Here is a 907,354-nt window from a genome sequence, read left to right as displayed (position 1 = left end):
CGACCACGCGCTCGGCGACGATGCGGCCGGGGCGGGCGCTCATGCAGAAGATGCGGTCGGCGAGGAAGGTGGCCTCGCGCAGGTCGTGGGTGACGAGCACCACCGTCATCCGGCGCTCGGCGTGCAGGTCGCGGATCACGCACCACAGCTCCTCGCGCGTGAAGGCGTCGAGCGCGCCGAAGGGCTCGTCGAGGAGGAGGAGCTGCGGCTCGTGGATGAGCGCCCGGCACAGGGAGGCGCGCTGCTGCATGCCGCCCGAAAGCTCCCACGGATATTTCCCGCCCTGGCCCTTGAGCCCGACCTGGGCGAGCAGGCGCTCGGCCTTGGCGACATAGCTGCCGCGCTCGCGCTTGAGCCGGCTGCGGTGCGGCTCGACGATCTCGAGCGGCAGGAGCAGGTTCTCGAGCGTGGTGCGCCAGGGCAGCAGCGTCGGGTTCTGGAAGGCCATGCCGGCGATCCGCACCGGCTGCGTCACCGGCGCGCCGCCGACGAGGATGGTGCCGGCGCGCGGGAACTGCAGGCCCGTGGCGAGCTTCATCAGCGTCGACTTGCCGCAGCCGGATGGGCCGACGACGGCGGCGAACTCGCCTTCGGCGATGGAAAGCGACAGGTGCTCGACGGCGGGAAAGCCGTCACCGCTGCCATAGGCGTGGGTGACGTCCTTCAGGGCGACGAAAGCATTCAAGCGGGTCACCTTTCCCTTGGCCCCGGAGCCGGCCGCCGGGAGACGGCGGCCGGGCGAGGCGGACGACGCGACGGAACGGTCAGTCGATCATCCGCTCGGCGTGCGGGGGCAGGTAGGTGTCGACGAAGATGTCGCCGGCAACCGGCTTGTTCTTGAAGGTGAAGGTGAGGCCGATCTGCTCCAGCGCCTTCTCGAACCGCGTCGCGTCGATGCCGCCGAAGCCGTTCTCCTTGACCCAGGGCGTGATGACGTTCTGGGCCAGGTTCATCTGCAGGCGCTCGAGCTCCACCTCCTTCTTGGCGACGTCGTTGCGCTTGATGACGCTGTCGACCGCGGCGGAGGGATTGGCGACGGTGTCTTTCAGGCCGCGCACGAAGGCGCGCAGGAAGCCCTTCACCGCCTCCGGCTTCTCCTCGGCGAACTTGGCCGAGACCATGATGGCGTTGCCGTAGAGCTCGACGCCGTAGTCGCCCATCAGCATGACGACGATGTCGTCCACGGCGACGCCGCGCGACTTCAGGTTGATGAGCGAGGACATGGCGAAGCCGAAGATGGCGTCGACCTCGCCCGAGGCGAGCATGGGCTCGCGCACCGGGAAGCCGACGTTCTCGAACTTCATCTTGGAATCGTCGAGCCCGTTGACCTGCTTGAAGATCGGCCACTGGGCGAAGGCGCCGTCGGCGACCGGGGCGCCGAAGGTCTTGCCCTCGAGGCTCTTGGGATCGGTGGAGATGCCGCGGCTCTTGCGGCCGATGATGGAGAAGGGCGGCCGGTCGTAGACCATCATCACCGCCTTCACGTCGACATTGGGGTTCTCGTCGCGGAAGCGCACCAGCGAGTTGATGTCGCCGAAGCCCATGTCGTAGGTGCCCGAGGCGACACGCGGGATGGCCTCGCGCGAGCCGTTGCCGGTGTCGATGGTGACGTCCAGCCCCTCGTCCTTGAAATAGCCCTTGTCGATGGCGACCAGGAACGGCGCCGCCGGCCCCTCGAACCGCCAGTCGAGCGTGAAACGCAGGGGCGTCTGCGCCGCCGCGGCGCCCGCCCAGAGCGCGGCGGCACCGGCGACGACGCCGGCGAAGGTCCTCAAGGCGGTACGCCGGCACTGACCGAGGGGGCTCAACACGGACGGAAGGGACATCGGACGGACTCCAGACTGGAAGCGTGCGGACGCGTAAGGCGCGTCATCGTTGTCGAAGCAATATTCGTACCGGAACGAAACCGGCGAAAGAGCTCCTTCCTGCTGATCGTGACGGCACCGCCGCGCCTGTCAAGGACGATGGCCGGCCAGCCGGTCACAAAGCGTATCTTTTCCTAACGTTTCGCGACGGGTGGCGCCCTCCGCCCGGCCGGCTATGCCACCGGCAGCGCGCCGTCGCTCTTCACCTCCTCCATGACGGCATAGGTGCGCGTCTCGGTGACGCCGGGCAGCGACAGCAGCACGTCGCCGAGGAAGCGGCGGTAGGCCGCCATGTCGGCGACGCGCGTCTTGACGAGATAGTCGAAGCCGCCGGCAACCATGTGGCATTCCAGCACCTCCGGCGCACGGCGCACGGCCTCGGCGAAACGCTCGAAGATGTCGGGCGTCGTCTTGTCGAGAGACACCTCGACGAAGACCATCAGCTCGAGGCCGAGCTTGCGCGGGTCGAGCCGCGCGCCGTAGCCGGTGATGTAGCCCTCGCGCGTCAGGCGCTTCAGCCGCTCGCTCGTCGCGGTCGGCGACAGGCCGATTCGCTCGGCGAGCTCCACGGTGGCGATGCGCCCGTCCGCCTGCAGGACGGCGAGGATGCCCTTGTCAGTACGGTCGAGCACTTATCATTCTCACTATCTGAATCTCTTTTCATAGTGATTCCTGCTGCCGATTCCCGCTTTCGTCAAATCGAACCACGGCGATATCCGCGTTATCCTGACGATCTCTCAAGGAGTTGATCGTCGATGCGTTCCGCCTCTTCCGCCAGCAGCCAGCCAGACCCCGCCCTGCCGCCCTTCCGGGCCCCCTTCGCGCCCGAGGATGCGGCGATCGCCCGTGACCTCATGGCCGGAGCCGCGCTGGCGCCGGAGCGCGAGCGTCGCATCGATACGCTGGCGGGGAGCCTCATCGAGGCCATCCGCTCCAAGAGCGGCAGCCTCGGCGGCGTCGAGGAGCTGCTGCGCGAATATTCGTTGTCGACGCGCGAGGGCCTCGCGCTGATGGTGCTGGCGGAAGCGTTGCTGCGCGTGCCCGACAGCGTCACCGCCGACCGGCTGATCGAGGACAAGCTCGGCCAGGGCGACTTCGCCCGCCACGAGGCGAAGTCCGACGCCTTCCTCGTCTCGGCCTCGGCCTGGGCGCTCGGCGTCACGGCACGCATCATCCAGCCCGGCGAGACGCCCGAGGGCATCCTCGGCCAGCTCGCCAAGCGCATCGGCCTGCCGGCGGTGCGCACGGCGACGCGCCAGGCCATGCGCGTGCTCGGCAACCACTTCGTGCTCGGCCAAACCATCGAGGAGGCGCTGAAGCGCGCCCAGTCGGGCGCCGGCCGCATCTACCGCTATTCCTTCGACATGCTGGGCGAGGGGGCGCGCACGCAGGAGGACGCCGACCGCTATTGGCGCTCCTATGCCGATGCCATCGACGCCATCGGCTGGGCCGCCGGCAACGAGCCGCTGCCGAACCGCCCGGGCATCTCCGTGAAGCTTTCGGCGCTGCACCCCCGCTACGAGGCGGTGAGCCACGCGCGGGTGATGGCCGAGCTCGTGCCGCAGGTGATCGCGCTCGTTGAGAAGGCCAAGGGCTACGACCTCAACTTCACCATCGACGCCGAGGAGGCGGACCGGCTGGAGCTGTCGCTCGACGTCATCGCCGCTGTCGCCGCCGCTCCCTCCCTCGCCGGCTGGGACGGCTTCGGCCTCGCCATCCAGGCCTACCAGAAGCGCGCCGCAGCCGTGATCGACTGGATCGCCGAACTCGCCGAGCGCCATGACCGCCGCTTCATGGTGCGCCTCGTCAAGGGCGCCTACTGGGACACGGAGGTCAAGCGCGCGCAGGAGCGCGGCCTTGCTGGCTACCCCGTCTTCACCCGCAAGGCGATGACGGACCTCAACTACATGGCCTGCGCCGAGAAGCTGCTCGCCTTGCGCCCGCGCATCTTCCCGCAGTTCGCCACCCACAACGCGCTTACCGTCGCCAGCATCGTCGAGCTTGCCGGCAACACGGAGGGCTTCGAGTTCCAGCGCCTGCACGGCATGGGCGAGGCGCTCTACGGCAAGCTGTTCGAGGCCGTGCCCGGCACCGCCTGCCGCACCTATGCGCCGGTCGGCGGGCACCGCGACCTCCTCGCCTATCTGGTGCGCCGCCTGCTCGAGAACGGCGCCAATTCCTCCTTCGTCTCCGTGGCCGCGGACCCGAACGTGCCGATCGCCGAGATCCTCAAGCGGCCGGCGGCGATCATCGGCACGCCCGAGGCCGCCGCCCACCCGCGCCTGCCCTTGCCGGCGGCGCTCTATGGCTCCCGCGTCAATTCCGCCGGCGTCGAATTCGGCCACGCGGAGGAATTCGCCCGTCTCATGGACGATCTGAAGAAGGCGGGGCTGCCGTCGGCCCCCGCACGCGCCCTCGTCGATGGCGAAGCCCGGCCCGGCACGCGGCGCGAAATCGCCAGCCCCATCGACGGCAGGACCGTCGCCGGTGTCGTGGAGGATGCGGACGAGGCTGCCGCCGATGCGGCGATGGCGGCAGCGAAGGCCGGGTTTAGTGCCTGGGCGGCAACGCCCGCCGCGACGCGCGCCGAGGCCATCCGCAAGGCCTCCGACCTTCTCGAGGCGCGGCGCGGGCTCTTCCTCAACCTGCTGCAGGTCGAAGCCGGCAAGACGCTCGACGACGCGGTGGCCGACCTGCGCGAGGCGGTCGACTTCTGCCGCTATTACGCACGTCAGGCCGAGCGGCTCTTCGGCGAGGGCACCGTGATGCCGGGCCCCACGGGCGAGGAGAACCGCCTCGTGCTGCGCGGGCGCGGCCCCTTCGTCGCCATCTCGCCATGGAACTTCCCGCTCGCCATCTTCCTCGGCCAGGTGACGGCCGCGCTCGTCGCCGGCAATTCCGTCGTCGCCAAGCCGGCCGAGCAGACGCCCGTCATCGCCTGCGAGGCGGTGAAGCTGCTGCACGAGGCCGGCGTGCCGAAGAGCGCCCTCCACTTCGTGCCCGGCGACGGGCGCATCGGCGCCCGGCTCGTCGCCCACCCGGCCGTCGCCGGCGTCGTCTTCACCGGCTCGACCGAGGTCGCGCGCATCATCAACCGCACGCTTGCCGCCAAGGACGGGCCGATCGTGCCCCTCATCGCCGAGACGGGCGGCATCAATGCCATGATCGTCGACGCGACCGCTCTGCCCGAGCAGGTGGCCGACGACGTCGTCATGTCCGCCTTCCGCTCCGCCGGCCAGCGCTGCTCGGCGCTCCGGCTCATGTGCGTGCAGGAGGATGTCGCCGACCGGATGATCGAGATGGTGGTGGGCGCCGCGCGCGAGCTCAAAGTGGGCGATCCGCGCGATCCATCCGTCCATGTGGGGCCCGTGATCGACGCCGAGGCCAAGGAGAAGCTCGAGGCCCATGCCAAGGCGATGAAGGCGAGCGCCCGCACGCATCTTGCCATCCCCGGCCCGGCGCCGGGCACCTATGTGGGCCCGCACGTCTTCGAGCTCGCCAGCGCGCGCGACCTCAAGGAGGAGGTCTTCGGCCCCATCCTGCACGTCGTGCGCTACAGGGCGAACAAGCTCGGCGACGTGATCGCCGCCATCGATGCGACGGGCTACGGCCTGACGCTCGGCATCCACTCGCGCATCGAGGACACGGTCGCGCAGATCGTCGCACGGCTCGAGACGGGCAACGTCTACGTCAACCGCAACATGATCGGCGCGGTGGTCGGCACCCAGCCCTTCGGCGGCCACGGCCTCTCCGGAACCGGGCCGAAGGCCGGCGGGCCGCACTACCTGCTGCGCTTCGCCACCGAGCAGACGGTCACGATCAACACCGCGGCGGCCGGCGGCAATGCCAGCCTGATCGCGATGGGGGAATAGAGGGACGGGGCCGCCCCCCTCCCCCTTGTGGGGAGGGGTGGGGGTGGGGGTCCGCGACGCAAGAGCACAGCGATCATCCGGGCTGCACCACCCCCCTCCCTACCCTCCCCCGCAAGGGGGGAGGGAAACGGCCAATCCCGAGCCATTCGTCGCACCGGGCCCGCCATGCGGCCTGCGCAATTTACATTCGCCGCCGGGCGGCTATTGTCGCGGCGCAGTGCATGATTTGTGCGATGCACAGGAGCCGTATCCACGGCTCCTTCCAGCCAATTTTCCCTCGGCGGCGCGGGCGCGGCAGGCGCAGCGCGGCCACTGCTTTGCGGAGAAGCGACATGCTCGGAATCGGCGACAAGCTCCCCTCGTTCAGCGTCACCGGCGTCAAGCCCGGCTTCAACAACCACGAAGAGAACGGCCAGAGCGCCTTCGAGACGATCACGGACGAGAGCTTTGCCGGCAAGTGGAAGGTGATCTTCTTCTATCCGAAGGACTTCACCTTCGTGTGCCCGACCGAGATCGCCGAGTTCGCCCGCCTCGCCGGCGAGTTCGCGGACCGTGACTGCGTCGTCCTCGGCGGCTCGACGGACAACGAGTTCGTGAAGCTCGCCTGGCGCCGCGCCCATCCCGACCTCGACAAGCTGCCGATCTGGTCCTTCGCCGACACCAATGGCTCGCTGGTCGACGGGCTCGGCGTGCGCTCGCCGGACGGTGTCGCCTACCGCTACACCTTCATCGTCGACAACGAGAACACCATCCAGCACGTCTATGCGACCAACCTCAACGTCGGCCGCAACCCCAAGGACACGCTGCGCGTTCTCGACGCCCTGCAGACGGACGAGCTCTGCCCCTGCAACCGCGAGGTCGGTGGCGCCACGCTGAAGGCCGCGTGAGCCGCGGGGCCGGGCGAGCATGCCCGGCCCTCACCCGCCCTTGAAGCCAAGGACGCAATCGATGTCGTTCGACACGCTGAAGAGCAAGATCCCCGACTTCGCCAAGGACGTGCGGCTCAACCTCTCGTCGCTGGCGCAGGACGAAACCCTGAGCGAGCAGCAGAAATACGGCCTCATCCTCGCCTGCGGCATCGCCACCCGCAACGCCGAGGTGGCCGCCGCCTGCGAGGCCGAGGCCAAGGCCAAGCTGTCGCCGGTGGCACTCGACGCCGCCCGCGCCGCCGCCTCGATCATGGCGATGAACAACGTCTACTACCGCTTCGTGCACCTTGCCTCGAACAAGGAATACGGCACCCTGCCGGCGAAGCTGCGCATGAACGTCATCGGCAACCCGGGCGTCGACAAGGTCGATTTCGAGCTGTGGTCCCTGGCCGTCTCGGCCATCAACGGCTGCGGCATGTGCATCGACGCGCACGAGAAGGTGCTCAAGGATGCCGGCCTGCCGACGGCCACCGTGCAGACGGCGGTGCGCTTCGCCGCCATCATCCAATCCGCCGCCGTGGCGCTGGAGGCCGCCGCGCTCGCGACGGCCGCGTGAGCCGCGCCTGCCGGCCGGGACGAGCGAAGGGCCGCCACGCGCGGCCCTTTTTCATTCCGGGCACGGCAGGACCCGCGCGGCGCAACGCTTCCGCAATGATCGCCGCTCACAGATGATGGTCCGGCACAGCGGAGCGACCATTGCGGATCCTGCTCGTCGAAGATGAGGTCGAGATGGCCGGCGCCCTGGCGTCGGCCCTGCAGCGCCACGACATCGTGCTCGATCACGTGACGAGCCTCGCCGAGGCGCGCGAGGCGCTGGCGGGCGACGTGCACCACGCCGTTCTCGTCGACCGTCGCCTGCCGGACGGCGAAGGCCTCGACCTCGTCCGCGGGCTCAGGAGCGGCGAACGCGAGGCGTTGCGCCATCTGCCGGTCATCGTGCTGACAGCCCGCGGCGACATCGAGGACCGGATTGCCGGCCTCGACGCCGGCGCCGACGATTATGTGCCCAAGCCCTTCGCCGTCGAGGAACTGCTGGCGCGCCTGCGTGCCATCCTGCGCCGGCCGGGCGCCGTCTCGCAGCGCTCGCTGCGCATCGGCCATCTGACCTTCGACACCGAGCATCGCGAGGCGAACGTCGGGGGCGCGCGCCTCGACCTGCCGCGCCGTGAGCTCCTGGTGCTCGAGACGCTGCTGCGCCGTGCCGGCCGCACCGTGATGCGCGCCGTGCTCGAGGAAGCGGTCTACGGCTACAGCGACGAGATCCAGTCCAACGCGCTCGATGCCCATGTCTCGCGCCTGCGCCGCAAGCTGACCGAAGCCGGGGCGGGGCTCGAGATCCACAATGTCCGCGGCGTCGGCTACCTGCTGCGGCCCGCCACATGAGGGGCGGAACGCGCCATTCGCTCAAGCGGCGCCTGGTGACGCGGCTCATCGCGGTGCAGGCCGCCGTCATCGCGCTCGTCGTCGTCGCGGCCTTCCTCGCGCTCTGGCTGGGCGGCCACTTCGCCAGCAAGCTCGAGCCCGAGGACGCGATCCTCGAGGCGGTGGCCCATGCCCTCGGGCGCGACAGCGGCGGCGGCCTCGTCCTTCGTCCGACGCGGCAGCTCGCCGACTTGCGACGGCGCTCGCCCGATCTGTGGTTCGTCGTGCGCGACAAGGATGGCATCATCCTCTCCGAAGGACGGGTACCGGAGGAATATGCGCGCATCGGCGCCGTCGCCATGGGGGTCGGCCAGGCCCGCTTCGGCTGGAACCTCGGCGATCCGCCACGGCAGATCGCCCGCCTGAAGCAGATGGACACGGCCGCCGGACGCGTGCAGGTGCTGACCGGACCCGGCAGCTACATCCCCCTGCGACGCGTCGTCTGGGCGGTCGCGATCAGCGTCGCCGGGATCGTCCTGCCCATCGTCCTCGTCATGGCACTGGCGACGCTGACCGCGACGCCGCTCGTCGTCGGCCGGGCGCTGTCCGGCCTGAGGACCGTCGCCGAGAAGGCGCGCCAGATCGACGCCGGCCGGCGCGGCGGGTGCCTGCCGCTCGACGGCGTGCCGGCCGAGGTCGTGCCGCTCGTCACGGCCGTCAACGACGCCCTCGCCCGTCTCGACGACGGCTACGAGCGGCGCCAGCGGTTCCTCGTCGATGCCGCGCACGAGCTGCGCACGCCCATCGCCATCCTGACGACGCGGCTCGAGGCGCTCGACGACAGCCCGCAGCGGCAGCGCCTGCTCGCCGACGCTGCCCGCCTCTCCAACCTCGCCGGCCAGCTATTGGACCTGCAGCGCATCGATGCGGCGCCCTGTGCCATGACGACCCTCGACCTCGTCGCCCTGGCGCGCGAGGTCGCCGCCGACCTTGCCCCGCTCGCCATCGCCGCGGGCTTCGAGCTGTCGTTCGAGGCGCGTGTGAAGACGATGAAGGTGCGTGGCGACCCGCTCGGGCTGGCGCGGGCGCTGACCAATCTCGTGCAGAACGCCATCGACCATGCCGGCCGGCCCGGCCTCATCACCATAACAGTTGCCGAAGGCGGCATCGTCGAGATCGCGGACGACGGCAACGGCATCCCTGCGGCCCAGCGCGAGCAGATCTTCGAGCCTTTCCAGCGCCTCGACACGCGCTCGCACGGCACCGGCCTCGGGCTGCATCTCGTCGTCGAGATCGTGCGTCTGCACGGCGGCACCATCGCCGTCGTCGATGCGCCCGGCGGCGGCGCCTGCTTCCGCATCACCCTGCCGCAGCCGGAGGACTGATCCGGGCGGGCGTCATGCTTCCACAATCCGGGCCGGCGACAAGCGCATGGGGCCCGCCATAGGAAGGATCGTCGCAAGCCATGTCCGTCGCCCGTCCGTCCGATCTCGTCCAGTTCCTGCGCGCCTGGTGCGCCGACCCGGTCCATGTCGGTGCCGTTGCGCCATCCGGCCCCGCACTCGCCGAGCTCATCACGCGCGAGATCGGGCCGCGTTCCGCGCCCGTCATCGAGCTCGGCCCCGGCACCGGCGCCTTCACCGAGGCGATCCTCGCCCGCGGCGTCGACGCCCGCGACCTCGTTCTCGTCGAATACGGCTCCGATTTCGCCCGCCTGCTGCAGGCGCGCTTCGGCAGGGCCCGGGTGCTGTGGATGGACGCGGCCCGCCTTGCCCAGGTCGAGCTGTTCGACGGACGTCCGGCCGGGGCCGTCGTCAGCGGCCTGCCGCTGCTCAACCTGTCGCCGCGCAAGGTCATGGCCGTTCTCGACGGCGCCTTTCGTCACCTCAGGCCGCAGGGCGCCTTCTACCAGTTCACCTACGGCATGCGCTGCCCCGTGCCGCGGACCATCCTCGACCGGCTCGGCCTCAAGGCGACGCTCCTCGGCCGTACCGTGCGCAACGTGCCGCCGGCGGCGGTCTATCGCATCACCGCCCGCCCGCAGAGGCGCGGCGTGCAGCACGCGTGAAGGGCTGAACATCTCCTGCACGATGAGACGCCCGCCCTCAGGACATGAGCAGCATCGGCGCGATCTGCAGGGGAAGATGCGCGGCCGCATGGGCGGCCATCGCGGCCTCCAGCCCCCGCCGGACGTAGATGAGCCCGCAGACGACACCCACGAGGCCGTTGAGCAGCAAGGCACGCAGGATGATCGCCGGCGTCAGCGGGACGAGGGCCGCCGTCGCCGGCAGATGGCCGAGGCCGAAGACCAGGGCCGCTATCACGATGGCGAGGACGATCGGCGCGGCCCCTGCCCGTGCGCCTGCGCGCCAGCCCCGCGCAAGAAGATAGACGAGCGCGGACAAGAGGAAGAGGCGCAGCAGGATCTCCTCGGCGAGGCCGCCATAGAGAAGACCGGCGAGGAGACGCTTGCACAGGACGACCTCGCCGAAGGCGGCCGCCGACGGCGGCAGAACGCCGCGGAAGAGGAGCACATCCGCAGCCACCACCAGAAGGCCGGTACAGAGCCCGGCCGCCACCGCCCGGCCGAGCCGCGCGCCCGCGAGAGACGCGGGCTGCCCGCCGGCCAGCGCCGCCAGCAGCGGCGCTCCGGGAAGCCCGACGCGTGCGGCGGCCCTCAGGCCGAGGTGAGCGGCGAGCGCGAAGACGACCGATGCCTGCAGCATCATCCCGGCGACCAGCACCGGCCGGGGCGGCAGGTCGGCGATCTCGTCATGGAGGGCGAAGGTCACCGGCAGGGTGGCAAGCGAAGCCACGACGCCGAGCCCCGACAACACCAGGACGAGCCGATAATGAACGGATATCCGCATGTTCAGCCTGCTGCGATGATGCGCCATGGCGGCGCTGCAGGCTCTGCTAGAGCGGCGAGATTACCGGTACATGATGAACCGGCGCCGCAGCAGCACCCTGCCACTGAAATTGCATTCTTGACGTGTCACAACCATTGCGTGAATAATGCCTTTGCTTTCACACGGTCCTTTTTCACAAGCCTTTCTTTTCAGTGGGGTTTTTCATGAAACACACGGTTATCCTGGTCGGCGCCGACAAGGGCGGCGTCGGCAAGACCACGACGTGCCGCAGCCTTCTGGACTATCTCAACGAGCGCAGTGTCCTGCCACGCGCCTTCGACACCGAGGCCCCACGCGGCACGCTGCAGCGTTTTCACCCTGATATCAGCGAGATCGTCGACCTGACCCAGACGACCGGCCAGATGCGCATCGTCGACACGCTCTCGCGCACCGACGTCAAGGCAAGCGTCATCGACGTGTGCGCCGGACAGATGGTCCGCACCCTCGCCGCCCTGCGTGACATGGGCTTTCTCGAGGCGGTGGCCGAAAAGCGCTTCAATTTCATCATCCTGCATGTCCTCGGGCCGTCCATCGCCTCGCTGGACGAGATCGCCGAGACCGCTCCCTTCACGGATGACGCCCATTATTTCCTAGTGAAGAACAAGATGAACGACACGACCTTCTTCGACTGGAGCCCGACGACGTCGAAGGCCTATTTCGGCAAGGTCAAATGCGCGGGCGAGATCACCATCCCGAAGCTCAACGAGATGGCCTACGAGCAGGTGGAGCTCGCGGGAACCAGCTTTTCCACCTTCGTCGCCGACAGGACGCGCGACGGCGAGGAGGCCGGCTATTCCTTCGTGCTGCGCGGCTATGTCCGCACCTGGCTGCGGGCCGTCTGCGCGGAATTCGACCGCGTGCATTTCCACGACATCATGACGGCCCGCTCGGCGAAAGCCTGAGCGGGACCGGCGCAACCAGTTGGAAGCCCCAATGCGGCACGTCCTCATGAGTGGCTGGACGCCCATCTTCATCGCCTGCGGGCCTCTGGCGCACGCCGGCAAGACCCTCTCCGCGCGACTCTTCCTGGAGTTCTGCCGGGCGAACGGGCCACCGCCCCTGGCCTTCGACCTCAACCCGCACGATGCGGAGCTGACTGCGACAACGAACGGCGCGGCCGAGATCGTCAACCTCTCCACCACCGCCGGACAGATGCGGCTGTTCGAGGGCATGCTGCAGGCGGGGCCGGAAGCGCGTATCGTCGACCTGTGGCACGGCTCCTACGAGCCGTTCCTCGACCTCATGGAGCAGATGGACTTCGCCTCGGAAGCCGCCCTGCGCGACTTCAGGCTGGTGCTGCTGCTGCACGGATGTTCGCTCGAGGAGCTCGACGTCCATGCCGCGCAGCTGCGCGCCCGCATCAACCCGGCGGAGACCATCGTTGTGCTCAACGAGCACATCTGCGAGGCGGCCGGCTCGGCCTTCGCGCGTTTCGAGCATTGCCTGGCGATCCCCCCGCTCGCGCCCTCCATCCTGCGCCGGCTGGAGCGCATGCGGCTCGGGCTCGTCGAGGGGACCGACGCCGAACACGGCCTGCCCTCCATGGTGGCCCGCAGCTGCCTGCGGGACTGGCTGACTCAGGTCTTCGCGCAGTTCCACTGCATCGAGCTGCGCCACCGTCTCGGCGCGACCACCTTCAACCCGGGCTGAGCACCCCGCCGTCACACCCGCGCAGGGTGCCTCGCCGTCCGCTTCTGCGGCTCCTCGTCGAGGTCGCCTCGGGCGAGGTTGTCGATGATGGGGCAGTGGGGCCGGTCGTCGCCCTGGCAATGGTCGGCGAGATGCCTGAGCGTGCTCACCATCTCGCGGATCTGCCGCATCTTCTCCTCGAGATCGGCGATATGGGTGGTGGCGATGCGCTTGACGTCGGCGCTGGCACGCCCGCGGTCGGCCCAGAGGGCGAGCAGCTCGCCGATCTCCTTGACGGAGAAGCCGAGGTCGCGCGCACGGCGGATGAAGCGCAGCCGGTGGATATCGCTCGTCGAATAGACGCGGTAGCCCGCCTCGGTGCGCGCGACGCTGGCGACGAGGCCGATCTGTTCGTAGTAGCGGATCATCTTGGCCGAGACGCCGGAGGCGGCCGCGGCTTCGCCGATGTTCATGGGTTTGCTCCTCAGCTTCCGGCGCCTGCCGGCTGCGGCGGCGAAAACCGCCGCAGCCGCAGGGCGTTGGTGACGACGAAGACGCTCGACAGGGCCATGGCACCGGCGGCCAGCATCGGCGACAGCAGGATGCCGGCAGCCGGATAGAGCACGCCCGCCGCCACGGGGATGAGCGCGACGTTGTAGGCGAAGGCCCAGAAGAGGTTTTCGGTGATGTTGCGCATGGTCGCCCGCGACAGGGCGAGCGCCGTCGCGACCCCGGTGAGAGCGCCCGACATCAGCACCACGTCGGCGCTCTCGATGGCGACATCCGTCCCGGTGCCGATGGCGATGCCGACATCGGCGGCGGCGAGCGCCGGCGCATCGTTGATGCCGTCGCCGACGAAGGCGACGGGGCCGGCGCGCTTCAGCCGCTCGACGACCTCGACCTTGCCGCCGGGCAAGACCTCCGCCTCCACGGCGTCGATGCCGAGACGCCGGGCGACCGCCTCGGCCGTGCGCCGGTTGTCGCCCGTGATCATCACGACGGACAGGCCGAGCGCATGCAGGGCCGCCAGAGCGGCCGGCGTCGAGGGCTTGACCGTGTCCGCGACGGCGACGATGGCGGCGAGACGCCCGTCGACGGCGACATAGAGCGGCGTGCGCCCCTCGTCCGCGAGCCGCGCCGCCTCTTCGGCGAAGGGCGCGACGGCCACGCCGAGCCGTTGCATCAGGCGGTCCGCGCCGACCTCGACCCGGCGGCCCGCGATGACGGCGCTGACACCGAAGCCGGGATCCGCCGAAAAGGCTTCGGCGGGGGTGAGGCCAAGGCCCCGCTCCTCGGCGGCGCGCACCACAGCCTGGGCGATCGGGTGCTCGGAGCGCGCCTCGGCCGAGGCGAGGAGGCTGAGCACCTCGGCCTCGTCGAAGCCCTCCGCGGTGACGAGGTCGGTCAGCGACGGCCGGCCCTCGGTCAGGGTGCCCGTCTTGTCGAGGGCGACGGTGCGCACGCCGCGCAGGCTCTGCAGCGCGTCCCCCTTGCGGAAGAGGACGCCGAGCTCCGCCGCCCGGCCCGTGGCGACCATGATCGAGGTGGGTGTCGCGAGCCCCATGGCGCAGGGGCAGGCGATGATGAGCACCGCGACCGCATTGACGAGCGCAAAGGACAGCGCCGGATCGGGGCCGAGGGCCAACCAGGCGAGGAAGGTCGCGCTCGCGACGGCGACGACCGCCGGCACGAACCAGGCCGTGACCTTGTCGACGAGGCCCTGGATGGGCAGCTTCGCGCCCTGGGCCGCCTCGACCATGCGGATGATCTGGGCGAGCAGCGTCTCGGCGCCCACCTTGGTGGCGCGGAAGGTGAAGGAGCCGGTGCCGTTGACGGTGCCCGCCACCACCTCCGCCCCCGCCTCCTTGGCGACGGGGACCGGCTCGCCCGTGATCATCGATTCGTCGACGAAGGAACGGCCGTCCACGACCTCGCCGTCGACGGCGATGCGCTCGCCCGGGCGCACCACGACGACATCGCCCGCCGCGACCTCGCCGATGGCGATCTCGCGCTCGATGCCGTCGCGCAGGACGCGCGCCGTGCGCGGCTGCAGGCCGACGAGGCGGCGCACGGCCTCGCCGGTGCGGCCCTTCGCCCGCGCCTCCAGATAGCGGCCGACGAGGATGAGGGTGACGATGACCGCCGCCGCCTCGAAATAGACGTGGGTCGTCTCGGCCGGCAGCAGGGCGGGAGCAAAGGTCGCCACGCTCGAATAGAGGAAGGCCGCGCCCGCGCCGAGCACGACGAGGGCGTTCATGTCCGGCGCGCCGCGCACAAGGGCGGGCACGCCCTTCGCGAAGAAGCGGCGGCCGGGCAGGGCGAGCACGGCGGCCGTCAGCGCGAACTGCAGCGGCCAGTTGAGATCGCCGAGCGTCGCCATCACCCAGTGGTGGAAATCGGAGAAGAGATGAGCCCCCATCTCCACGACGACGATCGGCAGCGTCATGACGGCGGCCAGGGCGACGTCGCGGCGCAGGATGCGCGCCTCCTCGTCGCGCCGGTCCGTCGCCTCGGCCTCGCCGGCCGCGTCCCCGTCGAGCGGGCGCATGCCGTAGCCGGCCCGCTCCACCGCCGCGACGAGCGCAGCCGCGTCGACCGTACCTGCGGCATGCCGCACGAGGGCCTCGCCGGTGGCGAGGTTGACGCTCGCCGCGATGACGCCGGGCACCGCGCGGAGCGCCTTCTCGATACGCGCGACGCAGGAGGCGCAGGTCATGCCGTCGACGGCGAAGCGGCTGGTCTCGACGGCGACCGAATAGCCGGCCTCGGCGACGGCGGCGACGACGGGCGCGATATCGGCGTCGCGGCCGGCGAAGGCGATGCGCGCCCGCTCGGTCGCGAGATTGACGTCGGCCGCCGCGACACCGGAGGCGTCGGCGATGGCCCTCTCGACGCGCCGCACGCAGGAGGCGCAGGTCATGCCCTCGATGGGCAGGAAAACCGTCGGGCCCTGCGCGGCGACGGCGCCGGCCGAGCCGGCCTCGTCGGGTGATCTCTTCATCGGCAACTCCCGCATGTCTCGAAGTTGCCCCTCACATGAGGCTTCCCATGATGGGAAGGTCAAGGGCCGTTGCAAGAGCCGTTGCAAGGGCCCTCCATCGGCTGACGCCGCTTGACCTTACCATGATGGGAAGGATTAGACAGGGCCGGAATCATTCATTCCGGAGATCATCCATGCTCACGTTCCAGGTTCCCGAGATGAGCTGCGGCCATTGCGTCGCGGCCATCGAGCGCGCCGTCAAGGCGCTCGATGCCCACGCCGAGGTTGCCGTCGACCTTCCCGCCCGCAAGGTGACGGTCAAGACGACGCGCGACGAGGCCGAGATCCGCCGCGCCATCGACGAAGCCGGCTATCAGGCGGAGCGGATCGCCGCCTGAGCGGTGTCAGTCGAGGCACTCCTCGCAGATCGCGCGCAGGTGGCGGACGTCGGTGCCGCAGCAGCCGCCGAGCACGCACACGTGCTGCATGAGCCCCTGGCGCAACGTCCTGTAGCGCCGGCCGAGATCGGCCGGATCGCCGGGATCGAGCTCGGTCGCCGCGTCGAGCTCGGCATGGCTCATGGCCGAGGCATTGGCGCGGATGCCGCCGATGCGGCGGCGCCAGGGGGCATCCGCGGCCGCCTCGTCGAGCACTCCGGAAAAATGCGTCGGATGTGCGCAGTTGATCATGTAATAGGCGGGATAGCCGCCGGTCTCGTCATCCACCATCGCGATGGCTTCGGCAAGGCTCTCGCCGGACGGCAGCCGCCCGTCGGTCTCCACCGTGAACGAAATGGCGACCGGCATGGCGTTCGCCCGCGCGGCGCGGGCGATGCCGGCGGCCTCGCGCGCATAGGTCATGGTGATGGCGCTCACCATGTCGGCCTCCGTGGCCGCGAGCGCGTCGACCTGATGGCCGTGGTAGCTCTCCGCCTCCGCGGGCGACATGCTGGTGTCGGCGACATAGCCGTCGCCGCGCGGGCCGATGGCCCCGTTGATGACGATGGGGGTGCCGGCGGCCTCGAAACGCCGGCGCAGCTCCTCCGCAAGCGTGACGGAGGCCCGCTGCACCCGGGCGAGGTCGGCCATGGTATAGCCGAGGCGCGCACCCCACTCAGGGCTGGCCCGCCACGTCGCCGTGTCGAGCACGAAGCCGACGCCGCGGGCGCGGGCGAGCTCGAGATAGGGCACGAAATAACGGCTCAGGCGCTCGCGGCCCTCCTCGTCGAGCACGAGAGGAAAGGCGGCAAAGCAGGGCAGGTCGAGATTGTCGTGAAAGACGAGGGTGGTCTCCAGCCCGCCATCCGCCAGGAAGGGCTGACCGTCGAGCTGCGGCAGTCGCTGTCGGTAGAGTGCCATCGTCCGCTCCTTTCAGCGTGCAACGGCCCATGAGGCGCGCTCGCGGCGCGCACCGTCCGTGCCGGGGCGCACATGGCGCCCGGCCGGGAGCGGCTATCCTAGCGCAGCGCGCGGCTACGCCTCCTCGACCTGCGTCTCGCCCACCTCGACGATCTCCACGCCGTGCTCGGCGCACAACTCGCGCAAGGGGGCGGAGGTCAACCGGTCGGTCACGAAGACATCGACCTCGCGCAGGTCGGCGATGCGGACCGGCGCCGTGCGGTCGAGCTTGTGCGCATCGGCGACGAGGACGACGCGGCGCGCATTCTCGATGATGGCGCGCGCCACCCGCACCTCCCGGTAGTCGAAATCGAGCAGCGCACCGTCCTCGTCGATGGCCGAGGCGCCGATGACCGCATAGTCCACCTTGAACTGGCGCACGAACTCGACCGCGGCCGAGCCGATGATGGCCCCGTCGGCGCGGCGCACCGGCCCGCCCGCGAGGATGACTTCGATGGCCGGGTGGCGGTAGAGCAGCGTCGCCACGTTGAGGTTGTTGGTGATGACGAGCAGGCCCTCGTGGTCGACGAGCGCGCGCGCCACCTCCTCCGTCGTCGTGCCGATGTTGATGAAGAGCGAGGCGTTGTTGGGCACCAGCCGCGCCGCCGCCTCGCCGATCGCCCGCTTGCTGGTGTGGGCGATGAGGCGGCGGGCCTCGTAGGACAGGTTCTCGACGCCCGAGACGACGATGGCGCCGCCGTGCACCCGCGTCATCAGCCGCCGGTCGCAGAGCTCGTTGAGATCCTTGCGGATGGTCTGCGGCGTCACCTCGAAGCGCCCGGCGAGATCCTCGACATTGACACGGCCCTGGACGCGCGCGATGGCCAGGATGTCCTGCTGGCGCGGGGTGATGCTGTCGCTCATGGGGCCGCCCTTGCCGCTCGGGCCGATTCGGATCAGGGCGATTGTGAGGGCAGCCTGAGGCCGGAGGCAACGAGCTTATCCCAGATTTCCTCGGCGCTCTCGGCGAAATCGATCAGCTCGAGATCGTGCGGGGAGATCGTCCCCTCCTCGGCCAGGGCGTTGAAATTGATGATCGAGCGCCAGTAGCTCTCGTCGTAGAGCACGACGGGCAGGCGCGGCGCCTTCTGCGTCTGCTGCAGGGTGAGCAGCTCGAACAATTCGTCGAGCGTGCCGAAACCGCCGGGGAAGACGACGAGGGCATTGGCGCGCATGGCGAGATGCATCTTGCGCATCGCGAAATAATGGAAGCGGAAGGTGAGCTCGGGCGTCGAATAGGCGTTCGGCTCCTGCTCGTGCTGCAGGGTGATGTTGAAGCCGATGGAGGGCGCGCCGGCCTCGAAGGCGCCGCGGTTCGCCGCCTCCATGATGCCGGGCCCGCCGCCCGTGGCGATGACGTTGTCGCGCTGGCCGTCGCCGTGCTCCATGGCCCCGCCACGCTCGGAGGCGATGCGGCCGAAGCGGCGCGCCTCCTCGTACCAGCGGGCGCGGCGGGCGAGCTGCTTGCGCTCGCGGTCGCCGATCGCCTCGTCCTCGGCCGCAGCGTCGAGCGGCCGGGCGCGCGCGGTGCCGAAGACGACGATGGTGGAGCGCACGCCCCAGTCGCGCAGCGCCTCCTCGGCCTTGGCATATTCGAGCAGGAAGCGCACGCCGCGCATGGAATCCCCGAGCAGGAAGTCCTGGTCCAGCGCCGGCAGGCGGTAGGAGGGGGATTGCATCTGCTGCCGGTTGTCCTCGGTCGTCACCGCCTGCCTCGCTCGTTCAGCGTCGTTTCGAACCCTTCCCGATTAGCAGGCCCGGCGGCTTTGTCGAGCCCGCGGGGTCAGCGCCGGCGCAGCAGCGTCTGCTCGCGCAGGAAGATGAAGAGGCCCGCCGCGATGATGATGGCCGCGCCCGCGAGCATGGCCGCATCCGGGATGTCGCCGAAGACGAGATAGCCGAGGATGACCGCCCAGACGATCAGCATGTACTGGTAGGGCGCGAGCACCGAAGCGCTGGCGTGCTTGAGCGCCCGCGTCACGCTGATGTGGGCCGCGAGCGCCACGACGCCGAGGAGAGACAGCAGCGCGAAATCGCCCGCCTCCGGCGGCACCCAGCCGAAGGGCGCGAGCGCGATGCCGAAGACGAGCGCGCCGAGCGTCTGCCAGAAGACGAGGGACGTGTCGCTCGTGCCGCGCAGGTGGCGCGTCGTGATCATCAAGAGCGCGAAGAAGATGCTGCCGAGCAGCGCCACGAGCGCATAGACGTCGAGCGTCGCCGCCGACGGGCGCAGCGCGATGAGAACGCCGGCAAAGCCGACGAGCACCGCCGTCCAGCGCCGCCAGCCGACCTTCTCGCGCAGGAAGAGCGCCGACAGCGCCGTCACGTAGATGGGGCCGGCGAGATAATAGGTGACGACGTCGGCGAGCGGCAGGCCGATGACCGCCCAGTAGAAGAACACGACTTCCAAGGTGGCGAAGACGACGCGGGCGAGCTGCAGCCCCGGCTTCGGCAGCGTGAGGATATTGCCGAGGCCCTCGCGCCACACGAAGGGTGCAAGGACGAGAAGCGCCGCGAAGCTGCGGATCAGCAGCACCTGCGCCACCGTGAAGGTGGCGACCAGCCATTTGCCGAGCACGTCGTTGACGGAAAACATGAAGATGCCGAGCATCATCAGGCTGATGCCCAGGAGGGCGTTGCCGGGCGGCGACGCCTTGGAGGCGGCCGCGTCATCCTCGCGTGCCGGTGTTGCCGACATGGTGCGTCTCCCCGTGGCAGGACATGTGCCGACCTGCTCAATATCCGTGCATCGCCCGGCGCAACGGGAAAGGCAAGCGCGCCGATTGCATGGCTCGCCGGCGGCATTGTGGGGAGGCATCGTCAGCGCGAGGCGCGCGTTGATCGTCGACGGCCGCGGGAAGCGTGACCGGCACCGGGGAGGCAATCGGCCGGCTCCGGCGTGAACCGGAGCCGGCTCGACAGGCCACCTTCAGAATTTCCAGTTCACATTGCCGTGGACGCCGTGCATCTCGGTCGACTTGCTGAACTGCCCCGAATAGGCGACACCCACGGTCAGGTCCTTCGTGAAGGCGGCGTCGAGGCCCGCCTCCACGACACCCACGTTCTTCGCGATCGGCACGCCGTAGACCGTGAAGGGGCTGCTGCCGGCAAAGGCATGGACGGCGCTGAGCGTCGACTTGCCGAAGGCATGGCGCCAGCCGAGCATGCCGCGGGCGGTCAGCGCCATGTCGCCGAGGTCGAACTGGCGCTCGAGGCGCAGGCCCAGGGTGCCATAGAGCTTGTCCGAGGAATGGCCGGTGCCGGTCAGGGCGGCGACACCAACCTTTTCGCGATAGCCGTCCTCCTCGAGCCTGACATAGGCGAGGCCGCCGAAAGGCTCCAGCTTCAGCGCGTTCCAGCGAATCGCGTAGCCGAGATCGCCGTAGGCCTGCAGCGTGCTGGCGTCATAGCTCGAGGCCAGGCTCTCCGAGAAGCCGGGGAAGCGCACGTCGCGCGTGGTCGAGATGTCGTGCCAGGTGTAGCTGGCGCCGAGCTGCAGGCCGAGCCGGTTCCATTCCGCCCCGCCATAGAGGCCGATGTGATAATTGTCGCTTGATGCCCGCGAATGGCGCTCGTCGACGCTGAACCGGGACTTGCTGTAGCCGCCGACGAGGCCGACGCGGAACCTCTCCGCGACCGGCACATCCGCGCCGATGAGGAAGCCGCCCGTGCTGTGATCGAGCGAGGCGGCATTGCCATCGCCGTTGGTGCTGCTCCATGTGCCGAAGCCCTGCCCCCACAGGACGAGACCGTCCTCGATCCTGGGCGGGACCTGCCGCGGCATCGGGTCCTTGATGTTGCGGCTCGGCTCGTGCGTGGGCATCTTGCGGCCGAGGCCGCCGAGGGCGCTGCGCAGGCGGTTGCCCGTCGCCTCGCGGATGAAGCGGCTCTCCTCCAGGAGCCCGGCCTTGGTCGAGGCGTAGATCTCACCCGAGATCTGGTCGAAGGCGTAGCGCGCCTCCTCGTCCGTCTGCAGATAGGCGATGGCGCGGAAGAGTGCGTTGGTCGGGTAGTTGGTGGCGGGATCGCGCTGCCACTTGAGCTCCTGCGCCGCCGTCGCCGCGTTGATCTGGTTGACCGTGCGCCCGGCCTCCTGGAACAGACGATATTGCGCCACGTCGAGATAGACGTTGTTGGCGTCGTAATGGTCCTCCACCCGGTAGAAGGTCGACACCCACGTATCGCCGGTCAGCGTGTAGGTGCCGGTGCGGCCCCCGTCCGCCGTCAGCACCGTGTAGCGGTGCTCGAGCTCGTAGCGGGCCGGATCGATCTTGGTCACGTTGAGGACGGCGCCCGGATCGATCGTCGCCGTGCCAGTGACGTGGATCAGGTCGCTCTCGCCGGTCGAGCGCACCTCGGTCTGGTAGAAGGAGCCGGCCTCCTGCGTGAAGTTGCCGGCGATCGTGAGCGTGCCGATGGGTGTCCTGCCCGGATCGGTCGCGTTGCCCGGGGCGATGGTGCCGCCGGCATGCACGACGGTGGTACCTACCTGCCCGAGGCCTTCGAGCGTGCCGCCGGTGTTGACGTCGACCGTGCCGCCGAGGATGCCGTTGACGGAGAGCGTGCCGGCATCGATGAAAGTACTGCCCGTGAAGCCCGAGCTGTCGGCGGTGAGGCGCGTCACGCCGGAGCCGATCTGCCTGATCGTGCCGGTACCGGTGATCTGACGGTCGAAGACCTTCACGTCGGAGCGGTTGAAGGCGAGGGTGCCGTCGGCGCGGATGTCGACACCGGAGGTGGCGTCGATGGAGCCGGTGGTGCCGCCGTCGCCCAGCTGCAGCGTGCCGCGGAAGATGGTGGTGGGGCCGGTATAGGTATTGGCGCCGGTCAGAATCGTCGTCCCGGTGCCGATCTGCTCGACGGCGCCCGTCCCGCTGATGACCTGGCCGTAGGTATAGGCGTTGGACCGGTTGAACTGCACGACGCCGTCATTGACGATGTCGTTGACGACGTGGCCGGTCTCGCCGGTGTCGTTCGGCCCCTCGTGGCCGATGCGCAGCGTGCCGCCCGAATGCACCGTGACGTTGCCGGCGAGCACGTTGTTGACGACCATGGTGCCGCCGTGGACGTGGGCCGGGCCGGTGAAGCCGGACGAATCCCCGTCCAGCACCGTAAAGCCCTCGAAATGGTTGACGGTGCCGAGGCCGACGAAGCCGGCCTTGAAGCGGTAGTCGAGGGCCTCGTCGCCCGTATGCTTGAAATTGACCGTGCCGGCGCCCTCTCCGAAGCGGACGAAGGCGGCGTCGAGCGTGCCCGGCGCACGCGCATTCGCATCCGTGTCGGTGCCGCCGAGATAGGTCTTCACATCCGCGTACAAGCCGTAGTCGACGCCCTGCGGCGACATGGCACCGATGTTGAGGATGCCGGTGGAGCCGGCTTTCTCGCCGATGACCAGCGTGCCCTCGCCGTCGGCGATGCGCACCGTGCCGCCGTCGTTGATGACGAGGACGCCGGCGGTGTTGCTCTCCGAGGCGAGGGTGAGGGACTGGCGATTGTCCCACAGGCTGTCGGCGCCGGTCACGAGCGCATAGCCGCGCGCCCCCGGCTCCTTGGCGATGACGCCGACCCCATTGTTGACCTCGCCGCCCTGGTCGACGATCAGGTATCCCTCGCCGCGCACGCCGACGTCGAGGCGTCCGCCGCCGCTCATGGTGCCCTGGCTCGTGATCGCGATGCCGACGCCGGTCGCGGTGGCTCCGAGTGCGATGTCTCCCGCCGTGGCCGTCGTCGCCGTCGCCCCGATGGTCCGGATATGGCCGTAGCCCGCCTCGCCGACGATGAGCCGGTCGCCGGTGGTCATCTGGCCCTCATTGACGATCAGGCCCGCGCCCGACGAATTCGTGCCGAGCGTCACCCGGCCGTTGGTGACGGCGGAGCTGCCGGATGCGATGAAAAGCGAGCCGGACCCCGCTTCGCCGACGGTGAGATTGCCGCCGGTGAGAAGGCTGCCCGTCCCGGTCAGGGTGACGGCGCCCGCGACCCCGCCGAGCTGGCCGATGACGGTGCTGCCACTGACCGCGATCGTGCCGCTGTTGCTGACGGAGCCCTGGAAGGCACTGCCGACGATCAGACTGCCGCCCACGGTGGCGGTGCCCGAATTGCTGAAGCTTCCGACGCCGGTCGAGCCGACGACCATCGTGTTGGTGACCGTCAGCGTGCCGAGATTGGTGAGGTTGCCCGCACCGAAGCTGCCGCTGTTCGTTCTGCCGCCGGAAAAGCCGATGAAGAGGTTGCCGGCCGCCGCGCTCGTGGCAGCGGAGATCTGGACGGTATCGTGCTGGACAGGACGGAAGCTCGTGCCGCTTTGATAGGTCGAAAGGCCGATGTTGACGTCCTGCGTCGCCGTCGGAAGGCCGGCAGCCCAGTTGGCTGCGTTGCCCCATTGGTTGTCACCAGCCGCCGCGCAAGTGCTGGTCCCGCACGTGTAGTAAAACGAGCTTCCTCCCGTCCAGGAGTTGGTCTGCGCCAGGGCCGAGGACGACGTCGCCACCACGAGCGCCAACAATGAGCTGCCCAGTTCTATATTTTTAGCCGGCTTCATATTATCCTCTACTCGTTCTGAGCACGGATTGGGTCGAGGCGGGGGTGAGCTTTCAGGATGCCAAGCGGCCGTGCGCGATCCGACGGATCTGCGCCGGACGCGATGCCGATGGCGGCAAGGTTCTGTAGCGAGGAGCGCCCCCCAAAAACGCTGGCCCTTAGCAAAGCCGCCATCACGCCCGCGACTCAAGGCAGCTTGCGGCTTGCGCAAAGCAATCCGCGCACAGGAGCACGATTACCAGTATATCCACAGCCTCATTCGGCCGGCCTGCGTATACATTGATAAGAAATGAAAATTTCTCTTATTTATGAATAACTGTAATATATGGCTGCTTATGCTATATTCATTTCGATATCATCAGATCTTATTATGAAAAGCGTCCGACGGTAAGTTCACCCCGCGCCTGCCTTTGCAATCGGCGCACGCGCATCGCAGCGCACGCCGCGCCGGTGCGACCGCGGCCCGGTCGGCGGAGATGGACGAGGAGAAGTGAAGAGGCGAGCCCGACCCTGGAGGAGGCGCTGCCGGTCCCGTCCAGCGCCTATGCGGGCGCCATGAGCGCCTTCGCGAAGCCCGGCTCGACGAAGCGGACGCTCCCGTCGGGCAGGCCGAGGATGCGGTCGAGGGCGATGCCGTGCATGCGCAGTCGCTCGTCCAGCGCGGCGGCCGCCGCCTCGCCCTCGGGCGTGTCGGCGTTGACGGCGCGGGCGACGGCATCGTGCGTGCTCGTGCCCAGGGCCAGGATGATCTCGGCGACGGCCTGTACGTCCGGCACGTCGAAGACGCCCTCCTCCCGCCCCTGGGCGATGATCCGGGCGAGCGCCGGCAGCGTCACGGCGCCGACGGCGGCGTTCAGCCGGTGGTAGAGCACGAGGTTGCCGGGCCGGAAGATGACGTAGAACATGGCCCGGATGGCCGGCGCCTGCTCCACCTTGAGGCGGCGGGCGCGACCGAGGAAGGCGTTGAGCCGTCCGAGCGCATCGAGCCCCGGCTCGTCGAGGATCGCCTGCAGCTGGGCGAGGCTTTCGCGCGCCATGGCCTCGGCGAGCGCCTCCAGCACATCCTCCTTCGACGCGAAGTGATGATAGAAGCCGCCTTTGGAGATGCCGGCCCGCGCGATGATGTCGTTGATCGTCGTCGCTTCGTAGCCGCGCTCGAAGAACAGCCCCCGGGCGGCCTCGAGAAGCTCGCTGCGGCGCTCCTGCGGATGCTTGACGATGCGGGGCATGCCTCTTGCCTTCGCGCCTTGCTTCTTGACGACCGACCGCCGGTCTGTAATATGACCGACCGTCGGTCGGAAGAATAACGCCGGCGGCGGCTCTGCCGCAACCGGCATTTTCGCCGGCTGACGCAGCGCAATGTGGAACATGCCCCGGCAGGTCATGGTCAGGGTCGGCTAGGGTACAGGCCCTCCCGCGCTGGAGGCGTTCCGGAGAGACGTCGTGAAGACTTCGCGCATCCTCGTCCTCATCGGGCTCGTCGCCGCCGGCGGGGCCGGCGTGTGGTCCTTCATGCGCCCGACAAGCGTCGAGCTCGTGGCCCCGCGGCGGGGAGACGCTGCCGAGATCGTCTATGCGACCGGCGTCGTCGAGCCGCGCACCTGGGCCAAGGTCACGCCGCTCATCCGCGAGCACATCGTCGAGCTGTGCAACTGCGAGGGTCAGGATGTGGAGGAAGGCACCGTGCTCGCCCGCCTCGACAGCCGCCAGGCCGATGCGACGCTGGCCGAATTGCGGGCCCGCGAGCGCCTGGCCGCAGCGGAACACGAGCGCCTGTCGGTGCTCATCGAGCGCAATGCGGCGAGCCAGCAGGCGCTCGACCGGGCGCGCAGCGAGGTCAACCAGGCGGAAGCACTCATCTCCGGCCACAAGGCGCGGCTCGAGAACTACGTGCTGCGCGCACCGATGTCCGGGGTGGTGCTGCGGCAGGACGGCGAGGTGGGCGAGATCGCCGAGCCCGGCACCGTGCTGTTCTGGGTCGGCAAGCCCAAGCCCCTGCAGGTCGTCGCGGACGTGAACGAGGAGGATATCCCGCGCATCGCGGCGGGCCAGCGCGTCCTTCTCCAGGCCGACGCCTTCCCCGGCCGGCAGCTCGAGGCGAGCGTCGACCGGATCACGCCCAAGGGCGACCCGGTCGCCAAAACCTATCGCGTCTACCTCGCCCTGCCGGACGACACGCCGCTGATGATCGGCATGACGGTCGAGATCAACATCGTCATCCGCGTGGCGGACAACGCCCTGCTGGTGCCCGCCGAGGCGATCCGCGAGAATGCGGTCTTCACCGTCGCGGATGGCGTGGCGCGCCGCCATCCCGTCGAGACCGGCATTCGCGGCCCGCGCGAGGTGGAGATCCTGTCCGGCCTCGACGACGATCAGCGCATCATCTCGCCGGTGCCCGAGACGCTCGCCGACGGCGCGAAGGTCAGGCCGGCGGAGCGGTGAAGAGGTGAACCATGCGCCTCCTCCTCGAACTCGCCATCACGCATATCCTCGGGCGCGGGCGGCAGACGGTCGTCGCCATCGCGGGTGTCGCGCTCGGCGTCGGCTTCTCCATCGCCATGGCCTCGCTGATGCAGGGCGGCGAGGACGACTTCATGGCGCAGCTGGTCGACACCATGCCGCACGTGCAGATCACCGACGAGCGCCGCACCGCGCGCCGCCAGCCGGCTGAGGACGTCTTCGCGCTCGCCGCCATCGCCGGCCTGAGGCCGAAGGAAGACCGGCGCGGCATCCTCAACCCGGCCGAGGTCGGCGCCATGCTGCGCGCCTTCGTGCCCGGCCGCATCTCGATGAGCCTCAGGACGCAGGGCGTCGTGCGCTATGCCGGGCGCGACGTCGGCATCAGCATCATCGGCATCGACCCCGAGGAGGAGGCGGCCGTCTCCTCCGTCGCGGGTGACTTCCTCGAAGGCAGCTTCGCCTCGCTCGCCGGCGGCGGCAACAACATCATCGTCGGCGACCGGCTGGCAGAGCGGCTCGGCGCCCGGCTCGGCACCACCGTCACGGTCGTCTCGTCGACGGGCCAGTCGCGGGGCTTCAAGATCGTCGGCCTGTTCCATACCGGCACGACCGCCCGCGACGAGGGCGAGGGCTACGTGCTGCTCAAGAATGCGCAGATCCTGAGCGAGCGGCCCAACGCCATCAACGACATCCGCATCAAGCTCGACGACCCGGCCGCCGCACCGGCCGTCGCCCGGCGCGCGGAGGCGCAGACCGGCTACAAGACCGTGCCCTGGCAGGAGGCGAACGAATCCCTGCTCGAGGCGCTCGTGATCCGCAACGTCATCATGTACACGGTGGTCGGCGCCATCATGCTCGTCGCCGGCTTCGGCATCTTCAACATCATCTCGACCATCACCCACGAGAAGGCGCGCGACATCGCCATCCTGAAGTCGCTCGGCTTCACGCAAGGGGACATGCGCCGCCTGTTCCTCGTCGAGGGTCTCGCGCTCGGACTCGGCGGCTCCGCCCTCGGCTGGGTCATGGGCTTTTCCCTGTGCTACGCCATGTCGCTCGTCCACTTCGAATTGTCGGGCGCGGCGGTGGGGCGCGAGATGACCCGCCTGCCGCTCGCCTGGAGCATCTGGCACTACGTCATCGCCGCGGGCTTCGCCCTCGCCTCGGCGGCCGTCGCAGGCTACCTGCCGGCGCGCCAGGCGGCGCGGCTCAACCCGGTCGACATCATCCGGGGGGCGTCATGAGCCCGCTCATCGAAGCCCGCGGGCTGACCCGCATCCTGCCCGCTACCGTGCCGGTCACCCTCGTGCGCGACGTGTCGCTGACCATCGGCGAGCGCGAATTCATCGCCATCACCGGCCCCTCGGGCTCCGGCAAGTCCTCCCTGCTCTACCTGCTCGGGCTGCTCGACGAGCCGACGGAGGGGAGGCTCAGCCTCGCCGGGCACGACACATCCGGCCTCGACGACGAGGCACGGGCGAAGCTGCGGCTCGCCACCATCGGCTTCGTCTTTCAGTTTCACTTCCTGCTGCCGGAGTTCACGGCGCGCGAGAATGTCGAGATCCCCATGCGCAAGCTCGGCCGGCTCTCGCCCGGCGAGATGCGAAAGCGCGCGGCCGAGCTCCTCGCGGCGATCGGCCTTGCCGATCATCTCGACAAGCGGCCGGACCAGCTCTCCGGCGGGCAGCGCCAGCGCGTCGCGGTGGCGCGGGCGCTCGCCAACGACCCGCCGCTCGTGCTCGCCGACGAGCCGACCGGCAGCCTCGATTCGAAGAGCTCCGAGCAGGTCTTCCTCATCCTCGACGACCTCGTGCGCCAGCGCGGCAAGACCGTCGTCGCCGTCACCCACGACCTGGACATCGCGGGTCGCGTCGACCGGCGCATCCATCTCGTCGACGGCAAGGTGGTGAGCGACGAGCGCAACGACGCGAAAGAGGCGGAACCCGCTACGCCAGACGCTCGATGAGCGCCATCGCGGCCGCCGGATTGGCCACTTTGTGGCCGCTGATGACATAAAGGTACACGTCCCGCCCCTGCGGCGCCGCGACATGGCGGGTGACGGTCTCGAGGTCGTCCGGCGCCCCGCCCGCCGCCCAGGCGCGGGTGCGCTCCGCCCAGGCATCGAGCGCGGCGGGCGCGTAGCCGAGGTCCTCGCCCTCGCTGGTGCCCATGATGCGGGCGTAGACGAAGGGCGCCGTCACGTCGGCGATCTGCGGATATTTGCTGTCCCCCGCAACGACGAGCGCAACCTCGTGCTCGCGCAGGAGGGCCATGAAATCCGGCGAGCGGAAGCTGTCGTGGCGCACCTCCACCACATGGCGCAGGGCGAGCCCGTCGACGGATTTCGGCAACAGCGCCAGGAAAGCGGCGAAGTCGTCCGGGTCGAACTTCTTCGTCGGGGCGAACTGCCAGTTGATGGGGCCGAGCTTCTCCCTGAGTTCGGCAAGGCCGCCCGTGACGAAGCGCTCGATCGATTCGCCCGCCTCGGCCAGCACGCGCCGGTTGGTGGCGAAGCGTGGCCCCTTGAGGGCGAAGACGAAGCCCTCCGGCGTCTCCTCGCGCCATCTGGCGAAGCTCTCGGGCTTCTGCGAGCCGTAGAACGTGCCGTTGATCTCGATGGAGGTGAGCTTGCGGCTCGCATATTCGAGCTCGCGCTTCTGGGCGAGGCCCTCGGGATAGAAGGTCCCGCGCCAGGGCTCGTAGGTCCAGCCGCCGATGCCGATGCGAATGCCGGGCGCTGCGTCTTGCGGCACGTCTCGTCTCCCTGTTCGTTGCAGACCGGGCGGCTCCTGCCACGGCCGCAGGCCCGCGGCCACCCGTTTCGCGCGACGATAACACCGCCGGCGCTTCCCTGCAGCCGGCGGGCACGTTATATACGTCGGAATATAACGCCTGCCCCAGGACCCGGATCGGCAGTCGCCGTCCGCACGGAGCCCTCCGCCGATGAAGACGAAGCCAGCGGTCCTTGCCCTTTTTCTCGCGGCCGTGCTCGGCGGCCCGGCGCTTGCCGGCGAGGTCCATGTCGCCGTCGCCGCCAATTTCACGGAGCCCGCGAAGGAGATCGCCGCCGCCTTCAAGGAGAAGACCGGGCACGACGCCGTCTTGAGCTTCGGCGCGACGGGCCAGCTCTATACGCAGATCACCCAGGACGCGCCCTTTGGCGTCTTCCTCTCCGCCGATGCCGAGCGGCCGCAGCAGGCGGTCGCCGAGGGCCTGGCGGAGAAGGACAGCCGCTTCACCTATGCCGTCGGTCGCCTGGTGCTGTGGAGCAGGGACGCCGGCCGGACAGCCGGCGAGGAGGCCCTGCGCGCGGGCGATTTCTCCAGGCTCGCCATCGCCAATCCGAAGACCGCCCCCTACGGCGCGGCCGCCGTCGAGACCCTGACGGCGCTCGGCGTCCTCACGGCGGTCGAGCCCAAGCTGGTGCAGGGCAACAACATTGCCCAGACGTTCCAGTTCGTCGACACCGGCAATGCCGAGTTCGGCTTCGTCGCCGCCGCACAGCTCGTCGGCCGGGAGGGCGGCTCGCGCTGGCTGGTGCCCGAGCACATGCACCAGCCGATCCGGCAGGATGCCGTGCTGCTGAAGAAGGCGGCCGGCAACGAGGCCGCCGAGGCCTTCATCACCTTCCTCAAGGGGCCCGAGGCGCGCCGCATCATCGAACGCTACGGCTACGGCACCGGCGGCGGCGCGAGCTGAACGGGCCATGTCCGAGGAGATCTGGACGGCCGTCCGCCTCACGCTCCAGCTGGCGGCCGTCACCACCCTCGTGCTCCTCGTCATCGGCACGCCGCTCGCCTGGTGGCTGGCGCGGTCGCGGCGCTGGTGGGCCGAGGTGGTCGCGGCCATCGTCGCCTTGCCCATCGTGCTGCCGCCGACGGTGCTCGGCTTCTACCTGCTCGTGGCGCTCGGCCCCTCCGGGCCGGGCGGCCTCGTCGCCGGCCTGTGGGGCGCGCGCACGCTCGCCTTCACCTTCGAGGGGCTCGTCATCGGCTCGGTCGTCTATTCCATGCCCTTCGTGGTGCAGCCTATCCGCAACGCCTTCGCGGCGATGGGCGAGCGGCCGCTCGAGGTCGCGGCGACGCTGCGCGCCTCGCCCGCCCGCGCCTTCTGGACCGTGGCGGTGCCGCTCGCCCGCCCCGGCTTCCTCACCGGGGCGGTGCTCGGCTTTGCCCATACGGTCGGCGAATTCGGCGTCGTGCTCATGATCGGCGGCAATATTCCGGGCGAGACCAAGGTGCTGTCGGTCGCCATCTACGACTATGTGGAGGCACTGCAGTGGCGCGAGGCCAACATGCTGGCCGCCGGCATGGTCGCCTTCGCCTTCCTCGTCATCCTGGCGGTGACGCTGATCGACCGGCGGGTGGGGCGGGTGCGCGAATGACGGCGCCGACGATCGAGGTCGCGCTCGCCGGGCGCCGCGGCGGCTTTGCACTCGAAGCCTCCTTCACGGCTCCCGGGCAGGGCGTCACCGCCGTCTTCGGCCCGTCCGGCTGCGGCAAGACGACGGTGCTGCGCTGCATCGCCGGGCTGGAGCGCCTCGCGGGCACCTGCCGCGTCACCGGCGAGACCTGGCAGGACGAAACCACCTTCCGCCCGCCGCACCGGCGGCCCGTCGGCTACGTGTTCCAGGAAGCGAGCCTCTTCGCGCATCTGTCGGTGAAGGGAAACCTGCTCTACGGCGTACGCGGACGCGTGCCGGCCGACGCGGCGGTGAGGTTCGACGACGTCGTCGAGCTGCTCGGCCTGTCGCCGCTCCTCAGTCGGGCGCCGCACAACCTGTCCGGGGGTGAGCGCCAGCGCGTCGCCATCGGACGGGCGCTCCTGTCGCAGCCGCGGCTCCTCCTCATGGACGAGCCGCTGTCGGCCCTCGACCGGGACACCAAGGACGAGATCCTGCCCTTTCTGGAGCGGCTGCACCTGTCCCTCTCCCTGCCCGTCCTCTACGTCACCCACGACATGCGCGAGGTCGAGCGGCTCGCCGATCATCTCGTGCTGATGCGCGCCGGGCGCGTCATCGCCGCCGGGCCGCTCGCCGCCCTGCAGAGCGACCCTGCCCTGCCGCTCGTCACGGCGCGCGATGCCGCTGTCGGTCTCGATGCGGTCGTGACCCACCTCGACGCCGCCTATGGCCTTGCGACGCTCGCGGTGGACGGCGGCGTCTTCATCGTGCCGGCCGGGGCCGGCACGGCGGTCGGCGAGCGCCGGCGGTTGCGCATCGCGGCGGGCGACGTCAGCCTCGCCCGCGAGCCGCCCGGCCCGAGCACCATCCTCAACGTGCTCGAGGCGCGCATCCAGGCCGTGGAGGCCGGCGACAACGAAGTCACGGCCGTGCTCGGCCTCGGGCACGACGGCGCCGGGGCGCGCATCCTCGCCCGCATCACGCGCCGCTCCTTCGAGCGGCTCGAACTGAGCGAGGGCATGGCGGTGCACACCCAGATCAAGAGCGTGGCGCTGGCACCCGGGGTGCGGCGCTGAGCGCGGCGGCGGTCGCCTCGTCGGCGGGGAAGAAGGCCTCGATCGCGAGCTCCGCGAGGGTGATGTCGACGGGCGTGCCGAAGACTGTCGTGGTCGAGAAGAAGGACAACGGGCCGCCAGGCGTCGCGAGGCGCAGCGGCACGAGGACGCCGCCGAAATCGCTGCCGTCCGCGCCTCCCTCGGGCGCCGGAAAGGCCTTCAGCTCCTCCATCAGCGTCATGAGGGCGGGATCGGCCGTCACCTCGATCTGGTGGCGCAGCCGATCGAGGAGATGGGCCCGCCATTCGGCGAGATTGAGGATGTGCGGCGCGAGCCCCGCCGGATGCAGGCTGAGGCGCAGCACGTTGACGGGCGGCTCCTTCAGCGCCTCGTCGGCGACGAGCGCCATGAGCGGCGGCACCGCCGCATTGGCGGCCACGATGGTCCAGTGCCGGTCGAGCGCGAGCGCCGGAAAGGGCGCATGGCCTTCGAGCACGAGGTCGATGGCCCGGCGGGCCGGCGCGAGCGCCGGATCGTCGAGGCGCCGCTCGGGATAGACGGGCGCATAGCCGGCGGACAGGAGCATCAGGTTGCGCTCGCGCAGGGGCACGTCGAGGCGCTCGGCGAGCCGCAGGATCATCGTCCGGCTCGGCACCGAGCGGCCGCTCTCGATGAAGCTCAGGTGCTTCTGCGAGATCTCGACGTCGAGCGCGAAGGCGAGCTGGCTGAGCCGGCGGTGCTGCCGCCACTCGCGGATGTGGTCGCCGACCGTGCGGGCGGTGGTGGTGAAGGGCTTGGTCATGGCCCGACGATAACGCCCCGGCGCCGCTTGCCAATTACCTGCCGCTTAATTGGCGCGCCGCCGAATAAGCGAAATCCTCCTCAGCGTTCGACAACACGACGCCACGGAGAAACCCCATGACCACCAAGCGCCCCCTGTCCTTCCTGCGCCTTGCGCTTCTCGGCGATGCGGCGGCGAGCGCCGCGACCGGCCTCGCGATGGCCGGCGGGGCCGGCCTCCTCGACGGGCTCCTCGGCCTGCCGGAGCCGCTCCTGCGCTATGCCGGGCTGTTCCTCGTGCCCTACGGGCTCTGCGTCGCCTTCGTCGGCACGCGTGAGCGCATCACCCGCGGCGCCGTGCTCGCCATCATCGCGATCAACGTCCTGTGGGTCATCGAGAGCCTTGCCATCCTCGTCGGCGGTTGGGTGGCGCCAACGGCGCTGGGCATCGCCTTCGTGCTCTTCCAGGCCGCGGTCGTCGGCGGCTTCGCAGTGGCCCAATGGCTCGGCCTGCGCCGCGACGCCCGCCTGTCGCCCGCCTGAACATCACGCCCCATCCGAGGAGAAGAACATGACGACCTTTGCCGTCGCCCACCTGCGCTCCGTCACCATGGGCCCCGCCATCGTCGAATATCTCGAAAGGATCGATGCGACGCTCGCCCCCTTCGGCGGCCGCTTCGTTCTGCACGGCGAGCCGGTGGAGCCGCTCGAAGGCGTGCTCGAGGGTGACCTCGTCATCATCGCCTTTCCAGACCGGGAGAGCGCCCGCGCGTGGTACCGCTCGCCGGCCTACCAGGCCATCCTGCCGCTGCGCACGGAGAATGCGGACAGCGTCGCCTTCCTCGTCGACACGGTCGGCGACGAGCATCGCGCCACCGACATCCTCAGGTGACGACGATCCCGAAATGCCGGCGCAGCGCCTCCTCGCCCTTGCGCGTGACGGCGACGGCGCGGCTGCCCTCGATGCGGCGGATCCAGCCCTCGGCGAGGCAATGGCTGCACAGCGCCGCGCCGACGGCACCGGCCAGATGCGGGCGGCGCTCGCTCCAGTCGAGGCAGGGGCGGCAGAGAATGCGGGCGCGGCGCCCGGCCGTCCGGTCCGCGAGATCGATGCCGAGGCTCGCGAGCAGGTCGACGCCGCTCGGCATCAGGGTGGCGGCCTCGGGCTCGATCTCGGCGTGCCCGGCCTCGACCAGCGCGTCGGCAAGGGCGACGCCGAGCCGGCCGGCGAGATGATCGTAACAGGTGCGGGCGCGGCGCAGCGCCGCGTCACGTGGCCCGACGGTCAGCCTGTGGACCGGGACGGCCCGCGATGCGGCGACCTGCATGATGCCCTCCATCATCTGCGCGACAGCGCGCGAGGCGAGGCGATGATAGCGGTGGCGGCCCTGCTTTTCGACGGCGACGAGGCCGGCCTCGGCCATGCGGGCGAGATGGCCGCTCGCCGTCTGCGGCGTCACACCGCCGGCCCGTGCCAGTTCCCCAGCCGTCAGCGCCCGCCCGTCCATCAGCGCATGGAGCATCGCCGCCCGCGCGGGTTCGCCCGCAAGCGTCGCAATCTCGGCAAAGGCCGCCGTCGAAACCATCTGCGGTCTCCCTTCCTGCCGCACCAGCCTGCCACGTCCGGCCGCATCATGCTTCGGAGACGACCGTAACATCGGTGCCCCCGCGCTGCCCATGGTGCCGCTCCATCGCCCTTGCACCATCGTGCCGTGAGCCGGGAGACGCCGCTTGCCCCCTCGATCCGCGCCCTTCTTCGGCCGGCGTGTCGTCGCCGCCGCCTTTGTCCTCGCCATGTTCGGCTGGGGCATCGGCTTCTACGGGCCCTCGGCGCTGCTTCACGCGGTTCGCGAGACGCGCGGCTGGTCGATCGCCCTCGTCTCGGGGGCCGTGACGGTGCACTTCCTCTTCGGCGCCGTCGTCGTCGCCAACCTGCCGCGCCTCTACGACCGCTTCGGTGTTCCCACCGTCACCAAGGCCGGCGCGGCGGCGCTGGCGCTCGGCATCCTCGGATGGGCGCTGGCGCAGACACCGCTCCAGCTCGTTGCAGCGGCGCTCGTCAGCGGCGCCGGCTGGGTGGCGATGGGCGCGGCAGCCGTCAACGCCATCATCGCGCCGTGGTTCGTGGCCAAGCGCCCGGCTGCGCTCTCCATGGCCTACAATGGCGCGAGCATCGGCGGCGGCGTGTTCTCACCCCTCCTGACCGCCGCCATCGCGCGGATCGGCTTTGCACCGGTCGCCGTCCTCATCGCCGTGACCATGGTGGCCGTCGTCTGGCTGCTCGCCGACAGCGTGTTCTCCCGCACGCCGGAGGCAATGGGGCAGGCGCCGGATGGCGTCGAGCAGACGGCTCCTCGAGCGGACCGGCGAGCCGCACCCGCCATACACCTTGTCCGGCTGCGGAACGACCGGCGCTTTGCGAGCCTGACGGCGGCGATGGCCCTGTCGCTCTTCGCCCAGGCGGGGCTGATCGCCCATCTCGTCTCGCTCATGGTGATGCGCATGAGCGCCGATGCGGCCGGGCTCATGATGGCGCTCGCCACCGCATCGGCGATCGCCGGGCGCACGCTCGTCGGCTGGCTGATGCCGCCCGGCGCCGACCGCAGGCTCGTCGCCTCCGCCAGCCTCGCCGTGCAGATCGCAGGGGCCCTCGTCCTTGCGGGTGGCGACGGCACCGCCGCCGTCTTGACGGGTGTGGTGCTCTTCGGCCTCGGGATCGGCAATGCCACATCCCTGCCCCCGCTCATCGCGCAGGTCGAGTTCGGCGCCGACGCGCAGCGGGCCGTCGCCCTCATCGTCGCCATCAGCCAGGCGACCTATGCCTTCGCGCCGCTCGCCTTCGGCCTCGTGCGCACACTCACCGACGCTTCGGGTGTCTTTCTCGCCGCAGCCGCGATCGAGGCTCTCGCGGCGGCGGCCCTCATGCTCGGCCGCGGCGCCCGCCGGCCCGAAGGCGCCGCTCGCGCCAGCAAACCCTGACCGCTGCATCAATCGTAACCACCCCAGACAGGAGCCCCGCCATGACCGTCACCGTCTCCATCCGCTACTGGATCGATCCCTACAAGCGCGATGCCTTCGAGGCCTATGCCCGCAACTGGCTCGACATCATTCCCGCCTGCGGCGGCGATCTCGTCGGCTATTTTCTGCCGCACGAGGGCATCAACAACATCGCGTGGGGCCTCATCTCCTTCGAGAGCCTGGCCGCCTACGAGGTCTCTCGGGCACGGCTCAGGGCCGATGCCGGCGGCGCGGCGAACTTCCGCATGGCCGAGGAGGGGCGGTTCATCCACGCGGAGGAGCGCACCTTCCTGCGACCCGTCACGGCCGGGCCGTGATTGCCACGCCGCCCGAGCCCCTGCGCCGGAAACCCTGCCCGAAGGGCGTCGCACATACTTGCCAGTCAATCTGGAATCTGTAACATGTTAGCTCGTTCGCCTCTTGGGCCACCGGCCCGCTCTCTCGACCGAGGATCTTCGTCTTGTCCGCCACGCGCGACCGTTTCGGCCTGTCCGCCGCCATGACCCTGCCGTTCCATGCGGACGGCGCCATCGACCTGCCGCGCCTTGCGGCCCACGCCCAGTGGTGCCTCGCCAACGGCTGCAGCAGCGTCACGGCCTTCGGCACCACCGGCGAGGGCCCCTCCGTCGGGCTCGCCGGCCGGCAGCAGATCATCGGCGCATTGCTCGGTGCCGGCGTCCCCGGGGACAGGATCGTCGGCGGGCTCGCCGCCACCTCGCTCCACGAGGCGCTCGACCAGGCGCGGCTTGCCCTCGACGCCGGCTGCAAGGCCCTGCTCGTGCCGCCGCCCTTCTACTTCAAGGGCGTGAGCGACGACGGGCTCTTCGCCTGGTTCGCCTCCTTCTTCGGCAAGCTCGGCGCCGCGGCGCGCGACGTGATCCTCTACAACATCCCCTCGGTCACCGCGGTGCCCCTGTCGGTGGCGCTGATCGGCCGGCTGAAGGCGGCCTTTCCGGGCGTCGTCATGGGCGTCAAGGATTCCTCCGGCGACTGGGCCTATACCGAGGCGCTCCTCGCCGCGCACAAGGACCTCGTCATCCTCATCGGCGACGAGCGCTACCTCGCCCAGGGCGTGGCGCTCGGCGGCCAGGGCGCGATCTCGGGCCTCGCCAACGTCTGCCCGGACAAGCTCGCCCGGCTGATCGACAAGGCCGAGCCGAACGAGGGCATCAACCAGCTCGTCGAACTGGTGCTCCGATATCCGGTCACGCCGGCGGTGAAGGCGCTCGTCGCCCACCGTACCGGCGATGCGGCCTGGCTCAACGTGCGCCCGCCGCTGGTGCCGATCGCGGCCGGCGATGCGGCCATCATCGGCGCCGGCCACGACGCCATCTTCAACCGGAAGGCGGCCTGACGCCCGGGCCGGCGAGCGCGACGACCGGCCCGCCGGCCGCCTCGGCATCCTCGGCATCATGCGTGACGAGGAGGGCCGGCAGGCCGCGCTCGCGCGCATGGGCGAAGACGAAGGCGCGGACATCCGCGCGCAACGCGGCGTCGAGCTTGCCGAAGGGCTCGTCGAGCAACAGGGCGCGCGGCTTGGCCAGCAAGGTGCGCAGGAGGCTGACCCGCGCCTTCTGCCCGCCCGACAGCGTCGCGGGATCCCGATCCTCGAAGCCGGCAAGCCCGGCCTGTTCCAGGGCCTCCGAAACCCTCGCCCGCCGCTCGGCCCTGTTGCGCCAGCGCCCGCGCGGCAGGCCGAACAAGAGGTTGCCGGCGACGCTCAGATGCGGGAAGAGCACCGGGTCCTGGAACAGGATGCCGACATGCCGCGCCTCGGCCGGCAGCGTGTCGATCCGCTCGTGCCCGATCATCACCCTCCCCTCGGCCGCGAAGGCGCGCCTGTCGATGAAACCCGCGACATAGGCGAGCAGGGTCGACTTGCCGATGCCGCTCGGCCCCATCACCGTCGCGACGATGCCGGGCGGGACGGTGAGATCGAGGCGATCGACCAGGTGCCGCCCATCGCGCGAGGCGATGGAGACACCCTCGAGCACAAGCGCCCCGGCGGCCGCGGGATCGCCGCTCATGCCATGCCCCTGAAGCGGCGGAAGGCGAGGAACGGCACGGCGAGCGCGAGACCGTAGGCCGCGAGCGGCAGGGCCGTCTGCAGCACGGCGACGAGGCCGAGGATGCGCCGGTCGCCGCCGGAGGAGAGCGTGACGGCCTCGGTCGTCAGGGTCGCGACGCGGCCGGCACCGGCAAAGAGCGTCGGCAGGTATTGCGCGATCGAGACCGCGAAGCCGACGGCCGCGGCGACGAGGATGGGCCGGGCGAGCAGCGGCAGCTTCACCACGAGAAAGACCCGCCAGCGGCCGGCCCCCATGGCCGCCGCGGTCATGGCATAGCGCGGATCGAGCGCACGGTAGGCATCGGCCAGCGACAGGAAGACGAAGGGCAGCACGAAGACGAGATGCGCCCAGACCACGGCGGCGGGCGTGCCGTCGAGGCCGGCGTGGATGAGCAGCACCTGCACCCCGAAGAGGAAGGCGATCTGCGGCACGATGAGCGGCAGATAGATCAGCCACAGCACCGCCGCTCCCGGATGCAGCCCGTGGCGCTGCTCGTTCTCGAGGCAGGCCAGCGTCAGGACGAGGGCGATGGCGACGGCGGCAAGACCGATGCCGGCGCTGGTGCCGGCGAGCGCGGCGGCCCCGCCGGCCTCGTCCCGCCAGAGCGCGAGCTGCCAATGGTCCGGCAGGGCGGCGGGAAAGCGCCATGAACCGGCAAAAGACCAGATGAGCATCGCAAGGAGCGACAGGAGCCCGAGCACGATCAGGAGGCCGGCGAGGGCTCCTGCGACCTCGGCCGCCGTGCCCGGAACGCGCGAGCGCGAGCCGCGGGCGAGCCACCGGCGGTGGAGGGCGGCGATGGGTCGTTCGAATGCGAGCCACAGGAGGATGGCGATGACGACGAGGAGGAACTGCAGCGTCGCGGCCGCGGCCGCCGGATAATAGAGGGCGAGGTCGTAGCCCTGGAACCAGCGCGTGGCGAGGACGGCGAGCGGCGGCGGGTTGCCTGGCCCGACGATGATGGCGACGTCGACGACCGACATGGAGAAGGCGAGGACAGCGAAGACCGGCAGGCGCACCTGCCTGTAGAGCCGTGGAAAGACCACCATCGCCCAGGCCGTCGCCGGGCCGCGGCCGAGCGCGCGCGCGGCCGCGGTCAGCCGCTCGACCGGCACCGTGGCCGAGGCGGCGAAGAGCATCAGGGCGAGATAGGGCACCTCCTTGAGGAGGAGGGCGGCGACGAGGCTGGCGCCAAGCGGATCGCCGACCGTCACGAGACCGGCCGGCGGTACCTGCCAGCCCGTCGCCCAGGGCGAGAGGAGGCGCACCAACCAGCCGCTCGGCATGGCGAGGAAGGCGAAGCCGAGCGCCACGCCGCTCGGCGGGCTGGCAAGGAGCGGCACGATGAGGCGCCGGAGCCGCGCCATGCCGGGCCGGTGCGCCGCGGCGGCAAAGAGGCCGGCGGCGAGAATCAGGGCCAGAAGCGTCGTCGCGAGCCCCGTCCCGACGGTCAGCGCGAGCGCCGTGGCGAAGCCGGGAGCGGCGAAGAGCATGCGCCAGCCGTCGAGTGAGAAGTCCGTGCCGCCGAGGGCCGGCAGGAAGCCGAAGGCCGGCAGCAGCGTGAAGGCGAGCCCCAGCACGACCGGCCCGGCGAGAACGGCGAGCGTGGCGGCCGGGGCAAGGCGCAGCAGCATCGCCGGCTCAGCGCGTATAGCGCCGCTCCCACTCCGCGACGAGGCGCGTCATCCAGCTCGGATGCGGCTCGGGAAGCGGGGTGCCGAGCTCGGCATTGGTCGGCAGGCCGACCGCATCGGGAGGCGGCGCGAAGCGGGCGCGCTCGCCATCGGAGAGGCCGGCGAGGTCGAGGACGGTGACGGCACCGATGGCGGCCGGATCCTGCGCCCGCGCCTGCACCTCGGGCGACATCAGGAGGTCCGCGACCACCATCGCCGCCGCCTTGTGCGCGGCATTGAAGGGAATGGCGACGAAGCTCGTGTTGCCGATGGTGCCGCCGTCGAGCACGTAGACGCGCGCCGTTTCCGGCAAGCTGCCCTTCCTGATGCCGACGGCGGCATCGGCCGGGTTGAAGGAGATTGCGAGGGCGATCTCGCCGTCTGCGAGCATCGCGAGCTGCGCCGTGCCGGTTACCGGAAAATCCTGGCCGCCGCGCCACAGGTGCGGGCGCAGCGCGTCGTACCAGGCCCAGAGCGGCGCCGTGACCGTGGCAAAGGTCGCTTCGCTCGCCGGCTGCTGCAGCACGGCGGGATCGGCGGCAAGCTCGACGAGCGCCTGCTTGAGGAAGGTGGCGCCCAGGAAATCGCGCGGATGGGGATGCGTCAGCCGGCCGGGGTGGGCCTTCGCCCAGTCGAGGAAGGCGGGGACCGTCTTCGGCAGTGTCGCAAGCGGCGTGCGGGCCGAATCGTAGAGGAAGACCACCTGCGCCAGCCGCCAGGGCGCGGCATAGCCTTCGACAGGGATGGTGAAATCCGTGAGGTTCGAGGGCTTCGTCCTGTCGACATGGCGCCAGTTGGGCAGCTTCTCCGCGAAGGGGCCGAAGAGCAGGCTCTTCTCCTTCATTGACAGGAAATTGGGGCCGTTGATCCAGATGAGGTCGACGCTGCCACCCTTATCGCGGCCCGCCGCCTTCTCCGTCACGACGCGGGTCACGGCCTCGGCAGTGTCGGCGAGCTTCACGTGCCGGATGCTGATGCCGTAGCGCTCCCTGGCGAGATCGCCGACCCAGGCGATGAAGGCGTTGGTCTGCGGATCGCCCGCCCAGGCATTGAAGTGCACGGTCTCGCCGTGCGCGGCCGCCACGGTCTCCTGCCAGTCGCGCTCGCCCTCGGCAACGGCGGGCGGGGACAGGAGGGCGGCCATGGCGGAAAAACCCGCCGCCACGGCAAGAGCGATCAAGCGATTCATGCGGACAATCCCCCCGGCGCCGGGTCACAGCCTCTACTGCCTTCTTAGACGAGATCGAACCGCTTTGCCGCCCCCCGTCGTCCCACCGCCGGGCACTTGGCTGGCAATCGTCGTTCAATTTGCGTTGAAGCAGCCGCTGACATCGTGCCGACTCCCGGCCGGCCGGTTTTGACTTGTCGCAAGGCAGCGGCCTGCCGAGCCGGCTAGTGATCGAGACGGGGGTGGCCAGCCAACGCATGGATCACCGGTGGACACGCAAGTCGAGATCGATTTTGACGGCATCGCGTCGAGCCGCGCGATCCTCGCCGCCATCCTGCGGGAGATCGACCATCTGCAGCAGGCGATCGGCCGTCTCGCCAGCTGCCGGATCGTGGTGCGGACGTCGGAAGCGGGCGGCTACTATGGCCTGACGCTGCAACTCGCCTTCCCGGGGGGCGCGGACGTGATCTTCGAAATGCCGGTCGTCCCCGACCCGCGCTATGCGGATCCGCAATTCGCCGTCAGCGAGACCTTCCGCCATGCCCTTGCGCAGCTGCGGACGCCTTCGTCGCCCTAGGGCCCTATTGCTTCAGGACACCCGCCGCAGCTTCTCGTAGCGGCGCACGGCGCGCTCGCGCTTCAGGCGCGACAGGCGGCCGATCCAGAACAGGCCGTCGAGCTGGTCGATTTCGTGCTGCAGGCACACGGCGAGAAGGCCGTCGGCCTCCTCGACCTTTTCCCCGCCGTCGAGCGTCCGGAAGCGTACGCGCACACGCGCCGGCCGTTCCACCTCCTCGCTCACGCCGGGCATCGAGACGCTGCCCTCGGCGTGGCGCGCCGTCTCGGCCGAAGCCCACTCGACGAGCGGATTGACATAGAAGCGCGGCCCCTCGCCGCCCGGCAGATCGATGACGACGAGGCGCAGGAGAACCCCGACGTGCGGCGCCGTGATGCCGATGCCCGGCGCGGCCCGCATCGTATCGAGGAGATCCTGCGCCAGTTGGTGCAGCGCCTCGTCGAACACGGCAACGGGCGCGGCGGCCTGGCGCAGGCGTGGATCCGGAAGCATCACGATCGGTCTTGCCGTCACATCGCATCTCCTGCGGCTCGCCGCCAATGGGCCGGGATCCGGCTTGCCATGCGAAAGCGCGAAAGTCATCCGCCGCGCCGCAGCGCCCGCATCAGCGCTGAACGCCGATCCAGACGGCAGCGGCGGTATAAATAAAAACAGACGTGTCTGTACAAACAGGATTGACGGTTTCTTTTAAGCGATTCATTCTTGTGGCCAAAAGGGGGCAGCATGAGCCAGCGCCGACAGCGACGGACCCAGCAGGAGCGCAGCGCCGACACGGTGGCGCGCCTGCTCGAGGCGACCATCGACCTCCTGCACGACCGTGGGCTCTACCGCATGTCGACGACCGACATCGCCGAGCGCGCCGGGGTCTCGCGCGGGGCGCTGACGCATCATTTCAGCTCCAAGGAAGAGATCATCGTCGCCGCGGTGGCGCACATGCTGCGTCAGAGCACGGCCTCCCTGCACGAGATGGCGGCGGACATCCGCCGCTCCGGCGGCTCGACGGACGAGATCGTCGACTTCCTCTGGCAGATGATGAACGACCGCCTGTTCTACGTGACGATGGAATACCTGCCGGAGGCCCGCCACAACGGAGACTTCCGCGAGGCCATCGTTCCGGTCGTCAAGGAGTTCCATGCCGGGCTCAACGCCGTCTGGGCCGAGCTCGCCGGCCAGGCGGGCGTCGACGTCGACCATGCGCTCGTCCTCATGAACGCCTCGATGTGCCTCATCCGCGGCATGATCGCCCAGACCCCGGTCAAGGACGACCCGGCCTATTTCCGGGAACTGCTCGCCTTCTGGAAGCAGCAGGTCAAGCGCGAGTTCCGCCCCGGAGACGAGGCGGCCCAGGCCACGGAAGGCGTCGCCGCGGCCGCGCCAGCGCGCACGGGGACCGCCCGAAAGAGTTGAGGATCAGATGGCGCCGCCGGGTCCGGCGGGCGCAACCGCAAGAAACCCAGGGAGCACCATGAGCATCACCATCTTCCAGAACGCCAGCATCGTCGACGGCACGAGCGACGTGCCGCGCGAGGGCGTCAACGTCCTGGTGGAGGACGGGCACATCCGCGAGGTCTCCGACGCGCCGCTCCGGGCGAAGGACGCCCGCGTCCTCGACCTCGCCGGCAAGGTGCTGATGCCCGGCCTCATCGACTGTCACGTCCACGTCATCGCCTCCGAGGCGAACCTCGGCCGCAACGCGCTCCTGCCCGACTCGCTCGTCGCCGCCCATGCCTCCGTCATCATGCGCGGCATGCTGATGCGCGGCTTCACCACCGTGCGCGACGTCGGCGGGGCCGATTTCGGCCTGCAGCAGGCGGTGGAGGAAGGGCTCTTCGAGGGGCCGCGCCTCGTCATCTGCGGCAAGGCCCTGTCGCAGACCGGCGGCCACTGCGATTTCCGCGGCCGCTACGACGTGCGCGACCGCCACGCCTTCGACCGCAAGCTCGGCTCCCTCGGCCGCATCTGCGATGGGGTGAGCGAGGTGCGCCTCGCCGCCCGTGAGGAGATCAAGGCCGGCGCCCAGTTCATCAAGATCATGGCCAACGGCGGCGTCGCCTCGCCCACCGACCCTATCGCCTTCATGGGCTTCTCGCGCGAGGAGGTGACGGCCATCGTCGAGGAGGCGAGCAACGCCCAGACCTATGTCTCGGCCCATCTCTACACGGACGAGGCCATCCGCCGCGGCATCGAATGCGGCGTGCACTCCGTCGAGCACGCCAACCTCGTCACGACCGAGACGGCGAAGCTGATGGCCGAAAAGGGCGCCGTCGCCTGCCCGACGCTCGTCACCTACGAGGCGCTGAAGAACGAGGGCGCCGACTACGGACTGCCGGAGAGCTCGGTGGCCAAGATCGACGACGTGCGCCTCGCGGGCCTGCGCTCGCTCGAGATCCTCCATTCCGCCGGCGTGACCATGGCCTACGGCTCCGACCTGCTCGGCGCCATGCATCGCCACCAGTCCGAGGAATTCGTCATCCGCGGCCGCGTGCTGCCGGCGATGGACGTCATCCGCTCGGCCACGGTGGATGCGGCGCGGCTCTGCGGCATGGAGGGCAAGATCGGCTGCATCGCGCCGGGGGCCTATGCCGATCTCATCGTCGTCGACGGCAACCCGCTCGACGACCTTGCCCTGCTGACGGGCCAGGGACGGTCGATGCCCGCCATCATGAAGGAAGGGCGCTTCGTCAAGAACACGCTCGACGCATAACCCAAGAAGCCAAGAACTGAAGAACCGAAGAACCAGAGGACATGCCATGAAGACGACCAGACGCGAATTTTTGGGCTCCATCGCCGCCGGTGCGGCGCTTGTCGCCGCTCCTTCCATCGTCCGCGCGCAGGGCGCCGACGTGATCCGCATCGGCGCGCTCTGCCCGGTCACGGGCGTCGGCGGGCCCTACGGCTCCGGCATGCAGAAGATGATCGTCGCCGCCGCCGAGGCGGTGAACGCCGCCGGCGGCGCCAGCGGGCGCAAGATCGAGATCGTCTCCGAGGACACGCAGACCAATCCGCAGGCCGCCGTGCTCGCGGCCAAGAAGCTCATCGAGGTCAACAAGGTGCAGGCCGTCCTCGGCACCTGGTCCTCGGGCGTGTCGCTCGCCGTCATCCCGCTGACGAACGACGCCGGTATCCCGCTGATGCACTGCTCGGGCGCGCCGGCCCTCTCCGTGCCGCCGGCCAATGCCAAGGGCCTCGGCTTCCGCTTCCAGGCCACCAACGACCGCTTCGGCCGCGCCTTCGCCGAGATCTGCGAGAAGGAAGGCTTCAAGCGCCCGGCCACCATGGCCTTCAACAATGCCTCCGGCATCGGCAACACCGAGGGCTTCACCAAGGCGTGGAAGGCCAAGGGCGGCGAGGTGGTCGAGAGCGTCGTCTACGAGCCGAACCAGGCGAGCTATCGCTCCGAGCTGATGAAGGTGCTGGCGGCGAACCCGGACGTCATCGTCACCGGCTCCTACATCGCCGACACCACCATCATCCTGCGCGAATGGTTCCAGACCGGCCAGCCGGTCAAGTGGGTCATCCCCGGCTGGGCGGCGAACCCGCAGCTCATCGAGGCGCTCGGCGCCGAGGTGACGGAGGGCATCATCTCGGTCGATTCCGTCTCCAACGAGGGCGCCGAAGCCTTCAAGGCCTACGACGCGGCCTACCAGAAGGCGATGAGCCAGGCCGGCACCAACAACGTCTATGCCGCGATGACGTGGGACATGATGACGGTGCTGGCGCTCGCCATCGAGGCCGCCGGCACGGCCGACATGGCCGCCGTCGTCGCCAAGCTGCGCGAGGTCGGCAACCCGGACGGCAAGCAGGTCTCCACCTTCGCCGAGGGCAAGGAGGCGCTCAAGGCCGGCAAGATCAACTACGAAGGTGCCTCCTCGGTGCTCGACTTCGACCAGCACGGCGACGTCACGCCCGATTTCGGCGCCTATTTCATCGAGGGCGGCAAGCTCAACCGCCGTTACGTCGTCCAGATCTGAGGCGGCTCTCGGCGACGCTGCCTCCTTAGCGGCGTCATGGCCGGGCTTGTCCCGGCCATCTACGCCTTTGACGTTGCCCGACTGTCAAGGCGTGGATGCCCGCGACGCGGGCATGACGGCGGAGGCGGGCACGAGATTTGCCATCGGCGCAGGGACCGGCACCAGCCGGCCCGGGCCGTCGTTCAACCGGGCGGGATGGTCCCTTGTTCTACGCTCAACTCGCCGTCAACGGCCTCGTCCAGGGGCTCGTGGTCGGCCTCGGCGCCCTGGCGCTCACCCTCGTCTTCGGCATCGCGCGCTTTCCCAATGCGGCGACGGGCGACACCATGACCTTCGGCGCCTATGCGGCGCTCACGGTCCACAAGGCCAGCGGCTCGCTGGCGCTCGGCAGCATCGCGGCCATCGGTGGCGCGGCGGTGCTGGCGCTGCTCGCCTATCTCACCGTCTTCAAGCGCCTCGCCGGGCGCTCGGTCGTGTCGCTGCTCGTCGCCTCCATCGGCATCGGCTTCATGATCCGGGCCGGGCTCGGCGTCGCCTTCGGCCACCAGCAGCAGGTGTTCAACGTGCCCCTGTCGCGGCCGATCCGCGTCGCCGGGCTCGCCATCAACCCGCTCGACCTGCAGCTGGCGGCGGTCGCCGCGGTCGCGCTCGCCGCCGTCTTCGCCATCCTCTATCTCACGCCCATCGGCCGGCAGATGCGCGCCGTGGCGGACAACCGGGACCTCGCCCGCGTCTCCGGCATCCGCCCCGAGCGGGTGATGACGGCCATGTGGCTCATCACCGGCGGCGTCTCGGCGGTCGGCGGCATGATGCTCGGCATCAAGACCATCGTCTCGCCGGAGGTCGGCTGGGAGATGCTGCTGCCGGTCTTTGCCGCCACCATCCTTGGCGGCATCGGCAGCCCGGTGGGGGCGGTCGTCGCCGGGCTCGTGCTCGGCGTGGCGCAGGAGGTGTCGACGCCCTTCGTCGGCTTCACCTACAAGATCGCCTTGTCCTTCGTCGTGCTGCTCGCCGTGCTCCTGGTGCGGCCGCGCGGCCTCTTCGGACGCATCGAGGGAGTGCGCTGATGGACGCCTATCTCGCGGCGATCGCGATCATCGCCCTCATCTACATGCTCCTGTCGCTGGGGCTGACCCTGCAGTACGGCCTCACCGGCCTCATCAACTTCGGCCATGTCGGCTTCTTCGCCATCGGCGCCTACACTTCCGCCCTCCTCTCGCTGCAGGGCCTGCCGCTCGCGCTCACCATCCCCGCCGCGGCGGTGACGGCGGGCCTCGCGGCCTGGCCCATCGGCCTCATCTCGCTCAGGCTGCGCGACGATTATTTCGCCATCGTCACGCTCGGCTTCTCGGAGACGGTGCGGCTCGTCATCACCAGCGAGAAGTGGCTCACCAATGGCGTGCAGGGCATCCCCGGCATTCCGCGCCTGTTCGAGACCATCTCGGTGGGCATCGGCGCGCAGCTCGCCGTCATGGGCGTCATCCTCGCCGTCACGCTCGTCGCGATCTACGCCATGCGCCGCATCGTCGCGAGCCCGTTCGGCCGCGTCATCGAGGCCATCCGCGACAACGAGGAGGCGCTTCAGGCGCTCGGCAAGGATCCGGCCGGCTTCAAGATCCAGGTGCTGATCCTCGGCTCGGCGCTCGCGGGCATCGCCGGGGCCTTCTACGCCCACTACATCACCTACATCGTGCCGGACCAGTTCATCCCGCTCGTCACCTTCTACGTGTGGATGGCCATCATCATCGGCGGCGTCGGGCGCGTCTCGGGCGCCATCGTCGGCACGGGCCTCCTGATGCTCTTCCTGGAAGGCTCGCGCTTCCTGCGCGACATCGTGCCGGGCGTCTCGGAAGTGGAGATGGCCTCGCTGCGCATCGGCGTCGTCGGGCTGCTCCTCGTCCTCTTCACCATCTACCGCCCGCAGGGCCTCATGGGGGATTTCACCAAGCGATGAGCCTCCAAGTCACCAACATCTCCAAGGCCTTCGGCGGCTTCAAGGCGCTCTCGGGCGTCTCGCTCGAGGTGCCCATGGGCGCCCTCGTCGGCCTCATCGGCCCGAACGGCGCCGGCAAGTCGACGCTCTTTTCCGTCATCTCCGGCTTCATGCCGCCGGATGAGGGCGCGATCGGGTTCGACGGCAGGAGCCTCGACGGGCTGAACCCCGCCGGGCGCGCCCGCACCGGCCTCGTGCGCACCTTCCAGGTGCCGCGCGAATTCGCCCACCTCACGGTGCGCGAGAACATGATGGCCGCCGCCCCCGGCCAGACCGGCGAGAGTCTCGTCGGCCTCTTCTTCCGCCCCGGCAAGGTGCGCGAGGAGGAGGAGAGGCTCGCCGAGGCGGTCAGCGAGGTCATCCGCTTCCTGCGGCTGGAGCGGGTCGCCGACGAGCCGGCGGGCAAGCTCTCGGGCGGGCAGAAGAAGCTCGTCGAGCTCGGCCGGGCGCTCCTCGTCGAGCCGCGGCTCATCCTCCTCGACGAGCCCTTCGCCGGCGTCAATCCCGTGCTCATCGGCGAGATCATGGAACGCATCCGCGAGCTCAACGGCCGCGGCATCGGCTTCCTCGTCATCGAGCACGACCTCGAGGCGCTGACGCGGCTCGCCCCGCAGCTCTACGTCATGGACCAGGGCCGCATTCTCACCATGGGCGCGCCGGACGCCGTGCTCGCCGATGCGCGCGTGCGCGAAGCCTATCTCGGAGGCGCAGTGTGACCATCCTCGCCATCGACAACCTCAGGGGCGGCTATTCCGAGGTCGACATCCTCAACGGCATCGATCTTTCCCTCAGCGAGGGCGAGATCCTGACCGTGGCCGGCACCAACGGCGCCGGCAAGTCGACCCTCGCCAAGGCGATCGTCGGCCTCCTGCCGCGCGTCTCGGGCGCCGTGCGCATCGACGGGCGCGACATCCTCGGCCTGCCGGCGGAGGACCGCATCGGCCTCGGCATCGGCTACGTGCCGCAGGTCGCCAACATCTTCCCCTCGCTCAGCATCCTGGAAAACCTGCAGGTGGTGCAGGGCGTTAAGGACCATAAGGCGCGCATCGCGGAGCTGTTCGCGCTGTTTCCCTTGCTCGGGGAGCGGCGGCGCACGCGGGCCGGCAGCCTCTCGGGCGGCGAGCGCCAGCAGCTCGCCTTCGCCCGGGCGCTGATGCCGCGGCCCAAGCTGATGATCCTCGACGAGCCGACGGCGGCGCTGTCGCCGGCGCGCGTGGCCGACGTCTTCTCGCTCATCGCGCGGCTGCCGTCGCTCGGCGTCACCGTGCTCATGGTCGAGCAGCGCGCCCGCCAGGCGCTCGCCATCTCGGATCGCGGCTGCATCCTCGACGGCGGCAAGGTGGCGCTCGAAGGAGCGGCGACGACGCTGCTCGCCGACGAGCGGGCGGCCGAGCTCTACCTCGGCCGCGGCCGCACGGAAGGCTGACGCCTTCAGACGCGCTCGAAGGAGATGTCCTGCGCCCCCTCCCACAGCACCTTGGTGCCGAGCTCGGGCAGCTTGTCGAGGTTGCTGGTGATGGTCAGGAAGTGGTTGCCGGCGAGGGGGCCGGCCATGCTGGCGAAGGCGACGCGGCCGTAGGCGAGCAGGATCTCCGTCTCGCTCACGCCGCCGGGATAGAGCACGACCTCGCCCGGCGCCGGATAGCAGGTGGCGTTCTCATAGCCGACGCCGAACTGGAGATCACCGAGCGGGATCCAGACCGCCTGGCCGCTCCAGCGCACGTGGATCGCCTTGTTGCGGAAGGGCAGATGCTTCAGGAAGGCCGCGCAGGTCGCCGGCGCCTTCTCGGTTTCGAGCCGCGCGTCGAAGCTGATGCCGGCCAGCGTGATGACGAGTTTCTCCACACCCATGCTCCCTGCCTGAAACGGCGGCCGGGCGCCCTCGCGCACAGCCAACCGTCCGGTCGATCTCTCGCCGCGCTGTTCGACGGCTCGCCGTTTCTCGCCCGGCGCCGCGGCCCGGGCAAGCCCGTTCCGTCGGCATTGGCGCCGGGCCTCGTGATTTGCACAAGGAGGGGCGCGGTTGAGCCGCCACGCGAATGGCCGGGCGGGCCAGGCAAAATCCTCCAAATGGCCCCAATCGTCGTCCACTCAGGGCTCATGACCTACGGCGCGCGCACACATTCGATTCGCTTCCTCCGGCTGACGCATGTCGTCACCCGGACCGGGAGCGCTGACGCCTGACGAGAAGGCGAGCGCCGCACCCGCTCCGGGACCCCCGCACACCGAACCATCGCTGTGTTGTGGCGCGCATCGGCGCGCATGGAGGTCGAGCCGTGACGACTGGTGCCCGGATATTGTTCTGTGATGCGTGCAGCCGCAGCGTGCCACGCGCGGCCGTGCGCTGCCCCTGGTGTTTCAGGCCCGTTCATGCCGGCGTCGCGGACGCGCGCGTTTCGGGCTGGCACGTCTATTTTCCGCGCCCCGACGCGGAAGGGCAGCTACGCCCCCGCAAGGACACCAGCGGCAAAGAGACGCCATGACCCGTTGCGGGCCGAGGGTTCTGCAGGAGGACGGCCGTTGATATGGTGCCGCCCGTCGACCATGGGCGCGGAACAATCATGACGGAACCCGAACAGAGCACGCGCGGCGACAGCACCGGCGAGACCGGCATCGACGAGGCGATGATCGAGCGGCTGGTACGGGCCTTCTATGCCAGGGTCCGCAATGACGACCTTATCGGGCCCGTCTTTGCCGCCCGTATCGTCGACTGGGAGCCGCATCTTACGCAGATCTGTGCCTTCTGGTCCTCGGTGGTGCTGAAGAGCGGGCGCTACAGCGGCCGGCCGATGGCGAAGCACCTGCCGCTGCCGGTCGATGCGCGCCACTTCGACCGCTGGCTGGCGCTGTTCGAGGAGACGGCGCGCGACCTGTGCCCGCCCGCCGCGGCCGCGCGCTTCACGGCCCATGCGAAGACGATCGCGGAGAGCCTCGAACTCGGCATCGCGACCCACAACGGCCGCCTCCTCATGCGCGGCGAGCGCTACCGGATGGGCACCGGCGGCTGAGCCGCCACTTGCGGCAAGGGGCTGCCGCGAGCGCGGCGACGTCATCCTGGGCGAGATGGTCGCGGAAAGCCACGGGCGGTGATGTGCGACGGCAGGCGGTCGGGAGGGTCTGGTGACCGGCTGCGGGGGATCGCTCGCGCGCCGGTCCCCCGCCCGTGCTCATGCGGGCTTCCTCCTGCATGCAATCCACAGGACCAGCGCGGCCGCGAAGGCGACAGCCGCGAGGTTGTAGACCATGGCGCCCGCGAACGCCGCCGCGTAGCGCTCTGCATCCGGCCCGGCTCCTGCCGGGTGGTCTGTGAGCAGGGCGACGAAGAAGATGCCGACGACGGCGACACCGAAGGCGCCGCCGACCTGCTGCATGGTGGAGACGATGCCCGCGGCCATGCCGGCGTGGCGCTCCTCCACGAAGCCGATGACAAGGTTGAGCAGCGGCGTCATGGAGAGGCCCTGTCCGAAGCCGAGCAGAACGAGCGCCGGCAGGAGGCTGAGGGCGTCCCCCGGCCCCGTGAGCGCGCCGGCCTGCACGATCAGCCACAGGATACCCGCCGCATAGACCAGTGCGCCGCCGGCGATGGCGCCGTCGCCGAAGCGTGCCGCCCATTTCGGCGCGATCAGAGACGCCGCGACGAAGCCGACGCTCGCCGGGGCGAACAGGCAGCCCGCCGCGAAGGGCGACAGCCCCAGCCCGGACTGGACGAGCAGCGCAAAACAGAGAAAGAGCGATGTCGCCGTCGAGTAGATGGCCAGCACCACGATCACGCCGGCCGCGAAGCCGCGGTTCGCGAACAGCGCCAGATCGATGGCCGGTCCGCCGCCGCGCCGGGCGAGGTCCCGCTCCCAGACCAGGAAGGTGGCGAGCGTCAGGGCCGAAGCGGCAAGGCAGCCCCAGGTCCAGAGCGGCCAGCCCGCGTTCGGTCCCTCCAGGAGGGGGACGAGCAGGAGCGTGAGGCCGAGCGTCGCAAGGCCGATGCCGGCCCAGTCGACGGCGGTCGCCTCGGGCAGGCGCGATTCGGGAATTGCCCTGCTTAGATGGGCCGCGGCCAGCCCGATGGGCAGGTTGATGAGGAACACGACGCGCCAGCCGAGGCCGAAGAGGTCGCCCTCGACGATCAGCCCGCCGAGCACCTGCCCCGCGATGGCGGCGAGCCCCAGCGTCATGCCGAGCAGGCCGAAGGCGCGGCGACGGCCGGCGTCGTCGTGGAGGACGCGCAGCAGCGCATAGACCTGCGGGAACAGGATCGCGCCCGTCGCCCCTTGCAGGAAGCGCGCGACGATGAGGCTCGTGCTGTCCGGCGCCACGCCGCACAGGAAGGAGGTCACGGCGAAGCCGAGCATGCCGAGCACGAAAAGCCGGCGGCGGCCGTACCGGTCGCCGAGCCGGCCCCCGGCGACGAGCAGCACGCCGAAGGCGAGTTCATAGCCGGCGATGACGAAGCCGATTTCCGCGAAGCCTGCGCCGAGGTCGGCCTGCATCGAGGGTATGGCGACATTGACCACGAACAGGTCGAAGACCGTGATGAAACCGCCGAGCATCAGGATGGCGAGGGCAAGGCGTGAGGGACGGCGGGAGATTTGCGCGCCCGAAGCGGCGGATGCGGGCAGGAACGGTTCAGCAGACATGGCAGCTCCATGGTTCTTGAAGCTGCATGTCACGGCGCTTAGGCTGTTACTATGGAAGAAGTTATGCTGTTGCTGTGACCGACATGCTGGACCATCGCCTCGACCGCACGCGCACCGGGCTCGCCGATTTCCTGCGCCGGCGCCGGGAGAGCCTGTCGCCGCTCGACGTCGGGCTGCCACTTGGAAAACGCCGCCGCACCCCGGGCCTGCGGCGCGAGGAAGTCGCGGCGCTCGCGGGCGTCGGGCTGACCTGGTACACGTGGCTGGAGCAGGGACGCGGCATCAACGTCTCGTCCGCTTTCCTAGACAACATTTCACGCGTGCTGAAGCTCGACGAGACGGAGCGCCGGCACCTCTTCCTGCTGGCCCACCAGCGCCCGCCCGTCCTTTCCGGCCGGCCGTGGTGCATTTTGCCGCCCCTGGCCCGGCGGCTGCTCGACGACCTGACGCGGCGGCCGGCCTATGTGCTCAACCTGCGCTGGGACGTGGTCGGCTGGAATGCCGCGGCCGAGCGCCTGTTCGAATTCGAGGCGCGAGACCCGGCCGAGCGCAACATGTTGTGGATGCTCTTCGCCGACGACCGCCTGCACGGCCGCATCCGGGAGTGGCAGGAGCAGGCGCCGCAAATCCTCGCGAGCTTCCGGCGCGACCTTGCCCAGGCCCCCGAGGACGAGGACATGGTGTCACTTGTCGAGACCCTGGAGGGGATTTCACCGCAGTTCCGCGATCTCTGGACCCGCCACGATGTCCACGGCCGCTGCGAGGGGCGGCGCAGTTTCCTGGTCGACGGCATCGGGCCGGTGACCTTCGAGCATGCCACTTTCACGATCGATCAGGAGAGACACCTTCGTCTCGTCTTCTACGCGGCCGTTGAAGGACACGCGGCAAGCACCGCATTCGAGGCTTCGATGGCCGTCGATCAGGCCCTCAGGCCGAGCCCCTGCTGACGGCGGGTCCGAGACGGCGGCGTCGCCAGCCAGCCCGGCGCCCGTCGCGGAGAACCGCGATGGCCACGAAAGCCGCACGCGTCCGGCATGGCTCGAAGAGGGCCAGCCGAAAAGGAAAGGAAAAGCGTGGGCGGGTCTCGCCATGGGGCTCGCCAGGCTGTTCTCGTTCCCAACGCTGCGCATGCCAAAGCTCATCAAAAGCAGCGCTTCCGGAGGCGTCGAGATCTCATCTGCAGCGCGTCCAGCATTGCGGACACGCGCCGCAGCCCTCCGGGCTTGCGCTCCATCCGCTGTGCCTCTCGACCGGGCACCTACAGAGTGGATGTGGGCGGGATCGAGCACCTGGCAGAAATAGGCATCCCTTTGTCATTCCTGACAGGCAGGACCGTTGCTACCGTAGCGCCCGATCGCTTCAGCATCGACCGTTGCCGCAGATCAGGAATGACAATGGACAACTCGTCATCATCCAGGCCGCCTGGCACACCGGTGACGGGATGGCGGTCTATCCAATGGTGGCCCGCATTGCTTGGGCTGGCCTTTGCGACCTTTCTTGCAATCGACCTCTTCAGCGGCGCAGAGCACGGCACGGACTTCGCTGCCGTCGTTGCCGCCTCCGGTCTTGTCTACCTGGCGGCGGCCTCGCTCGAAGTTCCGTGGATCTCCTGGCCGGTGTTCCTGCTGTCGGTGGCGATCATCACCGTCGCAAGGCTCGGCCTGATTCCCCTCGAGGCGACGTGGCTCATGCTGATGGTCGCCGGTTTCTTCGCCGCCTACGGGGTAATTCGGGCCTTGAGACGCCCTAATCACGACCTGCCGCTGCAAGCGACCGCCATGGTTGCCTTTGGCGGATCAGCCGTCCTGGCCCTCTTCGTCAATCCCGCGCTCGGAGCGCTATTGGTCGCCGTGGGACTGTTCGCCCATGCCGGTTGGGACGCCTATCACCACGTGAACAACAAGGTTGTGGTGCGCTCGATGGCGGAGTTCTGCTTCGTTCTCGACGGTGTGCTGGCTACCGCCATCGTCATCGCAACGCTTCGAAGCGTATAACGCCAACCCGCCGGTCAGGCCGTACTGTGGACCTCGGCGGGCGTGGCCGCCGGGATCGACATGGCGCTGGCGATGGTGGCGCACGACCACGACACGACAATCGCCGGCGAGGTCGCGAATGGCTAATTCTCTATGCCCGTCGGCCGAGTACCAGTCGCAGCTCAGCCCCGTTTGCCGGCGCAGGTGCCGGGCAACAGCTCGCCGAACTCATCAGACGGAACAGGCGAATCTCGCCGCGCCGCTGGACGTGCCCTCGCTGACTGATGTCATGGTCCTTCCAGGCTCCAATGCGATGCCTGCGGGTTGAAGGGTTCGTGCGGACGCGTCTCAGCTGCCCCCACTGCAGCAACCATGTCCGCCACTGCTCGCTCCCGGATGGTCAGCCCCCAGATCGTCGGAATGACCCGCTTCCAAGCGCCGCCATTGAGAGATCGGCCGGCCGTCGCGACGAAACGGATGGTTGGTTTCGCCCCAGTACTGGGGCCAACCGGCGGGCGAGTCTTCAAAATCCTCCTGCCGTCCGTAGACGGTCAGGTCGAGCAGGCGGTAACTGTTGTCCATCGCCTCTACGCCGCGACGGGTCGTCCAGTAGGTCTCGAAGATGTCCGATCCCTGCCGGAGGTAGCAGATGAGGTACATCAATCCCGGCCGGCGCCCGGCGAGGAGTGTTCCGAGCGATGCATCCGGTACCGAGTACCAAGGCATCTCCCAACCCATGAACGCGCGATAGCGGACGCTCTCCTCATGGGAGCCCTGGCAGAACGTGGCGTAGGTAGCGTCGCGCGAATGGATATGGGAAAGCTCACGAACCTGGGTGGTGAAGAAGGTGCAGCCCTCGCATTGCTCCGGCGCGGGCCGGCCGTCGAACCACATGTAATAGTAGGCGACGAGCATTCGGCGGCCTTCGAAGGCATCCAACAGCGTCACCGGTCCGTTTTCGCCAATGAGCGGAACGGTGCCATCAACCTTCACCATCGGGAGCCGCCGACGGGCGGCCGCGATGGCGTCGCCTTCTCTCGTGTGGGCCTTTTCGCGCACGCGCAACGCGTCCACTTCGACCTGAAACGTGGCGCGATCAACAATCTTGGGAGCCCCGAGCTCGCCTTTCATTGACTCCACCATCGCTCTCTCCGTTTTTCTGCCCCTGCTGCGGCGGGCGCCTGCACCGTCGGCACGCGGACCACAAGCTTCCGCTGGCGGGACGCTAAAAAACGCATGAGATTCTAGCGTCCCGCCACTTGGCAAGAACGACAAATCTGTCCGGATTTCTGCCAATAGCGGGCTCAGCGCACGTCGGCATGCCGTTAGCCGCCGGGAAGGGCGAAGGGGCAGAGCCTTATCGGGAAACGCGTTCGGCCGCGTGGTGCCTTGTTGGTGTCTTCTCGACAAAAGACAAAGGCGGCGACCAGCGGTCGCGCTTACAAACCTTTGATGTTCGAGAGAAACTGGAGCGGGCGAAGGGATTCGAACCCTCGACCCCAACCTTGGCAAGGTTGTGCTCTACCCCTGAGCTACACCCGCATCCATGTCCGGCGGCGATCAGCACCGTCGAGGTCGGCTACATGCCGCAATCCGGAGGACAATGCAAGGGGCAAATTGGGCGTGCTCGACAAAATGCCGCGCCCGGCGCCATCCCGCCTGTGGATGACTTGCGCCCCAACCCTCTCGCCGGCCCGCACGACCCGACCGTGCCCGGTGAGTCCCCGGCCGCCTCGGACGTGAGGCGAACCGGTCGGCCGCCCCGGCCCTCCCGCCTTGCCGCATGCCGGGCCGGTGGGTACAACCGGGACATGGCTGCCACCCCCGACGATCTTTTCGCCTTTCTCGCCGGCCTCGGCATCACGGCGGCGACGACGACGCATCCCCCGCTGTTCACGGTCGCTGAGTCGCAGGCGCTGCGCGGCCTCATTCCCGGGGGGCACACGAAGAACCTCTTTCTCAAGGACAGGAGGGGGCAGCTCTTCCTCGTCGTCGCGCTCGAGGACGCCGCGATCGACCTCAAGGCGCTGCCGGCCGCGGTGGGCGCGAGCGGCAAGTTCTCCTTCGCCAGCGCCGAGCTCCTGAAGGAGCACCTCGGCGTCGAGCCCGGTTCGGTCACGCCCTTCGGCGCCTTCAACGACCGGGACGGCGCCGTCACCATCGTGCTCGACGCCGCCATGCTGGAGAACGAGCGCCTCAACTTCCACCCGCTCGTCAACACGATGACGAGCACCATCGGCCGCGACGACCTTCTCGCCTTCCTGCGCGCCACGGGCCACGAGCCGCTCGTCGTGCCGGCATCGCGCCCCGGGCCGGCGGGCGAGATGCGCCCGGACGATTGCCAGACGCGCATCGCCGCCCCATCTTGAACATGCCGCGGGCAGGAAGGCCCGATCCGCATTCGTCACAAACAGAGGTTTGAATGTTGAACGAACAGCCCGCCGTGGCCGATGCCGGCACCATCAAGGACACGACGACCGCCGACTTCCGGCAGGACGTCATCGCCGAATCCGCGCGCCAGCCCGTGCTGGTGGATTTCTGGGCACCGTGGTGCGGCCCGTGCAAGCAGCTCACCCCCGTTCTCGAGAAGGTGGTCGCGGCAGCCAAGGGCAAGGTCAAGCTCGTCAAGCTCAACATCGACGAGCACCCGCAGATTCCCGGCCAGCTCGGCATCCAGTCGATTCCCGCCGTCATCGCCTTCCAGCGCGGCCAGCCGGTCGACGGCTTCATGGGCGCCCTGCCCGAGAGCCAGGTGAAGGGCTTCATCGAGCGCCTCGTCGGCCCCGTCGGCCCGGCGGCGACGGACGTGATGCTCGAGGAGGCCGCGGCGATGCTCGAGGCCGGCGATGCGACCGGCGCGACCGAGATCTATGCCGCGGTGCTGACGCAGGAACCGACCAACACGGCCGCCATCGGCGCGCTCGCCAAGCTGCACGTCACCTTCGGCGACATCGAGGGGGCGAAGCGCTTCCTCGCCATGGCGCCGGCGGACAAGGCGAACGACCCGGCGATCGCCGCCGGCCGCGCCGCCATCGAGCTCGCCGAGCAGTCGGCCGAGCTCGGCGACCTCGCCGAGCTTGAGGCGCGCGTCGAGGCGGACCCGCGCGACCACCAGGCACGGTTCGACCTCGCGCTCGCGCTCAACGCCCGCGGCCGGCGCGAGGCGGCGCTCGACCATCTGCTCGAGATCGTGCGGCGCGACCGCAACTGGAACGACGACGGCGCCCGCCGGCAGCTCGTGCAGCTCTTCGACGCCTGGGGGCCGATGGACGAGATGACGATTGCGGGACGCAGACGGCTGTCCTCGCTCCTGTTCGCCTGACAGGGGCCAGCAGCCCGGCGGGAGACGACGGCATGGTGATGAACCCGACCTACCGCAGCCCGGCCGAGATGCCGGCCGTCATCCCGCTCTTCCCACTCTCGAGCGTGCTGCTCCTGCCGCGCGGGCAGCTGCCGCTCAACATCTTCGAGCCGCGCTACCTCGCCATGGTCGACGATGCGCTGGCCGGCAGGCGCATCATCGGCATGATCCAGCCCGACGCCGAGGAAGCGGCGCAGACGAGCACGCCGCGGCTCTATGCGGTGGGCTGCGCCGGGCGCATCACCCAACTGGCCGAGACCGGCGACGGGCGCTACCTCATCACGCTGAGCGGCATCGCGCGCTTCCGCGTGCGCGAGGAGCTCACGGTCATGACGCCCTACCGCCAAGCGCGCGTCGATTACGAGCCCTTCGCCGTCGACTTCACGCCCCGCGCCGGAGAGGAGGCGGTGGACCGCAACGCGCTCATCCGCGCGCTCCGGGACTTCGCCGCCGCCAACGACCTCAAGATCGACTGGAAGAGCATCGAGGAAGCGCCGAACGAGGCGCTCGTCAACGCTCTGTCGATGATGAGCCCCTTCGGCGCCAAGGAGAAGCAGGCCCTTCTCGAGGCGCCCGATCTCAAGGCGCGGGCGGAGACGCTGGTCGCCATCACCGAGATCGAGCTCGCGCGCATCGCCGGCGGATCCGAAACGACGTTGCAATAAGCCGCGCCGCATGCGATTCGCTCGGCTGTGACAGGCGTCGAGACGAGGCGAAACGATGACCGAAGGCCGGAACAACGAGGGGCAGAGCCCGACACGCATGTCGAGCGGCGTCGATCCGAAGCTGCTCGAGATCCTCGTCTGCCCGCTGACCAAGACGACGCTGGAATATGACGCGGCCCGGCAGGAGCTGATCAGCCGGCAGGCCAAGCTCGCCTATCCGATCCGCGACGGCATCCCGATCATGCTGCCGGAAGAGGCGCGGCCGCTGGACTAGACGGCCGCATAACCGTCATGCCCGCTCGTCGCGGGCATCTCCCGGAAAGCCTATGGTGGCCCCACGGGCGTGGATGGCCGGACAAGCCCGGCCATGACGACGAGAGGGCCATCGCGGGAAGGTAAACTGGTAAACTGGCGCGAGCGGCGGCGCCCTCTTCGCCGGCGGGCAGAGCGATCGGGCCGTCAGGCACTACGACGGCCGCAAAGCCTCACAGCGCCTCGCCGCGCATCAGCCGGGGCACGGCGCCGGTCAGCCCCGCCGCCTCGCGGATGAAGAAGCGCTTGGCCGCCGGCATCCGCTCGACGAGGCCGAGGCCGAGGTCGCGCATGAGGCGCACGGGCAAAAGGTCGTTCGAGAACAGGCGGTTGAGGCCGTCCGTCGCGAGGCCCATGGTCACCGTGTCGAACCGCCGGGCGCGCTCATAGGCGAGGAGCGCCTCCTCGTCGGCGACGTCGCGGCCGAGGCGGCAGGCGTCGATGATCGTCTCCGCCAGCACGGCGACGTCGCGCAGGCCGATGTTGAGGCCCTGCCCGGCGATCGGGTGGACGACGTGGGCGGCGTCGCCGACGAGGGCGAAGCGCCCGGCGACGAAGCGCCGGGCGATGCCGATCGACAGCGGGAAGGCGCGCGCGGGCGACAACAGCGCAATCTCGCCGCGCTCGAGGCCGAAGCGGCGCTCCACCTCCTCGCGCAGGTCCTCGTCCGGCAATTGCAGCAGGTAGTCGGCCGCGTCGGCGCGCTCCGTCCAGACGATGGAGGAGCGGTGCCGGCCGTCCCGCGTCGCAAGCGGCAGGATGGCGAAGGGGCCCGAGGGCAGGAAATGCTCGATGGCGCGCCCTTCGTGCGGGCGCTCGTGGCCGATGGTGGCGACGATGCCGACCTGGTCGTAGCTGCGGCCGACCCAGCCGATGTCGGCCATGTCGCGCAGGCGCGAGCGGGCGCCGTCCGCCGCCACCAGGAGGCCGGCCTCGATGACGGCGCCGGAGGCGGTCGTGACCAAGACGCGCTCCGGCCCGGCCACGAAGCGGGCAATGCCTTCGGCGGCGAGCGTGACCCCCGCTTCGCGGCAGGCGGCGGCGAGGGCGTTGACGAGGTCGTCGTTCTCGACCATGTGCGCGAAGGGCTCGCCGGGCGCCACCTCGCCCGCGAAGCTCAGGATCGAGGGGCGCACCGGGTCGGCGAGGCGGCTGTCGGTGATGACCATGTCGAGGATCGGCTCCGCGCGCTCCGCCACGACGCTCCAGACGCCCAGGGTCTCGAGCATGCGCCGCGCGCCCGCGGCGATGGCCGAGGCCCGGGACGCATCGCCGCCGGGCGCCGGGCGCGCGAGCGCCGGGTCGCAGACGGTGATGTCGAGCCCGCCCGCGCCGCCCCTGGCGAGCGACAGGGCGAGCGCAAGGCCGGCAAGCCCGCCGCCGGCGATGACGACGCGCCGGGACGGCGGGATCGCGCGCGTGCCCGCACGCCGCCCTGCGCTGCCCTTGCGTCCGGTGCCTTTCGCTGCGGCCATGCCCTCTCTCCGACGATCTTGACGAACAGGCCCGGCAAGGGCCTCATGCATTCAATCCCCGCGCGCGGGGGCTTTGTATCATCGCAGGTGCTGATGCACCTGCCCCGGGACGGACCATGAAGCACGCCATCTCCGATCTGCTCGAAATACTCGATCTCGAGGTGCTGGAACACAACCTGTTTCGTGGTCGCAGCCCGCAGGTTGGGTGGCAGCGCGTCTTCGGCGGGCAGGTCATCGGCCAGGCGCTCGTGGCGGCCACGCGCACGGTCGAGCCGCAGCGCAACGTCCACTCCCTGCACGCCTATTTCCTGCTGCCGGGCGACCCGAAGGTGCCGATCATCTACGAGGTGGACCGCATCCGCGACGGGCGCAGCTTCACGACGCGGCGCGTGGTCGCCATCCAGCACGGGCAGGCCATCTTCTCCATGTCCGCCTCGTTCCATGTGCACGAGCCCGGCCTCGTCCACCAGGTGCCCATGCCGGACGTGCCGGGGCCGGAGGACCTGCCGAGCGACGAGGAGATCAAGGCGCGCGTGCTGCCGCTGATGCCGGACCCGGTCAGGGCCTATTTCGAGCGCGACCGGCCGATCGAATTGAAGCCCGTGGAGTTCCGCCGCTACATGTCCCGCGAGCCCATGGAGCCGCGCTTCAACGTGTGGATCCGCGCCACGGGCCGGCTGCCGGACGACCCGGCCATCCACCAGTGCGTCCTCGCCTATGCGTCCGACATGACGCTGCTCGACACCAGCCTCGTCGCGCACGGGCGCACGGTGTTCGAGCGCACCATCCAGGCCGCGAGCCTCGACCATGCCCTGTGGTTCCATCGCCCCTTCCGGGCGGACGAATGGCTGCTCTATTCGCAGGACAGCCCCTCGGCCGGCGACGCCCGCGGCTTCTCGCGCGGGCTCATCTTCTCGCGCCATGGCGAGCTCGTCGCCTCGGTGGCCCAGGAGGGGCTGATCCGCCCGCGGGACGACCTCGCCTGAGGCGATTTGCCTAATTTTTAGGCACCCATCTGCCGCATTGCGCCTGCCTAAAGTGCAGGCAGGACGATTCGCGCCCTCCTGAGGACGGCGGCAGCCCGAATCCGCGGGTTGGCACGCGGCTTGTTTCGTCCCTCCCGGTACTTCACGGGGCCCGTACGCCGGGCCTGCTCGGGGTCAAGGGGAAACGGGACATGAAAATCGTGATGGCGATCATAAAGCCGTTCAAGCTGGAGGAGGTGCGCGATGCGCTGACCGCCATCGGCGTGCACGGCCTCACCGTGACGGAGGTGAAGGGCTACGGCCGGCAGAAGGGGCATACCGAGATCTACCGCGGCGCCGAATATGCGGTGAGCTTCCTGCCCAAGCTGAAGATCGAGGTGGCCGTGCCCGCCGACCTTGCCGGCAAGGTCGTCGACACCATCGCCGACACCGCCCGCACCGGCCAGATCGGTGACGGCAAGATCTTCGTCTACAGCATCGAGAAGGCCGTGCGCATCCGCACCGGCGAGACCGACGGCGATGCCCTCTGAGCCCCGCAATCCAGGAGTTCGAACGATGACGTTCAAGCGCTATGCAGGGGTCGGAGCCGGCGCCCTCGCCCTTTCCCTTGTCCTTGCGCTGCCGGCGCTGGCCCAGACCGCCGCCCCCGAGGCGGCGGCCGAGGCGCCCGCTGCAGCCGCGGAGTTCGCCTCCGCCAAGGACACCGCCTTCATCTTCAACACGCTGCTGTTCCTGATGGGCGGCTTTCTCGTCATGTGGATGGCCGCGGGCTTCGCCATGCTCGAGGCCGGCCTCGTGCGGACGAAGAACGTCTCCATGCAGTGCCTGAAGAACGTGGCGCTCTATTCCATCGCCGGCATCATGTACCTCCTCGTCGGCTACAACCTCATGTACACCAACGTCGACGGCGGCTTCTTCGGCTCCTTCGGCGTCTACGGCTGGCCGGCCTCCGGCACCGCCAACGAGGGCGACTATGCCGTCGCCTCCGACTGGTTCTTCCAGATGGTGTTCGTCGCCACCGCCGCCTCGATCGTCTCCGGCACGCTCGCCGAGCGCATCAAGCTGTGGCCCTTCCTGCTCTTCACCGTCATCCTGACGGGCTTCATGTATCCCATCACGGGATCGTGGAAGTGGGGCCAGGGCTGGCTCGATGCCATGGGCTTCTCGGATTTCGCGGGCTCGACCATCGTCCACTCGGTCGGCGGCTGGGCGGCGCTCGCGGGCGCGCTCGTGCTCGGCGCGCGCCGGGGCAAGTACGGGCCTGACGGCGCGGTCCACCCGCTGCCGGGCTCGTCCATGCCGCTCGCCACGCTCGGCACCTTCATCCTCTGGCTAGGCTGGTTCGGCTTCAACGGCGCCTCGCAGCTCGCCATGGGCACCAACTCCGACGTCTCGGACATCTCGCGCATCTTCGCCAACACGAATCTCGCCGCCTGCGGCGGTGTCGTTGCCGCCATCCTGCTGACGCAGGTGATCTACAAGAAGGTCGACATCACGATGGCGCTCAACGGCGCCCTCGCCGGCCTCGTCTCGATCACGGCCGAGCCGCTGACGCCTGGCCCCGTGACGGCGATCATCATCGGCGCCATCGGCGGCGTCATCGTCGTCTTCGCGGTGCCGATGCTCGACAAGCTGAAGATCGACGACGTCGTCGGCGCGATCCCGGTGCATCTCCTCGCCGGCATCTGGGGCACGCTCGCCGTGCCGCTGACCAACGGCGAGACGAGCTTCGGCACGCAGATCATCGGCATCCTCGCCTATGGCGTGTTCACCTTCGGCGTCAGCCTCGTCGTCTGGTTCATCCTCAAGGCGACCATGGGCATTCGCGTCAGCGCCGAGGAAGAGGCGCTTGGCCTCGACAAGGCCGAGATCGGCGTCGAGGCCTATCCGGAGTTCAGCGGCAGCGGCATGCGCAGCTGACCCGCCCCTGACGCCCGAGAACCAGAAGGCCGCGCCCCGTAAGGGCGCGGCCTTTTCCTTGTCCACTGCCATCGCGGCCGCCGCACAAGGTTAACGGGGGTTTAACTCGCGGCCGGCTAGGGTAAGGCATCGGTCGTCCCGGCCCAGCCGGGCGGCCGGGAGCCGTCTCATCCCAGCCCGGTTGCCGCCATGCGAACGAGCCGCCACTCCCTGTCGCAAGCCGACGAACTGTCGGACGCCATGCGCCGCTTCTTTGCCCGTCGCGCGGCGGAGATGAGCGGGCTCGGGCTCGTGGCGCTGGCGCTCGCCTTCGGCCTCGCCCTCGCCACCTGGTCGGTCGAGGACCCGAGCCTCACCCACGCCACCAACGGGCCGGTGAAGAACCTTCTCGGTCCGCTCGGCGCCGTCATCGCCGATCTCGGCATGCAGATCCTCGGCATGGGCGCCATCGTCTTCGTCGTGCCGGTGGTGATCTGGGGCCTGCAGCTCATGGGGCGGCGGCGCCTCGAGCGGCTGGCGCTGCGCATCGGGCTGTGGCTCGCCGGCACGGCCGCGGCGGCCGCCGTCGCCAGCGCCATGCCGGCCACCACCTCCTGGCCGCTGCCGAGCGGCCTCGGGGGCGTTGTTGGCGACGGGCTGCTCTTCGGGCTGCGCGGCACCCTCGGCCTGACCAGCGGCCCCGGCGCCGCCATCATCACGCTCGTCTATGCCGGCATCGCCATCCTCGCGCTGACGGCCGCCTGCGGCTTCGGCTTCCCCGAGACGGCGGATGACGACGACGAGGAGGAGCTCGCACCACGCCGCTCCTCGCGCCGGGCGCAGGCGGATGATTTCGAGGATGACGGCGCGGACGAGCCCGGCTGGGGCATCGTGTCGCTCGGCGCCCTCGTGCACGGCTTCATGACGTTGAAATCGGCCATCGCCCGCCGCCTCGCCGCACGGCGTCCGGCGCAGGCTCACGCCGGCTTTCAAGCCGCGCCGCAGGCCCCCTCCGCCGCGCCGCGCGCCGCATCCCGGCGCGAGCCGCGCTTCGAACAGGCCCCCGCGGCCCACGACGCCTTCGACGGCGCGGCGGATTTCGGCGGCTACGATCCCGCCGAGGCGCCTTTTGCCGACGAGGACGAGGCCTATGCGCCCCGGACGGCGGGGCCGGCCGTGTCGCGGGTGGTGCCGCCGCCGGCGGCGCCCAAGCCCGGCAAGCGCCTGGCGCGGGAGGCGCAGCCCTCCTTCCTCGACGACGGCGAGGACTACCAGCTGCCGCCGCTCGCCCTCCTCGCCGAGCCGAAGAAGAACAACGGCGCCGTGATCTCGCCCGAAGCGCTCGAGCAGAACGCGGCACTCCTGGAGAGCACGCTGGAAGACTTCGGCGTCAAGGGCGAGATCATCAACGTGCATCCCGGCCCGGTGGTGACGCTCTACGAGCTAGAACCGGCGCCCGGCACCAAGTCCTCGCGGGTGATCTCGCTCGCCGACGACATCGCCCGCTCGATGAGCGCCGTCTCGGCCCGCGTCGCCGTCGTGCCCGGCCGCAACGCCATCGGCATCGAGCTGCCCAACGCCAGGCGCGAAACCGTCTACCTGCGCGAGCTCCTCGCCTCCCAGGACTTCGAGCAGACGCGGCTGAAGCTCGCCCTGTGCCTCGGCAAGACCATCGGCGGCGAGCCCGTCATCGCCGAACTCGCCCGCATGCCGCACCTGCTCGTCGCCGGCACCACCGGCTCGGGCAAGTCCGTCGCCATCAACACCATGATCCTGTCGCTCCTCTACCGCCTCCGGCCCGAGGAGTGCCGCCTCATCATGGTCGACCCGAAGATGCTGGAACTGTCCATCTACGACGGCATCCCGCACCTCCTCACCCCCGTCGTCACCGACCCCAAGAAGGCCGTCGTCGCCTTGAAGTGGGCCGTGCGCGAGATGGAGGAGCGCTACAAGAAGATGTCGAAGCTCGGCGTGCGCAACATCGACGGCTTCAACGCCCGTGTCGCCGAGGCGCGGCAGAAGGGCGAGGTCATCACGCGCACAGTGCAGACCGGCTTCGACCGCGAGACCGGCGAGGCGGTGTACGAGGACGAGGTCATGGACCTCGCGCCGCTGCCCTACATCGTCGTCATCGTCGACGAGATGGCCGACCTGATGATGGTGGCGGGCAAGGAGATCGAGGGCACCATCCAGCGCCTCGCCCAGATGGCGCGCGCCGCCGGCATCCACGTGGTGCTGGCCACCCAGCGCCCGTCGGTCGACGTCATTACCGGCACCATCAAGGCGAACTTCCCGACGCGCATCTCCTTCCAGGTGACCTCGAAGATCGACAGCCGCACGATCCTCGGCGAGCAGGGGGCGGAGCAGCTGCTCGGCCAGGGCGACATGCTGTACATGGCCGGCGGCGGGCGTATCACGCGCGTGCACGGGCCGTTCGTGTCGGACGAGGAGGTGGAGAAGGTGGTGGCGCACCTGAAGGCGCAGGGGCGGCCGCAATATCTCGACGCCGTCACCGCCGACGAGGAGGGCGCGGCACCGGAGGCCGACGGCGCCGTGTTCGACAACACGTCGTTCGGCGCGCCGGGAAGCGACCTCTACGACCAGGCGGTGGCCATCGTGCTGCGCGACAAGAAGGCCTCGACCTCCTACATCCAGCGCCGCCTGCAGATCGGCTACAACCGGGCCGCCTCGCTCATGGAGCGCATGGAGAACGAGGGCATCGTCGGACCCGCAAACCACGCCGGAAAACGCGAGATCCTGATCGAGCCGCCGGCCGGCGGCGACGAATGAGGCGTCGCGCTTTCGCCACAGCGATGGCATACCTGACCTCACGCGCAGGCGCGGCGCGCCAGCGCGCCACCCCGGCCGGAACCGACACCGCCGGCCGGCCGTTGGAAAGACGATGAAGACGCTACGTTTCGCAAGCCTCGTTTCGGGTCCGGTCCTTGCCCTTGCCGCCACGCTCGTGGCGGCCCAGCCCCTGCAGATCCATCCGCCCGCGGCGCAGCCGGCAAGGCCGGCCCCTCCGGCCCAACCCGCCGCGCCACGCGCGCCCGCGCCCGCTCCCACACCGGCCTCCCCGCCCAGCGCCGCGCCGCAGGCCTCCCTGCCCGCGTCCCACCCGCTGCCGCCGCGCCGGCCGGCCGACCTTCCAACGGGCGGCGCCCCCGCGCCGGCTGCAAGCCCCGGCGAAACCGCCACACGGCCGGCGCCGCCCGCGCCGGCACCCGCCGCGCCGCCGCCCGCTGCGGCGGTACCGACCAATCCCCAGGCGGCGCTGGCGCGGGTCAACGCCTATCTCAACGGCATCGACACGCTCACCGCCAATTTCCTCCAATACAGCGGCGACGGACGACAGGCGACGGGCTCGCTCTACGTGAAGCGCCCGGGCCAGCTGCGCTTCCAGTACAACCCGCCGAGCACGCTCGAGATCGTCGCCGACGGGCGCTCCGTCGCCATCCGCGACAAGAAGCTGAGGACCCAGGACGTCTATTCCATCGGCCAGACGCCGCTGAAATTCCTGGTGCAGGACCGGGTGGACCTCGCCCGCGACGTCAAGGTGCTCGACGTGCGTACCGCGCCATCCGGCGTCGTCGAGGTGATCTTCGAGGACAGCTCGACGCTCGGCGGCACGTCGAAGGTGACGCTCGTCTACGACGCCAAGGCCAATGTCCTCAGGCAATGGATCGTCGTCGACCCGCAGGGCTACGAGACCTCCGTCGCCCTGCAGGACGTCAACATCGTGCCGCGGTAAGCCCAGCCCGATCCGGATGGAACGTGTGGCGCGCCATCCCTTGCAACGCGCCGCGCCAGGGGCCAAGTTCGGGGCCCCGTTTCCGTCCGGCCGAATCGCTTGCGGCCGATGAGGCCGAAAGCCGAGGCATGAAGCTCTCCGTCACCAGCTGGAACATCAATTCGGTGCGCCTGCGCATCGACCACGTCGCGCGCCACATCGCCGAGGCCCAACCGGACGTCATCTGCCTGCAGGAGACGAAGTGCCCGAACGACCGCTTTCCGCTGAAGGCGCTGAAGGCGCTCGGCTACGAGCACATCGCCTTCCACGGGCAGAAGGGCTACCACGGCGTCGCCACGCTCTCGCGCCTGCCCTTCTCGACGACCGAATCGATGAGCTTCTGCGGCAAGGACGACGCGCGCCACCTCGCCGTCACCTTCGGCCCCGGCGCCGGGGCGGCGAGCGGCATCACGGTGCATAACTACTACGTGCCGGCCGGCGGCGACATTCCCGACCCCAACCTCAACCCGCGCTTCGCCCACAAGCTCGCCTTCCTCGACGAGCTGTTGCAGTGGAGCGACCGGGCGAAGCCCACGGCCGCGCCGAGCATCCTCGTCGGCGACCTCAACATCGCGCCCTACGAGAGCGACGTCTGGAACCACAAGGCGCTGCTGAACGTCGTCAGCCACACCCCCATCGAGACGACGCGCATGGAGGAATGGCGGCAGGCCGCCGGCTATGTCGACGCCATCCGCCACCTCACGCCGGTGCCGGAGCCGGTCTTCACCTGGTGGAGCTACCGCTCGCCCGACTGGGCCGCCGCCAACAAGGGCCGGCGGCTCGACCACGTGTGGCTCGCGCCCTCGCTCGTCCCGACGCTGAAGGAAGCGACCATCGGCAAGGCCGCCCGCGGCTGGGAACGCCCGTCAGACCACGCACCGGTGACGGTGACGCTGGAGCTTTGACGATTGCGCAAGAGATATTGCTGGCGCGCCACTCTCCCTCCCCCCGCTTGCGGCGGGGAGGGCCGGGTTGGGGGGGCGGTTCCGCAGGCAGGCGGTCACCGGCAATTCCCGCGCATCAGCGGCACGACACGATAAACGGCGCATTGGCGGCGCGGCCCCCCACCCCTGACCCCTCCCCGCCGCAAGCGAGGGGAGGGGGACAGCCTCGGCGCGGCCACCCGCTTCGGATCCTACCGCGTCTTCCGCCGCATGGCGTCGGCCAGCGCCGCCCCGAGGGCGCCCTGCTGGGCGCCCTTCGCCGGGCCGTCGTCGCGCCGGGGGCGCGGCGCCTTGTCGGCGCCCGATGATGGACCCCGCGGCCTCGGCGCCGCGCTGCCGTCGTCCTTGCGCATGGAGAGCGCGATGCGCTTGCGCTTCACGTCGACCTCGACGACGCGCACCTTGACGACATCGCCCGCCTTGACGACCTCGTGCGGGTCCTTGACGAAGCGGTCGGCGAGCTGGGAAACGTGCACGAGGCCGTCCTGGTGGACGCCGATGTCGACGAAGGCGCCGAAGGCGGCGACGTTGGTCACCGTGCCCTCCAGCATCATGCCGGGCTTCAGATCCGACAGTTCCTCGACGCCCTCGGCGAAGCTCGCGGTCTTGAACTGCGGGCGCGGATCGCGGCCGGGCTTCTCGAGCTCCGCCAGGATGTCGCGCACGGTCGGCAGGCCGAAGCGCGCGTCGACGAAGGCCGCCGGATCGAGGCCGCGCAGCACCGCGCTGTCGCCCATGAGCGTGCGCACGTCGCGCCCGCAGGCGGCGACGATGCGCTTCGCGAGGCCGTAGGCTTCCGGGTGCACCGAGGAGGCGTCGAGCGGCTCGTCGCCGTCGCGGATGCGCAGGAACCCGGCGCTCAGCTCGAAGGTGCGCGGGCCGAGGCGCGCGACGGAGAGAAGGTCGCGGCGCGTGCGGAACGGGCCGTTGGCGTTGCGGTGCGCGACGATGGCCTCGGCGAGAGAGGCGCCGAGGCCCGAGACGCGGGCGAGCAGCGGGGCGGAGGCCGTGTTGAGGTCGACGCCGACGGCATTGACCGCATCCTCGACCACCGCGTCGAGCGCGCGGGCGAGCTGGTGCTGGTCGACGTCGTGCTGGTACTGCCCGACGCCGATCGACTTCGGCTCGATCTTCACGAGCTCGGCGAGCGGATCCTGCAGGCGCCGGGCGATGGAGACGGCCCCGCGCAGGGAGACGTCGAGCGAGGGAAGCTCGGCGGAGGCGACCTCCGAGGCCGAGTAGACCGAGGCCCCCGCCTCGCTGACCACCACCTTGATCGGCCGCCTGTCGGCCGGCAGCTGCGCCAGGAGGTCGGCGACGAGCCGGTCGGTCTCGCGGCTCGCCGTGCCGTTGCCGATGGCGACGAGGTCGACCTTGTGGCGCGCGACGAGCGCGGCGAGCACGGCCTGGGCACCGGAGACGTCGTTGCGCGGCTGGAAGGGATAGACGGTCGCCGTGTCCACCACCTTGCCGGTGCCGTCGACGACCGCGACCTTGACGCCGGTGCGGATGCCGGGGTCGAGCCCCATGGTGGCGCGCGAGCCGGCGGGGGCGGCGAGCAAAAGGTCCTTGAGGTTGCGGGCAAAGACGCGGATCGCCTCCTCCTCCGCGCGCTCGCGCAGGGTCGACATGAGGTCGACCGAAAGGTGCAGCGACAGCTTCACGCGCCAGCACCAGCACGCCACCTCGGCGAGCCAGCGGTCGGCCGCGCCGCCGTCCGGGGCGATGGCATAGGCCGCGCAGATCATGCGCTCCACCGGCTTCACGGGAGACGGATCGTCCGCATCGATCTCGATGTCGACGGTGAGAACCTCCTCGTTACGGCCGCGCAGCATGGCGAGCGCGCGGTGGCTCGGCGTCGTCGCCCAGCGCTCGGCGTGGTCGAAATAATCGGAGAACTTGGCGCCCGCCTCCTCCTTGCCGGCAACGACGCGGGCGCGCACGAAGGCCTTCTCGTGCATGTAGCGGCGCAGGCGGCCGACGAGGTCGGCGTTCTCGGCGAAGGTCTCGGTGAGGATGTCGCGCGCGCCGTCAAGGGCGCTCTTCACGTCCGGCACCTCGGGCCCGAGGTAGCCCTCCGCCAGCGTCGCCGGCACCACCGTGCGATCCGCGAGGATGCGCTCGGCGAGCGGGCCGAGGCCCTTCTCGCGGGCGATCTCGGCGCGGGTGCGGCGCTTGGGCTTGTAGGGGAGGTAGAGGTCCTCGAGCTCGGCCTTGGTGGCGGCGGCGGCGATGCGCCCGTCGAGCTCATCGGTGAGCTTGCCCTGCCGGCCGATCTCCTCGCGGATGGCGGCGCGCCGCGCCTCGAGCTCGCGCAGGTAGGTCAGCCGCTCCTCGAGCTTGCGCAGCTGCGCGTCGTCGAGGCCGCCCGTCGCCTCCTTGCGGTAGCGGGCGATGAAGGGAACGGTCGCGCCCTCGTCGATGAGCCGGACGGCGGCAAGGACCTGGGCCGGCCGCGCGGCGATGTCGGCTGCGATGACGGGGGCGATGCGTTCCAGAATGTCGGACATGCGGCTTCCATGGTTGGGTGGCGCAGGAAGGCGCGACAATAGAAAGCCGGCGCCGCCGAGCCAACAGGACGCGCGGGCCCCCGCCTCGCGTCATCCACATGCGAAAGTCCTGAGGCGCGCCTTCAGACCGCCGCCGGCGGCTCCGCGGCCGTGCCCGCCTCGGGTGCCTTGCGCCCGGTCCACCATTCCTCGAACCGTTGCAGCACCGTGAAGAAGGACGGCACGAAGAGCACGGCGAGGCAGGTCGAGGCCAGCATGCCGCTGAAGACGGCGATGCCGATCGACTTGCGCCCGTTGGCCCCGGCGCCCTCGGCGAGCACCAGCGGCACGACGCCGAGGATGAAGGCGAAGGAGGTCATCAGGATGGGCCGGAAGCGCCGGCGCGCCGCCTCCACCGCGGCATCCACGATCGCCATGCCCTCGGCCCGCTGCTCGCGCGCATATTCGACGATGAGGATGGCGTTCTTGCTCGACAGCGCGATGAGCAGGATGAGGCCGATCTGCGTGTAGAGGTTGTTGGCGATGCCGAGGGCGGTGAGCGCGCCGACGGTGCCGAGCAGCGCCAGCGGCACGGCGAGGATCACCGAGAGCGGCTGGATCCAGCTCTCGTACTGGCCGGCGAGCACGAAATAGACGAGCACGACGGCGAGGCCGAAGACGAAGAAGATCTGGTTGCCCACGATCTTCTCCTGGAAGGACATGCCGGTCCATTCGTGGCCCATGCCCGCCGGGAGGGTATGGGCGGAGATCTGCTCCATGAGCTGCATCACCTGCCCCGAGCTGAAGGCGGGCGCCGGCATGCCGGTGATGGTCGCGGCCGGATAGAGGTTGTAGAGCGAGACGATCGACGGCCCCTCCATGGGCGTGACGTCGACGAGCGTGCCGAGCGGCACCATCTCGCCGGTCTGGGTCCTGATCTTCAGCCCCTTGATCGTGTCCACCGTCTGGCGGAAGGAGCCCTCGGCCTGGGCATAGACCTGGAACACCTGGCCGAAGCGGTTGAACTGGCCGACATAGGTGGAGCCGATATAGCTCTCCAGCGCCTGGAACACCTGGCCGACCGTGACGCCGAGCGTCTCGGCCTTGGTGCGGTTCACGCCGATGTGGAACTGGGGCACCGTGGCGCGGAAGCTGGTGAAGGCGGAGCTGACGGCCGACTGGGAAACCGCATTGGCGACGACCTCGTCGGTCGCGCCCTGCAGCTTCCCGAGGTCGCCGCTGCCGTCCCGCAACTGGACGACGAAGCTGAAGCCCCCGGCATTGCCGATGCCCTGGATCGGCGGCGGCGGGATGACCATGGTGCGCGCGTCGAGGATGTTCTCCTCGAGGACGCGCGTCAGCACCCGATAGAGGCCGAGCATGCCCTGGGCGGGATCCTTCTCGCGCACCGACCAGTCCTTCAGCATCACGTAGACGGCGCCGGCGCTGGGCAGCGAGGCGTTGTTGTCGAGGAGCGAGATGCCGCTGATGGTGAAGACCTGGTCGACGCCGGGCACCTGCGAGACGACCTTCTGCACGTCGTCCAGCACCCGGTCGGTGCGCTCCAGCGAGGCGCCGTCGGGCAGCTGCACGTTGACCATCATGTAGCCCTGGTCCTCGAGCGGGATGAAGGCCGTGGGCACGCGCGACATGCCCCAGAAGGCGAGGCCGATGAGGCCGAGCGCCACGACAACCATCACGTAGCTCGCCTTCACCATGTGGTGGATGAGGCCGGCATACCAGCGCTCGCAGGCGTCATAGACCCGGTTGAAGCCGCGGTAGATGACATTGCGCTTCTCCGGCGGCGTCGGCGGGCGCAGCCACAGGGCGCACTGCGTCGGCTTCAGCGTCATGGCGTTGATGGCGCTGATGAGGGCGGTGGCGGCGATGACGAGCGCGAACTGCTGGTACATCTGCCCGGTCAGGCCCGGCATGAAGGCGGCCGGCAGGAAGACCGACATGAGCACGAGGGTGATGCCGATCACCGGCCCCGTCAGCTCGTTCATGGCCTTCACCGCCGCCTCGCGGCCGGACAGGCCGCGCGACATGTGGTGGGCCACGCCCTCGACGATGACGATGGCGTCGTCGACGACGATGCCGATGGCGAGCACGATGGCGAAGAGCGTGGAGATGTTGACCGTGAAGCCGAGCGCCGCCATGGCCGCGAAGGCGCCGATGATGGTGACGGGGACCGTCGTCGCCGGCACGAGCATCGCCCGCCAGTCCTGCAGGAAGAGCATGATGACCAGGAGCACGAGGATGCCGGCCTCGATCAGCGTCTTGTAGACCTCGCTGATGGAGGCCTCGACGAAGGTCGTCGTGTCGAAGGGTACGGAATAGGTGAGGCCGGGCGGGAAGCGCTGCGCCAGCTCGTCCATCTTGGCCCGCACCGCCTCGGCCACCTCGATGGCATTGGCCTCGGGCAGCTGGAAGATGCCGATGCCCGCCGCCGGCGCCCCCTGCAGGGAGAAGGCGTAGCTGTAGGTCTGGGCGCCGAGCTCGACCCGGCCCACGTCCCTGACGCGCGTGATGCGGCCGCCGTTCGCGCCGTCGACCTTGACGACGATGTTCTCGAAGTCCTCCGCCCTCTCGAAGCGGCCGGTGACGTTGAGCGTGTACTGGAAGTTCTGGCCCTGCGGGGTCGGGGGCATGCCGACGACGCCGGCCGTGACCTCCTGGCTCTGCTGCTGCACGGCCGAGATGACGTCGCTCGGCGTCAGGCTGAAGGCCTGCAGCCTGTCCGGGTCGAGCCACAGGCGCATGGCATATTCGCCCGCACCGTAGATGCTGACGCTGCCGACGCCCGGCACGCGGGCGAGCTCGTTCTGCAGGTTGATGACGCCGTAATTGGCGAGGAAGAGGCTGTCGTAGCGCTTGTCGGGCGAGGTGAGCGCCACGAACATCAGCACGGCCGTCGACTTCTTCTGGACGTTGACGCCCTGCACCTGCACCGATTGCGGCAGCTGCGCGAGCGCGGCCGACACGCGGTTCTGCACCAGGATCTGCGCGAAGTCGGGGTCGGTGCCGATCGCGAAGGTGACGGTGAGATTGTAGGAGCCGTCGCTGCCGCTCGTCGACTGCATGTAGATCATGCCCTCGACGCCGTTCACCTGCTGCTCGATGGGCAGGGCGATGGTCTCCATCACCGTCTGGGCGCTGGCGCCGGGAAAGCGCGCCGTCACGGAGACGGTGGGTGGTGTGACGTTGGGATATTGCGAGACCGGCAGGCGCAGCAGGGCCACGGCGCCGATGAGGACCGTCACGAGCGCGATGACGTTCGACAGGACCGGCCGCTCGATGAAGAAGCGCGAAAACATGGGTGCTGCCTCGGCGTTCGGGGACGGCGCCCGGCGCGGGCGCCCGCGGCTGGCGCAGGTTCAGGGCCTGGCGGCAGCGGTGGAGCGCCTGCCGGCCATCTCGGTCGTCTCGGGCGCCACCTTGTTGCCCGGCACGGCCCGCTGGAGCCCGGACACGACGACACGCTCGCCCGCCTTGAGGCCGCTCTCGACGACCCTGAGGCCATTGTCCTGCAAGGCGCCGGTGGTGATGGTGCGCTGCTCGACGACCTCGTCGTCGCCGACGACCAAGACGTAGCTGCCGAGCTGGCTCGACCCGATGGCCGTATCGGCGACGAGCAGCGCCTTGTCGATCTGCCGCATGGGCACGCGCACGCGCACGAACAGGCCCGGCAGGAGGGCGAGGTCCTTGTTCTCGAAGAGGCCGCGCACCATCAGCGTGCCGGTGCCCGCATCGACCTGCGGCGCGATGTAGTCGATGACGCCCTTGTGCGGATAGCCCATCTCGGTCTGCAGGCCGATCTCCACCGGCACGTCCTTCAGCTGATCCGGCGTCCGGCCCTGCGCGGCGAGCGCCTCCAGGACCCGGAGCACCTGCTGCTCGTCGACGTTGAAGTAGACGTAGATCGGATGCGTCTGCACGATGGTCGCGAGCTTCGTCGGCCCGGCATAGCCGACGAGGGCACCGACATCGACGAGATGGTTGGTGACGATGCCGTCGAAGGGGGCCACCACTTCGGTGTAGCCGAGGTTGATGGTGGCGAGCGCGACGTTCGCCTTGGCCGCCGCGACGTCGGCCGTCGCCTGGTCGAGGTTGGTCTTGGCGTCCTCGACCCGCGCCTTGGAGGCGAAGTCCTGCTGGCCGAGCTGGGACTGGCGGTTGTACTCGTTCTGGGCGTTGATCTGGCGGGCCGTGGCACCCTCGAGGTTCGCCTGCGCCTGGTCGAGCTGGGCCTGATAGGTGTCGCGCTGGATGGTGAAGAGGCGCTGCCCCTTCTTCACCGCCGCGCCGTCCTTGTAGTCGATGGAGGTGAGGAAGCCCTGCACCCGCGCCTCGAGATCGACCGCGTTGAAGGCCTGGGTGTTGCCGGTGAGCGCCATGTAATTGGTCACCGGCTGCTCGACGGGCGTGGCCACCAGCACCTTGGCCGGCGGCGGCGGAACGTAGGCGTTCTCCTCGCTGCAGGCGGCAAGGCTCGCGGCGACCAGGGCGACCGGCAGGATACGTCTGCCATGGCGACGAATGGAACGGATCAACGCGTCCATGACGGCCCCCCTCCAGAGTTTGGCGGCTGCCCGCGGCACCAGAGCAAAGGGGCCGAAGGAGCGCTCTTATCGCGACAGTCGCCCTACGCCACTAACGGAACATTGCAACAAACAGGTTAACGGTGCGCGGCAGCGGCGTCGAGCGTATCGACGCTTGCCCGTGGACAGGGCGCGCACCTTCCGGCATGTAACCGCCAATAAGGGAGGACGAAGGAATGCAGGAAACGGTGCTCGTCGGCGTCGACTGGGGGACCACCAACCTCAGGGCCTATGCCTTTGCGGCCGATGGCTCCGTTCGCGCCAAGACGGCGCGGCCGACCGGCATCACCCGCATGAGCGTCCCCTATGGAGACCTCCTCGAGGAGCTTTGCGGCGAGCTCGGCGCCGGCGCAGACACGCCGGCCCTGCTCTGCGGCATGGTCGGCAGCCGCCAGGGCTGGATCGAGGCGCGCTACATCACGACGCCCTGCACGCTCGACGGCCTCGTCGAGGGGCTGGTGAGCGCCCCGCACGCGCCCCGCCGGGTGCTCGTGGTGCCAGGGCTCGATTCCCAGTCCGGCAGCGCGCCCGACGTCATGCGCGGCGAGGAGACCCAGCTGCTCGGCCTGATGGACGGCGTCGGCGGCGCCGAGCGCCTCGTCTGCATGCCCGGCACCCATTGCAAGTGGGTGCGCCTCGCCGCCGGGCGCATCCTCGATTTCCGCTCCTACATGACCGGCGAAGCCTTCGCCGCCCTGAAGGACCACACCATCCTCGGGCGCCAGATAAGCGAGGGCGCGGTCCACGACGCGGCGGCCTTCGCGAAGGGCGTCGGGATGGCGCAGGAGGCCCGCGGCCGCGGGCCTGGGGGGCTGCTCAACCTCCTCTTCGGCGTGCGCACGCTCGGCCTGTTCGACCGCCTCGACCCCGCGGCGGCGGCGAGCCTGATGTCGGGCCTGATGATCGGCGCGGAGATCGCCGACGCCCTCGGGCCGCAGCCGCCGGCCGAGCCGGTCGTCGTCGTCGGCAGTGCCGGCCTCAGCGCGCGCTATCGCGATGCGGCGGAGGCCCTCGGCGTGCGCACGACCATCGCCGACGAGGACATCGCGACGCGGGGCTTATGGGCGATCGCGCGGGCGGCGGCGCTGGCGAGCCGATAAGCTCGCCGCCACGGATGTTGATTCGCAAGGGGCCCGGTGGCAGGAGTTGCGGAATGCAGACCTTCTTCGTCCAGATCAAGTGCAAGCTCGGCAAGACCTATGCGGTCGCCAGCGAGCTCGCCGACCGTGAGATCGCCTCGGAGATCTACTCGATCGCCGGCGACTACGACATCATCGCCAAGTTCCATGTCGACCGCGACGTCGACATCGGCCATTTCGTCGCCGAGAAGGTGCAGACCATCGACGACATCGCCGACACGCGCACCATCATCACCTTCAAGGCCTTCTGATTTCAGGCCGCGGCAGCGGTCGCGCGCGAATCCATCGCGCCGAGCCGCGCCGCGATGACGGCGGCGAGATGCCGCTGCCGGCGCTGCGAGCAGCGGTTCTGCGCCCGCACCACGGCCATCAGCTCGAGCGCGACCGCGGCGTCGAGCTGGCGGATGTGCTGCGCCGTCAGGCCGCTCTCGCGCATCAGCGCCACGAGCCGGCGGCTGACCGGCCGCTGCTCCTCCTCCGGCAGATCCGCCAGCGACATGATGATGAGCGCCCCGTGCAGGCGCACCAGACTGTCGGCGTTCTGCGGGTCGCGCGCGAGCCAGGCCCCGTAGGTGGCGCGCAGCAGGTCGTAGATGACGGGGACGGCTCTCAGGATCGTGCGCAGTTCCCCGTCCCGCCCGGGAACGCGCAACTCGTCGTCGGACAAAGTCGGCAGCGACATCGGCGCACCCTCCTTGTGACCCTGGAAGCGTGCGCCCCGATGGTTAACGAAAAGTTAACGGCACGGCCGCGCAGCCGTGCCTTACGCTACCTGCTCATCCGTGCGCGAGGCTTGCGAGCGTGGCGCGGGCGCCGTCCCGGTAGAGCCGCGCCAGGGCCTCGCTCACCGCGGCAAGGAAGCGCGGCTCGGCCGGCAGGTCGGCGCCGAACACCGCCTCGACGCCGGCGAGCGCCCTGGCGAGCGCGGCGGGGTCGCCGCCCGCGGACCGCGCGATCGCGGCAAGGTCCGCCGCCAGCGGGTCGCGCACGTCGATGGCGTCGCCCTTCTCGTCCGTGCCCGTGACGTAGCGCATCCAGGCCGCCACGGCGAGAGCGTGGCGGGCGATGTCGGAGCCGGCCGCGAGCCGGTCGCGGATCGTGCCCAGCAGGCGCTGCGGCAGCTTCTGCGAGCCGTCCATGGCGATCTGCCAGGTGCGGTGCTTGAGCGCCGGATTGCGGAAACGCTCGCGCAGGGAGCGCTTGTAGGCCTCCACGTCGGCACCGGGCGGGATCGTCAGCGTCGCCGTCGTGTCGTCCATGAGGGCGGCGACATAGGACGCGAGGCTCTCGTCCGCCATGGCCTCGGACACGGTCTGGTAGCCGGCGAGATAGCCGAGATAGGCGATGGCCGAGTGGCTGCCGTTGAGCAGGCGCAGCTTCATGGCCTCATAGGGCGCAACGTCCGCGACGAGCGTCGCCCCCACCGTCTCCCAGGCGGGGCGGCCGGAGGGGAAATGGTCCTCGATCACCCACTGGGTGAAGGGCTCGGTCATCACCGGCCAGGCGTCGGCGACGCCGAGGCGCGCCGCCACGGCGGCCCGGTCCTCGTCGGTCGTCGCCGGCACGATGCGATCGACCATGCTGTCCGGGCAAGCGATCTTCTCGCGCACGAAAGCGCCGAGATCGGGCGAGACGAGCTCCGCGAAGCGGGTGAGAATGCGATGCAGCGTCCGGCCGTTCGACGGCAGGTTGTCGCACGACAGCACGGTGAAGGGCGCAAGGCCGAGGCTGCGGCGGCGGGCGATGGCCGCGGCGAGGAAGCCGATGGCCGAGCGCGGCCGGTTGAGGTTGGCGAGGTCGTGCACCACGTCGGGGTGCTTCTCGTCGAGCCGCCCGGTCGCCGGATCGTGGCAATAGCCCTTCTCCGTCACCGTCAGGGTGACTACCTTCACGTCCGGATGGCTCATGCGCTCGACGAGCGCCGCCGGATCCTCCGGCGCCACCACGACCTCGCGGATGGCGCCGATGACGGCGAGCTTCTCGCCCTCGCCCGAGCGCACGGCGAGGGTGTAGAGCCCGTCCTGGGCCTTCAGCGCATCGCGCGTGTCGGGGCTGCGCAGGCTGGCGCCGACGATGCCCCATTGCTGGTCGCCGCCGGCGATGACCGCATCCGTGTAGGCCGCCTGGTGGGCGCGGTGGAAGGCGCCGATGCCGAGGTGGACGATGCCGGTCTTCATCGCCTTGCGATCATAGGCCGGGCGGGCGACATCGGGCGGCAGGTCCGGGAGGCGCGCGGTGTTGAGGCGGGCCGTCTGCGTCACAGCTTGTAGGCCTCCTTGGCCAGGCGATAGGCGAGATCGTGGGCAAGCTCGTGCGCCTCGTCCTCGTCGAGGCGGTGGGTGACGACGAGCTCGGCGAGGAAGGCGCAGTCGACGCGACGCGCCACGTCGTGCCGGGCGGGGATCGACGGGAAGGCCCGCGTGTCGTCGTTGAAGCCGACCGTGTTGTAGAAGCCGGCCGTCTCGGTGACGAGCTCGCGGTAGCGGCGCATGCCCTCGGGGCTGTCGAAGAACCACCAGGCCGGGCCGAGCTTCAGGCACGGATAGTGCCCGGCGAGCGGCGCGAGCTCGCGCGAATAGGCGGTCTCGTCGAGCGTGAAGAGGATGATGGTGAGCTCGCGCTCGTTGCCGAAGCGGTCGAGCAGCGGCTTCAGCGCATGGACATAGTCGGTCGTGGCCGGGATGTCGGCGCCCATGTCGCGGCCGAAACGGGCGAAGAGCCCGGCGTTGTGGTTGCGCATCGAACCGGGGTGGATCTGCATGACGAGCCCGTCCTCGAGGCTCATCGCCGCCATCTCGGTCAGCATCTGGGCGCGGAAGAGCTCCGCATCCTCGCTCGTGACGTTGCCGTGCATGATGCGGGTGTACAGCGCCTCGGCCTCGACGGGCGAGAGGTCCGCCGTGCGGGCGCTCGGATGGCCATGGTCGGTCGAGGTGGCGCCCATCTCCTTGAAGAAGGCGCGGCGCTTGCGGTGGGCCTCGAGATAGCCGGCGAAGGTCGAGACGTCGCAGCCGGTCAGTTCGCCGAAGGCTTCGACATTGGCCCTGAAGCCGTCGAACTCGGGATCGACGACCGGGTCCGGCCGGTAGGCCGTGACGACGCGCCCTTTCCAGCCGCTGTCGCGGATCGCCTTGTGGTGGACGAGCGGATCGAGCGGGCTCTCGGTGGTGGCGATGACCTCGATGTTGAAGCGCTCGAACAGGGCCCGCGGGCGATAGGCGGGCTCGGCCAGCCGCTCGGCGATGCGGTCGTAGTAGAGGTCGGCCGTCTCGGCGGAGAGCCGCACGTCGAAATCGAACAGCGTGGCGAAGGCGTGGTCGAGCCACGTGCGCGTCGGCGTGCCGCGGAAGAGATGATAGCGTTCGGCGAAGCGCCGCCAGATCCTGCGCCCGTCGGCTTCGACCTCGGTGCCGTCCTTCGTCGCGATGCCGAGATCCTCGAGCCGCACGCCCTGGCTGTGGAGCATGCGGAAGATGTAGTGGTCGGGCACGACGAAGAGGCGGGCGGGGTCCGGGAAGGGCTCGTTCTCGGCATACCAGCGCGGATCGGTGTGCCCGTGCGGCGAGACGATCGGCAGGTCCTTCACATGGGCATAGAGCCGGCGCGCCACGGCGCGTGCGGACGGATCGGCGGGAAAGAGGCGGTCCTCGTGGACGAGCGGCAGGCGGCCCTCGCGCATCGGCACTTCCTTTCCTGATAACGGCTTCAAGCCTTTTGACGAAAAGCGCCCCCGATGGCGACGCCGCGCGTCGCGCGGCGAACCCTAACCAGCGGAGCAGCCGGTGTGAACTGCTTTCTCGGCGCCGTTTGAATCGATTTGGAAATAGCGCGCGCAGGCCGTCCGGGCAAGCCGACAGAGCGCGCCGGGGAGGAGCCGGCAGGCCGACGGCGCGGCTGTCCTTCAACCGTCAGCGCAGGCCGAGCGCACGGTTGCGGGCGTTGTCGATATGGGCCGAGAGCGCCGCCACGGCCTTCTGCGGATCGCGCGTCTCCATGGCGGCGATGATGCCGAGATGCTCGCGCATCACCGGCGCCACGAGACCGTCGATTCGCACCAGCTCCTGCCGGATGAGGCGGATCTTGATGGAATTGACACGGTAGGCCTTGGTGATGATCTCGTTGCCGAGCGCATCGACCAGCATGTCGTGGAAGCCCCAGTCGACCGCCTGGCCCTCGGTGACGATTTCGGGCGTGTCGCCCTGCGCCTCGGCCCGCGCCAGCACGTCTTCGTGCTGGCGGCGCACGGCGGCGAGCGTCTCGTCGGAGGCGGACTGCACGAACAGGTCCATGGCCCCGCGCTCCATGAAGAGGCGGAACTGGAAGGCGTCGCGGATGAGGTTGAGGTCGAGATGGGCGACCTGCATGCCGCGCTGCGGCACGGTCTTGATGAGGCCCTCGGCCTCGAGACGCGGGATGAGCTCGCGAATGGCGCCGAGCGGCAGGTCGGTCAGGGCCACGAGTTCGCGCTGGGAGATGAACTGGCCCGGCCGGACATTGCGCGCGAGAAGGTGCTGCGTGAAGCTGTCATAGGCCTTCTCGCGCAGCTTGAGAGGGGCACCGTCGTCCGCTGGCCGGTCCATCTCGTCCTCCTCCTCAATGTCTTCGGCGTCGGGGCCGATGGCGCGCCCTGGCCTCGCGATCCCCATAAAGCCGGCGACGGCATCGGCCAAGGCCCTTCGGGCGGAGCGCCCCGGACAGGGCCCCAGGGACAGGCCGTCGGGCAGAAGCGCCACGCGTGCCGAGGACCTGCGCAGGCCCTCGACGGCTCTTTTTCTCGGCTGACATGTTAGCTGGTTGTTTTTTGTTTGCAAGCATTCCACCGCTTCGGCAATATGCGGCCGATCGCGCCCGGAACGGGCGCTCAAACAAGCCGTTATCCCGGGAGGATCGTCACCATGGCATTTTCGCTGAGCCGCCGGCTCGTCCTCGGCCTTGCCCTCTCCTGCCCGCTCATCGCCGGCCCGGCGCTCGCCGCCGATCCGGTCAAGCTGCGCATCTCGACGCCCGCCGTCGAAGCCGACTGGCATGCCAAGATGCTCCCCGTCTTCAAGGAGGAGCTCGAGAAGCGGGCGCCCGGCCAGTTCGACGTCGAGATCCACCTCAACGCCACGCTGTTCAAGCAGGGCACCGAGCCGGCCGCCATGCAGCGCGGCAATCTCGAGATGGCGATGATCTCGGCCTTCGACATCGCCAAGCAGATCCCCGAGTGGTCGATCTTCACGGCGGGCTACCTGATCCGCGACCCCGAGCACCAGCAGAAGGTCTTCGCGAGCGACATCGGCGAGGAGATGTACAAGCTCGTCGAGGACAAGATGGGCATCAAGGTGCTCTCCGTCGGCTATCTCGGCACGCGCCAGCTCAACCTGCGCATCGAGAAGGAGGTGAAGACCCCGGCCGACCTCGCAGGCGTCAAGCTGCGCATGCCGGGCTCCGACACCTGGCTGTTCCTCGGCAAGGCGCTCGGCGCCAACCCGCTACCGCTCGCCTTCGGCGAGATCTACACGGCGCTGCAGACCGGCGCCATCGACGGCCAGGACAACCCGCTGCCGACCGTGCGGGCCGCGAAGTTCTACGAGGTGACCAAGCAAATCGTGCTCACCGACCACCTCGTCGATTCCATCTTCCTCTCGCTCGCCGGCGCGACCTGGAACAAGCTCGACGACAAGCAGAAGGAAGCCGTGCTGGAAGCCGCCAAGGCCGCCGTGGCCTTCAACAACGAGGGGCGCATCGGCGAGGAGAGGCAGCTCGCGGCCGATTTCGCGCAGCAGGGCCTCAAGGTCTACCGGCCCGACGTCGAGGCCTTCCGCACCCATGTGCAGAAGGCCTACCTCGAATCGGAATTCTCCAAGACCTGGCCCAAGGGCATGGTCGAACGCATCAACGCGGTGAAGTAAGAGCAACCGGCCGGGGGGCCCGGTGCTCCCCTCTGCCCTCTCCCGCAACGGGGAGGGCAGAGGGACCAGCCTGAAGGCGCCATCGCTGCGTGTCACGCTCCCCGCCCCCCTCTCCTCCCCGCAAGGGGGAAGGGAGGATGCCGACGGCCCCCAAAACAGACCCTGCGTACCGGAGGCACCCTTGTCCGTTGTGGTGAAACGGCTGCGTTTCCTGGCGACGATCGCGGCGGCGCTCGGCTTCATGGCCATGTTCGCCGCCTTCATCCTGCAGATCTTCACGCGCTACGTCCTCAACGACCCGACGGCCTGGACGCAGGAAGCGACGCTGATCTCATATGTCTGGGTGGTCTTCTGGTGCGCGGCCTTCCTGACGCGCGACAAGGACCAGATCACCTTCGACATGGTGGTGCTCGCAAGCCCGCGCCGCGTGCAGCGCTGGCTCGCCTTCGTCTGCGCGCTCGTGACGCTGGGCGCCTTCCTCGCCGCCCTGCCGGCGACGGTGGACTGGATCAGCTTCATGCGCATCGAGAAGACGCCGGTCCTCGGCCTGCGCTACGACATCCTCTATTCCATCTTCATCGTCTTCGTCGTCTGCGTCGTCATCCGCCAGGGCCTGCGCGTCGCGCGCCTCCTTTCGCGCCGCTGGGGCGAGGTGCTTGACGAACGTCCTTCCGGTTTCAGCGAATGAGCGCATCCTTCGTCTTCCTGCTCGCCGCCTTCTTCGGGCTGGCGGCCATCGGCATGCCCATCGCCTATGCCATGTTCGTGGCGGCGATCGGCTATCTCTTCGTCACCGGCAAGGATGTCGGCCTCTTCTCCGAGCAGATCCTCAACAACCTCGTCGACAGCTTCGTGCTGCTCGCCGTGCCGCTCTTCATCCTCGCCGCCAACCTGATGAACGCTGGCGGCGTCTCCGAGCGCATGCTGCTCTTCTGCCAGGCGCTCGTCGGGCGCTTCCGCGGCGGGCTCGCCCACGTCAACGTGGTCGCCAGCATCATCTTCGCGGGCATGTCGGGCTCGGCCATCGCGGATGCGGCGGGCGTCGGCAAGCTGCTCACGGAGATGATGGTCAAGACGAAGCGCTACACGCCCGGCTTCGCGGCCGCCATCTCGGCCGCCTCCTCGACCATCGGGCCGATCATCCCGCCGTCGATCCCGATGGTGCTCTATGCGCTCGTCTCGGACACCTCCGTGGGCTATCTGTTCCTCGGCGGCATCATCCCCGGCCTCATCATGGCCGGCGCGCTGATGGGCGCCATCGCCTGGGTCGCCCGCAAGCGCGACTTCCCGCGCGACGACACCGTGCCGATACGCGAATTGCCCCGCGCCACCGTGCGCGCCTTCCCGGCGCTCATGCTGCCGGTCATCCTGCTCTACGGCATCTACGGCGGGGCCGCGACGCCGACCGAGGCCGCCTCGCTCGCGGCGCTCTATGCGCTCATGCTCGCCGGCCTCGTCTATCGGTCGCTGACGATCCGGGAGGCCTTCCGGCTCTTTGCCGAATCCGCGCGCTCGACCACCGTCGTCGCGCTCATCATCGCCGGCGCCTTCATCTTCAACTACATCGTCGCGAGCGAGAACATCCCGCAGCTCGTCGCCGGCTGGATGCGCGGGGTGGACGTGCATCCGCTCGTCTTCCTGCTGCTCGTCAACCTGCTGTTCCTCGCGCTCGGCTGCCTGTTCGACGCGACGACCATGCTGCTCGTGCTGGTGCCGCTGTTCCTGCCGGCGGCGCGGGAAATGGGCATCGACCTCGTGCATTTCGGCGTCGTCATCGTCGTCAACATCATGCTGGGGCTGGTCACGCCCCCCTATGGCGTGCTGTTGTTCGTGATGAACGGACTGACGGGCATCCCCCTGCGCGACATCATCCGCGAGATGTGGCTGTTCCTCTTCATTCTCCTGGCCGCGCTCCTCCTGATGATCCTCGTGCCGGAGACGGTGCTGTGGCTGCCGCGCCAGTTCGGCTACACCGGTTAGGGAGGATATCGATGAGCCTGGCGACACGCACGCTCGGACGCAGCAACCTCAAGGTCACGGTCCTCGGCTTCGGCACGGCGCCGCTTGGCGACCTCTATGCGAGGCTCGACGATGCCACGGCCGTCGCCACCGTCGAGGCCGCGCTCGCGGCCGGCATCACGCTCCTCGACACCTCGCCGCACTACGGCAACGGCCTTGCCGAGCACCGCTGCGGCACGGCGCTCCGGCGCCACGAGCGCAGCGACGTCGTGCTCTCGACCAAGGTCGGGCGGGTGATGGATCCGCGCCAGCGGCCGGCGACGCCAGCGCGGAGCGACGTGATCTCGCCCGGCTTCGCCGGCGGCCTGCCGCACAAGGCCTCCTTCGATTATTCCTACGACGGCGCCATGCGCTCCTTCGAGCAGTCGCTGCTGCGCCTCGGCACCGACCGCATCGACGTGCTGCTCATCCATGACGTCGACGTCTGGACCCATGGCGCCGACGGCATCGAGGCCCGCTTCAAGGAGGCGATGGACGGCGCCTACCGGGCCCTCGCCGACCTGCGCGACCAGAAGGTGATCAAGGCCATCGGCGTCGGCATCAACGAGGCCGACATGTGCGAGCGCTTCGCCCGCGCCGGCGACTTCGACTGCATGCTGCTCGCGGGGCGCTATTCGCTCCTGGAGCAGCCGGCGCTCGAGGGCTTCCTGCCGCTGGCGCAGGAAAAGAACATCGGCGTCATGCTCGGCGGCGTGTTCAACTCCGGCATCCTCGCCACGGGCGCGGTGCCGGGCGCTCGCTACAACTACGCCCCCGCGCCCGATGCCGTCATGGACAAGGTGCGCCGCATCGAGGCCGTGTGCCGGGCCCATTCCGTCCCGCTCGCCCATGCGGCGCTGCACTTCGCCCTCGGCCATCCCGCGGTCGCGAGCCTCGTGCTCGGCGGCGTCGCGCCCGAGGAGGTGAGCCGCAACGTCGCCGCCTTCGCCGCCCCCCCGCCCGCGGGGCTGTGGAGCGACTTGAAGAGCGAGGGCCTGCTCGCTCCCGACGCGCCGACGCCCGCCTGATCGCCACCACCGGAGCCGACACGATGCTCAAGGGTCTCGACCCCGTCCTGACGCCCGACCTCCTCTGGGTGCTCGCCGCCATGGGCCACGGCGACGACCTCGCCCTCGTCGACGCCAATTTCCCGGCCGAGACGGTGGCGCGCCGCACCACCTCGGGCGAGCTCGTGCGCATCCCCGGCCTCACCATGGCGCGCGCCGCGGAGGCCGTGCTGTCGCTGCTGCCCGTCGACACCTTCGTCGACGATCCGGTACGGCGCATGGAGGTGGTGGGCGATGCCGTCACGGTGCCGCCGATCCAAAGCGAAGTGCAGGCGGTGATCGACCGGGCGGCCGGCAAGGCGCTGCCGCTCGTCGGCATCGAGCGCTATGCCTTCTACGAGGCGGCGAGCGGGGCCTTCGCGGTCGTGCAGGTGGGCGACATGCGCCCCTACGGCTGCTTCCTCATCCGCAAGGGCGTGGTGCTGGCGGAGTGAAACCGGCGACCCCGGCGGGCTCGCATCGGCTGGAGCCGCGTAGTATAAAACGATTCAAATAACCATATCAGCGGCCAACCAGCCCGCCCGGAAACACGCCCATGGACCGTCCCGTCACCCCCCGTACCCTTCGCCTCAACGCCAGCGACAACGTCATCGTCGCCGTCGATGCGCTGGAGCCCCGCGCTTCCGTCGACGGCGTCGCGGTGACGCAGCGCGTGCCGCGCGGCCACAAGATGGCGGTGGTGCCGGTGGCCGAGGGCGAGCCCATCGTCAAGTTCGGCCAGATCATCGGCTTTGCGTCGAAGCCCATCGCCCCCGGCGAGTGGGTGCACGAGCACAATGTCGAGATGCACGATTTCGCCCGCGACTACCGCTTCGCCGAGGCGGCGCGAGAGGAGGACATCCTGCCCGTCGAGCAGCAGGCGACCTTCGAGGGCTTCCGCCGGGCCAACGGCAAGGTCGGCACGCGCAACTACATCGGCATCCTCACCTCGGTGAACTGCTCGGCGACGGTCGCCCGCTACATGGCCGAGGAAATCCGCCGCTCAGGGCTTCTCGACGACTATCCGAATGTCGACGGCGTCATCCCGCTGGTACACGGCGGCGGCTGCGCCCTCGACGTCAAGGGCGAGGGCTACGAGGTCCTCAAGCGCACCCAGTGGGGCTATGCGACCAACCCCAACATGGCGGCGGTCGTCATGGTCGGCCTCGGCTGCGAAGGCTTCCAGATCGCGCGCTGGAAGGAGATCTACGGCATCACGGAGAGCGACACCTTCCGCTCCTTCACCATCCAGGAGATCGGCGGCACGAAGAAGACGGTGGAGGCCGGCGCCGCCGCCATCCGCGAGATGCTGCCCGTCGCCAACAGGGCGCGGCGCGAGACGGTGCCGGCGTCGGAGCTGATGCTCGCCCTGCAGTGCGGCGGCTCCGACGGCTATTCCGGCATCACGGCCAATCCGGCTCTCGGCGCGGCCGCCGACCTGCTCGTCAAGCACGGCGGCACGGCGATCCTCTCCGAGACGCCGGAGATCTACGGCGCCGAACATCTCCTGACGCGCCGCGCGGCCACCCGCGAGGTCGGCGAGAAGCTCGTCGAGCTCATCAAGTGGTGGGAGGATTACACCACCCGCAACAAGATGGAGATGAACAACAACCCCTCGCCCGGCAACAAGGCAGGCGGGCTCACGACGATCCTCGAGAAGTCGCTCGGCGCCGCGGCCAAGGGCGGCACGACGACGCTCACGGGCGTCTACCGCTATGCCGAGAAGGTCACCGCCAAGGGCTTCGTCTTCATGGATACGCCCGGCTACGACCCGGTCTCGGCAACGGGCCAGGTCGCCGGCGGCGCCAATGTCCTCGCCTTCACCACCGGCCGCGGCTCGGCCTACGGCTGCAAGCCGACGCCGTCGATCAAGCTCGCCACCAACAGCGAGATGTACCGGCGCATGGTCGACGACATGGACATCAACTGCGGCGACGTGGTCGAGGGCGTGTCGATCGAGGACAAGGGCCGCGAGATCTTCGAGAAGGTGCTGAAGGTCGCCTCCGGCGAGCGCTCCAAGTCCGAGGAGCTCGGCTACGGCGACGCCGAATTCGTGCCCTGGCAGATCGGCGCGACGATGTGAGAATAGCGGAGCGCTTGCGGTCCCACAGGCGACGACCTATGTTACATGTAACACAGGTCGGAGACTGAAATGGCAGGTGTCGCCAAGCGCGTGCAGCGCCATCGCGAGCGATTGCGGGCGGCCGGGCTGAAGCCGGTGCAGATCTGGATACCGGACCCGGCGCAGCCCGGCTTTGCCGAGGAATGCCGGCGCCAGTCGCAACTCATCGCCAAGAGCGCCGAGGAAGACGAGATCCTCGATTTCATCGAAGCGGTCTCGGACCATCGGGGCTGGCGTGAATGAGGCGCGGTGATCTCGTCACCGTGGCTCTTCCCGGGGCCTATGGCAAACCCAGACCGGCCCTGATCGTCCAGTCGGATCTCTTCAGCACGCATCCCTCCTTCACCTTGCTGCCGGTGACGAGTGAACTCGTCGCGGCGCCGCTCCTGCGCATCACGGTCGAGCCGAACGAGCGCAACGGCCTGCAGAAGGTCTCGCAGATCATGGTCGACAAGGCTCACACGGTGCCCCGCGGCAAGGTGGGCGAGCCTTTCGGCCGGCTCGACGAGACGGACCTTCTCGCGGTAAACCGCGCGCTCGCGCTCTTTCTCGGCTTTGCGTGAGGCATCGTGACCGACCGGCCCCGTTCCGTTCTCTTCCTCGTCACCGAGGACTGGTTCTTCGCTTCGCATTTCCTGCCCATGGCGCGGGCCGCGCGCGAGATGGGGCTTGCCGTGACGGTGGTGGCGCGGGTGCGGGCGCACCGGGAGGTGATCGAGGCGACGGGCGCGCGCGTGCTGGCGCTCGAGGCGGACCGGCGCAGCATGAGCCCCCTCGCCATCCTGCGCACCGTCGGTGCCATGCGCCGAGTGCTCGCCGAGGAGCGCCCCGACATCGTGCACGCCATCGCCCTGCGCTCCATCGTGCTCGGCGGCCTTGCGGCGCGTCTCGCCGGCATCGCCGGCCGCGTCTATGCGCTGACCGGCCTCGGCTTCCTCGGCGCCCGCCGCGATGCCGTCGCGCGCGTGGCGCGGGCCGGGCTTCGCCTCGTCATCCGCGGCGGGCTCGAAGGCCGCGGCACGCATTACCTCTTCGAGAACGAGGACGACCCGCGTCTCATCGGGCTCGATCCGCGCGCGCCGAACGTGACCATCGTCGGCGGCGCCGGTGTCGAGCCAGCGGATTATCCCGTGGCGCCGCTGCCGCCGCAGCCACCGCTCAGGGTGGCCGTCGTCGCGCGCATGCTGTGGTCGAAGGGCATCGACCTCGCGGTGGAGGCCGTCCGCCGCGCCCGCACGGACGGCGTCGCGGTCGAGCTCTCGCTCTTCGGCGCGCCGGATCCCGACAATCCCAAGGCGGTGCCGGAGGCGACGCTCCGGCAATGGTCGGAGGAGCCCGGCATCGCCTGGCGCGGCCCGACGCGCGACATCGCCGGCGTCTGGCGCGAGCACCACGTCTCGTGCCTGCCGTCGCGCGGCGGCGAGGGCCTGCCACGCACCTTGCTCGAAGGGGCGGTGAGCGGCCGCGCCGTCCTGACGACGGACGTGCCCGGCTGCCGTACGCTGGTGCGCGACGGCATCGAGGGCCTCGTGGTGCCGCCGGACGACGCAGCGGCTCTCGCCGAGGCCATCGCGCAGCTGGCGGCCGATCCGCGGCGCGTCGCCGCCATGGGCGCTGCGGCGCGCGCGCGCGTGCTCGACGGCTTCACGGAGCGCCACGTGATGGACGGGTTGAAGGACCTCTACCGCCGCATGCTCGACGAGCGGCCATGACGCGCCTCGCAACGGACAAGGCCGCTTTCGTCCGCACCCATACGCGGCTCCTGCCGGTGCCGCACGCGCCGGAGATCGTGCTGCATGTGGCGGACGAAGCGACGGCCCTGTGGGAGAAGACCGAGGAGGAGCTCGGCGCCATGGGGCTGCCGCCGCCCTTCTGGGCCTTCGCCTGGGCTGGCGGGCAGGCGCTGGCGCGCTATATCCTCGATCACCCGGCCATCGTCACCGGCAAGCGCGTGCTCGATTTCGCGTCGGGTTCGGGGCTCGTGGCCATCGCCGCCGCACGGGCCGGCGCGGCACAGGTGGACGCCTGCGACATCGACACCTTCGCGGCGGCGGCCATTGCGGTGAATGCCGAGGCCAACGGTGTCGCCCTCACCGTCCGCCAGGACAATCTCGTCGGCACGGACGAGGGGTGGGACTGCGTGCTGGCCGGCGACATCTGCTACGAGCGCGATCTCGCCGCTGCCGTCACCGACTGGCTGTCGCGCCTCGCCGCGCGCGGCGCCACTGTGCTCATCGGCGACCCCGGCCGCAGTTATCTGGCGCGCGAACGGCTCGCCGCGCTCGCCACCTATGAGGTGCCGGTGACGCGGGCGCTCGAAGACAACGAGATCAAGAAGACGAGCGTCTGGGCCTTTCGCGAGGCCTGAGATCAGCGCGTGAGGGTCTCGAGCGCCTCGCGGTGCAGAACGGCGCTGCCGGCCGAGAAGCAGCAGAAGACGACGCGTTCGATGGAAATATCCGGCAATCTCGCCAGCACGGTGCCGACCGCGACCGGCGCCGCCTCCTCCGGGGGAAAGCCGTAGACGCCGGTGGAGATGGCGGGAAAGGCGATGCGGGCAAGGCCGTGCGCATGGGCGAGGGCGAGCGCATTGCCGTAGCAGGCGGCGAGCAGCGCCGCCTCGTCCTCCGCGCCTCCCCGCCAGACGGGACCGACCGTGTGGATGACATGGGCCGAGGGCAGCCGATAGCCGCGCGTGATCTTCGCCTCGCCGGTCTCGCACCCGCCGAGGGTGCGGCATTCGGCGAGAAGCTCCGGCCCCGCCGCCCGGTGGATCGCCCCGTCGACGCCGCCACCGCCGAGGAGCGTGCGGTTGGCGGCGTTGACGACGGCATCGACGGCGAGACGCGTGATATCTCCCACCACGATCTCGATGGTGCCGCCGGGAACGGCGGCCTGATGCGGCCAGTCGCCCATGGCCGGTCCTTCCGCGCTTCGTCAGGCGAATTCGTGGCGCAGGTCGAGCGTCGACCGCACGCCGACGTCATCATAGCTCTCCTTGAGCCATTTGCGCGCGGCCTGCCGGCCAAGATCGGCGAGGCGCTGCAAAAGGCTCCAGTCCGCCGACAGGCGCGAGGCCGCCGTCACGCGCTTCATCAGGAGGTCGGCGTCGATGCGGTGCATGAGCACGCGCTTGTACTCGTCCTTCGACAGCTTGCCCTCGTCGATGAGGCGCGTGACGAACTCGATGGCGCGCATCTCGCGCAGGAGCGTGGCGTTGAAGGTGATCTCGGTCAGGCGGTTCTGGATCTCGCGGGCGGAGCGCGGCGTCTCCTCCCGCTCGATCGGGTTGATCTGCACCAGGAGCACGTCGTCGCTCGCCGCGCCGTAGAACAGCGGGAAGAGGGCGGGATTGCCCATGTAGCCGCCGTCCCAATAGGGCACGCCGTCGATCTCGACCGCCTGGAAGACCATGGGCAGGCAGGCCGAGGCCATGATGTGGTCGGCGGTCAGCTCCGGGCGCTCGAAGAGCTTGATCTTGCCCGTGCGCACGTTGGTCGCGGCGATGAAGAGCGAGACCGAGTTGCAGGCGCGCACCTTGTCGAAGTCGATCAGTTCCTCGATGAGGTCGCGGAGCGGATTGATATTGAGCGGGTTGAAGTCGTAGGGGCTGGCGAAGCGCGACACCATGTCGAACCACAGGAGGCCGGGCGGCTCGTCGCCCCCGCCCCAGATGCCGAGCATGCGGTCGACCAGCGAGCGCTGCAGCGGCGACAGCGCCCCGTCGCGGCTGACGCGCCGCCAGAAGGTCTCGAGGTCGCGCCGCGCGCCGTCGATGCCGGCCTCTATGAAGCCCTGGGTCATGACGACGGCGTTCATGGCGCCGGCGCTGGTGCCCGAGATCGCCTCGATGGCGAGCCGGCCATCCTCGAGCAGAGCGTCGACGACGCCCCAGGTGAAGGCGCCGTGGGCGCCGCCGCCCTGCAGGGCAAGGCAGATGCTCTTCTCGGCCTTCGGGCCGGCGATGCCGGCAAAGCCGCCCGCCGGCTTGCCGGGGGGCTTGCCGGCAGGATGGCGGGCGCGGGGGGCGCGGCCGGTCATTCGGCCGTCCAGCCGCCGTCGATGGTGGCGATCGCGCCCGTGATGGAGCGCGCGGCGTCGGAGGCGAGGAAGACGGCGTAGGCGGCGACTTCGTCCACCGTCACGAATTCCTTCGTCGGCTGGCCGGCGAGCAGCACCTTCTCCTTCACCTCGGCCTCGCTGATGCCACGGGCCTTGGCCGTGTCGGGAATCTGCTTCTCGACGAGCGGCGTCCAGACATAGCCGGGGCAGATGGCGTTCACCGTGATGCCGTGGGTCGCGACCTCAAGGGCGATCGTCTTGGTGAGGCCGGCGATGCCGTGCTTGGCCGCCACATAGGCCGACTTGTAGGGCGAGGCGACGAGGGCATGGGCGGAAGCGGTGTTGATGATGCGGCCCCAGCGGCGCGCCTTCATGCCGGGCACCGCCGCCCGGATGCCATGGAAGGCGGAGGAGAGATTGATCGCGATGATCTGGTCCCACTTCTCGACCGGGAACTCCTCGACGGGCGCGACATGCTGGATGCCGGCATTGTTGACGAGCACGTCGACGGAGCCGAGGGACTTCTCGGTATCGGCGATCATCTGGGCGATCTCGGCCGGCTTCGTCATGTCGGCGCCCGAATAGATGGCCTTGACGCCGAACTCGCGCTCGATCGTCGCCCGTTCCCGCTCGATGGCAGCCGGCTCGCCGAAGCCGTTGATGACGACGTGGGCGCCCTCGGCGGCCAGGGCCCGGGCGATGGCGAGCCCGATGCCGCTCGTTGAACCGGTGACGACGGCGGTGCGCGATTTCAGCGACATGTGTTGCTCCCGATGGCTGCTGTTATGATGTTCCTGGACGCGACGAAGAACTCTTCTCGCAAGGCCCTCTTCGCGGCGAAGCGCCGCCGCGGGGTGGGCAACTGGGGTGATAGACCCTATCTATGTTGCGCCGCACTGCAAACCCACGTCGCACGGGGACCGCTCGCCGCGAGTCCCTTCGCGCAACCGGTGGCACGAGGCCGCGGCGGACATGCGCTCGGTGCGGTGCCTCGCCGGGCGAGTAACGCTATAATGTTCGCATTGAGGCACCGTATCGCCACCGCCTGATGACAGCGGCGGCGGGCAACGGCCACGGGACAGACAGCGACACGATGCACGAGATCGAGGCAGGCCACGACCATCACCATCACCACGGCGAGGACGGGGATTGCGCCCATGCCGCCGCCCGGCTGAAGGAGGCGCCTGCCGCGCTCGATGCGGCCGAGGCCGCCTGCCGGACACGCGGCCAGCGGCTGACGCCGATCCGCCGCGCCGTGCTGGAGACGCTCTATGCCACGCACCGGCCGCTCGGCGCCTACGACCTCGCCGAGGCGCTGACCCGGCAGGACGAGCGGCGGGTGGCGCCGATCACGATCTACCGCGCCCTCGACTTCCTCCTGGAGCAGGGCTTCGTGCACAAGCTGGAGACGAAGAACGCCTTCGTCGCCTGCCCGCACCATCACGAGCCCGGGGAGCTCGTCGTCTTCCTCATCTGCGAGACCTGCGGCGGCGTCGACGAGGCCTCCTCGCCCGAGGTCGGCGCGGCCCTCAGGCGGGTGCTGACCGGCGCCGCCTTCAAGCCGCGGGCCCAGGTCGTCGAGATCGCCGGCACGTGTGCCCATTGCCGGGCAGGCGCAAAAGGCGAAAGTCAAGCCTTGACCTGACGGCGCGAGAGGCGCAGCAAGACCTTCGATCGTCCAAACGAGCCTTCCGAGCCGATCGCATGACAGCTGACATCACCCATCTGCCGGGCACCGAGGCGCTGACGCCTGCCCCTGCGGGCGCAGGCGCGCGGCACCGCACCGTCGGCGTCAAGGTCGGCTCCGTCGCGGTCGGCGGCGGGGCGCCCATCGTCGTCCAGTCGATGACCAACACCGACACGGCCGATGTCGAGGCGACGGTGCGGCAGGTGGCCGCGCTCGCGCGCGCGGGGTCCGAGCTCGTGCGCATCACCGTCGACCGGGCCGAGGCGGCGGCAGCGGTGCCGCACATTCGCGACAAATTGGCGCGGATGGGCATCGCCGTGCCCATCGTCGGCGACTTCCACTTCATCGGCCACAAGCTGCTCGCCGACCATCCGGCCTGCGCCGAGGCGCTCGACAAGTACCGCATCAATCCCGGCAACGTCGGCTTCAAGGACAAGAAGGACCGGCAGTTCGGCATGATCGTCGAGACGGCGATCCGCTGGCAGAAGCCCGTGCGCATCGGCGCCAACTGGGGCTCGCTCGACCAGGAGCTGCTGACGCACCTCATGGACATCAACGCCCGCTCGCCCCGGCCCGTCGATGCGCGCGCCGTCACGCGCGAGGCGCTGGTGCGCTCGGCGCTCCTGTCGGCCGAGCGGGCCGAGGAGATCGGCCTCGCACGCGACAGGATCATCCTCTCCGCCAAGGTCTCGGCGGTGCAGGACCTCATCGCCGTCTACCGCGACCTCGCCGCGCGCTCGGACTATGCCCTGCATCTCGGCCTCACCGAGGCCGGCATGGGCTCCAAGGGCATCGTCGCCTCGGCCGCGGCCATCGGCATCCTCCTGCAGGAAGGCGTCGGCGACACGATCCGCTTCTCGCTGACGCCCGAGCCCGGGGGCGACCGCACGCTCGAGGTCAAGGCGGCCCAGGAGCTGCTGCAGACCATGGGCTTCCGCACCTTCGTGCCGCTGGTCGCCGCCTGCCCGGGCTGCGGGCGCACGACCTCCACCGTGTTCCAGGAGCTCGCCCGCGACATCCAGGACTGGATCTCGACCTCGATGCCCGAGTGGAAGACGCGCTATCCCGGCGTCGAGGCGCTCAACGTCGCGGTCATGGGCTGCATCGTCAACGGGCCGGGCGAATCGAAACATGCCGACATCGGCATCTCGCTGCCCGGCACGGGGGAAATGCCGGCCGCGCCGGTCTTCATCGACGGGCAGAAGGCCACGACCCTGCGCGGGCCGACGATTGCGGCGGAATTCAAGACGCTGGTCGCCGATTACATCGACAGGCGCTTCGGGCAGCGCCTGTCGAAGGCCGCCGAGTAGCCTGCCGTCCCATCCTATCCGTTTGACAATTCACACTTTCCGGCGATCGGCGCATGGGGCGTTTGCCCGGCCTGCCGCTTGTGGTAAACACCGCCGGCCCTAAGGGTGCCTTCGTCGCGGCCCAGCCGCCCCGAAGGGTAACAGCGCGCCGTGCGGCCGGCTGCCGGCGGCATTCATGTGTGGCCAACCATAGGCCTTCATCCATATGGTTTCAGATACCAAAGCCTCCATGCTCGCAGGTCAGGGCAGCAGCAGCGAGCAGGCTGCCGGCGACATGGGACAGGCCGGGGTGCATGCGCCCTCCAGCTTCTTCGCCCTCGCGCTCGGATCCGTCGGCGTCGTCTACGGCGACATCGGCACGAGCCCGCTCTATGCGCTGCGCGAGGCGGTGCATGCCGTCTCGGACGGCGACGGGCCCATCGCCCGCGAAACGATCATCGGCGTGCTGTCGCTCATCCTGTGGTCGCTCATCCTCGTGGTGACGATCAAATACGTGGTGATCCTGCTCAGGGCCGACAACAAGGGCGAAGGCGGCACGCTGAGCCTCGTCGCCCTTGCCCAGCGGGCGATGGGCCGCTCGCACGCCCTCGTCCTCGCGCTCGGCATCACCGGCGCCGCGCTGTTCTACGGCGATTCCATGCTGACGCCGGCGATCTCGGTGCTGTCGGCCGTCGAGGGCCTCAAGCTCGCGGCGCCGGAGCTCGGCGACTATGTCGTGCCCATCACCGTCGCCATCCTCGTCGCGCTCTTCGCCGTGCAGAGCCGCGGCACCGGCAAGGTCGCCGCGTTCTTCGGGCCGATCATGGGCGTGTGGTTCACGGTGCTGGCGGTGACGGGCATCCTGCACATCATGGACGATCCGGACGTCTTCCGGGCGCTGTGGCCGCACTACGGGCTGATGTTCCTCATCAACCACTCGGTCGTCGCCTTCGCGGTCCTCGGCGCCGTCTGCCTGGCCGTGACGGGAGCCGAGGCGCTCTATGCCGATCTCGGCCACTTCGGGCGCGGCCCCATCCGCGCGGCCTGGCTGTGCTTCGTCTTTCCCGCCCTGGTGCTGAACTATTTCGGGCAGGGCGCGCTCGTGCTCGCCCATCCGGACGCCATCGAGAACCCGTTCTACCGCATGGTGCCCGACTGGGGCCTTCTGCCCCTCACCATCCTGGCGACGGTGGCGACCATCATCGCGAGCCAGGCCGTCATCACCGGCGCCTTCTCGCTCACGCGCCAGGCCATCCAGCTCGGCCTGCTGCCGCGGCTCGAGGTGCGCTTCACCTCGGCCTCGCACCAGGGCCAGATCTTCCTGCCGCGCGTCAACGCCATGCTGCTCATCGGCGTGCTCTTCCTCGTGGCCATGTTCGGCTCCTCGAGCGGCCTCGCCCACGCCTACGGCATCTCGGTCTTCGGCGCGATGGTGGTGGACGGCATCCTCGCCATCCTCGTCATCTGGAAGGGCTGGCGCTGGAGCCTCGCCGCCGCCGTCCTGCTGATCGTGCCGTTCCTGACGATCGACATCGCCTTCTTCTCGGCGAACCTGCTCAAATTGTTCTCCGGCGGCTATGTGCCGGTGCTGCTGGCGAGCGTGCTCATCGTCGTGATGTGGACCTGGGTGAAGGGCACCGCCATCCTCTTCGCCAAGACGCGCAAGGTGGACGTGCCGCTCGTCGAGCTCGTGGAGATGCTGCAGAAGAGCCCGCCGCACCGCATCAAGGGCACGGCCGTGTTCCTGACGAGCGATCCGGAGACCGCCCCCTCGGCGCTGCTGCACAACCTCAAGCACAACAAGGTGCTGCACGAGAAGAACGCCATCCTCACCGTCAGGACGGCCGACGTGCCGCGCATCAACGACGAGGAGCGCGTCAACATCGAGCCCATCGCCGACGGCTTCTGGCGGGTGGAGATGACCTTCGGCTACATGGAGATGCCCAACGTGCCGAAGGGCCTCGCCATCCTGCGCAAGCGGGGCTTCAAGTTCGACATCATGTCGACGTCGTTCTTCCTCTCGCGCCGCTCCATCCGGCCCGCCGCCCAGTCGGGCATGCCGATGTGGCAGGACAGGCTGTTCATCTCGCTCGCCAAGAACGCCAACGACGCGACGGACTTCTTCCAGATCCCCACCGGCCGCGTCGTCGAGGTCGGCACCCAGGTGACGGTGTAGGCGCCGCGCCCAGCCCCCCTCTCCTCGCTGGCGGGGAGAGGGAGCACCAGACCCGCGGCCACGCGATCCGATAAGACCTACTTGCGGCGCGCGGCGGCGAAGCGCGCCGCCTCGCGCAGCGTGTCCGCCGCCGGGCCGAAGGGGGCGAGCGCCGCCACGGCCTCCTCGGCAAGGCGATCGCGCTCCGCCCGCGCCGCCTCGATGCCGAGCACGTCGACGAGCGTCGCCTTGCCCCTGTCGGCATCCTTGGCGGCGCGCTTGCCGAGCGCGTCCGTGCTCGCCTCCCGGTCGAGAATGTCGTCGGCAATCTGGAAGGCTGCGCCGAGGGCCCGGCCATAGACCGCGAGGCGACCCCGCTCCTCGGCCCCCGCCCGCGCGAAAACCCCGCCCGCATCGACGGCAAAGGCGATGAGCGCACCCGTCTTCATGGCCTGCAGGCGGCGCACCTCGGCCTCCGCGAAGGGCGTCGACCGGCTCTCGGCCTCGAGGTCCAGCATCTGTCCGCCGACCATGCCGCCGAGCCCGGCCGCCCGGGCAAGGCCGAGCACGAGCTCGGCACGGACGGCCGTATCCGCCGTCAGGGCCGGATCGGCGAGCACGTCGAAGGCGAGCGTCAGCAGCGCGTCGCCGGCAAGGATGGCGGTGGCCTCGTCGAAGGCGCGGTGCACGGTGGGGCGGCCGCGCCTCAGGTCGTCGTCGTCCATGGCCGGCAGGTCGTCATGGACGAGGGAATAGCAATGCAGGAGCTCGATGGCGGCCCCGGCCCGCAGCGCCCCCTCCCCGGTCTCGCCGAAGAGCCGGGCCGTCTCGACGGTGAGGAAAGGACGCAGGCGCTTGCCACCGTCGAGCACGGCATGGCGCATGGCGGCGAGAAGGCGGGGCGGGCGGGCGATCTCGCCGGCGAGCGGCGTGCCGCCGAGAAGCGCCTCGAGCAGTGGCTCCAGCGCGCGGGCCGCGGCCTCGAGACGCTCGGTAAAAGCGGCGCTCAAGCTCGCCATGGTCGTTTCTCCCAGGTCGCCACCGGAACGTGAAGGCAAGCGTCGCTTGCCCGAGACGCCCGGATCGGTCAAGCCTATGGGCCACTCAGGGGCAGGGAGATGACCGCAAACGTGCAAGCAAGAAGCCGGGGGAGGCTGGCCATCGGCCGGACGGTGCTGCGCTGGACCATGCGCGCGGTGCTCGCCATCATGCTGTTCTGGGCCGTTTCCATCGCCGTCTACCGCGTCCTGCCGCCCGTCTCCACGCTGATGCTGGGGCGCTGGCTCACGCTGCAGCCGGTTGAGCGCATCTACATGCCGCTGTCGGACATATCGCCGCATCTCGCCCGGGCGGCCATCGCGGCGGAGGATTCGCGGTTCTGCATGCATGCGGGGATCGACTGGTTCGCCCTGCAGAGCGTCATCGAGGATGCATTCGGCGACGGCGCCTCGCGCGGGGCCTCCACCATCACCATGCAGACGGTGAAGAACATCCTCCTCTGGCCGGGCCGCTCCTACCTGCGCAAGGGGCTCGAGCTGCCGCTCGCGCTCGTCGTCGACACCGTCTGGCCGAAACGCCGGGTGATGGAGGCCTATCTCAACATCGCCGAGTGGGGAGAGGGCGTCTTCGGCGCCGAGGCGGCGGCGCGGCGCCATTTCGGCAAGAGCGCGCGGGATCTGACGCGGCGCGAGGCGGCCCTCCTCGTGGCCGCCTTGCCCAATCCGATCGCGCGCAACCCGGCCCGCCCGACCCGCTATCTGTCCACCTATGCCTCGCGCATCATGGGCCGCATGGGCAACGAGAACGTCTCCTGCCTCGGCGCGTAAAGGGAAAATCCCACTTTCTGCCGCCGAGGGCTAGCCAATCCGGCGCTGAGCCTGTATAAGCCCGCGTCCCAGAGACAGTTTCGTCAACGAGGGACCTGCGCCCCTTTGCGCGCGCAGGCCCGCAGAAGCCATCGACCGGAGTTGAGCCATGGCCGTTCCGAAAAGAAAAACGTCGCGGATGAAGCGCGGCCACCGCCGCTCCGCCGACGCGCTGCAGCAGCCCACCTACGTGGAAGACAAGGACTCGGGCGAGCTGCGTCGTCCGCACCACGTCGACCTCAAGACCGGCATGTATCGCGGCCGGCAGGTGCTGAAGCCCCGCGCCGAGGCGTGAGAGGCGGACGCTCCATCGAGCGATACGACAGGAAGGGCCGGTTCACCGGCCCTTTTTTGTTGCCGGCGTGCAGAGATCGCCACTCTTTACCGGCCGTTAACCCTTGCCGTTCATGATGCCCGCTAGCGTTTCTGCGCGCCGGTTCAGCCGCCGCCTCCGGTGCCAGACGCGGCAAGCTCCCAGACAGGCAGGACCCGGCAGCCGATGGCAGACTGGACAGGCGTCGCTCGTCGCGCGGACCATCCGGCGTCGCTCACGCCCGATGCCGCTGCCGCGCCGCTCGATCCCCGCCGGCTGCTGACGTCGCTCGGCGAGGTGGTCTACGACTGGGACCTTGCCAGCGACCGGCTCAGCTTCGGCAGCAACGGCGCCGAGGTCATCGGCCTCGACTGCAGGGGTGCGCTCGCGACCGGCGCGGCCTTCGACCGGCTGATCGACGTCGCCTCCGGCCCCGGCCGCTGCGCCTTCTTCCGCACCACCGCAGGCGAGGACACCGGCGCCGGCGTGCCCTTCCGCCTCCACTACCGCCTCAGGGCCGGCGCCACGGATGTCGCCGTCGAGGACAGCGGGCGCTGGTATGGGGGCCCCGACGGGCGCCCGGCGACCGTGCACGGCGTCATGCGCATCGCGCGCGAGCCCGCGCAGTCCGGCGTCGCACGGGCCGACGGCTGGGCTGATCTCGCCAGGACGATCGGCGCCCTCTTCGCCGAGGACTGCGGCCGCCGCACGCCGCTGACGCTGATCTTCCTCGCCATCGACAATCTCGGGGCCATCAATGCGGCGCTCGGCTATGCGCGGGGCGACGACATCATCGCGGCCACCGCGCAGGTCCTGATGCGGCAGCTGCGGCAGGGCGACCTGCTCATCCGCCACGGCAGCAACCGCTTCGCGCTCGTCATGCGCGGCTGCTCCGCCCAGCAGGCGACGGTCGCCGCCGCGCGCATGGCCGGGCTCGCCGCGGCGGCCGGCGGGGCTGCGGCGGCGGTGCGCCTGCGCATGGGCGCCGCGACGGCGCCCCAGCACGCCGACGATGCGGAAACGCTGATGCGGAACGCCAATCTCGCCTTCGACGAGGCGCGGCGGCTGAGCGGCAGCGGCTTTGTCTTCTACGGACCGCAACTGGCTGCCACCATGACCACACGCCGTGCCACGGCGGACGGGATCGACATCCTCGCCGCCCTCAACGAACGCCGGATCGTGCCCGCGCGCCAGGCGATCGTCGATGCCGTGACGCGCCAGCCGGCCTTCCACGAGGCCCTGCTGCGCCTGCGACTGCCCGATGGGGGCGAGGCCGGGGCCGCGCGCCTCGTGCCCGCAGCCGAGAAGGCCGGGCTGATCGAGGCCGTCGACCATCGCATGCTCGAGCTCATCGCCGCCCGCATGATGGGCGAGCCAGGGCTGCGCATCGCCCTCAACATCTCGCCGCGCACGCTCGCGAGCCGCGCCTGGCTCGGCAATCTCGCCGCCCAGCTCGGCGCCTGCCCCGGCGTCGCCGAGCGGCTCATCATCGAGATCACCGAGACGGCGGCCGTCGAGGACCCGGGCGCCACGCGGGCCTCGCTCGACGCCATGAAGGCGCTCGGCGTCTTCATCGCCATCGACGATTTCGGCGCCGGACACACCTCCTTCCGGCACCTGCGCCATTTCCCCATCGACCTGCTCAAGATCGACGGCGCCTTCGTGCAGAACCTCGCGCGGTCGAGCGACGACCGCTTCTTCGTGCGCACGCTCGTCGACCTCGCCCAGCATCTCGGCATCGCCACGGTCGCCGAATGGGTGGAGGACGAGGACACCGCCCGCCTCCTCACCCAATGGGGGGTCGACTACCTGCAGGGCGAGCACATCGCGCCGGTGACGGCCTGGCCCGAGCCGGCCGGCCTCGCCGTGGAGCGTGCCAGGGAGCGGGCCAGGTCAGCCTGAGCCGGCCGTCAGCGCCGCGCCGGATCGCCGAGGCGCGCGCCGATCTCGTGAGCGCCGAGCAGCAGCAGCGCGAAGGCGAAGGGCACGAGATAGTAGTACAGCCGGAACAGCAGCAGGGCGCCGAGGACGCCCTCGCGCGGCAGGTGCGACAGGGCGATCAGCATGGTCGCCTCGAAGACACCGATGCCGCCCGGGGCGTGGCTGGCGATGCCGAGCATGCAGGCCGCGACATAGATGGCGAGGAAGGTCTCGTAGCTGAGGCCGTGGCCGCCCGGCAGGAGCACGAAGAGGACGCCGGCCGCCGCGCAGACGTCGCCCGCGCCGAGCAGCATCTGCCCGATGGACAGCCGGAAGCCCGGCAGTTCGAGGCGCCAGCCCTGCACGCTGACGCTGCGCCGCTTGACGCCGACCCAGGCGAGATAGCCGACGAGGGCGGCGACGATGGCGATGCCGAGCCCCTCGTTGAGCCGCACGACCGTGCCCGTCAGCGCCGCGACGGCGAGGCTCTCGCGCATCAGGCTCCAGGCCAGAACCGCGCTCATGCCGAGCCAGAAGGTGATGCCGGCGATGACGGTGAGGCCGACGATGGTCGGCGCCTTGATGCCGTAGGGCGAATAGATGCGGTAGCGCACCGCCCCGGAGGTGACGAGCGGAAAGCCCAGCGTGAAGCTGACGGCGTAGCTCGTGAAGGAGGCGAGCGCCGTGACGCGATAGGCGATGCTGCGGCCGAGCTGGCGCAGGGCGAGGGCGTCGTATCCCGTCAGCAGCAGGTAGCTGACGCAGGTGAAGAGGATGGCGAGCGCGATCTGCCGCACGCTGGCGGCCGCAAAGGCGTTCCTGAGCTCGGCAAGGCTGATCTCGCCGATGATGCGCCACAGCACGACCATCGAGGCGAGGAAGAGCGCGACGCTGACCACGGTGCCGATGAGCGACAGCCGGCGGCGCGTGTCGCCGGTGACCTCGACGGGCGGGCTCGGCGGGGGCGCGGCGAGCGCAGTGCCCGGCCCGGCTGCGGGCTGAACGGCCCCGGCACGTCCCCGGTCCCCGTCCACGGCGCCGGCCTCGTGCTCTCCTGCCTCCATGCTGCGGACGCGTCCCATCCCGTTTCACATGCGCGGCGCGGACCTCGAAGAGGCGCCGCACCCCGCCCGGTTATGGGGGCGGGGTGCGGCGAGTGCAAGGCGGCGGGCAGGGAAATCCGCTACGGGCATGGCGCCCGTGCCGGGGCGGCAGGGCTGGCCGGGCCGTCCCTGCCGCAGGCGCGATGCAGGCGTCAGACGGTGGGCGCCGGGCGGCGGGCGAGACCGGCTGCCGCGCCCCGCCGGTACCTGAGGTCCAGCGCCGGGCGCTCCACGAGATGCCAGGAGACGAAGCCGGCCGCCAGCGCCAGCGGCGTCGCCATGAGCGATATGACCGTCGGGCCGACCTCGGGCCCGAAGGCCCAGATCAGCAGCTGCTGCAGCGGAAAGGCGAACAGGTAGGCGCCGTAGGACATGTCGCCGAACCGCTCCTTCACGTCGAAGGACAGCGGATGCGCCAGCGCGGCATAGATGACGAGATAGGGCAGGGCCAGGAGATAGACGAACTGTGCGCCCGGCCGGTTCGCGAAGGCGTAGAGCAATATCAGGCAGGCGAGGGCGAGGCCGGCGCTGACCGGGACCGTTGCCCGGTGCACCCACAGCGCCGCGCCGAGCACGAAGACGAGGCCGTAGCGCAGGACCGGGAAGAGCGAGGCGCCAGCCCAGAGCTCGCCGCCCATGTTCCCCCAGGACAGGCCCCACACCTGGCTGCCCCAGAGCACGAGCCCGGCGACGGCGGCGACGAGCAGCAGCACGCCGCGGCGCGACAGGAGCCCGCAGACCATGGCGACCGGCAGGAGCAGGTAGAACCCGCATTCGAGCGCCAAGGTCCAGATGGAGCCGTTGACCCCGGTATGGGGCAGGTTCGTGAAGACGCCGGGCAGATTGAAGGACACGCCGAAGACGAAGATGTTGCGTGCGTGCTGCAGCGTCTCGGGATGGAGCAGGTAGTCGGCGAGGCCGAGGCTCGTGACCATGGGGCCGAGACAGAAGATATCGAACACCGTCACGAGGGCGAGCGCCGGCACGATGCGCAGGACGCGGTTGAGGAGATACTGGCCCGAGGCGTGCACCGTCACCGAACGCGCCACCAGGAAGCCGCTGATGGCGAAGAAGATGGCGACGCCCATGCCCCCGCCCGTGTCGTAGCCATCCGTCAGCCAGTGGAAGAGCTCCGCCCCGGTGCCGGTCAGCGTGTAGCTGTGGCTCCACAGCACCAGCAGCACCGCCACGAGGCGCAGGAGATCGAAGTTGTTGGCCCGCGTTTCGAATGCTTCCCGTATCGTCATCGCCCCACCCGATCTGTTGCCGTCCCCTTGCCGCGCTGCGGGAACGCCCTCAACGCGCGATCGCGAGCGATATTATCAACCTATGGGTGCAGAACGTCGCAGGCTGCGAGTGGCGGATGGCGATCCCTGCAGCGCTCAGCCCGGATCGAGGAGCCGCGCCCCGGGGCCTTCGCGGGCGAGCGCATCGTGCGGGTTGCGCAGGCGGCAGGCCTTCACCGACAGGCACCCGCAGCCGATGCACTGGTCGAGCTGATCGCGCAGCCGCGTGAGGCGGTCTATGCGCAGATCGAGCTCCTGCCGCCAGCTCAGCGACAGGGCCCGCCAGTCCTCCTCGGTCGGCGTGCGCCCCTCGGGCAATGCGGCCAGCGCCTCGCCGATGGCGGCGAGGGGAATGCCGACCCGCTGCGCCACCTTGATGACGGCGACGCGCCGCAGCACCTCGCGCGGATAGCGGCGCTGGTTGCCGGCGCTGCGCAGGCTGCGGATGAGCCCCTTCCGCTCGTAGAAATGCAGGGCCGAAACGGCGACGCCGCTGCGCCGCGCGACCTCGCCCACCGTCAGATCCCGGCCGACCGCCACAGGATCGGGCATCGTCATGCTCGCCCTCCAGATCGCAGGTCTTTCCAGGCTCGAAGCCGGGCATTGACCTCAAGCTAAGTTCAGGTTTTATCACTGCGGCTCCCCGCGTGCCAGCGCACGCCGAACCATGGAGCACCCATGCCGATGACCCTGCCCATCCGGCTCGCGATGATCTACGGCAGCAACCGCGAAGGGCGCCTGTGCGACACCGTCGCCGACTGGGCGGCGGCGGAAGTCGACAAGAGCGGCGCCTTCTCCCTCCTGCGCCTCGACCCGGCCGGGCTCGACCTGTCGCTGCGCCACCCGAGCCGCGACGATCCGGCCGTCGCCGGCCTCAGGCAGGCGATCGCGGCGGCGGACGCCTTCCTCGTGGTGACGCCGGAGTACAACCGCGGCTATCCGGCGCCGCTCAAGTTCATGATCGACTGCGCCAGTCACGAATGGCACGCCAAGCCCGTCGCCTTCGTGTCCTACGGCGGCATCTCGGGCGGGCTGCGCGCCGTCGAGCAGCTGCGGCTCGTCTTCGGCGAGCTGCATGCGGCGACGATCCGCGACTGCGTGTCCTTCGCCCAGGCGCACGAGCGCTTCCGCCCCGACGGGTCGCTGCCGGAGGGCGACGGCGCCTACAAGGCCATGGCCCTGCTGCTCGCGCGGCTCGCCTGGTGGGCCCGCGCCCTGCGCGACGCGCGCCAGGCCTCGGCCTACAGCGAGGTGGCCGCATGAGGCCGATGCGCCAGGGCGAGCTCGCCGGCGGCGAGGCGGTTCCGGCCGCCGCCGGGCCCAGGGCCGGCCCCCGCAACGCGACGCTGCTCGCGACGGGCGTGCTCACCATCATGTCCGCCGCCACCATCGCGCCGGCGCTGCCGGCCATGCAGGCGCATTTCGCCGGCACGGAGCAGGTGGCCCTGATGACGCGGCTCGTCCTCACCATCCCGGCGCTCGCCATCGCGCTCGTCGCCCTGCCTGCCGGCGGCCTCATCGACCGCTGGGGCCGGCGCCCGTTCCTGATCGGCGCCATCGGCCTCTACGGCATCGCCGGCATGTCGGGGCTGGTGCTCGATTCGCTCGGCGCCATTCTCGCCAGCCGGGCGCTGCTCGGGGTCGCCGTGGCGATGATCATGACGACGGCGACCGCGCTCGTCGGCGATTATCTCGCCGGTCCGGCGCGTGACCGGTTCCTCGGCCTGCAATCCGCCGCCATCGGCGGCGGCGGCCTCCTGTGCCTCACGGGCGGCGGGCTCCTCGCCGAGATCGACTGGCGGGCACCCTTCGCCATCTACGGCATGGCCTTCCTGCTCATGCCGGCGGTCATCGCCTTCATCGCCGAGCCGGCGCGCAGCGGAGCCGCCCGGCCGGCACCGGGCGAGGCGCCAAGCGGCTCGCCCGCGGCGCTCGCCCTGCTGCTGACGGCCGCCATGCTCAACAGCGTCATCTTCTACCTCGTGCCGACGCAGCTGCCGTTCCATCTGCGCGAGCTCGGCCATGCGGCGCCGAGCCGGGCGGGCCTCGCCATCGGCCTCTTCACGCTCGCCCAGGCGGTCGTCGCGCTCGGCTTCGGCCGGCTGCGCCGCAGCTGGTCGAGCACGACGCTGTTCGGGATCGGCTTCGGGCTCATGGCGGCCGGCTACGGCCTCGTGGCGATGGCCGAAAGCTACCTCGCCGTGGTCGCCGCCATCGTCGTCACCGGCTTCGGCATGGGGCTGGTGATCCCCAATCTCGGCGCTACCGCGCTCGCCGTGGCGCCGCCGGCCCTGCGCGGGCGGGTGGCCGGAGGGCTCACGGCCAGCATCTTCCTCGGGCAGTTCCTCTCGCCGCTCGTCAGCCAGCCATGGATCGGCGCCTTCGGCTATGCCGCGACCTTCCGGGACATGGCCGTCGTCCTCGCCGCCATGGCCATGACCGGCCTCGTCCTCGCCGGGCGCGGGCGGCCCTGATCAGGGGCCGGCGTCGGCCCGGCCGATGCCGGTGTCGCGCACGAGGAAGCCGGAGAGGTCGCGGGTCGTATATTCGATGTGGGAGGCGACGACCTCTTCCTGCTCGTGCAGCTCGCGGAAGGGGTCGGGCGTCTTCGGCAGCACGAGCACGGTCGTCATGCCGAGCCGGTGCGGCTCGGCGAGATTCTTGGCGAGGTCCTCGAACATCGCCGCGCGCGAGGCCTCGATGCCGTGGCGGTCGAGGAAGCTCGCATAGGTCGCCGGCTCGGGCTTCGGCACGAAGCCGGCGTCGGCGATGTCGAAGATATCCTCGAAATGCGCGCCGATGCCGAGCCGCTCCGCCACCGCCTCGGCATGGCCGCGCGAGCCGTTGGTCAGGATGAGCTTGCGCCCCGGCAGGGCGCCGATGGCGGTCGCGAGCGCCGGATCGGGCGCGAGCAGCGAATAATCGATGCTGTGGGCGAAGGCGAGGAAGTCGCGCGGGTCGATGCCCTGCTCCTCCATGAGGCCGCGCAGGGTCGTGCCGTAGCGGTTGTAATAATACTTCTGCAGGGCACGGGCCGAGAGGCCGTCCATGCCGAAGAAGTCGCAGACGAAGAGCGTGATGCGCTCGTCGACCTGCGGCCACAGCTGCGCCTCGTGCGGGTAGAGCGTATTGTCGAGATCGAAGATCCAGGTATCGACATGCGCGAAGCCGCGGCGGGCCTTCTCCGCCCCTGCGGCCGGCACCGTGTCGATCATCTTCATCTGCGACCTCTCGTGCGTGAAAGGAGGAAGGAGATGGGGTGCCGGAGCGGCGATTGCAAGCTCGTCCGGCCCGGCGGAAGCCTCAATGCGGCACGGAGGAGGAGAAGACGTTGATGACGACGACACCGGCCAGGATGAGGCCGATGCCGACGAGCGCCGGCGCATCGAGGCCCTGCCGGAAGGCGAAGAAGCCGACGAGCGAGATGAGCACGATGCCGATGCCGCTCCAGATGGCATAGGCGATGCCGACCGGGATCGTGCGCAGCGTCAGCGACAGGCAGTAGAAGGCGACGCCGTAGCCGACGGCGGTGACGAGGGACGGCAACGGCCTGGTGAAGCCCTCGGACGCCTTGAGCGCCGACGTGGCGATGACCTCACCGACGATGGCGATGAGGAGATAGAGATAGCCCGTCGCCATGTCCTGCCGTGCCTCGCCCGTTTCGCCGGCCCTCCCGCCGCCCGTCAGCGGCGGATGAGCGTGCCGGCGCCGTGGTCCGTGTAGAGCTCGAGCAGCACCGAATGGGGCACCTTGCCGTCAAGGATGACGACCCCCTCGACGCCCTGCTCCAGCGCGTAGATGCAGGTCTCGACCTTCGGGATCATGCCGCCGGTGATGGTGCCGTCGGCGATGAGGCGGCGGCAGTCCTCCACCGTGAGCTCGGGCAGGAGGTTCTTGTCCTTGTCGAGCACGCCCGGCACGTCGGTGAGCAGGAGGAGGCGCTTGGCGCGCATGGCCCCGGCGATGGCGCCGGCGAAGGTGTCGGCATTGACGTTGTAGGTCGCCCCGTCGTGGCCGACGGCGACGGGCGCGAGCACGGGGATGAGCTCGGCCTTGAGCACCGCGTCGAGCACGGTGCGGTCGACCTTCTCGGGCTCGCCGACGAAGCCGAGGTCGACGATCTTCTCGATGTTCGAATCGGGATCGACCACCGTGCGCGTCACCTTGCGGGCGACGACCATGTTGCCGTCCTTGCCGCACAGGCCGATGGCCTTGCCGCCTTCGACCGAGATGGTGCCGACGATCTGCTTGTTGATGGCGCCGGCGAGCACCATCTCGACGATGTCGACGGTGGCCTTGTCCGTGATCCTGAGGCCGGCCGCGAATTCGGACTTGATGCCGAGCTTCTCCAGCATGCGGCCGATCTGCGGGCCGCCGCCGTGCACGACGATCGGCTTGACGCCGGACTGCTCGAGCAACACCACGTCCTCGGCGAAATCCTCCGCCGCCGCGGCGTCGCCCATGGCATGGCCGCCGTATTTGATGACCACGATCTCCTGGTCGTAGCGCTGCATGTGCGGCAGCGCCTGCACCAGCGTCTCGGCCTGGGTATGCACGTCGGGTAGATCGGGAAGGTCGGTCATGTCGTGTCGCGGCGCAGGTTGAGGGAAGGGTTGCTTCGCGAGGCCGTCTTTTAGCAGGGAGGGAGGCGGCTGTCGCCCCCGCTCCGACGCCTCATGGCAAACGGGAGCACGCCTTCACAGGCGGCTCGAGACGAGGCCCGACGTGCCGATCGCCGCCCAGCCGAGCATCACGAGGATGCCGCCGGCCGGGGCCGCCATCGGAAAGAGGCCGTCGTCGACGAGGGCGCGCAGCGTCAGGTCGCCGGTAAAGAGGAGGACGCCCGCGGCGAGCAGCCAGCCGCCGATGCGCATCAGCCCCCGGTGCGCCACCCAGGCGTTGAGCGCGGCCGGCAGGGCGACGAGCAGCACGGCATGGACGAGGAGGATGCTCGCCGCCGTCGCCAGCATGCCGGTGCCGGCGATATGCGCCGCCGCAGCCGCCGCGGCGACACCCCAGAAGCCGAAGAGCCCGCCGACGAAGACAAAGAACCGGTCGCTCATGCCGCCCCCTTTTTGATCCCTCGCCGCTTTGCGGGCACCCTTAGAGGGCGCCGCGCTCGTCCATCAGCCGCGCCACCGCCTCGCGCAGCTCGCTCATGCCCTCGCCGGTGCGGCTCGACGTCGGCAAGATGACCGGGAAGGCCGCCGCGCGCTTGGCGAGGGCGGCGGCCGTCGCCGCGAGCCGCTTGTCGAGCTCGGCTCGTGACAGGGCGTCGGTCTTGGTCAGCACGATCTGGTAGGAGACCGCCGCCTTGTCGAGAAGGTCGAGCACGCCGGCGTCGATGGGCTTGATGCCGTGGCGCGCATCGATGAGCACGTAGACGCGCGCGAGATTGGCGCGCCCGCGCAGATAGGCGTGGATGAGGTCGGTCCAGGCGGCAACCTTCTCCTTGCCGACGGCCGCATAGCCGTAGCCGGGCATGTCGACGAGCGTCAGCCGGCGCGGGGCCCCGTCCTCCGGGCCGATGCGGAAGAAGTTGAGCTCCTGCGTGCGGCCGGGCGTGTTCGAGGTGCGCGCCAGCGCCTTGCGGCCCGTCAGCGCGTTGACGAGGCTCGACTTGCCGACGTTGGAGCGGCCGGCGAAGGCGATCTCGAGCCCCTCCATGGGCGGCAGGCCGCCGAGGGAGGCGGTCGCCCAGATGAAACCGGCCTCGCCCGCGAACAGCTTGCGGCCGATCTCGGCGTGGTCGGTGGCGTCGTCGGTTGCCTCGTTCATCGTCCGAGGCTTAGGCCGTCAGCGCGCCCGCCGCAAGGCATCGACGTCGTTGCCGCGGATGAGAGCGAGGTTGCGTGTGATTTTTGCCGCGTCCCAGTCCCACCAGCGGATAGCGCTGAGCGCCTCGATCTCGGCTTCGGTGAAGCGCATGCGCACCACGCGCGCCGGATTGCCCGCGACGATGGCATAGGCCGGCACGGGCCCCGCGACCACCGCGCGTGCGGCGATGATGGCGCCGTCGCCGACGGTGACGCCCGGCATCAGCATGGCCTCGTGGCCGATCCAGACATCGTTGCCGATGATGGTGTCGCCGCGCAGGCCCGCCGCGATGGAGCCCATGTCGAACCCCTCCTCCCAGCCGTTGCCGAAGATGTTGAAGGGGTAGGTCGAGAGGCCCGTCATGGCGTGGTTGGCGCCGTTCATGATGAAGGTGACGCCGGTGGCGATGGCGCAGAAGCGGCCGATGACGAGCCGGTCGCCGAGGAAATCGTAGTGGTGCAGCACGCAGCGCTCGAGGAAGTGCTGCGGCCCGGCGGGATCGTCGTAATAGGTGTAGTCGCCCACCTCGACATTCGGACGGTCGACGAAGGCCTTCAGGAAACCGACGCGGGGATGGCCGGGCAGCGGGGCCGGATCGAGCGGGTGGGGCCCGCAGCCGGCGGGCGGGGCGGGCGGGCGCTTCATCCCGGTCTCCCGATCTCAGGCCGGCGCGGCGGCCTCAAACGACAGCGCCCGGCCGGAGCCGGGCGCGGTTCTTCGTGGGCACAGCTCCGGCCGGTCAGGCCTTGGCGCGGCCCGAGAAGGTGTTGCGCAGGTTGCCCCACAGCTCGATCTTGACGCCGTTCTTGCGCATGATGAAGCCCTGCTGCAGCACCGAGAGCAGGTTGTTCCACGACCAGTAGATGACGAGCCCGGCCGGGAACGACGCCAGCATGAAGGTGAAGATCACCGGCATCCAGGCGAACATGGTCTTCTGGATCGGATCGGTCGGCTCCGGGTTCATCTTCATCTGCACGAACATCGTGAAGCCCATGATGATCGGCCAGACGCCGAGCATCAGGAAGTGGCCGATGACCGGCACCTGCGAGGGATCCCACGGGATGAGGCCGAAGAGGTTGAAGACCGTCGTCGGATCGGGCGCGGCAAGATCCCTGATCCAGCCGAAGAACGGCGCGTGGCGCATCTCGATGGTGACGAAGAGCACCTTGTAGAGCGCGAAGAAGACCGGGATCTGGATGAGGATGGGCCAGCAGCCGGCGAGCGGATTGATCTTCTCCTTCTTGTAGAGCTCCATCAGCGCCTGCTGCTGCTTCATCTTGTCGTCGGCATAGCGGTCGCGGATCGCCATCATCTCCGGCTGCACCGCCTTCATCTTCGCCATCGACACGTAGGAGCGGTTGGCGAGCGGGAAGAAGATGGCCTTGATGATGACCGTGACGATGAGGATCGCCACGCCGAAGTTGCCGAACATCTTGAAGAAGAAGTCGATCACCCTGAACAGGGGCTTGGTGATGAAGTAGAACCAACCCCAGTCGATGAGCAGGTCGAAGCGCTTGATGCCGAGCGCCTGCTCATAATGGTCGATGGCCGCGACTTCCTTGGCGCCGGCGAAGAGGCGGGTCGTCACCTCGGTCGTGGCACCCGGCGCAACCGTCTGCGGTCCGCCCAGCATGTCCGACTGGAAGCGGGGCCCGTGCGCACCCGGCGACACCGAGAAGCGCCCGTCGTAGGGCTGGTCCTGGTTCGGGACGACGGCCGCCGCCCAGTACTTGTCGGTGATGCCGATGAAGCCGCCGGTCACGCCCTTGTAGACCTGGCCGCGCATGTCACCGACGAGGACGGGATCCTTCTCGAGGCCGGAGTAGGAGACCTCCTTCAGGCCATCGTCGCCGAGGACGCCGATGAGGCCCTCGTGCAGGATGTAGAAGCCTTGCGTCGCCGGCACGCCGTGGCGCGAGACGAGACCGAAGGGATGCAGCGTGACGGGCTCGCCGCCGGTGTTCTCGACGCTGTCCTTGATCGTGAACATCGCGTCGTCGTCGACGGCGATCTGACGCCGGAAGACGAGGCCCTCGCCGTTGTCGAAGGTGAGCGTCACGGGTTCGGACGGCGTCAGGCGGTCCCGGTCCGCGGTCCATACGGTGTTGGCGTCCGGCACCTTCACGCTCGCGCCCGCACCGGTCACCCAGCCGAACTCGGCATAATAGGGATGCGGGCTGCCGGCCGGCGACAGGAGGACGATGTTGGGGCTGCGCGGGTCCACCGTCTCGCGATAGGCCTTGAGCGAGATGTCGTCGATGCGCGCGCCGCGCAGCGAGAACGAGCCGGCGATCTTCGGCGTGTCGATGACGACGCGGGGCGCCTGGGCGAGCGCCTCGTCGCGCGTCACCACCACCGCCGGTGCCGTGCCCGCCGTCGGCGCGCCCGCGCCGTTGGTCCCGGAGGGGACGGGCGCCGTGGAGCCGGCTTCGCCCTGCTGCAGGCTCTGCTGCTGCGCCTCGCGGCGCTGCTGCTCCATCTGCGGCACGCCGTAGAAATAGTTCCAGCCGATCAGGACGATGACGGACAGGACGATGGCGAAGAGCAGGTTCTTGTTATCGCCGGTCATGGACGATCCGTTTCAGTTCCGGGAAAAGGTGCCGCGGCCAACGCCGACTGCGCCCGGACACGCTTTGCGCCGGACGTTGTGGATGTGGTCTTTTCTGTGAGGGTCGCAAGAGCCCGGTCGAGATCCTCGACGAGGGCCGGAAAGGGCGCCGTCAGGGCATCGCGCCGGGCCACCACGACGAAATCGATGTCGGCCTGCGGCCAGCGCGGCGCGATCGCGCCGAGCGCCGCCCGCAGGCGGCGCCGGATGCGGTTGCGCTCGACGGCGCCACCGGTCTTCTTCGTGACGGTGAGACCGAAGCGCGGGCCTGCGGGAACGGCGGTTCCCTGGGGCCGCGTGCCGCGCAGCAGGGCCTGGACGCTCATGCGGCTCGTGTGAAACCGTCGGCCGCCCGCCGCCGCCTTGAACTCGGCGCGCTTGCGCAGGCGGGGCAGGCGCCCGCGCCGCTGTACAGCTGCCGGAGCGCCCTGCATGGCATCGCCGAGGGCCGGCCTCAGGCCGACAGACGCTTGCGGCCGCGCGCGCGACGCGACGCGATCACCTTGCGCCCGCCCTTCGTCGCCATCCGCGCGCGGAAGCCGTGGCGGCGCTTGCGCACGAGCTTGCTCGGTTGGTAGGTCCTCTTCACGGCCTCATCTCCGATCGTGGGCGCCGTCGATCCGGTGGGACCGCCCGGCGCCGCGTGCCGTCACGCGGCACATCTGCTGCTTGTTCTTTGTCGTTGGCTGCCGCAAGGCGACGAGGGACGTCGCAGAACGACAAGCGGCGCCCCGACGAGCGCCGCCCAACCTGCGCGGCTTATGGCGGATGGAGGCGGGAAAGTCAATGCGCGGACGCGCCGCATCGACCTGCCGGCTCCGGCCCGCCGGCCGGGCATCACGAGGCGGTGACGCACCCTTTGCCGGGCTGGCCTGACCTGCCATCTTCCGGCAAGTTGCACCGGGGTTGACGCGTGGCCCGTCGCCGGGCCGCCAAGGACAAGAGAAGCAGGAACGCAAGGAACCGGCAATGAGGGCGGACGGGGATGGGGGCACGAAGCGCGGCCCGCGGGCACGGCATCCCGTGCGGCGCTTCCTGCCGCTCGCCGTCATCCTCGCCGGCATGGCGCTCGCCCTCGCCTTCGGCCTGCACCGCCACCTGTCCTTCGACCAGCTGCTCGCCCGGCGCGTCGAGCTCAGGCACTATGTCGACGGGAATCTCGCCAGCTCGCTCGTGTTCTATGTCCTCGGCTATGCGCTGGTCGTTGCCCTGTCGCTGCCCGGCGGGCTCGTGCTCACCATCTTCGGCGGCTTTCTCTTCGGCTGGCTGATCGGCGGGCTCGCCGCCCTCGTGGCGGCGACGAGCGGCGCGTTCGTCATCTTCCTCGCGGCGCGCACCTCGCTCGGCGACGTGCTGGCGGCGAAGGCCGGGCCCTTCCTGCAGAGGCTCGCCGCCGGCTTCCGCCGCGACGCCGTGGCCTACATGCTCTTCCTGCGGCTCGTGCCGGTCTTTCCGTTCTGGCTCGTCAACATCGCCCCCGCCCTCCTCGGGGTACCCTTCGCCACCTATGCGCTGACGACCGTCGTCGGCATCGTGCCCGGCACCTTCGCCTTCGCCTTCGCCGGCGCCGGGCTCGACGGCGCGGTCGCCGCCCAGCAGGAGGCCTACGAGGCCTGCCTCGCGGCGGCGCGCGAGGCCTGCACCCTGACGCTCAACAAGAAGACGCTGATCAACAAGCACATCTTCATCGCCTTCGCCGCGCTCGGCTTCATCGCCCTCCTGCCGCCGCTGATGCGCCGGCTGTTCGCGCGCCGCCTCTGCGGGCTTGACAAGGGGCTCGACGGGAACGGTCCGGTCCCGTAACCCTCGTTCCGAAACAACCTGGGAGTGTGCCGTGACGGAGACCTTGCGTCCGGACCTGTGCATCGTCGGCGCCGGCTCGGCCGGCCTGTCGGTCGCGGCGGCGGCCGCCGCCTTCGGCGTGCCGGTGGTGCTCATCGAGCGCGGGGAGATGGGCGGCGACTGCCTCAACGTCGGCTGCGTGCCGTCGAAGGCCCTGATCGCCGCGGCAAGGCGCGCCCACGACATCCGCCAGGCGGGCGAGTTCGGCCTCGGCACGCTCGACCCGCAGGTCAATTACGCCCGCGTGCGCGAGCATGTGCGCTCGGTCATCGGCGCCATCGCGCCGAACGATTCGGTGGCGCGTTTCACCGCCCTCGGCGTGCGCGTGGTGCGCGCCAGCGCCCGGTTCGTGGCCCGCGACACGCTGGAAGCGGGCAACGTCATCGTGAAGCCGCGCCGCTTCGTCCTCGCCACCGGCTCGCGCCCGGCCGTGCCGGCCATCGCCGGCCTCGACAGCGTGCCCTTCCTCACCAACGAGACGGCCTTCGACCTGACGCGGCGGCCCGAGCATCTCGTCATCGTCGGCGGCGGCACCATCGGCCTCGAGCTGGCGCAGGCGCACCGGCGCCTCGGCGCGCCGGTCACCGTGATCGAGGCCGGACGCGCCCTCGGCCGGGAGGATCCCGAGCTTGCCGCCCATGTCCTCGCCGCCTTGCGCCGCGACGGCGTCGTCATCCGCGAAGGCGCCACCGTCAGCGAGGTCGCGGGCGAGGACGGCGACATCCGCCTCGTCATCGAGAACCGGGGCACCCGCACGGAGCTGAAGGCGAGCCACCTCCTCGTCGCCACCGGCCGCCGCCCGGTGACGGACGGGCTCGAGCTCGAGGCGGCCGGCATCGCCCATGACGAGCGCGGCATCGCGGTGGACCAGCACCTTCGCACCAGCAACCGGCGCGTCTACGCCATCGGCGATTGCGCCGGGCCGGACGGCGGCGGCCGGCAGTTCACCCATGTCGCCAACTATCATGCCGGGCTCGTGATCCGCAGCGCCCTCTTCCGCCTCAGGCCACGCGTCGACATGCGGGCGATGCCGCGCGTCATCTTCACGGACCCGGAGCTCGCCGTCGTCGGCATGACGGAGGAGGAGGCGCGGGCGGACGGCGGGCGTATCACCGTGCTGCGCTGGCCGGTGGCCGAGAACGACCGCGCCCAGGCGGAGCGGCGGACGGAGGGCGAGATCAAGGTCATCCTCGGCCGCGGCGGGCGCATCCTCGGCTGCGGCATCGCCGCGCCCGGCGCGGGCGAGCTCATCACCCCGTGGACGCTCGCCATGACCCGCAACCTCAGGATCAGGGATCTCGCCGGGCTCACCGTGCCCTACCCCACCCTCTCCGAAATCTCGCGGCGCGTCGCCATGTCATATTATACGCCGAGTGCCGCCAAGCCCATGGTGAGGCGGCTCATCGGCTTCCTGCGCCGGTTCGGCTGAACGGCGCCGGAGACGGCAAGGCACGGGGCGAAGCGGAGCGTCATGGACGCACGGCCGGACGAGAACATCGAGAGCGAGCGCGCGCCAACGGGCGACCCGCGCGGGGCCGTCCGTTTCGGCCTGTCGGCGCGCCTGCTCGTGCTCACCGGCCTCTTCGTCATGCTGGCGGAGGTGCTGATCTATGTGCCCTCGGTCGCCAACTTCCGCCGCAACTGGCTGAACGACCGGCTCGCCGCCGCCCAGGTGGCGGGTGTCGTGCTGGAGGCCGTGCCGCCCGGCGGCGTCCCTTCCGGCTTCGAGGAGAAGCTGCTCGCCGGCGTCGGCGCCCGGGCCGTGGCGGTGCGCGTCGGCGGTGCGCGGCGCCTGCTCGCCACCGCCGAGATGCCGCCCGAGGTCGCCCGCGTCATCGACCTGCGCGACGCCCACTGGGCGACGCTGATCGCCGACGCCTTCGAGACGCTCGTCTTTCCGGCCCAGGGGCCGGTGCGCGTCATCGGGGCCGGCAAGGGGGGAGCGGATTTCGTCGAGATCGTGATGGACGAGCGGCCGCTCAGGGTGGCGATGCTCACCTTCTCGCGCAACATCCTCATCCTGTCGCTCGCCATCTCCGGCATCACGGCCTTCCTCGTCTATCTCGCGCTCCACCTCATCATCGTACGCCCGGTGCGCCGGCTCGCGGCCAATGTCACGGCCTTCGAGCACAACCCGGAGGATGCGGAGCGGGTCATCCGCCCCTCGGAGCGGCGCGACGAGATCGGCGAGGTCGAGCGCGCGCTCGCCCTAATGCAGGAGACGCTGTCGCGCGAGCTCCTGCAGAAGAAGCACCTCGCCAACCTCGGCCTCGCCGTCAGCAAGGTGAACCACGACCTGCGCAACCTGCTCGCCTCGGCCCAGCTCCTCTCCGACCGGCTGAGCCAATTGTCGGACCCGACGGTGCGGCGCGTCGCGCCCAAGCTCATCGCGACGCTGGGGCGCGCCATCGCCTTCTGCGAGGCGACGCTCGCCTACGGCCGCGCGGCCGAGCCGCAGCCGCGCCGGCGCGTCGTCAGGCTGGCGCCGCTGGTGCGCGACCTCGCCGATTTCCTCGACCTTGCCGGCAACGGCATCACCTTCGTCGTCGACATGGATGAGGACATCACCGTCGACGCCGACCCGGACCAGCTCTCGCGCATCCTCATCAACCTCGGCCGCAACGCCGTGCAGGCCCTGGCCCAGGCGGGCGCCGGCCCCTCCGCGCCGACGCTCACCATCGCCGCCCGGCGCGACGGCCGCTCGACCGTGATCCGCGTCGGCGACAACGGCCCGGGCGTGCCGGCCAAGGCGCGCGAGCACCTGTTCGAGGCCTTCCAGGGCACGAGCCGGCGCGGCGGCGTCGGCCTCGGCCTCGCCATCACGGCCGAACTCGTCGCCCTGCACGGCGGCCACATCGTGCTCGAGGAGGAGGGCCCCGGCGCCACCTTCCGCATCCACCTGCCGGACCGCACGAACGGCAACGGCGCCTGAGCGGCGGCGCCTGCAGCGTCCGCGCGGCCGCGTGCCGGACCCGCCACGTCGAGTTTCCTCCGGCTCAGCCGCGCCTTGGAACGGCCGGCCGGCCGACCGGTGGACAACGCAGAGGATTATCGCACGGCAGGGCTTGCCAAGCGGCCCGTGAGGCTTTAATTGAACGGCCTCGTCGCCGGACACTTCGCGTGAAGCCGGCGCTGGTTGCGCCCGTAGCTCAGCTGGATAGAGCACCAGACTACGAATCTGGGGGTCAGAGGTTCGAATCCTTTCGGGCGCGCCATTTCCATACCACTGATTGATGTATCGTCCGGCCAGCAGAGCGCAGGCGGCCGCTCGCTGGGTTGCGCGTTATCGCGCGCGATGAGCCCGATGCAGCCCACCCACAGGCGTTCTATGAAAATTGCCGCCCGGTGCCGGTCCGGGGAGGCTGGAAGGCTGCTCTTCCCTCGGCGGCCATGTCGCGGATGACGCATCCGTGGGCGTGGTCGTTGACCAGCCCCATCGCCTGCATGAAGGCGTAGACCGTCGTCGGGCCGACAAACGACCATCCCCGCTTCTTCAGGTCCTTGGACATCGCGATCGATGCCGCGGATGTCGATGCCGTCTGTGGCGCGGCGAGTTCGCGCGCCTTCGGCTCGAAGCGCCAGACATAGGCGGCGAGCGAGCCCTCCTGCCTGATCAGCTCCTGCGCACGCCGGGCGTTGTTGACGACCGATGCGATCTTGCCGCGGTGCCGCACGATGCCCCTGTCGTTGAGGAGCCGTTCGACATCGGCCTCCGTGAACTGTGCGATGCGATCGAAGTCGAAGCCAAGGAAGGCGGCGCGGAAGCTCTCACGCTTTGCGAGGATGGTCCGCCAGCTCAAGCCGGACTGGAACCCCTCCAGGCACAGCTTCTCGAAAAGCCGGCGATCGTCATCGACCGGAAATCCCCACTCGGTGTCGTGATAGGCGAGGAATTCAGGGGCGGCCGCGCACCAGCGACAGCGGGGCTTTCCGTCCGGGCCGGGAATGGTCGTGCTCATGGCTCAGGCCTTGAGGAAAGCCAGGCGATCGTCGGTGCGGCCCGGCGCGATTTCCAGAATGTCGGCGCTGACGACACCTTCCGCGACGAAGGGATCTTCGTTCACGCGGGCCTCGAGATCGGCCCGGGAGACGTTGTGGGCAAGAACCGCACCGCCCACGCCCGGCTGAAGGCCGCCGGACAAAAGGAAGATACCGTCGTCGAAGCCACGCCTGATCCAGGCATTGTGTCCGTCCATGAGCGCGGCTGCCCTGGCCTTGTCGGCGGTGAACTTGAGCGTGACAACGAACATGGGGCGCCTCCCTCGGGCTAACTGACGGTCGCGGCTTGCGGAAGCGCGGACCTGTCGGGACGTTGCGCCTCGAGCCATGCGCTCATGTCGTCAACCTCCCGGCGGATGAAGCTCTCGTCGCCGAGGGCCGTTGCGAGGACCGCGACGCCCTGGCTTCGCATCAGGATGTGCATGGCCAGCGCGTCGGCATCGGCTTCGCGGCCGAGGGCGGCAAACTGCCCTGCCAGCCAGTCGCGGAACAGCGTGAAGAGCTTGGCGGCTTCCCCCTTGGCGAGATGATCGAGCTTCGCCAGTTCGGTGCAGAGCGTGCCGACGGGGCAGCCGTGGGCGACGATCTTCTCTTTGTTCATGATGAGGATGCCGATGAAGCTGCGGATGCGATCCGCCGCGTCGGCACCCTCCACCTGCCATGCGTCGAGCATGTCCCGGGTCATCGACAGGCGCCGGGCGATGACGGCCTGCAGGATCTCGTCCTTCGTCTTGAAGTGATAGTAGAAATTCCCGCGCGATAGCCCGACCACCGACGCGATGTCGGCAAATGACGTCGCCTCGAACCCGCGCTCGTAGAAGAGGCGATCCGCAGCGGCAACGATCTCCTGGCGTGTATCTGTCGCGCCCATCTTCCTGCTCCGACGCAGTTCGTTCGGCACCATAAAACGCCCGTAGGACGGTTGACCTAGAAAATCCCTAGGGCAATCGTCCTACAAGGTCAAGCGTGTTTAAACATGATAGGGCGAGAGACATTCTCGCGCCCATGAGGCAGATGCGCGCCAAGCCCAGACCCGCAGCACTATCGCGTCAGTCGTCGATATGCTGGATCACCGCGACCTGCATCGTCGTGCGCAAGGTGAAGTCGATCGACGCGTAGAGGCGGATGGCGGCCGTGTTGCTGGCGAAGGCGTGGAGGTAGGGCCGGTCTCCACTTTCCGCGATCCGTCCCGCCACGTAGCGCGACAGCAGGTGGCCGAGGCCGCGGCCCCTTGCTTCGGGATGGGTGCAGACGCCGCTGAGTTCGACGTGACCCGGCTGGGCCATGCGCTCGCCGGCCATGGCGACCAGCCGGCCGTTCTCGCGCACGCCCCAGAAGCGGCCGATGTCGAGCGCGCGCAGGGTGAAGGGGCCGGGCTCGGTGAGCGCGGCGAGCGCCAGCATGTCCTCGGCATCCGCCGGCCCGAGCTTCACAATCCTCTCGTCCTCGAAGGGTGCGTGGCCGCCGTCGGCCACCATCTGGACGCCTTCGGCGCGCCGGATGGCGCGGAGGCTCGCGGGCAGGCGGATCTCGCCGGCCTGCAGGAGGATTGCCGTGTCGCCCTGCTCCAGCAGGGTCCCGAGGGCCTCGAGGCTTTCGGGGCTGTCGTCGGCGCTGGCCGCGAACGGCACGATCGAGGGGCGATAGCGCCGCGCCTTCGCGTCCCCGTCGGCGAAGGCCTCGTGCCGCGAGGTCAGCGAAGCCCAGGCGGGGCGATCGAGCTCATGCGCGGTCATTTCTCTCGGTCCTCCCCGGCGCGCGCCGTCAGCGGCTTTCGCGCGAGCCCGTCCTCGATGCTGGCGACATGCGCCAGAAGCTCGTCGCCGAACCCCGCGCAAAGGTCGGCCACCGCCTTCTCGACACGAAGCCAGACCCCTTCCCGCGCGGCGGCCACGAAGGCCTCCCCGTCCGGCGAGAGGGAGACGAGCCGCCGGCGGCCGTCCTCCGCCGCGGTGGTGACCGCGACGAGGCCGATCCCGGCGAGCTGCCCGATAGCCCGGGTGATCCCCGGCTGCGCGACGCCGAGCAGCGCCGCGAGCTCGCCCACCGTCAGCGCGCCGTGCTTCGACAGCGCCGCAAGGAGCGGATGCTGGCCCGCGGCCACCGGCGGTGCCAGTTCGCTCAGGATCGGCTGCACCTCCGCCTGGAGCCGCTCGCCGAGACGCTTCAACCGGCTGCCGAGCGTCATCAGGCCAAGGGAGCGGAGCGTGTCTTCGGGCGAGGATTTGTTTAACATGTTATATATCATGTTATGTAAATAACGGCATGTCAAGATGGAGACCCCGAGCGGCTGGGCATCACCTTGCGATCCTTGGCTCGAACGGACCGCCGCTCGCGACGGGTCCATCCTCCGGCACGGCAGTTTCCGCCCGCCTCACGACGCTCCCGACAGCCGCGCCACGAGCCCCCGCGCGCCCGCCGTCACATCCGCCCAGGTCGTGTCGAAGCCGGCCGCTTCGCCGTAATAGGGATCGGCCACCGCCTCGCCGGCGCGGCCGGGGACATGGTCGAGCAACAGGCTCACCTCGGCGCCTGCGCCTGCCGGGCGCAGCGCGAGGAGCCGGGCGAGATTGTCGTGGTCGAGCGCGACGACATGGGTGAAATGCGAAAAATCCTCGCGCACCACCTGCCGGGCGCGATAGCCGCTGATGTCGATGCCGTTGCGGGCGGCCACGGCCTGCGCCCGCCTGTCGGGCGCCTTGCCGACGTGCCAGTGCCCCGTGCCGGCCGAATCGACGAGGAGATCGAGCCCCACCCGCGACGCCTCGGCCCGCATGGCTGCCTCCGCCAGCGGCGAGCGGCAGATGTTGCCGAGGCAGACGAAGAGCACGGCGGGTCTGTCGGGCATCGAGGCTTTCCCAAGGCGGCGACGGCCGGGAGAGGGCCGCCGCCCGTCCTTTACCACAATCGCCGGCCGCATCGCTCCTGCCCGCCGGCGCGGTGCGGATCCGCCCTCACACCATCGGCGGGTTGAGCCGCGCAAAACCCTCCTGCCGGTGATAGGGGAAATGCGGATAGGGCGGCGTCACGCGGCTCGCGGCGTCGAGCTTCGCCATCTGCTCGGCGGTGAGGCGCCAGCCGAGGGCGCCCAGGTTGTCGCGCAGCTGCGCCTCGTTGCGCGCCCCGATGATGACGGAGGCCACCGTCGGGCGCGCGATGAGCCAGTTGAGGGCGATCTGGGGCACCGTGCGGCCGGTCTCGGCGGCGATCTCGTCGAGCGCGTCGACGACGCTGTAGAGCCGCTCCTCCGGCACCGGCGGGCCGAAATCGGCGGTCTCGTTGAGGCGGCTGCCGGCGGGCACGGACGCGCCGCGGCGGATCTTGCCGGTCAGGCGACCCCAGCCGAGCGGGCTCCAGACGAGGGCGCCGATGCCCTGGTCCTGCGCAAGCGGCATCAGGTCCCACTCGTAGTCGCGGCCGACGAGCGAGTAATAGACCTGATGCGCCACATGGCGCGGCCAGCCGTGCCGCTCGGCGGCGGCGAGGGACTTCATGAGCTGCCAGCCGGCGAAGTTGGAGACGCCGACATAGCGGACCTTGCCGGCGCGCACGAGCGCGTCCAGCGTCGCCAGCACCTCTTCCACGGGGGTGCCGGCGTCGAAGGCGTGCAGCTGCAGGAGGTCGATGTAATCCGTGCCGAGGCGGCGCAGCGCATCCTCGGTCGCCTTCACGAGCCGGGCGCGCGAGGCGCCGGCATCGTTCGGCCCCTCGCCCATGGGCAGCGCCGTCTTGGTGGAGATCAGCACCTTGTCGCGCCGGCCACGGATCGCCTCGCCCAGCACCTCCTCCGAGGCGCCGTCGGAATAGACGTCGGCCGTGTCGAACAGGTTGAGCCCGGCCTCGAGGCAGATGTCGAGGAGGCGGCGCGCCTCGCCGGCATCCGTGTTGCCCCAGGCGCCGAAGAGCGGCCCCTTGCCCGCAAAGGTCCCCGCGCCGAAGGACAGGACCGGCACCTTCAGCCCCGATGCTCCCAACCGCCTGAATTCCATCGTCCATCTCCTGTTCGTCCGGCCATCCGGCCGCTCGCGGTGAGAGATGGAACCGGTCGGCGGCGTGAACTAGCATGGCGGAAGGCACAGGATCTGTGACTTCAGTTCACATCGAACGGGATAGAACGGCGCCATGAGTCGTCTCGACATCAACCGCTCCGGCGAGATGGAGGTTTTCGCGCGCGTCGTCGAGCTCGGCGGCTTCTCGGCCGCGGCGCGCCGCATCGGCATGACGCCGTCGGCGGTCAGCAAGCTCGTGGCGCGGCTCGAAGGCCGGCTCGGCGCGCGGCTCGTGCACCGCTCCACCCGCCAGCTGCGGCTCACGCCCGAGGGCGAGGCGTTCTACGGCCGCTGCCGCGCCGTCCTCGCCGCGATCGCGGAGGCCGAGCGCGAGGTGGCGGCAGGCGCTGTGCCGCGCGGGCGGGTGCGCGTCAACAGCAACGTGCCCTTCGGGCTGCACTGGCTGACGGGGCTCGTGCCCGACTTCCTCACGCTCTATCCCGAGATCACCCTCGACATCGTCGCGACCGACATGGTCATCGACCTCATCGACGAGCGCGCCGACGTCGCCATCCGCGTCGGGCCCATGCGCGCCTCGCCCCTTATCGCCCGCAAGCTCGGCGAGAGCCGCATGGCCGTCGTCGCCTCGCCGGACTATCTCGCCCGCCACGGCGCGCCGGCGACGCTCGAGGAGCTCGAAAGGCACAACCGCATCGCCTTCAACTTCACCCGCCTCGTCGCCGGCTGGCCTTTTCGCGACGCTTCAGGCGCGACCGTCACCGTGCCGCCCGTGGGCAATGTCCTCGTCGGCGACGGCGAGAGCGCGCGCCGGCTCGCGCTCGCCGGGGCGGGCCTTGCCCGTCTGTCGCATTTCCACATCGGGCCGGACCTCGCCGCCGGCCGGCTCGTCGAGGTGCTGGCCGACCTGAATCCCGGCGATACCGAAACGATCCATGCCGTCTTCATCGGCCAGGGCGCGCAACTGCCGGCCCGGGTGCGCGTGTTCCTCGATTACCTGGCGGCCCACGCGCGGGTCGGCTGAACTGGCCTCCGGCGCGCATATTTTCGTTTTCGCTTTCGTTGTGGCTGAATTGTTTTCGCTAGCTATTTCGTTTATGCTGCCGCAAGTTGAGCGGGCGCAGCCGGCGGCTGCGCGACCAGGGCAAGCGAACGGAGCAAGGCGTGCAGGAGAAGGTCTTCGACCTCGCCATCATCGGAGGCGGCGTCAACGGCTGCGGCATCGCACGCGATGCGGCCGGGCGGGGGCTTTCGACCGTCCTGTTCGAGCAGAACGACCTTGCCAGCGCCACCTCCTCCGCCTCTACCAAGCTCATCCACGGCGGCCTGCGCTATCTCGAATATTACGAGTTTCGCCTGGTGCGCGAGGCGCTGATGGAGCGCGAGGTGCTGTGGAAGCTCGCGCCCCACATCATCCGGCCGCTGCGCTTCGTGCTGCCGCACCATGCCGGGCTTCGGCCCGCCTGGATGCTGCGCCTCGGCCTCTTCCTCTACGACCATCTCGGCGGCCGCAAGCTGCTGCCGGCGACGCGCAGCCTCGACCTGCGCCGCGACCCGGTCGGCAGGCCGCTCAAGGGCGGCTATTCCACGGCCTTCGAATATTCCGACTGCTGGGTGGAGGACGCGCGCCTCGTCGTGCTCAACGCCCGCGACGCGGCCGAGCGGGGCGCCGCCATCCACCCACGCACGCGCGTCACCGGCGCCGAGCGGCGCGGCGACCATTGGGTCGTCAACGCCGAGCGGCGGAGCGACGGCGCCCGCGTGGCGGTGAAGGCGCGCATGCTGGTCAATGCCGCCGGCCCCTGGGTGGCCGACGTGCTGGCCGGCATCGTGCGCGAGAAGGCGCCGGCGGGCGTGCGCCTCGTGCAGGGCAGCCACGTCGTCGTGCCGAAGCTCTTCGACCACGACCGCTGCTACATCTTCCAGAACAGCGACGGCCGCATCATCTTCGCCATCCCCTACGAGCACGACTTCACGCTCATCGGCACGACGGACCTCGACTATCGCGGCGACCCCGCCGCCGTCAGGGCGAGCGAGGAGGAGATCGGCTATCTCTGCGCCGCGGCGAGCGAATATTTCGCAAAGCCCGTGCGGCGCGAGGACGTGGTGTGGACCTATTCGGGCGTGCGCCCGCTCTATGACGACGGCGCCTCCAAGGCTCAGGAGGCGACGCGCGACTACGTGCTCAAGCGCGAGGGCGAGGGAAACGAACCTTTCCTCCTCTCCGTCTTCGGCGGCAAGATCACCACCTACCGGCGCCTCGCCGAGGCGGTGCTCGACAAGCTCGCGCCGCAGCTGCCCGAGGCGGCGCGCGCCAAGGCGGGGTGGACGGCGGGCGCGCCGCTGCCGGGCGGCGATTTCCCGCATGACGGCTACGACGCGCTGACGCGCCGCATCGCCGGCGAGCATCCCTATCTCGGCGGCGGCATCGCGGCGCGCCTCGCCCGGTCCTACGGCACGCGCGCCTTCGCCGTCCTCGAGGGAGCCCGCACCATGGCGGACCTCGGCCGCCAGTTCGGCGCCGGCCTCAGCGAGCGCGAGGTGGACTATCTCATGGGCGAGGAATGGGCGATGACGGCCGAGGACGTCCTGTGGCGCCGCTCCAAGCTCGGCCTGCGCCTGACACGGGAGGAGGCGGCCGCGCTCGACGATTTCATGGCCGCGCGGCTCAGGCAGGCCGCCTGAGCCACGAGAACCCATTCCGTTGAGGTTGGCTTCAACCTGATCGGATGCGGTTCTGGCGTGGGCGATGCGCGTCCGCTAGCGTCGGCCACGACAAGAAGCCGAACCGCAAGAAGCCGAACCGGAGGAAACATTCCTTGGCCACCTACGTTCTCGCCATCGACCAGGGCACCACCTCCTCGCGGGCCATCCTCTTCCGGCCCGACACCTCCATCGCCGCCGTGGCGCAGCGCGAGTTCCCGCAGCACTTCCCGGCCTCGGGCTGGGTGGAGCACGAGCCGGAGGACCTGTGGGAGACGACGCTCGCGACCTGCCGCGAGGCGCTCGACAAGGCCGGCGCCTCGGCGCGCGAGGTCGCCGCCATCGGCATCACCAACCAGCGCGAGACGACGGTGGTCTGGGACCGGGCGAGCGGCCGGGCCATCCACCGCGCCATCGTCTGGCAGGACCGGCGCACGGCGCCGCTCTGCACCCGGCTGAAGGAAGAGGGGCACGAGCCGCTGTTCACGGCGCGTACCGGGCTCATCCTCGATCCCTATTTCTCGGGCACCAAGATCGCCTGGATCCTCGACAACGTGCCCGGCGCGCGCGCGCGGGCGGAACGCGGCGAGCTCGCCTTCGGCACCGTCGACAGCTTCCTCCTGTGGCAGCTCACCGGCGGCAGGGTGCATGCGACGGACGCGACCAACGCGGCGCGCACGCTCCTCTTCGACATCCACAAGGGGGAGTGGGACGAGGAGCTCATGCGCCTCCTCGGCGTGCCCTGCTCCATGCTGCCCGAGGTGCGGGACTGCTCGGGCAGGTTCGGCGAGAGCGATGCCGCGCTCTTCGGCGCGCCGATCAGCATCTGCGGCATCGCCGGCGACCAGCAGGCGGCCACCGTCGGCCAGGCCTGCTTTACGCCCGGCATGGTGAAATCGACCTACGGCACGGGGTGCTTCGCGCTCGTCAACACGGGCGCTGCCCCCGTCGCCTCGAAGAACAAGCTGCTCACCACCATCGCCTATCAGCTCGACGGCCGGCGCACCTATGCGCTCGAGGGCTCCATCTTCGTCGCCGGGGCGGCGGTGCAGTGGCTGCGCGACGGGCTCGGCATCATCAAGGACGCGGCCGCGACGGGCCAGCTGGCGGAGGATGCCGACCCGACGCAGCAGGTCTATCTCGTGCCCGCCTTCGTCGGCCTCGGCGCGCCCTACTGGAACCCGGACGTGCGCGGCGCGCTCTTCGGCCTCACGCGCGGCACCGGCCCGGCCGAGCTCGCCCGCGCGGCGCTGGAGAGCGTCTGCTACCAGACTGCCGACCTTCTCGCCGCCATGCGGGCCGACTGGCCGCAGGCGGACGGCGCCGAGACGGTGCTCCGGGTCGACGGCGGCATGGTGGCGTCCGACTGGACGATGCAGCGCCTCGCCGACCTGCTCGCCGCCCCGGTCGACCGGCCGGTGGTGAAGGAGACGACGGCGCTCGGCGCCGCCTATCTCGCCGGCCTCGCCGCCGGCGTCTTCCCCGCCCCGGCGCAGTTCGCGGATCTCTGGCGGGTCGAGCGGCGCTTCGCGCCCGCCATGAGCGAATCGCTGCGCAGCGCCAAGCTCGCCGGCTGGCGCGAGGCCGTGGCGCGGCTCGTCATGCCGGTGGGTTAGGCCCTACAGCACCTCCTCCAGCCAGTCGTAGACGACGGCGAGGCCGAGCGGCAGGTTGCCGACCTGGCAGTGCATGTCCGCCCCCTCGGCGCGGGTGAAGACGTGGCGCGTCACGCGGCCGCCGGCCTTGGCCGCAAAGACGTCAAGCTGGCGCAGCGCCTCCTCGCCCTCCCCCTCGCCGACGACGGCGAGCGTCGGGCAGGCGATGCGCTCGAGCCCCTCCTCGGCGCGGAAGTCGGCGAGACGCTTCAGCCAGGCATGCGTGCCGTCGACGCCGTAGCGCCGGCAGGCGGACTTGAAGGAGAGCTTCATCGTCACCGGCATCATCTCGTCCGGGATCTCGTCCACATAGGCGAGCGGCAGGTCCTCCATCTCCTCCGCCCCGGGCGGCATGAAGCCGAGGAGATAGGCCTTGAGGTCGACGATGGGCGAGTTGAGGACCAAGGCCTTGAGCCGGGGATCGTGGATGGCGGCGCGCGTCGCGAAATAGCCGCCGAAGCTCACGCCATAGAGCCCGAGCCTATCGCCGTTGACATCCGGCCGCGCCAGCGCCGCATCGACGACGGCGGCGAGCGGCACCTCGTAGTCCGGCCGGAAGACGAGGTCGGGATAGCGGCGCATCGCCGAGACCTGCCCCGGCCCCTGGGCGAGCAGCACGTTGAAGCCGCGCTCCAGGCCGGCGCGGGCCGCCGAAAAGAACATCTCCTCGTTGGTGCCGTCGAAGCCGGTGATGGCGACGAGCGTGCGCCCGTCGACGGCACCGCCCGCCGGCGCGCAGAAATAGCCGGGCAGCAGCACGTCGCCGAAGGGGATGTCGATAGCGATGACGTTGTCGGCGAAGAGGGGCATCGCCGCGGCGAAGCAGCGCTGGCTGGCGAGCCCGTACTGCAGCGCCTCGCCGACGAAGGGGTCGCAGAAATATTCGGCCGACCGGTAGTACATCGAGGCCCGGCCGTAATGCTCGCGCGCGCTGACGCGATGGCCGCGGCCGAGCGCGACATCGGCCAGGCGCTCGATGCCGGCGGCGAGATCGGCGAAACGGCGCGGCCATTCGCGCGGCGTTTCGTCGAGCCCGGCCCGGGCGGCGAAGATCTCCCCCGGCGCGCCGCCGCCATAGCTGGCGGCGCCCAGCATGCGCATGAGCTGGAAATCGAGCTCGGGATTGGCAAATCCCGTGATGCGCGTCGCCGTGCGTTCGATGGCCGCCATGCGTTTCTCCCGATACGTGTTGATCCCCGCCCCCGCGAGGGGGCATTAGTGGCAAAACTGGCTGATTGCGCGAAGCCGCGCGTGGAGCGGAGGCATCTTACGTCCATGAGCGACCGTATAGAAACCGATGTCGTCATCGTCGGCGCCGGGCCCGTCGGGCTCTTCGCCGTCTTCGAGCTCGGCCTCCTCGACATCCGGGCCCATCTCATCGACATCCTGCCGAAGGTCGGCGGCCAGTGCGCGGAACTCTACCCGGAGAAGCCGATCTACGACATTCCCGGCTTCCCCATGGTCACCGGCCAGGGTCTCGTCGACAATCTCATGGCGCAGATCGAGCCCTTCCACCCGACCTTCCATCTCTCGGAGATGGTGGAGACGCTCGAGAGCCTCGGCACAGCCGAGGCGCCGCTCTTCCGCCTCAGGACCGACGCGGGCACCGAATTCGTCACGAAGGCCATCATCATCGCGGCCGGGGGCGGCTCGTTCCAGCCCAAGAAGCCGCCGATCCCCGGCATCGAGGGCTTCGAGGGCTCCAGCGTGTTCTATGCCGTGCGGCAGATGGAGCCCTTCCGCCACAAGCGCATCCTCATCGTCGGCGGCGGCGACTCGGCCCTCGACTGGACGGTGAACCTCGCGCCGCTGGCGAAGCGCCTGACGCTGCTGCACCGGCGCGACGCCTTCCGCGCGGCGCCCGATACCGTCAACAAGATGCGCGCCCTCGTCGCCGCGGGAGCGATGGACTTCCACCTCGGCCAGGTGGTCAAGCTCGAGGGCAAGGCACCGGTGCTGGAGGGGGCCGTGGTGCGCCGCGACGACGGCTCGACCTTCACCATCGCCTGCGACGTGCTGCTGCCCTTCTTCGGCCTCACCATGAAGCTCGGCCCCCTCGCCGATTGGGGCCTCAACCTCCACGAGAACCTCATCCCGGTCGATACCGAGAAGTTCGAGACGAGCGTGCCCGGCATCTTCGCCATCGGCGACATCAACAGCTATCCGGGCAAGCTGAAGCTCATCCTCTCCGGCTTCCACGAGGGGGCGCTCGCCGCCCAGCGCGTGTTCCATTACGTCTATCCGGACAAGCGCCTCGTCTTCCAGTACACGACCTCCTCCACCAGCCTGCAGAAGAAGCTCGGGGTCCACGCCTGAGGCCGCCCTGCGTCGCGGACATGCCAACCCGGCTCGCCCGCGGCTTGACGCTGGCCGCCCCGGCGTCGTCACATGCCCTCAACGAGCATCCGGCGCACGACGGCGGATGCCACTGACGGGGGAGGTGGGATGACACTGTCGATCTTCGATCTGTCGGGCCGGACGGCCCTCGTCACGGGCTCGGGCCAGGGCATCGGGCTCGCCATCGCCCGCGGCCTTGCCGCAGCGGGCGCGCGCGTCGTCCTCAACGGGCGTGACGCGGCCAAGCTCGACAAGGCGGCCGGGCTCATCCGCGCGGCGGGTGGCGAGGCGGTGGCGATGCCGTTCGACGTAACCGACGCCACGGCGGCGCGCGAGGGCGTCGCCCGCATCGAGCATGAGGTCGGGCCGCTCACCATCCTCGTCAACAACGCCGGCATCCAGCGCCGCGCCCCGCTGGAGGATTTCGCCGACGAGGACTGGCACCAGATCATCCACACCAATCTCGACAGCGTCTATTACGTCGGCCAGGCTGCGGCGCGGCACATGATCCCGCGCGGCTACGGCAAGATCATCAACATCTGCTCCGTCATCAGCGAGCTCGCGCGTCCGACCATCGCGCCCTATGCCGCGAGCAAGGGCGCGGTGAAGATGCTGACCAAGGGCATGGCGGCGGACTGGGGCCGCCACGGCATCCGCGTCAACGGCATCGGCCCCGGCTTCTTCGCCACCGAGATGAACAGCGCCCTCGTCGAGAACGCCGACTTCACCGCCTGGCTGACGAAGCGCACGCCGCTCGGCCGCTGGGGCAAGGTGGAGGAACTCGCCGGCGCCGCCATCTATCTCTCCGCGCCGGCCTCGGACTTCGTGACCGGCCACGTGCTCTATGTCGACGGCGGCGTCACCGGCTCGCTCTGACCCGCGAACAGCTTCGAAAACAGGGATACTCGGGAAGGAAACACATGAATCAAATCGATTTGACGGGGCGCGTCGCAGTCGTCACCGGCGGCGCCCAGGGCATCGGCCGCGCGGTGGCCGAGCGCTTCAAGGCCTCCGGCGCCAAGCACGTCGAGCTGTGGGACCGTGACGGCGCCCTGGCGGAAGCGGCGGCGAAGGAGATGGGCGCGGGTGTCTCGGCCCGCGCCGTCGACATCACCGACTATGCCGCCGTCGAAGCCGCCGCCAGGGCGGCGGAGGCGGCGCACGGGGCCGTCGACATCCTCGTCAACAGCGCCGGCATCGCCGGGCCGACGTTCAAGGCCTGGGAATACCCGCTCGAGGAGTGGGCGCGCGTGCAGCGGATCAACGTCGACGGCACCTTCCATTGCTGCCGCGCGCTCGTGCCCGGCATGCGCGCGCGCAACTACGGCCGCATCGTGCTCGTCGCCTCCATCGCCGGCAAGGAGGGCAATCCCAACGCCTCGGCCTATTCGGCGTCCAAAGCCGCCGTCATCGGCTTCACCAAGTCGCTCGGCAAGGAGCTCGCCGACCGCAACATCGCCGTCAACTGCATCACGCCGGCCACCGCCAAGACGCGCATCCTCGAACAGGTGAGCGAGGAATTCATCCAGTACATGCTGTCGAAGATCCCGCGCGGGCGCTTCGTCGAGGTCGAGGAAGTGGCGGGCATGGTCGCCTTCCTCGCCTCGGAGGACAACAGCTTCACCACGGGCGCCGTCTTCGACCTGTCCGGCGGGCGCGCCACCTATTGATGGCGCTTGAGCGGCATGGCCGGGCCCGCTAGCTTGACCGCCATGATCGCCATGCCGCCCCTGCCCACCACCGTGCTCGGCGAGCGCCTGATGACGCTCGCCGCCGATCTCAACCAATATACCGACGAGCCGGGGCGCCTGACGCGCCTCTACCTCTCGCCGGCTCATCGCGCCGCCGCCGAAGCGGTGAAGCGCATGATGGAAGCGGCGGGCATGAGCGCGCAGATCGACGCCGCCGGCACCGTCGTCGGCCGCTACGAGGGGATCGAGCCGGGCGCGCCGGCGCTGCTCGTCGGCTCGCACATCGACACCGTGGTCGATGCCGGCAGCTATGACGGCATGCTCGGGGTGCTGGCCGGCATCGTCGCTGTGGAGGAGCTCGCCCGGCGCGGGGAGCGCATGCCCTTCGCCATCGAGGTGCTGGCCTTCGGCGACGAGGAGAACGTCCGCTTCCCCACCAATCTCTCGACCTCGCAGGCGATCGCCGGCACCTACGACCCGGCCTGGCTCGACGGCAGGGACTACGACGGGGTGAGCCTGCGCGAGGCTCTCCTCGCCTTCGGCGGCGACCCCGAGGCCGTGACGCGGCTCGGCCGCGATCCGGGCTCCGTCAAGGGCTACATCGAATTTCACATTGAGCAGGGGCCGGTGCTGGAACGCGAGAACCTGCCGGTCGGCATCGTCAGCGCCATCAACGGCATCACCCGGGCGCGCGGCGTGGTGACGGGCGAAGCCGGCCACGCCGGCACCGTGCCGATGGCGCTGAGGCGCGACGCCTTCGCCGCGCTGAGCGAGATGAACCTCGCCGTCGAGCGCATCGGCGCCCGCGATCCCTCGACCGTGGCGACCATCGGCATGGCCAAGGTGTCGCCCAACGCCTCGAACGTCATTCCGGGTCGCGTCGACTTCATGCTCGACGTGCGCGCGCCGGACGATCCCGTGCGCCACGCCATCGTCGAGGAGATGGTGGCCGAGATGCGCGACATCGCCGCCCGGCGCCATGTGGCGCTCGACCTCGACCTTTATTTCGACGCTCCGGCCACCGCGATGGACGCGGGCCTGATGCGCGCGCTGGAGACGGCCGTCGCGGGCCAGGGCATCGCCGCGCGGCACCTGCCGTCAGGCGCCGGCCACGACGCGATGGCCATGGCGCGCCTGTGCCCCTCGGCGATGGTCTTCGTGCGCTGCAAGGGCGGCATCAGCCACAATCCGGCCGAATCGATCACCGCCGACGACGCGGATGTCGCCGTGCGCGTCCTCGTCGACGCCATCAAGGCCTTTGCCGCGCGCAACGGGTGAGGGGCAGGGAACGCCTGCGACTCCCGCCCTGTCCGGCTGCAACGCACAAGGCGTGACGTCACGGTGCGTCATCGATCCCGTCGTCATGGCCGCGCTTGTCCCGGGCATCCACGCCTTGAAAGTACGAGCAACGCCAAACGCGTGGATGGCCGGGACAAGCCCGGCCATGACGAGAGGAACGGGTTGCGCTCGTCGCATCCATGCAACGCACAAACCGGCCATCCGTGTTTTTCATGGTCTACGGTTTTCGCGGATGCCAGCGACCGAACGCGTGAGAGGAGCGGCCGGCAGGGCGCCGCCGCTCACTTCTCCGTCTCGACCAGCCCCTTCACGAACAGGCGCTGCATGGCGATGACCACCGCGACGGGAGGCAGCATGGCGAGGATGGTCGTCGTCATGACGAGGTGCCAGACGGGATCGGCCTCGGCCGCCGCGGCCGCGAGGCGCTGGATGCCCATGACGATGGTGTAGTAGCTCTGGTCCGTGGTGACGAGCAGCGGCCACAGGTACTGGTTCCAGCCGTAGATGAAGAGGATGACGAAGAGCGCGGCGATGTTGGTGCGCGACAGCGGCATCAGGATGGACCAGAAGAAGCGCAGCGGCCCCGCCCCGTCGATGCGCGCCGCCTCCGTCAGCTCGTCCGGGATGGTCATGAACACCTGGCGGAAGAGGAAGGTCGCCGTCGCCGAGGCGATGAGCGGGATGGCGAGGCCCGAATAGCTGTTGAGCATGCCGAGATTGGCCACGACCTCGAAGGTCGGCAGGATGCGCACCTCGACCGGCAGCATCAGCGTGATGAAGATGAGCCAGAAGGCCGTGACCCGGAAGGGGAAACGGAAATAGCAGATGGCGAAGGCCGAGAGCAGCGAGATGGCGATCTTGCCGATGGCGATCGCCATGGCCATGACGAAGCTGTTCCACAGCATCGGCCCGACGGGCGGGAAGCCCGAGACGCTGGAGCCGGTGAACAGCGCTTCCTTGTAGTTGGCGATGAGGCCCGGGCCCGGCAGGAAGCCGATGCGGCCGGTGAGGAAGTCCGTGCCCGGATGCGTCGACGCCACGAAGGCGAGCCACACCGGCAGCACCATGGCGGTGACGCCGAGGATGAGCGCCGCATGGGCGGCGAAAGTCAGCTTGCGGCCGGATTCGACCATGTCCCCGCCCCCTCAGTAATGGACCTTGCGCTCGATATGGCGGAACTGCAGCGCCGTCAGGCCGATGACGATGACGAGCAGCACCACCGACTGGGCGGCGGACGCGCCGAGATTGAGCGATTCGAAGCCGTCCTTGAACACCTTGTAGACGAGGATGGTGGTGGACTGGCCGGGACCGCCGCCGGTCGTCGCGTGGATGATGCCGAAGGTGTCGAAGAAGGCGTAGACGATGTTGACGACGAGCAGGAAGAAGGTCGTCGGCGCAAGCAGCGGCCAGACGATCTTGCGGAAGCGCAGCCAGGGACCCGCCCCGTCGAGCGCCGCGGCCTCGACGAGGGTGCGCGGGATGGCCTGCAGCCCGGCGAGGAAGAAGAGGAAGTTGTAGCTCACCTGCTTCCACGAGGCGGCGAGGATGACCATGATGAGCGCATCGGTGCCGTTGAGGTGGTGGTTCCAGTAGATGCCGATGGCCCGGAGGCCACGCGCCACGACGCCGACCGAGGGGTCGAACATGAACCACCACAAAATGGCGGCGACGGCCGGGGCCACGGCATAGGGCCAGATGAGCAGCGTCTGGTAGACCATCGCCTTGCGCCCCACCTTGTCGGCGGCGAGCGCGAAGAGGAGGCCGAGGCCGAGCGAGATGCCCGCGACCGAGGCGGAGAAGACGACCGTGATGGCGAAGCTCGCCCGGTAGCTCGGATCCTCGAAGAGCGCGACGAAATTGGCGAGGCCGACGAACTGGCGCGACAGGCCGAAGGCGTCTTCGGCGAAGAGCGAGGTGTAGAGCGCCTGGCCGGCGGGCCACAGGAAGAAGATGATGGTGATGGCGAGCTGCGGCGCAAGCAGCAGATAAGGCACGATGCCGCCGCCGAAGGTGACCCGTTTTGCCTGCATCGGCCCCCCAGAAGGAACAGGGCGGCGCCCGGTGCAGTCCGGGCGCCGCCATTCACGTTACGCTATTCAGGAGTTGGACTTCTCGAACTGGCGGAGCAGCTCGTTGCCGCGCTTCGCCGCCGCGTCGAGCGCGTCCTTCGCCGACTTCTTGCCGGTCAGCGCGTTCTCCAGCTCCTCCTCGATCATGTCGCGGATCTGGACGAAGTTGCCGAGACGCAGGCCCTTGGAGTTGTCGGTCGGCGGATTGAGGTTCATCTGCTTGATCGAGATGTCGGAACCGGGGTTCTTCTCGTAGAAGCCCTCCGTCTGCGACAGCTCGTAAGCGGCCTTGGTGATCGGCAGATAGCCGGTCTGCTGGTGCCACCAGGCCTGGACCTCGGGCTTCGACAGATAGGCGAAGAACTTCGCCGCGCCCTTGTATTCCTCCTTCGGACGACCGGCGAGGACCCAGAGCGTCGCGCCACCGATGATGGAGTTCTGCGGGGCGCCCTGCACGTCCGGCCAATAGGGCTGCATGCCGTAGCCGACGCCGAACTTGGCGTTGGCCATGATGTTGGCACGCGCCGCCGAGGAGGCGAAGGTCATGGCGCATTCGCCGGAGAGGAACTTCGGATCCGACTTGCCCTGGCGGCCGCCGTAGTCGAAGACCTTCGACTTCTGCCAGTCGACGAGCGCCGTCCAGTGCTTCTCGAGCGTCGGGTTGTTGATCTTGAGCTCGGTGCCGAGGCCGCCGAAGCCGTTGGCCTCAGTCGACAGCGGGATGTTGTGCATGGCCGAGAAGTTCTCGACATGCACCCAGGACGGCCACTGGGTCGTGAAGCCGCACGCGACGCCCGCCGCCTGCAGCTTCTTGGCGAATTCCTCGACCTCCGGCCAGGTCTTGGGCGGGGTGTTCTCGTCAAGGCCCGCCTTCTTGAAGTGGTCCTTGTTGTAATAGAGGATCGGCGTCGAGGAATTGAACGGGAACGAGAGCATGTTGCCCTGCGTGTCGCTGTAGTAGCCCGTCACCGCCGGCAGATAGGCCTGCGGATCGAACGGCTCGTTCTCGTCCGCCATCAGCTGGTAGACCGGATAGACGGCGCCCTTGGCCGCCATCATCGTCGCCGTGCCGACCTCGAAGACCTGCACGATCGTCGGATGCTGCTTGGCGCGGAAGGCGGCGATGGCGCCCGTCATGGTCTCGGGATAGCTGCCCTTGAAGACCGGGACGACCTTGTACTCGCTCTGCGAGGCGTTGAAGTCGTTCGCGATCTTCTCGAGCTTCTCGCCGAGCGCGCCCGACATGGCATGCCACCACTGGATCTGCGTCTGGGCAGCAGCCGGTCCCGCCGCGGCGATGAAGGCCGCCGCACTTGCCATGGTTACAATACGAGATGCCATGATAGCCTCCCCATCTCCCGGAGCCCCCCTCGGGGACCCTTCTCTTCGTTGCTAACGAGCATAGCATGACAATGACATGACAGTTCAATGAATAATCGACGACAAACGCAAGCGAAACGAAATTCGAGACTTCAACGAGGAGCGTATTCCATGGGGGGCCTGACCCTTTCCACCGCCACCACTCTGCCGAGCGATTTCTCCAAGGCAGCCTTGGCCGGCCGCGTCTTCCGGCCCGATGCCGCCGGCCCGTCGGTGGTGACCGTTCGCGAGGGCGAGGTTTTCGATATCAGCCGCGCTTTCGCGACGATGCGTGACCTATGCGAAACTTCCGCACCTGCGGCCGCCCTGCGCGGGGCCGAGGGCGAATCACTCGGCCCGCTCGAGGCCATCCTCGCCAATTCGGTGGAGGCGACGCGCGATTCCACTCGGCCCTACCTCCTCGCCCCCATCGACCTGCAGGCGGTGAAGGCGGCGGGCGTGACCTTCGCCGTCTCCATGCTGGAGCGCGTCATCGAGGAGCGCGCGCGCGGCAATGCCGATGCCGCGGCGGCCATCCGCGAAGAGATCAACCGCCTCGTCGGCGACGACCTCGCCCGCCTCAAGCCCGGCTCGCCCGAGGCCATGCGCCTCAAGGAGGTGCTCATGGCCCAGGGCGCCTGGAGCCAGTATCTCGAGGTCGGCATCGGGCCGGACGCCGAGATCTTCACCAAGGCCCAGCCCCTGTCGAGCGTGGGCACGGGGGCGGATGCCGGCATCCACGCCATCTCCACCTGGAACAATCCCGAGCCCGAGGTGGTGCTGGTCGTCGCCTCGGACGGGCGCATCGTCGGCGCCACCCTCGGCAACGACGTCAACCTGCGCGACGTCGAGGGCCGCTCGGCCCTGCTCCTCGGCAAGGCGAAGGACAACAACGCGAGCTGCGCGGTCGGCCCCTTCCTGCGCTTCTTCGACGACGGCTTCTCGCTCGACGACGTGCGCCGCATGCACGTGACGCTGACGGTGGAGGGCGAGGACGGTTTCCGCATGGAGGGCTTCTCCACCATCGAGAAGATCAGCCGCGATCCGGCCGATCTCGCCGCCCAGATGATCGGCAAGCACCACCAGTATCCGGACGGGGCGGTGCTGTTCCTCGGCACGCTGTTCGCGCCGGTCGAGGACCGCGATGCGCCGGGCAAGGGTTTCACCCACAAGGTGGGCGACATCGTCACCATCGCCGCCCCGCAGCTCGGCAGCCTCGTCAACCGCATGCGCCACAGCCAGGATTGCGCACCGTGGACCTTCGGCACCGGGCAGCTGATGCGCAACCTCGCCAAGCGCGGCCTCCTCTGAGCCGCCCCGCGGGCCGGAACCGGACATGAACCAGCATCGCCGACCGCCAGCCTCCGGGACAGCCGCCGGCGATGCCATCGCGGATGATGGAGCGGCCGCGTTCCTCGCCGTGCGGCCGCGGCTCCTTGCCATCGCCCATCGTATGCTCGGCACGATGGGCGACGCCGAGGACGTGGTGCAGGATGCCTTCCTGCGCTTCCATGCCGCCGGCGGGGCAATCGACAATCCGGAGGCCTGGCTCGTCACGGTGACGAGCCGGCTCGCCATCGACCGGCTGCGGGCCGCGCGGCGCGAGCGCGCCGCCTATGACGGGCCGTGGCTGCCGGAGCCCTGGACGGGATCGGACGACGGCGACGTCTTCACCGGCGACCTGCCCTATGCCGTCCTCGTGCTGATGGAGCGCCTCGGCCCGGTGGAGCGCTGCGCCTTCGTGCTGCGCGAGCTCATCGACATGCCCTATGCCCGCCTTGCCGAAGTGCTCGGCCGCAGCGAGGCGGCCTGCCGGCAGATCGTCGCCCGGGCGCGGCGCCGGCTCGGCGACGGGCAGCTCCCCGCGGCGCCGGCCGATGCCCTGGCGCGCCGTCGGCGGCATGAAACCCTCATGGAAGAGTTCCGCCTCGCGCTCGCCGCCGGGGATGCCGAGCGCCTCATCCGCCTGCTGGCGCCTGACGCGACCATCACGACCGACGGCGGCGGCAAGGTGCTTGCCGCCCGCAACATCGTGCGCGGCGCCGGGCGGATCGTGCGACTGGTGCTGGGGGTCGCCCGCAAGCTCGGCCGCGGCCGCGTCGACCGGCCGGCGCGCTTTGCCGGCGAAGCAGGGTTCGTCACTTACGAGGAGGAACGCCCGGTGCGGATCGTGATGGCGGCGAGCGACGGCGAGCGGATCACGGCCATCTATTTCGTGCTCAATCCGGACAAGCTCGTCCGCATGCCCGCGGACGGCTGAGCCGAAGTTTTTTGCGGCTTCCCTGTCACAAGGCGTCCCTGTGCAGCGTCTTCAAGGGCATGCGGCCTCGCTCGGCCGTGCACAGGAGCACATGATGACGAGAACCATCAACGCCTACGGTATCATCCCCGACGTCTTCGCCACGGCGCGCCGGCTCAACGGCGACATCGAGGGGCTCGGCCTCGACATGACGCTCGTCGAGCTGGTGAAGACGCGCGCCTCGCAGATCAACGGCTGCGCCTATTGCGTGCACATGCACGGCGGCGATGCGGTGAAGAAATACGGCGAGAAGCCGGAGCGGCTCTATCTCCTGCCGACATGGCGGGAATCGCCCGCCTTCGATGCGCGCGAGCGCGCCGCCCTCGCCTATGCGGAAGCGATGACACGCATGGACGACCATGCCGCCCTCGTCCGGGCCTCGGCCGCCCTCGACGAGCATTTCTCCGAGAAGGAGGTCGTCGCGCTGACGGCGCTCCTTGCCATGATCAACTTCTGGAACCGCATCGCGGTCGGCTTCGGCACCCAGCACGCGCCGGTCTGATCGACCTCAGATGACGTTCGCCTCGCGCAGCGGCCGCTGCGCGAGGATGCGGCCGTAGCCGAGGTCGGAGAGGTCGAGCGTCACGAAGCGCCCGTGCACGATCTCCTCGGCGATGCCGCGGCCGACGGCGGGGGCCTGCTGCAGGCCGTGGCCGGAGAAGCCGTTGGCGAGGAAGAGGTTCTCGACCTCGCCGGCACGGCCGACGATGGCGTTGTGGTCGAGGAGGTTCATGTCGTAGGGGCCGGACCAGGCCCGGCCGGGGCGGATGTGCTCGAAGGCGGGCACGCGCATGGCGAGCGCCGGCCAGATCACCTCCTCGAACAGCGACCAGTCGACCGCCTCCGCATCGCCGTCCCAGTCGGGATCGGCCTCGGCCTCCGGCGAGATGCCGCAGATGAACATCTGCCCCTCGGCGCCGCGATGGCCCTCGGGCCGCACATAGGCGCCGGAGGTGTCGATCATCAGCGGGCAGTTGTCGACGGGCCCCTTGCAGGTGAAGCTGAAGACATAGCGCTTCCTGGCATGGACGGGGATGTCTATGCCGGCGCTCGCGGCGATGCGCCGCCCGTCCGAGCCCGCGCAATCGACCACCGCGCCGCAGGCGATGCGGCTGCCGTCGGCAAGGTGCACGGCGACGACGCGGCCGCCCTGCCGCTCGAGATGCGCGACCTCGCCGGTGCGGTACTCGGCCCCGAGCGCCCGCGCCTTCTTGCGGAAGGCCTGCAGGAGGCCCCAGCCGTCGAACCAGCCCTCGCCGCTGCGGCCCCAGGCGCCGGCGAGAAGATCGTCCGTGGCGAGCCAAGGGAATTTTTCCTTGAGCCCGGCGGGATCGAAGACGGCGATGTCGGCGCCCTCCGCTTCCTGCACCGCGCGATTGCTGGCGAGCGTCTCGGCCCCCTCGGGCGTTGCCGCGAGATAGAGATAGCCGCCCTCGGTGAGATCGATCACCGGCCGCTCGTCGCCGACGGCAAGGCGCGCGCCGATGTCGCGCAGGAAGGCGATGCCGTGGAGCGAGATGCGGATGTTCACCGGGCTCGAGAACTGCTGCCGGATGGAAGCCGCCGACAGCGCCGAGGCGGAGCGCGCGTAGGTCGGATCCTTCTCGATCACGACGACCCGGCCGGAAAAGGCGGGATCGGACAGGAGATGGAAGGCGACGGAGGAGCCCATCACCGCACCGCCGACGATGACGACGTCGGCGGTCTCGGCCGAAGGGGTGGAACCGTTGGGGGTCTGGGACATGATCCTGGCAGCGCCGAAGTGAGCGGAGGCGAAGCGTCGCGGATGGCGGCTTCATGAGCAGCCCGCATGATTGCCGCATGCGGCGTGGCTTGTCCATGGGCTGCTGGCGTCGCAGCTGCGGAGAGCAAGCCCCTCACCCCACCTGCCCGGCTGCCTCCGTCCCGCACTCCGCCAGCAGCCAGTCGCGAAAGGCCGCGAGCGCCGGGCGGTCCGCCTTCTCTTCGGGATAGACGAGGTAATAGGCCTCCTCGCTCGTGATCGGCCGCTCGAAGGGCACGACGAGGGCGCCGGCGCGCAATTCGTCCTCGACGAGGAAACGCGGCACGATGGCGAGGCCAAGGCCGGCGACGGCCGCCTGCGCCACCATGGCGAACTGCTCGAAACGCGGGCCCATGACGGCCCGGTCGGCCGAGAGCCCCTGGGCCGCGAGCCACAGGCCCCAGGCGCGCGGGCGCGTCGCCTGCTGCAGCAGCGGGACGGCGAGCACGTCCGCCACCTCGGCAAGCTGATGGCGGGCGACGAGCGCCGGGCTCGCCACCGGCACGATCACCTCGCCCATCAGCCGGTGCATGCGGGCACCGGGCCACACCGCCTCGCCGAAATGGATCGCCGCGTCGAGCCCCTCGCGCGCGAAGTCGAAGGGCAGGATGCGCGTGGCGAAGTTGATGGTGACGCCCGGATGGCGCTGGAAGAAGCCGGGCAGGCGCGGGATGAGCCAGCGCGTGCCGAAGGTCGGCAGGATGGCGAGGTCGAGGATGCCGCCGGCCCCGCGGAAGGCCATGGCGTTGACGGTCGCGGCGGTGAGCCGCGCCAGCGCCTCGCGCACCTCCCCGGCATAGGCGCTGCCGGCTGCCGTCAGCACCACGCGCTGGCGCACCCGCTCGAAGAGCTTGAGGCCGAGCTGCGCCTCCACCGCCGCCACCTGGCGGCTGACGGCGCCCTGCGTCAGGTTGAGCTCCTCCGCCGCCTTGGTGAAGGACAGGTGCCGCGCCGCCGCCTCGAAGGCGGCGAGCGCCGTCAGCGAGGGCAGGGCGAGACGCTGCTGGACATCGCGCATCGTTCATTCCGTTTCATCATGAACTCGTGAGAACATATCGTTTGAAACGCGGACATGAAACCGCCATCCTGTCGCGACGACGAGACCCGCATCCGCGATGCATCAGACGGCGGCCGCCTCACCCCCGTTGAGGCAGGGGCCGCACAACGCTCCGGGAAGAGACATGACCGTTCACACCGCCGCCGCTTCCGCCCGCGAGGAAGCGCTCGCCATTCTGAAGCGCCTCGGCGTGTCCGACACCGCCTTCGCTTCGACGGGCCTCGCCGCCCGCTCGCCCGTCACCGGCGAGATCATCGCCCACATCCGGGAAGCCGGCGCCGCCGAGACGCGTGCGGCCGTCGACCGCGCCGAAAAGGCCTTCGGCGAATGGCGCAGGGTGCCGGCGCCGCGGCGCGGCGAGTTCGTGCGCCTCCTCGGCGAGGAGCTGCGCGCCGCCAAGGAGGACCTCGGGCTCCTGGTGACGCTGGAAGCGGGCAAGATCGTCTCCGAAGGCCTCGGCGAGGTGCAGGAGATGATCGACATCTGTGACTTCGCCGTCGGCCTCTCGCGCCAGCTCTACGGCCTCACCATCGCCACCGAGCGGCCGGACCACCGCATGATGGAGACCTGGCACCCGCTCGGCCCCGTCGGCGTCATCACGGCCTTCAACTTCCCCGTCGCCGTCTGGTCGTGGAATGCCGCGCTCGCCTTCGTCTGCGGCGACCCGGTGATCTGGAAGCCGTCCGAGAAGACGCCGCTCACCGCGCTCGCCGTGACTGCCATCGCCGAGCGGGCGGCCAAGCGCTTCGGCGGCGTGCCCGAGGGCCTTTTTGAGCTCATCATCGGCGGCCGCGAGGCGGGCGAGGCCCTGGTCGCCGACGAGCGCGTGCCGCTCGTCTCGGCCACCGGCTCCACCGCCATGGGTCGCAAGGTCGGCCCGAAGCTCGCCGAGCGCTTCGCCCGCGCCATCCTGGAGCTCGGCGGCAACAACGCCGCCGTCGTCGCCCCCTCGGCCGACCTCGACATTGCCCTGAGGGCCATCGCCTTCGCCGCCATGGGCACGGCGGGCCAGCGCTGCACGACGCTGCGCCGGCTCATCGTCCATGCCAGCGTCTATGACAAGCTGGTGCCGCGCCTCGCCAAGGTCTATGGCAACGTCGCCATCGGCGATCCGCGCGTGAAGGGCACGCTCGTCGGCCCGCTCATCGACAAGGCCGCCTTCGACGGCATGGAGAAGGCGCTCGCCGAGGCGAAGAGCCTCGGCGCCACGGTGCACGGCGGCGGGCGCGTCGCCGGCATCGGCGGCGAGGAGGCCTATTACGCCCGCCCGGCCCTCGTCGAGATGCCGGGCCAGAGCGGCCCGATGCTGCGCGAGACCTTCGCGCCCATCCTCTACGTGGTGAAATACGACACGCTGGAGGAGGCGATCGCCCTGCACAACGGCGTCGGCGCCGGCCTCTCCTCCTCCATCTTCACGCTCGACATGCGCGAGGCCGAGCGCTTCGTCTCGGCGGAGGGCTCGGACTGCGGCATCGCCAACGTCAACATCGGCCCCTCGGGCGCCGAGATCGGCGGCGCCTTCGGCGGCGAGAAGGAGACGGGCGGCGGCCGCGAGGCGGGCTCCGACGCCTGGAAGGCCTACATGCGCCGCGCCACCAATACCATCAATTACGGCACGGCCCTGCCGCTGGCGCAGGGCGTGACCTTCGACGTGGACGCGTGAGCGGCCGGGCGCAACCTTCTCCCTCCCCCCCTTTGCGGGGGAGGGGTATCTCGCGCGCCGCACCGAACACTGAACAGACCTGCCAAGGACGAAACGCAGATGGCCAAGGATACAATGGGCGCCTTCAACTGGGCGGATCCCTTCCTGCTCGACGACCAGCTCACCGACGACGAGCGGATGATCCGCGACACGGCCCGCGCCTATGCGCAGGAGAAGCTGCAGCCGCGCGTGCTCGAGGCCTATGCGCACGAGAAGACGGACCGGGCCATCTTCAACGAGATGGGCGAGCTCGGCCTCCTCGGCGTCACCATCCCGGAGGAATTCGGCGGCGCGGGCGCGAGCTACGTGGCCTACGGCCTCGTGGCGCGCGAGGTGGAGCGCGTCGATTCCGGCTACCGCTCGATGATGAGCGTGCAGTCCTCACTCGTCATGCATCCGATCAACGCCTATGGCAGCGAGGAGCAGAAGCGCAAGTATCTGCCGAAGCTCGCTTCGGGCGAATGGGTCGGCTGCTTCGGCCTCACGGAGCCCGACGCAGGCTCCGACCCCGGCGGCATGAAGACGCGTGCCGAGAAGATCGATGGCGGCTACCGCCTCATCGGCTCGAAGATGTGGATCTCCAACTCGCCCATCGCCGACGTCTTCGTGGTCTGGGCGAAGTCCGCCGCCCATGACAACAAGATCCGCGGCTTCGTGCTCGACAAGGGCCTCAAGGGCCTCTCGGCGCCGAAGATCGGCGGCAAGCTCTCGCTGCGCGCCTCCATCACCGGCGAGATCGTCATGGACAATGTCGAGGTCGGCGAAGAGGCGCTGCTGCCGAACGTCTCGGGCCTTGCCGGGCCCTTCGGCTGCCTCAACCGCGCGCGTTACGGCATCTCCTGGGGCGCCATGGGCGCGGCGGAGGACTGCTGGCACCGCGCCCGGCAGTACACGCTCGACCGCAAGCAGTTCGGCCGGCCGCTCGCCGCCACGCAGCTCATCCAGAAGAAGCTCGCCGACATGCAGACTGAGATCGCGCTCGGCCTGCAGGGGTCCCTGCGCGTCGGCCGCCTCTTCGACGAGGGCCGCATGGCGCCGGAGATGATCTCCATCGTCAAGCGCAACAACTGCGGCAAGGCGCTCGACATCGCCCGCATGGCGCGCGACATGCACGGCGGCAACGGCATCCAGGAAGAATACCACGTGATGCGCCACGCCCAGAACCTCGAGACGGTGAATACCTACGAGGGGACCCACGACGTGCACGCCCTCATCCTCGGCCGGGCGCAGACGGGCATCCAGGCGTTCTTCTGAGGTGGACGCCGAGCGGCAGAGGATCCCTACCCGTCTCTGTCCTGCGGGCTGATCCACCCTCCCCCAAAGGGGATCGAAGCGCGAGCGAATGGAGCTGGCCGTGGGCGGGGATGACGAGGCGGTGACCGGGAACGTTGATCCCTCCCCTCAAGGGGAGGGTGGCCGGCGCGCAGCGCCGGACGGGTGGGGTCACCGCTCGCGCACGGACCTTCCGAACCATGTTCCGCGTGGGCTTCGCAAGCGCATGACGCCGCAGGAGGTCAAGCTGTGGAACTGGCTGCGGGAGGAGATCGTGCCGACGGGGCATCATTTTCGGCGGCAGGTTCCCATGGGCCGATACGTCGTGGATTTCGCCTGCCTCAAGCAGCGACTGGTCGTCGAGGTCGACGGCGATCAGCATGGACGGGATGATCATCGTGCAACGGACTGCGCGAGAGATGCCTATCTCGCGAGCCTCGGCTTTCGTGTCTTGCGTTTCTCGAACCAGGATGTCGACCGTGAGCGACGGGTGGTGATGGATACGATTTACGCGGCCCTGACCGTAACCCCACCCGTCTCGCGCCTGCGGCGCGATCCACCCTCCCCTCAAGGGGAGGGATCAGTGCCGCGCGCCCCCGAGAGCCGCGACGCCAGAGAAGGGCCCGACACATGACCACCCTCCCCCTTCAGGGCCTCAAGGTTCTGGAACTCGCGCGCATCCTCGCCGGGCCGTGGATCGGCCAGCAGCTCGCCGATCTCGGCGCCGATGTCGTCAAGGTCGAGCGGCCGGGCAGCGGCGACGACACGCGCGGCTGGGGGCCGCCCTTCGTGCCGGCGGCCGACGGCGGCGACCTGTCGGCGGCCTATTTCCATGCCTGCAACCGCGGCAAGCGCTCCATCGCCGTCGATTTCGAGACGGAGGAGGGGCGTGCAATCATTCGCCGCCTCGCGGCCGAGGCCGACGTCCTCATCGAGAACTTCAAGGTCGGGGGCCTCAAGAAATACGGGCTCGACCACGAGAGCCTCAAGGCCGTCAACCCGCGCCTCATCTATTGCTCGGTCACCGGCTTCGGCCAGGACGGGCCGTACCGCGAGCGGGCCGGCTACGACTTCATGATCCAGGGCATGGGCGGGATCATGGACCTGACCGGCGCGCCCGACGGCGAGCCGCAGAAGATCGGCGTCGCCTTCGCCGACATCTTCACCGGCCTCTATTCCACCATCGGCATCCTCGCCGCCTTGCGCCGGCGCGACATGACGGGCGAGGGCGGGCATGTCGACATGGCGCTGCTCGACGTGCAGGTGGGCGTGCTCGCCAACCAGGCGATGAACTACCTCGTCTCGGGCAAGGCACCGCGCCGGCTCGGCAATGCCCATCCCAACATCGTGCCCTACCAGGTCTTCGAGGTGGCGGACGGGCACGTCATCGTCGCCGTCGGCAATGACGGGCAGTTCCGCCGCTTCTGCACCGTCATCGGCATGCCGGCGCTCGGCGAGCAGAGCGAATACGCCACAAACAAGGCGCGGGTCGAGAACCGTGGCGCCCTCGTCGCGATCCTCGCCGGCGCGTTGAGGCGTCTCAAGCGCGACGATCTGCTTGCCCGCCTCGAGACCGAGGGCGTGCCGGCCGGGCCGATCAACTCGGTGGCGGATGTTTTCGCCGACCCGCAGGTGATCGCCCGCGGCATGCGGGTGGACCTCCCCTGCCCCGAGGCCGAGGGCGGCACGATCCCGACCGTGCGCTCGCCCATCGTCATCGACGGGGCGCCGATGGTCGCCGGGCGGCCCTCGCCGCGGCTCGGCGCCGATACCGAGGACGTGCTCAACGATCCGGCCTGGGGCGCAGAGGCACCCCGCCAGCAACAGGGATGAAGCCATGAACGCGCGCACCGGCGGGCAGATCCTCGTCGACCAGCTTCTCGTCCACGGTGTCCGTCACGCCTTCTGCGTGCCGGGCGAGAGCTATCTCGCCGTGCTCGACGCGCTGCACGATGCGTCGATCGACGTCACCGTCTGCCGGCAGGAGGGCGGAGCGGCCATGATGGCCGAGGCCCACGGCAAGCTCACCGGCCGGCCCGGCATCTGCTTCGTCACGCGCGGGCCGGGCGTCACCAACGCCTCGCCGGGCATCCATATCGCCAAGCAGGATTCGACGCCGCTCATCGTCTTCGTCGGCCAGATCGAGCGCGGCATGCGCGAGCGCGAGGCCTTCCAGGAGCTCGACTACCGCGCCGTCTTCGGCACCATGGCGAAGTGGGCGACCGAGATCGACGATGCCGCGCGCATTCCGGAGATCGTCGCGCGTGCATTCCGCGTCGCCACCTCCGGCCGGCCGGGGCCGGTCGTCATCGCGCTGCCGGAGGACATGCTGGTCGAGACGGCCGCGGTCGCCGATGCCCTGCCCTACGAGCCGGTCGAGACGCATCCCGCCCTCGCCCAGATGGCGGAACTGCAGAAGCTCCTGTGGGCGGCGAAGGCGCCGCTCGCCATCCTCGGCGGCACGCGCTGGAGCGAGAAGGCGGTGGAGCGCTTCGTGCGCTTCGCCGAGCGCTTCGACCTGCCTGTCGCCGTCTCCTTCCGCCGACAGATGCTGTTTCCCGCCGACCACCCGAACTACATCGGCGACATCGGCTTCGGCGCGAACCCGGCGCTCGTCGCTCGGGTCAAGGCGGCCGACACCGTGCTGCTCGTCGGCGGACGGCTGTCGGAGGTGCCGAGCCAGAGCTACTCGCTCTTCGGCATCCCCGAGCCGGGCTGCACGCTCGTCCATGTGCACCCGGATTCCGGCGAGCTCGGCCGCGTCTATCGCCCGGCGCTCGCCATCAACGCCTCGCCCTCGGCCTTCTCGGCCGCGCTCGAAGGCCTGCAGCCGCCTAAGGCGATCGGCTGGGGCGGCAACCGTGAGGAGGCCCGCGCGGCCTATCTCGCCTGGAGCGATCCGGCGCCCGTGCGCACGCCCGGCACCCTGCAGATGGGCGCGGTGATGGCCTACCTCGAGGAGAAGCTGCCGGCTGACGCCATCATGTGCAACGGCGCCGGCAACTACGCCATCTGGCTGCATCGCTTCCACCGCTTCCGGCGCTTCGGCACCCAGCTCGCGCCCACCTCCGGCTCCATGGGCTATGGCGTGCCGGCGGCGGTCGGCGCCAAGCGGCTCCATCCGGAGCGCACCGTCGTCGCCTTCGCCGGGGACGGCTGCTTCCTGATGAACGGGCAGGAATTCGCCACGGCCGTGCAATACGACCTTCCCATCGTGGTCATCGTCGTCGACAACGGCATCTACGGCACGATCCGCATGCACCAGGAGCGGGAATATCCCGGCCGCGTCTCGGGGACGATGCTGAAGAACCCGGATTTCGCGGCCTACGCCCGCGCCTTCGGCGGCCACGGCGAGCGCGTGGAGCGCACGGAAGAGTTCGCCCCCGCCTTCGAGCGGGCGCTCGCCTCCGGCAAGCCGGCGATCATCCACTGCCTCATCGACCCAGAGGTCATCACCCCGGCGACGACGCTCTCCGCCATCCGCGAGAGGGCGCTGCAGGCGAAGGGGTAATCAGGCGTTGAGGCGGTCGTTCAGATCGTCTCAACGCCGGGTTCATCGCCTCGACGAGCGACAGCTTCCACGCCCGGCGCCAGCGCTTGAGCGAGGTTTCGCGCTGGCGCGCCTCTCCGATCGACCGGTAATGTTCATACCAGACGAGCCGGTCGACGCCGTAGCGCCGGGTGAAGCCCGGCACGACCTTCTGCTTGTGCTCGAAGATGCGGCGGGCGAGGTTGTTGGTGACGCCGACGTAGAGCGTGCCGTTGCGGCCGCTTGCGAGAATATAGACGGTGTAATTGTCCATACGAAATTCGGAGCTGCGCAATTCTTTGCGCTGGACCCCGGATCGCATTCCGCTTCGCTGCATGCGTCCGGGGAACGAGCGCGTGAATATGCGATAATCTTGCACCGAAACGGACACGTAACGCAATCGAACGATCGTATACATGAGAACACCCTCGTGCCCCGGGCGCGCCGCAGCACGAAGTGATGCGGTGCAGAACCGGGGCCCAGGGATGGGCTGCCAGCGCTACGCCCAATGCGTCCTCAATAAGCGGCGAGCCGCGTTCCTCGGGCTGGACGCTCACGCCGCCTTCGCCTGCTCCAGCCGCTTGCCGACGAGCCCGCGCAGGGCCCGCAGGTCCTTGACGAAGAGGCGGATGCCCTCGGAGAGCTTTTCGGTGGCCATGGCGTCCTCGTTGAGGAGGAAGCGGAAGCTCTTCTCGTCGAGGGTCATCTTCGCCGGGGCCTCGCCGGCATTGGCGGGGTCGAGCCGGCGCGGCAGCGGGCCCTCGTCGGCGGCGAGCTGGTCCATGAGGGCGGGGCCGATGGTCAACCGGTCGCAGCCGGCCAGCGCCTCAATCTCGCCGGTGTTGCGGAAGGAAGCGCCCATGACAACGGTCTTGATGCCGTGGGCCTTGTAATAGGCGTAGATGGCGCGCACGGAGCCGACGCCCGGGTCGGTCTCGGCCGAGTAGGGGCCGCCGCCGGCCTTGACGTGCCAGTCGAGGATGCGGCCGACGAAGGGCGAGATGAGGAAGACGCCGGCATCGGCGCAGGCGACCGCCTGCACGAGCGAGAACAGCAGCGTCAGGTTGCAGTCGATGCCCTCCCGCTGCAGCACCTCCGCCGCGCGGATGCCCTCCCAGGTCGAGGCGACCTTGATGAGGATGCGGTCGCGCGAAACCCCGCGCGCCTCATAGGCGGCGATGAGCGCCCGCGCCTTGGCGATCGAGCCCTCGGTGTCGAAGGACAGGTCCGCGTCGACCTCGGTGGAGACGCGGCCGGGCACGATCTGCGTCAGCTCCGTGCCGAAGGAGACGGCGAGCCGGTCGCAGACAGCCGCGGTCACGGCCTCGGCGGAGCCGGCCTGCTTGCGGCCCCAGTCGATCGCCTCGTCGAGCAGGTGGCCATAGGCCGGGGTCTCGACGGCCTTGAGCAGCAGCGTCGGGTTCGTCGTGCAGTCCTGCGGCTTGAGGCGTCGCACGGCCTCGATATCGCCCGTGTCGGCGACGACGACCGTCATCGCGCGCAGCTGGTCGAGCTTGGAGGGCATCGGTCTTCTCCCGTCAGTTTCTCACTGCGGTTGGATCACAGATACCCATAGGCCTTCAAGACCTCCGGCAGCCACATCGTCGTCGCAGGCACGAAGGTGATGAGGGCGAGCACGAGGAAGAGCGGGATCAGGAAGGGCACCACGGCCTTGACGCAATCCTCGAAGGAGATGCTGGCGACGCGCGAGAGCACGTAGAGCACCATGCCGACCGGCGGCGTCAGCAGGCCGATCATCAGGTTGAGCACCATGATGATGCCGAAATGCACCGGGTCGATGCCGAGCGTCAGCGCGACCGGCAGCAGCACCGGCGTCAGGATGGTGATGGCGGCGATCGTCTCCATGAAGCAGCCGACGACCAGCAGGAAGACGTTGATCATCAGCAGGAAGGTGACGGGATCGCTGGCGACGGCGAGGATCCAGGCACCGAGCGCCTCGGTGGTGCGTGTCGTGGTCAGCACCCAGCCGAAGATGGAGGCGCCGGCGACGATGAAGAGGACGACCGCCGTCGTCTCGATGGTGTCCATCGTCACGCGCACGAACTGGCGCAGGGACAGGACCGAATATTTCGCCGGTCGGCCGAAGGCGACCATGGCGAGGTTGAGAAGGCGGTGGATGACGACCGAGAGCAGCAGGGCGTAGGCGCAGGCGAAGACGGCCGCTTCCGTCGGCGTGAAGATGCCGAAGCTCATGCCGCCGATGATGATGGCCGGCGTCAGCAGCGGCAGGAAGGCATCGACGAAGGTGACGCCGAGGCGCCTGACCGAGAAGCGGGCATCGGCGCCGATCTTCTTGCGATGGGCGTAGATGGCGACGGTCGCCGAAAGGAAAAGCGCCATCAGCAGGCCGGGCAGGATGCCGGCGACGAAGAGCGCGTTGATCGAGGCATTGGCCACGACGCCGTAGATGACGAGCGGCAGCGACGGCGGGATGATGGGCCCGATGGTCGAGGAGGCGGCGGTGATGCCGACGGCGAGCTTGGCATCGTAGCCGTGGTCGCGCATCGCCTTGATCTCGATGGTGCCGAGGCCGCCGGCATCGGCCACCGCGGTGCCCGACATGCCGGCGAAGATGACCGAGCCCGCCACATTGACGTGGCCGAGGCCGCCCTTGAGCCAGCCGACGGCCGCGGTCGCGAAGTCGAAGATCTGCTTGGTGATGCCGGCCGAGTTCATCAGGTTGCCCGCCATGATGAAGAAGGGCACGGCGAGCAGCGGGAAGGAGTCGACGCCGTTGACCATGCGGTGGATCACCGTGATCTCGGGCGCGATGCCGGACAGGAAGATGTAGAGCAGGGACGAACCGGCCAGCGCCACGGCGATCGGCACACCGAGGATGATCATGGCGAAGAGCGCGACGAACATGAGGGCGATCAACATACGCGCTGGCCTCCAGTGGCGGGGGTCACGGCCGGGTCATCGATTGAAAGGGCGGGATGTCAGTCGAGAACGGCGCCCGAGGGCTCGTCCTCGAGCTGTCCCCTCAGCCGCTGCACGAAGCGGATGGCGGCATGGACGGTCATGGCCGCAAGGCCGGCGGACACGACCCAGTAGATGACCGATTTCGGGATATCGACCGAAACCATGTAGCCGGGCGCGCGGGCGCCGAGCTCGTAGCCGTACCAGGCCATGGCCCCGCAGAAGAGGGTGACGAGCCCGTCGATGATGACGAGCGTCCAGTGCCGCACCGCCTTCGGCGCCAGCGTGATCACGGCCTCGACGGCGATGTGCGAGCCCTTGCGCATGGCCGTCACCGAGCCGATGAAGGTGACGGCGATGAGCAGGTAGCGGGCGATCTCCTCGGTCCAGCCGTAGGAATCGTTGAGGACGTAGCGCGTCCAGAACTGCAGCAGGACGACGGCGAAGAGCGCCCAGTAGATCAGGAAGACGATGCCGTCCTGCGGGCGCAGGTCGTCGAGCGGCACGCGGCTTTCCTGCTCGCGCCACTGCTCGAACATGGCCTCGGTCGTGTCGACCTCCGGACTGTCCTTGTCGTTCGATTGCGTCACGCGTCGCCCCCGCATCCGGCGTTCGGGAAGCCCGGCGCCGCGCGCCGGGCCGTGCGGGCCGGGGCGCGGCAGCGCCCCGGCGTCGTCTCGTCAGTTCGAGGCCGCGAGGCCCTGCAGCTTGTCGTAGGTGGCCTTGTCCCAGGTGGCGTCCGGCCCGGAGTGCAGCTTGACGGTCGCCTCGCGGAAGGGCGCGCGGTCCACCTCGACCACGTTCTTGCCCTGGTCCTTGAACCAGGCGACGAGATCCTTCTCGGCCTGGACGATGTCGTCCGTGCACTTGTCGGCCGCCTCCTTGAGGATGGCGAACAGCGTCGTGCGCTCCTCGTCGCTCAGGCGCTGCGCCGTGCCGCTCGAGACGATGGTGAGCAGGGCGTCGGTGATGTGGCCGGTGAGGATGATGTTCTTCTGGACCTCGTAGAACTTCTTGGCCTGGATGGTCGGCAGGGGGTTCTCCTGCGCGTCGGCCACGCCCTGGGAGAGGGCGAGATAGACCTCGGCGAAGGCGATCGGCGTCGGGTTGGCGCCGACGGCGCGCGGGAACATGGTGTAGAGCGGCGCGTCGGGCACGCGGATCTTGAGCCCCTTCATGTCCTCCGGCTTGTTGATGTCCTTGTTCGCCGTGACGTGGCGCTCGCCGTAATAGGTGAGGGTGACGACGTCGTGGCCCGTGCGCTTCTTGTAGCCTTCGCCGAGCTCCTTGAAGAGGTCGGAATTGCGGAAGGCATTCCAGTGCGCGAAATCGCGGAACATGTAGGGCGCGCCGCCGATGGCGAGCGGGCCGTAGGCGCGGCCGGCGAAGAGCTGGCCCGTATAGATGATGTCGACGGTGCCGAGCGACAGGCCCTCGTTGATGTCGGATTCCTTGCCCAGCGAGGAGGCCGGAAACACCTCGATGGCATATTTGCCGTTGGTGCGCTTCTTGAACTCCTCCCCGGCCCACAGGGCCCACTTGTGATAGGGCTCGCTCGCCTCGTAGACGTGGGCCCACTTGAGGGTCGTCTGGGCGGCGGCGGGGCCGGCGAGGCCGAAGGATGCGGCAAGGGCGAGCGCGCCGAGGGCGGCGCGGCGGGTCAGATCCATCATTGTCTCCTCCAGAATGCGATCCGCCGGTCTGCGCCGGCTTTCAGCTGAGCGATTTAAAGGCTCTCTGAATCGTTTAAATCGGTGTGAAGCGAAAATGCAAGCTGCTTCACACGGCATGCACAAGGGCCCCGCAACGCTCAGGCGGCGCCCGCCTCGACCTCGTCCTGCGGCATCAGGACGGCCCGCGCCGCCTTGGCCTCGCGCACGAGGAAATCGACCGTCGCCCGGACGCGCGCGACGTCGCGCAGATCGGCGTGGACGATCAGCCAGAAGGAGCGCACCAGCTCGACCTCGCGCCGCAGCACGGGGACGAGGCGCGGATCGCCCGCGGCCATGAAATCGGGCAGCACGCAGAGGCCGGCGCCGGCGATGGTCGCATGCATCTGCGCGATGAGGTTCGAGCTCTGCAGGCGCGGCCTGAGGCCCTTGGCGATGTCGTCGAGATAGTCGAGCTCGGGCGTGAAGATGAGGTCGTCGATATAGCCGATGAGCTGGTGCTCGAAGAGGTCCTGCGGCGCGGCGATGGCCGGGTGGGCGGCGAGATAGGCCGGCGCCGCGTAGAGGCCGAGGCGGTAATCCGCCAGCTTGCGGGCGACGATCTTGCCCTCCTTCGGCGGGTTCAGGGAGATGGCGATGTCCGCCTCGCGCTTGGAGAGCGAGAGCAGCCGCGGCATGGCGACGAGCTGGATCTCCAGCTCCGGGTAGCGCTCGGCGAGCTGGCCGATGCGCGGGGCGAGAAAGAAGGTGCCGAAGCCGTCCGGAGCGCCAATGCGCACGGTGCCGGACAGGGCAAGGTCCGCTCCGCCGATCTCGCTCTGCGCCGCGAGCGCCTCGCTCTCGATGGTCTCCGCCTTGGCGAGCAGGCGCTCGCCGTGCTCGGTGAGGGCATAGCCCTGCGGCCGGCGCTCGAAGAGCTTGGCCTTCAGCGCATCCTCCAGCGCCGTGATGCGGCGCGACACCGTCGCATGGTCGGCCCCGAGCCGCCGCGCCGCCACGGTGAGGCGGCCCGCGCGAGCCACGGCGAGGAAGAAGCGAAGGTCGTCCCAGTCGAAGCGATTCATGCCCAGCTTGCCTCCCGTTTTGGTATCTTTGCACGCACCGGATTTGAAATGTCCTATAGTCGTGCGCGAATGACAATGGTAGTGCGGAAGGACCGACGGAACGTCATCGGCACGTTGGCTTTCGCCGATTTCGCTCCCACTATCGAAGACAAGGGCCGGCGCCGGCCGATGCGAGGGAGCGCTCCGGCGCCCCTTCCCGCAAGGCATCGCGCCCAGCGCCGGCACAGCAGAACAGAACCGGCAGAGCATCGGAGAACGCAAGATGCGCACGATCGGACATTTCATCGGGGGGCGCGAGGTCGAAGGGCAATCGGGACGTTTCGGCGACGTCTTCACGCCCATGACGGGTGAGGTCGGCGCCAAGGTCGCCCTCGCCTCGGCGGCCGAGGTCAGGGCCGCCGTCGAGAATGCCAGGGCGGCCCAGCCGGCCTGGGGCGCGACGAACCCGCAGCGCCGCGCGCGCGTGATGATGAAGTTCCTCGAACTCGTCCAGCGCGACTACGACAGTCTCGCCGAGCTGCTCGCCCGCGAGCACGGCAAGACCATTCCCGACGCCAAGGGCGACATCCAGCGCGGGCTCGAGGTGGTCGAGTTCGCCTGCGGCGTGCCGCACCTGATGAAGGGCGAGTACACCGAGGGCGCCGGCACCAACATCGACGTCTATTCCATGCGCCAGCCCCTCGGGGTGGTGGCCGGCATCACGCCGTTCAACTTCCCCGCCATGATCCCGATGTGGAAGTTCGCGCCGGCCATCGCCTGCGGCAACGCCTTCATCCTGAAGCCTTCGGAGCGCGACCCGGGCGTGCCCATGCGCCTTGCCGAGCTGATGATCGAGGCCGGGCTGCCGGCAGGCATCCTCAACGTGGTCAACGGCGACAAGGAGGCGGTCGACGCCATCCTCGACGATCATGACGTCATGGCGGTCGGCTTCGTCGGCTCGTCGGCGATCGCCCAGTACATCTATTCGCGCGGCTCGGCCAACGGCAAGCGCGTGCAGTGCTTCGGCGGCGCCAAGAACCACATGATCATCATGCCCGACGCCGACATGGACCAGGCGGTCGATGCCCTCATCGGCGCCGGCTACGGCTCGGCCGGCGAGCGCTGCATGGCGATCTCCGTCGCCGTGCCCGTCGGCCAGGCGACGGCGGACCGGCTCGTCGAGAAGCTCGTCCCGCGCGTCGAGAGCCTCAAGATCGGCCCCTCGACCGATCCGAGCGCCGACTACGGCCCACTCGTCACCAAGGCCCATCTCGACAAGGTAAAGTCCTATGTCGAGCTCGGCATCGCGGAAGGGGCGAAGCTCGTCGTCGATGGGCGCAACTTCACGCTGCAGGGCTACGAGAACGGCTTCTACATGGGCGGGTGCCTGTTCGACCACGTGACGCCGGACATGCGCATCTACAAAGAGGAGATCTTCGGCCCGGTCCTGTCCATCGTGCGCGCCCACAACTACGAGGAGGCGCTCAAGCTGCCGTCCGAGCACGAATACGGCAACGGCGTCGCCATCTTCACCCGCGACGGCGACGCGGCGCGGGATTTCGCCGCCAAGGTCAATGTCGGCATGGTCGGCGTCAACGTGCCGATCCCGGTGCCGATCGCCTATTACACCTTCGGCGGCTGGAAGCGCTCGGGCTTCGGCGACCTCAACCAGCACGGGCCGGATTCGATCCGCTTCTACACCAAGACGAAGACCGTGACCTCGCGCTGGCCCTCCGGCGTCAAGGAGGGGGCGGAGTTCGTCATCCCGACGATGAATTGATGCTGCGGCCGGCGGCATGACCTGCCGCCGGCCATATGCTATCATTTTTGATAGCATTGGAGTGTCAGATGGGGCAGGTGCTCATCCGCAACCTCGACGACGAGGTGATCGAGGGATTGAAGGTCAAGGCCCGCCTGGCAGGCGTCTCCTTCGAGACCTTCATGCGTGATGCCCTCAGGGCGATTGCGCCCCTGTCCGCCGACGAGAAAGTCGCGCTCATCGAGGAATTCCGGCGCCAGCACGGACCGCTCGGGATCAGGACGCCTCCCGAGGATCTCATCCGCGAGGAGCGCGAGCGGCGATGATCGTGGTCGATGCGAGCGCAGCGATCCGATGGTTCATGCCGGCCGATCCCGGCGGCGAGGTCTACGGATTGCCTCGCACGCCGGCGGCCCTCGTCGCGCCCGATCTCTTCATCGCCGAAATTCGCAGCGCAGCTCTCCGCTATGTCCGCAAGAAGGAGCTTACGCGCGATGCCGCGATGGCGATGGTGGAGACGATCGACCGTCTGATGGCGGGATACGTCCCGCTGCAGGAGTTGCGCGACGCGGCCTGGACGATGGCTCTGGCCTATGACCATTCGCCCTACGACTGCTTCTATGTCGAGCTCGCCCGCAGCATGGGCTCCTATTTGGTCACGGCGGACGGCCATCTCATCCGCAAATTCGCAGGCTCACCGCTGGCGAGCCATATCGTACACCTCGCCGACTGGCGCCCCGAGCAACGGCCATGACCCAGTTCACCCTCAACGACGACCAGATCGCTATCCGCGACATGGCGCGCGACTTCGCCGCCCGTGAGCTTGCGCCCCATGCCGTACGCTGGGACGAGGAGAAGCACTTTCCCGTCGACGTCATCCGGGAGGCCGGGGGGCTCGGCATGGGCGGCATCTATGTGCGCGAGGATGTCGGCGGCTCCGGCATGACGCGGCTCGACGCCGCGCTCATCTTCGAGGCGCTGGCCACCGGCTGCCCCTCGGTCGCGGCCTATATCTCCATCCACAACATGGCGACCTGGATGATCGACCGCTTCGGCGACGACGAGCAGCGCCGGCGCTTCATCCCGAAGCTCGCGGCGATGGAGCATCTCGCCAGCTATTGCCTGACCGAGCCCGGCGCCGGCTCCGACGCCGCAGCGCTCAAGACGCGCGCCGTGCGCGACGGCGACCATTACGTCATCGACGGCGTCAAGCAGTTCATCTCCGGCGCCGGCACCTCGGACATCTATGTCGTCATGGTGCGCACGGGCGAGGCCGGCCCCGGCGGCATCTCCACCTTCGTCGTGGAGAAGGACACGCCCGGCCTCTCCTTCGGCGCCAACGAGAAGAAGATGGGCTGGAACGCGCAGCCGACGCGGCAGGTCATCCTCGAGAACTGCCGGGTGCCGGCGGCGAACCGGCTCGGCGACGAGGGCATCGGCTTCAAGATCGCCATGGCCGGGCTCGACGGCGGGCGGCTCAACATCGGCGCCTGCTCGCTCGGCGGCGCCGAGGCGGCGCTCCACAAGAGCGTCGCCTATATGCGCGAGCGCAAGGCCTTCGGCCGCAGCCTCAGCGATTTCCAGGCGCTGCAGTTCACCCTCGCCGACATGGCGACCGAGCTCGAGGCGGCCCGCACCTTCCTATGGCGGGCGGCGGCGGCGCTCGATGCGCGCGATCCGGAGGCGACGCGGCTCTGCGCCATGGCCAAGCGCATCGCCACCGACCGCGGCTTCGACATCGCCAACCAGGCGCTGCAGCTGCACGGCGGCTATGGCTATCTCGCCGACTACGGCATCGAGAAGATCGTGCGCGACCTCCGGGTCCACCAGATCCTCGAGGGCACCAACGAGATCATGCGCCTCATCGTGGCGAGAAGCCTCGTCGGACGCGGCAGCGGCAACTGAGAACAAGCCCGCCGAGAGCGCGGGCAGGGAGGAACCCATGACCACCATCGCCTTCATCGGCCTCGGCCACATGGGCGGCCCCATGGCCGCCAATCTCGCCAGGGCCGGCCACAAGGTCCTCGGCTATGACCTCGTCGCATCTTTGCGCGAGGCTGCGGCCGAGGACGGCGTCACCATCACGGCGAGCGCGGCGGAGGCCGTCGCGGCGAGCGAAGCGGTCGTCACCATGCTGCCGGCGGGCAAGCACGTCATCGCCGTGTGGAAGGAGATCCTGCCGGCGGCGAAGGCCGGCACGCTCTTCATCGATTCCTCGACCATCGACGTCGAGAGCGCGCGCCGCGCCCATGCCATGGCGCACGAGGCGGGGATGGACGCGATCGATGCCCCGGTCTCGGGTGGCGTCGGCGGGGCGAAGGCCGGAACGCTGACCTTCATGGCCGGCGGCACGGACGGCGCCTTCGTGCGGGCCAAGCCCATCCTCGAGGCCATGGGCAAGCGCATCGTGCATTGCGGCCCGGCCGGCAACGGCCAAGCGGCCAAGATCTGCAACAACATGATCCTCGGCATCTCGATGATCGGGGTGTGCGAGGCCTTCGCCCTCGCCGAGAAGCTCGGCCTGTCGCACCAGGCGCTGTTCGACGTCGCCTCCACCTCCTCCGGCCAGTGCTGGTCGCTTACCACCTATTGCCCGGTGCCGGGCCCGGTGCCGGCATCGCCGGCCAACAACGGCTACAAGCCGGGCTTTGCGGCCGACCTCATGCTGAAGGACCTGCGGCTGTCGCAGGATGCGGCGCTGGCGAGCGGGGCGGCGACGCCGCTCGGCGCCGCCGCAGCCCAGCTCTACGCCCTCTATGCCGGCGCCGGCCACGGCGGGGAGGATTTTTCCGGCATCATCCACTTCCTGCGCGGGCTCGCCGGGGTCGAATCGACGAAAGCATAAGGCCGGTCCGGCCATCCGGCCGCATCGCGGCGGCGAGTGTTGCATTCGCCCTACAGCATCACAGCGGCAGTCACGCTAGCGTGACCGAAATTGCGGGCGGCACGGTGCCGCCCGCCGGTCGGTTGAAGCGTAGGCCCATGCGTTCGCCCACACCCGCTCTCGATCCGGCGCTCGACGCCGCCATCCTGCTGCGCCGCATCGGCTTTGCGACCCTTCTCGTCGCCGTGCCGATCACGGCGCTCGTGGCGCGCCGCGCCGCGGTGGTCCTGGTGCCGATCGGGATCATCCTCATGGTCCTCGCCGCGCTGATGGACGGCGCCAACGGCGGCTTCAACCGCAGCCTCCGGCGCACCTTCGTGTCCCCGGCGGGCCTCGCGGCACTGCTGCTCATCGGCTGGGCCGCGCTTTCGATCGCCTGGGCGCCGCAGGCGAACACGGCGCTCGACAAGCTGCTCAACGCCCTCGGTGCCGCTGCCATGGCCTTTGCCGGCATCGCCGCGCTGCCGGAGCGCATGCGCGCCTCCAATCTCTATCTCACGGGCATCGGCGCCGCCGCCGCCTCCATCTTCGCCATCCTGGTCGCGCTCGGCCTTCTCGGCCGCGACACGATCGATCCCGGCAGCCTCGAGCGCGGCCTCGTCACGCTCTCGGTCCTGCTGTGGCCGGCGATCGGCTGGCTCATCTCGCGCGGGCACGGGCTCGTCGCGCTGGCGCTCGGTGCGGTCGCCGGCCTCGCCGTCGTCGGCGGCGGCAGCTTCATCCCGCTGCTCGCACTCGCTGCCGGCGCGACGATGTTCGCCCTGACGTCGTGGCGGCCGCCCGTCGGCCGGGACGTGCTGCGCGTCGCGGTCGCCGCCGTCATCCTCGCAGCCCCGCTCCTGCCCTTTCTGCTGCGTCCCCTCGCCAAGGCGCTGATGGGCACGGCGAGCCCGGCGGTGCAGTCCATCCGCGTCTGGGCCGACATCGTGCGCAGCGATCCCCTGCGCCTCATCACCGGCCACGGGCTCGACGCCAGCCTGCGTGGCCGCCTCGTCGGCCTCGTGCCGCGCGAGGCGCCCCTCTCGCTGCCCTTCGAGATCTGGTACGACCTCGGCGTCGTCGGCGCGGCGACGCTGGCGGTGCTGCTCTATTTCGCCATCCGCGCCGCCGGCGGCATGACGGCCTCGCTCGTTCCGGCCGCCATCGCCACCTTCACAGTGGCCTTCGTCGTCGCCGCCTCCGGCATGGCGACGACGCAGGCCTGGTGGCTGACGCTGATCGGCATCGCCGTCATTGCTTTTCTGGCCATCGAGCGCGGCCAGTTCCGCACGACGCGGCCCAAGGCCCGGCTGTTCGGCCGTCTCGGCAAGCCCTGAACGCGCGGCCCTGTCAGGCCGCGGCGATGCGCCCCTCGGCGACCGCATGGCAGGCGACGCCCGCCTCGAGCGGCGGCACCTCGCGCCGGCAACGGTCGAAGACGAAGGGGCAGCGCGGGTGGAAGGTGCAGCCCGACGGCGGGTTGATGGGATTCGGGATCTCGCCCTGCACCGCCTCGCGCAGCCGGCCCGTCATGGCGATGTCCGGCACGGCGTTGAGCAGCATGCGCGTGTAAGGATGCTGCGGCCGCACGAAGAGGTCGCGCCCGCCGCCGATCTCGACGATGCGGCCGAGATACATGACGCCGATGCGGCTCGCCATGTGGCGGACCACCGCGAGATTGTGGCTGATGAAGAGATAGGTCAGGCCGAAGCGGTCCTGCAGGTCGCGCATCAGATTGAGGATCTGCGCCTGCACCGACACGTCGAGGGCCGAGGTCGGCTCGTCGCAGACGATGAACTCGGCCTTGGAGGCAAGCGCCCGGGCGATGGCGATGCGCTGCCGCTGGCCACCGGAGAACTCGTGCGGGAACTTGGCGCCGTCCGCCGGATGGAGGCCGACGAGCGTCAGCAGCTCACCCACCCGCTCGTGCACCTCGCGGGCGCTCGCGCTCAAGGAGAAGGCCCGGATCGGCTCGGCGATGATGCGCTCCACGCGCCAGCGCGGATTGAGGCTGGCGTAAGGGTCCTGAAAGATCATCTGGATGCGCCGGCGCAACGCCCGCACGTCCGCCGCGCGGCGCGGATCGTTGATCGGCACGCCGTCAATGACGACCTCGCCGGCCGAGGGCGGCATGAGGCCGACGACCATGCGCGCCACCGTGGACTTGCCGGAGCCCGATTCGCCGACGAGCGCGAAGGTCTCGCCGCGGCGGATGGTGAAGCTGACGTCGTCCACCGCCGTCAGATACTGCTTCTGCCCGCCCTCCAGCATGCGGTTGAGCCAGGGCTTTGAGACGTCGAAGACGCGCCTGAGGTTGCGCACCGCGACGAAAGGGGTCTCGGTCATGAGGCAATCTCCGCATGCGCCTCGTCATAGAGATGGCAGGCGACCTTGCGCCGGTCGCGGTCGAGCGGCTCGGGCCGGTCCACCGCGCAGCGGGCGAAGGCGCGCTCGCATCGCGGATGAAACGGGCAGCCCGGCGGGATGGCGGAGAGGCGCGGCATGGCGCCCCGGATCTGCACCAGCCGGTCGGCATGGGTCTCGAGCGAGGGGATGGCGCCCATCAGCCCCACCGCATAGGGGTGCAGCGGGTGCTTGACCACGTCGCGCACCGGGCCGATCTCGGCGATGCGGCCCGAATACATCACCGCCACCCGGTCGGCCGTCTCGGCGATGACACCCATGTCGTGGGTGACGAGCATGACGGCGGTGCCGCGCTCCGCGCACAGGCGCTTGATGAGCGTGATGATCTGCGCCTGCACGGAGACGTCGAGCGCCGTGGTCGGCTCGTCGGCGATGACGAGCTCGGGCTCCGCCGACAGCGCGAGCGCGATGACGACGCGCTGGCGCATGCCGCCGGAGAACTCGTGCGGATAGCCGTCGATGCGCCGGTCGGGCGCCGGGATGCCGACCTCGGCCAGGAGATCGATGGCGCGCCGGCGCGCCTGCCCCGCCGACAGGGGCAGGTGCGTCCTGATGGTCTCCACCAGCTGCTCGCCAACCGTGTAGAGCGGATTGAGGCTCGTCAGCGGGTCCTGGAAGATCATGCCGATGCGCTTGCCGCGCACGCGGCGCATCGCCTCGGGCGAGAGGCTGTCGATGCGCTCGCCCTTCAGGCGGATCTCGCCGCCGGCGATGCGGCCGGGCGGCTCGATGAGGCCGATGACGGCCGAGCCCGTCACCGATTTGCCGGCGCCCGACTCGCCGACGACGCCGAGCACCTCGCCCGGCGCGATGTCGAAGGAGACGCCGTCGATGGCTTTCAGCACGCCGCGGCGGGTGACGAATTGGACCTTGAGGTCGCGGACGGAGAGGACGGGTTCTGTCATCTGAGCTTCGGGTTCAGGGCATCGCGCAGCCAGTCGCCGAGCAGGTTGACGGCGAGGACGAGGGCCGCGAGCGTGAGGCCGGGGAAGGCGACGATCCACCACTCGCCGGAGAAGAGATAGTCGTTGCCGATGCGGATGAGGGTGCCGAGCGAGGGCTGCGTCGGCGGCAGGCCGACGCCGAGGAAGGACAGGGTCGCCTCGGTGATGACGGCAAGGCCAAGGTTGATGGTGAGGATGACGAGCACCGGCCCGATGACGTTGGGCAGCACGTGCCGCGCCATGATGACGATGGGCGGAAGGCCGACGAGCCGCGCCGCCTGGATGTAGTCCTTGTTCTTCTCCACCAGCGTCGAGCCGCGGATGGTGCGCGCGTACTGCACCCAGAACGACAGGCCGATGGAGAAGACGAGCACGCCGAAGGCCGTGTCCTCCCGGCTCGCCCCCTTGAGCAGCGCATGCACCACGCCGTCGACCAGAAGCGCGATGAGGATGGCCGGGAAGGTGAGCTGCACGTCGGCGATGCGCATGATCACAGCATCGACCCGCCCGCCGACATAGCCGGCGAGGAGGCCGAGCGTGATGCCGATGGCGGCCGCCATCAGCACGCCGAGCACGCCGATGATGAGCGACACGCGCAGGCCGTAGAGGATGGCGGAGAAGAGGTCCCGCCCCTGGTCGTCCGTGCCGAGCAGGAAGCGGGCGTCGCCCGCCGGCAGCCAGCGCGGCGGGTTGAGCGAATCGATGAGGAAGACCTCCGCCGGGTCGAACGGGTTGTAGGGCGCGATCAGCGGCGCGAAGAGCGCGAGGACGGCGAGCGCGAGCGTGACGAGGGCGGCGAGCACCGTGACGCGCGAGGCGAGGAAGCTCGCCATCAGGTCATGGTCCATCACCCGCGCGAACCAGCCGGGGGACGGGGTGCCCACCGCCGGCGGGGATGCTTTGGCTTCTTCCTGCGTGACGTAGGGCATCTCGTTCCTCACGCGGCGCGCACCGTGACCTTCAGGCGCGGGTCTACGACCGCGTAGAGAAGGTCAACGGCGAGGTTGATGACGACGAAGAGGAAGGCGATCAGCAGCAGGTAGGCGGCCATGATGGGAATATCGACGTTCTGCACCGCCTGCAGGAAGAGCACGCCCATGCCCGGCCACTGGAACACCGTCTCGGTGATGATGGCGAAGGCGATGATGGAGCCGAGCTGCAGGCCGGTGATGGTGATCACCGGCACCAGCGTGTTCTTGAGCGCATGGCCGAAGTTGACGGCCCGGCGCGTCAGGCCGCGGGCACGGGCGAACTTGATGTAGTCCGTGCGCAGCACCTCGAGCATCTCGGCGCGCACGAGGCGCATGATCAGCGTCATCTGGAAGAGGCCGAGCGTGATCGACGGCAGGATGAGCGCCCTGAGCCCCGAGGTGGTGAGGAAGCCCGTCGTCCACCAGTCACCGAGCCGCACCACCTCGCCGCGCCCGAAGGAGGGCAGCCAGCCGAGAGTGACGGCGAAGACATAGATGAGCAGGATGCCGATGAGGAAGGTCGGCAGGCTGACGCCGACGAGCGACACCGCCTGGAAGAGCTTGGCGAGCCAGCTGTCGCGCCGGAGCGCCGTGTAGACGCCCATCGGGATGCCGACGACGAGGGCGAAGACGGCGGAGACGAAGGCGAGCTCCAGCGTCGCCGGCATGCGCTCGCCGAGCAGCTTCGTGACCGGCTGGCGGAACTGGTAGGAGATGCCGAAGTCGAGCCTCGCCGCCCGGCCGACATAGCGCGCGAACTGCACGACGAAGGGGTCGTTGAGGCCGAGGCTCTCGCGGATCTGCGCCCGCTCCTCGGCGGAGGCTTCGATGCTGACGATCTGGTTCACGGGATCGCCGACGAAGCGGAACATCGCGAAGGCGATGAAGGCCACCGCCAGCAGCACGCCGATGGACTGGACGAGGCGGCGGATGATGAAGGCAAGCATGGACTGCTCTTCGTGTTGGGCGACGGCGGCCCGCACCCGAGGATGCGGGGCACCGCTCCGGCGCCGGCTTCCCGCCGGCCAGATAAACCGCCGCCCTTCCCGTGCCCGGCATCACCGGGCACGGCATTCACGCGAGAACGCGGGGGCGGTTCGCCTCGGACAAGGCTGCACGCGAGCGTGCAGCCTTTCGCCCCCTTACTCCTTGGTCACCCAGTAGAACAGGAACTGGTTGTCGGCCCGCTGCACCACCTTGGTGTTCTTGGCGACGCCCCAGGCCAGCGCCTGCTGATGCAGCGGCACGTAGCCCCAGTCCTCCACCTGGCCGAGGGTGTAGGCCTCCTTGATGAGCTCGTTGCGCTTGGCCGTATCCGTCTCGCCGAGGACCTGCTTGATCAGCTCCTCCATCTTCGGGTTGCAGTAGTTGCCGAGATTGTTGTTGCCGCCGTTGCCCTTCTCGTCGCGGCAACGGTACATGTTGGCGAGGACGTTGTAGGAATCGAAGGAGCCCGGCGTCCAGCCCAGCAGGTAGAACGACGTGTCGTAGCCGCCGGCCGCGAGCACCTTGGCGAAGTACTTGGCCTTCGGCTGGGCGTTGAGGTTCACCTTGATGCCGACGCGCGCCAGCATGCCGACCACCGCCTGGCAGATCCGCTCGTCGTTGACGTAGCGGTCGTTCGGACAATCCATGCCGACCTCGAAGCCCTCGCCGTAGCCGGCCTCCGCCAGGAGCTTCTTCGCCCCTTCGGGATCGGCCGCCGGACGTTTGAAGTCCTCCGACAGATCGAACAGCAGCGGCGAGATCATGAGCGCGGTCGGCGTCGCGGCCCCGCGCATGACCTTGTCCTTGATCGCCTCGATGTCGATGGCCTTGTAGACGGCCTCGCGCACGCGCTTGTCCTTGAAGGGGTTCTTGCCCTTCACGTTGGAATAGAGCAGCTCGTCGCGATACTGGTCGAACCCGAGGAAGATGGTGCGCAGCTCAGGCCCCTGCATGACCGAGGCATTGGCGCTCGCGTTCACGCGGTCGACATCCTGCAGCGGCACGGGGTCGATCCAGTCCACCTCGCCGGAGAGGAGGGCGGCGACGCGCGTGGCGTCGGAAGCGATCGGCGTGAAGATGGCCTCGGTCAGGTTGTGCTGCGGCTTGTCCCACCAGCCCGCATTGGGCTTCCAGACGGTCTTGACGCCGGGCTGGTGGCTCTCGACCACGAACGGGCCGGTGCCGTTGGCATTGAGCGCGGCATGGCTCGGCGTGGTCGCGGCGGCGGGGGTCGGCTTGCCGGCGTTGTTCGCCTCCGACCACTCCTTGTCCATGATGTACCACGTATCCCACTCGTAGTGCAGGATCGGGTTGGGGGCGGGCAGCTCCACGTCGACCGTGTAGTCGTCCACCTTGACGAACTTGGCCTCGGGCGGGATGCGGGTCTTGAGGTCGGACCCGTCGGCACGCACGCGGTCAGCCGAGAACAGCACGTCGTCGGCGTTGAAATCGTTGCCGTTGTGGAATTTCACGCCCTGGCGCAGGTAGAAGCGCCAGCGCTTGCCGTCTTCCAGCACCTCCCAGCGTTCGGCGAGGCCCGGAATGATCTTGAGTTCTGGATCGCGCTTGGTGAGGCCCTCGTAGGCCGCGGCATGCATGCCGAGGGTGAAGGTCTCGTTGAGCGTATAGGGGTCGAGCGACTTGTAGTCGCCCTGGAAGGCGAAGCGCAGCGTCTTGGCCTGCAGCGGCGCACTGGCCAGCAGCAAGCCGGCGAAGGACGCGACGGCAGCCCCCCTGACGAATTTCAGCATGATGGTCCTCTCTGGCACGACCCGTCTTGGCGCGGGTCAAGGCTCGATCTGGGTGGCGGACGCGCCGCCGGCCGTTTCATTCGGCTCTGATGCGAACAATAGACAGTGTCACCTGCAACGGTCTAGTGGCCATTCAGCGCCGTGTCGGACTGCGCATGCGCGCACCGGGCCCTGAGGCCGCAGCCCATGCGCGCTGCGCGGTTGACCTGACCGGACGGCTTCGTTTTGCTGGGGAAAGCGCGCCCGGCCGGGCGCGAACCAGCCACGAGGGCCGTTCTTCCCATGCCGAAAACCGACCGTATCGCCGCGCTCAAGGATGAGATCACCACCTGGCGCCGCGACTTCCACAGCAATCCGGAGCTGCTGTACGACGTCCACCGCACCGCCGGCATCGTCGCCGAGAAGCTGGCCTCCTTCGGCTGTGACGAGGTCGTGACCGGCATCGGCCGCACCGGCGTCGTCGGCGTCATCCGCGGGCGCAGCAGTGGCTCGGGCAAGGTCATCGGCCTCAGGGCCGACATGGACGCGCTGCCGATCGAGGAAGAGACGAACCTGCCCTATCGCTCGAAGGTGTCCGGCAAGATGCACGCCTGCGGCCACGACGGCCACACCGCGATGCTCCTCGGCGCGGCGCGCTATCTCGCCGAGACGCGCGATTTCGACGGCACCGTGGTCCTCCTCTTCCAGCCCGCCGAGGAAGGCGGCGGCGGCGCCCGGGCCATGATCGACGACGGGGTGATGGACCGCTTCGGCGTGCAGGAGGTCTACGGCATGCACAACATGCCGGGGCTGCCGGTCGGCTCCTTCGCGCTGCGCCCCGGCCCGCTGATGGCGGCGGCGGACCGCTTCCGCATCCGCGTCGAGGGCAAGGGCGGCCATGCCGCCAAGCCCAACGAGACGATCGACACCCTCCTCGTCTCGACCCATATCGTCACGGCCCTGCAGTCGATCGTCTCCCGCAACGCCGATCCGCTCGAATCGGCGGTCGTCTCGGTCACCGCCTTCAAGGCGGGCGAGGCCTTCAACGTCATCCCGCAGACGGCCGAGCTCATGGGCACCGTGCGCACGCTGACGCCGGAGTTGCGCGACCTGTGCGAGACGCGACTGAAGGAGATCGTCACCACCATCGCGCGCGCCTTCGGCGCCACGGCGACGGTCGAGTACGAGCGCGGCTATCCGGTCACGCGCAACCATGCGGCGCAGACGGAATTCGCCGCCGGCATCGCCGCTAAGGTGGCCGCGGGTGCCGGCGCGGTGGACCTCGAGGTGCCGCCGACCATGGGCGCCGAGGACTTCTCCTTCATGCTCGAAGCGCGCCCCGGCGCCTTCATCTTCATGGGCAACGGCGATTCGGCGGGCCTGCACCACCCCGCCTACGACTTCAATGACGAGGCCATCCCCGTCGGCGTCGGCTATTGGGCGACGCTGGTCGAGACGGCGATGCCCGCGAACTGAAGAAACGGGGCGCGGCGCCTATGCCGCGCCCTGTCCCTTCTCCAAGCCGAGCCTGTGGGCGGCGCGCTGCAGCGCGCCGAAGATGAGTGCCGTCGACCAGCCGAAGAGAAGCACGCCGTTCGCCGCTGCCATCGGGCCGAGAAGGCGCCATCCCTCGTCGGGCAGGAGGTCGCCGTAGCCGAGCGTCGTGTAATTGACGAAGGCGAAGTAGAAATCATTGCCGCTCGCGGGAGCCGCCCCGATGAGGACATAGACGAGGGCCCACAGCGCCACCTCGGCCATGTGCGTCAGCGTGAGCAGGCCGCCGATGGCGCCCATGACGACGGCGAGCGTCATCCGGCGATGGCGCCGGTGACCGAGGCCGCGCCGGTCGAGCCAATGGACCAGCGCCACCGAGACGAGGGCGTGCAGGCCGACGTTGATCATGCTGACCGAGATGCCGACCGCGATATTCGCCATCATGTCGCTTCCCCCGCGGATCCGACCGCCCGGTCAGGGCGGCCGGATCCGCTATAGCGGCCCGGATGCGGTACCGGAAGGGGCGATCGACGCCCTGATCCTCCCCCGCACGGGGGAGGTGGCGCTGCGTAGCAGCGACGGAGGGGACCGCAGCTCAGATTGTGAACACCATTCCCGCCTTGACCCCACCCGTCTCGCGCCTACGGCGCGATCCACCCTCCCCCAAAAGGGGAGGGATCAATTCGCTCCTCATATGCGATTGACCTGATCGCCGCCCTGCCCGGCCTACTCGACGTGCGGCAGCATGAAGGACAGGGTGGCGAACAGGCCCTTGCGGTCGACGTCGGCATCGCCGGGCGTCGGCTCGGAGGCGGAGACGGCGATGACGTTGAGGCCGTCGTTGCGCACCACCACGACCGCCTTGCCCTCGGCATCCGTCGTCATCGGCGCGCCGTGGCTCTCGTTGACGTAATCGGAAATGACGCCCGCGCCCGCCAGCGGCTTGCCGCCCTTCAGCACCTGGACGGGCAGGTCGTCGCCCGGCTTCAGCGTCATCGGGTCGGCGAGCGGCACGATCTCGAGCGGCAGGCCCTGCGGCGGGAGCGGGCCGCCGGTGCCGGCGAGGACCGTCGTGTTGTATTTCAGCGAATGGCTGGCGCTCTCGGCATCCGGCACGTCGCGGCGCCCTTTCTTGACCCACTTGCCCTCCCTGGTCTTCGCCCAGAAGCCGCCGTCGAAGACGGCTGTGACGACGGCTGCCTCCTCGGCCGGAGTGATGACGACGTTCTTCTCGCGTCGGGCAATCTTCACGGGCGCCTCGGCGCCCGCGGCTGTCCGGGCGGCGATGGATCTGACCTTGGCGGGATCATAGGCGTCGTCGGAGCCGCCATGGCCGTAGACGATGGCGAGCTCGCCCGTGCGCTGGGCGATCCAGATGCCGTGCGCCTGGGCAAGCGAGGGGAAGGCGAGCGCGAGCGCCGCCGCAAGGGACAGAAGACGCATGGGATTCTCCGCAAGAGAGACGTCACGCCGCCATGGCGCGGCGCCAGGTGGGGAAGGGATCGGGCAGGCCCGCGAAATCGGCCGGGTTGAAGCGCAGGGCGTCCGGCCGGCCGACGAGGCATTCGTCGAGCGCGGCGCGGATGGCCGCCTCGTCGAGGTCGGCGCCGATGAAGACGAGCTCCTGCCGGCGGTCGCCCCACACACGGTGCCAGTGGCGGGCGATGAGCCCCTTCCAGCTCTCGTGCCGGGGCCATCGCGCGCGCGGCACCGCGGCCCACCAGAAGCCGAGGGCCTCCGTGCGGCAGATGGCGCCGGCGAGGCTCATCTCGCCCACCCAGTCCGGCCGCGTCGCCAGCCAGAAATGGCCCTTGGCGCGGATGAGGCCCGGCCAGGTGCGGGCGAGAAAGGCGTTGAACTTCTCGGGATGGAACGGCCGCCGCGCCCGGTAGACGAAGCTCGTGATGCCGTATTCCTCGGTCTCCGGCACATGGTCGGCGTGGCCGAAGAGCTCCTTGTACCAGAGCGGATGACGGGCGGCCTCCTCCTCGTCGAAGAGGCCGGTGTCGAGGATGGCCTCGGGCTCGACGCGGCAGAAGTCCGTCTCGATCAGCCGGGCCGTCGGATTGAGCGCCTTGACGATGGTGCGGGCGCTCTCGCGCTGCCCGGGCGTCGCATCGCCGACCTTGTTGAGGACGATGACGTCGGCGAACTCGATCTGGTCGACGAGCAGGTCGACGAGCGTGCGCTCGTCCTCCTCGCCGGCGGTCTCGCCGCGGTCGCTGAGGAAGTCGCGGCTGCCATAGTCCCGGGTCAGATTCACCGCGTCGACGACGGTGACCATGGTGTCGAGCCGGGCGACGTCCGACAGCGACCGGTCTTCGACGTCACGGAACGAGAAGGTCGCCGCGATCGGCAGCGGCTCGGCGATGCCGGTGCCCTCGATGACAAGATAGTCGAAGCGCCCGGCCTCGGCGAGGCGGCGCACCTCCTCGAGCAGGTCGTCGCGCAGCGTGCAGCAGATGCAGCCGTTGGTCATCTCCACGAGGCGTTCGTCCGTGCGCGCAAGGTCGGCGTCGCCGGCGCGCACGAGGTCGGCATCCATGTTCACTTCGCTCATGTCGTTGACGATGACGGCGATGCGCCGCCCGTCGCGGTTGTTGAGCAGGTGGTTGAGCAGCGTCGTCTTGCCGGCGCCGAGGAAGCCCGACAGGACGGTGACCGGAAGACGTCCGTCGACGGTCATAGGCAATCTCCAGAATGTAACGTTGTAACGTTACATATCGAAGCTGCCGGACAGTGGCAAGAGGAAGACGGCAGCCTGTCAGGCCGGCGTGCGATGGTCCTCGTGCAGGCACTGGCCATGGTCGGCCAAAACCTCGATGACGCGGCAATCGGCGATGGTGCCGTCGCCGCAATGGTCGAGCATGCGGGCGATCTCGTCGCGCAGGGCCGCGAGCTGGGCGATGCGCCGCTCGACATCCTTGAGATGCGCACGGGCGATGGCGTCGGCGCCCGAACAGGAGGCTGCCGGGTCGGCCGCCATGGCGATGAGATCGCGGATCGCGTCGACGGAAAAGCCAAGGTCGCGGGCGTGCCGGATGAAGCGCAGGCGCCGCACCGCCATGCCGTCATAGCGCCGCTGCCGGCCCTCGGTGCGCGGCGGCGGCGGCAGGAGGCCGATCTTCTCGTAGTAGCGGATGGTCTCGATGTTGACGCCCGTCGCCTCCGACAGGGCACCGATGGACAGGTCCTCGGGCAGGTTCGGGCGCATGCTCATCTCCATATCTGTAAAGGCTACAGATATGGAGGGACCAGGCATCCCGCAAGCTCAGCCCCACGGGCCGTGCGGCGGCGACGTGTCGGAGGGGGGCGGATCGGCGTCGGGCCGCCCGGCGATGTGCGGCACGGTCTCGACCGGCTCGGGCCGCCGGCCGCCGGCAAAGCGCACGAGGGCATCGATGCGATCGTCGATGGAGGGATGCGTCGCGAAAAGGTCGGTAAAGCCGGAGCGCGGGTTATCGACGCACATTTCCATGAGGCCGGAGGGCACGTTCGCCAGCTCTCCCCGGCCGGAGATCTTCAGGAGCGCGCCGATCATGGCGTCCGGGTTCTTGGTGAGCTCCACCGCCCCCGCGTCGGCGAGATATTCACGCGAGCGCGACAGCGCGAAGCGGATGAGGATCGACAGCAGCCAGGAGAGGACGACGAGGACGACCGCGATGAGGATGGCAATGGCCACCGCCCCACCGCCGCCCTTGCGGCTACCGGACGATGAGGACGAGGACGGCCGGGACGACCCGCCGCGCCACGAGCCGCGCCACGACATGCGCGTCAGGCCGCGGAACATGAGCTCCCCGAAGAAGGAGACGACCCCCGCGATGACGACGGCGATGACCATCAGGCGCACGTCGCCGTTGCGGATATGGGTGAGCTCGTGCGCAAGCACGGCCTCCATCTCGGCATCGGTCAGCGCGCCCATGAGCCCGCGCGTCACGGTGACGGCATATTGCTCCTCGTTGAGCCCGGTGGCGAAGGCGTTGAGCGCCTCGCTCTCCATGATGCTGAGGCGCGGCATGGGCAGGCCGCGCGAGATGCACAGGTTCTCGAGCAGGTTGTAGAGCTTCGGCTCCTCCTCGCGCGTCACCCTGTGCGAGCCGGTCAGAAGCGCGATCATGCCCTGGTGGAACTTCCAGGCGACGGCGAGCCACAGGCCCGTGCCGAGGGTCACCCACGGAAAGGCGGTGAGCAGACCGCCGAAGGCGCCGCGCAGATAGCCGTCGAGCGTGTCGTCGCGGCTCATTGCCTCGGCAATGAGCGCCCCGGCATAGGTCAGCACGTAGACAAGGAGGAACAGCCCGGCGAGCAGCAGCCCCGAGCGGATGCGGTTGTTGCGGATGTGGCTGTAGAGGCCGAAGGCGGGCAGCATGCCCGGCCCCCCTCGTCAGAACTTGACCTGCGGGGCGACGTCGAGCTGCTGCCGGGCCGTTTCGCCGACGTCGAAGAACTCGCGCTGGGTGAAGCCGAAGCTCGCGGCGAACAGCACGGCGGGGAAGGCCTGGATGGCGGCGTTGTATTCCGACACCGCATTGTTGAAGAAGCGCCGCGCCGCCGCGAGCTTGTTCTCGATGTCGGAGAGATCGACCTGCAACTGCTGGAAATTGGTGTTGGCCTTGAGGTCGGGATAGGCCTCGGCGAGGGCGATGAGGCGCCCGAGCGCCCCGCTCAGGGCCTGCTCGGCCGCCGCCTGCTGGGCCGGGCCGTGCGCGCCGAGCGCGGCGTTGCGGGCCTGCACGACGGCGTCGAGCGTGCCGCGCTCGTGGGCGGCATAGCCCTTCACGGTCTCGACGAGGTTGGGGATGAGATCATGCCGCTGCTTCAGCTGCACGTCGATGTCGGCAAAGGCCTGGTTGACCCGCTGACGCAGCGACACGAGGCCGTTGTAGACCATGATCGCATAGAGCACCGCCACGACGACGATGCCGAGAATCGCCCATTCCATCGCAAAACCCTCCTCAGCGCCGCGGCCCGCCACGGCGCGGCGACGATGCCATGGGCGCAGGCGCGCGAAAAGACCGCGTGCGGCATGAGATCATTCAGTCCCGGGCGGCGGGCCGGCGGAAGGTCTCCACCTGCGAGCGGCTGCCGTCGGCGAAGACGAGCTGCACGGAGACGGTGCGCGTGTCGTCGGGGACGATGAGATAGGGCCGCACGTTCGCCGGCACCGCATAAGGATTGCTCTCGTCGCAGGGCGGCAGCGGCAGCACGGTCTCCAGCGGACCGCCGTCGATGCCCATCACTGCTCTCTGCAGGGCGCAGCGGTAGCTGACGAGATGGGTGTAATAGACGAGCGTCGGCCCGTCGGCGCGGAAGGCGATCCAGGCGCCCGGGGCCTGCCTGAGCGCGTCGCGCTGGCCGGCGACGAGCGCCGCATGCGGGTCGAAGTCGATGACGAAAGGCCCGACCGGCCGGCCGGCCGCATCGTCGTACATGACGTAGACGGAGGTCTTCTCCTGGTCGGCGGGCAGGGGGAAGCTCGTCAGCGGCGCCGGCTTGCCGGTGCGCGGGTCGAGGACCTGGCTCGTGCCCGTTGCGCGGAATTCGCCCGTGTCCCCGATGCGGTAGCTGATGGCCGTCGCGGGCTCGGGCATGGACAGCGCGGCATGCCAGCCGGCGTTCGAGCGCGTGAAGGAGGCGACCGGCCGCGTCGTGCCGGTGGCGAAGAAGGCCTCCGTCTCGCCCCGGCGCCGGCGCGCATCGTCGAGCCACTCGGCCAGCACCGACTGGTCGAGGAAGAAGGGCGGCAGCCGCCCCTCCTCGTCCGCGGCGAGGAAGCGCTCGAGCGCCTCGAATTCCAGCCGCCGGTCGGTCAGCGTGCGGGTGCCGAGGCGCCCTTCGCCATATTCGCCGGCGAGCAGGTAGAAGGCCGGCGCGAAATCGGGATGGGCGGCGGCGAAGGCCTCGACCTTCGTCCGCCGCTCGGTCCCCTCGAACTGCAAAGCATGGACGAGGGCGGCCGCGCGCGTCGCGCGACGGGCGAGAAGCTCGCCGAGAACCTCCCGCGCGCCGGCCCGCCCCTCCCCTGCGCGCAGCAGCGCCGCAAGGCGCAGGAGGGGATCGACCTGCTCGCCGCCGAGCCGGGCCAGGGCGAGATAGGCACGGCGTGCCTCGGGCGTGTCGCCGCGCGCCTCATAGAGCCGGGCGTTGTGGTAGAGTTCGGCGGCGCTCGAGGCGTCGGGCACGATGCCGCCGCGCCGGGCAAGCGCTGCGAAGGCGGCAGCGTCATCCTGCCCGCCGGGCTCCGCGGCGCCGGTGGCATGGCCGGACGGCGGCGTGCCTGCGGTCGGCGGGGTCGTCGAGGGCGCCCGGCCGGTCAGCGCGCCGGCGGCCCACAGGACGACCGCGACGGCGACAACCACGGCCGCGGCAAGCGCCATCAGCATCGGGGCGCCGGGCCGCGGCAGGGCCGCGAAAAGGCCCCCCAAAGCGCGCCTGTCCGCGACCTCCGCCACCTGCTGTGGCCAGGCGACGACGAAGGCGTGCACGGGCTGCGGGATGTTCTTCACCTCGCGCGCGCCGATGTCGCGGAAGGGCACGGAGATCTTGTTCGCCACCGTCTCGTGCACCGAGCGCGAGACGCAGATGCCGCCGGGCTCGGCGAGGCTTTCGAGGCGCGCGGCGATGTTGACGCCGTCGCCCAGCATGTCCCCGTCGCGCTCGACCACGTCGCCGATGCTGATGCCGATGCGGAACTGCAGGCGCCGGTTGGCGGGCAGGGACAGGTTGCGGGTGCGCAGCGATTCCTGGATGTCGATGGCGCAGCGCGTCGCTTCCACCGCGCTGTCGAAGGCGCACATCACCGAATCGCCGGCGGTGTTGAAGATGCGCCCCCCGTGCCGGCCGACGAATTCGTCGAACACTTCCCGATAGGCGGCGAGCCGCTGCAGCGTCTCCTCCTCCGCCTCGGCGACGAGCCGCGAATAGCCGGCCACGTCGGCGGCGAGAATGGCGGCGATCCTGCGCTTCATGCCCGAAGGCTCCGGTCCTGCGATGGGCGAGAGCTAGAGCGGGTCCCGACCGCGATCCGTGTCGAAACGCACATCCCGGCGCGCATCGCCGCCCCCGCTGCTCGCAACAGGCTCAGCGCGGCGCGCGCTTGGCGAGGATCCGCTGCAGGGTCCGCCGGTGCATGTTGAGCCGCCGCGCCGTCTCGGAGACGTTGCGGCCGCACAATTCGTAGACGCGCTGGATGTGCTCCCAGCGCACCCGGTCCGCCGACATCGGGTTTTCCGGCGGCGCGGCGCGCACCCCGCCGCGCGCCATCAGGGCGGCGTGGATCTCGTCCGCATCGGCGGGCTTGGCAAGATAGTCGTAGGCGCCGAGCTTCACGGCCGAAACCGCGGTGGCGATATTGCCGTAGCCTGTCAGCATGATGCCGCGGGCGTCGGGCCGGCGCTCCTTGAGGCGCGTGACGACGTCGAGGCCGTTGCCGTCGCCGAGCCGCATGTCGATCACCGCGAAGGCGGGCGGATCCTCGTCGATCGCGGCGAGCCCCTCGGCCACCGATTCAGCCGTCCGCACGGAATAGCCGCGGCTCTCCATGGCGCGCGCCAGGCGCGTCAGGAACGGCCGATCGTCGTCGACTATGAGGAGGCTCTGGTCGGAACCGGGTTCACTCGCACTCGCCTGCATCATCATCCTCGTTTGACAGCCGCGCGCACGCGCGAGCTGCGCGCTTCGACCTCCCGACCTTATAGATAGGAAGTTTCCCCTTCCTGTCACGAAAAACCGTGTCGTCAGGCCACCACGGAGGTGCGTTCGAAGGCCGCGCGCGGCCAGGAGATGGTCACGACGGCGCCCTGGGCCGGTGCGGCGGCATTGCGGAAGGCGAGCGTGGCGCCGGAACGCTCGAGCAGCGTCTTGGCGATGAAGAGCCCGAGGCCGAGGCCCGAGGCCTCGCCGCCGGCCCGCCGGCCGACGCCGCGGGTGGTGACATAGGGCTCGCCGAGGCGCAGCAGCACCTCGGGGGCAAAGCCGGCCCCGTCGTCGGCCACGGCGATCGACACGGTCTCGGCGTCCCAATAGGCGCGGATGTCGACCTTGGAGCGGGCGAAATCGAGCGCATTGTCGACGAGATTGCCGAGCCCGTAGAGCATGCCGGGATTGCGGCGGCAGACCGGCTCCGGCGGCTCGCCCGACAGGGACACCGAGATCGGCACGCCGAACGGCCGCTGCGGCCCGGCCACCTCCTCGATGAGGTGGTGCAGCGTCAGGCTCTCCAGCGGGCTCGCTTCCTCGGTGCCGAGGGAGGTGAGCTTGCCGAGGATGCCGCGGCAGCGCTCCACCTGCTCGCGCAGGAGGGCGATGTCCTCGCCCATGGCGCTGTCGGGCGAGGACTGGCGGCTGAGCTCCTTGGCGACGAGCGCGATGGTGGCGAGCGGCGTGCCGAGCTCGTGGGCGGCGGCGGCGGCAAGGCCGTCGAGCTGCGACAGGTGCTGCTCGCGCGCCAGCACCAGCTCCGTCGCGCTCAGCGCATCGGCGAGCTGGCGCGCCTCCTCCGCGACACGCCAGGCATAGATGCCCGTGAAGCTCAGCCCGAGGAAGATCGCCGCCCAGATGCCGGCGGTGTAGAGGAAGGGCAGCTGGAACACCTCACCGGGCCGCCAGGGAAGCGGCTGGTGCACGAAGGCGAGGCCCGTGGCGCAGGCCATGGCGAGAAGCCCGAGCGCCAGCGTCCGCCAGGGCGGCAGCGCCGTCGCCGAGATGAGCACCGGCGCGAGGAACAGCAGCGAGAACGGGTTGTCCAGCCCGCCCGTCAGATAGAGCAGCGCCGCGAGCTGCAGGATGTCATAGCCGAGCAGCACCGAGGCGGCGCCGTCGCCGAGGCGGTAGCTGACCGGATAGCGGATGCGCAGGGCGATGTTGAGCCAGGCCGAGACGGCGATGACGAGGAAGCACAGGCCGAACGGCAGGGGAAAGCCGAGGCCGAAGTGAACGCCGGCCACCGCCGTGCTCTGGCCGATGACCGCGAGCCAGCGCAGGCGCACCAGCGTGTCGAGCCGCAGCTGCTGCGCGTGTCGGTTGAAAACGACGAAGGCTTCGTCGGCCATCGGCATATGCTGCCCTCCTCGCTGCCCTTTCGGCGCGGCGGCATGAAACGGGCCCGGAAACGCGCCCGGAACCTGCCCTGGCGCCTACCAAGCACGCTGCGCGCGCGTGCACAATGATCGGCTCGTATTCCCCATGTGCGTTGCAATAGGCGTCAGGCATTCTTTCCGATGGATCAAAGCTGTCCTTTGGACGTTTGTTTAATGGGTTGTTGATAACTTAAAGGTTTGAATCGATCCAAATCGGCGATACAGTCGGGGCGATATTGCACTGCAGCATCGCGTGTGATTCGCTGCGGCGCGCAAACGAATCAAGGAGGTGGGAATGAATCTCGCCTACTACTGGTACGAGGCAGCGCATGCGGCGGTCGGTCCCGCCCGGCTCCTGTCCGGCGCCACCCAGGCCGTCTTCTCCGACCCTGCCAACCCTCTGACGAACACCCCCTACGGGCGCTCGGTCTCCGCCGCCTGCGAGCTGTTCGAGCGGTCGACACGCCGCTACGGCAAGCCCGAGTTCGGCTTCGGCACCACCGCCGTCGGCGGGCAGCGCGCCCGCGTCAGGGAGCGCATCGTCTGGCAGCGGCCGTTCTGCAATCTCGTCCATTTCGACCGGTCGATGCCGGGGGGCACCCCCAACCAGCCGAAGATGCTCGTGGTCGCGCCGATGTCCGGCCACTATGCGACGCTGCTGCGCGGCACGGTCGAGACCTTCCTGCCGACGCACGAGGTCTACATCACCGACTGGGCGGACGCGCGCATGATCCCGCTGTCCGAGGGCCGGTTCGACCTCGACGACTACATCGACTACGTCATCTCCATGCTGCACGTGCTCGGCCCGGACGTGCACGTCCTCGCCGTCTGCCAGCCGGCGGTGCCGGTGATCGCGGCCATCGCGCGCATGGAGGCGCAGAACGATCCGTTCGTGCCGCGCTCGATGACGCTGATGGGCGGTCCGATCGACACGCGCCGCTCGCCCACCGCCGTGAACAAGCTCGCCGAGGAACGCGGCACCGAGTGGTTCCGCCGCAACTGCATCTTCCGCGTGCCGTTCCCGAACCCGGGCTTCATGCGCTCGGTCTATCCCGGCTTCCTGCAGCTCTCGGGCTTCATGGCCATGAACCTCGACCGGCACATCTCGGCGCATCTCGAGATGTTCAACCACCTCGTCGAGGGCGACGGCGATTCGGCCGACAAGCACCGGGACTTCTACGACGAGTATATGGCCGTCATGGACCTGACGGCGGAGTTCTACCTGCAGACGGTCGACACGGTCTTCGTCCGCCAGGCCCTGCCGAAGGGCGAGATGATGCACCGCGACAAGCCGGTCGACCTCACGGCCATCCGCCGCGTCGCGCTGATGACTGTGGAGGGCGAGAAGGACGACATCTCCGGCGTCGGGCAGACCGAGGCGGCACACGACCTGTGCGTCAACATCCCGGCGGAGATGCGGGTCCATCACCTGCAGAAGAGTGTCGGGCACTACGGCGTGTTCAACGGCTCGCGCTTCCGCGCCGAGATCGCACCGCGCATCGCCGACTTCATCGCCACGATCGAAGCGATGCACGGCAAGAGGAAGCCGCGGCGCGTCGCAGCCGAGTGAGCGGACGGGCCACGGCCCTCCGCATTTCTGGTGACGGGTTCCGGCCGAATCGCCATCATCCGCTCATGCGAAGCCTCTTCCGGCGCATCAAACCTCCCGACGATCACACCGGCGATCCGGACCATATCCTCGTCCGCCATGCGGGCGAGGACTACCGGGTCACGGTGAAGCGGCGCGCCGGCGCGCGGCGGATCACGCTGCGCGTCTCGGGGGCGACCGGCGAGGCCATCCTCACCTTGCCCGAGCGCACGCCCTTCGCGCGCGCCCGGCAATTCGCCGACGCCCACGGCGGCTGGCTGGCGACGCGGCTCGAGCGGGTGCCGGAGCGCGTGCCCCTGCTGCCCGGCTCGCTGGTGCCGCTACGCGGCGAGCTGCACCGCATCGTCCACCTTGCGGGACAGCGCTCGCCCGCTGCGGCGGGCCGCGACGGCGACGGAGCCGCCATCATCAGCGTCGGCGGCGAGGCGGTGCACGTGCCGCGGCGGCTGCGCGATTTCCTCGTGCGCGAGGCCGAGCGCGACCTGCGCGCGGCCGTCGAGCGGCACACGAACGCCCTCGGCCGCAAGGCGAGCGCCGTCACCATCCGCGACACCACGAGCCGCTGGGGCTCGTGCAGCGCCGCCGGGCGCCTCAACTTCTCGTGGCGGCTCATCCTCGCGCCGCCCTTCGTGCTCGACTATCTCGCCGCGCACGAGGTGGCGCATCTCAAGGAGATGAACCATTCCGTGCGCTTCTGGCGGCTGACGAAGGCACTGTGCCCGCGCACGGACGAGGCCGAGGCCTGGCTCAAGCGCCACGGCACCGCCCTGCACCGCTACGGCTGAAGGCTCGACAGGCGCTCTCGCGACGCCTAGAGGAGGATGCCCTCACCTCCCGGCTGCCCGGTTCCCATGCGCCTTTCACCCGACACCCTCGCGATGACCGCGACGCTCGCCCTGCTGACCGCGCTCGGGCCGCTGTCGACGGACATGTACCTGCCCTCGCTGCCCGTCATCGCCGCCTTCTTCGGCACCGGCTCGGCCGAGGCGCAGATGACCCTGTCGGCCTTCCTCCTCGGCTTCGCGGCCGGCCAGTTCGTGCACGGGCCGCTGTCCGACCATTACGGCCGCCGGCCGGTGCTGCTCGCCGGGCTCGGCCTCTTCGCCGCTGCGACCGCGGCCTGCGCGCTGGCCCCCTCGATCGAATGGCTGACGGCTGCACGCTTCGTCCAGGCGCTCGGCGCCTCGGGCCCGATCGTGCTCGCCCGCGCGGTCGTGCGCGATCTCTACGAGGGGCCGCGGGCGGGACGCGAACTCTCCCGCATGGGCACGATCATGGGCCTCGTGCCGGCGCTCGCTCCCGCGCTGGGCGGTATCCTGCAGGCGCTCTATGGGTGGCGGGCGAGCTTCGCCGTCACGCTCGGCTGCGGCCTCGCGCTCGCCGCCGTCGTGGCCACGGCGCTGCCCGAGACCCTGCGGCAGCGCCCCGAGGGGCCGCTGTCGCTGGCCCGCATCGGCGCCGAGTTCCGCATCGTCATCGCCAGCCGGCTCTACCGCGTCTACGTCGGCCTCGCCGCCCTGACCTATGCCGGGCTGTTCAGCTTCATCTCCGGCTCGTCCTTCGTGCTGCAGAACCTCTACGGCCTCGGCGAGATCGCCTTCGGCCTGTCCTTCGGCACGGTGGTCATCGGCTATATTAGCGGCACGGTGCTGGCCCAGCGGCTCGTCGGCCGGCGGGGCCTCGACGGCACCATCGCCCTCGGCACGGCCTGCCTCGCCGCCGGCGGCCTCGTGATGCTGGCGTTCGCGCTCGCCGGCGTCGCCTCGGTCTTTGCCGTGGTGCTGCCCATGGCCGTCTACACCTTCGGCGTCGGCCTCGTCATGCCGCAGACCGCGGCCGCGGCGATGATGCCCTTTCCGGAGCGGGCGGGCGCGGCCTCCTCCCTGCTCGGCATCTGCCAGATGACGTTTGCGGCCCTCGTCGGGCTCTATGTCGGCCACGTCGTCGCGGTCTCCGCCGTGCCGCTCACGGCGACCATCGCGATGATCGGGGTCGGGGCCTTCGCCCTCTTCACGGGCAGCCGGCGCATCCGCGCCGGCGCCTGATCCACCTCACCCGCCGAAGAGCATCTCCAGCAGGCCGCGCTGGCGCTGCGGCGCAGCCGCCTGGGCGGGCGGCCCGCCGCCGGCGGCCGGCGGGGGAGCGCCGGCATAGCCGCCGTCGGCGACGAGCGCTTCGTCGTCGGCGGGCGGCAGGCGGTTGAACGGCCCGCCGGGCAGCGGCACCGGGGACTGGCCCTTCAGGGCCGCAGTCATGTAGGTCTTCCAGATCTCGGCGGGCAGGTTGGCGCCCGAGGCCTTCTTCGTCGGCTTGCTGTCGTCGTTGCCGAGCCACACGCCGGTGACGAGGCTGCCGGTATAGCCGAGGAACCAGGCGTCACGGTATTCCTGGCTGGTGCCGGTCTTGCCGGCGGCCTCCCAGCCCGCGATCTCGGCTCGGCGGCCGGTGCCCGTCAGCAGGGTCTGGCGCAGCATCATGTTCATGTCCGCCACGTGCTGCTGTTCGATGACGCGGCCGAGGTCGGTCGGCGTGCGCTGGAACAGCACCTTGCCGTCCGGCGTCTTCACCTCGCGGATGAGATAGGGGATGACGCCGGTGCCGCCGTTGGCGAAGGCGGCATAGGCGGCGACGAGCTCGATGGGCCGCACCTCGGAGGTGCCGAGCGACAGCGAGAGGTTGGGCTGCAGCGGCGAGGTGATGCCGAGCCGCTGCGCCGTGCGCACCACCGCCTTGGGCCCCATCTCGGCGATGAGCTGCGCCGTGACCGTGTTGATCGACCGCGCCAGCGCCGTGGTCAGCGTCACGGGGCCGGCATATTTGCGGCTCGCGTTCTCGGGGCGCCAGCCGTTGAGGTTGACCGGCCCGTCCTCGCGCACCGTGTCCGGCGTCAGCCCGTTCTCGAGCGCGGCGAGATAGACGAAGGGCTTGAAGGAGGAGCCCGGCTGGCGCATCGCCACGGTCGCGCGGTTGAACTGGCTCTGGCCGTAGTTGCGCCCGCCGACGAGGGCGCGGATGCCGCCGTCGGTGGCGAGCGAGACGAGCGCCCCCTGGCCGACGCCGTACTTGCCGCCCTGCTTGTCGAGCGCCTCGACCAGCGCCTTCTCAGCCGCGCGCTGCATGCCGACGTCGATGGTCGTCTCCACCACCACGTCCCGCTCGACGGGGCCGATGAAGTCCTCGAGCACGTCCATGACGTAGTCGGCGGCATAGTTGGCCGAGCCGGCGCCGCGCGGCTTGATGGCCGTCGCCGGCTCCATCAGCGCGTTCTTGGCCGCGGCCTCGGAGATGAAGCCCTCGTCCGCCATGGCCGAGAGCACGAGCTGGGCGCGCTTCTCGGCCCCGTCCGGGTTGCGGTTGGGGGCGAGGCGCGACGGGGCCTGGACGAGGCCGGCGAGCATCGCCGCCTCGGACAGGGACACCTCGCGCGCCGACTTGCCGAAATAGCGCAGGGCCGCCGCCTCGACGCCATAGGACCCGGCGCCGAAATAGACCCGGTTGAGATAGAGCTCGAGGATCTCGTCCTTGGTGAACTTCTGCTCCAGCCACAGCGCCAGGATCGCCTCCTGGATCTTGCGCGAAAGCGTGCGGTCCTGGGTGAGGAAGAGGTTCTTGGCGAGCTGCTGCGTCAGCGTGGAGCCGCCCTGGGCAACGCCGCGCGAGGTCACGTTGCGCACCATGGCGCGCGTGATGCCGAGCGGATCGATGCCGAAATGGTCGTAGAAGCGCCGGTCCTCGATGGCGATGAAGGCCTTCGGCAGATAGGGCGGCAATTCGGCGAGCTTCACCTCGCGCCCGCCCATGTCGCCACGGTTGGCGATCAGCGTGCCGTCGGAGGCGGCGATGGCGATGTTCGGCGGGCGCTTCGGCACCGTCAGCTGGTCGATGGGCGGCAGCTGCGCGAAATGATAGGCGACGACGCCCGCAACGGCGATGCCGCACCAGATGGCGAGCACGAAGCAGCTGCGCACGACCCAGCCGAGGAACGAGCGCCGCCGGCGGCCGCCGCCGCGACGCGCCCCGCCCGAGCCGCCTCCCCCGTTGCCGCGCCCGCCGCCCTTGCGGGAGCGGCGACCCGCCGCACGCCTCGCCATCACGTCCTCCTCGTGGAAAAGGCCGTCCCCGGGAAGGCTCTCCCCCAGGCCGTCCACGCCGTCCGATGCCGGATATCGGCCGGGATCCTCCACGCCGGCAGGCGTCGCCGAGAACGCCGGCTCGCGCCGCTCCTGCGGACGCGGGCCCGGCGACGGGCGAGCCGTGCGGCGCTGCGCGCCGGCGGCGATGCCGGTGGGCCGGTCTTCCGGCGACAGGCGCAGGTCGAATCCGTCATCCGCGGCGCGGCGCCGTGCTCCGTCCTGAGGGCCGGGCACGGGCTGCCGGTCGTGCCATTGGTCGAACGCCATGTCTCTCCGTTTGCGCAGGTGCGCGGGCCGCACGCGCGGCCACTGCAGGGCAGCGTTTCAACCAAGCTATAAATGTGGCGGATTAAGGGGCGGTTACCCCCGTGCAGCGCACGGGACAAGGGGAGTGCGGCACGGCCGCAACACCTTTGGAACAATGCGATTTGCCATGCAGTTCTGCGCGATTTTGCCTGAATTCCGGCTTCCTCGGCTGTCATATGGACGAACGATTCGGTTTTCGCCGGATTCTGGTTCAACCTCATGTCACACCGGTTCCTCCGCCGGCCGGCGCCGTCCGCGCCGGGCGGCAGCCATGGCCTGCCCCCGAAAGACGCATGACCAGCATCGTCATTCTCAATTCCCTGCTTCTGTTCGGCGCCGGCCTCGTCGTCGTGGGCATCGCCTCGAGCCTCGTCGCCTCGCGCTTCGGCGCGCCGCTGCTGCTCGTCTTCCTCGCCATCGGCATGCTGGCGGGCGAGAACGGCATCGGCGGCATCCCCTTCAGCGACTACCGCGCCACCTATCTCGTCGGCTCGCTGTCGCTCGCCATCATCCTCTTCGACGGCGGCCTGCGCACGCGTTTCGCCGGCATCCGCGGGGCCGTGGCGCCGGCGGCGCTGCTCGCCACGGCCGGGGTCGTCATCACGGCGGGGCTGACCGGGCTCGTCGCCATGCTGGTGCTCGACCTGCGGCCGATCGAGGCGCTGCTCGTCGGCTCGGTGGTCGCCTCGACAGATGCGGCGGCGGTCTTCTTCCTGTTGCGCGCCGGCGGCCTGCAGCTGAAGCGGCGGGTCAATGCGACACTGGAGGTCGAATCGGCGACCAACGATCCCGCCGCCGTCTTCCTCGTCGTCCTGCTGGTGCAGCTCATCGGCGCCGACGGCACCTCCTCGGTGGCCGACCTCGTCGACCTCCTCCTGCGTCAGGGCATCGTCGGCGCGGCGGCGGGCATCGCCGGCGGCTTCGCCATCACCTTCGTCCTCAACCGCGTCACCTTTCCCTCCGGCCTGCACCCGCTGCTCGTGGTCGCCAGCGCCGTCGCGATCTATGCGATGACGTCGCTGGTCAACGGGTCGGGCTTCCTCGCCGTCTATCTCGCCGGCATCATCGTCGGCAACCGGCCGGTGAGGGCCTTCGCCTCGATCCTGAGCTTCCACAACGCGGCGACCTGGCTGTGCCAGATCGTCATGTTCCTGATGCTCGGCCTCCTGGTGACGCCCGCCGATCTCGTCGGGCATGCCGTGCCGGCGCTCGCGATCGCCCTGTTCCTCATCTTCATCGGGCGCCCCGCCGCGGTCTGGCTCTGCCTGACGCCGTTCCGCTTCCCGGTGCGCGAGAAGCTCTTCATCTCCTGGGTCGGCCTGCGCGGGGCCGTGTCGATCTTCCTCGCCGCCATCCCGATGCTGTCGCAGCTGCCGCAGGCGGAGGTCTATTTCAACGTCGCCTTCTTCGTCGTGCTCGTCTCGCTGCTGCTGCAGGGCTGGACCGTGACCCGCGTGGCGCAGAGCACCGGGGTGGCGCTCGCCGACCCGGCGCCGGAGGTGAGCCGCGTCGAGATCGACCTGCCGGGCCAGCTCGACTACGAGATGGTCGGCTATCCCGTGCTCGCGGACAGCCCGGTGATGGACCGGGGCGGGCTGCCGCCCTGGGCGCGCGCGGTGCTCATCGTGCGGCGCAACGCCGTCCTCACCCCCGAGGAGGCGGGCGTGCTGCGCGTCGGCGACTATGGCTACTTCCTGGCGCCGCCGCAGCGCGTCAACCGGCTCGACCGCCTGTTCGCCCCCTTCGAGGGCCACCAGGGGCGCGCCTCGGCCGGCGTGTTCAGCTTCGGTCCCGAGATCAGGCTGGGCGAGCTTGCGCAGACCTACGGCATCGCCGTCGACGAGGACATCAGCGACCAGACGGTCGGCAGCCTGTTCAGCGATACCTTCGAGGAGGGGGTGCGCGAGGGCGACCGCATCGCGCTCGGGCCGGTGACGCTCGTCGCCCGCGGGGTCGACGACGGCGTGGCGCATACGATCTCGCTCATCCTCGACAGCGAGGATGCGGATGTCGCCGCCGTCGTGCCGACGACGCGGCTGGAGCGCCTTTTGGCCGGGACGCTCGCGCGCCTCGGCCCGCTGCAGGCCCGGCTCGCCGAGGCGACGGGCCGTCTCGGGGACCGGCTGCGGGCCGCGCTCTCGAAGCGCAACGAGCGCCTCTGACGGCCCGCTTTGGGGGGCCGCGGGCGCGTCTCCCGCGCCCGCGAGCCGTTGATCAGGCCGCGATCGACAGATCGGGGCCGGCCGAGCGCACGTCGGCGTCGACGTGGTCCTCGAACTTCTTGAAGTTGTCCCGGAACATGCCGACGAGGCGCTTCGCCGTCTCGGCGAACTCGGCCTTGCTGGCCCAGGTCTTCACCGGATAGAGGATGTGCGGCTCGACACCGGGCACCGAGGTCGGCACCGCGAAGCCGAAATAGGGATCCTGCCGGAAGTCGGCGCGGTTCAGCGAGCCGTCGAGCGCCGCCGTCAGGAGGCGCCTTGTGACGCGGATCGGCATGCGCCGGCCCACCCCGTACTTGCCGCCGGTCCAGCCGGTGTTGACCAGCCAGCAGTCGACCCCGTGCTTGGCGATGAGGTCGCGCAGCAGGTTGCCGTAGACCGACGGATGGCGCGGCATGAAGGGCGCGCCGAAGCAGGTCGAGAAGGTGGCCTCCGGATCCTTCACCCCCTTCTCCGTGCCGGCGACCTTCGCCGTGTAGCCGGAGAGGAAGTGGTACATGGCCTGGGCGGGCGTCAGCTTGGCGATGGGCGGCAGGATGCCGAAGGCGTCGCAGGTGAGCATGACGATGTTCTTCGGCATGCCGGCGCGGCCGGTTGCGCTCGCATTCGGGATGAAGTCGAGCGGATAGGCGCAGCGCGTGTTCTCGGTCTTCGAGCCGTCGTCGAAATCCGGCGCGCGCGTCAGCGGATCGAGCGCGACGTTCTCGAGGATGGTGCCGAAGCGCTCGGTCGTCGCGTAGATCTCGGGCTCGGCCTCGCGCGACAGGCGGATGGTCTTGGCATAGCAGCCGCCCTCGAAATTGAAGACGCCGCCGGCGCTCCAGCCGTGCTCGTCGTCGCCGATGAGCGTGCGCGAGGGATCGGCCGACAGCGTCGTCTTGCCCGTACCGGACAGGCCGAAGAAGACCGCGACATCGCCGCGCTCGCCGGCATTGGCGGAGCAGTGCATCGGCATCACGCCCTTTCCGGGCAGGGCGTAGTTGAGGAAGGTGAAGACCGACTTCTTCATCTCGCCGGCATAGGACGTGCCGCCGATGAGGACGATGCCGCGCGAGAAATCACAGGCGATCACGGTCTGCGAGCGCACGCCGTGGCGCGCAGGATCGGCCCGGAAGGACGGCAGGTCGACGATGGTGAGCTGCGGCGCGAAGCGGGCGAGCTCACTCTCGTCGGGGCGGATCAGGAGGTTGCGGATGAAGAGCGAATGCCACGCATATTCGGTGAAGACGCGGGCATTGACGCGATAGGCCGGGTCGGCCCCGCCGTAGAGATCCTGCGCGAAGAGCTCCTTGCCCTCGGCATGGGCGAGGAAATCGGCGAGCAGCGTGTCGAACTGATCCGGCGTGATGGCGCCGTTGTTGTCCCACCAGACCTCATCGCGCGTCGCATCGTCCTTGACGATGAACTTGTCCTTCGGGCTGCGGCCGGTATGGACGCCGGTCTCAGCCGCGAGCGCGCCGCCCTTGGCGAGCACCGCCTCGCCGCGCTTGAGCGCTTCCTCGTAGAGGCGCGGGGCCTCGAAATTCCAGAAAACGCGCTTGAGCCGTTTGAAGCCGAAGCTCTCGGCGCCGCATGCGCCGTTGAATACGCCGACGTTGTCCACGAATGACCTCCTTGCGCCCCCGCCGCCACGCATGATGGACCTCAAGGCCGCGAGGCCTCCACGTCCGCGCACCGCAGCCGCCGGAACCATCGATGCCCGGCATATGGCAGACTTTCAAGTGCGGGGACAGGCTGCTCGTTCCATCGAATCGATTGAAGGGAATTGCTTCCTTGCTGGCAACGGCGTGCGGCCGCGAAGCGTGACCGGTGAAGATCCGACGCTCCCTTCTCGCGGCGCCGCGGCGTTGAAGCACAATCGCACCCGCCGTCATGCCCGCGCTCGTCGCGGGCATCCACGCGGTAGAACGTTCTACAACGTCAAAGGCGTGGATGGCCGGGTCAAGCCCGGCCGAGACCGTGGAAAGGTCTGCGCTGCATTGCCGACGCCGTCAGCCACTCGGGCTAAAGCCGGACAGGCCGGCCGGCGGTATCTGTCGCAGCGTCAGCGCCGGCGCGCCTCGGCGGCGAGGTCCTTCAAGACATGCCGCAGCTCGCCCGGCGCCCCGATCGGGGCCGGGAAGTCCAGTCTCCCGGTCAGGTCGCCGCAGACGAGGTCGAGGCCGCGCCGGTCGATGCCGCTCGCGCGCCAGTTCCCCTCGGGCAGGCCGAGCAGCTTCGTCGCATAGAGCGCCAAGGCATCGACATGGTCCTCGTTCATATGCGCGACGGCGCCGGCCTCGTTCTCGACGAGGTGCTCCGCGCCGGCCAGGTCATCGACGAGGTCCTGCGGCGCGAGGTCGACGATGCGGCCGAAGCCGGCGACGAGATGGGCTCCGGTGATCTCGATGCGGTAGAAGGCGAAATCCTTGAAGCCGGCATAGCCGGCCGACAGGGGATGGCGGGCGAGAAAGCGGCGCTTCAGAGCCTCGTCGTCGCTCGCGACGGCGCGACCGGCGAGGCTGATGCGCGGATGGGCGCTCGGATCCCCCGCGCCAACCTGCGTCAGGAGGAGCGACACGCGCGCATCGCGGGTGATGTTCTGCGTGTGCAGGGCGAGCGTCGAGATGAGGGTAACGGGCGTGCCGTCGATGGCCGTCGCGACATTGACCAGGGACACATAGGGCGCGCCGTCGGCCGCGAGCGTCCCCAGGGCACCGAAGCGGGCACGGCGCAGCAGGTGGGCGGCGGCGGAGCGCGGATCGAACGCGGCGGTTGAATCGGCGGCGGCGGACATCAATATTGTCTCCGGTAAAGGGGCGGACATGGCGTTATGCGCCCGAAAGCTGTAGGATCACCCGGCAGTCATCGTCATATTTCGGCCGTCCTCGTCCCGCAGGAGGCTCGGCTTCACTGATGCCTGCGAACGAGCGAGCCAGTATGCCGACAATCGCCCTCGTCGACGACGACCGCAATATCCTGACCTCCGTTTCCATCGCACTGGAAGCCGAGGGGTACCGCATACAGACGTATACGGACGGTGCGTCGGCCCTGGACGGCCTCAAGGCCAACCCGCCGGATCTCGCCATCCTCGACATCAAGATGCCGCGCATGGACGGCATGGAGCTGCTGCGCCGCCTGCGCCAGAAGACGGACATGCCCGTGATCTTCCTCACCTCCAAGGACGAGGAGATCGACGAATTGTTCGGCCTCAAGATGGGCGCCGACGACTTCATCCGCAAACCCTTCTCGCAGCGCCTCCTCGTCGAGCGCGTGAAGGCCGTGCTGCGGCGCGTGAGCCCGCGCGAGCAGGGGACCGTTCGCGAGAGCGACGCCAAGGTGCTGGAGCGGGGCCTCCTCAAGATGGATCCCGAGCGCCATACCTGCACATGGAAGAACGATCCCGTCACGCTGACGGTGACCGAGTTCCTCATCCTGCAGGCGCTGGCCCAGCGCCCCGGCGTCGTGAAGAGCCGCAACGCGCTGATGGACGCGGCCTATGACGACCAGGTCTATGTCGACGACCGCACCATCGACAGCCACATCAAGCGCCTGCGCAAGAAGTTCAAGGCCGTCGACAACAGCTTCGACATGATCGAGACGCTGTACGGAGTGGGCTACCGGTTCAAGGAAACCTGACGGCAGATGGGCACGAGAGCCGCCGGCCACCGGCCGGCGCGTCGATGCGGTCGCGAGGAAGCATGACCGCCGAACCTTTCGACGAGACGCGGGCGCCGGCTGACGGCGCCGAGGCCGGTGTGCAGGCGCCGGCCCGTGCCGGCCTTGCCCGTCGGGTGAGCCGCGTCGGCCAGGCGGTCGTCACGCGCCTGTCGTCGAGCCTGACGCGGCGCATCGTCGTCCTGAACCTCGCCGGGCTCGTCGCCCTCTTCCTCGGCTTCCTCTATCTCAACCAGTTCCGCGCCGGCCTCATCGACGCGCGCGTGCAGAGCCTGCTCACCCAGGGCGAGATCATCGCCGGCGCCATCGCCGCCTCGGCGACGGTCGAGACCGACACCATCACCATCGATCCCGACAAGCTGCTGCAGCTGCAGGCGGGCGAAAGCTCGGGCCTGCAGGAGGACTTCTCGCCGCTCGAGTTCTCCATCAATCCCGAGCGCGTGGCGCCGCTGCTGCGCCGGCTGGTGACGCCCACGCGCACGCGCGCGCGCATCTACGACCGGGAAGGCTATCTCCTCCTCGATTCGCGCAATCTGTATTCGCGCGGCGATATCCTGAGCTTCGACCTGCCGCCGATCTCGCAGGAGGAGCCGACGCTGCTCGAGAGCAGCTGGAAGTGGCTGAAGCGCCTCTTCGGCCGCCCGGGAACGCCTTTCGCCGACGACATCACGGCGACGAGCGGCAAGTCCCTGCCCGAGGTGCAGAAGGCGCTGACCGGCCTGCCGGGCAGCGTCGTGCGGGTCAATACCCGCGGCGAGACGACCGTGTCGGTCGCCGTGCCCATCCAGCGCTTCCGCACGGTGCGCGGGGCGCTCGTCCTCTCCACCCAGGGCGGCGACATCGACACCATCATCGCCGCCGAGCGCTGGGCGCTGCTTCGGGTCTTCGCGGTCGCGGCCGCCGTGATGCTTGTGCTGTCGGTGCTGCTCGCCGGCACCATCGCCGGCCCGATGCGGCGCCTCGCCGAGGCGGCGGAGCGGGTGCGCCGGGGCATCAAGTCGCGGCAGGAGATCCCGGATTTCACCGACCGCTCGGACGAGATCGGCCATCTCTCCGGCGCGCTGCGCGACATGACGCGGGCGCTCTACAACCGCATCGAGGCCATCGAGACCTTCGCCGCGGACGTGGCGCACGAGCTCAAGAATCCGCTCACCTCGCTGCGCAGCGCCGTCGAGACCCTGCCGCTCGCCCGCAACGAGGATTCGCGCAAGCGCCTGCTCGCCGTCATCCAGCACGACGTCAAGCGGCTCGACCGGCTGATCAGCGACATCTCGGACGCCTCGCGGCTCGATGCCGAGCTCGCCCGCGCCGAGGCCGAACCGGTCGACCTGCGCCGGCTGCTGGAGGCCGTAGTCACGGTTGCCAACGAAGTGCGCGGCGCCGAATCGGCCCCGATCCGCCTCACGATCAAGGACAGCCCGCAGCGCGACGCCTATCTCGTCATGGGCCACGACAGCCGCCTCGGCCAGGTCGTCAACAACCTCATCGACAACGCGCGCTCCTTCTCGCCGCCGGGCCACGAGGTGCGCGTGACCATGCAGCGCATCCGCGGCGAGGTGGACATCACCGTGGACGACGACGGGCCGGGCATTCCGCCTCATGCCCTGGAGCGCATCTTCGAGCGCTTCTACACCGACCGGCCGGAGCAGGGCTTCGGCCAGAACTCGGGCCTCGGCCTCTCCATCTCGCGCCAGATCGTCGAGGCGCACCGGGGCCGCGTCTGGGGCGAGAACCGGATGGCGCCCGCTGCCGGCGCGGAGCCGCCATGCCTCGGCGCGCGCTTCGTGGTGCGCCTGCCGGCCGCCGTACGCTCATGACCAGCACTGCCGCTCCGGCCCCGCCTCCCACCATCCATGCCGGCTGCGTCCTCGTCGACGAGGCGGGCATCCTCATCCGCGGCGCGTCGGGGACGGGCAAGTCGCGACTGGCGCTCGCCCTCGTCGCCGGCGCGCAGGCGAGCGGGCGGTTCGCCCGCCTCGTCAGCGACGATCGCTGCAGCGTGAGCGCCTCGAACGGGCGGCTCGTCGCCCGCCCCCCGGCAGCCCTTGCCGGGCTCCTCGAGGTGCGGGGCCTCGGGCTCGTCGAGATGGAGGCCGAGGGAGCGGCGGTCGTACGCCTCGTCGTCGACTGCGACACCGAGGCGCCGGAACGATACCCGCAATCCACAGACCGGACGGTGACCGTCGAAGGCGTCACCTTGCCGCGAATTCGCGTCCTCGCGGGCGAGGGAGGCGTTACGGCAGCCGTAATCCTGGGCTTGCTGCCGCGATTCGAGCGTCCGATGCTGCACGTTTTGTCGGAACGATGACCAAATGGTCGCAGGCACTTGCACTTGCCGCCGCAATGCACAAAATGGGCGCTTCCTTTTGGGTGGCGGGGCCACGGGTTCTTGAATGATCGGTCTTGTGCTGGTGACCCACGGCTGCCTGGCGACGGAGTTTCGCGCCGCGCTGGAGCACGTGGTTGGCCCTCAGAAACAGTTTGAAACCATCACCATCGGTCCGGATGATGACATGGAGAGCCGCCGCAGGGACATCCTGGCGGCGGTGGGCCAGGTCGACACGGGCGAAGGGGTGGTCGTGCTCACCGACATGTTCGGCGGCACCCCCTCGAATCTCGCGATCTCGGTGATGAACGGGCGCAAGGTCGAGGTGGTGGCGGGCATCAACCTGCCCATGCTCATCAAGCTCGCCAGCGTGCGCGACGAGAAGCCGCTGGAGGATGCCGTCCTGCAGGCGCAGGAGGCGGGCCGCAAATATATCAACGTGGCGAGCCGGGTGCTCGCCGGCAAGTGACGGCGGTCGTCGCAATGGACATCGACACCTTCGACAATGACGACTGCCCCCCGGCGCCGGTGCCGGACGGCGCGCTGGCGCGCGAATTGCCGATCATCAACCGCAAGGGCCTGCATGCCCGTGCCTCGGCCAAGTTCGTGCAGACCGTCGAGCGCTTCGGCGCCGACGTCACGGTGACCCGCTGCGGCGAGACCGTGGGCGGGCGCTCCATCATGGGCCTTCTGACCCTCGCCGCCGCCCAGGGCACCAGCATCACCGTGACGGCCCAGGGCGAGGACGCGCAGGCCTGCCTCGACGCCATCACCACGCTGCTCGCCGAGCGCTTCGGCGAGGACGAGTAGCCGTGCTCTCTCGGCCGCCGCATCCCGCCGCGGTCCGCGCCCCTGAAAGCTATTGCGGGACGGTGCCGTTGGCCGCCAGCACGTCGCCGGCGAGATAGAGCGAGCCCGTGACGAGGACGCGCGGCGGGCGCTCCCATTCCTTCGCCTTCAGCCCCACGAGTGCCGCCTCGACACTGTCGCCTGCCCGCGCCTTCAGGCCGACGGAGCGGGCGATGGCCGCGACCTCCTCGGCCGGGCGGGCGGCCAGCTGCGTGGGGATGGGGACGGCGACGAGTTCCTGCGCGAGACCGACGAAGGGCTTCAGGAAGCCGTCGGCATCCTTCGTGCCCAGCATGCCGACGATCATGACGAGCGGGGCGGGATGCCGCTCTTCGAGCTCGGCGAAGGCGGCGGCGAGCGCGCGGCCGCCGTCCGGGTTGTGGCCGCCGTCGAGCCACAGCTCGGCCCCCTCGGGCGCAAGATCGACGAGGCCGCCCCGGCGCAGGCGCTGCATGCGGGCCGGCCATTCGGCGCGGGTCATGCCGGCCTCGAAGGCCTCTGCCGGCAGGCGTCCGTAGCCGGCCGCCCGCAAGGTGGCGAGCGCCGTCCCGGCGTTGACGAGCTGGTGACGGCCGGCGAGCCGCGGCAGGGGCAGGTCGATGAGCCCCTGCTCGTCCTGGTAGACGAGGCGCCCGCCCTCCTCGTGCACATGGAAGTCCTGCCCGCCGACGAGGATCGAGCGGGCGCCGACGCGCTCCGCCGCCGCTTCGAGGACGGCCGTGGTCTCCGGCTCCTGCGGCGCGATGATCGCCGGCGCGCCGCGCTTGAAGATGCCGGCCTTCTCGGCGGCGATGCGCGTGACGCTGTCGCCGAGATAATCCGCATGGTCGAGCGAGACCGGCGTCACCACGCAGGCCTGCGGCTCGTCGACGACATTGGTGGCGTCGAGGCGCCCGCCGAGCCCGACCTCGAGCAGCAGAACGTCGGCCGGCGTCTCGGCGAAGAGCAGCATGGCCGCCGCCGTCGTGATCTCGAAAACGGTGATCGGGGCGCCGGCGTTGGCGTCCTCGCAGCGTTCCAGGGCCTCGACGAGCCGGTCCTCGCCGACGAAGCGGCCGCCGCCGGGGCGGCCGAGCCGGATGCGTTCGTGGAAGCGCACCAGATGCGGCGAGGTGTAGACGTGGACGACGAGCCCGGCCGCCTCCAGAACGGCGCGCATGAAGGCGATGGTCGAGCCCTTGCCGTTGGTGCCGGCCACGTGGATGACCGGCGGCAGCTGGCGCTGCGGCGCGCCGAGGCGCGTCAGCAGCCGCTCGATGCGGCCGAGGGACAGATCGATCGTCTTGGGATGCAGCGCGAGAAAGCGCGCGAGCATGGCATCGGACGATTCCATGGCGGTCCCCGGCCCGGTCTGGGGCTGATCCCTATTCCGCGGCGGCGTCGAGCGCCGGCATGTCCGCAGGAGGCTCGACGACGGCGGGCTTGTCCTGCTTCATCAGCAGGCGGCACAGCCTGGCGACGGTCCCCTTCACGTCGCGGCGGTGCACGACCATGTCGACCATGCCGTGCTCACGGAGATATTCCGAGCGCTGGAAGCCTTCCGGCAGCTTCTCGCGGATCGTCTGCTCGATGACGCGCGGGCCGGCGAAGCCGATGAGGGCGCCCGGCTCGGCAATGTGCACGTCGCCCAGCATGGCGTAGGAGGCGGTGACGCCGCCGGTCGTCGGGTTGGTGAGCACCACGATATAGGGCAGGCGCGCTTCGTTGAGCTTGCGAACCGCCACCGTCGTGCGCGGCATCTGCATGAGCGAGAGGATGCCCTCCTGCATGCGCGCGCCGCCCGAGGAGACGAAGAGCACGAAGGGCGTCCGGCGGGCGAGCGCCGTCTCCATGCCGGTGATGATCGCCTCGCCTGCGGCCATGCCGAGCGAGCCGCCCATGAACTCGAAGTCCTGCACCGCGGCGGTGATGGTCGCACCCTCGACCTCGCCGACGCCGACCTGGACGGCATCCTGCACGCCGGTCTTGGCGCGGGCGTCGCGCAGGCGGTCGACATAGCGCTTCTCGTCGCGGAACTTGAGCGGGTCGGTCGGTACCTCCGGCAGGGCGATCTCTTCCCACGCACCGCCGTCGAAGAAGGAGGCGAGGCGCGCCCTGGCGCCCATGCGCAGGTGATAGTCGGAGCCCGGGATGACGAAGAGGTTGGCCTCGACGTCCTTGTGGAAGACCATCTGCCCCGTCTCGGGGCACTTGATCCAGAGATTTTCCGGCACCTCACGCTTGAACAGCGTCTTGATCTTGGGCCGTACGACGTCGGAAATCCAGTTCACGGGGGCAACCTCTGGTGTCCCGGCGTGGACCTGCCACGCCCGAAAGGGTCACGGAACCTGGCCGCAACCCTGAAATATCGTCATGCGGCCTTCACATAGACCTTCGCGAGGCTTTTCGCTAGGTGCGACGGTGTTGCAAGGGATGGCACCTCTCCCTCTTCCGGCGAACGGGAGAGGGCCTCGTCCTCACGCAGCGGTCGCCTTGGCGGCCGAGCGCACGCCGGCGGCGAGCTCGCCCACCAGCGTCTCGACGGCGGTGACCGTCGTCGCCGTCGCGCGCCCTTCCCCGTCGAGCGAGGCGCGCACGGCCTCGACGAGCGCGGAGCCGACCACGACGCCGTCCGCCCCGCGCGCGATGGCCGCGGCGTGCCCGCCGGTCTTGACGCCGAAGCCGACAACGACCGGCAGGTCGGTATGGGCCTTGATGCGCGCCACCGACTGGGCCACGGCGCCGAAATCCGGCGTCGCGCTGCCGGTGATGCCGGTGATCGAGACGTAGTAGACGAAGCCCGAGGTGTTGGCGAGCACGGCCGGCAGGCGCGCGTCGTCCGTCGTCGGCGTGGCGAGACGGATGAAGGAGAGACCCGCGTTCAGCGCCGGGACGCAGAGCTCGTCGTCCTCCTCCGGCGGCAGGTCGACCACGATGAGGCCGTCGACGCCGGCTTCGCGCGCATCCTTCAGGAAGCGCGCGACGCCGTAGATGTAGATGGGATTGTAATAGCCCATCAGGATGACGGGCGTGTCCGCCTCGCCCGCGCGGAAGGCGCGCACCATGTCGAGCGTCTTCGTCAGCGTCTGGCCGCCCTTCAGCGCCCGCTGCGAGGAGAGCTGGATGGCCGGGCCGTCGGCCATCGGATCGGTGAAGGGCATGCCGATCTCGATGAGGTCGGCGCCGGCGCGGGGCAGCGCCTTCAGGATCGCGAGCGAGGTGTCGGCATCCGGATCGCCGGCCGTGACGAAGGTCACGAGCGCCGCGCGGCCCTCGGCGCGGCAGGCGGCAAAGCGCCGGTCGATGCGGCTCATCAGAACTGTCCTCCGAGGATGTCGGCGACCTGCGGCACGTCCTTGTCGCCGCGGCCGGAGAGATTGACGACCATGATGTGGTCCTGCGGCTTCTGCGGCGCGAGCTCGACCACCTTGGCAATGGCGTGCGACGGCTCGAGGGCGGGGATGATGCCCTCGAGCTTCGACAGGAGCATGAAGGCCTCGAGCGCCTCCTTGTCCGTCGCCGAGATGTAGGTGACGCGGCCGGTCTCGTGCAGGAAGGCGTGCTCGGGGCCGATGCCGGGATAGTCGAGCCCGGCCGAGATGGAGTGGGCCTCGGCGATCTGGCCGTCGTCGTCCATCAGCAGATAGGTGCGGTTGCCGTGCAGCACGCCCGGCCGCCCGCCGGTGAGCGAGGCCGCGTGCTGGCCGCTCGCAAGGCCGTGGCCGGCCGCCTCGACGCCGTAGATCTCGACGTCCTTGTCATCGAGGAAGGGATAGAACAGGCCCATGGCATTGGAGCCGCCGCCGATGCAGGCGACGAGCGAATCCGGCAGCCGCCCCTCGGCGGCGAGCACCTGCTCGCGCGTCTCCTTGCCGATGATGGCCTGGAAGTCGCGCACCATGGCGGGATAGGGATGGGGGCCGGCCACCGTGCCGATGCAGTAATAAGTGGTGGCGACATTCGTCACCCAGTCGCGCAGCGCCTCGTTCATGGCGTCCTTGAGGGTGCGCGAGCCGGACTGGACGGGCACCACGGTGGCCCCGAGCATCTGCATGCGGAAGACGTTGGGCTTCTGCCGCTCGACGTCGACGGCGCCCATGTAGATGACGCATTCGAGGCCGAAGCGCGCGCACAGCGTGGCCGTCGCGACGCCGTGCTGGCCCGCGCCGGTCTCCGCGATGATGCGCTTCTTGCCCATGCGGCGGGCCAGGAGGATCTGGCCGAGCACGTTGTTGACCTTGTGCGAGCCCGTGTGGTTGAGCTCCTCGCGCTTGAGATAGATCTTCGCGCCCTTGCCGCCGGCACCTTCACGCAGGTGCTCCGTCAGGCGCTCCGCATAATAGAGCGGGCTCGGCCGGCCGACGTAATGGGCGAGATAGCCGTCCATCTCCGCCTGGAAGGCGGGATCGTCCTTGACCGCGGCATAGGCCTTCTCGACCTCGAGGATGACGGGCATCAGCGTCTCGGCGACGAAGCGGCCGCCGAACATGCCGAAATGGCCGCGCTCGTCGGGCCCCGAGCGATAGGAGTTGAGCGGTTGCACAGTCACGCGACCTTCATCCTTCTCAAGCGGCGGAGCCTCGGCCCGCGCCTCGTCCATTCTCTGTTCGTGCGACAACGGGGACGGCTCGCCGCCGTGGCTTCCCGTTGCATAAGCCAAAGCGGCCACCAGGGCCACCGCGGCCGTGACGCCTTCACGCCCGCGCCGCGGCGAGAAAAGCCTTGATCCTGCCCACGTCCTTCTCGCCCGGGGCGCGCTCCACCCCGGAGGACACGTCGACCCCGAGGAAGCCGGGGACGGCGGCGAGCCGCGCCACGGCACCGCCCACGTTGTCCGGATCGAGCCCACCCGAGAGCATGAAGGGCCGGCCGCCGGCCCCTGTCGCGAGGATGTCCCAGTCGAAGGCGACGCCGTTGCCGCCGGGCAGCTCTGCCCCCTTCGGCGGCTTGGCGTCGAACAGAAGGCGGTCGACGACCGGCGCATAGGGGGCGTGGCGGGCAAGGTCCGCCGCCTCGCTGACGCCGATCGCCTTCATCACCTGCGTGCCGGCGAGCCGCCGGATGGCGGCCACCCGCTCCGGTGTCTCCTTACCGTGGAGCTGGAACCAGTCGGGCCTGAGGCCGTCGCGGATGGCGGCGATCGCCGCATCGTCGGCATCGACGGTGAGCGCGACGATCTCGGCGCGGCCGCGCACGGCCCCGGCGAGGGCGATAGCCTCGGCGAGCGAGACGTTGCGCGGGCTCTTGGGAAAGAAGACGAAGCCGACCATGTCGGCGCCCGCCGCGAGCGCCGCGGCGACGGCCTCGGCGCTTCTCAACCCGCAGATCTTGACGATGGTGGACATGACGCCTGCAAGTGGCATGGCGGCACCGGCTTGTCCATCGGGTGCCGTCCGGTTACGCGACAGCGAAGCCGGCCGAAATGCTTCGGCGGCTCACGCCTTCGGCAGCGCGGCCCGCCCCGCGGCGCCGCGCAGTTGTTCGGCCTCGCTGCGCCATCGGTCCGCCTCGCGGCGATAGCGCTTCTCCGCCTTGCGGTGCTTGCCCTGGGCGAGCCAGGCGGCAATGCCGCCGACGAGGACGCCGAGCATCACCGCGGCGAAGATGACGACAAAGAACGGCACCGTCACGGCAAGGGCCGGCTCGGTGCGCGAGAAGGGGTCGAAGGACAGCTCGACCGGCGCGCGGTTGGCCACCGCCAGGAGCACGATGACGACCGCGACCGGCGCGAGCACCAGGAACTTGACGAAGCGCTTCACCGTCACGGCTCCACTTCCCTCACGCGCTCACGCTCATGGCAGCCTTCCTGCCCGTCGCCGGGGCGGCGGCACTGCCGTTGAGGCGCAGGCGCATCTCCTTGCCGGTCTTGAAGACGGGAATCATCTTCGACGCAACATCGACCGTCTCGCCCGTGCGCGGGTTGCGGCCGACGCGCGCATTGCGCTGCTTGACCGAAAAGGCGCCGAACCCGCGCAGCTCGACCCGATCGCCGCGCGCGAGCGCGCGGGTGATCTCCTCGAGGATCGCATTGACGATGTTCTCGACATCGCGCTGGTAGAGGTGCGGATTCTGCTCGGCAATCCGCATCACGAGCTCGGACTTGATCATATCCCCCGCCTATCCCTTTGAAATTTCAATTATTTTGAAGCGAAGGGTGCCAGACGGCAAGGAGGCCGTCAAGCCGTCCCGCTTCTTCGCGCAGCGCAACCGTCCTGAGCGCGCCGGCGAGGTCGTCATAGCCGGCAAAAGCTGCCGCGCGACCGAGGAGCGACCAGAGGGACAGCCCGAGACGCTCGCTCTCGGGCTTCCATTCGCGGACCGGCAGATCGCTGGCGAGCTTCTTCTCCCTCTCGAGCCAGGCCACCGCCTGGCGCTGGCCGCCGAGCTCGTCGACGAGGCCGAGATCCTTCGCCTGACGCCCCGTGAAGACGCGCCCGTCGGACACCTGGTCGAGCGCCGGGCCGGAGAGGGAGCGACGCTGGCCGACGAGGCCCTTGAACCAGGCGAAGGAATCACGAACGACGCTCTCGAGCGCGGCACGCGCCTCCGGCGAGGTGGGCTCGAAGCCGTTCGGCGCCGCCTTGAGGGGGCTCGACTTCACCTCCTCCACCTTCACCCCGAGGGTGTCGAGCAGGCCGGCGAGGTTGGGATACTGGATCAGGACGCCGATGGAACCGACGAGCGAGGTGTCGCGCGAGACGATGCGCTCGGCCGCAAGGGCGGTGATATAGCCGCCGGAAGCGGCGAGGCCGTCGACGAGCGCGACCGTCGGCTTCTCCGCGGCGAGCTCGCGCAGCGCCGTATAGATCGCCTCGGCGCCGGAGGTGGTGCCGCCGGGGCTGTCGACGCGCACCAGCACGGCGCGCACCGAGCGGGCGTCCTTGACTCGCCTGATGAGGTCGAGCGTGCGCTGGTCGCCACTGATGAAGCCGCCGATGCGGATGGCGGCGATCTGGTCACCCGTGACCACCGAACCCGCGCCGAACCGCGCACCGAGCGCGACCACGACGGCGATGAGGGCGAAGACGGCAAGGACGCGCCAGAACGAGAGCTTGCGCCTCAGGCGCCGGCGGTCTGCCATGATGTCGGCATCGTATGTCATTGGCGAAGCTCGGCTCTTCACCTCGGCTGGTCGGGACGCCGTGGACACTAGCCCCGGGCCCCGTCACGGGCAAGGCGGGGTGGTGACAAAAAGCAGGCAAAGCAAAACCCGCCTGGAGGCCGGGCGGGTCGCTTGCGAAGATCACCTGCAGATCGTGCTGCGGGGCGGCATGGCCGTCCCGCAACGAAGATCGCGGCTTACTTCTTCTCGTTGGCGCGCTTGAGGGCGGCGCCGAGGATGTCGCCGAGCGAGGCGCCCGAGTCGGTCGAACCGTACTGGGCGATCGCCTCCTTCTCCTCCGCGACCTCGAGGGCCTTGATGGAGAGCTGGATGCGGCGGGCCTTGCGGTCGAACTGCACGACGCGGGCATCGACCTTCTCGCCCGGGGCGAAGCGCTCGGGGCGCTGCTCGGAACGGTCGCGCGCGAGCTCGGCGCGGCGGATGAAGGCGGTCATGTCGGTGTCGACGATCTTCACCTCGATGCCGGAATCCTTCACCTCGACCACCTCGCAGGTGACGACGGCGCCCTTCTTGACATCGCCGGCATCGGCGAAGGGGTCGCCCTCGAGCTGCTTGATGCCGAGCGAGATGCGCTCCTTCTCGACGTCGACGTCGAGAACGACGGCACGCACCACGTCGCCCTTCTTGAACTCCTCGATGACCTGCTCGCCGGGACGGTTCCAGTCGAGATCCGACAGGTGGACCATGCCGTCGACGTCGCCGTCGAGACCGATGAAGAGGCCGAACTCGGTCTTGTTCTTGACCTCGCCCTCGACGACGGAACCGATCGGGAACTTCTCGGCGAAGGCATCCCACGGGTTCTGCAGGGTCTGCTTGAGGCCGAGCGAGATGCGGCGCTTGACCGGATCGACCTCGAGGATCTGCACCTCGACCTCTTGGGAGGTCGACACGATCTTGCCGGGGTGGACGTTCTTCTTCGTCCAGCTCATCTCGGAGACGTGGATGAGGCCCTCGATGCCCGGCTCGAGCTCGACGAACGCACCGTAGTCGGTGATGTTCGTCACGCGGCCCTTGAAGCGGGCGTTGACCGGGTAGCGGCCGGCGATGCCTTCCCACGGATCGGCCAGCAGCTGCTTGATGCCGAGCGAGATGCGGTGCGTCTCGTGGTTGATCTTGATGATCTTGACCTTGACGGTCTGGCCGATCGAGACGACGTCGGTCGGGTGGTTGACGCGCCGCCACGCCATGTCGGTGACGTGCAGCAGGCCGTCGATGCCGCCGAGGTCGACGAAGGCGCCGTACTCGGTGATGTTCTTGACCACACCCTCGACGACCTGCCCCTCCTCGAGGTTGGCCACGAGCTCGGAACGGGCCTCGGCGCGCGTCTCCTCGAGCACCGTGCGGCGCGAGACGACGATGTTGCCGCGGCGGCGGTCCATCTTGAGGATCTGGAACGGCTGCGGCACGCCCATGAGCGGCGTGACGTCGCGCACCGGACGGATGTCGACCTGCGAGCGCGGCAGGAAGGCCACGGCACCGTCGAGGTCGACGGTATAGCCGCCCTTGACCTGGTTGAAGATGATGCCGGTGACCTTCTCGTTGTCCTCGAAGGCCTTCTCGAGCTTGACCCAGCTCTCTTCCCGGCGCGCCTTGTCGCGCGAGATGACGGCTTCACCGAGCGCATTCTCGATGCGCTCCAGGTAAACCTCGACCTCGTCGCCCACGTCGAGCGACTGGTCCCGACCCGGACCGACGAATTCCTTGAGAGCAACGCGGCCTTCGGTCTTCAGGCCGATATCAATGACGGCGACGTCCTTCTCGATGGCGACGACGCGGCCCTTGACGACGGAACCCTCGACGGGCTCGGCATGCGAGAAGGACTCTTCGAGAAGCGCCGCGAAATCTTCACGGGACGGGGCCTGGTGAGCGGATACGGACATTCGGTCTCCTAACGCCGATCAAGGCGGACAACGCCGGCGGCTGGTGTTGCATCACGCCCCCTGTCGCCGGCCGCACGGAATACGCACGCATTCCATGCGGTAGTGGCCGCCCGCCTGCACCTTGCGGCTCGGCGGCCGTGCCGGCGTCTTGAACCGGCGACGGAGAGCGTCTGATCATGTCGGGGAGCGGGGTCTTGCGGCACGGAGCCCATTTCGCACGAAGGAAATGGAAAACTCCGCCGCACACAGGATGCAGCGCCCCACCGAACGGTGGTGTCATAACGAAAACGCGGCTTTTCCACAAGCGGAAACGGCCGGGCGAAAGGGAAAAGGAGCCGGTCAGCGCCGCGCGAAGGTGAGATACATCGGCGGCCGCCCCTCGCGCAGGGCCTTGGCCTCGTAGCGCGTGCCGGGCCAGCCCGCCCAGGGCCGGCGCCAGTCGTCCGCCCGCTCGGCCTGCCAGGCGAAGAGGCCGCTGCGGTCGATCCGCGCCAGCGCCCAGGCGGCATAGTCGTCGATGTCGGTGGCGAAGCGCAGCTCGGTGCCCGGCCGCATGACGCGCGCGAGCGCGGCGAGGGTTTCCTCGCCGATGAAGCGGCGCTTGCGGTGGCGGCGCTTCGGCCAGGGGTCGGGATAGAGCACGAAGACGCGGCCGATCGCCGCTTCCGGCAGGCGCGGCAGGACGAGGGCCGCATCGTCGTCCCAGACGCGCAGGTTGGCGATCGCGTGCTCCTCGACGCCGGCGAGGAGCTTCGCCATGCCGTTGACGAAGGGCTCGCAGCCGATGAAGCCGATGTCCGGGTTCTCGCGGGCGCGGGCGAGAAGGTGCTCCCCGCCGCCGAAGCCGATCTCGAGCCAGACCTCGCGGACCGGATGCGGGAACAGGTCCGCGGGGGCGAGCGGCTCCGTGCCCGCCGGCAGGCGCAGGCGCGGCAGCACCTCCGCCATCAGGCGGGCGTGGTTGTCGCGCAGCCTGTGGCCCTTGCGGCGCCCGTAGAAGGCGCCGCCCCTGTCCTGCTCCGCGATCACGCGTGCCGTCCGGATACCTGCCTCAGCCGAGCGCGGCGCGGATGGCGCCGGCGAGATCGGTGCGCTCCCAGGAGAAGCCGCCGTCCGCCTCGGGGGCGCGGCCGAAATGGCCGTAGGCCGAGGTGCGGGCGTAGATCGGCCGGTTGAGGCCGAGGTGCTCGCGGATGCCGCGCGGCGACAGGTCCATCACGTCCATCAGCACGCGCTCGAGCCGCGCCTCCTCGACCTCGCCGGTGCCGTGCAGGTCGACATAGAGCGACAGCGGCTTGGAGACGCCGATGGCGTAGGAGAGCTGGATGGTGCAGCGCTGGGCGAGGCCCGCCGCCACCACGTTCTTGGCGAGGTAGCGCGCGGCATAGGCGGCCGAGCGGTCGACCTTGGTCGGGTCCTTGCCCGAGAAGGCGCCGCCGCCGTGGGGGGCCGCACCGCCGTAGGTGTCGACGATGATCTTGCGGCCGGTCAGGCCGCAGTCGCCGTCCGGGCCGCCGATGACGAACTTGCCCGTCGGGTTGACGTGCCAGATGGTCTTGTCGTCGATCCAGCCCGCGGGCAGCGACTTGCGCACATAGGGCTCCACGATCGCGCGGATGTCGTGCGAGGTCAGCTCCTTGCCGGCATGGCTCTCGATGTGCTGCGTCGAGACCACGATCTGGGTGACGCCGACCGGCTTGCCGTCGGCGTAGCGCACCGTCACCTGGCTCTTGGCGTCCGGGCCGAGCAGGCCGGTCTCGCCGGACTTGCGGGCGGCGGTCAGCGTCTTGAGGATCTCGTGGGCGTAGTAGATCGGGGCGGGCATCAGCTCGGGCGTCTCGCGGCAGGCGTAGCCGAACATGATGCCCTGGTCGCCGGCGCCCTCGTCCTTGTTGCCGGAAGCGTCGACGCCCTGCGCGATGTGCGCCGACTGGGCGTGCAGGTGCACCTCGACCTTGGCGGTCTCCCAGTGGAAGCCTTCCTGCTCGTAGCCGATGTCCTTGACGGCGAGGCGGGCGAGGTGGGCGATGTAGTCGTTCGTGATGTCGGACGGGCCGCGCACCTCGCCGGCGATGACGACGCGGTTGGTGGTCGCCAGCGTCTCGCAGGCGACGCGCGCCTCCGGCATGGCGCCGAGATAGGCGTCGACAATCGTATCCGAGATCCGGTCGCAGACCTTGTCAGGATGGCCTTCCGAAACGGATTCGCTGGTGAAGAGATAGTCCGAACGCGCCACGTTCCCGATCCTTTCGTCACACGCCGAGGCCGCCTGGAGGCGGATTCCCGATCAGGTTGAAACGACCTGATCGGGAATCCGTCTCCGAGCTTTAAGAAAGAGACCGTTTTACAGACCGGATCGCATCGCAGTCCGATCGGAACGGGCTCTAGCCCGAAGGCGAGGTGTTGTGACAGCCCGGACGCACAGGGTCAAGATGGAATGACGGACGGGTTCGATAGAGCGAACGAAACGGACGGCGTCAGGCGTCCTCGCCTTCCGTGTCGGCGAGAGCGACGACGAGGTCGACGATGCGCCGGCGCACCTTCGCGTCCTTGATGCGGATGAAGGCCTTGGTGAGCTGCACGCCCTCGCTGGTCGACAGGAAGTCGGACACATAGCTCGAGGACGGCGCCTCGGCGAAGCCGCCGGCCACCCCGTCCGCCGCCGGCGCGCCGTCGAAGAAGAATTCCACCGGCACGCCAAGGACCTTGGCGATCTGTTGCAGGCGGCTCGCGCCGATGCGGTTCGTGCCCTTCTCGTACTTCTGCACCTGCTGGAAAGTCAGGCCGAGGGATTCGCCAAGCTTTTCCTGGCTCATGCCGACGAACATGCGTCGCATGCGCACACGGCTGCCGACATGTTTGTCGATCGGATTGGGGACTTTCTTGACGCTCGCAGGCGCTGTTCTCATGGTCTTCCCGTCCGTTCGTCGCGGCCCACCCGGCCACGTCGCCGTGCGGTCATCGCGCCGGCGGCTACACTCAAGGTGAAGAACCAGAATACCACATCCCCGAGCCGGGCATAAATCGTCGGTGACAGGGCTTCGGGCAAGGGGGCGTCGAGGACGCCTTCCGTCCCCAGCGGCAGCGAGGCGATGATCCGGCCGTAGCCGTCGACGACCGCCGAGATGCCCGTGTTGGCCGCGCGCACCAGGGGAATGCCCTCCTCGATGCTGCGCAGCCGGGCCTGGGCCATATGCTGGTAAGGCCCCGGCGTTTCCCCGAACCAGGCGTCGTTCGTGACGTTGAGCAGGACGCCGGGACGCGTACCGTCTTGCGGCAGCACCGCGCCCGGAAAGATCGCCTCGTAGCAGATGAGCGCCGCCACCGGCGGCAGGCCAGGCACCGGCAGGACGGTTCGCTCGCGCCCGGCCTCGAAGCCGCCCGGCGCATGCACGAACTGGCGCAGGCCCAGACGGCGCAGCAGCCCGTCCAGCGGCAGGTATTCGCCGAAGGGGACAAGGTGAACCTTGTCGTAGATGCCGGTGATGCGGCCTTCGTCGTCGACGACCTGGACCGCATTGAAGAAGCGCAGGCTCGTCTCGCCGGGGAGCGGCTCCATCGCCCGCGCGGCGCCCGTGACGAGCACGGCCCCGGGCGGCAGGAGCGCCGCGATGGCGCCAAGGGCATCTGGGTCGCGCGCCAGAAGGAACGGAAAGGCGCTCTCCGGCCAGACGAGATGGGTGACGCCGTCCATGCCCCGAGCCGCGCCGGCCGGCGTGACGCCGGCACCCTGCGCGGCGGGCCCGTTGTCGCTGAGAGCAAGATAGCGGTTGAGGATCGCCTCCCGGTTGTCGGGCCGGAACTTGGCATCCTGCGGCAGGTTGGGCTGCATGATGCGCAGCGCGACGCCCGGCACCGTCGGCGAGGGCGCCGTGGGCACGCGCCACAGCCCATAGCCGGCCATCGCGGCCAGGATGACGAGGCCGGCGACGCTCGGCCCCGCACGGCGCCAGCGCCCGCCGTCGTCGGCGAGGGTCGCCGGTGCCGCGAGAATCGCCGCCGCGAGCACGGTCAGGCCGTAGAGCCCGACGAGGGACGCCACCTGCGCCAGGTGCTGCTGCTGGCCGAGGGCCATGCCGAGGCTGTTCCAGGGAAAGCCCGTGAGGATGTGGCCGCGCAGCCATTCGGCAACGGCAAGGCCCGCGGCGAAGGCGAGGATGCGGGCCGGGCCGGGGGACCAGATGAGCCGTGCGAGGCCGAAGCCGAGGGCATAGAAGAAGGCGAGCCCCGCGGGCAGGCCGAGGACGCCGAGCGGCAACGCCCAGGCGAACTCGTCCGCCTCCACCAGGAAGGCGGCGCCGAGCCACCACAGGCCGGCGAGAAAATAGCCGAAGCCGAACCACCAGCCGATCGCCGCGGCCGCCAGCACCGTGCGCGTCGGCGTGCGCCCGCCCGCCCCGTCGATGAGCCAGACGGCGAGCGGCAGGCTAATGAAAAGGATGGGCCACAGCCCGAAGGGCGGCATGGCGAGGGCGGCGAGCGCCCCTGCCGCGAAGGCCGTGAGGCGCCGTCGCCAGCCCCAGGACAGGACGACGCCGCGCGCGAAGCCGGCGAGCGTCAAGCGGCGGCCCCCGGCTTCTGATCCTCCAGCGCGTCCCGCGCCGGAGCCACGGTGCCTTCCGTCACGGGCGTGGGCGCTTCGGCCCCCCGCCCTCGGCCCTGCGGCCGGCGCGGCGCACCGGGGCCGGCTCGGTCCTGACCTTGTGGATGCGGATCTTCTTCAGGCGGCGCGGGTCGGCATCGAGCACCTCGAACTCGAGGCCCTCGGGCCCCGGCACCAGCTCGCCGCGCACCGGCACGCGGCCGGCGAGGGTGACGATGAGGCCGCCCAGCGTGTCGACCTCCTCGGCGATGTCCGCCTCGGCGAGCTCGACGCCGAGGGCCTCCGAGACGTCCTCGAGGCTGGCGCGCGCATCGATGATCCAGCGCTCCTCGCCGTCGGCGACGATCTGCGAGGCCTCCTCGTCGTCGTGCTCGTCCTCGATGTCGCCGACGATCATCTCGACGATGTCCTCCATCGAGACGAGGCCGTCGGTGCCGCCGTATTCGTCGATGACGAGGGCCATGTGCGTGCGCGTGGTCTGCATCTTCACGAGCAGGTCCATGGCCGGCATGGACGGCGGCACGAAGAGCACTGGGCGCAGGATGCTGGCCCGCGAGAGCGGGGCCTCGAGGTCGACGCCGAGCCGCATGGCCTGGGCCTGCACCTCCACCGGCGCATCGCCGCGGCCGCGCCCGACGTTGCGGCGCAGGCGCTCGCGCCCGGCCGTCTCGGCCCGCGCTGCGATGTAGTCGACGAAATCGCGGATGTGCACCATGCCGAGCGGCTCGTCGAGGTTCTCGCCATAGACGGGAATGCGCGAATGGCCGGCCGTGCGGAAGAGGTGCAGCACGCTCGCGAGGGTGGCGGAAGCCTGGACGGCGACGATGTCGGCGCGCGGCACCATCACGTCGTTGACGCGCAGCTCGCGCAGCGACAGGACGTTCTTGAGCAGGGAACGCTCGATCGGCGTGAATTCTCCGCCGGGCAAATTTGTGTCGAGCGCATCCGCGAGATCCTCGCGGATCGATGGGCCGGCCTTCAGCCTGAGGCCCGTGAGCAGCCGCTCTATCCAGCTTTCGTGCTCTCCATCCCGCCCGTGTGGGGCGGGCCTCGCTTCCTCGCTCGAACTTCGATCCTCGCTCATCGTCCTTCTTGGCTCCAGGAGCATGATCGCCAAGGGCCGCGGCCCGTTCGGAGGCGCTTCATGCACTAACAACGACTTGGGGGCGGGATGATCCCGCCACCCTTCACTCGCCCAAGGCCGCACCGGCGTAAGGATCGGCGATGCCGAGCCCCGCCAGGATGCGGATCTCGAGACCTTCCATCTCCTCGGCCTCGACGTCCGTCTCGTGATCATAACCGAGAAGATGCAGCATCCCATGCACGACGAGATGGGAGAGGTGGTCGGCCAGGGCCTTGCCTTCCTCGTCCGCCTCCCGCCGCGTGGTCTCGAAGGCGATGATGACATCGCCGATATGGGGTGCCGACGGCAGTTGTTCAGGGGCACAGGCCGGGAAGGACAACACGTTCGTCGCCTTGTCCTTGCCGCGCCAGCGGGCGTTGAGCGCGCGCACGGCCTCGTCGTCCGCAAGGACGATGCTCACCTCGGCGCCCGGCGCGACCGGACGCCCGCCGGCATCGAGGGCCGCCTGCGCCGCGCGCGCGACGAGCGCATCCGCGCCGGCCAGTTCGTCCCAGCCCTCGCTCTCGACGGCGATGTCGATATTGGCGCCGCTCACGCTCAGATCCCCCGGCCGACCTCGTCATAGGCCTTGACGATGCGCCGCACGAGCTCATGCCGCACCACGTCCGCCTCCTTGAAGGTGATGCGGCCGATGCCCTCGACGCCGTCGAGGATGCGCACCGCCTCGACGAGGCCCGACACCTGCCCGGGCGGCAGGTCGATCTGCGAGGGGTCGCCCGTGACGATCATGCGCGAGCCTTCGCCGAGCCGGGTCAGGAACATCTTCATCTGCATGGAGGTGCAGTTCTGCGCCTCGTCGAGCAGGATCGCGGCATTGGTGAGCGTGCGCCCGCGCATGAAGGCGAGCGGCGCGATCTCGATGACGCCGGTGGACAGGCCGCGCTCGACGTGGCGCGCCTCCATGAAGTCGTAGAGCGCGTCGTAGACCGGCCTGAGATACGGGTCGACCTTCTCGCGCATGTCGCCGGGCAGGAAGCCGAGGCGCTCGCCCGCCTCCACCGCCGGGCGCGACAGGACGAGCCGCTCGACGACGCCCTGCTCGAGCAGCGAGACGGCATGGCCCACGGCGAGCCAGGTCTTGCCGGTGCCGGCCGGGCCCTCGGCGAAGACGAGCTCGCAGCGGCGCAGGAGGCGCAGATAGGCGTCCTGCGCCGCGTTGCGCGCCCTGACGGCGCCGCGCTTGCGCGTCGCGATCTGCTCGAAGGTCGAGCGCTGCTGCGCCTCGTCCGCCGGCGGGAAGAGCGAGCCCTGGCGGGCGCTCTCGGCAATGGCGCCGTCGACGTCGCCGATGGAGACGATCTCGCCGGCGCGCGCCCGCTCGTAGAGGCTCTGCAGCACGCGGCGCGCCTGCTCGGCCGCCTCGCTCGTGCCACGGATGACGATGTGGTTGCCGTTGGCGTTGGCGAGCACGCCGAGACGTCGCTCGAGATGGGCGAGGTTCTGGTCGTACTGGCCGGCGACGACGCTGGCGAGCCGGTTGTCTTCGAAGGCGATCTTGATCTCCGGGGCATCGCGGGCGCCGCCATAGGCCTGCGACCTGTCCTTCACCTGACGCTGCGGCAGACCATCGTCTGGCTTCAAGCTCGTTCTCCTCGCGTCCTAGGCTGCGCTCGCCCTCTCTTCGGGCGGGCCGGCAGCGAGCCGGCCGAACAGGCTGTTGGGGGCCGTCCCGACGATCTCGACCGGGACGACGTCGCCGACGGTGAGGCCCTCGGCCTCGAGCTGCACCGCCTGCAGATAGGGCGATTTGCCGGCGAGCTGGCCGGCATGGCGCCCGGGCCGCTCGATGAGGACATCGACCGTGCGCCCGACGGTCGCGGCGTTGAACGCGCGCCGGTCCTCGTCGAGGGCGGCCTGCAGGCGCGCGAGCCGCTCGGCCTTGACGGGCTCGGGCACCTGCCCCTCCATCTCCGCCGCCGGCGTGCCGGGGCGCGGGCTGTACTTGAAGGAATAGGCGCTGGCGAAGCCGATGTCGGCGACAAGGCGCATGGTGGCCTCAAAATCCGCGTCGCTCTCGCCGGGAAAGCCCACGATGAAATCGGACGACAGCGCGATGTCGGGACGGGCCTTGCGCACCGCGTCGATGATGCGGCGGTATTCGTCGCCGGTATGGCGGCGGTTCATGGCCGCGAGGATGCCGTCCGAGCCCGCCTGCACCGGCAGGTGGAGATAGGGCATCAGCGCCGGCAGGTCGCGATGGGCGGCGATCAGCGTCTCGTCCATGTCGCGCGGATGGCTCGTGGTGTAGCGCAGGCGCGCGACGCCAGGCACCTCGGCCAGCCGCTCGAGCAGCATGCCGAGCGTCCAGTCGCGCCCGTCCGGCCCCTCGCCGTGATAGGCGTTGACGTTCTGGCCGATGATGGTGATCTCGCGCACGCCCGCCCCGGCGAGCCGCTCGGCCTCGGCGAGGATCTTGGCGACGGGGCGGGAGACCTCGGCGCCGCGCGTATAGGGCACGACGCAGAAGGTGCAGAACTTGTCGCAGCCCTCCTGCACGGTGAGGAAGGCCGAGACGCCGCGGGCACGGATCTTCTCCCGCGCCGGGGCCGGCAGGTGGTCGAACTTGTCCTCGGCCGGGAATTCCGTGTCGACGACGCCGGGACGCGCGCTCGCCTCGGCGAGGAGCTCGGGCAGGCGGTGGTAGCTCTGCGGCCCGACCACGAGGTCGACGACCGGCGCGCGGCGCACGATCTCGCCGCCCTCGGCCTGGGCCACGCAGCCGGCGACGACCACCTGCGTCCCGCGCCCTTCGGTGGCGCGTTCCTTCTTCATCTCGCGCAGGCGGCCGAGCTCCGAATAGACCTTTTCGGCGGCCTTCTCGCGGATGTGGCAGGTGTTGAGGATGACGAGGTCGGCGTCCTCCGCCGTTCCGGCCTCCACATAGCCCTTGGCTGCCAGCGCGTCCGCCATGCGCTCCGCATCGTAGACGTTCATCTGACAGCCGTAGGATTTGACGAAAACCTTCTTCACTGCCTGCCTGCCACCCGCTTTCGACTCAACGCTCCGGGCCGACCTGCCCGTCCCTCCTGTTTAAGGCTTCTCGCCTCCGGAGAGAATAGGCAAGGCAAGACGGCGGATGAATGACGTGGCCGGCGGCCTCAGGGGCCGCTCGCCCGCGCCGCCCGCGCGGCCGCGCGCACCACGTCCTCGGCCGCCTTCGTCGCCTCCTTGCGGTCGCTGCCGCCGTTGAAGGCGATGGGCTCGCCCCAGGTGATGCGCACGTCGAACGGCGCTCCCGAGATGACCGCGGCGAGGTGCGGCGCAAGCTCCATGTCCCCGTGCCAGGCGATGTCGGGCCGCTCGTTGCGGCCGAGCGGCAGGCCGTGGCGGCCGACATAGGTGATGGCGAGGGGCCGCAGCACGATCTCGGAGGCGGGCGCCTCGGCATCGGCCACCGCATCGCGCGCGGCGCCGACGAGGGCGGAGCGGAAGGGCAGGATACGCAGGCCGTCGCCGGTGGTGCCCTCCGCGAAGAGCACCATGGCGTCGCCCCGGCGCAGCCTGTGCGCCACCTCGACATTGGTTGCTGCCGTCGCCTTGCGGCGCGTACGGTCGATGAAGACCGTGCGCTGCAGCCGGGCCAGCAGGCCGACGACCGGCCAGCCGTTCACCTCGGCCTTGGCGATGAAGGAGAGCGGCGTCAGCGTCGAGATGACGGGAATATCGAGCCACGAGACGTGGTTGGCGAGGATGAGGGCCGCCTCGCGGCCGTTCGGCGGCCTGCCCTCCACCTTGATGCGGATGCCGAGCACGCTGCAGATGAAGCGGTGGTAGACGAGGGGGATGAGGCGCGCCGCCCGGCTGTCGAGCCTGACCGCGAGCGCCTGCAGCGGGATACCGACGAGCGTCGCCGGCACGATGAGCGACAGGCGCAGAATGCCCCGCAGCGACAGCATGGCTCGTTCAGTCCGCCTTGTCCTCGAGCGGCACGGCATAGAGCTCGAGCCGGTGGTGCACCAGGCGGTAGCCGAGGCGCCGGGCGATCTCGGCCTGGAGCCGCTCGATCTCCTCGGAGTGGAATTCGATGACGTCGCCGGTATTCATGTCGATGAGGTGGTCGTGGTGCTCCTTCGGGGCGCGCTCGTAGCGCGCGCGGCCGTCGCCGAACTGGTGTCGCTCGATGATGCCCTTGTCTTCGAAGAGCTTGACGGTGCGGTAGACGGTAGACAGCGAGATGCGCTCGTCGACGGCCGCCGCGCGCCGGTGCAGCTCGACGACATCGGGATGGTCGTCGGCATCGCCGAGCACCTTGGCGATGACGCGGCGCGGGCCGGTCATGCGCATCCCGCGGGCGACGCAGGCGCGTTCGATGGCGTTGCCTTGCAGTCTGCGCTTCACCCCCGCCAAGCGGCTCGCCTCCCTTTCCTCATCATCCCGCTCTTATAGGAAGCCGGATGACGCGCGTCCATGCCGGCCGGAAGCGCGGCTCACGACAGGTCGCGCGCCATGACGAGGGCGGTCGCCGTGCTGCCGTCGGCCTTGCGATAATAGCCGTTACGCCGGCCGACCTCCTCGAAGCCGAAGCGCCGGTAGAGCGCCAGGGCCGGGGCATTCTCGGCCTCGACCTCGAGGAAGATGCGCCGGGCACCGCGTCCGGCGAGCGAGCCGAGGTGATGGGCGAGGAGATGGCGGGCGAGCCCCCGGCCCCGCCGCGCCTCGGCGACGGCGATGGTCAGGATCTCCGCCTCGTCGGCGGCGATGCGCGACAGGGCGAAGCCGTCGAGGGCCCGGCCATCCGCCGCAAGGACGCCCTCCGCCACGTTGGTGCCTGCGGCGATGAGCCGCTCGAACTCACTCGCCTCCCAGCCGCGGGCGAAGGAGGCGGCGTGGATGGCCGCGACCGCCGCCGCGTCGGCAGGCGACAGCGGCCTGACGGAGGCTGCGGGAAGATTGGATGAAGCGCGGCCCAGCCAGCGGTCGAGAATCATGGCGCGCCGATTATCACCGATGGCTCAGCGCCGGGGAATGCGCATGTGTTCCTGCGGCTTGGCGTCGGGGGCGCGCAGGTAGACGGGCTTGGGCAGCGCCGTCGCCGGGTCGGCCGCCATGCCGAGCCGCGCCACCCAGGCGATGTGCGGCGCGATCTCGGCATCGGCGATCTTGGCGTCGACGCCGAGATTGCGCAGCTCGTGGCCGAGGATCGCCGCGCCGGAGCCGGCGATGGTCATGGGGCCCGAGCCGATGACGCGGGCGGCATCGCGCACCGAGACGTGGCGGGCCGGCACGATGGTGCGCCCGCCGGCCGCGATGCACTGGAAGTAGAGATGGCCGTGGCGCGCATCGATGGCCGCGGCATTGAGGCGGTTGCCGCCGGCCGCGACGAGCGGCGCGAGGAAGGCCGACAAGGTGGTGACGCCGACGACCGGCACGCCGGCGGCAAGGCCGATGGCCCGGGCCGCCGAGATGCCGACGCGCAGGCCCGTGAAGCTGCCGGGACCCACGGTGACCGCGACGCGGTCGAGCGTTTCGAAGCCGCCCGGCACGGCCGCCATGACGCGCTCGACGAGCGGCAGCAGCGCCTCGGCGTGGCCGCGCGCGAGCACCATGGTCTCTTCCGCAAGAACCGTGCTGCCGTCGAGAACGCAGGCGGAACAGGCGCCGAGCGCCGTGTCGATGCCGAGAACGCGCAAACTGAAGTCTCCCTCGCTGGCACGTCCTCTAGATCGCCGCGCGCGACGCTGGCAACCGTTTTTCGCGTTCCGCCGGGCCTGGCCCCAGCCCTCAGACAGCCTCAACCTCGCGCACGTCGGGCAGGAAGTGCTGCAGGAGATTCTGGATGCCGTGCTTGAGCGTCGCCGTCGAGGAGGGGCAGCCGGAGCAGGAGCCCTTCATGGCGAGATAGACCACGCCGTCGCGATAGCCGCGGAAGGTGATGTCGCCGCCGTCGCCGGCCACCGCCGGGCGCACGCGCGTGTCGAGCAGCTCCTTGATGGTCTCCACGGTCGCGGCATCTTCCTCGGCGAAGAACTCGTCCGCATCGTCCATGTCGACGCCGGCATCCTCGCGCAGGAGCGGCGCGCCCGACATGAAATGCTCCATGATGGCGCCGAGGATGGCGGGCTTCAGGTGCTGCCACTCGCCGCCCGTCTTCGTCACGGTGATGAAGTCGTAGCCGAAGAAGACGGCAGCCACGCCGTCGATGGCGAACAGCCGCTCCGCCAGCGGCGAGCGCGAGGCGTCCTCGCCCGAGCGCAGGTCGAGCGTGCCCTCGGGCAGAACGGTGCGCCCGGGCAGGAACTTGAGGGTCGCCGGGTTCGGCGTGGCTTCGGTCTGGATGAACATTCGGGTCTCTCCTCACGCGACCGGGTCAAGAACCGGCGGTGAAAATGCTGCGGCTGTCGGCTCATTCCTTAGAACGATTCCAACAGACAATACACCCTTCAATGTGGCGGTTCTTTTGTCCGGCGCAAGGTTCGGCGCGGGTCGCTCAGGCGAGCGCGTCGATTTCCTCGTCGGTGAGATGGCCCGGCACGATGGCGACGGGGATGGGGAAGCTCGCCGCCGCCTTGCCCGCCATCATCGAGACGAGCGGCCCTGGCCCTTCGGAGCCGGTGCCGGCGGCGAGGACGAGAAGGGCGATGTCCTCGTCCTCCTCGATATGCCGGACGATCTCCTCGGACTTGTTGCCGACGAGCACCACGCGCTCGGGCTCGAGGCCGGCGATGTCGCGCACGCGGGCGCTCGCCGTATCGAGAAACTCGTTCGCCTCCTCCACCGCCTCGGCCTGCATGAGCTCGCCGACGCCGAGCCAATGCTGGTATTCTCCCGGCGGGACGATGCTGAGCAGTGTCACAGAGACGCCGGTGCGCGCCGCCCGGCGGGCGGCGAAATAGATGGCCCGGTCGCACTCGGGCGTGTCGTCCACCACCACCAGGAACTTGGCGCGATGGCCCGCTTCATAGGATCGCCGCCGCTTGCCGGTCATCGATCACCGCCTTCGTGTCCGCCGCTGTCGCCCCGATGCTGCCAAGCGGCGCGGCGCGGATCAACTGTTACGCGCGGAACGAATGAAGCCGACGATGTCATAGACGGCGTCGAGCGTCTCGCGCGCGATGACGCGCGCCCGCTCCGCCCCCCTGCCGAGCACGGCGTCGATATGGCCGGGATCCGCGACGAGGCGCTTCATCTCGGCACCGATGGGGCCCATCTTCTCCACGGCGAGATCGACCAGCGCACCCTTGAAGGAGGAGAACTGGGCGCCGCCGAACTCGTGCAGCACCTGCGACTTCTCCACACCCTTGAGGGCGGCGAAGATGCCGACGAGATTCGCCGCCTCGGGCCGGCTCTCGAGGCCGGCCTCCTCGCTCGGCAGCGGCTCGGGATCGGTCTTGGCCTTGCGGATCTTCTGGGCGATGGCGTCGGCATCGTCGGTCAGGTTGATGCGCGAATAATCGGACGGGTCCGACTTCGACATCTTCTTGGAGCCGTCGCGCAGCGACATGATGCGCATGGCCGGGCCCTGGATCAGCGGCTCGGTCAGCGGGAAGAACATGTCGCCATGGCCGTTCTCCGCGATGGCGGCGGCATAGTCGTTGTTGAACTTCTGCGCGACGTCGCGAGTCAGCTCGAGATGCTGCTTCTGGTCCTCGCCGACGGGCACGTGCGTCGCGCGATAGGCGAGGATGTCGGCGGCCATCAGGGTCGGATAGGCATAGAGCCCGACGGAGGCGTTCTCGCGGTCCTTGCCGGCCTTCTCCTTGAACTGCGTCATGCGGTTGAGCCAGCCGATGCGGGCGATGCAGTTGAAGATCCAGGCGAGCTCGGCATGCTCTGCCACCTGGCTCTGGTTGAAGACGATGTGCCGCTCGGCATCGATGCCCGCCGCGAGGAAGGCCGCCGTGACCTCGCGGATCTGCCGGCGCAGCTCGCCGGGATCCTGCGGCACGGTGATGGCGTGCATGTCCACGACGCAATAGATGCAGTCGTACGTCTCCTGCAGCGGCACGAAGCGCGAGATGGCGCCGAGATAATTGCCGAGATGGAGGTTGCCCGTCGGCTGTACCCCGGAAAACACCCGTTCCTTGAAAACCGCCATTGCCTGCTCCCCTGACACGAGGCGCGGCCTTATCGCAATGCCGGGCGCTTCGCGCAAGATGCGGCGCGCTCAATGGCGCAGGAGCCGGCGCGGGTCGACCCGCAGGGCGAGGCACAGGGCGCCGTAGATCGCGAGGCCGGCGAGGCAAATGGCGGCGAGGAGGGCAAGGCTAAGGATTCCATTGCCCGTCGGCGTCAGGTTGTCGGCACCCGATGCGGCGAGGCCGGCCACCGCCGCGGCCATGACGGCGCTCGCCAGCCCGAGGCGCAAGATGCGGCCGGCATCGAGCACCGCCGCGGCCCGCCGTACGGCAGGGGAGAGAAGGAGCAGGGCCGCATTCACCGCAAGCCCGGCGGACATCGCGAGCGCGACGCCGGTGGCGCCGGGCAGGCCTTTCAGGGCCACGCCTGCCAGAAGGGTGGCGGCGATGCCGCCGAGCGTCGCCATGACCGGCACGCGCATGTCGCCCTCGGCAAAGGCCGCCTGCATGAAGACGCGCGCCAGTGCCGCCGCCGGCAGGCCGACGGCGAGCGCCCGCAAGGCATCGGCGGTCATGGTCGCATCATGCGCGGAGAACGCGCCACGAACGAACAGCACCGCCGCCATCGGCTCGGCGAGCACGAGGAAGGCGGCGGCAGCCGGCAGGGACAGGGCGAGCGCCGCCTCGCCGGCACGGGCGGCCATGGCACGGCGCGCATCTGCGCCGGCCGCCCGGGCGGCGATCTCCGGCAGGACGACCATGCCGGCCGCGAGCGACACGAAGGAGAGCGGCAGCTGGAACAGCCGCTCGGCATAGTAGAACCAGGACACGGCCGAGGGTATGGCCGAGGCGAGCTGCGTCGCCGCCACGGCCATGAGCTGCGGCGCGGCATTGGCCACGAGGGCCGGGCCGCTCAGGGCGAAGAGCCGCCGCATGTCGGGGCTCCAGCGCGGCCGGGCAAGACCCGGCCATACCCCGCGGCAGGCCGCCATCACGGCGACGAGCTGGAGAAGCCCCGAGAGGCCGACGCCGAGCGCAAGCCAGGTCGCCGCCCGCGCCTCGTCGAGCGCAAGACCGGACAGGACGGCCAGCAAGACGAGGAGCACGACATTGGCCGCGAGCGCGATCGCGGCGACGGCGGAAAAGCGCCGCTCAGCCGACAGGAGCGCCGTCAGCAGCGCCGCGAGGAGCGAAAAGCCGATGAAGGGGGCGGCCAGCCGCAAGTAGGACGCGGCGAGCGGCAGGCGCTCGTCCCCGCCGGCATAGCCCGCCGCCAGCGTCAGGACGACGAGCGGGGCGAAAAGCGCGACGAGCGCGACGAGCACGAGGCCGAGAAGGGCCGTCGCGACGATCGATTCGGCCACGAAACGTCTGCCGGCCGCCGGGCCCCGCTCCGCGCCGATGCGCAGGAGGAGGGGCACGAAGGCACCGTTCAGCCCGCCGTCGGCGAGGACGCGGCGCACGAGATTGGGCAGGCGGAAGGCGACGAGGAAGGCATCGGCCACCGGGCCGGCGCCGATGACGGCGGCGATGGCGACGTCGCGAACGAAGCCGAGAATGCGCGAGCCGGCCGCGCCGAGCCCGACGAGAAGCCCCGCGCGGGGCAGCGGGGAGGCCGTTTCGGCCGCGGGCGCGCTCACCGCCGCTGCCCGCGACAGATCGATTCGGCGCCGGACCGATCAGAGGATGAAGCGGCTGAGGTCGGCATTCTGGGCGAGTTCCCCGACCTCGCGACGCACGTAGTCGCCATCGACCGTCACCGTCTCGCCGCCGCGATCGGGCGCCGTGAAGGAGATTTCGTCGAGCACCCGCTCGATGACCGTCTGCAGCCGGCGGGCGCCGATGTTCTCGACGGTCCGGTTGACCTCGACGGCGATATGGGCGAGCGCGTCGATGGCGTCGTCGGTGAAGGCGAGCGTCACGCCCTCCGTCGCCATCATGGCGACCGCCTGCTTGACGAGGCTCGCCTCCGTCTCCGTCAGGATGCGGCGGAAGTCGGCCTCGTCGAGCGACGACAGTTCGACGCGGATGGGCAGGCGGCCCTGCAGCTCCGGCAGCAGGTCCGACGGCTTCGCCACATGGAAGGCGCCGGAGGCGATGAAGAGGATGTGGTCGGTCTTCACCGCCCCGTGCTTGGTCGAGACCGTGGTGCCCTCGATGAGCGGCAGGAGGTCGCGCTGCACGCCCTCGCGCGAGACGTCGGCCCCGCCGCGGCCCTCGCGGGCGCAGATCTTGTCGATCTCGTCGAGGAAGACGATGCCGTTGTTCTCGACCTCGCGGATGGCCTCCTGGACGATCTGGTCCTGGTCGATGAGCTTGTCGCTCTCCTCCGCCACCAGCGGCTCGTAGGCGTCGCGCACGCTCATGCGCCGCGGCTTGGCGCGGGTGCCGAAGCCCTTGCCGAAGATGTCGCCGAGCGAGATGGCGCCGACTGAGGCGCCGGGCATGCCGGGCAATTCGAACATGGGCAGCCCGCTCGCCTGCGTCTGCAGCTCGACCTCGACCTCCTTGTCGTCGAGCTCGCCGGCCCTGAGCTTGCGGCGGAAGGAATCGCGCGTCGCCTGGCTCGCGGTGGCGCCGACGAGCGCATCGAGCACCCGCTCCTCGGCGGCGAGCTGGGCCTTCGCCTCCACATCCTTGCGCCGCGCCTCCTTGACGAGGGAGATGCCAACCTCGAGGAGGTCGCGCACGATCTGCTCGACGTCGCGGCCGACATAGCCGACCTCGGTGAACTTCGTCGCCTCGACCTTGAGGAAAGGCGCATTGGCGAGCCGCGCGAGACGGCGGGAGATCTCCGTCTTGCCGCAGCCGGTCGGGCCGATCATGAGGATGTTCTTGGGCAGGACTTCCTCGCGCAGCGGCCCCTCGAGCTGCTGGCGCCGCCAGCGGTTGCGCAGGGCGATGGCGACGGCGCGCTTGGCCTCCTTCTGCCCGACGATGTAGCGGTCGAGCTCGGAAACGATCTCGCGGGGGGAGAAGTTGGTCATTGCTGTCCTCGTTGCGCCGCGCCGTCGCGCACCATGAGAAGCACGCGGCCGAAGGGCGTATCTCTTTCCTCGAGCGGCCGGAAGCCGGCCTTTTCATAGGCCCGGATGGCCCGGGCGTTCGATGGATTCGGATCCGTCACGATCCGCGGCACGCCTTTGCTTTCCAGCATCTCGCAGAAGCGGCGGATGAAGGCCGTGCCGTGGCCGAGGCCCACCATGTCGGCCTCACCGATGAACTGGTCGATGCCGCGCGCCCCCGCCGGCTGGTCGGCATAGGGGTGGTCCGGCTCGGCATGCACCACGTAGCTCTGGAGGAAGCCGATCGGCCGCCCGGCATGGGCGACGATGAAGGCCTCCATGGCCGGGTCGGCCAGATCGGACCGGATGCCTTCGAGCTCGCTCTCGACCTCGCCCCACCAGGCCGCGACATGCGGCGTCGCGATCCAGCGTCCGAGGAGGCCGAGATCCGCCTCCGTCACCGGCTCAAAGGAGTAGGGGGACGCGGACATGCCTCAGGCGTTCTCCAGGGTCTCGATGACGAGGTTGCCGTTGGTGTAGACGCAGATGTCCGCGGCGATGGCGAGCGAGCGGCGCACGATGTCCTCGGCATCGTGGGTGCTGTCGGCGAGCGCTCGTGCCGCCGCGAGCGCATAATTGCCGCCGGAGCCGATGGCCATGATGGAGGTGCCGTGGATCGCCTCCGGCTCCAGCACGTCGCCGGTGCCCGAGAGAAGGAGGCCGATGTTCTTGTCGGCCACCAGCATCATCGCCTCGAGGCGGCGCAGGTAGCGGTCGGTGCGCCAGTCCTTGGCGAGCTCGACGCAGGCGCGCATGAGCTGGCCGGGGAACTGGTCGAGCTTGGCCTCCAGACGCTCGAACAGCGTGAAGGCGTCCGCCGTCGCGCCGGCGAAGCCGCCGATGACCGCGCCCTTGGCGAGGCGGCGCACCTTGCGGGCGTTGCCCTTGATCACCGTCTGGCCGAGGCTCACCTGGCCGTCGCCGCCGATCACGGTGCGCCCGTCCTTGCGGACCATGAGGATGGTCGTCGCGTGAAACTGCCCGTCCGCCGCTGTCTGCATCAAGCTCACCATTCCCTCGCACCGGTATCCGACCTGCCGGCGACCGGTCGATCATCCTGCAACATCGCCTTCATGTAGGCGTTTTTCGCCCGTCGGCCAACGCCGCCCGCAACAGAAGGGCCGGGTGACGGGCGGGCGCGACGAAGCGCAGGGTGGCGCCGGGCGGCGTCGCTTGCTAGAAGGCGTGCGCCGCGACAGCGGCTCTGACGGAGATGAGAACCCATGCGCACCGCCAGCGTGTCACGCCGCACGAGCGAGACGGACGTTTCGGTGAAGCTTGCCCTCGACGGCGCGGGCAAGGCCGAGATCGCGACCGGGGTCGGCTTTCTCGACCACATGCTCGATCTCCTGGCCCGCCATGCGCTCTTCGACCTCACCGTCTCCGTCACCGGCGACACGCATATCGACGACCACCACACGGTCGAGGACAGCGCCATCGCGCTGGGCCAAGCCTTCGCGCAGGCCCTCGGCGACAAGCGCGGCATCGCGCGCTATGCCGACGTCCACCTGCCCATGGACGAGACGCTGACGCGCGTCGCGCTCGACATCTCGGGCCGGCCCTTCCTGGTCTTCCGCACCGCCTTCGCGCGCGACAAGATCGGCACCTTCGACACGGAGCTGGTGCGCGAGTGGTTCCAGGCCTTCGCCATGAATGCCGGCATCACGCTGCACGTCGAGACCTTGTACGGCGACAACCAGCACCATATTGCGGAGAGCTGCTTCAAGGGCCTCGCCCGCGCGCTGCGCCGCGCCGTGGCCCTCGATCCGCGCGAGGAGGGCCGCGTGCCCTCGACCAAGGGATCCCTGTAGAGGACGCCATGGCGGTCTATACGCTGCACCTGCCGGCGGGCGCGCAACCGGGCGATGCCCGCGCGCTCGACGAGGCCGTCATCGTCAAGGACGGCATCGCCTGGTGGGCGCTGATCTTCCCGCTCGTCTGGTTTCTCTGGAACCGTCTGTGGCTCGGCGCGCTCGCGGCCCTCGGGGCGTCCGTGCTCGTCGCCGCCGCCGGGCGGGTCTTCAACATGACGCAAGGGGCGACGACGCTGCTCGGCATCCTCTTTGCCGTGCTCCTCGCGCTCGAGGCCAATGCCTTCCGGCGCCGGGCGCTGGAACGGCGCGGCCTCGCCGCCGTCGACGCGGTCGTCGCCGACGATCTCGAAAGCGCCGAGGTGCGCGCCTTCGCCCGCTGGCTGTCACGGGAAGCGCCGGCGCCGGCCCCGCGCGGCCCCGTCGCCGCGCCCGCCATGCCGGCCCCGGCGCGCGAGGCGCCGGTCATCGGCCTCTTCCCTGAAACGGAGCGCCGGCCATGAGCGCAGCGCCGACCATCGCCATCATCGACTACGGCTCCGGCAACCTGCATTCGGCGCACAAGGCCTTCGAGCGCGCGGCCCGTGAGGCCGGCAGCGACGCGCGCGTGAGCGTCACCAGCGACCCCGACGCGGTGCGCCGGGCCGAGCGCATCGTGCTGCCCGGCGTCGGCGCCTTCGCCGACTGCCGCCGCGGGCTCAATGCGGTGCCGGGCATGGTGGAGGCCCTCGAGGAGACGGTGCGCGGCCGCGGCCGGCCCTTCCTCGGCATCTGCGTCGGCATGCAGCTTCTCGCCACGCGCGGCCTCGAATACGAGACGACGCCGGGCCTCGACTGGATCAGCGGCGATGTCGCGGCCATCGCGCCGGCCGACACCACGCTCAAGATCCCGCACATGGGCTGGAACACGCTCGACGTGCGGCGCGCCCATCCGCTCCTCGCCGGGATCCCGACGGGGACGGACGGCTGGCACGCCTATTTCGTGCATTCCTACGCGCTCACGCCGGCGGATGCCGACGATCTCGTCGCGGTGACCGACTACGGCGGGCCGGTGACGGCGGCCGTCGCCAGCGACAATATCGCCGGCACGCAGTTTCACCCGGAGAAGAGCCAGAAGCTCGGTCTCGCCCTCATCAAGAACTTCATCGGTTGGCGCCCGTGATCCTGTTTCCCGCTATCGATCTCAAGGAAGGCCGGTGCGTGCGCCTCGTCCAGGGCGACATGGACAAGGCCACCGTGTTCAACGACGACCCCGCCGACCAGGCGGCGCGCTTCGCGGAGCAGGGCTTCGAATGGCTGCACGTGGTCGACCTCGACGGGGCCTTCGCCGGCCGGCCGATGAACGCCGCCGCGGTCGATGCCATCCTCGCCCGCATCGCGCTGCCGGTGCAGCTCGGCGGCGGCATCCGTGACCTGCGCACCGTCGAGGGCTGGCTCGAGAAGGGCGTCCGCCGCGTCATCATCGGCACCGCGGCCGTGCGCGATCCCGATTTCGTGCGCGAGGCGGCGCGCCGCCATCCGGGCGGCGTCGCCGTCGGCATCGACGCGCGCGACGGGCGCGTCGCGGTGGAAGGCTGGGCCCAGACCTCGGAAATGACGGCGGAGGACCTCGGCCGCCGCTTCGAGGACGCGGGCGTCACCGCCATCATCTATACCGACATCGCCCGCGACGGCATTCTCACGGGCCTCAACATCGAGGCGACGCTGCGCCTCGCCGAGGCGGTGTCGATCCCCGTGATCGCCTCGGGCGGGCTCGCCTCGATCGAGGACGTGCGGCGGCTGCTGCAGCCCGACTGCCAGAAGATCGCCGGCGCCATCAGCGGCCGGGCCCTCTACGACGGGCGTCTCGACCCGGCGGAGGCCATGGCGCTCATCCGCGCCAGCCGCGGGGCCGCCTGATGCTCAAGATCCGCGTCATCCCCTGCCTCGACGTCAAGGACGGCCGCGTCGTCAAGGGCGTGAAGTTCCTCGACCTGCGTGATGCCGGCGATCCCGTCGAATGCGCCATCGCCTATGACGCGGCGGGCGCGGACGAACTGTGCTTCCTCGACATCACCGCGAGCCACGAGGATCGCGGCATCCTGCTCGACGTCGTGCAGCGCACGGCGGAGGCCTGCTTCATGCCGCTCACCGTCGGCGGCGGCGTGCGCACGGTGGACGATATCCGGGCACTCCTGCTCGCCGGTGCCGACAAGGTGTCGATCAACACGGCGGCGGTGAAGAATCGCGATTTCGTGAAGGAGGCGGCCGAGAAGTTCGGCGACCAGTGCATCGTCGTCGCCATCGACGCCAAGGCCGTCGGGCCGGGCCGGTGGGAGATCTTCACCCACGGCGGCCGCAATGCGACAGGCATCGACGCCATCGCCTTTGCGCGCGAGGTGGTCTCGCTCGGTGCCGGCGAGTTGCTCGTCACCTCCATGGACAAGGACGGCACGCGCTCCGGCTATGACCTTGCGCTGATGCGCGCCATTGCCGATGCGGTCTCCGTGCCCGTCATCGCCTCGGGCGGCGTCGGCACGCTCGACGACCTCGTGGCCGGCGTGCGCGAGGGCCATGCGAGCGCGGTGCTCGCGGCCTCGATCTTCCATTTCGGCCAGCACAGCGTCGGCGAGGCCAAGCGCCACATGGCTGCGGCCGGCCTGCCCATGCGCCTCGACACCTGAGCCGGAGGCCTGTCATGAGCGGCACTTTCTCGAGCGGCACTTTTTCTCTCGACGACCTCGCACGGATCGTGGCCGAGCGCGCCAAGGCGAGCCCGGATGAATCCTATACCGCCAGGCTCGTCGCGGACGGCCAGAGGCGGGCGGCCAAGAAGTTCGGCGAGGAGGCCGTCGAGGCGGTGATCGCCGCCGTCGAGGGCGACAAAAAGCAGCTCGTCGCGGAAGCGGCCGACGTGCTCTATCATCTGATGGTCGTACTTCATGCCGGCGGCGTGCCGTTGCAGGATGTCATGCAGGAGCTGGCGCGCCGCACCGCACAATCGGGCCTTGCGGAGAAAGCGTCCCGGCAGAAGTAGGAATGGCCGGCCCCGCCGGACGGGAGACGCATATGGACAAGCCCGTGCCTGGCCTTGTGCCGCTGGAAGACAACATCTCGCCCTACCGCACCTTCTCGCGCGAGGAATGGGCGAAGCTGCGTGCCGACACGCCGCTGACGCTCACCGCCGAGGAGGTGGTGCGCCTGCAGTCGCTGAACGATCCGATCTCGCTCGCCGAAGTCGCCGCCATCTATCTGCCGCTGTCGCGCCTGCTCTCGCTCTATGTGGCTGCAACGCAAGGGCTTTTCCGGGCGACCCAGCGCTTTCTCCTCGCCGAGGAGGACGGCAAGGTGCCCTATATCATCGGCATCGCCGGCTCGGTGGCCGCGGGCAAGTCGACGACCGCACGCGTACTGAAGGCGCTTCTGGCGCGCTGGCCGAACACGCCGAAGGTCGACCTCGTGACGACGGACGGCTTCCTCCTGCCGAATGCCGAGCTCACGCGCCTCAACCTCATGGAGCGCAAGGGCTTTCCCGAGAGCTACGACACGCAGGCGCTGCTGCATTTTCTGGCCGATATCAAGGCCGGCAAGCGCAACGTCTCCGCGCCCGTCTATTCGCACCTCGTCTATGACGTCGTGCCCGGCGAGACGGTGACGGTCGACCGGCCGGACATCCTCATCGTCGAGGGGCTCAACGTGCTGCAGCCCGCCCGCATGCCGCGCGACGGCAAGGCCATTCCCTTCGTGTCCGACTATTTCGACTTCTCGATCTATGTCGATGCGGAGGAGGCGCTGCTGCACAGCTGGTACGTGCGGCGCTTCATGCGCCTGCGCGAGACGGCCTTCCGCGACCCGAAATCCTATTTCCGCAAATATGCCGACGTGAGCGAGGACGAGGCGCTCGCCACCGCCGAGCGGCTGTGGTCGCGCATCAACCTCGTCAACCTGCGCGAGAACATCGTGCCGACGCGCCAGCGCTCCAGCCTCATCCTGCGCAAGGGCGAGGACCACCGCATCGAGGAAGTGGCGCTGCGACGGCTGTGAGCGCCGGGCGAATCACGCCCGTCTGACGGTGTTTCACGTGAATCATGCCGATGTCTCGGCGCGGTTCCTGCCGTCACGGCACGGCTCGTCCCGGCCGTGCACGCTTCTTGTCAAAGGCGGGGATGCCCGCGTCGAGCGCGGGCATGACGGCCGGCCTTCTATTGGGCCTCACTCCACCGGCAGGCCGTTGTCGACCGCCATGTCCCTGAGGCTCTTCTGCGGGCGGGCACCGAGGTGCTGGATGACCTCGGCCGCGGCGAGGGCGCCGAGGCGGGCACAGGTGCGGTGGTCGTAGTGGCGGGCGAGGCCGAAGAGAAAGCCCGCGGCGAAGAGATCGCCCGCACCGGTGGTATCGACGAGCCTGTCGATGGGGAAGGCCGGCACCGCCGCGGTCTCCTCCCGCTCGACGACGAGGCAGCCCTTTTCCGAGCGGGTGACGACGCCGAGCGCGCCCTCGCGGCGGAAGGCGGCGACGGCCGTGTCGAAATCCGCCGTCTGATAGAGGCTCTTCAGTTCGTGCTCATTGGCGAAGACGATGTCGACCTTGCCGTCGCGCACCAGCGCCAGGAACTCGTCCCGGTAGCGGTCGACGCAGAAGGAATCGGACAGCGTGATGGCGACGCGGCCACCCGCGCCATGGGCGATGTCGGCCGCCTTGACGAAGGCCTCCTTGGCCGCCGGCGGATCCCAGAGATAGCCTTCCAGATAGACGATGCCGGAGGCTTCCACCGTATCGCGGTCGATATCGGCCGGGGTGAGGTTCTGGCAGGCGCCGAGATAGGTGTTCATGGTGCGCTCGCCGTCCGGCGTCACCAGGATCATGCTGCGCGCCGTCGCCGGGCCGTCGGCCGCGGGCGCCGTCGGGAAGTGGATGCCGAGCGCGCGGATGTCGTGCGTGAAGCGCCCGCCGAGCTCGTCCGTCCGGACCTTGCCGATGAAGGCACCGCGCCCCCCGAAGGAGGCGAGCCCCGCCACCGTGTTCGCCGCGCAGCCGCCCGAGATCACCACGGCCGGGCCCATGGCCTCGTACAGGGCTTCCGCCCGCGGCTCGTCGATCAGGATCATCGCGCCCTTGTGCACGTCCTGGCTGACGAGGAAGGCCTCGTCGGTATGGGCGATGATGTCGACGATGGCATTGCCGATGCCGAGCACGTCGTAGCGATGATGGGACATGGGAGCCTTTCGGGAAGAACCGGGAACCGGCTCCGCTTTGCCCGCTCCTCCGCGGGCGGTCAAGCGCCGGGGCCGGACCTGCGCCTGCGGGCCGCATCGAGGACAGCATCGAGGGCGCCGATCTCGTCCTCGCTCAAGTGGGCGATCTCGCCGGCGAGGCGGTTGGCAAGGGCGGTCGCCCGCGGCGACAGGCCGGCCGTGTCGATGACCGAGCGCGGCGCCGAGAGCTCGGCGAGCCGCTGCAATTCGTCCGCCTCGTCCCAGATCACGTTGAAATACTGGATGATGGCCTGCAGCAGCGGCCAGCTCGGCCGGCCCCGCTTGCCGTGCTCGAGCGCCGAGAGATAGGCGCTGGAGACGCCGAGCGCCTCGGCCATGTCCTTCAACGTCAGCCCGCGCTCGGCCCGCATCGCCCGCACGCGCTCGCCGAAGGGCGTCACAGCGCGCCTCCCGCGCCCTTGCGGCGGCGCAGGCGCACGTAGAGGGCGCCGGCGCCCCCGTGGGTGCGGCCGGCCTCCTCGAAGCCGAGCACGACGACGCGCAGATCGGGCAGCGACAGCCATTGCGGCACCAGGCGCCGCAGCACGCCGCGCTCGCCGCCGAAAAGGTCGGCGGAATGAGCCTCGGTACCGCCCTTGCCGGTGACGACGATGACGAGCTGGCTGCCGCGCGCCTGTTCCCGCAGCAAGAAGGCCCGCAAGGCGGCGTGCGCCTCGCTCTGGCGCAGGCCGTGCAGGTCGATCTTGGCATCGACGGCGCGCGTGCCGCGGTTGAGCGCCTGGCGCAGGCGCCGCTCCAGCGGTGCGAGCGGCAGGGTTTTCGTCTTGAGGCCACGGCCCGTCGTCCCGGTGTCGGCGGTGCGCAGGGCCATCGTCGCCGTCGCCGCATCCTCGGGCGGTGCAGGTGGCGCCTTCGGCGCCTCCGGCGGCGGCAGGGCGCGGCCGGGCAGGGGCTTCACGTCCCTCAGAACATGGCGCCACAGGGTCAGCTCGGCCTCGTCCAGCTCGCGCCGGCGCCGACGGCTCATGGCTTGCGCTCCCGGCCGGCGGGCAGGCTTCCCTTCGGCAGCAGCACGATGAAGGCGGAGGGCGCGTGGCGGACGATGCCGGAGGCTTCGCCGGCTGCGGGCCCGCTGCCGAAGAAGATGTCGGCCCGGGCCGGGCCGCGGATGGCCGTGCCGGTGTCCTGCGCGATGAAGAGACGGCGCAGCGGACGCAGGGCCTCGCTGCCAGGCTCGGGCAATTCCGCCTCCACCCAGACGGGCAGGCCGTAGGGCCAGAGCGTGCGGTCGACGGCGAGGCTGCGGCCCGGAATGAGCTGGGTCATGCCGGCGCCGAGCGGCCCCTCGGCCGGATCGAGCTCGTCCGCCCGGCGGAAGAAGATGTAGGACCGGTTCTCGCGCATCAGACGCCGGCCGGCCTCGGGATTGGCCCTAAGCCAGGCGATGAGGGCCGGCGCCGTCATCTGTTCAGGCGGAATACCGGTCTCGGCGACGACGAGCTTGCCGAGCGACGCATAGGGATGACCGTTGCGGCCGGCATAGGCGACGCGCACGACATCCCCCGCGCTCGGCCCGATGCGCACCCGCGCCGATCCCTGGACATGGACGAAGAAGGCGTCGATCCAGTCGAGATAGACGAGCGGGCGCGCCTGCGCCCCGAGCGCCCCGTCCTCGATGGCGGCACGGTCATGGTAGGGAGCGAGCCCGTCCGGCGTCCGGCGTGCGGCCGTGAAGCCGGCGAGATGGGCCGGGACGTCACCGTCGCCAAGTGGCACGACATCGTCCGGCAGGGCGAGGAGGGGCGTCGTGAAGCGGGCCGACGGTTTCAGCGAACCCTGCACCTCCGGCTCGAAATAGCCGGTGAGAAAGCCGTCTCCGGTCGGGGGCACGACGCGGTAAGGCACGAAATGGGCCTCGAAAAAGGCCCGCGCCTCGGCATCGCCGGCCTCCAGCGGCAGGCGCTGCGCCGCGGCACAGGCCGGGGCCAGGCCATCGGGCGGAAAGCCGGTGGCGCGCCGGGCGGCGGCGGTATCGGCCATGACGTCGCAGGAGCGGCGGAAGGCGGCGAGCGTCTTCGCCTGCGCGTCGCTGCGCCAGCCGGTCAGGTCGGCATAGCTGCGCTCGACAAGACGCGCGCCGGCAAGCACGTTCGGCTCTGCAGCGGCGCCGCACGCCCAGGCTGCGAGCGCGATGAGAACCGGGAGCGATCGCCCGAGGACAACGCCAACACTCTGGGAGGCCGTCTGCGTCCCGGAGTGGAGGAAACGATCCGCTGCCTGTCGCCCAGGGCTCATTGCCCGGATTCGGTCGCGACGAGCAGCCAGTTGGGATCGCGTGCGCCGAGGGTGCGCGAGAAGGTCCAGACGTCCACCACGTCGGCCACGGCTTCCGGATCGCCGTCGATGACCTTGCCGTCCTTGTCGCGCGTTGCCGTGATGAGCTTGGACAGGAAGCGCACCGTGATCTGGGCGGCCTTGCCGCGCACCTCCACCTGCTCGACCTTGGCGTCGTCGATGGAGACGAAGGTGGTCTCCACCTTCTCGCCCCGCGTCTCGCGATCGCCAATGGCCTTGTCGAAGCCTTCGAAGACGTCGCGCGACAGCAGGCCCTTCAGCGCCTTGCGATCGCCGGCGGCGAAGCTGGTCACGATCATTTCATAGGCGAGGCGGGAGCCTTCGAGGAAGCTGCGGGCGTCGAACTGGGGCTCGATGGCGGCAATGGCATCGAAGCCGCGCGCGGTCGGCGAGCCTTGTTCCGCGACGCCGGCCCAGCGGTCCGGTCGCGCCTGGGCGCCGACCTCGGCCATCTCCCCGCGATCGTTGGCGGCGCCGGGAAGGCGCACGACATTGTCCTCGCCCGGCTGCTTCGCCTGCTCACGGCGGGCGAAGGGGTCCTGCGGCGGCCGCTCGTTGCCGGTCCGCTGACCGAGGACGGAACGCAGCCGCCAGATGACGAACACGGCCAGAGCGAGAAAGACGATCGTCGTGATGTCGAAGGTGTCCTGCATGGCCTCTCTGTCGTCTCAAGCCCGGGGGGCAGCCCCATCGTCTGCCCATCTGTCCAGCGTCGGAGCGGAAATGATAACCACCTTCGCATATGGGGGCGAGCGCTCGTAACATCCACCCCGCGTGCGGACAAGTCCGCGGTCGCCCGCGCGTGTCGCCTTGTTTGCCAAATGCTTCCGTGGTAGCCCGCACGGGCTCAACAAAACGGTCGTTCTGACGCAGAGTGCGAGCATTCCGGTTCTTTTCCGCCGGGGTCGTCCCTTCGGGCGGTCCACGGAGGGCCCGGCTACTGTGAACCGATCACGACCCCGAGACAATCACCATTCCTCCCGGAGGAGTTTCGACATGACCGACAACCCGACCAACGGCGCAGCGAACGCCGACCAGACGCCGTCGCTGAACGCCCTCGCCCAGTTCATCAAGGACCTCTCCTTCGAGAACCCGAACGCCCCGCGCTCGCTCGCCCCGCAGCAGCAGAGCCCCGAGATCTCGATCCAGGTCAATGTCGGCGCCAACCAGCTGTCGGAGACGGATTTCGAGGTGACGCTCGCCCTCGAAGGCAAGGCGCAGATCGGCCAGGACGTGCTCTTCGCCTTCGAGCTGACCTATGGCGGCGTCTTCCGCGTGCGCAACATCCCGAAGGACCAGCTGCACCCGGTCGTCATGATCGAGTGCCCGCGGCTGCTTTTCCCCTTCGCCCGGCAGATCGTGGCGGATGCGGTGCGCAACGGCGGCTTCCCGCCCCTGTTCATCGATCCGATCGACTTCACCGCGCTCTACCGCCAGAAGCTCGGCGAGATGCAGGCCGCGCAGCAGCAGACCGTGTCCTGACAAAAGACGGCGGCGCGCTCCTCGGGGCGCGCCGTTCTCGCGGTTTAGCTATTCCGCCTCGGGACGGATGTATTCGCGCCACAGGGCGCTTTCCCCGAGCTCGGCGATGAAGGCCGCGTGAGCCGACCGTTCGGTGTCGGTGATCGCAGCGGGAAGGGCGATCGGCCGCTGAAGCGCCTCGTGCGTGCGCCGGATGGCGGTCTGCGTGGAGACGGCGAGGGTCGTGACCGTCTCCACCACGCCGAAGCCGAGATCGGCCTGCTTGCCCCCGATCAGCTCGATGTAGACCTCTGCCAGGATCTCCGCATCGAGCAGCGCCCCGTGCTTGGTGCGGCGCGAATTGTCGATGCCGTAGCGGGCGCACAGGGCGTCGAGGCTGTTGGAGGCGCCGGGATGCTTGCGGCGCGCCATGGAGAGCGTATCGATGACGTTCTCCGGCACGACACGCGGAAGGCCGATGCGGCCGAACTCCATGTCGATGAAGCCGACGTCGAAGGCGGCGTTGTGGATGACGAGCTTCGCATCGGCAACGAAGGCGTGGAACTCGCCCGCAATCGCTTCGAAGGTCGGCTTGTCCGCCAGGAACTCGTCCGACAGGCCGTGCACCTCGAAGGCGCCGCGCGAGACCGGCCGCTGCGGGTTGATGTAGACGTGGTAGTGACGGCCGGTCGGGATGTGATTGAGAAGCTCGACGCAGCCGATCTCGACGATGCGATCCCCCTTGAGGGCATCGACACCGGTCGTTTCTGTATCGAGGACGATCTCCCTCAGCATGTCGTTCCTTCCTGCGACCGTGGGCGGCCGGGACGCCCGGCGAGCGCCCTTACGATAGACGCGACCTGGGCCTTAGCGGCAGCGAAGCCACGGCCGGTATCCACGAGAAAATGCGCCCGCCGGCGCTTTTCGGCGTCCGGCATCTGTTTCACGTGAATCATCGCGAAGCGCTCTTCGGTCATGCCGGGCCGGGCCATGACGCGCGCCTTCTGGATGTCCGGATCGGCCGTGACCACGAGCACGGCATCGCAGCGCCCGTCGCCGCCCGTCTCGAAGAGGAGGGGAATGTCGAGCACGGCGAGCGACGCGGCGGCCTGCCGGCAGGAAGCGAGAAAGCGCTCCTCCTCGCGCCGCACCAGCGGATGCACGATGGCTTCCAGCCTCCGCAGGGCCTCGAGCTTGCCGAGCACCACCGCGCTGAGCTTCTGCCGATCGACACCTTCGTCGCCGGTTGTGCCCGGAAAGGCCGCCTCGATGAGACCGGCAGCCTCGCCATGATACAGCCGGTGCACGGCGGCGTCGGCATCGTGCACCGGCACGCCCTGCCCGCGGAACATGGCGGCCGTCGTCGACTTGCCCATGCCGATCGATCCGGTCAGTCCGAGGATGAAGGTCACGCCGCCGCCCGTTCGATGTCGCGCACCAGGAGCGCCCGCAGGTCCTCCGTCACCGTCGGCGTCCTGCCGAACCAATGCGCGAAGCCCGGCACCGCCTGGTGCAGCAGCATGCCGAGACCGTCGACCGTCGCAAGGCCGCGGGCGCGCGCCGCAGACAGAAGGCCCGTCGTCAGGGGAATATAGACGATGTCGTGCACGAGCGCCGTATCCGGCAGCGCCTTGAGGTCGACGACAAGCGGCGGCTGGCCGGACATGCCGAGCGAGGTCGTGTTGACGAGAAGGTCCGTCGCCGGCAGGACCGCGGCGAGCCTGTCCCAGCCGCACGGCTTCACCGCGGGACCGAAGGCCGCCTGGAGGGCAAGGCTGCGGTCCTCATTGCGGTTGACGAGATGGATGGTCGAAAAGCCGCGCGCGAGAAGTCCGTAGATGACGGCCCTGGCCGCGCCGCCGGCGCCGAGCACGGTGGCCGTCCCGCCCGATCTGTCCCAACCCGGAGCCCGCTCGTCGAGATTGGCGAGGAAGCCGGGCACATCCGTGTTGTCGGCGTGGAGGATGCCGTTCTCGAACCAGAGCGTGTTGGCGGCACCCATGGCCCGTGCCGTCTCGCTCACGACATCGGCGAGGCCGAGCACCGCCTCCTTGTGCGGCACCGTGACATTGGCGCCGACATAGCCGCGCTCCCGCAGCGAGGCGACGAAGCCGGCCAGATCCTCCGGCCGCACGTCCTCGCGCGTATAGTCGCCCGCTAGACCCAACTCCCTCAGCCAGAAACCGTGCACCATCGGCGAGCGCGAATGGGCGACCGGGTGGCCGATGATGCAGGCCTTGGGGATGGGACGGGCGGGATCGGTCATCGGGCAAGAGCTCCCATCGTGCGCAGCCCCTCGAGAAGGGGCAGCAGCGGCAGGCCGAGAATGGTGAAATGATCGCCGTCTATCCGCTCGAAGAGATGGATGCCGAGCCCTTCGATCTGATAGCCGCCGACGCTGCCGAGCGCACCGGACCCGGCGAGCGCCACATAACGCCGGATGAAGGCGTCCGACAACGGCCGCATGGTGAGCCGCGCCTCGGCCGAGGTGGAAAAGACGATCTCGCCGTCGCGGGCGATGGCGCAGGCGCTGCAGAGACGATGGGTGGTGCCGGCGAGACGGGCGATCTGGGAGGCGGCCTCGTCCGCATCGCGCGGCTTGGTGAGGCGGGATCCGTCGGCAAGAGCGAGGGTCTGGTCCGCGCCGAGCACGAGACGGCCTGGCCGCCGGCGGCTGACGTCGAGAGCCTTCTCGCGGGCGAGGAGCAGCGCCGCCTCCGCCGCTGCGGCATCGGCCGTCAGCTTCTCGGCCTCGACCGCCCGCTCGTCGACCGATGGCGCTTCGATCTCGGGCGCGAGCCCGGCCGCCACCAGCAGATCGCGCCGGGTCGGGCTCGTCGAGGCAAGGACGAGCGGATGGGGATCGAGCCAGAGGCCTGTCGCGTGGCCTTGCGCGCTGCCTTGCATGTCGCTGTCCCGGCCGGCTCAGATCGCGATGAACTTCATGCGATGGGCCTTGTAGAGGTCGATGATGGCGGCGGCCGTTTCCTCGATCGACCGGCGCGTCACGTCGATCACGGGCCATTGGCTGCGGGCGAAGAGGCGCCGCGACTGGGCGATCTCCTCCGCGACGCTGTCGCGGTCGACATAGGGCGAATCCTCGTCGGCGTTGAGGCTGAGCAGCCGGTTCTGACGGATCTGCACGATGCGCTCAGGGCTCGCGACGAGGCCGACGATGAGGGGTTTCTTCGCATTTTGGAGGCTGTCCGGCAGGGGGATGCCCGGCACGAGGGGAATGTTGGCGGTCTTGATGCCGCGATTGGCGAGATAGATCGAGGTCGGTGTCTTCGACGTGCGGCTGACGCCGACGAGCACGACATCCGCGTCCTCGAAATCGTCGGCCATCTGCCCGTCGTCGTGCAGCAGCGTGTAGTTCATGGCGTCGATGCGCTTGAAATACTCGCTGTTGAGAACGTGCTGGGCGCCGGGCCGGGACGCCTGCGCGGCGCCGAGATAGGACTGGAAGAGATTGAGCACCGGCGAGAGCACCGACAGGCACGGGCAGGCGGCGGCGGCGCAGGCCGCTTCCAGCCGCTCGGCGAATTCGGCCTCCACCATCGTGTAGAGGACGACGCCCGGCGCCGCGTCGATCTCCTCGATGACCCGCTCGAGCTGGGCGCGCGAGCGGATGAGAGGATAGATGTGCTCGATCGCCGAGACACCTTCATATTGCGCGGCCGCCGCGCGGGCGACGGCGATCAGCGTCTCGCCCGTGGCGTCAGAGACGAGGTGGAGATGGAAGAAGTTGCGACCCAAGGCACGAGCTCCGGCATGGCAGCGACGGCAGCATCAGATGCCTGTCGACGGGCCCGTCGACCACCTCGTCGGCCACCCCTGGGGACCGGGAGTCGAGGAATGTGGACAAGCCCGCTTCGGAGCGCCTGCTGCGGCCGGCACTGTGGCGCGTGTCGCCGGCGCGATCAACAGGCCCGCAGCTGTGGGAGGATTCAGGTTCCTCGATCACGGCTTTGGGGACGGGTCATGAATGAAGCTGATCGCCGATGCGTTAACGGATCGGAAAGGTTAAGAAACCGTTAAGCTTCCGAAGCGAGGCGGCGACCCGGCAGGCCGCGTGCGACCATCGGCAGCGGACCGGAAGGCTGGGGATGGATTGTGGATCGGGATGAGGCACGCTAATCCGCTGCCCAACAGGAAAAACAAAAAGATTCCTTTCAATCATTCTTTCTTTCTCTCTGAAGGGTGCACAGTGGAGCCTGCAACGACGAAGCCCCTGCTTCTCAGCGTGATCGACGGCAAGCCGAGCGAGCGTCCGCCGGTCTGGCTCATGCGACAGGCAGGCCGCTATCTGCCGGAATACCGGGAGGTGCGCGCCAGGGCCGGTTCCTTCCTCGACCTGTGCTACAACCCGGATCTCGCCACCGAGGTGACGCTGCAGCCGATCCGGCGCTTCGGCTTCGACGCGGCCATTCTCTTCAGCGACATCCTCGTCATTCCTCATGCGCTCGGGCAGGACGTCACCTTTGCCGAAGGAGAGGGCCCGCGCCTGCGGCCCGTCACCGATGCCGAGGGGCTCGAGGCCCTCACGCCGGCCTTCGATCTCGATCGGCTGGCGCCGGTTCTGGAGACCGTGAAGCGGGTGCGCGCGGCACTGCCGGCCGAGACGGCTCTTCTCGGCTTCTGCGGCGCGCCCTGGACCGTGGCGAGCTACATGATCGCCGGCAAGAGCACGCCGGACCAGGCGCCGGCCCGCCTTCTCGCCTATCGGGACGAAGACTTCTTCGCGGCGCTCGTCGACCGTCTCGTCGATGCCTCGGTGACGTATCTCGTGGCGCAGCTCGATGCCGGTGCCGATGCCGTGCAGATCTTCGAGAGCTTCGCCGGGGCCCTGCCGCCGGCGCTGTTCGACCGCTGGTCGCTGGAGCCGATCAGCCGCATTGCGGCCGGCGTGCGTGCGGCGCGACCGCAGGCGCGCATCCTCATCTTCCCGCGTGGCGCCGCGCAGCGGCTCGAGGTGCTGGCGCAGTCCGGCATCGCCGATGTCGTCGGCCTGGACTGGTCGGTCGATCCCGACTGGGCGCAGGAGCATGTCCAGGCACATGTCTGCGTGCAGGGCAATCTCGACCCGCTGTCGCTCGTCGCCGGCGGCAGCCAGCTCGATGCGGCCGTCGACCGGATCGTCGCGACCTTCGCCGGCCGGCCGCACATCTTCAATCTCGGGCACGGCATCCTGCCGGAGACGCCCGTTGCCCATGTCGAGCAGATGCTGCGCCGCGTCAGGGGCGTTTGAGACAGGATAAGAAGCCGGAGCGGAAGAGCGGGGCGGGACTAATGGCGCTTTACGAATGGATCAAGGCACTGCACATCCTCGCCATCATCTCGTGGATGGCGGGCATGCTCTATCTGCCGCGGCTGTTCGTCTATCACACCGGCGCCGCGCCCGGTTCGGAGACGTCCGAGACCTTCAAGGTCATGGAGCGGAGGCTGCTCAAGGCGATCATCAACCCGGCGATGATCGTGACCTGGCTCGCCGGCCTCTATCTCGCCTATGAGGGCGGCTGGTTCAGGTCCGGCTGGTTCCACGGCAAGTTCACGCTCGTCATCCTCCTGTCCGCCGTGCATGGGATTCTCGTGCGGCGCTTCAAGGATTTCGCGGCGGACCGCAACACGCGTTCCAGCCGCTACTACCGCATCCTCAACGAGGTGCCGACGGTGCTGATGATCGGCATCGTCCTGCTCGTGGTGCTGAAGCCCTTCTGATCCGTTTCGCTCGGCGAGGGGCTTGAGCGGGAGGGGAAAAGGCGTTATTGCATGATGCCTTCCCAACGATCAGGCTGGCGTCGCTGCAGCTCGTCTGCAAGGTCTGCGCGATCCCGAGAGGCGGCCCCCACTGCGGATGTGCCGCCCGAGCCTGAGTTTCCCACCTGCCTTGTCTGCCTTTTCCGGCAACCATAACCATCAAAACAGAGAGTCCCCGATGCGGGAGATTAAACTTCAGTATCTGAAGTCGAAGTCGCCGACCGAACTGCTGGCCTTTGCCGAGGAGCTCGAGGTCGAGAACGCGAGCACGATGCGCAAGCAGGAGCTCATGTTCGCCATCCTGAAGCAGCTGGCGGCGAGCGATACGGAAATCATCGGCGAGGGTGTCGTCGAAGTGCTGCAGGACGGCTTCGGCTTCCTGCGTTCATCCGATTCGAACTACCTGCCCGGGCCGGACGACATCTATGTCTCGCCGTCGCAGATCCGCCGCTTCGGCCTGCGCACCGGCGATACCGTCGAGGGTCCCATCCGCAGCCCCAAGGAGGGCGAGCGTTATTTCGCCCTGCTCAAGGTCAACACCATCAATTTCGAGGACCCGGAGAAGATCCGGCACAAGGTTCACTTCGACAACCTGACGCCGCTCTATCCGGACGAGCGCCTCAAGCTCGAGATCGAGGATCCGACGCGCAAGGACTTCTCCTCGCGGATCATCGACATCGTCTCGCCCATCGGCAAGGGCCAGCGCGGCCTCATCGTCGCGCCGCCGCGTACCGGCAAGACGGTGCTTCTGCAGAATATCGCCAAGTCCATCACGACCAACCATCCCGAATGCTATCTCATCGTCCTCCTCATCGATGAGCGGCCGGAGGAAGTGACGGACATGCAGCGCTCGGTGAATGGCGAGGTCATCTCCTCGACCTTCGACGAGCCGGCGGCCCGCCACGTGCAGGTTGCGGAAATGGTGATCGAGAAGGCCAAGCGCCTCGTCGAGCACGGGCGCGACGTCGTCATCCTGCTCGATTCGATCACCCGTCTCGGCCGCGCCTACAACACCGTCGTCCCGTCCTCGGGCAAGGTGCTGACCGGCGGTGTCGACGCCAATGCCCTGCAGCGGCCGAAGCGCTTCTTCGGCGCGGCGCGAAACATCGAGGAGGGCGGCTCCCTCACCATCATCGCCACGGCGCTGATCGATACCGGCAGCCGCATGGACGAGGTGATCTTCGAGGAGTTCAAGGGCACCGGCAATTCGGAGATCATCCTCGACCGCAAGGTCTCCGACAAGCGCGTCTTCCCGGCCATCGACATCACCCGCTCCGGCACCCGCAAGGAGGAGCTGCTGGTGCCGTCGGACGTGCTCAAGAAGATGTATGTCCTGCGCCGCATCCTCAATCCGATGGGCACGGTCGACGCCATCGAGTTCCTGCTCGACAAGCTGCGCCAGACCAAGACCAATTCGGATTTCTTCGAATCGATGAATACCTGATGCGTCAGGCACGACGGCAAAGGGCGGGTTCAGACCCGCCCTTTTTTATTTCCCCGCAGGCCCTGCAGCGTTTCCTCCAACCGATTCGGATCCGTGACGGGCAGCGAGCATGTGCCGCCGGAGCAAACAAAGGCTGCGGAGCGGCCGGCAGCGGGTGAAACGCCCGCGGCAATACCGGGGTAACTTGCCGCATCGCTTCCGGAGAGATCCACGACCGTTCGATTCGGATACGGAACATCCCGTGCAACGGCGAGAAGGTCGTCAGCTCCAGCCCCGACCACCGCGATGGCCGCTCCGGACAGCCGGAAGTCGAGCGCGTTGAGGGCGGTGGCGTGGGCAAGGGGCGCCCTTGCCGCATGCGTCAGAAGCTGATCGAGGAACCGGTCGGCCCTGAGTTGATCCGCGGGTTCGCCGGTGAGCGCGGCGAGCCGCAGCAGGTTCTCGGCATGCATGCCGTTGGCATTGGGCACGGCGTCGTCGTGCGTCGGCTTCGGGCGCAGGATGATGTCGTCCGCCTCGCTGTCCGACATGGCAAGGATGCCGTCGTCGGTGAGGTAGTGCCGTTCGACGAGTTCGGTCCAGGCCTGCGCATCATCCCGATAGCCGTTCTTGCCGGTTGCCTCGTATAGCGCGAGGGCCGCGCGGACCAAGGCCGTATGATCGCTGGCCATTCCGGGGAAGAGCAGGCGACCATCCCGCCAGGAGTGGCCGAACCGGCCATCCCGCCGCATCGATTCGGCAATGAAACGGTAGGCACCTTCCGCCGGGGCCAGCCATTGCGGCCGGTGCAGGAGGAGGGCGGCGCGGGCGAGGGCGGCGATCATCAGGCCGTTCCAGTCGGCCAGGATCTTGTCGTCCTTCCCGGGAGGCACGCGGCCCGCGCGCTGCGCGAGCAGTCTGTCGCGCAGGGCATCGAGCCGCTCCTCCTCCTCCGGCGTCGCGGGGACGCCGGCGAGTCGGTTGAGGATGACCTTGCCTTCCCAGTTGCCGCTTGGTGAGACGTCGTAGTGCCGGGCGAAGAACGGTGCTTCCGGGCCGAGGATGGTGTCTATTTCCTCGGCCGACCAGACGTAGAAGCGTCCCTCCTCACCTTCCGAATCGGCATCGAGGCTGGCGGCGAAGCCGCCACCGGGCAGGGTCATCTCGCGCGCGAGCCAGGCAACGATCCCCTCCGCCGCTCTCTCGTACAGCGGGTCACCGTTGTCCCGGGCGGCAAGGGCATAGAGCTCCAGCAGCTGGGCATTGTCGTAGAGCATCTTCTCGAAGTGCGGCACGAGCCAGCGTTCGTCGACGGCATAGCGGGCGAAGCCGCCGCCGAGATGATCGTGGATGCCGCCGCGCGCCATGCGCTCGAGCGTCAGTGCGAAGGCCCTGCGGTCGTCCTCGCGCGCGGTACGGGCGGCATGCCGCCAGAGCAGCTCGATGAGGGGAGGGTTGGGGAATTTCGGCGCGCCGGGGAGGCCACCATTCACGGGATCGACCAGGCGGGCGAGTTTTTCGGACAGCTGGCCGAGGGCTTCCTCCCCGAAGACCGGTCCGGTGTCGGCCTCCGCTGCGAGCGCCGTCGCGATCGCGCGGCGGTTGTGCTCCACGCGGGCCGGCTCCTGGGCGACGAGGCGGGCGATCTCACGCAGGACGGTGACGAAGGAAGGCCGGCCGAAGCGGCTCTCCTTCGGGAAATAGGTGCCGCCCCAGAACGGTTCGCCGTCCGGCGTGAGGAACATGGTGAGCGGCCAGCCGCCCTGCTCGCCGAGGGCATGCAGGGCCGACATGTAGATGAAGTCCACGTCCGGCCGTTCCTCGCGATCGACCTTGATGTTGACGAACAATTCGTTCATGACCTCGGCCGTCGCGGGGTCCTCGAAGCTCTCGTGGGCCATGACATGGCACCAGTGGCATGCGGCATATCCGACCGAGAGGAGGATGGGCTTGTTCTCGCTGCGGGCCCGGGCGAGCGCGGCTTCGCCCCAGGGCCACCAGTCCACGGGGTTCTCCTTGTGCTGGAGGAGATAGGGGCTGGTCTCGTTGGCGAGGCGGTTCATGATTCTTGTCCTCCGTTTCCGGCCCAACAGACGGTAGCGCCGGAAGATCCGTCACAAGGGAAAATCCCACGCCAGTATAGCTTCGGGCGTGGCCATATGGCCCCCCAGCAATCGATTCGACAGCGCAACGATGCAGATGGACCGAAACGACACGATCATCGCCCTGGCGAGCGGCGCAGGCCGCGCCGGGATCGCCGTGGTGCGCATCTCCGGTCCGGCATGCCGATTCGTCCTCGAAACGATTTCAGGCCGAGTGACGAAGCCCCGGCGCCTGGAGCTCTGCACGCTGCGGGACCCGGGCTCCAGAGAGGTGCTCGACGAGGCCCTGGTGGCATTCTTTCCGTCCCCGAACAGCTTTACCGGGGAGGATGTCGCGGAACTGCACGTCCATGGCGGCCGGGCCGTGGTCGCTGCCGTCCTGGGCGCCCTGGTCGTCATTCCCGGTTGCCGGCTTGCGGAGGCGGGAGAGTTCAGCCGCCGCGCGCTCCTCAACGGCAAGATGGATCTCAGCACCGTCGAGGGCTTGGGCGACCTCATCGATGCCGAAACCGAGATGCAACGCCGACAGGCGATGCGGCAGATGCAGGGAGACCTGCGCGAGGCCGTGGAGCGGTGGCGGACGACCCTCATTGAGGCATCGGCCTTCGTCGAAGCGGAGCTCGATTTCGCCGACGAGGGGGATGTGCCGCATGGTCTGCGCGAGCGTGCCACGGGCCTGCTGACCTCGGTGGCGGATGAGCTACGCCGGGAGATCGCGCGGGCCCGCAACGGCGAGCGGATTCGGAGCGGGCTGACCGTGGTCATCGCGGGTCCGCCAAATGCCGGCAAGTCGACACTGCTGAACGCGCTGGCGCGGCGCGACGTCGCCATCGTCTCGGACATACCGGGGACCACCAGGGACAGTATCGAGGTGCACTGGGATCTCGCCGGCGTGCCGGTCACCCTGGTCGACACCGCCGGCCTGCGCGAGAGCCAGGATCCGATCGAGCAGGAGGGCGTGCGGCGTGCCCGCGATCGGGCACGGACCGCCGACGTCATCCTGTCGCTCCGCCCATTCGATTCGCCGACGGAACATCTTCGAGATGCTCCCGGTGCCGTGATCATTCCCATCCGGACGAAGATCGATCTGGCTACGGAGCACAGTGACATCGGCGCACGGGCCGATGAGCTGCAGCTTTCGGCCACGACCAGCGAGGGCATTGAAGCGCTTGTGGCGAAGCTTGAAGCTGTAGCCAAAGATGTCGTGGCAGACGGTGGGTTGGTGACGCGGGAGCGGCATCGGGAGGCGTTTGTGGGGGCGCTCACCCTGCTGGAACGCGCGATCTCGGCCGGTCCCGATCATCCGGGCGAGTTCTTTGCAGAAGACATTCGCCTGGCGATGCGCTATCTCGGGCGTGTCACCGGGACGGTCGATGTCGAGGATGTTCTCGACCGTCTCTTTGCCGGATTCTGCATCGGAAAATGAGGCCCTGTTTCACGTGAAACAGGGCTGATTCGACCGAAGGTTGTGCGCATGGACCGTTCGTTCGACGTTATCGTGATCGGGGGTGGGCATGCCGGCGTCGAAGCCGCTGCCGCCGCTGCCCGCATGGGCGCGTCAACGGCGCTGGTGACGCATCGCTTCGACACCATCGGTGCCATGTCGTGCAATCCGGCGATCGGTGGGTTGGGCAAGGGTCATCTCGTGCGCGAGGTGGACGCCCTCGACGGTCTCATGGGGCGGGTGGCGGATGCCGGTGGCATCCAGTTCCGCGTGCTCAACCGCCGCAAGGGCCCGGCCGTGCGTGGTCCGCGTGCCCAGGCAGATCGCAAGCTCTATGCCGAGGCGATGCAGGCCGAGATTCGCGCGACCGAGAATCTCGTCGTCGTCGAAGGAGAAGCGGACGACCTCCTGTTCGACGGCAACCGCATCACCGCCGTGGTTATGGCGTCCGGCGATGTCCTGCAGACAGGCGCCGTCGTGCTGACCACGGGAACGTTCCTGCGGGGCCTCATCCATATCGGCGAAGTAAAGATCCCGGCCGGCCGCATAGGCGAGGCGCCGTCGCACGGCCTGTCGAAAGCCTTGGCGCGTTTCGGCTTCCCCTTGGGGCGGCTGAAGACGGGGACGCCGGCGCGCCTCGATGGCCGGACGATCGACTGGTCGAGCCTCGAGCGCCAGGCGGGAGATCCTGAGCCGGAACCCTTTTCGACTCTGACGGAGCGGATCACCAATCCACAGATCGAATGCGGCATCACCCGCACGACGGCGGAAACCCATGCGATCATCCGGGCGAATCTCCATCGCGCGCCCATGTATTCGGGTGAGATCGAAAGCCGCGGTCCGCGCTATTGCCCGTCCATCGAGGACAAGGTCGTCCGCTTCGGCGATCGCGACGGCCACCAGATCTTTCTCGAGCCGGAGGGGCTCGACGATCACACGGTCTATCCGAACGGCATTTCCACGTCGCTGCCGGAAGACGTGCAGCGGGCCATGATCGCGACCATACCGGGGCTCGAGCGGGTGGAGATCCTCCGGCCCGGCTATGCCATCGAGTATGATTTCGTCGATCCGCGCGCGCTTCGCCCGACGCTCGAGACGAAGGCGGTCAGAGGATTGTTTCTCGCCGGCCAGATCAACGGCACGACCGGCTATGAGGAAGCGGCGGCGCAGGGTTTGCTCGCGGGCCTCAATGCAGCGCGTTGTGCCGGCGGTGGAGAGGGTGTGGTCTTCGACCGCGCCGAGAGCTACATGGGCGTCCTCGTCGACGACCTCGTCACCCGCGGCGTGACCGAGCCCTATCGGATGTTCACGTCCCGTGCCGAATACCGGCTGTCCCTGCGGGTTGACAATGCTGACGAGCGGCTGACGGAGCGCGGCATCGCCATCGGCTGCGTCGGTGGACGACGCGCTACCGCCTATCGGGCCAAGCGCCAGCGGCTCGACGAAGCACGGGCGTTGCTCGACCAGCTGGCGCTCACGCCCAACGAGGCGGCGGCGCATGGATTGTGGATCAACCGGGACGGGCGCCGTCGCACGGCCTTCCAGCTGCTGGCTCATCCGGACGTGACATTCGATCGCCTGGCGGCAATCTGGCCGGAGATCGGGGCGCTCGATCGGCAGACGCGTGAGCGTGTGAGCACGGATGCCATTTATTCGGTCTATCTCGACCGGCAAGCCACGGATATTGCGTCTTATCGGCGAGACGAAGCGGCGGTCCTGCCGGAAGGACTGGATTTCAGCCTTCTGCCCGGACTGTCGGCGGAGCTCCGCCATAAGCTCGTGACGATCCGGCCGCGGACGCTGGGCCACGCGGGCCGCATCGAGGGGATGACGCCGGCGGCGCTGACCATCCTCGCCGCGGAAGTCGCTCGAGCCCGCCGCCCCGCTGCGGCGGAATGATTCGGATCCGGACCGATCATGCTGAACAAGAATTCCACCGGAGGGGATCGCGCAGCAGCCTTGTCGTTGGGTCTGATCCCGGACGGCGCGCTGCCAGCCTTCGATATTTACGTCGACCTCCTGCGGCGTTGGCAGGATGTGAAGAACCTGGTGGGGCCACGGACACTCGATCATGTCTGGACGCGCCATATCGCCGATTCGGCACAGCTGCTGCCACTGGCGCCGACGGCGCGGAAGTGGATCGATATCGGATCCGGAGCGGGGTTCCCGGGCCTGGTGCTGGCGATCCTGCTGCGGAATCGCGAGGATGGCGAGGTTCACCTGGTCGAGAGCAACAGCCGCAAATGTGCCTTCCTGCGGGCTGTTTCACGTGAAACAGGTGCGCGGGCGCAGGTCCATGCCGGCCGCATCGAGGATGTCCTGCCCAGCCTCGGCCAAGCGGATGTGCTCACCGCGCGGGCGCTTGCGCCGCTGACGGATCTCCTTGATCTCGGCAAAGATCTGTTGAGAACCGGGGCGATCGGCGTCTTTCCCAAGGGACAAGATTTAGAGGCCGAATTGACGGTGGCCGCTAAATCTTGGAATATCGACTACGACATTGTTCCGAGCGTCACCGATCCTCAGGGGCGCATCTGCATCGTCCGTCAGCTGCGGGAGCATGGTCCGGATCATGGCTGATATCGGCTCACCCATTCATGTGCCTGCCCGCAGCCAGCCGCGGGTGCTGGCCCTCGCCAACCAGAAGGGCGGCGTCGGCAAGACGACGACGGCCATCAATCTGGGCACGGCCCTGGCGGCGATCGGCGAGCGGGTCCTGATCATCGACCTCGATCCGCAGGGCAACGCCTCGACCGGCCTCGGCATCGACCGCAAGAGCCGGCGCGTCTCGACCTACGATGTGATGACGGCCACGGCGACGCTGGAGGCGGCGGCGCTGCAGACGGCGGTTCCGGGCCTGGCGGTGGCGCCCAGCACGCTGGACCTGCTCGGCGTCGAGCTCGAGATCGCCGCCCATCGCGACCGGGCGCAGCGCCTGTCAGCCGCCATCAAGGCCCTGCCACCGGACGAGGGCGGGCAGCCTGCCTACAGCTATGTGCTGATCGACTGCCCGCCGTCGCTCAACCTGCTCACCATCAACGCTTTGACGGCCGCCGATGCGGTGTTGGTGCCGCTGCAGTGCGAGTTCTTCGCCCTCGAGGGCTTGAGCCAGCTCCTGCGGACGGTGGAGCAGGTACGCTCTGCGCTCAATCCCCGCCTGACGATCCACGGCGTGGTGCTCACCATGTTCGATCCGCGCAACAACCTCTCGGGGCAGGTGGTCGCGGATGTGCGCCAGTTCATGGGATCGAAGGTCTACGAAACCATCATTCCACGCAATGTCCGCGTTTCCGAGGCGCCGTCGCACGGCAAACCGGTGCTCCTTTACGACCTCAAATGCGCTGGCGCGCAGGCCTATCTGAAGCTCGCGTCGGAAATCATCCAGCGAGAGAAAACCCTGCGGGCAGCCTGAGGCGCCAAATTCCCGGCCGCCTGCGTTGCAGCCGCCGGGAGGTCGTTTCGGTGCCGTGTTGTTGCGGGTCGCGGCCGGACGATGCGATGGCCGCACAAGCGATGGTGGAGTTGAAAGATGGTCGATGATCCTGCCCGTTCCCGCCTCGGTCGTGGACTTGCCGCTCTCATCGGGGAGGTTGGCGAGGACTTCGGTGATGCCGGGCGCGGTCCTCGCGGGCAGCGTGCCGTTCCCATCGAGTTCCTGCGGCCCAACCCGCGCAATCCGCGCAAGGTCTTCGACGACGAGGCCCTGGACGAACTGGCGAATTCCATTCGCGAGCGTGGCCTGATCCAGCCCATCGTCGTCCGGGCCGTGCCCAATCTCGTCGATGTCTTCGAGATCGTCGCGGGCGAGCGGCGCTGGCGCGGCGCGCAGCGGGCCGGCCTGCACGAGGTGCCGGTGGTGGTCATCGAGGCCGATGATCGCCTGGCGCTCGAGATCGCCATCATCGAGAACGTGCAGCGCGCCGATCTCAATCCCATCGAGGAGGCGGTCGGCTACGAGCAGCTGATGGCGGAGTTCCAGTATTCGCAGAACGATCTCGCCCAGGTCATCGGCAAGAGCCGCAGCCATGTCGCCAATACCCTGAGGCTCCTGCGCCTGCCCGACAGCATCAAGAGCAAGGTCAACGACGGCGTGCTCTCGGCCGGCCACGCGCGGGCCCTCCTGTCCGTCAGCGACCCGGAGGCGATCGCCGAGCGCGTCGTCGCCCAAGGCCTCAACGTGCGCGATGTCGAGCGTATCGCGCAGGAGGAAGCGCGCGGTGGCGAGGAGCCCGGGCGCGAGCTGCGGCCGCGCAAGGAGAAGGATCCGGACACGCGGGCGCTCGAACAGGCGCTCGAGGACGTGCTCGGCCTTGCCGTCAGCGTGGAGCACAAGGCGCAGGGCGGCGAGGTGCGCATCCGCTACAAGACGCTGGAGCAGCTCGACGCGCTCTGCCGCCGCCTGCGGGGGTAATTGTCGGCACTACCGCGCGGCGCGACGGGCCATACCGGCGACGGCCCAGAGCGTCTTCAGCGCGTATTGTGTGGCAAGCTGCGGATGGCGCCGCGTCGCGCTGACGGCCTGGCCGACCTCCATCGCGGTCCGGTTGAGGCTCGCCGTCGTCCACAGGCGCAACTGGCGCTCCACCGCCGCCTTGCGCTTGAAATGCAGGCCGCGGAAGCTGCCGATGGCCACCGCGGGCGGGGAGCCCATGTCGACGGCCTGCCGCGCCGCCATGAGGGTGAGCGCGTGCCGGAGGGCGAAGCCGAGGAGCACACCGGCATCCATGCCCTCGGCCTGCAGCCGCGTGAAACTGCGGTCGAGCGTGGCGAAATCGCCGAGGAAGGCGGCGTCGATGGCGGCGTCGAAGGCGATGGCCGAGACATCCCCCACGACAGCGGCGACATCCTCGACCGTGACGACGTCACGGCCATGGGCATAGGTGAAGAGTTTGTCGAGTTCCGACCGGCTTGCCGCCCGGTCGGCGCCGAGCGAGGCGAGCAGCAGTTCGCGGGCATCGGCTTCGACACGCAGGCCGGCCTTGCGGCTCATGTCGTCGATCAGCGCCCCGATGTCGCGGGCGCCGTCCGCATAGCAGGGCAGGGCCGCGGCGGCGGGCATCTTCTCGCAGAGCTGGCGCAGGGGAGCGGTGCGGGAAAGATCGCCTGCCTCCACGATCACCACGGCATCCTGCGGCGGCGTCTGCAGCACCGGTGTCAGGGCGGGTGCGAGATTGCGGCTCCCGGCCCGCACCCAGATGGCCCGGCGGCCGCCGAAGAGCGGCACGGTGTGGGCTTCGTCGGCGAGGCGCAGGGGATCGGACGCGAGCTCGTCGCCGTCGAGGCGCACCAGCTGGAAGGGATCGTCGGGATTGTCGACGGCCCCGGCGACGAGCCGGCGCACGCGCTCGCCCACGAGGCCGCTGTCCGGCCCGTAGACGAGGAAGACGGCCGTCTGCGGCGACGGCCGGGCGATGGCCGCATCGACGTCGCCCGCCTTGATCGCCACCATGCCTGAAGTCCCGTTTCTCAGCCGCGGGTCGCGAGCGTGGCGGCGATGCGCGTGCTGATTTGGTCCGCGAGCTCCTTGGCGACGCGGATCTCCGCATCGCGCGCGGCACGCGTCGAGGCGAAGCGCTGCGGGTTGCGATCGTAGCTCGCCGAGGCGGTGGCCTTGCCGGTCATCACGGGCTTCTCCTCGCCGATGCGCGTGAGGACGAAGTTCGCGGTGGCCTGCAGGTTGGCCGACTGGGCATTGCCGCTGATCGTATCGACGATCGCCGTCCGCACCTGGATGCCTGCCGGCGAGACCTCCAGCCGGTAGCGCGGCTCGAGGGCGCCGTTGCCGCCGGTGAGCTCATAGACGAGTTCGTTGCGCAGGTAATGGGCGAGCCGCTCCTGGCCGGCGATGTCGGGGATCGACCCGACCTCGATGGTGCGCAGCGTATCCTGCATGGTCGTGCCGTCCGCGCGCTCGGCATAGAGCGGGCGAAGGCAGCCGGCGAGCCCGAGGCCGAGCGTGACGACGGCGGCAAGGCGCAGCCCGGCGGCAGCGCGGCGGGAGAGACGGTCAGGCGACGACATTGACGATCCTCTGCGGGACGACGATGACTTTGCGGACGGGCCGCCCCTCGGTGGCGCGCTGGACGGCCTCGAGCGCGAGCGCCGCGGCTTCCACGGCAGCGTTGTCGGCATCGCGCGGCACCGTCACGTCGGCGCGCTTCTTGCCGTTGACCTGCACGGGCAGGGTGATGACGTCCTCGACGAGGAGGGCCTTGTCGGCCTTGGGCCAATGCGTCTCGGCGACGAGCGTCTCGAAGCCGAGCACCTTCCAGCACTCCTCCGCCAGATGCGGCATCATCGGCGCGACGAGTTGCACCAGGATCGAGGCTGCCTCGCGTAGGGCAAAGCGCATGTCGGCGGCCGGGGGCTCGCCGTCGCGGATGCCGTTGAGGGCCGCCTGCAGCGCGTTCGACAATTCGTAGACCTGGGCGACGCAGCGGTTGAAGCGCAGCTTGAGGACGTCGTCCTCGACGGTCGCCAGGGCGCGGTGGGCCGCCTTGCGCAGGATGAGGGAGGCATCGTCGAGCGTCGTCTCGGCCGACCCGTCGGTCGCGTCGGTGACGGCCACCACCTCGCCGATCAGGCGCCACAGGCGCTGCACGAAGCGGTGAGCGCCCTGCACGCCCTCCTCCGTCCAGATCACGTCGCGTTCGGGCGGGGAATCGGAGAGCATGAACCAGCGGGCCGTGTCGGCGCCGTAGGTGCCGATGATCTCGTCCGGGTCGATGGTGTTCTTCTTGGACTTCGACATCTTCTCGATGCTGCCGATGCTGATCGGCTCACCGGTGCTGATGTGGAAGGCCGTGCGGGCGCCGCCCTCGCTCTCGATGCGCACCTCGGCCGGCTGCACCCAGGCGCCACCGGCGTCGCGGTAGGTCTCGTGCACCACCATGCCCTGGGTGAAGAGGCCGGCGAAGGGCTCGTCGAGCCCCACGTGGCCGGTCGCCTTCATCGCCCGGGTGAAGAAGCGCGAATAGAGCAGGTGCAGGATGGCGTGCTCGATGCCGCCGATATACTGGTCCACCGGCAGCCAGCGGTCGACCACGTCGCGGTTCGTCGGCTGGCTCGTGAGGTGCGGATCGGTGAAGCGCGCATAATACCAGGACGAATCGACGAAGGTGTCCATGGTGTCCGTCTCGCGACGGGCGGGCTTCGTGCAGCGCGGGCAGGCGACGTGCTTCCAGGTCGGATGCCGGTCGAGCGGGTTGCCGGGCTTGTCGAAGTCGATGTCCTCCGGCAGCACCACCGGCAGCTGGTCGTCCTGCACCGGCACCGCGCCGCAGTCGTCGCAGTGGATGATCGGGATCGGGCAGCCCCAGTAGCGCTGGCGCGAGATGCCCCAGTCGCGCAGGCGGAAGTTGACGCGCCGCTCACCCACCGGCCGGCCGCCGCGCATCTCGGTCTCGAGCCGGCGGGCGACCTCTTCCTTCGCCGCGGCGATGGTCATGCCGTCCAGGAAACGCGAATTGATCAGCGTGCCCTCGCCATCATAGGCGGTGTCGGTGATCGTGAACGCGGCGGGATCCGTGTCCGGCGGGCAGACGACGGGAGTGACGCCGAGGCCGTAGGCATTGACGAAGTCGAGGTCGCGCTGGTCGTGCGCCGGACAGCCGAAGATGGCGCCGGTGCCGTAGTCCATCAGGATGAAATTGGCGACATAGACCGGCAGCTTCCAGTCCGGATCGAAGGGGTGCACGGCGCGGATGCCGGTATCGAAGCCCTTCTTCTCGGCCTTCTCGATCAGCTCCGCGGCCGTGCCGGTGCGCTTGCACTCCTCGATGAAGGCGGCGAGCTCCGGGTTGGTCCTGGCGGCGGCAGTGGCGAGCGGGTGGTCGGGCGCGACCGCCATGAAGCGGGCGCCGAAGAGCGTGTCCGGCCGCGTGGTGTAGATCTCGAGCTCGTTCTCGCCGTTCGGCGTCGTCGCCGCATCGAGCGCGAAGCGCACGAGGAGGCCCTCGGAGCGGCCGATCCAGTTCTTCTGCATCAGCCGCACCTTCTCCGGCCAGCGCTCCAGCCGGTCGAGGGAGGTGAGGAGGTCATCCGCGAAGGCGGTGATCCTGAAGAACCACTGGGTCAATTCGCGCTGCTCGACGAGCGCACCCGAGCGCCAGCCGCGGCCGTCGATCACCTGCTCGTTGGCGAGCACGGTCTGGTCGACGGGATCCCAGTTGACCTTGGCCGTCTTGCGGTCGACGAGGCCAGCCGCGAGGAAGTCGAGGAACATCTTCTGCTGGTGCCGGTAGTAGGAGGGATCACACGTGGCGATCTCCCGGCTCCAGTCGAGCGACAGGCCCATGGACTTCAACTGGCCGCGCATGGTGGCGATGTTGGCGTAGGTCCATTCCTTGGGATGGACCTTGTTGGCCATGGCGGCATTCTCGGCCGGCATGCCGAAGGCGTCCCAGCCCATGGGGTGGAGAACGTTGTAGCCCTTGGCGCGCATGAAGCGGGCGACGACGTCACCCATCGTGTAGTTGCGCACGTGGCCCATGTGGATGCGCCCCGACGGATAGGGGAACATCTCGAGGACATAGTACGTGTCGCGCGGGTCGTCGTTGCGCGTATGGAAGATGCCGCGCTCTTCCCAGACGGCCTGCCACTTGGGTTCGGCCTCCTTGGGGTTGTATCGTTCCACCGTCATGGTCTCGGTCAAGTCGGAATGCTCGCGAAAATAGCCCGGTCGCAGTCAATGCGGCGGGCCGGTGAGGCGGCACGACAACGCGGCCTGCCGCGCCGCGGCGCGGACACCCATTGCATCGTTGCTGCCGGGCGGACTAGGACACGAATGCCGTTTGCGGTCAACGCCCGGCGCCGCTTTCGCGGTGTCGTGACGCGCCCGCGGCGGCCGAAGAGGTCACAAGGAGGGTGAGCACCGTGGACGACAGGGCGCAGCTGGCTGCCGAGCGACTGAGGGCCGTCGCGGAATCGATCGCGCGCACGGCGCGCGAGGAGGGGCGCGATCCTGCCTCCGTGACGCTGATCGCGGTGTCGAAGACCTTCGAGGCGGAGGCCATCGAGCCGGTGCTCGCGGCCGGGCAGCGCGTCTTCGGCGAGAACCGCGTGCAGGAGGCGAAGACGAAATGGCCGGCGCTCAAGGAACGCTATCCGGACGTCGAGCTGCACCTCATCGGGCCGCTGCAATCGAACAAGGCGCATGACGCCGTCCTGCTCTTCGACGTGATCCATTCCCTCGACCGGCCTTCCCTCGCCGAAGCGCTGAAGCGCGAGATCGACAAGACGGGTCGCCGGCCGCGGCTCTTCGTGCAGGTCAACACCGGCGAGGAGGCGCAGAAGTCTGGCGTCACGCCGGGCGAGGCCGACGCCTTCATCGCGCAGTGCCGCGATGTCTGGAACCTGCCCGTGGTCGGGCTCATGTGCATCCCGCCGGCGGACGAGCCGCCGTCGCCGCATTTCGCCCTGCTCGCCAAGATCGCAGCGCGCAACGGGCTCTCCGACCTGTCGATGGGCATGAGCGCCGATTTCGAGCAGGCGGTGATGCTGGGCGCGACCCACGTGCGCGTCGGCAGCGCCATTTTCGGGGCGCGTCATTAGCCCTTGCGGGAGGCCTGGGAACGGCTTCTGATGCCTCTCAGTCGTCCTGGCCGGGGTTTGTCCCGGCCATCCACGCCTTGCCGCCTCATGCGATCGAAGCGGCGTGGATGCCCGCGACGGGCGCTGGCATAACGGCAGGAGGCGTTGCGCTTCACCGCCCGCAGTTCGGGCCGTGTGGACCGGCCTTCACGGCTCTGCCAGCGAGGATCAGGGGCGTTTTCGCTTATCCTCAGGGGCTGCCGCCGAGCCGCGCGTCCAGAACCTCCATCAGCCGCGGGTCGGTGAAGTCGGCGATGGCGAGGCTCGCGCCGGCCGCCTCGAGCGCCTCGGCGGAGAGGGTCGTCATCAGGCCGACCACGAAAAGCCCGGCCGCGTGGGCGGATTGCACCCCGGAGGCCGAATCCTCGAAGGCGAGGGAGCGCGCGGCGTCGGCGCGCAGAAGGTCGAGCCCCATGCGGTAGGGCAGGGGATCGGGCTTGGGCCGCGGCAGCTCGTCGCCGATGACGATCGCCTCGAAGCGGCGCCCGAGGCCGATGGCGCCGAGCATCATCTCAGCATTGGCGCGCGGCGCGTTGGTGACGACGGCGCAGCCGATCGCCCGCCCCTCCGCCAGCGCCAGGAAGTCGAGAAGGCCGCGGGCGGGCTGCAGCTGGCTCTCGGCCATGGTGCGGAAGGCGGCTTCCTTGGCGTCGGCGAGGCGGATGTGCTCGCTCTCGGGCAGGTCCGGGAACATGTCGCGCATGATCGCCGCATTGGCACGGCCCTGCACCTCTCGCGCATAGGCCTCGGGCGTGATGCTGCGGCCGAAGCCGGCGAGCATGGCGTTGAAGGCCTCGAAATGCAGGTGGTCGGTTTCGGTCAGGGTGCCGTCGAGGTCGAAGAGGAAGGCGGGGCGGCTCATCGTTTCTGCTTTCGGGGAGGGGACGACCGGCGCGGATCGCTGCCGATCACGAGAAGGGTCTTGGGGCCGAGGCGCGGCAGGAGCCGATTGAGGTCGGCCCGCCGCAGGGCGACGCAGCCCGCCGTCGGCGCAAAGCCGGGCCGGGCAAGATGCATGAAGATGGCGCTGCCGCGGCCGGGGCGGATGGGCTCGCGGTTGTAGCGGATGTCGAGCACGCGGTCATAGACGTCGTCCTCGCGCCACATCCGCTCGTGGCTCGCCGGATAGGGCAGGCGCACCGGACGGTTGTAGCGGCGGTCGCCGGGGGCGTCACACCAGCCGTCGTCCGGGCGCGTCCTGCGCGCGGGAAGGCCGGAGCGCGGGCGGGCGCCCTTGTCGGGGCGCAGGTAGAGAACGCCGAGGGCGAAGCGGCCGAGCGGGGTTGCGCCGTCGCCCTCGCGCTTCACGCGCGTGACGCCGCCCTTGCCGAGCGCGCAGGGCAGCACGACATGTCCTGCGACGAGAAGCCCGCGCGAGGCCTCGAGCGGACGTGGCAGGACCCTGACGGTGCGAAGGAAGGTTCGTTTCATCACAAGCCGGTGCGTCGACCTCGCCTACTTGTTGCCCGGCGCGGATCGCTTAGTCTAGGACTTCCTCGCCCGGATGCGTTCCTGCGTCGCCGGGTCGCTCCGGCCCGCCGCGCCGGCATCTCCTGCCCAACAATGGAAGGACAATGCCCCACGCCCGCCATCTGCTCATCGTGGACGACGAGGAAGACCTGCGCGAGACGCTGAGCGAGCAGCTCGCGCTGACCGACGAGTTCACGCTCTCCACCGCCGCATCCGGCGCCGAGGCGCTCGATGTGGTGAAGGAGAACAACATCGATCTCGTCATCATGGACGTTGGCCTGCCGGACATGGACGGGCGCGACGCCGTCAAGCGCATGCGCGAGGGCGGTTTCCGCAGCCCCGTGATCATGCTGACCGGCCATGCGACCGACAGCGACACGGTGCTCGGCCTCGATGCCGGCGCCAATGACTATGTCGCCAAGCCCTTCCGCTTCGCGGTGCTGCTCGCACGCATCCGCGCCCAGCTGCGCCAGTACGAGGCGAGCGAGGACGCGGTGTTCTCCATCGGGCCCTATACGTTCCGCCCGAGCGCCAAGCTGCTGGTCAACGAGCGTGGCTCCAAGCTCAAGCTCACGGAGAAGGAGACGGCGATCCTGCGCTTCCTCTATCGCGCCGGGCAGAAGGTGGTGACGCGCGAGGTGCTGCTCGCCGAGGTCTGGGGCTACAACGCCAATGTCACGACCCACACGCTCGAGACGCATATCTACCGCCTCCGGCAGAAGATCGAGCAGGATCCCTCCAACGCGCGCATTCTCGTGACCGAGCAGGGCGGCTACAAACTCATCCCGTGATGATCGGAGCGCTGACGGGCGGCCAGATATGGGACTGAACGACGATATCGCGGCGCTCGAAGTGGTGCCGACCTTCGCCGGCGTCGAGCGCGAGGCGCTGCGGCTCATCGCCTTCGCGGCCGAATCGCGGATCCTGAGGGCCGGTGACATCCTCTTCCGCCGTGGCGAGCCCGCCGACGCGGGCTATCTGGTGCGCTCGGGAGCGATCGCGCTCGATGCGCGCGACGACGGCTCGCCGACGGATCACGTGGTCGGGCCGGGCGTGCTCATCGGCGAGCTCGCGCTCTTTGCCGAAACGAAGCGGCCGGCGACGGCCATCGCGCGCGAGCCTTCCTCCGTGACGAAGCTGCCGCGCAGCGTCCTGCGGCGCGTGCTCGTCGAGTTCCCCGACGCAGCGGTTCATCTGCGCGCGGTTTTCGCCGAGCGGCTGAACGACATGGCGGGCGACCTCGCGGCCGTGCGGCGCGCCCTCCTGTCCATCGAGCGCTAGAGCGCCTGATCGCTTTAAATCGGTACGCGCATCGATCCTCCCCCATATGGGGGAGGTGGCGCCGTGAAGCGGCGACGGAGGGGGCGCGCGGTTGACATCAGAGCACCGGCCTTGACCCCGCCCGTCTCGCGCCTGCGGCGCGATCCACCCTCCCCTTGAGGGGAGGGATCAAGTCCCCCGCGCGGCGACTTGAATTTCCATTGCGTTCATGTTGCCGCCCACCAAAAGCGGCTCCCGCATCATTTCACAAACCATGTCTGTCGACCGCGCGCCGGCACGCGATTCGCGCGGCGCTTGCGCTGCTTCGGGAACGCGCTAACATGTCAGAAAAAACATAAAAGCGGTCCCTGATCATTGCGGGGACGATCCTTTGGGGGGATCCACGTGAGCGAGCCGCAACGTTTCGGCCTGTCCGCCGCCCTGGTTTCACCGTTCGACGAGCGGGGCGGGCCCGATCTCGCACGGCTCGTCGGCCATGCCCGCGCCGTCCTCGCCGAGGGCTGCGACAGCATCACGCTGTTCGGCACGACGGGCGAAGGCTTCTCCATCCCGCTGCGCGAGCGCGCCGCCATGCTCGGCGCCGTGGCGGGAGCCGGCATTTCGCTGGACAAGGTTTATGCAGGCGTATCGGCAACGACCGTGGCCGAGGCCGCCGAACAGGCGGAGCTCGCCCTGTCGGCCGGCGTGCGCGGCCTGCTGGTGGCGCCGCCCTTCTATCTCAAGGGCGTCGACGACGAGGGGCTCTACGGCTGGTTCCGCGATTTTCTCGGGCGCCTCGGCGGCGAGGCGCGCGGCGTCATCCTCTACCATATCCCCGGGCAGACGGCGGTGCCGCTGTCGAGCAGCCTGGTGCGGCGCCTGCGCGATGCCTTCGGCGGCGTCATCGCCGGCATCAAGGATTCCTCGGGGACTGGGCGACGACGGAGCGCTTCCTCGCCGACCACGGCGACATCGCCGTCCTCGTCGGCGACGAGCGCCTGCTGGCGCGCGCGGTGCGCCACGGCGCCGAGGGCAGCATCTGCGGCCTCGCCAACATCACCCCGGCGCTGCTGCGGCCCCTCGTCCACGAGGGCCGCGACGACCGCCGCGTCAATGCGCTCGTCGAAGCCATCGTGAGCCTGCCGGTGCTGCCGGCGGTGAAGGCCCTTGTCGCCCACCGGCGCGGCGACGAGGGTTATTGTCGCGTGCGCCCGCCGCTCGTGCCGCTCGCCGCGGCGGATCGGGAGCAGCTCGTTGCCGCCTTCGAGGCCATCACCGGCGAGCCGGCTGGCGCCTGAGACCATCCCGCAGCGGCCTGTCGCCGCTATGGGGCACGGATCGCCCGGCCGCCCATCGGCCGGGTCAAGAACGACGGCAAAGCCGCGCCATGATCCAATGGGAGGACAAACGATGCACGGTGTCAGCAGACGGACGTTTCTCGCCGGCAGTGCGGCGCTCGGGGCCGGCGTGTTCATGCCGGCGATCGCGAGGGCGCAGGCCACGGTGATCCGCTGGGGCGAGATGCTGCCCCAGTCGCACCCGCAGGTGCAGATGATCGACCGCATCGCGGCGGAGGTGAAGGAGAAATCCGGCGGGCGCATCGACATCCAGAGCTTCCCCAACGGCCAGCTCGGATCGGGCAAGGACATGATGGACGCCGTCGTCTCCGGCGCCCTCGCCTTCACGACGGACGGCGCGGCGGCCCTCGGCGCGCTGCTGCCGCAGCTTTCGGTGATCGAGGCGCCCTACCTGTGGCGCGATGCCGCCCACATGACGAAGGCCGGCTCCTCGCCGATCTTCGCCAAGATGAACGAGGAGCTCGTCAGCCGGCGCGGCCTGCGCATGCTCGCCATCACCTATTATGGCAAGCGCCACCTGACGACGGGCAGCAAGGAGGTGCGCTCGGCGGCCGACATGGCCGGCTTCAAGCTGCGCGTGCCGCCGGTCGACACCTTCCGCGCCATGGCCGAGGCCTGGGGGGCGCGCGCGACGCCGATCAACTTCAACGAGCTCTACCTCGCCCTGAGCCAGGGGGCGGTCGACGGGCAGGAAAACCCGCTGCCGACGATTCACAGCGCCAAGCTCGCCGAGGTGCAGAAATATCTCGTCCTGACCGGCCACATCATCACGCCGCGGCTCGTCATCGCCAACGAGGCGGCCCTGAAGGGGCTTTCGGCCGAGGACCGCGCGATTCTCGACGCGGCTATCGCCAACGGGGCCAAGTGGCAGGATGCCGAACTCTCGCGCCAGGAAGGCGAGCTCATCGGCACGCTGAAGACGGCGGGCATGACGATCATCGAGCCCGACGTGGAGAGCTTCCGCAAGCCGGTGCTGGAGCAGCTGCCGCCGAAGTTCGAGGAGAAATGGGGCAAGGGCACCTGGGACGCGCTCGCCGCGCTGTGACGTTTCGCCTGCCCTTATGCGGGGTCTCCTGTGGAGGCCCCGCCCCGACTTCGGATGCTGCCATGCTGCGCCTTGCCGGGCTTCTCACGGACCGGGCGGTTGCCGCCGCCGCCGTCCTCCTTCTCCTTGCGCTCCTCGCCTGCGTCTTCCTCGGCGTGGTGTTCAGGCTGGTGAACCAGCCGCTCGCCTGGTCCGACGAGATGGCGCAATACCTGATGGTGTGGACCGCCTTCGTCGGCTGGATCCTGGCCGCGCGGCGGCGCAGCCACATCCGCATCACGGTGGTCATCGACCAGCTGCCGCCGCCCCTGCGCCGGGCGGCCGAGGTGCTGATCCAGCTCGCGGTCGCCGCGCTCGGCATGGTGCTCCTGTCGCGCAGCTTCGGGCTGATCGAGCGCAACTTCGACGTGGAGTGGGTCAGCCTGCCGCTCTCGGCCGCCCTCGTCTACGTGCCGATGCCGGTCGCCGGCTTCGCCGTCGTGGCGCAGGCGCTCGTCGAGATCGCGGAAGTGCTCGCCGGCGCCCGCCGGCGCGATTCCGAGGCGGGGGCCGCGCCATGACCGCCGTGATGGCCGAGATCCTCGTCGTCTGGTTCGCCGCGCTCCTGCTCGGCCTGCCGCTCTTCGCCTCCATGGGGCTCGCGGCCTTCGCCTTCGTCGTCATCAACGGCATGCCGGTCGACATCGTGCCGCAGAAGATCGCCCAGGCGGCCAATTCCTTCCCTATCCTCGCCGCGCCGCTGTTCATCCTGATGGGCAACATCATGAACTCGGCCGGCATCACGGACCGGATCTTCGCCTTCGCCCGCGCCTGCGTCAGCTGGATGCGCGGCGGGCTGTGCCACGCCAATATCCTCGCCAGCGTGATCTTCGCCGGCATGTCGGGCTCGGCCGTGGCGGATGCGGGCGGCGTCGGCTCGCTCGAGATCAAGGCGATGCGGCAGGAGGGCTACGATCCGGAGACCGCCGCGGCCATCACGGCCGCCTCGGCGACCATCGGGCCGATCATTCCGCCGTCGCTGCCCATGGTGATCTACGGGGTCAGCGCCGATGTCTCCATCGGCGGGCTGTTCCTCGCCGGCGTCATTCCCGGCCTGCTGATGGCGCTCGCGCTCTCCGCCATGGTCACGGTCGTCGCCACGCGGCGCGCCATGCCGCGCCATCCCTTCGAAGGCTTGAGGATCCTCGCCGTCGCCTACCGGCGGGCGCACTGGGCGCTGATGACGCCGGTCATCCTCTTCGGCGGCATGATGAGCGGCATCATGACGCCGACCGAGGCCGCGGCCGTGGCCTCCGTCTACGCCCTCTTCCTCGGGCTCGTCGTCTACCGCGACTTCGACCTGAGGCAATTGCCGCGCATCATCGTCGACACCGTGGAGACGACCGGGATCGTGCTGGCGCTCGTCATGACGGCGGCGGCGCTCGCCTGGTGCCTGTCGATCTCACGCATCCCGCAGACGCTCGGGCCGATGATCATCGGCGCCGTGGGCGACCCGCTCGTCTTCCTTCTCATCGTCAACGTGCTGCTGCTCGTCGTCGGCTGCGTCATGGAGGCGCTGGCGGCGATGCTCATCCTCATCCCCATCCTGGTGCCGATCGCCGTGCAGTTCGGCATCGATCCCGTGCAGTTCGGCCTCATCTTCGTGCTCAACCTCATGATCGGCACGATCACGCCGCCGGTGGGCGTCGTCCTCTTCGTCACGGCGCGCATCGCCAACATCCGCTTCGAGGCGATGTCGCGGGCCATCGTGCCGTGGATGTTGCCGCTTGTCGCGGTACTGCTCGCCGCCACCTTCTGGCCGCCGCTGACGACCTGGCTGCCGGGGCTCGTGCTGGGGCGGTGAGGCCTCGCGGCCTCAGCGCGGGACCGGCCGCCAGCCGGGCGGCGCCATCTCGAAGCCGTCGAAGGTGAAGCCCGGCGCCACCGTGCAGCCGACGAGGGTGAAGGCGCCGAGGCTCGTCGCCGTCTGCCACCAGCCCGCGGGCACGACGCATTGCGGCCGCTCGCCCGCGGGAAGGTCGGCGCCGAGACGATGGGCTTGCGTTTCGTGCCCGTCGGGCGACAGGGTCAGCACCAGCGGCGCGCCGAGATACCAGTGCCAGACCTCGGCGGCGTCGACGCGGTGCCAGTGGGACGTGCCGCCGGGCCCCAGCAGGTAGTAGATCAGCGTCGAGGCGGCGCGCCCGCCCTCTGCCGCCCGCGGGTCGCGATAGGTCTCGCGGAACCAGCCGCCCTCCGGGTGGGGCTGAAGATCGAGCAGGCGGACGATGGCCTCCGCCGTGAGCGCTTCCTGTCCGTTCGTCGGCAGCATCAGAACCGGTCCTTCCAGGCGCGGAGCGCGGCGAAGACGTCCTCAGCCGGCCGGCCGGGGAGGTTGACGGCGGCGGCGAGGGCCGGCTCACCCGCGCGCAGGAAGGGATTGGTCGCCTTCTCCTCGCCGAGGAGGGACGGGATCGTCAATTCGCCCCGCGCCCGCCTCGCCTCGATGTCGGCGGCGCGTTTGGCGAGCGCGGCGTTGTCCGGATCGGCGGCGAGCGCGAAGCGCGCGTTCGCGAGCGTATATTCGTGGCCGCAGTAGAGGCGGGTGTCGTCCGGCAGGGCGGCAAGCTTCCCGAGGGCGGCCCACATGTCCGCCGGCGTGCCCTCGAACAGGCGTCCGCAGCCGAGCGCGAACAGCGTGTCGCCCGCAAAGAGCGCCCGCTCGCCGGCGAACCAGTAGGCGATGTGGCCGAGCGTGTGCCCGGGCGTGGCGATGACCTCGCCGCTGAGATCGCCGACCGCGACCACGTCGCCTTCCGCGACGGTCCGGTCGAGGTCGGGGATGGCGGCCGCCTCCGCCGCCGGCCCGATGACGGTGGCGCCCGTCTCCCGCTTGAGGCCGGGAATGCCCTCCACGTGGTCGGGATGCTTGTGGGTGACGAGGATGTGCGTCAGGCGCCATCCGGTATCGGCGAGGGCCCGGCGCACCGCGGCCTCCTCCGGCGCGTCGATGGTGGCGCAGGCGCCGCTCGCCGCATCGCGGACGAGGACGCCGATATTGTCGCTGCGGCAGGGAAAGACATGGATGTCGGCTGGCACGATGGTCCTCCTTGGCTTCCGGCCCCCGGGGCGACCCTACGGTCCGGGCGACCTTACAGCCTCTTCCCGGCGAGGCGAATCACGAGGATCCTTTCTGTCGCGCGGCGTCGTCATCTTGCAACCGGCGGTTCCTATCCCGATGATCAGGGGGAGGGGGACGCCCAAGGAGGACGTGCTTGGCCGTCGATGTGGTCGATCTGAGGCACTTCTACGCGAGCCCGCTCGGCGTCGTGGCGCGGCGTCTCGTGCTGCGCGCGGTCGAGGGGCTGTGGAAGGATCTTACCGGCCAGCGGCTTCTCGGCATCGGCTACGCAACGCCCTATCTCGCGGTCCTCAAGAGCGGCAGCGAGCGCACCCTCGCCTTCATGCCGGCGGCGCAGGGCGTGGTGAACTGGCCCTCCTCGGGGCCCTCCGCCTCGGCTCTCGTCGAGCCGACGATGCTGCCGCTGCCGGATGCCTGCATCGACCGGGTGCTGGTCGTCCACGCCCTGGAGACGAGCGAGGCGCCGGACGAACTGATGAGCGAGGTCTGGCGGGTGCTGAGCCCGGGCGGCCGTGTCCTTCTCGTCGCGCCCAACCGGCGCGGCCTGTGGGCGCGCATGGACACGACGCCCTTCGGCCAGGGCCAGCCGTACAGCCGCTCGCAGCTCACGGGCCTCATGCGCCGCACGCTCTTCTCGCCGGAGAACTGGCTGGAGGCGCTCTACGTGCCGCCGTTGCAGCGCCAGCTCTTCCTGCGCTCGGCGGTGGCCTGGGAGCGCGCTGGAGCCGGCCTGTCGCTGCCCTTCGCCGGCGTGCATGTCATCGAGGCGGTCAAGCAGCTGCACCGGCCGGTCGCGGTGCGCGCGATGCGGCGCGCGGCGCGCCTGCGACCCGTGCTGGTGCCGGCGCAGGGGGCGCTGTCGCCGCGCTTCGCGACGGGCGACGACATGTCGCCGCCGACGGTGCGGCCGCCGGGCTGCCGGACGCATCGCGAACGGGGCCCGTCGTGAGCGGGCGTCCCGACCGATCCTGACTTCCTCTTGACTTCGTCTTGACTTGGCGCCAGCCAGTCGCCAAGGTCCGCCCGCGCCGACCCCGCGGGGGTCCTCCCGGCCGGATGCCGCGGACGGGCCGCCCGAAGATGGACAACCCCGGCGCCCCATATCGCATGCGAAGCTATCTGGATTTCGAAAAGCCCGTCGCCGAGCTCGAGGCCAAGGTCGAGGAACTGCGCGCCATGGCCGAGGGCGGCAGCGCCGTCTCCATCGGCGACGAGATCGCCCGCCTCGAAGCCAAGGCGGACAAGGCCCTTGAGGACCTCTACGCCAATCTGACGCCGTGGCAGAAGACGCTGGTGGCGCGCCATCCGCAGCGCCCGCATTTCGTCGACTACTGCGCCGCGCTGATCGAGGACTTCACGCCGCTCGCCGGCGACCGCAAGTTCGGCGAGGACGAGGCCATTCTCGGCGGCTTCGGCCGCTTCCGCGGCGAGAGCGTCTGCGTGATCGGCCAGGAGAAGGGCGCCAATACCGAGGCGCGCCTGCGCCACAATTTCGGCATGGCCAAGCCCGAGGGCTACCGCAAGGCCGTGCGGCTGATGGACATGGCGGACCGCTTCGGCATCCCCGTCATCAGCTTCGTCGACACGGCCGGCGCCTATCCGGGCATCGGCGCGGAGGAGCGCGGCCAGGCCGAGGCCATCGCCCGCTCGACCGAGGCCTGCCTTGCGCTCGGTGTGCCCAACGTCTCCGTCATCATCGGCGAGGGCGGCTCGGGCGGGGCCATCGCGCTCGCAACGGCCAACCGCGTGCTCATGCTCGAACACGCCATCTATTCGGTGATCTCGCCGGAGGGTGCGGCCTCGATCCTGTGGCGCGATTCCTCGCGCGCCCAGGACGCGGCGACCAACATGAAGATCACTGCACAAGATCTCTTACGCTTCTCGGTCATCGATGGCATTATCCCCGAGCCGTCGGGGGGAGCGCATCGCGATCCGGCGGCAGCCATGAACGCTGCGGGCGATGCGGTCGCAGCGGCTTTTCAGGATCTGGCCGGGCTTTCGCCCGACGAGATCCGGTCCCTGCGTGCTGACAAGTTCCTGGCCATCGGGCGCCAGCTTTAACAATCTGTTAACCGAGCCGGTGCGTGGCGGCGTGCACCGGTAAGGTTCGAGTAACGCTAACGGGTTTAAAGCTCGATGGTGCCGGTGGCCCCCGCGCCCGGCATCAGGGAAGCGAGAGGTTGCGTTATGCTCAAGCGATTGCTGCTGGTCTCGACGATGGCCCTTGCAGTGGCAGCCTGTGAGGACGATGCCACCTACTCCCGCAGCGTGCGCGCCTCCCAGCCCGTTCCGAGCAAGACGCTCGCCTTGATGGAGCAGAAGGACATGTCGCGCTATGCGCCGGTCCTCATCCGCTCCTACAAGAAGGAATCGGAGCTCGAGGTCTGGAAGCAGACCAAGTCCGGCAAGTACGCGCTCCTGAAGACCTTTCCCATCTGCCGCTGGTCGGGCCAGCTCGGCCCGAAGAAGCGCGAGGGCGACCGGCAGGCGCCGGAAGGCTTCTATGCCATCACGCCGGCCCAGCTCAATCCGAACTCGAGCTACTACCTCTCGTTCAACATGGGCTATCCGAACACCTACGACCGCGCCTACGGGCGCACGGGCGCTCATCTGATGGTCCACGGGGCCTGCTCCTCGGCCGGCTGCTACTCGATGACGGACGAGCAGATCGCCGAGGTCTACGCCATCGTGCGCGAGGCCTTCGCCGGGGGGCAGAAGGCCGTGCAGATGCAGGCGATGCCCTTCCACATGACGGCGGAGAACCTCGCCAAGCATCGCTACGACCAGAACATGGCCTTCTGGCGCAACCTGAAGGAAGGCGCGGACCACTTCGAGGTGTCGAAGCAGGAGCCGCAGGTCGCCGTCTGCGGCAAGCGCTACGTCTTCAATGCCACCGCGGCCAACGGCCAGCGCCTCGATCCTGCCGCGGCCTGCCCGCCGCTCGATGTCGACGAGGGCATGGCCATGGCCGTCGCGCAGAAGCAGCGCGCCGACGAGGCGAAGGTCGCCGATCTCGTCAACAGCGGCACCAAGGCCATCAAGCTGGTCTATGCCGATGGTGGCCAGCATGAATCCTTCCGCCGCCAGATGACGGCCGTCGCCGAGAGCAACGTCGGCGTCTTCGCGCAGTCCAACCGGCCGGAGCTCGAGGTCAGCCGGCCGGATGCGCTGGCGAGCGGCCCGCAGGTCGTCGAGCTCGACAGCAGCGGCCGCGAGAGGCCCGTCGAGGCGCCGAGGCCGGTCCAGGTCGCGGCACCGGCTGCCGCCCCGGCGCCCGTCCCGGCTGCGACGACCATCGTGACGCCCGCGCCGCAGGCGCAGCCCGTCGTCGCCTCGGCATCGAACGGACCGAACGGACGGCCGCTGGTCGACCGTCTCCTGTCCTTCGGCGGCCTGTTCGGCTCCAAGGACGAGCCGCAGGCCGAGACCGCGGCGGTGCCGGCACCAACCGACGCCCCGCTGCCACCCCGGCGCCGCGGCGCCGACGCCTCTTCCGCGGCCGGCAAGAAGGACCGGCAGGCCGCGCTGCCGCCGCTCATGCGCGGTGCCCAGGCGGCCCTGCCGTCGGGCCTGTCGGCCTATACGGAACAGGCGAACTGAGCCTCTCCGCCCTTATCCCGGTTCCAGGCAGAAGCGGCCGTCCCGACGGCCGCTTTCGTTTTGCGGCGCTACAGCCCTTCTGATTCAACTGAATCGGAACGAGCGCCTATCTTCTCGAGAATAGAGCCTCGTCGCTGACGCGGACCTTCGGTTCTTCTCCGAGCGGGCACCGCTTCGGCGGACGATGCGCTACAGCGGCCAGACGATGAGGATGGCGGGGACGGACACGATCACCATCAGGATCTCTAGGGGCAGGCCGAGGCGCCAGTAATCGCCGAAGGAATAACCGCCGGGGCCCATGATGAGCGTGTTGTTCTTGTGGCCGATGGGCGTGAGGAAGGCGAGCGAGGCCGCGACCACCGTCGCCATCAGGAAGGCGTCGGGATTGACCGACAATGTCCGCGCCGTCTCGATGGCCACCGGGCCGGCGATGACCATGGTCGCGACGTTGTTCAGCATGTCCGACAGGATGACGGTGACGAGCATCAGGCCGACAAGGGCGACCACAGGCGAATGGCCTGCCGTCACCGCGACGATCGCGTTGGCGACCAGAGCCGTGCCGCCGACGCTCTCGAAGGCGGCGCTGAGCGGCAGGAGGGCGGCGAGCATGACGACGACCGGCCAGTCGACCTGATCGTAGACCTCGCGCGGCGTCACGAGGCCCGTGGCGGCATAGCCGACGACGGCGATGGCGATGGCGGTGGTGAAGGAGATGAAGCTTGCGCTCGCCGCGATGATCGCGCCGATGAAAAGGCCGAGGGCGACGACGATGCGCCAGGTGCGAGCCGCCTGCACGCTCGTCTCGCTGAGCGGCATCGTGCCCAGCCAGTTGACGACATGGGCGAGCGCGGCCTGCGGCCCCGTCAGCAGCAGCATGTCGCCCGGCTCGATGATGCGCGAGCTGATCCGTTCGCGGAAGGTGCGTCCCTGCCGGGAGATGCCGAGCAGGGTCACGCCGAAGCGCGAGCGCAGGCGGAAGGCTTCGGCCGAGCGCCAGGCGATGCGCGAATCGGCTCGCACCACGGTCTCGACGAGCGCCGGTCCGCCCGTGCGGGCGGCGTCCTCCGCCTCCGGCGCGTCGACCGAGATGTCGTCCTTGGCCTGTTCGAGGCCGAGTGCCTTGATGAAGGCCGCCACGGCGTCCGCCGAGCCCTCGACCTCGAAGAGGTCGCCCTCGCGGATGGTGGCGAAGCGGGCGCGGCCGGGCAGGCGCCGCCCGTCGCGGATCAGGCCGAGGATGACGACGTCCGCCGCCTCGCTCTCCTCGTCGAGCTGGGCGACGAGGCGCCCGATGGCCGGCGATTGGGCCGAGACGGCGAGCTCGACGACGAAGTCGTCGATGCGGGCCGGCTCCGGCACCTGCCGGCCCGCCGTCGCACGGGGGATGAGGCGCCAGCCGCCGAGCGCGATGAAGAGGATGCCCGTGATGGCGCAGATGAGCCCGACGGGGGCGAAGTCGAACATCTTGTAGGGCGCGCCCAGCGCATCCTGCCGGAAGGTTGAGGCGACGATGTTGGGCGGGGTGCCGATCAGGGTGGTCAGGCCGCCGAGGATGGTGGCGAAGGCGAGCGGCATCAGCGTCAGCCGCGGCGAGCGGCCGGCCTTGCGGGCGGTGTTGATGTCGATGGGCATCAGCAGCGCCAGCGCCGCGACATTGTTGATGAAGGCCGACAGGGCGGCGCCCACGCCGCCGATGACGGCGATATGGATGGCGATGGGGCGGCCGGGCCGGACGATGCGCCGGGCGATGAGGGAGAGGGCGCCGCTGTTCTCCAGCGCGCGCGAGGCGATGAGCACGAGCGCGACGACGATCACCGCCGGATGGGAAAAGCCGCTGAAGGCATCCTTCTCGGGCACGACGCCGACAACCACGCCGACGAGCAGTCCCCCCATGGCGACGAGATCGTGCCGGATCCGCCCCCAGAGCAGCAGGGCGAGGATGCTGCCCATCAGGGCGAAGAGGATCATCTGCGGTTGCGTCATGCAGCCTCGCGGGGGCGGGGGGACCGGCTGAGATGTTGGCGGGCCGGAGGGGCGGTGCGCAAGATCAGCCCGGCAGGCTTACCTCGTCCTTGGGGAAAACATGTTCGAGGAGCACGACGGTGACGATGAGGATCGGAACCGCCAGGAAGGCGCCGATGGGGCCCCAGATCCAGGTCCAGAAGGCCACGGCGAGGAAGACGATGAACGGGTTCAGCGTGAGGCGGCGGCCGACGACGCTCGGCGTGATGAACTGGCCCTCGAGCGTGGTCAGCGCGAGGAAGACGACCGGCGGCAGGACCGCCATGCCGAGCGTCTCGAAGGAGACGAGGCCGACGGCGAAGATCGTCAGCGTGGTGAGGACCGCGCCGATATAGGGCACGAAGTTCAGCACGAAGGCGAGCAGGCCCCATAGCGCGGGGCTGGGCAGGCCGATGAGCCACATGGCGATGCCGGTCGCGATGCCGAGGCCCGCGTTGATCATCGTGACCGTGCCGAGATAGCGGCCGAGTGCCCGCTCGATCTCGGAGACGATCTGCAGCGCCATGAGACGCGCCTCGCGCGTCATGAAGCCGACGACCAGCTTGCGCTTCATCTGGGCCCGTCCGGCGAGGAAGAAGATGAGCGTGCCGGCGAAGAGAAGGAACTGTGCCACGGCGGGCGTCGCTGCGGCGAGCGCCGTCTCCAGGAGCGAGGTCTCGCTCACCTGCACGTCGATCGCCCCGCCCCGGCCGACATCCGACAGGCCGCGCTCGATGCGCCGCAGGAAGCCCACGGATTCGCGCATGGCCTGGAAACGCTCCTCGAGGATCCCGCCGATCTCCGGGGCGCGCTCGATCCACGTGTTGACCTGGTCGGAGAAGGTGAGCGCCAGGAGATAGAGCGCCGCGATGAAGATGGACACGAGGCCGATGGAGCTCAGGAACGGCGGAACGCCCCGGCGCGCCATGTGCTCCACCAGGGGGCCGACGATGCTGCCGACGATGATGGCGGCGCAGACGGGCGCGGTCACGGCCCGGGTCGCCATCAGCACCGCGCCGAAGGTCATCACGAAGATGCCGATCACGGCAAGGCGCGTGATCGTCTTCCAGAAGAGCTCCTCGTCGACGGGCGTCATCCCGGCCGGATCGGCGGGAGGCGCGTCCCGCCGGTGGGACAATGCGGGCCAGCGCAGTCGACGCCTGTAGTTGCGCAGATCCATGACGACCGCCCGTTATCGCCCGCACGCCACCGCGCGATGGCTGTGCGAAGCAACGTGCTGCGGGTCGTATTGTTCCGCGCATCCGCCGCCGGCCCTGCGGGCCCGTCAGGCAAAGGCGCCGTGGCAGTGCTTGTACTTCTTGCCCGAGCCGCAGGGGCACGGATCGTTACGCCCGACCTTGCCCCAGGTCGCGGGATCGCTCGGATCACGCGCCGCCTGCGCGCCCGTCTCGGTCGCGGCCGGTGCGAGGGCCAGCGCCAGCTCGTCCTCGCCCGTGAGCGGATCGAGATGGTGCGCCTGCATGGGCGGCAGCTCCGCCTCGGCCGGCGGCTGGAACATGACCTCGACGCGCATGAGCTGCGCCGTCACATGCTCGCGCAGATGGTCGATGAGGCCGTCGAAGAGCTGGAACGCCTCGGCCTTGTATTCGTTGAGCGGATCGCGCTGGGCGAGGCCGCGCCAGCCGATGACCTGCCGGAGGTGATCGAGGGTGACGAGATGCTCGCGCCAGAGATGGTCCAGCGTCTGCAGCAGCACCTGCTTCTCGACATAGGTCATCACCTCGGAGGTGTTCTTCTCGAGGCGGGCGGCATAGGCTTCGTTCGCCGCCTTGTGCAGGCGCTCGCGCATCTCCTCGTCGGCAATGCCCTCCTCCTTCGCCCAGTCGGCGACGGGGACGTCGAGGTTGAGGATCCGCCCGACGCTCTCCTCGAGCCCGGGGACGTCCCACTGCTCGGGATAGGCGCCCGGCGGGATGTGCCGGGCGACGATGTCGTCGATGACCGTCTGGCGCATGTCGTCGATGGTCTCGCGCACCGACTCGGCCGCCATGAACTCCCGGCGCTGCTCGAACACGACCTTGCGCTGGTCGTTCATGACGTTGTCGTACTTCAGGATGTTCTTGCGGATGTCGTAGTTGCGCGCCTCGACCTTGCCCTGCGCCTTCTCGATGGCCTTGTTGATCCACGGATGGATGATGGCCTCGTCCTCCTTCAGCCCGAGGCGCTGGAGCATGCCGTCCATGCGGTCGGAGCCGAAGATGCGCATCAGGTCGTCCTGAAGCGACAGGTAGAACTTGGAACGGCCGGGGTCGCCCTGGCGGCCGGAGCGGCCGCGCAGCTGGTTGTCGATGCGCCGGCTCTCGTGGCGCTCGGTGCCGAGCACGTAGAGGCCGCCCGCCTCGAGCGCGCGCTGCTTGAACTGGGCAACCTCGATGCGGATCGCCTCTTCCTTCGCCCGGCGCTCCTCGCCCTCGGCCATGTCGCCGAGCTCGTGCTCGATGCGCATGTCGGCATTGCCGCCGAGCTGGATGTCGGTGCCGCGGCCGGCCATGTTGGTGGCGATGGTGATGGCGCCCGGCACGCCGGCCTGGGCGACGATGAAGGCCTCCTGCTCGTGGAAGCGGGCGTTGAGCACGGCGAAATGCTTCGAGGGCTTGCCCGAGCGGGCCGCCTCGAACAGCGGCTTCAGGGCATCCTCGCGGCCGAAGTCGATCTGCTTGAAGCCGCCGCGGGAGAGCACCTCGGCGAGCAGCTCCGACTTCTCGATGGAGGTCGTGCCGACGAGGATCGGCTGGCCCTTGGCGGAGGCGGCCTCGATCTCGCGGATGATCGCCTTGTACTTCTCCTCGGCGGTCCGGTAGACCTCGTCGTCCTCGTCGAGGCGCTGCACGGGCAGGTTGGTCGGGATCTCGACCACCTCGAGCCGGTAGATGTCGGCGAACTCGTCCGCCTCGGTCGCGGCGGTTCCGGTCATGCCGGCGAGCTTGTCATAGAGGCGGAAGTAGTTCTGGAAGGTGATGGAGGCGAGCGTCTGGTTCTCGGGCTGGATCTGCACGCGCTCCTTGGCCTCGAGCGCCTGGTGCAGGCCCTCCGAATAGCGGCGCCCCGGCATCATGCGGCCGGTGAACTCGTCGATGATGACGACCTCGTCGCCCCGGACGATGTAATCCTTGTCGCGCTGGAAGAGCGTGTGGGCCCGCAGCGCCTGGTTGACGTGGTGGACGATGGTGGCGTTGTTCGCCTCGTACAGCGAGCCCTCCTTGAGGATGCCCGCCTCCTCGAGAAGCTGCTCGATGTGCTCGTTGCCCTTTTCCGTGAGGAAGACGGCGCGCTGCTTCTCGTCAACCTCGTAGTCTTCCTTGACGAGCTTCGGGATCACCGCGTCGATGGCGTTGTAGAGCTCGGAGCGGTCGTCGAGCGGGCCCGAGATGATGAGCGGCGTGCGCGCCTCGTCGACGAGGATCGAGTCCACCTCGTCGACGATGGCGAAGTTGTGCCCGCGCTGCACCATCTGCGCGAAGTCGTACTTCATGTTGTCGCGCAGGTAGTCGAAGCCGTATTCGTTGTTGGTGCCGTAGGTGATGTCGCAGGCGTAGGCCGCCTTGCGCTCACCGTCATCCAGCCCGTGGACGATGATGCCGACGGTGAGGCCGAGGAAGCGGTAGACGCGGCCCATCCATTCGGCGTCGCGGCGGGCGAGATAGTCGTTGACGGTGACGACGTGCACGCCCTTGCCGGAGAGCGCGTTGAGATAGGTCGGCAGGGTGGCGACGAGCGTCTTGCCTTCACCGGTGCGCATCTCGGCGATGCCGCTCTCGTGCAGCACCATGCCGCCGAGGAGCTGGACGTCGAAGTGGCGCTGGCCGAGCACGCGCTTCGCCGCCTCGCGCACGGTGGCGAAGGCGGGCACCAGGAGGTCGTCGAGGCTGCGCCCTTCCGCGACCTGGCGCCTGAATTCCTCGGTACGGGCGCGCAGCGCCTCGTCGCTCAGCGCCGCAAGCTCGGGCTCGAGCGCGTTGATGGCCGCAACCTTCGGCTGGTACGTCTTGAGACGGCGATCGTTGGCCGAGCCGAAGATTTTTTTTGCGAGAGCGCCGAACATCGATGGCCTTTCCGGACGATACAATTCTTGCGGTACGATCCTGCGCGCGGGGCATGCGCCTCGGGTACCGCCGGGACGGCGGAACTCCCGTCGCCGCGCGACAATTACCCGGCGCGGGCGCGCCGGTCCAGCATAAGCTCTAGAGGTTGCGCGTCGCTGGTCCGCCGGGGCGCCGTCTGGCGGGCGGGACCCTTGCGCCACATGGGATCGAGGCACGGGAATGTCAACGCTTTCAACAGCGGGAGAGGGGCGCCCCGGACGATTTGTCCCTTGCAAAGCGCCGACGCATCGGCCACTCATGCCGACCATGATGCCGGCCGGCCCAGCGCGAGCGGTCCGCCGGCGCTGGTCCCACGTTGCTCGCGCCGGACTGATCCATGAAACGATTTCGCCCGCATGCCCTCGTCCTGCTGACCGGTGCCGCTTTCCTCGCAGGTGCGGCGGCCACGGCCCAGACGTCGGCGCCGGCGCAGCCGGCGCCCGCGCAGAGCCAGGCAGCGGATGAGGCGAAGGTGCTCGCCCGTGTCGACGGCGAGCCCATCACCGCCCTCGATCTCGAGATCGCGGCGCAGGATCTCGGCGACCGGCTGCCGGCCATGGCCGACGCCCAGCGGCAGGACTACCTCATCGGCTATGTCATCGACCTCAGGCTCGGCGCCAAGGCCGCCAAGGCCGCGAAGGTCGATGCCACGCCCGACTTCGAGCGCCGCGTCGCCTACTACCGCGACAAGGTGCTGCTCGACGAATACCTGCAGAAGCAGGTCGAGCAGGCCGTGACGCCGGAGGCGGCCAAGGCGCTCTACGACGAGACGATGAAGAACCTGAAGCCGGAGGACGAGGTGCGCGCCCGGCACATCCTCGTGGAGAACGAGGAAGACGCCAAGAAGGTCGTCGCGCGCATCGAGGCGGGCGAGGACTTCGCCAAGGTCGCCGGCGAGATGTCGAAGGATCCCGGCTCGGCCAAGGAGGGCGGCGATCTCGGCTACTTCACGAAGGACCGGATGGTGAAGGAATTCGCCGAGGCCGCCTTCGCGCTCGCGCCCGGCAAGGTCTCGGCACCGGTCAAGTCGCAGTTCGGCTGGCACGTCATCAAGGTCGAGGACAAGCGCGAGAAGCCGCTGCCGACCTTCGACGAGGTCAAGGAGCAGGTCGAGGCCTATCTCGCCCGCAAGGCGCAGCAGGACCTCATCCTCGCCCTGCGCAAGGACGCCAAGATCGAGCGCCTCGACAAGGCCGATGGTGCGAAGCCCGGCGAGAAGCCGGCCGAGGGCGCGACGCCCGCCGAGCCGAAGAAGAACTGAGCAGCAACCGCCGTATCCTTCCTCGCGGGCCGGCCCGTCCGGGCCCGTCCGCGAGGCTCCGCTTCCGCCGCCCGTGAGGGCACCGCGCAAGGGCATCCCGAGGCATCCGATGTCCACCACCGTCTCCCCGCTTGCTCCGAAATCCGTGCCCGACATGCCCGCCGTCGAGGGCGTGCGCTTCGCGACCGCCGCGGCCGGCATCCGCTACAAGAACCGCACCGACGTGCTGATGGCGGTGTTCGACGAGGGCACGACGGCGGCGGGCGTCTTCACCCGCTCCAAGTGCCCGTCGGCCGCGGTCGACTGGTGCCGGGAGCAGCTCTCCGCCGGCACGGCGCGGGCCCTCGTCGTCAATTCCGGCAATGCCAATGCCTTCACTGGCATGAAGGGGCGCGATGCGGTGGCCCTGACGGCGAAGATCGCCGCTGCCGCCGCCGCCTGCCGGCCCGAGGAGGTGTTCCTCGCCTCCACCGGAGTCATCGGCGAACCGCTCGATGCGACGAAGTTCGAGGGCGTGCTGGCCGATTGCGTGCAGCGTGCCGCAGGCGGTCCGTGGATCGAGGCGGCGCGCGCCATCATGACGACGGACACCTTTCCGAAGGTGGCGACGCGCACGGTCAATCTCGGCGGCGTGCCGGTGACCATCAACGGCATCGCCAAGGGTGCGGGCATGATCGCGCCGGACATGGCGACCATGCTCTCCTTCGTCGTCACCGACGCGCCGATCGCCGCGCCCGTTCTGCAGCGCCTCCTGGCGCGCGGCGTCGAGGGCACCTTCAACGCGGTGACGGTGGACGGCGACACCTCGACCTCCGACACGCTGATGCTGTTCGCCACCGGCGCAGCGGCGAAGCGCGGCGCTCCCCGCATCGAGGAGGCGGGCGACCGCAGGCTCGCCGCCTTCCGCAAGGCGCTCGGCGAGCTGCTGCTCGACCTCGCCCAGCAGGTGGCGCGGGACGGCGAGGGCGCGCGCAAGTTCGTCGCCGTCACCGTCGAGGGGGCGGTCAGCGCCGCCTCGGCCCGGCGCATCGCCTTCTCCATCGCCAATTCGCCGCTGGTGAAGACGGCGGTGGCCGGCGAGGACGCCAACTGGGGCCGCATCGTCATGGCCGTCGGCAAGGCGGGCGAGCCGGCCGAGCGCGACAGGCTCGCCATCTTCTTCGGCGACATCCGCGTGGCGCACGAAGGCGCGCGCGATCCCGCCTATGACGAGGCCGCCACCTCCGCCTACATGCAGGGCGATGAGATCGCCATCCGCGTCGACCTCGGCCTCGGCCGCGGCAAGGCGACGGTGTGGACCTGCGACCTGACGAAGGAATATGTCGCCATCAACGGCGACTACCGCTCGTGAGGCGCTGGGCATGAAGCTCGTCCTCGTCGCCGCCTGCGCCCTCCTCGACGTCGACGGGCGCGTGCTCATCGCCCAGCGGCCCGAGGGCAAGCAGCTCGCCGGCCTGTGGGAATTCCCCGGCGGCAAGGTGGAGCCCGGCGAGCGGCCGGAGGAGACGCTGATCCGCGAGCTTCACGAGGAGCTCGGCATCACCGTCGCGGAGCCGTGCCTCGCCCCGCTCACCTTCGCCAGCCATGCCTACGAGAGCTTCCACCTCCTGATGCCGCTCTATGTCTGCCGCCGCTGGGAGGGCACGCCCATGTCGCGCGAGGGGCAGGCACTCAAATGGGTGATGCCGAACCGCTTGCGCGACTATCCCATGCCGCCGGCCGACGAGCCGCTGATCCCGCATCTGACGGCGCTGATGTGATCGCGATCGCGGCCGATGCCCTGCGTCGGCCGACCGGCAGTTCCGTCGTCATGCCCGCGCTTGTCGGGGGCATCCACGCCGGGACGATTGAGCCAGGGCTGTAAGGCGTGGATGGCCGGGACGAGCCCGGCCAGGACGGCGGAGAGGTTGCGCGTCGCTGCTCCGTTTCGATTACGCCAGGCTGACATCAGGCGGCCAGCTCGCATCCGCGGGACGTCCACTACCAATCATTAGCCGGCGATATTCTCCGTCTCCGCGACGAGCGGCTGCAGCGCCATCCTGATCTTGTCCGAGATTTCCACAGGCCGCTGGCTGTCTCGTTCCACATAGACATGGACGAAATGGCCGCGCACCACGGCCTCGTCCGCGCCGCCGCGGAACACGGCGACGTCATAGGTGACGGACGAGCGGCCGAGGCGGGAGACGGCGAGTCCGACCTCGAGCGTGTCGGGATAGGCGGTGCTCGCGAAATAGGTGAGGCCGGTTTCCGCGACGAGGAAGATGTGCGGGCTCGTGGCGATGTCGATGAGGCCGTTCTCGATGAGAAAGCGGTTCACCGCCGTGTCGACATAGCCGTAGTAGACCACGTTGTTGACGTGGCCGTAGGCGTCGTTGTCGTGCCAGCGCGTCTCGATGGGGTGGAAGTGGCGATAGGCCGCGCGGGCGGGCCGCGTCCGCCGGGCCGTGGCCGGGGCGGGCGTCGTCGGACGATGGTTCACCAGGCGGCCTCGTAGATGGCGAGGGCGTCGGACTCGCTCAGGGGACGCGGATTGTTGACGAGGAGGCGCGTCTGCTTCACCGCGTCATGAGCCAGCCGGGCGAGGTCCTCCCGCGGGATGCCGACGTCGCGCAGGCGCTGGGCGAGGCCGACCTCCTCGCACAGATGCGTGAGCGCCTCGACGAAGGCCTCGGCCCGCCGCGCCACCGGCACCTCGGCGAGCCAGGGAAAGGCGCAAGGGGCGATCTCGGCATAAGCGCGGCTGCAGGTCTCGGCGTTGAAGCGCAGCACGTGCGGCAGCACCAGCGCGTTCGAGAGGCCGTGCGGCACGTGATAGTGGCCGCCCACGGGATAGGCGAGGGCGTGCACGGCCGCGACCGGCGAATTGGCGAAGGCCTGGCCGGCGAACATGGCGCCGAGCAGCATGTTGGCGCGGGCCTCCCCATGCGTGCCTTCGCGCACGGCCGAGCGGATGTCGCCGCCGAGGAGCCTGAGCGCCTCCTTGGCGAGAAGGCGCGAGACGGGATTGTTGTTGGCGCTCGTCGAGGTATAGGCCTCGATGGCGTGCACCATGGCGTCGATGCCGGTCGCTGCCGTCACGTGATGCGGCAGCGCATAGGTGAGCTCCGGGTCGAGCAGGGCGATGTCCGGCAGGAGGACCGGCGAGACGACGCCCTTCTTCTCTGCTTCGCCGGTGGTGACGATGGAGATCGGCGTCACCTCCGAGCCGGTGCCCGCCGTCGTCGGCACCAGCATCAGCGGCAGGCGCGGGCCTCTGGCCTGGCCGACGCCGTAGATGGAGGAGAGCTCCTCCTCCCCCGGGCGAGCAGCGCCACGAGCTTGGCGACGTCCATGGACGAGCCGCCGCCGAAGCCGACGACCCCTTCCGCCCCTTCGCGCCGCGCCTGTTCGGCCGCGGCGAGCACCACCTTCTCGGGCGGGTCGGCCGTCACGCCGTCGAAGATGGTCACGGCAACGCCCGCCGCCGCGAGGGACGCGAGCGCGCTTTCGTGCAGCTTCGCGTCGACGATGCCGCGGTCGGTGACGAGGATGACGCGCGCGCCGAGCTGGTCGCGGGCGATGTCGCCGATCTGGGCGATGCTGCCGGCGCCGAAGACGACCGTTTTCGCCGTGCTGAAGGTGAAGGGGTGCATCGCCTCCTCCCGTCCCGTGCGGGGAACTCGTTCCGAAGCCGGTTTCCTGCGAATGAGACGTGAGCCGCCGGCCGTTGGCAAGACCCTTGCTGCAAGACCTTTGCGGCGGCTTTCGCGGCGGGGCTCAGTCGTCCTTGCCTTCTCCGGGCGGCTCCAGCCCCTTCAGCGCGTCGGCGAGGCGCATCTTCGCCGAGCCCGGCCGCAGCGGCTTCTGCTGGCTTTCATGCGGTGCCCAGCCCGACAGCCAGACGATGTCGAAGGTCGCCGGGATGCGCCCGTCCGCCATGGCGAAGCGCTCGGCATAGATGGCGGCGGCGCGCATCAGGGTCGCCCGCCGCAAGGGCGTGCGACGCCGCTCGGCGAGCGTGTTGGTGAGGCCCATGGCCCTCAGGTCGCGCATCAGCGCGAAGGCGTTGTCGTAGCGCACGGTGAGCGTGTCGACATCCGTCACCGGCAGGGCAAGGCCGGCGCGCTGCAGGAGGGCGCCGACATCGCGCAAATCGGCGAAGGGGGCGACGCGCGGGCTGACGCCGCCCTCGACCTCCGCCTCGGCCGTGGCGAAGGCGGCGCGCAGCTCGCTCAGCGTGCCGCCGCCGAACAGGCAGCCGATGAACAGCCCGTCGTCGACGAGGCAGCGGCGGATCTGCGCGAGCGTGCCGGGCAGGTCGTTGACGCCGTGCAGCGCGAGCAGCGAGACGACGAGGTCGAAGCTCTTCGGCGCGAAGGGGATGAGCTCCTCGTCCGCCACCACCGCGGCCGCGCCGGAGGGGGCGGGGCGGGAAAGATCCAAAACCGGGGCGGCGCGCAGGACGTGCTCGACCTGGCCGCTTGCCGCGAGCGCCGAGACGGCGCCGCGGTGCGGGGTGCCGAGGTCGAGGGCGCGCGAAAAGCTGCGCTTGACGGCCGCGAGCCGTTCGGCAAGCTCGTCGCAGACCCGCGCCAGCAGGAAATCGGCATAGCCGAGACGCTCGGCGCGCGTCAGGCGCAGCCGCTGCTGCCGGCGGTCGAAGATCTGGGGGGCATTGGTCATGGCGCGTGATCCGTTGCGGCCTTATGGGCCGTTGCGCCGGCAAGGTCAAAGCTTTCCGCCGGCCGTTCGTCCATGAGCCATGTCGCCGGCTCGCCCCTCGCGGTCCGCCTGCGCCGCTCCGTTCGGCGGGCGGGGACGATGCTGGCGGACCTCCTCTATCCGCCGCGCTGCGTCGCCTGCGGGGCGGCCACGGCGGAGGCGCATGCGCTCTGTCCCCGCTGCTGGGGCGGGCTCGCCTTCATCGAGCGGCCGTTCTGCGAGCGGCTCGGCACGCCCTTCGCCGTAGACATCGGCGGCCTGCTCCTGTCGCCGGCGGCCATCGCCGACCCGCCCGTCTTCGCCCGGGCGCGGGCGGTCGCCCGGTTCGACGGCGCGGCGCGCGAGATGGTGCACCGGCTGAAATACGGCGACCGCATGGACCTTGCCGAAGCCATGGGCCGCATGATGGTGCGAGCGGGCAGCGAGGTCCTGGCCGAGGCGGAGGTTCTCCTGCCCGTGCCGCTGCACCGCACGCGGCTCTTCTCGCGACGGTTCAACCAGGCGGCGGCGCTCGCCCGCGTCGTCTCCCGCCACGCCGGCGTGCCGTGGGAGGCCGAAGTGCTGCGCCGCGTCAAGCGCACGCGGCCGCAGGCGGGCCTCACGCGACCGCAGCGGGCCGGCAACCTGCAGGGCGCCTTCGCCGTGCCGCCGGAGCGGCGCATGGCGGTGGAGGGCCGCTCGGTCGTCCTCGTCGACGACGTGCTGACCACGGGCGCCACGGCCAACGCCGCCAGCCGCGCGCTGCTGCGCGCCGGAGCGCGGCAGGTCGACGTCCTCGCCTTCGCGCGAGTTGTCGTCGGCGGGGAATGACCCCTATATGACAGGAAAGGCGCCGCGGGTCGGCGCGCGTGAAGGTAAGGCAGGAGTATGGCCCCCATCGTCATCTATACCAAGTCCTGGTGCCCCTATTGCAGCGCCGCCAAGGATCTGCTGCAGCGCAAGGGGGTGCCGTTCGAGGAGATCGAGATCACCGGCCGCAGCGAGCTGCGCGAGGAAATGATCGAGCGGGCGGACGGGCGCACCACCGTGCCGCAGATCTTCATCGGCGAGCAGCATGTCGGCGGCTGCGACGACCTCTATGCGCTCGACGCCCGCGGCGGGCTCGACCCGCTGCTCGTGGCGTGAGGCGCGCGGTCCGGACGCCGGAGTGAGCGTGAAATGATCCGCTACGACCTCGTCTGCGACAAGGACCATGCCTTCGACAGCTGGTTCCCCGACAGCGCCGCCTACGAGAAGCTCCTGGCCGGCGGGCTCGTCACGTGCCCGCACTGCGGCTCCGCCAAGGTGGCGAAGGCCATCATGGCGCCGGCGGTGAAGCGCACCGACAAGGGCGGTCCGCCACGGCTGCCTGTGCCGGCGGCTGCCCCTGCCGCCCCCGCGCCCGTCGCACTTCTGTCGGAGAAGGAGCAGCAGATGCGCGCGGTCCTGCGCGCGGTGCGCCGTCACGTCCTGGAGAACGCCGAGAACGTCGGCGAGCGCTTCCCGGACGAAGCCCGGCGCATGCATGCGGGCGAGACGGAGGAGCGCGCCATCTACGGCGACGCCTCGCTCGAGGAGGTGCATGCCCTCCACGAGGAGGGCATCGAGGTGCTGCCGCTGCCGCGCCTGCCCGAAGAAGGCAACTGATCCGCCCCCGTGAACGGCTTTGACGCCGGTACCGGCCGGCGTCAATCTGATCGGCACGAACAATGGAGCTTCCGGCCATGGCCGATCCCGCCTGGCGCGCCGTGCGCGGCCGCGTCCTCACCTTCCTTGCGCCGCCGCTCGGGGCGGGGGACGGGGCGAGCTATCGCTATCTCGCCGATGGCCTGGTGCTGGCGCGGGACGGCCGCATCGCAGCCGTCGGCGAGGCGAGCCCGCTTCTCGCGACGCTGCCGGCCGATACGCCGGTCGATCATTACCCGGACGGGCTCGTCCTGCCCGGGTTCATCGATCCGCACATCCATTTCCCGCAGACGCAGGTCATCGCCTCCTACGGCGCGCAGCTGCTCGAATGGCTCGAGAAATATACCTTCGTCGAGGAGCAGCGTTTCGCCGACGCCGCGCATGCGGCCGAGCAGGCGGTGTTCTTCTTCGACGAGCTCGCCCGCAACGGCACGACGACGGCGCTCGCCTTCTGCTCGGTGCATCCCCTCTCGGCGGATGCCTTTTTCACCGAGGCCGAACGGCGCGGCATGGGCATGCTCGGCGGCAAGGTGATGATGGACCGCAACGCGCCGCCGGCGCTCACGGATACGGCCCAGAGCGGCTATGACGAGACGAAGGCGCTGATCGAGCGCTGGCACGGGCGCGGGCGCCAGCGCGTCGCCATCACGCCGCGCTTCGCCGTCACCTCGACGCCGGAGCAGCTCGCGGCGGCCGGCACGCTGAAGCGCGAGCATCCCGATCTTCTCGTGCAGACGCATCTGTCGGAGAACCACGCCGAGATCGAGACGGTGCGCCGGCTCTTTCCCGAGGCCACCGGCTATCTCGACGTCTACGATCGTTTCGGTCTCACCGGCGAGCGCAGCCTCTTCGGCCATTGCATCCACCTCACCGAGGCCGAGCGGCGGCGCATGGCCGAGACGGGCTCGGTCGCCGTCTTCTGCCCGACGTCCAACCTCTTCATCGGCAGCGGCCTCTTCGGGATGGGGCAGGCGCGCGAGGCGCCGGCCATGCGGGTCGCGGTGGCGACCGATGTCGGCGGCGGCACGAGCTTCTCCATGCTGCGCACCCTCGCCGAGGGCTACAAGGTGCAGCAGCTCCTCGGCCACAACTGGAGCGCGCTGGAGGCCTTCCACCTCGCGACCGCCGGCAATGCGGCGGCACTCGGCCTCGCCGGCGAGATCGGCACGCTGGAGCCGGGGGCCTTCGCCGACCTGGTGGTGCTCGATGCGCGCGCGACGCCGGTGATGGCGAACCGCATGGCCCGGATCGACGGCGACCTCGAGGAGGAGCTGTTCGTGCTCATGACGCTGGGCGACGACCGGGCCGTCCGCGCCACTTATGCAGCCGGCCGGCTCATCCACGCCGCGTCCTGATCAGGCCTTGCGGCTGGAGAGCCTCGCGATGGCCTCGGCCGTCTCGGCGGCCAGCTGGGCCATGAGCTCCGCCGCGCCCTGGCGGCGGGCGAGGCGCACGCCCTGGCCCGCCCAGAGCGAGAGGTATTCGGAGCGCCCGGCCTTGGCGGCGGCGGTGCGCATCGGCCGTGTCAGGGCGTTCTGCAGCGGGAAGGGGAGGATCGCGCCCCCGGCGTCGACCGTCTCCATGAAGCGGTTGGCGATGCCGCGGGCGGGCCGGCCGGAGAAGGCGCGGGTCACGCGGGTGGCGTCTTCCTTCGCCGAGAGAATGGCCTCGCGATAGGCCTCGGGGATCCCGGCCTCGGCGCAGGTCAGGAAGGCGGTTCCCATCTGCACGGCGCTGGCCCCGAGCGCCAGGGCCGCCGCGATGCCGCGCCCGTCCATGATGCCGCCGGAGGCGACGACGGGGATCGACACGGCATCCGTCACCTGCGGCACCAGCGCCATGGTGCCGATCATGGCCCGCTCGAAAGGTGCGGCGAAGGTGCCGCGATGGCCGCCGGCCTCGCTGCCCTGCGCGACGACGATATCGGCGCCGGCGGCCTCGACGGCCAGAGCCTCCTCGACGGTCGTCGCCGTCGCCGCAAAGAGCATGCCCTTCGCCTTGACGGCCGCCACCACATCCGCGCCGGGCAGGCCGAAGGTGACGCTGAAGAGGCTCGCGCCGCTTGCCAGCACCGCTTCCACCTGGGCGGCGAAGGCGTCACCGGCTGTCACCGGCATCTGCGGGGCGGGCAGCGCCAGCTCCTCGTAGAACGGAGCGACGGCGGTGAGGGCGGCACGAGCCTCGGCGGGCATCTGCGGGGCGGGCAGGGGCGCGAAGAGGTTGATGCCGAAGGGCCGCGTCGTCGCGGCGCGCACGGCGGCGGCCGCGTCGAGGATCTGCTGCGGCGACAGATAGGCGGCGCCGATCGTGCCGAGGCCGCCGGCCTCGCTCACCGCCGCCACGAGGGCCGGCGTGTCGCCGCCGCCCGCCATCGGGGCCTGGATGACCGGGTGCGTGAGGTCGAGGCGCTGCATGATGGCGATCCGTTCGTTCGAGACGGATGAACGATAGCGCCGGCGTCTCATCGGGAAAAATGGTTTTCGGCGATCCCTGCCATCTCCGGAAGAGATGGCAGGGACATGGCCGTCATCAGCGCTCGAAGCCGGCCAGTTCGTCCGTCGAGCCGGGCGAGGGGTCGAGCGTCGCCCAGCCCTTCTCGCTGCCGGTGGGCGGCAGCTTCGCGCGCTCAGGCCGATCGCGCAGGATATGCGCCTTGGAGACCATGAAGGCCGTCACGGGCGCCGTCAGGAAGAGGAAGAGCGTGATGAGCAACTCGTGCATCGACAGGGTGCCGCGCACCACCGCCGCATAGGCCATCGACGCGACGAGGACGGAGCCGACGCCGAGGGTCGTCGCCTTGGTGGGGCCGTGCAGGCGGCGCATCATGTCCGGCAGCTTGGCGAGCGCGAAGGACCCGACGAGCAGGAAGAAGGCGCCGACGACGATGAGGGCGGCGATGAGGAATTCAGCGACGATGGGCATCGGTCCGTCCCTTGCCGGGGTTCATTCGATCACGTTGCCGCGCAGCAGGTACTTGCAGAACGACACCGTCGTGAGAAAGCCGACCATGGCGAAGAGCAGGGCCGCCTCGAAATAGGTCGGCGCCTCGAAGAGCATGGCGATGACGACGATGAGCGCGATGGCGTTGATCACCATGGTGTCGAGGGCGAGGATGCGGTCGAGCACGTCCGGCCCCGCGACGATGCGGTAGACGTTGAACACCACCGAAAGACCGATGGCGACGAGCGCGATCTGGCAGGCGAGCGTGATCATTCGAAGATCCTCTTCAGCCGGGCCTCGTAGCGGGCCTTGATCTGGGCGACGGTTGCCGCCGGGTCGTCGACGTCGAGGCAGTGGACGAGCAGGGCCCGCCCGTCGGCGGACAGGTCGGCGCTCACCGTGCCCGGCGTCATGGTGATGGTCCCGGCGAGCGTCGTGATCGCCTCCGGCGCCGTGATGTCGAGCGGCACGGTGACGAAGGTCGAGCGCAGGCTGTCGCTGCGGCGGAAGAGGACGAGCCGCGCGACCTGCACGTTGGAGACGACAATGTCCCACAGCACGATGAGCGCGTATTCGACGATCGTGAGCGGTGCGCCGATCTTCGGCCGCTCGGGCCAGTAGACGCTGGTGATCTGCGGGATGAGCACGCCGAGGATGAGGCCGAGCACGAGGTGGCCGGCCGAGAACTCGTTGGCCAGCAGCAGCCAGACGAGCGTGATGAGCAAGGTCAGGATGGGGTGGGGGACGAGGATCTTGCGCATGGCTCAAAGTCCCGTCGCGCGGGCTGTCTTGATGCTGCCGAGCACCGCTTCGACATAGGCGCGCGTGTCGAGCGCCTGCTGCGCCGTGTCGGTAACGGCGCGGGAGACGGGCCCGGCGAAGACCGAGAGCAGGACCATGCCGGCGATGAGGGTGCCGGCGGCGACCGTCGGCAGCACCCGGCGCCTGGGCTCTTCCTCCTCTTCCTGCGGCGGCTGCGCGGCGCTCTTCCAGAAGAGCACGCTGCCGGCCCGGGAGAAGCCAACGAGCATAAGGAAGCTCGAGCCGAGGACGGTGGCCCAGATCACGCCCGCATGGGCGGTCTCGCGCGTCGCATCGAGGATGAGCAGCTTGCCGAGGAAGCCCGACAGGGGCGGCAGGCCGACCATGGCGATGGCGGCGAGGAAGAACAGCCCGCCATAGACGTAGTCGCGCGGGAAGGGGGGAGCGGCGTTCAGCCGGTCGCGCGCCCGGCCGCGCCGCACGGCGATGAGGTCGACGAGGAGGAAGAGCGCCGCGCCGGCCAGGGTGCTGTGCAGGAGATAGTAGAGGGCGGCGGCGATGCCCACCTCGTCGAAGAGGCCGAGGGCGATCAACAGCGTGCCCATCGACGCGACGACGGAAAAGCAGACGAGGTCGAGCAGCGTGCGGCTGGCGAGGACGCCGATGGCGCCAATCGCAAGGGTGACGATGGCGGCCGGGATCACCCACGGCGCCGCGACGAGCGCCAGCGGCCCGGCGTCGGCGCCGAAGACGAGGCCGTACATGCGCAGGATGGAATAGGCGCCGACCTTGGTCATGATGGCGAAGAGCGCGGCGACCGGCGCCGAAGCGGCGGCATAGGTCGTCGGCAGCCACCAGTGCAGCGGCACCAGCGCCGCCTTGATGGCGAAGACCATGAACAGGAGCAGCGCGCCCGTGCGCAGGAGCGCGACCTCACCCGCGCCGACCTGGCCGGCTTTCGCCGCAAGGTCCGCCATGTTGAGCGTGCCGGTGACCGAATAGATGAGGCCGACGGCGAAGAGGAAGAGCGTCGAGCTGATCAGGTTGATGGTGACGTACTGGAAGCCGGCCTTGAGCCGCCGCGGCCCGCCGCCGTGCAGCATGAGGCCGTAGGAAGCGATCAGCATCACTTCGAAGAAGACGAAGAGATTGAAGAAGTCGCCCGTCAGGAAGGCGCCGTTGATGCCGAGCAGCTGGAACTGGAAGAGGGCGTGGAAGTAGCGGCCGCGCCGGTCCCAGCCGTGGATGGCGTAGACGACGACGATGAAGGCGAGGCAGGCCGTCAGCAGGAGCATCGTGGCCGACAGCCGGTCGAGCACCTGCACGATGCCGAAGGGCGCCGGCCAGTTGCCGAGCAGGTAGGCGCGCGATTCCCCGTCGCCGGCCAGCTGGTAGAGGCCGAAGGTGAGGAGGACGAGCATCAGCGTCGCGGCGACGGAGACGATGCGCTGGTGGAAGATGTCGTTGCGCGCGAAGAGGATGAGGTAGGCGGCCGTCAGCGCCGGCAGAAGCGTGGGGGCGACGATCCAGTGGCTCATCGGGGCGCCTCCTCGCTCCGGGGCTCGATATTCGCGCCTTCGTTCATCTCGCGCATGGCGACATTGTCCGATCCCGTCTCGAGGAAGCTGCGCAGGGCAAGGACGACGATGAGCGCCGTCATGCCGAAGGAGATGACGATGGCGGTCAGCACCAGCGCCTGCGGCAGCGGATCCGTATAGGTGGTGGCGAGCGGATGGATGATCGGCGGCCTGTCCACCACGAGGCGCCCCATGGAGAAGAGGAAGAGGTTCACCGCATAGGAGAGGAGGGCGAGCCCGATGATGACAGGGAAGGTGCGCGCCCTCAGCGTCATGTAGACGCCCGCCGCCGTGAGCGTGCCGATGGCGCTGGCGAGGAGGAATTCCATGCTCATTCGCCCGCTCCTTCAGTTGCGGCGCGGACCGGCAGGGGCGCCTCCTCCGGCTTCAGCTTGATGTCCATGGGGCCCTCCGGCACCGGCTCGCGCTCGGCCCGCTGCTCGACGCGGGAGATCTGCGCGAGCGAGAGCATCACGGCGCCGACGACGGTGAGGAAGACGCCGGTGTCGAAGCCCATGGCGGAGGCGAGCTCGAACTCGCCGACGATGGGCAGGTGCACGTAGCCGAAGGTGCTCGTGAGGAACGGCTTGCCGAACAGCCAGGCGCCCATGCCGGTGAGGCCGGCGATGACGACGCCGGCGCCGATCATGACCTGGGCGTCGACGCGGGCGCGGCCGGCCGCGAAGGTATAGCCGCTGGCGATGTACTGCATGATGAAGGCAATGGCGACGATGAGGCCGGCGATGAAGCCGCCGCCGGGCTGGTTGTGGCCGCGCAGGAAGATGTAGGCGGCGACCGTGAGGGCGAGCGGCAGCAGCACGCGCGTGGCGACGACGAGGATGAGCGGATGCGCGTCCTTGCCCTCCTCGCCCGCGAACGCCTGGCGCATGGCGTCGAGCCGGCGGGCCGCCGCCCCGCGCAGCGCGTTGTCGAGCAGGGCGAAGATCGTCAGCGCGGCGATGCCGAGCACGATGATCTCGCCGAAGGTGTCGAAGCCGCGGAAGTCGACCAGCGTCACGTTGACGACGTTGGTGCCGCCGCCGCCGGGCTTGGACTGGGCGATGTGGTAATCCGAGATGGTGGTGAAGTCCCGCGTCATCACCGCATAGGCGATGCCGGCGATGCCGAGGCCGGCGACGAGGGCGATCGCCCCGTCGCGCAGGTGCACGCCGATGCCCTTCTCGAGCACCGTCTCCTTCGGCAGGAGGTTGAGGGCGAGCAGCAGCAGGATCGTCGTCACCACCTCGACCGAGATCTGCGTCAGGGCGAGGTCGGGCGCCGAGAACTGCAGGAAGGCGAGCGAGACGATGAGGCCGACGACGCTGGTGAGGACGAGCGTCAGCAGCCGGTCGGCGTGGCGCAGGACGATGGCGAGCGCGGCCCCGAGGAGGACGAACCAGGCGATGACGGCCGGCAGGTTGACCGCCATGGGCGCCCGCTCGCCGCCGCCATGGGGCGCGTCGAAGAAGGCGACGAGGCCGACGACGACCACGGCGACGATGGTGGCCCCCGCATAGGCCTGTAGCGAACCCGTATGCGAAGCGTCGATGAAGCGGCGCGAGACGAGGACGAGGGCGCCGATCGTCCTGTCGAACAGGCGCTTGGCCTCCGGCCGCGGCAGCGACAGGCGCAGCCGGTTGGCGGGATCGAAGGCCGCGAAGAGCGCGGCGCCGCCGGCGATCGCGACGAGACTCATGAAGAGCGCGGGCGTCAGGCCGTGCCACAGGGCGAGGTGGAACTCCGGCAGCGGCCCGCCGACGATCGCCGTCGCCGTGCGGACGACGATGGGCTCGGCGAGGACCGGCAGGAGGCCGATGGCGACGACCGGGACGACGAGGACGGCGACCGGCAGCCACATGCCGAAGGGCGGATCGTGCGGATGGTGCGGATAGTCGTGCCGGACGGGGCCGAGGAAGGTGCGGATGGCAAAGCGCGCCGAATAGGCGACGGAGAAGAGCGCGCCGAGCGTCGCCAGCGCGGGCACCAGCCAGGCCATGCCGGCATAGGCGGTGTGCGATGCCTCCTCCAGCATCATCTCCTTGGACAGGAAGCCGTTGAGGAGCGGGATGCCCGCCATGGAGGCGGCGGCGAGGAGGGCGAGCGTCGCGGTGATCGGCATCAGCGTCGTGAGACCGCCGAGGCGGCGGATGTCGCGGGTGTGCGCCTCGTGGTCGACGATGCCGGCGCTCATGAAGAGCGGCGCCTTGAAGGTGGCGTGGTTGAGGATGTGGAAGGCGCAGGCAATCGCCGCCATGGGCGTGCCGAAGCCGAGCAACATCACCATGAGGCCGAGGTGGCTGACGGTGGAGAAGGCGAGCAGCGCCTTGAGATCGTCCTTGAAGATGGCGATCCAGGCCCCGACGAGCATGGTGACGAGGCCCGCCGAGGTGACGATGAGGAACCACATGTCGGTGCCGGCGAGCGCCGGCCACAGCCGCGCCAGCAGGAAGACGCCCGCCTTCACCATGGTGGCCGAGTGCAGGTAGGCCGACACCGGCGTCGGCGCCGCCATGGCGTGCGGCAGCCAGAAATGGAAGGGAAACTGCGCCGACTTCGTGAAGGCGCCGAGGAGAATGAGCACCAGCGCCGGGCCGTAGAGCGGCGAGGCCTTGATGATGTCGCCGCGCGCGAGGATCTCGGTGAGCTCGTAGCTGCCGGCGATATGGCCGAGGATGAGCATGCCAGCGATGAGGCAGAGCCCGCCGCCGCCGGTCACCGCCAGCGCCATGCGGGCGCCCTGGCGCGCCTCGGGCAGATGGCGCCAATAGCCGATGAGCAGGAAGGACGAGAGCGAGGTGAGCTCCCAGAACACCAGCATCATCAGGACGTTGTTCGACAGGGCGATGCCGATCATGGCGCCCTGGAACAGCAGGAGATAGGTGTAGAACACCCCCATCGGATCCCTGCGGTCGAGATAGAAGCGGGCGTAGAGGATGATGAGCAGGCCGATGCCGAGGATGAGCGCGGCGAAGAAGAAGCCGAGCCCGTCGACGAAGAACGAGAAGCGCAGGCCGATCGGCGCGAGCCATTCGACGTCCCAGGACGGCACTTCGCCCCGGTAGACGGCGGGCGCCTCGGTGAGGAGCAGCACGAGCGCCGCGAGCGTGAAGGCTCCCGCGAGGCTGGCGCACGCATTACGGCCGGATCGGATGGAGAAGACGGGGAAGACGGCTCCGAGAAACGGTAGCAGGGTGATGAGCGCCAGTTTCATGCGAGTGCGTCGTTCCCACCTTCGATTGACCGCATCTGAACACCCGCCCCGGCGCGCTGGCACGCCGGGCACGGCCGTTCACAACGTCGTGAGCCCCCCTCGGGCTCGGCATGCGGGCAGGATGCCCGCCGCCGAAAGGGCGCCGGCAACGTCGTTTCCGACGGGGCGCCCGTCTCGTCAGGCCCGGCCGTCATCCAGCCGAAAGCCCGAAGGGCAGCGGAAAGATGCCGACGGGGGGATGTGCCATCCCAGTTGCGCGCGGGTCAAGACTTTCAGGTGTCGCGCCGGTCGATTTGTGCGGCGCAGCAACGGCTTCAGGGCAGCCGCCGCTCCTCGAAGAAATCGGCGATGCCGGCGTTCGTCACGCTGTCGGCGGCCTCGATCGCCTCCTTGACGCGGTTGCGGTAGCCCATCATGGCGCTGAGCAGCTGGGCCGCATCGTGGGAGAGGCCGAAGCGCAACCAGCTCTCGATGGTGCTTTCCGGCAGGCCGGTGCGGTCGCAGAACTCGCGCATGGATGAGAAGCCGAGGCCGGCCACGGTCGCGCGGAACTCATCCGGGCTCATGCGCTGCTTGAGCGCATGGGTGTGAACCCGCTCCATCACGTGGCCGAAGTCGTCGAGGGCTGTTTTCAGCGATCGCTTGGCGAGGTCAGGCAGGCGTGGCGCCATCGTCGTGCCTCCGTCGGAGACGCTCCCGTGGAGCGGGCATCATGCGCCACAGTGGCGGCGGCGCAAACTCCCACCTTCCACATCCTTCCGCCTCCGCAGCCGCCGTAAGCAGCTTTGCGTGATATGTCAGCCTCTTGGCCGAGTTTGCCAGTCGCTGTCGAGTCGAATTTGCCGACAGTGCGCATACCATCAGGGTGGCGCCGGCCGCAACGGCAGGGCCGGCACGCCGCGGGCGCCCAGCGCCCGCCCGGTGGGGAAGGAAGAGCTGCGGTGATCGGCGCCCCGGGTTGGGGTGCCAGGCTCCGCATCATCCGTCCGGTTGGTCGAGGTGAACAGCGGCGGGAAGGTTTTCCCCGCATGCCCACGCCTTTGTTTTCTTCATTCGTTGCGTCGTTCGTTCATTACAGTGGAATTTTCAGATGCAGCAGATTGTTTCCAGGCTGGCACACGGCGTTCGTCAACAAGCGGACAGGGCCGGGATTATCTCGGATCTGGACAGCATCGTCTTCGCCTGTGCGACAAAGATCATCGCGGCATGCCGCTATCTGGTGCAGGTCTTCCGCGTTCTATCCTTTCGGGCCCGGCAATACGGGGCGCAGTGGGTCTATCTCCTCGCCAGACGGACGCTGATCGGCGCCGGCGGCTATATCGCCTTCCTATCGATCAATCTCCTGCACCATGTCCCGGTCGTCGGACACGGCATCGCGATCACGCTCAGCGGGCTCGTCCTGGAGAAGTACGGCCGCTGGCTCTGCAGCGTCCATTTCCATCGGGCGCCCGACCAGGCCGGGCGGCTCTCCGGAATGCGGGACCTGCTGCGCGGCAACCTGACCGTCGTGCCGATCCAGTTCTTCGATCCGGCCTATTACCAGCGGCATTTCCCGGGACGCTCCCTCATCACGACGGAAGCGCTGCTGCATTTCCTGCTCGTGGGCCGCTGGCGGCGCAAGAGCCCGACGCCGTGGTTCTCGTATCCCGTCTATCTCAAGAAGAATCCGGATATCGCGGGCTGGGGCGGCGAGCCCTTCCGGCATTTCGTCACCTTCGGGATCGCCGAAGGTCGCTGCGCCAGCGACATGTTCAACCCCGGCGGCTATCTCGCCGCCAATCCGGACGTGGCGGCCGGCGGCATGCCGGCGCTCGAGCATTTCGTGCGCTATGGCCAGGTGGAGCGCAGGCGCGGCGTGCCGCTGCCGCCGAAGCCCGAAAATCCCGTCTTCGCGGGTGAGGATCACGATGCCGATCACTACCTGCGCAAGATCCTCGCCCTGCCGCGTCCGGGGACGATGCAGCACCTCTTCGGCTGGGCCTCCCGTGCCGCCGTCGACGTCATCATTCCCGTCTACCGCGGCAAGTGCGAGACCATCACCTGTCTCTACCGCGTGCTCTCGGCCCAGAACGAGACGGCCTCCTGCGTCGTCGTCGTCGACGACTGCTCGCCGGAAGAGGACCTGTCGGACGTCCTCAGGCTCCTCGCCAAGAAGGGCTACATCCGGCTGATCCGGAACCATGAGAACGAAGGGTTCGTCAGGTCCGTCAACAAGGCGATGCAGCTTCACCCCGTCCGTGACGTCATCCTGCTGAATTCCGACACGGAAGTGTTCGGCGACTGGATCGACCGCTTGCGGAAGGCCGCGCATGCCGACGCGCGCTTCGGCACGGTGACGCCCCTGACCAACAACGGGACGGTCTGCTCCTATCCCTTCTTCAACGAGGACAACGACCGGCTGCTGGAGGTGCCTTACGCGGAGATCGACCGCATCGCCGCCTCGGTGAATGCGGGAGAGGCCATCGAGCTGCCGACCGCCGTCGGCTTCTGCATGTACATCAAGAGAGGGCTCATCGACAGGATCGGCTATTTCGATGCCGAGGCATTCGGGACCGGCTACGGCGAGGAGAACGACTTCTCGCTGCGCGCGATCGATGCCGGCTGGAAGAACATCGCGGCCCCGAATGTCTTCGTCCGGCACCTCGGTGCGACCTCCTTCCGGGAGGAGCGCCGCGAGCGGATCGAGCACGCCATGCGGGTCATCGGCGAGCGGCATCCGCACTACCAGGCCCAGGTGCAGGCCTTCCTCCAGGCGGATCCGCTGCGCCACGCGCGCGAACAGATCGACCGGGAGCGCCTGCGGCGCTCATGTCGGGCCAGAAACGTGCTCGTCGTCAGCCATATCCGTGGCGGCGGCACGGAGCAGCACGTGCGCGAGGAGATGCGGCGCCTGGAGGCGGCGGGGTACGGCGTCTTCCGTGCCGTCGCCGACCCGAGGTTCCACGACCGCTTCGACATCGTGGGTGCGCGTGTGGCGACGATGCCGATGCTCTCGGGGATCCACACCGGCCTCGACCTGCAGCTGCTCCAGCGCCTGGCGGACGACCTCGCGATCACGGAGGTCCACGTCCACCACATCATGGATTTCGGCTCCCGCCCGGCCTCGGGCGTGCTGAACCTGCTCAGGCACCTGCAGCGGCCATGGCGGGTGGTCGTGCACGACTATTTCGGCATCTGCCCGCGCATCAACCTCATCGACGCCAAGGGCGTCTATTGCGGGGAGCCCGACAGTCCCGCCTGCCAGGCCTGCCTGCAGGCCAACCCGACGGAGTTCGGCGTGCCGGACATCGGCGCGTGGCGGGCGGACTATCACGAGCTGCTCGCCGGCGCGAAAGCCGTGGTCGTGCCCGACGAGGACGTCGCGAGACGGCTGAAGGGCTATTTCCCCGACATCGGCTTCCAGATCCGGCCGCACGACAACGTCATGCCGACGCCCCTGCTCAAGCGGCCGCGCCCCGGCTCCCGCATCCTGCGCGTCGGCGTGCTCGGCGCCATCTCCGCCATCAAGGGCTTCGAGAAGCTCCTCGACTGCGCGACCGATGCCCGGCTGCGCGGCCTGCCCGTCGAGTTCATCGTCATCGGCTATACCGAGAACGACGGCAAGGCGGCGCAGGCGGGGATCACCGTGACCGGACCCTATGACAATGCCGCCGTTCTCGAGACCATCGACGCCCTCGATATCGACGTCATCTTCCTGCCCTCCGTGTGGCCGGAGACCTATTCCTACACCCTCTCGCTGGCGCTGAGGGCGGCGCGGCCGATCGTCTTGTTCGACGTGGGGGCCGCCGCCCGGCGGATTCGTGGGTTGCACGGCCACAAGCTCGTTCCGCTCCAGTACAACGGCTGGAGGATCAACAACACGATCCTCGAGCTTCTGCCGTAGCGCGGTTCCGATCAGGGGGGACCTGGCCAGAGCGGGGAGCCTCGGCCGGGCGAGACCGGTCACGACAGGTGGTTGGGCGTTCGGGCGCGAGCTGCTATCCTGTCGGCCTCACCGGGTGAGACGAGGTGCGCTGTGGATGGCATGAAGCTGAGCGGCGGGGTGCGGGCATCGGACGAGGCCACGCTGACGAGCGGGCAGCGGCGGTTGCTTCTTGCCGGCTCGGCGGGCTTCGGCGTCGCACTCCTGGCGGCAGGGCTCTTCTTCTGGAGCCATTCGTCGCAGGCCGTCTTCGCCGACTGGCTGCTCACCGCGATCGCCGGCTGCTTCTGACCGGCCGGACGGCCATATCGGCCGGATCCGTGCGGCGCCTTGCCGTTTCGGAGGTTCGGGCGAGGCCGTGTTCCGTCTTGTTCCAGCGGAACGGGCTGCGGATGAGCTCGATCACGCCCAGCCAGGCGGCGAAGGAGATCAGCACGAAATAGAGCGGCATCAGCGCGACATAGGGCGCGAGCCGCTGCAGATTGCGGCGGCGCAGGCCGATGAGGGCGGGCACGACCATGGCAAGGCTGCCGGCGGCGAAGAGGGTGAGGCCGAGGGCGGCGAAGACGCGGCGCATCGGCGCATCGGCGGTGAACAGGCTGCCGTCGGCGAGCATCAGCACCGATGTGACGAGGAAGATGGGAAAGAACAGCGCGGTCAGCACCGTGCCGGCCACCGTCGCGACGGCGCCCAGGGTGCCGGCGGGGCCCAGTTGCCGCAGCGCGGTTACCGGCTCGCGCGTATGCGTGACGCAGACCTGGAGCCATCCCTTCATCCATCGCGTGCGCTGGGCGAGCCAGGCCCGCAGGCGCGCCGGCGCCTCCTCCCGCGTCGTCGACGGCAGGTCCTCGACCGCGTAGCCGAGGCGCGCCAGCCTGAGGCCGAGGTCGGCATCCTCGGTGACGTTCCAGGCGTCCCAGGCATGGACGCTGCGCAGCGCCGCCGTCCGGAAATGATTGGACGTGCCGCCGAGCGGCACCGGGAAGCCGAAGGCGGCAAGGCCCGGATTGATGACGTCGAACAGCACGGCATATTCGATGGCGAACAGGCGCGTCAGCAGGCCGTCGTCGACATTGTCGATGGCGAGGTGGGCCTGCAGGCAGGCGACATGCGCAGGCGCGGCCGCAAGATGCCCGGCCGCCAGGCGCAGCTGCTGCGGCTCCGGTACGTCCTCGGCATCGTAGACGACCGTATATTCGCCGCGCGCCAGCTGCAGCGCCAGGTTGAGCGCGCGGGGCTTGGTGCGCGGCAGGCCCGGCGGCGCGACGACGACCTCGAACCAGGGCGGAAGCGTCCGACGGCGCAGCGCCTCGGCGGTCGTCGCGTCGTCGCTCTCGATGACAAGCTTGATGTCGAGCTTGGCCGGCGGATAGTCGAGGCCCTTAAGGGCGGCGAGGAGCTGCGGCAGGACGCGCGCCTCCCGGTGCAGGGGCACGACGACGGTATAGGTCGGCAGCGCGTGGTCCTCCGGGCCGCGCCGCGGCGGGCGCCGGGGCGGCTCCAGGCAGCAGGCGAGGCGCACCGTCACCATGGCGATGAAGACGAGGCCGCAGAGCGAGGCGAACAGGCCGAAGGCCGCAGCCGGCGCCCGGACGAGGAGGAAGCTCATGACGCCCACGGCGAGCGCGAGCAGGCCGATCTGCAGGCCGCTCATCTGGCCCCGGTAGGAGAGCGCGGCGGCCGCATCGGCAAGACCATTGGCGGCAAGATGGGCGATGTGTCGGGGAAAGGCACGCAGCACCAGTCCGGTCAGCAGACGCGGCGTCGTGAGCGCCACGCCGGCATCGTGCCAGCGGGCGTGCTGCTCCATGAACCGGCCGAGATGCCGCACGCCCGGCGCGATGGCGAAGCGCAGGCCCTGCCCGTCAGGGTGCAGCGGCACGACGCCGGCGGTCAGGCATTCGGGAAAGCGTGCGCCGGCGCCGATGCGCACGTCGCGGCGCAGGAAAGGCATGCCCAGCGTCCCGGCGACGGCGGCATAGAGCCCCTCCTCGTCGATGGCGCCAGCGGCCAGCAGCGCCTCGAACGGCGAGACCCGCCACAGGCGTGCATATCGGCGAGCCTCGGCGAGAGCCTGTCCCGACACGCCGTACTGCAGCAGAAAACCGATGCCGTCCCCGTCCGTTCCGTGGGTAAAACTTGTATAGCTTAAATAGACATCTTTATCTTCTTGATCAAAATGGCTTCGTGCTCCCCCGATGGTTTCGGGGGATAGAAATTCTGTCTTCATCTATTTTGCCCCACAACCCGTTCCACAGATTATCCACAGGCGGGGATTTGTAAATTTCTTTGTAGGAATCGCCCGAGGCAGGTCGCTGGCCGCCTGCGGCGCCCTCTTGCCGGCATTGATCCGCTGGCGCACAACTACAGGCGCCGGCCGGCCGCGGTCGGCGGGCGCTGGAGGAGACGGAGTGTTCAAGGGATCGCTGCTTCGCGTGCTCGCCCTCCTCGTCCTCCTCGGCGGACCCGTCTTCGCGGCGGAGGGGAGCGGGCCCGTCGTGCCCAATTTCTGGGACACGCGGACCCGCATCGAGAAGCCGGACCTGTCCTGGGTCCGGGTGGTCCGCGTCATGACCGACGACGAGTTCCCGCCGCTGCATTTCGCCGGCCCGGACGGCGTGCCGACGGGCTTTGCGGTCGAGCTCGCGCGGGCCGCCTGCGAGGCGCTCTCGGTTGCCTGCACGATCCAGGCCCGCCGGTTCGACACGCTGCTGCCCGCGCTCGAGGCCGGCCACGGCGATGTGGTCGCGGCCGGCATTCCGGTCACGGCGACGCTCAGGGAGGGCTTTGCGGTCACCTTTCCCTTCCACCGCATGCCGGCCCGCTTCGTCGTGCGACGCGAGAAGGCGCCGGACAGGCTCACGCCCGAGGTGCTGGCCGGTCACACGGTCGCGGTGATCGCCGACAGCGCACACGAAGCCTTCCTGAAGGCCTATTTCCCCGAGGCGGAGGCGAAGCCCTATGCCAATCTCATCGCCGCGCGCGAGGCGCTGAGGGCCGGCGAGGTCGATTACCTGTTCGGGGACGGGATGAGCCTTGCCCTGTGGCTCAACGGGCGGGTGGCCGACGACTGCTGTCGTTTCGTCGGCGGTCCCTATCTCGAGAGCCGCTATTTCGGCGAGGGCGTGGGCTTCGTGCTGCGCAAGGACGACAAGGTGCTGAGGCGCGCCTTCGACTACGCACTGCAGCGCCTGTGGGACAACGGCACCTACACCGAGCTCTATCTGCGCTATTTCCCGGTCGGCTTCTATTGACCTTTCCGGGATTTGGCGGGAAATGCCGCGTTGACGCAACCGGGCGCCCTACCTAGTGTCCGCCCGCCGCGGCCTTCCCCTGGCCGGCGTCCCCATCACTCTTGAAGAGACGAGTATCATGACGCATCCGCTCCAGCTCGATCCCGCGCTCGTCGAGGCCGCCCGCGCCTCGGCCGCCTGGCCGTTCGAGGAAGCGCGTAAACTCGTTGCGCGCCTGGAGCGGTCGGGCAAGAAAGAGGCCCTGTTCGAGACGGGCTACGGCCCCTCGGGCCTGCCGCACATCGGCACCTTCGGCGAGGTGGCGCGCACCTCCATGGTGCGCCACGCCTTCCGCGTGCTGACGGAGGATCGCATCCCGACGCGGCTCGTCGCCTTCTCCGACGACATGGACGGGCTGCGCAAGGTGCCGGACAACGTGCCGAACCGCGACATGCTCGCCGCGCATATCGGCAAGCCGCTGACGCGGGTGCCCGATCCCTTCGGCACGCACGAGAGCTTCGGCCACCACAACAACGCCCGCCTGCGCGCCTTCCTCGATGCCTTCGGCTTCGACTACACCTTCATGTCGGCGACCGAGTGCTACACCGCCGGCCGCTTCGACGACACGCTGCGTCTCGTCGTCGAGCGCTATGACGAGGTGATGGCGATCATGCTGCCGAGCCTCAGGGCGGAGCGGGCGCAGAGCTATTCGCCCTTCCTGCCCGTCCATCCGAAGACCGGCATCGTGATGCAGGTGCCGATCGAGGAGGTGAGGAAGGACAGCGCCACCATCGTCTGGCGCGATCCCGACACGGGCGAGCGCTTCGAGACGCCGGTCACGGGCGGCCATGCCAAGCTGCAGTGGAAGCCGGACTGGGCGATGCGCTGGGTGGCGCTCGGCGTCGACTACGAGATGGCGGGCAAGGATCTCATCGATTCCGTGCGCCTGTCGGGCCAGATCGCCCGCGCGCTCGGCGCCGCGCCGCCCGAGGGCTTCAACTACGAGCTCTTCCTCGACGAGAACGGCCAGAAGATCTCGAAGTCGAAGGGCAACGGCCTCACCATCGAGGAGTGGCTGCGCTACGGCACGCCCGAAAGCCTCGCCCTCTTCATGTACAACAAGCCGCGCGAGGCCAAGCGCCTGTTCTTCGACGTCATCCCGCGCCATGTCGACGATTATCTCGGCTTCCTCAACGCCTATGGCCGGCAGGAGTGGAAGCACCGGCTCGGCAACCCGGCCTGGCACATCCACGCCGGCGAGCCGCCGGCGCCGGAGACGATCGAGGCGGCCGGCGCCAACGGGCCGTCGACGCAGCTCACCTTCGGCATGCTGCTCAACCTTGCCGGCGTCGCCAATTCCGAGGATCCGGCGGTGCTGTGGGGCTTCATCCGTCGCTATGCGCCGGGCGCGTCGCCCGAGACGCATCCCCGGCTCGCCAAGCTCGTCGGCTATGCCGTCAACTACTTCCGCGACTTCGTGCGCCCAGCCAAGACGTTCCGGGCGGCGAGCGAGGCGGAGCGGGCGGCGCTGGCCGATCTCGACAACGAGCTCGCGGCGCTCGAGGGATCGAGCGACGCCGATGCCCTGCAGGCGGTCGTCTACGAGGTCGGGCGCCGGCATTTCCCCGATCTCAGCGGCAAGACGAAGAGCCCGGACGGGCGCCCGGGCGTCTCGCAGCAGTGGTTCTCGAGCGTCTACCAGGTGCTGCTCGGCGAGGAGCGCGGGCCGCGCTTCGGCTCCTTCATCGCCCTCTACGGCGTCGCGGAGACGCGGGCGCTGATCGAGAAGGCGCTGTCCGGCGCGCTCCTGGCCGAGCACGAGGCCTTCCTCGCGGCGCGTTGAGCCGGTCCAAGGTGCGGCGCGCGGTTTTCGGGTGACGACCCGGGGGCGCGACGTGCCGTGCCATGGCGCGGCCGCGCCGGCCGGGCTATGGTCCCGGCGTTCGATAGGTGGGACGATGACGGCAGCGCGCGACGAAGACACGCATTTCGGCTTCTCGAACGTGAGGCTCACGGACAAGCAGCGCCTCGTCGACGATGTCTTTCACAAGGTCGCCGGCCGCTACGACCTGATGAACGACCTCATGTCGGCCGGCCTGCACCGGGCGTGGAAGGATGCGCTCATCTCCACGCTGCGCCCGCCGCGGCACCGGCCCTTCCACCATCTCGACGTCGCCGGCGGCACCGGTGACGTCGCCTTCCGCGTGAGCGACGCCGGCGGGCCGGGCACCAAGGTCACGGTGCTCGACATCAATGGCGAGATGCTCGCCGTCGGGCGCGACCGGGCGGCGGCGCGCCATGCGCACGACATCGAGTTCGTGCAGGGCAATGCCGAGAGCCTGCCCTTTCCGGACCGCAGCTTCGACGCCTATACGATCGCCTTCGGCATCCGCAACGTGCCGCGCATCGAACTTGCCCTGAAGGAGGCGCACCGCGTGCTGAAGCGCGGCGGCCGCTTCCTGTGCCTCGAGTTCAGCCGGGTCGACGTGCCGGTGCTCGATGCGATCTACGACGCCTATTCCTTCAACGTCATCCCGACGATGGGCCGCATGGTGACGGGTGACGGCGAGCCCTACCGCTATCTCGTCGAATCGATCCGCAAGTTCCCCAACGCCCGCACCTTCGCCGGCATGATCGAGGAAGCGGGCTTCGTGCGCGTCACGGCCCGGCCGATGACGGGCGGCATCGTCGCCCTGCATTCCGGCTGGAAGATCTGAGGCGGTCGTGATCTCAGCGCTCGTCCACTGCTTCAGGCTCGCCCGCGTCGGCTTCGTGCTGGCGCGCGAAGGGGCGCTCTCCCTGACCGACGTCGCCCCGCTGCCGCCGGCGATGCGCCTCATGATCTCGCTCGGCCGCACCGTCGAGCGGCGCGGCGCGCGCGAGAGCGGTTCGCGCCTTGCGGCGGCGATGACGCGGCTCGGGCCCTCCTACGTCAAGTTCGGCCAGTTCCTGGCGACGCGGCCCGACGTCGTCGGCGTGCGCGCGGCGGCCGATCTCGAGAGCCTGCAGGACCGGCTGCCGCCCTTTCCGCGCGAGGAGGCGGTGCGCACCATCGAGGAAGCCTTCGATGTGCCGATCGACAGGCTGTTCAGCGACTTCGGCCCGGCGCTCGCCGCGGCCTCCATCGCCCAGGTGCACAAGGCGCGCATCGGCGAGGGCGAGGGAGCGCTGACGGTCGCGGTCAAGGTGCTGCGGCCGGGGGTGCGCGAGCGCTTCGCGCGTGATCTCGCCTCCATGCGCTTTGCCGCCGCCATGGCAGAGCGCCTGTTCCCGTCCATGCGGCGCCTCAGGCCCATCGAGGTGGTGGAGACGCTGGCGCGCTCGGTCGCCATGGAGATGGACCTGAGGCTCGAGGCAGCGGCGCTGTCGGAGCTCGGCGAGAACACCCGCGACGACATCGACTTCCGCGTGCCGGACGTGAAGTGGGACCTCACCGCCCGCGACGTGATGACGAGCGAGTGGGTGGACGGCACGCCGCTGTCGGACATGGCGGCGCTGGTCGCCGCCGGCCACGACCGCGTGGTGCTGGCGCGCACGGTCATCCAGTCCTTCCTGCGCCAGGCGCTGCGCGACGGCTTCTTCCATGCCGACATGCATCCCGGCAATCTCTTCGTCGATCCCGAGGGGCGGCTCGTCGCGGTCGACTGCGGCATCATGGGCCGGCTCGGCCACAAGGAGCGGCGCTTCCTTGCGGAGATCCTCCTCGGCTTCATCACGCGCAACTACCGCCGCGTGGCGGAGGTGCATTTCGAGGCGGGCTACGTGCCGCGCCACCACAGCATCGCGGATTTCGCCCAGGCCATCCGCGCCATCGGCGAGCCGATCCACGACCGGCGCGCCGACGAAATCTCGATGGCGAAGCTCCTGACGCTGCTCTTCGAGATCACGGCGCTGTTCGACATGAACACGCGCACCGAGCTCGTGATGCTGCAGAAGACCATGGTGGTGGTCGAGGGCGTGGCGCGCTCGCTCGACCCGCGCCTCGACATGTGGTCGACGGCCGACCCGGTCGTGCGCCAGTGGATCGAGCGCAACCTCGGCCCCGTCGGCCGGCTGGAGGAGGCCGGGCGCGGCGCTTTGTCGATCGCGGGCTTCGCCGGGCACCTGCCGTCGATCCTCAACCGCGGCGAGCGCATCGTCGAGCAGCTCGAGATCGCCGGCGAGCGCGGCTTCCTGCTCGCGCCGGAAAGCGTCGCCGACATCGGCCGCGCCGAGGCCCGCCGCGCCCGCTGGGGCAACCTGGCGCTGTGGGTCATCGCGGCCATCCTGGCCGCCATGTGGCTCGGCGGCTGAAAATCCGCCACTCTGCACGTTAAGGTTGATACTTCATTTCCGTGCCGAGGGCTTCCATGGCGCGCTGAACTGTTTGCGTGCTGTGCACGACGCGCTAGTTTGCGCGTCGCGCCGCGCCGGCCTCGCTCGCCCAAGCGCCCGGCGCCGGATCGATCCTCGACGGGAGCGGCGCGTGACCAAGCGTATCCTTCTCATCATCGGTGGCGGCATCGCGGCCTACAAGTCGCTCGATCTCATCCGCCGCCTGAAGGAGCGAGGCTATTCCGTGCGTGCGATCCTGACGAAGGGCGGGGCGGAATTCATCACGCCGCTCTCCGTCGCCAGCCTGTCGCGCGAGCGCACCTTCACCGACCTCTTCTCGCTGACCGACGAGGCGGACATCGGCCATATCGAATTGTCGCGCTCGGCCGACCTCCTCGTCGTCGCGCCGGCGACGGCCGACCTTCTCGCCAAGATGGCGGGCGGCCATGCCGACGATCTCGCCTCGACGGCGCTTCTTGCCACCGACAAGCCGGTCCTCGTCGCCCCGGCGATGAACCCGCGCATGTGGCAGCACCCGGCCACGCGCCGCAACATGGCGCTCCTCGAAGCCGATGGCGTCGCCGTCGTGGGGCCGAACGAGGGGGCGATGGCCGAGCGCGGCGAGTTCGGCCCCGGCCGCATGGCCGAGCCGATGGAGATCCTGGCCGCCGTCGAGCGGCTTCTCGGCGGTGCGGACCTGCCGCTCGCCGGCCGCCACGTCCTCGTCACGTCGGGGCCGACGCACGAGCCGATCGATCCCGTGCGCTACATCGCCAACCGCTCCTCCGGGCGCCAGGGGCACGCCATCGCCGCAGCCGCGGCTGCCGCCGGGGCGCGGGTGACGCTCGTGTCCGGGCCGGTCGCCATCGCCCCGCCCGCGGGGGTGACGACGGTGGAGGTCGAGACCGCCCGCGAGATGCTGGCGGCGGTCGAGGCGGCGCTGCCGGCCGATGCCGCGGTCTTCGCCGCGGCGGTGGCGGACTGGCGCACGGCCGGCGAAGCCGCTCAGAAGATGAAGAAGAACGGCAAGGGCATCCCCCAGCTCGCCCTCGTCGAGAACCCCGACATCCTCGCCACCATCGCGCATCGTGCCGAGCAGCGGCCCGGCCTCGTCGTCGGCTTTGCGGCCGAGACGGAGAAGGTGGTGGAGCATGCCCGCCAGAAGCGCCTGCGCAAGGGCTGCGACTGGATCGTCGCCAATGACGTCGGCCCCGGCACGGGGGTGATGGGCGGCACGCGCAACACGGTGCATCTCGTCACCGGCGAAGGCGTCGAGGACTGGCCGACCATGGACAAGGACGAGGTGGCGCGCCGGCTCGTGGCCCGCATCGCCGCCGCCATGCCGAAGGGATCCGCATGACACCGACGCCGCCTGCCGAACCGCTCGTCGAGGTCGTGCGCCTGCCGCATGCGGGCGACCTGCCGCTGCCGCGCTACGAGAGCGCGCATGCCGCGGGGCTCGATCTGATGGCAGCCGTACCCGCCGATGGGCCGGTGACGCTGCCGCCCGGCGGCCGCGCGCTCGTGCCCACGGGTTTCGCGATGGCGTTGCCCCCGGGCTACGAGGCGCAGGTGCGGCCACGCTCCGGCCTTGCCCTGAAGCACGGCGTGACCGTTCTCAACGCGCCGGGGACCGTGGATGCGGATTACCGCGGCGAGATCGGTGTTATTCTGATCAACACGGGTGCAGCGGATTTTACGGTGAGCCGCGGCATGCGCATTGCACAGCTGGTCGTCGCGCCCGTGCGGCAGGTCCGGTTCGCGGAAGTCGACCGGCTCGGCGCGACGGAGCGTGGCGCCGGCGGTTTCGGGTCGACCGGCGTGTGACCCGCGAGAAGCAGACGAAGAGGAACGACGACAATGATCCTGCTCTCCCGGCGCAGCCTTCTCGCCATCGCCGCCGTGGTCGACGTGGCCATCCACGCCCGGCCGAGCCCGGTGGCGGCGAAGCTGCTCGCGGCCCGTCACAACCTGCCGCCGCGCCATCTCGAGACGGTGCTGCAGCAGCTCGTGCGGGCCGGCATCCTCAAGGGAGTGCGGGGACCGCGCGGCGGCTATGAACTCGCGCGCGAGCGCCGCCGCATCACCGCCGGCGAGATCGTGCGGGCGGCGATGGCGACCTCGACGGAGGAATCGCTGCCGCCCGTGCCGGAATCCGCCCTCGTCGACCTCGTCGTCGGGCCGGTGGTGCGTGATGCCGGGGAGGCCTTTCTCAGGATCCTCGACGAATCGACGGTCGAAGACCTGTGCCGACGCGCCGAGGAGGCCGCGGTCTTCGGGCTCGTGCCGTCATCGGTCGATTTTACGATATAGAATGTGAATATAGGAATATTATCGACAGTCTTTGTGTAAATATGCTATCGGGGCTGAGGTTCAATCGCCTGGCCTGCCTTTCACTTCTGCGGCAGGCCGGCAGAAGGGTGGAGACGAGATCATGGCCGAACCAGCCGCCAAGCCCGCCGCGGACAAGCAGCACGTGCCCGGCCGCGGGCGGATCTACAATTCGATCACCGAGACGATCGGCGACACGCCCCTGGTGCGGCTCGACCGGCTGGCGAAGGACAAGGGCGTCAAGGCCAACCTCCTCGCCAAGCTCGAGTTCTTCAATCCGATCGCGAGCGTGAAGGACCGCATCGGCGTCAGCATGATCGACGACCTCGAGGAGCGCGGCCTCATCAGGCCGGGCGCGACGCTGATCGAGCCGACCTCGGGCAATACCGGCATCGCGCTCGCCTTCGTCGCCGCCGCGCGCGGCTATCGCCTCATCCTCGTCATGCCGGAGACGATGTCGATCGAGCGGCGCAAGATGCTCGCTTTGCTCGGCGCCGAGCTCGTGCTCACCCCCGGCCCCCAGGGCATGCGCGGCGCCGTCAACCGCGCCGAGGAGCTGAAGAACGAGATCCCCGGCTCCATCATCCCGCAGCAGTTCGCCAACCCGGCCAATCCGGCCATCCACCGGCGCACCACCGCCGAAGAGGTCTGGAACGACACCAACGGCGAGGTGGACATCTTCGTCTCCGGCGTCGGCACCGGCGGCACCATCACCGGCGTCGGCCAGGTGCTGAAGCCGCGCAAGCCCTCCCTGCGCGTCGTCGCGGTGGAGCCGGAGGATTCGCCCGTGCTCTCCGGCGGCCAGCCCGGCCCGCACAAGATCCAGGGCATCGGCGCCGGCTTCGTGCCGCAGGTGCTCGACCGCTCGGTCATCGACGAGGTGGTGACCGTGGGCAACCAGACGGCCTTCGACACCGCGCGCCTCGTCGCCCGCCTCGAGGGCATCCCGGTCGGCATCTCCTCGGGAGCGGCGGTGGCCGCGGCGCTCGAGATCGCGTCGCGCCCGGACAGTGCCGGCAAGACCATCGTCATCATCATCCCCTCCTTCGCCGAGCGCTATCTCTCGACGGCGCTGTTCGAGGGGCTGTGATCTTCATTCCCTCTCCCCGCGAGCGGGGAGAGGGAATCTCGGCGCCCTTCGAGAGGCCCTCTTTCGATTGGCTTGCGAAGCTCAGGGGCGGCCATGTGGCCGCCCTTTTGCTTGTTCGGCTTCGGCGGGCCCCGCCGCGTGCGGGGGCGCACGCCGGCCCGTTCCGGTTCGGCGCATCTTGTCCCTGCCTGACGCGCCGATGCGGCGCCGGGCACCGGGAGCCGAACCATGTACCGCCGCCTCGCCCTTCTCTCGATGTTCGTGTTCTTCGCCGCGGCCTACGCGACGCAGGACCGGCTGCCGCGCTCGGCGGTGAGCCTGCTGCGCGGGGCCGGCGAGCATGTCGCGATCGTCCCGGAGAGCGACGTGAGCATCGGGCCGGACATGTGAGCGCCGCCTCTCAAGCGGACATGAAAAAGGGCGCCTTCGGCGCCCTTTCCATTTGTCGGCGTCAGCCCGCCGCCGCTTCCTTGGCGCGCTCGGCGCGCTTGCGGTCGTTGGGGTCGAGCAGGGTCTTGCGCAGGCGGATGGACTTCGGCGTCACCTCGACGAGCTCGTCGTCCTGGATCCAGGCGAGCGCCCGCTCCAGCGTCATGCGGATCGGCGGCGTCAGGCGCACGGCCTCGTCCTTCGACGTGGTGCGGATGTTGGTGAGCTTCTTGCCCTTGAGCACGTTGACCTCGAGGTCGTTGTCGCGCGTGTGCTCGCCGACGATCATGCCCTGGTACACCTTCCAGCCGGGCTCGATCATCATCGGGCCGCGGTCCTCGAGGTTCCACAGCGCATAGGCCACGGCCTCGCCGGCGTCGTTCGAGATGAGGACGCCGTTGCGCCGGCCGGCGATCTCGCCCTTGTAGGGGGCGTAGGCGTGGAACAGCCGGTTCATGATCGCGGTGCCACGCGTGTCCGTCATCAGCTCCGACTGGTAGCCGATGAGGCCGCGCGTCGGGGCGTGGAAGACGAGGCGCAGCCGGTTGCCGCCGGAGGGGCGCATCTCGATCATGTCCGCCTTGCGCTCGGACATCTTCTGCACGACGACGCCCGAGTGCTCCTCGTCGACGTCGATGACGACCTCCTCGATCGGCTCCAGCGTCTCGCCCGTGGCCTCGTCCTTCTTGAAGACGACACGCGGGCGCGACACCGCGAGTTCGAAGCCCTCGCGGCGCATGGTCTCGATGAGGATGGCGAGCTGCAGTTCGCCGCGGCCGGAGACGAAGAAGGAATCCTTGTCGGACGATTCCTCGATCTTCAGCGTGACGTTGCCCTCGGCCTCCTTGAACAGACGGTCGCGGATCATGCGGCTCGTCACCTTGTCGCCCTCGGTGCCGGCGAGCGGCGAATCGTTGACGAGGAAGGACATGGTGACGGTCGGGGGGTCGATCGGCTGGGCCGGCAGGGGCGTGTCGGCCTCCGGCGCGCAGAAGGTGTCGGCTACCGTGCCCTTCTCGAGCCCGGCGATGGAGACGATGTCGCCCGCCTCGCCCAGATCGATCGGCTGGCGCTCGATGCCGCGGAAGGCGAGGATCTTCGAGACGCGGCCCTGCTCGATGACCTTGCCGTCGCGATCGATGACCTTGATCGCCTGGTTCGGCTTCACCTGCCCCGCCGAGATGCGGCCGGTGACGATGCGGCCGAGGAAGGGGTTGGCCTCGAGGATGGTGCCGAGCATGCGGAAGGCGCCGTCCTCGACGGTCGGCGGGGGCACGTGGTCGAGCACGAGGTCGAAGAGCGGCGCAAGGCCGTCCTCCTTCGGGCCCTCGGGCGAGGCCGCCATCCAGCCGTCGCGGCCCGAGCCGTAGAGGATGGGGAAGTCGAGCTGCTCGTCGGTGGCGTCGAGGGCGGCGAAGAGGTCGAAGACCTCGTTGATCACTTCCTGCGCCCGCGCATCCGGCCGGTCGACCTTGTTGATGGCGACGATGGGGCGCAGGCCGATCTTGAGCGCCTTGCCGACGACGAACTTCGTCTGCGGCATCGGGCCCTCGGCGGCGTCGACGAGCACGATGGCGCCGTCCACCATGTTGAGGATGCGCTCCACCTCGCCGCCGAAGTCGGCGTGGCCGGGCGTGTCGACGATGTTGATGCGCGTGCCCTTCCAGACGACCGAGGTCGCCTTGGCAAGAATCGTGATGCCGCGCTCCTTCTCGAGGTCGTTCGAATCCATCACGCGCTCGGCCACGCGCTGGTTCTCGCGGAAGGCGCCGGACTGGGCGAGCAGCTTGTCCACGAGGGTCGTCTTGCCGTGGTCGACGTGGGCGATGATGGCGATATTGCGCAGCTGCATGAAAACTCCTGCCGCGGCGGATGGGGCCCGGCTCATGACACGAAATTGCGAAGCGGATGAGACAGCGCGCGCTGCCCACGCGCACTGGCACGCGGTTCCTATAATCCGATGTGCGTCAAACGGCAACGGAAAGTCTGTTGCAGCGCAGCAGCTCCTTGACCTTTGACGACGATTTAGTAAGGTGTCCTTATATTAAGGTGACCCATGAGAACCGGCCCAGCCACCTTCGGTTTCCTCCTGACGGATGCGGCGCGCCTCCTGCGCGCGCGGTTCGACCGCGCCATGGAGGAGGTGGGCCTCGGCCTCACGCCGGGCGAGGCGCGCGCCCTCGTCTTCGTCAGCCATTTCGCGCCCATCCGCCAGAGCCACCTCGCCGAGCGCATGAGCGTGGAGCCCATGACGCTCGTCGGCTTCATCGATCGGCTGGAGGCGCGCGGACTGGTGGCTCGTGCTCCCGATCCGGAGGACCGGCGCGCCAAGACGGTGCAGCTCACCCCGGCGGCCCTGCCGCTCGTGGAGGAGATCAAGGTCGTGCTGACGCGGGCGCGCGAGGACGCGACGCGCGACTTCTCGCAGGAGGAGATCGAGACCATGCGCCGGCTGCTCGACCGCATGCGCAGCAATCTCTGCAGCCGCAGCGGCGGAGAGGGGGCATGAAGCCGTCCGCCGCCGCGCCGATGATGAGCGAGATGCGCACGGCCGTCATCGGCGCCTTCATCGTGGCGCTCGGGCCGGTGAGCCTGGCGCTCTATACCCCCGCGATGCCGGCGCTGGTCGGGGCCTTCGGCACGACGCCGGCGGCGATCAACCTGACGCTGACGGTCTATTTCTTCGGCTTCGCCTTCGCCCAGCTCGTCTGCGGGCCGCTCTCCGATGCCTATGGACGGCGCCCGGTGGCCATCGGCTTCTTCTCCATCTACCTGGCCGGCAGCCTCGTTGCCGCCTGGTCGCCGAGCATCGGCTGGCTGCTCGCCGGCCGGGCGCTGCAGGGCGTCGGCGTGGCGGCCGGCGTCGCCATCTCGCGCGCCATCGTGCGCGACCAGTTCACGGGCCAGACCTCGGCCCGCATCATGAACCTGATCGGCCTGATGCTCGCCGTCGGCCCCGCCGTCTCGCCGACGCTCGGCGGCATGACGGCGAGCGCCTTCGGCTGGCACGCCCTCTTCGTCATCATGGTCGTCTACGGCCTCGCCGTGGTCCTCACGCTCGCCCTCGCGACGCGCGAGACGAACCTTGCGCCCGACAGGGCGCTGGCGCGCCCGGCCCGCATGCTGACGAGCTACGGCGTTCTCCTGCGCGACCGGCGCTTCCTGCGCGCGGGCCTCGTCCTCGGCCTCACCACCGGCGGGCTCTATACCCTCGCCTCCATGCTGCCCTTCGTCATGATCGACCGGGTGGGCCTGACGCCGACGGGTTTCGGCCTGTCGATGCTGTGCCAGACCGGCGCCTATACCATCGGCACGGTGATCGTCGGGCGGCTGCTGCGCCGCTTCGAGGCGAGCCGCCTCATCTCGGCCGGCCTCGTCTTCTCGCTCTCAGCCGCCCTCTGGTTCGCGGTGGGCCTGAGGCTGCTGCCGCCGAGCTTTGCCACCGTCATGGTGCCGGTGGCGCTGTGGGCCTTCGGCATCGCCCTCGTCATGCCCGGGGTGACGACCAATGCGCTCGCCGGCTTTCCGCATATCGCCGGAGCCGCGGCGGCCATGACGGGCTTCATGCAGATCGGCGGCGGGCTCGTCGGCTCGGCGGTCGGCGCGGCGTTCTTCGCCGATCCCTTCGTCGCCATGACGACGGTCTTGCCCATCATGGGTGTCCTCGCGGCCGCCGCCCATGCCGGCCTCGCACCGCGTCCGCTGCGCGCAGCCCCTCCCGCAGCCGAGGATCTGATGGCGGCTGCCGACCCCGCAGGCATCGTCGGCACGGGCGCGGAGGAGGCCATGCTGCTGGAGGAGGCGCGCCCGCGCGAACCCCGGACGGCGCGGGAGGACGCCCGCACCTGATCGGTCAGGCGCGCGGGTTGCGGTGGCCGAAGCGCCATTCCGGCTGCACGGAGCGCACCAGCATCATCTCGCCGATGTTCTCCGCCGTGAGCAGGCCGACGAGCCGGTCGTTGCCGTCGAGCACGCCCAGGGCCGGGGCCTTGGCCTCGTTGAGCTTACGGAAGGCGGCCTCGAGCGGCTGGCGGTAGTGGATCGTCGGCACCTCGGCATTCATGACCTCGATGACGGGCGATGCGGCGCCGTGGTTCCTGAGCGCCATGACGAGGGCGTCGCGCGTCAGGATGCCGCGCAGGTGCCCGCCGCCGTCGACCACCGGGAATTCCTTCTGGGACGTGCGGATCATGGTCTCGACGGCATCGTCGAGCGAGCTCTGCGGGCCGAGCACCTCGAACTGCGTGATCATCGCCTCGCCGACCGGCAGGCCGCGGGTGACGTCGCGGAAGGCGACGTGCTCGGCCTCCGAGGAGGCGGCGAGATAGACGAAGATGGCGATGAAGATGAGGAGCGGGTTGAGGAAGAGGCCGGCGAAGCCGAGGAGGAAGGCGAAGCCCTGGCCGATGGTGGCGGCAAGCTGCGTCGCCCGCGAGAAGCCGACCCGCATGGCGAGCAGCGCCCGCAGCACCCGGCCGCCGTCCATGGGAAAGGCCGGGATCATGTTGAAGAGGACGAGGATGATGTTGGCCCCGGCGAGACGCGCGAGCAGGCTGACGCGCGGATCCTCGAGGCGCGCCATGTCCGTCAGGTCGACGGTGGCGCCGAGGATGATGACCAGTACGAGGGCGATGACGACGTTGACCGCCGGCCCCGCCACGGCGACGACGAGCTCTTCGCCCGGCTTTTCCGGGATGCGCTCGAGGCTCGCGACGCCGCCGATCGGAAAGAGCGTGATGTGCGGCGTGCGCACGCCGTAGCGCCGGGCGGCGAGCACGTGGCCGAACTCGTGGAGCAGCACGCACAGGAACAGGAGCGCGATGAAGAGGACGCTGTCAGCGGCAGCGGCGGGCCCGCCGAGGCGCCATTGCGCGAAGCCGATCCACGCCAGGAAGAGCAGGAAGGTGACGTGGATGCGCACCGCGGTGCCGGCGATGGTGCCGACGTGAATGGACCAGGGCATGGGCGCGAGCCTCCGAGAATCGGGCCGTCCGATCTACAGGAAAGCACGAACCGGGGCGGGCGCGCCATGCGGCCGAATGGTCCCGGCCGCGGCGCCGAACGCTTGAAGAAAGACGAGAGCGGTGGAGCGATGTCGGGGCTGCCTCCCTCCCCGTCCTTTCGCTGGCGGGGAGGGGAATGCGGCCGCCTGTGCTGTTCGCCGCCTCAGAGCCGGGCGCGCCACCAGGCGATCTGCGCGCGCACGTTGTCCGGGGCCGTGCCGCCGAAGCTCATGCGCGAGCGCACGGAGTTCTCGACGCCGAGGACGGCGTAGACCGCGTCCGTGATGCGCGGCTCCACCGCCTGCATCACGTCGAGCGACAGGTCTTCCAGGCCGCAGCCGCGCTGCTCGGCCTCGGCGACGAGGCGCCCGGTGACATGGTGGGCGTCGCGGAAGGGCATTTCGAGCGCGCGCACCAGCCAGTCGGCGAGATCGGTCGCCGTGGCGAAGCCGGCGCCGGCCGCCGCCGCCATCCGCTCGGGCACGGGCTTCAGGTCCGCGATCATGCCGGAGACGGCGGCGAGCACGAGCTCGTAGGTGTCGGCGGCGTCGAAGAGGCGCTCCTTGTCCTCCTGCATGTCCTTGGAATAGGTGAGCGGCAGGCCCTTCATCACCGTGAGCAGCGCCACCAGCGAGCCGATGATGCGGCCCGGCTTGGCGCGCACCAGCTCGGCCGCGTCCGGATTCTTCTTCTGCGGCATGATGCTGGAGCCGGTCGTCCACTGGTCCGACAGGCGCACGAAGCCGAACTGCGGCGTCATCCAGATCACGATCTCCTCCGCGAGGCGCGAGAGGTGCATGGCCGAGATCGAAGCGATCGACAGATATTCGAGGATGAAATCCCGGTCGGAGACGGAATCGAGCGAGTTGCGCGTCGGCCCGTCGAAGCCGAGCGCCTCGGCCGTTGCGTGCCGGTCGATGGGGAAGGAGGTGCCGGCGAGGGCGGCGGCGCCGAGCGGGCATTCGTTGAGGCGCTTGCGCGAGTCACGGATGCGCGAGCGGTCGCGCCCCAGCATCTCGACATAGGCCATGAGGTGGTGGCCGAAGGTGACGGGCTGGGCGCTCTGCAGATGGGTGAAGCCGGGCATCACCGTCTCCGCATGGGCGGCCGCCTGGGTGAGCAGCGTGTCCATGAGGTTGGTGATCTGGGCGTCGGCCCGGTCATGCGCCTCGCGCACCCACAGGCGCACGTCCGTCGCCACCTGGTCGTTGCGGCTGCGGGCCGTGTGCAGGCGCCCGGCGGCCGGGCCGATGAGGTCGCGCAGGCGGCCCTCGACGTTCATGTGGATGTCTTCGAGCGCCGTCGAGAAGGTGAAGTGGCCGCCCTCGATCTCCTCGAGGATGCGCTTCAGCCCGTCGTGGATGGCGTCGCGGTCCTCTTCCGAGATGATGCCCTGCTTCGCCAGCATGTCGGCATGGGCGACGGAGCCGCGGATGTCCTGCGCGGCGAGGCGTCTGTCGAAGCCGATGGAGACGTTGATGGCCTCCATGAGTGCGCTCGGCGAGGAGGCGAAGCGCCCGCCCCACATCGCATTGGCGTTCTTGTCCTGCCCGTTTGCCGGCTTGCCGCTCATGTCGCCTCGCTCGCTTCTTCTGGCGCCCCTTCGCCATCGGCGCGTCATAGGCCAGCAGCGGGCGGGGGGCAAGGCGGGAGAGAGACGTAAAAGAAAAGGCGCGGCAGGTTCACGCCGGCCGCGCCTCAGGCAGGGGAGGAGAGCTACGCAGGACCGGGCTCAGCGCTCGGCGAAGGCCTTCTCGATGACGAAATGGCCCGGCTCGCCGTGGTTGCCTTCGTTGAAGCCGCGCTCCTCGAGGATGATCTTGAGGTCGCGGATCATCTGCGGGCTGCCGCAGAGCATCAGGCGGTCGTTCTCGGCGTCGATCGGCGGCAGGCCGATGTCGCCGAAGAGCTTGCTGGTCGTGATGAGATCGGTGATGCGGCCGCGGTTGCGGAAGGGCTCGCGCGTCACGGTCGGATAGTAGATCAGCTTCGAGCGGATCTCCTCGCCGAGGAATTCGTCCTCCGGCAGGTCGCGGGTGATCATCTCGCCATAGGCGAGCTCGGACACCTGGCGGCAGCCGTGCAGGAGGACGACCTTCTCGAAGCGCTCGTAGGTCTCGGGGTCGCGGATGAGGCTGAGGAAGGGAGCAAGGCCCGTGCCGGTGCCGAGCAGGTAGAGGTTGCGGCCATGCATCAGGTTGTCGAGCACGAGGGTGCCGGTGGCCTTGCGGCCGACGATGATGGGATCACCTTCCTTCAGGTGCTGCAGGCGGGAGGTCAGCGGCCCGTCCGGCACCTTGATGGAGAAGAACTCCAGCTTCTCGTCGTAGTTGGGGCTCACGACGCTGTAGGCCCGCAGGAGGGGTTTTCCCTCCACCTCGATGCCGATCATCGTGAACTGGCCGTTCTTGAAGCGGAAGCCGGGGTCGCGCGTCGTCGTGAAGGAGAACAGCGTGTCCGTCCAGTGATGCACGCTCAGAACGCGCTCTTGGTTGAAGTTGCTCATGGCTTCTCGTCCATGCTCCCGGATCTGCGTCGCGGCCGGTGCCGCGGGGTTGAGTGCCGCGCCTTCACATAGCGGGGCGCCGCGCGGGGGAAAAGGGGTAACCAGCTTCTATTTGCACGATCTCGTACGGAATTGCAAGTATTTACATTTTTTCCGTACTAAATAGAAATTTCTCCTTGTCGGGGACGTCTTTCCACGCGTCCGCATCATCCGGGACCGGTCCCTTATCGGTGATGTTGGGCCAGATCGCGGCATATTTCGCATTGACGGGCAGCCAGCGGTCGGCGCGCGGGTCAGTGTCGGAGACGATCGCGTCGGCCGGACATTCCGGCTCACACACGCCACAGTCGATGCATTCGTCCGGATGGATGACGAGCATCGTCTCCCCCTCGTAGAAGCAGTCGACCGGGCACACCTCCACGCAATCCTGGTACTTGCAACGGATGCAGCCATCGGTCACGACATAGGTCATGCGAACCTCCGGAAGGGCTCTTGCTCGCCTCTAGATTGTTTGTATACTAACAAATTAGCGCACCTGATCCGGCTTGTCAATCGGGTCGCGACGCGGGCGGCGAGGGGCCGGTCGAAGCAACGGGAGAGAGGGAACCTATGGCGCACGATGCGGTACAGCAGGGCGGGAAGGGCAAGCTCGTCATTCGCAACATCGGCCTGATCCTGAGCGGCGATCTCGAGCGGCCGATCCTCGACGGCGACACGGTGGTCGCGATCGACGGCCGGATCGCCGCCGTCGGCCGCGAGAAGGACGTCGACACCGACGGCGCGAGCGAAGTCATCGATGCCAACGGCACGGTGCTGACGCCCGGCCTCATCGACAGCCACGTCCACCCCGTCGCCGGCGACTGGACGCCGCGCCAGCAGCAGCTCAACTGGATCGACAGCAACCTGCACGGCGGCGTCACCACCATGATCTCGGCCGGCGAGGTGCACACGCCGGGCCGGCCGCGCGACGTCGTCGGCCTCAAGGCCATGGCGATCTACGCGCAGCGCACCTTCTCCGCCTTCCGCCCGAGCGGCGTGAAGATCCACGCCGGCGCGCCCTGCATCGAGCCGGACATGACGGAGCAGGATTTCAAGGACCTGGCCGACGCGGGCGTCAAGCTGCTCGGCGAGGTCGGCCTCGGCGGCGTCAAGGACGGGCCGAGGGCGCGCAAGATGGTGGCCTGGGCCCGCAAGTACGGCATCCAGTCGACCATCCATACCGGCGGGCCGTCCATCCCCGGCTCCGGCCTCATCGACAAGGACGTGGTGCTGGAGGCGGACACGGATGTCGTTGGTCACATCAACGGCGGCCACACGGCCCTGCCGGACGACCAGATCCGCTGCATCTGTGAGGGCTGCAAGCGCGGCCTCGAGCTGGTGCACAACGGCAACGAGCGGGCCGCGCTCTACACCTTGCGCATCGCGCGCGAGATGGGCGACCTCAACCGCGTCATCCTCGGCACGGATGCGCCGGCGGGCTCCGGCGTGCAGCCGCTCGGCATCCTGCGCATGGTCTCGCTGCTCTCCTCGCTCGGTGACGTGCCGGCGGAGGTGGCCTTCTGCTTCGCCACCGGCAACACGGCGCGCATGCGCCAGCTCGACTGCGGCCTGGTCGAGGTCGGCCGCGCGGCCGATTTCGTGCTGATGGACAAGGCCCAGCACTCGGCGGGCAAGGACCTGCTCGAGTCCGTGCGCCTCGGCGACCTGCCGGGCATCGGCATGACCATCATCGACGGCATCGTGCGCACGCAGCGCAGCCGCAACACGCCGCCGGCGACGCGCATGCCGGAGATCGTGGCGCGGTAAGGCGCACGCGCTTCCGGCCGCGGGGCCGGAAGCGCGTCAGAGCATCTTCTGAAGCAGGGCGATCAGCGTCGCGCGTTCCGCGGCGCTCAGTTCCTTCAGCGTTTCCTCGGAGATGGCGGCGGCCCGGGGCAGGCAGCGTGCGACGGTCGCCTCGCCCTCCGGCGTCAGGGCCACGAGCAGGCGGCGGCCATCGTCGGGGTCGGGGCTGGTCCCGGTCAGGCCGCGCTTCGTCAGCCGGTCGACGACGCCCTTGATGGTGGCGGCGTCCATGGCCGTCTGCCGGCCGAGAAGGTTCTGCGACAGCGGGCCGGCCTGGTGGAGCTTGGCGAGCGCCGCCCATTGGGTCGGCGTCAGGTCCTCGCCCATCATGGTCATGAAGATGGTCGTGTGGCGCTGGCTGACCTGGCGGAGGATGAAGCCGATCTGCTCGTCGAGAACATAGGCTGGCGTCGAAACGGCTGAGGTCATCGATACTCCGGTCCGGGCGGCGATCTCTCGCCGCCTATCACACTGCAAGATAAGCGTCACGAATGTCGGGGCTCTCCTCGAGCTCGCGGATCGTGCCGCCGAAGCGGATGCGCCCGCTCTCGATGATATAGGCCCTGTCGGAGATCAGCCGCGCGAAATGCAGGTTCTGCTCCGAGAGGACGATGCTGAGGCCTTCGTTCTTCATGGCGAGGATGGCGTTCGCCATCTCTTCGACGATCTTGGGGGCGAGGCCTTCCGAGGGCTCGTCGAGGAGGACGAGGGAGGGGTTGCCCATCAGCGTGCGGGCGATGGTCAGCATCTGCTGCTCGCCGCCGCTCATGCGCCCGCCGAGGCGCCCGCGCATCTCGCCGAGATTGGGAAAGAGCGTGTAGAGCTTCTCCGGCGTCCAGCGGGGGGCGCCCGTCCGCTCCGGCTGCTCGCCGACCATGAGGTTCTCCTCCACCGTCAGCTCGGTGAAGATGCGCCGGTCCTCGGGCACGTAGCCGAGGCCGCGGCGCACGATCTCGTGCGTCGGGCGCGCCGTGATGTCCTCGCCCTCGAAGAGGATGCACCCCTCGCGCCGGGCGACGAGCCCGACGATGGAGCGGAAGGTGGTGGACTTGCCGGCGCCGTTGCGGCCGAGGAGGGCGACCACCTCGCCGGGGCCGACGTTGATGTCGACGTCGAAGAGGATATGGGCCGGCCCGTAGAAGCTGTTGAGCTGGTGGACTTCGAGTTTCATGCCGCGGCCTCTCCGCCATAGACGCTGCCTTCGCCGAGATAGACGGCCTTGACGTCCGGGTTGTTGCGCACCTCGGCCGGCGTGCCGCCCGCGATGAGGCTGCCGCGGTTCAGCACCATGATCCGGTCCGCATGCTCGAAGACGACGTCCATGTCGTGTTCGGTGAAGAGCACGCCGATCGACTGCTCGCGCGCGATCGTCGCGGTGAGGCGCATCAGCGCGACGCGCTCCTTCGGCGCCATGCCGGCCGTCGGCTCGTCCATCAGGAGGAGCCTCGGCTCGTTGACGAGGGCGATGGCGAGCTCGAGGCGCTTCAGGTCGCCATAGGCGAGCTCGCCACACGGCCGCTCCGCGAGGTCGCGCATGCCGACGAGCCCGAGCAGCCGGTCGGCCTCCTCCCGATGGCGCGCGCCGGCGAAGCCGAACAGGCGGCCGAGCTCGCGGTGGTGCGAGAGCAGCGCCACCTGCACGTTCTCGCGCACCGTCATCGAGGGATAGGTGGCGGTGATCTGGAAGGTGCGGCCGACGCCGAGACGCCAGATCTCGCGCGGGCGCAGGCCGGCCGTGTCGCGGCCGAGGATCCTGACCGAACCGGTGTCGCGGCTGATCTGGCCGTTGAGCATGTTGAAGCACGTGCTCTTGCCGGCGCCGTTGGGACCGATGAGGGCGAGGATCTCGCCGGCGGCGAGGGTGAAGGACACGCCCCTGACCGCATGCACGCCGCCATAGGACTTCGACAGGTTCTCGACTTCGAGGATGGGCGTGCTCATCGTGCGGCCTCCATCTTGGGGGCGGCGATCGGGGCGGCGCCGCTGCCGGACGTCGGGGCGGTTGCCTTCGCGGGTGCGGTCCGCGCCGCGCTGCCGCCGTCGTCGGCCCGGGTGCGGCGGCGGGCCAGGAGGTCCTCCGCGAAGCCGACGATGCCCTTGGGGAAGGCGACGACGAGCAGCACGATGATGGCGCCGAGCACGAGCTTCGACAGGTCCGTCTGGCTGACGAGCCAGATGGCGAGCGCCTTGTAGACGATGGCGCCGACGACGGCCCCCGACACCGTCTCGATGCCGCCGAGCAGCACCATGACGAGCCCGTCGACCGACATCGGGATGGCGAGGTTGTCCGGGAAGACGCTGCCCTTCAGGAAGGCGAAGAGCGCCCCGGCGATGCCCGCGAAGGTGCCGGCGATGACGAAGGCGGCCCACTGCACGCGCGAGCGGTCAATGCCGATCGCCTCCGAGCGCAGGGCGGAATCGCGCGTTGCCCTGAGCGCATAGCCGAAGGGTGAGAAGACGAGCACCCTGAGCGCCACGATGCCGATGACCGAGACGGCGAGCGCCAGCCAGTAGAAGGTGGCGGGGCTCGAGGCCCAGCTCGCCGGCCACACGCCGAGGATGCCGTTGTCGCCGCCGGTGACCTCGACCCACTGGAAGGCGATGGACCAGGCGATCTGCGCGAAGGCGAGCGTCAGCATGGCGAAATAGACGCCCGACAGGCGCACGCAGAACCAGCCGAAGAGGATGGCGCCGGCCACCCCGAGCAGCGGCCCCAGCAGGAGCGAGCCGATCATCGGCATGCCGAACATGGTGGTGGCGAAGGCCGCGCCATAGGCGCCGAGGCCGAAATAGGCCGCATGGCCGAAGGAGGCGAGGCCGCCGACCGTCATCAGGAAGTGCAGGCTCGCCGCGAAGAGGGCGAAGACGGCGATCTCGGCCAGCACCGTCAGCGCGTAGTCGCCGGTGACGAAGGGCGCGAAGCCCGCGGCGACGACAACGGCGAGCATGATGAGGCGCTGGTTCTGGCTCATCGGCCGCCAGGGGCGGATGCTGAGCCCGGCCGGCTGGCGGGCCGGGCCTTCGGCGCGCCCGAGCAGGCCCCACGGCCGCACGATGAGCACGCAGGCCATGACGAGGAAGACGAGGACGATCGAGATCTTGGGAAAGATCAGGATGCCGAAGGCGTTGAGCTCGGAGACGAGCACCGCGGCGATGAAGGCGCCGAGCACGCTGCCGAGCCCGCCGATGACGACGACGACGAAGACCTCGACGATGATGGAGAGATCCATGAGATGGGTGACGGCGTTGCGCGGGATCTGCAGCGCGCCGCCGAGGCCGGCGAGGAAGATGCCGAGCGCGAAGACCGAGGTGAACAGCCAGGTCTGGTTGACGCCGAGGGCCGCCACCATGTCGCGGTCCTGGGTCGCGGCGCGCACGAGGACGCCCCAGCGGGTGCGGTGGAAGAGGATCCACAGGCCGCCGAGCACGAGCGGGCCGAGCACGATGAGGAAGAGGTCGTAGGTCGGCACCGCGAGGCCGAGGATATCGACCGCGCCGCGCAGCCCGGGCGCACGTGGCCCGACGAGGTCCTCCGGGCCCCAGATCATGACGACGAGGTCCTGCACCATCAGCGTCACGCCGAAGGTCGCGAGCAGCTGGAACAGCTCCGGCGCGCGATAGATGCGGCGCAGCAGCACGATCTCCAGCAGCGCGCCGACGGCCGCGACGACGAGGGCCGCGACGACGATGCCGCCCCAGAAGCCGAAGAAGCCCTCGAACCGGTCGGTGAGCGTATAGGCCACATAGGCGCCGAGCATGTAGAAGGCGCCGTGGGCGAAGTTCACGATGCGCGTGACGCCGAAGATGATCGACAGGCCGGACGCGACGAGGAACAGGGAAGCCGCGCTGGCGAGGCCTGTCAGGAACTGGACGACGAAGAATTCCACGGACGCGACCCTCTGGTTCTGGTCAGGCCCGGCGTCGTTGCGCCGGGGTTCGCTGGGCTGAGCGACGCTGCTCATTCCCTCCCCCCTTGCGGGGGAGGGTAGGGAGGGGGCACCTGGATGACCGCCGTGTTCTTGCGTCACGGCCTCCACCCCCACCCCTCCCCGAGCAAGTCGAGTGATCCCGGCTTGCTCTTCCCAAGATCCCTTCCCGGGTGAATCCGAGATGGGTGGGGGAGGGGAATAGCCGCTCTCGCTACGGCAGCGGCGCTCCTTAACGCTTCAGCCGCAACATCACCCCTGCGGCCTGAGCTGCTTCACGTCCTCTTCGGACGGCAGGTAGTTGGCGCCGTCGCGATAGACGGAATCGACCATAACGCCCTTGCCGTCGCGTACGTCGGTCTTGCCGACATAGGCGCCGAGCGTCGACTGGTGGTCGGTCGCGCGGAAGACGATCTTGCCGAAGGGCGTGTCGACCTCGACGCCCTTGGCGGCGGCGACGAGCTTGTCGGTCTCCGTCGAGCCGGCCTTGGCGAGGACGGCCGCGACCGCCTTCATCGTGCCGTAGCCGACGATGGAGCCGAGGCGCGGATAGTCGTTGAACTTCGCCTGGTAGGCCTTGAGGAAGGCGTCGTGCTCGGGCGTCTTGATGTCGTACCAGGGATAGCCGGTGACGATCCAGCCCTTGGGGGTCTCGTCCTTGAGGGGGTCGAGATATTCGGGCTCGCCGGTGAGGAAGCTGACGACCGAGCGGTCCTTGAACAGGCCGCGGGTGTTGCCCTCGCGCACGAACTTCACGAGGTCGGCGCCGAAAGTGACGTTGAGGATGGCTTCGGGCTTCGACGCGAGCAGCGCCTGCGCCACCGCGCCGGCGTCGATCTTGCCCTGCGGCGGCCACTGCTCGTCCACCCATTCGATATCCGGCCGGGCCTTCGAGAGAAGCTCCTTGAACACCGCGACGGCCGACTGGCCGTATTCGTAGTTCGGCGCCACCGTCGCCCAGCGCTTGGCCGGCAGCTTGGCCGCCTCTTCGGCCAGCATCGCCGCCTGCATGTAGTTGGAGGGGCGCAGGCGGAAGGTGTAGTCGTTGCCCTTGGACCAGGTGATGGCGTCCGTCAGCGGCTCGGCTGCCATGAAGAACACCTGCTTCTGCTTGGCGAAATCGGCCACGGCCAAGCCGATGTGCGAGAAGAAGGTGCCGGTGATGAGCGCCACGCCCTCGCGCGAGACGAGCTCGTTGGCGGCCGTCACGGCCTCGGCCGGCTTGCCGGCGTCGTCCTTGGAGATGACGACGAGCTTCTTGCCGTCGACGCCGCCCTTGGCATTGATCTCCTCGATGGCGAGCTGCCAGCCCTTGCGGTAGGGCTCGGTGAAGGCCGGCAGGGCCGAATAGCTGTTGATCTCGCCGATCTTGATCTCGCCCTGGGCTCGGGCGGCGCCGGTGGCCGCGACAATGGCCAGGGCTGCAAAGGCTACCGATTTTCGCAATCTCGTCCGCATGTGCTCTCTCCCGTTATCGTCCGCGCCCGTCCCCTCTGGTCTGGACCGTCAGCGCAAGCCGTCCTCACCCTTGATCTCTTGCTTCGTCAGCCCGCCGACGCGCGGCAGCGGCCGGCCGGAATCCGTGACGGCGACCGCCACCAGGATCTCGCCCGCGCGCGGTGCGTCGTTGAGGCTGACCTCCATGCCGTCGAAGTGGCTGCGCACATAGGCGGCATCCTTGTGGCCGAGCGGGATGTCGAGCACCGCGCCCGGCCCGCCGCGTTTCTTCGAGGAGGGAATGAGCGCTGCGCCCTTGCCCAGCACCTTGCGCACCGGCGTGCCCATGCGCGGGTGCAGGATGGCGGCGGCATGCTCCAGCTCGCCGTTCTCGCCGACGAGCGCCGCCTTGCCGTAGCTCTCGGCCGCCTGCCCCTCGATGCCCAGCGCCGCGACGGCCTTCTCCGCCAGGAAGCCGCCGAGCTCCTCGCCGATGTCCATGAGCTCGCCGAGGTCCTCGACATAGCGCCCGGCAAAGGGGTTCTCGATCACGGCCACAGCCGCGGCCTTGCGGGTCGGCGGGCTCACCAGCCGGCCCATCTCGGTGTGGGTTTCCTCGACGAATGTCGCGATCTTGCGGATCTTCGCCTTCATCTCAGGCCGTCCTCTCCCTTGATCTCGCTCGCCTTCAGCCCGCCGACGCGGGCGTGGATGCGCGGCCCCGTCGTCATGACGAGGATGACCGCCATCTCGTCGGCGCGCGGGGAATCGGGGATGCCCACCTCCATGGCGTCGAAATGGCTGCGCACGTAGGAGGCGTTGATGTGCGTGACCGGCACGTCGAGGCGCGCGCCCGGCCCGCCGACCTTCTTGGTCGAGGGCACGATGGCCTTGGCATCGCCCAGGGCCTCGCGCATGGCATAGCCGCCGGGCACATGCCACAACGCGCCGTGCTCCAATTCGCCCGCGCCGCCGACGATGGCGCCCTTGCCGTAGCCCTCGATCGCCGCGACGTCGCCGCCGAGGGCGGCGATGAGATCACGCGCCATGGCGAGGCCGAGCGGCTTCAGGTCGTCCATGAAGCCGGCGATATCCTCGACATGGCGGCCGGCGAAGGGATTGGCGATGACGGCGACGATGGCGCCGCGCTTGAGCGGCTTTGCCGCCGGCTGGCCGCCCTCGTGAAAGATTTCTTCCACCGTGATCAGGCGCTTGCGGACATCGACGTCAGGCATGGATTTGACCCGTCTCCCGGAAAGTGTCAGCCGGCCGCGGCGCGGGCGCCGCGACGGTGGGTGCGGCCGGCAGCGAGCCTACCGTTCGCGTATGACCTTGCAAATGCAATGCCGCGGCGATGATCAGTCCGCGGTGGAGAAGCGCCTGCGCGAAGCCGCAGCCGGCGTCGAGCGCCGCCGCGATGTCGATGTCGTCGAGGCGGCGCACGGCGCGCGTCACCGGGCGCTCGCCGAGGTCGCTCTCCGGCGCGAGCGCCGAGGCCGGCACGCGCGTGACGGCGGGATGGCCCGGCAGGTCGACGGCATTGGCGATCATGGTCGCGGCCGCATCCGCCGCCGCCGCGTCGCGGGCGAGCACGGTGACCGCGTCGGCGATGCCCAGCGAGAAGCTGCGCCCGTGCCGGCCGCTCGTCGCGATGCCGCCGACGCCGTGCGCGGCGGTGAGGCTGAGGGTGCCGAAGAGGCCCGGCTCGTCCGGCCGGTCCACCATGCCGATGGAGAAGGTGCTGGCCGCGCTAAGATGGAGCGCGATGTCGCCGCCGTTGTTGACATAGGCCTTGTCGAGCCGTGCCACGGTGAGCACGGCGGCGAGGACCTCGTCCGCATCGGCGCCGGCAACGGCCGCCATGGGCGTGATGAAGCCGGCCCCCGCATAGGGCATGACGGCTCCCTGCATGCGCCGCGCGACGGTGCCGGCGAGCGGCGGATCGCCGGGGCGCGCCTGCCGCCGCAGGGTCGGCAGTTCGGCGCACAGCTCGTCGAGCAGGGTCGCGAAGCGCCGCGCGGCGGCCTCGTAGGCGCGCGCCACCTCGCTCGCTTCGCCGACGGCCTCGATGACGAGGTCGATCGGGCCGTGCTGCAGGTGCAGCCGGCGCCCGTCGGGCAGCATGCGGGCGGTGGCGGCGTCCCTCATCCGTGCGACCTTTTCGCCTTCTGCGGCGACAGCGGCCAGGGATTTTCCAGGCGGTGCGGCACCTGCCGGCGCGCCTCGCCCGGCTCGAGCGACGAGACCGGCCGGACCTCGCCCATATGGCCGCCGAGCGCCTCGTAGTCGCTCAGCCGCATCGTGAACTCGATGGGCGCGACGAGGGCCGGCGTCGGCACGTAGCCGAAGGCGTTCTCCGGCACGCGCGTCACGTCCACCATGAAGGTGATGCCGCCGCCGGGCCAGACATAGACCGGCGCGCCGCCGCAGGTGACATAGGTGAGCGCGTCCTTGACGGAGAGGGTGAGGCGCACCGGGTTCTCGGTGACGCCGGCGCGCAGCGAGCCGCCGGCCCCGCCCATGAAGAGGACGGTGCACAGGGCGGGCTCGCAGTTCTCCTTGATGCGCTCGACCGACTGGCGCAGCGCCTCGGGCAGCGCGCGCTCGACCGGCGTCAGCGTCTCGTCGAGCTCGTAATAGGCATGGTGCTCGCCGGTGGTGGAGACCATGAGGAGCCGGAGGCCCGGCCGCGCCACCTTGGGGTCGAAGGGGCCGAGGATCGACAGGGGATCGGAGATGTTGGTGCCGCCCCAGCCCGTGCCCGGCTCCGCCACCTGGAAGTAGCGGCCCGGGGTCGAGCGCCGGCCCTTCATCTTGATGCCGGTCTCGGGGATGTCGAGCAGCTTGCCGGCCTGGTGCTCGGAGAGGACGCCGGTGATGTGATCGTCGACCACCACCACCTCGTCGACCTTGCCGTGCCACTGCTTGGCGAACATGCCGATGGTGGCGGAGCCACAGCCGACGCGCATGCGCTCCTCGGCGACGCCGTTGACGATCGGCGGCTTGCCGGCCTGAACGACGACGGTGGCGCCGTCGTCGATGGTCATTTCCACCGGCTTCCCGTTGCACAGGTCGAGCAGGGCGTCGCAGGTGATGCGGCCTTCCTTCTTCGAGCCGCCGGTCAGGTGATGCACGCCGCCGAGCGACAGCATCTGCGAGCCGTATTCGCCGGTGGTGACGTGGCCGACGGCCTCACCCTCGACGCGCACGGTCGCCTGCTCCGGGCCGAGGTGGCGGTCGGTGTCGATTTTCACCTTGACGCCGCAATAGCTGAAGATGCCCTCGGTGACGACCGTCACCATGTCCACCCCGTCCACCTCGGACGAGACGATGAAGGGCGCGGGCTTGTAGTCGGGATAGGTGGTGCCGGCGCCGATGGCGGTGACGAAGGTCTCCTCGCCCTGGACGATGGTGCCGTCCCACTCGCCCTTGTTGAAGGGCACCACGTTGCCGCCCTGGGCGAGCGTACGCTCCAGCACCACGTGCGGGTCGATGCGCACCAGCTCGCCCTCGTGGTTGGCGTAGCGGTCGCAGGCGCCCGTCATGCCCGGCTTGATGTAGCACATCACCGGGCAGGCATCGCAGCGGATCTTGTCGTCCTTGGCCGCGCCCGGCGCGGCCACCTGTTCGTTCTGCATGTCAGCCTCGTGCGCCTCTGGCGGCGAGAAGGGCGGCGCGCACCCGGTCGGGCGTCGCCGGCACGCGGCGGATGCGCACGCCGGTGGCGTCGTGGATGGCGTTGAGGATGGCCGGAGCGGTCGGGATCAGCGCCTGTTCGCCGATGCCCTTGGCGCCGAAGGGGCCGACGGGCGAAGCATCCTCGACGAGGATCGACTCGACCGGCGGCATGTCCCCCGCCGAGGGGATGAGATAGTCGTGCAGGTTCTCGCCCTTGCCGGGGAAGAACTCCTCCATCAGCGCAAGGCCGAGGCCTTGCGCGGCGCCGCCCTCGATCTGTCCCTCGACGAGGGTCGGGTTGATGGCGCGGCCGACGTCGTGCGCCGCGGTGATCTTGAGGGCCTTCACCGTGCCGAGCGCGGTGTCGACCTCGACCTCCACCATATGGGCGCCGAAGCCGTAGACGGCGTAGGGGATGCCCTGGCCGTCGGCATCGAGCGGGCTCGTCGGCGGGTCGAAGGTGGCTTCGCCGGTCAGCAGGTAGCCGTGCTCGTCGGCCGGCAGATCGGCCAGGGCGATGGCGCGCTCGTGGCCACCGTCGCGCACGGTGACCGCATCGTCGGCGAAGCTGACCGTCGCGCCCTCGCCGGCATTGGCGAGGCGCAGGATGGCGGCGCGCAGCGCGCGGCCCGCGAGCTCGGCGGCCTTGCCGGTAACGAAGGTCTGGCGCGAGGCGGAGGTCTTGCCGCAGTCGGGCGTCAGGTCCGTGTCGGCCGAGACGAGGTCGAAGCGGGCAATCGGCGCGCCGAGCGCGTCGGCGCAGATCTGGGTGATGACGGTGTTGGAGCCCTGGCCGATGTCGACCGCGCCCTGATGCAGCGCGATGCGCCCGTCGCGCTTGAGGCCGACGCGGATGGTCGAGGGGTTGGGCAACGAGGTGTTGCCGCAGCCGTACCACATGCCGGCGACGCCGACGCCGCGGCGCAGCCGGCCGTCGTCCTTGCGCTCGCTCGTCGCATTGAACGCGGCCGCCTCGGCCCGCGCGCGCTGCCAGTGCGGCACGAGGGCCTCAAAACAGGCGCGGATGCCGACGCCTTCGCCGAGCACCTGGCCGGTCACCGTCGGCTGGTCGGCGCGCAGCGCGTTGCGCAGGCGGAATTCGAGCCGGTCCATGCCGATCCTGTCGGCGAGCTCGTCGTAGAGCTGCTCCTGCGCGATGCTCGCCTGCGGCACGCCGAAGCCGCGGAAGGCGCCGGCGGGCACCAGGTGCGTGTGCACGGCGCGCGTCAGCGCCCGGTAATGCGGCACGTAATAGGGGCCGGAGGCGTGCACCGGCACGCGGTTCGCCACGGTCGGGCCCCAGGAGGAATAGGCGCCGGTGTTGAAGTCGCCGCGGAAATCGAGGCCGACGAGCCTGCCGTCCCTCGTCGCGCCGGCCCGCGCCCTGATGCGCGCCGGGTGGCGCTTCGTCGTCGTCATGATCGACTCGGGGCGCGTGTAGGTCATGCGCACCGGCCGGTCGAGGTGCCACGCGGCGATGGCGACGAAGGGCTGCACCGAGAGGTCGAGCTTGGAGCCGAAGCCGCCACCGACGGCGGTGGGGATGATGCGCACGGCCTCGGGCGCGATGCCGAGCACCTTGGCGACATCATCGCGGTCCATGTAGGGCGCCTGGGTGCAGGCCTGCACCTCGATGCGCTCGCCGACGCGCCGCGCGAAGCCGGCCTCCGGCTCGATATAGGCGTGCTCGACGAAACCGGTCTCGAATTCGCCGTCGACGACCACGTCGGCCTTCTCGAGCGCGGCCTCGACATCGCCCCTGACGACGCGGCCGCCGACGAGGATGTTGCCCGCGCGGCCCGTGTGCACGAGCGGCGCATCATCCGCGAGCGCCGCATCGATCGTCGTATTGGCCGGCAGCTCCTGCCAGGTGACGGGGAAGTCGGACAGGTCGAGCGCCGCCATGGCCGCGGCCTCGCCGACGATGGCCGCCACAGCCTCGCCGCGGAAGCGCGCCTCCGTCTCGGCGAAGACCGGCTGGTCGGCGAAGGGCGGGATGACGCCGTAGCAGTTCTCGCCCGGCACGTCCTTCGCCGTGAAGACGCGCACGATGCCGGGGTGGCGGGCGAGGAAGGCGTCGATGTCGCCGAAGGTGAAAGCGGCGCGGTGGTAGGGGCTACGCACGGCCCTGAGGACGAGGGCATCGGCCGGGGCCTCGTCGGCGCCGAAGATGTCGGTGCCGCGCACCTTCTTCAGCCCGTCGAGGCGGCGGATGCGGGTGCCGACGGCCTCGCCTCCCTCCGGCAGCACCTCGGCCCGCGCCTCGGCCGCCACATCGAGGATGGCGGCGACGATCTTGCGATAGCCGGTGCAGCGGCAGAGCACGCCGCCGATGGCGTCGAGCACCTCGGCCTCGCCCGGCCGCTCGTTGCCGGCGAGGAGCGCGACGGCGGCGACCAGCATGCCCGGCGTGCAGATGCCGCACTGGGCGGCGCCGTGGCGCAGGAAGGCCTCCTCGAGGCGCCCGGCGACGGGGTGGCCGGCCGGCAGGCCTTCGACAGTGGTGACGCTGCAGCCCTCGACCTGCCCGGCGGCGACGAGACAGGCGCAGACGGCCTCGCCGTCGACGAGCACGGAGCAGGCGCCGCAGTCGCCTGCGTCGCAGCCGACCTTGGTGCCCGTGAGGCCGAGGTCGTCGCGCAGCACCTTGGAGAGGCGCGCGGCGGGCGAGGCGGTGACCTCGACCGTCCGGCCGTTCACGGTGAGGGCGAGGCCGGCGTGGCTCTCGGTTGCGGCAACCCGGTCGAGCATGTCAGGCGGCCTCCTTGGCCGCATCGCGCACGCAGGCTTCGAGCGCGCGGGCGACGAGCGTCTCGGCCGCATCCGCGCGGTAGGCACCGGTGGCGCGCACGTCGTCGATGGGGGAAAGGGGGGCAAGATGCGCGGCCTCGACGGCCGCGCCGATACCGGCCGCAGCCGGCTTGCCGATGAGCGCCACCTCCAGCGCCGGCAGGCGCTGGGCCACGGCCGAGCACGAGCCCACGGCGACGCGCGCCGCGTCGATGCGGCCCGTCTCGTCGGTGCGCAGCAGGGCCGCGACCATGACGATGGAGATGACGAGATAGCGCCGCGCGCCGAGCTTGAGGAAGACAGAGCGGGCGTCCGTCATGGCGTGCGGCACGAGCACGGCCGTGACGATCTCGTCCTCGCGCCGCTCCGTGCGGCGATAGCCCGAGATGAAGCCGGCGAGCGGCAGGCGGCGGATGCCGGCGCGGGAGGCGAGCTCGACCTCGGCATCGAGCGCGATCAGCGGCGGCACGCCGTCGGCGGCGGGCGAGGCATTGCAGAGATTGCCGGCGACGGTGCCGCGGTTCTGGATCTGGATCGAGCCGACCTCGCGCGCAGCGGCCTTCAGGGCGTCGAAGCCGCGCGGCAAGTCTGCCCTCGCGATCTCGGTCCAGGTGGTCGCGGCGCCGATGCGCACATGGTCCGGCCCCATGCCGATGCCGCGCAGCTCCGGCAGCGCCGAGATGTCGAGGAAGGGGCGCGCCTGCGGCCGGTCGCCGAGAGCCGGAAAGACATCCGTGCCGCCGGCCAGGACCTGCGCGCCCGTTGTCGCGAGCGCGCCGAGCGCTTCGTCGAGGGTCCGCGGACGGAGGTACATCGATGCCTCCCGAAACTGATGTTCACCCTCTGACGGCATCAGCAATGCCGATCAGTTTTTTGTTGGTATACAAATAATCTGCAACTGGATGAGCGGCACTGTCAAGCGGCAGCCGTCCCGCTTTTTCGGGCAAGGGCGAGGCGTGTCGCATGGCAACTGCCCAAAAGCGCGGCAGGCGCCGCCTGGGGCGCCCCGCACGTCGCTGTGCCTGATGAAGAAAGGATGCCCGATCGCGGCGCCAAGGTCTATGCGGAGGGCTATTTCGGCCCCGCTTTGCCCGACGCTTGCTCCACGCCGAGCCATCGCTGGATGCCCCGGGCGGCGGCCACCCCGGTCGCGAAGGTGGCCTGCAGCAGGTAGCCGCCGGTCGGCGCCTCCCAGTCCAGCATCTCGCCGGCGGCGAAGACGCCGGGCAGGGCCTGCAGCATGAGGTTGTCGTCGAGTGCCTCGCGGCGGATGCCGCCGGCGCTGGAGATGGCGCGGGCGATCGGCCGCGGCGCGGTGAGGGTGAGCGGCAGGGCCTTCGCCGCCTTCGCCAGCGCCGCGGGCTCGGCCGGCAACTCGCCCAGCACCTCCCTGAGGAGATTGACGGAGACGGGCATCAGGCCGCCCGCCTTGCGCAGGAAGGAGGCGGTGGATTGCTTGCCGCGCGGCCGCGCGAGGCGGGCGGCAAGATGCGACGGGCTGAGATCGGGCCTGAGGTCGAGCGTCACCGTCTGCGGGCCGTGCGCGGCGATGGCCTCGCGCAACCGCCCCGACAGGGCATAGATGGCGCCGCCCTCCAGCCCCTCGCGCGTGATGACCGCCTCGCCCATGACGCTCATGCCATCGAAGCCGATGGCGATGCGCTTCAGCGGCGTGCCGGCGAAGCGCTCGGCGAAATGGTCCGACCACGCATGCTCGAAGCCGCAGTTGGCCGGTGCGAGCGGGGCGAGCGCGACGCCGCGTGCGGCAAGAATCTCCGTCCACGTCCCGTCGGAGCCGAGGCGCGGCCAGCTCGCGCCGCCGAGCGCCAGCAATGTGGCGTCGGGCGCGAGGTGAAGCGCATCGCCGTCCTCCCTCTCGAGGAGGAGGCGTCCTTCCCCGTCCCAGCCCTGCCAGCGGTGGCGCGTCGCCAGGGCCACGCCGAGCCCGTCGAGGCGGCGCAGCCAGGCGCGCAGGAGCGGCGAGGCCTTGAAGCTCTCCGGGAAGACGCGCCCGCTCGAGCCGACGAAGGTCTTTTCGCCGAGCCCCTCGCACCAGGCGCGCAGCGCGGCCGGCGGAAAGGCCTCGATCATCGGGGTGAGCCACGGCTCGGCGGCGCCGTAGCGGGCGAGGAAGGCCTCGCGCCCTTCCCCGTGCGTCAGGTTGAGGCCGCCGCGCCCGGCCATGAGGAGCTTGCGCGCCGGCGAGGGCATGCGTTCGTAGACGGTGACGGCAAGGCCGGCCCGCGCCAGCTCTTCCGCCGCCATGAGCCCGGCCGAGCCGGCCCCGATGACGGCCACCGTTTTCCTGTTGTCCGTCATGAGGCCCTACCGGCTGATGCGTGTGGACAGGATGATCGAGGACATGGTGCGCTCCACGCCCTCCAGCGCCCCGATGCGGTCGATGAGCTGGTCGAGCTCCGCGATCGAGGGCGCCGCGACGACGGCGATCATGTCGTAGCTGCCGCTGATGGAGTGGAGGGTGCGCACCTCCACGATGCCGGCGAGCGCCTCCTCGACCTTGCGGGTGAACTTGGGCAGCGCCGTGATGAGCACATGCGCGCGCACGAGGCCGCGCTCGTAATCGTCCGCCAGGCGCACCGTATAGCCCGCAACGATGCCGCGCCGCTCCAGCCGCTCGATGCGGCTCTGCACCGTGGTGCGCGACAGCCTGAGGCGCCGCGCGAGGTCGGCCGTCGGCGTGCGGGCATTCTCGCGCAGGAGGGCGATGAGCTGGCGGTCGGTATCGTCCATCGGCGTTTCGCAGGAAGGAATCGTCGTTTTCACTAAGCGATCTTCGCGTTTCGGCGAAGCGGAATCTTCAATTCGACGGCCAAGGTGCGATCCTGATGGCAATTGCCAAACGGGGAACCACAGCCATGCGTGACCGCAAATCCATTCTCGTCGTCGGAGCCGGCAAGATCGGCGCCACCATCGCCGACCTGCTGACGGGCTCCGGCGATTATGACGTGACGGTCGTCGACCGTGATCAGGCCCAGCTCGACGCGCTCGACGCTGCCCTGTCCGTCGCCAGGGTCCGGCTCGACATCGCCGAGGACGGGGCGCTCGACCGGCTGCTCGCGAAGATGTTCGCCGTGCTCAGCGCCGCGCCCTATCACCTGACGACGCGCATCGCCGAGGCGGCGGCGCGCGCTGGTGTGCACTATCTCGACCTCACGGAGGACGTCGCCAGCACGCGGCGCGTCAGGGAGCTGGCGGCCGATGCGAAGAGCGCCTTCATTCCCCAGTGCGGGCTGGCGCCGGGCTTCATCTCCATCGTCGCCCATGACCTCGCCCGCCGCTTCGACACGCTCGACAGCGTGCGCATGCGTGTCGGCGCGCTACCGCAATATCCGTCCAACGCCCTCAACTACAACCTCACCTGGAGCACGGACGGCGTCATCAACGAATATTGCGAGCCGTGCGAGGCCATCGTCGAGGGCGAACTCGTCGAGGTGCCGGCGCTGGAGGAACGCGAGGAATTCTCGCTCGACGGCGTCACCTACGAGGCCTTCAACACCTCGGGCGGGCTCGGCACCCTGTGCGAGACGCTGAAGGGCAAGGTGCGCACGCTCAACTACCGCACCATCCGCTATCCCGGCCACTGCGCCATCATGAAGGCGCTCTTGAACGACCTCGGCCTGCGCCACCGGCGCGAGCTGTTCAAGGACATCCTCGAAAGCGCGCTGCCGACGACCCTGCAGGACGTCGTCGTCGTCTTCGTCACCGTGAGCGGGCGCCGGGGCGGCCGCCTGGTGCAGGAGACCTACGCGAACAAGATCTACAGCGCGCGCGTCAACGGCATCACCCGCAGCGCCATCCAGATCACCACGGCCTCGGGCATCTGCGCGGTGCTCGACATGCTGGCGACGGGCGAGCTGCCGCGGCGCGGCTTTGTGCGGCAGGAGGACATCGCGCTCGACACCTTCCTCGCCAACCGCTTCGGCCGCGCCTACGGGCAGCCGGCGCCGCAGCCCTACAGCGCCGCGGCGTAAGCATCGTCCGAGCCGTGGCGTCACTCCCTCTCCCCGTTCACGGGGAGAGGGTTCAGACGGCAGCCGCCAGCCACGCACGTTGCCGGTGTTCTCTTGACGCTCCGCCTCAGATGCCGCGGGTCGCGCCGCCGTCGATGCGGAGCTTGGCGCCGGTGACGTAGGAGGCCTTTTCGCTCGTAAGGAAGGCGACCACGTCGGCGAATTCCTGCGGCGTGCCGTAGCGGCCGGCCGGGATCGTCGCCTTCGAGGCCTCGGCCACCTCCTCCGGCGTCTTGCCCTGGCGCTGCGCATTGGCCGCGTCGAGCTCCTCCACCCGCTCGGTCTCGATGCGCCCGGGCAGCACCACGTTCACCGTCACGCCCTGGCCGGCCACCTCGCTCGCCAGCGTCTTCGACCAGCCCACCACCGCCGAGCGGATGCCGTTCGACAGGGCAAGGCGCGGGATCGGCTGCTCGACGCCCGAGGAGGCGATGGTGACGATGCGGCCCCACTTCTTCGCCAGCATGCCGGGCAGGAGGCGCTGGGTGAGGTGGAAGAGGTTGGCCGCCATCGCCTCGAACTGCACCAGCCAGTCGGCACGCTTGGCCTCGCGCGCATCGGCCGGCGGCGGCCCGCCGGAATTGTTGACGAGGATGTCGACGCCGCCCTCCGCGATCAGCCGCTCGACGAGCGCCTCGACGCTGGCGAGGTCGGCGAGGTCGAGCCGCGCGGCGGTGACGCGCCCGCCGACCTCCGCCGGCAGGGCGCCGGCCCAGGCCGTGATCTTCTCCTCGCTGCGCGCGGCCGCGACGACGCTCGCGCCCTCTTCCGCCAGCGTGCGGGCGATCGCCGCCCCGAGGCCGCGGCTCGCCCCCAGAACCAGCGCCCGCTTGCCCTTCAGTCCAAGATCCATCGCCATATCTCCTCGTGGCCGGTGCGGCCGCATGTCGGCGCCGTTGTGCCAGCCGGGTGCGGCGCATGGCAAGCCCGGGCCGGCGGCCCGTGCGAGAAGCGCCTTTCGCGGCGCGCCGGCCGCCGCTAGATACGCGCCGAAGGGCGGCGATCGGGCAGGGAGATTCGGCCGGCGATGAGCGAAGCGGATGATTTTGTCGACGCGATCGTCGTCGGCGCGGGGGTGGTCGGGCTGGCCGTCGCACGGGCGCTCGCGCTCGCCGGCCGCTCGGTCGCGGTGCTGGAGGGCGAGGGCGCCATCGGCACCGGCACGTCCTCGCGCAACAGCGAGGTCATCCACGCCGGGCTCTATTATCCGGAAGGCAGCCTGAAGGCACGCCTCTGTGTCGAGGGGCGGCGCGCGCTCTATGCCTATTGCGCCGCGCGCGGCGTGCCGCACCGCCGTTGCGGCAAGCTGCTGGTGGCGGCGAGCGAGGACGAGATCGCCGCCGTCGCGGCGATCGCCGAGCGCGGCCGCGTCAACGGCGCCGAAGACCTCGCGATGATCTCCGGCGCCGAGGCGCGGCGCATGGAGCCGGAACTGGCAGCGGTCGCGGCGCTGTGGTCGCCGCAAACCGGCATCATCGACAGCCACGCCTATATGCTGGCGCTGCAGGGCGATGCGGAGAACGCCGGCGCCGTCCTCGCCTTCAACACGCCCTTCGTCGCGGCCGAACCCGCAGCACAAGGGTTTCTCGTCAGGACCGGCGGGGCGGAGCCCATGCGCCTTGCCTGCCGCGAGCTCGTCAATGCCGCCGGCCTCGGCGCATCGGACGTGGCGGACCGAATCGCGGGGCTGCCGTCAGATGCGGTGCCGCGCACGCGCTTCTGCAAGGGCAGCTATTTCATCCTCGCCGGGCGGGCGCCCTTCTCCCGGCTCATCTATCCGGCGCCCAGCGCCCATGGCCTCGGCGTGCACCTGACGCTCGATCTGGGCGGGCAGGCGCGCTTCGGGCCGGACACGGAGTGGGTCGAGGACATCCGTTACGAGGTCGACGGCGCGCGCCGTGCGGCCTTCGCCGCGGCGATCCGCCGCTACTGGCCCGGCCTCGACGAAGAGGCCCTGTCGCCCGGCTACAGCGGCATCCGCCCCAAGATCGTGGGGGAGGGAGAGCCGGCGGCCGATTTCCGCATCGACGGGCCGCAAACCCATGGAATGGCCGGCCTCGTCAATCTCTTCGGCATCGAGAGCCCGGGCCTCACCGCCTCGCTCGCCATCGCCGAGGAGGTTCTGGCGCGCCTCGAGGGAGGACGGCCGCCCGCCTGACGCGGCGCCGGCATGCGCTGGCCGTTCTTGCGTCCGATATATGGCAAAGCCTAGTTTCGGCACGGGAGAACGCCGAACGGGACGGGCCGACGGAGCCGGGGCATGACGGACATCGCCACACGTGTCTACAATCACAAGTGGAAGATCGACCCGATCGTCCGCTCCCTGCTCGACACGGACTTCTACAAGCTGCTGATGGCGCAGACGATCTTCCGGCGCCAGCGCGACACGCGCGTCACCTTCTCGATCCTCAACCGCTCGAAGGACATCCGCCTCGCCGACCTCGTCGAGGAAAGCGCCCTGCGCGAGCAGCTCGACCATGCCCGCAGCCTGAGGCTGACCCGCGGGGAATCGACCTGGCTGCGCGGCAACATGTTCTACGGCAAGCGCCAGATGTTCGCGCCCGAGTTCATCGAGTGGCTGGAGGGCTTCCAGCTGCCGGCCTACGACCTTCGGGTGCGCGACGGCCAGTACGAGCTCGAGTTCGACGGGCCGTGGCTGGAGACGACCTTCTGGGAGATCCCGGCGCTCGCCATCCTCAACGAGCTGCGCTCGCGTGCCGTGCTCGCCGCCATGGGCAAGTTCGAGCTGCAGGTGCTGTATGCCCGGGCCATGACACGGGTGTGGGAGAAGGTGCAGCGGCTCAAGGCCCTGCCCGGCCTGCAGATCGCGGATTTCGGCACGCGTCGCCGCCACGGCTTCCTGTGGCAGGACTGGTGCGTGCAGGCGATGATCGAGGGCCTGGGCGACGCCTTCACCGGCACCTCGAACTGCCTCATCGCCATGCGCCGCGAGGTCGAGGCCGTCGGCACCAATGCGCACGAACTGCCGATGGTCTATGCGGCGCTCGCCGACAGCGACGCCGAGCTCGCCGCCGCGCCCTACCAGGTGCTGCGCGACTGGCAGGAGGACTACGAGGGCAACCTGCTCATCATCCTGCCCGACACCTACGGCACCACGCATTTCCTGGCCGCCGCGCCGAGCTGGGTGTCGAGCTGGACGGGCATCCGCGTCGATTCCAAGGATCCGATCGAGGGCGGCGAGGAGGCGATCCGCTGGTGGCGCGAGCGCGGCGAGGACCCGCGCAAGAAGCTCGCCATCTTCTCGGACGCCCTCGACGTCACCGCCATCGAGCGCATCCACTACCATTTCGCCGGGCGCATGCGCTTCGGCTTCGGCTGGGGCACGCTGCTCACCAACGACTTCCGCGGCTTTGCGCCGGACGGGGCGCTCGACCCCATCTCGATCGTCTGCAAGGTGGTGTCGGCCAACGGCCGCCCGGCCGTGAAGCTGTCGGACAATCCCGCCAAGGCCATGGGCCCGGCGGCCGAGGTCGAGCGCTACAAGCGCGTCTTCGAGCTCGAGGAGCGCGCCGAGCGGCCGGTGCTCGTGTAGGGGGCGGCCTCAGGCCGCCTTCTTCTGGTAGTCCTTCACGTCCGAGAAGCGGATGGCCGGCCAGCGCTCCTCGTCGTAGCGCAGCGAGAAGGGGCTCGAGGCCATGAACACCGGCGCCCCGTCGAGGTCGGCGGCCATGGCGGAATTGTTCGCCGTGGCGAACTTGTCGAGCTCGGCCTTGTCGTCGGCGCTCACCCAGCGGCAGACGGAGAAGCGCGTCGTCTCGTAGGCGGCGTCGAGGCCGTATTCCGTCTTCAGCCGTTCGATCAGCACGTCGAGCTGCAGCGCGCCGACGACGCCGACGATGGCGCCCGAGCCGTCGTTGGGGATGAAGAGCTGCACGACGCCTTCCTCGGCGAGCTGCTCGAGCGCCTCCCGCAGCTTCTTGGCCTTCATCGCATCCTTGATGGAGATGCGGCGCAGGATCTCGGGGGCGAAGCTCGGCACGCCGCGGAAGACGATGTCCTCGCCCTCGGTGAGCGTGTCGCCGATGCGCAGGGTGCCGTGGTTGGGGATGCCGACCACGTCGCCGGCATAGGCCTCGTCCGCCACCGTGCGGTCCTGCGCGAAGAAGAACTGCGGCGCGTTGAGGCTGATGGCCTTGCCGGTGCGCACGAGCTTGGCCTTCATGCCGCGTGCCAGCCGCCCCGAGCACACGCGCATGAAGGCGATGCGGTCGCGGTGGTTGGGATCCATGTTGGCCTGGATCTTGAAGACGAAGCCGGTCATCTTCGGCTCGTTCGCCTCGACGGTGCGCTTGTCCGCCTCCTGCCCGCGCGGGGAGGGGGCATAGGCGGCCATGGCGTCGATGAGGTCGCGGATGCCGAAGTTGCGCAAAGCGCTGCCGAAGAAGACCGGCGTCAGGTGTCCTTCGCGGAAGGCGGCGAGATCGAAGGGCTTCAAAGCCTCCTCGGCGAGCATCGCCTCCTCCTGCCAGGCGCCGGCCTCGTGCGCCGGCAACAGCGCCGCGAGGGCCGCATCGTCGGCGCCGCTCACCTTCATGGTCTCGTCGTCGGCGATGCGCCGCACCGTCTTCGTGCCGAAGGTATAGGTGCCGGCGAAGCTCTTGCCGGCGCCGATCGGCCAGTTGATCGGCGCGGTGTCGAGTGCCAGCGTCTTCTCGATCTCGTCGAGCAGGTCGAAGGGATCGCGGCTCTCGCGGTCGAGCTTGTTGATGAAGGTGACGATGGGAATGTCGCGCAGGCGGCAGACCTCGAAGAGCTTGCGCGTGCGCGCCTCGATGCCCTTGGCCGCGTCGATGACCATGACCGCCGCATCGACCGCGGTCAGCGTGCGGTAGGTGTCCTCCGAGAAGTCCTCGTGGCCGGGCGTGTCGAGCAGGTTGAAGACGCAGCCGCCGTATTCGAAGGTCATCACCGAGGTCACGACCGAGATGCCGCGCTCGCGCTCGATGCCCATCCAGTCCGAGCGTGTCTGCACGCGGTTGCGCTTGGCCTTGACCTCGCCGGCGAGCTGGATGGCGCCGCCGAAGAGCAGCAGCTTCTCGGTGAGCGTCGTCTTGCCCGCATCCGGGTGGGAGATGATGGCGAAGGTGCGCCGCCGCGCGATGGGGTCGGCGGGCCCGCCGTTGACGAGGGGGCTTTGCATGGGGCGTCAAAATCTTGCGGCGGCGGACCGGCAGGGAGGAAAGGCCTCGCCGGCTCCGGCTGCGCCTGGAACCACGGTTGGCGCGTTCTTTCCAGCCATTGGCGGCCGTGTCAATGGCAGGCATTGACGGAGCGTTCGGCGCGCCGGATCCTGCACTCGTGAACGGGAGCCGATGATGGCAGGGATCCGGATCGACGAAGCGGACGTCCTCCTCGTCGTCGACGTGCAGAATGACTTCTGTCCCGGCGGCGCGCTGGCGGTCGAGGGCGGGGACGCCATCGTGCCGGTGGTCAACGCGCTCGCGCGGCGCTTCGCCCACGTCATCCTGACGCAGGACTGGCACAAGCCGGGCCACCTGTCCTTCGCCTCGGCCCATCCCGGCCGCAGGCCCTTCGAGACCGTCGAGATGTCCTACGGGCCGCAGGTGCTGTGGCCGGACCATTGCGTCGAGGACACGCCGGGCGCCGAATTCCACCCGGATCTCGACGTGCCCCATGCCGAGCTCATCCTGCGCAAGGGCTTCGACCCGGCGATCGATTCCTACTCGGCCTTCTACGAGAACGACCGCGTGACGCCGACGGGGCTCGGCGGCTATCTCAAGGAGCGGGGCCTGAGGCGCGTCTTCCTCGCCGGCCTCGCGCTCGACTTCTGCGTGCGCTACTCGGCCGAGGATGCGCACGGCCACGGCTTCGCGGTCGCGGTCATCGAGGACGCCTGTCGCGCCATCGACCTTAACGGGTCGCTGGCCGCGACCGAGGCAGCGTTCGCGGCGCTCGGCATCGCCCAGGTGGATGCGGCGGATATCGGCTGAGCGGAATGGCCTTGCCGTCATGCCCGCGCTTGTCGCGGGCATCCTCGCCCCAACACGGGCATCAGGCTGAAGGGCGTGGATGGCCGGGACGAGCCCGGCCATGACGGACGGGAGCGGTCCTTTCGCCCCGCTTCTGCCCCTTCAGCCGAACCGCCGTATGGCCTCTGGCGCGCGGCGGCGCTCAGCTGGCAGCGTTCGCGACGCTGCTCAATGCGCCTCTTCCCAGTTGCCCGCGGCCCTCGCCTCGACCTCGAGCGGCACGGCGAGCGCCACGGCGGGGTTGGGCGCCTCGCGCATCACGTGGGTGATGACCGGCAGCGTCCTGTCCACCTCGCTCTCCGGCACCTCGAAGACGAGCTCGTCGTGCACCTGCAGCAGCATGCGCGCGCTAAGGCCGGCCTTCTCCAGCGCCTCGTCCATGCGCACCATGGCGCGGCGGATGATGTCGGCGGCCGTGCCCTGGATCGGGGCGTTGATCGCCTGGCGCTCGACGAAGGCGCGCTCGGAGGGGTTGGAGGACTTGATCTGCGGGTAATGGCAGATGCGGCCGAAGAGCGTCGTCACATAGCCGTTCTCGCGGCAGAAGCGCTTGGTTTCGTCCATGTAGTCGCGGATGCCGGGGAAGCGCTCGAAATATTTCCGGATATAGGCCGAGGCCTCCTCGCGCGGGATGCCGAGCTGGTTGGCGAGGCCGAAGGCCGAGATGCCGTAGATGATGCCGAAGTTGATGGCCTTGGCGCGCCGGCGCACCAGGGGGTCCATGCCCTTCACCGGCACGCCGAACATCTCGGAGGCGGTCATGGCGTGGATGTCGATGCCGTCGGCGAAGGCCTGCCGCAGCTGCGGGATGTCGGCGATATGGGCGAGGACGCGCAGCTCGATCTGGCTGTAGTCGGCCGAGACGAGCTTGGTGCCCGGCGCGGCGACGAAGGCGGTGCGGATCTTGCGCCCCTCTTCCGTTCGCACCGGGATGTTCTGGATGTTCGGCTCCGACGACGACAGGCGCCCGGTCGTGGTCGCGGCGAGCGAGAAGCACGTGTGCACGCGATGCGTCTCGGGATTGACGTAGCCGGGCAGCGCATCGGTGTAGGTGGACTTCAGCTTGGCGAGCTGGCGCCAGTCGAGGATCTTCGACGGCAGCGGGTGGCCCTCGGCGGCGAGGTCCTCCAGCACGCCGGCGCCGGTCGCCCACTGGCCGGTCTTGGTCTTCTTGGCGCCGGGCAGGCCCATCCTGCCAAAGAGGATGTCGCCCAATTGCTTCGGGCTGCCGATGGTGAAGCGCTCGCCGGCGATGGCGTAGATCTCCTCCTCGAGCCCGGCGAGCTTCTGGGCGAAGTCGCCGGACAGGCGCGAGAGGATGGTGCGGTCGATGGCGATGCCGCGGCTCTCCATGCGCGCCAATGTCGCCACCATCGGCCGCTCCAGCGTCTCGTAGACGCTCGTGCGGCCCTCCGCGACGAGGCGCGGCTTCAGCGCGAGCCACAGGCGCAAGGTGACGTCCGCATCCTCGGCGGCATAGGCGGTCGCCTTGTCGATCGCCACCTTGTCGAAGGTGACCTGCGCCTTGCCGGAGCCGGCGACCTCCGAGAAGGCGATGGGCGTATGGCCGAGATGCTTCTCCGACAAGGCGTCCATGCCGTGCAAGCTGCGGCCGGCATCGAGGACATAGGAGATCAGCATCGTGTCGTCGTAGGACGCGAGCGTGATGCCGTGGCGGGCGAAGATGAGCCAGTCGTATTTCAGGTTCTGGCCGATCTTGAGGACGGAAGGATCCTCGAGGAGAGGCTTCAGCCGCGCCACCGCCTCGCGCAGCGGGATCTGGCCGGCGGCAAGGCCGTTGCCGAAGAGGTCGTCGCCGTCGCGGTGCTGCAGGGGCACGTAGCAGGCCTTGCCGGGTGCCGTGGCGAGCGAGAAGCCGACGAGCTCGGCCTGCATGGCATCGACCGAGTTCGTCTCCGTGTCGACGGCCACGTGGCCGCGCTCGCGTGCCTCGGCGATCCACTCGTCGAGACGCGCGAGGCTCGTCACCGTCTCGTAGGTGCTGCGGTCGACCGGGGCCGTCGCCTCGGCCGCGCGGCTCGCGACGAGGGCGGCCGGGACGAGGAGCTCGTCGCCCGGCCCGGCGGGCGCCGTCGAGGGGGCCGTGGACGCGGGGCCTTCGGCCGTCTCGCCGGGGCTCCAGCCGAGGCCGGCGCCGGGCGCGGCGAGGCGGGCGTCCGGCTCGACGGCGGCGATGTCGATCTCGTAGAGCTCGCCGACGCGCTTGGTGATGGTGGTGAACTCCATCGCCTTCAGGAAGGCGACGAGGCTCTGCGGCTCCGGCGGCACGAGCGCGAGGTCTGTCAGCGGCGTCTCGACGGTCACGTTGTCGACGAGCGAGACGAGCCGGCGGGAGACGAGGATCTGCTCGACGATGTCCGGGTTGGTCAGCGTCTCGCGCCGCTTGGGCTGCTTGATCTCGCCGGCGCGGGCGATGAGCGTGTCGAGGTCGCCGTATTCGCCGATGAGCTGGGCGGCTGTCTTGATGCCGATGCCGGGGGCGCCGGGCACGTTGTCGGTCGAATCGCCGGCGAGCGACTGCACGTCGACCACCTTCTGCGGCTCGACGCCGAAATATTCCAGCACCTCGTCGCGGCCGATGCGCCGCTCGGGACGGAAGCTGCCCTTCGACTGGGTGCCGGAGGCCGGATCGTACATGGCGACGCCCGGCCGGATGAGCTGCATCAGGTCCTTGTCGGCGGAGATGATGAGCACGTCGGCGCCGGCCTCCGTCGCCTCGCGCGCATAGGTGGCGATGAGGTCGTCCGCCTCGTAGCGGTCCTGCTCCACCGGCTTGAGGCCGAAGGCGCGCACGGCCTCGCGCATCAGCGGGAACTGCGGGATGAGATCTTCCGGCGGTTCCTGCCGGTTCGCCTTGTAGGGCGGATAGATCTCCTTGCGGAAGGACTGCTCCGACTTGTCGAAGATGATGGCAAGATGGGTCGGGGTGATGCCGACCGCGCCCTCGCGGATGAACTGGAACAGCTTGGTGCAGAACAGGCGCACGGCGCCGGTGGGCAGGCCGTCCGAGCGGTAGTTGTACTTCCGGTCCTGGTTCATGGACTGGAAATAGGCGCGGAAGACGAAGGACGAGCCGTCGACGAGGAAGACGTGGTCGCCCGGCTTCAGCGCACGGGCGGCGTGGACGGCAACGGCGGGGGCGGCTTGCTCGGACATGGCTCTCGGACGGGTGCTTCTCGGGAATCGCCGGTAAGGTCGGGGCGGGACTATGCCACGCCTCGCCCGCGTTCGCGATCCGTTTCGCTCGCCGTCCGGGGAAAACGGCCGTCAGCCGGCCGGCGCGAGACGCGCCGGGGCGGCGATGTGGCAGGCCCGCGGCCGCACGAAGAGCATGTCGAGCACCGTGCCGCGGATCAGCCGCTCGAAGACGAGCGGCGTAACGACGCCCGCCGCCGTCACGAGGGCGGCGCCCCAGCCGACGCCGATGATGTCGACGAGGCCGGTCTTGACGAGGAGGACGCGCATCGCCGCCATCGGCAGGAAGAAGGCGAGATAGACGACGATGGAGCGCTCGCCGCAATAGGTCAGCGGGCCGGCGAGGCCGCGCGCGACGAGCAGCGAGGCGGCGGCCGTGATGGCGACGGCGCCGGCAAGGCCGAGGACGAGGCTCACCCCCGGCAGGGCGGCAATCGTCTCGTGCCCGCTCACCCCGCTCGGCGCGAAGGCGGCGAAGCCGTTGACGAGGGCCCAGAGGCCGAGCCCGAGGAGCGCCGGCAGCGCATTGTTGCCCGCCCAGGATGCGATGGCGAAGACGCGTGGGGCGAGGACGTAGCCGGCGGCGAAATAGACGAAATAGGCGGCGAAGGCGTCGATCGCGAGCCAGCCGCTCTCGACGTGGGCGATCTGCAGCGCGGCGGCGCCGGCGAGGAGCACGGCCGGCGGCAGGCGGCGCAGCAGCCTCACCGCCACCGAATAGACGGCGAGCATGTAGATGAACCACAGGGTGCCGAAGGGCTCGATGAAGCCGAGCGCGAAGAGGCGGACGAGCTCGGCCGGGTCGCCGCCGGCGAGGCCCCAGCCTTTCATCGCGAACTGGATGACGTACCAGACCCCGTAGAAATAGAGGAAATGCACGATGCGCCGGTCGGCGAAGGTGCGCCAGTCGCGCGCAACGGCCCGGGCGAGGAAGAGGCCGGAGACGAGAAAGAAGTCGGGCATGCGGAAGGGCTTGGCGAAGGCGACCACCTCGTGCATCCAGCCCTCGCGGCCCACCGCCTCGCCGAGGCCGAGCGTCGCATGCATCATGACGACGAGGATGATGCAGATGCCCTTGGCGGCATCGACCCAGGCGATGCGCTCACCGGTCGGCAATGGCGACGTCATGCTGGCTGCTCCCGTTATGGCACGCCCTGTCCCGCAATGCGACGCCGGCCAGGCTGGCGGCCGGCGTGCGCTCTCTTCCGGGCTTTGTCCAGCAAGCCTCGTGCCGGATGGCGGAGAGGACCTCAGATGATGCCGCGCGCGCCTTCCGGATCGAAGGCGGCGTGGAGGCGCGAGGCGGCGGCGCGGGCAAAGCGCAGCGTCACCTCCTTGCGGCGGGCGCCGGGCAGCGGATGGAGGGGCGCCTCGCGCAGCATGGCGGCGCCGTACTGGTCGGCGACGATGAGCCCCGTCGCCTCGGGCAGCACCTCCTGCGGGAAGTCGTCGGTGACGGCGAAGAACAGGCGGTCGCAATAGGCCCGGTAGTCCTGCCATTTGCCATCGGTGCGGAAGTCGGCGAGGCACGACTTGACCTCGACGACGGTGATGCGCCCGTCAGGGGCGAGCGCCACCACGTCGGCCCGGCGCCCCGAGGCGAGGGTGAGCTCCGTCACCGTCACCTGGCCGAGGCCGGCGAAGAGCCGCCGCACGCCGCGCTGCACGGCGAGCGCGACCGGCGACTGGCGCCCGTCCTCCGGCAGCACCAGGACGCTGTCCACCCGGGAGGCCAAGTCACCCATTGGCGTCACTCATCGCTATCACTCTCCCGCCCGTCGGTCCCTGCCTTCGCACAGCTTTGGTCTCACATCATGGCAGGCATCGGCATGAAGGAGGCGATCACGAGCGACAGGATGAAGCTCATGACGAGGGCGATGATCACGACCACGGCGGTGAACAGACCGGCCTTGCCCTCCGCCACTCCCATGAGCCGCGGCGCCCCGACATAGAGCAGATAGATGCCGTAGAGCCCGAGGATGGCGAGGAAGCCGAGCACCGGCACGAGGAGGAAGACGCCGGTCAGCCAGGCCGGCGTGTAGGAATAGGCCGCCAGCTTGAAGGCAGGGAGCATGCCCTTGCGGCCGCCGAAGCGCGGGGCCAGCGCATCGATGACGAGCGCCACGAGGTAGACGATGAGGAGCCCGAGCCCGAACTGCAGGGCAGCCATCACGAGGCCGCTGAAGAAGGGCAAGCGCATGCGGCCCTCGCCCATGCTGAAGCCCAGCACCGACATGCCGATGAAGCCGCAGACGGCCGGGATGAGCGCGAGCGGAACGACATAGTTGCGGTAGATGTCGCCGACCGTGCCCCCCTCGGCCGCGATCACGGGCCATTCGGTCCGCGGCGTGACGATGATGTTCCTTGCCCTGTCGACCAGCCCCATGTGCCATCTCCCTCGCGGAGGCCGCGGCTTCCAGCCGCGGCGAAACGACGCAACATATGCCGGAAACGCCCGGGCGGAAACCGGCCGGGGTCGCGCCCGGTCAGGCGGTGCGCGCATCCTCGGCCATCATGGCGGCCGCCTTGTCGGCGATCATCATGGTGGGCGAGTTGGTGTTGCCGGAGGTGATAGTCGGCATCACCGACGCATCGGCGATACGCAGGCCGACGATGCCGCGCACCCGAAGCCGCGCGTCGACGACGGCCAGCGGATCGTCGTCGCGGCCCATGCGCGCCGTGCCGACGGGATGGAAGATGGTGGTGCCGAGATCGCCCGCCGCGCCGGCGAGCTCCTCGTCGCTCGCCAGATGCGTTCCCGGCTTGAACTCCTCGGGTGAGAAGCGGGCGAGCGGCGGGGCGGCGGCGAGCCGGCGCGTGAGGCGGATGGCATCGACCGCGACGCGCCGGTCCTCCTCGGTGGAGAGGTAGTTCGGCGCGATCGCCGGCGGCACGCGCGCCTCCGGGCTCTTCGCATGGACCGAGCCGCGGCTCGTCGGGCGCAGGTTGCAGACGCTCGCGGTGAAGGCGGGGAAGGGGTGCAGCCGGTCGCCGAACTTGTCGAGCGACAGCGGCTGGATGTGGAACTGCAGGTTCGGCGTCTCGTACTCCGGCGAGGAGCGGGTGAAGATGCCGAGCTGCGAGGGAGCCATGGTCAGCGGCCCGCGCCGGAAGAGGGCATATTCGAGCGCCATGGCGGCGCGTCTGGCGAGCCGCGCATAGTCCTCGTTGAGGGTGCGCACGCCCGAGACCTTGAAGATGGGGCGGAGCTGCAGATGGTCCTGCAGGTTCTCGCCGACGCCCGGCAGGTCGCGCACGGGGGCGATGCCGAGCCCGGCGAGCCGGGCCGCATCGCCGATGCCGCTCACCTCGAGCAACTGCGGCGTGCCGACGGCGCCGGCGGCGAGCACCACCTCGCCGCGGGCGCGCATGGTGAAGCGCTCGCCGCCGCGCGAGAAGACGACGCCGGTGGCGCGGCCGTCCTCGACGAGGATGCGCTCCACGTGCACCCCCGTCTCCAGACGAAGGTTCCGACGGCCGAGGACCGGCTTCAGGAAGCCGCGCGCCGCGCTCCAGCGGCGGCCGTTCTTCTGGTTCACCTGGAAGTACGAGGAGCCGAAATTGTCGCCGGTGTTGAAATCGTCAACCTTGGGGATGCCGAGGCTCTCGGCGGCGTCCTGCACGGCGTCGAGCAGGTCCCAGCGCATGCGCGGATAGTCGACGCACCATTCCCCGCCGCTGCGGTGCAGCGCATTGGGTGGGGCGACGTGGTTCTCCATCGACAGGAAATGGGGCAGGACGTCGTCCCAGCCCCAGCCGGCAAGGCCCATCTGCCGCCAGCGCTCGTAGTCCGCCGCCTGGCCGCGCATGTAGATCATGGCGTTGATGGCGGAGCAGCCGCCGATGACCTTGCCGCGCGGATAGGCGAGCTCGCGGCCGTTGAGGCCGGCCACGGCCTCCGTGCGAAACATCCAGTCGGCGCGCGGATTGCCGATGGCGAAGAGATAGCCGACGGGGATGTGGAACCATACCCAGTTGTCGCGGCCGCCGGCCTCCAGGAGGAGGACGGACCGCTTCGGGTCCGCCGACAGGCGGTTGGCGAGCACGCAGCCGGCCGAGCCGGCGCCGACGACGATGTAGTCGAAGGTTTCCCCCTCATCGCTCGCAGGTGCCACGCCATCCTCCCCAAGCCTTGCCGTTTCTTGATGTGCAGAAGGACACGGCGCGGCGGCTCATGGCAAGTCATGCTGCGGTGATGCTTTGGCCAGACCGCATGTCGGCTCGCCGCACCGCGCCCGGCCATCTTCCTGCAAAAGCTGTTCAAACTTTCGCGAAACGTCAGTAGGGTCGTCGCCACGGGTTGCCGCACCGCGGCCCGCCACAGGCCGCCGGAGAACCATGGAACGCGATCCCCTACGACTTGCCTGGCGCAGCAATCGCGGCCTCAATCTGGTGATCGCCCTCGTCGGCCTCCTCCTGGCGGTCGCCGTCCTTCTTTTTCTCGTCGTGCTGGCGACCCTGATCGACGACGTCCTCATCGGCGGGCGTTTCGCCGATATCGACGCGCAGGCGCCGTTCCTGCGCCTCGCCTTCGGGCTGCCCGCGGTCTTCGGCGGCGGTGAGGTCGTCGTGTCCGAGGGCATTCTCCTCGGCCGCGATGCCTATATGGCGGCGGCCATCGCAACGCTCATTGCCCTCATCCTCCTGCAGGTGGGGCTCAGGGCGCTGGTCTCCCTTCTTGCTGCGACGGCAGCGAGCCGCGCCACGAACGGGCTCAGGAAGGATATCTTCGGCCGCATCGTCACGGCCCGGCCCTCGGCGCGGGACGAGGCGGAGGCGGCAGCCCGGCAGATCGGCGAAGGCGTCGGCCGGCTCGCGCCGGTGCTCCGGGAGGCGCTTGCCGTGCCGCTCAGCGTCGGCCCGGAGATCCTCGTCATCCTCGCCTTCGGCTTCGCGCAGCACCTGTCCATCGGGCTCCTCTTCCTCGGCGGGGCCATCGCTGCCGCCGTCCTGATGCGGCCGCTCGACGAGGCAAGGGCTGCGCTCGGCCTCGTCGCGCGCGACGGCGACCGGGAATCGGGGCGCATGGCCCAGGAGGCGGCCCGCCGGTTGCCCGCCATCCGCATTCACGGCACGGGCGAGGCGGAGCTCGCCGGTTTCGGCGCCATGCTGGCGCGGCTGTCCGCCCGGCAGGTCGCGCAGGCGCGGCGCCAGATCGGGCTGCAGGCGCTCGTCGCCATCGTCCGCTACGGCCTTCCGGCGCTGTTCATCGTCATCGCGGGCAATCTCGCGGCCGAGCGGGTGCTGTCCGCCGGGGGCTTCGTCGCCGCGCTCTTCGCCGCCTTCCTGATGCTGCGGCCGGTCGATGCGCTCACGCGCTGGATTGCCGGGCAGCGCGAGGGCCGGGCGGCCCTCGAGGAGCTGGCCCGGGCCGTTGGCAGCCTCAATGCGCGTGGCGAGCGGCGCCGGCGCGCGGCGCGCCTGCCGCAGCCCTCGCCGCAGCGTGTCGGCGTCGAGGGGCTCACGGCCTTCGACCCGCATTCCGGCCACAGGCTCGAGGGCGTCGACCTTACACTCGACCTGCCGGCGCATGTCGCCCTTGCCGGGCCGCCGGGCTCGGGGGCGGACGTGCTCGCGGCCGTCCTCGGCGGGGCGCTCGATCCCACGGAGGGGCGCGTCCTCTTCGATGGCGTCGACGTCGGCGAGATGTCCGACGGCTACAGGGCGGCCGTCATCGCCTTTGCCGGGACCGATCCCGTGATGCTGGACGGCAGCCTCAGGGACAACCTGACCTACGGCGTGCCGCCGGACCTGACGCGGGACAAGGATGCGTGCGATGCCCGGCTCATCGCCGCGCTCAAGCTCGTCGGGGTCGATGCCGAGGTCTACAGCCTCGGGCTCAACGGGGCCGTCGGCGCCCATGCGGCGGCGCGCCTCGCCCCCTTCATCGCCGATGCCCGGCGGGCAGTGAGGGAGGAGCTCGCTTCCGACGGGACCGAGGATCTCGTCGATCCGTTTGCCGCCGAGCGCTACAACCGCCACGGCACGGTGGCCGAGAACATCCTCTTCGGCGTGCCCGTGGGTGACACGTTCGAGGAGCGGCGTCTCGCCCGCAACCCCTTCCTCAGGGCGGTGCTGGAGGCGGAGGATCTGACGCGGCCGCTGACCGAGATGGGCCTCGCCATCGCCACGCAGATGGTGGAGATGTTCGCCGGCATCCCGGACGACAATGCCCTCATCGAGCGCTTCTCCTTCTTCAGCGCCGAGGAGCGTGGCCGCTACGAAGGGCTGATCGCGCGCCGCGCCCAGCGCCGGCGCAGCGAGCAGGCCGAGGACCGTGATCTCCTGATCGCGCTCGCCCTGCGCTATGTGGAGACGCGGCACCGCCTCGGCCTGCTCGACGAGGCGCTGGAGGCGCGCCTCGTCGCCGCCCGGCGCACCTTCGCCCGTCTGCTGCCGCCGGGTCTTGCGCCGGCCATCGAGTTCTGGGAGGCGGAGCGGCTGTGCAGCGCCGCCTCGCTCAGCGACAACCTGCTCTTCGGCCGCGTGGCCTACGACATCGCCGGGGCGGAGGAGCGGGTGCATGCCGCCGTGCGGCGCGTGCTCGCCTCGCTCGACCTCGACGCCGAGGTGCTGCGGCTCGGGCTCTCCGCCCGCGTCGGCCCGCGCAAGGGGCTCGTCTCGCCGGTGCCGGACCGGCTGGTCGATCTCATCCGCTGCCTGGCGCGCGAGCCGCAGGTGCTCGTGGTCAGCCACATCTTCGACGGCATGACGCGAAGCGACGCCGAGGCGCTGATCGGGCGCTTGCGCCAGGGGCTCGAGAACCGCAGCCTCGTCGCCGTGCTGCCGCCGGGCCTGCCCGAGGATTGCCTCGACAGGACTGTCCATTTCTCGCGCGCCGGGCTGGCGCTGCCCCGGGCGGAGACGGAAATGGCGGATGGATCATGACCCTCCGAATCGTGACCTTCATGTGCGCTAGCGCACGTCGTTTGCGGTTTTTCTAAGGTAGAAATAGCGGATGGCTATGGACAACAAACCGACCGAGAGTGATCTCAGCGTCCGCTTCTGGGGCGTCCGGGGCTCGCATCCCGTGTCGGGACCGGACGTGTGCACGTTCGGCGGTCACACGGCCTGCGTCGAGGTGCGCTGCGGCGAGCGGCTGTTCGTCATCGACGCCGGCACGGGCATCACCCGCCTCGGACAGACGCTCGGCGCCGATGCGCCGGCGCATATCGACCTGCTCCTGAGCCACCTCCATCTCGACCACGTCATCGGCCTGCCCTTCTTCCGGCCGGCTCTGATGAAGGGCACGACGCTGAGGCTGCACTGCGGCAATCTCGACGGCGAGAGCGCCGAGGCGGAGCTCGACCGGCTGTTCGCGCCGCCGCTCTTTCCGGTGACGCTCGCCCAGCTGCCGGCGACCATCGAGCACGTCGGCTTCCATGCCGGCGAGACGCTGACCTTCGACGACGGGCTCAAGGTCCGCACCTGTCCGCTGCAGCACCCGTCCGGTGCCACCGCTTACCGCTTCGATCACGGCGGACGCTCCGTCTGCTACGTCAGCGACATCGAGCATGACGAGCTCGGCCCCTGGCCGCACGAGGAGCTGCTCGCCTTCGTGCGCGACGCCGACCTCGTCATCTACGACGCCATGTATACGGAAGCCGAATATTGCCGCTGCCGCGGCTGGGGCCATTCGACCTGCGATGCGGGCGTCGCGCTCTGCCGGGCGGCGGGCGTCGGCCGGCTCGCGGCCTTCCACGTCCATCCCTGGCACACCGATGCCGATCTCGCCGACATGGAGCGGCGCCTCGCCGCCATGCTGCCCGGCTCCTTCGTGGCGCGCGAGGGGCAGGAGGTCCACCTCGCTGCCGCGCGTGTCGCCGCCTGAGCCGGATCGTCCGCCCGCCCCGCCGCTTGCGGCCGCGCCACCATCGGCTATTGTCGCGCCGCCCGCCGGAGAGCGGGATCGGTTCGTGATCCGGAGCGCGACGTGACGGCGCTGTTCGCCACCACCTGCCTCGGCGCTGCCCTCCTGGCGGGGCTCGCCATCATCCTTCTGCGCCCGCTGCTGCAGCGCTATGCGCTGGCGCGGCCCAACGCGCGCTCGAGCCACCGCATCCCGACGCCGCAGGGCGGGGGCATCGCCGTGCTGGGCGCCGCGCTCGCGGCCGGCGCCGCCGCCGTCACGATCGGTCTGCCGCCGCTCGGTGCCGGTGCCGGTGCCGCGCTCCTCGCCGTCGCGCTCGCGGCCGTCGTGCTCGCGGGGCTCGGCGCCTTCGACGACATCCGCCCGCTGCCGGTGCTGCCGCGTCTCGGCGCGCAGTTCGCCGCCGTCGGGCTGGTGGTCGTCGCAGCTACCAACGTGGTGCGTATCGGGCCGGACTGGCTGCCCCTCGGCTTCGAGCAGGCCCTGCTGGTGCTCGCCGGGGTCTGGTTCGTCAATCTCGTCAACTTCATGGACGGGCTCGACCTGATGACGGTGGCGGAATTCGCGCCGCTGTGCGCCGCGCTCGCCACCTTCGCCCTGTCGGGCTTCCTGCCGCCGGCGGAGGGCGTGCTCGCGGCCGCCCTGCTCGGCGGCCTCCTCGGCTTTGCCCCGTTCAACCGGCCGGTGGCCCGGCTCTTCCTCGGCGATGTCGGCTCGCTGCCCATCGGCCTCATCGCCGGCTATCTGCTGCTCGTGCTCGCCGCCCATGGCGGGCTCGCCGCCGCCGTCCTCCTGCCGCTCTACTACCTGGCGGACGCCACGCTGACGCTCTTCAGGCGACTCGCGCGCGGCGAGCGCGTGTGGCAGGCGCACCGCAGCCACTTCTACCAGCGCGCCACCGACAACGGCTATTCGGTGCCGGCCGTCGTCGGGCAGGTGCTGGCCCTCAATCTCTTCCTCGCATTGCTGGCGGCGGTTTCGCTGGGCGTCACCTCTCCGGCGCTTCAGGCGGCCCTCGTCGCTCTCGGGGCGGCGGGCGTCGGCTTCGTGCTGCTGCGCTTCTCGCGCCCGCGCGCGGGCATGGCCCCGGCATGACGGCGGGCGCAGGCGGCACCGTCCTCCTCACCGGAGCCTCGGGCTTCGTCGGCCGGCACGTGGCCGCGGCCCTGCGCGAGGCCGGCCATGCGGTCCGCGCCGCCGTGCGCGATGCGGGGCGCGCGCCGCCCGGCTGCGAGCCTTTCGTCATCGGCGATCTCGCCGCACCGGTCGACTGGGCGCCGGCGCTCGCCGGCGTCGAGGCCGTCGTGCACGGCGCCGGCATCGCCCATGTGGGGCCGGGCGTTCCGGAGGCGCGCTACCAGGCGGTCAATACCGATGCGACGCTGGCGCTCGCCGATGCCGCCGCCGGCCGCGTGCGCCGTTTCGTCTTCCTGTCCTCCGTCCGCGCCCAGAGCGGGGCGAGCGCGCCGGCGACCCTGCGCGACGACGACGCGCCGGCCCCGGTCGATCCTTACGGCCGCTCCAAGCTCGCCGCCGAGCGTGGCCTTGCCGAGCGCGGCATCGACCATGTGGCGCTGCGGCCCGTGCTCGTCTACGGCCGGGGCGTCGCGGGCAACATGGGGGCGCTTGTCAGGCTGGCGCGCCTGCCGCTGCCGCTGCCCTTCGCCGGGCTCGGCGCCCGGCGCTCGCTCCTGGCCGTCGAGAACCTCGCCGGTGCCATCGTCCATGTGCTGGCGCAGCCCGGCCCGCTGTCGGGATCCATGCTGGTGGCGGATGCGGCGCCCGTCTCGCTGCCGGAGATCATCACGGCGCTCAGGGCCGGGATGGGGCGGCGCCCGGGCCTCGTCGACATCGACGAGCGGTGGATCGCGGCTTTGCTGCGGCTCGCCGGCCGGCAGGGCATGCTGGAGCGGCTGGCCGGCTCGCTCGTCGTCGAGCCGGGCCGCCTCATGGCGCTCGGCTGGCGACCTGCTCTGACGACGCCGGAAGGCCTGCGGCGGCTGGGGGCTGCCGGCGGCTGAACTCGGGGATGGCCTCCGCCATCACCGCCTCGGCACGCGCCCGGTCGTAGGCGTGCGCCGCCTCCTCGAGCCGCGCCAGCCAGCCGGCGATGCGCGCCTTGTCGGCGAAGACCGGCTCGGCCGCCATGACGCCGTCGATGCCCGTCTCCGTCATCGGTTCCTCGCGGGCGAAGAGGATCTCGTGCAGGCGCTCGCCGGGGCGCACGCCGGTGACGGCGATGTCGATGTCGACGCCGGGCTCGAAGCCGGCGAGGCGGATCATGCGCTGGGCGAGATCGTAGATGCGCACCGGCTGGCCCATCTTGAGGACATAGACGGCGGCGCGGCGGCCGGCGCCGGTGGCCGTGCGGCCCTCGGCATCGGCATGGGAGGCGGCGGTGAGGACGAGGTCGGCCGCCTCGCGCACGGTCATGAAGTAGCGGACCATGTCCGGATGGGTGACCGTGACGGGGCCGCCGCGGGCGATCTGGGCCTTGAACTTCGGCACGACCGAGCCGACCGAGCCGAGGACGTTGCCGAAGCGCACGGCGATGAGGCGCGTGCCGCTGCCGCCGTTCGCGGCCGTCTCGGCATCGAGGGCCTGGGCGTACATCTCGGCGAGGCGCTTCGTCGTGCCGAGCATGGAGACCGGCTCGATGGCCTTGTCGGTCGAGATCATGACGAGGGCGCGCACGCCGGCCGCGACGGCGGCATCGGCCACGTTCACCGAGCCGAAGACGTTGGTCTTGATGCCCTCGCTCCAGTCCTGCTCCAGATAGGGCACGTGCTTCAAGGCCGCGGCGTGGAAGACGACGTCGGGCGCGAACTGGCGGAAGAGATGCTCGATGCGCTCGCGGTCGCGCACGTCGGCGATGCCGCCCTCGATCCGCGTCGGCGCGTCGAGCACGGCGAGCTGCTCGGTCACCGCGTGCAGCGCCGGCTCCGAGCTCTCCAGCACATAGAGCGCATCGGCGCCGAAGGCGGCGACGCGGGCGCAGATCTCGCTGCCGATGGAGCCGCCGCCGCCGGTCACCAGCACGCGCTTGCCGCGGATGAAGCGGGCGAGGCGCGCCTTGTCGATCTCCACCGTCGGGCGCAGCAGCAGGTCCTCGATGTCGACAGGGGCGAGGGTGAGGTCGCGCAGGCCTTCCTCGTCGAGGCCCTGCAGCCGCGACAGCGGCAGGCCGAGGCGCCGCGCGCGGGCGAGCAGGGCGTCGGCCTCGGGCGCGTTGATGGCGCTCGGCGTCATGACGAGGCGGCGCACGTTGACGCCGCGTTCGGCAAGATCGGCGATGACCTGCTCGAGATCGGCGAAGGTGCCGAGCACCGGTACGCCGCGGATGGCCTGGTCGAGGTCCGACTCGCGCGGCGACAGGATGCCCTTGGCCGAGATCTTCGAGAAGGCGCCGCTCTCGATGGCGCGCAGCGCGACCTCCACCTCGGCACTGCGCCCGAGGACGAGGGAGGCGGTGGCCTCATGCCGCTCGATGCTGTGGCGCGACTGGGCGTATTTCAGATAGCGCCAGGCGAGCCGCGGCCCCCCTAGCAGAAACATCTGCAGCACCCAGTAGAGCGCGATGGTGATCTTGCCGAAGAAGAAGAAGCCGTAGAAGCCCGAGGAGGCGAGGATGTAGTCGCCGACGAGGAGGGTCATCGCCAGAAGCGTGACCGCCTTGAAGATGTTCGACAGGTCGGGCAGCGAGGCGAAGCGCCAGCGCGAGCGGTAGAGGCCGAAATACCAGTAGGTGACGGCGGCGAGCGGCATGAAGACCAGGAGGACGTGCGGCAGCAGCGCCAGGCGCTCGCTGAGCTGCGGGTCCTCGAAGCGCACGACAAAGGCGAGCAGGACCGCAAGGACGGTCGCGCCGAGGTCGTGGGCGATGATCAGCGTTTTCTTCGCCAGGAGCTGTGCCAAGAATCTGGAGCCGTTCTTAGTGGATGTCTGCGGGGGTATCAGCCTGACGGGACGGTTTGTCAACGCGCCTCGCCGGCCGGAGCCGTGGCCGGCTCACGATGTCCGGGCCGTCTCGCCGGCACGGCGGGGTGCCCCCTGCCGCCCCGCGCCGAGGGCCGCAAGGATGAAGTCGATCTGCTCGTCGAGGGTCGGCTGCGGGATGTCACGGCACATCACGAGCACGCTCGGATGGCAGAAGCGTGTCATCGCCGCGCGCACGCAGGGGCCGGCCACCTCCGGATCCACATCCGAGAATTCGCCCTCGGCGATGCCCTCGCGCACCACATTGGCGATGATCGTGTCGAGGTCGCGGATGTGGTTATGGATGACGCTCCAGCTCTCGGCGATGGCGACGGCCACCATCTCCTGGATCTTGGCGTCGGCATCGGCGAATTCCGCCATCATGACGTGCATCTCGGTCAGGAGGCGGCGCATGCGCTCGCGCGCCGTGCCGGGCTCCTTCGCGACGGCCTCGATCCGGTTGCGCTTGCGGCCCGTCATGCGCTCGGCCACCGCCTCGTTGATGTCCTTCTTGGAGGCGAAGAAGCGGTAGACGTTGGCCGGGCTCATGGAGAGCGTCCTGGCGATGTCGGCAACGGTCGTCTTCTGGAAGCCGATGTCGCGGAAGAGCTGTTCTGCCGCGGCGATGATGCGCTCGCGGGTGGTGTCCGGGCTTGGGCTGCCGTCCGTCATGGCAGATGATCGACTTCTCTCGAACCAGAAGGCCCGTCCCGCTGTCGGGACCGGGCGTGTCGATTAGAGGTATGACGTTCCCCGTCATTCGTCAAACGGATGGCGGAAGGGGCCCGGGCTCGGGCGCGAGCGGGCGCCAGGGCAGGACGAGCAGCCCGTCGGGCCGCTCCTCGCGCAAGGAGGCGACCCCGAAGACCGCGGCCAGCATGGCCGGGGTCAGCACCTCGCGCGGCGTGCCGGCGGCGGCGAGGCGCCCCTCGGCGAGGATCGCGACCCGGTCGGCATAGCGCGCGGCGAGGGCGAGGTCGTGCATGACGACGGCGACGGCGCGGCCCTTCCGGGCCTCGGCGGCGAGCACGCCCATCACCGCGAGCTGGTGGCGCGGATCGAGCGCGGCGACCGGCTCGTCGCAGATGAGAACCGGCGCCTCGACGGCGAGCGCCCGGGCGAGCAGGACGCGCGCCCGCTCGCCGCCCGACAAGGTGGTGACGGCCCGCCCGGCGAAGGCCTCGCTGTCGGTGGCGCGCATGGCGCGGGCGACGGCGGGGTCGATCCGGCCCGTTCCCGGTCCGCCGCCGTGCGGCACACGCCCCAAGGCGACCACGTCGGCGGCCGGCAGCGGCCAGGCAACGGTGCCGCCCTGCGGCAGATAGGCGACGGCGCGGGCGCGCTCGCGGGCCGAGAGCGCCGAGAGCGGCCGCTCGCCGAAGAGCACCGTTCCCGCTTCGGGCGTGACGAGGCCGGCCATCACCCGCACCAAGGTGGTCTTGCCGGCGCCGTTCGGGCCGATGATGGCGGTGAGGCTGCCGGGAGAAAGGGTCAGGTCGACGCCGGCGAGCACCTGCCGGCCGCCGAGGCGCGCGGCGACGGCGCGGGCGGCGAGGGCGGCGCCCATCATGCCGGCGCTCCCGTCAGCTCCGCCCGGCGGCGCACGATGATGTAGAGGAAGAAGGGCACGCCGACGACGGCGGTGAGCACGCCGAGCTTGACCTCGGTGGCGGAGGGGATGACGCGCACGGCGCAGTCGGCCGCCGTCAGCAGCACTGCGCCGGCGAGCGCTGCCGGCACGAGCGTGCGGCGCGGGTCGTGGCCGACGAGCGGGCGCACGATATGCGGGGCGACGAGGCCGACGAAGCCGATGGTGCCGGCGACCGCGACGCTCGCGCCGACGCCGACGGCCACCCCGGTGACGACCGCAAGGCGCAGCAGGCGCACGTCGATGCCGAGGCTGCGGGCGGCCTCCTCGCCGAGCGCCAGGGTGCGCAGCGCCCCGCCCTGGGAGAGGAGGAGCACGGCTCCGAGAAGCGCGAAGGGCGCCACGAGCGCGACGTGGCGCATGGTCCGGTCCTCCAGCGAGCCCATGAGCCAGAAGACGATCTCGGTGACGGCGAAGGCGTTGGGCGACAGGCTGATGGCGAGCGAGGTCGCTGCCCCGGCGAGGCTCGAGATGGCAAGCCCCGCAAGCACGAGGACGACGAGGCTCGCGGTCTCGCCGGCGATGAGGATGACGACGAGCACCGACAGGAAGGAGGTGGCGATGGCGGCGAGCGGCAGGGCGGGCGAATAGACCTCCGCATAGCCGAAATAGATGACGACGACGGCCCCGAGCGCCGCCGCCTGCGGCGCACCGAAGACGGAGGGAGCGGCGAGCGGGTTGCGCAGCAGGCCCTGCAGGGCGGCGCCCGCAAGGCCGAGCGTCGCGCCGATGATGACGGCGAGCAAGGTGCGCGGCAGGCGGATGTCGCGCACGACGACGCCCGCGCCGCCGCCGTCACCGAAGAGCCCCTCGATCACCAAGGCCGGCGTGAGCCGCGCCGGGCCGAGCATGAGCGACAGGACGCAAAGGACGAGGAGGACGACGACGAGCGCCGGCACCAGCCAGCGACCCGGGCGGCGGGCCGCGTCTTCCTCGATGTCCCTGCCCCCTACGCCGTCCATCGCCTCACCAGCTGGCCTTGAGGCCGGCGTAGAGCGAGCGCCCCGCCGTGCCGTAGTTCTTCACCTCCTCATAGCGCGCATCGGTGAGGTTTTCACCGCGCAGGAAGAGCGACACGCGCTCCGACACCTCATAGGAGGCGAAGAGGTCGAGCCGGGCATAGGGCGCGAGCCTGTCCTTCTCGTGCGCCGCGGAATAGCGCGCGTCGACGAGAACGAGCGCCGGCGCGATGACGAGGCCCGGCGCCGGCGTCAAAGTGAGGCCGATGCGCGCCGTGTTCTCCGGCCGGCGGGCGAGCCTGAGGTCGGTGGTGAGGTCGATGGCGACAAGGTTGGTATAGGCGATGTCGAGCCCGAGCATCCCGGGGATGAGCTCGGCCTTCGCCGCCAGTTCGAAGCCGCTCGTCTGAGCCCGCGCCACGTTGACGTAGCAGCCGAACGCCTGGTCCGGCCGGCAGGACGGATCGCTCTGGAAGTTGATGAGGTCGCGGAAACGGTTGAGGAAGAGCGTGCCCGAGAGGGTGAGCCGGCCGTCGAACAGCTTCTGGTCGATGCCGGCGTCGACGCCGAAGGAGCGCTCCGGGCTGAGCGCCGGATTGCCGTAGAGCGGATCGAGGCGCTGGTAGAGCGTCGGGGCCTTGGCGCCCGTCCCGGCGCTCGCGCGCAGCACCGTGTCGCTCTCGGCGATGTCGTAGGCGAGGGTGGCGCGCCAGGTGGCGAAGCGGTCCGCCCCCTCGATGTCGTCGATGCGCCCGCCGAGCGACAGGTTCAGGCGTTCGGCGAGGGTGATCTGGTGCAGGGCGAAGAGGGAGCGGGTGGTCTGGGCGGCGTCGTCGAGCGTCGTGCGCGGGCCGGGCACCGGCAGCACGGCCTCGCTCGTGCTCGTCAGCGTCTCGCGCTCGACCTGGCCGCCGAAGGTGAGGAGGCCGAAGGCATCGAGCGAGAGATCGCCCTGATAGGAGGCGCCGACGCGCCCGCCGACATAGCCGTCCTTCGACCAGTCCGTCACCGGCGCTGCCGTGCCGCCGTAATAGCTGATGGAGCGATAGTCGCGCTCGGTGCGGTTGGCATAGACGAGGAAGGTGTTCTTCAGCCGCCGGTCGAAGGCGTGGACGGTCGCCCTGGCATGGACCTGCCCGAGGCGCTGGACGCTCGACGACGGAGTGTCGGGAAAGGCTCCGAAGGCCGCGTCGTATTGCGTGGCATTGACATAGGCCGAGCCGCCGACGTCGAAGGCGACGTCTTCGCTCGGCGAGAAGCCGAAGCGCGCGGAGAGGCCGAAGCGGCGTGTGCCGTCGGCCTCAAGCGGCCACGGGTGCTGGGCACGGAGGCGGCCGATGCGGTATCCCCAGCGCGAGAAGCCGGCGGTGTCATAGCCGTTGAGCGAGACGGCATAGTTGAAGCGCGCATCGCCGCCGGACACGGCGGCCTGGACGCCCCTGCTGCCGTAGCTGCCGCCCTCGGCGGCGATCGCTGCGCGCGGCTCGCCGCGGCCCTTGCGGGTGATGATGTTGACGACGCCGCCCATCGCGTCCGAGCCGTAGAGGGCCGATTGGGGGCCGCGCAGCACCTCGATGCGCTCGATGCCGGTCGGCACCAGCAGCGAGAAGTCGAACTGGCCGTTGCCGGTGGACGGGTCGTTGACGCGCACGCCGTCGATCAGCACCAGGGTCTGGCCCGGCTCGCCGCCGCGCAGGCGCACGGAGGTGGTGGCGCCGGTGCCGCCGCTCTCGGTGAGGTCGAGGCCGGGCACGCGGCGCAGGGCGTCGTTGAGCGTGCGGGCGCCGGAGCGGGCGATCTCCTCGGCGGTAATGACGGTGACGGCGCTGCCGCTGCGGGCGATGGCCTGCGGGCCGCGCGTCGCCGTGACGACGATCTCGCGCAGGGTGATCTCGTCGCCGGCGGCGCCGGTGGCGGCAAGGGTGAGGGAAGACAAAAGGAACATACCGCCGGAGAGCGTCCGACGGCCGGCGGAACCGGCCATGAAAACCTCCATTCCGCCCCTCCGGCGGATGTCAGGGTTGCCTCGCGCGCTGGCCGGTCTCCTGGCTTGCGGGTCCCTGCTGCGATTCGGCCTTCCCGGTGCCCGATGGCCCCAGTGGCTTCGTCGAATCGCCGCTCGCCGCTCACAGTTGCGGGGGCAGCCACGGTCTTGCACCGTGTTCCCGTTTCACCCCGCTGCGGCGGGGCACCAACGCAGGGCCTCTTTACGCAGACCGCGGCTCGGCCGCAAGCATGCGGAACGGATGCACCGCCTGTGCATTTGCGCCGGCGCAAGGAGCGCCGTAAGGCTGCGGCCGAGATTGCGCCCGAAAGGGCGGGCAAGGACATGAGGGATATGAGGACGGCTGTCGCGTTCGCGATCGTGCTTGCAACGGGGCTCGGCCTTGCGCCGGCTGCCGGCAGCAGCGAGCCGGAGCGCCTCTCTCCTCCCTCCCCCCACGCAGTGGTGGGGAGGGCCGGGGTGGGGGGCGGTTCCGCCGGCGGGCGTTCGACGATTGCAGGTGGCGTGTCCGTCGGCCCGGAAGGCTTCCGGCCTGCACCCGCCGGCCCCCACCCCTAACCCCTCCCCGCCGCAAGCGGGGGGAGGGGGATATGGTGCGCCTCGCCGCGGCCGGCCGATCGGAAACCGCGCCGTCCGTTGCCCGCTACGCCGAAGCGCCTCCGGCGCGGGTCGTTTCGCTCAACCTGTGCGCCGACCAGCTCCTGCTGGCGCTGGCCGATCGCGGACAGATCGCCTCCCTCAGTCCCCTGTCGCGCGATGCGGATTATTCCTTCCTCGCGGGCCGGGTGGGCGACCTTCCGGTCAATGGCGGCACGGGCGAGGAGATCCTGGTCGGCAAGGCGGATCTCGTGCTCAGCGGCCGCTACGGCACGCGCGTCAAGCGCGAGCTTTTGGAGCGCCACGGCGTGCCGCTGATGGTGCTCGATCCCTGGCGCGACATCGCCGGGGGGCGCGAGCAGCTGACGGCCGTCGCGGCCCGGCTGGGCCATCCGGAGCGCGGCGCGGCGCTTGCCGCCGAGATCGAGGCGGCGCTCGCGCGCACCAAAGGCCTCGCCCGGCGCCCGGCCACCGTCCTCGTCCTCTACCGGCGCGGTTACGTGCCGGGGGAGCGCTCGCTCGTCGCGGAACTCCTCGGCCATATGGGCCTTCAGCCGATGCAGGCCCGCCTCGGCCTGCCGCAGGGCGGCCTCGTGCGCCTCGAGCAGCTCGTCATGGACCCGCCGGACTTTGTGGTGATGGACGAGGCCGATGCTCGCGCCATCGACAACGGCACGGCCTTCCTCGTCCACCCGGCGCTCGCCGGCGTGCTGCCGCCCGAGCGGCGCCTGTTCCTCCCGGACCGGCTCACCATCTGCGGTGGGCCCTCGACGCCGGCGGCCATCGATGCACTCGCCGCCGAGGTGCGCGCCAAGGTCAACGGGGAGCGTTGAAGCATGATGACTTTAAGATCGGCGCACGCGTTGATCCTCCTCCGTACGGGGGAGGTGGCGCCGCGAAGTCGGGCTCGCCCGACTTCGGTTTCCAAATGTCGAAGTCGGGCAAGCCCGAGTTCGGCACCTAAAAAGCCGAAGTCGGATAAATCCGACTTCGGACGGCACGATCCACCCTCCCACGGACCTCGGGCTTGCCCGAGGTCCGCACTTATATGCGCAAGTCGGGAACACCCGACTTGCGAAAGGGAGGGATCAAGCCAAGTCTCCCGCGTCGACTTAAACTCATAAATCTCTAGCCTGGCCCCCGCCTCGCTCCTGCGCGATGGCGAGGAGCGCGTCGACGTCCATGTGCCGGCCGACATGGGCGGCGAGCCTGTCGAGGGCCTCCTCGATGCTGCGCTCGTAGGCGAGGCTGGCGCGGAAGGTGCCGCCGCTCGCCTGGGCGAGGAAGGCCCGGCGGAAGTCGTCGGCGGCGAACATGCCGTGCAGATAGGTGCCCATGACGAGCCCGTCCGGCGACATGGCCCCCTCGCGCTCGCCGGCGACGCGGAAGGGCGCGCGCACGCAATCGAGCCCCTCGCTGCGGCCGAGGTGGATCTCGTAGGCGGTGACGGCATAGCCCGTCCCGGCATGGACGGCCTCGACCGGCTGCACCGCCTTGTCGCCTGTCAGGACCGTGTCGATGTCGAGGAGGCCGAGCCCCGGCACGATGCCGGCCGCGCCCTCGATGCCCTCGGGATCGGCGATGGTGCGGCCGAGCATCTGGTAGCCGCCGCACAGGCCGACGACGGGCCGGCCACGGCGCACGTGGGCGAGGATGTCGATGTCCCAGCCCTCGTCCCTGAGATGGGCGAGGTCGGCGATGGTCGCCTTCGAGCCCGGCAGGACGATGAGGTCGGCATCGGACGGGATCGGCCGGCCGGGCGGCACAAGGACGAGGGAGACGCCCTCCTCCAGCCTGAGCGGGTCGAGATCGTCGAAATTGGCGATGCGCGGCAGGACGGGGGCGGCGACGATGAAGGTGTCGCCCGGCTTGCGGCCGGTGCCGGTGAGGTCGAGCGCATCTTCCGCGGGCAGCCGGCTCGCCTCTGGAAGCCAGGGCAGCAGGCCGAGCGGCTGCCAGCCGGTGCGCTCGGCGATCGCCGTCATGCCCGCGGCGAAGAGGGCGGGGTCGCCGCGGAACTTGTTGACGAGGAAGCCGCGCACCATGGCCCGGTCGGCCTCGTCGAGCACGGCATGGGTGCCGACGAGGCTGGCGATGACGCCGCCGCGGTCGATGTCGCCGACGAGCACCACCGGCACATCGGCCTCGGTGGCGAAGCCCATGTTGGCGATGTCGCCGGCGCGCAGGTTGATCTCGGCCGGGCTGCCGGCGCCCTCGACAATGACGAGGTCGGCCCCTTCGCAGACCTTGGCGAAGCTGCCGAGCACGAAGGGCATCAGCGCCTTGCGCCGGCCGGTGAAGTCGCGCGCGTCGAGATGGCCGTGCCGCCGGCCCTGCACGATGAGCTGGGCGCCGCGGTCGCTCTCGGGCTTCAGCAGCACCGGGTTCATGTGCACGGTGGGCTCGGCGCGGGCGGCGCGCGCCTGCAGCGCCTGGGCACGGCCGATCTCGCCGCCGGCCACCGCCGCGGCGTTGTTCGACATGTTCTGCGCCTTGAAGGGGCGCACGGTGAGCCCGCGGCGGGCGAAGAGGCGGCACAGGCCCGCGACGATCAGCGACTTGCCGACGTTGGAGCCGGTGCCCTGGAGCATCACCGCGGGCGTTGCCATCAGAATTCGATGCCTTCCTGTGCCTTCACCCCGGCGGCGAAGTGGTGCTTGACGAGCCCCGCCTCCGTGACGAGATCGGCGGCGGCGACCATCTCGGGCTTGGCGTTGCGACCGGTCACGACCACGTGCAGGTCCGGCCGCCGCGCCGCGAGCGTCGCCACCACCGCGTCGAGCGGCAGGTAATCATAGCGCAGGGCGATGTTGAGTTCGTCGAGAATGACGAGGCGGATGTCGTCCCGCGCCATCAGCTCCTTCGCCTTGTCCCACGCGCGCGATGCGGCGGCGATGTCGCGCGCCTTGTCCTGCGTCTCCCAGGTGAAGCCCTCGCCCATGGCGTGCCATTCGACGAGGTCGGAAAAGCGCTCCATGGCGCGGCGCTCGCCCGTCTCCCAGTTGCCCTTGATGAACTGGACGACGCCCACCTTCCAGCCGTGGCCGAGGGCGCGCAGCATGAGGCCGAAGGCGGCGGTCGACTTGCCCTTGCCGGGGCCGGTGTTGACGATGAGGAGGCCCTTCTCGCGCGTCTTCTCCGCCACCTCCGCATCCTGCACGGCCTTGCGCTTCACCATCTTCTCGCGATGGCGGGCGGCTTCCTCGGGGGAGATGGCGGTCATCGGTCGCGTCCCTTCACGGTGAGCGGCAGGCCGGCGACCACGAGGGTGACCTGGTCGACGACGGCGGCAAGGCGCTGGTTGAGGAGGCCGGCATGGTCGCGGAAGCGGCGGGCGAGCGCATTGTCCGGCACGATGCCGAAGCCGACCTCGTTGGCGACGAGGACGAGCGGCCGGCGCCGGCGGGCCACCGCCTCCGTCAGCTGCCGGCAGGCGGCCTCCACATCCTCGCCCGCGAGCATGACATTGGTGAGCCAGAGCGTCAGGCAGTCGACGAGGACGGGCGCGCCCTCCGGCGCCGCCGCGATGGCCGCGGCGAGCGCGCGGGGCGCCTCCACCGTCCGCCATCCGGGGCCCCGGTCGTGCCGGTGGCGGGCGATGCGCTCCGCCATCTCGGCGTCGTGCGCCTCGGCGGTGGCGATATAGATCCACGGTCCCGGCATCGCCCTGACCAGCGCCTCGGCATGGCGGCTCTTGCCCGAGCGGGCGCCGCCGAGGACGAGATGGGCGATGGGGAGGGCCGTGTCCTGCATGGCTCCGGCATGCCACGGCGGCACGGCGGCGGCAAGCGCGCGTTCCAAGGCTCCTGCCAGTCCGGTCGCTCGAAAAGAGCGCATCTGGAGACGGAGCATTGCGCAGCCGGTGCCCGCTCCGGCGCAACGGCGTCAGACGATGGGTGCCGTCCAGGGATTGACGAAGCGCACGCCCGTGTTGCGGAACTCGGCCTCGTTACGGGTGAGGATCGTCACGTCGCGGCTTGCCGCCGTGCCGGCCAGCATCGCATCGGGCAGATGGTCGTCCAGGGCCTCGCCGCGCCGCCGCTTCTCTTCCATGATGCGCGCCGTGGAGGCAGCATCCTGGAAGGTCCAGTCGAGCACCCGATCCTCGAAGAGGTCCGAGACCAGCAAGAGGAACTGCTGCCGCAGCGTATCCGGCGGCGTCCGGGCGGCAGGAGCCCTATGCCGTTGAGTATTTCCCAGGCTGTGATCGAGGCGAGTCCCAGGCCTTGACCGGCAATGGAATCAAGGAAATCGGCGACCTTGCCGTCGGGGGCGGGCCGCATCATCTCGGAAAGAACGTTGGCGTCGAGCAGGTAGCCGACCCCCGCCGTCATTCGTCGCCGCCCGCTTCGAAACGGACGGGCGAATAGCCGAACCTGCCGCGCGCGGCGGCAGCTCAACCCCGTGCAGGGCGCCGAAGTAGTGCCTGAACGCCTCCGAGGGCTTTGTCTGTGCAGATGCCTTGGTCCGCTTCTCGCGAATCAACCGGCGCACGAACTCCTCCATGGAGATGCCCAGCCGGCCGGCCTCGTGCTAGAGCCAGGATTTGTCGCCGGGATCGATGTCCCGGACCGTGATCGTGGTCTTCATGGACGCCTCATGTGCTCCGGCGGAAGACAGGCTCATTCTAATGCTAGCGAAAGACGCTAGTAATCATGAGGGCCAAGAAAAAAGGGCCCGGCGGGCCCTTCTTCCGGCGTCGATGCGGCGTCCGTCAGACGGCGGTCGAGATCCACTTCGACAGTTCGCTCTTCGGCAGGGCGCCAACCTTCTGGCCGGCGAGCTTGCCGTCCTTGAACATCATGAGGGTCGGGATCGAGCGGATGCCGAACTGGGCGGCCGTGTTCGGGTTCTCGTCGACGTTGAGCTTGACGACCTTGACCTTGCCGGCCATCTCGGTGGCGATTTCCTCGAGCGCGGGCGCAATCATGCGGCAGGGTCCGCACCATTCGGCCCAGAAATCGACGACGACGGGCTCTGCGGACTTCAGGACATCGGCCTCGAAGCTCGCATCTGTCACCTTCGCAGTCGCCATGATGAGTTCCTTTCCATATGCGCGGCGCAGTCTGCGCAGCAAGTCGATCCGAACGTAGGAAGGCCCCCCGTTCCGGTCAAGGCAACTTGTGTGCGTGCCCACACGTTGACGCTAGATCTGGTGGCACCCTGGCCGTTCACAACACCGGGATCCGGTCGAGCGCGGCGGCGAGCGCCTCGCCGGGAACCTCCAGCACACGCGGCCCGGCGGTGTAGACGAGAAGGGCCCTGAGGCTGCGTCCGGGGAAGATGTCCGCAAGCAGCGCCCCATAGACGGCGAGCTGAGCGACATGCGCCTCGGGCACCGCGGCGAGATCCGCCGGCGGGCGGGCGCTCGTCTTGAAATCGGCGAAGACGACGGCCTCGTCGCTCACCACGAGCCGGTCGATCTGCCCCGAGACGGCGCGCCTCGTGCTGCCGACGGCGATCTCGCCGGCGACGGCGACCTCGGCACGCGCGTCAGGGCCGAAGAGGGGCGCGAGGGCCGGCTCGTCGAGAAGGGCGAGGGCCTGGGCGACGACGCCGGCCCGCTTCGCCTCGTCGAGGCGCCCGGCCCGCACGGCGACGAATCGCTCGGCGGCCGTCGGGCGCGCCGCGGCGGGCAGGCCGGGCAGATGCTCGACGAGCTGGTGCACGAGCGTGCCGGCAAGGCGCGCGTCGGCCGCGAAGGGCCCGTCGCCCGGACGGTGCGGCCTGTCGGCGGCGGCAAGCGCGCTCGAGGGGCTGAGCGGCGGCGGCGCCTCCGGCTCCGCGGGCGCCGGCCGATCGAGCCAATCGGGCATGGCGATGCCGGCGCCATCCTCGGCGGGGGGCGGCGCGGCTGCGGCAGCGCCGAGGGGGCCGCTTTGCCAGCGCTGGACCCTCAGGCCGTCCACCTCGACCTCTTCCAGCCGGCCTTCCAGGCCACGGCGGATCATGCCGGTCCAGCACATGGCGGGCAGCTCGGGCCAGTTGCCGTCCTTGCCGCGCTTGCCGTTGCTGTAGGAGGCGACGACGAGCCGATCCTTCGCGCGGGTCATGGCGACATAGAGGAGGCGGTTGTGCTCCTCGGCCTCGCGGGTGCGCACCGCCTCCCTGAGCCGCGCGACGGCGGGGGCGTCCTCGTCGCGCTTCGGCGACCACACCGGCACCGTCGCCGGGCCGGCGTGGCCGGAGCGCTGCAGGGGCAGCGCGAAGAGCTTGGGATCATGGCGGCCGTTGGGCTGGCTGCAGTCGTCGGCGAGGATGACGAAGGGCGCCTCCAGCCCCTTGGCGCCGTGCACCGTCATGACGCGGACCTCGTCGCGCCCGGCATCGAGGTCGCGCTTGATCTCGCGCTTCACCTCGCGGCCGTCGCTCTCGAAGGAGAGGAGGAAGGCTTTCAGCGACGGCGCGTGGCGATGCTCGAAATCGAGCGCCATGGCGAGAAAGGCGTCGATGGCGTCGCCAGCCTCCTGGCCGAGCCGGGCGACGAGCTGCTCGCGGCCGCCTTCCGGGCCGATCAGCCCGGCATAGAAGGCGAAGGGACCGCGGCGTGCGGCGGCATTGCGCCAGCGCCCGAGCGCCTCCCCCGCCCGCGCGGCGGCCGCATCGCCGGCCGTCCCGACCCGTCCGAGCGCATCGGCGAGGCTCTCGCTGTCCTCCCGCCGGGCGGCGATGCGCATGAGGTCGTCGTCGGTGAGGCCGACGAGGGGGCTCTTGAGGGCGGCGGCCAGCGTCAGGTCGTCGTCGGGCAGGAGCGCGGCGCGGCCGGCGGCGACGAGGTCGCGCACGGCGATGTGCTGGCCGACGTCGAGACGGTCGGCGCCGGCAACCGGCACGCCGCGCCGCTTCAGGGCCCGGATCACGGCCTCGAAGAAGGCGCCGCGGCTGCGCACGAGGATGAGGATGTCGCCCGGCGCGAAGCGCTGGCCGGTGTCGTCGCCGTGCGTCGTCAGGCGCTCGACGGTGCGGGCGATGCGCTCGGCCACGCGGATGGCGGGTGCACTCTCGGCGAGCTCGTCGAGCGGCAGCACCCAGGCTTCCGGCTCCTCGCGGTCGGCTGGCCGCTCCGTCTCCCACACCTCGACGAGGCCCGGGGCATCGGGGCGCGCGCTCTCGTGCGCGGTGCCGACCGCGACATCGGCGAAGCTGAGGCCGCGGTAATGCGTCTCGACGGCGAAGACCGCATCGACGGCGCTCAGCACCGCCGGCGCGGAGCGGAAGGAGACGGTGAGCTCCACCGGCTCGAACAGGAGGTCCGCCTGCCGCGCCCGCGTCTGGAAATAGCGGCCGGAGCCCTCGAATTCCTGCGGGGCGGCGCCCTGGAAGCCGTAGATCGACTGCTTGGGATCGCCCACGGCAAAGAGCGTACGCGTCTTCGCGACGGCGCCGTCGCCGGCGAAGAGCTCCTCCGTCAGCCGCTTCAGGATGGCCCATTGCGTCGGGCTCGTGTCCTGCGCCTCGTCGACGAGGAGGTGGTCGATGCCGGCATCGAGCTTGTAGAGCACCCAGGCCGCATCGGCGCGCTCGAGCAGGGTCAGCGTGCGCTCGACGAGATCGTCGAAATCGAGCGCCCCGCGTGCCCGCTTCACCGCCTCGATGCGCGCGAGGACCGCCTGCGCGAGGGTGAGCAGGGCCTGCGTCCGCTCCAGCGTGCGGGCGCCCTTCATCCGCTCGTCGAGGGCGGCAAGGCGATCGCGCTCGGCGAAGAGACGCTCGGCGAGATCGGGCGGGACGCTCCCTGTCGCCACGCTGCGGTTGGCCGCGGGCGTGCCCTTCTGGGTGAAGAACAGCGAGCGGTAATGCGCCAGCCGCTCCCACGGATCGTCCGCCTGCGCCGCCTGCGACAGCGCTTCGGCATTCGTCTGGTCGGTCTTCTTGCCGCCGCGCAACACCTCGGCGATGGCCGGCCATTCGGCCGGGGCGATGCCGTCCTCGCACATGGCGCGGGCGATGGTCTGCGGCGTCTCGCCCTCGTCCAGGCCGAGCGCAGCGGCAAGGCCCGCCATCGCGTCGGCGAAGGCGGCGGGCTCGCGCGCGTAGGCGAGAAGCGCCGCGCGGTGGCGCAGCGCCTCGCGGATCGTCTCGGCGATGGCCGTGTCCGAATGGTTCTCGGCGAGCAGCGTCAGGGCGTCGCGCAGGGCGGGGTCGCGGCCGAGGGCGGCCCGGGCCATGACCGTGGATAGCGCCTCGGCGAGCAGCACGGCGCTCTCGTTGTCGTCGAGCACCGTGAAGCGCGCCGGCACGTTCGCCTCGAAGGGGAACATGTGCAGCAGGCGCTCGCAGAAGGCGTGAATGGTCTCGATCTTGAGGCCGCCGGGCGTCTCGACGGCATGGGCGAAGAGCCGGCGCGCGCGGGCGAGGCGGGCGCGGTCCGGCCGCCGTCCCTCGAGCTTCTCGAGCGCGGCGGCGAGCGCCTCGTCGTCGAGACGCACCCACTTGCCGAGCTCGGCGAAGATGCGGTTCTCCATGTTCGCCGCCGCCGCCTTGGTGAAGGTGAGGCAGAGGATGCGCGAGGGCTCCGTGCCGGCGAGCAGGAGCCGCATGACGCGGTCGGCGAGCACCTTGGTCTTGCCCGAGCCGGCATTGGCCGACACCCAGGCCGAGGCGTCCGGCCGGGCGGCGCGCTGCTGGTCGAGGATCGTCTTCGTCGGGACCTTGAGCCCGCCGGGCGCCGGGCCGCTCATGCCTCGCCTCCGAGTTCGCCAAGATCGGCCTCGTCGCCGGCGAGCGACCATTCGCGCACGCGGGCGAGATGGTCATAGGCGCCGAAGCGGCCGGCGAATTGCGGGAAGGGCCGCGACGCGAAGCCGATCTCGCCGGCGACATAGCGCGACAGGAGGCTCGTCAGCTTTCTCTCGTGCTCGACGACGACCTCGGCAACGGAGCGCGTCTCGTCGCGCGGCGGCTTCACCGGGCAGGCGACCAGCGGCTCGCGGGCGCCGCCGGCATGCATGTAAAGAAGCTCGCAGAGATCGGGCGGCACATGCGCGACCTCGCGAAAGCCGCTTGCGGCGAGGATGGCGGCCTCGAGGGTGAGCTGCGGCGAAAAGCCGGCGAAGACCTGCTTGGGGCTCGGCGGCCGGCCGGTCTTGAAATCGACGATCACCGCCCGGCCGTCGCGCAGGCGCTCGATGCGGTCGGCGCGTGCCGTGATGCGGAAGGGGCTGCCGTCGGCCAGCGCCAGCGCGAGGGCGCCCGCCACCTCGGCCTGAACGACGTCGATGTCCGCGCGCCGCGCCGTCTCCCAGGCGACGAAGGCCTCGGCGAGGCGCAGGAAGCGGGGCCACCACAGCGCGGCGACGTCCGGATAGGCGGCGATGGGGGCGAAGGCCTGTCGGCCGAGGGCGACCAGCTCCTCGCGCGCATCGGCCGGCAGCGTCACGGGATGGCGGGCGGTGAAGGCGCCGAGCGCCTCGTGCACGATGGTGCCGCGGTCGGCGGCGCCCGGCGGCACGGCGATGGGGTCGAGCGGATCGAGCTTCAGCACGTGGCGGGCGAAGATGGCATAGGGGTCGCGCACCAGCGTCTCGACCTCGGTGACGCTGAGGCGGCGCGGGATCAGCTCCGGGTCGGGCTTCGGCCGCGGCCGCTCGATGGGCCTGAGCGCCGGCAGGCGCGTCAGCGCCCCGGCATAGCGGCGCAGGCGCTCGCCCCGTCGCCTGAGCTCCGCCCACAGCCCGTCGCCCGCCAGCGCCTGCATGCGCTGCAGGAAACGTGACGGGACGGTCGGCGCATCGCCGCGCTTCAGGGCCCGGGTCAGCACCACGTCGCGCGTGCCGAGCGCCTGCACGAAATCATGCGCCGTCTGGCCGATGCGCCGCTCGGGCGGGGCGAGGCCGAGCGTCGTGCGCATCGGCCGGTTGAGGAAGGCATCGGTGCGTGCCGTCGGCGGCCACACCTCCTCGTCGAGCCCGCCGAGGACGAGGCGATCGGCCTCGACGAGGCGTGCCTCGAGCAGGCCGAGGATCTTGACGCGCCGGTGGCCGGACATCGGCCGGCGCACCACCGCGTCGGCCATCAGGGTGGCGAAGAAGGCCGGATAATCGGCGAAACGGCCGGTGAGGCCGTCGACCTTCGCGCTCGTCGCCGCGTCGAAGACCTCGGCCAGGGCCTCTCCCGCCTCGCCCGCGACGAGGGGGGGCGGTTCGCCGGCGCCGGGACGCGCCACCGCATCGAGCGCGGCGCGATGGGCGCCGACGAGGGCGACGAGGTCGAGCCCATCGCCGTCCTCGGCGCGAAAGCCGGAGAAGGCTTCGCTAAGGCGCGTGAGGAGCGTCTCGGCGAGGTCCCAGTCCGTGTCGGTCAAGCGGCGCAGCGGACGCGGCGCGCGGTGGTCGCGTGCTTCCGCCCGCCGCTCGGCGAGCACGGCGGCGATGCCGGCAAGGCCCGGCGGCGGCGCGGGGCCGCGCAGCACGCCGATCTCGAGCGCGCGGGCGGCGCGCTCCATCGTCGCCCGCGGCCAGCCGAAGCGGGCGAGGGGATGGGCGACGAGACTCGCGAGGATCGCGGGCTCATGGTCGGCGGCAGCCGCATCGGCGACGAGGCAGGCGAGCGTGCCGTGGGGACTGCGCCGCAGCGGCAGGCCGGCCGAATCCTCGGCGGCGATGTCCCAGCGGGCGAGCTCGGCGGCCACGCGCTCGGCGAGCGCCCGGTCCGGCGTCACGAGGGCCGCCGTCGCTGCCGGATCCTCCAGCGCCTCGCGCAGGGCAATGGCCGCGCACAGCGCCTCCTCCCGCTCGTCCGCCGCCTCGACGAGGGAGAGGCCGTCGAAGGCGGCGTGGAGATCGGCCTCGGGCGGGCGGTGGGCGGGCTCGGCCCACAGGTCCGTGGTCTCCGCCGGCCGCATGGCCTCGGAGAGGAAGCGCGAGCGGGCGGCAAGGCGGGGCGGGGGCGCGCCGAGGACGGCGACGTCGGCGCGCGGGATGCCGATGGTGGCGAGGAGGCGGGCGAGCATCGCCTGCGGGTGGTTGTGCACCGTCAGGTCGGCGCCCGCGCCGATGAGCGCGAAGGTGTCGTCGTCGAGCCCGGTGTCGAGCCCCGGCAGCACCACGGCGCCCTTGGGCAGGCGTGCGATGGCGGCGATGAGCCGGGCCGTGGCGGGGATGGAGCCGGTCGAGCCGGCGACGATCACCGGCCGTTGCGGCGGCGCCGCCGCGAGGCCCGCGGCCCGGGCATCGACGAGGGCCGAGCGGCGCCGGGCCGGGTCGCTCGCCTGCCGCTCGGCGAGGATGGCCGGCCACATCTCGGCGGCGATCTTCACGAAGTCGAGCGTGATGCCATAGTAGCGCGAGTAACGCTCCTCGACGAGGCCGGCGAGCGCCGTCCAAGGGATGTCCTCGGTCGCGAGCCCGTCCATGAGGGCGGCGAGATCGTCGGCGAGGGCAAGGGCGTCGGCCGGCGATGCGGGCACGAGCAGGGGCTCGTGCGCCTCGGCCGGCAGGATGGCGCCGTCGAGGGCGCGGGCCCATTGCAGCACGAGGCGGGTGAGGATGAGGCGCCGCTCGATCGGCGCCAGCGCCGGCGGCAGATGCACGGCGGCATCGCCGAAGGCCCGCTCCGCCTCGCCGGCGAGGGCGAGCTCCGCGGCGTCGAGGTCGCCGAGCGGCTGGATGTCGGGCAGGAGCACGCTGCGCTGCGGCAGCCGCTCGGCGAGGGTGGCGGCGAGCGCGCGGGCGGCGCGCCGGGTCGGCAGGTAGATGGTGGCCGAGGCGAGCGCGAGGGGATCGTCGGCGTCCGGGAAACCGGGCACGATGCGGCCGGCGAGCAGCGCATCGGCGAAGGTTGCGAGGAAGGGCGCCCCCGGGGGGATGGTGAAGACCCGTGCCGGCGCCTGCCTTGCCATGGTCAGTCCGTCGTGGCGAAGCGGGCCTCGGCCGCGCGCAGGGCTTCGGGCGTGCCGACATGCAGCCACTGGCCCTCGATGCGCGCGCCGTGGAGCCGGCCCCGCTCCGCCACCTCGTCGAAGATGCGGTTGAGCGAGAAGGGGCCCTCCGGCGCGTCGGCGAAGAGCTGGGGCTTGACGATGGCGACGCCCGCATAGGCAAACGGCACGACCTCGCGTTCCGGCCGGCGCGTCAGGCGCCCGGAGGCATCCATGGAGAAGTCGCCACGCCCGTCATAGCCGAGGCTCGTCGCGGTCGGGGCCATCAGCAGCAGGATGTCCATCCGCTCTGCGTCCCATTCGTCGGCGAGGAGGTCGAGGTTCGGCAGCGGGCCCTCGAGCCACAAGGTGTCGCTGTTGACGAGGAAGAACGGCTCCTCGCCGAGGAGCGGCAGCGCCTTGCGGATGCCGCCGCCGGTGTCGAGGAGCTTCTGCCGTTCGTCGGAGATGTGCACCTTCGGCCCGCCCTTGCGCCGGCGGGCGTGCTGCTCGACGAGGTCGGCGAGATAATGGACGTTGACGACGACATCCTCGACGCCGGCGGCCGCGAGCCTGTCGAGCGCCCGGTCGAGCAGGGAGCGCCCCGCCACGCGCACGAGTGGCTTCGGCGTCGTGGCGGTGATCGGGCGCATGCGCTTGCCGAGGCCGGCGGCGAGAATCATGGCGCGGCGGGGCATGGTGCGGCGAGGCATGGCGGCGGGGCGGCTCATCGTGTTCGGCATCGCGAAAGCTCAGGTGTCGGCGACGAGCGCCGGCAGGTGCGTCTCATACCAGAGCCGCAGCTCGGACAACACCGGATGGGCGAGGTTGCGCACCAGATAGGTCCTGAGCCGCGGCAGGTGGTTGAGATAGATGCTCTTGCCGTCGCGCTTGGCAAGGCGCGCGAAGGTGCCGAACAGCTTGGTGCCACGCTGGGCGGCGAGGACGGCATAGGCGGCGGCGAAGCTTCCGACGTCGAAGTCGGGGTCCTGCCCCTGGCGGGCCCGGGCGTAGGCGCCGAGCAGGGACAATTCGAGCTCGGCCGGCACGGTAACACGCGCATCTTGCAGCAAGGCCGCGAGGTCGTAGGCCGGATGGCCGAGGACGGCGTCCTGGAAGTCGAGGACGCCGAGCCGGGCGAGCCCCCGGCGCTCCGGCAGCCAGATGAGGTTCGGCGAGTGGAAGTCGCGCAGCGTCCAGGTCGCCGGGCCGGTCACGACATCCGCCAGCAGGCGCGTCCACAGGGTGTTGAACTGGGCCCGGGCGACGGCGGACAGGGCCTTGCCGCCGATGTGCGGGGCATACCAGTCGATGATGAGCTCGACCTCGGTCAGCAGCGCCTCGAGATCATAGGGCGGGATGACGTGGTCGATGCCGTCGGCCACGGGCAGGACATCCGGCAGGGTCGTGCCGTGGAGTTTGGCGAGCAGCAGCGCCGCCTCGCGGTAGCGCTCGGGGATGGGGGCGCCGTCCGCGATGACCGGCTCGCTGCCGAGGTCTTCGAGCAGCAGGAGGCCGGTGTCGAGGTCGGCGGCATAGATGTCCGGCGCGCTGAAGCCGAGCGCCCTGAGGCCCTTGTCGACGGCGACGAAAGGATGGACCGTGAGCGCGAGCTTCGCCGCGATCGGATAGGGCTTGGTACCGCGCAGCACGGGGCCCGGCGGCCGGGGCGGCGAGATCATCAGCACGGCGGTTGCGCCGTCGGGCCGGGTGAGGCGCTCGTATTCGCGATAGGAGGCATCGCCCTGGATGTGCTGGCGCTCGGCGTCGCCCCAGCCGGCGGCGTCGAGCAAGGTGCGGATGGCGCGCAGGCGGAAGAGCCGCGGCGCGAATCGGCCGTGTCCGGTCATGACGACCCGGCGGCGCCCGGGATGCTCGTGCGGCAGGAGGTGGAAGGCGATGTCCAGCCGGTCCGGCGACAGGGCCTCCTCGGCCTTCTGCGGCCATTCGACGAGGACGAGCGCGCCTTCGCAGGCCTCCTCCCAGCCTAGGTCGATGAGCTCGTCCGCGCCGCCGAGCCGGTAGAAATCGGCATGCACCACCGGCGGGCGCGCGGTGTCGTAGAGCTGCATCAGGGTGAAGGTCGGGCTCGGCACCTCGAGGCCGGCATCGCCCGCGAGGGTGCGGATGAGGCTGCGGGCGAAAGTGGTCTTGCCGGCGCCGAGATCCCCCGACAACGTGACGAGATCGCCCGCCTTCAGCTCCTCGCACAAGACCTCGGCAAGGCGCAGCGTCGCCGCCTCGTTCGGCAGGTCGAGCTGCCAGGTGGCCGTCGCCGCCTCGCCGCCGCCGCGCGTGCCGTAAGCCGCAGCCTGCCCGGCCGGGAAGGGAGAACTCACCATCGCCTCGTCCACTCGAAAGCCAACTCGTTACTCCGCTGCAGCGCGGCTCGGCACGCGGGGAAAGCGGCAGGTCACCGTGGTGCCGCGGCCGGGTGCCGAATCGAGCGCCACCGTGCCGCCGTGCAGCTCGACGAAGGAGCGCACGATGGACAGGCCGAGCCCGACGCCGCGGTGACCGGAGCCGAGGGTGTGGCTCTCGAAGCGGTCGAAGACGCGGGCCCGGACCTCCGGCGCGATGCCCCGCCCGGCGTCGCTGACCGTGAACACGACCTCCTCGCCCTCGCGACGCGCCGTGACGGTGACGGTCTGGCCGGGATCGGAGAAGCCGATGGCGTTCGACATCAGGTTGAACAGCACCTGGCGCACGCGCTTGGCGTCGGCGACGAAGCGGCCGATGTCGGCCGGAACGTCGATGACGACCCTGATGTCGTGCTCCGCCAGCCGATCCTGCAGGCCGGCGAGCGCGGCGTCGATCGTCTCGCGGATGTCGATTTCCTCGCAGGCGAGCGCGATGGCGCCGTTGTCGATGGTGGCGAGGTCGAGGATGTCGTTGATGATGGCGAGCAGCGCCGCCGAGGACTTGGTGATGTGCGAGGCGTATTCGCGCTGCTTGTCGTTCAGCGGGCCGACCGTCTCGGCATCGAGCAGCTGCACGAAGCCGATGATGTTGGTCAGCGGCGAGCGCAGCTCGTAGGAGACGTGGTGGACGAAGTCCTCGCGCAGGCGCGAGGCCTGTTCGAGCGCCTGGTTCTTCTCCTTCAGCGCCCGCTCCACCTCCACGCTCGCCGTCACGTCGGTGAAGGTGAGGAGGGTCGAGCCGTCCGGCAGCGGCGCGGTGACGCAATCGATGACGGTGCCGTCGTGCCGGTCCATGCGCGCGGCGAAGCCGGTGCGCGTGTCGTGCACACCGGCGACGGCGCCGCGGATGACGTCCCAGGCCTCCTGCTGCGGGGCCATGAGGCCGCACAGGCGGATCACCTCGTCGATGTGCGGCAGTTCGGCCAGCACGTCCTCCGAGAGCTGCCACAGGTGGCCGAAGGCCGGGTTGCAGAGCTTGAGATGGCCGTTCGAGCCGAAGACCGCGACGCCCTCGCGCAGGGAGTTCAGGGTCTCGCCCTGGGCGCTGAGCAGGGCGTTGAAGCGCGATTCGAGGTTGAAGCGCTCGCTGACGTCGTCGAACAGATAGGTGACGCCGCCCTTGGGATTGGGATTGGCGAGGACGCGCAGGGTGCGACCGTCCGGCAGGTACCACCAGTGCTCCTGCGGCTCGACCGAGCGGTGCGCGGCGAGGACGTCGGCCTTCCAGGCGCGGTAGTCGGCCTGTTCGGGGAGCCGGCGGCGGGCGCGCAATTCGTCGAGCACCTCGCCGTCCGTCGGGCCGGCTTCGAGGAACGCGGCGTCGAGCTGCCACAGCTCGCGGTAGGCGGCGTTGCAGAAAGCGAGGCGCTGGCCGGCGTCGAAGATGGCGACGGCGGTCGGCAGCTGGTCGAGCGTGCGCACATGCGCCGCCATCTGCCGCTCGAGGTCGGAGCGGACGGCTTCGAGCTCGGACACGTCGATGGCGACGCCGGCGGTGCCGTCGCCGCTCGGCGTCTCGGTCACGTCCAGCACCTTTCGCGCCCCGGCGACGACCGCGGTGACGCGGTCGCGATAGGTCGCGCCCGCCGTGCGCTGGCGGTCCATGGCCTTGCGCGTCGGCGCATCGAGCAGCTCGAGCCCGCGGCTCACCGCCTCGGCGGCATCGCCCGCCTCGACGGCCTTGGCATAGGCGCGGTTGGCCCAGGTGAGCCGGCCCTCGGCGTCCCGGCGCCAGGCGGGCTCGGGCAGGCCGTCGAGCACGCCGGCGAGCGCGCGGCTCTCCGCCTGCGCCTCGGCGAGGGCGTCGCGGTGGCGCAGCAGGTCGAGCCGGTCGCCGGTGACCTCGCGCAGGCGCAGCACGGCACGGCCGCCGATGGCGCGGCCCTCGGCCTCGTAATAGGCGCCGCTGGTGGCCCTCAGATTCATCTGGAAGCGCTCGCCGCGCTCCTTCAGGCGTTCCAGCGCCCGTTCCAGCGCCTGCGCCCCCGCCGCGGGCAGCCAGGAGCCGAAGGCCAGCACCCGCCGGCCCGAGACGCCTTCGCCGAAGATGCCGACGTCGCCCTCGATCTGCGGCTCGGCATCGCGCCCGTGCCAGCTCACGAGCAGCTGCGGCTCGGTGGCGACGAGCAGGGCGACGCGGTCGGCGCGGGCACGCAGCTCCTCGTTCTCGCCGGCGAGCAGCGCCTCCTGCCGCGCCCAGCGGCGGCGCTCCCTGAGGTGCACGAGGGCGGTGGTGGTGGCGAAGGCGATGAGGCCGAGCACGAGGGCAAGGCCGGCGAAATCCTGCGGTGCGGCCCGGCTGATGAGCGGCGCGAGTCCTTGAGCCGCGGCGGGTGCGGGAAGGCCGGCGAGGCTGACGGCGAGGGCCGTGGACGAGAGCGCGGGGATCGCACGGGAGGAACGCATCCCCCGCCGTTCGCCAGCCCTCGTTGCTCCCTGCATCGTCCGATCCTCGCTTCCGCCGCCGCGCGCACGCGCTCGCCCAGGCCGCGAATCGAGCCAATGTAGCGTTTCAACGACTTCTGCAGGAAGTGGTTAACAAAAGGCAAATCGCCCGGTGGAGGCCACCGGGCGATCGATGTGGATGCGTGTGGAGAACGCCGCCTCAGTAGCGGTAGTGCTCGGGCTTGAACGGGCCCTGCGGCGTCACGCCGATATAGGCCGCCTGCTCCTGCGAGAGCTTCGACAGCTTCACGCCGATCTTGGCGAGGTGCAGCATCGCGACCTTCTCGTCGAGGTGCTTGGGCAGCGTGTAGACCGTCTTCTCGTACTCGCCCTGCTTGGTGAAGAGTTCGATCTGCGCCAGCGTCTGGTTGGTGAAGGAGGCGCTCATCACGAAGGAGGGGTGGCCCGTGGCGTTGCCGAGGTTCACGAGGCGGCCCTCCGACAGGAGGATGATGCGCTTGCCGTCGGGGAACTCGATCTCGTCGACCTGCGGCTTGACGTTGTGCCACTTGAAGTTCTTGAGGCCGGCGACCTGGATCTCGTTGTCGAAGTGGCCGATGTTGCAGACGATGGCGCGGTCCTTCATGGCGCGCATGTGGTCGACGGTGATGACGTCCTTGTTGCCGGTGGCCGTCACGAAGATGTCGGCGCGCGGGGCGGCGTCCTCCATCGTCGTCACCTCGTAGCCCTCCATCGCCGCCTGCAGGGCGCAGATGGGGTCGACCTCCGACACCATGACGCGGCAGCCGGCGTTGCGCAGCGAGGCGGCCGAGCCCTTGCCCACGTCGCCGAAGCCGGCGACCATGGCCACCTTGCCGGCCATCATCACGTCCGTGCCGCGGCGGATGCCGTCGACGAGCGACTCGCGGCAGCCATAGAGGTTGTCGAACTTCGACTTCGTCACCGAGTCGTTGACGTTGATGGCCGGGAAGAGGAGCTTGCCCTCCTTGGCCAGCATGTAGAGGCGGTGCACGCCCGTCGTCGTCTCCTCGGACACGCCCTTGATGGAGCGGGCGACCTCGCCGAACCAGCCCTTCGGCTTCTCGGCGAGCATGCGCTTGATGAGGGCGAAGAAGATCTCCTCCTCCTCGGAGCCGGGCTTGTCGAGGAAGGCGGTGTCGCCCGCCTCGGCGCGCACGCCGGCATGGACGAACATGGTGGCGTCGCCGCCGTCGTCGAGGATCATGTTGGGCACGCCGCCGCCGTGCCAGTCAAACAGCCTGGCGGTGTAGTCCCAGTAGTCCTTCAGCGTCTCGCCCTTGACGGCGAAGACGGGGATGCCGGCGGCGGCGATCGCCGCGGCGGCATGGTCCTGCGTCGAATAGATGTTGCACGACACCCAGCGGATGTCGGCGCCGAGCGCCTTCAGCGTCTCGATCAGCACGGCGGTCTGGATGGTCATGTGCAGGGAGCCGGCGATGCGGGCGCCCTTGAGCGGCTGGCTCGGGCCGAACTCCTCGCGCACGGCCATGAGGCCGGGCATCTCGCTTTCGGCGATGGCGATCTCCTTGCGGCCCCATTCGGCCAGCGAAATGTCCTTGACGATGTAGTCCTGGGTCATGGCGCGACGATCCGTGATTGCGATACGGCGTTAGGTTCGGCGCGACCTATAGCAGCCGCGCCGCTCGCAGGCAATAAAGACATAAAGAAGTCTTTATATGTTCGTCGCCCGCACGGCGGCCCGGCGCGTGCCCCACTTGACGAGGAAGGCCGCGGTGATGGTGCCGATCAGCGCCGCCGCCATGAAGGCGAAGGCAAGATGCGCCTGCCCTCCATCGAGGAAAAGGCCGATCGCGACCGGGGCCAGCATCGCCCCGAGGTCGAGGCCGGAATAGACGAAGCCGAAGATCTTGCCGGTCGAGCCGGCCGGCGTCGCCGAGCGCACCAGCATGTCGCGCGAGGGAATGGTGATGCCGGTGAGGAAGCCCGCCACGGCCACCGTCGCGAAGGCGGTGGCGAGCGCCAGCGGGATATAGCCGAGCGCGAGCGTGAGCACGCCGGCGCCGACGAGGCCGCCGCCGACGATGCGCTCGTGGTTGCTCGTCCTGTCGGCGAGGAAGCCGCCGATGAGCGAGCCGGTGGCGCTGGCGACGAGATAGACCGTCGTCGCGGTGGTGGCGAGGGCGAAGGTGATCGCCTGCACGTGCGGCATCAGGCTCGGCAGGAAGCTCTGCATGCCGGTCTGCGCGATCGACAGCAAAGTGAAATAGACGAAGCACAGCACGACCGGCGCGGCGAAGAGCAGTTGCGCCGTGCTGGGGGAGCCCTGTGGCGGCCTTGCCGAGTCGGCGGCATGAGGCTCATGGGGCGCGACGCGCAGGAACAGGTGCTGCGTGGCGACATAGAGCGCGAAGACGATGCCGGCCGCGCCGGTGACGATGAGCGCCATGCGCCAGTCGAGGAGGTCGCTGAGGAGAAGCAGCGTCACCGGCGCCGCCGCCCAGCCGAGCGTGCCGGAGACCGTGTGAATGCTGTAGGCGCGGGCAAGGCGCGAGGGTGTCACGCGCGCCGTCATCACCGAGAAGTCGGCCGGATGGAAGACGCAGTTGCCGAGGCCGGCGACGATCGCGACGACGATCAGCATCCAATAGGCAGGTGCGAGGCCGGCGAGGATCGTCGCAAGGCCGAAGAGCGCGATGCCCACGGGCAGGATGCGCTGCGGGCCGTAGCGGTCGACGAGGAAGCCGGCGGCCACCTGGCCGATGCCGGAGACGGCATAGAACACCGCCATCGCGACGCCGAGCTGCGTGTAGCTGACCCCGAGCCCGTCACGAATGAAGGGAAACAGCGGCGGCAGCACCAGCTGGAAGAAGTGGCTCGCAAAATGGGCCGCGCCGACGAGGCCGATGATGCGGACGTCGCGCTGCGGCAGGGCACTCGCCTGCTGCGTCATGTTTCCTCCGCTTCCGTTGCGGCGCACCGTATCGGAAAGCCGTTTTTTTGTGCATTCAGCCAATAGGACGAACGGCCGCGAATGGCCAGTCCGCCCGTGCATTGCTGGGCTTCCCGGCGCGCGCGGCGGGTGGCCGGTCATGCTGGCGTAATGTTGTCCGGCCAAGGCGGGCCGGGCGGATCTTGGGGCGGATCTTTGGGGGCTGATCATGCGTGTCCTCGTCATCGAAGACGATCCCGACCTCGGGGGGTGGCTGCGCACCGCCGTGATGCAGGCGCTCGGGCCGTGCGACCTCGTGACCTCGCTCGATGAGGCGCGGGCGGCGCTCGCCGTCGCCGCCTTCGATCTCGTCGTCATCGACCGGCAGCTGCCGGACGGCGAGGGCATGAGCCTCATCGCGGAGCTGCGGGCGCTCCGCCCGCAGCCGGGCACCATCCTCCTCACCGCCCTCGACGATCCCGAGGAGATCGCGAGCGCCCTCGACGGCGGCGCCGACGATTATGTCGGCAAGCCCTTCGAGCCGGCGGAGCTGATCGCGCGCATGCGGGCCGTCCTGCGGCGCCTGTCGGCGGCGCGCGACACCGTCATCCGCGTCGGCAACCTGCGCTTCGACAGCGTGCAGCGTTCGGTGCACCGGGACGACGTGCCCGTCGTCCTGCCGCGGCGCGAGCTCGCGCTGCTCGAGCTGCTGGCCCGCCGGGCCGGCCGCGTCGTCATGCGCGAGGCGCTGGAGGGGGCCGTCTATTGCTTCGACGACGACATCCAGTCGAACGCGCTCGATTCGCACGTCTCGCGGCTGCGCCGGCGGCTGCGCGAGGCCGATTGCGACGTCGTCATCCGGTCCGTGCGCGGCGTCGGCTACATGCTGAGCGCGCCGTGAGGCTGCCCCGCTCCATCACCTTCCGCGCGAGCGTGGCCGTGGCATGCCTCACGGCCGTCCTCCTCGTGGGCGTCACCGTCCTGCTCATCTCGGTGCTCGTCACCATCGGCGATCCCGACAAGTCGCCCGAAGGCTCGAAATATGCCGCGCGCATCCTGCGCGAGGCCGTCGACCGGGACGCGGACGGCCGCCTCGTCCTGAAGGCGAGCAAGGCGCTCGCCGCGCTGGAGGCGGACCGGCCGTTCTTCTGGTACGTGGTGCGCGCGGGCGACGAGACCGTCTCGGGCGGGCCGACGCAGCCGCCGGCCGGGGCCTGGCTGCAGGGCTGGGCCGGGCGGATCGAACACGCGGAATTCGAGTATGTCGTCGGCGAGAAGCGCCTGCTCGGCTATGCCTCGACCGAGGAGACACGCGCCGGCCCGGTGATGATCGAGCTCGGCGGCGTCACCTTCTCGCTGGCCGAGGAGCTGCTGTTCGGCTTCGGCCACAATACGCCGCTGATCGTCTCCTATGGCGTCTTCGTCCTCCTCGTCATGATCGCCGCCGTCTGGGCCATCCCGCGGCTGATCGCCCGGCCGGTCCGCGCCATGGCCGGCGCGGCCGAAGCCATCGACGGGCTGCCGGCCGGCCGGCGCCTGCCGGCGGCGCAGGCCCCGGCGGAGCTCAGGCCGCTCGCCGGCGCCTTCAACCGCGCGCTCGAGCGGATCGACGCCGCCGCGCAGGCGCAGCGCAACTTCCTGTCGAATGCCGCTCACGAGCTGCGCACGCCGCTGACCAGGATGCGCATGCGCCTCGAGCGCGTGCGGGACGTCGGCCTGCGGGCCGAGCTCATCGCGGACGTGCAGCGCCTGTCGGGCATCGTGGCGACTTTGCTGCACCTGGCGCGCCTGTCGGGCCAGCCTCTGGCGCAGGCGCGCGTCGATCTCGTGGCGCTGGCGCGCATGGTGGTGGCCGAGCAGGCGCCGGCGGCGCTCGCCGCGGGCACGGAGCTGGCGCTCGAGGCGCCGCGGCCGGTCGTCGTCACCGGCAGCGAGATGGCGCTGAGGCTGGCGCTGACGAACCTCGTCGAGAATGCCGTCCGCCACGGCGGCGGGCTCGTCACGGTCGGCGTGGCCCCCGGTGAGATCGCCGTCACGGACCGCGGAGCGGGCGTGCCCGAGACCCTCAGGGCGGAGGTGATGAAGCCCTTCGCGAGGGCCGGGGCGGGCGCGGGCGCCGGGCTCGGCCTCGCCATCGTCGCGCAGGTCATGGCCCTGCACGGCGGCTCCGTCACCATCGGCGAGGCCGAAGAGGGCGGCGCACGCGTCGCGCTGCTTTTTCCGAAGGAAGCGCCCATTCCGTAATGGAGCGGCAATGCCCGCGGGCGAGAGAAGCGCCCGTCAGCGCCGTCCCGACGGTCTGACGCGCGCCGCGGCCGGCGCGGCATGCGGGGCCCCCATCCCCGCCGCCGCCCGCAACGCAATGGCCGGTCGCGGCGCGTCCTGGACGGGCGGCGCACCGGCAGGCCATGGCCGCCGCATTCCTCCCACTGGAGCAACGTTTCATGCATCTGCGTCTACTCGCCGTCCCGGTCCTCGTCCTCGCCGGCACTGCCGGGGCCCTTGCCGCGGACCCCGCCCCGCGCATCTACGACACGGCGCCGACTTACGCCGCGCCGCCCGCCTTCACCTGGCGCGGCGGCTACATCGGCGTCAACGGCGGCTACCGGCGGGCGAGCTTCGGCCGCGGCGCCAAGTCCGAAGGCGGCTTTACCGGCGGCGTGCACGCCGGCTATCTCACGCAGCTCGGCCTGTTCGCGCTCGGCGGCGAGCTCGAGGCGGCCTATCTCGGCGGCAAGAGCGGCTCGGGGCCGGCGCTCGGCGGGGCGCGCATCGACCAGAGCTGGATGCTCGCGGCCAAGCTCCGCGCGGGTGTCGCCGTCGGCCGGCTCCTCGTCTTCACCACCGCCGGCTATGCCCGTACCAACATCGACGTCAAGGACGGCCATACGCGCGATGGCTGGCGCGGCGGCTATCTCCTCGGCGGCGGCGTCGAATATGCGATGACCGATCGCCTGGCCCTGCGGGCGGAATACGACTTCGTGCGCTACGGCGGCCAGAAGATCGTGCTCGGCGACGGTGTCAGGGTGAAGGGCGACCTGACCAACCACCTCGTGCGGGCGGGCGTCAGCTACCGGTTCTGACGCCGCTCAGCAGGTGACGGCGTCGCAGGCGCGCAGGTTGGCGATGACGGCGCGCTTGTCGGCGAGGGGCACGAAGCCGTGGAAGGCCTCCGTCATCACCGTGTAGGAGGGGGTGGCGTTGAAGCCGAGGTCGGAGCCGAGCGTCACGGCCTGGCCCATGGCGTTCGTCACCGCCTCCGAATCGGCCCGCTTCAGGAGCTCGTGCTTGTCGAGCGGGAAGGTGGCGGCGATGTCGAAGGTGCGCTGCGCATCGATGCGGCCCTTGAGGGCGAAGATGCGCTGGTGCAGCTCGAAATAATCCGCCGCCGGCCGCATCTCGGCAAAGGCGAGGGCGATGCGTGCCGCTTCGACCGATTGCTCGCTCAGGATCGGATAGTTGACGAGAACATAGGCGAGGTCCTGCTCGCTCTTGAGAAGGGCGGCCGCGTCCCGGCACGACTGCCTGCACCAGGGGCAGTTGTAGTCGAAGAACTCGACGATCGTGATGTCGGGCTGGGCGCTGCCCACCGCGATGCGGATGGGCAGGAGCGCGATCTCGTTGACGAGCTCGCTGGGCACGCGGTTGTGCGGCGCCGTGATGGCGGCGGCGAGCGCCTGCGCGGAACCGCCGGCGACGAGCGCGCCGGCGAGGCCCTGGATGATCGTGCGGCGTGAAGGCTGGAACATGGGCCTCTGGGTGCACCGGCCCGCGGGCCGCGTCAATCGCCGCGGTCTCACGAGCCGGTGAACTCGTCCGTTCAGGCCGTCGCCGGGTCGGCGAGCCGCTCGCTCACGGCCTCGGCCTTCTCCTGGGCCTTGAGCACGTCCGGCCGCGGCATCGAGATGATATTATAGCCGGAATCGACGTAGTGGATCTCGCCGGTCACCCCGCTCGACAGGTCGGACAGGAGGTAGAGGGCGGAGCCGCCGACCTCCTCGATCGTCACCGTGCGGCGCAGGGGCGCATGGGCCTTCTGGTAGTTGAACATGAGGCGCGCGTCGGCGACGCCGGCGCCGGCCAGCGTGCGCACGGGCCCCGCCGAGATGGCGTTGACGCGGATGCCCTCGGCGCCGAAATCGGCGGCGAGATAGCGCACGCTCGCCTCGAGCGCGGCCTTGGCGACGCCCATGACGTTGTAGTTCGGCATCACCCGCGTCGAGCCGCCATAGGTCAGCGTCAGCAGGGAGCCGCCGTTCGGCATCAGCGCCGCGGCGCGCTTGGCGATCTCCGTGAAGGAGAAGCAGGAGATGACCATGGTGCGCGAGAAATTGGCGCGGCTCGTGTCGGCGTAGCGGCCCTTGAGCTCGTTCTTGTCCGAGAAGCCGATGGCGTGGACCACGAAATCGAGGCTGCCCCAGGCGTCCTTCAATTCGTCGCAGACGGCGTCGACGGTGGCGATGTCCTCCACGTCGCAGGGCATCACCAGCGTCGAATCGAGCGATTCGGCGAGCGGCGCCACGCGCTTCTTCAGCGCTTCGCCCTGGTAGGTGAAGGCGAGCTCGGCGCCGTGCTGGCGAAGTGTCTTGGCAATGCCCCAGGCAATCGAGTGATCGTTCGCGACGCCCATGATGAGGCCGCGCTTTCCGTGCATGAGCCCTGTCAAGGAGGCACTCCCGGATATGCCCGCCGCTTACGCGTCGAGCTGCTTCATGACGATGGTTGCGTTGGTGCCGCCGAAGCCGAAGGAATTGGACAGCACGCAGCCGAGCTTGGCGTTGTCGATGCGCTCGCGCACGATGGGCATGTCGGCGAAGATCGGATCGAGCTCCTCGATGTTGGCGCTCTCGCAGATGAAGCCGTTGTTCAGCATCAGCAGCGAGTAGATCGCCTCCTGCACGCCGGTGGCGCCGAGCGAGTGGCCGGTCAGCGACTTGGTCGCCGAGATCGGCGGGCACTTGTCGCCGAAGACCTCGCGGATGGCCTCGATCTCCTTCTCGTCGCCCACGGGCGTCGAGGTGGCGTGCGGGTTGATGTAGTCGACCGGCACCTTCACGCTCTCGAGGGCCATGCGCATGCAGCGCACGGCGCCCTCACCGGAGGGGGCGACCATGTCGTAGCCGTCGGAGGTGGCGCCGTAGCCGACGATCTCGCCGTAGATCTTGGCGCCGCGCGCCTTGGCGTGCTCCAGCTCCTCGAGGACGAGGACGCCCGCGCCGCCGGCGATGACGAAGCCGTCGCGGTTCCTGTCATAGGCGCGCGAGGCCGTGCGCGGCTGCTCGTTGTACTTTGTCGACATGGCGCCCATGGCGTCGAAGAGCATGGACAGCGTCCAGTCCAGCTCCTCGCAGCCGCCGGCGAAGATCACGTCCTGCTTGCCGTATTGGATCGTCTCATAGGCATTGCCGATGCAATGGTTGGACGTCGCGCAGGCCGAGGAGATGGAATAGTTGACGCCCTTGATCTTGAACCAGGTGGCGAGCGTCGCGGAGGCGGTGGAGGACATGGCCTTCGGCACGGCGAAGGGGCCGATGCGCTTCGGCCCCTTGCTGCGGGCGATGTCGGCGGCCTCGACGAGGGTGCGGGTGGAGGGGCCGCCCGAGCCCATGATGATGCCGGTGCGCTCGTGGCTGACCTCGCCGGCCTCGAGCCCGGCGTCCTGGATCGCCTGCTCCATGGCGACGTGGTTCCACGCCGCCCCGGTGCCGAGGAAGCGCATGGCGCGCCGGTCGACGACCTCCTCCGGGTTCAGCGCGGGCGCGCCGTGGACCTGGCAGCGGAAACCGAGCTTGGCATAGTCCTCGGCGAAGACGATGCCCGACCGCGCTTCGCGCAGGGAGGCGAGCACCTCCTGCGTGTTGTTGCCGATGGACGAGACGATGCCCATCCCGGTGACGACGACGCGCCTCATGGCAGCCGTATCCTTTCCTCAGATCAACCAAACGGGCTCAGTGCCCTATGTGGGGGGCCCGAACGGGGCTGTCTACCATGCCGGTGCGATCAGGCCGCGCTGCCTGCCTCGGCCTGGAACAGGCCGACCCTGAGATCCTTGGCCTCGTAGATGCGCTTGCCGTCGGCCTCCACCCAGCCGTCGGCGATGCCGAGCACGAGCTTGGAGCGGAAGACGCGCTTCAGGTCGACGCCGTAGACCACCTGCTTGACGGTCGGCAGCACCTGATCGACGAACTTGACCTCGCCGACGCCGAGCGCGCGGCCGCGCCCGGGGGAGCCGAGCCAGCCGAGGAAGAAGCCGACCATCTGCCATAGGGCGTCGAGGCCGAGGCAGCCCGGCATGACCGGATCGCCCTTGAAATGGCAGCCGAAGAACCAGAGGTCCGGGCGCACGTCGAGCTCGGCGCGCACCAGGCCCTTGCCGTGGGCGCCACCCTCCTCGGCGATCGCGGTGATCCGGTCGAACATGAGCATGGGGGGCAGCGGCAGTTGCGCGTTGCCGGCGCCGAACAACTCGCCGCGGCCGCAGGCGAGAAGTTCCTCGTAGCTGAAGTTCGACTGCCGCTCCATAATCCTCGGACGATCCCTTCATTCGATTGTCACGAACCGGGCGCTATGAGCCCGATGCACCGGGCTCTCCTAACATAGTGACCGCGTGGCCGAAAGCGGGGAACGGCGCTTTTGCGGCTGCGGAGCCGTGGCGGCGCCCTTCGCGTTGCCGCCGGCGGGTTGCGATCGCACGATCCAATCCATATGATAATGATAACAGATAGCAATTTCCGGGCCATTGGCAGACATGAGCGAGCAAGTGCATTCCCGCCGGGAGACGGACCTTCCCGCACGCCTGCAGGAGGGCTCCAGGGCCCCGGCGCAGGCGCCTGCGACCGTCCAGGGCGAGCGTCGGGGGTGCCCCTTCCACGAATTGCGCGAGAGGCTGCGCCGGGTCGGCCTGAGGCCGACGCGCCAGCGCGTCTCGCTCGGCTGGCTCCTCTTCGCCAAGGGTGACCGGCACGTCTCCGCCGAGATGCTTTACGAGGAGGCGACGCGGGCGCGCGTGCCCGTCTCCCTCGCCACCGTCTACAACACGCTGCACCAGTTCACGCAGGCCGGCCTCCTGCGCGAGCTCGCGGTGGACGGCTCCAAGACCTATTTCGACACCAACCTCTCGGACCACCATCACTTCTTCGTCGAGGGCGAGGACAAGATGATGGACATTCCCGGCCCCTCCATCACGGTGGGGGACCTGCCGACGCCGCCGGAGGGCATGGAGATCGCCCGCGTCGACGTCGTGGTCCGTCTGCGGCGCAAGGACTGAGCGCCGCGCGCTCGCCCGACGATGCACGCATTCGACGAGATCATCGCCCGCACGGACGCCTTCGCCCTCTTCTTCGACATCGACGGCACGCTCGTCGACATCGCGCCCCGGCCGGACGACGTCGTCGTGTCGGATGAGCTGTGCCGCGACCTCGTGCGCGCGCGGCTGCGCTATGACGGGGCGCTGGCGCTGCTGAGCGGGCGCTCCCTCGCCTGGATCGAGACGCGCTTCGGCGATGCGGTCGCCGCCGTCGGCGCCCTGCACGGGCTCGAGCGGCGCAGCGCCGGCGGCGCGTGCCAGCGTTTTCCAGCCCCGCCGGCGCTCGCTGCGGCGCGGCAAGCCATCGTGACCGCCCTTGCCGCGAACCCGGGCATCCTCATCGAGGACAAGGGCCTGTCGATCGCCGTGCATTATCGTGCCGCTCCCGAGGCGGCCGAGGCCGTCAAGGTGCTCGCGGAGGAACTTGCGCACGAGAGCGGCGGCACGCTCGCGGCCCTGCCGGGCAAGTGCGTGATGGAGCTGCGCACGGTCGGTGCGCACAAGGGCTCGGCGCTCGACGCCTTCATGCTGGAGGAGCCGTTCCTCGGCCGGCGGCCCGTCTTCTTCGGCGATGACCGGACGGACGAGGACGCCTTCGCCGCGGCGCGGGCCCTCAACGGCATCGCCGTCGCAGTGGGCCGGGAACCTGAAGAGGTCGGCGCAGATTTGTATCTGGATGATCCGCCCGCCGTGCGCGCCTTTCTCGCAGACGCGGCCGCGGGCGGGAGGCAGGGGGGAAGGGCATGACCGATCTCGATCTCGGCGTCGTCGGCAACAGCGCCATCGCTGCGCTGATCGACGGACGAGGACGGATCGTGTGGTCCTGCTTTCCGAGGCTCGACGGCGATCCCGTCTTCCACAGCCTGCTCGGCGCGTCGGCCCAGGGCGACGAAGGCGTCTTCGAGATCGACCTGCAGGGCTTCAAGCGCAGCGAGCGGCGCTACTGGCCCAACACCGCCATCCTCGAGACCATCCTCGAATCCGAGGACGGCTCCAAGGTGCGCATCGTCGACTTCGTTCCGCGCTTCAAGATGTACGGCCGGCTGTTCCGGCCGGGGATGCTCATGCGCTCGGTCGAGCCCCTCGTCGGCTCGCCCATGATCAGGGTCCGCATCAGGCCGTCCCATGATTACGGCCGCGAGCGCGCCGAGACGACGCGCGGCTCCAACACCATCCGCTACCACCTCGGCGAGCAGACGCTGCGCCTGACGACCGACGGCTCGCCGGGCCTCATCCGGGACGAGGTGCCCTTCATCCTCGAACGGCCGCTGACGCTGATCCTCGGTCCCGACGAGACCCTGCCGGAGGCTCCGGCCACGCTGTTCGGCAAGTTCTGCGAGAACACGGAGGACTACTGGCGCGAGTGGGTGCGCTACCTCGCCATTCCCTTCGAGTGGCAGGACGTCGTCATCCGCGCCGCCATCACGCTCAAGCTCTGCGCCTACGAGGAGACGGGCGGCATCGTCGCGGCCCTCACGACCTCGGTGCCGGAATACGGCGCGAGCGGGCGCACGTGGGACTACCGCTACTGCTGGCTGCGCGATTCCTTCTTCACGGTGCGGGCCCTCAACCGGCTCGGGGCGACCCGCACCATGGAGGACTACATCAGCTACGTCTCCAACGTCGTCGCGCGCAACGGCGAGCGGGAGCTGCAGCCGCTGTTCGGCCTGCAGTTCGAGGCGCAGCTGCACGAGGAGATCGTGCCGGCGCTGCCGGGCTATCGCGGCTTCGGTCCGGTCCGGCGCGGCAACGACGCCTTCCGGCAGCGCCAGAACGACGGCTACGGCTCCGTCGTCCTCGCCATCTCCCAGTGCTTCTTCGACGAGCGACTGATCCGCAAGGGCGACGTGGCGCTGTTCGAGCGGCTCGAGGGCCTCGGCGAGCACGCCGCCCGGCTGTGGGCGGAGCCTGATGCGGGCCTGTGGGAATACCGCACGCTCGCCAATGTCCACACCCACTCCTCGGCCATGTGCTGGGCCGCCTGCGACCGGCTGGCGCGCATCGCCGGGCGGCTCGGCCTGCCCGACCGGGCCGTCTCCTGGCGCGAGAAGGCCGATCTCATCCGCGACGGCATCTTCGCCCGCGGGTGGAATGCGGAGCTCGGCACCTTCGTGAGCCGCTTCGGCGGCGACGACGTCGACGCCAGCCTCCTGCTGCTCGCCGACATCGGCCTCGTCGATGCCGAGGACCCGCGCTTCGTCTCCACGGTCGATTTCATCGGACAGCGGCTGCGGCACGGGGCGCATCTCTTCCGCTATGCCGGGGAGGACGACTTCGGCGAGCCGGAGACGGCCTTCACCATCTGCACGCTCTGGTACATCGAGGCCCTCGCCAAGGTAGGCCGACGCGAGGAGGCGCGCGTCCTCTTCGAGGACGTGCTCGGGCGGCGCAACGGTCTCGGCCTCCTGTCCGAAGGCATCCACGTCGAAAGCGGCGAGCTGTGGGGCAATTTCCCGCAGACCTATTCGATGGTGGGCCTCATCCACGCGGCCCTCTCGCTGTCAGCATCCTGGGAGGACGCGTTTTGAGCAGGCTCATCGTCGTTTCAAACCGTGTCGCGGTGCCCTCGCGCAAGGGCGGGGCCACCGCCGGCGGCCTCGCGGTCGCCCTCAACGACGTTCTCGCCCACCGCGGCGGCCTGTGGTTCGGCTGGAGCGGGCGCATCGGCGAGCGCCAGCAGACGGCGAGCCTCGTTCCGCAGGGCAATGTCACCTATGCCGTCTGCGACCTGTCGCAGGACGACCACCAGGAATACTACAACGGCTTCGCCAACCGGGCGCTGTGGCCCCTGCTGCACTACCGGCTCGACCTGACCGAGTTCGCCCGCAAGGACCTGGCCGGCTACCGCAGCGTCAACAGCTATTTCGCGGACCTCCTCGTCGAGCATGTCGCGCCCGACGATCTCATCTGGATCCACGACTATCATCTCATCCCGCTCGCCGAGGCGCTGCGCGAGCGCGGCGTCAACAACCGCATCGGCTATTTCCAGCACATCCCCTGGCCCTCGCTCGACATCTTCCTCGCCCTGCCGAACCATGCCGAGATCGGCCGCGCGCTGACGGCCTGCGACCTCGTCGGCTTCCAGACGCGCAAGGACGCCGACAACTTCGGCTCCTACCTCGTCGAGGAGGCGGGTGCCTTCGCCAGCGGCAAGCGCCTGTTCGCCGTCGGCGGGCGGGCGCTGCGCACCGGGGTCTATCCCGTCGGGATCGACCGCCTCGGCTTTGCCCGCACGGCGGCGCGCGCGGCCCGCTCGCGCTTCATCCAGGAGGTGGGCGAGAGCCTCGGCGGCCGCACGATGATGATCGGCGTCGACCGGCTCGACTATTCCAAGGGCCTGACGCAGCGCCTCGACGCCTTCGAGCGCATGCTCCAGACGGCGCCGGACTGGCGCACCCACGTCACCTTCCTGCAGATCACGCCCAAGAGCCGGGCCGACATTCCCGAATATGCGGCGATGCAGCGGGCGCTGGGCGAGGCGGCCGGGCGCATCAACGGCCAGTACGGCGAGGTGAGCTGGACGCCGATCCGCTACATCAACCGCTCCTACAACCGCAACGAGCTCGCCGGGCTCTACCGGCTCGCCCGCGTCGGCGTCGTCACGCCTTTGCGCGACGGCATGAACCTCGTCGCCAAGGAATATGTCGCCTCGCAGGATCCGGACGATCCGGGCGTGCTCGTCATCTCGCGCTTTGCCGGCGCCGCCTCGGTCCTCGACGGCGCGCTGATCGTCAATCCCTACGACATCGACGGAACGGCGGCGGCTTATGTGAAGGCGCTGATGATGCCTCTCGAGGAGCGCCGGGCGCGGTGGCGGCGGATGTGGCAGGGGCTCGCCAACACGGATATCGGCGGCTGGGCGGACCGCTTCCTCTCCGATCTCGAGGAGGTCGACCGCGACCGGCCGTATCGCGGCTTCCCGCACAGCAACGGCACCGTGCACGCCTGACACGGCGGCCGCGGCGCGGCCGGGTCACTCGATGCGTTCGTTGGGGTAGACGCCCCAGAGCTTGTCCTGCTCCATGAAGCCGCGGCGGTTGGAGACGGCGACCTCGCACCACGTGCCGGTGCAGCGGCGCACGTCGACCACGACGCCCGCCTCGAGGCGGGCCACCACCGCCGCCTCCTCCGCGGCGCGCTCGCGCATGGTGAAGACCTGGCCCTTGCTCCAGGGGGAGACGAGCGCCGTGCGCCGGCCGGACAGGAGGCTGTGCAGCACCCAGCCGTCGCTGCCCTCCGAATCGCGGATGCGCCGCCACGTCTCGAACTCGGCGATGATCTCCACCGGCAGGCCGGCGCGCGTGAAGACCCAGGTGACGCGATGATCCTTCGACGGCCCCTCGCGCAGGTTGACGCGGTCCGACTTGAGGCTGACGTAGCGCGGCAGCGGCAGGCCGCTCACCGTGCCGCGCGCCATGGGCGCGTCTGCGGCCTGGGCCGCGACCCGCCCGGAGGGGGCGATGGCGACGAAGAGAAGGGCGAGGACGAGGCGGGCGAGGTGGGGCATCGCTCTACTTTGCGGGGGCTCGCTGCGGGGTGGGAGCATCGTGAGGGGCGTCGGGGAGCGGCCTGAGCGGCCTTAGACTTCTCTACCGGTTGTCTTTCAGACTTCCTTTGCTACAGAGGCCACGTGTAGAACTGGAGTGAAGGGCCGGCGGCAGGGGGCTGAGCGCAACCCGTGTTCAATCCAATGTCTTGCCGATTGTGCTTAACGTGGGGTGAACACGCCGCCCCGGATGCGAGGCCTCCCTCATGAAAAAGAAGCCGCTCGTCGTCGTCACGCGTCGCCTGCCGGACGTCATCGAGACGCGCATGCGCGAATTGTTCGATGCGCACCTCAATGTCGACGACACTCCCCTGACGGCGCAGCAGCTGGTCGAGGCTGTGCGCACCGCGGACGTGCTGGTGCCGACCATCACGGACAGGGTCGACGCCGCCCTGCTCGCCCAGGCGGGCGAGAACCTCAAGCTCATCGCCAATTTCGGCAACGGCTTCGACCACATCGACGTCGAGACGGCCCTGTCGCGCGGCATCACCGTGACGAACACGCCCGGCGTGCTGACGCAGGACACCGCCGACATGACGATGGCGCTGCTGCTCGCGGTCGCCCGGCGCCTGCCCGAGGGCGCCCGCACGCTGGTGGACGGGGACTGGCAGGGCTGGTCGCCCACCTGGATGCTGGGCCGGCGCATCACCGGCAAGCGCCTCGGCATCGTCGGCATGGGGCGCATCGGCCAGGCGCTGGCGCGCCGCGCCAAAGCCTTCGGCCTCTCCATCCACTACCACAACCGCCGCCGGGTCAGCGCCGCGGTCGAGGAGGAGCTCGAGGCGACCTACTGGGATTCGCTCGACCAGATGCTGGCGCGGATGGACATCGTCTCCATCCACTGCCCGCACACGCCGGCGACCTACCACCTCCTGTCGGCCCGGCGGCTCAAGCTGATGAAGCGCGAGGCCGTGCTCGTCAACACGGCGCGCGGCGAGATCGTCGACGAGGTGGCGCTGGCGCGCATGCTCGAGGCGGGGGACCTCGCCGGGGCGGGGCTCGACGTCTTCGAGCACGAGCCGTCGGTGAACCCGCGCCTGCTCAAGCTCGCGCGGCAGAACCGGGTGGTGCTGCTGCCGCACATGGGCTCGGCCACCATCGAGGGGCGCGTCGACATGGGCGAGAAGGTCATCGTCAACATCAAGACCTTCCTCGACGGCCATCGCCCGCCGGACAGGGTGCTGCCGTCCATGCTCTGAAGCCGCGAGCGGTCGCCGCGCGGGGAGGGGAGGGCCATGGTCTCGAGCATTCTCACCGGCATCGGCCGCGGGCTCGTCGGCTTCCTGACGCGGCCCATCAAGGGCTATGCGCCGGCCTTCCCGCCGGATCTCGACGCCCTGGCGCGCGTCATCCAGCCGGGTGACGTGCTCCTCGTCGAGGGCAACACGCGCATCGCCGTCGCCATCAAATACCTGACGCAGTCCACCTGGTCGCATGCGGCGCTGTGCGTCGGCGACCGGCTCGGCCTCAGCGAGCCTGACGGGGAGCCGCACCTGCTCGTGGAGGCGACCGCGGAGGCCGGCGTGACGACGGCGCCGCTCACCAAGTACCGCGACATGCACGTGCGCCTGTGCCGGCCCGTGGCGCTGACGCCGGCGGACCGCGAGGCGGTCATCCGCTTCATGGTCGATCGCATCGGCTACGGCTACGACGTGCGCAACATCGTCGACCTTGCGCGCTACCTCCTGCCGACGCCGCCGGTGCCGGTGCGCTTTCGCCGCCGCATGCTGGAACTCGGCTCCGGCGAACCGACGCGCACCATCTGCTCGACGCTGATCGCCCAGGCCTTCCAGAGCGTACGCTACCCGATCCTGCCGCGGGTCAAGAACTGGGACGACGACCGGCGGGTCAAGTCGGCCTACGGGCGGGAGGAGATCCTCCACATCCGCCACCATTCGCTCTACGCGCCGCGGGATTTCGACATCTCGCCCTATTTCGCCATCGTCAAACCGACCATCGAGACCGGCTTCGACTACAAGCGCTTCCTGTGGGGCGAGGACCGGCCGGTAGCGCTTCACCCGCCGGCCGGTGCGGCTCAGGCCTGACGGAGCTCGGCGCGGCGGCGCGCGGTGCGCTCCGCGAAGGCCCGTGCCACGAGATAGTGCAGGACGATGCCGACGCCCACGAGCACGATCTCGTCGAGGAAGGCCGGCGGGTGCACGTGCTGGATGATCTGGCCGAGCGCGCTCAGGAGCGAGCCGGCGGCAAAGACCGGCAGGCTGTGGCGGCCGATGAGGCAGAGCGGGGCGTAGACCGGCGTGCGGGCGAAGACCTTCGACAGGCCGAGGTGGCTGACGACATAGGCGAGCGCGAGGAAGTGCAGCAGCCGCGCGAGGCCGAGGTTGGTCTTGCTGACGTCGAGCCCCTCGCGCACGCTGTCCCACAGGCCGGGCACGAGGTGGAAGCCGTTCGTCACCAGGAAGAACGAGGCGGCGAGGATGACTAGGCAGACGGCGAACAGCAGGTTGTCGCGCGTCATCATCACGTCGCGCATGTGAAGGCCGATGAACAGGCCGATGCAGAACAGGAACTGCCAGGCGAAGGGGTTGAAGAACCACTCGCCCTCCACCGGCCAGGTCGGCAGGTTGAGGCCGACCGTGCGGGCGCCGACATAGACGAGCGCCGACACGAGCAGCATCAGGAAGCTGTTGACGCGGGCGAGTGCCAGGATCGCGGGCGTCCCGAGCAGGAGCACGATGTAGAGCGGCAGGATGTTGAAATAGCCGAGCTGGTGGCTCAGTCCGACGATGGCGAGGAGCGCCCGCACGGGATCCGCCACGACGATGTCGCGTCCGTGCTCGGCCAGAAGCCCGTCGTCGTCGAACACGATGGCGGCCGTGACGAAGAGGGCGACGGCGACGAGCGACAACGCCACCTGGACGCCGTAGATCGTGAGCGCGCGCCGCCCCAGGGCGCGGGTCGGCGTGCCCAGTTCGCCGCTCAGGAAGCGCCGGCCATAGGCGAGCGCCACCGAAACACCGGACAGGAAGACGAATGCTTCGGCCGCATCGGAAAGTCCGATGTTCTTATGGGTCAGGTATTCAAACACGTTGCCGGGAACGTGGTTGATAAAGATCGACAGCAGCACGATTCCGCGCCAGAAGTCGATCGAGTCTATTCTCTGATTTGATCTGGACTTAGCCATTGTCAGCCCGATTCGTCTGTGCGCCGGAATTTTTCCGCTGCCTGTGGTCGAAATGAGGCACCAGACTTGAAACGTGGTGAAAAGTTCGATTGTTCCGTTCACGAACCGGCGACCTCGCGGCGCGCTCGGCGCGCCGCTGGATGAAAAGCCGGTTTCACCTGTCTCCGATGATGCTCTAAAGTCCGCGACCGATCGCGGCAGAGGCCGTATGGGGATGAGGAACGCCATGACCAAGGGACACGAGGCAGGACGATCGATGGTGGCGCGCCGGGGCGTCATCGGGGCGCTGGCGGCGGGCGCCGCGGGGCTCGCCGCACCGCATGTGGCGCGGGCGCAGGACACGATCACCTGGCGCATGGCGACGTCCTGGCCGAAGAACACGCCCGGCGTCGGCGTCAACGCCCAGCGCCTCGCGGACATGATCACCGCCATGTCCGGCGGGCGGCTCAGGGTGCAGCTCTTCGCCGCAGGCGAGCTGGTGCCGCCCTTCGAGGTCTTCGACGCGGTCTCCTCCGGCGCCGTGGAATGCGGCCATGCCACGCCCTATTACTGGCAGGGCAAGAGCCCGGCCTTCCATTTCTTCACCGGCGTGCCCTTCGGGCTGTCGGCCAACGAGCACGCGGGCTGGATCGCCTTCGGCGGTGGCCAGGCCCTGTGGGAGAAGGCCTACGAGCCCTTCGGCGTGCTGCCCTTCTACACGGGTTCCTCCGGCGCCCAGGCCGGCGGCTGGTTCCGCAAGGAGATCAACAGCCTCGACGACCTCAAGGGCCTCAAGATGCGCATCGCCGGGCTCGGGGCGGAGGTGCTGCGCCGGCTCGGCGTCAACACGCTGCTGACCCCGCCGGGCGAGATCTTCCAGGCCATGCAGGCCGGCACCATCGATGCCGCGGAGTGGGTCGGCCCGTGGAACGACCTCGCCTTCGGCCTCTACCGGGTGGCGAAGTACTACTACCTGCCGGCCTTCCACGAGTTCGGCCCCGCGCTCGAGATGCTGGTCAACAAGAAGGCCTACGAGGCGCTGCCCGAAGACCTGCGGGAGATCGTGCGCCGCGCGACGCAGGCGACCTCCTACGAGACGCTCGCCGACTTCACCTTCCACAACGTCGAGAGCTACCAGCCGCTCCTCGACAAGGGGGTGGAAGTGCGCGCCTTCAACGACGATATCGTCAAGGCGCTCGGGCGCGAGTCCGAGGCGGTCCTGTCGGATCTCTCCAAGACCTCGCCGCTCGCGGGCGAGGTCTATGCCTCCTTCACCGCCTTCCGTGCCAAGGCGATGACCTACGGCAAGGTGATGGACGGGGCGATCTATTCCATGCGCGAGACCGGGCTGGGGGCGTAAGCCCCCGCTCTTTTCCTGGGAGAGCCATGTATCCCGATGCCATCCTGAAGGCGTGGCGGCAGATCGTCTCGCCGCCGTTCCGCCGCATCCTGTGGCGCTCGCTGGCCCTGACGCTGGCGCTGATCGTGCTCGTCTGGCTGGCGCTGACGCGCGGCGTCGCCCTGCTGATGGACCGCTATGCGCTGCTGGTGGACTATCCGCTGATCGACAGCTTCGCGCTCGTCTTCGCCGGCATCGGCATCTTCGTCGCGCTCGCCTTCCTCATCCCGCCGATCTCGGCGCTCGTCGCAGGCTATTTCCTCGACGATGCGGCGGAGATGGTGGAAGGGGCCCATTATCCGGCAGATCCGCCGGGCCGGCCGCTGTCCTTCGGCCGGTCCATTCTCTACGGGCTGCGCTTTGCCGGCCTGTCGCTGATGGTCAATGCCATCGCGCTGGTGCTGCTCTTCGTGCCCGGCATCAATCTCGTCGCCTTCTTCGGGGCGAACGCCTATCTGCTGGGCCGGGAATATTTCGAGCTCGCCGCCGGGCGCTTCCACCCGATGCACGAGGCGGCGGCCATGCGCCACCGCAACCGCGGCACGGTGCTGCTCGCCGGCCTCGTCATCGCCGGTTTCGTCGCCATTCCCGTCATCAACCTGATGACGCCGCTGTTCGGCGTGGCCTACATGGTGCACGTGCACAAGAAGCTCGCCGCCCGCGAGGCGCGGGCGATGGCGACTGTCACGGTGCGGGGCGGCTGATCAGGCGAGGTGCGTCTGCTCGAACTGGCCGCGTTCGCGGAAGCGCCAGAGATAGGTCGGCACGATGGCCTCGACGGCTTCCGGCTGGATGCCGAGGCCCTCGAGCGTGCGGCCTTCGGCGATGGCGGCCTCGGAGACCACGTTGTCGGTCCTCAGCAGCGTCACCTGGTCGCGCGTCAGCACGAATTCGTCGGGCATGAGGCCGAGGGTGAGCTTGTCGAGCGTCTCCAGCACCGCCGCCTGGGCGCGGCCGAGGCCGAAGGACAGCGGCAGCACCAGCCTGCGCCGGCCCGTGACCTTGAGGATGTAGTCCAGGATCTCGCGCAGGCTCCGCGCCTGCGGCCCGCCGAGCTCGTAGACGCGCCCGCCGGCCACGGTGCCGTCGACGGCGCGGGCGATGGCCTCGGCGACGTCGCCGGCGAAGACCGGCTGGAAGCGCGTGTCGGCGCCGACGAGCGGGACGACCGGCAGCATGCGGGCGAGCGCGGCGAAGCGGTTGAAGAAGGCGTCCTCCGGGCCGAAGACGACCGAGGGGCGGAAGACGACCGCACCCGGCACGGCGGAGAACACCGCCTCCTCGCCGGCAGCCTTGCTGCGGGCATAGAGCGACTGCGAGCGGGCGTCCGCCCCGAGCGCGGAGACGTGCACGAGCGACGCGCCGACGCCGGCGGCCGCCTGGGCGACGACGCGGGCGCCGAAGGCCTGTACGGCGTCGAAGCGCTGGCGCCCCGTCTCCTGCATGATGCCGACGAGGTTGACGACGGCGTCCGCGCCGATGACGGCGGTCTCGACCGAGTTCTTGAAGCGCAGGTTGGCCTGGACGGCGTGGATCTGGCCGACGCGGCCGAGGGGCTGCAGGTGCCCGGCAAGATCGGGCCGGCGCACGGCGACGCGGATGCGGTAGCCGCGCCGGGCGAGGGCCCGCACCACGTGGCGGCCGAGGAAGCCCGAGCCGCCGAAGACCGTGACGAGCTTGGAGAGGGGATCGAGCGCTTGCGCCGCCATGGTTGTCTCCACGAGTGCTGGCCCGGCGTTGCCGGCCGTCGGAAGGGTCGCGGCTTCCTTAGAGCATTTTTGAGGGAAGTGGAATCCGCCGCGACGAAAGGCGGCGGGGGCTGAGGCCAAGTGCCTCAGCTGTCCATCTTCAGCGCGGCGATGAAGGCTTCCTGCGGGATCTCCACCTTGCCGAACTGGCGCATGCGCTTCTTGCCCTCCTTCTGCTTCTCGAGGAGCTTGCGCTTGCGCGAGACGTCGCCGCCATAGCACTTCGCCGTCACGTCCTTGCGCAGGGCGCGGATGGTCTCGCGGGCGATGATCTTGGCGCCGATCGCGGCCTGGATCGGGATCTGGAAGAGGTGCTGCGGGATGAGGTCCTTCAGCTTCTCGCACATGGCGCGGCCGCGCATCTCGGCGCGGGTGCGATGCACGAGCATGGAGAGCGCATCCACCGGCTCGCCGTTGACGAGGATCGACATCTTGACGAGGTCGCCGGGGCGATAGTCGGTGATCTGGTAGTCGAAGGAGGCGTAGCCCTTCGAGATCGACTTCAGGCGGTCGTAGAAGTCGAACACCACCTCGTTGAGCGGCAGGTCGTAGACGACCATGGCGCGCTTGCCGACGTAGTTGAGGTCCACCTGCTCGCCGCGCCGGTCCTGGCACAGCTTGAGGATGGCGCCGAGATAGTCGTCCGGCGTCATGATGGTGGCGCGGATCCACGGCTCGGCGATCTCGGCGACCTTCATCACCTCCGGCATGTCGGCCGGGTTGTGCAATTCGCGCTCGCTGCCGTCGCTCATCTTGAGGCGGTAGACCACCGAGGGGGCGGTGGAGATGAGATCGAGGTTGAACTCGCGCTCCAGCCGCTCCTGGATAATCTCGAGGTGGAGGAGGCCGAGGAAGCCGCAGCGGAAGCCGAAGCCGAGCGCCGCAGAGGTCTCCATCTCGTAGGAGAAGCTGGCGTCGTTCAGCCGGAGCTTGCCCATGGCCGCGCGCAGGTCCTCGAAATCGGCGGCATCGACCGGGAAGAGGCCGCAGAAGACGACGGGCTGCACGGGCTTGAAGCCGGGCAGCGGCTCGGCGCAGGGCTTCCTGTCGTCGGTGATGGTGTCGCCGACGGCGGTGTCCGCCACCTCCTTGATCGAGGCGGTGAGGAAGCCGACCTCGCCGGGGCCGAGCGTGTCCACATTGGTCATCTTCGGCCGGAAGACGCCGACGCGGTCCACCGGATAGGTCGCGCCGGTGCGCATCATGCGGATGGTCGTGCCCTTCTTCAGCGTCCCGTCGATGATGCGCACGAGGACGACGACGCCGAGATAGGCGTCGTACCAACTATCGACGAGCATCGCCTTCAGCGGCGCCCCGGCATCGCCCTTGGGCGGGGGCAGGCGGGTGACGATGGCCTCCAGCACGTCCTCGATGCCGAGGCCGGTCTTGGCCGAGATCGGCACGGCATCGGACGCGTCGAGGCCGATCACCTCCTCGATCTGCTCCTTGACGCGGTCGGGCTCGGCCGCCGGCAGGTCGATCTTGTTGAGGACGGGCACGATCTCGTGGTTGGCGTCGAGCGCCTGGTAGACATTGGCGAGCGTCTGCGCCTCGACGCCCTGGGAGGCGTCGACGACGAGGAGCGAGCCCTCGCAGGCCGCCAGCGAGCGCGAGACCTCATAGGCGAAGTCGACGTGGCCGGGCGTGTCCATGAGGTTGAGGACGTAGGTCTTGCCGTCCTTGGCCGGATATTCGAGGCGCACGGTCTGCGCCTTGATGGTGATGCCGCGCTCGCGCTCGATGTCCATGGAATCGAGCACCTGCTCCTGCATCTCGCGGTCCGACAGCGCGCCCGTCTTCTGGATGAGCCTGTCGGCGAGCGTCGACTTGCCATGGTCGATATGCGCGACGATGGAGAAGTTGCGGATGGTCTCGATGGGCTTCGTTGTCATGTCGGAACGTCGTTTCGCTCGCCCGCCTGTCCCCGCGGCTGTGACGGCCTTCCTGCGCAGGCGGGGGCGGGAGCGCGGCCGTGATCGTCAAGCCGCGGGAATAGCAGCGTGCGGGCCATCCGCCAAGGGGTGCACGGCGCAGGGGCGGGCAAAGTGCCTCGCGCGGGAGGCGCTTCAGAACGCGAGCGGCGCGTTGTCGACCACCTCCTTGAGGACGAAGAAGGTCCGCGTCTGGCGCACGCCGGGCAGGGCGATGAGCTTTTCGCCGTGCAGGCGGTTGAAATCGACCATGTCGCGCACGCGGATCTTCAGGAAATAATCGAAATCGCCGGCGACCACGTGACAGTCGAGCACCACGGGCATGGCGCGCACCGCCTCCTCGAAGGCGGCGAAGCTCTCGGGCGTCGAACGGTCCAGCACCACGCCGACGAAGACGAGCGTGCCGCGCTCGACCCGCTCGGGCGCGACGAGCGCCCGCACGCCCGACACATAGCCCTCGGCGAGGAGGCGCTGGATGCGCCGGTGGCACGTCGCCGCGCTGGTGTTGACCCGCTTGGCGATCTCAGCATTGCCCATGCGCCCGTCCGCCTGCAGCAGCCTGAGGATGCGCAGGTCGGTACGGTCGAGTTCGTGCGTGGCGGATTCTTTCATCAAATGGCCTTCTGATGAAACATGAAGGCGATGCTATGCGGACAAGCTGGAAGAACAAAGCATAAATGGCGTGCACTTCGGGAGGACGCTTCAGGGCGCTGTTGCTAGGCTTTTCCCATCCATTCCAAGGGGAAGACCACGCCATGCTCGAACAATTCGACCGCTATCCGCTCACCTTCGGCCCGACGCCGATCGAGAAGCTGGAGCGCCTCAGCAACCATCTCGGCGGCAAGGTGGAGCTCTATGCCAAGCGCGAGGACTGCAACTCGGGCCTCGCCTTCGGCGGCAACAAGCTGCGCAAGCTCGAATATATCGTGCCGGATGCGATCAGGAGCGGCGCCGACACGCTCGTCTCCATCGGCGGCGTGCAGTCCAATCACACGCGCATGGTGGCGGCGACCGCGGCCAAGATCGGCATGAAGTGCCGGCTCGTGCAGGAGAGCTGGGTGCCGCACGACGACGCGGTCTACGACCGGGTCGGCAACATCCTCCTCTCGCGCGTCATGGGGGCGGAGGTCGAGCTCGTCGACGAGGGCTTCGACATCGGCATCCGCGAGAGCTGGGAGCGGGCGCTCGAAGACGTCCGCGCGCGCGGCGGCAAGCCCTATCCCATCCCCGCCGGCGCCTCCGTGCATAAATACGGCGGCCTCGGCTATGTGGGCTTCGCCGAGGAGGTGAGGGCGCAGGAGGCGGCGCTCGGCTTTTCCTTCGATTTCATCGTGGTGTGCACCGTCACCGGCTCCACCCATGCCGGCATGGTGGTGGGCTTCGCCAAGGACGGGCGCCAGCGCCGCGTCATCGGCATCGACGGCTCGGGCACGCCGGAAAAGACCCGCGCCCAGGTGCTCGATATCGCCCAGAAGACCTCGGCCCTCGTCGGCGGCAAGGACATCACCGAGGAGGATATCGTGCTGAAGGAGGACTACGCCTATCCGGCCTATGGCGTGCCCTCGAGGGAGACGCTCGACGCCATTCGCCTGTCGGCGCGCCTGGAGGGCATGATGACCGACCCGGTCTACGAGGGAAAATCCATGCAGGGCATGATCGACCTCGTCGCGCGCGGCTTCTTCCCGGCCGGGTCGAAGGTGCTCTATGCGCATCTCGGCGGCGTGCCGGCGATCAACGGCTACAGCTACACCTTCCGCAACGGCTGAGGGCGGCGCCATGGCCGCGCAACCGGCCCGCTCACCGCCTGCGATCGTGCTGTGCCGCTACGGTGCGGATGCGCCCCATGTGCGCGACGCCATCCTCGCCCATGCGGCGGGGCTCGCGCTCCGGGGCGAGGGCGGCCTCCTCTTCATCGGGCGGCCGGCGACCGCCGCCGCCCGGCCGGAGGAGGTCGTCGCCGTGCGCTTCGCGACGCTGACGGCGGCAGAGGCGGCGCTCGCCCGCTGGCGTGCGGGCACCGCCGCAGACATGGCGGTGGAGCTCATTGCCCTCGACGAGACCTCCGGAGCCGAGGCGGCGATGATGCTGTTCCCGTAAGGGGAGCCGCCTACCGCCCCTCCAGCAGCCGCGACACCACGCGCGCCGTATAATCCACCATCGGCACGATGCGGGCATAATTGAGCCGCGTCGGGCCGATGACGCCGACGACGCCGACGATGTGCTGGGTGCCGTCGCGGAAGGGGGCGGCGATCATCGACGAGCCGGACATGGAGAACAGCTTGTTCTCCGAGCCGATGTAGATGCGCACGCCCTCGCCCTCCTCGGCGCGGGAGAGGAGGTCGATCACGTCCTTCTGGGTCTCGAGGTCGGCGAAGAGCAGGCGGATGCGCTCGAGGTCCTCGGCGGCCCGGAGGTCTTCGAGCAGGTTCGCCTGGCCGCGCACGATGAGCTGGCGCTCCTCGGCCGGGCCGACGCTCATGGCGACGCCGGCCTCGACGAGCCGCGCCGTCAGCGCGTCGAGCTCGCGGGCGATCTCCTCGCGCCGGCGGTCGATCTCCTCGCGCACCTCGCCCAAGGTGCGGCCGCGGATGCAGGCGTTGAGGAAGTTCGTCGCCTCGGTCAGCGCCGAGGCGGGCAGGCCCTGCGGCAGGTCGAGCAGGCGGTTCTCCACCGAGCCGTCCTCGGCCACGAGCACGACGAGGGCGCGGCCGGGGTCGAGCCGCACGAACTCGATGTGCTTGAGGCGCAGGTTCTGCTTGGTGGTGACGACGACGCCGGCCCCGCGCGACAGGCCGGACAGCAGCGTCGTCGCCTGGGCGAGCACGCCGTCGAGCGAGGCGCTGCCGGTGCCGGCGCGCACCTGGCTCTCGATATTGGCCCGGTCGGCCGCCGTGAGGTCGCCGATCTCGAGCAGCGCATCGACGAAGAAGCGCAGGCCGAGCTCCGTCGGCAGGCGCCCGGCGCTGGTGTGGGGCGCGTAGATGAGGCCGGTCTGCTCGAGATCGGCCATCACGTTGCGGATCGAGGCGGGCGAGAGCTGCAGCGGCAGCATGCGCGAGAGGTTCCGCGAGCCCACCGGCTCACCCGTGGCGAGATAGCTCTCGACGATCTGGCGGAAGATCTCGCGCGAGCGCTCGTTGAGCTCGACGAGCGGGCGCGGCCCTTCCGCCACCGGGCCGGCGGTGGTGCCGGAGGCCGCGCCGGAATGCGCGCCCGCGCCCGGCGAGGAGCCGCCAGGGGGCAAGGCACCGCGTGGCGTCACGTTCATGGCCGTCATGCTCCTGTCTTCCTTGGGGATTATGGCCCCGATCGGCGGCTTTTCAAGCAACGGCCGGCACCTTGCAGTGGATCCCTGCAGCCGCGCGCCCGCGCGCCCGCGCGCCCGCGCCCCCCGCCCCGCTGCGGCCGATTGTCCACCGCGCCGGCGGGCGCCCGCGCAAAAGCGCCGTTGACAAGCCCGGGGCGCATGCTTAGACAGACGCCTGCCCTGACATGGGCCCAGGTGGCGGAATTGGTAGACGCGCTGGTTTCAGGTACCAGTGGTGAAAGCCGTGGAGGTTCGAGTCCTCTCCTGGGCACCATTTTCTGAAAGAGTATCAATAAAATCAAAGCATTAGGTGAGATTATTCCCTAACTTTCCTTCCCTAACCGGGCAGGTTCGGGAGAATGCGTTTCCCGGATGTTCCTGACCTTGTCGGCCGCAGCGCCGGCAAGCGCCCGCTGACGGACACCGCGCGTATAGCGCTCGACCTCCTTGATCGTCATGTGGCCAGTGATCGACATGATCTCGTGGATCGTGCAGCCGCTCTCCGCGAGCCGCGCCGCTGCCGCCTTCCTAAGCCCGTGTGCGGAGCATTGCGGCAAGCCGGCCTCGTTGCAGCGATCCCGGAACCAGTTCCCGAAGCCGTTGCTCGTGAACGGCCGGCCGTATTCGGTCACGAGATACGTCAGGTCGCCGGTCGGGCTGGCCTCGATGATCTCGGCAAGCTCAGGCAGGATCGGGATTTCAAGCGTCACCGGCTTGCGCTTCCGGCCCTTGAACTGCGTCAGGCGCATCCAGCCGTCGCGGACGTGCTGCCGGCCCATCAGCACGACGTCTGATCGGCGCTGCCCGGTATAGAGCAGGAGCGCGAGCGCAAGGCGGGCCTTCGTCCCGATCGGATGCCGCTTCTCGAATTGCGCGACCTCGTGAACCGTCCAAGCATGGAAGCCATCTCCCGACGAAGGGAAATAGGCGACATCGCGGGCATGGTTTCGGTCCAGCCCTTCGGCCTCATCCTCAAGTCCCCACTTGAAGAGCTGGCGGAACGCCTTGACGCGGTTGTTCCCAGCCTCGGGGAAGTCCGCCTTGCGATCCCGCAACACGCGGATCGCCTTCGGCGTCAGCCGATCAAGCGGGACTTCCGCAAAGGTCTCCTTCGCGCCGGGCGCGATGGGCTCCTGAAGGCAGTGCTCGATGATCTGACGGCGCACATACCGCGTCCGCTCATCAAGCCGCATGAAGTCAGGAGACTTGAAGTAGCGGACGCAAAGCTCGTGCAGCGTGCCCGGCGCAGGCTTTCCCATCTTCGGCGCGGGCTTCGGCTTGCGGCCGAGCTTCTGCTTCTCGGGTTGCGCCGGCTTGACGGCCGGCGCGCCGCATTTCGTCCGGGCGACCGCAAGGGCGTCGGGGAATTCCTGGCTCTCGGGATGGGGAAGCGGGATGCGGGAGCCCCTGCCTTCATAGCGGTAATAGAACCGCTCCTTCCCGTGCCGGTCTACCTCACGGTAGACGTGCTTCAGCTTGATCTTCATTTCCGATCAGTCCTTCATTCTTGCGTTCAGACTTCGATGCGCGCCCACACGTCGGCGGGCGCGCCGTCAGTTGGCAATGCGTCGAAAGCGAAGTCCAGCGCGCGGACATCCCAGATCGTCCGGGAGCCGACCCTCTTGGGCTTCGGCATCCGGCCGTCCTTGACCATCTCGTCAAAGGTGGTTGGAGATACGCCGATGTATCGGGCCGCCTCGACGCGGTTGACGCCGCGCGGCGGCAGCGATCGGGGAAGGACGTCACGGCGATCGGCGGCGGCGCTATCGATCTTCATTCTAATAGCCCCCGTAAGGTCTCGTACCTTCACGGGGAAGCGGTGCGGCTCTCCGGCCGCGCGCCGGCTTCAGGCCGGCGCCCGGTCAGTCCTCGCGCCAGATGGGCACCCGCTGCACCTTGATGGCGACGAGCCGGCGAATGCGCAGGCCGACAGCCTCAGAACCGATCGGCGAGATCATGTCGACCGTCATCGAGGGATTGCCGCAGCCCTCGCACCTCATCCGATCGCTCACATCATCGACCTCGATGTCGCCGAAGATGCGCAGCAGGTCCGAGGGGAAGTAGTGATGCCGGCGCTTGCAGCACGCGCAGGCGACCCGCACGAAGTTGAACCCGTCGTTCAGCTTCGAAAGAGGGAGCCCTTCGCCACGTCGTTTCGGTCTGCTACGCTCTGGCATAACAGGAACGAAAAAGGAACAAACTGGCTTGCCCGTCAAGCGGCATTGTCGGCTCGACGACGGAAGGGGGGCGCCCGGTGTGCAATCTCTACAACATCTCGACCAACCGGGAGGCGATCCTCGCGCTGACGCGCGCCATGGATCGCGCGGGCTGGAATGAGCCCTCACGCGATGTCTATCCCGGCACGCTCGCGCCGATCGTCCGCGTCGGGGCCGATGGGCAGCGCGAAATGGTGATGGCGACCTGGGGCATGCCCTCGCCGCCGGCCTTCGTCCGGAACTACGATCCGGGCGTCACCAACATCCGCAACACGGCCTCGCCGCACTGGCGCCGATGGCTCGGCCCGGAGAGCCGCTGCGTCGTGCCCTTCACGTCGTTTGCCGAGCCGAACCCGGCCGCCAAGGTCGAGGGCGGCCGGACGCCGAACGCATGGTTTGCCCGAAACGCCGACCGTCCGCTCATGTGCTTCGCCGGCCTGTGGACGCGATGGCATGGGGTGAAGAAGGTCCGCGACGGAGCCCGAGATTTCGAGCTGTTCGGCTTCCTCACGTGCCAGCCCAATTCTGTCGTCGCGCCGATTCACGAAAAGGCGATGCCGGTCATCATGACCGAGGCCGCGGAGATTGATCTGTGGCTGTCCGCGCCATGGGAGGAGGCGAAGCGCCTGCAACGCCCGCTGACCGACGATATGCTCACGATCGTCGAGGCGCCAGCCTCGTAGCCGGCGCCGGTCAGCGTGGCAGGCCGAGCGATCCCTGAAGATAGGCCGCGATAAGCGTGGCGGCGACGCCAGCCGTGACGGCAATCAGCCATGACAGCAGCGTTGGTGCGATGCGCGACGCAAGCCCTTGGGGTTTGGCGCGCAGGTAGATGGCGGCGAAGGGCAGATAGTGGTTGTGGAGCTTTACGACGGCGGCCATCAGGGCAATGACCGCTACGGCCAAGATGGCCCGATCAAGAAGCGTCGCGATGCCCGGAAGCGCGACGATAGTTCCCACGGCGAGCACTTGATTGATGCCGAAGCCCAGTCGCTTGAAATTGGTCGCGTAGCTCCGCTCATAGGGGCGAACATAGCCTTTGAGCTTTTCGAGCATCCCTAGGACCCACGCCTCATCGGCCCCTTGGGTCATAGCAACGTTCACGTGGGGCCCAAATTCGACGGAGACAATTCTGTCGAGGCCGCGCGGCCCTCGCTCCTGCACGTAGAGCTTGGCAATCTCGGCCCGCTCTTCGTTGAAGCTGAGCGCCTTGAAATCGGGCAGGAAGCGGGATTGCTCGGTGCGGGCGACGACGGTGACGACGACCTGACGATCTGTGAAATCCTGCTGGATTTCCTCAGCGAGGGCGATCAGTTGCTCGCGGTCGATCTCGATCGCGTCAAAGTGGTGCCGGGCCGTGTGGAGCTGATCCGGTTTCGAGCCGTCGAGCGCGGCGCCGGCCTCGGGCCGGTCGTGGCGGAAGAGAATGACGGTGCCAGCCGAACCGACTTCGGTTTCCCACTCACCCTCAAGTGTCCCCCTGGCGCTTACGGTCGCGATCGCCGTCAGGCGGCCAAAGGTGTAGCCCTCAATTTGCGTTTGAGGTTCGCCTGTAAGGGACAGCTCGCGACCATCGAATTTCCCGGTGACTGAATACAGGACGATGCCGACGCCCTCTTCATTGAAGCGCAGCGTCCCCATGAGCGCCGTGTCCTCGCCGCTCAATTGGAGGAAGACCTTTCCCGTATTGGTGCCGAATACGTTACCGGCCCACAGTCGCCCCAAAGCCATAGCGCCCCCCCGGCCTTATCTCGCGTCGGGCGGGCGCCATCGAGCCGCCCGCGACCGAAACGAAGCCACCGGAGCATTTTAATCGGCCGGGGGCGCCCGTTGAGCCTCAAATGCTGGCTCAGGCACCAGCAGCTTGTTGGCGCACGAGATTTTCCTGTGGAAAAGCGCGCCTGGCGCGCTCAAACGCTGTCGGCCGTTAGAGCCGTGCTGGCGCACTAAAGTCTCCAAACCTGATCAGTAAGCAGATAGCATAACCGGCCAATCCAACCGGAAATATGAAATGCTGAACCCAAATGTAGAAGCGTCCGAAGCAAGTTAATATAGAGAACTTCCTGCCCGCAGCACCGAGGCGAACCGCATATAGCTCAACATTTAATTTAAAATCATCATATTCTTTCTTTATATCTGGTGGCAGGTTGGACAGTTTTAGATTTCCAATCTTCTCCTGTTCGTGCAGGGCGAGAAGCAATTTCACTCCTCCGGCAATGAAACTCTTATCGATCTTCTGATGGGTGCCGAACTCCGACCATAGTGAGCTGTCCGAAAACCACAATCTGAAGGCAGCCAAATCCCCCGCCCATTTGACGACATAGACATAGAGCAGGCCACAGACTGCCGCTAGGAGCGCAGCATCAAACAAGGCTTGCGGGAGCTTCGCGCCAAACAGCGTCATTTCGTCGAGCGGAACCGCATAAGCCTTCGTCAGAATGGTGGTTGCCGAAATAAGCACGAGGGCTCGAAACGACTTCTCCGTCGTGTCTGAGATAATTTCCCGGCCACTAACACCTGGCATGATGCCCCCCCTCTTCAGACCCTAGCCATCAGCCTTAGGGGGCGCCGAGACGGCACCCCCTAAGGCGATTGCCATACTTTTGCGTGGCCGGCCTAGAGCAAAAGGGCCTCAGTCGACGCCCGTATCGGCATGGACGCCGCGCAGCGTCGCGCCGCTGATCTTCGGCTGGATGGTTGGGCTCGCCGTGAAGGACAGGTCGTTCATCATCTGGCTCGCGCGCTGGCGGACCATCTCGGCCGTCTTCCTCAGCCGCTCGTCCAAGGCCGCATCGAACGCATCGCCGGTCGCTTCAGCAGCGGCCCGCGCCGCGGCCGACGCATCCAGCTCATTCGCGAGGCCGGCCCGCTCCAAGCGCAGGCGATCCAAGTCGGGATTGGGCTCGCCCCGCATCGCAGGATGCGTCCGCGCCTCGATCGCGCTGATCTTGCTGTCGATCTCTTCGAGCCGCGAGCGCAGCTCGGCGCGCGCTTCGCCCTGCGTCTCGCCCGGCATCGTCGAGCCGCCGCCGCCGCCGAGCTTCGAGGGGTTGAAGCCGAAGTTGCGCAGGAAAAAATCATCAATCCCGCTCGTCGCGCCCCACAGGTTGCCGTTCGGGTCGATGAGGCCGAGCAAGTCCTTCACGCCCCAGGCAACGCCGGCCATCCCGCCGAAGCGCAGAACGCGGCTCAGGAGGCCCCGCTTGCCCGCGGCGCCGGCTGCGGCACCCGCCGCGCCGGCAGCGCCGGCCGCGCCGCCCGTGGCAGCCCCAAGGCCGGCCGCGGCCCTGAAGACCGCGATGGTCCCGGCAGCGCTTCCCGAGATAAGCAACATGGTTCCATAGATCGCCCTCAGGATCGCGAGGAAGCCGCCGAAGAGGATCGTCAGTGGGCCGAGAGCCGCGACGCCCATGAAGGCGTAGGTGCCGAACTTCAGCAGCTCCGGGCTCGACTTCGCCATGCGCTCAAGCGCGCCCGTGAGCGTCGTCAGGACGTTCGTCACGGCTTCGAGGACGCCGGACCTCGCGATGGCGATGAAAAGGTTCTCCCACGCCGCGACGTGGGCCGCGACGACGCCGACGATCCCTTCCATGCGCGTGGCCGCCATGCGGTCTGTCGCGCCCGCGGCGTTCTTCTCGATGTCTTCGAGCGCCGTCGTCAGCTCGGGCGTGCCGAAGGTGTCGCGCAGGAGGTTCGTCAGCCTCGCGCCCTGCCGCTGATCGAAGATGCGAGCCATCTGCCCCGGCGTCACGCCCTTCTCGACGAGCGCCTCGAAGAGGCCGATCATGTCCAGCTCGTTGGCCTGGCTGGAAATGAAGCGCGAAACAGACTTGGCGACCTTGCGCTGATCGACCTGCTTGTCGATCTTGAGGCCACCGATCAGCGTCTCAAGGATGATCTCGTAGATTTCGCCCCTGTTCTCTTCGAGCGTCTTGCCTTCGAGCTTACGGCGCAGTTCGCCCATGACGGGCTTGATATCGAAGCCGACGTTCTTCAGGCCGGCCGCAAGCTCGTCGATCGAGAAGGCGCGGAACGAGGTCGCGAAGTCCTCGAAGGAAAGCCCAAGCTCGGCCATTGCCTGCCGCGCATCGAGGGATGGTTTGACCATGCGCGTCAGGGCCGAGCGCAGCGCGACGCCGGCCTCGGCGCCCCTGATGCCGCCCTTCGCGAGGACCATGCCGGCCGCGCCAAGCTCCTCAAGCGAGACGCCCGCGATCGCGGCGATCGGCGCGACATACTTCAGCGTGTCGCCCATCAGCCCCACGTCGGTGTTACTCGACGATGCAACGTGGGCGATGACGTCGTTGACGCGCTGAAGCGAGGACGCCGCCTCCTCGGCGGTCTGCGCTGGGAGGCGCATCGCCGTCAGGATGTTGGTCGCGATATCGGCGCTGCGCTGCAATTCGATATCGCCGGCGAGCGCGAGATTGAGCGTCCCGCGCAGCGAGCCCATGATCTGCTCATACTTGAAGCCGGCGCGGCCAAGCTCGAAGGCGGCCGACATGATGTCCCGGTTCTTGTACGGGAAGAGCTTGTTCAGCTCCTGCGCGTAGCTCTGAAGGGACTTCTTTTGCTCGTCCGTGATGTCCGTCACCGCCTTGACGGCGTTCGACATCTTTTCGAATTCGTAGACCGACTTCGCGCCGAAGCCGCCGACGAGCGTCATCGGGATCGACATACTCGACGTCAGCGTGTCGACGTTCCGCTTGATGTCGCGCGCGGCGCGGCCGACGTTCTTCTGGAGATCGGTTACGGCGGCGCCGATCAGAAGGCGCCGCGAATTGGTCTGATCGACCGCCGTCCCGATGCCCTTGATCGCGCGGGCAGCGGCCCGCGCCGGCCCGGTGACGGCATCGATCAGGCGCACCGTCAAAGTGCTGGTTTTGCTCGCCATTGAAATTACCTCGACTTCGATTTCCCGAAACTCGGGCAATCAGCCGCGTCGAGAAATCAATTGATATTCGAGGAGATCATACCAAAGCAGCGAACTGCATTCTATTCGAGACGAGAATTCAAAGGGAAAGGCCAATCGGTATTTGGAATTGGAAATTTCATTTCGGATAAAAGCGCCGCATTTGGAAAACATTCACTTCCATTGACGCGAAACAGGCGGCAGGCTACCCGGATAGCGAGGGAACGGAGGATATCCTATGCGTCCATTGCAGCGATTGAAGATCGAGCGCTTGGAATTGTTCTTCGTTGAGGCACACGCGCAGCGGGACACAGCCCGCCTTTGCATCTTGCGCGACGAACTTGCCGAGCGGCGCGGGCATCGCGCCCGCGCGCTCGCGGCCCGCGTCGCACTCGCCCTGGGCGGCCAGCCGATGACGAGGGCGGCGTGATGCCGGCGGCGAAGACGGCGCCTACGATGCCGAAGCGTCGGCCGTGGACCGAGGCGGATGTCGCATACGCTGCTTGGCTCGCCGGAAATGGTCGAACCGCGGACGAGATCGCCTTCCTGATCGGCGGCACATCGGCCGCGGTCGTCGCACAGGTGCTGCGGAGCCGTGGTCTGAAGAGCCTGCGCAAGCGCGGCGAGCACATCGACGTCATCACCGTTCGATGGAAGAACGCCGACCGTCAGCGCTTGAACGAAATCGCTGACCGGCTCGATCGCGAGCCCGAAGAGCTTCTGGCGCTGATCACGCGGCGCGTGCTCGACGGCGGGATTGATGCCGTCAACGCGCTCGTAGATCGATATGACGTAATCGGCTGATGTCACGGCCGGGACAGAAGGCGTCGCAACGCGGTCGAAAACTGTAGCGCTGAGCGGCGATGCCATGACAAATCGTGCCGGACATGCCGATCGCGGCAATGGGGAAGGCGCCAATTGTCTGCCGCAATAGTCTCTGCGGACTACAGCAATTTCCGCAGATTGGTCAGAAAGATCTCGGCATAGCGAGCAGGCAGTACCTTCAGGCCGGCCTCAACCCTCTCGATGATCTGCCGGCATAGATCTTCATCAATGCGGCCGAACTCCTTCGCCTCGTCGAGTTCGAAGCTCGGATGAGCAACCGCGCGCGACAGATCGAGATAGCTGTCATGCCGAATCAATTCATGGCATCCGCTCGGAAGCAGCAACTGATCGTGTCCATGCAGTCGAGGATCAGTATTTATCCAAACAAATAAGCCGTTATCAATGCATAGGCAGAGCGCAAACTTCGCCTTAGGCGGATTCGTCAAGCTTGTGCTGATAATGTAGATATGTCCGAGCTTACAGAACGCCATAGGCTGCGAAAACCCTAGCGTCCTCAAGGATCTCGTCACTAACGCCTGCGAGCATGTCGTCGTAGCTCATTGGCCCGTTTAAATTGGCCTTCGCCCATGCGACATGTTCGTGGGTCTCGTCGGATATCTCGCCGAACGACTTTCCGGCACAATGTTCAATAGCTTCGTCCAGGCATTCGATATCGCTCTGGCTGAAGAGTGACATGTCTGGCTCGCGGCTGGCTTCGTATTCAGGATGGTGAAAACCATCCTTCGTCACCAGTGCGCCTTCGATCAGCTTTCGGTCTGAAGGGTAAACCGTGCCTTTCAAAACGTCATAGGCGAAAGACGGGACCGGGCCGTGGTCCATTGCGATGTATCGGTCGCCGAGGATCGGCCGCCCGTAGCGCCGCAGATGAAATCGCTCCGCGAAGTAGAGAATTTTGGCCGCATGGAAGCGCCCGACGCCGGGGAACTTTGCGGCGACGTACACAAGGGCTTCCACTGCCTTCTCTTTGTTCAGGACGAAGTCCATATCCGGGATATACGCTCAATGTCGTTCCACATCAATCGACTCCCCGCCTTGGCGGTCTTCGGGATCGAGCGGCAATTGCCGATGGGCCCAATATCTCGCCTTAGGCAGGGAAGAGGCGCGGCCGGCTCTCGCCAACCTGAGCACACGATTCTGGCGGTGAAGTGGCCCGAGACTGGGGGCTCACGAGGAAACGGCCGTCCGTAGCGTCGCCCCTTCTCGTGGCGATCGCGGCGATGATCGTGCCGGTCAGGCTCCGAAAAGGCGAAGCGAAGGCGGGAAACTCTCGGCTGAAAAACACGCGAATTTGGGGCCGCCGCGCCGCCGCAGGCCGCGCTCCCCCCAAAAGGTACCTAAAGCGCGCGTCGCGCCTTCTCGCTAGCCGACATCGGCCGTTTCGCCTTCCCCGGCCCGACCTGCCTGCCCAAGCGCCGCGGCCGTTCTCGGGCGGTTTCTGGCCATTTCGGCGCTATTCGGCGTCAAGCCCTGCCTCCCCGCCCTGCGGATGATCGGCGGCCGGCGGAAGAGCCCGCCGGCCGCCTACCCCCGCCGCGGCATGCCCGAAGCCGCGTGGGGGCGAAGCGACCGGCACGAGGAGATGGCGCGCCGGCCGCCGCGCCTGCCTCGCCGCCGGGAAAGGACCAGACCCGGCAGCAGGGGCGGCGACTACTCTTCGCGCACTTCGAGGATCGCCCGAGGATCGGCATCCCGACGCCGGGCGATGATCCGGCCCTCGGCCTCCGCGGCGACAATCGCGGCCTCTTCAAGCCGCTCAAGCTCAAGGCGCCGGGCCGAAATCTCGGCGAAGCGCGCTTCGCGTTCGTCGTCCGACAGGGCGCCGCGCTGCGGCAGAGCCGCCGCCATCTCGCGCACGCGCTCGACGAGAGCGTCGCGATGGAGCCATGCGAGGACGGCGCCAGGGTCGCCGAGCAGGGCGAGCCCGGGCGCCTCGCCGACCGGCGCGGGCGCCTGCATCGTGCGGACCCGCAGCTTCGCGGCGAGCCCAAGCGGCGCCGGGCCGCGCGAGCGCGGATCGAGGGTCAGCGCGCCCCTCGTGGCGATCTCGTCGATCTCGGCGGTCGCCCGCGCGAGCAGGTCGTCGGCGGGACACGGCGCGTCCTCGGCGGCGCGCCACGCGTGGTCGAGAGCCGCGAGCTCGCGGCGGATGCGCTCGATTTCGGCCGGGAAGTCGCGGGTCTTGGGCGGCTTGGGGGCGAAGTGCTCAAGCCGGCCGATGCCGAAGCTGGCCGCACGCTCAAGCCAGCGCGCCGTCTCCTCGACGAAAGCGAACTGCGCCCAATGCTCGGCCGCCCGATCGCGCGCCGCAAGGGCACGCTGATGGCGGCGCCGGGCAGTCTGCACGAATTCGGGCACCGCAGCGGGGGCGTTGGTCTTCTCGACCTGCACCTCACGGTAGGCGTCGGCGAAGGAGACGTCGCGAACGACGCCGGGCGGCATCGCCGCCATATCGCGGGCGCGGGCCTCGGCGAGGCCGGCCTCCTGCCAGGCCTCGCGCTCAGCGGTCGACGCCGCGAGATAGGCCGCGTGCGCTGCCTCGCGCGCCTCTTCGAGGCCCTCGGCCTTGGCGCGGCTCTCGTCAGGAAGATGGATCAGAAGGGTCTCGGGGAACAGCATTCGGCGGCCCTCCTATCGCACCACGATGCCGAGCGCGCGCAGCGCCCCGATCGCGACGGCGCGCTCGTGCGCGGTAATGGCTTCCGGCCAAACAAGGGCGGCCCCGTTGACCTCGCAGTGCGCAATCAGGGCGGTGATGCGCGCCGTCTCGTCGGCGCCGGTCGTCGCGCCGGCGAGGGCGATCGCGCCGGGCCGCTCGCGGCCGTCCGTCGCGGTCGGATCGAAGGCGGCGGACTGATGTGCGACATCGATCGTGATCTCGAAAGTGTCGCCAGCCTGGAACGGCTCGGCCCCGGCTGCGATCGTGAAGCGCAGCTCGCCGTCGAACGGCTCGCCAACCGCGGCGATGCCGATGATGACGCCAGCCGGGTCTTCGACGGCGAAGGTCGTCGCGCCCGTCGCGGTCGCGCGGTAGACGCCGCGCCGCGCCTTCGTCGAGACGGGCGGATCGGACGGCGTCAGCGCCCCGTCGCCGACATTCGCGGCGCCGGCCGCAGCGTTGACGGACGCACTTTCGACAAGCGCGAGAAGCGCGAGGACGGCGCCGGCCGCGAAGGACTGCGACGGCGCGACCGTGGTGCCCTCACGCGCCCGCTTGCCGGCCGCCTCGCTGAGAAGAATTTCGCCGGGATGCCGGCGTTCGCTGAATGCGGTCATTCGGGGCCTCCTATTCGGCCTCGACGATACCGGGCCGCAGCGGCGCAGGGGACCGGACATGGCCGGACATTTCCGGCGGTTGCGGGCGGAAGAGGCGCCGGCGATCGATCCAGCAGCGGCCTGCCGGGGTCCAGATCGCGACATCGAACTCGCGCGCCCATCTGCGGATCGTTTTCTCGTCGACGCGAGCGATGTGCGCTGCCTCCTTCGGGGTCAGCCAGCGCGGGTCGTTGAGGTCGATGTCCTCGGGCGGCCAGGGCTCATGTGCGTCGGGCATCGGCGATCCTCGGTCGGATATGGCGGCGGCGGGCTTCGCGGCCCGCCGCGCTATCGATCAGACGGCCTTCGCTTCGCGGTTCATCGAGGCGATCGCGTCCTTCCAGAGCGCCTTCGTCTTCGACGCGCCCGGCCGGGGAAGGTCGTCGGGGCCGGCGGTGAGGACGGCTCCCGCGACCTGCTCTCCGGTCTTGCTGTCGAAGGCGACAAGCCCGCCGTCCGCGTCGCGGGCGCGGCGCCCCGCAAGCGCGGCCTCAGCGCGGGCGCGCTGCTCGGCGGTGAGGGGCGGCTCCGACCAACCGGCCGCCGACACCTTCGGGGCCGAGCGCAGCGCCTCGATCGCGGCAGCGGCCGGCATGTCGGACGAGAACGCCAGCGCCTCGGCTACGGCTCGCCGGCCCTCGGCTTCGGCGCTTGTCATGATCGCCCGAATGCGCTCCCGCTCGGCCGCGGCGCCCTCGCGCCGCGCCGCGTCGACGGCTTCGTCGCGCTGGGCGCGCTCTTCGCGAATGCGGCGCGCCGCAGCCTCGCCGAGAATGTCGTCACGCCGGGCATTCGGCCCGAGGACTTCCAAGGCGGCGGCAACGGCGGCCAGGAAGCGCTCATCGCCCTCAAGGGCGTGTCCGCGGGCAAGGCGACGGGCGTCAGTGTGCAGATCAGTCATGGTGCAGCTCCATTGTTGGCGCGGGCACTTCGGCGCCGCGCAGGTTCAATTCGGACGCCCGCCGCCGGACTTGGCAGCGAGCGCGTCGAGGACAGCGAGGGCCGAGGCGAGGGGCACGGTCTCATCGAGGGCGAGGTCGCGGGCGGCGTGGAAGTGAGCCTCAGCAGCGTCGTGGAGAAGGCAGCGACGGACCCGATCGACGAGGATTTCGTCGCGATAGCCGAGCCGCTTTGTCGTCCGCTCGATGGCCTGCTCGATAACCGCCAGCCGCACAGCCAGCGGCCAGCTGCCGGAGGTGACTTCTTGGGCATGATCCGCGACGGCCTGCTGAAGGCTCGGCGTCGGCGGCAGGTCGCCGCGCCGGTCGTCGCCGGCGCCGGGCGCGGCAGCGGCAATGGCCTCGATGCGCCGGATCGCCTCCTCGCTCGATATCGTCGGATCGCCGGCGAGCGCGACGGCAAGATCGACGTGCTCGCGGGGCGCGATCCGAAGGATGGCCCGGCCTCGCTCTCGGAACGTGGCGCGGACGGCCTCGGCGCTGGCGACGAAGTCGCGGAGGATGCGCTGGGCCGCGATGGTGACGAGAAACTGCGGTGCGTATCGGCCGAGAGCTTCGCGCGCCGCCGCCTCGGCGATCGACCGCCCGGCCTCGGCCGGGTCGACTTGGCGCACCTCCCAGCGCGCGAAAATGGTGTCGATTTCGTCATCGGTCACGTCACGCCCTCCGGCTGCGCCGCGCCGGCCGGAAGCCGAACGCGGCGGCGACGAAGAGGAGCACGAGGCGGAGGATCGAAATTGGGCTCATCGGGCAGCCTCCTATGCCCCGCGCCGATGCGGCGGATGGACGGGGTCGCCGCCGGGCGGCTGGACGGTCGGCGCGGGGCGACGGGGGCGGCGCCCGCCGGGAGCCACGTAGGCTCTAAGGTTTCGCACCGCCGCCGCGAAGGCCAGCAGGTCGGCGTCGATCGCTTCCTCTGCCATGCCGAGCTCACGGCGGAGGCGGCGGTGGCGCTTGAGAAGTCCCCGCCATTTCGCCTCGGCCTCGCCCTTCGGCATGGCGCCGAGGCAGTCGACGACGCGGCGCAGATAATGCACCCGCCGGGCAAGCGGGAACGGCAAAACGTCAGCGCTAGGCGGCACGATGGCGAGCCGGCGCGGCTCCTGCTGCGGCGCCTCGGCCTGGGCGGCATCGCTGAACGTGAATTCGAGCTGACGATCGGTCATTCTGCGAGCTCCTTCTCCATCGCGTTCTCCGTCTCGGCATCATCGGGCCAGCCCGACAGCCATTCTTCGTCGGCGCTGTCGCGGATCGGCCGCTCGCGGCCGTGCTCGTCGATTTCGGTGGCGTCGCCATCGTCCGGCTCGAAGTGCCTACCGCACCCGTCGTCGCGGCCGATGCGGTATTCGCGGCCGTCCTCGTCGACCTCGAATTCTTCCTCGTCGTCGAGCATCGGGCGCGCCGATGCGGTCGCCGCAAGCGCGTTCGCGTCGGCGTAATCTTCACTGCCAGCGGGGGCGTACTCAGGCACCCACCCGCGGCACGGATCATCGACCGGCGGAGGGATCGTCGCGCCGTCGAAGGTCGCGCGGGGCGCCTCAAGCGCCCCAAGCGCGACGGTCTCGATGTCGGCCATCGAGGGCGGGATATCGTCCGACGAGGGACAATCTTTCCTCTCCGCCGGGTCGGGGGAAGCGCGCTCAGACGCGCTTCCCCCGCTACAGTTCTTGTTTTGAAAAGAGTTGGTATGAGAGGAAGCCCCTTTAGGGGCTTCCCTCTTAATCTCCGTCTGTATCTCTATAGCAGGGCCGGACCTTTGATTTTGTTCACTTTTTTCCGGCTGAAAATCCGGATTTTGATCAGGATTTTGACGAGATTTGTTCGCGCTTCGACGCGCTTTCTCCGATCTTCCTCGCCGGTTCGCGATCTCGCTTTCCATGAAGTGGCTCCACAAACCGTCATCCGTTCGGACAACTAGGCCGAGGGCGATCAGCTTCTCAATCGCCGCGAAGAAGGTCTTCGGCCGGGCGCGGGTGATGCTCCGCACCTGCTCTAGCCAGGCGTCGGACAGGGGGGCCTCGCGCTCGTGCATCTCCATGAGGAGGTCCGCGTAGATGCCCTTTTCCTGCTGGTTCAGGCCGCGCGTGTCGGCCTTCCACCTGTCGCTGAACATGCGAAACCAAGGCGCCCTGTCGTTGCTCATCGCGCGGCCCTCCCCAGCAGGTCGGCAAGGAGGGCGCCAGGCTCACAATCGTTCCGATCCCGGAACGATTTATCATTGACTGCGAACGATTTTTTGCTCATCGTTCTGGCTCCTCGATGTGCAAGTTCCTTGCGCCCGCCGCGTCACCGCGCGGCGGGCGTTTCATTTGCAGCCGTGCCGCACCGGCTGCACCGCAGGCGCCGGCCGAGCATCGCACTCGGGATCGCGACGGCGGCCTGATGGCCGCAGCCGACGCAGCGGACGATGCGCGTGACCTCGGCCAGGGCCGCTTCGGCCTCGGCGCGCAGCTCAGCCTTGGCCTTCCGCCGCTTGGGCGGCGCGAGGCCGGCCGGCGCGCCGAAGTCGTCAATGCGGTCGACGCCCTGCCGACGCATCCGATCGCGCGCATTCGCTCGGCCATGGTCGAGGCGGCCCATCACTCGCCACCTTCGCCGAGAAGGCGGGCGATATCCGCGACGGGGATGAGGATGCGACCGGCGGCCCTGGCGAAGCGGACCTGCCCCCGCCGATGCATCGCGTAGATCGCAGCCCGCGAAATCCCGCCGAGAACGGCCTGCGCCTGACGGATGGTGTACGCGCGCGGCGCGGGCCGCTCAGCGTCGTCGACCTTGGGGGAAGCAATATCGGCCATAATTCCATCTCCGATTGATGCCGAGCGAAAGTTTCGGTTGGCGCGATACGCGCCTGTCATCCATCGGGCCAATGGCCGGTGCTGGCAGGAAAAGCTAAATACGAACAAAAGGCAATAGCCGAAATCAATGAATGCTTCGAAACGGCGAGCAATTCCGCCTTGCTTTATTCCCAGATTTGGAAATCCAAAAGGCAGCAACAGAAAGGGCCGGGCGCATATTGCGCGCCGGCCCCTGCCTATCGTCCTTTGCGGTTAGGGAAACTGTACGGGAAGCAGCGGGTTGTATCGGGAAGCGTTCCCGCACCCCATTTTCCTAACGCCTTGACTTGTCGGCTCTTTCCCTGCGCCTCTCCTGGGCACCATCTCCCTCGCTAGAGTTAGAGGGACTAGCTATCGCTGGCGGTCCTTATCTGCTTGATGCTCTTCCGATCCAGGGCGACCTCGCTGCCGTTAAGGTTCAACTTTAGGTTGGCCGCGGATCCTAGGATGCTGGATGCGATTGCCTCAAGTGGAGAGTACTCGTCTGTCTCTCCTGGCGTGTTTTCAAATAGATGTTTTGTGATGCCTGCCAGCAAAGCATCCGGCATCTGTTCCCCTTGAATATTCTTCCACTCAAGAGCGGCTTCTACAGCCCAAGTGGCTCTATTTATGTCTATCTCAAATTGCTTTGTCTGAAATTGCGCTTCAGCGTGCTTATCAAACCACCGATTCATCCAAGAGATATATAGGCCGGCGCTGGTCAGAAAGCCGAAAGTGAAGACGGCCGTCTTGATCGCGCTAGTAACCGTCATCGCGCCCCATATATCGGTGGGATTTGAGCTCCAGACGTACAGAGACCAAATTACTCCAGTAATTGTTATAAATAAAAGAGACAAAAATATGAAGTGAATTGGCGATCTAAGTCTCGCTGTTTCTGGAGAGATACTGAAAGATTTTTGTCTGTTTTGAATAGTTTGAATCAATTCGCCGCGTATTGCTCGCCGGGCATGCGTATTATTGCGATCGTCCAATTCCTTTCGTAGCTCTTCCAGTTTGCTTCTATCCGTCTGGAGCGCGCTCTCTCTTTCTGAAAACTCGCTTTCTAGCTGTTCCACGCGGGATCTATATCGATCTTCCAACTCGCTATTTCGTTGATCAAACTTTTCAGCAAGAGAAGCAAAGAAATCATTCGTGCGAGCAATTTGATCTGCTGCCGACGTTTGAAGTGCGGCAAGAACAGCAATATTTGGAGAAATTTCAGATCCGCTGTCGCTTATCATGTTGCTTGGCATCAGGTTGTTCTTGGAGAGAAATTTACCAATTAAGACATGAGTTTCGAGCACCATTTCGTCACTTGGCCTTTGATGCTCGTTAACATTAATGCGTATTGTTGAATAATATGGATGAGGAATCAGCGAGTTATTATTCGGTATGCTTCTGGATTGATATGATACCGTAATTCCGCCGGAATTTACGCTTCCGTTTGAGATGATCAGTAAATTATCCTTAAGTATTTTCTTAGCGCTATCATCGTCCTTCTTGATTCTGGCGGAGACGCCCGCAACGGAAAACGTAAATTCAGCATCTAGGAGCTCGGAAACCGAGCTAAAAAGCTGAACAATGAGGCGATCGGAAGGCTGAAGAATAACTCTATCGTGGTTCGCCATCGTCGTCTTCCATTTGAATTCGCCTCAAGGCGAATAGATTAGTATATTGCAGTCTGAGGGTCTGTATACATAGGTACATCACCCCACCCTCTCCCTCAACCGCAGCAACGCGATCCGCTCGATTTCCGCCATCGCCGTCGAGAACTCCGCTTCCGGCGTGTTCGCGATCCGCGCCTGAAAAGCCTCCAGGATCTCCTCCTTGGTCCGGCCCTTCACGGCCATGATGAAGGGGAAGCCGAAGCGGGCCTTGTAGGCGTCGTTGAGGGCGAGGAAGGTCGTCTTCTCTTCGGCCGTCAGGCGGTCGAGGCCGACGCCGGCCTGTTCGCGGCGGGAATCGGGGGCGAGCTCGGCGGCCTTCAGGCGGCCGGCGAGGTCCGGGTGGGCCTGGATGAGGGCGAGCTTCTTCTCGCGCGGGGCATGCGCCAGGACGGTGCACATGGCCGCGTGCAGGCCCTCGGCGCTGTCCTGGGCGGCGGTGAGGCCGCGCCGGTGCGTCTCCTCGGCGATCCAGGGGGAATGTTCGAAGACGTCGCCGTAGAGCGCGGTGAAGCGCGGGGCGGAGAGGCGGCTCGGCACGAGGCCGGCCGGGCGGTGGTTCACGTACCAGTGGCGGGCGATGTCGATGCGGCGCGGCACCCACACGCGCGGATGCGCGGCGACATAGTCGAGGAAGCGGGCGAGCGCCGCGGCGCGGCCCGGCCGGCCGACGAGGCGGCAGTGCAGGCCGATGTTGAGCATCTTCGGCGCGCCTTCGAGGCCCTCGGCATAGAGGGTGTCGAAGCTGTCCTTGAGATAGGCGAAGAACTGGTCGCCGGAATTGAAGCCCTGCGCGGCGGCAAAGCGCATGTCGTTGGCATCGAGCGTGTAGGGGATGACGAGGTGCGGCCCGTGCGGCCCCTCGACCCAGTACGGCAGGTCGTCGGCGTAGGAATCGGACGAATAGAGGAAGCCGCCCTCCTCCATGACGAGGTCGGTGGTGAAGGCCGAGCAGCGGCCGGTGTACCAGCCGAGCGGGCGCGCGCCCGTCACCTCTTCGTGCAGCTCGAGCGCCTCGTGGAGGTGGGCGCGCTCCTCCTCCTTCGAAAAATCCTTGTACTCGATCCACTTGAGGCCGTGGCTGGCGATCTCCCAATCCGCCTTCTGCATGGCCGCGACGGCCTCGGGGTTGCGGGCCAGCGCGGTGGCGACGCCATAGACCGTCACCGGCAGGCCGCGGCGGGTGAACATGCGCCACAGGCGCCAGAAGCCGGCGCGGGAGCCGTATTCGTAGATCGACTCCATGTTCATGTGGCGCTGCCCCGGCCAGGGCTGGGCGCCGACGATCTCGGACAGGAAGGCCTCCGAGGCCGCGTCGCCGTGCAGGATGTTGTTCTCGCCGCCTTCCTCGTAGTTGAGGACGAACTGCACCGCGATCGCCGCCCCGTTCGGCCAGACGGGATCGGGCGTGTGGCGTCCGTAGCCGATCATGTCGCGGGGATAGGGGCTCGTCATGGTGGAAAGGCTCCGGAGATAGCGGCGGGAGGGGCGGCCGGGAGGCCGTGCCCGGCACCAAGCAAGCATCGGGCCGCGGCGGAAATCAACGGGGGGTGCGGGCGCGGCCGGCTGTCGCGGCCGCCCGATTTCCGCGCACGCCTCTTTGGCAAGCGCTGCACTCTGCTGTAGTGACGAAGTGCAGGGACAGCGATCCCGCCGCATGAGGTAGCGACCCCCGTGAGCACGCCCGCGATCCACGGCGGCATCAGGCCGTCGGACTGGCATCTGCGCAGCACGCTGCAGGATCTCTTCCTGCTGGTGTCCGCCATGGCGCTCGCGGTGCTGGTCGCCTGGCACTTCGACATCTTCACGAGCGGCTATGTCACCGATCCGGTGGAGAAGAAGATCGAGATCGACGAGGCGCTGCTGCTCGGCCTCATCCTCAGCATCGTGCTCTTCCTGTTCTCGCTGCGCCGGCTCGCCGAACAACGCCGTGAAGAGGCGCGGCGGGTCGCGGCGGAGGAGCGGGCACGGCAGGCCGAGCATCTCGCCATGCTCGACCCGCTGACCGGGCTTCCCAACCGGCGCGTGCTGAGCCGGGCCTTCGAGGAGGTGCGGCAGCGGCCGGAGCGGGGCGGCGCCACCCTCGCCTTCATGCTGATCGACCTCAACGGCTTCAAGGCGATCAACGACCGGCACGGCCACCCGGTCGGCGACCGGCTGCTCGTCGTCGTGGCGCAGCGCCTCGGCGGCGCGCTGCCGCGGGAGGCCACCCTCAGCCGGCTCGGCGGGGACGAGTTCGCCGTGCTCTGCCCGCATATCGCCGGTCGCGAGGATGCCGAGGCCATCGCCCGGCGGCTCGTCGAGGTCATTGCGGAACCGATCGTGCTCGACGGCACGCGCCATGCCGTTTCCGCGGCCGTCGGCGTCGCCGTCTGTCCGATTGCCGGCGCGGTCGTCGATGATCTGATGCGCGATGCCGATGCCGCGCTCTATGCCGCCAAGGCCGCGGGCGGTGCGGCGATCCGCTTCGCGGCAACGCCTGCCGAGGTCGCGGCAGGCTGAACGGCGGCGCGATCCGCGACATTCCTGTTTAAGAGACGTCACGCGATGGCTGCCATGCATTGGCGGCTCTGCGCCAGCGGCACGAATCATGTTTCGCTGGTAGAATTGCATGTTGCGTCATGTGGCGTTCAGTCGGGTCGTGGTGTCGGTATGCGTTTCGAGGCTTCGTTCTCCGTGGAGGTCGACGAATACGGGCGCATTGCGCACGAATGTGTCGACTATTCCTTGCTGCCCCTGCGTTACGAGCGGCTGACGCTGGAGCTCGACGAACCGATGCCGCGCCGGCAGATCGGCTATGCCATCGTCTGGAATGACGACCGGGTGGTGCATGCCGCCGCGGTGGTCAGCGACCGGCTGCGGATCGACCTCGATCTTGCCGTGCCGGCCGGCGACCATGCGTTCTGGTTCCTGTGCGCCGGGCTCGATCCCGGCGTCACCATCAAGGGGCGGGCCGTCGTCGAGGGGCGGCTCGACCTCGCGGCCGATGCGGCGGCTGATCCGGGCTGACCGGCGGGCCCGCACGGCAAGACACAAGAGGAAACGGGGAAAATAGTGGGCATCATCTCTTATCTGACGACGACGGAATTCGGGCCGGGCAGCCTCGCCAGGCTGGCGGACAGCCTCGCCGCCCTCGGCATCCGGCGTCCGCTCCTCGTCAGCGACCGCGGCCTTGCGGCGACGCCGCTCGTCGAGCGCGTCGGGGCGCTCTGCCCGGCCGGCACGCCGGTCTTCCTCGACGTGCCGACCAACCCGACCGAGGAGGCGGCGCTCGCCGCGCTCGCGCTCTACAAGGCGGAAGGCTGCGACGGACTCGTGGCGCTCGGCGGCGGCTCGCCCATCGACCTCGCCAAGGCGGTGGGGCTGCTCGCCACGCATCCGGCGCCGCTCGCGCGCTATGCCGCCATCGACGGCGGCATGGCCCATATCACGGCGGCGGTCGCGCCGCTCGTCGCCGTCCCGACGACGGCCGGCACCGGTGCGGAGGTGGGCCGCGCCAGCCTGATGACGCTGGCCGACGGGCGCAAGGTGGGCATCATCAGCCAGCATCTCATCCCGCGGCTCGCCCTGTGCGATCCGGAGCTGACGCTCGGCCTGCCGCCGGGTCTGACGGCGGCGACGGGGCTCGACGCGCTGTCGCATTGCATCGAGACTTTCCTGTCGCCGCGCGACAATCCGCCGGCCGAGGCCATCGCCCTCGACGGCGCCGGCCGCATCTGGCGCAACCTGGAGCGGGCCGTCGCCGACGGCTCCGACCTTGCGGCGCGCACCGAACTGATGATGGGCGCGCTCGAGGGTGGCCTCACCTTCCAGAAGGGTCTCGGCGCCGTGCATGCGCTGAGCCATGCGCTCGGCAGCCTCAAGGAGCCGTCGCTGCATCACGGCACGCTCAACGCCATCCTGATGCCGCCGGTGGTGCGCTTCAACGCCGGCCATGTCGGCGACAAGCTTGCGCGCATCAAGGCGGCGCTCGGCCTGCCGGCGGAGGCGGATCTCGCCGCCGAGCTCGATGCGCTCAACCGGCGCCTCAAAATCCCGGCGGGCTTGAGGACGCTCGGCGTCACGGAGGCCATGCTGCCGGGCATCGTCGAGAAGGCCCTCGCCGACCACAGCAATGCCACCAATCCGCGCGCGGCGACCGGCGACGACTACATGGCGCTACTGCGCGAGGTGATGGTCTGATCCGGATGGTCTGACCTGCGCGCCGGTCAGCGCAGGGTGAAGTTGATCGGCACGCGCACGTTGAGCGTCGCCTGCCGCATCATGGCCGGCGGCGGGGAGGGCACGGGGCTCGCGTTCCTGGCGCCGTCGATGATGGCCGCGTCGAGGATGGGCGAGCCGCTGCTCGCCGCGATGCGCACGCCGAGCACGTTGCCCGCCGCGTCGAGCCGCAGCAGCACCTGGGCGGAGCCGGTCACGGTGCCGGCGCGGGCGCGGTCGGGATAGCGCATGTGGCGGCGCAGGTGCGCCACGACCTTGCCGGCCCATTCCATCTTCGTCTGGCCCGACACGGGGGCCGAGCCTTCGCGCGGCGCGGCCGGCGCGGCGGCCTCGTTCTCCTGCGGCGCCAGGCTGCCGCGCGTGCGCCGCTGCTGCGGCGGCGGGAGCCGACGCTCGACCCTGGGCTGGACGGCTGCGGTCTTCGGCTTCTCGGGCGGGGTCAGCTCCGGCGGGCGCTGCGGCGGCGTCGGGGCCGGCAGCGTCACCTGCGGCGTCGGCACATCCGGCGGCGGCGGCACATCGAGCGTCGCAACCTCGGCCGGCGTCACCAGCTCGGCGAAATCGGGCGTCGGCGCCGGCTCCGGCAGCTCGACGACGGGATCGGGCAGAGGCTCCGGTGGCGGCTGCTCGGCCGGCTCTTCCGGCCGGGGCTCTTCCGGAACGGGCTCGGCCGGTTTGGGCTGGTCCTCCTCGGTCTCCGTCGGCTGCGTGTCGGCGTCCTCGCCCGGTGTCGTGTCCTCGTCGCTCGCCTCGCTCGGCGGGGCGGCGGCGAGCGGCGCGAGGTCGACCATGACCGCCGCCGGCGGCTCGCCGGGATCCTGGAACGGCATGGCCGAGCGCAGCAGGCCGATGGCGACGAGGCCGTGCACGGCCAGCACCACGGCGCCGGCGAGCGTCCAGCGCAACGCCTGCCGGCCCGGATGTTCCGCAGCGGTGAAGCCGGGGTGATGCATCCGTCAGGGGCTCGCCGTGGGCGCCGCGGCGGCTGCCGCCTGCTCCAGCCCGACGAGCGCCACCTTGAGATAGCCGGCGGCGCGCAGCGCGTTCATCACCTGCATGACGTCGCCGTAGGCCACGGCCTGGTCGGCGCGCAGGAAGATGCGCTCCTCGCGGTTGCGGTCCGTCGCCCTATCGAGCGCGGCGGCGAGGCGCTCGCGCGTCACCGTCTCCTCGCCGAGGGTGAGGCCGAGGTCCGCCTTGATGGTGAGATAGAGCGGCCGGTCGGGGCGCGGCTGCTGGGCGGCGTTCGACACCGGCAGGTCCACCGGCACGTCGACGGTGGCGAGCGGCGCCGCCACCATGAAGATGATGAGCAGGACGAGGATGACGTCGATGAACGGCGTGACGTTGATCTCGTGCGTCTCGGCGAGATCGTCATCCCCGTGGTTGAGCTGGACGGCCATGGTGATGCCTGTTCATTCCGCCGCGGCGGGCAGGCCGGAGACGGCGCGCAGGTTCGTGCGCCGTCCCTGGGCGGCAAGGTCGCGACGGTCGAGATCACGCGAGAGGAGGCGCATCACCTCGCTGCCGGCATCGGCGAGGAGGGCCTTGTAGCCGCCGATGGAGCGCGTGAAGGCGTTGTAGATGATGACCGCCGGGATGGCGGCAACGAGGCCGATGGCCGTGGCGAGCAGCGCCTCGGCGATGCCGGGCGCCACCACGGCGAGGTTGGTCGTCTGCGCCTGCGAGATGCCGATGAAGGAGTTCATGATGCCCCAGACGGTGCCGAAGAGGCCGACGAAGGGGGCCGTGGCGCCGATGGTGGCGAGGAGGCCGGTGCCGCGCGTCATGCGCCGGGCCGCATTGGCCTCGATGCGGGCGATGGAGATGGCGACGCGCTCCTTGATGCCGTCGGCCGGCATGGCGCCGGAGCGCTCCACCTCGCCCTGCGCCGCCCGCGGCAGGTTCGCCGCCGGGCTGCGCGCGGCGATGCGATCACGGTCGAAGACCGCCTCGAGGGCGTCGTCCAGCGTCGCGGCCCGGGCGAGCGCGGCATTGACCCGCCGGGCGGCGCGCCGGGCGGCCGCCAGTTCGAGCGTCTTGGCGAGCCACACGGTCCAGGTGACGACCGAGGCGAAGGCAAGGCCGATCATGACCGCTTTGACGACCCAGTCGGCCGCCATGAACATGCCCCAGGGCGACAGGTCGTGCGGCAAGAGGGCCGTCGCCCCCATGGTCGTGGCCTCGTTCACAGCAGTACTCGCCCCGGCGGGGGGGATCGCCGGGGGCGTTGCCGCAGGCTCCGCTCCTTCGGTCGCGACAGGCTGATCCGCCGCCGGCCCGGCCTGCGGCGCAGCCTCGGTAGGGGGAGCCGCTTCCGCACGAGGGGCAGTCGCCTGCGGCGCGGTTTCCTGTTGCGCGGGGGCAGCAGCGCCGGGCTGCGTCGCTTCCTGCTGCGCCTCGGCGGCTGCGATCGAGAGCGCGCCGAAAACAAAAACGATGGCGAGGCGACGCATCGCGGCGCCGGCCGTGTGCGAGGCGATCCATCGGCGTGCCTCGCGCCCAGCATGCGGCTGAGTTGCTGTCATGTCCGGCCTCGTTCGCTGTCGGTCTGTTTTCGCCTGCCGCGGTCGCCAAGGGACAGGCATGCATATGTGCTTTGCTGCAATAGACAGACGGTAGATGGCAAGTAAAAATCGAAAAATCTAAATTAAAATAATTCCAAAGAAGGAGAGAGCGAGATGAATTACGGAGGACTTCTTATTGCCAAGCGCCGTTTTGCAGCAAGCGGCTTCACCTCGGCGCTGAATGCGTCGCTGCTATGCGCAAAGTGAAAAGCGCGGCGAAAAACGGTGCGCGGGGGCGGCGACTGCCCTATTGAGAAGATCAACAAAAAGGAGCGAAACCACATGAGCGAGGGTTCACCCTTCACCTGCGTGCTCGACGCACGCGCCCGCCTCGGCGAAAGCCCGGTCTGGTCCGTGGCGGAGCAGGCTCTCTACTGGGTGGACATCAAGGGCCGGGCCCTGCATCGCTTCGACCCCGCGACGGGCGTGGACGAGGCCATGGCGATGCCCGAGGACATCGGTTCGGTGGTGCTCGTCGAGGGCGGCGGCTTCATCGCGGCGCTGCGCACGGGGCTCTTCTTCGTCGAGGCGGACGGGACGGTGCGCGAGTGCCTCGCCGCCAATCCCGAGGACCATGCCGTGAGCCGCTTCAACGACGGGCGCACGGACCCTGCGGGGCGTTTCCTCGTCGGCACCATCGACGAGCCCAAGGCCGGCGGCAAGGCGCATCTCTACCGCTTCGACGAGGGCGGCCTCGTGCCCCTCGTCGGCGGCCTGCTCACCTCGAACGGCCTCGCCTTCAGCCCCGACGGAACCTGGCTCTATCATTCCGACACGCCCGCCTTCACCGTCTATCGCCAGCGCTACGACATCGAGACCGGGGAATTCGCCGACCGCGAGGAATGGGTGCGCCTGACGCCGACGGAGGCCGACCGGGGCCGGCCCGACGGCGCGGCGGTGGACATCGAGGGGTGCTACTGGACGGCCCTCTTCGAGGGCGGTCGCATCCAGCGCTATTCGCCGCAGGGCGAGCTCCTCGCCGAATATCCGGTGCCCGCCCAGTGCCCGACCATGATCGCCTTCGGCGGGGCGGACCTGCAGACGATCTTCGTCACCTCGGCGCGGGACGGGCGGCCGGAGGAGGAACTCGCGCGCCTGCCGCAGTCCGGCGGCATCTTCTCCATGCGCGTGCCGGTGCCCGGCCTGCCGGAGCCGCTGTTCCGCCGGCCGGTGCGCTGAGCGCGATGCGCGGCTGGCGCATGATACGCGGCTGGCGCATGGGCGTTGCCCGCCTTCCGCCGTTCCCGGCGGCGGCGGGCAGCGCTAGAGAGGGCCGATTGCAGCCGGTGCCCCGTTCATGACCGCCTCCACCTCCGGATCGACCGCCGAAGCTTCGTCGCGCCCCGCGCGCGGGCGCCTGAACGGGCGCATGGGCGGCCTCGCCGATGTCTTGCCGGGGATCCTGCTCGCGGCGGCGGTCGCCGTCGTCGCGACGCTGCTCGAGCCCATCGCGGCGCGCCTTGCCGCCGCCCTCTTCGGCGCCACGGCCGGGCTGCCGGCGATGGTGCTGGCGCTCGTCGTCGGCATCCTGCTCAATCCTGTGGCGCAGCGGTCGGTCTTCAGGCCGGGCCTCACCTTCTGCGTCAAGAAGGTGCTGCGCTGGGCCGTCGCCCTGCTCGGCCTGAAGATCGCCGTCGGCGACGTCCTCGGCCTCGGCTGGCAGGTCATGGTTGTGGTCGTCGCCGGCATGGCGGCGACGCTCGTCTCGGGCGTGTGGCTGGCGCGCCTTTTCGGCCGCAGCGACGCCTATGGCGCGCTCGTCGGCAGCGCCACGGCCGTCTGCGGCGCCTCGGCGGCCCTCGCCACGGTCAGCGTGCTGCCGGACTACAAGGAAAGGGAAGCTGACGTCGCCTTCGTGGTCGTGGCGGTGAACGCCCTGGCGACGCTCGCCATGCTGCTCTACCCGCCGCTCGCGGCCTTCCTCGGTTTCGACGACCGCATGACCGGCGCCCTCCTCGGGGCGGCGATCCACGATGTCGCCCAGGTCGCCGGCGCGGGCTATGCGGTGTCGGAGGCGGCGGGCAATACGGCGGTGGTGGTCAAGCTCTTCCGCGTCTTCCTGCTTCTGCCGGTCGTCCTCGCCGTCGCCTTCTATTTCGCGAGCCAGGGCGGCAGCACGGCGCGGGCGCGCGTGCCCGTGCCGGTCTTCGCGCTCGTCTTCCTGGCGCTCGTCCTCGTCAACAGCTACGCCCTGCTGCCCGGCCCGGTCACGGCGGTGCTCAACGAGGCCTCGCGCGCCGGGCTGCTGCTCGCCATCGCCGCGCTCGGCCTCGGCACGTCGCCGCGGGCGCTGGCGAGCCTCGGCTGGCGGCATGTCGTCATCGTCACCGGCGTGACGCTCGTCATCCTCGCCGTCTCGGTCGCGGGGCTCGCGCTTCTCGGCTGACGCGCCTCAGCCGCGCGCCGCGGGCGTGGGGGCCGGGGCACCGGCCGGCACGGCGCTCGCCTCCTCGTCCTCCTTCTCCTCCGCCATGCTGCCCCTGAGGGCGATGCACAGCAGCGTCGTCGGGATGCCGATGGCGGCGGTGAGGATGAAGAAGGTCGGGTAGCCGAAGCTGTCCACCATGTAGCCGGAGAGGCCGCCGACGACCTTGCCGGGCAGGGCGTAGAGCGAGCTCAGCAGCGCATATTGGGTCGCGGCGAAGGCGGGCGAGGTCAGGCTCGACATGTAGGCGATCAGCGCTGTTCCGGCAAAGCCGCCGGCGAAGTTGTCGAGGCTGATGCTGAGCATCAGGAGATTGAGGTTGTGCCCCTCGAGCGCCAGCCAGGCGAACATCAGGTTCGAGGCAGCGGCGCTGACGGCGCCGATGAGCAGGGTGGTCCACAGGCCGAGGCGGGTCGCCGCGATGCCGCCGGCAAAGGCGCCGAGGATGCCGATCCACACGCCGTAGAGCTTGGAGACGCTGGCGATCTCGGACTTGGAGAAGCCGAGGTCGATGTAGAGCGGGTTGGCCATCACGCCGGCGACGAAATCCGGCAGGCGGAAGAGCGCGACGAGGATGAGGATGGCGACGATCATCGGGCCTTTGCGGCGGGCAAGGTCGGCGAAGGGCTCGACCACCATCTCCTGGGCGCGCGCCAGGAAGGAGGTGCCCTTCGGCGCGGCGCGCTCGCGGCCGATGTCGAGATTGGGGGCGAGGAGGCTCGCGCCGACGCCGACGGCCATGACCGCGGCCATGGCGAGGTAGGCGCTGCGCCAGTCGACGAAATCGGCGATGTAGAGCGCGCCCGCGCCGGCGCAGATGAGGGCGAGACGATAACCGAGCTGGTACGCGGCCGACATCATGCCCTGCCGCTCGGTGGGGGCGGCGTCGATGCGCCAGCCGTCGATGACGACGTCCTGCGTGGCCGAGAAGAAGGCGACGACGAGCGCGCAGACGACGGTGAAGCCGAGGCTCGTTCCCGGATCGCTCATGGCGATGCCGACGAGGCCGAGCGCGATGCCGCCCTGGGCCGTCAGCATCCAAGCCCGGCGCCGGCCGACGAGGCCCGACAGCACCGGCACGTCGAGCCGGTCGATCACGGGCGCCCAGACGAACTTGAAGCTGTAAGCGAGGGCGACGTAGCTCAGAAGGCCGATGTCGGTGCGCGAGATGCCGGCCTCGCGCAGCCAGGCCGACAGGGTGCTGAAGACGAGGAGGAAGGGCAGGCCGGCGCTGAAGCCGAGCGCCAGCATGATGGCGAGGCGCCCGTCCGAGAGGAGGGCGGCGAGGCTGAGGCGGGGGCGCTCGGTCTTCGTCACGGCATCATTCCGGTGTCTCGTCGCTCGCTGTCCGCCGGACAGCGGCGACCGCCGGCCACGGCCAGCATAGCAGCAATGATGGCGAGGGTGCGCCCGATCCCGTTGACTTTCCGTTAACTATGCGGCGCCGGCGGCTGAGGTTTCTTCGGGGCCGGCCTCCACGCTCGTCTCGCTGCCAAAGGCCGCATCGGGCCCGTTCGGGTCGCCGGGGGCCGTCTCCCAGCCGAGATCGGGAAAGGCCATGACCCGGTTGTTGCGGAAGTCGTTGCGGCAGACGATGACGCCGCGCTCCTCCATATAGGCGATGAGGCGGCGCGCCCGGCCGGCCGAATGCGTGCCGTAGGCGCGGGCGACCGCGGCATCCGAGGGGCAGGGGGCGCCGTCGTGGGCGGCGCGGGCGAGCATCAGGAAGACGCCGTGCATGTCCTCCGGCAAGGTCGCCGCCAGCGAGACCGCCGCATGCCAGGGACCTTCCTCGGCGGCGCTCTGCGCATCGATGCCGGCGCGCGCCATGGCGAGGCGGCGGCGGAAGGCCGGCAGGTCCGGCGGTGCGCCGGGCACCCGGCGGATGCGGCAGCGCACGAGGAAGTCCTGGTAGAGCACGGCGATGGAGCGGAAGGCCGAATCGGGGTCGGCGAGCACTTCCGCGAGCACGGCGTCGATCAGCGCGTCGCGCTCGGCGGGCGGCATCGGCGGCTCGGCCGGCTCGCTCGGCGCCGGCGGCTCGGGCCTTGCACGCACGAGCTGGGCGAGGATGTCGTTGGTCGAGGGCGGCGGCGGTGCGACGGGCCGGCGCGGCGGCGGGCGCACGGGCTCGGGCTCTGCGGGCGTGAAGATCAGCTCGTGCGCATCCTCGGGCGGCTGCTCGGGCAGGGGCAGGAGCCGCGGGCTGCCGCTGCGGGCGCTCGTCTCGACGGCGCCGATGGTCACCGGCAGCGGCCGGCGCGACAGGGCCGGGCCGAGGGCGACGAAGCGGCCGCGGTCGAGGTCGCGGAACATCTCGGCCTGGCGGCGTTCCATGCCGAGGAGGTCGGCGGCGCGCGCCATGTCGATGTCGAGGAAGGTGCGCCCCATGAGGAAGTTCGAGGCTTCCGCCGCGACGTTCTTGGCGAGCTTGGCGAGGCGCTGGGTGGCGATGACGCCGGCGAGGCCGCGCTTGCGGCCGCGGCACATCAGGTTGGTCATGGCGCCGAGCGAGACCTTGCGCGCCTCGTCCGACACCTCACCGGCGGCCGCCGGGGCGAAGAGCTGCGCCTCGTCGACGATGACGAGCATCGGATACCAATAGTCGCGCTCGGCGTCGAAGAGGCCGCCGAGGAAGGCGGCGGCGCAGCGCATCTGCATCTCGGAGTCGAGGCCCTCGAGGTTGAGGACGACGGAGACGCGGTGCTGGCGCACGCGTGCGGCGATGCGGGTCAGGTCGTTCTCGCTGCGGCTCGCATCGACGACCACATGGCCGAAGCGGTCGGCCAGGGTGACGAAGTCGCCCTCGGGATCGATCACGGCCTGCTGCACCCACTGGGCGCTCTGCTCCAGCAGGCGGCGCAGGAGGTGCGACTTGCCGGAGCCGGAATTGCCCTGCACGAGCAGGCGCGTCGCGAGCAGCTCCTCGAGATCGAGCAGGGCGGATGTGCCCGCCTGCGTCACCCCCATGTCGATCCCGACCTTCATCCCACTCCTCGTTTCGGCTCCCGGCCATCCGGCGACCGGTCCCGTGCGATTCGCACCCGCGAGCGCGCGGCCCATCAATAGCTGCCTGAGGCAAGGCGCGCCAAGACCGGCAGCGCCTGCCAAAGGGCCGAAGCTGGTGGGAGGCAGGCGCAACATGTCGTAATGAGACGCGATTCCTGTCGCGTTCGCGTCAAAGTCGTGGTGAACGATGATCGCCGTGGCCGGGCGGCGGTCGCAGGATGGCTCAGGGAAGGCGACATGACGGCACGTATCGAGGAAACGCATATCGTCTATGACGGCTGGACGACGGTGGAGGTCGCCACGATCCGTTTCGAGGACGGTTTCGTCATCCACCGCGAAGTGGAGAATCACGGCACGGCCGTGGCGGTGCTCGCCTTCGACCCGGAGCGCGGCGTGGCGCTGCTCACGAGCCAATGCCGTGCGCCCATCCTGCGTGAGGGCGGCGACAGGGTGCTCGAGGTGCCGGCCGGGCTCGAGGAGGGAGAGGAGCCCGCGGCCTGCGCCCGGCGCGAGGTGCTGGAGGAGACGGGCGTCCGGCTCGACCGGCTCGTCAATGTGGTGCGTGCCTGGACGATGCCGGGCCTCTCCACCGAGCGCTGCTCGCTCTTCCTCGCCGAATACCGCGAGGCCGACCGGGTCGAGGACGGCGGCGGGCTCGACGAGGACGGTGAGCGCATCACCGTCCACGAGCTGCCGCTCGCCACCCTCGCCGTGATGGCTGACGAGGGCAGGCTGACCGACCTCAAGACCTTCGCCCTCTTGCAGACGCTGCGCCTGCGGCGGCCGGAGCTGTTCGCGCCCCGGTGAAGGCCTCGGGCCGGTGACGCCTCAGGCCGGTGCCGTCTCGCTCGCCTCGTCCGTCTCGATGCCGAGGAAGCCGCCGGACTGGCGATGCCACAGGGCGGCGTAGAGGCCGCCGCGGGCCAAGAGCTCCTCGTGCGTGCCGGTCTCGACGATGCGGCCGCCGTCCATGACGACGAGCCGGTCGAGCACCGCGATGGTCGACAGGCGATGGGCGATGGCGATCACCGTCTTGCCCTCCATCAGGGCATAGAGCTGCTCCTGGATGGCCGCCTCGATCTCCGAATCGAGGGCGGAGGTCGCCTCGTCCAGCACGAGGATCGGCGCGTCCTTCAGGAGCGCGCGGGCGATGGCGATGCGCTGGCGCTGGCCGCCCGACAGCTTGACGCCGCGCTCGCCCACATGGGCGTCGTAGCCGCGGCGGCCCGACGGATCGGTGAGGTCATCGATGAACGTATCGGCATGGGCCATGCGTGCCGCCGCCCGGATCTCCTCCTCGCTCGCCTCCGGCCGGCCGTAGGCGATGTTGTCGCGGATCGAGCGGTGCAGCAGCGAGGTGTCCTGCGTCACCATGCCGATCTGCCGGCGCAGCGACGCCTGGGTGACGGCGGCGATATCCTCGCCGTCAATGAGGATGCGCCCGTTCTCGGCATCGTAGAAGCGCAGCAGCAGGTTGACGAGCGTCGACTTGCCGGCGCCCGAGCGGCCGACGAGGCCGACCTTCTCGCCGGGCCTCACGACGAGCGACAAATCGTCGATGACGCCGGACTCGCGCCCGTAGTTGAAGCGCACGTGCTCGAAGCGGATCTCGCCCCTGGAGACGACGAGCTCGCGCGCGTCCGGCCGGTCCTTGATGGCGGTCGGCCGGGCGATGGTGTTCATGCCGTCCTGCACGGTGCCGATCTGCTCGAAGAGCCCCGCGACCTCCCACAGGAACCAGTCGGACATGCCGCGCAGGCGCAGCACGATGGCGATGCCGACGGCGATCGCGCCCATCGACAGCGCCGACTGGTGCCAGGCGTAGATCGACAGGCCGGCGACGCCGGCGAGCAGGAGCGCGTTGGTGGTGTGCAGCCCGACCGTGAGCCAGGTCACGAGCCGCATCTGCCGGTAGACCGTGTCCATGAAGCCGCCCATGGCGTCGCGCGCGTAGTCGAGTTCGCGCCGGGTGTGGGCGAAGAGCTTGATGGTCTGGATGTTGGTGTAGCTGTCGACCACCCGGCCCGTCATCTCGGCCCGGGCGTTGGCCTGCTGCATCGAGATGGCCCTGAGCCGCGGGACGAAGAAGACCATGAGCCCGGCATAGGCGAGGAGCCACAGGACGAGCGGCAGCATCAGGAGCAGGTCGGCGCTGGCGAGCAGGAACAGCGCGCCGAGGAAATAGGTGACGACATAGACCGCAACGTCCATGAGCTTCATCACCGTCTCGCGCACGGCGAGCGCCGTCTGCATCACCTTCTGCGAGACGCGGCCGGCGAACTCGTCCTGGAAGAAGGCCATGCTCTGGTCGAGGATGTAGCGGTGCGTCAGCCAGCGCGCGATCATCGGATAATTGCCGAAGATGGTCTGGTGGGTGACGAGCGACTGCGCGAGGACGACGAGCGGAAAGCCGACGACGACGAGCAGCGCCATGCCGATGAGCGCCCATCCGTGCGTCTCGAAGAAGGTGGCGCGGTCCGCCTTGGCCAGCCAGTCGACCAGCGAGCCCATGAAGCCGACGAAGCTGATCTCGATGATCGAGATCACTGCCGTCAGCACCGCCATGACGATCAGCCAGGGCAGCACCGGGCGCGAATAGTGCATCACGAACGGCACCAGCCGGCGCGGCGGCGCGACGGCCTCGGCCCTGGGGAACGGATCGACGAGGGTTTCGAAGAAGCGGAACATGGCGTCCAGACTGAAATCGGTGGAGCTGCGGCTGGCAGGGTCGCGCGCCGCAGCGGGAAGGGGTCTTGCTTGCCGCTTCCTCAGGCGGCGGGGATGAGCATGGCCAAGGGCATATGGTAGCTCCTGCGCTTCGTTGCACGCCCGCCGTTCGGCATGGCCGGAAGGCGGGTGGTTCATGGCGGAGCGGCGTTATAGGACCTCGACCAAGGTTGAGATCAAGCCACCGCTCCGCGGGCTGGCGGCCTCATGGCCGCCAGCCGTCCGTCAGTTCCAGCGCCTGGCGCTCGAACAGGCGGCGGTAGAGGCCACCGGTGCGCGCCACGAGCTCCTCGTGACTGCCCTCCTCGACGACGACGCCGTGGTCGAAGACGAGGATGCGGTCGACCGCGCGCACCGTCGACAGGCGGTGGGCGATGATGAGCGCCGTGCGGCCCTTGAGCAGCCGCGCCATGGCCTGCTGGATCGCCGCCTCGCTCTCCGAATCGAGGGCCGAGGTCGCCTCGTCGAGGATGAGGATCGGCGCATCCGCGAGGAAGGCCCGCGCCAGGGCGACGCGCTGGCGCTCGCCGCCTGAGAGCTTGACGCCCCGCTCGCCGACGAGCGTCGCATAGCCGCGCGGCAGGCGGTCGATGAATGCGTCCGCATTGGCGAGCGCGGCCGCGCGCCGGATCTCCTCCATCGTCGCCCCCGGCTTCGCATAGGCGATGTTCTCGGCGAGCGAGCGGTGGAACAGCACCGGCTCCTGCTGCACGATGGCGATCTGGGCGCGCAGCGAGGCCTGCGTCGCATGGCGCACGTCCTGCCCGTCGATCAGCACGCGGCCGCCGGTGACGTCGTGCAGGCGCTGGATGAGCTTGACGAGCGTCGTCTTGCCCGAGCCGGACGGGCCGACGAGGCCGAGGCTCTCGCCCGGCGCTATGGTGAGGTTGAGGTCGCGGTAGAGCGGCGTCGGATGGCCGCCGTAGCGGAAATCGACGTGCTCGAACACGATCTCGCCGCGCTTGACCGACAGCGGCCTCGCATCGGCCATGTCCTCCACGCCGAGCGGCGTGTCGTGCATGGCGACCAGCTCCTCCATCTCGTTGACGCCGCGCTGCAGGTTGGAGATGTGGTAGCCGACGTCGCGCAGGTAGCCCTGCACCATGAAGAACATGGTGAGCACCGTGGCGAGGTCGCCGGCGCTCGCCTCGTCGCGCCACCACAGCCACAGGGCGACGGCGACGATGCCGATGCGCAGGGCGAGGAGCGTGACGATCTGCAGCGCCTCCGAGCCGGAGCTGCGCAGCCAGGTGCGCCGGGTGCGGCGGCGCCACTTGTCAATCAGGGCGGCGAGGCGCGCGTCCTCCCGCGTCTCGGCGCCGAAGGCCTTGACCACGGCATTGGCGCCGATGGCGTCGGCCATGGCGCCGCCGAGCTTGGTGTCCCAGCTGTTCGACAGCCGGGCCGCGGGCGCCACCCAGCGCAGCGACAGGAGCACGGTGAGGACGACGTAGAGCACGCCGCCGGCGGCGACGAGGAGACCCATCTGCGGCCAGCGCCAGCCGAGCAGCAGCGTCGCGCCCAGGAGCACCATGGCCGAGGGCAGGAGGGCGATGAAGATGGTGTCGCCGACGAGGTCGATGGCCCACATGCCGCGGCTGATGCGGCGCACCGTCGAGCCGGCGAAGCTGTTGGCGTGCCAGTCCGACGAGAAGCGCTGCACGCGCTCGAAGGCATCCGAGCCGGTGCGGCTCATGACCTTCAGCGTCAGCTCGATGATGGCGAGGATGCCCGTCATGCGGCCGGCGAGCACGAGGAGCCCCATGAGCGCGAGCAGGCCGAGCGCGACGAGCGCGGCCCCGAGCGCCTCCTCGCGTCCGGTCTCGCCGCTGCGGGCGATGGCGTCGACGATCTGGCCGGCGAAGACGGGCACCAGCACGTCGGCGACGGTGGCGACGACGAGGCCGCCGATGAGGGCGGCGAGCAGGGCGGGATGGCATCGCCATCGGCGCCAGAGGAAGGCGAGCACGGGGCGAAAAGCCCCCGTGCGCCGGTTCTGTTCGGCGGTCACGGTTCGATCACGCCCGCGCGGCGCGGGCGGCCCTTATGAGGGAAGCAGGCGCCGGCGACGCGCGCACGACGGCCCGCGGGCCAAGGCCCGGTCCCGAAATGGATAGGAGGTGGAAAGTGGGGTCGGCGGCCTAAGCCGCTCGCGACCTAACGGCGCTTGCGCCCGCCGGGAGAAATGCCGGCGCCCGCCCGCAGCATGGCAAAGGGCATCTGCGTATGACGGATAACTGTCATGTCCGCCCTCCTGCGGGGTGAGTTAAGGGCGCCCTTTGTAATGCGTGATCAGTTTTTGGGCAAGTCCGCTCCGGCAGAAGTAGCGCAAGTAGCGGCAAGGCGTGGCATCGGGGCCACAGGCGGGCCCCGCCGTCCGGTGCGGGAGATCACGTCGTCCGTCGCGGCAGATGCTAAGCTGTTCCTGCTTTCGGCCATCTCCGGAGGGGAGGACCATCATGGCCAGGAAAACGCCACCGGTCAGGGAACAGGTTGTCGGGCCTTATGTACGATCGAACGCCTATATCAAGGGTCGGCTGATCGATTTCGACACGGGGAGCGCGGCGCTCGAGGGACAGCACAAGCGCTGGCTGTCGGAGAAGATGGCCTATGTGAAGAGCCAGTCCGGCTTCCACATGTGGCTGATCGGCTTCGCCTCGAAGATCGGGGACGCCAACTACAACAAGCGCCTGTCGAACGACCGGACCAATGCGGTCCTCAAGTTCATCGGCGACCTCGACGATCGCGCCCTCAACGCCATCGAGCTCTGGGAAGCGCGCGGCGAGGAAGGCTACAAGGCGGCCGAAAGCGACAATTCGGCCGACATGCGCGCGGTGGAGGTCCACATCTTCATCGGCGATATCCCGCCGCCGCCGCCGCCTCCGGACATCAAGCCCAATCCGCGGCCCCTGCCGCCCCTGCCGGGCGGGCAGCGCTATTCGGACTGGGCGGTCGCCTCGCCGGGCGGCGCGGTGTCGAACATCCTGCCGGGCGTCGTCATCGGCTTCAACGTCTTCGTCTTCCGCAACAGGACGACCGGCGAGCAGCGGGCCTATATCGCGCCGAGCGCCGGGTTCGGCCAGTCGCTGAGCCTGAAGGGCGGGCCGGTGATGCAGGCGGTGCAGACGCTGCTGACCTCCCCGGCCGGGACCAACATGGATTTCGAGCCGCTGACTTCCCCGCTGCCCGTCACCTGGGACGAATTGGGCGACAGCCTGAGCACGGTCTCGTCGATCGGCGGAGGCGGAGTCATCGGGCCGCGCGGCGTGACGGCGATCCACACCACGATCGAGGCGCCGAGCGTCTGGCGGCACTCGCCCTCGGGCGTGCCGATCCGGAAAGAGCTTCAGCTGTTCTCGTTCGACTATGTCGGCAAGAACTTCCAGGTGGGGGCGGGCGGCTCGGCCGTCGTCGGGCCGCTGGTCGAAGTCGCCCGCTGACGGTCGGCAGGCGAGACCGGCTTGCGGGCGTGCGCCGCCCGCAAGCCGCCGCCAAAGTCACACGTCGAGGTTTGCCACCGACAGGGCGTTTTCCTGGATGAACTCACGCCGCGGCTCGACGATGTCGCCCATCAGCTTGACGAAGATGTCGTCGGCCTCGTCGACCTCGCGGATCTTCACCTGCAGGAGCGAGCGGTTCTCGCGGTCGAGCGTCGTCTCCCAGAGCTGGTCCGGGTTCATCTCGCCGAGGCCCTTGTAGCGCTGCAGCTGGATGCCCTTGCGGCCGGCGGCCATGACGGCGTCGAAGAGGCCCACGGGCCCGTCGATCGCCTTCTCGTCGCCGCGGCGCACGAAGGTGGCGGGCTTGGCATAGACGTCCTGCAGGCTCGCGGCGCGCTCGTCGAGCTTGCGCGCCTCGGAGGAGGCGAGGAGCGCCGCGTCGAGGCTCACCGCCTGGCGCACGCCGCGCACGGTGCGGGCGAAGACGAAGCCGCCGGCTTCCGCCCGGCCTTCCCAGCCGCGCTCGGTCTCCTCGGCGATGGCGTCGAGGCGCCGGGCGATGTAGCTCGCCGCCGCTTCGGCCTCCGCCGGCTCCTCCGCCACCTGCGGGCGTAGCGCCCCGGCGATCGCGGCCTGCTCGACCACGGTGCGGTTGTAGCGCGTGTGCAGGCTGCCCAGCATCTGGCGCACGAAGCGCGCCTCCTCGATGAGGGAGCGCAGGTCGGCGCCGGCGCGTTCCTCGCCGTTGCCGAGCCGCAGGAGAGAGCCCTCGAGGCCGCCGTCGATGAGATAGTCCTCGAGCGCCCGCTCGTCCTTCAGGTACTGCTGCGACTTGCCGCGCGTGACCTTGTAGAGCGGCGGCTGGGCGATGTAGAGGTGCCCGCGCTCGATCAGCTCCGGCATCTGGCGGAAGAAGAAGGTGAGCAGCAGCGTGCGGATGTGGGAGCCGTCCACGTCCGCGTCCGTCATGATGATGATCTTGTGGTAGCGCAGCTTGTCGGGCGCGAATTCCTCGCGGCCGATGCCGGTGCCGAGGGCGGTGATCAGCGTGCCGATCTCCTGGCTCGACAGCATCTTGTCGAAGCGCGCGCGCTCGACGTTGAGGATCTTGCCCCTCAGCGGCAGCACGGCCTGATATTCGCGCGCGCGGCCCTGCTTGGCGGAGCCGCCGGCCGAATCGCCCTCCACGATGAAGAGCTCGGCCTTGGCCGGGTCGCGCTCCTGACAGTCGGCGAGCTTGCCGGGCAGGGAGGCGATGTCGAGCGCGCCCTTGCGCCGCGTCAGCTCGCGCGCCTTGCGCGCCGCCTCGCGGGCGGCGGCGGCCTCGACGACCTTGCTCACCACCGTCCTGCCGTCGGAGGGGTTCTCCTCGAGCCAGGTCGACAGGGCCTCGTTCATGATGCCCTCGACCACGGGGCGCACCTCCGAGGAGACGAGCTTGTCCTTGGTCTGGGAGGAGAACTTCGGATCGGGCACCTTCACCGAGATGATGGCGGTGAGGCCTTCGCGGCAGTCGTCGCCGGTGAGCGAGACCTTCTCCTTCTTGGTGAGGCCGCTCGTCTCGGCATAGCCCGTGATCTGGCGCGTCAGCGCGGCGCGGAAACCGGCCAGATGCGTGCCGCCGTCGCGCTGGGGGATGTTGTTGGTGAAGGCGAGCACCGTCTCGTGGTAGCTGTCGTTCCACCACAGGGCGATCTCGGCGCCGATGCCGTCGCGCTCGCCGCGCAGCACCACCGGCTTGGTGATGAGCGGGCTCTTGGTACGGTCGAGGTAGCGCACGAAGGCCTCGACGCCGCCCTCGTAGCACAGCTCCTCGCGCTTGCGCTCGGCGTGGCGGTTGTCGGTGAGGACGATGCGCACGCCCGAATTCAGGAAGGCGAGCTCGCGCAGCCGGTGCTCCAGCGTCGCATAGTCGAATTCGGTGATGGAGAAGGTCTGAGGGCTCGGCAGGAAGGTCACCTCCGTGCCGCGCTTGTCGCCCGCCTCGCCGACGACCGTGAGCGGGGCCACGGCGTCGCCGTGGTGGAATTCGACGAAATGCTCCTTGCCGCTGCGCCAGATGCGCAGCTTCAGCCAGCTCGACAGCGCGTTGACGACGGAGACGCCGACGCCGTGCAGGCCGCCCGAGACCTTGTAGGAGTTCTGGTCGAACTTACCGCCGGCGTGCAGCTGGGTCATGATGACCTCGGCCGCCGAGATGCCCTCCTCGGCGTGCAGGTCCGTCGGGATGCCGCGGCCGTTGTCGGTCACCGTGCAGGAGCCGTCGGCGTTGAGCGTCACCGTTACCTCGGTGGCATGGCCGGCGAGCGCTTCGTCGATGGCGTTGTCGACGACCTCGTAGACCATGTGGTGCAGGCCCGAGCCGTCGTCGGTGTCGCCGATATACATGCCCGGGCGCTTGCGCACCGCATCGAGCCCCTTGAGCACCTTGATGGAATCGGCGCCGTAGGAGTCGGGGTTGAGGTCGCGGGCGGGTTCGGCCATGGGGCGATAATCCTGTCAATGATCCTGAGCCGCACGCGAGGCGTGCGATAGGCTTGATTCGACTGTTAAATTTAGTGTCTCAACCGGGCGATTGCACGTGTTGCGGCCGCTTTCGCGGCCTCATTTGCAGCCTTGCCCTGGCTCCGATGCGTCCCGTCAACGGCTCGCCACCGCAACGGCCGCGCCCGCCATCACCGTCCCGGTGGCGCGGTTGACGAGGCGCACCGCCTGAGCGCTCGTGAAGAGGCGGCGCGCGCGGGCGGCAAGGACGATATAGGCCGAGAAGACCGCGGCGAGAATACTCAGCGTCACGACGACGAGCTCGACATAGCCCACGGCGTCGAGACGGGCGAGGTCGACGATGTTCGGTACGAGCGCGAGATAGAACACGATGACCTTGGGGTTGCCGAGGGTGACGGCGAGCCCGGCGAAGAACAGCTTCACCGGGTGCTCGCGCCGGCGGTCCGCCTCGATCTCGCGCGCTTCGGCCGGGGCGCTCCACAGTTTCCAGGCAAGATAGAGCAGATAGGCCGCGCCGGCGTATTTCACCACGAGGAAGACGCCGTGGAAGGTCTGGGCGAGGACGGCGAGGCCCGTCACGGCGAAGGTCAGCCACACGACGTCGCCGATGGCGAGGCCGGCCGTGAAGGCGGCCGCTCCCTGCGTGCCGCGGCCGAGCACGCGCGCGACGATCGCGGCGATGCCGGGGCCGGGCGAGGCGGCCGCCACGGTGAGCGCGCCGGCGAAGACGAGAAGGCCCGTGAGGTCGAGACCGGACATGAACAGCAGCAACTCCATGCGTCGCGGGCGGATCAGCGCTCCTCGCCGGCGACCGCCCCGTTCTTAGCAGAAATGCCCGCATCCGCGAAGTCCGGCGTCACCGGCGGGACCTTGCCTCCGGCCGCGTCCGGCGGTCGCGGCGGATGGACGATGGTGACAAGGACGAAGCTGATGATCAGCAGCAGGAACCAGGACCCCATCTTGGCAAGCGAGACGAGCTGCCAGTCCCCCTGCCCGGCATAGCGCCAGGTGTTGGTCGCCGTGCCGATGTTCTCCGCGATCCAGATGAAGAAGGACGTGAGGAAACAGGCGAGGAGCAGCGGCATCCAGCGCGGCACCGCATCGACCGTGAAATAGATGCGGCTGCGCCCGTAGATGACGAAGGCGGCGACGAAGAGGACGTAGCGGCCGTCGACGACATAATGATGGGTGAAGAAGTTGACGTAGATGAGGCCCGCCAGCAGCGCCGTCGTCCAGAAGGGCGGGTAATGCGCAAAGCGCATGTCGAACAGGCGGATGACGCGCACCATGTAGCTGCCGACGCTCGCATACATGGAGCCGGTGAAGAGCGGCACGCCGCCGATGCGCAGCACCGCCGCCTCGGGGTAGGTCCAGCTGCCGACGTGCGTCTTGAAGATCTCCATGACCGTGCCGACGACGTGGAAGAGGAAGATGATCTTGGCCTCTTCCAGCTCCTCGAGCTTCAGCAGGACGAAGGCGACCTGCACGAGGATCGCCGCAGCGAAGAGCGCGTCGTAGCGATGGACCGGCCAGTCGGGCGACCAGACGAGCTTGGTGACGATGATCAGCGCCAGCATGATGGCGCCGAAGAGCGAGGCCCAGGCCTGCTTGAAGCCGAAGACGAGGAACTCGCGCAGCGGCCACGGCAGGCGTGCGAGGAGACGGCGGGCGCGCTGGTGGGCGCCGGCGAGCCAGGGGGCGTAGCGGCCGGGATGGCCGAGCGGGGACGAGGCTCGCGTCATGCGGCGGGCGCCGCCGGTGCGAGCCGGCCCGGCGTCACGGCGAAGCGCACGGCGTCCGCGGGCAGGTCGGCGAAAAGGGCGGGGTCGGCGCCGGTCATCCAGACCTGGCTGCCGAGCGCGGCGAGCGTGCCGTAGAGCGCGGCCCGTCGGCGCGGGTCGAGATGGGCGGCGATCTCGTCGAGGAGCACGAGCGGGGCCATGCCGCTCATGGCGGCGACGAGGCGGGCATGGGCGAGCACGAGCCCGATGAGGAGGGCCTTCTGCTCGCCGGTGGAGCATTCGGCGGCCGGCGTGTCCTTCGGCCCGTGGCGCACGGTGAGGTCGCTCGCCTGCGGCCCGGCGAGCGTGCGCCCGGCCGCCCGGTCGCGCAGGCGGCCCTCGGCGAGGCGGGCGCGGTAGAGGTCCTCCACCTCGACGGCCGGCCGGTCGGCGGCCATGTCCTCGAAGTCGCCGGCGATGGCGAGATCGCCCCAGGGGAAGGGGGAGGCGTCGTCGCGCGCGGCGAGGACGAGGGCGGCAAGCCGCGTCACGGTCTCGCGCCGGGCGGCGGCGACGGCGACGGCGAGCTCGGCGAGCTCGGTCTCGATGGCGTCGAGCCAGGCTGTGTTGCGGGGATGCTCCTCGAGCACCCGGTTGCGGCTGCGCAGGGCGCGCTCGAAGGCATTGACGCGCGTGCCGTGGGTGGGGTCGACGGCGAGGACGAGCCGGTCGAGAAAGCGCCGCCGGTCGCCGGGGGTGCCGGTGAAGAGGCCGTCGAGCGCCGGCGTCAGCCAGACGACGCGCACATACTCGGCGAAGGCGGCCGGGGAGCCCGCCGTCTCGCCGTCGATGCGGCAGCGGCGCGCGAGGCCGCCGTCCGGCGCGCGCTCCGTTCCCGTGCCCAGCCGGACGCCGCCCCAGCGGGTGTCGAGCGTGACGGAGACGGAGAAGATGCCGGGCCCGTCGTGCGCCGCCATGGCGGCGAGGTCGGCACGCCGCAGGCCGCGGCCCGCCGTGAACAGCGACAGCGCCTCGAGCACGTTGGTCTTGCCGGCGCCGTTCTCGCCGACGAGGGCGACGAGCGGCGCATCGACGTCGACGTCGAGGGCGCGATAGCTGCGGAAGTCGCGCAGGCCGAGGCGCGTCACGCGGCAGGGCCCGGCCGCGCCTGTCGGCGGCAATGCAGCGGATGGCGGTTGCTCGGTCATCGCCTCGTCACGCAGCGGCGCGGCACCGCCGCCGCGCCTCGTGCCGCAGACCGGCGAGGCGTGCGCGCCGTCCCGTCCGGATGCTTACACCCGCATCGGCATCAGGACGTAGAGGGCGCTCGCGCCCTCGCGGTCCTGGATCAGCGTCGGCGAACCGGGGTCGGCGAGCTTGAACAGCGCGGTGTCGCCGTCGAGCTGGGCCGTGATGTCGAGGAGATAGCGGGCGTTGAAGCCGATATCGAGCGCATCGGCCTCGTAATCGACCTCGATCTCTTCCGTCGCGCTGCCCGAATCGGGGTTGGTGACCGAGAGCGTCAGCCGGCCGTCGGCGAGAGCGAGCTTCACGGCCCGGCCGCGCTCGGAGGAGATGGTCGAGACACGGTCGACAGCGGCGGCGAAGCTCACGCGCTCGACGACGAGCTGCTTGTCGTTGCCGGCCGGGATCACCCGCTGATAATCGGGGAAGGTGCCGTCGATGAGCTTGGAGGTGAGGACGACTGAGCCGATCGACAGGCGGATCTTGCTCGGCGACAGCTCGACGCTTGCCTGCGCCTCGGCGTCCTCCAGCAGCTTCTGCACCTCGGCCACGGCCTTGCGCGGCACGATGACGCCGGGCATGCCGGCCGAGCCCTCGGGCGCCGCGGTCTCGACGCGAGCCAGGCGGTGCCCGTCGGTGGCCACGGCGCGCAGCACCGGCACGCCGTTGCTCTCGATGGTGTGGAGATAGATGCCGTTGAGGTAGTAGCGCGTCTCCTCGGTCGAGATCGCGAACTGCGTCTTGTCGATGAGGCGCTTCAGCTCACCCGCCGGCAGGGTGAAGCGGTGCGGCATCTCGCCGGCCGCGATGTCGGGGAAGTCGCTCTCGGGCAGGGCCTGCAGCGTGAAGCGCGAGCGGCCCGAGCGGATCAGCATCTGGCTCGTGTCGCCGCCCGTCTCGAGCGAGACCTGGGAGCCGTCGGGCAGCTTGCGCACGATGTCGTAGAGCACGTGCGCGGGCACGGTGGTCGCGCCCGCCATCTCCACATCGGCGGCGAGCGCCTCGGTGACTTCGAGATCGAGGTCCGTCGCCTTGAGATGCAGCATGCCGCTCTCGGCGCGCAGCAGCACGTTCGACAGGATCGGAATGGTGTTGCGCCGCTCGACGACGCGATGCACATGCCCGAGCGACTTAAGGAGCGCCGCCCGCTCGACCGTGACCTTCATGACCGCCCGTTTCCCTTTGGCGCCCGAAGGCGCATGAGGCTCGCTTGCCCGGCTGGCTGGTAGCCCACCGGGGCACGCACAATGCCGTCTTGTCGGCCCTTGTGCAAGGGCGGCAACGGGTGTGTCAACAGTGGCGGGCGCGGCAGCTCGGGCTGCGGCCGCTCACTCCTGCAGCATGCGCTTGAGGAGCTCGACCTCCTCGTTCAGCGCCGGGTCGTCACCCACCGCCTTCTCGATCTTGCGCACGGCATGCAGCACGGTGGTGTGGTCGCGCCCGCCGAAGCGCCGGCCGATCTCGGGCAGCGAGCGCAGGGTCAGCACCTTGGAGAGATACATGGCGATCTGCCGCGGCTTGACGACGGCCGCCGTGCGGCGCTCGGACAGGAGGTCGGCGCGCGAGACGTTGTAGCGTCCGGCGACGAGCTTCTGGATGTCCTCGATCTTGACGCGCTTGGGATCACGGGTGCGCACCAGGTCGCGCACGGCCGCCTCGGCGGTCTCGACAGTGAGAGGCGAGCCGGTCAGCGTCGCATGGGCGAGCAGGCGGTTCACGGCCCCGTCGAGGTCGCGCCCGTTGGTGGCGATGACGCGCGCCACATAGGCGACGACGGCCTCGGGCACTTCGAAGGCGGGATGCAGGGCCTGCACCGCGGCGATGCGCGTCGACAGGATGCGGGAGCGCAGCTCCTCGTCGAGCGGGCACATCTCGACGACGAGGCCGCCGGCGAGGCGCGAGCGCACGCGCTCGTCGAGGGCCTCGAGGTCGGACGGCGGACGGTCCGCCGCCACGACGATCTGCCGCCCGGCATCGAGCAGGGCATTGATGGTGTGGCCGAATTCCTGCTGGATCGACTTGCCCTGGAGGAACTGAACGTCGTCGATGACGAGCATGTCGATGCCGCGCAGGCGCTCCTTGAAGGCAAGGGCCGTCTGGGCCTTCAGCGAGGCGACGAAGCCGTACATGAAACGGTCGGCCGTCAGATAGATGACGCGCTTGCCGCGGCCCTGCGCCTCGTGGGCGATGGCCTGCATGAGATGCGTCTTGCCGAGGCCGACGCCGGCATGGAGATAGAGCGGGTTGTAGAGCGGCGCGCCGCCTTCATGGCGGGCGATGCGGTCGGCGGCGGCATGGGCGAGGGCGTTCGAGCGGCCGACGATGAAGGTGGAGAAGGTGAGGCGCGGGTCGAGCGCATTGGCGGCGCTGTCGTCGGCAAGCTCCGGGGCCGCGGCCTTCTCGCTCGTGCTCTCGCGCGCCTCGTCGGCGACGCGAGGACGCGCCACGACAGGGGCGGCAGCGCGCGCGGGGGCGGCGGCCGGCTCGCTCGGGCGGGCGGCCATGGGCATTTCGCGCGTCACCGCGCCGCGGACGAAGAAGGCGACGCGGCTGACGGCCGCATGCTCGGCCTTGAAGACCGCCAGGACGCGATCGGCGTAGTGCGACTCGATCCAGCTCTTGAGGAAGCGGGTCGGCACGGACAGGCGGGCGGTGCCGGCCGCAAGGCCGTCGCATTCCAGCCGACCGAACCAGCTCGAGAACACGTCTTCGCCGAGCTCGGCCCGCAGCCGGCGGCGCACGCGCCCCCAGGCGTCCGACAGGTCCTCGCTGCCGCCGGCGGCGCCGCGAGCGTCATCGATATCGGGCACGGGGCCGTGCGGGACAGCCGCGCCCTTGGCCTCGATCACGCTCTCTTCGCCTTTGTACATCGCCCCAGCTCCTCGTTCTTCTTGTTTGGTGCCGAAGACGCCCCTTGCGATGCAGGCCACCCTGCAGCGCCGCTGGACGCATTCCGCTACCGACGATTGAGTTTCGCAAAAAGAACCCCGCCTGCCGCCGCCATTTTCGGGCAACGGCATCCTGGCGCTCTTGCTGCAATCGAATTCGGACCAGCTATGTCGGAAAAGTTGTTATTGGTTCGTTCTTATGCCGCTCGCCTGATCCTTCGCCTGTATGGACAGGCTTTTCCGCAATCCGGGAGGAATAGTCAATGGGTTCGAGCTGAAGCAACTGCGTAGCGCGACGCTTTGTCTTCGAGACAACACGAACCCCTCCCCCGAAATGAGGTTTAATGCTTTTGACTTGCTATTGAGAACCTCGGCCGTGGTGGCGAGGTGGGATGACCCTACGCCAAGGGCCGGCCCGACGCAACACGACTATGGGTTGTGTCGCCCTCGCAGAGCGCGCAAACCGCTCCGCGGCCTCTCGCAAGGTTGTGGCAATTACGTGCAACTCCTTGTGGATCCAGCGAGTTTAAAAGCGTGGCCGGAAACCGAGAAGCCGTTTCAAGGCATTGTTTCCGTCTGCAGAAGGGGGCCTGCAGGGGGCTTCCAACGGGGGGGATTCGGGTCGTGCCGAGCCCTTTGCCCCCTAAAGTTTTGTCAGCACGGCATTTTGTCTGCGCGGTCATGGCGGCGCGACTGTCGCCGCGCCACCCCGACAGAACGCTGCTTTGTCAAGCCGCCCGGCGCCGGAAATCGCGCCCGCGATGCTGCCGTCGCCGCGCGTTGCCGAACGGCCCGGCGGGCGCCCGGTTCGCGCGAGAACGGCCGCTTCTGCCGCCGGCAAAAAGAAAGAGCCCGGCCGAAGCCAGGCTCTTTCGGACCCTGTAGGAGACGCGTTCGGCGGCAAGATGCCGCCAGCGCGGCCTCAGGCCTGCAGCGCCTTGATGCGGTGCGTCAGGCGCGCGACCTTGCGCGAGGCGGTGTTCTTGTGCAGCACGCCCTTCTGGGCGGCGCGCATCAGCTCCGGCTGGGCGCTCTGCAGGGCGTCGAGCGCGGCCTGCTGGTTGCCCGTCGCGATCGCTTCCTCGACCTTGCGGATGAAGGTGCGCATGCGGCTGCGGCGCGCCTTGTTCACGGCGGTGCGGCGGGCGATCTTGCGCGTCGCCTTCTTGGCCGACGGGGTGTTCGCCATGGTGATCCTCGTATCGTCCCGATCTGGCCGCGCGGCAAAGGGCCGGGCGATCGGGATCGGTGGTGGCGGTTGAACGGAAATGACAGCGATCAAGCCGCTGCCCATGAGCGCGGGCTTATAGTCTCTCGCAGCCCGAGCGTCAACGGCCTGTCGCATTCGGCGACCGGGAATCGTCGGCGGCGTGTCAGGGCACGAGGCCCCGCAGCCACTGGCCGAGCGGATTGGCGCCGTCGAGAAGGAGGCGCAGCGCCATCAGGCAGCAGACGGCGACGATGAGCGGGCGGATGAGCCGGGCGCCGTGGCGCAGGGCCAGGCCGGCACCGAGGCGGGCGCCGACGAGCTGGCCCGCCGCCATGGCGAGGCCGAGCGGCCACAAGACGGCCCCGGTCGCGGCGAAGAGGACGAGCCCGCCGAGATTGCTGGCGAAATTGAGCAGCTTGGTATGGGCCGTCGCCCGCACCACGCCGAAGCCGAGCAGCGTGACGAAGCCGAGCATGTAGAAGGAGCCGGCGCCGGGGCCGAGCAGCCCGTCGTAGAAGCCGACGGGGGCCACGATGGCGAGGGTGAAGGCCAGGCGGCCGATGCGGGCGCGCGCATCCTCGTCGCGCACCTTGCGGGAAAAAGCGAAATAGACGGCGATGGCGATGAGGAGGATCGGCATTGCGGCGGCGACGAGCGCGACCGGCAGCACCTTGACGGCGAGAGCCCCGATGACCGCCGCGATACCCGCGACGACGGCGAGCGGCGCGGCCCCGCGCCAGTCGATCATCCCGGCGCGGGCGAAGCGATGGGTGGCGACCGCCACCCCGAAGGTGCCCTGCAGCTTGTTGGTGGCGACGGCGGTGACGGGGTCGAGCCCGGCCAGCATCAGGGCCGGCACCGTGATCATGCCGCCGCCGCCGGCGATGGCGTCGACGAATCCGGCGACGACCGCCACGAGCGCGAGCAGGGCGACGATGTCGAGTTCGAGACCGGCCATGGATGACCGGCCTCCCCGCCGGATGAGAATCGCGCGACTCCCGCAGACGCGCGCCCTCTATAAAGGCCGGTCAGCGGTTCTTGAAGTCCGCCTTGCGCTTGTCCACGAAGGCGGCCATGCCTTCCTTCTGGTCGGCGGTGGCGAACATGGCGTGGAAGAGGCGGCGCTCGAAGCGGATGCCCTCGGCGAGCGTCGTCTCGTAGGCGCGGTTGACGCTCTCCTTCGTCATCATGACGATGGGCAGCGACATGTCGGCGATGGTCGCGGCCGTCTTCAGCGCGTCATCCAGAAGTTCCGCCGCCGGAACGATGCGCGCCACGAGGCCGGAACGTTCCGCCTCCTCGGCGCCCATCATGCGGCCGGTGAGGCAGAGCTCCATCGCCTTCGCCTTGCCGATGATGCGCGTCATGCGCTGGGTGCCGCCGGCGCCCGGCATGACGCCCAGCTTGATCTCCGGCTGCCCGAACTTCGCCGTGTCGGCGGCGATGATGATGTCGCACATCATGGCGAGCTCGCAGCCCCCGCCGAGAGCGAAGCCGGCCACGGCGGCGATGATCGGCTTGCGCCGGCCGGCCACGCGATCCCAGCTCGTGATGAAATCCTCGAGGTAGGTCTCGGGATAGGAGAGGTTCTGCATCTCCTTGATGTCGGCGCCGGCCGCGAAGGCCTTCTCGGAGCCGGTGATGACGATCGCGCCGATGCCCGCATCCTTCTCGAAGCCGTCGAGCGCCGTGTTGAGCTCGCTGATGAGCTGGGAGTTGAGGGCGTTGAGGGCCTGCGGACGGTTGAGCGTGACGAGGCCGACCTTGCCGCGCGTCTCCACGAGGATGGTTTCATAGGCCATGGGCGAAGTCCTCCGATGGGGTTGCTGAAGGGCTACCCGAAGGCGGATGGCCGCGTCCATACGCATTCGCGCAAAGCCGCCACCGCCTTCTCATGCGCTCACCTCTGGCACTGGCTGCACCAGAAGGTGGAGCGGCCGGACTGGACGAGCCGCGCGACGGTGCCGCGGCAGCCGGGGGTCGGGCAGGGCGCATGCTCGCGGTCGTAGACGCGGAAGGCGTGCTGGAAATAGCCGAGCGAGCCGTCGGTCTTCATGTAGTCGCGCAGGGTCGAGCCGCCGGCGGCGACGGCCTCGGTCAATACGTCGCGGATCGCCGTCGCCAGCCGCTCGGCCGCCGCGGCCGGTCGGCCGGCCTTCGTCGCCAGCGTGCCGGCGGCGCGCAGGGGTGACAGGCCGGCCCGGTGCAGCGCCTCGCACACATATATATTGCCGAGCCCGGCGATGAGGCGCTGGTCCATGAGCGCCGCCTTGAGCGGCGTTTTCCTGCCGGCGAAGAGGCGGGCGACGAGCGCGCCGTCGAGGGAATTGCCCAGCGGCTCGACCCCCAGGTGGCGGAAGAGGGGATGGGCATCGAGTTCGCCGCGGGGGACGAGCGTCATGAAGCCGAAGCGGCGGGCATCGTTGTAAGTGATGCGGGCGCCATTGGAGAGCCGGAACACGACATGGTCGTGGGCGGCGTTGTGGCCGGCCTCCTGGTAGAAGTCGCCCGGCTCGCGCAGCGCCCCGCCCGCCTCCTCGACGATGAAGCGGCCCGTCATGCCGAGATGCATGACGAGGATGTCGCCGCCGGAGAGATCCGCCATCAGATATTTGGCGCGCCGGCCAAGCGCGACGACCTCGCGGCCCTGCAGCCGCTCGGCGAAACGCTCCGGGAAGGGGAAGCGCAGGTCCGGCCGGCGCTGGTCGACGGCCGTGATGCCGGCGCCGACCATCGCCGGCTCGAGGCCCCGCCTTACCGTCTCGACCTCGGGCAGTTCGGGCATCGCGTCTCAAGCTCCCACCCACCAGGCGCCGCCTGATGCGGCGGCGCCGTTGTGCCGTGTCCGCCGCCTCCTGTCCATGGCCGCGACCCTCCCGTCCCGGGCATGGCCGCCCCGATGCCGCGGCCATTGACGCGGACGGTCCCGCCGCGCTCCCATGGCCGGCAAGGACAAGACGGTAAAACACGACATCGGAGGGAACCCATGGACCGCATTCTTCTCGTCACCGGCGGCAGCCGCGGCATCGGCGCGGCGACCTGCCGGCTCGCCGCCGCCGAGGGCTATCACGTCGCCGTCAACTATGTCAGCGACGCCGCCGCGGCCGAGGCGCTCGTCGCCGAATGCCGCGCCAAGGGCGTGCGCGCCGAAGCCTTCAAGGCGGACATGGGCAAGGAGGAGGACATCCGCCGCCTCTTCGCCGAGGTCGACGAGCGGCTCGGGCGGCTCACCCATTTCGTCAACAATGCCGGCATCACCGGCCAGGTCAGCCGCCTCGATGCCGCGTCGAGCGAGGTCATCCGCGCCTGCATCGACCTCAACGTGACCGGGGCCATCTTCGCGGCGCAGGAGGCGATCCGCCGCCTGTCGCCCAAGCACGGCGGGCATGGCGGGGCCATCGTCAACGTCTCCTCGGCCGCCTCGCTGCTCGGCGGGCCGAACGAATATGTCTGGTACGCGGCCTCCAAGGGAGCCATCGATGCCCTGACCATCGGCCTGTCGAAGGAGCTGGCGGGCGAGAACATCCGCGTCAACGCCGTGCAGCCCGGCCTCATCGAGACCGACATCCACGCCAGGAGCTCCCACGCGCCCGAGCGGCTGGCGCGGCTCACGCCGCTCATCCCGATGGGCCGCACCGGCTCGGCGGAGGAGGTGGCGCGCACCATCCTCTTCCTCCTGTCGGATGCGGCCTCCTATGTCACGGGGGCCTTCGTGCGGGTGACGGGCGGGCGCTGATCAGGCCTCGACCTCGTTCCACAGCGGGTGGAGCGCCGGCGCATCCTCCTCGATGGCGGCAAAGCGCGGCAGCTCCTCGAGGAAGAAGTTGTCGGCGCGGTCGTCATTGACCTGCGAGACCTCGCCGACCAGCACCGTGCCGGTGCCCGGCGCGCCGTAGAAGCGGTGCACGAGGCCGCGCGGCACGGTGATGCTCTCGCCGGGCGCGAGCAGGACGGGCTCGCCCGCCGCGACCTCGCGGGCGATGCCGTCGCAATGGACGACGACCGGGCCTTCGCCGCGCTCGCCGTCGGCATCGCGGGCGAAGACCTCGACGGCGAGGTGCCCGCCGCCGCGCACGATGATGTCCTCCATCTTCACCTTGTGCCAGTGCCAGGGCGTCTCCTGCCCCTCGCGCACCACCATCAGCTTCTCGGCATAGGGCACCTCGCCCGGCGCCTCCGCGATGCCGTTGCGCAGGCAGAACAGGATGAGCCCGCGGCGCATGAAGTCGCCGGAGCCGAAATCGGTGATGTCCCAGCCCATCTGCCGCTCGGCGCAGTAGCGGGCCACGGCCGGATGGGCGCGCCACGCGTCCGGCGACCAGGCGGCCCACGGCGGCAGCGCGAAACGGTGCGCGGCGAAAAAGGCCTCGGCGTCGCGCATCAGCGCATTGATCTTCGATCGGCGCATTCATCCTCCTCGTCAGGTGGCGCATCCCCGCGCGGGGGCGGGGATGCGCGTCGGGCTCAGTTCAGGGAGGCGATGATCTCGCGATAGGCGGCCTCGGGGAAGGCCTTCAGCGTGCGCGTGCGGACATTGCCGAACTGGCCCACCTGCAGGGCGAAGCGTGCCGCGACCGCGTCGTCAGGTGCCTCGATGACGAGTACGATGTCGAAATCGCCCATGCACAGGTAGAAGGCCTGCATGCTGCCGGACATGTCGGCCAGGATCTTCTTGACCGCGTCGAGCCGGCTCGGCGATTCCTTGATGTTGCGAATGCCCTGATCCGTCCAGTTGGCGAGCACGATATAGGTCGTCATGGCGCTCCTCCCGGCGGCTCTCGGCCGCCGCGGCGCTCATTCCGGCCAGTCCGTCCCGTGCCGGATCGTGCCCCGCCGAGCGCCGCGGAAGGGGGCGCGGGACGCGGGACGGAAGCCGCGAGTGTGAACCTCGCGGCAAGGCTGGGCAAGCCTTCGGGCGGGGGATAGGAGGCGGGGCCCGCGCTGGCGATCGCCCGTCTCGCCGCCATGCGCGAAAGGCGGTTCCCACGTCCGCCAAAGCCGCTTAGAAGCATCGCAAACCATGGACGAGCGGCCGAGGGCCGGAGGAGAGAAGCGATGAGGCCATCCAAGCGTGCGCCGGACGAATTGCGCAAGGTTTCGCTGGAGCGGGCGGTGGCGCGCTATGCCGAGGGCTCCTGTCTCGTGAAGTTCGGCGACACGCACGTCCTGTGCACCGCCTCCCTCGAGGAGCGGGGGCCGCCGTGGCTGCGCGGCACGGGCCGCGGCTGGGTGACGGCCGAATATTCGATGCTGCCGCGCGCCACGCTGGAGCGCACGCGCCGCGAGGTGACGAGCGGCCGCCCCTCCGGCCGCACGCACGAGATCCAGCGCCTCATCGGCCGCTCGCTGCGCGCCGTGGTCGATCTTTCCGCCATCGGCGAGCGGCAGATCGTCGTCGACTGCGACGTGCTGCAGGCGGACGGCGGCACGCGCACGGCCGCCATCACCGGCGCCTGGGTGGCCCTGCACGATTGCCTCGCCTGGATGAAGGCGCGCTCCATGGTGCAGGGCGAGGCCCTGAAGGACCATGTCGCCGCCGTCTCCTGCGGCATCCATGCCGGGACGCCGGTGCTGGACCTCGACTATGCCGAGGATTCGTCCGCCGAGACCGATGCCAATTTCGTCATCACCGGCACGGGCGGGCTCGTCGAGGTGCAGGGCACGGCGGAGGGCAAGCCCTTCTCGGTGGAGGAGCTGATGGCCCTCATCGAGCTTGCGCGGGCGGGCACGGCCAAGCTCGTCGACCTGCAGAAGATGGCCGTGATGTGAGCGGGGGCGGGACCATGGCGCGCAGGCTCGAAGGCAGGATCGTCATCGCCACGCATAATGCGGGCAAGCTCAGGGAGATGCAGGAGCTCATGGCGCCCTTCGGCGTCTCGGCGGTCTCGGCGGGCGACCTTAACCTGCCCGAGCCGGAGGAGACCGGCATGACCTTTGCCGAGAACGCGGCGCTCAAGGCGCATGCGGCAGCGAAGGCGGCGGACCTGCCGGCGCTCGCCGACGATTCCGGCATCTGCGTTGCCGCGCTCGACGGCGCGCCGGGCATCTTCTCCGCCCGCTGGGCCGGGCCGGGCAAGGATTTCGCCCATGCCATGCGGCGGGTGGAGGAGGAGCTCGCCCGCCGCGGGGCGACGAGCGCCGAGGAGCGGCGGGCGCATTTCGTCTCCGCCCTCGTCGTCGCCTGGCCGGACGGGCACGAGGAACTGTTCGAGGGCCGCGTGTTCGGCACGCTGGCGTGGCCGCCGCGCGGCGACCGGGGCTTCGGCTACGACCCGATGTTCCAGCCGGACGGGCACGAGCGTACCTTCGGCGAGATGGCGAGCGACGAGAAGCACGGCTGGGGCCACGGCGAGGGCCTGTCGCACCGGGCGCGCGCCTTCTCGAAGCTCGCGGCCGCCTGCCTTCGAAAGGACACGGGGGCTGGATAGGCCGGGCGAAACGGCGACGGTGCCTGCCGCTCCCCTACCCCGCGAAGTGGCAGGGGGTCGGGGTTGGGGCGCCGCCACCGACCGGGTTGTGGGGCATTCGCGATGGAGGCGCCCTCCACCCCTGGTCCGTTCCCGCAGCAGCGGGGGAAGGGGACTGCGGCGCGCTCCTTGTAAACGCGCGTGACTGCATATGAATCACCATTGTCGACCAAAGCGGCAGGACGAGCCTTGACCCATCCCACTGCCGATGCCGGCTTCGGCGTCTATCTGCACTGGCCGTTCTGCGCCTCAAAGTGCCCCTATTGCGACTTCAACAGCCATGTGCGGCATACGCCGGTCGACGAGCCGCGCTTCATCGCGGCCTTCGAGCGCGAGATCGCCCACAATGCCGCGCTGACCGGCCCGCGCGAGGTGACGAGCATCTTCTTCGGCGGCGGCACGCCCTCGCTGATGCGGCCGGCGACGGTCGGGGCCATCCTCGAGGCGGTGGCGAAGCATTGGTCGATCGCGCCCGGCGCCGAGATCTCGCTGGAAGCGAACCCGACGAGCGTCGAGGCCGAGCGCTTCCGCGGCTATCGCGCCGCCGGCATCAACCGGGTGTCGCTCGGCGTGCAGGCGCTCAACGATGCGGACCTGCGCCGCCTCGGGCGCATGCACACCGCGGCCGAGGCGCTCGCCGCCGTGCGCATCGCGGCCGATACGTTCGAGCGCTATTCCTACGACCTCATCTATGCCCGCCCGCACCAGACGCCGGCCGAATGGGCGGCTGAGCTCGAGGAGGCGATCGGCTATGCCGTCGAGCACCTGTCGCTCTACCAGCTCACCATCGAGCCGGGCACCTGGTTCGAGCGGCTGTTCGCCGCCGGCAAGCTGAGCGTGCCGGACGGCGAGACGGCGCGCGCGCTCTACGACGTGACGCAGGAGGTCTGCGCCCGGCGCGGCCTGCCGGTCTACGAGATCTCCAACCACGCCCGTCCGGGGGCGGAGTGCCGGCACAACCTCGTCTACTGGCGCTACGGCGAATATGCCGGCATCGGGCCGGGGGCGCACGGGCGCCTCGTGACGGACAAAGGGCGGCTTGCGACCGCGACCATCCGTGGGCCGGAGGACTGGCTCGCCGCGGTGGAGCGCGAGGGCCACGGCATCGAGAACCGCGAGACGCTTTCGGCAGAGGCGCAGGGGGACGAATTCCTGCTGATGGGCCTGCGCCTCGTCGAGGGCATCGATCCGGCGCGCTTTGCCGCGCTCGCCGGCCGGCCGCTCGATGCGGGCCGGCTCGATTCGCTGATCGCCGACGGGCTCATCGCGCGCGATGCGGCGGGCCGGCTGCGCGTGACGGAGGCGGGCTTTCCCGTTCTCGACGCGCTGGTGGCCGACCTCGCGGCCTGAGGATCAGCCGCCGGCGCCGAGCTGGCGGGGCGCCGGGGAGACCGAGGCAGCCGTCCCGTTGCGGATCTCGAGCACGGCGAGGCCGCGCTCGTTGGTGCCGTTCGGGTTGAAGCGGAAGACGCCGTCCGCCCCGGCGAAGCCGGAGGCATTGGTCAGCACCGGCTCGCTGAAGCGCTGCTGACCCTGCGTGCGCACGAGCGCGGCGGCGAGCGAGACGGCGTCATAGCCGAGCGTGGCGATGCGCGTCGGGTCGCTGCCGTATTTGGCGCGGTAGCGCTGGGCGAAGGCATTGAAGCCGGCCGTCTCGGGCGCGGCGAACCAGCCGCCCTGCAGGCCGGCCTGGGAGAAGACGCGCGCCTCGTTCCACACGCCGGTGCCGAGCATGCGCACCTTCTGCGGGTCGACGCCGGCCCCCTGCAGCGCCTGGGCGACGGCGATGAGCGAATCGCCGCTGTCCGGGATGAAGACGGCATTGACCTGCGGCGAGGCGCCGCCCGCGACGGCGGCGATCTTCGCGGCCTGGGCCGCGGCATTGGCGCGGTCGAAGGTCTCCATGGCGACGATGCGCCCGCCGTTGCGGGCCACTGCGGTCTGGAAGGCGGCCTGTGCGACGCGGCCATAGGCCGTGTTGGGGATGAGCGCGGCGAAGGACCGCTGCCCCTGGCGCGCGGCATAGGCGACGACGCGCTCCACCTCCGATTCGGGCATGAAGCTCAGGAGATAGACGCCCGGCGCGGCGGCGCCCGCATCCGTCGAGAAGGCGATGACCGGCCGGCCGGCGCCGCGGGCGACCTGGCCGGCGGCGCGCACGGCATCGGCGAAGAGCGGCCCGAGGATGAGCTCGGCGCCCTCCGAGATGGCCGACTGGGCCGCGGCGCGTGCTCCGTCGGCCGTGCCGCGGTCGTCCTTGACGAGGATCTGGATGTCCGGCTGGCTGAACTCGCTCATGGCGAGCTCGGCGGCGTTGCGCAGGGAGACGGCGGCGGCCCCGGCCTGGCCGCCGGCCGACAGGGGCAGGAGCAGCGCCACCTTGACGTTGCCGGTGCCGATGGTGGTGCCCGGCACGCTGGGCGCCGCGGGCTCGGTTCCAGCGCCGTCCGTGCCCGTCATGTTCGACAGGCCGCCGCTGCACGAGGCGACGAGCGCGCCCGTCGCCAGGACGAGGGCTGCCTGCTTGAGGCGACGCCAGAGCGAGGGGGTCGCGTCCGGGCGGGCAAGATTGCGGGCAAGGAAGCGCGTCACGGCAGACTCCTGAACACCTCTCGGCTGGGGTGCGGCCGGCAGCGGGCCGAATGAGCCGGCATTCTTCGCAAGTCGCGCAAGGATCGCAACCAAAAGTAAACGCTCCCCTTCCGGCCGCCGGCGCGCATGATCTGCCCAGAGCGAGGCGGCGTCTGCTATGGAAGGCGAAAGGCGCGTGGCAAAATTCTCGTGAACAGGGGCGCGACATGCCACGGTCGCGGCGGCAGGGACGGTCATGACGAGCAGAATCAGGGACATCGCGGGGCGGGATGCAGCAGGCCGGGGCGACGCGACCGGGCGGCCCGTGGCGCGCTTCACCGCCTTCGGCCTCGCGGCCGAGGCCGAGCCGCTCGCGCCGGGGCTGCATCTCGTCGCGACGCCCATCGGCAACCTGAAGGACATCTCCTTCCGGGCGCTCGGCACGCTCGCGGCGGCCGACGCGATCCTCGCCGAGGACACGCGGGTGACGAAGACGCTGCTCGCCCATTACGGCATCACGACGCCGCTCCTCGCCTATCACGAGCACAATGCGGCGCAGATGCGTCCGCGCGTCCTCGCCCGGCTGAAGGCCGGCGAAGCGCTCGCGCTCGTGTCCGATGCCGGCACGCCGCTCGTGTCGGATCCCGGCTACAAGCTGGTCGAGGCGGTGCTGGCCGAGGGCATCTCCGTCACCACCGTGCCCGGCCCCTCGGCCGTGCTGACGGCGCTCGTCGTCTCGGGCCTGCCGACGGACCGCTTCTTCTTCGAGGGTTTCCTGCCGGCCAAGAGCGCCGCGCGGCGCGCGCGGCTGGCCGAGATCGGCGCCATTCCCGGCACGCTGGTGTTCTTCGAATCGCCCCGGCGCCTCGCCGAGATGCTGGCTGACGCGGCGGCGGTGCTCGGCGAGCGGCCGGCGGCGGTGGCGCGCGAGCTGACCAAGCTCTACGAGACGGTGCGGCGCGGCTCCCTTGCCGCGCTCGCGGCCGAATACGGAGCCGAGGCGCCGCCGAAGGGCGAGATCGTGGTCCTGATCGGGCCCCAGCCGGTCGATGCGGAGCGCCACAGCGAGGCCGACGTCGAGCACATGCTCAAGGAGGCGCTCTCGGGCCATTCGCTCAAGGACGCGGTGGCCCTCGTCGCCGGCGCCACGGGCCTGCCCAAGCGCGAGGTCTACCAGCGCGCGCTCCGGCTCGGCGAGGCGGACACGTGAGCGCGGCGGCCCGCGATCGCCAGCCGAGCCGACAGGCCCGCGCGCAGCGGGCCGGGCTGCGTGCCGAGGCGCTGGCCGCGCTCGTCCTCACCCTCAAGGGCTACCGCATCGTCGCCCGGCGCTATGCCGCCGCCGGCGGCGAGATCGACCTCATCGCCCGCCGCGGCGACACCGTCGCCTTCGTCGAGGTCAAGGCCCGCGCCCGGCTCGACGATGCGCGCGGGGCCATCTCGGCGCAGAAGGCGGCGCGCATGGCCCGCTGCGTGCGGCACTGGCTGGCGCGCAATCCCTGGGCGGCGGGGCTGACGCTGCGCTGCGACGCCGTCTTCCTCGCCCCGCGCAGCCTGCCGCGGCACGTGCCGGCGGTCCTGTCCCTCGCCATCGATTGAAGGGACGCCTCGCGCGGGCGCTTGCCTTCGGCCGCGCCCTCGCGCATGGATCGGGGCCACGCCATATAGGGATGGTTTGGAGAAAGGACACCGACCATGGGCCTCACCGTTGCCGTGCAGATGGACCCTATCGAGCGCATCAACATCGCCGGCGACACGACGTTTGCCCTGATGCTCGAGGCGCAGGCGCGCGGGCACGACCTGCTCTACTACACGCCCGACACCCTCTCGATGCGTGACGGGATGATCACCGCGAAGGCCTATCCCGTGCGCGTGCGCGACGTCGCCGGGGAACATGCGAGCCTCGGCGAGCCGGAGCGCATCGACCTCTCGCGCATCGACGTCATCCTCCTCCGGCAGGATCCGCCGTTCGACCTCGCCTATATCACGACGACGCACATGCTGGAGCGCCTGCATCCCAGGACGCTGGTGATCAACGATCCCGCCCATGTGCGCAACGCGCCGGAGAAGCTCTTCGTCACCGAATTCCCGCACCTGATGCCGCCGACGCTGATCACGCGCGACAGGGACGACATCGAGGCCTTCCGCCGCGAGATGGGCGAGATCGTCATGAAGCCGCTCTACGGCCACGGCGGGGCGGCCGTGCTGCGCGTGACGCGCGAGGACCCGAATTTCGGCTCGCTCTACGACCTCTTCGCCGCGACCTTCCGCGAGCCGTGGGTCATCCAGCGCTTCCTGCCGCAGGTGAAGGAGGGCGACAAGCGCATCATCCTCGTGGACGGCGAAGCGGCCGGCGCCGTCAACCGCGTGCCGGCGGAGAACGACATCCGCTCCAACATGGTGCGTGGCGGGGCGGCGAAGCCGACCGATCTCACGGCGCGCGAGCGCGAGATCTGCGAGACGATCGGCCCGGCCCTCAGGGAGCGGGGCCTCGTGCTCGTCGGCATCGACGTGATCGACGGGCTGCTCACCGAGATCAACGTCACGTCACCCACCGGCATCCGCGCCATCAAGCGCCTCGGCGGACCCGACCTCGCCGTCTCCGTGTGGGACGCGATCGAGCGGCGGCGGAGCGCCTGAGGCCTGTCGTCCGATGCTCAGGCCCGCTGCAGGCGGGTCTCCAGGGCGGGGCCCTTGGCCAATGTCTGGTAGACGACGCAATAGCGCTCGGTCAGCTTCATCAGCTGGTCGAGCTTGTCCTGCGGCGCATCGGTATCGACCGTGAAGGACAGGCGGATGGCCCGGAAGCCGACCGGCGCCTCCTTGTCGACGCCGAGCGTGCCGCGGAAATCGAGGTCGCCCTCGGCCTCCACCGTGCCGGAGCGCAGCGGGATCTCGAGCGCCGTCGCGACGGCCTTCAGCGTCACGCCGGCGCAGGCCACCAGGGCCTCCAGCAGCATGTCGCCCGAACACAGCTCGAGCCCCGTGCCGCCCGTCGCCGGGTGGAGGCCCGCCACCGCGAGGGCGCGGCCGGTCTCGACCTTGCAGGCGATATTCGCCTCGTCGAGGGCGCCGCGCGCCTTGAGCGTGACGAGCGCGGCTTCGGCGTTTTCGCGATAGGCGTTCTTGAGCGGCGCCTGGAGGGCGCGGAGGGACTGGGCGTCCATGGGGTGTCCTCGGGTGTCCTCTGGCCGGTCATAGGGCGCTGCCGTGGCTGCCGGCCTGCGTGGGGTCAGCCCCTCGTGTGCGCCGCGCGGCGGCGGGCGTCAAGGCGGCTCGCAGGCCATGCCCTTTGGCGCGGCCTGTGCTATGTGCGCGGGCGACGATGCGGGGAGCCATTGGGCATGGATCGCAGAACGGGGCCGATCTACGGGCCGGACGACATCGCGGCCGAGGTCGCGGCGCTGGAGGCGCGCCACGGCCGTGACCGCGATGAGCTGCGGCGCGAGCTCATCGCCTGCCTTTCGGCCGGGCTCGTCAAGGGACGGGCGGCGGTGGAGGAGAAGCTCCTCGCCGAGCAGGACGGGCTCGCCTGCGCCCGCCGGCTCTGCGCGCTCATGGACGGCGTCGTGCGGGCCGTCTACGGCGTCGTGGTGCGCCATTTCTACCGGGTGGACAATCCCTCGACCGGCGAGCGCCTCGCCGTCGTCGCCACCGGCGGCTACGGCCGCGGCACGATGGCGCCGGGCTCGGACGTCGATCTCCTCTTCCTCCTGCCCTACAAGCAGACCGCCTGGAGCGAGAGCGTCGTCGAGGCGATGCTCTACATCCTGTGGGACCTCAAGCTGAAGGTGGGCCACGCCACGCGCTCGGTGGACGATTGCCTGCGCGAGGCGCGGGCGGACATGACGATCCGCACCGCGCTGCTCGAGACGCGCTACCTCACCGGCGAGAAGGCGCTCTACGAGGACTTCCTCACGCGGTTCGACGCCGAGATCGTCGAGGGCACGGCCCAGGCCTTCGTCGAGGCCAAGCTCGCCGAGCGCGACGCGCGCATCTCCCAGCGCGGCGCCTCGCGTTATCTCGTTGAGCCCAACGTCAAGGAGGGCAAGGGGGGCCTGCGCGACCTCAACACCTTGTTCTGGATCGCCAAATACGTCTATCGCGTGCGCGACCAGCGCCAGCTGGTCAAGGCGGGGCTGTTCACCCAGGCCGAATACAAGCTGTTCCACCGCTGCGAGGAATTCCTCTGGCGGGTGCGCTGCCACATGCATTTCGCCACCGGCCGGGCGGAGGAGCGCCTGTCCTTCGACCTGCAGCGCCTCATCGCCGCGCGCATCGGCTACGGCGCCCACGGCGGGCTCTCGGCGGTCGAGCGCTTCATGAAGCGCTATTTCCTCGTCGCCAAGGACGTGGGCGACCTGACGGCGATCGTCTGCGCGGCCCTCGAGGCGCGGCAGGAGAAGCCGCGCGCCATGCTCGACCGCTTCGTGCGCCGCCTGCGCGGATCCCGGCGCAGCGCCCTCGAGGTGGCGGGCTTCGCCATCGAGAACAACCGCATCACCGTGGTCGACGAGGAGGTGTTCCTGCGCGATCCGGTCAACCTCATCCGCCTGTTCTGGCTGGCCGACCGGCACAACCGCGCCATCCACCCCGACGCGAGCCGCCTCGCCACCCGCTCGCTCAAGCTCATCGACCGGGCGGTGCGCGAGGACCAGGAGGCGAACCGTCTCTTCCTCGACATCCTGACCTCGCGCAACGCCCCGGAGGTCGTGCTGAGGCGCATGAACGAGGTCGGCGTGCTCGGCCGCTTCGTGCCGGATTTCGGCCGCATCGTCGCGATGATGCAGTTCAACATGTACCACCACTACACGGTGGACGAGCACCTGCTGCGCTCCGTCGGCGTCCTCGCCGAGATCGAGGCCGGGCGGCTCGAGGCGGAGCATCCGCTCGCCAACAGCATCATCGGCGGCATCCGGCACCGGCGCGTGCTCTATGTGGCGCTCTTCCTGCACGACATCGCCAAGGGGCGGGACGAGGACCATTCCATCGCCGGGGCGCGCGTCGCCCGCCGGCTCGGCAAGCGCTTCGGCCTCGACGAGGGCGAGATCGACACCCTCGCCTGGCTCGTCGAGAACCATCTTGTCATGTCCACGGTCGCCCAGAGCCGCGACCTCGCCGACCCGCGCACCATCGCCGATTTCGCCGCCCTCGTGCAGACGATGGAACGGCTCAAGCTGCTCCTCATCCTTACCGTCTGCGACATCAAGGCGGTGGGGCCGGGGGTGTGGAACGGGTGGAAGGGCGAGCTGCTGCGCACGCTCTATTACGAGACGGAGCTCGTGCTGTCCGGCGGCCACTCGGGCGTGGGGCAGGCGGAGCGCGTCCGGCGCGCCCAGGCCGCCCTGCGCGAGGCCCTGCCGGACTGGACGGACGCGGCCTTCGAGGCCTATGCCGGACGGCACTATCCCGCCTACTGGCTCAAGGTGGAGCTGCCGCGCCGCATGAAGCACGCCCGCTTCCTCGCGGCAGCCGAAGCGCGCGGCGACACGACGGCGACGGCGGTGGAGACGGACGGCTTCCGCGGCGTGACGGAACTGACCGTGCTCGCCCCGGACCATCCGCGCCTTCTCGCCATCGTCACCGGCGCCTGCGCCTCGGCCGGCGGCAACATCGTCGATGCGCAGATCTTCACGACCACCGACGGGCTGGCGCTCGACACCATCTTCGTCTCGCGCGCCTTCGTCGAGGACGAGGACGAACTGCGCCGGGGCGAGCGCATCGCCCGCGCCATCGAGCGGGCGCTGAAGAGCGAGGTGCGCATCGCCGATCTCGTCGATTCGAAGCGGCCCTCGTCGGCGCGCGAGCGCATGCGCGCCTTCCACGTGCCGCCGGAGGTGGCGCTCGACAACAAGCTGTCGCAGCGCCACACGGTCATCGAGGTCTCGTGCCTCGACCGGCCGGGGCTGCTCTACGACCTCACGACGGCGCTCGGCAAGCTCAACCTGAACATCGGCTCCGCCCATATCGCCACCTTCGGCGAGAAGGCGGTGGACGTGTTCTACGTGACGGATCTCACCGGGGCCAAGATCGTCAGCGGCAGCCGCCAGGCGGCCATCAGGCGCGCACTGATGGAGGCGCTGCGCAAGGAGGAGGACGGCCATCCGCCCGGGCGCGGCGAAGCGGCGCGCGCGAAGGCAAGTCCTTGATTTTTCCGCCACGAGGGCTGATATCGGCCTCAATATCGTTCAAGCCAGCAACGGAACAGCATGACCCAGAAGCCGACCCGACCCGAGCCGGTCGACGAGACCCTTGCCGCGGCCGATGCTCCTGAGAATGCGGCGCCGGAGGCGGAGCAGGCCGCGAGCGAGGCGCTCGAGGCCCTCGTCAGCGAGCGCGACGACCTCAAGGACAAGCTGCTGCGCACCCTCGCCGAGATGGAGAACCTGCGCCGGCGTACCGAGCGCGAGGTGGCGGACGCGCGCGCCTATGGCATGACCAGCTTCGCCCGCGACATGCTGACGGTCGCCGACAACATCCAGCGCGCGCTCGAGAGCGTGCCGCCGGAGGTGCGCGGCAGCGAAGCCGCCAAGCCCTTCGTGGAAGGCGTGGAGCTGACCGAGCGCGACCTCCTCAAGACGCTCGAGCGGCACGGCGTGCGGAAGCTCTCCCCTCAGGGCGAGCGCTTCGATCCCAACCTGCATCAGGCGATGTTCGAGGTGCCGGACCCGAGCGTGCCGAACGGCACCGTGGTCCAAGTGGTGCAGGCCGGCTTCGTCATCGGCGAGCGCGTGCTGCGGCCTGCTCTCGTGGGCGTCTCCAAGGGCGGCCCGAAGCCCGGCAACGGCGACAACGGCGCCGGCGAGACGAAGCTCCAGTAAATCGCGACATCCGGCGCCCGGCCCAGCGGGCGCCGCTTCTTCCACCGGTCTGGCCGCCTCCGACGGCGGGGGCTAGTCTGCTCGCCCCTTGCGGGACGCTGCGGCGCGAGCGGGAGGAGACGATGCACGGCACCTTCGTATGGAACGAGCTGGCCACGGACGACGTCGAGGCGGCCAAGGCCTTCTATGCCGAGACGCTCGGCTGGAGCTTCGAGCCCTTCGCCATTCCTGACGGCGATTATTTCGTCGCCAAGGTCGGCGAGACCTTCGCCGGCGGCGTGACGGGCCTTGCCTGCGGCGCCCTGCCGGAAGCCCGCGAGCCCTACTGGTTCTCCTTCATCAGCGTGGCCGACGTCGATGCCGCGATCGCACGGGCCCTCGCCCTCGGCGGCAGCATCGTGCGCGCGGCGGTCGACGTCCCCAATGTCGGGCGCGTCGCCATCGTGCGCGATCCGCAGGGGGCGCCGATCGGCTGGATGACGCCTGTCGGCTGAGCCTTACGAGCCGACCGACAGACCGGCGGCGATGGTGCGGGCGCGCCGCTCGAGGTCGCCGCGCTGGTTCTCGCGCGCCATGACGACGAGGCGGAGGTAGTTGGAGCGCTCGAACCGGACGATCTGCATCAGGAACAGGCGCTGCTTGGTGCGCACGTCGTCGGCGGTGGCGACGATCTCGTGCATCGGCACGCCGTTCTCGTCCTTACCCTCGATGCGCTGGATGGCGAGATTGGCGATGCCGGGCAGCGTGGAGAAGGCCTGCTTGGCGAAACGGTCCTGCTCCAGCGTGCCGGGAATGGCCGCTTCGCCCGAGGAGACGATGATGAGCGGCTGCTCGGCCTCGCGCACCACGTCCTTGGGGCCCTGCGTCATCAGCACGCTGTTGCCGGTGGCGACGCGCACGATGCGGAAGCCGGCGAGTTCGCCCATGCGGAAGGGCAGGGAGGCGAGCTGCTCGTCGACGCCCGGGGGCGCGCGGAAGGCGATCGTCTTCAGGCTCTTCTCGACCGTCGCGCTGTCGTAGCCGGCGGTCGTGGCCGGTGCCTGCACCGTCACGAGGGCGGTGGTCTTGCCGTTGGTCGCCACCAGGATCCACTTGTCGAATACGGCGGCGCCCTGCTTCTGCGTGCCCTCGACGAGGAAGGCCTTGACGTCCTTGCCGAGCGCGAAGGGCGCGCGCTTGCGCACCGTGACGCCCTGGCCCTTGAGCGCCTCGGCATTGAAGCCCTTCTCGATGTCGGCATAGGCCTCGGCCGGCATCTCGACGATGATGATGCTGGCGCCCGCGCTCTCGTCGACATAGCCAGAGAACTGGCCGGCGGGCGTCATGGACGGGGGCGGCTCGAGGCCGATGCTGAGGCCCGGAAGGAAGGGCGGCTCGGCGGCGCGCACGGCTGGCACGGCGCTCAGGCCCGCGACCACCACCAGGGCCATCATGACAAGACGCGGCAGCAGGGATGCCATACGCTCGTTCTCCTTGCGGGGGGCAGCGTGGCGGTGCCGCCGTCCGATGATGGTTCGTCAGGGCCGCGTGACGCGGCGCAGGGTCAGATTGATCCGGCCCGGCTCGCGGAGCAAGGTCGAAGTGCCCGGAATGATCCTGTCGATGCCGTGAAAGGCGAGCCGCGCCGGCCCGCCGAAGAGCAAGGCGTCGCCCGAGGCGAGGCGCAGCGAGACCGTGGGATCGCGCCGGCCGGTGCCGCCGATGCGGAACAGGGCGGTGTCGCCGAGCGACAAGGAGAGGACGGGCGCGTCGAAATCCTCCTCGTCCCTGTCCTGGTGCAGGCCCATGCGCGTGCCGGGGCCGTAGAAGTTGACGAGGCACGCCTCCGGCGGATGCGGATAGCCGGCGAGCGCCTGCCAGGCCTCCATGAGGGCGGCGGGGATCCGAGGCCACGGCCGGCCGGTCTCGGGGTGGGTCGGCTGGTAGCGGTAGCCGGTCTCGTCCGAGACCCAGCCGAGCGGGCCGCAATTCGTCATGCGCACCGAGAAGGGCTTGCCGGTGCGCGGCATGCGCGGGGTGTAGAACGGCGCCTCGCGCGCCATCTCACGCAGGGCGGCGGCCAGCGCCTCCTGCGCCGGACGGTCGAGATAGCCGGGCCAGTGCAGGACGCCCGGCCTCAGTTCCAGCGGCTGTGTCATCGCTCTCGCGGCCGGGCCTCAGCCCTTGAGCACGTCCTTCGATTCCACCGTCGTGTCCGCCTTGAGGCGATAGACGAGCGGCTCGCCCGTGGCGAGCTCCATCGTCGGGATCGTCTCGGGCGTCAGCCGGTCGAGCACCATCACGAGGGCGCGCAGGCTGTTGCCGTGGGCGGCGACGAGCACCTTCTCGCCGCGCATCACGCGCGGCAGGATCTCGCCGATGTAATAGGGCAGCACGCGGGCGGCCGTGTCCTTCAGGCTCTCGCCGCCGGGCGGCGGCACGTCGTAGGAGCGGCGCCAGACGTGCACCTGCTCCTCGCCCCAGCGCTTGCGCGCATCGTCCTTGTTGAGGCCCGACAGCTCGCCGTAGTCGCGCTCGTTGAGCGCCTGGTCGCGGATGGTCTCGAGGCTTTCCTGGCCGAGTTCCTTCAGGATGAGGTCGCAGGTGTGCTGCGCGCGGCTCAGGTCCGAGGTGAAGGCGATGTCGAAGGTAAGGCCGAGCGCCTTGAGGAGCTTGCCGGCGGCCTTCGCCTCGGCCACGCCCTGCTCGGTGAGGCCCGGGTCCTTCCAGCCGGTGAAGAGGTTTTTCAGGTTCCAGTCGCTCTGGCCGTGGCGGACGAGGACGAGAAGGCGCTCCATGGGGATCTCCGGATCGGGTTGGGCTTACAGCGCGGCGATGCCGAGCACGTCGGTCATGGTGTAGAGGCCGGGCGGGCGCTCGCGCGCCCACAGCGCTGCGCGCATCGCGCCGCGGGCGAAGAGCGCCCGGTCGTCGGCCTTGTGGGTGAGCTCGATGCGCTCGCCGTCGCCGGCGAAGACCACGGTGTGCTCGCCGATGACGGAGCCGCCCCGCAGGGTGGCGAAGCCGATGTCGCCGGCCCGGCGCGCGCCGGTGTGGCCGTCGCGCACCCGCACGGCATGCTCGCGCAGGCCGACCGCGCGGCCCTCCGCGGCGGCCTCGCCGAGCATGAGGGCCGTGCCGGAGGGGGCGTCCACCTTCATGCGGTGGTGCATCTCCAGCACCTCGATGTCGAATTCCGGCCCGAGCGTCGCCGCGACGCGGCGCACCAGCGCCGTCAGCAGGTTGACGCCGAGGCTCATGTTGCCGGACTGGACGATCCGCGTCGTGCGTCCCGCCTCGGCAAGCACGGCAAGGTCAGCATCGGCCAGGCCGGTCGTGCCGACGACATGGACAATGCCGGCCCCGGCCGCGGCGCGAGCGAAGGTGACCGTCGCGGCGGGGGCGGTGAAGTCGATGACGCCGTCGGCCTCGGCGAAGGCGGACGCGACGTCGCTCGTCACCGGGATGCCGAGGCTGCCGGTGCCGGCGAGATCGCCCGCGTCCTTGCCGAGGAAGGGCGAGCCCTCGCGCTCGACGGCGGCGGCAAGCGTTGTGCCGGGTGTCTCGTGCACGGTTTTGACGAGCATGCGCCCCATGCGTCCGGCTGCTCCGACGACGACGAGTCGCATGTCCGCCATGGTGTCTCTCCCGCGCTGGCCGGCGCCGCTGCGCCCGGCCGTGGCCGGTGGTATAGCGGCGCGGGGGGCTTGCGCCAAGACCGCGCCTGCAAAGACCGCGCCTGCACGGCGATCAGGCGAGCGCCAGCACCATGGCGGCGCGGCGGGCGGGATCATGGCCGTGCCGCGCCTCCTCGGCCAATTGCTCGCGCAGGAAGGGCGGCTGCTCCTCCGGCGCCATCTCGCGAAAGCCGAGCGAGGCGTAATAGCGCCCGTTCCAGGCAATGTCGCGATAGGTGGTCAGTGTGACCCGGGCAAAACCCTGCCGGCGCGCCTCGGCGCAGACGGCGGCGATGAGCGCGCGGCCGAGGCCGCGCCCCTGGTGCGGCAGGGCAACCGAGATCTCGCCGATATGGACCATGCCGCCGCACGACCGGGCGAAGAGGAAGGCGACGGGCACGTCGTCCGCGCCGGCCGCGACCCAGTGCCAGCCGAGGTGGCGCGCATGGCTTTCGACCGGAGCGGGCGGCTCGTCGGCGACCCAGGCAAGATCGCTCGCCCGGAAGCGTTCGCCGGCCGAGCGCTCGACGTCCGGCAGGCGGGCGAGGTCCGCCGCCTGCGTCGGCCTTATGCGGTAAGGGGCGGGCGCGCCGGGCTCACCCGTCGGACGGCTGCGGTCCGTCATAGCCCTCGATGATGATGATGTCGGCGATGGCATGGCCATCGCGCTTGGCCTTGGCGGCCTTGTACTCGGGCGAGTGCCAGCAGGCGACGGCGGCCTCCCGGTCCGGGAACTCGATGACGACATTGCGCTGGCGCGCGCCGCCTTCCACTGCCTCGAAGGCGCCGCCGCGCACGAGGAAGCGGGCCCCGTACTTGCGGAAGGCGTCGCCGTTGGCGGCGACATAGGCCTTGTAGGCCTCCGGGTCCTCGACGTCGACGCGGCCGATCCAATAGGCTTTTGCCATTCTCTCCTCCCTCAGGCGGTCAGGTTTGCGGAAATGTCGGCGACGATCGCCTCGGCCGCTGCGCGTGGATCGCTCGCGGCCGTCACCGGCCGGCCGACGACGAGGTGGTCGGCCCCGGCGCGGATCGCCTCGCCCGGCGTCATCACGCGCTTCTGGTCGCCGACGGCGCTGCCGGCCGGGCGCACGCCCGGCGTGACGAGCAGCATGGACGGGCCGAGGGCGGCACGCAGGGCGGCCGCCTCGTGCGGCGAGATGATGAGGCCGTCAATGCCGATGTCCTTCGCCTGATCGGCGCGGCGGCGCACGGTCGGCCCGACGCCCTCAGCATAGCCGGCGGCGATGAGATCGTCGTCGTCGTAGGAGGTCATCACGGTCACGGCGAGGAGCTTCAGACCCGTGCCGGCACGCCCGGCATGGGCGGCGCGCATCGTCTGCGGATAGCCGTGGACGGTGAGGAGATGCACGCCGAGCCGTGCCACCTGGGCCGTCGCACGCTCGACCGTGTTGGGGATGTCGTGCAGCTTGAGGTCGAGGAAGACCTTCTTGCCCGCCTTCACGAGCCGCTCGGCGACGGCGAGGCCGCCCCCACCGTAAACGAGCTCCATGCCGATCTTGTAGAAGCTGACGGCATCGCCGAGCCTGTCGACGAGCGCCAGGGCCTCGTCGGCGCTCGGCACGTCGAGCGCGGTGATCAGGCGATCGCGAGCGTTCGTCTGCATGGACGTATCCTTTACGGCTGGTCGAAGGGGCGCCAGCCGTGTAGCACCTTCCGCGGCCCGCTGTCGAAGGCGAATATCGGGAAGGCGAAGCGGTTGCCGCCGCCCGGCGCCTGGTCGAAGCGCCGTGCGATCGCCTCGCCCGCGAGGTGGCAGTAGAGCAGCGTGCCGACGCCGCCATGGCCGACGAAGCAGACATCGCGGCTGCCGTCCTCGCCCTTGAGCGCGCCTTCGACGGCGGCGACGATGCGCCGCTGGGCGTCGCGGGCCCGTTCCCAGCCGCGGATGCTCTCGTCCGGATGAGCGAAGAAGAGATCGGCCGTCGCCTCGAACTCCGGCGGCGGCAGGAAGCCGGTGGCCGAGCGGTCGTTCTCGTGCATGGCCTCGCGCACCTCGACGGCAAGGCCGAGGTGCTCGGCAAGGATCGTCGCCGTCTCGACGGCCTTGCGCTCGGTGGAGGAGACGATGCGGCCGATGCGGCGCGTCCAGGCAAGGCCGGCGGCCTCGCGCGTGCGCGCACGGCCGCGGTCGGAAAGGCCCCAGTCCGGCACGGGAACGGCGGGGTCGATCGCGACCTGAGGATGGGTCACGTAGAAGGCGGTCGACACGCTACGCCCGGCGGGCGCGATAGACCCATACGCGTGCCGGCGGCAGGTTCCACCACACGCGGTTGGAGGCGGTCGCCGAATAATGCGCCGCGTCCTTCGGGATGGGCGGCACGACCGCGTAGGTGAACTGGACGAAGGGCGCCCCGCTCCGCATCAGGTCGAAGGCGTCGTTCAGCAGCGCGAGCCGCATGGGCAGCGGCTTCGTGAACAGCGGCAGGCTTGAGACAACGGCGGCGGCGGGACGGGCGGCGCTACCGCCGAGGGTCTCCGCCAGGCCGTAAGCGTCGCCCTCGACGACGGTGGCCGCCGGGAAGCGGCGTCTGAGCAGCTTGCAGAAATCGGGATTGAACTCGACGAGGATGAGGCGCTCGGGCGCCACGCCGCGGCGGATGATCGCCTCGGTGACAGGCCCCGTGCCCGGGCCGAGCTCGATGACCGGGCCGTCGAGATGCGGGTCGACATAGCTTGCCATGGTGCGGGCAAGCATCCGCCCGGAGGGGCTCACCGCACCCGTGACGAGCGGGCGCTCGACCCAGGACTTGAGGAAGCGGGCTTCGTCTTCGAGCGGGGGCTTTTCCTCGCGGCGGCGCAGCTCAATCACGGATCCACACTTTCCGGTCTTTCGGGACGAACAATAGCTGAAACAGCCAGCCGGCGCGGTCAAGCCCCTTGCCGGTCAGGCATTGCCGCTGACGCCGCCGCCGAAGCCTTCGAAGAAGTCCTTGACGCGCGAGAAGAAGCCGGTGCTTTCCGGGTGCGTCTCACGCGAGGATTCTTCCTCGAACTCCATGAGCAGCTCGCGCTGGCGCTTGGTGAGCTTCTGCGGCGTCTCGACCACCACCTGGATGTAGAGATCGCCGAAATCGCGCGAGCGCAGCACCGGCATGCCCTTGCCCCTGAGGCGGAACTGCTTGCCGGTCTGGGTGCCCTCGGGCACCTTCACGCGGGCTTCGCCGCCGTCGACCGTCGGCACGTCGAATTCCCCGCCGAGCGCGGCGGTGACCATCGAGATCGGCACGCGGCAGAACAGGTCCGCCCCGTCGCGCTGGTAGATGGGATGCGGCTTCAGCGACAGGAAGATGTAGAGGTCGCCGCTCGGTCCGCCGCGCAGGCCCGCCTCGCCTTCGCCAGCGAGGCGGATGCGTGTGCCGTCCTCGACGCCGGGCGGGATGTTGACGGAGAGCGTGCGCTCGCGCGTGACGCGTCCGGCGCCCGAACAGTCGGCGCACGGGTCGTCGATGACCTCGCCGCGGCCGTGGCAGGCCGGGCAGGTGCGCTCGATGGCGAAGAAGCCCTGGGAGGCGCGTACGCGGCCGTAGCCGCCGCAGGTCGGGCATTGCCGCGGCTGCGAGCCGGGCTTGGCGCCCGAGCCGTCGCAGGCCTCGCAGACGATCGAGGTCGGCAGCGTGAGGGTCGCGGTCTTGCCCTTGTAGGCATCCTCGAGGGTGATCTCGAGGTTGTAGCGCATGTCGGCGCCGCGCTCGCGGCCACCGCCGCCATTGCCGCGGCCACGGGCGCCGGCGCGACCCATGAAATCGCCGAACAGGTCGTCGAAGATGTCCGCCATGGAGGAGGCGAAGTCGGCGCCGAAGCCGTGGGCGCCGTTCATGCCGCCGCCCTGCTCGAAAGCGGCATGGCCGAAGCGGTCGTAGGCCGCGCGCTTCTGCGGGTCCTTCAGCGCCTCGTAGGCCTCGTTGATTTCCTTGAAGCGCGCCTCGGCGGCATGGTCGCCGGGATTGCGGTCGGGGTGGTAGCGCATGGCGAGCTTGCGAAAGGCGCTCTTGAGCTCGCCGTCGGAAGCGCTGCGCTCAACGCCGAGTATTTCGTAATAATCCGCCTTGGCCATGCGACCTCGTCCTCGAAGATCGAACCGGGCCGATCCCTTGGGCCTTCCCGGCGCGGCGCCATGCCGGCGCGCGGGAGATGAATTCAACATGCAATGACGACGGGACCCGGCGCAAGCGCCGGGTCCCGTCGCGCGTGGGTTACGCGCTCTTCTTCTTGTCGTCGTCGACTTCCTGGAAGTCGGCGTCGATCACGTCGTCCTTCGCCTCACCCTGGCCTTCAGCCGATTCGGCGCCGGCCTCGCCCGCCTGCGAGGCCTGGTAGATGGCCTCGCCGAGCTTCATGGAGGCCTGCATCAGGTCGTTGGTCTTGGCCTGGATGCCGGCGACGTCCTCGCCCTCGAGCGCGGTCTTCAGCGCGGCGATCGCATCCTCGATGGCGCCCTTCTCGGCCGCCCCCACCTTGTCGCCATGCTCCTTGAGCGACTTCTCGGTGGCGTGGATGAGGCTCTCGCCCTGGTTCTTCGCCTCGACCAGCTCGCGCCGCTTCTTGTCCTCGGCGGCGTGGGCCTCGGCGTCCTTGACCATCTTGTCGATGTCGGCCTCCGACAGGCCGCCCGAGGCCTGGATGCGGATGGCCTGCTCCTTGCCGGTCGCCTTGTCCTTGGCCGAGACGTTGACGATGCCGTTGGCGTCGATGTCGAAGGTCACCTCCACCTGGGGCACGCCGCGCGGGGCCGGCGGCAGGCCGACGAGGTCGAACTGGCCGAGCAGCTTGTTGTCGGCCGCCATCTCGCGCTCGCCCTGGAAGACGCGGATGGTGACCGCGGTCTGGTTGTCCTCGGCGGTGGAGAAGACCTGGCTCTTCTTGGTCGGGATGGTCGTGTTGCGGTCGATGAGGCGCGTGAACACGCCGCCCAGCGTCTCGATGCCGAGCGACAGCGGCGTCACGTCGAGGAGCAGCACGTCCTTGACATCGCCCTGCAGCACGCCGGCCTGGATGGCGGCACCGATGGCGACCACCTCGTCCGGGTTGACGCCCTTGTGCGGCTCCTTGCCGAAGAACTGCTTCACGACCTCCTGCACCTTGGGCATGCGCGTCATGCCGCCGACGAGGACGACCTCGTCGATGGCGCCGGCGGACAGGCCCGCATCCTTCAGCGCCTTGCGGCACGGCTCGATGGTGCGCTGGATGAGGTCGTCGACCAGCGCCTCGAACTTGGCGCGGGTCAGCTTCAGCGCAAGATGCTTCGGCCCGGAGGCGTCGGCGGTGATGTAGGGCAGGTTGATCTCGGTCTGCTGCGCCGAGGAGAGCTCGATCTTCGCCTTCTCGGCGGCCTCCTTGAGGCGCTGCAGGGCGAGCTTGTCCTTGCGCAGGTCGATGCCCTGCTCCTTCTTGAACTCGTCGGCGAGATACTCGACGAGGCGCATGTCGAAGTCTTCACCGCCGAGGAAGGTGTCGCCGTTGGTCGACTTCACCTCGAAGACGCCGTCGCCGATCTCGAGGATCGAGATGTCGAAGGTGCCGCCGCCGAGGTCGTAGACCGCGATCGTGCCGGTCGATTTCTTGTCGAGGCCGTAAGCGAGCGCGGCCGCCGTCGGCTCGTTGATGATGCGCAGCACCTCGAGGCCGGCGATCTTGCCGGCGTCCTTGGTGGCCTGGCGCTGGGCGTCGTTGAAATAGGCCGGGACGGTGATGACGGCCTGCTCGACCTTCTGGCCGAGATAGGCTTCCGCCGTTTCCTTCATCTTCTGCAGCGTGAAGGCGGAGATCTGCGACGGCGAATATTCCTTGCCGTCGGCGGCGACCCAGGCGTCGCCGTTGCCGCCCTTGACGATCTTGTAGGGCACGAGGCCCATGTCCTTCTTCGTCATCGGGTCGTCGAAGGTGCGGCCGATGAGGCGCTTGATGGCGAAGAAGGTGCGTTCGGGGTTCGTCACCGCCTGGCGCTTGGCCGGCTGGCCGACGAGGCGCTCGCCGTCGTCGGTGAAGGCGACGATGGAGGGCGTCGTGCGGGCGCCTTCCGCGTTCTCGATCACCTTGGGCGTCGTGCCTTCCATCACGGCGACGCAGGAATTGGTGGTGCCGAGGTCGATACCGATAACCTTACCCATGGATGTGATCCCTCACTTTCAAGCAGACCGCCGTGCCGGATCCCGAAGCGATCCGGCCCATGGCTTGACTCTAACCAAACTCAGGCACATCGCGGCCTTGGCTGTCGCGCTGCGCCCCTAACCGACAATCCGCACGTCGGGCGCGTATATAAGGACAGGCCCTGCGGCAGGCAAGGCGACTGTCACATGCGCCGGCGGCGTTGTCTTCTGCCATGAGATGGATGCGGGGGTGGCGCTTCGCAAGGCTTGCGACCGCACCTGCCCGCGGCTTGCCCCTGAACGGGGAGGCGGCTTCAGCCGCCTGCCTGCCCGGCCTCCCAGCCGAGGATGGCCTGCTTGCGCGTGAGGCCCCAGTGATAGCCGGTGAGGGCGCCCGAACGGCCGAGCACACGGTGGCACGGCACGACGAAGGAGATGGGATTCTTGCCGACGGCAGCGCCGACGGCGCGAGCCGCGCTCGGCTTGCCGATGTGCTCTGCAACCTGCGAATAGGTGGTGGCGCAGCCCAGCGGCACCTTGAGCAGGGTGCGCCACACGCGCACCTCGAAGTCCGTGCCGATGAGGACCACGTTGAGCGGCCGGTCGGCTCGCCACATGGCGGGATCGAAGATGCGCGCGGCGAGCGGCCCGGTCACGGACGCGTCTTCCACATAATGTGCCCGGGGCCAGCGCCGGCGCATGTCGGCGAGGGCGGCCCCGCGGTCGCCCCCATCGACGAAGCCGAGGCCGGCGAGGCCGCGGTCCGTGGCGACGAGGATGGCCTCGCCGAAGGGCGAGGGGTGGAAGCCGTAGGACATGACGAGGCCCGCGCCGCCGGCCTTGTAGGCGCCCGGCGTCATCGCCTCGTGGGTGACGAAGAGATCGTGCAGGCGGCCGGGGCCTGACAGGCCCACTTCGTAGGCCGTTTCGAGCACGCTTGCGGAGGCATCGAGCAGGGCCCGCGCGTGGTCGAGCGTGATCGCCTGCAGGAAGGCCTTGGGCGAGAGGCCGCACCAGCGCCGGAAGAGATGGTGCACCTGCGTCGTCGTCAGGCCGGCATGGGCGGCCATGTCGTCGAGCGAGGGCTGGCTGCGCCAGCGCTCGGAGATGAAGGCGATGATGCGCCGCACGCGTTCATAGTCGCCGGCGGCCGTCGCCGCGCTCTCCGCGGCGAGCAGGTCGTCGAAGACGGGCAGGGTCTTGATCGCGCTGTCCAGCATGGTCCGGCAAATCCTCCGGCGGCAAGCATAGGCATCGCGCCGGCCCGTGCCACCCGAAAGCTGCTCTGGCAACCCTGGGCAAGGAAAATTCCGTTGGCTAAGCTCGCGCTGCCGGGGGCGAAAGCAGCAGCATCGGGCCAGCGATGCAACCGGGGGAGACGGGCTCCCCCGGCTGCGGCGACAGCCTCGCCTCCTGACGGAGGAAAGCCATGTTCTGGATTTTTCCAGGCTTCGGCTTGTTCCTGGCGATAAAGAAAACCCGGAGGGGCTGGCAAGTCTCTCTCCGGGTCTTCCTAGGCTAAGGGACCGGGGATCGGGTGCAAACCCGATCCCCACTCCGTTCCTCAATATAGCGGCAAAGCCGATCCGTTCCAACCATGGCCGCGTGGAAGGCTCATCCACGCTTCGCAGTCCTGAGAGCGGCCGAGAAGGCATCGGCGAAGTCCGCCTTCTCGCTGGCCGACAAGGCGTTTGCCACAGGGACACTCTCGCCGCGCGACACGACCGTCAGGCGCTGCAGGCCGAAATCCTCGTCGCTGACGCGCTCGAGCCGGGTCCAGGCCGGGTTGAATCGCCACTCGCGCCGGTCACCGCGGTGGCCGACCTTGCGCAGGAGAAGCTCGATCCGCGTCAGGAAAACTTCCTCGAAGCTGCGGGCGCGGCGGAAATTGACGCGGAAGGCGAGATAGATGGCGAGAAGGTCGAGGCCGAAGAAGGCTGCGACCGGCCAGGCGCCGGCGAGCATGAAGGGAACGCTGGAGACGAAGGTCGCGACGCACATCAGCGTCATGACCAGCCTAAAGGCGTTGTGCCCCAGCGAGCGGTGCGGCGTGATGAGCGCGCAGAACAGCGGCTCGGCCGCGGGATCGCTCACCGCTTCCGGCCCCAGCGGGAGAGAGTGCTTGAAGCTCGTCATCGCCGTCCATTATAGGACCGGCATGCGCGTGAAGCACCCTTCTTCCCCCGCCGGCGGCCCGGCGAATTCCAAACCCCGGCAGGCGAAGGCCGCCGGTGCGTCCAGAAAGGCGCCGGCCAAGAGGGCGGCCAAGACGGCGTCGGCCCGCGCCGGCAAGGGCGGGAAGGGCCCGGCCGTGCCGGATGCGGCGACCGTCGCCGAGATCTTCCGGCGCTTCCACGACGCCAATCCCGAGCCCAGGGGCGAGCTCGAATACGTCAATCCCTACACCTTGCTCGTCGCGGTCGCGCTGTCGGCCCAGGCGACGGACGTCGGCGTCAACAAGGCGACGCGCCCGCTCTTCGCCATTGCCGACACGCCGGAAAAGATGCTCGCCCTCGGCGAGGAGCGGCTGCGCGAGGCCATCAAGACCATCGGCCTCTACCGCAACAAGGCGAAGAACGTCATCGCCCTGTCGCGCCAGCTCATCGAGCGTTTCGGCGGCGAGGTGCCGCGCTCGCGCGAGGAGCTCGAGACCCTGCCGGGTGTCGGCCGCAAGACGGCGAACGTGGTCATGAACATCGCCTTCGGCGCGCCGACCATCGCCGTCGATACGCATCTCTTCCGTGTCGCCAACCGCATCCCGCTCGCCCCGGGCAAGACGCCGCTCGCGGTGGAGCTCGGCCTCGAGAAAATCGTGCCCGAGCCCTACAGGCGCCACGCCCATCATTGGCTCATCCTGCACGGGCGCTACGTCTGCAAGGCGCGCAAGCCGGATTGCGGCCGCTGCCTCATCAACGACCTGTGCCGCTACGAGGCCAAGACGATCTGAGGCGACAAACGATGCGACGGCTCAGCCGTAGACGAGAAGCCCGGCGAGGCCCGCGGCGCCGACGACGATGCGCCACCAGCCGAAGACCGCGAAGCCGTGCCGCGAGACGAAGTTGAGCAGCGAGCGCACCACGAAGAGGCCGGCGACGAAGGCCGAGATGAAGCCGACGACGATGAGCGCGCCGTCGTTGAAGCTGAGATTCTTGTAGTTCTTCAGGAGGTCGTAGGCGAAGGCGCCCGCCATGGTCGGCATGGCGAGGAAGAAGGAGAACTCCGCCGCCGAGCGCTTGTCGGCGCCCATCAGCATGGCGCTGACGATGGTGGCGCCCGAGCGCGACACGCCGGGGATCATGGCCAGGCACTGGCAGATGCCGATCTTGAGATACATCGGCAGCGGGTAGTGCATGGCGTCCCGGTGCTCGACCTTCAGCGTCAGCCCGTCGACGGCGAGCAGCACCACGCCGCCGACGATGAGCGAGATGCAGACGATCGTCGGATCGAACAGCACTTCCTTGATGAAGCCGTGCAGGAGGGCGCCGATGATCGCCGCCGGCAGGAAGCCGATGAGGACGCCGAGGACGAAGCGGCGCATGCCGGGGTCCGTCGGCAGGCCGCGGGCGATGAGGAGGAGCTTGCTGAAATAGACCGAGAGGATGGCGAGGATGGCGCCGAGCTGGATCAGCACCTCGAAGGTCTTGCCGTTCGATTCGAAGCCGATGAAATGGCCGAGCAGCAGCAGGTGGCCCGTCGAGGACACCGGAATGAACTCCGTCAGGCCTTCGACGAGGCCGAGCACGAGTGCTTCGAGGGCGTCCGTGAGAGTCATGCGGCGGTCCTGCGGCAGGTTGTGGGCGGGCTGTGAAGAGTTGCGGGACGGGGCGGGGACGGCCCGTCCCCGGAAAGCGAATCGAGTTGTGTCAGCCCGGCAGCGGTTCTATACGGGGAGCGGCCATCGTGCCAGCCGGTCTGCGGCGCGCGGATATGCCGGCAGGTGACCGCTTCTGCCTTATTGCCGCCTGTCTGTGAGCATAGTCCGCGCGTATCATGGCGACCCTGCATCACTATCCCTTCTGTCCGCACTCCCGTTTCATCCGGCTCATCTTCGGCGAGATCGGCGCCGAACCGTCCGTGGTGGAGGAAAAGCCGTGGGAGCGGCGCACCGAATTCCTGGTGCTCAACCCCGCCGGGCTCGTGCCCGTGCTGGTGGAGGAGCAGGGGCTCGTGGTGCCCGGCGCCTCCGTCATCGCCGAATATCTCGACGAAACGCGGAGCGGCGGGCTCGACGCCATGCGCCGCCTTCTGCCGCAGACGGTCGCCGACCGGGTCGAGGTGCGGCGGCTGATGGAGTGGTTCCACCAGAAGTTCTTCGAGGAGGTGTCGGGCTATCTCGTCACCGAGAAGATCTACAAGCGCTTCATGGGCGCGGATGCCGGCGGCGGGCCGCCGGACATGAGCGCCATCCGTGCGGCGCGCAGCAATGTCCGCTATCATCTGAAATACATCGGCTTCCTTGCCGCGAAGCGGAACTGGCTGGCGGGCGCGCAGCTCACCTATGCCGACCTCGCGGCGGCGGCGCATCTGTCCTGCGCCGACTATCTGGGCGATGTGCCCTGGGACGAGGACGAAACGGCGAAGGCGTGGTACGCACGGGTGAAATCGCGGCCGTCCTTCCGGACGCTGCTGAACGACAGGGTGCCGGGCATGGCGCCGGCCGCCCACTACGCGGATCTCGATTTCTGACGGGCGAGGCGCTCAGGCGCGCCGTTGCCGCACGGGCCGCGGCCGAGGGCTTCGACGTCCTCAAGGTCACGCATCCGGCCGCCGTGCCGCAACTGCCGGAAAGGCTCGGCGCGTGGCTCGCCGAAGGGCGCCAGGGCAGCATGGCGTGGATGGCCGACAGGGCCGACGAGCGCGCCGACCCGGCGCGGCTCTGGCCGGAGGTGCGCTCCATCATCCTCCTCGGCATGAACTACGGTCCCGCCGAGGATCCGCTGGCCAATCTCGCGCGGCCCGAGCGGGCGACCATCTCGGTCTATGCCCGCAACCGCGACTATCACGACATCATCAAGGGCAAGCTCAAGCAGGTGGCCTCGCTCCTCGCTTCCGCGGGCGGGGCGGACGTCAAGGTCTTCGTCGACACCGCGCCGGTGATGGAGAAGCCGCTCGCCGAGGCGGCCGGCCTCGGCTGGCAGGGCAAGCACACGGTGCTCGTCTCGCGCACCTTCGGCAGCTGGCTCTTCCTCGGCGCCATCTTCACGACGGCCGAGCTGCCGGCCGACGCGCCGGAAGAGGACCATTGCGGCTCGTGCCGGCGCTGCCTCGACATCTGCCCGACGGCGGCCTTCCCGGCGCCCTACGTGCTCGATGCGCGGCGCTGCATCTCGTATCTCACCATCGAGCACAAGGGGCCGATCCCGCGCGACCTGCGCCCCCTGATGGGCAACCGCGTCTTCGGCTGCGACGACTGCCTCGCCGTCTGCCCGTGGAACAAGTTCGCGCGGGAAGCGCGGGAGGCGCGCCTCGCCGCCCGGCCGGAGCTGACGGCGCCGTCGCTCGCCGCGCTCGCGCGGCTCGACGATGCCGCCTTCCGCCAGCTCTTCGCCGGCTCGCCGGTGAAGCGCGCGGGACGCGAGCGCTTCATCCGCAACGTGCTCGTCGCCATCGGCAATTCCGGCTTGCCGGAACTCGCGGAATCGGCCTTCCCTCTCCTCGACGACCCCTCCGCGCTGATCCGCGGCACGGCCGTGTGGGCCCTGTCGCGGGTGCTGCCGGCGGAGGATTTCACGGCGCTCGCTGCGACCCGCATGGACGGGGAGGAGGATATGGGCGTGCGCGAGGAATGGCGTTTGGCGCTCGGCGAGAGCGCCGGGGAGGGCTGACGTGAACCTGTTCGTCTTCGGTCTCGGCTACGGCGCCGGCCATTTCGTGGCCCGGTACCGCGAACGCTTCGACCGCGTCTCGGGAACGGTGCGCAGCACCGAGAAGGCGGCCGCGGTCAATGCGGCGCCGGGCGGGGTCGAGGCCTTCGTCTTCGCGGACGGGCGCCTGCCGGAGGCTGCGGCCGCTGCGCTCGCGGAGGCGGATGCGCTCATCGTCAGCATCGCGCCGGGGCCGGAGGGGGACGTGGTGCTGGCGGCCGCGCGCGAGGCGATCGCGCGGGCGCCGAGGCTCAGGTGGATCGCCTATCTGTCCACCGTCGGGGTCTATGGCGACCACGGCGGCGCCTGGGTGGACGAGAGCGCGCCGCTCAACGCCTCCATGGGGCGCACGCGCCAGCGCGTCCTTGCGGAAGAGGCGTGGCTGGCGCTCGGTCGCGAGACGGGCAAGGCGGTGCAGGTCTTCCGGCTCGCCGGCATCTACGGGCCGGGGCGCAGCCCGCTCGCCAAGCTCCTGCGCGGCGAGGCGCAGCGGATCATCAAGCCCGGCCAGGTGTTCAACCGGATCCATGTGGAGGACATCGCCGCCGCGCTCGCCGCCTCGCTCGCGCGGCCGTCGCCCGGGGCGATCTACAACGTCGCCGATGACGAGCCGGCGCCGCCGCAGGACGTCGTCACCTATGCGGCCGAACTCGCCGGCATCGCGCCGCCGCCGGAGGTGCCCTTCGCGGAGGCCGAGCTGTCGCCGATGGCGCGCAGCTTCTATGCCGACAACCGCCGCGTCTCCAACCGCCGCCTGCGCGAGGAACTCGGCGTGTCGCTCGCCTATCCCACCTATCGCGAGGGGATTGCGGCGCTGGCGCGGGCGGAGCTCGCCGGGCGGGGCTGAACCCCGTCAGGCGGCATGGCGGTTCGCGGCCGGGCCGAAGTGGCCGATGTAGCGCGGATTGATCGCCTCGACGGGCAGCACCACCAGCACGTCCGTGGTGCCGAACTGATGGTCGATCACGGCCCCCTCGCCGATGGAGGCGCCGAGGCGCAGGTAACCCTTGACGAGCGGTGGCAGCGCATGCAGCGCGGCCTTGGGGTCGACCGCCTCCTTCGGCAGCCGGTCCATGGCGACGCCGCGGCCGGTGAGCGCGTTCGCCCGCCAGTTCTCCGGCGCGCGGGCGAAATGGTGCAGGAAGCTGAGCTGCAGGGCCATCTGGTCGGGATTGGTGCCTTCGAGGCTGGCGCAGCCCAGCATCACGTCGATGCGGTGGTGCAGCACGTAGGTCCAGATGCCGTGCCACAGCAGTTCGACGGTGCGCTTGTTGCGATAGGGCTTCAGCACGCAGGAGCGGCCGAGCTCCAGGAAGCGCTTGCCGGGATTGGCGTCGATCAGCGGCTGGATGTCGAACTCGCCGGCCGTGTAGAAGCCCCAGTGCCGGTCGGCCACCTCCTGCCGGAGCAGGCGGTAGGTGCCGACCACCTGCGGCTTGGGGTTGCGGAAGGCCTTCTTCGGCACGTCGTAATCGAGCACGAGCAGGTGGTCGCAGATGGCGTCGTACTCGTCGATGTCGCGCCGCGACAGCATGGACGTCGCGTTCGGCAGCGCCGACATCTCCTCGTAGAAGACGCGGAAACGCAGCCGTTGCGCCTGCTTGATCTCCTTGCGGGTGCGGGCGAGGCGCACCTCGAGCGAGCCGAGGCGCCCGAGGATGGTCGGCAAACCGCCGGCATCGGCCGGGGCCGGCGCGCGGAACGGCAGGAGCGCATTCGCCGTCGCGGCCCCCCAGTTGCTGGGGCGCAGCATGTTCGTAAAGCCGCGCGGCGCGACCCGGATGATGTCGGGTTGCGCGGCCCCTTGCGAGGTCTTCACCTGTGTCGGATCGTAAACCATGAGCCCCAGACCGTCTGCCCCGAAAGCGGCGTCGTCAGCCCGGCGCGCCGGTTTGCCGACGCAGCCATTCCGCCGCATATCTTAACGGAACCATAAGCCTCGGAAAGTTTTGTGACAACGACGAGATGGGGCGACAGGCTCAGGCCCGTGCCGCGCCGGTGGCATCCGCGCCCTCGACAAGTTCTTGAATTTTCTGGCGTTCAAACGGTTTGGCAAGAAAGCCGTCCGCTCCCGCCGCCATGGCCGCGGCGCGGTCCTCGGCGAAGGCGTTAGCCGTCAACATGACGATTCGCGCATGGACCGGGCGGGGATGGGCGGCCTCCGCGGCGCGGATGCGGCGCACCGCTTCGAGCCCGTCCATCTCGGGCATTCGCGCGTCCATCAGGACGAGGTCGAAGGGCTCCTCGTGGCCGGCGAGCACCCGCCGCATCGCAGCGACGGCCTTGACGCCGTCGCGCACCCAGAGCGTCTCGGCCCCCGCCCCTTCGAGAAGCTTGAGGGCGAGCAGGGCGTTGATCTCGTTGTCCTCGGCGAGGAGGACGCGTCGCCGGCGCGGCTCGCCCTCGCCCGCCCGGGGCAGTGCCTGGGCCTGCGCCGAATAGGTCTGCTGCGGCGGCAGCGCGGCGGGCTCGTGCGCGATCTGCTGCATCAGGGACAGGGCGCGCACCGGTTTTACCAGATAGCCGTCGAAGCCGGCGGCGGCCGGCGGGCCGAACTCGCGCCGCTCGAAGGGCGAGAGGAGGACGAGGCTGCGCCGCACGCCGGAGCGCCGGGCGAGGGTGGCGAGGCGCCGCGCCGCTTCCTCGCCGAGCGCGCAGTCGGTGAGGACGACGTCGTAGCCGCCCGCCGCCATCGCCGCGCTCGCGGCCTCTTCGCTTTCGCGAATCTCGGCGCCCGCCCCGGCCGCCGCGAGCCGGCGCGCGATGAAGGGTGCCTCGAAGGGCGAATGGGCGATGATGAGCACGCGCTTGCCGGAGAGGTCGACCTGCGTCGGCGGAGGCAGCGCGGGTCGGCTGTCGCCGCCGACGCTCGCGAGGGCGATGGCGAAGCGGAAGGTGGCGCCGCGGCCCTCCTCGCTCTCGACGGTGATGGTGCCGCCCATGCGCTCGACGATGTGGCGGCAGATGGCGAGGCCGAGCCCCGTGCCGCCATGGCGGCGGCTCGCGGTGTCGTCGACCTGCTCGAACTCGCGGAAGACCGCATCCTGGCGGCTCTTGGGGATGCCGGGGCCGGTGTCGGCGACGCTGAAGGCGATGTGCCCGTCGGCCTCAACCTCGATGCTGACGCCGACGCCGCCCTGGTCGGTGAACTTCACTGCGTTGCCGGCAAGGTTCATCAGCACCTGGCGCAGGCGGTCGCGGTCGCCCATGACGAGTGCCGGCAGGTCGGGCGCGATGAAGCTCGCGATTTCGATGCCCTTGCCCTGCGCCCGCGGGGCCAGGAGCTCGACGACGTTCTCGACGAGGCTGCGCAGGTCGAACGGCTCCTGCACGAGGGCGATCTTGCCGGCCTCGATCTTGGAGAAGTCGAGGATGTCGTCGATGAGCGACAGGAGCACCTCGCCCGAGGTCTTGACGGCGCGCACATAGGTGGCCTGTTCGGGATCGAGGCGCGTGTCGGCGAGGAGATCGGCCATGCCGAGGATGCCGTTGAGCGGCGTGCGCACCTCGTGGCTGACGGTGGCGAGGAAGCGGGACTTGGCCTCGCTCGCCGCCTCGGCGCGGTGGCGCGCGTCGAGCAGGTCGTGCTCGGCGGCGACGCGGCTCGTCACGTCGCGGCCGACGCGCTGGCGCTCGGCGCCGCTGTCGCCGATGGCGAGGGTCTCGATCCACGAGATCCAGACGATGCCGCTGCGGAAGTCGATGGCCTCGTCGAAGATGCGCGCGCCCGTCGTCGACAGGCGCACGTCGCTGATCTCGCGCACGACCGGCTGCCAGTGGCTGCCGACGAGCTCCTCGCGCGACCGGCCGGCGAGGCGCGCGAAGGCGTCGTTGCAGTAGATGATGCGCCCGTCCTGGGCGCGGCGGACGATGACGTCACCCTGCGCCTCGACGAGGCTGCGGTAGTGCTCGCGACTTTCGGACAGTTCCCAGACCGAATCGTGCAGCGTCTCGATCTCGGCTTCCAGCCGGTCGATCTGGGCGAGAAGGGTCCTGCGGCGCCGGGCGATGAGCCACACCACGGTCGCGACCACGATCAGCGCGGCGGCGCCGGTCACGAGGTCATGAGAGGTGGTCAGAAGGTCCATCGGGCGGATCAGCTCAGCTTTTCGTTGCTGCGCAAACTCCCATGGAGGCGTTGAGATTGCGTTGGCAGGCGTGCTGAATCGCCCGTTAAGCGGTTCAGGCCGGCACGGCGAGCCGCTCGAGCGCCGTTCGGTAGGACAGGGCTTCGGCGAGATGCAGGCGCCCGACCCGTTCCTCGCCGTCGAGATCGGCGAGGGTGCGCGCCACCTTCAGCACCCGGTGATAGCCGCGGGCGGTGAGGCGCATGGCGTCGGCCGCTTCGCGAATGAGGGCAAGGCCGGCATCGTCCGGCCGCGCCACCTCCTCGAGCACCGGCACGGGGCAGCGGGCATTGGTGGTGACCTCGGCGAGGCCGAGCGCGGAATAGCGGGCGCTCTGCACGGCACGGGCGCGCGCGACACGCCGCGCCACTTCCGCCGAACCCTCGGCCGGCGGCGGCAGGATGAGATCCGCCGCCGTGACGGCCGGCACCTCGATGACGAGGTCGATGCGGTCGATCAGCGGGCCGGACAGCCGCGTCTGGTACTGCGCCATGCAGCGCTCGTTGGGCGAGCGCCGGCAAGCGAAGCCAGGCTCCGTGGCGCGGCCGCAGCGGCAGGGGTTCATGGCGGCGACGAGCTGGAAGCGGGCCGGATAGCTGACGCGGTGGTTGGCGCGCGAGATCAGTACCTCGCCGCTCTCCAGCGGCTGGCGCAGGCTGTCGAGCACCTGGGGCTGGAACTCGGGCAATTCGTCGAGGAAGAGCACGCCATGGTGGGCGAGCGAGACCTCGCCGGGCCGCGCCCTCAGGCCGCCGCCGACGAGCGCGGCCATGGAGGCGGAATGGTGCGGTGCGCGAAAGGGCCGGCGATCCGTCAGGGCGCCCTCGGCGAGAAGGCCGGCGACGGACTGGATCATCGAGACTTCGAGCAGCTCGGCCGGGGCGAGCGGCGGCAGGATGGAGGGCAGGCGCTGCGCCAGCATCGACTTGCCGGCGCCGGGCGGGCCGTTCATGAGCAGGTTGTGGCCGCCGGCGGCGGCGATCTCCAGCGCCCGCTTGGCGCTTTCCTGGCCCTTGATGTCCCTCAAGTCCGGCAGGTCGGCGCCGGGGCGCGCCACCGCGGGCTCGGGCCGGGCCATGACCTGCGTGCCCTTGAAGTGGTTGGCGAGCTGGACGAGGGAGCGCGGGGCGAGGATGTCGAGATCGCCGCTCGCCCAGGCCGCCTCGGGGCCGCAGGCGGCCGGGCAGATGAGGCCGTGCCCGCGCGCATTGGCGGCGATCGCCGCCGGCAGCACGCCGGCGACGGCCGTGACCGACGCATCGAGCGCGAGCTCGCCGAGCACCGTATAGCCGGCAAGGGCATCCGCAGGCACCGCGCCGATGGCGGCCATCACGGCGAGGGCGATGGGCAGGTCGTAGTGCGAGCCCTCCTTGGGCAGGTCGGCCGGGGCGAGATTGACGGTGATGCGCTTGGCCGGCAAAGCGAGCCCCGCCGCCATCAGGGCCGAGCGCACGCGCTCGCGGCTCTCGGCCACCGCCTTGTCGGGCAGGCCGACGATGGTGAAGGCCACATTGCCCGGTGCGATCTGCACCTGCACGTCGACCGCGCGTGCCTCGATGCCCTCGAACGCGACCGTCGCGACCCTCGCCACCATGCTCTTTCCCCCGGCCCGGGCGCACCTTAGCGGCGATCGCGGTCCCGCTCAAGAACAGGAAGAGAACAAAAGCCGGCGCCATTGCGGCGGTATCCGCTTTCGGCGGCGGCAGGGCAGGGTTGCAAAGACGTCGCGGGCTTCGCCCGCCCCAACGCGCTATGCCCTTGTCCGGCGGCTGCTGCGCGCCGTCGGGGATGAAGGTCCGGGACATGGAATTCGATGCCGCGCTCCTGGCGCTGCCGGTCAAGATGGTGCTCGTCGCCGCGATCGTGGTCTCCGGCTCGCTCGCGGCGCAGAAGGCGGGGCCCTTCGTCGGCGGCCTGATCGCGACGCTGCCGATCTCGGCCGGCCCGGCCTATGTCGTGCTCGCCATGGACCACGGCCCGGCCTTCATCGCCGAGAGCGCGGTCGGCAGCGTCAGCATCAACGCCGTCACGGTGATCTTCGCCATGACCTATGCGGTGCTCGCCCGGCGTGGCGCGGGTGGGCTCGGCAGCATCGCCGGGGCGATCGGCGTGTGGCTCCTCGCCGCCCTCGCCATCCGCACGATGACGCCGCCGCTGTGGTTCGGCCTGCTCGTCAATGCCGCGGCCCTTGCCGTGGGGGTGCCGCTGGCGCGGCGCTTCTCGCGGGTCGTGATTCCGGCCTCGGATGGTCCCCGTCCGGTCGACCTGATGCTGCGCGCGCTCGCCGTCGCGACGCTCGTGGGCGTTCTCAGCGTCGTCAGCTGGCATATCGGGGCGGTCGCCTCGGGCATTCTCGCCCTCTTCCCCATCGTCATCTCGAGCATTCTCGTCGTCACGCACCGGGCCATCGGCGGGCCGGCGGCCGGTGCCGTCGCGGCGAGCAGCGTCTACGGACTTGCCGGCTTCGCCGCCGCGCTGACGGCGGTGCACCTTGCCGCCGTGCCGCTCGGATCGACCGCTGCGCTGCTGATCGGCCTCGCCATCTGCGTTGCCTGGAACGGCATGCTCTTCACGCTGCGGCTGAGGCGGTTGCGCCGGGTCGCGGCGGCGGCCTGACTAGTGACGGTCGCGTTCGGCCCGCAGCGCCTTGAGGCGATAGAGCGCCTCGAGCGCCTCGCGGGGTGACATCTCGTCCGGATCGACGCCGTCGAGCGCTTCGCCGAGCTCGTCCTTCTGCGCCGCGGCGGCGGCGGGGCGTGCCGGCACGGCGGCGAAGAGCGGCAGGTCGTCGACGAGGGTGGCGACGGGCTTCTCGCGCTCGGTCTTCTCCAGCTCGTCGAGGATGGCGCGGGCGCGCGCGATGACCGGGGACGGCAGGCCGGCGAGCTTCGCCACCTGGATGCCGTAGGAACGGTCGGCCGCGCCGGGGATGACCTCGTGCAGGAAGACGACGTCGCCCTTCCATTCGCTCACCCGGACGGTTGCGTTCTCGACGCGGGCCATGCGCTCGGCGAGCGCGGTGAGCTCGTGATAGTGGGTCGCGAAGAGCGAGCGGCAGCGGTTGATCTCGTGCAGGTGCTCGATCGCCGCCCAGGCGATGGACAGGCCATCGAAGGTCGCCGTGCCGCGGCCGATCTCGTCGAGGATGACGAGCGCGCGCTCGCCCGCCTGGTTGAGGATGGCGGCGGTCTCGATCATCTCGACCATGAAGGTCGAGCGCCCGCGGGCGAGGTCGTCGGCGGCGCCGACGCGCGAGAACAGCTTGTCGACGATGCCGATATGGGCCCGCGCCGCCGGCACGAAGGCGCCCATCTGGGCGAGCACGACGATGAGCGCGTTCTGGCGCAGGAAGGTCGACTTGCCGGCCATGTTGGGGCCGGTGACGAGGGTGATGCGGCCGGCCTTCTCGCCCTCGGGCGGCGAGAGCGCGCAGTCGTTGGCGACGAAGGTCTGGCCCGCGCGCTTCAGCGCCGCCTCGACCACCGGATGGCGCCCGGCGGCGATGGAGAAGGCGAGGCTGTCGTCGACGGTGGGGCGCGTCCAGCCGAGGTCGTCGGCAAGAAGCGCGAGCGCCGCCGTGACATCGACGATGGAGAGCGCCTCGGCAGCACGCTTGATGGCTTCGCCCGCCCCGATCACGGCATCGCCGAGCCGCTCGAAGACGGCAAGCTCAATGCCGAGCGCGCGTTCCGCCGCCGAGGCGATGCGGGCTTCGAGCTCGCCGAGTTCGACCGTGGAGAAGCGCATGGCCCCCGCCATGGTCTGGCGGTGCACGAAAGTGGCGTTGTGCGGCGGCTTGACGAGGTCCTCGCCGACGGCCGGCGGCACCTCGACGAAATAGCCGATGACGTTGTTGTGCTTGACCTTGAGCGTCCGGCAGCCGGTCTCGTTGACATAGCGGGCCTGCAGGGCGGCGATGAAGCGGCGCGAATCGACCTGCAGCACGCGCGCCTCGTCGAGCGTCCCGTCATAGCCCTCGCGCACGAAGCCGCCGTCGCGCTTCAGGAGCGGCAGCTCGTCGGCGAGGGCGGTGGAGAGGTTTTCGGCGAGGCCCGGCGCGACGCCGCGCATCGCGTCGGCGGCGGCCGCCAGTTCCGCGGGCGGGGCGGCGTTGGCGAGGAGGGAGGCGATCGCCTCCGCCGCCACGAGCCCGTCGCGCACGGCGGCGAGGTCGCGCGGGCCGCCGCGGCCGAGCGTCAGGCGCGACAGGGCACGGGCGATGTCTGGCACCGCGGAGAGCGCCTGGCGCAGGCGCTCGCGCAGCGGCCGCTCGCCGAGGAGGAAGGCCACGGCGTCGTGGCGGGCACGGATCGCGGCGACGCTCGTCAGCGGGCTCGCGAGCCGCTCGGCGAGGAGGCGCCCGCCGCCCGGCGTCACCGTGCGGTCGATGGTCGAAACGAGGCTGCCGCTCCGCTCGCCCGACAGGGTGCGCATCAGTTCGAGATTGGCGCGCGTCGCCGCATCGATGGAGAGCGTGCCGGAGACATCCTCGCTGCGCGGCGGCGACAAGGGCGGGCGGGCGGCAAGCTGCGTGCGCTCGACATAGGCGAGGGCGGCGGCCGCCGCGGCGATCTCGGCGCGCGAGAAGGCGCCGAAGGCGTCGAGGCTGGCGACGCCGAAGAAATCCTTCAGCCGCCGCTCGGCGGAGGCCGGATCGAGCCCGTCGCGCGCCAGGGGCGTGACGGCGGCGCGCTGCTCGCGCCACAGGTCACGCAGCGTCGGCTCGTCGTAGATCGTGTCCGGCACCACGATCTCGCGCGGGTCGAGCCGCGCGATCTCGGCCGACAGCCCGGCGGCGGCGGTCTCCGTCACGGTGAAGCGGCCGGTGGAGATGTCGATGGCGGCGAGGCCGTAGGCGTAGCTGTCCTCGCCGGTGCGGCGGCGGGCGAGGGCGACGAGGAGGTTGGCCCGCGCCGGGTCGAGCAGGCTGTCCTCGGTGATGGTGCCGGGCGTGACGAGGCGCACGACGCCGCGCTGCACGACGGACTTGCCGCCGCGCTTCCTCGCCTCGGCGGGGTCCTCCGTCTGCTCGCAGACGGCGACGCGGTGGCCGGCGGCGATGAGGCGCTGCAGGTAGTCCTCGGCGCGCTCCACCGGCACGCCGCACATGGGGATGTCCTCGCCGAGGTGCTTGCCGCGCTTCGTCAGGACGATCCCGAGGGTGCGCGAGGCGATCTCGGCATCCTCGAAGAAGAGCTCGTAGAAATCGCCCATGCGGTAGAAGAGGAGGCAGTCCGCATGCGCGGCCTTGATCTCCACATACTGCGCCATCATCGGCGTCATGCGCTGGGGCTCGGCCTCGGAGCGCGCAGCCTCGCGCGTGGCGGCAGGCGCGGCGGCGCTGCCGCCCGTCTGCTCCAGATCATCCGTCGCGGCGCTGACTTCCCGGCTCATGGGCGGGGACGCTAGCAGAGCCGCACGGGTGTTTCATCCACCGTTGCATGGATGTTTTGCAGAAATCGTGGAGAACTTCGCTTGAGGGGCATCGCGCGACTGCCGTAAGGTCTCGCCCCGACAGGAAACGCCCGAGACAAGAAAACGATGGACACTGCCAAGCGCCGCTCCCGCCCGACCTTCACCGACCAGGAAGCCCTGCAATTCCATTCGCAGGGGCGGCCCGGCAAGCTCGAGGTGGTGCCCACCAAGCCCATGGCGACCCAGCGGGACCTCTCGCTCGCCTATTCGCCGGGCGTCGCCGTGCCGGTGAAGGCGATCCACGAGGATCCGAGCGTCGCCTACGACTACACGACCAAGGGCAATCTCGTCGCCGTCATCTCCAACGGCACCGCCATCCTCGGCCTCGGCAATCTCGGGGCGCTCGCCTCCAAGCCGGTGATGGAAGGCAAGTCGGTCCTCTTCAAGCGCTTCGCCGACGTCGATTCGATCGACCTCGAGGTCGACACCGAGGACCCGGACGCCTTCATCAACGCGGTGCGCTATCTCGGGCCCTCCTTCGGCGGCATCAACCTCGAGGACATCAAGGCGCCGGACTGCTTCATCATCGAAGAGCGCCTGCGCGAACTGATGGACATCCCGGTCTTCCACGACGACCAGCACGGCACGGCCATCATCGCCGCGGCGGGGCTCATCAACGCGCTGCACCTGACCGGCCGGGACGTGAAGTCGACGCGGCTCGTGATCAACGGCGCCGGCTCCGCCGGCATCGCCTGCGCGGAGCTCATCAAGGCCATGGGCTTCGCGCCCAACAACGTCATCCTGTGCGATACCAAGGGCGTCGTCTACAAGGGCCGCCAGGAGGGCATGAACCAGTGGAAGTCGGCCCATGCCGCCGAGACGAAGGCGCGCAGCCTCGCCGACGCGCTCGACGGCGCCGACGTCGTCTTCGGCCTCTCCGCCAAGGGGGCGCTGACGGCGGAGATGATCGCCTCCATGGCGCCGAACCCCATCATCTTCGCCATGGCGAACCCGGACCCGGAGATCCTGCCGGAGGAGGTCGCGGCCATCCGCGACGACGCCATCATGGCGACGGGCCGCTCGGACTATCCCAACCAGGTCAACAACGTCCTCGGCTTTCCCTATATCTTCCGCGGCGCGCTCGACGTGCAGGCGACGACCATCAACATGGAGATGAAGATCGCCGCGGCCCAGGCGCTCGCCGACCTTGCGCGCGAGGACGTGCCGGACGAGGTGGCGGCCGCCTACCAGGGCGCGCGTCCGCGCTTCGGGCGCGACTACATCATTCCCGTGCCGTTCGATCCGCGCCTCATCCACGTGGTGCCTTCCGCCGTCGCCCGGGCGGCGATGGACACGGGCGTGGCGCAGCGGCCGATCGTCGACATGCGCGGCTACAAGGCGCAGCTCTCGGCCCGGCGCGATCCGGTGGCCGGCACGCTCAACCGCATCTTCGAGCGCGTCAGGCGCTTTCCAAAGCGCGTCGTCTTCGCCGAGGGCGAGGAGGAGCAGGTCATCCGCGCCGCCGTCTCCTTCGTCAACCAGGGGCTCGGCACGGCCATCCTCGTCGGGCGCGAGGAGCGCGTCTACGAGACGGCGCGGCTCGCCGGCATCGACCTCGAGGCGAAGGACGGCATCGAGGTGCACAACGCCCGCCTGTCGCACCGCAACGCCACCTATGCGCAGTTCCTCTACGACCGGCTGCAGCGCAAGGGCTATCTTTTCCGCGACTGCCAGCGCCTCATCAACCAGGACCGCAACCACTTCGCCGCCGCCATGGTTGCGCTCGGCGACGCCGACGCGATGGTGACGGGCACGACGCGCAACTATTCGATCGCGCTCGAGGACGTGCGCCGCGTCATCGACGTGAAGCCGGGCCACCGGGTCATCGGCGTTTCCATCGTGCTGGCGCGCGGGCGCACCGTCCTCGTCGCCGACACGGCCATCACGGAGATGCCGGGCGCGAAGGATCTCGCGGAGATCGCGGTGGAGGCCGCAGGCGTCGCCCGCCGCCTCGGCTACGAGCCGCGGGTCGCCATGCTCGCCTTCTCCACCTTCGGCCATCCGACGGGCGAGCGCTCCGAGCGCGTGCAGGAGGCGGTGCGCATCCTCGACGGGCGGCGCTGCGACTTCGAGTACGACGGCGAGATGGCGGCGGATGTCGCGCTCAACCGCGACGTGATGAGCGTCTATCCGTTCTGCCGCCTGTCCGGGCCGGCGAACGTGCTCGTCATGCCGGCGTTCCACTCGGCCTCGATCTCGACGAAGATGCTGCAGGAGCTCGGCGGCTCCACGGTCATCGGCCCGCTCATCGTCGGGCTCGACAAGCCGGTGCAGATCGTGCCGCTCGGCGCCAAGGACACCGACATCGTCAACATGGCGGCGCTCGCGGCCTTCAACGTCGGCGGCTGAGGGGCGCGGCCGGCCCTACAGGTCGAGTTCCCAGGTCTCGCCGACGAGGTCCTGCCCGAAGCTCCGGTGCGGCTCGGAGGCGACGAGGCGGAAGCCGGCCTTGGCATAGATGGCGCGGGCGGTGGTCAGGACGTCGTTGGTCCAGAGCGTGATGCGGGCATAGCCCGCCGCGCGGGCGAAGGCGATGCATTCCGCCACGAGCCGCCGGCCGAGGCCGAGGCCGCGCGCCGCCGGCTCGACGAGGAGCAGCCGCAGCTTCGCCACCTCGTCCGACTGGCGCACGAGGCAGATGGAGCCGAGCCTGACGCCGTCGTGCTCGGCGATCCAGATGCGCTCGCGCACGGGATCGAAATTTTCGGCGATCTCGCCGACCACCTTGGCGGCGAGCCCCTCGAAGCTTGCGTCCCAGCCGTATTCCTCGGCGTAGAGCGCGCCGTGGCGGGCGACGATCCAGCCGAGGTCGCCCGGGCGGTGGCGCCTGAGGACAAGGCGCGCCGGGTCGAGGCGGCCGGTTCCCAGGACACCTTCGAGCGCGGCCATGGCTGCAACGAGTTTCTCCTGCGCGTCCTCCGGCAGCGGCGCGACGAGGGCCCCGACCTCGCGGCGGGCGGCGGCGTCAAGACGGGCGAAGGTCTTCTGCCCCTCCGGCGTCAGCGACAGGAGGGACTGGCGGCCGTCCTCCGGCGAGGGGCGGCGCGCGAGCAGGCCCTTGTCCTCGAAGCGGCGCAGCAGGCGGCTGAGATAGCCGGCGTCGAGCCCGGTCTCGCGGCGCAGCTCCGTGGCCGTCGTCTCCCCGCAATGGGCGAGTTCGTAGAGCACGCGGGCCTCGCTGAGCACGAAGCCGCTGTCGTGCAGATGCTCGTGCAGGAAGCCGATCTCGCGCGTGTAGAAGCGATTGAAGCGCCGCACTGCCGCGATGCGATCCTCGACTGTGTTGCCCGTGTCGACGCCCGTTTCGTCTTGGCGCAGCGCTGCCGTTGCCATGGGTCCGATCCTCCCGAATGGCGGCAGCATCCCGCTGTTATTTGACTGAGTCAAATAATTTGTCGAGACGGAGAGCGACAGGGACGTGACGCCAGGCGGAGCGGAATTGGCGCTTAAGCGGAGCGGACCTGGCGCACGAAGGCGTCGACGGCCTCGTTGAGGGCGAGCGCCTGCTCGTCGAGTTCCGTCGCCGCCTGCAGCACCTGCTCGGCGGCGACGCCGGCGCTCTGGGCGTCGAGCCGCACGTCGCCGATATTGCCCGAGACCGCCTGGGTGCTCGTGGCCGCCTGGCGGGCGCTGACGGCGATCTCCTCGGCGGCGCGGGACTGGGCCTTGGCGACGTCGGCGACGATGGAAACGGCCTGGCCGATGTCGGCCACCGTGCCGTCCATGGAGGCGACGGCCCGCACGGCTGCCACGGAAGCGCTGCGGATGGTCTCGATATTGGCGGCGATCTCGGCGGTCGCCTTGCTCGTCTGCACGGCGAGGCTCTTGACCTCGCCCGCCACGACCGCAAAGCCCCGGCCGGCGGCGCCGGCGCGTGCGGCCTCGATGGTGGCGTTGAGGGCGAGGAGGTTGGTCTGGTTGGCGATGTCCTCGATGAACTCGACGATGGTGCCGATCTTCTGCACCGCATCGACGAGGCCGTCGACGTCGGCGCGGGTCATCGCGACGTGTTCGGAGGTCTCGCGTGCCTTGTCCACCGTGACCATGGACTGACGGGTGAGCTCGTCGATGGAGGCGTGGATCTGCTCGGCCGCGCCGGCCACGGTGCGCACGTGGGCGGAGGTCGCCTCCGCGTCGGCGGCGACCTCGGTGGCCTTGCGGCTGGTGCCCTGCGCCGTGGTGGCGAGATTGCCGGCGGCCGCCCGCATGTCGTCGGCGGCGCGCGAGAGCTGGCGCAGCGCCTGCCCCACGCCGTGCTCGAAGCGGTCGGCGAGCTCGCGCAGCGTACGCTGGCGCGAGCGCTCGTTCTCGGCCTTCAGTTCCTCGGCGGTGATGCGGTCGGTCACGTCGATGACGAAGCCGTCCCAGATGATCTCGCCCCTGTTGCCGGTGCGCGGCGTCGCCTGGGTGCGCAGCCAGACGGTGCGGCCGTCATCGGGCCGGATGACGCGGATCTGCACGTTGCACGGCACGCCGTCGCGGGCGGAGAGGTCGAGCGCCTCGCGATAGGACGGGAGATCCTCCGGGTGGACGAGGCGGTGGACGTTGTCCGCGCTCTTCATGATCTCGGCTGCCTCGATGCCGAAGATCTCGACGGCGCCCTTGGAGACGAACGGGAAGGAAATGCGGCCGTCCGGATGCAGCACGCGCTGGAACAGCACGCCCGGCGCATTGTCGACGATGCCCCGCCGCAGCAGCGCGGTCTCGTCGAGGGCAAGGACGGCCGAGCGCCGCTCCCGGTCCCACAGCAGGAGCAGCCCGGCGAACTCGATGCCGAGCCAGTTCACGACGATATGCGGAGCGGCAATGGTCTTGAGAGCGTCGGCGGCCGCCTCCCAGGTCGGCAGGGCGGCGAGGCTGAACAGCGGCAGGATGCCGGCCATGGCGCCGAGGACGTGGAGGTCGCGCCGGTTGAGCCCGCGCTGCCTGCGACGCAGGAAGAGGTGATAGGCCGAGCCGGCCAGGGCGCTGAGGCCGATGCCGATGAGCCCTGCGGCAAGGCCGGTCCCCGCCGCCTCCCACCGCACCGCCATGGCGATGCCGGCGGTGATCACCGCACTGACGATGCCGCCGACCGGGCCGGCCAGCATCACCATCACGTTGCGGGCATCGAAGAACAGGCCCGGCGCCGGCATCACCGGGCGGTGCATGCTGACCAGCGCGACGAAGCCGAAGACGACGCCGACCGCCACCTGCCAGACGAGCGGCCATCGCGCGAGCGACGGCGCAAGGACCGCGAGCAGCACGGCGGAGAGGACGAGAAACGATGCGCTCTCGACGAACGGAAGAAAGTAGTTGAACGAGGGCATTCCAGTCGTCGCTTTGATGGCGGCTGGGCAGCGAGACTACGCCCGGAGCGTAAACAAAGCCCTGCCCCGCCGCTCCCGTCGTTCACGTTCCCGCGTCATCTTCCGTGGCGATCCGCGGCCCGGCTGTTCGACTTCGCTTGCGGGGCGCATTCTTCTTCGCCATCAAGGGCGGCATGACGCACCCGCCTTTCACCGAGCCCCTGCCCGTCGATGCCGCGTTGCCGGCCCTGTGCGCCGCGCTCGCGGCCCGCAGCGCCGCGGTCCTCGTGGCGCCGCCCGGCGCCGGCAAGACGACGCGCGTGCCGCTCGTCCTGCGCGACGAGGCCTGGTGCGGGGGGCGCATCATCGTGCTCGAGCCACGGCGTCTCGCGGCGCGCGCGGCGGCCGCCCGCATGGCGGACACGCTGGGCGAATCGGTCGGCGAGACGGTCGGCCTTCGGGTCCGCCTCGAGACGCGCGTTTCGCGCAAGACGCGCATCGAGGTGGTCACCGAAGGCGTGTTCACGCGCATGATCCTCGACGATCCGGCGCTCGAGGGCGTATCGGCGGTCCTGTTCGACGAGTTCCACGAGCGCTCGCTCGATGCCGATCTCGGCCTCGCCCTCGCCATCGAGGCGCAGGAAGGCCTGCGCGAGGACTTAAGGCTCCTCGTCATGTCGGCGACGCTCGACGGCGCGCGGGTCGCGGCGCTTCTCGGGGATGCGCCGGTGATCGAGAGCGAGGGCCGGGCCTTTCCGGTCGAGACGCGCTATCTCGGCCGCACGCCGGGCCGGCGCATCGAGGACGAGGTGGCCGACGCGGTGGTCGCGGCGCTTGGCGCGGAGGCCGGCTCGCTCCTCGTCTTCCTGCCCGGGCAGGGCGAGATCCGCCGCGTGGCGGAGATGCTCGACGCGCGCATCCGGGACCCCCGGGTCGACGTCGCGCCCCTCTACGGCACCCTGGAGCGTGCCGAGCAGGACCGGGCCATCGCCCCCGCGCCGGCCGGACGGCGCAAGGTGGTGCTGGCCACGTCCATCGCCGAGACCTCGCTGACGATCGCCGGTGTCCGCGTCGTCATCGATTCGGGCCTCGCGCGCGTGCCGCGCTACGAGCCCGACATCGGCCTGACGCGGCTTGAGACGGTGCGCGTGTCGCGCGCCTCCGCCGACCAGCGGCGCGGCCGCGCCGGCAGGACGGAGCCGGGCGTCTGCTACCGGCTATGGGAGGAGGCGGGCAACGGCGCGCTCGAGCCTTTCGCGAGACCCGAGATCCTGACCGCGGATCTTGCGCCGCTGCTGCTCGACTGCGCAGCCTGGGGCCTCAGCGACCCGACGCGGCTGCGCCTCATCGACCCGCCGCCTTCGGCCGCACTCGCCGAGGCGCGGCGCCTCCTCGTCGAGATCGACGCGCTCGACGGCGGCGGCCGGCTCACGCCGACGGGCCGGCACCTGCACGACCTGCCGCTGCCGCCGCGCCTCGCGCGCATGGTCCTCGCCGCAGGCGCCGCGGCCGGAACGGCGGCGGAGATCGCCGCCGTCCTCGTGGAGCGCGGGCTCGGCGGCAGCGGCACGGATCTCGTCGAGCGGCTGGAGCGTTTCCGGGCCGACCGCTCGCGCCGGGCGTCCGACATGCGCCGCGCGGCGGCGGGCTGGGCGCGGCAGGCCGCTGCTGCGGGGCTGCCGGCCGAGGTGGCGGACGACGAGCCCGGCGCCCTCGTCGCGCTCGTCTATCCGGACCGCATCGCCCGCGCGCGCGGCAAGGCGGGCGAGTTCCTCCTGGCCAACGGACGCGGCGCCTTCGTCGAACCTGCCGACCGGCTGGCGCGCGAACCCTTCCTTGCCGTCGCCGAGATCGCCGGCGGCGGCGCGAGCGCCCGCATCGTGCTCGCCGCGCCGATCACGCCGGCCGGCATCGAGGCCGTCGCCGGCCATCACATCGAGAATGTGGAAGAGGTGGTGTTCGACCGGGCGGCCCGGGCCCTGCGCGCCCGCAAGCTGCGCCGCCTCGGCGCCCTCGTCCTCGCGCAGCAGCCGCTCGCCGTTCCGGCGGACGAGGCCTCCGCCGCGGTACTGGCGCGTGGCGTCGCGGCCGTCGGCACCGATGGCCTGCCCTGGACGAAGGGCCAGCAGCAGCTGCGCGGGCGGGTCGCCTTCCTGCGCCGGGCCGAGGGCGAGCCCTGGCCCGATCTCACGGACGAGGCCCTGGCGCGAAACGTCGAGGACTGGCTCGCCCCCCACATCGTCGGCGTGACCGGCCTTGCCGGGATCGACGCCGGCCATCTCGACGCGGCGCTGCGCAGCCTCGTGCCGTGGGAGCTGATGCGCCGGCTCGATGCCGAGGCGCCGACCCATTTTGAGGCGCCGACCGGGTCGCGCATTCCGGTCGACTACGGCGCCGAGGAGGGGCCGTCCATCGCGCTTCGGGTGCAGGAGCTGTTCGGGCTCGACCGGCATCCGACGCTCGCCGGCGGGCGCGTGCCGCTCATCCTCGAGCTCCTGTCGCCAGCCCATCGGCCAATTCAGATCACGCGCGACCTGCCCGGCTTCTGGCGTGGCTCCTGGGCCGCCGTGCGCGCCGACCTGCGCGGCCGCTACCCCAAGCATCCCTGGCCGGAGGATCCGGTCAGCGCCGCACCGACGACGCGCGCCAAGCCGCGCGGCACTTAGAGCATTTTCCGCCGAAGCGGATGCCGGTTCGGCGAAAAAAATGCTATATTCTCAAAAAGATAGACGCCCTTTCCGATTCAATTGAATCGGAAAGGGCTATAGCGACACCGCGCGGCCCGTGAGCCGTCAGGCCGGCGCCGTGACGGGCAGGAGCAGGGCGGCGGTGGCGGGGTTGAGGGCCATCGGGATGTCGTAGACGAGGGCGAGGCGCATCAGGGCCTTCACGTCGACGTCGTGCGGATGTGGCGACAGGGGATCGACGAAGAAGATCAGCATGTCGATGCGCCCCTCGGCGATCAGGGCGCCGATCTGCTGGTCGCCGCCGAGGGGGCCGCTCTTCAGCCGCGTCACGCTGAACTCCGGGCAGCGCTCCATGACGCGCGCGCCGGTCGTGCCGGTGGCATAGAGCTTCGTGCCCGCGAGCTCGTTGCGGTGCGCCTCGGCGAAGGCGGCCATCTCCGCCTTCTTCGCGTCGTGGGCGACGAGCGCGATGGTGAGCGGGGCGGCGGGTGTCTCGGTCGTCTCAGTCATGGCGGCTTTCGCTGGAGGCCGGAAAAAGGCCCGCTTTCGCGGCGCTGCAATGGTCTTAGGAAAGCTGCGGCCTTCGCGCAATCGGCCTTTTCCGCCGCCGCGCCCGTCCTTCTTCCCGGCTGTCACGCAAGTGTCACGGGCGCACGCCATGGGTGAAGGCCGTTCCGCTCTTCGGGGTGCATGCCTTGACCGTCGCGCTGCCGCGCCACGTCTTTCCCGCCTTTCCCGGCCTCGTCTGGGGCCACGTCTTCGACGCGGAGGGAAACGCCCGCCCCGTGGATGAGCACGCGGCGGCGGCGATGGCGCTGCCTGCGGAAGGCTTCCTCTGGCTGCACATCGATCTCGTCGACGTGCGTGCCCGCCAGTGGCTCGCCGGCCTGTCCGCCGTGCCCGAACCGCTCAGGCGGCTGATGCTCGACGCCGAGGACCACCAGCGCGTGCTCGCCATCGGTGCCTTCGTCGGCATCGTGGTGAGCGACAACATCCTCGAATTCGACCATCGCAGCGACGATCTCGGCCAGTTGCGCTGCATCGTGGGCGAACGCCTGCTGATCAGCGGCCGCCGCAACAAGCTTTGCGCCGTGGCCGAGGCGCACGAGCGCGTGTCGCACGGCCATCCGTGCCCGGCGGTCGGCGATCTTCTCGCAACCATCGTCGGCCGCGTGCTGGGGCACCTGGAGGATGCCGGCGACCGCCTCGCCGATGCCGTCGACCGCGTCGAGGACCGGGTGCTCGCCGACCACGTCGACGAGGAGATGCGGGCGCTCGGGCCGCTGCGGCGGGAGCTCTCCGCCTGCCACCGCCGGCTGACGGGGCTGCGGGCGCTGTTCCAGCGGCTCTCGCACGAGGGCGGGCGCGGCCTGCCGCTCGGGCTCGTCGCCCTGTGCGGTCCGCTCATCGAGCGCATCGACGCCGCGGTCCACGACGTGGCGGCGGCGCAGGAGCGGGCGCGCCTGCTGCAGGACGAGATCTCGGCGCGCCTCGCGGTGGCGGCGAACCGCAATCTCTACGTGCTGTCGCTGATCACGACCTTCTTCCTGCCGCCGGCCTTCGTCGCCGGCATCTTCGGCATGAACACGGCCGACCTGCCGTTCCTCGAGACGCGGGGCGGCACCTGGTGGGCGCTGGCGCTGTGCGTCGCGGCGACGGCAGGGACGCTCATCGGCTTCCGCTGGCTCAGCCGGCGGAGCTGAGGGCTTCCCTGCCCGATGCCTCAGTTCCCCATGCGTTCGTTCCAGCGCCATTCGCCGACGAGGCAGGAGGCCTTCTTTTCCGCGGCCGTGCGCTCGACCTGCGGCGTGGGCTCGCCGATGCCGGCGATCTCCATGACGAGCTTCTTGCGGATGGTGTCCGGGAACTGCTCGATCTCGCGCACGGGCACCACGAAGGCGCCGAGGCCGCCGATGACGCAGTCACGGTAGTAGATGTCGAGATCGGCGATATCCATGTAGCTCGAGCGCTTGTAGAGCAGCGGCAAGCCGTTGATCGTGATGTTGCGGGCGACGGCCTCGTCCCGGGCATCGGTGACTGGCCGGCCCTGGTTGTTCGGCCCGTCGCCGGAGATGTCGATGACCTGCCGCATGGCCGTGAAGCCGCTGCCGCCGAACAGGTTGGCGGAGAAATCGATGGCGCCGGAAATCGAGGTGCGGTAGGCGCGCCGGATGGGCGCGGCGGCGATGCGCTCGACGAAGGCATCGGCGCTCTCGGGCCCTTCGATGATCTGCCAGGGCACGATCACGTCCTGGGAGTTCGAGCCCGCCCATTCGACATAGGTGGCGGCGATGCGGCCGACGGGGCCCCGCGCGATGGCGTCGAGCACAGGCGTCGAGCGCAGCGCCTCGACATAGCCCTTGCGTTGCAGGCGCTGCTCATCCTCGTCCATGGAATAGGAGATGTCGACGGCGATGACGAGCGCGACATCGACCTCTTGCGGCCCTGTCTGCGCGTGGGCTCCCGCCGGCAGCATCATGAGGCAGGCGAGCGCTGCCCCGGCGAACGATCCCCACGGCAGCCTCTCAATTGCCGGATGGCCCATCTCGCGTCTCCTCTCTCCCGGTAGGCGAGGGGACCATCAAGTGTGCCACTCCCGGCGAAACGATGGAACGGCTCGTCTGCGCGGGCTCACGATTTCGTGCGCGAGGCCATCACGGTCGAGACGATGCCGAGCGCCGCCGCGAAAGCGCCGTCGGCATCGAGCCGGGTGGTGTCGAGCTGGTGCGCATCGGAGGCCGCGGCGAGCGGGGCCGTGGGGCGCTCGGCGTCGCGCCGGTCGCGGCGGTGGATATCCTCGAGGATCGCGGCCTCGTCGGCCGGCTCGCCGCGCGCGACGAGCTCGCGCCAGCGGCGGCGGGCCCGCTCCTCGGCGCTTGCCGTGACGAAGAGCTTCACATCGGCCGTGGGGCAGATCACCGTGCCGATGTCGCGTCCGTCGAGCACCGCCCCGCCGGGCTGGCCGGCGAAGGTGCGCTGCAGGGCGACCAGCGCCTCGCGCACGCTCGGCATGGCGGCGACGATGGAGGCCGCCTCGCCCATCGCGCGGCCGCGCAGGGCGCTCTCGTCAAGGCGCTCGAGGTCGAGCTCCCGCGCCGCCGCCGTCGCCGCCGTGACGTCGTCGAGGGCTTCGCCCGCCGCGAGGAGGCGGTGCGCCACGGCCCGGTAGAGCAGGCCCGTGTCGAGATGCGGCAGGCCGAAATGAGCGGCGAGCCGGCGCCCGAGCGTACCCTTGCCGGAGGCGGCGGGCCCGTCGATGGCGATGATCATGGCGTGTCCCCGCCCGTCAGCCGATATCGGCGCCGAGGCCGTGCATCAGCGGCACGAAGGTCGGAAAGCTCGTCGCGATCATCGTGCCGTCATCCACCTGCATCGGCTTTTCGCTGGCGAGGCCCAGCACCAGGAAGGACATGGCGATGCGATGGTCGAGGTGCGTCGCGGCCGTGCCGCCGCCCGGAACGCGCCCGCCGCGCACGATGAGGTCGTCACCGGCGATCTCGGCATCGACCCCGGCCGCGCGGAGGCCGGCCAGCACGGCCTCGAGCCGGTCCGATTCCTTGACGCGCAGCTCGTGCAGGCCGCGCATCACCGTCTCGCCCTCGGCGAAGGCGGCGGCGACGGCGAGGATGGGATATTCGTCGATCATCGACGGCGCGCGCTCGGCGGGGACGTCGACGCCCTTCAGGGTGCCGGCGCGCACGCGCAGGTCCGCCACGTCCTCGCCGCCCTCCTCGCGCCGGTCGAGCACGGCGATGTCGGCGCCCATTTCCATGAGCGTGGTGACGAGGCCGGTGCGCAGCGGGTTCATCATGACGCCTTCGAGGACGATGTCGGAGCCCGGCACGATGAGCGCGGCGACCAGCGGGAAGGCGGCGGAGGAAGGATCGGCCGGCACGACGACGGGCCGGGCGGTCAGCTCCGGCTGGCCGACGAGCGTGATGCGCCGGCCGTGGCTGCCGTGCGGCTCGACGCTCACCTCGGCGCCGAAGTGGCGCAGCATGCGCTCGGTGTGATCGCGCGAGGCCTCGTTCTCGACGACGGTGGTGCGGCCGGGCGCGTTGAGGCCGGCGAGCAGCACGGCCGACTTGATCTGCGCCGAGGCGACCGGCGTCTCGTAGACGATCGGCACGGTCTCGCGCGCGCCCTCGAGCGTGATGGGGCAGCGGCCGCCCTCGGCCTCGGAGACGACGCGTGCGCCCATCTTCACGAGCGGGTCGAGGATGCGGCGCATGGGCCGCTTGCGCAGGGAGGCGTCGCCGTCGAAGGTCGCGGTGATCGGATGGCCGCCGACGACGCCCATCATCAGGCGCGAGCCGGTGCCGGCATTGCCGAAGTCGAGCACGCCGGCCGGGCTCGCGAGCCCGCCGATGCCGACGCCCCGCACGCGCCAGCGCCCTTCGCCGAGACGCTCGACATCCGCGCCGAGCGCGCGGGCGGCATCCGCCGTGCGCAGCACGTCCTCGCCCTCGAGAAGCCCGCTGATGGCCGTCTCGCCGGCACTCAGGAGGCCGAAGATCAGCGAGCGGTGGGAGATGGACTTGTCGCCGGGGACGCGCACGCGGCCGGTGAGGCTGGCCCCGCGGCGGGCGGTGAGCGGTTGCGGTGTTGCGGAATGGGAAGACACGGGCGCTCGGTTCCGGTTGAAAGGGCAGGCATCCGCTCCCTAGCGCATTTCGCCGCCGGATGAAATCGCCGGGCCGGCCGGCGAAAAAACTGCGATTAGGGTTTGACAGGCGGCGGACACATGACTAACGGGAGCGCTCGACTTCAACCCCGGAAGAGAGCATCACCGTGGCGAAACCGGAACTCGGCACGAAGCGCCAATGCCTGAGCTGCGGCGCCAAGTTCTACGACCTCAACAAGGATCCGATCGTCTGCCCGAAGTGCAGCACGGTCTTTGTCGCCCAGGCCCTGCGCGGCCGCGCCGAGGTGGCGCGGGCCGAGGAGGGCGAGGAGCCCGAGCTCGAGACGGGTGCGGAAATCGTCTCCCTCGACGAGGTCGCCGCCGGCGAGAAGGCCAAGGAAGGGGCTGTGGATGACGATGTCGATATCGAAGATGATATTGACGACGACGACACTTTCCTGGAAGAAGACGAAACCTCGGACGACGACGTGAGCGATCTCATCGACGGCGACATCGACGACGATGAAGAGGCTTGATACGACGACGCGTTGAGGATATAGACCCGGCCGTCGCCCTCGCGGCGGCCCCGTGCGGAACCCAAGCCGCACCGGTTCGGATGGGGCCATAGCTCAGTTGGGAGAGCGCTTGAATGGCATTCAAGAGGTCGGCGGTTCGATTCCGCCTGGCTCCACCAAACCCTCCAAGCATCGTAGATTTCTGACGTGCCCGGTTGGCGGGAGGATATCGCCTCCTCGCGACGGGCCGCCCCGAAGGCCGGCGCTTCCGGCCTGCATCTGCGCCCGATCCGCAGACCCTTCCTCCGCTTTCCCGTCGGGTCCGGCCGGTGCCGCCTCCCAGCCGCGGGGCCAGACCGGACGCGCCCGCGCCGCCCTTGACCGGTTGGCGGGGCAGCGCCATATGCTTGGCAACGAGGATGCCGCCGCAGGCGGGTCCAAGGTTCCGAAGTGCCTGAGAGGGCTTCGCAATGTCGCGTGTACCATCCTTGTCCTCACCGTTCCTGCTCGGCTTCGACGAGATCGAGCGAGCGCTCGACCGTGTCGCCAAGGCGACGTCGGACGGCTATCCGCCGTACAACATCGAGCGGCTGCCGCGCACGGACAGTGAGCCGGACAGGCTGCGAATCACGCTTGCCGTCGCCGGTTTCACCCGCGACCAGCTCGAGATCACGGTCGAGGAGAACCAGCTGGTCATCCGCGGGCGGCAGAGCGACGACAAGACGCGTCACTTCCTGCATCGCGGCATCGCCGCGCGGCAGTTCCAGCGAACCTTTCTGCTGGCTGATGGAATGGAGGTGCTCAGTGCAGACCTCTCGAACGGCCTTCTGTCCGTCGATCTCGCAAGGCCGGAACCGGAGCGGATCATCCGCAAGATCGACATCCAGGCGCGCGGATGAGCCGCGGCCGACCACCGACACCGCTTCATGAGGAGGGTGCGATGAACGACAACGACGCTTTCGAATTCCATGGCGACGTCCATGACGTCGCGGCGCTGGCCGAGGCCGGCGGCGGCAAGGTCGCCTATGTGCGGCCGATCCGCTCCGAGCAGGTGCGCGAGCTCTTTCCCCAGGCGCCGGACATCCAGCCGGGTCTCGACCTCTTCGCCCTGCTGGCGGCCGACGGCACGCCCATCCTTCTGACCGATTCGAAGGATGCCGCCATCGCCAACGCCTGGGAGAACGACCTCGAGACAGTCAGCGTCCACTGACCTTCTGGGCAGCGAGGCCTTCCACCGCGGCGACGAGCAGGTCGAGATCCTGCGGCCGCGACAGGCGGTGGTCGCCGTCCTTCACCAGCGTGACGACGGCCTCGTCCCCCGGCAGATGCTCGACGAGCTCCATCGCGTGCTGCCACGGCACGTCCGGGTCCTGCATGCCCTGCAGGATGTGGACCGGGCAGCCGGTGGCGATGGCGCTGCCGAGCATCAGGTGGTTGCGCCCGTCCTCGATGAGGCGGCGCGTGATGGCATAGGGCTCGGGTGAATATTGCGAGGGCTGCAGGTAGCGGCCCTCGCGCATGATCTCGTCCCGCACCGCCTCCGGCATCTCGTCCCACATCAGCCGCTCGGTGAAATCGACCGCCGGAGCGATCAGCACGAGGCCGCCGGGTGCGGCGGGCGAGTTCTTCGCGCGCAGGACGCGCGTGGCGAGCAGCGCCAGCCAACCGCCCATGGAGGAGCCGACGAGGATCGGCGCTTCGCCGGCCTCGGCCTCGATCACGGCGAGGCTGTCGGCGAGCCAGGTGGAGATGCAGCTTCTCTCGAAATCACCCTCCGATTCGCCATGGCCGGCATAGTCGAAGCGCACGAAGGCATGGCCGGTGCGGGCCGCCCAGTCGTCGAGCGCCGAGGCCTTGGTCGCCAGCATGTCGGAGCGGAAGCCGCCGAGCCAGACGACGGCGGGGGCCGCGCCTTCACGCTTGCGCAGCGCGAGGCGGTACTCGTCCCCATTTTCCTGACGTTTCAGAAATTGCGGTTCGGGCGCGCTCATCCTAAACACTCCGGAGGGGCTGTTCTCAAGTTCAGCGTTTCGGAGGCCTCATACACCGGTGGCAGTTTTGACGCGACCCGGCATGCCGGCACCTTTCCCCACTTCGACCGAGCACCCGCTGACGGGTCGCACGGTGCTGCAGATCGTTCCCGAGCTCGAGATCGGGGGGGCGGAGCGCACGGCGGTCGATGTCGCGGCCGGCCTCGCCGCCGTCGGCGCGCGGGCGCTGGTGGCAACCGCCGGCGGCCGGCTCGTCGGCGAGCTGCAGGCCAAGGGCGGTGTGTGGATCCCCTTTCCGGCGGCGAGCAAGAACCCGCTCGCCATGCTGGTCAATGCCCGCAAGCTGATGCGGATCTGCCTCGACGAGGGGGTGGACGTGGTGCATGCGCGCTCGCGCGCCCCGGCCTGGGTGGCGCTGACGGCGGCGCGGGCGCTCGGCCTGCCCTTCGTCACCACCTATCACGGCAGCTATTCCGGCAGTTCCAAGGTGAAGGTCACCTATAATTCGGTGATGGCGCGCGGCGATGTCGTCATCGCCAATTCGCGCTACACGGCCGAGCTCATCTCCGCGATGCATCCCTTCGCCCGCGACCGGATGAGGGTGATCCACCGCGGCACGGATCTCTCCGTCTTCTCGCCCTCGGCCGTCTCGCCGGCCCGGGTCGATGCGCTGCGCCGGCAATGGAAGGTGGAGCCGCACGAGCGCATCGTGCTGCTCGCCGCGCGCCTGACGGGCTGGAAGGGGCACCGCGTGCTCGTCGAGGCGGCGCGCCGTCTCGCCGACGGCGGCCTGCGCGACGTCGTCTTCGTCTTCGCCGGCGACGCGCAGGGACGCGACGGCTATGTGCGGGAGATCGACGGCCTCATCGCCGAGCGCGGGATTCAGGGCATCGTGCGCCGCGTCGGCCATTGCGCCGACATGCCGGCGGCCATGCTGGCCGCCTCCGTCGTCGCCGTGCCCTCGACGGAGCCGGAGGCCTTCGGCCGGGTGGCCGTGGAGGCGCAAGCCATGGGCACGCCCGTGGTGACGAGCGACCTCGGCGCGGTGCCGGAGACGGTGCTGGCGCCGCCGCAGGTCGACGCCGGAGCGCGCACGGGCTGGCACGTGCCGGCGGGCGATGCGCCGGCGCTGGCCGCGGCCCTCGGCGAGGTGCTGTCGCTCGGCGCGACGCAGGCGGAGGCGCTGCGCCTCAGGGCCCGGGCGCATGTGGAGGACATGTTCTCGCTCGAGCGCATGGTCTCCGACACGCTCGACGTCTATGCCGCATTGATCGAGGCGCGCGCCCCGCGGCGGCGTGCTTGATCTGTTGACTTTTCCTGCCTTTGTGCAGAATGTCGGCGTTTCAGCCAGAACGAGCGTACCGGCGCGGCAGCGTCGCGGCTTGGCATCGGCGGATCGGTCCGAAGGGGTCGGGCCACATCGCGCTGTCCGAGGCCGCAGGATGCATCCGCACCGGCACCGAACGAGGAGTTACGAACCATTCGCAGGCCTATGAGAGCAATGGCGATGCCCCAGAAGGAGGGGCCGCGCGCCAACCGGGACATTCGTGGTGTCCGTGAGGTCCAGCTCATCGACGAGACCGGGCAGAACCGCGGCGTCGTGTCGTTCTTCGATGCGCTGAAGATCGCCGAGGAGGCGGGGCTCGATCTCGTCGAGATCGCGCCGAACTCGACGCCGCCGGTCTGCAAGCTGCTCGACTACGGGCGCTACAAGTTTCTCGAGCAGAAGAAGGCCGCCGAGGCGCGCAAGCGCCAGAAGACCGTCGAGGTCAAGGAAATCAAGCTCCGGCCCGGCATCGACACCCATGACTACGAGGTGAAGATGAAGGCCATGCGCCGCTTCTTCGAAGAGGGCGACAAGGTCAAGGTGACGCTGCGCTTCCGCGGCCGCGAGATGGCGCACCAGGACCTCGGCTACAAGCTGCTCCTGCGCGTCAAGGAAGAGATGGCCGAGATCGCCAAGGTGGAGAGCGAGCCGCAGCTCGAAGGCCGCCAGATGATCATGGTGATGGCGCCGCGCTGAGGCGCTGGTCGCACGGGACGCATTTCAGGCCGCCGGCGTTGTCCGGCGGCTTTATTGCGTCCAAGATGGATCGACGGCCGGTTGAGGGCCGCTTGTGGTCCGGGACGGCCTGACGGTGACGTTGAGCCCGCTTCGACCACCGGGCCCGGCAAGGGCACGGCTCCCGAATTCAGGGCGATTTTGGAACGGAGCCGGGCGCATGACGTTCGTCTTCTTGTGAATACCAAGCTACGCTTCCTATGCGCGTCCGCAACGCTGATGGCGGTCGTGACCGGGCCAGCAGCCGCCGCTTCTGCGATGAAGGGCGTGAATTCGCCGTTGCCGCCGCCGCGTCCTGCCGATCTCGTGCCAGCACCCGCACCCGCACCCGCACCCGCACCCGCACCCGCACCGGCACCGGTTCCGCAGCCGCCGGCCGAGGTCGCTCCTCCGGGCGCATCGAGCTGCCGCGATCGCCTCGCGGCCAAGGGGGTCGTCTTCGAGGCGGCGTCTCCGTTGCGGAACGGAGCATGCGGCGCGGCCGAACCCCTTCTCGTATCGCGGCTTCCTGGGGGCGTCGAGCTCAGTCCTGCCGCGACCATGGTTTGCCCCGTTGCCGAGGCCCTGGCGCTCTGGACAGAGGAGGCCGTCACTCCGGCCGCGCAGCATCATATGGAGCGCCCACCGACAAAAATCCTGATCGGCACCTCCTACGAGTGCCGGAACCGGAACCGGCAGGAGGGCGGGCAGCTCAGCGAGCATGCCTTCGCAAACGCGCTTGATGTCATTGGGTTCGCCTTTTCGGGCCGGCCTAACCTGCTGATTGCGCACCAGGCGACCGAGGACACGCCCGAAGCCCTGTTCGGCGCGGCGATCCGGGCACAAGCCTGCGCCTATTTCACCACCGTGCTGGGCCCGGGTGCCGATGAGGCCCATGCCGATCACCTCCACCTCGACCTGCGCGTGCGCCGGGGCGGTCTGAGGCTCTGCCAGTGACGGAACCCGACGAGGCGGGCCGCGCTTTATCCATTGCGCGAAGTCGGCTCACGAAGAGGCGTCCATCATGGACCTGCCGAGGCTCGTCGTTCTGATCGTTCTGGCTCCCTTCACGGCGGCAGCTGCCGAGCCGCTGAGCCTCGATGTGGTGAACAAGGCGGAGTTGCCTTTATCAGCCGCAAAGGTGAAGGGGCCGGATCCCGTTGTGATCAAGGCGCAGATCCTGCTCGACCGAGCGCGCTTCTCGCCGGGGGTGATCGATGGCCGTGCCGGGGAGAATTTCGAGCACGCCCTGGCGGCGTTCGAGACGCATCATCAGCTCGACGGCGACGGCAAGCTCGACGAGACGAGCTGGGCGAAGCTGAAGGAAGTTTCGGGCGAGCCGGTCCTGAAGGAATACACGATTGCGGAGGAGGATGTGAAAGGCCCCTTCGTCAAGAACATTCCAGCGAAGTTTGAACGGCGGGCGAAGCTGGCGCGGCTTGGCTACACCAGCCCGGCGGAGCTTCTGGCCGAGAAGTTCCACATGAACGAGAACTTGCTCAAGGCTCTCAATCCCGGCCGGAACATCGACGAGGCCGGCACGTCGATCGTCGTCGCCGCCATCGCAACGGAGCCGCCCGAGGGGAAGGTGAAGACGATCGAGGTCCACAAGCGGGAGAAGGCGGTGCGCGCCTTCGACAAGGATGGCGGCCTCATCGCATTCTATCCGGCGAGCATCGGCAGCGAGGAAAGCCCGGCGCCGAGCGGCACCCACAAGGTGCGCGCCGTGGTTCACAACCCCGTCTATCGCTACGATCCGTCCCGCGTGCAGCTCAAGGGCGTCAGCCGGAAACGGAAGCTCAAGATCGCGCCCGGGCCGAACAATCCGGTCGGGTCCGTGTGGATCGGCCTCTCGAAGGACACCTACGGCATCCACGGCACGCCGGATCCTGACAAGATCGGGAAGACGGCTTCGAACGGATGCGTCCGCTTGACCAATTGGGACGCCGAGGCGCTCGCCCGCATGACCGAGAGGGGCGCGGTGGTGACGTTCGTGGACTAGAGACTATGCGGGCGGGCTTGGGCGTCGGACTTCGGCCGGCCCAGCGCTCTCTTTCGCCAGGCGTGGATCTGGCGCCGCGGCCTTCCCGCACATTTCCCACCCCATTGCCTTTCTCGCCCATCTCTGGCATAAGCCCGGCCTCGTTCAGATCGCCCGGCTCGTTACGGGCTGCCGTGGCGGTCTGCAGCGCTTTCGAGCACATGGGCCGTTGATCGGCGCCGTTCGGGGAGCGGGCTCCGCGGGATTTTCCGTGAGGGGCAAGGCTTCGTGAAAGGGCCGGCAGCGGCGGACAAGGGAAGCAAAATGCCCAAGCTTAAGACGAAGTCGAGCGCCAAGAAGCGCTTCAAGATCTCCGGGACCGGCAAGGTCATCGCCGCGCAGGCCGGCAAGCGCCACGGCATGATCAAGCGGACCAACAAGTTCATCCGCAACCAGCGGGGCACCACCGTGCTCTTCGAGGGCGACGCGAAGAACGTCAAGAAGTTCTTCCTGCCCAACGGCTGAACCCAAACGTCCCAGTTCCAGGAGATTAGCTCATGGCCCGCGTCAAGCGCGGCGTGACCGCTCACGCCAAACACAAGAAGGTCCTCAAGGCTGCCAAGGGTTTCTACGGCCGCCGCAAGAACACGATCCGCACCGCCAAGGCGGCTGTCGATCGCGCGATGCAGTACGCCTATCGCGACCGCAAGAACAAGAAGCGCACGTTCCGCGCCCTGTGGATCCAGCGCCTCAATGCCGCGGTGCGCGAGCACGGCCTGACCTACAGCCGATTTATCGACGGCCTCGGCAAGGCCGGGATCGAGATCGACCGCAAGGTTCTGTCGGACATCGCCATCCGCGAGCCGGAGAGCTTCAAGTCGATCGTCGAGAAAGCCAAGGCTGCGCTGCCCGCAGCCTGACGCCTGTGGCGCCTGCCGGGGCAGGATCATCCGATCCCGCCCCGCGGCCGTGCCGCAGCAGCGCATCCGCCCTACCGAGGCCCTGGAAGCGATGAGCGGCGCCCTGCGCCGCTCGCCTCATCGCGGCCCGAGGGCTTGACGGTCCTTCGGCCGTTGCCGACAAGCGGTAACCACCCCGAGGGACCGATGACCGATATTCCCACTCTCGAACGCACGCTCATCGGCGCCGTCGCCGCCGCCGCGGACGAGACAGCGCTCGAAGCCGTGCGTGTCTCCGCGCTCGGCAAGAAGGGCACCGTTTCCGAGCTCCTCAAGACGCTCGGCGCCATGACGCCGGAGGAGCGGCGCGAAAAGGGCCCCCTCATCAACGGCCTGCGCGACCGCGTCAACGCCGCCATCGCCGAGCGCAAGGCGGCGCTCGAGGAGACGGCGCTCGCCGCGCGCCTCGCCGCCGAGCGCGTCGACGTCACGCTGCCGCTCCAGGAGGGGCCGCAGACGCGCGGGCGCATCCATCCGATCTCCCAGGTCATCGACGAACTGACGGCGATCTTCGCCGACATGGGCTTCTCCATCGCCGAGGGGCCGGACATCGAGACCGACTTCTACAACTTCACGGCGCTCAACTTCCCGCTCGGCCATCCGGCGCGGGACATGCACGACACCTTCTTCCTGCCGCCCGACGACAAGGGCGAGCGCAAGGTGCTGCGCACGCACACGAGCCCGGTGCAGATCCGCACCATGCTCGGCCAGAAGCCGCCGATCCGCGTCATCATCCCGGGCCGCACCTACCGCTGCGACTCGGACCAGACGCACACGCCGATGTTCCACCAGGTGGAGGGGCTCGTCATCGACAAGTCCTCCCACATCGGCCACCTGAAGTGGATCCTCGAGGAGTTCTGCAAGGCCTTCTTCGAGGTGGACCACGTCAGGATGCGCTTCCGCCCGTCCTTCTTCCCCTTCACCGAGCCGTCGGCGGAGGTGGACATCCAGTGCGCGCGCAAGGGCGGCGAGATCCGCTTCGGCGAGGGCGAGGACTGGCTGGAGATCCTCGGCTGCGGCATGGTGCACCCCAACGTGCTCAGGAACTGCGGGCTCGACCCGGACGAGTACCAGGGCTTCGCCTGGGGCATGGGCATCGACCGCATCGCGATGCTGAAATACGGCATGCCGGACCTGCGCCCCTTCTTCGAGGCGGACGTGCGCTGGCTGTCGCACTACGGCTTCCGCCCGCTCGACCTGCCGACGCTGGCCGGAGGGCTGTCGTCGTGATGGCCGAGGCCGGGATGGTGCTGCCCTCTCCCCCCTCGTGGGGGAGAGCTGGAGAGGGGGGGCGGTGCCGCCGCTCGAAGGCTTCGGTCTGGATGGCGCGCGGCTTCCCCCCTCCCTAACCCTCCCCCACGAGGGGGGAGGGGATCCGCGGGAGGACATCGGCGTGCGCAACGGGCAACGCGACCGGGCAAGGCGCCTGCGCCGGGACCTCACACCGGCTGAACGCAAGCTCTGGCATGCGTTGAAGGCCCACCGCTTCCACGGCCTGCACGTGCGCCGGCAGGCGCCCGTCGGCCGCTACATCGTGGACTTCGTTTGCCATGAGGCCCGCCTCGTCATCGAAGTGGACGGTGCACAGCACGGTTTCGAGGTCCGCAGCGCGGCGGATGCCGCCCGTGACACCTGGCTCGAACAGCAGGGCTACCGCGTCCTGCGTTTCTGGAATGGGCAGGTGCTGAACGAATTCGACAGCGTCCTCGATACCATCCTGGCTGCCGTCGCTCACCGCCATCCTTCCTCCGTGTCCCGCCTCACCGAGGGCGGTTCTGGTGGAGCTGTCTCATGAAGTTCACCCTCTCCTGGCTCAAGGACCACCTCGACACCGAAGCGACCGTCCAGGACGTCGCCGACACGCTCAACCGCATCGGCCTCGAGGTCGAGGCGGTGGAGGACAAGGCGGCGCTCTTCGCGCCCTACGTCATCGCGCACGTCGTCTCGGCCGAGCAGCACCCCAATGCCGACCGGCTCCGTGTCTGCATGGTCGACACCGGCCGCGGCGAGCCGCCGGTGCAGGTCGTCTGCGGCGCGCCGAACGCGCGCACCGGCATGAAGAGCGTCTTCGCCCCCGCCGGCACCTATATTCCCGGCAAGGGCATCACGCTCACGGTTGGCACCATCCGCGGCGTCGAGAGCCGTGGCATGCTGTGCTCGGCCTTCGAGCTCGAATTGTCGGACGACCACGAGGGCATCATCGACCTGCCCGAGGATGCGCCGGTCGGCCAGCCCTTCGCGGCCTATGCGGGCATCGACGATCCCGTGATCGAGATCGCCGTGACGCCGAACCGGGCCGACGCGCTCGGCATCGCCGGCATCGCGCGCGACCTCGCAGCGGCGGGCCTCGGCCGGTTGAAGACGCCGGCGGTCGCGACCGTTCCGGGCAAGGGCCCGTGCCCGGTCTCCGTCTCGCTCGCCTTCACGGGCGAAGACGCGCACCTCTGCCCGGCCTTCGCGCTGCGCCTCGTGCGCGGCGTGAAGAACGGCCCGTCGCCCGCGTGGCTGCAGCGGCGCCTGAAGGCCATCGGTCTCCGGCCCATCAACACCCTCGTCGACATCACCAACTACATCACCTTCGACCGCGGGCGGCCGCTGCACGTCTTCGACGCGAAGAAGGTTGCGGGCAACCTCGTCGTGCGTCATGCGCGCGACGGCGAGGAGGTGCTGGCGCTCGACGGGCGCAGCTACGCACTCGACCCGTCCATGGTCGTCATCGCCGACGACAACGGCGTTGAATCGATCGGCGGCATCATGGGCGGCGAGCATTCCGGCTGCGACGAGACGACCACCGACGTACTGATCGAGTCGGCGCTCTGGGACCCGCTCAACATCGCCCAGACGGGGCGCAAGCTCGGCATCGTCTCGGACGCGCGCTACCGCTTCGAGCGCGGCGTCGATCCCGCCTTCTGCGAGCCGGGCCTCGCGCTCGCGACGCAGATGGTGCTCGACCTGTGCGGCGGCGAGGCGAGCGAGGCGACGCTCGCCGGCACCATTCCCGACACCCGGCGGGCGCTCGCCTTCCCCTATGCGGAGGTCAAGCGCCTCACCGGCCTCGACCTGCCGGCCGAGACCATGCGCGGCACACTCGAGGCCCTCGGCTTCCTCGTCGCCGGCACGGGCGAGGTGGTCGAGGTGATGCCGCCGTCGTGGCGGGCGGACATCGAGGGCAAGGCCGACCTCGTCGAGGAGGTGATGCGCATCACCGGGCTCGACAACGTGCCGGCCGTGCCCTTCCCCCGGCTCGAGGCGGCGGTGGCCAAGCCCGTGCTGACGCTGCTGCAGAAGCGCACGCGCCTCGCCAAGCGCACGCTCGCCGCGCGCGGGCTCGTGGAGGCCGTCACCTGGTCCTTCATCGGCAAGGCGGAGGCGGAGCTGTTCGGCGGCGGCGATCCGCGCCTCGCGCTCGCCAACCCGATCGCGTCCGAACTTTCCGACATGCGGCCGAGCCTCGTCCCGGGCCTCGCCAAGGCGGCGCAGAAGAACGCCGACCGCGGCCATCCGGATGTCGCGCTGTTCGAGGTCGGCCAGGTCTTCGCCTCGGACGAGCCGGAGGGGCAGACGATCGTCGCCTGCGCCCTGCGGCGCGGCACGGCGCGGGCCGAGGGTGTCGGCCGCCGCTGGGACGGCGAGGCGAAGCCCGTCGACGTCTTCGATGCCAAGGCCGATGCCATGGCGCTGCTCGCTGCGCTCGGCATCCCGACAGGCGGGCTGCAGATCGTGCCCGGCGGGCCGGGCTGGTATCACCCGGGGCGCTCGGCGACGCTGCAGTTCGGCCCGCGGGCGGTCCTCGGCGCCTTTGGCGAGTTGCATCCGCGCATCCTCAAGGCGCTCGACGTCAAGGGTCCGCTCGTCGCCTTCGAGCTGACGCTCGATGCGCTGCCGGCGCCCAAGGCGAAGCCCACGAAGATGAAGCCGAAGCTGGCGCTGTCGGACTTCCAGCCGCTGACGCGCGACTTTGCCTTCGTCGTCGACCGCGAGGTCGCGGCGGCGGAGATCGTTAAGTCGGCCGGCGCGGCGGACCGCAACCTCGTCACCGAGGTCACGGTCTTCGACGTCTACGAGGGGCCGCACGTCGGCGAGGGCAAGAAGTCCGTCGCCATCGCCGTGACGCTGCAGCCGACCGACAAGACCCTCACCGATGCGGAGATCGAGGCCGTCTCGGCGAAGATCGTCGAGCAGGTGGCGAAGAAGACCGGAGCGGCGCTCCGGGGGTAGGGCGGCATCGTTGGCCCCGCGTCTCTCGCTGTGCCGGATAGGCTCGATCACGTCTCCGGAGCAGAGCGACCTGCCCCCCTCCCCGCCGCAAGCGGGGGGAGGGAGGTGTGGCGCTCCGGCTGCTGGGGCCTGTATAAAGGGCCGTCGCCGGAGCCAAACGCCTTGCGCTTTCTCGCCGTCCTCGCCCTCGTCTGCCTTCCCTGCGCCGCGCTGGCCCAGGGCAAGCCGCGCATGATCGAGGACTGCGAGCGGATCGACGAGCCGCTCGCCTACAACGCCTGTCTTGCCTCCTTCGGCCCCCGGCAGGGGCAGCGCAATTTCATACCGGCGGGAGACGCCGCGGCGGAGGGCGCGGGGCGGGCGGCGCCGGCGCGCGGCATGAAAGGCGCCGTCTCGTCCGGCCGGCGCAAGGACGGCAAGTCCTTCGTCATCTTCGACGTGACGCCCGGCAAGCGCTGAGGCTCAGCCGTCGGCGGCGACGGCCGCCGTGCCGCTCAGCGGGTTCTCCGGGTCCCAGCCATAGGACAGGGTCTCGAAGCGCATGGAGCGCGCATCGACCATCAGCAGCCGGCCGACGAGCGGCTCGCCGAAGCCGACGATGGCGCGGATGACCTCGAGCGCCATCAGCGAGCCCATGACGCCGGCGAGCGCCCCGAGGATGCCGGCCTCCTCGCAGGTCGGCACCGTGCCGGGCGGCGGCGGGCTCGGAAAGAGGCAGCGGTAGGTGGGGTTCGGCGTGCCGTCCGGACCACGCTCGAAGGGGCGCAGCGTCGTCAGCGAAGCGTCGAAGGTGCCGAGCGCCGCCGTGACGAGCGGCTTTTTCTCGTAATAGCAGGCGTCGGCCACGGCATAGCGTGTGGCGAAATTGTCCGAGCCGTCGGCGATGACGTCATAGGCCGCGACGAGGGCGCGCACGTTCTCGGCATTCACGCGCAGCGAGTGGCACGCGACGGTGACATGGGGATTGAGCCGGGCGATGGCCGCGGCGGCGCTGTCGACCTTCGGCGTGCCGACGTCCGGCGTGCCGTGGATGATCTGGCGCTGGAGGTTGGACAGGGAGACGACGTCGTCGTCGACGATGCCGAGCGTGCCGACGCCGGCCGCGGCGAGATATTGCAGCAGCGGCGCGCCGAGCCCGCCGGCGCCGATGGCGAGGACGCGCGCCTTCTTCAGCTTCAGTTGCCCGGGGCCGCCGACATCGCGCAGCACGATGTGGCGGGCATAGCGCTCGATCTCGTCGTGGGACAGGCTGGCGGCGTTCGTCATGGCATTCGTCATGGCGCGACAATAGCCCCGGGCGCGACTGGCCGGAAGGCGGCGCTGCGATGGCTGTGCACGGTGCCTGCCGGGCGGGTCGGGCGGCTCTTGGAATCCGCTGCCGAGCCGTGCCATCGTAGATGCCAAGCGGGCGCGGCCAGGAAGCCGACGCCCGCATGCCACGAAGGGGAAGCCTCCATGCGTCTCAGGACCCTCGGCCTCGCGCTCGCCGGTCTCGCCGCCAGCGCCGCAGCCGCGCTCGCGCAGGATTTCAAGCCCGCCATCGTCTATGACCTCGGCGGCAAGTTCGACAAGTCCTTCAACGAAGGCGTCTATGACGGCGCCGAGAAGTTCAAGGCCGAGACCGGTGTCGCCTATCGCGACTTCGAGCCGCAGAACGATGCCCAGCGCGAGCAGGCGCTGCGCCGCTTCGCGCGCGACGGCTATTCTCCCATCGTCGCCGTCGGCTTCAGCCAGGCGAGCGCGGTCGAGAAGGTGGCCGGCGAATTCCCCGACCTCAAGTTCACGATCATCGACATGGTGGTCGAACGGCCGAACGTGCAGTCCATCCTCTTCAAGGAGCAGGAAGGCTCCTTCCTCGTCGGCATGCTCGCCGCCATGGCGTCGCAATCCGGCAAGGTCGGCTTCGTCGGCGGCATGGACGTGCCGCTCATCCGTGCCTTCGCCTGCGGCTACGTGCAGGGCGTCAAGCACGCCAACCCGCAGGCCGAGATCTTCCAGAACATGACCGGCACCACGGGCGCAGCCTGGAACGACCCGGTCAAGGGCGGCGAGCTGGCCAAGAGCCAGATCGACCGCGGGGCCGATGTCGTCTACCACGCGGCCGGCGGCACCGGCATCGGCGTGCTGCGCGCGGCGGCGGATGCCGGCAAGCTCGGCATCGGCGTCGATTCCAACCAGAACGGCCTGCATCCGGGCAAGGTGCTGACCTCGATGCTGAAGCGCGTCGACACGGCGACCCACAAGACCTTCATGGATGCCAAGGACGGCCAATGGCAGCCCGGCGTCGTCAACCTGGGGCTCGCCGAGGAGGGCGTGGCCTGGGCGCTCGACGACAACAACCGCTCGCTCATCACTCCGGAGATGAAGGAAGCGGTCGACAAGGCCGCCGAGGAGATCAAGGCCGGTACCATCAAGGTGCACGACTACCGCTCCGACAACAAATGCCCCGTCTGAGCAGCCAGGGTCGTCACGCGTGATGAGGGACGCGGTCGAGCCTCCGGCGATCGAACTCGTCGACATCGACAAGCGCTTCGGGCCCGTGCGGGCGAACGATCGCGTCAACCTCTCGGTGGCGCGGGGCACGGTGCACGGCATCGTCGGCGAGAACGGCGCCGGCAAGTCGACGCTGATGTCGATCCTCTACGGCTTCTACGAGGCCGATGGCGGCGAGATCCGCGTCGGCGGCACGCCGGTCCGCATCCGCAGCTCGGCCGATGCGATCCGCCTCGGCATCGGCATGGTCCACCAGCACTTCATGCTGGTGGACAGCCTTTCCGTCGTCGAGAACGTCATGCTCGGCGCCGAGGGCGGGCCGCTTCTCGACCGGGGCCTCGCCCGGGCGCGGGCGGAGCTCGAGCGCCTCGCCGCCGACCACGGCCTTGCCGTCGACGTCGATGCGCTCGTCGGCGACCTGCCGGTCGGCCTGCAGCAGCGCGTCGAAATCCTGAAGGCGCTCTATCGCGGCGCCGACGTGCTCATCCTCGACGAACCGACGGCGGTGCTGACGCCGCCGGAGGCGAAGGCGCTCTTCGGCCTCTTGCGGACGCTGCGCGAGGCGGGCAAGACCGTGCTCCTCATCACGCACAAGCTCGAGGAGATCATGGCGGTGACCGACCGCGTCTCGGTGATGCGCCGCGGGCAGATGGTCGCCACGCTCGACACCGCCGCGACCTCCCCGCCCGAGCTCGCCGAGCTCATGGTCGGCCGCAAGGTGCTGCTGCGCGTGGAAAAGCGCCCGCACGCCGCTGGTGAGCCGCGGCTGACGGTCGAGAACCTCTCCGTCGTCGACGAGCGGGACTGCCTGCGCGTGGCGGATGTGTCCTTCAGCGTCCGGGCCGGCGAGATCGTCGGCATCGCCGGGGTTGCCGGCAATGGCCAGAGCGAGCTCATGGAGGCCATCGCCGGCATGCGGCGGCCGACGCTCGGCACCATTGCGCTCGACGGCACGGTGCTGACGCGCGAGGCGCATACGCCGCACAACCTGCGCCGGCTCGGCCTCCTGCACGTGCCGGAGGACCGGCTGCGCACCGGCCTCGTGCCGGCCTTTTCGGCCTACGAGAGCGCCGCGCTCGGCTTCACCGACGATCCGGCCTACGGCCGCGGCCCGTTGCTGGAGCGCGGCCGCATGATCGCCGACCTCGCCGACAAGATGGCCGCCTATGACGTGCGCCCACCCGACCCGCTGCTGAAGACCTCGAAATTCTCCGGCGGCAACCAGCAGAAGATCGTGCTGGCGCGGGAGATCGAGCGGGCGCCGAAGGTGCTGATCGTCGGCCAGCCGACACGCGGGGTCGACATCGGGGCCATCGAGTTCATCCATCGCCGGCTGATCGCGCTGCGCGACGCCGGGGTCGCCGTCCTCCTCGTTTCCGTGGAGCTCGAAGAGATCATGAGCCTCGCCGACCGGATCCTCGTCATGTGCGGCGGGCGCATCACCGGAGAGCGGCGGCCCGAGGCGACGGACGAGCGCGACCTCGGCCTCCTGATGGCGGGCGTGGAGGGGCAGGTATGAGCGCGCCGATCGACCTGCCGCGCTGGGCGGACGTCATCCTCGTGCCGGCGCTCAGCGTCGCCGCGGCCTTCGCGGTCGCCGGCCTCGTCGTCGCCGGCATCGGGGAAGACCCTTTCATGGCGACGCGCCTCCTGATCGCCGGCAGCCTCGGCTCGGCCGAGGGCGTCGGCTTCACGCTCTACTACACGACGAACTTCATCTTCACCGGCCTTGCCGTGGCGCTCGCCTATCACGCCGGCCTCTTCAACATCGGCGGCGAGGGGCAGGCGACGGTCGCCGGCATCGGCGCGGCCCTCGTCTGCCTCTACGCCGATTTCCTGCCCGGCGTCCTCCTCATCCCTGCCGGCATCCTCGGCGCGGCGGCCTTCGGCGCGCTGTGGGGCTTCGTGCCCGGCTACCTGCAGGCGCGGCGGGGCAGCCACATCGTCATCACGACGATCATGTTCAACTTCCTCGCCGCGACGCTCATCGTCTATCTCGTCGTCAACGTCATCGGCGAGCGGGGCGTCACGGAGACGCGCGCCTTCGCGCGCCACGCCGTCATCCCCTATGTGCACGAGGCGCTGCGGGCGCTCGGCATCGCGGCGCCGACCTCGCCGCTCAACTTCACCTTCCTCCTTGCCCTCGCCGCGGCGGCGGGGGTGTGGGCGCTCGTCTACCGCTCGCGCCTCGGCTACGCCATCCGCACCGTCGGCGCCAATCCCTCCGCCGCCGTCTATGCCGGCCTGTCCCCGGCGCGCATGATCATGGTGGCCATGGCCCTGTCGGGTGCGCTCGCCGGCGGGCTCGCGGTGAACGAGATCATGGGCGTGCAGCACCGGCTGCTGCTCGAGTTCACCTCCGGCTACGGCTTCGTCGGCATCGCCGTGGCGCTGATGGGCCGGGCGCATCCGGCGGGCGTCATCTTCGCGGCGCTCCTCTTCGGCGTGCTCTACCAGGGCGGGGCGGAGCTGGCCTTCGACATGCCGGCCATCACCCGCGACATGGTCGTCGTCATCGGCGGTGTGATCGTCCTCTTCGCCGGGGCGCTCGAGGGGCTGTTCCGGCGCCTCGCGGCGCGGCTCGTCGCACTCGGCACCGGCTTCGCGGCGGCGCGGCGCGTGCGCACGGCCGAGGAGGGGTAAGCATGGACCTCGCCTCGCTCCTTGCCGTGCTCGATTCGGCCGTGCGGCTGTCCATCCCGCTCCTGTGCGCCTGCCTCGCCGGCCTCTGGTCCGAGCGCTCCGGCGTCGTCGACATCGGGCTCGAGGGCAAGATGCTGGTCGCCGCCTTTGCGGCGGGCGCCGCCGCCTATGCGAGCGGCTCGGCCCTCGTCGGGCTTTTCGCCGGCCTTGCGGCGTCGGTCGCCTTCGCGCTGGTGCACGGCTTCTCGGCCATCAGCCAGCGCGGCAACCAGATCGTCTCGGGCGTCGCCATCAACATGCTGGCGGCCGGCCTGACGGCGATCGTCGGCAATGCCTGGTACCATCAGGGCGGGCGCACCCCGCCGGTGGACGGGGCGGCGCGCTTCGGCGAGATCACGTTGCCGGGGGCCGAGGCGCTGTCCGGCATCCCGCTGCTCGGGCCGCTCTACCGCGAGGTCGTGTCCGGCCATTCGCTGCTCGTCTATCTCGCGCTCCTTGCCGTTATCGCCACGTGGTGGACGCTGGCGCGCACGCGCTTCGGCCTGCGCCTCCGGGCGGTCGGCGAGAACCCGGCGGCGGTCGACACCGCCGGCATTTCCGTCGCCGGGCTGCGCTATGCGGCGGTGGTTCTCGCCGGCCTCCTGTGCGGACTAGGCGGCACCTATCTCGCGCTGGCGCAGGCGGCCGGCTTCCTGCCGCACATGACGGCGGGCAAGGGCTTCATCGCGCTCGCCGCCCTCATCTTCGCCAAGTGGCGGGCCTGGCCGGCGCTCGGCGCCTGCCTGCTCTTCGGCCTGCTCGAGGCCGTCGCCATCCGCATCGAGGGCGTGCCCCTGCCCGTCATCGGCCGGGTGCCAGTGCAGGCCATCCAGGCGCTGCCCTATCTCATGACGGTCGTCCTGCTCGCGGGCTTCATCGGCCGGGCGGTGCCGCCGCGAGCCTCCGGCATCCCCTATGTCAAGGAACGGTGAGATGAGCCTCCTCGACGACCTCTTCCGCGCGGCGAGCGCGGCGCGCGAGAAGGCCTATGCGCCCTATTCGCGCTTCAGCGTCGGAGCCGCCGTGGCGACCCCGGACGGGCGGATCTTCGCCGGCTGCAACGTGGAGAACGCGTCCTACCCGGTCGGTTCCTGCGCCGAGGCCGGCGCCATCGTCGCCATGGTCGCGGCGGGCGGGCGGCGCATCGCAGCGGCTCTCGTGGTGGGGGAGGGCGCGGCGCTCGTCACGCCCTGCGGCGCCTGCCGGCAGCGCTTGCGCGAATTCGCGCGCGAGGATACGCCGGTCCATGTCTGCGGGCCGGAGGGGTTGCGGCGCAGCTTCACGCTCGGGGAGCTGCTGCCGGTCTCCTTCGGTCCGGACAATCTGACGAACGACGGGTGAAGCCATGACCGGAGCGGCTGGGACGGACGCGAAGCTGCGGGACGAGGCCCTCGGCCTGCTCGCGGAGCGCGGCATCGCGGGGCCCTTCGATGCCGCGCTGGTGCTCGGCACCGGTCTCGGCAACATCGTCGAGGATGTCGAGGAGGCGCGCGAGGTGCCCTATGCCGACATCCCCGGCTTCCCGGTCAGCGGCGTCTCGGGCCATGCGGGGCGGCTCATCGCCGGCCGCATCGAGGGGCGCCGTATCCTCATCTACGGCGGGCGGGCGCATTATTACGAGACCGGCAATGCGGCCGTCATGCGCGCGCCCATCAACCTCCTGACCGGGCTCGGCAGCCCGCCGCTGGTGCTCACCAATGCCGCCGGCTCGCTCAGGGCGGACATCCGCCCCGGCAGCCTCGCCCTGATCACGGACCACATCAACTATTCCGGGCTCAACCCGCTCATCGGCGACACCGGCGACGGGCGCTTCGTGCCGATGACGCTGGCCTACGACGAGATGCTGCGCAAGCGGATGATGCTGGCGGCGAAGACGGCCGGCATCACGCTCAACTCCGGCATCTACATGTGGTTTTCCGGACCGAGCTTCGAGACGCCGGCGGAGATCCGCATGGCCCGCATGTTCGGCGCCGATCTCGTCGGCATGTCGACCGTGCCCGAGGTCATCCTCGCCCGCCGCTTCGGCCTGCGCGTCGCGGCCTTGTCGGTCGTCACCAACCTGGCGGCCGGTCTCGAGGGCGCGACCCCGAGCCACGGCGAGACGAAGGACGTCGCAACCCTCGCGGCCGTGACGCTGCGGCGGCTGCTGCGGGCTTTCCTCGCGACGCGCGACGAGCGGTGAGAGGCGCCGGCCGGCGCCCGATGCCTTCTGATCGGCACTCGCTGCAAGTCTATCCTGGTAATTACCTTTGCCTGACGCCCTGAATAATCAATTTCGCAGCGTCTCTATTCTCACATCCGTTCTTCGATCGTAGATATCCTGCATCGAATTATATGAGCTGCATGCAGTGCGGCTCGCCGCCACGGGCGCGGGACATCTCGCGCGAGCGTGGTGCGCCACGATCATCGATCGCCTGGGCGCGATCGGGAAGGAACGACCATGACCTTACGTGGATGGAGTGCAGGCGTGCTGATGTCGCACATGCGCCGCTACCGGCTGGCGGCCTTCGCCGCGGTGATTGCGGGGCTTGCGGCACCGGGCGCGTGGGCCACCGAGCCTGCGTGGCCTACCCTGTCCTATGACTACATCGCCCTCGACGAGGATCTCCGCGACGTGCTGACGGAGTTCGGCAATCACATGCGCATTCCGGTCAAGCTCAGCGACCGCGTCCGGGGCCGCGTGCGCGGCGGCATCCTGCCCGCTGCGCCGCGGACGTATCTCGACGACCTCTGCGGCCGTTTCGGGCTCTCCTGGTACTACGACGGCACGACGCTGCACATTTCCTCGAGCGACGAGCAGCGGACGGAGATCGTCGAATACGGCTCGGCCTCGCCGGAGGAGCTGCTGAAGGCGCTTCGCGAACTGGGCGTGGCGGATGCGCGCTATCCCGTCCGGCTCGCGCAAGGCCGCAGCGTCCTGTCGATTTCCGGGCCGCCGGTCTACCGCACCCTCGTGCGCCAGACGCTGGCGTCGCTGATGAAGGGTGGCACTCCCGAGGCGCGGGTGCGGGTCTTTCGCGCGGGCGCCGAGAGTTCGTCCTGATCCCGCGATTGTTCATGGTGCGTGTAGAGAGAGTTCAGCCCGCAGCGACTGTCGTCCGGCGGTGCTTCGCATGTATAATTTGCGTAATCGATTGTAGTCATTAGCTTAAATTGCGGCAAGCGAGGCAGCATGAACGAGGTGCGCGGGATCGACAACCTGGAGCGGCGACGGCCCGGCGGGCTCGATCAGGAGCTTCTGGACAAGATGCAGGCCTTCATCGAGCAGGCGAAGCAGGGTCACGCCGGGCCGGCCGATGCGGTCGCGGACAGCTCTCCGCTCGCCCTGCTTCGCCCCGCCGGGCCGGCCGCCGAGCCTGGTGACGCAAAAGGCTGAAGCCTCGCCGATCCACCTCTTCTTCGTGCCTCCCGCAGCCGGTGGCGCGTCCGTTTTCGCCATGGAACTGGTCATGAACGCCATCACAGCCATAAGCGGCCTTCTGGACAACGGCGTGAAGCCCGTCGATCCCATCGAGCCGACCCAGTCGGTGCAGGAATTCCAATGGTCGCTGAACGACGCCAGAGCGCAGTGGGCGGCTGAAGCGGGATCGCTCGACGCCGGAGACGGGCTGCCGGCCATCGCCGGGGCGGTGCGCGACGGCATCCTGCCCTTCTTCGAGCGCAGACAGGACGATGCCGACCTGTCGGCCGAGATGAATACGGGGCGCCCCGAGGAGGATGCCGAAGCCTTCTTCGGGCAGATCAAGGAGCGTGCCAGCGGGGAGCAGAAGCACCACCTGGCGATGCAACTCATCATCGCGGCGTTCTCGGGCATGATCAGCACGTTGAAGATGCTGCTGAGGGGATGAGCCATGCCGGTCGTGCCCGCGTCATCGTCTCGCCCGCGCCGGCTCCGTCTTGCAGCGGTCATCGCGCTTGCGCTCGCCGTCGCGGCCTGCAAGGCCGAGCTCTACGGCAACCTGGACGAGCGCCAGGCGAACGAGATCATCGCGGCGCTGCAGCACCACGGCATCGGCGCCAGCCGGGCCACCGACAAGGAGGGCCGCATCACCGTCTCGGTCGGCGGCAACGATTTCGCGCGCGCGTTCGACATTCTCAGGAACAACGGCCTGCCCCGGCGGGCGCACGCCACGCTCGGCGAGGTCTTCAAGCCGGAAGGGCTGGTGGCCTCGCCGCTGCAGGAGCGGGCACGCATGACCTATGCCCTCAGCGAGGAGCTGTCCCGGTCGGTGGGCGAGATCGACGGCGTCCTCTCGGCGCGGGTGCACATCGTCCTGCCCGAATACGCGCCGCTGCAGCATGCGTCCACGCCGGCCTCCGCCTCCGTCCTCATCCGGCACAAGACCGGCGCGCCGCTCGCTGACTACGTGCCGCAGATCAAGACGCTGGTGGCCAACGGTATCTCCGGGCTCACCTATGACGGCGTGTCCGTCGTGCTCGTGCCCGCGCCGGACCGGCCGGAAACGCCCGCCGAGTCCGCGCCCGTTTCCTTCCTCGGCATGTGGCTGCGCCCCGACAGCCTCGGCTGGGCGCGCCTGCTGATGGGGCTGTCCGCGCTCACCATCGTGGCGCTTGCGGCCGGGCTCGGCTATCTCGCCTGGCGGGGCCGGTCCGGGGTCTACGCGTTGGGAGCGACGCGGCGGGATGCCGACGGGCCGGACGAGGCCGGTCCGGCGCCCGCCTACCAGCAGCGGGAGGCGGCCTGAATGACGCCGCTCGCCGCCACTGCCGACGAGAGCCGCTGGCGCGCCTTCCTGCGCCTGCCCGGCGGCTATGCGCATCCGCGGCGCCTGGCCGACACGCTCGGCGGCGCCATGACGCCGGACCTCTGCGCCGCGCTGCAGGCGGAGCCGCGCTTCGCCACGCGGTTGACGGCCCTGCTCGAGGCCGCCGGTCTCGTGCCGCCGGTCGGCGCCGGGATGGACTGCGCCGAGATCGACCGGTCGATCGTCGTGCGCGCGCCGGAGGAGCTGATGGCTGCCGCCCTTCGTGCGGGCGCGCTCTATTGGGCGGACGCCATCGCCAACGTGGTTCTCGCCCCGGACGTGGAAGTCCTGCGCGGGTCGCTCGACGCCGACCTCATCGCCTTCGGCCTCGCCAATCGGGCCGCAGGGCCGCAGGGCATGCGCTTCGACGTTCTCGCCGGCGCGGCGGAGGTGGTGGCTCGCGACGGCTGGTACAGCTTTCTGGCATGGGTTGCGCAACTTCCGGCAGCGGTGACGGCGCGGCTGATGCTCAAATTCGAGGACGGGACGATCACGCCCGGGCCCATCCCGGCTCCGTTCGGCGAGATCGGACCGGGGCTCTATCGTCAGGCAGCGGGATGAACATGAACAGTACGGATCGCTTATCGACCCTGGGTGGCGGCGGCCGGATCGTGCGTGGCCCGGAGGTGGACATCTGGCAGAAGGCGGCGATGACCCTCCGCAAGGCGGAGGATCTCGCGTCGTCGGAAATGAGCCGGGGATACACCGAAGGTCACGAGAAGGGCATCCGGGACGGCCTCGCCAGCGTGAAGGAAAAGAACGCCGCGGCGGCCGAGCAGCTGGCGCAGACGGTCACGGCCGTCGATCGCTATCTCGGCTCGCTCGAGAGCGAGGTGGCCGATCTCGCCATGGGTATCGTGCGCCAGGTGCTGGGCACCTTCGAGAACGCCGATCTCGTGGCGCGGCTCGCCGGCGAGGCCCTGGCCAATTTCCGCCGGGCGAAACACCTCAAGATCACGGTGCACCCCGACGCCTGCGCCAAGGTGCGCGACGAGGTCAACGCACGGGTGGAGCGGGAAGGCCTCGCGGTTACCATCGCGGTTGCGGGCGATCCGACGATGGGCCCCACGGATTGCCGGCTCGCGAGCGAATTCGCCATCGTTGACGCGGATCTCGAGACGCAGCTCTCGGCCTTGGCCGGGGCCCTGCCGCGGCGGGAGGGACGGGGGTGATGCGGGGCGACGCCCTCGACATCGATGCGCGCATCGCGGGCATCCTCCCGAAGCTGCGGCGGCAGGCGGAAACCGTCAGCCCGCGCGTCGTCAAGGGACGCATCCTGCGGGCCGTCGGCGTCACGATCCATGCCAGCGTGGCCGAGGTGCGGCTGGGGGAGGTTTGCCGGCTCTGCGACCCCGTTTCAGGAGTCGAGGTCCTGGGCGAGGTCGTCGGCCTCCTGGAGGACGCGGCGGTCCTGACGCCGCTCGGCGACGTGTCGGGCCTCTCCAGCGCCACCGAGGTCATTCCGACCGGCAGCGAATTGCGCGTGCCCGTGGGGCCGGGCCTGCTCGGCCGCGTGCTCAACGCGCTCGGCGAGCCGCTCGACGGCGGCGCCTGGCCGCCGCCTAATATGGCCGGCACCTATCCGCTGCAGGCGCCGCCGCCGCAGCCGATGGCGCGCGACATCATCAAGGCGCCGCTGCAGCTCGGCATCCGCTCTCTCGACGGGCTCGTGACCTGCGCGCGGGGGCAGCGCATCGGCATCTTCGGCGAACCGGGCGTCGGCAAGTCGACGCTGCTCGCCCAGATCGTCAAGGGCACCGAAGCCGACGTGGTCGTCATCGGCCTCATCGGCGAGCGCGGCCGCGAGGTGCGCGAATTCCTGGAGCGCGAGCTCGGCGAGGAGGGGCGGCGCCGGTCGGTGACGGTGGTCGCCACCTCGGACCGTCCGGCCATCGAGCGCGTCAAGGCGGCCTATGTGGCGACGGCGATCGCCGAATATTTCCGAGATCAGGGCCGCAGCGTGCTGCTGCTGATGGACAGCGTCACGCGCTTCGCCCGCGCCCAGCGCGAGATCGGCCTCGCCGCCGGCGAGCCGCCGACGCGGCGCGGCTTTCCCTCGTCGCTCTTTGCGGTGCTGCCGCAGCTGCTCGAGCGCAGCGGCCCGGGGCAGGGCGGCGCCATCACCGGCCTCTACACGGTCCTCATGGAAGGCGACGGCACGCAGGACCCCATCGCGGAGGAGGTGCGCTCCATCCTCGACGGCCACGTGGTTCTGTCGGCGGAGCTCGCCCATCGCAATCATTTCCCGGCCATCGACGTCCTGAAGAGCCGCAGCCGCCTGATGGATGCGGTGGTCGCGCCGGAGCATTCCCGCCTCGCCGGCCGCGTGCGCGACCTGATGGCGCGCTACGCCGAGGTCGAGCTGCTGGTGCGGGTGGGCGAATACCAGCGCGGCAGCGATCCACGGGCCGACGAGGCCATCGACCGCATCGATGCCATCAATGCCCTCCTGCGCCAGGGGCAGGCCGAGCGGTCGACCCTCGCCGAGGTCCAGCAGCGCATGCGGACGCTCGTGCCATGACGCAGGAGCGGACGCTCATGCTGCTGCGACGCCTGCGGCAGCGCGGCCTCACGCGCGCGGAGGAAGGCATCATGCGCGCCGAACGCGGGCTGCGGGAGGCCGAGGCCGCTGTGCGCGCAGCGCAGGCGGCGGTTGAACAACACGCGGCGACGGCCCGGCAGGAGGAGAAGACGTTGCTCGGCCGCATGGCCGTGCGCCTCGCCGGTGCTTCCGACATCGCGCGCCAGCAGGCGGTGCTCGATGGCGTCGCCGCCGAAGCCGGACGTCGCCGGGCCGGCGCTGCCGCGGCGGGCGAGGAACGGGAGGCCCAGGCGGCGACGCTTGCCGCAGCGCGGCAGGAGCTGCAGCGGCGCCGGCGCAAGCTCGCCAAGCTCGACCTGCTGCTCGACGAGCGGAAGATGCAACAGCTGCGGCGGGACGAGGCGCTCGTGGAGGCGGAGGCCGAGGATCGCGCGGTCGCACTGGCCGGGAGCAGCCATGGCACGCCGTTCCCCCGCAGCTGAAGCGCCGGCGCCGCGCAAGAGGGCCGCCCCGCGCAAGCGGCCGCTCGCCGCGGCGGCGGAGGCGGCGTCGCTGCCGTCGCCCCTGCCCTTCGTGCCGGCGGCGCTCGACGTCGAGGCCATGCACCTGTGGAACGTGGCCTATCGCCTGCGCAGGCCCTGGCAGGTGAGCCTCGCCGGCGTTCCGGCGCACGTCGTGTTCGCTCCCCGCCCGGTGCCGGTCGTGCCTGGTGTCACCCTTGATCTGACGATCGGAGGGCGGCCGGCGACGGCCTGGGTGCCGGCAGCCTTCGCCGAGGAGGTGCTGGAGGTGCTGCCGCCGCAGTTCGATCCTGCGCGTCTGTCGCCGCAACACCTCGCCATGCTTGCCGAATTCGCCATGCTGCCCGGGCTTCGCGCATTGGAGGACCGGCTCGGGGCCGCGATCGTGCTGGTTTCGCTGCAATCGCAAGCCCCCGATGAGACGCGGGGCCCCTGGGTCGATGTCAGGATCATCCGGAACGGACGGGAGGAGGTTCCCGCCCGGCTGCTGCTGCCGCCGGAGACGGGCGAGGAGATCATCGCCGCGCTCGGCGACGGGCCCCCGCCGGGCGGGCACGACGAACTGCCGTGTTCCGTCGCGGTCCGCATCGGCGCCACGACGCTTCCGGTGGCGGATGTCGCCTCGCTGCGGGTCGGCGATGCGGTGCTTGTCGATTGCGTGGCCGGGGCCGATGCGGCCGTGGTTGTGATCGCGGACTGTCTCGCCGCGCCGGTCGTGGTGGAGGAGGCCGGCATCCGTCTCGAGGACTTTCCGTGGCCGGCGGCCGGATCGATGCTGGAGTGGTGCATGACGACAGCGGGGCAGGATGAGGGATCCGGAGCCGATGCGGAGGATACGGCGCTCGCCATGGTGCCGGTCCACCTCGTCTTCGAGCTCGGGCGGCTCGATCTGCCGCTCGCCGAGGTGCAGCGGCTGGCGCCGGGGGTCACCCTGCCGCTCGCCGTACCCGTTGCCGGCGAGGTCGACATTCTCGGCAACGGCCGGCGCATCGGCCGCGGCGTGATGGTGCGGATCGGCGAGAGCATCGGGGTTCGGATCGTCAGGCTCGCCGGCCATGGGTAGTGGCGAGGTCAACGTCCTCGGCATCGCCGCCGTTTCGGTCGCTCTCGGCCTGCTGCCCTTCTTCGCCGTGCTGACGACCGGCTTCCTGAAAATCGCGATCGTGCTGATGATCGTGCGCAACGCGCTGGGCGTGCAGCAGACGCCGCCCAACGTGGTGCTCTATGCCGTCGCCATCGTCCTCACCGTCTACGTGTCGGCCCCGCTGCTCACCACGATCCACCAGAAGCTGAGCGAGCAGGACCTCAATGTCCGCACGGTCCAGGGGCTCGTGGGCGTGGGCCGCGAGGTCGCCGGCCCGCTGCGGGAGCATCTCGCGCGTTTCGCGACGCCGCGCGAGCGACAGTTCTTCCTGTCGGCGACGCAGCGCATCTGGCCGCAGCAGGCCCAGGCGGGTTTGAGCGAGGACGATCTCGTCATCCTGCTGCCGGCCTATATCAGCTCCGAGCTGACGCGCGCCTTCCAGATCGGCTTCCTGCTCTACCTGCCCTTTCTCGTCATCGACCTCGTCGTCTCGAACATCCTCATGGCGATGGGGATGATGATGGTGTCACCCATGCTGATCTCGGTGCCGCTGAAGCTCTTCCTGTTCGTCGCCGTCGACGGATGGTCGCGGCTCATGCACGGCCTCATCCTGAGCTACGCCTGAACGATGGGGGCCGCTTCCGCCGTATCGCTGCGCGCCGTCGTGTCCGGAGGTGCCCGTGGGCCAGGACTATCTCGCCACCAAGATGGCCAATACGCTCGTGACCATGCTGATCCTCTCGGGGCCGCCGCTGGCGGCGGCCGTGGTGCTCGGCGTGGTCGTCGGCTTTCTCCAGGCCGTGACGCAGATCCAGGACCAGACCCTGCCGCAGGCCGTGAAGCTCGTGGTCGTTGTGGTGCTCGTCATCACCCTCGGGCCGGCATTCTCGGCCCTGCTCCTTGCGGAGACGAGCACGATCCTCGACGAGTTTCCCTTCGTGGTGCCGTAGAGCCTTGTCCGCCGAAGGGGATAACGGTTCGGCGAAAACGCTCCCTTCTCAAGATGGTGGACGCTCGTTCCGATCCGGCTGGATCGGAATGTCCTCCAGGGCGTGGACCCGGCCCGGCGACGGCTTGCCCCGTGCGCCACTTGCGGCGCGGAGGGCGGCCGTGAGCCTGGCGCTCGTGTCGCAGGCGCTCGACGCGCTTCACGCCCTCGTCCTGACGCTCGCCCTCGTCTCCGCGCGCCTTCTGGGCGTCATGGCCATCGCGCCGGCCTTCGAGCGGCTCGGCCTGACCAATACGATGCGCGGCGCCGCCGCCATGGCCTTCGCCGCGCCCATGGTCGCGGTGGCGCCGCCGCCGATGCTCGATGGCAGCCTGCCGACGATGTTCGCCGGCGTGGGACTTGCCCTGAAGGAGGCGACAGTCGGGTTCATCATCGGCTTCATCTTCGGCATACCCTTCTGGGCCGCGCAGGCCGCCGGCGACATCATGGACCTGCAGCGTGGCTCGACCTCGGCCACGCTCATCGATCCGAGCTCGGGCACCGACGCGGGCGTCACCGGCACGCTGCTGACGCTCGCCATGCTCGCGATGTTCTTCAGCGCCAACGGCGTGGACGTGATGGTCGCCGCCGTCTACGACAGCTATCTCCTGTGGCCGCTCGACCGGCTGTGGCCGCAGTTCGAGGTCGCGCATGCCTTCATCGTGCTGCGGCTGCTCAACGACGTCACCTTTCTCGGCGTGCTGATGGCGGCGCCGATCATGGCCGCCATGCTGATCACCGACGTGGTGCTGGCCTTCGTCGCGCGGGCCGCGCCGCAGCTCAACGCCTTCAGCCTGTCGCTGGCGCTGAAGAACCTCGTCTTCATGCTGCTGCTGGTCGTCTACTGCACCTTTCTCGTCACCTACATGCGCGACGGCCTCGCCTATGGCCTCAACAGCGCCCAGGTGCTCGGCGAACTCGCGCCGCGGCGATGATGGTCCGGCCGATCCGGCCCCTCAGGCGCCGGCCGCCTCGATCCCGGCCTCCTGCGGCGGCTCCCGTGCCGCTTCCTGCGCGGCCGCCTGCAGGACGAGGAGACCGTCGGGCGTGACGGTGACGGTGGCGACCGTCTGGACGAAATAGTCCGGCGCGATCTCGTCATAGGCGAGCACCGGCAGCCGCAAGCCTTCCTGCAGCAGGATCTGGCGCAAGCCGAGGCGAACGTCGCGCTGGGCGAGGACGACCGGCAGGGGCGCGGGCGGCGGATCCTGCAGGTGCTCGCGGATCCGCGCGGCGAGCAGCGCGAGCGAATCGCGGGCGCCGGCGCTGCCGAAGCCCTGCTGCAGCACCACACGCACGAGCTCCTCGATCTCGCGCTCCAGGACGTAGGCGGCGATGACGCGGTTCTCGTCCGCCCAGCGGAAGCAGATCTGACGGCGCAGCGTGCTGCGCACGAAGCCCTCGAGCGTGATCACCTCGCGGTGATACTGCGCCCATTCCACGATGGCCTCGAGGATGAGGCGCAGGTTGCGGATCGGCACCTGCTCGGCGACGAGGCCGCGCAGCAGCTCGGCCAGCGTCTGCAGCGGAATGAGCTTCTGCACCTCGCCGACGAGCTCGCCGTACTCGCCCTCGATCTGCGCCAGGAGGTTGCGCGTCTCCTGCAGCCCGAGGAAGTGCATGGCCGTGTTGCCGAGCGTCTCCTCCACCCGCTTCAGCAGGACCTCGCGACGCTCGCGGGCCGTGAAGCCGGCGGCTTCCAGGGCATCCCGATGCGCCTCAGGCACCCAGACGGTTTCGGCGTGGTGCTGCGTCGCGCCCTCCTCCTCGTAGGGCAGGCCGGCGAGATCGAGGTCCATCGCGCGGGCCGAGACGGCGAGATGGCCCGCCGGCAGGGTCCCTCTTTCCTCCGGCGTGCCGTCGAGGTCGAGGCTGAAGGCATCGCCAGGCAGGGCCGCGTCCGCGCGCACGGCGAGGTTCGGCAGGCGCAGCCCGATCCTCGTGAGGAGCCCTGCGCGGATGCGGTCGATCTCGATCGCAAGGGGAGCGGGCGGGATGGCGGCGGCGAGATCCGGCCCCAGCCGCAGCACGAGGCGCGGCTCGAGCGCCCGGGTGGCGGCCCGGAGACCCTCGGCGGCCGCGGCCGTGCGCGCCGTGCCGCGCAGCATGAGCCATGTGCCGCCGGCGAAGATCGCCGCCAGCACGAGGAACACCAGGGTGGGAAAGCCGGGGAGAAGGGCGAGGGCGGCGAGCACGGCGGCAACGAGGCCGAAGGCGCGCGGGTCGCGCGAGAGCTGGCTGAAGATGGCCGAGCCGACGTCCTGATCGCCGTCGCTGCCGACGCGCGTCACCACCGTGCCGGCGGCCATCGACACGAGAAGGGCGGGAATCTGCGCGATGAGGCCGTCGCCGACGGTCAGCAGCGAATAGCGCAGCGCCGCGTCGCCGAGGGTCATGCCGCGTTGGAGGACGCCGATGGTCAGGCCGCCGAGCAGGTTGATGATGATGACGACGAGGCCGGCGATGGCATCGCCCTTGACGAATTTCATCGATCCGTCCATCGCGCCGTAAAACTGGCTCTCGCGCTCCAGCAGGCTGCGCCGCCGCTGCGCCTCCGCCTGGTCGATGGCGCCGCTGCGCAGATCGTTGTCGATGTTCATCTGCTTGCCGGGCAGGGCATCGAGGGTGAAGCGCGCGCCGACTTCGGCCACGCGCTCGGCGCCCTTGGTGATGACGACGAACTGGGCCACGGTGATGATCAGGAAGACGATGAGGCCCACCGCGACATTGCCGCCGATGACGAAGGTGCCGAAGGCCTCCACCGTCTCGCCGGCATCGCCCTGCAGCAGGATGAGCCGCGTCGTCGTGATGGCGAGCGCGATGCGGAACAGCACTGCCATCAGCACGATGGTCGGCAGCGAGGACAGATCCGTCGCCCGCTTGATGTAGAAGGCGACGAGGAGGATGAGCGTGCTCGCGGCGATGTTGCAGGCGATGAGCACGTCGACGAGCCCCGTCGGCAGCGGGATGATCATCATCATCACCGCGACCACCACGAGGAGCGCGAAGGCGATGTCGCCCCGCTGGGAGGCGGCCAGGAGGATCTTCTTGAGGAAGCTTGCCGGCATCAGGGCGGTCCGCGTTGCTCGACGTAATCCATGAAGGCGCGGCGCGCCTGGCCCGCTCGCCCGAGCATCCAGAGAGCGCGGCTTTCGAGGAGCCTGAGGGCCGGCGGCACGGCCGGCTCCAGCTGCTTGAGGCGCTCGATCGCGGCAAGCGCGCCTTCGGGCTGGCCGGCGAGGAGCAGCGCCTGCACGAGGCTGCGCTGCACGCCCACGTCGTCGGGCAGGAGATGCTCGGCGAGCCGCAGCAGCTCCAGCCCCCGGCCGTGCTGGCCGTAGCGGCTGTAGAAATGTCCGAGGGCGCGCAGGAGGCGCGCCGCTTCCTGCCGCTTCTCGTTCAGGCGACGCCCCCTATGGCGTAGAGGCGGGTGAGAAGATCGCGCCGCTGGTCGCGCTCGGCCGTGAGGATGGCGGCAGCGCCGCCGGGGATGTCCTCGAGGGCGGGCACGATTTCCGCCACGATGGCATCGAGCAGCCCGAGGCAGGCCGGCCCGGCGACCAGGGACATGTCTTCCGGCGGCGGGCGCACATAGCTTTCGACGAGCCCCTCGGCGGTGTTCGGCAGCGGCGTGCCGACACCAGCCCTGCTTCGCGTCGAGGATTGGCGGCGACCAACCGGGGCAAGGGGATGCGACCTGACCTCGCCGCTCGCCTGAGACCGCGCCTCACGACCCGGGGAGGAGGCGACGTCACGGTTTGCCGGCGGGGCGGGCGCCGGCCGGGAGACGGGCTGGACGGTGCGCCGCGTCCGGTCGATGTTGCTCGTCGTCATCGTCGTTCGTTCCTCAGTCCCGGTCGGGCAGGCGCTTCAGTAGGTGAGCCTCACGACATTGCCGTCCCGAGCGAAGGTGACGGCCTCGCGGTCGATGCGCTCGACGCGCCAGCCGCCTTCGATCACCGCGCCTTCGTGGTGCTTGCGCCCGTCACCCGTCACGACATAGGGCGTGTCGCCGAACCAGACGGCGCGCAGGCGCAGGCCCTGGATGGGGAAGGAATCCGACGCCGTCACCTGGGACACCAGGAGCGGGTTCTGCGCGTAGGTGGCGTCGAACCAGTTCCGCGTCTCGGTCCAGGCCGGCATCTTCTTTTCCGGGACTACGCCGGCGACCACAATCCGGCTGTCGTCGACGGCCGTCACCTGGAGACCGGCGAGATCGGCGGCAGCGATGCGGGACTTCAGCTGTTCCGCGGCTTCATGTGTCGTCGGGCGCATCTGCGGCGCGGTGCCGGCCGCCTGCCCCGCCGCATCCGCGCCGGCGCCGCGGCCCCGCTCCATCAGGATGACCGGCAGCGACAGCGCGAGGATGAGGCCGAGGGCGAGGCCGGCAACAGGCAGGGGCCTGCGCGCGGCGCGGCGGGCGAGGTGCACGGCGCGCGGCAGCGGCGGCATGCGGTCGTCGGTGATGCGCAGCGTGGCGCCACCGAGCGTGATCTCCGCCGGCAGGCGCACGAGGCGGCCGTAGCCGCCGGGCAGGAGGCCATGGCCGGCGACGTCGACGTCACCGCCGCGGGCCTCCACCTTCATCGAGCCGCGGCCGATGCGGATGGTGGCATGGTCGGGCGCGATGCCGGGATCGGCGAGGACGATGTCCGCCTCCGCCGTGGAGCCGATGCGGTAGACCTTGTCCAGAAGCTGGAACGAGGCGCCGGCATGGCAGCCGCTGACGACGGCGAGCGCGGGGCCGGCCGGAGGCTGGCCAGCCATCTCCTGCGGCTTCCCGCCGCCCGCCACGAGGCGGGTGGCGACGGCCCGTCCGGCGTCGATGACATTCGCCCGGCCGCTGGATGTGGCGGTTCGAAGCTGCATGGCGGCTCTCGAAAAATCATGACGTGAAGGCAAGGGGCGCATCGCAATGGCGCGGTGCCGGCATGAAGTCGGCACCGTATAAAATGCTGCGGGCAGGCAAACTGTCCGTTCTTACTGAACGCGGGCGCCCTGGATGGCGGCGTTCGCGCGGTCCTTGTTGTTATCGATCACAGTCTGGATCTGCTTGTCGATCATCGTGCGCTGCGCTTCCTTGAGCTGGAAGGCCATCTGGTCCTTCTGCAGCTGCCGCATCTGCGTGCTGAACTGCTCCAGCTCCGAAGCGCTGGACGACGCGCTCTGGGTTGTCATGGGAGGGGCGCTTATGGTCATCAGTAAATCCTTTCAAAGGTAATACATACCATCGTGAATAGCTTACGTCTCGGCGTTGAGCGAGAGTGATATATCATTCATTGCGCTCATCCGAGCGTAGATAACATAACGTTCAAGGTGTTTATATCAATAAATACCTTGAATATATTCGTGAATAATGAATTTGGCGGCGGCGTATTGATCGATCGTCACGGCTGGGGCCGGCCCGACCCTGCAGCGCCTCGTCTCTTGCCACCGGGCTTCCGCCGTACAGCAGCGGCCTGCGGAGCAACGGTACCGCGCAATGGCAGATTCATCCGAAGAGAAGACACTCCCGGCATCCGACAAGAAACTGCAGGATGCGCGCAAGAAAGGCCAGGTCGCCAAGGCCGGCGATCTCGTATCTGCCGCCACCGTGGCAGGGATCGTGCTGCTCGTCAGCGGCCTCTGGCAAAACTGGGCCGAACGGCTGCTGGCGCTTACGGATGCCATGGTGCGGGCCACCGCCACGCCGCACGATCTCGTGCCGGCGCTCATCGAGGCGGGGGCTGCCTGGATCTCCCTGGTCCTGCCTGCCCTGGCGGTCGCCTTCGTCCTTGCCCTGGCGGCGGGCATGGCGGCGACGGGCGGGCCGCTCTTCGCCATGGAAGCCATCAAGCCGAAGCCGGAAACCTTCAGCCCCGCGAGCGCCCTCAAGCGCATCTTCGGGATGCGCGCCTGGGTCGAGATCGGCAAGAGCCTCGTCAAGGTGGTCGTGCTGGCGGCCGCCTTCGTCTCCGTCCTCCGGCTGTGGCTTTCGCCGCTGATGGAAATACCGGCCTGCGGCCTTGCCTGTTTCGGCCCGATGCTCGTCGCGATGCTGAAGGCGACGGCCTATGTCGCGGTGGGCGTGTTCGCCGCCGTCGGCATCGCCGACATCCTCCTGCAGCGCCGCCTTTTCCTGCACGAGATGCGCATGACCAAGACGGAGATGAAGCAGGAGCGCAAGAACCAGGAGGGCGATCCGCACATGCAGGCCGAGCGGCGGCGCCTGCGGCAGGAGCAGGCGCGCATGCCGGTGCGGCTCGGCCTCGCCGCCACGTCGCTGGTGGTCACCGACGGCAAGCATCTCATCGGCCTCAGATACACGCCGGAGGAGGGGATCCCGTCCGTCGTCTTCAAGGCCCAGGGCGCGCGGGTCGCCCAGGCCCTCGAGGAGGCGCAGCAGCGTGGCCTGCGCATCGAGGCCGATGCCGAAGCCGATGTCGTCGCGGGCCTCGCCACCCATGGCCTCGGCGAGCCGCTGCGGGAAAACCTCTTCCGCCCCGTCGCCATGATGCTCGTCCGCGCCGGCGCGCTATGACCGGCGATTCCGCGGCCCCGCCTGTGGATGACTGGGTTTATTGTGGACGACCGGCGCCGTGACAGCATCTGCAAGCTGCCCGCCGGGTGCCGCCATGACGTGCGTCCGCATCTGTATGCCAATTGCGCACGGTTGTCGGGCCAGTCCCGGCGCGAGGGAGCAGCCGCCGACCGGCGCATGCCGGGCGGGTCCGATGCTCCCGCTCCCTGTCAGCAGGTAACAGGCACACCGGGGCGGACGCCGAGCGGGACCGCCGCCGATCGGTGATGCATGCCCGGCTGGCGCAATCGGGCCGGCTGCGGCCCTTCGGGCTGCGACATCAGCAGGGGATCATCATGTTTCTGACCAGATGGTGGCAGCGCAGGGACCGGCTTTGCGTCGGGCCGGCGCGCATAGACCGGCAGACGATGACATATGTGCTGCTGCGCCTCGTCGTCGTGGTTTCCGGCGTGTTTCTCGCAATCACGATCGGAGCGCGGAGCCTGCAGGCGGCGCCCCCGCGGGTTCTCGACCTCTCCGTGAGCCAGGGACGGATGCTGCATCTCGACAGGCCGGCCGCCTCGGTCTTCGTGGCCGATCCGGACATCGCCGACCTCAAGGTCGTCACGCCCAATGCGGTCTACGTCTTCGGCAAGAAGCCGGGCGTCACCAATCTCATCGCCCTGTCCCCCAACAACGAGCTGCAGGCCGAGGTGAGGCTGCGCGTCGTCGTCGACAGTACGCCGCCGAACGAGGCCGTCGGCGCGCTTCAGCCGCAGTCGAACGTCGACGTCTCGCTGTTCGGCAAGCGCCTCGTCGCGCGCGGGAACACGGGCTCCGTGGCCGAGGCGATCGATGTCGGCGAGGTGGCCAACGCCTATTCGCCGGACGGGCAGACGCCCTACAACAGGACGACCGTCGCCGGATCCCAGCAGGTCAACATCCGCGTCCGCTTCGCCGAGATCTCGCGCAACGATCTCACGGTGCTCGGCATCGACTGGAACCTCGCCTTCCGCGCCGGCTTCTTCTCGCTCGGCACGGTCAACAAGGGGGGCGGCGGGAGTGGCGGCTTCGGTTCCGTCAATGTCGACGTGCTGGTGCAGGCCCTGCAGCGCAACGGCATCATGACCGTGCTGGCCGAGCCCAACCTGACGGCCGTGACGGGGCAGGAGGCGACCTTCCTCGCAGGCGGGGAGATTCCCATCCCGGTGCCGGGCCAGAACCAGGCGCTCTCCATCAGCTACAAGCCGTTCGGCGTCTCCCTGGCCTTCACGCCGATCCTCCTGCAGGAGGACCGCATCGCGCTGCGCGTGCGGCCGGAGGTCAGCACGCTGTCCGCGGCCGGTGCCGTCCAGCTGCGCGGGCTCGAAATTCCCGCCCTTTCCGTGCGCCGGGCGGAAACGACGGTGGAGGTGGCGAGCGGCCAGACCTTCGCCATCGCCGGCCTCTTCCAGCGCAACCTCGCCCAGTCGCTGGAGAAGATCCCGATGATCGGCGATCTGCCGGTCCTGGGGGCGCTCTTCCGCTCGCAGAGCTTTCGCCGGGACGAGAGCGAGCTCGTCATCCTCATCACGCCCTACATCGTGTCCCCGGTCGGCGACAAGCGCCTGGCGACGCCGCTCGACCGGCCGCGCCAGGCGCTCGGCCAGCAGGCCGCCGCGCGGGTGGTCAAGGGGCCGTCCTCCGGCCTCATCTTCAAATAACGGCGGAGAAGGACGATGACGATGATTTCGCGGCACTGCGCCGTTGCGGCCGCCCTTGCTGCTGCCCTTGTTGCTGCCCTTGCCATTGCCGGCTGCGCGCGGACGCCGCCCGACTACTCGCCCCATTACGGCAATGCGGCCGGGCGCGCCGGGCGCTCCGCGGTCACCGTGCCGGTCAACGGCCTCGTCCCGGAGGCGTGCATGACCCCCGATCCCACGGAGACGAGCGACCTCGGGCCCTTCCTGCCGCCGGGCTGCGCCAATGCCTACAACCTGATGCGCATGACGGAGCGCCAGCGCGACCTCGTCTACGGCCGCCGCATGGGCCGCGCGCCCGGCCTGCCGACCTTCCGCGCGGCGCAGCAGTACCTGACCGGCGGCGAGCGCGACCCCGGCAAGAGCGTGTCGGCCGACAAGTGACGGGCCGTGCCTCACGTCTCAGATCATCACGGCGCCGAGGGCCGCGCCCTTGGCCCTGGCATCGCCCGAGGTCGCGATTGTCCTCGCCTGGGACAGCAGCTTGTCGACGTCGCCCTGGTCGAGGCCGCGATGGGCCGTCTTCCGCGCCTCGGGGCCCTTGCCGGTCAGGGCGAGCACGAGCACCCGGGCGCGGACGTGCCGCTCCTCCGCCGTCGGCTGGGCGACGACCTCGGCGATGAGCGCCTGTGCTTCGCCGTCGCGGCGGGCGAGGGCGGCGACGAGGGCGAGATTGGTCTTGATGTCGAGGTCCCTGCCATCGAGCGCGAGGGCCTTGCGATAGGCCGCCTCGGCCTCGGCGAAACCGCCGGCGAGAGTGTGGGCGACGCCGAGGCGGTTGTAGGCGGCGGCGCTGCCAACCTGGGGCGCCGCCTTGGCGATGAGCGCCAGGGCCTGCGCCGTCTCGCCCTTGCGCAACTTGGCCGAGCCGAGGCCGAGCAGGACCGCGGCATCCGCCGGCTTCAGCCTGAGGGCGGTGGAATAGGCGCGCTCGGCACGTTCGTTCTCGCCAAGCCGCAGGTAGGCGTCGCCGAGGCGGGCGTGGAGCGCCGCATCGTCGCCGGCGATCTCGCCGGCGCGGTCATAGAGCGCGAGCGCGGTCTGCGTCTCGCCGCGGCCGGCGATATCCTCGGCGAGGAAGATGAGGCGTCCGGCCTGCGACGTCTCAGCCGCGATGGTCGCGGTCGCCTGCGTGCCCGGGCCGGCCGTCATGCAGCCGGCGAACCAGATCGCGAGGAATGCGGCCGTCGCCGCTGATCCAAGCCGGTGACCCATGCAACCCCTCCCGCAATCGACACGTGCGGCGCATGGCAGGGCCGCACATCAAACGTCGTGTCGATTGCTAGTCGACTGCCCGGCCCACGGGCGCGGGCCGGGCAGTCGAGTTGAAGGCAGCTTGTGCACGTGGTGCGCCGGGGGCGGACGCGGTCCGCCCCGGAAAATGGGCTCTCAGGCCTCGCGGACGGCGACGAGGCCCTTTGGCTCGCGGGCGATGGCGAGCGGGTTGCGCAGCGGGCGACCGAAGCCTTCGGCCTCGATCTCGAAGATGTCACCCTCCTGCGTGCGCACCCCGTCGGCAACGCTCAGGGTCGCCGTGCCGAAGTAATGGACGTGCACGTCGCCGGGCACCCGGTGCTCGGCATATTTGAAGTGGTGATGCTCGAGGTTGGCGAAGCTGTGCGACATGTTGGCCTCGCCCGTCACGAAGGGCTTCTCCCACAGCACCGCGCCGTCGCGGCGGATGCGGCTGGTACCACGGATGTCGGCGGGCGGCGGGCCGATGAGCACCTCGGGGCCGAAGGTGCTCTGGCGCAGCTTGGAATGGGCGAGGAAGAGGTAGTTCTTGCGCTCGGTGACGTGGTCGGAGAACTCGTTGCCGAGGGCAAAGCCGACGCGCACGGGCGTGCCGTCCGGGGCGATGACGTAGAGGCCGGCGAGCTCCGGCTCCTCGCCCGCATCCTCGGCGAAGGCCGGGGAGACGAGAGGGGCGCCCGGCGGCACGATGAAGCGGCCGTTGCCCTTGTAGAACCATTCGGGCTGGACGCCGACGGCGCCCGCGGCCGGACGGCCGCCCTCGATGCCCCAGCGGAACATCTTCATGGAATCGGTCAGCGCCGCCTCGTCGGCCTCCACCGTCGACTTGTGCATCTTGTCGCGCGTGTCGGCGCTGCCGAGATGGGTGAGACCCGTGCCGGTGACGTGGCAGCGGGTCTCGTCCGGATGGTCGATGGGCGGCAGCAGGCGGCGGTCGGCGATGACGGCGTCGTAGTCGACGCTCTTGTCGCCGAGCCGCTTGCGCACGAGCTCGACGAGCGGCGTGTTCGCAGCCACCGCGTCGAGCGCCAGCGCATAGACGCTCTGCGTATCGTTGAGCACGGCAAGGCGGCGGCCGTCGTCGGAAGGCACGCCGACGCGCCGCATGCCGGCTTCATCGAAGAACTGAACGAGGCGAAGGGACATCGGCATTCCTCCCGTCATCAATGGTTGTCGCGCGGCACGGCCGAGCCGCTCTTGCCGACGAGGAAGTCGAGGTCGGCACCGTCGTTGGCCTGCAGCACGTGGTCGACGTAGAGCTTGACGTAGCCGCGGTCGGTGTGCGGCGCCGGCGGCTGCCAGGCGGCGCGGCGGCTGGCGAGCTCCTCGTCGGAGACGTGCAGGGTGAGGCTGCGCGCGGCGACGTCGAGCGTAATCATGTCGCCGTTCTGAACAAGCGCGAGCGGCCCGCCGGCGGCGGCCTCGGGTGCCGTGTGCAGCACCACCGTGCCATAGGCCGTGCCCGACATGCGCGCGTCGGAGATGCGGATCATGTCGGTGATGCCCTTCTTGAGGATCTTGGGCGGCAGCGGCATGTTGCCGACCTCGGCCATGCCGGGATAGCCCTTGGGCCCGCAATTCTTGAGCACCATGACACAGGTCTCGTCGATGTCGAGGTTCTCGTCGTCGATGCGGGCGTGGAAGTCCTCGATGTCCTCGAAGACGACGGCCCGGCCGGTGTGCTTCATGAGGTGCGGGGAGGCCGCCGAAGGCTTGATGATGGCGCCGTCGGGAGCGAGGTTGCCGCGCAGCACGGCGATGCCCGCGTCCGGCTTGAACGGCGCATCGAAGCTGTGGATCACCTCGCGGTTCCAGCAGGGCGCGTTCTCGTTGTTCTCCCAGATGGTGCGGCCGTTGACGGTGAGCGCATCCTTGTTGAGGAGGCCGCGCTCGCCGAGCTCGCGCAGCACCGCCGGCAGGCCGCCGGCCTCGTAGAAGTCCTCCATCAAGAAGCGGCCCGACGGCATCAGGTCGACCAGGCAGTGCACGTCGCGGCCGAGCTCATCCCAGTCGTCGAGGTCGAGCTCGACGCCGATGCGGCGCGCCATGGCGATGAGATGGATGACGGCATTGGTCGAGCCGCCGATGCCGGCATTGGCGCGGATGGCATTCTCGAACGCTTCGCGCGTCAGGATCTTCGACAGGACGACATCCTGGTTGACCATCTCGACGATGCGCCGGCCGGCCTCGCGCGCGAGGTGATTGCGGCGCGCGTCGACGGCGGGGATGGCGGCGTTGCCCGGCATGCCGACGCCGAGCGCCTCCACCATGCAGGCCATGGTCGAGGCCGTGCCCATGGTCATGCAGTGACCGTGCGAGCGGTGCATGCAGGCCTCGGCCTCGTGGAACTCCTCGATCGTCATCTTGCCGGCGCGCACGTCTTCGCTCATCGACCAGGTGTTGGTGCCCGAGCCGATGTGCTTGCCGCGGTAGATGCCGCGCAGCATGGGGCCGCCGGAGATGCCGATGGTGGGCAGGTCGACGCTCGCCGCGCCCATGAGGAGCGAGGGCGTGGTCTTGTCGCAGCCCATGAGCAGCACGACGCCGTCGAGCGGGTTGGCGCGGATCGATTCCTCCACGTCCATCGAGGCGAGGTTGCGGTAGAGCATCGCCGTCGGGCGCAGCAGCGTCTCGCCCAGCGACATCACCGGGAACTCGAGCGGAAAGCCGCCGGCCTCCAGGATGCCCCAGCGCACGTGCTCGGCGATGGTCTTGAAATGCGAGTTGCAGGGGGTGAGCTCGGACCAGGTGTTGCAGATGCCGATGACCGGGCGGCCGTCGAACTGGTCCTGCGGGAAGCCGCGGTTCTTCATCCACGAGCGGTAGAGGAAGCCGTGCTTGTCCTGCTTGCCGAACCACTCCTGGCTGCGGAGCTTCTTCTTGGTGCCGTTGCTCATGGGGTGAGGGTCCTTGTCCCGGCGTCGATCAGTTGGCGGGGTTGCGGCGCTCGAGCTCCACGAGGAGGCCCGAGTGGTCGAGATCGCCGGCATTGGCGAGGAGGCCGCGGAAGAGGTCGGCGGTCGCGGCCGTGAAGGGCGTCGCCGCCAGGCCGAGGCGCTCGGCGGCATCGAGGGCGTTGTCGATGTCCTTGAGATGCGTGACGGAGCGGCCCTTGGTCGTGAAGTCGCGCTCCACCATGCGGGCGCCGTGCAGGTCGAGCACGCGGCTCTCGGCGAAGCCGCCGCGCAGGGCCTCGCGCACCTTGGCCGGATCGGCGCCGCCGCGCGCGGCGAGCATCAGCGCCTCGGCCACGGCGCCGATGGTGACGCCGACGATGATCTGGTTGGCGAGCTTGGCGAGCTGGCCGGCGCCGTGCGGGCCGACGCGCGTCGCCCGGCCCATGGGCGCGAAGACGGGAGCGATGCGGTCGAAGACCGCCTCGTCGCCGCCCACCATGATGGCGAGCGTGCCCCCTTCGGCGCCCACCGTGCCGCCGGAGACGGGCGCATCGAGATAGGCGATGCCCTTTTCGGCGAGGCGCGCCGCATGGTCCTGGGCCTCGGCGGGCTTGATCGAGCTCATGTCGATGAGAACGGCGCCGGGCCGCATCGCGCCGGCGACGCCCTGGGCGAAGACGACGTCCTCGACGATGGGGCCGTTCTCCAGCATGGTGATGACGATGTCGGCCTCCGCCACCGCCTCGGCGGCGCTCGCCGCGACACGGGCGCCGAGCGGGGCGAGCGCCTCGGCCTTCTCGCGCGAGCGGTTCCACAGGACGAGCGGCCAGCCGGCCTCGATCAGGCGGCGCGCCTGGCGCGCGCCCATGAGGCCGAGGCCGAGAAAGGCGACGGTCGGCTTATAGTCGGTCATCGATCCATCCTCGAACATTCCTCCGATGCATCCGGCCGGCTCTGAACTCTAAGAAGAGACCGTTTTACCGACTGGATTGCGATGCAATCTGATCGGAACGGGCTCTAGGCGGCGCAGCTCTTGAGAATGGCTCTAGACGAAAGATCGATAACCGCCTAATCGCTTTCTTCGATCAATCGATATGAAAATGGATATCGACATGGCGACAGGGGAACGGGCGAGGGCCGCCGCGTCACCGGCGCTGGAGGCGGCCGTGCGGCGGTTCAAGCTGCGCCAGCTGCAACTGCTCGTCGCCATCGGCGAACACGCGAACCTGCATCGCGCGGCGGAGGCGGTGCACATCAGCCAGCCGGCGGCGTCCAAGCTGCTCGCCCAGGTGGAGGAGGCGGTGGGCACCAGCCTCTTCGAGCGCCTGCCGCGCGGTCTCAGGCCGACTGCGGCCGGGGACGCGCTGCTGCGCCGGGCCGGCAACATCGTCGCCGAGCTGTCGGCGGCGGGCGAGGAGCTGGCGGCCATCGCCAGCGGCCGCGGCGGGCGCGTGCGCCTCGGCTCCATCGTCGGCGCCGTGCCGGGCCTCATCAGCGCCACGGCCGTGTCGCTGCACCGTGCGAGCGATCCGATCGCGCTGTCGCTCGTTCTCGGCACGAGCGGCACGCTGCTCGCGGCGCTGCGCGAGCGGCGGCTCGACCTCGTCGTCGGGCGCATCCCGGTGACGAGCGAGCGGCACGACCTGTCGTTCGAATTCCTCGTCGACGAGCGGCAGGTGGTGGTCTGCCGGGCCGATCACCCCATCGCCGCGCGGGCGGCGGACCTTGCGCTGCGCAACCTCGCGCTGCGCCGTCTCATGGACGGGCCCTGGGTGGTGCACCCGCCGGGCAGCGTGCTGCATGCGCGTTTCGAGGACATGCTGCGCCGGGCCGGCCTGCCCTCGCCGGTGCAGGCGATCGAGACCGATTCCGTCGACATCACCATCAACCTGCTGCTGGCGGGCGACTTCCTCGCCGTGCTGCCGCGCAACACCGTGGCGCCGTGGATCGAGCGCGGCTTTCTCGCCGTGCTGCCGGTGGAGCTGACGCTCGACCTCGGGGCGGTCGGCATCATCACGCTCGTCGACCGCCCGCTGTCACGGGCGGCCGAGCGTGTCGTCGAGGGCCTGCGGCGCCATGCGCAGGCCGGCGAAGGTCAGCCGAGCGAGCCGTAGCGCTCCCTGAGATAGGCGTAGAGCGCCCGCGCGCCCTGGACCTCGCCGCCCTCCGGCCGCCCGGGCTTCGTCGAGGGGTTCCAGGCATAGATGTCGAGATGGGCGTAGGCCGTCGCCTTCTCGACGAAGCGCTGGAGGAAGAGCGCGGCGGTGATGGCGCCGGCGAAGCCGCCGCTCGAGACGTTGTTCACCTGCGCGACCTTCGATTCCAGCATGGAATCGTAGGCGCCCCACAGCGGCAGGCGCCACAGCGGGTCGTTGACGGCGAGGCCGAGGCGCTGCAGGTCGCCGGCGAGGCCCTCGTCGCGGGTGAAGAGCGGCGGCAGGTCCGGGCCGAGGGCGACGCGCGCGGCGCCGGTCAGCGTGGCGAAATCGACGATGAGCTCAGGCGCCTCCTCGTCGGCGAGGGCGAGTGCATCGGCGAGGATGAGCCGGCCCTCGGCGTCGGTATTGCCGATCTCGACCGTGATGCCCTTGCGGCTCTGAAGGATGTCGCCGGGCCGGAAGGCGGCGCCGGAAATGGCGTTCTCGACCGCCGGGACGAGAAGGCGCAGACGCACGGGCAGGCGCGCGTCCATGATCATCTGGGCGAGCGCGATGGCGGCCGCCGCCCCGCCCATGTCCTTCTTCATCAGCAGCATGGCGCTGGAGGGCTTGATGTCGAGCCCGCCGGTGTCGAAGGCGACGCCCTTGCCGACGAGGGTGATCTTCGGCGCATCGGCCGCGCCCCAGGTGAGGTCGACGAGGCGCGGCGGCACCGCCGAGGCGCGGCCGACCGCATGGATCATCGGCAGGTTCTGCTTCAGGAGCTCGTCGCCGACGATTGTTCGCACCTCGGCGCCGAAGCGCGTGCCGAGCGCCCGGATCGCCTCCTCGATGCCGTCCGGGCCGAGGTCGTTGGTCGGCGTGTTGACGAGGTCGCGCCCGAGCGTCACCGCCTCGGCGATCCGCGCCAGCTCGTCGCCGTCGACGCCCTCGGGCAGGACGATGCGGCAGCCGCCGTCCTTCTTGTCGCGGTAGCGCTCGAAGCGATAGGCGCCGAGGAGGAAGGCGAGCGTGGCCGTCTCGGCGGTGCCGGGCGGCAGCGTGGCGAAATGATAGGTGCCCTCGGGCAGGAGGCCGGGCAGCTTGCCGGCCAGGAAGGGGTCCGCCCGGCGGCTGTCCGCCGTATCCATGCCGAACAGCACGGCCGCGATGGCGCCCTCGGCATCGGGCAGCGCGAGGTAGCGTCCCGGCTTCGGCTCGAAGCCGTGCGCCTCGGCGAAGGCGCGGGCGCTCGCCGGCAGGCTGTCGCGCACGCCCGGCCAGCTCTCCGGCTGCACGAGGTGAACGGCGATGGAAGGGGTGTCGATGGCGGCGACGAGCGCGTGCACGGTCACGGGTCCTCCTCGATGAACTTGTCGTCGATAGCACGGGCGCGGTGCCGCCGCGAGGGCGGCGGGGCGGACGAGCGGGACGGGTGTGCATCGCTGCGGCAGGGGGAGATTCATGCGAGGCGGCCGTCCATCTGCGCTGCCGCGTGGCGCAGGATCACAGATCCTTCTGCATCATGAGCAGGTCGAGCGCGCGGCCGAACTTGCGGCCGATCCCCTCGAGGCAACCGACCTCGCGGAAGCCGAAGCGGGTGTGGAGGGCCCGCGAGGGATCGTTCGGCAGGCCGATGGCGGCCACCATCACGGCGCGCCCGTCGCGCCTCGCTTCCGCAATGAGCGCCTCCATCAGGGCGGCCGCGACGCCTCGGCGCTGGACGTCGTCGCGCACATAGATGGAATTCTCGACCGTGCCGTCATAGCCAGCGCCGGTGCGAAACGGCCCGTAGGTGGCGAAGCCGGCGACCTCCGCCGAGGGCAGGTCCGCGACGAGGATCGGAAAGCCCTTTTGCGTGCGCTCGCGAAACCAGCCGAGCCGCTCGTCGAGATCGGCGGGCTCGTAGCGCCAGATGGCGAGGCTGTTGAGGATGTGGTGGTTGTGCAGGGCGAGGATGGCGGGAATGTCCGCCTCGCGCGCAGGACGAATGGTCGGCATGGATCAGAGCTTCTTGTAGAAGAAGGTGGTGGCCGCGGGCACGCCGTCGGTCGCGAGCGCATGGTCCGGCACCACCCCGAACGCGTGCCAGCCGCAGGCGCGGTAGAGGGCTTCGCCCGCGCTGCCCGTCTGCGTATCGAGGAGGAGGAGCGTGCGACCGGCGGCGCGAGCCGTCTCCTCCGCCGCCCTCAGCAGGCGCTTGCCGATGCCGCGGCGGCGGTGGCTCGCGAGCACCAGCATCTTGCCGATCTCGGCCCGGTGCGGCGCATTGGGCTGGTGGGCATAGGTGAGGATGACGGTGCCGACGATGCGGCCGTCCTCCTCCGCAACGAAGAGCACGCGGCTGCCGTCACTGATGCCCGGCAGCTGGCCGCGCCAGAAGGCGGCAGCCTCCTGCGCCGTCAGACCGGCGAGGAAGTTGACCGAGGCGCCGTGCACCACGGCATCGACGAGTACGGCGGCGAGCTCGCCCAGGCGGGCGATCGCCTCGCCGGCCGTCAGCGGGCGGATGGCGGCGGAGTCAGTAGGTGATCCTTCGGCGACGGTGGCGGCTTCGTTCATGGCGTCTCAGCCCTTGCGCTCATCGACGGGGGCGAGCACGACGGCGTAGCGCACCGGCCGCGTGCCCGGGTTGCGGTAGACGTTGGGGCGGTCGAGCCGCATGTGCAGGCAGTCGCCCGTGTGGAGCAGGAAGACCTCGTCGCCGACGGTCTTCTCCAGCGTGCCGTCGAGCACCCAGACATGCTGGTCGATGCCGCGCGACAGCCACGGGTGGTCGAAGGCGACCCGCGCCCCGGGCGGCAGCGTCACGTCGACGATCTCGACCGGCGAGCCGGTGCCGGAGGGCGAGACGGCGCGCCGCACGTAGCCGGTTTCGGGATCCTGCCAGACGGGCTGCTCCCCGGCCCGCTGCAGGGGGCTCGCCACAGGCGCCTCGCGTGCAAAGAGCGAGGCGAGGCTCACGCCGAGCCCGGCGCAGAGCCGGCCGAGCAGTACGGCGGTGGGGCTCGATTCCCCGCGCTCGATGCGGGAGATCATGGCACGGCTGATGCCTGCCTGCTCCGCGAGTGCGTCGAGCGTCAGCCCCGCCTTGCGGCGCAGCCCCTTGAGCCTGCGCCCGAGCGCCCTGGCGATATCGTCGTCCGTGAGCGGCTGTTCCATCATATGAGAATGATGTTCTCGCATATTGGAATCTGGAAGCCCGAAGAATGAGCAGGGGTGCCTGCGCAATAGGCATAGGGCGCTGCCGACCTGCCGCCGGGCAGCCGAAGCGACGACCGAGGCGCGGTTCTTCCCCCCGCCGGCCCCGGTTAACGCCTCGTTAGGGTTAACGATCTATCAATGGCATCGGGCGCATTGATGCGATGTCAGTATGGGGGCGATCATGGCGGCTCAATCCTGCAGGCCGACTGCGGCTCGGCGGCGTGCGTCGGTCGTTCTCGGGCGCTCGGTGGCGATGGCGGTCCTTGCGCTTTCGCTCGGCGGCTGCCTGTCGCGCGGGGACGTCACCGGTTCCATCGGCCTGATCGGCTCGCGTGCGGCCGAGCCGCAGGCGCCGACGGCGCGTGGCGAGGCCGAGTGGCGCGCCGCCGCGCAGGACTGGGGCAAGCGCTACGAGGCGCGGCCGACGGACAAACAGGCTGCGCTCAATTACGCGCAGGCGCTGCGTGCGCTCGACCAGCGCTCGCAGGCCGTCGCGGTGCTGCAGCAGGCGGCGCTGCACAGCCCCAAGGACCACGAGGTGCTCGCCGCCTACGGCAAGGCGCTCATCGACGTCGGGCGCTTCAAGGAGGCGGAAGGGGTGCTCGCCCGCGCCCATACGCCGGACAAGCCCGACTGGCGCGTCCTGTCGGCGCAGGGCACGGTGGCCGACCAGCTCGGCGACCATGCGGCGGCCCAGCGCTACTACCTCACCGCCCTCAAGATCGTGCCGGGCGAGCCGAGCGTGCTGTCCAACCTCGGCCTGTCCTACGCCCTGTCGAAGCAGCCCGCCGAGGCCGAGCGCGTGCTGCGGCAGGCGACCGCCCATCCGCAGGCGGACGGGCGCGTGAAGCAGAACCTGGCGCTGGTGCTGGGGCTGCAGGGCAAGATGGGCGAGGCCGAGCAGGTATTGGCCCAGAGCCTGCCGCCGTCCGAGGTCGCCGCCAACATGGCCTATCTGCGCCAGGCGGCCGGTCGGCGCAGCTGACCTCAGGCGGGCAGGGGCGGCACGGCGCAGGCGCCACCCTTCGTCGCGCTCTCGAGCGCGGCGATGCCGCACAGCACCGACATGGCACCCGCGCGGGATCCGGCGCGCTGGCGCAGCCTGTCGTCCGCGCCCGGCCTGAAGATCATGTCGCGCATGCGGTTGTCGCCGCCGTAATGGCCGCCCGGCTCGTGCGGCACGCGGATGCGCTCGACACCGCCGCCGAAGCTGCGGATCAGCAGGATCTCGTCGACCGCCGGCGCTTCCCACGGCTGCTTCTCGTATTGCCGCAGCTCGATGCGGCCGCGGTGGCCGTTGAAGGCGATGTGGTGGCCTTCCACCGGCATGTAGGTGTTGAGCGAATAGGACACCTGCACGCCGCTGGCGTAGCGGATCGTCGCCGTCATCGTGTCGGGGATGTCGATCTCCTCGCGATAGACGCAGGCGTCGCGGAAATAGCCGTCGACCGCGGAGGGCTCCTCGTAGAGCGTGTCGAGGAAGGGATCGGCCGAGAGGTCGAGATAATAGTCGCACCTTGCCTTGTGCGGGCAGGTCCGGCAGCGCTCGCCGCGGAACGGCCCCTTGCGGCCGTAATGCAGCAGCTCGCCGTGGGCCTTCACCTCGACGGGGTCGGAATCGAGGTACCAGTTCAGCAGGTCGAAATGGTGCGTCGCCTTGTGCACGAAGAGGCTGCCCGAGCGGGCGCGGAAGGCGTGCCAGCGGCGGAAGTAGTCGGCTCCGTGCTGGTTGTCGAGGTACCAGTGGAAGTCGACCGAGGCGACCTCGCCGATGGCGCCGGCGTCGATCAGCTCCTTGATGCGGGCGGCGGTGGGCGCGAAGCGGTAGTTGAAGGACACGTCCACCCGCCGACCGGTGCGCTGCTCCGCCGCGCGGATGCGCTCGATCTTCTCGGCCGTCGTCGTCAGGGGCTTCTCGCTGATGACGTCGGCGCCCGCCTCGAGCGCCTTGACGATGATGTCGTCATGGGTGTCGTCCGGCGTGCAGACGACGACGAGCTCGGGCTTCAGCTCGGCCATCATCTGCTGGAAGTCCGCATAGAGCGGCGCGGCCGAGCCGATCATGGCCCGGGCCCGCTCCGCCCGCATCGGGTTGAGGTCGCAGATGCCGACGAGTTCGACATAGTCGCCCCAGCCCGCGAGCAGTTCGCGGCCCCACATGGTGGTGCCGCGATTGCCCACGCCGACGAGCGCGTAACGGGTGCGATTGGAACCCTCAGCCATGACCGTTTCCTCCTCCGCCGGAGGCGCGGGCGCCATCCGGGGCAGCATCCGCGCCGCGGTTCCCGGGCGCCGGTTCGCAGCGGCATTTTGTAACTGGTTGGTGATTTGTGGAAGCCGAAAGCGTTCCCTGTCAAGAGGCGAAAGGGCGCTCCCGCCGCGGCGCGGCACCGGGCGCGGCGCAGGCACGCGCGATTCCCGCGGTGCCGGATGCCCGCACCGCTCAAAAAGCAGGCAAACGGTCGGGCTTGGCCATGTACTGTCCCGCGTGGCCGCTTCACAGGGGCTCAGAAGGGCAAGAGCCCGGCCATGATGGACCTCGTCGGCCGCAGGATGCTCCAATGGCCGGAGCGGGCATTTTGCGCCGGGTGCGATCGGCGCTTGACAAAGCGCCCCGCCACGGTCACGTTTGTAACTGAACGGTTATAAAACGGCGAAAAAGCCGATATCCCGTCCCGCTTCCGGCGGGGATGTCCTGAGGGAGGACACGCGAATGTCGATCACGCTCAGCAGGCGAAGTGTACTTTCCGGTGGCGCGGCGGCCCTGTCGCTCGCGGCGTTCGGCGGCGGTCCGGCATGGGCCCAGGCGGCGCGCCTGCGCTTCCTGTGGTGGGGCTCACAGGAGCGGGCGGACCGCACCTTCAAGGCGATCGAGGCCTACAAGGGCGTCGCCTCCGACGTGTCGATCACCGGCGAGTTCGCCGGCTGGAGCGACTACTGGCCGCGCCTCGCCACCCAGGTCGCCGGGCGCAACGCGCCGGACCTCATCCAGATGGACTACCGCTACATCTTCGAATACGCCCGGCGCGGGGCGCTGAAGCCGCTCGACGATTATCTCGACAAGTCCCTGAACATCGCCGACTTCGGGCAGATGAACATCGATTCCGGGCGGGTCGACGGCAAGCTCTATGGCGTCAATCTCGGGGTCAACTCGAGCATCGTCCTCTACGACGAGGCGGCGTGGGAGAAGGCCGGCATCGAGCCGCCGAAGCCGGGAACGACCTGGGAGGAATTCGCCGAGAAGAGCGCGGCGCTGAGCGCCAAGAAGACGAAGCCCGGCTTCTATGCCTCGGCCGATGCGAGCGGCGTCGAGCCCGCGCTCGAGAACTGGCTGAGGCAGCAGGGCAAGGCGCTGTTCACGGCGGACGGAGCGCTCGGCTTCGAGCCGGCGGATGCGGGGAAGTGGTTCGCCATGTGGGCCGAGATGCGCAAGAGCGGCGCCTGCGTGCCCGCCGACGTGCAGGCGCTCGACCAGCTCAACATCGAGACCAACCCGCTGACGACCGGCAAGGCGGCCACCGCCTTCGCCCATTCCAACCAGTACATCGGCTATCAGAAGCTCAACAAGTCGCGCCTCGGCGTCAGCTCCTATCCGAAGGTGAGCGCCGAGTCGCCGTCGGGCCACTATCTGAAGCCCTCCATGCTCATCAGCGTGGCGAACGGCTCCGCCCATGCGGATGCGGCGGTGGCCTTCGCCAATTTCCTCGTCGCGAATCCGACCGGTGTCGAGATCCTCGGCGTCGAGCGCGGCGTGCCGGCCTCCGAATCGATGCGCAACGGGCTGGCGCCCAAGCTCAACGACCTCGATTCGGTGATGGTGAAATACATCGCCGACATCACGCCCGGTGTCGGCGCGCTGCCGCCGCCGCCCCCGCCCGGCGCGGGTGAGCTCGCTTTCGCGCTGAAGCGCGTCGCCGAGGAGGTCGGCTTCGGCCGGGCGACGCCGGAGGCCGGCGGCGAGAAGCTGGTGCGCGAAGCCCAGACCATCCTGAAGCGCGGCTGAGGCGCCGGCCATGACGGTTCATCCCACCGTCTGGGTGGACGAGGCCCGCCCCGCCGCCGCACCGCGACGGGGCGCCCTGAGGCGGATGCTGGCCCGCAATGCGCCGGGCTATCTCTTCCTCGCCCCCTGGCTCATCGGCTTCTTCGGCCTGACGCTGGGGCCGGCGCTCGTCTCGCTCTACCTGTCCTTCACGAACTACGACCTCCTGCGGGCGCCGGACTGGGTGGGAGCCGCCAATTACGTGCGCATCGCGACGGACGATCCGAAATTCGCCGCCGCGATGCGGGTCACCTTCATCTATGTCGTCCTGTCGGTGCCGCTGAAGCTCGTCTTCGCGCTCGCCGTGGCCATGGCCTTCAACCGCGGCATCCGCGGGCTCACCGTCTACCGCGCCATCTTCTACCTGCCGTCGCTGCTCGGCGGATCGGTCGCCATTGCGGTGCTGTGGCGCCAGCTCTTCGCCTCCGACGGCCTCGTCAACATGCTGCTCTGGAAGGCCTTCGGCATCGAGGGGCCGAGCTGGGTCTCCAATCCCGACTATTCGCTCTATACGCTCGTCGTCCTCTCCATCTGGCAGTTCGGCTCGCCGATGATCATCTTCCTCGCCGGCCTCCGGCAGATCCCGACCGACATGTACGAGGCGGCGGAGATCGACGGGGCGGGCAAGGCGCGCCAGTTCTTCAAGATCACGCTGCCGCTCCTGACGCCGGTCGTCTTCTTCAACGCGGTCATCCAGACCATCGAGGCGTTCAAGGCCTTCACCCCGGCCTTCATCATCAGCGAGGGCACGGGCGGGCCGATCAACTCGACGCTGTTCTACACGCTCTACCTCTACCAGGAGGCCTTCGGCTTCTTCCGCATGGGCTATGCCGCGGCGCTCGCCTGGATCCTGCTCGTCATCATCGCGCTGTTCACGGCCTTCTCGTTCCTCAGTGCGCGCTACTGGGTGCACTACGATGACTGACGCCACCGTCACGGCCGCCCCGCCGTCACGCGGCCGGCGCTCCCGCACACGCTCCTTGCTGATCCACGGGGCGCTCATCGCCGCGTCCATCGCCATGCTCTATCCCATCCTGTGGATGGTCTCGGGCTCGGTCAGGCCGCAGGACGAGCTCTTCGGCACGACCTCGCTCATTCCCTCGAGCGTCGATTTCGGCAGCTACCTGCGCGGCTGGATGGGGCTGCAGGTGAGCTTCGGCCAGTTCTTCTGGAACTCGCTCGTCATCTCGGTGCTGGCGACCATCGGCAACGTCCTCGGCTGCTCGCTCGCCGCCTTCGCCTTCGCGCGGCTGCGCTTCGGCGGGCGCAACTTCTGGTTCGCGCTGATGCTGGGCACCCTGATGCTGCCCTATCACGTGGTGCTCATCCCGCAGTACATCCTGTTCCTCGAGCTCGGCTGGGTGAACACGCCGCTGCCGCTCATCGTGCCGAAATATCTCGCCACGGACGCCTTCTTCATCTTCCTGATGGTGCAGTTCTTCCGCGGCATCCCGCGCGAACTGGACGAGGCGGCGGTGATGGACGGCTGCGGCCCCTTCCGCATCTATTTCCGCATCATGCTGCCGCTCTCGCTGCCCGTGCTGGCGACGGCGGCGATCTTCTCCTTCATCTGGACGTGGGACGATTTCTTCGGCCCGCTCATCTATCTCAACGACATCAACACCTACACGGTGCAGCTCGGCCTGCGCTCCTTCGTCGACTCGACCGGCACCTCCGACTGGTCGGCGCTGTTCGCGATGTCGAACCTGTCGCTCGTGCCGGTCTTCCTCTTCTTCCTCTTCTTCCAGCGACTGCTCATCGAGGGCATCGCCACCACCGGCATGAAACGCTGAGGCCCCGCGTCCCATGAAACCCGTTCGCTTCGCCGCCGTCGGCCTCAACCACGATCACATCTACGGGCAGGTGAACTGCCTCCTGAGGGCAGGGGCCGAGCTTGCCGGCTACTTCGCCGGGGAGGACGACCTCGCGGCGGCCTTCGGCGCGCGCTATCCCGGCGCGCCGCGGCTCGACGACCGGCGCCGGGCGCTGGAGGATCCAGCCATCGACCTCATCGTCACAGCGGCCATTCCCGACGAGCGGGCGGGGCTCGCCATCGCCGCCATGCGCGCCGGCAAGGACGTGATGCTCGACAAGCCGGGCATGGTGACGCTGAAGGAACTCGCCGAGGTCAAGGCGGTGCAGGCCGAGACCGGGCGCATCCTCTCCATCCTCTATTCCGAGCATTTCGAGAACCGCGCCACGGTGAAGGCGGGCGAGCTCGTCGCGGCCGGGGCCATCGGCAAGGTCGTCTCGGTCACCGGCTTCGGCCCGCACCGGCTGCGCGAGGCGACGCGCCCGGCCTGGTTCTTCGAGCGGCGACGCTACGGCGGCATCCTCGTCGACATCGCCTCGCACCAGTGCGAGCAGTTCCTGTTCTTCACGGGGGCCGAGACGGCTGAGGTGCTGTCGGCGAGCGTCGCCAACCGCGCCCATCCGCACCGGCCGGGCCTGCAGGACCAGGGCGACATCCATCTCGCCACGAAGGACGCCAGCGGCTTCATCCGCGTCGACTGGTTCACGCCCGACGGCCTGTCGACCTGGGGCGACGGGCGCCTCTTCCTCACCGGTACGGACGGCATGATCGAGCTGCGCAAATATATCGACGTCGCCGGGCGGCCGGGCACCGACCACCTCTTCCTCACCGACCGGAAGGGCGTGACATACATCGACTGCTCGGACACGCCGCTGCCCTATGGCGATCAGCTCGTGTCCGACATCCGCAACCGCACCGAGACGGCGATGCCGCAGGCACGCTGCTTCGCCGCCATGGAGATCGCCCTCAAGGCCCAGGCCCTCGCGGAGGCGCAATCATGACCAAGCGTTTCAACGTCGCCGTCGTCGGCTGCAACATCGGCCGCTCGCACATCGTCGAGGGCTATGAGCCGCACGGCGACAAGTACCGCGTCCTCGCCGTCTGCGATCTCGACGAGACGCGCCTTTCGTCCGTCGCCGAGGAATTCGACGTGCCGCGGCGCTGCCGCGACTTCGACCAGCTCCTCGCCATGGACGATGTCGACATCATCGACATCTCGACGCCGCCGGCGACGCACCGGCCGATGGTCCTGAAGGCGCTCGCCGCCGGCAAGCACGTCGTCTGCGAAAAGCCGCTCGTCGGCTCGCTCGCCGAGGTCGACGAGATCATCGCGGCGGAGGCGAAGGCCAAAGGCCGGCTGATGCCGATCTTCCAGTACCGCTACGGCGACGGCGCCATGCAGACCCGCCGCATCATCGACAGCGGCCTTGCCGGCAAGCCCTATGTCGGCACCTGCGAGACCCTGTGGAAGCGGGGGCCCGACTATTACGACAATCCCTGGCGGGGCCGCTGGGCGACCGAACTCGGCGGCGTCCTGATGACTCACGCCATCCACATCCACGACCTCATGACCTTCCTCATGGGGCCGGTGGAGCGGCTGTTCGCCCGCACGGCGACGCGGGTCAACGCCATCGAGGTGGAGGACTGCGTCTCCTCGAGCTGGCTGATGGCCTCGGGCGCCCTCGTCTCCGCGACCGCCACCCTCGGCTCGCACGAGGAGATCAGCCGGCTGCGGCTGTCCTTCGAGAACGTCACCTTCGAGAGCACGCACGCACCCTATTCGCCCGGCGACGGCCCCTGGCGCATCATCCCGGCGAACGAGGTGGTGGGCCGGCAGATCGATGAGCTCTTGGCCGGCTTCCCGGCCGTCGGCCGGCGCTTCAACGGCCAGATGGAGGCCTTCCACCGGGCGCTCCTCGCCGGCGATCCGCCGCCGGTGACGAGCCTTGATGCGCGCCGGGCGCTCGAACTGGTGACGGCCTTCTACCATTCCGACGCGACGGGCGAGGACGTCGCCCTGCCGCTCGATGCGGCGCATCCCAAATACCTGAGCTGGCGGCCCGCCGCCTGAACGGGAGGACGAGAACCATGGCGAGCAGCATCAATCTCGCGAAGATCGAGAAGAGGTTCGGTTCCGTCGAGGTCATCCACGGCATCGACCTTGCCATCGAGCCGGGCGAGTTCACGGTCTTCGTCGGCCCGTCCGGCTGCGGCAAGTCCACGCTTCTGCGCATGATCGCCGGGCTCGAGGACATCTCGGCGGGGGAGTTGAGCATCGACGGGGAGCGCGTCAACGAGGTGCCGGCCTCCAAGCGCGGCATCGCCATGGTGTTCCAGTCCTACGCGCTCTACCCGCACATGAACGTCTACAAGAACCTCGCCTTCGGCCTGCAGACGGCGGGCTATCCGAAGGCGGAGATCGAGGCGCGGGTGAAGAAGGCGGCCGACATCCTGCAGATCGGCCATCTGTTGCAGCGCCGGCCCAAGGCGCTCTCCGGCGGCCAGCGCCAGCGCGTCGCCATCGGCCGCGCCATCGTGCGCGAGCCCAAGATCTTCCTCTTCGACGAGCCGCTGTCGAACCTCGACGCCGAGCTCAGGGTGCAGATGCGCGTCGAGATCGCCAAGCTGCACCAGACGCTCGGCAGCACCATGATCTACGTGACGCACGACCAGGTGGAGGCCATGACCATGGCCGACAAGATCGTGGTGCTGCGCGACGGACGCATCATGCAGGTGGGCCGGCCGCTCGACCTCTACAACAACCCGGCCAACCAGTTCGTGGCCGGTTTCATCGGCTCGCCGAAGATGAACTTTCTGAAGGCCCGCCTCGCCGACGGCGATCCCTCGCACCGCACCATCGAGGTAGCCGGGCGCGCGCTCACCCTGGAGCGGCCGCTCGCGGCGCGGACGGGCGAGCCGCTCGTCTTCGGCCTCAGGCCCGAGCACGTGGAAGCGCGCGACAACGGCGCGAGCCTCGGTGAAGCCTCGGTGCAGCTCGTCGAGCATCTCGGCGGCTCGACGGTGGTCTACACCAGCACCGCCGACGGCCAGAACGCGACGCTGCTGCTCGACGGCCAGCGCCACATCCGCGCCGGCGAGAGGCTGCCGCTTGGCTTCGACGTCGAGCGGGCCCATGTCTTCGGCGAGGACGGCCGCCGGGTCTGAGGCGCGGCGCCGCCTTCGGACGGACGGGGAAGACTTCCTCCGCTGGCCTCAGAGCCCTGGTCCGGCGGCGGCCTCCATGTGCACGCCGCGCCCGTCGAGGAAGGCGGCGGCGATCAATTCACGCGTGTAGGCCTCGCGCGGCTTGTCGAAGATCGCCTCGACCGAGCCGCGTTCGACCACCTTGCCCGATTTCATCACCATGATCTCGTCGGAGAGCGCCCGCACCACGGCGAGGTCGTGGCTGATGAAGATATAGGCGAGGCCGTGCTTCTCCTGCAGGTGGCGCAGCAACTCCACGATGCTCTTCTGCACCGAACGGTCCAAGGCTGATGTGGGCTCGTCGAGCACGACGAGCGCCGGCTTGAGGATCATGGCGCGCGCGATGGCGATGCGCTGGCGCTGCCCGCCCGAGAATTCGTGCGGGAAACGATGGCGGGTGGCCGGGTCGAGCCACACCTCCTCGAAGGCGGATGCGGCGCGGCGGTCACGCTCGGCGCGGGTCAGGCCCGGCTCGTGCACGAGGAGGCCCTCGGTGACGATCTCGCCCGCGGTCAGCCGCGGCGACAGGGAGCCGAAGGGATCCTGGAAGACGAGCTGCATGTGCCGGCGCAGCGGCCGCATGGCGGCCCGGTCGAGCGGCATCAGCGCGCGGTCCTCGTAGCGCACGAGGCCGGCCGCCGGCATCAGGCGCAGCAGGGCGCGGCCGAGCGTCGACTTGCCGGAGCCCGATTCACCCACGACGCCGACGGTCTCGCCGCGGCGCACGGTGAGATCGACGCCGTCGACCGCGCGCAGGTCGTGCCGCCTGCGGCCGAACAGGCCCTCGTGTTGGGTAAAGACGACGCGCACGTCCTCGGCCGTGAGCACGGTCGGGCTGTCCGGCGGCGGCGGGGACTTGCGGCCGGTCGGCTCCGCCTCGATCAGCATGCGCGTGTAGTCGTGCCGCGGCCGCTCGAAAAGCGTGCCGGTCGCGCCGCTCTCCACCACCTCACCGCTCTTCATGACATAGGTGCGGTCGGCGAAGCGGCGGACGATGCCGAGGTCATGGGTGATGAAGACGATGGCCATGCCGAGCCGCGCCTTGAGCTCGGACAGGAGCTCGAGGATGCGCGCCTGCACGGTGACGTCGAGCGCCGTCGTCGGCTCGTCGGCGATGAGGATGTCGGGATCGTTGGCAAGCGCCATGGCGATCATCACGCGCTGGCGCTGGCCGCCGGACAATTCGTGCGGATAGGCGGCAAGCCGCCGCTCCGGATCGGGGATGTGCACGAGGTCGAGCAGCTCGACGGCGCGCCGACGGGCCGCCGTGCGGGAGAGCCCGGCGTGGCGCATCAACGGCTCCGCGATCTGCTCGCCGATGCGGTAGAGCGGGTCGAGCGAGGTCATCGGCTCCTGGAAGATCATGGTGATCTTGCGCCCGCGGTAGCGGTTGAGCGCGCGCGCCGGCAAGCCGAGGATCTCCTCGCCGCGGTAGCGGACGGAGCCGTCGGCGCGGCCGTTGCGGGCAAGAAGGCCCATGACCGCCATCATGGTCTGGCTCTTGCCGGAGCCGGATTCGCCGACGATGGCCACCGTCTCGCCGGCGTCGACGTCGAGGTCGATGCCCTTCACGGCCTCGACCGCACCGCTCTCGGTCTCGAAGCGGACGCTGAGCCCGCGGACGCTGAGCACGGTATCGGCCATCAGCGGTCCCTTGGGTCGAGCGCGTCGCGCAGGCCATCGCCGATGAAGTTGAGGGCGAAGAGCGTGGCGACGAAGAAGATGGACGGGAAGATGATGAGATAAGGCGCGCTCTGGATGTTGGCCGCGCCTTCCGAGATGAGCACGCCCCAGCTCGTCAGCGGCGCCTGCACGCCGAGGCCGAGGAAGGAGAGGAAGCTCTCGAGCAGGATGATCTTCGGCACCATCAGCGTCACGAAGACGACGACCGGGCCGAGGAGGTTCGGCACGATGTGGCGCCTCAGGATGCCGCCCGTGCCGACGCCGAGCGCCTCCGCCGCCTGCACGAACTCGCGGCGCTTCAGCGCCAGCGTCTGGCCGCGGACGATGCGCGCCATGTCGAGCCATTCGACGGCGCCGATGGCGACGAAGATGAGCACGAAGTCGCGGCCGAAATAGACGACGAGCAGGATGACGAAGAAGACGAAGGGCAGGGAATAGAGCACGTCGACGAAGCGCATCATGAGGTTGTCGATGCGCCCGCCGGCAAAGCCCGCGACGGCGCCGTAGGCGACGCCGATGACGAGGCTGACGAAGGTGGCGAGCAGGCCGACGAGCAGGGAGATGCGGCCGCCGACCATGATGCGCGTCATCAGGTCCCGGCCGCTGCGGTCGGTCCCCATCAGGAAGAGCTGGCGGTTGACGCGGCCCTCGACGACGAACGTGCGCCCGTCGTCCAGCGTCTCGACCACCTTTGGATCGGCGAATTCGTCGAGCCGCTCGATGTAGCGGGTGTTGCGCGGGTCGATCGGCCGGTCCGACCGCAGCGTGACGCGGAAGCTGTCGCCGTCGACCGAGAAGTCGGCCATGGCGAGGCGGGCCCGCTCCAGCGCCTCGCCCATGGCGCCGGCGAGCGCCGATTCCTTCGGATAAAGCTCGAGGCTCGGCGGCATCGCGACATAGGAGCGGTAGACGCGGTCGTAGGGGTGCGGCGACAGCCACGGGCCCGCGACGCAGAAGAGGGTGATGAGGGCAAGGACGATGCTGCCCGCGACGGCCGCGCGGTTGCGCAGGAGGCGTCGCATGGCGAGCGCGAAGAGGCTGCGGCCGGCGGGGGCGGGTTTCGCCGCGGCGGCATCGGTGGCGAGCGTGCCGTCAGTCATAGCGCACCCGCGGGTCGAGCGCCGCATAGGCGAGGTCGACGAGGAGGTTGAAGACGACGACGAAGCCCGCCAGCGTCACGACCGTGCCCATGACGAGGGTGTAGTCCCGGTTGAGCGCGCCCTCGACGAAATAGGCGCCGATGCCGGGAATGGCGAAGATCTTCTCGATGACCACCGAGCCGGTGACGAGGGCGGCGGCGGCCGGCCCGAGATAGGAGATCACCGGCAAGAGCGCCCCCTTGAGGGCGTGGCGGATGATGACATGGCCGGGCAGGCCGCTCGCCCTGAGCGTGCGGATGTGGTCGGCGCGCAGGGCCTCGATCATGGACGAGCGGGTGAGCCGTGCGATCACCGCCATCTGCGGCAGGGCGAGCGCCACCGTCGGCATCAGCCGGTGGGCGAGGCCGCCGTCGCCCCAGCCGCCGATGGGCAGCAGCCCGAGCATGAGGCCGAAGACGAGCTGCAGGACGGGGGCGACGACGAAGTTGGGCACCGTGACGCCGACCGTCGCCACGGTCATGACGGAATAGTCCGCGGCGCTGTTCTGGCGCAGGGCGGCGAAGACGCCGGCCGCGACGCCGCCGAAGATCGCCAGGGCGAGGGCGCTGAGGCCGAGCGTGACGGAATAGGGCAGGGCGCGGCGCAGCATCTCGCCGACCGTGAAGTCGATCGCGACATAGCTCGGGCCGAAGTCGCCGCGCACCAGCTTGCCGAGATAGTCGAGGTACTGGACGTGGAGCGGCTGGTCGAGGCTGTAGGCGCGCCGCAGGTTGTCGAGCACCTGCGGGGCGAGCGGCTGCTCGAGGTCGAAGGGGCCGCCCGGGGCGAAGCGCACCAGGAAGAAGGCGACGGTGACGATGACGAAAAGGGTGGGGATGGCGCTGAGAAGGCGGCGCAGGGTGTAGGAGAGCATGACCTCTTCCGCAGCGAGGGGCGGCCCCGGCGGGGCCGCCCGGGGTCATCAACGCTCGATGCTGATGTAGCGGCTGCGATGCACGTTGCGCACGTTGTCGGCCCAGCCCTTCACCTTGTCGGACACGAGGTGGAGCGACGTGCGGTTGAGGATGGGGATGAGACCCATCTCGGCGAGCAGGATGGCCTCGGCCTCGGCCATGATCTTCGCCCGCTCCGCGGGATCGAGCGTCGCGTCGGAGGTCTTCACGAGCTCGTCGAACTTCGCGTTGCTGAACTGCGAATAGTTGCCGACGGCATTGCCGGTGACGCCGAGATAGAGGAAGTTCTGCGCATCGGCATAGTCGCCGACCCAGCCGGCGCGCGCGACATCGAAGTCGCCCCTGTTCTGCAGATGGGCGTAATGCGTCTTGATGTCGGTGTTGAGCAGCGTGACCTCGGCGCCGAACACCTGCTTCCACATGTCGGCGATGGCGGTCGCCACCTTCTTGTGCGCGTCGTTGGTGTTGTAGCGGATCTCGATCTTGAGCGGCTTGCCGCCCGGGCCGTAGCCGGCCTCCTCGATCAGCTTCTTGGCCTCGTCCTCGCGGTCGAGCTGCGACAGCGCGGCGAATTCGGCCTCGGCCGGCGTGTAGCCGTTGATGCCCGGCGGCACGAGGCTGTAGGCGGGCACGGCGGCCCCGCTCCAGATCTTGTCGGCGAGGAAGTCGCGGTCGATGGCCATGGCGAGGGCGCGGCGCACGCGCGGGTCGCTGAACGGCTCCTTCTTGTTGTTGATGGCGTAATACTCGATGGCGAGATAGGGCGAGGTCTTCACCTGGCCGCCCAGCTTCTCCTTGAGGAAGGGCAGCTGGTCGATGGGGAACTGGTAGTTGGTGTCGAGCTCGCCGGCCATGAAGCGGCGCACCGCGGCGGCGTTGTCCTCGGTCGGATAGAACATGACCACGTCGACCTTGACGTTGGCCGCATCCCAGTAGTGCGGGTTCTTGACCACCTTGATGTGGTCGCCCGGCACGTTCTCGGCGAGGCTGTAGGCGCCGTTGGAGACGAAGTTGCCCGGCCGCACGAAGTCCTTGCCGAATTTCTCGACGCTGGCCTGATGCATCGGCAGCGCCGTCTGGTGCGTGAGCAATTCGAGGAAATAGGGCGTCGGCCGCTCGAGCGCGATCTCGAGCGTCAGGTCGTCGACGGCCTTCACGCCGAGTTCCTCGGGCTTCATCTCGCCCTTGTTGATCTTCTCGGCGTTCCGGATGGGGTAGTGCAGCGAAGCGTATTTCGCCGCCGTCTGCGGATCCATGATGCGGCGGAAGGAGAAGACGAAGTCGGAGGCCTTGACAGGATCGCCGTTCGACCACTTGCCGTCGGCGCGCAGCTTGAAAGTGTAGACCGTCCCGTCCTGCGACATGGTCCAGCTCTCGGCAGCGCCGGGAACGACCTTGCCGGCCTCGTCATAGGCGACGAGCCCCTCGAGCAGGTCCCACAGGACGTTGGCCTCGACGTCGATCGAGGTCTGGTGCGCGTCGAGCGTCTTGGGGTCGCCGGCATTGCCGCGGTGATAGACGGTTTCGGCCTGCGCCAGGGTCATGATCGCAAACAGCGCAGCGACGGCGCAGAGGAACGTTCGAATACGGCTCACATCTGCCTCCCGCTTCTGGATCGCACCGGCATTTGATTTAAAGTTGAGCGAATCCAAGTCTTTCCGGCGCGTCGACTTTGCCGGGCGAAGGAAAGCACTCGCCCTTCACGCCGTCAATCGCACCCCTGACGCGAAGTGCGCGGGGCGGTGCCGAAATAGCGGGCGGAGCAGCCGCTCAGGCAGGCACGGCGCGTGGTGAGCCGTCGGGATCGGTCGCCTCGGGCTCCTGCGAGATGGGGGCTGTCGTGGGGTCGATGATGTCGAACGGCCGCTCGGCGCGCACGGCCGGCGGGGGCCGCGAGGCGATGCGCATCCGGGCCACGGCGGCGAGGAGGAGCGCGATCGAGGCCATGAAGTACAGGAGGCCGTCGATATCGAGCCGTGCCATCACGCCCGAGCCGATGATCGGGCCGAGGGCCGAGCCGAAGCCGCTGACGAGCACCAGCCGGCCGCTGACCGCCACCACGCGGTCGGCGGGCATGCGGTCGAGCGCGTGGGCGACGCTGACCGGATAGAGGGTCGACATGAAGCCGCCGAGTAGCGCCGCGACCGGCAGGACCGCGGCCGGGCTGGGCGGCAGCACTGCGAGCAGCAGCGCCGAAACCGCAAAGCCCACCGCAAGGCCGGCGAGGACCAGGCGGCGGTCGTTGCGGTCGGACAGGCGCCCCACGGGCACCTGCAGCGCAAGCCCGCCGAGCACGGCCACCAGCATGAAGATGGCGATGGTGTCCTGCGTGATGCCGTCGCGCAGCATCCAGGCCGGCACCAGGGCATAGAAGGCGCTGGTGATCATGCCGCCGATGACGCAACCCATCACGGCGACCGGCGCCTGGCGGGTGAGATCGCCGTAGGGCAGCGTCGCCTCCGGCATGATCCCGGGCGCCTCGGCCCGCGTCAGGGTGACCATGACGAGCGCGAGGGCAAAGAGCACGATGATGACGTAGAACGGGGCGGCCGACTGGATCGTCAATTGCCCGATCAGCAGCTGCCCGACGGCGAGGGCCGTGAAGGTGCCGACCATGTAGACCGAGAAGACGCGGCCGCGCTGGCTGGCCTCCGCCTTGGCGTTGAGCCAGCTCTCGGTGGTGATGAAGAGGCCGACGCAGCCGAGGCCGATGGCGGCCCGGCAGGCGATCCAGACGGCGGGCGAGACGGAGAGCGGCATGGCGGCCGTCGCGGCCACGACCATGCCGGCGAAGGCCGCATAGGCACGGATGTGACCGATGCGCCGGATCAGCCGTCCCGACCCGACGGCGCCGGCGGTGAAGCCGATGAAATACGCGCTGAGGACGACACCGGTGCCGGTCGGGCCGAAATCCTCCATGGTCAGGCGCAGCGAGAGGAAGGTGTTGAAGAAGCCGTTGGCCAGCTGAACAAGGCTCGTCGCAGCGATGAGAGTTCCGATCTGCACGAGCATCGGCCGGCCTCCTTGGTCTGGTCGTGGTGGAAGACCCCTACGGGCGAAAAGTGGAGTGAATGCGTCCCTGAAACAGCTGCTCCGCGATCGGGTTCCGAAACCGCCGCATTCAGTTGCCCGGAGAGGCCGGAGCGCAACCGTCGGATGCGAGGAACGCGAAGAGCGCGCGCGCCGGAGGCGTGAGCTCCTCTTCATGGTGGACGCAGACCGCCAGGCGGCGCGTGGTCCAGGCATCGGTGAGCCGAAGCCGCATGAGCTTCATGGACCGTCCGCAGCGGCGCGCCGCCACCTCGGGCACGACGCCGAGACCGGCGCCCGCGGCCACCATGTGGCAGATGCCGTCGAAGCTGGGCATGCGCACGCGCATCTTGAGCCGGGCGCCCATCCGCGCGGCCTGCGCATCGATGTGCTCCTGCAATGCGCCGCCGGCCAGACCGACGACCTGCTCGTGCAGGATCTCGGCAAAGGCGATGCGTTTGCTCGCCGTCAGCGGATGACCATGTGGGGCAACCACGACGAGGCGGTCGACGGCAAAGGGCCGCAGCACGAGGCCGGAGGTGTCGACGGCGTCCGAGAGAATGCCGATTTCCGCCAGCCCGGACGTGACGGCTCTCGCGACCTCGGCGCTCTGCCGCTCCTTCAGCGCCACGTCGATGCGCGGATTGGCCGCCATCCAGGGGCCGAGCCGTTGCGGCAGGAATTCGCTGAGGGCGGCGGTGTTCGCAGCCACCTGCACGGTCGCGCGCAGGCCGCTCGCGTGCTCGCCGAGGTCGCCGCGCATCTGCGCCATCTGGCGCAGGATGATCCTGGCATGATGCGCCAGCGCCTCACCGGCCGCCGTCGCCGTGACGCCGCGGCGGCCCCGTTCGAGAAGCGCGACCTTGCCGGCTTCCTCCATATCGCGCAGCCGCTCGCTGGCTGCGGCGAGCGACAGGCCGGCCTCGGCCGCGCCATGGGTGATGCTGCCGGCATCGAGCACGGCGAGGAACAGGCGAAGGTCCGTCAGGTCGAAGCGCATGGGTATGAGCATAGGCGGTGCCTTGCCTTCGGGCCAGCCGAAGGCAGGCTGCGGCTTATCCGCATTGCGGCGGGTGACCGATCCGCTATCCGGATGCCATGATGGATCCTTCGTTCGTGCTCGTCGCCGTTGCTGCGGCGACCTTCTTCGGTGCCGGCATCGTCAAGGGCGTCACCGGCATGGGCCTGCCGACGGTCGCCATGGGCGTGCTCGGCGCGCTGGTTTCCCCGCTCGCGGCGGCCAGCCTGCTGATCGTCCCGTCCTTCGTGACCAATGTCTGGCAGCTTCTCGCCGGTCCGCGCTTCGGCCCCGTTCTGCGCCGCCTCTGGCCGATGATGCTCGGCATCGTGGCGGGAACGATGGTCGGTGCGCCGCTGCTGGCGGGCAGCGATACCGGCGCGACGACGGCCCTGCTCGGGGCCGCGCTCGTCGCCTATGCCGGCTATACGCTTCTTGCGCAACAGCTGCACGTGCCGCGGAGGCTGGAGGCGTGGCTGGCACCGGTCGTCGGCGTGACGACCGGCCTCGTCACCGGCGGCACGGGCGTCTTCGTCATTCCGGCCGTGCCCTATCTTCAGGCACTCGGCCTCACGAAGGATGATCTCGTCCAGGCGCTCGGCCTGTCCTTCACCATGTCCACCGTGGCGCTTGCGGCCGGGCTTGCCTGGCGGGGCGCCTTCCAGGTCGACGACGTCGCCTTGTCGGCGCTCGCGGTTGTTCCCGCGCTCGCCGGGATGTGGGCCGGACAGGCGATCCGCTGCCGCATCGATCCGGCGACCTTCCGGCGCGGCTTCCTGATGTGCCTTCTCTTCCTCGGTGCGGAGATGCTCGCAAGGCCGTTTCTTTGAGATGAAGGGCCTCGCGGCATTTCACGCATCTTTCCGCGTGAAGGTCATGTGCGTCACGCCGCCGGGCGAGGAGGTGGCTTCGATCTGGTAGTCGCTCTCGAGGCCCTCGAGCCCCTCCCAGAGACGTACGCCCCGGCCGAGCAGGATCGGGACCACCGCGATATGCGCGTGGTCCACGAGCCGGGCGGCCAGGAAGTCGCGAACGACGATCGACCCTCCGCCGATGCGCACGTCCTTGCCGCCGGCCGCCTCGCGGGCGACCTTCAGCGCTTCGGCCGGCGGGGCATCGATGAAATGGAAGGTCGTGCCGCCTTCCATCGCGATCGACGGGCGCGGGTGGTGGGTGAGGACGAAGACCGGCGTGTGAAACGGCGGGTTCGACCCCCACCAGCCCGTCCATTCCGGGTTCTCTTGCCAGCCGGGAGGGCCGAACTTCCCGGCACCCATGATCTCGGCGCCGATGCCGGGATAGAACTGCCGCGCGAAGGCGTCGTCGACGCCGCCGGTGCCGCCGGGCGGCAGGCCGAACATCTCGCGGCCCCAGCGGGTGGCGAACATCCATTCGTGCAGCCGCTCGCCGGCGTGGCCGAACGGCTCGTCACGGCTCAGGCCTTCGCCGGTGCCGAAACCATCGAGCGAGACGGAGAAGTTCTGAACGCGGGCGAGCGACATGGCTGGTGCTCCTCTTCGTCGGTATGCGGCGCCTCGGCGAGGCCGTTTCGCCGCCGCCTGGGCTCACGATGCGCGGGCCTCGTCCGCGAACTTCCTGCGTCGCGCCAGTTCCGCGTCGGACGGCGCGCCGGGGACGAACGATCCCGGTTTCACCTCCCCCGCCGGCCGGTAGGTGTTGATCACCACGCCGGTCGATGAGGTCGTCGTGTCGGTGAGCGCGAGCGCCCGTGCCGGGAGGCCGTCCTTGAACAGGCGTTTGCCGTGCCCCAGGACGAGCGGAAAGATCCAGACGCGGTATTCGTCGATCAGTCCGGCGGTTGTCAGCGTCTGCAACAGGTCGCTGCTGCCCCAGGTCTGGATGTCCGGGCCGTCGCCCGATTTCAGCCGTTTGATCTCGGCCGCCACGTCGCCGTCGATGCGGATGGAACCGGCCCAGTCGAGACGGTCGAGGCTGCGCGTGGTGACGTATTTGGTCGCCTCGTTGAAGCGGTTGGCGATCGGGTTGTCACCTGCGTGCGGCCAGTGGACGGCGAAGATCTCGTAGGTCCGGCGCCCCAGCAGAAGGTCGTAGGGCTCGGCCATGCTGTCGATGATGCGCTTGTTCATCATGTCGTCCCAATAGGGCACGAGCCATCCGCCATAGGCGAAGCCGCCTGTGGGATCCTCTTCCGGGCCCCCGGGGGCCTGCATGACGCCGTCGAGTGACACATAGGCGGTTGTGATGATCCTTCTCATGTCGGCTGCTCCTGCTGGTGCTCACTGCCGGGCCCGCGAGGCGGAGGCCGTCGGGAGCCGCGTGTCACGGCTTACCGGCTGCCGGCCTGCGTGGATATTCGAGCTGCATGGCGACCACGTCGGCGGTGGCGCCTCCGTAGCGTGCGGCGATCGCGTCGAGCGTCCGGTCAAGCGCATGGGCCGGCCGCTCGGCCGGAAGGGGCATGATGCGCCGGGTTTTCGGCCAGTCATGGGCAAGGCTGTCGGGGACGAGCCGAAGGCCGTTGCGGGACTCGATCGCATCCGCCGAAGCGGCGAAACTCGTGACGCGCGACCGGTAGGTGCGCGACCAGGCATCGGCCACCAGCGCCAGCGACACCTCGTCCACGCCCGGCTCGAGGCGGAGGCCGAACTCGTCCCGGTTCCAGAAGGCGATCCTGTTCGCGAGCACGGTCACCGCGAAGGGGCGTGTGAGCCTGAACGCGCCGCTCGCGTGCCGGGCGTCCCATTCCCCGATGCCGAGGTCGCGTGCCACCGCTTCTGCCCTGGTCCGGCCGGCGATCGCCTCGATCAGTGTCAGCATCATCGGCATGGAGGCGCTGATGCCCGTGGTGGTCGTGACGGCCTCGTCGCTCACCATGCGCCGGTCGGCGACATGGGTGGTCGTCGGGCTCCGGCCCAGCATCTCGCGCAGGTAATACCAGTGGGTCGTCGCGCGCCTGCCGTCGAGCAGGCCGGCGGCAGCGACGATCTTAGCGCCGGCGCAGATGCCGATGATCCGCGCCTTCTTCGCCGCCTGGGACTTCAGCCAGTCGAGCACGGCCGGGTCGTCGTCGCGGCTCATGGCGGGCACGATGACATAGTCCGCCCCTTCGGGATGCGCGGCATCGAACTGCGCGAGGGTCGCATCGGGGACGACCTTGAGGGCCGGATAGAGCGTCACCGTCCCCGGGCCGGTCGCCAGCATCACGACATCGGCGACATCGGCCCGCCGCAGGATGCCGGCCGGCACCAGATAGTCGGTCGTCTCCGTCGCCTCGTTGAGGGCGATGACGGCAATGAGCGGGCGCTCGCGTTTCACGGGTTTCAGTGCAGCGAGCATGGCATCCGCCTCCTCCCGTGGCACCGGCGGCGCCTCGACAGCCGCCGTTGCGACCGGCAGGCTGAGGATCCAGCCGCCGAAACCCGCGAGGCAGAGGACGAGGACCACCAGAATGCCTGACAAGAGGTGGACTTTCGACATGCGGAGCTTCTCCGGCATCCAGCGCCTCTCAGCGCTTCCAGAGCAACACTAGATGCCGCGAGCCCTGGCAGGAATGACAAACAGCTGATAATTTCTGCCAATGCATCACGTCGCCTTTGTGGTCTATCCCGGTTTCGAGCTGCTCGACCCCTCGGGGCCGGCTTCCGTCTTCACCGGCGCCAATCGTGCTCTCGGCCAGAGCGGGAAGCCCGCGTTCTATCGGGTCACGCTGCTCTCGGCCGAAGGCGGGGCCGTGGAGAGCAGCAGCGGGGTCGCGGTCGAGACGCGGTCCATTGCCGATGTGCGCCCCGGGGACATCCAGACCGTGCTGGTCGTCGGCGCGGAACGGGAGCACCTCCTGCCGGCGGTGGCGGACCCGGCGTTGCGGGCCGCGCTGCCGCCGCTTGTCCGGCAGGCCGAGCGCTTCGGCTCCGTCTGCACCGGCGGCTTCGTGCTGGCGGCGCTCGGTCTCTTCGACGGCCATCGCGTCGCGACCCATTGGGACGCCTGCCGGCCGTTTGCCGACGCCTTTGCGAAGGTTGCGGTGGATTCGGACGCGCTCTATGTCGTCGACGGGCGGCTCTGGACCTCGGCGGGGGTGACGACCGGCATCGACATGGCGCTGGCGATGATCGCGCACGACCTCGACGCAACGATCGCCGGCGAGGTCGCGAAACGGCTCATCCTCTATGCCCGCCGCCCCGGCTACCAGTCCCAGTTCAGCCCGGTCCTCAAGGCGCAGGTCAAGGGCGACAGCCCGTTCGCGGACCTGATCGGATGGATGCAGGCCAACCTCGATGCACCACTCGACGTGCCGTCGCTCGCCGCTCGCGCCGGCATGACCGAGCGCACCTTCTATCGTCGGTTCGTGGCCGCAACGGGCGAGACGCCCGCCCGTTTCGTGGAGGCCGCGCGGCTCGATGCGGCGCGCATGCTGCTGTCGCGCGGTCTCTCGCTGAAAGCGGTCGCGGCGCAGGTCGGCCTCTTCCCGCCCGCGCGGCTCGCCGAAGCCTTCGAGCGCCGCTTCGGCGTCGCGCCGCGGCTCTTGCGCGACATGCATGCCGTGCTGTAAGGCCCGCACGTGTCAGGCCGGCTTTGCGCCGGCGCGGCTGGCGAAGCCGGCCAGGCGGGCGTAGCCGCGCACGACGGCTTCCCGCTCGTCGTGGGACGCGATCGCCTCGATATCGTCGAAACCGTCCGGCGCCCTTGCCTCGATCATGTCGATGACGCCTTCGGGGCCGCCCTGGCGGTTTGCGAGCACGATGGCCGATGTCGCGGGCCGGCGTTCCGCGTCATAGGCCGCGAGCGCCGCTTCGACCGACCCGGCCGAGGCGAGGTGGCCGGCGAGGCTGCGCGCATCGAGGATCGCCTGGCTCGCCCCGTTGGAGCCGACCGGGTACATCGGGTGGGCGGCGTCGCCCAGCAGCGTCACGCGTCCGAAAGACCAGCGGTCGAGCGGATCGCGGTCGCAATTGGGGTATTCGTAGAACGTCCCGGTCGCCCGGATGATCTCTGCGGGATCGACGAAATCCAGCCGGAAGCGGTCGCGCACGAAGGGTACCACCTCCTCCAGCCGGCCTTGCCGGGTCCAATCCTCCCGGCGCGGAGGCGCGGCGCCCGAGGCTCCCGTTCGCGCCATCACCGCCCAGTTGGTGAGGCGCGTCTGCGGCTCTGCCGCATCGGCCTCGATCGGATAGAACACGAATTTCGCGAAATTGCCGCCGGCGATCGCCATCGTGCGGCCGTCGCGCCAGGTCGGCCAGCGGGTGCAGCCGCGCCACAGCATCACGCCGTTCCAGATCGGCGGACCTTCATCGGGGAACAACCGGGCGCGCACCGTGGAGTGTATGCCGTCCGCGCCGACGAGCAGGTCGCCGGAGGCGCGGGTGCGTCCGCCGGGGCCCGACAGCGCGACGGCCACGCCGTCCGCCGTCTGGCGAAATCCGTCAACCTGGCAGCCGGTGCGGATGGCGTCGCGGCCCAGCCGGTCGATCACCGCCGCGTGGATCAGCTTCAGGAGCCTGCCGCGATGGATGCTGTATTGCGGATGGTCGTGCCCCGCCTCGATGCCGCGCAGGTCCCGCCACACCTCCTGGCCCAGCCGGTTGGCATAGATGAGCTCGCGCGTGCGGATGCCTTGGGCGTCCAGCTCCGGCTGAAGCCCGAGGCCCGCCAGTTCCCTTGCGGCATGCGGCAGCACGTTGATGCCGACGCCGAGCTCGCGGATCTCGCCGGCGCGCTCGAAGATCTCGACCTCGATCCCGATCGCATGCAGGAACAGGGCCGTGGTCAGCCCGCCGATGCCGCCACCGGCGATCAGCGCCTTCATGGGGCCACCTCTCGTCCTGATGTTCGGACGGCAGCCTAGGGGCGCGGTGCGCTGGCCGAAATGACATAAACGGCGGGATGTCTGCCAAAGCCGGTGTGCCGGCAGGCAGGACGTGCCTCATACATGTCATGTATAGTTCGCGCAAACGCCGCACCGCGAGGGGCATCATGACCCATCCAGTGGAGCACCCCGTCACGCGCATCCGCTTCCTCGCTCTGCGCCTTCTCTTCATGGTTCTGTTGATCAGCGCGCCACTCACTGGCCGCGCACAGTCCTTCGAGCACGCGACCAGGGACAGGGTGATGGCCGTCCTGCCCAGGCTGGAGGAGATGGCCCGGCAGATCGTGGACAAGGACGAGGTTCCAGGCCTGTCGATCGCGATCGTCTACCGGGACGAGGTCGTCTTCCTGAAAGGGTTCGGCGTCAGGGAAGTGGGCGGCGGCGCACCGGTCGACGCCGATACCGTCTTTCAGCTCGCCTCGCTGTCGAAACCGCTTGCTTCGACCGTGGTTGCGGCGATCGTAGGCGAGGCCGGAACGAGCTGGGATGCACGCATCGCGGACATCGACCCGGGCTTCCAGCTCCACGAGGCCTATCCCACCGCGCAGGTGACCGTCCGCGATCTCTTCTGCCACCGCAGCGGCCTTCCGGGCGGCGCCGGCAACGAGCTGGAGGAGCTCGGCTACGGGCGCGATGCGATCCTCCACCGGCTTCGCCAGGTCAAGCCGTCGAGCAGCTTCCGCTCGGGCTATTCCTACAGCAACTTCGGGCTCACTGCGGGGGCCGTCGCCGCGGCCGCGGCCATTGGCATGAGCTGGGAGGATGCAGCCGAGGCCAAGCTCTACAAGCCGCTCGGCATGGTCTCGACCAGTTCGCGCCATGCCGATTTCCTCGCACGCGTCAATCGCGCCACGCTCCACGCGCGGCACGACGGCCGATGGCAGGCGCTTGCCAGGCGCGATCCCGATGCGCAATCGCCGGCCGGCGGGGTCAGCTCCAATGCGCGCGATGTCGCGCAGTGGATGCGGCTTCATCTCGGCAAGGGCAAGTACAACGGCCAGCAGCTGATCGATGCGGATGCGATCGGCCAGACGCACCTGCCGCACATGTCGCTCGGCAGGCATCCCATCACCGGCAGCCCGGTCGTCTACGGTCTCGGTTGGAACCTGGAGTATGGCCGTTACGGCGAGGTCTGGGGACATGCCGGCGCGTTCAGCGACGGCGCCCGCACGCTCGTCAGCCTGCTTCCCGACGAAGAGCTCGGCATCGCGGTCCTTGCCAACGCCTTCCCCACCGGCGTGCCGGAAGGCCTTGCCGATACGTTCTTCGATCTGGTGATGCGGGGCGAAGCCACCCGCGACTGGAGTGCGGACTGGGGCAGGCTCTACGATCAGCTCTTCGGGCCGGCGATCGAGGCGGCAGTCAAGCGCTACGGCACGCCGCCCGCGTCGCCGCGGCCGGCCCTCCCGCTCTCGTCCTACGCCGGTACCTATGCCAATCCTTACGTCGGACAGGCCGTGGTCGCCGAGAAGGACGGTGGGCTCGAAATCAGGCTCGGCCCGGACGGCAGCCGGATCGTCCCGCTCAGCCATTTCGACCGCGACCTGTTTACCTATCGCCCCTATGCGGAGATGCCGGCCATGCTCCTCGCCATCACCTTCGCGATCGGGCCGGATGGGAAGGCCTATCAGGTCGAGATCGAGCACCTCAACGATCTGGGGCTCGGCGTGCTGAAGCGCGCCGGCTATTGAGCAGGCAAGGTCGTCGGCTGAGAGGGGGACGAGGCCCAAAGCCGGCGGTCCGGTTTCATGAGACGGGTTCGATGCTTCAACGAGCGAGCCGGCAGTTCCGGTGATCCGGGGGAGCCGGCGAAGCATTCGAAAGGTACCGGCGATGGAGTTCGATTGGACATTCGGTGGCAGCCATGCACTCATCGCCATGCTCGGGCTGCTCGGCGCCTTGCTGCTGATCGTGTCGCTGTTCATCAATAACCAGGTTGTTCACTATACGGCGCGCGACGAGCGGCACAAGGAGAAGCAGCTTGAGTATTACAGGAACACATTTTCACAGCTCGGCGTGATCCTCCTCGGGATCGGCATATCGCTGTTCATCTTCTTCTTTCAGCAGAACTATCTGGAGCGTCAGCGACAGGACGCGCAGGCGCAGGAGCTCCTGGCGAAACTGGCGGTGAGATTGAGCCGCGCGGCGCCGCTGCTCGAGTTCGTGGCCGAGATCGATCCGGTGCTGGACGACGGCGGCGCCTATGTCGATCCCGAGGATGGCGGCTCGAACCGGGCGGTGACGGCAGCCGGCGCCGATCTTGCCGCCCAGGTCGCGGCCATAAGGCTCATCGAGCGGGAGGTCGACCTCGATGAATTCGCGGCCATGCAGTTCTCGAGCGACTTCCAGTCGTCACCCCTGGTCCATCGGCTCGATCCGAACCTGTGGTTCGGCCTGGTCAAGGACGAGGCGGATCTCCAATATGCGGTCAAGCAGCTGCGGGAGGACTATGGCGACCTGCGGCGCGTCCTCGCAAATCGCCAGCCCGACGAGATCGTCACCGACCCCGAGCTGACCGCCAACGTCAAGCGCGAGGTGCTGGACGTGCTGTGGGACTACGCCTGGCTGCGCGACCGCAGCCGGCGCCTCGTCGCGCGCGCCTGCCGCTTCCTGGGCCACGGCCGGCAGTTCCTCGCGCTGAAGCCGATCGAGGCGGTCGAGGCGCGCTACAATTCGCACCGCGAATGGCTGCAGCAGGCGCAGAAGGCCTACGAGCCATTCTCCGCCGGTGGGGAGACCTGCTACGCCATGCTCAAGGCCGCGTCGTGAAAGGCCTTTCCCCGGCAGGCAGGTCCATCACTTCCAGCCGAAGACCTGGATGAGGGCCGGGGTGATGATGACGACGAAGAGCACCGGCAGGAAGAAGAGGATCATCGGCACGGTGAGTTTGGGCGGCAGGGCCGCCGCCTTCTTCTCGGCCTCGTTCATGCGCTGGTCGCGGCTCTCCTGTGCGAGGACCCGCAGCGCCTGGCCGAGCGAGGTGCCGTAGCGCTCGGCCTGGATGAGCGCGGTCGCGACGTTCTTGACGATGTCGAGGCCCGTGCGGGTGCCGAGGTTCTCGAAGGCGGCGCGCCGGTCCGGCAGGTAGGAGAGCTCCGCCGTGGCGAGCGTCAGCTCCTCGGCGAGCGGCACGGACTGGGGGCCGATCTCCTGAGCCACCTTGCGGAAGGCCTGCTCGATGGACATGCCGGATTCGACGCAGATGAGCAAAAGGTCGAGCGCATCCGGCCAGGCGCGGCGGATCGAGACCTGCCGCTTCTGGATGGCGTTGGAGACGAAGAGCTCCGGCAGCTTGATGCCGGCATAGGCGGCGAAGATGACGATGCCGAGCCGGATGGCGAGCGGCTGCTGCAGCTTGAGGAGCACGAAGACGTAGAAGGCCGTGAACAGGCACAGGCCGATGGGCAGCACCATGCGGAAGAAGAGGAAGGCGATCTCCGCCTGCTGGCCGCGGTAGCCGGCCATGGTCAGGCGCGCCCGGGCCGTGTCGGTGCCGAGCCAGTGGCCGAGGTTGAAGCGGTCGACCACCTGCTTCATGTAGGCCTTGGGCTGCTGGCGCAGGGAGGCGCGCTGCTGGCCCATCATGCGCTCGCGCTCGCGGGCGCGGATCTTGTCCCGCTCCAGCGCCACCGCCTTCATGCGCTTGTCGAGCGCGTTGCGCTCGGCGAGCGGCAGGGCGAGCGTCAGCACCGTGCCGGCGGCCGCGATGGCCGCGAGGAGCGCCAGCATGAACTGGCTGTCGAGCAACCGGTCGGTGAGGGCCTCGACGATCGCCACCCGCGCCTCCTCAGAAGTCGAAATTGATCATGTTGCGCATGACCATGATGCCGACCAGCATCCAGCCCCCCGAGACGGCGAGGGCGATCTTGCCCGTGTCCTTGAGCCACAGGAGCTCGATGTAGCTCGGGCTCGTGATGTAGACGAGGATGGCGACGACGAAGGGCAGGGAGGCGATGATGCCGGCCGAGGCCTTCGCCTCCATGCTCATCGCCTGGATCTTGCCCTTCATCTTCTTGCGCTCGCGCAGGACGCGCGAGAGGTTGCCGAGCGCCTCGGACAGGTTGCCGCCCGCCTTCTGCTGGATGGCGATGACGATGGCGAAGAAGTTCGCCTCGGGGATGGGCATGCGCTCGGGCAGGCGTGCGCAAGCGTCCGTCACGGACAGGCCGAGCGCCTGCGCCTCGACGATGGCGCGGAATTCGGAGCGCACCGGTTCGGCCGCCTCCGAGGCGATGATCTTCAGGCAGTCGCCGAGCGGCAGGCCGGCACGCACGCCGCGCACCACGACGTCGAGGGCGTTCGGCAACTCCTCGACGAAGCGCTTCATGCGCTTGTTGCGCAGGTGGGCGAGCAGCCAGCGCGGCAGGCCGAGGCCGCCGACGAAGAGGCCGGCGAGCGCCATGACGGGCCGGTGCGTCATGAGGAAGAGCAGGAGCGCGGTGGCAAGGCCGAGCCCGGCGCTGACGAGGAAGAAGCGCGGCTTCGTCCAGGCGAGGCCGGCCTGGGTGATGCGCATCTCGAGGGACAGCCTGTTGCGCCGCTTCTCGCGGGCCTCGATCTCCTTGAGGCTCTGCGCCACCTGCTCGCGCTTGCTGGCCGTGGCGGCGTTGAGGCGCTCGGCGGCGCGCTGGGCCGAGGTGCCGACGAGCGCCTTCTGCCGCTCCTCGGCCCGCCTTTCGCCGGAGAGCCAGGGATAGACGAACACATAGGCGATGCCGCCGACCGCGACCGTCACCAGCGCCGCGACGGCGAGGTTCGCCGGGGCGAGGGAGCCGAAGAGGGTGAGGAGCATCTCGTCCATGGGGCGGCCCTCACGCCACGGCTTCGCCGCCCGCGCGCTCCATGGCGTCGAGCGCGGCGGCGAGGCGCTGGTCCTCGCCGAAGTAGCGCGCCCGCTCCCAGAAGCGGGGCCGGCCGATGCCCGTCGAGCGGTGCTGACCGAGGAGGCGCCCGTTCGCGTCCTCGCCCGTGATGTCGTAGGTCATGACGTCCTGGGTGATGATGACGTCACCCTCCATGCCCATGATCTCGGTGATGTGGGTGATGCGGCGCGAGCCGTCGCGCAGGCGCGCGGCCTGGATGATGACGTCGACGGAGGCGCAGATCATCTCGCGGATGGTGCGCGAGGGCAAAGCGAAGCCGCCCATGGTGATCATGGATTCGAGACGCGACAGCGCCTCGCGCGGCGAGTTGGCGTGGAGTGTGCCCATGGAGCCGTCGTGGCCGGTGTTCATGGCCTGCAGCAGATCGAAGGCCTCCGCGCCGCGCACCTCGCCGACGATGATGCGCTCGGGACGCATGCGCAGGCAGTTGCGCACGAGGTCGCGCATCGTCACCTGGCCCTGGCCCTCGAGGTTGGGCGGGCGCGTCTCGAGGCGCACCACGTGCGGCTGCTGCAGTTGCAGCTCGGCCGCGTCCTCGCAGGTGATGATGCGCTCGTCGTGGTCGATGTAGCGGGTGAGGCAGTTGAGCAGCGTCGTCTTGCCCGAGCCGGTGCCGCCCGAAATGATGGTGTTGCAGCGGACACGGCCGACGATGCGCAGGACCTCGGCGCCCTCCTGCGAGACGGAGCCATAGGTCACCAGCTGGTCGAGCGTCAGCTTGTCCTTCTTGAACTTGCGGATGGTCAGCGCCGGCCCGTCGATGGCGAGCGGCGGCACGATGACGTTGACGCGCGAGCCGTCCGGCAGGCGCGCGTCGCAGATGGGGGAGGCCTCGTCCACGCGCCGGCCGACCTGGCTGACGATGCGCTGGCAGATGTTCATCAGCTGCTGGTTGTCGCGGAAGCGCACGTTGGAGCGCTGGATCTTGCCGGCGACCTCGATGTAGGTGTAGCCCGCGCCGTTGACCATGATGTCGGCGATGTCGTCGCGGGCGAGCAGCGGCTCGAGCGGGCCGTAGCCGAGCACGTCGTTGCAGATGTCGTCGAGCAGCTCCTCCTGCTCGGCGATCGACATGACGACGTTCTTGAGGGCGATGATCTCGGTGACGATGTCGCGGATCTCGTCGTGCGCCGTCTCGGTGTCGAGCTTGACGAGCTGCGACAGGTCGATCGCCTCGATGAGGGCGCCGAAGATCATGCTCTTCGTCTGGTAATATTCCTCCGAATGGCGCTTTTCCGGCCGCGGCGGCTCGGGCTGCGGGGCGGACGGCGCCGGCGCGGCGCGCGGCGGCGGATCGATCCTCGCCGGCGCGGCGGCCGGGCCGAGCCGCGCCGGCTGGGGGGCCGGTGCCGCCCCGCCGAGGGGGCCATTCTGGCTCGTCCGCTTGCCGAACATGTCGCGTCCAGTTCCGTTTCCGTGTCGCCGTTACGATTTGCGTCGGGCGAGCCGGGCGATGATGGGCGAGAGGAAGGCGCCGGCCCGCGCCCGCCGCTGCTCCGCGCGCCCGGTGATGGCCGCGGCGAGCTCGTCGAACACGGCGGGCACCTTGCCGGAGGGCTGCACCTCGGACAGCATCTGCCCGCCGTTCGCCGCCGTGCCGAAGAGCTGCGCATCGAAGGGGATGGTGGCGGCGAGCTCGGCGTCGAACGCCTTCAGGAAGTCGGCAGCCGTGATCTCCGGCCGCTTTGGCACGCCTACCCGGTTGAGGACGAGGCGCGGCTTGCGGTCGTTCGGCCGCGTTTGGCGCAGCAGGTCGGCGAGGTTCTTGGCGTTGCGCAGGTTGGCGAGATCCGGCTCGGCGACGATGACGACCTCGTCGGCGGCGATCAGCACCCGGCGCAGCCAGGCCGTCCAGACGTGCGGCATGTCGAGGACGATAGCCGGGATCGAGGCGCGCAGGACGTCGACCAACTGGTCGAAGGCGCTTTCGTTGAGGTCGCAGGTGCGGTCTAGCACGGCCGGGGCGGCCAGCAGGCTGAGGTTGTCGCTGCAGCGCGACAGCAGGCGGTCGACGAGATTGGCGTCGATCCGGTCCGGCGAGAACACGGCCTCGGCGATGCCCTGCGGCGGGTCCTGGTTGAAGTCGAGGCCGGCGGTGCCGAAGGCGATGTCGAGATCGGCGATGACGGTGGCAAGATGCGCCGAGCGGGCGATGGACCAGCCGAGGTTGTGCGCCACGGTCGAGGCGCCGACGCCGCCCTTGGCGCCCACGACGGCGATGGTGCGCCCGAGCGGCTCCGCGCCGGGCGTTGCGAACAGCTCCGAAATGGCGGCGATGGTGTCGACGACGGAGAGCGGCGCGATGAGATAGTCGCTGACGCCGCGGCGCACGAGCTCGCGGTAGAGCTGAACGTCGTTGACATGGCCGACGACGAGCACCCGGGTGCCGACGTCGCAGACCTCCGACAGGCTGTCGAGATGGGTGAGGATCGCCTCGCGGTCGCTGTTCGTCTCGAGGATGATGACGTTCGGCGTCGGCGCGTGGCGGAAGGCCTCGACCGCCGCCGAGGCGCCGCCCATGGCGAGCTTCGTCTGGGCGCGGGCGAGGCGCCGGTCGGCGGCAACGATCTCCATCACCGCGGCGACGGCCGGTGTCTCGCAGAAGGCCTCGATGGTGATGCGCGGCACCGGCGCAATGAGGCGCTCGCCGGTCTCGCTGCGCGTAAGGTCCTGAGCGCTTGCCATCAGTTGCCTCCGGCCGCGTCGCTGATCTTGGTGGCGTCGATTTTGTATTCCGTCGAGGGGTCCTCCCCCCGACGCAGCTTCTCGTTGGCGTTGAGGCGCTTGACGGTGTCGATGCGCCCCTCCGGCCGCGACCGGGCGAGGTCGAGCGGGTCGGCGACCTGGGCCGCGAAATTCGCCTGATAGGCGCAGCCGAGGTTCCAGTAGGGCCGGTTCTTCCAGCCGTCGACGCTGCTGCCGCTGGCGAGGTCCTGAGGCCACTCGCCGCACTTGCTGTCGACGCGGGCGCTGAGCTTGGCATAGCTCAGGCGGATGGGCGCCGTGAGCATCGGCTCGGTCGGGGTGTAGCGCGCCACGGTCAGGGCGGAGGCCGGCACGCCCGCCTCGGAAAAGACCTGCCGCACCGCCTGCAGCGCCCCGTGAAGGGCGCGCTCCTGCCCGGTGCCGGCCGGCATGTAGGCGGTGACGAGGCTCTTGCCGTGGCGGCGGTATTCGGCGGCGTAGGCCAGGATGTCGGTGCGCTGGCGGGCATCGATGCCGCGGGCCGACGTCACGAAGACGTCCAGCGTCTCGGGCGCGTCGACGAGCGTGATCGGATGGCGCTCGCGGAAGTCCATCGGATAGGTCGCGTTGGTGACGTAGCGGTCGGCCCCGCAGGCGGCGAGCGGCAGGGCAACGAGCGCCGCGGCGAGGCGGGGGACGGCTGTTCTGCGGGTGCGGGGCATGGCGGCGTCTCCGCGCGTGAGGCTGGGCCCGTCAGTCATTGATGAAACCGAAGATACCGCGCGCCACGGCGGGCTGCGGGGCGTTGCCGCCCTTGCCGTAGACGCGGTTGAGGCGGCCGAGGAAGACCGTCTGCGGGTCCATGGCGTCGGCGAAGCCGGCATCCGGCCGGGTGACGGCATTGGCGCTCATGGGCTTGGCGATATAGGGCGTGACGGCGATCATCAGCTCGCTCTCGTCGCGCTGGTAGTCGCGCGAGCGGAAGAGCGTGCCGAGGATCGGGATGTTGAGCAGGCCCGGGAAGCCGTTGATGGCCTGGCGCGACTTCTGCTGGATGAGGCCGGCCGTGACGAGCGTGCCGCCGGAGGGCAGCTCGACGGTCGTCTCCGACCGGCGCACGTTGAAGCCGGGGATGATCAGCGTGTTGCTGCGGTAGGTGTTCTGGTTGTCGATCTCCGACACCTCGGTGGCGACGCGCAGGCTCATGCGCGCTTCCGACTGCACGACCGGGGTGAAGGTGAGGGCGACGCCGAACTTCTTGAACTCGATGGTGGTCGTGCAACCGCCGCTCGGGCCCTGGCAGGCGTAGCCGGTCGGGATCGGCACCTCGCCGCCGACGAGGAAGGTGGCCGTCTCGCCCGACACGGCGGTCAGCGTCGGCTCGGCGAGGGTGCGGGCGACGCCAGCCTGTTCGAGGGCGCGCAGGGTGGCGGAATTGCCGCCGCCGCTGACGCTGATGTTGCTCGACGGCGACTCGTTGCCGAGGCCGAAGGCATTGGTGATCGCGCCCGTCAGCGTCATGTCGCCGAGGCGCCATTCGCCGGTCGTGTCGATGCCGAGCTGCTTGACGACGTTGCGCTTGATCTCCGCCACGGTGACCCGGAGCATCACCTGGTCCTTGCCGCGGATGGTCAGCGCGTTGATGACGCGGCTGGAGCCGGGGCTGCCCCCGCCATTTCCACCATTCCCTCCGCCGATGTCGCCGCCGAGGAAGGCGCTGGCGATGTCGCTCGCCTGCTGGGCTTCGCCCGTATTGGCGACGGAGCCGATGAGGAGCACGGATTCGCCCGCCGGCTTCACCTCGATCTGGGCATGCGGCATCGCCGTGCGCAACGTCTGGCGCAGGATGTTGAGGTCGCGGCCAACCGTGATCTCGAAGGCCGCGATCTGCCGGCCGGCGGCGTCCATGACAAAGATGGAGGTAGCGCCGTCCGCGACGCCGATGAGGAAGACCTTGCGCGTCGAGCGCACCACCGCATTGGCGACCTTGGGGTCGGCGACGAAGACCTCCTTGGCGTCGCGCGGCAGGTCGACCACGATGGAGCGACCGATGGACAGGTCGATGCGGCGGGCGATGGCGTGCTCGTCGCCGCCGACGGCGAGCGTCGGGGCGGCCATCGTTCCCTGCGCGGAAGCCGCCGCCGGCAGGGCGAGCGCCGCGGCGGCGAGGCCGGCGAGCAGGAGAAGCCGCAGGCTCCCTGGCCCGGCGGTTCTGGTGGCTCGCGGCCCTGGCGCCGCCGTCTGTGCTGTCTCGTGCATCGGGGCCGCCATGGCTCAGCGTCTCGGGGTCTGCACCGGCACGCCGAAGCGCACGATGGTGAGGGAGCCATCGTCGCCGCGGGTGATCGAGCCGGTATCGTTGGCATCGGCAAGGGAGCGCAGGGCGAGCGAGATCTGCCCCACCTTCTGGGCGAGCGTCAGCACCTCGGCCTGGCCGGGATCGACCTCGAGCGTCGCCGTCTCGCCCGTGACGACCTTCTCCCCGTCCTTCTCCTGCACCGTCTGGCCGATGGCGAGCACGCGGATGTTGGTGAGGACGGTCTCGGCCACCGTCACGTCCACGCCCTGCTGCTTCGAGGCCTCCTCGTCGCGATAGGTGCGGATGACGTCGACATGGTCGTTGGGCAGGATGAAGCCGCCGGCGGAGGAGGCGCCGCGGTTGTCGATGCTGATGGCGATGGCGCGCTTGCCGGTGGGCAGGATGGCGGACATGAAGCCCGAGCCGTCGGCCTTGATCAGCCGCTCGTGCCGGACAGGCTCACCCGCCAGGATAGCGGTGCGGGCGATGGCGCCCGAGACGTCTTCCATCGCATTCGGGCTTGCCGCGCGGGTGACGGCGCCCTTGGGCACGCCGTCCTCCGGCCAGGCCTGCCAGCGCAGGTCCGCCGCCTTGAGGCCGTTGCCCATGGGCACGTCGACGGCGGCGACGAGCACGTCCTCGGTCTTCTGCGCCGGGGCGGCCGCGACGGGCGCCGGTGCCGGCGGCGGCTTGCGGCCGGTGGCAAGATAGGCCGCGGCCACGCCCGCGACGAGCGCGACGCCGAGGATGACAAGACGGGCTGGCTTCATGTCGATCAGAGACCCCGACGAGGGTCACTCCCCCATTGACGGGAATCTGATCAGCCAATCGTCAAATTATGGTTAACAGAACGTATGCCCGACCGCTCGAATGGCACACTTTCGCGGGTCCGTCAGCGGACCATGAGCGCCGCCTGCCAGATGTCCGTCTGCGGATAGACGAAGAGCGCGGCGCCGGCGAGGGCGACGCCGTAAGGGATGCCGCGGTTGGCGGCATGCAGGCGCTGCGCCCAGCCCCAGCCGAGGGCGAAGGCCGGCAGCGGCGTCTTGCGCAACTTCAGGAAGGCGAGGGTGAGGACGCCGCCGAGGAGGGAGGCGACGAGAAGATAGGGCATGAGCTGGCCGAAGCCGAACCACAGCGCGGTCGCCGCCGTGAGCTTGGCATCGCCCCCGCCGATCCAGCCGGCCGCGAAGAGGGCGAAGGTGATCGCCAGGACGAGGACCCCGGCCGCGAGGTGCAAGCCGATCACCGGAAGCGGCAGGCCAGCGGCGAAGGCGACGAGGAAGAAGCCGGCGACGAGCGCAAGGCTCACCTTGTTCGAGATCGTCATCGTCGCAATGTCGCTCGCCGCGGCAAAGGCCATGAGGGCGGGAAAGAGCGTGAGGATGGCGATGTCGGTCATGCGCTATACTGCTTGCAGCCAATGGATACAACGGCCAGTGACGAGGCCGTTGTATCCTGATTCATCCAGTTTAATTTTTGGCCTTGGTCGCTTCTTCCGAGAGCCTTTCGCCGACGCCTTCAAAAATGTCGGTCAGCCCGCCGCCGAGCGTGGTGAGCGCGGTAATGATGGCGACGGCCACCAGCGCGGCAATCAGGCCGTACTCGATGGCGGTGGCGCCGGACTCGTCGCTGACAAAACGGGAAAACAGCGTCTTCATGGATGAACTCCTGCTATCACTGCTGCACTGTCCGCCGGTTGTTTTCGCTGCACCGCTCGGAACTGACGCCGACGTTATCGCCTGCTTCTTTCGGCAAAGTTAAAGTGATCAGAGAAAGTGGCACATGGCGATGACTTGTGCAATATAGTTAAACGGCTGTTATTACAATTGTCGACAAATAGTAACTGCCCATTCAGGAGGAGGGGTGTCCGGCAGGGATGTCCAGTCCAGTCCCGCGCCGGGTTTTCCGAAGTTGTTCCGCATGCGAGCGTTTCGGCGGCGCTGGGCAGACCCTTCCCGTCATGGCCGGGCTCGTCCCGGCCATCCACGCCTTGACGTTGCGCGACTTTCCGGGACGTGGCTGCCCGCGACAAGCGCGGGCATGACGGCGGGGGCAGTTGCGCACCCCAGCGCCGCGCTGTTGCACCGTTTGCATCGGCGGACACGGGGGCGAGGTGCGTTAGGCAAAGTTTCACCATTCTCCGGCAAGTTGTCGGCAATATTCGTGGGAAGGTGAGGGGTTGGCGGGCATGATGGGGCGCCGGAACGTGGGCTCGGCCAATGGCCGGGCCGGACTTGCCGCGGTTGCAGCAGCGCTTGCCTGTCTTGCAGCCGCCTCGCCGGCACCGGCCCTGACGGCGGGCGAGACCGTCACGGTCACGGCCGACCAGGCGCGGCTCGTGCGCCTGCCGACAGGCGCGCAGACGGTCGTCGTCGGCAATCCGGCCATCGCGGACGTGAACCTGCAGCGCAACGGCGTCCTTGTCGTCACCGGCAAGAGCTACGGCACCACCAATCTCATCGCGATCGACGCGGGCGGCAATGTCGTTGCCGAAGCCCTGATCCAGGTGGAGGCGCCGGCGGCGACGGTCGTCACCGTCATGCGCGGCACCGGGCGGGAGTCGCTGTCGTGCACGCCGAATTGCCAGCCCATGCTGACGCTGGGCGACGACATGAACTACTTCTCCGAACGGACGGAACAGGCGAAGCAGCGCAACAAGCTCGCGACCGGCGAATAGTTGTCGTAACCAACACCTGATCTTTCGCTGGCGCGCGGGAGTGCATGACAATTATCTTGCACCTTGGCAGCACCGGCGATGTGACGCCCGGCAATGGCGATGATGATGTGCAAGGGGGCAACCGCGATGGCTGCGAAGAGGCGAGCTTCCCGCCGTTTCGTGTCCCTGTTGCGGCTGTTCCGCCGCAACAAGGAGGGCGCGACGGCGGTCGAATTCGCCATCGTCGTCATCCCCTTCATCGCGCTGATGTTCACGTTGATCGAGACGGCGCTCGTCTTCTTCACCGAACAGTCGCTCGAGACGGCGGTGCAGAATTCGGCGCGGCTCATCCTCACCGGCCAGGTGCAGGCGGGGGGCTACGGCGGATCGACCGAGGAAAAGCTCAAGAAGTTCAAGGAAGACGTGTGCGCACAGGGCCCCTTCGTGCTGGTCAGCGCCGAGGACTGCCGCGCCCGCGTCGCCATCGACGTGCGCACCTTCTCCGGCTTTTCCGGGGCCGATACCTCGCTGCCCATCAACAACCGGGGCGAGGTCGATACGCGCAACTTCACCTTTTCCCCGGGGCAGGCGGGCGACATCGTCGTGGTGCGCGTCGCGCTCGAGGTGCCGATCTTCGTGCCGCTGCTCAACCCGGGCCTCGGCAATCTTGCCAATGGCAACCGGCTGATCATGTCCTCGGCGGCCTTCCGCAACGAGCCCTTCCCGCAGCCGCAGGCCTCGGGGGCATGAGCGCATGAGCGTTGCCGGCAAATTCCTGATGGTCTCGAGCCGGTGGCTGGCGGCGGGGCTCGGCGCCTTCGGGCGTGACCGGCGCGGCGTCGCCGCCGTCGAGTTCGCCCTCGTGCTGCCGCTCATGCTCGTCATGTATCTCGGCATGGCGGTGACGACGATCGGCATCAGCATCGACCGCAAGCTGACCATCGCCTCGCGGGCGCTCGCCGACCTCACCGCCCAGCGCAGCCGCATCAGCGACGGCGAGAAGGACAATATCTTCGCGGCGGCGGCGGCGGTGATGGCACCCTATTCGCCGGCCGGGGCGGAGCTTGCCCTGTTCAGCGTCTATATCGACAGCAAGGGTGCGGCGCGCGTGTGCTGGTCCGACGCCAACAGGGCCGGCATCGCGCCGGCGGCGGGGTCGGTCTACACCTTCCCGGCCTCGGCGGCGGACCTTGCCAGCAACGTCAGCTCCTCCGTCATCATCGGCCAGGTGACCTATCCCTATTCCACCGGCCTTGCCGGCGTTTTCGAGATGCTCGGCCTGTTCGGCAATGTCTTCGACAACGGCGTCCTGCGCATGAGCGAGACGACCTACATGCGCCCGCGCTCGGTGGCGCAGGTCGCGCGCGACGGCCAGTCGACCTGCAAGGTGAGCTGAACGCGGACCCGCGCCGGCGGCTTGTGCGCGCCGCCGCCGTGGCGCAGATTGCGGCCGAGGAGCCATCCCGAGGGAGCCCGCGCCGCACCATGATCGACCAAGAGGCCGCAACCAGGACGCGCATCACCACCGTCGTCTTCGACGTCGGCAACGTTCTCATTTCCTGGGATCCGCGCCACCTCTACCGCCGCATCTTCGACGGCGACGAGGAGCGGGTCGAGCGCTTCCTGGCGGAGGTCTGCACGCCGGAATGGAACCTGGAGCAGGATCGCGGCCGCTCCTTCGCCGAGGCAATTGCCGAACGCGTGGCGGCCTTCCCGCAATGGCGCGCCGAGATCGAGGCTTATGACCGGCACTGGCACGAGATGGTGCCGGGCGCCATCGAGGGCACGGTACGCATCCTGGAGGAGCTGCGCGCCGCGGGCGTGCCGACCTATGCCATCACCAATTTCTCCGCCGAGAAATTCGCGCTGGCACGGGCGCGCTTTCCCTTCCTCGACGGCTTCCTGGGCACGGTCGTCTCGGCGCACGAGCGGCTGGTGAAGCCGGACGAGGCGATCTATCGCCTGCTCGTCGACCGCTACGGCCTCAATGCCGCGGAGTGCCTGTTCATCGACGACAGCCCCGCCAACGTGGCGGCGGCCCGTGCCGTGGGCATGGCCGCGCACCATTTCACCGATCCTGTCCGCCTGGCGCAGGCCCTCAGGGCCGAGGGCCTGCCCGTGTGAGGCCGATGGTCAGATCGTCTGGTTGTAGGCGCCGACCTCGGGGTTCTCGCGCAGCACCGTGTCGACGGCCTTGAACATCTCGCGCATGCGCGCTTCCGACACCGGGCTCTCGACGACGACGACGAGCTCGGGCTTGTTGGAGGAGGCGCGCACGAGACCCCAGGTTCCGTCCTCGGCGACGACGCGCACGCCGTTGACCGTGACGAGGTCCACGATCTTCTGGCCGGCGACGGCCTCGCCCTTGTCCTTCATCCCGGTGAAGCGCTTCACCACGCGCTCGACGACCTCGTACTTCACCTCGTCGGCGCAGTGGGGCGCCATGGTTGGCGAGCCCCAGGTCTTCGGCAGGTCGCGGTAGAGATCGGCCATCGACTTCGTCGGGTTGCGGTCGAGCATGTCGCAGACGGCGAGGGCCGTCAGGATGCCGTCGTCATAGCCGCGGCCGACCGGCTTGTTGAAGAAGAAGTGGCCCGACTTCTCGAAGCCGGCCAGCGCCGAAAGCTCGCTGACGCGGCGCTTGATGTAGCTGTGGCCGGTCTTCCAGTAGTCCACCTTCACGCCGTTCTTCTGGAGGGCGGGATCGGTGTTGAAGAGGCCGGTCGACTTCACGTCCACCACGAAGGTGGCGCCGGGGTGGAGGGTCGACAGGTCGCGCGCGAGCATGACGCCGATCTTGTCGGCGAAGATCTCGTTGCCCTCGTTGTCGACGACGCCGCAGCGGTCGCCGTCGCCGTCGAAGCCGAGGCCGACGTCGGCGCCCGTCTCGCGCACCTTCTCCGCCATGGCATGAAGCATTTTCATGTCCTCGGGGTTGGGGTTGTAGCGCGGGAAGGTGTGGTCGAGCTCGGCATCGAGCGGGATCACCTCGCAGCCGATCGCTTCCAGCACCTTCGGCGCGAAGGCGCCGGCCGTGCCGTTGCCGCAGGCGGCGACGACCTTGATCTTGCGTCTCAGCTTCGGCCGGTCGGTGAGGTCGGCGATGTAGCGGGCGGGGAAGTTCTCGATGAATTCATAGGCGCCGCCGCCGGTGAGGTCGAAGCTTGCCGACAGCACGATGTCCTTGAGCCGGCCCATCTCCTCGGGGCCGAAGGTGACGGGGCGGCGCGCGCCCATCTTCACGCCCGTCCAGCCGTTGTCGTTGTGCGAGGCGGTGACCATGGCGACCGCCGGCACGTCGAGGTCGAACTGTGCGAAATAGGCCATCGGCGACAGAGCGAGGCCGATGTCCTTCACCCGGACGCCGGCGGCCATGAGGCCGGAGACGAGGGCATATTTGATGGCCGAGGAATAGCCGCGGAAGTCGTGGCCGGTCACGATCTCGGGCTTGACCCCCATCTCCTTGAGCAGCGTGCCGAGGCCCATGCCCAGCGCCTGCACGCCCATGAGGTTGATTTCCTTCTGGAACAGCCAGCGGGCGTCGTATTCGCGAAAGCCGGTCGGCTTCACCATCGGCAGCGATTCGTAGTCGTAGGTGTTCGGCGTCAGGGCCGGCAGGGGCTTCGGAAACATGGAGTTGGCTTCGTCCTTCTGATGGGCACTCGGGATATCGGGCTATGGCTCGGCTCCAAGCCTCGCCGCCAATGGCGGCGGAAGCTGGACCGAGGGGATCAACGTCGCTTTTGCCTCAAGGTTTCAACACCATGATGTCGGCGGTGGTCTCGAAGCCGCCGAGGCGGGAGAGGAACGACATGCCGAGGAGCCCGCCGGTGGCGAGCGCCTCGCGCTTCAGGATGACGGCATCCACGTCGCGTACGACGATGCTCCCGAGCCGCACCTCGCGCAAGGTGCTGCGGGCGCCCAGCGTCACGCCGTTCGCGGTGCTCAGCCGATGCTTGTAGTCGCTCGGGAAGGGGCGGATGCCGGCGCGCGCCGCATCGTCCTCGTTGAGGACGACGAGGCTCGCGCCCGTGTCGACCAGCATGCGCATGGCGACGCCGTTGATGCGGGCCTCGGCCACGAAATGGCCGTTGCGGGCCTTCGTCAGGCGTTCGCTCGTGCCGCTCGCCGGTGATGGGGCAGGGATGTCGACGGCTGAGGCGGCGGCCTCCGTGCGGGCAGGCACGTTGGGTCCGGCGAGGCGGCCGGCGAGATCTGTCGTCACGAACAGGGCGAGCGCGACCACGACGAGCGCCGCCGCCGTCGTCTTCACCATGAGCCCCGTCATGCAGCCTTTCCTCGCAAGCGGCGAAGTCCGGCGCCATCATGCGGGGCAAGCATGAACGGCGCGTGAACCGGGAACCATCAGTTCGAACGGTCCTCACGCAGCGGGCGCAGCCTCGAGGATGGAGATGGGCGCAGAGGTCTCGATCACCCGCTCGAGCTGCAGCCCGGCGGCTGCGAACAGGTCGGCATATTGCGCCTCGGTCCGCTCCAGGCCGCCGGTGACGGCGAGCATGATGACGTCGACGGTCTTGATCTCGCCGGGCTCGTCGCCCGGCGGCACGAGCGTTTCGGCAACAAGGACCTTGCCGTTCGGCGGCATGGCCTTGCGGCAATTGCGCAGGATGAGCGCGGCGCGCTCGTCGTCCCAGTCGTGGATGACCTTCTTGATCATGTAGACATCGCCGGCGGGCACGCTCTCGAAGAAATCGCCGGCAACGATCTCGGTACGCGGCAGGTTGCCTCCGATCTCCTGGCGGGCCGCCTCGGTGCCGGACGGCAGATCGAACAGCACGCCGGTCAGGTGCGGGTTGCGGGCAAGGATTGCCGAGAGAAGCTGGCCGTGCCCGCCGCCGACGTCGACCACGCGCGTGAACGAACCGAAATCGTAGGCTCCGGCAACCGCTTCGTTGCTGCCCTGGCTTATCGCGACCATGGCACGCTGGAACAATGCGGCCCTCTCCGGATGGCGCGACAGCCAGTCGAACCGCGGGCTGCCGAACACCTTGTCGAAAGCCGGCTTGCCGGTGCGGACGGAATGCAGGAGCTCGGCGAAGGCGAGATAGGCTTCGCTGTTGAGCATGCGCACCAGGTCGCCGGGACCCGCAGCGCCGCTGCGCAAGGTGGCACCGATATCCGTCAGCGCGAAACGATGGGGTTCGACCTCCCGGAACACCCCCTCCGACGCGAGCAGCCGCATGACCCGGTAAAGCGCTTCCGGATGCGCTCCCGTGGCTGCGGCAAGTTCATCCATCGGCCGTTCGCCATCGGCCAACAGGTCAGGGACGCCGAGTTCGATCACGGCGCGCAGCGCTTGTGAAATGGCGAACCCAAATCCGAGCCGGATGGCCTGTTGCGATGGCGTCCGCATGGCCGTTCCTCGCCTGACGAGGCAGCCTACCAGAAGAGCGCGATTCAGGCACCGCCCTTCCGGCCGGTTCGCTTCGCCCGGCGCCTAAAAGGTGGTGCGCTGGCGGATGGCGGCCGAGAGCGTGCCCTCGTCGAGATAGTCGAGCTCGCCGCCGACGGGCACGCCGTGGGCGAGGCGCGTGATCTTCACCGGCAGATGCGAGAGGAGGTCGGTGATGTAATGGGCCGTCGTCTGGCCGTCCACGGTGGCGTTGAGGGCGAGGATGACTTCCTTGACCTCCGGGGCGGCGGCGCGAGCGACGAGCCCGTCGAGGTTGAGGTCCTCCGGCCGCACGCCGTCGAGGGCCGAGAGCACGCCGCCGAGGACATGGTAGCGCGCGTTCATGACGGCCGCGCGCTCCAGCGCCCACAGGTCCGACACGTCCTCGACGACGATGAGGACGGAGGGGTCGCGCCGCGCATCGGCGCAGATGGCGCAGGGGTCGCTGGTGTCGACATTGCCGCAGCTGGAGCAGACGACGACGCGCTCGGCGGCGACGCGCACCGCCTCGGCAAGCGGCGCGAGCAGTTGCTCGCGCTTCTTGATGAGATGCAGCGCCGCCCGCCGGGCCGAGCGGGGGCCGAGCCCGGGCAGGCGGGCGAGAAGCTGGATGAGACGCTCGATCTCGGGTCCGACGGGTGAGGGCATGCAGGATCTCTCAAGCGGGCGCGGGTGCGATATCGTCATTTTCCAGGTGTGCGCCTGCGCGGCCTGCCTCCCCCTTGAGGAGGGCGATGCAATCCGCGCTCTTGATCCTCCCCTGCAAGGGGGGAGGTGGCGCCGCGCAGCGGCGACGGAAGGGGCCGCGACTGCCATTGTGGAGCGCCATACCCGGCCTTGACCCCACCCGTCTCGCGCCTTTGGCGCGATCCACCCTCCCCTCGAGGGGAGGGACCAGCGCCCCCGCGCCATATACATCGAGCCGCTCAGGGGAAGGGCTACGCCCCTCAGAACGGCAGCTTCATCCCGGGCGGCAGCGGCAGGCCCTTGGTCAGCTCGGCCATGCGCTCCTGCGCGAGGCGCTCGCCTTTCTGGCGCGCGTCGTTGCTGGCGGCGACGAGGAGGTCTTCGAGGATCTCCTTCTCGTCGGCGTTCATCAGGCTCGGGTCGATGCTCACGGCGCGGACCTCGCCCTTGGCGGTCATGCGGATGGTGACCACGCCGCCGCCGGCCGTGCCCTCGACCTCGAGGCTGCCGAGCTCGGCCTGCATGTCGGCCATCTTCTGCTGCATGGCCTGCGCCTGCTTCATCAGGCCCATCAGGTCCTTCATGGTCGTGGCTCCCGCTCAAGCGATCAGAACATCGGGCGACCGGACGAGCGTCCGATCAGAAATCATCGTCGATATAGGGCTCTTCGTCCGCCGGGGCGAGCCCTTCCTCCACGGTCGGCGCCGCGGCGGCCTCCTCGGCCGCGATGTCGCGCACGTCGACGATCGCGGCGCCGGGGAAGCGCTGCATCACCGCCTGGACGAGCGGGTGGCCGGCGACGCCGCTGAGGCGCTCGGCAGCTTCCGCTTCCGCCTTCTCGTGCAAGGTCGGGGTGTCGGATTCGCGGGCGATGGAGACGACCCAGCGCCGACCCGTCCACTCCTGCAGGCGGCGGGAGAGGTCGCCGGCGAGCGTCTTGCTCGCCCCGTCGACGAGCGCAAATTCCACGTGCCCGTCCTCGAAATGGGCGAGGCGCACGTCGCGCTCCAGCGCGCGCTTCAGCCCGATGTCACGCCTTTCGCCGGCGAGCGCCACGAGATCCTCGAAGCGGGCGAGCCGCATCTGCGGCACGGCCGGCTCCATGGCCGGGGCCGCGGCGGGCGCCCGGGCGAGGGCAGGGCCGCTCGCGGCCAGCATCGGGCGCGGGCGTTCGGCGCCGCTCATCGTCGCGCCGCCGCCGGCGGGCCCGGCACTGCCGCTGCCCGCGGGCGCGGAGGCATTGCCCTCGCGCAGGAGGCGCAGCGCCTCGTCCGGCGTCGGCAGGTCGGCGGCATAGGCGAGGCGCACCAGCACCATCTCGGCGGCCGCGATGGGCCGGGGCGCCGCCTGCACCTCCGCGATGCCCTTCACCAGCATCTGCCAGGTGCGCGAGAGGATGCGCACCGAGAGCCGCGCCGCAAAGTCGGCGCCGCGCGTGCGCTCGACGTCCGTTATGGCGGCATCCTCGCCCGCGGCCGGCACGAGCTTGAGGCGGGTGACGAAATGGGTGAAGCCGGCCAGGTCGGTGAGGATGACGGCGGGATCGGCACCGGCGTCATACTGGCTCTTCAACTCGCCGAGCGCCGCCGGCAGGTCGCCGCGCATCACGTGCTCGAACAGGTCGATGATGCGGCCGCGGTCGGCAAGGCCCAGCATGGCGCGGACCTCCTCGACACCGACGCGGCCCGCCCCGTGGGCGATGGCCTGGTCGAGCAGCGAGAGCGAATCGCGCACCGAGCCCTCGGCGGCGCGGGCCACCATGGCGAGGGCTTCCGGCTCGGCCTCCACCGCCTCGGCGGCGCAGATCCGCGTCAGATGCGCGACGAGCGTGCCCGCCTCGACGCGGCGCAGGTCGAAGCGCTGGCAGCGCGAGAGGATGGTGACGGGGACCTTGCGGATCTCCGTCGTCGCGAAGACGAATTTGGCGTGCGGCGGCGGCTCCTCCAGCGTCTTCAGGAAGGCGTTGAACGCCTTCTCCGAGAGCATGTGCACCTCGTCGATGATGTAGACCTTGTAGCGGGCCGAGACGGGGGCGTAGCGGATGCCGTCGATGATCTGGCGCACATCGTCGATGCCGGTGTGCGAGGCCGCGTCCATCTCCATCACGTCGACGTGGCGCGATTCCATGATGGCTTCGCAGTGCACGCCGAGCTCGGGCATGTGGACGGTGGGGCCGGTGATGCCGGGGCGCTCGTAGTTGAGGGCGCGGGCGAGGATGCGCGCCGTCGTCGTCTTGCCGACGCCGCGCACGCCGGTCAGCATCCAGGCCTGCGGAATGCGGCCGGTCTCGAAGGCGTTGGAGAGGGTGCGCACCATCGCCTCCTGCCCGATGAGATCGGGGAAGGCGCGGGGCCGGTACTTGCGGGCGAGGACCCGGTAGGCGCCGGACTTCGGCGCGGGGGCCGGCTGCGGCAGGCCCGGCAGGGCGGGCGCATCGTCCGTTGCGCCGCCTTCGTCCGTCACGGTGTCGAAATCCGTCATCGGCCCCTTCACGCTGCGGCTCGCGGGAAGCGTGGCCGCAACCACGTGTCCGACGCCGTGGGCGACGTCCCGAGAGAGAGGCCAGATCCCGGTCTGATAGGTGGGAGGCTGAACGAAGACCCGCCCGTGCTCGTTAGGGCTGCTTCCTTCCGGACCTGACCCGGTTGGCGAGTGGAACGTCCAACGCCAACCTCCCGCCCCCTATATCGGGGATCGCGGCCGCTTGTGCAAGCTTCAAGCTGGGGCCGCTCCACAGCGCAGGGGCGGGCGACAGCGTTCCGGCTGCTTTCGCCGTTGGCCGATCGGCGCGGCGGGCCTATAGATTGGGCAGCGGCCAGAACGGCCCGGATGCGGACCTCCCCGACATGCCAGACAGCACCACCGATGCCTTCCAGCTCGACGCACGCCTCGCGGCCGATACGCGCCCCATCGGCGAGCTCGGGCTGTCGCGGCTCCTCCTGATGAACGACAGCCGCTTCCCCTGGGTCATCCTCGTGCCGCGCCGGGCGCAGGCGCGCGAACTCGTCGACCTGTCGGAAGCGGACCACGCGGCGCTGAGCGCCGAGATCCGCCAGGTGTCGCAGGCGTTGCGCGATCTCGTGCCGACGGACAAGCTCAACGTGGCGGCGCTCGGCAACATGGTGCCGCAGCTGCATGTCCACGTGATCGCGCGCACAACGGGCGACGCGGCCTGGCCCGGCCCGGTCTGGGGCGTCGGCCGTGCCGAGCCTTATGATGTCGCCGCGGCGGAGCGCCTCACGGCCGGGCTGCGCGCCCGGCTCGGCCTCTGACAGGAATGGAACGCATGGCCCGCAACATGTCCGACGACACCGCCTCCCCGTCCGGCGAGATCTTTCCCGAACGTTCGGCGCGGATCGGCTTCTCCCGCAACCGTCTCGTCCGCCACTCCGAGCGACGCGAGAAGGCGAGCGACATCGCGGCGATGATGGCGCTGCCCGAGGCGCGCTCCTTCGTCATCGCCGGGGACGTCCCGATCCTCAGGCGCGATGGCGAGGCCTTCACGCCCCGCTTCACCATGGCCGAGGCCGGGGCGCTCGCCCCGGTCGCCGAGACGGCCCTGCTCGGCACGCTCGACGGCACGCCGCTGTTCGCGACGCTGATCGCGGCCGGCGAGGCGGAGCGGCTCAAGGAGAGCGGCCTGTTCGCCATCGACCTGCGCTCCATCGCCGTCCAGGGCCTCCTGCCGCAGGACGAGCTCGGCCCGCTCGGCGAGGGCAAGGCCCTGATGGACTGGCACCGCCGGCACGGCTTCTGCGCCAATTGCGGAGCGCGGACGGCGAGCGCCAGCGGCGGCTGGCGGCGGGATTGCGCCGCCTGTGGCGCGCAGCACTTTCCGCGCACCGACCCGGTCGTCATCATGCTGTCGGTTCGTGGAGAGCGCTGCCTGCTCGGCCGGCAGGCGCGCTTCGCGCCCGGCATGTACTCCTGCCTCGCCGGCTTCGTGGAGCCGGGCGAGACGGTGGAGGACGCCGTGCGCCGCGAGACCATGGAGGAGGCGGGCATCCGCACCGGGCGGGTGCGCTACCTCGCCTCGCAACCCTGGCCGTTTCCGTCGTCGTTGATGATCGGCTGCCTCGCCGAGGCCCTCGACGAGGATCTCGTCGTCGACGCGATCGAACTGGAGCACGCGCGCTGGTTCACGCGGGCGGAGGTCGGTGCCATGCTGCGCGGCGAGCACCCGGACGGGCTCACCGCCCCGCTGCCCTTCGCCATCGCGCACCACATCCTCAAGGCTTTCGTCGAGGAGGGCGAGGGCTTCTGAGCGGCCGCTCAGCCGCCCGGCCGCAGCCGGGCGAGCGCATCGGCGGCGACGATGTCGGACGCGGCGAGGCCCGGCGCCGTCCGGCCGGCGCGGGAGAGCGCGACCGGCTCCTCGTGCCAGACGGCGAGATCGGCGAGATCGGGCCAGATGACCGCGATCTCCTCGAGCATCGTCTCGCCGGCGCAAGTGCTGCGCGTGCCGGCGACCGTGCCGCCCAGCGCGCGGGCAAAGGCCACCGCCGCGACGTTGTCGCGCGGGATCCAAAGGCCGGCGCTGGCATGGCCGGAGGCGATGAGCGCATGGGCGAGGCCGCCCATCAGGCGTCCGCCGATGCCGCGGAACTGCAGCCGCCGGGCGACATAGGGCGGCGCGATCTCGGCCACGGTGCCGAGGCTGCCGTCGGTCGCGGGACCCGCCGCGGCGAAGCCCACGACCTCGCCCGCCCGCTCGGCGACGAGCGCGGCGCGGCCGTTGCCGTCGCTGTCGAGCCCGACGAAGCGGATGCTGCGCTCGCCGACCGGCACGGTCTGGGTCGCGAGCACATAGTCGGAGAGGATGCCGCGATAGGTCTCCCGCCAAACGTCGATGACGAGACGACCGATGGCCTCGATGTCGGCCGGTGTGGCACGTCTGATGATGATCGACATGACGCGGCTCCCTGATCTGGCGATTGGCGTGCAGTCTCGACCAGGAGAACGGCCACAAAAGGGCGACACTGGTACGACAACACGACTTTCGCTGAGCCGGCTGATGGGGGCCAGCTTCGTCTTGTTGGCTCACCATATCACGCGGCGGCGGGCCGCGCAGCACCGCGGCCGGCGGATTCTACTCGGCGGCTTCGCGGATGTTCTCGCGATAGGGGTGGGCGGGGAAGACGCCGAGGATGTTGAGCTCGCGCGAGAAGAAGCCGAGCTCCTCCAGTGCCAGCTTGAGCGACTTGTCCTCGGGGTGGCCTTCGACCTCGGCGTAGAACTGCGTGGCGAAGAAATGCCCCTCGATCATGTAGCTCTCGAGCTTCGTCATGTTGATGCCGTTGGTGGCGAAGCCGCCGAGGCCCTTGTAGAGCGCCGCCGGCACGTTGCGCACGCGGAAGACGAAGCTGGTGACGGCCGGTCCCTTGCCGGCTTCCATCCACTGCGCCGTGCGCGACAGGATGACGAAGCGGGTCGTGTTGTGGGCCTCGTCCTCGACGTCCTCCATGAGCGTGTCGAGGCCGTAGATCTCGCCGGCAAGGCGGGTGGCGAGCGAGGCCGAGGCGGGATCGTTCCATTCCGCGACCATGCGGGCGGAGCCTGCGGTATCGGCCGCGACCACGGCCTTGAGGCCGAGCTTGCGGATGATCTTGCGGCACTGGCCGAGGCCGTGCACATGGCTGTAGACCGTCTTGATCGTGGCGAGCGTCGCCCCCTTCGGGGCCAGCAGCTGGAAGTGGATGGGCAGGAAATATTCGCCGACGATGTGGAGGCCCGAGGTCGGCAGGAGATGGTGGATGTCAGCGACGCGCCCGGCGATCGAATTGTCGATCGGGATCATGCCGAGCTCGGCCCGCCCCTCCTGCACCGCGGCGAAGGCGTCCTCGAAGGTCGCGCAGGGCAGGGGCTCCCAGTCGGGATAGGCGTCCTTGCAGGCGATGTGCGAATTGGCGCCGGGCTCGCCCTGGTAGGCGATGATCTTCTTGGCCATTGGGGAAGTCCTCGCGGAAGATAAGGTCAGCGGCGCGGCGCGAGCATGGCGCGGGCGCGTTCGAGATCATGCGGCGTGTCGACGCCGAGCGGCACGTCGTCCACGACGACGATGTCGATGCGCATTCCCGCCTCGACGGCTCGCAGCTGCTCGAGCCGCTCGCGGCGCTCCAGCGGCGAGGGCGGCAGGGCGACGAAGCGGGCGAGCGCCGCGCGGCGATAGGTATAGAGGCCAATGTGGTGCAGCAGCGGCCCTTCGCCGTAAGGCGCGGTGGCGCGGGTGAAATAGAGCGCGCGCAGGTGGCCCGGCGCGATCTCGCTGCCGATGGCCTTGACCACGCTCGGCTCCGTCCGCTCCTCCTCGCGCGTGATGATCGCTGCGAGCGTCGCGATGTCGACGGCCGGGTCGACAAGGGGCCGCGTCGAGGCGGTGATGACGCGCGGATCGATGGTCGGCAGGTCGCCCTGCACGTTGACGACGATGTCGTGCCGGCCTTCCGGATCGAGGCTCTCGAGGGCCTCGTGGATCCGGTCCGAGCCCGACTGGTGATCCGGGCGCGTCATCACGGCCCGTCCGCCGGCCCTGGTCACGGCCTCGGCGATGGCCGGCGCGTCGGTCGCGACGGCGACCGGACCGATGCCGGCCTCCTCGGCCCGCCGCATGACGTGCACGATCATCGGTTCGCCCCCGATGTCCGCGAGGGGCTTGTCGGGCAGGCGCGTCGAGGCGAGGCGGGCGGGGATGAGGACGATGGGGTCGGACATGTCGGCGTTTCGCTGGTCGTTCTCGTTGCGGCGCGGCCGGGTATCCGCGGGGAGCGGCCCGGCGCGCCGGGCGCTTATAGCAGGCGCTGCGCGGTCCGTCCTCCCCGACGCGCGGTGGACAATTGCGCGCGCGGGGGCGGTGCGACGACATAACCGCACGCGCCTTATTGCCAAGCGCCCGCCAAAGCGGGTAATCATCCGCCGCCGCATGGGGCTGCCCCCGTGCGGCGCCCTTGCCTTTGCCGACACCTCGTCCGTAGCGACGGACCGGAGCTGCCGACCGATGGATTCCTTCGAGCTCAACAAGATCGCGGGCGCCGTGCTGGGCACCCTTCTGTTTGTCATGGGCCTCAATATCGTGGCGGGAATCGTCTTCGCCCCGCACCGGCCCGCGGTGCCCGGCTACGACCTGCCTTCGGCCGAGGAAGCAACCGGCGGCGGCGAGGCTGCTCCCCAGGCGCCGGCCGTGCCGCTGCCCCAGCTTCTGGCCCAGGCCGACCCGGCCCGCGGCGAGAAGGCCGTCGCCAAGTGCAAGGCCTGCCACACCTTCGAGAAGGGCGGCCCGAACAAGGTCGGCCCGCACCTGTGGGATGTCGTCGACCGGCAGATCGCCGAAGTGTCCGACTTCAGCTATTCGGCCACGCTCAGGGAGCATGGCGGCAACGGCGAGAAGTGGACCTATGAGCACCTCAACGAGTTCATCGCCAATCCGCGCGGCTACATGAAGGGCACGATCATGGCCTTCGCCGGCGTTCCCAAGCCGGAAGAGCGGGCGGACATCCTCGCCTACCTGCGCACCCTCTCCGACAATCCCGCGCCGCTGCCGGCGGAGTGAGCGGGACATCCGGGACAGCCGAGACGGCCGGGCCAAAAGCCCGGCCGAATCGTTTTTAAGCGCCGCGCCGGCGCTTCTCCCGCCACACAATTTCGACAACCGGGGTTCCGCTGACCCTGCCGGCCGTCCTACTGTGCCGATGCATCGCGCCTTGCGAGGTAGGGGCGCGCAGGAAGCCGGCCGCCCGCCTCCGTGCATCGGCGTGCCCGGCGCCCTTGCGGAAGGAGACGAGACACGTGAACGGACCGCTGTTCGACCCGACGCGCTTTTCCTTCACCCGGCGCGCCCTGCTCGCGGCGGGCGGCGCGACGGCCGCCGGGCTGTTCATGCCGCGCATGGGGCTGGCCGACGAGGCCGAGGTGCATGGCCTCTCCGCCTTCGGCGACCTCGCCTATCCGCCGGACTTCAAGCATTTCAGCTACGTCAATCCGGATGCGCCGAAGGGCGGCACGCTGTCGCTGCAGATCAAGCAGGCGGGCGGCAACCAGAACTTCGATACCTTCAACACGCTCAACATCTTCGTGCTGCGCGGCGACGGCGCGGCCGGGATGGACCTGACCTACGACACGCTGATGGCCGGCTCCGGCGACGAGCCCGATGCGCTCTACGGCCTCGTGGCGCGTGCCGTGCGCATCTCGCCGGACGAACTGACCTACCGCTTCGTGCTGCGGCCCGAGGCGCGCTTCCACGACGGCTCGCGCATCACGGCCGAGGACGTCGCCTTCTCGCTCGACATCCTCAAGACGAAAGGGCATCCGAACTACCGCGCCATCCTGACCGAGGTCGTCGGCACGGAGGTGGAGCGCGAGGATGTCGTCGCCGTCCGTCTGTCGCCGCAGCGCAGCCGCGACCTGCACCTCGTCGTCGCGAGCCTGCCGGTCTTCTCCAAGGCCTACTGGAGCAATCGCGATTTCGAGGCGACCACGCTCGAGGCGCCGCTCGGCTCCGGCGCCTACAAGGTCGGGCGCTTCGAGGTCGGCCGCTTCATCGAATTCGAGCGGGTCGAGGACTATTGGGCGCGCGACCTGCCGGTCAATGTCGGCGGCAACAATTTTGGCCGCATCCGCTACGAATATTTCCGTGACCGGCAGGTGGCCTTCGAGGCCTTCAAGTCCGGCGCCTTCAACTACCATGAGGAATATACGGCCCGCATCTGGGCGACGGGCTACGATTTCCCGGCCATGCGCGCAGGCCGCGTCAAGCGCGAGGAGATCCCGACGCGTTCCGCCGTGCCGACGCAGGGCTGGTACTTCAACACGCGCCGCGCGCAGTTCCGCGACCCGCGCGTGCGCGAGGCGATCGGCCTCGCCTTCGACTTCGAGTGGACGAACAAGAACATCATGTACTCGGCCTACAGGCGGCTGACGTCGTTCTTCGAGGCCTCGGAGATGAAGGCGACGGGCACGCCCTCGCCGGAGGAGCTGGCGCTCCTCGAGCCGTTCAGGGCCGAGCTGCCGGAGGAGGTCTTCGGCGAGCCCTACGTGCCGCCGGTGTCGGACGGCTCCGGCAGCGACCGCGCCCTGCTGCGGCGGGCGGACGAGCTCCTGCGCGATGCGGGCTGCAAGCGCGAGGGGCGGCGCCTCCTCTTGCCGGACGGGCAGCCCTTCACCATCGAGTTCCTCGACTTCCAGCCGACGCTGCAGCCGCACACCCAGCCCTTCCAGGAGAACCTGCAGCGGCTCGGCATCGAGGCGCGCTCGCGCATCGTCGATGCGGCCCAGTACCGGCGGCGCATGGACGACTTCGACTTCGACATGGCGAGCATGGCGCTGAGCGGCAGCCTGACGCCCGGGGACAGCATGCGTGTCGTCTACGGTTCCGAGGCGGCGAAGACGCCGGGCTCGCGCAATGTCGCCGGCATCGCGAACCCTGCCATCGACGCGCTCATCGAGCGCATCGGCCGGGCCAAGACGCGCGCGGAGCTCACCATCGCCTGCCGGGCGCTCGACCGCATCCTCAGGGCCGGCCGCTACTGGGTGCCGATGTGGTACAAGGACCAGACGCTGGTCGCCTACTGGGACATCTTCTCGCGGCCGGACAAGACGCCGAAATACGGCTCGGGCGCGCCGGGCACCTGGTGGTACGACGCCGACAAGGCGCGAGCCATCGGCTGGAAGGGATGAGAGGCGCGATGACCGGCGCCGCCGTGACCGCCTGAACGAGCCGCCCCATGCTGGCCTACGCGCTGCGACGCATTCTCCTCATGGTGCCGACGCTGTTCGGCATCATGCTCGTCTCCTTCGTCATCATCCAGTTCGCGCCCGGTGGCCCGGTGGAGCGGGTGCTCGCGCAGATCCAGGGCACGGATGCCGGTGCCACCGCCCGCTTCGGAGGCGGCGGCGCGGGCGATGCCGGCCAGTCGCGCTATCGCGGCGCCCAGGGGCTCGACCCGGCCTTCATCAAGGAGCTCGAGCAGCAGTTCGGCTTCGACAAGCCGGCGCCCGAACGCTTCGCCAAGATGATGGTGGACTACGCCACCTTCGACTTCGGCCGCAGCTATTTCCGCGACATCGCCGTCGTCGACCTCATCGCCGAGAAGTTGCCCGTGTCGATCTCGCTCGGGCTTTGGATGATGCTCATCTCCTATGCCATCTCGATCCCGCTCGGCATCGCCAAGGCGGTGCGCGACGGCGAGCGCTTCGACACCTGGACCTCGGCCGTGGTCGTCGTCGGCTACGCCATCCCGAGCTTTCTCTTCGCCATCCTGCTCATCGTGCTCTTTGCCGGCGGCTCCTTCTGGCAGTTCTTTCCGCTCAGGGGGCTGACCTCGGACAACTGGCGCGACTTGCCGCTCATGGCCAAGGTCGGGGACTATCTCTGGCACATCACGCTGCCGGTGCTGGCGCTCACGCTCGGCGCCTTCGCGACGACGACGCTGCTGACCAAGAACTCCTTCCTCGAGGAGATCCGCAAGCACTATGTGCTGACCGCGCGGATGAAGGGCCTGTCGGAGCGGCAGGTGCTCTACGGGCATGTCTTCCGCAACGCCATGCTGATCGTCGTCTCGGGCTTTCCCGGGGCCTTCATCAGCGCCTTCTTCACCGGCTCGCTGCTGATCGAGACCATCTTCTCGCTCGACGGCCTGGGGCTCCTGTCCTTCGAGGCCATTGTCAACCGCGACTATCCTGTCGTCTTCGCCAACCTCTACATCTTCGCCCTCATCGGCCTCCTCGTGAACCTCCTCTCCGACCTCACCTACATGTGGATCGATCCGCGGATCGATTTCGAGACGCGGGAGGTGTGAGTGGCCGAGACCTCGACCCTCACGACGCCAGAGGAGACGGCCAGGCTCGCCCCACCGCTGCCGCGCCGGGGCCTGCTGCGCCTGTCGCCGATCAACGCCCGCCGTCTCGCCAATTTCCGGGCGAACCGGCGCGGCTACTGGTCCTTCTGGATCTTTCTGGTGCTTTTCGTCCTCAGCCTCTTCGCCGAGTTCATCGCCAATGACCGGCCGATCCTCGTCTCCTACAAGGGCGAGCTCCTGGCGCCGGTGCTCATCGACTATCCGGAGGAGAAGTTCGGCGGCTTCTTCGCCGTCACCGACTACCGCGACCCCGCCATCGCGTCCGAGATCGCCGAGAACGGCTGGGCCCTGTGGCCGCCCATCCGGTTCTCCTACAACACGCACAACCGCAACCTGCCGGTGCCTGCGCCCTCGCCGCCGACGTGGCTGCTCGGCGACGGCGAGTGCCGCCCGTCCGCCGAGCGCGTCGGCGGCAGCACCTGCGCCGACATCGAATGGAACTGGCTCGGCACCGACGACCAGGGCCGCGACGTGGTGGCGCGGCTCGTCTACGGCTTCCGCATCTCCGTCCTCTTCGGCTTGACCCTGACCGTCGTTTCCTCGCTGATCGGCGTCGCAGCGGGCGCGGTGCAGGGCTATTTCGGCGGCTGGATCGACCTCGTCTTCCAGCGGCTCATCGAGATCTGGACGGCGATCCCGGCGCTCTATCTGCTCATCATCATCTCGGCCGTCATCACGCCGGGCTTCTTCGTGCTGCTCGGCATCCTGCTGCTGTTCTCGTGGGTGGCGCTCGTCGGCGTGGTGCGGGCCGAGTTCCTGCGCGCGCGCAACTTCGAATATGTGCGCGCCGCCCGCGCGCTCGGCCTGTCGAACGGGACCATCATGTTCCGCCACCTCCTGCCGAACGCCATGGTGGCGACGCTGACCTTCCTGCCCTTCATCCTCAACGGCTCGATCACGACACTGACGTCGCTCGACTTCCTCGGCTTCGGCCTGCCGCCGGGCTCGCCGTCGCTGGGGGAACTGCTGGCGCAGGGCAAGAACCACCTCGAGGCGCCGTGGCTCGGCCTCACCGGCTTCTTCGTCATCGCCATCATGCTGTCGCTGCTCATCTTCGTCGGCGAGGCGGTGCGCGACGCCTTCGACCCGCGCAAGACCTTTGGCTGAGCCGATGCTATGGTGAGGCGGACAAGGAGCCGACGATGGGCAGAGTTGTGCGCGAGCACTACCCCGTGAGCAAGCTGCCGGAGGATCTGCGGGACGATCTCGACCCGACGGCGACCGTGCGCGTCGTCATCGAGGAGGAGGTCCGGCCGGGGGCGAAAGCCCCGGAGCAGACAAGGGAGCGGCAGCAGATTTTCAAGAAGCTGGCCGATTTCCGGCGACAGGCCCGGCCGAGCTTCTCGTCCGCGGACGAAATCAATGCCCACGTGCGCAGTCTGCGGGACGAGTGGGACCGGTGACGTCGCCGACGAAGGTCTATTGCGACACCAACACCAACATCTTCATCGCCGCCATGGAGATGCAGGGTGGGCTCAGCGATCAGGCGTGGCAGGTGCTTGATGCGGTGGACGAAGGACGTCTCGTTGCCGTCACCAGCGAGCTCTCCCGCGCCGAAGTGCTCGTCAAACCTCTCGCCGCCCGGGACCGCAAGCTCGCTGACAGCTATGAAGGCCTCATTGCATCGCGCTCTTGTTTCGAGGTGCTGGCAGTGGAACGCGCCGTACTGGTGCGTGCTGCCAGCTTGCGTGCCGACAGGCCGGGTCTGAAGCTGCCGGACGCGATCCACGTCGCGACCGCCCTTAGCGGCGAATGTCGCTTCTTCCCCACCACCGACAAGCGGCTCGCCGTACCGCCGCCGCTGACGGCCCTCGATCTCGGGCCGCATCTTCTCCAAAAAATCGTCCGCGGCGCCCCATGACCACGCCCCTCCTTTCCGTCCGAGACCTCTCCGTCGCCTTCCGCCAGGCGGGCCAGGAGACGCTTGCCGTCGACCGCGTGTCCTTCGACGTCGCGCCGGGCGAGACGGTGGCCATCGTCGGGGAATCCGGCTCGGGCAAGACGGTGACGGCCCTGTCGGTGCTCAAGCTCCTGCCCTATCCGGCCGCGCATCATCCGTCCGGGCAGGTGCTGTTCAAGGGGCGGGACCTCATCGCGGCGAGCGAGGCGGAGATGCGGGCCGTGCGCGGCAACGACATCACCATGGTCTTCCAGGAGCCGATGACCTCGCTCAATCCGCTCCACACCATCGAGCGGCAGATCGGCGAGATCCTCAGGCTGCACCGCGGCATGAGCGGGCCGGCGGCCCGCGCCCGCACGCTCGAGTTGCTCGAGCTCGTCGGCATCGCCTCGGCCGGCGAGCGGCTCGAGGCCTATCCGCACCAGCTCTCGGGCGGCCAGCGCCAGCGCGTCATGATCGCCATGGCGCTCGCCAACGAGCCGGACCTGCTCATCGCCGACGAGCCGACGACGGCGCTCGACGTCACGGTGCAGGCGCAGATCCTCGCGCTCCTCGCCGACCTCAAGGCGCGGCTCGGCATGGCGCTGCTCTTCATCACCCACGATCTCGGCATCGTGCGCCGCATCGCCGACCGGGTCTGCGTGATGACGGAGGGGCGCATCGTCGAGACCGGCCCGGTGGAAGCGGTCTTCACGCGGCCGCAGCACGCCTATACGCGCAAGTTGCTCGCGGCCGAGCCGAAGGGCGAGCCGCGGCCGGTGGCCGGAACGGCGCCCGTCGTCGTCGAGGCCGGGCCGCTCAGGGTGTGGTTTCCCATCAAGAAGGGGCTGCTCAGGCGAACGGTCGGCCACGTCAAGGCGGTCGACGGCATCTCGCTCTCCATCCGCGCCGGCGAGACGCTCGGCGTCGTCGGCGAATCGGGCTCCGGCAAGACGACGCTCGGGCTTGCGCTCCTCAGGCTCATCGCCAGCGAGGGGCCCGTGGTCTTCCTCGGCCGGAACATCGACGGCCTCAGGCAGAAGGAGATCCGGCCGCTGCGCAAGGACCTGCAGGTGGTCTTCCAGGATCCCTACGGGTCGCTGAGCCCGCGCCTCTCCGTCGCCGAGATCGTGGGCGAGGGGCTCGACGTGCAGAAGCCGGGCCTGTCCTACGAGGAACGGCGCGAGATCGTCGCCCGTGCGCTCGCCGACGTCGGGCTCGACCCGGCGGCGATGGACCGCTACCCGCACGAGTTCTCCGGTGGCCAGCGCCAGCGCATCGCCATCGCGCGCGCCATGGCGCTCGATCCGAAGTTCGTCGTGCTCGACGAGCCGACCTCGGCGCTCGACATGTCGGTGCAGGCGCAGATCGTCGATCTGCTGCGCAAGCTGCAGGCCGAGCGCGACCTCGCCTACATGTTCATTTCGCACGACCTCAAGGTGGTGCGCGCGCTCGCCAATGCGCTCATCGTGATGAAGGACGGCGTCGTCGTGGAAGAGGGGCCGGCGGAGACGATCTTCGCGGCTCCGAAGCACGAATACACGCGCAAGCTCTTCGCCGCGGCCTTCGCGCGCGCGGCAGAGACGACCTGAAAACGGGCGACCTGAAAACAGGCGACCTGAAACAATCTGCAAAGTTAAATGACTTCGCAGGCCGCCGGGCGCACCTTACAACCGGCGTCCCCACGCATTCCTCGAGACGCACGCCATGTCACGCGCTCTTCTCATCGTGCTCGATTCCGTCGGTGCCGGCGGCGCCCCTGATGCGGCCGCCTTCGGCGACGAGGGCGCCGACACGCTCGGCCACATCGCCGCGGCCTGCGCGTCGGGCGGGGCGGACAGGCAGGGCCTGCGCCGGGGGCCGCTCGCGATCCCCAACCTCGCCCGCCTCGGGCTCTCGCAGGCCTGCGAATTGTCGGCCGGGCGCCCGCTCGCCGGCGTGGCGCGGCCGGACGAGCCGGCGGGGCAGTGGGGCGTCGCGCGCGAGACCTCCATCGGCAAGGACACCCCCTCCGGCCACTGGGAGATCGCGGGACGGCCGGTACCCTTCGCCTGGGGCTATTTCCCGAACACCCACCCCGCCTTCCCGCCGGAGCTCGTGGCGAAGATCGTCGCGGCGGCGAAGCTGCCCGGCATCCTCGGCGACAGGCACGCCTCCGGCACCGCCATCATCGAGGAGCTCGGCGCCGAGCACGTGGCGAGCGGCAAGCCGATCCTCTACACCTCCGTCGATTCCGTGCTGCAGATCGCCGCGCACGAGGAGACCTTCGGGCTCGAGCGGCTCTACGAGCTGTGCCGCATCGTCCGCCCCTTGGTCGACCCGCTCAGGATCGGCCGCGTCATCGCTCGGCCGTTCGTCGGCACGCCGGACGACGGCTTCACTCGCACCGGAAACCGCAAGGACTTCGCCATTCCCCCGCCGGACGGGACCATTCTCGACCGGCTCGCCGGCGCCAGCCGCGCCATCGTCACTGTCGGCAAGATCGGTGACATCTTCGCCCACCGGCACACGGGACGGGAGATCAAGCCGCACGGCAACGACGCCGTGCTGACGGCGACCCTCGAGGCGCTCCGGGTGCTGCCGGACGGCGGCTTCGTGTTCTCCAACCTCGTCGATTTCGACACCGAGTACGGCCACCGCCGGGACGTCGCCGGCTATGCCGCGGCCATCGAGGCCTTCGATCGGCGCGTGCCGGAGATCGAGGCCCTGCTCGGCCCTGGCGACGTCGCCGTCGTCACCGCCGATCACGGCAACGACCCGACCTGGAGCGGCACCGACCATACGCGCGAGCAGGTGCCGGTGCTCGCCTTCGGCCCCGCCGTCGTGCCGGGGGCGATCGGCCTCAGGACGACCTTCGCCGATATCGGCGAGACGCTCGCCGCCCATCTCGGCCTGCCGGGTTCCGGGCCTGGCAGGCCGTGGTCCTTCTGCTGATCGCCGTCCCCTAGCGGCCCTCGCGCCCGAGGCTCGCCATGCGCGCGAGCCAGAGCCGGCGCTTCTCCTCGTTGGCCGTGCCGACGCCGCCGAACAGGCTGCGGCGGATCGGCCCCAGGCCGACGAAGGAAAGGATGTTGCGCTCGAGGCCGCGCAGGCCGTGGGCACCGTACCACCAGCGGTAGATGAAGGCCGGCATGCCCATCGTCACGACGATGCGGACGGAACGGCCGGTGAGGAGCTTCTCGGGCACTCCGCCGCCCTTGTAGCGGAAGGCGGTGCCGGGGCGCAGCACCTGCTCGAGGAAGGCCTTGGCAAGGGCCGGCAATGTCCCGAGCCAGAGGGGAAAGACGAGGACGACATGATCCGCCCAGGCGAGTGCCTCGCCCGCCTCGGCAAGGCCTTCCGGCATCAGCCCGAGCTCGAAATCGTTCTGCGTGCGCAGGAACGGCACGTCGAGCCGGGCGATGTCGACCTCCTTCACGCTATGGCCGCCGGCGCGGGCGCCTTCCGCATAGGCGGCCGCCAGGGCGCGGCACAGGCGGGCGGGATCATTGTCGGGGTGGCCCTGGAGAATGGTGATCTTACGCATGCACTCATCCCATCGATAAGGGCCGCCATGTTCGGCGCAGGCGACGCCGTTTGGTTTGATGCAGGTCACACGCGCACCATTTGCGCTGCGAGTTGACGCCATCGCCGCGGTGCAGCAAGCTCCCTCCGGTCGAGACCCTTCGAGCCCTCCAGCCTTTTCGGCGAGGGCTCGTTCTCTTCGGGGCACAGGCCATGACGACGCCGAATCGGTCGAGCCATATCCGTCTCACCTCCCATCCCGAGCCCGAGGCGCCCGCACGCTTTCCCATCCGCTGGGGCGCGGGCACTCCCGCCGAGCGGGGGCCGGTGATCGGCACCGTCACCAATCCGGGCCTGCGCAACGTCATCGGCGCGCATGGCGGCGCCTATGCGCTCTACCGTGCGCTCGCCGTCTCGTCCGGCGCGCTCAACCCGCTGGTGCGGCCGGACCTCACCAACACCGATCCCGTCGTCGCCATCGGGCCGCATCCGCAATGGAGCGAGCCTGGCCGCATCGTCTCGCTCGATCCCTTCGGCCACATGGTGGCGAGCGCCTTTTCCCGCGAGGTGGCGGAGGGGGCCGACATCCGGCCTTCCATCGCCGTCACCCGCGCGCGGCTCAACCTGCCCGAGATCCTCGCCGCCATCGCCGGACACCGCCTCGCGGCCGACGGCACCATCCTGCACGCCTCCGGCGACATCGCCGTCACCAAGATCGCGATCGACCCGGTCTGGCACCTGCCGGGGGTCGCCGAGCGCTTCGGCACGAGCGAGCAGAAGCTGCGGCGCACGCTCTTCGAACAGACGGGGGGCATGTTCCCGGAGCTCGTGACGCGGCCGGACCTGCACGTCTTCCTGCCGCCCATCGGCGGCACCACGGTCTACATCGTCGGCGAGGTCGCGGCGCTGACCGACGAGAAGCGCACCATCGCCTGCCGGGTGCATGACGAGTGCAACGGCTCCGATGTCTTCGGCTCCGACATCTGCACCTGCCGCCCCTATCTGGTGCACGGCATCGAGGAATGCGTGCGCGAGGCGCAGAAGGGCGGCGCCGGCGTCATCGTCTACAACCGCAAGGAGGGGCGGGCGCTCGGCGAGGTCACGAAGTTCCTCGTCTACAACGCCCGCAAGCGCCAGGAGGGCGGCGACCAGGCGGCCACCTATTTCGAGCGCACGGAATGCGTCGCCGGCGTGCAGGACGCCCGCTTCCAGCAGCTGATGCCGGACGTGCTGCACTGGCTCGGCATCCGCCGCATCGACCGGTTCGTCTCCATGTCCAACATGAAATACGACGCCATCACCGGCTCGGGCATCGAGATCGGGGAGCGGGTGCCGATCCCGGACGAGCTCGTGCCGCCTGATGCGCAGGTGGAGCTCGCGGCCAAGAAGGCAGCCGGCTACTATACGCCGGAGACGCCGCCGGACGAGGCCGCGCTCAAGGCGACGGTCGGCCGCGACCTCGATCGTTATTGAGGGACAGGCGGGTAATGACGGAACGGTCGGTGCGTACGAGCGAGGCCGGGGGCGTTTCGCCCGATGCGGTCAGGGCGCTTCTGTCGGCGCGGGCGGTGCGCGAGCGGGCCCGCACCATGCTCGGCCTCGCGCAGGGCGGGCACCTCCTCCACTGCGCCGTCGACATGGACCGGCTGCCCCTGGTGGCGGATTATGTCGTCGACACGATCCGGGCCAATTACCCGACGCTCGCCATCCCCTTCCACGCCCGCTGGCGGCATTTCGCCGCGGGCGGCCATGACCGCTGGGGGGCGCTCGCGGCGCGAACGCGCTGGCTGGACGCCGCGGCCAAGGCCCGGGCCGCCTTCGACCTTGCCATCCTCAGCGTCCTCCTCGATGCCGGCGCCGGTCCCGTCTGGCGCTATCGGGAGGACGAGACGGGCGAGGCCTACGCCCGCTCCGAGGGCCTCGCGGTTGCCTCGCTGCGCATGTTCGAGGCCGGGCTCTTCTCCTTCTGCGCCGAGGATCCGCTGCGCGCCGACGCCAAGCGGCTGCGCGACGTGACCGGGCGCGACCTCGCCGCCGGCTTCAAGGCGAACGAGCAGAACGCACTCGTTGGGCTCGAGGGCCGGGCCGCGCTGCTCTACGGCCTCGGTACGGTCGCTGCCGGCAGGCCCGAGGTCTTCGCCCGCGCCGACGGGCCGCGCCCCGGCGGGCTGTTCGATGCCCTCGCGGCCGAGGGCGCGGGCGGCGAAGTGCCGGCGGAGCTGATCCTCCACATGCTCCTCGCCCATCTGTCCGCGGTCTGGCCGGCGCGCCTCACCATCGCCGGCGTCGAGCTCGGCGACACGTGGATGCATCCGCTGATGCCGGGCGAGGAGGGGACGGCGGGCCTCGTGCCCTTCCACAAGCTGTCGCAATGGCTGGCCTATTCGCTCATCGAGCCGCTGGAGGAGGCGGGGCTCGCCGTCACCGGCATCGACGGGCTCACGGGCCTGCCGGAATATCGCAACGGCGGCCTCCTCATCGACCTCGGCGCCATCCGCCTGAAGGATCCGGAGGACCTGGCGCGCACCCACGAGGTGTCCTCGCCGCTCGTCGTCGAGTGGCGGGCGCTGACGGTGGCCCTGCTCGACGAGGTGGCCCGCCTGGTGCGCGAGCGGCTCGGCTGCGACGAGCGGGCGATGCCGCTTGCCCGCGTGCTCGAGGGGGGCACCTGGGCGGCCGGCCGGCGCATCGCGCGCGAAAAGCGCACCGACGGTTCTCCACCGCTTTCCATCGCCAGCGACGGCACAGTGTTCTGATTCCGCCTTCCCGCGGTGGCGCGCCGGTGCTTATTGTCGGGCAGGCGGCGCAGAACCGCACGTGTCAACCATCCAGAGGCCGGAGCCGATCCATGGAAGGCGTTACCGTCGTCGACCATCCCCTGGTGCAGCACAAGCTGACGCTGATGCGCGACAAGTCGCGCTCCACCAAGGGCTTTCGCCAGCTGCTGAACGAGATCGGCATGCTGCTGTGCTACGAGGTGACGCGCGACCTGCCGCTCGAGGATGTCGACATCGAGACGCCGCTCACGCCGATGCGCGCGCCGATGCTCGCCGGCAAGAAGCTCGTCTTCGCGCCCATCCTGCGTGCCGGCGTCGGCTTTCTCGACGGCATGCTCGACCTCGTGCCCTCCGCGCGCGTCGCCCACATCGGCCTCTACCGCGACCCCGAGACGCTGACGGCCGTCGAATATTACTTCAAGGCCCCGACCAACCTCGCCGAGCGCCTCGTCATCGTCATGGATCCGATGCTGGCCACGGCCAACTCCGCCGTCGCCGCCATCGATCGGCTGAAGGAGCGCGGCGCCAAGGAGATGCGCTTCGTCTGTCTGCTCGCCGCCCCCGAGGGAATCGAGAAGCTGCGCGGCGAGCATCCCGACGTGCCGATCTGGACCGCGGCCATCGACGAGCACCTGAACGACCACGGCTACATCATGCCGGGCCTCGGCGACGCCGGCGATCGCATGTACGGCACCAAGTGACTGAAGCCATGATCGTCGTCTTCGGCTCGCTCAACGCCGATCTCGTCACGCGTGTCGAGCGCATTCCGGCGCCGGGCGAGACCGTGATCGGTCCCGGCTATGCCGTGCACCCCGGCGGCAAGGGCGCCAACCAGGCGCTCGCCGCCGCCCGTGCCGGCGCGCGGGTGACCATGGCCGGGGCGGTGGGGCGCGACGGGCTCGCCGAGGCGGCGCTCGGCCTCCTCTCAGCCGAAGGCGTCGATCTCTCCCGCGTCGCGCGTCTCGACGAGCCGACGGGCGCTGCCTTCATCACTGTGGACGCGGCGGGCGAGAACGCCATCGTCGTCGCAGCCGGCGCCAACGGCCATGCCCGTGCCGAGGCACTCGCCGGGCTCGCCTGGGAGGACGGAGCGATCCTCCTCCTGCAGCGCGAGGTGCCGGAAGCCGAGTGCATCGCCGCCGCGCACATCGCGAAGGCCCATGGCGCGCGTGTCATGCTCAACCTCGCCCCGGCAGGACGGCCGGACCCGGAGCTCGTGGCGCTCCTCGACATCCTCGTCATGAACGAGCATGAGGCGCGCGTGATGGCGGAGGCCCTCGGCATCGCGGAAGGCGACCCCGACGCCATCGCCCGCGCGATCGACGCCCGCCACGGCATCGCGGCCATCGTGACGCTGGGTCCCGAAGGGCTCGTCGCCTGGACGGGCGGGGTGCGCCGGGCCGTGCCGGCGCCGCCTGTCACGGTGGTCGACACGACGGCGGCGGGCGATACGTTCTGCGGCGCCTTCGCCGCGGCGCTCGCCGGTGGCTACGGCTTCACCGGGGCGTTGCAGCGCGGCGTTGCCGCCGGCAGCCTCGCCTGCACGAAGGCCGGCGCGCAGCCGAGCATTCCGGACAAGGCGGCGATCGAGGCGCTGGTGGCGGGGCGGTTCGTTTGAGGACGTGAGGCGGCGGCTCCACGGGCCGTCATGCCCGCGCTTGTCGCGGGCATCCACGCTCGAACATTGCGCAAGGTAAGGGCGTGGATGGCCGGGACGAGCCCGGCCATGACGTGTGGTGGAAGCGCAAAGAGGTGACCTGATGGGTCGGCGCACCGCTTGTCGGACGTCGCCTATTCCGCCGCCCTGACGGAGCTGGCGATGGCCGGGCGCGGCTGCTCGGCGTCGTCGAATTCGAGGGCGTCGATGCGCTCGCCGCGCTTGACGATCTTGTCGGTCGAGATGCGGATCTGCCCGACATCCTCCTGAGCCTGGCGGAAATGGGTGTCGAGCTTCTCCACCCGGTCGCTCAGGCGCTTCACGTCGTCGAGCAGGCGCCGCACCTCCACCTGGATCTTCTGCGCCTCCTCGCGCATGCGCGCGTCGCGCACCAGCGCCTGCATCACCTGGATGGCGAGGGCCAGAAGCGAGGGGGAGACGACCACGACGCGGGCGCGGTGGGCGCGCTGCACCACGTCGTCGAAATGTTCGTGCAGGTCGGCATAGATCGCTTCGGACGGCACGAAGAGGAGCGCCATGTCCTGCGTCTCGCCGGGGATGAGGTATTTCTCGGCGATGTCGCGCACGTGGGTGGTGACGTCGGCCTTCACGCGCTGACCCGCCTGCCGGCGCGCCTCCTCGCTCTTGGCTTCGCGGAAGGCCGAAAAGCCCTCGAGCGGGAACTTGGCGTCGACGACGAGCGGATGGTCGCCCGGCAGGTGCACGAGGCAGTCCGGCCGCGTGCGGTTCGACAGCGTCGCCTGGAAGGTATAGGCGCCCGCCGGCAGGCCGTCGCGGATGATCGCCTCCATCCGCCCCTGGCCATAGGCGCCGCGCGCCTGCTTGTTGGCGAGGATGTCCTTGAGGCCGACCACCTCGCCGGTGAGATCCGTGAGGTTCTTCTGCGCCGCGTCGATGACGGCGAGGCGCTCGTTGAGGCGGGCGATGTTCTCGCTCGTCTGGCGGGCGGTCGTCTCCAGCCCCTGGCCGACGCGGTGCTGCAGGCCGTCGAGCCGCTCGCTCAAGAGGCGCGCAAGGTCCGCCTGGCGGGTGCCGAAGATCTCGGCCATCGTCTGCATGCGGCCCTGCATCTCCGCCTGCAGGCGCGTCATCTCCGCCACCTTGTCGTCGAACTCGCGCGCCCGTTCGGCCGCGGCCGCCGCCTCCAGCGAGCGCTCGCGCCCGGCCCGGGCGGTGCTGCGGGCGAGCAGCACGAGCAGGAGGATGACGGCGAGCGCGAAGCCGAGCGCCACCTGGGCATAGGTGAAGGCGTGGGCACCGATGGTGAGGGCGATGTCGTTCATGCGCCTAACGCTAGCCGATTCGTGCGCCGGATGCGAACGAAAGCGGAACACGTTGACCGGCGCGACGGGAATGATTATGTCGCCTGTGTTTCCAACCAAGCCGTGTGCCATGACCATCCGTCCCATCATCGTCATTCCCGATCCCCGCCTGAAGCAGCCGTCCGAACCCGTCGAGGCGGTGACGGACGAGATCCGCCAGCTGGCCGACGACATGCTGGAGACGATGTACGACGCGCCGGGCATCGGCCTCGCGGCGGTGCAGATCGGCGTCATGAAGCGCATCCTCGTGCTCGACGTTTCGCGCGAGGGCGAGGAGAAGCGCCCGATGGTGTTCATCAACCCGGAGATCGTGTGGTCGTCGGAGGAGACGAGCACCTATGAGGAAGGCTGCCTCTCCATCCCCGAATATTACGAGGAGGTGGAGCGGCCGGCGCGCGTGCGGGTGCGCTATGTCGACCTTGACGGCAAGGCGCAGGAGATCGAGGCGGACGGGCTGCTCGCCACCTGCCTGCAGCACGAGATCGACCATCTCGACGGGGTCCTCTTCCTCGACCACCTGTCGAAGCTCAAGCGCGACCGCGTGATGAAGAAGTTCTCCAAGGTGGCCCGGCGCGAGGCTGCCGGCTAATCAGCACCATTGCCCGTCATGCCCGCGCTCGTCGCGGGCACCGACGCCTTGAAACACTGTGCAACGTCGAAGGCGTGAATGGCCGGGACGAGCCCGGTCATGACGGGGGAAGGCGGGCATCGCATAGACCTAATTTCTGTCTGCAACGACGGCTCCCGGGAGGCCGTGAGCGGCGGCAGAGCGTGGCCACGCGGAGCATGGGGCTTGCCCTTGCCTGCCGCCGGCGTTTAGGGAAGGGCGCTCGCGGCGCCGTTCGCCGCCCCACATCCGGCAGGTGCCATGTCGCTGCGCATCGTTTTCATGGGCACGCCCGATTTCGCCGTGCCGACGCTCGCCGAAATCGTCGGCCAGGGCCACGAGGTCGTCGCCGTCTACACCCGTGCGCCGGCCAAGGCCGGTCGCGGCATGGGCGAGAAGCGCTCGCCGGTGCACGAGATGGCGGAGCGTTTCGCCATTCCCGTCTTCACGCCCAGAAGCCTGCGCGGCGAAGAGGAGCAGGAGACCTTCCGCTCGCTCGCGGCCGATGTCGCGGTCGTGGTGGCCTACGGCCTCATCCTGCCCGTGCCGGTGCTGGAAGCGCCGAGGCTCGGCTGCCTCAACCTGCACGCCTCGCTCCTGCCGCGCTGGCGCGGCGCTGCGCCGATCCAGCGCGCAGTCATGGCGGGCGATGCGGAGACGGGCGTCGCCGTGATGAAGATGGAGGAGGGGCTCGACACCGGCCCCGTCGCCATGGTGGAGCGCATCGCCATCGGCCCGGATATGACGGCGGGCGAGCTGCACGACCGCCTCGCCGGGCTCGGCGCCGACCTGATGGTGCGCGCCCTCGCGGCTTTGTCGCGCGATGCGCTCTCCTTCGTGCCGCAGGCTGCGGAGGGCGTGGCCTATGCCGCCAAGATCACCAACGAGGAGGCGCGCATCGACTGGTCGCGCCCGGCCGGCGAGGTACACAACCTGGTGCGCGGCCTCTCGCCCTTTCCCGGCGCTTTCCTCATGGCCGACCTCGGCAAGGGGCCCGAGCGCGTGAAGGTGCTGCGCACGCGCTACGCCGAGGGCGCCGGGGCGCCGGGCACGCTGCTTCCGGGCGGACTTGTCGTGGCCTGCGGCGAGGGCGCCGTCGAACTGCTGCAGGTGCAGCGCGCCGGGCGCGGCATGACGAGCGGCGAGGAGTTTTTGCGCGGTGCCCGCCTCGCGCCGGGCGACGTGCTGGCGTGAGCGGGGCCGGCTGCATCATCCGTGCGGAAGAGGTCGGCGACGAGGCGGCCGTCGATGCGCTGCTGCGGGCGGCCTTCGGCGGGCCGGTGGAGGCCGGTCTCGTGCGCCGGTTGCGGGCGGACGGGGATGTGCTGCTGGCGCTGGTCGCGGAAGCAGGTCGCGACATTGTCGGTCACATTCTCTTTTCGCCTCTCACGGGCCTTGCACCCGTGCACGCGGCAGCCCTCGCGCCGCTCGCAGTGCATCCCTCCCGCCAGCGGGCCGGCATCGGCACGGCTCTGGTCAGGGAAGGGCTCGTGCAACTGCGGGCCATGGGGGTGGATGTTGTGCTCGTGCTCGGCGAGCCGGGCTATTACGGCCGCTTCGGCTTCGATGCGGAGCGGGCTAGGGCCTTCCGCACGCCGTATGACGGGCCGTATCTGCAGGCGCTCGCGCTGAGCGACGCCGGCGGGGCGGCGCGGGGGCCGCTGCACTATGCCGCCGCCTTCGCGGCGCTCGGGTGATCGCCATGCCGCGCTACAAGCTCATTGTCGAATATGACGGCAGCCCCTATGTCGGCTGGCAGTGGCAGGAGACGGGGCGCTCCGTGCAGCAGGCGCTGGAGGAGGCGCTCGCCCGCTTCTGCGGCGAAAGCCCGCGCGTGCAATGCGCCGGCCGCACCGATGCCGGCGTGCACGCGACGGGCCAGGTGGTGCATCTCGACCTCTCCCGGTCCTGGCGCACGGACACGCTGCGCGATGCGACAAATGCGCATCTGAAGCTCATGGGCGATGCGGCGGCGGTGCTCCTTGCCGCCGAGGTGCCGGCGGATTTCGATGCCCGCCGCTCCGCCGTGAAGCGGCACTACCTCTACCGCATCCTCAACCGGCGGCCGCAGCCGGTGCTCGACGCGCGCCTCGTCTGGCACGTGCCGGGACCGCTCGACGCAGGGGCGATGCACGAGGCGGCGCAGCGCCTCGTGGGCCGCCACGACTTCACCACCTTCCGCGCCGCCGAATGCCAGGCGTCGGGCCCCGTGCGCACGCTCGATCGGCTCGACGTCGGCCGCCTCGGCGACGAGATCCGCATCGAGGCCTCGGCGCGCTCCTTCCTGCATCACCAGGTGCGCTCGATGGTCGGCACGCTGGAGCGGGTGGGCGCCGGCAAATGGCGGCCGGAGGACGTGCGCCGCGCCCTCGCGGCGCGCGACCGCAAGGCGTGCGGGCCGATGGCGCCGGCGGGCGGGCTCTATCTCGTCGGCGTCGACTACTGATCGTCAGCCGACGAAGGTGCGCACCAGCACGAAGGTGGCGATGTCCATGGCGACGATGAAGCCGGCAAGGCCCGCGGAGATGCCGAGCGCGATGCGGGCGAGGAGCCAGCGGAAATAGAAGACGATGAAGCCGAAGGCGAGGGCGTAGAAGACGGCAAGGCCCGCCGTGGCGAGGCCCAGCACATGCAGTGCCGGCGGCAGGGCGAGCAGGAGAAGGGCCGCCACGTTCGACCAATTATAGGCGACGATATAGCCGACATAGCGCCGCTCGAGCCCCATGAGCCGCACGAAGCCGAGCATCAGCAGCGGAAAGAGCAGCCAGGCCGAGGCGATGACCAGCGCCTGGGCGAACAGGATGTCGGGCATGTCGAAGAGCCCGCTGTCGTGCATCCAGTCCGGGCCGGAGCGGGTGAAGCGGGCGGCGGCGACGCCGACGACGAAGGCCGGTGCGGCGAGCGCCATGGCGAGGAACGAGTGCCAGAAGCCGGTGAAGCTGACGTCGAAGGTTTCAAGCGCGCCCTTGCTGCGGTTCAGGACCTGCCAGCAGCCGCGTAGCGAGCGGGCCACCTCGTCGGCCGTGATGAGCATGTCAGCCTCGGATGTTGCGTCGCATATAATACGAAAGTCGTAGGCCTTTTGTCTAGAGGTGGCGCGTCCCGCTCCGGCGTCATGCCCGCGCCTGTCGCGGGCATCCACGCCGTGACGGGTGCGCGCGGTTGAAGGGCGTGGATGGCCGCGACAAGCGCGGCCATGACAAGGGGAAGCATGGCGCTTTGCCGCTTCACGTCCGGCAGATCGGCACGCCAGGGCAGGGGCCAGGGGACGAGACCTCAATGCCGCTCGCGAAGGCTGCCGGCATGAGGCCTTTCTTAACCGCGCTCACGGGTCGTGCTTGCCCGCCGATCGCTCGGCCGAAATAATACGGAACCGAAACGATCCGGCCCCCTTGCGTTCCATGCCCGTCGAACTGCGGCCCCTCGAGGCTCTCACCCTCTGGCATCGCGTCACGCTCGATCTCGTGCGCGAGGACGGGCAGGATCTGTCGCATGACCTCTCCGCGCGGCAGCTTGCCATTTTGCTCACGATCTATCTGGAGCCGCCGCCGCACACGGTGCGCGGGCTCGCCGGCAAGCTCGGCGTGACGAAGCCCGTCATCACGCGTGCGCTCGACACGATGGGCCGGCTGGATCTCGTCGCCCGCCGCAGGGATGATGCGGACCGCCGCAATGTCGTGATACAGCGGACGGTGAAGGGAGCGCTCGCCGTGGAGCGGCTGGGCGATCTCATCGTCGCCCAGGGCAGGGTGCTGCCGCGATAGGGGAAACGGGAATGACGCTGACGGATCCGCGCATCACTCCGGCCCGGCCGGACCTTGCCGCCGATTTCCTTGCCGGCACGGTGGCGGCCACGCGCTACGTCAAGGCGCGGGAGCGGCGCATCGTCGCGGCGAGCGCGCCGCTCCGGCGGGAGCCGCGGCCCGATGCGCCGCTCGACACCGAGGCGCTCGCCGGCGAGGCCGTGCGCGTCTTCGAGGAAGAGGAGGGCTGGGCCTGGGCGCAGCTCGCCGGCGACGGCTATGTGGGCTACCTGCCGGTGTCGACGCTCGGCGCCATCGAGCCCGCGCCGACGCATCGGGTGGCCGTGCTGCGCACCTTCGTCTACCCCGGCCCGTCCATCAAGCTGCCGCCGGTTGGGGCGCTGTCGCTCATGGCGGGCGTGGCGGTGACCGGTTTCGAGGGCGATTTCGCGCGCCTCGCCGATAGCAGCGCCATCTTCGCGCGGCACCTCGCCTTCATCGGCCCGCCGCTCGCCGACGATTTCGTCACCATCGCCGAGCGCTTCGTCGGCGTGCCCTATCTGTGGGGCGGCAAGACCAGCCTCGGTATCGACTGTTCGGGCCTCGTGCAGCTCGCGCTCTCGGCCGCAGCCGTCGAGGCGCCGCGCGACAGCGACCTGCAGGAGCGGGCGCTCGGCTCGCCGCTGCCGATCACCGAGGAGTTCACGGGGCTGAGGCGAGGCGACCTCGTGTTCTGGAACGGGCATGTCGGCCTCATGGTCGACAGCGCCAACCTGCTGCACGCCAACGGCCATCACATGGCGACGGTGATCGAGCCGCTCGCCGTCGCAACGGCGCGGATCGAAGCCGCCGGCGCCGGGCCGGTGACCAGCATCAAGCGGCTCTGACGCTCAATATCCCCGCTGCCGGTCGACGAGGTGCTCCAGCGGCTCGCCAGCCTCGAAGCGCGCGATCTGGCGGGCGACGAGGCGGATGATGCTGTCCGGATCGCTCATGGCGGCGTTGTGCGGCGTCACGATCACGCTCGGGTGGTCCCAGAAGCGGGAGCTGTCGGGCAGCGGCTCGGTCTCGAACACGTCGAGCGAGGCCGCCATGAGCGTGCCGTCGTCGAGCGCCCGGAGGATGTCCTCCTCGACCTGCAGCCCGCCGCGACCGGCATTGACGAAGACCGGGCCGCCGAGGCGCCCGCCGCGGGCGAGGCCCTTGAACAGGGCGTAGTTGGCGATGCCGTGCGTCTCCGGCGTGAGCGGCAGGAGAAGGACGAGGATGTCGGTGCGGGCGAGGAAGGCGGCGCGCTCCGCCTCGCCGGTGAAGACCTGGAGCCCCGGACAGTCCTTGGGCGTGCGGCTCCAGCCCGCGACGTCGAAGCCCATGACGGCGAGCTTGCGGGCGGCATCCTGCCCGAGGACGCCGAGCCCCATGACGCCGACCCTGACGTCGCGCGCGGCCGGCTGGTGGCGGTCGTCCTCCCACATATGCGCGCGCTGCTGCGCGTCGTAGCGGCGCTGCTGGCGCAGGTGCATCAGGCAGTGCAGGACGACATATTCGCTCATGCGGTTGGTGAGGTCGTCGTCGACGACACGCGTGATCGGCACGTCCGGCAGGTCGGGATCGCCCATCAGGTGGTCGACGCCGGCGCCGAGGGAGAAGATCGCCTTCAGGTTCGGCAGGCCGCGAAAGGCGCCGGGCGGGTGCTTCCAGGCCACGGCATAGGTAACCGCCGCGGGGTCGTAGGCATCGCCGAGGCGCACGACGCGCCGGCCGGGCAGCAGCCGCTCCAGCCGCTCGACCCAGGAATCGACGTGCCAGCCCGTGAGGGCGACGAGAATGGTCATGCCACACGCTCCGCCATGCGCTCGAGGATGATGCCGCGCCCGGCCGGCTTGTCCTGCCCGATCACGTAGGCCCGGCGCAGCGCGGCCTCGGCCGCATCGGCCGTGCCTTCGTCGCGTGCGTGCACGATGGCGAGCGGCCGGCCGGGGCCCACCTCCTCGCCGGGGCCGGCCAGGTCCGTGAGGCCGACGGCATGGTCGATGGCATCCTCGGCGCGGGTGCGGCCGCCGCCGAGCGCGATGACCGCGACGCCGACCGTGCGCGTGTCGACCGACGTGACGAAGCTGGTGCGATGCGCATGGACGGCGCGCACCACCGGCGCGCGGGCGAGGTGGCGCTCGCTCGCCTCGACGAAATCCGCCGGCCCGCCGAGCGCCGCGACCATCATGCCGAAGCGTTCGGCCGCCCGGCCGCTGGCGATGGCCTCTTCCATGCGCGCACGGCCGTCGGCGACGCTCGCCACGATGCGGCCGAGGAAGAGCATCTCGGCGCCGAGACGCACCGTCACCTCGTGAAAGCGCGGCTCGCGCCGGCGGCCGGTGAGATAGTCGACCGCATAGGCGACCTCGACCGCATTGCCCGCCGCGCTGGCGAGCGGCGCGTCCATGTCGGTCAGGAGCGCGCTCGTCGGCAGGCCGGCGCGGTTCGCCACGGTCACGAGGCTTTTCGCCAGCGACTGCGCCTCCTCGAGGCTCGCCATGAAGGCGCCGGAGCCGACCTTGACGTCCATGACGAGGCCTTCGAGCCCCGCGGCGAGCTTCTTCGACAGGATCGAGGCCGTGATGAGCGGGATCGACTCGACCGTCGCCGTGACGTCGCGGATGGCGTAGAGCCGCTTGTCGGCCGGGGCGAGGTCACCCGTCTGGCCGATGATGGCGCAGCCGACGTTGCGCGTGACGGCGCGGAAGGTGTCGGCATCCGGCTGCGAGACATAGCCGGGGATGGCATCGAGCTTGTCGAGCGTGCCGCCGGTGTGGCCGAGGCCGCGGCCGGAGATCATCGGCACGTAGCCGCCGCAAGCGGCGACGGCGGGCGCGAGGGCGAGGCTCACCGTGTCGCCGACGCCGCCGGTCGAATGCTTGTCGAGCACCGGGCCGGGCAGGTCCCACTGCAGCACCTCGCCCGAGCGCATCATGGCCTCGGTCAGCGCCACCCGCTCGTCGAGGCCCATGCCGCGGAAGAAGACGGCCATGGCAAAGGCCGCCGCCTGGCCCTCGGTGACCCGCCCACGGGTCAGACCCTCGATGAGGAAGAAGATCTCCTCCTCGGTGAGCGCCGCTCCGTCGCGCTTCTTGCGGATGATTTCCTGCGGCAGAAAGCCCATGCGCGCCTCGTCGGGAATGCGCCGTGCCGGCGCCTGAATCATGCCGCCGCAGGGTGCCCGTGCCGCGCCGGCTTGTCCATGCCGGTGGATCCCGTCAGGACGGCATGAAATACCGGCCGAGCACCGTCTCATAGATGGCGGTGAGTGCCTCGATGTCGCTGACGCGGGCGCATTCGTCGACCTGGTGCATGGTCTCGCCCACGAGGCCGTATTCGATCACCGGGCAATAGTCCTTGATGAAGCGCGCGTCGGACGTGCCGCCCGTGGTCGACAGCGCCGGCCGCCGGCCGGTATGAGCCTCGACCGCATCCTGCACGAGGGTGACGAAATCGCCGGGCTCGGTCACGAAGGCGGTGGCGTTGGTGGGCGCGAAGGCGACCTCGTAGCGCACGGCATTGCCGGCCGCCGCGGCGAGGCGGCGCTCGATCTCGGCGGCGAGCGTTGCGGGCAGCCAGATGTCGTTGAAGCGGATGTTGAAGGTCGCTCGCGCCTCGGCCGGGATGACGTTGGAGGCGGGATTGCCCACGTCGAAGGTCGTCATCTCGAGGTTCGACGGCGCGAAATGCGCGGTGCCGGCGTCGAGCGGCTCGGCGAGCAGCGCCGAGACGAGGCGCACCATGCCGTGGACCGGGTTGTCGGCGAGGTGCGGATAGGCGACGTGGCCCTGCCGGCCGTGCACCGTCAGGTGGCCGGTCAGCGAGCCGCGCCGGCCGATCTTGATCATATCGCCGAGATGCTTCGGGTTCGTCGGCTCGCCGAGGATGCAGTGGTCGAAGCGCTCGCCCCTCGCCTTGGCCCATTCGAGCAGCTTGACGGTGCCGTTGACGGCCGGGCCTTCCTCGTCGCCCGTCAGCAGGAAGCCGATGGAGCCGCCGAAGCCGGGATTGGCCGTCACGAAGCGGATGGCGGCCGCGAGCATGGCGGCGACGCCGCCCTTCATGTCGCAGGCGCCGCGGCCGTAGAGGACGCCGTCCTCGACGGTGCCGGAGAAGGGATCGTGCCGCCAGCGGCCGGCGTCGCCGGGCGGCACGACGTCGGTGTGCCCGGCGAAGAGGAGGTAGGGCGCACCCGTGCCGTAGCGCGCATAGAGGTTCTCGACATCCGGCGTGCCGGGCGCCGAGAAGGTGACGCGCTCGGTCGCAAAGCCCGCCTCGGCGAGCACCTTTTCGCAGAAGGCGAGTGCTCCGGCCTCGTCAGGGGTGACGGAGGGGCAGCGGATCAGCGCCTCGGCGAGGGCGACGGGGTCGGCGGAGGTCATGGGGAGCCTCGGATAGGCGGCTTTACGGCGTCATGGCCGGGACAAGCCCGGCCATGACGTCCAAATGACGATCGACGAGCCTCAGTCCCGGAGAAGCTCGTTGATGCTGGTCTTCGCCCGCGTCTGGGCGTCGACGCGCTTGACGATGACGGCGCAGTAGAGCGAGGGGCCGGGCGTGCCGTCGGGCAGCGGCTTGCCGGGCAGGTTGCCGGGCACGACGACGGAATAGGGCGGCACGCGGCCGACGAAGACCTCGCCCGTGGCGCGATCGATGATCTTGGTCGAGGCGCTGATGAAGACGCCCATGGAGAGCACCGAGCCCTCGCCGACGATGACGCCCTCGACCACCTCCGAACGGGCGCCGATGAAGCAGTCGTCCTCGATGATGACCGGATTCGCCTGCAGCGGCTCCAGCACGCCGCCGATGCCGACGCCGCCGGACAGGTGCACGTTCTTGCCGATCTGCGCGCAGGAGCCGACCGTGACCCAGGTGTCGACCATGGTGCCCTCGTCGACATAGGCGCCGAGATTGACGAAGGAGGGCATCAGCACGACGCCCGGCGCGACATGGGCGCCGCGGCGCACCACGCAACTGGGCACGGCGCGGAAGCCGGCGGCCTTGAACTCGGCTTCGCCCCAGCCGTCGAACTTGGAGGGCACCTTGTCCCACCAGGTGGCCTTGCCCGGGCCGCCGGGGATGACCGCCATGTCGTTGAGGCGGAAGGAGAGGAGCACCGCCTTCTTGAGCCACTGGTTGACCTGCCAGGCGCCGTCCACCTTCTCGGCGACGCGCGCCTTGCCGGAATCGAGCAGCGCGAGCGCCGTCTCCACCGCCTCGCGCACGGGGCCGCGCGTCGCAGGCGAGATGCCGGCCCGCTCTTCCCAGGCGGTGTCGATGGTGGTGGCGAGATCGGTCTGGCTCATGGTGGGTTCCCGTTGGGCACGATGATTGTCCCGGTGATTAGCAATCACGCCGCACGGTGTCATCCGGAAACGCCATCAGGCGGTCGTCCGGGAGCGCCGACGGCGATCACAATCCGTGGGACGTTCGTAAGTGCTTGAATGCTCGCTGGTATGGCAAACCGTGAGAGCTTGTTTGATATTTCGCTTCCGGCCGGAGACGATGCTGTCCGTCGCGGCAGTCATGGGAGCCTCGTACGTAGAGGTCAAGAGATGGAAAAAGATCTGGCGCGCCACGTCATCCGGGTGGCGTTCCGCAATGCCGCAGAGCTCCAGGGCCTGCTCGTGCTATTGAAGGAGCACTGCAGCGCGGAGGAATACAAAGTTTATGCTGCCGGGATAGCGTCCGCCATCGACGGCATCGGTGCCGGACTGACGAACAAGGTCTTGTCCTCTCATCCCGATCTTGCGGAAGAGATCGAGGCGAGTTTGGCAAAGTACGACCGGTTGATCTAGCGCGCAGCCGCCCATGGAAACTGTCTTGCCGCGCGCTCCACGTCATCGTCCGGAGGGGCATGCCGTCCCCGGATCTGATCCGGGGACGGCTCCGACGAGGGCCTTCACTTTGCCGGCACGTAGATCTCGGCACCCTTGTCCTTGAACTCCTGCGCCTTCTGCTCGAGGCCGACCATGCGTTCGGCCTCCGCCCTCAGGTCCTGCGTGATCTTCATCGAGCAGAACTTCGGGCCGCACATGGAGCAGAAATGCGCCACCTTGTGCGCGTCCTTCGGCAGGGTCTCGTCGTGGAAGGCGCGCGCCGTGTCCGGGTCGAGCGAGAGGTTGAACTGGTCCTCCCAGCGGAAGTCGAAGCGCGCCCGCGACAAGGCGTCGTCGCGCAGCTTGGCCGAGGGGTGGCCCTTGGCGAGGTCGGCCGCGTGCGCCGCGATGCGGTAGGTGATGACGCCGGTCTTCACGTCGTCGCGGTTGGGCAGCCCGAGGTGCTCCTTGGGCGTGACGTAGCAGAGCATCGCCGTGCCGAACCAGCCGATCATCGCCGCGCCGATGGCCGAGGTGATGTGGTCGTAGCCGGGGGCGATGTCCGTCGTCAGCGGGCCGAGGGTGTAGAACGGCGCCTCGCCGCAATGGGCGAGCTGCTTGTCCATGTTCACCTTGATCTTGTGCATCGGCACGTGGCCGGGGCCCTCGATCATCACCTGGCAGCCCTTGTCCCAGGCGATCTTGGTGAGCTCGCCGAGCGTCTCCAGCTCCGCGAACTGGGCCGCGTCGTTGGCATCGGCGATGGAGCCGGGGCGCAGGCCGTCGCCGAGCGAGAAGGAGACGTCATACTTGCGCATGATGTCGCAGATCTCGTCGAAGCGCTCGTAGAGGAAGCTCTCCTTGTGGTGCGCGAGGCACCATCGCGCCATGATCGAGCCGCCGCGCGAGACGATGCCGGTGACGCGCTTGGCCGTCAGCGGCACATAGGGCAGGCGCACGCCGGCGTGAATGGTGAAATAGTCGACGCCCTGCTCCGCCTGCTCGATGAGCGTGTCCTTGAACACCTCCCAGTCGAGCTTCTCGGGCTCGCCGTTCACCTTCTCCAGCGCCTGGTAGATCGGCACGGTGCCGATCGGCACCGGCGCGTTGCGCATGATCCAGGAACGGATGTTGTGGATGTTGCGGCCGGTGGAGAGGTCCATCACCGTGTCGGCGCCCCAGCGGATGGCCCAGACGAGCTTCTCCACCTCTTCCGCCGCCGAGGAGGTGACGGCCGAATTGCCGATGTTGGCGTTGATCTTCACCAGGAAGTTGCGGCCGAGGATGGTCGGCTCGAGCTCCGGGTGGTTGATGTTGGCCGGGATGATGGCGCGCCCGCGCGCGATCTCCTGGCGCACGAATTCGGGCGTGATGAAGGGCGGGATCTCGGCGCCGAAATCCTCGCCGTCGGCGCGCCGCTCCTCGGCGCCGGCGAGGATGGCCGCGCGGCCGAGGTTCTCGCGGTGGGCGACGTAGACCATCTCCTCGGTGATGATGCCGGCGCGCGCGAATTCGAGCTGCGTCACCGGCCCGCCGGCCTTGCCGGCGAGCACGTCGCGCGGGGCGGGGCAGTGCGGCACCAGCTTGTCGGCCGAGACGTTGCCGTTGTCCTCCGGCTTGACGGCGCGAGCCTCGACCCTGGCGAAGCCGCGCTTGGCGATCCAGTCGCCGCGCACCGGGGCGAGGCCCGCCGCGAGATCGATCGCCGCCTCGGGGTCGGTATAGGGGCCGGAGGTGTCGTAGGTGCGGAACGGCTCCTCGCCGGAGGTCGGCGCAAGCACGATCTCGCGGAAGGGCACACGGATGTCGGAGCGGCCTTCGGGGCTCGTATAGATCTTCCGCGACCCGGCGATGGGGCCGGTGGTGACGGCGTCCGGAGTGGCGGTCGCGGGCTTGGTATGCACTGTCATGTGGATCTCCTCCTCGCTCGACAAGGAGACCCGGGCATCAGCGATTCGTTTGGGATTGGCGTCGATCGCGCGTTTCCGTCCCTTCGCCGGCATGACCCGGATCAGGTCCTAAGGGTCACCGCGTTGTCTGGACGTTTCGCGCCCGTCGCCGGCGGTATCTCAGCCCCCTAGCGGGGCCCCCCTCGGAACATGGGGCGAGACTCTTGGGCTTTTGCCGGGGTTTGTCAACGAGGGGCCGTAGTGCGGTGCGGTACGGGCATCTTCCTCGCGCAACGCTTCAGCCGTCACGCAGGTGTTGAGCGGTCACACGTTTCGGCCGGCGCTTTTCCCGGCTCGCCTCTGCGCCGTCATGCCCGCGCTTGTCGCGGGCATCCACGCCTTTAGGGTTAAGCAACGTCAACGGCGTGGATGGCCGGGACAAGCCCGGCCATGACGCGAGTGGGACGGACGGCCGCGCGACAGGCGCGGGCGTGAAGGGCGGCTCAGAGCCCCAGCTTCTTCCGGCGCTGGGCCAGCGTCCTCAGGCGCAGGGCGTTGAGCTTGATGAAGCCGGCGGCGTCGCGGTGGTCGTAGGCGACGGCGCCTTCCTCGAAGGTCACGAGCTCCTGGTCGTAGAGCGAATAGGGGCTGTCGCGGCCGACGAGGTGGACGCCGCCCTTGTAGAGCTTGAGGCGCACCTGGCCGGAGACGAGCTCCTGGCTCCTGTCGATGAGCGCCTGCAGCATCTCGCGCTCGGGCGAGAACCAGAAGCCGTTGTAGACGAGCTCGGCATATTTCGGCATCAGCTCGTCCTTGAGATGCGCGGCGCCGCGGTCGAGCGTGATCGACTCGATGCCGCGGTGGGCGACGTAGAGGATCGTGCCGCCGGGCGTCTCGTACATGCCGCGGCTCTTCATGCCGACGAAGCGGTTCTCGACGAGGTCGAGGCGGCCGATGCCGTTGGCCCGGCCGAGCTCGTTGAGCTTCGCGAGCAGCGTCGCCGGCGACATCTTCACGCCGTCGATGGCGACCGGGTCGCCCTTCTCGAAGTCGATGGTGATGTAGGTCGGCGTGTCGGGCGCGGCCTCGGGATCGATGGTGCGCGAATAGACGTAGTCCGGCACCTCCTGCGCCGGGTCCTCGAGCACCTTGCCCTCGGAGGAGGCGTGCAGGAGGTTGGCGTCGACCGAGAAGGGCGCTTCGCCGCGCTTGTCCTTGGCGATCGGGATCTGGTTCTGCTCGGCGAATTCGAGGAGCTTGGTGCGCGAGGTCAGGTCCCACTCGCGCCAGGGAGCGATGACGGTGACGTCCGGCTTCAGCGCGTAATAGCCGAGCTCGAAGCGCACCTGGTCGTTGCCCTTGCCGGTGGCGCCGTGGGCGACAGCATCGGCGCCCACCTTCTCGGCGATCTCGATCTGCTTCTTGGCGATGAGCGGACGGGCGATAGAGGTGCCGAGGAGATAGAGGCCCTCGTACTGGGCATTGGCGCGGAACATCGGGAAGACGTAGTCGCGCACGAATTCCTCGCGCAGGTCCTCGATGAAGATGTTCTCCGGCTTGATGCCGAGGAGCAGGGCCTTCTGGCGCGCGGGCTCCAGCTCCTCGCCCTGGCCGAGGTCGGCCGTGAAGGTGACGACCTCGCAGCCGTAGGTCGTCTGCAGCCACTTGAGGATGATGGAGGTGTCGAGGCCGCCGGAATAGGCGAGGACGACCTTCTTCACGCGCTTGTCGGACATGATCGGGAACTCGTGAGGCTCGTGTGAGCGGCCGCTGCCGCCATAAAGCAGTGAAAGCGGGCGGACTATAGTGAGGCTGCGGCCGGGTGCAAGCCGTGGATAGCGGGGACGGAGAGCGGTGGCGCGTGCATGCCACGCGAAAGCCGCGATTATGGGTGAGGGAACGTCGCTTCCCCGCCCCGCCTCCTCCAGCGTTTCGAGTTCTCAGTGCCTCAACGTCCCGTCCTCGACTTCTGGTACGACTTCGCCTCGACCTATTCCTATCTCGCCGCCATGCGCATCGAGCCCCTCGCCGAGGCGGCGGGCGTCGACCTCAGGTGGCGGCCCTTCCTGCTCGGGCCGATCTTCGCCAGCCACGGCTGGACGTCCTCGCCCTTCAATCTCTATCCGAGCAAGGGGCGCTACATGTGGCGGGACGTTGCGCGCGAGGCGGCGCGGCTCGACCTCGCGCTGACGCGGCCCGATCCCTTCCCGCAGAACAGCCTGACGGTGGCGCGGCTCGCCATCGCGCTGCGCGAGAAGGGGCTGGCGCCGGCCTTCACGCGCGCCGTCTTCGCCGCGCAGTTCGGAGAGGGGCGCTCGATCTCGGAGATCGCCGTCATTAGCGACATCCTGCGCGACCTCGACGTCGACGTCGCGTCCACCGTCTCGTCCGCGCAGGGCGACCCGGTCAAGGCGCGGCTCAGGGCGGAGACGGAGGAGGCGCGCACGCGCGGCATCTTCGGTGCGCCGACCTTCCTCACCGCCGACGGCGAGATGTTCTGGGGCAACGACCGGCTGGAGCAGGCGCTCGCCTGGGCGGCGGGCGAGCGTCCGGCGGGGCTTCTATAGGCGGGCAGCGGCTCTTTTCCGGCTGCGGGGCTTGCGCCGGCGCCCCGGCGCGATTATGTTGCGGCCATCCTGACATCCAGAATGGTTCGAATGGAACCGTGACGGAGTGGGCCCCGGCGGGTCCGCTCTTTTTCGTTCTGGACGTCGGCATCATTTGCTGCGCCCCCCTTCCGGGGCGGCGCCATCGGCTGGAGGACGCCGCATCATGGAGCTCGACGAGGTCCGCATCATCGAGGAGACGGGCGTCGCCGCGCGCGTCGCCGCGATCGTGGCGCCCGTGCTCGGGGACCTCGGCTATCGGCTCGTGCGCGTCAAGGTGACGGGGCAGAACGGCTGCACCGTGCAGATCATGGCCGAGCGGCCGGACGGCACGATGACGGTGGACGACTGCGAGGCGGTGAGCCGCGGCGTCTCGCCGGTGCTCGACCTCGAGGATCCGATCGAGCGCGCCTATCACCTCGAGATCTCCTCGCCCGGCATCGACCGGCCGCTGGTGCGCGCCTCCGATTTCGAGCGCTGGAGCGGCCACGAGGCCAAGGTGGAAACGAGCCTGCCGGTCTCGGGCCGCAAGCGTTTTCGTGGTATCCTTCTCGGGTTGGCCGACGGCGGCGTCAGGCTGCAGCGCAGCGACGCAAAGCCGGACGAGGAGCCCGAGGTGACGCTCGCCCTCGCCGATATCGCCGAGGCGCGGCTCGTCCTCACAGACGCCCTGATCACCGAGGCGCTGCGTCGCGGCAAGGCTGCCCAGACGGGCGACGATGCCGGCGAGGACGCGGGCGACGGCACCGGGGACGCAACCCACTAGCCGCGGCGGGGCCGCGGCAGCGCATTTCATCCTGCCGGCCGGGCGGTATGCCGGGCGGCGGGGCATCAGGAGGAGGAGTGACGGACATGGCCGTCAGCGCCAACAGGCTCGAGCTTTTGCAGATCGCGGATGCGGTTGCCCGCGAAAAGGTGATCGATCGCACCATCGTGCTCGCGGCGATGGAGGATGCGATCGCCAAGGCGGCGCGCTCGCGCTACGGGGCCGAGACGGACATCCATGCCGAGATCAACCCGCGCACGGGTGAGCTCAGGCTGGCGCGCCACCTCCAGGTGGTCGAGGACGTCGAGGACATGGCGACGCAGATCAGCCTCGACGATGCCCGCCGCCACAACCCGGCCGCCCAGGTCGGCGACGTGATCGCCGACACGCTGCCGCCCTTCGACTTCGGCCGCATCGCCGCCCAGTCGGCCAAGCAGGTCATCGTGCAGAAGGTGCGCGAGGCCGAGCGCGACCGGCAGTACGACGAATACAAGGACCGCATCGGCGAGATCGTCAACGGCACCGTCAAGCGCGCCGAATACGGCAACGTCATCGTCGACCTCGGCCGGGGCGAGGCCATCGTGCGCCGTGACGAGCTGATCCCGCGCGAGACCTTCCGCCCCGGCGATCGCATCCGCGCCTATCTCTACGACGTGCGCCGCGAGACGCGCGGGCCGCAGATCTTCCTGTCGCGCACGCATCCGCAGTTCATGGCGAAGCTCTTCGCCCAGGAGGTGCCGGAGATCTACGACGGCATCGTCGAGGTCCGGGCCGTGGCCCGCGATCCGGGCTCGCGCGCCAAGATCGCGGTCATCTCGCGCGACAGCTCCATCGATCCCGTCGGCGCCTGCGTCGGCATGCGCGGCTCGCGCGTGCAGGCCGTGGTGCAGGAGCTGCAGGGCGAGAAGATCGACATCATCCCCTGGTCGCAGGATGCGGCGACGTTCATCGTCAACGCGCTGCAGCCGGCCGAGGTGGTGAAGGTGGTGCTCGACGAGGATTCCGAGCGCATCGAGGTGGTGGTGCCGGACGAGCAGCTGTCGCTCGCCATCGGCCGCCGCGGCCAGAACGTGCGCCTCGCCTCCCAGCTCACCGGCTGGGACATCGACATCCTCACCGAGGCCGAGGAGTCGGAGCGCCGCCAGAAGGAATTCATCGAGCGCACCAAGCTCTTCATGGAGGCGCTCGACGTCGACGAGGTCGTCGGCCAGCTGCTCGCCTCGGAAGGCTTCAGCTCGGTCGAGGAGATCGCCTATGTCGATCTGCCGGAGCTCTCGACCATCGAGGGCTTCGACGAGGAGACGGCGCAGGAGATCCAGACCCGGGCCGAGGAATATCTCGCCAAGCTCGAGGCCGAGCTCGACGCTCGGCGCCAGGAACTCGGCGTCGCGGACGAGCTGCGCGAGATCGACGGCGTGACGACGGCGATGCTGGTCACCTTCGGCGAGAACGACATCAAGTCGATCGAGGATCTCGCCGGCTGCGCCACGGACGAGCTCGCCGGCTGGACCGAGCGCAACGGCCCGGAGACCACACGCCACAAGGGCATCCTCGATGCCTTCGAGGTCTCGCGCCAGCAGGCCGAGGACATGATCATGGCCGCGCGCGTCAAGGCGGGCTGGATCGAGCCGCCGGCCGAGGAAGAGGCCGAGGCCGAAGGGGACGGTGCGCCGGTGGAGGAGCAGGAAGGCTAAAGGCCGGGCATCCTGCGGTGCCGGCGGGACTGCCCGCCGGCCGCTTGAGGAGTTGGACGTGCCGCGCAGCAGGGACGAGGGGCCGCATCGGCGCTGCATCGTGACGCGCGCCGAGCGCGACCCGGACGAGATGATCCGCTTCGTCGCGGCGCCGGACGGCACGATCGTGCCCGATTTGCGCCGTAAACTGCCCGGGCGTGGCGTTTGGGTCGGCGCCAGTCGCGCGCTGGTCGACGAGGCGGTTCGCCGCAAGGCTTTCGCCCGGGGCCTGAAGGCGCAGGTGACGGTGCCCCAGACGCTGGCGGGCGACGTGGAGGGGCTCCTGCAGCGCGATGGCGTGCAGGCGCTCGCCCTGGCCAACAAGGCGGGCCTCGTGGTCACCGGCTTCGGCAAGGTGGAGGAGGCCGCAGCCGCCGGACGCGTCAAGGCCATCATCCATGCCGCGGAGGCGGCGGCCGATGGGCGGCGCAAGATCGCGCAGGCGCTTTTCCGGGGGCTCGGTGAGCGCGCCGCAGAGGTCGACGTGGTCGAAGTTTTTGCTGGCCACGATTTGGATTTGGCATTGGGGCGCTCTCATGTGATACATGCTGCCCTGATTGCCGGGCCGGGCAGCGAGGGATTTCTTGCGCGGTGGCGCCGGCTGGCGCGCTACCGCAATGGAGAAGGCGGCACGCCGCCCGGGGAGGAAGCCCCGGGCGCGCCGCGCGAACGAGATTTGGACAAACACGAAGGCGCAGGATTCGAGCCGAATGAGTGACACGAAAAACCCGACCGACAAGACGCTGAGCGTGACGCCGTCGAAGACGCTCACGCTGAAGCGCCCCGTCGAACAGGGCGTGGTGCGCCAGAGCTTTTCCCACGGCCGCTCGAAGGCGGTTGTGGTCGAGAAGGTGAAGCGTCGCGTTATCGGGCCCGGTGGTGAAGGCAAGGACCAGCCGGCTCCGGCTCAGCCGCAGGCAGCGCCCGCCGCGCCGGCGCCGCGCCCGGCCCAGCCGCAGGGCGGCCGGCCGGCGCAGGGCCGTGGTCCCGGGGGGCAGCGTCCGTCCGGCGTGGTGCTGCGTTCGCTCACCGACGACGAGCGCGATGCGCGCCTGCAGGCCCTGCAGGACGCCAAGCGCCGCGACGTCGAGGATCGCCAGCGCGCCGAGGAAGAGGCGCGTCGCCGTGCCGAGCGCGAGGAGCAAGAGCGCCGCGAGCGCGAGGCTGCCGAAGCGCGCAAGCGCGAGGAGGAGGAGCGCCGCCGCGTCGACGACGAGCGCAAGCGCAAGGCCGAGGACGAGGCGCGCCGTCGCCTGGGGACGGAGGAGCGCCCCGCCGCCGAGGCACCGCGCGCCGCTGCCGCGGCCCCGCGCGGCGAGATGCGCCCGGCGACGCAGGCCGAGGCGCCGCGCCGCCCTGCCGGCGCGCCCGCCGGCCGCGCCGCCGAGGACGACAGCGAGAGCCGCGCCCCGCGTCGGGTGCCCGGGGCCGCGCCCCGCCCGGCGCCCGCGCCGGCTCCCAAGCCGAGCCGCGCCGGTGGCGAGGAGCGCCGCCGCGGCCGCCTGACCGTGACCGCGGCCCTGACGGGCGACGAGGAGCGCACCCATTCGGCCGCCGCCTTCCGCCGTCGCCTGCAGCGCATGAAGGGCCACGGCCACAACGAGCCGAAGGAAAAGATCAGCCGCGAGGTGGTCATTCCCGAGACGATCACCATCCAGGAACTCGCCAACCGCATGTCGGAACGTGGCGTCGACGTCATCCGCCTGCTGATGAAGCAGGGCCAGATGCTGAAGATCACGGACGTGATCGACGCCGACAGCGCGCAGCTCATCGCCGAGGAGATGGGCCATACGGTCAAGCGCGTCTCCGAGGCGGACGTCGAGGAGGGCCTGTTCGACGAGCCGGACGCGGAAGGCACGCTCCTGCCGCGCCCGCCGGTCGTCACCATCATGGGCCACGTCGACCATGGCAAGACGTCGCTGCTCGACGCCATCCGCCACGCCAACGTGGTGGCGGGCGAGGCCGGCGGCATCACCCAGCACATCGGCGCCTATCAGGTGACCTCGCCGCTCGGCGGCAAGATCACCTTCATCGACACCCCCGGCCACGCGGCCTTCACCGCCATGCGCGCCCGCGGCGCCAAGGTGACGGACATCGTCGTGCTCGTGGTCGCGGCCGATGACGGCGTCATGCCGCAGACGATCGAGGCCATCAACCACGCGAAGGCGGCCGGCGTGCCGCTGATCGTGGCGATCAACAAGATCGACAAGCCCGACGCCAATCCCCAGCGCGTGCGCACGGAGCTGCTCCAGCACGAGGTGGTGGTGGAATCGATGGGCGGCGAGACGCTCGAGTTCGAGGTGTCGGCCAAGGCCGGCACCAATCTCGACAAGCTGCTCGAGGGCCTGCAGCTGCAGGCCGAAATCCTCGATCTCAAGGCCAACCCCGAACGCGCCGCCGAAGGCACGGTCATCGAGGCCAAGCTCGACCGCGGCCGCGGTCCTGTTGCCACCGTGCTCGTGCAGCGCGGTACGCTCAAGGTCGGTGACATCGTCGTCGCCGGCGCCGAGTGGGGCAAGGTGCGCGCGCTCGTCGCCGACAACGGCGAGCAGCTCAGGGAAGCCGGCCCCTCGATGCCGGCCGAGGTGCTCGGCTTCAACGGCACGCCCGAGGCCGGCGACCGCGTGGCGGTGGTCGAATCCGAGGCCCGTGCCCGCGAGATCACCGGCTACCGCGAGCGCCTGAAGCGCGATCGCCTTGCGGCGCGCGGCGCAAGCCAGGCCCGCTCGCTCGCCGACATGATGCGCGACCTCAAGGAAGGCGCCGGCCGCAAGGAGTTCCCGCTCGTCGTCAAGGGCGACGTGCAGGGCTCGATTGAGGCCATCGTCGGCGCGCTCGAGAAGATCGGCAACGACGAGGTGCAGGCGCGCGTCATCCATGCGGGCGTCGGCGGCATCACCGAGAGCGACGTGACGCTGGCGGAAGCCTCCGGCGCGGCCGTCATCGGCTTCAACGTGCGTGCGCACAAGGAGGCTCGCGAAGCCTCCGATCGCCTCGGCATCGAGATCCGCTACTACAACATCATCTACGACCTCGTGGATGACGTGAAGCAGGCGATGTCGGGCATGCTGGCGCCGACGCTGCGCGAGCACATGCTGGGCAACGCGCAGATCCTCGAGATCTTCAACATCACGAAGGTCGGCAAGATCGCGGGCTGCCGCGTCACCGACGGCGTCGTGCAGCGTGGGGCCAACGTGCGCCTCATCCGCGACAACGTCGTCATCCACGAAGGCAAGCTCAGCCAGCTCAAGCGCTTCAAGGACGACGCCAAGGAGGTCCTCGCCGGCCAGGAATGCGGCATGGCCTTCGAGAGCTACCAGGACATGCGCGCCGGCGACGTCATCGAGTGCTATCGCGTCGAGGAAATCAAGCGCAGCCTCTGAGGGCGGCGTAGAAGGCAGGTCCGCCTGGCAGGCCTCGTGGCTCGCCGGGCGCTGCCGGCGCGTGGACCGCGGCCCGTCCTTCCGGCCGCGGGGCGGGCGTCTCGTGGCAACCGGCCGCAAGGCTGCAGGACCCGGTCCGATCCCGGGGAGAAGACATGGCTAAATCACGTTTCGACACGGGCGCGGGCCCGTCCCAGCGGCAATTGCGCGTCGGCGAGGCGGTGCGCCACGCGATCGCCGAGATCCTCGCGCGCGGCGAGGTGATGGACGAGGTGCTCGCCTCGCACGTCATCACCGTGCCCGAGGTGCGCATGAGCCCGGACCTCAAGCTGGCGACGGTCTTCGTCATGCCGCTCGGCGGCCAGGACACGAAGCCGGTGCTCGCCGCGCTCGAGCGCAACCGCCGCTTCCTGCGCGGCGAGCTGGCGCGCCGCATCAACCTCAAGTTCGCACCCGACGTGCGCTTTCGTCTCGACGAGAGCTTCGACGAGGCGCGGCGGATCGACACGCTCCTGCAGAGCGACAAGGTCCGCAGGGACATTGTGCGCCCCGAGGGGGCAGACGACAGCGACGACGAAGCCTGACGGGCATGGATCACCTCTCGATGAGCCAGGACAAGGAACAGCAGGGCGACGGCGTCGCGCCGGGCAGCGGGGAAGCCGGCTTTCAGCCGCGCGAGGGCCAGCGGGGACCGCGGCCGCCGCGGCCCAAGAAGCGCGACGTGCACGGATGGGTGGTGCTCGACAAGCCCGTCGGCATGACCTCGACCCACGCCGTCGCCATCATCAAGCGCATCTTCAACGCCAAGAAGGCCGGCCATGCCGGCACGCTCGATCCGCTCGCCTCGGGGCTGCTGCCGGTGGCGCTGGGCGAGGCGACGAAGACCGTGCCTTTCGTCATGGACGGGCGCAAGGCCTATGCCTTCACCGTCAGCTGGGGTACCGAGACCGATACCGACGACGCCGAGGGCGCGGTGGTCGCGACGAGCGAGGGCCGGCCCGACCGCGCCGCCATCGAGGCGCTGCTGCCGCGCTTCACGGGCACCGTCATGCAGGTGCCGCCGCGCTTCTCGGCCATCAAGATCGACGGCGAGCGCGCCTATGACCTTGCCCGCGACGGCGAGGTGGTGGAGCTGCAGGCCAGGCCGGTGCAGATCGACCGCCTGAGCCTCGTCGCGCACGACGGCCAGTCGAGCGTCTTTGCCGCCGAATGCGGCAAGGGCACCTATGTCAGGGCCATCGCCCGCGACCTCGGACGGGCGCTCGGCTGCCTCGGCCATGTCGCGACGCTGCGGCGCACGCGTGTCGGCCCATTCGAGGAGGCCGACGGCATCTCCATCGACGCGCTGCGCGAGCTCGAGGGGCTCGACGAAGCGGCACGGGCGGAGAAGGGCCTGAGGCCCGTGGCGGTCGGCCTCGCCACCCTGCCGCAGGTCTCGGTGACGCGTTCGGACGCCGGCCGGCTGGCGCGCGGCCAGTCCGTGCTGCTGCGCGGGCGCGACGCGCCGCTCGGCGAGGGCTGCGTCGCCGTCTTCGCCCATGGCGCGCTCATCGCGCTGGGGGATCTGGAGCACGGGGAGCTGCATCCGCGGCGCATCTTCAACCTGCCGCAGGCGCGCTGACGGCCGCTCTGGCCTTGGCGCGCCAATGGGTATATAGAGACCGCTTCGCGTGGGGCATGTCCCCGCGCGCAGCATGCCGATGCGACCGCGCTGGACGACATCCCGGCCCGGCCGGCGGCAAACCGCCTCCCGCAAGAGCGGCGGCGGCATCGATGACATCAAGCGAAAGGAAGAACCGATGTCGATCACGGCCGAGCGCAAGCAGGCGCTCCTCAAGGACTATGCCCGCGAGGCGAACGATACGGGCTCCCCGGAAGTGCAGGTTGCGATCCTCACGGAGCGCATCGTCAACCTGACGGAGCATTTCAAGGTCCACGCCAAGGACAACCACTCCCGGCGCGGCCTTCTCAAGCTCGTGTCGCAGCGTCGTTCGCTGCTCGACTACCTGAAGAAGAAGGATGAGGGCCGCTACCGCACCCTCATCGAGCGTCTCGGCCTTCGCCGCTGAGGTTTCTGCCCGGAGCGTCCGCGCTCCGGGCATTTTGCCAGGTGCCGCGTCACGCGATGCGGCCGAAGATTGGTGCGGCGCCCCCGGGGCGCGGCACCTTCAGCCGGACGGGCCGTTGCATGTCGATGCACCCCTCCGGCTCTGCGTCAGGCCCTTCCATGGGGAGGGGCCGCGAACCGGCCAGGCTGACGACCATGGCAGGATCGCCAGACGCTTCCCGCCGTTCGCGCCCCTCGGGGCCGGCGGGGCGGGCAGCCTCTCGCCGTCTTGCTCATGGCGTCGACCACATGGCCCGACCATGAGAGAAAAGACATGTTCGATATCCAACGCGTGGAACTGGACTGGGCCGGCAAGCAGCTGACCCTCGAGACCGGCCGCGTCGCTCGCCAGGCCGACGGCGCCGTGCTCGCGACCTATGGCGAGACCACCGTGCTCGCCACCGTGGTGGCGGCGAAGGAGCCGAAGCCCGGCATCGACTTCATGCCGCTGACCGTCAACTACCAGGAGAAGGCCTATGCCGCGGGCCGCATCCCGGGCGGCTACTTCAAGCGCGAGGGCCGGCCGAGCGAGCGCGAGACGCTGATCTCGCGCCTCATCGACCGCCCGATCCGTCCGCTCTTCGTCGACGGCTGGCGCTGCGACACCCAGGTCATCATCACGGTGCTGAGCCATGACCTCGAGAACGATCCCGACATCGTCTCGATGGTGGCGGCCTCGGCGGCGCTGACCCTGTCGGGCGTGCCCTTCATGGGCCCCGTGGGCGCGGCGCGCGTCGCCTATGTCGGCGGCGAGTACAAGGTCAACCCGACCTCCGCCGAGATGGAAGGCTCCGACCTCGACCTCGTCGTCGCCGGCACGGCGGACGCGGTGCTGATGGTGGAATCGGAAGCCAAGGAGCTGCCGGAAGACGTGATGCTGGGCGCCGTGATGCACGGCCATGCGCATTTCCAGCCGGTGATCGACGCCATCATCCGTCTCGCGGAGAAGGCGGCGAAGGAGCCGCGCAACCTCGAGGCGGCCGACGTCTCGGAGGTCGAGAAGGCCATCCTCGAGATCGCCGAGGCGGACCTGCGCGCCGCCTACCAGATCGTCGAGAAGCAGGGCCGCTACGCCGCGGTGGACGCCGCCAAGGCCAAGGTGATGGCCGCGCTCTGCCCCGAGGAGGGCGAGGCCCGGTTCGAGGTCGAGAAGGTCAAGGCCGTCTTCAAGGAAGTCCAGGCCAAGATCGTGCGCTGGAACATCCTCGACACCGGCACGCGCATCGACGGGCGCGACGTGAAGACCGTGCGTCGCATCGTTGCGGAAGCGGGCTTCCTGCCGCGCGCCCACGGTTCGGCGCTCTTCACCCGCGGCGAGACGCAGGCCCTCGTGGTCGCGACGCTCGGCACGGGCGATGACGAGCAGTTCATCGACTCGCTGGAAGGCACCTACAAGGAGACCTTCCTGCTGCACTACAACTTCCCGCCCTATTCGGTGGGCGAGACGGGCCGCATGGGTTCGCCCGGGCGCCGCGAGATCGGCCACGGCAAGCTCGCCTGGCGCGCCCTCCACCCGATGCTGCCGCCGCATCACGAGTTCCCCTACACGATCCGCGTGGTCTCCGAGATCACCGAATCGAACGGCTCCTCGTCGATGGCGACGGTGTGCGGCGCCTCGCTGTCGCTGATGGACGCGGGCGTGCCGCTGCGCCGTCCGGTGGCCGGCATTGCCATGGGCCTCATCCTCGAGGGTGAGCGCTACGCGGTGCTGTCCGACATCCTCGGCGACGAGGATCACCTCGGCGACATGGACTTCAAGGTGGCCGGCACCGACCAGGGCGTGACCGCGCTGCAGATGGACATCAAGATCGCCGGCATCACCGAGGAGATCATGCGCGTCGCCCTCGACCAGGCGAAGGCCGGGCGCATGCACATCCTCGGCGAGATGGGCAAGGCGCTCTCGGGCGCCCGCGCCGAGCTCGGCCAGTACGCCCCGCGCATCGAGACCATCAAGATCCCGCAGGACAAGATCCGCGAGGTCATCGGCTCGGGCGGCAAGGTCATCCGCGAGATCGTGGAGAAGACCGGCGCCAAGGTCGACATCTCCGACGACGGCACCGTCAAGGTGGCCTCGTCCGACCTCAAGTCGATCACCGCGGCGATCAACTGGATCAAGGGCATCGCGGCCGAGCCGGAAGTGGGCGTCATCTACGAGGGCACGGTGGTGAAGACCACGGACTTCGGCGCCTTCGTCAATTTCTTCGGCTCGCGCGACGGCCTCGTCCACATCTCGCAGCTCGCGGCGCAGCGCGTGCAGAAGGTGACGGATGTCGTCAAGGAAGGCCAGAAGGTCAAGGTCAAGCTGCTCGGCTTCGACGAACGCGGCAAGGTGCGCCTGTCGATGAAGGTCGTCGACCAGGAGACGGGCGAGGACCTCGAGGCCAAGGGCAAGTCCGACGCCGAGACGGCCGCCGAGTAACGATGGGCCGATCCCTGGGAGGCCGGGCGGACCTGTGCTGTCCGGCTTTGCGGGGAACCGCGCCTCTTGTCCTGGCCGCGCTCGTCGCGGCCAAGCACGCTTTTTCCGTTGCTCAAGGTTGCAAGGTGTGGATGCCTGCGACAAGCGCGGGCATGACGGTGGGGTAGCGTTCAGTCGACAGAAAGCCGCCGGAGCGATCCGGCGGCTTTTCCTTTTCAGGGGGGCCTTCGGCTACTGGCTCGACCAGATGATGCGGGCCATCCAGGCGATGTCGCCGACCGCCACGGCGCGGTCCTCGTGCTCGGGGTTGAGCGAGCGCAGCTCCACCGTGCGGGCGGTGCGGCGCTTCAGCTCCTTGGCCATGAACTCGCCATCGGCCGTCTTGACGACGACGCGGTCGCCGCGCCTGACGCTCGATGTCGGCGAGACGATGATGACGTCGCCGTCGCGGTAGAGCGGCAGCATCGAATCACCCGAGACTTCGAGCGCATAAACCTTCTCGTCGATGCCGTCGGGGAAGGACACCTCGTCCCAGCCGGAGCCGACGGGAAAGCCGCCGTCGTCGAAGAAGCCGCCGCGCCCGGCTTGCGCGAAGCCGATGAGCGGGATGGTCCGGTGAGGCACCTGTTCCTGATGACGGACGACCGACAGGAAGTCGTCGATCGTCGCGCCGGTCGCATCAAGCACCTTGGCGATCGATTCCGTCGAGGGCCAGCGCGGGCGCCCGTCCGCACCGGTGCGCTTGGAGCGGTTGAACGCCGTCGGGTCGAGGCCGGCCTTGCGCGCAAGGCCCGAGGCACTGAGGCCGTGACGGGACGCCAGGGCGTCGATCGCGTTCCAGATCGATTCGTGCGACAGCATGCCCACCTCCCGCTCATCGGAAATGGCGCATCGCGCAGCGGGGGGCGCCGCCGCGTTAGGATGACAATCTAACTATAGGACTTATTGCCCCGTTTGTCTCGTGCGAAATCTTGCCGCAACAGCCCCTGAATGGGGTGTCCCGCGCATTGATCTTCGCAGCGCGAGCCCCTACAGCGGGAGGGCACTCGCGGGAGTATGGCGGTGGCGTTGGTATACAAGATCTGTCCGCGGCAGATGTGGGCCGAAGCGGAGGCTGCCGGTGTGTTTTCCGGTGCTCCCGTCGATGTCGCGGACGGCTTCATTCACTTCTCGACGGCCGCGCAGATGCGCGAGACGGCGGCGAAGCACTTCGCCGGCCAGCAGGATCTCGTGCTCGTGGCCATCGAGGCCGCAGCCCTCGGCGAAGCGCTCCGCTGGGAGCCATCGCGCGGCGGCGACCTCTTTCCGCATCTCTACGGGCCGCTCGCCCTTTCGGCGGTCCGCTGGGTCAGGCCGCTGCCGCTCGGCGCGGATGGGCGCCATCAGTTTCCGGACGACCTGTAAATGTTCTCGCTCCTCGCATCCTTCGCGCGGCCGGCGCTGCTCGCCCTCGATCCGGAACTCGGCCATCGCCTGGCCATTCGGGCGCTCTCGATGGTTTCCGCCGCGACGCCGGAGCCCGATGCGCCGGCGCTCGGCGTCAAGGCCTTCGGGCTCGACTTTCCCAATCCCGTCGGGCTTGCGGCGGGGTTCGACAAGAACGCCGAGGCGGTCGAGGGGGCACTCGGCCTCGGCTTCGGCTTCGTCGAGGTGGGCACGATGACGCCGCGCCCGCAGCCGGGCAACAGCCGGCCGCGGCTGTTCCGCCTGGTGCGCGACGAGGCGGTCATCAATCGGCTCGGCTTCAACAACGAGGGCCACGCGGCCGGGGTCGCGCGGCTTCGCCGCCGTGGCGGGCGGCCCGGCGTCGTCGGCGTCAACATCGGCGCGAACAAGGATACCGAGGACCGGATCAGCGACTATGTCGCCGGCATTCGCGCCTTCGCGCCGCATGCCGCCTATTTCACCGTCAACATCTCCTCGCCGAACACGCCCGGCCTGCGCGACCTGCAGCATGCCGCGGCCCTCGACGAACTCATCGCCCGCGTGCTCGACATGCGCGACGCCGTGGCTGAAGAGAACGGGCGCCGGCCCGTGCTCATCAAGATCGCCCCGGACCTGACGCTGCCGGAGCTCGATGCCGTCGTCTCGGTGGCGCGCCGCCGCAGCATCGACGGGCTGATCGTGTCGAACACCACGGTGACGCGCCCGCCCGGCCTCGTGGAAACGATGGTCGGCCAGGAGGCCGGCGGCCTGTCCGGCAAGCCGCTCTTTCCGCTTGCCACGGCGATGCTCGCGGCCACCTACCAGCGCGTGGAAGGAGCCTTCCCGCTCATCGGCGTCGGCGGCATCGATTCGGCGGAGACGGCCTGGACCAAGATCACCGCCGGCGCCACGCTGCTGCAGCTCTATACGGCCCTCGTCTACAAGGGGCCCGGCCTCGTGCGCGACATCAAGGAGGGCCTGCGCGCCCGCCTTGCGCGCGAGAGGCTCGGCAACCTGTCGTCCGTCGTCGGCCGCAACGCGGCCGACCTCGCCCTCAAGGCCTGAACGGCTCAGCCCGCCGCCGGCGGGAAGGACGCGCGGGCAAGGCGCGGGAAGAGGAGCCCCTGGCCGATGCCGCGCACGGCGAGGAAGACGAGGAGCGCCGTCCACAGGCCGGCATTGCCGAGCGGCAGCAGGACGAGGAAGGTGGCGAGGAAGATCGCGAACGCGATGAGCATCAGGTTGCGCATCGCCCGGCCCCAGGTCGCCCCGATATAGACGCCGTCGAAGGTGAAGGCTGCCGCCCCGACGACCGGCGTGAGGGCGGCGAAGACGAGGAAGTCGCGGGCCGCGGCCCGGACCTCGGCATTCGTCGAGATGAAATCGATGAAGCTGTTGCCGAAGGCGAGGAAGAGGAGCGAGCTGCCCGCGCCGAAGAGGAGGCACCAGAACAGCGCGAGCCCCGTCGCCCGGCGGAAGCCGCGCGCGTCCCGGCTGCCGAGCGCCTGGCCGCACAGCTGCTCGGTCGCCGTGGCGAAGCCGTCGAGGAAATAGCCGCCGATCAGGAACATGTTGTAGAGCACGGCGTTGGCCGCCAGCGTCACGTCGCCCTGGCGCGCGCCGTAGGCCGTGAAGACGCCGAAGGCGAGCAGCAGCGCGACGGTACGCACCACGATGTCGGCGTTGAGGCCGAGCATGGCGAGGAGCTTCTCCCGCTCGAGGAGATCCATCCGGGGCACGGCGAAGGGGCGCGAGCCGAGCCGCGCCAGCACGACGAGGCCGAGCCCCACCCCGGCGGCTTCCGCGAGGAGGGTGCCGAGCGCCGCGCCCCTGACGCCGAGGCCGAGCCCGGCGACCAGGACGAGCGTCAGGGCGATGTTGACGACGTTGATCGACACCTGCAGCACGAGGCCGAGGTCGGTGCGGCCGCGGCCGATGACGCTGCCGAGGATGGCATAATTGGCGAAGGCGAAGGGCGCGGACCAGATGCGCAGGTCGTAATAGGCCCAGGCCGCATCGGTCACGGCGCTGCTGGCGCCGACGAGCGCGAAGATGGCGAGGCCGACGGGCCATTGCAGGAGGACGAGGGCGGCGCCCGCCAGGGCCGCGATGGCGAGGGCACGGGCGAGCACGCGGTCGATCTCCCGATCGTCGCCGCGCCCGTAGGCCTGGGCGGTGAGGCCGGCCGTGCCCATGCGCAGGGCGGCGAAGCTCCAGAACAGGAAATCGAAGATGACGCCGCCGATGGCGACGGCGCCGAGCAGATGCGCCTCGCCGAGGCGGCCGATCACCGTCGCGTCGACGAGGCCGAGCAGCGGCGTCGTCACGTGCGACAGCATCATCGGCAGCGCCAGCAGCACGATGCGCCGATGGGTCGTTTCGATCCGGCGCGGGGCGATGGCGGGGTCGGCGCAGGCGCCGCTCACGGCCGGCTCACCTCTAGCGGCGGCCGAACAGGCGCACGATCAGCCAGACTGGCACGACGATGATGGCGCCGTACAGCAGCCATTGGCCAACCTCATGGAGAGCGGCGAAGCCGCGGCCGACGACGCGGCGGATGAAGTCGACGATGCCGTCGATGAGGCCGAGCGGCGTGATGCCGAGGAAGGCCATGATGGCGCCGACGAGAACCGACAGGAAAATGAGCTTGATCAGGACCGACAGGGGCGAGCCGCCGAGAAAGCGCTGAAGCGAGCCGTTCGCCATCGTCCGATCCCTTCTGTCCCTCGGCCGGCCCTTCGCTCTGGACCAGAGCTGGCCTCGCATGGTTTCCTCGCATCGGCGCCTGCCGGCCGCCGCGCATGTCGCATGCAACGTGACATGGACGATCCCTTCCTCGCGCGCAAGGTCCCGATGCTCGATCCCCGCCTCTTCCATCCCGACGCCGTCGATGCCGAAACCGCCGCCCTCAACGCGGACATCCTCGCCCGGCTCACCGGCGCGCCCGACCAGTGGAGCGCGCCCGCGGCCGTGGTGCGCGAGAACCGCGCCAAGGGGCTCGGGCCCTTCCCGCCACTGCCGAAGAGCCCGCGGGCGAAGGTCGTCACCATCGACGGGCCGAGCGGGCCGCTTCACCTGCGCGTCATCGCGCCCGAGACGCCGCGGGGCGTCTTCCTCCACATCCACGGCGGCGGCTGGATGCTGGGCGCTGCCGACGAGCAGGATCCCTTCCTCGAGTTCTTTGCCGAGCGGCTCGGCTTCGCCGCCGTGTCCGTCGACTATCGCCTCGCGCCCGAGCATCCCTACCCGGCGGGGCCGGACGATTGCGAGGCGGCGGCGCTGTGGCTGGTGCGCGAGGGGCGCGAGCGCTTCGGCACCGAGCGCTTCATCATCGGCGGCGATTCCGCCGGGGCGCACCTGTCGGTGGTGACGATGCTGCGCCTGAGGGAGCGGCACGGCCTCACGCCCTTTGCCGGCGCCAATCTCATCGCGGGCGTCTACGACCTTGCGCTGACGCCGAGCGTGCGGCGCTGGGGGGAGGAGAAGCTCATCCTCAACACGCGCGACATCTTCCTCTTCGTGCAAGGCTTCCTGCGCCGGGAGGGGGATATGCGCGCTCCCGACGTCTCGCCGATCCATGCCGATCTTTCCGGCCTGCCGCCGGCGCTCTTCACCATCGGCACGCGCGATCCGCTCATCGACGATTCGCTCTTCATGGCAGGGCGCTGGGCGGCGGCCGGCAACCGCAGCGAACTCGCCGTCTGGCCGGGCGGCTGCCATGTCTTCACGCGCTTCGACATCGGCCTGACGCGCGAGGCGCTGGCGCGGATGGAAGGTTTTGTGGCGTCGCTCTAGATCAGGCCGCGCTCGGCGCGGGCACCTGCCCGGCGGCGGCGATCTTGGCCGCGGCGATCACCGCCTGCGTGCGGCTCTCGACGCCGAGCTTCTGCAGGATGGCCGAGACATGGGCCTTGACGGTCGCCTCGGACACGGAGAGCTCGTAGGCGATCTGCTTGTTGAGCAGGCCCTCCGACAGCATCATCAGGACGCGCACCTGCTGCGGCGTGAGGCTGGCGAGGCGCTTGACGAGCTCGCCCGTCTCGCGGTCGACGGGGGCGGCGAGGTCGATGTCGGCCGGCGTCCAGTTGCCGCCGGCGAGCACGGTGCGGATGGCCGTGCGCATGTCCTCGGCGTCGAGCGCCTTGGGGATGAAGCCGGCGGCGCCGAAATCGATGCAGCGGCGGATGACCGACGGTTCGTCGTTGGCCGAGACGATGACGACCGGGATGTCCGGATGCTGGGCGCGCAGGTACATCAGCCCGGAGAACCCCTGCACGCCGGGCATGGCGAGGTCGAGCAGCACGAGATCGGCGGAGGCGTCCGCATTGAGCGCGGCGCACATGTCGGCGAAGGAGCCGGCCTCGACGATGCTCGCGTCGGCGACCACCCCCGCCAGCGCCTGGCGCAAGGCGCCGCGGAACAGCGGATGGTCGTCCGCTATGATGATGCGTGCTGCGGAATCGCTCACGGCCCACCCCATGCTCTGCCGTGCCATTTTTCGCCCCGGGGCGGCGAGACGGCAAGCCCTGCGTTCGTCGGTCCCGCACCCGTCAAGGCAAAATCCGCACAACCGCTGAACTTTGCGGGACTGAGCCGAGCAGAAGTTTGCCATGTGCGGTGCGTCATGTCACACGAAGATGCTGCGGACAATGGCGGGAGCGGGAGCCTCGGGACATGATGGCAGGCGGCAGGCCGGGGGGGCAGGCGCAGCGCCTTCTGCTCGCGGCGGCGATGGCGTCCGTGATCGGGCTGATGTGGCTGCTCGAGCGCATCGGCGTGCCCGAATCATTGCTGACGCCCGTGCTGCTCAGCCTGCCGCTCGTGCTCTTCCTCCTCGTCGGACTCGGGGCGCGGACGATGAGCCTCGCCACCTTCGATGCCGCCGACCGCAGCCTGCCGGCGGCGGTGGCGACCCTCGCCCTGCCGGTCGTCGTGCTGGCACTCGTCGTGCTGGCCGGCAATGCGCCCGCCCTGCGCTGGGGCGCCGTCGCCGGGCTCGTGCTGCATGCGGTCCTCGCTCCCTTCCTCCACGATATCGCCGCCCCGACGCCTGCAGGCACCCTCGCCGGGCGCTTCGGCGCGCCGGCGCGCTTCGCCGCCGTCGTCGTCCTCGTGCCCGTCACCTTCATCGCGCTCGCCCTGATGCTGCAGGATGCGGCCGTCGTCCTCGCGCAATCGCTCGCCCTCGGCTATCCCGCCACCCTGCGCCTCCTTCTTGTTCTCGCCGCGGTGGTCGCCATGGTGGGCGGGCTGAGGGCCGTCGCTGCGACGCTCGCCGTGCAGGGCGGGCTGGTGGCGGGGTTTGCCGGACTGCTGGCCGCGACCCTTGCCGCGGCCTGGTGGCACGCCTTCGTCGAGAGCGTGCGCTCGGGGGCGGACACCGTGATGCCCTTTGCCGGGGCGGTCGCGCCGCTTCTTGCCTGGCTCGCGGGCGGGCCGGCGGAGGAGGGCATGCTGGTGCCCTTCCTCGTCGCGATGCTGGGCGTCGCGGCCTTGCCCCTCGTGACCGGCCTTTCCGCGGCCCTGCCGGGCAGGGGCCTTGCCGGCCGTGTCTCGCTGCGGGCGGCGGTGGTGCTCGCAGCGCTCGTCCTCATCGCCGATGCCGCCGTGGTCTATCTTCCGGGGGCGCTGCTCGAAGGCTCATGGCTGCTCAGGCAGATGTCGGCCGTCGCGCATCTGGCGACGATGCTGGCGGGCGTCGCCGCCCTCGGCTTCCTTCTCGGCCTTATCCTGTCGCGCGACGTCTACCGAGTCAGCGCGCCGCGGGCCTCCACCGCCCGCAAGACCGTGATCGCGCGGCTCACCGTGCTCGCGGCGTTGGGAGGCGCCGCGGCAGCCGTTCCGCTCGCGGGCAACGTCGCGCCGGCGGTGGCGGTGAACCTCGTCCTCGGTGTCTCGGCCGGCGCTCTCCTGCCGGCGCTCCTCTTCGCGCTGCTGCCCGGCGGGCGGGGCTGGGCGGCCGCGCTCGCCATCCTCGGCGGTGCGGCGATCGTCGCCTCGACCGAGCTGCCCGCGCTGGCGCCGGCCCTCATCGCCGGCACGCCGGCACTCGCCTGGCCCGCCGCGCGGCTAGGGGAAGCGGCGCCCCTGTGGGCGGCGGCCTGGGCCGTCCTCGTAATGACGCTCGGCCTCGCGCTGTCGCGCTGGCGGGGCGGCACCGCCGGTCAGGCGCTCGCATCGTCCTGAGCGGCGCCGATCGCCGTGACGAGCACCTCCCGCGCGTGCGGACGGTCGCGGTGCTCGATGAGGTAGATGCCCTGCCAGGTGCCGAGCGCCAGCCGCCCCGAGACGACGGGCACGGCGAGCGAGGCGTCGGTCAGCATGGTGCGGATATGGGCCGGCATGTCGTCCGGCCCCTCGATGGCGTGCACATAGGTTCGGTTGCGCGGGGCGAGATGGTCGAGGGCCGTCGCGAGATCCGCGCGCACGTCCGGATCGGCATTCTCCTGGATGGTCAGCGAGGCCGAGGTGTGCCGGCAGAAGACCGTGAGGAGCCCGTCGGCGATGCCGCTCGTCGCGAGCCACCGCCGGACGGCATGGGTGATGTCGGTGAAGCCGGGCCCGCGCGTGCGGACCACGAGGCGCGCGCTCGCCTGGCGCGTCACGGGCCCGGCGCCGAGCGGCGTCGTCTCGATGGCGTCGCGTTGCGTCATGTCTTCCCCGCCCTCGTCTTCATCGTTCCCTCGCGCGGCAAGAGGCCGGCGAGATAGTCGAGCCGGTCGGCCTCGCGCGGCGGCTTGTCCCAGCGGATGCGGCTGATGCGCGGAAAGCGCATGGCGACGCCGGACTTGTGGCGCGTCGACTGCTGGACGCCCTCGAAGGCGACCTCGAGCACGAGGCCGCGCTCGCCCGTGTGGACGACCTCGCGCACCGGGCCGAAGCGGTTGACCGTCTCCCGCCGCACGAAGCGGTCGAGCTCCTTCAGCTCCTCGTCGGTGAAGCCGAAATAGGCCTTGCCGACGGGCACGAGCTCCTCGCCCTCGGGCCCGCTGCGCCACAGGCCGAAGGTGTAGTCGGAATAATAGGACGAGCGCTTGCCGTGGCCACGCTGGGCATACATCAGCACGGCGTCGACGAGGTGCGGGTCGTGCTTCCACTTGTACCACAGGCCCTTGGGCCGGCCGGGGACATAGGGGCTGTCGCGGCGCTTGAGCATGACGCCCTCGACGGCCTCGGCATCGATGCCGGCGCCGGCCTCTTCCGGCCGGGCGCGCGCGGCGACCAGTTCCTCCCAGCTGGCGAAGGGCACCAGCGGGGAGAGGTCGACGCGCCCGCCGGCGAGCCGCGCGACGAGCGCCTCGAGCCGCCGGCGCCGCTCCGCGAAGGGCAGGGGACGCAGGTCCTCCTCGCCCTCGCCCAGCAGGTCGTAGGCGCGGATATGGGCGGGGAATTCCTGCATCAGGCGCGGCGTGATCGCCTTGCGGTTGAGGCGCTGCTGCAGCACGTTGAAGCTCTCGACGCGCCCCCCGCGCAGGACGAGAAGCTCGCCGTCGAGCGCCCCGACGAAGGCGTCTTCCGCGATGAGGGCCTCGCAGAGGTCGGGAAAGGAGCCGGTGATGTCCTCGCCGGTGCGGGAATAGAGCCGGACGATACGCCGGCCCTCCAGCGTCAGTTCGCGCACGGCCTCGATGCGGATGCCGTCCCATTTCCATTCGGCACAGAATTCGGCCGGGTCGAGGCGCGAGAACTCCTCCTCGTCGAGCGGGTGCGACAGCATCGGCGGGCGGAAGGGGGCGACGACGAGCCCCTCCGGCCGCTCCGCCCGGCCTTCGAGCCAGGCGAAGAGCGGCTCGTAGGGCGGTGTCAGGCCGTGCCACAATTCCTCGACCGCATTGGGATCGACCCCGCCGAGCCCGGCGACGGCCGTCTTGGCGAGGCGGGCGGAGACGCCGATGCGCAGCGCCCCGGTGATGAGCTTGAGCAGCGCCCAGCGCCCGGTCTCGTCGAGCGCATCGAGCCAGCGCGCGAGAAGGCCGGGCAGTTCGGTCTTCGCCGTCATGGAGAGGCCCTCGACCACGTCGGCGAGGCGCGGCGGCGAGGCGTTGTGGCCAGTGCCCGCCTGCGATGGCGCCGGCCACATGAGGGCGACGGTTTCGGACAGGTCGCCGACATAGTCGTAGGAGAGGGCGAAGAGCACCGGATCGGTGCGCTCGGCAATGAGCGCGCGCACGAGGCCGGGCTTGGCGTTGCGGAAGGAGAGCCCGCCCGTGAGGGCGGCGAGGGCATAGCCGCGCTCGGGGTCCGGCGTCGTGCGGAAGAAGTCCTCCATCAGCCGCAGCTTGGCGTTGCGGCGCGGCTCGAAGGCGAGGCGGTCGAGCAGCTCGGCGAAGTCGTTCATGCCGAAGGCTCCGCGACGGATTCCTCCGCGACGGCTTCCGCCTCCGCCTCGTCGTCGCCGTAGCCGAGCATGTTGAGGGGACGTGCCGCGAGCCCCTCGCGCGTGCACCAGTGCACCAGCGCCTCCTCCTCGCCGTGCGTCACCCAGACCTCGCCCGCCCCGGTCTCGCGGATCGTCGCGCACAATTCGTCCCAGCCGGCATGGTCGGAGACGACGAGCGGCAGCTCGACGCCGCGCTGGCGGGCGCGGGCGCGCACCCGCATCCAGCCCGAGGCGAAGGCGGCGACCGGATCGGGGAAGCGCCGCGCCCACAGGTCCTGCAGGGCGCCCGGCGGGCACAGCACGACCGCGCCGCCGAGGCTCTCGCGGCTGCCGGGCTCGACCTTGCGCAGGTCGCCGAGGGCGATGCCGAGCTCGCCATAGAGCTGCATCAGCCGCTCCATGGCGCCGTGCAGGTAGACGGGCCGGTCATAGCCGCGCTGGCGCAGGAGGGCGACGAGGCGCTGCGCCTTGCCGAGGGGATAGGCGCCGAGGAGGTGCGCCCGCTCGGGAAAGAGCGTCAGGGAATGCAGCAGCTTGTCGATCTCGCCGGCGGCATCGGGATGGCGGAAGACCGGCAGGCCGAAGGTCGCCTCGGTGATGAAGACGTCGCAGCGCACGGGCTCGAAGGGCGCGCAGGTGGGGTCGCTAGCGCGCTTGTAGTCGCCGGAGACGACGATGCGCAGGCCGCCCGCCTCGATGAGGATCTGCGCCGAGCCGAGCACGTGGCCCGCCGGCAGGAAGGTGACGCGCACGGGCCCGAGCGTCACCGCCTCGCCGTAGCGCACCGCCTGGGCGGTGCCGCAGAAACCCTCGCCATAGCGCGCCGCCATGATGGCGAGCGTCTCCGCCGTCGCGAGCACGGCGCCGTGGCCGGCGCGGGCGTGGTCGGAATGGCCGTGGGTGATCAGCCCACGCGGCACCGGCCGCAGCGGGTCGATATGGACGTCCGCGAGGGGGCAATAGAGCCCGGCCGGAGTGAGCGAGAGGATGTCGCGCGCCTGCATGGAGGCAAGATAGTTGCTCGCTGCCGGCCGGTTAAGCCCGCGGCTCCCGCGATGCCGTCACTTTCGGCTTGACGAAGACGAGCGCCCGGCGTTCTTTCCGCCGCCCTCCAACCTTGTGTCCCCCACGCCCCATGCGGCCAACGAAGCTGATGACCTCCGGCGACCTCATCGTCGACCGACGCTACACCTTTGCCGAAAGCCTGATGCGGGAGAAGGAGTGGGAGGCGGCCGCCGGCCTCATCGGCGAGATCGTCCGCCTCGCGCCGCACTGGGCGCCGGCCTGGATCAGCCTCGGCGAGGCGCTCGAGGCGCTCGGCCGGAGGGACGAGGCGCGGGACGCCTTCACGACGGCGCTCAGGCTGTCGCCCGAGGACGATCTCGGCGCCGGGCTGCGTCTCGCCCGCCTCGGCGCGCTGCCGGCGGCCGGCGCCATGTCGGCCGGCTATGTGCGGGCGCTGTTCGACGAATATGCGGGGCATTTCGACCGCCATCTCGTCGAGAAGCTGGCCTATCGCGGCCCCGATCTCATCCTCGAGACGCTGCGCGGCATCTGCGGGGCGACCGGCCGGCCGCCGCGTTTCCGCCTGGCGCTCGACCTCGGCTGCGGCACGGGGCTGATGGGCGAGGCCGTGCGCCCCTATGCCGTCACGCTCGCCGGCTGCGACATCGCCCCGCGCATGGTGGAGCGGGCGCGCCGGCGCGGCTGCTACGACCGGCTCGCGGTCGCCGAGCTGACCGCGTTTCTGCAAGGCGAGGCGCCGGGCTGCGCCGACCTGGTGCTCGCGGCCGATGTGTTCATCTATGTCGGCGACCTCGCACCCGTTTTCGATGCGGTCGCCCGGGCGATCGGCGACGGCGGGCTCTTCCTGTTCACCGTGCAGGACGTCACCGAGGCGCCGCTCGGCTTCGTCCTCGGCGAGGACATGCGCTTCGCCCACAGCACCGGCCATGTGGAGGCGCTGCTCGCCGCGGTCGGGCTCGATGTCGTGGCGTGCGATCCCGCTGTCCTGCGCCACGACGGCGGCCGGCCGGTGCCCGGTTTCGTCGTCGCGGCGCAGAAGCCGGTCCGGCCGCTTTGACAGCAGCCGCAGGATGACGGATCGCGCGCGAGGCGCTACCTCTTGGGGGTGACGCCGCATCTTCCGTCGCCCGCCGCGGCTGCCCTGCCGCCTGCCTTCTCCGCCTGGTTCGCCGGGCGCGGATGGCACGTGCGCGCGCACCAGCTCGATCTCCTCGCGAGCGCGCGGGCCGGGCGCTCGGCCCTGCTCGTTGCCCCGACGGGGGCCGGCAAGACGCTCGCCGGCTTCCTGCCGAGCCTCGTCGAGCTCGCGGAGGCGCCGGACCGGGCCGGCCTCCACACGCTCTACATCTCGCCGCTCAAGGCGCTCGCCGTCGACATCGCGCGCAACCTCGAGGCACCGGTCACGGAGATGGGGCTGCCGGTCAAGGTCGAGACGCGCACCGGCGACACGCCGGCCCACAAGCGCGCGCGGCAGATCGAGCGCCCGCCGCACATCCTCCTCACCACGCCCGAGCAACTCGCGCTGCTCATCGCGCATCGCGAGGCCGAGACGTTCTTCTCCGGCCTGCGGCGTGTCGTGCTCGACGAACTGCACGCGCTCGTGACGTCGAAGCGCGGCGACCTCCTGTCGCTCGGCCTGATGCGGCTGTTCGCTCTCGCGCCGCAGGTGACGACGGTCGGCCTTTCGGCGACCGTGCGCGAGCCGGAGGTGCTGGCGCGCTATCTCGTGCCGCAGCGCGCGGGCGTGCCCTCGCCTGACGTCATCACCGTGAAGGAAGGCGCACGGCCGCAGATCGGCATCCTCGAAAGCCGGCTCGCGCCGCCGCTCGCCGGCCACACGGCGCTGCACGCCATGGACGAGATCTACCGGGCGATCCACGACCATCGCCTGTCGCTGGTCTTCGTCAACACGCGCATGCAGGCAGAGTTCGTCTTCCAGGAGCTGTGGCGGATGAACGACGACGGCCTCGCCATCGCGCTGCATCACGGCTCGCTCGATGCCGGCCAGCGCCGGCGCGTCGAGGCGGCGATGGCCGAGGGGCGGCTCAAGGCCGTGGTCTGCACCTCGACGCTCGACCTCGGCATCGACTGGGGCGACGTCGACCTCGTCATCAATGTCGGCGCGCCGAAGGGCGCGAGCCGGCTGATGCAGCGGATCGGCCGCGCCAACCACCGTCTCGACGAGCCGTCGAAGGCCTTCCTCGTGCCGGCCAACCGCTTCGAGGTGCTGGAATGCCGGGCGGCGCTCGACGCCGTCGCCGAGGCGGCGCAGGACACGCCGGACGCGCGCACCGGCGCCCTCGACGTGCTTGCCCAGCACGTGCTGGGCCGCGCCTGCGCCGGGCCCTTCGACGCCGATGCATTCTACGAGGAGGTGCGCGGCGCCGCGCCCTATGCCGCCCTGCCGCGCCAGGATTTCGACGATGTCGTCGCCTTCGTCGCCACCGGCGGCTATGCGCTGAGGAGCTACGAGCGCTTCGCGCGGATCGTGAAGGGCAAGGACGGGCTGTGGCGCGTCACCACCCCGCGCGTCGCCCAGCAGTACCGGCTCAACGTCGGCACCATCGTCGAGGAGCCGATGCTGCGCGTGCGCCTCGCCCGCCCGCGCCGGGCCGGCGGGATGACCGTCGTGCGCGGCGGCCGCGTGCTCGGCGAGGTGGAGGAATATTTCGCGGAGGGGCTGACGCCGGGCGATACCTTCGTCTTCGCCGGCGAGGTGCTGCGCTTCGAGGGCATCTACGAGAACGAGGTCATCACCTCGCGCACGGCGGCGGGCACGGACCCGAAGGTGCCGTCCTATGCCGGCGGCAAGTTCCCGCTGTCGAGCTTCCTCGCCAGCCGCGTGCGCGCCATGATCGCGCGCCCGGACGACTGGCACCGCCTGCCGAAGCCCGTGGCGAACTGGCTGATGGCACAGAAGATGAAGTCGCGCCTGCCGCGGCCGGGGGAGCTGCTCGTCGAGACCTTCCCGCGCGGCGGGCGCCACTATCTCGTCGCCTATCCCTTCGAGGGGCGGCTCGCGCACCAGACGCTCGGCATGCTGCTGACGCGGCGCCTGGAGCGGGCGCGCCTCAAGCCGCTCGGCTTCGTCGCCAACGACTACGGCCTCGCCGCCTGGGGCATCGCCGACATCGGCCTCGCGGTCACCCGGGGACGCCTGTCGCTCGCCGAGCTCTTCGCCCCCGACATGCTCGGCGACGACCTCGAGGACTGGCTGGCGGAATCGGCGCTGATGAAGCGCACCTTCCGCCATTGCGCGATCATCGCCGGCATGATCGAGCGGCGCTTTCCCGGCCAGGAGAAGACCGGCCGCCAGGTCACCATGTCGACCGACCTCGTCTATGACGTGCTGCGCCGGCACGAGCCGGACCACGTCCTCCTGCGCGCGGCGCGCGCCGATGCCGCAACGGGGCTGCTCGACGTGCGCCGGCTCGGCGATATGCTGGTGCGTGTCGCGGGGCGAATCGTGCACGCGCCGCTCGATCACCTCTCGCCGCTCTCGGTGGCGGTGATGCTCGAGATCGGCCGCGAGATGGTCTATGGCGAGGCCGCCGAGCACATGCTGGCGGAGGCCGAGGCGGCGATGATGGAAGAGGCGATGCAGTGAACGCGATGGGTGGCGAGGCTGGCACAGCGGGCGCGGCGCAGGTTCTGCGCCTCGGGCGGCTCGATCTCGTCGCCGATCCCGCCGGCGCGCTCTTCGTCGCGGACGAGGGGCTGCTCGTCGTCGCCGACCTCCATCTCGAGAAGGCCTCGTCCTTCGCCGGCCGCGGCGTCTTCCTGCCGCCCTACGACACGCGCGCCACGCTCGCCGCCGTGGCGCGCCTCGTCGCTCGCTATGCGCCACGGGCCGTCGTCGCGCTCGGCGACAGTTTCCACGATGCCGGTGCGCATGGGCGCCTCGACACGCGTGACAGCGAGGCGCTCGCAGCGCTGCAGCGCGGCCGCGACTGGCTGTGGGTGACCGGCAACCACGATCCGCAGGTGCCGCGCGCGGCCGGCGGGGAAAGCGCCGCCGAACTGCGCCTCGCCGACGTGGTGCTGCGGCACGAGCCTGCCGACGACGGCACGGCGGAGATCGTCGGGCACATGCATCCAGCCGCCAAGGTGCGGCTCACCGGCCGCTCCGTGCGCCGCCGCTGCTTCGCCGCTGGGGCACGGCGCATCGTCATGCCGGCGCTCGGCGCCCTGACGGGCGGGCTCAACCTGCGCGATGCCGCCTTCCGGCCGCTCTTTCCCGAGGGCGTCACGGCCCACGTGCTCGGCCAGCGGCTCTACGCCATCGGCTGGCCGCTGCTGCTGCCGGATTGAGTCTCGTCAGTCCCGCCGGAAGATGATCGTCGCGAGCCAGCCGAAGAGCACCGCCATGGTGACGACGCCGAGGCCGTAGAAGATGGCGTGGTCGTGGGCGAGGGTGACCGTCGCCTGTTCGAAGCCGGTCTTCACCACCTCGAAATTGGTGGTCTGCCGGGCGAGCTGCGCCCCGTCGACGAAGAGCGCGACCTCGACGTCGTAATTGCCGGTGGGGGCGACGGCGGGCAGGGTGATGGGCGCACGGAAGATGGACGGCGTCAGGAAGGTGACGCCGCGCGGCTCCTCGGCGAACAGCCTCTGGTCGTTCTTGAGCCGCAGCAGGGCCTCGCGGAACGGCTCCTCGCTCGTCAGGTGCTCCATGCCCGGCGTGGTGATCTGCATGCCGAGGCCAAGCCGGTAGCGGGTGAGAAAGGCCCCGCCCGCGATCTCGTCGATCGGTCGCGACGAGAGGACGGCCAGATAGGTCGGCAGGTCGACGAAGCGCCGCTGCGAGGTGTTGAGCCAGAGCGGCCCGACCCGCTCCTTCTCGCGCACGATCGTGGTGCGCCGCGGACCGCGCACGGTGATGACGACGTCATAGGGCGCGGCCCGCGCCACCGTGCGCTCGTCACGCTCGATGGCGCCAAAGACGACGATGGAGGAACCCGTGTAGGTCGAGGTGATCGAGACCCGGTGCGTCGACAGGGACAAGATCAGCGTCTCGGCCGCCGCCGGCGCGAGCGAGGCGAAGAGCCCTGCGAGGGCGGCCGCGGCGAGCAGCAGCCGGGACGTCGCCGTCCTTGTTGGCCCCGTCCTCGTCATGGCCGTGCTCCCACGGTGACGAGCGAGAAGGGCTCCTGCGGCCTCACCACGAGATCGATGGCAAAGCGGATGCCGACCCCGAGAACGAGGATGGCGAGGAGCAGGCGGAACGATTCGCCCTTGAGGTTCTGCCCGGCGCGGGCGCCGAACTGCGCCCCCATGACGCCGCCGATGATGAGCAGCATCGCCAGCACCACGTCCACCGACTGGTTGGTGAAGGCGTGCAGCAGCGTCGCCGCCATCATCGTGAAGAGGATCTGGAAGAGGGACGTGCCGACCACCACGGCGGCCGGGATGCGAAAGAGATAGATGAGAGCGGGGACGAGGATGAAGCCGCCGCCGATGCCGAGTACCGCCCCGGCGAAGCCGATGAGCATGGCGAGCGTGACGATGGGAATGACGCTGCCGTAGAGCTTGGAGCGGTGGAAACGCATCTTCCACGGCAGGCCGAGATACCACGGATGCTCGCCCGAGCGGCGGGAGAGGGGGACGACGCCGCGGCGCGTCGCCCACATGGTCTTGAGGCTTTCGGCCAGCATCAGCGAGCCGATGATGCCGAAGAGCGTCACGTAGCTGACGACGATGACGAACTCGAGCTGGCCGAGGCGGCTCATGACGTTGAAGAACCACACCCCGAGCAGCGTGCCGACGAAGCCGCCCGCGACCAGCACGCCGCCGAGCTTGAAGTCGAGCGCCTTGCGCCGCCAGTAGCCGAGGGCGCCGGTGACCGAGGAAGCCGTGATCTGCGAGGCCTGGGTGGCGACCGCGATCGCCGGCGGGATGCCGAGAAAGATCAGGAGCGGCGTCATCAGGAAGCCGCCGCCGACGCCGAACATGCCCGAGATGAAGCCCACCGCCGCGCCCATGGCGAGGAGGGTGAACATGTTGACGGACATTTCGGCGATGGGCAGGTAGATGTGCACGGCACGGTACTCGGACGCTCGGTCGAATGCGACAGCGGCCGCGGGCCGTCGGCACGCGGCTGCTTCGTCAGTCTAGGGAAGCGTCCCTTAACGTGGGGTCAAAACCAAGGCATGACAGCTACGGTTGTGCACAGGGCCGTGTACTGACCCCTTGGTCGCCGTGCGGAAGGCACCGGGTCGCGCAGTAGCCGTCAGAGCCGCGACACTTTTCCGGGGGGCTTCTGCGCCCCCGGCGACGGGGCGGCGGCGCTCAGCTCCCAGCCGCCCGCGGGCACCTCGTTGGCGGCGCGGACGGGCACCTTGACCTGCCAGCGGGCGAAGGCCGCCTTGCCGATGGCGAGCTCGCTCGCCGTCAGGCTGCGGGCGAGCTCATCGCGCTTGGCGGCGGCGTCCTTGTCGCCGTCGCGGGCGAGGACCGACAGCCAGGTGTAGGAGGCGACGAGATTGCGCTCGGTGCCGAGGCCGCGCGCGAGGAGGACGGCGAGGTTGAACTGGCTGTCGCGTACGCCGAACTCGGCCGCCTTGCTGAACCATTTCACGGCTGTCTCATAGTCGGGCTTGCCGGTGATGCCCTCGGCGTAGAGCACGCCGAGATTGTGCATCGCCCTAGCGTTGCCGGCCTCGGCCGCCTTCTCGTACCACATGCGCGCCGTGCCGACGTCGCGCGCGACGCCGATGCCCTTCTCGTAGTGGCTGGCGATGCGGTATTGCGCCGGCACGAGGCCACCCGTCGCCGCGGCCTCGAACAGCCGGGCGGCTTTGGCAACGTCGCGCGGCACGCCGCGGCCTTCCGCGAGGCGGGTCGCAACCTCGTAGACGGCGGCGGCCTCGCCCGCAGCCGCCGCCTTGCGCAACGGGGCGGGCAGGCCTTCCGCCGGCAGGTCGGCGACATAACTCGGCGGGATGAGAAGGGAGGGCGGCAGGCCCTCGTCGAGGCGCGAATTCTGCTCCGGCGCGGGGGCAGGCGGCGCGCTGTCGGGGATGCCCGGGGTCGCCGGGAGGGAGCCCGTCGTCGCCGGGCCGGTGTCGGGCGCGAAGGGGTTGGCGGCGAAAGGGTTGAAGGCGTCGGGGGCGGGAGCGTCCGCCTGCGCCGGCCGAGACGACGGCGCCTCGGCCTCCTCCCGCGGAGCGGGCGCGGTGGCGTCATGGGCCGCTGCGGGTTCCGCGTCGCCGGTGGGGAGGGACTTGCCGGCGAGGCCGCTCAGCACCTGCGCCGCGCCGACGGCGATGACGATGGCGGCGAGGCCGATCAGCAGGGGCTTGCGCCGGGCGGCGACGCCGTTCCTGAGCCGCGCGACCGGGGAAGCGGTGGCATTGCGGCGCGTGGCCGCCGTCGGCCGCGGCTCGGCCCGGAGCGCGTGGACGGGATCCTCGGTCCTTTCGGCGGCCTCGGTCTCCCTGGCGCGCGAGGTGGTGTCCGGCAGCGCGGCGGCCGTTTCCGCCGCGGCAGCCTGCGCGGCCCGCCGGGCCGCCGCGATGAAGCTCGCCTTGACCGCTGCGGTGGGCGCCTCATCGAACGCCGGCGCGGCGGGCTTCGCGTCCTTCGCTGGAGGCGGGGCGTCCTCTGCCGGCTGCGCCGCGAGGAGCGCGGCGAGGGCGGCGCGCGGCGTCGGCGCATCGGCTGCAGCCGGGCGCGCCGGCGGTGCGACCTCGTCCCCCGGCTGCGGGAAGGTTCGTTGGCCCTGAGCAGGGCGTCGAGGCTGGTGCGCAGGTCCTCGAACTCGACCGAATCGGCCGGATCGTCCTCGGACAGGCGCGACGGGGCGCCCGTTGCGGAGGGCCCGTCCGTCATGTCCTCCTCGAGCAGGGCGAGCCGGTCGACGATCCGCTCCAGCGTCTCGTGCACGGCTTCCAGCGTGTCCTGCGTCCGGAGGTCGGTGCTCGCCTGGGTCGTCTTCAGCTCGGCGAGGTCGCGCTTGAGCTGGCCGATCTCGGCGGGCACGGCCTCATAGGCATCGGGCAGCGCGGTGCGGGCCGCCTCGGCCGCGCGCCGGGCCGCCTGCTCGATGGCTTCGGCGGTGCCGTCCTGCAGCTCGCGCATCTCCTCGCGCAGCTGGTGGCGCATGTCGGCGAGGAGATCGGCCATCGTCCTTTCGAGCGAGGCCATGCCGTGCGCGATGCGCTCGCGCTCGGCAAGGGCCGGCGCCGCGCCGACCGCATCGATGCGCTCGGCGAGCTGGCCGATCTGCCGCTCGAGGGCGTCGAGGCCGGCCGTGTCGGTCTCGGCGGTGCGCACCTCCTCGATGCGTGCCGTCAAGGCGTGGATCATGCCTTCGATGCGCGCCAGGTCGGGCGCAGCGGCGGGCTGCTCCAGGCGCTCGTCGAGGCGGTCGAGGCGCGCGAGGACGTCGCCGATCGGCATCGCCGCCACCGGCCGCAAGGCCTCGTCGATCTTGCGCGACAGGGCTTCCAGCCGGACGATGATGGCCTCTTCGCCGAGGCTCGGGGCGGTGCGGTCGTGCGCCGCGGCCTCTCGTGCGATCGGTGCGTGGTTGCGGCGCGGGCGCTCGTCGAGCCGCCGGTTCATGGCGGCGAAGCGCTCGCCGAGGGTCGGGCTGTTGTCGAGCTCGCGCTGCCGGCGCCGGATTTCGGCGACGGCCGCCTCGAGCCGCCGGCGGGCCGCCCGTTCCTCGGACATCAGCGGACCGACGGTCTCCTCCTCGCCGGCTTCATCTCCGGCCGTGGCCGCGATGGCCTCAAGCCGCTCCCCGACATCGTCGAGCGCGTCGCGCAGCGCGTCGGCATCCTCATGCCAGCGCGGGGCGACATTGGGTGCCCTGTCGGCGGCGAGGTGCTGCTCGATGTCGCCGAGCCGCCGGCCAATGGCGATGAGGGCCTTGCCGATGGCGCCGGCCGTCTCGTCCTGCCGGTCGGCCATCGCGCGCGCGCTCTCCGCGACGTGCGTCTCGGTGCGCTCCATCCAGCGGGCGACCGAATCAAGCGCGCTGGCCGTGCGGGCCGCGGCAGCCCGCGTCTCGGCGAGGCTGCGCTCGCTGACGCGGGCCACGATCTCGTCGAGGCTCGGCATGTCGAGACCGGCGCCGGCCTGGGGACGGCGCGGGGGCGCGGCGGTTTGCGTGTGCTCGCGGGCAAACCGGGCGAGGCGCTCGCTGACGGCGGCGAGGGAATCCCGTCCTGGCGGGGGCGTGCCGCTGTCGCCGTCGGCCGCCTGGTCGGCAATGACGGTGCTGAGCCATGCGCCGAGCGTCATTCCCGCCTTGCGCGCCGCCTCCTTGGCCGCGTCCCGCGCCTGCGGGTCGATGCCCTTCACACTCCAGGGGGCGGTCTGTGCCATCGTGATCCCACTGCGCTGCCGCAGGCACGTCCTGCGCGATGCTGCCGGTGGGTCAAATTCTCCTGATTATGGTAAAGAAGCCGTTAACCATAACAGACAGGATGCGCATGCCGCCTGCCCGCGGCGCACGGGGCACCGGAAGGCAGCGCGATGAAAGCGGAACGGCGCACGCCCTTTCGAAAGGCGCCGAGATGGTTTATATGTGAACCATGATGTGCCCTGCCCGCCGCGCCGCCGGCGGTTGCCGGGTGGGCGCAACGCGGGAGGAGCCACGGAATGCCGAGCTACAAGGCACCAGTCGAGAATGTCCGTTTCCTGCTCGAGGACGTCTTCGGGATCGAGCGCTACAACAATCTGCCGGGCTTCGCCGAGGCGAGCCCGGACCTGATCGAGGCCATTCTCCAGGAAGGCGCGAAGCTGTGCGAGGAGGTGCTGCAGCCGCTCAACCGTACCGGGGATCTCGAAGGCTGCACCCGCCACGACGACGGGCGCGTGACGACGCCGAAGGGCTTCAAGGCGGCCTATGACGCCTTCGCCAAGGGCGGCTGGATCGGGCTCGCGGCCGATCCGGACTACGGCGGCCAGGGCCTGCCCTATACGCTCGCCGCGGTGATGAACGAATTCGCCTCCTCGGCCAACATGGCGCTCGCCATGTATCCGGGCCTGACCATGGGCGCCATCGCGGCGCTGATGACCCACGGCACAGAGGAACAGAAGAAGACCTATCTGCCGAGCATGATCGCCGGCACCTGGTCCGGCACCATGAACCTCACGGAGCCGCATTGCGGCACGGACCTCGGCCTCATCAAGACGAAGGCGGTGCCGAACGGCGACGGCTCCTATGCCATCACCGGCACCAAGATCTTCATCTCGGCCGGCGAGCACGATCTCACCGAAAACATCGTCCACCTGGTGCTCGCCCGCATCGAGGGCGCGCCGGAGGGCACCAAGGGCATTTCGCTCTTCGTGGTGCCGAAGCGGCTCGTTAATGGCGACGGCTCGCTCGGCGCGGCGAACGGCGTGTCCTGCGGCTCCATCGAGCACAAGATGGGCATTCACGGCAACGCCACCTGCGTCATGAACTACGATGGGGCCAAGGGCTGGCTCGTCGGGGCCGAGAACAAGGGCCTCAACGCCATGTTCGTGATGATGAACGAGGCGCGGCTCGGCGTCGCCATCCAGGGCCTCGCCCAGTCGGAGGTCGCCTACCAGAATGCCGTCGCCTATGCGCGCGAGCGCCTGCAGGGCCGCTCGCTCACCGGCGCCAAGGATCCGGACAAGCCGGCCGACCCCATCCTCGTCCATCCCGACGTGCGGCGGAACCTCCTCTCCATCCGCGCCTTCAACGAGGCGGCGCGGGCGCTCGTGCTGTGGACGGCCTTGAAGAGCGACGTCGCGCATCGCTCGGGCGATGCGGCCGAAAAGCAGGCGGCGGACGACCAGCTCGGCCTGCTCACCCCCGTCCTCAAGGGCGTCCTGACCGATGTCGGCTTCGACAATGCGGTGAAGGCGCAGCAGATGTTCGGCGGCCACGGCTACATCGCCGAGTGGGGCATGGAGCAGTTCGTGCGTGATGCGCGCATCGCCATGATCTACGAGGGTGCCAACGGCATCCAGGCGCTCGACCTCGTGGGCCGCAAGCTGCCGCGCGACGGCGGGCGGGCGATCATGGCCTTCTTCAACGAGGTCGGCGGCTTCGTGAAGGAGCATGCCGGCGACGAGGCCATGGCGCCTTACGTGAAGCCGCTCGAGGCCGCGCTCGGCCACCTGCAGCAGGCGACCATGTGGTTCATGAACAACGCCATGGCGAAGCCCGACAATGCGGGCGCCGGGTCCTACGACTACATGCATCTCTTCGGGCTCGTGGCCCTCGGCTACATGTGGGCGCAGATCGCCAGGACGGCGCTCGCGAAGAAGGCGAACGGCGGCGATGCGGCGGACATGGAGGCGAAGCTGCTCGCCGGCCGCTTCTTCATGGAGCGGACGATGCCGGAGAGCGCGGCGCATCTTGCCCGGATCTCATCCGGTGCCGACACGATGATGGCGCTGCCGGCGGAGATGTTCTGAGTTCGACCTCTCCCATTGCGGAGAGGCGCAGTGAGCCAAGCGAGCGGGGTTGGACGCCGGGCTCTGCCGGTCCCACCCCAAGCCCTGCTCCTCCCCAAGGGGAGGAGAGCCCAATGCCGGGAGGCCTTCATGCCTGACGCTTACATCTACGACCATCTGCGCACGCCGCGCGGCCGCGGCAAGGCGGACGGTGCGCTGCACCAGGTGACGACGCTGCAACTCGCGACGACGGCGCTCAAGGCGCTGCGCGAGCGCAACGACCTCGACACGCGCCTCGTCGACGACGTGGTGCTCGGCTGTGTCGATCCGGTCGGCGAGGCGGGCGGCGACGTCGCTCGCGCGGCGGCGCTCAATGCCGACTACGGCCACCATGTGCCCGGCGTGCAGATCAACCGCTTCTGCGCCTCCGGCCTCGATGCGGTGAACTTCGCCGCCGCGCAGGTCATGTCCGGCCAGCACGACATGGTGGTGGGCGGCGGCGTCGAATCCATGAGCCGCGTCGGCATCGGCGCCTCGGGCGGCGCCTGGCCGGTCGAGCCGGAGATCGCGGTGAAGTCCTATTTCATGCCGCAGGGCGTCTCGGCCGATCTTATCGCCACGAAATACGGCTTCAACCGCGACGACTGCGACGCCTATGCGGTGGAAAGCCAGAAACGCGCCGCCAAGGCCTGGGAGAAGGGCTATTTCAAGAATTCCGTCGCGCCGGTCACCGACGTCAACGGCATCGTCCTCCTCGACAAGGACGAGCACATGCGGCCGGGCACGGACATGCAGACGCTCGGCCAGCTCAAGCCCTCCTTCGTGCAGATGGCCGACATGGGCGGCTTTTCAGCCGTCGCCATCGATGCCCATCCCGAGGTCGAGGCGCTCGACCACGTGCACCACGCCGGCAATTCGTCCGGCATCGTCGACGGGGCGGCGGCCGTGCTCGTCGGCTCGCGCAAGGCCGGCCGCTCGGCCGGCCTGAAGCCGCGGGCGCGCATCCGCGCCTTCGCCAACATCGGCTCGGAGCCGGCGCTGATGCTCACCGGGCCGGTGGACGTGACGAAGAAGGTGCTGAAGCGCGCCGGCATGACCATCGCCGACATCGACCTCTTCGAGATCAACGAGGCCTTCGCCTCCGTCGTGCTGCGCTACATGCAGGCCTTCGAACTCGATCCGGCCAAGGTCAACGTCAACGGCGGGGCCATCGCCATGGGCCATCCGCTCGGCGCCACGGGCGCCATGATCCTCGGCACGGTGCTCGACGAACTGGAGCGCACCGGCAAGGAGACGGCCCTGGTGACGCTGTGCATCGGCGCCGGCATGGGCACGGCCACCATCATCGAACGGGTGTGAGGACAAGATGAAGTTCGAGAACTTCCGCTTCGAGACCGACGCCGAGGGCATCGCGGTCGCGACCTGGGACATGCCCGGCCGCTCGATGAACGTCATCACGCCTCAGGTGATGGAGGAGCTCTCCGCCATCATCGAGACGGTGGCGGCCGATGCCGCCATCAAGGGCTGCATCATCACCTCCGGCAAGGAAGCCTTCTCCGGCGGCGCGGATCTCACCATGCTGCAGGGCCTCGGCGCCGACTATGCGAAGCTCGCCAGGACGAAGGGCGAAGAGGCGGCCGTCGCCCATTTCTTCGCCGAATCGCGCAAGCTGTCGCAGCTCTACCGGCGGCTGGAGACCTGCGGCAAGCCGTTCGCGGCCGCGATCCACGGCGTGTGCCTCGGCGGCGCCTTCGAGCTGGCGCTCGCCTGCCACTTCCGCGTCGTCTCGGATGTCGATGCGACGCGGGTCGGCCTGCCGGAGGTCAAGGTCGGCCTCTTCCCGGGCGCCGGCGGCACGCAGCGCGTGGCGCGGCTGATGCAGACGGGCGATGCCCTGCAGATGCTCTTCAAGGGCGAGCAGATCCGCCCGCTGATGGCGCGCAACATGGGCCTCGTCCATGCCGTGGCGCCGCGCGACAAGATCGTCGAGACGGCGAAGGAATGGCTGCGCGCCGGCGGCAGCGCCGTGGCGCCGTGGGACGAGAAGGGGTTCAAGAATCCGTCGGGCCGCGTCTATTCGCCTGCCGGCATGCAGGTGTGGCCGGCGGCAAACGCCATCTACCGGCGCGAGACGCACGACAACTATCCGGCGGCGAAGGCCATCCTGCAGGCGGTCTACGAGGGCCTGCAGCTGCCGATGGACCTGGCGCTCGAGGTGGAGAGCCGCTACTTCGCGAAGATCCTGCGCTCGAAGGAGGCTGCGGCGATGATCCGCACGCTCTTCGTCTCCATGCAGGAGCTCAACAAGGGCGCCCGCCGGCCGGCGGACGTGCCGCAGGCGAAGCTGCGCCGCGTCGGCGTCATCGGTGCCGGCTTCATGGGGGCGAGCGTCGCCTATGTCACCGCGCTCGCCGGCATGGAGGTCGTGCTCATCGACCAGAGCGTGGAGGCTGCCGAGAAGGGCAAGGCCCATTCGCACAAGCTGATGAGCGACCAGATCATGAAGGGCCGCGCCAAGACGGCCGACCGCGAGGCGCTGCTCGCCCGCATCACGCCGAGCGACGACTACGGCCTCCTGAAGGACTGCGACCTCGTCATCGAGGCGGTGTTCGAGGACCCGAAGGTCAAGGCCGAGGTCATCGCCAAGGCGGAGGCGGCGATGCGCCCGCGCGCCATCTTCGCTTCCAACACCTCGACCCTGCCGATCACCGGCCTTGCCGCGAACTCCGAGCGGCCGAAGCAGTTCGTCGGCATCCACTTCTTCTCGCCGGTCGAGAAGATGATGCTGGTGGAGGTCATCCTCGGCAAGAAGACGGGCGATCGGGCGCTCGCCGTGGCGCTCGACTACGTGCGTGCCATCAAGAAGACGCCGATCGTCGTCAACGATGCGCGCGGCTTCTACGCCAACCGCTGCGTCATGGCCTATGTGCGCGAGGGGCACCAGATGCTCGTCGAGGGCGTGCCGCCGGCCATGATCGAGAACGTGGCGCGCATGGCGGGCATGCCGGTCGGCCCGCTGTCGCTCAACGACGAGGTGGCGCTCGATCTTGCGCTCAAGATCCTCAAGGCGACGAAGGCGCAGGTAGGCCCCGAGGCCATCGACCCGGCGCAGGAGAAGCTCCTCGTCGAGATGGTGGAGAAGAAGGGCCGCCTCGGCCGCAAGAACGGCAAGGGCTTCTACGACTATCCCGAAGGCGGCAAGAAGCGCCTGTGGCCGGGCCTTGCCGAGTTGCAGGAGACGAAGCTCGACCCCGACGCCATCGACATCGAGGAGCTGAAGCAGCGCTTCCTCGTGGCGCAGGCGCTGGAGGCGGCGCGGGCGGTCGAGGAGAAGGTCATCACCGACCCGCGTGAGGCGGACGTCGGCTCCATCCTCGGCTTCGGCTTCGCGCCGTTCACCGGCGGCACGCTGTCCTACATCGACGGCATGGGCGTCGCCGCCTTCGTCGACCTCGCCAAGGCGCTGGCGAAGAAGCACGGCGAGCGCTTCAAGCCCTGCCGCCTGCTGGTACGCATGGCCCGCGAGCGCACGAGCTTCTATGCGGCGCCCGCCGAGAAACCGGCCCGGAAGAAGGCAGCGTAAGAGAAGGTAGCGTAGGGTCGTCATGGCCGGGCGTGTCCCGGCCATCCACGCCCTTGTCGTTGCTCAGCCCGCAAAGGCGTGGATGCCCGCGACAAGCGCGGGCATGACGCCGCGATGCAGGTGTCATAGCCCGGCGGCTATTTTCCATGAACCTCTGGCTGCGCCTTCTCTGGCTCCTCCTGACGACGCCGTTCCGCGAGCGGCTCGCGATGCCCGACGGCGTCTCGCGCCTGTCGTTCCGCGTCGGGCTCCTCGATCTCGACACCAACGGCCACATGAACAACGGCCGCTATCTCACGCTCATGGATCTCGGGCGCATGGACCTTCTCCTGCGCAGCGGGCTGTGGCGGGCGGTGCTCGCCAACAAATGGACGCCCGTGTTGTCCGCGGCGAGCATCCGCTACCGGCGCGAGCTGCGGCTGTTCCGCCGCTTCCGGCTCGACAGCCGCATCGTCGCGTGGTCCGACAGCTGGTTCGTCATGGAGCAGCGCTTCATCGCGCGCAACCGCCGCGGCGAGGAGATGGTGGCAGCCGTCGCGCTGCTGCGCGGCGGGCTCTACGACCGCCGGGCGAAGGCCTTCGTGCCCGTGGCGCAGCTGCTCGAGACGGTGGGCGTCAGCGCCGCCTCGCCCGAGCCGCCGGAGGAGGTCAGGGCCTTCATCGCTGCGGAGGAGGCGATGAAAAACGCAGCCCGGCATGCGCCGAAGCGGGCTGGCATCGAGGCACCGGGCGGCTAACCTGTCCCCGAATGGAATCGGGAGGCCCGGCAGCATGCGCAAGATCGACTATTACTTCTCCCTCGTCAGCCCCTGGGCCTATTTCGGCCACGCGCCCTTCCTCGCCACGGCCGAGCGGCACGGGTGCGCCGTCACCTACAAGCCCGTCTTCCTCGGCGAGGTCTTTTCCGAGACGGGCGGGCTGCCGCTCGCCAGGCGCCATCCGGTGCGCCAGCGCTACCGGCTCGTCGAGCTGCAGCGCTGGCGCGAGAAGCGGGGCGTGCCGCTCAACATCCATCCGAAGTTCTGGCCCTTCGAGGTGTCGCTCGCCGACCGCTGCGTGATCGCCCTGCAGGCGGCGGGCATCGATCCGGCGGCCTTCACCTCGCGCGCCTTCGCGGGCGTGTGGGCGCGGGACGAGAACCTCGCGGACGAGGCGGTGCTGGCGGCGATCGCGGCGGAGGTCGGCGTCGATGCCGGGGCGATGCTGGCGGGTGCGCACGGAGAGGCGGCCAAGGCCACCTATGCCGGCAACATCGCCGATGCCCTCGCGGCAGACGTCTTCGGCTCGCCGTCCTATGTGGTCGACGGCGAGGTATTCTGGGGTCAGGACCGGATCGACCTTGTCGCCGACATGCTGGCGAGCGGTCGGCCGGCCTATTCGAGCGACGTCTGAGCCCTATTCCGCGGCGATCCTGAGCGCTTTCCAGCGCGTCAGCAGCGCGCGCAGGGCCGCCGGCTTCAGCGGCTTGTGCAGCACGTGGATGTCCTTGGCGGCGGCCTCGGCGCGCACGGAGGGCGAGCGGTCGGCGGTGAGCAGCACCGCCGGCAGCTCGCGCGCCAGTTTCCAGCGCAGGGCGACGATCGCCTCGATGCCGTCGCCCTCGTCGAGGTGGTAGTCGGCGATGATGACGTCCGGCCGGGTGCCCTTGCGGCGCAGCACGTCCTGCGCCTGCTTCAGGCCGGACGCGGCAAGGACGGTGCAGCCCCAGCCGCCGAGCAGCACCTGCATGCCCTCCGTGATCTGCTTCTCGTTGTCGATGGTGAGGACGACGAGGCCATTGAGCGGTGCTGCCGGCGCGGGCTCCACCTCGGTGGCGGCCGGGCCCGCCGGCAGCGGCGTGACGAGCGGCAGCTCGACGGAGAAGACCGAGCCGCGGCCGGGGATCGAGCGCAGCGACAGAGGGTGGTCGAGCACGCGCGAGATGCGCTCGACGATGGAGAGGCCGAGGCCGAGGCCGCGGGCCTCGCGGGCGCCCTGCTCGAGCCGCAGGAACTCGCGGAAGACCACCTTCTGCTTCGAGGCCGGGATACCGAGGCCCGTGTCCCACACCTCGATGCGCAGCCCGTTGCCGCGCCGGCGGCAGCCGACGAGCACCTTGCCGGTGGGCGTATATTTGATGGCGTTGGAGATGAGGTTCTGCAGAAGGCGGCGCAGCAGCCGCCGGTCGGTCCTGACCGTGCCGGAGGTGTTGACGAAGGCAAGCTCGAGGCCCTTCTCGCGCGCCATCGGGCCGAACTCGCGCCTGAGGGCGCGGAACATGTCGTCGAGCCGGAAGAGCGACGGCTCGGCCTTGAGCGCGCCGGTGTCGAGGCGGGAGATGTCGAGGAGGGCGGTGAGGATCTCCTCCACCGCGTCGAGGGCGCCGTCGATGTTCTCGGCGAGCGCGGCGTCGCCGGACTTGCGGTCGCGCTCGACGAGCGAGGTGGCATAGAGGCGCGCCGCGTTGAGCGGCTGCAGGATGTCGTGGCTGGCGGCGGCGAGGAAGCGGGTCTTGGAGGCATTGGCCTCGTCGGCGGCGGCCTTGGCGCCGCGCAGCTCCTCGTTGAGGCGCATGAGCTCTTCCGTCCGCTCGCGCACGCGCCGCTCCAGCGTCTCGTTGGCGCGCTCCAGCGCCTCCTCGGCGCCGACGGTCTCGGTGATGTCGGCGTAGGTGGTGACGAGGCCGCCGTCGGGCAGGTGGTTGGAACGGATCTCGATGACCTTGCCGGAGGGATAGAGCCTCAGCCGGACCGGCTCGGTGTCGTTGACGAAGCTCTCGAGACGCGCGGCGATGAGGTCGTCCGGATTGCCCTTGCCGTAGGAGCCGCGCTCGGCGTTGAAGCGCACGATCTCCTCGAGGCCGACGCCCACGTGCACGAGCTCCTCCGGCAAGTCGTAAAGCTCGCGGAAGGCCCGGTTCCAGCACATCAGGCGCAGGTCCTTGTCGAGCACCGTGATGCCCTGCCGCGCGTGGTCGAGGGCATGCTGCAGCAGGTCGCGGTTGTACTGGATGGCCGCCGAGGCGTCGTCGAGCAGCTTGAGGGCCGCCTTGGTGGAGACGTTGCGCCGGCGCAGCAGCAGCGACAGCACGAGGCGCGAGGAGGCCGCGCCGATGGCCGAGGCGAGCAGGTGCTCGGCAAAGCGCAGGAGGTGGATGTCCGCCTCGGCGCTGCCGTTTGGGGTGACGCCGCGGCTCGCGGCGAAGCTCGCGAAAGCGGCGTCCGTGCGCTCCGTGCCGAGATAGCGGCCGACGGTGGAGCGCAGGTCGTCGACGGTGACGGCCGAGCGGCGCAGGCGGAAGGCCTGGGCCATGGGCGCGCTGTCACGGGCGATGAAGACGTTGGCCTGCAGCCGCTCCATCGGGTTGGCCGGGCGCATGAGCGAGAAGCCGACATAGGCGGCGACGTTCACGGCGAGGCTCCAGACGACGCCGTGCGTAAGCTGCGGCAGGTCGGTGCCGAGCAGGGCCGTGGGCCTGAGGGCGGCAAGGCCGAAGGGCCCGTTGCGGACGAGGTCGTGCCAGATCCCCTCGCTGCCGGCGAGGCTCGGCAGGAGCAGCGTATAGGCCCAGATGGCGAAGCCGGCGGCGAGGCCGGCGCTCGCGCCGAGCGCGGTGCCGCGCCGCCAGACGAGGCCGCCGAAGAAGGCCGGGCCGATCTGCGCCACCGCGGCGAAGGACAGGAGCCCGATGGCGGCGAGCGCCGCCTCGCCCGACGCGCGGTAATAGACATAGGCGAAGAGGATGACGGCGACGATGGCGATGCGCCGCACCATGACGACGAAGCGGCCGAGGTCGCCCGCATCCGTCCGCTCGTCCTCGCCGCGGCGCCCGCGCCGGCGCAGCACGAGCGGCATGACGAGGTCGTTGGAGATCATGATGGCGAGCGCCACCGAATCGACGATGACCATGGCGGTGGCGGCCGAGAGGCCGCCGATGAAGGCGACGAGCGCCATCAGCACCGCGCCGTCGTGGAGCGGCAGGGCCAGCACCGTCATGTCGTAGTCGATGGAGCCGCGCGGGAAGATCACCTCGCCGGCGAGCGCGATGGGGATGACGAAGAGATTGATGAGGACGAGATAGAGCGGGAACATCCAGGCCGCGCGCCGGATATCGGCCGGGTGCCGGTTCTCGACGATCGTCATGTGGAACTGGCGCGGCAACAGGATGGCGGCCCCGGCGGCGAGCACCGTCAGGGTGAGGAAACTCACCGGTTCGGACGTGCGCGAGATGATGCCGGGATCCGCGGCTTCGCCCGCCCGCCGCCACAGCTCGCCGAGGCCGTCGAACATCCAGAAGGTGACGAAGAAGCCGACGGCAAGGAAGGCGAAGAGCTTGACGACGCTCTCGAGCGAGATGGCGAGGACGAGGCCGTCGTGATGCTCCGTCGCATCGATCTGGCGCGTGCCGAAGGCGACGGCGAAGGCGGCGAGCACGCCGGCGACGAGGAGGGCGAGGTCGCCGAAGATCGAGCGGCCGAGCCCGTGGTCTTCCGTGGCCGCGAGGAAGACCTCGAGCGAGGACGACACCGCCTTGAGCTGCAGGGCGATGTAGGGCACGGCCCCGACCACGGCGATGACGGCGACGAGTGCGGCGACGCGGTCGCTCTTGCCGTAGCGCGCGGCCACGAAGTCGGCGATCGAGGTGATGTTCTGCGCCTTGGCGAGCTGCACGATGCGCCCGACGAGGCGATGGCCGAGCCCGATGACGAGGATGGGCCCGATATAGATGGTGAGGAAATCGAGCCCCGAGCGCTCGGCGAGGCCGACCGAGCCGAAGAAGGTCCAGCTGGTGCAGTAGACCGCGAGGGCAAGCGCGTAGATCGTGGCGCGCATGCGCCCGTCCATCACGCCCCGGGCGAAGGTGTCGCCGGCATGGGCGACGGCGAAGAGACCGCACAGATAGACGAGGGCTGCGAGAACGACCACCCAGCCGGCCAGCATGTCCGACGACGCCTCCAACGACATCCGGTCGCGCCGCGCGACCTTCGGGGAGCCTACCGCCCCCGCGCGGCGAAGGCCATTGGACTAAAGCGCAGCCGCGGGTGGCGGCCGATGGTGCAGGATCTGCAATTTCCCCGTGTATCGCCTGCGCGCTTGCGGTAACCTGCGGCGCATCACGACACTGCATCGCTTTCGGCAGGGAGGGGCAGGATGCTGAAGGAATTCAGGGAATTCGCGCTCAAGGGCAATGTCGTCGACCTCGCCATCGGCGTCATCATCGGCGCGGCTTTCGGCGCGATCGTGTCGTCGATGGTCGACGACATCATCATGCCGATCGTCGGCGCCATCACCGGCGGGCTCGATTTCTCCAACTATTTCCTGCCGCTCGCATCCGAGGTGACGGCCAATTCGCTGGAGGAGGCGAGGAGGCAGGGGGCGGTGCTCGCCTGGGGCAATTTCCTCACCATCGCGCTCAAGTTCGTCATCATCGCCTGGGTGCTCTTCATGGTCGTCAAGGCGATGAACCGGCTGAAGCGCCAGCAGGAGAAGGCGCCGGAGACGGCTCCCGAGCCGCCGGCGGACGTCAAGCTGCTCACCGAGATCCGCGACCTCCTCAGGAGCCGGAGCGTCTGAGGGCGTGCGCGGCGGCCCTCGCCTGCGCATCCTTCATGAAGTTTGATCGGTTCATCGCCACAATTCATGGCTCGTGGCGCTGCGATGGTGTAGGAGCGCGGCAGTCCAAACTGCCGGCGAGCGTCCCGTCGTGACCGATCTTTCCCTGTTGTCCAGCCTGCGCCGCGAAGCCCGCGAGGCTCCCGCCAGCGGCATCGTCGACGTCGTCAACCACGGCCGCACGCGGCCCGGCCTGATCCCGCTGTGGGTCGGCGAGGGCGACATGCCGACGCCGGCCTTCATCGCCGAGGCGGCGACACGCTCGCTCGCGGCGGGCGAGACCTTCTACACCTGGCAGCGCGGCATCCCCGAGCTGCGCGAGGCCCTCGCGCGCTACATCTCGCGCCTCTACGGCAAGACCTACGAGGCCGAGCGCTTCTATGTCACGGGCTCCGGCATGCAGGCGCTGCAGATCGCCGTGCGCATGCTGGTCGGCAGCGGCGACGAGGTCGTCGTGCCGACGCCGGCCTGGCCGAATTTCGAGGCGGCCATCGGCATCGCCGGCGCGACGCCCGTCCCCGTGCCGATGCAGCTCAGCAATGCCGGCTGGACGCTCGACCTCGACCGCCTCGCGCGTGCGATCACGCCGGCGACGCGAGTCATCTGCATCAATTCCCCCGCCAACCCGACCGGCTGGACCGCGAGCCGCGAGGAGCTCGCCGCCATCCTGGCCCTCGCGCGCCGGCACGGCCTGTGGATCATCGCCGACGAGATCTACGGCCGCTTCGTCTACGACGACTCGGAGCGCGCGCCGTCCTTCCGCGACGTGATGGATGCGGAGGACCGCATCGTCTTCGTGCAGACCTTCTCGAAGAACTGGGCCATGACCGGCTGGCGCGTCGGCTGGCTCGAGGCGCCGCCCGTCCTCGGCGACGTGATCGAGAACCTCATCCAATATGCGACCTCGGGCGTCGCCGTTTTCATCCAGCGCGCCTGCATCGCCGCGCTCGACCAGGGCGAAGGCTTCATCGCCCACCAGACCGCGCGGGCGAAGGCGGGGCGCGACATCGTCTGCCGCGGCCTTTCCGCGACGGGCCGCGTGCGCTTCGCGGAGCCGGCCGGCGCCTTCTATCTCTTCTTCAGCGTCGACGGCGAGGATGATACGCGCCGCCTCGCCATCCGCCTCGTCGACGAGGCGAATGTCGGCCTTGCGCCCGGCACGGCCTTCGGCGCCGGCGGAGAGCGCTTCCTGCGCCTGTGCTTCGCCCGCAAGGCGGAGGATCTCGAGGAGGCCGTCGCCCGCCTCGCCCGCGCGCTGACCTGAGCGTCCTTCGCCCTCGGCAGGGCCGCCCTGCGCCGGGCGCCCTTGGCGAAGCCGTCCGGGCGGTGCATTGAAGGGGCATCGCCGGAGACAGGGAGACGGACGGGCGGATGCTGCGCGATCGCGAGACGGTGCGAAACGGCCTTCGGCAGGTTGGCCAGATCCTCGTTGCGGCGGCCGGCGGCTTCGTTTTCCATCTCCTCGACGTTCCGGCCGCCTGGCTGTCCGGCTCCGTCGTCGCGGTCGGCCTGCTGTGCGCCGCCCACCGCGCGGTGCCGATGGCGCCCGGCCTCGCCGATGCGGCCATGCTGCTCGCGGGCACCTCCATGGGGGCGGCCGCGACGCCGGAAGCGATGGCCGCCTTCGCCCGCTATCCGGCGAGCCTCATGCTGCTGGCGCTGAGCGTCGCGGCCGTCGTCATCACATCCGGCCTGTGGCTGGTGCGGCTGTCGCGGTGGAACCGGCTCGATGCGCTGCTCGCCTCCATGCCGGGTGCATTGTCCACCGTCATGGCCGTCGCGGCCGACAGGAACGCCAGCGTCGGCCCCATCGCGGTCGTCCAGTCCTTCCGCCTCGCCGTCCTCGTCGTCGTCCTGCCGAGCGTGCTCTTCGCGCTCGAGGGCGGGCAGGGCGGCATCGTCTTCGGCGGCATGGCGATGAGTGCCCTGTCGCTCGGCGTGGTGCTCCTCCTCGGCTGGGGCGTCGGCGAGGTCCTGCGCCGGCTGCGCATGGCCGCGCCGCTGCTGCTCGGCGCCACGCTGGTCAGCGGCACGGCGCATGCGCTCTCCATCGTCGATGGGCTGATGCCGCCCAGCATCACCACCTTCGGCCTCGTGCTGCTCGGCTGTTTCATCGGTGCGCGCTTCCGCTCGGTCGACCGGCACGCGCTCGTCGCCAGCATGCCGGCCGCCTTCGCCTCCTTCGTCCTGTCCATCATCGTCGCCTCGGTCTTCGCCTTCGCGGCGGCGGGCCTCGCCCATGTGCCCTTCGGCACGGCACTGGTCGCCTTCGCGCCCGGCGGGCTCGAGGCGATGACGGTGCTCGCCCTCATCATGGGGCTTGATCCGATCTTCGTCGGGTCGCACCACCTCGCCCGCTTCCTCGGCATCGGCATCGCGCTGCCGATGATCGTCAGCTGGATGGGTCGCCGCCGGCGCGCGTGATCGCCCGCACACGGCAATCCACCTTCGCCTCCCGTTTCCTCGCCTGTCCCGATGCCGGTGTGGCCTCGCACGGCCGGTCTGGCACGGCGCGTGCTCAGTTCCCCCCAGATGTTTCATAAGGGGAGGCGCCGGTGATGAGTTCGGCCTCGACTTCGGCCCATGAGCGCGGCCGCCCGGCTGGCCGGCGCAAGCGGATGCGCAGGGGCACGCTGGTCTGTTCCATCCTGCACCTGTGCGCCGAGACGCGGCGGCGTATCGCCGACTATGATCCGCGGCTGTGGTCCGTCATCTCGGTCAAGGACGGCCATGCCTTTCCCGTTACGGCGCTTGAGGATTCCGCCCTGTGCGCTGCCGCGCCGGACCTCGCGTTCGTGCTCGGCCACGCCCGCCAGGCCGGCTTCCGCTACGTGGTTCTGAGTGAGGACGGCGCGGCCATTCCGGCCCTGCCGCTTTACCCTTCCTGATCCGTCCCGGGCGGGTAGCTGTGCGTGCCGCCGTTGGGGTCGCTGATGGTGAACCGTTCTGCGTCAGGGGATGTCTCGATATAGGACGGGCCGACCGGCACCTTGCCGTGGCCGCCGGGGATGTCGAGCACATAGGTGGGCTGGCACAGGCCCGACCAGCGTCCGCGCAGGGTCCGCATCAGGGCCTGCCCCTCGCCAATGCCCGTCCGGAAATGGCCGGTGCCCGGCGCGAGATCGCCGTGGTGCAGGTAATAGGGCTTGATGCGGTTCTCGACGAAGCGGCGCATCAGCGCCCCGAGAACGGCGGGATCGTCATTGACGCCGGCGAGCAGCACCGTCTGGCTGAGCAGCACGATGCCGGCATCCGCCAGCCGCGCGAGGGCCTGGCATGCCTCCTCGCCCAGTTCGCGCGGGTGGTTGGCGTGGACGACGACATAGGTCGCCTTGCCCGACGCCTTGAGGGCTTCAACCAGTGCATCGTCGATGCGGCCGGGCTCCACCACGGGCACCCGGCTGTGGAAGCGCACCACCTTGACGTGATCGATGCCCGCCAGCGCCTGCATCACCTCGCCCAGGCGGCGGGGTGAGGCGACGAGCGGGTCGCCGCCGGTCAGGATGACCTCCCAGATCGCCTCGGTGTCGCGGATATAGGCGAGGGCCGCGGCGAGCGCGTCGCCCGAGAGCGTGCCGTGGCCGGAGGGGCCCACCATCTCGCGGCGGAAGCAGAAGCGGCAATAGACCGGGCAGACGTGCACGAGCTTCAGGAGCACCCGGTCGGGATAGCGGTGGACGATGCCCTCGATGGGGCTGTGGGCATCGTCGCCGATGGGATCGGCCCTCTCCTCGGGGCTTGTGACGAGCTCGGCCGCATCGGGCACGAACTGGCGGGCGATGGGATCGTCGGGGTCGTCCGCGTCGATCAGCCCCGCCACGGTCGGCGTGATGGAGACGGCATAGCGCGCGGCGACGGCCTCGAGCGCTTCGAGCTTCTCCGGGGGCGCAAGACCGGCGTCGACGAGTTGCCGGGCCCGCGTGAGCGGGCGCCTGAACGGAGCGGTCATGGCCGGCTCTCCTCTTCGCGCGGCATCGGTGTCCAGATGACGTCCTCGATGCGCCGAGCGCCGGCGAGCAGCATCACCAGCCGGTCGAAGCCGAGCGCGCAGCCGCTCGCTGCCGGCATCAGGGCAAGCGCGGCAAGGAACTCCTCGTCGATGGGGTAGCTCTCGCCGTAGATGCGCTCCTTCTCGGCCATGTCGGCCTCGAAGCGCCGGCGCTGCTCGTGTGGGTCCGTCAGCTCGCTGAAGGCATTGGCGAGCTCGACGCCGCAGGCATAGAGCTCGAAGCGCTCGGCAAGGCGTGGGTCGTCCGGCTTGCGGCGGGCCAGCGCCGCTTCGCTCGCCGGATAGTCGGTGAGGAGGGTGGGCCGGCCGCAGCCGAGCCCGGGCTCGATGCGCTCGGACAGGATGCGGCTGAAGATGTCCGACCAGGTGTCGTCGGTGGCGGTGCGGATGCCGCGCTCGCCGGCAAGCGCCGCGAGCCGGTCGCGGTCGTTGTCCGCCCCGTCCGGCCCGAGGGTCGGGGCAAGATCGATGTCGGCATGGCGCGCGAAGGCCTCGACGACGGTGAGTTCCTCGGGCTTCGCGAAGGGGTCCGCCTCGCGGCCGCGGAAGGCGAGGCGCGTGGCGCCCGCCGCCTCGGCGGCGCGCGGCAGGAGGCGGGCGCAGTCCGCCATCATGGCGCGATAGTCGGTTTCGGCCCGGTACCATTCGAGCATGGTGAACTCGGGATGGTGCAGGTCGCTGCGCTCGCGGTTGCGGAAGACGCGGGCGAAGTCGAAGATCCGCGTCTCCCCCGCCGCCAGCAGCTTCTTGCAGGCGAATTCCGGCGAGGTGTGCAGATAGAGCGGGCGCGGCACGCCATCGGCGCCGAGAAGGGCGCTGGCGAAGGCGTGCAGGTGCGTCTCGTTACCCGGCGAGACCTGCAGGATGCCGCTTTCGACCTCGGTGAAGCCCTCGTCGACAAACAGGCGGCGCAGGGCCTCCTTCACACGCCCGCGCGTGAGCAGCAGCGGCCGGCGATCGGCATGGAAATGGGGGCGCCACCAGGCGGTCGTGTTCGGCATGGCGGGACTTCTAGCGCGGCTGGACGAGCGTGAGAAGCCGCGCGGCGGGGAGGAAGCGAAAAGCGGTTCCCACTTTTCGCTCCGATGCTCTATGGTGCGCGCCGACGTTTCACGGGCCGGCCGGATATTGGAGCCGGGGCTGCCCAAGGACAAGCGACAACAGAGGTTACATCAGTGAAGGTCATCGCCAGCTCCGTGCGCAAGGGCAACATTCTCGAGGTGGACGGTCAGCTCTACGTCGTCCTTTCGGCCGAGAGCTTCTTTCCCGGCAAGGGCACGCCCACCACGCAGATCGACATGCGCCGCCTGTCCGACGGCACCAAGACGAGCCAGCGCTACAAGACGACCGAGCAGGTCGAGCGCGCCTATGTCGAGGATCGCGAGCACACCTATCTCTATCAGGATGGCGACAACTACATTTTCATGAACCCGGAGACGTACGACCAGTTGCCCGTGTCGGGCGACGTCATCGGTGATCAGGCCGTCTACCTGCAGGAAGGCATGGCCTGCATGCTCTCCATCTACGAGGGCAACGCGGTCGCCATCGACCTGCCGCAGCGCGTGACGCTCGAGGTCGTCGAGACGGAGCCGACGGTGAAGGGCCAGACCGCCTCGTCCTCCTACAAGCCGGCCATCCTGTCGAACGGCGTGCGCACCATGGTGCCCCCGCACATCGGCACCGGCACTCGCATCGTCATCATGACGGCCGACGGCTCCTACGTGGAACGCGCCAAGGACTGACGGGCGCGAGATCCGGCAATTGGGCCCGCCGCTCAGGCGGCGGGCACCGCCGGGTGCATTCGCGGCAGCGACCAGGTATCGGTCGGCCGGCTGTGTCCGCGCAGTGTCATGGCGCCCACGTGGACGAGGCCGGAGAGCAGGCCCGTATCGCCGCTGCAGGCCTTCAGCGCCGCCGCCCGCGTTTCCGTGCTCAGCACGATGGCGGCATCGATTTCCTTGCTCAGGCTCTGCAGCCGGCTCGCCACGTTTACCGTGTCGCCGATGACGGTCACCGACCGCGTCGTCTCCGAGCCGATGTCGCCGAGCATCACCTCGCCCGTATGCAGGCCGATGCCCATGTCGAGCGGCGCCTCCCCCGCGTGCGCCGCCGCTCGTTGATGCCGGCGAGCGCCTCCTGCATCTCGCGCGCGCAGGCGATCGCGCGCAGCGCATCGTCGGGCGAGGGCTCGGGCATGCCGAACACCGCCATGAGGCCGTCGCCGAGATAGCGGTCGAGCGTCCCCTCGTGGCGGAAGACGATATCCGTCATGGTGGCGTGGAAATCCCTGAGGAGGGCGATGGTCGCCTCGGGCCCCTCCGCCTCCGACAGGCGGGTGAAATTGCGCAGATCGCAGAACAGGACCGTGGCCGGCTGGCGGTGCGGCTTCTCGAAGGGGCGGCCGAGCCGGGCGATGAGATCGACTATGTTGGGCGAGAAGTGCTTGGAGAGATTGACCCGCTCGGCGATCGAGCGGCGGCTTTCCGTGATCGCGGCATAGAGCACGAGATGCGTCTCCACGATGGAGACGAGGTACAGCTGCACGAGAAGCAGCGCCACGGTCTCGCGGCGCAGGCCCTGCTGCGTCTCATAGATGTTGTCCACCACCACGGTCACGGCGATGAAGGCGCCGGACAGGACGATGGCCGTGAAGGCGCGCGGCTTCGTGGTCAGTGCCGCCGCGGCGAGTGTCGGCCCGAACAGGAGCAGCATCGCCGCGTTCTCGACATCGGGCGTGAAGTCGACGAGCCAGGCGGTTATGGCGGCGACGATGAGCGCCAGCCAGCAGGCGAGGCTGACGAGTGATGGCCGGCCGAACTCCTCGCGGCCGTTCCAGGCCATCAGCAGCGGCGTGACGAGCACGGTCCCGGCAAGGTCCGAGATGAACCAGGTCATGAAGCGCGGCGGCAGGTCGACGAGGCGCTCTGTGCCCGGGAAGGCGCCGGTCAGGTAGAGGACGAGAACGCCGATCAGGGCCGCGACGGCGGAGATGACGAGGCAGCCGGCAATGAGGAAGACGACCATGTCCCGCGTGCGGCCGAACATGTCGGCGGCACCGCCGGCGAGGCGGCAGGCATGGCGGGCGGCGAGGGCGCCGACGATCGTCGCCCCGACAAGGAGGAGCTCGGCGGCGAGGCGCAGCGGCTCCGCGTAGGCGTTGGCGACCGTTGCCGCGCCGCCGATGGCCACCGGCAGGAGGCCGGCCGGCCCGTGCCGGAGGACGAGGAACAGTGCGATGCCGATGGCCGGCCAGACCGGCACGATGCCGTCGGCGCCGCCGGCGAACATCTGCGCGTAGTACGCCAGCACGAAATAGGCGAGCGACCAGGCCAGGACCCGCGCGATCGACAAGTGTTGCCTCCCCATTGCCTTCCTGCGGCAGGATAGAGCCCCCGGCGCACGGTGCAACGCCTGCGCCTTCGAGGGCGCCAGACAAAAAAGCCCCGGCCAGGGGCCGGGGCAAGGCTCGGGAGGAAAAGACAGGCGCTTACCAGCTCGGCAGGACGGCGCCCTTGAAGGTCTCCTCGACGAAGGTCTTCACCTCCGGCGAGTGATAGGATTCGAGCAGCGTCTTCACCCAGGGCTTGTCCTTGTCGGCGCTGCGCACGGCGATCAGGTTGACGTAGGGACCCTTGGCGTCCTCGCGCAGGATGGCATCCTGCGGCGTGAGGCCGGCCGAGACGGCATAGTTCGTGTTGACCGCCGCGGCGGCGACGTCGTCCAGCGAGCGCGGCGTCTGGGCGGCGTCGACCTCAAGGAACTTCAGCTTCTTCGGATTCTCGACGATGTCGGCGACGGTGGGCTTGAAGCCGACGCCGTCCTTCAGCTTGATGACGCCCTTGTCCTGCAGGAGGAGGAGCGAGCGCCCGCCGTTCGTCGGGTCGTTCTGGATGGCGATGGTGGCGCCGTCCGGCACCTCGTCCCACGACTTGTGCTTCTTCGAGTAGATGCCGAGCGGGAAGTTCACCGTGAGGCCGACGCTCTCGATCTTGAAGCCGCGGTCGGCCACCTGGTTGTCGAGATAGGGCTGGTTCTGGAACGAGTTGGCCTGCAGCTCGCCGGCGTCGAGCGCGGTGTTCGGCACGACATAGTCCGAGAACTCGATGATCTCGATGTCGAGGCCCTTCTTGGCGGCGACGGGCTTCACCGCCTCGAGGATCTGGGCGTGCGGGCCGGGCGTCACGCCGATCTTGATCGTCTCCGCCTGGGCGGAGGCCGCGCCGAGGCCGATGGCGGCGGCAAGGGCGGCGGTGAGAATGCGGATGGACATAAGGAATAACCCCCAGTGGTGTGGAACTGCGGAAACGAGATCAGGCGTGGCGCAGGCGCTTGTTGAGCCTGAGCGCCAGGCGATCACCGAGGCTCTGCACGCCCTGCACGAGGACGATGAGCACGATGACGACGGCCGCCATCACCTCGGGCATGAAGCGCTGGTAACCGTAGCGGATGCCGAGGTCGCCCAGCCCGCCGCCGCCGACGACGCCGACGATGGCCGAGTAGCCGATGAGGCTGACGATGGCGAGGGTGAGGCCCAGCACGATGCCGGGCAGCGCCTCGGGCACGAGCACCTTGGCGACGATCTGCAGGGGCGAGGCGCCCATGGCGCGAGCCGCCTCGATAAGCCCTTGGTCGACCTCCCGCACCGCCGCCTCGATCAGGCGGGCGATGAAGGGCGTCGCCGCCACCGTCAGCGGCACGATGGCCGCCGTGGTGCCGATCGAGGTGCCGGCGACGAGGCGCGTGAAGGGAATGATGGCGACGACGAGGATGATGAAGGGCGTCGAGCGCGTGGCATTGACGATGAAGCCGAGCGCCCCGTTGAGCCACGGCGCCGACAATAGCTCGCCGCGGCGGCTCGTGGCGAGGAAGACGCCGAGCGGCAGGCCGAAAAGCGTGCCGAGCGCCGTCGCGACGAGCACCATGTAGAGCGTGTCGGCGGTCGCCTGCAGGATGAGACGGGCGATTTCAGGCGACATGGCCGAGCACCTCCGTATCGAGATCGCGCTCCTTGAGGAAGGCGAGCGCCTTGTCGAGCGACGTGCCGTCGTTCGGCAGCCCGACGATGAGCGTGCCGAACGGACGGCCGGCGATGGAATCGACCGCGCCGCCGAGGATGTTGACGTCGATGCCGAGCTCGCGCGTCACCTGCGACAGCACGGGATGGGTGGCGAAGGGGCCGCGGAAGACGATGCGCACGACCACCTGTCCGCCGGGGATCGGCTCGGCCTGGATCTGGTCGGCGACGAAGGCCGGCAACTCGCGTCCGGATTCGGCGGCGAGGAAGCTCCGCGTCGTCTCGTGCTGCGGCCGGGTGAACAGGTCGAAGACGTCGCCCTGCTCGACGATGCGGCCGGCATCGAGCACCGCGACGCGCTGCGCGATCGCGCGGATCACCGCCATCTCGTGGGTGATGAGCAGGATGGTGAGGCCGAGCTCGCGGTTGATGGTGCCGAGGAGGTCGAGGATCGAGCGCGTCGTCTCGGGATCGAGCGCGGAGGTCGCCTCGTCGGACAGGAGCACCTTGGGCTGCGTGGCGAGCGCGCGGGCGATGCCGACGCGCTGCTTCTGCCCGCCGGAGAGCTCGGCCGGATAGCGCCCGCGCTTGTCGGCGAGGCCGACGAGATCGAGCAGCGGCGTGACCCGCGCCTTGATCGTCGCGGCGTCGGTGCCCGCGATCTCGAGCGGCAGGGCGACGTTGTCGAAGACCGTGCGCGACGACAGGAGGTTGAAGTGCTGGAACACCATCCCGATCGAGCGGCGCACGGAGCGCAGCGCGCCCTCGCCGAGCCCGGCAACGTCCGTGCCGTCGACGATGACGCGCCCGGCGGTGGGCTTCTCGAGCCCGTTGACGAGGCGGATCAGCGTCGACTTGCCGGCGCCGGAGCGGCCGATGACGCCGACGACGGAGCTGCGCGGCACGGCAAGGTCGATGCCGGCGAGCGCATGCACGGCGGCCGAACTCTTGCGCGCCGGGAAGGACTTGGCGACCCCCTCGAAGCGGATGATGGCATCCTCCGCCTCGTCGCTCGCGGGGATCGCCGCGTCGGCGGCGATGGGGGAATGGGCGTTCACGGTCATTCTCTTTTCCGGGGGCGTGCGGTGGCCTTGCGGCCTTATGCCGTCATTCGGCCGCGGGCGCGAGCCCCCCGTTGATCATCCTTCAGCGCGAGACGGGCGGCGCGCTGGGCCGTCCACGGGTCGGCGAAGATGCGGCCTTCGAGCGGCTCGTAGGCGCGCGCCGTGGCGTGGAAGCGGAACCGCTCCCCCTCGCGCGCCAGGATGCCGGCCGCCTCGCCGCCCACCTCGATGATGTAGGCGTGGAACATGGCGTTCTCCCGGGGCGTGGTGCATGCGAGCGGCGGGACCGCAGCCCCTCTCCCAACGTTGCGCGGAGAGGGACGGTCCGGCTCGGCGAGGATCGCCCGGCCTCACCAGGCCGGCAGCACCGCGCCCTTGAAGCGCTCGGCGAGGAAGTCGGCCACCTCCTTGGACTGGTAGGCGGCGACCAGCTTGGCGACGAAGGGCTTGTCCTTGTCGGCGGCGCGCACGGCGACGAAGTTGCCGTAAGGATTGTCCGTGCGGCTCTCCTGCACCAGCGCGTCGTCGGTGGGGTTCAAGCCGGCGCCGAGCGCGTAGTTGGTGTTGATGACCGCGCCGTCGAGGTCCGGCAGCTGCTTCGGCAGGAGGGCGGCGTCGGTCTCGACGAAGCTCACCTTCTTCGGGTTCTCGGCGATGTCGAGCGGCGTCGCCGTCAGGCCCGTGCCGTCCTTGAGCTTGATGAGGCCGTTGCCGGCGAGGAGGTGCAGCGCACGGCCGCCGTTGCTCGGATCGTTGGGGATGCCGATCTTGGCGCCCTCGGGCAGGGCGGCGAATTCCTTGTGCTTTGCGGAATAGAAGCCGATCGGCTCGACGATGGTGTAGCCGGCCGGCACGATCTTGTAGCCGCGGGCGGCGATCTGCGCATCGAGATAAGGCTTGTGCTGGAAGGCGTTGGCGTCGATGTCGCCGCGGTCGAGCGCCTCGTTGGGCAGCGTGTAGTCCGAGAAGGCGATGATCTCGATGGTCAGGCCGTCCTTGGCCGCGACCTTGCTGGCGACCTCCGCGATCTCCTCCTCGTCGCCGCCGATGACGCCGAGCTTGATGGTCTCGGCGGCGGCGAGGGCTGTGGAGCCAAGGAGGAGGCCGGCTGCGACGAGCGCCCCGAAGGCGCGGCGGTCGAGAGCGAAACGGGTCATGATTGTCCTCGTGCGTTGTCCGTGCCGGTCTCGCCAAAGCCGGCGAGGCACCCGAAATGTCACGGATGAGCGGATCGGCTGAGAAGGCGCGATTCCGGCTGATGAAAGAAGGGTAGTGTCAGAAAACGGCCGCACCGGGCCGGCTGCGGAAGGGTCCGTCAGCCCATCATGGAGCGACAACACATTCGCCGGCAGGGCCGGTGTGTCGCTTCGTCATGGAACTTCGCCAGGGGCGTCATCGTCATCTCCGATCCTCGAGCCACGAAGACCGTTCGTGGCGCTTTAGCGTTTGGTGACGCGGCGCAAGCTGCATGGGTCAAATCACCGCGGTGCGACCGCACGGGCGGCCGGCACGGGGCGCACTATCGGTCTGGCCGATCGGCCTGTCAATCGAAAAATTCCGCTAAACCGGACGATTTGTGCCTTTCTAAGAAACATACCACTTATAATTTCAGTGAAATTATCCTATTCACGAGAGACGGAAAGAATTGTACGATCGAACAAATATCGGATTGGGATGTGGAATATCGTGCTCTCGCCCGAACAGCTCTCGCTGCTCCGTCATGCGGCCATCGTCCTGGGCGCCTGGCTCGCCTTCCTGCTGCTGGCCTATTGGGCGCCGCGGCCGGGTGGCGATGGTCATGCTGCCATGGGCCTGGGTCCGGCGGCTGCAGCCCAGGCCATCTCGCAACGAGATTAATAACATATCAGTTTTGTATTTTTAATCCAATTATCACGTGGTACTGTGTTTAAAGATCAAATTCACGCAACTTGACGGTGAATTCGTGAGCGGCCTGCGCTATTTTCCGATCTCCTATGATGTCGGCGACCGGCTGGTCGTGATTGTCGGCGGCGGAGACGAGGCTTTCGCCAAGCTGCGGCTGCTCGGACGGTCGCAGGCGCGGCTGCGGCTCGTCGCGCCGGCGCTGGAACCGGCCCTTGCCGCGTTCGTTGAAACGAACGGCATCGATCACCGCGCCCGCGATCTCGCCGCCGAAGATCTCGCCGAGGCGGCGCTCGTCTTCATCGGCACGGGAGACGAGGGCGAGGACGCCCGGCTCGCCGCGCACGCCCGCGCCGCCGGCGTGCCGGTCAACGTGGTCGACCGGCCGCATCTGTCGGATTTCGCCGTGCCGGCCATCGTCGATCGGGCCCCCGTCGCCGTCGCCATCTCGACGGACGGGCTTGCCCCCGTCCTCGCCCAGCGCATCCGCGCCGCCGTCGAGGCGATGCTGGCGCCGGAATTCGGCCGGCTCGGCGAGCTCGCCCGCTCCCTGCGCACCGCCGTGACGGCGGCCATTCCCACCAACAGCGCGCGCCTCAGGTTCTGGAACCGCCTGTTCGACGGCCCGGCCGGGCGGCTCGCGCTCGCCGGCGACCTCGGCGGGGCACGCCGGGCCGCGCTCACGGCCCTGTCCGCCAGTGCCGGGGAAGACGGCGTCGTCTGGCTCATCGGCGCCGGCCCCGGCTCCGCCGATCTCCTGACCCTCCGGGCGCAGCGCCTGCTGCTCGAGGCCGACGTCATCGTCCATGACGGGCTCGTGCCGCAGGAGGTGGTCGATATGGGCCGCCGCGATGCCGAGCGCATCGCCGTCGGCAAGGCCAAGGGGCGCCATTCCATTTCACAGTCGGAGATCGATGGCCTCATCGTGCGCCTCGCCCGCCAGGGCAAGCGGGTAGCGCGCCTCAAGGCGGGCGATCCGCTCGTCTTCGGCCGGGCCGGCGAGGAGCTCGCCGCGCTCAGAGCCGCCGGCATCCGCGCCGAGGTGGTGCCCGGCGTCACCGCCGCGCTCGCGGCCGCCGCCGATGCGCAGGCCTCGCTGACGCTGCGCGGCGTCGCCTCTTCGCTCACCTTCGCCACCGGCCACGGCGCCGAGGGCGGCGAGCCGGCCGGCTGGCCGGCCATCGCCGCTGCCGGCGGCACCGTCGCCGTCTACATGGGGCGCACGGTGGCTGAGGAGACGCAGGCGCGTTTCCTCGCCGCCGGCGTCGCGCCGGACACGCCGGTCGTCGTCGTGGAGAACGCCGGGCGGGTGACGCGCCGGCTGCTCGCCGGCACGCTCGCCGACCTGCCGGCGCTGTCGGCGCGGGCCGACGTTGACGGCCCCGTCCTCATTCTCGTCGGCCCCGCGCTCGCCCAGGGCGATCTTGAGGCGGCCGAACCCATCGCCGAACCGATCCCCCGCAGGCAGCCGGCGCTCGCCGGCGCCGCCTGAAGGAGAGCCTGATGAAGAAGGATGCCAAGGGCGCCGGTCCCAAGGTCGTGACCGCCAATGCCCTCGACAGCGGCCTCGTCGTCTTCCGCACGGCGGACGGGCGCTGGTCGACCGACATCGCCGAGGCCGAGGTGGCCGAGACGAAGGAAGCGGCGGATGCCCTGCTCGCCCTGGGCGAGGCGGACGGCGCCCGTAACCTCGTCGTCGACGTCTATCTCGTCGCCATGACCGAGGCCGACGACGGCCGGCTCGTGCCGGTGCTGCTGCGCGAGGCCATCCGCGCCGCGCGGCGCCCCACCATCGTCATGCCGGGCGAAGATCCGTCCGTCATCGCCGCCTGAACCCCGCGCATCCGGAGACGACAGTCCCATGTACCGCTACGACGAATTCGACCGGCAGTTCGTGGCCGAGCGCGTGGAGGAATTCCGCGACCAGGTGACGCGCCGCCTCTCGGGCGAGCTGACGGAAGACGAGTTCAAGCCGCTCCGGCTGATGAACGGCGTCTATCTGCAGCTGCACGCCTACATGCTGCGCATCGCCATTCCCTACGGCACGCTGAATTCCCGCAAGCTCCGGCGGCTCGCCCATATCGCGCGGCGCTACGACCGCGGCTTCGGCCATTTCACGACGCGGCAGAACCTGCAGTTCAACTGGATCAAGCTCGAAGAGGTGCCGGAGATCCTCAAGGAGCTCGCGGAGGTCGAGATGCACGCCATCCAGACCTCGGGCAACTGCATCCGCAACGTCTCGGCGGACCATTTCGCCGGCGCGGCCGCGGACGAGATCGCCGATCCGCGCGTCTATGCCGAGATCCTCCGGCAGTGGTCGTCGCTGCACCCGGAGTTCACCTTCCTGCCGCGCAAGTTCAAGATCGCCGTCGTGGCGGCGGAGGCGGACCGCGCCGCCATCCAGGTGCACGACATCGGCCTGCAGGTGAAGCGGAACGAGGCCGGCGAGACCGGCTTTGCCGTCTGGGTCGGCGGCGGCCTCGGCCGCACGCCGATGATCGGCCGCAAGGTGCGCGACTTCCTGCCCGAGGCGGAGCTGCTCAGCTATTGCGAGGCGATCCTGCGCGTCTACAACATGCACGGCCGGCGCGACAACAAGTACAAGGCGCGTCTCAAGATCCTCGTGCACGAGACGGGCGTCGACGAGATCGCGCGCGACATCGAGACCGAATACGAGGACATCCGCGCCCGCGGCGCCCTGACGATGCCGCAGGAGGAGATCGCCCGCATCCGCGCCTATTTCGCGCCGCCGGCCTTCGCGGAACTGTCCGCGCGCTCGTCCGCCTTCGAGGCGGCGAAGGCGGACAGCCGCAGCTTCGCCCGTTTCGTCGAGCGCAACGTGGCCCCGCACAGGGTGCCGGGCTACGGCATCGTCACCATTTCGCTGAAGGCCATCGGTGCCCCGCCCGGGGATGCGACGGCGGAGCAGATGGAGCTGATCGCCGACCTCGCCGAGCGCTACAGCTTCGACGAGGTGCGTGTCAGCCACGAGCAGAACCTCGTGCTGCCGCATGTCAGGCTCGACGACATCCCGGCCGTCCATGCGGCGCTCGCCGAGGCCGACCTCGCGACGCCGAACGCCGGGCTCGTCACCGACATCATCGCCTGCCCCGGGCTCGACTACTGCGCGCTGGCGAACGCCCGCTCCATCCCGGTGGCGCAGCGCATCGCCGAGCGCTTCGCCGACATCGAGCGGCAGAAGCAGATCGGCGACCTCAAGATCAAGATCTCCGGCTGCATCAACGCCTGCGGCCACCACCACGTCGGCCACATCGGCATCCTCGGCGTCGACCGCAAGGGCGAGGAGTTCTACCAGATCACGCTCGGCGGCTCGGGCGACGAGACCTGCTCGATCGGCGAGATCGTCGGCAAGGGCTTCTCGTCGGAGGAGGTCGTCGGCGCGGTGGAAACCATCGTCGAGACCTATCTCAGGCTGCGCGAGGGACCGCAGGAGACCTTCCTCGCCGCCTTCCGCCGGCTCGGCGAGACCCCGTTCCGGGAGGCGCTCTATGCCGACGCTTGAGGAGCTGGCGCCCGGCAGTGCCCCGCCCGCGCTCGCCGCGCGGGCGAGCGAGCTCGAGGCCGCCCATGGCGACCTCGGCGCGCTCGCCATCATGCGCCTCGCCATCCGCAAGCTCTTCCCGGAGCGCATCACGCTCGTGTCGAGCTTCGGCGCCGAATCGGCTGTGCTGCTGCACATGGCGGCGACCATCGACCGCGACCTGCCGGTGACCTTCGTCGATACCGGCCGGCTGTTCCCGGAGACGCTCGCCTACCGCGACGAACTCGTCGATCTCCTCGGCCTCACCGACGTGCGCACCGTCGGGCCCGATGCGGCCGCGATGGAGCGGCTCGACCCCTATGGCGCCATGTTCGCCATCGACGCGGACGAGTGCTGCCGGCTGCGCAAGGTCGAGCCCCTGGCGCGCGCGATCGCGCCGTTCGAGGCCTGGATCACGGGCCGCAAGCGCTACCAGGCCGCGACGCGCACGGCGATGCCGGTCTTCGAGGCCGATGCGACGCATATCAAGGTCACGCCGCTCGCCGCCTGGGGCATGGAGGAGGTGCGGGCCTATCTCCGGGCGCACGACCTGCCGGTCCATCCGCTCGTCGGCCGCGGCTATCCCTCGATCGGCTGCGCGCCCTGCACCACGCCGGTCGCCGCGGGGGAGGATCCGCGCGCCGGACGCTGGCGCGGCTCGGCCAAGATCGAATGCGGCATCCACGTCTCCAAGGCGGGTGTCGAGAGGAGGAGCGCCTGATGGCCCTCTACAGGAACGGTTCCTTCGTCGCGGACGATCCCTGGCGCATCCTCGGCGCGGACGAGGCCCTGCCGGCCGAGGGGCCGGTGGCGCTGCCCAAGGCGCGCTTCCTCGCCGAACGTGACGGGCTCGCCGGGCGCAATGCGCCGCTCGGCGTCGTCATCGAGGCGGGGGAGGGGCTCGACGGGCTGGAGGACGACATCGACCGCCTGTCGCTCGTCGTCCTGACCTTCCCGAAATACACCGACGGGCGCAACTACTCGACGGCGCGCATCCTGCGCGAGCGCTTCGGCTATCGCGGCGAGTTGCGCGCCGCCGGCAACGTGCTGCGCGACCAGCTGCGCTTCATGCTGCGCTGCGGCTTCGATGCGCTCGAGATCACGCACGAAGGCACGATCGCGGCGCTCAGTGACGGCCGCATCAATCTCGTCTCCCTGCATTACCAGCCAGCGAGCCGCGACGAGGCCGCCCCGCCGGTTGCCGGCGGGCATCCCTGGCGCCGCAGCTCCGCCGGCCGGCTCTGATTTCGCGAAAGACGTCAACGACCATGTATCGCTCCGACGCCGCCGCTCTCTCCGTCCTCGAACCGGCCCGGGCCGAGGCTCCCCGCCTTGGCCTCGCGCCGCATCTTGCCCGCCTCGAGGCGGAGGCGATCCACATCATGCGGGAGGTGGCGGCCGAGTTCCGCAACCCGGTGATGCTCTATTCGATCGGCAAGGACTCGTCGGTGATGCTGCACATCGCCCGCAAGGCCTTCTTCCCGGGCAAGCCGCCGTTCCCGCTGATGCATGTCGACACGACGTGGAAGTTCCGCGAGATGATCGCCTTCCGCGACCAGACGGCGCGCGAGCTCGGCTGGGAGCTGATCGTTCATGTCAATCCGGAGGGCAAGGCGCGCGGCATCGATCCGTTCCGCTCCGGCTCGTCCCTGCACACCCAGGTGATGAAGACGGAAAGCCTGAAGCAGGCGCTCGACAAGTACGGCTTCGACGCCGCCTTCGGCGGGGCGCGGCGCGACGAGGAGAAGAGCCGCGCCAAGGAGCGCATCTTCTCCCACCGCAACGCCCAGCACGGCTGGGAGCCGCGCAGCCAGCGGCCGGAGCTGTGGAATCTCTTCAACACCCGCATCAACCCGGGTGAATCGATGCGCGTCTTCCCGCTGTCCAACTGGACCGAGCGGGACGTGTGGCACTACATCCTCGCGGAGAACATTCCCGTCGTGCCGCTCTATTTCGCCAAGGAGCGGCCGGTGGTGGAGCGCGACGGCGCGCTCATCATGGTCGACGACGAGCGCATGCCGCTTCATCCCGGCGAGAAGCCCGAACTGCGCAAGGTCCGCTTCCGCACGCTCGGCTGCTATCCGCTGACCGGCGCCGTCGAATCCGATGCCGAGACGCTGGAGGCGATCGTCGACGAGCTGATGGCCTCGCGCGCGTCCGAGCGGCAGGGTCGCGTCATCGACCGGGACGACAAGGCCTCCATGGAGCGCAAGAAGCGCGAGGGGTATTTCTGATGAACGCCGTCGCAACGCTCGCCCGCCCCGCGCCCTTGCCGGCTGCGCCCGCGCGCGGCCTCCTGCGCTTCCTCACCTGCGGCTCGGTGGACGACGGCAAGTCGACGCTGATCGGGCGGCTGCTGCACGAGACGGGCGCCATCTTCGAGGACCAGTTCGCGGCACTTGAGAAGGATTCGCGCCGCCACGGCACGACCGGCGGCGACATCGACTTCGCGCTGCTCGTCGACGGGCTCGAGGCCGAGCGCGAGCAGGGCATCACCATCGATGTCGCCTACCGCTATTTCTCGACGCCGCGCCGCTCCTTCATCGTCGCCGATACGCCCGGCCACGAGCAGTACACGCGCAACATGGCGACCGGCGCCTCGAACGCCGAGCTCGCCATCATCCTCATCGACGCCCGCAAGGGCGTCCTGACGCAGACGAAGCGCCACAGCGTCATCGCGGCGCTCACCGGCATCCGGCACGTCATCCTCGCCGTCAACAAGATCGACCTCGTCGGCTTCGACGAGAAGCGCTTCGACGCCATCGTCGCCGACTACGCCGCCTTCGCCGGCAAGCTCGGCTTTTCGTCCATCGTGCCGATCCCGGTCTCGGCGCGCTTCGGCGACAACATCGCCGCGCCGAGCGCCAACACCCCCTGGTACGACGGCCCGACGCTCGTCGGCCATCTCGAGGAGGTGGAGGTCGAGGCGGCGCGCACGGACGGGCCGCTGCGCTTTCCCGTGCAATGGGTCAACCGGCCGAACCTCGACTTCCGCGGCTTCTCGGGCACGCTCGCCGGTGGCGTCGTGCGCGTCGGCGACGAGGTGGTGGCCGCCTCCTCCGGCAAGACGAGCCGCGTGACGCGCATCGTCACCTTTAACGGCGACCGGGAGACGGCCCGCGCCGGCGATGCCGTGACGCTGGTGCTTGCCGACGAGATCGACGCCCCGCGCGGCGAGGTGCTGGCCGACCCGAAGGCGCGGCCGGCGGTCGCCTCCCGCCTCGCCGCCCGGCTCGTGTGGATGAGCGAGGACACGCTGGCGCCGGGCCGGTCCTATCTCATGAAGCTCGGCACGCGCACCGTGCCGGCCACCGTCCGGGCGATCCGCAACGCCATCGACGTCGAGACCTTCGACGAGCGCGAGGCGGGCGGTCTCGCCCTCAACGGCATCGGCGTCGTCGAGATCGACACCGTGACGCCGGTGGCCTTCGACCCCTATGACGAGAACCGCGCCACGGGCGCTTTCGTCCTCATCGACCGGTTCACCAACGCCACCGTCGCGGCGGGCATGGCGGTCGAGGCCCTCGGGGCGACGAACGTGCACCGCCACGGCTTCGACGTCGACCGGGCGGCACGCGCGGGTCTCAAGCACCAGCGCCCGCTTGCCGTCTGGTTTACCGGCCTGCCGGGGTCGGGCAAGTCGACCATCGCCAATCTGGTGGAGCGCAAGCTGCACGCCCTCGGCCGTCACACGACGGTGCTCGACGGGGACGACCTGCGCCAGGGGCTCAATGCCGATCTCGGCTTCGACCTTGCGAGCCGCGCCGAGAACGTGCGCCGGGCAGGCGAGGTGGCGCGGCTGATGCTGGATGCCGGCCTCGTCGTGCTCTGCGCCTTCGTCTCGCCCGTGCGGGCGGACCGGGAGCGGCTGCGCGAGCGCTTCGCGCCGGGCGAGTTCGTCGAGGTCTTCGTCGATACGCCGGCGGAGGTCTGCGCCGCGCGCGATCCCAAGGGGCTTTACGCGAAGGCGCAGGACGGCAAGATCGCGACCTTCACCGGCGTCGGCCAAGGCTACGAGCCGCCGCTGTCGCCGGACTTGCTGCTCGATGCGGCCGCGGCCGATGCGGAGGCGCTCGCGGAGCGGGTCGTCGCCTTCATCGAGCCGCGCATCACGGGCGCGAGCCTGACGGCGGAGGATTCGGCGGCGCTGTGAGCGTCGCCGGCCCGCGGGAGCGGCCTTACGCCGTCTGCCGGGCGACCGGCTTCTTCTCCTCGTCCGCCCGGTCGGGTTCCGGCTGCGGAGCCGCCATGATCGCATCGGCCAGCTGGTCGATGCGCTGCAGCAGCGAGGCATCATCGCCGGCCTCGGCCGGCAGCTTGCGAATGTCGCGCTGCAGGCGGTTGAGCTCCCGCTGCAGGCGGGCACGGTCGGCGCGGGCCTGCTGCAACGCCCCTTCGAGCGACAGTTTCTCGGCGCGCATCAGTTCGACCTCCTCTTCCAGGGCGCGGGCCGTCGACCGCTCCCTCTCGTCAGTCGCCGCCGCCTCGGCCCGGAGCTTCGCGATGAGATCGCGCGCACGGGCCAGATCCGCATCGCGCTCGGCGACAACGGTCTCGCGCCGCGACGCGGCGGCCGAGGCCTCGGTCAGGCGTGCGGCATAATCGACCTCGCTCGCCTCCAGCACCTCGATGCGCGTCGCCTGCTCGCGGCGCATGTCGTCGAGCGAACGGATGCGGGCCGACAGCACCTCCTCGTGCGTGCGCGCGCTCTCCAGCAGCTTGTCGCGCTCGGCAAGGCCGGCCTGCGCGGCGGCGAGATCGGCCCGCGTGGCGGCGAGCACCTGTTCGAGGTCGGCGATGCGGTCGACGTGGTTGGCGAGCTGGGTCTCGAGCCCCGCGACGGCGATGCGCTTCGTATCGATGTCGATCAGCGCGTCCTTGTGGGCCGTCTCGAGCACACGGTAGGCCTCGTCGCGGGCGCCGAGCCTGTCGGTCGTCTCCTTGAGGGCCGCCTCGAGCCGCGCCCCTTCCGCGCGCGTCGCCTCGAGCGTGGCGAGGGTTTCGGCGAGGCGGCTTTCGAGATCGCCGATGGTGGCGATGAGGGTCGCGCCTTCGTCCTCGAGCTGCTTCAGCTCCGCCGTTCGCCGGCCGATGTCCGCGAGCGCCGACGCATGCCGGTCCCGCGCCCGTTCGAGCTGCTGCTCGAGACGGCGCAGCGCGACGGCGAACTCGGCCCGCAGGTGGTCCTTCTCGGCCGTCAGCTCCGCGATCGAGAGGGGAAACTGCGCCTCGAGCCGGCGGCGGATCAGGCGCTCGGCGCGGCGGTTGACGGCGGGAAGCACGACGATCGCCAGGAGCGTGGCCGCGAGGAACCCGAGCGCGAAGATCATCAGCGCTTCGATCACGGCCCCGCTTCCCCTTCACGCCCGTTGCAGCCGGCCGGCCCCGAGCCGGCTTTTCATGAAAATGGCACGCCTTGACCGGTCTTTCCAGTCAAGGGCCCGTCATTCGAATCGCTCCGGCTGAACGCTCAGAAGGGATTCCAGGTCGCCTCCGGCGTGAACTTCAGGTAGCCGAGGTTGAGGCCGAGGCGGGCGCCGACGCCGGTGCGGATCGGCACGATGGTGATGCCATTGGCGTTCAGCGCCGTCATGCCGAAGCCGGCGACCAGATAGGCCGAGCCGTTGACGCCTGCGAAGCGCTGGAACAGCGAGTTCACCGTCGGCAGGTTGTAGACGAGCATCATGGTGCGCGCGCCGTCGCCGCCGAAGTCGAAGCCGACCGAGGGGCCCTGCCAGTAAACGCGCTGGTCGCCGGCGTTGCGCGTGTAGAGCACGCCCTCGCCGTAGCGCAGGCCGCCGACGAAGGCGCCCGAGGCCTCCTGGCCGACGATGTAGCCGTTGGGCTCGCCCCAGCGGCGCACGGCCTCCTCGATCGTCAGCGCGAGCCCGCGCGAGACGTTGCCGAAGGCCTTATGGCCCGATTGGACGAGTTCCTGGGGGGAGAACGTGTCCTGCTGTGCCGGCGCGCCCTGGGCGAGGGCGACACCGGGCGCGACGAGAAGGAGCGCCGCGACGATCGTCATGGCGGCACGCCAGGCCGCTTTCCAGCTGGCTCGCATCAGCAATACTCCATGCACTAAAGCCCGCCCGCTCCCCATCATGGAACACAAATCGTTAACGAGATTGCTAAACGGAAGCGGAAAGCTGCTCATTTCCCGGAAATAACCGCCCGCGGCAGCCTACCCGGAGGCGGTGCCGCAGCGAATCGCGGCGGGACGTTCTGCGTCAAAAATGTCAGGGCGAAGGCGGGCGCAGGCGGCGCCCGCTCAGGTCCGGCCGCCGACTGCGGCGGCGAGCAGCGCCGTGTCGCGGGCGAGGGCCGGATCGCCCCAGGCGATGAACGGGCCGTTGGCGAAGCCGTCCGTCATGTCGCCATAGGTGACACGCGTGCCGTCCGGCGTCGTCACCAAGCCGCCCGCCGCGCTGACCAGGGCGTCGCCCGCCGCGACGTCCCACTGCATGGTCCGCCCGAAGCGCGGATAGACGTCCGCCTCGCCCGCAGCGACGAGGCAGAACTTGAGGGCCGAGGAGGCATTGCGCCGCTCGCGCGGGGCAAGGGCGGCGAGGAAGCGGTCCGTTTCCGGATCGCCGTGGCGGGCGCTGGCGAGCGCCGTCAGCGCCTTGCGGGAGGCCGGCCGGGTGCGGATGGGCCGCAGGCCATCCCGCGCCGGCGGCGGGCCGCCGGCCGGCGCGATCGTCGCGTAGGCGGCTGCGCCGCCGATCCAGAACCGGCCGTCGGCGGGCGTGTGGATGACGCCGGCGATCGGGCGGCCCGCGACGATGGCGGCGATGTTGACCGTGAATTCCGACCCGCCGGCCACGAAATCACGCGTGCCGTCGAGCGGGTCGACGAGGAAGAAGGCCTCTTCCCGGCCGACCGGCGCCGCCGTATCGGCGCTCTCTTCCGAGATCACGCGCACCTGCGGGAAGGCGCGGGCCAGCGCGGCGGCGATGAACGCCTCCGCCGCCATATCGGCATCCGAGCAGGGGCTGCCGTCCTCCTTCGTGCGGGTGGCGAAGCCTTTGGCACGGCTTTCGAGGATCCTTGCGCCGGCGCCGTGGGCGATGGCGGCGAGGGTGATGGCGAGGGCGTCGGCGTCGGGAGAAAAGGGCGGCATCAGGGGCGCTGGGTCGTGACGGAACGAGGGCGGTTGTGCGCAAAACGGCAACGAATTGCAAGCAGCGCACCGGGTGCGATGCTCGGTGGTCTCGGGGCTTCCTGCCCCGCGCGAAGCAGTGTATCACCGAAAATCGTTCGCGCCCCGTTCCGGGGTGCATTCACCTCGCGTTAGCCCCTTCCGCGGAGCCGCCATGACCGCCGTTACGCTCGATGCGCTCGATCTCGCCGCTCTCCTGTGCAGCCGCGTGTGCCACGACGTCATCAGTCCGGTGGGGGCCATCGTCAACGGGCTCGAGGTGCTCGAGGACGAGAACGACACCTCGATGCAGGAATTCGCGCTCGACCTCATCAAGAAGAGCGCCCGGCAGGCCTCGGCCCGCCTCCAGTTCGCGCGCCTCGCCTTCGGCGCGGCCGGCTCCGCCGGGGCCTCGATCGATCTCGGCGATGCCGAGAACGTCGCCAAGGGCTTCATCCAGGACGACAAGGTCTCCCTCGTCTGGAACGTGCCGCGTCTGCTGCTGCCGAAGAACAAGGTCAAGCTGCTGCTCAACCTCATCCTCCTCGCCACCAATGCGATCCCGCGCGGCGGCTCCATCACGGTCGATGCCGAGGTGGACGGCGACGATGCGCGCTTCACCATCGCAGCCAAGGGCGTGAGCGCGCGCATTCCGACCCATGCGGAGCAGCTTCTGGCCGGCAAGGCGGAAGGCGGCAGCGTCGACGCGCATGCGATCCAGCCGTTCTACACCGGGCTCGTGGCGCGGGCGGCTGGCATGGATGCGCGCTTCTCGCTCGAGGACGACACGGTGCTGATCAAGGCCGGCCCGGTGGCTGGCTGAGCACCTGCGCGCCATCCGTGCAGGATGGCGCGGGATTTCAACCTAACTTAAACTCTTACCCCTGACACTGCCCGTCGGATCGCAGAGGCGCGGGCGGCCATCATCGGCCGCGCGCGCACTTTTCGGGTGTGCGTCATGGATGAACTGCTGCGCGAGTTCCTGACGGAGACGAGCGAGTATCTCGACACCGTCGACGTGGAACTCGTGCGCTTTGAGCGCAACCCGAACGACAGCGCCATCCTGCGCAACATCTTCCGCCTCGTTCACACCATCAAGGGCACCTGCGGCTTCCTGGGCCTGCCGCGGCTCGAGGCGCTCGCCCACGCCGCAGAAACGCTGATGGGGCGCTTCCGCGACGGCGAGCAGGCGGTCACGAGCCGCGACGTCACGCTGATTCTGGCCACGATCGACCGGATCAAGCACATCATCACCGAGCTCGAGCGCACGTCGGTGGAGCCGCCGGGCCGCGACGACGACCTCATCCTTCCGCTCGAACGCTCCAGCGGCGGCCCCGGGCGGCGCGGCATCGATCCCGCCATCCTGGCCGCCTTCGACCAGCCCGAGGCGCAGCCTCCCGGCGAGGAGCGACCGGCGCCGTCGCCGCAGGGCGCAGGCGCCGCCGAAGGTGCGGACGCCGCGGCCGGCACACGGCAGCAGACCATCCGCGTGGCGGTGAACACGCTCGAGCACCTGATGACGATGGTCTCGGAGCTGGTGCTGACCCGCAACCAGCTGCTCGACATCGCCCGCCGCCAGGAGGACAACACCTTCAACGTGCCGTTGCAGCGCCTGTCGCACGTGACGGCCGAGCTGCAGGAGAGCGTCATGAAGACGCGCATGCAGCCCATCGGCAGCGCCTGGCAGAAGCTGCCGCGGCTCGTGCGCGACCTCTCGTCCGAGCTCGGCAAGCCGATCGACCTCGTGATGCGCGGCGCCGATACGGAGCTCGACCGCCAGGTGCTCGAAGTCATCAAGGATCCGCTGACGCACATGGTGCGCAACGCGGCCGACCACGGGCTCGAAAGCCTTGCCGAGCGGCGGGCGCTCGGCAAGCCGGAGCGCGGCACCATCCGCCTCGGCGCCTATCACGAGGGTGGCACGATCACCATCGAGATCGCCGACGACGGGCGCGGCCTCGACCTCGCCGCCATCAGGGCCAAGGCGATCGCCCGCGGCCTCGCGCCGGCGGCCGAGGTGGAGCGCATGAGCGAGGCGCAGGTCGCCAAGTTCATCTTTCATCCCGGCTTCTCGACCGCCGAGGCGGTGACGGCCGTGTCGGGGCGCGGCGTCGGCATGGATGTGGTCAAGACCAACATCGAGCTCATCGGCGGCGTCATCGACATCCATTCCGAGCCCGGGCGCGGCACGGTCTTCACGGTGAAGATCCCGCTGACGCTCGCCATCATCGCGGCGCTCATCGTCAGCGTCGGCGACCAGCGCTTCGCCATTCCGCAGATGGCGGTGCTCGAACTGGTGCGCGTGCGCCCCGGCTCCGAGCAGCGCATCGAGACCGTCAACGGCGCGCCCGTGCTCAGGCTGCGCGAGCGGCTCCTGCCGGTGATGTCCCTCGCGCGCCTGCTCGGCCGCGCCGAGGTGAAGGAGGATGACGACGGCTTCATCGTCGTCATCCAGGTCGGGCGGCAGCGCTTCGGCCTTCTCGTCGACGCCGTCTTCCACACGGAGGAGATCGTGGTCAAGCCGATGTCGCGCAAGCTGCGGCATCTGCAGGTGTTCTCCGGCAATACCATCCTCGGCGACGGGGCCGTGGTCCTCATCATCGATCCCAACGGCGTCTCGCGCATCCTCGGCGCGCAAGGCGTCGATGCGGCGGCCTTTGCCGATGCCCTGGCGGAAATGGAGGAGGAGCGGGAAGAGGAGATCGAGGCCACGGCGCTCCTCGTCTTCCGGGCCGGCGGGCCGGGGCAGAAGGCGGTGCAGCTGTCCCTCGTCACGCGGCTCGAGGAGATTGATGCGACCCGGATCGAGTGGATCGGCGACCGCCCGTTCGTGCAGTACCGGGGCCGGCTGATGCCGCTCGTCACCGCGCACGAGCGCCTGGTGATCCGCAAGGAGGGCATGCAGCCCATCCTCGTCTTCTCCGATGCCGAACGCGCCATGGGGCTGATCGTCGACGAGATCGTCGACATCGTCGACGAGCGGCTCACCATCGACCCGGTGCCCCAGCGGCCGGACCTGGTCGGCTCGGCCGTCGTGCGCGGGCAGGCGACCGAACTCATCAACGTCGCGTATTTCCTGCCGCTCGCGCACGAGGACTGGCTGCGCCGGGCGGCGGTGCCCAACGCGCCGGTGCGCACCGTGCTGCTCGTCGACGATTCCGACTTCTTCCGCGGCATGCTGGCCCCGGTCCTCAGGGCGGCCGGCTATCGCCTGGCGCTTGCCGGCAGCGTTGACGAAGCCCTCGACGTGCTCGCCTCGCAACGCGTCATCGACGTCGTGGTGAGCGACATCGAAATGCCCGGAAAGACGGGCTTCGATCTCATCGAGAGCATGCGCATCGACCAGCGCACGCGGCATCTGCCGGTGATCGCGCTGTCCTCCTATATCAGCCCGGCCATCGTCGAGCGGGCGAGACGCTACAGCGGCGTGGAATTCGTGGCGAAGTTCGACCGCGGCGGTCTTCTCGCCGCGCTCGCGGCGAGCATCGACGGCTATGGAGCGGCGGCATGAGCGCGATCGATCCCGCCATCAGCGCCAGCGCCGTCGACGACGGCATCCAATACGTCACGGTAACCGTCGGGGAGCAGCTGTTCGGCATCCCCATCGCACGGGTGCGCGACGTGTTCGTCGTCGGCGGGCTGACGCCCGTTCCGCTCGCACCGCCCGAGGTCCGGGGGCTCGTGAATCTCAGGGGCCGCGTCGTCACCGCGGTGTGCATGCGCCGGCGCCTCGGCCTGCCGGCACGGGAGCGGACGGTGGGCACCGTGATGGCCGTCGGCCTGGAGCAGGGCGACGAGAGCTTCGGCCTGATCGTCGACGGGGTGGGGGAGGTGCTGCGGGTGCCGGCCGACACGCGCGAACCCAGGCCGCCTCATCTCGACGGCCGCTGGGCATCCCTCGCGTCGCACATCCACAGGCTGCACGACCGCCTTCTCGTCGTGCTCGATGTGGATGCGGTGCTTTCCTTCGACGGTGATGGAGGGGGCAATTGATCTTTGTCCCGCGCGGCGCCATGGCCGGCTATGATCGAGCGTTGACTGGGAGTCTCGCAACATGAAGCATTGTCTTGTCGTCGATGACTCGGCGGTCATTCGCAAGGTGGCACGCCGCATCCTCGAGGCGCTCGCCTTCGAGGTGAGCGAGGCCGAGGATGGCGCCCAGGCCCTCGCCAAATGCCAGGAGGCGATGCCCGAGGCGGTGCTGCTCGACTGGAACATGCCGGTGATGGACGGCTACGAGTTCCTGAAGGCGCTGCGCCAGCTGCCCGGCGGCGACAGGCCGAAGGTCATCTTCTGCACCACCGAGAACGACGTCGCCCATATCGCCAAGGCCCTGCAGGCCGGCGCGGACGAATACATCATGAAGCCCTTCGACAAGGACATCGTGGAAGCGAAGTTCCAGGAGGTCGGGCTGGTCTGAGGCGCTGCGCGCGGGCGGCGGGAACGGCTGCGGCCGGCCCGGGTGCCGGAGCATCGGCGGGGGCGGTGTCGTGATACGGGTCATGGTCGTCGACGATTCGGCCGTTGCGCGCGCCCTTGCGCTGCGCTGGCTGAGCGAGGAGCCGGGCATCGACGTGGTGGCGGAGGCCGAGACCGGCCGCGTCGCGCTCGCGCTCGTCGCGCGGGCCGCTCCCGACGTCATCGTGCTCGATCTCGACATGCCGGACATGGACGGCCTGACGGCCCTGCCGGAACTGCTGGCGGCAAGGCCCGGCGTCGCCGTTCTCGTCGTTTCGACGCTCACGCGACGCAATGCGGAGATCTCCCTGCACTGCCTGGCGCTCGGCGCGGCGGACTACGTGCCGAAGCCCTCCTCGCGCGGGGACGCGGACGCGCTCGCCACCTTCCGGAGCGAACTCGTCGAGAAGATCCGTGCGGTTGCGGGGCGGGGCCAGAAGCCCGACATCGTCGTGCCCCCGCGCCTTGCCGCGCCCGCGGCTGCGGCCGCGAGGCCTGCCTGTCTCGTCGTCGGCGCCTCGACCGGCGGCCCGCGGGCCGTCATGCGGCTGTTCGGCCAGCTGCCGGCATCGGTGCTGCGGCGCTTGCCGGTCGTCGTGGTTCAGCACATGCCGCCGATCTTCACTGCCGTCTTCGCCGAGCATCTGGCCGCCATCGCGGGCTGCGAGGTGCGCGAGGCCGAGGACGGCGAGGCCGTGCGGCCGGGGGTGATCCACGTCGCGCCGGGGGGACGTCACACCGGGCTCGTGCGAAGGGGGGCTGACGTTTTCCTGCATGTCCATGACGGCCCGCCGACCAACGTCTGCCGGCCGGCCGTCAACGTCCTGTTCGAGACGGCGGCCGCCGTCTACGGCCCGGCGGCGCTCGCCGTCGTGCTCACGGGCATGGGGCGGGACGGGCTCGCCGGGGCGCGCAGCCTCGCTGCCGCCGGCGCGCCCGTCATCGTGCAGGACGAGGCGACCAGCACCGTTTGGGGAATGCCGGGTGCGATCGCGCGCGAGGGGCTGGCGCGCGCCATTCTGCCGCTCGACGGCATCGCGCCGGCGATTTGCGTTTTCATGGAGGGGGGCGCCGATGACTGACGCCGATTTCGATTACCTGTGCACATTCGTCCGCGCCCGTTCCGGCCTCGCGCTGACGCCGGAGAAACGCTATCTCCTCGAAAGCCGGCTGCAGCCGCTCGGCCGCAAGCGCGGCTTCGAGACGCTGGAGGCGCTCGTAAGGGCGTTGCGGGCCGGCGATGCGGAGCTCGAGCGCGCCGTCGTCGAGGCGATGACGACCAACGAGACCTTCTTCTTCCGCGACAAGACACCCTTCGATACCTTGCGCAACGACATCCTGCCCCGGCTTCTGGAGGCGCGGGCGAGCACGCGGGCGCTGCGCATCTGGTGCGCGGCGGCCTCCACGGGCCAGGAGCCCTATTCGCTCGCCATGATGCTCGACCAGATGGGCGAGCGGCTTGCCGGCTGGCGCATCGAGATCCTGGGCACGGACCTCTCCACCCAGGCGCTGGAGCGTGCCCGCGCCGGGCTCTACAGCCAGTTCGAGGTGCAGCGCGGCCTGCCCGTCCAGCTCCTCCTGCGCTATTTCACGCAAACTGGCGACTCGTGGCAGATCGCGCCGGAGCTGCGCCAGCGCATCACCTTCCGGCCGTTCAACTTGATGCGCGACTTCTCGCCGCTCGGCACCTTCGACATCGTCTTCTGCCGCAACGTGCTGCTCTATTTCGACATGGCGATGAAGGCGGACATTCTGGCACGGATCGGGCGGCAGATCGCGCCGGACGGATGCCTGTTCCTCGGCGCGGCCGAAACCGTGATCGGCCTTGGCGACGAGGTCGAGATGCATCCCACCCTGCGCGGCGTCTACGTGCCGCGGCGGCGCGGCGCCACCCGGGCTGCGTGAACAGGGCAGCCGGCAGGGGCCATCGTCGCTGCCGGCCTCCATGATGAGAGGCGGACAAGAAAAAAGCCCCGCGATGCGGGGCTTTTCGTCGTGGCGCCTCTTGCCGGTCGGGAGGCGGCCTCAGGCGGAGATGCGCTCCTCGATCTCGCCGGGCTCGCGCAGCACGTAGCCACGGCCCCAGACGGTCTCGATGTAGTTCTTGCCGCTCGAGGCGTTGGCGAGCTTCTTGCGCAGCTTGCAGATGAACACGTCGATGATCTTGAGCTCCGGCTCGTCCATGCCGCCGTAGAGATGGTTGAGGAACATCTCCTTGGTCAGCGTGGTGCCCTTGCGCAGGGAGAGGAGCTCCAGCATCTGGTATTCCTTGCCGGTGAGGTGCACGCGGTTGCCCGCCACCTCCACCGTCTTGGTGTCCAGGTTGACCACGAGGTCGCCGGTCGTGATGACCGACTGGGCATGGCCCTTGGAGCGGCGCACGATGGCGTGGATGCGCGCGACGAGCTCGTCCTTGTGGAAGGGCTTGGTCAGGTAGTCGTCGGCGCCGAAGCCGAGGCCCTTGACCTTGTCCTCGATGCCGGCGAGGCCCGACAGGATCAGGATCGGCGTCTTGACCTTGGCGACACGCAGGCTCCGCAGCACCTCGTAGCCGGACATGTCCGGCAGGTTGAGGTCGAGGAGAATGATGTCGTAGTCGTAGAGCTTGCCGAGATCCACGCCCTCCTCGCCGAGATCGGTCGTGTAGACGTTGAAATTCTCGGATTTGAGCATCAGCTCGATGCTCTGCGCGGTGGCGCTGTCGTCTTCGATGAGCAATACGCGCATGTCAGGTCCCCAACCTCGCCCCGAGGCCCGCGCTGGCGGTGTCCCGGCTTTCCGACGCTGCCCGCGTTACGCCGCGGCGCTGGCGTCCGATCTTCCCACTCGTTCCGACTCGCGACGCTACGCCCAAATGGTTAACAAAAACTGATTCCCTCTTGCAAGAACCTCTCGCCAAAACATGTGAAAGTCGGCGTAAAAGATTGAATCGCAGTCGGTTTCCAGTTTCTACACAGTTAACGCAACGCATGAGGAAATCGGTGCAAGTGACTCATGTGACTCGCTTGCTCCGGCATGGCAGCCCGTGCCGCCGGTGGAGCAGACGTAGCCTCAGTCTTAACGACCTCGGTAAATGAAAGGTTGACGGGCGACCCCACGAACGGCGGCGTTGGATAACTCGCACGCGTCCGGGCGCTCGCGCTGGGGATCGTCCTGCTCGTCCGGGCCGGGTGCTGTTGCAGGAATGTCGCAATGGCCGCGTCATCGCCGTCGCCACGGCAGCAGATGCCTCCGGGTAAGGAAGAACTAACCTCCATCGGCGATGGTTCGACAGGTCAGCGGCCTTTTTGCGGCGGCTGTGCCCCGTCTTTGGCGGCTTGTCGAGGAGTAGTACAAGCGATGAAGTCGCGGAACACGCTTATTCGCCTGAAGCGCTTCCACGTGGAAGAGAAGCGCCGCAGGGTCCACCAGATCGAGACCATGTCGGCCGAGTTCACGCGCATGGCCGACGAGCTGGCGCGCGAGATCGCGGCCGAGGAGGCGCGGGCCGGCATCACCGATCCGGCTCATTTCGCCTATCCGACCTATGCGAAGGCGGCGGCGCAGCGGCGCGACAACCTGGTGCGCTCCGCCGAGGAACTGCGCGGGCAGCTCGACGAGGCCCGGGCCGAGCTCGACGAGGCGCTGGAGGAACTGCGCAAGGTCGAGCTGCTCGACGATCGCGAGACGGTTCGCGATTCCGCCCGCGAGGTGGTCGCCCACTGCTGACCGCGCCGGCCGCTCAGCGCGGCGGCGCGATCACCGGCACGTGCGGCGCCGCATCGGGCGGCAGGAGCCCTGCGAGACGCGGGTCGTCCATCACCTCGACGGCCCGCTTATAGGGGCGGAACCCCATCCGGACATAGAAGGGCAGGGCGCTCGGGTGGTCGAGGTGGCACGTGTGCACCATCAGCCGCCGGATCGGGCGCGACCATGCCCGTGCGAGGGCGGGCTGCATCAGCGCCCGTCCGGTGCCGCGGCCGACGGCTGATTCCACCAGCCCGCAATAGACGAGCTCGGCCTCGTCACCGCCGCGAAAGTCGAGTTCCAGCAGGCCGGCCTCTTCGCCGGCGAGCACGACGGCATAGGCCTCGACGTCCGGATCGGCGAGAATCCGGGCCACCTCCGCCGCCGGCATCGTCAGCCGGCTGGACCACAGCCACGGCCCGCCGACCGTCCTGAACAGCGCGAGATAACGGTCGACGTCGGCTGCCCCGAGCCGCCGCAGGGACAAATCGCCGCTGTCCCCCTTGCCGGTGGTCGGCGGCGCGGTCATCTCGAGGTAGGTGACCACCGTGGCGAGCTTGCCGGCAGGGATGTCGGTATAGCCGTCGCAAAGCATGGCCGGCGCTTCTCCAGATCCTGATAGGGGCCCGCGCCGTGGCCCCTGAAGCCGGCGGCGCGAGCCTTTCCCTGCCCTTGCACGAGAAGGCCGGCCGGCGTCAAGAAAGCCTTGCGGGCGGGCGCCCGGTCGGGCACAGATGCCGACAGGGATCGGCGAAGAATGCACCGGGAGTGCATCGGGGAATGCACTGAGGAAGCATTTGGCAGCGGGGGCGAAGCTCAAGGATCTATGAAGAAGAAGCTCGAGTATGTCTGGCCGGTCGTCGGCCTTGCCGCGGTCGTCTTTTCCGCCTGGCTCCTCTACCGGGAGCTGAAGGACATTTCCGCCAGCGAGGTGTTCGACAGTATCGCCGCCATCCAGTTGAAGCACTGGCTGCTCGCCGGCCTGTCCACGATCGTCGCCTATGGCGCGCTCGCCTGGTACGACCGCATCGCGCTCCTGCATCTCGGCAAGAAGCTCTCCTGGGTCGTCATCTCGCTCGTCTCCTTCACGACCTACGCGCTGTCGCACAATATCGGAGCCTCGGTGCTGTCGGGCGCCATGGTGCGCCTCAGGGCCTATGGCACGATGGGGCTCAGCCTCGCCGAGGTCGGCGTGCTCGTCGCCCTGTGCTCCTTCACCTTCGGCCTCGGCAGCGTCCTGCTCGGCGGGCTCGTGCTCGTCGGCGAGCCGGAGATCGTCAACCGGCTCGTCGAGGACGCGCCCATCTGGCTGTCGCGGCTTGCCGGCATTGCCATGCTCGCCTTCGTCGCGCTCTACGTGCTCGGGTCGTGGCGCGAGTTCAAGCCGCTGAAGATCGGCAATTTCGCCATCTACTACCCGCGCCTCAACATCACGCTGCGCCAGCTGTTCGCGGCCCCGCTCGAGCTGCTCGGCGCCGCCGGCATCATCTATTTCGCGCTGCCGGAAGCCGGCAACCCGGGCTATTTCGTCGTCCTCGGCGTCTTCCTCGCCTCCTTCTCGGCGGCGCTCATCTCGCACGCACCCGGCGGCCTCGGGGTGCTCGAGTTCGTCTTCCTCAAGGCGATGCCGGACATGGATCCGGCGGACGTGCTCGCGGCGCTGCTCGTCTTCCGGCTGTTCTACCTGCTGATCCCGCTCGCCTTCTCGATCGTCGTCGTGGTGCTGTTCGAGCGCTCGCGCATCGCCCGCACGCTCAAGGAGCGGGTCACGGCGAAGGTCGGCACCGGCAAGGCTGGCGCCTCTCGTTCGGGAGACGGCGCCTCCTGATGCCGGCATTGCGCACGCGCCTGCGCCGGCTCGCCTTCGGTCTCGGCACCGTCACTGGCCTTGCGCGCCGCGGCTATTTCATCCCCTACCGGCACGCCCGCGAGGCACGCTCTGCCCGCTATCCCGCCCTCGAGCCCCTCTTCGCGGCCGCAGCGCCGGCGATGGAGGCGACGCTCGCGGCGATCGACGTGGTGGCGGCTGAGCTTTCTGCCATTCCCGCCGAGGGAGCGGGGCTGCGCTGGCGGCAGATGTGGTTTCCCCGGCTCGACGCGGCGGCGGCCTATGCCATCGTGCGCCGCGAGAAGCCGGCGCGCATCGTCGAGATCGGCTCCGGCCACTCCACCCGCTTCATGGCTCGCGCGGTCGCGGACGGCGGCCTCGCGACCGCGATCACCTGCATCGATCCGGCGCCGCGCGCCGACATCGCCGCCCTGGCCGTGACGCATCGGCCGGTCGTGGTCGAGGATGTGGAGGGCGACGATTTTCCGCCATTGGCGGCGGGTGACGTCCTGTTCATCGATTCGAGCCACATCGCGATGCCGGGCAACGACGTCGACCGGCTGTTCCTCGACATCCTGCCGGGGCTGCCGGCCGGCGTCCTCGTGCATGTGCACGACATCTTCCTGCCCGACGCCTATCCGCAGGCGTGGGGCTGGCGCGGCTACAACGAGCAACTGCTCGTCGCAGCCCTGTTGCAGGGCGGCGGCTACGACATCGTCTTCGCAAGCCACTACGCCGCAACGCGCCTCGAACGGGCGGTTGCGGCGAGCGCCGCAGGCGCCCTGCCGCTGGTGGACGGCGCCTTCGAGACGAGCCTGTGGCTGCGCAAGCGCTGAGCGAGCCGCTGCTTCAGGCGGGAGCGTTGCGCGCGATGCCGCTGCCGGCCTCCGGCACGGCAAAGCCGGCGGCCGTGTAATCGGCGAGCTTGTTGCGCAGGGTGCGGATCGAGATGCCCAGCATGCGCGCGGCATGGGTTCGATTGCCGTTGCAGTAGACGAGCGTCGCGAGGATCAGCTCCCGCTCGACGACGGCCATGGGCTGGCCGACGAGCGCAAGCGCGGCGGGGAGGGTGGGCGGGAGCTCCCGGGGCGTCGCATTGCTCATCGCGCCGCACCGGCATCGCATGCCGTCATCAGCGAAGGTCCGGCAACGAACCGGCCGTGTGCCCGATAGGCCCATGTCTGCCGATATGCCCATCCCTGCCGAAGCGACCCTGCGTGCCGTGAGGGCTTCATTCCCATACCGCCGTCTCCGTGCGTGATGGCGCGAGCCGCAAGCCCCCGCCGCTGTGCGTGCGGATGTTTTCGCGCTTATGGTTAGGGAGCGGTTAAACGGCTCGCGACAATTGTCGCGTCCCGATGGAAAACGGTCACCGAGGGCGACGGCCGTTGCTTCGGAAGCGGAAACGCCGGCCCGGGGGCCGGCGTTTCCTTGTCTTTCCGAGGTTGCGTCCGGGAGACCGCACCACCCGGCGGAGACGGTTCACTGTCTGTAGTGCTGGATGCGCGTCGTCCGCAGGCCGGCGAGGCCGTGCTGGTCGATGGATTGCTGCCAGCTCAGGAACTCCTCCACCGTCAGCGTGTAGCGCTGGCAAGCCTCGTCGAGGCTCAGCAGGCCACCGCGTACGGCGGCGACGACCTCCGCCTTGCGCCGGATGACCCAGCGCTTGGTGGAGGACGGCGGCAGGTCGGCAATCGTCAATGGACTGCCGTCGGGCCCGATGACGTATTTCACCCTCGGGCGTTGGGGTTCGGTCATGATACGCTCACACTAACTCGACTGACCAACGTCGAGAGGGAGCTTAGACCTGCGTGATTTAAGATTTGCCTAAAGCAAAAGCTGCAGCGCATCCTCGTCGGTGATGCCGTCACGACGCTGCGAAGGCGGCAGGAATTGCCGGCTTCCAAGCCTGCAGGGCAGCCGCCGCCGCAAAGCCGACACACGGCCCGCCTAAGGGGAACACCGGGTTTTACTGCGCTTGCCGGGCATTATATGTATGCCCAAGCCAGCTGCACCTCCGCCTTGCCGGGCGGGGAGGAGAGGATGAGCCATGCTCAACAGCCTTGATCTCGCCAAGCCACCCGCCGAGACGCGCGTGGTCGTCGCCATGTCGGGCGGGGTCGATTCCTCCGTCGTCGCCGCGATGATGAAGCGCGACGGCTACGATGTCATCGGCATCACCTTGCAGCTCTACGACCACGGCGCCGCAGTCCACCGCCGGGGGCCTGCTGCGCCGGCCAGGACATCCATGATGCGCGCCGGGTCGCCGAGCGGCTCGGCATCGCCCACTACGTCCTCGACTACGAGTCGCGCTTCCGCGACGCGGTGATCGAGCGTTTCGCCGAGAGCTACCTTGCCGGCGAGACGCCGATTCCCTGCGTCGAGTGCAACCGGTCGGTGAAGTTCGCCGACCTCCTGGAGACGGCGCGCGATCTCGGCGCCGACGTGCTGGCGACTGGGCATTACGTCGCCAGCCGCCCCCTGGCGAACGGTCGCCGCGGCCTCTTCCGCGCCGCCGACCCGGAGCGCGACCAGAGCTACTTCCTCTATGCGACGACGGCCGAGCAGCTCGATTTCCTGCGTTTCCCGCTCGGCGACATGGCCAAGAGCGAGACGCGGGCGCTCGCCCACGAATTCGGCCTCACGGTGGCCGACAAGGCCGACAGCCAGGACATCTGCTTCGTGCCCAACGGCCGCTACACCGATATCATCGAGCGGCTGAAGCCCGGCGCCGTGGCGCCCGGCGACATCGTGCACGTGGACGGCCGGGTGCTTGGCCGGCACGAGGGCATCATCCACTACACCGTCGGCCAGCGGCGCGGCCTCGGCCTGTCGGTCGGCGAGCCGCTGTTCGTCCTCAAGCTCGATGCGGAGAAGGGCCGGGTCATCGTCGGTCCGCGCGAGATGCTCGGCACCGAGAGCATCAGGCTGCGCGACGTCAACTGGCTTGGCCCGGTGGCGCTCGACGCGCTGCCGCCCGAGGGCCTGGAGGTGGCCGTGCGGGTGCGCTCCACGCGCCAGCCCTGCCCGGCCTTCCTGCGACGCGACGCGGAAGGTGTGGAGATCGTCCTGGCCAGCGCCGAGGAGGGGGTTGCACCCGGTCAAGCCTGTGTCATCTACGATGGTGTAGATGGTCGTGCGCAGGTGCTGGGCGGCGGCACCATCCGCGCCACGCGTCCGGTGCCGATGCGCGAAACGCTCGGAGAGGGCGCGGTGGCCTGACGGAGACGGTTCGACGAGGGGGACAATGGCAGCGGCCGACATCAAGGGGCCCGATACGGCCTCGATGCGCAAGGCCTACGAGCGGTGGGCGCCGGTCTACGATGTCGTCTACGACAAGCTGACGGCGCCGGCGCGCCAGCGGGCGGTTGCGGCGGCGCTCGCCTGCGGTACGCGCATCCTCGAGGTGGGCGTGGGCACCGGCCTGTCGCTCGATGCCTATCCCAAGAGCGCGCAGGTGACCGGCGTCGACCTGTCCGAACACATGCTGCGGCGGGCGCAGCAGAAGGTCGACCGGCTCGGCCTTCGCCAGGTCGAGGCGCTCGCGGTGATGGACGCCTGCCGCCTCGGCTTCCCGGACGGGACCTTCGATGCCGTGGTCTCGCAGTTCGTCATCACGCTCGTGCCCGATCCCGAGGCCGCGCTCGACGAATTCGCGCGGGTGCTGCGGCCGGGCGGCGAGATCGTCCTCGCCAATCATTTCGGTGCTGCCGGCGGCGCGCTCGCCAGCCTCGAGGAGGCGGTGGCGCCGCTCGCCAGCAAGGTGGGCTGGAGCTCGGCCTTCAAGGCGGAGCGCATCGCCCGCTGGGCGCGCTCGCGCGGGGTGGCCGAAGTCGTCTCGCTCGAGTCGGTCTTCCCCGGCGGCTTCTTCAAGGTCATGCAACTGCGCAAGTTCGCCTGACCGTCGGGGAAGGCGAGAGACCGCGGGTTCTCCCGGCGGGCAATCCAAGGGCGCACACGCCTGCTGCACAATGCGTGGAAAGCGCGCGAGCTTCCTTGACAGCCGCCGCGCCACCTCATTATATCCCGCCGCACGGTGCCAAGCGCCGCGCCCGAAGGGGCGGAGTAGCTCAGCTGGTTAGAGCAGCGGAATCATAATCCGCGTGTCGGGGGTTCGAGTCCCTCCTCCGCTACCATCTTTCCCCACACCCCACGCACGCCGTTCGGATAGGCCTTCTCCCCGAGCAGGGCCTTGAGCCGGCTTGAGCCGGCCGGCGATCTCGACCTGGACCCCGCCCGGCTTCGAGGGATCGCGAGACGACCAGCCTGTCGGTCTCGCGGTCGAGTTCTCCCATCCTGGGTTGGAGCCGGCTCGGCACGCAGCTTCTCGATGATCGCGTCGTCGTCGGGATAGTTCCGGAAACCGCCGTCGGCGTCGACGACGCTCGTCATCCCGAGGCTGTTCCGCTCGCGCATGCAATGGCGGGACGAATTGATCTGGTACTCGCAATCCAGCTTCGGCCCCTTTGGCCAGCGGCGAACAGAGGATCGCCGCATTGGGCTGCGCCGGCAGCAGCTTGGTCGGATTGCCGGCGTCATCTCCCGAGGCCTCTATGACCGAGCGATGGCACGGTACGCGCCTCGCCACGATGTTCCGGGGCAGGAATCCGTCTGCGGCGGCAATCGGCCCGCAAGATCAGCACTTGCGCAGCAGCTTCCGCGCCGCAGCACGTTCGCCAACCCGCTAGAACCATCACGCGAAAAGCAGGTGGCAAGCGTTGCGACCCGGTGAGAGCGCCGCTGCGAAAGACTCCTGCCATTTCGGGTATCCGCTCAACCTGGTTTGGAAGGGGACGTGCAATGGCCACCATCACCACATCCGACGGGACCACCCTCTTCTACAAGGATTGGGGACCGAAAGACGCGCAGCCTATCGTGTTTCACCATGGCTGGCCGCTCAGCGCCGACGACTGGGACAACCAGATGCTGTTCTTCCTGTCCGAAGGCTACCGAGTGATCGCGCATGATCGGCGCGGCCACGGCCGGTCCGACCAGACCGACACCGGCAACGACATGGACACATATGCCGCCGACGTGGCTGAGATCGCCAAGGCGCTCGATCTGCGCGACGCGGTCCATATCGGCCATTCGACCGGCGGCGGCGAAGTCGCGCGTTATGCGGCGCGCGCCGAACGCGGCCGTGTGGCCAAGGCCATTCTGATCGCAGCGATCCCGCCGGTGATGGCTCAGTCCGACGCCAACCCGGGCGGCGTTCCGATGGAGGTCTTCGATGGGTTGCGCTCCGCCCTGGCGGCAAACCGCGCGCAGTTCTATCGCGATCTGCCGAGCGGACCCTTCTACGGCTTCAACCGGGAGGGCGCGAAGGTCAGCCAGGGCCTGATCGACAATTGGTGGCGCCAAGGCATGAGCGGCGGCGCCAAGGCGCATCATGACTGCATCGAAGTATTTTCGGAGACCGACTTCACGGAGGATCTGAAGGTAATCACCGTTCCCGTGCTGATCATCCATGGCGAGGACGATCAGATCGTGCCGATCGAGAACTCGGCCTTGAAGGCGATCAAGCTCGTCAGGGACGGCACGCTCAAGACCTATCCCGGCCTTTCTCACGGCATGTTCGCCACGCATCCGGATGTGGTGAACCCGGATATGCTGGCCTTCATCCGCGCCTGAGACGGCTTCGCCGAAGGCAGTCGGCGGCCGCGCCGGCCGCGATCGCCGCAAGCGCGCCTTCGTGCACGCCCTGCTCGCCGTCGCTGGCGCGAGGATAGACGGCCGGATAGGGTCGGCTTTCAACGGGAATGTGTTCGGCGCTGTTGGAAGCTTTGGCGATCCGTGCTCGATGCTCGAAGATAAGGCATTGAAACCATGAATGTCGTCAGGATCGCGATTGCCGGTTTCGGGGGCGTGGGCCGCGCCACAGCCAACCTTCTCCTGGCCCGCCGCGAGCGCTACCGGCAGGTCCATGGAGCCGACATTCGCCTCGTCGCCGTATGCGGCTCGCGATCCGGACTGGCCGACGCGGACGGTCTCGAACCCGGGCGCCTGGATGCGCTCGAGCCGGGTCTGTCGGGCCCGGCCTTCATCGAGGCGAGCGGCGCCGACATTCTCATCGAGGCGGGCCCCAGCGATTTTCGAACCGGGGGTCCCGGCCTCGCCTATATCCGATCCTCCCTCTCGTCGGGGCGCGACGCGATCGTCATATCCAAGGGTGCGCTGGTCCACAGCGGACCGGAGTTGCGGGCCCTGGCGCGATCCTCGGGCGCGATGCTGAAACTCAGCGGCGCCGCCGCCGCCGCGCTGCCGACGATCGACCTTCTCGAGCACAGCCTGAAAGGCTGCGAAGTGCTCGAGATCGAGGGCATTCTGAACGCCACCACCAACTACCTGCTCGACGCGATGATGAATCAGAACCTCGGCTTCGACGAGGCGCTGGCGCGCGCCCAGGCGGGCGGTTTCGCAGAAGCCGACCCGCGCAATGATACCGAGGGCTGGGACACCGCCAGCAAGCTCATCCTGATCGCCAATTTCGGCCTGGATGCCGACCTGACGATGGACGATCTCTCCGTCGAGGGCGTTCAGTCGATTGCGGCGCACGATATCGAAGCGTGGCGAAAGCAGCGTCTCGTTCCCAAGCTCGTCGGTCGCCTTGTCCGGACAGACAGCGCGACGCGGGCAGCCGTCGGCGTCCGGACCTACCCGCCGAGCGATCCGCTTGCGCATGTGTCGGGAAAGAACAAGGCGATCCGCATCACCACGGATGCGATGGGCGAGACGATCGCGATCGGATCCGGAACGGAGCCTCTCGCCACCGCGGCCGCCGCGCTGAAGGATCTCGAGCATATCCTGACGGCGAGAGCGGCGCGGGCTTCTCGTGGTTCGGGAGGAGAGGCATGACACGCTAATTCCATCGGCAAGCTTCCCGCCGCCAGGCGCCGCCATTGAAAGTCACTGCGGCGCGATAGAACGCACTGGATCGCGAATCGCCCGACGATAGTCGGTCGGGCTCATGTGCCGATGCTTGATGAACATCCGGGCCAGCACCTGGTTCGACGAATATCCCACCTCCTGCGCGATCTCGGTGACCGGAAGGTCCGTCGTCTCAAGGAGTTCGCAGGCTTTCTCCATCCTCAGCCGGGTCAGGTACACCCGTGGCGGCACACCGACGCTCTGCTTGAACATGCGCGCGAAATGAAAGGGTGAGAGTCGGGCCTCCGCGGCCAGTTCATCGAGGCTGATGTCTTCCGAAAGCCGCGCCCGCATAAGCTCCAAACACCGCTGCTGAGCCCACGGAGCAAGACCGCCCTTTGCAGTCGCCAACGGTGTCCCGCCCAACCGGCACAACTCGGCCATAATCTCCAAACCTGCAGCCCGCGCCAGCAGCCGCGAAGGTACCCCCTCGTCATTGCAGAGAGCCCACAGGTTCCGCAGCGCCGACCGGATGGCCGGTGAGTCGAACACTCGGCCGTAGATGCAGGAGTTGTCGAGCGAGAACCGGCCGCCGGCGGCTTCGTCAAGCACGCCTTGCCATTGTGCCACAGGGAACGCCAGGCTGCGGAGCCGATGGCTGTCGTCATTGATCACCGTGGTCGCGAAGTTCGGCGCGGCGACGGCGAGGGTGCCTTTCACGGTCGTGATATCGAAGCGGCCTCCTCCCAGGTCTCCCCTGACACGACTGCAGCCAAGCATGTCCTCCATCAGGACGATGTCCGGCAGGGCCGGGCGGGACATGTCCCCGGCTGGTCGCTGGACCTCAAGAAGGTCGAGAATTGCGCCCGGGGATTTCATCGTGCGCAAGTAGGACGCATGTCGGCCGTTGCTGTGCCACTGGGCGAATGACGAATGGGCATGGACGGTCATTGCCGTCCCTCCAGAGCCGGACGCGCGCGAAGTGAGATCGATGGGCGAACCGGATCGCGAACGGCCCGACGATAGTCGGACGGGCTCATGTGTTGATGCTTGATGAATACCCGGGCGAGAACCTGGTTCGACGAATATCCCACCTCCTGCGCGATCTCCGTGATCGGAAGGTCCGTCCGCTCGAGAAGTTCGCAGGCTTTCTCCATCCTCAGCCGGGTCAGGTACACCCGTGGCGGCACACCGACGCTCTGCTTGAACATGCGCGCGAAATGAAAGGGAGAGAGCCGCGCTTCGGCCGCCAGTTCGTCGAGGCTGATGTCTTCCGAAAGCCGCGTCCGCAGCAGTTCCAGGCAGCGCCGCTCCGCCCCGGGGGCAAGGCCGCCCTTTGTCGGAGTGAAAGGTGCTCCGCCCAGCCGGCACAACTCGGCCAAAATCTCGCAGCCTGCGGCCTGCGCCAACAGGCGCGACGGCGCACCCTCCTCATCGCACAAGACCCACAGGTTCCGCACCGCGGACCGGATCGTTGGCGAAGCGAACGCCCCCATACAGAGTTTCTGATAGTCCAGAGAAAACCGCCCTTCGGCGGCTTCATCCAGAACAGGCTGCCACTGCGCCAACGGAAACGACAAGCTGCGAAGCTCATGCGCTGCGTCGACAATGACCGTGTTTGCGAACCGCGGAGCAGAGAGAAAGAAGCTGCCCTTTTCACTCCTCACAACGAAGCGCCCCCCTCCCATATCGCCGCTGACACGACTGCCACCATGCAGGTCCTGGTATAGGACGAGATCCGGGACGGCGGGGTCGGACATGTCCCCGGCCGGCTGCGCGGCCTCCAGCAGATGAATGATGTCACCTGCGGACTTAATCGTGCGCACATAGTGCGCAAGGTGACCGTTGCTGTACCATTGAGCGAAAGAGGAATAGGCAGGCACGGTCATGCGGTGTCTCCTATGCTTCTCGCAGCCCTCCCAATCCGAGCCGGGGGCCTGTTTCGCGCCGCGCAGACCGACCGGTAGACGCAATTGGCCAAAGCAAATCCTTCCTTCCGGCGGTGTGCGAAAGGCATTGCCGCGATCTTCGTCTCCGGCCCCGAAGTCAGTCAGAAATACCCGCTGAAGCTCGCCTCGATCTCTTCTCACGCATAGGTTGAGACGCTACCGTTCCATCCACAGTGGAGGGCTTTTGGATGGAACGCAAGAGTGTCGACCTCACAAAAAGACGGCAACCGAGTGGGGCGGCGGTCATCCGGCCCGAACTGACGACGGCGCTGTTCAGAGCCTTGTTCGAGGAGTGGGCAGAAACCGGCTTTGCGGCAGTAAGCCTGGAGCGCGTGGCGGCACGGGCGGGCGCCGGCAAGGCGGCGATATACCGGCGCTGGCCGTCGAAGCTGGAATTCGCGTGCGAAGCGATACGAAGTGTCGAGGTCATGCGGTTGGGTGCCACAGACCAAGGCTCTCTGCAGGCGGACATCAGGGAGTACCTTCGAGCGACGCGCGCGGTCCTGCGGCATCCTCTGGTCCGCCGCATAATCCCCGATCTGATTGCCGAACGTCTGCGATCGAACGAATTGGCGTCGATGCTGCATGGCATCGCGGAGGCACGGCGACAGTTCGGACATCGACTGCTGGATCGCGCCATTGCCCGAAACGAATTGCGCGCGGATCTCGACAGGGAGCTGGCGCTCGATCTTCTCTTTGCTCCCCTCTACTCACGCATGATCGTCCGAGGGAAAAGCTTCACGAAGGCCGAACTTGACAGGTTGGGCATCGCCCTGCATGCCGCCATCAGGACCTGTTGAAGCAGGGCCGGCACCAGCGCGGGGACGCAGCACGTCGTTCCTGCCGGCATGGCGCGACCGTCCGTCGATCTCCGACCCGCAGCGAAACATCGCAAGAACGGCAGATCGAGCTTTTTCGGCAGGTCCATCCGGACTTCGGCGCCGAGGTCTGCGCCGCGCTGGACGCGCTGGACCCGCAGTTCTGATCGAACGAGGTCAGCTCCTGCGCATCAGGATCATCTTCTCCTGCGTCATGTCGCGCATCGTGTAGGGAATGCCGCCGGTTCCGTATCCGGACTCCCTGCGGCCGGCAAAGGGCATCCAGTCGGTGCGGAAGGCGGTGGGATCGTTGATCATCACGGCCGAGGCATCGAGGCGGTCGGCGGCGCGCAACGCGACATCGATATCCTGCGCGAAGATGCTCGCCTGGAAGGCAGTCGGCAGCGCATTGGCCTGACGGATCGCGTCGTCGAGATCGCGGTAGCGATAGACCGCGACGACAGGGCCAAAAACCTCCAGCATCGAAATCTTCGCATCGGCGGCGGGGTCGAGCAGAACCGCCGGCTGCAGGGTCGTCTCGGACAGGCGCTTGCCGCCGGTCGCAAGCGTGGCCCCGCCCTTGACCGCTTCCTCGATCCACTGTCCGACCCTGTCGGCCTCGCGCGGCAGGATCAGCGGTCCGACTTCGGTGTCCTTCAGGGTGGGGTCGGCGGTGCGCAGTTTGTCGACGCGGGTGACGAGCTTCTGCGTGAAGTCATCGGCGATGTCGCTATGGACGAAGATGCGCTGCGTCGACACGCAGACCTGCCCGGCATGATAGTAGCCGCCCTTGACGATCGGCTCGATGACCTTGTCGAGATCGGCGCTGCGGTCGACGATCGCCGGCGCGGCGCCGCCATGCTCCAGCGCCGAGCGCGCGCCGGGGGCGAGCTTGGAATGCAGGGACCAGCCGACCCGGGCAGAGCCGATGAAGCTGAGGAAGGCAACACGGCTATCGGTCGCCAGCCTTTCGGCCAGTGCGTTGTCTTCCGTGACGAAGGTCTGGCACCAATGCTCGGGAAGGCCGGCCTCGCGAACCAGCGCCACGAAATCGAGGCAGGACAGCGGCGTCGTGGTCGCCGGCTTGACGATGACCGGACAGCCGACTGCGATGGCCGGCGCGACCTGGTGAACGATCAGGTTCAGCGGATGGTTGAAGGCGGAAATCGCCGCGACGACCCCGATGGGCTCCTTGGTCGTGAAGGCCCAGCGGTTCTCGGCGGCCGTCGACAGTCCCATCGGGATCTCGCGGCCGGCGAAATTGCGCAGCTCGTCGGCGGCGTTGTGGACCCCGTCGATGGCGCGATTGGTCTCGACGGTGGCGTCGGGCAGCGGCTTGCCGCCCTCGCGCGCGATCTGCAGGGCGAGATGATCGCGTTTGCCCTCCATCAGCGCGGCCAGCTTGCGCAGGATCGTAATGCGCTGATGAGGCTTCAGCCAGCCGTCGCGATCCCTGAAGGCGCGATCGGCGGCTTGCAACTTGCGCTCCAGCGCGGGGGCATCGTCGGACTCGATCTCCGCGATCGGCGCGCGATCGAAGGCTTGCACGACTGTCAGCATTGGCGGTGCTCCTCGACCTGCATTCACGCGCATTCCACGTCGGGCGTGCGGTTGCGCAATTCGTCGACCAGCACGCGCGTGTTTTCGGAATAGTCGATCGGCACATCGACCAGATGGACCCCGCCGCCGGCGAAAGCGGCCTCGAGCGTCGGCACGAGATCCTCGACCGCCGTAACCCGTGAACCCTTCGCGCCATAGGCCTGGGCATAGTGCACGAGGTCGGGATTGCCGAAGCTCATGCCGAAATCCGGAAAACCGTCGACCGCCTGCTTCCAGCGGATCATGCCATAGGCGCTGTCGTTGAGAATGACGACGACGAGATTCAGGCCGAGGCGCACCGCCGTTTCCATCTCCTGCGAATTCATCATGAAGCCGCCGTCGCCGCAGACCGCCATGACGCGGCGGTCCGGATGAAGCATTGCCGCCATCATCGCCGAGGGCAGGCCGGCGCCCATCGTCGCAAGCGCATTGTCGAGCAACAGCGTGTTGGCGACATGGGTGCGGTAGTTGCGCGCGAACCAGATCTTGTACATGCCGTTGTCGAGGCACACGATGCCGTCCTCCGGCATCACCTTGCGAACGTCATGAACGATGCGCTGGGGCGTGACCGGAAAACGGTCCTCCTCGGCGCGGTCGTTGAGGCGGGCGAGAATACGCTGGCGCAGATCGAGCATTCCCTCGTCGGGCGTCAGCTTTCCTTCGAGCCGCTCGGCAAGCCCCTCGACGGCAGCACCGATGTCGCCGATCACCTCGATATCGGGGTGGTAGACCTGCTCGACCGTGGCGGACTGGTAGCCGACATGGATGACTCGTGGCCCGCCGGCGCTTTTCATCAGGAAGGGCGGCTTCTCGACCGTATCGTGGCCGATGGCGATGATCAGGTCGGCGCGCTCGACGGCCTCGTGGACGTAGTCGCCCTCCGACAGCGCCGCGGTTCCCATGTAGAGATTCGAGCCGCCGGTGACCGCGCCCTTGCCCATTTGCGTGTTGAAGAACGGCAGCCGCGTGCGTCTCACGAAGCTCGAAAGCGCCTCGACCAGAGCAGGCCGGTTGCCTGCCGCACCGATCATGACGAGCGGTCGGCTGGCGCCAAGGATTATCTCAGCCGCGCCGTCGAGCGACAGGGCCGAGGCGACAGGCCGCTCTGCGGTGTGGACCGGAATGACGGAGGCGTTCTCGACCTCTTCGGCCGCGACGTCCTCCGGCAATTCCAGATGCACCGGCCCGGGTCGCTCTTCCGTCGCGACGCGAAAGGCGTCACGCACCGTGGAGGGTATGGCGGCTGCGCTGACGATCTGACGCGTCATCTTGGTCAGCGGCTTCATCGACGCCACGATATCGACGATCTGGAATCGGGCCTGCTTGGCGCTCATCACAGGCTTCTGGCCAGTGATGAGGATCATCGGCATGGCCCCGAGATGCGCATAGGCCGCACCGGTGGAGAAGTTCAGCGCGCCGGGGCCGAGCGTAGCCAGGCAGACACCGGGTCTGCCCGTCAGCCGCCCATGCGTCGCGGCCATGAAGGCCGCGGCCTGCTCATGACGCGTCAAGACCAGCTCGATACCGGAGGTTCGCAACGACTCCAGGAGGTCGAGATTCTCCTCGCCCGGCACACCGAAGACGCGATCCACGCCCTCGTTCTCCAGCGCGGCAACAAGAAGGTCCGATCCTTTGGGCATGGTTTAGAGCCTTGTGTTGACGGTTTCGACGGAACGCGCGGCGATCATACAGGGGTAAGTGCAATTGCCACCATCGCCCCGGAGTCATGTCGCCGACGACCGATCAGATCATGTGCGGTCCCTGATGAGATGCCCGGACGATTGGGGCGACTTGTGCCAAGAACCTCGATGGACCGCTTCATCGCGAGGCGGTGCTCATCTGGAAGGTGACGCGCGGGATGCCGCCGAGCCCCTCGCTCGGCTGGTCCCGGTGAGATGCGCCCAGCCGGGAAGGAGGGCCGCGAAACTGTCGACGCCCGTTCCATGACGGGTTCTCACAAGTCATTGTCGATCCTGATGGACCGCATCGGATGGGGTGGTTCGCGACTATCCCGGCTTCGGCGCAGCGCCATGTGCTCCTTCCTCGGGGTCGAACATCGAAATGCCGCTGTCGGCCGCCGTCGCAGCCACCTCGCTCTGCAACACGTCCCAGTGCTCGGCCAGCCTGCCGTCCTCGATCCGAAAGATGTCGACTGCGATCAGCGGTTCGTCCGCCCAGCCGCGGATGCGTCCGTGGATGGCGACGAGATCGTCGCCGGCGACGATCAGTCCGGGCTCGTAGAAGACGTGCTCCGGCAGGCCGGTGACGATCGCCTGCAACGCGTCGCGACCTTGGGGAATGTTTGGGTTGTGCTGGATGTAGTCCCGGGCGTAGAGCCGTTCCACGGCCGACGCGTCACGACGCTGGAAAAGAGAGGTCATCGCCTCGAGGACGAGTTCCTTGTTGCGCCGCGGCCGATCGTCGGAGCTGCGATGCGCGGGCCGTGTGATCGCCATTTTGCCGGTCATTCGTAGGAACTGCCCGTCGGGCAGTGTCGCAAACGAGAAGACCAGACTGCGATCGTAGTCCTGAACATTCGTGACCGTCGCGCCGCTCTCCTCCTGCCAGCTGACCGCGAAGATGCTGTTGCCGATCGGCACGACCTGAATATCGACGGTTTCGGTCCGGGCGAATGGCCCTTCCTTGATCTCGAACCTCAATTGCTCAGTGGACAGAAGCGTCAGGCTGACTTGGAAATTCGGATAGGAGACATCCATCTCCAGTCCCACAGGAAAGCCAGATCCGGTCATGTGCAGCAGCTCCTTTAAACCGACAGAGGCCCCGGCGGGGTCGTCGCCAGCTTGGCTCTCCGCTCAGGACGCCATCCCCATTCAAGGTCCCGGTTGATCGAGGAAAACAAACATGCAGGGTTCGAAGGAGGCCGCCTTCGACATGCGCGACATCGGTGCCCGTGGCCGCGAACGGACCTCCGGCCGGGCCGACGCCCCACTGCAAGCGACCGACGCCGTTGTGGCCCACTGCCGGCCTCAACGCGGTGAACACGAAGCCCGGAGGCAGATGCTCCAGAACGTCCGCTACGGCCTGCGAGATCGCTTCATGTCCTCGCGCCGAACGCTCGGGTTCGTGAAGCTCCGCGTTTTCTGCGTAGATCCTTTGGATCGCCGCGATGCGCCGCGTGGGGTCACGTTCGCCGAACACCAGATCGAGGTTGGCCTGCATGAGTTTCTCGAAATCCATCCGTGCCTCCTTCGCGGCAGCTTTGAGCAGCGCCATGGATGACGAGGCCACGCCCGTTCGCGGGATGCCTCGGGCTCGCCTCGCCATCGCAACTCAAATCAGCTCGCCGGGCTCGGCACCGGCGTGTTGAGCAACTGCTGCTCCCACAGATAGGCGATGCCGCTGCCCGCGGCATGCTGGATGACCACCTCGTTGAGCGCCCCGGCGGTCTCGCTCCGCGCCCAGTCGCGCTGCCATTCCGCCGCCAGCGCCATCCAGGTGATCATGTTCACGCCGGCCGCGATCATGCGCTGGATGGCGATTTCATGCGCCTCTGTCGAAACGGCGCCGGACGCATCGGTGACGACTGTCACGTCCCAGCCTTCGCCGGCCGCCTGGATTGCCGGCATCGCGACGCAGACCTCGGTCCACAGGCCGGCCAGGACCAGTTGCTTGCGACCTGTCGCCTTGACCACGTCGACAACCTTGGGATCCTCCCAGGTGTTGATCAGCGTACGGTCGATGATCTCCTGGCCGGGAAACACGTCGGTGATCTGCGGGAAGATATGACCGCCACGATCCGCGACGACGCTGGTCAGGATGGTGGGCACGCCGAAGACCTTCGCAGCCTTCGCCAGCGCGGCCGAATTGTTGACCACGGCATGCGGATCGTGGCTGTTCAAGTTCGCCAGCTGGTAGGGCTGATGGTCTATCAGGACCAGTACGGAATCCTCGGGGCGAAGAAGCGAAGCAAGGCCGTTGCGAAAAGTCATTCCAATCTCCTGAGTCCTGAGGGAAGCGCTCATCGGCGGCTGGTAACTAGCGAATGCGCTTGGGCCTTGCGGTGCAGGACATGCCGCTCTGGTGCCGTTCTTGCTCCCTTTCCGGCGCGTCGCGACGCGGAGGCTTGAGTTCGTTCGTTTTCTCGGAAAGGGTGCGACCAAATTTCGACGCATCTGCCTGCGGGAATGCGTGACTGCCAGACCGATACGGCAGGGCCTGCTCCTGCCACGCTGCGTCGCGGACGTTCGCGGAAATTACCGATGTCGGGGGCGTTTCGGCCGCCAGCTCCGACGATCGCTCGGCAGGATCAGGCGCTCCGAAGACAAGGGATAACGCACATGAGCTGGAACCCATCAATCGAACCGGGCTGTCCCGACGAGGTCGGGGTCGATGCGATCGAGACCCTGATCGTCCCGCGCTCGCGCGACCTTGGCGGCTTCGAGGTCCGGCGCGCCCTGCCCGCACCGAAGCGCCAGATGGTCGGGCCGTTCATCTTCTTCGACCAGGCCGGGCCGGCCGAGTTGCTGACGGGACAGGGCGTCGACGTCCGGCCGCATCCGCATATCGGCCTTGGCACGGTCACCTATCTTTTCCAGGGCGACTTCCATCACCGTGACAGCACCGGCGCCGATCAGATCATTAGGCCCGGTGCGCTCAACTGGATGGTCGCGGGGCGCGGCGTCACGCATTCGGAGCGCACCTCCGCGACGGCGCGGAGCGGCCCGAACAGCCTGTTCGGGATCCAGACCTGGCTGGCCTTGCCGGACAGCCATGAGGATGTGGCCCCCAGCTTTGAGCATCATGGCAAGGAGACGCTTCCAGTCATCGAGGACCGTGGCGTCTCGGTTCGGCTTATCCTCGGAAACGCCTACGGCATGGCGGCGCCCGCCACGATGCTCTCCGAGACATTCTACGCAGATGTAAGGCTCGAGCCGGGAAGCCGGCTGCCGATGCCGGACAACCACGAAGACCGCGGCATCTATATCGTCGAAGGCTCGATCTCGGTTGCCGGACAGGAATTCGAGGCAGGCCAGATGATGGTGTTCCGGCCGGGGGACCGCATCTCGGTTGCTGCCGGGGACCGCGGCGCGCGGCTAATGATCCTCGGCGGCGCGACCTTCAACGGACCGCGCTACATCTGGTGGAACTTCGTCGCCTCGTCGCAGGAGCGCATCGAACTCGCCAAGGCCGAATGGCGCGCCGCGAACTGGGGCAACGGCCGCTTCGATCTGCCCGTCGACGACCGCAACGAGCACATTCCCCTTCCGGATTGACCGGAGCCAGCCTGGAGGACCGAAATGACCAAGTGGCCCGACCTCGACTACCTCAGCTGGCGCGAGACGTGTTCAGCGCTGCATCTCTACGTCCAGGTCGCCGGCAAGTACCGGCTCGCCCACACGCCATGGCTCAACCATTCGTGGAACGCGACCTTCTACGTCACGCCGAACGGTCTCGCCTCCTCGCCCATTCCCGACGGCCCGGGCATCGAAATCCTGTTCGACCTGCGCGAGCACAAGGTCTTGGGCACCAGCGGCAACGGCCGCAGGGTGTCGTTCGATCTCGGGCCGACCACGGTCGCGACGTTCCACGCGCGCTTCGTTCGACTGATCACGGAGCTCGGCGGCACCCCGACCTTCAACGGCCGACCGAACGAGGTGCCCTTCCCGGTACCCTTCGCCGAGGATGATCGCGACCGACCCTATGATCGCGAAGCCGTCCAGCGCTTCCATCAGGCCCTGATGGCGGTCGACAGGGTCTTCAACCGGTTCCGCACGTCGTTCCTTGGCAAGTCCAGTCCCGTTCATCTGTTCTGGGGCGCGCTCGACCTGGCGGTCACCCGCTTTTCGGGCAGGCGCGCGCCGCTTCATCCGGCGGGCATCCCCGCCTTGCCCGACGACGTGGCGCAGGAGGCCTATGACCGCGAGGTGTCCTCGGCGGGCTTCTGGCCGGGCGGTAACGGTATCGACTATCCGGCCTTCTATGCCTACGCCTATCCGGCCCCGGCCGGCTACCGCGCAGCGTCGGTCCGGCCCGACGCCGCGTTCTGGCACGAGGGCCTGTCGGAATTCGTCCTCCCCTATGATGCCGTGCGGTCGGCCGCCGATCCCGACGAAGCCCTGATGGCGTTCCTCGTCTCGACCTACGAGGCCGCCGCCGATCTGGGCGGATGGGACCGCGAGCTTCTCGAATGCGCGCATGGAGCGCCGCGGCAGGTCCGCACGCCCGATGCCGAAACGGTCAAGCCCGCGGCCCCGACCGGCGAGGAACGGGTCGAGCGCGAGGATGGCGCGTCGAAGGGACGCTACCGCCTCGTCGTCGACGGCATGGAGGCCGAGATGACCTACAGCCGGGCCGGCGAAGGCCTGATCATCATCGACCACACGGAAGTGCCTGCGGGCTTGCGCGGCCGCAAGGTCGGCGAGCGGCTGGTGCGCCAGGCGATCGAGGATGCGCGGCGCGACGGCATTGCCATCATACCGCTCTGTCCTTTCGCGAAAGCACAGATCGGTCGCCACCCGGAATGGCAGGACGTGCTGCGTCGGTCACAAGAGGGAGCCGGCGGATCGTGACATCGCTCCCCGGCATCTTGATCGGCCGGCCCGCTGCTCCCGAGGAAGTCGCCGGGAGCCAAATGAGAGCGATGATGTGTACCTGCCCATAAGGCTCCTCCCCTCAATTGGGTTTGATAAAGGGTGAGATCATGACCGACACGATGAAAGCGATCGTCCTCGAAAAGTTCGGTGGCTACGACGCGTTCGAGCTGCGCGATGTTTCCGTACCGGCTGTCGGGCCGCGACAGGTCCGGGTGCGCGTTCACGCCACTGCCATCAATCCCCTGGACTATCAGATCCGCCGCGGCGACTACGTCGAATATGTGCCGCTCCCCGCCATCATCGGTCACGACGTTTCCGGCGTCGTGGAAGAGAAGGGGGCCGACGTGAGCGTGTTCGAGATAGGCGACGAGGTTTACTACACGCCCAAAATCTTCGGCGGCCCCGGCTCATATGCGGAGCAGCACGTCGTCGATGTCGATCTGGTCGCTCGCAAGCCGCACAATATCAGTCATCTGGAGGCTGCCAGCCTGACGCTGGTTGGCGGTACGATCTGGGAAGCCTTGGTGACCCGCGCCCAGCTTGCCGTCCATGAAACGATTTTGATCCACGGGGGCGCCGGCGGTGTGGGCACCGTGGCGATCCAGCTTGCCAAGGCGATGGGTGCGCGGGTCATCACGACGGCGCGCTCCAGCAACCATGACTTCGTCCGTTCGCTCGGAGCGGACGAGGTAATCGACTACGCCTCCGATGACTATGTCTCAGCCGTGGCGGACCTGACGCATGGGCAGGGGGTGAACGTCGTGTTCGACACCATCGGCGGCGACACCCTGACGAAAAGCCCGCTCGCCCTCGCGGATGCCGGACGGGTGGTCAGCATCGTCGACATCGCACAGCCGCAAAACCTGATCGAGGCGTGGGGCAAGAATGCCGCCTACCATTTCGTGTTCACACGGCAGAACCGCGGCAAGCTCGACGCGCTGACAAACCTCGTCGAGCGCGGCCTGATCAAGCCTGTCATCGGCGCGGTACTGCCTCTGGCTCGGGTCGGCGATGCGCATGAATTGCTCGAAGGCGGAAGCTCCCGTGGGCTTCGCGGCAAGGTGGCGATCGATGTTGTGGGCCAGACTATCGAACTCCCCACGCAGAGATAGATACAACGATTAGGACAGCGGCATTTTCCCAAAGTACCCTCGTTTTCGGGACGGCAGCATCGCCGCCTTCCGCCGGAAAGCGGCCGTTTCCCTGTTCACCCCTGTCGGCCATCGGCGCTGACGTTTCGAGGTCGATCGCCGTTAGGACGAGACTTCGTCCCGGCCGCATTCCCCCGGCCGCCGGTTCGGCTGCTCAGGTCGATCTTCTCGATCTCCTCCATCCAATGATCCGGCCCGGGCCGGTTGTCGGCGAACGGAACCGTTCCTCCGGCTCGATGCGCTATCGTTCAATCGCTTACGCCGGAGCGCGCCAGCGCGGTAAATGAGATGGCCTGCTTCTCGGAAGGCCTGATCCATGTGCATCAGTCATTTTTCTGCTGCACACTTGTGTCCGTGTGCATCAAAATATTATTTGATGCACATAGCGCGGAGACATGGAGCGCCATGAAAATCGTTGCTCACAGCCGTCCGGCCGTCGTGGCCTATCAGGACCTGCTACGTCTTCATCTCGACGAAAGGGCCTCCGGTCTGGTTGGCACCATCGAGGAGCGGCAGCGCAACGGGCGAACCTATCTCTATGAGCGCTTCCGGATCGGAACCGAGATGATGAGCCGGTATCTCGGCGAAGACAAACCGGAGCTGCGTCAACGCCTGGAACGCGCGGAAGCGCTGAAGGCCGACGCGGAAGAGCGCAGGAAGCGGATGGCGAGGCTCACCAGGACGCTCCGAGCCGAGGGCTTCATCACGACCGATCGCGAAACAGGATCATTGCTTCTCGCTTTTTCTCGGGCAGGGGTGTTCCGGCTTGGCGGTACGCTCGTGGGAACATCAGCTTACAGCCTCTACCAGGGCGACCTCGGGGTGCGCATGGATTACGAGGAGCTGGCCCAAACCGGCGACATCGATTTCGCCAGTTTCGAACGGCTGTCGGTTGTTCTGGAAGACAAGGTTGAAGAGAATCCCGCCGAGATACTCAAGTTGCTCAAGTTTGATCCGGTGCCCGGTATAAATGATCGGCAGATTTGGAAATGGCGGCAGAGTCACTCGGAAGCAATGGTCGAGTTTCTGACGCCGGCCTTTGGCGAGGAAAAGGTCAAGCCGCTGCCTGCATTGGGGGTGAGCGCCCAGGCCCTGAACTATCTGAACTTTCTGATCGCCGACCCGATTCACGTGGTCGCTCTATACCGTTCTGGCGTTCTGGTTCAGATACCGCGGCCCGAGCGATTCGCCATTCACAAGCTGATCGTGGCCGATCGGCGCCTTGGCGGGCCTGATCAGTTGAAGGCTCGAAAGGACCGGGCCCAGGCCGAGTTCCTTGTGTCGGTTCTTTCTGAGGACCGCCCGGACGATCTCGCAGAAGCCTATCAGGATGCGCTGTCGCGTGGTCCTCGCTGGCGTGACCGGATCAAGGCGAGTTTGAAACGCATGCCCGATACGGCAGAACGGCTTTCGGCACTGGTTTGATAAGGGCTCGGAAGGCTCACGTCCGGTGCTGCGCCTTCCGCATGAGCGCGTTCGCTCCATGCCCTTGAGCAAATCTTGCTCTCCTCAAGGCGATTACCGCTTCGCGCCCCATGGCTGTCATTCTTGGCGACCACGCCTGATCCTAAAAGCTGCGGGCTGCTTTTCGTATTCCGCCGACCAAGGAGCATGAGGTCGCCGCATGATTGCGGCAACCAGGAGGATCGGGATCGCCGGATTGGCGACCTCAATTGCGACGAGGGTGTTTTCGCCGAGCGAGCCCATCAAAAAGGCTCCGAGCGTCAGGATCAGCACCGCATGCACTACGATGCCGCCGGCGATTGTGGCGGCCACCATTCGCCATCCAAGGTCCGGCCTCCGCAACGCAATCCACAAGGTCCAAAGCGACAGCGGCAGGAACAGAAGAACCGCGGTGAGCAGGCCCGGGTTATAACTGCCGGCCGCGAATGCCGGACCGATGTGCGCGAAGGCATTGACCGTCGGCACACCGAAATAGCTCAGCGCGATGGCCGGCCAGCGGCGCCCCAGCAGGGCGGCGATGGGACCTGCGAGCCACGCCACGGGAATATTCACCGCGGTGATGAAGGCATCCGGAATGGGGCAGGCTGCCGCACTGGCGAATCCGAAGAAGGTGCAAAGCGTGCCGCGGAAGGCGTAGGGCGCGCCTCGCGCGTCGATGCCATGCTCTTCGAACTGGTGGAGCAGATAGGCGGCAGTGGCCGCCCAGGCGAGCCACACCATGTCATGGGTGTGCGGCACGGCGCGATCGCCGCGCATGTCGCCGATGGTGAGCCCTAGCAGGAGCATCGCGGCCAGGCCGAGCCCCATCCAAGGCCAGAGATGCGAAAATTCCATGAGACGCAGTAGAATACAGGTCGCGTTACATCAACGCCAACTTCAACGTGCTGGAAATCATCCCTGCGTCCCATCCCAAATGTAAAGTTCCGAATTGCTCCATCAGGTCGGCGAAGCTGCTGGATGCACGACCAAAGATGTCGACGGCTTCACCCTTTTCACCTGAAAGCGGTCCGCAAGCGGCCCCTTTGGCGCAATCGTAAAATGGCCTTGCGGCAGTCTTGCGCAAACGTACAGAAGGGCGTCGCGAGAGAAGGCTTGACCTCGGTAATTCCGCATTTCACCATTTTCATTTTCAGCAGCGGAACAACCTATCCCCAGAGACAATGCCAATGCGCCACGGCCAACTGTCCGATGTCTATCGGAGCTATATCGACTGCCTGAACCGCCAAGACTGGGTGAATCTCGGACAGTTCGTTGACGACAATGTTCACTATAACGAAAGGTGGGTGGGGCTGGCGGGTTATCGGGAGATGCTGGAAGGCGATTTTCGGGCCATCCCTGATCTTTACTTCAACATTGAGCTTTTACTGTCCGATCCGCCGCGCATCGCCAGCCGCCTGCATTTCGACTGCACTCCGACCGGCAGCTTATTTGGCCTGCCCGTCAACGGTAAGCGCATCCAGTTCGACGAGAATGTGTTCTACGAATTTGCCGATGGAAGGATCGCAAGGGTCTGGTCGATAATCGACAAGGCAGCGATTGCAGACCAGATCTGAGGCACTTCGATTGGTCGGAAGGGCTCTTTGCCCCGCTTGTCGGTCATTGGCGGCCGGCCGACGCGGGCACACAGCGGACCGTCGGCTTCGCGGCGCGCCCCCGTCCCCACGTCGTCCGCTCAGAGCCCGGCTCTTGCATCATATCGGCGCTGGGCTTCCTCGATGTCGTCGAGGTGGTGGATTGCCCAGTCGTAGACCGCCCCGAAGGGAGCTTGCAGCGTGCGGCCCAGATCGGTGATCGAATACTCGACGGCGACCGGCGACGTCGCCATCACTTTGCGCGCGATCAATCCGTTGCGCTCGAGCCGCCGCAGCGCCTGGGTCAGCGCCTTATGGGTTATCCCTTCCAACCGGCGCATCAACGCGTTGAAGCGCGTCGGTCGCTCGGCGAGGATGGTCAGGATCATCACCGACCATTTGTTGGCCACCTGGTCGAAGAAGGATCGCGCCGCGCAATCGGCGAAATAGACGATGTCCACGTCCGCAGGTCGGGTCCTCGGCATGCCGATATCCTCGCGTATATCTACGCACCTCAAAGTGCATAATTGATCGTAGATATCCAAGTTATATTTATCCCCTCCAGGCGATCAATTCCGGCCCGCGCTTCCCTGGCGCTGCCGGTGCAAGGCAAAGGAGGGCTCATGGCAGATGAAGGTCTTGAACTTTCCCGGCGCAAGTTGCTGGGATTGATGGGGGCGACCACGGCAGCCGCTGCAATCGGCACCGGAACAGGAACTGCCGCGCCCGCGGTGGCGCACGAGCGACGAACCGCACGGCTATTCTTCACCGATGTCGGGAGCGGTCCCGACGTCATGCTGCTCCACGGGTGGACCTGCGATTCGCACGACTGGAGCTGGCAATTGCCGGTGTTCGAGAGCAAGTACCGCGTGGTTGCCCCCGACCTGCGCGGACACGGCAGGTCAGAAGTCATGCCCCCCGGGTCCTACACCCCCGCCGATTATGTGGCGGACATCGAGACGTTGATCCTCGCCGCCTATCAGGGACGCAAGTTCGTCCTCGTCGGGCATTCGATGGGTGCCCAGATCGCGGCGCGGCTCGCGGTGAAGAGACCGGACCTGATCCGCGCCGTCGTGTCGATCGACGGTGCGCTCGGCTTCGATGCCGCGGCAGCGCGGCTCTTCGGCAAGACCACCCGGGACCTCGCCACCGGCGACCCTGGCACGGTGGTTCCCGCGCTGTTCGCCGGCGTCTACGACCGCGCCACCGATCCGGCCTTCAAGCGCTGGCACGCACGACGTGTCCAGGGTATGCCCAATCATGTGGTGCGTGAGTCCTTTGGTCCGCTTTTCACAGGACCCGATCAAGTCGGCGTGGAGGAGGCGAGCGCCCGATTCTGCCGGCTACTGTCAATGCCGTTCTACCACCTGTGCCGGGATCCGGCCCAGGCGCGCCGCATGCGGCCGTGGTTCTCGAATCCCAAGTCCAAGGTGGAAGCGTGGACCGGAGCAGGACACTGGATCATGCTCGATCGCAAGGACGACGTGACCGCCGCCGTGACCGCGTGGATCGACGCGTTGTAGTCATGCTCAAGCGTCTGCGAGACACGAGAGACTGGCTGCACCAGTCTGGCTGGAGCAAGGTACATCTGGCGGCGTGGTCAGGGGTAGAGAGACCATTGGTGGTCTTTGCTACCGAATGGTTCAATGGACGATCTGGCTGAGAAACGCTCTCGTGCGTTCGCTTGCCGGGTTGGCGAAGAACATCTCGGGAGGTGCACTTTCCACGATCTCGCCCTGGTCCATGAAGACGACCCGGTCGGCCACCCGCCGCGCAAAGCCCATCTCGTGCGTGACGACGATCATGGTCATGCCCTCCTCGGCGAGAGCGACCATCGTGTCGAGCACCTCCTTCACCATCTCGGGATCGAGGGCCGAGGTCGGCTCGTCGAACAGCATGATCTTGGGTTGCATGCACAGGGCCCGCGCGATTGCCACACGCTGCTGCTGGCCTCCGGACAGCTGGCCGGGAAACTTGTGCGCCTGTTCGGGAATGCGCACGCGTTCCAGGAAATGCCTGGCCGTGGCCTCCGCCTCGGCGCGAGGCGTCCTGCGGGCGAGGACGAGCGGCACGGCGCAGTTGTCGAGCACACTCAGATGCGGGAAGAGGTTGAAGTGCTGGAACACCATGCCGACATCGCGCCGCACGGCGTCGATGTTGCGAAGGTTGCCCGTGAGTTCGACGCCGTTCACCACGATATGCCCGCTCTGGTGATCTTCCAGACGGTTGACGCAGCGGATGAGGGTCGACTTGCCCGAGCCGGAGGGGCCGCAGACGACCACCCGTTCGCCGCGGCGGATGTCGAGGTTCACCCCTTTGAGGGCATGATAGGCGCCGTACCACTTGTGCACGGCCTCGATCCGAACGGCCGGCCCGGCCTGCGTCATGTCCGCCGCTCGACGGGGCTGCGAGGTCGCAATCATCGATAATCCCTTTCGCGCACGCGCCGCTCGAGCCAGAGCGAATAGCGCGAGATCCCGTAGCAGATGAGGAAATAGGCCGCGGCCACGAAGAGATAAGTCTCCGCGTAAGGCGCGGGCCAGGCAGGGTCGGTCGCCGCGGAACGGCCTGCGTTCAGCATGTCGAACACGCCGACGATCATGACGAGGCTTGTGTTCTTCACCATGACAATCGCCGTGTTCGTCAGCGGCGGGATGACCTTCTGGATCGCCTGCGGCAGCACGATGTGCCAGACCGTCTTCCAGTAGGGGATGCCGAGCGCCCTCGCCGCCTCGTCCTGCCCCGCCGGCACGCCCTGCAGGCCGCCGCGGATGACCTCGGCGAGATAGGCCGCGGAAAACACGGTGAGCGCCGCGACCGTGCGGCCGAGCTTGTCGATCGTCCAGTCGGCCGGCAGCAGAAGCGGCAGGAGGATGGAGGCGACGAACAGGAGGCCGACGAGCGGGAGGCCCCGCACGATCTCGATGGTGAACACCGAGAGCACGCGCGCGACCGGCTTCGCGGAGCGCCGTCCGAGCGCCAACAGCACCGCGAACGGAAAGCCAAGGCCGAGGGACAGCACCGCCAGGAGAAGCGTGACGGGAAGTCCGCCCCAACTGCTCGTCGGCACGAAGGCGAGCCCGAGGAACCCGCCCCACATGAGCGCCAGCATGGCGCCGATGATGAGACCCCAGCCGAGGATGAGCCGCCGGCCCCACAGCGCGGGCGACAGGGTCATCAGCACGCCGGCGATGATGAGGCCGATCACGGCGAGCGGCCGCCACTGCTCCTCCGGCGGATAGACGCCGAACAGGATGAAACGGAGCTTGTCGGCAACGAAGGCCCAGCACGCCCCCGCCCCTTGGCAGGCGCGCGGGTCGGCCGTGACGAAGACCGCGTCGAAGACAGCCCATTCCAGCATTTTCGGGACTGCGAGGATGAGGAGCCCGCCGGTCGCGACGGTGATGCCGGCGCTCGCAAGATCGCCGAAGAGAAGCGTGAAGGCGGAGCGGCGCGGCGCGACGGGCGGGCGCAGGACCTCGATGGGGGCCGATACGACGGAGGTTGTGGAGGTCATCGCTGCACCAATGCGACTTTGCGGTTGTACCAGTTCATGAACAGCGACACCGCGAGGCTGATCGAGAGGAACACGGCGAGCATGATGACGATGCTCTCGATGGCCTGGCCCGTCTGATTGATGACCGTGCCGACGATCAGTCCGAGCTCGGGATAGCCGACGGCGAGCGCGAGTGTCGTGTTCTTGACGGTCGACAGATATTGCGTCGTCAGCGGCGGGATGATGATGCGCAGCGCCTGCGGGATCACGACCTTGCCGAGGGTCTGGCGCTCACTGAGGCCGAGCGCCCGGCCCGCCTCCCACTGGCCCTTGCCCACCGCATCGATGCCGCCACGAACGATCTCGCCGATAAAGGCGGAAGTGTAGACGACGAAGCCGACCATGAGCGCCGTGAACTCGGTCGACACCCTGAAGCCGCCTGTGAAGTTGAAGCCGCGCAGCTCCGGCCGCGTGGCGGAGATGCCGATGCCGCAGGCAAGGGCGGCGGCGGCGAACGCAACAAGAGCCGCCGCAACGACATGGCTGGCGCGCAACCGCAGGCCCGCGCGCCGGCCGAGGACAAGCGCGGCGGCCGCGGCAATGATGATGGCGACGCCGAGGCCTGCGAAGCTTCCGACATCGCCGGTCAGCGTCAGCTGCGGCAGGAACACGCCCCTGAGCGACACGAACACGCCGTCGATCGGATTCCAGGCGTTGCGTGGCGCAGGCAGGGCGGTGGTCGTCAGCGCGTACCAGAAGAGCAGTTGCACGATGAGCGGCGTGTTCCGCACGGCGGTGATATAGGCGCCGGTGACGCCGGCCGCGAGCGGGTTTCGCGAGCGCCGCGCCAGACCGACGACGAGGCCGAACGCGGTCGACAGGGCGATGGCGAGAACCGAGATGAAGAGGGTGTTGGCAATGCCGACCACAAAGGCCCAGAAGAAGGTATCCGCGGGGCTGTAAGCGATCACGCTTTCCGAGATCGGAAAGCGGGCCGGCCGCCACAGGAAGTCGTAGCCCACGCGAATGCCGCGGGCGGCGAGATTCGCGACCGTATTGGCGGCGAGCCAGGAAAAAAGGGCGATGACGGCAGCGAGGAGCAGCGCCTGCATCAGCCAGCTGCGTGCCCTTTCGCTGTACCAGAGGCTGGTGAGCATGAGCGCCTCCCGTTCCGGGCCGTCGGCTACTGGAAGTCGAGCGGGAACATGAGGCCGCCGTCCCTGAACAGGCGGTTCGGGCCGCGTTCGATCTTGAGCGGGCTCCCCTCGCCGAGATTGCGGTCATAGATCTCGGCGTAGTTTCCCAGTTGCTTGACGACGTTGTAGGCGAACTTCTCGTCGAGCCCGAGGGCCGCGCCGTTGCCGGGCTCCACGCCGAGAAAGCGCCGCACGCGCGGGTCGCTCGAGGTCAGCATCTCATCGACGTTGGCCTGGGTGATGCCGTACATCTCGGCCGCCAGGAGTGCCTGGATCGACCATTTCACGATGTCGAACCACTGGTCGTCGCCATGGCGGACGGCCGGCGTCAGGGCGTCCATATATTGCGTGGCCGGAAAGATGACGTAGTCGTCCGGGTTGCTGGCCTGGGTCGCCCGCACGGAGGCAAGGGCGGCCGCATCGGTGATGAGCGCATCGCAGCGCCCGGAGAAGAAGGCCTGCCGGGTCGCAGCGACATTGTCGAAGATCACCGGCTTCAGGCCGAGGTTGTGCTTCGTCGAGACGTCGTTGACGACAACCTCGGTCGTGGAGCCCGTCTGCACGCAGACGGAGGCGCCGGCCATGTCCTCGACTTTGGTGACTCCCAGTTCCCTGGGCACCATGAAGCCGGTGAACTCGTAATAGTTCGGAACCGAGAAATTGATGCCGTTGGCATCCCGGCGCAGGGTCCATGTGAGCGTGCGCGGCAAGAGATCGATCTCGCCGGTCTGCAAGGCGGGGATGCGCTGCTGGCCGCTGAGCGGCACGAAGGCGACCTTCTCCTTGTCGCCGAAGACGGCAACAGCGACGGCGCGGCAGGTCTCGACGTCGAGGCCGCGCCAGTAGCCGTTGCCATCCGGGGCGCCGAAGCCGACGGTGCCCTGGCTCGCTCCGCAGATGACATGGCCGCGCTTCTTGACAGCATCCAGGGTCGACTGGGCGGCGGCCGGGCTGCCTGCCGCCGAGGCGACGAAAACGAAGCCGGCCAGCGCCGACAGGATCGGTGATTTCTTCGACATCTTGTTCCCCTCTCTTCTTGTTGGGTCAGAGCGCCGCCAGCCGCGCGGCAGGCGGCTTCGCCGCGGCGATCGCCGCGACGATGGGCGCGAGATCGGCCCAGAGGTCCTCCGGGTCCTCGAGCCCGATGCTGATGCGCAGGATCGTGCCCTGATGAACGTTGCGGCTGACCCGGCGGTCGGCCACGACATTCATGGGCGCGATCAGGCTGTGGGTGCCGCCCCACGACGCGCCGATGGAAAAGACCTTCGCCGCCGTGAGCAGGTCCGGGATCGCCGCCTCCGCATCCGGCGGAACGAGGAGGCTGAAGACGCCGCTCGCTCCCGAAAAGTCGCGCTTCCACAGGGCATGGCCGGGACAATGCGGCAGGGCCGGGTGGAGCACGAGTTGCGGAGGCACGAGATCGGCCATCCGCTCGGCGAAAGCGGCCGCGACCCGCGCGACGTGCGCGAGGCGCACGCCCATGGTCTCCAGGCCGCGCAGCGCCAGGCTCGCGTCATCGGGCGAGACCCCGATGCCCAGCATGCGCATGGTATCCTTGAGACGCCGGTGGAGCGGCAGCTCCCGCACGCTGATGGCGCCCATCAGCAGGTCGGAATGGCCGCCGACATATTTGGTGAGCGCCTCGGCGACGAAATCGACGCCGTGCACCAGGGGCTTGAAGTAGACCGGGGTCGCCCAGGTGTTGTCACAGCCGACCAGCGCCCCGCGCCGGTGCGCGGCGGCAACGATGGCCGGAATGTCCTGCACCTCCATCGTCGTGGAGCCGGGCGACTCCGTCCAGACCAGCTTGACGGTCGGATCCATGAGGTCGGCGATGCCCCCGCCGATCAGCGGATCATAGACGCGATAGTTGATCCCGCGCGGCTTGAGGAAGTTTTCGCAAAGGCCCGTCGCCGGGGGATAGGCCGTGTCGGGGACGAGCACGGTGTCGCCCGGCATCAGGACCGTCAGCATCACGACGGCAATGGCAGCCTGCCCGGAGGGGACGAGGGCCGTGCGCACGCCCTGCTGCAATTCCGTCAAGGCCGCTTCCAGCGTGCGCGTCGTCGGCGTGCCGTGCAGCCCGTAGGAATAGCCGTCCGGTCCGCGCTGCTTGCGCTCGGCATAGGAGCGCGCATCGGGAAAAACGATGGTCGAGGCGCGATAGGTCGGGATCGCCAGACTTGCGAAGCCCTCCTGAGATACGGCCGGTCTGTGAACGCAGAGCGTCTGGTCGCGCATGAAAACTCCTGCTCAAGGCTTGCGGGACCATTGATCCACACTCACTGTAGAAGGACAATTGACGGACAAGCCTGAGTCCATGCGCAAAGCTTATAGGATGCCCGACCGGTGAACCTGCGGCAGCTCGAAGCCTTCCGTGCCGTGATGATCAGCGGCACCGTCTCCCGCGCGGCAGAATTGATGGGCATCACGCAGCCGGCCGTGAGCCGCGGCATCGCCGAGCTCGAGGCCCAGGTCGGCTTTGCCCTGTTCGATCGCATCAAGGGGCGGCTGGTGCCCACGCCGGAAGGGCAGCTGTTCTTTCGAGATGTCGACGCCAGCTTTGTCGGTCTCGACCGGCTCAGGGCATCGGCGGCGCGGATCCGGGATTTCGGATCCGGCAGCCTGAAGGTGGCGAGTCTCGCCGCCCTCGGCTCCACATTGGTGCCGAGGGCGATCCGGTTCTTTCGCGAGCAGCACCCGTCGATCACGGTGACCCTGACGGTCATGTCATCCTCGGCCGTCCGCAACCACGTCGCGGACGGGCAGTACGACCTCGGCCTCGCCGCCGACGAGGTCGATCTCTCGGGCGTCGATCACCAGCTCTTCGGCAGCTTCCCGGGCGTATGCGCCATTCCCGGCGGGCATCCCCTTGCCGCGCGCAGCATGATCACCCCGCCCGATCTCGACGGCCTCGACTACATCGCCCTGTCGCCCGAGGACCGCGTGCGCCTGCGGTTGCACCAGATCTGCGAACAGGCCGGCGTGAAACCCCGCCTCGTTGCGGAAACGCCGAATTCGGCGACCGTCTGCGCGCTGGCCCTTGAAGGTGTCGGGATCGGCATCGTCAATCCGCTCGCGGCCGACGGCTTCCAGGAACGCGGCCTCGTCCTGCGGCCGTTCAAGCCGGAGGTGCCGTTCAGAAGTCACCTCCTCTTCCGTCCCGATGTCCAGAAGGGCCGCATCGTCCGGGCCTTCGTCGCCGCACTCCTCAAGGCGCGCAACACACGGCGAAGCCTGTCTGCGGATCAGAGCTGACGGGAAACCGGCTAGCGGTTCTGAGGATATCGCGTGGCTTCGGCTTGCATCGGCCCTGCTCATCCGGTTAATGAAACGATATAACATTTCGTTTCGAGGCTCAGATGCGCATCGCATGGTTCCTTGCTGCCGCGCTGGCGGCCCTGTCCACGGCCGTGGCGGCGAAGCCGCTCAAGGTCGTCGGCCCCTGGGAGATCGCCGGTGTCGATCCGGCGCAGTCGGGCTACGTGTTCAGCCGGCTGCAGGTGGCCGAGACGCTCGTCACCGCCGACACGAGCGGGCGGCTCGTGCCGGCGCTCGCCGCGGCGTGGTCGGTCAGCGACGACGGCCTTGTCTGGCGCTTCACGCTGCGCCCCGATGCCGTCTTCCACGACGGGACGCCCGTGACGGCTGAAGCCGCCACGACGAGCCTGGAGCGCGCACGGGCCGGGGTCGGCGTGCTCACGCAGGTGCCGATCGCCGGCATCGCAGGCGACGGACGGGACGTGGTGATCCGCCTCGACAAGCCCTTCGCCGCCCTGCCGGCCTACCTCGTCAATTTCAGCGCCATCATTCTCGCCCCCTCGTCCTACGATGCCGGCAAGGTTTCGCGGATCGTCGGCTCCGGTCCCTACAAGGTGAAGAGCCTGACGCCGCCCCTGAAGCTCGAGCTCGAAGCGTCGCGAGGCTGGTGGGGCGGGGAGCCGGGCATCGCCGAGGTCAGCTATCTCGCCGTCGGGCAGGGCGAGACGCGCGCGCTCATGGCCGAGAGCGGCGAGGCCGATCTCGTCTTCTCCATGTTGCCGGTCTCCGTCGAACGCCTGCGGCGCAACGGCAAGCTCGACGTGCAGATCGCGACGATCCCGCGCACGCGCATCCTCAAGGTCAATGCCGGCTCGCCCTTCTTCGACGACGCGAAGGTGCGGCAGGCCGTGAGCCAGGCCATCGACCGGGCGGGCATCGCGAAGGTGATCCTGCGCAATCCCGACCTTGCCGCCACGCAGCTCTTCCCGCCCGCGCTCGCCGGCTGGCACGTGCCTGATCTCGCGCCGCTCGGCCGCGACCTGGAGGCCGCAAAGCGGCTGCTGGCCGAGGCGGGCTGGAAGCCGGGAAGCGACGGCATTCTCGAGCGCGACGGCCGGCGCTTCAGCGTGACGCTCGTCACCTACGCCAACTGGCCCGAGCTGCCGCCCATCGCCACGGCGCTGCAGGCGCAGTTGAGGGAGGTGGGCATCGAGGTGAAGGTGTCCGTCGGCAACAGCTCCGAGATCCCGAGCCGCCATCGCGACGGCACGCTGGAGATGGGTCTCGTCTCGCGCCTCTATTCCATCGTCCCGGATCCGATCGGAACCCTGCTGCAGGACTATGGCCCCGGCGGCAGCGACTGGGGCGCCATGGGCTGGTCGAACGAGGAGCTGCCGGCGCTCGTCGGCCGGCTCGTGGGCATGAGCGACCCCGGCGCGCGCGCGCCGTTGCAGCGGCGGGCGGTCGAGATCCTGCAGGAGGAGCTGCCGAGCATCCCCGTCACCTGGTCGGAACTCGCCATCGTCGCCAGCAAGCGCATCACGGGCGTCAAGGTCGATCCGCTCGAGGTCAATTACGGCCTCGCCGCCGTCCGCTGGGCCGAATAGGAGACGCTTCGTGAGACGCTTTCTCCTGGCCCGCCTCGCACAGGCCGGCCTCGTGGCGCTGGTCGTCGGCACCCTCTCATTCGCGCTGATGCGGGCGCTGCCCGGGGATGCTGCGATGCGCATCGCGGCCGGTCGCTATGGGCCGGATGCCATGACCGGGCAAGCCGCGGACAAGGTGCGGCTCGAGCTCGGCCTCGACCGGCCATGGCCCGCCCAGTTCCTGGACTGGCTCGAGACCCTCGCCCGGCTCGACCTCGGCCACTCCCTCGTCACCGGCGCCCCGGTCATCGAGGAGCTGAAGGTCCAGCTCGGCGCTTCGCTCTGGCTCGCCGCCGCGGCGCTCCTCATCTCGCTCGCCATCGGCCCCGTGGCCGGCGTCCTCGCGGGGCTCAGGCCGACCGGCTGGGCCGACCGGCTGGGGCTCGCCGCCTCCGTCAGCCTGCGCGCCGTGCCGCCCTTCGTGCTCGGGCTCGTCCTCATCCTCGTCTTCGCCATCTGGCTCGGCTGGCTGCCGCCCGCCGGCTTCGGGACGGCGCGGGACCTCGTGCTGCCCGCGCTGACGCTCGCCCTCGGCCTCGCCGCGGTGTCGAGCCGGGTCACGCGCGATGCCGTTGCGGCGGTCGCGAGGGCGCCCCATTTCGCCTTCGCGCGCCACAAGGGGCTGCCGGAAGCGGTCGTCGTGCGCCGGCACGGGCTGCGCAACGCCGCCATCCCGGTCGTCTCCTATCTCGGCCTGCAGGCCATCTATCTCGTCGAAGGGGTCGTCGTGGTGGAAAGCCTCTTCGCCTATCCCGGCATCGGCCATGCCCTCGTCCACGCCATCGTCGAGCGGGATATTCCCATGGTCCAGGGCACCGCACTCGCCATGGGGCTCATCTTCGTCGCCGTCACGGCCTGTGTCGACGCCGCCTCCGCATGGCTCGACCCACGGCTGAGGAGCGCGCGATGAGCACCGGCCTCGACGTTCTCACCGCGTCCCGGCCCCGCGCCGTGACGGCACGCGGGGCCGGCGCGGCCCTCATCGCCGCTCTCGCCGCCTTTACCATCCTGGGCCCGCTCGTGATCGAGGTCGATCCGGCGGCGCAGGACCTGTCGGCGAGCCTCGCGCCCGTCGGCGGCGACTATCTCCTCGGTGCCGACCATTACGGGCGCAGCCTGCTGGCGCGGCTCGCCCATGGCGCGCGGCTGTCGTTCGGCATGGCCTTCCTCACCATGCTGACGGCCGCCGTGCCGGGCATCCTCCTCGGCCTCGTCGCCGCCTGGCGCGGTGGCCTCGCCGAGCGGGCCTTCGAGCTTCTGGCGAACATCGTCCTGGCGCTGCCCGGGCTGATGCTCGTCCTGCTGCTGCTCGCCTTCGCGCCCGGTCATTTCGGGCCGCTCTACCTCGGCCTTGCACTCACGCTGTGGGTGGAGTTCTACCGCGTCACCCGCGCCACGACGACCTCGCTCCTCAAGGAGCCGCATGTGGAGGCGGCGAAGCTCCTCGGCTTCGGGCCGGTATACATCCTGCGCTGCCATGTCCTGCCGGTCATCGCGCCGCTGATCGCGACGCTCGCCGCCTTCGCCATGGCCACCGCGATCATCGCGATCTCCACTTTGAGCGCCATCAGCGTCGGCCTGCAGCCGCCAACGCCCGAACTCGGCAGCATGATCGTCGAGTTGCTTCCCTATTACGCCGAGGCGCCCCTGCACGTGCTCGCCCCCGCGGTGCTGATCGTCCTCCTGGTCCTCGGGCTGCAACTCGTCGCACGCGGAGAAGGCCGATGAACGTCGCCACCGATATGCGCGACCTGTCGATCGCGGGGCTGAGCGTCAGTGGCGGTGCCGGGCCCATCGTGCGGGACGTCACCCTTTCTGTCCGGCCGGGACAGCCGCTCACGCTGCTCGGGGAAAGCGGCTCCGGCAAGTCACTCGTCGCCCAGGCGGTGATGGGCAGCCTTCCGCCGGGCCTGACCGCCTCGGGGTACATCCGCCTCGCGGGCATCGATCTCCTCGCTGCCCCGGCCGCGGTCCGCCGCAAGAGCTGGGGACGCACCATCTCGCTCCTGCCGCAGGAACCCTGGCTCGCCCTTGATCCGACCATGCGGATCGCCGGGCAGGTGGTCGAGGTTCACCGCTTCGTGCATGGGCGCAGCGCGCAGGAAAGCCGGCTTCGGGCCGGGGAGAACCTCGCCGAGGTCGGCCTCGACCGTGCCGGGACGCTCTATCCCTTTCAGATGTCGGGCGGCATGTGCCAGCGGGCGGCGATCGCCATCACCCATGCGAGTGACAGCGCCCTCCTGATCGCGGACGAGCCGACCAAGGGGCTCGACGCCGCGCTGCGCGACGGCGTGGTGGAGCGGCTGAAGCAGGAGATCGCGGCCGGCCGGCTCGTCTTCACCATCACCCATGACGTGGCCGTCGCGGGCGCGCTCGGCGGCATGATCGGCGTGATGCTGGACGGGCGGCTCGTCGACTACGGGCCGGCGGAGGAGGTTCTGTCGGCTCCCACCCATCCCTACACCAAAGCACTCCTCGCCGCCGATCCGGCGACGTGGCAGCGCCGGGTGCCGACACAGGCCGGCGCCCCGGTCGTGACCGGCCGCGCTCTCGCCAAGGCCTATGGCGGGCGAAGCCTGTTCGAGGGGCTCGACATAGAGGTTAGCGCCGGCGAGATCGTGGCGGTGGTCGGGCCGAGCGGCTGCGGCAAGACCACGCTCGGCAACATCCTCCTCGGCCTCGCGCCGGCCGACAGCGGCAGCGTGGAGCGGCAAGGTGGCGTGCCGTCGGTGCGGTTCCAGAAGCTCTATCAGGACCCGCCAGCGGCCTTCGCCCCGCATCAGACGATCCGGCGCGCGCTGGCGGATCTCGCCAGGCTCCACGGCCTCCCCTGGGACAAGGCTGCGGCGCTCATCGCGCGCCTGCGGCTCGGTGAGCACCTCCTCGACCGCCGGCCGGGCGAGATCTCGGGCGGCGAGCTGCAGCGCTTTGCGCTCGCCCGCGCGCTCCTGCTCGACCCCGTCTTCCTCTTCGCCGACGAGGCGACCTCGCGTCTCGATCCGGTCAGCCAGAAGGAGGTGGTCGAGCTGCTTCTCGAGATCGTGCGCGACACCGGGCTCGCCGTGCTCCTGGTCACGCACGATGGGGCGCTCGCGGACAAGATTGCGGACAGGGCCGTCCTGCTTGATTGACCTGCAGAATGGGTATCCCGCCGAGCCTGCGATGCCTTGACAACGGGGTTCGCGCCATGTTTTTGAACGCCGGCCGCCACATTTCGAACAAATTTTATTAAAAGTTGTGCACGCAATATATATCCAATCAGGGGTTGTGATTATGGTCGGCCCCTGCTAGATCGCCCGCGGCTCGTCCCCCATTGCGATCCGGTCATGGTCCTCGCGCTTTCCTCCCGCGTTCACGCCCTCCTGCCCGTCGTCCTGGCTGCCGCTTTCGGCGCCGGCCTTGATCGCTCCCTCGCCGCGCCGGCGGTGGAGCGGTTCGACGATTGGGAGGTGCATTGCGGGGAGGGGACGGGGGCGACGGCCGCGGCGAAGGGCAACTGCAAGGCCGTGCAGCGGCTCGCGGTGAAGGACAGCGGCGAGACCGTCTTCCTCCTCACCGTCCTGCCGGACGCCGGCGGCAAGGGGCTCGTCGGCATCGTCTCGGTGCCGCTCGGCGGTTATCTCGCGCTGGGCATCGAGCTCAGGATCGACGGGCGCAAGCCCTACAAGCTGCTCGTCGAGACCTGCAACGCCTCGGGCTGCCACGCCGGCTTTGCGCTCGCCGGCAACGTGCTCGCGCAGATGAAGGCGGGCGACAAGGCGGTGTTCCGCGTCTGGACGGCGAAGGAGAAGCCGGCCGACGTGACCGTGTCGCTCGCCGGCTTCACCAAGGCCATCGGCGCGCTGGACGGGCCGGCACGATGATCCCCTCCCGTCGATCGGGGCGGCCGCTCGCGCTGGCCGCCGGCTTCGCCGCGTTTGCCCTCGGTGCGAACGGGGCGGCCTTGGCGCAGGCCGTGCAGGCCGATGGCGGCACCGCGACAACGGTGACGGTCGGCGCCGGCGGCCGGATCACCGTCGGAATCGCGCCGCCCGGCGCTCATGACATCAGCCGCAACACCTACACGCATTTCTCCGTGCCGGCCGCCGGCGTGGTGCTGGACAACAGCGCCGGGGCCGGCGCCAGGACGATCCTCAACGAGGTCACCTCCGCCAATCGCAGCCGCATCGAAGGGCCGCTCGAGGTGCTCGGGAACAGGGCGCACGTCATCCTCGCCAACCCCAACGGCATCACCGTCAACGGCGGCTCGTTCATCAACACGAGCGGCGTGCTGCTGTCGACCGGCCAGGTGCGCATCGACGGCGGCGCCATCACGGCGACGTCCGGTGCCGGCGACATCGAGGTCGGCCCCGGCGGGCTCGGCGGAACCATGGCGAGCCTGCAGATGCTCGCCGCGAGGATCAGGATCGACGGGCCCGTCACCAACACGAACACGATGTCCGAGGCCGACGTCGGCCTGACGGCGGGAGACGCGGAACTGACGCTCGATGCCGCCGTCCGCGCGGGCGACAGCATTCCCGGCTGGATCACGAGCCGGAGCTTCAAGGCGGGTGCTTCCGAGGACGTCCTCGTCGACGTCACGCAGCGCGGTTCCCTGTCGGCGAGCCGCGTCAGCATCGCCGTCAACGCCAAGGGCGCCGGGGTGAGCTATGCCGGCGCCGGCCAGGCGGCGCGCGGCACTTTCACGATCGACGCCAACGGCAAGGTGACGCTCGCGGGCGCCGCGATCGAGGCGGACCGGGCGGTGAAGATCGCCGCCGATGCCGTCGAGGTTCTCAACACGCCGGCGCGCCAGAGCACGCTCGCCTCGAGCAAGTCGGCCGTGACCCTGCTGGCGCGCGCCGGAGACCTCGTCCTGAAGGGCCGGGTGACCGGCGCGGCGATGGATGCGGACGATCCCGATTCCAGAGGCGACGTCACGCTCTTCGCCTCCGGCGATATCCGCCTCCTGTCCGACAGTCCCGACAGGCTCGCCATCGCCTTCGCCGCGGGCGACGGCGGGCTCTCGGTGACGGCCGGCGGCACGGTGGAGAACCGCACCGGCCGCCTGGTTGCCGCGGAACGCGTGAACATCACCGCGGCACGGCTGGAGAATGTCACCGACATGACGCCGGCCGGTACGCCGCAGGTGGCGGTCGTGCAACGGGCGCATGGGTCGTTCTTCGGACGGCTGTTCGGCAAGCGCCGCCGGTTCACGGTGGCGAGCATGGACTACGGCCTGCCGCGCATTCCGCTCCAGCTCGGCTATATCGCCGGCGAAACGGTCCTCATCTTTGCGGCGGACGTCGTCAACAGCGGCCAGATCGACGCCTATGGCGCGCTGGTCATGGAGACCGAGCGCCTGCACAACATCGGGCTGGCGAGCGGCTCCTGGAGCTACAGCGAGACCTGCGGCTTCACCTGCACCAAGAGGGGAGCATCCACCGCGGCGATCGTCGGCGGCAACATCAATGCCGAGGCCGGCATGCTGATCACGGCCGGGGAGAGCGTCGTCAACGACGGCGGGCGCATCTGGGCCATCGGCGAGTTGGTCATCACCGCCCCGGAGGTGCGCGGCACCGCCCGCAGCGTACCGGTCTTCGCCACCATGCCCGGCGGCCTCGGCAATGCCTTCGCCGGCCCGACGACGGTCGTCTCCTTCCAGCAGGTCGGCGGCGTCTTCGAGACGACCTTCGGCACCTTGCGCATCGTCTCCGACGGGCCGGTGATCCTCGATGCCGGCGCCATCCTTGCCGGGGCCGCGAGCGACATTGCGAACGGCATCCTGGCGGTCTCTTCTCCCGATACGCGTCCGGCGGCCCCGCGGCGCAAGATCGGCCTCGTCGCGGACTGGCTCTGAGATGGCGAGAGCGCTCCGGTCCATCGTGCGCGGCCTCGGCGCGGCCCTTGCCTGCACGGCCTTCGCCTGCGGCGCGCTCGTGGCGCCGGTCATCGCTGCAGAGGGCGAGGCGGCCGGCAGGCAGAAGCCGCTGCAGCCCACAGGGCGCTCGCTGACCATCGCGAGCGGCGCCGGGCCACAGGAGGGGGCCAAGGCGTCCGGCTGCTTCGCCATCGACGAGATCCGCATCGCCGGCATCGAGCTCATCGACGACGAGGACATCCGGCAGGCGGTCGCGCCGAAGGTGAGATCCTGCGTCACCACGGACGATCTCAACGCCATCGTCGGCGCCGTCAACGCGCTGCACGCGGACCGCGGCTACGTCACCACGCAGGCCTATGTGCCGGAGCAGGACGTGGTGGCGAGCCGGGCGCTCGCGCTCAATGTCTTCACCGGCCGGGTCGATGCCATCACCTACCGCGAGGAGGCCGGCGACGAGGCGCTGCCGCTCGGCGAACGCCTCTCAAAGGCCTGGGGCAGGGTGGAGGAGGCGCGGGGGCTCTGGGGCGTCATCTCGGGCCTCTCCGGCCTGCTCGACACGCTCGACGACCCGCTCGACCGCTTTCAGATCCTCGACGGGACGTCGTATTCCGGCCTCAAGCCGTGGTTCGCCTTTTCCGTCGGGCCCGGCGACGTGCTGCAGCTCCACGACGTGCAGCACGGCGTCGACCAGATCAACCGCGTCGGCTCGGGCCATGCGGAGGCCAAGCTCGAGGCGGGCGAGGTGCCGGCGACGAGCAACGTCGTCGTCGTCAACAGGCCAACCGACAGCTTCCGTCTTCTCGCCGGCTACGAGGTCAACGGCGCCGATATCAACGGCTCGGGCCAGACCGTCGCCAACCGCCTGCGGCTCGACCTTTCCAAGGACAATCTCATCGGCATCAGCGACGCCTGGCAGCTGTCCTATGCCGGCGGCGTCGACAGCAACGAGGTGCGGGCCGCCGCCTCACTGCCCTTCCGGCGCTTCACCTTCTCCTTCGCCGCCGGCTACTCGGAATCCCTGACGGAAATCGTCCCCACCGTCGATCTCTTCAGCCGCAGCGGCACGGTGACGGGCGGGCTGTCGTATGCGCTCGTCAAGAACGCCGACCGGCTCGTCGCCATCGACGGCTCGCTGCAATGGCGACGCTCCGAGCGGTTCGTCAATTCCGCCCGGCTGACGCCGCAGGCGCTCTCGGTGGCCCGCCTCGGGCTCTCCGAGACCCTGTTCTTCGACAAGGCGCAACTCTCCTACGGCGCCGGCATCAACCGCGGGCTTCCCGTCCTCGGGGCGACGAAGGATGCGCCGGACCTGCCGGCAGACGCGCCGCACGCCCAGTTCTGGAAGCTGGACGCCTTCGCCGGCTTCGCCAAGGCCGTTCCGGACATCGGCCTCCTGCGCCTCGACCTTGCAGCGCAGTTCTCGCCCGTGCCGCTCTACGGCGACGACGAGATGACGCTCGGCTCCTCGTCGACCGTGCGCGGCTTCACCAACGGCGCCGTCAAGGTCGACAGCGGGGCCGTGCTGCGCAGCGAATTCGCCTTCGCCGTGCCGGCCGACGCGATCATCGGCGACCTGAAGGACGACCTCGTCCTCGCCCACGAGGTGCTCTCGGCCCTGCAGCCTTATGTCTTCGCCGACCTCGGCTACGGCCGCAATCTCGCCGAAGGCCGCAACCTCGCCCGCGCCGGCCTCGGTGCCGGTCTGCGCTACCGCCATGGCCGGCTCAACCTCGACGCCAGCATCGCCCAGCCGGTCTACCAGCGCGGGCTGAAGGGGCCGACGACACCCGAAGTCTACCTCACCGCCAGCTTCAAACTGCTCTGAAAGGTCTTTTCATGCGCCCTTCGGTCGCGCTCGCCGCCATCCTCCTGACAGCCACCGCGGCTGTCGCCCAGCAGACACCGGCCGGGTCGCCCGCCACCCCGCCGGCGAAGGACAAGCGCGCGGCGGCGGCGAAGGCTGCGGACAAGGCTCCCGCAGCGCCGGCCGCAGACGCCCTGGCCGCGGGCCTTGCGGCGCTGGAGAGCAAGGACTTTTCGACGGCGCTCGCGCGCTTCAATACGGCCTTCAACGCCGGCGCGCCGGACGGGGCCTTCTATCTCGGGCGCATGGTCGAGCTCGGCATCGGCGTCGAGGCGAGCTTCGACAAGGCGCGGGTGCTCTATCTCGCCGCCGCCGACAAGGGCTCGGCCAAGGCCATGAACCGCCTCGGCCTCATGCATTACCGCGGCGAGGGCGTGCTGCAGGACTATGCGGCGGCGCAGGAGCTGATCTGCGAGGCGGCCGGGAAGGGCGATGCGGACGCCGCCTTCAACTGCGCCGGGCTCTTCGCCGAGGGCAGAGGGATCGACAAGGATCCGGCCAAGGCCCGTGCCTGGTACGAGAAGGCGGCCGCCGAGAACAACATCGGCGCGCTCAACGCGCTCGGCTTCATCTGGCGCGACGGCCTCGGCGTCGACCGGGATCCAGGGAAGGCGGCGGATTATTTCGGCAGGGCCGCCGCCCTCGGCAATCCGGTCGCCCTGTTCGAGCTCGGCGCCATGTACGAGGCGGGCCTCGGCCTGCCGCCCGACCTCATGAAGGCGCACGTCCACTACAACCTCGCCGCCGCCCGCCAGCACCCGGGCGGCACGGAGGCCCTCGCCCGCGTCACGGCCGGGCTGTCCCCCGAGGACGTCACAAAGGCGCAGGCCGAGGCCAAGGCGTGGAGGGCGGCGCGGTGAGCGCGAATTTTCTGCCGGCGCCGATGCCCGGCCATTTACGGAAGAAGATGATGACGACTGTTCTTGGACGGGCCGGGGCGCTCGTTGTGATCGTGTCCGCCGGTCTCGCACTGTCCGGCTGCGGCGGGCGTGAGGCGAAGCCCGTCCCCGCGACCAATGTGGCGGACGTGTCGCTCGATTGCCCGGCAATCGCGCGCGAGTTCGAGGCCAACGAGCGCCAGATCGTCGCGACGATCAAGGAAAAGGACAGCGCCAACGTCAAGAACGCGGTTTTGGCGACGACCGGCGTCGTCCTCTTCCTGCCCGCGCTCTTCTTCATCGATCCGAAGTCGCCGGAGAAGGTCGAGATCGACGCGTTGCGCAACCGCAACCGCGTGCTCGAGGACATCGCCAGGACCAAGCGCTGCCCGGCTCCGGAATCGACCCTGGCCGAGGTCTACGCCCGTCTCGACGGCATGCCCGAGGCTCCTCCGGAGCGCTGAGCACCATTCCGCCACGCCTGTTCGCCCGCCCACGTCCGAGATCCCTCCCGATGCGTCCTTTTCCTGTCGATGCCATGCGTCCGAGCGCCCGTCCGGCTGGGTTTCGCCTGTCGCGGATCGGAGCCTCGCTCGTGGGGCGGGCCGGCGGCCTTCTGGCGGCGGTGCTGGTGGCGTTGCAGCCGCTGACGGCGGGGTTGGCTGAGGCGCAGGTGATCACGGATCCGACGGCGCCGATCGAATTCCGGCCGCGGGTGGGGGTCTCGCCGCGCGGGGCGCCCGTGGTCGACATCACGGCGCCGTCGCTGGGCGGGCTCTCGCACAACAAGTTCCGCGCGTACAACGTCGACACGCGCGGCCTAATCCTCAACAACTCGGGGCTCGGCGGCACCTCGGTGCTGGGCGGCGAGATCGGCGCCAACCCGAACCTCGTCGGCCGGCGGCCGGCGAGCGTCATCCTCAACGAGGTCACGGGCACCGCGTCCTCGCTGCTCAACGGCCCGACCGAGGTGTTCGGCGCCAAGGCCGACGTCATCGTCGCCAACCCGAACGGGGTGACCTGCCGTTCCTGCGCCTTCCTCAACACCGGCCGGGTGACGCTGTCGACCGGCGTGCCGGTGCCGGACTACACGACCGGCACGGTCGGCTTCGCGGTGCGGCGCGGCACCGTGTCGATCGAGGGCACCGGCGTCTCGGCGCCGGACGGCGCCCTTTCCCGCATCGATCTCGTCGGCCGCCAGCTCGCCATCGACGGGGCGGTGACGGCGAGCGAGCGCGTGCGCCTGAGGGCCGGCGCGGTCCACTGGGACCAGCAGAGCGACGTCGCGACGCCGCTCGCCGGCGTCGACATCCCGGTCGTCTCCGGCCCGGCCATCCGCTCGAGCGCGGCGGGCACGGTCAGCGCCGGCAGCATCTCGGTGCTGTCGCGCGACCTCGACCTCGGCGTCCATCTCACCGGCACGCTGAGCGCGGGCGAGGGCGACCTCGTCGTGCGCTCGCTCGGCGACCTGTCGCTCGCCGGCGCCGCGGCGGCGGGCGACCTCGACCTCAAGGCGGAGGGCGCGCTCAGCCTCGCCGGGGACCATGCCGCGGCCGGCCGGCTCACGGCGCGCGGCCGCGACGTGACGGTGGCGGCGGGGGCGCGCCTCGCCGCCAACGAGCACATCGTCGCCGAGGCGATCCGCTCGCTCGACAGCCGCGGCACGCTCGCCGCCGGCGGGGCGATCAGCCTGCGCGCGTCGGGCACACTGTTCGCCACGGGCACCGCCTCGGCGCTCGGCAACGTGGCCATCGAGGCCGATGACGTCACGACCGACGGCTTCGTCGCCGCCGGCCGGCACATCTCCGTCTCGGGCCTCGGCCGCATCCGCCTCGACGCCACGGGGCTCGCCGCCGAGACCGACGTCACCGTCGCGGCGCCCGACCTGACGCTCGGGGAGGGGACGGCCTTCTCGGCGCCCGGGCGCGTTACGCTTGCCGCGCGCGAGACGCTGACCAACGCCACGGTCCTCGACTATCCCGATCTTGCGCTCACCGTCGGCAAGCGCTTCGAGAACCGCGCCACGGGCGCGCTCGTCCAGGATCACCTGGCGCTCACCGCGAGCGAGGCCATCGTCAATGCCGGCACGCTCTACGGTCGCCTGACGGCGACGCTGGCGAGCGACGTGCTGACCAATGAAGCGGGCGGCGTCGTCTACGGGCCGGAGCTGACGCTCGCCGTCGCCGGCGACCTCACCAACCTCGGCCGCATCCTGTCGCCGCGCAGCCTCGCCATCGTCGCCGGCGACGTCACCAACACGGGCGGCGTCATCGCCAGCGACGGGGCGCTGACGCTGCGCTCCGCCTCCTACCGCGCCGGCTCGGCGGCGAGCCTCCTGTCGGCCGTCACGGCGGACCTGATCGTCGCCGGGGCCTTCGACAACGGCGGCCGCGCCATCGGCGCCGAGAGCCTCGCGCTCGCCGCCGGCTCCCTCGCCAACCGCGCCGGGGCGAGCCTTGCGGGCGGGCTCGTCGCGCTCGCCGTCACGGACAACGTCGACAATGCCGGCGTCATCGAGGCGCTCGGCCTCGTCGAGGCCGAGATCGGCGGGGTCCTCGCCAATGCGGGCCGCATCGAGAGCGGCGGCGCCATCGGCATCGCGGCGGGCGGCACCATCGCCAACAGCGGCACGGTGAAGGCGGCCGGCGATATCTTCCTGGCGGCCGCCGGGCTCACCAATGCCGCCGGCGCCCATGTCGAGGGGGACAATGTGACGCTGGCGCTCGCCGGCGCGCTCGTCAATGCCGGCATCGTCGATGCGGCAGGCGCCCTGCAGCTTGAGGCGGCGAGCCTCGACAGCCGCGGCACGGCCGGCAGCCTCGCCGTCCTGTCCGGCAAGACCCTGACGGCGCTCGTCGCCGGCCATCTCGCCAACCGCGCCCATTCCGTCCTGCAGGGCCGCGACGGCGCCGCCGTCCAGGCGGCCACCACCGACCTCGACCTGACGCGCGCCGGCGGCGCCGATCGCGGCACCTTCAACTTCGGCAAGGACCTGGCGCTCACCCTGACGGGGCAGGGGCTCACCATCGGCGCCGGCGAGCAGCTGATCGTCGACGGCAGCCTCGCGCTTGCCGTGGCCGGCAACCTCACCGTCCTCGGCACCATCGCCTCGCGCTCTTTCCTCGGCCTCGCCTCGACCGGCGGCTCGATCCTCGTCGGCCGCAATGATCCGGGCAATCCCGGCGGCGGCGTCCTGTTCACCCGCGGCGATGCCGACATCCGCGCGGCCGGCGACCTCAGGAACCACGCCTCGGTCATTGAGGCGCTGGGCGACATGGCGATCACCGTCGGCGGCACGGTGCTCAACACCCGCACCGACGTCGGCATCTCCAACCACGACTACGTCATCCCCGGCGGCACCGACGCCTACGGCAACGAGAAGACGCAGTACGAGACCTCGGGCGCCGCCACCATCCAGGCCGACGGGCGGCTCGCCATCCGCGCCGGCGCCGTGCGCAACCTGGCCTCGTCCATCATTGCCGGCACCGACCTCGTCATCACCGCCGGCACCGTCGAGAACCTCGCCCGCACCCTGACGATGACGCAGACCGCCATCCGCAAGGGCGTGTTCTACGGGCCTTATGTCTATGCGGTGGGCGAGACGCCGGCCCTCTTCCATGCCGGCGGGGCCTTCGGCGCCAATGCCAGCGGCAGCTTCACCAATACCGGCACGGTGCAATCCCAGACCGCCCAGATCAAAGCGCCGGCGATCACCATCGGCATCACCGACCGCAACCTGCCGACGGCGGCGCCGCGCCTGCCGGATGCGGCGATCGACCTTGCCGCCTATGCCGGCGCCGTTGCCGCGCCGAAGCCGGTCACCGTCGGAGACGTCACCTTCCTCAACGGCGCGCCCATCCCCGGCGGCACCGACGAGCGCAGCCCGGGCTGGATCCTCGCCGAGGTCGGCGACGTGCGCGGCCCGATTACCGTCTTCGCCGACCCGACCACGGAGCGCCGCCTCATCCGTGAGGCGCTCATCGAGCAGACGGGCCGCGCCATCCTCGACCCCGCCTACCGCAATCCGGTCGAACAGCAGGAGGCGCTCTACCAGGGCACGGTCGCGTTCCTGAAGGCCAATCCCGACATCCGCCTCGGCCAGGCGCTGAGCGACGATGAGAAGACCCGCATCGCCGAGCCCATCCTCTGGTACGAGGAAGAGCTCATCGACGGCCGTCCGGTCCTCGTGCCGCAGCTCCTCCTGCCCGAGGACCGGCTCGGCGAATGGGTGAAGGGTGCCGGCGGCGAGCTCATCGCCGGCGACATCCTCCTCGAGGGCGAGAGGGTGCACAACACCGGCGCCATCCTCGCCGAGAATACGCTCACCATCACCGCCGGGGAGTTCCTGAACGAGCAGCGCGCCGCCTGGACAGCGCAGGGGCGCTACGCCTGGCAGGAGCTGCAGTCGGGCGGCCTCATCGTGGCCGACAGCCTCCTCATCACCACCGAGCGCGACCTCGTCAACCGCGGCGGCGTCCTCAGCGGCAACGACAGCCTCGCCCTGAAGGCCGGCGGCGACGTCATCCTCGAGGCGCAGCAGATCGCCAACAGCCTGTTCGAAGGCTCGAAGAAGCGCTGGACTCGGATCGACACCGTCGAGCACGCCGCCGGCCTCGTCGCCTCCGGCGGCAACCTCACCATCGCCGCCGGCGGCAATCTCATCGTCGCGGGATCGACGGTGGCGGCGGCGGAGGATGCCACCCTCGCGGCCGGCGGGGAAATCGTCATCTCGTCCGTCGTGGACGTCACCGACGTCGCCGCGGGCGGCAGGAAGGGCAACGCCCTGCGCCGCTCGTCCTTCGGCTATAGCGAGCATGAGGAGCGCAACGTCGCTTCGCTGATCTCGGCCGGCGGCAATCTCACCGTCGCGGCGGCCGGCGACGTCACGGTCGTGGCGAGCCATCTGGCGGCCGGCGAGGACCTCCTGGTCGCGGCGGGTGCCGGCGCCGACGGCCGCGAGGATGCCTCCGTGCGCATCCTCGCCGGTGAGGATGTGCGCGACACGGCCTACTGGAAAAAGACCTCCGGCGTCGGCCTCCACTTCGGCGACGGCTGGATGGACGTCTACCGCTCGAAGAAGGTCGCCGCGACCACGGCCGAGGTCGACAACGTCGCCTCCTCGCTCACCGCCGGCGGCAATGTCGACATCAGCGCCAAGGGGGACATCGACATCGTCGGCTCGGCCATCGCCGCGGTGGAGGAGGCGCGCCTCGCCGCCGGGCGTGACGTCACCATCGCCCCGGGGATGGAAGCCGAGGGTTCGACCTATTCGCGAAAAGTCTCCGGCGTCGGCATCGGCGTCTCCGCCGGCAACGGCTCGGTCTCGCTGTCGATCGGCGCCCATCGCGACAGCCTCTATCAGGCGCACGAGAAGACGGTCGCCGAGGCCTCGCTCATCCAGGGCGGCAGCGGGGTCGTCATCACCGCCGGGCGCGACGTCACCGCCACCGCGGCCGACATCGTCTCCGGCGGCGACATCGACATCGCCGCCGGGCGCGACCTTGCGCTCCTCGCCGCCACGGAGGTGGAGCGCGAGCTCGAGATCCGCAAGCAGAGCTTCGTCGGCCTGAAGGCCGAGGTCAGCCAGAACGTCTCGGGCGCGCTCGAGCAGCTGAAGGGCGCCGCCTCCACCTTCAACTCCGGCTACGGCAACGACGCCTACAAGGCGATCGGCATGGCCTCGGGGATCATGCAGGGGGTCGACGCCGCCCTGCAGCTGTCGAACCCGACCCTCTCCGGCTCGATCACCGCCGGCGCCTCCTCCTCGACGAGCCGGCAGTGGGCCTACGGCGAGACGGCGCGGCCGACGACGCTGACCGCCGCCGGCGACCTGACGCTGACCGCCGGCCGCGACATGCACCTTCAGGGCACGCAGGCGATTGCCGGGCAGGACCTCATCCTCGACGTCGGCCGCGACCTCCTCGTCGAGAGCGCCCAGTCCGGCTACGGCTCGTTCCAGTCGTCCTCGTCGAAGAGTTTTGGGGTGGGCGCCGGGTTCAGCCTCAGCGCCCAGGGCGGCTTTACCGTCGGCCTGACCGCCAACGGCTCCATCGCCCATGCCCGCGACCAGATGAGCGGGCTCCAGAACCTCAACGCCCGGCTCGATGCCGGCGAGACGCTCACCATCGTCACCGGGCGCGATGCGACGCTCGCGGGCGCCAACGCCACCGGCCGGGACGTGCTCCTCGACATCGGCGGCGACCTCACCGTCGCCTCGCGCCAGGACACCGGCCACGGGGCGAGCCGCTCCAGCAATATCGGCGGCAGCGTGTTCGTCGGCGTCGGCACCAGCCCGGTCTCGGGCTCGATCTCGGTGGGCGCGGGCCGCGGCTCCTCGGACCATGCCTGGGTCAGCGATCAGACGTCGATCGTCGCCCGCGACACGCTCGACGCCCGCGTCGAGGGTCACACGCAGATCGACGGCGCGGTCATCGCCTCGCTCACCGGCGACCTCGTCCTCGACACCGGCACGCTCGGCTTCTCCGACATCCACGATCATGACAAGGGCTCATCCTGGAGCGCTCAGGCGGGGATCAGCTTCGCCATCGACCGTGACGGCAAGGGGCAGAAGGAGCCGGGGGCCGGGCAGGGAGCCCCTTCTGCCGGCGGCGACAAGCCCGGCTACACGGCGACGGGCGCGCCCACCGGCGCCAGCCTGTCCGGACACGTCGCCAATTACGACCGCGAGCAGGAAACCCGCGCCACGGTCGGTGCCGGCGAGATCATCATCCGCGACACGGAGAACCAGGCCCAGGACGTTGCGGCTCTCAACCGCGACCTCGACAAGGCGCAGGCGATCACGAAGGACGAGCGCTCCGGCGTCGAGTTCTACGTCTCCTCGTCCGCCATCCAGGAGATCGCCTCGGGCTTCGCCGGGATCCGCGACAACCTCGACAAGCTCGGCAAGGCGGCTGCCGAGGGCTTCCCGCAACTACCGGCTGATATCGTCGGTGCGCTCGCTGCCATGCAGCTGGTGGGCGGCACCCTGGTCGATGCCCTGTCGAGCCTGTTCGACACCCGCAGCGATATTGCTGCCGCGACAAAGGCCGAAGCGCTCGATCTGATGGGCGAGGTGCTGGACGGCAAGCTTCCCCGTGCCGCCCTGCAGGCCTGCGCCAGCCAGGGCGGCTTCAACCTGCTCGATTTCCTCATCGGCCCTGCCTACGCCGGCGTCTGCGAGCAATACAGCCGGGAGGCCATCGACCTTTGCCTCGACGGGCTCGACAAGCTGCGCTCGGCCATCGCGCCCTACGGGGCGCCGATCGTGGATTATTTCGCCGATCGTATTGCCGCCGATCCGGACGGCTTCGCCAAGGCAATGCGCGCGCTCGACCTGCTGCCGTCGGGCCTGATCATGGATCAGTTCGCCGCGGAAGCGAGGCAGGCGTTCGAGAGAAGCGGCGGCCGCGTCGAGGACCTCGCCGATGCCATGGGGACGTTCCTGGCGAAGCAGCTCGTTGCCCTCGGCAACGGCGAGTTCAGCCCCGAGGTCGCCACCGGGCTGATCGCCGCCGCTGTGATCGCATCGATGAAGTTCGTCTCCAAGGACGCGCGCGCTGGCTTTACCGCCAAGATTTCTGATACCGTGCGCGAGCTGTACGGCGCTGTGAAGGGGGCAAATAGAGCACAGCTTATTGATGATCTGGTAAGGGGCGGAACCAAGATCACACCTGCGAATGTGGTTGATATCCGCAGGCTTCCGGACGGAAGAACAGTCTGGATTGAAATAGGCAGTGATTCTGCAGGATTGCAGCATATTTATAAGAGACATGAAGTTGATTTCGTTAATAAAGGAATACCTCGCGAGAAGATACAGACGGTCGTTATGAATGCTATTGAACAAGGAAGTATTGTAGGAACGAACGGATCAGCAAATGTCTACCGCACTATACACAACGGTGTCGAGCAGTATATAGCGATTGGTATTGGATCGAATGGATTTGTTGTTCGAGCAAATCCGGTCAGCACTTGGAAGCCATTGCCATGATGACGGTACGGCTTGCGAATGAGTATCTGGCGGGGCCTGTCTTCTGTCCCGACTCGGAAAAAATGGGTCATATTGATGTTGATGATCTCCCCATTTCGGAGGAGCTGAAGCGAGCCATTCTAGCTTGGGACGATGAGTATCAGGCGACTTTCAACAGCGAATATCCGCCTGATTCTGGCTTTAAGTCGTCTGATCTGGAGGCGGTCCATATTATAAAAGGTGCCGAGCTAGCCAAGCGATTACAGAAGGAGCTCGGTAACAACTATACTGTGGAATACAAACCATGATTCTGTGGTTGCGCTTTTCGCGGACGGACAGTCAACGCAAAAGCGCTCGCCTTCGTCAAGCTCGCCTCCATCCGCCTCATAGGAGCCCGTCCCTAAAGGGTTGAGCGGCTGGGGCCGGACCTGCCTTGGGACGCCCCCGAAGGGAAGCCGGCCAGTACCCTGTCCGCTTGGCCCTAAATAGGGCTGGCAGGCTCCGTTCGCACACAACCGGGTGAGCGCCGCGGTGAAGCGGAAGACGGAGGTGTCTTCAGGGCATCTTCGACGAACGACCTTGTGGTCACTCATTTGGGCTTCCGACAGTAGCAGGGCGTTGGGCGGCCCTCACCGTCGCCTGAACGCCCGGCTCGATGCGGGCGAGACGCTCACCATCGTCGCCGGGCGCGATGCGACGCTCGCCGGCGCCAACGCCACCGGCCGGGACGTGTTCCTCAACATCGGCGGAGACCTCACCGTCGCCTCGCGCCAGGACACCGGCCACGGGGCGAGCCGCTCCAGCAATATCGGCGGCAGCGTGTTCGTCGGCGTCGGCACCAGCCCGGTCTCGGGCTCGATCTCGGTGGGCGCGGGCCGCGGCTCCTCCGACCATGCCTGGGTCAACGACCAGACGTCGATCATTGCCCTCGACACGCTCCACGCTCGCGTCGAGGGCCACACGCAGATCGACGGCGCGGTCATCGCCTCGCTCACCGGGGACCTTGTCCTCGACACCGGTACGCTCGGCTTCTCCGACCTCCACGACCACGACAAAGGCTCGTCGTGGAGCGCTCAGGCGGGAATCAGCTTCGCCATCGACCGTGACGGCAAGGGGCAGAAGGAGCAAGGGACCTCGCCTGCCGGCGGCGACAAGCCCGGTTACACGGCGACGGGCGTCCCCACCGGCGGCAGCCTGTCCGGCCACGTCGCCGAGCATGACCGCGAGCAGGAAACCCGCGCCACGGTCGGTGCCGGCGAGATCATCATCCGCGACACGGAAGAACCAGACCCAGGACGTCGCAGCGCTGAACCGCGATCTCGACAGGGCGCAGGAGATCACCAAGAACGAGCGCTCCGGCGTCGAGTTCTATGTGTCGGACACGGCGGTGCGGGAGGCGATCAAGGCTGTTGAATTCGTCGGCAAGACACTGGCCGAGATCTCCACCGGCGTGTTCGGCGAACTGGGGCGGCAGGGGAACGCCACGTTCTCCGATCTCGCCGCTGCCAAGGAGCGGGGTGCGCTCAGCGATGCTGATATTGTCGCGCAGCTGGGTGCCTGCAACCCGAGCCAGGGCTTCAACCTGTTCGACCTGTTCATCGGCACCGCACATGCTGCCGGCACGTGCCAGGTCAAGACAGCGGACGGGCAGACCATCACCTTCTCTGGCGACGATCGCCAGAAGTGCCTTGAAGCCTACATGGCTATGATGGCTGCCCGGCCGGATACCATCCAGCAGATCATCGGCGGATTGACCCTCCTCAACGGCTTCGCGGGACCTCTCGGCAACCACGCCGCGATCTACGGCGACGGGCCGGTCATCATCGGCACGGATGAGAACGGAGGCAACTTCGGGGCAGTCGACGAAAGCGGTCGCCTGCTCTATCAAAACCGGCTAACCGGTGAGTACTTCTTCGCCAATCCCAATGATCCGCGCGATCAGAAGGTCATCGACACGGCCTTCGACATCGCGGGGATAATCGCCGGCGCCAGCGCCGCGTCGAAGGTGCGCTTCAGCACTGCTCCCAGTGCTCAGATACCAGGAGCTGCACAAGACACCGCCACCCGCTTTCTTGCCAGAGCAGATGGGGCCATTCTGGACACGTCAAAAATTGCCATTCCGGGCCCAAATAACAGCCCCTTCGGGAAAATCGACTATTTGCTCGGGAAGGTAGCATATAGCCAAGACAGCCTAGGGAAGGGTGGATATTTTAAGGATTATCTCGGCTTTGCGGGAGACGACCTTGGCGTTGCATTGACAAATCAACTTAAGGATAACTTTGGGTCGGCCTCTGTAAGGGGCTCAAAAATTGAGGTATCGTCTGAGATAACAGGGCCAAATGGAGTGACGGCAGGCGTGAAGTCCGTTTGGCAAGTTCGCAGCAATGGCAGTATTGAACTAATTACAGCGCTCCCGGCCAGGAGGTAAATAAGAAATGAGGTCGTTTTCTCTGATTGCCCACCAATTAGCGCTGACTCTCTTGGAGACGGAATTGAACGGCGAGATGTCTATTTATAAAGTTGATGTAGATGGCCTTATAATTGGAGAATGTGAGTTCATTTCGGCCTATACGCCTCGCTTCTCCGTTTCGCGTTCTGGGGATATTTCGGTATACGCTGGCCGGAATTGGATATTTATTAAAAATAGAACGCTTGCCAGGCTCTTCGAGGGAGAGGATATTCAAAGAATATACCTTAATTCGGAGGGCGTTTTTATTATATGTGACTCCGTTGTAATATATAGAAATATGTCGAATATGGATTTTTCGAAGACTCTACTTGATCATGATGAATTGATCGTCTCCTCTGTTGCGTCTGGCGGTAAGATTATCGTTACTGATTTCCGGGGACGAGAATATCGCATCGACAGTGACTTACGCGGCTGATCTACGGCTGTGTGCCCGGCGGTTTCGGCAAGGACTTCTCAGGCCATGCCTCGGCCAGTGACCAGATGGCACTCGTCGCTCGGGAGATGCTCGATGCCCGCGTCGAGGGTCCAATCTATGAATATTCGTTCAACGGCCAAACGCACCGAATGGCTATCACTGTTGGGAGCAACGGTTTCATTGTCGGCGCCAATCCCACTTCGTTGCCGTGAGGGGCGAGAGATGAAATCGAAGGTACGTAAAATCAAACTGATGGCCGACTATGACTGCTGGCCTCTTTGGGATCTTGACGAAATCCGAAATGTCAATCCTGAGACTTTGCCACTTTCAGCGACGCTGAAAGCGGCCCTCGAAGCATGGGCAGCAAGCTACAGCGAAACGTTGGATCGCGATAATCCAGTAGAATCTGGGTTTTCTTCCAAAGCGGCCGCTATCGCCTTCAACAAAGAAGGGCGGAGGCTACGGGATCAGTTGAAGGTGGAGCTGCCCAGCTTTCAAATTGTCTATTTCGATAATGAGCTTTGGCGAGATCCTAAGCGAGCGTCCTCTTTCGGGACCTGACTCTGACCGTCGGCCGCGACCTCCTCGTCGAGAGCGCCCAATCCGGCTACGGCTCGTTCCAGTCGTCCTCGTCGAAGAGTTTTGGGGTGGGGCAGCAGGCGAGCTTCAGCCTGGGCGCTCCGGAAGGCTCGCGCGGCTCGCTCGGCATCGGTGCCTCCGGGTCGATAGCGCATGCCCGCGACCAGATGGGCGGGCTCCAGAAAGGCATCGCGGGCAACTTGCGCCGAGAGCACTCGGATTTCAGGCGCCCAATGCCTCCAGCACCCGCTCGGTCAGGAACGGGTAGTGCCGGAGCCGTACGCCGCCCGTGAGGCGCGCCACCGCGTTGGCGATTGCCGGCCCGACCGGCGGCAGGCCGACCTGGCCCATGCCGCCGACGGGACTCCCGGATGTCGGGACGATGGCCACCTCGATGTCAGGTGCCTCGGACATGCGTATCACCCGATAGGTGTCGAAGTTGCCTTCCTGCACCTCGCCATTGACGATGTTGATCTGCTCGAACAGTGCGTGGCTGATGCCATTGGCGATGCCGACGATCATCATGCCTTCAATGTGTACCGGCTGGATCGCCACCCCCGGGTCCACCGCACACCAGACCTTGTGCACCCTGATCGCACCGGTTTCCCTGTTGAGCGACACTTCGGCGATTTGCGCGCAGTGGGAGCCGAAGGCGTCGGAATAGGCGAGCCCCAGCGCCCGGCCGTCGCGCTTCCGATCCCATTCCGCCATCGCCGCGACGGTTTCGATCACGTTGCGGGCCCGGGGCTGTTCGGGGAGGAGCTTCAGCCGGAGCTGTACGGGATCGGCCCCCGTGGCCGCCGCAACTTCGTCGATGACGCATTCGATGCCGAACCTGGTGTAGCCGACCCCGACCGCGAACCAGAAGCCGATGTCCAGACCGTTGTCCTGGCGGATGTATTCGATCCGATGGGCCGGGACGGCGTAGTTGAACTGCGCCCCCTCCGTCACGACGTCGTCATGCCCACCCCGGCTCGCGAACAGGTCGGGCATTGTCCGGGCGAAAATGGAATCCGCCACGATGCGATGCCGCCAGCCGAGGATGTTGCCGTCGGCATCGAGCCCGACCTGGATGTGCTGCGCCTCGAGAGGCCGGAACTTGTCGTGCCGGATATCGTCCTCACGGCTCCAGATGACCTTGACCGGCCGGCCCTCGACCTCCCTTGCCAATGACACCGCATCGACGATGAAGTCCGCCTCGGCCTTGCGGCCGAAGCCGCCGCCGAGGAGAGTCGTGTTCACTTTGACCCTGTCGGGGGTGGTGCCGACGACCTCCGCGGCAAACCTCTGGGTATGCGTCGGGCCCTGGGTCGGCGCCCAGATTTCCACGCTATCGCCCTTCACAAGCGCCGTCGCGTTCATCGGTTCCATGGTCGCGTGACAGACGAGATCGCTCATATAGTCGGCCGTGATGACCGTAACGGCTCCCGCGAGCGCCCCCTCCGCATCGCCTTCCGAGAGCGCCTCGACGCCCGTCTGCGAGAGGTCGCGCCCCACGCTGCGGTAGTGTTCCAGCAGGCTGCCGCTCGTATAGCTGCGGACCCGCGACGACCTGCTCCAAGTCACCTTGAGCAAATCCTTGGCCCGCTGCGTCGCCTCGACCGTCTCGCCGATGATTCCGACGCCGTAGGAGAGCGGAACGATCTGCACCACGCCCGGTACGGCCCTGCTTTCGGCGTCGTCGATGGCTTCAGGCCGCTCGCCCTGGACTGGCGCCCGCAGGACCGTGCCGTAAAGCATGCCGGGGCGCTGCACGTCCATGCCGTAGATCGCGGAGCCGTCGACCTTCGAGGGCACGTCGACACGCTGGACCGTGCGCCTGCCGATATAGCGCCATCGATCGGCCGGCTTCAGATCGGCCTCGGTCGCCTGCGGCAGCGGATCGGGGAGCGCGCCATCGGCGGCGATCTCGCCGTAGCCGAACGAGCGGCCGGAGCGTGCATGCACCACCCTGCCGGGCTCCGTCGTGAGTTCGCCCACCGGCACGTTCAGCATGCCGGCCGCGCTCGCCAGAATGACCTTGCGGGTCTGCGCGCCGGTCAGCCGCAGCAGGTCGTAATAGCCGCGCGTGGATTCGCTGCCGCCCGTGAGCTGAATGCCATAGAAGCCGGGATTTCCATATTTCTCCGCATCGGATGGAGCCTGAACAATGCGGATCCTGTCCCAATCGGCATCCATTTCTTCGGCGATGAGAAGCGGCAGCGTGGTCATGATGCCCTGGCCCATTTCCGAGGCTGGCGACATGATGCTGACGATGCCGTCGGCCGCGATGGTCACCCAAGCGTTCGGGCGGTAATTGCCCTCGGCGGCCGGCGCCACTGCGGCACCCACGGCCTGCCCGGGTAGGCCGCCGAAGGCGACCGCGACGCCGAAGCCGCCCGCCGTGATCAGGAAACTGCGCCGCGAAAGCGTGCGGCTGTGAAGCTTGATCATCTTGATCATGTCTCAGCCCTCCCGCGCGGCGCGCTGAATCGCGCTGATGATCCGCACATAGGTTCCGCAGCGGCAGATGTTGCCGTCCATGTGCTCGACGATCTGCTCGCGCGTGGGGTTGGGGTTGCTCTCGAGAAGAGCCGCCGCCTGCATGATCTGCCCGGACTGGCAATAGCCGCATTGCGGGACCTGCTCGGCAATCCAGGCCTTCTGAAGCGGATGGCCGGCATCCGGCGACAGGCCCTCAATCGTCGTCACTCGCCGCCCGGCCACGTCCTCAAGCCAGGTTACGCAGGAGCGCGTCGGCGCGCCGTCGACATGAACCGTGCAGGCTCCGCACTGTGCGATGCCGCAGCCAAACTTGGTGCCGGTGAGCTTCAGATGCTCCCGGATCACCCACAGAAGCGGCGTGTCTGGCGCGGTGTCGACGTCCACCGCGCGTCCATTGATCGTGAACGCGGTCATGAATGCATCTCCCGGGGGATTTTCGAGATAGGCGGTGATTGCCGCACCGGGTGTCGTCGGGGACGATGGCGGTCATCCGCCGCAACCACCTCACGCGGCGCGGCCAAGCGATGGCACGCGGCGGCGGCCGATTCCGTTCCGGCCAACCTGAGGGCTGTGACAGCTGCTGTGGTGTTGTTGAAAGAGCCGCCTGCTGCCGGCTCCCTTTGCAGCTACCGCCGATGCAAGTATACAGCAGACGAGCTGCGGTGATCAGTTGAAGGTCTGCGGGATTGCGGGGCGTTGTGTCTATATCTATTTAGTGCTTTCGTTGCCGTTGACAAAAAAAGTTAATTCCTCTGACGGACTGCTTGTCTGTTTGTCTCATAAACTATAATCACTGGGATGAGTTCTATCTATGCTAGGATGTCCATATTATCTTCGCGATCGTCCAGGAGGATTCATGGACCCGCTGTCAGACGTGCTGTCCTTGCTCAAGCCGCGCAGCTATGTGTCCTCCGGTTTCGATGCGGGCGGCGACTGGTCGGTCCAGTTCTCCCATCAGCAGAACCGAATGAAGTGCTACGCGGTGATATCGGGTGAATGCTGGCTGCTCGTGGAGGATATCGCTGAGCCCGTGAGGCTCCGAGCGGGCGACTGCTTCGTATTGCCGAGCGGCCGGGACTTCCGGCTCGCCAGCGACATGGCCTTGACGCCTGTTGATGCCAGCGCGTTCTTTCCGCCGGCCAACCCGGGCGGTGTTGTAACGGTCAATGACGGCGGCGACTTTTTCCTGGTAGGCAGCCGCTTCGCCGTGAGCGGCCGAAACTCGCCCAGCCTTCTCCGCATGCTTCCGCCCATCGTCCACATCCGCAGAGAGCCTGAGCAGAGTGCGTGGCTTTGGTCGGTCGAGCGTATGCGGCAGGAGTTGCGTGAGCGGCGTCCGGGCAGTTCGCTCATTGCGCAGCATCTTGCGCACATGATGTTGGTCCAGGCCCTGCGGCTGCATCTGGAGGAAGGGCCGGCCGCCGGCGTCGGATGGTTCTTCGCCCTTGCGGACAAGCAGCTCGGCGCTGCGATTGCCGCCATTCATGCCGATCCAGCGTGTCGCTGGACCCTTCAGACACTCGCCGAGCGCGCCGGCATGTCGCGATCCAGCTTTGCCCTGAAGTTCAAGGTGACGGTCGGCGAGACGGTTATGGACTACGTGTCGCGCTGGCGCATGATGCTCGCCGGCGACAGGTTTGAGAACACCAATGACCCGGTCTCGGCCGTCGCGCTGTCGCTCGGCTACGAGTCGGAAAGCGCCTTCAGCACAGCCTTCAAGCGAGTCATGGGATGTACGCCGAGACAGTATAGGCGCGGTTCGCCTCCCGCGTCCCGTTCCACTGACGGCCAAGTCGTCGGCCAAGCCACCGGCCAAGTCACCCGCCAGGACGATGCCCAGAATGGGAGGCATCGGTATTCGGAATCGCGCGTTTGACAGCGCTCGACGGCGCCTGTTCGAGCGGAGGGCCATCCCCCGCTGATTGGCTTCCGACGTGTCGCACCGAGCGCTGCAATCACCGCGCAGGCGCAGCCGAAGCGGCGGCGGTGCCGGCTCCTAGCAGGTTAATGGCGTCAAGCGATCAGCCGAGCCAAGGATTGGCGCAGAGAAGCGGGAAAGACCTTGCGCGGCCAGCGGGCCGTCGAGCGCCTTGCCTGTGGGCCAAGCGGATTGATCAGCTTTCCCGCTTTTCCCGCCGAGCGAAGATCCGGCTCACCTCCGCCAGGTTCTGCGTCCCCCAGGTGCAGAGCGGTACGAGGGCTTCGGCCAGGCTGACGCCCAAGGGGCTCAGGCTATAATCGACCCGAGGCGGGACCTCCTTGTAATCGGTCCTCTTCACCAGACCATCGGCCTCCAGCTCCTTGAGCTGCTGGATCAGCACCTTGTCGCTGACATCGCGCACGGCGCGCCGCAATTCGCCGTAGCGGGTCGGCCCACGCTGGGCGAGGAAGTAGAGAATCAGTGGCTTCCACTTGCCGGCGATGACCCGCAGCGTCACGTCGAGGCCGCATGTGAAACCGGCCAGCGCCGGGGTGCGGGCATGATCGGGCGGCGAAGCGTCCGTCACCGAGGCGGTCGGGTCTCGATCATCCAATGACATTTCTATGTACTTACCAAAAGGTGCATACTTGTCAATAGGTGTATGCCCCGCCAGCTTAGTGCGACGTCATTCAAGGAGCACGTAATGAGCAGATTGCAGGGTAAGACGGCGGTGGTGACAGGGGGCGGAAGCGGCATCGGACTTGGGGCCGCCAAGCGGTTCGTCGACGAAGGCGCGTTCGTCTACATCTTCGGGCGGCGGCAGGCGGCGCTGGACGCCGCCCTGGCGCAACTGGGTCCCAACGCCCGCGCGATGCGGGGCTCGGTCACGGACATGGCCGATCTCGACCGGCTGTACGAGACGGTGAAGGCCGAGCGCGGCGGCCTTGACATCCTGCTCGCCAACGCGGGGACAGGGTCTTTCGCGCCGCTCGGCGAGATCACGACCGACCACTACGACCAGATCTTCGACCTCAATGTGAAGGGGCTGGTCTTCACGGTGCAGAAGGCCCTTCCGCTGATGAAGGAAGGCGCGTCGATCATCCTGACCGGTTCAAGCACGGGCGTGATGGGAACGCCGGCCTTCAGCATCTACAGCGCCACCAAGGCGGCGGTTCGCAACCTGGCGCGCAGCTGGGCACTGGATCTTCGTGGCACGGGTATCCGCGTCAATGTGCTGTCGCCGGGGCCGATCAAGACAGAGCTGGCGCTCGAAGTCGTGGGTGAGGAAGGAATGGACGCGCTGGGGGCCACGACGGCGCTCGGGCGCATGGGCGATCCGGCGGAAACTGGCGCGGTCGCCGCGTTTCTGGCGTCCTCCGACAGCAGCTTCATGACCGGCGGCGAGGTATTCGTCGATGGAGGCCTGGCGCAGGTCTGAGGCGGCCGATCGCCCGCGCGGGAGCGCTTCGATCATTACGGTTGCGGAAGGCGGCGCATATGCGCCGCCCAACCTCCAAACGGGATGCCGAGCGCCTTGCCGTTGATGGCGGAGCCGGCGCAGTGCACCCGCGCCGGATGCCGCTCTGCCCCGAACAGTTGGCGTGGCCTGATGGTCGCCGATCCAAGGCGATGATTACTCCGCCACGCTGGCGTCAGTTCGAGCGCGCGGGGCTGGAGGACAATGCAAGGATGATCGCGCCAGCGACGATCAAAAGCGCGGCGACGATCCGCGCAACTGTCGGAGGCTGCGCCGTGAGACCGAACCATCCGCGCGCGTCGACGGCTACGGATGCCAGGGCTTGCCCCGCGACCATCAGGGCGACCATCGTCATGGCTCCGATTCGGGGCGTGGCCGCCGCGGCCGCGAAGAGCACAATGGCGCCGCAGAAACCTCCGCCCCAAGCCCACCATGGCGCCTGCCACGTTGCTCCCGCCCATCGACCGTGCCCCGCTATCAAACCAGCGACGGAAAGCACGACCGCGACGCCCAGAGCGGAAAGAGCCGTGGCCCAGGTCGTTCCACCGACGCCCTGCGCAAGGCGGGCGTTCATCGCGGCCTGAACGGGCATCATCGCGCCGCCGGCCATGGCGAGCATGAGATAGAACCCGTTCATGCGAAGCGCTCCGTGCGTATGGACGCCGGCTCGAAGAACGCGAGAAGCTCTGCCGCAATCTCGTCGGGGCATTCCTCGGGCATGTAGTGGCCGCAGTCGGAGACGGCGCGGCCCCTGACGTCGCGCGCGAGCGGAGTCAAAGCCTCGACCATGGCCTCGCCAAGGCCCCGTTCCGCCCCGAGGACATGAAGGGGAATCTCGAGTGGTCTCTCCGCGCGGCTCCGATTGGCGGCGATGCCTTCGGCGGAGAAGGCCGCTTTGTAATAGGCGGTCGCCGCGCGGATCGCGCCCGGGGCCGCCAACTGGCGCGCATATTCGTCGATATCGTCAGCCGTGAAGGCCCATGGGCGGACCGACTTCGCTCGAAACAGCCACGTCAGGAACGCGTGCTCCCGGCCCGCCAGCAATAGCTCGGGCAAATCGTCAAGCTGGTTGAAAGGAAAGTGCCAACTGCGCAGATGGCCTTCCCGAACGCCGAGGTCGACGCGGGCGGCCGAAAGGCCCGGAATGAGCGCGTCGAGAAGCGCCAATCGGCGAATGTCGGATCGCCAGTCCGACGCATAGGCGTAGGCGATCCAGGCCCCGACATCGTGTCCTGCGACATCGATCGGACCGCTTGACAAGAGATCGAGCGCCTCGACCAGGCCATGGATATCCGCCGCCACGGTGGCGAGGTCATAGCCGTCGAGCGGGCGGTCGGATTCTCCTGTCCCGCGTGGGTCGACCGCGATCACCCGGCGTCCGGCTTCGACGAGAAGCGGCATCACGTGGCGCCAGGCGTACCAGGTTTGCGGCCACCCCGGGATCAGCAGGATGGGTCTGCCTTCTCCGCCCTCCACATAGTGGAGATGCAGATCCCCCACGCGGGCTGTGCCGTGACGAAAGGCCTGCGGAAACGGCAAGGGCTTCGCAGCTGCCGGGGGCGACTGGCGTAACACGTTCATGGAAGGCTCCCTGGTTAGGAAATGATCATTTCCTAATTTGGCAAAAAAATTAGTCGAGGATGCGCATTGCCTGCTCGGCGACCTCGATCATCTCGGCACGGGTGCGGCCGGTCTTGCCGAGTACGCGCATGCCTTGCGCCATGCATAACAGGGCGCGGGCGGCGGTCTGCGCATCGATCTGGCGGCCGATCGAGCCGTCGGTCTGGCCTTCCTCGATGAAGCGACGCAGGCTCTTTTCGCGGGCTTCCAGAAGCAGGGCGACGTTTTGTGCAAGCTCCGGGTCGCAAGCGCCGAACTCGACCGCTGTGGCAACGACAAGGCAGCCGGTGCGCCCGGCCTCGCCATGGCTTAGATCGGCATATTCCAGAAGAAAGCCGCGTACCCGCTCCCGTCCGTTGGGCGCAGCTCGAAGCGCGGCCGACGTCCGCTCGTATCGCTGCTCCACATAGCGCTGAAGCGCTGCGGTGAAGAGACCACGCTTGTCTCCGAAGGCCTTGTAGATGCTGCCGATCGTCAGCTTGAGCGCCTGGGAAATATCGGCAACGGAACTGGCGCTGTAGCCCTTGCGGCTGAACAAGGTGATGGCGTCGTTCAAGACCTTGTCTTGATCGAAGGCGCGCGGGCGTCCGGGGCGGGAGTTGGCCTGTCTGCTCAATGCCTGTTCCATTCAGGCAAATTAGGAAATGATCGTTTCCAATGTCAAGGGCGGACAATTGAGGCGTCACAGCCCTGCTTTCAACCACTCAGGACAGAGACAGATAGTGCCGCACCCGCGGCGGTTCCGCGCCAATGTGGAAGCGGCGAATCTCGGCGTGGACGTCGGCGTCGGCATGGGACGCCCGGCGATGCTGCCTGAGGTGCTCGGCCCAGGATTCAACCGTGAACCATTCGACGATCGCGCGGGGATTGGCTGCGTCCTCGGTGACACCCCAGTTGAAGGCGCCGTCCCGGCGACGCATCTGCGACTGCCGGGCGAGCGCGGCGAGAAAGGCGGGCCGGTCGTCGGGATCGATCTCGTATTCGATCAGGATGAGGACCGGGCCGCGATCGCCCGGAACCGGCGCGGCGAGGATCGGCTCGGGCCAATGGTTCGACGGCGTGAGGTCGGCTTCACCCGCCGGCAGGGGCAGGCGGTGCAGGGCGAGGCCGACCGCGAGGAGCCCGAGCGCCGACGCGACGAGCGCTCCGGAGAGGCCCGCGACCTGGGCGACGAAGCCCCAGGTCAGGCTGCCGCCGGCCATGGCGCCGTTGAAGACGGTGAGGTAGACGGCGAGCCCGCGGCCGCGCACCCAGTTGGGCAGCACTGCCTGCGCGGTGGCGTTGAGCGTCGTCAGCGCCGCGATCCACGCCGCTCCCATGGCGAGGAGGACGAGGATCGCCGCCCATTGCGGCGGGGACAGCGCGAGCGTGGCGCTCGCTGCCGCGATCACGACGGCGGCGGCGAGCATCAGTCCGTCGACGCCGAGGCGCGAACGGACCCACGGCATCAGCACCGCACCGAGGATGGCCCCGCCGCCGACCGAGCCGAGGAGCGCCCCGTAGAAGGCCGCTCCCCCTCCCAGGAGATCCCGCGCGATGAGCGGCAGGAGGGCCCAGATGGCGCTGGCGAAGGCGAAGAAGAACAGGGCGCGCAGCAGCACGACGTGAAGCTCGCGGCTGAAGCGGATGTAGCGCAGGCCGGCCCGCAGGGCGCCGCCGAAGCGTTCGGAGAGGCCGTCGTCCTCGTTCGCGGGGCGCTTCCACCACAGGAGCGCCGCGATGACGATGACGTAACTGGCGAGATCGACGCCATAGGTAAAGGCCGCCCCGAAGGCGGCGAGCAGCAGGCCGCCCGCCGCCGGGCCGATGGCGCGGGCGATGTTGATGCCCAGCGAATTGAGCGCCACCGCGCTCTTGAGCTCCGCCCGCGGCACGAGCTCGGGCACGATCGACTGCCACGTCGGCGCCATCAGGGCGGCGCCGATGCCGCCGACGAAGGTGAGCGCGACGAGGGCCGACACGGTCATCGCTCCGGTCGCGGCGAGCACGAGCAGCGTCAGGCTGACCAGCCCGAGGAGAAGCTGCACGGCAATGAGGAACCGGCGCCGGTCGAGAATGTCGGAGAGCACGCCTGCGGGAACAGCGAGCAGGAAGACCGGCAGGGTGCCGGCGGCCTGGATGGCGGCAACGGCGGCCGGGGACGCCGACAGGTCGGTGACCAGCCAGCCGCTCGCCACGTCGCGCATGAAGGTGCCGGTGTTTCCGAGCACCGTCGCCGCCCACAGAACGGCGAAGGCCGTGTGGCGCAGCGGCGCGAAACCGCCACCCGCCGGTACAGCCGTGGCGGGCGCGCTCACCTGCCCCTCCGGAGACGATTTGTCCATCTCACACTGCCCAGCAGGCGCAGCCGAGGACGCCCCAGAAGCTGCGGGTATCCGAGACGGGGAGTGTCGATCCCCAGGCCGCCGCATGGGCGTGCCCGTGGACGCCGCAGGCCGTGGCGCAGCCGCAGCCCGCCGCGAGGGCATATTGCGTTCCGAGCCCCGCCCGTCGCTGCTGGTAGCCGCCGAAGGTACGCACCGGCGACCAGTCGGGCATCGGCGGCGGCAGGTCCGGTGCGAGCGGCGCGAAGGCATCGCTGCCGTGCACCGGCTTGCCGCCGAGCAGGGTCAGCACCGCGGTGATGTCTTCAATCGCATCCTCCGGGACGGCAAAATAGTCGTCGGACAGCACGGCGAGATCGGCGAGCTGGCCGGCCTTGATCATTCCCTTCTTGCCCGTCTCGGTGGAGAACCAGGTGTTCTCGTGCGTCCACAGGCGCAGCGCCGTCTCGCGGTCGAGCCGGTTGGCCGCCGGGTAGAGCGCAAGGCCGCCGAGGGTACGGCCCGTGACGAGCCAGGCCAGCGACACCCACGGATTGTAGGAGGCCACCCGCGTCGCGTCGGTGCCGGCGCCCACCGGTACGCCCGCGGCCAGCATGCGGGCGACGGGCGGCGTGCGCTCGGCGGCACGGTGGCCGTAGCGCTCGGCGAAATATTCACCCTGAAAGGCCATGCGGTGCTGCACGGCGATGCCCCCGCCGAGGGCGGCGATGCGCTCGATATTGCGGTCGCTGACCGTCTCGGCGTGGTCGAAGAACCAGTTGAGCCCGGCGAGCGGGATGTCGCGGTTCACCTTCTCGAACACGTCGAGGGCGCGCGAGATCGTCTCGTCATAGGTGGCGTGCAGCCGCCATGGCCAGCGGTTCTCGGCCAGCAGCCGCACCACCGGCTCGAGGTCACCTTCCATGTTCGGCGGCATCTCCGGCCGCGCGACACGGAAATCCTCGAAATCGGCGGCGCTGTAGACGAGCATCTCGCCGGCGCCGTTGCTCCTGTAGAGATCGTCGCCCGCCGCAGGGGAGACCTGCTTGGCCCAGGCCGTGAAGTCGGCCAGTTCCTCCTTCGGCCTCTGGGTGAAGAGGTTGTAGGCGATGCGCACCGTGAGCAGGCCCTCGCGGTGAAGCTCCTCGATGATGGTGTAGTCGTCGGGATAGTTCTGGAAGCCGCCGCCCGCGTCGATGACGCCGGTCACGCCCAGGCGGTTGATCTCGCGCATGAAGTGGCGCGTGGAGTTCTTCTGGTAGTCCGGCGGCAGCTTCGGCCCCTTGGCGAGGGTCGCGTAGAGGATGGTGGCATTGGGGTTGGCGAGGAGGAGCCCCGTCGGGTTACCTGCCGCGTCCCGCACGATCTCGCCGCCCGGCGGGTTCGGCGTGTCCTTGTCATAGCCGACGACCCTGAGCGCGGCCGCGTTGAGCAGTGCGCGATCATAGAGATGGAGGATGAAGACCGGCGTATCGGGCGCGACGGCATTGATCTCGTCGAGCGTCGGCAGGCGCTTCTCGGTGAACTGGTGCTCGGTGAAGCCGCCGACGACGCGCACCCATTGCGGCGGCGGGGTCACCGCGACCTGACGGCGCAGCATCTCCATCGCCTGCGCCAGCGAGCGCACGCCGTCCCAGCGCAGCTCCATGTTGTAGTTGAGCCCGCCACGGATGATGTGCATGTGGCTGTCGATCAGCCCGGGGATGACGCGTCGCCCGCCGAGGTCGATCGTCCGGGTTGCGGGCCCCGCGTGCGCCATCGCATCGGCCGCCGTGCCGGCGAAGAGAAAGCGGCCGTCGTGGATCGCCACCGCCTCCGCCTGCGGGTTCTGCCTGTCGAGCGTGGTGACCTTGCCGTTGAGGAGGATGAGATCTGCCGTCTCGTTCATGGTCTCAGCCCTCGCCGAGGTTGGGATCAGGCCCGAAGCCGCTGCCGCGGCCATGCCGGCGACGATCTCGCGACGGGTGGTCATCGACGCCTGTCTCAGCCGCCGGGCCCCCGGCCGGCATCGCCAGCCGCGGCCTCGGCGGAATTGGCCGGCAGTTCGCCGAGGATGTGGTTGCCGCAATTGGCGCGGCCGACCGCCTCGCGGAAGCCGCAGCCGGCAACGATGTGCCTGGCGACCGGCATGATCTGCTCGCCGACGAGGATGCCGAGCAGGCCGAGGAGCGCCACTACGGGCGGTGCCGGCGAGCGCACGTTGATCAGGCTGTAGACGATCCCGACCAGAATGCCGGCGCCGAGAGAGGCGAGATAGAGCTTCATGGACCTTCTCCTGCCGCTCCGGCGCCGGACCGTCACGCCCGCACGAAGGCGAGCAGATCGGCGTTGATCACGTCGGGATGGGTCGTGCACAAGCCATGCGGGAGCTTCTCGTAGACCTTGAGCGTGCTGTTCCTGACGAGCTCCGCCGACAGGAGGGCGGAGTTGGCGATGGGCACGATCTGGTCGTCGTCGCCGTGCATCACCAGCGTCGGCACCTCGACGGCCTTCAGGTCCTCGGTGAAGTCCGTCTCCGAGAAGGCCTTGATGCCGTCGTAGTGGGCCTTCGCGCCGCCCATCATGCCCTGGCGCCACCAGTTGCGGATCACGCCCTCGGAAACCTCCGCGCCGGGCCGGTTGTAGCCGTAGAAGGGGCCGGTCGGGACATCGAGGAAGAACTGGGCGCGGTTGGCGGCGAGCGCGGCGCGGAAGCCGTCGAACACCTCGATGGGCAGGCCGCCGGGGTTCGCCGCCGTCTTCACCATGATCGGCGGCACCGCGCCGATCAGCACCAGCTTGGCGACGCGGCCCCTGCCATGGCGGACCGTGTAGTGCAGCGCCTCGCCCCCGCCGGTGGAGTGGCCGATATGGACGGCCCCGCGCAGGTCGAGATGCTCGACCACCGCGGCGATATCAGCCGCGTAATGGTCCATGTCGTGCCCGTCGGCGACCTGGGTGGAGCGGCCGTGGCCGCGCCGGTCGTGGGCGACGACGCGGTAGCCCTTGGCGAGGAAGAACAGCATCTGCGCGTCCCAGTCATCCGCGCTCAGCGGCCAGCCGTGATGGAAGACGATGGGCTGCGCATCCTTCGGCCCCCAGTCCTTGAAGAAGATCTCGACACCGTCCCTGGTCGCGATGCTGGGCATGAAGGTCACTCCCGTTGCTGCTGCGGAATGCCGCGGTGGTGGAGCTCAATGGCCTTCCGAGGCGCCGAACATCGTCTTGGCGTAGATGATGCCGAGCCCGTAGGCGCCGCCGAACTCCTTGGCGATGCCGGTGGTGAGATCGTAGGTCCCGGCCCGCGCCCAGTCGCGCTGCAGCTCGAGGAGGTATTGCAGGGCGGTCATGGGCACGGCGCCGGCCTGCACCATGCGCGCGACGGCGCGCTCGTGCGCCTCCTCCGAGACGTCGCCGCAGGCGTCCGTGACGACAACGACCTCGAAGCCCTGGTCGAGCGCCGACAGCGCCGGGCCGACGATGCATACGCTCGTCCACAGCCCCGCGAGCACGATGCGCTGCCTGCCGATCTCGTTGACGCGCGCGATGACCGACTCGTCCTCCCAGGTGTTCATGGAGGTGCGATCGAGCATCGGCTGATCCGGGAAAGCCTTCGTGATCTCGGCGAACATCGGTCCCGAGAAGCTCTTCTCGGCCACCGTGGTCAGGATCGTGGGCACCTTGAAGCCGGCGGCCGCATGGGCCACGAGCGCCGCGTTGTTGCGCAGGAGCACGGCATCGATCGATTTCGTCGCGAAGGCCATCTGCGACTGGAAGTCGATCATGATCAGCATGTGGTTCGTCGGATCGAGGAGGCTCCGCCCCGGCGCAGCGCTTGCCTGTGCCATCTCTCTGGTCCCTTTCCCATCGCTCGTGCGGGTCGCGGACGTGCGTGATCCTTCCTGTGCGACAGGCTCGCGGATCCGGACCTCGGGCTGAAATTCAGGCGCTCCCGCCGGGAACGCGTCGAGTGACGGCAAGGTAGGGTCGGATGGTCGATCAGCGCAATTGTGCAGGCGGATAGTGCCGCCTATCCCCCGGTATAGTGTTGGGGGCAGCGGCGCTCCTGCGTCCGCCGGGAAAGGCCGGGGCTGTCAGTCCTGGGTCAGCGCGATCCCCAGCCGGTCGGTGATGCGGATCAGGTCGGCCAGGGTCCGCGCCTGCAGCTTGTGCATGATCTGCGCCCGGTGGACCTTCACGGTGACCTCGCTGAGGCCGAGCCGGTCGGCCACCTGCTTGTTCATCAATCCCGAGGCGACGAGGGCCGCCACCTGCCGTTCCCGCGGCGAGAGCGTCTCGTAGCGCCCCTGGATCTGCCCCATGGCGCTCGCCTCATCGCGCTCGCGCCGGTGGCGCTCGATGCCCTCGTGGACCGCGTCGAGGAGGTCCTGGTCCCGGAAGGGCTTCGTCAGGAACTCGACGGCTCCCGCCTTCATCGCGGCGACCGACATCGGCACGTCGCCGTGGCCGGTGACGAAGACGATGGGCGGGCTCTGGCCGCGGCGCGCCAGTTCGCGCTGGAACTCGAGCCCGCTCCTGCCTTTGAGGCGCACGTCGAGCACGAGACAGGCGGGGGCATCGGCCTGATCGGCGGCGAGGAAATCCTCCGCGGATCCGAAGGTCCGGACCGCGTAGCCGACCGAGGCCAGCAGGCTCTCCAGCGAGGCGCGAATAGCAGGGTCATCGTCGATGACATAGACGACGGGATCGTCGCTCATGGATGCACGCCCACCTGGTTGCTGGCCTCCACCACAGTGGACGCGGGCAGGGAAAAACGGAAGACCGCGCCGGTCGGCGCGTTGGCGGCGATCCAGAGCCGGCCGCCGTGGGCCTCGATCACCGACCGGCAGAACATGAGGCCCATGCCCATGCCGTCGGGCTTCGTCGAGACGAAGGGGAGAAAGATGCGGTCGGCGATGTCCGGGCTGACACCGGGACCGGTATCGGCGAAAGAGGCCTCGACCTCCCCCGGCTCGCCGTCCTCGATGCTGATGGTCAGCCGGCGCACCCGGCCGCCGCCCGCCTTCATGGCGTCGACCGCGTTGTCGATCAGGTTCGAGACGACCTGCAGCAGCTGGATCGGATTGCAGATCACCATCTTGATCTCAGGCGGATAGACGGTCTCGACCTCGACTGCCGCGAGCGCCCGCTCGGAGGCGCTCCTGCCGAGCGCCTCGTCGATGACGCACTTGAGATCGACGGCGACCCGCTCCTGCGCGCCCTTCAGGAACATGGTGCGGATGCCGGACACGATCTTGTCGGCCCTGTGGCCGTCGTCGACGATGCGCTTCAATGCGGCCTCCGCCTCGCCGATCTGCGGTTCGGCGCGGGACAGCCAGCGCAGGCCGGCGTTGGCGTTGGTCACCATGCTGGCAAGAGGCTGGTTGATCTCATGCGCGATCGAAGCCGACAGGGCTTCCATCGCGGTCATCCGGTCGCGCCGCGCCCGGCGCTCGTTGACCGCCGCCTGGGCCAGGCGGGCGTAGCTTCCGGTCGTCTCCGCGAGCAGCACGAGCAGGATGGAGCCCGCCGCCACCAGGCCGAAGAAGCGCCCCGACCACCAGCCGATGCTGAGCCGCACCGCGGCCCCCATGTAGGAGATCAGCAGGATTTCCACGAAGAGCGACAGGAGGGCGACAGACATCCAGATGTCGAGCGTCGAACGGCGCCGCGTCAGCAGCACGGCGATGCCGACGGCATAGAGCAGGAGCGCGAGCGGCGGCACATAGGCCCAGGCGGGAGCCGTGCTCCGGGCGTCGGCCATGAAGGCGGGAAGGCTCTGCGTCGCCGTTACCACGAACCAGAGGACCGCGGCCGCGCCCGCGAGGAGCCCGCCGACACAGGCCAGCACCCAGCGGCCCGGCGACCTGACCGTCCGGCGCGGATCGGACAGGGCAAAGCCGACCACCGCGACCGCGAAGCCGATGCGCCGGATCGCCGCGATCCAGGCCGTCGCCTGCAGGTTCTGATCCCATGCGAGCACCGAGAACACGCCCGGGAAGCTGAGCGCCCAGGGCACGGCGAGAATGGCAGACAGCAGGTAGCCCGAGGCCAGGACGAGAAGCGGGACCGAGCGCTGCACGCGGAAGGTCGCGAACAGAAGGGCCGCGGTCGTCATCTCGATGACGAAGACGGCAGCCGCATAGGCGGGGAGGAAGATCTCGGTGCCCCGCGTCGGACGCCCCGCATAGGGAGCCGTCACAGCGAGAGCGACGACGAGCATGACCACGACGGCGAATATGACGCGAAGCTGCGTGTCCGACGGCAGGGAGGTCGAGATCAGTCTCTGGTCGGAGCTCGGTGGCATCGAGGGCGTTCTTCTCGAACAGCGGTGAGGCGAATCCGAGCATAGCACCGAGCGCGCCGGGCATAGGCCAGGCGCTTCCGGCAGGCGTCACGTCCAGCAAAGTTGGAGGGGAGCACGACCGGCGCTCGGCCGCGATGCGACCTTGCAACAGCCGGATCAACTCACCGGAGGCAATGAGCTCTCGACACGGGACTTCCCAGGTGCCGGCGGCGCGGTGAAGCTTCCGGCCGAGGATTCCTGAAGATATGGCCTCAGAACGGGCCGCCGTCATCGTGCCTCAAAATACCGCCTCACGATCCAGGCGGCTGGTGTCCTGAACGTGTCCCGCCCATTCCTGATCCAGCTCGCGGTGCAGGGAAAGATCCGTCCGTCCCCGCGTCCGGTGCGGATCCGGGCCGCACCGCAACGCGAGGGCAGCGGTCAGCCCTTCGCGGCGACGGCGACCACCTCGATGAGCGCTCCGCCGCCGAGGTCGGCGACGCCGACGGTGGCGCGGGCGGGCAGGGCGTCGCCGAAAACCTCCGTCCAGACCGCATCCATCTCCTTCTTGCGCGACAGGTCGGTCACGAAGATGGTGGCGGAGACGACCTTGCCGAGGTCGCAGCCGACCTCCCTCAGGTAGCCGGCAAGCTTGGCGAGGATGTTGCGGGTCTGCTCGCCCATCGAGAGGCCGGTATCGTCGGCGATGATGCCGCCGACATGGACGAAGCCGCCCGCCTCGACCGCGCGGTGCATGATGGGCGTGCGGATGTTGCGCTTGATGCTCATGGCTGTCCTCTTGGAGCAGGGGGGAGGGGAAGGGCGTGCGAAGCGGCCGATGCCCAGGCCGTCGATGGGCGTTGTGGTGCTGCCGTCGACGATGAGCTCCGCCATGACGGCGCCGGCGCCGGGGCCGAGCTGAAAGCCGTGCAGCGAAAAGCCGAACTGGTGATAGAGGCCCTCGTGCACGGCGCTCGGGCCGAGGACGGGAAGGTCGTCGCCCGTCCTCGCCTCGATCCCCGCCCAGGCGCGCACGATGGTCGCGCCGCGCATGACGGGAAAGAGCTCGAAGACCGTCCGGGCGCTCTCCTGCAGCTTGCGCCAGTCGAGGATCGTCTCGCCGGTATCGCGACAGGGCGTCGCGAGATGGCCGCCGCCGATCAGCACCGTGCCGTTGCCGAATTGCTTGAAGGAGAGCTTGCGCCCGCGCAGGATCACGACGGGCGCGATGAAGGGCGGCACCCGCGAGGTGATCATCAGCATCGGCGCCACGGTCTCGACCGGCACGGGCTCGCCGAGCCCGGCGGCGATGTCCCCGCCCCAGGCGCCGGCGGCATTGACGAGGACGGGCGCCTCGAAACGCTCCGGCCCCACATCAACCTGCCAGAGCCCGTCCTGCCTGCGGATGCCGGTCGCGCCCGTGCCCTCGCGCACGATGGCGCCGAGCCGTCCGGCCTTGCGCCGGAACGCGGTCGTCGTGCGCGCCGGGCTGGCGGCGCCGTCGCGGCGCGAGACGATGCCGCCGGGGCAGCTGTCGGAGACGGCCGGCACGAGGCGGCGCAGCTCGGCCGCGTCAATCAGTTCCTCGTGGCTGAAGCCGAGGGCTTCGAGCTCGGCCACGCGGGCGCGGCAGGCCGTGAGTTCCTCCCCGGTTTCCGCGACGAGCACCTGGCCGTGGCTCTCGAACTCGCAATCGTCGTCGACGATGTCCGCGATCCGCTCCCAGAGACCCATGGAGCGGATGGAGAGCGGAATTTCCGCCACGTGGCGGGCGAGCTGGCGCACGCCGCCGGCATTGACGCCGGAGGCGTGGCGGCCGGCATAGTCCCTCTCGATGAGGACGGGACGCAGCCCCTTGAGGCAGAGGTTGACGGCCGTGGCGCAGCCGTGAATCCCGCCGCCGATGATGATGGCGTCGGCGCGCGTCATCCCCTGACCACGGCCTTCGTCGCGTCCTCGCCCTTGGGCAGCGAGGCGAGCTCGGCGAGCGTGATGGGCTTCACCGGCGCGCGCAGCCGGTAATAGCCGATCTCCGCCGGCGTCCTGCCGCGCGCCTCGGCCATCAGTTCCGTCACCGTCAGCCCGCACAGGCGGCCCTGGCACGGTCCCATGCCCGTGCGGCGATAGGCCTTCAGCTGGTTGGGGCCCGTGGCGCCCAGGGCGACGGATTCGCGGATGTCCCGCGCCGTCACTTCCTCACAGCGGCAGACGACGGTCTCGTCGGCGGGGATGCGGAACTGGCGCGCCGGCCGGAACAGCACATCGAGGAAGGTGCGTCCGCGCTCGGCCCTGGCGAGCTCGGACGCGAGCGTGGCATGGTCGGGCAGGGCCAGGCCCGCCTCCGGCTTCAGCGCCTCGATCACCGCCCGCGCGGCGATGCGCCCGCGGTGCACCGCCACGCCGGCCCCGCCGATGCCGGCGCCATCGCCAGCGACGTGGATGCCGGCGACGGAGCTTTCGCCCCGCTCGTCGAGCTCCGGGACCCAGCACAATTGGACGTCGTCCCACCGGTGCCGGACGCCGGCCGCCATGGCGAGATTGACGTTGGGCACGACGCCCTGATGCAGCAGGAGCACGTCGACCGGTATCTCGGACCGGCGCCCGCCCGCCTCGTAGGAGAGGGCCTCGACGCGGCCGCTGCCCTTCGCGGCGAGGCTGGTGACGCTGCCGACAACCTGCGTGCGGGCGCGGACCTCGCGCATCATGGCGAGCCCCTTGAGGAAATAGGGCGAGGTGAGGAACTGCGGCACGTGCGGCAGGGCGCGCAGGCGGTTGCGGCGATCGGCCGTGTCGAGCACGAGGTCGATCGTGCCGCCCATGCGCAGGATCTGGGCCGACAGCAGCCACAGCAGCGGCCCCTGGCCGGCGACGACGACCCTGCCTTGCGGCAGCAGGCCGGAGGACTTGAGCATCGTCTGCGCGGCACCCGCCGTCATCACGCCCGGCAAGGTCCAGCCGGGGATCGGGAACGGCCGCTCCAGCGCACCGGTGGCGAGGATGACGCGCTTTCCCCGGACGAGCCGGGCGCCGCCGTCGATGGACAGGCCGATCTCGAGGGTCCGGTCGAGGCTCCAGACGGTCGCTCGCTGGAGGATCTCGGCGCCGCTCGCCCGCACATCGTCGACGAGGCGCTGCCCCGCCCAGTAGTCGTCGCCGAGAAGGCGCTTCTCCTTGACCGGCGTCGTCGTGATGGCGCGCCAGACCTGGCCGCCCGGGCCCATGTTCTCGTCGACGAGGAGGGTGGCGAGGCCGGCCCCGGCCGTGAGCGCCGCGGCGGCGAGGCCGGCGGGACCTGCGCCGATGACGACGACGTCATAGGCGTCGCGCTGGGGGATGCTGGTCATCGTCCGATCTCTCTCCTGCCCTTCTGGATTTCGATCCTCATGCCCTCGCGCACCGGCACGAGGCAGCCCTGGCGGTTGCCCATGCCGTCGATGGTCACGAGGCAGTCGAAGCAGACGCCCATCATGCAGTAGGGCAGGCGCGGCGCCCCGCTCACGGCGGTGGACCGGCGCACGTCGAGGCCGGAGGCGAGCAGGGCCGCGGCCACGGTGTCGCCTTCGCGGGCGGTGACGCTCTGCCCCCCGACGAAGATCTCGACCGCCCGGCGGCGGTCCTCCTCAATGCGCTTGAACATTCCGCTTCTCCTGAGCCTGCCGGCCGTGCGGCCCCGCGGGCATGTCCGTCCCGTCCTTCGCCGCCTCGGCAAAGCGCCGGGCGCTGAAGGCGCCGGTCCTGTCCGGATCGAGCCGCCCCGCGGCGATCATCGGGGCGAGCTCGTAGGCGTGGATCGCGGCCAGCGTCACGCCCGAGTGGCAGCAGGCGACGAAGGCGCCGGGGCAGGTCTGCGACTGGTCGTAGATGGGAAAGCCGTCCTTCGGCATGACGCGGATGCCCGCCCAGCTGCGCACCACGTTGAGCCGCCCGAGCAGCGGGAACGTGCGCCGGGCCCGGTCGGCCATGACCGAGGCGATCGGCAGCCGGGCCTCGCTGTCGTCGAGCGCGTCCTCCTTGCTGTCGCCGATCATCACCGTGCCCTCGTCGGTCTGGCGGATGGTCGTCAGCGGATGGGGGAGGAAGGGGGCCGTCCGCTCGGTGACGATGACCTGGCCGCGCGTCGGCCCCATCGGCGCCGTGAGCCCGACCATGGGGGCGAGGGTCTCGTTGGCGTTGCCGGCGGCGAGCACGACCTTTCCGGAGGCGATCTCGCCTCCCGCCGTCGTCAGGCGAAAGCCGCTGCCGGTGTAGGTGATCGCCGTCACGGCATGGTCGGGGCGGTAGTCCACCCCGAGACGGGCGAGGCCCGTGTGGAGGGCGCGAAAGGTGCGCAGCGAGTTCACATGGCCGTCGAGCGGGCAGAAGCTGCCGCCGACGACCTCGGGGCCGATGTGGGGCAGCATCTTCGCCACCTCGGCGTGGCCGAGGATCTCGAAGTGGTAGGCCGCGCCTCCCGGCTGCTCGCTCATGCGCTTCACCGTGTCGGCGCGCTGCGCCAGCTCCTCCTCGCTCAGGGCGAGGTGGAAGCCGCCGTTGCGCTGGAAGCAGACGTCGAGCCCCGTCTGCTCGCGGATCTCCTCCGCCAGTCGCGGCCAACTGTTCGAGGCTGCGACGGTCCAGCGGGTATAGGCGGGCATGCCGAGGCCCTTGCTCTGCACCCACACGAGGGCGAAGTTGGCGCGCGAGGCGCGCTTGACCATGTCGCCTTCGTCGAGCACGCAGACGCGCTGGCCGAGGCGCCCGAGCCCCCAGGCGATGGCCGAGCCGAGCAGTCCGCCGCCAACGACGGCGACGTCATAGTCCCTGGACATCTCAGCTCTCCCTAACTGCTGCGGTCGCTATGGCCGGCGAGCACGCGGTCGAGCCCGTAGAACCGGTCGAGCAGGACGAGCGCGATCATCGTGATGGCGATGACGCAGGCGGAGACGGATGTGACGAGCGGATCGATATTGTCCTGCACGTAGAGGAACATCCGGACCGGGAGCGTCTCGACGCCGGGCGCGGCGAGAAAGACCGTCATGGTGACTTCGTCGAAGGATTGGATGAAGGCGAGCGCCCAGCCGCTGACGACGCCGGGCAGGATGAGCGGCAGGGTGATGCGGCGGAACAACGTCCAGCCGTTCGCCCCGAGCGACACGGCGGCCATCTCGACCGAGCGGTCCATGCCGACCGCCGCCGCCAGCGTCAGGCGCAGAGCGAAGGGAAACACCAGGATGACATGGGCGACGAGCAGCGCCGGAAACGTCCCGTTGATGCCGATCTGGGTGAAGAAGCGCAGGAAGGCCACGCCGAGCACCACATGGGGGATCATCAGCGGCGAGAGGAAGAGCGCGGAGATCGCCTCGCGCCCGGGGAACTGGTGGCGCGCCACGGCGAGCGCGGCCGGAATGGCGAAGCCGAGCGCGATGAACGAGGAGGCGGCGCCGACCCACAGGCTCACCCAGAACGCGTCGATGAACTCCGGATAGCTCGCGAGCGCCCGGAACCAGCGCAGGGAGAAGCCGTTGACCGGCAGCGAGAGATAGCCCTCGGGCGTGAAGGCGACGAGGCACACCACGGCGATCGGCGCCAGCATGAAGACGACGAAGACCGCGTGGAACAGAAGCGACAGGGGACCGTTGCGGCTCATCGGAAGACCTCCGCATAGCGGCGCTCGATCAGCGCGTTGCTGCCCACGACGATGAGGACGATGGCCAGCAGCAGCAGCACGGCGACCGCGGCGCCGAGCGGCCAGTTGAGCGTGTTGAGGAATTCGTCGTAGGCGAGGGTCGAGGCCACCTTCAGCCGCCGGCCGCCGATGATGGCGGGGGTGGCGAAGGCGCTGGCGGACAGCGAGAAGACGATGATGCCGCCGGCGAGGATGCCCGGCATGATCTGCGGCAGGATGATGCGGCCGATGACGGTGAGGGAGCCGGCGCCGAGCGACGTCGCCGCGTTCTCGATCTGCGGATCGAGACGCTGCAGCGCGGCCCAGACCGAGAGCACCATGAAGGGCATCATCACATGGGCGAGCGCGATGACGACGCCCGTCTCCGTGAACATGAAGGGCAGCGGCCTGTCGATCAGGCCGAGCGCGATCAGCCCCTTGTTGGCGACGCCGTTCTCGCCGCCGAACAGCAATGCCCAGCCGAGCGTGCGCGCCACGACCGAGATCAGGAGCGGCCCGAGCACCACCAGAAGGAAGAGGCCCTTCCACGGCGGGCGCATGCGGTGGAGGATGTAGGCCTCCGGCGCGCCGAGCAGTGCGGTCAGCACCGTCGCGAGCGCGGCGATGCGGAAGGTGCGCACGAACATCTCGAGGAAATAGCTGTCCGACCAGATCTCGGCCCAGTTCTTCAGGACGAGGACCGGCTCGATCCCCGTGTACTGCCCCCAGTTGTGGAACGAGAGCAGGACCGTCATCGCAAGCGGCACGACGAGCACCGCGACGAACAAGGCGAGGGCGGGCAGGACGAGCGCCCAGGGCGCCCTCTGCGCGGAGGCGCCGGTGCTGGCGGCCGCTGCGGCCGGCGGGGCGGCGGTGGTCGTGGCGGCGGTCGCGGTCATGCCTCGCCTCCCCGGCGCAGGCCCATGTCCTCGGCGCGCCAGACGAGGCGCACGGCCTCGCCCTCGGCCGGCTGCCGCTCGCCGTTGTTCTGCCGCACCACGAGGGCGGCGCCGCACTCCGTCTCGCACTGGAAGAGCCAGTGGTTGCCCTGGAAGATGCGGTTCGCGATCCGGGCCGCAAGACCGTCGGCGGTGCCGTCGGCGAAGGCCACCTTCTCCGGGCGCACGGTGATCGTGACGGCGCCGGAGGGACCAGCCGGCGCCGGCCACCGGCAGGAGCCGGCGACGAGCACCCGGCCGCTGCCGTTCGGCCGGACCTCGGCCGGGAATTCGTTGGTCTTGCCGAGGAAGTGCGAGACGAAGGCCGAGGCCGGGCGCTCGTAGGTCTCGTGCGGGGTGCCGATCTGCTCGATGCGCCCCTTGCTCATGACGACGATGCGGTCCGACAGCGCCATGGCCTCGGTCTGGTCGTGGGTGACGAGCACGGTCGTCGTGCCGAGGTTGCGCTGGATCTGGCGCAGCTCGATCTGCATGTCCTCGCGCAGCTTGGCGTCGAGATTGGACAGCGGCTCGTCGAGCAGCAGCACGTCCGGCCGGATCACGAGCGCGCGGGCGAGCGCCACGCGCTGCTGCTGGCCGCCGGACATGCGGCGCGGGTGGCGCTCGCCGTAGCCGGCGAGCCCGACCATGGCGAGGGCGTCGCGCACGCGTGCCTCCCGCTCGGCGCGCGGCACGCCGCGCATCTCGAGGCCGAAAGCGATGTTCTCGGCCGCCGTCAGGTGCGGGAAAAGCGCGTAACTCTGGAAGACGATGCCGAGCCCGCGCCTCGCCGGCCTGACCCGCGCAAGGTCGCGCCCGTCGAGGCGAATGGTGCCGCCGGAGGGATCGAGGAACCCCGCGATCATCTGCAGGGTGGTGGTCTTGCCGCAGCCGGAGGGGCCGAGGAACGAGATGAACTCGCCCTTCGCCACGCTGAGGCAGAAGCCCTCGACGGCGACGTGGCCGCCGAAGCGCTTGCTGACATGGTCGAGTTCGAGGAAGGCCACGGCCGTGTCCCATGAAAGGAGGAGTGGAGGGCGCCGGCTGCCGGCCGGCGCCGCGAGCAGGGGCGAAGGGGGCGCGCGACGGCGGCTGCGCGGATGCCGCGCAGCCGGAGGGTCAGCGCTCGACCTCGCGGTTCCAGCGCTTGGTCCACTCCTCGCGCTTGGGATTGATGCGCGCCCAGTCGGGATTGTAGAGCGCCTTCACCCGCTCGCCGATGGGCGCCATCCGCCCGAGCTCGGCGGGCACCTCGACGTTCCTGTTGACCGGGCCGTAGCCGTAGTCCCTGAGCAGCACGAGCTGCAGCTCCGGCTTCAGCAGCGCCTTGACGAATGCCGAGGCGAGGGGCGAGGCGCCCGGCTTCTCGATCGGGCAGGCCGAGGCGAGCAGCGTGACGGCGCCTTCCTTGGGATAGATGAAGTCGACGGGGAAGCCCGTATTGGCGAAGGACTGCGCCCGGCCGGTGCCCCAGACGGCGAGCGCCGCCTGCCCCGACTGGAAGAGCTCGGTCATCTTGCCCGGCGAGGGCTCGTAGGCGAGGACGTTGGCGTTGACCTCCTTCATCGCCTTGAAGCCCGGCTCGATGTCGTCCTCGCCGCCGCCGTTCATGCGGGCGAACATGAGCAGCGTGTAAAGGCCGTAGGTGTTGTTGATCGGCGGGATGACGATGAGGTTCTTGAACTTCGGATCCTTGAGGTCGTCCCAGGACGCCGGGGCGCTCCAGCCCTTCTCGGCGAACAGATCCTTGTTGTAGACGAGGCCCGTGGCGACAAGGCCGATAGCCACCGCCCGGTCGTCCTTGAAGCGCGCCGCGTCGTAGAGATCGGCCGCAGGCAGGTCCGCGATGCGGCCGCAGAAGCCGAGCTCGATCGCCTGATACATCGGCCCGTCGTCGACGATGGCGACGTCGATCTGCTGGTTGCCCTTCTGCGCCTGGAGCTTGGCGAGCGTATCGGTCGAATTGCCGGCGACGTACTGGACCTTGACGCCGTGCTCCTTCTCGAACTGCGGGATGACCTCGTCGCGCATGGTCTTTTCGAAGGAGCCGCCGTAGCCGGCGACATAAAGCACTTTCTCCTGCGCGAAAGCGGGCGGGGCGAACGCCATCGTTGCCGCGAGACTGGCCGCGGCGATCAGCTGTGAGCGGTGCATGAGCTTTGATTCCCCTGTTGGCCAGGACGCAGGGGGGGCGGCTTTTTCTGTCTCACCCGCGTCCTGAGTGCCCTCAAATCCTTCCAAAGAAGCGGATTGATCGTCAAATTCATAATGATATCTTTGTTATAAACGAATGTTATGATCGAGAACGCGATGGCGCGGATCAATCTGAGGCAGGTGGAGGCGTTCCGCGCCGTGATGCTGTCGGGCAGCGTCACGGCGGCCGCCGCGGTGATGGGCGTGACGCAGCCGGCGATCAGCCGCATGCTGCGCGACCTGCAGTCGTCCCTGAACATGCGGCTGTTCGAGAAGAAGGGGAGCGGCCTCGTTCCCACGGCCGCCGCCAGCGCCCTCTATGCGGAGGTGGAGCGCTCCTTCCTCGGCCTCGACCGCATCCTCGCGGCGGCCGAAGAGATCCGCACGCGCCGCACGGGCATGCTGCGCGTCGCCGCCCTGCCGGCGCTCGCCAACGGCTTCCTGCCGCGCTTCTCGGGCGGCTTCCTGCTCGAGCGGCCCAATCTCAGCTTCGCGCTGTTCGGCGTGATCTCGCCGATCGTCGTCGACTGGGTCCTGAACCTGCAGTGCGACGTCGGCTTCGCCGAGGTGCCGATCGCCCATTCCGGCCTGCCGATGAGCCGCATGCCGGCCCTGGCGCGGGTCGCCGTGCTGCCCCGGGGGCATCGGCTCGAGAGCAGGGCCGTCCTCGAGCCGCGGGATTTCGAGGGCGAGACCTTCATCTCGCTCACGCCGAGCAGCTCCGGCCGGCACCTCATCGACAACATCTTCGCCAAGGCGGGGGTCTCCCGCGTCCTGCGCGTGGAGACCGCCCTGTCGGAGATCATGTGCGGGCTCGTCGCCTCGGGCCTCGGCGTGTCCATCTGCGATCCCTTCACCGCGGCCGAATACGCCTCGCGCGGCGTCGTCGCCCGCCCCTTCCTGCCGCGCATCGACTTCGACTTCGCGGCGGTGTTTCCGCCCCATCGAAGCCCGTCGCCCGTCGCCGTGGAATTCGTCGAGGCCTTCGCGCACCACATCGAAGGCCTCGGGCTCATTCCAACATAGGCGCGATTTTCGAGGGCACGTCCCGGGCTGGTGGCGGACCGCGTCGAGACGTTGCGTGCGGGTTCCTAGATGCCGCGAGCATGATCGTCCACGGGTACCGGACGCGGCATGGCCGTGCTCCAAATGCTATTTCTGTTATGACGCGGATCGTTCTGCCGCTCGCACGGGCACCGCTTCATAGTTCTCCCGACATCGAGGAAGCCCCGCCGCGCTCCTGCGCTCCGGGGCTCTCTGCAGGGAGAGCGTCGCGTGGCGGCACAGGTGCTTGGGTTCGTTGGTCTTGGCCGCATGGGCGGCCCCATGAGCGGCCGGCTCGTCGAGGCCGGCTACGAGGTATGCGTCTTCGACGCGAACGGTGCCGCCCTCGAGGCGGCCGTCGGCCAGGGTGCGCGGGCCGCATCCTCGCCGTCCGATCTCGCATCCCGCGCCGACATCGTCTTCGTCAGCCTGCCGACGCCGGACATCGTCAGGGCGGTTGTGCTGGGCGAGGGCGGGATCGCCTCCGGCAGCCGCGCGCGGACCGTGGTGGACCTGTCGACCAGCGGGCCGCGGACGGCCAAGCTCCTCGCAGAGGGCCTCGCGAAGAGCGGCAAGATCGGCGTCGATGCCCCCGTGAGCGGCGGAATCGCCGGTGCCAGGAACGGCACGCTCGCGGTCATGGTGTCCTGCCCGCGGGAGACCTACGAGACGCTCGAGCCCATCCTCAAGATCTTCGGGCGGCTGTTCTATACCGGCGAGAAGCCGGGCCTCGCGCAGACGGCCAAGCTCGCCAACAACCTCCTCGCCGCCGCGGCGCTCGTGGTCTCCTCGGAGGCCGTCGTGATGGGGGTCAAGGCCGGCATCGACCCCAAGGTCCTCATCGACATCCTCAATGCTAGCACGGGCCGCAACAGCGCCACCCAGGACAAGTTCCCGCGCGCCATCCTGACCCGCACCTTCGACTTCGGCTTTGCGACGGGGCTTTCCTACAAGGACGTGCGCCTGTGCATCGACGAGGCCGAGGCGATGGGCGTGCCGATGGTCGCCGGCGCCATCGTCCGGCAGATGCTGGCCGTCACCAACGCCAAATTCGGCCCGGACTCCGACTTCACCTCCATCGCCAAGGTGGTCGAGGAGTGGGCCGGCGTCGAAATCCGGGGCTGAGCATCGAGCGCGAGGGCCGCCATGACCGCGTCCGCGAAACACCAATCCCTTGCCGGCCGGCTGGCGCGCCGGGCGCTGGATGCTGCGGGCGGGCCCCTGCCGGAGGCCGTTGCGGCGAAGGCGAGGACATGCCTCATCGATTTCATGTCCTGTGCCTTCGAGGCGCGCGACCTGCCGTGGAGCCGGCAGGCGCTCGCGGTGACGAAGGCGACCGGGACGGGCGCCCATGTCGTCGGCTTCGATCATGTCGCCTGGCCGCGCGATGCGGCCTTCGTCAATGCCACGCTCGGGCACGGGCTGGTGCGCGAGGACATGCATGCCGGCAGCATCAGCCACCACGGCGTCGTCGTCTGGCCGGTGCTGCTCGCCCTGGCGCAGCGCCGGCCCGTCTCGGGGGGCGATCTCCTCAGGGCCGCCGTGATCGGTTATGAAGCCGGCTGCAGGATCGGCCGCGCGCTGTTCGACGCCGATCTCGCCCGTCTCTTCCGGCCGACGGGGCTCACCGCGCCGCTGGGCGCCTCGCTCGCGGCGGCCCGGCTCCTCGATTTCGACGCCGAACAGGCGACCTCGGCCCTCTCGCTCGCGGCGAATACCGTCGGCGGCTTGAACCAATGGCCGCATCACGGCGGCAGCGAGATGTATTTCCAGCCCGCCTTCGCCGCCCGCAATACCGTCACGGCGGTGGAACTGGCGGAAGCGGGCGCCTTCGCGTCGCCCGACATTCTCGAGGGCGAGGCCGGCCTCTTCGCGGCCTTCGCCCGCAGGCTGCCGCCGGACGGGATCGAGCTGTTCGCGGATGGGCATTTCGAGATCCTCGACGTCTACAACAAGCCCGTTCCGGCCTGCAATTTCGCCCAGACGCCATGCCAGGCCGCGGTCGCGGCGCTGCAAGAGGCGGGTGCCGGCTCCGAGGCCGTCCGATCCGTGTCGATCCGGGTGACCAGGGCGGCGCTGCGCTATCCGGGCTGCGACTTCGCTGGCCCGTACGAGCGGCCGCTGCAGGCCAAGATGAGCATCCAGTTCGGCGTTGCCGCCGCCCTCGCGCGGGGGGCGATCGAGGAGGCGAACTACGCCCGTCTCGCCGACGCGGAGATCATGCGCCTCGTGTCGGTGACGCGCCTCTCGGAAGACGCGGCGCTCACCGCCGCCTTCCCGGCCGCGCAGGGGGCCGAGGTCGTCCTCGGCCTTGCCGACGGCAGGCGGATCGCCCGGCGGCTCGAGGACGTGGTGCATGCGACGGCCGACGACGTGCGCCGGCGCTTTCGCGAGGCGGCCGGTGCCGTGCTCGGCGAGCGCCGGGCGCGCGAGATCGAGGCCTTCGTGGACGATCTCGACGCAATCGCCGATGCCGGGCGCCTGCTCGTGCTGTGCGCTCCGAGGGGCGAAGCCAAGCGGCGTGCCGAACCTCTGTCGGCCGCCGAATAAGCCAATTCCGGCGCTGGGGCGCCGGCCAAAGAGAGCCGCCCAAGCGGCTGGAAGAACCGGGAGGAACGTGGCGCGATGCACGCTTCAGTCATGTCGACAGTCTGGCGCGTGGGCGCCAGCGGGCACCGGATGCGGAGGACAGGCCCGTGACCGCGCCCCAGATCATCGAGAACATCCTGCAGGCGCTCGTCGCCGGCGTGCTCGTCGGCTCGCTCTATGGGCTTATGTGCGTCGGGCTGGCGCTCATCTTCGGCGTCATGCGCGTGATCAACTTCGCCCACGGCGACTTCATGATGCTGGGCATGTACGCCGCCTACTATATCTTCACGGCGCTCGGCATCCACGTGCTCTTCGGCAACGGCTTCGGGCCCTATGTGGCGGCGGTGCTCGCCGGGCCGCTGCTGTTCGTCGTCGGCTACGGCATTCACCGGGCGCTGATCTCGCAGGTGACGGGAACGCGCACGCTCGGCCTCGACGGCGAGGGCCATTACGCCCAGCTCGTCCTGACGCTCGGCATCGCGCTCATCCTGCAGAACGGCGCGCTCATCGCCTTCGGCTCCATGCCCGTGTCGATCCGCACGCCGCTGTCGATCAGCGCCTGGGAGCTCGGGCCCTTCTGGGGCGACTTCGTCAGCGTCTTCATCAACAAGTCCCGCGGCATCGCCGCCCTGATATCGGGGGTGGTGATTGCCGGCATCGCGCTCGTCATCACGCATTCGCGTCTCGGCAAGGCGTTGCGCGCCTCGGCCGACAATCCCGTGGCGGCGACCTACATGGGCATCGACGTCGACCGCGCGCACCGCGTCGCCTTCGGGCTCGGCGTCGCCATCACGGCGGTGGCGGGCGGCCTGCTCGCCACGACCTATCCGTTCCACCCCTTCGTCGGGCTCGAATACGTCATCGTCATGTATGCCGGCGTCGTGCTCGGCGGCATGGGCAGCATCATGGGCGCCTTCTGGGGCGGCATGACCATCGGCCTTGTGCAGCAGATGTCGACGCTCGTCCTGCCGACGCAGCTCCAGAACACCGCGATCTTCGTGATGTTCCTGCTGATCGTCTTCCTGAGGCCGCAAGGGTTCTTCGGCCGCGTCGTGGAGAGGACGTGACATGAGGCAAGACCGCTCTCTCCTCGCGATCCTCGTCTTCGCCGTCGTCTATGCGGCGCTATCGCTCACCGTCACCAACTCCTACTACCAGCTCATGATGACGCTGGTCCTCGTCTGGGCGACGATGGGCCTGTCGTGGAACCTGCTCAGCGGCTATACGGGCCTCGTCTCGTTCGGCCATGCGGCCTTCTTCGGCCTCGGCGCCTATACGGTCGCGCTGGCGCAGAACTATTTCGGCCTCTCGCCCTGGATTTCGATCCCCATCGCGGCCGTGCTGGGCGGCATTGCCGGCCTCGTCGTCGGCCTGCCGACCTTCCGGCTGAGGGGGCACTATTTCGCCCTCGCCATGCTCGCCTATCCGCTGGCGCTGCTCTACGTCTTCGAGTGGCTCGGCTACCAGGAGGTCTCGCTCCCCATGGAGCGGGTGCATCCGGCAGCCTACATGCAGTTCTCGGACGGGCGCATCTACACCTTCATCGCGCTCGTCATCCTCGTTCTCGTCATGCTCGTCACCCGAAGGGTCGAGCGCTCGCGCTTCGGCCTCGCCCTCATGGCGATCAAGCAGAACGAGGCAGCGGCGGATGCCGCCGGCATCGACACGCTCGGCTGGAAGCTGCGCGCCATCGCCCTCAGCGGCATGATCGCGGGCGGCATCGGCGGCTTCTACGCCGTCGTCCTCCTCGTGGTCACGCCGATCGCGGTGTTCGGCATGCTCGTCTCGGCGCAGGCCCTGACGGTCGCCATGTTCGGCGGTGTCGGCACGGTCTGGGGCCCGGTGATCGGCGCGCTCATCCTCATTCCGGTCAGCGAGACGCTGCATGCCGAACTCGGCGCCTGGGTGCCCGGCATCCAGGGCGTGATCTACGGCTGCGCCATCATCGCGGTGATGATCGCCGCCCCCGAGGGCCTGTTCTGGACGCTGCGCGACCGCTTCTTCAAGCGGGCGCCGGCTGCGGCGGCCGAGGCTCCGCCGCCGTCGCCGGAGAATGTCGTTGCCTGGTCGGCGCAGCGCCCGCGCCGCACGGTCGGGGACGAGGTCATCCTCGACGTGAAGGGTCTCTCCAAGTCCTTCGGGGGCCTGAAGGCCGTGCAGGACGTCAGCTTCCAGGTCCGCAAGGGCATGATCCTCGGCATCATCGGCCCGAACGGGGCGGGCAAGACCACCGTCTTCAACCTGCTCAACGGCTTCCTGGTGCCGGATACGGGGGAAGTGCTGCTCAACGGCCGCAACATCGTCGGTCGCAAGCCTCACCAGCTGTGCGCCATGGGCATGGGCCGCACCTTCCAGATCATGCGCCCGTTCCAGCGCATGACGGTGGCGGATAACGTGCTCGTCGGCGCCTTCGTCAAGGCGGCGACCGACGAGGAGGCTCGCAGGCTCGCGGCCGACGCGATCCGCCGGGTCGGGCTCGCCGACCATGCGGACGAGATCGCCGGCGGCCTCGCCACGCGGCAGCTCCGCCTAATGGAGATCGCCCGGGCGCTCGCCGGGCAGCCCGAGATCCTGCTGCTCGACGAAACGCTCGCAGGCCTCGGCCACGGCGAGGTCGACGATGTCATCGCCGTCATCCGCAGGCTGGCGGACGAAGGCACCACCATCGTCATCATCGAGCACACGATGCAGGCCATGGTCCGCCTCGTCGACCACTTCCTCGTGCTCGACCACGGCGCCGTGCTCGTCGACGGCGAGCCGGAGGCGGTCACGCGCGATCCGCAGGTGGTCGAAGCCTATCTCGGCAAGAAATGGGGCGCCTATGCTCACAATTGATCGCCTCGACGCGGCCTATTCGGTGCTGCCGGTCCTCAAGGGCGTCTCGATCGAGGTGGCCGCCGGGCAGTTCGTCGCCATCGTCGGCCCGAACGGGGCCGGAAAGACGACCCTGTTCAAGACGATCTCCGGCATCGTCATTCCGTCGGCGGGGCGGCTCGTCTTCGACGGGCAGGACCTCATGAGCGTGCCGCCGTCGGCGCGCGCGCATCTCGGCATCGCCCACGTGCCGGAAGGCCGCCAGGTGTTCCCGTCGCTGACCGTGATGGAGAACCTCGAGATGGGCGCCTACACGGCGGCGGGCCGGCGCGCCTGGCGGTCCAACCTCGACATGATCCTGACCCTGATGCCGGTGCTCGCCGAGCGCCGCCACCAGCCGGCGGGCACCCTGTCGGGCGGCCAGCAGCAGATGCTCGCCATCGGGCGCGGGCTCGCCTCGGCGCCCAAGCTGCTGATGCTCGACGAGCCGTCCATGGGCCTCGCGCCGGCGATGGCCGACTTCATCTTCGAGCGGCTCATCGACATCCGCCGCCAGACGAACCTCACGATCCTGCTCGTCGAGCAGCGGGTCGCGGAGGCGCTGGAGACGGCCGACTACGGCTACGTGCTGGAGACGGGGCGCGTGGTGCTGGAAGGCACCAACGCGACGCTGCGCGCCGATGACCGTGTCCGGCAGGCCTATCTCGGCATGTGACGACAACAGCCGCCGCAAAGGCGGGAACGGGAAAAAAGGGGAGGACGGGATGCACAGCAAGGGATCGTTGACGAGGCGCGGCCTCATCGCGACGGCCGCGGCTTTCGGGGTTGCCGGCGCGGCGCGGGCGCAGCAGCCGGCCGAGGTGAAGATCGGCCTCATCGTGCCGTTGTCCGGCCTCTACACGCGGCCCGGCACGGTCATGCGCATGGGCGCGCAGATGGGCATCGAGCACATCAACGCACAGGGCGGCATCAAGGCGCTCGGCGGCGCCAGGCTGCGGCTGGTGACCATCGACTGCGGCGACACGACGGAGAAGGCCAAGAACGCAGCGCAGCGCATGGTGGCGCAGGAGCCGGACCTCGTCGGCGCCACAGGCTCCTATCTCAGCTCCTTCACGCTTGCGGTGACGGAGGTCACGGAGCGGGCGCAGCTGCCGGTGGTGACGCTGTCCTACTCGGACCTGCTCACGGAACGCGGCTTCAAGTTCATCTTCCAGACCGCGGCGACCGCAGGCGCGCAATCCGCCATGGGGCTGCCGGAACTGATGAAGCTCGCCCAGTCGGCGTCCGGCAAGCGGCCGAAGACGGTCGGCATCGTCATGGACAACACGGCGACCTCCGTCGCCACCGCCAAGGCCATCAAGGAGAAGCTGCTCGACGAGCTCGGCCTCGAACTCCTCTTCGATGAGGTCTGGACGCCGCCGCTCGCCGATGCGACGCCGCTCGTCCAGCGCGTCCGCTCGGCGCGTCCTGATCTTCTCCTCTTCATGCCGAACGCCGTGTCCGACGCAAAGCTCGGCCTCGAGAAGCTGAGCGAGTTCGGCCTCGGGCAGGGGCGCATCCCGACGATCTCCTTCTCGATCACGGTGGCCGAGCCCGACATGCTGCAGAGCGTGACGCCGGAGGTGGTGCAGGGCCTCATGACCATCGTCGCCAACTGGGGCTCGAAGGGCCAGGAGGCGCTGATGGCGGAGCTGAAGGCCAAGTACGGCGAGCCCTGGATGACGCAGAACGCCATCTCGACCTATGGCGATATGTGGCTGTTCAAGGAGGCGCTGGAAAAGGCCGGCAAGGCCGATCGCCTCGCCGTTGCCGAGGCGCTGCGCAACCTCGATGGCGCACCGTCGCGGTACTACCCGGGCGGCATCCTGAAATTCGACGAGCGGGGCCGGCGCATCGGCGCCGGCATCACCATCGTGCAGTGGCAGGACGGCGTGCCCGTCACCGTCTATCCGCCCGATCTCGCCACGGCGCAGCCGTTCTGGCCCAAGGCCTGAGGGTGCCCGGCGCAAGCAAGACCATCATCCAGGGAGGGACAATCATGAACACGAAGACGTGTGGTGCGAGCCGCCGCGCCGTGCTGGCCGCCGGGCTTGCTCTTGCGGCATCCGCGATCACCGGCGAGGCCGCGGCGCAGCAGCCCGCCGAGGTGAAGGTGGGCCTGCTCGTGCCGCTCTCGGGCATCTACAGCCGGCCCGGCCAGGTGATGCGCATGGGCGCCGAGATGGCGGTCGAGCACATCAATGCCGCGGGCGGCATCAAGGCGCTCGGCGGCGCCAAGCTGAAGCTCGTGCAGATCGATGCCGGCGACAGCACCGAGAAGGCCAAGAACGCCGCCCAGCGCATGGTGGCGCAGGAGGGCGACCTCGTGGCGGCGAGCGCCGCCTATCTCAGCTCCTTCACCCTCGCCGTCACCGAGGTGACGGAGCGGGCGCACCTGCCGGTGCTGACGCTGTCCTATTCCGACCTCATCACCGAGCGCGGCTTCAAATATGTCTTCCAGACCTCGGCGACCGCGGCGGCGCAGGCCGAGACAGCGCTGCCCGAGATCATGAAGCTCGCCGAGGCGACCTCCGGCGAGCGGCCGAAGACGGTGGCCATCATCACCGACAACACCGCCGCTTCCGTCGCCTCGGTGAAGCCGATGAAGGAGCGGCTGCTCAAGCAGTATGGCCTCGAACTCGTCGTCGACGAGACATGGACGCCGCCGCTCGCCGATGCGACGCCGCTCGTGCAGCGCGTGCGCGCCACGCGTCCCGACATGCTCTTCTTCCTGCCGACCGTGATCTCGGATGCCAAGCTCCTTCTCGAGAAGATGAACGAATTCGGCCTCGCCCAGGCGCGCATCCCGGTCATCTCCTTCGGCATCGCCGTCGCCGAGCCGGACCTTCTGAAGAACATGAGCCCGGAGCTTCTGCAGGGCGTGATGACCGTCGTCGGCAACTGGGGCTCCAAGGGGCACGAGGCGCTCATCGAGGAGCTTCGCAACAAATATGACGAGCCCTGGATGACGCAGAACGCCATCTCGACCTACGGCGACATGTGGATCATCAAGGAAGCGCTCGAGCTGGCCGGCAAGGCCGACAAGGAGGCCGTGGCCGAGGCCCTGCGCAGCATGGACCTGACGTCCGGCCCGACGAAATACTTCCCGGGCGGCCGCATGAAATTCGACGACAAGGGCCGCCGCGTCGATGCGAGCTTCACCATCGTGCAGTGGCAGGACGGCCTGCCGGTGACGGTCTATCCGCCCGATCTCGCCATGGCCAAGGCCTTCTGGTCGAAGAAATAGATTTCACCCGCGGTCGTTCACCGAGGGCGGCCGCGGTTCCTTCCCCCAACAGGAGACAGCGCATGAGCAGGGACGTTTTTGACCGCGGCCTCGAGATCCGCAAATCCGTCCTCGGCAAGGAGTTCGTCGAGAAATCCTTCGCCGCGGCCGACGATTTCAACATGCCGCAGCAGGAACTCGTCACCGAATATTGCTGGGGCGCCGTCTGGGGCCGCGAGGGCCTCGACCGCCGGACGCGCAGCATGCTCAATCTCGCCATGCTGAGCGCGCTCAACCGCCCGCATGAGCTCAGGATGCATCTCAAGGGGGCGTTGCGGAACGGCGTCACCCGTGAGGAAATCCGCGAGGTGCTGCTGCAGGTGACGATCTATTGCGGCGTGCCGGCCGGCGTGGATGCCTTCCGCACGGCGCGCGAGATCTTCGCCGAGATCGACGGGGCGAAATAGCGGCAGAGGAGTGTGGGAGCGTGAAGACCTATCGGATGCTGGTCGGCGGCGCCTGGATCGAGGCTGCCGGGGGAGAAACCTTCGAGACCGAGAGCCCGTTTTCCGGGGAGGCCTGGGCCCGCATTCCGCGCGGCACGCCGGCCGATGTGGACAAGGCGGTCGCGGCAGCGGCCGCCGCCTTCGCCGATCCCGCCTGGCGGCGCATCAGCGCGAGCGCCCGCGGGGCGCTGCTGCGCAGGCTCGGCGATCTCGTCGCGGCAGAGGCCGAGCGTCTCGCCGAGATCGAGACCCGCGACAACGGCAAGCTCATCACGGAGATGCGCGGCCAGCTGCGCTACATCCCGCAGTGGTTCTACTATTTCGGCGGCCTCGCGGACAAACTCGAGGGCCGTGTCATCCCGATCGACAAGCCCGGCGTCTTCAACTTCACGCGTGAGGAGCCGCTTGGCGTCGTCGCCGCCATCACCCCCTGGAATTCGCCGCTGATGCTCGCGGCCTGGAAGCTGGCGCCGGCCCTCGCTGCCGGCAACACGGTCGTCTGGAAGCCGTCCGAGTTCTCGTCGGCGTCGGCGCTCGAATTCGGGCGGCTGTTCGAGGAGGCGGGGTTCCCGCCCGGCGTCGTCAATATCGTCACCGGCTTCGGCAACGAGATCGGCGAGCGGCTCGTCGCGCATCCCCGCGTCGCCAAGGTCGCCTTCACGGGCGGCGACCGCACCGGCCAGAGCGTCTACGAACTCGCCGCCCGCTCCATCAAGCCCGTGACGCTCGAACTCGGCGGCAAGTCGGCCAATATCGTCTTCGAGGACGCCGAGATCGACAACGCCGTCAAGGGCGTCGTCTCCGGCATCTTCGCCGCGACGGGGCAGACCTGCATCGCAGGCTCCCGCGCCCTGGTGCACCGCTCGCTGCACGACGATTTCGTGGAGCGCCTGCTCGCCGTGGCGAAGACTGCGCGCATGGGCGATCCTCTTGACGAGGCCACCCAGGTCGGCCCGGTCACCACGCGTCCTCAGCACGCCAAGGTGCTCGAATATATCGAGATCGCGAAGGCGGAAGGCGCGCGCTGCGTGCTCGGCGGCACGCCCGCGACCCGGCCGGAATGCGGCAAGGGCTGGTTCGTCGAGCCGACCATCTTTACCCATGTGAAGCCCACCATGCGCATCGCGCAGGAGGAGGTGTTCGGGCCCGTCCTCTCGATCATCCCCTTCGACGACGACGAAGAGGCGATCGCCATCGCCAACGGCACCCTGTACGGGCTCGCCGCCGGCGTCTGGACGCAGAGCATCGGACGGGCGCTCACCATGGCGGAGCGGCTCGAAGCGGGCACCGTCTGGGTCAACACCTACCGGGCCGTCAGCTACATGTCGCCCTTCGGCGGCTACAAGCGCTCCGGCATCGGGCGCGAAAGCGGCCTCAGCGCCGTGCGCGAATACCTGCAGGAGAAGAGCGTCTGGATCGACACCAGCGGTGAGGTGCCGAACCCCTTCGTCATGCGCTGACGCCGCAAAACCGGGAAAGGGAGGCCATGGGCGACGACATCTACGAGGTCTATGCGGTCCGCTACGGCCACAGCGCCCGACGGTCGCCGGAGAACTTCATCGGCGGCGATGCGCACGACGTCGACATGCCGCTCGACTACTTCGTCTGGGCGATCGTCGGCGAGAAGCGGACCTTCGTCGTGGACACGGGGTTCAATGCCGAATCCGGCGGCCGGCGCGGGCGCGAGTTCGTGCTGCCCGTGGCCGAGGGCCTGCGGGCCGTCGGCGTCGATCCCGGCACGGTCGAGGATGTCATCATCACGCACATGCACTACGACCATGCCGGCAACAACGACCTTTTCCCCCGCGCCCGCTTTCACGTGCAGGACTGCGAGATGCAGTTCGTCACCGGGCGTTGCATGTGCCACCACGTGCTGCGCCACAGTTTCGAGGTCGAGGACGTCGTGGGCATGGTCCGGCGCGTCTATGCGGACAAGGTGCGCTTCCACGACGGCACGTCGGAGATCGTGCCCGGCATCACCCTGCACCACATCGGCGGCCACTCGAAGGGCCTGCAATGCGTGCGCGTCAGGACGCGGCGCGGCCATGTGGTGATCGCCTCGGATGCCGCCCATTTCTACCGCCATCTCGACGAGCGACGCGTCTTCCCGACGGTGCACAGCCTCGAAGGCGTGCTGGAGGGCTATGACACGGTCGAGAGGCTGGCGACGTCGAGGGATCATATCGTGCCCGGGCACGATCCGCTGGTGCTCGCGCTCTATCCGGCCGCCGCGCCCGGCCTCGAAGGCATCGCCGCCCGGCTCGACCTCGAGCCCAAGCGGCGCGACGGATCGTGATCACCACCGGTTGACCGGCAGCACGACGATCTCGGCGATCTGCACCTCGGGTGGCTGATCGAGCGCGAAAAGGATGCAGCGCGCCACGTCCTCTGGCGCGAGGGCCATCTTGAACTCGGCGAAATAGCGCTCGGCCGCCGCCTCGTCGCCGCGATAGCGGGCGGCGATGATGCCGGTGCGCGTGAGGCCGGGCATGATCTCGGTGACGCGGATGCCCGTCTCGGCGAGCTCGCCGCGCAGGACGCCGGTGAAGGCGTGCACTCCGGTCTTGCTCGCCGTGTAGGCCGCCATGTCGGGCACCAGCCGCAGGGCGCTGATGGAGCTCATGTTGACGATGTCGCCGCGGTTGCGCGTGACCATGTCAGGCAGGATGGCGCGGCTGATGCGCATGAGGCCGATGAGATTGGTCTCGATGATGGCGGCCCAGTCGTCGGCCGAGCCGATGTCGAAGCGGGTACGCCCGCCGATGTCGTGGCCGGCGTTGTTGATCAGGATGTCGATGCGGCCGAATGCCGGAGGCAGGGCGGAGGGCAGAGCGGCGACGGCGGCGCCGTCGCTGACGTCGAGCACGACGGCATGGGCCGCCCGGCCGAGTTCCGCCTGGAGTGCGTGCAGCGGCTCCGGCGCGCGGTCCACCAGGACGACCTGCCGGCCGCTCGCCACGAGGGCCCGCGCGATGGCCTTGCCCATGCCGCCGGCCGCGCCGGTGAGCAGCGCCGTGCGACGTTCCAGTGCTTCCTCCATCGTCATTCTCCCTTTTGTCGAAGCGCATGGTGCGCCTTGCCCGGGGCCGGATGGTGGCAGACGAATGCCTGCAAGTCGCTGTCGGGCTTGCGCTAACTGTTATGACAACTTTGTGCTATTGCTGGACAACGCCGGGCACAACGGCTGGACAAGAAAGAGTTGCAGGGATGGATATCAGGCAGCTGAAGATGTTCGCCGGTGTTGCGGAGTCCGGGAGCTTTTCGCGGGCAGCGGCGATACTTTCGGTGGCACAGCCCGTCCTGAGCCGGCAGATCAAATCACTCGAGCAGGAGCTCGGCGTGGAACTGCTCTATCGCAACGGCCGCGGCATCGTGCTGACGGAGGCGGGCAAGCTCCTGGAGCAATATGCGCGCAGCATCTTCGACACCATGGCCCGGGCCGAAGGCGACATCGCGGCCCTGCGCACGAGCCCCAAGGGGCAGATCATCATCGGCATGCCGCCATCGGTCGGCTCGGTGCTCACCGTGCCGCTGGTCCGCAGCTTCCGGCGTGATTTCCCGCTCATCGCCATGCGCGTGATGGAGGGCTTCAGCGGCCATGTGCTGGAATGGCTGATGACGGGCAAGATCGACGTGGCCGTGCTCTACAACGCGCCGGGCGTCAGCAACCTCATCTCCGAGCCGCTGCTGCAGGACGAACTCTTCCTGCTCGGCGCCGACACCGATCCGGAACGGCTGCCGCCCGGGCCGGTCCTTGCCTCGCGCCTGTCGGCGCTGCCGATGATCATGCCGAGCCGGCCGCACGGCCTGCGTCTGTTAGTCGACCAAATTCTCGGCGCGGCGCATATCAAGGTGAATGTCGAACTCGAGGTGGAGGCTATGCCCTCGACGCTCAATCTCGTGGAGCAGGGCTTCGGCTACACCATCCTGTCCTATTCGAGCTGCCATCAGCTCGTCCGCTCGGGGCGCATCAAGCTCTGGCGCATCGTCGAGCCGCAGCTGACGCGCCAGCTCCTCCTCGCCACCTCCACCCAGCGCCCGACGACCACGGCGACGCGGGCGCTGGCCGACATGGTCCGCAGCCAGGTTCGGGAACTCCTGACACGCGGCGCGTGGATCCCGCCGCAAGCGGTGCTGTCACACCCGGCCTGTGCATCGTAACGGGCGGCGCCGGGATACGGTGACGCCCCCCTCAACCGGCCTCGCGTCGGGCGCGGCGGCTCTCGAGATTGTGGACGTGCACATGTTCGCCGGCTGCGACCGGTGCGGTCGTGATGCCGATGCATTCCCCGTATTTGAGGACGGGCTCGCCGGCCGCGAGGTCGCGCGTGGCGAACTTGTGCCCCATCGCAATGGGCGCCGCGACACGCATGACGTGAACGGCATCGCCGATACGGACATTCACGTCGCCCTCGATGTCGCATAGGGCGACGGCGACGTTGTCGGCGGCGTTGATGGCCATCGCCTCCCAGGCGGCTTCCGGCTTCTCGGATCCCGACATCAGAAGGAGCCTCCGCTTCGGAACAGGCATTCCTCGCCTTCGGCGAAGATCTCGCCCCATGTGGCTGTGCCCGACGCCACGTCCACGAGGCGATCGAACAATTGGTCGGCTGCATCGTCGACCGTCGCGCGGGCGAGAAGGACCGCGCTCGCATCGAAATCGACCTGTTCGGCCAGCGCCCTCGTGGCATCGGGATGGGCGCTGATCTTGATCGTCGGCGCGACAAGGCTGCAGAAGCTGTTGCCGGGGCCGGTGGTGAACAGCATGAGCTGGGCACCCGCCGCGGCGAAGCCCGTGAGCGATTCCGGCGAGAAGCCCGGCCCGTCCATGACGTGCAGGCCGGGACCGGCCGGTTGCGCGGCGAAGGGCAGGACCGAGCGGATCGGCCGGCTGCCGGCCTTGGCGATCGCGCCCAGCGATTTCTCCTCGATGGACGAGAGCCCGCCGCGTACGTTCTCGTAGCCGGGGTTGTTGTAGAGGAGATCGACCCCAAGCGCGGCGACGGCCTTCTCGCGCCGGGCGACCGCCTCGACGATCGCTTCGCCGATCGAGGCCTCGGCTGCCCGTCCGGCGAGGACATGTTCCGCCCCGAGCCATTCGAGCGTTTCGCCGACCACGGCCGTGCCGCCGCGATCGACGAGGCGATCGGCCACCGCGCCGGCGAGCGGATTGCTCACGAGCCCGGAGGTCGCATCGGAATGGCCGCATTCGATGCCGATGAAGAGGTCGCTGACCGCCACCGGCTGGCGCCGCTCGGCCGAGATCGCCCGCGCCAGCGTGCCGCCGAGCCGGATGCCGCGCTCGGTCAGGGCGAGCGCGTCCTCGTGCACGTCATCGAGGGTGACGATCGCCACCTGCTTTCCGGACCGCGCCACGATCGCCTCTGCGATCATCTCGGCCGTCGGCCGGTCCGCGCCCACGACGAGCGTCGCGCCGATATTGGGATGGGCGCCGAGGCCGATGAGCTGGGCGAAGTGCACCTCCTTGTCGGGGCCGAGCTGGCCGCGACCATAGGGCGTCGCCACGAGCCTGCTGCCGGGAAGGGCCTGGGCGATGCGGCGCGCCGCGGGCGCCACGAGCCCGTTGATGCCGAGCACGAGGAGCGCATTGCGGATCCCGGCACGCCCTTTAGGCCGGGGAAAGCCGAGGAAGCTGGCATCGTCGCGGCGCGCGCCGCCCGTCTTGCCGCCCGCCGGCCCCGGTCCCGTCGCCCCTTCCTGCATGGCAGCCTCCCGTTGTCTTGTCGTTGCGCCTGTTCCGCGCCGCCTCATCCGGCGAAAGCCGGCTCCGCGAGCCCGCCTATGCCCGGCTCGAAGGCAAGGACCGCGCCGGCGAGCGGTTGCGCCCGGCGTTGCGCGTCGTCCAGCCCTTGCGTGGCGGTGGTCACGAAGAGCGTCGCGTGATCAGGCCCGCCGAAGCTGCACGAGGTCGGGTTGGACACCGGCAGCGGCACCACGCGCTCGAGCCGGCCGTCGGGCGAAAAGCGCGCCACGATGCCGGCCCCGAAGCGGGCGTTCCAGAGGAAGCCCTCGGCATCGACCGTCGCGCCGTCCGGCTTGCCCGGCACCACGCCGGCCGGCACGAAGACTTGAGGCGGGCCGAGGGCGCCGGTTCGCGGATCGAGGGCGAGGCAGTGGATCGCGCCGTCGGCGCTGTCGGCGAAATAGGCCCGGTCGCCGGCGGGCGAGAAGGCGATGGCGTTGGGCACGGCGAGATCCCGGATGATCGATTCCAGCTGCATCACGGCGCCGTCGAGCCTGTAGAGGCTGCCGGTGCGCCGCCGGCCGAAGTCCCACATCGTGCTGAACCACAGCCGGCCCGCCCTGTCGCAGCGCGAGTCGTTGATGCGGTTTTCCGCATGGCCCTCGTCGATCGGCAGCCATGGTACGAGCCGCCCATCGGCGGGATCGAAGGTATGGAGCCCCGTGCGCAGGCCGAGGAGGAGACGGCCGTCCACACGCAGGACGACGGCGCCGACGAGATCGGGCATGGGCCAGGTCTCGACCGTTCCGCCGCGGTTCAGCCGCCTGAGCGCGGGCGCGCGGATATCGACCCAGTAGAGCGCCGCCTCGCGCGCGTTCCAGACGGGGGATTCGCCGAGAATATCGACCGGCTCGGAGACCGCCCGGATCGCGTATCCCATGGACCGCTCCTCCCTCACCCGCCTGTGCCGGCCGGCCGCTCACCCGCCTCGGCGCGGACCTTCGGCTGGCCTGCCGTGGCCGCGGTCGATTCCCGCCTGATGATCTCGAAGCCGAGGTCGACCACCGGCGTCTCGACCGGCCGGCGGGCGATGCGGTCGAGCAGCATCTCGCCGGCCTTGCGGCCGATCTCGTAGCGGGGGATGCGCACGGTCGTGAGCGAGGGATTGAGATTCTCCGCGATCTCCAGGCCCTCGAAGCCGGCGATGGCGAGATCCTGCGGCACGGTGAGGCCGAGCCGCTGCGCCTCGAACAGCGCGCCGGCCGCGATGAAGTCGCCCGTGCAGAACAGCGCCTCGACATCCGGGCGCCGCTCGAGCAGAAGCCGCAGCTGCCGCGCCGCGGCCTTCAGATCCATCTCGAGCTCGGCGACGAGCCCTTCCGGATCGTCGTCGAGGCCGAATTCATGCACGGCGGCGTGATAGCCCGCCTGGCGTTCCACCTGCCGTTCGTTGTCCTTGGTGAAGGTCGTGAACAGGGCGACCTTCCGATAGCCCTGTTCGGCGAACATCTTCGTGACCGCATAGGCGGCGCCGAAGTTCGAGAAGCCGACCGCCAGGTCGATCGGATCCTCCGGCAGGCTCGCGATCTCGACGGTCGGCACGGCGTTGTCGCGCAGCAGCTTGCGCGTGCGCTCGGTATGGGTGGAACCGGTCAGGTAGATGCCGTCGACGCGTCGCGACAGGAACTCGACGACGATGGCCTCCTCGTCCTCCGGCACGAATTCGCTGTTGCCGAGGAGGAGATGGTAGCCGCGGGCGCGGAGCACCTGGTTGAAGCCCTCGGCGAAATCGGCGGCGATCGAGTTGCGCAGCGTCGGGATGACCGCGCCGATCGTCATGGTCTGGTTCGACGACAGGCTGCTCGCCACCCGGTTGGGAATATAGCCGGTGGCGGCGATGGCGGCGGCGACCTTCTCGCGGGTTTCCGCCGAAACCAGATGCGGGAAGGAGAGGGCGCGCGACACGGTCATGGGCGCGACGCCGGCGAGCCGCGCCACGTCGCGGATCCCCGCGCGCTTGGCGCCCCGGCCTGTTGGATCGGACATCTTGGTCATGCGCGCTTCATCTAGCCCAGTCGCTTGACGCTGTCGAATGGTACCGGTACCATTACCCAATAGACAAGAAAAATGATCCTGAAAAGCGATCCTGGGAGGAGCCCTTGACGGCTCGTGATGAGAATGGCGCCGCCGTGGCGCCGGGCGGCGCCACTCCATACTGGCCGACGCCCCTTGCCGCGCGCATCTACGCGTCGATCGGCGGCCTGTTCGTCTATGGGCGGGCGATGGCCGTCTTCCTCGTCATCTGGCATCTCGCCTCGCTGTGGATCGGCAATCCCATCCTTCTGCCTTCGCCGATCGCGGCGGCCGAGGCGCTCGTCGATCTGACGCGGCAGGGCGAAGTGTTCAGCAACGTGGTGGCGAGCCTGACCCGGCTCGGCACGAGCTTCGCCCTCGCGATCCTCCTCGGGGTGCCGCTCGGCTTCGCCATGGGCCTGAGCCGCAACGTCTTCGCCATGGTCGATCCCCTGATCGAGCTTTTGCGGCCGATCTCCGGCATCGCCTGGATCCCGCTCGGCATGTTCATCCTCGGTGTCGGCGAGGCGCTGCCGACGGCCATCATGTTCTACGGCGCCTTCTTTCCGATCGTGATCAACACCGTTGTCGGCGTGCGCTCGGTCAATCCGGGGCTGGTACAGGCCGCGCGCGTGCTCGGCGTCGGCCGGGCACACATCGTCCGGCACGTGATCTGGCCGGCGGCGCTGCCCAACATCCTCGTTGGAGCGCGGCTCGGGGCCGGCGCCGGCTGGATGGCCATGGTCGCGGCCGAGCTCATCGGCGCGCCCTCCGGCCTGGGCTTTGCCGTCGAGTGGTATCGCGAGCTGCTGATGACGCCGAGCGTGCTCGCCTTCGTCTTCCTCATCGGCCTGCTCGGCTATCTCTTCGACCGGCTGCTGCGCTGGCTGCAACGCGTGCTCACCCCCTGGGCCCAGACGCAGGGAGGCGCATTGTGAATCTCGCCCTTCGCCTGCGCCCCTTCGTCCTGCCGGCCCTGCTGCTCGCGCTGTGGCAGCTCGCGGCGATGCAGGCGGCGCCCGCCGACCGCATGCCGGTGCCGGCCGATGTCGTCGCCACGGGCTGGACGCTCATTGCCAGCGGCGAACTGCCGCTCGCCCTGCTGCAGAGCCTGCAGCGCGTCATGCTCGGCTTCACGACATCCGCCGCGCTCGCGCTCGTCCTCGGCACCGCCATGGCGGTCTATCGCCCGGTCGGCCGCAACCTCGATCCGATCGTCGAGAGCTTCCGGCCGATCGCGCCCATCGCCCTGTTGCCGCTGGCCATCCTGTGGTTCGGCACGGGCACGCCGGCGGCCGCCTTCATCGTCGGCTATGCGGCGTTCTTCCCGATGATCGTCAACACGATCCACGGCGTGCGCAGCATCGACCCCGGCCTCATCCGCGCCGCGCGTACCCTCGGCGTCGGCCGCCTGACCATCCTGCGCACGGTTGTCCTGCCCGGCGCCCTGCCCAATCTCTTCGTCGGCGCGCGTCTCGCGCTCGGCGTCGCCTGGACATCGATCATCGCCGCGGAGCTTGCCGTAGGGGCGAAGGCCGGCGGCGGCGCCTCCGGCGGCATCGGGCAGATGATGTTCGTCTTCTACGCCTACAGCGTCGATCTCTCCGGCATCATCGTCTGCATGATCGGCGTCGGCGTCGTCGCCCTTCTCATCGACCGCGGCGTGCGCGCCCTCGAATACTGGATGATCCCATGGAAGCGCTAGATCAAGCCGCGCCGAAGATCCGTCTCGACGGCATCAGCAAGGAATACATCGTCCCGCGTACGGGCCAGCGCACGCTTGCGATCGCGGATGTCTCGCTCGACATCGTCCAGGGCGAGTTCCTCTGCATCGTCGGCCCGTCCGGCTGCGGCAAGAGCACGATCCTCAACATGATCGCCGGGCTCGCCGAGCCGTCCGCCGGCACCGTCGCCATGGACGGCGCGCCGGTCCGCGCCCCGGGGTCCGAGCGCGGCGTCGTCTTTCAGGACTATGCGCTCTTTCCCTGGAAGACGGTGCGCGAGAACATCGAATTCGGTCCGCGTTTCCGCTCGGATGCGCGGCTTAGCGCCGCCGAGCGCGACAAGCTGGTGCGCCATTACATCGACCTCGTCTCGCTCACGGGGGCCGAGCACAAATATCCGCACGAGCTCTCCGGCGGCATGCGCCAGCGCTGCGCCTTCGCGCGCGCCCTCGCCAACGAGCCCGAAGTCCTGCTCATGGACGAGCCCTTCGCGGCGCTCGATGCGCAGACGCGGCTCATCCTGCAGGAGGAGCTTCTGCGCATCTGGGGCGAAGACCTGCCGCGTGCGGAGCGCAAGACCGTGATCTTCATCACGCACGGCATCGACGAGGCAGTGTTTCTCGCCGATCGGGTCGCCGTGATGAGCAACCACCCCGGCCGCATCAAGACGGTGATGGACATCGATCTGCCGCGGCCACGGCGCGAAAGCCTGCGCGCCACCAGCGAATTCCAGACGCTCGCCGACGAGATCTGGCAGCTCATCCGCCGCGAGGCCTACGAAGCCACCATCGACAGGCGCTGAGGGGAGCCCGCAGCAAAGCGGGCCAAGGGAGGACTGACATGAGGGATACCAGCAAGCCAACGCGTCGCCGTTTCCTCGCAACGGCCGGAGCGGCCGGCATCGCGGTCATGGCCGCGCCGCGCATCGCGCGGGCGCAGGCCGTGAGCGTCTCCGTGGGGCGTCAGCCCTGGGCGGCCGGCAATTCGCCCGTCACGCAATACATGCTCAACAACAAGGTCTTCGAGAAGAAGGCGAAGGAGGCCGGCTACGACCTGACGGTCGACTGGCGCGACTATCCCTCCGCGCAGCCGATGGTGGAGGCCTTCGTCAGCAACAATCTCGACCTCGGCATGTGGGGCAACACGCCCATCATCCGCGGTCTCGCCGCCAAGCAGCCGTGGACGGTGGTCAATGTCGGCGAGGGGCACTTCCGCTTCGTCGTCGCGACGCGGAAGGGGTCCGAGATCCGCAATATCGCGGATCTCAAGGGCAAGACCGTCGGCGCGCTGCTGGGCGGCGACCCCTACAACGCCTTTTCTCAGATCCTCCTCAACGAGCTCGGCTCGGGCAATCCGCGCGACTTCGACATCAAGATGATCAACACGCCGACCCAGGCGCAGGCGGCGACCATCCCGCGCGGCATGGATGCGGCCGTGCTGATCTATCCCGCCTTCCTCAAGGCGCAGAAGGAGGTCGGCACCGTCGGCATCGTCAATTCCTTCGGCTACACGGAAGACCACTACAAGGGCCCGGAAGGCGAGGGGGCGGGGCACCTGCTGCCGTCGGTCAAGAAGTCCGCCTTCTACCCGGACGGCTATTATCTGCACCGCTCCTTCTGGATGACGCGGGATGAACTCCTCGACAAGCACCCGAAACTGATCACGGCCTTCGTCGCCGCCCAGCAGGAAGCCGTCGATGCGCTGAAGGGCATGTCGCCCGCCGCCATTTCCGACAGCGTCGAAAAATACTGGGGCCTGCCGTCGGATCTCGGGGCCAAGGTCGTGGAGGACGAGGTGCTCTTCCGCCGCGGCTGGGTGTGGCCGACGCAGGGTGACGTCAGCGCCATCGTCGAGACCTCGAAATTCATGGTGGCGGGCGGGCTGATCCCGGCCCCGCTCGAGTGGCAGCTCGTGCACGACAATGTCGCCAAGGCCGCGCCGCTCCTGCGCGAGGCCTACGAACTCTCGGGCAGCAAGCCCGACGAGAGCGCCTTCACGGCCTCCGACGCCGGCGATCTGCGCGGATTGCCGACATGGCAGCAGGACCGCTGGCAGACGAAGAACTGATCCGTTGCCGGATCGAACAAGGATGGAATCGATGGACAGGATCGGGTTTCTGGGGCTCGGCACCATGGGTGGCCCCATGGCGCGCAACATCCTGCGCAAGGGCTATCGCGTGAAGGGCTTCGACCTGAACCGCAACGCCATCGAGGCGCATGTCGCGGCCGGCGGCGAGGCCGCGGCCTCGCTCGCCGACCTCGCCGACGGGGCCGATGTCGTCATCACCATGCTGCCCGACGGGCCGGACGTCGAGCGGGCGGTGCTGGGCGAGGGCGGGCTCGCCCACGCCATGCGCCCGGGCGCCGTGCTCGTCGACATGAGCACCATCGATCCCGCCGTGACGCGGCGTGTCGGCCAGGCGCTTGCCGAAAAGGGCATCGCCATGGTCGACAGCCCCGTCGGCAAGACGCAGGATCACGCCATCGCCGGCACGCTGACGCTGATGGTGGGCGGCGATTCCGCCGTCGTCGAGCGGGTGCGCCCGATCCTCGCCTGCATGGGCAGCGACTTCTTCTATTGTGGCGGGCTCGGCATGGGCGAGGCGCTGAAGCTCACCAACAACTTCCTCGCCGCCACCATCTTGTCGGCAACGAGCGAGGCCCTCGTCATGGGCGCCAAGGCCGGCCTGTCGCTCGAACTCATGACCGAGGTCATGCGCACGACGATGGCGTGGAACAACCAGCTCGCCATCGCCCTGCCGAAGAAGGGCCTCGCCGGTGACTTCTCGCCCGGCTTCATGGTCAAGCTCGGGGAGAAGGACCAGCGGCTCGCCATCGGCATGGCGAGGGCGCTCGGCGTCGACACGCCGGTCGGCGATGCCGCCCATGCGGTGCTGGTCGAGGCCAAGACGACGGGCTTCGCCGATTTCGACGTCACCTCGGTGCTGCACCTGCGCGAGGAGCAGGCGGGTATCACCGTTCGCGCCAGCAAGGACGCCTGAGATGACGGAGGATGTCCCGACGCGCCGGCTCGGCCGCACCGACCTTGCCGTTTCGGTGCTCGGTTTCGGCGCCGCCCCGCTGGGCGGCGTCTACCGAGCGCTTTCGGATGCCGAGGCCGATGCGACGGTGGCGGCGGCCTATGACGCGGGCCTGCGCTATTTCGACGTGGCGCCGTTCTACGGCCTCGGGCTCGCGGAGCATCGCCTCGGCCGCGCCCTGCGTCAGCGCCGCGGCGATTGCGTGCTGTCGACCAAGGTCGGCCGGCTGCTCCGCCCGGTGCGTGGCCGCGCGCCCGAGAGCATGTATGTCGACCCGCTGCCCTTCGAGGTCGTCTACGATTACAGCTACGACGGCGTCATGCGCTCGATCGAGGATAGCCAGCAGCGCACGGGCCTCGTCGATTTCGACATCCTGTTCATCCACGACGTCAACCGGCGCTGGCACGGCGATGCCGTCGACCGCCGCTTCGACGAGGTGATGGCCGGCGGCTACCGCGCCCTCGACGAGCTGCGCCACAACGGCCATGTGAAGGCGATCGGCGTCGGCGTCAACGACAACGAGATCCTCGTGCGCTTCGCGGAAGCCGGCCGCTTCGACTGCTTCATGCTGGCGGGCCGCTACACGCTGCTCGACCAGTCGCCGCTCGACCAGCTCTTTCCGCTCTGCGAGCGCGAGGGAATTTCCATCGTCTCGGCGGCGCCGTTCAATTCCGGCATCCTCGCGACCGGTGCGCGTCCGGGCGCGAAGTTCTTCTATGCCGATGCGCCGCCTGCGATCCTGGAGCGGACGCGGCAGATCGAGGACGTCTGCGAGCGTCACGGCGTGCCGTTGGCGGCGGCGGCGCTGCAATTCGCGCTCGGTCATCCGATGGTGGCGAGTGTCGCCGCAGGCTTCAGTTCGCCCGCCGAGGTCGAGACCAATGTCGCGATGATGCGCTTTCCCATTCCGCCCGCCTTCTGGGAGGAGCTCAAGGCCCAAGGCCTCGTCCGCAAGGAGAGCCCGACCGCCAACACGGCGTGAGACGAGCGCCCTTCGGGCGAAGCACAGAGGAGGCGCCCTTGGAAACGTCTCGCGCAGGCGGCCGGTGGCCCCTGCCCATCACGTCCGTCGAGGCCTTCACCGTCCAAGTGTCGGCGAAAACCGTCTGGATCCTGCTGGAGCTCAGGTTCGCCGACGGGGTGACGGGCTGGGGCGAGGCGACGCTCGCCGGTGCGGAAGAGGCGGTGCTCGCCGAGATCGGCCATGCCGGGACGCTTCTCGCCGGCCGGTCCTTCGCGGGAGCGGGCGAGGCCGTCGCCGGCCTGCGCAGTGCCCATGCCTCGCAGGCGCGGCTGACGGTGATGCGTGCCGTCGAGCAGGCCTTCCTCGACGCGCTTGCGCGCCGTGCGGGCCTGCCGCTCGCCGCCCTGCTCGGCGGGCCGGAACGGCAGTCGGTTCCGGTCTACGCCAATATCAACCGGGGCATTGCCGATCGCTCGCCGCAGGGCTTTGCCGCGTGCGCCCGGGAGGTGGTGACGCAGGACGGCTACAGGGCCGTGAAGATCGCGCCCTTCGACGGGCTCGACTGGTTCCGCGTCGACCATCAGGCGGGCACGCGCCTCCTGAGCGCCGGCCTTGCCCGCATTGCCGCGGTGCGCGAGGCGATCGGTCCCGATGTGGCGCTGCTTGTCGATTGTCACGCCCGCCTTTCGCCGGTGATGGCGCGCACGATCCTGCGCGAGGTCGGTGACGCGGGCCTCTACTGGCTGGAGGAGCCGCTCGCGGAGGATACCTTCGACGCCGAAACGGGGCGGGCCTTGCGCCATTTCGCCAATGACCGCGGCATCCGCATCGCCGGCGGCGAGCATCTGGCGACGCTGGCGGAGGCCCGGGACTTTCTGGCGCGCGGCACCTGCGATGCGATCCTGCCGGACCTGCGCTGGACGGGCATCCGCACCGGTCTTGCCATGCTCGAACTGGCGGCGGCCTCGGGCGTCGGGGTGAGCCTCCACAATCCGGTCGGGCCGGTGCTCGACCGGATCAGCGTGCAGGTCGCGGCGGCCCTGCCGTCCTTCCTCATCCTCGAACGGCAGGCGCGCGAGAGCCCCCTGTTCGATGCGATCCGCGGCGGGCCGCAGGATCTCGTGGAGGGCGCGGTCCCTCTCGACGGCGCGCCCGGTTCTGGCCCGGCACCGGACAGGGCGCTGCTCGAACGCTGCACCCGGCAAGGCTTCACCCGGCCGGCGAGCCTTGCCGGCATCGCCGGCGCCGGCGGCGATACGTGATCGCGGCCGGCAGCTGCATCAGAGCTGGGTCGGCCCGTTGCGCAGGAGGGAGACCAGCATGGCGCCGGCGCGCAGCCGGTGCTCACGGTGGATGCGGGCGGCGGCTTCCGGGTCGCGCCGCTCGATGGCATCGACGAGGGCCTGGTGGTCCCTGTTGGAATCCGTTGGGCGCGGACGCAGCGTCAGGGTCAGCATGCGCACGCGGTAGGTCTGGTCCCAGAACTGGTAGACGAGCGCGCGCAGGCGCTTGTTGCGGCAGGCCTCGATGAGCAGCGTGTGGAAATGGCCGTCGGCCCGCGCCCAGGCCTTGAGGTCGTCGGCCGCCAGCGCGTCCTCCATCTCCTGGACGGCGCCCTTGAGGGCGGCGAGTTCCTCCGGCCCCAGCCCCGTGCGGGCGATCTCGGCGGCGGCGTCCGATTCGAGCGCGGTGAGGATCTGGTAGATCTCGGCCATGTCGTCGGCCGAAACCGGCAATACGCGCATGCCGTGGCGCGGGCGCACCTCGACCATGCCCTCGTTGGCGAGCCGGATGAGCGCTTCGCGGACGGGCGTGCGGCTCATGGCGAGCATGGCCGCGAGCTCCTGCTCCAGCATCATGGTGCCCGGCGGCATCTCGTTGTCGAGGATGCGCCGGCGGATCTCGCCATAGGCCCGCGCCGTGAGCGACAGGCGCTCTTCGCTGTCTCGGTTCTCCATCCGCACGATCGTCACTGCCCTCCGTCTGCACTCTATCTACACCGGTTCCCAGTCCCGTGCCGCCGACCGGTAGATCGCCTCCTCGATGCGCAGGTTGACGAGGTAATCGCGGCCGGTGTTCACCACGGGCCGCCCATGGCGCAGATTGTCGACGACGTGGCGCTGCAGCTTGTAGACGCTGTCGCCGGCAAATCCACGCCGTTCCCATTCATAGGCGATTTCCTCCTCGGCGTTTTCCCCGAAACGGCGGAAGAAGAGACGGCCGTAGCCATCGAGGCGCAGCGTGCCGTTCTCGCCCTCGACGAGCATCTCGCCCATCGTCAGGCGCCTGTCGTCGGCGGCGTGGTCCGAGAGACGGTTGCCGTCGAAGAGGGCGGCGGCGCCACTGGCGAGGGAGAAGACGATGATGCCCGCGTCCTCGCCGCGCAGCACGGGATTGACCCGCCTCAGCCGCGCATCGACCCCCACCACCTCGCCGAACAGGAAACGGAAGGTGTCGATGAAGTGGATCGCCGTCTCGTGGATGAGAAAGCGCTCCATGGTCTGGAAATAGGGCTGGCGGTCGAGATAGGCCCGCTCGCCCCGCCCGTCGCCCGGGCGCAGGCGAAAGCTCGCCTGGTAGAGCGGCCCCACGAGGCCGGCATCGATGAGTTCCCGGATCTTCAGGTGCCAGGGCTCGAAGCGGAAATTCTCGTGCACGATCAGCGGGATGCCGGCGCCCTCCGCGAGTGCGACCGTCTCCTCCGCCTCCGCCAGGGAGCGGCAGAACGCCTTCTGGCAGATGGCGGGAATGCCCCGCTCGGCAGCGAGGCCAACGAGTTCGCGATGGGATGCGGGGGGCGCGATGATGTCGAGGAGGTCCGGCGCAACCTCGTCAAGCATCCGCGCGGCGTCGGCATAGACGCGCTTAATCGCGAAGCGCTGCGCGAAGGCCGCCGCCTTGTCGATGTCGCGGTCGCAGATGGCGACGATCTCGACGTCGTCCATCCGCGCCCAGGCGTCGTGGTGGAACTGGCTGAAATATCCGGCGCCGATGGTGGCCACGCGCAGCCTTGCCATGGCTCAGGCCCGTCCGCCGGCCGCCACGCGGGCGGTGTCGTCATCGATGGCGGCGAGGATGGCGCGGGTCACCGCGGCGGTATCGGCATCGCCGCCGAACTCGCAGGTGCGCAGGCGCCCGTCGGCGAAGGCCGCGTCGATCGCATCGGTGATGAGCCGCGCCGCCGCCCGCGCGCTCGGAGCCGCGTGGCGCTCGCCCAGCCAGTCCAGCATCATCGCCGCCGACTGGAACATCGCCGTCGGATTGGCCTTGCCCTCACCGGCGATATCCGGCGCGCTGCCGTGACAGGGCTGGAAGACGGCATGCTCGTCGCCGATGTCGGCGGAGGGGGCATAGCCCATGCCGCCGATGAGGCCGGCCCCGAGGTCCGACAGGATGTCGCCGAACATGTTCTCCGTCACCATGACGTCGAACTCCCAGGGCTTCAGCACCAGCGAGAGCGCCATGGCGTCGATATAGACGTGGTCGGCCGCAAGATCGGGGAAGCGCCCGGCGCGCTCGTCGAAGATCTTGCGGAAGAAGGCGAAGGAGGCAAAGACATTGGCCTTGTCGACGCAGGTCACCCGGCCCTTGCCGGTGCCGCTGCCGCGCCGGTCCTCGGCGAGGCGGAACGAGAAGTCGAACAGGCGCTCGCAGACCGGGCGCGTGATCACCATCGTGTCGCGCGCCTCCCGGTCGTCCGTGACGACGCCCTTGCCGCGCGAGGCGAAGAGGCCTTCCGTCGATTCGCGGATGATGACGAAGTCGATGGCCTCGGCCCGGGGGCTGGCGAGCAGGCTCGGCACGCCGGGGATCGTGCGGATCGGCCGCACGCCGGCATAAAGGCCGAGGTCGAAGCGCAGGTCGAGCTGCGGGGCGATCTCGGTGCCGTCGGGATAGCGGATGTGCGGCATCCCCATGGCGCCGAGGAGGATGGCATCGGCCTTCGCGCAGGCGTCGAAGGTCGCCTTCGGCAGGGCGTTGCCGGTCTCGCGATAGGTGTTGGCGCCCGCCTCCAGCCATTCGTAATCGAGCGCGACATTGCCGACCCGGCGCATGGCCGCCTCGAGGACGTCGATGCACGGCTGCATGACCTCGACGCCGATGCCGTCGCCGGGAAGGACCGCGATGCGGAAGGTGGAGGAGGGGTTCATTCTGCGGATGCTCCGTTTGCGGGGTAGGGACCGGTCGCGGCAAGCGAGGCGAGCGGGCCGAGCGGATGGGACCAGTGCACCGGCGGCGCGCCGGCGACCGGACTGCGGAAGGAGAAGAGGCTGTCGCCGAGCAGGCAGCCCAGCCAGGCCGTCGAGAGATCCGGCCCGCCGAAGGCGAGGCTCGAAATGTTGCGCAGGAGCCTGCTGCGGACCGTGTCGAGATGCGGGCGCCCGAGCCGGCCGGCGGCATAGGCCTGTTCGACGGCATCGAGGTGTCCCGCGTCCGCATCCTCCAGCATCACCTCCTGCCCGCCGTCCGGGGTGACGCGGATGAGGCGGTTGCTGACGATCGACGTGATCCAGATGCCGCCTTCCGCATCGAAGGCGAGGCCGTCGGGAAAGGTGCCGGGTCCGAAGGTGGCCACGACTTCCTTGCCGGCGAGCGAGCCGTCGGCACGCAGCGCGTAGCGCGACAGGTGGCGGGTGAAGGTCTCGTTGACGTAGAGATAGCGCCCGTCCGGAGAGACGTGGCACTCGTTGGTGTAGCCGAGCCGGTCGGCGACGATGCGCGCGCCCCGGCGATCGATGCGCACGATGAAGCCATCATCGACATCGGGCCGGTAGCCGAGGTCGCGCGGCACGCGACGGGTGCTCACCGTCACCCAGAGCCCGCCATCGGCATCGCGGTAGACGAAGTTCGTCGCGGGGAAGGGACGCCCGTCGATTTCCGTCGCGACGGGCTCGATGCCGCCGTCCGGCTGGAGGCGGAAGACGCCGCCTTCCTCCGCGCCGAGATCGGCGAGGAGGAAGCTGCCGCCCGCCTCGAGGGCGATGCCGTTCGGGCGCATGGTCCGCGGCGCGCCGCGCGCCGTGATGCGGCTGACATGTCCGTCCGCGCCGATGATCGCGACGCCGCCTTCGCCGTGCCAGTCCGCCGTGAAGACGAGGCCGCTCGCGTGGGCGATGACGCATTCGGGCCGCACGAGGCCGGAGCCGACGGCAGTGAGACTGGCGAGTTCGATCATGGTTGACGGTGCACTCGTTTGTGTATACGTAAATGAATACCGGATCGTGAGAAGAAATCAATAGCCCGGTCAACCGGGGCCGGAATGAAGGCCAGGGAGGAAGGAACCATGAGAAAGTTCATGGGTGCGGCAGGTGCCGCAGCCGCAGTGGCGCTGGTCGCCGCCGCGACCGTGGCGCGTGCCGAGGATTATCCGGCGCGCGACATCAGCGTGGTCGTCGTCTGGGCGGCCGGCGGCGGCACGGACACGGTGAACAGGCTCATCGCGGCGGAGATGCAGCAGCACCTGCCGGCACGCATCAACGTCGTCAACCGCACCGGCGGCGTTGGCGGCTCGGCCGGCATGAGCTTCGTCTACGGCCAGCCCGCAGACGGCTATACGCTGGCCGGCATCTCGGAATCGAACGTCACGGCGGGGGTCCAGGGCGGCTGGGATCAGCGCTTCGAGGTGTGGCAGCCCTTCATCGTCGGTGGCTCGCCCGATCTCGTGTCGGTGTCGGCGAATGCGCCCTATCAGACGCTCAAGGAGCTCATCGAGGCGGCGAAGGCAAAGCCCGGCGAGATCCGGGCCGGGGCGAGCGCCGCGGGCTCCATCCACCACCTCAACCTGCTCGCCCTCGAGAAGGGCACCGGCGCCAAGTTCAACTACATTCCCTATGACGGCTCGGCCCCGGCGCAGAACGCGGCCGTCTCGGGCGAGGTCGCCGTCGTCGTCACCTCGCTCGCCGAGCAGCAGCAGCTCATCCGCGCCAAGCGCCTGCGCCCGCTCGCCATGCTGACGCCGAACGCGGTCAGCGTGGAAGGCATCGGCGATGTGCCGTCCGCCTTCGCCGATTTCCCGGACCTCAAGGAGCACCTGCCCATCCAGCAGGCCATCGGCTTCGCCGTGCGCGCCGATGCGCCCGACGCGGTCAAGAAGACCCTGACGGATGCCTTCGACAAGGCCCTGCAGTCGGACAAGGTGAAGGGGTGGGCGGCCCAGAACTTTTACGAGATCTCGGGCAAGAGCGGCGAGGCGGCACGCGAGGAGTTCCAGCGTCTCGAGAGCCTGTTCGCCTGGACGCTGCACGAGCTCGGCGCCGCGACCGTGAGCCCCGAGAAGCTCGGCATTCCCAAGCCGGCGAAGTGAGAAGCCGGGGCGGGTCGACCGCCGGCGCTGAAGGCCGGCGGCCGGGCCCGTCCCGTCCCTGCCGTTGTCACCAATGCTCCCGCGGGGTGCGTCGTGAGCCGAAACGATCAGTCGGTGCCCGGCCTGCGCAAGGCGGATTTCTGGACCGGGCTCGTCCTCGTCGCCATATCGGTCTTCATGCTGGTCGAGACCCTCGGCTATCCGCTCGAAGGGTCCTATGCCGGGGTGCGCAACGCGTGGTACGTCTCGCCAGCGCTGCTGCCGCTGATCGTCTCGGCCGTCCTGATCCTCCTGTCCTGTTCCCTGCTTGCGACCGCCGTGCGTGCCGGCGCGGCGAGCGCCGCGCTCGCCGATGTCAAGCCGCGGGCGCTGCGGGGCCATGCGGGGGCGGCGCGGGACATCTGGATCGTCGCCTTCGTCCTCGGCGGCTACATCTATTGCCTCGTCCCCTACGTCGACTTCACGGCGGCGACGGCGCTCACGCTCCTCACCCTCGCGGCGGCGTACCACCTGCCCACCGCCCGCGTGCGGAAGGCGGGCCTTGCCGTCTTCGCCTGCGCGATCGCCGCGGTCCTCCTGGCGACCTTCGCCGCCGGCTGGCGGCCGCAGCCCCGCTCCACGGGGGCGGACCTGCGCGACCTTGCGGTCTGGGCGGCATTCCTCGCTGCCGCGGTGAGCGTCGCCTGGGCCGCCGGCGCGCCGGAGCGCAGGCGCTGGCGCCGCTGCCTCGTCGTGGCGCTCGGCACGTCCCTCATCCTCTCCGTCGTCTTCAAATGGGGGCTGCTCGTGCCCCTGCCGGTGGAAGGCGTGACGATCAATACGCTCGACGCGGCGCGCCGCCTCCTCCTCCTCCGGTGAGCGAGCCATGATGGTGTGCTCATGACGGTTCTCGATCAGTTCGGCGCCTTTGCCGGGGCCCTTGCCGGGCTCCTGTCGCAGCCAGTGAGCTGGCTCCTGCTCATTGGCGCGAGCCTGCTCGGCATCACCTTCGGCGCGCTGCCCGGGCTCACCGCCACGCTCGGCGTCGGCCTTCTCGCCACGCTGACCTATTCGCTCGACCTCAACATGGCGCTCATCGCGCTCATCGCCATGTATGTCGGGGCGGTCTATGGCGGCTCCTATTCGGCGATCCTGCTCAACATTCCGGGTACCGCCGCCTCCGCCGCCTCGGCCATGGACGGCTATCCCATGGCGCAGCGCGGCGAGGCCGGCCGCGTCCTCGGGCTCACGACCACGGCCTCCTTCGTCGGGACGGTGGTCGGCATGCTGGCCCTCGTGGTGGTCGCGCCGCTTATCCTCGAGCTGGCGCTGCAGTTCACGTCCTACGAGTTCTTCCTGCTCGCGCTCTTCGGCATCATCATCTCGGGCACGCTGCAGAGCTCCGATCTCGTCATCAAGGGTTGGATCGCCGGTTTCCTCGGCCTTGCCCTGTCGACGGTCGGCCGCGACGGGCTGATGTTCTTCCCGCGCTTCACCTTCGGGGTTCCGGAGCTCGATTCCGGCATCGAGGTGGTGCCGGTGCTGATCGGTGCCTTCGCCATTCCGCAGATCATCCACGGCCTGCGGGAGGGGGACGGCGCCGTCAGGCTGCAAGCCGTCGGCCGCATCCTGCCGGACATCCGGACCATGCTGCGCAACCTCAAGCATGTCATCCGCTCAGCCATGATCGGGGTCGGCATCGGCGCCGTGCCGGGCGTGGGGGAGGACATCGCCGGCTGGGTCTCCTACGGCACCGCCAAGGCCAGTTCGCCCAACCCCGAGAATTTCGGCAAGGGCGAGCCGGCCGGGCTGATCTCGTCGGAGACGGCCAACAACGCCTGCATCGGCGGTGCGCTGATCCCTCTCGTCACGCTGGGCATCCCCGGCAGCCCGCCGGCCGTCATGCTGCTCGGGGCGCTGATGCTGCACGGCCTGACGCCCGGGCCGATGCTGTCGATCGAGCAGCCCAACTTCCTCGTCGAGCTGGCGGCCATCATGGTGCTCGCGTCGCTCGCCATGTGGATCAACGGCATGCTGCTCGCCCGCCAGGTCGTGAAGCTGCTGCGCATCCCGCCGTCGCTCTTCCTGCCGGTCGTCGCCATCCTGTCCGTCCTCGGTTCCTATGCGCTCGGCCTCAGCACGTTCAACCTCTACCTGATGTTCGCGGTGGGGCTCGCGGCCTATTTCCTCACGCGCATGCACTACCCGATCTCGGCGCTGGTGATCGGCGTCATCCTCGGGCCGATGGCCGACGAGAACCTCAGGCGCGCGCTCATGGTGGGGCAGGGGGATCTCACGCCCTTCGTGACCCGTCCTCTCAGCCTCATCCTCGTGCTCGCCATCACGCTCATCGTGCTCTCCCAGCTGCCGGCCTACCGGCGCTGGCGGGCGCGCGCCCTGCAGCGCCTGCGCACCGCGGGGGCAGGCGGCGACGGGGCCTGAGGCGCGGGATCATCATCCGCGGATGGTGCGGCCGTCGATGCGCGGCTCGCGTCTGCCACCGCGACCTCTGGCACGCGGCCGCGACAGGCCGAGAAACGAAGGAGCATTCGCGATGACCGATCCGGGCCCGTCCCTCCACGAGCCGGTATCCGGGCCGGAGAGCCGCGACGAGCGCTATGCCATCCTCGTCGAATTCGCCGTCCGCAAGGGGGCCGAGGAGGCGTTCGAGGCGCTCATCTGCGAGAACGCGTGCCGCTCACTCGCCGACGAGCCCGGCTGCCTCGTCTTCGACGTCTGCCGCCGCCCCGGCGATCCCTTCAACATCGTCCTCTATGAGATCTATGCGGATCGGGCAGCGTTCGCCGCGCATCTCGCCGCGCCGCACTTCCGCGTCTTCGACGCTCAATGCCGGGCGCTCATCGACGGCAAGCGCGTGACGGAGCTCGACCTTCTCCTCGCCGAGGCGCCCCGGTGACCGCCTGCTGCCGTTCAGGCGCTCTCGCGGGCGATCAGCTCGAAGCCCACATCGATGCGCTTATGGCCGCTCTCGCTGCCTTCGATGCGCGCCAGGATCAGGTTGCCGGCGACGAAGCCGATCTCGTGGCGGCGCACGCGGATGGTGGTCAGGGAGGGCACCATCTCGGCGGCCAGCTCCTGGTCGTTGAAGCCGGCGATCGCGATGGCGTCCGGCACCGCGATGCCGCGGCGCGTGCATTCATAGACCGCGCCGGCGGCCCACAGGTCCGAGGCGCAGAACAGGCCGTCGAGCTTCGGCTCCACCGCGATCAGATGCGCGAGCGCCTCCCGCCCCTGGGCGATGCCGAAGCGTGCCCGCACGACGAGGCGGGGATCGAAATCGAGCCCCGCCGCCTCCAGGGCGACGCGGTAGCCGTCGAGGCGCTGGGCATGGCGGTCGTTCTGGGACGGATCGGCGCCGACGAAGCCGATGCGCCGCCGCCCGCCGGCGATCAGCCGCTCGGTCATCGCGATCGCGGCCTGCCGGTTGGAATAGCCGACGCAGCAGTCGATGGGCTCGTCGGGGAGCGTGCCCATCTCGACGACCGGGATCTGCGCCTTCTGCAAGAGTTGCCGCGTGGCGGGGGAATGATTGGCGCCCTGGATGACGAGGCCAGCCGGCCGATGGCCGAGCAGCGTGCGCACGATGGCCTCCTCGCCTTCGCTCGATTCGGCGGTGTTGCCGAGGAGGACGCAGTATTTCGACGGGCTGAGCGCGTCCGACAGGCCCTGCACCGCATCGGCGAAGACGCCGTGCTGGATATAGGGCACGATCGCGGCGACCACCTGGGTGCGGGTGGCCGCGAGTCCGCCGGCGACCAGATTCGGCACATAGCCGACCTCCGCCATCGCCTCTTCGATCCGCCGGCGCGTCTCGGCGGTGACGAGATCCGGCTGCCGCAGCATGCGCGAGACCGTGATCATCGAGACGCGCGCCTGCCGGGCGACATCGGCCATGCTCGCCTGCTTGGCCGAGGCCCGGTTGCGGCGCGCCGGCGCCATATTGTCGGTCGTCATTCGATCCGCCCCTTGACCATTCCGAATGATAGACGCTAACATCATGTTAGCGTGCATCAATAAGCGCGGTAAACGCGCAACCCCGCGCCGTCAATCCCAATGGAGGAAGAGCCCATGATCAACACCCGGCTGTGCCGGCGAAGTCTTGCCGCGTTCGCGACCCTCTTCGCCTTCACCCTCTCTGCCGAGGCGGAGCCCTTGCGCCTGCAGGCCGCCACCATCGCGCCGCCCGACAATATCTGGTCCAAGGTCGGCGACCGCTATGCGCAGGCGGTGAAGGAGCGCACGAACGGCCAGGTCGTCATCGATATGTCCTATTCGGGCGCGCTCGGCAGCGCGGCCGAGACGATCGAGGCCCTGCAGTTCGGCACGACCAACATCGTCATCCAGGAGGTCGGGCATCTCGACAGCTACGATGCGCTCGCGGGCCTCGGATCGTACCCTTACCTCATCCGTGACTACGACCACTTCAAGGTCGTCATGCAGAAGGGCGGCGTCGGCCAGGCCTTCCATGACGAGATCGAGAAGCGTGCCGGCTTCAAGCTGGTCGGGGCGGGCTTCCGCGGCGCGCGGGAAATGGCGACGCGCCGCCCCATCGAGAAGCCGGAGGATCTCGCCGGCCTGAAGCTGCGCGTGCCCAACCAGCAGATCTTCCGCGCCACGTGGGAAACACTCGGCGCGAGCCCCACGCCGATGCCCAGCCTGGAAGTTTACTCTGCCCTGCAGCAGGGGATCATCGACGCTGCCGAGAACCCACTCGAGGCGCATCTGCGTTCCAAATATTACGAAGCCGTGCCCTATGTCATCATGACGGGGCACGTGAACGCCTATTACACCTTCATCTTCGACGCGGACTTCTTCAACAAGCTGCCGGAGGAGACGCAGGCGGTCCTCGTCGAGGAAGGCGAGAAGGCCATGGCCTGGGGCTCCGAGGAGATGCAGAAGCTCCTCGCCACCTATGAGGGCGAGCTCGAGAAGCACGGCGTCAAGATCGTGCGGCCCGACGTGGCGGCCTTCCGCGAGAAGCTCGTGCCCCTCAAGGACAAGTATCCCGCCGATTTCCAGGAGTGGATCGTGCGCTTCCAGCAGGCCGGCCAGAGCTGACCGGCCGGGCGGGCCTGCCGGGCCCGCCCCTTTCTTTCGCCCGCCGTCAGGCGAACCGGCTGCCGGAAGGCGGCCAGAACCCGATTTTCCGAACGGCTCCCATGTCCCGTCTCGTCCATCTCGTCGAGCGTGTTCTCGACAAGGTCCTCATCGGCTTGTTTCTCGTCATGGTCGCGGCGATCGTCTGGCAGGTCTTCGCGCGCTACGTGCTGCACGCGCCGACGATCTGGTCGGAGGAACTCGCCCGCTTCCTGCTCGTCTGGGTGACGATGCTCGGCAGCGCCTACGTGCTCGAACACGGCGGCCACGTCGCAGTGACCGTCTTCGTCGACATGCTGCCTGAGCCGCTCGAGCGGGCCGTCTCGGTGGTGCGCGATTTCATCCTCATCGCGATGGCGGGCTCGCTCGCCTATTTCGGCTACGGCTTCGCCGCCTCCGGCCTGCGCCGCATCTCGACGGGCCTCGGCCTGCCGATGAGCTGGGCCTATGCGGCCGTGCCGATCGGCGCCGGGCTGATCGCCTTCTTCCTCCTCGCGCGCCGCCTGTCCCGGTGAAAGGACCGCCGTGATGCTCACTATTCTGGCCGTCTCCTTTCTCCTCCTTATGCTCATCGGTGTGCCGATCGGCTTTGCCGTGATCATCGGCAGCATGCTGGCGCTTCTCTTCGGCGGCACCGTCAATCCGCTCATCATGCCGCAGCGGATCTTCGCCGGCATGGACAACTTCTCCCTGCTCGCCATCCCCTTCTTCCTTTTCACCGGTGCGCTCATGAGCCTCGGCGGGCTCTCGGACAGGCTCATCCGGTTCGCCAATGCCCTCGTCGGCCGCTTCCGCGGCGGCCTCGCCATCTCCAACGTGCTCACGTCGGTGCTCTTCGGCGGCATTTCCGGCTCGGCCGTAGCGGACACGAGCGCGCTCGGGCGCACCTTCATCCCGGCCATGGTGCGCTCCGGCTATTCGCCGGCCTTCTCGGTGGCGGTCACGGCCTGCTCGGCGCCGCTGTCGCCGATGATCCCGCCCTCCATCGCCTGGATCCTCTACGGCTTCCTGACCGACACCTCGATCCTGCGCCTCTTCATCGCGGCGATCATTCCATCGCTCCTCTGGGCCGTGGTCATGATCGCGGTGGTCGTGTGGAAGGCGCATCGGGGCCAGATGACCGTCCAGCCGCCGGCCCCCATGCGGGAGGTGCTGTCCACCGCACGGGCGGCGGGCTTCGCCCTGCTGCTGCCGGTCTTCATCCTCGTCGGCATCCGCATGGGCGTCTTCACGGTGACGGAGGCGGCCGCCATTGCCGTGCTCTACGCTATCGGCATCGGCCTCATCTATCGCGAGCTCAACCTCGCGACGCTGGCGGCAAGCCTTCGCAGCACCGTCCAGTCGACCGCCGTCGTCATGATCATCATCGGCGGCGCCGGGCTCTTCTCCTGGGTGCTCGCCTATACCAAAACACCCGAGACGGTCGCGGCCTGGATCCTGAGCGTCGCGGACACGCCGGTCGCCTTCCTCCTCCTCGTCAACGTGGTGCTCGTCATCCTCGGCACCTTCATGGAGGTGAACGCGGCGAAGATCATGATCCTGCCGATCCTCTTTCCCGTCGCCCAGCAGCTCGGGATCGACCCTGTCCATTTCGGCGTGATCGTCACCGCGAACCTCTGCCTCGGGCTCCTGACACCGCCCGTCGGCATCGTGCTGGCGCTCGCCTGCCGCATCGGCGACGTGCCGCTCGAGAAGGGCGTGGCGGCGACCTTCCCCTTCTTCATGGCCGGGGTCGCCACGGTCCTCATCCTGACACTCGTGCCGGGGCTCTCGCTCTGGCTGCCCAACCTCGTGCTCGGCGCGCCCTGACCCGCGCGTCCCAACAAAAGGAAAAATGCTGATGAAACTCCTCGAAGACGGCTCGTATCTCGTCGATGCCCCCCGGCTGGAGGCCCTGGTCCAGGCCATGCTCGAGAAGGTGGACGTTCCCGCGCCGGACGCCGCCCTCGTCGCCGGATCGCTGGTGTCCGCCGATGCCAGGGGCATGAATTCGCACGGGGTGCTGCGCCTGCCGGTCTACATCCGCCGGCTGCAGCAGGGTGGCTTCAAACCGGCGAGCCGGGGGACCGTGGTCAAGGAGACGGCCGCCACCATGCTGATCGACGGCGGCGAAGGCCTGGGGGCGGTGCTGACCTCGCATGCGATGGACATCGCCATCGAGAAGGCGCGGACGACCGGCATCGCAGCCGTCGGCATCCGCAATTCCAACCACAACGGCGAGAACGCCTATTACGTCCAGCGGGCGATCGCCCAGGACATGATCGGCATCGCCACGACCAACGGCTCGCCGATCATGCCGGTCTGGGGCGGCAAGACGCCGCTCACCGGCCCGCTGCCGATCGCCATCGGCGTGCCAACCGGCGAGGCCCTGCCGATCGTGCTCGATGCGGCGCTCGGCATGTCCTCGCGCGGCAAGATTCTTTACTACGCCGAAAAGGGCATGCAACTGCCCGACGGCTGGCTCGTGGACGCGGAAGGGCGGCCGACGAACGATCCGAACTGGGTCAAGAACGGCGGCTGGATCCTGCCCATCGGCGGGCACAAGGGCTGGGGGCTCATCCTCGCCTGCGAGATCCTGTCGGGCCTGCTCACCGGCGGCGCCTTCGGCCAGGAGCTCACGAACCTCTATGACGACCTCGACCGTCCGCAGCGCAACGGCCATTTCGTCATCGCCATCAACATCGCCGCCTTCACCGACGTTGCCGCGTTCAAGGAGCGGATGGACACCTATATCGCCATCATGAAGGCGTCGGAACGAGCGCCCGGCGTCGACGAGATCCTGATGCCCGGCGAGATCGAGTTCCGCAAGGAGAAGAAGCAACGGGCGGAAGGGCTCGCGGTGAGCCGCTCCGTCATCGACGAGGTCGTCGCCGTCGCGCGGGGCCTTGGTCTCGACGCCACCGCGATGCTGTGAGGAGCCGAAGACGATGCACGATCCCCTTCTCGACCGGCTGCGGAATCTCGACACCGGCCAGGTCAGCGACGTCCTCGACGAGGCCGGCCTGCCGAACCACGCGCTCGCTTCGGCACTGATGCCGCTCGCCCCTGGCCAGCGCTTCGCCGGGCGGGCCGCCTGCCTCAGGGGCGAGCGCAACGTCGCCGGGCGCGCGCAGACGCCGGCGGCGCCGGCCGACACCTTCGAGCGTGTCGCGAAGCCGGGAACCGTCGTCGTGATCGAGGCCGGCGGCTTCCAGGGCGGGGCGCTTCTCGGCGGCTTCGTCGCCTTGAGCCTGCAGCGTGGCGGCTGCGTCGGCCTCGTTACCGACGGTGCCATCCGCGATGCCGATGAGATCCGGGACCTCGGGTTTCCCTGCGTGGTCGGGGCGGTCACGCCGGTCAACGGCGCGCGCCGCTGGCGCCTGAGCGAGGTCGATGTCCCGGTCTGCCTGCCTGGCCAGTCGGACGGCCCTGTGCGGGTTTCGCCGGGCGACTACATCCTCGCCGACGGCGACGGCGTCGTCGCCATTCCCGCCGGGGTCGCCGAGCAGATCATCGCCGATGCCGAGGAACTGCAGCGCATCGAGCGGCGCATCGGCGAGGAGATGCGCGGCGGCGGCAGCCGCACGACGGTGTTCAAGGCCAACCCGCGCTTCGACCACGTCCGCCCTGCGCGCGGGTGACATCGGAAATCGGGCGGGCGGTGGCTGCATACCGTCCGCCCGTTGAACTCCCTGCCTACATCACGGCGCCGATCTGCCAGGGCACGAATTCGTTGTCGCCAAAGCCCTGGGCTTCCGACTTCGTCGCCGTGCCGGAGGCGGTGGCGATGATCTTGTCGAAGATCTCGCGGCCCATCGCCTCGACGCTCGCGGAGCCGTCGATGATGCCGCCGCAGTTGACGTCCATGTCCTCGGCCATCCGGTCGTACATGGTCGTGTTGGTGGCGATCTTCAGGCACGGGGCGGGCTTGTAGCCGGAGACCGAGCCGCGGCCGGTGGTGAAGCACACGACATTCGATCCGCCTGCAATCTGGCCCGTCACCGATGCCGGGTCGTAGCCGGGCGAATCCATGAAGACGAAACCCTTGGCGGTGACGAGCTCGGCATAGCGATAGACCTCGACGAGGTTCGTCGTGCCGCCCTTGGCCGCAGCGCCGAGGGATTTTTCCAGGATGGTGGTGAGCCCGCCGGCCTTGTTGCCGGGCGAGGGATTGTTGTCCATCGTGCCGCCGTTGCGCCGGGTGTAGTCCTCCCACCAGCGGATGCGCTCGATCAGCTTGTCGGCCACCTTCTGGCTGACGGCGCGGCGGGTGAGCAGGTGCTCGGCGCCGTAGATCTCGGGCGTTTCGGCGAGGACGGCCGTGCCGCCGTGGCGCACGATGAGGTCGGCCGCGTGGCCGAGGGCGGGGTTGGCCGTGATGCCGGAATAGCCGTCGGAGCCGCCGCACTGCAGCGCGACGGTGAGTTCGCTCGCCGGGCAGGGCTCGCGCCGTGCCTCGGCGGCATGGGGCAGCATCTCGCGGATGATGGCGCAGCCGGCCTCGATCGTCTTGCGGGTGCCGCCCGTGTCCTGGATGTTCATGACCCGGAAGAGGGGGCCCTGCGCGATGCCGTAGGCGTCGAGCAGGAAGTTGATGTGGTTCACCTCGCAGCCGAGGCCGACGAGCAATATGCCGGCAAAATTCGGGTGGCGGGCATAGCCCCAGACGGTGCGCTGCAGGTTCGCGAAGCCCTCGCCCGAATCGGCCATGCCGCAGCCGGTGCCATGGGTCAGAGCGACGACGCCGTCGACGGCGCCGAACGGCTCGAGCGCGCCGGACAGGGTCATCTGCGCCGCGATCTGCCGTGCGACGGTCGCCGAGCAGTTCACCGTCGTCAGGACGCCGATGTAGTTGCGCGTACCCACCTTGCCATTCGTGCGCCGAAAGCCCTGGAAGACGGCGCGTTCGTGGTCGGCAACGTAGGCCGTGGGCCGCACCTCCTGGCCCGCCGCGTAGTCGCGGCCGAAGTCGCGCATCTCGACATTCTGCACATGGACGTGCTCGCCGGGCTCGATGTCGGTCGAGGCGAAGCCGATGATCTGGCCGAACTTGCGGACCGGTTCGCCCTTCGCGATGGGCCGGGTCGACACCTTGTGGCCGATGGGCACGCGCGTGTGCGTCCGCACGCCATCATCTGCGACGGCGACGCCGGGCAAGAGGTCGGTTCGCGCGACGACGACATTGTCGTCCGCGTGCAGGCGAACGGTTGGATTCGGATTGGCGATCATCGGTCTCGTTCCATCGGCTGATCCGGGTGCAGTGGCCGAACCTTACTTATTGCTCCTTGCATGCACAATGCGTTTCTGAATAGGATGGCGGCAAGACCCCGCCCAACAAGGGGCTGACGTTTATCGAGGGATAAGGAGACGGTCGATGAAGGGGCTTCTTTATGCAGGCATCGCCGCGCTTGGCGTCGTGCTGGCGCCTGTCGGCGAGGCGGCGGCGCAGAACCTGCGCTTCGGGCACGCCAATACGCCCGGCGAAATCGCGGCCGCGCTGTTCGACGAGTTCGCCGCGCGCGTCAAGGAGCGCACCGACGGCAAGGTGACGATCCAGGTGTTCCCCGGCGAGCAGCTCGGCAAGGAGGTCGAGCTCGTCCAGCAGGTCCGCGACGGCGCGCTCGACATTTCCGCCCCGTCGATGGCCGCGGCGAGCACCCTCGTGCCCGCGCTCGAGATCCCGAGCACGCCCTTTCTCTGGACCGACTGGCGCGAAGCCGAGGCGGTGATCTCCGGCCCGGCCATGCAGCCCGTCTTCGACGAGCTCGAGAAGAGCCAGAACATCATCCCGCTGACCAAGATCTGGTACTGGGGCTGGCGCAACTTCACCTTCGCCAACCGGGAGGTGCGCAAGCCCGAGGACATGAAGGGCCTCAAGATCCGCGTGCCCGAATCCCCCGTCTGGGTGGAGATGGTGAAGGGCCTCGGCGCGGCGCCGACACCGATCGCCTTCAGCGAGGTCTACACCGCCCTGCAGCAGGGCACCGTCGACGGGCAGGAAAACCCGATCCCGACCATCTATTCGCGGAAGTTCTACGAGGTGCAGGGCGTGCTCACCATGTCCCGGCACATGCTGCAGAACAACATGATCCTCATCAACAAGGCCTCGTTCGAACGCCTCGATCCGGCGCATCAGCGCGTCCTGATCGAGGAGGCAAGCGCGATGTCTGCGAAGAACACGCTCCTGCAGCAGAACCGCGAGCAGGGCATGCTCGAGCAGATCCGCGAGGCCGGCAACACCAAGATCATCGACGACGCCGACCGCCCGGCCTTCGCCGAGAAGACGAAGGATGCGGTCTTCTCCGCCCTTGCCGGCCGCTGGGGCCAGGAGAACATCGACCGCGTCGTCTCGACGATCGAGACCCTGCGCGCCGACTGAGACCTGAGCCCGGGCGGGCGGCCCTTCGCCGTCCGCCCTTCTGCCTTCAGCGCTATCAGGGCGGCCCCATGCTGCAGATCCTTGCCCGCGTCGACGATGCCGTGCGGCGCGTCGAATACCACCTGCTGTGGACGCTTCTCGGCATCATCGCCGCGACCCTGCTCGCGGCGGTCTTCTTCCGCTATGTACTCGCCTCGCCCTTCACCTGGACCGAGGAGCTCGTGACCATCCTGTTCACCTGGATGGTGTTCATCGGCGCCAGCGCCTGCTTCGCCAGCCATCAGCACATCCGCGTCGACAGCCTGCCGCGCATCGCCCCGCTGCCTGTCCGTGTGGCGCTCGGCATCCTTTCGGTCCTCGCCTGTTTCCTCATTCTGGGGATCTGCGTGCGCTACGGCCTGCTCTACGCGCAGCGTGTGGCGAACGACCGCACGCCGATGATGAACCTGTCCTTCTCGGTCGTCGCGCTCGCCCTGCCGGTGACGAGCGTCGCAGCCATGCTCCACATCCTGCGGGAGACCCTCTCCAGCGGGCCGGAGCGGGTGCTCATGTCGACGATGGAAATGGCGGAAGACGAGCCCGGAGCGCCTCTCTGATGCTTCTCACCCTCGGCGCCCTCGCCGTTCTCCTCATGATCGGCGTGCCCACGGCCTTTGCGCTCGCGGGCTCGGCCCTCCTCGCCATCTGGTGGGACGGCATTCCGCTCACCGTCGCCGCCCAGCGCATCGCCGCGGGCGTGCAGTCGTTCCCGCTGCTCGCCATTCCGCTGTTCATCCTGGCCGGGACGCTGATGAACGCCTCCGGCATCTCGGAGCGCCTGTTCGACCTGACGCGGGCTCTCGTCGGGCACATCCGCGGCGGCCTCGCGCAGGTGAACGTGCTTGCCAACGTCTTCATGGCCGGCGTCTCCGGCTCGTCGCTCGCGGATGCGGCGGCGACCACCCGGGTCTTCGTGCCGCAGATGGTGAAGAACGGCTACGACAAGGCCTTCAGCGTCGCGCTGACCGCGGCGGCAGCCACGCTCGCGCCGATCATTCCGCCCTCGATCCTGCTCGTCGTCTACGGCTGGCAGGCCAATGTGTCGATCGGCAGCCTGTTCATCGCCGGCATCCTGCCTGGCCTGTTCATCGCGGCCTGCCTGTTCGGCGTCGTCGCGGTCATCGCGCGGGTGAAGGGCTATGCCCGTGGCGAGCCGTTCTCCGGGGCGCGCCTCAAGGCGTCGTTCCGGCAGGCCATCTGGGCCCTCCTTATGCCGGTCATCATCGTCGTCGGCTTCCGCCTGGGGGTCTTCACGGCGACCGAGGTCGCCGCCGTCGCCGCCGGCTATGCCTTCGTCGTCGGCGTCTTCGTCTATGGCACGGTGCGGTTCGCCGACCTGCCGTCGATCCTCGCGCAGACGGCCCGCGATACGGCCTCGATCCTGATCATCGTCGCGACATCAGCGCCCTTCGCCTGGGTGCTGTCCATCAACCAGGCGCCGCAGCAGCTGCTCCAGCTCATCACCGGCATCTCCGAGAACCCATGGGCGGTCCTGCTCATGCTGAACGTGCTGCTGCTCTTCATCGGCATGTTCATGGAGACGATCGCGGTCATCATCATTCTCATTCCCGTGCTGATGCCGCTGCTGACGACCCTACAGATCGACCTCGTCCACTTCGGCATCCTGATGATCGTCAATCTCGTCATCGGGCAGATCACGCCGCCGCTGGGCGTGCTGATGTATGTCACCTGCGCCATCTCGCGCACGAGCCTCGGGCGCTTCCTCGTCGCCGTCGCCCCGTTCCTCGGCGTGCTCATCGTGGCGCTCCTCGTCATCACCTACGTTCCCGCCATCTCGCTCCTCCTGCCGGGGCTCATCCGCTGAGCGCGGCCACTCGGGAGAACCGTCGATGCCAAAGATCACGCGCGTCGAGCTGCATGCCTTCTCCTTCGACGCGAAGGACCTCGCGCCAGACGGCAGCGGGTTCAATCTGGTCTATGCGCCGGGGGCGCGAACGCCGCTCTCGAAATACGCCCTCGTCATCGAAGCGGAAGGCGGCGCGCGGGGGGAATATGTCGCCCTGTGGGGCGGCACGCCGATGGCCTTCGCCCAGACGGTGGCGCTCGCGCCCCATCTCGTCGGCCGCGACGCGTTCGCCCGCGAACAGATCTTCGACGACTTCAAGCGGGCGCACCGCCAGTACGACCACATGGGCTTCGGCGCCATCGACATCTGCCTGTGGGACCTTGCCGGAAAGGCTTATGGCGCCTCCGTCTCGGCGCTTCTCGGCGGCTACAGGAAGCGGCTTCCCGCCTATGCGAGCACCTTCCACGGTGACCGCAACGGCGGGCTGGACAGCCCGGCGGCCTATGTCGCCTTCGCCGAGGCGTGCCACGACATGGGCTTCCGCGCCTTCAAGATGCACGGCTGGTGCGAGGGCAACACGGCCGAGGAGGTCGAGACGGTGCTGGCGCTCGGGCGCAGCGTCGGTGGCCGCATGGCGCTGATGCTCGATCCCGCCTGCGAGCTGCGCACCTTCGCCGATGCGCTCGCCGTGGGCCGCGCCTGCGACGAGGCAGGCTTCTTCTGGTACGAGGATCCGTATCGGGACACGGGCGTCTCGATGCACGCCCATGCGAAGCTGCGCCAGATGATCGCGACGCCTCTGCTGCAGGGCGAGCACATCCGCGGCATCGAGCCCAAGGCCGATCTCATCGTGGCCGGGGGAACGGATTTCGTGCGGGCCGATCCCGAATACGACCTCGGCATCACCGGCACGATGAAGATCGCGCATCTTGCCGAGGCCTTCGGCCTCGACTGCGAGATCCACGCCAGCGGCCCCGCCCATCGCCATTGCATGTCGGCGATGCGCAACTCCAACTATTACGAACTGGCGCTCGTCGGCCCGAAATGCCGCAACGCGATGCCGCCGGTCTATGCCGACGGCTACAGTGACGAGCTCGACGCGGTGGGGCAGGACGGCTGCGTGCCGGTGCCGGAGGGGCCGGGCCTCGGCGTTGCCTACGACTGGGATTTCATCGCCCGCAACCGCACGGCGCTGCAGGTCTTCGAGGCGTCGTGAGCGCCCGCCCTATTCCGGCAGCAGATAGGGCGGTGGGGGCGGTGGCGGCGACGCGGACAGGATGTCGAGCCGCTTCAGCACCTTCGGCAGCGACAGCTGGAGATGGACGTCGAGCGCCGCCGCGGCGGCGTCGCCGTCGCGCCGGCCGAGGCATTCGAGGATGGCCTTGTGCTCGCCGAGGAAGGGATCGAGCTCCGGCAGGCGCAGGTAGCTGCCGAGCATGTGCTTGTTCGAGATGAGCAGCGCCTGGTTGATGCGCAGGAGCTTGATGAGTTCGGGATTGCCGCAGAAGCTGGTGCAATCGACGTGGATGTCGCGCTCCAGCTGGTCGAGCTCGCTCTCGCTGACGTTCGGGTAGCGCTCGAGGGCGCTCGTCAGGCGCAGCCACATCTGCGTCAGCAGGGCCTGGGGGATGGCGCTCGCGGCGCTGCGCAGGGCCGGCGGCTCGAGATAGCGCCGCACCTCGTAGAAATGGCCGATGCGCTCCCGCGTCAGGGGCACGACGTGCCAGCGCGACCGCTGGTCCTTCTCGATCAGCCCTACCCGTTCGACGCGGGTCAGCACGTCACGGGCGACGGTGCGGCTGACGTTGTAGTAATGGGCGAGCTCCAGCTCGACGACGGACAGCCGGCCGTAGATCGAACAGCCGCTGATCTCGCGCTCGACCTCGTCATAGATGCGCGTCCAGGCCGCGGGCGATCGCTCGGCGGCACCGCTCGAGGTGATGGCGGCGAATTCCTGCCGGGTGATCCGCCGGCGCCTTTCCGGCACGGTCCGGCCTTCGCCGAGGACGAGATAGCCGCGGCCGTCGAGCTTGCTGAGCCGTCCCTCCTGGGCGAGCAGTTCGAGCGCCAGTTTGACGGGTGTGCGGCTCGTGTTCATGACGTCCGCGACGACCGCCTCCATGACCACGCTGCCCTGCCCGAGCGCACCGGACGAGACCGCGGACCGGAGCGCGTCGAGGACGCTTTGATAGAGGGCGGCCGCTGGTGGCCGCTCCTCCGACGGCGGGGCTATGGAGATGCCGGGTTCGAGCATGCCCGCACCCTAGCAGAGGATCGCCCGGCCGGGAATTGTCCTTACGTTCCAGTCCGATGCGGCCGATCAAGCGCCCTTGGGGCAGAGACGATGTCGCAGGGCTGGGGTGCGGGCCGACTCCAGAAAGGGCCCGCTTTTCCCGCACCAAATATCAGATGTTTAACATCAGATGTTTGTTGCGCGGTGGGTAGCGGCCGTGTCATGCTGACACGACTGCTCAGGGAGGATCCGATGGCGACGCTCGCCGACAGGCTGGACCGATGCTATTCCGGCGCGATCTACGACGTCATGCGGGACATGGGCCTAAGGCCGGGCGTCCTGCCGCGCACGATCCGCGGGCTCGTGCCCGACCAGCGGGTCGCGGGTCCGGTCTTCACCGTGCGTGGCCGGCCCGATCCGGAGGTCGATGCGCACACCTCGCTGCTCGAATGGACGGGCTTCCTGTCCCGGGCGCCGGCTGGCCATGTTATCGTCTGCCAGCCGCAGGACGACACGCGCGCCCTCATGGGCGAATTGTCGGCGGAGGCGCTGAAGCTGCGCGGCGTGCGCGGCTACATCGTCGATGGCGGCTGCCGCGACACGGAACTGATCATCGAGCGGGGCTTTCCCGTCTTCTGCCGCTACACCACGCCGGTCGACATCGTCGCCGCGTGGCGGCCCGAGGCCTTCGACGAGCCGGTCACCATCGGCAACGTCACGATCCGTGCCGGCGACTTCGTCCTCGCCGACCGCGACGGCATCATCGTCATCCCGGCCGACCGGGCGGAGGAGATCATCGCGCGTACCGAGGCCGTCATCGCGACGGAATCGGAACTGCGCCGCGCCATTCGCGCGGGCGAGGACCCGCAGCGGGCCTACCTGCAGTACGGCAAGTTCTGAGCGGAGGCGCAACGTGGTTCGCAGGCAGAAGCCGGGCCGCATCGGCGCGGTGGTCGCGGCCCTCGGGGCCGAGATCGCCGGGGGCAGCCATGCCGAGGGGGCGACGCTGCCCGCCGAGCACGAGCTCGAGGCGCGGTTCGGCGTCAGCCGCAGCGTCGTGCGCGAGGCGATGAGGACCCTGGCGGCGAAGGGGCTCGTCAGCGTTGCGCCGCGCCACGGCACCCGCGTCCGCCCGCGCGCCGAATGGAGCCTGCTCGACCGCGACGTGCTGACCTGGCTGACGGGCGAGCGGGGGCCTGAGCGCGAGTTGCTCCTCGCGCTCGAGGAAACGCGCGCCATCATCGAGCCGGCAGCCGCGGCTCTAGCCGCGCAACGCGCAACGGCCGAAGACCAGCTGCGCCTGACGGAGGCGCTCGTCGCCATGCAGCGGGGGCGCACGGATGCCGCTGCCGCGGTGGCGGCCGACCGTGCCTTCCACCTCGCCGTGCTCGATGCCACGCACAACCCGGTGCTGCAGAGCTTTCGCGGGGCCATCGACGCGATCCTGTCGGCCATCTTCGCCGCCTCGATCGACGAGATGCGCTGGTTCGAGGAGAACCTGCCCAACCACGCCAGCGTCGTGGAGGCGATCCTGCGCCGGGACGCAGCGGCAGCCCGGCGCGCCATGGAAGCGACCATCGGCTTCACGCGCCGCAATCTCGAGGCGCGGGGCTGAACGAAACCAACAAGGAAAGCGGAGGAACCCCCATGTTCAAGCGCATCGTGTCGGCCGCCATCCTCTTGGGCGCGGCCATCGTGCCGGCACAGGCCGCCTGGCCGGACCGTCCCATCACGCTCATCGTGCCGTGGGCCGCCGGTGGCGGCACCGATGCGGTGGCCCGCGTCATCGCGTCGGGGCTCGAAAAGGAGCTCGGCCAGCCCGTCAACGTCGTCAACCGCACGGGCGGCGGCGGCGTGGTCGGCCACACCGAGATCGTCAGCGCCAAGCCGGACGGCTACACCATCGGCCTCGCCACCGCCGAGATCACCACCTACTACTGGGCCGGGACGGCACCGTTCACCTATGCCGACGTCACGCCGGTCGCGCTGGTGAACTTCGACGCCGCCGCCCTCCATGTCGCCGCCGACAGCCCGTGGCAGGATGCGGCGCAGGCGCTCGATGCCATCAAGCAGGCGAAGCCGGGCACCTACAAGCTGTCGGGCATGCCGGTCGGCGCGGCATTCCATCTGGCCTTTGCCGGCCTGCTGCAGGCCGCCGACATCGATGCCAAGGCCGTGGCCGTCGTGCCGAGCCAGGGCGCAGCCCCCGGCTTCCAGGAACTCGCCTCGGGCGGCGTGCAGATCGTGCCGTCATCGCTGCCCGAAGGGCGCGCGATGGTCGACGCTGGCCGCGTGAAGGCCCTGCTCGTGCTGGCCAACGAGCGCATTCCCGCCTTCCCGGACGTTCCCGTCGCCAAGGAGGCGATCGGCAAGGAGGTGGTCGGCGGCACATGGCGCGGGCTCGCCGCGCCGAAGGGTCTGCCCGATGACATCACCGCGAAGCTTACCGAGACCGTCGAGAAGGTCGTGAAGGCGCCGGAATTCGCGAAATTCATGGCCGATCGCGGCTTTGGCGTCGCCTTTGCCAAAGGCGACGAATTCCGGATCTTCCTCGAGGACCAGCATGCCCGCAACGGCGAGCTCATGGGCGCGCTCGGCCTTCGCCAGCAGGGCAAGTGACGGGCGCGAACCGTCATGCCGAACCTGTCGAGGCTGCACCCGCCCGGCCGGCAGCCTCGGCGGCACGGGTCCACCCTTTGCCGCGCCTTCCGGATGATGGGCGGCCCGACGAGAGAGCCACATGAACGCAAGCAGCCCATTCAGCGGCATCCACGCCGTCGTCTACGCCCTGTTCGACGGGCATGAGCGGCTCGACCGGCAGGCGATGCGCCGGCAGACGCAGCTCTGCCTCGATGCGGGCGTTCACGGCATGGTGGCGCTCGGGCTCGCGACCGAGGTCGCCAAGCTGACGGCAGCCGAACGCCGCCAGCTGATGGACTGGGTGGCGCAGGACACGAACGGTCGCGTGCCGCTCGGCTTCACCATTTACGGCGCCTCGGTGGCCGAGCAGGTCGAGGGCGTCAAGGCCGCCGCGGCAGCGGGCGCCGACTGGGTCATCCTGCAGCCGCCGATGGTGGGCAGCTATGGCGCCGGGGAGTACATCGACTTCTTCGGCCGGGTCGCCGGATCGACCGATCTGCCCGTCGCCATCCAGAACGCACCGGCCTACATGGGGCGCGGCCTGTCGGCGGACGACATCGTCACCCTCACGACACGCTTTCCCAACATCCGCCTGCTGAAGGGCGAGGGCGCGAGCATCGATATCGAGCGCCTCATTGCGACCACGGCCGGCCGGCTGCCGGTCTTCAACGGCCGCGGCGGGCTGGAGCTGATCGACAACCTGCGCGCCGGCTGCGCCGGCCTCATTCTGGCGCCCGAATGCATCGACCGCGCCGTGCACATCCACGAGCGCTGGCGGGCCGGGGACGAAGAGGCTGCCATGGCGGGCTATGCGGAGATCCTCCCCGCCATCGTCTTCGTCATGCAGTCGCTGGAGACGATGATCGCCTATGGCAAGCGCCTGTTCGGCGAGCGCGCCGGGCTCGCGATCCACGACCGCGCGCCGGCGCTGCGGCCGACCGACTTCGGGCTTGATATGATGCGGCGCTACGCGCGCCGGCTTGGCCCCCTGACGGGGCGCTGACGGAGCGCTGCCCGGCTCGTCCGATCGCGGCCGTGACCCTCAATGCGCCCAACAATAGCCGAAGGCGCAGCCCGAGACCGTCACCTTCTGCGACACGGCGAAGGAATTCGGCTGTTCGAGGCCGATCCGCACCAGCCGCGAGCGGTCGCGCGGGCGGAACATGTTCTGGAATTCGGCCGGCAATGCATCTGCCACCGTCAGGATGGATTCGATGCGCCCTCGCGCCGACTGAGCGCCGCCCTTCACCTTGACGGGCATGGCCTCGGTGATTTCGAACAGATATTCGTCCGGCAGATAGGCCAGGATGTACGACTGGCCGCCGTTGATCTGCATCAGCTCGTCGCCGAACTTCACGATCTGCCCGGGGATCGGCACCTTGGCGCCGATGACGCCGGGTGCAATCGCACGGAGGTAGCCGTCGTCATAGAGCGCGCTCAGCTTGTCGATGGCCTCGCGAAAAATGGTGCGGGACCGCCTGAGGAGGATTAGCTCGTTCTCGGTCGCGGCCTTCTCGCTCTGCAGCGCCGCCAGGCGCTCGGCAGCCTGGAGGCTGTTGCGCAGGGCGTCGTCCTTCGACAGCAGGGAGACGATACCCCGGCCGGAGATGGTGTCGAACTGGCTGGACGTCGCCCCGGTCTCCCGCGCCGTCCGTTCCGCCAGCGGCGCGACGGCTGCGATCGAGGTCAGCCTGCCATTCAGCTGGCCCTCGCGGATGGAGAGCTCGCTGTCGCGCAGGTCGAAATTGGCGAGCTCGCGGATCATCTCGAAAGATTCGAGGCGGGCGAGCGGCGTTCCCGTCTCCACTTTGTCGCCCTCCTTGACATAGACCTCCATCACCTTGCCGGTGTAGCTGGCGCCGACCGAATAGCGCTCCTTGAGCACCGTGCCGTCGATCGAGAGGACGAACATGCTGCCGATCAGGTAGTAGGCCAGCGAACCGAGGAACAGGATGACAAGCACGAGATAGACCGTGCGGCCGAGCCTGCCCGAAGCCGAGCGCTGCTGGGCATCCAGGAGGTCGACACGGGGTTGTTTGCGCAGGCGTTTCACGTGAGCACCCGTCTTTACCAGGGCCGCTGCATGCGGACCTTCATGGGGGTGTAGTTGTCACGATGCGAGCCCGAGAACGCCCATTCGTCGATGTAGGCCGAGAGGCGGACGAGGCGCATGACATAGGTCATGAACAGCGAATAGCCGGGCAGGAAGAGCAGGTTGCGCAGGAAGACGCGACGGCCGGTGCACCAGGTGGACGCCGCCAGAATGAGCGTATCGATGATCATCAGGCCGATCTGCATGCCGACGAGGATGGCGAGCGCGAACGACCCGTACTGGACGAACAGCCAGACGAGATAGACGGGGAAGGCGAAGGCCGCGACCACGTTGAAGAGGGCGAAGTCCCACTCGTGGATGGCCTCGGTCAGGCGAAAGGCCGGCGACAGCGGGTTCATCAGCCGCGCATGCTTGCGGAAGCGGATCCAGATCGCGTCGCGCTCCCAGCGCAGGCGCTGGCGGATGTATTGGTAAAGCGTCACGGGCACGTCGGTGTAGCAGATGGCTTCGGGCGCAAAGACGATGCGCCAGCCTTTCAGGCGCAGGCGGATGGTCGTGTCGAGATCCTCCCCGCCGCCGACATCGAAGCCGCCGATGTCGTCGAGCGCCCTGCGACGGAAGGCGCTGAACGCGCCTGAGGCGCAAACCACCTGGTTGACGGCGCCGGCGATGCGCTTGCCGACCGAGATCGACTGCAGATATTCGATTTCCTGGAACTGCGCGATCACGCTCGCGCCGCTGTTCCTCGGCGCGATATCGCCGCAGACCGCTCCCACGCGCGGATCGGCGAAGGGCGCCACCAGGCGCTCGATGGCATAGCGGTCGAAGGAGCAGTCGCAATCGACATTGATGATGATGTCGCCGGTGACGAAGGCGCAGGCGAGATTGATGCCGCTCGACTTGCCGCCCCGGAGATCCGTGGACAGCACCCGCGTGGCGAGGCCGCGCCTGACGAGGTCTCTCGCGACCTCGCGCATGCGGTCGGTCGAGCCGTCGCTGGCGATGACGATCTCGAACTCGCGCAGCGACTGCTCGTGCAGCGAGCGCACGCAGGCCTCGAGCGCCTGCTCCTCGTTGTGGCCGACGAGGATGATGCTGACGCTGGGGCGCGCCGAGGGTTCCTCCTCCGCCGGTGGCACGTGCTCGTCCGGCGAGCGCATGAGATGGCCGACGACCAGAAACGGCAGGATATAGCGGGGGAACTCGAAGATCAGCGTGTACCAGAAGACCATCGCGATGCTGAGGGTCGTCTGGCTCAGCAGGAAAGAGAAGCCGAGCTCGAGCGCGGTCACGGCTGGGCTCTTCCCAGGAGCTGCGCGATCGCGAGCCTCGCGTCGAGCTTGTAGCGCAGGAGATGCTCGCTGCGGGCGAGCAGGCTGTGCAGCCAAGCTTCCGCATGGGGCTCGAAACATTCGATCAGGATGTAGGCCACGTCCTCGGCCACGTGCAGCGAGCCGACGCCGGCCAGCCGGTTGCGGAGGTTCTCGACGAGCAGATCGCGCGACTTCTGGAAGGCCGGACGGCCGCTCGTTGCGATCAACGCATCCTTGCCGGCAAAGCGGATCTCGGCGATTGCGGCGCGGGCACCGGCGGTGGCGTTGAGGCGCGCCACCTCCCGCTGCAGGGACACGGGCAGGTTCGCCGCGAGCACCGCGGCGTGTCCCTCGAGGAAGGCCCTGGCGGCATCGGTGAGCGAATAGCTGAAAAGATCGACGCGGTTGGCGGCATCGCCGTCCATGCGGGCGCTGCAGTCGAGGCAGACGAAGCCGACCTCGAGCTCGGAGGAGGTGGTGTCGCAGGTGTTGCAGACATGGGCGTGACCGGGGCGGTCGTAGTCCTTGCCGTAGTTGCGCAGCTGCCGCTTGCACTTGGGACAGACGAGCGCCGTGCCGTGGCGGAACAGCTCTTCCGGCATGAGGGCGGCGCAGTGGAAGTGATGGATGAGGGCGGTCTCGCGCAGGTCCGCCGAGCGGCAGGAGGGGCACTCCTCGCGCGCGCTCAGCCGGCGCGAGCGGCAGGAACGACATTCGTGCAGGCGATCGAGGAAGGTCTTCTTGAGGAAGCCGCGCAGGACGAGCTCCTCGGCGATCGGAACGACCCGGGCGGCTGAAAAGAAGCCGGGATAGCAGACGGCTTCCGGCGTCAGCGGATAGCGCATGCCGCGCAACGGCCGGCCGGAGACATACATGTGCGCCAGGATCTCGAGGTCCGGCTCGCGGGTATGGCGATATTGCGGGGCGAGCCTCTCGCGCTGCTGCCGGAAACCGACGATGCGTCTTGCGGTCTCGGACCAGGTGTTGGGGCGCATGATGTCGAAGGCGGCGTCGGCGAATTCCCCCGCCCGGCCCTTGATATCGATCATCGGCAGCTGCAGCCCGCCGACGAAGTCGCGGATATCGTGCAGCGGCGAGGAACTGCGCTCATCGGAAAAGAGGATGGCGTCGACGTCATCCCCTTCCGCCGGGTCGAACAGCCAGCCGAAGACGATGTCGAGGTGAGGCGGGATGCGCGGAAACCAGCGGACGCGCGGCTTCCAGGAGAGTCCGGCCTCGCGCCACACGGTGAAGATCTGGCCGACGAGCTGCGCCCAGGCGGTCATCACGCCGCTTGTGGAAGGGGAGGGGCCAGTGGGTAGCGTCATGACCGTCCCTCGAACGTCCTGTCGGCGGACCCCGCGCAGGACGCGTTTGCGATCCGAACCGATCCGGACAAGTGTATCCGTCGGCGGACCTCCCGGCCCACGAACGTCAGACTTTAGAGCAAGCCGCAAGCCATGGCATGATGCTGGGCTAATCGGATCGGGTGATCGGAGAGCCTTTGCAAGGCGTGGATGGCAGGTTTCCGGCCGTCAGAGCTTCACCGCCCGCAGGCGGATGGCGTTGCCGATGACGCTCACGGACGAAAGCGCCATGGCCGCCGCCGCGATGATCGGCGAGAGCAGGATGCCGAGGAAGGGATAGAGGACGCCCGCGGCAACCGGCACGCCGAGGGCATTGTAGATGAAGGCGAAGAACAGGTTCTGCCGGATGTTGCCCATGGTGGCGCGCGACAGGCGCCGCGCCGCAACGATCCCGGTCAGGTCGCCCTTGAGCAGGGTCACGCCGGCGCTCTCCATGGCCACGTCGGTGCCGGTTCCCATGGCGATGCCGATGTCCGCCGTCGCAAGCGCCGGGGCGTCGTTCACGCCGTCGCCGGCCATGGCGACGGTGCGTCCGGCGCTCTTGTAGCGCTCCACCACGGCACTCTTCCCGTCCGGCAGCACCTCGGCCTCGACCTCCTCGATGCCGAGCCGGCGCGCGACGGCCCGGGCGGTCGTCCAGTTGTCACCCGTGAGCATCACCACGCGGATGCCCTCGGCGGCGAGGCCGGCGAGCGCCTGCGGCGTCGAGGCCTTGACGGGGTCGGCGATGGCGATGGCGCCGGCGATACGGCCGTCGATGCCGACGAAGATGGCCGTGGCGCCGTCCTGCCGAAGGTCGTCGGCCTGCTGCTCGAGCGGCGCGGCATCGATGCCGTGCTCGGCGAGGAAGGCCTTGTTGCCGAGCACGACATGGCGGCCGTCGGCCGTGCCGAGCACTCCCTTGCCGGTCGGCGAGTCGAAGTCGGCGACCGGAACCGTCGCGATGCCGCGTCGCTCGGCCGCCTCGACGATGGCCACGGCGAGCGGATGCTCGCTCGCGCGCTCGACGCTGGCCGACAGGCGCAAGACCTCGTCCTCGGCAAAGTCGAGTGCCGGCACGACCGCCGTGACGGCGGGCTTGCCTTCGGTCAGCGTGCCCGTCTTGTCGACCACGATCGTGTCGACCTTCTCCATGCGCTCCAGGGCCTCGGCGTTCTTGATCAGCACGCCCGCCTGGGCGCCCCGCCCGACGCCGACCATGATGGACATCGGCGTGGCGAGGCCGAGCGCGCAGGGGCAGGCGATGATCAGCACCGAAACGGCGGCGACGAGGCCGAAGGCGAGGCGGGGCTCGGGCCCCCAGACGCCCCAGGCCGCGAAGGCGAGGAGCGCCACGACGATCACGGCCGGCACGAAATAGCTCGAGACCTCGTCGGCCAGCCGCTGGATGGGCGCGCGGCTGCGCTGCGCCTCGGCCACGAGCTGGACGATCTGCGACAGCATGGTGTCGCGGCCGACCTTCTGCGCTTCGATCACGAGCGCGCCGGACCGGTTCATCGTGCCGCCGATGACCTTGGTGCCGACCTCCTTGGTCACGGGCATCGACTCGCCGGTGACCATGGACTCGTCGACCGAGCTGCGCCCTTCGACGACGTCGCTGTCGACCGGCACCTTCTCCCCCGGGCGCACCCGGAGACGGTCGCCCACCGCGACGGCATCGAGCTGGACCTCCTCCTCGGTTCCGTCCGGTCCGATCCGGCGGGCGGTCTTCGGCGCAAGGTCGAGCAGCGCGCGGATCGCCCCGCTGGTATTCTCGCGCGCCCTGAGCTCGAGCACCTGTCCGAGGAGGACGAGGACGGTGATCACGGCGGCGGCCTCGAAATAGACGGCGACCGACCCGTCGCCGCCGCGGAAGGCGGCGGGGAAGACGCCGGGGGCGAGTGTTGCGACCAGGCTGTAGAGCCAGGCGATGCCGGTACCCATGGCAATGAGCGTGAACATGTTGAGGCTGCGGTTCACGAGCGAGTACCAGCCGCGCACGAAGAACGGCCAGCCCGCCCACAGCACGACCGGCGTCGCGAGGAGCAACTGGACCCAATTGGACTGCTGCTGGCCGAGATAGTGGCCGAGGCCCGTCAGGTGGCCGCCCATCTCCAGAGCCACGATCGGCAGGGACAGGGCGAGGCCGATCCAGAACCGGCGGCTCATGTCGACGAGTTCGTGGCTGTGGCCACCGTCCGCTTCGGCCACGACCGGCTCCAGGGCCATGCCGCAGATCGGGCACGATCCCGGCCCCACCTGGCGGATCTGCGGATGCATCGGGCAGGTGTAGATCGTCTGTCCCTCGGGAACGCCCCGGGCCTTTTGCCCCGCCGGCCCGGCGTATCGCGCCGGCTCCGCGACAAACTTCGACTGGCACCCCGGCGAGCAGAAATAATAGGTGCGGCCGGCATGCTGCGCCCGGTGCGGTGTGGTGTGCGGATCCACCATCATTCCGCAGACCGGATCCTTCACCGTCCCGGGCTCGCCCGCAGCTGCGTCATGATGATGGTGCCCCGCGTGGGCACCAGGCGCGCGATCGTCGGCGTGGCCGTCAGGGCCACCGTGCGAATGTCTCATGCCGGCCTCTGCCTTGGCGTGGAGGCCAAAGCATCGCCCCTTCCACGGTGGGAAGGTCAAGCGGCCATTTGGTGCCGGTTCACGATCGTTGCCGCCTCATTATCCCGAGACCGGTTGACGAGTGGCACAAGCTGACATATCAGAATCATAACTGAGATTTCAGACATGGAATTGATATGTCAGAGCTTGTCGAGTTGCCGTCGCTTCCCCTGACGGAACTGCTCAGCCCCGCGGCCCTCACCGGCGGCGGCAGCGGCGGCATGGCGGGGGAGGTCTATCGGCTGCTGCGGCAGCTCATCATCGAGGTGAAGCTGCTGCCGGGGCGGGCGCTGTCCGAGAAGGAGGTCGCGGCCGCCCTCAGCGTGAGCAAGACGCCGGTGCGCGAGGCGATCATCCGCCTTGCCGAGGAGGGGCTGCTCACCGTGGTGCCGAAGGGCGGCACCTATGTCGCGCCCATCGATATCCAGCGCTACATGGAAGCGGTCTTCGTGCGCGTTCGCCTCGAGGAGAGCGCGGCCATGGAGGCGGCCCGCCGCCACTCTTTCGAGGATCTCGGCCGCCTGGACATGTGTGTCGCGATGCAGGTCGAGGCGGCCCGCAGCGAGGATTTCGCGGCCTTCTTCCAGCTCGACGAGGACTTCCACCGGGATATCTTCGTCGCCGCGCGGCTGCCCGGCGTCTGGACGATCGTCAACCAGGCCAAGGGCGAGGTTGACCGCATGCGCCACCTGAAGCGGGTGTTCGCGGTGCGGCGCACCGAGGACGTCATCAAGGAGCACAAGGCGATCGTCGATGCCATCCGCTCCGGCGATCCGGCGCGGGCGCGCGAGGCGCTCGTCGCCCATCTCGGTTCGCTCGAATCGAAGCTCGGCGAATTGTCCGGCAACCCCAAGCTCTGGTCCTACATCGAGAAGATCAACACGCGCTCGGGCCGCAAGCGCGCGCCACGACACGCGGCGTCCTCGACGGCCTGACCGGCCTCGAAGGCAGCCAAGACCAAGAGCAACGAAGCGGAGGGAACGACAGTGGCAGGAGCGAGCACATGTCGTCGGTGGAGCTGAGCGGCGTCGTCAAGCGCTATGGCACCGTGGAGGTCGTGCACGGCATCGACCTTGCCGTGGCGCTGCGGGAATTCGTCGTCCTCGTCGGACCGTCGGGCTGCGGCAAGTCGACGACGTTGCGCATGGTCGCCGGCCTCGAGGAGATCTCGCAGGGCACGGTTGCGATCGACGGGCGCGTGGTGAACCGCGTGGCGCCGAAGGACCGCGACGTCGCGATGGTGTTCCAGAACTACGCCCTCTATCCGCATCTCAACGTGGCGGAGAACATCGCCTTCGGGCTGCGTGTGCGGCGGGAGCGGAACGAGGTGGTCACCGCCGCGGTCGCCGAGGCGGCGGCGATCCTCGGGCTCAGCGACTATCTCGATCGCAAGCCCGCCGACCTATCGGGCGGCCAGCGTCAGCGCGTCGCCATGGGCCGGGCCATCGTGCGCCGGCCGCAGGTCTTCCTCTTCGACGAGCCTTTGTCGAACCTCGACGCCAAGCTGCGCACCCAGATGCGCGCCGAGATCAAGCGGCTGCACCGGCGGCTCGGCGTGACCAGCCTCTATGTCACGCACGACCAGGTCGAGGCGATGACGCTGGCCGATCGCATCGTGATCATGAACGGCGGGCGCATCGAGCAGGTCGGAAGCCCCATGGAGGTGTTCCACAAGCCGGCGAACACCTTCGTCGCGAGCTTCATCGGCTCGCCGCCGATGAACCTGATCGAGGCCGTCATCGGCACGGTCGAGGGACGCCCCGTCGGCGTGCTGGCGGAGGGGACGACGGTGCCGCTGCCGGCGCGGGCGCTGCCGCAGGCCAGCGACGGGCGGCCCATCATCCTCGGCGTGCGCCCGGAAGCGATCGGGCTGGGCGCGGGCGCATCGGGCATCGCCTGCGAGATCGACCTCGTGGAGCCGCTCGGCTCCGAGGCACTGCTGCACGGCCGCGTCGGCGGCCAGGCCATCATCGCCAAGACCGAGACCCCGGACGACATCGGGGCGCTGGCGGGGATCGGGAGGATCCATTTCGATGTCGACCGCATCCAACTATTCGACCGGGAAAGCGGACGCGCTCTCGCGTGACGCCGGCCGGTCGTCGGCGACATCCGTTGCCGGCGCCTATCTGAGGCGGCTCGCCGAGGACGTCGCGGCGAACTGGCAGCTCTATGTGCTGCTGGCGCCGATGCTGATCTGGTTTCTCGTCTTCCTCTACAAGCCGATGTATGGGCTCGTCATCGCCTTCAAGGACTTCAGCGCCTTCAAGGGCATCGCCGGCAGCCCCTGGGTGGGCCTCGAGAACTTCTACACGTTGTTCGAGAACGAGCTCTTCCGTCGCGCCTTCGCCAATACGCTGATCATCAGCTTCCTCGGTCTGATCTTCGCCTTCCCGGTGCCGATCATCCTGGCGCTGATGTTCAACGAGGTGCAGCATGCCGGCCTGAAGCGGTGGGGGCAGACCATCGTCTACCTGCCGCATTTCATCTCGGTCGTGATCGTGGCCGGCCTCGTCATCAACCTCCTGTCGCCGTCGACCGGCGTCGTCAACCTGGCGCTCGGCGCGCTCGGGATCGAGCCCATCTACTTCCTCACACAGCCGGAGTGGTTCCGTCCCGTCTTCATCGGCTCGGGCATCTGGAAGGAAGCCGGCTTCGAATCGATCGTCTATCTCGCCGCGATCGCCGGCATCAGTCCCTCGCTCTACGAATCCGCGCGCGTCGACGGCGCCTCGCGCTGGCAGATGATGTGGCGCATCACGCTGCCCTCGATCCTGCCGACGATCATCATCATGCTGATCATCCGCGTGGGGAACCTCGTCGAGGTCGGCTTCGAATACATCATCCTGCTCTACCAGCCGGCCACGTTCGAGACCGCGGACGTCGTCTCGACCTACATCTACCGCACAGGCCTGCAGGGCATGCAGTACGACGTCGCCACGGCGGCCGGCCTCTTCAACGCGGTCATCGCCTTCATCCTCGTCTTCACGGCCAACCGGCTCAGCCGGAAGGTCTCCACCGCGTCGCTGTGGTGAGGGAAAGCCGATGTCCGCCTTCACGCTCCATTCGCGCGGCGACCGCTTCTTCGGCTACGCCAACGGGTTCCTGCTGGCGCTGTTCGTGCTCGGCACGCTCTACCCGTTCATCTACATCCTGGCGGCGTCCATCAGCTCCGGCGCGGCGGTGACCTCGGGGCGGGTCTTCCTGTTCCCGGTGGACCTCACCCTCGCGGCCTACGAGCGGGTGCTGTCGGACCGCATGTTCTGGGTCTCCTACGGCAACACCTTCCTCTACACCTTCGGCGGCACGGCGATGAGCCTGCTCATCATCGTGCCCGGCGCCTATGCGCTGTCGCGGCATCAGTTGCGCGGCCGGCGCTTCTTCAACCTGATGGTGGCCTTCACCCTCTGGTTCCACGCCGGCATGATCCCGTTCTTCCTCAACATGCGGGACCTCGGGCTGCTCGACTCGCGCCTCGGCATCATCATCGGCTTCGCCTGCAACGCCTTCAATATCATCCTGCTGCGGAACTTCTTCGAGGCGGTGCCGAAGGCCTTCGAGGAAGCCGCACGCATGGACGGCGCGAGCGACTTCCAGCTGCTGTGGAAGGTCTTCATCCCGCTGTCGAAGCCGGCCATCGCCACCGTCGCGCTGTTCTGCATCGTCACGCGCTGGAACGGCTACTTCTGGGCCATGGTTCTCCTGCGCGGGGAAGAGAAGATACCGCTGCAGCTCTATCTGAAGCGCGTCATCGTCGACCTGAGCGCCAATGACGAATTCGCAGCCTCGCTGCTGACCTCTCGCTATTCGTTCGAGACCGTCTCCGCGGCGATCATGGTCGCGTCGATCATACCGGTGCTGCTGATCTACCCCTACGTGCAGAAGTATTTCAGCAAGGGAATACTTCTGGGCGGGGTGAAGGAATAACGATACATCCCCGGGAGGAAAGCATGAGGAACGGGTTGCCGCGGGCGTCCATTCTTGCTCTTTGCGCGGCGCTTGCGCTGCCGGGAGCCGGGCAGGCGCAACAGGCCGCGAAGATCACCGACAAGCCGCTCGAATTGACGATCCACTTCCACTTTCGCGACAAATACGTCTATCGCGAAGACTGGCCCGTGGAGAAGAAGGCGGCCGAGCTCACGGGCATCAAGGTCAAGAACGTCGCTTCGCTCGCCACGACGTCGAGCCGCGATGCCTTCAACCTCCTCATGGCGTCCGGCGACCTGCCCGACATCGTCGGCGGGGATGCCGTCGGCGGTCTCAAGGACGACTTCATCCGCTTCGGCCTCGAAGGCGCCTTCGTACCGCTCGACGAGCTCATCGCCGCCCATGCGCCGAACATCAAGGCGTTCTTCGATGCCCATCCGCAGATCCGGCAGGCCATCTCGGGCCCGGACGGGAAGCTCTATTTCATCCCCTACGTGCCGGACGGGAAATTCGCGCGCGGCTGGTTCATCCGTCAGGACTGGCTCGACAAGCTCGGCCTTGAGCCGCCGCAGAATGTCGACGAGCTCTACACGGTGCTGAAGGCCTTCCGCGAGAAGGACCCGAACGGCAACGGCAAGAAGGACGAGGTGCCGTATTTCGCGCGCGAGCCTGTCGATGCCATCCGCCTCATCAACATGTGGGATGCGCGGGTCTCGGGCTCGGACCGCTACGGCGACTTCGCCGTCTACGACGGGCAGATCCGCCATCCCTGGGCCGAGGAGACCTACCGCTCCGGCATCGCCAACCTCGCCAGATGGTACAAGGAAGGCCTCATCGACCACGAGATCTTCACGCGCGGGCCACGGGCGCGCGAATACCTGCTCGGCAACGACCTCGGCGGCATGACGCACGACTGGTTCGCCTCGACGGCGAGCTATACCGACGCCCTCAAGGGCAAGATCGAAGGCTTCCTGTTCAAGCCCATCGTGCCGCCGGCGACCGTCTCGGGCCGGCGCTTCGCGGACAATCGCCGCGCCCGCGTGCAGCCGGCCGGATGGGCGATCTCGACCACCAACGAGCACCCGGTCGAGACGATCAGGTACTTCGACTTCTGGTTCTCGCCCGAGGGGCGGCGCCTGTCGAACTTCGGGCTCGAGGGCGTGACCTACGAGATGGTCGATGGCCAGCCGACCTACAAGAAGAGCGTCCTGGAGAGCCCGACGCCGGTCAATGCGCAGCTGTGGGAGATCGGTGCGCAGGTCCCGCGCGGCTACTGGCAGACCTACGACTACGAGAAGCCGTGGACGAATGCGCTCGCCCTCGCCGGCATCGCCGAATACGAGAAGGGCGACTACCTGATCGACGACTTCCTGGGCGTGTCGCTGAACGCCGAGGAAAAGGCCCTCTACGACAAGCACTGGCCCGCGATCCTCACCTACATGACCGAGATGCAGCAGACCTGGGTCCTCGGCGCACGCGATGTCGAGAAGGACTGGGACGGCTACCAGGCGCGGCTGAAGAGCCTCGGCTACGACAAGGTCCTCGCCGTCATGCAGAACGCCTACCAGCGCCAGTATTCGCAGAAGTAACGCCGGCGGGGCGGGTGTCTGCACGGCGCCCGCCTCCCGACGCACGAAGGGTGGTCCCGTTTCATGGAACAGACGACAGTGCAGCGGCCGCGTCGCGTCTTCCTCGACGAGCCCAGGGCGGGCTCGCTGACGATCTCCTACGCTCCCGACGAAGGCGCGCCGCCGACCGAAAACCCGCCCCGCTTCTCCTGGCTGCCGGCGCTCGACGATGCGGCGCGCTATGCCCTGCGGCTGTCGCGCAGCGAGGCCTTCCCGGACGATGCGACGACGGTGCACGAGGACATCGCCTGGAACTTCTTCACGCCCGACGCCGTGCTTGCGCCTGGCCGGTATTTCTGGAGCTACGCCCTCTGGGACGCGGCGGCCGGGCGCGTCGTGTCCGACTGGAGCCGGACGCGCAGCTTCGAGATCGCCGAGGGCCTGCCGCAGACGCCGCTGCCGCGGGCTGGGGATCGCTACCGGGGCGTGGACATGAGCCATCCGCGCCTGTGGCTGCGGCCCGAGGAGGTCGCCGCCTTCCGCCAGGCGCTCGCAGCCGATCCGGACCACTGCGGCTGGTCGCGGTTCCACGCCAGCTCGGTCGCTCCCTGGATGATGCGCGAGATCATCGCCGAGCCCTCGCCCTATCCCGACAACGTCAGGGTCGCGGGGCTGTGGCGGCAGATGTACATCGACTGCCAGGAGGTGATCTACGCCATCCGCCATCTCGCCATCGCCGGGCGCGTGACCGGCGACGAGGCGCTGACCGCCCGGGCGCGCGAATGGCTTCTTGCGATCGCCTCGTGGGATCCGGCCGGCACCACCTCGCGCGCCTACAACGACGAGGCGGCCTTCCGCGTCGTCACCGCGCTCGCATGGGGCTACGACTGGCTGCATGACGGCCTCAGCGAGGACGAGCGCGCCGAGGTCCGGGCGGTGCTGCTCCAGCGCACGCGCGAGATCGCCGATCACGTCATGCGCCATGCGCGCATCACCGTGTTCCCCTACGACAGCCACGCCGTGCGTGCGCTGTCGGCAGCGCTCGCGGCAGCGTGCATCGCACTCCTCGACGAGGAGCCGGAGGCGCAGGTCTGGCTCGACTACACGGTCGATTTCCTCTTCACGCTCTATTCGCCGTGGGGCGGCGCCGACGGCGGCTGGGCCGAGGGGCCGCATTACTGGACGACGGGCCTTGCCTATCTCATCGACGCCGCCAACCTCATCCGCAAGTTCCTGGGGCTCGACCTCTACCGCCGCCCGTTCTTCCAGAGGACGGGGGACTTTCCGCTCTACACCAAGGCGCCTGACACGCGCCGTGCCTGCTTCGGCGACGATTCGACCCTCGGCGACCTGCCGAGCCTCAAGGTCGGCTACAACATGCGCCAGTTCGCCGGGGTCACCGGCAACGGCCATTACCAGTGGTATTTCGAGACCGTCCGGCGCAACGCCGCCGGGACGGAGATGGAGTTCTACAATTACGGCTGGTGGGATCTCGCCTTCGACGATCTCGTCTATGCGCATGACTATCCGGCCGTCGCGGCGCGGGCGCCGGATGATCTGCCGCCCGTCAAGTGGTTCCGGGATGTCGGCTGGGTCGCCATCCAGCAGCACCTCCACGATCCCGACCGGCACATCCAGTTCCTGGTCAAGAGCAGCGACTACGGCTCGCTCAGCCACAGCCACGGCGACCAGAACGCCTTCCTGCTCTTCGCCTATGGCGAGGATCTCGCCATCCAGAGCGGCTACTACGTCGCCTTCAACTCGGCCATGCACCGCGAATGGCGCCGGCAGACCCGCTCGAAGAACGCCATCCTCATCGATGGAAAGGGCCAGTACGCCGACCGGGACAAGGCGCTTGCCCGCCAGGCGCGGGGGCGCATCGTCGAGGTGCGCGAGGCGAGCGACCACGTCTTCATCCGCGCGGATGCGACCGCGGCCTATGCCGTCGCCAATCCCGCCGTCAGCGCCGCGATCCGGGATGTCTATTTCGTCCATGGCGAATATGTCGTGCTGGTCGATCGCGTCGAATGCACGGACGCCCTGCCGATCACCTTCCTCTATCATGCCGCCGGGCCGCTGGAGGTCGGGCACAACACCTTCCGCTACACGGGGGCGAAGGCAGGTCTTTACGGCCAGTTCGTACTCGCGACGGCCGGGCCGCCGAAGCTGACGGAAGTCGTCGGCTTCCCCGGCATCGATCCGGCGGAATACGAGGGACTGCCGCTCCACCACCACCTGCGCGCCGACGTGCCGGCGGCGAGGAAGCACACGCTCGTCACGCTCCTCGTGCCCTATCCGCGTGGCGACGCGCGCAGGATCTTCTCCTTCATCGACGACCAGGGCTTCACGTCCGACGTCTATTTCACCGACGTCGACGACCGCCGCTTCCGCATCGTCCTGCCGAAGGACTTCTGAGCCCGGGACGGCTCTTCCACGCAATCAAGGACCAGAGACATGCGTCGCTTCGACAACAAGGTAGCCCTCGTCACCGGCGGCGGGCGCGACATCGGCCGCGCCTGCGCCCTGCGGCTGGCCGGGGAGGGCGCCGCCGTGGCCGTCACCTACAATGCCGCCCGCGGCGGCGCGGACGAGACGGTTGCGCTCATCGAGCGGGCGGGCGGCAGGGCCGTCGCCATCCGGGCTGATCTCACGCGCGAGGACGAGGTGGCCTCTGCGGTCGCAGCGACGGCCGCTGCCTTCGGCGACCGCATCGACGCGTTCGTTCACGTCACGGGGGGGCTCGTGGCGCGCAGGACGCTCGGCGAGATGGATCTCGGCTTCTGGCGCGCGGTGCTCGACGTCAATCTCACCTCGCTCTTCCTGACCGCGAAGGCCGTGGTGCCGCGCATGGCCGGCGGCGGCGCCATCGTCGCCCTCGCGTCGCAGGCCGGCCGTGACGGAGGCGGCCCGGGCGCGCTGGCCTATGCGACGTCCAAGGGCGCGGTCATGACCTTCACACGCGGGCTCGCCAAGGAACTCGGGCCGCAGATCCGGGTCAATGCCGTCTGTCCGGGCATGATCGCGACCACCTTCCACGACACGTTCACGAAGCCCGAGGTGCGCGAGCGGGTGGCCGGCGCGACGCCGCTGAAGCGGGAAGGGCAGTCGGACGAGGTCGCCGCCGCCGTGGCCTTCCTGGCGTCCGACGATGCCGCCTTCGTCACGGGCGCCTGCGTCGATGTCAACGGCGGCACGTTCTTCTCCTGAGCGGAGCGTCCAGCATGGCCGGGCTGAAGGGCTGGCGGGCGGCGATCATCGGCACGTCGCTCGTTCAGCAGAACCACTTTGCCGACGAGCGGTTGATCGCCACCTCGTCGCGCGGCTGGGCGGCGTGGGCCGAGGTCCTGTCGACCGGCCGCCTGTCGCTGCCGGTGTTCCACGACCAGCGCCTGCGGCCGGGATGGGAGCCGAGCAACCGGCCCGGCGGGACGCGCGGCTTCGGCGGCCTCAACTTCGGCGTCTCCGGGCAGAAGGTGCGCGACATCGAGGCGCGGCTCGGGGACGTCCTCGCGGATCGCGCGGCCTTCGACTTCATCATCGTCGATGCCGGCACCAATGACATGATGGTGGAGGCGAAGGAGACCATTCAGGCCGGGCGCGAGCGGATCTGCGACCGTTTTCTCGATGCCGGCTGCGCGGTCATCCTCCTGCCGATCTTGGCGCGCGGCACCGAGAAGTGGCCAGCCGGCGGTGTGGAGCGCGCCAAGGCGCAGTGGATCAACGAGCGCAGCCGGGCCTATGCCCGGTCGCGCGGGGGCGTGTTCCTGTTCGACTGGAACGAGCCGTGGATCGACCGGGCCTCGCCGTTCGGCGTGCCGCGTGACGGCTATTCCGACGACGGGACGCATTTCGCCCCGGCCGGCGGATATGCGGTCGGCAAGGCCCTCGCCGCCTATCTCGCCGGGCTCCTGCCGCTCCAGCCCCGCCGCACCCTGTCGCGCGACGATCGGTTCGATCCGCGCGACAACCCCCTCGGCAATCTCTGCGACGATCCCTTCCTCATCCGCGCGGCGGCGGAGGGCGAGGGCCTTCTCGTCGAGACGTCGCATGCTGTCGACGTGAAGGCAGCCTTCGCTCGCCGGCCGGACGGCCTGGGCTTCTGGCAGAAGCTGGACATCATAGGCGCCGGCGGGGATCCGGGCTCGGTCCGGCTGACGGTGCCGGTGGACGTTCCGGCCGCCGCTCTGCCCGCGGGCGGCTGGATGCAGGCGTCGGTCGAGGTCGAGGTCGGCGCCTCGCCGGCCTGGCGGGGCGTGACGCTGCGCCTCGCCGAGGATGCGCCGGACGGGCTCGTGAGCGCGGGCATGGATCCGTTCCGCGACGGCGCGGGCAAGCTCCATGCCTGGCCGGCGGAGGCGTGGTGCGGGCTGATCGCGACGCCGCCACTTCGCCCGCGGCCCGGCGGGCGGCCGAGGCTGAGCCTCGACATCCTCGTCGCGAATACCGGCGCTCGTCCCGCGACCCTCGCCGTGGGCGGCTTCGAACTGCGCGCTGTCGCCGATCCGCCTCTCGCCCCGGCGCCGTGAGGCCCGGCGAGGCGATCGTGCCTCAGTGGCCGAGCAGCTTGCTGAGGAACTGTTCGGCTCGTCCGCTGCGCTCCTTGCCGAAGAAGTCCTCGGTCGGCCGGTCGTCGACGATCTCGCCCTTGTCGATGAAGATGACGCGATCGGCCACCTTGCGGGCGAAGCCCATCTCGTGGGTGACGCACATCATGGTCATGCCCTCGCGCGCGAGGCTCGTCATGACGTCGAGCACCTCCGACACCATCTCCGGGTCGAGCGCCGAGGTCGGCTCGTCGAAGAGCATCGCGACCGGGTCCATGGCGAGCGCGCGGGCGATGGCGACGCGCTGCTGCTGCCCGCCGGAGAGCTGCAGCGGATATTTCTGTGCCTGCGCGGAGAGGTCCACCCGCGCCAGAAGCTGGCGGGCCTTCTCCGCCGCCTCGCTGCGGCTGCGGCCGAGCACCTTCTCCTGCGCGATCGTGAGATTGTCCATGATCGACAGGTGCGGGAAGAGCTCGAAGTTCTGGAAGACCATGCCGACGCGCGAGCGCAGCTTCGGCAGGTCGGTGTCGGGCGCGCCGACCGACGTGCCGGCGACGGTGATCGTCCCTTCCTGAAAATCCTCGAGCCCGTTGACGCATTTGATCAGCGTCGATTTACCCGAGCCCGAAGGGCCGCAGACCACGACCACGGCGCCCTTCTCGACCGTCGTCGTGCAGTTCTTCAGCACCTGGAAGTCGCCGTACCATTTGCTGACGCTGTCGATGGTGATCATGGCGGGGCTCCTCGTCAGGTGCCGAAGCGGGTGATGGAGAAGGCGGCGACGTCCTGGTCCGTGCGGCCGCGCGTGATGAGATCGGCAGTAATGCGGCCGACCATGGGGCCGAGCGTGTAGCCGTTCGAGGTGACGGCGTTGAAGAAGCCGGGTCGCGCGGGATGCTCGCCGAGGATCGGTGCGCCGTCGATGTTGATGTTCATGGCCGCCCAACTGCGGATCACGTTGAGCCGGCGCAGCGCGGGCACGACGTGCTGTGCCACCCAGAGATTGCCCTCAAGGCTGGCGCGCAGCGGCCGCGGGCGCCGGTGGACCGGATCGAGCCCCGCCGTCCAGCCGCCGCCGATGATGACATTGCCGTTCGCCGCTTGTTTCAGCGTGAGATGCCGGTCGGCATGGGCGACGAGATGCGACAGGAGCGGCGCCACCGCCTCGGTCACGATCATCTGCAGCGGAGCGCCGAAGACGGGCACGGCGATGCCGGCCATGCGGCCGATCTCGCCCGCGAAGGCGCCGGCGGCATCGACGATGCGTCCGGCGTGGATCGTTCCGCGGTTCGTCCGCACGTGATAGTCCGACCCGTCGGCTTCGATGCCCGTCACCTCGGTATCGGAAACGACCTTGGCGCCGGCGGCCAGCGCGAGGTCCAGCACCGCCTGGGTCGCGACGAGCGGATTGATCTTGCCCTCCTGCGGGCAATAGGCGGCGCCGATGAAGCGCTCGTCGAGGGCCGGCTCGAGCCGGCGCAGGGTCGCCGCGTCGATGACGTCGCAGTCGACGCCCTGCGCGCGCTCGATGCGCGTCTTGCCCACGAGGAAGGCGAGCTGCTCCTCCGTCTCCGCCACCATGAGCCCGCCGGTGATCTTCACCTCGATGTCGCGGGTGCTCTCGCGCGCCAGCTCCTGCCACAGTGCGATCGACTGTAATTGCAGCGGCAGCGTGCGGGCGGCGGGCGAGCCGCCGCCTTCGGCCCTGGCGCCGTGGTCGAAGGACAGGAGCTGCGCATGCAGGCTGCCGGCATTGCCGCCTGAGGCCTGGCCGTTGGGGCGCCCGCGGTCGAGCACCACGACCTCCCGGCCGGCACGCGCGAGGAACAGCGCCGTCGAGAGCCCGGCGATGCCGGCGCCGACGATGACCGTATCGGCCGCGGTGAGATCGAGCGGCGGCAGGCCGGCCCTCGGCTGCGAGGGAGGCAGCAACGCCCGTTTGTGTCCGCCCCATTCCGGCTTCTCGACCGCCAAGGCGGCGAGGGGCACCGGTCGCAGCGGCATCTGCGGCGCGAGGAAGCCGGCCTCTTCCTTCGGCGGTGCAAGGAGCGTGGCGAGACGCGGGGTGCAGTAGCGGCCCTGGCAGCGGCCCATGCCCGCGCGGGTGAGGCGCTTCAGGGTCGCCAGATCGCCGGCACTGGCCTCGGCGGCGGTCTCTTGCAGCGCCGCGCGCGTCACGGCTTCGCAGCGGCAGAGGATCGTATTGTTGTCCGCGTCGGCGAGGCCCGGCTCCTCTGCGGCGAAGAGCCGCCATAAGGCCTTCTGGAAGCGGCGATGGCGTCCGAGCCTTCGCCGTGCGGCTTGGTCGTCGCCGGTGCCGCGGCCGAGGCGGCGCAGGCTCTCGGCCCCGGTGAGACGCCCCTGCGCCATGGCGATATGGGCGCCGCCGAAGGTGCCGGCCTCGCCGACGACGAAGATATCGGCAAGGGAGGTCGCCCCGGTATCGTCGCGCATGACTTCCAGATGCGGAAAGCCGTCAGCGCTCACCGTGTGGGCACAGCCGAGCAGCCGCGGCAGCTCGTTGGCGGGCGCGAAACGCTCGCCGATGCAGACGGCATCGACTGCGAACGGCCGCTCCTCACCCTTCGCCCCGACGAGCACGGCCCGCCTCGCCCGTCCTTCTCCTTCGACGCGGGCGAGGCGAGCGCGCCAGAGCACCGGCACGCCGTGCCGCTTCAAGGTCGCGAGCTGGCGGAGGCCCGCCACGGCGAGCGACGGCTCCGCCCGCATCAGCGCCATCGCCTCGCCGGGTCGCGTCCAGGGGGCGGGGGCCGCCTCGGCGACGGCGACGACATGGGCGCCGCCGCGCGCGAGCTCCGCCGCCACCTGCAGATTGAGCGGGCCGTTGCCGGCGACGAGGATGCGCTCGCCCGGCGCGACGCCGTAGCTGCGCACCAGCGTCTGCGCGGCGCCTGTCGTCATGACGCCGGGCAGGGTCCAGCCGGGGAAGGGGCGCGGCTGCTCGAAGGCACCGGTGGCAATGACGAGGATGCGCGGCCTGACGTAGCCGGCCCTGCCTTCGCGCAGATAGCCGATAACGAGCCGCTCGTCCTCGCGAAAAGCGCCCCACAGCAGCGTGTCACCGCGCAGCTCCGCCCCGACCTCGCTCGCTGCGGTGATCAGGGCGGCGCCTGCGCGGGCCTGCGCATCGGGACCCTCGGGCGGGGCGCTGCCGGACGAGGCCGGCTGCTTGAAATATTGGCCGCCCGGCATCGGCCGCTCGTCGAGCACCAGGACGGAGGCTCCGCCGCGGGCCGCGACCTCGGCCGCCGACAGGCCGCCGGGGCCGGCGCCCACGACGAGGACATCGACCTCTTCCTCGGGCAGCGGTGCCTCCGGAACGGCGGCCAGATCGCCGCCGGCGCCGATGTCGGGGATGGCCGCCTGGGAAGCGACGACCATCCCGTCCGCCGCCTTCATCAGGCAGGCGCGCTGGCTCGTCCGGCCATCCACTGTGACGAGGCAGTCGTGGCAGACGCCCATGCCGCAGAAGGGCCCGCGCGGCGCGCCGTCCTTGCCGCGGCAGGTGGTGTTGAGGCCATTCGCGAAGAGGGCGGCGGCGATCGTCTCGCTGGCACGAGCTGGCAGCTCACGTCCGTCGAAGCGGATGGTGATCGCTTCCTCAGTGCTTCCCATGGGCCTCAGGCGCACCGTCGCGTCCCCGTGTCGGCCGCCTCACGCGGCAAATTGCAGGCCGAACGCCTCGACCAGCCGGCGCATCTCGGCATCGACGGCGGCGGGCAGGGGCAGGCGTGGCGGGCGCGGCGCGCCGGCAGCAAAGCCCATGTGTGTGAGCAGCGATTTCGTGCCGGCGACATAACGCTGGCCGCCTACGGCCTCGATGACGGGCAACCACTTGAGGTAGAGCGCGCGCGCTTCCGGGATGCTCCCCTCGTCGGCGACGAGGGAGAAGAGGCGGGCGAGCGGGCCCGGGGCCACGTTCGAGGCGACGGCCACCCAGCCCTCGGCGCCCTCGACGAAGGATTCGAAGCCGAGAATGCCGCCGAAGACGGTCATGCGTTCGCCGCACAGGCGGATGATGTCGCGCACGCGCGTCACCTCCAGCGTCGATTCCTTGATGTAGTCGCAGCCGTCGATGGCCGCGAGCCGCGCCACCAGCTCCGGCCTCAGGTCGACATTGGCCGTTGCCGGGTTGTTGTAGACCATGATCGGGATGCCGATGGCCCCGGCGACGGTCTTGTAATGGTGATAGAGCTCGTCGTCGGTCGGCGTCGAATAGAACGGCGGGATGATCATGACGCCGTCGGCGCCGAGGGCCTCGGCCTCGCGGCTGAGGCGCACGACCTCGCGCGTGTCTTCCGCGCCCGTGCCGACGAGGACGGGCACCCGCCCCGCCACGGTGCGGATCACCGTCTCGGTGATCGCCGTGCGTTCGTCCGGCGACAGGGACAGGAACTCGCCCGTCGAGCCCAGGGGGATGAGCCCGTGGATGCCCTCGCGGACCTGCCAGTCGGTGAAGGCGGCGAGCGCATCGAGGTCCACGTTGCCGGCCTCGTCATAGGGCGTGATCATCACCGTATAAGTGCCGCGAAAGGTCTTTGTCATGTCTTTGCCCGCGGTTTCGGCCGCGCCTTGCCCTTGGTTGCCGTTGTCGTTGGTTCCTGCCGTCAGCGCTGTTCGGTGGCGCTGCCGAGTTGCTGGTAGGCGCGGCCGAAGCGGCGCTCGATGCGGCGCTGCACGATGTCCCACAGCGTCGTCATGACGAGGTAGTAGATGGCGGCCACCGCGAAGAGCTCCAGCACCATGAAGCGCTCCTGGATCAGCACCTGCGTGCGGCGCAGCAGCTCCTCCATGGAAATGACGGAGGTGACGGAGGTCGTCTTCAGGAGCCCGTTCACGGAGTTGCCGAGGGGCGGGATGATGATCCGCAGCGCCTGCGGCATGACGATGTAGCGCATGATCTGCGCCTCGCGCATGCCGAGCGCCCGCGCCGCCCGCACCTGGCCCTGCGGCACGGCCGTGATGCCGGCGCGCACGATCTCGGCGAGATAGGCGGCCTCGTTGAGGGTGAGGCCGATCAGCGCCGATTCCACAACGCTGAGCTTGATGCCGAGCTGCGGCAGGCCCGTGTAGATGACGATGAGCTGCACGAGCAGCGGCGTGCCGCGGAACAGCCAGATGTAGGCGGCAGCCGGCGCCGACAGCAGCCGGCTCGGCGCCATCTTCATCAGGGCCAGCACGAAGCCGAGGACGAGACCGCCGACGATGGCAACCGCCGTGAGCCAGAGCGTCGTGAAGGCGCCGCCGAGGATGAAGGGGTTGGTCAGATAGTCGAAGAAGCCCGACCAGTTCCAGATCTGCATCACGTGCTCCAGCCTTCGCGCTCCCGTGCGGGTATCGGCGGACCGTGGCGCGGTCCGCCGCGCATTAGAGCCGGACCGCCTACATGCCGGGGCCGGCGAGGGCGAGCTCCCCGTCCGTTGGCACGACGCCATAGGCGTCGAAGAGCTTCTGGTAGGCGCCGTCGGCCTTCATCTCGTTGAGCACCTTGAGCGCCGCCTCGGCGAGGTCCTTCTTGGCGAAGGCGAGCGCGACAGGCGTGGCGTAGAGCCCGGAGATGGCGCGGTCGAAATCGCCGCGGTCGGCATATTCCTTGGCGACGCCGTCGATTGAGACGACCGCCTCGACCTGGCCGGCGCGCAGCGCCTGATAGGCGAGGGCGAAATTGTCGAAGGTGCGGATGGTGAGGGGCGCGAGGCCCTTCCCCTTCAGCTCCTCGCTCAGCTGCTTCGTCTTGTTCTCCTCGAAGCCGCCGATCTCGACGCCGACCGTCTTGCCGGCGAGATCCTCGGGCTTCGTCACCGTCGCGCCCTTGCCGGCGGGGACGGACAGGCTGATCGCCTGCTTCTCATAGGGGATCATGTACATCAGCTTGGCGCGCTCGGGCGTGAAGAAGATGCCGGTGTTGATCATGTCCCAGCGGCCGGACTGCAGGCCCGGGATCATCGCCGAGAACTCGATGCGGATGTATTCGGGCGTGAGGCAGAGGCGCTTGGCGACCTCCTTGCCGAGCTCGACGCGCATGCCCTTGAGCTCGCCCGACTGGTCGATGAACTGCAGCGGCGGCAGCGTGGGGTTCGTCGACATGACGAGCTTGCCGGCACCGATGAGCGCCGTGTCGGGCACGGCGGGCTTGCAGTCGGCGGCGAGCGCTGCGCCGCTCGTCAGGAGGGCGAGGCCGAGGACGGCGGAAAGGCGGAACGATGCGGTTCTGAACATGGCTGTCCCCTCTGTGGGACCCCGGCCGACGCCGGGCGTTGCGGCGATGTTGGCAATGGAACCAGTGTGCCATTGAGCATTCTACTGGTATACCAATTTAATGCATGGAATGTACGATCACGCAAGCGCACCACTGCGCGATTGTTGGGCAGGCGGTGCTGATAAGACGGTCCTTCGCCCCCTCAGAGGCCGGCGAGCGTACGCTTGCGGACCTTGCGGATGTGCTCGGCCATGGCGGCCTTGACCTTGTCGGCGTCGCGGGCGGCGAGGGCCGTGACGAGCTTGCGGTGGTCGACCAGCCCGGCGCTCAGGCGCATGGGCACCGTCTGGCGCTCGAAGATCTTGGTGTAGCGGCGCATCTCGTGGATGGTGCGGGCGAGGAAGGGGTTGCCGCTGCGCTCGGCGAGCGTGCCGTGCAAGGCGTCGTCGAAGGTCCAATGCTGCTCTGCCGTCGGCTCCTGCGTGTCCTCCAGCGTGGTGAGGAGGGTGTCGAGCCGTTTGATTTCCTCATCCGTGATCCGCGGCGTTGCGAGGGCGGCCGCCTGTGGCTCGACGAGGGCGCGCAGGTCGAGGCTGTGGAGATAGTCCTGCAGGGTGATGACGCGCACGGTGAGCAGCCGCTCCGTCAGGCGCACCAGCATGCCTTCGCCTTCGAGCCGGTTGAGGGCGTCGCGCATGGGGCTGCGCGAAACGCCGAGGGCGGCTGCGAGCTTGCGTTCCTGGATCACCGAGCCGCCGGGCAGGCGGCAGCTCAGGATGTCGCCGAGCACGGCGCGATAGACGTTGTCGGCGAGCTTGCCGGTCTCATTGGTGATGCTGCGGTCGCTGGCCATGCCGTCTCGCCCGTTCCTCGGCGGCAGGGTGCCGCTCGCGCGATTATCCGGAGTGCGGCTAGCTTGTCGATAGCCGGTATGCCGATGGCGCTTCGCCGGCATGCCGGCAGGTCAGGCGACAAGGTCGAGGGCGTAGCGATAAAGGCTGCGGATGTGCGTCTGCACGGCGCGGCGTGCCGCCTTGGCATCACCGGCCTCGAGAGCGTCGAGAATGGCGATGTGTTCCGATGAATCGGGGCCGAGCCGGTCGGCGAGCTGGGCGATCTCGAAGAGGCGCGTCGTCACCCGGAGCGAGCGGATCATCTGCGCCATCACCGCATTACCGCAGGCGGCGATATAGAGCTCGTGCACGGAGGTGTCGGAGCGCCAGTGCGTCTCGATGTCGTAGACCGGGGCCGAGACCAGCGCATCGATCTCCTCGCGCGCGGCGCGGATACGGCCGCGGTCGATGCGGCCGATGGCGAGCGCCGCCGCCTCGGGCTCGAGGATCTCCCGCAGTTTCAGGCTCTGCAGATATTCGGCGAGATCGACATTGCGCACCATGAAGGAGCGGTGCGCCGCCTTGACCACGAGGCCCTCGCCTTCGAGCCGCTGCAGGGCCTCGCGCAGCGGCGTGCGCGAGATGCCGAGCGCCTCGGCGAGCTTGGCCTCGACGATGACCTCGCCGCCACGCAGGCGGCGCGTATGAATCATGTGCGAGACGATCCGGTGGGCCTGGCTCGACAGATTCTCGTGCGTCTCGTGCGCTGCTGCTTCATTGACGGCCATGGCCGCTCCGGTGCGAAAGGCGGGGCGAATCCCCGCCCGATCTTATGCGAGCGTCGCGGTCCGCTCCATGCCGGCCGGGCGCCGCCCTGTCAGGGGCCGCGACGGCCGGCGTTCGGCAGGTCGCGGGAAAGATGCGTGCCGAAGCCCTTGCGGCCGACGAGCGCCCCGTCGCGAACCACGGTCTGTCCGCGCACCATGGTCAGTTCCGGCCAGCCGGTCACCTCGATGCCTTCGTAGGGCGTGTAGTCCGCGCCGTCCTGCATGAGCGCGTGGGTGATGGTGACGCGGCGCTCCGGGTCCCAGATGGCGATATCCGCATCGGCGCCGATGGCGATAGTGCCCTTGCGCGGATAAAGGCCATAAATCTTCGCGTGGTTGGTGACCGACAAGGCAACGAACTGGTTGAGGCTGATCCGCCCCTTCACGACACCTTCCGAGAAAAGGATAGGCAGGCGGGCGGCGACGCCAGGGATGCCGTTCGGCACCCAGCGGAAGCTGGTGCGCCCCTTGGGCGCGAGCTTGCCGGCGGGATCATCGTAGCGGAAGGGACAGTGGTCGGACGAGAAGGTCGAGAAGACGCCGGTGCGCAGCCCTTCCCAGCAGGCCGCCTGGCTCGCCTCGTCGCGCGGGGGCGGAGAGCAGACGTATTTCGCCCCTTCCATGTTCAGCCCTTCGAGATCCCGCGCCGTCAGCACGAGATATTGCGGGCAGGTCTCGCCATAGATGTTGAGGCCCTTCTGCTGGGCGCGGCGGATCTCCTCCATCGCCTCGCGGTTCGAGACGTGCACGATCATGATCGGCACGTCGACGAGCTCGGCGAGCGAGATCGCTCGGTGCGTCGCCTCGCGCTCCACGGCAATCGGGCGGGAGGCGGCGTGGAAATGCGGCGCCGTCTTGCCGGCGCGCTCCAGCCGGTCGGTCAGGAAGCGGATGGCGTCGTAATTCTCGGCATGGATCATGACGAGGGCGCCGGTCTCGCGCGCCACCGACATGACTTCCAGGATCTCCCGGTCGGAGAGGGCGAGGCCCTCGTAGGTCATGAAGACCTTGAAGGAGCTGTAGCCGTCGGCGACCAGCGCCGGCAGCTCCTGGCCGAGCACCGCCTCGCTCGGATCGGAAATGATGAGGTGGAAGGAGACGTCCGTGTAGCAGTTGCCTTCGGCGAGCGCGTGGTAATTCGTCAGCGCCTCGCGCAGCGGGCGACCCTTCTCCTGCAGGCAGAAGGGCAGCACTGTCGTGTTGCCGCCGAAGGCGGCCGAGCGCGTGCCGGTCTCGAAATCGTCGGCCATGACGATACCCTCGCCGGAGGGCTGCGAGATGTGGACATGGCTGTCGATGCCGCCGGGCAGCACGAGGCGCCCGGTGGCGTCGATGATCTCGCGCGCGTCGTCGAGGCCGCGGCCGAGCGCGACGATCTTTCCCGCCTCGATGCCGACATCGCAGGTGAAGGTGTCGGACGCCGTCGCCACGGTGCCGTTGCGGATCACGGTATCGAAGGTCATGGAATCGCTCTGCCGCCGTTGCTCGTTTCAACCCGATGCAGCGCGATGATAGACCAAGTGTATGCAATCGGGATGCACAAATCGGCGTCAGTGATCGTCCGCGTGTCCGCGTGGAGGCCCATTCCCGCGGCCTCGGGGGCCCCTAGACGCGCAAGCGGGCGCGCATGTCTGTCGCCGAGATCACCTCGAGGTCCGCCTCCAGCTCGATGCGCTCGATGGAATAGCCCACGTCACGGCCGTAGAACACGCGTGTAATGTTGGGTAGCGGCACGACTGCGAAACGGCCCTGGTAGGCGCGCAACGCCGTCTCGATCCGCAGCTTCACATCCTCGAAGGAGAACGGGTTCTTGGGATCGGTGCCGTGGGTGTCGCGGATGGCGATGCAGGCCTGGCCGACGCGGCGCAACCCTTCCTCGATCAGGGCTTTGTGGCCGTCGTGGAAGGGCTGGTAGCGGCCGATGAAGAGGGCTGTCGGGGCCTTGGGATCGAAATGCGGACGTAGCTGGCGCACGGCCTTCTCCGCCCAGTAATCCGGCTCGCCGGTGGCGGTGACGTGCAGGTCGACCCGCGCCGGCGGCACGAACAGGCGGTTGGTGTCCTCGAAGCGGCCGCTCTTGATGCGGTCGACGAAGATGATGAAGGCGTCGCGGCCGAAGGCCTCGCGCGTCTCTTCCGTGGGGCAGACGAAATCGGCGATGGCGAAGGCGCCGGTCTTGGTCACCTGGTCGCACAGCCAACCCATGCGGCGGGCCTGCTCGATGCGGTCCTCCACCGAGAAGCCGAGATCCTTGTTGACGTTGGTGCGGATGTCATCGGCATTGAAATGCACGGCGTTCAAGCGTTTGGTCAGCGCCTGGGCGAGCGTCGTCTTGCCGGCGCCGGGCAATCCCATGATCAAGATCTTTTGCGGCATGATCTCCCCGCGGTTCGAGGTTGCACGAAACTCTCAGCCATAGCCGAAGCGGCCGGCCACAGCGGCGGTGCGGCGCGCGATGGTCGCCCGCTCCTCTTCCGTGAAGGCCGGCTGGTAATAGTCGGGTGCGCTGATGCGGGCGGCCGCGGCCTCAGGCAGGCTGCCCGGCGGGAGCGCGCAATGATCGAGCACGCGCGCCATCACCTCGGCCGGCGCGGAGCAGAAGTCCTCGTAGCGGACAACGAGGGTGGCGGCGGCGAGATCCGGATCGGCGGCGAGGCGGTCGGCCAAATGGCCATAGACGAGCGCCCAGTGCGCCGCCCAGCCTTCGACCTCCTCGCCCTCCGCCCACAGCCGCGTCACTTCCGCCGCCCCGTCGCCGACATTGATCGGCCGGCGGCCGAGGCCGAATTCGAAATGGCCGCTGCGCCGCATGTGGCGTAGCACCCGCTCGTCCTCGCGCTCGGCCGCGGCGAACAGGCGATGCTGTTTCATCAGCGAGGCGATGTGCCATTGCGGATCGCGGATCGGCACCACGAAGCGCGCATCGGGGAATAGCTTGTGGAGGTAGGGCAGGCGCGTGACGTTGTAATTGCCCTTGGCGAGATAGCGTGAGCCGCCGCGCAGCGCGAGGAGCTTGCGGATATGGTCGCGATAGAAGGCCTCGAAGGCGGGGTGGCTCGTGTCGTGGCCGAGGGCGGCATCGCGGCCGGGATCGTGGATGTCCGGGAAAAAGGCCATCCAGATGACCTCCTCGAAGGCCTCCGGGCTTTCCGACGTCACGGTGATGCGATCGCGGTGCGCCCGCTCACGCGCCACCGCCTCGCCACGTCCGGCGCGGTCCACGAACCAGTTCCAGGCCCAGGGCGTCAGCACCAGCGGGAAGTCGCGGTAGCGATGGGCCACCGTGTCCGGATGAAGCGCGAGGAGCTCGAGCAGCACCGTCGTGCCGGATCGCGCGAGGCCGGTGACATAGATCGGCCGGTCGACGGCGACGGCGTCGAGGCGGTCGGCGACGAGACGGGTCTCAAGGTCGCCGAGGCGCGTCCACAGGCGCGGGTAGCGCTCGAGGAGGCCGCCGAGCCGATCGGTCCAGGGGTCGATGTCTATGCGGGCGGACGTCTTTTGAGCGGACGTCTTGTGGGCGGCGGTCTCGTTCATGGCGTTCGGTCCGGTCTCATTCGATGCGGCGCACGGACTTGAAGACGAGCGCGAAGAGCACCAGGGCCGCGAAGAAGGTGGCTTCCCAGCCGCGCAGCCAGCTCGGCCCGACCGGCAGGAACTCCTGGCGCGGCAGGGCGATGTCGATGCGCTCCACCGGCGCCTCGTCCGGCAGGTAGCCGGCCGGGTTGCCGACGAGCATGTTCCACCAGCGGCGCTTGTGGACGACGGCGATGGGCGTCGTCAGCAGCACGTCGAGCACGGGCTCGCCGGCCGGATCGACGACCTCGGCCCGGGGCGGCGCGCCGTCCCCCCGGTCGATCCAGCGCCCCTCGAAGGCGCCGGGCACGGCGACGCTCACCGGCTCGCCCGTCGGCGGGAAGGTGCCGCCGTAGTTGCCGTCCAGCCAGATGATGAAGACGAGCACCGGCAGCGAGGCGAGCAGGGTCGCCGGCAGGACGATGAACACGCGCCGCAGGGCAAGCGCGAGCATGCGGCGGATATGCGGCCAGGCCTCCGCGAACTCGCCGTCGAAGCGGGAGACGTGATTGCGCGTGCGCTCCAGCGCGGCCTTGATCTGGCCGATACGCCGCTGCGGCGACAGGAGGCGGTAGATCTCCATGGACAGGATCGCCCCCAGCGCCGCCCACAGGACCAGCTTGGCGAGCGGCGGCACCTGATCGAGCCAGCGGTCGATCTGGGTGAGGATGGGCGATGGCAGATCGAGAAGCCCCATGACCTCGTCCCTCGCATTCAGCGCCGCTGCGACACCTCGTTGCCGAAGCCCGGACCGGTCTGGGGAGCACCGGCATGGGGCGCATCGACCGTCGGCTCGCGCGACGCGGCCGCGCGGTCGGCCCGGCGGCGGCGCAGCATGTTGCGGATCGGCCAGGCGAGGACGAAGACCAGCGCGGTGCCGATGGCCGCGACGAGGGCCCACAGCGCGCCGAGCAGGCCGAGCCCCGCGCCGGGGCCGACATAGGCGAAGGCGGCCGTCGGCAGCACGGCCATGAGGAGGGTGAGGGGGACCGTGAGCTTCCTCATAGGTCTGTCTCCTTCCGGGATGGGGCGGGCTGCGCGGGCTCGAGCAGCGCCGGATCGAGCCCGGCCGGGTCGAGCCGCATGGCCCAGCCGATGATCGGGATCTGGTTGCCGTCGGGGCCGTCGCGGACCGGGTTGATGAATTCCCATACGACCTCGCCTGCGTGCGTCACCTCCACGAGACGCCCGCCGCTCGATTCGTTGATGAGCGTGTTGCCGTTCGGCAGGCGCTGCTGGTCGGCGCGGATCTCGCTGATGAGGGGATTTTCCGGCGTGCCGGCATATTCCCAGACGACGGCCATGCTGCGCGGGTCGATCTCGATGACGCGCGAGAGCCCCTCGGGCTTGTCGTAATTGCCGTAGTTGTCGAACAGCAGGATGTTGCCGTTCGCCAGGATGTCGGGGTCGTGCTGGCCGATCCAGTAGCCGTCGGTGGCCCAGGTGACGGCCTCGGTCTCGGGATCGAGGACCATCAGCGTGTTGGTTTCCCGCAGGGACAGGAGCACCTGCCCCTCCTTGCCGAAGGGGAAGTTGGCGGCGGCGGTGCCGTCGATGTAGGTCACCGCATTGGCGTGAAGCGGATCGGCTGCCGAGAACCCGGGCATGCGATGCAGGAGGGTGCTGAAGGGCGAGCCTGCGATGGCGGGGATCAGGCGGATCTTCTTGAGCTCTTCGCCGTCCGGCGAGAGCACGACGAGGAAATCCTCCAGCCGCGGCCGGGCGAGATGGTTGAGCCCCTCGTGCACGTCGTCGACGATCTCGTGCGTCAGCGCATAGATCTTGCCGTCCGGGGCGATGTCGAGCTGGTGATGGGCGCGGCCGGAATAGCTCCAGATGACCTCGGAATTGCGGTCGAGCTTGGCGATGCCGTAGCCGTAGGGCGTGTCGCCGACACTCTCGTAGATCACGAGCAGGTCGCCGTTGGGGAAGACGCGGGCATTGCGGAAATAGACGTGGGAATCCGGCATCGGCCGCTTCACGGCGCCGGTGCCCGCCGCCCACACCAGGCTGAAGGGGCGGCGCCATTCGTGCAGCACCTCGCCCTTCATGTCGATGAGATAGGCGGCCGCCTCGTGGCCCGACGTGTAGAGCGTCACCCCCTCCTGCGCCAGGCCCTCGGCATGGACGGTGACGCCACGCTCCGGCCGGCGCTCCTGCGGCCACAGGTCGCTCGTGAAGACGTCGCGGTAGTTGACGATCTGGTCATAGAGGGCCTTGCCGCCCTGATAGGCGCGGGCGATCTGGGGGCCGGGGAAGACGTCGCCGGCCGTGACGATGGCGCCGCCGACGAAGGTGAGCAGCAGGAGCGCGGTCACCGCCGCGCCCTTGAAAATGGCATCGATACGAGAGTGCGGCGCGCCGTCCGACGAGCGCCTTTCCTGGGCGTGCGATTCGGTCATGTCTAAGATCGAAATGCTCGGGAAGCGGGGATGGTTCCGCCCGCGGTTGCGTTTCGGTCGTCGATTTGCTGCATCGCACGCAACTCTGACGGCTTCGTGGCGCGCCCGCAATGATCACCCGATCGTGTGGCGGACGAACCCTGCCGCCGGCGCACCTCGGATCGCTGACGGCACCCCGAACGCCGCTGGTCGGAAGGTTGCGTCAGATATCAGTCGTGGATTCTGGCGGAGTTGTTTCGCCTGCGAAGACGGCGCCGAAGGTCCGCAGCGGCGCGGTTGGCACATTCATGACGTCGAGGCAGCTCCACAGCGTGAAGGCGACGGAATCGAGCACCGGCACGCCGAGCCGGCGCTCGAGGTCGGGGGCGATGAGCGGTCCGCGCATGTTGGTGCAGACGATGGCAATGGCGTCCGGGCGGGCCGTGGCCACGCGCTCGCACATCGCGGCGATCTCCGCCTCGGTCACGTCGGAGAAGGAGAAGTTGTCGCGCAACCCGCTGTGCGCCTCCGCCACGATCGTGATGCCGTGGCGGGCGTAATTGGCGATGATGCGCTCCTGCACGTCGGCGGTGTAGGGCGTGACGAGGCCGAGGCGGCGCACGCCGAGCCGCTGCAGCAGCTTGTTGAGGCCGATGATGGCGCTCGTCGCCGGGATGCCCGTGCGCTCAGTGATGGCGGCGCACAGGGCGGCGTCCGTGTCGAAGCCGAGCCAGCTCGCGGATGTGCCGTTCCAGGCGATGACATCGCAGCGTGCGTCCGCGAGCAGCTCGGCCGCCTCGAGGATCGGCGGCAGCGAGAACTGGCGGTTCGCCGCTTCGTCGAGGGCGATCTCGGTGACGCGGAAACGCCCGAAATGGGCGGAAACGTCCGGATAGAGCGGCGCGAGCATCCGCGCCGTCAGCGGCTCCAGCACGGTGTTCGAGGAAGGGGTCAGCATCCCGATCAGCCTGCGGCCCGATTTTGCATTCATTTCCTGCACTCCGCGCTCGCCGCTCGATCCGCGGAAGAGGGTCCGCGGCGCTATCAGATCGCATGGGATCTGCGGCGGTGACAATAGAACGAGGTCTTCGGGTAGGTTTCCCGTCGACTGCGATCTGGGTAATGCTTGTGCACCGCTGCCCGATATTCAAGCAGTGCAGGCATCAAGATCCTGAAAATAATAAGCTTCGGTGCAGGTGCGTCTGCACAACATTTCCCGTTTGAGCGGTGGGAGGAACCTGCAACGCTTCAGGAGCGCAGTTTGAATTCAAAATCGCGCCTCGGAGGCTCCACCCATGAAGCATTTTCTTCTGTGCGCCGGCGCGCTCGCCGCCCTGACCGTCGGCTCGGCCGGCGCGAGCGCCGAAACGGCGCTGCGTGTCGCCGGCAACTTTTCGCAGAACACCAAGCAGGTGGCCATCGAGCGCGCCTTCTTCGAGGGTCTCGGGGCGGCGGCCGGCGTCCCCATCGGCATGAACTACAATCCGATGGACGTGGTCGGCGTGAAGGCGCCGGACGCGCTGCGCATGCTGCGCGGCGGCTCCTTCGATGTGATGTCGGTGCAGATCGGTATGGCCTCGCGCGATGATCCCTTCTTCGAGGGCATCGACCTGATCGGCGTCTCAACGGATATGGGCGCCCTGCGCAAGGCGGTCGACGCCTATCGCGAAGCCTTCGACGCCCGGCTGCAGGAGAAGTTCAACGCCAAGGTCCTCACGCTGTGGCCCTTCGGCCCGCAGGTGTTCTACTGCAACAGCCCGGTCAAGACGCTGGACGACCTCAAGGGCCTCAAGGTGCGCAGCTTCACGCCCTCGATGTCGGCGATGCTGGAGCATTTCGGCGCTACGCCGGTGACCTTGCAGTTCTCGGAGGTCTATCCGGCCCTGCAGCGCGGCGTCGTCGCCTGCGGCGTGACCTCGCCGACCTCCGGCAACACCGGCAACTGGCCGGAGGTGACCAGCCATTTCCTGCCCTTGTCCGTGTCGGGTTCGGTGCAGGGGCACTTCATCAATCTCGACACCTGGAAGAAGTTCTCGCCCGACGAGCAGGCCAAGCTCGCCGCCGCCTTCCGGACGCTCGAGGACCAGCTGTGGGATTTCGCCATCACGTCCAATGACGAGGCGGTGGCCTGCAACACCGGTGGGCAGAGCTGCACGAACCACAAGAAGTTCTCCATGCAGCTGGTGGAGATCGCGCCCGCCGACCAGGCGCGGATCAAGGAAGCCGCCGAGAAGGTGGTTCTGCCGATCTGGCGCGACACCTGCAATGCGGTCGACCCGAAGTGCACTGCGACCTGGAACGACACCGTCGGCAAGGCCGCAGGCCTCGCCATCCATTGACGTAAGGCCTGGACAAGCCGATCCGCCGCCGGCGGGTCGGCTGCCGATGAACGGGACGGGGAGCCATGCGGACCAATCCTGTCGAGACCTGTCTCGGGCCGCTCGCAAGGCTCATCGCCCTCGTCGCGGGCTACGGCGTGCTCGCGCTCTCGCTGCTGATCACGGCCGAGGTGCTGCTGCGGCGCTTTCTCAACCTCTCGCTGCAGGGCGGCGACGAATTCGGCGGCTACGTGCTCGCCATGTTAGCCGCCTTCGGCTTTGCCTATGCCCTGCTCGAGCGCTCGCACACCCGGGTCGAGATCGTGCTGGAACGGCTGCCCGCGGCCGCGCGCCGCTGCTTCAATCTCCTCTCGGCCCTGTCCCTCGCCGCGATGGCGGTGTTCTTCGCCTGGCGCGGATGGACGACGCTCGCCGAGAGCATCGAATACCGCTCCCTCTCCGGCACGCCGATGATGACGCCGCTCTGGCAGCCGCAGGCGGTCTGGGTCGCGGGCCTTGCGTTCTTCGCCCTCGTCGCCGTGGCGAGCGCCGTCCATGCGACCATTCTCTTCTTCTCCCGGTCGCCCAACCTTGCGCGCTGGTACGGCATCAAGACGCTGGGCGAAGAGCTGCACGAGCATGCCGCCCAGCTCGGCGAGCGGAGCGCCGGGTCATGATCGGCCTGCTGCCCGCCGCAGCGGGCTTTCTCGTCATGCTCGGCCTCATGCTCGCCGGCGTGCCGGTGGCGGTCGCGTTGTTCGCCACCGCCGCGCTCGGTGCGCTCACCTATCTCGGCATGCCCTCGCTCCTGGTGTTCGGCAATCAGGCGTGGAGCGTGCTGAACGATTTCATCCTGACGGCCATCCCGCTCTTCATCTTCCTCGGTGAGCTCCTGGTGCGCTCGGGCGTCACGGACGGCATGTACAGGTCGCTCACCGATTGGCTGCGCCGCCTGCCGGGCGGGCTCCTGCACACCAACATCGCCGCGAGCAGCCTGTTCGCGGCGGTATCGGGCTCCTCCGTCGCGACGGCGGCGACCATCGGGACGGTCGCCATCCCGACCATGGAGAGGTATCGCTACGACGACCGGCTGACGCTCGGCTCGATCGCTGCCGGCGCCACGCTCGGCATCCTGATACCGCCGTCGATCAACATGATCATCTACGGCTCGATGTCGAACACCTCGATCGGGCAGCTGTTCGCGGCCGGCCTCGTGCCGGGCATCGTGCTCGCCCTGCTGTTCATGGGCTACATCCTCGTGGTCAGCCTCGTCAGGCCGTCACTTGCCGGCGCCACGCCGCCGGCCGTGCCCTTTGCCGAGCGGCTGCGCAACCTCGTCGACATTCTGCCGCCGCTCGTGATCTTCGTGCTCGTCATGGGCTCGATCTATCTCGGCTGGGCGACACCGTCGGAATCGGCCGCCATCGGCGTCGTCGGCGCGCTCCTCGTCACCATGGCCAAGCGGCGCTTCTCCATCGCCATGCTGCACGAGGCGATGCTCTCCACCGTGAAGATCAGCGCCATGATCCTGCTCATTGTGGTGGCGGCGCAGTTCCTTAACTTCGTCATCGGCATCCTCGGCATTCCGCAGACGCTGACACGGGCGGTCGGCAGCATCGCCTCGAGCCCGCTCGAGGTCATCCTGCTGCTGGTCGTCTTCTATTTCGTCCTCGGCTGCTTCCTCGAAACGTTGTCGATGATGATCGCGACGATCCCGATCGTGATGCCCATCGTCGTGCACTTCGGCATCGATCCGGTCTGGTTCGGCATCTTCCTCGTCATCATGATGGAGGTCGCCCTCATCACGCCGCCGCTCGGCATGAACCTCTTCATCGTGCAGGGCGTGCGCGGGCGCGGCTCGATCGGCGACGTCATGCGCGGCGCCATGCCGTTCGTCGTGATCATGCTGGCCATGGTCGGGCTGCTCGTCGCCTTTCCCGCCATCGCGCTGTGGCTGCCGGGCCGCCTGTTCCCGTGACCGACGACTCCGATATCCCACGCGACGACGATACCGCGCCGGGCGGCCGGACGAGCCTGCATGCGCTGCTGACGGCGCAATTGCGGTCGCTGCTGCTCGACGGCACCCTGCCGGGCGGCAGCCGCATTCCCGAGCAGGAGCTGTGCCGACGTTTCGGCGTGTCGCGCACGCCGCTGCGCGAGGCGCTGAAGGTGCTGGCCGCGGAAGGTTTCGTGACGCTGCGGCCGAACCGCGGCGCCATCGTCGCGCCGATCGACCCGGAGGAGCTCGCCCCGATCTTCGAGGTCAAGGGCGCGCTGGAACGGCTGATCGGGCTCACGGTGCCGGAGCGCGCGACGGCGGAGGACATCGCCGCGCTCGAAGAGCTCCACCGGAGCTTGCGGGCCGCGCTGGCGGAGGGCGAGCATGCGGCCTACACCCACATCAACCACGCCTTTCACCAGAAGCTCGCGCAGGCGACGCGTAACCCGGTCCTCATCCAGAACTATGCCGTCCTGCAGCAGAAGATCTGGCGCTATCGCTTCGCCGTCAACGAGGTGCCGCATCGGCTCGATGCATCCTTTGCCGAGCATGAGCGCATCATGGTGGCGCTGCGCGCCCGCACGCGGCTCGACCTCGCGGAACGGCTCGAGGAGCACAACAGGCTGACCGGTGAGGCGATGGCGCGTGCGCTCGCGGCGCCGCCGGTGACCCGCCGCTCGCCCAAGGTGGCGTGACCGGGGTGGCGTGAACCGGCCCGCGCCGAAGGACGAGCCTGTCCCGCATGGTGAATGACAGCTGAGGATCATTTCGGCAAAGAGCTCTTCGCTGTTGCGCGATGAGCGCCCGTATTTCGATAGAATTTTACAGAAATCCGGTGTGTTAGTTCCCGCCTTTCCAACAATTAATCATCCTTCAGCTTGCGAAGCGCACGTGGTGCGGCATAGCATGCGCTCCTCGCCAGCCGGCGGGCTGACGAAGCTGACGAAATCCTGCCGTTTCCTGGAGACGCGCGCATGCGCCGTTGGATGACCCTTGCCGGCTATATTCTCGTGCCGGGCAGTCACTTTGGCGGCATGTGGCGGCACCCCTACAGCGAGACCGATTTCTGCGACCGCAGCCTCTATGAGGATGTCGCCCGTACGTTGGAGCGCGGCGGGTTCGACCTTGCCTTCGTGCCGGAATCCCTGAGCATCGCGACCGGCCCGGGCGGCGACTACCGCACCTTCGTCGCCCACGGCGCGGTCGGCTCCATCCGGCACGACCCCTCGCATCTCGTGGCGGCCATGGCCGGCGTCACGCGGCATCTCGGCTTCACCGTGACGCTGTCGACGACCTACATGGAGCCCTACCATATCGCCCGCATCTTCAGCACGCTGGAGCATTTCAGCGGCGGGCGCATGGCGTGGAACATCGTCACCTCGGCCGGGGAGAGCAACGCCCACAACTTCGGCCACTTCGCGCCGCTCGATTCACCCACCGCCTACCGCCGGGCCGACGAGACGCTCACCGTGTGCTCGCAGCTGTGGACCTCGTGGGACGAGGACGCGCTGCTGCGCGACAAGGACAGCGGCCGCTTCGCCGACCCGGACAAGGTCTCGACCATCGACCACGCGGGGGAGTTCTTCCGCTTGCGAGGGCCTCTGTCCCTTCCCGCGACGCCGGGAGGCGGGCCGGTGCTCATGGCCGCCGGCGTCTCTCCCCGCGGCCGGGATTTCGCCGCCCGCTGGGCGAACGTGATGTTCGCCATCCAGAACGAGGCCGCTGGCATGGCCGAGCTGCGCAACGACGTGCGCCGCCGCGCCGAGGCGCTCGGGCGCGATCCCGCCTCCATCCGCCTGCTGGCGGCGGTGCAGCCCGTGCTCGGCGAGACGCGCGCCATCGCCGCCGCGCGGGCCGCCTATCTCGACGAGATCATCCACCCGGAGATGGCGCGGGCTTTCCTTGCGGCCATGCTCGGCATGGACCTCGCCCGCTTTGCCGCCGACACGCCGATCGAGGAGGTGATCGCGGCAACGCCGATGCGCGCCGCCGTCGATGCCGGCGCCGCCGTGCCCTGGCTCGACCAGGTGCGTGCCGAGGATCCCGATCGCAACTGGACGCTGGGCGAGATCGCGCTGCGCCTTGCCCGCTCGTCGTCGACGCCGCGGCTCGTCGGTACGGCGCGCGACGTCGCCGATGCGCTCGAAGCCTTTTTCGCGGCGGAAGCCTGTGACGGCTTTGTCATCACGCCCACGCACTTTCCGGGCAGTTTCGACGAATTCGCGCGGGCCGTGGTGCCGGAACTGCGCCGGCGTGGGCTCGTCCGTGCCGATCCGCCGCCGCAGGGGCTGCGCGCGCGCCTCGGCCTCTGAGGCGGCCGGGCCACCGCGTCAGGAATGGATATGCCTCGAAGCCCTCGAGGCGGACAGAAGAGGCCGGATTGGGGAATCCGGCAGACGGGCTGGGGAGGCCGTCGACCATGTCGTTGCCGATGCTCGGGCCGGAATCGCGGCCGCGCGGCCACCTGCGCCCATGCCTCCGCACGCCTGCCGGATCGCCGGCCGGCCGCTCCGGCCTGGATGATCGGACACGCGCATGAACCGTGCCGTTCATCCCGCCGAGGGCCGTGTTGCTGCCGAAGCCCGTCTGCCGCACGGCTGGAATGCGACGGCGCACGCGCTGCCGGCGGCGCATCTCGCCCAGCTGTTCGAGGCCCAGGTGGCGCGCTCGCCCGCGGCGCCGGCCCTCATCCTGGAAGACGGCACCCTCGACTACGCCACCCTCGACGCGCGAGCCAACCGCCTGGCGCACCACCTCATCGGCCTCGGCATCGGCCCCGACGACTTCGTCGGTCTCGCCCTGCCGCGCGACGCCGGGATGGTGGCCGCCCTTCTCGCGGTCCTGAAAGCCGGCGCCGCCTATCTGCCGCTCGATCCGGATTATCCGCCGGAGCGGCTCGCCTATATGGTGGGCGATGCCGCGCCGGCGCTCGTGCTGACCGCCGCGGGAAGCGAACCCCTCCTTGCCGCCATCGCGCCCGGGCAGCGCCGGCTGCAGATCGACACGCCCGCGATGGCGCAGACGCTCGCCGCCGCGCCGGCGACGGCCCCCGCCGAGGGCGATCGCCGTCAGCCGGTGCAGGCCGGGCATGCCGCCTATCTCGTCTATACCTCCGGCTCCACCGGGCGGCCGAAGGGCGTCGTCGGGCTGCAGGGCGCCATGACGAACCGCCTCGCCTGGATCGGCTCGGCCTGTCCCTTCGGTGCCGGCGAGCGTGTCCTGGCGCGCACGTCGCTCAACTTCATCGACGGCTCGACGGAACTGCTGGGCGTCCTCCTCAACGGCGCGGCGATGGTCATGGTCGAGGCGGAGGCGGCGCGGGACGTCGCCGGCCTCGTCGCGGCCATCCGCCGCTTCGGCATCACCCGCCTGACGGTGGTGCCGAGCCTCCTGGCCGCGCTGCTCGATATCGGCGAGAGCGAGGACCTCGCAGGCTGCCGCACGTGGGTGACGAGCGGCGAGGCGCTGCCGCCGGCCCTCGCGGCCCGTTTCGCCGCCCGTCTGCCGAAGGCGCGGCTCTACAATTTCTACGGTTCCTCGGAGGCGACGGGCGACAGTCTCTACGGCCTCTGCTCTGCCGGGGACGTCGGCATTGGCAGCCCGATCTGGAACACGCGCATCCATGTGCTCGACGATCGGCTCAGCCGTGTCGGGCCCGGTGTCGCGGGCGAGCTCTACATCGGCGGCGCGGGCCTTGCCCGCGGTTACCACGGCCGGCCAGAGCTCACCGCCGAGCGCTTCGTCGCCGATCCGTTCGGCCCGCCAGGCGCGCGGCTCTATCGCACCGGCGACGTCGTGCGCCAGCGCGCGGACGGCACGCTCGAATTCATCGGCCGCACCGACCATCAGGTGAAGATCCGCGGCGTGCGGGTCGAGCCCGGCGAAGTCGAGGCGGCACTTGCCGGCCATCCCGCCGTTGCGCGCTGCGTGGTCGTGGCGCGGGACGGGGCGGCGGGCGACAAGGAGCTCGTCGCCTATGTCGTGCCCTGTCCGGGCGCGGCGGTGGAGAGCCGCATGCTGCGTGCCCATCTCGCCGCCCGCCTGCCCGAGGCGATGGTGCCGCGCCTCTTCGTCCCGCTGCCGGCGCTGCCGCTGACGCCGAACGGCAAGATCGACCGCAAGGCCCTGCCGGCGCCGGCCGAGGTGCCCGCGGCGACGGGGCGGCGCGCGCGCGATGCACGCGAGGAGACATTGTGTGCGCTCTTCGCCGAGGTTCTCGGCCTCGGTGCCGTCGGCATCGACGACGACTTCTTCGGTCTCGGCGGGCACTCCCTGTCCGCGGCGCGGCTCGTCAACCGCATCCGCAGGCAGTTCGGCGTGGGCGTCACCCTGCGCGACCTGTTCGCCGCGCCGACGGTTGCCGGTCTCGCCGGCCGCATCGGCGGCGCGCGTGACGAGCGTCCTCCACTGGGGCCGCAGGAGCGGCCGGCCTCCATCCCGCTCTCGCATGCCCAGCAGCGCCTGTGGTTCCTCCACCAGCTCGGCGAGGGTCAGGGCGCGGCCTATCACCTGCCGTTCGCCGTGCGGCTGCACGGCTTTCTCGACATCGCCGCGCTGCGGCTCGCGCTGGCCGACGTCGTCGCCCGCCACGAGAGCCTGCGCACGGTCTTTGCCGAGAGCGACGGAATGCCCCGGCAGGTCGTGCTGCCGGCTGCGGGCATCGTGCCGGAGCTGCCGCGCCTCCACGGCGACTGCGCCGCGGACGCATTGCCGGCGGCCCTCGCCGAGGCGGCGGGGCGCCCGTTCGACCTGGCGCGGGACCTGCCGCTGCGGGCCGATCTCTTCACGCTCGGCGCCGGGCAGCATGTCCTCCTTTTGACGCTGCACCACATCGCCGGCGACGGGGCGTCGCTCGCGCCGCTCTGGCGCGACCTTGCCGCAGCCTATGATGCGCGCCGTCACGGGCGCGCCCCGGCCCTGCCGCCGCTGCCGGTGCAATATGCCGACTATACGCTGTGGCAGGCCGCGCTCCTCGGCCCGGCGGATGCGCCGGACAGTCCCCTGGCGCGGGAACTCGCGCACTGGCGCGGCGTGCTCGCCGGCATGCCGGCCGCCATCGACCTCCCGGGCGACCGGCCGCGGCCGCTGCGTGGCTCCGGCGAAGGCGGCCTCGTGCCGGTCGTGGTGCCGGCGGCAGTCCATGCGCGGTTGCGGGAGCTTGCCCGGTCGGCGAATGCAAGCCCCTTCATGGTGCTGCAGGCGGTGCTCGCCGCACTCCTTGGCCGGCTCGGGGCGGGGACCGACATCGCCATCGGCGCGCCGGTCGCAGGGCGAGGCGACGAGGCGCTGGACGATCTCGTCGGCTTCTTCGTCAATACCCTCGTCCTCAGGGTCGACACCGCCGGCGACCCGAGCCTCCGCACCCTGCTGGCGCGCGTGCGCGACATCGATCTCGAGGCTTTCGCGCATCAGGACCTGCCCTTCGACCGGCTGGTCGATGCGCTCGAGCCGGAGCGCTCGCTGTCGCGCCATCCGCTCGTGCAGGTGGTGCTGTCGCTGGAGCCGGGGGCGGAAGAGACGATCCGCCTGCCGGGCCTTGCGGCCGAGCCGTTCGCGGTCCCTCTCGGTACGGCGAAGTTCGATCTCGCCTTCGAACTCGGCGAGACCCACGGCCCGGACATGGCGCCGGCGGGCATCGTCGGGACGCTCGAATACAGCCGCGACCTGTTCGATCCCGAGACGGCGGCGCTGATCGCGGAGCGCTTCGTGCGCCTTCTCGGCGCCGCCGTCGCCGCGCCCGACCGTCCGCTTGCCGACATGGACCTGCTGTCGGCCGGTGAGCGGGAACGGCTGGCGCGGCTCGGGCGGGGGGCCGCGGTCGCCGTGCCGCAGGCGCTCGGGACGATGCAGACGGCCTTCGCGGCTCAGGTCGCGGCCCGGCCGCAGGCCGTCGCCCTGCGCTGCGCCGGCGGGGTGCTGACCTATGCCGCGCTCGACCGCAAGGCGAGCGCGCTGGCGCGCCGGCTCGCAAGGCTGGGCGGCGGGCCGGAGCGGCGCATCGCCGTGCTCATGGAGCGGTCCGCCGATCTCGTCGTGGCGACGCTCGCGGTGCTCAAGGCCGGCGCCGCCTTCGTGCCGCTCAATCCCGCCGACCCTCCGGCCCGCCAGCGCCAGGTGGTTGCCGAAACCGGCGCGCTCGCCGTCGTCACCGACAATGTCGCCGCGGCTGCCGCTCTCGGCGACGTGCCGGTCGTCCCCGCCGACATGGCGGAGGAGAGCGATGCCGAGGGGACGTTTTTCGTGGCGGGGGCGCCGGACGATCTCGCCTATGTCATGTACACCTCGGGATCGACCGGCCAGCCCAAGGGCATCGGCGTCTCCCACCGCAACGTGCTGCACCTCGTCCACGACCGCTGCTGGGGCGAGGCGGAGCGCGCCCGCGTTCTGCTGCATTCGCCCTATGCTTTCGATGCGACGACCTACGAGCTGTGGGTGCCGCTGCTCAGCGGCGGCGAGATCGTCGTGGCGCCACCCGGCCCGCTCGATCCGGCGACGCTGCAGCGCCTGATCGCGGAGGAGCGGCTGACCGCCTCCTTCCTGACGACGAGCCTGTTCAACCTCGTGGCGGCCGAGAACCCGGCCTGCCTTCAACCGCTCGGCGCAGTGTGGACCGGGGGAGACGCGGCGTCGCCGGCGGCGGTACGGGCCGTGCGCGCCCATTGCCCGGCGACGCGCATCGTCAATGCCTACGGGCCGACGGAAGGCACGATGTTCGCGACCTTCCACGTGCTTGCCCCGGACGAGGCGCTGGATGGCGGCATCGCCATCGGCCGCCCGCGCGACAATGTCACCGTGCATGTGCTCGACGAGAAGCTGGCGCCAGTCGGGCTCGGCGTGCCGGGCGAGCTCCATATCGGCGGCTGCGGCGTGGCGCGTGGCTATCCCGGCCGCCCTGACCTGACGGCGGCGCGCTTCATCGCCGATCCCTTCGGACCGCCCGGGGCGCGGCTCTATCGCACCGGCGATATCGTGCGCTGGCGGCGCGATGGCACCCTCGCCTTCGTGGGCCGGGTCGACCAGCAGGTGAAGATCCGCGGTTTCCGCATCGAGCCCGGCGAGATCGAGACGGTGCTCGCCGCCCGGCCCGACGTCGGCCAATGCGCCGTCGTGGTGCGGGAGGACCGGCCGGGCGACAAGCGCCTCGTCGCCTATGTCGTCGGCGCGGCTGGGCAACGCCCGGAGGCCGGCGCCCTCCGCCTCGCGCTCGCGGCCGAACTGCCGCCCTACATGGTGCCCTCGGCCATCGTCATTCTCGACGCCCTGCCGCTGAACGCCAACGGCAAGCTCGACCGGCGGGCGCTGCCGGCGCCGGAGCTGGAAAAGCCGGCCGAGGGCCGGGGCCCGTGCGACGGGCGCGAGGCGCTCCTCTGCGCGCTGTTCCGCGAGGTGCTGGGCCTTGCCGAAGTCGGCATCGACGACGGCTTCTTCGCGCTCGGCGGCGACAGCATCATGTCGATCCAGCTCGTCAGCCGCGCGCGTCGGGCGGGCCTGCAGTTCACGCCGCGTGACGTCTTCGCCGAGAAGACCGTGGCGCGCCTTGCCGCGGTCGCGACCGAGGCGCCGCCGCCGCGCACACCGTCCGACGTCCTGCTGAGCGGGCTGTCGCAGGCGGAGGTGTCGGGTCTGGAGCGAGAGATTGCGGGCCTTGCGGACGTTTGGCCGCTGACGCCGCTGCAGGAGGGGCTGCTGTTCCACGCGCTCTACGACGGGGTGGGACCGGACGTCTATACGGTGCAGCTGGTGCTGGAGCTGGAGGGACGGCTCGAGGCGGCGGCCTTGAAGAAGGCGGCGGAGCGGCTGGTGGAGCGGCACGCCAACCTCAGGGCCTCGTTCCGCCACCGCGGCCTGTCGCGGCCGGTGGCGGTCGTCGTCGAGGGGGCAGGGCCGCAGTGGCAGGAGATCGACCTCTCTGGTGCAGGAGACGGCGAGGCGGCGCTTGCGGCCTGGCTCGCCGGGGACCGGGCGCGGCGCTTCGACCTCGAGACGGCGCCGCTGATCCGCTTCGCCCTGCTGCGTCACGGCGGCGAGGGCGAGACGGCGCGGCACAGCCTCGTCGTCACCAACCATCACATCCTGCTCGACGGCTGGTCGATGCCGGTCATGGTGAAGGAGCTGTTCGCCCTCTACCGGGGCGAGGGCCGGGCGCTGCCGCGGGTGACGCCCTACCGGGACTATCTCGCCTGGCTCGCCGGGCAGGACCGCGAGGCGGCCCGGGCGGCCTTCGCGGCGGAACTCGCCGGGCTCGAGGAGCCGACGCGGCTCGCCGGCGGCCACGGGCCGGCGGCGGGCGAGGCCGGGGCGGTGACGCTCACGCTCGACGAAGCGGAGACGGCGGCGCTGCAGGGGCTGGCGCGCGGCTCGGAGGTGACGCTGAACACGGTGGTGCAGGCGGCCTGGGCGATCCTGCTCGGGCACCAGACGGGCCGCGACGACGTGGTGTTCGGGGTGACGGTATCGGGCCGCCCGGCGGAGCTCGCCGGGATCGAGGCCATGGTCGGCCTGTTCATCAACACCGTGCCGGCGCGGGTGCGGCTCGCCGGGTCCATGAGCGTCGCGGAGCTGCTGGCGGCGGTGCAGGGGGCGCAGTCGCGGCTCCTGCCGCACCAGCACCTGAGCCTGAGCGAGATCCAGGCGCAGGCGGGGCTCGGGGAACTGTTCGACACGCTGGTGGTGTTCGAGAACTACCCGCTCGACGAGGCCGGGCTCGGGGCGCTGCCCGGCGCGGGGCTGCGGCTCAAGGGTCTGCGGGCGCATGACGAGACGCATTACCCGGTGAGCCTGATGGTGATGCCGGGGCGGCGGCTCACGCTGCGGCTGGACCATCGCCGGGGAGCGGTGAGCGAGGAGGAGGCGCGGGTACTGGCTGGGCGTCTCGGCACGATCCTGCGCGGGCTCGTGCGGGGAGCGCAGCAGCGCATCGGGGCGCTGCCGGTGCTGCCGGCGGAGGAGCGGGCGGCGGTGCTCGGGCGGGTGGAGGACACGGCCCGGCCGGTGCCGGAGCGCAGCCTGCCGCAGCTGATCGCGGAGGCGGCGCGGCGGCGGCCGGATGCGACGGCGCTGATCGCGGGCGAGGAGCGCCTGAGCTACCGGGAGCTCGAAGAGCGGGCGAACCGCCTGGCGCATCATCTGCGCGGGCGCGGCGTTCGGCCGGAGGGGCTGGTGGCGCTGGCGCTGCCGCGGGGCGCGGCGATGGTGGTGGCGCTCCTCGGCGTGATGAAGGCGGGCGGGGCCTATCTGCCGCTCGATCCGGACTATCCGCGGGGGCGGCTGGCGGACATGCTGGCGGATGCGGGCCCGGCGCCGGTGGTGACGCTCCGCGCGACGGCGGCGGCGCTCGGCGAGGTGCTCGCCGGGCGGGAGGTGATCTGTCTCGATGCGCCGGAGATCATCGCGGCGCTGGCGGACGAGCCGGACACGGCGCCGGACGAGGCCGGCCACGACCTCGCCCATCCGGCCTATGTCATCTACACCTCGGGCTCAACCGGACGGCCAAAGGGCGTCGTCGTTACCCATGTCGGCATCGCCAGCCTCGCCCTCGGGCAGATCGAGCGCTTCGGCGTCGGGCCCACATCCCGCGTCCTGCAATTCGCCTCCTTCAGCTTCGATGCGGCGGTGTCCGAGGTCGCCATGGCGCTCGTGGCCGGCGGCACCCTCGTGCTGATGCCGCCGGAGGGGTTCCAGTCGCCCGAGCAGCTCGCTGCGCTCCTCGCCGGTCATGGCGTGACGCATGTCACGCTGCCGCCGGCGGTGCTGTCGGTCCTGCCGGTCGAGGCGGTGCCGCCGGACTGCACCGTCATCACCGCGGGCGAGCACTGCCCGGCCGAGGTGATGGCGCGCTGGGCCGATGCCCGCACCATGATCAACGCCTACGGCCCTACCGAGACGACCGTCTGCGCCACCATGAGCGGGCGGCTGACGGCGGGCGGGACGCCGCCGATCGGCTCGCCGATCTGGAACAGCCGCGTCTATGTGCTGGATTCGGCGCTGCGGCCGGTCGGTTCCGGTGTCGCCGGGGAGCTCTATGTCGGCGGCCTCGGCCTCGCCCGCGGCTATCGCGGCCGGCCGGACCTGACGGCCGAGCGCTTCGTCGCCGACCCCTTCGGCCCACCGGGAGCGCGCATGTACCGCACCGGCGACATCGTACGCCGGCGCGCCGATGGCGAGCTCGTCTTCGTCGGCCGGGCGGACCAGCAGGTGAAGATCCGCGGCCACCGCATCGAGCCGGGCGAGATCGAGGCCGTGCTCAATGGCCATGTCGCCGTCGCCCGGGCCGTGGTCATCGCGCGTGAGGACAGGCCGGGCGACCGCCGGCTCGTCGCCTATTGCGTTGCCCGGGCGGGGACGGCCATCGACGGCGAGGCGCTGCGGGCCCATGCCGCGGCGCAGCTTCCGGCGCATATGGTGCCGGCGGCCTTCGTCATGCTGGACAGCCTGCCGCTGACGCCGAACGGCAAGCTCGACCGGCGCGCGCTGCCGGCGCCGCAGCTCGCGCCCGTCGGCACCACGCCCCCGCGCAACGACCGCGAGGCCTTGCTGTGCCGGCTCTTCGCCGAGGTGCTCGGGCTCGACGCCGTCGGCATCGACGACGGCTTCTTCGCCCTCGGCGGTGACAGCATCCTGTCGATCCAGCTCGTCGGCCGGGCCCGGCGGGAGGGGCTCGGGCTGATGCCGCGCGATGTCTTCGAGCGGCGCACTCCGGCAGGGCTGGCGGAAGCCGCCATTGATCTTGGCGCCGAGGAGGCCGCGCCGGAGCCCGGCGAGGGACCGGTGCCCCTGACGCCGATCGTCGCCTGGCTGCGCGAGAAGGGCGGCCCGATCGACGCGTTCAACCAGGCCATGCTGCTCGAGGTGCCGCCCGCCATCGAGGAGGCCACCCTCGCCGGCGCGCTGCAGGCGATGATCGATCACCACGACATGCTGCGCCTCAGGCTGCTGCCGGGCTGGGCGCCGGCCGTCTCGCCGGCCGGCAGCGTCGTTGCGGCAGAGTGCCTGCGTCGGGTCTGCGCCCGCGATGCCGATGGCGCGGCGCTCGAAGCGCTCGTCGCCGAGGAACGGGCGGCGGCGGAGCGGCGCCTGTCGCCGGAGGACGGGGCAATGATCGCGGCGGTCTGGTTCGACCGCGGCGCGGCACCGGGCCGGCTGCTCCTCGTCCTGCACCATCTCGTCGTCGACGGCGTCTCCTGGCGTATCCTCGTCGAGGATCTCGGCAGCGCCTTCGCGGCGCTGGAGGCGGGCGAGCCGGTGACCCTGCCGGCGGTCGCCACATCGTTCCGCCGTTGGGCTGCGCATCTCACGGAAGCGGCGCGCCAGCCGCAGCGGCTGGCGGAACAGGACCTGTGGCGCGGCATGCTGGCGGATGCCAGCGCGCGGCTCGCCCTGCCGCCGCTCGATCCTGCGCGCGACACCGCCGGTTCGGCCGGGGTGCGGCGATGCATCCTCGGGCCGGACGCGACGGCGCCGCTGCTGACGCGGCTGCCGGCGCTCTTCCACGGCGGCGTCAACGACGTGCTGCTGACCGCCTTCGCGCTCGCCGTCGCCGACTGGCGCGAGCGACACGGCCTCGGCCGCGGCGAGGCGGTGCTCGTCGACCTCGAGGGCCATGGCCGCGAGGCGCCGGCGGGTGTGGACCTCAGCCGCACGGTCGGCTGGTTTACCAGCCTCTTTCCGGTGCGGCTCGACCCGGGCGCCATCGACCGGCGCGCGGCGCTCGCCGGCGGCGAGGCGCTGGGGCTTGCCCTCAAGCGCATCAAGGAGCAGCTGCGGGCGCTGCCGGACAACGGCCTCGGCTACGGCCTCCTGCGCTATCTCAACGCGGAGACGGCGGAGGCGCTTGCGGTTCAACCGGCGCCCCAGATGTCGTTCAACTATCTCGGCCGCTTCCCGGCCGCGCGCGGCGGCGCGTGGCTGCCGGCGCCGGAAGGCGAGGGGCTCGCCGGCGGCGCCGATGCGGCCATGCCGCTCGCCCATGCCGTTTCGCTCGATGCGCAGGTGATCGACGGGGAGGACGGCCCGCGCCTCGTCGCCGACTGGACCTTCGCCCCGGCGCTGGTGGCGCCGCAGGCCGTCGAGGAGCTGGCCGAGGACTGGTTCGCCGCCTTGTCGGCCCTCGTCCGCCATGCCGCGCTGCCAGGCGCCGGCGGCCGCACACCGTCCGACGTCCTGCTGAGCGGGCTGTCGCAGGCGGAGGTGTCGGTCCTGGAGCGTGAGGTGTCGGGCCTTGCGGACGTTTGGCCGCTGACGCCGCTGCAGGAGGGGCTGCTGTTCCACGCGCTCTACGACGGGGTGGGACCGGACGTCTATACGGTGCAGCTGGTGCTGGAGCTGGAGGGACGGCTCGAGGCGGCGGCCTTGAAGAAGGCGGCGGAGCGGCTGGTGGAGCGGCACGCCAACCTCAGGGCCTCGTTCCGCCACCGCGGCCTGTCGCGGCCGGTGGCGGTCGTCGTCGAGGGGGCAGGGCCGCAGTGGCAGGAGATCGACCTCTCTGGTGCAGGAGACGGCGAGGCGGCGCTTGCGGCCTGGCTCGCCGGGGACCGGGCGCGGCGCTTCGACCTCGAGACGGCGCCGCTGATCCGCTTCGCCCTGCTGCGTCACGGCGGCGAGGGCGAGACGGCGCGGCACAGCCTCGTCGTCACCAACCATCACATCCTGCTCGACGGCTGGTCGATGCCGGTCATGGTGAAGGAGCTGTTCGCCCTCTACCGGGGCGAGGGCCGGGCGCTGCCGCGGGTGACGCCCTACCGGGACTATCTCGCCTGGCTCGCCGGGCAGGACCGCGAGGCGGCCCGGGCGGCCTTCGCGGCGGAACTCGCCGGGCTCGAGGAGCCGACGCGGCTCGCCGGCGGCCACGGGCCGGCGGCGGGCGAGGCCGGGGCGGTGACGCTCACGCTCGACGAAGCGGAGACGGCGGCGCTGCAGGGGCTGGCGCGCGGCTCGGAGGTGACGCTGAACACGGTGGTGCAGGCGGCCTGGGCGATCCTGCTCGGGCACCAGACGGGCCGCGACGACGTGGTGTTCGGGGTGACGGTATCGGGCCGCCCGGCGGAGCTCGCCGGGATCGAGGCCATGGTCGGCCTGTTCATCAACACCGTGCCGGCGCGGGTGCGGCTCGCCGGGTCCATGAGCGTCGCGGAGCTGCTGGCGGCGGTGCAGGGGGCGCAGTCGCGGCTCCTGCCGCACCAGCACCTGAGCCTGAGCGAGATCCAGGCGCAGGCGGGGCTCGGGGAACTGTTCGACACGCTGGTGGTGTTCGAGAACTACCCGCTCGACGAGGCCGGGCTCGGGGCGCTGCCCGGCGCGGGGCTGCGGCTCAAGGGTCTGCGGGCGCATGACGAGACGCATTACCCGGTGAGCCTGATGGTGATGCCGGGGCGGCGGCTCACGCTGCGGCTGGACCATCGCCGGGGAGCGGTGAGCGAGGAGGAGGCGCGGGTACTGGCTGGGCGTCTCGGCACGATCCTGCGCGGGCTCGTGCGGGGAGCGCAGCAGCGCATCGGGGCGCTGCCGGTGCTGCCGGCGGAGGAGCGGGCGGCGGTGCTCGGGCGGGTGGAGGACACGGCCCGGCCGGTGCCGGAGCGCAGCCTGCCGCAGCTGATCGCGGAGGCGGCGCGGCGGCGGCCGGATGCGACGGCGCTGATCGCGGGCGAGGAGCGCCTGAGCTACCGGGAGCTCGAAGAGCGGGCGAACCGCCTGGCGCATCATCTGCGCGGGCGCGGCGTTCGGCCGGAGGGGCTGGTGGCGCTGGCGCTGCCGCGGGGCGCGGCGATGGTGGTGGCGCTCCTCGGCGTGATGAAGGCGGGCGGGGCCTATCTGCCGCTCGATCCGGACTATCCGCGGGGGCGGCTGGCGGACATGCTGGCGGATGCGGGCCCGGCGCCGGTGGTGACGCTCCGCGCGACGGCGGCGGCGCTCGGCGACGTCTTCGCCGGGCGGGAGGTGATCTGCCTCGATGCGCCGGAGATCGTCGCGGCGCTGGCGGACGAGCCGGATACGGCCCCGGACGAGGCCGGCCACGACCTCGCCCATCCGGCCTATGTCATCTACACCTCGGGCTCAACCGGACGGCCAAAGGGCGTCGTCGTCACGAGGGCCGGGCTCGCCAATTTCCTTGCGGCGATGCAGGACCGGCTCGGCTTCGCCGCGACGGACCGTCTCGTCAGCGTCACGACGCTGGGCTTCGACATCGCCGTGCTGGAGCTGTTCGGCCCGCTCGTTCGCGGCGGCACGGTCATCCTGCCGCGGCCGGAGGAGGCACGCGATCCGGAAGCCCTGCGCCGGCTCATCGTGACCGAACACGCCACGATGGTGCAGGCGACGCCCTCCCTGTGGCGGGCGCTCGTCGATGCCGGCGAACTGCCGCCGGTCAGGATCCTCGTCGGCGGCGAAGCGCTCGACGGCGACCTCGCCGAGGCGCTGCTGGCGACGGGATCCGAGGTCGTCAATCTCTACGGGCCGACGGAAACGACCATCTGGTCGACGGCCGGCACGGTCAGGCGCGGCGACACCCGCCCGCCGCCGATCGGCGCGCCGATCTGGAACACGACGCTGCATGTGCTCGACCCGGCGCTGCGGCCCGTCGGGCCCGGCGTCGCCGGGGAGCTCTACATCGGCGGCCTCGGCCTTGCCCGCGGCTATCGCGGCCGGCCGGACCTGACGGCCGAGCGCTTCGTCGCCGACCCCTTCGGTCCACCGGGAGCGCGCATGTACCGCACCGGCGACGTCGTGCGCCGGCGTGCCGACGGCGAGCTCGTCTTCGTCGGCCGGGCCGACCAGCAGGTCAAGATCCGCGGCCACCGCATCGAGCCGGGCGAGATCGAGGCCGCGCTCAACACCCATACCGCCGTCGCCCGGGCCGTGGTCATCGCGCGTGAGGACCGGCCGGGCGACCGGCGGCTCGTCGCCTATTGCGTCGCCCGGGCGGCGAAGACCATCGACGGCGAGACGCTCAGGGCCCATGCCGCGGCGCATCTCCCCGCCCATATGGTGCCGGCGGCCTTCGTCATGCTGGACAGCCTGCCGCTGACGCCGAACGGCAAGCTCGATCGGCGGGCCCTGCCTGCGCCGCAGCTCGCGCCCGTCGGCACCACGCCCCCGCGCAGCGACCGCGAGGCGCTGTTGTGCCGGCTTTTCGCCGAGGTGCTCGGCCTCGACACGGTCGGCATCGACGACGGCTTCTTCGCCCTCGGCGGGCATTCGCTGTTGGCGACGCGGCTGGTCAGCCGCATCAGGCAGGAAGCGGGGATCGAGCTCACGCTGCGCGACCTCTTCGAGCGGCCGACCGTGGCCGACCTCCTCGGCGCGCCGGCCGCGGCTGCCGGCGGCATGCTCGACGTGCTGCTGCCGTTGCAGCCGCGCGGGAGCGAGCCGCCGCTCTTCTGCATCCATCCCGGCTACGGCCTGTCCTGGTCCTATGCGGGCCTTGCCCGGCAGCTGGGGCCGGATGTGCCGCTCTACGGCCTGCAGGCCCGCGGGTTCCGCGCCGGCGAGGCCCTGCCGGCGACCGTGGAGGCGATGGCGCGCGACTATCTCGGCCAGATCCGGGCGGTGCAGCCGCGCGGCCCCTATCGCCTGCTCGGCTGGTCCTTCGGCGGGCTCGTCGCGCAGGCCCTGGCGACGGCGCTGGAGCAGGCGGGCGAGACGGTGGCGCTGCTCGCCGCTCTCGACAGCTATCCGCTCGCCGACTGGCGCGCACCGCTGCGGATGGACCGGGACAGCGCCCGGGCCGCGCTGCTCGACCTCATCGGCTATCGTCCGCCGGAAGGCGAAGAGGACGGCACGGAGGGCTGGGAGGCGGTGCGCGCCTTCCTCGCCCGCACGCAGAACCCCCTCGCGACGCTGCGCCCGGAGGATTTCGAGCGCATGCTCGCCGTCGCCAACAACAACGCCCGCCTGGCCGGTGCCTTCCGGCCGCAGCGCTTCACTGGCGACATCCTGCATGTCGCGGCAACGCTCGGGCGGGAGCCGGATGCGCCGACGGCCGAGGCCTGGGCGCTCCATGTCGCCGGGCGCGTCGTTTCCCACGACATCGCCTGCGACCACAATTCCATGACCGCTCCGGGGCCGCTGGCCGAGATCGGCGCGATCATCGCCGCCGCCCTTCGTGGCGCGCGGGCAGACGAATGACGGAGGACGTGCAGTGAACGCGAGGACCATGCAGCCGGAAGACAGCGTCGCCAGAGGCGGGCGCCCGTTCACCGGCGCCGAATACATCGCCAGCCTGCGCGACGACCGCTCGGTCTACATCAACGGCGAGCGCGTCGCCGACGTGACGACCCATCCCGCCTTCCGCAATTCCGTGCGCTCGCTCGCCCGGCTCTACGACGCGCTGCACGCGGACGAGCGCGAGGGCAGGGGCGAACTGACCGTGGCGACGGACGCGGGCGAGGGCTTCACGCATCGCTATTTCCGCGCCGCCCGCTCGGGGGAGGACCTCGTCGCCCAGCAGCGCGCCATCGCCGGCTGGGCGCGGCTCTGCTACGGCTGGATGGGCCGCACGCCCGACTACAAGGCCTCGATCATCAACACGCTCGGCGTCAATGCCGACTATTACGGGCCCTTCGCGGAGAATGCGTTGAAGTGGTATGCGCGGGCGCAGAACACGACGCTGTTCATGAACCACGCCCTCGCCAATCCGCCGATCGACCGGGCAAAGCCGGCGAGCGAGGCGCGCGACGTCTATGTGCGCGTCGAGCGCGAGACGGATGCCGGGCTCTATGTCTCCGGTGCCAAGGTGGTCGCCACCTCGGCGGCCCTCACCCATTTCAACTTCCTCAGCCATCACGCGACCGTGGCCAAGAGCGACCCGAGCATGGCCGTGATGTTCTTCACCGCCATGAACGCACCGGGCCTCAAGCTCTTCTGCCGCAACTCCTACGAATATGCGGCGCATGTCGCCTCGACGCCCTATGACTCGCCGCTCGCCTCGCGCTTCGACGAGAACGACGCCATCCTCGTGCTCGACAATGTCTTCGTGCCCTGGGAGAACGTGCTGGTGCACGGCCCGGCGCACCATCCGGTCAATTTCACGCTCGATTCCGGCTATCTGCACGGCACCTGCTTTCACGGCTGCACGCGCTTTGCCGTGAAGCTCGACTTCCTTACCGGCCTCCTGACCAAGGCCCTGCACGCGACGAGCGGCGATGAGTTCCGAGGCAACCAGGTGCTGCTCGGGGAGGTGATCGCGCTGCGGCACCTCTTCTGGTCCCTGTCGGATGCCATGGCGCTGAAGCCGCAGGCCTGGACCGGCGGCGCCGTGCTGCCGGGGCTCACGGCCGCGCAGGCCTATCGCGCCCTGGCGCCCGACGCCTATGGCCGGGTGAAGGAGATCGTGCACAAGATCGTCGCCTCGGCGCTGATCTATCTGCCGTCGTCGGCCAGAGACTTCCAGAACCCGGAGATCGACCCCTATCTCGCGCGCTTCGTGCGTGGCTCCAACGGCATCGGCTACAAGGAGCGCATCAAGATCATGAAGCTGATGTGGGATGCGGTCGGCTCGGAATTCGCCGGCCGGCACGAGCTCTACGAGCGCAACTACGCCGGCAACCACGAGGAGATCAAGCTGCAGCTGCCGGCGCTGGCGCGGGCCGACGGATCCATGGCGGCCATGCTGTCGCTGGTCGACCAGTGCCTCGGCGACTATGACGAGAACGGCTGGCTCACCGAGACGTGGCTGGCCTGAGCGGAAGTGAGAGGAGTGAGCGCATGGCCAATCCCTTCGACGATGAGGACGGCGTCTTCCTGGTGCTCGTCAACGACGAGGGCCAGCATTCGCTCTGGCCGTCCTTCGCGGACGTGCCCGCGGGCTGGCAGACGGTGCACGGGCCGGCCGCCCGCCAGGAATGCCTCGATTATGTGTCGGCCCACTGGACCGACATGCGCCCGCGCAGCTTGATCGCGGCCGAAGAGACGTGATCCATTGCGCCAACAGGCTCGGGGCTGCGGCTGATTCATGAAATTCTTCAGGCTTCTCTACGACGAGGCGGGCGAGGGTCGCCTTCAGCTCCTCATCATCTCGCTCGTGCCGGGCATCGCCATGGCGCTCGTCATCGCGGTCGTCAGCACGGTGACGGACTACGAGCAGTCGGAGGGCCTGCAGTGGCAGCTCCTCGCCTTCTTCGTCCTCGGCTGCGCCGTCGTCCTGTTCACCATGAACAGGGCGCTCAACGCCATGACGGCGATCGTCGCCGGCTATCTCAGCCGCATGCGCATCCACATCGCCGACCAGGTGCGCAGCCTCAATCTCTCCGCCTTCGAGAACATCGGCATCGTCCGCATCCGCAACGCCGTCGGCCATGACCTGCAGACCGTCGAGGAGACGGCGCCGGCCGTCGTCGGGCTCATCTATTTCACGATGCAGCTCATCGTCTCGGCCATCTACATCGGCTATCTGTCGCCGACGGCATTCGCCGTGACGATGGTGTTCCTCGCCGGCGCCGTCTATTTCTACCGGCGCAGCTACGCCGACGCGGAGAACCTGTGGCGACGCGCCAGCGCCGGCGAAGCGGCCTTCCACAAGAGCTTCGAGCACCTCCTCGGCGGCTTCAAGGAGGTGAAGCTCAACTCGAGCCGCAGCGAGGACCTCTACGCCAACTACATCGTTGCCCGCTCGGAACTGGTGGAAGACCTGCGCATCCGCTCCGGCAGGCGCTTCAACCACGGCCAGTCGATCAGCGACGTCTTCTTCTATGCCCTGATGGGGGCGATGGTCTTCGCCATCCCGCACTATGTCACCGACCTCTCGGTGCCCGGCAAGATCATTACCGTCATCGTCTTCTCGAGCGGCGCCATCACCAGCATCGTGCGCACCCTGCCCATGGTCTCCCGCGCCAACCTCGCGGTCGAGAGCCTCGAGGCGCTCGACGAGGAGTTCGCCCGGCGCGTCAAGGAGGCGGAGAAGCCGGTGATCACGGAGCCGGCCTCGCTCGGCAGCGGCCTCACCATGCGCCGGCTCGCCTATCGCTACGACGCGCGGGACGGCGAGCGCGGCTTCTCGGTCGGCCCCTGCGACCTCGACATCGACGCCGGCGAGCTCGTCTTCATTGTCGGCGGCAACGGCAGCGGCAAGTCGACCTTCGTCAAGCTGATGACGCGGCTCTACGAGCCGAGCGACGGCGTCCTCCTCTGGGACGGGGCGGCGGTCGCGAATGGCAATGTCGAGGCCTATCGCAGCCTGTTCTCGGTCATCTTCACCGATTTCCACCTGTTCGACCGGCTCTATGGCATCGACGACATCGATCCGGCCCACGTGCACGCCCTGCTCAAGGACATGCAGCTGGCCGACAAGGTCGCCTTCCGCAACGGGCGCTTCAGCACCACCGACCTGTCGACGGGGCAGCGCAAGCGCCTTGCGATGATCGTCGCCCTGCTCGAGGAGCGGCCGGTCTGCGTCTTCGACGAATGGGCGGCCGACCAGGATCCGGATTTCCGGCGCAGCTACTACGAGGCGCTGCTGCCGCGCCTCAAGGCCGAGGGGCGCACGGTCATCGCCATCACGCATGACGACCGCTACTTCCATCTCGCCGACAAGCTGGTGTGGATGGAGGAGGGGCGCATCGTGCGGGTCGATGCGCCGCAACGCGCCCTTGCCGACGCCGACGATGGTCCCCCGCTCCACCCCTGATGCCGGCGCTCCGCGCCATTGGCCGATCGGGCCGGGCGCGCCGCCCTGGCCCGGGGACGGCGAGGTGCACGTCTGGAGCGCGGCTCTCGACGAGGGCGACTGGGCGGAGAGGGTGCTAGGCCCCGACGAGCAGGCGAAGGCCGCGAGCTACCGCTTTATCCGCGATGTCGAGCGTTTCAGCCGTGCACGGACCCTGCGGCGCCTCGTGCTTGCGCGCTACCTCGGCTGCGCGCCCGGTGACATCGCCTTCGGCGAAACCGGCATCAGGCGTCCGTGCCTTTCCCATCGGGGAGGGGCGCTTGGCCAGGGCCTCGATTTCAATGCCTCGCGCAGCGCCGACATGGCGCTGGTCGCCGTCGCAGCCGGCATGCGTGTCGGCATCGACATCGAGGTGGCACGCGCCATGGACGATATCGACGACATCGCCCGACAGCATTTCCATGCACGTGAATGGCGCGCCATCGTCGCCGAACGCAACCCGGCCGCAAAGCAGGATGCCTTCCTGCGCTGCTGGACGCGCAAGGAGGCCCTGACCAAGGCCATGGGCGTCGGACTGCACGCGCCGCTCGACACCTTCGCCGTCGGCACGGCGCCCGAGGGGGCGACGTTCCGGCCGCTCTTCGACGCCGGCGCGACCGGGCAGCCGGGGTGGTGGCTCACCGACCTGTCGGCGCCGCCGGCCTATGCGGCCCTTGCCGCCGACGGCGCTCCGGCGCGGGTGCATCTGTGGCGCATGCGCGTCTGACCGTAGCGCGACCTTACTGCCGCGCCACATCACTCGGGTGCGGAGAGAGCAGCACCAGCGCCAGGAACACGAGAATGGGCGTCAGGAACACGCTGGCGATCAGCGTGCCGAGGAAGCCGAGCTGCGTGTGCCGCCCGCGGAAGGCCACGAGCAGGCACAGCAGCGCATAGATGGCGATCGGGATGGCGACCATTACGCCCCCGCTTCCACCGTCGCCGGCTTGGCGGCCTTGGCCGGCCGCTTCTTGACGACGACGACCTCCTCGATGTCCTCGGCCTCTTCCTCGGCTACCTTCTTGCCGCGCTTCATCATCTCGCGGAAATAGGCGCGGTAGGCGCCGGGATCGAGGTCGAGGAAGGTGCCGTTCGATTCGAAATGCTGCTGGAACACCTTGCCGATGGCATAGGTGAAGGCGCCGATCGAGACGCTGGTGCCGGCGACGCCGACGGCGGTGCCGAGGACGGGGATCGCCTTCACGAAGCTCATCGCGGCGATCGCGCCCGCACCGACGGCGCCGAGGCTGCCGAAGAGCGCGGTGATGGTCGACTTCGCCGCATTCTCGCGGAAGGGCACGCCATAGAGCTGCGACAGGCGCCGCACCAGATTGAGCTGCGTGCCGAAGGCAAGGACCATGTCGATGCCCGGGCCCGGCACCAGGCCCGAGGCGGCGCCCACGAGGACGTGGTCCTTGATGATCTTCTCGGCCCGCTTCAGCCGCTCTTCCGGACTGACCGCGCCGGTCTCCACCTGCCCGTCGGTCTCTTCGACGAGATGCACCTTCTGGCCTGCGTCGTTGACAGAATTCATGACTGCCTCCTCGTCTTTCGTCCGTGTGCCGGCGCTCCGGCGGCTCTTCGGTTCAACTGCCGTCGCGGGTGCCCTGGGGCTGCCGAGGCGGTACACGCGTCGATGCCGGTTCGGGGCGCGTCGTGCCGGTCCCGGTTGCGTCGCTGTCGGATGGTCCTGCCGACTGCGAGGTCTCGCGCGATCCGTCACGCGGCGCAGGCGCCTCGGAGGTCGAGCCGGGCGAACCCGGCCGGGTCGGGAACAGGGGCGGCAGGCCGTCGAAGGACGGCAGGCGGTGGGTCTCGGGATCGACGGCCGGCGGCGCCGGCATGTTCGGCTGGGTGGCGATGTCGCTGCCGAGGATGAGCGGCAGCTGATCCTTGCCGCCGCCGACGATGACCACCTTGCTGTTGTTGGAGCGGGCGATCTGCACCGTCGCCTCGATGCCCCGCCAGGTCAGAAGCTGCGGCGAGAGCGCGTCGGCCACGATCGAGTAGAAGGTCTGGATGCCGACGGCCTCGATGCGCTTGCGCTCGGCCTCCTTCTTCTCCTGATCGATGATGTATTCGTAGGCCTGGGCGTTCTGCTCCTGCGTCAGCTTGTTCGTGATCGCGGTGTTCAGCGTATCGGGCAGGTCGATGTTGCGGATGACGACGCCCTGGTAGGTGATGAGATCGACCGGCGAATCCTGCAGTTCCAGGAGGATGTCCCGCTCGAGCTTGCTGACCTCGATGCGGTAGAGGTCGTGCGGGCCGAACTTGCCGATCACGGCGCGCACGGCCTCGATGGTCAGCGGCTTGACGAGCCGCTCGACGTAGTCGGGCCCGACCTGCTGGTGGAGGACGCCGGCCTTTTCCGCCTGGGGACGGAAGAGCACCGTGACGTCGATGTTGATGCTGAGGCCGTCATGGGCCAGGCCGTGGACGCGCTCTTCCTGCGCCTGGGTACGCACCTCGTAGCGGTAGATGGTGTTCCAGGGCCATTTGATGCCGAGACCTTCGCGATAGACGAAGGTCGTCTCGGTGCCGGTGGTCAGCACGCGGAAGAGGACGCCGACCTCGCCCGGGCGGATGATGAAGAAGGTGAACGGCCACAGCAGCAGCGCCAGGAGGCCGAAGAAGAGCGTAAAGGCGATGATCTTGTCGCCGCGCTTCAGGCGAAAGTCGCGCCGCTTGCGTGCCGCCGCAGGCCTTGCATCGGCGAGGGTCATCGGCGCGCCCCGCCGCGGAGCGAGCGCCTCCGGGCGCCCGGCGGGGCCGGCTCACGACGAACACTCCCTGTCTGCATGAGCACGGGCACGGCTTGCATCAATCCTGATCTTCGGGGCGAAGCCCACACCATTCGCGAATGCTGGCTGAAACTTGCAAGATCAGGCGTGGCGCGCAAGTCTAAATCGTATTTCCTGTATCGACTCGCCGGGATTTCGGGCATCTTGCCGCCTCGTCCGGATGCGGGGCAAGCAAGTGCTCCGTTTCGCCGGCGAAAGACCGTCATCCGGCGGCGTCGTACATCACCCGATCGCGAAAGATGGACCCGGAGGTCCCGAAGTGCGCCTTCCGTCTCCCGATACCGCATGCACGCCGGCGGACCTGCGCGGCTTCTTCTACGACCTCTACGAGGACGCGCCGAAGCCGCTGCGCCTCCTGAGCGCGGCGCGGCCCTATGTCTGCCCCTACGACCGGATCGTGCCCTTCGTGCCGCAGGGCGCGCGGGTGCTCGACGTCGGCTGCGGCACCGGGGCGCTGCTGGCGCTTCTCGTGGCGATCGAGCGAATCGCCGAGGGGGTCGGCTGCGACGTCTCGGCGCCGGCGCTTTCCTTCGCGCGCGGCGCGGCAGGCCGTCTCGCCGGCGGCGAGCGCCTGCGCTTCGACCATATCGAGACGATCGACGGCGTCGTCGACGCGCCATTCGACGTCGTCGTCATGGTCGACGTGCTGCACCATGTGCCGGAGGCCGAGCGGCAGAAGGTCGTCGCGGCGGCCGCCCGGCGGACCGCGCCGGGCGGGGTGTTCATCTACAAGGACATGACGGACGAGCCGGGCGGCCGGCGGCTTGCCCACACCATCGACGACCTCATCTTCTCCCATGAGCTCGTGCGCCAGGTGTCGCCGGAGGCGGTGGAACACTGGGCGGCCGGCGAGGGGCTGGAGCTCGTCGCGTCCGAATATCTGCCGCGGCTCGTCTACGGCCATGTCCTGCGGGTGTTCCGCAAGCCGGCGGATGGGCCGAACGCGGGCGCCGACGCCTGAGGCGGCCCGGCCGTCACGGATTGCAGGTGGTCAGGACGACGGCGCCGAAATAGGTGAACACACTCGCGGCCAGAGCGGCGATGGCCGCGAGGCGGGCGGCCGAACGGAGAAACCGGTCCGTCGCAGCGTCGGCGCGAGATTGCCGCGCCTTCAGCCCGACGACGAGGGCGACATGCAGCGCGAGGAAGATCCCGAGCAGCAAAAGAAGCTGCAGGCGCTGCAGCGACAGGCCGAGCACGAGGCTTCCCCTGTCCCAGCCGAAGGCGCAGCCGACGGAGAGCATCGCATAGAGCACCACGAAGGCGACCGCCCACAGGCCGAAGCCCGCGGCGAGCGACAGGAGCAGGACCGTGCGGCGGGACGTTGCATCGATCATGGCCGCGTCTCCGGGACGACGGCCAGAAGCGGCAGCGCAACGATGACGGCCAGCGCGACGATGGTGGAGACGGCCGTGTAGTCGTGCCACAGCGCCGCGATCCGCAGGTCGAGGCTGCGCCGGCGCGAGAGATAGCCGCCGCCCTGGCGCCAGAGGCAATAGCCCGCATAGACGAGGCCGATGCCGGCATGCAGCCCGGCATAAAAGAGAAGGGTGAAGGTCACGGCATGGAGGCTGTGCGTCGTCGGGCCGGGCACGGCGGCGGCCAGCGCGGCGAGGAGCGCGACGGTGGCCGCATGCATCAATGCGCCGAGCCCGAGCCAGAGGGCGGGCGAACCACCCGCTCTCAGGACGGCGACGGCCTTCCGGCCCGCGATGGCGGCCAGCACAGAGACAGCGACGCAGCCCGCGACGGGCACCGGTGCGGGCAGGACGACCTCCCCCGGCGGCCAGCCCGGCGCCACGAGCCAGAGGAAGAGCGCGCCGAAGACGAGGGAGAGGAAGAGCGTCCCGTCGCCGGCCAGCGTGAAGATCATCGCCCACCATGACGGCGGGCGTTCGGCCTCCCAGTGTGGCGGCAGCTCCCTTCCGCGGCCGACCGGCAGCGGGCCGAGGTCCGCCTTCGCGGCGGCGGCGGCCGTCCAGCCGAGAAAGAGCCACACCACCGCGATGAGCGGCAGGAGCGACAGGAGGTAGAGCTTGAACAGCAGGCAGAGCACGAAGGCGCAGGTGGCGAGACCGCTCCAGAGGGGCAGGCGTGTCGGTCCCGGCAGTACGATCAGCTGCTCGGGCCTGCCGGACACCATGTCGACGCCAAGCGTCTCGAGCCAGCGGTTGCGGGCGAAGCCGAGATAGCCCTCGCCCCGGGCCAGCCGGTTGCCGAGGCCGCCCGGCTCCAGCCTGTCGGCCCGGTCGGTGATGTCCGGCAGGGAGGCGAAGGCATAGGGCGGGGGCGGCGTGGGCATCGCCCATTCGAGGGTGCGGGCCTGGTGGGGATTGCGGCGGAAGCCCTTGCCGAAGCGGATCTGCACGAGAACGTCGGCGGCGAAGAGGGCGAAGCCGACCGTCATCAAGAAGCCGCCGACGGAGGACAGGAGGTTCAGCCATTCCCAGCCGGCCTCGGCGGCATAGGTCGCGACGCGCCGCGGCATGCCGAGGAGGCCCGTCAGATGCATCAGGAAGAAGGTGAGGTTGAAGCCGCCGAAGATCAGCCAGAACGCCGGGACGGACAGGCGGTGGTCGGCGAGGCGGCCCGTGAAGTGCGGCAGCCAGTAATAGGTGGCCGCCATCATCGGGAAGACGAAGCCGCCGATGAGCACATAGTGCAGGTGCGCGACGATGAAGTGCGTGTCGTGGGCCTGGAGATTGAAGGGCACCATGGCGACCATGACGCCGGTCAGCCCGCCGATGACGAAGATGACGAAGAAGCCGGTGAGATAGAGCATCGGCACGTCCCAGCGCAGGCGTCCCTGCGCCAGGGTGGCGATCCAGGCGAAGATCTGCACGGCGGTGGGGATCGCCACCAGCCCGCTGGCGGCCGAGAAGAAGGCGAGCGCCAGATGCGGGATGCCGACCGTGAACATGTGGTGCACCCACAGCCCGAAGGAGAGGAAGGCCACCGCGATCACGGCCACGACGATGATGCGGTAGCCGACGAGCTCATGGCGGGCGAAGGTCGGGAGGATGGTCGATATCGCCCCGGCCGCCGGCAGGAAGATGATGTAGACCTCGGGATGAGCGAAGAGCCAGAACAGGTGCTGCCAGAGCAGGGGATCGCCGCCCCGCGTCGGGTCGAAGAAGGGCAGGTCCGCGGCGCGCTCGAGCTCGAGGAGGATCGAGCCGAGGATCAGCGGCGGGAAGCCGAAGAGCATCATGAAGGCGACGATCAGCAGGTACCACGCCATGATCGGCATGCGGTCGAGGGACATGCCGGGCGCGCGCAGCTTCAGCACCGTGACGATGATCTCGACCGCCGCCGCGAGCGCCGAGATCTCGACGAAGGTGATGCCGAGCAGCCAGACGTCGGCGCTGATGCCGGGCGTATAGGCGGAGGAGGAGAGCGGCGTGTACATGAACCAGCCGCTCGCAGGCGCGACGCCGGCGAGCATGGCGCCGACGAGGATCGAGCCGCCGAGCACGTAGCACCAGAAGCCGTAGGCGGTGAGGCGCGGGAAGGCCATGTCGCGCGCACCGAGCAGCTTGGGCAGCAGGTAGATCGCGAAGCCCTCGAACATGGGGATCGCGAACAGGAACATCATGACCGTGCCATGCATGGTGAAGATCTGGCCGTAGATCTCCGGCCCGACGAAGGCGCTGCCCGAGGTGGCGAGCTGCACGCGGATCAGCATGGCGAGCAGGCCGCCGATGACGAAGAAGACGAAGGCGGCGATGATGAAGCGCTTGCCGAGAATGGTGTGGTTGACCGCCGAGAGCCGTCCCCAGCCGGGCGGCGTGCCCCAGATCGCCGACAGCTCCCTGTGCAGCCGGAGGGCAGAGGGAGGCGCGGCCGGCGGGGCCTCGCGCGATTGGTGCGGAGCCGTCGTCATCGCGCGGCCTCCGAGGTCAGCGCCGCCTCGTAGTCCTCCGGCGCGTGGGCGATGACGGTGAAGCGCATCGGCGCATGGCCCTCGCCGCAATATTCGGCGCAGATGCCGCCATAGGTGCCCGGCGCGTCAGCCCGCAGCCGCACGATGTTCTCATGCCCCGGGATGGCGTCGATCTTGCCTCCGAGCCGCGGGATCCAGAAGGAATGGATGACGTCCTCGCTGGTCACGGCGAAATCGATGTCACGCCCGACCGGGATGTGCAGCACGTCCCGCGTCGCCACTGGCGTACCGGGATAGCGGAATTCCCACGCGAACTGGCGCGCGACGACCTCGATGCGCAGGGTCTCGGCGCCCTGGCGCGGCAGCAGGCGCTCGCCGAGCGCGAAGGCGCCCGCGACCAGCGCGGCGAGCCCGAGCGAGGGAACGACGAGCCCGCCCCACAGGATGAGCCGCTTCGGCGTCAGGAGAGGACGGACGGAGGGGATGAAGGCGCCCGCCAGCGCCAGCGACGTCGCGAGGAAGATGACGGTCGCGCCGGCGAGCATGATCCACCAGATGAGCGCGATGGCCTCGGCCGCGGGGCCCGCGGGGGCGAGCGTCGAGTAGGCGCGGCTGCAGCCGGCGGCGGGAAGGGCCGCGGCAACGGCGGCGGCGCGGTGGAACCATGGATGTGGGCCGACGTTGTTCGAGATCGGTCGAGGAATGCGATGAACGACAAGAGCGAGGCGCCCAATCCGGTCATGGAGGAGGTCGCGGGGAAGGACACGAGTTCCACCGTCGCGGTGGCCGGCCATCCCATCCATGCCATGACCGTGCATTTCCCCATCGCGCTCGTCGTCGTGACGCTGGGCTGCGATGTCTTCTACTGGTGGAGCGGGGATCCGTTCTGGGTGCGGGCGGGCCTGTGGTCCTCGGGCGGCGCCTTCGCCGCCGGCATCGGCGCGGGCCTCGTCGGCACCGCCGAACTGCTGCTCGTGCCCGGCATCCGGGTGCGCGTGGCGAGCTGGAGCCATGCGGTGGCCGCCATGAGCCTCATCGCCGTCATGGGCCTGAACTGGGGCCTGCGTCTTTCCGGCGACATCGAGGTGCTGCCGCACGGGCTGCTCGTTTCGGCCCTTGCCATGGTTCTCACGGGGATGGCCGGCTGGCACGGCGGCAAGCTTGTCTTCGATCACGGCATCGGCCTCATGATTTCGGACAAGGACTGAACCCACGGAAGCAGGCGGCGCAGCGCCCCCGGCTCGCCGAACGCGTCCGGCAGCAGGGCCGGCAGATCCGGCTTTCCCAGCACGACGGTCAGGATCGACGTCACCACGACCAACGTGAGCAGCGTCGTCGCCGTGAAGCGCCAGAGGGGGTAGATCTCCTCCTCGTCGAAGAGGCGGAGGATGACCTGGCCGGTCATGACGTGGATGACGGTCATCGCCCCGACGAGGGCGAGCTTCACCGAAAACCAGGGCTCGAAGGTCTCGCGCAGGAAGATGAGGGCGGTCCCGGAGGCGATGGCGAGGAAGGCGGCGGGCGACAGCACGTTGACGTAGAGAAAGCGCACGAGCGCCTGCAGGCGGTGGAGGGAAGCCGTGCTGTCGACATGCGCGCGCTGGACGTAGAGGGCCGGCAGGCTGATGAGGGCGCCGCTCCACAGCGCGATGGCGGCGATATGCACGAGCTTGAGCCAGATCATCCCGCCCGCGGCTCCGCCGTGCCGGCACCGAGCCGCACGAATGCCAGGTAGAGCGCGGCGGCGAGATAGGGCAGCGCCGCCGGCACCCACATGACGAGCCCCGCGAGCTGCTGGTCCTGCCGCGGGTCGAGGCCGAAGGCCGCCGTCGTCAGGAAATGGGCCTGGTACAGCGGTTCCCGGGCGAAGGTGAGCAGCGCGCCGAGGAAGCCCATCTGCACCACCGTCGCGAGCAGCGCGAGGAGCGCGGCGCCGGTGCGGGTATCGCGCAGCACCGCCCGCCACAGGAGGACGCCCGTGCCGAGCAGGCTCAGCTGCATCGGCCAGTAGAGCACCGGCGAGCGGATGGCGGCGTCATAGAGTGCCGGCGCGTGCCAGGCCCAGAACACGAGGCCGTGAAGGGCCACGAGGAGCGCGAGGCCCCTTGGCCGGCCGCCGCGGCGGCGGGTGGGGAAGCTCGCGGCGAGCAGGGGCGCCGCCACGGCCACGAGCAGCACGTGGTGGACAGCGCGGGCCGAAAACAGCGCCGCCGTCAGGGCGCAGAGCGGCGACATGAACAGCGCAGCGACGAGCAGCACCGCCGGCACGAAGGCGGCGCGCCGGTCGCGCTCGCCCCGCACGGCATAGAGCGCGATCAGGAGAAGGCACAGGACGGCCGCGGGCGCGTCGATATTCCAGCTCGCCGGCAGGGTCGCTGGCGTCGGCGCGGGACCGCAGTAGATCTCGTCCATCATGGGCCTCGGCGTTCGAGCGGCCGTGTCACGGCCGGCTATTCGATGACGGCGCAGGCGATCCTGTTGCCGGCATTGCCGGAGGGCTGGCTCTCGTAGTCGTCGGGCTCGGCGTGGATCATGAGCGCGCGCCCGACGATGCCGGCCTCGCCCTTGTCCAGAGTGACGGCGGGATTGAAGACATCGGCCCGCAGCGTTCCGTCGCTGCCGACGTACTGGTTCGGCATGTCGCCGGCATGGGGCCCGCCCGCCACCTTGTAGCCGTGTTCCTTCGAGGTCGGGTTGAAATGGCCGCCGGCGGAATCATGGCCGGTGGTGTGGTCGCAGCTGCCCGTCTCGTGCACGTGGAAGGCGACCCGCTGGCCGGCAGGCAGGCCCGTGATCTCGATGGCGATCAGGACGCCGCCGCTGGGAACGGCGGTCAAGCGGGCGTTGCCGTTCGCCTCGCCCTTGGCATCGACGAAATTCGCCGTCGCGGTCGCGGGTTCCTGAGCGAGGGCCCCGCCGGCCGTGAAGGCCAATGCTGCGGCGATAGCTCCGATCATTCTCATGGCAATCTCCCTCCTCGTCAGGTTGCCGGGCGGCCGCGACCCCAGGCCTGGCGCGGGCGTCCAACAGCAGGGTCCGGTGGTGAGGCGGCGTGCGCCCGCGTGAACCGCGGCTCGACGCGCGGAGGGCGGATGGCCATGCGCGCAACCGCCACTTCCGGCGGGTCGGACCTGCCGTCGCCAGTCGAGGATATCAGGAGGTATCGCTCAGGGACGCGCCCGCCGGACACTCGCAGCCTCCGTTACGTCCGTGGGGTAACGTCACGAAGGCCGAATGGTTCCCGGGGTGTGGCGCCGGGCGCGGGACGCCGATCCGTGCCGCTATTTCGCGAAATAGAGCGACAGGCGCTCGGCGGCATTGCGCAGGTGGGTTTCCGCCGCGCGCCGCGCGCCGGCCGGGTCGGCCTTGGCGATCATGTCGAAGATCGCCTGGTGCTCGGCCTGGACTGCCTGGGTCAGGCCGCCCATGCGCGCCGTGTTGGCGCGGGCGGTGCGGATGAAGTGGCGCACGCGCCTGTCGAGGAAGTCGGACAGGTCGCGGAAGAAGGGATTGCCGGTCGCGTCGACGATGGCGCGATGGAAGGCCATGTCCTCGTCGACGCCGGGCTCGCCGCGGTCGATCGCCGCCTGCATGGCGTCGAGCTGCGCCTGGATGGCGGCGAGGTCCTCCTCGCCGCGGCGCTGGGCGGCTAGCTCCGTCGCGGTCGCCTCGACGGCCATGAGCAATTCGACGATGTTGCGGATCTCGTCGCGGTTGGTGAAGTCCTCGACATCGAGACGGAAGACGGCGAGCGCGCCGGGCTCGGCGATGAAGGCGCCGGCGCCCTGGCGCGTGACGACGAGGCCGTCGTGCTTCAACCGGCCGATGGCCTCGCGCACCGTCGGCCGGCTGACACCGTAACGTTCCGAGATCTGCTGCTCGGTCGGCAGGCGTTCGCCCGGTCGCATGCGTCCGGCGGCGATCTCCTGGCGCAGCTTGTGCGCCAGCGTGTCGGCGAGCGAGGGGGCTCGGTCGAGAAAATCGTGGGACTGGGTCATCGCATCATTCCAGGCATCGACTGGCCTTTCCCGCCCCTGTGCCGCCGTCAGCTCGCAATGTACAGCCCGCCGTTGACGTGCACAGTCTCGCCGGTGACGAAGGAGGCCCAGTCCGAGCAAAGAAAGGCGACGACGCGGGCTACCTCGTCCGGCGTGCCGAGGCGCTTGAGCGGCGTCTCAGCAAGGAGCGCCGGCCCCCGCGCCTCCATCAGATGCTGCACCATCGGCCCTTCGACGAGCCCCGGCGAGACGGCGTTGACCCTGACGCGCGGCGCAAGCTCCCGCGCGAGCGAGCGGGAGAAGGTGAGCACGCCGCCCTTGGCGGCGGCATAGTCTGCATGCGCGAGGCTGCCGCGATGGCCGGCCATGGAGGCGATGTTGACGATGGCGCCGCCCTCGGCGAGATGCGGCTCGACGGCCCGGCAGGTGTAGAACACGCCGTCGAGATTGACGGCGAGCGAGCGGCGCCAATGCTCCTCGTCCATGTCCTTCACGAGCCGCTCCCGGTAGATGCCGGCGGAGGTGACGACATGATCGATGCGGCCGAAGCGCTCGGCCGTGCGCCGCGCCGCCTCGTCCGCATCCGCCTGCGACGCCGCGTCCTGGCGCAGCACGATGGTGCGGGCGCCGGCGGGGTCGAGTTCGCCTGCGAAGGCCGCGAGGCCTTCGACATCGAGATCGGTCAGGGCGCAGTTGGCGCCGAGCGCATGGAAGAGGCGGACGACGGCGCGGCCGATGGCGCCATTGGCGCCGGTCAGCAGCAGGGTCTTCTGCGAGAAGTCGATTGCGGGCGCGCTCATGTCATCAGCCATCCGCCGGCGACGTCGCAGATCTGGCCGGTGACGAAGGCGGCCTTGTCGGAGGTGAGGAAGAGGCACATCCCGGCGACCTCGTCGGGCGTGCCGAGCCTTTGCAGCGGCGTCGCCAGCCGCACGGCTTCGTTGGCTTCCGCGGCCGTGCCGCGCATGAGGGGAGTGTCGATTCGGCCCGGGGCGACGGCATTGACCGTGATGCCCGAGGGGCCGAGCTCGCCGGCCAGATGCTTGGTGAAACCGATGAGGGCCGCCTTGGTCGCCGCATAATGCACGCCGACGATGTCGCAATAGGTGCGGCCGGCGACGGAGGAGATGCTGACGATGCGCCCGTAACCGGCCTCGCGCATCTGCGGCACGACCGCGCGCGTCACCAGGAAGGCGCCCGTCAGGTTCACGTCGAGCACGCGGCGCCATTCGGCCGCCTGCATCTCCCAGAGGAAGGCCTTGCCGCCGGCGCTGCCTGATTTCGGCGAGATGCCGGCGTTGTTGACGAGCAGCGTGACGGGGCCGAGCGCCTCGGCGCCGTGCCTGACGGCCGCCGCGACGGAGGCCTCGTCCGCGACATCCGCCGCCACGGCCGCGGCGCGCCAGCCCCGGGCCGTCGCGGCCCCGGCCGCTTCCTCTGCGAGCGCCCTGTCGTGGTCGAGATAGATGACGCCGGCGCCGGCAGCCGCATGCGCATCGGCGATGGCGCGGCCGATGCCGCGCCCGGCGCCCGTCACCAGCGCCACCCGGCCGGCATGGGAGCCCGCGTCAGTCACGGCGCATCTCCAGCATGATCTTGCCCTGATGGGCGCTCGATTCCATCAGCTCGTGCGCGGCGCGCGTCTCGGCAAGCGGGAAGGTGGCGTGCACGATGGGGCGCACCCTGCCCGCTTCGAGAAGCGGCCAGATCTTCTCGCGCAGTTCGTCGGCGATCGCCTTCTTGAGCGCGACGGAGCGGGCGCGCAGCGTCGATCCGGTGATGGTCTGGCGCTTCAGCATCAGCGGCATCAGGTCGAGCTCGACCTTGCTCGTCTGCAGGAAGGCGATCTGCACCAGCCGGCCCTCGACGGCGAGGACGCTGAGGTTGCGCGCGATATAGGGGCCGCCGACCATGTCGAGCACCACGTCGACGCCGCGCCCGCCGGTGAGCGCCTTGACCCCGGCGACGAAATCCTTGTCGCGGTAGTTGATGGCGGCATCGGCGCCGAGACCGAGGCAGAAGTCGCATTTCTCCTGCGATCCGGCGGTGGCGTAGACGGTGGCGCCGAAAGCCTTGGCGAGCTGGATCGCGGTGGAGCCGATGCCGCTCGAGCCGCCGTGGACGAGCAGCGTCTCGCCCTCCCGGAGCCGCCCGCGGGTGAAGAGGTTGTCGTAGACCGTGAAATAGGTCTCCGGCAGGCCGGCCGCCTCGGTCAGGGAGAGCGGCGCCGGCACGGGCAGGCACAGCGGGGCGTCGGCCACGCAATATTCCGCATAGCCGCCACTGATGACGAGGGCGCAGACCTTCTCGCCCGGCCGCGGGCTCGTCACACCTTCGCCGACGGCGACGACGGTGCCGGCGACCTCGAGCCCCGGGATGTCGGTCGCGCCGGGGGGCGGGGGATAGTTGCCGGCCCGCTGCAGGCAGTCCGGCCGGTTGACGCCGGCCGCCGCCACTTCGATGAGCACCTGTCCGGGGCCGGGTGTCGGGACGGGCGCGGTTTCGACGCGGATCACCTCGGGGCCGCCGGCACCGTCGAAACGGGCCTGCCGCATGGAAGCGGGAACGGTCATGGACTTTCCTCCGGCTGTGCAACTTGGCCGGCCCGGGAGCGGGCCACCGTCGCATCTAATCATCATCGTCGTTCGTAGCAATTTGCCACTTGTCAGGCAACTTGGTTATCTTCATTATCCGCGCCGGACCGGGAACAATAAGACCGGCCGCCGGCCCAGGGACTGCCAAGAGGCCGCCTGCCATGGGGCTGCCCGCGCGGCGCCGCCGCGGGGTAGAAGGAGGAAACGATGAAGGTTCTTATCAAGGCGGCGCTGGCCGCCGGCCTGGCGCTGTCCGCAGCGCCGTCTTTCGCTCAGGATGCCGTCAGGATCGGCGCGCTCTATCCGTTCTCCGGCGGCCTTGCCCTGCTCGGCGACGAGAGCTTCCGCGGCCTCGAGCTCGCCATCGAGGAGCGCAACGCCGCCGGCGGCCTCAACGGCCGCAAGATCGAGATGGTGCGGGGCGACGCCGTCGATCCCAACCAGGCGGTGGGCGAGGCGCGGCGCCTCACCTCCGTCGACAAGGTGTCGGTGATCTTCGGCACCTATTCCTCGTCGCTGTCGCTTGCCGCGACCCAGGTCGCCGAACTTGCCGGCGTGCCTTACTTCGAGCTCGGCGCCATTTCCGATCCGATCACCGAGCGCGGCTTCAAGAACGTCTACCGCACCAATCCGACGGCGCGCATCTTCGCCAACCGCATGGTCGATGCGGTGGCCGAGGCGGTGGCGCCGGCGCTCGGCACCGACGCCAAGAGCCTCAAGGTGGCGATCATCCACGAGGATTCGCTCTATGGCCAGACGGTCGCCGGCTACCAGCAGGCGCGCGCCAAGGAGGTGGGGCTCAACCTCGTCGAGACGCTGCCCTATTCGGCGAAGTCGGTGGACCTGACGCCGGTCATCCTGCGCCTCAAGTCGGCCGGGGCCGACGTCGTGCTGCAGACCTCCTACCAGAACGACACGGTGCTCTTCTTCCGCCAGATGAAGGAGCAGGGCTTCAAGCCCAAGGCCGTGATGGGCGCGGGCGGCGGCTATTCCCTGCGCGACACCATGCAGGCGGTGGGCCCCGAGAACATGGAAGGAGCGCTCAACGTCGACTTCACCCAATACCGCACCAATCCCAAGGCCGCTCCCGGCATCGGGGAATTCGTGAAGAAGTACGAGGCGAAGTACGGCACGGCGCCGCGCTCCGGCCACAGCCTCGCCAATTACATGGGCGCCAAGGTGCTGCTCGACGCCATGGCCGCCGCCAAGGACCTGACGGCCCCGGCCATCCGCGAGGCGGTGATGGCGGTCGACGTCGCCGAGGGCACGACGGCGACCGGCTGGGGCGCCAAGTTCGACGAGGCCGGCCAGAACGAGCGCGCCACGCCCTTCCTGATGCAGTGGCAGGGCGGCGAGCTCGTCACGGTCTTCCCGGCCGATGCCGCGGTCGCCGAGATGAAGACCGGCATCGGCGCCGAGTAGCGCGCCCGCCCGAGCCGGGGCGCGCTCGCCGCGTCCCGGTCAGCAACGAAGAACAATGTTTCGCGGTCGGGAGGCCTCGCGATGGACGTGCTTGTCCAGCTCATCCTCAACGGCATCATGCTCGGCAGCATGTACGCCATCATCAGCGTCGGGCTGACGCTGATCTTCGGCATCGTCAGGGTCGTCAACTTCGCCCACGGCGAATTCCTGATGGTCGGGATGTATGCGGTCTATCTTCTGTCGCTGCATCTCGGGCTGCACCCTTACGTCTCCGCGGTGCCGATGGTGCTCATGCTGTTCGCCGTGGGGGCGCTGGTGCAGCGCTTCATCATCCAGCCGCTTCTCGGGGCCGACGAGCACATCCAGATCTTCGCCACGGTCGGCCTCTCCACCGCGCTGATCAATCTCGCGCTCCTCGTCTTCGGCGCCGATCTCTATTCGGTGCAGGCGCCCGGCGTGCGCCAGCCGCTGTCGATCGGCGGCTACACCGTGCTCTATGCCCAGGTCGTGATGCTCGTGAGCGCGCTCGTGCTCGTCGCCGGCCTGCATCTCTTCATGCAGAGGACGCCGCTCGGCCGCGCCATCCGCGCCACGGCCCAGAACCGCAACGCGGCCCAGCTCATGGGCGTCCGGGTCGACCGCATCTACGTCATCGCCTTCGGCCTCGGAGCCGCCTGCGTCGGCCTTGCGAGCGCGCTCATCTCGCCGCTCTTCCCGGTGACGCCGACCATCGGCACCTATTTCGTGCTTACCGCCTTCGTCGTCGTCGTGCTCGGCGGCATGCGCAGCATGTACGGCGCCTTTCTCGGCGCCATGATCATCGGCATCGTCGACAGCCTGTCCGGCTACTACATCGCGCCCGACCTCAAGGAGGTCGTCTATTTCGCGATCTTCATCCTCATCCTCATCTTCAAGCCGACCGGCCTGTTCGGCTTCGGCCGCGGCACGGAGTGAGCCCATGACCGTGAGAGTCTCGTTGAGCGAAGCTCCCCCCGCCGGCCGTCTCGCCGCGCTCATGGCCTGGCTCGGCAACCCGCGCGTCTACACGTCGCTCGCGGCCCTGTCGCTCATCCTCGTCATTCCGATCGTCGTCGATTCGCCCTTCATCGTGCACGTCTTCGTCACGATCTGCGTCTTCGCCGGCCTGTCGACGGCCTGGAACATCGTCGGCGGCTATGCCGGGCAATTGTCGCTCGGCCACATGGTGTTCTACGGCATCGGCGCCTATACGACGGCGCTGCTCATCCAGCACTTCGGGCTGACGCCGTGGCTCGGCATGTGGGTGGGCGCCGCCGTCTCCGTCGCCGTCTCGGTCTTCATCGGCTATCCGTGCTTTCGCCTGCGCGGGCCGTTCTTCGCGCTCGCGACCATCGCCTTCCTCGAAGTGGTGCGCCTGCTCGCGATCCATTTCCACGGCTTCACCGGCGGGTCGGCCGGGCTCATCGTGCCGCTCAAGCTCGGCTGGGCGTGGATGATCTTCCAGGACAAGATCAACTATCTCTACATCGCCTTCGGCCTGCTGCTCCTGACGCTCGCCGTCTCCTACGCCATCCGCACGTCGCGCCTCGGCTACTACCTCACCGCCGTGCGCGAGCGCGAGGAGGCAGCCTCGGCGGCCGGCATCTCCAACACGGGTGCCAAGCTCAAGGCCGTGATGATCTCGGCGGGGCTGACGAGCCTCTTCGGCTCCTTCCACGCCATGTATCTCACCTTCCTCGAGCCGGAGACGATGTTCTCGCTGGCGAATTCCGTGTCGATCGCCATGTTCGCGCTCATCGGCGGGCTCGGCACGGTGGCGGGGCCGCTCCTCGGCACCGTTCTCGTCGTGCCGATCGCGGAGCTCGCGCGCGGCTGGCTCGGCGCTTCCGCCAACGGCCTGCACGGTTTCGTCTACGGCGTCGTGCTGGTGCTCATCACGCTGACGCTGCCGGGCGGCCTCGCCGGCACCTTCGGGCCGCGCGTCACGGCGCTCATCGACAGGCTGCCGGGCCGGCGCGTGCCGCCCGACAGGGAGGCGCCGGCCCTGCGCCGCATCGAGGGTACGCCCGGCGAGCCGGTGCTCGAGACGCGCGACCTCGTCATGAAATTCGGCGGCCTCACGGCGACCGACCATGTGTCGATCACGCTCAGGCGCGGCGAGATCCTCGGCATCATCGGGCCGAACGGCGCCGGCAAGACGACGGTGTTCAACCAGATCTCCGGCTTCCTGAAGCCGACCGCTGGCACGGTCGTCGTCTATGACGCCGAAGGCCGGCCGGTGACGCCGGCGCGGGCGGACGAATATGCCCGCCTCGGCGTTGGCCGCACGTTCCAGATCGTGCAGCCCTTCGGCAAGCTGACGGTGATCGAGAACATCATGATCGGCGCCTTCATGCGCCACACGTCGGTGGACGACGCACGCGCCGCGGCCCTGCGCATCGCGCGGCTCGTCGGCCTCCTCCACGTGAAGGATGTCGAGGCGCGCAACTTGCCCATCGGCGACCTGAAGCGCCTCGAGGTCGCCCGCACCCTCGCCACCGAGCCGTCGATCCTGCTGCTCGACGAGGTCATGGCGGGCCAGAACCAGACCGACACCCAGAAGATGGTGGAGCTCATCCGCACCATCCGGGACACGGGCGTCACGGTCATCGCCATCGAGCACAACATGCAGGCCATCATGAGCCTGTCGGACCGCATCGTCGTCATCGATTCCGGCAAGGTCATCGCGGAGGGCGATCCCCAGGAGGTGGTGCGCAACCGCCGCGTCATCGAGGCCTATCTCGGAGAGGACTTCGTCGATGCTCAAGGTCTCTAACATCACCGCCGGCTACGGGCGCACCGTCATCCTTCAGGATGTGTCGATCGAGGTTGGGCGCGGCGAGGTCGTCACCATCATCGGCGCCAACGGCGCGGGCAAGACGACGCTGCTGCGCGCCATCTCGGGGCTCGTGAAGCCGAGCGCCGGCCGCATCACGTTCGACGGCACCGACATCGCCGGCATGGCGCCGGCCGACATCGTGGGCCGCGGCCTCGTCCAGGTGCCGGAGGCGCGCCAGCTCTTCCCGGTGATGAGCGTGCGCGACAACGTGCTCATGGGCGCCTACCATCCCGCCGCGCGGGCCGGAGCGGACAGGCGCTTCGCCGAGGTGCTCGACCTCTTCCCCCGCATCGGCGAGCGGCTCGACCAGCTCGCCGGCTCCCTGTCGGGCGGCGAGCAGCAGATGGTCGCCATCGCCCGCGGGCTGATGGCCAATCCCAAGCTGCTGATGCTGGACGAGCCGTCCCTCGGCCTCGCGCCGATCATCGTGCAGCAGATGTTCGGCATCGTCGACCGCATCTGCGAGATGGGCACGACCGTGCTCCTCGTCGAGCAGAAGGCCTTTCACGCGCTCAAGATCGCCCATCGCGCCTATGTCATCGAGAACGGCCGCATCGCCATCGAGAACACGGGCGCCGGGCTGCTCGCCGATCCGCACATCAAGACCGCCTATCTCGGCATCTGACAGCCGCGGGAACCCAAGATGAACATCACCGGAACCACCCGGGTCTGGGGCATCCTTGCCGACCCGATCCACCACGTGAAGACGCCGCAGGCGCTCAACCCCATCATGGCGGCGCGCGGTGTCGACGGCGTCATGGTGCCGATGCATGTCGGCGCGGGCGAGCTCGCCGCGGTGGTCGGCGCCATGCGGCATGTGCGCAACCTCGGCGGCTTCATCGTCACCGTGCCGCACAAGACGGCTGTCGTCGCGCTGTGCGACGAAGCCTCCGAGACCGCCCGGCGCGTCGGGGCCGCCAATTGCGTGCGTCGCGAACAGGATGGCCGGCTCGTCGCCGACATGCTCGACGGCAAGGGCTTCGTCGCCGGCCTCAAGCGCGAGGGCATCGATCCGAAGGGGATGGGCGTTCTCCTCGCCGGTGCCGGCGGCGCGGCGAATGCCATCGCCTTCGCGCTCGCCGAGGCGGGCGTGAAGCGCCTCGCCATCGCCAATCGCACCAAGGCGAAGTCCGATGATCTGGCCGCACGCCTCAGCAAGGCCTTCCCCGCGCTGCCCGTCACGACGGAGCCGGGCGGCGTCGGCGGCTACGACCTCGTCGTGAACGCGACCTCGCTGGGGTTGCGCGAGGGGGATCCGCTGCCGGTCGATGCTACGGGGCTGACGAGCGGCCAGACGGTGGCGGAGGTCATCATGCAGCCGGCGGAGACGGCGCTCATGGCCGCGGCCCGGGCGCGCGGCTGCCGCGTCCATCCCGGCAAGCCGATGCTCGAATGCCAGCTCGACCTGATGGCCGATTTCCTGGGGATGCGCGCATGAGCACGGATCGCTCGCAGGATCTTGCCGGCCGCGTCGCGCTCGTCACCGGCGGCGGCTCCGGCATCGGGCTCGCCATGGTGCGGCTGCTTGCGGCGCGCGGCGCGCGCGTGGCGGTGCTCGACCGCGATGCGGAGGTGGCCGGGGCCCTGCCCGCGGGCGTCGCGCTCCACACGGCCAGCGTCGAGGATCCGGACGCCGTGGCGCGGGCCTATGATGCGGTCGAGCAGGCGTTCGGTCCGCTCGACATCGTCATCGCCAATGCGGGCGTGTCGCAGAACGGCCCGACGCTGGAGCTCGACCTCGCCGGCTGGCGGCGGGTGATGAGCGTCAATCTCGACGGCGTCTTCGTCACGGCGCACGAGGCGGGCCGGCGCATGGTGCCGCGCGGGCGCGGCGTCATCCTTCTTGTCTCCTCCATGTATGGCGTGGTCGCGGCGCCCGAGCGCCTCGGCTACTGCGTGTCGAAGGCGGGCGTCGCCATGATGGCCAAGGCGCTCGCCATCGAGTGGGCGCGCCACGGCGTGCGAGTCAACGCCATCGCCCCGGGCTACGTACGCACGCCCTTCCTGGAGGAGCTGATCGCGCGCGGCCGGCTCGACCCCGCGGCCATGGAGGGTCGTACGCCCATCGGCCGCCTCATCCGCCCGGACGAGATCGCCCAACTCGCCGCCTTCCTGGCATCGGACGAAGCCTCCGCCATCACCGGCCAGGTCGCAGGCGCCGACGGCGGCTGGACCGCCTACGGGTACATCTAGGGGCTGCCATGATGCAGACAAAGCCCACAGCCGGGGCACCGGTGGAGTGCCGCCCTCAACGGCGGAGCGCCGCCATCCCCCTCTCCCCGCTTTGCGGTGGGGAGGGCCGGGGTGGGGGGCGGTGCCGCATGCCGGCGAGCCCGAGGATCTCAGCGGGGGCAAGGGATCGCATCGCAGCCGCGCACGCCAGCCCCCCACCCCTCGCCCCTCTCCGCCACTTCGCGGGGGGAGGGGACGCTCTGCGCTCTCTTCCGCGCGCCGAGCCCATCGCCGACAAGCTTTAGGAGCCGTCCGTGGTCACCCGCACGACATTGTCCGCAGCAGCGCCCTGGACGGCGCTCGCCACCGGCCCGGAGGACTGGGATGCGGCCGATCCGGCTCTCCTCGGGAAGATGCTGGCGCAGATGCATCTCATTCGCGCCTTCGAGGAGGAGGTGCTGGTGCTCGCGGGCGAAGGGCTGGTGCACGGGCCGGCGCACTCCTCCATCGGCCAGGAGGGCGGGGCGGTCGGCTCCATCGTCGGCCTGCGGCCGAGTGACCAGATCAACGGCTCGCATCGCGGGCATCACCAGTTCCTCGCCAAGGCGCTCGCCTATGCGGCGCCGGGGCTCGATCCGACAGGCGCCTTCCCCGACGCGGTCGACGGGGTTCTCTACCGTACGCTCGCGGAAATCCTCGGGCTCGAACCCGGCTTCGGCCACGGGCGCGGGGGCTCGATGCACCTGCGCTGGGCCGAGGCCGGGGCGCTCGGCACCAATGCCATCGTCGGGGGCGGGGTGCCGCTGGCGGCCGGCGCCGCCATGGCCCACAAGCTCGCCGGCACCGGCGACATCGCCGTCACCTGCTTCGGCGACGGGGCCATGAACATCGGCGCGACGCTGGAGACCATGAATCTCGCCGCCGCCTGGTCGCTGCCGCTCCTCTTCTTCGTCGAGAACAATTTCTATGCCGTCGCCACCCGCGTCGACGAGGTGACGCGCGAGGCGCGCCTCTCCGCCCGCGCGCCGGGCTTCGGCATTCCCGCCTGGCGCGTCGACGGCATGGACCCGCTCGCCGTTCATCTCGCCACCGAGGAGGCGGCGGCGCTGCTGCGCGCGGGACGCGGCCCGGCGCTCATCGAGGTCGAGGTCTACCGCTATTTCCACCAGAACGGCCCCTTCCCGGGCTCGGCCTTCGGCTATCGGCCGAAGGAGGAGGAGGCGGCGTGGCGCGCGCGCGATCCACTCAAGCGCACCGCCGACGAGATGATCCGCCGCAAGCTCATCGACGAAGCGGCCGTTGCCGATCTCAGGGACCGTTGCGAGGCGCTGATGCGGGACATCGCCGGGCGCCTCGTCGAGCCCGAGGCCAACCGCCGGCGCATCCGCCCCGGCCTGTGGCCGGACAAGGCCTTCGTCGACGTCGGCATCCGCGCGCCCCTGCCGGCCCATCCGCCCGGGCGTCGCAGCGAGGAGGAGGCGCGTGGCCTCGCCATGGCCGAGCGCCGCTTCGTCGATGCCATCGCGGACCTGCTCAACCGCCGCTTCGCCACCGATCCCTCGCTCGTCCTCATGGGCGAGGACGTGCATCGCCTCAAGGGCGGCACAAACGGGGCGACGCGTGGCCTCGCCGATGCCCATCCCGGCCGCGTGCTCGGCACGCCGATCAGCGAGGGCGCCTTCACCGGCCTTGCCGGCGGGCTCGCCATCGATGGGCGCTACCGGCCGATCGTCGAGTTCATGTATCCCGACTTCATGTGGGTCGCGGCCGACCAGGTGTTCAACCAGATCGGCAAGGCGCGCCACATGTTCGGGGACGACACCGACGTGCCGCTCGTCCTGCGCACCAAGATCGCGATGGGCACCGGCTACGGGTCCCAGCATTCGCTCGATCCCGCCGGCGTCTTCGCCACCGCGCCCGGCTGGCGCATCGTGGCGCCGGCGACGCCCTTCGACTACGTGGGGCTGATGAACGCGGCGCTCGCCTGCCGCGACCCGGTCCTCGTCATCGAGCACGTCGATCTCTACCAGATGACGGGCGAGGTGCCGGCGGACGATCTCGACTATCTCGTCCCCTTCGGCCGGGCACGGATCGTGCGGCACGGCACCGAGATGACCGTCCTCACCTATTCCGCCATGGTTCACCGCACGCTGGAGACGGTGGACGCGCTCGGCCTCGACGCGGAGGTCATCGACCTGCGCACGCTCGACCGCTTGAGCCTCGACTGGGAGACGATCGGCGACAGCATCCGCCGCACGCACAATGTCCTCATCGTCGAGCAGGGTGCGCGCGGCACGTCCTACGGCGGCATGCTCGCCGACGAGATCCAGCGCCGCTATCTCGACTGGCTGGATCAGCCGGTGCAGCGGGTACACGGGCGCGAAGCCTCGCCGACCATCTCCAAGGTGCTGGAGCGCGCCGCCTTCGCCGGGCCGGCCGAGATCGCCGCAGGCCTTGCGCGGACGATGGCCGAGAAGGGCAGGCCGCTCGATGCGGCGGCGCTGGAGGCGCTGGCGTGACGGCGGGCAGGACAGGTATGCGCCGGCCGGTGAAGCGATGAGCACGGACAGCATGGAGACCTTCGATTTCATCATCGTGGGCGGCGGCAATGCCGGCTGCGTCCTCGCCGATCGGCTGAGTGCCGGGGGGCGGCACAGCGTGCTCCTCCTCGAGGCCGGCGGGCGTGACAGCGGCTTCTGGATCCCGATCCCGGCCGGGTTCAGCAAGCTGCTCGTCAATGACGTCTACAACTGGCGCTTCGCCACCGAACCCGAGGACAGCGTCAAGGGCCGCTCCATCGCCATCCCGCGCGGCAAGGGGCTCGGCGGCTCGACGCTCATCAACGGCATGATCTACGTGCGCGGCCAGCCGCAGGACTACGACACCTGGGCGCAGATGGGCTGCACCGGCTGGGGCTTCGACGACGTCCTGCCCTATTTCCGCAGGCTGGAGGCCTTCGACGGTGCGGGGGACGAGACCCGCGGCCGCGATGGGCCGCTCGCCGTCACGACGGTGGCCGAGCGGCCGGTGTTGGCCGAGGCCTTCATCAAGGCGGCGGGCGAAGCCGGCTTTCCACGCAACAGCGATTACAACGGCCGCGACCAGGAGGGCTTCGGCTATTACCAGGTCAACCAGCGGAACGGCCGGCGGGTCAGTGCGGCCGATGCCTATCTGCGCCCGGCCCGCGGCCGGCCGAACCTGGCCGTTCGCACCCATGCGCATGTCCTGCGCGTCGATTTCGACGGCCGCCGCGCCGCGGGCGTCACCTATCGCAGCGGCGGCCGCGACGTCAGCGTCAAGGCGCGCGGCGAGGTCATCCTCGCCGCGGGCGCCATGCAGACGCCGCAGCTGCTCGAGCTCTCGGGCGTCGGCGATCCGGCGGTGCTCGCCGCGCTCGGCCTGCCGGTGCGGCACGCGCTCGCCGGGGTCGGCGCGAACTACATGGACCACTTCTGCACGCGCATGAACTGGCGCGTGAAGCAGAAGGTGACGCTTAACGAGGCGACGCGCGGCTACCGCCTCGCGCTTGCCGTCGCGCAATATTTCCTGACGCGAAAGGGCATCCTGACGCTCGGCACCGGCCTTGCGCACGGCTTCGTCAGGACGCGGCCGGAGCTTGCGGGGCCGGACATCCAGTATTTCTTCATGCACGCGAGCTATGCCAATGCCGCCGAGCGCAAGCTCGACCGCGAGCCGGGCATGACCATCGGCGTCACGCAGCTGCGGCCGGAATCGCGCGGCAGCATCCACGCCCGTTCGCCGGATCCGCTCGCCCCGCCCGTGATCCGGCCGAATTTCCTCGCCACGCAGGAAGACCGCGACTGCATGGTGGAGGGCATGCGCATCGCGCGCCGCATCGTCGAGCAGCCGGCCATGGACGCCTTCCGCGCCCACGAGATGAGCCCGGGCCCCGACTGCCGCAGCTATGACGACTGGCTCGAATTCGCGCGCAGCAACGGCCAGACCATCTATCACGCCTGTGGCACCTGCCGCATGGGTGCGGACGAGAAGGCGGTCGTCGATCCGCGCCTCAGGGTGCGCGGGCTTGAGGGGCTGCGCGTCGTCGATGCTTCCATCATGCCGACCATCGTCTCCGCCAACACCCAGGCGGCGGTCTTCATGATCGCCGAGAAGGCTGCGGACCTCATCCTCGCCGACGCGGCGCAGCGTTAGCGCCACCTGCGGCGTGGGGCTGGCGCGTCCGGCAACCCACCGGAAATACGGGCGAAACGCGGGTCGACGAGGGTGCCCCGATCGCGGCGACACGAGGTCGCCGCCGGAACCGGGTGGCACAGATGAAAAGCGGGCAACAGGACACGGACACAAGCGCGCGCAACCTTCTCGCGGGCGTTCATCTCATCATCGGCGGCCTTGCCGCCCTTGAGGTGGCAGTGCCGCTCACTGCGGCGCTGCGGGCCGGGCAATGGGATCATCCGGGCCTCGTCACCCCGATCATCACCTACGTCTATCTGCCCGTCCTCGGTCTCTACGCAGGCCCCAGCCTTCTCGGCGGGGCCGGGGTTCTCCTCGGCCACCGCTGGGCCGCCCGGGCGCTGCGGTTCGCGGCCGTGATCCAGTTCCTCATCCTGCCGCTCGGACCCTTCGTCGCCGTCCTCACCTTTACGCTCCTGCGCCAGCGCGACGGGAGCGGGCCCGAACGGCAGGGCGCAGGCCGGCCACGGCGGCCTCTCGGGATAGGGAGAACGGCCCTTGTGCTCACCGCGATGGCGCTTTCGGCCATGGTCCTGGCCCTCAGGCTGTCCTTTGCGACCTTCCTCGTCACGCTGGTCTTCCCGCAGGCCGTCGCCATCTTGCTCGCCGGCGGCCTCGTGCTCGCCCGGTCCTTCCGCATGGGTCAAGCGGGATCGGCGTGATCCAAGGCGGGAACAAGTCCGCGTCAGCGGACCTGCGCCTGCCAGAGGCTCGGCCAATCCTCGGACAGGATGCCCCGGCAGCTCGGCATCGCCTTCAGGTGAACGAGACGGAAGCGCTTGCCGTCCCAGACCCAGCGCGCGAGGGATCCGCAATCACCCATGCCGCGGCTCTTCGTGTAGCCGGTCAGCGTCATGTCGGCCGGCGAGAAGAAGCCGTTGACGAGCTCCGCGCCGTTGAGCCGCTCTTCGAGGGGGGTAGGGACTTCCAGCTCGATCTGCTCGACAGGGCCGTCGTCCCGGCCGACGAGGAGCGTGTTGCCGAAATTGTAGGCGCCTTCCGAGCAGCGCAGACCCCACAGGTTGAGATCGGGCGTGAGCCGCTCGGCGAAATCGACCAAAGCCTTCAGGTTCACGCCGGGAACGCCTAGCCCGGCCTGGCGCGCGTCCTCGCAGAGGTGATCACGAAGGACTTCCGGCAGCGCCGCGGGCGGCGCATCCGCCGGCGTTCGTGCGGCGATGATCTCGGGCACGGCTGGCGCCTCGGGAACCGCACTCGCCGGCCGGCCGCCAGGCGACGCGAGGGCGGTGACGGTGCCGTCGCGGCGCTGGATCCGGTCCATGCCGGACAGGGCCTTCATGGCGCCTTCAAGATCCACGACGAAGGTCGCGGGCGCATCCGGTGCGGTCGGGATGGTCAAGAGCACCCGGTCGGCCTTGCGCAGTCCCGCCAGAACATGCCCGTGGTCCTGCGCCGGAAGAGTCGCGTGACCGCTCGCGTCGTCATCCTGGGACACGGCGAGTGGTCCCGGCAGGCCGGGCGTCTGCCCTTCGAAAGCCAGACCGACCGGCCGTTCATCCGGGTCATTGTCGTCGAGCAGCCCGCCGACCGACAGGACGACCGGCGCGTCCGGCCCTGCCTCCCGCGAAATCCGCAGGAAGACGGCCCGGTCCCGCTGCGGGCGTGTGGCTCCGAGGACGGTGCAGGCGTTCAGGTTGCTGCAGGCGAGCATCCAGTCGCCGTGAGTTTCGAAGACCTGCGCCAGGGCCGGCTGAGCCGACAGGCCGAGGCAGAGCGCGAAGGAGAGAACGGGGAAGCGCATGGACGGCGGTACCCTGGGTTCGAGGTGCTCGATGCACTGTCAGCACGCGGCCTGCGGGGCAGCGCCACTGCACGATCGGGGGGCTCGGTTTCACGCCGATATCGGGAATTGTTTCGTCGGTGCCGGATCATGGCCGGGACGAAACAGAGCTGAACGAGAGCGGAAACGCGGAGCTGTCATTGAGGGGGAATGAGCAAGCATTCACCCGTCGCCGCGCATGCCGAGCGGTTCGCTCGCCACCTGCGGCGTCATGAGAGCCTCATCTGGGCCGGGCGCAGCAGCACGTGCGCCAGCTTCCGGGCTTATGCGAGGATGTGGGTGGTCACGCTGCCCGCCGCCCTCGTCACCTATCCCTTGGCGCAGTCCGGCGGCATCGCCGCGATGCCGTTCCTCGTCTTCACGGCGCTGACGGTCTGCGCGGTACCGGCTGCCCTCATCGCCGGGCGGACGTTCTATGCGCTCACGCAGCGCCGGGCGCTCTTCGTCATCGACGGCTTCGGCCTGTCGGCCTTCACGTCGATCGATCTCTGTCACGGGCTCAGGCCATGGATCGTGCCGGAGAGCTGCGGCACCGCCACGCTCTTCCTGTCGCGCAGGGCCGGCAATCACCGGCGCGACCGCTTCGTGGACGCGGACGGCAACATCGGCTTCCGCCGCATCGCGGATGCCGATGCGGTCGCGTTCCTCGTGCGCGAGCTCTCGGGGGCTCGCTCGGATGGATGACATGCGCCTGAAGCAGCCAATCCCAAGGCCTCGACCACCTCAGCAGGAGCACACCATGTCCATCACCAGACAGGCTCTCCGCAGCCTTTTCACAGGAGCTTTTCTCATGTCGCTTGCCGTCCCCGTCCAGGCCGAGGATGCCGTCACGCTGTTCAGGATCGTCACGGTGAAGGATGAGATCGTCGTCGGCGTCACCGACCGGGATATGGACGACGTCCAGGGGCGGGACGTATCCGCCGTCGGTCGCGCGCTTGCCGCGCGGGGCGAACTGACCCTCTGGCAGTTCGCCGTGCGCAAGGGCCCGGACGGCGAGCTCGAGCAGGCGCCGCTGCGGCGCATCAGCATCCTCAACCACGCCAGCCTGCGGGTCGAGCCCTATGCGAGCCCGCTGCGGGTCGTGCCGGTGTCCGAGTGAGGGGCCTTCATGCGCACGGCAACTCCCCTTCTGCTCGCTTTCGTTGTGCCGGCCCTCCCGGCGGCGGCCGAGGCGGGGCCGCCCGGCTGGTTCGCCGAGGCTGCCGCCAGCATCCCCGACGGCTGGGTTCCCGGGCGGATCTACCGCGTCGTGGATGACGGTCGGAAGGTCTTCATCGCCGTCTTCCCGGCCGGTGCGGATCATCCGGCGACGCCGGGCAACGCCTTCGATGCGGGCCAGGTGCTCGAGGTTACGCTGAAGCGGGAGGGCGAGGCCGATGTCATCGTCTCCGCGAGCCTCCACGCGCGTTCGCCGGAAGACCGCTTGCGGACCGGGAACGAGGATCATCACGCCGGCATCCTTCAGCGGCTCTATGCACGGGCCGAGGCCGAGCCGGGCGTCGTGCCCTGCCAGATCCGGGGATGGGCGGCATCGGACGCCGGCACCGGCACGCCCGTGCGCGGCGCGCCCGATGACGGGGCCGGCATCGTGGGCCGTCTGGGGCCGCCCGTCTGGCAAGGCCTGTCGGAGGCTGCCGGCATCGAGGGGCTGCGGGCGGAGTTCGACATCACGGGCTATGTCGACGGTTGGTTCCGGATCGAGAACGCGACCCCGCCCGGTGCGGCCTATGGCGAGCCGTTGCCGCCGAACCATCCGCCGACCTATGGGGGTGTCGGCTGGCTGCGCGCGACGGAAGTCCACGCAGGCTATGCCAATACGCAGATGCCTGTTCCCCGCCTCCTGCAATATCCGCACGTCGATGCGGCCGATTATCAGCCCGCAGAGGGCGCGCGAGGGCACGACGGCCATCTCGACGGTGACGGCACGCTCATGCGCCTGCATGCGTGCTCTGCCAACTGGGCGCTGACCACGGCCCGCGATTTCCAGCGCGGCTGGTGGCGCGGCACATGTTCCAATCAGGTGACGCTCTGCAACTGAGGCGACGGCGCCCATGTTCGTCTGGCGCCCAGAATCCTGTCGTCTCCTGCACAGACGGTCGCCGCTTCGACGCTTATCAGGAAACGTTCCATTTCCCGGAGGCCGACGGAAGGCATGACGACACAGGTTCTTTCAGAGGCCCCTCAAGGGTATCGGATCATCGTCGTGGACGACGAAGCCGGGGTGCGCGAGACCGTGTCCGAATTTCTCGCCTCCCAGGGCTTCGCCGTGCGCGCCGCCGGCGATGGCCGCGGGCTCGACCAGTTGCTCGGCGAGGCGGCGGCGGACCTCCTGCTCGTCGACGTCAACATGCCGGGGGAGGACGGGTTCTCCATCGCCCGGCGGGTGCGCGCCACGACGCAGATCCCGATCATCATGCTGACCGCGGCCGGCGATATCGTCGACCGGGTGGTCGGGCTCGAGCTGGGGGCGGACGACTACGTCACCAAGCCCTTCGACCTGCGCGAACTGAAGGCCCGCATCCGCGCGGTGCTGCGCCGCCATGGTTCTGCCGGGGGCGGCTTGCCGGAGCCGGCCGGCGCGCAGGCGTCCCTGGTGCGGTTCGGGACGGTCCTGCTCGACCTCGACGCCCATTGCCTCGTACGCGCCGACGGAGCGCGCGAGATGTTGACGGCGATGGAATTCGACCTGATGCACGTCTTCCTGAAAAACCCGAACCGGGTGCTGACGCGCGACCGGCTGCTCGATCTCGCCCACCATCGCGACAACGAGCCGTTCGACCGCAGCATCGACGTGCGCGTGACGCGGCTGCGACGCAAGGTCGAGGCGGACCCGGCCAATCCCAAGGTCATCAAGACGGTGCGCGGCGTGGGCTACATGTTCTCGCCGGGCGGCAGCCGGTGAGGGACACGGTCTCCACCGGCTGATGCGAGGGCAGCGACGCCGGGCGTGCCGTCTGCCGACACCGGGCCCGGTCGGTCAGGCGACGGCGGGCGCTCGCGACCGCACGGCTGCTTCGCGCATGATGGTGCTGACGAGGTCGTAGGCCTCGGTCCAGGCTTTCCGCAGCTCCGGCGTGAAGCGGGCGCCGAAGCTCAGGGCGAGCGTCTCGATGAGCGCGGTGCCGACGGTCGTATAGTGGCTGTCCCTGACGCCGTAGTCGAGATGGCGGATCGCGAGGCTCTCCAGCGTCGGGACGACCGTTGCCGGCTTGCGCAGGCCGCCGACGACGAAGCCGAGCGCCGCCATGAGCTTCTGCCCCTGGGCCTTCATGTCGGCCCCGCCGAAGAGGCTGCGCAGCGACGGGTCGTTGGCGAAGAGGCGCTCATAGAAGAGGGCGGCCGCCGGTTCCCTGATGGCGGCGACTTCGGCGAAGCTCGTTTCCAGCAGATGGATGGTTTCGTCGTTCATGGATGCATCCCGCAAGGCACAATTGAATGCCAGCATCCTGGAGGAGGCGTGTTTCCGCCGTCGTACGTCAGTGTTTCAGGCGGTGAGATCGGCCAGAAACACGCGGATGTCGGCCGGCACGAACGGCTTTTCGAGAACCGGGCTGCCGGAGCGGGCGAGGAAGCGCCCGGCGCTTGGCCCGAGCGCGTCGCCGGTGATGAAGCCGATGCGCTGCCCGAGGGCCGGGCAATGTTCGAGCAGCCAGTCGTACAGATTGGGGCCGTCCCCGTCTGGCATGCGGATGTCGCACAGGATGGCACTGAAGCGCTCGGCCCCATGCGCAAGCACGGCCTTGGCCTCGCGGCCGGAATGGGCGAGCACCGGCGTATAGCCGAGGGCCTCGACGATCTCGCCGAGGAGCGCGGCTATCTCCGTCTCGTCGTCCACGATCAGCACCTGCCCGCCTCCGGCCGCGTGGGGCGCGGGGCGGTCCTCCGCTGCGGCGGGCCCGGGTCCCGTAGCCTTGACCGGCAAGCGCAGGGTGAAAGCCGCGCCGCCGCCGGCGGGCCGCTCGAGCTCCAGCGTCCCGCCATGGGCCTCGATGAGACCGCGCGAGACCGCGAGGCCGATGCCGGTGCCCGATCCCTGCGGCTTCGTGGTGAAGAACGGGTCGAAGATGCGTGACGCGATCGCCTGCGGCACGCCCGGGCCATTGTCGGCCACCGTGAGCCGCACCGTTCCCGTCTCCGGAACGGCCGATATGCGGATGCGCCTGTCGCCGTCCTTCTCCTCGAGCGCATGCTGGGCATTGACGATGAGATTGAGCAGCACCTGGTGGATCTGCCCGGCATCGAGCATCAGGAGCGGCAGGCGTGCAGGCATGTCCCTGTCCACGGTGACGCCCGCGGCGCGCAGATTATAGGCCAGCAGCTCGACGGCCTCGTCGATCACTGCGGCAAGATCCGCCGGGCGACGCTCCGCCTCGCGCTGGCGGGCCATGGCGAGAAAGCTGCGTACGATCCTGGCGCAGCGGTCGGCGGCGGCGCCGATGCGGTCGCAGCGCTCGATCAGCCGCTCGTCGCCGATCCGGATGGCCTGGTCGCGCAGCATCAGCGTCTGGCCGGTGACGATGGAGAGCGGGTTGTTCAGCTCATGGGCGACACCGGCCAGCAGCGAGCCGAGAGCGGCGAGCTTCTCCTTCTGGTGAAGGGCGCCGCGCTGGCGCTGGATCTCCTCCTCGGCGGCCTTCGCCGCCCTGAGGTCGCGGACATGGGCGGCGAAGATCCGTTCCTCGCCGTCGCTGATGTCGGTGACCGCCAGCTCGACCGGGATGCGCTCGCCACCGGCGAGCATTGCCGACAGCTCCAGCCTGCGCCCCAGCACGCGGGCGTCGCCCGTCGCCAGGTAGGCGGCAAGGCCCGCCCTGTGGGCCGCGCGGTATTCCGGCGGGACGATGAGGTCGGCCACGGGGCGGCCGATCGCCTCGCCGCGCCCATAGCCGAAGATGGCCTGTGCGGCCGGGTTGAAGTCGACGACCGTTCCGTTCGCGTCCATCACCACGATGCCGTCGAGGGCGGAGCGGACGATGGCGGCGTGGCGGGCCTCGGCCGCTTCGTGGGCGGCAATGCGGCCGGCAAGCTCCTGCTCGCGCAGCTTGAGGTCAGTCAGATCGCGCGCGATGGCGAGGAAGCCCTCGACGGGCCCTTCGGGCATCGGGCGGTACGGCGTCACGCTTTCCTGCACGTAGCGCCGGCCGAGGGAGCCGTAGTCGGCCCAGCCCTCCCAGCGCAGGGGCTCCCCGGCGAGGAGGCGCGGGATCACCGGCGCATAGGAGGCATAGACGTCCGGATCGAGGATATCGGAGACGTGGGCCCCGATCACCTCGGCTTCGCTGCGGCCGACGAAGTCCAGGAACTCCTGGTTCACAAGGCGATAATGCCCTTGCGTGTCGACCAGGACGGCACGGCCGGGAATGCCCTGAAACAGAGCGGAAAACAGCGCCCGGTGCCCCTCGGCGATGAGGCTCAGGTCCCCGCCGACGGTTTCGGGTGCGATTTCGTTGATGTCGAGGGGCAAAGGCTTGTCGGGGTCCGGCATCCCTCGCTCGTCCCAGGCTGCAGAAGCGGAACAACTGTCGATACACTTATCTGCCGCTGATTTCAGCAACGTTTCGGCGGTGTTTCAGCTTGATCGTCTGCGGGAAATGTGGCGGGCTCACTCTCAGGCAGTGTTCTTCAAATGGGGGGGTGGGCATTGTCTGTAAGGGAAGATGCGGGTGCCGCGGACACGTCACAGGCGCCATTGCTGAAGCTGTCGTCGCGCGACATCACAGGGCCGGACAAGGCGGCGGCCCTGCGCGAGTTCTACGGCCGGGAGCTGATGCGCCTCGACGTCATCGCCCAGGACACGGGCGGCCCGACGTATTTCGATGCGCGGATCGCGAATCTCTCCTGGGCCACCTGGGCGGCCTGCGATGGTTCGGCATTCGCGGGCGTCCGCACCAAGCCGCTGCTCGAGGACGGCTGCGACGACCTGTTCTTCGCGGTGACCACTGCTGGGCTGCAGGTGGAGGTGGGGCAGGATGCGTTCGCCGTGCAGCCGGGAGGCGCCCTCCTCCTGTCCAAGGCGCGGGCCTATCGCTATCTCAACAACGGCCCGGATAAGACGGCCTGCATCCTCGTCCCGCGTGCGCGGATGGCGATGCTGCTCCCGCATCTGGGGGAGGCGCCCCACATGCATTTTGCGCCGGGGACCGCCGGGCTCGACCTCGTCTTCGGCTATGCCTCGCTCGTCGCCACGAGTGGCTCCGCGACGCCGGAACTGAGGGAGAAGGCTGCTGCCCACCTCCTCGAGCTGATGGCTTCGATCATCGACCCCGGCCGCGAGGCGGGCGGCGCGAGCGACCCGGAGCGTCTCGCCGAGGCGCGGTTCGAGGCGATCAAGCGCAGCATTCGCAGCAATCTCCTGCTGCCGGGGCTCAGCCTGGAGCGCATCGCGCAGCTGCACGGCATCACGCCGCGCTACGTCCAGCGACTGTTCGAGCGCTCGGGGGACAGCTTCTCGGATTTCGTGCGCCGGGAACGGCTCGCCCAGGCGTGGCTGACGCTGACGGATCCGCGACAGGCGGGCCGGCGCATCCTGTCGGTTGCGCTCGAATGCGGCTTCAACGACATCACCACCTTCAACCGCGCCTTCCGCCGCACCTTCGGCGTCACGCCGCGCGAGGCGCGGGAGAACCGCCTCAGGCAAGATCGCTGACGATGGCCGGGAGGGCGATAGCGAGCCCGAGGGTCCACAGGCACCAGATGCCGACGACGATGCGGTCCGTCACGGCCCGGTTCACGAGGCTCGTGGCCGGGGCGAGGATGCCCGCCCGGATGGCGAGGGCGACGAAGCCCCGCACCATCAGCGGCATGAGGCTGTAGGCGAGGACGAGCATGCCGAGGCCGAAGGCGGCGACGGCCGCGGTGCGCAGCGCAGGCGACGGATCGGCACCGAGATGCGGGGCGAGGGCGCCGAGGGCTTCGAGGGCGAGAAAGGAGGTTCCGGCTGCGATGGCGAAGAAGCCGTTGCACGGCAGGAACGGTCGCATTGCGCTCATCGTGGCTCGTCTCCCTGTCCGACTGCCGGGTAGGCCCTGACGTCCTGCACCAGCAGGGCTGTATGCGGCTCGTCCCCTGCCCATTGCACAAAGGTGTCCGTCGAGGCGTGGCGGGTGCCGTCGCTGGTCACGAAAATTGTCCATTCGCCCCGTGCCGCGTCCAGGAAGACGCGTGACCACGGCCCGCGGCCGTGGTTGGCGATGCGGAAGAGCGTCAGAAAGCGTCCGTCGGGCGAGAAGCCCACGGCCCGGTCCTCTTCCAGCCCATAGCGGGCGGCGTCGCCCGCCTCGGCCCCGGCAGGCGCGACGAGCTCGCCCGACGAGGCGCGGACATGGATCTGCCGCCAGACGATACCGTCGCGCGGCAGGCATTCCGGGCCGCTCAGCACAACTACGGCGGCGCCATGCCCGACGAGCCGTTCAGGGGGAGGATCGCAGAGGTCTGCCGCCGACGCCGGCGAGGCGCTGAGCGGCAGACCGAACAGGCCAAGACCGAGAAGTCCTTTCATCCACGTCTCTCCGGTCGTTTCCCATTCCTTGCCGCTTTCCGGTTTCCGCCCTGTTTCCGCACGCGAAACGCGAGGGACATGGGCCTGAAATCCTCTTCGGCCAAGTACGGCAGGACAGCGAAATCAGCCGAGGTGCCGCGGTGCAGAAGACACTCATGAAACCTTCCATTCCCCTCCTTGCGGCGATCGCGACAGGGGTGGTGTTCAGCGCCGCTGCCGCCATCGGCATCGTGACGCTGCTGAGAGGGGAGGCACCGGCCGGGAGCGGGCTTGGCCTCGATCCCTTCCGTGCCGCGGTGGGCGAGGTGCGGGAGGCCTATTGCCGCTATGCGCTCGCGCAGCTCGTGCCAGGCGCCGGCTCCCCTCGCCTCGTGAACATGCGGGAGAGGGGCGAGCCCCCGGTGGTCGTCCTGACCTTCGACGCCGGCACGCAGCGCAGTATTTCCTGCGAATTCGTGCCGCCAGACCTGATCGCGGGCCACACGCGGCTGGCGGTTATCACCCTCGATGCCGAGCCGGTGTCGGTGGAGCGCCTCGACGGCGTCAACGTCGCGCTCGCTCACGAGGAGCGGCTGTTCAGGCGCTAGGGCCGCCCGGTCCGAGGGCCGGGATGTTGCCTTCGTGCAACGATTCCCACCGATCCGTTCGCAGTTCGCCTCACGCCTATTTCCGTGTCGCGCAACGCCGGGACAGGCGCCGGGGCATCGCTACCTTCCGGGCTGGATGGGCAGGTCTGCCGGATCATCAAACAATAATTCGCAGCAAGAGGGCGCGATGGTTTCTCGCAACGCCAGAGGCAACAACGGTTCCTGTCCAAACGGGGGCATCGCTCCCATTGCCCGCAAACGGCTCTCGTCGACATCCGCGCTGACGCTCGCCATGACGATGCTGCCGGGCCTCGCCGCCGCGGCGGACTGGACGGGTGCCGTCTCGAACGACTGGGCGACGGCGGGGAACTGGGACACCAACACGGTGCCGACGGCGGGGGTCGACGTCATCATCAACAATACAGGGCCGGCACCTGCGATCAACGGAACGAATGAGCAGGGGCGGGTGGTGGTGGTGGGCAGCACCGTTGACGGAGCGGCGTTGCAGATTTTCAACGCCGGCACGCTCGCGAGCGCGGGTGCCGAGATTGGCCTCAATAACTCCGGTTCGGTTTCCGTTTTCGGCGCAGGCTCCGCCTGGACGCTGAACGGCAATATGAACGTCGGCTTCCTGGGCACCGGCACGCTCAATATCCAGGACGGGGCGACCGTCACGAACAACAACGCCCTTCTTGGCTATCATGCTTTTGGCGTCGGCACTGCTGCAGTCGGCACAGGGGCGTCCTGGGCGAGTACGGGCAACTTAATGGTCGGCCAAGGGGGCGTGGGCGTTTTGAACATCTTCACCGGTGGGACGGTGTCCGCCGGAGCTTTCGGCTTGGGGTGGGGTGCCGGCTCCGCCGGGTTCGCGACGGTCGACGGCGCTGGCAGCACGTTGACTTCCGTCGGCGATCTATATGTTGGGTTTGGCGGCACCGGCGGGCTGACGGTGACGAACGGCGGCGCCGTCACGAGCGGCGGCGGCGCTGCGCTGGGTATCAGCGCTGATGCGAAGGGAAGCGTCACCGTCGATGGCGCCAGTTCCACCTGGACCGCAACATCCCACGTCACTGTCGGCGTCCTTGGCACCGGCACGCTCACCATTTCCAATGGCGGCGTGGTGACGAGCATGGGAGAAAGCCATGTTGGCAACGGTATCGGCGGCTTCGGAACCGTTACCATCGACGGTGCGGGCTCCAGCTGGGACAATAACGGCGATCTCACCATCGGCGGGTTCGGGACGGGCACGGTCAACATCTCGGCCGGCGGCGCCCTGAGCAATGCGGAGGGGCACATCGGCTGGGAGGCCGGGAGCAGCGGCAGCGTGACCGTGTCCGGGGCCGGCTCCAGCTGGACGAACACGTCCTTCCTCCATGTCGGCGGCGCCGGCACGGGCGTGCTGAACATTGCCGACGGTGGCGTCGTCACCAGCGGCGAGGCAAGCATCGGTTATCTCCTCGGCGGCTCCGGCGCCGTCACGCTCACGAACGGCGGCCAGTGGAATCTCACCGGAAACTTGTTCATCGGCGACGAAGGCACGGGGACCCTTGCCATCCGGAGCGGCAGCGTCGTCGCCAATGGCGAAGGTTTCATCGGCTATGCGGGGGGCGACGGCGCCGTCATCGTCGACGGTGCCGGCTCGCGCTGGGAGAATGCGGGGCTGTCGGTCGGGGCCAGTGGTATTGGCGAACTGCGCGTTTCGAACGGCGGCAAAGTCAGCGCGACGGGTGGGGCCGAGGTCGGCAGCGATGTTGGATCGAAGGGGCTCGCCGTCGCCACGGGCACCGGCTCCGCGCTCACGGTATCCGGCGGGCTTGTCGTCGGCCAGTTCGGCGAGGGGGCACTCGCGGTCGCGGACGGCGGCGCCGTGAATGCCGCGGGTCTGACGGTCGCCGGGGAGGTGGGCTCGCGGGGCGAAGTCGTCGTCACCGGCGGCGGCTCGTCCATCATCGACAGCGTCGGCACGGTCGTCGGCCGGCTAGGCGAGGGCCGGTTCGTGGTTGCCGACGGCGGATCCTTCGCAAGCACGCATCTGACGATCGGCGGTCAGGCAGACGGGGTTGGGACCGTCGTCGTCACCGGCAGCGGCTCCTCCTTCACCGATGGTGTCGGCACGGTCGTCGGCCGCGAAGGCGAGGGCCGGCTCGTGGTCACGGACGGCGGGTCCTTCGCAAGCATGGACATGCGGGTTGGTTTCGAGACGGACGGGGTCGGGACTGTCCTCATCTCCGGCAGCAGCGCCGGTGTGCTCGCCAGCACCCTGACGGTGGGCGCCAAGGGCGCAGGCACGGTGACCGTGGTCAACGGCGGTGGCCTGCTGACCGGTGCGACGTCGATCCTCGGCGAGGACATCGACTCGACCGGCACGGTCACGCTTCGGGGCGCCAACACGATCTGGCGTTATTTCGGAGAGGTGACCCTGGGACGCGCCGGCACGGGGATGCTGACGCTCGCGGACGGTGCGGTGCTGATGGAGGATTCGATCTTCGGCAACGTCAGCCTGCATCTGGCGCAGATGGCGGGGTCGACGGGAACACTCAACATCGGCGCGGGCCTCGGTGAGCAGGCAGCCGGTGCTGGGACCCTGCAGTTCGGCGGCCTCGACTTCGGCGCCGGGACCGGTGTCGTCAACTTCAATCACACGGAACTCGACTACACGTTCATCCCCTCGCTGAACGGCAATGGCACGGTCAATCACGTCGCCGGCGTCACCAAGCTCGCAGCCGATTCCTCGGGCTTCACCGGCGTCGTCAACGTCACCGGCGGACGCCTCTACGTGAACAACCTGCTCGGCGGCGACGTGCTGGTGACGGGAGGGGTGCTCGGCGGTTCCGGCATGCTCGGCGCTGCGATCATCAACGCCGGCGGCACCGTCGCGCCGGGCAATTCCATCGGCACGCTCACCGTCGCGGACATCACCTTCAACCCGGGCTCCATCTACGAGGTGGAGGTCGATGGAGCCGGCAACAGCGACCTCATCGTTGCGACCGGCACGGCCACCCTCAACGGCGGCACGGTCAATGTCGTGCCCTTTCCCGATTATGCGTTCGGCACGACCTACACGATCCTGACGGCGAACACCCTCAATGGCGCTTTCGACACGGCCGTGTTCAACGGCGGCTCGCTCTTCGTCACGCCGACGCTCTTCCAGGACGCGAACAACGTCTATATCTCTCTGGCGAAGAACGCCTTCACCAGCGCGGCCTGGACCCCCAATCAGCAGGCGGCCGCGGGCGCGGCGGACAGCCTCGGCGCCGGCAACGCCGCCTATGACGCGATCCTTCAGCTGACCGATGGAACCGTTGCCCGCGCCGCCTTTGACGCGCTCTCGGGCGAGATCCACGCGTCGGCACGCACGGCGCTGATTGAGGACAGCCGCTTTGCGCGCGAGGCGGCGATCGGCCGGCTGCGCAGCGCCTTCGGCAATGCGGGCGCTGGCGCCGTGGCGGAGCGGCCGCTGGCGGAGACCTTCGCCCTGTGGGGCCAGGGCTTCGGCGCGTGGGGCTCCTGGGATGGCGACGGCAATGCCGACAAGCTCGAGCGCAGCATCGGCGGCTTCTTCCTCGGTGGGGACGCAGAGGTTGCGGACAACATCCGCCTCGGCGTGATGGGCGGCTACAGCCGGATGAGCTTCGACGTCGACGGCCGCATGTCATCCGGCTCAGCCGATACCTATACCCTCGGCGCCTATGGCGGCGGCCAATGGGGCGCGCTGGCGCTGCGGGCGGGCGCGGCCCTCGGCTGGCACGACATCGACGTCAGGCGGCAGGTTCTCTTCACCGGCTTCGCGGACAATCTCTCCGCCTCCTATGACGCGCGCACGGTCCAGGCATTCGGCGAGCTCGGCTACGGCATCGCCGCCGGTGCGGTCCGGTTCGAGCCCTTCGCGGGCCTCGCCTACGTGAACCTGCATACGGACAGCTTCGCCGAAAGGGGCGGGGCTGCCGCGTTGGCGGCGAACGGGCGCACGAGCGCGGCCACCTTCGCGACCCTCGGCGTGCGGGCGGAGACGTCCGTCAGTCTCGGCGGACGGGACGCCACGCTGCGCGGCACGATCGGCTACCGCCATGCCTTCGGCGACGTGCCCACCTCGCGGCTGTTCTTCCTCGCCGGCGGGAATCCCTTCACCGTCGCCGGCGTGCCGATCGCCCGCAATGCCCTCGTGCTCGACGCCGGCCTCGATGTCGCGCTCGCCGCCAACGCCACGCTCGGCCTCGCCTATGGCGGCCAGTTCGGCTCGGGGGCCAGCGACCAGAGCCTGAAGGCGAACATCAGCGTGAAATTCTGATGCCATCCGCTGGGCAGTCGCCCGTCCTTCCACGTTGCCGGAACCTGTCCATGTCGTTGCGTCTTGGGATCGCGGCCATGATGTTCGCCGCAGTGTCGACCGGCTTTGCCGGCGCCGCAGCCCAGGAGGCGGCGCTGCCCGGCGGCGCCACTTCCCTGCGCGAGGCGCATGGCGACTGGCTCGTCACCTGTGCCGTGAAGACCGGGGGCGGGAAGAAGACACGGGTCTGCGCCTTGTCGCAGGAGCAGTTCCATGCGCAAACGCGCCAGCGCGTGCTCGCCGTCGAGCTGAGGCCGGCGGGCGGCGGCGCCAGGGGCACCCTCGTGCTGCCCTTCGGGCTCCTGCTCGACAAGGGGGCCGCCTACCAGCTCGACGAGGGGCCGGCCGGCCCACAGCAGCGTTTCCGCACCTGCCTGCCGGCCGGCTGCCTGATCGAGGTCGATTTCGACGCCGCCACCGTCAAGGCGCTCAGGGGCGGCAAGGCGCTGCGCGTCAAGGCAACGACCGACGGCGGGGAGGAGACAAACCTGTCCCTTTCCCTGGCAGGCTTCGCCGGCGCCTATGATCGCACCGTCATACTCCTGAAGTAGGCGGCTGCCTCATGCCGGATGGCGACCCGTGAACTGGCCCGTTTCGCTCGCCATCGGCCTCGCGACGGCGATCTTCGCCGCATTCTACGGCTTTCTCGTCGCCCATGCGGCCGGGGAGTGGCTGCGCATTCCCGCCTTCGAGGGAACCTTCGGCTATTTCGTGGTCTTCTGCGCCCTCGTCGCGCTCGTGGCCGGCCTCATTATCGGCATTCTCGTCGGGCGCCTGTGGGCGGGCGGAGGCGGGTGGTGGACGCTCGTCCGCGCTGTCGTGGTGGCCGGTGCGCTCATCACGGCGTTGGGCGGCCTTGCCTGGCTCTCGGACCGTCGCGAGCCGCCGCTCAGGGCCCCGCTCGATCTCCTGCTCGACATCCGCGTGCCGGTGGCGCTCGTCGCCACCATGGCAGAACGGGGAGAACTGCCCTTCGTCATCCTCTACGGCGGCGAGACCTGGCGGCGCGGCGACATCACCGCGCAGGCGGGAAGCGGCGACGACGGCCGGGCCCTTCTTGCCGCGCGCGTGGAGATCCACAACGCGGCTGCCCGCCGGCAGATCGGCGTCTTCCTGCGCGTCGCGCCGGAGCAGTTCTTCGACCTGCCCTTGCCAGCGATGCCGCAGCCGTCAACCGCATGGAGCGACTGGCTCGGGGCGTCCCGCCTGCTCGACGGCTCCGCGCCGGCGCCCGAAGAGGCCTTTGCCCTGCGCTTCCGCGTGGTGCCGCGGCTGGCGGAGGCCGGTCCGTCGCAGCCGTGAAAACCGGCGCGCTACCGTTTGAGCTTACCAGGTCATGGCGGCTATGATGCCGGCAGGCTGGCCGGGATGCATGGCCTGCCTGCCGAAAGTGGGGGGACCGTGCGTAGGGTTGCCGTCATTTCCGTCGCCGGCCTCATGGCCATGGCCCTCCAGCTGATGCCGGCCATGGGACAATCGGTGAGCGAGTTTCCACTGCATGCGGCGGCGGCCGAGGGGAACGTCGCCGCAATCCGCGGGCTCCTGTCGCAGGGGGCTGCCGTCGATGCGCGTGATCGCAACGGCCGCACCGCGCTGCTGGTGGCGACCCATGCTAACCACATCGCGGCCGCGCAGGCGCTGATCGAGGCGGGCGCCGACGTCAATGCCAAGGACGACATCGAGGACAGCCCCTATCTCTATGCGGGCGCGCGCGGCCACCTCGAGATCCTGCGCATCACGCTCGCGCATGGTGCCGACCTCAGGAGCACCAACCGATACGGTGGCACGGCGCTCATCCCCGCGGCCGAGCGTGGCCATGTGGAGACCGTGCGCACGCTGCTCGAGGCCATCATCCTCGGCGACGGCGGCCAGTGTCATCAGCAGATCGTCCAGCTTCTGGTTGACGCCGGCGCCAGGGTCGATCTCGCAGACCGGGACGGCGTGACGCCCCGCGCGCATGCGCTGAGCCGCGACTACGCCGAGATCGAGCGGATCCTCGTCGCAGCAGGAGCCGAAGGGAGAAAGCCATGACGGCCCGGGAGCGCTTCCTCTGCGAGGCGATCGAGCTCGCCTATGCGAATGTCGCCAAAGGCGGGCGGCCCTTCGGCGCCGTCGTCGTGAGGGACGGCGAAATCATTGCGACCGGCGTCAACGAGGTGGTTGCGACGCATGATCCGACGGCCCATGCGGAACTGCTGGCCCTCAGGGCGGCGGGGCGCAGGCTCGGCTCGGCCAATCTTCAGGGCTGCACCGTCTATGCCAGCGGCCATCCCTGCCCGATGTGCCTCGCCGCCATGCGCCTGTCCGGCGTCGGCGCGGTCGTCTACGCCTATTCGAACGAGGATGCCGCGCCTTACGGTCTGTCGACGGCGGCGATCTATGCCGATCTTGCGAGGCCCTTCGCCGAGCAGTCGATGACCATCGGCCACGATCCCATCCGCCTCGACGGGCGTCCGGACCTCTATGCGGCCTGGCGCCAGCGACAGGAGAGGCAGGAAAGCTGCGGCGGAGGCTGACCGGCGCGCCTGTCTGTGCGGTAACACGCTTTCCTCCTTCACCCCGTGCGAGTAGAATTGACGCACGATGAGAAGGGGGCTGCGGTGATCGCAAGCATTCTCTCGTTGCCTTTCTGCGGATTGTCGTATCGCCCTCGTCGCTCCGGGCGGGGCGCCCTTGCGACGTTCCTCGGCGCATGTCTGTGCGCTCTCGTCCTCGCCGCTGGCACCTTCTCATTCCCGGCACAGGCCGACACGCGCCGCGTCGCGCTCGTCATCGGCAATGCGCGCTACGCCGCCCTGCCATCCCTCCAAAACCCGGCCAACGAGGTCGAGGAGGTGACGACGACGCTGCGGCGGGCGGGCTTCGACGTCATTGCCGGCATCGACCAGGACCGGCTGGCGCTGGAGGAGAGCATCAAGCGCTTCTTTCGCTCGCTCAATGGGGCCGATGTCGGGCTCTTCTACTATTCGGGCCACGCGGTGCAGTTGTCTGGCCGCAACTATGTGGTGCCGACGGATGCCACCTTGTCCACGGCCTACGACGTGGAGATCCAGACCGTCGACCTCGAGGCGATCCTCGACCAGATGCGGCGCACAGCGAAGACGCAGATCGTCTTTCTCGACGCCTGCCGCAACAATCCCTTCCGGGCCGAGCGCTACTGGGTGGCGGAGAAGCTGCAGCCGGTCGAGCAGCGCCAGGGCCTTGCCGACATCCGCCCGGGCATCGGCACCCTCATCTCGTTCTCGACCGAGCCGGGCAACGTCTCCTACGACGGCGAGGGGCCGCTCAGCCCCTTCACGCGTGCCTTCACCTCCCGTGCCCTGACGCCCAACCAGGAAATCCGCTCGCTCCTCACGGACGTGCGCCGCGACGTCATCAAGGCGACCGGCGGCCGGCAGGTGCCGTGGGAGAATTCGTCGCTGACCGACGCGTTCTATTTCATCTCGCGCGACGTGGCGCCGGTGGTCGCGCCGATGCAGCACGTGCAGCTCGCGGCCGGCAGCACGATCCGCGTCGGCATCCCCGAGCCGCAGACCTACCAGGAGGCGGACCTCAGGGTCTCCTTCGACCTTCTGCCGGAGCAGGGCCAGATCCTGCTCGACGGCGCGCCCGTCGCCGTCACCGAGCCCTATCCGTCCTCCGCCCTCGGGCGGATCGTCTACCGCAGCGAGGGGGCGGCGCCCGGCTTCGTCGGCATTCTCGGCTATACGGTGTCCAACCGCTTCGAGCAGTCGAGCCGCGGGCTTGTTGCGCTCACCGTGACGGAAGCGACCGTCGCGCAGGCAGGAGCGCGCGATACGAAGACCGGGCCGACCCGCTCCGCCGAGGCCGACGACGGCGCCGTGATGGAGCGCTTCGCCAAGGGCCTCGCGGCGCACAAGGCGCGCGTGCCCATCGGTGTCGGCCCCGTGCCGCTCGGCTTTCCCGCTTTCGAGGCACCGGCCGGTGCGGGCGAGCCCATCGTCTCGGTCGACGCCATTCCGCCGAAGGGCGTGTTGCGGCTCGACGGCAAGACGGTGCTCGCCGGGGCACGCATCGGCGCTTCGGGCCTCGCCCGCCTCACCTATGAGCCGCAGATCGGCACGCAGGCCCAGGCCTTTTCGCTGACGCTCGGCCTGCCGACGGCGGCGGCGCGCGCGCCCCTGGCGGCGAAGGTCGCCGTCGAGCCGGTGCTGCATGCCTGCGATGTGCTGGCCGGCGAGCCGCTCGACCTTGCCGGCGTCACGGCCGGCGTCCTGCCCAACGAGGTCGACGGGCCGAAGGCGCTTGCCGCCTGCAACGAGGCGCGCCGCGACTATCCCCAGGTGACGCGCTTCCTCTACCAGCTCGGCCGCGCCCAATTGGCGAGCCGCGAGCGCGACGCGGCCTGGGCGAGCTTCGAGGAGAGCGCGGCGCGCGGCCATGTGCGCGCGCTCTACCAGCTCGGCTATCTCTACACGGTCAATGCCGGCCGGCCGATGGATCGGGCCAGGGCGAACGACTACTACAAGCGCGGCGCCGACCTGGGAGACCCCTACAGCGTCTACAATTACGGCCGGGCGCTCTTCTACGGCCGCGGCCTGCCGCAGGATGTGCCGGGTGGCCTTGCGATGCTGCTTAGGGCAGCCGAGATGGGCCACACCTATGCCATGAACGAGCTCGGCGCCATCTTCCTCTACGGCCGCAACATATCGCCGGACGAGGGCCGGGGCGTCGCGTTCTACCGTGCCGGGGCGGCGCGCAAGGACATCTATTCCTTCAACAATCTCGGCCTTGCCTATCTCGGCGGCACTGGCGTGCCGAAGGACCCGAAGCGGGCCTACGATTTCTTCACGGCCGCCGCCAAGGACGGGCATCCGGCCGCCCCCTACAACATCGGCCGCATGTACCGCGATGGCATCTTCGTGAAGCGGGATGCGGCGGCGGCGGCGCGCTGGTTCGAGCAGGCCGCCGAGCGGGGCGACACCTGGGGCGCATCGGCCCGGGGCGAGCTCGTTCTGGCCAAGCCGACGCCCCGCGACCGGCAGATCGCCGCGCAGTTCTTCGCCCTCGCCGTGGCGCTCGACCGCACCAACGGCAATACGGCGGCGCGGGAGCGCCTCACGCAGCTTCCCGCCGAGGCCAAGACGGCCGCCGCCCGCGAATTCGCCCGCCAGCTCGGGCGCAGCTTCGACGCAGGTGGCGGCGCACTCGACGACACCCTCGTCGCGCTCGCCCGCGACGCCTGGCAGCAACGCAATCCCCGGGTCGATCTCTTCTGACGGAAAGGAAGACGCAGATGTCCCACGGTGCCCCGACGAGCGTCGCTGTGGCGGCGTTATTGCTGATCGGCGCAACCTCCCTTCAGGGGTGCATGACGCAGCCACGCCCCTATGACACGGCGATGGAGCCCCGCACCTCCCGCACGACGACGGCGGCACCGCGTGGAACGCCTACTAGGGCTCGGGTCGTACCAGCCGCCGCACCTAGGCCCCAGTACTTCCCACCACCCGATTCCGGCAACGGTGGTAATGGTGGTGGCGGCGGTGGTGGCTGGGGTTAATGTCCCGTCAGCACGATCTTGGCAGGCGGAACAATAAAGTT

Annotated in this window: 832 protein-coding genes, 5 tRNA genes, 1 other RNA gene, 6 pseudogenes and 2 riboswitches (1 of these 846 running past the window's edge); of the genes and pseudogenes, 418 read left to right on the top strand and 426 right to left on the bottom strand. The window is 69.4% G+C overall.

Translation table 11 applies throughout. The features are described from left to right. The 3 genes from AL346_RS08765 to AL346_RS08755 all read right to left on the bottom strand — a co-directional run. Positions 1-685, bottom strand: the 5' portion of a protein-coding gene (locus AL346_RS08765; RefSeq protein ID WP_019402743.1) for an ABC transporter ATP-binding protein. The gene continues 104 nt to the left of window position 1, outside the view; the window shows 685 of its 789 coding nt (coding positions 1-685); it begins with the start codon at positions 683-685; its stop codon lies off the left edge, out of view. Positions 686-764: 79 nt separating this feature from the next. Continuing rightward, positions 765-1,826, bottom strand: coding sequence for an ABC transporter substrate-binding protein (locus AL346_RS08760; protein WP_082312468.1), 1,062 nt, complete (start codon positions 1,824-1,826; stop codon positions 765-767). Positions 1,827-2,038: 212 nt separating this feature from the next. Next, a complete protein-coding gene (locus AL346_RS08755; RefSeq protein WP_019402745.1) occupies positions 2,039-2,497 on the bottom strand; it encodes an Lrp/AsnC ligand binding domain-containing protein in 459 nt (152 codons plus the stop codon). A 123-nt stretch (positions 2,498-2,620) separates the two neighbouring features. On the opposite strand from AL346_RS08755, the gene putA reads away from it, so the two are divergent. The 6 genes from putA (at position 2,621) to AL346_RS08725 (ending at position 10,096) form a co-directional block, all read left to right on the top strand. Then, entirely contained in the window at positions 2,621-5,737 is a 3,117-nt protein-coding gene (gene putA / locus AL346_RS08750) for a bifunctional proline dehydrogenase/L-glutamate gamma-semialdehyde dehydrogenase PutA (protein WP_019402746.1), read from the top strand. Positions 5,738-6,069: 332 nt separating this feature from the next. Continuing rightward, positions 6,070-6,624 carry a peroxiredoxin gene (locus AL346_RS08745; protein WP_019402473.1) on the top strand — a complete coding sequence of 185 codons (555 nt, stop codon included), beginning with the start codon at positions 6,070-6,072 and terminating at the stop codon, positions 6,622-6,624. Between the two features lie 61 nt (positions 6,625-6,685). Continuing rightward, complete coding sequence (locus AL346_RS08740) at positions 6,686-7,222, top strand: carboxymuconolactone decarboxylase family protein (protein ID WP_019402474.1); 537 nt, start codon at positions 6,686-6,688, stop codon at positions 7,220-7,222. A gap of 140 nt (positions 7,223-7,362) precedes the next feature. Then, on the top strand, positions 7,363-8,049 hold the full coding sequence (locus tag AL346_RS08735; RefSeq protein ID WP_019402475.1) for a response regulator transcription factor: 687 nt from the start codon (positions 7,363-7,365) through the stop codon (positions 8,047-8,049). Then, positions 8,046-9,413 carry a HAMP domain-containing sensor histidine kinase gene (locus AL346_RS08730; protein ID WP_019402476.1) on the top strand — a complete coding sequence of 456 codons (1,368 nt, stop codon included), beginning with the start codon at positions 8,046-8,048 and terminating at the stop codon, positions 9,411-9,413. The genes AL346_RS08735 and AL346_RS08730 overlap by 4 nt, the downstream gene beginning before the upstream one ends. 80 nt (positions 9,414-9,493) lie before the next feature. Further along, positions 9,494-10,096 carry a class I SAM-dependent methyltransferase gene (locus AL346_RS08725; protein WP_019402477.1) on the top strand — a complete coding sequence of 201 codons (603 nt, stop codon included), beginning with the start codon at positions 9,494-9,496 and terminating at the stop codon, positions 10,094-10,096. Positions 10,097-10,133: 37 nt separating this feature from the next. Here the strand turns inward: AL346_RS08725 and AL346_RS08720 are convergent, their stop codons facing one another. Next, positions 10,134-10,898 carry a type II CAAX prenyl endopeptidase Rce1 family protein gene (locus AL346_RS08720; RefSeq protein ID WP_156332720.1) on the bottom strand — a complete coding sequence of 255 codons (765 nt, stop codon included), beginning with the start codon at positions 10,896-10,898 and terminating at the stop codon, positions 10,134-10,136. 203 nt (positions 10,899-11,101) lie between these two features. On the opposite strand from AL346_RS08720, the gene AL346_RS08715 reads away from it, so the two are divergent. Both AL346_RS08715 and AL346_RS08710 read left to right on the top strand, forming a co-directional pair. Continuing rightward, complete coding sequence (locus AL346_RS08715) at positions 11,102-11,839, top strand: hypothetical protein (protein WP_019402479.1); 738 nt, start codon at positions 11,102-11,104, stop codon at positions 11,837-11,839. 31 nt (positions 11,840-11,870) lie between these two features. Further along, a complete protein-coding gene (locus AL346_RS08710; protein WP_019402480.1) occupies positions 11,871-12,587 on the top strand; it encodes a hypothetical protein in 717 nt (238 codons plus the stop codon). Between the two features lie 11 nt (positions 12,588-12,598). Here the strand turns inward: AL346_RS08710 and cueR are convergent, their stop codons facing one another. Together cueR and AL346_RS08700 are read right to left on the bottom strand one after the other, a co-directional pair. Beyond that, entirely contained in the window at positions 12,599-13,039 is a 441-nt protein-coding gene (cueR, locus tag AL346_RS08705) for a Cu(I)-responsive transcriptional regulator (protein ID WP_019402481.1), read from the bottom strand. Between the two features lie 11 nt (positions 13,040-13,050). Beyond that, complete coding sequence (locus AL346_RS08700) at positions 13,051-15,567, bottom strand: heavy metal translocating P-type ATPase (RefSeq protein ID WP_053193532.1); 2,517 nt, start codon at positions 15,565-15,567, stop codon at positions 13,051-13,053. Positions 15,568-15,740: 173 nt separating this feature from the next. Between AL346_RS08700 and AL346_RS08695 the strand changes: the two genes are divergently transcribed. Continuing rightward, the gene (locus AL346_RS08695) at positions 15,741-15,944 is read left to right on the top strand and encodes a heavy-metal-associated domain-containing protein (protein WP_019402483.1); all 204 of its coding nucleotides are present in this window, start codon (positions 15,741-15,743) and stop codon (positions 15,942-15,944) included. Positions 15,945-15,950: 6 nt separating this feature from the next. On the opposite strand, the gene AL346_RS08690 is transcribed toward AL346_RS08695, so the two are convergent. From AL346_RS08690 to AL346_RS08665, 6 genes are all read right to left on the bottom strand, one after another. Next, the gene (locus AL346_RS08690; RefSeq protein WP_019402484.1) at positions 15,951-16,904 is read right to left on the bottom strand and encodes a homocysteine S-methyltransferase family protein; all 954 of its coding nucleotides are present in this window, start codon (positions 16,902-16,904) and stop codon (positions 15,951-15,953) included. A 114-nt stretch (positions 16,905-17,018) separates the two neighbouring features. Next, entirely contained in the window at positions 17,019-17,807 is a 789-nt protein-coding gene (locus AL346_RS08685; RefSeq protein WP_019402485.1) for a DeoR/GlpR family DNA-binding transcription regulator, read from the bottom strand. 32 nt (positions 17,808-17,839) lie between these two features. Continuing rightward, complete coding sequence (locus AL346_RS08680; protein ID WP_050996626.1) at positions 17,840-18,622, bottom strand: TIGR00730 family Rossman fold protein; 783 nt, start codon at positions 18,620-18,622, stop codon at positions 17,840-17,842. Between the two features lie 104 nt (positions 18,623-18,726). After that, positions 18,727-19,641, bottom strand: coding sequence for a DMT family transporter (locus tag AL346_RS08675; RefSeq protein ID WP_019402487.1), 915 nt, complete (start codon positions 19,639-19,641; stop codon positions 18,727-18,729). 231 nt (positions 19,642-19,872) lie between these two features. Continuing rightward, positions 19,873-23,484: an autotransporter domain-containing protein gene (locus AL346_RS08670; protein WP_085953011.1), complete on the bottom strand. Its 3,612-nt coding sequence runs from the start codon at positions 23,482-23,484 to the stop codon at positions 19,873-19,875. Positions 23,485-24,025: 541 nt separating this feature from the next. Continuing rightward, the gene (locus tag AL346_RS08665) at positions 24,026-24,712 is read right to left on the bottom strand and encodes a TetR/AcrR family transcriptional regulator (RefSeq protein ID WP_019402489.1); all 687 of its coding nucleotides are present in this window, start codon (positions 24,710-24,712) and stop codon (positions 24,026-24,028) included. A gap of 214 nt (positions 24,713-24,926) precedes the next feature. Here AL346_RS08665 and AL346_RS08660 point away from each other — a divergent pair, with 214 nt between their 5' ends. From AL346_RS08660 to AL346_RS08650, 3 genes are read left to right on the top strand one after another with little or no spacing between them, the layout of a single operon-like run. After that, a complete protein-coding gene (locus AL346_RS08660; protein WP_019402490.1) occupies positions 24,927-25,925 on the top strand; it encodes an efflux RND transporter periplasmic adaptor subunit in 999 nt (332 codons plus the stop codon). A gap of 11 nt (positions 25,926-25,936) precedes the next feature. Then, complete coding sequence (locus tag AL346_RS08655) at positions 25,937-27,184, top strand: ABC transporter permease (RefSeq protein WP_019402491.1); 1,248 nt, start codon at positions 25,937-25,939, stop codon at positions 27,182-27,184. Then, positions 27,181-27,906, top strand: coding sequence for an ABC transporter ATP-binding protein (locus tag AL346_RS08650; RefSeq protein ID WP_019402492.1), 726 nt, complete (start codon positions 27,181-27,183; stop codon positions 27,904-27,906). Before AL346_RS08655 ends, AL346_RS08650 begins: the two co-directional genes overlap by 4 nt. Here AL346_RS08650 and AL346_RS08645 read toward each other — a convergent pair. Beyond that, positions 27,887-28,693, bottom strand: a complete 807-nt coding sequence (locus tag AL346_RS08645; protein WP_019402493.1) for a DUF72 domain-containing protein — start codon at positions 28,691-28,693, stop codon at positions 27,887-27,889. The genes AL346_RS08650 and AL346_RS08645 overlap by 20 nt on opposite strands. Before the next feature lie 190 nt (positions 28,694-28,883). Here AL346_RS08645 and modA point away from each other — a divergent pair, with 190 nt between their 5' ends. Genes modA through modC form a run of 3 tightly spaced genes read left to right on the top strand, consistent with a single transcriptional unit; the run spans position 28,884 to position 31,418 of the window. Continuing rightward, positions 28,884-29,639, top strand: a complete 756-nt coding sequence (modA, locus tag AL346_RS08640) for a molybdate ABC transporter substrate-binding protein (protein WP_019402494.1) — start codon at positions 28,884-28,886, stop codon at positions 29,637-29,639. A 7-nt stretch (positions 29,640-29,646) separates the two neighbouring features. Next, positions 29,647-30,324, top strand: a complete 678-nt coding sequence (gene modB / locus AL346_RS08635) for a molybdate ABC transporter permease subunit (RefSeq protein ID WP_019402495.1) — start codon at positions 29,647-29,649, stop codon at positions 30,322-30,324. Further along, complete coding sequence (gene modC / locus AL346_RS08630; RefSeq protein WP_019402496.1) at positions 30,321-31,418, top strand: molybdenum ABC transporter ATP-binding protein; 1,098 nt, start codon at positions 30,321-30,323, stop codon at positions 31,416-31,418. Before modB ends, modC begins: the two co-directional genes overlap by 4 nt. On the opposite strand, the gene AL346_RS08625 is transcribed toward modC, so the two are convergent. Then, complete coding sequence (locus AL346_RS08625) at positions 31,381-32,199, bottom strand: helix-turn-helix domain-containing protein (protein WP_019402497.1); 819 nt, start codon at positions 32,197-32,199, stop codon at positions 31,381-31,383. The genes modC and AL346_RS08625 overlap by 38 nt on opposite strands. A 116-nt stretch (positions 32,200-32,315) precedes the next feature. On the opposite strand from AL346_RS08625, the gene AL346_RS08620 reads away from it, so the two are divergent. Together AL346_RS08620 and AL346_RS08615 are read left to right on the top strand one after the other, a co-directional pair. Then, positions 32,316-32,720, top strand: a complete 405-nt coding sequence (locus AL346_RS08620; RefSeq protein ID WP_019402498.1) for a hypothetical protein — start codon at positions 32,316-32,318, stop codon at positions 32,718-32,720. A gap of 28 nt (positions 32,721-32,748) precedes the next feature. Further along, complete coding sequence (locus AL346_RS08615; protein ID WP_019402499.1) at positions 32,749-33,069, top strand: DUF1330 domain-containing protein; 321 nt, start codon at positions 32,749-32,751, stop codon at positions 33,067-33,069. On the opposite strand, the gene AL346_RS08610 is transcribed toward AL346_RS08615, so the two are convergent. Further along, a complete protein-coding gene (locus AL346_RS08610) occupies positions 33,062-33,763 on the bottom strand; it encodes a helix-turn-helix transcriptional regulator (RefSeq protein WP_019402500.1) in 702 nt (233 codons plus the stop codon). The two genes, AL346_RS08615 and AL346_RS08610, sit on opposite strands and share 8 nt — an antisense overlap. A 145-nt stretch (positions 33,764-33,908) precedes the next feature. Here AL346_RS08610 and AL346_RS08605 point away from each other — a divergent pair, with 145 nt between their 5' ends. The 3 genes from AL346_RS08605 (at position 33,909) to AL346_RS08595 (ending at position 36,549) form a co-directional block, all read left to right on the top strand. Continuing rightward, the gene (locus AL346_RS08605; protein WP_019402501.1) at positions 33,909-35,156 is read left to right on the top strand and encodes an MFS transporter; all 1,248 of its coding nucleotides are present in this window, start codon (positions 33,909-33,911) and stop codon (positions 35,154-35,156) included. Positions 35,157-35,197: 41 nt separating this feature from the next. Further along, entirely contained in the window at positions 35,198-35,512 is a 315-nt protein-coding gene (locus AL346_RS08600; RefSeq protein ID WP_019402502.1) for an NIPSNAP family protein, read from the top strand. Positions 35,513-35,655: 143 nt separating this feature from the next. Further along, the gene (locus AL346_RS08595) at positions 35,656-36,549 is read left to right on the top strand and encodes a dihydrodipicolinate synthase family protein (protein WP_019402503.1); all 894 of its coding nucleotides are present in this window, start codon (positions 35,656-35,658) and stop codon (positions 36,547-36,549) included. Here AL346_RS08595 and AL346_RS08590 read toward each other — a convergent pair. Genes AL346_RS08590 through AL346_RS08580 form a run of 3 tightly spaced genes read right to left on the bottom strand, consistent with a single transcriptional unit; the run spans position 36,530 to position 40,126 of the window. Beyond that, the gene (locus AL346_RS08590) at positions 36,530-37,222 is read right to left on the bottom strand and encodes an ATP-binding cassette domain-containing protein (protein ID WP_019402504.1); all 693 of its coding nucleotides are present in this window, start codon (positions 37,220-37,222) and stop codon (positions 36,530-36,532) included. The genes AL346_RS08595 and AL346_RS08590 overlap by 20 nt on opposite strands. Then, positions 37,219-38,898 (bottom strand): ABC transporter permease, encoded by a 1,680-nt coding sequence (locus AL346_RS08585; protein WP_019402505.1) that lies wholly within the window; start codon positions 38,896-38,898, stop codon positions 37,219-37,221. Before AL346_RS08585 ends, AL346_RS08590 begins: the two co-directional genes overlap by 4 nt. A 7-nt stretch (positions 38,899-38,905) precedes the next feature. Beyond that, positions 38,906-40,126, bottom strand: a complete 1,221-nt coding sequence (locus tag AL346_RS08580) for an ABC transporter substrate-binding protein (protein ID WP_019402506.1) — start codon at positions 40,124-40,126, stop codon at positions 38,906-38,908. Between the two features lie 247 nt (positions 40,127-40,373). Between AL346_RS08580 and AL346_RS08575 the strand changes: the two genes are divergently transcribed. Continuing rightward, positions 40,374-40,682 (top strand): hypothetical protein, encoded by a 309-nt coding sequence (locus tag AL346_RS08575; protein WP_019402507.1) that lies wholly within the window; start codon positions 40,374-40,376, stop codon positions 40,680-40,682. A 12-nt stretch (positions 40,683-40,694) separates the two neighbouring features. Here AL346_RS08575 and AL346_RS08570 read toward each other — a convergent pair whose 3' ends face one another. Further along, positions 40,695-41,195 (bottom strand): peptide deformylase, encoded by a 501-nt coding sequence (locus AL346_RS08570; protein ID WP_026015186.1) that lies wholly within the window; start codon positions 41,193-41,195, stop codon positions 40,695-40,697. Positions 41,196-41,405: 210 nt separating this feature from the next. Here AL346_RS08570 and AL346_RS08565 point away from each other — a divergent pair, with 210 nt between their 5' ends. The 7 genes from AL346_RS08565 to AL346_RS08535 all read left to right on the top strand — a co-directional run bounded on the left by AL346_RS08565 (position 41,406) and on the right by AL346_RS08535 (position 48,072). Beyond that, a complete protein-coding gene (locus tag AL346_RS08565) occupies positions 41,406-42,089 on the top strand; it encodes a TetR/AcrR family transcriptional regulator (protein WP_050996624.1) in 684 nt (227 codons plus the stop codon). A gap of 58 nt (positions 42,090-42,147) precedes the next feature. Next, on the top strand, positions 42,148-43,386 hold the full coding sequence (locus tag AL346_RS08560) for an amidohydrolase family protein (protein ID WP_019402510.1): 1,239 nt from the start codon (positions 42,148-42,150) through the stop codon (positions 43,384-43,386). A gap of 46 nt (positions 43,387-43,432) precedes the next feature. After that, a complete protein-coding gene (locus tag AL346_RS08555) occupies positions 43,433-44,653 on the top strand; it encodes an ABC transporter substrate-binding protein (protein WP_019402511.1) in 1,221 nt (406 codons plus the stop codon). 203 nt (positions 44,654-44,856) lie between these two features. Further along, complete coding sequence (locus AL346_RS08550; RefSeq protein ID WP_019402512.1) at positions 44,857-45,720, top strand: branched-chain amino acid ABC transporter permease; 864 nt, start codon at positions 44,857-44,859, stop codon at positions 45,718-45,720. Further along, positions 45,720-46,607: a branched-chain amino acid ABC transporter permease gene (locus tag AL346_RS08545; RefSeq protein WP_019402513.1), complete on the top strand. Its 888-nt coding sequence runs from the start codon at positions 45,720-45,722 to the stop codon at positions 46,605-46,607. The genes AL346_RS08550 and AL346_RS08545 overlap by 1 nt, the downstream gene beginning before the upstream one ends. Beyond that, positions 46,604-47,362 (top strand): ABC transporter ATP-binding protein, encoded by a 759-nt coding sequence (locus AL346_RS08540; protein WP_019402514.1) that lies wholly within the window; start codon positions 46,604-46,606, stop codon positions 47,360-47,362. The genes AL346_RS08545 and AL346_RS08540 overlap by 4 nt, the downstream gene beginning before the upstream one ends. Beyond that, a complete protein-coding gene (locus AL346_RS08535; RefSeq protein ID WP_019402515.1) occupies positions 47,359-48,072 on the top strand; it encodes an ABC transporter ATP-binding protein in 714 nt (237 codons plus the stop codon). Before AL346_RS08540 ends, AL346_RS08535 begins: the two co-directional genes overlap by 4 nt. A gap of 5 nt (positions 48,073-48,077) precedes the next feature. On the opposite strand, the gene AL346_RS08530 is transcribed toward AL346_RS08535, so the two are convergent. Beyond that, positions 48,078-48,497, bottom strand: coding sequence for a DUF3830 family protein (locus AL346_RS08530; RefSeq protein WP_040404561.1), 420 nt, complete (start codon positions 48,495-48,497; stop codon positions 48,078-48,080). Between the two features lie 710 nt (positions 48,498-49,207). On the opposite strand from AL346_RS08530, the gene AL346_RS08525 reads away from it, so the two are divergent. Beyond that, complete coding sequence (locus tag AL346_RS08525; RefSeq protein ID WP_040404568.1) at positions 49,208-49,654, top strand: group III truncated hemoglobin; 447 nt, start codon at positions 49,208-49,210, stop codon at positions 49,652-49,654. A gap of 159 nt (positions 49,655-49,813) precedes the next feature. Here the strand turns inward: AL346_RS08525 and AL346_RS08520 are convergent, their stop codons facing one another. After that, the gene (locus tag AL346_RS08520; protein ID WP_156332719.1) at positions 49,814-51,277 is read right to left on the bottom strand and encodes an MFS transporter; all 1,464 of its coding nucleotides are present in this window, start codon (positions 51,275-51,277) and stop codon (positions 49,814-49,816) included. Between the two features lie 83 nt (positions 51,278-51,360). On the opposite strand from AL346_RS08520, the gene AL346_RS08515 reads away from it, so the two are divergent. After that, positions 51,361-52,224, top strand: a complete 864-nt coding sequence (locus AL346_RS08515; protein ID WP_026015190.1) for a helix-turn-helix transcriptional regulator — start codon at positions 51,361-51,363, stop codon at positions 52,222-52,224. 441 nt (positions 52,225-52,665) lie between these two features. Further along, positions 52,666-53,271 carry a hypothetical protein gene (locus tag AL346_RS08510; protein ID WP_082312466.1) on the top strand — a complete coding sequence of 202 codons (606 nt, stop codon included), beginning with the start codon at positions 52,666-52,668 and terminating at the stop codon, positions 53,269-53,271. 327 nt (positions 53,272-53,598) lie between these two features. On the opposite strand, the gene AL346_RS08505 is transcribed toward AL346_RS08510, so the two are convergent. Both AL346_RS08505 and AL346_RS08500 read right to left on the bottom strand, forming a co-directional pair. Continuing rightward, a complete protein-coding gene (locus AL346_RS08505) occupies positions 53,599-54,381 on the bottom strand; it encodes a DUF899 family protein (RefSeq protein ID WP_245258899.1) in 783 nt (260 codons plus the stop codon). Between the two features lie 336 nt (positions 54,382-54,717). After that, positions 54,718-54,792, bottom strand: a tRNA-Gly gene (locus AL346_RS08500). A gap of 269 nt (positions 54,793-55,061) precedes the next feature. Here AL346_RS08500 and AL346_RS08495 point away from each other — a divergent pair. From AL346_RS08495 to AL346_RS08480, 4 genes are read left to right on the top strand one after another with little or no spacing between them, the layout of a single operon-like run. Beyond that, complete coding sequence (locus tag AL346_RS08495) at positions 55,062-55,619, top strand: prolyl-tRNA synthetase associated domain-containing protein (RefSeq protein ID WP_019402522.1); 558 nt, start codon at positions 55,062-55,064, stop codon at positions 55,617-55,619. Positions 55,620-55,672: 53 nt separating this feature from the next. Beyond that, positions 55,673-56,572 (top strand): thioredoxin, encoded by a 900-nt coding sequence (gene trxA, locus AL346_RS08490; protein ID WP_026015191.1) that lies wholly within the window; start codon positions 55,673-55,675, stop codon positions 56,570-56,572. A gap of 32 nt (positions 56,573-56,604) precedes the next feature. After that, a complete protein-coding gene (locus AL346_RS08485) occupies positions 56,605-57,276 on the top strand; it encodes an LON peptidase substrate-binding domain-containing protein (RefSeq protein ID WP_019402524.1) in 672 nt (223 codons plus the stop codon). Between the two features lie 55 nt (positions 57,277-57,331). After that, on the top strand, positions 57,332-57,550 hold the full coding sequence (locus AL346_RS08480) for a Trm112 family protein (protein ID WP_019402525.1): 219 nt from the start codon (positions 57,332-57,334) through the stop codon (positions 57,548-57,550). Positions 57,551-57,761: 211 nt separating this feature from the next. Here the strand turns inward: AL346_RS08480 and AL346_RS08475 are convergent, their stop codons facing one another. After that, the gene (locus AL346_RS08475; protein WP_019402526.1) at positions 57,762-59,063 is read right to left on the bottom strand and encodes a ubiquinone biosynthesis hydroxylase; all 1,302 of its coding nucleotides are present in this window, start codon (positions 59,061-59,063) and stop codon (positions 57,762-57,764) included. Between the two features lie 116 nt (positions 59,064-59,179). On the opposite strand from AL346_RS08475, the gene tesB reads away from it, so the two are divergent. The 6 genes from tesB to xth all read left to right on the top strand — a co-directional run bounded on the left by tesB (position 59,180) and on the right by xth (position 66,646). Beyond that, positions 59,180-60,049 (top strand): acyl-CoA thioesterase II, encoded by an 870-nt coding sequence (tesB, locus tag AL346_RS08470; protein ID WP_019402527.1) that lies wholly within the window; start codon positions 59,180-59,182, stop codon positions 60,047-60,049. A 191-nt stretch (positions 60,050-60,240) separates the two neighbouring features. Next, the gene (locus tag AL346_RS08465) at positions 60,241-60,579 is read left to right on the top strand and encodes a P-II family nitrogen regulator (RefSeq protein WP_019402528.1); all 339 of its coding nucleotides are present in this window, start codon (positions 60,241-60,243) and stop codon (positions 60,577-60,579) included. A gap of 25 nt (positions 60,580-60,604) precedes the next feature. Then, the gene (locus tag AL346_RS08460; protein WP_019402529.1) at positions 60,605-61,969 is read left to right on the top strand and encodes an ammonium transporter; all 1,365 of its coding nucleotides are present in this window, start codon (positions 60,605-60,607) and stop codon (positions 61,967-61,969) included. 189 nt (positions 61,970-62,158) lie between these two features. Further along, positions 62,159-64,738, top strand: a complete 2,580-nt coding sequence (locus AL346_RS08455; protein ID WP_053193529.1) for a DNA translocase FtsK — start codon at positions 62,159-62,161, stop codon at positions 64,736-64,738. Positions 64,739-64,850: 112 nt separating this feature from the next. Further along, positions 64,851-65,702, top strand: coding sequence for an outer membrane lipoprotein carrier protein LolA (locus AL346_RS08450; RefSeq protein ID WP_053193525.1), 852 nt, complete (start codon positions 64,851-64,853; stop codon positions 65,700-65,702). Between the two features lie 128 nt (positions 65,703-65,830). Then, the gene (gene xth, locus AL346_RS08445) at positions 65,831-66,646 is read left to right on the top strand and encodes an exodeoxyribonuclease III (RefSeq protein ID WP_019402238.1); all 816 of its coding nucleotides are present in this window, start codon (positions 65,831-65,833) and stop codon (positions 66,644-66,646) included. 230 nt (positions 66,647-66,876) lie between these two features. Here xth and AL346_RS08440 read toward each other — a convergent pair whose 3' ends face one another. The 3 genes from AL346_RS08440 to AL346_RS08430 form a co-directional block, all read right to left on the bottom strand. Continuing rightward, positions 66,877-69,195 (bottom strand): Tex family protein, encoded by a 2,319-nt coding sequence (locus AL346_RS08440; RefSeq protein ID WP_019402765.1) that lies wholly within the window; start codon positions 69,193-69,195, stop codon positions 66,877-66,879. A 122-nt stretch (positions 69,196-69,317) separates the two neighbouring features. Further along, positions 69,318-72,491 (bottom strand): efflux RND transporter permease subunit, encoded by a 3,174-nt coding sequence (locus AL346_RS08435; RefSeq protein ID WP_019402764.1) that lies wholly within the window; start codon positions 72,489-72,491, stop codon positions 69,318-69,320. Between the two features lie 60 nt (positions 72,492-72,551). Continuing rightward, on the bottom strand, positions 72,552-73,736 hold the full coding sequence (locus AL346_RS08430) for an efflux RND transporter periplasmic adaptor subunit (protein WP_019402763.1): 1,185 nt from the start codon (positions 73,734-73,736) through the stop codon (positions 72,552-72,554). A gap of 215 nt (positions 73,737-73,951) precedes the next feature. Between AL346_RS08430 and AL346_RS08425 the strand changes: the two genes are divergently transcribed. Then, on the top strand, positions 73,952-74,875 hold the full coding sequence (locus AL346_RS08425) for a 2-dehydro-3-deoxygalactonokinase (protein WP_019402762.1): 924 nt from the start codon (positions 73,952-73,954) through the stop codon (positions 74,873-74,875). Between the two features lie 53 nt (positions 74,876-74,928). Next, on the top strand, positions 74,929-75,165 hold the full coding sequence (locus tag AL346_RS08420) for an Lrp/AsnC ligand binding domain-containing protein (protein ID WP_053193522.1): 237 nt from the start codon (positions 74,929-74,931) through the stop codon (positions 75,163-75,165). A gap of 2 nt (positions 75,166-75,167) precedes the next feature. On the opposite strand, the gene AL346_RS08415 is transcribed toward AL346_RS08420, so the two are convergent. From AL346_RS08415 to AL346_RS08400, 4 genes are all read right to left on the bottom strand, one after another. Continuing rightward, on the bottom strand, positions 75,168-75,596 hold the full coding sequence (locus tag AL346_RS08415; protein WP_019402760.1) for a hypothetical protein: 429 nt from the start codon (positions 75,594-75,596) through the stop codon (positions 75,168-75,170). 94 nt (positions 75,597-75,690) lie between these two features. Then, positions 75,691-77,175, bottom strand: a complete 1,485-nt coding sequence (locus AL346_RS08410; protein WP_019402759.1) for a mannitol dehydrogenase family protein — start codon at positions 77,173-77,175, stop codon at positions 75,691-75,693. Continuing rightward, positions 77,172-78,593: a glucuronate isomerase gene (gene uxaC / locus AL346_RS08405; RefSeq protein WP_019402758.1), complete on the bottom strand. Its 1,422-nt coding sequence runs from the start codon at positions 78,591-78,593 to the stop codon at positions 77,172-77,174. Before uxaC ends, AL346_RS08410 begins: the two co-directional genes overlap by 4 nt. 229 nt (positions 78,594-78,822) lie before the next feature. Beyond that, positions 78,823-79,494 (bottom strand): GntR family transcriptional regulator, encoded by a 672-nt coding sequence (locus tag AL346_RS08400; RefSeq protein WP_050996650.1) that lies wholly within the window; start codon positions 79,492-79,494, stop codon positions 78,823-78,825. A gap of 315 nt (positions 79,495-79,809) precedes the next feature. Between AL346_RS08400 and AL346_RS08395 the strand changes: the two genes are divergently transcribed. From AL346_RS08395 to AL346_RS08350, 10 genes are all read left to right on the top strand, one after another. Continuing rightward, on the top strand, positions 79,810-80,808 hold the full coding sequence (locus tag AL346_RS08395) for a sialic acid TRAP transporter substrate-binding protein SiaP (RefSeq protein WP_019402756.1): 999 nt from the start codon (positions 79,810-79,812) through the stop codon (positions 80,806-80,808). A 190-nt stretch (positions 80,809-80,998) separates the two neighbouring features. Then, positions 80,999-81,496: a TRAP transporter small permease gene (locus tag AL346_RS08390; RefSeq protein ID WP_019402755.1), complete on the top strand. Its 498-nt coding sequence runs from the start codon at positions 80,999-81,001 to the stop codon at positions 81,494-81,496. Beyond that, positions 81,493-82,788, top strand: coding sequence for a TRAP transporter large permease (locus AL346_RS08385; protein ID WP_019402754.1), 1,296 nt, complete (start codon positions 81,493-81,495; stop codon positions 82,786-82,788). The genes AL346_RS08390 and AL346_RS08385 overlap by 4 nt, the downstream gene beginning before the upstream one ends. 11 nt (positions 82,789-82,799) lie before the next feature. Beyond that, positions 82,800-83,834: an aldo/keto reductase gene (locus AL346_RS08380; protein WP_019402753.1), complete on the top strand. Its 1,035-nt coding sequence runs from the start codon at positions 82,800-82,802 to the stop codon at positions 83,832-83,834. A gap of 23 nt (positions 83,835-83,857) precedes the next feature. Next, entirely contained in the window at positions 83,858-84,307 is a 450-nt protein-coding gene (locus AL346_RS08375) for an RbsD/FucU family protein (RefSeq protein ID WP_019402752.1), read from the top strand. 101 nt (positions 84,308-84,408) lie between these two features. Continuing rightward, entirely contained in the window at positions 84,409-85,935 is a 1,527-nt protein-coding gene (locus AL346_RS08370; protein WP_053193519.1) for a UxaA family hydrolase, read from the top strand. Positions 85,936-86,004: 69 nt separating this feature from the next. After that, positions 86,005-86,217 (top strand): antitoxin MazE family protein, encoded by a 213-nt coding sequence (locus AL346_RS08365; RefSeq protein ID WP_019400499.1) that lies wholly within the window; start codon positions 86,005-86,007, stop codon positions 86,215-86,217. Next, complete coding sequence (locus tag AL346_RS08360; RefSeq protein WP_019400500.1) at positions 86,214-86,537, top strand: type II toxin-antitoxin system PemK/MazF family toxin; 324 nt, start codon at positions 86,214-86,216, stop codon at positions 86,535-86,537. Before AL346_RS08365 ends, AL346_RS08360 begins: the two co-directional genes overlap by 4 nt. Positions 86,538-86,543: 6 nt before the next feature. Then, positions 86,544-87,686: a glycosyltransferase gene (locus AL346_RS08355; RefSeq protein WP_019400501.1), complete on the top strand. Its 1,143-nt coding sequence runs from the start codon at positions 86,544-86,546 to the stop codon at positions 87,684-87,686. After that, a complete protein-coding gene (locus AL346_RS08350) occupies positions 87,683-88,342 on the top strand; it encodes a methyltransferase (protein WP_019400502.1) in 660 nt (219 codons plus the stop codon). Before AL346_RS08355 ends, AL346_RS08350 begins: the two co-directional genes overlap by 4 nt. 2 nt (positions 88,343-88,344) lie before the next feature. Here the strand turns inward: AL346_RS08350 and AL346_RS08345 are convergent, their stop codons facing one another. From AL346_RS08345 to AL346_RS08335, 3 genes are read right to left on the bottom strand one after another with little or no spacing between them, the layout of a single operon-like run. Next, positions 88,345-88,890 (bottom strand): O-acetyl-ADP-ribose deacetylase, encoded by a 546-nt coding sequence (locus tag AL346_RS08345; protein WP_019400503.1) that lies wholly within the window; start codon positions 88,888-88,890, stop codon positions 88,345-88,347. Between the two features lie 21 nt (positions 88,891-88,911). Further along, positions 88,912-90,015 (bottom strand): patatin-like phospholipase family protein, encoded by a 1,104-nt coding sequence (locus tag AL346_RS08340; RefSeq protein WP_019400504.1) that lies wholly within the window; start codon positions 90,013-90,015, stop codon positions 88,912-88,914. Then, the gene (locus AL346_RS08335) at positions 90,012-90,797 is read right to left on the bottom strand and encodes a 3-hydroxybutyrate dehydrogenase (RefSeq protein WP_019400505.1); all 786 of its coding nucleotides are present in this window, start codon (positions 90,795-90,797) and stop codon (positions 90,012-90,014) included. The genes AL346_RS08340 and AL346_RS08335 overlap by 4 nt, the downstream gene beginning before the upstream one ends. A 287-nt stretch (positions 90,798-91,084) precedes the next feature. Between AL346_RS08335 and AL346_RS08330 the strand changes: the two genes are divergently transcribed. The 3 genes from AL346_RS08330 (at position 91,085) to AL346_RS08320 (ending at position 95,188) form a co-directional block, all read left to right on the top strand. After that, positions 91,085-91,681, top strand: a complete 597-nt coding sequence (locus tag AL346_RS08330) for a Fur family transcriptional regulator (protein ID WP_019400506.1) — start codon at positions 91,085-91,087, stop codon at positions 91,679-91,681. 59 nt (positions 91,682-91,740) lie between these two features. Further along, positions 91,741-93,033, top strand: a complete 1,293-nt coding sequence (ispG, locus tag AL346_RS08325) for a flavodoxin-dependent (E)-4-hydroxy-3-methylbut-2-enyl-diphosphate synthase (protein ID WP_019400507.1) — start codon at positions 91,741-91,743, stop codon at positions 93,031-93,033. A 229-nt stretch (positions 93,034-93,262) separates the two neighbouring features. Next, the gene (locus AL346_RS08320; RefSeq protein ID WP_156332717.1) at positions 93,263-95,188 is read left to right on the top strand and encodes a potassium transporter Kup; all 1,926 of its coding nucleotides are present in this window, start codon (positions 93,263-93,265) and stop codon (positions 95,186-95,188) included. 77 nt (positions 95,189-95,265) lie between these two features. Here the strand turns inward: AL346_RS08320 and AL346_RS08315 are convergent, their stop codons facing one another. Further along, the gene (locus tag AL346_RS08315; RefSeq protein WP_019400509.1) at positions 95,266-96,186 is read right to left on the bottom strand and encodes a polyprenyl synthetase family protein; all 921 of its coding nucleotides are present in this window, start codon (positions 96,184-96,186) and stop codon (positions 95,266-95,268) included. Positions 96,187-96,285: 99 nt separating this feature from the next. Here AL346_RS08315 and mtgA point away from each other — a divergent pair, with 99 nt between their 5' ends. From mtgA to AL346_RS08300, 3 genes are all read left to right on the top strand, one after another. Beyond that, positions 96,286-96,993 carry a monofunctional biosynthetic peptidoglycan transglycosylase gene (gene mtgA, locus AL346_RS08310; protein WP_085952966.1) on the top strand — a complete coding sequence of 236 codons (708 nt, stop codon included), beginning with the start codon at positions 96,286-96,288 and terminating at the stop codon, positions 96,991-96,993. 148 nt (positions 96,994-97,141) lie between these two features. Next, positions 97,142-97,327: a 50S ribosomal protein L32 gene (gene rpmF, locus AL346_RS08305; protein ID WP_026014831.1), complete on the top strand. Its 186-nt coding sequence runs from the start codon at positions 97,142-97,144 to the stop codon at positions 97,325-97,327. A 204-nt stretch (positions 97,328-97,531) separates the two neighbouring features. After that, positions 97,532-99,247: a bifunctional diguanylate cyclase/phosphodiesterase gene (locus tag AL346_RS08300; RefSeq protein ID WP_053193515.1), complete on the top strand. Its 1,716-nt coding sequence runs from the start codon at positions 97,532-97,534 to the stop codon at positions 99,245-99,247. Between the two features lie 8 nt (positions 99,248-99,255). Here the strand turns inward: AL346_RS08300 and AL346_RS08295 are convergent, their stop codons facing one another. The 3 genes from AL346_RS08295 to soxR form a co-directional block, all read right to left on the bottom strand. Continuing rightward, positions 99,256-100,329: a lysylphosphatidylglycerol synthase domain-containing protein gene (locus AL346_RS08295; RefSeq protein WP_019404767.1), complete on the bottom strand. Its 1,074-nt coding sequence runs from the start codon at positions 100,327-100,329 to the stop codon at positions 99,256-99,258. A 191-nt stretch (positions 100,330-100,520) separates the two neighbouring features. Further along, complete coding sequence (locus AL346_RS08290; RefSeq protein WP_019404766.1) at positions 100,521-101,615, bottom strand: acyltransferase; 1,095 nt, start codon at positions 101,613-101,615, stop codon at positions 100,521-100,523. Between the two features lie 135 nt (positions 101,616-101,750). Then, complete coding sequence (soxR, locus tag AL346_RS08285) at positions 101,751-102,212, bottom strand: redox-sensitive transcriptional activator SoxR (RefSeq protein WP_019404765.1); 462 nt, start codon at positions 102,210-102,212, stop codon at positions 101,751-101,753. Between the two features lie 126 nt (positions 102,213-102,338). Between soxR and AL346_RS08280 the strand changes: the two genes are divergently transcribed. Both AL346_RS08280 and AL346_RS08275 read left to right on the top strand, forming a co-directional pair. Beyond that, positions 102,339-102,917, top strand: a complete 579-nt coding sequence (locus tag AL346_RS08280; protein ID WP_026015590.1) for an NADPH-dependent FMN reductase — start codon at positions 102,339-102,341, stop codon at positions 102,915-102,917. Further along, positions 102,914-104,128: an MFS transporter gene (locus AL346_RS08275; protein ID WP_245258980.1), complete on the top strand. Its 1,215-nt coding sequence runs from the start codon at positions 102,914-102,916 to the stop codon at positions 104,126-104,128. Before AL346_RS08280 ends, AL346_RS08275 begins: the two co-directional genes overlap by 4 nt. Here the strand turns inward: AL346_RS08275 and AL346_RS08270 are convergent, their stop codons facing one another. The 9 genes from AL346_RS08270 to rpmH all read right to left on the bottom strand — a co-directional run bounded on the left by AL346_RS08270 (position 104,129) and on the right by rpmH (position 110,668). Continuing rightward, the gene (locus AL346_RS08270) at positions 104,129-104,875 is read right to left on the bottom strand and encodes a pyrimidine 5'-nucleotidase (protein ID WP_183316394.1); all 747 of its coding nucleotides are present in this window, start codon (positions 104,873-104,875) and stop codon (positions 104,129-104,131) included. An 82-nt stretch (positions 104,876-104,957) separates the two neighbouring features. Then, positions 104,958-105,293 carry a multidrug efflux SMR transporter gene (locus AL346_RS08265; RefSeq protein WP_019404761.1) on the bottom strand — a complete coding sequence of 112 codons (336 nt, stop codon included), beginning with the start codon at positions 105,291-105,293 and terminating at the stop codon, positions 104,958-104,960. Between the two features lie 44 nt (positions 105,294-105,337). Continuing rightward, positions 105,338-106,237 carry an acetylglutamate kinase gene (gene argB / locus AL346_RS08260; RefSeq protein ID WP_019404760.1) on the bottom strand — a complete coding sequence of 300 codons (900 nt, stop codon included), beginning with the start codon at positions 106,235-106,237 and terminating at the stop codon, positions 105,338-105,340. Positions 106,238-106,351: 114 nt separating this feature from the next. Then, positions 106,352-106,717, bottom strand: coding sequence for a DUF423 domain-containing protein (locus tag AL346_RS08255; RefSeq protein WP_019404759.1), 366 nt, complete (start codon positions 106,715-106,717; stop codon positions 106,352-106,354). 40 nt (positions 106,718-106,757) lie between these two features. Further along, entirely contained in the window at positions 106,758-107,432 is a 675-nt protein-coding gene (gene yihA / locus AL346_RS08250) for a ribosome biogenesis GTP-binding protein YihA/YsxC (RefSeq protein ID WP_019404758.1), read from the bottom strand. Positions 107,433-107,450: 18 nt separating this feature from the next. Further along, on the bottom strand, positions 107,451-108,116 hold the full coding sequence (locus AL346_RS08245) for a CatB-related O-acetyltransferase (RefSeq protein ID WP_053193513.1): 666 nt from the start codon (positions 108,114-108,116) through the stop codon (positions 107,451-107,453). Between the two features lie 94 nt (positions 108,117-108,210). Continuing rightward, positions 108,211-110,040, bottom strand: coding sequence for a membrane protein insertase YidC (gene yidC, locus AL346_RS08240; protein ID WP_019404756.1), 1,830 nt, complete (start codon positions 110,038-110,040; stop codon positions 108,211-108,213). Beyond that, entirely contained in the window at positions 110,037-110,513 is a 477-nt protein-coding gene (rnpA, locus tag AL346_RS08235; protein WP_019404755.1) for a ribonuclease P protein component, read from the bottom strand. Before rnpA ends, yidC begins: the two co-directional genes overlap by 4 nt. A 20-nt stretch (positions 110,514-110,533) precedes the next feature. Then, the gene (gene rpmH, locus AL346_RS08230) at positions 110,534-110,668 is read right to left on the bottom strand and encodes a 50S ribosomal protein L34 (protein ID WP_019404754.1); all 135 of its coding nucleotides are present in this window, start codon (positions 110,666-110,668) and stop codon (positions 110,534-110,536) included. A 380-nt stretch (positions 110,669-111,048) separates the two neighbouring features. On the opposite strand from rpmH, the gene AL346_RS08225 reads away from it, so the two are divergent. The 4 genes from AL346_RS08225 to AL346_RS08210 all read left to right on the top strand — a co-directional run bounded on the left by AL346_RS08225 (position 111,049) and on the right by AL346_RS08210 (position 115,136). Then, entirely contained in the window at positions 111,049-111,882 is an 834-nt protein-coding gene (locus AL346_RS08225; protein ID WP_019404753.1) for a TVP38/TMEM64 family protein, read from the top strand. 31 nt (positions 111,883-111,913) lie between these two features. Further along, complete coding sequence (locus tag AL346_RS08220) at positions 111,914-113,350, top strand: NAD(P)/FAD-dependent oxidoreductase (protein ID WP_026015589.1); 1,437 nt, start codon at positions 111,914-111,916, stop codon at positions 113,348-113,350. A 42-nt stretch (positions 113,351-113,392) separates the two neighbouring features. Then, positions 113,393-114,853, top strand: coding sequence for a HAMP domain-containing sensor histidine kinase (locus tag AL346_RS08215; RefSeq protein ID WP_082312465.1), 1,461 nt, complete (start codon positions 113,393-113,395; stop codon positions 114,851-114,853). Positions 114,854-115,059: 206 nt separating this feature from the next. After that, positions 115,060-115,136 (top strand) — tRNA-Arg (locus AL346_RS08210). 111 nt (positions 115,137-115,247) lie between these two features. Here AL346_RS08210 and AL346_RS08205 read toward each other — a convergent pair. From AL346_RS08205 to AL346_RS08175, 7 genes are all read right to left on the bottom strand, one after another. Next, complete coding sequence (locus AL346_RS08205; protein ID WP_019404862.1) at positions 115,248-115,880, bottom strand: DNA-3-methyladenine glycosylase I; 633 nt, start codon at positions 115,878-115,880, stop codon at positions 115,248-115,250. 3 nt (positions 115,881-115,883) lie between these two features. Further along, positions 115,884-116,171: a YciI family protein gene (locus AL346_RS08200; protein ID WP_019404861.1), complete on the bottom strand. Its 288-nt coding sequence runs from the start codon at positions 116,169-116,171 to the stop codon at positions 115,884-115,886. A gap of 17 nt (positions 116,172-116,188) precedes the next feature. Next, positions 116,189-116,791: a TetR/AcrR family transcriptional regulator gene (locus tag AL346_RS08195; RefSeq protein ID WP_019404860.1), complete on the bottom strand. Its 603-nt coding sequence runs from the start codon at positions 116,789-116,791 to the stop codon at positions 116,189-116,191. Between the two features lie 178 nt (positions 116,792-116,969). Next, positions 116,970-117,656, bottom strand: a complete 687-nt coding sequence (locus AL346_RS08190) for a GNAT family N-acetyltransferase (protein WP_019404859.1) — start codon at positions 117,654-117,656, stop codon at positions 116,970-116,972. Next, positions 117,653-118,156, bottom strand: a complete 504-nt coding sequence (locus AL346_RS08185) for a MarR family winged helix-turn-helix transcriptional regulator (RefSeq protein WP_019404858.1) — start codon at positions 118,154-118,156, stop codon at positions 117,653-117,655. Before AL346_RS08185 ends, AL346_RS08190 begins: the two co-directional genes overlap by 4 nt. Before the next feature lie 138 nt (positions 118,157-118,294). Next, positions 118,295-118,768, bottom strand: coding sequence for a low molecular weight protein-tyrosine-phosphatase (locus tag AL346_RS08180; RefSeq protein ID WP_019404857.1), 474 nt, complete (start codon positions 118,766-118,768; stop codon positions 118,295-118,297). A gap of 106 nt (positions 118,769-118,874) precedes the next feature. Then, positions 118,875-119,909, bottom strand: coding sequence for an aldo/keto reductase (locus AL346_RS08175; protein WP_019404856.1), 1,035 nt, complete (start codon positions 119,907-119,909; stop codon positions 118,875-118,877). A 133-nt stretch (positions 119,910-120,042) separates the two neighbouring features. Here AL346_RS08175 and AL346_RS08170 point away from each other — a divergent pair, with 133 nt between their 5' ends. The 3 genes from AL346_RS08170 to glpK all read left to right on the top strand — a co-directional run bounded on the left by AL346_RS08170 (position 120,043) and on the right by glpK (position 124,246). Beyond that, positions 120,043-120,951 (top strand): LysR family transcriptional regulator, encoded by a 909-nt coding sequence (locus AL346_RS08170; RefSeq protein ID WP_019404855.1) that lies wholly within the window; start codon positions 120,043-120,045, stop codon positions 120,949-120,951. Between the two features lie 140 nt (positions 120,952-121,091). Continuing rightward, positions 121,092-122,612 carry a glycerol-3-phosphate dehydrogenase gene (gene glpD, locus AL346_RS08165; protein WP_019404854.1) on the top strand — a complete coding sequence of 507 codons (1,521 nt, stop codon included), beginning with the start codon at positions 121,092-121,094 and terminating at the stop codon, positions 122,610-122,612. 134 nt (positions 122,613-122,746) lie between these two features. Beyond that, positions 122,747-124,246 (top strand): glycerol kinase GlpK, encoded by a 1,500-nt coding sequence (gene glpK, locus AL346_RS08160; protein ID WP_053193510.1) that lies wholly within the window; start codon positions 122,747-122,749, stop codon positions 124,244-124,246. A 3-nt stretch (positions 124,247-124,249) separates the two neighbouring features. On the opposite strand, the gene AL346_RS08155 is transcribed toward glpK, so the two are convergent. Beyond that, positions 124,250-125,455 (bottom strand): S9 family peptidase, encoded by a 1,206-nt coding sequence (locus tag AL346_RS08155; RefSeq protein ID WP_019404851.1) that lies wholly within the window; start codon positions 125,453-125,455, stop codon positions 124,250-124,252. A gap of 105 nt (positions 125,456-125,560) precedes the next feature. On the opposite strand from AL346_RS08155, the gene AL346_RS08150 reads away from it, so the two are divergent. The 4 genes from AL346_RS08150 (at position 125,561) to AL346_RS08135 (ending at position 129,591) form a co-directional block, all read left to right on the top strand. After that, complete coding sequence (locus AL346_RS08150) at positions 125,561-126,601, top strand: NAD(P)/FAD-dependent oxidoreductase (protein WP_019404850.1); 1,041 nt, start codon at positions 125,561-125,563, stop codon at positions 126,599-126,601. Between the two features lie 129 nt (positions 126,602-126,730). Then, complete coding sequence (locus tag AL346_RS08145; RefSeq protein ID WP_019404849.1) at positions 126,731-127,498, top strand: glucose 1-dehydrogenase; 768 nt, start codon at positions 126,731-126,733, stop codon at positions 127,496-127,498. A 44-nt stretch (positions 127,499-127,542) separates the two neighbouring features. Next, positions 127,543-128,292, top strand: a complete 750-nt coding sequence (locus tag AL346_RS08140; protein ID WP_019404848.1) for an SDR family NAD(P)-dependent oxidoreductase — start codon at positions 127,543-127,545, stop codon at positions 128,290-128,292. Positions 128,293-128,307: 15 nt separating this feature from the next. Beyond that, positions 128,308-129,591, top strand: coding sequence for an allantoate amidohydrolase (locus tag AL346_RS08135; RefSeq protein ID WP_245258983.1), 1,284 nt, complete (start codon positions 128,308-128,310; stop codon positions 129,589-129,591). A gap of 302 nt (positions 129,592-129,893) precedes the next feature. Here the strand turns inward: AL346_RS08135 and ugpE are convergent, their stop codons facing one another. The 3 genes from ugpE to ugpB all read right to left on the bottom strand — a co-directional run bounded on the left by ugpE (position 129,894) and on the right by ugpB (position 133,022). Continuing rightward, positions 129,894-130,745 carry a sn-glycerol-3-phosphate ABC transporter permease UgpE gene (gene ugpE / locus AL346_RS08130; protein ID WP_019404846.1) on the bottom strand — a complete coding sequence of 284 codons (852 nt, stop codon included), beginning with the start codon at positions 130,743-130,745 and terminating at the stop codon, positions 129,894-129,896. Between the two features lie 12 nt (positions 130,746-130,757). Next, a complete protein-coding gene (ugpA, locus tag AL346_RS08125) occupies positions 130,758-131,642 on the bottom strand; it encodes a sn-glycerol-3-phosphate ABC transporter permease UgpA (RefSeq protein ID WP_019404845.1) in 885 nt (294 codons plus the stop codon). A gap of 66 nt (positions 131,643-131,708) precedes the next feature. Next, positions 131,709-133,022: a sn-glycerol-3-phosphate ABC transporter substrate-binding protein UgpB gene (ugpB, locus tag AL346_RS08120; protein ID WP_040405674.1), complete on the bottom strand. Its 1,314-nt coding sequence runs from the start codon at positions 133,020-133,022 to the stop codon at positions 131,709-131,711. A gap of 150 nt (positions 133,023-133,172) precedes the next feature. On the opposite strand from ugpB, the gene AL346_RS08115 reads away from it, so the two are divergent. From AL346_RS08115 to AL346_RS08105, 3 genes are all read left to right on the top strand, one after another. Then, positions 133,173-134,351, top strand: a complete 1,179-nt coding sequence (locus AL346_RS08115) for a fumarylacetoacetate hydrolase family protein (protein WP_019404843.1) — start codon at positions 133,173-133,175, stop codon at positions 134,349-134,351. Positions 134,352-134,376: 25 nt separating this feature from the next. Continuing rightward, a complete protein-coding gene (locus AL346_RS08110; RefSeq protein ID WP_019404842.1) occupies positions 134,377-135,300 on the top strand; it encodes a sigma factor in 924 nt (307 codons plus the stop codon). 94 nt (positions 135,301-135,394) lie between these two features. After that, on the top strand, positions 135,395-135,841 hold the full coding sequence (locus AL346_RS08105; protein WP_072249501.1) for a carboxymuconolactone decarboxylase family protein: 447 nt from the start codon (positions 135,395-135,397) through the stop codon (positions 135,839-135,841). 6 nt (positions 135,842-135,847) lie between these two features. On the opposite strand, the gene AL346_RS08100 is transcribed toward AL346_RS08105, so the two are convergent. Next, a complete protein-coding gene (locus AL346_RS08100; protein WP_019404840.1) occupies positions 135,848-137,083 on the bottom strand; it encodes an FAD-binding oxidoreductase in 1,236 nt (411 codons plus the stop codon). A gap of 133 nt (positions 137,084-137,216) precedes the next feature. Next, positions 137,217-138,140 (bottom strand): LysR family transcriptional regulator, encoded by a 924-nt coding sequence (locus tag AL346_RS08095; RefSeq protein ID WP_019404839.1) that lies wholly within the window; start codon positions 138,138-138,140, stop codon positions 137,217-137,219. 163 nt (positions 138,141-138,303) lie between these two features. Here AL346_RS08095 and AL346_RS08090 point away from each other — a divergent pair, with 163 nt between their 5' ends. The 5 genes from AL346_RS08090 to AL346_RS08070 all read left to right on the top strand — a co-directional run bounded on the left by AL346_RS08090 (position 138,304) and on the right by AL346_RS08070 (position 144,664). Continuing rightward, positions 138,304-139,842 (top strand): aldehyde dehydrogenase family protein, encoded by a 1,539-nt coding sequence (locus AL346_RS08090; RefSeq protein WP_019404838.1) that lies wholly within the window; start codon positions 138,304-138,306, stop codon positions 139,840-139,842. Between the two features lie 99 nt (positions 139,843-139,941). Beyond that, complete coding sequence (locus AL346_RS08085) at positions 139,942-141,135, top strand: acyl-CoA dehydrogenase (protein WP_026015603.1); 1,194 nt, start codon at positions 139,942-139,944, stop codon at positions 141,133-141,135. 88 nt (positions 141,136-141,223) lie between these two features. Beyond that, on the top strand, positions 141,224-141,787 hold the full coding sequence (locus AL346_RS24570; protein ID WP_019404836.1) for an endonuclease domain-containing protein: 564 nt from the start codon (positions 141,224-141,226) through the stop codon (positions 141,785-141,787). Continuing rightward, positions 141,784-142,986 (top strand): CaiB/BaiF CoA-transferase family protein, encoded by a 1,203-nt coding sequence (locus AL346_RS08075; protein WP_019404835.1) that lies wholly within the window; start codon positions 141,784-141,786, stop codon positions 142,984-142,986. Before AL346_RS24570 ends, AL346_RS08075 begins: the two co-directional genes overlap by 4 nt. A 4-nt stretch (positions 142,987-142,990) precedes the next feature. After that, positions 142,991-144,664 carry a thiamine pyrophosphate-binding protein gene (locus tag AL346_RS08070; RefSeq protein ID WP_019404834.1) on the top strand — a complete coding sequence of 558 codons (1,674 nt, stop codon included), beginning with the start codon at positions 142,991-142,993 and terminating at the stop codon, positions 144,662-144,664. Here the strand turns inward: AL346_RS08070 and AL346_RS25930 are convergent. The 6 genes from AL346_RS25930 to AL346_RS08040 form a co-directional block, all read right to left on the bottom strand. After that, on the bottom strand, positions 144,606-145,100 hold the full coding sequence (locus tag AL346_RS25930) for a GIY-YIG nuclease family protein (protein WP_371259733.1): 495 nt from the start codon (positions 145,098-145,100) through the stop codon (positions 144,606-144,608). The genes AL346_RS08070 and AL346_RS25930 overlap by 59 nt on opposite strands. A gap of 135 nt (positions 145,101-145,235) precedes the next feature. Next, entirely contained in the window at positions 145,236-146,207 is a 972-nt protein-coding gene (gene tal, locus AL346_RS08060) for a transaldolase (protein ID WP_019404833.1), read from the bottom strand. Positions 146,208-146,242: 35 nt separating this feature from the next. Next, entirely contained in the window at positions 146,243-147,583 is a 1,341-nt protein-coding gene (locus AL346_RS08055) for a TRAP transporter large permease (RefSeq protein ID WP_019404832.1), read from the bottom strand. A 59-nt stretch (positions 147,584-147,642) separates the two neighbouring features. Beyond that, positions 147,643-148,212, bottom strand: a complete 570-nt coding sequence (locus tag AL346_RS08050) for a TRAP transporter small permease (protein ID WP_053193505.1) — start codon at positions 148,210-148,212, stop codon at positions 147,643-147,645. A gap of 90 nt (positions 148,213-148,302) precedes the next feature. Next, positions 148,303-149,292, bottom strand: a complete 990-nt coding sequence (locus tag AL346_RS08045; protein WP_019404830.1) for a sialic acid TRAP transporter substrate-binding protein SiaP — start codon at positions 149,290-149,292, stop codon at positions 148,303-148,305. Between the two features lie 140 nt (positions 149,293-149,432). Next, positions 149,433-150,356 (bottom strand): LysR family transcriptional regulator, encoded by a 924-nt coding sequence (locus AL346_RS08040; RefSeq protein WP_019404829.1) that lies wholly within the window; start codon positions 150,354-150,356, stop codon positions 149,433-149,435. Positions 150,357-150,618: 262 nt separating this feature from the next. Between AL346_RS08040 and AL346_RS08035 the strand changes: the two genes are divergently transcribed. The 6 genes and pseudogenes from AL346_RS08035 to AL346_RS08010 all read left to right on the top strand — a co-directional run bounded on the left by AL346_RS08035 (position 150,619) and on the right by AL346_RS08010 (position 156,294). Beyond that, a complete protein-coding gene (locus AL346_RS08035) occupies positions 150,619-152,115 on the top strand; it encodes a CoA-acylating methylmalonate-semialdehyde dehydrogenase (RefSeq protein WP_019404828.1) in 1,497 nt (498 codons plus the stop codon). A 68-nt stretch (positions 152,116-152,183) separates the two neighbouring features. Then, positions 152,184-152,420, top strand: coding sequence for a hypothetical protein (locus AL346_RS08030; protein ID WP_019404827.1), 237 nt, complete (start codon positions 152,184-152,186; stop codon positions 152,418-152,420). Then, positions 152,417-152,848 carry a type II toxin-antitoxin system VapC family toxin gene (locus AL346_RS08025; protein ID WP_019404826.1) on the top strand — a complete coding sequence of 144 codons (432 nt, stop codon included), beginning with the start codon at positions 152,417-152,419 and terminating at the stop codon, positions 152,846-152,848. The genes AL346_RS08030 and AL346_RS08025 overlap by 4 nt, the downstream gene beginning before the upstream one ends. Continuing rightward, positions 152,845-153,999: an isobutyryl-CoA dehydrogenase gene (locus AL346_RS08020; RefSeq protein ID WP_019404825.1), complete on the top strand. Its 1,155-nt coding sequence runs from the start codon at positions 152,845-152,847 to the stop codon at positions 153,997-153,999. Before AL346_RS08025 ends, AL346_RS08020 begins: the two co-directional genes overlap by 4 nt. 13 nt (positions 154,000-154,012) lie before the next feature. Next, positions 154,013-154,939: pseudogene (mmsB, locus tag AL346_RS08015) on the top strand (3-hydroxyisobutyrate dehydrogenase); the annotation flags it as partial. A gap of 137 nt (positions 154,940-155,076) precedes the next feature. After that, positions 155,077-156,294 carry a hypothetical protein gene (locus AL346_RS08010; protein WP_053193501.1) on the top strand — a complete coding sequence of 406 codons (1,218 nt, stop codon included), beginning with the start codon at positions 155,077-155,079 and terminating at the stop codon, positions 156,292-156,294. A gap of 13 nt (positions 156,295-156,307) precedes the next feature. On the opposite strand, the gene AL346_RS08005 is transcribed toward AL346_RS08010, so the two are convergent. The 5 genes from AL346_RS08005 to AL346_RS07985 all read right to left on the bottom strand — a co-directional run bounded on the left by AL346_RS08005 (position 156,308) and on the right by AL346_RS07985 (position 162,034). Then, entirely contained in the window at positions 156,308-157,303 is a 996-nt protein-coding gene (locus AL346_RS08005) for an ABC transporter ATP-binding protein (RefSeq protein ID WP_053193498.1), read from the bottom strand. Next, a complete protein-coding gene (locus AL346_RS08000) occupies positions 157,300-158,286 on the bottom strand; it encodes an ABC transporter ATP-binding protein (RefSeq protein ID WP_019404821.1) in 987 nt (328 codons plus the stop codon). The genes AL346_RS08005 and AL346_RS08000 overlap by 4 nt, the downstream gene beginning before the upstream one ends. Next, positions 158,283-159,254: an ABC transporter permease gene (locus AL346_RS07995; protein WP_019404820.1), complete on the bottom strand. Its 972-nt coding sequence runs from the start codon at positions 159,252-159,254 to the stop codon at positions 158,283-158,285. The genes AL346_RS08000 and AL346_RS07995 overlap by 4 nt, the downstream gene beginning before the upstream one ends. 8 nt (positions 159,255-159,262) lie before the next feature. Continuing rightward, positions 159,263-160,243, bottom strand: coding sequence for an ABC transporter permease (locus AL346_RS07990; RefSeq protein ID WP_053193495.1), 981 nt, complete (start codon positions 160,241-160,243; stop codon positions 159,263-159,265). A gap of 195 nt (positions 160,244-160,438) precedes the next feature. After that, positions 160,439-162,034, bottom strand: coding sequence for an ABC transporter substrate-binding protein (locus AL346_RS07985; protein ID WP_019404818.1), 1,596 nt, complete (start codon positions 162,032-162,034; stop codon positions 160,439-160,441). Between the two features lie 282 nt (positions 162,035-162,316). On the opposite strand from AL346_RS07985, the gene AL346_RS07980 reads away from it, so the two are divergent. Further along, on the top strand, positions 162,317-163,489 hold the full coding sequence (locus tag AL346_RS07980; RefSeq protein WP_019404817.1) for a M20 aminoacylase family protein: 1,173 nt from the start codon (positions 162,317-162,319) through the stop codon (positions 163,487-163,489). An 18-nt stretch (positions 163,490-163,507) separates the two neighbouring features. Here AL346_RS07980 and AL346_RS07975 read toward each other — a convergent pair whose 3' ends face one another. The 9 genes from AL346_RS07975 to AL346_RS07935 all read right to left on the bottom strand — a co-directional run bounded on the left by AL346_RS07975 (position 163,508) and on the right by AL346_RS07935 (position 172,557). Then, the gene (locus AL346_RS07975) at positions 163,508-163,951 is read right to left on the bottom strand and encodes an ion channel (protein ID WP_019404816.1); all 444 of its coding nucleotides are present in this window, start codon (positions 163,949-163,951) and stop codon (positions 163,508-163,510) included. 282 nt (positions 163,952-164,233) lie between these two features. Next, positions 164,234-164,950, bottom strand: coding sequence for a DUF4198 domain-containing protein (locus AL346_RS07970; protein ID WP_053193493.1), 717 nt, complete (start codon positions 164,948-164,950; stop codon positions 164,234-164,236). Between the two features lie 22 nt (positions 164,951-164,972). Next, entirely contained in the window at positions 164,973-166,193 is a 1,221-nt protein-coding gene (gene zigA, locus AL346_RS07965) for a zinc metallochaperone GTPase ZigA (protein WP_053193490.1), read from the bottom strand. A 78-nt stretch (positions 166,194-166,271) separates the two neighbouring features. Then, positions 166,272-166,721, bottom strand: coding sequence for a helix-turn-helix domain-containing protein (locus AL346_RS07960; RefSeq protein ID WP_026015172.1), 450 nt, complete (start codon positions 166,719-166,721; stop codon positions 166,272-166,274). 57 nt (positions 166,722-166,778) lie between these two features. Continuing rightward, on the bottom strand, positions 166,779-167,873 hold the full coding sequence (locus tag AL346_RS07955) for a M48 family metallopeptidase (protein WP_082312612.1): 1,095 nt from the start codon (positions 167,871-167,873) through the stop codon (positions 166,779-166,781). Positions 167,874-167,891: 18 nt separating this feature from the next. After that, positions 167,892-168,449, bottom strand: coding sequence for a LemA family protein (locus tag AL346_RS07950; RefSeq protein ID WP_019402408.1), 558 nt, complete (start codon positions 168,447-168,449; stop codon positions 167,892-167,894). Between the two features lie 94 nt (positions 168,450-168,543). After that, the gene (locus AL346_RS24565) at positions 168,544-170,475 is read right to left on the bottom strand and encodes an adenylate/guanylate cyclase domain-containing protein (RefSeq protein ID WP_019402409.1); all 1,932 of its coding nucleotides are present in this window, start codon (positions 170,473-170,475) and stop codon (positions 168,544-168,546) included. 112 nt (positions 170,476-170,587) lie between these two features. Then, positions 170,588-171,139, bottom strand: coding sequence for an ActR/PrrA/RegA family redox response regulator transcription factor (locus AL346_RS07940; protein WP_371179636.1), 552 nt, complete (start codon positions 171,137-171,139; stop codon positions 170,588-170,590). A 104-nt stretch (positions 171,140-171,243) separates the two neighbouring features. Then, positions 171,244-172,557 carry an ActS/PrrB/RegB family redox-sensitive histidine kinase gene (locus AL346_RS07935; RefSeq protein ID WP_040404513.1) on the bottom strand — a complete coding sequence of 438 codons (1,314 nt, stop codon included), beginning with the start codon at positions 172,555-172,557 and terminating at the stop codon, positions 171,244-171,246. A gap of 322 nt (positions 172,558-172,879) precedes the next feature. Here AL346_RS07935 and AL346_RS07930 point away from each other — a divergent pair, with 322 nt between their 5' ends. The 3 genes from AL346_RS07930 to AL346_RS07920 all read left to right on the top strand — a co-directional run bounded on the left by AL346_RS07930 (position 172,880) and on the right by AL346_RS07920 (position 176,238). Next, entirely contained in the window at positions 172,880-174,154 is a 1,275-nt protein-coding gene (locus AL346_RS07930; protein WP_019402412.1) for a polyhydroxyalkanoate depolymerase, read from the top strand. A 65-nt stretch (positions 174,155-174,219) separates the two neighbouring features. After that, positions 174,220-174,978, top strand: a complete 759-nt coding sequence (locus AL346_RS07925; RefSeq protein ID WP_019402413.1) for a M48 family metallopeptidase — start codon at positions 174,220-174,222, stop codon at positions 174,976-174,978. A gap of 93 nt (positions 174,979-175,071) precedes the next feature. Beyond that, positions 175,072-176,238, top strand: a complete 1,167-nt coding sequence (locus AL346_RS07920) for a multidrug effflux MFS transporter (RefSeq protein WP_053194043.1) — start codon at positions 175,072-175,074, stop codon at positions 176,236-176,238. 6 nt (positions 176,239-176,244) lie between these two features. Here AL346_RS07920 and AL346_RS07915 read toward each other — a convergent pair whose 3' ends face one another. Continuing rightward, positions 176,245-178,284 (bottom strand): transglycosylase domain-containing protein, encoded by a 2,040-nt coding sequence (locus AL346_RS07915; protein ID WP_371259738.1) that lies wholly within the window; start codon positions 178,282-178,284, stop codon positions 176,245-176,247. 641 nt (positions 178,285-178,925) lie between these two features. On the opposite strand from AL346_RS07915, the gene AL346_RS07910 reads away from it, so the two are divergent. Further along, positions 178,926-180,794, top strand: a complete 1,869-nt coding sequence (locus tag AL346_RS07910) for a potassium/proton antiporter (protein ID WP_019403635.1) — start codon at positions 178,926-178,928, stop codon at positions 180,792-180,794. 52 nt (positions 180,795-180,846) lie between these two features. On the opposite strand, the gene AL346_RS07905 is transcribed toward AL346_RS07910, so the two are convergent. Further along, positions 180,847-182,490 (bottom strand): phosphoenolpyruvate carboxykinase, encoded by a 1,644-nt coding sequence (locus AL346_RS07905; protein ID WP_210289528.1) that lies wholly within the window; start codon positions 182,488-182,490, stop codon positions 180,847-180,849. 408 nt (positions 182,491-182,898) lie between these two features. Beyond that, positions 182,899-183,630 carry a HugZ family protein gene (locus AL346_RS07900; protein ID WP_019403633.1) on the bottom strand — a complete coding sequence of 244 codons (732 nt, stop codon included), beginning with the start codon at positions 183,628-183,630 and terminating at the stop codon, positions 182,899-182,901. Positions 183,631-183,773: 143 nt separating this feature from the next. On the opposite strand from AL346_RS07900, the gene AL346_RS07895 reads away from it, so the two are divergent. From AL346_RS07895 to AL346_RS07875, 5 genes are all read left to right on the top strand, one after another. Continuing rightward, a complete protein-coding gene (locus tag AL346_RS07895; protein WP_019403632.1) occupies positions 183,774-184,472 on the top strand; it encodes a response regulator transcription factor in 699 nt (232 codons plus the stop codon). A gap of 62 nt (positions 184,473-184,534) precedes the next feature. Further along, complete coding sequence (locus AL346_RS07890; RefSeq protein WP_019403631.1) at positions 184,535-186,328, top strand: sensor histidine kinase; 1,794 nt, start codon at positions 184,535-184,537, stop codon at positions 186,326-186,328. After that, positions 186,325-186,819 carry an HPr kinase/phosphorylase gene (locus AL346_RS07885; RefSeq protein ID WP_156332716.1) on the top strand — a complete coding sequence of 165 codons (495 nt, stop codon included), beginning with the start codon at positions 186,325-186,327 and terminating at the stop codon, positions 186,817-186,819. The genes AL346_RS07890 and AL346_RS07885 overlap by 4 nt, the downstream gene beginning before the upstream one ends. Positions 186,820-186,904: 85 nt before the next feature. After that, positions 186,905-187,306: a PTS sugar transporter subunit IIA gene (locus tag AL346_RS07880; RefSeq protein ID WP_026015389.1), complete on the top strand. Its 402-nt coding sequence runs from the start codon at positions 186,905-186,907 to the stop codon at positions 187,304-187,306. A gap of 14 nt (positions 187,307-187,320) precedes the next feature. Further along, positions 187,321-187,647 carry an HPr family phosphocarrier protein gene (locus AL346_RS07875; protein WP_026015388.1) on the top strand — a complete coding sequence of 109 codons (327 nt, stop codon included), beginning with the start codon at positions 187,321-187,323 and terminating at the stop codon, positions 187,645-187,647. A gap of 49 nt (positions 187,648-187,696) precedes the next feature. On the opposite strand, the gene AL346_RS07870 is transcribed toward AL346_RS07875, so the two are convergent. The 28 genes from AL346_RS07870 to hslV all read right to left on the bottom strand — a co-directional run bounded on the left by AL346_RS07870 (position 187,697) and on the right by hslV (position 214,496). Beyond that, positions 187,697-189,019 (bottom strand): folylpolyglutamate synthase/dihydrofolate synthase family protein, encoded by a 1,323-nt coding sequence (locus AL346_RS07870; protein WP_019403627.1) that lies wholly within the window; start codon positions 189,017-189,019, stop codon positions 187,697-187,699. 31 nt (positions 189,020-189,050) lie between these two features. Continuing rightward, positions 189,051-189,956: an acetyl-CoA carboxylase, carboxyltransferase subunit beta gene (accD, locus tag AL346_RS07865; protein WP_019403626.1), complete on the bottom strand. Its 906-nt coding sequence runs from the start codon at positions 189,954-189,956 to the stop codon at positions 189,051-189,053. A 186-nt stretch (positions 189,957-190,142) separates the two neighbouring features. Then, positions 190,143-190,979 (bottom strand): tryptophan synthase subunit alpha, encoded by an 837-nt coding sequence (gene trpA / locus AL346_RS07860; RefSeq protein WP_019403625.1) that lies wholly within the window; start codon positions 190,977-190,979, stop codon positions 190,143-190,145. Next, a complete protein-coding gene (gene trpB, locus AL346_RS07855) occupies positions 190,979-192,154 on the bottom strand; it encodes a tryptophan synthase subunit beta (RefSeq protein ID WP_371179652.1) in 1,176 nt (391 codons plus the stop codon). The genes trpA and trpB overlap by 1 nt, the downstream gene beginning before the upstream one ends. 205 nt (positions 192,155-192,359) lie before the next feature. Next, positions 192,360-193,010, bottom strand: coding sequence for a phosphoribosylanthranilate isomerase (locus AL346_RS07850; protein WP_019403623.1), 651 nt, complete (start codon positions 193,008-193,010; stop codon positions 192,360-192,362). A gap of 90 nt (positions 193,011-193,100) precedes the next feature. Continuing rightward, positions 193,101-193,430: a LapA family protein gene (locus tag AL346_RS07845; RefSeq protein ID WP_019403622.1), complete on the bottom strand. Its 330-nt coding sequence runs from the start codon at positions 193,428-193,430 to the stop codon at positions 193,101-193,103. Positions 193,431-193,443: 13 nt separating this feature from the next. Beyond that, positions 193,444-193,773, bottom strand: a complete 330-nt coding sequence (ihfB, locus tag AL346_RS07840) for an integration host factor subunit beta (protein ID WP_019403621.1) — start codon at positions 193,771-193,773, stop codon at positions 193,444-193,446. 25 nt (positions 193,774-193,798) lie between these two features. Further along, positions 193,799-194,767: a signal peptide peptidase SppA gene (gene sppA / locus AL346_RS07835; RefSeq protein WP_019403620.1), complete on the bottom strand. Its 969-nt coding sequence runs from the start codon at positions 194,765-194,767 to the stop codon at positions 193,799-193,801. 197 nt (positions 194,768-194,964) lie between these two features. After that, positions 194,965-196,668, bottom strand: a complete 1,704-nt coding sequence (gene rpsA, locus AL346_RS07830) for a 30S ribosomal protein S1 (protein WP_019403619.1) — start codon at positions 196,666-196,668, stop codon at positions 194,965-194,967. Between the two features lie 339 nt (positions 196,669-197,007). Continuing rightward, positions 197,008-197,697: a tRNA (guanosine(46)-N(7))-methyltransferase TrmB gene (locus AL346_RS07825; protein WP_019403618.1), complete on the bottom strand. Its 690-nt coding sequence runs from the start codon at positions 197,695-197,697 to the stop codon at positions 197,008-197,010. A 22-nt stretch (positions 197,698-197,719) separates the two neighbouring features. Next, entirely contained in the window at positions 197,720-198,904 is a 1,185-nt protein-coding gene (metK, locus tag AL346_RS07820; protein WP_019403617.1) for a methionine adenosyltransferase, read from the bottom strand. Between the two features lie 241 nt (positions 198,905-199,145). After that, the gene (locus AL346_RS07815) at positions 199,146-199,577 is read right to left on the bottom strand and encodes a helix-turn-helix domain-containing protein (protein ID WP_019403616.1); all 432 of its coding nucleotides are present in this window, start codon (positions 199,575-199,577) and stop codon (positions 199,146-199,148) included. Continuing rightward, positions 199,574-201,229: an apolipoprotein N-acyltransferase gene (lnt, locus tag AL346_RS07810; RefSeq protein WP_019403615.1), complete on the bottom strand. Its 1,656-nt coding sequence runs from the start codon at positions 201,227-201,229 to the stop codon at positions 199,574-199,576. The genes AL346_RS07815 and lnt overlap by 4 nt, the downstream gene beginning before the upstream one ends. 61 nt (positions 201,230-201,290) lie before the next feature. Then, positions 201,291-202,355, bottom strand: a complete 1,065-nt coding sequence (locus tag AL346_RS07805) for a hemolysin family protein (RefSeq protein ID WP_053193483.1) — start codon at positions 202,353-202,355, stop codon at positions 201,291-201,293. 103 nt (positions 202,356-202,458) lie between these two features. After that, on the bottom strand, positions 202,459-202,950 hold the full coding sequence (gene ybeY, locus AL346_RS07800; protein ID WP_019403613.1) for an rRNA maturation RNase YbeY: 492 nt from the start codon (positions 202,948-202,950) through the stop codon (positions 202,459-202,461). Positions 202,951-202,952: 2 nt separating this feature from the next. Next, entirely contained in the window at positions 202,953-203,963 is a 1,011-nt protein-coding gene (locus tag AL346_RS07795; protein WP_019403612.1) for a PhoH family protein, read from the bottom strand. A 51-nt stretch (positions 203,964-204,014) separates the two neighbouring features. Continuing rightward, positions 204,015-205,385, bottom strand: coding sequence for a tRNA (N6-isopentenyl adenosine(37)-C2)-methylthiotransferase MiaB (gene miaB / locus AL346_RS07790; protein WP_019403611.1), 1,371 nt, complete (start codon positions 205,383-205,385; stop codon positions 204,015-204,017). Between the two features lie 128 nt (positions 205,386-205,513). Beyond that, a complete protein-coding gene (locus tag AL346_RS07785) occupies positions 205,514-206,311 on the bottom strand; it encodes a 1-acyl-sn-glycerol-3-phosphate acyltransferase (protein ID WP_019403610.1) in 798 nt (265 codons plus the stop codon). Between the two features lie 7 nt (positions 206,312-206,318). Next, the gene (locus AL346_RS07780; protein WP_245258933.1) at positions 206,319-206,693 is read right to left on the bottom strand and encodes a Fur family transcriptional regulator; all 375 of its coding nucleotides are present in this window, start codon (positions 206,691-206,693) and stop codon (positions 206,319-206,321) included. A 149-nt stretch (positions 206,694-206,842) separates the two neighbouring features. After that, the gene (gene rimI, locus AL346_RS07775) at positions 206,843-207,343 is read right to left on the bottom strand and encodes a ribosomal protein S18-alanine N-acetyltransferase (protein WP_019403608.1); all 501 of its coding nucleotides are present in this window, start codon (positions 207,341-207,343) and stop codon (positions 206,843-206,845) included. A 24-nt stretch (positions 207,344-207,367) separates the two neighbouring features. After that, the gene (gene tsaB, locus AL346_RS07770) at positions 207,368-208,045 is read right to left on the bottom strand and encodes a tRNA (adenosine(37)-N6)-threonylcarbamoyltransferase complex dimerization subunit type 1 TsaB (protein ID WP_019403607.1); all 678 of its coding nucleotides are present in this window, start codon (positions 208,043-208,045) and stop codon (positions 207,368-207,370) included. Positions 208,046-208,136: 91 nt separating this feature from the next. After that, the gene (locus tag AL346_RS07765; protein ID WP_019403606.1) at positions 208,137-208,697 is read right to left on the bottom strand and encodes a NifU family protein; all 561 of its coding nucleotides are present in this window, start codon (positions 208,695-208,697) and stop codon (positions 208,137-208,139) included. A 145-nt stretch (positions 208,698-208,842) separates the two neighbouring features. Beyond that, the gene (locus AL346_RS07760) at positions 208,843-209,340 is read right to left on the bottom strand and encodes a universal stress protein (RefSeq protein WP_019403605.1); all 498 of its coding nucleotides are present in this window, start codon (positions 209,338-209,340) and stop codon (positions 208,843-208,845) included. 60 nt (positions 209,341-209,400) lie between these two features. Beyond that, complete coding sequence (trpS, locus tag AL346_RS07755) at positions 209,401-210,450, bottom strand: tryptophan--tRNA ligase (protein WP_019403604.1); 1,050 nt, start codon at positions 210,448-210,450, stop codon at positions 209,401-209,403. 69 nt (positions 210,451-210,519) lie between these two features. Next, positions 210,520-212,070 (bottom strand): murein biosynthesis integral membrane protein MurJ, encoded by a 1,551-nt coding sequence (gene murJ, locus AL346_RS07750; protein ID WP_019403603.1) that lies wholly within the window; start codon positions 212,068-212,070, stop codon positions 210,520-210,522. 39 nt (positions 212,071-212,109) lie between these two features. After that, a complete protein-coding gene (gene hslU, locus AL346_RS07745; protein WP_019403602.1) occupies positions 212,110-213,417 on the bottom strand; it encodes an ATP-dependent protease ATPase subunit HslU in 1,308 nt (435 codons plus the stop codon). Then, positions 213,414-213,926 (bottom strand): GNAT family N-acetyltransferase, encoded by a 513-nt coding sequence (locus AL346_RS07740; protein ID WP_019403601.1) that lies wholly within the window; start codon positions 213,924-213,926, stop codon positions 213,414-213,416. Before AL346_RS07740 ends, hslU begins: the two co-directional genes overlap by 4 nt. Positions 213,927-213,929: 3 nt before the next feature. Then, complete coding sequence (gene hslV / locus AL346_RS07735) at positions 213,930-214,496, bottom strand: ATP-dependent protease subunit HslV (RefSeq protein WP_019403600.1); 567 nt, start codon at positions 214,494-214,496, stop codon at positions 213,930-213,932. Between the two features lie 222 nt (positions 214,497-214,718). Here hslV and hisB point away from each other — a divergent pair, with 222 nt between their 5' ends. From hisB to coaA, 7 genes are read left to right on the top strand one after another with little or no spacing between them, the layout of a single operon-like run. Beyond that, positions 214,719-215,306 carry an imidazoleglycerol-phosphate dehydratase HisB gene (hisB, locus tag AL346_RS07730; RefSeq protein WP_019403599.1) on the top strand — a complete coding sequence of 196 codons (588 nt, stop codon included), beginning with the start codon at positions 214,719-214,721 and terminating at the stop codon, positions 215,304-215,306. Between the two features lie 8 nt (positions 215,307-215,314). Further along, a complete protein-coding gene (locus AL346_RS07725) occupies positions 215,315-215,809 on the top strand; it encodes a DUF2628 domain-containing protein (protein WP_053193479.1) in 495 nt (164 codons plus the stop codon). After that, the gene (gene hisH, locus AL346_RS07720) at positions 215,806-216,468 is read left to right on the top strand and encodes an imidazole glycerol phosphate synthase subunit HisH (protein ID WP_019402647.1); all 663 of its coding nucleotides are present in this window, start codon (positions 215,806-215,808) and stop codon (positions 216,466-216,468) included. The genes AL346_RS07725 and hisH overlap by 4 nt, the downstream gene beginning before the upstream one ends. Beyond that, positions 216,456-217,205 (top strand): 1-(5-phosphoribosyl)-5-[(5-phosphoribosylamino)methylideneamino]imidazole-4-carboxamide isomerase, encoded by a 750-nt coding sequence (hisA, locus tag AL346_RS07715; RefSeq protein WP_019402646.1) that lies wholly within the window; start codon positions 216,456-216,458, stop codon positions 217,203-217,205. The genes hisH and hisA overlap by 13 nt, the downstream gene beginning before the upstream one ends. Then, positions 217,205-217,969, top strand: a complete 765-nt coding sequence (gene hisF, locus AL346_RS07710; protein WP_019402645.1) for an imidazole glycerol phosphate synthase subunit HisF — start codon at positions 217,205-217,207, stop codon at positions 217,967-217,969. Before hisA ends, hisF begins: the two co-directional genes overlap by 1 nt. Before the next feature lie 14 nt (positions 217,970-217,983). After that, positions 217,984-218,322 carry a phosphoribosyl-ATP diphosphatase gene (locus AL346_RS07705; protein WP_019402644.1) on the top strand — a complete coding sequence of 113 codons (339 nt, stop codon included), beginning with the start codon at positions 217,984-217,986 and terminating at the stop codon, positions 218,320-218,322. A 32-nt stretch (positions 218,323-218,354) separates the two neighbouring features. Then, on the top strand, positions 218,355-219,329 hold the full coding sequence (coaA, locus tag AL346_RS07700; protein WP_019402643.1) for a type I pantothenate kinase: 975 nt from the start codon (positions 218,355-218,357) through the stop codon (positions 219,327-219,329). 168 nt (positions 219,330-219,497) lie between these two features. Here coaA and AL346_RS07695 read toward each other — a convergent pair whose 3' ends face one another. The 5 genes from AL346_RS07695 to AL346_RS07675 all read right to left on the bottom strand — a co-directional run bounded on the left by AL346_RS07695 (position 219,498) and on the right by AL346_RS07675 (position 223,510). Then, positions 219,498-220,502: an adenosine kinase gene (locus AL346_RS07695; protein ID WP_019402642.1), complete on the bottom strand. Its 1,005-nt coding sequence runs from the start codon at positions 220,500-220,502 to the stop codon at positions 219,498-219,500. Positions 220,503-220,561: 59 nt separating this feature from the next. After that, positions 220,562-220,942, bottom strand: coding sequence for a helix-turn-helix domain-containing protein (locus AL346_RS07690; RefSeq protein WP_019402641.1), 381 nt, complete (start codon positions 220,940-220,942; stop codon positions 220,562-220,564). Next, positions 220,939-221,529 (bottom strand): Smr/MutS family protein, encoded by a 591-nt coding sequence (locus AL346_RS07685; RefSeq protein WP_019402640.1) that lies wholly within the window; start codon positions 221,527-221,529, stop codon positions 220,939-220,941. The genes AL346_RS07690 and AL346_RS07685 overlap by 4 nt, the downstream gene beginning before the upstream one ends. After that, entirely contained in the window at positions 221,526-222,650 is a 1,125-nt protein-coding gene (locus AL346_RS07680; RefSeq protein ID WP_019402639.1) for a murein transglycosylase A, read from the bottom strand. The genes AL346_RS07685 and AL346_RS07680 overlap by 4 nt, the downstream gene beginning before the upstream one ends. Positions 222,651-222,793: 143 nt before the next feature. After that, a complete protein-coding gene (locus tag AL346_RS07675) occupies positions 222,794-223,510 on the bottom strand; it encodes a Tim44/TimA family putative adaptor protein (RefSeq protein WP_019402638.1) in 717 nt (238 codons plus the stop codon). A 343-nt stretch (positions 223,511-223,853) separates the two neighbouring features. On the opposite strand from AL346_RS07675, the gene secB reads away from it, so the two are divergent. Continuing rightward, positions 223,854-224,339 carry a protein-export chaperone SecB gene (secB, locus tag AL346_RS07670; RefSeq protein ID WP_019402637.1) on the top strand — a complete coding sequence of 162 codons (486 nt, stop codon included), beginning with the start codon at positions 223,854-223,856 and terminating at the stop codon, positions 224,337-224,339. A gap of 48 nt (positions 224,340-224,387) precedes the next feature. Here secB and dnaQ read toward each other — a convergent pair whose 3' ends face one another. Genes dnaQ through AL346_RS07645 form a run of 5 tightly spaced genes read right to left on the bottom strand, consistent with a single transcriptional unit; the run spans position 224,388 to position 228,074 of the window. Next, the gene (dnaQ, locus tag AL346_RS07665; protein ID WP_019402636.1) at positions 224,388-225,113 is read right to left on the bottom strand and encodes a DNA polymerase III subunit epsilon; all 726 of its coding nucleotides are present in this window, start codon (positions 225,111-225,113) and stop codon (positions 224,388-224,390) included. Then, positions 225,107-225,730 carry a dephospho-CoA kinase gene (gene coaE, locus AL346_RS07660; RefSeq protein ID WP_019402635.1) on the bottom strand — a complete coding sequence of 208 codons (624 nt, stop codon included), beginning with the start codon at positions 225,728-225,730 and terminating at the stop codon, positions 225,107-225,109. Before coaE ends, dnaQ begins: the two co-directional genes overlap by 7 nt. Then, positions 225,727-226,584, bottom strand: coding sequence for a shikimate dehydrogenase (locus AL346_RS07655; protein ID WP_019402634.1), 858 nt, complete (start codon positions 226,582-226,584; stop codon positions 225,727-225,729). The genes coaE and AL346_RS07655 overlap by 4 nt, the downstream gene beginning before the upstream one ends. Further along, positions 226,581-227,225, bottom strand: a complete 645-nt coding sequence (locus AL346_RS07650) for a Maf family protein (RefSeq protein WP_019402633.1) — start codon at positions 227,223-227,225, stop codon at positions 226,581-226,583. The genes AL346_RS07655 and AL346_RS07650 overlap by 4 nt, the downstream gene beginning before the upstream one ends. Positions 227,226-227,243: 18 nt before the next feature. Beyond that, positions 227,244-228,074, bottom strand: a complete 831-nt coding sequence (locus tag AL346_RS07645; protein ID WP_019402632.1) for a pyruvate, water dikinase regulatory protein — start codon at positions 228,072-228,074, stop codon at positions 227,244-227,246. A gap of 451 nt (positions 228,075-228,525) precedes the next feature. Between AL346_RS07645 and hemE the strand changes: the two genes are divergently transcribed. The 3 genes from hemE (at position 228,526) to rho (ending at position 231,519) form a co-directional block, all read left to right on the top strand. Further along, a complete protein-coding gene (gene hemE, locus AL346_RS07640) occupies positions 228,526-229,566 on the top strand; it encodes a uroporphyrinogen decarboxylase (RefSeq protein ID WP_026015218.1) in 1,041 nt (346 codons plus the stop codon). Positions 229,567-229,607: 41 nt separating this feature from the next. Continuing rightward, a complete protein-coding gene (gene hemJ, locus AL346_RS07635) occupies positions 229,608-230,036 on the top strand; it encodes a protoporphyrinogen oxidase HemJ (protein ID WP_019402630.1) in 429 nt (142 codons plus the stop codon). Positions 230,037-230,253: 217 nt separating this feature from the next. Beyond that, entirely contained in the window at positions 230,254-231,519 is a 1,266-nt protein-coding gene (gene rho / locus AL346_RS07630; protein ID WP_019402629.1) for a transcription termination factor Rho, read from the top strand. A 29-nt stretch (positions 231,520-231,548) separates the two neighbouring features. Here rho and AL346_RS07625 read toward each other — a convergent pair whose 3' ends face one another. Next, positions 231,549-233,561, bottom strand: coding sequence for a thioredoxin domain-containing protein (locus AL346_RS07625; RefSeq protein ID WP_019402628.1), 2,013 nt, complete (start codon positions 233,559-233,561; stop codon positions 231,549-231,551). A gap of 136 nt (positions 233,562-233,697) precedes the next feature. Between AL346_RS07625 and mnmE the strand changes: the two genes are divergently transcribed. The 5 genes from mnmE to AL346_RS07600 all read left to right on the top strand — a co-directional run bounded on the left by mnmE (position 233,698) and on the right by AL346_RS07600 (position 239,452). Then, positions 233,698-235,026, top strand: coding sequence for a tRNA uridine-5-carboxymethylaminomethyl(34) synthesis GTPase MnmE (gene mnmE / locus AL346_RS07620; RefSeq protein WP_019402627.1), 1,329 nt, complete (start codon positions 233,698-233,700; stop codon positions 235,024-235,026). 48 nt (positions 235,027-235,074) lie between these two features. Further along, positions 235,075-236,943, top strand: a complete 1,869-nt coding sequence (gene mnmG, locus AL346_RS07615; RefSeq protein WP_019402626.1) for a tRNA uridine-5-carboxymethylaminomethyl(34) synthesis enzyme MnmG — start codon at positions 235,075-235,077, stop codon at positions 236,941-236,943. Positions 236,944-236,961: 18 nt separating this feature from the next. Further along, entirely contained in the window at positions 236,962-237,621 is a 660-nt protein-coding gene (gene rsmG, locus AL346_RS07610; RefSeq protein WP_019402625.1) for a 16S rRNA (guanine(527)-N(7))-methyltransferase RsmG, read from the top strand. After that, positions 237,614-238,453, top strand: coding sequence for a ParA family protein (locus AL346_RS07605; protein WP_019402624.1), 840 nt, complete (start codon positions 237,614-237,616; stop codon positions 238,451-238,453). The genes rsmG and AL346_RS07605 overlap by 8 nt, the downstream gene beginning before the upstream one ends. 117 nt (positions 238,454-238,570) lie before the next feature. Then, entirely contained in the window at positions 238,571-239,452 is an 882-nt protein-coding gene (locus AL346_RS07600; protein WP_019402623.1) for a ParB/RepB/Spo0J family partition protein, read from the top strand. Between the two features lie 9 nt (positions 239,453-239,461). Here AL346_RS07600 and holA read toward each other — a convergent pair whose 3' ends face one another. Genes holA through leuS form a run of 3 tightly spaced genes read right to left on the bottom strand, consistent with a single transcriptional unit; the run spans position 239,462 to position 243,682 of the window. After that, complete coding sequence (gene holA / locus AL346_RS07595; protein WP_019402622.1) at positions 239,462-240,490, bottom strand: DNA polymerase III subunit delta; 1,029 nt, start codon at positions 240,488-240,490, stop codon at positions 239,462-239,464. A 17-nt stretch (positions 240,491-240,507) separates the two neighbouring features. After that, positions 240,508-241,062 (bottom strand): LPS assembly lipoprotein LptE, encoded by a 555-nt coding sequence (gene lptE / locus AL346_RS07590; protein WP_019402621.1) that lies wholly within the window; start codon positions 241,060-241,062, stop codon positions 240,508-240,510. Continuing rightward, complete coding sequence (gene leuS, locus AL346_RS07585; RefSeq protein ID WP_026015215.1) at positions 241,049-243,682, bottom strand: leucine--tRNA ligase; 2,634 nt, start codon at positions 243,680-243,682, stop codon at positions 241,049-241,051. Before leuS ends, lptE begins: the two co-directional genes overlap by 14 nt. Positions 243,683-243,915: 233 nt before the next feature. Here leuS and AL346_RS07580 point away from each other — a divergent pair, with 233 nt between their 5' ends. Next, positions 243,916-244,593 (top strand): YggS family pyridoxal phosphate-dependent enzyme, encoded by a 678-nt coding sequence (locus AL346_RS07580; RefSeq protein ID WP_019402619.1) that lies wholly within the window; start codon positions 243,916-243,918, stop codon positions 244,591-244,593. 229 nt (positions 244,594-244,822) lie between these two features. On the opposite strand, the gene AL346_RS07575 is transcribed toward AL346_RS07580, so the two are convergent. Then, positions 244,823-245,494, bottom strand: coding sequence for an HAD family phosphatase (locus AL346_RS07575; RefSeq protein ID WP_019402618.1), 672 nt, complete (start codon positions 245,492-245,494; stop codon positions 244,823-244,825). After that, positions 245,491-246,063 (bottom strand): L,D-transpeptidase, encoded by a 573-nt coding sequence (locus tag AL346_RS07570; protein ID WP_019402617.1) that lies wholly within the window; start codon positions 246,061-246,063, stop codon positions 245,491-245,493. The genes AL346_RS07575 and AL346_RS07570 overlap by 4 nt, the downstream gene beginning before the upstream one ends. Before the next feature lie 143 nt (positions 246,064-246,206). Here AL346_RS07570 and AL346_RS07565 point away from each other — a divergent pair, with 143 nt between their 5' ends. The 7 genes and pseudogenes from AL346_RS07565 (at position 246,207) to AL346_RS07540 (ending at position 251,608) form a co-directional block, all read left to right on the top strand. Then, positions 246,207-246,893, top strand: coding sequence for a response regulator transcription factor (locus tag AL346_RS07565; protein WP_019402616.1), 687 nt, complete (start codon positions 246,207-246,209; stop codon positions 246,891-246,893). Positions 246,894-246,921: 28 nt separating this feature from the next. Further along, positions 246,922-247,383 carry a cyclic nucleotide-binding domain-containing protein gene (locus AL346_RS07560; protein ID WP_019402615.1) on the top strand — a complete coding sequence of 154 codons (462 nt, stop codon included), beginning with the start codon at positions 246,922-246,924 and terminating at the stop codon, positions 247,381-247,383. Between the two features lie 384 nt (positions 247,384-247,767). Further along, positions 247,768-248,238: pseudogene (locus tag AL346_RS25795) on the top strand (dihydrodipicolinate synthase family protein); the annotation flags it as partial. A gap of 137 nt (positions 248,239-248,375) precedes the next feature. Next, positions 248,376-248,660: a hypothetical protein gene (locus AL346_RS25790; protein WP_256381330.1), complete on the top strand. Its 285-nt coding sequence runs from the start codon at positions 248,376-248,378 to the stop codon at positions 248,658-248,660. 112 nt (positions 248,661-248,772) lie between these two features. Continuing rightward, the gene (locus AL346_RS07550) at positions 248,773-249,765 is read left to right on the top strand and encodes a sialic acid TRAP transporter substrate-binding protein SiaP (RefSeq protein WP_019402164.1); all 993 of its coding nucleotides are present in this window, start codon (positions 248,773-248,775) and stop codon (positions 249,763-249,765) included. A 62-nt stretch (positions 249,766-249,827) separates the two neighbouring features. Then, positions 249,828-250,325 (top strand): TRAP transporter small permease, encoded by a 498-nt coding sequence (locus tag AL346_RS07545; protein WP_019402163.1) that lies wholly within the window; start codon positions 249,828-249,830, stop codon positions 250,323-250,325. After that, complete coding sequence (locus AL346_RS07540; RefSeq protein WP_019402162.1) at positions 250,322-251,608, top strand: TRAP transporter large permease; 1,287 nt, start codon at positions 250,322-250,324, stop codon at positions 251,606-251,608. The genes AL346_RS07545 and AL346_RS07540 overlap by 4 nt, the downstream gene beginning before the upstream one ends. A gap of 12 nt (positions 251,609-251,620) precedes the next feature. Here AL346_RS07540 and AL346_RS07535 read toward each other — a convergent pair whose 3' ends face one another. Both AL346_RS07535 and gloB read right to left on the bottom strand, forming a co-directional pair. Then, a complete protein-coding gene (locus AL346_RS07535) occupies positions 251,621-252,076 on the bottom strand; it encodes a cupin domain-containing protein (RefSeq protein ID WP_019402161.1) in 456 nt (151 codons plus the stop codon). Then, the gene (gloB, locus tag AL346_RS07530) at positions 252,076-252,846 is read right to left on the bottom strand and encodes a hydroxyacylglutathione hydrolase (protein WP_040404353.1); all 771 of its coding nucleotides are present in this window, start codon (positions 252,844-252,846) and stop codon (positions 252,076-252,078) included. Before gloB ends, AL346_RS07535 begins: the two co-directional genes overlap by 1 nt. 173 nt (positions 252,847-253,019) lie before the next feature. Between gloB and AL346_RS07525 the strand changes: the two genes are divergently transcribed. The 3 genes from AL346_RS07525 (at position 253,020) to AL346_RS07515 (ending at position 256,486) form a co-directional block, all read left to right on the top strand. Then, entirely contained in the window at positions 253,020-253,835 is an 816-nt protein-coding gene (locus AL346_RS07525) for a class I SAM-dependent methyltransferase (RefSeq protein WP_019402159.1), read from the top strand. 158 nt (positions 253,836-253,993) lie between these two features. After that, positions 253,994-254,947 carry an acetyl-CoA carboxylase carboxyltransferase subunit alpha gene (locus tag AL346_RS07520; protein WP_019402158.1) on the top strand — a complete coding sequence of 318 codons (954 nt, stop codon included), beginning with the start codon at positions 253,994-253,996 and terminating at the stop codon, positions 254,945-254,947. A 126-nt stretch (positions 254,948-255,073) separates the two neighbouring features. Further along, on the top strand, positions 255,074-256,486 hold the full coding sequence (locus AL346_RS07515) for a murein L,D-transpeptidase family protein (protein WP_019402157.1): 1,413 nt from the start codon (positions 255,074-255,076) through the stop codon (positions 256,484-256,486). A 189-nt stretch (positions 256,487-256,675) separates the two neighbouring features. Here the strand turns inward: AL346_RS07515 and AL346_RS07510 are convergent, their stop codons facing one another. From AL346_RS07510 to secA, 3 genes are all read right to left on the bottom strand, one after another. Then, on the bottom strand, positions 256,676-258,469 hold the full coding sequence (locus AL346_RS07510; RefSeq protein WP_026015128.1) for an SLC13 family permease: 1,794 nt from the start codon (positions 258,467-258,469) through the stop codon (positions 256,676-256,678). Positions 258,470-258,533: 64 nt separating this feature from the next. After that, entirely contained in the window at positions 258,534-259,667 is a 1,134-nt protein-coding gene (locus AL346_RS07505) for an AI-2E family transporter (protein WP_082312458.1), read from the bottom strand. Between the two features lie 105 nt (positions 259,668-259,772). Continuing rightward, complete coding sequence (secA, locus tag AL346_RS07500) at positions 259,773-262,550, bottom strand: preprotein translocase subunit SecA (protein ID WP_019402154.1); 2,778 nt, start codon at positions 262,548-262,550, stop codon at positions 259,773-259,775. Positions 262,551-262,927: 377 nt separating this feature from the next. On the opposite strand from secA, the gene AL346_RS07495 reads away from it, so the two are divergent. The 3 genes from AL346_RS07495 to mutT all read left to right on the top strand — a co-directional run bounded on the left by AL346_RS07495 (position 262,928) and on the right by mutT (position 265,611). Continuing rightward, positions 262,928-263,851, top strand: coding sequence for a peptidylprolyl isomerase (locus AL346_RS07495; RefSeq protein ID WP_082312457.1), 924 nt, complete (start codon positions 262,928-262,930; stop codon positions 263,849-263,851). 109 nt (positions 263,852-263,960) lie between these two features. After that, a complete protein-coding gene (gene argJ / locus AL346_RS07490) occupies positions 263,961-265,202 on the top strand; it encodes a bifunctional glutamate N-acetyltransferase/amino-acid acetyltransferase ArgJ (RefSeq protein ID WP_019402152.1) in 1,242 nt (413 codons plus the stop codon). Positions 265,203-265,212: 10 nt separating this feature from the next. Then, positions 265,213-265,611 carry an 8-oxo-dGTP diphosphatase MutT gene (gene mutT / locus AL346_RS07485; RefSeq protein ID WP_019402151.1) on the top strand — a complete coding sequence of 133 codons (399 nt, stop codon included), beginning with the start codon at positions 265,213-265,215 and terminating at the stop codon, positions 265,609-265,611. A gap of 230 nt (positions 265,612-265,841) precedes the next feature. On the opposite strand, the gene AL346_RS07480 is transcribed toward mutT, so the two are convergent. The 3 genes and pseudogenes from AL346_RS07480 to AL346_RS07470 form a co-directional block, all read right to left on the bottom strand. After that, entirely contained in the window at positions 265,842-266,330 is a 489-nt protein-coding gene (locus AL346_RS07480; RefSeq protein ID WP_019402149.1) for a thioesterase family protein, read from the bottom strand. After that, positions 266,327-267,483: pseudogene (locus AL346_RS07475) on the bottom strand (iron-containing alcohol dehydrogenase). Before AL346_RS07475 ends, AL346_RS07480 begins: the two are co-directional and overlap by 4 nt. Before the next feature lie 124 nt (positions 267,484-267,607). Further along, complete coding sequence (locus tag AL346_RS07470; RefSeq protein WP_019402147.1) at positions 267,608-268,513, bottom strand: class I SAM-dependent methyltransferase; 906 nt, start codon at positions 268,511-268,513, stop codon at positions 267,608-267,610. Between the two features lie 72 nt (positions 268,514-268,585). On the opposite strand from AL346_RS07470, the gene AL346_RS07465 reads away from it, so the two are divergent. The 4 genes from AL346_RS07465 to guaD all read left to right on the top strand — a co-directional run bounded on the left by AL346_RS07465 (position 268,586) and on the right by guaD (position 271,572). Beyond that, complete coding sequence (locus AL346_RS07465) at positions 268,586-269,362, top strand: ComF family protein (protein WP_019402146.1); 777 nt, start codon at positions 268,586-268,588, stop codon at positions 269,360-269,362. A gap of 57 nt (positions 269,363-269,419) precedes the next feature. Then, positions 269,420-269,677, top strand: a complete 258-nt coding sequence (gene grxC / locus AL346_RS07460; RefSeq protein WP_019402145.1) for a glutaredoxin 3 — start codon at positions 269,420-269,422, stop codon at positions 269,675-269,677. Between the two features lie 33 nt (positions 269,678-269,710). After that, on the top strand, positions 269,711-270,178 hold the full coding sequence (locus tag AL346_RS07455; RefSeq protein WP_019402144.1) for a DUF1178 family protein: 468 nt from the start codon (positions 269,711-269,713) through the stop codon (positions 270,176-270,178). A gap of 77 nt (positions 270,179-270,255) precedes the next feature. Beyond that, positions 270,256-271,572, top strand: a complete 1,317-nt coding sequence (gene guaD, locus AL346_RS07450; RefSeq protein ID WP_026015127.1) for a guanine deaminase — start codon at positions 270,256-270,258, stop codon at positions 271,570-271,572. Here the strand turns inward: guaD and AL346_RS07445 are convergent, their stop codons facing one another. From AL346_RS07445 to AL346_RS07410, 8 genes are all read right to left on the bottom strand, one after another. Beyond that, positions 271,573-272,631 carry a nitronate monooxygenase family protein gene (locus AL346_RS07445; RefSeq protein WP_040404373.1) on the bottom strand — a complete coding sequence of 353 codons (1,059 nt, stop codon included), beginning with the start codon at positions 272,629-272,631 and terminating at the stop codon, positions 271,573-271,575. 115 nt (positions 272,632-272,746) lie between these two features. After that, positions 272,747-273,139: a Na+/H+ antiporter subunit G gene (locus AL346_RS07440; protein WP_019402141.1), complete on the bottom strand. Its 393-nt coding sequence runs from the start codon at positions 273,137-273,139 to the stop codon at positions 272,747-272,749. A gap of 21 nt (positions 273,140-273,160) precedes the next feature. Then, positions 273,161-273,430: a K+/H+ antiporter subunit F gene (locus AL346_RS07435; protein WP_019402140.1), complete on the bottom strand. Its 270-nt coding sequence runs from the start codon at positions 273,428-273,430 to the stop codon at positions 273,161-273,163. Beyond that, entirely contained in the window at positions 273,427-273,918 is a 492-nt protein-coding gene (locus tag AL346_RS07430; protein WP_019402139.1) for a Na+/H+ antiporter subunit E, read from the bottom strand. The genes AL346_RS07435 and AL346_RS07430 overlap by 4 nt, the downstream gene beginning before the upstream one ends. Before the next feature lie 3 nt (positions 273,919-273,921). Then, positions 273,922-275,457 (bottom strand): monovalent cation/H+ antiporter subunit D, encoded by a 1,536-nt coding sequence (locus tag AL346_RS07425; RefSeq protein WP_019402138.1) that lies wholly within the window; start codon positions 275,455-275,457, stop codon positions 273,922-273,924. Continuing rightward, positions 275,454-275,825 carry a Na+/H+ antiporter subunit C gene (locus tag AL346_RS07420; RefSeq protein ID WP_050996604.1) on the bottom strand — a complete coding sequence of 124 codons (372 nt, stop codon included), beginning with the start codon at positions 275,823-275,825 and terminating at the stop codon, positions 275,454-275,456. Before AL346_RS07420 ends, AL346_RS07425 begins: the two co-directional genes overlap by 4 nt. A gap of 2 nt (positions 275,826-275,827) precedes the next feature. Next, positions 275,828-278,707, bottom strand: coding sequence for a monovalent cation/H+ antiporter subunit A (locus AL346_RS07415; protein WP_053193476.1), 2,880 nt, complete (start codon positions 278,705-278,707; stop codon positions 275,828-275,830). 314 nt (positions 278,708-279,021) lie between these two features. Beyond that, positions 279,022-279,378, bottom strand: coding sequence for a hypothetical protein (locus tag AL346_RS07410; RefSeq protein WP_019402135.1), 357 nt, complete (start codon positions 279,376-279,378; stop codon positions 279,022-279,024). A 548-nt stretch (positions 279,379-279,926) separates the two neighbouring features. Between AL346_RS07410 and AL346_RS07405 the strand changes: the two genes are divergently transcribed. After that, a complete protein-coding gene (locus AL346_RS07405; RefSeq protein ID WP_210168026.1) occupies positions 279,927-282,590 on the top strand; it encodes a glycosyltransferase in 2,664 nt (887 codons plus the stop codon). Between the two features lie 141 nt (positions 282,591-282,731). After that, a complete protein-coding gene (locus AL346_RS07400; protein ID WP_019402134.1) occupies positions 282,732-282,920 on the top strand; it encodes a hypothetical protein in 189 nt (62 codons plus the stop codon). Here the strand turns inward: AL346_RS07400 and AL346_RS07395 are convergent. Next, positions 282,895-284,715, bottom strand: coding sequence for a glycosyltransferase family 2 protein (locus AL346_RS07395; RefSeq protein ID WP_053193470.1), 1,821 nt, complete (start codon positions 284,713-284,715; stop codon positions 282,895-282,897). The two genes, AL346_RS07400 and AL346_RS07395, sit on opposite strands and share 26 nt — an antisense overlap. Before the next feature lie 325 nt (positions 284,716-285,040). Here AL346_RS07395 and AL346_RS07390 point away from each other — a divergent pair, with 325 nt between their 5' ends. The 9 genes from AL346_RS07390 to AL346_RS25000 all read left to right on the top strand — a co-directional run bounded on the left by AL346_RS07390 (position 285,041) and on the right by AL346_RS25000 (position 293,987). Beyond that, the gene (locus AL346_RS07390; RefSeq protein ID WP_019402132.1) at positions 285,041-285,883 is read left to right on the top strand and encodes a transporter substrate-binding domain-containing protein; all 843 of its coding nucleotides are present in this window, start codon (positions 285,041-285,043) and stop codon (positions 285,881-285,883) included. A 118-nt stretch (positions 285,884-286,001) separates the two neighbouring features. After that, on the top strand, positions 286,002-287,705 hold the full coding sequence (locus AL346_RS07385) for a lysine--tRNA ligase (protein WP_019402131.1): 1,704 nt from the start codon (positions 286,002-286,004) through the stop codon (positions 287,703-287,705). A gap of 115 nt (positions 287,706-287,820) precedes the next feature. Further along, the gene (ubiE, locus tag AL346_RS07380) at positions 287,821-288,579 is read left to right on the top strand and encodes a bifunctional demethylmenaquinone methyltransferase/2-methoxy-6-polyprenyl-1,4-benzoquinol methylase UbiE (RefSeq protein ID WP_019402130.1); all 759 of its coding nucleotides are present in this window, start codon (positions 287,821-287,823) and stop codon (positions 288,577-288,579) included. A 7-nt stretch (positions 288,580-288,586) separates the two neighbouring features. Then, entirely contained in the window at positions 288,587-290,155 is a 1,569-nt protein-coding gene (gene ubiB, locus AL346_RS07375; protein WP_019402129.1) for a 2-polyprenylphenol 6-hydroxylase, read from the top strand. 172 nt (positions 290,156-290,327) lie between these two features. Continuing rightward, entirely contained in the window at positions 290,328-291,536 is a 1,209-nt protein-coding gene (gene coaBC / locus AL346_RS07370; protein WP_019402128.1) for a bifunctional phosphopantothenoylcysteine decarboxylase/phosphopantothenate--cysteine ligase CoaBC, read from the top strand. Then, positions 291,533-292,003 carry a dUTP diphosphatase gene (dut, locus tag AL346_RS07365; RefSeq protein ID WP_019402127.1) on the top strand — a complete coding sequence of 157 codons (471 nt, stop codon included), beginning with the start codon at positions 291,533-291,535 and terminating at the stop codon, positions 292,001-292,003. Before coaBC ends, dut begins: the two co-directional genes overlap by 4 nt. A 33-nt stretch (positions 292,004-292,036) precedes the next feature. Continuing rightward, positions 292,037-292,489: an Rrf2 family transcriptional regulator gene (locus tag AL346_RS07360; protein WP_019402126.1), complete on the top strand. Its 453-nt coding sequence runs from the start codon at positions 292,037-292,039 to the stop codon at positions 292,487-292,489. A gap of 121 nt (positions 292,490-292,610) precedes the next feature. After that, on the top strand, positions 292,611-293,597 hold the full coding sequence (gene cysK / locus AL346_RS07355; protein WP_019402125.1) for a cysteine synthase A: 987 nt from the start codon (positions 292,611-292,613) through the stop codon (positions 293,595-293,597). A 228-nt stretch (positions 293,598-293,825) separates the two neighbouring features. After that, positions 293,826-293,987: a hypothetical protein gene (locus AL346_RS25000; protein WP_019402124.1), complete on the top strand. Its 162-nt coding sequence runs from the start codon at positions 293,826-293,828 to the stop codon at positions 293,985-293,987. Between the two features lie 61 nt (positions 293,988-294,048). Here the strand turns inward: AL346_RS25000 and typA are convergent, their stop codons facing one another. Beyond that, complete coding sequence (gene typA / locus AL346_RS07350; protein WP_019402123.1) at positions 294,049-295,878, bottom strand: translational GTPase TypA; 1,830 nt, start codon at positions 295,876-295,878, stop codon at positions 294,049-294,051. Positions 295,879-296,082: 204 nt separating this feature from the next. Between typA and AL346_RS07345 the strand changes: the two genes are divergently transcribed. After that, positions 296,083-296,535: a MarR family winged helix-turn-helix transcriptional regulator gene (locus tag AL346_RS07345; protein WP_019402122.1), complete on the top strand. Its 453-nt coding sequence runs from the start codon at positions 296,083-296,085 to the stop codon at positions 296,533-296,535. Next, a complete protein-coding gene (locus AL346_RS07340; RefSeq protein WP_019402121.1) occupies positions 296,532-297,875 on the top strand; it encodes a multidrug effflux MFS transporter in 1,344 nt (447 codons plus the stop codon). The genes AL346_RS07345 and AL346_RS07340 overlap by 4 nt, the downstream gene beginning before the upstream one ends. A gap of 4 nt (positions 297,876-297,879) precedes the next feature. Here the strand turns inward: AL346_RS07340 and AL346_RS07335 are convergent, their stop codons facing one another. The 4 genes from AL346_RS07335 to fdxA form a co-directional block, all read right to left on the bottom strand. Further along, positions 297,880-298,989: a site-2 protease family protein gene (locus tag AL346_RS07335; protein ID WP_019402120.1), complete on the bottom strand. Its 1,110-nt coding sequence runs from the start codon at positions 298,987-298,989 to the stop codon at positions 297,880-297,882. A 203-nt stretch (positions 298,990-299,192) separates the two neighbouring features. Next, the gene (argH, locus tag AL346_RS07330) at positions 299,193-300,602 is read right to left on the bottom strand and encodes an argininosuccinate lyase (RefSeq protein ID WP_019402119.1); all 1,410 of its coding nucleotides are present in this window, start codon (positions 300,600-300,602) and stop codon (positions 299,193-299,195) included. 159 nt (positions 300,603-300,761) lie between these two features. After that, positions 300,762-301,535, bottom strand: a complete 774-nt coding sequence (locus tag AL346_RS07325; protein WP_019402118.1) for a ferredoxin--NADP reductase — start codon at positions 301,533-301,535, stop codon at positions 300,762-300,764. Positions 301,536-301,677: 142 nt separating this feature from the next. Continuing rightward, on the bottom strand, positions 301,678-302,007 hold the full coding sequence (gene fdxA, locus AL346_RS07320) for a ferredoxin FdxA (protein ID WP_019402117.1): 330 nt from the start codon (positions 302,005-302,007) through the stop codon (positions 301,678-301,680). Positions 302,008-302,144: 137 nt separating this feature from the next. Between fdxA and AL346_RS07315 the strand changes: the two genes are divergently transcribed. Continuing rightward, positions 302,145-303,341, top strand: a complete 1,197-nt coding sequence (locus tag AL346_RS07315; protein ID WP_019402116.1) for an amidohydrolase family protein — start codon at positions 302,145-302,147, stop codon at positions 303,339-303,341. A 36-nt stretch (positions 303,342-303,377) separates the two neighbouring features. Here the strand turns inward: AL346_RS07315 and AL346_RS07310 are convergent, their stop codons facing one another. The 13 genes from AL346_RS07310 to AL346_RS07250 form a co-directional block, all read right to left on the bottom strand. Next, positions 303,378-303,809 (bottom strand): MarR family winged helix-turn-helix transcriptional regulator, encoded by a 432-nt coding sequence (locus AL346_RS07310; protein ID WP_019402115.1) that lies wholly within the window; start codon positions 303,807-303,809, stop codon positions 303,378-303,380. 37 nt (positions 303,810-303,846) lie between these two features. Then, positions 303,847-304,551: an ABC transporter ATP-binding protein gene (locus AL346_RS07305; RefSeq protein ID WP_019402114.1), complete on the bottom strand. Its 705-nt coding sequence runs from the start codon at positions 304,549-304,551 to the stop codon at positions 303,847-303,849. Beyond that, a complete protein-coding gene (locus tag AL346_RS07300; RefSeq protein WP_019402113.1) occupies positions 304,548-305,321 on the bottom strand; it encodes an ABC transporter ATP-binding protein in 774 nt (257 codons plus the stop codon). The genes AL346_RS07305 and AL346_RS07300 overlap by 4 nt, the downstream gene beginning before the upstream one ends. Continuing rightward, complete coding sequence (locus AL346_RS07295; protein ID WP_082312611.1) at positions 305,318-307,267, bottom strand: ABC transporter permease; 1,950 nt, start codon at positions 307,265-307,267, stop codon at positions 305,318-305,320. The genes AL346_RS07300 and AL346_RS07295 overlap by 4 nt, the downstream gene beginning before the upstream one ends. A gap of 291 nt (positions 307,268-307,558) precedes the next feature. Further along, complete coding sequence (locus AL346_RS07290) at positions 307,559-308,764, bottom strand: ABC transporter substrate-binding protein (protein WP_040404348.1); 1,206 nt, start codon at positions 308,762-308,764, stop codon at positions 307,559-307,561. A gap of 48 nt (positions 308,765-308,812) precedes the next feature. Further along, a complete protein-coding gene (locus tag AL346_RS07285) occupies positions 308,813-309,397 on the bottom strand; it encodes an amino acid synthesis family protein (RefSeq protein WP_019402110.1) in 585 nt (194 codons plus the stop codon). After that, positions 309,394-309,978 carry an amino acid synthesis family protein gene (locus AL346_RS07280; protein WP_019402109.1) on the bottom strand — a complete coding sequence of 195 codons (585 nt, stop codon included), beginning with the start codon at positions 309,976-309,978 and terminating at the stop codon, positions 309,394-309,396. Before AL346_RS07280 ends, AL346_RS07285 begins: the two co-directional genes overlap by 4 nt. Further along, positions 309,971-310,891, bottom strand: coding sequence for a UPF0280 family protein (locus tag AL346_RS07275; RefSeq protein WP_019402108.1), 921 nt, complete (start codon positions 310,889-310,891; stop codon positions 309,971-309,973). Before AL346_RS07275 ends, AL346_RS07280 begins: the two co-directional genes overlap by 8 nt. After that, positions 310,888-312,381: a 6-hydroxynicotinate reductase gene (locus AL346_RS07270; RefSeq protein ID WP_019402107.1), complete on the bottom strand. Its 1,494-nt coding sequence runs from the start codon at positions 312,379-312,381 to the stop codon at positions 310,888-310,890. The genes AL346_RS07275 and AL346_RS07270 overlap by 4 nt, the downstream gene beginning before the upstream one ends. Before the next feature lies 1 nt (position 312,382). Continuing rightward, on the bottom strand, positions 312,383-315,172 hold the full coding sequence (locus AL346_RS07265; protein WP_019402106.1) for a molybdopterin cofactor-binding domain-containing protein: 2,790 nt from the start codon (positions 315,170-315,172) through the stop codon (positions 312,383-312,385). Between the two features lies 1 nt (position 315,173). Beyond that, the gene (locus AL346_RS07260) at positions 315,174-316,025 is read right to left on the bottom strand and encodes a xanthine dehydrogenase family protein subunit M (RefSeq protein ID WP_019402105.1); all 852 of its coding nucleotides are present in this window, start codon (positions 316,023-316,025) and stop codon (positions 315,174-315,176) included. Positions 316,026-316,282: 257 nt separating this feature from the next. After that, entirely contained in the window at positions 316,283-317,530 is a 1,248-nt protein-coding gene (locus tag AL346_RS07255) for a TIGR03862 family flavoprotein (RefSeq protein WP_019402104.1), read from the bottom strand. Positions 317,531-317,536: 6 nt separating this feature from the next. Continuing rightward, positions 317,537-317,962 carry an Lrp/AsnC family transcriptional regulator gene (locus AL346_RS07250; RefSeq protein WP_019402103.1) on the bottom strand — a complete coding sequence of 142 codons (426 nt, stop codon included), beginning with the start codon at positions 317,960-317,962 and terminating at the stop codon, positions 317,537-317,539. A gap of 125 nt (positions 317,963-318,087) precedes the next feature. Here AL346_RS07250 and AL346_RS07245 point away from each other — a divergent pair, with 125 nt between their 5' ends. Next, positions 318,088-319,203 carry a saccharopine dehydrogenase family protein gene (locus AL346_RS07245; protein ID WP_019402102.1) on the top strand — a complete coding sequence of 372 codons (1,116 nt, stop codon included), beginning with the start codon at positions 318,088-318,090 and terminating at the stop codon, positions 319,201-319,203. Positions 319,204-319,309: 106 nt separating this feature from the next. Here AL346_RS07245 and AL346_RS07240 read toward each other — a convergent pair whose 3' ends face one another. Continuing rightward, positions 319,310-320,095: an SDR family oxidoreductase gene (locus AL346_RS07240; protein WP_053193467.1), complete on the bottom strand. Its 786-nt coding sequence runs from the start codon at positions 320,093-320,095 to the stop codon at positions 319,310-319,312. Between the two features lie 174 nt (positions 320,096-320,269). Here AL346_RS07240 and AL346_RS07235 point away from each other — a divergent pair, with 174 nt between their 5' ends. Together AL346_RS07235 and pncB are read left to right on the top strand one after the other, a co-directional pair. Then, positions 320,270-321,400: an NAD(P)/FAD-dependent oxidoreductase gene (locus tag AL346_RS07235; protein WP_019400784.1), complete on the top strand. Its 1,131-nt coding sequence runs from the start codon at positions 320,270-320,272 to the stop codon at positions 321,398-321,400. Between the two features lie 102 nt (positions 321,401-321,502). Next, a complete protein-coding gene (gene pncB / locus AL346_RS07230; protein ID WP_019400785.1) occupies positions 321,503-322,795 on the top strand; it encodes a nicotinate phosphoribosyltransferase in 1,293 nt (430 codons plus the stop codon). 9 nt (positions 322,796-322,804) lie between these two features. On the opposite strand, the gene AL346_RS07225 is transcribed toward pncB, so the two are convergent. Next, positions 322,805-324,403 (bottom strand): peptide chain release factor 3, encoded by a 1,599-nt coding sequence (locus tag AL346_RS07225; RefSeq protein WP_019400786.1) that lies wholly within the window; start codon positions 324,401-324,403, stop codon positions 322,805-322,807. Between the two features lie 172 nt (positions 324,404-324,575). On the opposite strand from AL346_RS07225, the gene pncA reads away from it, so the two are divergent. After that, positions 324,576-325,214: a bifunctional nicotinamidase/pyrazinamidase gene (gene pncA / locus AL346_RS07220; protein WP_019400787.1), complete on the top strand. Its 639-nt coding sequence runs from the start codon at positions 324,576-324,578 to the stop codon at positions 325,212-325,214. Between the two features lie 207 nt (positions 325,215-325,421). On the opposite strand, the gene polA is transcribed toward pncA, so the two are convergent. From polA to AL346_RS07195, 5 genes are all read right to left on the bottom strand, one after another. Continuing rightward, positions 325,422-328,430: a DNA polymerase I gene (polA, locus tag AL346_RS07215; protein ID WP_053193465.1), complete on the bottom strand. Its 3,009-nt coding sequence runs from the start codon at positions 328,428-328,430 to the stop codon at positions 325,422-325,424. Positions 328,431-328,541: 111 nt separating this feature from the next. Then, positions 328,542-329,597: an acyltransferase family protein gene (locus tag AL346_RS07210; RefSeq protein ID WP_026015617.1), complete on the bottom strand. Its 1,056-nt coding sequence runs from the start codon at positions 329,595-329,597 to the stop codon at positions 328,542-328,544. A 122-nt stretch (positions 329,598-329,719) separates the two neighbouring features. Further along, a complete protein-coding gene (locus tag AL346_RS07205; protein WP_040405712.1) occupies positions 329,720-330,214 on the bottom strand; it encodes an MmcB family DNA repair protein in 495 nt (164 codons plus the stop codon). A gap of 62 nt (positions 330,215-330,276) precedes the next feature. Then, complete coding sequence (locus tag AL346_RS07200) at positions 330,277-330,855, bottom strand: Yip1 family protein (RefSeq protein WP_019404920.1); 579 nt, start codon at positions 330,853-330,855, stop codon at positions 330,277-330,279. Positions 330,856-330,955: 100 nt separating this feature from the next. Beyond that, positions 330,956-332,584, bottom strand: a complete 1,629-nt coding sequence (locus tag AL346_RS07195) for a GMC family oxidoreductase (protein ID WP_019404919.1) — start codon at positions 332,582-332,584, stop codon at positions 330,956-330,958. Positions 332,585-332,807: 223 nt separating this feature from the next. Here AL346_RS07195 and AL346_RS07190 point away from each other — a divergent pair, with 223 nt between their 5' ends. The 4 genes from AL346_RS07190 (at position 332,808) to AL346_RS07175 (ending at position 338,360) form a co-directional block, all read left to right on the top strand. Further along, positions 332,808-335,357: an ABC transporter ATP-binding protein gene (locus AL346_RS07190; RefSeq protein WP_019404918.1), complete on the top strand. Its 2,550-nt coding sequence runs from the start codon at positions 332,808-332,810 to the stop codon at positions 335,355-335,357. A gap of 76 nt (positions 335,358-335,433) precedes the next feature. Beyond that, on the top strand, positions 335,434-336,300 hold the full coding sequence (locus AL346_RS07185) for an MBL fold metallo-hydrolase (RefSeq protein ID WP_156332713.1): 867 nt from the start codon (positions 335,434-335,436) through the stop codon (positions 336,298-336,300). A 102-nt stretch (positions 336,301-336,402) separates the two neighbouring features. Beyond that, on the top strand, positions 336,403-337,434 hold the full coding sequence (locus AL346_RS07180; RefSeq protein WP_019404916.1) for a hypothetical protein: 1,032 nt from the start codon (positions 336,403-336,405) through the stop codon (positions 337,432-337,434). Then, entirely contained in the window at positions 337,431-338,360 is a 930-nt protein-coding gene (locus tag AL346_RS07175; protein ID WP_019404915.1) for an NAD-dependent epimerase/dehydratase family protein, read from the top strand. Before AL346_RS07180 ends, AL346_RS07175 begins: the two co-directional genes overlap by 4 nt. On the opposite strand, the gene AL346_RS07170 is transcribed toward AL346_RS07175, so the two are convergent. The 5 genes from AL346_RS07170 to AL346_RS07150 all read right to left on the bottom strand — a co-directional run bounded on the left by AL346_RS07170 (position 338,287) and on the right by AL346_RS07150 (position 344,905). After that, positions 338,287-340,254 carry an SDR family NAD(P)-dependent oxidoreductase gene (locus tag AL346_RS07170; RefSeq protein WP_019404914.1) on the bottom strand — a complete coding sequence of 656 codons (1,968 nt, stop codon included), beginning with the start codon at positions 340,252-340,254 and terminating at the stop codon, positions 338,287-338,289. The two genes, AL346_RS07175 and AL346_RS07170, sit on opposite strands and share 74 nt — an antisense overlap. A gap of 93 nt (positions 340,255-340,347) precedes the next feature. Beyond that, the gene (locus AL346_RS07165) at positions 340,348-340,986 is read right to left on the bottom strand and encodes a TetR/AcrR family transcriptional regulator (RefSeq protein ID WP_019404913.1); all 639 of its coding nucleotides are present in this window, start codon (positions 340,984-340,986) and stop codon (positions 340,348-340,350) included. A gap of 91 nt (positions 340,987-341,077) precedes the next feature. Then, entirely contained in the window at positions 341,078-341,881 is an 804-nt protein-coding gene (locus AL346_RS07160; protein ID WP_019404912.1) for an ABC transporter ATP-binding protein, read from the bottom strand. Then, on the bottom strand, positions 341,881-342,924 hold the full coding sequence (locus AL346_RS07155; protein ID WP_019404911.1) for an iron ABC transporter permease: 1,044 nt from the start codon (positions 342,922-342,924) through the stop codon (positions 341,881-341,883). Before AL346_RS07155 ends, AL346_RS07160 begins: the two co-directional genes overlap by 1 nt. Before the next feature lie 4 nt (positions 342,925-342,928). Next, positions 342,929-344,905 (bottom strand): TonB-dependent siderophore receptor, encoded by a 1,977-nt coding sequence (locus AL346_RS07150; RefSeq protein ID WP_026015616.1) that lies wholly within the window; start codon positions 344,903-344,905, stop codon positions 342,929-342,931. Between the two features lie 33 nt (positions 344,906-344,938). Beyond that, a riboswitch (cobalamin riboswitch) is annotated at positions 344,939-345,132 on the bottom strand. Between the two features lie 384 nt (positions 345,133-345,516). Here AL346_RS07150 and AL346_RS07145 point away from each other — a divergent pair. Continuing rightward, the gene (locus tag AL346_RS07145) at positions 345,517-346,356 is read left to right on the top strand and encodes an ABC transporter substrate-binding protein (RefSeq protein WP_019403182.1); all 840 of its coding nucleotides are present in this window, start codon (positions 345,517-345,519) and stop codon (positions 346,354-346,356) included. 285 nt (positions 346,357-346,641) lie between these two features. Here AL346_RS07145 and AL346_RS07140 read toward each other — a convergent pair whose 3' ends face one another. The 12 genes from AL346_RS07140 to AL346_RS07085 all read right to left on the bottom strand — a co-directional run bounded on the left by AL346_RS07140 (position 346,642) and on the right by AL346_RS07085 (position 365,138). Then, positions 346,642-348,132 carry a cobyric acid synthase gene (locus AL346_RS07140; protein ID WP_019403181.1) on the bottom strand — a complete coding sequence of 497 codons (1,491 nt, stop codon included), beginning with the start codon at positions 348,130-348,132 and terminating at the stop codon, positions 346,642-346,644. Beyond that, positions 348,132-348,746 (bottom strand): cob(I)yrinic acid a,c-diamide adenosyltransferase, encoded by a 615-nt coding sequence (cobO, locus tag AL346_RS07135; protein WP_019403180.1) that lies wholly within the window; start codon positions 348,744-348,746, stop codon positions 348,132-348,134. The genes AL346_RS07140 and cobO overlap by 1 nt, the downstream gene beginning before the upstream one ends. Beyond that, positions 348,743-349,276 carry a bifunctional adenosylcobinamide kinase/adenosylcobinamide-phosphate guanylyltransferase gene (gene cobU / locus AL346_RS07130; protein WP_053194040.1) on the bottom strand — a complete coding sequence of 178 codons (534 nt, stop codon included), beginning with the start codon at positions 349,274-349,276 and terminating at the stop codon, positions 348,743-348,745. The genes cobO and cobU overlap by 4 nt, the downstream gene beginning before the upstream one ends. Before the next feature lie 132 nt (positions 349,277-349,408). After that, positions 349,409-349,651 (bottom strand): hypothetical protein, encoded by a 243-nt coding sequence (locus AL346_RS07125; RefSeq protein WP_019403179.1) that lies wholly within the window; start codon positions 349,649-349,651, stop codon positions 349,409-349,411. A gap of 586 nt (positions 349,652-350,237) precedes the next feature. After that, a complete protein-coding gene (trxA, locus tag AL346_RS07120) occupies positions 350,238-350,558 on the bottom strand; it encodes a thioredoxin (RefSeq protein WP_019403177.1) in 321 nt (106 codons plus the stop codon). A gap of 136 nt (positions 350,559-350,694) precedes the next feature. After that, on the bottom strand, positions 350,695-354,204 hold the full coding sequence (gene addA / locus AL346_RS07115) for a double-strand break repair helicase AddA (RefSeq protein WP_019403176.1): 3,510 nt from the start codon (positions 354,202-354,204) through the stop codon (positions 350,695-350,697). Beyond that, the gene (gene addB, locus AL346_RS07110; protein ID WP_053193459.1) at positions 354,201-357,362 is read right to left on the bottom strand and encodes a double-strand break repair protein AddB; all 3,162 of its coding nucleotides are present in this window, start codon (positions 357,360-357,362) and stop codon (positions 354,201-354,203) included. Before addB ends, addA begins: the two co-directional genes overlap by 4 nt. Before the next feature lie 2 nt (positions 357,363-357,364). Further along, a complete protein-coding gene (locus tag AL346_RS07105) occupies positions 357,365-358,111 on the bottom strand; it encodes a nucleotidyltransferase family protein (RefSeq protein WP_156332712.1) in 747 nt (248 codons plus the stop codon). Positions 358,112-358,132: 21 nt separating this feature from the next. Next, positions 358,133-359,722, bottom strand: coding sequence for a tRNA (adenosine(37)-N6)-threonylcarbamoyltransferase complex ATPase subunit type 1 TsaE (gene tsaE / locus AL346_RS07100; protein WP_156332711.1), 1,590 nt, complete (start codon positions 359,720-359,722; stop codon positions 358,133-358,135). Positions 359,723-359,749: 27 nt separating this feature from the next. Continuing rightward, positions 359,750-362,206 (bottom strand): PAS domain-containing sensor histidine kinase, encoded by a 2,457-nt coding sequence (locus tag AL346_RS07095; RefSeq protein ID WP_019402442.1) that lies wholly within the window; start codon positions 362,204-362,206, stop codon positions 359,750-359,752. A 199-nt stretch (positions 362,207-362,405) separates the two neighbouring features. Continuing rightward, a complete protein-coding gene (gene ahcY, locus AL346_RS07090) occupies positions 362,406-363,806 on the bottom strand; it encodes an adenosylhomocysteinase (RefSeq protein ID WP_019402443.1) in 1,401 nt (466 codons plus the stop codon). 93 nt (positions 363,807-363,899) lie between these two features. Then, positions 363,900-365,138: an MFS transporter gene (locus AL346_RS07085; RefSeq protein WP_019402444.1), complete on the bottom strand. Its 1,239-nt coding sequence runs from the start codon at positions 365,136-365,138 to the stop codon at positions 363,900-363,902. Positions 365,139-365,346: 208 nt separating this feature from the next. On the opposite strand from AL346_RS07085, the gene AL346_RS07080 reads away from it, so the two are divergent. The 3 genes from AL346_RS07080 (at position 365,347) to AL346_RS07070 (ending at position 368,200) form a co-directional block, all read left to right on the top strand. Continuing rightward, positions 365,347-366,018, top strand: a complete 672-nt coding sequence (locus tag AL346_RS07080) for a response regulator transcription factor (RefSeq protein ID WP_019402445.1) — start codon at positions 365,347-365,349, stop codon at positions 366,016-366,018. Further along, a complete protein-coding gene (locus tag AL346_RS07075; protein WP_019402446.1) occupies positions 366,015-367,361 on the top strand; it encodes a HAMP domain-containing sensor histidine kinase in 1,347 nt (448 codons plus the stop codon). Before AL346_RS07080 ends, AL346_RS07075 begins: the two co-directional genes overlap by 4 nt. Positions 367,362-367,561: 200 nt before the next feature. Beyond that, positions 367,562-368,200 (top strand): outer membrane protein, encoded by a 639-nt coding sequence (locus tag AL346_RS07070; RefSeq protein ID WP_019402447.1) that lies wholly within the window; start codon positions 367,562-367,564, stop codon positions 368,198-368,200. A 6-nt stretch (positions 368,201-368,206) separates the two neighbouring features. Here the strand turns inward: AL346_RS07070 and AL346_RS07065 are convergent, their stop codons facing one another. From AL346_RS07065 to fabA, 4 genes are all read right to left on the bottom strand, one after another. Further along, positions 368,207-368,866 (bottom strand): DsbA family protein, encoded by a 660-nt coding sequence (locus AL346_RS07065; protein WP_019402448.1) that lies wholly within the window; start codon positions 368,864-368,866, stop codon positions 368,207-368,209. A gap of 71 nt (positions 368,867-368,937) precedes the next feature. Continuing rightward, positions 368,938-369,783, bottom strand: coding sequence for an enoyl-ACP reductase FabI (fabI, locus tag AL346_RS07060; protein ID WP_026015179.1), 846 nt, complete (start codon positions 369,781-369,783; stop codon positions 368,938-368,940). A gap of 27 nt (positions 369,784-369,810) precedes the next feature. After that, positions 369,811-371,028, bottom strand: coding sequence for a beta-ketoacyl-ACP synthase I (fabB, locus tag AL346_RS07055; protein ID WP_019402450.1), 1,218 nt, complete (start codon positions 371,026-371,028; stop codon positions 369,811-369,813). Positions 371,029-371,117: 89 nt separating this feature from the next. Further along, positions 371,118-371,639, bottom strand: coding sequence for a 3-hydroxyacyl-[acyl-carrier-protein] dehydratase FabA (gene fabA, locus AL346_RS07050; protein ID WP_019402451.1), 522 nt, complete (start codon positions 371,637-371,639; stop codon positions 371,118-371,120). Between the two features lie 226 nt (positions 371,640-371,865). Here fabA and irrA point away from each other — a divergent pair, with 226 nt between their 5' ends. The 4 genes from irrA to otsA are packed head-to-tail and all read left to right on the top strand — an operon-like array spanning position 371,866 to position 376,372. Then, positions 371,866-372,384 carry an iron response transcriptional regulator IrrA gene (gene irrA, locus AL346_RS07045; RefSeq protein ID WP_019402452.1) on the top strand — a complete coding sequence of 173 codons (519 nt, stop codon included), beginning with the start codon at positions 371,866-371,868 and terminating at the stop codon, positions 372,382-372,384. 21 nt (positions 372,385-372,405) lie between these two features. Beyond that, entirely contained in the window at positions 372,406-373,170 is a 765-nt protein-coding gene (gene otsB, locus AL346_RS07040; protein WP_019402453.1) for a trehalose-phosphatase, read from the top strand. Beyond that, positions 373,167-374,951, top strand: coding sequence for a glycoside hydrolase family 15 protein (locus tag AL346_RS07035; RefSeq protein ID WP_019402454.1), 1,785 nt, complete (start codon positions 373,167-373,169; stop codon positions 374,949-374,951). The genes otsB and AL346_RS07035 overlap by 4 nt, the downstream gene beginning before the upstream one ends. Then, positions 374,948-376,372 carry an alpha,alpha-trehalose-phosphate synthase (UDP-forming) gene (gene otsA, locus AL346_RS07030; RefSeq protein ID WP_019402455.1) on the top strand — a complete coding sequence of 475 codons (1,425 nt, stop codon included), beginning with the start codon at positions 374,948-374,950 and terminating at the stop codon, positions 376,370-376,372. The genes AL346_RS07035 and otsA overlap by 4 nt, the downstream gene beginning before the upstream one ends. Before the next feature lie 24 nt (positions 376,373-376,396). On the opposite strand, the gene AL346_RS07025 is transcribed toward otsA, so the two are convergent. Beyond that, the gene (locus AL346_RS07025) at positions 376,397-376,930 is read right to left on the bottom strand and encodes an SH3 domain-containing protein (protein ID WP_019402456.1); all 534 of its coding nucleotides are present in this window, start codon (positions 376,928-376,930) and stop codon (positions 376,397-376,399) included. Between the two features lie 245 nt (positions 376,931-377,175). Between AL346_RS07025 and AL346_RS07020 the strand changes: the two genes are divergently transcribed. Together AL346_RS07020 and AL346_RS07015 are read left to right on the top strand one after the other, a co-directional pair. Further along, a complete protein-coding gene (locus AL346_RS07020) occupies positions 377,176-378,168 on the top strand; it encodes a D-glycerate dehydrogenase (protein WP_019402457.1) in 993 nt (330 codons plus the stop codon). A 36-nt stretch (positions 378,169-378,204) separates the two neighbouring features. Continuing rightward, positions 378,205-379,014, top strand: coding sequence for a YiiX/YebB-like N1pC/P60 family cysteine hydrolase (locus AL346_RS07015; protein ID WP_019402458.1), 810 nt, complete (start codon positions 378,205-378,207; stop codon positions 379,012-379,014). Here the strand turns inward: AL346_RS07015 and AL346_RS07010 are convergent. Beyond that, the gene (locus AL346_RS07010) at positions 379,005-380,114 is read right to left on the bottom strand and encodes an OpgC family protein (RefSeq protein ID WP_040404532.1); all 1,110 of its coding nucleotides are present in this window, start codon (positions 380,112-380,114) and stop codon (positions 379,005-379,007) included. The two genes, AL346_RS07015 and AL346_RS07010, sit on opposite strands and share 10 nt — an antisense overlap. Positions 380,115-380,340: 226 nt before the next feature. Here AL346_RS07010 and AL346_RS07005 point away from each other — a divergent pair, with 226 nt between their 5' ends. Next, on the top strand, positions 380,341-381,453 hold the full coding sequence (locus AL346_RS07005) for a TRAP transporter substrate-binding protein (RefSeq protein WP_245303228.1): 1,113 nt from the start codon (positions 380,341-380,343) through the stop codon (positions 381,451-381,453). Between the two features lie 26 nt (positions 381,454-381,479). Beyond that, positions 381,480-382,196, top strand: a complete 717-nt coding sequence (locus AL346_RS07000; protein ID WP_019402461.1) for a sulfate transporter family protein — start codon at positions 381,480-381,482, stop codon at positions 382,194-382,196. On the opposite strand, the gene AL346_RS06995 is transcribed toward AL346_RS07000, so the two are convergent. From AL346_RS06995 to AL346_RS06985, 3 genes are all read right to left on the bottom strand, one after another. After that, positions 382,197-383,201: a complex I NDUFA9 subunit family protein gene (locus AL346_RS06995; RefSeq protein ID WP_019402462.1), complete on the bottom strand. Its 1,005-nt coding sequence runs from the start codon at positions 383,199-383,201 to the stop codon at positions 382,197-382,199. Between the two features lie 125 nt (positions 383,202-383,326). Then, on the bottom strand, positions 383,327-385,132 hold the full coding sequence (gene lepA / locus AL346_RS06990; protein WP_019402463.1) for a translation elongation factor 4: 1,806 nt from the start codon (positions 385,130-385,132) through the stop codon (positions 383,327-383,329). A gap of 174 nt (positions 385,133-385,306) precedes the next feature. After that, positions 385,307-385,783 carry an Lrp/AsnC family transcriptional regulator gene (locus tag AL346_RS06985; RefSeq protein WP_019402464.1) on the bottom strand — a complete coding sequence of 159 codons (477 nt, stop codon included), beginning with the start codon at positions 385,781-385,783 and terminating at the stop codon, positions 385,307-385,309. 143 nt (positions 385,784-385,926) lie between these two features. On the opposite strand from AL346_RS06985, the gene AL346_RS06980 reads away from it, so the two are divergent. Together AL346_RS06980 and AL346_RS06975 are read left to right on the top strand one after the other, a co-directional pair. After that, positions 385,927-386,937, top strand: coding sequence for a 1-aminocyclopropane-1-carboxylate deaminase (locus AL346_RS06980; protein WP_019402465.1), 1,011 nt, complete (start codon positions 385,927-385,929; stop codon positions 386,935-386,937). Between the two features lie 10 nt (positions 386,938-386,947). Beyond that, positions 386,948-387,268, top strand: a complete 321-nt coding sequence (locus AL346_RS06975) for a hypothetical protein (protein WP_019402466.1) — start codon at positions 386,948-386,950, stop codon at positions 387,266-387,268. 10 nt (positions 387,269-387,278) lie between these two features. Here the strand turns inward: AL346_RS06975 and hrcA are convergent, their stop codons facing one another. Next, the gene (hrcA, locus tag AL346_RS06970; RefSeq protein WP_245303227.1) at positions 387,279-388,448 is read right to left on the bottom strand and encodes a heat-inducible transcriptional repressor HrcA; all 1,170 of its coding nucleotides are present in this window, start codon (positions 388,446-388,448) and stop codon (positions 387,279-387,281) included. Positions 388,449-388,667: 219 nt separating this feature from the next. Here hrcA and AL346_RS06965 point away from each other — a divergent pair. Beyond that, positions 388,668-388,752 (top strand) — tRNA-Leu (locus tag AL346_RS06965). 49 nt (positions 388,753-388,801) lie between these two features. Here AL346_RS06965 and AL346_RS06960 read toward each other — a convergent pair. The 3 genes from AL346_RS06960 to AL346_RS06950 all read right to left on the bottom strand — a co-directional run bounded on the left by AL346_RS06960 (position 388,802) and on the right by AL346_RS06950 (position 390,580). Beyond that, the gene (locus AL346_RS06960) at positions 388,802-389,965 is read right to left on the bottom strand and encodes a tyrosine-type recombinase/integrase (protein ID WP_019402468.1); all 1,164 of its coding nucleotides are present in this window, start codon (positions 389,963-389,965) and stop codon (positions 388,802-388,804) included. A gap of 26 nt (positions 389,966-389,991) precedes the next feature. Further along, positions 389,992-390,255, bottom strand: coding sequence for an AlpA family transcriptional regulator (locus AL346_RS06955; protein ID WP_019402469.1), 264 nt, complete (start codon positions 390,253-390,255; stop codon positions 389,992-389,994). 85 nt (positions 390,256-390,340) lie between these two features. After that, complete coding sequence (locus AL346_RS06950) at positions 390,341-390,580, bottom strand: hypothetical protein (protein WP_019402470.1); 240 nt, start codon at positions 390,578-390,580, stop codon at positions 390,341-390,343. 152 nt (positions 390,581-390,732) lie between these two features. Here AL346_RS06950 and AL346_RS06945 point away from each other — a divergent pair, with 152 nt between their 5' ends. Beyond that, positions 390,733-391,377, top strand: a complete 645-nt coding sequence (locus tag AL346_RS06945) for an SOS response-associated peptidase (protein ID WP_019402471.1) — start codon at positions 390,733-390,735, stop codon at positions 391,375-391,377. A 10-nt stretch (positions 391,378-391,387) separates the two neighbouring features. On the opposite strand, the gene AL346_RS06940 is transcribed toward AL346_RS06945, so the two are convergent. The 3 genes from AL346_RS06940 to AL346_RS06935 form a co-directional block, all read right to left on the bottom strand. Continuing rightward, the gene (locus AL346_RS06940; RefSeq protein ID WP_019402472.1) at positions 391,388-392,425 is read right to left on the bottom strand and encodes a hypothetical protein; all 1,038 of its coding nucleotides are present in this window, start codon (positions 392,423-392,425) and stop codon (positions 391,388-391,390) included. Between the two features lie 196 nt (positions 392,426-392,621). Continuing rightward, positions 392,622-393,218 (bottom strand): hypothetical protein, encoded by a 597-nt coding sequence (locus tag AL346_RS24995; protein WP_156332710.1) that lies wholly within the window; start codon positions 393,216-393,218, stop codon positions 392,622-392,624. A 108-nt stretch (positions 393,219-393,326) separates the two neighbouring features. Further along, positions 393,327-395,588, bottom strand: a complete 2,262-nt coding sequence (locus tag AL346_RS06935; RefSeq protein ID WP_082312450.1) for a phage tail tape measure protein — start codon at positions 395,586-395,588, stop codon at positions 393,327-393,329. Positions 395,589-395,844: 256 nt separating this feature from the next. Between AL346_RS06935 and AL346_RS06930 the strand changes: the two genes are divergently transcribed. Then, complete coding sequence (locus AL346_RS06930) at positions 395,845-396,036, top strand: hypothetical protein (RefSeq protein ID WP_019401200.1); 192 nt, start codon at positions 395,845-395,847, stop codon at positions 396,034-396,036. Beyond that, complete coding sequence (locus AL346_RS06925; RefSeq protein WP_019401201.1) at positions 396,036-396,410, top strand: hypothetical protein; 375 nt, start codon at positions 396,036-396,038, stop codon at positions 396,408-396,410. The genes AL346_RS06930 and AL346_RS06925 overlap by 1 nt, the downstream gene beginning before the upstream one ends. Positions 396,411-396,550: 140 nt before the next feature. Here the strand turns inward: AL346_RS06925 and AL346_RS06920 are convergent, their stop codons facing one another. The 13 genes from AL346_RS06920 to puuE all read right to left on the bottom strand — a co-directional run bounded on the left by AL346_RS06920 (position 396,551) and on the right by puuE (position 406,655). Next, on the bottom strand, positions 396,551-396,775 hold the full coding sequence (locus AL346_RS06920; protein ID WP_156332709.1) for a hypothetical protein: 225 nt from the start codon (positions 396,773-396,775) through the stop codon (positions 396,551-396,553). Between the two features lie 133 nt (positions 396,776-396,908). Next, positions 396,909-397,436, bottom strand: a complete 528-nt coding sequence (locus AL346_RS06915) for a Panacea domain-containing protein (protein WP_019401203.1) — start codon at positions 397,434-397,436, stop codon at positions 396,909-396,911. 663 nt (positions 397,437-398,099) lie between these two features. Beyond that, complete coding sequence (locus AL346_RS06910; protein ID WP_019401204.1) at positions 398,100-399,068, bottom strand: hypothetical protein; 969 nt, start codon at positions 399,066-399,068, stop codon at positions 398,100-398,102. A 12-nt stretch (positions 399,069-399,080) separates the two neighbouring features. Then, the gene (locus tag AL346_RS06905; protein ID WP_019401205.1) at positions 399,081-399,725 is read right to left on the bottom strand and encodes a head decoration protein; all 645 of its coding nucleotides are present in this window, start codon (positions 399,723-399,725) and stop codon (positions 399,081-399,083) included. Positions 399,726-399,735: 10 nt separating this feature from the next. Next, positions 399,736-400,002 (bottom strand): helix-turn-helix domain-containing protein, encoded by a 267-nt coding sequence (locus tag AL346_RS25340; protein ID WP_019401206.1) that lies wholly within the window; start codon positions 400,000-400,002, stop codon positions 399,736-399,738. A gap of 57 nt (positions 400,003-400,059) precedes the next feature. Next, positions 400,060-400,665: a hypothetical protein gene (locus tag AL346_RS06895; RefSeq protein ID WP_019401207.1), complete on the bottom strand. Its 606-nt coding sequence runs from the start codon at positions 400,663-400,665 to the stop codon at positions 400,060-400,062. Positions 400,666-400,710: 45 nt separating this feature from the next. Next, entirely contained in the window at positions 400,711-401,379 is a 669-nt protein-coding gene (locus AL346_RS06890; protein WP_019401208.1) for a hypothetical protein, read from the bottom strand. Between the two features lie 102 nt (positions 401,380-401,481). Then, positions 401,482-401,889, bottom strand: coding sequence for a DUF6074 family protein (locus AL346_RS06885; RefSeq protein WP_019401209.1), 408 nt, complete (start codon positions 401,887-401,889; stop codon positions 401,482-401,484). Next, complete coding sequence (locus tag AL346_RS24560; RefSeq protein ID WP_082312448.1) at positions 401,886-402,866, bottom strand: DUF1376 domain-containing protein; 981 nt, start codon at positions 402,864-402,866, stop codon at positions 401,886-401,888. Before AL346_RS24560 ends, AL346_RS06885 begins: the two co-directional genes overlap by 4 nt. Positions 402,867-403,009: 143 nt before the next feature. Next, complete coding sequence (locus tag AL346_RS06875) at positions 403,010-403,303, bottom strand: hypothetical protein (RefSeq protein ID WP_019401212.1); 294 nt, start codon at positions 403,301-403,303, stop codon at positions 403,010-403,012. Continuing rightward, positions 403,303-403,518: a helix-turn-helix domain-containing protein gene (locus tag AL346_RS25335; protein WP_019401213.1), complete on the bottom strand. Its 216-nt coding sequence runs from the start codon at positions 403,516-403,518 to the stop codon at positions 403,303-403,305. Before AL346_RS25335 ends, AL346_RS06875 begins: the two co-directional genes overlap by 1 nt. A 386-nt stretch (positions 403,519-403,904) precedes the next feature. After that, positions 403,905-405,164, bottom strand: coding sequence for a hypothetical protein (locus tag AL346_RS24985; protein ID WP_156332707.1), 1,260 nt, complete (start codon positions 405,162-405,164; stop codon positions 403,905-403,907). Positions 405,165-405,242: 78 nt separating this feature from the next. Beyond that, positions 405,243-406,655 (bottom strand): allantoinase PuuE, encoded by a 1,413-nt coding sequence (gene puuE, locus AL346_RS06865; protein ID WP_053193447.1) that lies wholly within the window; start codon positions 406,653-406,655, stop codon positions 405,243-405,245. A gap of 219 nt (positions 406,656-406,874) precedes the next feature. On the opposite strand from puuE, the gene AL346_RS06860 reads away from it, so the two are divergent. The 3 genes from AL346_RS06860 to AL346_RS06850 all read left to right on the top strand — a co-directional run bounded on the left by AL346_RS06860 (position 406,875) and on the right by AL346_RS06850 (position 409,382). Then, entirely contained in the window at positions 406,875-407,702 is an 828-nt protein-coding gene (locus AL346_RS06860) for a GGDEF domain-containing protein (protein WP_019401215.1), read from the top strand. A gap of 150 nt (positions 407,703-407,852) precedes the next feature. Continuing rightward, the gene (locus AL346_RS06855; protein ID WP_019401216.1) at positions 407,853-408,209 is read left to right on the top strand and encodes a hypothetical protein; all 357 of its coding nucleotides are present in this window, start codon (positions 407,853-407,855) and stop codon (positions 408,207-408,209) included. A 45-nt stretch (positions 408,210-408,254) separates the two neighbouring features. Then, positions 408,255-409,382 (top strand): iron-containing alcohol dehydrogenase, encoded by a 1,128-nt coding sequence (locus AL346_RS06850; protein WP_019401217.1) that lies wholly within the window; start codon positions 408,255-408,257, stop codon positions 409,380-409,382. Between the two features lie 26 nt (positions 409,383-409,408). On the opposite strand, the gene AL346_RS06845 is transcribed toward AL346_RS06850, so the two are convergent. The 3 genes from AL346_RS06845 to exbB are packed head-to-tail and all read right to left on the bottom strand — an operon-like array spanning position 409,409 to position 411,613. Beyond that, positions 409,409-410,374: a TonB family protein gene (locus tag AL346_RS06845; RefSeq protein ID WP_019401218.1), complete on the bottom strand. Its 966-nt coding sequence runs from the start codon at positions 410,372-410,374 to the stop codon at positions 409,409-409,411. A 3-nt stretch (positions 410,375-410,377) separates the two neighbouring features. After that, entirely contained in the window at positions 410,378-410,824 is a 447-nt protein-coding gene (gene exbD, locus AL346_RS06840) for a TonB system transport protein ExbD (RefSeq protein WP_019401219.1), read from the bottom strand. A gap of 12 nt (positions 410,825-410,836) precedes the next feature. Continuing rightward, positions 410,837-411,613: a tonB-system energizer ExbB gene (gene exbB, locus AL346_RS06835; RefSeq protein ID WP_371179628.1), complete on the bottom strand. Its 777-nt coding sequence runs from the start codon at positions 411,611-411,613 to the stop codon at positions 410,837-410,839. Between the two features lie 657 nt (positions 411,614-412,270). On the opposite strand from exbB, the gene AL346_RS06830 reads away from it, so the two are divergent. Both AL346_RS06830 and AL346_RS06825 read left to right on the top strand, forming a co-directional pair. Further along, positions 412,271-413,167, top strand: a complete 897-nt coding sequence (locus AL346_RS06830; protein WP_019401221.1) for an SMP-30/gluconolactonase/LRE family protein — start codon at positions 412,271-412,273, stop codon at positions 413,165-413,167. A gap of 118 nt (positions 413,168-413,285) precedes the next feature. Beyond that, entirely contained in the window at positions 413,286-414,374 is a 1,089-nt protein-coding gene (locus AL346_RS06825) for a YeiH family protein (protein ID WP_245303226.1), read from the top strand. A gap of 6 nt (positions 414,375-414,380) precedes the next feature. Here AL346_RS06825 and AL346_RS06820 read toward each other — a convergent pair whose 3' ends face one another. Together AL346_RS06820 and AL346_RS06815 are read right to left on the bottom strand one after the other, a co-directional pair. Beyond that, complete coding sequence (locus tag AL346_RS06820; RefSeq protein WP_019401223.1) at positions 414,381-415,730, bottom strand: AmpG family muropeptide MFS transporter; 1,350 nt, start codon at positions 415,728-415,730, stop codon at positions 414,381-414,383. Between the two features lie 117 nt (positions 415,731-415,847). Further along, on the bottom strand, positions 415,848-417,401 hold the full coding sequence (locus AL346_RS06815; protein WP_019401224.1) for an ATP-binding protein: 1,554 nt from the start codon (positions 417,399-417,401) through the stop codon (positions 415,848-415,850). Between the two features lie 258 nt (positions 417,402-417,659). On the opposite strand from AL346_RS06815, the gene AL346_RS06810 reads away from it, so the two are divergent. Continuing rightward, the gene (locus AL346_RS06810; RefSeq protein ID WP_019401225.1) at positions 417,660-418,229 is read left to right on the top strand and encodes an NUDIX domain-containing protein; all 570 of its coding nucleotides are present in this window, start codon (positions 417,660-417,662) and stop codon (positions 418,227-418,229) included. Positions 418,230-418,250: 21 nt separating this feature from the next. On the opposite strand, the gene AL346_RS06805 is transcribed toward AL346_RS06810, so the two are convergent. Continuing rightward, positions 418,251-420,110 (bottom strand): ABC transporter ATP-binding protein, encoded by a 1,860-nt coding sequence (locus tag AL346_RS06805; RefSeq protein ID WP_019401226.1) that lies wholly within the window; start codon positions 420,108-420,110, stop codon positions 418,251-418,253. 244 nt (positions 420,111-420,354) lie between these two features. Then, a complete protein-coding gene (locus AL346_RS06800; RefSeq protein ID WP_053193441.1) occupies positions 420,355-422,160 on the bottom strand; it encodes an ABC transporter ATP-binding protein in 1,806 nt (601 codons plus the stop codon). Positions 422,161-422,608: 448 nt separating this feature from the next. Between AL346_RS06800 and AL346_RS06795 the strand changes: the two genes are divergently transcribed. Next, positions 422,609-423,589 carry an OmpA family protein gene (locus AL346_RS06795; protein WP_019401227.1) on the top strand — a complete coding sequence of 327 codons (981 nt, stop codon included), beginning with the start codon at positions 422,609-422,611 and terminating at the stop codon, positions 423,587-423,589. Between the two features lie 57 nt (positions 423,590-423,646). Here AL346_RS06795 and gyrB read toward each other — a convergent pair whose 3' ends face one another. The 10 genes from gyrB to mutM all read right to left on the bottom strand — a co-directional run bounded on the left by gyrB (position 423,647) and on the right by mutM (position 435,943). After that, a complete protein-coding gene (gene gyrB / locus AL346_RS06790; RefSeq protein ID WP_019403825.1) occupies positions 423,647-426,073 on the bottom strand; it encodes a DNA topoisomerase (ATP-hydrolyzing) subunit B in 2,427 nt (808 codons plus the stop codon). A gap of 156 nt (positions 426,074-426,229) precedes the next feature. Then, complete coding sequence (locus AL346_RS06785) at positions 426,230-426,853, bottom strand: LysE family translocator (protein ID WP_040405269.1); 624 nt, start codon at positions 426,851-426,853, stop codon at positions 426,230-426,232. 32 nt (positions 426,854-426,885) lie between these two features. Next, the gene (locus AL346_RS06780; RefSeq protein WP_019403827.1) at positions 426,886-427,836 is read right to left on the bottom strand and encodes a DUF817 domain-containing protein; all 951 of its coding nucleotides are present in this window, start codon (positions 427,834-427,836) and stop codon (positions 426,886-426,888) included. Continuing rightward, positions 427,833-429,023, bottom strand: coding sequence for a DNA replication/repair protein RecF (recF, locus tag AL346_RS06775; protein WP_050996720.1), 1,191 nt, complete (start codon positions 429,021-429,023; stop codon positions 427,833-427,835). Before recF ends, AL346_RS06780 begins: the two co-directional genes overlap by 4 nt. 84 nt (positions 429,024-429,107) lie before the next feature. Continuing rightward, complete coding sequence (dnaN, locus tag AL346_RS06770; protein ID WP_019403829.1) at positions 429,108-430,226, bottom strand: DNA polymerase III subunit beta; 1,119 nt, start codon at positions 430,224-430,226, stop codon at positions 429,108-429,110. 162 nt (positions 430,227-430,388) lie between these two features. Continuing rightward, the gene (dnaA, locus tag AL346_RS06765; protein ID WP_019403830.1) at positions 430,389-431,930 is read right to left on the bottom strand and encodes a chromosomal replication initiator protein DnaA; all 1,542 of its coding nucleotides are present in this window, start codon (positions 431,928-431,930) and stop codon (positions 430,389-430,391) included. Between the two features lie 940 nt (positions 431,931-432,870). Then, the gene (gene rpsT, locus AL346_RS06760) at positions 432,871-433,137 is read right to left on the bottom strand and encodes a 30S ribosomal protein S20 (RefSeq protein ID WP_019403831.1); all 267 of its coding nucleotides are present in this window, start codon (positions 433,135-433,137) and stop codon (positions 432,871-432,873) included. A 184-nt stretch (positions 433,138-433,321) separates the two neighbouring features. Beyond that, positions 433,322-434,116: a TSUP family transporter gene (locus AL346_RS06755; RefSeq protein WP_019403832.1), complete on the bottom strand. Its 795-nt coding sequence runs from the start codon at positions 434,114-434,116 to the stop codon at positions 433,322-433,324. A gap of 70 nt (positions 434,117-434,186) precedes the next feature. After that, complete coding sequence (locus tag AL346_RS06750) at positions 434,187-434,960, bottom strand: enoyl-CoA hydratase (protein ID WP_019403833.1); 774 nt, start codon at positions 434,958-434,960, stop codon at positions 434,187-434,189. A gap of 98 nt (positions 434,961-435,058) precedes the next feature. After that, positions 435,059-435,943 (bottom strand): bifunctional DNA-formamidopyrimidine glycosylase/DNA-(apurinic or apyrimidinic site) lyase, encoded by an 885-nt coding sequence (gene mutM, locus AL346_RS06745; protein WP_019403834.1) that lies wholly within the window; start codon positions 435,941-435,943, stop codon positions 435,059-435,061. Positions 435,944-436,144: 201 nt separating this feature from the next. Here mutM and AL346_RS06740 point away from each other — a divergent pair, with 201 nt between their 5' ends. Beyond that, positions 436,145-436,894 (top strand): SDR family oxidoreductase, encoded by a 750-nt coding sequence (locus AL346_RS06740; RefSeq protein WP_019403835.1) that lies wholly within the window; start codon positions 436,145-436,147, stop codon positions 436,892-436,894. On the opposite strand, the gene AL346_RS06735 is transcribed toward AL346_RS06740, so the two are convergent. Beyond that, positions 436,895-437,566 carry a D-lyxose/D-mannose family sugar isomerase gene (locus AL346_RS06735; RefSeq protein WP_019403836.1) on the bottom strand — a complete coding sequence of 224 codons (672 nt, stop codon included), beginning with the start codon at positions 437,564-437,566 and terminating at the stop codon, positions 436,895-436,897. Positions 437,567-437,622: 56 nt separating this feature from the next. Beyond that, positions 437,623-437,916 (bottom strand): GYD domain-containing protein, encoded by a 294-nt coding sequence (locus tag AL346_RS06730; RefSeq protein ID WP_019403837.1) that lies wholly within the window; start codon positions 437,914-437,916, stop codon positions 437,623-437,625. Positions 437,917-438,213: 297 nt separating this feature from the next. Here AL346_RS06730 and rph point away from each other — a divergent pair, with 297 nt between their 5' ends. From rph to hemW, 3 genes are all read left to right on the top strand, one after another. Beyond that, on the top strand, positions 438,214-438,927 hold the full coding sequence (rph, locus tag AL346_RS06725) for a ribonuclease PH (RefSeq protein WP_019403838.1): 714 nt from the start codon (positions 438,214-438,216) through the stop codon (positions 438,925-438,927). 14 nt (positions 438,928-438,941) lie between these two features. Next, the gene (gene rdgB, locus AL346_RS06720; protein WP_019403839.1) at positions 438,942-439,586 is read left to right on the top strand and encodes an RdgB/HAM1 family non-canonical purine NTP pyrophosphatase; all 645 of its coding nucleotides are present in this window, start codon (positions 438,942-438,944) and stop codon (positions 439,584-439,586) included. 228 nt (positions 439,587-439,814) lie between these two features. Beyond that, positions 439,815-440,975, top strand: a complete 1,161-nt coding sequence (gene hemW, locus AL346_RS06715; protein ID WP_019403840.1) for a radical SAM family heme chaperone HemW — start codon at positions 439,815-439,817, stop codon at positions 440,973-440,975. Positions 440,976-440,978: 3 nt separating this feature from the next. On the opposite strand, the gene AL346_RS06710 is transcribed toward hemW, so the two are convergent. Continuing rightward, entirely contained in the window at positions 440,979-442,217 is a 1,239-nt protein-coding gene (locus AL346_RS06710; protein WP_019403841.1) for a penicillin-binding protein activator, read from the bottom strand. Positions 442,218-442,452: 235 nt separating this feature from the next. Between AL346_RS06710 and rsmI the strand changes: the two genes are divergently transcribed. The 3 genes from rsmI (at position 442,453) to gshB (ending at position 444,836) form a co-directional block, all read left to right on the top strand. Further along, positions 442,453-443,406, top strand: a complete 954-nt coding sequence (rsmI, locus tag AL346_RS06705; RefSeq protein WP_082312446.1) for a 16S rRNA (cytidine(1402)-2'-O)-methyltransferase — start codon at positions 442,453-442,455, stop codon at positions 443,404-443,406. After that, positions 443,403-443,795 carry a YraN family protein gene (locus AL346_RS06700; RefSeq protein ID WP_019403843.1) on the top strand — a complete coding sequence of 131 codons (393 nt, stop codon included), beginning with the start codon at positions 443,403-443,405 and terminating at the stop codon, positions 443,793-443,795. The genes rsmI and AL346_RS06700 overlap by 4 nt, the downstream gene beginning before the upstream one ends. Before the next feature lie 96 nt (positions 443,796-443,891). Then, a complete protein-coding gene (gshB, locus tag AL346_RS06695) occupies positions 443,892-444,836 on the top strand; it encodes a glutathione synthase (RefSeq protein WP_019403844.1) in 945 nt (314 codons plus the stop codon). Between the two features lie 17 nt (positions 444,837-444,853). On the opposite strand, the gene AL346_RS06690 is transcribed toward gshB, so the two are convergent. After that, positions 444,854-445,363: an OsmC family protein gene (locus AL346_RS06690; protein ID WP_019403845.1), complete on the bottom strand. Its 510-nt coding sequence runs from the start codon at positions 445,361-445,363 to the stop codon at positions 444,854-444,856. 177 nt (positions 445,364-445,540) lie between these two features. Between AL346_RS06690 and AL346_RS06685 the strand changes: the two genes are divergently transcribed. From AL346_RS06685 to AL346_RS06675, 3 genes are all read left to right on the top strand, one after another. Continuing rightward, on the top strand, positions 445,541-448,345 hold the full coding sequence (locus AL346_RS06685; protein WP_019403846.1) for a [protein-PII] uridylyltransferase: 2,805 nt from the start codon (positions 445,541-445,543) through the stop codon (positions 448,343-448,345). 60 nt (positions 448,346-448,405) lie between these two features. Continuing rightward, positions 448,406-449,017: a nucleotide exchange factor GrpE gene (gene grpE, locus AL346_RS06680; RefSeq protein ID WP_019403847.1), complete on the top strand. Its 612-nt coding sequence runs from the start codon at positions 448,406-448,408 to the stop codon at positions 449,015-449,017. Positions 449,018-449,139: 122 nt separating this feature from the next. Then, positions 449,140-449,511: a VOC family protein gene (locus AL346_RS06675; RefSeq protein WP_019403848.1), complete on the top strand. Its 372-nt coding sequence runs from the start codon at positions 449,140-449,142 to the stop codon at positions 449,509-449,511. A 3-nt stretch (positions 449,512-449,514) separates the two neighbouring features. On the opposite strand, the gene AL346_RS06670 is transcribed toward AL346_RS06675, so the two are convergent. From AL346_RS06670 to AL346_RS06610, 13 genes are all read right to left on the bottom strand, one after another. Further along, positions 449,515-450,477 (bottom strand): hypothetical protein, encoded by a 963-nt coding sequence (locus AL346_RS06670; protein WP_019403849.1) that lies wholly within the window; start codon positions 450,475-450,477, stop codon positions 449,515-449,517. 57 nt (positions 450,478-450,534) lie between these two features. Beyond that, positions 450,535-451,155, bottom strand: a complete 621-nt coding sequence (locus AL346_RS06665) for an alpha-ketoglutarate-dependent dioxygenase AlkB (protein ID WP_019403850.1) — start codon at positions 451,153-451,155, stop codon at positions 450,535-450,537. Positions 451,156-451,173: 18 nt separating this feature from the next. Further along, entirely contained in the window at positions 451,174-451,794 is a 621-nt protein-coding gene (locus AL346_RS06660) for a 2,3-bisphosphoglycerate-dependent phosphoglycerate mutase (RefSeq protein WP_019403851.1), read from the bottom strand. A gap of 24 nt (positions 451,795-451,818) precedes the next feature. Continuing rightward, entirely contained in the window at positions 451,819-452,625 is an 807-nt protein-coding gene (gene dapB, locus AL346_RS06655; RefSeq protein ID WP_026015422.1) for a 4-hydroxy-tetrahydrodipicolinate reductase, read from the bottom strand. 121 nt (positions 452,626-452,746) lie between these two features. Continuing rightward, positions 452,747-453,298 (bottom strand): GNAT family N-acetyltransferase, encoded by a 552-nt coding sequence (locus tag AL346_RS06650; RefSeq protein WP_019403853.1) that lies wholly within the window; start codon positions 453,296-453,298, stop codon positions 452,747-452,749. Beyond that, positions 453,270-453,581, bottom strand: a complete 312-nt coding sequence (locus tag AL346_RS06645) for a DUF1330 domain-containing protein (RefSeq protein ID WP_019403854.1) — start codon at positions 453,579-453,581, stop codon at positions 453,270-453,272. Before AL346_RS06645 ends, AL346_RS06650 begins: the two co-directional genes overlap by 29 nt. Positions 453,582-453,592: 11 nt before the next feature. Continuing rightward, positions 453,593-454,300 (bottom strand): orotidine-5'-phosphate decarboxylase, encoded by a 708-nt coding sequence (gene pyrF, locus AL346_RS06640; RefSeq protein WP_019403855.1) that lies wholly within the window; start codon positions 454,298-454,300, stop codon positions 453,593-453,595. 11 nt (positions 454,301-454,311) lie between these two features. After that, on the bottom strand, positions 454,312-454,905 hold the full coding sequence (locus AL346_RS06635; protein WP_019403856.1) for a histidine phosphatase family protein: 594 nt from the start codon (positions 454,903-454,905) through the stop codon (positions 454,312-454,314). A gap of 1 nt (position 454,906) precedes the next feature. Next, entirely contained in the window at positions 454,907-455,506 is a 600-nt protein-coding gene (locus tag AL346_RS06630) for a class I SAM-dependent methyltransferase (RefSeq protein WP_019403857.1), read from the bottom strand. Between the two features lie 75 nt (positions 455,507-455,581). After that, positions 455,582-456,751: a molecular chaperone DnaJ gene (dnaJ, locus tag AL346_RS06625; RefSeq protein ID WP_019403858.1), complete on the bottom strand. Its 1,170-nt coding sequence runs from the start codon at positions 456,749-456,751 to the stop codon at positions 455,582-455,584. Between the two features lie 139 nt (positions 456,752-456,890). After that, positions 456,891-458,804, bottom strand: coding sequence for a molecular chaperone DnaK (dnaK, locus tag AL346_RS06620; RefSeq protein ID WP_019403859.1), 1,914 nt, complete (start codon positions 458,802-458,804; stop codon positions 456,891-456,893). Between the two features lie 293 nt (positions 458,805-459,097). Beyond that, positions 459,098-460,003 (bottom strand): bifunctional helix-turn-helix domain-containing protein/methylated-DNA--[protein]-cysteine S-methyltransferase, encoded by a 906-nt coding sequence (locus tag AL346_RS06615; protein ID WP_019403860.1) that lies wholly within the window; start codon positions 460,001-460,003, stop codon positions 459,098-459,100. Between the two features lie 394 nt (positions 460,004-460,397). After that, positions 460,398-460,919 carry a DUF2244 domain-containing protein gene (locus tag AL346_RS06610; protein ID WP_040405254.1) on the bottom strand — a complete coding sequence of 174 codons (522 nt, stop codon included), beginning with the start codon at positions 460,917-460,919 and terminating at the stop codon, positions 460,398-460,400. Between the two features lie 22 nt (positions 460,920-460,941). Between AL346_RS06610 and nth the strand changes: the two genes are divergently transcribed. Next, positions 460,942-461,730, top strand: coding sequence for an endonuclease III (nth, locus tag AL346_RS06605; protein ID WP_040405255.1), 789 nt, complete (start codon positions 460,942-460,944; stop codon positions 461,728-461,730). Positions 461,731-461,751: 21 nt separating this feature from the next. Here the strand turns inward: nth and AL346_RS06600 are convergent, their stop codons facing one another. Beyond that, positions 461,752-462,555 carry an undecaprenyl-diphosphate phosphatase gene (locus tag AL346_RS06600; RefSeq protein WP_019403864.1) on the bottom strand — a complete coding sequence of 268 codons (804 nt, stop codon included), beginning with the start codon at positions 462,553-462,555 and terminating at the stop codon, positions 461,752-461,754. A gap of 218 nt (positions 462,556-462,773) precedes the next feature. Here AL346_RS06600 and AL346_RS06595 point away from each other — a divergent pair, with 218 nt between their 5' ends. Genes AL346_RS06595 through AL346_RS06585 form a run of 3 tightly spaced genes read left to right on the top strand, consistent with a single transcriptional unit; the run spans position 462,774 to position 465,494 of the window. Then, the gene (locus AL346_RS06595) at positions 462,774-463,469 is read left to right on the top strand and encodes a glutathione S-transferase family protein (protein ID WP_019403865.1); all 696 of its coding nucleotides are present in this window, start codon (positions 462,774-462,776) and stop codon (positions 463,467-463,469) included. After that, complete coding sequence (gene queG, locus AL346_RS06590) at positions 463,466-464,608, top strand: tRNA epoxyqueuosine(34) reductase QueG (protein WP_026015426.1); 1,143 nt, start codon at positions 463,466-463,468, stop codon at positions 464,606-464,608. The genes AL346_RS06595 and queG overlap by 4 nt, the downstream gene beginning before the upstream one ends. 1 nt (position 464,609) lies before the next feature. Then, on the top strand, positions 464,610-465,494 hold the full coding sequence (locus AL346_RS06585) for an NAD-dependent epimerase/dehydratase family protein (protein WP_019403867.1): 885 nt from the start codon (positions 464,610-464,612) through the stop codon (positions 465,492-465,494). Positions 465,495-465,500: 6 nt separating this feature from the next. On the opposite strand, the gene AL346_RS06580 is transcribed toward AL346_RS06585, so the two are convergent. The 3 genes from AL346_RS06580 to AL346_RS06570 form a co-directional block, all read right to left on the bottom strand. Beyond that, on the bottom strand, positions 465,501-466,487 hold the full coding sequence (locus tag AL346_RS06580) for a GNAT family N-acetyltransferase (protein WP_019403868.1): 987 nt from the start codon (positions 466,485-466,487) through the stop codon (positions 465,501-465,503). A gap of 139 nt (positions 466,488-466,626) precedes the next feature. After that, positions 466,627-468,735, bottom strand: coding sequence for an ATP-binding protein (locus AL346_RS06575; RefSeq protein ID WP_019403869.1), 2,109 nt, complete (start codon positions 468,733-468,735; stop codon positions 466,627-466,629). Positions 468,736-468,829: 94 nt separating this feature from the next. Further along, entirely contained in the window at positions 468,830-470,368 is a 1,539-nt protein-coding gene (locus tag AL346_RS06570; RefSeq protein WP_019403870.1) for a YifB family Mg chelatase-like AAA ATPase, read from the bottom strand. A 209-nt stretch (positions 470,369-470,577) separates the two neighbouring features. Here AL346_RS06570 and AL346_RS06565 point away from each other — a divergent pair, with 209 nt between their 5' ends. After that, the gene (locus AL346_RS06565; RefSeq protein ID WP_019403871.1) at positions 470,578-471,390 is read left to right on the top strand and encodes a hypothetical protein; all 813 of its coding nucleotides are present in this window, start codon (positions 470,578-470,580) and stop codon (positions 471,388-471,390) included. On the opposite strand, the gene mutS is transcribed toward AL346_RS06565, so the two are convergent. After that, complete coding sequence (gene mutS, locus AL346_RS06560; protein WP_019403872.1) at positions 471,391-474,168, bottom strand: DNA mismatch repair protein MutS; 2,778 nt, start codon at positions 474,166-474,168, stop codon at positions 471,391-471,393. A gap of 147 nt (positions 474,169-474,315) precedes the next feature. Between mutS and AL346_RS06555 the strand changes: the two genes are divergently transcribed. After that, a complete protein-coding gene (locus AL346_RS06555; RefSeq protein WP_019403873.1) occupies positions 474,316-476,598 on the top strand; it encodes an NADP-dependent malic enzyme in 2,283 nt (760 codons plus the stop codon). 15 nt (positions 476,599-476,613) lie between these two features. On the opposite strand, the gene AL346_RS06550 is transcribed toward AL346_RS06555, so the two are convergent. Both AL346_RS06550 and AL346_RS06545 read right to left on the bottom strand, forming a co-directional pair. After that, complete coding sequence (locus AL346_RS06550; RefSeq protein WP_053193438.1) at positions 476,614-477,582, bottom strand: helix-turn-helix domain-containing GNAT family N-acetyltransferase; 969 nt, start codon at positions 477,580-477,582, stop codon at positions 476,614-476,616. A 113-nt stretch (positions 477,583-477,695) separates the two neighbouring features. After that, the gene (locus tag AL346_RS06545; protein WP_019403875.1) at positions 477,696-479,558 is read right to left on the bottom strand and encodes a methyl-accepting chemotaxis protein; all 1,863 of its coding nucleotides are present in this window, start codon (positions 479,556-479,558) and stop codon (positions 477,696-477,698) included. Between the two features lie 173 nt (positions 479,559-479,731). Here AL346_RS06545 and hrpB point away from each other — a divergent pair, with 173 nt between their 5' ends. Continuing rightward, the gene (gene hrpB, locus AL346_RS06540; protein ID WP_026015429.1) at positions 479,732-482,203 is read left to right on the top strand and encodes an ATP-dependent helicase HrpB; all 2,472 of its coding nucleotides are present in this window, start codon (positions 479,732-479,734) and stop codon (positions 482,201-482,203) included. A 126-nt stretch (positions 482,204-482,329) separates the two neighbouring features. Here hrpB and AL346_RS06535 read toward each other — a convergent pair whose 3' ends face one another. Beyond that, positions 482,330-482,734: a methylglyoxal synthase gene (locus AL346_RS06535; protein WP_019403877.1), complete on the bottom strand. Its 405-nt coding sequence runs from the start codon at positions 482,732-482,734 to the stop codon at positions 482,330-482,332. A 185-nt stretch (positions 482,735-482,919) separates the two neighbouring features. On the opposite strand from AL346_RS06535, the gene AL346_RS06530 reads away from it, so the two are divergent. Continuing rightward, positions 482,920-483,927: a CorA family divalent cation transporter gene (locus AL346_RS06530; protein ID WP_156332706.1), complete on the top strand. Its 1,008-nt coding sequence runs from the start codon at positions 482,920-482,922 to the stop codon at positions 483,925-483,927. A 20-nt stretch (positions 483,928-483,947) separates the two neighbouring features. On the opposite strand, the gene AL346_RS06525 is transcribed toward AL346_RS06530, so the two are convergent. The 3 genes from AL346_RS06525 to aroA form a co-directional block, all read right to left on the bottom strand. Beyond that, complete coding sequence (locus AL346_RS06525; protein WP_019403879.1) at positions 483,948-484,769, bottom strand: DUF1194 domain-containing protein; 822 nt, start codon at positions 484,767-484,769, stop codon at positions 483,948-483,950. A gap of 86 nt (positions 484,770-484,855) precedes the next feature. Further along, entirely contained in the window at positions 484,856-485,494 is a 639-nt protein-coding gene (gene cmk / locus AL346_RS06520) for a (d)CMP kinase (RefSeq protein ID WP_019403880.1), read from the bottom strand. Positions 485,495-485,510: 16 nt separating this feature from the next. Beyond that, positions 485,511-486,848, bottom strand: coding sequence for a 3-phosphoshikimate 1-carboxyvinyltransferase (gene aroA / locus AL346_RS06515; protein WP_053193435.1), 1,338 nt, complete (start codon positions 486,846-486,848; stop codon positions 485,511-485,513). A gap of 167 nt (positions 486,849-487,015) precedes the next feature. Between aroA and AL346_RS06510 the strand changes: the two genes are divergently transcribed. The 4 genes from AL346_RS06510 (at position 487,016) to AL346_RS06495 (ending at position 488,573) form a co-directional block, all read left to right on the top strand. Further along, the gene (locus tag AL346_RS06510; RefSeq protein WP_019403881.1) at positions 487,016-487,384 is read left to right on the top strand and encodes a TIGR02300 family protein; all 369 of its coding nucleotides are present in this window, start codon (positions 487,016-487,018) and stop codon (positions 487,382-487,384) included. An 82-nt stretch (positions 487,385-487,466) separates the two neighbouring features. Next, positions 487,467-487,542 (top strand) — tRNA-Ala (locus tag AL346_RS06505). A gap of 291 nt (positions 487,543-487,833) precedes the next feature. Beyond that, complete coding sequence (locus AL346_RS06500; RefSeq protein WP_026015432.1) at positions 487,834-488,262, top strand: Hsp20 family protein; 429 nt, start codon at positions 487,834-487,836, stop codon at positions 488,260-488,262. A gap of 41 nt (positions 488,263-488,303) precedes the next feature. Continuing rightward, positions 488,304-488,573 carry a DUF1150 domain-containing protein gene (locus tag AL346_RS06495; protein ID WP_019403883.1) on the top strand — a complete coding sequence of 90 codons (270 nt, stop codon included), beginning with the start codon at positions 488,304-488,306 and terminating at the stop codon, positions 488,571-488,573. On the opposite strand, the gene AL346_RS06490 is transcribed toward AL346_RS06495, so the two are convergent. Continuing rightward, positions 488,560-489,354: a carboxylesterase gene (locus AL346_RS06490; RefSeq protein WP_019403884.1), complete on the bottom strand. Its 795-nt coding sequence runs from the start codon at positions 489,352-489,354 to the stop codon at positions 488,560-488,562. The two genes, AL346_RS06495 and AL346_RS06490, sit on opposite strands and share 14 nt — an antisense overlap. A gap of 82 nt (positions 489,355-489,436) precedes the next feature. Here AL346_RS06490 and AL346_RS06485 point away from each other — a divergent pair, with 82 nt between their 5' ends. The 10 genes from AL346_RS06485 to AL346_RS06440 all read left to right on the top strand — a co-directional run bounded on the left by AL346_RS06485 (position 489,437) and on the right by AL346_RS06440 (position 499,012). Next, positions 489,437-490,657, top strand: a complete 1,221-nt coding sequence (locus AL346_RS06485; protein WP_040405258.1) for a glycosyltransferase family 4 protein — start codon at positions 489,437-489,439, stop codon at positions 490,655-490,657. 198 nt (positions 490,658-490,855) lie between these two features. Further along, positions 490,856-491,377: a translation initiation factor IF-3 gene (gene infC / locus AL346_RS06480; RefSeq protein WP_019403886.1), complete on the top strand. Its 522-nt coding sequence runs from the start codon at positions 490,856-490,858 to the stop codon at positions 491,375-491,377. A gap of 258 nt (positions 491,378-491,635) precedes the next feature. Next, complete coding sequence (locus AL346_RS24555) at positions 491,636-492,352, top strand: extensin family protein (RefSeq protein WP_040405262.1); 717 nt, start codon at positions 491,636-491,638, stop codon at positions 492,350-492,352. 67 nt (positions 492,353-492,419) lie between these two features. Beyond that, the gene (locus tag AL346_RS06470; RefSeq protein WP_019403888.1) at positions 492,420-493,397 is read left to right on the top strand and encodes a L,D-transpeptidase; all 978 of its coding nucleotides are present in this window, start codon (positions 492,420-492,422) and stop codon (positions 493,395-493,397) included. A 303-nt stretch (positions 493,398-493,700) separates the two neighbouring features. Then, positions 493,701-493,901, top strand: a complete 201-nt coding sequence (gene rpmI / locus AL346_RS06465; RefSeq protein WP_019403889.1) for a 50S ribosomal protein L35 — start codon at positions 493,701-493,703, stop codon at positions 493,899-493,901. Positions 493,902-493,933: 32 nt separating this feature from the next. After that, on the top strand, positions 493,934-494,296 hold the full coding sequence (gene rplT / locus AL346_RS06460; RefSeq protein ID WP_019403890.1) for a 50S ribosomal protein L20: 363 nt from the start codon (positions 493,934-493,936) through the stop codon (positions 494,294-494,296). A gap of 186 nt (positions 494,297-494,482) precedes the next feature. Continuing rightward, positions 494,483-495,565: a phenylalanine--tRNA ligase subunit alpha gene (gene pheS, locus AL346_RS06455; protein WP_019403891.1), complete on the top strand. Its 1,083-nt coding sequence runs from the start codon at positions 494,483-494,485 to the stop codon at positions 495,563-495,565. Between the two features lie 64 nt (positions 495,566-495,629). Then, the gene (locus AL346_RS24550; protein WP_245258938.1) at positions 495,630-496,130 is read left to right on the top strand and encodes an endonuclease domain-containing protein; all 501 of its coding nucleotides are present in this window, start codon (positions 495,630-495,632) and stop codon (positions 496,128-496,130) included. Then, a complete protein-coding gene (gene pheT, locus AL346_RS06445; protein ID WP_019403893.1) occupies positions 496,127-498,553 on the top strand; it encodes a phenylalanine--tRNA ligase subunit beta in 2,427 nt (808 codons plus the stop codon). Before AL346_RS24550 ends, pheT begins: the two co-directional genes overlap by 4 nt. Positions 498,554-498,715: 162 nt before the next feature. Then, a complete protein-coding gene (locus AL346_RS06440) occupies positions 498,716-499,012 on the top strand; it encodes a hypothetical protein (RefSeq protein WP_019403894.1) in 297 nt (98 codons plus the stop codon). Positions 499,013-499,015: 3 nt separating this feature from the next. On the opposite strand, the gene moeB is transcribed toward AL346_RS06440, so the two are convergent. Continuing rightward, positions 499,016-499,819: a molybdopterin-synthase adenylyltransferase MoeB gene (gene moeB, locus AL346_RS06435; RefSeq protein ID WP_019403895.1), complete on the bottom strand. Its 804-nt coding sequence runs from the start codon at positions 499,817-499,819 to the stop codon at positions 499,016-499,018. Positions 499,820-500,008: 189 nt separating this feature from the next. Here moeB and AL346_RS06430 point away from each other — a divergent pair, with 189 nt between their 5' ends. The 18 genes from AL346_RS06430 (at position 500,009) to sctT (ending at position 514,564) form a co-directional block, all read left to right on the top strand. Further along, positions 500,009-501,007, top strand: coding sequence for a BMP family protein (locus AL346_RS06430; protein ID WP_019403896.1), 999 nt, complete (start codon positions 500,009-500,011; stop codon positions 501,005-501,007). Positions 501,008-501,029: 22 nt separating this feature from the next. Beyond that, complete coding sequence (locus AL346_RS06425; RefSeq protein WP_019403897.1) at positions 501,030-502,565, top strand: ABC transporter ATP-binding protein; 1,536 nt, start codon at positions 501,030-501,032, stop codon at positions 502,563-502,565. Further along, positions 502,562-503,689: an ABC transporter permease gene (locus AL346_RS06420; RefSeq protein WP_019403898.1), complete on the top strand. Its 1,128-nt coding sequence runs from the start codon at positions 502,562-502,564 to the stop codon at positions 503,687-503,689. The genes AL346_RS06425 and AL346_RS06420 overlap by 4 nt, the downstream gene beginning before the upstream one ends. A gap of 2 nt (positions 503,690-503,691) precedes the next feature. Continuing rightward, positions 503,692-504,660, top strand: coding sequence for an ABC transporter permease (locus AL346_RS06415; RefSeq protein WP_019403899.1), 969 nt, complete (start codon positions 503,692-503,694; stop codon positions 504,658-504,660). 1 nt (position 504,661) lies between these two features. Then, the gene (locus AL346_RS06410; RefSeq protein ID WP_019403900.1) at positions 504,662-505,069 is read left to right on the top strand and encodes a cytidine deaminase; all 408 of its coding nucleotides are present in this window, start codon (positions 504,662-504,664) and stop codon (positions 505,067-505,069) included. Between the two features lie 4 nt (positions 505,070-505,073). Then, complete coding sequence (locus AL346_RS06405) at positions 505,074-505,910, top strand: purine-nucleoside phosphorylase (RefSeq protein ID WP_053193429.1); 837 nt, start codon at positions 505,074-505,076, stop codon at positions 505,908-505,910. Between the two features lie 258 nt (positions 505,911-506,168). Further along, positions 506,169-506,771: a type III secretion protein gene (locus tag AL346_RS06400; protein WP_156332705.1), complete on the top strand. Its 603-nt coding sequence runs from the start codon at positions 506,169-506,171 to the stop codon at positions 506,769-506,771. Positions 506,772-506,900: 129 nt separating this feature from the next. Further along, positions 506,901-507,104 (top strand): hypothetical protein, encoded by a 204-nt coding sequence (locus AL346_RS06395; RefSeq protein ID WP_019403903.1) that lies wholly within the window; start codon positions 506,901-506,903, stop codon positions 507,102-507,104. A 61-nt stretch (positions 507,105-507,165) separates the two neighbouring features. Next, entirely contained in the window at positions 507,166-507,576 is a 411-nt protein-coding gene (locus AL346_RS06390) for a hypothetical protein (protein ID WP_156332704.1), read from the top strand. A 3-nt stretch (positions 507,577-507,579) separates the two neighbouring features. Continuing rightward, positions 507,580-508,434 (top strand): type III secretion system inner membrane ring lipoprotein SctJ, encoded by an 855-nt coding sequence (gene sctJ, locus AL346_RS06385; RefSeq protein WP_019403905.1) that lies wholly within the window; start codon positions 507,580-507,582, stop codon positions 508,432-508,434. Next, positions 508,435-509,055: a hypothetical protein gene (locus tag AL346_RS25330; RefSeq protein ID WP_019403906.1), complete on the top strand. Its 621-nt coding sequence runs from the start codon at positions 508,435-508,437 to the stop codon at positions 509,053-509,055. It begins immediately after the preceding gene. 2 nt (positions 509,056-509,057) lie between these two features. After that, a complete protein-coding gene (locus tag AL346_RS06375; RefSeq protein ID WP_050996722.1) occupies positions 509,058-509,666 on the top strand; it encodes a FliH/SctL family protein in 609 nt (202 codons plus the stop codon). Continuing rightward, a complete protein-coding gene (locus AL346_RS06370) occupies positions 509,666-511,015 on the top strand; it encodes a FliI/YscN family ATPase (protein ID WP_019403908.1) in 1,350 nt (449 codons plus the stop codon). The genes AL346_RS06375 and AL346_RS06370 overlap by 1 nt, the downstream gene beginning before the upstream one ends. After that, on the top strand, positions 511,012-511,518 hold the full coding sequence (locus tag AL346_RS25325; protein ID WP_019403909.1) for a hypothetical protein: 507 nt from the start codon (positions 511,012-511,014) through the stop codon (positions 511,516-511,518). Before AL346_RS06370 ends, AL346_RS25325 begins: the two co-directional genes overlap by 4 nt. Further along, on the top strand, positions 511,493-512,620 hold the full coding sequence (gene sctQ, locus AL346_RS06360; protein WP_053193426.1) for a type III secretion system cytoplasmic ring protein SctQ: 1,128 nt from the start codon (positions 511,493-511,495) through the stop codon (positions 512,618-512,620). Before AL346_RS25325 ends, sctQ begins: the two co-directional genes overlap by 26 nt. Further along, positions 512,613-513,266 (top strand): type III secretion system export apparatus subunit SctR, encoded by a 654-nt coding sequence (gene sctR / locus AL346_RS06355; RefSeq protein ID WP_019403911.1) that lies wholly within the window; start codon positions 512,613-512,615, stop codon positions 513,264-513,266. Before sctQ ends, sctR begins: the two co-directional genes overlap by 8 nt. A 55-nt stretch (positions 513,267-513,321) precedes the next feature. Next, positions 513,322-513,591 (top strand): flagellar biosynthetic protein FliQ, encoded by a 270-nt coding sequence (locus tag AL346_RS06350; protein WP_019403912.1) that lies wholly within the window; start codon positions 513,322-513,324, stop codon positions 513,589-513,591. A gap of 160 nt (positions 513,592-513,751) precedes the next feature. Beyond that, on the top strand, positions 513,752-514,564 hold the full coding sequence (gene sctT, locus AL346_RS06345) for a type III secretion system export apparatus subunit SctT (protein WP_019403913.1): 813 nt from the start codon (positions 513,752-513,754) through the stop codon (positions 514,562-514,564). 21 nt (positions 514,565-514,585) lie between these two features. Here the strand turns inward: sctT and sctV are convergent, their stop codons facing one another. Then, a complete protein-coding gene (sctV, locus tag AL346_RS06340) occupies positions 514,586-516,697 on the bottom strand; it encodes a type III secretion system export apparatus subunit SctV (RefSeq protein ID WP_019403914.1) in 2,112 nt (703 codons plus the stop codon). 14 nt (positions 516,698-516,711) lie between these two features. Between sctV and AL346_RS24980 the strand changes: the two genes are divergently transcribed. Continuing rightward, the gene (locus tag AL346_RS24980) at positions 516,712-517,053 is read left to right on the top strand and encodes a hypothetical protein (RefSeq protein ID WP_156332703.1); all 342 of its coding nucleotides are present in this window, start codon (positions 516,712-516,714) and stop codon (positions 517,051-517,053) included. Here the strand turns inward: AL346_RS24980 and AL346_RS06330 are convergent. The 3 genes from AL346_RS06330 to AL346_RS06320 all read right to left on the bottom strand — a co-directional run bounded on the left by AL346_RS06330 (position 517,029) and on the right by AL346_RS06320 (position 518,807). Further along, positions 517,029-517,463, bottom strand: coding sequence for a hypothetical protein (locus AL346_RS06330; RefSeq protein WP_053193423.1), 435 nt, complete (start codon positions 517,461-517,463; stop codon positions 517,029-517,031). The two genes, AL346_RS24980 and AL346_RS06330, sit on opposite strands and share 25 nt — an antisense overlap. A 36-nt stretch (positions 517,464-517,499) precedes the next feature. Beyond that, positions 517,500-518,498, bottom strand: a complete 999-nt coding sequence (locus tag AL346_RS06325) for an FHA domain-containing protein (RefSeq protein ID WP_053193422.1) — start codon at positions 518,496-518,498, stop codon at positions 517,500-517,502. A 111-nt stretch (positions 518,499-518,609) separates the two neighbouring features. Continuing rightward, a complete protein-coding gene (locus tag AL346_RS06320; RefSeq protein WP_055460129.1) occupies positions 518,610-518,807 on the bottom strand; it encodes a hypothetical protein in 198 nt (65 codons plus the stop codon). 304 nt (positions 518,808-519,111) lie between these two features. Here AL346_RS06320 and AL346_RS06315 point away from each other — a divergent pair, with 304 nt between their 5' ends. The 3 genes from AL346_RS06315 to AL346_RS06305 all read left to right on the top strand — a co-directional run bounded on the left by AL346_RS06315 (position 519,112) and on the right by AL346_RS06305 (position 522,251). Beyond that, entirely contained in the window at positions 519,112-520,149 is a 1,038-nt protein-coding gene (locus AL346_RS06315) for an EscU/YscU/HrcU family type III secretion system export apparatus switch protein (protein WP_019403586.1), read from the top strand. Between the two features lie 335 nt (positions 520,150-520,484). Then, on the top strand, positions 520,485-521,831 hold the full coding sequence (locus AL346_RS06310; RefSeq protein ID WP_156332702.1) for a type II and III secretion system protein family protein: 1,347 nt from the start codon (positions 520,485-520,487) through the stop codon (positions 521,829-521,831). Positions 521,832-521,846: 15 nt separating this feature from the next. Beyond that, on the top strand, positions 521,847-522,251 hold the full coding sequence (locus AL346_RS06305) for a hypothetical protein (RefSeq protein WP_019403588.1): 405 nt from the start codon (positions 521,847-521,849) through the stop codon (positions 522,249-522,251). Between the two features lie 18 nt (positions 522,252-522,269). Here the strand turns inward: AL346_RS06305 and AL346_RS06300 are convergent, their stop codons facing one another. The 4 genes from AL346_RS06300 to AL346_RS06285 all read right to left on the bottom strand — a co-directional run bounded on the left by AL346_RS06300 (position 522,270) and on the right by AL346_RS06285 (position 526,931). Next, positions 522,270-523,082 (bottom strand): tetratricopeptide repeat protein, encoded by an 813-nt coding sequence (locus AL346_RS06300; RefSeq protein ID WP_019403589.1) that lies wholly within the window; start codon positions 523,080-523,082, stop codon positions 522,270-522,272. Positions 523,083-523,256: 174 nt separating this feature from the next. Continuing rightward, positions 523,257-524,267, bottom strand: a complete 1,011-nt coding sequence (gene araD1 / locus AL346_RS06295; RefSeq protein WP_019403590.1) for an AraD1 family protein — start codon at positions 524,265-524,267, stop codon at positions 523,257-523,259. A 17-nt stretch (positions 524,268-524,284) separates the two neighbouring features. After that, entirely contained in the window at positions 524,285-526,018 is a 1,734-nt protein-coding gene (locus AL346_RS06290; protein ID WP_019403591.1) for an IlvD/Edd family dehydratase, read from the bottom strand. 28 nt (positions 526,019-526,046) lie between these two features. Continuing rightward, entirely contained in the window at positions 526,047-526,931 is an 885-nt protein-coding gene (locus AL346_RS06285) for an NAD(P)-dependent oxidoreductase (protein WP_019403592.1), read from the bottom strand. A 199-nt stretch (positions 526,932-527,130) separates the two neighbouring features. Here AL346_RS06285 and AL346_RS06280 point away from each other — a divergent pair, with 199 nt between their 5' ends. Further along, positions 527,131-528,132, top strand: a complete 1,002-nt coding sequence (locus AL346_RS06280) for a LysR substrate-binding domain-containing protein (RefSeq protein ID WP_197286607.1) — start codon at positions 527,131-527,133, stop codon at positions 528,130-528,132. Here the strand turns inward: AL346_RS06280 and AL346_RS06275 are convergent. The 4 genes from AL346_RS06275 to AL346_RS06260 form a co-directional block, all read right to left on the bottom strand. Continuing rightward, complete coding sequence (locus AL346_RS06275; protein ID WP_019403594.1) at positions 528,114-529,511, bottom strand: hypothetical protein; 1,398 nt, start codon at positions 529,509-529,511, stop codon at positions 528,114-528,116. The two genes, AL346_RS06280 and AL346_RS06275, sit on opposite strands and share 19 nt — an antisense overlap. A 151-nt stretch (positions 529,512-529,662) precedes the next feature. Continuing rightward, on the bottom strand, positions 529,663-530,157 hold the full coding sequence (locus tag AL346_RS06270) for a GNAT family N-acetyltransferase (protein ID WP_019403595.1): 495 nt from the start codon (positions 530,155-530,157) through the stop codon (positions 529,663-529,665). Between the two features lie 3 nt (positions 530,158-530,160). Next, positions 530,161-530,718, bottom strand: a complete 558-nt coding sequence (locus AL346_RS06265; RefSeq protein ID WP_019403596.1) for a GNAT family N-acetyltransferase — start codon at positions 530,716-530,718, stop codon at positions 530,161-530,163. Positions 530,719-530,724: 6 nt separating this feature from the next. Beyond that, positions 530,725-531,321 (bottom strand): helix-turn-helix domain-containing protein, encoded by a 597-nt coding sequence (locus tag AL346_RS06260; protein WP_019403597.1) that lies wholly within the window; start codon positions 531,319-531,321, stop codon positions 530,725-530,727. Between the two features lie 292 nt (positions 531,322-531,613). Between AL346_RS06260 and AL346_RS06255 the strand changes: the two genes are divergently transcribed. Beyond that, positions 531,614-532,345 (top strand): tetratricopeptide repeat protein, encoded by a 732-nt coding sequence (locus AL346_RS06255; RefSeq protein ID WP_053194034.1) that lies wholly within the window; start codon positions 531,614-531,616, stop codon positions 532,343-532,345. A 2-nt stretch (positions 532,346-532,347) separates the two neighbouring features. Here the strand turns inward: AL346_RS06255 and AL346_RS06250 are convergent, their stop codons facing one another. Then, positions 532,348-533,583: a Gfo/Idh/MocA family protein gene (locus tag AL346_RS06250; protein ID WP_026015410.1), complete on the bottom strand. Its 1,236-nt coding sequence runs from the start codon at positions 533,581-533,583 to the stop codon at positions 532,348-532,350. A 490-nt stretch (positions 533,584-534,073) separates the two neighbouring features. On the opposite strand from AL346_RS06250, the gene AL346_RS06245 reads away from it, so the two are divergent. The 6 genes from AL346_RS06245 (at position 534,074) to AL346_RS06220 (ending at position 540,380) form a co-directional block, all read left to right on the top strand. Further along, positions 534,074-535,363: an ABC transporter substrate-binding protein gene (locus AL346_RS06245; RefSeq protein ID WP_019403730.1), complete on the top strand. Its 1,290-nt coding sequence runs from the start codon at positions 534,074-534,076 to the stop codon at positions 535,361-535,363. Between the two features lie 85 nt (positions 535,364-535,448). Beyond that, positions 535,449-536,327 (top strand): carbohydrate ABC transporter permease, encoded by an 879-nt coding sequence (locus AL346_RS06240; protein ID WP_019403729.1) that lies wholly within the window; start codon positions 535,449-535,451, stop codon positions 536,325-536,327. Then, positions 536,320-537,195, top strand: a complete 876-nt coding sequence (locus AL346_RS06235) for a carbohydrate ABC transporter permease (RefSeq protein ID WP_026015408.1) — start codon at positions 536,320-536,322, stop codon at positions 537,193-537,195. Before AL346_RS06240 ends, AL346_RS06235 begins: the two co-directional genes overlap by 8 nt. 13 nt (positions 537,196-537,208) lie before the next feature. Continuing rightward, the gene (locus AL346_RS06230; protein WP_019403727.1) at positions 537,209-538,216 is read left to right on the top strand and encodes a Gfo/Idh/MocA family protein; all 1,008 of its coding nucleotides are present in this window, start codon (positions 537,209-537,211) and stop codon (positions 538,214-538,216) included. Further along, positions 538,213-539,286 carry a Gfo/Idh/MocA family protein gene (locus AL346_RS06225; RefSeq protein ID WP_019403726.1) on the top strand — a complete coding sequence of 358 codons (1,074 nt, stop codon included), beginning with the start codon at positions 538,213-538,215 and terminating at the stop codon, positions 539,284-539,286. The genes AL346_RS06230 and AL346_RS06225 overlap by 4 nt, the downstream gene beginning before the upstream one ends. 17 nt (positions 539,287-539,303) lie before the next feature. Next, complete coding sequence (locus AL346_RS06220; RefSeq protein ID WP_019403725.1) at positions 539,304-540,380, top strand: ABC transporter ATP-binding protein; 1,077 nt, start codon at positions 539,304-539,306, stop codon at positions 540,378-540,380. A gap of 48 nt (positions 540,381-540,428) precedes the next feature. Here AL346_RS06220 and AL346_RS06215 read toward each other — a convergent pair whose 3' ends face one another. The 6 genes from AL346_RS06215 to AL346_RS06190 all read right to left on the bottom strand — a co-directional run bounded on the left by AL346_RS06215 (position 540,429) and on the right by AL346_RS06190 (position 548,197). Then, positions 540,429-542,063 carry an ABC transporter ATP-binding protein gene (locus tag AL346_RS06215; protein WP_019403724.1) on the bottom strand — a complete coding sequence of 545 codons (1,635 nt, stop codon included), beginning with the start codon at positions 542,061-542,063 and terminating at the stop codon, positions 540,429-540,431. After that, positions 542,063-543,202 carry an ABC transporter permease gene (locus tag AL346_RS06210; protein ID WP_019403723.1) on the bottom strand — a complete coding sequence of 380 codons (1,140 nt, stop codon included), beginning with the start codon at positions 543,200-543,202 and terminating at the stop codon, positions 542,063-542,065. Before AL346_RS06210 ends, AL346_RS06215 begins: the two co-directional genes overlap by 1 nt. Next, a complete protein-coding gene (locus tag AL346_RS06205) occupies positions 543,195-544,115 on the bottom strand; it encodes an ABC transporter permease (RefSeq protein ID WP_019403722.1) in 921 nt (306 codons plus the stop codon). The genes AL346_RS06210 and AL346_RS06205 overlap by 8 nt, the downstream gene beginning before the upstream one ends. Positions 544,116-544,163: 48 nt before the next feature. Next, the gene (locus AL346_RS06200; protein WP_026015407.1) at positions 544,164-545,750 is read right to left on the bottom strand and encodes a peptide ABC transporter substrate-binding protein; all 1,587 of its coding nucleotides are present in this window, start codon (positions 545,748-545,750) and stop codon (positions 544,164-544,166) included. A 175-nt stretch (positions 545,751-545,925) separates the two neighbouring features. Further along, positions 545,926-547,167, bottom strand: coding sequence for an MFS transporter (locus AL346_RS06195; protein WP_019403720.1), 1,242 nt, complete (start codon positions 547,165-547,167; stop codon positions 545,926-545,928). A 109-nt stretch (positions 547,168-547,276) separates the two neighbouring features. Beyond that, positions 547,277-548,197 carry a LysR substrate-binding domain-containing protein gene (locus tag AL346_RS06190; RefSeq protein ID WP_019403719.1) on the bottom strand — a complete coding sequence of 307 codons (921 nt, stop codon included), beginning with the start codon at positions 548,195-548,197 and terminating at the stop codon, positions 547,277-547,279. 86 nt (positions 548,198-548,283) lie between these two features. Between AL346_RS06190 and AL346_RS06185 the strand changes: the two genes are divergently transcribed. Then, positions 548,284-549,033: a sulfite exporter TauE/SafE family protein gene (locus AL346_RS06185; protein ID WP_026015405.1), complete on the top strand. Its 750-nt coding sequence runs from the start codon at positions 548,284-548,286 to the stop codon at positions 549,031-549,033. Between the two features lie 21 nt (positions 549,034-549,054). On the opposite strand, the gene AL346_RS06180 is transcribed toward AL346_RS06185, so the two are convergent. From AL346_RS06180 to AL346_RS06170, 3 genes are all read right to left on the bottom strand, one after another. Next, a complete protein-coding gene (locus tag AL346_RS06180) occupies positions 549,055-549,705 on the bottom strand; it encodes a dihydrofolate reductase family protein (RefSeq protein ID WP_019403717.1) in 651 nt (216 codons plus the stop codon). A 63-nt stretch (positions 549,706-549,768) separates the two neighbouring features. Then, complete coding sequence (locus AL346_RS06175; protein ID WP_019403716.1) at positions 549,769-550,440, bottom strand: dihydrofolate reductase family protein; 672 nt, start codon at positions 550,438-550,440, stop codon at positions 549,769-549,771. Between the two features lie 64 nt (positions 550,441-550,504). After that, a complete protein-coding gene (locus tag AL346_RS06170) occupies positions 550,505-551,662 on the bottom strand; it encodes a DJ-1/PfpI family protein (protein ID WP_026015404.1) in 1,158 nt (385 codons plus the stop codon). A 100-nt stretch (positions 551,663-551,762) separates the two neighbouring features. On the opposite strand from AL346_RS06170, the gene AL346_RS06165 reads away from it, so the two are divergent. Continuing rightward, a complete protein-coding gene (locus AL346_RS06165; RefSeq protein WP_019403714.1) occupies positions 551,763-552,734 on the top strand; it encodes a GlxA family transcriptional regulator in 972 nt (323 codons plus the stop codon). Positions 552,735-552,746: 12 nt separating this feature from the next. Here the strand turns inward: AL346_RS06165 and AL346_RS06160 are convergent, their stop codons facing one another. Next, entirely contained in the window at positions 552,747-553,991 is a 1,245-nt protein-coding gene (locus tag AL346_RS06160) for a flavin-dependent oxidoreductase (protein WP_019403713.1), read from the bottom strand. Positions 553,992-554,068: 77 nt separating this feature from the next. On the opposite strand from AL346_RS06160, the gene AL346_RS06155 reads away from it, so the two are divergent. Continuing rightward, positions 554,069-555,742 carry a serine hydrolase gene (locus AL346_RS06155; RefSeq protein ID WP_245303225.1) on the top strand — a complete coding sequence of 558 codons (1,674 nt, stop codon included), beginning with the start codon at positions 554,069-554,071 and terminating at the stop codon, positions 555,740-555,742. Positions 555,743-555,884: 142 nt separating this feature from the next. Then, the gene (locus AL346_RS06150) at positions 555,885-556,820 is read left to right on the top strand and encodes a hypothetical protein (protein ID WP_019403711.1); all 936 of its coding nucleotides are present in this window, start codon (positions 555,885-555,887) and stop codon (positions 556,818-556,820) included. 27 nt (positions 556,821-556,847) lie between these two features. On the opposite strand, the gene AL346_RS06145 is transcribed toward AL346_RS06150, so the two are convergent. The 9 genes from AL346_RS06145 to AL346_RS06105 all read right to left on the bottom strand — a co-directional run bounded on the left by AL346_RS06145 (position 556,848) and on the right by AL346_RS06105 (position 565,579). Further along, positions 556,848-557,822, bottom strand: coding sequence for a type II secretion system F family protein (locus AL346_RS06145; RefSeq protein ID WP_026015402.1), 975 nt, complete (start codon positions 557,820-557,822; stop codon positions 556,848-556,850). 16 nt (positions 557,823-557,838) lie between these two features. Further along, the gene (locus tag AL346_RS06140) at positions 557,839-558,843 is read right to left on the bottom strand and encodes a type II secretion system F family protein (protein WP_050996710.1); all 1,005 of its coding nucleotides are present in this window, start codon (positions 558,841-558,843) and stop codon (positions 557,839-557,841) included. Positions 558,844-558,862: 19 nt separating this feature from the next. Next, a complete protein-coding gene (locus AL346_RS06135; protein WP_019403708.1) occupies positions 558,863-560,329 on the bottom strand; it encodes a CpaF family protein in 1,467 nt (488 codons plus the stop codon). 30 nt (positions 560,330-560,359) lie between these two features. Then, positions 560,360-561,619: an AAA family ATPase gene (locus tag AL346_RS06130; protein ID WP_019403707.1), complete on the bottom strand. Its 1,260-nt coding sequence runs from the start codon at positions 561,617-561,619 to the stop codon at positions 560,360-560,362. Beyond that, the gene (locus tag AL346_RS06125) at positions 561,619-562,341 is read right to left on the bottom strand and encodes a CpaD family pilus assembly protein (RefSeq protein WP_019403706.1); all 723 of its coding nucleotides are present in this window, start codon (positions 562,339-562,341) and stop codon (positions 561,619-561,621) included. Before AL346_RS06125 ends, AL346_RS06130 begins: the two co-directional genes overlap by 1 nt. Before the next feature lie 31 nt (positions 562,342-562,372). Beyond that, positions 562,373-563,878, bottom strand: a complete 1,506-nt coding sequence (locus AL346_RS06120) for a type II and III secretion system protein family protein (RefSeq protein ID WP_156332700.1) — start codon at positions 563,876-563,878, stop codon at positions 562,373-562,375. A gap of 15 nt (positions 563,879-563,893) precedes the next feature. Further along, the gene (gene cpaB / locus AL346_RS06115; protein ID WP_019403704.1) at positions 563,894-564,688 is read right to left on the bottom strand and encodes a Flp pilus assembly protein CpaB; all 795 of its coding nucleotides are present in this window, start codon (positions 564,686-564,688) and stop codon (positions 563,894-563,896) included. Between the two features lie 122 nt (positions 564,689-564,810). After that, positions 564,811-565,320 carry a prepilin peptidase gene (locus AL346_RS06110; RefSeq protein WP_019403703.1) on the bottom strand — a complete coding sequence of 170 codons (510 nt, stop codon included), beginning with the start codon at positions 565,318-565,320 and terminating at the stop codon, positions 564,811-564,813. A gap of 70 nt (positions 565,321-565,390) precedes the next feature. After that, complete coding sequence (locus tag AL346_RS06105; protein WP_019403702.1) at positions 565,391-565,579, bottom strand: Flp family type IVb pilin; 189 nt, start codon at positions 565,577-565,579, stop codon at positions 565,391-565,393. Between the two features lie 530 nt (positions 565,580-566,109). Between AL346_RS06105 and AL346_RS06100 the strand changes: the two genes are divergently transcribed. The 4 genes from AL346_RS06100 to AL346_RS06085 all read left to right on the top strand — a co-directional run bounded on the left by AL346_RS06100 (position 566,110) and on the right by AL346_RS06085 (position 568,701). Then, positions 566,110-566,598 (top strand): pilus assembly protein N-terminal domain-containing protein, encoded by a 489-nt coding sequence (locus tag AL346_RS06100; RefSeq protein ID WP_019403701.1) that lies wholly within the window; start codon positions 566,110-566,112, stop codon positions 566,596-566,598. 159 nt (positions 566,599-566,757) lie between these two features. Next, complete coding sequence (locus AL346_RS06095) at positions 566,758-567,327, top strand: TadE/TadG family type IV pilus assembly protein (protein WP_245258934.1); 570 nt, start codon at positions 566,758-566,760, stop codon at positions 567,325-567,327. Positions 567,328-567,331: 4 nt separating this feature from the next. Further along, positions 567,332-567,973, top strand: a complete 642-nt coding sequence (locus AL346_RS06090) for a TadE/TadG family type IV pilus assembly protein (RefSeq protein ID WP_019403699.1) — start codon at positions 567,332-567,334, stop codon at positions 567,971-567,973. Positions 567,974-568,062: 89 nt separating this feature from the next. After that, complete coding sequence (locus AL346_RS06085; RefSeq protein WP_019403698.1) at positions 568,063-568,701, top strand: HAD family phosphatase; 639 nt, start codon at positions 568,063-568,065, stop codon at positions 568,699-568,701. A 9-nt stretch (positions 568,702-568,710) separates the two neighbouring features. Here the strand turns inward: AL346_RS06085 and AL346_RS06080 are convergent, their stop codons facing one another. From AL346_RS06080 to ffs, 7 genes are all read right to left on the bottom strand, one after another. After that, positions 568,711-570,210 (bottom strand): phosphomannomutase/phosphoglucomutase, encoded by a 1,500-nt coding sequence (locus tag AL346_RS06080; RefSeq protein WP_053193418.1) that lies wholly within the window; start codon positions 570,208-570,210, stop codon positions 568,711-568,713. A gap of 115 nt (positions 570,211-570,325) precedes the next feature. Then, a complete protein-coding gene (locus tag AL346_RS06075) occupies positions 570,326-570,865 on the bottom strand; it encodes a TIGR02281 family clan AA aspartic protease (RefSeq protein ID WP_019403696.1) in 540 nt (179 codons plus the stop codon). Between the two features lie 93 nt (positions 570,866-570,958). Continuing rightward, positions 570,959-571,951 (bottom strand): methyltransferase, encoded by a 993-nt coding sequence (locus AL346_RS06070; RefSeq protein WP_019403695.1) that lies wholly within the window; start codon positions 571,949-571,951, stop codon positions 570,959-570,961. Between the two features lie 84 nt (positions 571,952-572,035). After that, the gene (gene recR, locus AL346_RS06065; RefSeq protein ID WP_053193413.1) at positions 572,036-572,638 is read right to left on the bottom strand and encodes a recombination mediator RecR; all 603 of its coding nucleotides are present in this window, start codon (positions 572,636-572,638) and stop codon (positions 572,036-572,038) included. A 299-nt stretch (positions 572,639-572,937) separates the two neighbouring features. After that, positions 572,938-573,261 carry a YbaB/EbfC family nucleoid-associated protein gene (locus AL346_RS06060; protein WP_019402402.1) on the bottom strand — a complete coding sequence of 108 codons (324 nt, stop codon included), beginning with the start codon at positions 573,259-573,261 and terminating at the stop codon, positions 572,938-572,940. A gap of 55 nt (positions 573,262-573,316) precedes the next feature. Next, positions 573,317-575,158, bottom strand: coding sequence for a DNA polymerase III subunit gamma/tau (locus AL346_RS06055; RefSeq protein ID WP_053193410.1), 1,842 nt, complete (start codon positions 575,156-575,158; stop codon positions 573,317-573,319). Positions 575,159-575,256: 98 nt separating this feature from the next. Then, positions 575,257-575,355: signal recognition particle sRNA small type (ffs, locus tag AL346_RS24545), an RNA gene on the bottom strand. Positions 575,356-575,523: 168 nt separating this feature from the next. Here ffs and AL346_RS06050 point away from each other — a divergent pair. Both AL346_RS06050 and nudC read left to right on the top strand, forming a co-directional pair. Then, the gene (locus AL346_RS06050) at positions 575,524-575,949 is read left to right on the top strand and encodes an HIT domain-containing protein (protein ID WP_026014887.1); all 426 of its coding nucleotides are present in this window, start codon (positions 575,524-575,526) and stop codon (positions 575,947-575,949) included. Positions 575,950-575,963: 14 nt separating this feature from the next. Next, positions 575,964-576,941 (top strand): NAD(+) diphosphatase, encoded by a 978-nt coding sequence (gene nudC, locus AL346_RS06045; RefSeq protein WP_245303224.1) that lies wholly within the window; start codon positions 575,964-575,966, stop codon positions 576,939-576,941. 8 nt (positions 576,942-576,949) lie between these two features. On the opposite strand, the gene AL346_RS06040 is transcribed toward nudC, so the two are convergent. The 3 genes from AL346_RS06040 to AL346_RS06030 all read right to left on the bottom strand — a co-directional run bounded on the left by AL346_RS06040 (position 576,950) and on the right by AL346_RS06030 (position 579,388). Continuing rightward, positions 576,950-577,588 carry a GNAT family N-acetyltransferase gene (locus tag AL346_RS06040; RefSeq protein WP_019400820.1) on the bottom strand — a complete coding sequence of 213 codons (639 nt, stop codon included), beginning with the start codon at positions 577,586-577,588 and terminating at the stop codon, positions 576,950-576,952. A gap of 178 nt (positions 577,589-577,766) precedes the next feature. Then, complete coding sequence (locus AL346_RS06035; protein WP_019400819.1) at positions 577,767-578,624, bottom strand: prephenate dehydratase; 858 nt, start codon at positions 578,622-578,624, stop codon at positions 577,767-577,769. Between the two features lie 26 nt (positions 578,625-578,650). Then, entirely contained in the window at positions 578,651-579,388 is a 738-nt protein-coding gene (locus AL346_RS06030) for a 3-deoxy-manno-octulosonate cytidylyltransferase (protein WP_019400818.1), read from the bottom strand. Between the two features lie 283 nt (positions 579,389-579,671). On the opposite strand from AL346_RS06030, the gene AL346_RS06025 reads away from it, so the two are divergent. From AL346_RS06025 to AL346_RS05990, 8 genes are all read left to right on the top strand, one after another. After that, entirely contained in the window at positions 579,672-580,223 is a 552-nt protein-coding gene (locus tag AL346_RS06025; RefSeq protein WP_019400817.1) for a cytochrome c family protein, read from the top strand. Positions 580,224-580,459: 236 nt separating this feature from the next. Continuing rightward, the gene (locus tag AL346_RS06020) at positions 580,460-582,346 is read left to right on the top strand and encodes an extracellular solute-binding protein (protein ID WP_019400816.1); all 1,887 of its coding nucleotides are present in this window, start codon (positions 580,460-580,462) and stop codon (positions 582,344-582,346) included. A gap of 47 nt (positions 582,347-582,393) precedes the next feature. After that, a complete protein-coding gene (locus tag AL346_RS06015; RefSeq protein ID WP_019400815.1) occupies positions 582,394-583,467 on the top strand; it encodes a microcin C ABC transporter permease YejB in 1,074 nt (357 codons plus the stop codon). Beyond that, on the top strand, positions 583,468-584,634 hold the full coding sequence (locus AL346_RS06010) for an ABC transporter permease (protein WP_019400814.1): 1,167 nt from the start codon (positions 583,468-583,470) through the stop codon (positions 584,632-584,634). It begins immediately after the preceding gene. A 65-nt stretch (positions 584,635-584,699) separates the two neighbouring features. Next, on the top strand, positions 584,700-584,930 hold the full coding sequence (locus AL346_RS06005) for a hypothetical protein (RefSeq protein WP_245258844.1): 231 nt from the start codon (positions 584,700-584,702) through the stop codon (positions 584,928-584,930). After that, positions 584,927-585,388, top strand: coding sequence for a PIN domain-containing protein (locus AL346_RS06000; RefSeq protein ID WP_019400812.1), 462 nt, complete (start codon positions 584,927-584,929; stop codon positions 585,386-585,388). The genes AL346_RS06005 and AL346_RS06000 overlap by 4 nt, the downstream gene beginning before the upstream one ends. Continuing rightward, positions 585,385-586,998, top strand: coding sequence for an ABC transporter ATP-binding protein (locus tag AL346_RS05995; protein WP_019400811.1), 1,614 nt, complete (start codon positions 585,385-585,387; stop codon positions 586,996-586,998). The genes AL346_RS06000 and AL346_RS05995 overlap by 4 nt, the downstream gene beginning before the upstream one ends. A 115-nt stretch (positions 586,999-587,113) precedes the next feature. Further along, positions 587,114-588,340 carry a phosphopentomutase gene (locus AL346_RS05990; protein WP_019400810.1) on the top strand — a complete coding sequence of 409 codons (1,227 nt, stop codon included), beginning with the start codon at positions 587,114-587,116 and terminating at the stop codon, positions 588,338-588,340. Positions 588,341-588,350: 10 nt separating this feature from the next. Here AL346_RS05990 and AL346_RS05985 read toward each other — a convergent pair whose 3' ends face one another. Then, positions 588,351-588,932: an NAD(P)H-dependent oxidoreductase gene (locus tag AL346_RS05985; protein ID WP_019400809.1), complete on the bottom strand. Its 582-nt coding sequence runs from the start codon at positions 588,930-588,932 to the stop codon at positions 588,351-588,353. A 191-nt stretch (positions 588,933-589,123) separates the two neighbouring features. Between AL346_RS05985 and AL346_RS05980 the strand changes: the two genes are divergently transcribed. The 4 genes from AL346_RS05980 (at position 589,124) to AL346_RS05965 (ending at position 593,305) form a co-directional block, all read left to right on the top strand. Next, a complete protein-coding gene (locus AL346_RS05980; RefSeq protein WP_019400808.1) occupies positions 589,124-590,383 on the top strand; it encodes a GTP cyclohydrolase II in 1,260 nt (419 codons plus the stop codon). A gap of 14 nt (positions 590,384-590,397) precedes the next feature. Continuing rightward, positions 590,398-591,666 carry a URC4/urg3 family protein gene (locus AL346_RS05975; RefSeq protein ID WP_019400807.1) on the top strand — a complete coding sequence of 423 codons (1,269 nt, stop codon included), beginning with the start codon at positions 590,398-590,400 and terminating at the stop codon, positions 591,664-591,666. 92 nt (positions 591,667-591,758) lie between these two features. Then, a complete protein-coding gene (upp, locus tag AL346_RS05970; RefSeq protein ID WP_019400806.1) occupies positions 591,759-592,388 on the top strand; it encodes a uracil phosphoribosyltransferase in 630 nt (209 codons plus the stop codon). Positions 592,389-592,396: 8 nt separating this feature from the next. After that, the gene (locus AL346_RS05965; protein ID WP_019400805.1) at positions 592,397-593,305 is read left to right on the top strand and encodes a ribokinase; all 909 of its coding nucleotides are present in this window, start codon (positions 592,397-592,399) and stop codon (positions 593,303-593,305) included. Between the two features lie 173 nt (positions 593,306-593,478). On the opposite strand, the gene AL346_RS05960 is transcribed toward AL346_RS05965, so the two are convergent. After that, positions 593,479-594,648, bottom strand: a complete 1,170-nt coding sequence (locus AL346_RS05960) for a DNA recombination protein RmuC (protein ID WP_019400804.1) — start codon at positions 594,646-594,648, stop codon at positions 593,479-593,481. A gap of 109 nt (positions 594,649-594,757) precedes the next feature. Here AL346_RS05960 and AL346_RS05955 point away from each other — a divergent pair, with 109 nt between their 5' ends. From AL346_RS05955 to truA, 4 genes are all read left to right on the top strand, one after another. Beyond that, positions 594,758-595,276 (top strand): peptide deformylase, encoded by a 519-nt coding sequence (locus tag AL346_RS05955; protein WP_019400803.1) that lies wholly within the window; start codon positions 594,758-594,760, stop codon positions 595,274-595,276. Positions 595,277-595,555: 279 nt separating this feature from the next. Next, the gene (gene fmt, locus AL346_RS05950; RefSeq protein ID WP_019400802.1) at positions 595,556-596,488 is read left to right on the top strand and encodes a methionyl-tRNA formyltransferase; all 933 of its coding nucleotides are present in this window, start codon (positions 595,556-595,558) and stop codon (positions 596,486-596,488) included. After that, positions 596,485-596,991, top strand: a complete 507-nt coding sequence (locus AL346_RS05945; RefSeq protein WP_019400801.1) for a GNAT family N-acetyltransferase — start codon at positions 596,485-596,487, stop codon at positions 596,989-596,991. Before fmt ends, AL346_RS05945 begins: the two co-directional genes overlap by 4 nt. 5 nt (positions 596,992-596,996) lie before the next feature. Further along, the gene (gene truA, locus AL346_RS05940; protein ID WP_053193405.1) at positions 596,997-597,740 is read left to right on the top strand and encodes a tRNA pseudouridine(38-40) synthase TruA; all 744 of its coding nucleotides are present in this window, start codon (positions 596,997-596,999) and stop codon (positions 597,738-597,740) included. A 3-nt stretch (positions 597,741-597,743) separates the two neighbouring features. On the opposite strand, the gene AL346_RS05935 is transcribed toward truA, so the two are convergent. Continuing rightward, positions 597,744-598,328: a hypothetical protein gene (locus AL346_RS05935; RefSeq protein ID WP_019400798.1), complete on the bottom strand. Its 585-nt coding sequence runs from the start codon at positions 598,326-598,328 to the stop codon at positions 597,744-597,746. A gap of 367 nt (positions 598,329-598,695) precedes the next feature. On the opposite strand from AL346_RS05935, the gene AL346_RS05930 reads away from it, so the two are divergent. Beyond that, the gene (locus AL346_RS05930; RefSeq protein WP_019400797.1) at positions 598,696-599,058 is read left to right on the top strand and encodes a MarR family winged helix-turn-helix transcriptional regulator; all 363 of its coding nucleotides are present in this window, start codon (positions 598,696-598,698) and stop codon (positions 599,056-599,058) included. 11 nt (positions 599,059-599,069) lie between these two features. Beyond that, positions 599,070-599,924, top strand: a complete 855-nt coding sequence (locus AL346_RS05925; protein ID WP_019400796.1) for a C40 family peptidase — start codon at positions 599,070-599,072, stop codon at positions 599,922-599,924. Between the two features lie 3 nt (positions 599,925-599,927). Here AL346_RS05925 and AL346_RS05920 read toward each other — a convergent pair whose 3' ends face one another. The 4 genes from AL346_RS05920 to dapD form a co-directional block, all read right to left on the bottom strand. Further along, positions 599,928-600,872 (bottom strand): glyoxylate/hydroxypyruvate reductase A, encoded by a 945-nt coding sequence (locus AL346_RS05920; RefSeq protein ID WP_053193401.1) that lies wholly within the window; start codon positions 600,870-600,872, stop codon positions 599,928-599,930. Further along, complete coding sequence (gene deoA, locus AL346_RS05915) at positions 600,869-602,236, bottom strand: thymidine phosphorylase (protein WP_197286606.1); 1,368 nt, start codon at positions 602,234-602,236, stop codon at positions 600,869-600,871. Before deoA ends, AL346_RS05920 begins: the two co-directional genes overlap by 4 nt. A gap of 52 nt (positions 602,237-602,288) precedes the next feature. Beyond that, a complete protein-coding gene (dapE, locus tag AL346_RS05910; protein ID WP_019400792.1) occupies positions 602,289-603,452 on the bottom strand; it encodes a succinyl-diaminopimelate desuccinylase in 1,164 nt (387 codons plus the stop codon). Positions 603,453-603,533: 81 nt separating this feature from the next. Further along, complete coding sequence (gene dapD / locus AL346_RS05905; protein WP_019400791.1) at positions 603,534-604,376, bottom strand: 2,3,4,5-tetrahydropyridine-2,6-dicarboxylate N-succinyltransferase; 843 nt, start codon at positions 604,374-604,376, stop codon at positions 603,534-603,536. Positions 604,377-604,625: 249 nt separating this feature from the next. On the opposite strand from dapD, the gene AL346_RS05900 reads away from it, so the two are divergent. Further along, the gene (locus tag AL346_RS05900; RefSeq protein ID WP_019400790.1) at positions 604,626-604,868 is read left to right on the top strand and encodes a hypothetical protein; all 243 of its coding nucleotides are present in this window, start codon (positions 604,626-604,628) and stop codon (positions 604,866-604,868) included. A gap of 104 nt (positions 604,869-604,972) precedes the next feature. On the opposite strand, the gene thiC is transcribed toward AL346_RS05900, so the two are convergent. Together thiC and AL346_RS05890 are read right to left on the bottom strand one after the other, a co-directional pair. Continuing rightward, positions 604,973-606,799, bottom strand: coding sequence for a phosphomethylpyrimidine synthase ThiC (thiC, locus tag AL346_RS05895; RefSeq protein WP_026014882.1), 1,827 nt, complete (start codon positions 606,797-606,799; stop codon positions 604,973-604,975). A gap of 61 nt (positions 606,800-606,860) precedes the next feature. After that, positions 606,861-606,992: riboswitch (TPP riboswitch) on the bottom strand. A 289-nt stretch (positions 606,993-607,281) separates the two neighbouring features. Next, positions 607,282-608,514: an argininosuccinate synthase gene (locus AL346_RS05890; protein WP_019400517.1), complete on the bottom strand. Its 1,233-nt coding sequence runs from the start codon at positions 608,512-608,514 to the stop codon at positions 607,282-607,284. Positions 608,515-608,721: 207 nt separating this feature from the next. Here AL346_RS05890 and AL346_RS05885 point away from each other — a divergent pair, with 207 nt between their 5' ends. From AL346_RS05885 to pnp, 9 genes are all read left to right on the top strand, one after another. Next, a complete protein-coding gene (locus AL346_RS05885) occupies positions 608,722-609,345 on the top strand; it encodes a 2-hydroxychromene-2-carboxylate isomerase (protein WP_019400516.1) in 624 nt (207 codons plus the stop codon). A 205-nt stretch (positions 609,346-609,550) separates the two neighbouring features. Further along, positions 609,551-610,150 (top strand): ribosome maturation factor RimP, encoded by a 600-nt coding sequence (rimP, locus tag AL346_RS05880; protein WP_019400515.1) that lies wholly within the window; start codon positions 609,551-609,553, stop codon positions 610,148-610,150. Between the two features lie 86 nt (positions 610,151-610,236). Further along, the gene (gene nusA / locus AL346_RS05875; protein ID WP_019400514.1) at positions 610,237-611,844 is read left to right on the top strand and encodes a transcription termination factor NusA; all 1,608 of its coding nucleotides are present in this window, start codon (positions 610,237-610,239) and stop codon (positions 611,842-611,844) included. A gap of 58 nt (positions 611,845-611,902) precedes the next feature. Then, complete coding sequence (locus AL346_RS05870) at positions 611,903-612,601, top strand: RNA-binding protein (RefSeq protein ID WP_157672206.1); 699 nt, start codon at positions 611,903-611,905, stop codon at positions 612,599-612,601. After that, complete coding sequence (gene infB / locus AL346_RS05865) at positions 612,594-615,266, top strand: translation initiation factor IF-2 (protein WP_053193398.1); 2,673 nt, start codon at positions 612,594-612,596, stop codon at positions 615,264-615,266. The genes AL346_RS05870 and infB overlap by 8 nt, the downstream gene beginning before the upstream one ends. A 155-nt stretch (positions 615,267-615,421) precedes the next feature. Further along, positions 615,422-615,850, top strand: coding sequence for a 30S ribosome-binding factor RbfA (rbfA, locus tag AL346_RS05860; RefSeq protein WP_026015206.1), 429 nt, complete (start codon positions 615,422-615,424; stop codon positions 615,848-615,850). Positions 615,851-615,870: 20 nt separating this feature from the next. Continuing rightward, entirely contained in the window at positions 615,871-616,887 is a 1,017-nt protein-coding gene (gene truB / locus AL346_RS05855) for a tRNA pseudouridine(55) synthase TruB (protein ID WP_197286605.1), read from the top strand. A 178-nt stretch (positions 616,888-617,065) separates the two neighbouring features. After that, entirely contained in the window at positions 617,066-617,335 is a 270-nt protein-coding gene (gene rpsO / locus AL346_RS05850) for a 30S ribosomal protein S15 (RefSeq protein WP_026015205.1), read from the top strand. Positions 617,336-617,647: 312 nt separating this feature from the next. Continuing rightward, entirely contained in the window at positions 617,648-619,792 is a 2,145-nt protein-coding gene (gene pnp, locus AL346_RS05845) for a polyribonucleotide nucleotidyltransferase (RefSeq protein WP_019402569.1), read from the top strand. Positions 619,793-620,023: 231 nt separating this feature from the next. Here the strand turns inward: pnp and AL346_RS05840 are convergent, their stop codons facing one another. Next, entirely contained in the window at positions 620,024-620,653 is a 630-nt protein-coding gene (locus AL346_RS05840) for a helix-turn-helix transcriptional regulator (RefSeq protein WP_026015204.1), read from the bottom strand. Between the two features lie 195 nt (positions 620,654-620,848). Between AL346_RS05840 and AL346_RS05835 the strand changes: the two genes are divergently transcribed. Continuing rightward, complete coding sequence (locus AL346_RS05835) at positions 620,849-621,196, top strand: DUF952 domain-containing protein (protein ID WP_183316657.1); 348 nt, start codon at positions 620,849-620,851, stop codon at positions 621,194-621,196. After that, positions 621,197-622,282 (top strand): quinone-dependent dihydroorotate dehydrogenase, encoded by a 1,086-nt coding sequence (locus tag AL346_RS05830; RefSeq protein ID WP_019402566.1) that lies wholly within the window; start codon positions 621,197-621,199, stop codon positions 622,280-622,282. Positions 622,283-622,287: 5 nt separating this feature from the next. On the opposite strand, the gene AL346_RS05825 is transcribed toward AL346_RS05830, so the two are convergent. After that, entirely contained in the window at positions 622,288-623,643 is a 1,356-nt protein-coding gene (locus AL346_RS05825) for an MATE family efflux transporter (RefSeq protein ID WP_019402565.1), read from the bottom strand. A gap of 13 nt (positions 623,644-623,656) precedes the next feature. Further along, positions 623,657-623,923: a DUF6460 domain-containing protein gene (locus AL346_RS05820; RefSeq protein ID WP_019402564.1), complete on the bottom strand. Its 267-nt coding sequence runs from the start codon at positions 623,921-623,923 to the stop codon at positions 623,657-623,659. A 147-nt stretch (positions 623,924-624,070) separates the two neighbouring features. Between AL346_RS05820 and AL346_RS05815 the strand changes: the two genes are divergently transcribed. Next, positions 624,071-625,012, top strand: coding sequence for an alpha/beta hydrolase (locus AL346_RS05815; protein WP_026015200.1), 942 nt, complete (start codon positions 624,071-624,073; stop codon positions 625,010-625,012). 1 nt (position 625,013) lies between these two features. Here AL346_RS05815 and AL346_RS05810 read toward each other — a convergent pair whose 3' ends face one another. Then, positions 625,014-625,697: a response regulator transcription factor gene (locus AL346_RS05810; RefSeq protein WP_019402562.1), complete on the bottom strand. Its 684-nt coding sequence runs from the start codon at positions 625,695-625,697 to the stop codon at positions 625,014-625,016. 194 nt (positions 625,698-625,891) lie between these two features. Between AL346_RS05810 and AL346_RS05805 the strand changes: the two genes are divergently transcribed. Then, positions 625,892-627,403: a hypothetical protein gene (locus AL346_RS05805; protein WP_019402561.1), complete on the top strand. Its 1,512-nt coding sequence runs from the start codon at positions 625,892-625,894 to the stop codon at positions 627,401-627,403. Here AL346_RS05805 and AL346_RS05800 read toward each other — a convergent pair. From AL346_RS05800 to AL346_RS05790, 3 genes are read right to left on the bottom strand one after another with little or no spacing between them, the layout of a single operon-like run. Beyond that, a complete protein-coding gene (locus AL346_RS05800) occupies positions 627,382-627,870 on the bottom strand; it encodes a secondary thiamine-phosphate synthase enzyme YjbQ (RefSeq protein ID WP_019402560.1) in 489 nt (162 codons plus the stop codon). The two genes, AL346_RS05805 and AL346_RS05800, sit on opposite strands and share 22 nt — an antisense overlap. After that, on the bottom strand, positions 627,867-629,555 hold the full coding sequence (locus AL346_RS05795) for a cisplatin damage response ATP-dependent DNA ligase (protein WP_019402559.1): 1,689 nt from the start codon (positions 629,553-629,555) through the stop codon (positions 627,867-627,869). Before AL346_RS05795 ends, AL346_RS05800 begins: the two co-directional genes overlap by 4 nt. Beyond that, positions 629,552-630,601 (bottom strand): ligase-associated DNA damage response exonuclease, encoded by a 1,050-nt coding sequence (locus AL346_RS05790; protein ID WP_019402558.1) that lies wholly within the window; start codon positions 630,599-630,601, stop codon positions 629,552-629,554. Before AL346_RS05790 ends, AL346_RS05795 begins: the two co-directional genes overlap by 4 nt. A gap of 149 nt (positions 630,602-630,750) precedes the next feature. Here AL346_RS05790 and AL346_RS05785 point away from each other — a divergent pair, with 149 nt between their 5' ends. The 3 genes from AL346_RS05785 to pdeM are packed head-to-tail and all read left to right on the top strand — an operon-like array spanning position 630,751 to position 634,934. Next, positions 630,751-631,680 (top strand): class I SAM-dependent methyltransferase, encoded by a 930-nt coding sequence (locus AL346_RS05785; RefSeq protein WP_019402557.1) that lies wholly within the window; start codon positions 630,751-630,753, stop codon positions 631,678-631,680. 48 nt (positions 631,681-631,728) lie between these two features. Further along, positions 631,729-634,230, top strand: a complete 2,502-nt coding sequence (locus AL346_RS05780; protein WP_019402556.1) for a ligase-associated DNA damage response DEXH box helicase — start codon at positions 631,729-631,731, stop codon at positions 634,228-634,230. 5 nt (positions 634,231-634,235) lie between these two features. Beyond that, positions 634,236-634,934, top strand: a complete 699-nt coding sequence (gene pdeM / locus AL346_RS05775) for a ligase-associated DNA damage response endonuclease PdeM (RefSeq protein WP_019402555.1) — start codon at positions 634,236-634,238, stop codon at positions 634,932-634,934. Between the two features lie 6 nt (positions 634,935-634,940). On the opposite strand, the gene AL346_RS05770 is transcribed toward pdeM, so the two are convergent. The 4 genes from AL346_RS05770 to AL346_RS05755 all read right to left on the bottom strand — a co-directional run bounded on the left by AL346_RS05770 (position 634,941) and on the right by AL346_RS05755 (position 639,956). Further along, positions 634,941-635,738, bottom strand: coding sequence for a TIGR02186 family protein (locus AL346_RS05770; RefSeq protein WP_019402554.1), 798 nt, complete (start codon positions 635,736-635,738; stop codon positions 634,941-634,943). Then, on the bottom strand, positions 635,735-636,661 hold the full coding sequence (locus AL346_RS05765) for a sulfite exporter TauE/SafE family protein (protein ID WP_019402553.1): 927 nt from the start codon (positions 636,659-636,661) through the stop codon (positions 635,735-635,737). Before AL346_RS05765 ends, AL346_RS05770 begins: the two co-directional genes overlap by 4 nt. A gap of 191 nt (positions 636,662-636,852) precedes the next feature. Then, a complete protein-coding gene (locus AL346_RS05760; RefSeq protein WP_053193395.1) occupies positions 636,853-637,869 on the bottom strand; it encodes a tetratricopeptide repeat protein in 1,017 nt (338 codons plus the stop codon). Positions 637,870-637,910: 41 nt separating this feature from the next. After that, on the bottom strand, positions 637,911-639,956 hold the full coding sequence (locus tag AL346_RS05755; protein WP_156332697.1) for a hypothetical protein: 2,046 nt from the start codon (positions 639,954-639,956) through the stop codon (positions 637,911-637,913). A gap of 276 nt (positions 639,957-640,232) precedes the next feature. On the opposite strand from AL346_RS05755, the gene AL346_RS05750 reads away from it, so the two are divergent. The 5 genes from AL346_RS05750 to AL346_RS05730 all read left to right on the top strand — a co-directional run bounded on the left by AL346_RS05750 (position 640,233) and on the right by AL346_RS05730 (position 646,977). Continuing rightward, positions 640,233-642,023 carry an acyl-CoA dehydrogenase C-terminal domain-containing protein gene (locus tag AL346_RS05750; protein WP_019402551.1) on the top strand — a complete coding sequence of 597 codons (1,791 nt, stop codon included), beginning with the start codon at positions 640,233-640,235 and terminating at the stop codon, positions 642,021-642,023. 129 nt (positions 642,024-642,152) lie between these two features. Beyond that, positions 642,153-643,361 (top strand): acetyl-CoA C-acetyltransferase, encoded by a 1,209-nt coding sequence (locus AL346_RS05745; RefSeq protein ID WP_019402550.1) that lies wholly within the window; start codon positions 642,153-642,155, stop codon positions 643,359-643,361. A gap of 7 nt (positions 643,362-643,368) precedes the next feature. Beyond that, entirely contained in the window at positions 643,369-645,585 is a 2,217-nt protein-coding gene (locus tag AL346_RS05740; RefSeq protein ID WP_053193379.1) for a 3-hydroxyacyl-CoA dehydrogenase NAD-binding domain-containing protein, read from the top strand. 146 nt (positions 645,586-645,731) lie between these two features. Further along, positions 645,732-646,322: a thioesterase family protein gene (locus AL346_RS05735; protein ID WP_019402548.1), complete on the top strand. Its 591-nt coding sequence runs from the start codon at positions 645,732-645,734 to the stop codon at positions 646,320-646,322. A gap of 34 nt (positions 646,323-646,356) precedes the next feature. Then, the gene (locus AL346_RS05730; protein WP_019402547.1) at positions 646,357-646,977 is read left to right on the top strand and encodes a 2-hydroxychromene-2-carboxylate isomerase; all 621 of its coding nucleotides are present in this window, start codon (positions 646,357-646,359) and stop codon (positions 646,975-646,977) included. 3 nt (positions 646,978-646,980) lie between these two features. On the opposite strand, the gene AL346_RS05725 is transcribed toward AL346_RS05730, so the two are convergent. After that, positions 646,981-650,505: a NahK/ErcS family hybrid sensor histidine kinase/response regulator gene (locus tag AL346_RS05725; RefSeq protein ID WP_053193376.1), complete on the bottom strand. Its 3,525-nt coding sequence runs from the start codon at positions 650,503-650,505 to the stop codon at positions 646,981-646,983. Positions 650,506-650,715: 210 nt separating this feature from the next. Between AL346_RS05725 and mscL the strand changes: the two genes are divergently transcribed. From mscL to AL346_RS05705, 4 genes are all read left to right on the top strand, one after another. Next, positions 650,716-651,138: a large conductance mechanosensitive channel protein MscL gene (gene mscL, locus AL346_RS05720; protein WP_019400206.1), complete on the top strand. Its 423-nt coding sequence runs from the start codon at positions 650,716-650,718 to the stop codon at positions 651,136-651,138. 130 nt (positions 651,139-651,268) lie between these two features. Next, positions 651,269-652,441, top strand: coding sequence for a pyridoxal phosphate-dependent aminotransferase (locus AL346_RS05715; RefSeq protein WP_026014778.1), 1,173 nt, complete (start codon positions 651,269-651,271; stop codon positions 652,439-652,441). Between the two features lie 107 nt (positions 652,442-652,548). After that, positions 652,549-653,601, top strand: coding sequence for an AbrB family transcriptional regulator (locus AL346_RS05710; RefSeq protein WP_019400208.1), 1,053 nt, complete (start codon positions 652,549-652,551; stop codon positions 653,599-653,601). A gap of 134 nt (positions 653,602-653,735) precedes the next feature. Further along, complete coding sequence (locus AL346_RS05705) at positions 653,736-654,065, top strand: hypothetical protein (RefSeq protein WP_156332696.1); 330 nt, start codon at positions 653,736-653,738, stop codon at positions 654,063-654,065. On the opposite strand, the gene AL346_RS05700 is transcribed toward AL346_RS05705, so the two are convergent. Together AL346_RS05700 and epmA are read right to left on the bottom strand one after the other, a co-directional pair. Then, on the bottom strand, positions 654,053-655,126 hold the full coding sequence (locus AL346_RS05700; RefSeq protein ID WP_019400210.1) for a lysine-2,3-aminomutase-like protein: 1,074 nt from the start codon (positions 655,124-655,126) through the stop codon (positions 654,053-654,055). The two genes, AL346_RS05705 and AL346_RS05700, sit on opposite strands and share 13 nt — an antisense overlap. Continuing rightward, on the bottom strand, positions 655,123-656,187 hold the full coding sequence (epmA, locus tag AL346_RS05695) for an EF-P lysine aminoacylase EpmA (protein WP_019400211.1): 1,065 nt from the start codon (positions 656,185-656,187) through the stop codon (positions 655,123-655,125). The genes AL346_RS05700 and epmA overlap by 4 nt, the downstream gene beginning before the upstream one ends. Positions 656,188-656,361: 174 nt before the next feature. On the opposite strand from epmA, the gene efp reads away from it, so the two are divergent. Then, on the top strand, positions 656,362-656,928 hold the full coding sequence (efp, locus tag AL346_RS05690; protein ID WP_019400212.1) for an elongation factor P: 567 nt from the start codon (positions 656,362-656,364) through the stop codon (positions 656,926-656,928). Between the two features lie 32 nt (positions 656,929-656,960). On the opposite strand, the gene AL346_RS25785 is transcribed toward efp, so the two are convergent. The 7 genes from AL346_RS25785 to AL346_RS05655 all read right to left on the bottom strand — a co-directional run bounded on the left by AL346_RS25785 (position 656,961) and on the right by AL346_RS05655 (position 662,421). Beyond that, positions 656,961-657,266, bottom strand: coding sequence for an adenylate/guanylate cyclase domain-containing protein (locus tag AL346_RS25785; RefSeq protein WP_053193375.1), 306 nt, complete (start codon positions 657,264-657,266; stop codon positions 656,961-656,963). Beyond that, positions 657,236-658,537: an adenylate/guanylate cyclase domain-containing protein gene (locus AL346_RS05680; protein ID WP_053193372.1), complete on the bottom strand. Its 1,302-nt coding sequence runs from the start codon at positions 658,535-658,537 to the stop codon at positions 657,236-657,238. The genes AL346_RS25785 and AL346_RS05680 overlap by 31 nt, the downstream gene beginning before the upstream one ends. Before the next feature lie 136 nt (positions 658,538-658,673). Next, on the bottom strand, positions 658,674-659,456 hold the full coding sequence (locus tag AL346_RS05675) for a MetQ/NlpA family ABC transporter substrate-binding protein (RefSeq protein WP_019400214.1): 783 nt from the start codon (positions 659,454-659,456) through the stop codon (positions 658,674-658,676). 40 nt (positions 659,457-659,496) lie between these two features. After that, complete coding sequence (locus tag AL346_RS05670; RefSeq protein WP_019400215.1) at positions 659,497-660,162, bottom strand: methionine ABC transporter permease; 666 nt, start codon at positions 660,160-660,162, stop codon at positions 659,497-659,499. Then, complete coding sequence (locus AL346_RS05665) at positions 660,152-661,264, bottom strand: methionine ABC transporter ATP-binding protein (protein WP_019400216.1); 1,113 nt, start codon at positions 661,262-661,264, stop codon at positions 660,152-660,154. The genes AL346_RS05670 and AL346_RS05665 overlap by 11 nt, the downstream gene beginning before the upstream one ends. A gap of 35 nt (positions 661,265-661,299) precedes the next feature. After that, the gene (locus AL346_RS05660) at positions 661,300-661,512 is read right to left on the bottom strand and encodes a hypothetical protein (RefSeq protein ID WP_019400217.1); all 213 of its coding nucleotides are present in this window, start codon (positions 661,510-661,512) and stop codon (positions 661,300-661,302) included. A 102-nt stretch (positions 661,513-661,614) separates the two neighbouring features. Next, positions 661,615-662,421 (bottom strand): MetQ/NlpA family ABC transporter substrate-binding protein, encoded by an 807-nt coding sequence (locus AL346_RS05655; protein WP_019400218.1) that lies wholly within the window; start codon positions 662,419-662,421, stop codon positions 661,615-661,617. Positions 662,422-662,938: 517 nt separating this feature from the next. Here AL346_RS05655 and AL346_RS05650 point away from each other — a divergent pair. The 8 genes from AL346_RS05650 to cysN all read left to right on the top strand — a co-directional run bounded on the left by AL346_RS05650 (position 662,939) and on the right by cysN (position 670,839). Then, positions 662,939-663,121 carry a hypothetical protein gene (locus AL346_RS05650; protein ID WP_019400219.1) on the top strand — a complete coding sequence of 61 codons (183 nt, stop codon included), beginning with the start codon at positions 662,939-662,941 and terminating at the stop codon, positions 663,119-663,121. A gap of 85 nt (positions 663,122-663,206) precedes the next feature. Continuing rightward, positions 663,207-664,637, top strand: a complete 1,431-nt coding sequence (gene cysG, locus AL346_RS05645; RefSeq protein WP_019400220.1) for a siroheme synthase CysG — start codon at positions 663,207-663,209, stop codon at positions 664,635-664,637. 11 nt (positions 664,638-664,648) lie between these two features. Next, complete coding sequence (locus tag AL346_RS05640) at positions 664,649-664,978, top strand: DUF2849 domain-containing protein (RefSeq protein ID WP_019400221.1); 330 nt, start codon at positions 664,649-664,651, stop codon at positions 664,976-664,978. 28 nt (positions 664,979-665,006) lie between these two features. Beyond that, positions 665,007-666,668 (top strand): nitrite/sulfite reductase, encoded by a 1,662-nt coding sequence (locus AL346_RS05635; protein ID WP_019400222.1) that lies wholly within the window; start codon positions 665,007-665,009, stop codon positions 666,666-666,668. Then, positions 666,655-667,407 carry a phosphoadenylyl-sulfate reductase gene (locus AL346_RS05630; RefSeq protein WP_019400223.1) on the top strand — a complete coding sequence of 251 codons (753 nt, stop codon included), beginning with the start codon at positions 666,655-666,657 and terminating at the stop codon, positions 667,405-667,407. The genes AL346_RS05635 and AL346_RS05630 overlap by 14 nt, the downstream gene beginning before the upstream one ends. Next, a complete protein-coding gene (locus AL346_RS05625) occupies positions 667,407-667,931 on the top strand; it encodes a DUF934 domain-containing protein (protein ID WP_019400224.1) in 525 nt (174 codons plus the stop codon). The genes AL346_RS05630 and AL346_RS05625 overlap by 1 nt, the downstream gene beginning before the upstream one ends. Positions 667,932-667,954: 23 nt before the next feature. Continuing rightward, positions 667,955-668,920 carry a sulfate adenylyltransferase subunit CysD gene (gene cysD / locus AL346_RS05620; protein WP_019400225.1) on the top strand — a complete coding sequence of 322 codons (966 nt, stop codon included), beginning with the start codon at positions 667,955-667,957 and terminating at the stop codon, positions 668,918-668,920. Then, on the top strand, positions 668,920-670,839 hold the full coding sequence (gene cysN, locus AL346_RS05615; protein WP_019400226.1) for a sulfate adenylyltransferase subunit CysN: 1,920 nt from the start codon (positions 668,920-668,922) through the stop codon (positions 670,837-670,839). Before cysD ends, cysN begins: the two co-directional genes overlap by 1 nt. Positions 670,840-670,864: 25 nt before the next feature. Here the strand turns inward: cysN and AL346_RS05610 are convergent, their stop codons facing one another. The 3 genes from AL346_RS05610 to AL346_RS05600 all read right to left on the bottom strand — a co-directional run bounded on the left by AL346_RS05610 (position 670,865) and on the right by AL346_RS05600 (position 673,806). Then, a complete protein-coding gene (locus tag AL346_RS05610) occupies positions 670,865-672,031 on the bottom strand; it encodes a hypothetical protein (protein WP_019400227.1) in 1,167 nt (388 codons plus the stop codon). Between the two features lie 125 nt (positions 672,032-672,156). Then, entirely contained in the window at positions 672,157-672,747 is a 591-nt protein-coding gene (locus tag AL346_RS05605) for a DUF1134 domain-containing protein (RefSeq protein ID WP_019400228.1), read from the bottom strand. Positions 672,748-672,954: 207 nt separating this feature from the next. Beyond that, complete coding sequence (locus tag AL346_RS05600; RefSeq protein WP_053193365.1) at positions 672,955-673,806, bottom strand: 3'(2'),5'-bisphosphate nucleotidase CysQ; 852 nt, start codon at positions 673,804-673,806, stop codon at positions 672,955-672,957. 193 nt (positions 673,807-673,999) lie between these two features. Between AL346_RS05600 and chpT the strand changes: the two genes are divergently transcribed. The 6 genes from chpT to AL346_RS05570 all read left to right on the top strand — a co-directional run bounded on the left by chpT (position 674,000) and on the right by AL346_RS05570 (position 680,187). Further along, a complete protein-coding gene (gene chpT, locus AL346_RS05595) occupies positions 674,000-674,647 on the top strand; it encodes a histidine phosphotransferase ChpT (protein ID WP_019401591.1) in 648 nt (215 codons plus the stop codon). A gap of 135 nt (positions 674,648-674,782) precedes the next feature. After that, the gene (locus AL346_RS05590) at positions 674,783-677,335 is read left to right on the top strand and encodes a hybrid sensor histidine kinase/response regulator (protein ID WP_019401590.1); all 2,553 of its coding nucleotides are present in this window, start codon (positions 674,783-674,785) and stop codon (positions 677,333-677,335) included. Next, the gene (locus AL346_RS05585; RefSeq protein WP_019401589.1) at positions 677,332-677,817 is read left to right on the top strand and encodes a chemotaxis protein CheW; all 486 of its coding nucleotides are present in this window, start codon (positions 677,332-677,334) and stop codon (positions 677,815-677,817) included. Before AL346_RS05590 ends, AL346_RS05585 begins: the two co-directional genes overlap by 4 nt. Positions 677,818-677,878: 61 nt before the next feature. Beyond that, complete coding sequence (locus AL346_RS05580) at positions 677,879-678,244, top strand: PleD family two-component system response regulator (RefSeq protein WP_019401588.1); 366 nt, start codon at positions 677,879-677,881, stop codon at positions 678,242-678,244. 82 nt (positions 678,245-678,326) lie between these two features. Continuing rightward, a complete protein-coding gene (gene cheB / locus AL346_RS05575; protein ID WP_019401587.1) occupies positions 678,327-679,364 on the top strand; it encodes a chemotaxis-specific protein-glutamate methyltransferase CheB in 1,038 nt (345 codons plus the stop codon). Beyond that, complete coding sequence (locus tag AL346_RS05570; RefSeq protein ID WP_019401586.1) at positions 679,357-680,187, top strand: protein-glutamate O-methyltransferase CheR; 831 nt, start codon at positions 679,357-679,359, stop codon at positions 680,185-680,187. Before cheB ends, AL346_RS05570 begins: the two co-directional genes overlap by 8 nt. Before the next feature lie 120 nt (positions 680,188-680,307). On the opposite strand, the gene ctrA is transcribed toward AL346_RS05570, so the two are convergent. After that, on the bottom strand, positions 680,308-681,009 hold the full coding sequence (gene ctrA, locus AL346_RS05565) for a response regulator transcription factor CtrA (protein ID WP_019401585.1): 702 nt from the start codon (positions 681,007-681,009) through the stop codon (positions 680,308-680,310). Between the two features lie 612 nt (positions 681,010-681,621). Here ctrA and AL346_RS05560 point away from each other — a divergent pair. Next, positions 681,622-681,990 carry a hypothetical protein gene (locus AL346_RS05560; protein WP_019401584.1) on the top strand — a complete coding sequence of 123 codons (369 nt, stop codon included), beginning with the start codon at positions 681,622-681,624 and terminating at the stop codon, positions 681,988-681,990. A gap of 13 nt (positions 681,991-682,003) precedes the next feature. Here the strand turns inward: AL346_RS05560 and AL346_RS05555 are convergent, their stop codons facing one another. Further along, positions 682,004-682,603 (bottom strand): GNAT family N-acetyltransferase, encoded by a 600-nt coding sequence (locus AL346_RS05555; protein WP_019401583.1) that lies wholly within the window; start codon positions 682,601-682,603, stop codon positions 682,004-682,006. 231 nt (positions 682,604-682,834) lie between these two features. Here AL346_RS05555 and AL346_RS05550 point away from each other — a divergent pair, with 231 nt between their 5' ends. Both AL346_RS05550 and AL346_RS05545 read left to right on the top strand, forming a co-directional pair. Beyond that, positions 682,835-683,836, top strand: a complete 1,002-nt coding sequence (locus AL346_RS05550) for a lysylphosphatidylglycerol synthase domain-containing protein (RefSeq protein WP_019401582.1) — start codon at positions 682,835-682,837, stop codon at positions 683,834-683,836. Further along, positions 683,836-684,672, top strand: coding sequence for a class I SAM-dependent methyltransferase (locus AL346_RS05545; RefSeq protein WP_019401581.1), 837 nt, complete (start codon positions 683,836-683,838; stop codon positions 684,670-684,672). Before AL346_RS05550 ends, AL346_RS05545 begins: the two co-directional genes overlap by 1 nt. A 13-nt stretch (positions 684,673-684,685) precedes the next feature. Here the strand turns inward: AL346_RS05545 and AL346_RS25555 are convergent, their stop codons facing one another. Together AL346_RS25555 and AL346_RS05535 are read right to left on the bottom strand one after the other, a co-directional pair. Then, complete coding sequence (locus tag AL346_RS25555) at positions 684,686-684,940, bottom strand: helix-turn-helix domain-containing protein (RefSeq protein ID WP_019401580.1); 255 nt, start codon at positions 684,938-684,940, stop codon at positions 684,686-684,688. A gap of 378 nt (positions 684,941-685,318) precedes the next feature. Beyond that, positions 685,319-685,594: a DUF1153 domain-containing protein gene (locus AL346_RS05535; protein ID WP_026015031.1), complete on the bottom strand. Its 276-nt coding sequence runs from the start codon at positions 685,592-685,594 to the stop codon at positions 685,319-685,321. Between the two features lie 292 nt (positions 685,595-685,886). Here AL346_RS05535 and mnmA point away from each other — a divergent pair. The 3 genes and pseudogenes from mnmA to AL346_RS05520 all read left to right on the top strand — a co-directional run bounded on the left by mnmA (position 685,887) and on the right by AL346_RS05520 (position 687,972). After that, a pseudogene (gene mnmA / locus AL346_RS05530) lies at positions 685,887-687,058 on the top strand (tRNA 2-thiouridine(34) synthase MnmA). Positions 687,059-687,083: 25 nt separating this feature from the next. Continuing rightward, complete coding sequence (locus AL346_RS05525; protein WP_019401577.1) at positions 687,084-687,737, top strand: class I SAM-dependent methyltransferase; 654 nt, start codon at positions 687,084-687,086, stop codon at positions 687,735-687,737. Positions 687,738-687,895: 158 nt separating this feature from the next. Further along, positions 687,896-687,972: transfer RNA gene (locus AL346_RS05520), tRNA-Met, on the top strand. Positions 687,973-688,147: 175 nt separating this feature from the next. Here AL346_RS05520 and AL346_RS25550 read toward each other — a convergent pair. Next, a pseudogene (locus AL346_RS25550) lies at positions 688,148-688,376 on the bottom strand (amidohydrolase); the annotation flags it as partial. 260 nt (positions 688,377-688,636) lie between these two features. Between AL346_RS25550 and AL346_RS05515 the strand changes: the two are divergent. Further along, entirely contained in the window at positions 688,637-689,467 is an 831-nt protein-coding gene (locus AL346_RS05515) for an alpha/beta fold hydrolase (protein WP_019401576.1), read from the top strand. 195 nt (positions 689,468-689,662) lie between these two features. Next, on the top strand, positions 689,663-690,691 hold the full coding sequence (locus AL346_RS05510; RefSeq protein ID WP_019401575.1) for a homoserine dehydrogenase: 1,029 nt from the start codon (positions 689,663-689,665) through the stop codon (positions 690,689-690,691). Positions 690,692-690,742: 51 nt separating this feature from the next. Here AL346_RS05510 and AL346_RS05505 read toward each other — a convergent pair whose 3' ends face one another. After that, positions 690,743-691,654, bottom strand: a complete 912-nt coding sequence (locus AL346_RS05505; RefSeq protein WP_053193364.1) for an AraC family transcriptional regulator — start codon at positions 691,652-691,654, stop codon at positions 690,743-690,745. After that, complete coding sequence (locus AL346_RS05500) at positions 691,651-692,592, bottom strand: helix-turn-helix domain-containing protein (RefSeq protein WP_053193351.1); 942 nt, start codon at positions 692,590-692,592, stop codon at positions 691,651-691,653. The genes AL346_RS05505 and AL346_RS05500 overlap by 4 nt, the downstream gene beginning before the upstream one ends. A gap of 248 nt (positions 692,593-692,840) precedes the next feature. Between AL346_RS05500 and AL346_RS05495 the strand changes: the two genes are divergently transcribed. Then, positions 692,841-693,452, top strand: a complete 612-nt coding sequence (locus AL346_RS05495; RefSeq protein ID WP_019403184.1) for a TetR-like C-terminal domain-containing protein — start codon at positions 692,841-692,843, stop codon at positions 693,450-693,452. A gap of 195 nt (positions 693,453-693,647) precedes the next feature. Here the strand turns inward: AL346_RS05495 and AL346_RS05490 are convergent, their stop codons facing one another. The 5 genes from AL346_RS05490 to AL346_RS05470 form a co-directional block, all read right to left on the bottom strand. Then, positions 693,648-695,030: an aldehyde dehydrogenase family protein gene (locus AL346_RS05490; RefSeq protein WP_019403185.1), complete on the bottom strand. Its 1,383-nt coding sequence runs from the start codon at positions 695,028-695,030 to the stop codon at positions 693,648-693,650. Between the two features lie 23 nt (positions 695,031-695,053). Then, positions 695,054-696,709: an acetolactate synthase large subunit gene (locus tag AL346_RS05485; RefSeq protein WP_019403186.1), complete on the bottom strand. Its 1,656-nt coding sequence runs from the start codon at positions 696,707-696,709 to the stop codon at positions 695,054-695,056. 366 nt (positions 696,710-697,075) lie between these two features. Further along, positions 697,076-697,819 carry a nuclear transport factor 2 family protein gene (locus tag AL346_RS25320; protein ID WP_019403187.1) on the bottom strand — a complete coding sequence of 248 codons (744 nt, stop codon included), beginning with the start codon at positions 697,817-697,819 and terminating at the stop codon, positions 697,076-697,078. Continuing rightward, a complete protein-coding gene (locus AL346_RS24530) occupies positions 697,734-698,249 on the bottom strand; it encodes a nuclear transport factor 2 family protein (protein ID WP_245258921.1) in 516 nt (171 codons plus the stop codon). The genes AL346_RS25320 and AL346_RS24530 overlap by 86 nt, the downstream gene beginning before the upstream one ends. Positions 698,250-698,365: 116 nt before the next feature. Then, positions 698,366-699,019: a hydrolase gene (locus AL346_RS05470; RefSeq protein WP_019403189.1), complete on the bottom strand. Its 654-nt coding sequence runs from the start codon at positions 699,017-699,019 to the stop codon at positions 698,366-698,368. Positions 699,020-699,367: 348 nt separating this feature from the next. Here AL346_RS05470 and AL346_RS05465 point away from each other — a divergent pair, with 348 nt between their 5' ends. The 4 genes from AL346_RS05465 to AL346_RS05450 all read left to right on the top strand — a co-directional run bounded on the left by AL346_RS05465 (position 699,368) and on the right by AL346_RS05450 (position 704,199). Next, on the top strand, positions 699,368-700,303 hold the full coding sequence (locus tag AL346_RS05465; protein ID WP_019403190.1) for a pirin family protein: 936 nt from the start codon (positions 699,368-699,370) through the stop codon (positions 700,301-700,303). A gap of 24 nt (positions 700,304-700,327) precedes the next feature. Next, a complete protein-coding gene (locus AL346_RS05460) occupies positions 700,328-701,599 on the top strand; it encodes a DUF5996 family protein (protein ID WP_019403191.1) in 1,272 nt (423 codons plus the stop codon). 131 nt (positions 701,600-701,730) lie between these two features. Continuing rightward, positions 701,731-702,735: a zinc-dependent alcohol dehydrogenase family protein gene (locus tag AL346_RS05455; RefSeq protein ID WP_019403192.1), complete on the top strand. Its 1,005-nt coding sequence runs from the start codon at positions 701,731-701,733 to the stop codon at positions 702,733-702,735. A gap of 444 nt (positions 702,736-703,179) precedes the next feature. Further along, on the top strand, positions 703,180-704,199 hold the full coding sequence (locus AL346_RS05450; RefSeq protein ID WP_019403193.1) for a GSU2403 family nucleotidyltransferase fold protein: 1,020 nt from the start codon (positions 703,180-703,182) through the stop codon (positions 704,197-704,199). A gap of 117 nt (positions 704,200-704,316) precedes the next feature. Here AL346_RS05450 and AL346_RS05445 read toward each other — a convergent pair whose 3' ends face one another. Further along, positions 704,317-705,045: an HXXEE domain-containing protein gene (locus tag AL346_RS05445; RefSeq protein WP_019403194.1), complete on the bottom strand. Its 729-nt coding sequence runs from the start codon at positions 705,043-705,045 to the stop codon at positions 704,317-704,319. Between the two features lie 359 nt (positions 705,046-705,404). On the opposite strand from AL346_RS05445, the gene AL346_RS05440 reads away from it, so the two are divergent. Continuing rightward, positions 705,405-705,791 (top strand): ester cyclase, encoded by a 387-nt coding sequence (locus AL346_RS05440; protein ID WP_019403195.1) that lies wholly within the window; start codon positions 705,405-705,407, stop codon positions 705,789-705,791. Between the two features lie 119 nt (positions 705,792-705,910). Here the strand turns inward: AL346_RS05440 and AL346_RS05435 are convergent, their stop codons facing one another. Beyond that, on the bottom strand, positions 705,911-706,270 hold the full coding sequence (locus AL346_RS05435) for a helix-turn-helix domain-containing protein (protein ID WP_019403196.1): 360 nt from the start codon (positions 706,268-706,270) through the stop codon (positions 705,911-705,913). 162 nt (positions 706,271-706,432) lie between these two features. Here AL346_RS05435 and AL346_RS05430 point away from each other — a divergent pair, with 162 nt between their 5' ends. Beyond that, positions 706,433-707,332 (top strand): alpha/beta fold hydrolase, encoded by a 900-nt coding sequence (locus AL346_RS05430; RefSeq protein ID WP_245303223.1) that lies wholly within the window; start codon positions 706,433-706,435, stop codon positions 707,330-707,332. A 120-nt stretch (positions 707,333-707,452) separates the two neighbouring features. Here the strand turns inward: AL346_RS05430 and AL346_RS05425 are convergent, their stop codons facing one another. Genes AL346_RS05425 through AL346_RS05405 form a run of 5 tightly spaced genes read right to left on the bottom strand, consistent with a single transcriptional unit; the run spans position 707,453 to position 712,742 of the window. Beyond that, entirely contained in the window at positions 707,453-708,196 is a 744-nt protein-coding gene (locus tag AL346_RS05425; protein ID WP_019403198.1) for an amino acid ABC transporter ATP-binding protein, read from the bottom strand. A 32-nt stretch (positions 708,197-708,228) separates the two neighbouring features. Then, the gene (locus AL346_RS05420; protein ID WP_019403199.1) at positions 708,229-709,326 is read right to left on the bottom strand and encodes an amino acid ABC transporter permease; all 1,098 of its coding nucleotides are present in this window, start codon (positions 709,324-709,326) and stop codon (positions 708,229-708,231) included. Next, positions 709,323-710,462 (bottom strand): amino acid ABC transporter permease, encoded by a 1,140-nt coding sequence (locus AL346_RS05415; protein ID WP_019403200.1) that lies wholly within the window; start codon positions 710,460-710,462, stop codon positions 709,323-709,325. Before AL346_RS05415 ends, AL346_RS05420 begins: the two co-directional genes overlap by 4 nt. A 26-nt stretch (positions 710,463-710,488) precedes the next feature. Continuing rightward, positions 710,489-711,520 carry an amino acid ABC transporter substrate-binding protein gene (locus AL346_RS05410; RefSeq protein ID WP_019403201.1) on the bottom strand — a complete coding sequence of 344 codons (1,032 nt, stop codon included), beginning with the start codon at positions 711,518-711,520 and terminating at the stop codon, positions 710,489-710,491. Positions 711,521-711,545: 25 nt separating this feature from the next. Further along, a complete protein-coding gene (locus tag AL346_RS05405; RefSeq protein ID WP_019403202.1) occupies positions 711,546-712,742 on the bottom strand; it encodes a PLP-dependent aspartate aminotransferase family protein in 1,197 nt (398 codons plus the stop codon). A 108-nt stretch (positions 712,743-712,850) separates the two neighbouring features. On the opposite strand from AL346_RS05405, the gene AL346_RS05400 reads away from it, so the two are divergent. The 16 genes from AL346_RS05400 to AL346_RS24960 all read left to right on the top strand — a co-directional run bounded on the left by AL346_RS05400 (position 712,851) and on the right by AL346_RS24960 (position 735,422). After that, on the top strand, positions 712,851-713,759 hold the full coding sequence (locus tag AL346_RS05400) for a LysR substrate-binding domain-containing protein (protein ID WP_019403203.1): 909 nt from the start codon (positions 712,851-712,853) through the stop codon (positions 713,757-713,759). A 104-nt stretch (positions 713,760-713,863) separates the two neighbouring features. After that, a complete protein-coding gene (locus AL346_RS05395) occupies positions 713,864-715,369 on the top strand; it encodes an ABC transporter substrate-binding protein (RefSeq protein WP_019403204.1) in 1,506 nt (501 codons plus the stop codon). A gap of 10 nt (positions 715,370-715,379) precedes the next feature. Then, on the top strand, positions 715,380-716,318 hold the full coding sequence (locus AL346_RS05390; RefSeq protein ID WP_019403205.1) for an ABC transporter permease: 939 nt from the start codon (positions 715,380-715,382) through the stop codon (positions 716,316-716,318). Then, complete coding sequence (locus AL346_RS05385; protein WP_019403206.1) at positions 716,315-717,136, top strand: ABC transporter permease; 822 nt, start codon at positions 716,315-716,317, stop codon at positions 717,134-717,136. The genes AL346_RS05390 and AL346_RS05385 overlap by 4 nt, the downstream gene beginning before the upstream one ends. Continuing rightward, positions 717,133-718,539, top strand: coding sequence for an ABC transporter ATP-binding protein (locus AL346_RS05380; protein WP_053193346.1), 1,407 nt, complete (start codon positions 717,133-717,135; stop codon positions 718,537-718,539). The genes AL346_RS05385 and AL346_RS05380 overlap by 4 nt, the downstream gene beginning before the upstream one ends. 195 nt (positions 718,540-718,734) lie before the next feature. Next, the gene (locus AL346_RS05375; RefSeq protein ID WP_019403208.1) at positions 718,735-719,271 is read left to right on the top strand and encodes an invasion associated locus B family protein; all 537 of its coding nucleotides are present in this window, start codon (positions 718,735-718,737) and stop codon (positions 719,269-719,271) included. After that, on the top strand, positions 719,268-721,247 hold the full coding sequence (locus AL346_RS05370) for a filamentous hemagglutinin N-terminal domain-containing protein (RefSeq protein WP_019403209.1): 1,980 nt from the start codon (positions 719,268-719,270) through the stop codon (positions 721,245-721,247). The genes AL346_RS05375 and AL346_RS05370 overlap by 4 nt, the downstream gene beginning before the upstream one ends. Before the next feature lies 1 nt (position 721,248). Further along, entirely contained in the window at positions 721,249-723,093 is a 1,845-nt protein-coding gene (locus AL346_RS05365; RefSeq protein ID WP_019403210.1) for a ShlB/FhaC/HecB family hemolysin secretion/activation protein, read from the top strand. 11 nt (positions 723,094-723,104) lie between these two features. Then, positions 723,105-723,992 (top strand): tetratricopeptide repeat protein, encoded by an 888-nt coding sequence (locus tag AL346_RS24975; protein ID WP_019403211.1) that lies wholly within the window; start codon positions 723,105-723,107, stop codon positions 723,990-723,992. A 23-nt stretch (positions 723,993-724,015) separates the two neighbouring features. Next, positions 724,016-724,474, top strand: coding sequence for a hypothetical protein (locus AL346_RS05355; protein WP_082312602.1), 459 nt, complete (start codon positions 724,016-724,018; stop codon positions 724,472-724,474). A 131-nt stretch (positions 724,475-724,605) separates the two neighbouring features. Beyond that, entirely contained in the window at positions 724,606-731,997 is a 7,392-nt protein-coding gene (locus AL346_RS05350; protein ID WP_053193345.1) for a hemagglutinin repeat-containing protein, read from the top strand. Further along, on the top strand, positions 731,994-732,284 hold the full coding sequence (locus AL346_RS24970; RefSeq protein ID WP_156332692.1) for a hypothetical protein: 291 nt from the start codon (positions 731,994-731,996) through the stop codon (positions 732,282-732,284). Before AL346_RS05350 ends, AL346_RS24970 begins: the two co-directional genes overlap by 4 nt. 223 nt (positions 732,285-732,507) lie before the next feature. Beyond that, positions 732,508-733,389: a hemagglutinin repeat-containing protein gene (locus AL346_RS05345; protein ID WP_197286603.1), complete on the top strand. Its 882-nt coding sequence runs from the start codon at positions 732,508-732,510 to the stop codon at positions 733,387-733,389. Next, a complete protein-coding gene (locus tag AL346_RS05340) occupies positions 733,349-734,404 on the top strand; it encodes a hypothetical protein (protein ID WP_053193340.1) in 1,056 nt (351 codons plus the stop codon). Before AL346_RS05345 ends, AL346_RS05340 begins: the two co-directional genes overlap by 41 nt. A 64-nt stretch (positions 734,405-734,468) precedes the next feature. After that, on the top strand, positions 734,469-734,861 hold the full coding sequence (locus tag AL346_RS24965) for a hypothetical protein (RefSeq protein WP_156332691.1): 393 nt from the start codon (positions 734,469-734,471) through the stop codon (positions 734,859-734,861). A 222-nt stretch (positions 734,862-735,083) separates the two neighbouring features. After that, positions 735,084-735,422, top strand: a complete 339-nt coding sequence (locus tag AL346_RS24960; RefSeq protein ID WP_156332690.1) for a hypothetical protein — start codon at positions 735,084-735,086, stop codon at positions 735,420-735,422. 240 nt (positions 735,423-735,662) lie between these two features. Here AL346_RS24960 and AL346_RS05335 read toward each other — a convergent pair whose 3' ends face one another. Together AL346_RS05335 and AL346_RS05330 are read right to left on the bottom strand one after the other, a co-directional pair. Continuing rightward, positions 735,663-737,882, bottom strand: coding sequence for a xanthine dehydrogenase family protein molybdopterin-binding subunit (locus AL346_RS05335; protein WP_019403344.1), 2,220 nt, complete (start codon positions 737,880-737,882; stop codon positions 735,663-735,665). Positions 737,883-737,885: 3 nt separating this feature from the next. Further along, positions 737,886-738,338: a (2Fe-2S)-binding protein gene (locus AL346_RS05330; protein ID WP_019403345.1), complete on the bottom strand. Its 453-nt coding sequence runs from the start codon at positions 738,336-738,338 to the stop codon at positions 737,886-737,888. Between the two features lie 442 nt (positions 738,339-738,780). Between AL346_RS05330 and AL346_RS05325 the strand changes: the two genes are divergently transcribed. Then, the gene (locus AL346_RS05325; RefSeq protein WP_019403346.1) at positions 738,781-739,800 is read left to right on the top strand and encodes an AraC family transcriptional regulator; all 1,020 of its coding nucleotides are present in this window, start codon (positions 738,781-738,783) and stop codon (positions 739,798-739,800) included. Positions 739,801-740,038: 238 nt separating this feature from the next. Here AL346_RS05325 and AL346_RS05320 read toward each other — a convergent pair whose 3' ends face one another. Beyond that, positions 740,039-740,389, bottom strand: a complete 351-nt coding sequence (locus AL346_RS05320; RefSeq protein ID WP_026015333.1) for a helix-turn-helix domain-containing protein — start codon at positions 740,387-740,389, stop codon at positions 740,039-740,041. Positions 740,390-740,548: 159 nt separating this feature from the next. On the opposite strand from AL346_RS05320, the gene AL346_RS05315 reads away from it, so the two are divergent. After that, the gene (locus AL346_RS05315; RefSeq protein WP_026015334.1) at positions 740,549-741,283 is read left to right on the top strand and encodes an SDR family NAD(P)-dependent oxidoreductase; all 735 of its coding nucleotides are present in this window, start codon (positions 740,549-740,551) and stop codon (positions 741,281-741,283) included. Between the two features lie 214 nt (positions 741,284-741,497). Here the strand turns inward: AL346_RS05315 and AL346_RS05310 are convergent, their stop codons facing one another. From AL346_RS05310 to AL346_RS05225, 19 genes and pseudogenes are all read right to left on the bottom strand, one after another. After that, the gene (locus AL346_RS05310; protein ID WP_019403349.1) at positions 741,498-741,959 is read right to left on the bottom strand and encodes a DMT family transporter; all 462 of its coding nucleotides are present in this window, start codon (positions 741,957-741,959) and stop codon (positions 741,498-741,500) included. After that, complete coding sequence (locus tag AL346_RS05305; protein ID WP_019403350.1) at positions 741,956-742,903, bottom strand: alpha/beta fold hydrolase; 948 nt, start codon at positions 742,901-742,903, stop codon at positions 741,956-741,958. The genes AL346_RS05310 and AL346_RS05305 overlap by 4 nt, the downstream gene beginning before the upstream one ends. Before the next feature lie 49 nt (positions 742,904-742,952). Next, on the bottom strand, positions 742,953-743,498 hold the full coding sequence (locus AL346_RS05300; RefSeq protein ID WP_245258925.1) for a TetR/AcrR family transcriptional regulator: 546 nt from the start codon (positions 743,496-743,498) through the stop codon (positions 742,953-742,955). Positions 743,499-743,646: 148 nt separating this feature from the next. Next, positions 743,647-745,266 (bottom strand): MFS transporter, encoded by a 1,620-nt coding sequence (locus AL346_RS05295; RefSeq protein ID WP_040405025.1) that lies wholly within the window; start codon positions 745,264-745,266, stop codon positions 743,647-743,649. A gap of 1 nt (position 745,267) precedes the next feature. Beyond that, positions 745,268-747,217, bottom strand: coding sequence for an amidohydrolase family protein (locus tag AL346_RS05290; RefSeq protein ID WP_019403353.1), 1,950 nt, complete (start codon positions 747,215-747,217; stop codon positions 745,268-745,270). Between the two features lie 11 nt (positions 747,218-747,228). Continuing rightward, on the bottom strand, positions 747,229-747,510 hold the full coding sequence (locus AL346_RS05285) for a DUF1427 family protein (protein ID WP_019403354.1): 282 nt from the start codon (positions 747,508-747,510) through the stop codon (positions 747,229-747,231). Positions 747,511-747,542: 32 nt separating this feature from the next. Continuing rightward, positions 747,543-748,373, bottom strand: coding sequence for an alpha/beta fold hydrolase (locus AL346_RS05280; protein WP_026015337.1), 831 nt, complete (start codon positions 748,371-748,373; stop codon positions 747,543-747,545). 45 nt (positions 748,374-748,418) lie between these two features. Next, a complete protein-coding gene (locus AL346_RS05275) occupies positions 748,419-749,072 on the bottom strand; it encodes a hydrolase (protein ID WP_026015338.1) in 654 nt (217 codons plus the stop codon). Between the two features lie 246 nt (positions 749,073-749,318). Beyond that, entirely contained in the window at positions 749,319-749,942 is a 624-nt protein-coding gene (locus tag AL346_RS05270) for a response regulator transcription factor (protein WP_019403357.1), read from the bottom strand. After that, positions 749,939-751,531, bottom strand: coding sequence for an MASE4 domain-containing protein (locus AL346_RS05265; protein WP_019403358.1), 1,593 nt, complete (start codon positions 751,529-751,531; stop codon positions 749,939-749,941). Before AL346_RS05265 ends, AL346_RS05270 begins: the two co-directional genes overlap by 4 nt. Before the next feature lie 420 nt (positions 751,532-751,951). Then, on the bottom strand, positions 751,952-752,266 hold the full coding sequence (locus AL346_RS25315) for a RidA family protein (RefSeq protein ID WP_245303234.1): 315 nt from the start codon (positions 752,264-752,266) through the stop codon (positions 751,952-751,954). A 72-nt stretch (positions 752,267-752,338) separates the two neighbouring features. Then, positions 752,339-753,439: pseudogene (locus AL346_RS05260) on the bottom strand (NAD(P)/FAD-dependent oxidoreductase); the annotation flags it as partial. Next, on the bottom strand, positions 753,436-754,854 hold the full coding sequence (locus AL346_RS05255) for an NAD(P)/FAD-dependent oxidoreductase (protein ID WP_019403359.1): 1,419 nt from the start codon (positions 754,852-754,854) through the stop codon (positions 753,436-753,438). The gene AL346_RS05255 and the pseudogene AL346_RS05260, both read right to left, overlap by 4 nt. Next, positions 754,851-755,147: a (2Fe-2S)-binding protein gene (locus AL346_RS05250; RefSeq protein WP_019403360.1), complete on the bottom strand. Its 297-nt coding sequence runs from the start codon at positions 755,145-755,147 to the stop codon at positions 754,851-754,853. The genes AL346_RS05255 and AL346_RS05250 overlap by 4 nt, the downstream gene beginning before the upstream one ends. Further along, a complete protein-coding gene (locus tag AL346_RS05245; RefSeq protein ID WP_082312426.1) occupies positions 755,131-756,318 on the bottom strand; it encodes an FAD-binding oxidoreductase in 1,188 nt (395 codons plus the stop codon). Before AL346_RS05245 ends, AL346_RS05250 begins: the two co-directional genes overlap by 17 nt. An 11-nt stretch (positions 756,319-756,329) precedes the next feature. Continuing rightward, on the bottom strand, positions 756,330-757,136 hold the full coding sequence (locus tag AL346_RS05240; RefSeq protein ID WP_019403363.1) for an ABC transporter permease: 807 nt from the start codon (positions 757,134-757,136) through the stop codon (positions 756,330-756,332). Continuing rightward, positions 757,133-758,053, bottom strand: a complete 921-nt coding sequence (locus tag AL346_RS05235) for an ABC transporter permease (RefSeq protein ID WP_019403364.1) — start codon at positions 758,051-758,053, stop codon at positions 757,133-757,135. The genes AL346_RS05240 and AL346_RS05235 overlap by 4 nt, the downstream gene beginning before the upstream one ends. Further along, positions 758,050-759,099, bottom strand: coding sequence for an ABC transporter ATP-binding protein (locus AL346_RS05230; RefSeq protein WP_019403365.1), 1,050 nt, complete (start codon positions 759,097-759,099; stop codon positions 758,050-758,052). Before AL346_RS05230 ends, AL346_RS05235 begins: the two co-directional genes overlap by 4 nt. A gap of 112 nt (positions 759,100-759,211) precedes the next feature. Beyond that, a complete protein-coding gene (locus AL346_RS05225) occupies positions 759,212-760,246 on the bottom strand; it encodes an ABC transporter substrate-binding protein (RefSeq protein WP_019403366.1) in 1,035 nt (344 codons plus the stop codon). Positions 760,247-760,402: 156 nt separating this feature from the next. On the opposite strand from AL346_RS05225, the gene AL346_RS05220 reads away from it, so the two are divergent. The 11 genes from AL346_RS05220 to AL346_RS05170 all read left to right on the top strand — a co-directional run bounded on the left by AL346_RS05220 (position 760,403) and on the right by AL346_RS05170 (position 772,799). Continuing rightward, positions 760,403-761,311, top strand: a complete 909-nt coding sequence (locus AL346_RS05220) for a LysR substrate-binding domain-containing protein (protein ID WP_053194028.1) — start codon at positions 760,403-760,405, stop codon at positions 761,309-761,311. A gap of 249 nt (positions 761,312-761,560) precedes the next feature. Continuing rightward, complete coding sequence (locus tag AL346_RS05215; protein ID WP_026015339.1) at positions 761,561-762,454, top strand: NAD(P)-dependent oxidoreductase; 894 nt, start codon at positions 761,561-761,563, stop codon at positions 762,452-762,454. Positions 762,455-762,475: 21 nt separating this feature from the next. After that, positions 762,476-763,879 carry an MmgE/PrpD family protein gene (locus tag AL346_RS05210; RefSeq protein WP_019403369.1) on the top strand — a complete coding sequence of 468 codons (1,404 nt, stop codon included), beginning with the start codon at positions 762,476-762,478 and terminating at the stop codon, positions 763,877-763,879. A gap of 146 nt (positions 763,880-764,025) precedes the next feature. Next, positions 764,026-764,985, top strand: a complete 960-nt coding sequence (locus AL346_RS05205; RefSeq protein WP_019403370.1) for a branched-chain amino acid ABC transporter permease — start codon at positions 764,026-764,028, stop codon at positions 764,983-764,985. Between the two features lies 1 nt (position 764,986). Beyond that, on the top strand, positions 764,987-766,753 hold the full coding sequence (locus AL346_RS05200; protein ID WP_019403371.1) for an ATP-binding cassette domain-containing protein: 1,767 nt from the start codon (positions 764,987-764,989) through the stop codon (positions 766,751-766,753). Continuing rightward, positions 766,740-767,447, top strand: coding sequence for an ABC transporter ATP-binding protein (locus AL346_RS05195; protein WP_019403372.1), 708 nt, complete (start codon positions 766,740-766,742; stop codon positions 767,445-767,447). The genes AL346_RS05200 and AL346_RS05195 overlap by 14 nt, the downstream gene beginning before the upstream one ends. 49 nt (positions 767,448-767,496) lie before the next feature. Continuing rightward, complete coding sequence (locus AL346_RS05190) at positions 767,497-768,726, top strand: ABC transporter substrate-binding protein (protein ID WP_019403373.1); 1,230 nt, start codon at positions 767,497-767,499, stop codon at positions 768,724-768,726. A gap of 44 nt (positions 768,727-768,770) precedes the next feature. Then, positions 768,771-770,018 carry an ABC transporter substrate-binding protein gene (locus AL346_RS05185; protein WP_019403374.1) on the top strand — a complete coding sequence of 416 codons (1,248 nt, stop codon included), beginning with the start codon at positions 768,771-768,773 and terminating at the stop codon, positions 770,016-770,018. Between the two features lie 62 nt (positions 770,019-770,080). After that, entirely contained in the window at positions 770,081-770,464 is a 384-nt protein-coding gene (locus tag AL346_RS05180) for a carboxymuconolactone decarboxylase family protein (protein ID WP_019403375.1), read from the top strand. 20 nt (positions 770,465-770,484) lie between these two features. Next, a complete protein-coding gene (locus AL346_RS05175; protein WP_019403376.1) occupies positions 770,485-771,963 on the top strand; it encodes an aldehyde dehydrogenase in 1,479 nt (492 codons plus the stop codon). A gap of 26 nt (positions 771,964-771,989) precedes the next feature. Beyond that, complete coding sequence (locus AL346_RS05170) at positions 771,990-772,799, top strand: N-acyl homoserine lactonase family protein (protein ID WP_019403377.1); 810 nt, start codon at positions 771,990-771,992, stop codon at positions 772,797-772,799. Here the strand turns inward: AL346_RS05170 and AL346_RS05165 are convergent, their stop codons facing one another. Further along, a complete protein-coding gene (locus AL346_RS05165) occupies positions 772,800-773,543 on the bottom strand; it encodes an SDR family oxidoreductase (RefSeq protein ID WP_019403378.1) in 744 nt (247 codons plus the stop codon). 167 nt (positions 773,544-773,710) lie between these two features. Here AL346_RS05165 and AL346_RS05160 point away from each other — a divergent pair, with 167 nt between their 5' ends. After that, positions 773,711-774,664 (top strand): LysR substrate-binding domain-containing protein, encoded by a 954-nt coding sequence (locus AL346_RS05160; protein WP_053193338.1) that lies wholly within the window; start codon positions 773,711-773,713, stop codon positions 774,662-774,664. Positions 774,665-774,695: 31 nt separating this feature from the next. Here AL346_RS05160 and AL346_RS05155 read toward each other — a convergent pair whose 3' ends face one another. From AL346_RS05155 to AL346_RS05140, 4 genes are read right to left on the bottom strand one after another with little or no spacing between them, the layout of a single operon-like run. Beyond that, positions 774,696-775,004, bottom strand: coding sequence for a UxaA family hydrolase (locus AL346_RS05155; protein WP_019403380.1), 309 nt, complete (start codon positions 775,002-775,004; stop codon positions 774,696-774,698). Continuing rightward, on the bottom strand, positions 775,004-776,227 hold the full coding sequence (locus AL346_RS05150) for a UxaA family hydrolase (protein ID WP_053193336.1): 1,224 nt from the start codon (positions 776,225-776,227) through the stop codon (positions 775,004-775,006). Before AL346_RS05150 ends, AL346_RS05155 begins: the two co-directional genes overlap by 1 nt. 44 nt (positions 776,228-776,271) lie before the next feature. Next, on the bottom strand, positions 776,272-777,147 hold the full coding sequence (locus tag AL346_RS05145) for an SMP-30/gluconolactonase/LRE family protein (protein WP_019403382.1): 876 nt from the start codon (positions 777,145-777,147) through the stop codon (positions 776,272-776,274). Between the two features lie 14 nt (positions 777,148-777,161). Beyond that, a complete protein-coding gene (locus AL346_RS05140; RefSeq protein WP_019403383.1) occupies positions 777,162-778,262 on the bottom strand; it encodes a LacI family DNA-binding transcriptional regulator in 1,101 nt (366 codons plus the stop codon). A 104-nt stretch (positions 778,263-778,366) separates the two neighbouring features. Here AL346_RS05140 and AL346_RS05135 point away from each other — a divergent pair, with 104 nt between their 5' ends. The 7 genes from AL346_RS05135 to AL346_RS05105 are packed head-to-tail and all read left to right on the top strand — an operon-like array spanning position 778,367 to position 785,270. After that, positions 778,367-779,218, top strand: a complete 852-nt coding sequence (locus tag AL346_RS05135; RefSeq protein ID WP_156332689.1) for an ABC transporter permease — start codon at positions 778,367-778,369, stop codon at positions 779,216-779,218. Next, positions 779,215-779,985, top strand: a complete 771-nt coding sequence (locus AL346_RS05130) for an ABC transporter permease (protein ID WP_019403385.1) — start codon at positions 779,215-779,217, stop codon at positions 779,983-779,985. Before AL346_RS05135 ends, AL346_RS05130 begins: the two co-directional genes overlap by 4 nt. Next, entirely contained in the window at positions 779,973-780,806 is an 834-nt protein-coding gene (locus tag AL346_RS05125; protein WP_019403386.1) for an ABC transporter ATP-binding protein, read from the top strand. The genes AL346_RS05130 and AL346_RS05125 overlap by 13 nt, the downstream gene beginning before the upstream one ends. A gap of 38 nt (positions 780,807-780,844) precedes the next feature. After that, the gene (locus AL346_RS05120; RefSeq protein ID WP_019403387.1) at positions 780,845-782,071 is read left to right on the top strand and encodes an ABC transporter substrate-binding protein; all 1,227 of its coding nucleotides are present in this window, start codon (positions 780,845-780,847) and stop codon (positions 782,069-782,071) included. Between the two features lie 31 nt (positions 782,072-782,102). Beyond that, complete coding sequence (locus AL346_RS05115; protein ID WP_019403388.1) at positions 782,103-783,005, top strand: NAD(P)-dependent oxidoreductase; 903 nt, start codon at positions 782,103-782,105, stop codon at positions 783,003-783,005. Position 783,006: 1 nt separating this feature from the next. Continuing rightward, positions 783,007-784,026 (top strand): aldo/keto reductase, encoded by a 1,020-nt coding sequence (locus AL346_RS05110; protein ID WP_019403389.1) that lies wholly within the window; start codon positions 783,007-783,009, stop codon positions 784,024-784,026. 38 nt (positions 784,027-784,064) lie between these two features. Then, the gene (locus AL346_RS05105) at positions 784,065-785,270 is read left to right on the top strand and encodes a mandelate racemase/muconate lactonizing enzyme family protein (protein WP_019403390.1); all 1,206 of its coding nucleotides are present in this window, start codon (positions 784,065-784,067) and stop codon (positions 785,268-785,270) included. An 18-nt stretch (positions 785,271-785,288) separates the two neighbouring features. Here AL346_RS05105 and AL346_RS05100 read toward each other — a convergent pair whose 3' ends face one another. Genes AL346_RS05100 through AL346_RS05085 form a run of 4 tightly spaced genes read right to left on the bottom strand, consistent with a single transcriptional unit; the run spans position 785,289 to position 789,184 of the window. Beyond that, positions 785,289-785,966, bottom strand: a complete 678-nt coding sequence (locus AL346_RS05100; protein ID WP_019403391.1) for a GntR family transcriptional regulator — start codon at positions 785,964-785,966, stop codon at positions 785,289-785,291. A 36-nt stretch (positions 785,967-786,002) separates the two neighbouring features. Continuing rightward, a complete protein-coding gene (locus AL346_RS05095) occupies positions 786,003-787,025 on the bottom strand; it encodes a Gfo/Idh/MocA family protein (protein ID WP_019403392.1) in 1,023 nt (340 codons plus the stop codon). Between the two features lie 3 nt (positions 787,026-787,028). After that, on the bottom strand, positions 787,029-788,159 hold the full coding sequence (locus AL346_RS05090; protein ID WP_019403393.1) for an isocitrate/isopropylmalate dehydrogenase family protein: 1,131 nt from the start codon (positions 788,157-788,159) through the stop codon (positions 787,029-787,031). After that, positions 788,156-789,184, bottom strand: coding sequence for an SMP-30/gluconolactonase/LRE family protein (locus AL346_RS05085; RefSeq protein ID WP_019403394.1), 1,029 nt, complete (start codon positions 789,182-789,184; stop codon positions 788,156-788,158). Before AL346_RS05085 ends, AL346_RS05090 begins: the two co-directional genes overlap by 4 nt. A gap of 108 nt (positions 789,185-789,292) precedes the next feature. On the opposite strand from AL346_RS05085, the gene AL346_RS05080 reads away from it, so the two are divergent. From AL346_RS05080 to AL346_RS24510, 4 genes are all read left to right on the top strand, one after another. Continuing rightward, the gene (locus AL346_RS05080; RefSeq protein WP_050996677.1) at positions 789,293-790,312 is read left to right on the top strand and encodes a tripartite tricarboxylate transporter substrate binding protein; all 1,020 of its coding nucleotides are present in this window, start codon (positions 789,293-789,295) and stop codon (positions 790,310-790,312) included. A 93-nt stretch (positions 790,313-790,405) separates the two neighbouring features. Beyond that, a complete protein-coding gene (locus AL346_RS05075) occupies positions 790,406-791,170 on the top strand; it encodes a hypothetical protein (protein WP_156332687.1) in 765 nt (254 codons plus the stop codon). Between the two features lie 21 nt (positions 791,171-791,191). Continuing rightward, positions 791,192-792,733, top strand: coding sequence for a tripartite tricarboxylate transporter permease (locus tag AL346_RS05070; protein WP_053193334.1), 1,542 nt, complete (start codon positions 791,192-791,194; stop codon positions 792,731-792,733). A gap of 112 nt (positions 792,734-792,845) precedes the next feature. Continuing rightward, positions 792,846-793,208, top strand: coding sequence for a putative quinol monooxygenase (locus tag AL346_RS24510; protein WP_019403397.1), 363 nt, complete (start codon positions 792,846-792,848; stop codon positions 793,206-793,208). A 14-nt stretch (positions 793,209-793,222) separates the two neighbouring features. Here AL346_RS24510 and AL346_RS05060 read toward each other — a convergent pair whose 3' ends face one another. After that, entirely contained in the window at positions 793,223-794,266 is a 1,044-nt protein-coding gene (locus AL346_RS05060) for a LacI family DNA-binding transcriptional regulator (RefSeq protein ID WP_019403398.1), read from the bottom strand. A 114-nt stretch (positions 794,267-794,380) separates the two neighbouring features. Here AL346_RS05060 and AL346_RS05055 point away from each other — a divergent pair, with 114 nt between their 5' ends. The 5 genes from AL346_RS05055 to AL346_RS05035 all read left to right on the top strand — a co-directional run bounded on the left by AL346_RS05055 (position 794,381) and on the right by AL346_RS05035 (position 799,029). Then, complete coding sequence (locus AL346_RS05055) at positions 794,381-795,370, top strand: TRAP transporter substrate-binding protein (RefSeq protein ID WP_019403399.1); 990 nt, start codon at positions 794,381-794,383, stop codon at positions 795,368-795,370. 101 nt (positions 795,371-795,471) lie between these two features. Further along, positions 795,472-795,924 (top strand): TRAP transporter small permease, encoded by a 453-nt coding sequence (locus tag AL346_RS05050; RefSeq protein WP_019401082.1) that lies wholly within the window; start codon positions 795,472-795,474, stop codon positions 795,922-795,924. 13 nt (positions 795,925-795,937) lie between these two features. After that, the gene (locus AL346_RS05045; protein ID WP_019401081.1) at positions 795,938-797,218 is read left to right on the top strand and encodes a TRAP transporter large permease; all 1,281 of its coding nucleotides are present in this window, start codon (positions 795,938-795,940) and stop codon (positions 797,216-797,218) included. Positions 797,219-797,249: 31 nt separating this feature from the next. After that, on the top strand, positions 797,250-798,323 hold the full coding sequence (locus AL346_RS05040; RefSeq protein WP_157672218.1) for an Ldh family oxidoreductase: 1,074 nt from the start codon (positions 797,250-797,252) through the stop codon (positions 798,321-798,323). 13 nt (positions 798,324-798,336) lie between these two features. After that, positions 798,337-799,029, top strand: coding sequence for an RraA family protein (locus AL346_RS05035; protein ID WP_053193331.1), 693 nt, complete (start codon positions 798,337-798,339; stop codon positions 799,027-799,029). Positions 799,030-799,084: 55 nt separating this feature from the next. On the opposite strand, the gene AL346_RS05030 is transcribed toward AL346_RS05035, so the two are convergent. After that, positions 799,085-800,617 (bottom strand): UxaA family hydrolase, encoded by a 1,533-nt coding sequence (locus tag AL346_RS05030; protein ID WP_053193329.1) that lies wholly within the window; start codon positions 800,615-800,617, stop codon positions 799,085-799,087. Between the two features lie 145 nt (positions 800,618-800,762). On the opposite strand from AL346_RS05030, the gene AL346_RS05025 reads away from it, so the two are divergent. The 4 genes from AL346_RS05025 to AL346_RS05010 all read left to right on the top strand — a co-directional run bounded on the left by AL346_RS05025 (position 800,763) and on the right by AL346_RS05010 (position 804,829). Further along, entirely contained in the window at positions 800,763-801,767 is a 1,005-nt protein-coding gene (locus AL346_RS05025; RefSeq protein ID WP_019400741.1) for a TRAP transporter substrate-binding protein, read from the top strand. A gap of 68 nt (positions 801,768-801,835) precedes the next feature. After that, entirely contained in the window at positions 801,836-802,363 is a 528-nt protein-coding gene (locus AL346_RS05020) for a TRAP transporter small permease (protein ID WP_019400742.1), read from the top strand. After that, on the top strand, positions 802,363-803,631 hold the full coding sequence (locus AL346_RS05015; protein ID WP_019400743.1) for a TRAP transporter large permease: 1,269 nt from the start codon (positions 802,363-802,365) through the stop codon (positions 803,629-803,631). Before AL346_RS05020 ends, AL346_RS05015 begins: the two co-directional genes overlap by 1 nt. A gap of 25 nt (positions 803,632-803,656) precedes the next feature. Then, positions 803,657-804,829: an enolase C-terminal domain-like protein gene (locus AL346_RS05010; protein ID WP_019400744.1), complete on the top strand. Its 1,173-nt coding sequence runs from the start codon at positions 803,657-803,659 to the stop codon at positions 804,827-804,829. A 9-nt stretch (positions 804,830-804,838) separates the two neighbouring features. On the opposite strand, the gene AL346_RS05005 is transcribed toward AL346_RS05010, so the two are convergent. Then, complete coding sequence (locus tag AL346_RS05005; RefSeq protein ID WP_019400745.1) at positions 804,839-805,867, bottom strand: GntR family transcriptional regulator; 1,029 nt, start codon at positions 805,865-805,867, stop codon at positions 804,839-804,841. Positions 805,868-806,098: 231 nt separating this feature from the next. Here AL346_RS05005 and AL346_RS05000 point away from each other — a divergent pair, with 231 nt between their 5' ends. The 4 genes from AL346_RS05000 to AL346_RS04985 all read left to right on the top strand — a co-directional run bounded on the left by AL346_RS05000 (position 806,099) and on the right by AL346_RS04985 (position 809,489). After that, positions 806,099-806,746: an RraA family protein gene (locus AL346_RS05000; protein WP_019400746.1), complete on the top strand. Its 648-nt coding sequence runs from the start codon at positions 806,099-806,101 to the stop codon at positions 806,744-806,746. Between the two features lie 13 nt (positions 806,747-806,759). Further along, the gene (locus AL346_RS04995; protein ID WP_019400747.1) at positions 806,760-807,461 is read left to right on the top strand and encodes a FadR/GntR family transcriptional regulator; all 702 of its coding nucleotides are present in this window, start codon (positions 806,760-806,762) and stop codon (positions 807,459-807,461) included. Between the two features lie 32 nt (positions 807,462-807,493). Continuing rightward, positions 807,494-808,465 (top strand): tripartite tricarboxylate transporter substrate binding protein, encoded by a 972-nt coding sequence (locus AL346_RS04990; protein WP_019400748.1) that lies wholly within the window; start codon positions 807,494-807,496, stop codon positions 808,463-808,465. A 121-nt stretch (positions 808,466-808,586) separates the two neighbouring features. Then, positions 808,587-809,489, top strand: a complete 903-nt coding sequence (locus tag AL346_RS04985; protein ID WP_019400749.1) for a dihydrodipicolinate synthase family protein — start codon at positions 808,587-808,589, stop codon at positions 809,487-809,489. Between the two features lie 39 nt (positions 809,490-809,528). Here the strand turns inward: AL346_RS04985 and AL346_RS04980 are convergent, their stop codons facing one another. The 4 genes from AL346_RS04980 to AL346_RS04965 all read right to left on the bottom strand — a co-directional run bounded on the left by AL346_RS04980 (position 809,529) and on the right by AL346_RS04965 (position 815,778). Beyond that, the gene (locus tag AL346_RS04980) at positions 809,529-810,539 is read right to left on the bottom strand and encodes an HlyD family secretion protein (RefSeq protein WP_019400750.1); all 1,011 of its coding nucleotides are present in this window, start codon (positions 810,537-810,539) and stop codon (positions 809,529-809,531) included. 14 nt (positions 810,540-810,553) lie between these two features. Continuing rightward, positions 810,554-811,831: a glycosyltransferase family 2 protein gene (locus AL346_RS04975; RefSeq protein ID WP_019400751.1), complete on the bottom strand. Its 1,278-nt coding sequence runs from the start codon at positions 811,829-811,831 to the stop codon at positions 810,554-810,556. Then, on the bottom strand, positions 811,828-813,180 hold the full coding sequence (locus tag AL346_RS04970; protein ID WP_245303222.1) for a hypothetical protein: 1,353 nt from the start codon (positions 813,178-813,180) through the stop codon (positions 811,828-811,830). Before AL346_RS04970 ends, AL346_RS04975 begins: the two co-directional genes overlap by 4 nt. 207 nt (positions 813,181-813,387) lie before the next feature. Then, positions 813,388-815,778, bottom strand: coding sequence for a heavy metal translocating P-type ATPase (locus AL346_RS04965; protein WP_082312420.1), 2,391 nt, complete (start codon positions 815,776-815,778; stop codon positions 813,388-813,390). A gap of 176 nt (positions 815,779-815,954) precedes the next feature. On the opposite strand from AL346_RS04965, the gene AL346_RS04960 reads away from it, so the two are divergent. The 8 genes from AL346_RS04960 to AL346_RS04925 all read left to right on the top strand — a co-directional run bounded on the left by AL346_RS04960 (position 815,955) and on the right by AL346_RS04925 (position 825,835). Continuing rightward, positions 815,955-816,752, top strand: coding sequence for a GntR family transcriptional regulator (locus AL346_RS04960; protein WP_156332686.1), 798 nt, complete (start codon positions 815,955-815,957; stop codon positions 816,750-816,752). A gap of 68 nt (positions 816,753-816,820) precedes the next feature. Continuing rightward, positions 816,821-817,903, top strand: coding sequence for an ABC transporter ATP-binding protein (locus AL346_RS04955; RefSeq protein ID WP_019400756.1), 1,083 nt, complete (start codon positions 816,821-816,823; stop codon positions 817,901-817,903). Next, on the top strand, positions 817,851-818,849 hold the full coding sequence (locus AL346_RS04950; RefSeq protein WP_019400757.1) for a sugar ABC transporter permease: 999 nt from the start codon (positions 817,851-817,853) through the stop codon (positions 818,847-818,849). Before AL346_RS04955 ends, AL346_RS04950 begins: the two co-directional genes overlap by 53 nt. 10 nt (positions 818,850-818,859) lie before the next feature. After that, positions 818,860-819,741 carry a carbohydrate ABC transporter permease gene (locus AL346_RS04945; protein WP_019400758.1) on the top strand — a complete coding sequence of 294 codons (882 nt, stop codon included), beginning with the start codon at positions 818,860-818,862 and terminating at the stop codon, positions 819,739-819,741. Positions 819,742-819,764: 23 nt separating this feature from the next. After that, positions 819,765-821,330, top strand: coding sequence for an extracellular solute-binding protein (locus AL346_RS04940; RefSeq protein ID WP_050996458.1), 1,566 nt, complete (start codon positions 819,765-819,767; stop codon positions 821,328-821,330). Positions 821,331-821,393: 63 nt separating this feature from the next. Then, on the top strand, positions 821,394-823,724 hold the full coding sequence (locus AL346_RS04935; RefSeq protein WP_019400760.1) for a DUF4962 domain-containing protein: 2,331 nt from the start codon (positions 821,394-821,396) through the stop codon (positions 823,722-823,724). A gap of 39 nt (positions 823,725-823,763) precedes the next feature. Beyond that, entirely contained in the window at positions 823,764-824,516 is a 753-nt protein-coding gene (locus AL346_RS04930) for an SDR family NAD(P)-dependent oxidoreductase (protein ID WP_019400761.1), read from the top strand. Between the two features lie 14 nt (positions 824,517-824,530). Beyond that, entirely contained in the window at positions 824,531-825,835 is a 1,305-nt protein-coding gene (locus tag AL346_RS04925) for an SGNH/GDSL hydrolase family protein (RefSeq protein ID WP_019400762.1), read from the top strand. Positions 825,836-825,857: 22 nt separating this feature from the next. Here AL346_RS04925 and AL346_RS04920 read toward each other — a convergent pair whose 3' ends face one another. From AL346_RS04920 to AL346_RS04850, 14 genes are all read right to left on the bottom strand, one after another. Then, positions 825,858-826,586, bottom strand: a complete 729-nt coding sequence (locus tag AL346_RS04920; protein ID WP_019400763.1) for an amino acid ABC transporter ATP-binding protein — start codon at positions 826,584-826,586, stop codon at positions 825,858-825,860. A 14-nt stretch (positions 826,587-826,600) separates the two neighbouring features. Next, the gene (locus AL346_RS25885; protein WP_019400764.1) at positions 826,601-829,489 is read right to left on the bottom strand and encodes an FAD-dependent oxidoreductase; all 2,889 of its coding nucleotides are present in this window, start codon (positions 829,487-829,489) and stop codon (positions 826,601-826,603) included. 39 nt (positions 829,490-829,528) lie between these two features. Beyond that, complete coding sequence (locus AL346_RS04910; RefSeq protein WP_019400765.1) at positions 829,529-830,419, bottom strand: dihydrodipicolinate synthase family protein; 891 nt, start codon at positions 830,417-830,419, stop codon at positions 829,529-829,531. A gap of 62 nt (positions 830,420-830,481) precedes the next feature. Further along, on the bottom strand, positions 830,482-831,177 hold the full coding sequence (locus tag AL346_RS04905; protein WP_019400766.1) for an amino acid ABC transporter permease: 696 nt from the start codon (positions 831,175-831,177) through the stop codon (positions 830,482-830,484). Between the two features lie 79 nt (positions 831,178-831,256). After that, positions 831,257-832,093, bottom strand: a complete 837-nt coding sequence (locus AL346_RS04900) for an ABC transporter substrate-binding protein (RefSeq protein ID WP_019400767.1) — start codon at positions 832,091-832,093, stop codon at positions 831,257-831,259. Between the two features lie 182 nt (positions 832,094-832,275). Beyond that, the gene (locus AL346_RS04895; RefSeq protein ID WP_019400768.1) at positions 832,276-832,926 is read right to left on the bottom strand and encodes a GntR family transcriptional regulator; all 651 of its coding nucleotides are present in this window, start codon (positions 832,924-832,926) and stop codon (positions 832,276-832,278) included. A gap of 111 nt (positions 832,927-833,037) precedes the next feature. After that, entirely contained in the window at positions 833,038-833,694 is a 657-nt protein-coding gene (locus AL346_RS04890; RefSeq protein WP_019400769.1) for a GntR family transcriptional regulator, read from the bottom strand. Between the two features lie 89 nt (positions 833,695-833,783). Further along, positions 833,784-835,196, bottom strand: coding sequence for a dihydropyrimidinase (hydA, locus tag AL346_RS04885; RefSeq protein ID WP_019400770.1), 1,413 nt, complete (start codon positions 835,194-835,196; stop codon positions 833,784-833,786). A 142-nt stretch (positions 835,197-835,338) separates the two neighbouring features. Beyond that, positions 835,339-836,109: an adenylyl-sulfate kinase gene (locus AL346_RS24505; RefSeq protein ID WP_040403587.1), complete on the bottom strand. Its 771-nt coding sequence runs from the start codon at positions 836,107-836,109 to the stop codon at positions 835,339-835,341. Between the two features lie 33 nt (positions 836,110-836,142). Next, a complete protein-coding gene (locus AL346_RS04870) occupies positions 836,143-837,270 on the bottom strand; it encodes a sulfotransferase (protein ID WP_082312419.1) in 1,128 nt (375 codons plus the stop codon). Positions 837,271-837,286: 16 nt separating this feature from the next. Then, positions 837,287-838,006, bottom strand: coding sequence for a hypothetical protein (locus tag AL346_RS04865; protein ID WP_019400774.1), 720 nt, complete (start codon positions 838,004-838,006; stop codon positions 837,287-837,289). Positions 838,007-838,023: 17 nt separating this feature from the next. Beyond that, the gene (locus AL346_RS04860) at positions 838,024-838,314 is read right to left on the bottom strand and encodes a hypothetical protein (protein WP_019400775.1); all 291 of its coding nucleotides are present in this window, start codon (positions 838,312-838,314) and stop codon (positions 838,024-838,026) included. Then, the gene (locus AL346_RS04855) at positions 838,311-839,711 is read right to left on the bottom strand and encodes an arylsulfotransferase family protein (RefSeq protein WP_019400776.1); all 1,401 of its coding nucleotides are present in this window, start codon (positions 839,709-839,711) and stop codon (positions 838,311-838,313) included. The genes AL346_RS04860 and AL346_RS04855 overlap by 4 nt, the downstream gene beginning before the upstream one ends. Positions 839,712-839,913: 202 nt before the next feature. Further along, entirely contained in the window at positions 839,914-840,648 is a 735-nt protein-coding gene (locus tag AL346_RS04850) for an aspartate/glutamate racemase family protein (RefSeq protein ID WP_245258841.1), read from the bottom strand. A 337-nt stretch (positions 840,649-840,985) separates the two neighbouring features. Here AL346_RS04850 and AL346_RS04845 point away from each other — a divergent pair, with 337 nt between their 5' ends. The 10 genes from AL346_RS04845 (at position 840,986) to AL346_RS04800 (ending at position 864,367) form a co-directional block, all read left to right on the top strand. Next, positions 840,986-842,029: a TRAP transporter substrate-binding protein gene (locus tag AL346_RS04845; protein ID WP_053193328.1), complete on the top strand. Its 1,044-nt coding sequence runs from the start codon at positions 840,986-840,988 to the stop codon at positions 842,027-842,029. 65 nt (positions 842,030-842,094) lie between these two features. After that, positions 842,095-842,685, top strand: a complete 591-nt coding sequence (locus AL346_RS04840; protein ID WP_019400779.1) for a TRAP transporter small permease subunit — start codon at positions 842,095-842,097, stop codon at positions 842,683-842,685. Next, entirely contained in the window at positions 842,682-843,986 is a 1,305-nt protein-coding gene (locus tag AL346_RS04835) for a TRAP transporter large permease (protein ID WP_019400780.1), read from the top strand. The genes AL346_RS04840 and AL346_RS04835 overlap by 4 nt, the downstream gene beginning before the upstream one ends. Further along, positions 843,983-844,702, top strand: coding sequence for a GntR family transcriptional regulator (locus AL346_RS04830; protein ID WP_019400781.1), 720 nt, complete (start codon positions 843,983-843,985; stop codon positions 844,700-844,702). Before AL346_RS04835 ends, AL346_RS04830 begins: the two co-directional genes overlap by 4 nt. A 279-nt stretch (positions 844,703-844,981) precedes the next feature. Further along, positions 844,982-846,319: an NtaA/DmoA family FMN-dependent monooxygenase gene (locus AL346_RS04825; protein WP_019400782.1), complete on the top strand. Its 1,338-nt coding sequence runs from the start codon at positions 844,982-844,984 to the stop codon at positions 846,317-846,319. Between the two features lie 223 nt (positions 846,320-846,542). Next, positions 846,543-860,126, top strand: a complete 13,584-nt coding sequence (locus AL346_RS25880) for a non-ribosomal peptide synthetase (protein ID WP_053193327.1) — start codon at positions 846,543-846,545, stop codon at positions 860,124-860,126. 28 nt (positions 860,127-860,154) lie between these two features. Further along, a complete protein-coding gene (locus AL346_RS04815; protein ID WP_019401814.1) occupies positions 860,155-861,681 on the top strand; it encodes a 4-hydroxyphenylacetate 3-hydroxylase N-terminal domain-containing protein in 1,527 nt (508 codons plus the stop codon). A 23-nt stretch (positions 861,682-861,704) separates the two neighbouring features. Then, positions 861,705-861,914, top strand: a complete 210-nt coding sequence (locus AL346_RS04810; RefSeq protein WP_019401813.1) for an MbtH family protein — start codon at positions 861,705-861,707, stop codon at positions 861,912-861,914. A 37-nt stretch (positions 861,915-861,951) separates the two neighbouring features. Further along, the gene (locus AL346_RS04805; protein ID WP_019401812.1) at positions 861,952-863,622 is read left to right on the top strand and encodes a cyclic peptide export ABC transporter; all 1,671 of its coding nucleotides are present in this window, start codon (positions 861,952-861,954) and stop codon (positions 863,620-863,622) included. Continuing rightward, positions 863,600-864,367: a 4'-phosphopantetheinyl transferase superfamily protein gene (locus AL346_RS04800; protein WP_197286602.1), complete on the top strand. Its 768-nt coding sequence runs from the start codon at positions 863,600-863,602 to the stop codon at positions 864,365-864,367. The genes AL346_RS04805 and AL346_RS04800 overlap by 23 nt, the downstream gene beginning before the upstream one ends. Positions 864,368-864,380: 13 nt before the next feature. Here AL346_RS04800 and AL346_RS04795 read toward each other — a convergent pair whose 3' ends face one another. From AL346_RS04795 to AL346_RS04785, 3 genes are read right to left on the bottom strand one after another with little or no spacing between them, the layout of a single operon-like run. Beyond that, the gene (locus AL346_RS04795; RefSeq protein WP_019401810.1) at positions 864,381-864,560 is read right to left on the bottom strand and encodes a hypothetical protein; all 180 of its coding nucleotides are present in this window, start codon (positions 864,558-864,560) and stop codon (positions 864,381-864,383) included. Beyond that, positions 864,560-865,174, bottom strand: coding sequence for a YcjF family protein (locus AL346_RS04790; protein ID WP_019401809.1), 615 nt, complete (start codon positions 865,172-865,174; stop codon positions 864,560-864,562). The genes AL346_RS04795 and AL346_RS04790 overlap by 1 nt, the downstream gene beginning before the upstream one ends. 52 nt (positions 865,175-865,226) lie before the next feature. Beyond that, positions 865,227-866,363 (bottom strand): prohibitin family protein, encoded by a 1,137-nt coding sequence (locus AL346_RS04785; protein WP_019401808.1) that lies wholly within the window; start codon positions 866,361-866,363, stop codon positions 865,227-865,229. A gap of 337 nt (positions 866,364-866,700) precedes the next feature. On the opposite strand from AL346_RS04785, the gene AL346_RS04780 reads away from it, so the two are divergent. Beyond that, entirely contained in the window at positions 866,701-867,402 is a 702-nt protein-coding gene (locus AL346_RS04780) for a bifunctional 2-polyprenyl-6-hydroxyphenol methylase/3-demethylubiquinol 3-O-methyltransferase UbiG (protein WP_019401807.1), read from the top strand. Between the two features lie 13 nt (positions 867,403-867,415). Here AL346_RS04780 and AL346_RS04775 read toward each other — a convergent pair whose 3' ends face one another. Genes AL346_RS04775 through coxB form a run of 3 tightly spaced genes read right to left on the bottom strand, consistent with a single transcriptional unit; the run spans position 867,416 to position 871,016 of the window. Next, positions 867,416-867,778: a hypothetical protein gene (locus AL346_RS04775; protein WP_019401806.1), complete on the bottom strand. Its 363-nt coding sequence runs from the start codon at positions 867,776-867,778 to the stop codon at positions 867,416-867,418. Next, a complete protein-coding gene (gene ctaD / locus AL346_RS04770) occupies positions 867,775-870,324 on the bottom strand; it encodes a cytochrome c oxidase subunit I (RefSeq protein ID WP_019401805.1) in 2,550 nt (849 codons plus the stop codon). The genes AL346_RS04775 and ctaD overlap by 4 nt, the downstream gene beginning before the upstream one ends. Beyond that, positions 870,321-871,016, bottom strand: a complete 696-nt coding sequence (gene coxB / locus AL346_RS04765) for a cytochrome c oxidase subunit II (RefSeq protein WP_050996545.1) — start codon at positions 871,014-871,016, stop codon at positions 870,321-870,323. Before coxB ends, ctaD begins: the two co-directional genes overlap by 4 nt. A 15-nt stretch (positions 871,017-871,031) precedes the next feature. Here coxB and AL346_RS04760 point away from each other — a divergent pair, with 15 nt between their 5' ends. Continuing rightward, positions 871,032-871,532 (top strand): DUF2231 domain-containing protein, encoded by a 501-nt coding sequence (locus AL346_RS04760; protein ID WP_019401803.1) that lies wholly within the window; start codon positions 871,032-871,034, stop codon positions 871,530-871,532. On the opposite strand, the gene AL346_RS04755 is transcribed toward AL346_RS04760, so the two are convergent. The 7 genes from AL346_RS04755 to AL346_RS04725 form a co-directional block, all read right to left on the bottom strand. Continuing rightward, on the bottom strand, positions 871,496-872,008 hold the full coding sequence (locus AL346_RS04755) for a CopD family protein (protein WP_019401802.1): 513 nt from the start codon (positions 872,006-872,008) through the stop codon (positions 871,496-871,498). The two genes, AL346_RS04760 and AL346_RS04755, sit on opposite strands and share 37 nt — an antisense overlap. Then, positions 872,005-872,736, bottom strand: coding sequence for a cytochrome c oxidase assembly protein (locus AL346_RS04750; RefSeq protein WP_156332684.1), 732 nt, complete (start codon positions 872,734-872,736; stop codon positions 872,005-872,007). Before AL346_RS04750 ends, AL346_RS04755 begins: the two co-directional genes overlap by 4 nt. A 38-nt stretch (positions 872,737-872,774) precedes the next feature. Further along, positions 872,775-873,287, bottom strand: coding sequence for a superoxide dismutase family protein (locus tag AL346_RS04745; protein WP_026015075.1), 513 nt, complete (start codon positions 873,285-873,287; stop codon positions 872,775-872,777). A gap of 318 nt (positions 873,288-873,605) precedes the next feature. Further along, positions 873,606-874,322, bottom strand: a complete 717-nt coding sequence (locus AL346_RS04740; RefSeq protein WP_019401799.1) for a FadR/GntR family transcriptional regulator — start codon at positions 874,320-874,322, stop codon at positions 873,606-873,608. A gap of 47 nt (positions 874,323-874,369) precedes the next feature. Continuing rightward, on the bottom strand, positions 874,370-875,122 hold the full coding sequence (locus tag AL346_RS04735) for an SDR family NAD(P)-dependent oxidoreductase (protein ID WP_053193326.1): 753 nt from the start codon (positions 875,120-875,122) through the stop codon (positions 874,370-874,372). Next, entirely contained in the window at positions 875,119-875,898 is a 780-nt protein-coding gene (locus tag AL346_RS04730) for an SDR family NAD(P)-dependent oxidoreductase (RefSeq protein WP_019401797.1), read from the bottom strand. The genes AL346_RS04735 and AL346_RS04730 overlap by 4 nt, the downstream gene beginning before the upstream one ends. After that, positions 875,891-876,895 (bottom strand): NAD(P)H-quinone oxidoreductase, encoded by a 1,005-nt coding sequence (locus tag AL346_RS04725; RefSeq protein ID WP_053193325.1) that lies wholly within the window; start codon positions 876,893-876,895, stop codon positions 875,891-875,893. The genes AL346_RS04730 and AL346_RS04725 overlap by 8 nt, the downstream gene beginning before the upstream one ends. 228 nt (positions 876,896-877,123) lie before the next feature. Between AL346_RS04725 and AL346_RS04720 the strand changes: the two genes are divergently transcribed. The 9 genes from AL346_RS04720 to AL346_RS04680 all read left to right on the top strand — a co-directional run bounded on the left by AL346_RS04720 (position 877,124) and on the right by AL346_RS04680 (position 888,241). After that, positions 877,124-878,338 carry an ABC transporter substrate-binding protein gene (locus AL346_RS04720; RefSeq protein WP_019401795.1) on the top strand — a complete coding sequence of 405 codons (1,215 nt, stop codon included), beginning with the start codon at positions 877,124-877,126 and terminating at the stop codon, positions 878,336-878,338. An 81-nt stretch (positions 878,339-878,419) separates the two neighbouring features. After that, complete coding sequence (locus AL346_RS04715; protein ID WP_053193324.1) at positions 878,420-879,292, top strand: branched-chain amino acid ABC transporter permease; 873 nt, start codon at positions 878,420-878,422, stop codon at positions 879,290-879,292. 22 nt (positions 879,293-879,314) lie between these two features. Beyond that, positions 879,315-881,132, top strand: coding sequence for an ATP-binding cassette domain-containing protein (locus AL346_RS04710; protein ID WP_245303221.1), 1,818 nt, complete (start codon positions 879,315-879,317; stop codon positions 881,130-881,132). Continuing rightward, positions 881,116-881,820 (top strand): ABC transporter ATP-binding protein, encoded by a 705-nt coding sequence (locus AL346_RS04705; RefSeq protein ID WP_019401792.1) that lies wholly within the window; start codon positions 881,116-881,118, stop codon positions 881,818-881,820. Before AL346_RS04710 ends, AL346_RS04705 begins: the two co-directional genes overlap by 17 nt. 18 nt (positions 881,821-881,838) lie before the next feature. Further along, positions 881,839-882,633, top strand: a complete 795-nt coding sequence (locus AL346_RS04700) for a shikimate dehydrogenase (RefSeq protein WP_019401791.1) — start codon at positions 881,839-881,841, stop codon at positions 882,631-882,633. Continuing rightward, positions 882,630-883,388, top strand: coding sequence for an SDR family NAD(P)-dependent oxidoreductase (locus tag AL346_RS04695; RefSeq protein ID WP_019401790.1), 759 nt, complete (start codon positions 882,630-882,632; stop codon positions 883,386-883,388). Before AL346_RS04700 ends, AL346_RS04695 begins: the two co-directional genes overlap by 4 nt. A gap of 293 nt (positions 883,389-883,681) precedes the next feature. After that, positions 883,682-885,886: a thiamine pyrophosphate-dependent enzyme gene (locus AL346_RS04690; RefSeq protein WP_040404137.1), complete on the top strand. Its 2,205-nt coding sequence runs from the start codon at positions 883,682-883,684 to the stop codon at positions 885,884-885,886. 37 nt (positions 885,887-885,923) lie between these two features. Further along, complete coding sequence (locus tag AL346_RS04685) at positions 885,924-887,540, top strand: GMC family oxidoreductase (RefSeq protein WP_026015073.1); 1,617 nt, start codon at positions 885,924-885,926, stop codon at positions 887,538-887,540. 122 nt (positions 887,541-887,662) lie between these two features. After that, the gene (locus AL346_RS04680) at positions 887,663-888,241 is read left to right on the top strand and encodes a hypothetical protein (RefSeq protein ID WP_019401787.1); all 579 of its coding nucleotides are present in this window, start codon (positions 887,663-887,665) and stop codon (positions 888,239-888,241) included. A 23-nt stretch (positions 888,242-888,264) separates the two neighbouring features. Here the strand turns inward: AL346_RS04680 and AL346_RS04675 are convergent, their stop codons facing one another. Further along, positions 888,265-889,341: a DUF1176 domain-containing protein gene (locus AL346_RS04675; RefSeq protein WP_019401786.1), complete on the bottom strand. Its 1,077-nt coding sequence runs from the start codon at positions 889,339-889,341 to the stop codon at positions 888,265-888,267. Between the two features lie 189 nt (positions 889,342-889,530). Between AL346_RS04675 and AL346_RS04670 the strand changes: the two genes are divergently transcribed. From AL346_RS04670 to AL346_RS04655, 4 genes are all read left to right on the top strand, one after another. Then, positions 889,531-890,064 carry a hypothetical protein gene (locus tag AL346_RS04670; protein WP_019401785.1) on the top strand — a complete coding sequence of 178 codons (534 nt, stop codon included), beginning with the start codon at positions 889,531-889,533 and terminating at the stop codon, positions 890,062-890,064. Positions 890,065-890,170: 106 nt separating this feature from the next. Beyond that, complete coding sequence (locus AL346_RS04665) at positions 890,171-890,479, top strand: hypothetical protein (protein ID WP_019401784.1); 309 nt, start codon at positions 890,171-890,173, stop codon at positions 890,477-890,479. Between the two features lie 9 nt (positions 890,480-890,488). Then, positions 890,489-891,418, top strand: a complete 930-nt coding sequence (locus tag AL346_RS04660) for a hypothetical protein (RefSeq protein WP_019401783.1) — start codon at positions 890,489-890,491, stop codon at positions 891,416-891,418. 114 nt (positions 891,419-891,532) lie between these two features. Then, positions 891,533-892,282 carry a response regulator gene (locus AL346_RS04655; protein ID WP_050996538.1) on the top strand — a complete coding sequence of 250 codons (750 nt, stop codon included), beginning with the start codon at positions 891,533-891,535 and terminating at the stop codon, positions 892,280-892,282. Between the two features lie 75 nt (positions 892,283-892,357). Here AL346_RS04655 and AL346_RS04650 read toward each other — a convergent pair whose 3' ends face one another. Continuing rightward, positions 892,358-892,789, bottom strand: coding sequence for a globin family protein (locus tag AL346_RS04650; RefSeq protein ID WP_019401781.1), 432 nt, complete (start codon positions 892,787-892,789; stop codon positions 892,358-892,360). Positions 892,790-892,864: 75 nt separating this feature from the next. Then, on the bottom strand, positions 892,865-894,865 hold the full coding sequence (locus AL346_RS04645) for a PAS domain S-box protein (protein ID WP_019401780.1): 2,001 nt from the start codon (positions 894,863-894,865) through the stop codon (positions 892,865-892,867). 204 nt (positions 894,866-895,069) lie between these two features. Between AL346_RS04645 and AL346_RS04640 the strand changes: the two genes are divergently transcribed. Then, positions 895,070-896,026: an AraC family transcriptional regulator gene (locus AL346_RS04640; RefSeq protein WP_019401779.1), complete on the top strand. Its 957-nt coding sequence runs from the start codon at positions 895,070-895,072 to the stop codon at positions 896,024-896,026. Here the strand turns inward: AL346_RS04640 and AL346_RS04635 are convergent. Together AL346_RS04635 and AL346_RS04630 are read right to left on the bottom strand one after the other, a co-directional pair. Further along, positions 896,010-896,369: a hypothetical protein gene (locus AL346_RS04635; protein WP_156332683.1), complete on the bottom strand. Its 360-nt coding sequence runs from the start codon at positions 896,367-896,369 to the stop codon at positions 896,010-896,012. The genes AL346_RS04640 and AL346_RS04635 overlap by 17 nt on opposite strands. Then, entirely contained in the window at positions 896,366-896,878 is a 513-nt protein-coding gene (locus tag AL346_RS04630; RefSeq protein WP_019401777.1) for a hypothetical protein, read from the bottom strand. The genes AL346_RS04635 and AL346_RS04630 overlap by 4 nt, the downstream gene beginning before the upstream one ends. 155 nt (positions 896,879-897,033) lie before the next feature. Here AL346_RS04630 and AL346_RS04625 point away from each other — a divergent pair, with 155 nt between their 5' ends. The 7 genes from AL346_RS04625 to AL346_RS04595 all read left to right on the top strand — a co-directional run bounded on the left by AL346_RS04625 (position 897,034) and on the right by AL346_RS04595 (position 907,032). Next, on the top strand, positions 897,034-897,465 hold the full coding sequence (locus AL346_RS04625) for a hypothetical protein (RefSeq protein ID WP_019401776.1): 432 nt from the start codon (positions 897,034-897,036) through the stop codon (positions 897,463-897,465). A 187-nt stretch (positions 897,466-897,652) separates the two neighbouring features. Next, positions 897,653-901,753, top strand: coding sequence for an autotransporter domain-containing protein (locus AL346_RS04620; RefSeq protein ID WP_210168024.1), 4,101 nt, complete (start codon positions 897,653-897,655; stop codon positions 901,751-901,753). Positions 901,754-901,803: 50 nt separating this feature from the next. Beyond that, positions 901,804-902,343, top strand: coding sequence for an invasion associated locus B family protein (locus tag AL346_RS04615; protein ID WP_157672229.1), 540 nt, complete (start codon positions 901,804-901,806; stop codon positions 902,341-902,343). A gap of 28 nt (positions 902,344-902,371) precedes the next feature. Next, positions 902,372-903,094 carry a hypothetical protein gene (locus AL346_RS04610; protein WP_019401773.1) on the top strand — a complete coding sequence of 241 codons (723 nt, stop codon included), beginning with the start codon at positions 902,372-902,374 and terminating at the stop codon, positions 903,092-903,094. Between the two features lie 99 nt (positions 903,095-903,193). Beyond that, positions 903,194-903,823, top strand: coding sequence for an ankyrin repeat domain-containing protein (locus AL346_RS04605; RefSeq protein ID WP_019401772.1), 630 nt, complete (start codon positions 903,194-903,196; stop codon positions 903,821-903,823). Continuing rightward, positions 903,820-904,308 carry a nucleoside deaminase gene (locus tag AL346_RS04600; protein ID WP_019401771.1) on the top strand — a complete coding sequence of 163 codons (489 nt, stop codon included), beginning with the start codon at positions 903,820-903,822 and terminating at the stop codon, positions 904,306-904,308. The genes AL346_RS04605 and AL346_RS04600 overlap by 4 nt, the downstream gene beginning before the upstream one ends. Before the next feature lie 84 nt (positions 904,309-904,392). Beyond that, positions 904,393-907,032 carry a caspase family protein gene (locus AL346_RS04595; RefSeq protein WP_197286600.1) on the top strand — a complete coding sequence of 880 codons (2,640 nt, stop codon included), beginning with the start codon at positions 904,393-904,395 and terminating at the stop codon, positions 907,030-907,032. Positions 907,033-907,354: the final 322 nt, after the last annotated feature.

The organism is Chelatococcus sp. CO-6, from assembly GCF_001271345.1.
Classification (GTDB): domain Bacteria; phylum Pseudomonadota; class Alphaproteobacteria; order Rhizobiales; family Beijerinckiaceae; genus Chelatococcus_A; species Chelatococcus_A caeni.
Note: the sequence above shows the minus strand (reverse complement) of the source record. Positions and strands in the feature narration are given on the sequence as shown.

Coding starts and splice junctions, on each gene's coding strand:
- AL346_RS08760 (WP_082312468.1), bottom strand. CDS start 1,826: ATGTCCCTTCCGTCCGTGTTGAGCCCCCTCGGTCAGTGCCGGCGTACC.
- putA (WP_019402746.1), top strand. CDS start 2,621: ATGCGTTCCGCCTCTTCCGCCAGCAGCCAGCCAGACCCCGCCCTGCCG.
- AL346_RS08745 (WP_019402473.1), top strand. CDS start 6,070: ATGCTCGGAATCGGCGACAAGCTCCCCTCGTTCAGCGTCACCGGCGTC.
- AL346_RS08740 (WP_019402474.1), top strand. CDS start 6,686: ATGTCGTTCGACACGCTGAAGAGCAAGATCCCCGACTTCGCCAAGGAC.
- AL346_RS08730 (WP_019402476.1), top strand. CDS start 8,046: ATGAGGGGCGGAACGCGCCATTCGCTCAAGCGGCGCCTGGTGACGCGG.
- AL346_RS08725 (WP_019402477.1), top strand. CDS start 9,494: ATGTCCGTCGCCCGTCCGTCCGATCTCGTCCAGTTCCTGCGCGCCTGG.
- AL346_RS08720 (WP_156332720.1), bottom strand. CDS start 10,898: ATGCGGATATCCGTTCATTATCGGCTCGTCCTGGTGTTGTCGGGGCTC.
- AL346_RS08715 (WP_019402479.1), top strand. CDS start 11,102: ATGAAACACACGGTTATCCTGGTCGGCGCCGACAAGGGCGGCGTCGGC.
- AL346_RS08710 (WP_019402480.1), top strand. CDS start 11,871: ATGCGGCACGTCCTCATGAGTGGCTGGACGCCCATCTTCATCGCCTGC.
- cueR (WP_019402481.1), bottom strand. CDS start 13,039: ATGAACATCGGCGAAGCCGCGGCCGCCTCCGGCGTCTCGGCCAAGATG.
- AL346_RS08700 (WP_053193532.1), bottom strand. CDS start 15,567: ATGAAGAGATCACCCGACGAGGCCGGCTCGGCCGGCGCCGTCGCCGCG.
- AL346_RS08695 (WP_019402483.1), top strand. CDS start 15,741: ATGCTCACGTTCCAGGTTCCCGAGATGAGCTGCGGCCATTGCGTCGCG.
- AL346_RS08690 (WP_019402484.1), bottom strand. CDS start 16,904: ATGGCACTCTACCGACAGCGACTGCCGCAGCTCGACGGTCAGCCCTTC.
- AL346_RS08685 (WP_019402485.1), bottom strand. CDS start 17,807: ATGAGCGACAGCATCACCCCGCGCCAGCAGGACATCCTGGCCATCGCG.
- AL346_RS08680 (WP_050996626.1), bottom strand. CDS start 18,622: ATGCAATCCCCCTCCTACCGCCTGCCGGCGCTGGACCAGGACTTCCTG.
- AL346_RS08675 (WP_019402487.1), bottom strand. CDS start 19,641: ATGTCGGCAACACCGGCACGCGAGGATGACGCGGCCGCCTCCAAGGCG.
- AL346_RS08670 (WP_085953011.1), bottom strand. CDS start 23,484: ATGAAGCCGGCTAAAAATATAGAACTGGGCAGCTCATTGTTGGCGCTC.
- AL346_RS08665 (WP_019402489.1), bottom strand. CDS start 24,712: ATGCCCCGCATCGTCAAGCATCCGCAGGAGCGCCGCAGCGAGCTTCTC.
- AL346_RS08655 (WP_019402491.1), top strand. CDS start 25,937: ATGCGCCTCCTCCTCGAACTCGCCATCACGCATATCCTCGGGCGCGGG.
- AL346_RS08650 (WP_019402492.1), top strand. CDS start 27,181: ATGAGCCCGCTCATCGAAGCCCGCGGGCTGACCCGCATCCTGCCCGCT.
- modA (WP_019402494.1), top strand. CDS start 28,884: ATGAAGACGAAGCCAGCGGTCCTTGCCCTTTTTCTCGCGGCCGTGCTC.
- modB (WP_019402495.1), top strand. CDS start 29,647: ATGTCCGAGGAGATCTGGACGGCCGTCCGCCTCACGCTCCAGCTGGCG.
- modC (WP_019402496.1), top strand. CDS start 30,321: ATGACGGCGCCGACGATCGAGGTCGCGCTCGCCGGGCGCCGCGGCGGC.
- AL346_RS08625 (WP_019402497.1), bottom strand. CDS start 32,199: ATGACCAAGCCCTTCACCACCACCGCCCGCACGGTCGGCGACCACATC.
- AL346_RS08620 (WP_019402498.1), top strand. CDS start 32,316: ATGACCACCAAGCGCCCCCTGTCCTTCCTGCGCCTTGCGCTTCTCGGC.
- AL346_RS08615 (WP_019402499.1), top strand. CDS start 32,749: ATGACGACCTTTGCCGTCGCCCACCTGCGCTCCGTCACCATGGGCCCC.
- AL346_RS08610 (WP_019402500.1), bottom strand. CDS start 33,763: ATGGTTTCGACGGCGGCCTTTGCCGAGATTGCGACGCTTGCGGGCGAA.
- AL346_RS08600 (WP_019402502.1), top strand. CDS start 35,198: ATGACCGTCACCGTCTCCATCCGCTACTGGATCGATCCCTACAAGCGC.
- AL346_RS08590 (WP_019402504.1), bottom strand. CDS start 37,222: ATGAGCGGCGATCCCGCGGCCGCCGGGGCGCTTGTGCTCGAGGGTGTC.
- AL346_RS08585 (WP_019402505.1), bottom strand. CDS start 38,898: ATGCTGCTGCGCCTTGCCCCGGCCGCCACGCTCGCCGTTCTCGCCGGG.
- AL346_RS08580 (WP_019402506.1), bottom strand. CDS start 40,126: ATGAATCGCTTGATCGCTCTTGCCGTGGCGGCGGGTTTTTCCGCCATG.
- AL346_RS08565 (WP_050996624.1), top strand. CDS start 41,406: ATGAGCCAGCGCCGACAGCGACGGACCCAGCAGGAGCGCAGCGCCGAC.
- AL346_RS08560 (WP_019402510.1), top strand. CDS start 42,148: ATGAGCATCACCATCTTCCAGAACGCCAGCATCGTCGACGGCACGAGC.
- AL346_RS08555 (WP_019402511.1), top strand. CDS start 43,433: ATGAAGACGACCAGACGCGAATTTTTGGGCTCCATCGCCGCCGGTGCG.
- AL346_RS08545 (WP_019402513.1), top strand. CDS start 45,720: ATGGACGCCTATCTCGCGGCGATCGCGATCATCGCCCTCATCTACATG.
- AL346_RS08540 (WP_019402514.1), top strand. CDS start 46,604: ATGAGCCTCCAAGTCACCAACATCTCCAAGGCCTTCGGCGGCTTCAAG.
- AL346_RS08530 (WP_040404561.1), bottom strand. CDS start 48,497: ATGGGTGTGGAGAAACTCGTCATCACGCTGGCCGGCATCAGCTTCGAC.
- AL346_RS08525 (WP_040404568.1), top strand. CDS start 49,208: ATGACGGAACCCGAACAGAGCACGCGCGGCGACAGCACCGGCGAGACC.
- AL346_RS08520 (WP_156332719.1), bottom strand. CDS start 51,277: ATGTCTGCTGAACCGTTCCTGCCCGCATCCGCCGCTTCGGGCGCGCAA.
- AL346_RS08515 (WP_026015190.1), top strand. CDS start 51,361: ATGCTGGACCATCGCCTCGACCGCACGCGCACCGGGCTCGCCGATTTC.
- AL346_RS08510 (WP_082312466.1), top strand. CDS start 52,666: ATGACAATGGACAACTCGTCATCATCCAGGCCGCCTGGCACACCGGTG.
- AL346_RS08505 (WP_245258899.1), bottom strand. CDS start 54,381: ATGAAAGGCGAGCTCGGGGCTCCCAAGATTGTTGATCGCGCCACGTTT.
- AL346_RS08495 (WP_019402522.1), top strand. CDS start 55,062: ATGGCTGCCACCCCCGACGATCTTTTCGCCTTTCTCGCCGGCCTCGGC.
- trxA (WP_026015191.1), top strand. CDS start 55,673: ATGTTGAACGAACAGCCCGCCGTGGCCGATGCCGGCACCATCAAGGAC.
- AL346_RS08485 (WP_019402524.1), top strand. CDS start 56,605: ATGGTGATGAACCCGACCTACCGCAGCCCGGCCGAGATGCCGGCCGTC.
- AL346_RS08480 (WP_019402525.1), top strand. CDS start 57,332: ATGACCGAAGGCCGGAACAACGAGGGGCAGAGCCCGACACGCATGTCG.
- AL346_RS08475 (WP_019402526.1), bottom strand. CDS start 59,063: ATGGCCGCAGCGAAAGGCACCGGACGCAAGGGCAGCGCAGGGCGGCGT.
- tesB (WP_019402527.1), top strand. CDS start 59,180: ATGAAGCACGCCATCTCCGATCTGCTCGAAATACTCGATCTCGAGGTG.
- AL346_RS08465 (WP_019402528.1), top strand. CDS start 60,241: ATGAAAATCGTGATGGCGATCATAAAGCCGTTCAAGCTGGAGGAGGTG.
- AL346_RS08460 (WP_019402529.1), top strand. CDS start 60,605: ATGACGTTCAAGCGCTATGCAGGGGTCGGAGCCGGCGCCCTCGCCCTT.
- AL346_RS08455 (WP_053193529.1), top strand. CDS start 62,159: ATGCGAACGAGCCGCCACTCCCTGTCGCAAGCCGACGAACTGTCGGAC.
- AL346_RS08450 (WP_053193525.1), top strand. CDS start 64,851: ATGAAGACGCTACGTTTCGCAAGCCTCGTTTCGGGTCCGGTCCTTGCC.
- xth (WP_019402238.1), top strand. CDS start 65,831: ATGAAGCTCTCCGTCACCAGCTGGAACATCAATTCGGTGCGCCTGCGC.
- AL346_RS08440 (WP_019402765.1), bottom strand. CDS start 69,195: ATGTCCGACATTCTGGAACGCATCGCCCCCGTCATCGCAGCCGACATC.
- AL346_RS08435 (WP_019402764.1), bottom strand. CDS start 72,491: ATGTTTTCGCGCTTCTTCATCGAGCGGCCGGTCCTGTCGAACGTCATC.
- AL346_RS08430 (WP_019402763.1), bottom strand. CDS start 73,736: ATGGACGCGTTGATCCGTTCCATTCGTCGCCATGGCAGACGTATCCTG.
- AL346_RS08425 (WP_019402762.1), top strand. CDS start 73,952: ATGCAGGAAACGGTGCTCGTCGGCGTCGACTGGGGGACCACCAACCTC.
- AL346_RS08420 (WP_053193522.1), top strand. CDS start 74,929: ATGCAGACCTTCTTCGTCCAGATCAAGTGCAAGCTCGGCAAGACCTAT.
- AL346_RS08415 (WP_019402760.1), bottom strand. CDS start 75,596: ATGTCGCTGCCGACTTTGTCCGACGACGAGTTGCGCGTTCCCGGGCGG.
- uxaC (WP_019402758.1), bottom strand. CDS start 78,593: ATGCGCGAGGGCCGCCTGCCGCTCGTCCACGAGGACCGCCTCTTTCCC.
- AL346_RS08400 (WP_050996650.1), bottom strand. CDS start 79,494: ATGGACCGGCCAGCGGACGACGGTGCCCCTCTCAAGCTGCGCGAGAAG.
- AL346_RS08395 (WP_019402756.1), top strand. CDS start 79,810: ATGGCATTTTCGCTGAGCCGCCGGCTCGTCCTCGGCCTTGCCCTCTCC.
- AL346_RS08385 (WP_019402754.1), top strand. CDS start 81,493: ATGAGCGCATCCTTCGTCTTCCTGCTCGCCGCCTTCTTCGGGCTGGCG.
- AL346_RS08380 (WP_019402753.1), top strand. CDS start 82,800: ATGAGCCTGGCGACACGCACGCTCGGACGCAGCAACCTCAAGGTCACG.
- AL346_RS08375 (WP_019402752.1), top strand. CDS start 83,858: ATGCTCAAGGGTCTCGACCCCGTCCTGACGCCCGACCTCCTCTGGGTG.
- AL346_RS08370 (WP_053193519.1), top strand. CDS start 84,409: ATGGACCGTCCCGTCACCCCCCGTACCCTTCGCCTCAACGCCAGCGAC.
- AL346_RS08365 (WP_019400499.1), top strand. CDS start 86,005: ATGGCAGGTGTCGCCAAGCGCGTGCAGCGCCATCGCGAGCGATTGCGG.
- AL346_RS08360 (WP_019400500.1), top strand. CDS start 86,214: ATGAGGCGCGGTGATCTCGTCACCGTGGCTCTTCCCGGGGCCTATGGC.
- AL346_RS08350 (WP_019400502.1), top strand. CDS start 87,683: ATGACGCGCCTCGCAACGGACAAGGCCGCTTTCGTCCGCACCCATACG.
- AL346_RS08345 (WP_019400503.1), bottom strand. CDS start 88,890: ATGGGCGACTGGCCGCATCAGGCCGCCGTTCCCGGCGGCACCATCGAG.
- AL346_RS08340 (WP_019400504.1), bottom strand. CDS start 90,015: ATGACCGGCCGCGCCCCCCGCGCCCGCCATCCTGCCGGCAAGCCCCCC.
- AL346_RS08335 (WP_019400505.1), bottom strand. CDS start 90,797: ATGTCGCTGAAATCGCGCACCGCCGTCGTCACCGGTTCAACGAGCGGC.
- AL346_RS08330 (WP_019400506.1), top strand. CDS start 91,085: ATGACAGCGGCGGCGGGCAACGGCCACGGGACAGACAGCGACACGATG.
- ispG (WP_019400507.1), top strand. CDS start 91,741: ATGACAGCTGACATCACCCATCTGCCGGGCACCGAGGCGCTGACGCCT.
- AL346_RS08320 (WP_156332717.1), top strand. CDS start 93,263: ATGCTCGCAGGTCAGGGCAGCAGCAGCGAGCAGGCTGCCGGCGACATG.
- AL346_RS08315 (WP_019400509.1), bottom strand. CDS start 96,186: ATGGCGAGCTTGAGCGCCGCTTTTACCGAGCGTCTCGAGGCCGCGGCC.
- mtgA (WP_085952966.1), top strand. CDS start 96,286: ATGACCGCAAACGTGCAAGCAAGAAGCCGGGGGAGGCTGGCCATCGGC.
- rpmF (WP_026014831.1), top strand. CDS start 97,142: ATGGCCGTTCCGAAAAGAAAAACGTCGCGGATGAAGCGCGGCCACCGC.
- AL346_RS08300 (WP_053193515.1), top strand. CDS start 97,532: ATGGCAGACTGGACAGGCGTCGCTCGTCGCGCGGACCATCCGGCGTCG.
- AL346_RS08295 (WP_019404767.1), bottom strand. CDS start 100,329: ATGGAGGCAGGAGAGCACGAGGCCGGCGCCGTGGACGGGGACCGGGGA.
- AL346_RS08290 (WP_019404766.1), bottom strand. CDS start 101,615: ATGACGATACGGGAAGCATTCGAAACGCGGGCCAACAACTTCGATCTC.
- soxR (WP_019404765.1), bottom strand. CDS start 102,212: ATGACGATGCCCGATCCTGTGGCGGTCGGCCGGGATCTGACGGTGGGC.
- AL346_RS08280 (WP_026015590.1), top strand. CDS start 102,339: ATGACCCTGCCCATCCGGCTCGCGATGATCTACGGCAGCAACCGCGAA.
- AL346_RS08275 (WP_245258980.1), top strand. CDS start 102,914: ATGAGGCCGATGCGCCAGGGCGAGCTCGCCGGCGGCGAGGCGGTTCCG.
- AL346_RS08270 (WP_183316394.1), bottom strand. CDS start 104,875: ATGAAGATGATCGACACGGTGCCGGCCGCAGGGGCGGAGAAGGCCCGC.
- AL346_RS08265 (WP_019404761.1), bottom strand. CDS start 105,293: ATGGCGACGGGCTATCTCTATCTCCTCATCGCCATCGTCGGTGAGGTC.
- argB (WP_019404760.1), bottom strand. CDS start 106,237: ATGACCGACCTTCCCGATCTACCCGACGTGCATACCCAGGCCGAGACG.
- AL346_RS08255 (WP_019404759.1), bottom strand. CDS start 106,717: ATGAGCGACCGGTTCTTTGTCTTCGTCGGCGGGCTCTTCGGCTTCTGG.
- yihA (WP_019404758.1), bottom strand. CDS start 107,432: ATGAACGAGGCAACCGACGACGCCACCGACCACGCCGAGATCGGCCGC.
- AL346_RS08245 (WP_053193513.1), bottom strand. CDS start 108,116: ATGAAGCGCCCGCCCGCCCCGCCCGCCGGCTGCGGGCCCCACCCGCTC.
- yidC (WP_019404756.1), bottom strand. CDS start 110,040: ATGACCGGCGATAACAAGAACCTGCTCTTCGCCATCGTCCTGTCCGTC.
- rnpA (WP_019404755.1), bottom strand. CDS start 110,513: ATGCAGGGCGCTCCGGCAGCTGTACAGCGGCGCGGGCGCCTGCCCCGC.
- AL346_RS08225 (WP_019404753.1), top strand. CDS start 111,049: ATGAGGGCGGACGGGGATGGGGGCACGAAGCGCGGCCCGCGGGCACGG.
- AL346_RS08215 (WP_082312465.1), top strand. CDS start 113,393: ATGGACGCACGGCCGGACGAGAACATCGAGAGCGAGCGCGCGCCAACG.
- AL346_RS08205 (WP_019404862.1), bottom strand. CDS start 115,880: ATGAGCACGACCATTCCCGGCCCGGACGGAAAGCCCCGCTGTCGCTGG.
- AL346_RS08200 (WP_019404861.1), bottom strand. CDS start 116,171: ATGTTCGTTGTCACGCTCAAGTTCACCGCCGACAAGGCCAGGGCAGCC.
- AL346_RS08195 (WP_019404860.1), bottom strand. CDS start 116,791: ATGGGCGCGACAGATACACGCCAGGAGATCGTTGCCGCTGCGGATCGC.
- AL346_RS08190 (WP_019404859.1), bottom strand. CDS start 117,656: ATGACCGCGCATGAGCTCGATCGCCCCGCCTGGGCTTCGCTGACCTCG.
- AL346_RS08185 (WP_019404858.1), bottom strand. CDS start 118,156: ATGTTAAACAAATCCTCGCCCGAAGACACGCTCCGCTCCCTTGGCCTG.
- AL346_RS08180 (WP_019404857.1), bottom strand. CDS start 118,768: ATGCCCGACAGACCCGCCGTGCTCTTCGTCTGCCTCGGCAACATCTGC.
- AL346_RS08175 (WP_019404856.1), bottom strand. CDS start 119,909: ATGGAATTCAGGCGGTTGGGAGCATCGGGGCTGAAGGTGCCGGTCCTG.
- AL346_RS08170 (WP_019404855.1), top strand. CDS start 120,043: ATGAGTCGTCTCGACATCAACCGCTCCGGCGAGATGGAGGTTTTCGCG.
- AL346_RS08155 (WP_019404851.1), bottom strand. CDS start 125,455: ATGGCGGCCATCGAACGCACGGCGACGCGCATCACGGGATTTGCCAAT.
- AL346_RS08150 (WP_019404850.1), top strand. CDS start 125,561: ATGAGCGACCGTATAGAAACCGATGTCGTCATCGTCGGCGCCGGGCCC.
- AL346_RS08145 (WP_019404849.1), top strand. CDS start 126,731: ATGACACTGTCGATCTTCGATCTGTCGGGCCGGACGGCCCTCGTCACG.
- AL346_RS08140 (WP_019404848.1), top strand. CDS start 127,543: ATGAATCAAATCGATTTGACGGGGCGCGTCGCAGTCGTCACCGGCGGC.
- AL346_RS08135 (WP_245258983.1), top strand. CDS start 128,308: ATGGCCGGGCCCGCTAGCTTGACCGCCATGATCGCCATGCCGCCCCTG.
- ugpE (WP_019404846.1), bottom strand. CDS start 130,745: ATGGTCGAATCCGGCCGCAAGCTGACTTTCGCCGCCCATGCGGCGCTC.
- ugpA (WP_019404845.1), bottom strand. CDS start 131,642: ATGCAGGCAAAACGGGTCACCTTCGGCGGCGGCATCGTGCCTTATCTG.
- ugpB (WP_040405674.1), bottom strand. CDS start 133,022: ATGGCATCTCGTATTGTAACCATGGCAAGTGCGGCGGCCTTCATCGCC.
- AL346_RS08115 (WP_019404843.1), top strand. CDS start 133,173: ATGGGGGGCCTGACCCTTTCCACCGCCACCACTCTGCCGAGCGATTTC.
- AL346_RS08110 (WP_019404842.1), top strand. CDS start 134,377: ATGAACCAGCATCGCCGACCGCCAGCCTCCGGGACAGCCGCCGGCGAT.
- AL346_RS08105 (WP_072249501.1), top strand. CDS start 135,395: ATGACGAGAACCATCAACGCCTACGGTATCATCCCCGACGTCTTCGCC.
- AL346_RS08100 (WP_019404840.1), bottom strand. CDS start 137,083: ATGTCCCAGACCCCCAACGGTTCCACCCCTTCGGCCGAGACCGCCGAC.
- AL346_RS08095 (WP_019404839.1), bottom strand. CDS start 138,140: ATGCGCGATGTCCAGCAGCGTCTCGCCCTGCCCTCGCTGACGGCGCTC.
- AL346_RS08090 (WP_019404838.1), top strand. CDS start 138,304: ATGACCGTTCACACCGCCGCCGCTTCCGCCCGCGAGGAAGCGCTCGCC.
- AL346_RS08085 (WP_026015603.1), top strand. CDS start 139,942: ATGGCCAAGGATACAATGGGCGCCTTCAACTGGGCGGATCCCTTCCTG.
- AL346_RS24570 (WP_019404836.1), top strand. CDS start 141,224: ATGGAGCTGGCCGTGGGCGGGGATGACGAGGCGGTGACCGGGAACGTT.
- AL346_RS08075 (WP_019404835.1), top strand. CDS start 141,784: ATGACCACCCTCCCCCTTCAGGGCCTCAAGGTTCTGGAACTCGCGCGC.
- AL346_RS08070 (WP_019404834.1), top strand. CDS start 142,991: ATGAACGCGCGCACCGGCGGGCAGATCCTCGTCGACCAGCTTCTCGTC.
- AL346_RS25930 (WP_371259733.1), bottom strand. CDS start 145,100: ATGTATACGATCGTTCGATTGCGTTACGTGTCCGTTTCGGTGCAAGAT.
- tal (WP_019404833.1), bottom strand. CDS start 146,207: ATGCCCTCCAAGCTCGACCAGCTGCGCGCGATGACGGTCGTCGTCGCC.
- AL346_RS08055 (WP_019404832.1), bottom strand. CDS start 147,583: ATGTTGATCGCCCTCATGTTCGTCGCGCTCTTCGCCATGATCATCCTC.
- AL346_RS08045 (WP_019404830.1), bottom strand. CDS start 149,292: ATGGATCTGACCCGCCGCGCCGCCCTCGGCGCGCTCGCCCTTGCCGCA.
- AL346_RS08040 (WP_019404829.1), bottom strand. CDS start 150,356: ATGAATCGCTTCGACTGGGACGACCTTCGCTTCTTCCTCGCCGTGGCT.
- AL346_RS08035 (WP_019404828.1), top strand. CDS start 150,619: ATGCGCACGATCGGACATTTCATCGGGGGGCGCGAGGTCGAAGGGCAA.
- AL346_RS08030 (WP_019404827.1), top strand. CDS start 152,184: ATGGGGCAGGTGCTCATCCGCAACCTCGACGACGAGGTGATCGAGGGA.
- AL346_RS08025 (WP_019404826.1), top strand. CDS start 152,417: ATGATCGTGGTCGATGCGAGCGCAGCGATCCGATGGTTCATGCCGGCC.
- AL346_RS08020 (WP_019404825.1), top strand. CDS start 152,845: ATGACCCAGTTCACCCTCAACGACGACCAGATCGCTATCCGCGACATG.
- AL346_RS08010 (WP_053193501.1), top strand. CDS start 155,077: ATGCGTTCGCCCACACCCGCTCTCGATCCGGCGCTCGACGCCGCCATC.
- AL346_RS08005 (WP_053193498.1), bottom strand. CDS start 157,303: ATGACCGAGACCCCTTTCGTCGCGGTGCGCAACCTCAGGCGCGTCTTC.
- AL346_RS08000 (WP_019404821.1), bottom strand. CDS start 158,286: ATGACAGAACCCGTCCTCTCCGTCCGCGACCTCAAGGTCCAATTCGTC.
- AL346_RS07995 (WP_019404820.1), bottom strand. CDS start 159,254: ATGCCCTACGTCACGCAGGAAGAAGCCAAAGCATCCCCGCCGGCGGTG.
- AL346_RS07990 (WP_053193495.1), bottom strand. CDS start 160,243: ATGCTTGCCTTCATCATCCGCCGCCTCGTCCAGTCCATCGGCGTGCTG.
- AL346_RS07985 (WP_019404818.1), bottom strand. CDS start 162,034: ATGCTGAAATTCGTCAGGGGGGCTGCCGTCGCGTCCTTCGCCGGCTTG.
- AL346_RS07980 (WP_019404817.1), top strand. CDS start 162,317: ATGCCGAAAACCGACCGTATCGCCGCGCTCAAGGATGAGATCACCACC.
- AL346_RS07975 (WP_019404816.1), bottom strand. CDS start 163,951: ATGATGGCGAATATCGCGGTCGGCATCTCGGTCAGCATGATCAACGTC.
- AL346_RS07970 (WP_053193493.1), bottom strand. CDS start 164,950: ATGCGTCTTCTGTCCCTTGCGGCGGCGCTCGCGCTCGCCTTCCCCTCG.
- zigA (WP_053193490.1), bottom strand. CDS start 166,193: ATGACCGTCGACGGACGTCTTCCGGTCACCGTCCTGTCGGGCTTCCTC.
- AL346_RS07960 (WP_026015172.1), bottom strand. CDS start 166,721: ATGCGCCCGAACCTGCCCGAGGACCTGTCCATCGGTGCCCTGTCGGAG.
- AL346_RS07950 (WP_019402408.1), bottom strand. CDS start 168,449: ATGGAATGGGCGATTCTCGGCATCGTCGTCGTGGCGGTGCTCTATGCG.
- AL346_RS24565 (WP_019402409.1), bottom strand. CDS start 170,475: ATGAAGCGCAGGATCGCCGCCATTCTCGCCGCCGACGTGGCCGGCTAT.
- AL346_RS07940 (WP_371179636.1), bottom strand. CDS start 171,139: ATGCAGGCGAGTGCGAGTGAACCCGGTTCCGACCAGAGCCTCCTCATA.
- AL346_RS07935 (WP_040404513.1), bottom strand. CDS start 172,557: ATGGCCGACGAAGCCTTCGTCGTTTTCAACCGACACGCGCAGCAGCTG.
- AL346_RS07930 (WP_019402412.1), top strand. CDS start 172,880: ATGAATCTCGCCTACTACTGGTACGAGGCAGCGCATGCGGCGGTCGGT.
- AL346_RS07925 (WP_019402413.1), top strand. CDS start 174,220: ATGCGAAGCCTCTTCCGGCGCATCAAACCTCCCGACGATCACACCGGC.
- AL346_RS07920 (WP_053194043.1), top strand. CDS start 175,072: ATGACCGCGACGCTCGCCCTGCTGACCGCGCTCGGGCCGCTGTCGACG.
- AL346_RS07915 (WP_371259738.1), bottom strand. CDS start 178,284: ATGGCGAGGCGTGCGGCGGGTCGCCGCTCCCGCAAGGGCGGCGGGCGC.
- AL346_RS07910 (WP_019403635.1), top strand. CDS start 178,926: ATGACCAGCATCGTCATTCTCAATTCCCTGCTTCTGTTCGGCGCCGGC.
- AL346_RS07905 (WP_210289528.1), bottom strand. CDS start 182,490: ATGCGTGGCGGCGGGGGCGCAAGGAGGTCATTCGTGGACAACGTCGGC.
- AL346_RS07900 (WP_019403633.1), bottom strand. CDS start 183,630: ATGTCCGCCGCCGCCGATTCAACCGCCGCGTTCGATCCGCGCTCCGCC.
- AL346_RS07895 (WP_019403632.1), top strand. CDS start 183,774: ATGCCGACAATCGCCCTCGTCGACGACGACCGCAATATCCTGACCTCC.
- AL346_RS07890 (WP_019403631.1), top strand. CDS start 184,535: ATGACCGCCGAACCTTTCGACGAGACGCGGGCGCCGGCTGACGGCGCC.
- AL346_RS07885 (WP_156332716.1), top strand. CDS start 186,325: ATGACCAGCACTGCCGCTCCGGCCCCGCCTCCCACCATCCATGCCGGC.
- AL346_RS07880 (WP_026015389.1), top strand. CDS start 186,905: ATGATCGGTCTTGTGCTGGTGACCCACGGCTGCCTGGCGACGGAGTTT.
- AL346_RS07875 (WP_026015388.1), top strand. CDS start 187,321: ATGGACATCGACACCTTCGACAATGACGACTGCCCCCCGGCGCCGGTG.
- AL346_RS07870 (WP_019403627.1), bottom strand. CDS start 189,019: ATGGAATCGTCCGATGCCATGCTCGCGCGCTTTCTCGCGCTGCATCCC.
- trpA (WP_019403625.1), bottom strand. CDS start 190,979: ATGAGCCGCATCGACCGGCGCTTTGCCGCCTGCCGCGCCGAGGGCCGC.
- trpB (WP_371179652.1), bottom strand. CDS start 192,154: ATGTTCGGCGGCCGCTTCGTCGCCGAGACGCTGATGCCCGTCATCCTC.
- AL346_RS07850 (WP_019403623.1), bottom strand. CDS start 193,010: ATGTCCACCATCGTCAAGATCTGCGGGTTGAGAAGCGCCGAGGCCGTC.
- ihfB (WP_019403621.1), bottom strand. CDS start 193,773: ATGATCAAGTCCGAGCTCGTGATGCGGATTGCCGAGCAGAATCCGCAC.
- sppA (WP_019403620.1), bottom strand. CDS start 194,767: ATGACATACGATGCCGACATCATGGCAGACCGCCGGCGCCTGAGGCGC.
- rpsA (WP_019403619.1), bottom strand. CDS start 196,668: ATGTCCGTATCCGCTCACCAGGCCCCGTCCCGTGAAGATTTCGCGGCG.
- AL346_RS07815 (WP_019403616.1), bottom strand. CDS start 199,577: ATGAGAACAGCGCCTGCGAGCGTCAAGAAAGTCCCCAATCCGATCGAC.
- AL346_RS07805 (WP_053193483.1), bottom strand. CDS start 202,355: ATGAGCGAGGATCGAAGTTCGAGCGAGGAAGCGAGGCCCGCCCCACAC.
- AL346_RS07785 (WP_019403610.1), bottom strand. CDS start 206,311: ATGCTGTCGCTGCGGGGCATTCTGCGCCTGTCGCTCATCGTGCCGGCG.
- AL346_RS07780 (WP_245258933.1), bottom strand. CDS start 206,693: ATGACCGGCCCGCGCCGCGTCATCGCCAAGGTGCTCGGCGATGCCGAC.
- rimI (WP_019403608.1), bottom strand. CDS start 207,343: ATGATTCTCGACCGCTGGCTGGGCCGCGCTTCATCCAATCTTCCCGCA.
- AL346_RS07765 (WP_019403606.1), bottom strand. CDS start 208,697: ATGTTCATCCAGACCGAAGCCACGCCGAACCCGGCGACCCTCAAGTTC.
- AL346_RS07760 (WP_019403605.1), bottom strand. CDS start 209,340: ATGACCGGCAAGCGGCGGCGATCCTATGAAGCGGGCCATCGCGCCAAG.
- trpS (WP_019403604.1), bottom strand. CDS start 210,450: ATGGCGGTTTTCAAGGAACGGGTGTTTTCCGGGGTACAGCCGACGGGC.
- hslU (WP_019403602.1), bottom strand. CDS start 213,417: ATGACCAACTTCTCCCCCCGCGAGATCGTTTCCGAGCTCGACCGCTAC.
- AL346_RS07740 (WP_019403601.1), bottom strand. CDS start 213,926: ATGTCCGCGTCCCCCTACTCCTTTGAGCCGGTGACGGAGGCGGATCTC.
- hslV (WP_019403600.1), bottom strand. CDS start 214,496: ATGCAGACAGCGGCGGACGGGCAGTTTCACGCGACGACCATCCTCATG.
- hisB (WP_019403599.1), top strand. CDS start 214,719: ATGCGCACCGCCAGCGTGTCACGCCGCACGAGCGAGACGGACGTTTCG.
- AL346_RS07725 (WP_053193479.1), top strand. CDS start 215,315: ATGGCGGTCTATACGCTGCACCTGCCGGCGGGCGCGCAACCGGGCGAT.
- hisH (WP_019402647.1), top strand. CDS start 215,806: ATGAGCGCAGCGCCGACCATCGCCATCATCGACTACGGCTCCGGCAAC.
- hisF (WP_019402645.1), top strand. CDS start 217,205: ATGCTCAAGATCCGCGTCATCCCCTGCCTCGACGTCAAGGACGGCCGC.
- AL346_RS07705 (WP_019402644.1), top strand. CDS start 217,984: ATGAGCGGCACTTTCTCGAGCGGCACTTTTTCTCTCGACGACCTCGCA.
- coaA (WP_019402643.1), top strand. CDS start 218,355: ATGGACAAGCCCGTGCCTGGCCTTGTGCCGCTGGAAGACAACATCTCG.
- AL346_RS07695 (WP_019402642.1), bottom strand. CDS start 220,502: ATGTCCCATCATCGCTACGACGTGCTCGGCATCGGCAATGCCATCGTC.
- AL346_RS07685 (WP_019402640.1), bottom strand. CDS start 221,529: ATGAGCCGTCGGCGCCGGCGCGAGCTGGACGAGGCCGAGCTGACCCTG.
- AL346_RS07675 (WP_019402638.1), bottom strand. CDS start 223,510: ATGCAGGACACCTTCGACATCACGACGATCGTCTTTCTCGCTCTGGCC.
- secB (WP_019402637.1), top strand. CDS start 223,854: ATGACCGACAACCCGACCAACGGCGCAGCGAACGCCGACCAGACGCCG.
- dnaQ (WP_019402636.1), bottom strand. CDS start 225,113: ATGCTGAGGGAGATCGTCCTCGATACAGAAACGACCGGTGTCGATGCC.
- AL346_RS07655 (WP_019402634.1), bottom strand. CDS start 226,584: ATGACCGATCCCGCCCGTCCCATCCCCAAGGCCTGCATCATCGGCCAC.
- AL346_RS07650 (WP_019402633.1), bottom strand. CDS start 227,225: ATGCAAGGCAGCGCGCAAGGCCACGCGACAGGCCTCTGGCTCGATCCC.
- hemJ (WP_019402630.1), top strand. CDS start 229,608: ATGGCGCTTTACGAATGGATCAAGGCACTGCACATCCTCGCCATCATC.
- rho (WP_019402629.1), top strand. CDS start 230,254: ATGCGGGAGATTAAACTTCAGTATCTGAAGTCGAAGTCGCCGACCGAA.
- AL346_RS07625 (WP_019402628.1), bottom strand. CDS start 233,561: ATGAACCGCCTCGCCAACGAGACCAGCCCCTATCTCCTCCAGCACAAG.
- mnmE (WP_019402627.1), top strand. CDS start 233,698: ATGGACCGAAACGACACGATCATCGCCCTGGCGAGCGGCGCAGGCCGC.
- mnmG (WP_019402626.1), top strand. CDS start 235,075: ATGGACCGTTCGTTCGACGTTATCGTGATCGGGGGTGGGCATGCCGGC.
- rsmG (WP_019402625.1), top strand. CDS start 236,962: ATGCTGAACAAGAATTCCACCGGAGGGGATCGCGCAGCAGCCTTGTCG.
- AL346_RS07605 (WP_019402624.1), top strand. CDS start 237,614: ATGGCTGATATCGGCTCACCCATTCATGTGCCTGCCCGCAGCCAGCCG.
- AL346_RS07600 (WP_019402623.1), top strand. CDS start 238,571: ATGGTCGATGATCCTGCCCGTTCCCGCCTCGGTCGTGGACTTGCCGCT.
- holA (WP_019402622.1), bottom strand. CDS start 240,490: ATGGTGGCGATCAAGGCGGGCGACGTCGATGCGGCCATCGCCCGGCCG.
- lptE (WP_019402621.1), bottom strand. CDS start 241,062: ATGTCGTCGCCTGACCGTCTCTCCCGCCGCGCTGCCGCCGGGCTGCGC.
- leuS (WP_026015215.1), bottom strand. CDS start 243,682: ATGACGGTGGAACGATACAACCCCAAGGAGGCCGAACCCAAGTGGCAG.
- AL346_RS07575 (WP_019402618.1), bottom strand. CDS start 245,494: ATGAGCCGCCCCGCCTTCCTCTTCGACCTCGACGGCACCCTGACCGAA.
- AL346_RS07570 (WP_019402617.1), bottom strand. CDS start 246,063: ATGAAACGAACCTTCCTTCGCACCGTCAGGGTCCTGCCACGTCCGCTC.
- AL346_RS07565 (WP_019402616.1), top strand. CDS start 246,207: ATGCCCCACGCCCGCCATCTGCTCATCGTGGACGACGAGGAAGACCTG.
- AL346_RS07560 (WP_019402615.1), top strand. CDS start 246,922: ATGGGACTGAACGACGATATCGCGGCGCTCGAAGTGGTGCCGACCTTC.
- AL346_RS07550 (WP_019402164.1), top strand. CDS start 248,773: ATGCACGGTGTCAGCAGACGGACGTTTCTCGCCGGCAGTGCGGCGCTC.
- AL346_RS07545 (WP_019402163.1), top strand. CDS start 249,828: ATGCTGCGCCTTGCCGGGCTTCTCACGGACCGGGCGGTTGCCGCCGCC.
- AL346_RS07540 (WP_019402162.1), top strand. CDS start 250,322: ATGACCGCCGTGATGGCCGAGATCCTCGTCGTCTGGTTCGCCGCGCTC.
- AL346_RS07535 (WP_019402161.1), bottom strand. CDS start 252,076: ATGCTGCCGACGAACGGACAGGAAGCGCTCACGGCGGAGGCCATCGTC.
- AL346_RS07520 (WP_019402158.1), top strand. CDS start 253,994: ATGCGAAGCTATCTGGATTTCGAAAAGCCCGTCGCCGAGCTCGAGGCC.
- AL346_RS07515 (WP_019402157.1), top strand. CDS start 255,074: ATGCTCAAGCGATTGCTGCTGGTCTCGACGATGGCCCTTGCAGTGGCA.
- AL346_RS07510 (WP_026015128.1), bottom strand. CDS start 258,469: ATGACGCAACCGCAGATGATCCTCTTCGCCCTGATGGGCAGCATCCTC.
- AL346_RS07505 (WP_082312458.1), bottom strand. CDS start 259,667: ATGGATCTGCGCAACTACAGGCGTCGACTGCGCTGGCCCGCATTGTCC.
- secA (WP_019402154.1), bottom strand. CDS start 262,550: ATGTTCGGCGCTCTCGCAAAAAAAATCTTCGGCTCGGCCAACGATCGC.
- AL346_RS07495 (WP_082312457.1), top strand. CDS start 262,928: ATGAAACGATTTCGCCCGCATGCCCTCGTCCTGCTGACCGGTGCCGCT.
- argJ (WP_019402152.1), top strand. CDS start 263,961: ATGTCCACCACCGTCTCCCCGCTTGCTCCGAAATCCGTGCCCGACATG.
- mutT (WP_019402151.1), top strand. CDS start 265,213: ATGAAGCTCGTCCTCGTCGCCGCCTGCGCCCTCCTCGACGTCGACGGG.
- AL346_RS07470 (WP_019402147.1), bottom strand. CDS start 268,513: ATGACCAATGCCCCCCAGATCTTCGACCGCCGGCAGCAGCGGCTGCGC.
- AL346_RS07465 (WP_019402146.1), top strand. CDS start 268,586: ATGAGCCATGTCGCCGGCTCGCCCCTCGCGGTCCGCCTGCGCCGCTCC.
- grxC (WP_019402145.1), top strand. CDS start 269,420: ATGGCCCCCATCGTCATCTATACCAAGTCCTGGTGCCCCTATTGCAGC.
- AL346_RS07455 (WP_019402144.1), top strand. CDS start 269,711: ATGATCCGCTACGACCTCGTCTGCGACAAGGACCATGCCTTCGACAGC.
- guaD (WP_026015127.1), top strand. CDS start 270,256: ATGGCCGATCCCGCCTGGCGCGCCGTGCGCGGCCGCGTCCTCACCTTC.
- AL346_RS07445 (WP_040404373.1), bottom strand. CDS start 272,631: ATGCAGCGCCTCGACCTCACGCACCCGGTCATCCAGGCCCCGATGGCG.
- AL346_RS07440 (WP_019402141.1), bottom strand. CDS start 273,139: ATGCCCATCGTCGCTGAATTCCTCATCGCCGCCCTCATCGTCGTCGGC.
- AL346_RS07435 (WP_019402140.1), bottom strand. CDS start 273,430: ATGATCACGCTCGCCTGCCAGATCGCGCTCGTCGCCATCGGTCTTTCG.
- AL346_RS07430 (WP_019402139.1), bottom strand. CDS start 273,918: ATGCGCAAGATCCTCGTCCCCCACCCCATCCTGACCTTGCTCATCACG.
- AL346_RS07425 (WP_019402138.1), bottom strand. CDS start 275,457: ATGAGCCACTGGATCGTCGCCCCCACGCTTCTGCCGGCGCTGACGGCC.
- AL346_RS07420 (WP_050996604.1), bottom strand. CDS start 275,825: ATGGAATTCCTCCTCGCCAGCGCCATCGGCACGCTCACGGCGGCGGGC.
- AL346_RS07415 (WP_053193476.1), bottom strand. CDS start 278,707: ATGAAACTGGCGCTCATCACCCTGCTACCGTTTCTCGGAGCCGTCTTC.
- AL346_RS07410 (WP_019402135.1), bottom strand. CDS start 279,378: ATGGCGCCACGCCTGCCTGACCTCGCCAAGCGATCGCTGAAAACAGCC.
- AL346_RS07400 (WP_019402134.1), top strand. CDS start 282,732: ATGAAGCTGAGCGGCGGGGTGCGGGCATCGGACGAGGCCACGCTGACG.
- AL346_RS07385 (WP_019402131.1), top strand. CDS start 286,002: ATGACGCATCCGCTCCAGCTCGATCCCGCGCTCGTCGAGGCCGCCCGC.
- ubiE (WP_019402130.1), top strand. CDS start 287,821: ATGACGGCAGCGCGCGACGAAGACACGCATTTCGGCTTCTCGAACGTG.
- dut (WP_019402127.1), top strand. CDS start 291,533: ATGACACCGACGCCGCCTGCCGAACCGCTCGTCGAGGTCGTGCGCCTG.
- AL346_RS07360 (WP_019402126.1), top strand. CDS start 292,037: ATGATCCTGCTCTCCCGGCGCAGCCTTCTCGCCATCGCCGCCGTGGTC.
- cysK (WP_019402125.1), top strand. CDS start 292,611: ATGGCCGAACCAGCCGCCAAGCCCGCCGCGGACAAGCAGCACGTGCCC.
- AL346_RS25000 (WP_019402124.1), top strand. CDS start 293,826: ATGTACCGCCGCCTCGCCCTTCTCTCGATGTTCGTGTTCTTCGCCGCG.
- typA (WP_019402123.1), bottom strand. CDS start 295,878: ATGCAGCTGCGCAATATCGCCATCATCGCCCACGTCGACCACGGCAAG.
- AL346_RS07345 (WP_019402122.1), top strand. CDS start 296,083: ATGAGAACCGGCCCAGCCACCTTCGGTTTCCTCCTGACGGATGCGGCG.
- AL346_RS07340 (WP_019402121.1), top strand. CDS start 296,532: ATGAAGCCGTCCGCCGCCGCGCCGATGATGAGCGAGATGCGCACGGCC.
- AL346_RS07335 (WP_019402120.1), bottom strand. CDS start 298,989: ATGCCCTGGTCCATTCACGTCGGCACCATCGCCGGCACCGCGGTGCGC.
- argH (WP_019402119.1), bottom strand. CDS start 300,602: ATGAGCGGCAAGCCGGCAAACGGGCAGGACAAGAACGCCAATGCGATG.
- AL346_RS07325 (WP_019402118.1), bottom strand. CDS start 301,535: ATGAGCAACTTCAACCAAGAGCGCGTTCTGAGCGTGCATCACTGGACG.
- fdxA (WP_019402117.1), bottom strand. CDS start 302,007: ATGACCTATGTCGTGACCGATGGCTGCATCCGTTGCAAGTACCAGGAT.
- AL346_RS07315 (WP_019402116.1), top strand. CDS start 302,145: ATGGCGCACGATGCGGTACAGCAGGGCGGGAAGGGCAAGCTCGTCATT.
- AL346_RS07310 (WP_019402115.1), bottom strand. CDS start 303,809: ATGACCTCAGCCGTTTCGACGCCAGCCTATGTTCTCGACGAGCAGATC.
- AL346_RS07305 (WP_019402114.1), bottom strand. CDS start 304,551: ATGAAACTCGAAGTCCACCAGCTCAACAGCTTCTACGGGCCGGCCCAT.
- AL346_RS07300 (WP_019402113.1), bottom strand. CDS start 305,321: ATGAGCACGCCCATCCTCGAAGTCGAGAACCTGTCGAAGTCCTATGGC.
- AL346_RS07290 (WP_040404348.1), bottom strand. CDS start 308,764: ATGCGGACGAGATTGCGAAAATCGGTAGCCTTTGCAGCCCTGGCCATT.
- AL346_RS07285 (WP_019402110.1), bottom strand. CDS start 309,397: ATGAAGGCGAAGATCCGCAAGATCGCGACATTCGTCGAGGAAACCCAC.
- AL346_RS07280 (WP_019402109.1), bottom strand. CDS start 309,978: ATGCCTGACGTCGATGTCCGCAAGCGCCTGATCACGGTGGAAGAAATC.
- AL346_RS07275 (WP_019402108.1), bottom strand. CDS start 310,891: ATGAGGGACGCCGCCACCGCCCGCATGCTGCCCGACGGGCGCCGGCTG.
- AL346_RS07270 (WP_019402107.1), bottom strand. CDS start 312,381: ATGCAGAACGAACAGGTGGCCGCGCCGGGCGCGGCCAAGGACGACAAG.
- AL346_RS07265 (WP_019402106.1), bottom strand. CDS start 315,172: ATGCTCGACCGGGTTGCCGCAACCGAGAGCCACGCCGGCCTCGCCCTC.
- AL346_RS07260 (WP_019402105.1), bottom strand. CDS start 316,025: ATGTACCTCCGTCCGCGGACCCTCGACGAAGCGCTCGGCGCGCTCGCG.
- AL346_RS07255 (WP_019402104.1), bottom strand. CDS start 317,530: ATGACGGACAACAGGAAAACGGTGGCCGTCATCGGGGCCGGCTCGGCC.
- AL346_RS07250 (WP_019402103.1), bottom strand. CDS start 317,962: ATGGACGATACCGACCGCCAGCTCATCGCCCTCCTGCGCGAGAATGCC.
- AL346_RS07245 (WP_019402102.1), top strand. CDS start 318,088: ATGCGTGACCGCAAATCCATTCTCGTCGTCGGAGCCGGCAAGATCGGC.
- AL346_RS07240 (WP_053193467.1), bottom strand. CDS start 320,095: ATGGATCTTGGACTGAAGGGCAAGCGGGCGCTGGTTCTGGGGGCGAGC.
- AL346_RS07235 (WP_019400784.1), top strand. CDS start 320,270: ATGAGCGAAGCGGATGATTTTGTCGACGCGATCGTCGTCGGCGCGGGG.
- pncB (WP_019400785.1), top strand. CDS start 321,503: ATGACGGACATCGCCACACGTGTCTACAATCACAAGTGGAAGATCGAC.
- AL346_RS07225 (WP_019400786.1), bottom strand. CDS start 324,403: ATGCAAAGCCCCCTCGTCAACGGCGGGCCCGCCGACCCCATCGCGCGG.
- pncA (WP_019400787.1), top strand. CDS start 324,576: ATGATGGCAGGGATCCGGATCGACGAAGCGGACGTCCTCCTCGTCGTC.
- polA (WP_053193465.1), bottom strand. CDS start 328,430: ATGTCCGAGCAAGCCGCCCCCGCCGTTGCCGTCCACGCCGCCCGTGCG.
- AL346_RS07210 (WP_026015617.1), bottom strand. CDS start 329,597: ATGACGTCGCCATTGCCGACCGGTGAGCGCATCGCCTGGGTCGATGCC.
- AL346_RS07205 (WP_040405712.1), bottom strand. CDS start 330,214: ATGGGTGACTTGGCCTCCCGGGTGGACAGCGTCCTGGTGCTGCCGGAG.
- AL346_RS07200 (WP_019404920.1), bottom strand. CDS start 330,855: ATGGGGCTGGTCGACAGGGCAAGGAACATCATCGTCACGCCGCGGACC.
- AL346_RS07190 (WP_019404918.1), top strand. CDS start 332,808: ATGGAACGCGATCCCCTACGACTTGCCTGGCGCAGCAATCGCGGCCTC.
- AL346_RS07185 (WP_156332713.1), top strand. CDS start 335,434: ATGGACAACAAACCGACCGAGAGTGATCTCAGCGTCCGCTTCTGGGGC.
- AL346_RS07175 (WP_019404915.1), top strand. CDS start 337,431: ATGACGGCGGGCGCAGGCGGCACCGTCCTCCTCACCGGAGCCTCGGGC.
- AL346_RS07165 (WP_019404913.1), bottom strand. CDS start 340,986: ATGACGGACGGCAGCCCAAGCCCGGACACCACCCGCGAGCGCATCATC.
- AL346_RS07160 (WP_019404912.1), bottom strand. CDS start 341,881: ATGGGCGCCGCCCTCGCCGCCCGCGCCGTCGCCGCGCGCCTCGGCGGC.
- AL346_RS07155 (WP_019404911.1), bottom strand. CDS start 342,924: ATGGACGGCGTAGGGGGCAGGGACATCGAGGAAGACGCGGCCCGCCGC.
- AL346_RS07150 (WP_026015616.1), bottom strand. CDS start 344,905: ATGGCCGGTTCCGCCGGCCGTCGGACGCTCTCCGGCGGTATGTTCCTT.
- AL346_RS07145 (WP_019403182.1), top strand. CDS start 345,517: ATGGTGCGCCTCGCCGCGGCCGGCCGATCGGAAACCGCGCCGTCCGTT.
- AL346_RS07140 (WP_019403181.1), bottom strand. CDS start 348,132: ATGGCAACGCCCGCGGTGATGCTCCAGGGCACCGGCTCCAACGTCGGC.
- cobO (WP_019403180.1), bottom strand. CDS start 348,746: ATGACCGCCATCTCCCCCGAGGAAGCCGCCCGCCATCGCGAGAAGATG.
- cobU (WP_053194040.1), bottom strand. CDS start 349,276: ATGCAGGACACGGCCCTCCCCATCGCCCATCTCGTCCTCGGCGGCGCC.
- trxA (WP_019403177.1), bottom strand. CDS start 350,558: ATGGCGACTGCGAAGGTGACAGATGCGAGCTTCGAGGCCGATGTCCTG.
- addA (WP_019403176.1), bottom strand. CDS start 354,204: ATGAGCGGCCCGGCGCCCGGCGGGCTCAAGGTCCCGACGAAGACGATC.
- addB (WP_053193459.1), bottom strand. CDS start 357,362: ATGGCAAGGCAGGCGCCGGCACGGGTCTTCACCATCCCCCCGGGGGCG.
- AL346_RS07105 (WP_156332712.1), bottom strand. CDS start 358,111: ATGAGCCGCCCCGCCGCCATGCCTCGCCGCACCATGCCCCGCCGCGCC.
- tsaE (WP_156332711.1), bottom strand. CDS start 359,722: ATGGTGAGTTCTCCCTTCCCGGCCGGGCAGGCTGCGGCTTACGGCACG.
- AL346_RS07095 (WP_019402442.1), bottom strand. CDS start 362,206: ATGCGTTCCTCCCGTGCGATCCCCGCGCTCTCGTCCACGGCCCTCGCC.
- ahcY (WP_019402443.1), bottom strand. CDS start 363,806: ATGACCCAGGACTACATCGTCAAGGACATTTCGCTGGCCGAATGGGGC.
- AL346_RS07085 (WP_019402444.1), bottom strand. CDS start 365,138: ATGACGCAGCAGGCGAGTGCCCTGCCGCAGCGCGACGTCCGCATCATC.
- AL346_RS07080 (WP_019402445.1), top strand. CDS start 365,347: ATGCGTGTCCTCGTCATCGAAGACGATCCCGACCTCGGGGGGTGGCTG.
- AL346_RS07070 (WP_019402447.1), top strand. CDS start 367,562: ATGCATCTGCGTCTACTCGCCGTCCCGGTCCTCGTCCTCGCCGGCACT.
- AL346_RS07065 (WP_019402448.1), bottom strand. CDS start 368,866: ATGTTCCAGCCTTCACGCCGCACGATCATCCAGGGCCTCGCCGGCGCG.
- fabB (WP_019402450.1), bottom strand. CDS start 371,028: ATGAGGCGCGTCGTCGTCACCGGGATGGGCATCGTCTCGTCCATCGGC.
- fabA (WP_019402451.1), bottom strand. CDS start 371,639: ATGGAGCGGCAGTCGAACTTCAGCTACGAGGAACTTCTCGCCTGCGGC.
- irrA (WP_019402452.1), top strand. CDS start 371,866: ATGAGCGAGCAAGTGCATTCCCGCCGGGAGACGGACCTTCCCGCACGC.
- otsB (WP_019402453.1), top strand. CDS start 372,406: ATGCACGCATTCGACGAGATCATCGCCCGCACGGACGCCTTCGCCCTC.
- AL346_RS07035 (WP_019402454.1), top strand. CDS start 373,167: ATGACCGATCTCGATCTCGGCGTCGTCGGCAACAGCGCCATCGCTGCG.
- AL346_RS07025 (WP_019402456.1), bottom strand. CDS start 376,930: ATGCCCCACCTCGCCCGCCTCGTCCTCGCCCTTCTCTTCGTCGCCATC.
- AL346_RS07020 (WP_019402457.1), top strand. CDS start 377,176: ATGAAAAAGAAGCCGCTCGTCGTCGTCACGCGTCGCCTGCCGGACGTC.
- AL346_RS07015 (WP_019402458.1), top strand. CDS start 378,205: ATGGTCTCGAGCATTCTCACCGGCATCGGCCGCGGGCTCGTCGGCTTC.
- AL346_RS07010 (WP_040404532.1), bottom strand. CDS start 380,114: ATGGCTAAGTCCAGATCAAATCAGAGAATAGACTCGATCGACTTCTGG.
- AL346_RS07005 (WP_245303228.1), top strand. CDS start 380,341: ATGACCAAGGGACACGAGGCAGGACGATCGATGGTGGCGCGCCGGGGC.
- AL346_RS07000 (WP_019402461.1), top strand. CDS start 381,480: ATGTATCCCGATGCCATCCTGAAGGCGTGGCGGCAGATCGTCTCGCCG.
- AL346_RS06995 (WP_019402462.1), bottom strand. CDS start 383,201: ATGGCGGCGCAAGCGCTCGATCCCCTCTCCAAGCTCGTCACGGTCTTC.
- lepA (WP_019402463.1), bottom strand. CDS start 385,132: ATGACAACGAAGCCCATCGAGACCATCCGCAACTTCTCCATCGTCGCG.
- AL346_RS06985 (WP_019402464.1), bottom strand. CDS start 385,783: ATGAAAGAATCCGCCACGCACGAACTCGACCGTACCGACCTGCGCATC.
- AL346_RS06980 (WP_019402465.1), top strand. CDS start 385,927: ATGCTCGAACAATTCGACCGCTATCCGCTCACCTTCGGCCCGACGCCG.
- AL346_RS06975 (WP_019402466.1), top strand. CDS start 386,948: ATGGCCGCGCAACCGGCCCGCTCACCGCCTGCGATCGTGCTGTGCCGC.
- hrcA (WP_245303227.1), bottom strand. CDS start 388,448: ATGACGGCCATGAACGTGACGCCACGCGGTGCCTTGCCCCCTGGCGGC.
- AL346_RS06960 (WP_019402468.1), bottom strand. CDS start 389,965: ATGAAGATCAAGCTGAAGCACGTCTACCGTGAGGTAGACCGGCACGGG.
- AL346_RS06955 (WP_019402469.1), bottom strand. CDS start 390,255: ATGAAGATCGATAGCGCCGCCGCCGATCGCCGTGACGTCCTTCCCCGA.
- AL346_RS06940 (WP_019402472.1), bottom strand. CDS start 392,425: ATGGCTTTGGGGCGACTGTGGGCCGGTAACGTATTCGGCACCAATACG.
- AL346_RS24995 (WP_156332710.1), bottom strand. CDS start 393,218: ATGCCAGGTGTTAGTGGCCGGGAAATTATCTCAGACACGACGGAGAAG.
- AL346_RS06935 (WP_082312450.1), bottom strand. CDS start 395,588: ATGGCGAGCAAAACCAGCACTTTGACGGTGCGCCTGATCGATGCCGTC.
- AL346_RS06930 (WP_019401200.1), top strand. CDS start 395,845: ATGCGTCCATTGCAGCGATTGAAGATCGAGCGCTTGGAATTGTTCTTC.
- AL346_RS06925 (WP_019401201.1), top strand. CDS start 396,036: ATGCCGGCGGCGAAGACGGCGCCTACGATGCCGAAGCGTCGGCCGTGG.
- AL346_RS06915 (WP_019401203.1), bottom strand. CDS start 397,436: ATGGACTTCGTCCTGAACAAAGAGAAGGCAGTGGAAGCCCTTGTGTAC.
- AL346_RS06910 (WP_019401204.1), bottom strand. CDS start 399,068: ATGCTGTTCCCCGAGACCCTTCTGATCCATCTTCCTGACGAGAGCCGC.
- AL346_RS06905 (WP_019401205.1), bottom strand. CDS start 399,725: ATGACCGCATTCAGCGAACGCCGGCATCCCGGCGAAATTCTTCTCAGC.
- AL346_RS25340 (WP_019401206.1), bottom strand. CDS start 400,002: ATGCCCGACGCACATGAGCCCTGGCCGCCCGAGGACATCGACCTCAAC.
- AL346_RS06895 (WP_019401207.1), bottom strand. CDS start 400,665: ATGACTGATCTGCACACTGACGCCCGTCGCCTTGCCCGCGGACACGCC.
- AL346_RS06885 (WP_019401209.1), bottom strand. CDS start 401,889: ATGACCGATCGTCAGCTCGAATTCACGTTCAGCGATGCCGCCCAGGCC.
- AL346_RS24560 (WP_082312448.1), bottom strand. CDS start 402,866: ATGAGCAACGACAGGGCGCCTTGGTTTCGCATGTTCAGCGACAGGTGG.
- AL346_RS06875 (WP_019401212.1), bottom strand. CDS start 403,303: ATGGGCCGCCTCGACCATGGCCGAGCGAATGCGCGCGATCGGATGCGT.
- AL346_RS25335 (WP_019401213.1), bottom strand. CDS start 403,518: ATGGCCGATATTGCTTCCCCCAAGGTCGACGACGCTGAGCGGCCCGCG.
- AL346_RS24985 (WP_156332707.1), bottom strand. CDS start 405,164: ATGGCGAACCACGATAGAGTTATTCTTCAGCCTTCCGATCGCCTCATT.
- puuE (WP_053193447.1), bottom strand. CDS start 406,655: ATGACGAGCCCCTATCCCCGCGACATGATCGGCTACGGACGCCACACG.
- AL346_RS06855 (WP_019401216.1), top strand. CDS start 407,853: ATGCGTTTCGAGGCTTCGTTCTCCGTGGAGGTCGACGAATACGGGCGC.
- AL346_RS06845 (WP_019401218.1), bottom strand. CDS start 410,374: ATGCATCACCCCGGCTTCACCGCTGCGGAACATCCGGGCCGGCAGGCG.
- exbD (WP_019401219.1), bottom strand. CDS start 410,824: ATGGCCGTCCAGCTCAACCACGGGGATGACGATCTCGCCGAGACGCAC.
- AL346_RS06830 (WP_019401221.1), top strand. CDS start 412,271: ATGAGCGAGGGTTCACCCTTCACCTGCGTGCTCGACGCACGCGCCCGC.
- AL346_RS06825 (WP_245303226.1), top strand. CDS start 413,286: ATGACCGCCTCCACCTCCGGATCGACCGCCGAAGCTTCGTCGCGCCCC.
- AL346_RS06815 (WP_019401224.1), bottom strand. CDS start 417,401: ATGAAGGTCGGGATCGACATGGGGGTGACGCAGGCGGGCACATCCGCC.
- AL346_RS06810 (WP_019401225.1), top strand. CDS start 417,660: ATGACGGCACGTATCGAGGAAACGCATATCGTCTATGACGGCTGGACG.
- AL346_RS06805 (WP_019401226.1), bottom strand. CDS start 420,110: ATGTTCCGCTTCTTCGAAACCCTCGTCGATCCGTTCCCCAGGGCCGAG.
- AL346_RS06795 (WP_019401227.1), top strand. CDS start 422,609: ATGGCCAGGAAAACGCCACCGGTCAGGGAACAGGTTGTCGGGCCTTAT.
- gyrB (WP_019403825.1), bottom strand. CDS start 426,073: ATGGCCGAACCCGCCCGCGACCTCAACCCCGACTCCTACGGCGCCGAT.
- AL346_RS06785 (WP_040405269.1), bottom strand. CDS start 426,853: ATGTCCGGTCTCGACCTCACGGGCCTTCTCGTCTTCGCCGGCGCGCTC.
- AL346_RS06780 (WP_019403827.1), bottom strand. CDS start 427,836: ATGACGCGAGCCTCGTCCCCGCTCGGCCATCCCGGCCGCTACGCCCCC.
- recF (WP_050996720.1), bottom strand. CDS start 429,023: ATGACCGAGCAACCGCCATCCGCTGCATTGCCGCCGACAGGCGCGGCC.
- dnaN (WP_019403829.1), bottom strand. CDS start 430,226: ATGAAGGTCACGGTCGAGCGGGCGGCGCTCCTTAAGTCGCTCGGGCAT.
- dnaA (WP_019403830.1), bottom strand. CDS start 431,930: ATGTACAAAGGCGAAGAGAGCGTGATCGAGGCCAAGGGCGCGGCTGTC.
- rpsT (WP_019403831.1), bottom strand. CDS start 433,137: ATGGCGAACACCCCGTCGGCCAAGAAGGCGACGCGCAAGATCGCCCGC.
- AL346_RS06755 (WP_019403832.1), bottom strand. CDS start 434,116: ATGGCCGGTCTCGAACTCGACATCGTCGCCCTGCTCGCGCTCGTGGCG.
- AL346_RS06750 (WP_019403833.1), bottom strand. CDS start 434,960: ATGGCCTATGAAACCATCCTCGTGGAGACGCGCGGCAAGGTCGGCCTC.
- mutM (WP_019403834.1), bottom strand. CDS start 435,943: ATGCCCGAACTGCCCGAGGTCGAGACGGTAAGGCGGGGCCTCGAGCCG.
- AL346_RS06740 (WP_019403835.1), top strand. CDS start 436,145: ATGGACCGCATTCTTCTCGTCACCGGCGGCAGCCGCGGCATCGGCGCG.
- AL346_RS06735 (WP_019403836.1), bottom strand. CDS start 437,566: ATGCGCCGATCGAAGATCAATGCGCTGATGCGCGACGCCGAGGCCTTT.
- AL346_RS06730 (WP_019403837.1), bottom strand. CDS start 437,916: ATGACGACCTATATCGTGCTCGCCAACTGGACGGATCAGGGCATTCGC.
- rph (WP_019403838.1), top strand. CDS start 438,214: ATGAGGCCATCCAAGCGTGCGCCGGACGAATTGCGCAAGGTTTCGCTG.
- rdgB (WP_019403839.1), top strand. CDS start 438,942: ATGGCGCGCAGGCTCGAAGGCAGGATCGTCATCGCCACGCATAATGCG.
- rsmI (WP_082312446.1), top strand. CDS start 442,453: ATGACGAGCAGAATCAGGGACATCGCGGGGCGGGATGCAGCAGGCCGG.
- gshB (WP_019403844.1), top strand. CDS start 443,892: ATGGGCCTCACCGTTGCCGTGCAGATGGACCCTATCGAGCGCATCAAC.
- AL346_RS06690 (WP_019403845.1), bottom strand. CDS start 445,363: ATGGACGCCCAGTCCCTCCGCGCCCTCCAGGCGCCGCTCAAGAACGCC.
- AL346_RS06685 (WP_019403846.1), top strand. CDS start 445,541: ATGGATCGCAGAACGGGGCCGATCTACGGGCCGGACGACATCGCGGCC.
- grpE (WP_019403847.1), top strand. CDS start 448,406: ATGACCCAGAAGCCGACCCGACCCGAGCCGGTCGACGAGACCCTTGCC.
- AL346_RS06675 (WP_019403848.1), top strand. CDS start 449,140: ATGCACGGCACCTTCGTATGGAACGAGCTGGCCACGGACGACGTCGAG.
- AL346_RS06670 (WP_019403849.1), bottom strand. CDS start 450,477: ATGGCATCCCTGCTGCCGCGTCTTGTCATGATGGCCCTGGTGGTGGTC.
- AL346_RS06665 (WP_019403850.1), bottom strand. CDS start 451,155: ATGACACAGCCGCTGGAACTGAGGCCGGGCGTCCTGCACTGGCCCGGC.
- AL346_RS06660 (WP_019403851.1), bottom strand. CDS start 451,794: ATGGAGCGCCTTCTCGTCCTCGTCCGCCACGGCCAGAGCGACTGGAAC.
- dapB (WP_026015422.1), bottom strand. CDS start 452,625: ATGCGACTCGTCGTCGTCGGAGCAGCCGGACGCATGGGGCGCATGCTC.
- AL346_RS06650 (WP_019403853.1), bottom strand. CDS start 453,298: ATGACGGACCGCAGCCGTCCGACGGGTGAGCCCGGCGCGCCCGCCCCT.
- AL346_RS06645 (WP_019403854.1), bottom strand. CDS start 453,581: ATGGCAAAAGCCTATTGGATCGGCCGCGTCGACGTCGAGGACCCGGAG.
- pyrF (WP_019403855.1), bottom strand. CDS start 454,300: ATGCAGACGAACGCTCGCGATCGCCTGATCACCGCGCTCGACGTGCCG.
- dnaJ (WP_019403858.1), bottom strand. CDS start 456,751: ATGGCCAAGGCGGATTATTACGAAATACTCGGCGTTGAGCGCAGCGCT.
- dnaK (WP_019403859.1), bottom strand. CDS start 458,804: ATGGGTAAGGTTATCGGTATCGACCTCGGCACCACCAATTCCTGCGTC.
- AL346_RS06615 (WP_019403860.1), bottom strand. CDS start 460,003: ATGCTGGACAGCGCGATCAAGACCCTGCCCGTCTTCGACGACCTGCTC.
- AL346_RS06610 (WP_040405254.1), bottom strand. CDS start 460,919: ATGACGAGCTTCAAGCACTCTCTCCCGCTGGGGCCGGAAGCGGTGAGC.
- nth (WP_040405255.1), top strand. CDS start 460,942: ATGCGCGTGAAGCACCCTTCTTCCCCCGCCGGCGGCCCGGCGAATTCC.
- AL346_RS06600 (WP_019403864.1), bottom strand. CDS start 462,555: ATGACTCTCACGGACGCCCTCGAAGCACTCGTGCTCGGCCTCGTCGAA.
- AL346_RS06595 (WP_019403865.1), top strand. CDS start 462,774: ATGGCGACCCTGCATCACTATCCCTTCTGTCCGCACTCCCGTTTCATC.
- AL346_RS06580 (WP_019403868.1), bottom strand. CDS start 466,487: ATGGTTTACGATCCGACACAGGTGAAGACCTCGCAAGGGGCCGCGCAA.
- AL346_RS06575 (WP_019403869.1), bottom strand. CDS start 468,735: ATGGACCTTCTGACCACCTCTCATGACCTCGTGACCGGCGCCGCCGCG.
- AL346_RS06570 (WP_019403870.1), bottom strand. CDS start 470,368: ATGGTGGCGAGGGTCGCGACGGTCGCGTTCGAGGGCATCGAGGCACGC.
- AL346_RS06565 (WP_019403871.1), top strand. CDS start 470,578: ATGGAATTCGATGCCGCGCTCCTGGCGCTGCCGGTCAAGATGGTGCTC.
- mutS (WP_019403872.1), bottom strand. CDS start 474,168: ATGAGCCGGGAAGTCAGCGCCGCGACGGATGATCTGGAGCAGACGGGC.
- AL346_RS06555 (WP_019403873.1), top strand. CDS start 474,316: ATGGACACTGCCAAGCGCCGCTCCCGCCCGACCTTCACCGACCAGGAA.
- AL346_RS06550 (WP_053193438.1), bottom strand. CDS start 477,582: ATGGCAACGGCAGCGCTGCGCCAAGACGAAACGGGCGTCGACACGGGC.
- AL346_RS06545 (WP_019403875.1), bottom strand. CDS start 479,558: ATGCCCTCGTTCAACTACTTTCTTCCGTTCGTCGAGAGCGCATCGTTT.
- hrpB (WP_026015429.1), top strand. CDS start 479,732: ATGACGCACCCGCCTTTCACCGAGCCCCTGCCCGTCGATGCCGCGTTG.
- AL346_RS06535 (WP_019403877.1), bottom strand. CDS start 482,734: ATGACTGAGACGACCGAGACACCCGCCGCCCCGCTCACCATCGCGCTC.
- AL346_RS06525 (WP_019403879.1), bottom strand. CDS start 484,769: ATGGGCCATCCGGCAATTGAGAGGCTGCCGTGGGGATCGTTCGCCGGG.
- cmk (WP_019403880.1), bottom strand. CDS start 485,494: ATGATCATCGCCATCGACGGGCCCGCCGCCTCCGGCAAGGGTACGCTC.
- AL346_RS06500 (WP_026015432.1), top strand. CDS start 487,834: ATGTCGCGTGTACCATCCTTGTCCTCACCGTTCCTGCTCGGCTTCGAC.
- AL346_RS06495 (WP_019403883.1), top strand. CDS start 488,304: ATGAACGACAACGACGCTTTCGAATTCCATGGCGACGTCCATGACGTC.
- AL346_RS06490 (WP_019403884.1), bottom strand. CDS start 489,354: ATGAGCGCGCCCGAACCGCAATTTCTGAAACGTCAGGAAAATGGGGAC.
- AL346_RS06485 (WP_040405258.1), top strand. CDS start 489,437: ATGCCGGCACCTTTCCCCACTTCGACCGAGCACCCGCTGACGGGTCGC.
- infC (WP_019403886.1), top strand. CDS start 490,856: ATGGCGATGCCCCAGAAGGAGGGGCCGCGCGCCAACCGGGACATTCGT.
- AL346_RS24555 (WP_040405262.1), top strand. CDS start 491,636: ATGGCGGTCGTGACCGGGCCAGCAGCCGCCGCTTCTGCGATGAAGGGC.
- AL346_RS06470 (WP_019403888.1), top strand. CDS start 492,420: ATGGACCTGCCGAGGCTCGTCGTTCTGATCGTTCTGGCTCCCTTCACG.
- rpmI (WP_019403889.1), top strand. CDS start 493,701: ATGCCCAAGCTTAAGACGAAGTCGAGCGCCAAGAAGCGCTTCAAGATC.
- rplT (WP_019403890.1), top strand. CDS start 493,934: ATGGCCCGCGTCAAGCGCGGCGTGACCGCTCACGCCAAACACAAGAAG.
- pheS (WP_019403891.1), top strand. CDS start 494,483: ATGACCGATATTCCCACTCTCGAACGCACGCTCATCGGCGCCGTCGCC.
- pheT (WP_019403893.1), top strand. CDS start 496,127: ATGAAGTTCACCCTCTCCTGGCTCAAGGACCACCTCGACACCGAAGCG.
- moeB (WP_019403895.1), bottom strand. CDS start 499,819: ATGACGAACGCCGCCAGCCTGTCCCACGACGAGATCGAGCGCTATGCC.
- AL346_RS06430 (WP_019403896.1), top strand. CDS start 500,009: ATGCGTCTCAGGACCCTCGGCCTCGCGCTCGCCGGTCTCGCCGCCAGC.
- AL346_RS06425 (WP_019403897.1), top strand. CDS start 501,030: ATGAGGGACGCGGTCGAGCCTCCGGCGATCGAACTCGTCGACATCGAC.
- AL346_RS06420 (WP_019403898.1), top strand. CDS start 502,562: ATGAGCGCGCCGATCGACCTGCCGCGCTGGGCGGACGTCATCCTCGTG.
- AL346_RS06415 (WP_019403899.1), top strand. CDS start 503,692: ATGGACCTCGCCTCGCTCCTTGCCGTGCTCGATTCGGCCGTGCGGCTG.
- AL346_RS06410 (WP_019403900.1), top strand. CDS start 504,662: ATGAGCCTCCTCGACGACCTCTTCCGCGCGGCGAGCGCGGCGCGCGAG.
- AL346_RS06405 (WP_053193429.1), top strand. CDS start 505,074: ATGACCGGAGCGGCTGGGACGGACGCGAAGCTGCGGGACGAGGCCCTC.
- AL346_RS06400 (WP_156332705.1), top strand. CDS start 506,169: ATGACCTTACGTGGATGGAGTGCAGGCGTGCTGATGTCGCACATGCGC.
- AL346_RS06395 (WP_019403903.1), top strand. CDS start 506,901: ATGAACGAGGTGCGCGGGATCGACAACCTGGAGCGGCGACGGCCCGGC.
- AL346_RS06390 (WP_156332704.1), top strand. CDS start 507,166: ATGGAACTGGTCATGAACGCCATCACAGCCATAAGCGGCCTTCTGGAC.
- sctJ (WP_019403905.1), top strand. CDS start 507,580: ATGCCGGTCGTGCCCGCGTCATCGTCTCGCCCGCGCCGGCTCCGTCTT.
- AL346_RS25330 (WP_019403906.1), top strand. CDS start 508,435: ATGACGCCGCTCGCCGCCACTGCCGACGAGAGCCGCTGGCGCGCCTTC.
- AL346_RS06375 (WP_050996722.1), top strand. CDS start 509,058: ATGAACAGTACGGATCGCTTATCGACCCTGGGTGGCGGCGGCCGGATC.
- AL346_RS06370 (WP_019403908.1), top strand. CDS start 509,666: ATGCGGGGCGACGCCCTCGACATCGATGCGCGCATCGCGGGCATCCTC.
- AL346_RS25325 (WP_019403909.1), top strand. CDS start 511,012: ATGACGCAGGAGCGGACGCTCATGCTGCTGCGACGCCTGCGGCAGCGC.
- sctQ (WP_053193426.1), top strand. CDS start 511,493: ATGGCACGCCGTTCCCCCGCAGCTGAAGCGCCGGCGCCGCGCAAGAGG.
- sctR (WP_019403911.1), top strand. CDS start 512,613: ATGGGTAGTGGCGAGGTCAACGTCCTCGGCATCGCCGCCGTTTCGGTC.
- sctV (WP_019403914.1), bottom strand. CDS start 516,697: ATGCCGGCAAGCTTCCTCAAGAAGATCCTCCTGGCCGCCTCCCAGCGG.
- AL346_RS06330 (WP_053193423.1), bottom strand. CDS start 517,463: ATGACGACGAGCAACATCGACCGGACGCGGCGCACCGTCCAGCCCGTC.
- AL346_RS06325 (WP_053193422.1), bottom strand. CDS start 518,498: ATGCAGCTTCGAACCGCCACATCCAGCGGCCGGGCGAATGTCATCGAC.
- AL346_RS06320 (WP_055460129.1), bottom strand. CDS start 518,807: ATGACAACCCAGAGCGCGTCGTCCAGCGCTTCGGAGCTGGAGCAGTTC.
- AL346_RS06315 (WP_019403586.1), top strand. CDS start 519,112: ATGGCAGATTCATCCGAAGAGAAGACACTCCCGGCATCCGACAAGAAA.
- AL346_RS06310 (WP_156332702.1), top strand. CDS start 520,485: ATGTTTCTGACCAGATGGTGGCAGCGCAGGGACCGGCTTTGCGTCGGG.
- AL346_RS06305 (WP_019403588.1), top strand. CDS start 521,847: ATGACGATGATTTCGCGGCACTGCGCCGTTGCGGCCGCCCTTGCTGCT.
- AL346_RS06300 (WP_019403589.1), bottom strand. CDS start 523,082: ATGGGTCACCGGCTTGGATCAGCGGCGACGGCCGCATTCCTCGCGATC.
- araD1 (WP_019403590.1), bottom strand. CDS start 524,267: ATGTCCCTTCGCCTCGTTCAGTTCTTCGATGAAGCCGGCATGCGGCGC.
- AL346_RS06290 (WP_019403591.1), bottom strand. CDS start 526,018: ATGAGCAACGGCACCAAGAAGAAGCTCCGCAGCCAGGAGTGGTTCGGC.
- AL346_RS06285 (WP_019403592.1), bottom strand. CDS start 526,931: ATGACCGACTATAAGCCGACCGTCGCCTTTCTCGGCCTCGGCCTCATG.
- AL346_RS06280 (WP_197286607.1), top strand. CDS start 527,131: ATGGCGACAGGGGAACGGGCGAGGGCCGCCGCGTCACCGGCGCTGGAG.
- AL346_RS06270 (WP_019403595.1), bottom strand. CDS start 530,157: ATGCCGACCATTCGTCCTGCGCGCGAGGCGGACATTCCCGCCATCCTC.
- AL346_RS06265 (WP_019403596.1), bottom strand. CDS start 530,718: ATGAACGAAGCCGCCACCGTCGCCGAAGGATCACCTACTGACTCCGCC.
- AL346_RS06260 (WP_019403597.1), bottom strand. CDS start 531,321: ATGATGGAACAGCCGCTCACGGACGACGATATCGCCAGGGCGCTCGGG.
- AL346_RS06255 (WP_053194034.1), top strand. CDS start 531,614: ATGGCGGTCCTTGCGCTTTCGCTCGGCGGCTGCCTGTCGCGCGGGGAC.
- AL346_RS06250 (WP_026015410.1), bottom strand. CDS start 533,583: ATGGCTGAGGGTTCCAATCGCACCCGTTACGCGCTCGTCGGCGTGGGC.
- AL346_RS06245 (WP_019403730.1), top strand. CDS start 534,074: ATGTCGATCACGCTCAGCAGGCGAAGTGTACTTTCCGGTGGCGCGGCG.
- AL346_RS06240 (WP_019403729.1), top strand. CDS start 535,449: ATGCTGGCCCGCAATGCGCCGGGCTATCTCTTCCTCGCCCCCTGGCTC.
- AL346_RS06235 (WP_026015408.1), top strand. CDS start 536,320: ATGACTGACGCCACCGTCACGGCCGCCCCGCCGTCACGCGGCCGGCGC.
- AL346_RS06230 (WP_019403727.1), top strand. CDS start 537,209: ATGAAACCCGTTCGCTTCGCCGCCGTCGGCCTCAACCACGATCACATC.
- AL346_RS06225 (WP_019403726.1), top strand. CDS start 538,213: ATGACCAAGCGTTTCAACGTCGCCGTCGTCGGCTGCAACATCGGCCGC.
- AL346_RS06220 (WP_019403725.1), top strand. CDS start 539,304: ATGGCGAGCAGCATCAATCTCGCGAAGATCGAGAAGAGGTTCGGTTCC.
- AL346_RS06215 (WP_019403724.1), bottom strand. CDS start 542,063: ATGGCCGATACCGTGCTCAGCGTCCGCGGGCTCAGCGTCCGCTTCGAG.
- AL346_RS06210 (WP_019403723.1), bottom strand. CDS start 543,202: ATGACTGACGGCACGCTCGCCACCGATGCCGCCGCGGCGAAACCCGCC.
- AL346_RS06205 (WP_019403722.1), bottom strand. CDS start 544,115: ATGCTCTCCTACACCCTGCGCCGCCTTCTCAGCGCCATCCCCACCCTT.
- AL346_RS06195 (WP_019403720.1), bottom strand. CDS start 547,167: ATGCTCGTGCAGATCGGAACTCTCATCGCTGCGACGAGCCTTGTTCAG.
- AL346_RS06190 (WP_019403719.1), bottom strand. CDS start 548,197: ATGCTCATACCCATGCGCTTCGACCTGACGGACCTTCGCCTGTTCCTC.
- AL346_RS06185 (WP_026015405.1), top strand. CDS start 548,284: ATGATGGATCCTTCGTTCGTGCTCGTCGCCGTTGCTGCGGCGACCTTC.
- AL346_RS06180 (WP_019403717.1), bottom strand. CDS start 549,705: ATGTCGCTCGCCCGCGTTCAGAACTTCTCCGTCTCGCTCGATGGTTTC.
- AL346_RS06175 (WP_019403716.1), bottom strand. CDS start 550,440: ATGAGAAGGATCATCACAACCGCCTATGTGTCACTCGACGGCGTCATG.
- AL346_RS06170 (WP_026015404.1), bottom strand. CDS start 551,662: ATGTCGAAAGTCCACCTCTTGTCAGGCATTCTGGTGGTCCTCGTCCTC.
- AL346_RS06165 (WP_019403714.1), top strand. CDS start 551,763: ATGCATCACGTCGCCTTTGTGGTCTATCCCGGTTTCGAGCTGCTCGAC.
- AL346_RS06160 (WP_019403713.1), bottom strand. CDS start 553,991: ATGAAGGCGCTGATCGCCGGTGGCGGCATCGGCGGGCTGACCACGGCC.
- AL346_RS06155 (WP_245303225.1), top strand. CDS start 554,069: ATGTCTGCCAAAGCCGGTGTGCCGGCAGGCAGGACGTGCCTCATACAT.
- AL346_RS06150 (WP_019403711.1), top strand. CDS start 555,885: ATGGAGTTCGATTGGACATTCGGTGGCAGCCATGCACTCATCGCCATG.
- AL346_RS06140 (WP_050996710.1), bottom strand. CDS start 558,843: ATGCTCCTCACCCTCTTCGGCTCCCTCGCCCCGGCGAACCTCGCCGTC.
- AL346_RS06135 (WP_019403708.1), bottom strand. CDS start 560,329: ATGTTCGGCAAGCGGACGAGCCAGAATGGCCCCCTCGGCGGGGCGGCA.
- AL346_RS06130 (WP_019403707.1), bottom strand. CDS start 561,619: ATGGCAAGCGCTCAGGACCTTACGCGCAGCGAGACCGGCGAGCGCCTC.
- AL346_RS06125 (WP_019403706.1), bottom strand. CDS start 562,341: ATGCCCCGCACCCGCAGAACAGCCGTCCCCCGCCTCGCCGCGGCGCTC.
- AL346_RS06120 (WP_156332700.1), bottom strand. CDS start 563,878: ATGCACGAGACAGCACAGACGGCGGCGCCAGGGCCGCGAGCCACCAGA.
- cpaB (WP_019403704.1), bottom strand. CDS start 564,688: ATGAAGCCAGCCCGTCTTGTCATCCTCGGCGTCGCGCTCGTCGCGGGC.
- AL346_RS06110 (WP_019403703.1), bottom strand. CDS start 565,320: ATGACCGACATCGCCATCCTCACGCTCTTTCCCGCCCTCATGGCCTTT.
- AL346_RS06105 (WP_019403702.1), bottom strand. CDS start 565,579: ATGAAGACGCTGTTTTCCCGTTTTGTCAGCGACGAGTCCGGCGCCACC.
- AL346_RS06100 (WP_019403701.1), top strand. CDS start 566,110: ATGATGGGGCGCCGGAACGTGGGCTCGGCCAATGGCCGGGCCGGACTT.
- AL346_RS06090 (WP_019403699.1), top strand. CDS start 567,332: ATGAGCGTTGCCGGCAAATTCCTGATGGTCTCGAGCCGGTGGCTGGCG.
- AL346_RS06085 (WP_019403698.1), top strand. CDS start 568,063: ATGATCGACCAAGAGGCCGCAACCAGGACGCGCATCACCACCGTCGTC.
- AL346_RS06080 (WP_053193418.1), bottom strand. CDS start 570,210: ATGTTTCCGAAGCCCCTGCCGGCCCTGACGCCGAACACCTACGACTAC.
- AL346_RS06075 (WP_019403696.1), bottom strand. CDS start 570,865: ATGACGGGGCTCATGGTGAAGACGACGGCGGCGGCGCTCGTCGTGGTC.
- AL346_RS06070 (WP_019403695.1), bottom strand. CDS start 571,951: ATGCGGACGCCATCGCAACAGGCCATCCGGCTCGGATTTGGGTTCGCC.
- recR (WP_053193413.1), bottom strand. CDS start 572,638: ATGCCCTCACCCGTCGGACCCGAGATCGAGCGTCTCATCCAGCTTCTC.
- AL346_RS06060 (WP_019402402.1), bottom strand. CDS start 573,261: ATGAAGGACCTGATGGGCCTGATGAAGCAGGCGCAGGCCATGCAGCAG.
- AL346_RS06055 (WP_053193410.1), bottom strand. CDS start 575,158: ATGACGGATTTCGACACCGTGACGGACGAAGGCGGCGCAACGGACGAT.
- AL346_RS06050 (WP_026014887.1), top strand. CDS start 575,524: ATGCCAGACAGCACCACCGATGCCTTCCAGCTCGACGCACGCCTCGCG.
- nudC (WP_245303224.1), top strand. CDS start 575,964: ATGGCCCGCAACATGTCCGACGACACCGCCTCCCCGTCCGGCGAGATC.
- AL346_RS06040 (WP_019400820.1), bottom strand. CDS start 577,588: ATGTCGATCATCATCAGACGTGCCACACCGGCCGACATCGAGGCCATC.
- AL346_RS06035 (WP_019400819.1), bottom strand. CDS start 578,624: ATGGCCAAGAAGATCATCGCCTACCAGGGCGAGCCCGGCGCCAATTCG.
- AL346_RS06030 (WP_019400818.1), bottom strand. CDS start 579,388: ATGTCCGACCCCATCGTCCTCATCCCCGCCCGCCTCGCCTCGACGCGC.
- AL346_RS06025 (WP_019400817.1), top strand. CDS start 579,672: ATGGATTCCTTCGAGCTCAACAAGATCGCGGGCGCCGTGCTGGGCACC.
- AL346_RS06015 (WP_019400815.1), top strand. CDS start 582,394: ATGCTGGCCTACGCGCTGCGACGCATTCTCCTCATGGTGCCGACGCTG.
- AL346_RS05995 (WP_019400811.1), top strand. CDS start 585,385: ATGACCACGCCCCTCCTTTCCGTCCGAGACCTCTCCGTCGCCTTCCGC.
- AL346_RS05990 (WP_019400810.1), top strand. CDS start 587,114: ATGTCACGCGCTCTTCTCATCGTGCTCGATTCCGTCGGTGCCGGCGGC.
- AL346_RS05985 (WP_019400809.1), bottom strand. CDS start 588,932: ATGCGTAAGATCACCATTCTCCAGGGCCACCCCGACAATGATCCCGCC.
- AL346_RS05980 (WP_019400808.1), top strand. CDS start 589,124: ATGACGACGCCGAATCGGTCGAGCCATATCCGTCTCACCTCCCATCCC.
- AL346_RS05975 (WP_019400807.1), top strand. CDS start 590,398: ATGACGGAACGGTCGGTGCGTACGAGCGAGGCCGGGGGCGTTTCGCCC.
- upp (WP_019400806.1), top strand. CDS start 591,759: ATGGAAGGCGTTACCGTCGTCGACCATCCCCTGGTGCAGCACAAGCTG.
- AL346_RS05965 (WP_019400805.1), top strand. CDS start 592,397: ATGATCGTCGTCTTCGGCTCGCTCAACGCCGATCTCGTCACGCGTGTC.
- AL346_RS05960 (WP_019400804.1), bottom strand. CDS start 594,648: ATGAACGACATCGCCCTCACCATCGGTGCCCACGCCTTCACCTATGCC.
- AL346_RS05955 (WP_019400803.1), top strand. CDS start 594,758: ATGACCATCCGTCCCATCATCGTCATTCCCGATCCCCGCCTGAAGCAG.
- fmt (WP_019400802.1), top strand. CDS start 595,556: ATGTCGCTGCGCATCGTTTTCATGGGCACGCCCGATTTCGCCGTGCCG.
- truA (WP_053193405.1), top strand. CDS start 596,997: ATGCCGCGCTACAAGCTCATTGTCGAATATGACGGCAGCCCCTATGTC.
- AL346_RS05935 (WP_019400798.1), bottom strand. CDS start 598,328: ATGCTCATCACGGCCGACGAGGTGGCCCGCTCGCTACGCGGCTGCTGG.
- AL346_RS05930 (WP_019400797.1), top strand. CDS start 598,696: ATGCCCGTCGAACTGCGGCCCCTCGAGGCTCTCACCCTCTGGCATCGC.
- AL346_RS05925 (WP_019400796.1), top strand. CDS start 599,070: ATGACGCTGACGGATCCGCGCATCACTCCGGCCCGGCCGGACCTTGCC.
- AL346_RS05920 (WP_053193401.1), bottom strand. CDS start 600,872: ATGACCATTCTCGTCGCCCTCACGGGCTGGCACGTCGATTCCTGGGTC.
- deoA (WP_197286606.1), bottom strand. CDS start 602,236: ATGATTCAGGCGCCGGCACGGCGCATTCCCGACGAGGCGCGCATGGGC.
- dapE (WP_019400792.1), bottom strand. CDS start 603,452: ATGACCTCCGCCGACCCCGTCGCCCTCGCCGAGGCGCTGATCCGCTGC.
- dapD (WP_019400791.1), bottom strand. CDS start 604,376: ATGAGCCAGACCGATCTCGCCACCACCATCGACACCGCCTGGGAAGAG.
- AL346_RS05900 (WP_019400790.1), top strand. CDS start 604,626: ATGGAAAAAGATCTGGCGCGCCACGTCATCCGGGTGGCGTTCCGCAAT.
- thiC (WP_026014882.1), bottom strand. CDS start 606,799: ATGACAGTGCATACCAAGCCCGCGACCGCCACTCCGGACGCCGTCACC.
- AL346_RS05890 (WP_019400517.1), bottom strand. CDS start 608,514: ATGTCCGACAAGCGCGTGAAGAAGGTCGTCCTCGCCTATTCCGGCGGC.
- rimP (WP_019400515.1), top strand. CDS start 609,551: ATGGAGCTCGACGAGGTCCGCATCATCGAGGAGACGGGCGTCGCCGCG.
- nusA (WP_019400514.1), top strand. CDS start 610,237: ATGGCCGTCAGCGCCAACAGGCTCGAGCTTTTGCAGATCGCGGATGCG.
- infB (WP_053193398.1), top strand. CDS start 612,594: ATGAGTGACACGAAAAACCCGACCGACAAGACGCTGAGCGTGACGCCG.
- rbfA (WP_026015206.1), top strand. CDS start 615,422: ATGGCTAAATCACGTTTCGACACGGGCGCGGGCCCGTCCCAGCGGCAA.
- truB (WP_197286605.1), top strand. CDS start 615,871: ATGAGCCAGGACAAGGAACAGCAGGGCGACGGCGTCGCGCCGGGCAGC.
- rpsO (WP_026015205.1), top strand. CDS start 617,066: ATGTCGATCACGGCCGAGCGCAAGCAGGCGCTCCTCAAGGACTATGCC.
- pnp (WP_019402569.1), top strand. CDS start 617,648: ATGTTCGATATCCAACGCGTGGAACTGGACTGGGCCGGCAAGCAGCTG.
- AL346_RS05840 (WP_026015204.1), bottom strand. CDS start 620,653: ATGCTGTCGCACGAATCGATCTGGAACGCGATCGACGCCCTGGCGTCC.
- AL346_RS05835 (WP_183316657.1), top strand. CDS start 620,849: ATGGCGGTGGCGTTGGTATACAAGATCTGTCCGCGGCAGATGTGGGCC.
- AL346_RS05830 (WP_019402566.1), top strand. CDS start 621,197: ATGTTCTCGCTCCTCGCATCCTTCGCGCGGCCGGCGCTGCTCGCCCTC.
- AL346_RS05820 (WP_019402564.1), bottom strand. CDS start 623,923: ATGGCGAACGGCTCGCTTCAGCGCTTTCTCGGCGGCTCGCCCCTGTCG.
- AL346_RS05815 (WP_026015200.1), top strand. CDS start 624,071: ATGCTCGATCCCCGCCTCTTCCATCCCGACGCCGTCGATGCCGAAACC.
- AL346_RS05810 (WP_019402562.1), bottom strand. CDS start 625,697: ATGGGGTGGGCCGTGAGCGATTCCGCAGCACGCATCATCATAGCGGAC.
- AL346_RS05805 (WP_019402561.1), top strand. CDS start 625,892: ATGATGGCAGGCGGCAGGCCGGGGGGGCAGGCGCAGCGCCTTCTGCTC.
- AL346_RS05800 (WP_019402560.1), bottom strand. CDS start 627,870: ATGACGCAACGCGACGCCATCGAGACGACGCCGCTCGGCGCCGGGCCC.
- AL346_RS05795 (WP_019402559.1), bottom strand. CDS start 629,555: ATGAACGACTTCGCCGAGCTGCTCGACCGCCTCGCCTTCGAGCCGCGC.
- AL346_RS05790 (WP_019402558.1), bottom strand. CDS start 630,601: ATGCAGGCGCGCGACATCCTCTCGCTCACTCCGGCCGGGCTCTATTGC.
- AL346_RS05785 (WP_019402557.1), top strand. CDS start 630,751: ATGACCTCCGGCGACCTCATCGTCGACCGACGCTACACCTTTGCCGAA.
- pdeM (WP_019402555.1), top strand. CDS start 634,236: ATGGGTGGCGAGGCTGGCACAGCGGGCGCGGCGCAGGTTCTGCGCCTC.
- AL346_RS05770 (WP_019402554.1), bottom strand. CDS start 635,738: ATGACGAGGACGGGGCCAACAAGGACGGCGACGTCCCGGCTGCTGCTC.
- AL346_RS05755 (WP_156332697.1), bottom strand. CDS start 639,956: ATGGCACAGACCGCCCCCTGGAGTGTGAAGGGCATCGACCCGCAGGCG.
- AL346_RS05750 (WP_019402551.1), top strand. CDS start 640,233: ATGCCGAGCTACAAGGCACCAGTCGAGAATGTCCGTTTCCTGCTCGAG.
- AL346_RS05745 (WP_019402550.1), top strand. CDS start 642,153: ATGCCTGACGCTTACATCTACGACCATCTGCGCACGCCGCGCGGCCGC.
- AL346_RS05740 (WP_053193379.1), top strand. CDS start 643,369: ATGAAGTTCGAGAACTTCCGCTTCGAGACCGACGCCGAGGGCATCGCG.
- AL346_RS05735 (WP_019402548.1), top strand. CDS start 645,732: ATGAACCTCTGGCTGCGCCTTCTCTGGCTCCTCCTGACGACGCCGTTC.
- AL346_RS05730 (WP_019402547.1), top strand. CDS start 646,357: ATGCGCAAGATCGACTATTACTTCTCCCTCGTCAGCCCCTGGGCCTAT.
- AL346_RS05725 (WP_053193376.1), bottom strand. CDS start 650,505: ATGCTGGCCGGCTGGGTGGTCGTTCTCGCAGCCCTCGTCTATCTGTGC.
- mscL (WP_019400206.1), top strand. CDS start 650,716: ATGCTGAAGGAATTCAGGGAATTCGCGCTCAAGGGCAATGTCGTCGAC.
- AL346_RS05710 (WP_019400208.1), top strand. CDS start 652,549: ATGCTGCGCGATCGCGAGACGGTGCGAAACGGCCTTCGGCAGGTTGGC.
- AL346_RS05705 (WP_156332696.1), top strand. CDS start 653,736: ATGAGTTCGGCCTCGACTTCGGCCCATGAGCGCGGCCGCCCGGCTGGC.
- AL346_RS05700 (WP_019400210.1), bottom strand. CDS start 655,126: ATGACCGCTCCGTTCAGGCGCCCGCTCACGCGGGCCCGGCAACTCGTC.
- epmA (WP_019400211.1), bottom strand. CDS start 656,187: ATGCCGAACACGACCGCCTGGTGGCGCCCCCATTTCCATGCCGATCGC.
- AL346_RS25785 (WP_053193375.1), bottom strand. CDS start 657,266: ATGGGCATCGGCCTGCATACGGGCGAGGTGATGCTCGGCGACATCGGC.
- AL346_RS05675 (WP_019400214.1), bottom strand. CDS start 659,456: ATGTCCATCCGCATTCTCACCGCCGCCCTTGCCGCCGCCATCGGCCTC.
- AL346_RS05670 (WP_019400215.1), bottom strand. CDS start 660,162: ATGTCGCCTGAAATCGCCCGTCTCATCCTGCAGGCGACCGCCGACACG.
- AL346_RS05665 (WP_019400216.1), bottom strand. CDS start 661,264: ATGACCGTGAACGCCCATTCCCCCATCGCCGCCGACGCGGCGATCCCC.
- AL346_RS05660 (WP_019400217.1), bottom strand. CDS start 661,512: ATGTTCCACGCCTACATCATCGAGGTGGGCGGCGAGGCGGCCGGCATC.
- AL346_RS05655 (WP_019400218.1), bottom strand. CDS start 662,421: ATGACCCGTTTCGCTCTCGACCGCCGCGCCTTCGGGGCGCTCGTCGCA.
- AL346_RS05650 (WP_019400219.1), top strand. CDS start 662,939: ATGTGGAATATCGTGCTCTCGCCCGAACAGCTCTCGCTGCTCCGTCAT.
- AL346_RS05640 (WP_019400221.1), top strand. CDS start 664,649: ATGAAGAAGGATGCCAAGGGCGCCGGTCCCAAGGTCGTGACCGCCAAT.
- AL346_RS05635 (WP_019400222.1), top strand. CDS start 665,007: ATGTACCGCTACGACGAATTCGACCGGCAGTTCGTGGCCGAGCGCGTG.
- AL346_RS05630 (WP_019400223.1), top strand. CDS start 666,655: ATGCCGACGCTTGAGGAGCTGGCGCCCGGCAGTGCCCCGCCCGCGCTC.
- AL346_RS05625 (WP_019400224.1), top strand. CDS start 667,407: ATGGCCCTCTACAGGAACGGTTCCTTCGTCGCGGACGATCCCTGGCGC.
- cysD (WP_019400225.1), top strand. CDS start 667,955: ATGTATCGCTCCGACGCCGCCGCTCTCTCCGTCCTCGAACCGGCCCGG.
- cysN (WP_019400226.1), top strand. CDS start 668,920: ATGAACGCCGTCGCAACGCTCGCCCGCCCCGCGCCCTTGCCGGCTGCG.
- AL346_RS05605 (WP_019400228.1), bottom strand. CDS start 672,747: ATGCGAGCCAGCTGGAAAGCGGCCTGGCGTGCCGCCATGACGATCGTC.
- AL346_RS05600 (WP_053193365.1), bottom strand. CDS start 673,806: ATGCCGCCCTTTTCTCCCGACGCCGACGCCCTCGCCATCACCCTCGCC.
- chpT (WP_019401591.1), top strand. CDS start 674,000: ATGACCGCCGTTACGCTCGATGCGCTCGATCTCGCCGCTCTCCTGTGC.
- AL346_RS05590 (WP_019401590.1), top strand. CDS start 674,783: ATGGATGAACTGCTGCGCGAGTTCCTGACGGAGACGAGCGAGTATCTC.
- AL346_RS05585 (WP_019401589.1), top strand. CDS start 677,332: ATGAGCGCGATCGATCCCGCCATCAGCGCCAGCGCCGTCGACGACGGC.
- AL346_RS05580 (WP_019401588.1), top strand. CDS start 677,879: ATGAAGCATTGTCTTGTCGTCGATGACTCGGCGGTCATTCGCAAGGTG.
- cheB (WP_019401587.1), top strand. CDS start 678,327: ATGGTCGTCGACGATTCGGCCGTTGCGCGCGCCCTTGCGCTGCGCTGG.
- AL346_RS05570 (WP_019401586.1), top strand. CDS start 679,357: ATGACTGACGCCGATTTCGATTACCTGTGCACATTCGTCCGCGCCCGT.
- ctrA (WP_019401585.1), bottom strand. CDS start 681,009: ATGCGCGTATTGCTCATCGAAGACGACAGCGCCACCGCGCAGAGCATC.
- AL346_RS05560 (WP_019401584.1), top strand. CDS start 681,622: ATGAAGTCGCGGAACACGCTTATTCGCCTGAAGCGCTTCCACGTGGAA.
- AL346_RS05555 (WP_019401583.1), bottom strand. CDS start 682,603: ATGCTTTGCGACGGCTATACCGACATCCCTGCCGGCAAGCTCGCCACG.
- AL346_RS05550 (WP_019401582.1), top strand. CDS start 682,835: ATGAAGAAGAAGCTCGAGTATGTCTGGCCGGTCGTCGGCCTTGCCGCG.
- AL346_RS05545 (WP_019401581.1), top strand. CDS start 683,836: ATGCCGGCATTGCGCACGCGCCTGCGCCGGCTCGCCTTCGGTCTCGGC.
- AL346_RS25555 (WP_019401580.1), bottom strand. CDS start 684,940: ATGAGCAATGCGACGCCCCGGGAGCTCCCGCCCACCCTCCCCGCCGCG.
- AL346_RS05535 (WP_026015031.1), bottom strand. CDS start 685,594: ATGACCGAACCCCAACGCCCGAGGGTGAAATACGTCATCGGGCCCGAC.
- AL346_RS05525 (WP_019401577.1), top strand. CDS start 687,084: ATGGCAGCGGCCGACATCAAGGGGCCCGATACGGCCTCGATGCGCAAG.
- AL346_RS05515 (WP_019401576.1), top strand. CDS start 688,637: ATGGCCACCATCACCACATCCGACGGGACCACCCTCTTCTACAAGGAT.
- AL346_RS05510 (WP_019401575.1), top strand. CDS start 689,663: ATGAATGTCGTCAGGATCGCGATTGCCGGTTTCGGGGGCGTGGGCCGC.
- AL346_RS05505 (WP_053193364.1), bottom strand. CDS start 691,654: ATGACCGTCCATGCCCATTCGTCATTCGCCCAGTGGCACAGCAACGGC.
- AL346_RS05500 (WP_053193351.1), bottom strand. CDS start 692,592: ATGACCGTGCCTGCCTATTCCTCTTTCGCTCAATGGTACAGCAACGGT.
- AL346_RS05495 (WP_019403184.1), top strand. CDS start 692,841: ATGGAACGCAAGAGTGTCGACCTCACAAAAAGACGGCAACCGAGTGGG.
- AL346_RS05490 (WP_019403185.1), bottom strand. CDS start 695,030: ATGCTGACAGTCGTGCAAGCCTTCGATCGCGCGCCGATCGCGGAGATC.
- AL346_RS05485 (WP_019403186.1), bottom strand. CDS start 696,709: ATGCCCAAAGGATCGGACCTTCTTGTTGCCGCGCTGGAGAACGAGGGC.
- AL346_RS25320 (WP_019403187.1), bottom strand. CDS start 697,819: ATGACCGGATCTGGCTTTCCTGTGGGACTGGAGATGGATGTCTCCTAT.
- AL346_RS24530 (WP_245258921.1), bottom strand. CDS start 698,249: ATGCAGGCCAACCTCGATCTGGTGTTCGGCGAACGTGACCCCACGCGG.
- AL346_RS05470 (WP_019403189.1), bottom strand. CDS start 699,019: ATGACTTTTCGCAACGGCCTTGCTTCGCTTCTTCGCCCCGAGGATTCC.
- AL346_RS05465 (WP_019403190.1), top strand. CDS start 699,368: ATGAGCTGGAACCCATCAATCGAACCGGGCTGTCCCGACGAGGTCGGG.
- AL346_RS05460 (WP_019403191.1), top strand. CDS start 700,328: ATGACCAAGTGGCCCGACCTCGACTACCTCAGCTGGCGCGAGACGTGT.
- AL346_RS05455 (WP_019403192.1), top strand. CDS start 701,731: ATGACCGACACGATGAAAGCGATCGTCCTCGAAAAGTTCGGTGGCTAC.
- AL346_RS05450 (WP_019403193.1), top strand. CDS start 703,180: ATGAAAATCGTTGCTCACAGCCGTCCGGCCGTCGTGGCCTATCAGGAC.
- AL346_RS05445 (WP_019403194.1), bottom strand. CDS start 705,045: ATGGGGCTCGGCCTGGCCGCGATGCTCCTGCTAGGGCTCACCATCGGC.
- AL346_RS05440 (WP_019403195.1), top strand. CDS start 705,405: ATGCGCCACGGCCAACTGTCCGATGTCTATCGGAGCTATATCGACTGC.
- AL346_RS05430 (WP_245303223.1), top strand. CDS start 706,433: ATGGCAGATGAAGGTCTTGAACTTTCCCGGCGCAAGTTGCTGGGATTG.
- AL346_RS05425 (WP_019403198.1), bottom strand. CDS start 708,196: ATGACGCAGGCCGGGCCGGCCGTTCGGATCGAGGCCGTGCACAAGTGG.
- AL346_RS05420 (WP_019403199.1), bottom strand. CDS start 709,326: ATGACCTCCACAACCTCCGTCGTATCGGCCCCCATCGAGGTCCTGCGC.
- AL346_RS05415 (WP_019403200.1), bottom strand. CDS start 710,462: ATGCTCACCAGCCTCTGGTACAGCGAAAGGGCACGCAGCTGGCTGATG.
- AL346_RS05410 (WP_019403201.1), bottom strand. CDS start 711,520: ATGTCGAAGAAATCACCGATCCTGTCGGCGCTGGCCGGCTTCGTTTTC.
- AL346_RS05405 (WP_019403202.1), bottom strand. CDS start 712,742: ATGCGCGACCAGACGCTCTGCGTTCACAGACCGGCCGTATCTCAGGAG.
- AL346_RS05395 (WP_019403204.1), top strand. CDS start 713,864: ATGCGCATCGCATGGTTCCTTGCTGCCGCGCTGGCGGCCCTGTCCACG.
- AL346_RS05385 (WP_019403206.1), top strand. CDS start 716,315: ATGAGCACCGGCCTCGACGTTCTCACCGCGTCCCGGCCCCGCGCCGTG.
- AL346_RS05380 (WP_053193346.1), top strand. CDS start 717,133: ATGAACGTCGCCACCGATATGCGCGACCTGTCGATCGCGGGGCTGAGC.
- AL346_RS05375 (WP_019403208.1), top strand. CDS start 718,735: ATGGTCCTCGCGCTTTCCTCCCGCGTTCACGCCCTCCTGCCCGTCGTC.
- AL346_RS05370 (WP_019403209.1), top strand. CDS start 719,268: ATGATCCCCTCCCGTCGATCGGGGCGGCCGCTCGCGCTGGCCGCCGGC.
- AL346_RS05365 (WP_019403210.1), top strand. CDS start 721,249: ATGGCGAGAGCGCTCCGGTCCATCGTGCGCGGCCTCGGCGCGGCCCTT.
- AL346_RS24975 (WP_019403211.1), top strand. CDS start 723,105: ATGCGCCCTTCGGTCGCGCTCGCCGCCATCCTCCTGACAGCCACCGCG.
- AL346_RS05355 (WP_082312602.1), top strand. CDS start 724,016: ATGCCCGGCCATTTACGGAAGAAGATGATGACGACTGTTCTTGGACGG.
- AL346_RS24970 (WP_156332692.1), top strand. CDS start 731,994: ATGATGACGGTACGGCTTGCGAATGAGTATCTGGCGGGGCCTGTCTTC.
- AL346_RS24960 (WP_156332690.1), top strand. CDS start 735,084: ATGAAATCGAAGGTACGTAAAATCAAACTGATGGCCGACTATGACTGC.
- AL346_RS05335 (WP_019403344.1), bottom strand. CDS start 737,882: ATGATCAAGATGATCAAGCTTCACAGCCGCACGCTTTCGCGGCGCAGT.
- AL346_RS05330 (WP_019403345.1), bottom strand. CDS start 738,338: ATGACCGCGTTCACGATCAATGGACGCGCGGTGGACGTCGACACCGCG.
- AL346_RS05325 (WP_019403346.1), top strand. CDS start 738,781: ATGGACCCGCTGTCAGACGTGCTGTCCTTGCTCAAGCCGCGCAGCTAT.
- AL346_RS05315 (WP_026015334.1), top strand. CDS start 740,549: ATGAGCAGATTGCAGGGTAAGACGGCGGTGGTGACAGGGGGCGGAAGC.
- AL346_RS05310 (WP_019403349.1), bottom strand. CDS start 741,959: ATGAACGGGTTCTATCTCATGCTCGCCATGGCCGGCGGCGCGATGATG.
- AL346_RS05305 (WP_019403350.1), bottom strand. CDS start 742,903: ATGAACGTGTTACGCCAGTCGCCCCCGGCAGCTGCGAAGCCCTTGCCG.
- AL346_RS05295 (WP_040405025.1), bottom strand. CDS start 745,266: ATGGACAAATCGTCTCCGGAGGGGCAGGTGAGCGCGCCCGCCACGGCT.
- AL346_RS05290 (WP_019403353.1), bottom strand. CDS start 747,217: ATGACCACCCGTCGCGAGATCGTCGCCGGCATGGCCGCGGCAGCGGCT.
- AL346_RS05285 (WP_019403354.1), bottom strand. CDS start 747,510: ATGAAGCTCTATCTCGCCTCTCTCGGCGCCGGCATTCTGGTCGGGATC.
- AL346_RS05280 (WP_026015337.1), bottom strand. CDS start 748,373: ATGCCCAGCATCGCGACCAGGGACGGTGTCGAGATCTTCTTCAAGGAC.
- AL346_RS05275 (WP_026015338.1), bottom strand. CDS start 749,072: ATGGCACAGGCAAGCGCTGCGCCGGGGCGGAGCCTCCTCGATCCGACG.
- AL346_RS05270 (WP_019403357.1), bottom strand. CDS start 749,942: ATGAGCGACGATCCCGTCGTCTATGTCATCGACGATGACCCTGCTATT.
- AL346_RS05265 (WP_019403358.1), bottom strand. CDS start 751,531: ATGCCACCGAGCTCCGACCAGAGACTGATCTCGACCTCCCTGCCGTCG.
- AL346_RS25315 (WP_245303234.1), bottom strand. CDS start 752,266: ATGCACCGCGCGGTCGAGGCGGGCGGCTTCGTCCATGTCGGCGGCATC.
- AL346_RS05255 (WP_019403359.1), bottom strand. CDS start 754,854: ATGACCAGCATCCCCCAGCGCGACGCCTATGACGTCGTCGTCATCGGC.
- AL346_RS05250 (WP_019403360.1), bottom strand. CDS start 755,147: ATGTTCAAGCGCATTGAGGAGGACCGCCGCCGGGCGGTCGAGATCTTC.
- AL346_RS05245 (WP_082312426.1), bottom strand. CDS start 756,318: ATGTCCAGGGACTATGACGTCGCCGTCGTTGGCGGCGGACTGCTCGGC.
- AL346_RS05240 (WP_019403363.1), bottom strand. CDS start 757,136: ATGAGCCGCAACGGTCCCCTGTCGCTTCTGTTCCACGCGGTCTTCGTC.
- AL346_RS05235 (WP_019403364.1), bottom strand. CDS start 758,053: ATGACCGCGACCGCCGCCACGACCACCGCCGCCCCGCCGGCCGCAGCG.
- AL346_RS05225 (WP_019403366.1), bottom strand. CDS start 760,246: ATGCACCGCTCACAGCTGATCGCCGCGGCCAGTCTCGCGGCAACGATG.
- AL346_RS05220 (WP_053194028.1), top strand. CDS start 760,403: ATGGCGCGGATCAATCTGAGGCAGGTGGAGGCGTTCCGCGCCGTGATG.
- AL346_RS05210 (WP_019403369.1), top strand. CDS start 762,476: ATGACCGCGTCCGCGAAACACCAATCCCTTGCCGGCCGGCTGGCGCGC.
- AL346_RS05200 (WP_019403371.1), top strand. CDS start 764,987: ATGAGGCAAGACCGCTCTCTCCTCGCGATCCTCGTCTTCGCCGTCGTC.
- AL346_RS05195 (WP_019403372.1), top strand. CDS start 766,740: ATGCTCACAATTGATCGCCTCGACGCGGCCTATTCGGTGCTGCCGGTC.
- AL346_RS05190 (WP_019403373.1), top strand. CDS start 767,497: ATGCACAGCAAGGGATCGTTGACGAGGCGCGGCCTCATCGCGACGGCC.
- AL346_RS05185 (WP_019403374.1), top strand. CDS start 768,771: ATGAACACGAAGACGTGTGGTGCGAGCCGCCGCGCCGTGCTGGCCGCC.
- AL346_RS05180 (WP_019403375.1), top strand. CDS start 770,081: ATGAGCAGGGACGTTTTTGACCGCGGCCTCGAGATCCGCAAATCCGTC.
- AL346_RS05170 (WP_019403377.1), top strand. CDS start 771,990: ATGGGCGACGACATCTACGAGGTCTATGCGGTCCGCTACGGCCACAGC.
- AL346_RS05165 (WP_019403378.1), bottom strand. CDS start 773,543: ATGGAGGAAGCACTGGAACGTCGCACGGCGCTGCTCACCGGCGCGGCC.
- AL346_RS05160 (WP_053193338.1), top strand. CDS start 773,711: ATGGATATCAGGCAGCTGAAGATGTTCGCCGGTGTTGCGGAGTCCGGG.
- AL346_RS05155 (WP_019403380.1), bottom strand. CDS start 775,004: ATGTCGGGATCCGAGAAGCCGGAAGCCGCCTGGGAGGCGATGGCCATC.
- AL346_RS05150 (WP_053193336.1), bottom strand. CDS start 776,227: ATGCAGGAAGGGGCGACGGGACCGGGGCCGGCGGGCGGCAAGACGGGC.
- AL346_RS05145 (WP_019403382.1), bottom strand. CDS start 777,147: ATGGGATACGCGATCCGGGCGGTCTCCGAGCCGGTCGATATTCTCGGC.
- AL346_RS05140 (WP_019403383.1), bottom strand. CDS start 778,262: ATGACCAAGATGTCCGATCCAACAGGCCGGGGCGCCAAGCGCGCGGGG.
- AL346_RS05125 (WP_019403386.1), top strand. CDS start 779,973: ATGGAAGCGCTAGATCAAGCCGCGCCGAAGATCCGTCTCGACGGCATC.
- AL346_RS05120 (WP_019403387.1), top strand. CDS start 780,845: ATGAGGGATACCAGCAAGCCAACGCGTCGCCGTTTCCTCGCAACGGCC.
- AL346_RS05115 (WP_019403388.1), top strand. CDS start 782,103: ATGGACAGGATCGGGTTTCTGGGGCTCGGCACCATGGGTGGCCCCATG.
- AL346_RS05110 (WP_019403389.1), top strand. CDS start 783,007: ATGACGGAGGATGTCCCGACGCGCCGGCTCGGCCGCACCGACCTTGCC.
- AL346_RS05100 (WP_019403391.1), bottom strand. CDS start 785,966: ATGGAGAACCGAGACAGCGAAGAGCGCCTGTCGCTCACGGCGCGGGCC.
- AL346_RS05095 (WP_019403392.1), bottom strand. CDS start 787,025: ATGGCAAGGCTGCGCGTGGCCACCATCGGCGCCGGATATTTCAGCCAG.
- AL346_RS05090 (WP_019403393.1), bottom strand. CDS start 788,159: ATGAACCCCTCCTCCACCTTCCGCATCGCGGTCCTTCCCGGCGACGGC.
- AL346_RS05085 (WP_019403394.1), bottom strand. CDS start 789,184: ATGATCGAACTCGCCAGTCTCACTGCCGTCGGCTCCGGCCTCGTGCGG.
- AL346_RS05080 (WP_050996677.1), top strand. CDS start 789,293: ATGAGAAAGTTCATGGGTGCGGCAGGTGCCGCAGCCGCAGTGGCGCTG.
- AL346_RS05070 (WP_053193334.1), top strand. CDS start 791,192: ATGACGGTTCTCGATCAGTTCGGCGCCTTTGCCGGGGCCCTTGCCGGG.
- AL346_RS24510 (WP_019403397.1), top strand. CDS start 792,846: ATGACCGATCCGGGCCCGTCCCTCCACGAGCCGGTATCCGGGCCGGAG.
- AL346_RS05060 (WP_019403398.1), bottom strand. CDS start 794,266: ATGACGACCGACAATATGGCGCCGGCGCGCCGCAACCGGGCCTCGGCC.
- AL346_RS05055 (WP_019403399.1), top strand. CDS start 794,381: ATGATCAACACCCGGCTGTGCCGGCGAAGTCTTGCCGCGTTCGCGACC.
- AL346_RS05050 (WP_019401082.1), top strand. CDS start 795,472: ATGTCCCGTCTCGTCCATCTCGTCGAGCGTGTTCTCGACAAGGTCCTC.
- AL346_RS05045 (WP_019401081.1), top strand. CDS start 795,938: ATGCTCACTATTCTGGCCGTCTCCTTTCTCCTCCTTATGCTCATCGGT.
- AL346_RS05040 (WP_157672218.1), top strand. CDS start 797,250: ATGAAACTCCTCGAAGACGGCTCGTATCTCGTCGATGCCCCCCGGCTG.
- AL346_RS05035 (WP_053193331.1), top strand. CDS start 798,337: ATGCACGATCCCCTTCTCGACCGGCTGCGGAATCTCGACACCGGCCAG.
- AL346_RS05030 (WP_053193329.1), bottom strand. CDS start 800,617: ATGATCGCCAATCCGAATCCAACCGTTCGCCTGCACGCGGACGACAAT.
- AL346_RS05025 (WP_019400741.1), top strand. CDS start 800,763: ATGAAGGGGCTTCTTTATGCAGGCATCGCCGCGCTTGGCGTCGTGCTG.
- AL346_RS05020 (WP_019400742.1), top strand. CDS start 801,836: ATGCTGCAGATCCTTGCCCGCGTCGACGATGCCGTGCGGCGCGTCGAA.
- AL346_RS05015 (WP_019400743.1), top strand. CDS start 802,363: ATGCTTCTCACCCTCGGCGCCCTCGCCGTTCTCCTCATGATCGGCGTG.
- AL346_RS05010 (WP_019400744.1), top strand. CDS start 803,657: ATGCCAAAGATCACGCGCGTCGAGCTGCATGCCTTCTCCTTCGACGCG.
- AL346_RS05005 (WP_019400745.1), bottom strand. CDS start 805,867: ATGCTCGAACCCGGCATCTCCATAGCCCCGCCGTCGGAGGAGCGGCCA.
- AL346_RS05000 (WP_019400746.1), top strand. CDS start 806,099: ATGGCGACGCTCGCCGACAGGCTGGACCGATGCTATTCCGGCGCGATC.
- AL346_RS04990 (WP_019400748.1), top strand. CDS start 807,494: ATGTTCAAGCGCATCGTGTCGGCCGCCATCCTCTTGGGCGCGGCCATC.
- AL346_RS04985 (WP_019400749.1), top strand. CDS start 808,587: ATGAACGCAAGCAGCCCATTCAGCGGCATCCACGCCGTCGTCTACGCC.
- AL346_RS04970 (WP_245303222.1), bottom strand. CDS start 813,180: ATGACGCTACCCACTGGCCCCTCCCCTTCCACAAGCGGCGTGATGACC.
- AL346_RS04965 (WP_082312420.1), bottom strand. CDS start 815,778: ATGAGACATTCGCACGGTGGCCCTGACGGCCACGCCGACGATCGCGCG.
- AL346_RS04960 (WP_156332686.1), top strand. CDS start 815,955: ATGTCAGAGCTTGTCGAGTTGCCGTCGCTTCCCCTGACGGAACTGCTC.
- AL346_RS04955 (WP_019400756.1), top strand. CDS start 816,821: ATGTCGTCGGTGGAGCTGAGCGGCGTCGTCAAGCGCTATGGCACCGTG.
- AL346_RS04950 (WP_019400757.1), top strand. CDS start 817,851: ATGTCGACCGCATCCAACTATTCGACCGGGAAAGCGGACGCGCTCTCG.
- AL346_RS04945 (WP_019400758.1), top strand. CDS start 818,860: ATGTCCGCCTTCACGCTCCATTCGCGCGGCGACCGCTTCTTCGGCTAC.
- AL346_RS04940 (WP_050996458.1), top strand. CDS start 819,765: ATGAGGAACGGGTTGCCGCGGGCGTCCATTCTTGCTCTTTGCGCGGCG.
- AL346_RS04935 (WP_019400760.1), top strand. CDS start 821,394: ATGGAACAGACGACAGTGCAGCGGCCGCGTCGCGTCTTCCTCGACGAG.
- AL346_RS04930 (WP_019400761.1), top strand. CDS start 823,764: ATGCGTCGCTTCGACAACAAGGTAGCCCTCGTCACCGGCGGCGGGCGC.
- AL346_RS04925 (WP_019400762.1), top strand. CDS start 824,531: ATGGCCGGGCTGAAGGGCTGGCGGGCGGCGATCATCGGCACGTCGCTC.
- AL346_RS04920 (WP_019400763.1), bottom strand. CDS start 826,586: ATGATCACCATCGACAGCGTCAGCAAATGGTACGGCGACTTCCAGGTG.
- AL346_RS25885 (WP_019400764.1), bottom strand. CDS start 829,489: ATGGGAAGCACTGAGGAAGCGATCACCATCCGCTTCGACGGACGTGAG.
- AL346_RS04910 (WP_019400765.1), bottom strand. CDS start 830,419: ATGACAAAGACCTTTCGCGGCACTTATACGGTGATGATCACGCCCTAT.
- AL346_RS04905 (WP_019400766.1), bottom strand. CDS start 831,177: ATGCAGATCTGGAACTGGTCGGGCTTCTTCGACTATCTGACCAACCCC.
- AL346_RS04900 (WP_019400767.1), bottom strand. CDS start 832,093: ATGTTCAGAACCGCATCGTTCCGCCTTTCCGCCGTCCTCGGCCTCGCC.
- AL346_RS04895 (WP_019400768.1), bottom strand. CDS start 832,926: ATGGCCAGCGACCGCAGCATCACCAATGAGACCGGCAAGCTCGCCGAC.
- AL346_RS04890 (WP_019400769.1), bottom strand. CDS start 833,694: ATGGCCGTCAATGAAGCAGCAGCGCACGAGACGCACGAGAATCTGTCG.
- hydA (WP_019400770.1), bottom strand. CDS start 835,196: ATGACCTTCGATACCGTGATCCGCAACGGCACCGTGGCGACGGCGTCC.
- AL346_RS24505 (WP_040403587.1), bottom strand. CDS start 836,109: ATGCCGCAAAAGATCTTGATCATGGGATTGCCCGGCGCCGGCAAGACG.
- AL346_RS04870 (WP_082312419.1), bottom strand. CDS start 837,270: ATGAACGAGACCGCCGCCCACAAGACGTCCGCTCAAAAGACGTCCGCC.
- AL346_RS04865 (WP_019400774.1), bottom strand. CDS start 838,006: ATGGGGCTTCTCGATCTGCCATCGCCCATCCTCACCCAGATCGACCGC.
- AL346_RS04860 (WP_019400775.1), bottom strand. CDS start 838,314: ATGAGGAAGCTCACGGTCCCCCTCACCCTCCTCATGGCCGTGCTGCCG.
- AL346_RS04855 (WP_019400776.1), bottom strand. CDS start 839,711: ATGACCGAATCGCACGCCCAGGAAAGGCGCTCGTCGGACGGCGCGCCG.
- AL346_RS04850 (WP_245258841.1), bottom strand. CDS start 840,648: ATGCTGACCCCTTCCTCGAACACCGTGCTGGAGCCGCTGACGGCGCGG.
- AL346_RS04845 (WP_053193328.1), top strand. CDS start 840,986: ATGAAGCATTTTCTTCTGTGCGCCGGCGCGCTCGCCGCCCTGACCGTC.
- AL346_RS04840 (WP_019400779.1), top strand. CDS start 842,095: ATGCGGACCAATCCTGTCGAGACCTGTCTCGGGCCGCTCGCAAGGCTC.
- AL346_RS04835 (WP_019400780.1), top strand. CDS start 842,682: ATGATCGGCCTGCTGCCCGCCGCAGCGGGCTTTCTCGTCATGCTCGGC.
- AL346_RS04825 (WP_019400782.1), top strand. CDS start 844,982: ATGCGCCGTTGGATGACCCTTGCCGGCTATATTCTCGTGCCGGGCAGT.
- AL346_RS25880 (WP_053193327.1), top strand. CDS start 846,543: ATGAACCGTGCCGTTCATCCCGCCGAGGGCCGTGTTGCTGCCGAAGCC.
- AL346_RS04815 (WP_019401814.1), top strand. CDS start 860,155: ATGCAGCCGGAAGACAGCGTCGCCAGAGGCGGGCGCCCGTTCACCGGC.
- AL346_RS04810 (WP_019401813.1), top strand. CDS start 861,705: ATGGCCAATCCCTTCGACGATGAGGACGGCGTCTTCCTGGTGCTCGTC.
- AL346_RS04805 (WP_019401812.1), top strand. CDS start 861,952: ATGAAATTCTTCAGGCTTCTCTACGACGAGGCGGGCGAGGGTCGCCTT.
- AL346_RS04800 (WP_197286602.1), top strand. CDS start 863,600: ATGGTCCCCCGCTCCACCCCTGATGCCGGCGCTCCGCGCCATTGGCCG.
- AL346_RS04795 (WP_019401810.1), bottom strand. CDS start 864,560: ATGGTCGCCATCCCGATCGCCATCTATGCGCTGCTGTGCCTGCTCGTG.
- AL346_RS04790 (WP_019401809.1), bottom strand. CDS start 865,174: ATGAATTCTGTCAACGACGCAGGCCAGAAGGTGCATCTCGTCGAAGAG.
- AL346_RS04785 (WP_019401808.1), bottom strand. CDS start 866,363: ATGACCCTCGCCGATGCAAGGCCTGCGGCGGCACGCAAGCGGCGCGAC.
- AL346_RS04775 (WP_019401806.1), bottom strand. CDS start 867,778: ATGATCGATGCAACGTCCCGCCGCACGGTCCTGCTCCTGTCGCTCGCC.
- ctaD (WP_019401805.1), bottom strand. CDS start 870,324: ATGACGACGGCTCCGCACCAATCGCGCGAGGCCCCGCCGGCCGCGCCT.
- AL346_RS04760 (WP_019401803.1), top strand. CDS start 871,032: ATGAACGACAAGAGCGAGGCGCCCAATCCGGTCATGGAGGAGGTCGCG.
- AL346_RS04755 (WP_019401802.1), bottom strand. CDS start 872,008: ATGATCTGGCTCAAGCTCGTGCATATCGCCGCCATCGCGCTGTGGAGC.
- AL346_RS04750 (WP_156332684.1), bottom strand. CDS start 872,736: ATGGACGAGATCTACTGCGGTCCCGCGCCGACGCCAGCGACCCTGCCG.
- AL346_RS04745 (WP_026015075.1), bottom strand. CDS start 873,287: ATGAGAATGATCGGAGCTATCGCCGCAGCATTGGCCTTCACGGCCGGC.
- AL346_RS04740 (WP_019401799.1), bottom strand. CDS start 874,322: ATGACCCAGTCCCACGATTTTCTCGACCGAGCCCCCTCGCTCGCCGAC.
- AL346_RS04735 (WP_053193326.1), bottom strand. CDS start 875,122: ATGAGCGCGCCCGCAATCGACTTCTCGCAGAAGACCCTGCTGCTGACC.
- AL346_RS04725 (WP_053193325.1), bottom strand. CDS start 876,895: ATGACCGTTCCCGCTTCCATGCGGCAGGCCCGTTTCGACGGTGCCGGC.
- AL346_RS04720 (WP_019401795.1), top strand. CDS start 877,124: ATGAAGGTTCTTATCAAGGCGGCGCTGGCCGCCGGCCTGGCGCTGTCC.
- AL346_RS04715 (WP_053193324.1), top strand. CDS start 878,420: ATGGACGTGCTTGTCCAGCTCATCCTCAACGGCATCATGCTCGGCAGC.
- AL346_RS04705 (WP_019401792.1), top strand. CDS start 881,116: ATGCTCAAGGTCTCTAACATCACCGCCGGCTACGGGCGCACCGTCATC.
- AL346_RS04700 (WP_019401791.1), top strand. CDS start 881,839: ATGAACATCACCGGAACCACCCGGGTCTGGGGCATCCTTGCCGACCCG.
- AL346_RS04695 (WP_019401790.1), top strand. CDS start 882,630: ATGAGCACGGATCGCTCGCAGGATCTTGCCGGCCGCGTCGCGCTCGTC.
- AL346_RS04685 (WP_026015073.1), top strand. CDS start 885,924: ATGAGCACGGACAGCATGGAGACCTTCGATTTCATCATCGTGGGCGGC.
- AL346_RS04680 (WP_019401787.1), top strand. CDS start 887,663: ATGAAAAGCGGGCAACAGGACACGGACACAAGCGCGCGCAACCTTCTC.
- AL346_RS04675 (WP_019401786.1), bottom strand. CDS start 889,341: ATGCGCTTCCCCGTTCTCTCCTTCGCGCTCTGCCTCGGCCTGTCGGCT.
- AL346_RS04670 (WP_019401785.1), top strand. CDS start 889,531: ATGAGCAAGCATTCACCCGTCGCCGCGCATGCCGAGCGGTTCGCTCGC.
- AL346_RS04665 (WP_019401784.1), top strand. CDS start 890,171: ATGTCGCTTGCCGTCCCCGTCCAGGCCGAGGATGCCGTCACGCTGTTC.
- AL346_RS04660 (WP_019401783.1), top strand. CDS start 890,489: ATGCGCACGGCAACTCCCCTTCTGCTCGCTTTCGTTGTGCCGGCCCTC.
- AL346_RS04655 (WP_050996538.1), top strand. CDS start 891,533: ATGACGACACAGGTTCTTTCAGAGGCCCCTCAAGGGTATCGGATCATC.
- AL346_RS04650 (WP_019401781.1), bottom strand. CDS start 892,789: ATGAACGACGAAACCATCCATCTGCTGGAAACGAGCTTCGCCGAAGTC.
- AL346_RS04645 (WP_019401780.1), bottom strand. CDS start 894,865: ATGCCGGACCCCGACAAGCCTTTGCCCCTCGACATCAACGAAATCGCA.
- AL346_RS04635 (WP_156332683.1), bottom strand. CDS start 896,369: ATGAGCGCAATGCGACCGTTCCTGCCGTGCAACGGCTTCTTCGCCATC.
- AL346_RS04630 (WP_019401777.1), bottom strand. CDS start 896,878: ATGAAAGGACTTCTCGGTCTTGGCCTGTTCGGTCTGCCGCTCAGCGCC.
- AL346_RS04625 (WP_019401776.1), top strand. CDS start 897,034: ATGAAACCTTCCATTCCCCTCCTTGCGGCGATCGCGACAGGGGTGGTG.
- AL346_RS04620 (WP_210168024.1), top strand. CDS start 897,653: ATGGTTTCTCGCAACGCCAGAGGCAACAACGGTTCCTGTCCAAACGGG.
- AL346_RS04615 (WP_157672229.1), top strand. CDS start 901,804: ATGTCGTTGCGTCTTGGGATCGCGGCCATGATGTTCGCCGCAGTGTCG.
- AL346_RS04600 (WP_019401771.1), top strand. CDS start 903,820: ATGACGGCCCGGGAGCGCTTCCTCTGCGAGGCGATCGAGCTCGCCTAT.